Here is a 922,746-nt window from a genome sequence, read left to right on the forward strand (position 1 = left end):
CAGGACCGCCGTCGCGCCCTCGGAAGACGCTGCGGATATTCCGGTCGAACATGCGAGGGTTGCCTGAGATGCCGGCGTCCAGTTATCCCTCCCGGCCTGCCCAGGGTTTCGCCGTCGTCGCGCGCGGGGTCGAGAAATCGTTTGGCAGCCTGCGTGTGCTGAAAGGTGTCGACCTGATCGTCGAGTACGGCAAGGTCGCCTGCATCCTGGGGCCTTCGGGGTCAGGCAAGAGCACGTTCCTGCGTTGCATGAACCATCTCGAGCGCATCGACAAAGGCCTGCTGCAGGTCGGAGGCCAACTGGTCGGCTATCGGCAGCATGCCGGGAAGCTCTATGAGATGAAGCAGAGCGAAGTGGCGCGCCAGCGCGCCGACATCGGGATGGTGTTTCAAAGCTTCAATCTCTTTCCGCACATGACGGTGCTGCAAAACATCATTGAAGCCCCGGTCGGGGTGAAGAGACTGGACAAGCAGCAAGCCATCGACGAGGCGATGGAATTGCTGGCAAAGGTCGGCCTCACCGCGAAGGCGGCTTCCTATCCCAGGACACTGTCGGGCGGTCAGCAGCAGCGCGTCGCGATCGCCAGGGCTCTGGCGATGAAACCGAAGCTGATGCTGTTCGACGAACCGACGAGTGCTCTCGACCCTGAACTTGTGGGCGAGGTCCTCAACGTGATGCGCGAGCTAGCCTCCGACGGGATGACCATGATCGTGGTCACCCACGAACTGGGTTTTGCGCGCGAGGTCGGCGACATGGTCGTCTTCATGGACGGCGGCGTGGTCGTCGAGCAGGGGAGCCCGTCGGAACTCTTCACCAACACCAAGAGCAACCGCGCCAAGGCCTTCCTGAGCAAGGTTCTGTGAGCGCCAAGTCAGATCGCCAGTGGAACGACAAATGAAAATCCTCCCAGACAATGTCCGAAGCCAAGCCTTCATCGACGGCAAGTTCGTGGATGCTGAGGGCGGGGCCGAGTTCGAAGACCTGAACCCAGCGACCGGCAAGCTGCTCGTTGAAGTGGCGGCGTGCTCGGCCAGCGACGTCGACGCGGCAGTCAAGGCCGCGCGCGCTGCCTTCAATGCGGGCGCCTGGAGCCGCATCGAGCCGCGCGAACGCAAGCGGGTCCTCCTAAAATTCGCGGAGCTGGTCGAAGCCAACGGACAGGAGATAGCCCTTCTCGATTCCATCGACGCGGGCAAGCCGATCGTCGACTGCGAGAACCTCGACGTTCCCGACGTCGTCAGCAACATCCGCTGGTATGCCGAGGCCATCGACAAGGTCTTCGGCAAGATCTCACCTACAGGAGAGGGCAATCTGGGGCTGATCGTTCGCGAGCCGGTCGGCGTGGTCGGCATGGTGCTGCCGTGGAATTTTCCGGCGGGGACGCTTTCCTGGAAGATCGCGCCGGCGCTTGCGGCCGGTAACTCGATCGTCGTCAAACCGGCGGAGCTTGCGCCGCTCTCAACGTTGCGAATTGCCGAATTAGCTTTCGATGCGGGCATTCCTGCGGGTGTGTTCAACGTCGTGCCCGGACTTGGCCATGTCGCCGGCAAGGCGCTCGGGCTCCATCCCGATGTCGATGTCATCTCCTTCACCGGCTCCACGGAAATCGGCCGGCAATTCCTGCGCTACTCCGCCGACAGCAATCTAAAGAAGGTCGTGCTGGAATGCGGCGGCAAGAGCCCCCAGATCGTCATGGCGGATGCGGCTCAAAATCTCGATCGGATCGCTGAGAACCTCGCAAATGCGGCGTTCTGGAACATGGGCCAGAACTGCACATGCGGTTCGCGCATCCTCGTCCAGTCGAGCATCAAGCAGGATTTCGTGGACAGCCTTGTCAAGGCCTCGAAGAACTGGGTCGTCGGCGAACCCACCGACCATACGACCAAGCTTGGACCGCTGATCGAAGCGTCTGCCCTGACGCGCGTGCTGGGCGCCATCGAGCAGGCGCGCAAGGATGGTGCGACGATTGCGTCGGGCGGCAAGCAGTTGTTCCAGGAAACAGGCGGATGGTTCGTTGAGCCGACCGTCGTCGACAACGTCCATCCCGATACCGCGCTCGCACGCGACGAGATCTTTGGACCAGTGGTGGCCGTCCTCCCTTTCGACACTGAAGAGGACGCGATCCGGATCGCGAACGCTTCCGCCTACGGCCTCGCGGCCACGGTTTTTTCCACCGATATCAATGTCGCGATCCGCGTCGCCCGCGCTGTGCAAGCGGGAACGGTGGCGGTCAACGGATATGGGGAAGGCGATATCACCACGCCGTTCGGCGGCTACAAGACGTCTGGTTTCGGCGGTTACGACAAGGGACTGGAAGCCTTCGATCAGTACACGCAACTGAAGACTATATGGCTCACCCTGGGTTAGCGGGGGGCACCGGTGGGCATGGACATGATGACGGAAGAGGTGACGCTGACACTTGGCGAAGCCAGCGATCTCAGCCTACATATCCTGCGCGATGCCGGTCTCGCCGGAAAACACGCAGAGGCGGTAGCGGCGGTCATCGTTGCCGGACAGCGTGACGAATGCCACTCTCACGGTCTCTATCGATTGATCGGCTGCGCGCATTCGCTCGCCACCGGCCGCGTGAACAAGGCGGCAAGACCGAAGATAAACGATACCGCACCGTCGATCGTAAAAGTCGATGCCGACTACGGCTTTTCGCCCTATGCCTATAACGAAGGCATCGCCTTGGCGCTGGCCAAGGCGCGCTCCCAGGGTCTCGCTGCTCTAGCAATCAACAGATGTTACCACTTCTCGGCGCTATGGGCCGAGGTCGAGCCATTGGCCGAGCAGGGCTTCGCGGCTCTGGCGTTGACGCCAAGCCACAGCTGGGTGGCGCCGGCCGGTGGCACCAGACCGCTTTTCGGCACCAATCCGATCGCCTTTGCCTGGCCGCGCGCCGACAATCACCCGTTCGTCTTCGATTTTGCCACCAGCGCGACGGCCCGCGGTGAAATCGAACTACGCAGAAGGGCCGGCAAGAGCATTGCGCCGGGGCTGGCGCTGGATCAAAGCGGCCGCCCGACCGTCGATCCGGCGGAAGCGCTGAGGGGTGCGATGCTGACCTTCGGCGGGCACAAAGGATCGGCCCTGTCGACCATGGTGGAGCTTCTGGCAGGTCCGCTCATCGACGACATGATCAGCCTGGAATCGAAGGCTTTCGACAACGAGCTCGGCGCCATGCCGTGCCACGGAGAGTTGATCCTCGTCTTGGACCCAAGCGTCTTCCTGGGGGAAGCGCTCGGCAAGAACCTCGCTCGCGCCGAGATGCTATTCGACGCCATCATTGGCCAGGACGCGAGATTGCCCTCGCAGCGCAGATACGAGGCTCGCCTCAACAGCCTTCGGGCCGGCGTGACCATTCCAAGGCCGCTCTACGAAGAACTCGTCGCACTCGTCAAAGCGCCCTCCGAAAAAGCCGGGGCGCCCGACCGGCGAGGCTGAGGCAAAGGGCGATTTCATGCGCATCTGCGCGACCAGATCCAGATTTGCGACGGAGGATTTTTCGAACGATCACAGCCAGGCCTGCATATCATCATGTGGCGTAGTCTGTTTCGAAGCAGGTCAGCGTTGGCGAGATCAGCCGATAGGAAGATCCGCGTAGCCATCAGTGAACGGCAACTTGGGTGCCCCGCTCGCCCCCTTAGCTCCTGTGCCCGACTGCTGAATCCACGCAAGGCTCCTGACGAACGAGAAGCGCTGACTCCATTCGCCCAGCGGCACGTCCAGCGACTGCCTGCTCGTCAATGAATGTGCATCACGAATCACACGCTCCGGCCCTTTGCTTTCGAGATCCCGCAATCAACCAGATCTCGACGTAGCCATCATCGGTGCCGGCCCGGCAGGTCTTCGCACGGCCTATCACCTGCGCGAGAGCGGACTTCGGGTGAAAGTGTTCGAGGCGCTGCCGCATGTTGGCGGGCGAACACGCACCGATCATGTCGCTGGTGAGGACATCAACATTGGGGGCCATGTTCGTTTATGTTGGTACTGAGAGCGAGGCGGTCTGCCGCGAGCTTGGGATTGAAACAATCCCGGTTAGCCCCGCCTCTTTCGGCGTCAGCATAGGCGGAGAAACCGTCGTCGCCCGTGATGACGAAGAGTAGGTCGCCGGACTTGAGCTCCCACCCCGGGCCGACGCCGACCTTTGCAGGGTTCTTGCGGATGTGCGCCGAGAATACGAAACCTATGCCGCCGGCGGTGGGCTTTCGGCGAGTTCCCAAGCGCTCGCGCAGGAAACACTCAGCAAGCACCTGGGACCACTTGATCCTATGGTTCAAAGCATAGTTCGCAACGCCGTGCGGGGCGGCAGCACGGCGGATCCAGACGTTCTTTCGGCGCAGTACGCGTTGCGGTATTTCGCGAGCTATCTCGTGCGCCCCAAAGGGCAACGCCTCAACATCCCGCAAGGCATGCAGCAGATATCCAAGGCGCTCAGCGACAGACTTGCCTGTGATGTGCTAGAGCTGAATGCCCCCGTCTGGCGCGTGTCACCGCCCGAGGAGGGATGCTACGGGCTGGAGGTCGAAATGCCTAGCAATGGGATAACGACATTCAGGGCGTCTCACGTCGTCTTCGCCATACCTGTCCCCGGCATAGCGGAACTGGCTCCCTGGTTTCCGGCATGGAAGTTGGATGCGATCGAGAAGGTCCAGACGAACCCCACTGTGACGCTGGCCATCGTGCTCGACAGCGCCAGCAAGGCGAATTGGGACGACATATTCCTCATCACCGCTGCGGATGCGCACTTCAATACCGTGCTGCAGACAAGGGCGAGCGCCGACCAGGTTCCGAGTCAAAGGGAACGCACACACTTCAACTGCTATCTGAGCGCCGATCCGGAGACGGCAGCGCCGGGCGACGACGCTGCGACAACATCTGCCTGGCTGGAAGCATTCTTCCGCATCCTTCCCGACGCGCGTGGGCGCGTCCTGGGGACACGCTTGGCGCGATGGCCGCGCTGCTTTGCCTATCCAGCCCCTGGAAGAGAAAAGGTCCTAGACCAGGTGCAGGCACCAGTGGATAGCGCCCATCTTGCTGGTGACTTCACGTCCGTAACCGCCGGCTCGCATGGCGCGCTGCAAGAGGATGGACGCGCGGCAAGAGAAATGCTGCAAGCCTCAGCTCGCTCATAGCAAATTTCGGCTTTCATTCAACGGCCGGGCAGGCGCCTCTGCGCTGCTCCGGCCGTTTGCTTTTCGAATGCTCAGCGATAGGCGGGGCCGCGATCCAGTGATCCCGCCTGGCCCGCTTAGCTTATTGACAACTGGTAACCGGTGATATATTACCTATCGAGGTAAAGGCTCGAGTTAGGTCAGAGGTCTATGAGTTTGCATGCCGAATTCACCAACATGATCCGTTCCCGCGAGCTCGTGACCGGCACCTGGATGCAGATCCCGCATACGATCGTCGCTGAGCTCCTGGCGCAGACCGGTTTCGATTTCATCCTGCTCGACGGAGAGCATGCGCCCGTTCCTCCGGACCTGCTCTACACGCTTCTGCCAGCGACCGAACGTTTCAACAAACCGGTGCTGTATCGCGTCCGGTATAACAGCCCGGACCTCATCAAGGCTGCATTGGATGCAGGCGCAACCGCCCTGATCGTCCCAATGGTGAATTCCGCAAAAGAGGCGGCTGAGGCGGTCTCGGCCGCCAAGTATCCGCCGTTCGGCAAGCGAGGGATCGGTGCGTGGCGAGCTTCCAACTACTACCTGGACGAAGCCGCCTATGTCGCGACCGCCAACGAAACCGCGCTCATCGTGCAGATTGAGAGCCGCGAGGCGTTAGAGGCAGTTGACGAGATCGCTGCGACGCCCGGCATAGATGCCATTTATATTGGGCCCGCCGACCTCTGCATGTCCCTTGGATTGCCGCTTGGCCAGCTCAGCGACGGTCTCAAGGAGGCCTGCCGCAAGGTCGCCGCCGCCGCCAACCGCAACGGCATCGCCGCTGGTATCGACGTCGCGTCCCTTGACTATGTTCGGACCTATCGCGCGCTGGGCTTCAGCCTTCTGACGCACGGCCTTGACACCGGCTACCTCATCGATGGCGGGAGGCAGCTCTCGGCACGTCTGCGCGAGGCTTCGCGGGCTTGAGCGATTTCGGGCAGCCGCTGGCCATGCCCGAAACATGACCTGTTTTCGGGTCCATGCAACTGCAACGACAAAAATGATTGGAGGAGAACTGGAATGAAAGAGAAGTCTATGGCGATTTCGCGCCGCGCTCTGCTTGTCTACGGTGGGAAGGTCGCAGCAGGCGCAGCGCTTCTATCGGGCACCGATTTCGGCGGCATCGCCCACGCCGCGTCGCGCTCGCTGACCATCGCGACGTCTGGAGGCTCGTTCGAGCAAGCGCTGAAGAAGGCGATGTTCGAACCTTACCAAAAGGCCAATCCGGATCTTGCATTGCAGCTCGATACCCCCGACGACGCCGCTCGCCTGAAGGCCATGGTGGAGGCCGGCAACGTCACGGTCGATCTGTCCAGCACTGGCGACTTCTTCGGGCTTGACGAGGACGGGCAATGGCTCGAGCCGATCGACTATTCCGTTGTCGATAAGACGATGCTGCTTCCGGGTTATGCGATGAAATATCGCGTTGGCAATGACATCGAGAACACTATTATTTGCTATCGCAAGGACAAATTCTCCAGCGCCGCGCCCGAAGGCTTCAAGGACTTCTTCGACACTACCAAGTTCCCAGGTAAGCGCGCTGTATGGAAATTCGTGGCCGGCGGCATCTTGGAGGCTGCACTGATCGCCGACGGCGTGGCTGTCAAAGATCTCTATCCAATCGATGTCGAACGTGCCCTCAAGAAGCTCGACAGCGTCAAGGCGGACCTGATCTGGTGGGATAGCGGCGCCCAGGCCCAGCAGCTCATCACCAGCGGCGAGGCCGCGATGGGTATCCTCTGGGGCTCGCGCGCTTTTCCGGCAATGGACAACGCGCCGGTCGGCGTGGTCTGGAAGGAATGGTTGAGCGGCGGCGGATGGTTCGTCGTTCCCAAGGGAGCCCCCAACAAGGCGGAAGCCTTCAAGGCGCTTGCCTTCTTCCTGTCCGAGAAGCCGCAGATAGCTCTGACAAAATACCTTCCCTACGGGCCGGTCAATGTCGCGGCGGCCAAGAACGTCGACGCCAAGTACAAGGGCAACCTGCCCACAGATCATCTCGATACCCGGGTCTCGATCGACTATAGCTGGTGGATCAAGAACCAGGCAGCCGTCGACACCCGATTCCAGGAATGGCTTCTGGGCTGAGTTCCTCCCAAGAATGCGCATCCAGCCGCAAATGGCTGGATGCGCATGAAGACAGTGGTCTGGCATGACCGTATTCGTATCAAACACCCCACTGCGCGATGCCGGAATCAATCGCCTGCGACCGAGGACGCCCGACGGCTGGTTCCTTCTGCTCTTGCCGACGCTGGCCTTTCTGTTCCTGGTATTCCTCTATCCGCTCCTCTATATAGTTGGCCGCAGCTTTCCTGACTATTCGCTGGCCAACTACGAGCGAATTTTCGCCACGACGCTCTATGCCCGCGTCATCGTCTCGACCTTCAAAACCGCACTTATCGTGACGGCGGCGTGTCTGGTGATGGGTTACGCCTATGCCTACGCCCTGGTACGCAGCCGGGGCGTGGCCCTCGCCATCCTTTCGATATCGCTTCTGTTGCCGTTCTGGGTGAGCGTCCTATTGCGCACATTCGCCTGGCTGGTGCTTCTGCAGGACACCGGGCTCGTCAACCAGATGCTCATCGGGCTTGGCTTGATCGACGCTCCGATCTCGCTCATCCGAAACCAGTTTGGCGTCGTCGTCGGCATGTCGAACATCCTGTTGCCCTATATGGTGCTGCCGCTTGTGGCGGTCATGCGCGGCATCGACCCCAATCTGATGCGCGCAGCCACGATCTCGGGCGCATCGCCGCTGCGCAGTTTCTTCAGAGTCTACCTGCCACTCACCTTGCCCGGAATATTGTCCGGCACGGTGCTGACCATGACGCTGTCGCTCGGCTTCTACATCACGCCGGCGGTGCTCGGCGGCTCGGGCAATGTCATGATCGCTCAGCTGATTGCCGATCAGATCAACCAGCAGGTGAACTTCGCCTTCAGCAGCGCGCTGGCCGTCGCGCTGATCATCTTCTCGTCGGTCGCCTTCGGGGCCTTCGCGCTGCTGCTTTCGGTGTCGAAGAAGAAAATCGCGGGGGCCTGAGATGGTGGCGAGAATCTCCGCCAAGCTGCCGAAAGCCCTGTTCGTGCTGTTGATAGCAGCGATCGTCGCCTTCCTTCTGTTTCCCGTCTTCGTGGTCATTCCGATCTCATTCAACGACATCAACGACCTGCGCTTCCCGCCGGTCGGCTTTTCGCTGCGCTGGTACGAAGCCTTCATGGCAGACCCGTTCTGGAGGGCAGCCTTCCTCACCAGCCTCCAAGTTGCCCTGATGACCGTCGTCGCGTCGGTCAGCCTGGGGACGGCCGCGGCGCTGGCGCTCTTCATGAGCGATCTCCGGCTCAAGCCCGCGCTTCGCCTATTCCTGCTCAGCCCTCTGGTGACGCCCGTGATCGTGCTTGCGATCGGCATCTTCATGGTGTTCTCACGCTGGAAGCTGGCAGGAACGATCACCGGGCTTGTGGTGGCGCACAGCGTGCTGGCGATCCCCCTCGTGATCGTGGCGGTCACGGCTGCGCTTCACACCATCCCGCCGAACCTTGCCATGGCAAGTGCGGGCCTCGGAGCAGGGCCGGTGCGGACCTTCTTCCGGATCACGCTTCCCTTACTTAAGCCAGGCGTCGTGGCCGGAGCGGTCTTCGCCTTCATCACCTCGTGGGACGAGGCCGTCATCTCGATTTTCCTGTCGTCGCCGAGCCACCGCACGCTGCCCGTGCTGATCTGGTCGGGCGTGCGCACCGGCCTCAGCCCGGTGATCGCGGCGGTCGGCAGCATCCTCATCATCATCACGGCCGTCGGCCTCGCGCTGGTCTATGCGCTGCGTCCGGCCGACGCCGATAACCGGCAATCGCTCTAGAGGAGATCATGACTTCAGCGTTGCAGCTCGAAGGGTTGGGCAAGTCGTTCGGACATTTCCGCGCCCTCCATGACATCTCGCTCGACCTGCAGCAGGGCGAGTTCCTGACCATGCTCGGGCCGTCCGGATCCGGCAAGACGACGACGTTGCAGCTGATCGCCGGGTTCCTGCAGCCGGATCGGGGCCGCCTGCTGATGAAGGGGCGCGACATCGCCGGCATCCCGGCGCACCGCCGCAATATCGGCATGGTCTTCCAGGACTATGCGCTGTTCCCGCATATGACGGCCCTCGACAATGTCGCCTTTCCGCTGGAATCGCGCGGCATCGGCAAGCTCGAGCGACGCCGCCGGGCCGAAGAGATGCTCGGCGTCGTTAACCTGGGCCATCTGCTCGACCGTTATCCGCGACAGCTGTCAGGTGGCCAGAAGCAGCGCGTAGCCCTGGCGCGCGCGCTTGTCTATGACCCGGAGGTCGTGCTTCTCGACGAGCCGCTCGGTGCGCTCGACAAGAAGCTGCGCACGTCCATGCAGCTTGAGATCCTGCGCATCACACGCCGCTTCGGCGCGACTGTCATATCGGTCACACATGACCAGGAAGAGGCGCTGGTCATGAGCGACCGGATCGCGCTCTTTTCGCAAGGGGCGCTAGCGCAGGTGGGCACACCAAAGGAGCTCTATGCCAAGCCGGCCAACGCATTTGTGGCGGATTTCGTGGGCGAGTCCAACTTGTTGCCAGCGGAGCTGACAAGAGCTGGCGGCGAGGCGGTGGTCAAGGGGGACGGGTGGCTGGCGAAGCTGCCCGTCGATCGCCTAGCGGTGGGCCTGGCCGACGGCCAAGTCACGCTCATGGTCCGGCCCGAATCTTTGCGCTTGTCGGCCGGCGATGCCAGCCCTGTCGCGCAGCGGCCCAACAGTATCGAGGCAACGGTCAAGCAGGTCGTCTATCTCGGCTCGGCGCTGCGCGTGCACGCCCAGTTGCCGAACGGTTCGATCATTCAAATTGCCGTGCCGGACGTCCGTTCCCTGAGTTTCGTGCCCGAAACGACTGTCCGGGCAAGTTGGGATGCGGACGATGTTGTCATCCTGCAGGCATAGCCGCCGGCTCGGCTTTCGCACGCAAACAAATGGAGAACCCAGATGGATGAGCTCAAAAGCGAGATATCTGCACGGCGGATGAGCCATCATATCGACGGACTTTCCGTCGGGTCGAGCAGTGGCAAAAACATCAAGCGGCACGCGCCGAGCGACGGCCAACTCCTGGCGACCTGGCCGGAAGGCACGGTCGAGGACGTGGACCGCGCGGTCGCCGCCGCCAGGGGCGCATTCAAGGACAAACGCTGGTCGGGCCTTACCGGCGCCCAGCGCAGCGAGGTATTGCGAGCCGTATCGGTGCGCCTGAAGACGGGGTTCGAGGACCTTGCGCTGATCGAGGCGCTTGAATCGGGCAAGATCCTGACCCAGGCCCGCGAGGAAATCCAATGGGCCGGCGATATCTGGGACTTCGCAGCCGGACAGGCGCGTTCGCTGCACGGTGACAGCCACACCAATCTCGGCAGCGACAAGATGGCACTGGTGTTGCGCGAGCCGGCCGGCGTGGTCGGCATGATCACGCCCTGGAACTATCCGCTCGTGGTGCTCAGCCAGAAACTGCCGTTCGCTCTGGCGGCAGGCTGCAGCGTCGTGGCAAAGCCGAGCGAGCTGACATCGGGAACGACGCTCCTATTGGCGAAAATCCTTGAAGAGGCCGGGCTGCCGAAAGGCGTGTTCAATGTCGTCACCGGTTATGGCGATCCAGTGGGCAAGCGCATCGCGCAGCATCCGGACGTGGACGTCGTCTCGTTCACCGGATCGACCGCGACGGGGAGTGCCATCATTGCGGCCGCTTCCGGAACGCTCAAGAAGACGATCGTCGAGCTCGGCGGCAAGAACCCCAACATCGTGTTCGCCGACGCCAATCTGGAAGCCGCTGTCGATGGCGCGGTGAAGGGCATCATTCACAACGCCGGCGCCGAATGCTGCAGCGGCAGCAGACTGCTCGTCCAGTCCTCGATCGCAGACAGCTTCGTCGCGATGCTGAAGGAAAAGATGGCTAGAGTTAAGGTCGGCGATCCGCTCAAGGCCGGCAACGGGTATGGGGCCATCATCAGCAAGACGCACTACGACAAGATCCTGCGCTATATCGACGAGGGTAAGCGTACCGCCACACTCGTTCTTGGCGGCTCGGCGATTGAAGCCTTGCCGGGCTACTACATCGAGCCGACGATCTTCAGCGGCGTAACGCCTGACCTCGCCATCGCCAGGGAGGAGATTTTCGGCCCGGTCATTTCGGTGCTCACCTTCGACACTATCGAGGAGGCGGCCCAACTCGCCAATGATACGCTCTACGGGCTTTCTTCTGGGATCTGGACAGGCAGCATCGATACGGCACTGTTCATGGCCCGAGAAATCCGCTCAGGTATTGTGTGGGTGAACACCTTCCTCGACGTGCCGTCGGAGGTACCGATCGGCGGTATGCGCCAGAGCGGATTCGGGCGCGAGAACGGACGCTATGCGGCCGAGGAATTTTGTGTCCTCAAGACCGTCATCATCCAGGATTCGCGCAGCTATCCGCGTTATCTGCCAAGCACCTAGACCTGGGAAGCAACAATGCGCACCAAAACCAGCATCCGCGTCGTCGGCTGCCATGCCGAGGGGGAGATCGGCGACGTCATCGTGGGCGGCGTGCTGCCGCCCGCGGGCCGCACGATGATGGAAAAGATGATTACGATGGAGCGCGATCACGACCAGATCAGGCGCATGCTGATCTGCGAGCCGCGCGGCAGCGTTGCCCGTCATGTCAATCTCCTGGTGCCCTCGACGCGCGAGGATTGCGCCGCGGGCGCCATCATCATGGAGCCGACCGAATACCCGCCGATGTCCGGCTCCAACACGATCTGCATCGCCACGGTGCTGCTCGAGACCGGCATGGTGCCGATGCAGGAGCCCGAGACGCGCTTCAAGCTGGACATGCCCGGCGGCGTCATCGAGGTCAGCGCCGAATGCCGCGACGGCAAATGTCTGTCGATCACCTTCCGCAACGCGCCAGCCTTCGCCGAGCGCCTCGATGCCAATATCGAAGTCGAGGGGTTGGGAACGCTGAAGGTGGATATCGCTTATGGCGGCATGTTCTACGCCATCGTCGATGCCAAGGCGCTCGGCTTCTCAGTTGTTCCCGACGAGGCGCGCGAGCTGGCCGTTGCCGGCGAGAAGGTCCGCCGCGCAGCGCGCGAGCAGCTCGATGTCGTGCATCCGCAGTTCGACAATGTGCGCGGCGTGTCCATCGTCCAGTTCGCCATGCCGTTCCAGGGACCGGGCAAGGTCACGCGCAACACCTGCATCGTCTCGCCCGGGCGCTCGGACCGCAGCCCGACGGGAACCGGCACTTCGGCGCGCATGGCGGTGCTGCAGGCGCGGGGCCAGATGAAGGAAGGCGAGGTGCTGATCCATGAATCCATCATCGGCTCGCGCTTCACCGGCAAGATCCTCGAGCTCACCGAAGTCGCCGGGCGCAAGGCGATCGTGCCGCGGATAACGGGCAGGGCCTGGATCACGGGCGAGCACAATTATTATCTCGATCCGACGGACCCGTATCCGCAAGGCTACGTGCTGTCGGACACCTGGGGCACCTCGACGTCGGTGACGCAATAGCGAGATCGCGGAAGCTGGCCTGCTGATCAGTCGCATCGATTTGTCAAGGGGTTGCAACATGCCGCTCGTCAAGGTCGATCTCTACCCCGGCCGCTCGACAAGTCAGAAGCGCGAAGTCGCGGAAGGGATCACGCGGGTCTTCGTCGAGAAGCTCGGTTCCGCATCCAGGATGTGATCGTGATTTTCAACGGCACGCCGCACTTGATTGGTTCACTGCCGGCCAGCCGATGTTCCGCTGGCGAGCAGATAGCCGAGGGTGGCGTGAAGGCGACCGCGCCGTCGGCCGGCAATGCCAAATCAAGTGGCGGCGCTCGAGCTTCCTCCCAATCGGGCAAGTACTTCGGCCGTAGTGCTAATTGATCCGCTCCACGATGAAGGCTCGATGCGGCTCCAGCGCCCGTTTGCGGTGCCACCCATCTTGCCAGGCGCAATCGAGCCAGTCGCCCGGTGACGCTGCAACAACTTCACCGCCGCCGAAACCGAAATGCCGAACCGCTTGGCAGCCGACCGGCGGCTCTCACCACTCAAAACCGCCGCCACAACCCGTTCGCGAAGATCGTCCGAAAGAGGTCGCATCATCAGATGCTGGCCTCCATTGCAGGCGGTTCGATCCCGATGTCCTGGCGCCCTGGTCCCGTCGGACCGCTCGCATTGATCATATCGTCCATCATCTCGCGCTGGCTCTGGGCGGCCGGCCGGCGCGCAGGCTGATGCTACCCCTCAGCAACGACACCTTGCTGCGCTTGGTCAGGCGGCGCGGCACCCCCGGCTTCGTCCCGCCAGCCGTGGTGGGGATCGACGATTGGACGTGGCGGCGCAACCAGCGCTATGGCACGATCATCTGCGATCTGGAGCGGCGACGCCCACCGACCGGAGTTCATGACGGATCCGCCCGAAAGTCACTCGAGTTGTTGCCCCCACGAATCCCGCTTGACAGCAAAATATCTAACGAGTTAAACATTTATCGAGATGCGGCGGAGCTAGAGAAGCTTCGCGATGCTGCAAGAGCCGGCAGAGTGGCTCGCCATCCGCTTCAGGCTCGTTGGATAGATTGGAGGAACTGTGCCGGTACCCGCGCCGAATCTCTACCCGCACTTTAATATCGTGAGGGTCAGTCACGCCACGTTGGTCGTCGGCGATTTGCAGCGTTCGCGCGCCTTCTATGCCGACGTGCTGGGCTTGCAGGTTACCGATGAAGCAGGTGACGTGCTTTATCTGCGCGCTATGGAGGAGCGTGGCCATCACTCCTTGGTGTTGCGGCAGGGCGCTTCGCCTGCCGTAGGCGCGCTTGGTTTCAAGCTCTTCGACGACCAGGATCTCGAGAAGGCGGCGGCTTTCTTCCGCGGTCGCGGACGGCCCGTCGAGTGGATCGACCGAGCTCACCAATCTCCCACGCTTCGCACATCTTCACCCCAAGGAATACCGCTGGAATTCCATGCCCGCATGGACCGGCTGCCGCCCATCCACCAGCAGTACGGTCTCTACCGCGGTGTACGCCCGCTGAGGATCGATCACTTCAACTGCCTCTCACCCGACGTGGACGAGGCGGTCGCCTTCTTCGGCGAGATCGGCTTCCGGGTTACGGAATATACCGAGGATGATGCGACGAAACGGGTCGTAGCGGCTTGGATGCATCGCAAGGGGACCTCGCACGACATCGCATTCATGAATGGCGTCGGCCCGAAGCTCCATCACCTCGCGTTCTGGGTGCCGGGTCCCCTCAGCATTATCGACCTCCTGGACCAAATGGCGACCACAGGTTACGTGGCTAACATCGAGCGCGGCCCCGGACGCCACGGCATTTCCAACGCGTTCTTCCTTTATGTGCGTGATCCGGACGGTCACCGAATCGAGCTCTATTGCTCCGACTACCAGACCGTAGACCCGGATCTGGAGCCCATTCGCTGGTCGCTCGACGATCCTCAGCGCAAGACGCTCTGGGGTACCCCCTCGCCGCCCTCCTTTTACGAGGAGGCCACGGAATTCGAATGTGCAATGCAAAGTGCGCCGGAGCTCGAGACGCCATCCTAATCACGTCATGATCACGGTGCGCTGAACGGAAGGCCGTGGCGCGTTTTCGCCACGCCTCCGGACAAGTCCCGCCTGACCATTCTCGTTGAGATGGAGAGGGACGCAAGTATTCCTGCCGGCGAACGGCGGCGGGAACCATCGATGGCGTGCTGCAAGCGCGCCGACGACACATCTCGCACCGCATATCGAGCCAATGGATCGGAGTGAACACATGACACCAACGCAAAATCCGGCGATCGGACGGACGATTAGAGCTGGGAGCGTCACGACCAACTACCATGACATGGGTGAGGGCGTGCCTGTCCTGATGCTGCATGGATCCGGCGTGGGCGTATCTGCTTACGCCAATTGGAACGATACTTTGCCGTATTTTGCGCGCTCCTTTCGGGCTGTCGCCATGGATGTGGCTGGTTTCGGCTATAGCGATGCCGCCGAGGACGCGACATACGGCCTCGACCTTTGGGTGCGTCACGTCGTGGACTTCTTGGACGTGATGGGCTTTGACAAGGTACATCTGCTCGGGAATTCATTCGGCGGGGCGCTCGCACTTGCAGTGACGATAAGGCACCCCGATCGTGTCCGCCGCGCGGCGTTGATGGGGTCGGTTGGCCTGCGTTTCGAGATGCCGAAGAGTTTCAATGCCGGCGTCGGCTTTGGCGGTAAGCGCGACCAAATGCGAAGCCTGCTCGAGAATTTTACGGTGGAGCCTAGCTCGATCACCGAGGAGATGATCGACCTGCGGTACAATACTTCCATCCGCCCGGGATATGACGAAGTGTTCAAGAAGCTATTTCCGGGGCCGCGAGAGCAAAAGATGAACGCTCTCCTGAGCTCCGAAGACGACATAGCCCGCATTCGTAATGATGTGCTGGTTCTTCACGGTCGCGAGGACCGAGTTATCCCGGTAGAGACCAGCGTGCGCCTGTCATCGCTCATCCCGCGCTCGGAACTGCATGTCTTCAGCAACTGCGGACACTGGAGCCATCGCGACAAGGCCGAGCGTTTCAACGGCGTTGTGTCGGAATTTTTCAATGCTCCCGGAGCAAACGCATAGCAAAGCAGCGCCAGTGGACCGGCGCGCGGGACGCGACGAGGCCTTGGACCGACGCTCAGCCCGGGTGCCGGCGACCTCTGCTCGCAAGCGTCTCATCTCTGTCCGGAGACCGGCGCGGCAAAGCGCCGGAGCAGAACACAAAGCCGAGAGCGCTGCCCGGGAACGTTGGGGTTTACTTTCGAGAACCTTAGAAGTGAAGAGGTGCCACAATGGCTGATCAAGGCGGAGAACTAGCGGGTCAGATCTCCCTGGTAACAGGGGCAGGCAGTGGAATCGGTCTGGGGATTGCGGGCGTGCTCGCCCGCCACGGCTCGGTTGTGGTTTGTCTCGATATCAAAGCGGCTGCCGCTGAAGACGCGGCAAAGCAGATCGAAGCATCTGGTGCGCGGGCGTTTTCTCGTCAGCACGACGTTCGCGACTGGGAGGGGGCGAAGGTACTGGCCAACGAAGTTGAGGAAAGCATCGGGCCCATCGGCATCCTGGTGAACAACGCTGGCGTCTATCACGCCGCCAGCCTTGAGAACTTGTCACAGGAAGCTCACGAGCGATTGTATGCCGTCAATGTGGGTGGCGTCTTTGGCATGTGCCGCGCCGTCATTCCCGGCATGAAACGGCGGCGAGAGGGCAAGATCGTGAACATCTCGTCGGTCGCCGGCCGTGATCCGCTCGCTTTGAGCCCCAGCTACGGCTCCTCCAAATCCGCGGTGCTTGGGCTCACCAAGTCCCTCGCCAAAGATCTCGCTGGCTACAATATCAACGTGAATGCGGTTTTGCCGGGGTTTGTCTGGTCGGAATTGACGCAGCAGTCGTGCGTTGAGATGGCGGCTATCACCGGCAAGACGGCGGAAGAAGTTTGGCAAAGCCGCGTAGCCGCCGTGCCTTTAAAGAGGGCGCAGGATCCCGAGGATATCGGCGAAGCCGTCGCGTTTTTAGCCAGCGCTCGCGCGCGCAACATCACGGGACAGGGTCTTAGCGTGTGCGGCGGGGCACAAATGCACGGATGAAAATTTGTCGAAATGGGGAGGGCGTGGCGATCAGCCCATGCCACCCCGCCGCTAGCTGTTTTGCCTTGCGCACATTCCGTGCGCTCCAATGCGTCACGCTGCGGAACTCGGCGAAACGTCGTGCTTTGTCACTTGGCCCGCTCACAAAACCTGTCACCTCATCGTGTGGCCCCTATGTACACCGCTCTATTCTCGCACGGTAAGATTGGGTCCCTGACAACCCGGAACCGGATTATCGCGGCACCGCTCGAGAGAAATCTTTGTGACCGCCACGGTCGGCCAGGTCTGGCCTTCGTTGAATCGGTGAGGGAAAGAGCGAGCGGCGGAGCGGGACTTCTGCTGCCGGAAGCGGCCTTCATTCATCCTGCCGGGCGTGGGAGCGTGTTCCAGCTCGGGGTCCATGATGACACCTTCCTACCTGACCTTCGAGCGGTCGCAGCCGCGGCGCATGAGAGCGATGCGGCGATCGGCATGCAGATCAACTTCGCAGGGCGCCAGGCCCAATCTGCGATCAATTTCCGACAGCCGGTCAGCGTGTCAGGCCGGGCCTGCCCTGTCTTCGGGCTACTTGACGCTCCCCACACGCTGACCGAACCGGAGATCGAAGAGATAGTCGGGCACTTCGGGGCGGCCGCAGCCCGGGTCAAGGAAGCCGGATTTGACCTGGTCGAGCTCCACGGAGCGAGCGGATACTTGCTCGGTGAATTTCTTTCGCCTCTTCACAATCGTCGGACCGACGTCTTCGGTGGCCCGTTCGAAAACCGGGCAAGATTTCCGCTGCAGGTCTACGAAGCGGTTCGAAGGGCGGTAGGTCCGCACTTTCCGGTCGCCTACCGTCTGTGCGTCGATGAGTTCCACCCCGAGGGGATCACGTTCGATGATGTTCTTCGGTTCGCGCTCCTGCTTGAGGAGCGCGGCCTCGATTTGATCGATGTAGCGGTGGGGACCTACGAGTCCCGATGGAAGTCAGTTCCTATGGCCGACTCGCCGGCAGGCGTGAACGTTCCAATAGCCGCGCGCATCCGGAGTGCCGTCACCATCCCGGTCTCAGTTTCGGGCCGTCTCAATGATCCGGCGGATGCGGAAGCCGCGCTGTCGCAAGGCAGCGCCGACTTCGTGTCGATATCGAGGGCACTGCACGCAGATCCGGAATGGCCGAACAAGGCATTTTGTGGCAAAGACTCTGAAATCCGTCCTTGCATTGCATGTCAATATTGCGCGGACTCGCGCGATGTTGATCATCCCAGCGCTTGCAGTGTCAATCCCCGGGCGGCGCGCGAAACATTGATTCCGCGTGCTCGCCCTCGACCCGGCCGGCCGCCTGTCGTGGCGGTGGTGGGCGGCGGACTGGCTGGGCTGCAGGCCGCTATACGGGCATCCGAGCGGGGGTGTCGCGTCACTCTGTTCGAAACCAGCCATGTTCTCGGCGGGCAGCTTCTCCTGGCCGGACATTTGCCTCTTTTGCATGACTTCCCCGCCGTCATTCCGCCTCTCGAAAGGCGATTGCTTACACTGGGAGCCGAGATCGTGCTCAATCAGCGAGCCTCGCCGGACATAATCCGGGCCCTAGAGGCCGATGCGGTGATCGTGGCGGCTGGATCACAAAGTTTCATTCCCGATGTGCCGGGTTTGCGCGACACGCCGTTCGCGACGATCGAGGATTTCGATCCGCAGTCGGTCCCGGGCCCGGCCGTCATCCTTGGCGGCGATGAGCATGCCGTCGGTATGGCGCTTACGATTGCTCGAGCCGGAATCCCGGTGACGCTCATCGAGGTGGGCGAACAATGGGGTCATTCCGGGGGAAAACGCCTCGGGCGGCGTCTGGTCGACGAGCTCAGAGAGATGTCTCATGTCGTCATGATGTCAAGGACCACCGTCGAGTTGCTGGATGAAGAGGGCCTCGTCATTCAAACCAACGGGACGAGGTCAATGATTAAGTTGCCCGATTTCCTGGTGGTCGCTGCCGGGCGGGAAGCGCGAAGCTGGATTGCCGACGAACTTGCGCTTGCCCTGCCCGAAATTCCAATGCTTCGCGCCGGTGATGTCATAAAGCCGGGTCTGATGGCGGAAGCGTCATTATCCGGGCTGCTGGCCGCCGATCGCCTTGAGTCCTTTCTTGCGGGCTAACACTCTTGACGCTTTCCCAATGCAGTCAGGCCCGCAAGCTTGTCAAATTCCCGATCCGCCAAATGGGCCGTGGCTTGGCTCATCGGGTCGATCTGTTCTGAGTCCAAGCTAACGCAAAGGGGTTTGAAAATGCTTAGTGAGCATCACATCGAAAATGCCGCCGAACGGCTTGATCAAGCTGAGCGCACACTCAAACAGATCGGTCTGCTCTCGCTCGAACATCCCGGCATGGACATGAACGATGCATATGCGGTCCAGGCTGCGTGGGTAAAGAGGAAGGTCTCCAAGGGCCACAAGGTAATAGGCTGGAAGATAGGCCTGACGTCCAAGGCTATGCAAAATGCACTCAACATCAACATCCCCGATTCCGGCGTACTGCTCGAAGACATGGTTTTGGAAGAAGGGGCTACGGTGCCGGCAGGGCGCTTCATCCAGCCTCGCGTCGAGGCCGAGATCGCCTTTGCGATGAAGGCACCGTTGAAGGGGCCAGGCATTACGGTGTTAGATGTGTTGAACGCCACGGACTACGTCATACCAGCGCTTGAGGTCCTGGACACCCGGATCGTGCGCGTCGACCCTCAGACCAACAAAACCCGAACCGTCGTCGATACCATCTCAGACAACGCAGCCAACGCCGGCGTCGTCACGGGCGGCAAGGCCTCGCGCCCTGACGGCATTGACATGCGCTGGATGGGCGCCATCGTCTCGCGCAACGCCGAGGTGGTGGAAACGGGCCTGGGCGCCGGCGTCCTTAACCAACCAGCACGCGGCATCGCATGGCTCGCCAATCGTCTCGCCCAGTACGGCGACGGTATCGAGGCCGGGCATATCGTACTCGCAGGCTCCTTTATCCGCCCGATCGAAGCCAGACACGGCGACACGATCGTCGGCGATTTCGGTCCGTATGGCACTGTCAGCTTGTTTTTCGCCTGAGGACGTCGATGCCTGCGCCCAAGAACACCTTCAAGCAAGCGCTCAGGGACGGAAAGGTACAAGTCGGCCTGTGGCAGGCGCTCGCCAGCCCTTACACGGCCGAGCTGTGCGCCGGCGCCGGCTATGACTGGCTCCTTCTGGACGCCGAGCACGCGCCGAACGATGTGCCCCTGCTTGTCGCACAGTTACAGGCCATCAAAGGTAGTACCGCCCATGCGATTATTCGTCCCCCGATCGGCGAGACTCACATCATCAAGCAACTTCTGGATATTGGTGCGCAGACGCTGCTGGTTCCGATGGTCGAAAGTGGCGCCATGGCCCGCGATATGGTTCGGGCGATGCGCTATCCACCGCATGGTGTGCGCGGCGTTGGCGCTGCGCTTGCACGTGCATCGGCCTTCAATCGCATCCCGGACTACCTTCAGACAGCCGATGGAGAGCTCTGCCTGCTTCTCCAGGTAGAAAGCCGCGCCGGGCTCGCCGCACTCGACGAGATTGCCTCAACTGACGGCGTCGACGGCGTCTTTATCGGTCCAGCCGATCTCGCGGCTGACATGGGTTTTCTTGGTCGGCCCGGAGCGCCCGAGGTTCAGAGAGAGATCGAACAGGCCTTCGCGAAAATCCTCTCCCATTGCAAAGCGGCAGGCGCACTGATAGGCGACCTCAAGTTGGCGCGGCGATACGTGGAATTGGGTGCGACGTTCATCGGGATAGGCAATGATGTAACGCTACTGGCAAACGCAACGACACGTTTGCTTTCCGATTTTTACGATACAAAGCCTCCGGGCTCGCCGGCTGGACTAGAAGTGAAGGTCTACTGACTGACGGTGGGACGCGCTGTCCGCCCCCTAGGCACTTCGAAAAGCAAGAAGGCGTCGCTCCGAGAGGCTGCCGATGCCGAAGGCCGCTCTTAGCCGGACCTTGGACGAGGTGCGCCTGACAGACTTCCGGTAGCGGCCGTGTCGGTCCACCCTAACTTATGGTTCGCTCTCGATCGCGTCCTGTGTCGAACGGCCCATGTCGCGCAATTTGTCGGCAGCATTCGTCCGTTTGCCGGCCCGGATTGGAGCTCGTTTCGGAGCGGATCTTGCGGCTTCCGTGTTGGGTTTATGACGCTTCCACGACCCGTTCGCGATCGCGGTGGCCTGTAATTCCTCAAGCAGCCCTTGCAGGGCGGTCAGACGCTCCGATCCGAACGTCTCGCTGAGTTCGGCGTAAATTGCCTCGGAAGGCGGCGCAATCAACTCGACCTGCTTTCGGCCTTTCGGTGCGAGCCGAACCCACTTGCGACGTTTGTCGTGTTTGTCCGCCCGCGTCACGATCAGTTTCTGGTTCTCGAGGTCGCGCAGGATCCGAGCGACGCTCGGTCCCAGGAGATATGTCGATTCGACCAGCTGAGTGACGTCCATTTCATCGTTCTTGGCGAGCACGCGAAAGACCCGCCACTGCTGTTCGGTGAGCCCGTGCTCATCCAGCAACTCCCGAAATGGGGCCATGACGGCCTCTCGAGCCCGCAACAGCATCATCGGCAGCGACGCCGAAAAACTGCGCATGGCTTTGGATGGATCGGGCTTGGGTGATTTGATCATGAGATCGGCTATACCAGACATGCGCGACAGGAGCCAGACAGAGAGAGGGGGCGCACGGTTCAGGATCAGGAATCTTGAATGTTCGCTTGACAATTACCTAACATGTTAGATAAGATAATCCGACTTGCATGATACGCAACGTATACCGCGCGTTGGGCAATTTGGAGGAACGTACGTTGATGCAAGGCCGCTGGTCGCCAAGAGCCGAACCAAACGGCGCGATAGCAATGCCGCAACTACGCTAGGGAGTGATCGATACGTCCCACTGAGGGGCGGTTACAGGTAAACCACCGGACAACAAAATTGGCGTGCCCTGGAGGCACGGGACGGTGGAGGTGAGCGTTTTAAGGCCTGGGAGGAGAATTTATGGAAGGCGCCGGCAGGAACGCGCAAGAGCCGCAGAGCGGAAACACAGTCATTTCGGCTCGCAATCTGTGGAAGAGCTTTGGTAACAATGACGTCTTGCGCGATGTGAGCCTGGATATCCGGGCCGGTGAAATCCTCGTTCTGCTCGGACCAAACGGGGCGGGCAAATCGACCTTTCTCAACCTGGTCGATGGGACATTGGCCCCGAGCGCTGGCATGCTCTTGGTGAACGGCCAGCCGGTTGAATCCGGACAACGCGTGGGGAAGAACTCACGCACTCCGGGTATCCAGCGGGTTTTCCAGGAGCTTTCCACCTTTCCGAACCTGACGGTGGCCGAGAATCTGGCGCTTACGTCGGAACACAAGGGCGCCGGGTCACGGCGAGAACTTGTTCGCCGCGCACGTGAACGCATGAAAGTCTTCCCAGGAAACCGCATCGATGTTCGCGAGGAAGTCGCGTCACTATCCGTAGCCGAACGTCAGATGGTCGAGATCGCACGCGCTATGACGGAGCCTGACACAAGGGTGGTCATCCTGGACGAGCCGACTTCCGCGCTGTCGTCCCGCGAGGCTGACCAACTCGCGGACTTGGTTATGCGTCGGGCGGCGCACGGCGTGGCTGTCATCTATGTGACCCACAAGCTCGAGGAGGCTCTGCGCCTGGCCCATCGTGTCGTTGTTCTTCGCGACGGGAGGCTTCATTTCGACGGAGACGCACAAAACCTGACGCATGACGAACTCCTCTCACTACTGGGAGCGATGGTCGAACAACACAGCCCCGTTGCGCCTATGCCGGTCGGTGACATGTCCCGAGATATTCTCACCGTTGACAAACTGTCATCGGGGCGCCTTCACGAGGTCTGCATCCGAGTGAGCGCAGGCGAGGTAGTTGGAATTGCCGGACTGGAGGGTGCGGGCCAGCGCGATTTCTTGCAGGCCGTCTTCTCGGCGAGAACGCGGAATACCGGATCTATTCACTCATCGACGGATGTGGCCTATGTCAGCGGCGACCGGAAAAACGAGGGCCTCCTGCCGCTTTGGGACGTCGAGGAAAATGTCGCCATTTCCGCCGCTCCGCGGTTCTCCCGAGCTGGCCTGGTCGATTTCCGAGGGCTGAAGGCGACGGCCAATGATTGGCTTTCGGAACTGGGCCTGGTCAATCGTGCAGCTTCGCCGATTGTCAACCTCAGCGGAGGCAATCAACAACGAGCGCTGCTCGGACGCGCGCTTGCGAGCGAAGCGCCTCTGCTCCTGCTGGACGATCCCACGAGGGGGGTCGATGTCAGTGCCAAGGCATCGATCTACGCTATCCTCGACAAGCTGAAGGAGAAGGATCGGAGCGCGATCCTATACTCGACGGAACTTGCCGAGTTTCGTCGCTGTGATCGGGTCTATGTCATGGCCCGAGGCCACGTGGTGGCGGAGTTAAGCGGCGCGGACATCACCGAGGAGCGCATAACCCAAGCGTCATTCATGAATCCGGGACACGCGGCGACCGCGGCATCGCGAGAAGCCCCATGGGCGAGGGAAAGGCTGTCGGGAGATGCGTCTCTGGCGAAGCTGCTTTCCTGGCGATCTTTGCCCGCAGCTTTTCTGATGCTTGCTATGTTTGCATTGGTCTTCTGGCAGCAGCCCAATGCCTTTAGTACGTTCGGGCTGGAGCTTCTGTTCCAGGCCTCGTTACCCTTGGCTTTCGCCGTCATCGCCCAGATGCTCTTCATTCTCGGAGGGGACATCGATCTTGGACTGGGCTTCTCCATCGGTCTCGCCAACGTCCTGGCGGCTACCTATCTTGGAGATTCATTCGCCGTCGGCGTCCTGGCTTTCGCCGCGTTGATCGCGGGTTACGCCGTGCTCGCATTGATCGTTGAGCTTCTTGGCGTGTCGTCTGTCGTCGCGACGTTGGGTGCTTCGTTCATCTGGCTGGGGATCGGGCTGACGATTCGCGCTACGCCGGGGGGGAGTTCGCCTGAATGGCTTTCCACCCTCATTCACATCAAACTGTGGCCTCTGCCATTGAGCTGTTACGTGCTGGCTGCGGTAGCCTTGCTCGGTCTTTGGATCTGCCAGGGCTGGAGCTACAGCATCCGGCTCCGCGCTTTGGGGCAGAACCGAAGGACCTATATTTCCCTGGGCTTCTCGGCGCTTGCGGGACGCGTGACGCTCTACGCACTGGCGGGATTCTTCGCGGTCCTGTCGGGGCTGCTGCTGACGGCAGCGACAGGTGCCGGCAACGTGAATGTAGCGGCAAGCTTTACGCTGGCTACGATTGCCGCCGTTATCGTTGGCGGCGCGAGCTTTGCCGGCGGTTTGGTTTCCCCCATCGGCGCCGTGATGGCGGTCATCGGGATTTCCCTCGTCACGACTAACCTGACCTTTCTTGGGATCAGTTCGGAGTATTCCACCGCTATCGGAGGCTTGATCCTGGTCCTGACCTTGAGTTTCCGTTCGCTGACGAGGTCTACGGCATCATGACCCGAAAAGCTCAATTCGCGGTTGGCTCCGTCACTTTGATGAGTACGAATGTTGGGGTGAAGATCTGGCGAAACCTCCTGAGGAAGTCCTGGGCAGGCGCGTTGGCCGGGGTGGTGTTGCTGTGGGTGATCGCCGGGCTGGTTACGGGCGAGCTCTCGTGGTCCTTCCTCATCGCCAACGCAACAATCGCCGGCTTATTCGCTCTCGCGGGAACAGCCCAAATGGCCGTACTGGCCAGCGGATCCGGAAATATCGACCTCAGCCTTCCCTATGTCGTCACTTTTAGCGCCTACGTCATGTCGGCAGGAGTTCTTGGGCAGGACAACGTCGCCGGCTCAGTATTGCTTAGCGTGCTCGTGGGAGCTCTCACCGGGGCGGTTAACGTAGCGTTGATCGTCCGGCTGCGTATTCCCGCGATCGTGGCAACGCTTGCATCCGGTTATATTCTCTACAGCCTGACTGTCTCCATCCAGAATTGGCCGTCCAAACCTGTTGGCGGAATGTTCGAGGCCATGCTGCGGGCGCGCTTTGCGGGGCTCACCGGCGTGCTGATCGTCGCGGCGCTCATCCTTGCCGTCGTAGGTGTGCTGCTTTCCAGGACCGTGTTCGGACTGCAATTTCACGCTATGGGCCAAAACGCCGAGGTAGCGCGGCTGGCAGGCGTGCGTCGTGGCTGGGTTTTGCTGGGAACATTCGTCCTGGCGGGGGTGCTCGAAGCGCTGCTGGGTGTGTTGCTGGCGACTTATCAGGGCGGCGTCTCGGCCGATCTCGGCCGTGCGTATCTGCTAGGCTCGGTTGCCGCAGTTGTTATCGGTGGCACGCGGCCGACCGGCGGCGTGACATCGGTATTCGGAACGGCGGTGGGCGCCCTTGTCCTGACACTCGCCCAATCCGACCTGATCCTGCTGAACTTCGGGATCGGCACGCAATACATCATTCAAGGTCTGATTGTTCTGTCGACGGTTTGCCTGGTCGCGGCCCGTTCGCCAGATCGAAGGTAATCCGTAAACGGATGCAATCCAAAAAGGGAGGAAAATAGAATGCGCAAAAATACCCTGAGCAGGCGTGCCGTCTTGGCCGCGGGACTGTTGATTGGGGGAGTGATGGCATGTGGTCAGGCTTCCGCCAACGACAAGACATTCGTCATTGGGGTGGCCATGCCATTCCAGACTAACAGTTGGCAGAAGGGGTTCTTCGCTTCCGCGAAGTACGCGGCCGAACAACTCAATGCCAGTGGCAAGAAGGTGGAACTCAAGATAGTGGACGCCGGAGGCGACGCGCAGACACAGATCCAGCAGATCAACAATCTGACGCTGCAGGGCGTGGACTTCATCATTATCGAGCCGCTATCGGATACAGCTCTGAACGGGGCCGTGGACAACGCCGTGGCTGCAGGCATCCCGGTTCTTGCCACAGGGACGGGCGGGATCACCAACCCCAAGGCGATCGAACTTCAAAACGATTTCAAAACCCTCGGCGACAAATACGTAAAGCTCATTACGGACAGGGTCGGGACGAAGGGCACTGCGATCATGATACGCGGCTTGGCCGGAAACGCCGCGGAACAGACTATCCAGGACTCTTATACGCGCGCGCTTGCCAAGTATCCGGACATCAAGGTTGTCTCAACAGTCTACGGCGACTGGAACCAATCGGTTGCTCAGCAGCACGTCACCACCATCTTGCCAACACTGCCGCCGAAGGTGGACATCATCTTCTCCCAAGGCGAAGCCGCCTTCGGCGCGGCACAGGCCTTCCTAGCGGCCGGCCGCGAGGTTCCCATGCAAGTTTATGGCTTCTCGGGCACTGATGTGAACCTGTTGATTAAGCTGAACGAGAAGTCCGGATATGATTCCGTCGCAATGAACACCGATCCGGGAGTCGGCGGCATGGCGGTGAACGTCGCGGTAGCGAAGCTCAGTGGGGAACCGGTGCCCATGACGATGGAGGCTCCCGTTCCGGTCCTCTCTGTGGCGCAATTGAAGGCCGATCATGGTAATCTGGCCGATAGCGATATCCTGTGGCTCAAATACTCATACGACTGGACCCTCAAAAACATCATCGGCAAGAAGTAAGCCTAATTCGCCGCGCCTCTCGCTAAGGCTTGGCGAGAGGCGCGATGATCAAGCGCTGCGGTCGTCTAATCCTGACATCCGCCTGGCGGGCTGCCCTCAAGCGGCGTTAGGATCAGGCAACCGTCGGTCGGTCGGTGCGAGCGCCTCGCAACTGCGACCCCGACAGCGAGCGGTCTGCCCCAGATTTGATCGAGACCGGTGCCGGGACGCTTGACGAGTAGTTAACATGTTAGATATATTGATCGAGTAGAGGCGTTAGCGGTGGGGGAGTGCTGTCCAGGATGAGTACCCGCATAGAACGACCCGGAGCGGCCGAGTTCCCATTTGCGCCTGATCTCTCCACGTCTGCGGGAATTGCGGGAACAGCCCATCAGCAATTCGGCGCGGGCGCGAGCGACGCGTGCTTGCGGACTACCTGCGCAGGCTGGCGGGGCGTGAAAAGCCTACACCAGCCGTCGGGCTCTGCCGGGACCACACATCCACGATCAGATGAGGTGAACCGCAAGGACGCCGTGGATGATCGCGGTTTTGCCGGCCGGACTGCGGCGGACAACGTGCAGGAAAGACTTCAGTCATGAGATTCCTGGACAACGTCAACATGGATTTCGTCGCCGAGGTGATCGGGGTCGGGCCGGCCGAGGCCGTGGCGGCGTCCCACACTCAGGACGAGGGCTACTACCAAGCCGCTTCCACGGCCTTTGAGGACATGAAGTATGTGGTTGCCCTCCTGACGGCCATCCTACTGACCGATTTTGCTTCATCGGACCGGGGGGCGTTGGGTGCTGGCTTCCATTGGCGGCTCGCCGAGCCACTAGAAAGGGCGAAGCAATCGCTTATGACAAGCCGAGCTACCACGCAGGGTGCGCGCCATCACAGGCATCATCTGGTTGTAGCGCTGGAGAAACTGGACGCAATCGCCGGAATGGTTCGCGACGGCGCCGACATGCGTGATGATCCGCGTTGCGCGTCCGTCATGGCGGGGTTGCGGCAAGTCGTCCGGGAACTTCGCACCGTCAGCAAGCTTGCCGCCGGCTTCGATGTCGTCAACTTCGCGACGAGTTGCTGCGCCACGCATGCCAAGCCGCATCAATTTCCAGGCAACCGGGTCCAGAGTTCATGACAACCTATTCGATCCATGTCGTCGAGTATGCCACCGCACCGGACAATCCCATCGGTGCCTTCCTGAATGGGAAATACAACGCCGGTGTGTGTCCGATCTTGTTCGGCTTCATAGTGATCCGGGGCGAGGGCATCGTGGCGCTGGTTGATGCCGGCTTCGATTGGGAGCTTCACGACAAGAAGCATACCTCCGGGCTCACCGTCGACAAATGGGAAAGCCCAGCAAAGGTGTTGCAGTCGCTTGGCATTGCACCCGCCGATGTGACGCATGTTCTACCCACACATGCGCATTTCGATCACCTGGGTGGTTTGCGCTATTTCCCGAACGCCCATTTCTACATGCAGGAACGTGAGCTTTCCGACTGGGTTTGGCGGATGTCGCTGGACAGCCGCTTCCGCTGGCTAACCAGTTTCGTGGACTCTGCCGATATCCTTGCATGCATCGATCTCGCGCGGAAGGGCCGTTTCACCCTGCTCAAGGGGCGCAGCGACAACGTTCTGCCCGGTATCGATCTCGTGCCGGCCTTCGACACGCATACGGCGGGTTCGCAGTATGTCGTAGTGAGGAACTCCGCCGGAACCCAGGCCGACAGCTGGATACTGGCCGGAGATCTCGTCTACCAGTTCGAAAACCTCGACGGAGGCGACGCCGAAAAGCCGTTCTATCTGCCTATCGGTGCTGCCTCGGGAAGCGCGTTCAACCTGGTGATGACAACGCACGAGATGATCGAGGCCGCCGGCGGCGATCGGACGCGGGTCATTCCGGTCCATGAGAGCAGGCTGGCAGAGCGTTTTCCGTCTGCAACGTCCGAGTACGGCCTGAAGGTGATCGAACTGTGCCTGGGCGACGGACACGAGAGCGTGCTGCCGTCGGTTGAGGCTCGCGCCGCGGCGGCGTCGAACCGGTGAGGACGCATAGCCCCATACCCGTCGACCTTTGAAATCGAATGATGGGCGTATTGGCATTGGGAGGCGAACAAGATGAGCCGCATCTTCGGTAACATCCAACAGGCCGGTTACATTGTTCGCGACATCGATGAGCGAGTGGGATTTTTGTCCGAACAAGCCGGCATCGGACCCTGGTTCGTGCGTAAGGATGTCCCCATGCAAAGCTGTATCTACCGCGGCAGGCCCATCGAACTGCGGCTTCACGTAGCCATGGCTAATAGCGGTGCGCTCCAGATCGAGCTCATCCAGCAAGCGAGCTCCGAGGCGAGCATCTACACCGAGTGGCTTGAGCGTTACCCCGATGGAGGTCTTCTTCAGCACGTGGCTGCCTGGCAGGAAGATTTCGATGGCGCGTTGGGCCGAGCCCTCGATGCAGGCTGGACAGTCGTTCAGGAGGTAGGCTCCACCTATGGCCCCTTGGTCTACATGGAACACCCCAGGGACCCCCAGACCATTTTCGAAATTGCAAAAATGGGTCCTGAGCGCCAGGCGATCTTCGCGCGAGTGGCAGCGGCTTCGGAGGCTTGGGACGGGTCTGATCCGATCCGTCACGGCCTGCCATCCTGATTGGCGGTGAAAATGAGTTTTCTACAGTCGCCTATTGGCCAGTCGGTTGACGAGGCGCCCATCGCCTCGGTGAACGTTCCTGTGCTTCCATCGATCCCACAATCGTTTTGCGCTCTATCTGGCGCAAGGCGGTTCGTCCCTCACTCCCGCGGGAGCTTCGCGCAACTGGGGTCCAATTCAAGTTTGCAAGGACAGGCAGAAAATGACGAGGAAGGCACTGATCACCTGGGGCGGCCGTGAATTTCACACGCCCAAGCAGAGCGCGTTGGTTATTCGCGATATGCTCGCGGCCCATGATTTTGAGGTTGTCGTCGAGAACGGCACGACAGCCTATGGTGACCCCGAGCTTGCCAGCTTCGATCTGATCATTCCGGTAATCACCCTGGGAACCATCGAAAAACCCGAGCTGCAAAACCTGCTGCAGGCCGTTCGGGGCGGAACTGGGCTGGCTGGTTTTCATGCCACTATGTGTGACACGTTCCGAATGGAGACCGACTACCAGTTCATGACGGGTGGGCAATGGGTGAAACATCCCGGGGATCTTATTGATTATCGCATTAACATCGCCAAGCCGTCGGATCCGATCATGCGTGGGATCTCGGACTTCGACTATCGCTCGGAGCAGTACTACATGCACGTTGACCCCTCCAACGAGGTCCTTGCCACCACGACGTTCACGGGCGAGTATTTCGGCTGGATCGATGGCGTCGTGATGCCCGTCGTATGGAAGCGCCGCTTTGGGACGGGGCGCGTCTTCTATTCGGCCCTTGGCCATACTTTCGAGGAATTCAAAGTTCCACAGATGCACACGATCATGGAACGCGGACTTCTCTGGGCAGCTCGGTCTCCAAATCCGTAGCCCTAGCTGCCGCGGTGCGGGTTGCCTGGCGCCTGCGTTCATCGCTGCTCAACCTTGCCTTTTCTATCAAATATCCAGCATCCTTGCCGAGCCTTGCAGTGAGAGCGTTGGACGTTTCGCGAAGCAGAGGTAAGTGTTCCAGCAGTTCGTTCGGAGCAGCGCCATAACATGCTATTGAAATTGCCGCGAACGTGCCAGCTGTCGCGTCCCGCAAAGGAACAGCGAGGCAGCAAAGATTGTCTGCGGCCTCATGCATGTCGAGGGCGTAACCCTGGGCTAAAACCTGAGCCAGATGGCGCCGCAGCTTCCCAGGGTCGGTTATGGTCCGCGCGGTCAGGGGTACAAAACCGCCGCTGGAAAGATATTCCTCCCGGTCGGTTGCTGGCAGGGCAGCAATCAGGACCTTTCCGACCCCGGAGCAGTAGGCCTCAAGCTGCATCGCTTCGCGCGTGAAGATCGCAGTTCTGGTTGATCCTTCCTTGATCAGATAAGTGACCATGTCGGCTTCAAATATGCCGAGATGAGCCGTAGCTTTGGTTGTTCGCGCCAGACGCCTGAGGTGGGGCCGTGCGATCGCTGAGAGTGTATCCGTTGGCCTGACAAACATAGCCCATTTGGCCAAAGCAAACCCGCCGGCATAGCGACCTGCGCCAATCCCTATGACCAGCCCCCGTTTCTCCAGGGACGCGACGAGCCGATAAGCCGTCGATATTGGAATGTTGAGTTCTGAAGCAATGTCCGAGAGACGGTAGCGCGCCTCCGACAGAACGATCCGTTCGAGCAATTCCAATGCCAGATCCAGGCCCATCCTATTCTCCGAATCCGCCCCGCCGCAAAGATATCTCTGCCCGGCCCATTTCAGCACATGATCATGATTACCCTTGCGCATGGCATATTACGGGTATATACCCGTTCTCATGGAAGAGCAATGCTACTGTACGATGCTGAGGAATGCCGCGCGCAAAGTCAGTGCGCACTACGACGAGGCTCTTGCCCCGATCGGCGTTGGCGTTGCGCAGTTTGGCCTGCTTCGCAAGATCGCAAGGGTTGAACCTGTCACTTTGTCCGAGCTGGGTCGGTTGAGCGAACTCGATCGGTCCACCGTTGGACGAAACGTTCGAGTGCTCGAGCGTATGGACCTCGTCTTGCTCTCCCGCGGCGATGCTGACCAGCGTGAAACGCATGTCCTTCTCACGCTCGCTGGGCGAGACGCGTTGGCAAAAGGTGAAGAGCTTTGGTGCGGGGCTCAAAGATCGATTGAGGCGCGCCTGGGTGCAAATGGCGCCGCTGAACTGCTCGGGACACTAAACGAATTATAGTTTTTCACCACGATGTGGGTATATACCCCTAAATCCAACTGTAGGAGCTGAAATGCCTGTAGCTATTTTCAATCTGAAGAAGGGCCGTACGCCGCAGTCAAAGAGGAAGATGGCTGATGCCGTCCAAGCGGCCATTGTTGCGAATTTGGGTATTCCTGACGAAGATCGCTATCAGTTGTTCCGCGAGTATGATAGCGACGACTACATCCATACCGAGGGTTATTTGGGGCTTTCTTATTCCTCTAAGCTGCTTATCCTTGAGATCACCTTTATCCAAGGGCGCCCCGACGAAACAAAGAAGGTCTTGCTGCGAGATATCAACGAACGGCTGGTTGCAACAGGCGAGATCTCCGCGGACGATATCTTCATCACCATCCACGAAGTTGGGCGGGCCAACATTTCGTTTGGACGAGGACTCGCGCAACGCGCGCAGTAATTGAACGACGCGCCACTGCCGGAGCCGGAGACTTAAGAACAGACCACTGCGCTGGCCCGCCCAGAGTGGACCGAACAGCGAAAATGCGAGCACAATGCCGTTTTTTCGGCTTCGCCGTGCGTCCATTGATCTTGCGATCGAAACTCTCACCATGTGAGAGGATTTCGCGACGTGAGTTTTAACACCGCGCCGGAATAAACTATCGTGTCTGCGCGGTTTGGTTCCACGAACGGATTGAGCTGAATGGAAGACGTGCATCGACATTTGGCCGATCGCTTGGCGACCGCCTACCGGGGTAGCCCGGTGGCGCCGCTTCGTGACGGACTGGATCCTCTTGATGTTGACGGTGCCTACGCTGTTCAGGCCATCAATACCAGGCGGTGGTCCAAGGCCGGTCGGCGAATTGTTGGCCGCAAGATCGGTCTCACGTCAAAGGCGGTCCAGGCGCAGCTTGGGGTCGATCAGCCTGATTTCGGCGTGCTCTTTGATGACATGAGGGTGGCGAATGGCGGCGTGCTATCGGCCAGGAAGACCATCCAGCCGAAAGCAGAGGCGGAAGTTGCGCTCATCTTGGCTCATGAGCTGCATGACGCTAACGCGTCAGTGGAGACGGTGGCGGCTGCCGTGGGATACGTCGTGACGGCGATCGAAATCGTCGATAGCCGCATTGAGAACTGGAAGATCACCTTCGCGGACACGGTTGCCGATAACGGCTCTTCCGGATTTTTCGTTCTCGGCGCCGAGCGTAGGCCACTAACCGGGCTAGATCTCTATACTTGCGGAATGGCGCTGGAAGTGAATAGCGCCGTGGTCTCAATCGGTGCCGGCGCGGCCTGTCTCGGGCACCCCCTCAATGCTGCCGCGTGGCTGACCCGCACGCTCTCTGCTCGTGGCGAAGTTCTCCGCGCCGGCGACGTTGTGCTGACCGGTGCTCTGGGACCAATGGTCACTCTCCAGGCAGGCGACGAGGTAGTTGCTAAGGTCGGCGGCCTGGGTGAAGCCCGGTTCAGGTACGAGAAGGACGGCTAATGGCCAGGGTCAAGACGGCAATCATCGGCTCAGGCAATATTGGCACCGACCTGATGATCAAGATCATGCGTCACTCGGACAGACTGGAGATGTCGGCGCTTGTCGGGGTCGATCCCGCGTCCGATGGGCTTGCCCGGGCCAAACGCCTTGGTGTGGCGACGACCCACGAAGGCATTGAGGGCTTGCAAAGGCTCGATGTGTGGCCCGACATTGGGATCGTGTTCGACGCTACGTCTGCTGCTGCTCATCAAAGGCACAGCGCGGTCGTAACCGGCGCCGGTAAAGTTATGATCGACCTGACGCCGGCTGCAATCGGGCCCTACGTCATTCCGGTGGTCAATGGCGGAACCCATCTTGATGCGCCAAATGTGAACATGGTGACGTGCGGTGGTCAGGCGACGATTCCGATCGTGGCGGCGGTGTCCTCGGTCGCGAAGGTCCACTACGCGGAGATCGTCGCATCCATTTCCTCGAAGTCGGCTGGGCCCGGCACTCGGGCAAATATAGATGAGTTTACCGAGACTACGGCACGCGCTATCGAAATGGTTGGTGGCGCTTCCCAAGGAAAGGCCATCATCGTCCTCAATCCGGCCGAGCCGCCGCTCCTTATGCGCGACACCGTCTTTACGCTCTCGTCCGGGGCGAACGAGGCTGCCATCGCAGAGGCGATCAAGGCAATTGTAGCCAAGGTGAATGCGTATGTGCCTGGCTATCGGCTGAAGCAGCAGGTTCAGTTCGAACGTTTCGGCTCTAACAACCCTGCGCAGATTCCGGGTGTCGGTGACTTCGAAGGTATCAAAACCAGCGTCTTTCTCGAGGTGGAGGGCGCGGCGCATTACTTGCCTGCTTATGCCGGAAATCTCGACATCATGACGTCGGCCGGGCTGCAGACGGCCGAAAAGATTGCACTGCGTATTCAAGAAAGGGTGGCGGCATGAAACTGGCTCGGATTGGTCAAAAGGGGCACGAACAACCAGTCCTGATCGACGCCGAAGGCAAGGCGAGGAGCCTTGTGTCAAAGCTGTCAGATATCGATGCCAACGCGCTGAGCCCGGCCGCCTTGAAGTCTCTGGGTGCACTTGACGTGTCGGTGCTGCCGCTGGTGGAAGGGCCTTTTCGTTACGGCGTGCCCGTGGCGGGTGTGCGGAAATTCATCGCGATAGGTCTCAATTTTTCCGATCACGCTCAAGAGTCGAACCTGCCCATTCCAAGCGAGCCTATCGTCTTCATGAAGGCGATTTCATCTCTTGCTGGCCCCGATGATGACGTGCCGGTGCCGCGAGGCGCCAAGAAGGTTGATTGGGAAGTTGAACTCGGCGTCGTCATCGGAACGCGTGCCCGCTATGTTTCGCGTGGCGAGGCGATGGCGCATGTAGCCGGTTACGTTCTCGTCAATGACGTGTCGGAGCGCTCGCACCAGCTGGAACGCGGTGGCACCTGGGACAAAGGCAAGAGCCATGATGGCTTCGGGCCAGTGGGACCTTGGCTTGTCACAACGGACGAATTGGGCGAGGGGCGCGGCCTGTCGATGTTCATGAATGTCTCCGGGCAGCGCTGTCAGACCGGAAACACTGACACCATGATTTTCGATGTGCCGACCGTTGTCGCATATGTCAGCGAGTTTCTGACGCTCGAACCCGGAGACATCATCACGACGGGAACACCTCCCGGTGTCGGCATGGGTATGAAACCGCCGCGCTATTTGGCTGCCGGCGACGAAATGCATCTTGGCATCAAAGGACTTGGCGAGCAGCGTCAGCGCGTCGTCATCCATGACGACTAATGTGGAAAATCCATGAACCTCGATCCGACGCAAACGAAGCTCTACATTCAGGACGTGACTTTGCGCGACGGCATGCATGCCGTGCGTCACAGCTACGGCATCGATCAGGTCCGCGCCATTGCTAGCGCCCTCGATGTCGCCGGCGTCGATGCAATTGAGGTCGCGCATGGGGACGGTCTCAATGGTTCCTCCTTCAACTACGGCTTCGGCGCCCACACAGATTGGGAATGGATCGCGTCGGTTGCCGACGTAGTGCAAAATGCGCGGCTGACCACCCTTCTCATTCCTGGCATCGGGACCGTTCATGATCTGAAGCAAGCTCACGCCCTTGGTGTTCGTTCGGTTCGGATCGCGACCCACTGCACTGAGGCCGATGTAGCCAAGCAGCATATTGCGGCAGCACGAGACCTTGGCATGGACACGGTCGGATTCCTGATGATGAGCCACATGATCGAGCCAGAAACGTTGGCCCGGCAGGCGAAGCTCATGGAGAGTTATGGCGCGACCTGCGTCTATATCACCGACAGTGGTGGCGCGCTCGACATGGACGGATACCGCGCGCGTTGCGAAGCCTATGACCGGGTACTAAGGCCGGAGACGGAACGCGGCATCCATGCTCATCACAATCTTTCGCTTGGCGTCGCGAACTCGATTGTCGGTGTTCAGGCCGGCGCTATCCGCGTCGATGCCAGCCTTGCCGGGATGGGAGCGGGGGCGGGAAACACGCCTCTGGAGGTCTTCATCGCCGTAGCTGACCGCAAAGGCTGGAAACATGGCTGCGACCTTTTCAAGCTCATGGATGCGGCCGAAGAACTGGTTCGCCCCCTCCAGGATCGGCCCGTCCGGGTGGATCGCGAGACGCTGACGCTCGGCTATGCAGGCGTCTACTCAAGCTTCCTCCGTCACGCGGAAAAGGCCAGCACCGGATATGGCGTCGACACGCGAGCAATCCTTGCCGAAGCCGGCCGGCGCGGTATGGTCGGGGGGCAGGAGGATATGATTGTGGACATTGCCTTGGATCTTGCGCGAGCCAAGGCCTAAGCAACCGTCCGGCTCACTACTCCGGGCTAGCATCCGTCTTTACCGGGGGAAAAGAGCAACTACGATCCTTCACGGCGAAGACGGCATCTGTGCCCGTGGGAAGCCCGGCCGCCCGCCTCGCCATTTGATGCCGCCGTTATGGCAACGAGGCGTCGATATGCCCCGGACATCAACGGTGGCTCGAGCCGCAAAGCCACCTAGCCGCATCGCGGCTCTGAAATTTGCGTCTTTCCCCACGGGGAGCTATCGCTGTCCGGACTGACAGTTCCTGCCTGCGGCAAACGCGGCAACGGCTGGCGATGTCGACAAGGGGACGAACGATGCCTTCATACAGACCCGTCAACGCGGTACTTCGCGCCCTAAAAGTCTTGAACGTCGTTAACAGCCGACGCCAATCGACCGTGAGCGAAATCGCTCGCGCCTCGGGGTTGACGTCCTCCACGGCTGTGCGTTTCCTGGAAACCCTCGAGAGCGCCGGATACGTCCTCAAGGACACGAGCAACGCCGCCTATGTCGTTAGCGGCAAAGTGCTTGAGTTGAGTTCTGGCTTTGAGGCTTATCGCGAAATGGGTGTGATAGCTGGACCGTTTCTTTATGCGCTGCAACGCGAGATCTCCTGGCCATCCGACGTCGCGGTGTTCGACCGCGACGCGATGATAGTTGCCGAGACGAGCCGCTCCGAGAGCCGGCTCTTCTATCCCCGTCCGCCTGGCTTCCGTGCTCCCATAATGGGTACATCTCTTGGCCTTGCCTATCTTGCCTTTTGCACAGAAAGCGAGCTCCAAACCGCGGTTGAGGTCTCGGCGCAAGTCGCTGAACCATGGAACGACCTAGCCCGCGACCGCGGAAAGCTGCAAGGTGTGCTCGCCAGGGTGCGCGAATGTGGCTACGCAGTCATGAGCCAGGAATATTCAGCCCTCGTCTACAACCGTGCCATTTGGGCGATCGCCGTTCCCATACTCCTAGCTGGGCAGGCTATCGCGTCGATAAATGTCACGATGAACCGCGAAGTTTCGGAAAACGAGGCAACATCGAAGTACCTCGCTTCATTGCAGCGCACGGCTGCTCGGATCTCACAGGCGATCGACAAAGCTAGGCACCCAAGCGGATAGCCACTTGTACCCGCTCCCGCAGCAGCCGGGTCCGGCATGGCCGTCATCCGGTATCGACCTTCCGGCCTCAAACGGCGCGAAAGGTTGACGTCTAGCGCAGGTCCCCTTCGAAGATCAGGAGTTCGCGTTTGGATGCTTGCAGTGCATAGCGGCGAGCCTCGTCATAGGCCGGGTCGCGATAGCATGCCCTCGCCAGTTCTATCGATGGGAATTCGATGACGGTCATTCGACACGCATCCCGCTCCTCTTGAAGCACAGGCGGCTCTTTAGACGGGTTGACACGGGCTTGATACTTCTGGCCGATGGGTTTCCACAATCTGCGGTACTCGGCTTGCGCCGCCTCATCCGATATCTCGGTGCCGATTATGAGCCAATATCCCTTCATGCCAAGCCGCTCCTTGCGCTAGTCCAACACACCGGCATCATGGTCAGCCCGAAAGCCGAACACTCGTGCTCGCGCACCTGATCGCAGGCGCGGCCCCACTATCCAACCAAAGATGAAGCCTGCAGTCGAAGCCTGCATCGGCGCCGTGTCGATAGGGCAAGGACAATGCGTACTGGCGACCACGCAAGCCCGCCTGCACACTGGTGGTCGGGACAGCTCGAATCCTGCATGCCCGGCAAATGGCTTGTCGACATCCACGGGCAAAATCTTACAGCCTCAGCGCGATCTGCGACTGTTGCAAAATTCGCATATAAAGAGTATCTGGTCAATTCTCGAAGGATGGAGTTGTGGAACTCATGCGAAACGGTGGAAGAGTTTTGGCGGATCAGTTGATCCGACATGGTGCCGACACCGTGTTTTGCGTGCCGGGCGAGAGCTTCCTGGCGGCCCTGGACGCCTTCCACGATCTTGAAGACCGCGTAAGGGTCATCTCCACACGAATCGAAATTGGCGCCGGCCATATGGCCGAGGCGTATGGAAAACTCACGGGCCGCCCAGGAATATGCTTCGTCAGCAGAGGACCCGGTGCAAGTCACGCGATGGTTGCGGTTCATACCGCCTTCGAAGATTCCACGCCGATGATTCTGTTCGTGGGTCAGGTGACGCGTGAGACATCAGAGAGGGAGGCTTTCCAGGAGATCGATATCAAGGGGATGTTTGCCCATACGGCGAAATGGGTGGCCGAAATCCAGGATGCACGCAGGATCCCGGAATTTGTCAGTCGCGCCTTCCACACTGCGGTCTCTGGCAGGCCGGGTCCCGTCGTCCTGTCCCTGCCGGAGGACATGCTCCTCGACCAGGTGGAAGCCGACGACATGAAGCCTTACAGGGTTGTCTGTGCCTCGCCGAGCGAGCAAGACATTGAGGAATTCGCGCATCGCCTGAAAGGTGCCGAAAGGCCGCTCATTCTGGTCGGCGGCGGCGGCTGGAGCGATGCAGCCAAGCAGATGCTGCTGCACTTTTCCGAAAGACATTCCATCCCCGTCTGCGCTTCATTCAGGTGCCAGGATCGTTTTGACAACACGCACGGGAACTATATCGGCGATTGCAGCCTGGGCATCATGCCTGCCCTCGCCGATGCGATCCGGCGAACCGACCTGCTGATTACGATTGGCGCGCGGCTCGGCGAGTTGACGACCCAGTCCTACACGATCGTCCAGGCACCCACGCCGATCCAGCCGCTGGTGCACGTCCACCCCGACCCGAATGAATTGTGCCGGGTCTATCAGGCCGTGCTGCCCATCAATGCCGGTCCCGAACAGTTTCTCGCCGCCGTGCTGGCAGCTGTGCCGGTGGCGCTTCCGATGATGACGGCACGTAAGCGCTGGTGCGCCTCCGGCCGACACGCTTTCGAACAAAGCGCGGTCCCGGACACTACTCCGGGCGCGCTCGATATGGCTATTGTGATGAAGGCGATAGGCGACATGGTGCCCAGCGATACAATCGTGACCACCGATGCCGGAAACTTCGCCGGATGGGTCAATCGCTATCATCGTTTCCCCGGACCGGGGAGGCTGCTTGGTCCCGCCAACGGCGCGATGGGATATGGTGTTCCGGCTGCGGTCTCCGCTAAGCTCACACACCCTGAGCGCGTGGTGCTGTGCTTCGTTGGCGACGGCGGCTTCCTGATGACGGGACAGGAACTGGCCACGGCCATGCAATATGAGGCCGCTGTGATAATTCTTGTGGTCAACAACGGCCTATACGGCACAATTCGTATGTATCAAGAGCGGGAGTTTCCTGGACGTACGCCGGCGACTTTCCTGAAGAACCCTGATTTCGCGGCTTATGCGCGAAGCTTCGGGGCGTTTGCAGAGCAGGTGCGCGAAACATCCGAATTTGGGGCGGCATTTGAGCGCGCCCTGAGCGCAAAACGTCCCGCCGTTCTTGAGCTCCTGATCGATCCGGAAGCCATCACGACACGAACGACCCTGACTGGGATCAGGGAGGAAGCATTGTCGCGGCGGGCTAAACTCGCCAGGGTTTGAGGGACGGCTGTCATGCGCTCGATCGACCTGGAAAAAACAGGCGACGGCCGCAGACGCCAGAGATAGCGAAGAGAGTGGTAAATGGGCATGCTCGACGGAAAGACAGCGATTGTGACCGGTGCCGGGCGTGGCATCGGTCACGCGATCGCTACACGCTATGTCGCTGAAGGGGCGAACGTGGTCATTGCCGACGTTGACGAGGCTGCCGGCCAAGCAGTCGCCGACAAGCTCGGGAGCAATGCGCGTTTTGTGCGCACCGACGTCTCTAAAGCGGACGATGCGCGCAACGTGGTTGCTGCAGCCTGCGACTTCTGGGGCGGACTTGACATTCTCGTTAACAACGCAGGCATTTTCCATGCCGCGGACTTCCTCGAAATTGCAGAAGCCGATTTCGAACGCGTGATGCGCGTCAACGTCAACGGAACCTTTCTCGTGGGACAGGCCGCGGCAAGGCAGATGGTGGCGCAGGTGAAGGCGAGTAAGGCGCCCGGCGCAATCATCAATATGAGTTCCGTCACTGCGCGCATCGCGCTGCCGAATCACGTGCCATACTGTACGTCAAAAGGTGGGATAGAGACACTTACGAAGGTCATGGCGCTTTCCCTTGCACCTTACGGCATCCGAGCGAACGCGATCGGTCCGGGCTCGATCAGAACGGACCTGTCCATGCCCTTTGCCACAGACCCGATCATGAGGCATCGGCTGTTGTCGCGTACCCCTCTCGGGCGCATCGCCGAACCGGAGGAAATCGCCTCAATTGCAACCTTCCTCGCATCCAAGGAAGCGAGCTACATCACCGGTGAGACGATTTTTGCTGACGGCGGGCGTCTTGCGCTGAATTACACAGTACCGGTCGTGGAGTCCTGAACCAAGCCGCTCGCGGCGCCGCTGCGCGCCCAGGCGCGTGAGACGACGAGTAGCCTTTTGCCACAACAAACTGCGCCGGCTCACCGTGCCGGCAACCTGAGGGCAATTCTATCTGCACCCCGTTCGATCATCTGGCCATCCCTATGGGCACGAGCTGCGGCGCATACAGGCGACAACGAAGCAAACCCGGACGGTCCGCCCAGGACCAGACCAAGAACCAGGAGGAAAGCGTGACGAATCAAAACTACCAGACGACCAAAGTCGCCGTGATCGTGGGGGCGACGTCGAAATGGCAATCGGACGGCAGCAGAACCGTCTCTTTGGCTGGCGGCAAGATTTCCGATGCGGACGTGCCCCTCGGCATCCGCTGGGGCATCGGTGGCGCGATTGCGCAGAAGTTTGCAGCCGAGGGGTATACGGTAGCCCTTACCACCCGCCACCGGGACAATGCCGCGGCACTGGCGGCAGCAATCAGCGATCAGGGCGGCCGGGCGATTATCGCCGAGCTCGACCTCACGAGCCGCGAGTCAATCGCCGAGGCTTTCGAAATGATCCGCAAGCAGGCTGGCGAACCGGAAGTCGTCATCTATAACGCTGGCTATGCCAGCGGGCGGGAACTACCTCCCGAGAAAGAACTGATTGAGAATCTGCCCGACGAGGTGTTCGAGACGGCCATAGACATCGCTTGCAGGGGACCATACCTGGTCGCCAAGGAAATTCTTCCAGCAATGCGCAAGAGCGGAAACGGATCCTATTTCCTGACCAACAACCACAACAGCTTGCACGGAACAAAGCGGAAAACGGGGGAATCGCTCTACTACCCACGGGTCATGATGCGCACTCTGGCTCAGGTGTTGACCGAGGAATATTCGCCGTTGGGGGTCCATATCGCCAACATAGTCGTTGACGGTATGATCGACTCTCCCGGAACTCGGGCCCACGGTGAGGCCATGTATAAAGACACGGGTGAAATTATGCTGGACCCCACGCGAATTGCGGAAGCGTACTATTACTTGCACACCCAGCATCCAAGTTGCTGGACACACGAAGTTCAGCTGACTCCCTACAATCGCCCGGTCACCCGTTGACCGTCCGCCATGGCAACACGATAACGAGAGCTCAAGCGGGGCGGCCTGCGGCGAAGCCGTTGCCTTTGACGAAAACTCCAGTGTGTTTACATGCGCCAGCGGAGATCCGTCGAGAGTGGGCGGCGTTCGGCTTGATCCAAGGCACCTAGACTGGTTGTCGAAATCACTGCAATATTGCGAATTATGCGAAATTCACATCTTCGGAGATTCGAAGCTTGACTGACACGACGCATTTGAGCTCCGAAGCCGCTTCGGAGGCCTTGTCGGGCAACACGCTCGAGAAGGTCTTGGGTCTTCTCGGTCTTTTTACGCCGACACGCCCCGCCTTGACGGCTGAAAAGATGGCAGCGGTCGTTGGGTGCTCGATGGCGACGATCTACCGCTATGTGAAGGTACTGACCAACGCGGGATTGCTCGCCCCTGCTGCCGGAGGGACATATGTGCTCGGAGCGCGCATCATCGAACTCGATCGGCAGATTAGACTCGGTGATCCGTTGCTGGCCGCAAGCCGAGATCCGATGGTCGAATTGTCACGGCGCGTTGGAGAAAACCTGCTGTTGTGCAGTTTTTACGGCAACAACGTCGTGTGCATTCATGAAGAGTGGCCTGACCCTAGCTATAGGACAAGTTACGACCGCGGAAGGCCGATGCCACTTTTCCGGGGCGCAGCATCGAAAGTTATTCTTGCCAATTTGCCACCGCATAAGCTTCGCGATCTCATGCTGAAGCATGCTGAGCAAATCACATCGGCAGGGCTCGGGCCTAACTGGAACGCGTTTAAGTCCAAATTGCGCGAGTTGCGCAAGGCAGGTTATTGCACAGCAGCTGAGGAAGTCGATCCGGGGCTGGCGGCCATAGCAATCCCGTTATTTGACGGCAGCGATCAGATCTTGGGTTCTCTTTCCATTACCCAGACACTGGAGCGGTTCAAGAGTCAGCCGTTGGACAAGAAGCTCGCACTTTTGCGCGAGACAGCGGCCAAGATCACCGAGAGCCTGGAGGATCAGGCAAGCAGGTTTTCCGCCTAGTCTGCGAATACCTGATTTGTCTGCGATCACACATTGAGGGCGAAACCTGGTCCCTCTACGTCTGGGCGCCACCGGCGCCGTGTTTCCATCCGTTTTTTGCCGACGCTTTGCGGCGCGGCTCGCTCAGCTGAGACGAGTATCAAACCGGAATGACGGCAAGCGTTGATTGGCCCTCACCGTCGGCGGCACCCGAGTGCTTGCGCTTGCCGCAGGCCTTTTACAGTTCCGGCACCAGCACCAAAATATGAGAAAATACAATAAATTCTCTTATTAAGGGGATTGACATATAAATCTCATAGTGGGAATTTCGACTGAAACGCGAAGCAGGAGAATAGGGGAAGCCTAAGCGTTAGCCAATCGTGCAGGCAATCTCTGGGTCGATCAGTTCTGGGAGGAACGATGTCAGAACAAAAAGAGAAGAGCCCGAACGTCCACTGCGATATGTATGGCGGCGTATATTTCTTTGCCGAGCGCGAGCGCGATGACTTCATCCTGGCGCAGCTTGTCATTGCCGCCATATGTGTACTGGTGACGCTAGCTTACTTGTTAATACTTTAACCTAACGCATTCCGCTACCTGCTAAAGGTCGCGGCCATGAGAACAGGCGGCTGAACTTACCTTTGCCAGGCCTCGAGGTGGGGCTCACGGATCGAGAGCCGGCCGGGCGACACCGCAATAGTTCGCTTCAGCACCCACCTTGTTCCATTTGTTGAGAATTCGATCTCAAGGCTATGCGCGAGGGAGAAATGGCTTCGCCTGTTTATGACTGTGTTCCCTTTTCCTGCCTGGAATGGGTTCACTACGATCTGCGGCAGAATGAACGTGGAGGACCGCCACATGGGCGTCATCGTTGGCAGTGGCGATTATACATATCGGGTCGTGGAGGGGTGGGAGAAACTGCCGCCGGGATGGGAATTGGGCGACGTGGCGGCTGTCGGAGTGGACCAACGCGATCGCGTGTATGTATTCAATCGAGGCGAACATCCGATGTGCGTGTTCGACCGCAACGGCGAATTCATCACTTCCTGGGGTGAGGACATCTTCCGGCGTGCACATGGCATACATATGGGCCCGGACGACACCATCTATTGCACTGATGACGGGGATCACACCGTTCGCAAGTGCACGCTCGACGGCAAGGTTCTGCTGGAAATCGGTATTCCAGGGCGTCCATCGGCCTTCATGAGCGGGCTTCCGTTCAGCCGTTGCACTCATACAGCCCTCTCGCCCGACAACGACATTTATGTCTCCGACGGCTACTCCAATGCGCGCGTGCACAAATACTCTCCAGACGGCAAGCTTATGCGGTCCTGGGGCGAACCCGGCTGCATGCCGGGACAATTCAACTTGCCGCACAATATCTGTTGCGACGCAGACGGCTGGGTCTATGTAGCGGATCGGGAAAATCATCGGGTGCAAGTATTCGATGGCAACGGCAAGTTCGAAACGCAGTGGCACAACTTGCATCGGCCGAGCGGCCTCTTTATGCCGGCCGGCAAATGCCCGATCTGCTATATCGGTGAGATTGGTCCGCAACTCGCCTTTAATCGAGGCGCTCCCAATCTTGGTCCCCGCATCACCATCGTTGATAACAGCGGCAAGCTTCTGGCGCGGCTTGGCAATGAACCGACCACAGGGCTGAAGCCTGGTCAGTTTATCGCTCCGCATGGCCTAACGGTGGACTCAATTGGTGACATCTATGTCGCCGAGGTTTCGGTGACCGCTTGGCCGTTGCTTTTCCCAGGGGAGCCGGTCCCTAAACCGCTGCGCACGCTACAGAAATTCGTGAAAGTTTCTCCGGGAACGACCTCATAAACCATCTAGCGCCAGCAAAGCCCGCGCACATCGATGCGTGACCAACACTTCTTCCATTGGCCAACTCTCCGCGTCCTTGCGTTATTTGGGTCTAGCGCGCTTCGGTATGCGATAGCCTGGTATTTCGCCTTGGCTCGCCATCCCGCGCAACCACGTCGCTGATGTGATCTATTGCTAGAGGAGAGGCTCTGCTCCGAGGCCAAGTAAAAAAGAAACCGGCAAATCCGGCCATCAAATCTCATTGCTAACGTTTGGGGGACCCATGAACTTTGCACGTGTCGCGGCGGATCTATATGGCGCCGCAATGGTCAGCGCTGCCTTTGCGGTGTTACCCTTCAAAGATGAAGAAGGGAAAGCCGTTTGACCATTATTTTCCCGCTCAATCCCGTTCCGGCTTGGGGTACTATAAACAGTATAGTCCGCCTGCAAGCTCCGGTAGCTTGCCCTGGCATTGGATCGCTCTCTGATCGTCACTTCATCCTAGAGACGATACATCGCTACTGCTGGGGTTACGATGAACGCCGTGAGGATGTGATCGCCGCGTGCCTTACAGCCACTGCGGTCTTTAGTGGGTCGGTCGCCGGCAATTTCGTCGTGGGCCCTTATGAAGGTCGCACGCGCATCTTGCAATGGCTCAAAACCCTTTGGGAGACTCAGGCCGACCAGCGTCGCCACTGCATGATGAACATTTTGGTCGACGATCTCAGCGGATTGAGTGCTGTCGTCCTCGCCTCGCTATTTCTCACTGGCGCCGAAAATGGCCTTGCCCGAGTGATAGCAACTGGCTTCTACCGCTTCCAGATGGCTAACGAAGAAGGGGTCTGGCGGATCGCCGATATCTACGCGGGACTCGATACGGGAATCTGAACGTCGCGGTCCGCGTCGCGTGTGCCGATGCTGGGCGCCGCAAGCCTGCCAGGCATAGGTCAGGCCGTCCTCGATGCTGCCGGCGACGTACTTACCGCCTCGGTTTCTAGGTCAAACGCGGATCATCTTACGGGCAAATTTATCTGATAACAAGAATTGACTGAATAATCAGATAGTGCGAATTTGTGGAATGCGCAAAGTTCACGAACTGGCGCCGCTGCCACTACGAGTTTCAGGCCGCCTCTTGGCGCGCCGCACGGAGGTTGAATCATGCTGCAGAAAACCAGCCACTACATGCGCCAGGCTAACCTGATTGGAGGAGAGTGGGTGCAAGCCGATTCCGGCGCGACCATCAACGTGACCAATCCGGCCACCACGCTGTTGATCGGCACAGTGCCGAAGTCTGGCCAGTCAGAAACCAGACGCGCCATCGAGGCCGCCGAGGCTGCATTCCATGGCTGGAAGAAGACTTCGGCATTTGAGCGCTCCAAGCTCCTGCGCAAGCTGCATGATTCCATCATGGATAATCAGGACGCGCTTGCCGAACTGCTGACGATGGAGCAGGGCAAGTCGCTGGCCGAGGCCAAGGGCGAGGTCGGCCTTTCGGCTGCGTACGTGCTATGGTTCGCCGAAGAGGCGCGCCGCACTTACGGCGATGTCGTACCGTCGCCATGGGTCGACCGCCGCATACTGGTGACCAAGGAGCCGGTCGGCGTTGTCGCGGCCGTTACGCCGTGGAATTTCCCGTCGGCAATGCTTTCGCGCAAAATTGCGCCAGCGCTGGCTGCTGGCTGTACTGCAGTGATCAAGCCGGCTTCGCAAACGCCTTATTCGGGCCTCGCTTGGGGCGCGCTCTGCGAGGAAGCTGGTTTTCCGAAAGGGGTCGTCAACATCGTTACCGGTTCGGCCGCCGAGATCGGCGACGAACTCTGCTCCAATCCGCTTGTCAGGAAGCTCACATTCACCGGATCAACCGAAGTCGGAAAGATCCTGATGGCGAAGTGTGCCGGGACGGTTAAGAAGGTGTCGATGGAACTTGGCGGCAATGCTCCCTTCATCGTCTTTGACGATGCCGATCTCGACCGGGCGGTCGAAGGAGCCATGATTGCCAAGTATCGCAACTCCGGCCAGACCTGTGTGTGTGCAAACCGGTTCTTCGTGCAGGCCGGCATCTACGCCGCGTTCGTCGAAAAGCTGGCGGTGGCAAGTGAGAAGTTGAAGGTCGGGCCGGGACTGGAAGCGGGCACGCAGCAAGGCCCCCTCATTGACGAAAATGCGGTCAAGAAGGTCGAGCAGTTCGTTAGGGACGCCACGTCGAAAGGCGCAAAGGTGGTGTCTGGCGGCAAGCGGCATCCGTTGGGCGGCACCTTCTTTCAGCCGACCGTGATAGCGGCCGCCACCCCCGACATGATGTTCATGAAGGAGGAGATTTTTGGCCCTGTCGCTCCAGTTTTCAAATTTGACACCGAGGAAGAGGCGGTCCGTCTCGCGAATGAAACCGAGTTCGGCTTGGCAGCTTACTTCTACAGCAGCAATCTTGGCCGCGCCGTTCGCGTCATGGAGGGGCTCAAATACGGGATGGTCGCCGTCAATGAAGGGTTGATGACCACCGTCGAGGCTCCATTCGGCGGCGTCAAGGAATCCGGTCTCGGCCGCGAGGGGGGCCACCAAGGCATTGAGGACTATCTCGACACCAAATACGTCTGTCTTGGTGGCTTAGGCATCTGAGCCGGCCTCAACCTTTCGGCGGCAGCCGGTTTTCTCAGCGGTGAGGCTTCGGCGCTGGCTGCCCGGTGCTGCGAGCGTATTGGCGAAAGCAAGAAAAGAGCCGGCGGATCTGTCTATCTGTCTAAACTAGGCTCGGCTCGGCGGGGTTTCGCGTCGGCCGAGCTGCCCTGGTCTGGCCGAGGTCGTTGGCGACAGGAAGGTGTACAGATGGGCGGCGGGGTCTTCTTTCTTTCGGGCGTGCGTACCGCGATAGGCGCATTTGGTGGCAGCCTGAAAGACATGTCGCCCACTCGACTGGGCGCCGCGGTGGGGGCCGCAGCAGTTGCACGTGCTGGGCTCGAGCCCGGTGGGCTCGACCACTCGGTATTCGGCACTGTAATACCGACCGAGGCAGCCGACCTTTTCCTCGGTCGGACGATCGCTCTCGAATCCGGCTTGCCGAACGGCTCGGGCGGTCTGACGCTGAACAGGCTCTGTGGTTCGGGTGCGCAGGCAATTATCACCGCGGCTCAGATGATCCGTAGCGGGGACTCTCGCATTGTGTTGGCGGGCGGCGTAGAGGTAATGAGTCGTGCGCCATTTTCAGTCGAGGGCATGCGCTACGGCCGGAAAATCGGCAACGGTGTCGTCTACGACTGGCTGAGCAATACACTTGCCGACCCCTTCGGGCATGGCGGTATGGGCGACACGGCGGAGAACGTCGCCGAGAAATACCAGATTTCCCGGGAGAGGCAGGACCATTTCGCGCTGGAGAGCCAGGAAAAGGCCGCCCGGGCAATCGCACAAGGGTATTTTAGGGGTCAGACGGTTCCGATCGAGATCAAGACCCGCAAAGGGATGGTCGTGTTTGACACTGACGAGCATCCGCGTCCCGACTCGTCGCTGGAGATGCTTGCAGGGCTCCAGCCCGCGTTTCGCAAGGACGGCACCGTTACCGCCGGAAATGCTTCCGGCATGAATGATGGGGCGGCAGCTGTCGTCCTCGCGCATGAGAACGAGGTTGCCACCCGTAACCTCAAGCCGATTGGCCGCCTGGTGTCTTGGAGCGTTGCGGGCGTTCCGCCTGAAATCATGGGCATCGGGCCGGTAAAAGCGGTGCCTGTGGCTCTCGATCTCGCCGGCCTGACAATTTCCGACTTGGATGTGATTGAATCCAACGAAGCGTTTGCGGCACAGGCGCTGGCGGTCATGGATGCGCTCTCGCTCCCAGCCGACAAGGTCAACCCCAATGGCGGCGCGATCGCTCTCGGACACCCGTTGGGAGCGACAGGCACGATATTGACTGTTAAGGCGCTCAACGAGTTGAAACGGATCAACGGCCGCTTCGGCCTGGTGACCATGTGCATTGGCGGAGGTCAAGGGATCGCGCTTATCGTCGAGAACCTCTGGTGATCGATTCCCTCGGCGATTCAAAGGGCAATCAACGACGATGGATGAAGCAGTTTCTCACGCCTCCGGCAGGGTCATGGTCCCTTTGAGGGCCGATGTCGGCTGATCCGAGCAGTCGTCATCGGCGCCGGGGCCCATGGGATCAGGTATATAGCTGCCCAACTTGCCAATGCGTCACCGGCTTACAGCGCGTGTCCAGCGAACAAGTTTTGACGGACAGTTTCAAGATGTCCGCGCATAGCCGTGGCCGCCGCTTCACCGTCCCGGCGCATGAGAGCTTCGACGATCTCGCCATGCTGGCGGCAGTAGATGTGACGCCGCTCCATGCTGAAAGTGCGCTGCTTGATTTTGCGCCATTGCTCTTGGGTTCTGGCCACCACACACAGAACCTCGTGAAGATGGGTGAGCAGTTCGTTGCGCGTGCCCCTGACTATCTTCAGATGTAACTCGGCGTCCCAGCGCTCGAAATCCTCCATTTCAAGTGCGGCGACGGAAGAGCCATAGGCAGCGGCTATTGCGCGCAATTCGTTGGCGTTTGCGTTGATCGCCGCAAGCGCCGTTGCGCGCGGCTCCAAGATCAGGCGGACCGCCATCACGTCGATGGGACTGGCACCCGACAATCTGTGCAACATTTTGAGGATACTGCCGCGATTGTCCTGACGTAGAAACGTTCCGCGCCCAACATGGCGCACCAGGGTGCCGTCACCGGCAAGTCTGTCGATCGCGCTGCGCATTGTGTTGCGCGCGACGCGATATTGCGTCGCAAGCTCCCTTTCGTTGGGGAGCCGTCCCGATTCGCTCCACTCCCCAGCGTCAATTCGGTTGCGCAGCGATCGCGCGATCTCTCTCGCGATGTATTTAGGCATCGTGTCGAACCAATGTGTCCGCTACTGAACCAACCGCGCCTTCATTTCGCCGCCGACGAACTTGCCAATGGGCGGCCCAGAGGGGCGAAAGCGCCTTCGTTCAGCGGGCCCGAATATGAAAATTCAACAATTCCCCATGAATTGACAATAGAAAAAATTCTTAGAATATGCAAATTATGCTTGATTTTTGAACTCCAATGACGTCTGATGGTTCAAGTTGGCGACTGGGAGGAAGCCAGTGAAAGTTGCAACTTATCGCGTCGGCGACGAGCGCTGCGTCGCTGTGGTTGATGAAGCCACGCGCACAATCTCGCCTTTCGATCTCCCGCTGGTGGAGGCCGCCAACGGCTTGCTGGCCGTCATTGATCGCCCAGTAATGCCGCGCGTCCTCTCACCGGTGCCGTTCAGTGAAGTTTTAATCGAAGCGCCGATCATGCGCCCACGGCGCAACATCTTTTGTGTCGGCAAGAATTACCGGGAGCACGCTGCGGAGTTCGCATCCAGCGGGTTCGATTCCGGTGTCGCCAGCGGTATCGTCCCCAGGCATCCGATCATCTTTTCGAAGGTTCCGGAATGCGTGGTCGCCCACGATGACCTCGTGTGTATCAACCGCGAAGTGTCAGAATCGATCGCCTATGAGGCGGAACTAGCGATCATCATCGGCAAGGGTGGCCGGAGAATCAAGCCGGAGAATGCGCTGGAGCACGTATGGGGTTACACGATCGTCAATGATGTGACGGCTCGGGACCTACAGGGGCGTCATAGCCAATGGCTCATCGGCAAATCGCAAGACACGTTCTGTCCAATGGGGCCTTGGGCGGTGACGCGCGACGAAATCGATCTTTCTGACACCAAAATCAAATGTTGGGTCAGTGAAGAGTTGCGGCAGGATGCCAACACGCGTGATCTGATTTTTGATGTCCCCTCCATCATCGCCACCATTTCTGCCGGCATTACATTGGTGCCAGGAGACATCATCGCCAGGGGTACACCTGTGGGAGTAGGCATCGGCTTCAATCCCCCGAAATATTTGGCGCACGGAGACATTGTGCGCATCGAAATTGCCGGCATCGACGAGTTGCAAAACGAGTTTCGCGAGTTGCTCCAATAATTGTGAATCCAAATTCGCTAAGTGAAGTGTAATGAATTCAAAGATGTTCTGATAGGAGTAGGCCATTCTGATCTTTTAAGCGCAAGCGGGTCTTAAGGGAGGTTACACGAATGTCACGTATCAAATCTAATGTACAGGGAGGACTAAAAACGATGTCATATGCGAAGCGGTTGCAGGTGTTCATGTTTGGCGCTGCAATAATGGCCGCGGCAAGTCATGGCGCATTGGCTGGGGGTAATGGGAAGGTTGCTTTCCTTAGCGCCGGGCAAGGCTTCACCTTTCCTCCGGCCGTTGGTCGCGGTGCTGTCGAGGAGGGCAAGAGCGCGGGCGTACAAGTCGATATTTTCGACGCCAACAACTCTGTCGACAAGCAAGCCAACCAGGTGGATGACATCATTACCCAAGGATACTCGGGCGTTCTGTTTTTCCCGGTTGACGGTCGGGTAAGTGTGCCACTGGTGGCAAAGCTTGCCGCAGCCGGCATTCCGGTCATCGCCACCAGCAGCCAGATCGGGGATGCGTCCAAGGAGCCGATGGATGCGGTTCCGACCTCCCTCGTCGCCTATGTAGCCCATGACAACGTGAATTCGGGAAGGACCATCGGCACTTTTGCTACCACGCTTTTGCCGAAGGGCCGTAAGGCCAAGATTGCGATCGTCGAAGGCGCTGCCGGCTATTCCGATGTGGTCACGCGAAACAATGGCTTCAAAGAAGCACTTGATGCCGCCCATGCAAGCTACGAGATCGTAGCGTCTCAGCCGGCTGACTGGATGGCGGACAAGGCCGAGACCGTATGTGCGAACATGCTGACCTCGAAACCGGATATCGACCTGATTTTCGCGGATGCCGACAGCATGGGCGCAGGTTGCGCGCGCGCAGTGAAGGCGGCCGGCTCGAATATACCTATCGTTAGCATCGACGGCAACACCGACGGAATAACCGCGCTTAAGGCCGGAGGCATTGCAGCGACGGTCTGCAACCGGCCGGAGAGCATCGGTCACAAGTCGTTTCAGGTTCTCTACCAGCAAATATCGGGCAAGTTTGACCGAAAGGGAGCCCTCTTCGTCGTTCCGAACTTCCTTGTGACGAAAGACAATGTTGATGATTGTAAGCCGCAATTCTGATGGGACGTGACGGAACGCTGACCTTTCATTCATGTGCCGCCAGCATCCGCAGGCGGCACATGTCGCGCCGTTGCGGTTGGCAAAATGGGAGGCAACCCCAATTCCATTGAGGACTTATTCGTGTACGCGACAAATATTTGGCGTCCTTCTGTCTTAGCTGCGTCGCTCGGAGGATGTCCATGGATACGTTGAGCCTGGAGGGTATCCGCAAGATCTATCCGAACGGGACAGTAGCCCTCAAGGGTGTTGATCTGGTTGTTCGACCAGGTACCGTGCATGGACTGCTTGGCGCAAACGGGGCGGGCAAGTCGACGCTAATCAAGATATTGTCCGGCGCCATAACGGCATCCGGCGGTACAATGCGACTTGGCGAACGACAGCTGGCATGGAAGAGGCCTGCCGATGCAATGAAAGCCGGCGTCGCCACGATCTACCAACACATACCGGTGGTCTCGACGCTCTCCGTCATTGACAACGTCTTTCTTAGCAAAACTGCCGGTTGGCGCCGGAGCGACGAGGACGCGGCAAAACTTCGGCGAGTGATGGAAAAAATCGGCTACTATCTGGATCCCGACGCGACGGTCGGCGATCTGAGCATCGGACAGCGTCAGATGGTGTCGATCATCACCGCGCTTATCGAGGGTGCTCAGATCATGGTCATGGATGAACCTACCGCGTCACTCGGGGTGGAAGAGCGGGACGTAGTCTATAAGGTCGTGAGGCAACTGACGTCGATTGAGGGCAAGGCTGTCATCTTTGTCTCGCATTTCCTCGATGAGATTCTCGCATTGACGGACGACGTCACGGTAATTCGCGACGGCGTTGTCGTCCTGACTGCACGCACCAGCGAAGTCGACTCTGATGCCATCGCGAACGCAATCGTTGGCAGAGCTATCGAAGCTATTGCTCGCCAACATGCTGAAAAGAGCGCGGACACGGGCGGGATTGCCCTGTCGGTAAAGGATTTGGCCTCAGGTTCGCGTCTCGCGCCTGCGAACTTCAATGTCGCAACCGGCGAAGTCCTTGGGCTTGCAGGTTTCTTGGGCTCGGGCCGCAGTGAAATACTGCACGCTGTTTTTGGGGCCGATCCCAAGGCGGTCGGTGCCGTCACGCTCAATGATAAGCGCGGTTGGCCGCTCGCCGCGCGCGGCAATGCGCGCAGGTATGGCGCTTGTTCCGGAAGATCGTTCCAGCCAGGGACTGTTCATGCAATCTAGCGTTTGCATGAATATCTCGTTCCCGTATCTTTCCAGTCTATCGAAGTGGACGGTGTTGCCCGAGGTGGCACGCGAACGGAACGTCGCGGAAGAAATGATCCGCCGATTGAAGATCAAGACGTCCTCGAGCGAAAGCTTGGTATCGGAACTGTCCGGCGGCAATGCCCAGAAGGTCGCCATCGCGAAATGGCTGGCGTCCCGCCCTGCCATGTTGCTGTTGGACGAGCCGACGGCGGGCATAGACATAGGTGCCAAGGCCGACATTCTCGCGCTCATCCGCGAATTTGCGGCGAACGGAGGCAGCGTGCTTCTTGTTTCATCGGAATTCGAAGAACTGCTTGCGGTCTGTGATCGCATACTGGTGCTTCGAAAGGGCCACATTGTCGCTGAGCGAATTGCGTCGCAAACCTCCGAGCACGAGCTGGTGCTGCTGGCTTCTGGCGCCTGAGGTCTGCCCCGTTCTCTGGAGTGGAATCATGCATATGACGAGATTGAAAGAAGAGATCGGGCTTATCGCCCCAAGTACTACGGTTGGGAGCGGGGTGTTGATCGACGAAAAAAAGGAAAATTTGGCTGTATCCAAATCAAGAGATCCATACGTCCTAGGAATACTGCGTGAATTCGGCGTCTATGTCGCCCTGGCGCTGGTGTTATTCATCGTGACGGCGATTGCCATGTACCTGGGCAAGTCGCAACCGCTGACGGCGGCAAACCTTTCGAACATTGTCTATCAGGCTTCACTGACAGGAATAATGGCAATTGCGATGACGGTGGTGCTGATCACGGGCAATTTCGACCTGTCGGTGGGCTCGGTGGCCGCACTTGTGGGGGTTGTCTTCCTTATGACCGTCGGAACGTTGGGCTTTGGAATCGCCGCAATACTGGCACTCTCGGTGGCAGCTTTTGTCGGGCTGGTCAACGGAGCGATCAATCAGTTCCTAGGCATCAATGCGTTCATCGTGACGCTCGGCATGTTGACTGGAGCGCGCGGTATAATTCTTGTGTTGACGGATGGCCGTTCACTGAACTCGACCGATGAATCGGCGGTTGCGGCGATGCAGTTATTTGAGACAACACGACAGCCGATGAACGTCGTGCTCTATTGTGTGGGGGGGCTTTTCGCCATTTGTGGTCTGGTCGGGCTCTATCGGGGGAGCACCAGTCGCGTTCGCGGCGTATTTGCCCTGATTGGCGCTACGATCGTTGGCGGGATGGGAATCCTCAGCGGTCCTCGCGACACTGTCGCGAATCCGGCAATCTATTTTCTTGTCTTCACCGTAGTGATTTGGCTGCTGCTCACATTCACCACCTTCGGTCGACGCCTCTATGCGGTGGGCGGTAATGCCGAGGCGGCCCGCCTGGCTGGCGTCAACGTTGTCGGTTACAAAATCTTCGGCTTCCTGCTTTCGAGCCTTGCAGCGGGTTTTGCCGGCCTGCTCTATGTTTCACGTCTTGGATCGACATATCCAGGTGCCATGCAGGGGGCGGAACTTGCGGTCATTGCATCGGCTATCCTTGGCGGCACCTCGCTGTTTGGAGGCAGTGGCTCGGTGCTCAAGTCTGCGGCAGGCGCACTGCTTCTGGTAACGCTGACGAATGGTTTCAATTTACTCAACCTCGGGGCCAACTATCAGGGGATTATCGAAGGCGTCGTAATCATAGTGGCCGCTGCAATCTATACAGTCGGTGCCGGGCGCAGACGGTGAGTAGATGAAGCTGACCTCCATTGCTAACCTGGCGCTGACTAACGCTTCTTGATCTCTGCTATTTACCGCCGGCTTCGACGCTAGTTCGGCCGCGATCGGTATCAGGTCTTCGGGGGATCGCAGGGCGCGCAGACGGAGAAGTGGATCGCTCAGCGCGCGCAGTCTTTTAGCGCCCCTGTGGTCGACATGGCAAATTATGATGGGCACTGGCATGGGCTTCCATCACATAGCCACCGCTCTCCCAGCTTCAGCAGCTTGGCTTCGTAATGACACACGCGATTGAGGCGTAAGCGTCTTCTCTGGTGAACTGGCGGAACAACAGTCTGCTGCAACTAATTGTCGATCATTACCAATTGCTTCGGTCGACCTAACGCATCAGCAGCAGAACGATGCGATACAGCGGTGCACCGGAGGTTGAGCTAAACAATCACTCCGCCACTCATCGTCGCGTGCGAAGCCTTGGTTCTCGGACAGTTCTGTGCCTCTGTCTCGTTCGGAATATCCACTTTTCGCTTCACCACAAGCGTTTGACTTGACTTCAAGCGCTAGACTCAAGATAATGAAGTTATACTTCACACAGTGAAATTACCATAACATGAAGAACGCACAGCCTGCGGCACTCGATGGCCTGACGGTTCTTGATCTTTCTCGCGTTATGGCTGGCCCGTGGTGCTGCCAGATGCTCGCGGATCTCGGCGCCAACGTCATTAAAGTGGAGCATCCACAGCAGCCGGACGACACGCGGCTTTGGGGCCCACCATTCTTCCGCGGAGACGCAGGTGAGGACGCGGCTTACTATTTGGCGGCAAATCGGAACAAGAGCGCCATGGCGGTGAACTTCGCCGACCCGGCGGGCGCTGAACTGGTCCGAGATATTGCCCGCAAGAGCGATATCGTCGTCGAAAATTATAAGACCGGAAGTCTCGCCAGATATGGCTTGGACTACGAAAACCTCAAGATGGAGAATCCGCGGATTGTCTATTGCTCGATCACTGGCTTCGGCCAGACGGGTCCACTCGCAGGCAGGGGAGGATACGACTTTCTCATTCAGGCGATGAGTGGACTGATGAGCGTCACGGGTCATCCCGAAGACAATCAGGGGCCGGTCAAAGTTGGTATACCGGTTGCGGATCTGATGACGGGTCAATTTGCGGCTACCGCCATCCTTGCGGCCGTCGTTCACCGCCTAAAGACGGGTGAGGGCCAGCATATCGACTGTGCGTTGTACGACAGCCAACTTGCCGCGCTCTCTAACCAAGCAATGAACTATCTTGTTGGGGGCGAGGTGCCGAGAAGGCTAGGCAATGCCCACCCAAACGTCATTCCCTATCAGGATTTTCAGGGTGCGAACGGCAGAATCGTGGTGGCGGCTGGAAGCGACAGGCAGTTCCGGTCGGTATGCAAAGTGCTGGGTCTCGCCGAACTTTGCGATGACCAGCGCTTCGCCACCAACAAGGCTCGTCTTGAGAATCGCGAATTGCTCGTATCCATCTTGACGGCGGCGACGGTGTCCCGGGACGTTGAGTCCCTCGTCGACGCGTTGAACGCGGCGGGAGTACCGGCTGGTTGCATCAACGATATTGGTGAGGCATTCAGCCATCAGCATGTCCGCGAGAGGCAGATCGTCCGCTCGATGGTCCGCGACGACGGCAGGGAGGTTCCGACCGTCGCATTTCCCGCGCGCCTTTCACGCACGCCTGCCTCGTACCGCAAGCCGCCGCCACGGTTCGGCGAGGACACCGACCACATATTGCGTGATTTCCTTGGCAAGGACCCCCGAGCAATTGCGGAGCTTCGCGCACGTGGGGTAATCGCGTGAACCACAGCGATAAACATGACGCTATCAGAAAAAATGTTCGGGCCTTCATTGCGGCCGAAAGGACGGCCGGCCGCATTAGAGCCGGCCAGTCTTGGACCACATTCGACCGCGATTTCTCGATTAGATGCGCAGACCAGGGCTATATCGGCATGACCTGGCCGAAAATGTTTGGTGGCCACGACCGCAGCCCGGAGGAACGATATGTGATCATCGAGGAGCTGCTCGCGGCCGGTGCGCCTCTTGGATCTCATTGGATTGCTGACAGGCAAAGTGGCCCGCAAATCCTACGCAACGGCACGGAACATCTGAAACATCTCGTCTTGCCACAAATCGCAGCAGGCCGCTGCACCATTGGCATCGGCATGAGCGAACCCGATTCAGGCTCGGACCTGTCGTCGATCCGCACAAGCGCCACGAAAGTGGACGGCGGGTGGGTTCTGGAGGGACGCAAGATCTGGACAACGAATGCACATCATGCCGATTACCTGATCGTCCTCTGCCGCACCTCTCCCAAATCGGAGGATCGGAATGCCGGACTTTCCCAGTTGGTCGTGCCCCTCGAAAACAAGGGCGTCACCGTCAGGCCCATCACCAACATGGCTGGAGTGGACGAATTCAACGAAGTCCTTTTCGAAAACTGTTTTGTGGATGAAGAGCATCTGCTCGGCGAACCGGGGCAAGGCTGGCGTCTTGTGATGGAGGAGCTTTCCTTCGAGCGAAGCGGCCCCGATCGCATCCTGTCCACGTTTCCCATGTTGTCGATGCTATCGTCCTATATCGCGCGCGACCCCGACCGCCACGCGACGATCGAACTCGGCCGTCTCGTCGGAAGGCTCCATTCCGTTCGATCGCTTTCGCTTGAAATCAACCAGGCCTTGGGCCGCCACGAAGATGTCGGCCAGAAGGCAACCATGATGAAGGATATCGGCACCACCCTCGAGCAAGATATCGCCGAGGTTTCGCGCAGATTGATCGATCTCAGCCCTAGACAAGACGGCGACGACCTAACAACGACCTTAGCCTCGGCAATTCTGAATGCGCCCAGCTTTAGCTTACGCGGAGGGACTCGCGAAATCCTCAAGGGAATCGTCGCACGCCATTTGGGGTTGAGATGAACGACGTTTCAAGAATGCTGGCGCAGACCGCTAGCCGTATTCTGGCGCAATTCGGAAAACGCTGCCGGGAGCAACTGCAGAGCGCAGAACTTTTCGCCGAGGTGCACAAATCCGGTCTGAACTTGGCGCTGCTGCCCGAAGATGCGGGCGGCGCGGGTCTGACGATCGAGGAAGCGGCAGAAATTCTCCGTATATGGGGCCGCCACGCTGCGACTTTGCCGATGGTTGAAATGCTTGTTGCGGCTCCTGTAGCAGTGATGTTCGGCCACAATCCCGCGACCTCCAGCATCACTGCCCGCAGCGACATTATCCTGTCGAAGCACAAAGGCCAGGCGTGCCTTTCGGGGCGGCCGATCGAGGCCCCGCTCTCTCCAGGCTGCAGGCAGGTCTATGCACGGGCGACTGATTTGTCCGGCAATTGCTTCATCCTGTCGGTCTCGACGGCGAATGCTCAGACATTCGCTGATCTGGCGGGGGAACCTTGGGTTCGTCTTGCACCGGAGGATGCCCTTGATGTGAGGGCTCTGTCCGTTGGCCGCGCGCAGTCTGAGAAAATCGCACGCAGCGGAGCCCTTTTAACGGCAGCGGCCATGACTGGCGCGATGGGTGAGATCCTGGAGTTGGCCATCGACCACGTGAATACGCGTTCACAGTTCGGGCGGCCGCTCGGCCGGTTCCAAGCTATACAACATCTTCTGTCCGATGTCGCGAGCGAGCTGGCCGTCACGGAAGCGGTGCTTGGCCAAGCCTTGCAAAATGTGCACGATCGACTGGGCTGGCTGTCGGCGAAGGCCCAAGCGGGTCGGGGAGCAACTATTGCCGCTTCTACCGGTCATCAGCTATTCGGCGCCATAGGCTTCACGGCGGAACACCTCCTTCACTGCTATACCAAGCGGCTGTGGGTCTGGCGCGACCATTGGGGTAGGCAGGACGATTGCGAGCGCACAATCGGCGAGATGGCAATGCGATCTGGCGAGGGTCGCTTGTGGAGTTTTTTGGTTGATGGTTCCCAAGGAGACGTCCCACATGTCTGACCCCGAAGTCCAAATAGAGCGAGATGGGCCCCTGGCCGTTGTGACGTTGAATGACCCAGCAACACGGAACGCGCTGTCGTCACCTGTAATCAAGGCTTTGGTGGGGTTTCTGGAGTGTGCCAACCGTGACCCAGCGCTCGGCTGCATTGTCATAACTGGCGCGGGCGATGCGTTCAGCTCGGGCGGCAATGTCCGCGACATGCAGGACGGTGACGACCCCATGTTCCATGGTCCGCCATTCGACATGATGGAGGGCTATCGCAATGCCATCCAGAAGATTCCATTGGCGTTCGCCAAGCTGGATGTTCCGACGATCGCAGCCGTCAACGGAGCAGCCGTCGGTGCAGGGTGCGATCTCGCCTGCATGTGTGACATCCGCTTAGCCGCCCCCCAAGCACAGTTCGCCGAAAGCTATCTAAGGGTTGGCTTGGTACCTGGAGACGGCGGCGCCTGGTACCTTCCGCGCGTTATTGGCATGCCGCGCGCGCTTGAAATGTCGTTGACCTGCGACCTTATTGGTGCGGAGCAGGCAGAGCGGTGGGGCCTCGTTTCCCGCATCGTGCCAGAGGACAATTTATTGTCGGAATCTTTGAAGGTCGCGCGTAAAATCGCCTCGTTCCCTCCATTAAGTGCTCGACTGAACCGCCGCCTTATCCGCAACGCAGCCGAGATGAGTTTGCAATCATGTCTTGAGCTTTCTGCGTCCTATCAGGCAATCGTGCAACACACCTCGGATCACAGGGAAGCAATAAACGCACTGCTTCAGAAACGTCCTCCGCTCTTTTTAGGTCGGTGATGGGTACTATAGTGAATTTCTTGGCAGTGCATCGGCCTGCCTTCTAAGCGCATCAGAGGCCGAAAACGTCGGCGCTTGGCTTCACCGAAGTGCTGCCTTCTCTCAAACTTAGACCTCGGCCGGCTGGCAAAGTCTGCGCAGTCACTCCGAAAGAACTGGGTGCTCGGTTTGGCCGCGCAAGGGCTTGTGCGGTATCAAAGACAGAGCAGCCAACGCAAACGCAAGAATAAAGCCGTCTGCGACGAAGATCATGGTGAATGGCATTGGCGAGGTCTCGACGTGGACGAGCGTGCCCGCGGCAACTGGCAAGCCAGCGCCCATAGCAACCGCGCCGAGCACAGCCACGCCAAGCGCGGCTCCAAGCGAGCGCAGGAAGGTCAGCACTCCGGTGGCGACACCAAGATGTGCGCGGTCCACGGCATTCTGGACCGAGACGGTGCTCACTGGAAAGGTGGTTCCGCTACCGAGGCCGATCAGAGTGGTCAGGATTTCAACCTCAAGTATTGAGGCGCCTTCGGCCACGATGCTGAGGGCACCGAGGCAGGCGATGGCTAAGACCATGCCAGCCATGGCGATGCGCTTGTAATGCGTGAGGCGCGGGATCATGCGACCGCTGAAGGTGGCACCCGCGACCGTGCCGAGTAGCAATCCAAGCATAACAGTGCCGGATTCACTAACCGAGAGCCCAAGTATCGCCTGCAGGTAAATCGGCAGGTAGACCGATATGCCAATGCTAGCCGCCTGTAGCAGAAACATCGAAAGTGTACCAGCAAGCACAATCGGGTTGCTAAGCACCTCGAGTGAGATAAGCGGTTCGGGGGCTTTCACTAGCCTGGCCGCGAACAACGACCAAAGCAGCGCCGAGCAGGCCACGAGCGACAGGGTCTCGCGAGAGAACCAGGGGTAGGTGCTTCCACCCCAGTTGAGCGCCAACAACAGAAGCGCCGTCGCGCTGATCAACAGGAGGGCGCCGAGGCAGTCGATTCGGTGAGTCTTGGCCAGGATCGGGAGCTTCTTCAGAGGGTTGTTGATGATCGCCATCGCCGCGAAGCCGAGCGGCAGGTTGATCCAGAAGATCAGCGACCAATGGAGATGTTCCGCGAATGTCCCTCCGAGCACCGGCCCGGCAATGCTCGCGACTGCCCAGGTCACCGCTATCCAGGCCACGTATCGGGCTCGTTCACGCGGAGGCACGAGGTCCCCGATGATAATTTGTGCAAGGGCCCATAGGCCCCCGCCTCCCGCGCCTTGGATCGACCGGCCAAGGACCAATACCAGCATGTTCGGTGCGAGCGCGCTGACCACAGACCCCAGCAAAAAGATCAATACCGCAGCATAAACCACGCGTCGGCGACCATAGACATCCGAAATCTTGCCGTAGAGCGGTGCCATCGCCGTGGCCGTGAGCAAGTAGCCGGTTACGATCCAGGGCAGGTATTCCGCATTGCCGAGCGCACGCGCGATAGTCGGCAAGGCAGGCGCGACGATCGTCTGGTCAAGCGCCGCCAGAAGCATCGACAAAAGCACGCCACCAACGATGGCATTCTTCTCGCTCTCGCTCACAACCGGCGTGGCTGTTGTCCCCATCGACGTAGGCTTGTCGGCAGTCTGGTACATTTCGACATCCTTCAAAACGGGTGCCAAGCGTAAAAGCACGCCTTGATGCCGGCAGCCCGGCGCCACGCTTCGTGCCTCGTGTTCTCAAGCTCGTGTCCCTCGCAACAAAACGTCGGGCTGCCGGCCGGTTCCTTGTTCTCAGCGCGCCTGAAAGGTGGGTACGGGGCCTCCTCCCGGTGCGCGTCGATCGAACCCCTTGTGGTCTGTCGTCACGAATTGGCTAGAGATTTCTCTTTTATAGGGAATTGACCAATTAATCGCAATATGCGACTTTTTCAAAATCGCAATCGACCAATGGAGAACAGTTATGGCCCCACGCACGCCTCATCTAGCCACCGAGTCAGCCCTCGATGCGCTGTCGTCGCGTTACGTCGATGTCGAAGCACTTCCTTGGCAGCCGACCGAGTACCCCGGCGTCACAATGAAGATCTTGATGGAAGATAAGGAAAGCGGCCTGCTGACCGGGCTGTTCAAGTTCGAGCCCGGTGCCACGCTGCCGTACCACGAACATGTGGAGATTGAGCAGAGTTTTCTCCTTGAGGGCAGCGTAGCCGATCATGAAGGCAACCTCACCGCCGGCAACTACGTCTGGCGTCCGGGCGGAAATCGTCACAGGGTCGTCTCGCCCAACGGTGCGCTTGCCTTGTCTTTCTTTCTAAAGCCTAACCGATTTTTCAAAAACGATGGCGCCGTTTGAACTTATGCCAGCCTGTCGCTTGCCAGTGCCGTCGCCCTAGTTTGAGGCTTTCTGTGATGTGTAAAAAAGAAATGCCGAGTTTGCGGCCGATCGGAGTTTCGCTTCGATCGGAGGGCCGGCGATTCTTTCTGCAAAGTTCTGGCTGCCAAGTGAAGGTAAAATTCACTCAATTCGACAGAAGCGCGATATTGTAGTGAAAAACACTTAAGAAGGCGATTTTGCTGCAAATTTCTCGACGGGAAGCGTCCTGCAAAGGAGTTGCGAAGATGTCTTATCCAGAAAACGTGCTTTTGCACATTGATGGAAAGTGGAGGCCATCGGCGTCAGGCAAAACGATTCCTGTCATCAATCCCGCCAATGAAGGCATCTTAGGCCATGTAGCTCATGCCGACGTTGCCGATCTGGACGAGGCACTGGCTGCCGTTGGCAAGGGATTTGCCATTTGGAGCAAGACCGCAGCGTTCGATCGCTACAAGCTGATGCGCAATGCAGCCGATCTAGTGCGGCAGCGCGCGAATGAGATCGCCCGCATCATGACTGCAGAGCAAGGCAAGGCCTTGGTCGAAGCTCAAATGGAGACCCTATCGGCGGCGGACTTGATAGACTGGTTCGCCGAGGAAGGTCGGCGAACCTATGGCCGATCCATTCCTGCCCGCGCAGCGAATATCGGCCAGGTATCCTATAAGGAGCCGATTGGTCCCGTTGCAGCGTTCACCCCTTGGAACTTTCCAATCGGTCAGGTCGTGCGGAAGCTTTCCGCTGCTCTTGCCTCTGGTTGCTCCATCATCGTTAAGGCTGCCGAAGATACCCCTGGTTCACCGGCGGAGCTCATTCGCGCGTTTGTAGATGCTGGTATCCCGGCCGGGGTGATCAATCTTGTCTATGGAAATCCAGCGCAGATATCGGGTCATCTGGTGCCTCATCAGACTGTCAGAACAATATCGTTTACCGGCTCGACTGCCGTAGGCAAGCAATTGGCCGCCCTTTGCGGACAGCACATGAAGCGCTCAACGATGGAACTCGGCGGCCATGCGCCGGTCATTGTGTTGAAGGACGCGCCGGTTCAACAAGCCGCGGAATTGATGGCCCGCTCCAAGTATCGCAACGCCGGTCAGGTGTGCGTGTCCCCAACTCGATTTCTCATTGAAGAGGATATCTATGATGAATTTGTCGATCGTTTTTCGTCAGTAGCAAAGACTATCAAGGTGGGGGACGGCCTTGTAGAAGGCACGGTCATGGGCCCCGTAGTCAACGAGCGGAGATTGCAATCCGTTAGCACGCTGGTGCAGGAAGCCGTTCAGAGCGGTGCTAAGCTTGTTACCGGCGGCAAGCGGATTGGCAATTCCGGATATTTTTACGAGCCGACAGTCCTCTCCAATGCGCCTGTATCGGCGCGGATCATGAACGACGAGCCGTTCGGGCCCGTTGCGCTGATGATGCCTGTCAGCGGGCTCGACGCGGCCTTGGACGAAGCAAACAGGCTGGACTACGGTTTGGGTGCTTTCGGCTTCACGCGGTCGGCCGAAAGTGCGGCTAAGATGTCTCGTAACATCCGTTCGGGCATGCTTTCCATCAATCATTTCGGGCTTGCACTGCCCGAAGTCCCGTTCGGCGGCATTAACGATTCGGGTTATGGCACAGAAGGGGGCGCCGACGCCCTTGAGGCCTACCTCAACACCAAGTTCGTTACGCACATGCAGATCGAATAAGCCTCGGACACATGTGGAGGAGAGAGAAAACAGCATGCCAAGAATGGAAGGAAAGGTCGCGTTCATAACCGGCGCCGGCAGTGGAATTGGCCGAGCGGCCGCCGTCCTGTTTGCCCAGGAGGGTGCCATGGTCGCCGTTGCCGACATCAACGCGCAGGGAGGTGCCGAGACCGTTCGCATGATTGAGAGGGCCGGGGGCGATGCACTGTTCTGCGAAACCGACGTCAGTAGCGAGCCCAGTGTGCAGCACGCAATCTCCACTGCGGTCGCGCATTTTGGTGGGCTCGACGTTCTTTACAACAATGCTGGCGGCTCAAGCCGAAACGACGGCTCTGTTGTTAGCGCAACAATCGATGAATTCTGGCGCGTCATGCGAGTTGACCTGTTCGGCACGTGGCTTTGTTGTCGGTTCGGTATCCCAGAAATTATCAAGCGTGGCGGTGGTTCCGTCGTGAACACAGTATCTCATGTAGCTCTTGTGGGTATGCGCAACATGAGCGCCTATTCAGCCGCGAAGGGTGGGATTGCAGCGCTGACTCGCGCCACCGCCGTTGAGTTCGGTGAACAGGGCGTGCGAGTGAATGCCATAGCGCCTTCGATAACAAGAACGGAGCGGGTTCTTAGGGCGCTAGAGGGCCAGCCGGCGGTTCAGTCCCTCGCTAGCCGGCATTTGGTCGGTCTCGGCGAGCCCCAGCATGTCGCCCACGCGGCGTTATATCTTGCGTCCGCCGAGTCAGGTGTGGTGACGGGTCACATCCTCTCGGTTGATAGCGGGGTTACGATCACCTGATCGCGCGTGACAGGGCCCTAAGCACTAAAGCCCGCTGCAGAGATGGTCGGCTCAGTGGACGAGAAGCAGATGCCCCTGCGATCGAAGAGAACAAGACCCCACCCTGAGGGCGGGAGGACGGAAGGCGGAAGGAGGGCAAAGGAAGCGCTTACGATGGCCCTGTCGGCTTCGGACTTCAGTTCACATGATCCCATCTTCATGTCGACGGGAAGCGTGCAAGCCAGAATTGCGCGGCCGTGCCATGCTTCTAAATTGACGAAGCGGACCCGGGGTGGCGTTGCGCATTATTGATAACCCCGGCAGCAGCTCGGCGCGCCCGTCCCATCTCCATCCCAGCGTCCAGCAATCGGAGCCCGACGCCCATGACAAGCCATATCCAGACCATCATCGATCCTCCCGAAGACGGCCATTTCAGAAATGGCGTTGCCACCGACGGCTTAATCCCCAGTCCCACCACGCTCTCCCTCAATCTCGCCATCAACGGCCGCGACCACGCACTCGACGTCGAGCCGCGCGTGACGCTGCTCGACGCATTGCGCGAGCGGCTTCACCTCACCGGCACCAAGAAAGGCTGCGACCAGGGCCAGTGCGGCGCCTGCACCGTGCATGTCGACGGCGAGCGCGTGCTGGCCTGCCTGACGCTGGCCGCCCAGGTCGAGGGCCGCTCGATCACGACCATCGAGGGGCTCGCCGACGAGGACGGCACGCTCAACGCCGTGCAGGCCGCCTTCCTCGAGCAGGACGCCTTCCAGTGCGGCTATTGCACGCCGGGACAGATCATGTCGGCGGTGGCCTGCATCCGCGAAGGCCATGCCGGCTCCGACGAGGAAATCCGCGAATACATGGCCGGCAATCTCTGCCGCTGCGGCGCCTATCCGAACATCGTCGCCGCCGTCCGCCAGGCCGCACAGGAGCTGCGCCCATGAGAGATTTTTCCTACCTTCGCGCCGATAGCGTCGAGGCTGCGCGCAACGCCGCCGCCCTTCCCGGCGCCATGCTGCTCGCCGGCGGCACGACGCTCATCGATCTCGCCAAATGCGGCGTCGCGGAACCCGCCACCGTCGTCGACATCAGCCATATCGAAGGGCTCAACGCCATCGACGTCACCGCCGATCGCGCTTTGATCGGCGCGCTGGCGAAGATGAGCCACGTCGCCGACCATGCCGAAATGAAGAGCTTGTTTCCGGCGGTCTCGGAAGCGCTTTGGCAGGCGGCGTCGGCGCAATTGCGCAACATGGCAACGATCGGCGGCAACCTGATGCAGCGCACGCGCTGTCCCTACTTCCGCGATCCCGCCAATTTCCCGGCCTGCAACAAGCGTGAGTTGGGCAGCGGCTGCTCGGCGATCGGCGGCGTGACGCGCGGCCATGCGGTGCTCGGCGTGAGCGAGGCGTGCATCGCCACCTATCCGGGGGATCTCGCCGTAGCGCTGGTCGCCTTCGACGCCGAGGTCGATCTCGGCGAGCGGCGGCTCAAGGTCGAGGACTTCTTCCTGGCCCCCGGCGCGACGGCCGAGCAGGAGCACGATATCCGTCCGGGCGAGGTGATCACGGCCATCGAGATTCCCGGCTCGGCCGCGGCCAGACGCTCGACCTACATCAAGGTACGCGACCGCCAGTCCTATGAGTTCGCGGCGGCAAGTGCAGCGGTCGGGCTGGAGCTCGAAGGCGACGGCCGCACCGTCCGCGACATCCGCGTCGCGCTCGGCGGCGTCGCTACCAAGCCGTGGCGGGCGCGCGCCGTCGAGGACGCGCTGAAAGGCAAAGCGCTCGACGAAGCGACGATCCGCGAGGCGAGCGAGCTCGCCATGCAGGGCGCAGTCGACCATGGCGCCAACCACTACAAGATCGCATTGGCGCCGCGTGTGATCGCGCGCGCCATCCTCAAATTGGGAGAGACGGCATGACCGTTCATGACGTGAAACACGCCGCGTCCGACAGCGCGCGCCTCGAAGCGGTCGGCGGACGCCTGTCGCGCGTCGACGGCCCGGCCAAGATCACCGGCGCCGCCCGCTACGCCGTCGAGCAGCAGCTTGAAGGGCTGGCTCATGCGGTGCTCGTCGACTCCACCATCGCTGCGGGCAAGGTCGTGTCGATCGAGACGCAGGCGGCAAAGGCTGCGCGTGGTGTTATTGCGGTGCTGACGCCGGATACGATCATGAAGCTGTCAGTCGCGTCGGATTGGTTCGGGAACCCGCTTGCTCCCCAACGAACTTTCTGCCCGCTTGCACGCGACGTGACATATTGCGGCCAGCACATCGCTGTTGTGATCGCTGAGACCTTCGAGCAGGCGGTCTCCGCCGCGGCTTTGGTCATGGCGGACTATGACCAGGCCCCGGCTCTAGTCGAGCTGGGGGACGGAACGGCTGGTGAAATTATATCGATCGAGGGCATGACTAAGGAATGGGGCAACGCGCAGGCTGCGCTTGCTGAAGCCCCAGTGCATCTCAGTGCCGTGTACAATACGCAACGATCAGCTCACGCAGCAATCGAACCGCATGGGTTGATTGCGCGCTGGGAAGGCGACCGGCTCACCATCTGGGAGCCCAGCCAATGGTTGGACGGCATGGCGCGCACCTATGCCGAGTGGTTTGGCATACCATTCGAGAATGTGCGGCTCGTCTCGCCGTATATCGGCGGTGGCTTTGGCTCCAAGGCGCTGGCGCTCGCCCACAGCGCGGTGGCGGCTGCAGCGGCCAAGATGCTTGGACGGCCGGTCAAGCTGATGCTTACCCGCTCGCAGAATTTTACTTCTTATGGTGGCCGCGCCACTACCCGTCAAACGATTGACCTCGGCGCCGACAAGGCTGGCAGGATTCAGTCCATCATTCACCGTGGCGTCAGCGAGGTTTCTCTCGAAGGCATGTGGGTGGAAGCAGTCGGCTCCATCACCTCGATCATGTATGACACGCCCAATTTCTCCTCGAGGCAGGATGTGGTGCGGCTCAACACCGTGTTGCCGAACCCGAAGCGCGCCCCAGGTGAGAACCCCAGCGCGTTCGGCATCGAATGCGCGATCGACGAGCTCGCCCATGAGCTTGGGCTGGATCCGCTGGAGATCAGGCTGATCAATTATGCCGAGCAGGACCCGCATGCGAAGAAGGCGTGGTCGACAAGGCAATTGCGCGAGGCGTTTGCAGTCGGCGCCGAAGCCTTCGGCTGGGCAAAACGTTCGCCCGCGCCACGCTCTATGCGCGCAGGCCACCAGCTGATCGGGTGGGGCGTGGCAGCGGGTGCCTATCCCGTACAGCGGGCTCACGGCGAGGCTGTGGTGAAGATCATGTTCGACGGCTCGGTCGAGGTCGAAAGCTCCTCCATCGACATGGGCCAGGGCACGTATACGATCCTGGCGCAGACCGCCGCCGAGACGCTCGGCGTTCCGGTGAGCCAAGTCTCGGTAAAGCTCGGCGACTCGCATTTCGCCCGCGCCGGCGTCACCGGTGGCTCGCGGCTTGCCGGGATCATGACCGGCGCCGTCCATAAGGCCGCAAGCCAAGCGCTGGATGAGTTGATCGGGCTCGCGCTCTCCGATCCGCGCTTACCCTTCCATGGACTACAGGCGAACACGCTTGCGGTGAAGGACGGCCGCATCGGCTCTCCGCGCGGCGACGGGCCGGAGCTATCGATCGCCGAGTTGATGAGCATGCTCGGCCGCGACCGTATCGAAGCCAAGGGCGACACGCTGCCGGCCGGCACGACGGCGGAGGAGCGCTACAAGAACTACACCACGATCGCCATGTCGATCCCGCACACCGAAGGCGACTATTCTCGCCATTCCTGGTGCGCGCATTTCGTCGAGGTCAAGGTCGACGAGGATTTCGGTACCGTGCGCGTGTCGCGCGTGGTCTCGGCGCTGGATTCCGGGCGGCTCTACAACCCGAAGCTGGCGGAGAGCCAGTGGAAGGGCGGCATCATCATGGGCATCGGCGAGGCGCTGCTCGAGGAAGGTATCGTCGACCGCCGCCACGGCCGCACCGTCAACTCCAATTTCGCCGACTACATGCTGCCGACCAATGCCGACATTCCCGACATCCAGACGATCTCGGTCGGCATCCCCGACCCGCACTCCTCGGCCCTCGGCGGCAAGGGCGTCGGCGAGCTCGGCATCGTCGGGGTGGCGCCCGCGATCGCCAACGCAGTGTTTCATGCGACGGGGAAGCGGGTACGGGATCTGCCGATCACGCTGGAGAAGTTGATCTAGAGAGACGGCGCGGAAGCTCGAGAGCGAGGATGCGAATGACCATCGGAGGCATGACAACACGGGAAAAGCCTGGATCGGCAAGGCGGGTATCGTCCTCGACCGTGCCCTGGATTGGGCGGATCAACGCATCTATTCCGGCGCTGGCGGACCAATTAAACGAAATCCGTGCCAATCAGGATGCCCGGCGCAAAGACCTGAAGGGGAGCTACGACTATATCATCTGTGGCACAGGTTGTGCCGGTTCGGCAGTTGCGGGGCGCCTCGCCGCAGTAAAGAAATCAGCGCGCATACTCGTTCTCGAAGCCGGAGGTTGGGATACGGCAGCTTCGGTGCTGGACCCCAACTTGTGGGTTCAAAATATCGGAAACCATTTGGATTGGAACGTATTCTCCGAGCCTTCGCCCTCCATGAATGGCCGAATTATTAGAGAGTCTATGGGCCGTGTTGTCGGCGGGGGCAGCAGCACGAACGCATTGACATGGTCACGTCCGTTCAAGGCAAACCTGAATGAATGGGCTGAAATCTCCGGTGAGCCTTTGTGGGGATATGAGCACGCGCTGGAAATTTTCAGAAATCTAGAAGACTGGCATGGACCAGCCGACGCGCGCTATCGCGGCACGGGGGGGCCGGTTTGGGTCCAGCCCGCCGCTGGCCATTCAGCAGTTGGAACGGCCCTGCTCGAGGCGGCAAAGGAATGCGGTCACCCCGTATTGTCCGATCAGAACGGTGCCCGTGAGGAGATGGATGGCGGGTTCGCTTACATGAATCACATTGTGCGCGACGGCCTACGCCATAGCATGGCTCGCGCATACCTCTACAATGTCTTGGGGCAGGAAAACATCACGCTGCTGCCCAACTCCCATGTGCACCGCGTCGTCTTGGATGGAGATCGGGCCGTTGCTGTCGAGGTCGACCTTGGAGACCGCATGGTCGTATTTTGGGCCGACCGCGAGATCGTCTTGTGCGCAGGTGGAATGAATAGTGCCAAGATCTTGATGTTGAGTGGCATCGGGAACGAAAAGGACCTCAAGCCGCACGGCATCAAAACGCTGGTGAATTCACCTGATGTGGGCGCCAACTACCACAATCACACCTTACATGCGGCGTGTCTGTGGGAATCGCCGCAACCAATCCCATTGCTGAATACCGGAGCGAACGTCGCTGGCTTCTGGAAGAGCAAAGCGTCACTTTCCGCCCCCGATTTCAATTTCGTTCAGCTTGAATTTCCCTATGCCACGGAAGAAATCATCGCACGATATGCACCGCCGACTACGGCCTGGGCCTTGTGCGCTGGGCTCGTTGCGCCGAAAAGCCGTGGCTTCTTGAAACTGAGATCCGCAAATCCCGCCGACAATCCAATCCTGGATGCAAGGCTACTTACTCATCCAGATGATATGGCCGCCTTGGCCGCCGCTATTGAAGCCTGCCGCGAGCTTGGAAATTCGCAAGCCATGAGGCCCTTTGCCATCCGCGAGGTAGCCCCAGGCAAGAAGCTCGACAAGGAAGAAATGGCCGATTTCATCCGCGACGGCGCGTCGAGCTTCTTCCACTCGGTTGGCACTTGTCGCATGGGCAAGGACGAGGATGCGGTCGTCGACGGACAACTGCGGGTGAAGGGCGTAAGAGGCTTGCGGATCGCCGATGGGTCGATCATGCCGCATATTGTCAGCTCCGCTACGATGGCCGCTTGCGTTCTGATCGGCGAGCGAATGGCAGAAATACTCCACAAAGAAAGCTGAAACCGCAAATCGCCGGAAAAGCCTCCCAAGGCAACTTGGCTGCCGTCAAATCCAGTTTGCCGGCAGCCACTCTTTTGTTAAAGACCTTTCGCTTCGAGCACGATGCGCGAGTGGCCCGGCCACACGCGGTAGCCCTGGATAGGTTGGATGAACTCGCTAAAAGGTTCAAGCTAACTCGCTTCCCTACCCTCGGCCGAATAGTGGATCACAGTGGCCAACAGGATGCGCGAGCCGGTAGGGGTGGTGCACGACGTCCCCGGGATTAAACCCGTTCTGGCTGGCCGACGTATTCGCCACGTTCACGTGCCTGGGAGTGGCCCTCGGGCGACATGACCGGTCCGTCTCAATGAAGTCGACCGATCCCGCTCGACGGGACGCCAGGATCACCGAGAGGGTCCTCGATGATAAACTTTTCGAAGCTTTCCAAGTGCTTTCCACCTCCTTGTTCCAGTGCTCGTATTCCGCCCGGCGGAAGAGGTAGAGTGGGTGGGGAAAGTGGGTTGCCATTTATCGTGTTCCGCCCACATGAGGAGCGCAAAGGACCACGTCGACCTCTCAGGGCCGGCAGCCGATCTTTTCGAAAAGCTCCAGGAATTGCCCGTGTTGCATGTGCATACCGGTTATTTCGCCCCTTTGCTTGTGGGTGCCGACGCATGTATCGGCAACGATTTTCAACTCACTGGTTTCAACGTGCAGGGCGTGGAAACTGAGGATCACCTCACCTTTCTCAGTCAAGGCCCGGAAGGAGCCATTGCATCGGAAGCACGGCCGCGGGTGTTGCGTCGGGTATCATCGGGACAGCACTTGGCCTCTCGCTCTCATAGATTCTGTGATTTTCACGTGACCGATCCGTTCTGCCAGGACTAGTCAGGCCGTCTCTCCACGGGTTCATTCTTGCTTCGATGCGGCTGAGAACCATATCCCTCGCAGCACGGCAGGCGTAACTCACCGGTTGCGACGCTTGCCCTCCAGCAGGTCTAGAACCGCGCGCGCGGCATCCAGGACAGCGGTTCCAGGTCCAAACACCGCAGAGACCCCATGCTCCATCAGGAATTGGTAATCCTGGCGTGGTACTACGCCGCCGACCACCACGATGGCGTCCGAGGCGCCCTTTGCCTTGAGCGCCTTGACCAGTTGCGGCGCCAGGGTCTTGTGGCCGGCCGCCAGCGAAGACATGCCCACAAGATGGACCTTCAGCTTCGCCGCAAGGTTCGCCGCTTCCTGCGGCGTCTGGAACAGCGGCCCGGCGATGACGTCGAAGCCGATGTCGCCAAAGGCCGAGGCGATGACCTTGGCGCCGCGGTCATGGCCGTCCTGGCCGAGCTTGGCCACCAGTATCCTGGGAGCCTCTCCCAGGGCGGCCCGCAGGGCTTCGAGGCGTTTCACCAGCATCTCGTATTCCGGCTCCCCACGATACGCGGCGTCATAGACCTTGCGCACCACCTTCGGAGCCGCGGCATGGTCGCCAAAGACCTTGCGCAGCACATCCGATATCTCGCCGACCGTTGCGCGGGCGCGGGCGGCCTCGACGGCGCTCGCCAGGATATTGCCCTCGCGGGAGCGGGCGACGTCGCCCAGCGCGGACAGGGCTTCAGCGACCTTTGCGGGATCTCGCTGGCGCCTCACCATTTCGATGCGGGCGATCTGCGCCGCCCGTACCGCCTTGTTGTCGATGTCGAGGATGTCGAGCTGCGCTTCCTCTTCGAGCCTGTACCGGTTGACGCCGACGATCACCTCGTCGCCGCGGTCGATCGCCGCCTGCCTGCGGGTCGCGGCTTCCTCGATCATGCGCTTCGGCAGCCCTTCATGGACGGCCTTGGTCATGCCGCCCATGGCCTCGACCTCCTCGATCAGTGTCCAGGCGGCGTCGGCCAGCTCCTTGGTCAGGCTCTCGACATAGTAGGAGCCGGCCAGCGGATCGACCACCTTCGTCACGCCCGTCTCGTGCTGGAGGATCAACTGCGTGTTGCGCGCGATGCGGGACGAAAACTCGGTCGGCAGCGCGATCGCCTCGTCGAAGGAATTGGTGTGCAGGCTCTGCGTGCCGCCAAGCACCGCGCTCATCGCCTCGAAGGCGGTGCGCACGATGTTGTTGTAGGGGTCCTGCTCCTGCAGCGACACGCCGGACGTCTGGCAGTGGGTGCGCAGCATGAGCGAGGAAGCCTTCTTCGGCTGGAACTCCTCCATGATTCGCGTCCACAGAAGCCGCGCCGCGCGCAGCTTGGCCGCCTCCATGAAGAAGTTCATGCCAATGGCGAAGAAGAAGGACAGCCGGCCGGCGAAATCGTCGACATCGAGCCCTTTCTTCAGCGCCGCGCGGACATATTCGCGCCCGTCGGCCAGCGTGAAGGCGAGCTCCTGCACCAGCGTCGCTCCCGCCTCCTGCATATGGTAGCCGGAGATCGAGATCGAGTTGAACTTCGGCATCTCCTTCGCCGTGAACTCGATGATGTCGGCGACGATCCGCATCGAGGGCTCCGGCGGGTAGATGTAGGTGTTGCGGACCATGAACTCCTTGAGGATGTCGTTCTGGATCGTGCCTGAGAGCTGCGCCCGCGGCACGCCCTGCTCCTCGCCCGCGACGATGAAGCTGGCGAGGATCGGGACCACCGCGCCGTTCATGGTCATCGACACCGAGACCTTCTTGAGCGGGATGCCGTCGAACAGGATCTTCATGTCCTCGACGGAATCGATCGCCACGCCCGCCTTGCCGACATCGCCCTCGACGCGCGGGTGATCGCTGTCATAGCCGCGATGGGTGGCAAGGTCGAAGGCGACCGACACGCCTTGCTGGCCGGCGGCGAGCGCCTTGCGGTAGAAAGCGCTGGAGGCTTCCGCCGTCGAGAAGCCGGCATATTGCCGGATGGTCCATGGCCGGCCAGCATACATGGTTGCGCGCGGGCCGCGCAGGAACGGCTTTTGCCCCGGCAAGCCGCCAAGATAGTCGATCCCCTCGAGATCCCGTGCCGTGTAGAGGGGCTTGACCGCGATGCCTTCAGGCGTGCGACAGGTGAGCGTGTCCGGGTCGGCCTTGAGCTCCCTCTCGGCAAGGGCGCGCCACTGCTCGAGCTCGTCGGCCATCACTCGAACTCCATGATCAATTCGTCGACCGCAAGGCTGGCGCCGGCTCTTGCCGCGATCGCCTTGACCACCGCCCGGCGCTCGGCGCGCAGCACGTTTTCCATCTTCATCGCCTCGACGGTCGCAAGCGCCTGTCCGGCCTCGACCGTGTCGCCCACCTGCACCGGGAGCGAGGTGATGACGCCGGGCATCGGGCAGAGCAGCATCTTCGACGTGTCGGGCGGCGTTCTCACCGGCATCAGTCGGGCAAGCTCGGCCACGCGGGGCGAGCGCACGAATGCGGTGACGTCGATGCCGCGCCAGCGTAGGCGCAGGCCGGAGCCGTCGAGCGACACCTTCACGCCCACCGCCTCGCCGTCCACCACGAAGGTCGCATGACTATCGCCCGGCAGCCAGTCGCTCGACACGGCGAGGCTCGGTCCATCGGCAAAGGCGACGACATCGCCGGCGCTGTCCTCAACGATGGCGAGCGCGAATTCGTGGTCGGCCACCGTCGCGACCCAGTCCTTGCCGATGCTGCGCGGATGGTTGGCGAGCGCGCCCGAAATCCGCGCCGACCGGCGAACGATCCTGGCATTGATGAAGGCGGCGACGGCCGCGAGCAGACGCGCCTGGGCATCATCCGGCTCGACACCTTGGAAACCGTCCGGGAACTCTTCCGCGATATAGGCGGTAGTCAAGCGGCCCTCGCGGTAGCGCGGCTGTGCCATGACCGCCGACAGGAACGGAAGGTTGTGACCGATGCCTTCCACCTCGAAATCGTCGAGCGCCCGCGCCATTGCATCGATCGCCGAAGGGCGATCCGGCGCCCAGGCGCAGAGCTTGGCGATCATCGGATCGTAATACATCGAGATCTCGCCGCCTTCGAACACGCCGGTGTCGTTGCGCAGGATCGTGCCGTCCTCGCGCGGTCCCTCGACCGGCGGCCGGTAACGCGTCAGGCGCCCGATGGAGGGCAGGAAATTGCGGTACGGATCCTCGGCGTAGAGCCGGCTTTCGATCGCCCAACCGTTGAGCTTCACGTCGTCCTGGCCAAAGCGCAGTTTTTCGCCGGCGGCGATCCGGATCATCTCCTCGACGAGATCGAGGCCGGTGACCAGTTCCGTCACCGGATGCTCGACCTGCAGGCGAGTGTTCATTTCCAGGAAGTAAAAATTTTTCTTGCCGTCGACGATGAACTCGACGGTGCCGGCGGAGAAATAGCCGACCTCGCGCGCCAGAGCGACGGCCTGCTCGCCCATGGCCTTGCGTGTGGCCGGATCGAGGAAGGGCGACGGCGCCTCCTCGATAACCTTCTGGTTGCGCCGCTGGATCGAGCATTCGCGCTCGCTGAGATAAACGATGTTGCCATGCCGGTCGCCCAGCACCTGGATCTCGATGTGGCGGGGCTCGGTGACGAATTTCTCGATGAAGATGCGGTCGTCGCCGAAGGAGGCCTTGGCTTCGTTCCGTGACGACTGGAACCCCTCGCGCGCCTCTGCGTGGTTCCAGGCGATGCGCATGCCCTTGCCGCCGCCGCCGGCAGAGGCCTTGATCATCACCGGATAGCCGATCGAGGCTGCGATACGCACGGCTTCGTCCGCATCCTCGATCAGGTCCATATGGCCGGGCACAGTGGAGACGCCTGCGGCGGCTGCAACGCGCTTGGAGGTGATCTTGTCGCCCATCGCCTCGATCGCCGCCACGGGCGGGCCGATGAAGGCGATGCCGGCGTCCTTGAGCGCATCGGCGAAATTGGCGTTCTCCGACAGGAAGCCGTAGCCCGGATGCACGGCATCGGCGCCAACTGCCTTCGCGGCGTCGACGATCCTGGCGATGACGATGTAGGACTGACTGGACGGCGACGGGCCGATGTGGATCGCCTCGTCCGCCATCTTCACATGCAGCGCGTCGCGATCGGCATCCGAATAGACCGCCGCGGTTGCAATGTCGAGCTTCTTCGCAGTCTTGATAACCCGGCACGCGATCTCGCCGCGATTGGCGATGAGGATTTTCCTGAACATTACGGATCGACCACAAACATTTCCGATTGGCCTTTGCGCGTCCATTTTAGCGCCGAGCGCCCCACGTCCTCGGCACGTCGATCACGCACAGGCACCACTCCATCTCGCCATGCCGATCCACCCATTCGAGGAGCCTTTCGGCGCCAAGTCCTTCTCGGCTAAGCCAGGCGGCCAGCTGCCGCGAGGTCGAACAGAGGATTCCGTCAATCCGGACCTGCGTGCACATGAACCCTCACAGCGGCATGGTGTCGTGCTTCTTCCAGCGCGGCTCGATGTTCTTGCCGCGCAGTGCGGCGAAGGCGCGGGCGATGCGCTTGCGCGAGGAATGCGGCATGATCACCTCGTCGATAAAGCCGCGTTCGGCCGCCACGAACGGGTTGGCGAAGCATGCCTCGTACTCTCTGGTCCTGACCGCGATCTTGCCCGCGTCCGCGAGTTCCGAGCGGTAAAGGATCTCGGTCGCGCCCTTGGCTCCCATCACGGCGATCTCGGCCGTCGGCCAGGCATAGTTCACGTCCGCGCCGATATGCTTGGAGGCCATCACGTCATAGGCGCCGCCATAGGCCTTGCGCGTGATCAGCGTCACCATCGGCACGGTGGCCTGCGAATAGGCAAACAGAAGCTTGGCGCCGTGCTTGATCACCCCGCCATACTCCTGGGATGTGCCCGGCAGGAAACCCGGCACGTCGACCAGCGTCAGCAACGGAATGTTGAAGGCATCGCAGAAGCGCACGAAACGGGCGGCCTTGCGACTGGAATCGATATCGAGGCATCCCGCCAGCACCATCGGCTGGTTGGCGACGACGCCGACGGTCTGGCCTTCGAGCCGCAGGAGGCCGGTGATGATGTTTCTGGCATAGGCGGCCTGGATCTCGAAGAAATCGCCTTCGTCGGCGATGGCCAGGATCAGCTCCTTCATGTCATAGGGCTTGTTGGCGCTGTCGGGCACCAGCGTGTCCAACCGCATCTCGAGGCGCGCCGGATCGTCGTGGAACGGTCTGACCGGCGGCTTGTCGCGATTGTTGAGCGGCAGGAAGTCGAACAGCCTGCGGATCGCCTCCAGCGCCTCGACATCGTTCTTGAAAGCGCCGTCGGCCACGGACGATTTTTGGGTGTGCGTGCCGGCGCCGCCGAGTTCCTCCGCAGTGACGATCTCGTTGGTTACGGTCTTCACCACATCCGGGCCGGTGACAAACATGTAGGAGGTGTCTCGCACCATGAAGATGAAATCGGTCATCGCCGGTGAATAGACGGCGCCGCCGGCGCAGGGGCCCATGATCGCCGAAATCTGTGGGATGACGCCGGACGCCTCGACGTTGCGCCTGAAAACCTCGGCATAGCCGGCAAGCGAGGCGACGCCTTCCTGGATGCGAGCGCCGCCGGAATCATTGAGGCCGATCACGGGTGCGCCGTTGCGCATCGCCATGTCCATTATCTTGCAGATCTTTTCGGCATGGGTCTCGGACAAAGATCCCCCAAGCACGGTGAAGTCTTGGGAAAAGACATAGACGAGCCGTCCGTTGATGGTGCCCCATCCGGTCACCACGCCATCGCCTGCGACCTTATGCGCCGCCATGCCAAAGTCGCTGGCGCGGTGGGTGACATACATGTCGTATTCCTCGAACGAGCGCTCATCGAGGAGCACGTCCAGACGCTCCCTGGCGGTCAACTTACCTTTTGCGTGCTGGGCATCGATGCGCTTCTGACCGCCTCCCAGACGGGCCTGTTCGCGTCGAGCCTCGAGTTGTTCAAGAACGGCTCGCATCAGCGCACGGACCTTTCGTCAACAAAATCCTCGGCCGAAGTCGAGAGCCCAACCACTGCAAGCAGGCCATTGCTTGAGATGCACGCTGCTGGCGACACTGGCTCCTCCTCGAGACTTGAGCTTCGCATTAGTTTGTCGGCGTGCTGCGTCAAAGCGTTGACCGGGCGTGGCTGTGGAATGTATAAAAATGCGAATAGAGAAATGCGAATTTGCAAATGGCATATGCTAAGCTTTTCATTGGCCGTCGCGTGCGCGAGTTGCGGGACGCCAGTAAGGCCACCCAGTCCGCGTTCGCCGAGCGGTTGGGGATCTCGACCAGTTATCTCAATCAGATCGAAAACAACCAGCGGCCCGTGTCAGCGGCAGTGCTTCTTGCATTGGCCGAGAAGTTTCAGGTCGATGTTTCGACCATCGGCGGCAGTGACACCGACCGGCTGCTGTCTGCCCTGAAGGAAACGCTGGCAGATCCGGTCTATGGTGGCCTGACACCGGGCGTTCAGGAACTGAAGCTGATCGCTCAAAACGCGCCGGCGATCGCGCATGCGCTGATTGCCTGCCATCAGGCATATCGCAGGAACTGCGAGCAGCTTGCCAGCTTTGACGATCAGTTGGTTCGCAACAACGCCGTCTCTGAGCCTACGCCCTATGAGGAGGTTCGCGATTTCTTCCATTTCGTCGACAATTATATCGACGAGCTCGACCGGGCGGCCGAGCATCTAGCAAGAACCTTGAACTTGCCAGAACGGGATGCGGGCACCGTGTTATCGCAGCACCTGGAGGAGCACCATAAAGTCCGTGTCGCACGCGCCCGAAGCGGAGAACGGTTGGTCAGGCTTTTCGATGCTTCCTCGCGGGTGCTCTACCTGAATCCCTATTCACCGGCCTCCACGCGCAGCTTCCAATTGGCTTTCCAGATTGGCGCCTTGGAGCAACGGGCGCAGATCTCCGCGATCATTGATCGAGCGCGCTTTCGGACCGCAGAGGCATCAGAGATTTGTCGGATTGGCCTTCTGAACTACTTCGCTGGAGCGCTGATGTTGCCGTATCGAACCTTCCTGGTTGCGGCTAAGGAGTTGCGGCACGACCTCCACCTTGTGGCAGTCCGTTTTGGTGCAAGCCTCGAGCAGGTCGCCCATCGGCTCTCGACGCTGCAAAGGGCGCGTCTGAAGGGCGTCCCGGTCTTCTTTGCACGCATCGATCGTGCGGGAAACATCACCAAACGTCACAGCGCGGCGAAACTGCAGTTCGCGCGCTATGGCGCGGCGTGCCCGTTGTGGAACGCCCATCAGGCTTTCGAATCCCCTGGCCGCATGATTTGTCAGCTGGCGGAGACACCTGACGGCGTCCGCTATCTCAGCATCGCAACCGAAGTGGCCAAGGCCGAGGGCGGGTTTGCCTCTCCTCATCGGCGCTACGCCATCGCGCTTGGGTGCGAGATTTCCTATGCCGGCGATTTCGTCTACGCGGACCGGCTGGATTTCACCAACAGTTCGGCATTCGACCCCATCGGGGTGTCATGCCGAATTTGTGAGCGGCGGGATTGCACCCAGCGCGCCATCCCGCCTCTTAAGAGCAAAATCACAGTAGATCATAACCGGCGCAGCGAACTGCCTTATACGATTTGCTGAAGCGCCGGAGAGTCTGGTCCGTTTGACCGCTGCGGACAGTGGCTTAAATTACCTCCGCAACGCGGATCACTGTCTTTGGATTGATCGCGTGAGCGCTCTCTTCTGATGGCATCGCGGGATTCTATGAAAGCGGCGTCGAGATAACTGATCAGTTCAAGCCCCTGCGAAGCGGTCAACTGGCGCAGTTCGTCCAGCAGACCGACGATGAAACCGAGCGCTGGGCGCGGGCCGTTGGATGATCATTTTCGGTCATCTGTCCAATCTCTCCCAAATCGAACCGAATCCAGCATAGCGCGCGATCGGTGCTCGCAAGGATACCAAAGCAAGCTGCTGTAGTTCCCATCGAAGAGACACCAGGCAACAAAGATCCGCGCTCTCCTGAAAATTGGACCCCATCCCGCGATCGCGGCGCTCGCTCGCATCATTCGACGCATACCTCTTCGATCGTGTGCCAGCCCGCGAGAGCCACATCTTTAGCGATTCTCAACAACCGTACTGTTTCCCAATTCGGCATCGACCTCCGGGTGGTTCGCGTTTTCCATATTCGACCTAAGAGAATTTTCCCTGCTTGAAATTGACACAAGCGGGGTTGCGGTATATTGGAAAATATCAGCAATTTCCAAACTGGGGAATCTTTCCAAATGAATTGCAGGCATTTCGATCCGACTGGCTCCGCCGGCGAGCCTCCCTCGACAGCCCATTTTGGCGCCGCTCAAACGTTCGGTCCGGCGATGGATGCAACCCAATTGAACGAAATCTCGGTCCTTACTCGGAGTGCAGAACGGCCCATGCCGGCCGCAGGCAGGAGCTAGAACTATGGTTGCCTACAAGCTTGGAACCGGTCGCTTGGGTGGCAGCCTGTCGCCACTGGTATTGGTTGGTATGCGGGTTCACCCTCTCGCCGAGATTCTGGGGGAGGGAGCTCCAACGGATCTTGAGAGCATATTTGCCGACTGGGCCAAATATGACGAACTACTTGCGGAACGATGCGCAAGGGTGGTCGCGCCGGGTGCGGATCCAGCCGACGTTTCCTATTGCACTCCAATTGCCAATCCAAGAAAGCTGATTTGCATTGGTACAAATTACCGTGAGCACAATCAGGAAATGGCTGCGGGCGAAAGACCTGAGTTTCCATACGGCTTTATGCGGCCCCAGGTAGCGCTGGCGGCTCACGGTGAAGAGATTCGGCTGCCTGCGCGTGCAAGCATGGTTGATTGGGAGGCCGAGCTGGGGGTTGTCATTGGTCGCCGCTACGGTCCCGGCGATGGCGGTGACCCCTTGCAGGCCGTAGCCGGCTATACGGTCATAAATGACGTTTCTGCCCGCGACTGGATTGCTTCACGACCATCTGTGGGTATCGACTGGGTCATGCAGAAAGGCTGGAACCAATTCCAACCGACAGGCCCGTGGATCACCCCGGCGCGCTTTGTAGATGACCCGCAGTCGCTGGGCATCGAGCTTGCCGTTAATGGAGTGGTCAAGCAGAAATCCAATACCAGCCGAATGATTTTTGGCGTCGCCGATATCACGCTTCATTTGGCCGGCATGATGACGCTGGAGCCCGGCGACATTATCGCTACCGGAACCCCGGCGGGGGTCGGCTACGGGCGCAATCCCCGCGAGTTCCTCAAGGCGGGCGATCAAGTAAGCGTCACGGTCGAAGGACTGGGCACACTGTGCAACAGATTTGTTTGAAAGGAGCAGTGTGATGGTCAATGTCAATCGCATCGTCTATGCCGTCTTCCAGACGCCCAACCTGCAAGGTCAGATCGACCACTACACAAAGATCTTGGGCCTCACTCTCGTCGAACGTGACGGCAAAGTGGCCTACCTATCGACGAGCGGCGATCACCACTCGCTAGTCCTTCGCGAGGGCTCTGAAGCTAGGTGCGAGGCGCTCGGTTTCCAGTTGCCGCCGACAGCGGATATTGGCGAATACGAGAACCAGATCAGAGCTCATGGGCTGAAAACAGAGCGCCAGGCTGACCCTCAGCCCTCCATCAAGGATGCGATTGTGTTTTACGATCCTAAAGGCACAAGGATCGAAACATTTGTCCAGGCCGTTCCCGCTGGGGTGGATTTCCAGCGTTGCGGCATATCGCCCAACAAGCTCGGCCATGTTGCGTTCAATGTGACCGATGTTCAGGGCGTCGTCGGCTTCTATCGCGATGTCCTCGGGTTCAAAGTCAGTGACTGGATGGGCGATTTCTTTGCTTTCATGCGATGTGGGCCAGATCACCACACGGTCAACCTGGTCGCCGGTCGCAATAGCAAGATGCACCACATAGCATTCGAGTTGCGCGATTGGTCTCACATACGCGATGCCTGTGACTGGCTTGCCAGAGATCGCATTCCGCTGGTTTGGGGACCGGTGCGTCATGGGATCGGACACAATATTTCGATCTATTACCGCAATCCTGACGGGCAGATAATCGAACTGTTCTGTGAGCTTGACCAGGTGAATGAGGCACTTGGAAGCTTTGAGCCCCGTCCGAGTCACCAAGACTTTCCCCAAAAAGGGAAAGTCTGGGAGGACATTCAGTTTGCAGCAAACATGTGGGGGAGCGGACCGCCAGATGGGTTCCTCGAATAAGTCACACTAGAAAGTCGCGACGAACACAGTTTGCGCTCCTTGTGGGGCGCGGTGATGCATCTACACACGGGCCGGTCAGGAGGCTGAGCGGGGGTAGCCAGCACATCGCTTACGCCCTTCCTTCAACTCGTCCCGAATCGGCAGCACGCGAAAGGAATGATCAAATGGAAATGATGTGGCTCAAGGGAAAGGTTGCCATCGTCACAGGTGGTGCTATGGGCATCGGCGCCGCTATCAGCGAAATGCTTGCCGAACTGGGTTCAGCCGTCGCAATTGCCGATATCAATCTGGATGCGGCCAAATCGACCGCTTCGCGCCTGTCGAAAAAGGTGGGGGGCAGGGTAGAGCCGTTCAAGCTGGACGTGACCTCTTGGGACTCAGCTTTTGCTATGGAAAAGGCCGTTGCCGGATCCTTGGGCCCAATCGATATTCTGGTGAACAACGCCGGCGCGTCGAAGCGTGTGCCTTTCCTGGAGATGGACGAGGCTGAGTGGGATCGAATCCTCGATATTAATCTCAAGAGTCAGTTCATCGTGACCCGTGCCGTCCTTCCGGGCATGGTGGAACGTGGCAAGGGTCGGGTGATCAACCTCGGATCAGTGACCTCGAAGAAGGGATACGCTCCGTTTTCCCACTATTGTACGTCGAAGTTCGGCGTGATGGGTCTTACCCAGAGCCTCGCCGCGGAATTCGCAACGACGGGCATAACCTTCAACACTGTCTGCCCGGGAATTCTCGAGACGCCACTCCATGAGGGCATCGCGCAAGAGATTGCAGACGCTGCAGGCGTGTCCCTGGCCGAGGCCAAAAGAAACTTCTTTGCAAACGTCCCGATGGGCCATCCTCAGGAACCTAGGGACGTAGCAGGGATGGTCGCCTTCCTCGCATCCGACCTTGGCCGCAACATGACGGGCGGCACGTACCACGTCGACGGCGGGATGGTCATGGATTGAGGCCGCGCGTAGCGAGCCTGCATGAACTGGATCGGCTCGGAGGGACAAAAATAAGAGAAAGCTTACTGGCGGTTTTTTGAAACCTCGGCCTTTGGAGAGACGGCCGACTATGCATGGGAGGATAAAACAAGTGAACAAGATAGTAAGTGTATTCAACGGAACGCGCAGGGACTTCCTGAAAGGCACCGTAGCCATCGCGGCATCCGCGCTTGCAGCGCCGGCGATTGCTCAATCGCGACCGTTGCGGATCGGTTTCGTTTCCCCATCAACCGGGCCCTTGGCCGGGGCCGCGGCCGGCGATCCATTCGTCCTCGAGAACCTTCGTTCGGCCCTTGCTGGCGGCATAACCGTCGACGGGGGGAGCAAACGCGCGGTGGAAATCGTTGTCCGCGACTGCCAGTCGAACGCAAATCGTTCGTCCGAAGTCGCGGCCGATCTCATCCTGCGCGAGGGCGTCGACATAATGTGCGCCTCCATCCATTCGCTCACGGTTACGCCAGTTGCAGACCAGTGCGAACTCAACGGTGTGCCGTTGGTCTCTTCGATTACACCCTGGGAAACGCAGGTCTCCGGGCGTGGAGCGACTCCTGACAAGCCATTTCGCTATCAGTTGCACATGTTCTGGGGCTTTTCCGAAGTCTCGGCCACATACATGGACATTTGGCGCCAGCTTAAGACCAACAAAGTCGTGGGCGCCCTGTGGCCAAACAATACGGACGGTCAAGGCTTCGCCAAAGGTTTCCCACCGCTTCTGCAGGAGCAGGCCTACACCCTCGTCGACCCCGGCCGGTATCAGGATCTTACGGATGATTACAGTTCGATCATCCAATTGTTCAAGAAAAGCGGCGTCGAGATCATCTCCGGCAATGTGCTGGCTCCGGACTGGACGACGTTCTGGACCCAGGCGGCCCAGCAGGGGTTCAAAGCGAAGGCGGCAACGACGGCTGCGGCGCTCGCCTTTGCCAGCACTGCAGAGCAGCTCGGGCCGCTCGCACAGAACCACAGTTTCGATCTTTTCTGGCACCCGACGTTTCCCTACAAGAGCTCGATCACCGGTCAAACCGCGGCAGATTACGCGGCGGCATTCGAGAGCAGCACCGGTCGGCAATGGAACCAGATCATCGGCACTGTTCACGCGACGCTCGAAACGGCCATAGATACGCTGAAGAGATCCGGTGGAGGTGATCGGGAGGCGAACCGTGAAGCGTTGTTCAAGACCAATCTTCCAACCATACAGGGTCCAATCGTTGCCGGATCCGGCCCTGCACCGAATGTCGTCATAACGCCGTTGACGGGCGCCCAATGGCGTATGACCAAGGGCGGCAAACACCCCTTTGAGCCAATTATCGTCAGCAATGTTTCTGCGCGTGACGTGCCTGTTGCCGGGCCTGCGGAAGCCACGTCCTGATCGTGCCGGGTGGCCGGGATGCGCGAGTTCCGGCCACCGCAATCAAAATCATAGAGGAATTGAGGGGCATGGGCGCGCCGCCGATTCTCGAATTGTGCCAACTCGACAAGGCCTTCGGGAAGATCGTCATTGCAGAAGGCATCGATCTCTCCGTCAGCCAGGGGGAGGGGCTGGGCATTATCGGTCCGAACGGTGCCGGTAAATCGACGCTGTTCAACCTGATTGCCGGCGACGATCGACCGAACAGCGGAGATATCCTGTTCGACGGGCGGTCGATCAATGACATGAAGCCGTATCAGCGCAGCAGATTGGGCATCGGGCGCAGCTATCAGATACCGCAGCCGTTCGGCAAAATGACGGTGTTTGAAAACGTCCTTACTGCAGCTGTGTTCGGCTCTGGCACGACAGTCGCCGAAGCGGAAGATCGTTGCATTGAAATCCTGCACCGCACCGGGTTGATGGGCGAAGTCAACAAGCCTGCAGGTCGCTTGACCCTGTTGCAGCGCAAACGCCTCGAACTCGCCCGTTCGCTTGCCACCCGGCCTCGTCTTTTGTTGCTCGACGAAATTGCGGGCGGATTAACCGAAGTTGAAACGCAGGCCCTGATCAACACCATCCGCGATCTTCGTGAGACCGGCGTGACGCTGATTTGGATCGAGCATATCGTGCATGCGCTCATCGCGACCGTTGACAGGCTTATCGTCCTCAATGGCGGCCGTATCATCTGCGACGGCAAGCCCCGGGAAGTTATTCAATCGCCGGAGGTGCGACGGATCTATCTGGGAGTCGAGCCAGAATGAGTACGATCGAGACCAAAGGGCTGACGGCCTATTATGGGGACTTTCAGGCATTGTTTGGGGTCGATATTATCCTGCGCGACGGCGAGACGACCGCGATTATCGGCGCCAACGGGGCAGGCAAGTCCACGGTCATGAAGGCGATCACCGGGCTGATCAAAACCAGTCCGGAAATGGTGTTTATCGACGGCGCTCCTTGTGGAGGGCGAGAAGCCCATACGGCAATCGCCAGTGGCATTGCCATGGTGCCGGAGGGCCGGCGGCTCTTTCCGTCGCTCACCGTCGAGGAAAATCTCTTGCTGGGCGCGCATTGTGCGCGCAAGGGGCCGTGGACCCTTGAGCGCGTCTATGAGGTCTTTCCCGGACTGAAGGAGCGCCGCCGGCTTTCGGGTACAGCACTGTCAGGAGGTCAGCAGCAGATGGTGGCCATTGGGCGCGCATTGATGTCTAATCCTACCTCACTCCTGTGCGACGAGATCAGCCTCGGTCTCGCTCCGGTCATTATCGAGGACTTGTACCGCAACATCGCGAAGCTAAAGGAAGAAGGGCTCTCCATCGTCATCGTCGAGCAGGACCTCGTCCGTGCCGTCAGCGTCGCGGACCGCGTCTATTGCCTTATGGAAGGCCGCGTTTCGCTGGAAGGACGCGCGGACGAGATGTCTCTTGCAGCAATTCGCAACGCGTATTTCGGAGTCTAGCAGATGGAGTGGATCAGCACATTGCTTCAGGGCCTTCTGCTTGGCGGAGTCTATTCCCTTTTTGCGATCGGCCTCAGCTTGGTCTTCGGTGTCATGCGGCTCGTCAACATCGCACATGGTGATCTGATCGTACTGGCGAGCTTTACTTCTTATGTTGTCGTCCAGGCGTTGGGTGTCGGGCCCTTGATGTCGCTCGTCATCGTTCTGCCAACGTTTTTCCTCTTCGGCTACCTCGTCCAGCTGCTGGTCCTAAACCGGACGCTCGGCGATGACATGTTGCCCCCAATGATCGTGACTTTTGGCCTGTCCATCGTTATCCAGAACGCCCTCTTTGACGTCTTCACGGCCGACAATCGCAAGCTCAACCTCGGTCCGATCGAGACCGCAAGCTTCCGCCTGGGAAACGATATCGCCATCGGGATTTATCCGCTTGCCGTCTTCGCCATCGCTATCGCCACCATCGTTGCTTTGCAGGCGTTGTTCTACAATACCAAGCTTGGCCGGGAATTTCGCGCGACTTCCGACGATGCGGAAGCCGCCCGGATGATGGGCATCAATACCAAACGGGTCTTTGCGGTTGCCACGGGAATTGGCATGGTGGTCATCGCTATCGCCGGGGTGCTGATGGGCGTACGGACCACCTTCGATCCGTTTTCCGGACCGGTGCGACTACTCTTCGCCTTCGAGGCCGTGATCATCGGTGGTCTCGGCAGCATCTGGGGCACGCTGTTTGGGGGCATCGTGCTTGGTCTCGCCCAAGCAATTGGCGGCCAGATCGATCCGCAGTTCCAAATCATGACCGGCCATATCGTTTTTCTAGTCGTGCTTCTGCTCCGACCGACCGGCTTTTTCCCCAAGGTGCAGCACTGATGACCAATCAAACTTACATCGTCGCTCGGGCAACGACCGCGTCCAAGGCCGCACTTGTCATCATGGTATCGTGCGTTGTCGTGCTGCTGCTGGTGCCGTTGACGGGAGACCGGGGCTCCATGCGGCTGATCGTGGAGATCTGCTACTTTTTGGCGCTCGCCCAGATGTGGAACCTGCTCGCCGGCTACGCCGGGCTCCTGTCGGTGGGGCAGCAGGCATTTTCGGGATTTGGCGGTTACATGCTGTTTGCATTTGTCGTCTATGGCGGCCTTTCCCCACTGATTTCTCTGCCGCTGGCCGGCATCCTCGCCGGCATTGTGTCGCTGCCGGTGGCCATTTTGATGTTCCGCCTCTCCGGCCCCTATTTCGCCATAGGCACCTGGGTGACCGCCGAGGTCTTCAAGCTTGTGTTCTTTGAAATTCCGCTGGGCGGCGGGTCTGGCATGAGTCTGCCGATCCAGGCCATCCGCGACATCTCGCCGACGACAGACGGCAGGGAGTTGATTATCTACCTCACCGCGCTGGCCATTGCCGTCGGTTCGGTGGCTCTTGTCTACTCAATGCTGCGCTCGAGATTCGGGCTCGCGCTCACCGCCGTACGCGACAATGAGCGCGCATCCGCGTCGGTCGGAATCGATTCATTCCGACTCAAGCTTGGCGTCTTTGTAACCGTCGCTGCGTTTACGGGTATGGTCGGGGCGTTAATCTTCCTGCAAAAGCTGCGCATCAGCCCCGGCTCGGCCTTCGATGTGATGGAATGGTCGGCCGGGATCATCTTCATCGTCGTCATTGGCGGCATAGGGCGCATCGAAGGGCCGTTCGTCGGCGTGGCGGTCTACTTTCTTCTGCGCGAGACGACGGCCAACTATGGCGCCTGGTACATGATCTTGCTGGGCCTGCTTGCCATCGTCATCATGCTATTCGCTCGGCAGGGACTCTGGGGTTTTCTCGCGGAGCGATACCGCCTCACTGTCTTTCCTATCGAACGTCGAGTCAGGACAGTCGAGCCTGTGGAAAAAGCAAAGCCATCCAACGGAATTTCCGATACGGCAATTTCCAATTTGAGCTTGCCCCCATTTTGATGCCCGGCAAAAGCCGAGGCTCAAGCGCCTCCTTAAGGAAGCATTTTCGGATGCAGCACGACGCGAGGACGCATCACACCGCCGGCGAAACGATCACGGATTGAAGCCGGCCTGTCAGCGAGTTCACCAACGAACGGGCGCATCTGGCGCGCCCTCAGGACCACGATCTATCGCGGCCTTCATCGTTTTCGCGGTCAGCAGCCTCGCCTTTCGCCAAGTTCGCGAGAACCGCGTCTGCAGTCGCAGTATAATGATCGACGAGCGCACGACAGGCTTCATCGGGGTCCCTTGCCAGACAGGCATCGACAATGCGCTTGTGTTCCTTGTCAACGTCCCGTCGCAGTGTTGGTTCGGCCACATTCAGCATTCGGACGATTCGAAATCGCTCGGATTGATCGAACAGTAGACCGGAAAGATGCCGCAGCCACGCGGAGTGCGACGCTGAAAGAAGGTCCATATGAAAGCGCTTGTGATCGCGAAACCACTCAAGGATATCGTCGTCCCCGGGCTGCGGAATTTTCTTACGCGACAGGATGTGATAAGCCGATAAGACTTTGCCTTCCCATTCCACGGAGCCTGCAGCGATGGACTGGCGCAAGGCACGCGTCTCTATCAAGAGCCGGGTCTCAAGCACGTCCTTGACTTCGATGGCAGAAAGAGGCGCTACCCGGAAGCCGCGCTGGCTCTCGGCAATAATTAGTCTTTCCGATGTCAGTCGAGTGAGAGCCTCGCGAAGCGGGCTGATGCCGACCTGATACTGCTCTCGCATCCAGTCAGACCGGAGTACGTTGCCCGGCTGGAGCCGGCCCAGGACGATATCCCAACGTATCCGGTCGTAAACGTCCTCGGCGAGCGTTGTCTTGCCGCCAATGGCTTCCAATTTCTGCATCCTTTTATCGAACCACACTTGCGGAGTGCGGTTTCCTCCATTGAACTTCGGCTCTGTCTGCGGCCATCAATTCCGCGAACGACATGATCATCCAAACCTTGAGCTGTCTAAACGGGTGGCTGATGCGCTTCGACACTGGGATACGCTCATGTAGCCGAAGGCAATCTGATAATCCACAATTTGCATTTGCTGCTCAACAAATTCGGCGAGGATTGGCGGACAAGCTGACACGAGCCTGGCGCCGAAACTGTAGGCGATCGGTGTGTTTCCTGCGTCGAGTCCAATAACAGCGGCATCAATCTGGATGAATTGTTTCGTAAAATCTTGGTGCATCCAAGAATTTCCTGCTGCCACCCGGCATCTATTCGGATCTTCCACGGGCAAGAATCGTCAGGCCCTTGACGACTGCCTCGCGCGTCAAGCGAGCTCGGGCCATGCAGCCAATGTCGGCGTTTCCCGTCAAGACTTTCATCGGTCGTCCTTCCTTCAAACGCACGCAGATACGCCCGAACTACCGTTCATGGAGGTCACGATCCTGTGTTCGGTAAGCTGGTTGCCGGAAAGCTCATCGGCGACTTTGCCGCCGTTGAACACGAGCACGCGGTCAGCTACAGCGATGTAGTCGGCCGGGTCGCTGGAATAGATGACAACGACCCGCTTCTCCGCGGCGAGCTGGCGGATAAGCGCGTACAGTTCACTTTTGGCGCCAATGTCGACACCGCGCATCGGATCGTCGAGTAGAAGCAGAGTTGGATCCGCCTCGATCCACTTCGCGAAGACAACCTTCTGCTGGTTGCCGCCGGACAGGCTCCCGACGGCCTGTCCTACTGAAGCCATCTTGACGCCGGTTGCGGCGCAGCGCTGCCTGGCCCTTTCGGCTTGGCGGCGACCGCTGATGACAAACCCATCGCGTCCCAGGCCCAGCCCTCGAACCGAAGATACGTTGTCGGCGATCGATTGATCGAGGGCCAGGCCCAGCCGCTTGCGATCGGCCGGAACATAGGCGATACCGTTTGCGACTGCCGAGGCGCTGTTCGCCTTGTGCCTGCCGCCGGAGGGCAGGGAGATCTCGCCGCGGACCACCGGCAGGCGGCCGAACAGCACGGCGAAAAGCTCCTCGACGCCGGCTCCGGCAAGGCCAGCGACGCCGACGACCTCGCCGCGGCGCGCCTCCATCCTATCGACTGAAAGGGCAATCGGTCCCCTGAGATTGGTTAGGCGGAGAGGATTTTCCGTTGAAATAGTCTCCCTGGCCCCGCCTTTGGTCGGCGACAGGTTCGTCGGCTTGTCCCCAAGCATCGCGGTTACAACGTCCGGCAGGGGCGGTGGGCCGGGGCGCTCGGGAAGGGTTACGCGCCTTCCGTCCCGAAGCACCGCTACGGTATCGGAAACGCCGAGCAATTCCTCGATGAAGTGCGAGATGTAGACAATTGCAGTACCCGACCACTTGAGCTCGCGAAGTATATTGTGGAGACGATCGACCTCGGAAGCATGAAGAGCCGAGGTCGGCTCGTCGAGAATGAACACCCTTGGATTCTGGAGCAGAGCGCGGGCGATCTCAACGAGCTGGCGGTCGGCGAGGCTGAGTGACCCGAGCGGCGCGGCAAGATTGGCGCGAAAGCCGAGGCGTTCAAGCACCGGGCCTGCCTCATCGGCCATACGTGCCGCTGAACGCCAGCCTCTGCGCCCTGGAACAAGGCAGAGGTTCTCTGCAATGCTGAGCGCCGGGAAAAGATTCAATTCCTGCGACACGAACGCGATGCCCGCCTGCCAGGCCTCGTGCATCGAGTTCATGTGGAGCTGACGACCGGCGAGAACGAGTTCACCCTGGTCGGGCTTCAGGGCTCCCGCAAGGCAGCGCATCAGCGTCGACTTGCCGGCGCCATTGGAGCCCACGAGGCCGAGGACAGATCCCTCTTGAATATCGATATTGACATTATCAAGAGCAACCTGCCGGCCGAACCGTTTTGTGACGCCTCTCACAGAGTAGACCGTCTGGGTCACCAAGCATCCCTCCCGCAAATATGCCGAGCAGGCGAGGACCGGCTCAGCGGCTCAAGCGTTACTGAATCGGCGGGTTGTCGTAGTCGGCAATCGGCGCCAACTCTCCCTTGTCGGCCAACGCTTTGGCACGATCGAACTCGGGGCCGTAGAACTGCCTGAGTCCGGTGACCGGGTCCTTCCATCCCTCGATGTAAGCGTCGATGTTCGAAGAATCGAGAACGAGCGGCGAAATCTTCAGCCAGTGTTTGGGCAAAGGCTTGCCTTCGTGTAACGCCTTGGCTGTGAGATAGACTGCCATGTAGGACTGGGCGTAGAAGCTCGACGGGATGGCGGCAGGGATAATGCCGTCTTTCACCGCTTGGCGAATGTCCTCCGGGACGTCGAAAGCGACGCTAGTCGCTTTCAGCTTGTTCTCGGCGATGATCCTGGCGATGTTCTGTTGCCCTGCCTCGCAGGCATCGAGATAAGCCAGAGCATCCGGGTGTTTGCGGATCGCCTGGTTCCAGGCCGCGAAGCTACCCTCGCGATCTGGCTTGGTGGCCACAGTATCCTGAACTTTGACTTTCGGCATGAGCTTGGCGAGGCCATTGCGCGTGCCGACGACGCGATTCTCGAGAACGGCAAGGCCGGGAACGCACGAACCGATCTCTACTTTACCTTCGATCTCATCCGCCGGCTTGCCGATGCTTTTCTCAAGCGTCTTGGCAATCACGGCCGCCGCGGCGAGACCCATCTCCGTAGGGTCGGCGCTCACAAAGAACCCGTCATGGAAGTCGGACGAGGGCGCCGAGTCTATCCAGGCAACTTTGATGCCCTTCTTCTGCGCCTCGAGCACCGGCTCGATGAAAAGAGGGGCTGCGATGTTGGTGATGATGATGGCGTCGGGCGATCTCAGCACTTCGTTCTGGAACATCGCCGCCTGTTTGGACGGATCGAAACTAGAAGGCCCCTCGAACCGAAGTTCGACAGGGAAGCCGAGGTCCTTTGCGGCAGCTTCGGCGCCCGCCTTGATCTCGACAGTCCACTCCTGGACGGTGGTCGGCAGCAGCGAGGTGATACGCAGAGGTTTGTCCCCCGCCCACGCCGTGCCGTCAGCTGCGATAAGAGCCATACAGGAGAGACTCGTCAAAATCACTTTGCGCAACGCGGTTGTGCAATTCATTTCTTCCTCCCAGGTTTTCAGTTGGTGGTGTCGCCGGCTCTGCTGGCCGATCGGTTTGGTCTTCACGACTTAGAGGTGAGATTGGAGTTCGTCGGACAGCTGGCGCCGGCGCTTCACAAAGCGATCGAGAGCGATCGCCGCCAGGATGACGCAGCCGGTAACGAAGCGCGCGTAATTGGGGTCCACCCCGAAGAAGACGATACCGCTGTCGATGACATTGATGATAAGCACGCCAAGGAAGGCGCCGAGGATCGTTCCGGAACCTCCCGCGAGCGACGTGCCTCCGATCACGACCGCCGCGATCACGAGAAGCTCCTTCTGCTCTCCCATGGAGGGATCGACCGCCTTGAAATAGGCGAGTGTCATCGCGGCCGACAGCGCACAGAGCATCCCGGTAAGCGCTGTCGCGTAGAGGCGGACGCGGTCAACCTTGACGCCGATAAAGTCGGCCGCTGCGCGGTTCGCCCCAATCGCTCGAACCGTTGCTCCGAAGCGCGTGTGGAAGAACAGGAAGTGGAGCGCCACGCCGACGGCGAACATCACCCAGGCGGACGCTGGCAATCCCAGGAATTCACCGCCGAAAATCCTGAAGAACAGGTGGTCGCGCGGCATGCCGAAGATGGGACTGGCGTCGGAAATGATGAGATTGAGCCCGAAAAAGACCGATAGCGTGCCGAGCGAGACGATGATGAGCGGCACGTCGAGGGCAGCAGTGACAATGCTGTTGAACGCTCCGAGGGCAGCGCCGATGAAGAGCGACAGGAGCACGGCGATCCAGGGATCGATTCCGCTTTTTATCATGAGGGCACTTGCAGTCACGGCGACCGCGTAGATGCCGCCGACCGATAAATCAATCTCGGTCATCGACACGAGATAAACCATGCCGAAAGCCATGATGCCGACGAGGGCGCATTGCCGGAGCAGAGTCTTGATCGAGCCAAACTCGAAGAATTCCGGATGCGGAATGCCGATGATCAGGACGAGGACGATCAATCCGATCAACAGCCCAGCTTCATCAAAACGGGCGAGGGACATGGCCCTCGCGACCGGTGACGAGGTATCAGAGACCCTAGCGAGCAATCTGTTCGATCCGATACCGATTAATTTAGCTCTCATGCTGCATTCTCCCGCGTACATTTCGGCGGCCGTCTTCGCGACTGCCTCCTCCCGTGCCCTCAGGCGGAATGGGGAGCCGCGATCATGCAATCGACAAGCGTCAAGGATTTTCCATTTATATGAAATTTTCCACAATCCTCGCAGAATTCGAATAATCCTTGATCGATGCGAAGTCAATATGCGATCCCAAGACGACAAGCGATGGGTGCTGGAAGATCGACGGGCCATGATACTGGCGGCGCGAACCATGTTGATGGCGTCGCATGACACGCTTGCCGTCCCGACCAGCGCGCGGCCAACTACTCAGCGACGCTCTGGTTGCTGCCACGTGCCGCCGCCAGTGAGAATGCCGACCGCACACCTTTGTCGATCAAATGAAACGCCAACCGCCATCTACGAGGATGGTCTGTCCCGTAACAAAAGCGGCATCGTCCGAAGCCAGGAAAGCCATCGGGCCGACCAGATCCTCCGGAATCCCGGTGCGCTTGATGGCCTGCTGCTGAGCGTGCGAGTCAAACCGGTCGGACTCCGGACCGCTTTCGGTAGTCGCGGTGCGGATGAAACCGGGGGCAATCGTGTTGACTGTAATGCCGAATTCGCCGACCTCGCTTGCCAACGAGCGTGCGAAACCGATCAGCCCGGCCTTGCTGGCGCTGTAGTGGGTTTTACAGGCGATGCCGGAATGGAATGTCGTCGATGAAATGGCGATGATCCGGCCCCACCCGCGCGCTCTCATGTTCGGCAACACGGCCTTGGTCAGGTGAAACATCGAGTCGAGATTGAGAGCGAGCACATGACGCCATTCGGCGAAGCTCATCTGCTCGAATAAGGTCGTCGGATAGATTCCGGCGTTGTGAACAAGGATGTCGCAACCGCCGAAAGTGTCGCCGGCCACTTTGGCCATTGCCGCGATTTCCGCTTCTGAGGTCATGTCGCAGCGAACCGCGACCGCATTCCCACCCACCTCCTTGATTGCAGCGACCGTGTGCACGCCGTCGGCGATATCGGCAATCGCGACATTCGCGCCTTCCGCTGCGAGCCGAATGGAGAAAGCGCGGCCGATCCCGTTCGCGCCGCCCGTCACGATTGCCGTCTTCCCAGTCAGTCGATTCATCTCTGGCTCCTGAGGAACTTTGGCTTGTCGGCAGCGCGGTTCCTCATCCGCGCATTGCGACCCAATGGACAACGCAGGCCCATATCCACAATTCCAATATTTTCCGACAAAGTGATAATTGCGGAAAATACGAAGAGTCAATTCCGTGCGTGATAAATCACTGGTGCCTCACGGCTCGAAATGGAAACTCTCAACGATTGTGGAAAAATCTGTTGACTTTCCAAAATTATAGGTAAAACTATGTGCGTACTCTGTTGACGGGCCTAGGGGTTGCCCCCTGCACTCGGCGCACCCCTATCGTTTCAAGGCGATTGGCTAACCCAATCCAACACTGTTTGGGAGGAAGACGTGACCAACAGCACCAACGGATGGAAATTCAACCACGATGTCGCGACCTCGGCCAAGTGGACGCCCGGCATGCGGGAGATATTCGAATACCGAGATCTTGGTATCAAAGGCAGCACCAATGGCGACTACATCGCGCATCTGGTCCGTCACAACGGCAAGAAGACGAAAGATGAAGTGCAGCAATGGCATGTCCACGACTGCACCTTCCAGATGGTCTACGTCCTGAACGGCTGGGCCACTTACGAATATGCCGGCCAAGGCCAGAAGACGATCCGCGCAGGCGACTGCGTCAATCAGTTTCCGGGCATTCCGCATCGCGAGATTGCCTGCTCCGAGGATTTCGAAGTCATCGAGATCGTGGCGCCGGCAAACTTCAAGACCAGGATCGTCGAAGCGCCACAGGCGTAACGCGACGGCTCGAGCGCTCTGGTCCAGCCGGGCGTTTCACGACACACCTTGCAGCCTCCGCGGCAGTGCCGTCGCAGTGCCGCGCTTTCCGAGCGGCATGCGACCTCATTCGGTTGCGAGGTGCCGCCGATCTAGAGGTCGTGCCCCGGCCGTGAACTCCGGGCAAGGTGACGTCGAACGGCCGTCGGCGCTCACTTTTGTCGTCAGTGGCCATTCGCCGCTCCATCACACCGAGCCGGGAGCGCTGGAGCAATCCCGGCGCAGGCGCAAAGGCGGCGTTGCAGCGGCAGCGCCGATCCATTTTACTTAGAGGACCTTCGATGTCGACTGCCCCCCTCGAAGCCTACGCTGTTGTGGCCTACAACAGCGCTTGGGATTCCGAAAACAAGATCCACGACGACGAAGTCGCGCGGCGGTTCGGCTTCTCTGGTGGGCTCGTGCCCGGAGTCGACGTCTACGCCTACATGGCCCACCCGCCCGTCGCCCGCTGGGGTCGCAGCTTTCTTGCGTCCGGCAGTCTTGAAACTCGCTTTCTCAAGCCCGTCTACGAGGGTGACACCGCGACGGTTACGGCTAGGGAGGCAAATGGCGGCCTCGACATCGAGCTTGCAAGCCGTGGCGAGATTTGCGCCACCGGCCACGCCGCGATGACCAACACCAAGCCGCCCGCGATCGATAATTTTATCGCGTCGGCCGCAGTGGCGCAGCGGGAGCCTGCCGACGAGACTTCGCTGCAGGTCGGTCGTCTGCTCGGCATCCGTCCCTTACGCATAACGAAGGAATGGGCCGACAAGTACGTCGCCGACACGCGCGAGCGCGACCCCATATATGCGCGCGAGGGGCTGTCGCATCCCGGTCAGTTGCCGCGTCTGTTCAACTGGGCGCTCTCGCACAACGTCGAATTGGGGCCTTGGATACATGTCGCCAGTAAGGTCGACCACTTTGCCGCCGCTCGGGTCGGCGACGAACTCACGGTGCGCGCCAGGGTCACCGGAAACTACGAGCGCAAGGGACACCGTTTCGTCGAGCTCGATGGCCTAATCGTAGCCAATGCAGCCACAGCCATCGCTCGCGTTGTCCACACAGCCATTTATCGGCCGCGCGCAAACTGATGCCCGCGGTGTTTGAGAGCGCCTGAGGGTATGGGCCCGATCGAGGCAACGGCGGGACAGCAAAACCCCTGCGACGTTCTGGGTCGAAAAGACCGTCCACTCGACGGCAGTCGGGCTTGCCCTCACTGCGACACAAGAAGATTTGCAAAGAGGAACTAAGCCTATGAACGGTGCGGAAAGTCTGGTGCGGACATTGGTGGCAGGCGGTGTCGACGTCTGCTTTGCCAATCCCGGCACCTCGGAGATGCATTTCGTCGCCGCGCTCGATAGGGTCGAGGGCATGCGTTGCGTGCTCGGCCTGTTCGAGGGTGTCGTGACGGGCGCCGCCGACGGATACTTCCGTATGAAGGGTTCGCCCGCCTCGACACTGCTGCATCTCGGCCCCGGTCTCGCCAATGGTCTCGCCAACCTCCACAACGCAAAGAAGGCCAATTCCGGCATTGTCAACATTGTTGGTGAGCATGCGGTCTACCATATCGGGTACGATGCTCCGCTGGCTTCTGACGTCGAGGGTCTGGCGAGGCCGATGTCAGGCTGGGTGCGGACCTCGCCTGACGCCAGATCGGTCGCCGCGGACGGAGCTGCGGCAATCGCGGCCGCAAGGGGCGCACCGCCTCAGATTGCGACCTTGATCCTGCCTGCTGATGCTGGCTGGAATGATGCCGATGGCATTGCACAGGTGCCGACCCCCGGCAAGCGCGACGGCTATTCCGCAGAGGCAGTCGATAATGCCGCCCGGGTTTTGCATGGCGGCGCCGCGCAGGCGCTGTTGCTGGTCACCGGCAGCGCCCTCACCGAACGGGGACTTGCGCTGCTAGCGCAGATCGCCGGCAAGACCGGCTGTGCGGTCCTGGGCCAGATTTACAATCCTCGTACTGCGCGTGGCGGAGGAAGATTCGCGATCGAGCGCATCCCCTACGCGATCGAGCAGGCATTGGCGACCTTGAAGGACTTCAAGCATATCGTCCTAGTTGAAGCCAACGATCCCGTCGCATTTTTTGCCTATCCGGGCAAGCCGAGCTTGCTGAAGGCGCAAGGCTGCAAAACGCACCGCATGACCACAGCTGCCGACGATACCATCGCAGCGCTCGAGGCGCTGGCGGCGGCGGTCGGTTCCAGACCACAGGATCGGAGGCAGCGGCAGCTGCTTGAAATCACCAAGCCGACTGGCGCGCTGACGCACGCCTCGATTGCCCAGGCACTGGCGGTGGCGATCCCAGAAAACGCTATCGTGGTCGACGAATCCATCACCACCGGCCGAGGCTTCTTTCCTCCAACGGCGGCTGCTCCCCCACACGACTGGTTGCAGAACATGGGCGGCTCGATCGGTTTCTCCATGCCGGTCGCGACCGGGGCAGCGATAGCGTGTCCGGACAGGAAGGTGATTTGCCTGGTCGGCGACGGAAGCGCCATGTACACGCTTCAATCGCTATGGACCCAGGCACGCGAAGGCCTGGACGTCGTCACAATCGTGTTCGCAAACCGGATGTACCAGATCCTACGGGGCGAGCTCGATCGCGTCGGTGTGGGCAAACCAGCGCACAGGGCGCTCGACATGCTCAGGCTGGACCGGCCGCATCTCGACTTCGTCGAAATGGCCAAGGGCATGGGAGTACCGGGCCGCGCGGTCTCCAATGTCGATGATCTCAATAAGGCACTGGCACAAGCCCTGGCTGAGCCGGGGCCGCGGCTGATTGAGGTGCAGATGTGAGCGGATGGCATCGCTTGATCTATAGAGGAGACCACTGAATGCCCGGACCGCTTTCTGGCGTTCGCGTTCTTGAACTGGCGCGCATCCTGGCCGGCCCCTGGGCTGGGCAGATCCTGGCCGATCTTGGCGCAGATGTTGTGAAGGTCGAGCGCACCGGCGCGGGCGATGACACGCGCGGATGGGGCCCGCCCTTCGTCGAGGGTGCCGACGGCGAGCCGCTCAGTGCCGCCTACTACCACGCTTGCAATCGCGGCAAGCGCTCGGTTGCCGTTGACTTCGAGACCGAAGCAGGGCGGCGTATCGTCAAAAAGCTCGCAGCCCGCTCCGACATCGTGATTGAGAATTTCAAGACCGGTGGGCTCGCGAAATTTGGTCTCGACTACGAGAGGCTGTCGAAGGACAACCCCGACATCATCTATTGTTCGATCACCGGGTTCGGCCAAGATGGCCCTTACTCGCACCGCGCCGGCTACGATCTGTTGATCCAGGGGATGGGCGGCCTCATGGATCTGACCGGTGAGCCGAACGGCGAGCCGATGAGAGGCGGCATCGCCTTCGCGGACATCATCACCGGTATCTATTCGGCGCTCGCGATCCTTGCGGCTCTCAACGACCGGATCACAAATGGCAAGGGCGCCTACATCGACATGGCGCTCCTCGACACGCAGGTCGCAATCCTCGCCAATCACGCGGCGAGCTATTTCGCCAGTGGTAAGGCGCCAAAGCGCATGGGCAACGCGCATCCGGCCATAGTGCCCTATCAGGTGTTTCCCGTCTCCGACGGACATGTCACCGTCGCCTGCGGCAACGACACGCAATTCGCTCGGCTGATCACACTGCTTGGCGCGCCCGAACTGGCTCGGGACGAGCGCTATATCACCAATGCAGGCCGTGTGCTCAACCGCGGCACCCTGATCCCACACATGCTCAAGTTGACGGCGCGGGTCTCACGCGCCGACCTTCTGGGACACCTCGAGAAGGCAGGTGTGCCGGGAGGGCCGATTAATACGCTGGAAGATGTTTTCGATGATCCGCAGGTGATTGCTCGCCAGATACGAATTGATCTGCCTAGCAAATTCGCAAGAGGAGGTTCGATTTCCAGCGTTCGGTCGCCGATCACCATCAACGGCATGCGCATGGCCGCCGACCGCCCGCCTCCTTTGCTCGGCGAGCACACACAAGAGGTGTTAGCCGAGATTGGAGAGAGTTGAGGTGGGCGACTTGTGCGGCGACCGGCAGGCTGCGTGGCGCGCGCGTGAAGGAAACTCGCAGACGCACAAATAGATCTGAAATTCACAGGGGCTTCCACCATGTTTAAAGCGCTTCTGATTGAAAGAGACGATAATGGGCAGCGCGTCGGCCTGTCCGAGTTGCGGGAGGAGCAGCTACCAGAGGGCGATGTCACTGTCCGTGTCGCGAGTTCGACGCTGAATTACAAGGATGCGCTCGCGATCACCGGCAAGGCGCCGGTCGTTCGGAGATTCCCGATGGTGCCTGGGATCGATTTCGCAGGCGTCGTCGAACACTCGGACAATCCGTCTTTTCGGTCCGGTGACAAGGTCGTTCTGAATGGCTGGGGGGTCGGCGAGGTCCACTGGGGCGGACTGTCTGAAGTCGTCCGGGTGAAGGGTGAATGGCTGATCCGGTTGGAGCCAAGCTTCAGCTTCTCTCAGGCCATGAGCATCGGCACGGCGGGCTATACCGCGATGCTTTGCGTCATGGCGCTGGAGCGGCACGGGCTCACGCCCGCAAGTGGACAGGTCTTGGTGACCGGCGCCTCTGGTGGCGTCGGCAGCGTTGCGATCGCCGTGCTCGCCAAGCTCGGCTACGAGGTGGCCGCTGTTACCGGTCGCACCGAGGAAGCGCAGTACCTCACAAAACTCGGCGCCAAGCGTATCCTGCCGCGATCGGACTTCAGCGAACCGGCTAAACCGCTCGCAAGGGAACAGTGGGCGGGCGCTGTCGACGTGGTGGGAGGATATGTGCTCGCCAATGTCTGCGCGTCACTGAAATACAGGGGCGTTGTGACGGCCTGTGGCCTTGCTGGGGACATGACTTTCCCCGCAACGGTCGCGCCGTTTATTCTGCGTGGCGTCACGCTTGCAGGGATCGACAGCGTGATGTGTCCCACTGACGAGCGACGTGAGGCTTGGCGGCGCCTTGGCGAGGACCTCGATCCGACCCTTCTGGATTCCATGGTGAAACGCATTGCGATCGAGGACGCCGTCAAGGTTTCCGAACAACTCATCGCGGGAGCCGTGCGCGGCCGTGTTGTCGTTCCGGTCAACGACCTTTGATGTAACCAAGAATAGTGGGCAGTACTCAACCCGCCATCGGCCGCTTCCCGCATGTGTCGGACACGCCGTACGTCATCTGCGAACGCAGTCCTCGCCGCGCAGGAAAAGTCAGCTTCATCCCGAGAAGGCTTTTGGTGCTGACGCATCGCACGAATTCCGGGCGTTCTTTGCCTATCACGACGCGCTGATGGAAAGCCCGGAAACCTAAGCAAATTGACCGTGAGATTGACAATGGTAGCGAGCAACCCCGTGCCCGTTTTGCGCGCCATACTGCGTATCCGGGCAAAGAATCCGCTGGTCGCCAACCGGGTTGCCCTGAACCAGCCTTCACATCAGCCTCCCTCCTGGCCGAGATGAACGAAACTGCAATTTTCCTCGAGTCGCAAGGCGCCAGTAGTCGTTGACAATGAATTGGCAGCCGTGGCGGTCACAGACTGCCTTCGAGGCTCGAATTTCCCGCCGCAGTGAAGGGACGAATCTTAGACCGTCACCGGCGGCCCGCCGACGCTCGGGCGGACCGAGATCTCACGCATCGGCACGCGCAGGTCCAGGTGAAGCTGGCCTGGTTTGTGGACCTTCTTGGAAGCGGGGAGTTCGCCGACGGTGACGGTCGGGGTGTGGCCATTCATGAGTGAGCCTCCTTGCTCGAGTGCAACGGAGACCCAGTTCACGCGGCGGAGGAAGTGACGCTTCGCCTGGAATACGGGCATTGCCCGAATACCGAAGCCGGACCGCCAACCCGCAGAGCCTCGCACCCTCCCTACGCCAGTATGAACTGGATCAGGTTCAATGGGTCACTGCGTGCTGTTAGCAGTATCTCACCCCCTCGCCGGGACTCCCCTGATGAGGCGCTTGGGTTGGACGATGCTGGGTGTGTGTGTCAACTGCGGCATGCCAAACGCGTATCGATAGGAATGATCGCGCCGAGGTGGCGACAAACGCTGCCCGTTTGAGGCATGGCAGACCCTCGCAGTTGGAGCTACCTGCCTCAGCGAGCTTCGCTCAACCACTGACGCCAAGGATGCGTGCCTTTAGGACGATGGTCTTTGCGTGTCGGCCACCTCGTCACGACCAAGGTGAGCTGACGATCGGGATCGGAAATGGCGACTATGGACGGCTGCTTACTTTCGCCTGCATCGCGCTCACGTTCGCAGCTGGGCTTCAAGCTGAACTTCTATTCCTCGCGGAACGCGCGACCCACCTGGTCGGCGAGCGGTTTCACAAGATAGGAAAGCACTGTGCGGCTTGCGGTCTGGATCATCGCTTCGGCCGGCATGCCGGGCACGAGCGTTAAGTCCTTTAGCTTGGTCAGCTCCGCATGAGGAACCGATACGCGCACCAAGTAATAGGAAACGCCTGTTTTTTCGTCGGTTGCCAAATCGGCCGCGATCAGGCTCACATATCCGGTCAATTCCGGCGTGGTCCGCAGGTTGAAGGCCGACATCCGCAGCATAGCCTTGTGACCAAGCTGGATCTGGTCGATATCCTTCGGTTGAATTCGCGCTTCCAGCGCGAGCTCGTCGCCTTCGGGCACAATTAGCATGATTGGATCTGCAGGTGCGACCACACCGCCAATCGTATGGACTGTGAGTTGATAAACGACCCCTGACTGTGGCGCGACAATATCGCTTCGTCTGAGTTCGTCCTCGGCTGCTACCTTGCGTGCAAGGTTTTCTCCCAGCTGCGCTTGAACTTCGGTTAACTCCCGGCCAACCTCTGCCTTGAGATCATGGTCGATTTGCACGATCTGCAGGCGCGTTTCGGCTATTTGGCCCGCCGTTTGTGCCTGATAAGCGATCTTCTCACCGCGTTCGCCGCCGAACGTGGCAAGCTGAGTTTTCAGGCTGTTCAAGCGTTGGTCCGACACGATGCGTTGTTCGCGCAGCCCACTCAAAGCAGCAATTTCCTTTTCCAGAATGTCGATGCCCCTGTTATAGGCAATTTCTTGCGCCTTAAGGCCTTCGATCTCGTACGCATACTGAGCAATACGCTCCGCCAGTTGAGCTTTTTTTGCTTCACGGGACTGTCTGCGGGACTCGAACAACCGCTTCTCACTGTGGATTGCCGAGGCCGCCTCCGCAACCTCTCTGCGGGCCAGCAGCCAGTCTGGGAAGACAATCTCCGTCAACTCATCGCGCTCAGCTTCGAGTCGAGCTAGTCTGGCCGCCAGCTCATCAAGGCGGTTCGTGACAATAGCGAGGTTGGTGCGCGCGCGAGTGGGGTCTAATTGCACGAGAACCTGTCCGGCATTTACCTTTTCGCCCTCGTGCACCAGGATTTTTTCCACCACCCCACCTGTTGGATGCTGTACCTTCTTCACATAAGAACCGACGACAAAGTGGCCGGACGCGATAACCGCACCGGAGAGATTTGTGACGGCCGCCCAGGCTCCGGCCCCTCCAACAAGACCTGCGCTCGCCAGAACGCCTGCCAATAGGTGGTGCCGAATGGATCGGGAAACCTCATTGGTTTTATCGATGTTGGACATCGGACCCTCCCTCTGGACCGCCGCTTCGCTTTGCCCCATGTAAGTCCTTGTTCTGCAAATCCTTGCAAAGCCACATTCCAAAAGCCCATCCCAGCCTATATCTGTCCTAGACTGGTGCCCTCGGCCGCCGCTTCAAAACCGCGGCAAGCACTTGGTCGCGTGGACCCAAGGCTCTCTGTTGGCCCCCTTCCATCATTAAAACCTGATCCACGGCCTCAATGGCGCTCGGGCGATGAGCGACGACGACGGCAATCCCCCTACGTGCGCGCACCGAGGCGATCGCCTTAATGACGGCGGCTTCGCCCTCCGCATCAAGATTTGCGTTGGGTTCATCAAGAACAACAAGGAAAGGATCGCGGTAGAGAGCACGGGCGAGCCCGATGCGTTGGCGTTGTCCAGCGGAAAGTGAGGCGCCGGCCACACCGATTGGTGTTTCATAGCCCCGTTCCAATCCCAGGATCAGTTCGTGGGTACCCGCGGCCTTTGCTGCGGTTATCACTGCGTCGGGATCAGGATCATGCTCAAAACGAGCGATGTTTTCAGCAACGGTCCCGTTGAACAGTTCGACTCCTTGAGGAAGATAGCCGATATGACGGCCCAACTCTTCCCGGTCCCATTGATCGTAGCTTGCGCCGTCAATGCGAACCTTTCCGGCAGCGGCACTCCATGCGCCGACAATGACGCGCGAGAGCATCGACTTGCCCGAACCGGACGGGCCAATAATGCCGAGTGCGCTTCCGGCCTGAAGTGTGAATTCAATGCCGGTCACGCTCGGCTTCATTTTACCTGGCGCAACTATTGTCACACCCTCAAGGCGCAATTCGCGCACCGGTGCGGGCAGCGGCATTACCGGAGCGGCTTGCAGGCCTTCTTTCAGAAGGTCTCTCAGCCGCGCCCAGCTCTGAAGGGCCATCACGAATGGCTTCCAGCTTGAGATTGCCAGATCGACGGGCGCGAGCGCGCGTCCCATCATGATCGAACTTGCAATGATAACCCCAGCATTAACTTCGTGCATGATGACGAGGCATGCGCCGACTGCAAGAATGGCCGATTGCAGCATCATCCGTAGTGACTTCGAAACGCCTCCGAGCCCACTGGCCACGTCACCGGCTTTCCGGTTAGCGACGAGGTACTCATCGTTAGCCTTGCGCCATCGGATCGCGATCCGATTTCGCAGACCGAGAGCTTGTACGACCTCGGCATTGCGGCGCGCTGCTTCTAACAGAGCGTTCCGGACTATGTTGTGCGTGATCGCTTCGCGGATCGGCCGATGCGACAAAGCATGGGTAAGAAGCGTCAGAGATATGAGCAGGACCGCCCCGACAAACGCGGTCATGCCGAGCCAGAAATGGAAAAAAAAGCAAATGCCAAAGTACAGTGGCATCCATGGCAGATCCAAGAATGCCATGGGACCATTTCCAGCGAGGAACCCGCGAATATTGTCGAGATCACGAAGCGGCTGCAATCCGTCGCCTGGCATGGGCATCAACAGCGGAAGACGAACGATGACATCGTGAACGCGTCCGGAGAACTGGCCATCGAACTGCTCGCCGATCCGCAGCAAAACGCGGGCACGCAGGATGTCGAGCAGCGCTTGGAACGCATAAAGCCCCGCAGCGAGGACCGCGAGACCAACCAGTGTGGGAACGCTTCCGCTTGCCAAAACACGGTCATAGACCTGCAACATGAACAACGGCGATGTTAGTGAAAGTATATTTACAATTCCACTGAGAAAAAAAATCCCAACAATTGTAGAGATCGAAAGGAAAGGCCTCACATAGGTTGCCTATATTTGGGAAAACTTTCAGCAATGAAGCGAAAGGTCTCGGATGTTGGCATCGGCATGAGTAAAGCAACGCTAAGACACGGACAGAGACGCTCCAGATTAGCCCACAACATCCGCAGACCTGCCAGTCTTAACTGCAGATGACTACCGTTGCTGTCGGACAGGGCGACGACCTCCCGCTCGATGTCATCAAGCGAGAAGAGGTTGATTTGTTAAGGACGCACAGGCTCCTGCACATTCACAACACCGCGGCTGCTCGTTGCGCCACGAGCAGAAGGCCGAATAGCAGAACGATCTTTCCACAGGGATGACGAGCATGTTTTTCCGTGCGGATTTGCCGGATCAGACAAAGGCGAAGTCCTCGGCACTCAGGTGCAGCCCGCCGAGATCGGCCGGACTGTGGGGACCGATCAACTGACCGAATTCGTCCACCTTGTTTTCAGCTGTAACAAAGCCCAGATGAACCGTGCGTGTGGTGTCGTTGAAGTACGCGATGATATCGCCGGCGTGCTCGCCGGAAATTGCATTCGCAGCTCCGCCGCCATCGGTAAAACTTCTGTCGGTAATCACCACGACGTGCTCGCCATTCGCGCCCGAGGCAGCGCCGGCATAAAACATGTCCACCGGATGACCAGGTCGCGAGCTGGTGTGACTGACGAAATTTGCTCCTAGGCCGTCCGCGTAATACCCTTTCGCATCGAACGCCAGGGTATCTTGACCCGGGTCGAAATCCACTATGGCTGCGTAGGTTTCGGACGCGCCCTCCACGACCGCCCCGGGGGTCGGGTTGTGGGACTGAAACACGAAAGTGTCGCTACCCTCGCCTCCAAACAGGAGATCTCCGCCATTGCCTGCGAAAAGGACGTCGTCGCCGGGACCGCCGTAGAGCTTGTCATTATCCTGACCGGCCGGACTTGGTCGGTTGGGGCCATCGTCGCCGTAAAGGTAATCGTTGCCCTCTTCGCCGAAGACGCTGTCATTGCCCAGGCCGCCGAAGGCTCGATCGTTGCCCTCTCCGGCCGAGATGAAGTCGTTGCCACCGCCGCCGTCGAGCCAGTCATTGCCGGTGGGATCTATTACAAGATCGTCGCCGCCACCGCCCATGGCATTGTTGTCGCTCGGACCACCGTTAATGACCATGCCGACACTCCTTGTGAATGAAGCCCATCGCCCTTACGTGGATTGACGAGCCACCACAAATGGATTGTCTTTATGGCTACCATCCATAAAATGGATGTCAGAGGGTCGCTGCAAGGTCGCCGCGTCGCCGGCCGTGCCGGTCCGATCTTTGACCTGCCACGTTCCTAGTATCCGCTTGGGTCACCAGAGCGCCTCATGGTGATCGGACATGGGGTCATTGCGCGACGAGATTGTTTGCGGCCTCCAATCTGCCGATTGCGCGACTGTGCCGGTAACCCGCTGTAGCCGTCGGTGATGTGCTGATGGGCCAAGCGGCTGCACCCGTTCGCCGTCGACAATGTTGATCGGGTGCACGGAACTTGCTCAAGCTTGGTGGCGCGTTGTAAAAATGATTGTTTGGATGCGAACCATTCAGGTTGTGGATTCGAATGCGGTTTAAGGGCCTGGATCTGAATCTTCTTGTCGCGTTCGATGCGCTAATGACCGAGCGCAACCTTACCGCTGCGGCGCGAAGCATCAATCTCAGTCAGCCAGCCATGAGCGCCGCAATGGCTCGTCTTCGCGGCTATTTTCAAGATGAACTTTTTACGATGAGCGGCCGCAAGCTTCTAGCTACGCCGCGAGCCGAAATGCTTGCCCCCGCGGTCCGCGGCATTCTTTTGCAGCTCCAGATTTCTGTTTTGTGCCAGAGCGCGTTCGATCCCACCCAGTCGGACCGCCGTTTCAGGGTCATGGTTTCCGACTTCATGACGCTCGTGTTCTTTCGAAAGGTCGTGGAGCGCGTTGCACGAGATGCTCCTTCTGTTGCCTTTGATTTGGTCAGTCCTGCCGATGCTGGCGAGGAGGCACTTCGGCGCGGCGATCTGGATTTTCTCATTCTTCCTGATGCTTTTCTTTCGAACGCACATCCTAAGGCGATTCTGTTCGAGGATACGCTTGTGTGCGTTGGCTGTAGCTCGAACGAGGAACTCTACGGCCCATTCAGCTTCGAGAAATACATGGCGATGGGACACGTGGTGACGCGTTTTGGGAATCCCCACAGGCCAGCCGTTGAAGACTCATCGTTGCTCGGGTTCGGAATGGAAAGGCGTGTTGAAGTGACCGTTCCTTCCTTCAGCTCAATCCCACCAATGCTCTCCGGCACGAGACGCATAGCCACCATCCCACTACGACTTGTGAAGCATTTCGCCGCTATGATGCCCCTCAAGGTGGTAGACCTTCCATTACCCTTTCCAGCATTCGTTGAGGCCGTCCAATGGCCAGCCCAACAGAACACCGATCCGGCAAGTATTTGGATGCGGCAAAGATTGCTGGAGGAGGCGGCTCGGACAGACATATGAGCCGTGGCGCAGGCTGGCCGACGACACAAACCTCGATGGTCGGGCGCCGCGACTGTGTCCCTGCTAGTGAGCCCAACTGCGATTCGGACAGCACACGGCATCACGATCCGCTCCAGTTGGGTATGTCTTTCCAGCTCCAACCCATCGGGTCTTCTGAGCATCTCCCTCCTACCAGCGGGGGGCAACTCAGGTACGTCTCTTTGCCTTCTCGACTCCAAACGGACCGCTGCGATCGCACTCTCGATGAGATCGTGGCCATAAGCGTTCGTTACATCGATCCAGCCTTCGGGAGCCGGTCTCTGGGGCAGGCTCGATTTTAGCGCACGACGTCGATCCCTCCAATGCTGCGAGCAGCTGGCACGCGCAGATTCTTCGTAAGCGAATTTCCCAGGCCACGGCGTTGAGGCTCCGGAGCGGCGATGTAGGCGCCGTGGCATCGGATAGGGAGCGTTGACCGCGCCAGCCTGTGAGGTGAGAAGGGGCCATCGCGAAACCGGACCTCTGCATATGCTGAGCACCATTGGTGTGGCCATCACCATGTTCGCGGCCTCCAATATCGATGACATCTTTGTCCTGCTTGGCTTTTTCGGCCATCGCAAGTTCCACGCTCACCAAGTCATCATTGGACATTACCTGGGGTTCTCAACGCTGGTGGCAGCTAGCCTCGTAGCGTCCCTCGTCTCCTTGGTGTTGGCGCCTGCATATGTCGGCTTGCTTGGGTTCCTTCCGATCCTGATAGGCCTGAAAAAGCTTTACGACGCGTGGGGCGGTGATGATGGCGACGAAGCGGAAGTACCCAAGGCTGGCCTAGACAGCCTGCTTACGGTGGGAGCGGTTACGATCGCCAACGGAAGCGACAATATCGGCATCTACACGCCAGTCTTTGCCACAAGCAACAGAGCCGAAATCGGCATCATAATCGCGGTCTTTGCCATCGGCGTAGCAGTCTGGCTGGCGTTCTCGCACTGGCTGGTGAATCACCGATCCCTGGGCGCGCCGATTCGGCGCTAAGGCCACTGGCTGGTGCCGTTTGCCCTTATCGGAATTGGCGTATTCATCCTTTACGATTCAGGCTCACTCGCACTGATGAGTTTGGGAACATACAAGGTAGCCCAGTTCTTCCGGCTTTGGAACACGCTCCCGAATTCTGCCGAAATAAGTGCCGTGCTATCCACTGAGGGGCAATTCCTCGTGGGCGCCGAGGGGCAATTTTCCATGACGCGCGACACCGGCAGCTAATTGCAGGCCGCAGAAGGATTTGTCGGTTCCGACAACGCAGCGTTCTTGGCCGGCTCCAGGAAAATTCAGAGATGGCCCCGGCGAATACCGGGCGCAAATTGGACTGGACGCTCAGTCACCAAGAACGGCGGCAGCTGCGGCCTAGCAGCGGTAAGTGAGGCGCGAGACAGCCAAGAGAAGGGAGGCCATAGCGGAGAACTATCTGACGGGCCGCACTTGGCGCGCGCAGTTGGCGAGGTCTCAATGTGGAAGGGCGAAATGTGATCCATCCGAAACCTGGATGAACATTATCCAAGCAATCGATTTTCAAGAATCCCAAGTAAAGTGTTAAAAGTGCCAAGGGGGACCATCATCAGGAGTATGTCCGATAGCAGACCCTCTTCGCGGCATGGCCGGACGCGATACCCTCTTCAGCAGTGAGGGCGACGATCTGATCGAGCAGGGCGTTGGCGGCCACGAATCCATCCCGTCCGGTGCGGTCATTTGCGGCGCAAAGAGCGACCAGATCTTCGGACGAGAGGGCGTTGACGGCCCTCTATCCGACAACGGCCGCGACAAACCGCGCACCATTAGGGGCCCTGGTTTTGACGTGCTTGATTGGTGATGAAATGCGAACGCTGCTCATCGACCATCATGCCCATCTTACACGCACGATACAGGGGGCGCTCGAGGATTGCGGTTTCGCCGTTGATGTGGCTCGTACCCTGGACGAGGCATCCACTGCATTTTGTTGCGCAAGCTATGACATTCTCCTGTTGGAGTTGGTCATGCCGGACGGTGATAGCTTGCCCTGGCTGGCACAGTTAAGGAGCAACGGGCATTCGGTTCCTGCCCTCATCATGAGCAGTATCGACGATCTCGAAAAGCGTATTGCGGTTTTCAACGGTGGTGCGGACGATTTCCTGCCAAAACCAGTCTGCACCGAAGAGCTCATCGCCAGAATGCGGGCCATTCTGCGGCGTTCAACACAGATTACCGACCCCACCCTTGCATTTGGCAACCTGCAATTCGATCCGATCGGCCGACAAGTTTTCGTTGAGGGCCGGCCAATAAAGATAGCACGCCGCGAACTGTGTATTCTTGAGCATCTACTCAACCGCGCAGGTCGCACTGTTCCACGCGCGCAGCTGGAAGATAGCCTCTATGCGTTCGACGATGAGGTTTCGGCCAACGCGCTCGAAGTCGGCATCTATCGCTTGCGCAAAAATCTGGGTCAGTCAGGGGCAACCCTCCGAATCAACACAGCGCGTGGCATTGGCTACATCCTTGAATTGACTGACGCACCATCTGCCTAGGCTGGTCGCATTTTGAAAGCGAATATTGCCTTGAAAGTCGTTCCTAATGACCATCCTGCCACCAATCGGCGGTCGACCGTCATTGGAGGTTTGAGAACTATGGTTTCTCCTTGCCCGGCCTATCTTCTTTGCGCGCTCATTCTATTTTTCCCATTTTGTGCCACGGCCCAAAACAAGCGGTATGAAGGCGCACCGCGTGCCACTGCCAATAGCATCAACGGCACGCTGAATCTTTCCTCTTCGCTTGGCAAGACAATTCATTTATCCGCGCCAGCGGCGAGCATATTTATTGCCGATCCGACGATCGCAGATTTTCAGGCACCCTCGAACAAGACTGTCTTCGTCTTTGGCAAGAAATCTGGGCGGACCAGCCTATTTGCCTTGGACGCCAACGGGGAGGCTCTCGCCCAGTTGCATATTGTTGTCACTGAACCGATCGAGGATCTGCGCGCCATGTTGCGGACTCGGGTCGGTGACTATCCAATCCACGTCAGCTATACGCCGCGCGGCGCGATCCTTAGCGGGACAGCGCCCAATGCCCAAGTCGTCGACACCGCAACGAAAGTCACTGAGCAATTTCTCGGTGACGGCGCGCAGGTCGTCAATGAGATTCAAGTCGCTGGGTCGTTGCAGGTCAATCTGAGTGTGCGCGTAGCGGAGGTCTCCCGTAGCGCCATGAAGGAACTCGGTATCAACCTGTCCGCTTTCGGCAAGATCGGCAATTTGACAGTGGGTTTGGCCAGCGGCCAAGGTGCCGGTTCTGGCGCGGCGAGCGGCGGCGACATGGCCGGCGTCGCGTACAATGATGGCAATGTCAATCTTGGCGCGGTTCTCGACGCGCTCGCAAAGGAGCATGTCGCTTCTGTCTTAGCTGAGCCGAATCTCACCGCGATGTCCGGTGAATCCGCCAACTTCCTGGCCGGCGGTGAATTTCCCATTCCGGTCGTGCAGGGGAATGGGCAAGTCTCGGTTGAATTCCGTCACTTCGGCGTCGGCTTGGAGTTCGTGCCAACCGTTCTCAATAACGAGCAGATCAATATTCGCGTAAAGTCGGAAGCCAGTGAACTGTCGACACAAGGCGCCGTCCAAATCAACGGTATTTCCGTGCCTGCCGTCTCCACGCGGCGTGCCGACACCGCCGTTGAGCTCGGCAGCGGTCAAAGCTTTGCAATCGGCGGGCTGATCAGGCGGAACGTCAATGCTGATATTCGCACCTTTCCTTGGCTGGGCGACGTGCCGATCCTCGGCGCGTTGTTCCGTTCTTCATCATTTCAAAAGGAGGAGACGGAACTGGTTATCATAGTCACACCTTACATCGTGAGGCCAGGATCAAATCCCAAGCAGATGAGCGCGCCTACCGATCGCCTCGGCGCGGCTTCCGACGTGGAGGCCACTCCGATGAACTCATCGGAAAATCCGCCGCAAGACCACGCTACCGGCGGCTCAGGCGCCCTGGACGGCTTCATCATTGAATAGTGACGCCCAATAACGATGCGGATCACAAGCCTCCTGGTCGCTTTGAGTGCAAGCTTGAGTGGCTGCACGAGCTCCTCGCCGGTTGAGTCATCGACTGAAATCCTCGTCCGGCAGGAGAACAAGGTCTTATTCTTGCAGAGCCTTCGCGCCGTCGAACGGCAGCGTTTGCGCAATTTCATTGCGAGTGCCAGCCGTGGCCGGCCCGATGCCGTCCATCTTTTTATCAGCGGCCCACCCTGGCTGGGCGCGGAGATCGCCAGTCAGGTGATGGAGATGGGAGTTGACGCTTACAACATCCGCCTCTTTGAACAGCACCACCGTTCTGCAGCGCGAATAGAGGCGATTGTCTACGACAGCCTCCCTCCTGACTGTCCGCCATTTTCCGGTCCTTTAGCCAATGACAGTTCCTTCGACCGGACGCTCGGCTGTTCGACTCGCCGCAATTTGGCGGTCATGGTCAATGATCCGCTCGACTTGATCGACAACAACGCTGTCAGGCCAAGTCTCGGTGATCGTGCGGCTATTCCGGTTGCTAAATACAGGACCTTCGAGACGGGCAAGACCAGCAGCGTAGAACACGGAAAGTAATAGCAATCATGGCCTAGCACATACGCAGCCAGGCATTACGCATGACGGCGTTTGCGCAAGGGCAGGAATGGTCGTTGGGCGGCAACGGGTATCGATGGAGGCATCACGCAACGGGCGATGCTGGGGGGCGATTAGGCGATCAGACTTGAGGAACCTCTTCCCAAAGGTCCTTCAGAGAGCCATCAGAATGTTGCCTGGTTTTGCCCGGGAATGAAGTTGCATTGGTTGGAATTGCCTGATCGGCATTTCGGGCGTGAAATACCTCCTGTTCTTGCGTCGCATTTTCGATCCGCCTTGTACCGTGTGCACAAGGTGATGGGATAGCTGGCGTGCTCCCGCTGTAGACGCAAGAAGCCCGCGACTTGTGCAACCAAAGCCTCCTCGTCTACCACGCCCGCAGATGGTGATGCTCGAGCGAAGATTAGTCGGACGACAGCCGTGCTTTGATTGAGGTTCGCTATCGCAGTCGGACAAACTTCCCCTTCCTGCCAGGCTATTCTAAGACCCCGCCAGGAACTGATCGATTGAAGGCTACGCTACGCGTCCATGATCGGCATGCGGAACTTGTTGTCAGCGACATCCACGACATCCTTTTGGATGGTGCGCCGACTATGCAATGGATGATCTATCGCACCATCGAGGGATCCACCCCGCCGCAACCCAGCCCACCAATCAGGGCGGCAAAGTTTGTGCAGCCGCTGATTGGCAGGATAGGCAATCCGCGCGGAAGGAGACGCGGAGTGATTTATCAGGCTATGTTTTGAGGCATGCCTGCATAGTCGGGAACGCCTGCGGCTTGCATTGGGCCAGCCTCAAGGCGTGCCTTCAGATTGTTTAGATAATCTTCTGCATAGGATTTCGCGGCCGCAACCGGTAGATTGACGCCGGCCGCGACGGCCTCTTCTACCGCCGCCTTCACGAGACCGTTGCGAATTGCGAGTTTGACCTCGGGGCCGGCGACAAGGCTTACAGCCTGAGCCGCGAAATCGAGGCCTGCTTCGGCCAAAGCCCTCTTAATGTTGCCTCCGCTAATGGCGGTATGGATAAGCTTCGCCGCTTGCGACGCCCCCTCAATCGCCATTGAAACAGCATCGGCCACTTGGCCCAGGCCCGGAACGAAGCTGAGCAGCCCCGCCGCTGTCGCGGCCCAATCAAAAACTTGCGAGCCCACTTTGAGAACGCCGTCGATGGCGTGCATCAAAGCCCCGCCATTCTTCTTGACAGACTTGATATCGGGCTGGTCCGCCATGCCCATCTTCATGTCCGCGACCGCGTCCTTATCTGCCTGGGTTTTGGGAACATGGGTCTTTGCCTGCTGAATCGTGCGGTTCGCAACCGTCATATCGTTGTAGAATTTCGTGAAGTCCCGGTTGCTGATGTTACCGGAATCGACCGTATGTCCCCCTCCGAAGTCGAAGAACCCATGATGGGTCTTGTAGCCCGTAATTGAATTGTTCAGCAAACCGAACAATAAAGGATCTGACAGTAGCTGCGACGCCGCTTGCCGTACCTTCGGACCGAGACTCTTGTCGTCGGCCATCTTCGCCAGTTTGTCACGCGTCAGGACACCGCTCCCGAAAAAGTCACGCTGATTGCGGCTAATTGTATCGAGCGTGTTCAGCTCGGGTTGCGTGAGGCTCATCGACGATGAGGCGACTTGCAGGAAGTCATATTTGTGCACCTTGTCGATCGAGCCACCATACAACTGCTTCCAGGCATCTGGATGAGTGAGGAAATATTGGGCGGCTGCAATGACTTGGGGCGGGCATTTGCCGGTTTTTGCTGTGCCGTCAACGATCTTGTCGAAATCAGCCAGGCTCAGGTTCTTGGGTAGGTTGTCGGAGTATCGGTAAAGCTCGCGCACTGCATCGTTCAAGGTCATGACCGTCGGCTGACCATTTCCAGATCCGTCGGATGGGATGTAGTTCTGCTCGTAGCTTCGTGCTTGCTGGTCCTGGAAGGCGGCGACTTGTGGGTGATGGCCTGAGAACCCGGACAAATCATTTGCCTTGATCTTGCCGCCGCAGCGGCCATCACCCTGCGAGCCGATGGCATAAAAGAGCTCCGGGTCCTGCTGCAAGCTTTCGATAGCAGCCTTAAGATCCGGCGGCGTGGACGGATCATTGGCTAGCTCGCTCAGCGAATCCCAACTGAGCGGGCATTTGTCCTTATGGCGGTTCAGCACCGCTACAATCTGCAACTCGGGCTCAGTCAGCTTGCCGCCACACCACGTGATCCGCGTACCCGCTATCGGCGCCGGCGCGATGGGAGGTGGTGCGATGGGAGGCGAAGCGCCCGCAGAGGCTTGACCCAATGATTTGAATGCTTCCCTCAGAGCGGGTGGCATGAGCTCGAGCGGGTGCTCTCGCAAGTCTCGCAGCGACGCCTTCACATCTGGCGACAGTTCGTCCAGCGGGTGCTGCTGGAATTCGTCCATGGCCGACTTCAAATCCGCTGGCACGCCCAGTTGCGCGAAGGAATCGGGCACTTTGTCCTGCGGCGAGCAGCTGGAAAGCATCGCCTGGAAGGGCAGAAGCGCGCCTTGCCCGGTCTGGGCGACAATTTGCGGAGAAGGTTCTAGGCCCGCGCAGGCCTGTGGGGAGAGGGCGGGGGTGGAGCTATTTGCTGCCGAAAGGTTAAGTGACATCGTGCATCCTCACAGTTGAGATCAAAAGCCGTCACATTTGCGTCACCTGGTGCCACCGTCGTTCCCGACGAATACCGAACGCCGGCCGCATGACTAACGTGCGGCTATCAATGCTGCTGATTTTTAGTTCCTCGTCAGCGACAACACCGGTTACAAGCTTCAGCTGTCGAACAGCTGACGAGTGCGGAAGGAAGCGCAATTGTTAGCGAATGGCGGCCTTGTTGTTTCCTAGGGGAAGCTGCGGTGAATCCTCAATTGTCATCTCTGGCTCTGTGCAGGCTCACGGACGACGCTGTCCTGATGCGGCATTTCGGAAGAGAACGGACCTTCAGGTCGCCCATCGCGAACGACCACGGTCGAGGAGCCACGAAACAACATCAATTCCGTCTCCTTTGGGGGCGTCCCGGTGTCGTGAGGTCGCGCCTGTGCCTCCGCTACGAGGCCGTTGTACGTCTGCTCCACAAGCACAATGAAGCGGGGTGGGCCGGAAACCATGACTAGGCCCTTTCCCGGTGCCGGTCTCACGACGTAGCGCTCGTCGGAAATTCCAAGCTCATCAAGGGCCGCCTTGAACACCTCGAAGCGGACTGAAGTCAAAACCAGCATACGAGTCTGCGCTTCTTTCGCAGCAGATACGTGGAGCACAAGCCCATCATAATACCATTGGAGATCGTAGAGGTCGGTCAAGCGATCCAGAAACGCGCGCGGCGACATACTCGGCATACGCCCGCGGATGCGCCCCTTTACCTCGGAGCTGACGTTGACGTGGACATTGAGGTTGTTGCCGAATTCTCGCAAAGCGGCGGACAGGTCCTGATCCAGAACTGTATACCTATAAGGCGTCGACGGCAGCGACAGAGGGGCCGCCAGCGTCGTATAAATGCCGGTGGAGAGAAGAACCCCGAGAAAGAGAACTCTCATCGCAATGTGCAGAATGGTAGATCGGATCGTATTTTCCGGCATCTTGTCCAAAATCGAAAGTTGAAGTTCGTGCTGACCTGGACGCCGAACGTGGCCTTTAAATGACGCTTGGTGGCCAGTTCGTCAGCTTGTCGTCAGTTCGCCTCCCTAGGACAGCAGCTCGACAGCGGGTGATGAACGATCAAATCATCACACCTCAAACAGAACAACTGAGTCTTTGCATGACAATTGGTGTTACGTCCATCTCTGCCAATTTTGCCGATAACCTGTCTAGGGTGGGGGAAAGGTCAGCATGCGGCTCGCAGGCTCAGTTTGAGTGCGCACTTGTAGAGGCGGTCGCTTCGATCAAAAACGATGGCCCGTCGGCGACGGCGGGGGCGGGGCCTGTTGCTCCAGTCCTGCAGGTTCCGCGCGCGACCAGCGAGACGAGCCCATTGGGCGACCGCGTGCTCCAGACCCTTTCATCGCTGTATAGGGACAATGCCGTGACACCTGCCACGCCCGACCAAGAGGTACCCGTTGTGAAGGACGTCCTACTCGGGCCGGCGGAGCAGTCCCCTTCCCAAGCAGGGTCGGGAATGCGCATGTCAGGCGCTCCGCCAGGAAGGGAGAATTACGAAGCGATGATTGCCAGTCTGCGGGAAGTATACAGCGCCGTCACTGAGGTTTCCCTTGTCACCAAGAGTATCAGCGGCGCTACGTCATCCGTGAACACGCTAATAAAACAAGGATGAACGAGGCGCATGATCGCGTCACCGCACGGCGAAGGCATTGATCGCCGCCCGGCTGGTCGGCGATCGTGTCATTACGTTTTGCCGCTACTCTTGCTTCTGAGTGGTTGCAAGGACGATCTCTACACAAAATTGCAGGAACGCGATGCCAATGAGATGCTCGCGCTTTTGCTTGACAACGGCGTGGATGCGGTCCGCGTCGAAGCCAAGGATGGGACCAGCACGATTCAGGTCGAAAATGAGCAGGTTGCCTTCTCAATCAACCTGTTGAATGCGAAAGGGCTGCCGCGTCAGGTTTTCAAGAATCTCGGCGAAATATTCGAAGGATCGGGCCTCGTTGCCTCGCCGACCGAGGAGCGCGCCCGTTACGTCTATGCGTTGAACGAAGAATTGTCGCATACCATTAGCGAAATCGACGGCGTTTTCTCAGCACGTGTCCATGTTGTTTTGCCTGACAACGACCTGTTGCGGGAGCGCGCCACACCATCCTCGGCCTCGGTATTCGTCCGCCACGATGCCAACATAAATGTCTCGGCTCTACTGCCGCAGATAAAGATGCTCGTTGCAAACAGCATCCAAGGGTTATCCTACGACAAGGTAGAGGTCGTATTCGTGCCGGCGGAACGGCCGGCAGTTGAGCAACGGCCTGCCTTGACCCACGCAGCTAAATCAATTCCGGTGCCAATTCTGGCGGTCATTGCGGGTCTCGCTGTGGCAGTATTCGCGGTGCTGTTCTACTTGGCTACTTCTCTTGTCTATGGGCGGAGGCAGCTATCGCAACGAGCCAGGCTCGAGGGGCGCTCGGGTGTTTCAGCAATCGCGGCCGCTCGTAAAAACACCATCGGCGATGCCGCATAGGAGGTATTCCCAATGCCGATACGGATGCAAACCCTCAAACGCAATGACTCGTTCAAATTGCCTTTTACGGTCCTGGGCGAGCTTGCCGCTTCAGCCCATCCGACCCGCCTTGCTGCACGCCTTGACCCGGCTTTGTCGGCTGCGACGTTGGTGCGGTTGCAGAACAACCAAAGACTGCAGCCAAGACTGGCAAAACTACTCCTCGACGATGGAATGGACCTCAATGGAAGCGGTTGGGGGCCGGACCTTCTGCATGGGCATGATCCGCGCCAAGCGGCTGTGTTTGCCGGTAGTATCTGGCATGCCCGTTCGCTGGTGAAGCTGGTTTCCAAGTCTGAACTTACCGTTCTGATCGAACGTATCGGCGCTGAAGCGCATACGTTTGGCATCCGACACCAGGCGCAAGCGATCTCAACCAGCTTGATCGCAGATCCGGAAAAACTCGCCCAACGGATTGAACACGATGGATTAGCCTGTCTGGGGGTTTGGCTCGATGAGCATTCTTTGCTCGACCGCCACCGGGTGTTCCTACGCTTGCCCGTCGGGACCGCGGCCGAGAATCCTGCGACCGAACACCGCGATGCCGCATACCAATTGTTTTCGCTTGTGCTGGCGTACCTGGGAACGGAGGTCCCGGCGATATGACGCTCGATGATATCGTAGAGCCGGTCGCTCCGCCGATGCGCCCCGTCGGGCCGCTGGTCCCGGCCAGCGAGCTCGAAATCTGGCAGGGTGCCTTTCAGGCGCGCGCAGCGGCGGAACGGTATCTGCTGCGCGTTCGCCGCTGGGCGCGCATAGCTTATCAGCGCGAACGGGAGCGCGGACGTAGTGAGGGAATGAATCAAGGCGCTGAGGAAATGGCGCGGCTGATTGCGCAGACCGTCTCTGAAGCGGCACGCCAAAGGGCAGCGCTGGAGCAGCAATTGCCACAACTCGTCATGGAGATCGTAAGCGACCTGCTGGGCGCTTTTGACCCCGGTGAGCTGTTGGTGAGCGCCGTTCGTCACGCGATCGAACGGAAAGGCGGCGCGGAAGTCCGCCTCAAGGTGTGTCCCACGCAAGCCGATGCCGTCGCAGGTGAGTTCGCTGCGTATGATGGACGGGAAGGCCGGCCGAAAGTTCGAGTTGATCCGGATCCGGCGCTGTCGCCGCAGCAATGCGTGCTGTGGAGCGACTATGGCAATGTCGATCTTGGACTTGATGCGCAATTCCGGGCGCTGCGCCTCGGCTTTGGATTGCATGCTGAACAAGGCAAGCTGTGACCGAACTGCTACCACAACACGGCGGTCCGGCTGTAGACGGGACAATGGATGCGGCGCTCTCGTCTCTGAGATCGACCGCAAAGCATATCGACACGCGTGTCGTGCGCGGACGCCTGACTAGAGCCGTCGGTACGGTGCTCCATGCCGTGTTGCCGGATGCTCGAATTGGGGAACTTTGTCTGTTGCAGGATCCGCGCACCGGACACTCTCTCGAAGCCGAGGTGATCGGTTTCCTCCAAAATGGCGTGCTGCTCACCCCGATCGGTGACATGGTGGGCCTGTCCAGTCGCGCAGAAGTGGTCGCTAGCGGTCGAATGCATGAAGTGCCAGTCGGCCCCGATTTGCTTGGCCGCGTGATCGACAGCTTTGGCCGTCCCCTCGACGGCAAAGGCGCTCTCAAAGCCGACCAAACGCGCCCGCTTCGGGGCAAGGCGCCCAACCCCATGACAAGGCGCATGATCGAGCGACCATTCCCACTTGGCATCCGCGCCTTGGATGGTCTCCTGACATGCGGCGAAGGCCAGCGGATCGGGATCTATGGAGAGCCTGGTTGCGGCAAGTCAACGTTACTATCACAGATCATAAAGGGCGCGGCCGCCGACGTTAACATAGTTGCCCTCATTGGCGAGCGCGGGCGAGAAGTGCGCGAATTCGTTGAGCGACACCTTGGGGAAGCGGCTCTTCGTCGTACGATCATTGTGGTCGAAACATCCGACCGCTCGGCAATGGAGCGGGCGCAATGTGCTCACATGGCAAGCGCACTTGCCGAACATTTTCGCGAACAAGGGCAACGCGTCGTTCTGATGATGGATTCCTTGACACGCTTTTGCCGGGCCATGCGCGAAATCGGACTTGCTGCGGGCGAACCGCCGACCCGGCGAGGCTTTCCGCCTTCCGTGTTTGCCATGCTGCCAGGCCTGCTGGAGCGCGCGGGCATGGGCGAGCGTGGCTCAATTACAGCCTTCTATACAGTGCTTGTCGAAGGTGACGGCATGGGGGATCCCATCGCAGAAGAATCGCGCGGCATTCTCGATGGCCATGTCGTCCTCTCACGCACGATCGCTGCGCGATCCCATTTCCCCGCGATCGATGTGCTGCAAAGTCGCAGCCGCGTAATGGATGCCGTCGTGCCTATGGCACATCGCAAGGCGGCATCTACGTTCCGTGATCTCCTCTCGCGCTATGCCGAGTCCGAGTTTTTGGTCAAGGTCGGCGAATACAAGCAAGGCAACGATCCGCTTACTGACAGGGCTATCGACTCGATCGGCGACCTGCAGGAATTTTTGCGCCAGGGAGAAGACGAGGCGAGCGACTTTGAGGAAACCGTCGCATGGATGTTGCAGCTGACCACATGAACTGTCTCCACGCAACGAGCTTGCGGCGTTTGAAGGATATACGAGAGCGTAGCGCCCTTCGTGAGCTGTCCAAAAAGGAAGCCAAGGCCCACCTAGCGGCCGAGGCCGCACAGCATGCTTCCCGCGAGCTTGCAATCGCACAGCAACACTGCGCGAGGGCGGAAATGGAGCTTTACCAACGGTTTGCATCGCTCGATGCCTTGTCCTTCCAGGCGCTCGATCAAGGCCATCTCCACATAGAGCGGCTTGAGGCTGAGGTCGCCTTGAGGCGCAAGACGCTTGATAACGCTTGCATCGCTCAAGAACAGGCCGAGACAGCGGCGTCTGAGGCAAGGTCGCACTGGATCAGCTGTTCGGCGGCAAGGCACAAGTGGGAACAAATTGAGGACGACGTCCGGCGCGGCGTCGATATCCACTCTCAGACCGCAGCCGAGACGGAGGCCAACGATGAGATCCTGCTTCGGTACGCGAGCGCCTCGCTGCACGAGGTGACGGGCAAGTCAATCTGATGACCGCTAGCATTCTTGTCGTGTCGCGATGGTGCCGTCTTGTAGAGCCGAAAACACTTTGAGCACACACGATTCACTGCAGCCAAAGCTAAGTCTGTCCCACGACGTCGTCTCATGGCTCAACGAGTGCGCACACCCCCGCACGCCTTTTCAGTGCCGACTTGGCGACGAGCCGCTATCGGTGCGAATGGGACGGCTTGTCTGGCAGCCGGAATCGCTTTCCATTCCGATGCTCGAATGCGTTTGGCAGCTCGGAGATGAGACGATCGTTTTGTCGATCTCCCGTGCACTGATAGAGAGGTTCATCTCGACCGTGCAGAGCGGCATCGGCTTACCTTCCGAGCCAACCGGTTCACTCGTTCTCGAACTCGCGCTCGAGCCACTTATCGCTCGACTCGAGGCCCAGTCACAGCAGGACGTGCAACTGGCTCAACTGCGCGAAGCCACCATGCCACCTCCCTATCTCGAATTTGACGTCGCCTGCGGCCCGATCAACGGCAAAGCTCGTCTGTGCCTATTCTCGCCTCTCGATGGCCCGGTGCCGTTCGCGTTCCACGCCCTGGCGGATCTGCTTCGACAATTGCCGCGACAACCGTGCGAATTATCCGCTGACCTCCCGGTCCTGGTTGCAGGAAAGATCGGCTCGCTTTGCGTTCCGGCGGCGCTTATTCGCACGACATCTCCCGGTGATGCTTTGATACCAGACGTATTACCGTTCCACCGCGATCAGGTCATCCTCTCTGCGGGCCGGCTCTGGGCCGTGGCAGACGTTGCGGACGACCGCCTGATCCTGCGCGGGCCTTTCCGCCTGCACCCATGCCCTTTGGAGTATGCGCACATCATGACAGAACCGGAATTGCAGCAAGGGCCATCGGATGCCGAGCTCGACGATATCGAAATCACTCTGGTCTTTGAATGCGGCCGCTGGCTGATGCCGCTGGGGGAACTGAGGAATGCCGGCGAAGGGCACATCTTCGAACTTAATCGGCCGGTCGACGGTCCGATCGATATAGTTGCCAACGGCCGGCGTATCGGCCGTGGCGACATCGTGCGCATCGGCGACGAGCTTGGCATCAGGCTACGTGGCAGGTTGGCTTGCAATGAGTGAGATCCAACCAGGGATCCTGGCGCTTCTTGCGGTTACGGCTGGACTGGGTCTGCTGCTGCTCACAGTCGTCACAACCACGGCCTTTATAAAGGTATCAGTGGTTCTATTTCTCGTCCGCAATGCGCTCGGGACGCAGACGATACCCCCGAATATAGTTCTTTACGCGACGGCATTAATTCTCACCGTTTTCGTCAGCGCGCCTGTTATCGAGCAGACCTATGCGCGCGTCACGGACCCGAAGCTCCACTATCAAACCTTCGATGACTGGGTTGCCGCTGCTGAGGAGGGACGAGAGCCTTTGCGTGCCTATCTCAAGAAGTTCACAAGCGAAGAGCAGCGTCGATTTTTCCTATCGTCGACCAAAAAAGTCTGGCCAGAGGAAATGCGCGCCAGAGCGACACCTGATGATTTCGCCATTCTCGTACCGTCCTTTCTAATTTCAGAACTCAAGCGTGCCTTCGAAATTGGCTTTCTTCTTTATCTTCCGTTTATCTGCATAGACCTCATCGTAACGACAATTTTGATGGCGATGGGTATGTCAATGGTCTCGCCCACAATGATAGCTGTCCCTTTCAAACTCTTTCTATTTGTTACTATTGATGGTTGGTCCCGGCTAATGCACGGGCTTGTGTTGAGTTATGCAACACCGGGAGGTTGAGATGGATGAGCCCAGCATTGTAGCCCAAATGAGCCAAACCTTGATCGTTTTCATGATTTGGGTTCTGCCGCCACTCATTGCCGCTGTGGTTGTCGGCCTGGGCATCGGTATTATCCAGGCGGCAACACAGATTCAGGACGAAACCTTGCACCTGACAGTGAAACTATTGGTCGTTGTTGCGATCATTGCTCTGTTTGCTCCTGTACTAAGCGCTCCGCTCATCGAGCAAGCCGATTACGTGTTCTCCCAGTTTCCCGCGATTATACCGAGTTACTAGGCTTCACCATGTCTGGTTCGTTGCCCACCGAGGCCCAAATGCTCATCCAGGGGGCCATCGAACTCATCATCGCCGCCGGTCTTGCTGCGGCTCGCGCTGTCGGCATTATGCTGGTCCTGCCTGTATTTACGCGGTCTCAAATTGGCGGGCTGATCAGAACATGCCTTGCTGTCGCGTTTGGGCTACCGTGCTTGGCACCCATCAGAGACGGGTTACAGCTGCTCGATCCCGATACACGTTTCATCCAAGTGACACTGCTCGGTTTGAAGGAGATTTTTGTCGGTCTGCTACTTGGGATTCCACTCGGAATCCCGATATGGAGCCTCCAGGCCGCCGGTGAGCTTGTCGACACCCAGCGCGGCATCACCAGCCAAGTCGGTCCGGTAGACCCTGCGACCAACACTCAGGCATCCGCGATGGGACTTTTTCTCGGAATCACGGCGATCACGATCTTCGTCGCATCGGAAGGTCTGGAGAACATGATCAGCGGCCTTTATGGCAGCTACTCAATCTGGCCCGTATATGAATTTCACCCCGCGCTGACCGCACAAGGGGCAATGGAACTAATCGGGCTCCTCGACCGGATTATGGTGACGAGTTTACTAGTCTCCGGGCCTGTCGTGGCCTTTCTGTTACTGATTGACATTTCGGTAATGATTCTTGCCCGCTTTGCCCCGCAACTCAAATCGAACCGCCTTTCCCCGACGATCAAAAATATCGGCTTTCCGATCATCATGGTCACCTACACTGCGTATCTCATCGACGCCATGGCGTCAGATATCGCACAGGCCAATGGCGGGCTCGAGGCGTTCGAAAAGATGCTTAAATGAGCACGAGCGAAGAGAAGAAGCACCCGGGCACTCACAAGAAGCTAAGGGAAGCACGCAAGAAGGGGCAGATTGCGCGCAACACCGATTTCGTCCGCGCCGTCGGCACCTGCGCCGGTCTCGGCTATCTGTGCTTGAGAGCCAGCGCGATCGAAGACAAATGCATCGAAGCGGTATTATTGACCGACAAGCTGCAGAATCTGCCTTTCAATATCGCTGTCGGGCAAGCGCTAATTCTCTTGACCGAGCTCACCGTGACGACCGTCGGCCCGCTGCTTGGAACTGTAGCCGCCGCGGCGGTCTCGGCCGCATTCATCTCTAACGGTGGACTACTCTTCTCGTTCGAGCCGATGGCGCCCAGGTTTGAAAAAATCAATCCTTTTCAGGGACTGAAGCGCATCGTGTCGATGCGCTCCTTAACCGACCTTGGCAAGGCGCTGGTGAAGCTATTACTCCTCGGCGCAATCTTTCTTTTTTCTATTCTGGGCATGTGGAGAACGATGGTCTATCTGCCGTTCTGCGGCATTTCGTGCCTCGGCTTCGTCTTTACGGAGGTGAAACTGCTGGTCGGGATTGGTGCCGGTGCACTTCTGGTCGGCGGCTTGGTCGATCTCCTGCTCCAGCGCTGGTTGTTTTTGCGCGACATGCGCATGACTGAGACCGAGGTCAAGCGCGAAAGGAAGGAACAAGAAGGTACGCCAGAGTTGAAGCGTGAGCGACGTCGCCTACGTCAAGAGATGGCTGGCGAACCTCCGCTTGGCGTGCATCACGCCACATTGATTTTGAGAGGGCGGGCGATATTGGTCGGTCTGCGTTACGTGCGGGGCGAGACTGGGGTGCCCGTCTTGGTTTGCCGCGGCGAGGGCGAGGCCGTTTCACCTATCTTCGCAGCGGCGCAGGCGCTACGTCTAAGTATTGTCGACAATGATGGGCTGGCGCGTCAGCTCATCCGAACGACCAAGTTAGGAAAACCTGTTCCCAGGCAGTATTTCGAGCCTGTCGCAAGAGCGCTCCATGCCGCTGGCTTAGTCTAGACAAGTGGACAAAATCGGTTCTCCGTGATTGCGCAGGTTACTGTGCCACTATGGCCCATGGGCAAGCGAGAATCGTCGAAGTGTCCGGGCGACCTCACATGTTTTGGAGAATTATCGCAATGTTCGCGGGCACTGTCAGGAATTCTGTACGCGAGGTCATGATGATGGAAAGGAGGAAAATCACATGGCTATCGAGAGGCAACTTCTTGACCAACTGCTTTCGGGTGGCGAGGTATTTGCCAAGGACGGGTTGCCGGACCACGTGAAGAAGGCGCTACAAATTTCCAGGCCCTCTCTCAGGCTGCAGCTCGCGCCCGCTGCCGCAGGAGTTCCAGTGGTCTTCTTTTGGCAACTTCAGCATTTTAGCTGAGCGCAGGTCAGGTTTATGTCAGGTAAGGACGGCTATGTTTGATGGCCAAAGCTTTGTCATTGTCTCAGGAAAGAAACATTTGCGAAAGATTGATGTCTGTCGGGTGGTACGGGCGGGATTGGGATGAGCGCCAAAGAATGCGAAGCACCCACGCGCGCAAGGTCATCACGGCGAGAAGGCGAAGCCAGAACCTGCTTGCGCCCAGGAAGACAGCGTCGCCTTTGGCGCATGGCTCGATGTCTGCGGTTCCCGTTATTTCCATGCCGCCAACGTGCGTGCGACATCGCCTGCCGCGACTACTGCGCGTGCTCCGGATTAAACAAGCTTTTGGGGATCGCCGCCGATGCCGTGCAAGCGATCGCGTTAGGGCGATCCAGGAGACCTCGAACGAAACCGCTGGGATCTCGCGCAGCTTGAGCTGACCAATCTGCGAGTACTTGGGTCGCATGCGCTTCGAGCGCGCTGATGAGGGCATGGCCAACGTCAGACTTTTCAGCCCCCCATTTCGTGAAGACCATCTTCGCGTGGGCACCCGGTCCATCGCACTTCTCGCTCTCCAGATGAGCGAATCAGGCCTCGACACTATAGGCGGCGCATTGCCCGCATTGGAGATTGGATATGACGGGCATTGGACGATCGGGAAGGTCGCACCTTGGAGGTGCTGAGTCCGGCAGCGCGCTGGGATCGAGCGCTTCGCGCCCGCAATCAGGCCGCGCCCCTGAAGAAGGCAGTCAATCGTTCAATTCCGTCGTGCAGCGGATGCACTCTGGGCCTCAAAACCAAGGGACGTCCTCCGCTCCCATTGCGCCCCAAGCCGACGATGCTGTCGGCGCCCGCCCTGCCGGCCCCTCGCTTGGCTCACACCGACTTTTGGCTGCTGCTCTAGGTCAAATCAGTGGGCGTCGTCGTCGTTTCCCCTCGGTGTCGGAGGGCGAGGGTCCATCCCGAGAAGAAGGCTTGTTGCATCCTGATGACGAACCCTGGCGCGACGATCGATCGGCTGGACCCTCATATACAGCCGCGCGCCCACCGCGTCAGCAAAGCGTGAGCGAACCGGCTGCGAGACGGGGTGAATGGCCTGTCGACGATAAAGCCGGGCGGGACGGTCACGGCGGAATCTCGCAACGGTACGGACCAAGGCGGCAGCCCGGTGGCGAATCCTGGCGCAGCCATCAAGCGGCCGGAAGCTCGCGCATCGACGCGTTGCCGCCGCATAGACAAAGCGTACCCGATCTGGCTGCCAGATCAGGCGAACGACCTATCGACCATGTAGCTAGGCGGGATGGCCGCACTGCAAACTCGCAAGAACTGCTTAATGGCGCCCTACACGACATTGGTTTCGCTGGTGACATCCGCAAATTCTCAATGGCTGTGGTGCGCTATCGCAAACAACTGAAGATGCCGGAACTTGCAACATTCCTGCAACAGGCCGCTGCCCAGTTCACATCTCGATTTGTCACCAACTGGCAGCACGATATCCGCGCCCGGCAAACATGGGGATATGCCACAGTTTGTAATGCTGTGAGCCGCGAGGAAGGTCCGGCAGGCATGGAAGCTTGCCGGGCCATGGCAGCTCAGGTGTCTAGATTTGCCCACGAGCTCATCGATGTCGAGCCCAAAGCGCTTCCGCTCTTGGCGCTATCGTTTAGCCGATATCCACGGGTGCCGGCCTGCCAAAATGGAATGGGCAGTATTGCTGAATTTTGCTGCCGGCAAAGCGAAGTGCTTCGGGAACTCGACAGTCAAAGCCTGGCCCTGTTGGTGAACGGCTTCAGCAAATGGCCCGAACAGGAAAACTCACGCCTTGCCTCGGTCGCCGTCTCCGGTGAGGTCCGTCGCCGCGCCGAAAGGACAAACGGCCTCGCCGGTTTTGAGCCACAGCATTTGGCGAATCTGGTGAACGGCTTCAGCAAATGGCCGCAAGAGACGGGGTGTGGCGCGGCCACCGTCGCCATCGCCAGCGAAGTCGGCCGTCGCGCTGGCCAAGCCAACTCGCTCTGTGATTTTCATCCGCAGGAATTGGCCAATTTGGTGAACGGGTTCAGCAAATGGCCGGAAGCCGCAGGCTGCGGTGACGGGACAGGCGCGATCGCTGGTGAGGTGCTACGCCGCGGCGCCAGCCGGCTCTCTGCTCTTGATTCGCAGAACTTGGCGAACTTGGTGAACGGTTTCAGCAAATGGCCGGAGAGAACAGGCTGTGGCGCGGCCACGGCGGCGATTGCCAAAGAGGTTCTTCGCCGCGGCGCCGACGCGTTATCTGATTTTACTCCGCAGGGCCTGGCAAATCTGGTGAACGGCTTCAGCAAGTGGTCTGACACAACGGGGTGTGGTGCGGCCACCCTCGCGATCGCGAGTGAGATTCGTCGCCGCGCCAGTGAAGCTGATCGGCTCGACAATTTCACTCACCAGCACCTGGCAAACTTGGTGAACGCCTTTAGCAAGTGGCCTGGAAAAGAGAGTTCACGCCTCGCCACTGTCGCGATCGCCGGTGAAGTCCGTCGTCTTGCCAACCGGCTCTCGAGGTTTGATTCGCAGGACTTGGCGAACCTGGTGAACGGCTTCAGCAAGTGGCCCGCCGAGTTGGCATGTGCCGAAGCCACGGTCGCGATCGCCTGTGAGATTCGTCGCCGCGCCGATAGGCTGTCCGATTTTACTCCGCAGGCACTAGCGAATCTGGTGAACGGCTTCTGCAAACGGCCGGACCAAGTGAGCTGTAGTGGCGCCACGGTCGCGATCGCTGGTGAGCTGGTTCGCCGCGGCCCCGGCCGACTTTCCAGTTTTGCCCACCAGCATCTGGCAAGCCTGGTGAACGGGTTCAGCAAGTGGCCTGATCAGGCGAGCTGCCGCGAGGCCGCGCTCGCGATCGCTGGTGAGGTTCTTTGCCGCCGTGCCCGCCGGCTCCCTGGTTTTGATTCGCGCGAGCTGGCGAACCTTGCGCTCGGTTTCAGCAAATGGCCCGATGAAGCAGCCTGTGGTGACGTCACGGTCGCGATCGCTGGTGAGATGCTTCATCGCGGGGACCGTGCCGATGAGCTATCTGCTTTCAGCCAGCAGGATCTGGCACACTTGGCGATCGGTTTCAGCAAATGGCCAAACCAGGCGGATTGTGCTGCGGCCACCGTCGCTCTCGCCCGCGAGGTTCGCCGCCGCGCCGACGCGCTGTCCGTCTTTGATCCGCAGGATCTGGCCAACTTGGTAGGTTGCTTCAGCAGATGGCCGGAACAAGTGGAGTGTCGCCGCGCTACCGGTGCGATCGGTTGCGAGATCCGGCGCCGCGCTGACCTAGCTGGCCAGTTATCTTATTGTACCCCGCAGTCTCTGGCGAACCTGGTGAACGGCTTTAGCAAGTGGCCGGTAGAGGCGGGCTGTTGCCAAGCCACCGTTGCGATTGCCGGTGAGGTTCGCCGCCGCGGCGCCCAGCTGACCGATTTTACTGCGCAGGAGCAGGCGACCCTGGTGAATGGCTTCAGCAAGTGGCCGGTAGAGGCGGGCTGTCGCGAGGCTACCGTCGCGATCGCCGGCGATGTGGTTCGCCGTGCCGATCGCGCCGAGCAGCTATCTGCTTTCAATCCGCAGGATCTGGCAAATCTGGTTAACGGTTTCAGCAAGTGGACTGACGAGACGGCGTGCGGGGACGCCTCGGTCGCAATTGCTGCTGAAGTTCGTTGTCGCGCCGACCGCACCGGGGGGCTGCCCGATTTCTCCTCGCAGCAACTTGCTATTGTCCTGCATGGCTTCGGCAAATGGCCCGAACAACCGGAATGCCACGGGGCGATCATGGATATAGCGCGCTGGTTCGGCGTGGCGGGTCCAAGATTTAGCACCTTCACTACCGTCGCGCTCGGCACCATCGCCAATATCTTTGGGCGCGGCGTCGTACGGGGACAGGACGCCGGAGAAATCGCAGACACCGCTCTGCTGAGGGATCGGCTGCATCAGCTGGCCCATCATCTTCATTACGCCAGCGATCGCCTGGAGCAGGCCGATGCGCTAAGCATCGCGCATATCTTCAAGGCGCTGGCGAAGGCGCAGTTGCATGACGATTTGGGTCTACTGGCACGGGCAGGCTTGGATCGGCTCGAGGCATTGCGTCGGACCTCTGGCTTTGCCCCGGAGAATCTCGAGACCATGGGCAATCTCTGCGCCGCTCTGGTGCCGTTAGCGCGCAGCTCCCAAAGGGCATTGCGCTGGCACCGCAGGCAGACTTTGAGCCTGCTGAATGACATTCAGCCAGTCGTGGAGCACAAGATCAAGGCGCAACTCAAGGCAAGCGAGGCCGAGCGGATCGCTGGACCGAATTCGAGCCGCTGTCCCGCCTTGTCGATTTATCAAGTGCTCAAGGCCCGTGCTGTCCTTGAGGGGCTTTACAAGAAGCCCTACGTCGATGCCGAAAGTTCCACTTTGAAGCGACGTCGGGATGAGTTGCATCGCGGAACCAGGGAGATCCTGGCCAGCGCGCGCGGCCTCATCGAAGGCGACCTTTCCAACATGAGCTGGAACCTGATCGCGCAGATCGAGGCAGAGGGCCCGGTCGAGGCGCTGGACGAGTTCATGGCGCAGAACGCGGCGCTGATCCAGGCCCGCCATCCAGCCGCCGTCTTCGATGTCCATAAGGTATTGCGTGCTATGGACCACGAGCCGAGACCGCCGGAGGGTGATGCGGGGCTAATGCAGTTGCCGGTGGTGGACATGCAGGGGCGGCGATTGCCGACGGAGCCGGAGACGCGCTATTCCATTTTCCATCGCCTTACCTCAGGGGCGGTGAAGGTGGTCGCGGTACAACTGCCGGGAAAGCCGAGCGCCTTCATGCTGGGGCGGACATTGAGTGTCGAGGGTGTGCCGTACCGGATGGATCTATTCGGCGGCAGCAAGTCAAAACCGCCGAAAAAGACCCTTGCCCAGATCGCCGCCCGCGCTCCAGGCGAAACGGGGGCTCAGGCGCTCGGGGGGAAGCTGCTGGCAATTCCATATGCCGAAACTGCACCGGGTACGGCTTTCGAGCAGCTGTCGCGATCCTGGGCGCCATTCAAAGAAGCCTATTATTACACGCAGCGCCGGGGCTTTGCCGCGCCCCCGGCGATCAAAGGTCTAGGGCCCCACGACTACGCACTCGAAGGAGCCTTCAAACTGTCGCTGCTGCCGGACCGTCCGACGGGCGAGGCGCATCCCTTCAGGCTGACCGGGCCGGAAGGCCCGATCGCCTTGCGACCGCATGACGGTTGCGGCTTCATAAAGGCATCGTTGGCCGAGCGTATGCCGGCTGTTCGTCGGGCCGCTCAAGGCCAAGGTCTCGATCGGGTGGCTGCCTTTGCTGAGGGAAGGAGATCGTCCGTTCCTGCCTCGGCGCTGCAACATTATCCGCGCAGCGAGCTGGTGGCGGATGAGACGCGCGAGAAGGCCAAGACCTGGCTCGACAGCAGAGAAGGACAAGAGCTGAGTGCCGAAGATCTTTTTCGCACCGTGACGGCCGGACACATCGACGCTCCCGGCGCGGTTGCCGTACCGTCCAGTGATGATTGCGTCCATGTGCCCACGCTCAAGAGCGAGACCTTGACGGGAAGGGGTGGCGTGCTGATCGGGCGAGCCCCCTATGACAAGGCCAACCTGCGGCCATTTGGCGCCACGCAAGTGAGGTCGGCAGGTAGTGGGGATGCGACTGCCGCCTTCCTGGATCGCTGCGTAGCCATTCAATACAGTTTCAATGTCGCCGAGAAGAAGGGGAAAGAACTGGCGGGCGACGATCCGATGTTTTTTGCCAAAGGCATCCTGATCGTCGTACCAGATAAGATGTGGCCGGCCGACTACGCCGAGCGTGGGCTGGTACTGTCCGCCGAAGACGTCAAATCGCATTCGAGCTGGACACACGGCAAGGATCGCGCCAAGGTGGACACGCCGGTCGACAGCATAGGCATCCTCCAGGCGACGGAGGTGTTTGCTCCGGGCTCTTTGGTTGCTATCCCGACCAGTGAACAGAAGAAGCTTGATGGCGACTTCGACGGGGACGCCGTCATCATCATCGGCGACCGGCCGCAGCTTTATGAGCATGTGCGGCAGTTCGATGAGAAGGAACAAGCGCGCGGCGTTCGCTCACTCAAGCCGGCGAAGTCGCATACCCCGGCGCTTAAGGACGATAGCTACCAATTCAGTCGTGCCCGCCAGATCCTTGCCACCACGCAGGACGTCCTGGAAACCTATAGCTGCCTGCAGAGAAACTTTCTGGCGCAGTCCGACGAGGCACGACGCTGGTTTGCCGAGCGTGCTGTCTTCGGCACCTACGAAGGCATTCACCACGAGCTCAGGCGGGACATCATTAACCTTTTGAATGCGGAAGAGGTGCGGGGCCAGGATATTCAGGACACGCTCGCCAGGGCGAGGCAGGAGATCGAGGTGGCCCAGCATCCGGTCGCGCGCGAGATGGCCGCGTTGCTTGTGACCGATCTTGCGGCATGGGCGGCGAAGGCGGATCAGCAAAGCTTGTCCGCAACCGTCGAGACCGTGGACGATTTAAGCCTGTCGGTGAGCCCAGCGCTTGCAAACCTCTTCCAGGAATTGGCGGAGAGCTATCCGGCAACGTCCCAGCCTCGCGACCGCATCCAGCTTTTGCTCGACCACACTCAAGCCCGGATCGATCCTTCCCCGGATGGCTACAATCCGGACGACCTCGTCGAAAGCACAAGCAACCTGCTGAGCCTCGGCATTAAGGTCGGGACGGACGCCTATAAATCCGACACCGGCACCCGCCGGTTTCTGAAAAAAAGCCATGAGCTGCAGCGGCTCCTATGCCAGACGCCGGGCTTGCAGCCCGTGCCCTACGTAAAGAGCATGGCGGCGACACTCAGCCAGGGCAGGTTCGATGTCGATGCGACCTTGGAGGAGTTGAAGGACAATCCCACGCTGGCGGCTTCCGTCATGGAGGCCTCGATCAAATTCGCCGCACAGAACGGCCTGTTGCCTGAACGCTCCGGCCGCCGCCCTGCCGCCGTGGATCCCGATGTGACGGCAACGCTGAGCCGCCAAGAAGCATCGGAGCGGGCCAGAATCGAGGCGACGCGCGCCAGAGTTGAAGAGGAGGCAATCACCGCAGCGGCAATCTCGGTTGCCGAGAGCCTCGGGCAGGCCGGCATCCCGGTGAACATGCCGCATTTCGATCGCCGGGTGCGATCGGAAGCCTCGATGGCTGAACAGCTCACCGGATTGAACGCCCCCTCTGGCAGCGTGCCGCAGCTGATTAGCAACGCTGTCCGCCACATTTTCGAACTGCCCGACCAGGAGTTTACCCGTGGCTTTAAGAAAGCCATGTTGGCCTTCGACGAGCGCGGCTACGCCGAACGCCACACGACCAACTGGTTCAGGATGCGCAATCCCACTTTCAGTGGCATCCAGAGCGTGCTCGCCACACCGCATGGTTATCGCTTCCAGCTTGAGTTCCATACGCCGGCCAGCTACCAAGCCAAGCTCGCCAATCATCACACATACAAGCAGCTGGACCAGCTGCGGCGGGTGGGTGGGGACGTTCCTGCGGAGCAACTCATGCAGCGCGTCATGGAAAACTGCCAGGGCGTCGCAGTCCCCGATGGCGCTCTGGCCTTGCTTCATTGGGAAGCCGAAGGCGAACGCAGGGCAAGCGCCACTGGGAAATTGCGACCTGTCGGGCAATCGAACATGCTGCAGACAGTCGGGTCATCACAGGCGAAGGAACTCCTCGCGGCCCTCGGCAGTCGGCCGGTCGTGCTCGTTGGCATGCCAGGCGCCGGCAAATCCAGCATCGGCCCAGCTCTCGCGAAGCGACTGCAGCTCAACTTCCGCGACACAGACAAAATGATCGAAAAGCAGGCCCGTAAATCGATCTCGCGAATCATCGAAGAGCACGGCGAGGCCTACTTCAGGGAGATGGAGGCGAAACTGATCCCCCGTCTGCTGGAGGCCGCGCCCGCGGTGATCGCCATCGGCGGTGGCGCCTTCATGCATGAGCAGACCCGCCGTCTCATCGGCGACAAGGCGGTCTCGATCTGGCTCGATACCAAGCTGGAGGTGATCATAAAGCGCCTCAAAAGGGATAAAAACCGCCCGCTGCTGCAAGGCCCTGACCGGGAGCAAAAGATCGCCCAACTGAGCGATGAGCGCAGACCATTCTACCAACAAGCCGATCTCACCTTCGTCCCGCCTCACCAACAAGGCAAAAAGAACGCGGATCCATGCCTCAGCGCGCTACACGCCCATCTGTGCCCAACGCGGCCGCCACTCAGCAATTAGCCAATATGGTCGCGTCACCAGGATAAACCTAGACAAGCACAGGAACCGAAGGGAGCGTGTGAATGAACCTTCTGTATCGTTTCAAGTCGCTGGGCAGTGCAAACACCGATCGAGAGCGTAATAACCACCGAAACGGAGCCAGGGGGCCATCGTCGATGGCCTCATCGCGCTCCGGATTTGCTGCCGACCCAAAACGCCGCCGCAGCCGCCAAGCGCTCGCTGGCAAAAGCACTCGCTGACTTGCGTCTGAAAAGATACAGCATCGTTCCGCACCTGCGCCATATACCTATGGACCGCCGGTTTAGCGGCGATGGTGAAAAGGTCTATAAGGATGACCGTCGAGCGCCCTACCATATGAATTCATCCATCGACAGGGTTCGCTAGTCCGAACGCCTCACATCAAATGTGCTTCAATGCGGCACCGAGCATTACTGCTCCTTCCGATCCCGCCCTGCCGGGAAAATGGCGCCTTTCAAAGCCGCCGTCGCATCGATATGAGCAGGCCAGCCCGTACACGACCATCAGTTTTGTAACAGCGCCCTTTTGTTTTTTTGTGAGCCGTCAGCTTCTCGAAAGCTCGCGCTCTTACTTTGAGCAAGTCGATTTTCAACACGGCATCGCTGCCTCTTGAGGGCAATAAAGGAACCGAGGTACCTGATGGTCGGATCAATTAGAGGTGGAGGTGGCGGCGCCGGTGTTTCCTTGGCTCGTGCGGGCCATGGGGATAGGCGGGATGAGCCCGGCGGGCCTTCTGGTGGTGGCCGACCGATTGCGGCGGGCGGTCGGGACAGCGGTTCGGTCAGTTCCGGAAATGACGCGCAAGCCGTAGATCAGAGTGCGGCATTCGAAAGTGTTCTGAGTTCCATTGCGTTCCAAATGACGAGCGATTCCATGGCTGATTTCGATGACGCTATGGGTGACATGGAAGAGGATGCCTGACGCCGGATCCTTCGGCGTCAGGAGTGTGAGCCGTCAAGCACGGCACAATTCGAACGGAAAGGTAAAACGATATGTCTAAAGTTGCTCCCGCTGCTGGTGGTGCTGCTCCGGCCATTGGCAATATGGCTGCTGACGGGGCTGGCGCTGCCGCCTTCCAGGCTCAAATTGTGGCGCTCACGAAGATGAGCGCGGAGGCGACGGAAAGGAGTGTGATGCTGCGCACTGTTACGACCAACCTTCAGACGGTCAAGAAGGTGGCCGACGAACGCGTTCAGTAACATCGCAAGCGAGATGTAGCGTCGTCCGGATCGCTGTCTTGGCGGTGCAATGTGGAGTTAAAATGAGCCGTACGGCCATGGCTGTATGGCTCATCTCCTTGTGCGGGAGATTTCCGTGGTTGACGCCATTTCCATCGATTTCGAGGTGCTGTCGGGTCTTTATTCTGGGCTAACTGGCAATGCGCCTCCGGGGCCGAATGTAATCGGTGGTGGTCTTGAGTCCGATATAATTTTCATCGAGCAAGGGCTAGAGCCACGTCATCTTCGTATCAGTCTTCTCGGCAATTCGATCGAGGTCGAGGCCCTTGCGGAGGGGGTCCGCATAGAGGGCAACCAAAATATTGCCGTAGGCGAGCGCGTTGTTGTTTCTCTTCCTGTCGTCATTCATGCGGGCGCGATGTCCATTCTCTGGTCCGTTCAAGATGCCGGGGAGAAGCGCCCCATTGGCATGCGCCGCCTTTCAATGCCAGTCATAGCCGTTGTCTTGCTGAGCTGCATTGGAATCGGCGCGCTTTCAACCCTTTTTTCCCTCTACGGCAGCGCCAGTGGATTGAGCGCCAATCCTACTGACCCCGCACCTAAATCGAAGGTAACCATCAACCGCCCTGGTGATCAGAGCGTCCAGTTAGCGGCGAAAGCGCTGCAAGACGAAATTGATCGGGCGCAGCTATTCGATATCAAGATCCAATCCGCGGACAGTGTTGTTACCGCCGAGGGCACCGTCACGCCTGCCTTGGTCGCCAAGTGGCAGAAGATCCAACAGCAGTTCGATCAACGCACGAACGCAGCGCTTACACTCGTGAACGGTGTGGTGGTCAAAGAGGACAAGGCGCCATCCGCAATCCCCGTTGAAGCTGTTTGGCGCGGGAATCTGCCACATCTTCTGATCGGTGGGCAGAAGTATTTCGTCGGAGCTCTATTGGATAATGGATGGATGGTCGATCGGATTGAGGACGCTCAGGTGCTGCTGAGCCGAAATGGCCGCGTTGCTGCGCTCCCTTATTAAACTTCCAGGTTCGGTAGGAGAACTCCATGGTCAAGATGTCCAGCTTCCCTGTCGGCCCCGGCGCCTCGGCGCGCGATCTTAACATTGAGCCTGCAGGAGCAGCCGAGCCGGCCAATGAAGAAGCCAAGAATATGGAGATCGATCGCGCTCATGCAAATAGCAGCAAGAAGCACGCATCTACTTTGCGTCGTGCGCACACGCACGATATGCCGCCCGCACGCACGGCCAACGGATTGTTGGGAATTAGTGAAATCGAGGCGGTCACGTGCATCAGCCCAAGCGAGAGCACCCACATCAGTGAGGTCGACCCCCGCGCTGCAATGGCCGCTCTTTATGGCAATACTCTCGCAGGTAGCCAGCTCTCTTTCATCACGCCACGCCTGCGTCATCCGGAAATCCTGCGCGAAGGGAAGCGTAGTGTTCTTCTGGAGCGCTTGGTCAACGCATTGGCGGCGGTACCTGAGGATTCGGTGGCGCGTGAAGGTATTGCCGCCCTCCAAGAAGAGTTCCGGCGCCTGGTGCTGTTGCGACTGAACCGGAACAGCTTAATCAAGGCGAGCGAAGGTCGACCTGGATGAAGAATAACACTTCAATGTTGGGCTATCCTGTCGGGACACACCTTGCCAAAGACCGGTGAAGTCGTGCTGATTTCCGAGCAGGAGCGAGATTTGCTCTGCGCCCTTTCCTATACCCACCTTGCGTGCGGGCAGAGCGCCCAAAGCCTAGCCTTGTTGCGGCTCGCCATCAGCGACAATTCTCAAGATGTCAATCTGCTACGGATTTTCGCCTATGCCTTGATTGCTGAGGGGCTCGGCGACGAAGCACTGACGATCCTGGACAGGTTGGACGTACTTGATGACCAGCAATCTTCTCGCGTCCCTTTGACTCTCATGCGTAGCCATGCGCTGCTGCGAGCCCGTCGCATGGACGAGGCGCGAGCGGTTTTCCAAAGCTACGTTTCACTTCGCAGCAGCACAGTTCTTCTCAAACAAACATAAAAAGGTCGCGATGGCGAACCTAATGCGCAACTTCATCGCGCGAGCGCCGGCCAACCCGGACCTAATGGTCGCGTTAATGCTGCTTCTGGCGATCGGCATGATGATCATGCCAATCCCAATCGCGGTCGTTGACGTCCTGATCGGATTCAACCTCGGATTCGCCATACTTCTTCTCATGGTTGCCCTATATGTCGGCACGCCACTTGAACTTTCTTCGCTGCCCGGCGTCATTTTGATCTCTACGGTGTTCCGCCTCGCGCTTACCATTGCAACGTCGCGACTAATCCTTGCGGAGGGGGAGGCCGGTAGCATCATCCATACGTTCGGCGATTTCGTAATCTCAGGCAACATCGTCGTCGGTTTTGTCATCTTTCTAGTGGTGACCATGGTCCAATTCATGGTTCTGGCAAAGGGTGCCGAACGCGTTGCAGAAGTGGCGGCGCGATTCACGCTCGACGCTCTGCCAGGCAAGCAAATGGCGATCGATGCCGAGCTAAGAAATGGCCACATCGACGAGAATGAATCTCGTAGGCGGCGCGCCATGTTGGAGAAAGAAAGCCAGCTTTATGGCGCTATGGACGGGGCCATGAAGTTCGTTAAGGGCGATGCCATCGCGGGGCTGGTGGTTATCTGTATCAATTTGCTGGGCGGAGTTTCCATCGGGCTGTCTAAGGGGTTGCCCTTCGGCCAGGTGCTGCACCAATATACTCTGCTGACCATAGGTGATGCACTAATCTCACAGATTCCGGCACTGCTGCTGTCGATTTCATCGGCGACCATAGTCACGCGTGTGGGTGGGGCCGGGAGACTCAACCTTGGTGCCGACATAGCCGGCCAGCTCACCGCCAATACGCGGGCATTGAGGCTGGCTGCTGGTGTCTTAGTTGCGATGGGGTTTGTTCCTGGCTTCCCTCTGCCCGTCTTTCTGGTGTTGGCCGCGGTCTTCGCGACGGCAAGTTTTACCAAAGGCGATAAGCAAACCGGCGACGATGCCACTGCTACCACTGCAGCTCCAGGGACGCCAAAAAAGCAAACCCCACCTGCGGAAGGAGGTCCGGTCACCCTGCTCCTTGCACCGAGCCTTGGAGATGCGATCAACCAAATCGAATTGCAACAGCACATTAAGCGCGTTTCGGAACTGGTCTCATCTGACCTCGGCATTATTGTTCCCCGCATCCCTGTTGCAGTCGAACAGCAGTTGCCGGAGTCGCAATTCAGGATAGATGTCGAGGGCGTCCCGGTCGAACAGGATGCGATTGATCCGACGCAGCTAAGGCTTACCGACGATCTGGCCAATATTGAATTGAGCGGCATCCCCTTCCAGCATGACCCACAAGCGGGCAAGATCTGGGCCGAACAAAGCCATGCATCGGCTCTCAATGACGCCGGCATTGGCTATCACAGTCCCATCGAACTTATTGCATCGCGAGTCCAGGCAACGCTCGCGCGGCGTGCGCGGCGCTTGGTGGGCATCCAAGAGACCCGTGAATTGCTGGGCCGGATGGAGCAGGAATATGCCGAGTTGGTGAAGGAGGTGCTACGCACGACGCCAATCCCCCGGATCGCCGATGTCCTGCGCCGTCTACTGGACGAAGATATCCCGATCCGCAACACCCGCCTCGTCTTGGAGGCATTGGCCGCATGGGGGGAGCAGGAGCAAAACGTCGCATTGTTGACGGAACATGTCCGTTCCGGTCTGACGCGGCAGATCTGTCATCGTTTTGCCAACGCTCAGGGTGTCGTGCCCGCCGTTGTTATCGAACGTGAAACCGAGAATTTGGTGCGCAGCGCGATACGTGATTCGGCTGTTGGTCCCTACCTCGTGTTAGGAGATGCTCAAAGTGAGATGCTGCTGTCACAAATGCGGCAGATCCATTCGAACCCTGCGCCGGGTCAGCGCCGTCCTGTCATATTGGCTTCAATGGACGTCCGACGCTTCGTCCGCGGTTTCCTTACGCGCAACGGGATCGATCTCGTCGTTTTGTCTTATCAGGATCTGGATTCGGAGTTTACGATTCAGCCGGTCGGATCCGTCAAGCTCACCGCTGCAACGAATCATGAACCGTCAGGAGAACGTAACGATTTGCGCGTTGAGCCAAGCTGAAGTGCGTAGCATCAGTCGTAAGGATAGCTGCATTCACATGTTAACAACAGTCGTTCCGCCGTTGCGTTCAGTTCGTCTGGCGTCAGTTCCCTTCGCAATACTTGCAATTCTTCCTCTCGGCGGTTGCAATAGCTGGGGCACGCAAGCTCTTTCAGTGAAGGAGACGCCGTCACCCGAGTTGCTCGGTGCCAAGGATATCAATCCGGCCATGCGCGAACGCATCTTGACCTCCGTTGGTGAGGATGCTCACGAGCGGGCTTTGCGGGATCAGCTGCAGCAGGAACCAGGCAATGTCGACGCCGCGATCCATCTTACGAAAGCCCTAGTAGCAAAGAAACGCCCGAAGGAGGCGCTTCAGGTGCTCGACGGGGTTTTGATTGCGGCTCCAGACAACTTGCGCACATTGAACGCGAAGGCAGTTGTGCTCGACATTTGCGGTCGGCATGGCGCGGCACAAGCGCTATATCGCCAAGCTCTCAGAAAAGAACCCGGGAACCAGATGTTGGTCAACAACCTCAACCGGTCGCTCGCGCTTGATGAGAAGTCAGGACGGAGTGCGCCGGCACGATCGGGGTAGACTGGCATTCGCGCGGAAGCTCATCGCAGGCGATCAACATAGTCGCAGCAGCTTTTCATCAGTTGTTCCCCCCATTGTTCGCGCAAAACCTGACGAGCCCGAAATCAGCGCGAAAAATCGTGGTCCATAGGTACGCGAATTGATCTCTCAAATGCTTGAATCCAGAAAGTGGACGCCTTCCACGGTAATCAAACAGAGTATGTCTCCGAACGTACGTGCCTCTGCGTTCTTGAAACTTGAAGGCGCAGAAGAGGGTGCTTATCGCTACGACATGAGATGTCGTTCAGAAAGGGCGCAGCATTTTGTTGTCAATGAAGACCTGGCGCGTGGTCTCTTGGGTGATGTAGCTCAGTACCGGGGCAGCGCGGTTCAGCAAGAGCGACCAATTGGAATTTTTTCGAGTGTCTATTCTTGTGAAATCAGGCGTAGCTTTCAGCTGGCCGACTGGCGCGAGGGTCTATGAAAAAGGGGCCTCTAACCGACCTTTTAGTCGAACGGTTTGAGTCGATGCCGCCTCAGCTCCAGCGAGCTGCCCGGTTCGTGTTGGACTATCCGCAGGATGTCGCGTTGATGTCCATGCGCGAGCAAGCGCAATTAGCGGGTGTGTCCCACACGACCATGATGAGGCTAGTCCGATGGCTCGATCTCGACCGCTACGAAGACATGCGCAGCATTTATGCGAAGGCCCTGCGCACGTCTGTCGAATCGCCGCTACCTGAGCGTAGGCAGGAGGGCGATGGCGCTTACTCAACGGTCGGAGTCCTCGCGGGCACGCTGGCAGCGGAAATCGCGAGGCTTGGGGAATGCGCGAACACGATGCAGCCAACGGCTGCTGCCAGTATCCTTGCCGAAAGCCGAAATCTCTTCAGCCTTGGCCTGCGCGCAGAGCATCCGGTGGCGCAGCATTTTGCCTACACGCTGTCACGGCTCGGCCGGCAGGCGATCGTTCTTGATGCAGCCGGGGGACTCGGCATCGATGCCTTGCGGGGCGTCGGCAAAGGCGACGTATTGCTGGCGGTAGGTATCGAGCCTTACTGCCGTGCAACCATCGAAACGGCTAGGCAAGCAGCGCGCCAAGAAGTGGCTGTGGTTGCCATCACCGACAGCAGCGTATCGCCGCTCGCCCGTATGGCCAAGGCAAGCGTCATTGTAATCAGCAACCCTCAATCCTTCTTCAAAAGTATCGCGCCGGCTCTGGCAGCAAGCGAGATCTTGGCCAAGTTGATCGCCGCCAAGTCCGGAATGAATGTCGATGAGGTCGTGAAGGAAATCGAGCGTCAGCTCGCGGAGCTCGATGTCTTCTGGAAACCGCCTGATAGTGGGAAGCGCAGCAGGTGGGCGAAATGTAATCAAAACCGCTGGAATCGGGATTAGCGGAGTGATTATCCGCGCAAGGCGACATGGAAGGGTGCGCCTGTCACAAGCGCCTGGACGGCTCGGCCTGGTACCAGACCCTGCACGTGCGGAGAAACCAGCAACTGCTCGGGATCGGCAGCGCGCAGGAGAGATGATTTGAGCGTGAAAATGGCAGCGAGCTCCAGCCTGACAAGTCCGCACTCAAACGACTGATAGCTCAATGCTCTCCTTGCAAAACGGCTGGCATCCACACGGGTTCAATCGCGCCAACAAGGTGCTTTACCGGCTCAACCTACATTCGCGACATTGCTCGCCAGATCGCCGGCCAAGAAGAGCCCGAGGTGAAGATGACCACTCTACCAGGCTTCAGCGGTTCCGGAGCATCGTCAGCGCGAGGCTACAAACACCCGCGCATGAGGCAACGCTTGAATTTCGCGGATCATCGTTACGCGAGGCAATACGCACGCTCACCTAGGCTGCCACGCCGCAGGGCGGCATAGGCGAGGCGCGGCATAACCAGATCCGGCAGCTTCGCAACGAGGCCGGAGGGGGGCTCGTCGAACGGGAAGATCGGCGGGCCGTGCAGCGATGGAGTGATGATCTCGACTGCGACCTGCCGCGCTCTCGGTCCGTCAGCCTGTCGACAGCTAAGCCCCATAGAACAGTTTTCCAGCCGCCAGGGCGGCTTGAGCTGCTCGGAACAGGCAAGGGAGATATCATGGATCCCTTTAGCAATATCAATCGATCCCACGTCTCAGATTTCCCTCGCAAAGACGATGCAGGCTCGAAACAGCAGCAGACCGACCAGGCGAGTTTTCAGGAGCATCTGAACGCGCTGCAGCCGGGCCAGCTTCGGCAAGCTGTTCCAAACAGCCGTCTCGCCAGGCGGCGGACCGGCTTACATGCAGATGCGGTTGGACCGAGGAAGCTGCAAGGGGAGGGCGCCGGGGAAGGCGGTTCGCACTTGCCCTTTGCTCCACCAGCTCACTCACCTGCGCATAGTTTTGACCAGGACGAGCTCTTTGCCGCCGCCGACCGCGCCGGGCCGTTGCCGGCTGCAAGTTTCGCTTCGGCGCAGTTCTGGCAGGATGTGGAGCGGGTGGTCCACTCAACCGCGGAAAGTGTAGATCAGCCGCGGAGCCGCGCAGCGATTGGGGGTTATGAAGCTTTGAATTCCGTCCCGCCGTCGCGGGTCAACGTGCCCGCCACGGGATTTGGAAGCGCACCCGGTGGTGTGAGCCTTCCTGTCGCGAACGCATATCGGCCTGCGGCCAATCAACAGGGCGATGTGACCGGCGCGCGCCATAAAACGCTGGCCGAGGCACCGCACCAGGCTTCCGTCGTTCAGCGAACGCGCAGCCGCAAGCGCGACCGCGAGCACCCGGACGAGGCGCTTTTTGCCGCCTACCGTGCCGAGGCGGCTAAAACAGCCAAGGTGGGTAAAAGCTCGATTTCTGGCGATATAACGGCGCTGCGCAAGTTCAGCATATGGCTTGACGAGAATCATCAGAGCCAAATCTGCGGTCGGATTGAGGACGGGCAGCTGGTCGGTCTGGTGGAGGACTTTGCGAGCAACGATGCCGTACTACTGGGCGACACCAAGGTGGCGTTGGGAAGGCTCCGGCAGCATTCTGCCGGACAGCCTGTGACGGCTGGTTCGGCTATTCGACCCGGCACGAAGGACGATGAGGAACTCTTCGCCCAATACCGGGCAAAAGCCGTGGTCAAAGAACCGGCCGTGAGGCGCGATTTAGCGGCCCTGCGCCAGTTCAGCAAATGGCTCGACGAGAACCACCGGACGCAAATCGCCGGCCGGATTGAGGATCCCGGATTGGACACGCTGGCGAAGGACTTCGCGGAGCGCGTGAACGAGCGTATCAATCCGGCGTTGAAGAGGCTCCGGCAAGCTTCTGTCAGACAGCCTGGGACGGCTGCTTCGAATGTTCGACTTGGCACCAACGACTACGACCAACTCCTTGCCCAGGCCGCCGGCCTCGAAGAAGGAACCATGGGAGGCGATTTGACCGGCGCGCGCCAAACGATGCCGGCCGAGGCGCCGCACCAGGCTTCCCTCGTTCAGCAAACGCGCAGCCGCAAGCGCGTACGAGAGCACCCGGACGAGGCGCTTTTTGCCGCCTACCGTGCCGAGGCGGCGAACACAGCCAAGGTGAGTGGACCCTCGATTGATCGCGATACAACAGCGCTGCGCAAGTTCAGCAAATGGCTGGCCGAGAACCACCAGAGCCAAATCGATGGTCGGATTGATGACGAACAGCTCGACAGCATGGCGAAGAACTTCGCGCGCAACGATGGCAAACTACTGGGGCAACTTAGCGTGGCATTGGAAAGGCTCCGGCAGCATTCTGCCGGACAGCCTATAACAATTGCTTCAAATATCCGGGAATTTGGCACGAAGGACGATGAGGAACTCCTAGCCAGATATCAGACAAGAGCCGTAGCTGCCCGCCTCAAAAAAGGAACCATGTGGCACGATCTAGCGGCGCTGCGCAAGTTCAGCAAATGGCTTCACGAGAACCACCGGACGCAGATCGCCGGCCGGCTTGAGGACCCGGGGCTGGACAATCTGGCGAAGGACTTCGCGAGCAACGATGCAAAATTACTGAGTGAACTTAATGTGGCGTTGGGAAGGCTCCGACAAGCCTATGCCGGAGAGACTGTCACAACAGCTAGATCGCGCCCTGTCAGCGAAGAGAACCAGGTGATCGAAGATGCATGTCGGGCAGCTGCAAGCAGGTACAGTCAAGTCACGCTTACGATCTATCGGAGCCATTTGGGTCGTTTCAATAGCTGGCTTAGCCAGCACTTCGGCAAGGGCATTGCCCAGATTGAACCCGCGATGCTGAGCCGGGCAGTTGACGAGTACAAGATGACCGCAGCCCCCGTTTTCGGCACAGCCTGGGGCTTTCTGCAGAAATACCTGCAAATGGTCGCAGCCAACAACGCGCTGGGCTTGGCAGCCCATGGACAAGCGACCCCGCGCGAGCAGCCACGCAACCCGCCCACTGGAACTATGCAGAGCACCTCACCCGCCTTCTCGCCCATCCCCATCGCCCCGGGCGACCCGGCCTGGGACGTCTTGCGAGCCTTCCATGAAGAAGAGGTTGTAAAGCGTGGCGCGCCAATGGCTACCGATGTGCCGCAGTTCCATCCGACGACATCGCTCCCGCCACAGTTGGCCCCCGCGCTGGCCCCTTCCTCGCCTGCTCAAAGTGCCGGCTCGTCCTCGATCTTCGCCGGCTTCGCGCCGCTATCGCCCACACCTTATCGGCGTCCGGATTTTGCTCTGAACGCGCTCACGCCCGGGCAGCTGACTGAGGAGGGTAGCGCCTCGGGCCATTGGACCGCAGTTGGCGGCTCGGCAATTGCCCAGCCCGGCTCGTCACGTAAATCATCGCAGATCCATGCCGATCTTGATGACATTGTCGACTTGCAGGACGATGCCGGCTCGGCGCCTCGGTCGGATGCTGCTACGTCGAGATTGATTGCCGGGCCATCGCCGTCATCGAGCGTGCCTGGCGAAGGTTCTGCGGCGTCGAGCGCTGCACATGGCAGGCTCCCGGATCTCGGGCCACAGCTTGGCTCGCGGGAGCAGGTCGGTCGGGGGGCAGGGCCCGCCGCCTCGCAGGAAAGCTACGACCAGTCGCAGCTCTGGCGCGAGGTGGACCAGGCCGGAAGGCAAAGACCTGCCGGTTGGGAGCGTCCCTGGTCAGGGTGGTCGCCGCAGTCGGATCAGGATCGGGGGCCAACGCGGCGGTCCGCGTCAGCTCGCTCGTCAGATATCTACCGCGGCCTTGGCTCCCTGGTCGATCTGCCCTCCACACCGGCCGAGCTGCGTGACGATGCCCATTATGCCCCGCCTCCACCCACAGCCTCCGACGCTCGGGCTGGGGCGCCCGATCCGCGAGCCTCCTCGTCCGACCGCAGCGAACTGGCGCTCGGCGCCACGCAATGGCTGGGGGATCAGCACATCCAAAGAGACTACGAACTGCTGGAGCAGGAGCTGCAGAGGGACAATCCGGATCTCGCCGCCCGAACGCGGCTGGTCGATCCCCTGGTCGCGCATTACCATCTGCGCCTGGGCTCCGATAATGCCGCCCTCAGGGCTTTCCAGCGCATCGTCTATGATCGCGATGGCAGTGATACGGCCGACTTCCTGTTCCTGCCTGTCAACAATGCCAGCACTACCGATCCTGAACGCCGCGGCAGCCACTGGTCGCTGCTGCTGGTTGATCGACGCGAGCGGGAAAGGCCGGTTGCCTATCATTACGACTCCTACGGCCGGCTCAACGCCCAGCCCGCGGCACAGCTCGCACGACGGCTGGGAGCCCGCCTGGAGCCCGCCCGTATCACCCAGCAGCAGAACGGTTATGATTGTGGGGTCTTTGTGCTTGACGGCACGAGGGCGCTGGTCAGCCGACTGGGGCAAAGGCGGCAGCCAGCCGGGCTCAACCTCGACAACCTCATCATCGATCGGCAGGCACTGCAAGACCGACTGCGGGGCTGATGTCGGCCTCTGCTGGTCAAAAAGCGATATACCGACCGAGGTGTTCTGGAATCCAGCTGATCACGGAGCCGCTGTGCGCCATCGCTAAAGCTCGCACGAAGAGGTCGAGCTTCAAATGTAATGAATTTCAGTTCCAAATTTGATTTAGGGCTGCCCACCTAGGAGATCGGTCATCAGCCGATAGCTTTCCGCCCATGTTTGATTCTTCTTGCCACGATCGCAGGGCTGAGAGCCTGCGTGCAAGCTACCGGACTTGCACGGGTCCGCTTTATTTCGGAGGGCCTTGGGGAGGAAGAAGCCTGTCGCCTGCCCACTTAGTGGATGCGTTGCTCTGGAATCACCCACTCTCGATTGTTGTGCTCTTATGAACCTCAGACATAGACGCGTGGAACGTGGTCCCGGAGCTGAGCATAAAGCCCGACGATGTCGGTGCCCCACCAGGTGGCGACCTCGTACTGTGTGATGGTCTGCTCTCCCTGCTGCCCGAGCAAGAGCACCTGATCGCCGAAACAAGCATCGGGGACATCCGTGAGGTCGATACGGAGATGTTCTAAATGAACCGGCGGCAGCAGAGGCGCACGCCGGCCTCTCACCAGTGCCTCAGCGCCGGGCGGGAGCTGGCGTGGTAGCCCGTCTCCCCAACCGATACCGAGCACTCCGACGACCATTCCTTGCTGGTAGCCAGGCAGGTCCGGCGCTGTCCCGAGCGAGGAGTCGGTCCGCTTGATTGAAACCAGAGAGCTCGAAATGGCCTTAAGAGCCGGCCGCAGGGCGACAGGCCGGGCGGAAGGATCCGTCTCGGAGACACCAATGAACAAGGCGCCGGGATCGACGGCGTCGAAATCCATCTCAGGGTATCGAAGCACGCCCGCCGTGCTCGCCACCATCGCAATGGGAGGTCGTGTCCCCGAAGCATTGGCCGATTGAAGAATCTGCTGCAAACGTGAGCGCTGTTCGCTTAGGTGGAAGGGCGTCTTCGAAGGCAGTTCGCTGAGATGCGCATAAAGCCCTTCGACGTCGACATCGTCATAAGCATGGGCGGCCGCGAGCAATGCCCCGACAGCCGACGGCGCTGCCCCCGACCTGTAAAAGCCAAGATCAACCTTGACAAAGACCCGCGTGCTGTCCATCGCGGCCCGCCAGCGTTCCAGTTCCTCGAGGCTGGAGATCGTGACCGTAAGCCCGAGCCGTTCGATGATTTCGGCCGATGACGGTAGAGGTCCTGGATAGAGCAGGATTGGAAGCTCGACTCCCATATGCCTTATCGCGACCGCATCCGGCAGCGCAGCGACGCCGAAGCCGTCTACCCCCTCTGCAGCCAGAGCTGAAGCCACTGGTCCGGCGCCGCAGCCATAACCGTTGCGCTTCAGGCATGCGAAAATCCGTACTGCCGCGGGCAGGTGTGCGCGAAGCTGGCGATAATTGTGCCTGATCGCGTCTAGGTCGATCTCGTACCAGCTGCCGCGCAGCGGCGTGCGGTGGGGGTCAGAGGCGGCGGGTGGACCGCAATGTATCAGTGTCTGATAGTCAAGCTGCATAGCAAAAACATGAAAACAATCCCGAGAACGTCGATTTACCAAGTCTTTCCGAGGCTGTCCAAGTGTTGATGATAGGTTGGTTCCTAACCGCGCTCGGGAGCATTCCACCCCTCAAGGAGGCATTTAACCATAGAGGGCAAGGCCATCAGTGTTGGCAGGCCCGCATGCCCTCAGGAAGCTTGCGGGTCTCTCTCGGCGAGCGCCGCTTTGGCTTGTCAGGTAGTCTTGCGGCCAAGTCCCATTGACTTGGCAAGCGAAGAACGTGCGGCGGCGTAATTCGGGGCCACCATCGGATAGTCAGCCGGCAGGCCCCATTTGGCGCGGTATTCATCCGGCGTGAGGCCATAGTGAAGGAAAGATGCCGCTTCAGCGACTTGAACTTCTTCCCGTCCTCCAAGCTGATGATGTAGTCCGGCGTGACGGACTTCCTGATGGGCACAGCTGGCGTGAGAGCTTCCGGCTTTTCCGCCGCGCCGCTGCCGGCGCTCTTCAACGCTCCATGCACTCGATCGATCAGGGCCGGGAGATCTCCGACCGGGACTGGATTGTTCGAGACATAGGCTGAGACCACCTCGGCGGTCAGCTCGATGACGGCGCTGGTGTTGTCGTCGGTTTCTTCCATCGCGGTGCACTCCTGGCCTAAAGCAATGTCGCCGAAGCTCTCCGTTTTTTAACGGTGGCGCGGCATGGACGCAACGAAGTCCGCGGGTAACGGGGTCGGGTTGAGGGGCCACGGAGGCTTCTGCCACCAACGGCCCGGGAATCGCGGGATTATCGCCGCCCTCGCGGGCTCGACAAGGTCATGAAGTTTATCGGACCTGGGTCCGCTTTATCATGGTGTCGGGTTGCGCGATTGTCGGCGCTATGGACAAAGGTGAGCGATGCGCCAGACGAAGAAGGCGTTGCCTTTCGTGCCGAGCGAATTTCGCACTTCGACACTCGAGGATTCCAAAGGAATGATTGACATTCTCTCGATTCACACCACCGAAGGCCTGTTGGATATCGCGCTTGACGCGCACGCTGCCTGCGCGAACCTGAATGCCATCGGTTCGATCCGATCGAAACTGGGCCTGCATAAAGAAAGCCCGGTCGTAAGCCGGGCCCAGGAGTTAAACGGGAACGCAAGGGCCAACCGGAGGGATCAGCCGTCCCTTAGCTTGCATCCGCATCATGACGGCTGAATGAAGTCTCGCTAGGCAATACTTTGCGGTCGCCGCCTCGGCCAAGCGCAAACGCCTCGAACCCTGCGGCGTGGGTGAACTGGACAGCAGCCGATCAGGTGAGGCGAAATCGGGAACCGCGGTTCCCGGCGAGTGAGCGCTTAACGAATCTCCCGATTCTTGGGGCGAATGGGTCCCTCCTGTCACGGGCCGAGGTTCCCGGCACGGTGGGCTGTGCAACATGTGTGGACGCATCGCCCGCAAGGGCGCGGTCTCATAGGTCTGCGAATATGCACTGAAAACGAGATGGCGGGCCGACCTAACTTGGTGGTCTCCGGCAATCGCGCAGCCGCAACAGCTGCCGCCGGGCTGAGTAGCTTCCTTCGGAAAGTCTTCCGCCAACTTCAGTGACGTGTGCACGGAGGGCAGGGGCGGCTCGAGCCATCCATCCGGCGGGAGGAGAAGAGTTATAAGAATCGGATGGCGACGCGAGCCGCAGCCGAGCCCTATCGCGAACTGTCCGGCGATGACAAATTACGAAATGTAAAGGCCTTCATTTGAACTTGATCTGAACGAATGCTGCCCGGTGAAATTGGCCCGGCCCCCACGGCCTGGAAGCCTCCCACTTTGCCGCCTATTGCTGGACCAATCCGAGATCAGTGGCAATAGCAGCCGTCCATCCGATCTAACGTGGGAGCTGTTGGACGGTTTTGCCACCCCTATCTCTGAGCCGAAGGGAATTCGGTTGGCTTTTAAGACAGCCACGCAGCAATCGTTATTGCCCATTGCGTTATGCGATTACAAGGACGGCTACGATCGCCTCCGAGCTCGTGGACTTCTGAGGGTGACCGCTTAGTCGTGGCCATACCAGACAGAGTGACCCAACCAGATGTAGGAGGAAGCGATGGGCAGGATCCCAAGCTTGCACCGAGCGCGGCGCTCAGCCAACCTCACCTCCTCAAAAGCTGAATTCTATTCTTCGCCGAATGAGCGATTGCGAGGTTCAAGCGCTCTCCGCCGAAGACTTTGTCTTTGTCCGCGCCGCCGAAGGCTCGGTCGGCGCTCCCGCCGGCCGAGATGGGGTCCTTGCCAGCACGGCCGTCGAACCGAGCATTACTTTGGAGAAATCTAGGATTAAGTCGTCACCGCTACTGCCGGACGCGGTATTAGCTGCGGGCCTAGCTTCGATGGGCTTTGCCACCGCATTGCTCCTCATGATTGATTTCATCGCACACTTGTGTCGCTGGTCGAATTTGTAAAATCGATTGATTGGATAGAATGCATTCACTCGCTGGATGCCCTGGGGTAGCGCGCCATATCACACGCTGGAAGCTGGGTGGCTCCTCGCGGGCTTGCCCATCGTGTAGGCCGGAAACGAGCACAGCGCTTCAAGGCCCCAGTCGACCCGAATGCAATGGCGGCCACCCAGCTCGGTCTCGATTCATGCCATGCCGTGCCGGCAGGCGTTCCCCAATCTGCTCCGACGCTGGCCTCACAGGCAGCAACCGCGGCACGGCTGGCACCTCTCAGCGGGAAAGCTCTACCGTCGATTGAGCCTATGCGCTGCTCGATCGTGCGAATGAGCGCGGGAATGCCGTCAATGTCGGTGAGATCGTCTGGGAACGCGGCAGCCTCGATGCCAGTGCGAGCGAGTTCGATAGCCTTCTCGTCCAAACCGTTGGGCAATAGCCCGTGCCGGCGCTTACAGGAAGAAATTTGGCATTGAACCCACAGTGACGCCACCCACGATCAACCCGGCGTTCTACAGGACCCCGACGAGCGGCGAATTCATGACGCGAGTGGAGAGATCACCTCCGGTTGCTGTGCTGATGGTTACAGGGGCCGCTAACCGCGATTGTGGGATGCGCCGACGAAGAGCCGCGGCAAAATGGCTACGCTCGTTATCGATACCGCGCAAGAAATCGGCCGGGCATCCATGCGGACACCCGACCGAGTTGCCTGAGCTGATAAGCCCATTCGCATCCAGGAAGCGCCAAGCACTTTTACCGGATCTGCTCTCCAGGGCTATTTCTTGACCGCTGCCGCGAGTTCGTAGTTTGCTCCGAGATCAGGGCAGCGACGACGAACCACTTCACAATTGGCCGCAACAAATATCATCATGGATCCAAACAATCACGCCGCCTTGATGGCCAACACCGCATTGGTGCCCGCGAACGCAAAACTATTGGAAAGCGTCACCTTGACTTTCCGCTCCCGCGCCAGGTTGGGGGTAACGTCTAGATCGCAATCTGGATCTGGTTCCTCATAGTTGGCGGTAGGCGGTACGATGCCATGCCGAATTGCCATCACGCAGGCGATCAGCTCCAGAGCACCCGAGGCCCCGAGGCAGTGGGCATGCATCGATTTTGTCGAGGATACCGACATTCGGTAGGCGTGGTCGCCGAACGCTCGTTTAATTGCTGCGGTCTCGATCTGATCGTTTGGCTTAGTGCCGGTGCCGTGAGCATTTAGGTAATCGACCTCCTCCGGGACCAGACCCGCGTCGGCTAGACAAGCGCGGATCGCCGCCTCGGGCCCCTCAATGGTCTGTGCCGCGATGTCGAAAGCATCGGCCGAAAGGCCCACACCGGCCAATTCCGCCAATATTTCAGCGCTTCTGGCGCGGGCATGGTCGTAACTTTCTAAGACTATCATGCCTGCGCCTTCGCCGAGAACAGCGCCCTGCCTGTTCGCGGAAAAAGGCCGGCAAGTGTCAGGCGATAGCACTCGCATAGCCTCCCACGATTTCACTACTCCCCAAACCAATGGCGCATCGGCGCCACCTGCCACCATCACATCAGCGCGGCCCGACCTGATTTGGTCGACGGCGGAGGCAATGGCATGGTTAGAGGAGGAACAAGCCGAGGTGACGCCGTAGACGGGACCGCGCAGTCCAAGGTCCATGCTGACATGTCCAGCAGCGGCGCCCGGCATGACCTTGGGCGCGGTGAAGGCCCCGGTCCTCTTTCTGCCATCGAGCAGCATTGCTCGGTAATCTTGCTCAATCGCCTCCCATCCGCAGACGCCCACACCGACCGTCGCACCCAGGCGATAGCGGTTTTTGTCAGACGCGGTCAGCCCTGCTTGCTGCACTGCTTCGCGAGCGGCAAGCACTGCAAGCACGCTGACCCGATCCATCGAAAGAATTTGCTTACGCTCGATCTCATGCTGAGCAAGATTGCGGATCGCGCATCCCGTGCGCGCGGTGATGTCGTGCAGGGAGGGACTGCTCAACACGCCGATTGCTGAATGGCCTTCGCACATGGCGGCCCAGATATCGGCAGCACAGCTGCCGAGCCCACAAATCCCGCCTATGCCGGTGATAACAACGCGCTTGTTCATCGTCATTGCTCATTAAGCGCACGGACGGCTTCGACCACGCTGCCCACATTCTGCAGATTGCTCCAGGTGTCAGCAGTGTCCGTTTCGATCTCGATCCCGTATTTCGTCTCAAGATCAAACAGGATGTCCGCCATTGCCAACGAATGGATGCCCAAATCAGTCAGCTTCGCCTCAAGAGTGATGGGATTCGCATCCGGTTCAGCGTGTTTGCAGATCTCCGCTAGGATTTCGGTCGGAAGCTGGTCAGTCATTCAATCCTTTCACCTCCCGTCTGGCGGCCGACCATGAATCTCTCGATGACGTGAAAGATTCATCGTCCAGCATTGTTGATGCAAAATTTCGCGCTAGTAGGGAAATCGATAATTTGGATAAAATCCATTCAAGAAGTGGATGGCGTGCCTATAGACCAGAGGCGGACTCCGAGCTATTTGTTTGCGACCGGAGCCAGGTTGGAATAGCCGTCCAGCATCATCGGAATACGCATTTTGAAGAGCGTCGTTCACAAATCGCATTTTCTTGTACATGTGATGTGCTGGAATTTCAGGACGCCGGAAATAGTGTCGCTAGTCGAAGGTCAGCGATGCTTGCTCGAAGGGCGGTATTCGTAAAGTCTCCGGCAATGCTGGCGTCGATCCTCCGAGCCTGTGAGTATCGCGCGCGACGCAGCTTAAGGCCCTGCAGTATTGAACCGATACACCAGTCGCGCAGCGTCTGCCGATCCATCCCGGCGATCCGCGCCGCATCGGCTTAGCTCATCGCGTCCAGGACCGCCGCGATCGACAAGAGCCGACTGCCGTGCCGCGCATCTTCGAAACGCGGGCAAGTCGGCGAAGCTCGCTCGCCGGATGGTCCGTCCGCAATTCCACCGCTGATTCCTATCGCCGAATCGGCAACAAATTGCCGTCGATCGCGCTTGAGCAATTCTTGAACCTGCAGCACCAAGTGGGGAAGCCGCATTTCCGAGTGGCCGCTCGCAAAACCACACCCGTACGCCGTGTCATGACCAGGAACGGCACCGGCGCCCCAGGGCGTCCAGCACCCGGCTCAACGTGGCCTTATCGACATCGCGGTCGACCCGAATGCGCAGCGACCAACCAGCTCGATCTTGATTCCGGCCATGCCGCGCCGGCAGGCGTGCCGACGGCAGGCGTCTGCCGATCCATCCCCGGCGATCCGCGCCGCATCGGCTTAGCTCATCGCGTCCAGGACCGCCGCGATCGACAAGAGCCGACTGCCGTGCCGCGCATCTTCGAAACGCGGGCAAGTCGGCGAAGCTCGCTCGCCGGATAGTCCGTCCGCAATTCCACCGCTGATTCCTATCGCCGAATCGGCAACAAATTGCCGTCGATCGCGCTTGAGCAATTCTTGAACCTGCAGCACCAAGTGGGGAAGCCGCATTTCCGAGTGGCCGCTCGCAAAACCACACCCGTACGCCGTGTCATGACCAGGAACGGCACCGGCGCCCCAGGGCGTCCAGCACCCGGCTCAACGTGGCCTTATCGACATCGCGGTCGACCCGAATGCGCAGCGACCAACCAGCTCGATCTTGATTCCGGCCATGCCGCGCCGGCAGGCGTGCCGACGGCAGTTCCCCGATCTGCCCGTCGCTGGCCTCACAGGCACCAACGGCAGCAGGGCTGCCTCCATTCGGCGGGAAAGCTCTTGCGCCAGCGAACCGGCTGGCTCGTATTGATCTGCGGCCCGCGCCAGGCAGGGAACCGGCAAGTGTCCAGTTGCGCTCGTGGCGAACCTGACAGGCGGCCACTCGCCGCAAAGCACACCGCCGAAACGCTGAGCAGCCAAGTTGTGCAAATCATACCGCAGCCTTCGACTATGGCACTAGGCGGGATGCCTCCTCCAACAAAATCTTCCGCATCCAGATGCTTGCCGGATCGCCATTGTGAAGCGCAGGCCACTGCATCGACAGAGTGAATGCCGGCAATGGGAGCGGAAGTTCGACGACGCGTAGCGGTAGCGTTTTTGCGAAATGCTCAACCAGCCTCAAGGGCATGGTCCCAATGCGACTGGTGCCCGGTAGCATCAGAGGGATCATGCTGAACCCCTGCACGACCACCTCGGCCCGCCTCTTGAAGCCATGCTCAATCAAAAACCACTCGTCAATGGATGGCTTCAGCGAACGTCCAAATCTGGCCACTACGTGGCCCATTGACATATATTTCTCGAACGTGAGCTTTTTCGACAGTTCCTTGTTTGTCCGACAGCCCAGGCAGGCGAGTGTATCGTCGAAAAGCTTCGCCTTCGGATGCCCGTTTAACAGGAACAATTCAGGGAGTAACAGAAAATCGGCTTTACCGCACCGGAAAAGTTCTTCCAGATCGTCAACGGGAGGCATAAGTTCGAAGCTGACGAAAGGGGCTTCTCGCGCAACACGGTCAATGACCCTCCGAAAGAAAATGATCGTCATGTAATCGGAAAGCATGACCCTAAAACAGCGATCGGATTTCCGCGGATCAAAATCCTCCCAGGAAATAACCGAGAGCTGTATATGCAGCAGCGCCTCGCGAACCGGCGAGGCGAGTGCCTCGGCTCGCGGTGTCGGAACGAGTTCACGGCCTTTCATTATAAAAAGCTCATCGCCAAAATAGCCGCGCAGCCGGGCGACAGCAGCGCTCATGGCTGGTTGGCTAAGGTGGATACTGCGAGCCGCCGCTGTGAGGTTGCGCTCATTCATCAAAGCATCGAGCGCGACAAGGAGGTTCAGATCAAGACCCTTAAACCGCATTCCAATTCCAATCTAGCGCATGGATCTGGCGACCGTTCTCGCGGGCACTCGCCTGCGCCCCCCTTTCCTTATGCGCGTCCCGGCAAGCCTCCCGCGCGCACAGAAGGCGCCCTGGTTTCGACAAGGCCAGCGACCATTGGGGCGCATGGTCGACGCAATGGGCGCACCGTCAGTAGGCGGCGCGAACCCCCGACCAAGACGAAAGTCATCGCTGCGCGGACACTCGCCGCAAATCGCCTGGCGTAGATAACAGCGGTCAAAGCGCGGGGTCCGCCAGCGGTACGTTCCAATCAAAGTGAGGAAGCGAGTGGATTTGGAATCCGCGCTCAAGTAAAGCAGGGATTAGACGGGATACCGCGGTGACCGTCTGATCGCGCAGACCTGCACCAGATACGTCGATCAATTCGTCGGGAGGAAACCCGTCGTGTAAGCGTACGATTGCGCCGGGCTTCGCCGATTCCAGGACCGCATCGACGATCGTGTCCACCCCGGGGCGAGACCAGTCGCGCGGATCAACCGACCATTTGATAGCTGCCAGTTCAGCGATGGCGGAGGCGGCAAAGACCTCTTCGGTCCAGTTCCCGTATGGCGCGCGCACGTGCCGAACTGACGCTTGAGGGCAAGTCATCATAATAGCCGCATTTGCGTCAAATATTTCACGCTGCACTTCATCGAACCCGCATCTAGACAGGTCCGGATGAGTCATCGTGTGGTTGCCTACCTCGTGCCCTTCCGCGACAATTCTTTGAATTAGCTCCGGATGGCGCAAGGCATAGGTGCCAATCACGAAGAACGTGGCCGGGACCCGATGTTCGGCGAGCAGATTCAGGATCTGCGGTGTGTAATGCGGGTGAGGACCGTCGTCAAAAGTCAAATAAATACTGCGGTGGCCGATGCAGTCGTCGCACTCACTGAGCACGTCCCATAACCAGTCGGAATGTATCATTGGCTCTGGTCCGTTCCGGTCGATTGTCGCTCCGGCCGGCCAATCGGACGTTGAACATTTAACCGGTGTAACAGCGACAGCTGCATTTTGGGGCAAATCGGGTCGCGCATTTTGAAGGTTGCCCCGACGTCGAGTTGAGCGCCAGCTTGGTCCAAGCCTGCCTCCGTTACTTCGGTCGCGAGGGGGTCGACAGCGCCGAACTTAGTGAAACGGCAAAGCCATATGGTGCATGCCAGCTTTTGATCTGGATTGGATAGGAACTTTTTCAGATCCGTTTTTTCCCGGCCCCGGTTTGTATGTCGCTCCCAATTTGAGTTGATGTCGGATCACGTGAATGCAGGATTCGAAGAAATCAGTAAAATTGATTGATTGGATAAATGCCATCCGCGCTGTGGATTGATGCCGCACGCTACGATCAGTAAACCGCCTCGCACGGCGGTCGGCAGTTCCCCGAGACGTATTCCGGCGCTAACCTAAGCATCGGCGGCTCACCATTCTCGCGCGCTCCTGGGCTTGCGCGATAGCGGGTAGACGCGGTGCCTTTCACAGCAGAGTCGCGCACCGGTTGAGAAGTCTTAGTCTAGCTTCCGCGCATTAACCGCTCGGTGCTCGGCCACCCTGGCAAAACCCAGGTGACGGCGTGTCACGGGAGAGCCGGAACTCGTGTTCCGCCTTCCTCATGGGACCACAATGGGCGCTCCTGCGGCCCCGGCACTCGAAGCCGCCTGTCGCATTTTCTGCGGGCGAGGCATGGATTCGCGAGCACAAAGCACGTTGCCCCTCAGCATCGTGGCCATGCCCTCGGTGGCGGGAATGAGCGTGTCATTTTCCACCGCCGGTTCAACGCGGTCTCGATCAAATCTGCTCTTCGCGCGCAGTCCTGTTGGCTGCGGGGAACCTCACGGCGCCGGCGCACAGCACCAACTTTGGCCAGCCGATCATAAGCGCAGCCATCGTCAGGACCCGTGAACGCATAGACCATAATATCCACGGAATGAATAATTGCCATTCAAACAATCGATTTTACCAATCGACGGCGGTGCTGCATTAGGAGCCCGAAATGAAGGGTATCGCTCATGAAGGACGTCAAGTTTTGAGAGAGTCCATCAGCGCTGCAACTTCGTCGTACGAGGTTCTGCCGGTTCAATTGCTTCGTATCGCGATCGCCGACGGCAGCGTCTGAACTCGCACCAGATCACGCGACGCCGAACGCGTGATGCGTGCCCTCGGGAAGTATCGGAAAAGGAGTCTTTGTATGCGCTCTCAGGTGCGGTGGAGGCTGTGCTGGGAAAACGAGTTGCAACTTTCCGACCATATCGAACTCGCCGAATTCTTTCGAAGGACCTACGGACCGACCGGCGCCTTTAATGCTAAGCCGTTCGAAGGCAGCCGAAGTTGGGCCGGAGCTAGACCTGAGTTCCGTGCGATTGCGTATGACTCGAGCGGTATTGCAGCACACATGGGCTTGTTGCGCCGATTCATCAAAATCGATGGCGCTGATCTGCTCGTAGCGGAACTCGGATTGTACGGGATTCGTCGGGATCTCGAGGGGCTCGGTATCAGCAGTTCATTGCGTGTCGTGCGTCCCGTGTTGCAGGAACTCGGGGTTCCATTCGGCTTCGGCACGGTTCGGCCAGCGTTGCATAAACACGTTGCAAGATTGGGGCGAGGCGGTCTGCTGGTCGTCAAGTCGGGCATTCGCGTGCGCTCTACCCTTCGGGACGCGCTTCTCGACAAACCGCCAACGCGCATAGACGACGCGCTCGTCGTTGTCTTGCCAGTTGGACGTCCGATCTCCGATTGGCCCGCCGGCGAGATGATTGATCGGAACGGAGCAGAGCTTTGAGCCACCTCAACTGCTTGTCCGAAGTGTACAGCGAGTGCGCTAACGGTGCCGGCCAACCTAGCGTCTATTTGACGTTTGACGACGGCCCTCATCCGTTTTGCACACCGAAGGTGCTCGACGTGCTGGCGCAACACAGTGTGTCGGCGACTTTCTTCGTCATTGGCGCCTACGCGGCAGACCAGCCGGCACTGATCCAACGAATGATCACGGAAGGGCACCAGGTAGCTAACCATACGATGACCCACCCTGTTCTGTCCGAGTGCGAACCCGGCTTAGTGCAGCGCGAGATCTTCGAGGCGAACAGGGCCATCAAAGCGGCCTGCCCTCGAGCCGCGGTGCGGTACATGCGCGCTCCTTATGGCATCTGGACCGAACAAGTGATCGCCTCTGCGGCCAGCATTGGGCTGTCGGCTGTCCACTGGTCGGCAGATCCGCGAGACTGGTTGAGTCCCGGTGTCGATGCAATCGTCGATGCAGTGCTGGCCTCCGTCCGGCCTGGCGCAATCGTGCTCTTGCACGACGGGTGCCCTCCTAGCGAGATGAAGCCGGGCAGTGACGCCGGCTTGCGAAGCCAAACCATCATCGCCCTCTCGCGAATAATTCCAGCGTTGCACGACCGCGGCTTTGTAATGCGCTCGCTTCCTCAACAACACTAAACGAACCAAAGATCTCATGGACCTTCTTGGCACAGTCAGCACTGGCACCATCTCGTGTTATGCGCTGCTCTCGACCACATATAAGAGCATGCAAGCCGCTTATGCACGGCCGGCAAGCGTTTCATCGGTCTCGGACAACCTTACCAGTCCCCATCTTTGGCCGAGTGTGGACGTCATCATTCCTTGCTACAACGAGGACCCGCGCACACTCTTCGAGTGTCTCACGTCGATTGCAAACCAGGACTACGCCGGAAGACTGCGAGCCTATGTTGTCGATGACGGTTCTCGGAACCGGGACGACGTTATGCCCGTTCACGAGAGCTTCGCGCGCCACCCGAACTTCAACTTCATCCTGCTCCCCAAAAATGCCGGAAAGCGCAAGGCACAAATCGCCGCGATACGCCGATCATCTGGAGACTTGGTGCTCAACGTCGACTCGGACACGACGCTAGCGTCCGATGTTGTCACAAAGCTTGCGCTAAAGATGCAAGATCCGGGGATCGGCGCAGCCATGGGTCAGTTGACGGCCAGCAACCGGGGCGAGTCCTGGCTGACCCGATTGATCGATATGGAGTACTGGCTGGCTTGCAACGAGGAACGCGCAGCGCAGGCTCGCTTCGGCGCCGTAATGTGCTGCTGCGGCCCGTGTGCCATGTACCGTCGATCCGCACTCCTTTTGCTACTGGATCAGTATGAGACCCAGACATTTCGGGGAAAGCCAAGTGACTTCGGTGAAGATCGCCATCTTACGATCCTAATGCTGAAAGCAGGCCTACGCACTGAGTACGTCCCGGACGCCATCGCGGCAACAGTCGTTCCAGAAAGCCTAGGGCCTTATCTGCGCCAACAACTCCGGTGGGCGCGCAGCACTTTCCGGGACACCTGGCTTGCACTGAATCTGCTACCGGGGCTCAACCGCTTTCTAACATTGGACGTGGTCGGACAGAATCTCGGACCGCTACTACTCGCCGTATCGGTGCTAACAGGCCTCGCGAAGTTCGTACTGATGGGCACCGTGCCATGGTCGACAATCCTAATGATTGTATTCATGACCATCGTTCGCTGCAGCGCGGTGGCGCTTCGTGCTCGCCAACTTCGATTTATAGGCTTCTCTGTCCACACATTCATCAACGTCTTTCTCTTGCTCCCCCTGAAAGCCTACGCGTTGTGTACGTTGAGCAACAGCGATTGGCTTTCGCGCAGCTTCGCTGCCACGGCGGCAGTTAAGGATGGGAAACAGGCTCCCGTCCAGAACCTGACTACTGAATCAAGCACTACAAATTTGTCGGCAGATGCGGTGCAGAATCGTATGCGCCATCTTGCACGGGACTGTTCGGTGCTGGTGACTTCCGACGAGTGATGGTTGCGTTATCGAGGTAGACGAATTTTGAAGTTGGACAATAACTATCGATTGTTGGATCGGGAATTGGCCGCAGACGATCCGTGGCTGCTCGATGCCAATCCGTTCGAACGGGAGCGTCACACGCAAATGCTGCGGCTGTCGCTTTTGCATGGATCCATCACAAATGCACTTGAAGTCGGGTGTGCGGCAGGCGCGTTCACGGCAAGGCTAGCGCCCCATTGCCAACGCCTTACAGTAATCGATGTCGTGCCGCGCGCGATTAATCGAACGCGCAGACGGATGAAGGAGCTACCGCACATCACCTGGGTCGTCTCTGATGTTCAACAGTTCTCGACTGAGGAACCGTTCGATCTGATCGTCGTGGCGGAGGTTCTGTACTACCTCAATGGCATAGCCGAGATGCGCGCTGCCATCCGCAACCTTGCGCGGATGCTTGCGCCAGGGGGGCACCTGGTATTCGGATCGGCGCGTGATGCCACTTGCCGGCGCTGGGGTCACGCCGCTGGTGCCGAAACTGTCATGGCAATGCTGAACGAGACTTTGATCGCTGTCGATCTTCTGCAGTGCCAGGGCGACACCCCCAACCAAGACTGCTTGCTCGCCCGTTTTCGGAGTCCGGTTCGGCCTCCGGATTTGTCGAATTGCCTGCGTTAGACGAGGAAGCATTATGCGCATTTGTGGTATCAAGCTGACCCATGACGGGGCGGTCGCCCTTGTCGAGGACGGACAACTCGTGTTTTGCATTGAACAGGAGAAGCGGGACAATAACCGACGATATCAAGCCATCGACCATCTGGAGTCAGTTGTCTCCGCCCTGGCGGAGCACGGTCTGGATCCGCGGGACGTAGATCAGTTCGTTATCGACGGCTGGGACGGCGATTTGGAGTCGCAGTTCCAGGTCCTTAGCGAGGCGGGTCCGATCACTCTCAAAGGCGCGCCCTACGTCGAACGCCATGCCGAGGGCCTCCTCACTTCGCTCGACGGCTCCGGCCTGATGCTCGATGGCCGGCTTTTCTCTTATAGAAGCTACCCCCATGTTACCGGCCATGTGACCTCGGCGTACTGCACCAGCCCTTTCGCCAAAACCGGACAGCCCGCATTCTGTTTGGTCTGGGACGGGTGCATCTTTCCACGCCTCTATTATGTTGAACGCCGCGGCGCCCGGTTCCTCGAATGCCTATTCCCAGTGATAGGCCATATTTACGCGGCTGCGGGCCATCACTTCGGGCCCTATAAGCGGGCGGGTCGCGGCGACTGGGATCTCGGTGTTGCCGGCAAGCTGATGGCCTACATCGCACTCGGGTCGGTCGATGAAGACATCGTGGCAGCGTTTCAGGAACTCTACCAGGAGCGCTTTGCGGGCGACACAGAGCTAGCCAGCCATTACCGTGCGGATATCAACAGCGCGGAGGCTTTGCTTGCGCGCGTGCATGACTTCTTCGAAGCCAGTGCGCTCCGACTGAGGGACCAGGCACCCGAAGATGTGCTTGCATCCTTTCATCTTTTTCTCGAGCGTCTCCTTGTCAGCGAAATGGCAACCGCTGTGGAGCGGCACGCACACCTTTCGGGAGCGCGAAATTTATGCATCGCCGGCGGCTGCGGTCTCAACATTAAATGGAATAGTGCCTTACGTGAGGCGGGGCTCTTCGATGCTGTGTGGGTGCCGCCATTTCCGAATGACAGCGGCTCGGCAATAGGTGCCGCTTGCAGCGCAATGGTTGTGCAAGATGGCTTCGTTCCTCTGGATTGGTCGGTTTACAGCGGCCCGGCCTTGCTAGAGGGCCAACTGCCTTCCGGATGGGACTCCGAACCGTGCAGTATGCGAGAACTCGCTTCCATTCTCGCCGGCAATAAGCCCGTCATTTTCCTTACTGGGCGCGCCGAGCTCGGACCACGGGCACTGGGTGGCAGAAGCATTCTCGCGGCCGCGACTTCGCCCGAAATGAAGGATTATCTCAACGACGTCAAACTTCGCGAACACTTCCGCCCCGTGGCGCCGATCTGCCTTGAGGACCGCGCGCCGGAAATATTCAGCCCCGGAACGCCGGATCCTTACATGTTGTTCGACCATCAGACGCGGGCGGAATGGCGGGACAAAGTCCCCGCTGTCGTGCATCTCGACGGTTCCGCGCGACTGCAGACCATTTCCAGAACCTCTGAGCACAAGGTGGCCGAGCTACTCATCGAATATGAAAAGCTCACGGGCATTCCGCTGCTTTGCAATACGAGTGCCAACCACCATGGACGCGGGTTCTTTCCGGGTGCCGCCGCAGCCTGCGACTGGGGACGAATTGAACACATATGGTCCGATGGTGTGCTGTTGACCAAAATTCCCGAAACTGAACTATCGCCGGGCGACGGCACCCTTAAGCTGGTTTGAGTGCGGGACCCATGGTGGCAATCGACTTTGTCGGCGTGACGAAATCATATGGCAAAAGGGTCGTTGTCGACGGCATGTCATTCACCGTTGCTCCCGGAGAGTGCTTAGGGCTGCTGGGGCCGAACGGCGCGGGCAAAAGCACGATTACACGGTTGCTCCTCGGTATGGCAACGCCTGACGCAGGCAAGATCACGGTGTTCGGAGTGCCAGTGCCGGCACGTGCCCGTTTGGCACGTGCACGCATCGGCGTGGTCCCGCAGTTCGACAACCTTGATCATAGGTTCACGGTACGTGAAAACTTACTGGTGTTCGGGCGATACTTTGGCATGAGCAAACGCGAGGTCGAAGCGGTCAGCCCATCGCTGCTCGAGTTCGCCCGCCTCGAGAACAAGGCGGATGCGCGCGTCGCCGAACTGTCCGGCGGCATGAAGCGACGCCTGACGCTAGCCCGTGCGCTGATTAATGACCCGCAACTCTTGGTCATGGACGAGCCGACTACTGGCCTCGATCCACAGGCGCGCCACCTGATCTGGGAACGCCTGCGTTCCTTGTTGACGCGGGGAAAAACGATACTTTTGACCACTCACTTCATGGAGGAGGCCGAGCGGTTGTGCGATCGGCTGTGTGTGGTCGAGCAGGGGCGCAAGATCGCCGAAGGGCGACCGCACGCGTTGATTGACGAGCAGATCGGCTGCCAGGTGGTCGAAGTCTATGGCGGCAATCCACATGAACTGAGATCGCTGGTCAAGCCGTACGCGCAACGCATCGAGCGGAGCGGCGAAACTCTCTTTTGCTATGCGCCCGATCCCGAGCAGCTGCTCACGCAGCTGCGTGGGGTTGCTGGTCTGCGCCTTTTGCAGCGTCCGCCGAACCTCGAGGATGTCTTCTTGCGGCTGACCGGGCGCGAGATGAAGGACTGAACAATGACCGAAGGTTATATGGCCGTTATGCCCGCCAATGGCTGGAATTGGGTTGCAGTGTGGCGCCGCAATTATTTGGCTTGGAAGAAAATTGCCCTTGCGGCGGTTCTCGGGAACCTCGCTGAGCCGATGATCTCGTTGTTCGCGCTCGGCTTCGGCCTCGGGATAATGATAGGTCGTGTTGAAGGCACTTCGTACGTAGCTTTTCTGGCGGCTGGCATGGCCGCGGTAAGCGCGATGACCTCGGCGACCTACGAAACGATCTACTCGACATTTGCTCGCATGGGAGGCGAACGCACCTGGGAAGCGATGCTATGCACTCAGCTCACGCTCGGCGACATCGTACTTGGTGAACTAGCCTGGGCCGGCACCAAGTCTCTTCTGGCCGGTACGGCGATTACGCTAGTTGCTGCCATGCTCGGCTATGCCGCGTGGCCATCCCTTCTCTACGCGCTTCCAATCATCGCCCTAACTGGGCTTGCTTTCGCAAGTCTAGCCATGATCGTCACGGCGCTTGCGCCCAACTACGACTGTCTCGTATTTTACCAAACGCTTGTTCTCACGCCTATGCTATTCCTGTCCGGGGCCGTCTTTCCGGTCAGCCAAATGCCAAGCGCATTTCAGCAGGTATCGTCCCTCTTGCCTCTGGCTCACTCGGTCGACCTGATCCGCTCAGTCATGCTTGGCCGCCCGGCTGAAAGCCTCGGCCTGCACATTACGACACTTTGCGTCTACGCGGTTTTGCCGTTTTTCTTGTCGGCGGCGCTGTTGCGTCGGCGCCTGATGCGCTGACGCTGCGGCGTCGGTGCCGAGGCTTGGCACTCGCCCCTGTCAGCGCAGACCGTTGTGTTGTCCCTTCGATTGTACGGTTTGCTAGAGTGCGAGTTTAATCCGACCGGTAGCGAACATCCTTGGCGAGACAGTGTCGAAGATAGCAATCAGGCATCTCGTCCGAAGCGCCACCCGAACTGCCGCGACTAATGCTGGTTAGGAACACACGCAATGACTAATAGCCACATACCGCCGCCTGCGCCATTCGTAATCCTGGCCATGCCAAGAACTGGCACGCACTACCTGGAAGAATTGCTGAACGCGCATCCGAATGTGTTGAGCAACGGTGAGCTGCTCAATCCATATGCCACCACTTGGCCTGACAAGCACCGTCTGCTTCGCAGCGATCGAGAGCTGCTTGAACTTGCCTACTCGCGCCATCCCTCGCGGACCGACAAGAAGGTGACGCATGTCGGCTGCAAGATCAATGAACCTCAGTTTCATGATCGTCCGGGCTTTTTTGCCGAGCTGACCCGTTGGCCAGACCTCAAAGTCATCCTCGTGGTTCGGGAAAATACGTTGGAATCGCTACGGTCGCTTGTACAAGCGAGACAAACGCACCAATGGCTGAAGTTCAGGGCGGACAATGACGCTCCGCCGCCGCGAGTTAGATTATCGACCGCCGACTGCGAGGCATACTTCAAGGCTGCCGACGATTTCCACGCTCGGGTCGCACGATCCTTCACGAAAAGCAATATGCTTGAGATCGAGTACGAGTGCCTTCTGCGCGAACCTGGCACATGCTTGGCAGCGATTTGGGATTTCCTAGGCGTCCCGGCACTGCGATTTTCCAGTACGGGGACGCTTCAGCGCCAGGAAACGCGACCACTAGAGCAAACGATTGAGAATTTTCAGGAGTTGCGCCGCCACTTCGCGCACGGACCTTACACGAGATTCTTTGAGGTCTGCGAGGGAGAAAGGGCAGTGGGCAATCAGCTGGCAACCGAGGTTATCGAAAACGACTAACATTCTGTCAGCATGGCCCCTTTGCGCATCGTTATTACCACGGACGGCATCTTCATTGATGATCCGCCGACGAGAGCCTACGCCGCGAGGCCTTCTCCTCAGTACTGCGCCTATCTCTTAGTCGTTCCTTTTTCAGTGCAGCGAGCGACCTCAACCAATGTGTGGGGATCATTGGGCAAGCCCCAGTTGCGCCACTTACCGCCTATGCCTTCCGCAACGATCGAATCTGCTGGTGCGAGCTTCGGCAGCCGGTCGTCAACCATGGTCGAGGGGAAATGTTCCTCGGCTCGGACGCGATCGCGCTGGCGCCATGCGCCGGTTCGATATCTCAAGGATGGCGACTGGGCCATCGTGCGCCGCAATCAGGCGCAGATCTTCGATCGACGGCAACCCAGTCGAACGGCAACGACAGCAGTCGATAGACACGAGTCTTCTCGTCAAAAAGGGGGGTAACCATCGGCACTTCATGGAGAAGGAGATCCATGAACAGCCGGAGGTGATCTCCCATGCACTCGCGCACCACCTTGACTTGGGCCTCAGGGGCTTGACGCAAGTTCGACGACTGGGTCCACTGCACAGACCGCTCTGCAAGGTCATGTGCGTACAAAGCTGTGGCTCAGGCGGTCTGCATCTCGTGGAGACCAGAATGATAGGTGTTCTTGGCGGTATGGGTCCTTTGGCGACCATCGATCTAATGCAGAAAATCATCATGTTGACGCGTGCGGCAACCGATCAAGAGCATATCCCCGTCGTGGCCTATTCTGACCCCACGATACCGGATCGACGGGCGGCCCTGTTTGACCCTTCGCAACAGTCACCTCTGCCCAAAATGATCGCTGGTCTTAAAGGTCTAGAACGCTCGGGGGCGGAATGCATAGTCATTGCCTGCAACACCGCGCATCACTGGATTCCCATATTAACTGATGCAACTAAGCTGCCTATCCTGCACATCGCTGATGCGGTTTGTGCAGCCTTATCCATCAGGGCACGGCCGGGGACGAAGGTCGGAATACTTGCCACGAACGCTACGCTGTTTTCCGGATTTTACGACGCCAGGCTAAGGCAGCACGGCTTTATACCGGTTCGTCTCACCCACGAGGAAATATCCACGTTGGAGCAGTCCGCCATCGCATTGGTCAAACGGGGTGAAATCGAAGCGGCGCGCCCGTTTGTGCGTGACGCTGTGAACGCACTGCACTCCAAAGGTATCGAGGTAGTCATATTAGCGTGCACTGAATTGCCGCTGGCAATTCCGCGGGATGTCTCCCGGTCAATGACTTATATCGACGCGACCGAATGTCTGGCCCAGTCCGCAATTAACTGGTATCGCGATCGCCGGTCGCTACTGTCCTCCCAAACCAACGTTGCCGACGCATCGCGTGGGCGTCGTTGAGATGTTCAGATATTGCGTCCGATGTTCATGAACTTTTCCCGGGGGCGCTTCACGGATCATCTCAGGAGCCATCCCCTCTGATCTCGGCGACCACATCGCCGTTCCAATGTCATAGCGCGAAAGCCATGCGGAGAACGGCAACGTGGCGCACGGCCAAGCGCTCGCGCAGCGCGGGTACGACCTGCGGACAAACAACGCGAACGCGGTGCACGCGCTGTCCCACGCCATGTACGAAGGGGCGCGTCGGAGGACGCCGAGAAGCTGATCGCAGATTGGCTGCCTCGCTACGACCGCACTGGCATCCTCCACGGCCACATTGCCTGGCACGCGGCGTTGGGCGCGCTGGAGCGCGGCGATTCTGAGCGAGCACTTGCCATCTACACGGATAGTATCCAACCGTCGGTGACGGCCGGAATTCCGATCAACGTGATTAGCGATACTGCCTCATTTCTCTGGCGACTCCAAGCCTACGGCCACACAACACCGGCGGGACTGTGGGAGGCCGTCGCAACCTACTCAGAGGGATATTTCCAGAAGCCCGGCTTCACCTTCGCGGATGTCCACATGGCCCTTATAGCGGCAGCGGTCCGCGACTGGGCCGCGGTCGAGCAGCGCGTTGATGTGGTTGACGGGCTTGATCAAAGCAGGAACCCTGACGGCAGGGCCAGTCGTGCCAGCGATCTGCCGGGCTGGCTTGTCTTTCGCTGAAGAGGATTATGCCGGCTGCGTCCGGGCCAGGATGCCCATATTGTCGAGGAATTCAAAAAAACTGGCCACGCACGCTGAAGGCGCATCTTTGCGACCTGTCGCCGCGCACGAAGGTGGAAGGTGGAGCTTTGGTTCCAGGATGAAGCCCGCATCGGCCAGAAGAACGGCATCGTGCGGCAATGGGCAAGGCGCGGCACCCGACCCCGCCAGCCGGCCGATCAGCGCTACAAGAGTGCGTATCTGTTTGGCGCGATTTGCCCGGCGCGCTGCGCCGGGGCCGCTCTGGCTCTGCCTTTTGCCGACACCGAGGCCATGCAACGCCATATTGACGAGATCAGCCGCCATGTTGAAAAGGGCGCACACGCTGTGCTCGTCATGGATCGTGCCGGATGGCACACCACCGCCAATCTCAGGATGCCGAAAAACATGACCACCCGGTCGAAAACGTCTGGCAATATCTGCGGCAGAATTGGCTCTCAAACCGCGTCTTCGACGACTACGACGCCACCATCGACGCCGCTTGCGAGGCTTGGCAGAAGCTCCTCGCTGCGCCCGAAACCATCACATCAATCGGAATGCGGCAGTGGGCGCACGTCGGTCACACTCCATGACTCTTGGTATGAGCTGGTCCGAGATGCCGATATTCTACGATTCGCGGTCTTGCCTCAGCCAGACGCCGCGGAACGTAGAGGCACCGCGCGCCGTACTGGCTCGGCCATCCAGTCGCGGTCTAACCAACTGAGCTTGGGGATTCCCAGCCCAAGACTCCCTGCGATGCGGACGGCGAAATCAGGTATGAGCGGGTAGGCCGCGACACAGAGTCCGACAAGCGCGAAGGTCACTGCGCGTGCCGCAGTCCGGTCAAGCGCCTCATTTTCCTTCGCTGCAGCTGGAACGTGCAGCACTGAACATGAATAGCGGTCGATTGCGTCGACGAACGCCTCGATTGCATGTGTCAGCTGACGTACGTCCGGGTAATCCGCTTCGAAGCGCGCTCGCACTTCTGCGGTGAAGCGTCTGCACTCCGCCAGGAACGCAATATCGGTGGCTGACCACTGGCCGGGAAAAGGGAGCTCGTCAGTTGCGACCCGCTCGATGACCTGCTTAGCCTTCCCGGTCGACCTTAACAGCCGTCCGTCCCAGAAATTCCGTTTCCAGCTTTCGTAAGAACTCAGCGAGAAGTCCTCAACAGAACCGTCCGGGCGCCGGCGACACAAGTAGAAGCGAAGCGGCTCGCCGGTTTCTTTTGCAGTGATATCGTTCACCCAGATTGCGTGATTTCGTGATGTTGAGAACTTCTTCCCATCGAGAGTGAGCATCTGATTTACGAAGATCCGTCGAGGGAGCATCTCATGCAGATCAAGCGCCGAAAGTACGCCGGGAATGACCAACAAGCGTCCGAAGGCGTTGTCCGCCCCGAAAAGAATGTTCAGCTCCGGCATCTCCTCCCGCGGAATTTGGTACCACAAGGCAGGGTATCCGCTCTTTTCCCTTATCATTTCCAAGGCAAGCAAGTGCCGAGGCACGTGTTCGATGGTGATGTTGAACCGCTGACTCTCAAATCCTGGGATTGGAATGCGGATTCCCTCTCGGTTTGGGTTAGAGATGCAGACTTCCGGAAGCCCCCGGCTCAGCCAAGATTCGATGTAGTGCTTGGCGTAAATGGGTAGGAAGGACCGCGAGGCGAAGGATTCGAGCGCGTCATGCATTGGAGCGAGGTTCAGGAAAAGGCGCTTCAGGGGGCGACGTTCCAGGGAACGCCCCTCGAGATCAACCGGATCCTGAAGTTCGGCATCGAGGACCAGCGCGCCGCAATCCTCGCATTCATGGCCGGAAGCATAGCCGCCGCAATAGGGACATTTGCCGTGGACGAAGGCGTCGACCCTGAAGCGCCCGCTTTCGACGTCATATGGGACCAAATGCTCTTTTTCAGCGATCAGCCCCTTGCTACAAAGTCGCTTGAAGACTTCGAGAACGACCGCCTTGCCGCGGCGGTCTGGCTCTGTCCCAAGGAAAATATCCGGGACAGCGTTGAGCCGGTCCAGAGCCTCCTGGAAAGAAACCGTATTTTTCTCCGCGAGTTGGTAGTATTCCAGTCCTGCAGCGTCGGCCGCAATTGCAATGTGCTCAAGATGTCCGTGCGTGCCCTGCAGCACGAAGGCCTCTCGGTCGCCTGTCTCAGCAATTCGGCGCAACACATCCGCGTGGAGGAACGGCCCTGAGGCATGACCTATGTGCATGGGGCCATTCGGGGTAAGCATGGCGGGGACCAGCAACAACGGTCTGTCTTTTGCTGTCGGTTCCTTCGTGGAAATCGCCTCTTCGAACGCTGCGCGGCTGTGCCACCACACCGTCTGCATAACTGCACCGCTGTCCAAAGCCTCAATTCTGTGCCTGCGCAGCGGGTCGATCCTAATGCTCTCTCCGCCAAGCAGCAGGAAGGTCTTTTCATCCAGGTGAATTCGAACGCCGCCAGAGATCACTGTCCAGAATTCGACTTCCCCGTGGTTGTGACGGCAAGTGGTCGCGCCTGAACTGAACTTCAACAGACGTACCGAAACGTTACCCCCTTCTGGGAAGGGATCATGCCTGACGATACCGCTATCAATCGAGATAGGGACCGCACGTGCTTCATTTTTGAGATCTATTATTTGCGGATAGATCATTCGTTCCACTCTCGAATTTTGGGGGGCATTCAGCTGGCGACATATCTGGGCGGTCCGCAGGGGTTGAAAGCACGCGCGTGTCTTGCAGCGCCTTCGCCACGACCGCCGCCCGCTCGGCCAGACCGCCGAGCGTGTGCTCCGTTGGGCCCCGGAGGCCAAAAGAGTGGTTCATGAGGAAAACGCGAGGTCGCGGACCGGAGCGGCGCAATGCCGTCTGGCCGAGATCCACTTCAAACGACTCGTCGATAACGAGGGCGGCGTCTTCGATGACCGGTTGCAGCGGTTGGAGGAAGGATAGATGGCGACGGTTTGAAAAGCCCGTCGCGCAAACCAGAAGGTCAATTTCAAGCGTTGTCAGTTCTTGCCTGCTTCCGATTCCGCGAAGGTGAAGACGAAAGCTATCCTCAACACGCTCCGCCGCTGTGATTTCCGTATACGGGAACAGTCTGAGCCTATCGCGCCCACACACTTGGTCCTCGAAGCGAAGATCGTAGATGCTTTTGAGGACGTCCTTGGTGACGGTGGAGAAGTTCGTATTCCTCGTGTCGGTAAGAAACCTATTGCGATCTTCGGGTGGCAGCTTCGCGAACTTTAGCGAGTGTGGATAGGTGTAGAAGTCATTCACAAACGGGTTGTCATCCGTCTGTTCAAAGAGGTGGCGCCGACCAACGACGATAACTTCCGATACTTCCCGATGCTGAAGCAGGAACCGGACTATCTCGCCGGCGCTTTGCCCGGATCCGACGACTGCAACGCGCGCGTTCGCGTTGATCATCCCCTCGTTCGCATGAGACAGGAAGAAGTTTGAATGCACCACGCGGCCGGGATCGACGGCCAGTTCTTCGGGAAGGTATGGTTCATGCCCAAGGCTCACGACCACGTCGTCAGCTTCGGTTTCCGAAACGTCCCCGCTCGACATATCCCGTACCGTGACGACAAGGGTTGGGGTTCCTGATGGCCTCTCGCGGAACCTGACTTCCACCGCCTCCTTGCCGAAACAAATCTTATTCGCGAAAAACCCGCTTACCCAGACCAGATAGTCGGAGAATAGCTTCCTTGAAGGATATAGTTCGTTCGTATGGATAAAATGGTATAGAAGCTCCCTGTCGTGCAAGAACGAGAAGAAAGTGAATGGGCTTGCCGGATTCCTCAGGAATGCCAGGTCCTTGAACAAGGAGACTTGGAGTCTTGAATCCTCGAAAGCAATGCCTGGGTGCCATTCTGCACTGTCGCGGCGCTCAAGGACTTCCAGCGAATCCAGAACTGAGGAACCCCATTCTTTCAGGCACGTCAGCAGTGCAAGGTTTGCTGGTCCGCTGCCCACGAGCAGCGTTTTCCGTCTTTGCATGACCGGCTCCAAAAATCGTGCTTGTTTCCAACAGCCCAGTTGCGCGCTCGGCTAAGACAGCCATCCGGCTTCCCCTCATTTTCTCGAGGGCCATCGAGGCGACTTCGGCGAGAGTGGGTTCGCCGGGGTGTATGGCGCCCCGCAACTGTTTGTGCGTGACACATTCCACGGCTGCGGCCACTGGAACCGCAGTCGCGATAGCCATGCTTGAGAAGCCTCGTTCCTGAAGTGCGGAGCGAAAGACGCACGTCCAGCGGCCAGGTTTGCGATGGCGATCCTCAATGGCCACATCAAGGATGACCTGGTCGCCATGTTCCTTACCATCCGGGCGATGTCAGGATCCTCGGGGTCTGGCCTGCCGACGCAAATAATAGGAGTGTGTAGACCTGACTCGTGCATTTGGTGCGCGAGTTTGACGACCAAATTTCGGCAGTCATTCCAAGACGTCGCCATGATCAGCGATCGTGCTTGAATTGAGAGAGCGCATGGACCTAATGACACGTCAAAGCGGATGTTTTTGACGTCGCTCAGAAGCCCTTGCGCCTTAGCAAGCACAGAACGGCTCCTGTCAATCAGCACAACCAACGCGTCCTGCTGGCTCGCAAGTTGCAGGGCAACCGCCCGGCCGACTGGGCCGGCTCCGATGACGACATGGGACCTCCCGCACATCGTGCTTTAGCCTTTGTCGCCGGCCGCGGTCGAAGCCGGGTTGCGCCGAGTCGTGCGATAGCCAAGAAGAGCAATAGCCGTTTGCAGCAGAGCCAAGCCGGGAATTAACGCCGTCAGTGTATCGTACCCCAGGTGAACTGACACGATGCCCGCAGCGAAGGGGAAGAAATACAAGCCAAGGAAATAGGAAAGGCTGAAGATGATCTGCACCAAGGTTCGGGACTGCGGCGCAGTCACGCGGACAGCTTCTGCCTGCATCAAGGGATACGATAGCCCGTAGGTTATGCCGGTCGCCAGTGATCCCATCGCGTAAATAACAGGATGACCCGGAGAGTAGTGGAAACCGAGAAGCGAAATAACCATCCCGCCCAGGAGTAACGGCAAGATCCGATCGGGCGCACCGCGGCTCACGCGCGGACCAATTGAAAACCTAGAGCCGACTGCTCCTATCGCCCAAGAGCCAAAAAATATTTCATACCGAAGACCGGAATTGTTCGCAAATGGAGCCTGGAAGTTTATCAAAGTGGTGTAAATGCTTGCCGACAGCAGTACGAGTACAAAAAACATTGCAGAATTGCTGAAAAGGAGAGTGAAAAGGTCGCGTGCAAGCGAGGCGTTGTTGGGAATATCGGCGTCGCGGATGTTCGCCGCATGCTGCGCTGCCCACGATGACAATGCGGAACCTGCCGTCGCCGCAAGCATTGCCAGAATGAACATGTCCAGCGTGCCCAAGCCGGTGAACCGGGTAACGAGGCTGCTTAGCAGAGGTCCGCAGGCTAGCCCTAAGGTTGAGAATGCAGAGTAGGCCATGAAGCTCGATGACCGGTCTGCATCGCTTGAAAGGGCGGCAATGCAGATTGAGCCCACGGTGAAGTGCAGCGCCCATCCACCTGATTGCAGCATGTAGCTCAGGAAGTAGGGGAGTGTCGCGCGCACCCCCGAAAACTCGTTTATGAGGATGGTCGCGCAGCCTGCTGCATAGAGAAGCCCGCCGATAGGTGCAAGCCTTCGCACGCTAAACTGCCGGGTGAGCGAAGGACTGATCAAGACTATCAAGATGGCGGTCGCCATGCCCGCTGCTGACATCGAGCCAAAAAAGATCTCGTCTCGCCCAATCGACAACAGGTAAACTGGAAGCAGCGCAAAAATGCCCATCGCGAACGAAATCAGGCATCGTTCAGCGATGAACATACGCCTATACCACAGAACACGAGCACTGAAGAGTGAAATAGTGGGGGCGTTCATTTCTCATTCCATGAAGTTATACGCTGCTTCCGCGCGGAGCGATGTTGTATTTCACGGCTATTCGGCCGTTCTGTGAACACATGTCTACTGTGCTTTGAGCAACGCGTGCACAACCGTAGAGTATCGCTTTACTCCAGCCCTCCATTGTGGCTAGCCGTGATATGAACCGCGACAGTCAGCTGCTGCCCGCCTGGCAACGGAGATGCTCAAGATTCATGCCAGTTTGATCGATTGAGCCGAAGAAGGAATTTTGTGATTTCTTTTCAGTCGATTAGCCTGAAGAAAAGCTAGAGCTCGGCTAAAGAACGCCCCTATCGTGAACTCGACAAACCCGACAAAAGATGTCGGGCGGCGCCGTTGGGACGGGTAGGCCTGGCTTCGGTGAGTCACAACTATCCTACGAGGAGTTGAGAGGCGGGCAGGGCCTCAGGCTGGCCGCCGCGAGGTGCGCCACGATACGATGCCTATGCTGCGGCGCGGAATGCGCCTGCGACCATGCCTTATGCCGGTGGGACGCAACAGCGATTGAGCTTCAAAGGCTAAAAGCGGTCGGACAATACGCACGCCTCGACTACCGATCCAGAAGCGGGCCTCCACCAAAAAGCCAACGGCGCCGGGACTGGGCCCTGCTGCATCTGGGGAGGGGTGGTGGAGATCTGTAGCGGTTGCTCGATGCCGACCGGTGCTCCCATCGAGGAGTGGCGGTGCCTTAACCAATAGAGCGTCCTGTCTATCGGCAGGCGATCATGCCCGGAGCCGCAAGTCTGCGGTCCGAGAACTTTTATGGACGAGATGTGCTCGGTGCCGATGACACATCGCTGGCGCATTAACGAAGCCGGCCTGCGTTGCGGTTATCTCGGCGCCAATGATCCGGCCGCTTTCATCTTCATCGGATAGGCAGCAAAGCGGTCGCCTTTCGCGTTCTGCGACCGCCTCCTCTGCCGGCCAACGTTCTTTACTGCCGCATTCCAACGCCTCAGTTGATGTCTAGGATGAAGCGCCGATTAGGTGAACGGATAGGCCGTGCGTTCTGGGGATATAGCGAGGTAAATCGAGCAATATCCGCGGCGTCGACCTCAATCGGTTCTTTTGCCAACATCCATTCAACGTTCTCGGTGCATGGCGGCGTCGTCAACGATCCCTCATAGGTCCAGTAGCTGAGCGAGGCCGGGAGAAGCCCGCTGGGATCGATGTCGGCGGCCGTTGAGGCGCCTGGCCACGCAGGGAAGACTGCTGCCAGGCTTGCAAAGCTATCGTTTGTCGCGCCTGGTATCAGAAAGACTCCCAGGACGCCAAAGCTGTCGCTCTTTGTGTCCTTGTGGACGAAATGCGCTTCCATCGGGAAACTCTTGCCAGCTATGCGATGCTCGCTTGGCGCATGAAAATGGAATTGGATCAATTCGAAAGTGCGATCCCCGCGGGTCAGCGTGCTGCCTTCCGGCATATTGATTTGAATGGTATGGCCGTTATTCACCATCTTGCGGCGGCCCTTGTGCCAATCTACTGCGATGCGCGGCATGTCGGCCTCAACAGCGCCGGTAATATCAACGGGTGATTGCTGCGTACCCGCCGAACAGACGAAGTTCTTCCTGTCCAGATCGGCCCAGTGCTCAGGCCCCACCTGACCGGTGTATCCCCAATGGACCCCCTCCGCACGCGCGGACGCCGCACAGATGAGGCAAGCGCCCTGTGCAATGAACCCTTTGATCAGGCGACGACGATGCATATTGCTTTCCTTTCCGACCTTATGCTCTTCGAATTGAAAAAAGGGGGTCGTTGCGAGGACAGACGCATTCGATCCAGCGAGTTGCCTCATTTCAAAAAAATCGCAAAATCAATTGTTTTGATTAAACTCATCCACACCGTGGATCGTGGGGTGGCTGCATAACGATTGAACGGCGACTTTTCTCTCATCCATTGCAGAAGCGATTGCCTGGGCATCGGCGGCTGTTGCAATCCAATCGACTATTGTTGCATGCATTCCACCGCCCAGCTCGCCGAACCGCGGATTGGGATCGTCTTTCTGATTTCCAGACAATCATATGGTCGTCGTGCGCCGTTGTGAGCAAGCTCCTCACATCAGCCTGGCGATGGGTCTGGTAGCTCAGTTATGCGGCTCTTCAGTTTCATGTCGCAGGCCATCGTCGAGACCGGACGAGAAGAACACGGGAGCAGAGTCGAAGAACGTTTCCGTTGATGAGATACGGTGGAATTTGTTATGCTCTGTCGTGGCGAACCGATCAACGAGAGCGAATCTCGCCTCAAATGTTTTCCGGCAGATAAATCTCAAACGGCAAAAACGTCTGCCATGGCGCCTCCGCGGTGCCTGTCTCGATTGCCCTGACCATCAGCGTCACCAACTCCTGGCAAAGCTGGCGCAGGGGCGTGGCAACCGCCATCGTAATGATGTCGTCCGCGAGTGCTGCCCGCGACTCTGGCGTGATCTCGTTTACGATCGCGAGGAGATCCCGACCATCGCCCTCTTCCCGGAGCGCAGCGATGGCGCCCTCCGTACCTCCGCCGGCGACATACAAACCGACAAGTTCGGATTCGCGTTGTATGACGTCGCGAGTGGCCTCGTAGGTGGTTTGCCGCGTATCGAGGTTCACGCGCGTGTCCAGCACCTCGAACGTCGGCGCTTTCTCACGAAAGTATGAGCGAAAGCCGGTTTCTCGCAATTCGGGACCCTGAAAACGATGGCTGACGACCAAGACCGCCACCTTGCCTGGCCTTTTTGCAACCTTGGAAAACATCCAAGCGGCCGTCCGTCCAACCTTGCGGTTGTTGAGGCCCAGATAGCCCTCGCGCACGCCGGCGGCAAAATCGGAAAGCAGGGAAAAAACCGGGGTTCCGTTCGATTTGAGTGCTTCGACAGCTGCCGTGACGGTTGGATGATCCGGTGCCATCATCGCGATCGCGTGGCAGCGTGCACCCATGTCCTCAAGCAGCTCGACCAGGTCGCTAGGCCTATGCGAGGGCGCAAATTCAACGACTGGAATGCCCCGGAAGGAATGTGCCGCGCTGACAGCAGCTTTGATCTCTCGCGCGAAATCCTGATAGAAATGATCGGCCGGCATTCTGAGAATAAAGCCTAATCGGTACTCCGGCAAAATCCGCTGAGCGCGCTGATGCATCAGACCAGTTGCGTTGTAGCCGATGGCGCGGGCCGCCTCGCAGACCCGTCGAGCGGTCTGTTCCCTCACCAGTCGACGACCGTTCAAAACCCGATCGACGGTCGCTACGCTAACGCCGGCTTCGCGGGCGAGATCTGCAATTGTGGGGCGCTTGGTCATGATTCGAGTCTAACAGGAAGTCACGGGGAACATAGAGGACGGGTCACGGAATTTTCAGGTATCGGAGCCAAAAAGGACTGATCCCAAACTGCCCGATCGTCAGGGCCCGCCTCACGAGACGATCCGCACACTGCCAGAGCGCGCCCCCGACGTATCCGCACCGGTGAAGTATTGTTGGGCGCAAGCAGCTCATTTTTCCGGTGCCCACAAGCCATAGCAGCCTTTCGGCGGGACTGGCGAGTTCAAGAACAATCGCGGCTGCTTCGATACAGGCCCGGAATTATTCCATAGCGTTTCAGCTTGTCGTAAAAGGTTTTGCGAGGCACCTGCAGAAACTCGGTCGTCCTCCTCACGTCGCCATCGCATTCCCGCAAAGCGTTGCGGATAACGGTCGCCTCATAAAGACTAACCTTTTCGGAAAGAGAGAGGCTTAATTCAGCGCCTCCTTTTCCAGGGAGCGAATTCGGCGCCCCCTCAAGTCCCAATGCAACCCGATCCGCGAAATGCGCAAGTTCGCGGACATTGCCGGGCCAATCATGGCCCATGAGATGATTACGCACGGCCGCGGTTATCTCCCACACTGGCTTGCCGAAGCGTTTGCACGCGCGTTCCAGGAAATGCGCAAAGAGGATCGGGATGTCCTCGCGCCGCTCGCGAAGAGGCGGGATATTGACCGTCACGACGTTCAAACGGAAATATAGATCTTCCCTGAAGTCACCGCGGGCGGCCGGATCGCTCAGATCGACCTTTGTCGCAGCCACGACACGAACATTGATGCTGCGGGTTTCATTGGTTCCAAGTGGCGTGATCTGGCGGGTCTCGAGTACTCTTAGGAGTTTGATCTGGAGTGCAGGCGGCATGGACTCAATTTCGTCGAGGAATAGGGTGCCGCCATTCGCGTATTCGAGCCGACCGATCCTGCGCCTGTGCGCACCGGTAAACGCGCCTGCTTCGTGGCCGAAAAGTTCGCTTTCGATGACACTTTCGGGCAGCGCCCCGCAGTTCAAGGCCACGAACGGCTTGGTAATTCGACTGCTCCAGCGGTGAAGCAGGTCCGCGACCACCTCCTTGCCCGTGCCGGTTTCACCCTCCACAAGGACGTCCACACCCGTATCGGCGATCTGTCGAATCGTGTCTCGCAGCCGTGTCATACTCGGCGCGTTCCCTAGGAGAGGCATATCGCCCGCGGATCGGACGACCGCATCCCTGAGGCGCCTGTTTTCCAGGACCAGGTGCCGGTTTTCGGAAGCGCGATTCAGCGTCACCAAAAGCCGGTCGGTCTCATATGGCTTGGAGATGAAATCGTAAGCGCCGTCCTTGATGGCGGCAACGGCGAGTTCGACGTCGCCGTGCCCAGTGATAAGGACAAAAGGGATGTCCGTATCGATTGCTTTCACTCGTTCAAAGAGCTGAAGCCCGTTCATTTTGGGCATGCGGATGTCGCTGACGACGGGACCATTGAAGTTCTCGTCGATTCTGGCGAGTGCCGCCTCGGCGGAATTGACGACGATAGGGCTAAAGCCGGCAAGTTCCAGCATCTGCCCTGCAGCGGGCAGCAGGTCATCGTCGTCGTCAACGAAGATGACAGGTCCTTTTTCGCAACTCATTCGGCACGCCTCAATTCGATGGTGAAGGAAGTCCCCCTCTCGTGGCTGGCATCGAGCCGCAACGAGCCGCCGAGTTCGCGGGCGATTTCCTCTGAGATAAGCAGGCCAAGGCCGAGCCCCTTTTCCTTGCTTGTGGTAAATGGCATGAAGAGGCTCTTGCGAATTTCAGGGGCGAGGCCGGCACCGTTGTCTCGAACCGAAATGGTGACTGTTTCCTTGTTCTGGCCAAGTGCTATCTCGATCCGCGGCTGCGGCAGGCCTTTCAGGGCATCGAGTGAATTCTGCAAGAGATTGACTAGGATTTGCTCCAGCCGAACGCAACTTGCCATCACCATCGGAGACGGATCTGTCAGTTGCCGTTCGATCGTCACGCCAGATTCGCGGATTCGGCTCGAAAGGAGCGAAAGCGCCCCGTCGATCGCCTCCTCCGCCGATATTGGCCCCACGGAACCGGTTGCGCGGCGAGAGAACGACCGCAGCGTCTCGGTGATCGCCCCGATACGTCCCGTTATAGCGATGATCGATTTCAAATTCCCTGCGGTCTCTTGCGGCCTATCGCCTTGGAGAAGACGTGAAGCATTTTCGGCATAGGTGCGAATTGCTGTGACCGGCTGGTTAATCTCGTGAGCAACTCCGGCTGCGATCTGACCAAGAATTGAGAGGCGATTCGCCTGAGAGAGTTCATCACGTAACCGGCGCACTCTTGCCTCGGCATTCTCGCGCTCGGCTATCTGAGCTGCGAGCGCTTCGTTCGAACGTAGGAGCTCTGCCGTACGCAAGTTGACGCGATGTTCCAGTTCCGCGTTCATGCGCGCAAGCGCGTCCTGCCGTTGTCGGATCATCCGGCGCCGTCGAACAATAATGAAAACGGCAAATGCCACGAGCACGAGGGCAAGTAGTGCTGTGGCGCGGGCTGTCATCATCGCCGCGGAAATCTCTGCGTCGGCAGGAATGAGCAGTGACAGCCGCCAACCTGGGACCACTTTGCCGAGATCCTGCGAAACTGTGACAAAGCCGGCTGCCTTGTCGGCGGTACTTGCGGTGACCAGGTTGCCGCTGCGGTGCGAAAGCGGAACGGGTTCGAACGCCGCGCCAGGCAGTTGCAAATGATCGCGGGCGATTTTTGCCTCTTTTTTGGAAAGCGGGGAGAGAGCGCCAAAACGCCATTGAGGCACGCTGGTCGAAAGGACGACGCCGCGCTCGTCGCTCGTGAAGACCACGAAACCGCTCTCGCGCCAGCTCGCCTCCACACGATCGAGCTCGACCTTCACCACGACGACACCGAGTGGCCCCTCCGGTCCATCGATCCGGCTCGACAAGAAGAGGCCGGGGCGCTTGCTAACGGTACCAAGTGCGTATTGCGTGGCCATGCCGCTCGCCATCGCTTCAACGAAGTAGCGACGGAAACGGTAATCGCGGCCGACAAAACTGGTGGGTTCGCCAGCATTGCTCGCAGCAACCGTCGTTCCCTCACTGTTGATGACGTAGATGACTGAAGAGGCGGCGTCGCGCGCGATGGCTCGAAGCTTTTCATTCAGCGCAGCTTCCCCACCGGTGGCCGGACGGCGAAGCATCTCCTGGACCGCACCATCACGAGCCAAGACGCGCGGAATCAATCGCTGCTTCTCGACATCTCCTTTCAAAGTGTCGGCTGCAAGCGGGCGCGCGGCAAAAGCTCGATCGCGTAGGTCTGACTCAGCTTTGGTGCCGGCAATACGGCCGGCTGTAAAAACAAAAAAACCGAGCCCGGGACCAAGAAGTGCAGCCAAAACCGCAAGCCAGAGAAATCTGCCGGTGCCCAATCTGCCAGGGAAGTTGAACGGGGCCTTATGCAAGCCACCCTCGCTGATGCCGTCGTTCGCTACCGCGTTCTCCAGACTCACCTTTAGTGCCGGATTTCGCCAATTGGAACCATGGAGTGCGGAAATTCACACACGTGCGTGGCGCAACCTCCCTGAAAACATCCGAAATTGCGCGATCCGCTTGGCCTCTCCGTTTGGCATATGTCTTGCGACGAACAGCGCAGCAGCGTTCGACCGGAGCGCAGCGATCGGGAATAACCCGGGGAGAAGAGGCAGTGCCAAGATCCGGTCTGGGAGAGAGATTATGTTAACCGCAAAGGGCCCCAACGCAAATGTCCCGCCTCGCAAGCCTTTCTATGCACGGCTTTACGTGCAGGTGATTGCCGCCATCGCACTGGGCGTCGCGCTCGGCCATTTCAACCCCGAAATCGGCGAAAACATGAAGCCGCTTGGCGACGCCTTCATCAAGCTCGTCAAGATGATCATCGCACCGGTAATCTTTTTGACCGTCGCGACCGGCATCGCCGGCATGCACAGCCTTCAAAAGGTCGGACGGGTAGCCAGCAAGGCGATGGTCTATTTCCTCACCTTCTCGACTCTGGCACTGATCGTCGGCCTCATCATGTCCAATGTCGTTCAACCCGGCGCCGGCCTCAACATTGATCCGGCCTCGATCGATATCCAAGCCGTCAATCCCTATGCCGCAAAGGCCCACGAGCAGTCCGTGACGGGCTTTCTGATGAACATCATTCCGACCACGATTGTGGCCGCCTTTGCAGACGGCGATATCCTTCAGGTCCTTTTCTTCTCGGTCCTGTTTGGCATTGCGCTTGCGATGGTTGGAGAGATGGGCAAGCCGATCAGTTCCTTCCTCCAGGCGCTCACTGTGCCGGTCTTTGCGCTCGTTGGCATCCTGATGAAGGCTGCCCCGATCGGCGCGTTCGGCGCCATGGCCTTCACAATCGGCAAGTACGGCATCGGCTCCGTCGTCAATCTCGCAATGTTGGTCGGGACGTTCTACGTCACGGCCTTTCTATTCGTGTTTATCGTTCTCGGCGCGGTCTGCCGTTACAATGGCTTCTCGATCGTCTCTCTCATCCGATACATCAAGGAAGAGCTGCTATTGGTTCTTGGAACGTCCTCCTCGGAGGCCGCGCTGCCCACTCTCATGGAGAAGATGGAGAAGGCTGGCGCCAAGCGTTCAGTCGTAGCGCTGGTCATTCCGACGGGATATTCCTTCAATCTGGACGGCACCAATATCTATATGACGCTTGCGGCCCTCTTTATCGCCCAGGCGACGAATACGGATCTCTCGATCGGCGATCAGATCCTATTGCTGCTCGTTGCGATGCTTTCCTCTAAGGGGGCGGCGGGGGTCACCGGCGCCGGCTTCGTCACACTGGCCGCTACTCTTTCTGTGGTGCCGTCCGTTCCGGTGGCTGGCATGGCATTGATCCTCGGTATCGACCGTTTCATGTCCGAGTGCCGGGCCCTTACGAACATCATCGGCAATGCCGTGGCAACGCTCGTGGTCGCCCGTTGGGAAGGCGAATTGGATCAGGTGCAGTTGGAAGCGGCGTTTGCAGGGCGTCATCTTGCCGAGACATTGGCCGGCCAGCCACGCGTCCCGCAGCCGCCAAGTGAGGCCGCCTCGTTGCGAGTCGTCCCTTCGCCGGATCGGTCACCACCACAGCACGGGCGAGCCGCAGACACCAAGCGAGGACTCGCGGATTGATGAAAACAAACGCGCCGAAAGCCGGTTAAATACCAGCGAGAACTCACCTACAACACGTAAGAGTAAGCATAGGCACAAGAGCAAGTGGATATACTGCTGCCTGAGATGTCGTAGATATTATAAATACCAAAGAAGTATGTAGAATCCAGTCTGCCTGTAGAAACCATATTTATATCCCCGCAGAAAGCGGTTGCTCGCAAAAATATGCCGTTGTTTTGATCGCTTCTAGCTTCGTCTGAAGTAAGGACCTTCCGCGTCAAATCGGGAGACAACAGAGTGAAAAACGTCTTACCTTCGAAGCCGAATTTCGGAATCTTCGATCACTTGGATGAGGACGGTCGCGACATCGGCCTACAATACGCCGATCGCCTCAAGCTGGCGGAGGCCTGCGATCACCTTGGCTTTTATGCATATCATCTCGCAGAGCACCACTGCACTCTCCATAGGAGGGGTGCGTCGCCAAATCTCTTCCTATCGAGCGTCGCACAGTGCACCCGCCAACTGCGTGTGGGTCCCCTGGTGATGCTCTTAACCCTCTACCATCCACTTCGGGCGTTCGAAGAGATCTGTATACTTGACCAGTTGAGCGGTGGTAGGGTGGAGCTCGGTATAGGGCGAGGCTTTCTCCCAGCCGAATTAAATTATTTTGGGATTGGCGCGGACGCAGTGCCAGGCCGTTATTCGGAGGCTAGCGAAATCGTAATCGCCGCCATGAAAGGCGGGAAGTTATCCTATAGGGGCCGCCACTTTAAGCTGAATAGAGTTCCCTTGACGCTTAGACCCCATCAGCGCCCGCGTCTTCCGATATGGGTCGCCACCAATCGACCCGAATCGGCAAGTTGGGCAGCCGCGAATGGCGCAAATCTCGCGTGCGTAGGACATAGCTCCTGCGTCCGCAAAGTTACCGACGCCTTCCGTTCCAAGCGGGAGGAAATCACTGACAAAAGTAATCCGTCGCCGTTGCTGGGATTGCTGCGCATGATCGTGATTGGGCGTTCTGACACGCATGCCTATTCGATCGCGGCACCTGCTTATGAAACATGGATCAAGAGCTTCAAGTTTCTTTACGAGCTCAATGGCATTCCGACTCCACCAAACCTGCCGCTGACCTTCGAAGCGGCGATTGAAAGCGAACTGTGCATAGCGGGAACGGCAGCTTTTGTGCGGGACGCTATTCTCGGTCAGTTGGAAGTGGCCGGGGCCAACTATCTTCTTTGCCAGCTCGCGTTTGGGGATTTGCCATTGGAAGCGTCTCTGTACACTGCAGTGATGATTCATTCTGAAATCATGACCCGATTTGCCTGACCAGGAATCCGTGCGTAGGGCGGCTCGAAGGAGTTGCCCGCAGCGTTTACCAGCAACTAGCCCGCTGCCAGACGATAGCCTTGCAGCGCGCGGTCTACGGGGGATTGGCATCGCTATGCCTGCCTAGGTCGGATGCCGTTTCCGGACGATGATTTGAACTGGTTTTCTGGGACGCAATCCTTCACGGGACCACATTGCCCCGCGTTCCAGCCCCCTCGCTCAACGTCGCTGTTCACACAGACCGTTTGCCACCGCCCGTCTTGCAGGCGGCAATCCACTGCATCGCCGAGGTTGGATCTTCCAATATGGCGGCCCGTTTCGCAAAGCCGTAAAAGGCAGCGCGGGCTGCGCTTAAGGGCTTGTTCCCATCATAAGCGTCACAGCATGCTTTAAGGGCAGTCTCGTGGATCAGGTCCCTGCGATCTTCGGGCCACTCATCGAGAAAATCGATGGCGTCCTCGAGGTTCGTAATCTCTTGCACGACATAAGCGGCACACTTCACGAAAATAGGACTACCGAAGGCCTGCGCCTTCATTTCCTTCCTCCCGACCTGCTGAACAGCCAACTTGCGAGGCGAGCCTCCCGCCGACCATTGCAGAATGTGTTGTCAGCCCGATGACGCTTCAAGAGGAAAAGGCGGCAATTCATCCTCGGGAGGAACTGGATCGTCACCGGTCTACTGCCGCAAAATTGGCCGCTTCGACAATGTCGTTCGTTCTGGCCGCCGCCGATGAACGGTGAACCTAGTCGCCCAATCCGGTCGTTCACCGCAACGCAGCAAAAGGCAGCACGACATCGCCTGGCAGCGCGCGCCGATATGGGAAGCCGCAAGCTCAGGCTGGATTAATCCAGCCCAAGCCTTTTCTTCAGTTCCGCATTTTCCTTGCGCAGACGATCCGCAAGCAGGCTCCGCAGCCGCTTGTTTTCTTCCTCGAGCGCGACGAGATCCTTCAGCTCGTCGCTGTCCGCTGCAGGCGTCGCCGCTTTCTTCCAAAGATAATATGTCTGTTCCGAGATGCCGGCCTGCTTCACCGCGCCCTTGAGAGTGGCGCCGCCGCCTATCAACGTCTCGATCTGAGCGAGCTTCTGGCCGCGCTCCTTTGCGGAGTAGACCTTGCGGCCTGTCCGTGCCGATGGCGGTGCTTCAGTGGTCGCGGATGTCGACTTGGCGCCGTTCTTGCGGCCAGGCGCAATCGGCTCGGCCTTTGGCTTCCTCGACCTCGGTGTTCTCGCCCTCAATTTTGACGTTTCCGCTTCGGCCGCAGGTTCGGTAGGAATTACTGCTGTTTCGGTTTCCAGGCGATTTGCCATGAAATTCTCCATTTGCGGTTTGTGCAAAGGTTCAGCATCAATGGCCACGACAGTAGAGTCAATAAGCTGACGATTTGACGGTTGAATCTTCTGGAGTTCCTCTGAAGTTTCGCCCATCGCCGCGGCGATGTCGAAATCGCCCCAGATGGAACGGGCGGTTTTTTGATAACGGCGCTTCTGTTTGACTTCCACTATGAATGGTCGCGTTTGCCGCCTCATAGTTCCTTCCTGATGAGAAACGAATAAAAGAATGAAGTCGCCGCTCGGAAATCCTGGCGCTTCCGGTTCACGCGGAGCTTTATCGTAAAAGTCCCTCGACGAGCAAGTGACACCGGGTCGCGCCAGTGTTCGCAAGCGGGCCAAACTCAGGCCTGCGCGCGAGGAACGCTTGAGCGTCCGAAGCTGCAAGGCGATGCAGTATCGGATCAAATGTCGCATCTTGCCGTCGGGGAACTCGGGAACTCTTCTTGAAATTGAAAAACTGCTGCATCTCGATTGAGTTCAGTGCGCCTGAAGAACTCGCCAGCGGATGATAACGCCGGACCTCGCTATCCCTTTAGCGTCTGCCCACAACTATCTACCTGGGTTAGCAGGCAGATAGTTGTGGCGGCTTGGCTTGAGCCGCGAGGCCATGGTTGAGTGAGCTGAAGAGAGCCAGCCCCGCGGTCGATTCCGAAGTTTCCCACAATGGCGAAGAGAACATCTCCACTCGTACCCTTTCAGCACAAGACATTCCGTTCTCTGTGGTCGGCGGCCCTTGTTTCGAATCTGGGGACGCTAGTCGAAGGTGTGGCGGCTGCGTGGCTGATGACGAGTATAGCCAGCTCCCATGGAATGGTGGCGCTCGTACAGGCATCGACCACCTTGCCCTACATGATCTTCTCGCTCGCAGCCGGAGCGCTTGCGGATAACTTTGACCGTCGCCGGATCATGCTAATGGCGCAACTGCTGATGGTTTGCGTATCAGCGTCCCTGGCGCTCTTGACCTACACAGGGGAAATCACACCCGGGACCCTTCTGGGTCTCACGTTCCTGATCGGCTGTGGTTGGGCATTGCACGATCCGTCGTGGCAAGCCTCGATGGGAGACATCCTGCCTCGCGAAGACCTCCCAAGCGCAGTTGCGCTCAACGGCATGAGCTACAATCTCATGCGCAGCATCGGACCGGCGATTGGCGGCATAATCGTGGCGACCGCCGGGGCGGCCTTCGCGTTTCTCTTCAATGTATTTTGCTATGTCGCCCTGATCGCCGCGCTGTTACGTTGGAAAACTGTACCGGCGCGACGAGCGCTGCCGCGGGAGGCTTTCGGAAGCGCGATGGCGGCAGGATTTCGCTATGTGCTTATGTCGCCAAACCTTCTCAAACTGATGTGCCGGAGTTTCATTTTCGGCCTCGCCGCAGTCGTCATTTTGGCTCTCCTGCCGTTGGTTGTTCGCGAACAGGTTAAGGGCACTGCGGTCACCTACGGAGTGATGCTTGGCTTTTTCGGTCTGGGAGCGATTTGTGGCGCGCTCCTCATCGGACGCGCCCGCGAAATTCTCTCCAACGAAGGGGTCGTCCGCGGTGCGTTCTTTACACTGGCGATCAGCTGCTTGCTTGTGTCGTGGAGCGAGCACGTTTGGCTGAGCTGCCTCCTCGTCATGCCAGCCGGTGCGGCATGGGTCCAGTCATTCACGCTGTTTAACGTCACAGTTCAGCTTTCGGCGCCTCGGTGGGTGGTGGGACGAGCCCTCTCTCTCTATCAGACGGCCGCATATGGCGGCATGGCAGCGGGAAGCTGGCTCTGGGGCCAGTTAGCGGATCTGCAAGGCGTTTCGGGAACCTTGCTCATCGCAAGCTCGGTTCTTGTACTTGGCGGACTGCTCGGCGTTATTTTTCGTCTTCCGGATCTTGAAACGCTCAAACTCGATCCGACCAACACGTTTTGCGAACCAACCCTGCAGCTTGACCTGCGACCACGAAGCGGTCCGATCATGATAATGGTCGATTATCGTATTCACCAGAAAGACGTTCCAGAATTTCTCAATGTGATGACATCATGGCGAAAAGCGCGACTGCGAGATGGCGCCAGGCAATGGGCGCTGCTGCGTGACCTGGAAAAGCCCGAACTGTGGACCGAGTGTTATCATGTGCCAACTTGGGTCGAGTATGTTCGCCACAACAAGAGGCAGACCCAAGATGACGCCGAAATCATTGCGCGCCTTGAAGCCCTGCACTGTGGCGACTGCCCGCCCAAAATTCACCACAAGATCGAACGGCAAACCGTGAGCGTACATGACGATATGCCGCTCCGGCCTCATTTCGACAGGACTTGAGCGAAACCGGAAACCAATAACTTGGCTCAAGATAAGGCGGCGCCGGAAGCCCCCGTTTGCTCAAGACGATGGAGCAGATCTTGGGCCAGCTATGCGCCAAGCGCGTAGCGTTTCTCGGCTTCGTCCATGAGGCTAACGCCCGGTCAGATTTCGACGATCTATGCTACACCAATGAATAAGCGATCCTCGTCGGGCTTCAGCAAGTCTATGAGGCGTGCTTTTCTGAGACGCCGCGAGGCTTGGACAAGAAGCACGGGACCCGTCGCGAGCCTTTTTCGGGAAAATCAAATGCCCGTCATGGGTGATGGCGATCTCGACATCGCACAGGCGCTCGATCTGCTTGGGCAAAGCCGGCGACGCGTCGACTATCACCGTTCGGCAAAGCGCTTGCACCAATGCGCCGGCTCCTCAGAACTTCGCGCCTCAGATCTGTAGCCCGCTGCTTGGGAGGTGTCGAGTTGCTCATCGGGCGTGTCGTCGAACGAGGCGTGGTTGAGCCTGTAGAGTTTGGAATAGAGACCGCCCATTTCGATCAACTGGTCGTGCTTGCCGGATTCGGCGACTTTGCCATTCTGAAGAACGATAAGACGGTCGGCACCTCGGACTGTGGCAAGGCGATGGGCGATGACGAGGCCAGTGCGGCCTTCGAGGAGCCTGACCATAGCCTTCTGAATCAGCATTTCCGTATAGCTATCGATATTGGCGGTTGCTTCGTCGAGTACCAGAATCTTGGTGTTTGCGACAAGCGCACGGGCAAAGCTGATAAGCTGGCGCTGGCCCAGCGAGAGATTGCCGCCACCTTCACATAGATCGGCATCGTATCCACCAGGAAGGCGCACAATGAAGCTGTGCGCGCCGACCGCCATAGCGGCCTCGATAACCTCTTCCCGCGTGGCTTCAGCCTTGTGGTAGCGGATGTTCTCGAAAATCGTGCCGGTAAAAAGGAACGGCTCCTGAAGCACCATGGCGATCTGACGGCCAAGTGATTTCTGGGTGAGATCGCGCACATCATACCCGCCGACCAGCACCTGGCCCTCCTGGACATCATAAAAGCGGTGGACGAGGGCCATTGCACTCGATTTACCTGAACCCGTCGGCCCCACCAGGGCGACGGTTTCGCCGGGATTGACCCGAAACGACACGTTCTTCAATACCGGATGCTTGGGATCGTATCCGAAAGTAACGTTCCTGAACTCGATCGAGCCGTCCATCTCGGGCGAAAGCACCGTGGCATTCGGTTTGTCCTGGACCTCAATCTTGACGTCAAGAACGTCGGTCAGTCGCTTTCCCGACGCCATCGCCCTTTGCATGATCGAATATTGCAAGGTGAGGGAGCGGATCGGATCGAAGAAGCGCTGGATGTAGAAGAGGAACGCGACCATCACACCCACATCGATGCGATCACTCATGACCATTGAGCCGCCGACGACGATGACGACAGCCATGGCAACGCCCGTCAGGCTATCGACGATCGGCACCATGATCTGGGCGTATTTGGCGGCGGTCAGATGTGTCTTGAGATTGGCACGGGCTTTGTCGTCATAAAGCATCAAATTGACCTGCTGCCGGTCCATGGACTGCACTGCCCTAACGCCATGAATGGCTTCGGCCAGCGCGCCGTTGGAAACCGAATTGGCCTCATTGGCAGCCATGAAGGCACCGCGGCCGCGCGGCAGCCAGAAGATGCGCACGATGAAGAGAACAGGCACCAGTGAAAACGTAAGGATCCCCAAGCGAACATCGAGCCACAGCATGACGAAGACGATGCCAAAGACAAGAATGATGTCGCCCAGGCAAAACACCGAGGTTTCGAGGAATTCCTGCATGGAATTGACGTCGCCCTGCAGACGCGACATCAGCCGTCCCACCTCTGTCTTGTCCATAAAGGAAAGCGCCACTTCCTGCAGATGGCCGAACGTGGCGCGCCGAATATCGAACAGAACTGTCTCCGCCATTTTGTAGATCACGATCTCTTGCGTGTAGCTGGCGCCGAAATTGACCGAGATGGTGAAAAGGAAGGCGCAGGCGGCTGCGAGCAGGGCCGAACGATCGCCACTTCCAGGCTGCATGCCGTGGTTGATGGCAAAGCGGATGATCAGCGGGACGAGAAGCTGCGTGCCGGTGAGTATCAACATCGCGGCAACCGAGACTATCAAATTGGTGCGGTAGGGCCGCACGAACCCCCAAATGCGTCGGACAATATTCTTGTCAAACGCCTGCCCGAACATCTCCTCTTCGATGCGATGCGAACCGACGACCGCATGGGGCGGACGCCGGTCGTCGCGGGCGTCGTCGCGCTCCGCCTCGACTTCGCTACCGTGGAGCATCAGCACCCCCTCTTGGTTGGCATGTCATCAAAAGCGCGCGCTTGGAGATCGTAGAGGGCCTTGTAGCGTCCGCCCTTCGCCAGAAGGTCCTCATGAGTGCCACGCTCGATAATCTCGCCGTTCTCGATAAACAGGATTGCATCGGCATCCATGAGCGAACTCAGCCGGTGGCCGATGATGATGGTCACGCGGTGCTTGGCAAAGTGCCGCATCGCGGAGCGAATGCGCTGTTCTGTGGCGGCATCAATCGCGGCAGTCGAGTCGTCGAATATGATGACCGACGGGCGCAGCATCATCGTGCGAGCGATCGCCAGGCGCTGACGCTGGCCGCCCGACAGGGATACGCCGCGCTCACGCACCACTGTCTTGTAAGCGGCTGGCAGCCGGAGAATGTAGTCGTGAAGCTGAGCTGACTCGCTCGCGCGCTCGATCCGCTGTGCGTTGGCCCAGGGATCGCCATAGGCGATGTTGTTTTCGATCGTCGTGGTGAAAATGAATGCATCCTGCTGCACGACCGCGACGGCTCTGCGAAGCGTCGCCAGGGTGACCTCGCGGATATCCTGGCCGTCAAGCGTGATGACGCCGCTGGCGACGTCGTAAAAACGAGGGATCAGATGAGCTATCGTCGACTTGCCCGAGCCGGGCGGGCCGACAATTGCAATGGTTTCGCCCTTGCGGGCTTCAAAACTGATATTCTTCAGAATTGGGCGGTTCTCATCGTCCGGATAGGCGAATGAAACATCCTCGAACCGCAAGGTGCCCTCGCTGATTTCGAGCGGTTTGGCGTCTGCTGCGTCCTTGAGCGCGATATCCAGGTCGAGTAACCCGAACAGGCGCGAACCGCATGTCGAGGCTCGGGCAAAGCCATCGACTATCAAGCCTATCTGGCGAACCGGCATCTGGAGAATGGTCATAAAGGAAAGGAACGTGGCAAGTTTTCCGACGCTGATTTCGCCTGCGATGACTTTGTTGCCGCCGATCCACAGAACCAACCCCATGGCGAAAAAGAACGAGAAATTCATCGCGGAAATATTGCGCACGTAAATCTCGGCCCGTTCGTGCATCAGGCCAAGCGCACTCTTCGATGCGCGGTCGAACTTCAGCATCTCGTGGGCCTGCGCTGCAAACGCGCGGACAACCCGCATGCCGGTGAGATTTTCTTCCATTACACGGCTGAGGACGCAAAGCCGCTCCTGCAGGTCAAGCCAGGTGGCGCGCAGCTTGATCTGTGTGATTGATGAGCACCATCCGACGACCGGCACAAAGCTCAGCGCGAGGAGACCAAGAACCAGGTTGATTGAGATCAGCATGTGGGCGCCGACCCCGATCAAAATGACGAGCAGCACGGTGCGAACCAGAGCGGCAGAGAAGTATATACGCACGCCTTCCAGATCGAGCATGCCGATCGTGATCAGATCGGCTGAATGCGCCTGGTCGTGAAAAGAAAAGCTGAGCCGCTGGATCTTCTCATAAAAAGCGACCCGCAGTTCATATGCGACCTGATGTCCGACCGCTTCGGCAAGATAGTTCTGAGCCAGCGTGAAGAGGCCGCGCAGCACGCTAGTGGCAAGCAGCAGGAGCGCTGAGGTCCGCAGTCCCTCTTGCGCTGCCGCTCCGCTGACACCCCCGCCGATGGCTGTCTGGGTCTGGTCGATGGCCTGGCCGAGGAGCTCGGGGATGAGCAATTGGAGCGATGCCGCAACGAGTGTCGAGCCGATAGCCACGGTGACCAGCCACGGGTGCCGTAAATTCATCCGGGTAATGCGGGCGATCGTGCTCAAGCCCTGGACCGAACCGGCTGCTTCTCCATTCGCGGGCGAATTCCCGGGCTTCGTCACGCCGCGGATAGCCTTGCTGTTCGGAGGTGCATTCCAGTGATATTGGGCCGTTTGGAGGGCCTTGAGGCGCACGCCTCCCCCGTCAAATGCCCATCACATGCAAGGCTGGCTATCATCTGCTAGACGCCTGTCCCAACCAGTTGAGCCGCGGCTTCGCCTGCCGGCATGTCTATGACCGTGATTGCGTTTGCTGCAAGGAAGCGGCGTTCGTTTTTGGTCAGCGTTGCCGAATCAATCGCCGCGAAGTGCGGGCCGCTTGAGCGCTTGATGACCTGTCTGGCGTAGGTGCGCAGCATCTGGTCATCGAACCGGCAGCCGAAGAAAAAGAAGCCGCGCTTGGTGCGCCGTTCCTTTACGGCTCGAGGGATAGGAGTCTGGATATCGATTTCGGTTAGGGCTTCGACGTAATCCGAATCTGCGATAAGGAAGTTTGCGGCCGGCTTGATGCTGCCGTGCGGCGTATAGAGGACCGTCGTTGCCGCCGAGTCTGGTTGGAGTTCCGTTCCAGACAAATCGTAGGTTTTCGTCCAAACGTCGCCAATTGGGTGCGCCCGCGTGACGCCTTGAATTTCGACGACATCAGTGCGGCCGGTGTCTATGAGGGCCGCGCGCATGGCGCCATCGTACCAGCTATCGACGATCAGCGAGAGCGGAAGTGTCGCGAGCCAGGCATGGAAAACGGTCGGCGCCACCGGCCCCGCGAATATCTCAGCCATCCAGGCTTGGAGCGTCCGCCGATGCCGGCGCTGCTCGATGAATTGAGCGACCGACCACATATTGGTGCGAATCTTGGAAGGAGCGGGCGCTCGCGCGTTGAATGCTGCGGCAACCGCTTGCGGCGTGTGCGGTACCGGTGGTTCCCCGTACCTAAGTCGAAGCAGGTCGGGACCCAGATACGGGATGATCTCATCGGCGCAGAGAGCCTTCTTCAGCAGTTTAAGCTGCTTTGCGGCATGACTGTCCCGGTTGATCATGAGATGGCCCAAGGACAGGATCCTATTCATGCTCGTTTCCCTTTGACGCTCTCAGCTTGCCGACCTGCGGCATCAATCCTCATCGGAAATCTTTCTTGCCTCGACGGTGATCGGCAAAGGTGTATCTCGCGGAAGGTCGGGCAGAACGAGCCGCCAGCCGTTCCTGAGCGTTATAGACCCTCCCCACAGCTCTTCATTCTCGACGCCGATGATCGGCTCTTCGAGATCCTTCTTGGGCACATACGCCGATAGGCCGGCGTCGGTCTTGCGGATCATAACCTTCATCGGCCTATTCCCTTGTTAGTGACCACACGTGATTTCGGCACAAAAATCCCTGGGTTTGTCGAGGCTGATCATTTCGTGGGAGCGCATGCCAACGACGGTGCCGCGATCGAACCATTCGACCGCATAGATGTAGAACTGCTGGAGGAAGGTGCCGATGTCGCGCACATAGCCTTCATCGCCCTTCCGCACGAGGTTTGCGCCTATCTCGCGACCTGGATAGGTGCCGTCATTCTTTATGTGGCGTGTGGCACGGACCCGCTCGCCCGGCATAAATCGTGGAGGCTCGCGGATCTCGACCTCCTGTTCGCGTCCGAGGCCCATCCCCTTCTCCTTTCTACGGCTGCAGTTCGTTACGGAGGTCATGGCGTGCTCCAGAAGCGACCCCGACCGCGTCGCTAACCCGATTGGAGGGTTAGGCGGGAATGCAGGTTCCCGACACCGGGCATACCGAGGCGCATTGCTGGGTATCGAAGGCCTCCTTGCATTCGGTGCACTGCTCCGGATCGATCACGTAGGTCTCGCCCTTGAATTTGATCGCACTCGATGGACATTCGAACTCGCATGCACCGCATTGCGTGCATTGCGAGGCGATGATCTTGAAGGCCATTTCTCAACTCCTGATTCGGTTGGGACGAGACGCTCAAGCCGTCGCCGCCAGTGGTTCGCTCCCAAACTCGGCGGCGTAAAGCGCGCTGATAGCGGTCTCGATGTAGTCGTAGCCATAAACATCCATTGCCCGGATTCCAGCTTCCGCGAGCTGATCCTTGGGGCAATCTCCGATCTTGGCGCACAGCACGATATCGATGCCTTTGAGCATAGCTATGACGCCGTCGAGGGTGGCGTCCGCGCCTCGGCCGCCGAGGCAATACTGCTCGACCTTGCGATGCCCGATGAAGCTGATCCCCCTGTGAGAGACCTCATAAACCTGGAATTCCTCCGAATGGCCGAAATGTTCGTTGATCCGGCCGCCGCCTTTGGTCGCCACAGCGATGTGGAGCGATTTGCCGGAATCCGTTGCCTTGACGGTCGCGACCGCTTGGCTTTTGGCTGCCACGTGATCGCCGCGCTCGCGCGCGACCACCTCCCGATAGGCCTCGCGTTTGCTGGCGTCGTAGGTGATGTCGTCGGAAATCTGGTCGATCGTGAACTCCTGGCCACGATCCTCGCCAAGCAGGCCGACAGCGTCGGCCCGGCACTGCCGGCAATGGCGCATCAGCTTGACGCCACCTTCAAGCCGATCCTGAAGCGTCTTCAGCTCAAACGCCGTTGGGCCGCGCTGCCCGGTTAGGCCGAAATGCGTACCGTGCGCCGGGTCGGAAATCAGTGGCATGACATTGTGCAGGAACGCGCCGCGCTCCTTTACCCATTTATTGACCTCAATCAGATGTTCGTCGTTGACGCTGGGGATCATCACCGAATTGATCTTGGTGAGAATGCCGCGCGCGGTCAGCATCTCCAGGCCCAACATCTGCCGCTTGTGCAGGATCCTGGCAGCGTCGATGCCGGTGTGGCGGCGATGGTTGTAAAAGATCCAAGGATAGATCTTTGCGCCGATTTCGGGGTCAACCATGTTGATGGTGATTGTCACATGATCGACATTCATGTCAGCAAGTTCGGCAACATGATCCGGCAACGCGAGACCGTTGGTGGAGATGCACAGCTTGATGTCGCGGATTTCTCTGGCGACGCGTTCGAAAGTTGCCTTTGTCTTCTTCCAGTCGTAACAGGCGTCGCCCGGCCCGGCGATCCCGAGGACGGAAAGCTGGGGCACTTCGTTGGCGACCGCGATCACCTTGCGTCGCGCCTGTTCTGGGGTCAGCTTTTCCGACACGACCCCGGGCCGGCTTTCATTGGCGCAGTCATATTTGCGATTGCAGTAGTTGCACTGGATGTTGCAGGCTGGCGCGACCGCCACATGCATGCGCGCGAAATAGTGGTGCGCCTCTTCGGAAAAGCATGGATGGTCCTTGATCTTCTCCCAGACAGCGGAGTCCATCTCGTCCGGCTTTGCGGACGAGCCGCAGGATGAAGATGCGCAACCGGCGGATTTCGCGATCGTCAGCAACTGGTCGAATGATTTAGTGCTGACCAAACTCTCAAGCGAGATCGTCGGTAAAGACATGAACGGCTCCGTTCCGGGGTGGACGTTGCAGTTCAAGGCGCAAAAGTTGTGCCAGCTCAAACAAGCGGTTTCAGTTCAATATGTCGGCTTTCATGCGCGATTCCGCCTGTTCGTTACGTCACACTTTTGTCGGACTTGCGACTTGAAAGCTCGCTCGGCATTGGAGGGTTCAGCGACGCTGGCCGAGCGCCAGCTCATGGTCGCCGAGATTGGGCGCGGTCTTCCCAAGCGCATAGTGCCTTGAAGCGGCCGGTGTGCCGAAAGCTAGGCCGGATGCGGCAGAGCCAGGAACGCTGGTTGGTGCCACGCGGCGCGGCGAAGGGCGCGCCAGAAAAGCTGCTCGGCATAGAGGCCGTAGGCCGGCCGCTGCGGCGAGTTGCACCTCTGGGGCAGCGAACCGGGCAGATGGGTATTCGACTTGCGCAGGAGCGGATTTGCGAGCCCGTCGAAGGCATGCCCGATCTCGAAGAGATCATGGAGGCTGCTGCCCGCCCGACAGAAGCTGCGCCTGCACAAAAAAGTGCTCATGATCACCAGAAATGACGCGCGACCTCCCCGCGGTGTCGGCCCCGTGGTGGCACTCGCCTATGCCGCGACGATCAGCATTCCGCAGCGATTCAGAAGCTCCAAGGCGGTGGGCCTATCCCGGGACTGGTGCCGAAGCTCGACGAGTCCGGTGCGGGGGGCATGATGCGGACCTTCATCTATAGGCTGCCCAAGCGCTGATGACTCGCGTAGGCAAAAGGCCGTGACACAAGGCCTGGGCGATGAACGTCGCCAAGCGGAACGGGATGCACAAAGCAATTGTCGCGCTCGCACGCCATAGTAGAACGTCCTGCCGATCACCCCGAGGACATCTTCCAATATCGCCTTACCAACTCGAAATTTTGAGCGGGCTGCTCATTCGGATTGATGACGGAGGCGGACTCATTGGAAGGGCGTCAATTTATGCATCTTTCATGCAAAATTGCTTTGGCCGAAAAATATCACGTTATATCAAATGGTTGCCGTTACGATTTATGCAGGCGGCCTACGGTCCAACGTGTGTGGGGCCTCCCCCGGGTCTCACCCTGCGATATTTTTCGACAAGGCTCAGGCGTGACACCGTATGCAGACGCAGTTCAACTCATTGATAGACGCGATGACGTCCGCGAAGGACTGAACTGTGACATCCAGGTCTTCTCCCTCGAGATCCCTGAATGCGTCTCTCGCGAAATCGCTTGGCATCAAATCGGGACTGTCGACTGCCCCGCTGAGATACTCCGCGACGGCGTCGTCAAGGCGCCGTCGCATCCTGATCTCCACTGAGCGCGGCACTCTCTTGGTGGTCGTTGCCACAAGGTAGGACGGCGCTGTGATTGCATAGCCTTCCGCGATCGCTTCACCGAGGTAGCTTGTATCAGCCAGTTCGTACCATGTCGTCATGCCGAGCCCGTAAGCGGCTCTACCCACTCCGATGAAGGAGACAGGAGGCAGTCCTGCTTTCAGTAGCGGGATGTTGCTGAGCAATCGCCCGGTCCTCTTGTTGCCATCGATGAAGGGCTGCAGGTAAGCGATGCCTGCAAGCAAAGCGAAGGAGGCCTCGAACGGGTCTTTCGCTGTGGACGCCTTCCAGCGGCGATTATCTGGTTGACAAACCCAAATGGAACTGCGATAACGATTCCAATCGTTATCGCTATGTCCGTTCTGTCCCGCCCCGAATTCCATGACGAAGCCAAGGCTTTCGAGCATGTCGAATCCATACTGTGGCCGAACGGTCCGGTTTGCCCGAAGTGCGGTAGCGTTGATCGCACCTATGCCTTGAAGGGCGTTCGCACCAAGCCTTCCAAGAAGAACCCGAACGGCGTCGAGCGTCACGGCCTGTACAAGTGCAGCGCCTGCCGTTCGCAGTTCACCGTCCGCATGGGCACGATCTTCGAGGAAAGCCATCTGCCGCTCACCAAGTGGCTACAGGCCATCCACCTTATGTGCGCCTCGAAGAAAGGCATTAGCGCTCACCAGATGCACCGCATACTCGAATGCACCTATGAGGCAGCTTGGTTCCTGTGCCATCGCATTCGCCTTGCTATGGCCTCCGGCGAGCTTTCCCCGATCTCAAGTTGACACCGCTCGGACGTATGTCCGCCGACCCAACTCAAGAGCGCAAGGCCAAGGTAGAGGCCTTCCTGACGGTTCCTCTCTACAAGCTCGTATATGAGAATTATAAAGGCGGAGTTGTGCCGCCTGCGGCTGCTTTCGAGCGCGATATCAAAACCTGGGGCGTAGCGGCCAAACAGACGTCACGGGGCCCGTCAAGCCTTGGAACGATCCGCTGAGGAAGCGGGATTTTACGAGAGCGGCCGCAATCGCTTGGTCGTACCCGCATCTGCATCGTTCAAGGCAAACGATGACGGAGTAGGCAAGGGTGGTAGTGGTGGAGGATCAGGTGGCGGGGGCGATACGCCGACTTTGGATCCCATCATTAAGGGATTGATAGATCGCCTGCCCCCTCCGGGTTCAAATTGGACAAAAGCTAAGCGGAAACTCTGGCTTTAAATCCTCGAAAATAGCTTTGATTTGGTTTATGAGGACGACAGCGACAAAGGAGACGCTTTCCAGTGACCAAGAAGCCCGCCCCAAGGGCGGAGGAATCACAAGTCGAGAAGTTTCGCAAAGCCGCGCGGGAACTTGGAACTGACCAATCGGACGAAGCCTTTGAGTCCGCTCTAGGCAAGGTCGCTCACGCGCCGAAGCTCACCAATGCGCAGATAAAGGAACTGGCGCGGCGGAAGCGCGAAGGGAAATAATTATCCGTCAATTGCCCTGAAACATTCCAGAGTAGCCCTTATCGGGCGTTCCGGCTGTATGCTCGAATACAAGTTGGCAAATCCACATCCCGGCGTCTAGAACGACTTCGTTCTGCCCAAAATTAAACATTTCTAATTGAATGCGATTGTTGAACCCGGCGTGTACGATCGGAGCCGTAACGTGGACGCTTACTCCGAGCCTTGCCAGTGAACTTTTCCCCTCAACCCTAGCTGCGAGACGGGATGTGTAGGGAATGTTAACCCTCTGCTTTGTCCACGCTAGCACGAAACGACCAGGTTGCAGGGCGAAGGTGGGCGACTGTTGTTTTACCTGAAGACCGGCAACTGCTGCGTAGCTGTAACCTGGGGCGCCGGGTCGAATTGAAAGGCCGTTAATTTGAGGCCAAGTCGCAAAATTATCGTCTAGAGTTAGGTCAATACTAGTTGAGGAAATTGCGATTGTGAGATCGGGCTCGGGGTCAATGACGATCTGCTTTTGCTGCAAAGCTATTCGGATCTCTCTATCCGTCAGTATCATTGACCCCTCCCAAACGGGCTTAGGCAGCCTTGCTGCTAAATTGAGAATCCGCCACCCAAATTCTCCATCTTCCGGAGGCCGATTCTGTAGGCAACTCAATCAAAACCTTATCCGATGTGCTGACAATAGGGGGGCCAACCTCCAGAAAACCATTATTGACGAGACCCTTATATACAGCAACTTCCTCCTGAGTCCCTTCCGCGGTTTGAATTTTAACAATCGTCTCTAGGGGGCCGGGACCATCCATTATGGGCGTGCATTTTAAAAACATTCTTGACCTCCTGTAGCGGGCTTCATTTTTCAAGGTTTTCGCCAAACTGGGCCAACGGACCTGATTTGCCTATCCGCCCAGCTTGTTTTCAACACCTTTCCTTGCTCCAGCCTGACTGCGGAACAAAGCAGGAACATTTTGCCTAATTCTCCTCAAAGAATCGAATCACGTTTTGTTCTCATAATCGAACGCAAGGGTTAATGATCCGTTCCTTGGTTTGTCAACCAGATAATCGGCCTTCCAGCAGAGCTCCGAAAGTCCCATTGATAACTCGGTGTGGTCGGACCATGGTACGTATGAACTGGTCGTGACGCTAACCGGGTCGCGTCGAACCGCGCCGAGATTGTTCTGCCTGACCAGAGTGCGCATGAGCATCGCATGCAGTCTCATCACTTCTCCGGAGCGATCTCCACCGTCGCAATGTTGTCGATGACCCAGCCAATCGCCTGCTTGTGGTTCAAGATCATCTGGACTTCGGATGCGCGCCTAGCCTTCGGCACCACCGGGAAGGAGACGCCGGTGACGTAGATGCCGCGATTCAACATGCGCTGCGTCGAGTGGCGCCTCAAAGACTCCACTCGCATACGGTGTGAGGAGGCCTGACGTTTGACGTCGCAGGGCGTTTAGAACTTCTTCACCTCGATACCATGCCGACGCAGGGCATAGCCGATTTGCCGCGGCGTGAGGCCGAGGATACGACCAGCCTTGGCCTGAACCCAGCCGGCTTTCTGCATCGCATCGATCAGCCGGGCGCGATCGGTCACACGCAGGCCTGTTGCACCCCAGGCGGGATTGCTCGGATCGCGGCCGTTGACGGGCACCGCCTCGCCCTCGGAGGTGCCGATGCGCCTGGCTCCCAGCGGCGATTCAACCGGCATTCTGTTGCGGCCGAACTCATCGCTGGCATTGTTGTCATTTGAACGCTCGGCTCCTTTCCAGAGGAGGGAAGACAGGCACTGGCTATTCTGGCAGGCGAAATCCGAAGGTGCGACCGTGCTTGAACGCGCAAGCGTGGCCGTCCTTCGCACGCAGTTTTCCAACTCACGGACATTACCGGGGAAGTAGCATTGCGAGATCAGCTCAAGCGCCGACGGAGCGAAGGCGAGCTCGCGGTGGTTCTCGCTATTGAATCGATCGAGGAAGGCCTTCGCAAGGCGTGGAATATCACCGGGTCGCTCTCTGAGCGGTGGCAGCATGATTGGCACGACATTGATGCGATAGTAAAGGTCGGCTCTAAACTCTCCGTTCACCACAGCCGTCTCGAGGTCCTTGTTGGTGGCGCATATCAGCCGGACGTCGACCGTTAGCGTCCTGGTGCCGCCGACGCGCTCCAACTCGCCTTCCTGCAAGACGCGCAACAGCTTAGCCTGAAAGGCAGGCGAAATCTCGCCGATTTCGTCAAGCAGCAGGGTTCCGCCATTGGCTAGTTCGAAACGGCCGGCGCGCTGCGAGACAGCCCCGGTGAAGGCGCCCTTTTCATGCCCAAACAATTCCGATTCCAGAACGCTTTCAGGCAGTGCGGCGCAGTTCAGTTTGACAAACGCTTTCTTGCTGCGAGGCGAAAGCTTATGGATGGCCTGCGCAAAAAATTCCTTGCCGGTACCGCTTTCACCCCGCAAAAGCACGGTGGAGTTGGTTCTTGCTACGACCGCGACGGTTTCAAGCACCTGCTTGAGTGCGGGACTTTCCCCGATGATCCCGTCGATTTTGACATGCGAATGCCGGGCAGGGCGGGTCTCCTTCTCGTGGACCCATTTCTCCGGTCTCCGTTGCTCCTCGACAAGCCGCTGACGATCTGTGCTCAGCATGCGATGGAGGCGGATGGTCCGGCCGACAAGATTGGCGACCATCGTCAGGAAGGATACGTCTTCGTCGCAACGCACGCTGGCGGCGCGGTCCCCGACACGGTCGATCGACAGTGTACCGAGGATTTCATCCCCAGCCTCTATTGGCACTCCGATAAAGGTAACCGCGTATGGTGGCGCTGCTCGAAGTCGTTTGAAGACCAGCCTGAAATAGTTCGGACTTGCTGACATCGTGTAGGACGAGCGGCGTCCCCGTAGCGACGATCCGGTCTACCACGGACTGCGGTATGACGTGGCGCCAGTCTGATTGAGGTGCCTGGTTGTTGCCGGCGGTTGCGGCAATCTCCAGCTCTCCTTCCGCGTCCAGGACGACCATTGCTCCATGACGCATTTGCACAAACGAGGAGAGTACGTTGACGACATTGCCAAGCGTGATCTCCAGCCGCGTGGGCGCGGTCAGGATCTCGGATATCTCGTAGATTCCCCTGAGCGGGATGTTCGGCTCGTGCATGGCTTTGATAGGTGGCCCGGCGTCGAGAAGCCCTACCTCGTGCACCCGATCCCTCATTATTTGAGCCATGGAAAACACCTCAGGGGTTGCAGGGTGCTCCTCCCAAAGCGCCTTTATGTATTTCGACTCGCGAGACCTCAGTATTACCGAGCCCCTGTGCAATTGCAAATTGTCAGGTTGCAATTGCGGCAATTTCACGTGTCGGCACGCCTTTGCGACGGCGCATGCGGTGCGCAGGTCATCCGAACTTGAACAGGACACCGAAGCCGCCGCGCGGATAATTCCACTCGATCTCACCGCTGGCCTCGCACAGTATCCGACAGGTGCCGCACTCCATGCAGCCGTCGGCGGTGATCTCCACTTGGCCCTCGTCGGTCAATTCATAACATTGGGCAGGGCAGACGCGCGTCAACGCAAGCAGGTTGGCGCTTGGCTTCTGGTGCGGTCGCACTTTTATATGTGGGCGCCCCGAATCGACCAGGTAGCGGTTCTGGTAGAGCTTCTCCTCGATGCGTGATCCTGCAATTGTCATCTCGTCCTCCTAGCGCCAGGCGAATGCCAGGCGGACCACGTCGCCCAGCAGCCCCCAGCGCGAACGCGCCTTGATGAAGGCAGTAGTGGTCGCCTTTTCCTTGTCGATTTTCGGGGTGCCGTCGACCCGCATGAAGGTCTGGGCCGCCTGCGACATCAGCTGCGGGTAGGTCGTGAAGAAATTCCGGGAATTGGTGTGGAGCAGGGCCGGCATGTCTTTGTATTTCTTCAGATCTTTGATTACGAAAGACTTGTCCAACATGGTCTTGTATAGGGCAAGGTTCTGTTTGGTCATGGGACGCTTGCGGCTCTTGACCTGCACGATTGCCTCAGCCGCGATGCGGCCAGAGGTCATGGCGAGGTTCGAACCCTCGCGGTGGACGGCGTTGTTCAATTGCGCGGCATCGCCGACCACCACCCAACCGTCGCCAAACAGCTGCGGAATCGCCTTGTAGCCACCTTCGGGAATGAGATGCGCGGCATATTCTTTCACCTCCGAGCCGGCGATTAAAGGCCGGATCGAAGGATGATTTTTTAACGTATCGAGTACGACGTATGGGCTCTCCATCATCGAAGCGAAATCCGAAACAAGGCAGCCGATGCCCAGTGAGATCGATTCCTTGTTGGTGTAAAGGAAGCCGAGCCCGGCCATGCTGCGGGAGATTGTACCCACGGCCTCGATCACGCAGCCTTCACCGGCCTTGAGGGAGAACCGCTGCTCTATGACCTCTTCAGGCAGGAAATGCATTTCCTTGACGGCGAGCGCCACGGATTTCGGCCTCGGCATCTGGCGAAGCCTGGCGCGCGTGCCAAGCAGTCCGCAGACCCCTTCTGCGAGAACGACAACGTCCGCGAAAATCTCTCCGCCGGCCCGGTCGGTGCGGACGCCGACCACCTTGTCCTTGCCATCGCGCACCAGTTCCGTCACGGTCGTCTCGCACAGAACCGTCGCACCGGCCTCGCGCACCTTACGCGAAAACCATTTGTCGAATTGGGCGCGGATGATCGTATAGCGGTTGGGCTTGGCCTCGTTGAAGTCGTCCGACCGATAGTGAATCCCGGTGTGGGATGTGTCGTCCATAACCCAAAGGCGCTGTTCGACCAAATGCCGCTCGAGAGGCGCATCATCCCGGAAATCCGGGATGATCTTCTCCAGCATGTTCGCGTACATGATTGCACCCTGAACATTCTTGGAGCCCGGATATTCACCTCGCTCCAACTGCAACACGTTCAGGCCATGGCTGGCCATGGTGTAAGCAGCAGCGTTTCCCGACATGCCGGCCCCAACAACAATGGCGTCGAATTTTTCCTTGATCATGTCCAACTCCCTAGCTCGCAAGCTTATCGCGACTGTGGGGCGACAGCCGCCGCGTGAAGGCTTCCGTCAGTGCGGGAAGGAAGCGGATCGCATCGGTGATGATCCCTAGGTGGGCGAAATCGAAAATCGGCGCGTTCGGGTCGGTGTTGATAGCCACGATGAGATCCGCCCCTTCGACGCCAACCCGGTGCTGGATAGCGCCGGAAATTCCAGCCGCTATGTAAAGCTTCGGCCGGATGGTCTTGCCTGTTTGGCCGATCTGCCGATCAGCCGACAGCCAGCCCTTTTGGACCAAAGGGCGCGAGCAGCCATGCTCGGCGCCGATTGCTCGCGCAAGATCCTTCACAAGCTGCAGGTTCTCCGCCGCCCCTAGACCGAGGCCTCCTGCAACCACCACGTCGGCATAGGCAAGATTGGCCTTTCCAGACTGGCTATCCGGCAGGAAACCGAGGATTTTGGTGACGATGTCATCCTCGGCTACCGATAGCTGGTGCCGGATGACACGGCCGACCGGCTTATCCATCCGCCGCGGCATGGCCATGACCCTCGGTCGTACTGTCGCCATCTGCGGCCGGTAGTTGAGCGTGTAGATCGTGCACAGTAAGGAACCGCCGAAAGTTGGACGGGTCGCAGCGAGCGAACCGTCCGTATCGACGTCGAGTTCGGTGCAGTCGGCCGTGAGCCCTGTCTTCAAGGTTGTTGCGACCGAACCAGCAAGATCCCTGCCGAGTGTGGTCGCCCCGAGAAGCAGGATCTCGGGTTTATGGGCATTGACAAGATCCGTCATCGCCTTGGTGAAAGGCTCGTTGCGATAGTCGGCAAGCAACGGCGCCTCGACGTTGTAGACAAGATCGGCGCCATAAGCGAAGGCCTCGGCTACCGCAGACTGGGTGGTCTCTCCTGGCGGTCCGAGCACGATTCCCGCGAGCTCGACGCCAAGCTTGTCGGCGAGCTTGCGGCCTTCACCGAGCAGTTCGAACGATACCGGGTGGACCTGGCCGCGCTCGAGCTCGATAAAGACCCAGACGTGGCGATATTCTTTGAAATGGTCGGGCAGCTCCTTCTTTGTGCCGGCACGGCCGGAGGCAGGGCGAGGGGCTTCTCGATTCGCGCTCGACATCGTCTCTCCTTGCCGTCATTCGCCGCTGTTGAAGGCGAGTTCCTGTTCCAGCGCTGGACCGCGGGTTAAGATTGCGGCGATAAGTTCGTCAGCGAGATCACGCAAATTCCTCTCGGCGGCGTCGATAAGTGCCGCCTTTTCCGCCCGCGCTGTAGGGGCGAAAACGCGCTTGACGACCGTCGGCGAGCCGCGCAGGCCGCATCTGGTCAGGTCATCGATGCCGGCGTCGGCCGCACTCCATCTCAGGACTTGGCTGCGCGCGGCGTAAAGGGCGTCCTCGAGCGAGCCCCGACGCACCTCGTTTGTGCCTTCCAGCATCGTGATGAGACAAGGCAGCCTGCTCTGCAGCATCTGAGTGCCCCCTTCACAGCGGCGCTCGACCTTGATTTCGCCGGCAGCGAGGTCAATGGAGGGGATCTTCGCGACGTAGGTCAGTTGCATGAGATCGAGGCGCTTGGCGATGCCGGGTCCGACTTGGGCGGTGTCTCCATCAATCGTCTGCTTGCCGGTGAAGACGATGTCTGGAGTGCCGAACGTCTCGCCAACCTTCGCGATTGCCTGGGAAAGTGCGTACGAGGTCGCCAGCGTGTCGGAGCCGGCAAAGTAGCGGTCGGTCAACAGCACCGCGCGGTCGGCGCCGTAACCGAGGGCCTTGCGCAAGGCGTCCTCTGCCATGGGCGGACCCATAGTGAGCACGGTGACCTCGCCGCCGTAGGTGTCGCGCAGTCTGAGCGCTTCTTCGAGGGCGAACAGGTCGTAAGGATTGATGATGGTAGGCACACCCTGGCGCATGATCGTGTTCGTGACGGGATGGACCCGTATTTGCGCCGAGTCCGGCACTTGCTTGATGCAGACTACGATGTGCATTGGCGGTCTCTTTGGGCTTTCAACCGGGTGCGGTCTGATCTGGTTGGCAGCACTACTCGTGCCAAGTCGTTTTGCGTCGTCCTATTGCTGGAGGCTCGGTTGGTCCCTTTCAGGGCCGAGTTCACGACGACCGGATTTGTCGGCTTCTCGACATTATCGCGTCGCAACCATGTCACTCTCATTCCTTTGGGAAACGCTTCAGTACGGACTCGAACGGGACGAAGGTGCGTCCCGGCCTGGCAGGCTTGTTCGGATCGCGGTCTTTGAGCACCTTGAAGACCCGATGCGTGAGTGGGGAGGATGTCGCGAAGTCCTCATAGGCGCGTTGCAGTGTGGCGCGCACCCGCGCCGCGACCACCTGGTCGGGCAGATCGGATAGATCTTCTTCGGCAAGATACTGGCCCACGCGCTTCATGATATGAAGCCGTGAGACATTCAGCACCTTTGGATCATAGGAGACCCCAAGGAGGGCGAAGAACTCCTCCGCGGCCGACAGGCCCTTCAGTCGCGCGAGGATGTCGGTAACATCGATGGGGCGGCCGTCAGGGGAACAATTCATGGCCATCTCGCTGGTCGAATAACAGTGGCATCGCTGTGTTCGTCGCCCAGCCGACCTGGACCGGTGAGATCCGCGAGGCGTGCCTCGCTGCACATTCCATCGTAGAGCTCGACCAGTTGAGTTGCTGTCACGACCGATTTGGTCGCGGCCGCCTCGCGGCGGACGCGAGCCACGATGGCGGCTGCCAAATCCGGGTCGAGATCGCGACCGCTTTCGCTCAGCACGCGGGCAATCGCGGTGGCGCCGGAATGCTTACCGATGACGATACGCCGGCAGCGGCCCACGAGTGCCGGGTCGAGCCCCTGATAGGCGCGCGGGTCCTTCAGCAGCCCTGCGACGTGAGTGCCGGATTCGTGGGTGAAAACATCGGCGCCGACGACCGGTTTAATAGTCGCCGTCTGCCGGCGGGCGGCGCAAGCCACCTGGGCGGCGAGGTCGGGCAATGCGGTCAGCTCGATACCAGTATCCGCGCCGTCGATGACGGCCATCGCGGCCGCCACTTCTTCCAGCGCGGCATTACCCGCACGCTCGCCGAGCCCGAGGACGGTGACGGAAGCATGGCGCGCGCCTGCGCGGATCGCGGCCAGTGTGTTGGCGGCCGCAAGGCCGAGATCGTTGTGCGCATGAAATTCGAGGTCGATTTCAGACTTTGCCATGAGCTGGGCGACGAGTTCGAAAGTCGAGAACGGGTCGAGAATGCCGACCGTGTCGGCAAGCCTGACGCGGCTTGCGCCGGCGCGCGCAGCCGTTTCGATGACGCGGGCAAGATAATCCCCATCAGCCCGCGAGGCATCCTCGCAGCCCACAGCGACGAAGAAGCCAGTAGCGGCTGCGCGCCTCACCATATCCTCGATGAGCTGGAGCGCTCCCGCCTGATCGAGGCCGAGCTTGGCGGCAAGTTGGATGTCGGATGCAGGCAGCGACAGATTGACGGCGCTGACGCCGCTCTCGATCGCTGCATCGAGATCGCGCGCCTTCATCCGGCACCAGGCCATCAGCCGAACCGGGAGACGCCGCGCGACCGCGGCGCGAATTGTTTCGATCTCGTCGCCGCCCATGATCGGCGTGCCGATCTCGATCTCTGGGACGCCGGCGGCCACAAGAGACTCGGCGAGCTCCAGCTTTTCCGCCGTCGTAAAGGCGACACCGGGCGCCTGCTCGCCGTCGCGTAAGGTCGTGTCGTTGAGGAAGACATCACGGCTCATGAACGGCAGCCTGTTCTGCTGCCGGTCAGGTACAGACAGGATCGAACGTCTTCGGGACTTCGCCCACGCGACCCAGAACCGGGAGAGTCACGCAGCTTCTCCACGATTGCCGGCATGACCTCAAGCACCCGCTCGACGTCTTCTTCGCCGTTGTCGCGCGCGAACGAGAAGCGGACTGCCCCGTGTGGCATCTGCATCGCGCTCAGGACATGGCTCGGTTCCATTGAGCCGGAGGTGCAGGCGGAGCCGGAGGAACAGGCGATGCCTACGCGGCTCAGCAGATGTGGGATGCCGTCGCTTTCGGTATGTTCAAAGGAGATGTTTGCGGTGTTTGGCAACCGCTCCACCGGATCGCCAGTGACACAGGTGTTTGGGATGCGCTGGAGAATTCCATCCTCCAGGCGGTCGCGCAGCGACTTTACACGTGTGGTCGCATCCTCCATGAATTTCAAAGCGAGTTCGGCTGCCGTGCCGAGCCCGACTATGCCGGGCGTGTTCTCGGTGCCGGCACGCCGGCCGTGCTGTTGGCCTCCACCCTTGATGAGCGAGCGGAAGTGCACGCCACGCTTTATCCAAAGCGCGCCGATCCCTTTGGGGCCATGAAGCTTGTGGCCGGAGAGCGACAGCATGTCGATAGCGGTCGATTTCAGGTCCATCGGAAGCTTGCCAACCGCCTGCACCGCATCGGTATGGAAAAGGGCGCCAATTTCCTTGGCCAACTCGGCGAGCCTGGACACGGGAAAGATCGTACCGGTCTCGTTGTTCGCCCACATGACCGAGACGATTGCCACACGGGGCGAGAGGGCTGCCTTGTAGGCGTCGAGATCAAGCCGGCCATGGCGATCCACAGGAATCCTGTGGACCTTGACGCGGCGAGTCTGCTCAAGATGCGCGCACAGCGTCAATACAGCGGCATGCTCGACCGCGGACGTCACGATCTCGGTTCGGTCGGGCGTGACCTCGAGCGCCGAAAGGATCGCTGCATTGTCGCTTTCTGTTCCACCCGAGGTGAAGGTGATCTCATCGTCGAACTGCGCGCCGATCAGCGCCTGCAACTGCCGCCGCGCCTTTTTTATCGCCGCACCGACTGAGGCGCCAAAAGCGTGCGTCGACGAAGGGTTGCCGAATTGATCCGTGAAGTACGGCAACATCGCTTGCACAACGTCAGGATCGACCCGTGTCGTTGCGTTGTTGTCGAGGTAGACAGGCCTCATACGAACAGTCCTCAGTTAACTGTAGGACTTGCCGCAGCCGCACTTGTCCCGCGCGTTGGGGTTTTCGAAGACAAAGCCGGAAGAGTCGAGCCCGGTGACGAAGTCGACGGTCATGCCGGCAACATGGGGTTGGGAGTCTGCATCCACAAACAGCTTGATCCCATCTGTCTCCGTGATCACATCGCCCTGGCGCGAGACGCTCTCCAGGCCCAATATGTATTTGAACCCGGCGCAGCCGCCGGTCTGGACCATAATGCGAAAGCCCTCCGCTTGCTCGCTGGCGCGGGAAAGAGCGGTCTTGACGGCGGCAACGGCATTGTCGGTGAGCGTGATCATGGCAAGATTTCTCCTCAATCCGCGACGTCTTTGCGGATCACGCAGCAGGGACCGTGCCAAAGAGGAAAAACCGTTCCAACACGGCGCGATCCCTCTAGCGGCGCTATCAATCCTGTTGGCCAATTGCTGAAAAGACGTCGGGAAACCGACACGACTGTCGGGTTTGTCGAGTACGTGACACGAAGTGTCCGGCCTCGGTTCCCACTGAACTCTCACATAAATCATTGATCAGTGTGCGGAACGTTTTTTACGCTTGTTCAGGCGAATTGGCACGAGTTTTGAAACGCCTATTGGCGATGCGGCAAACACCGCCGAGACGACAATCATGCTGCGAGTGCCCTCGCGATCGATCAATGGAGCAAGCCACATGTCAAGGCTGGGGCAACATGTCAGGGCTGGGTCAGAACCTCTCTGCGCGGGTGGAATCGGCTCCTCGCCGCTCAGACGACATGCCCGGTTTCGATGGCGATCACGCACTCTCGCCAGCAGCACCCTGCTCCTGGACGAGCAGGAGGTCGGCATCGAGCACCACGCTGAGCTCAGTCGACGACCACCCGGCAACTGAGCTGATCCTCAACAAGCAGATGAAGGTCGTTAAACACATGGACCAGCGCGAGAGACCATCGCCGCACGAAATCCGACGGGCGCAGCAAGACAATCCAAAGATACGTGAGCACGATCTCGCCGCCCGACTGGGCATTTCGGAAGCGGAACTGGTCGCCGCGCATTGCGGTCTGGGCGCGATTCGTGTCGAGCCGCGGGTCAATGATCTGCTGACCGGCCTCGAAGCGGTCGGCGAGGTGGTGGCGCATACCCGCAATGAAAGTGCTGTGCATGAAAAGTTCGGCGTCTACGACAAGGTGGTCACCGGCAACAAGCATGCTCTGGTGCTTGGCGACGAGATCGACTTGCGTATCTTCCCGAAAGTTTGGGCGCATGGCTTTGCTGTCGAGAAGCGCAGTGGCAAGGACATTGTCCGTAGCCTGCAATTCTTTGATGCCGCCGGCAAGGCGATGCACAAGGTGCAACTCGGGCCCGCCTCAAATCTCAATGCTTATCAGAAGCTGGTGGCCGAGCTGGAATCCTCGAACCAGGAGCCGATCGTAGTATTCAAGGCGAGCCGAGCCAACGATGACGCAGAGGTTCCTGACCAAGCCGCCACGGTGGAGGATCTACGCGAGTGCTGGAGCCAGCTGACGGACGTGCATCAATTCTTCGACATGTTGAAGAGACTGAGGCTCAGCCGCCGCGAGGCGGTGCGTATGGTCGGCGAGGTTTACGCTTGGGCGCTCGAAAAGGACGCCATCGGCGCCATGTTTCAACAGGCGGCCGAAGACGAAATGCCGATCATGTGCTTTGTAGGCAATCGTGGCTGCATCCAGATCCATTCCGGTCCGATCAAGTGGGTCAAAACAATCGGGCCGTGGATCAATGTGCTCGACGAGACCTTCCACCTGCATCTGGGGACTCACCACATCAAAGAGGTCTGGGCCGTTCGTAAGCCGACCAAGGACGGTCACGTCACCTCGCTCGAAGCCTACGGCGCCGATGGCAAGATGATTATCCAGTTCTTTGGCAAGCGCCGCGAAGGCGAGGGCGAGCGCGAGGACTGGCGGTTTCTGGCCGAGACCCTGCCACGCATTCCCGGTCCGACCGCTGCATGAGGCAAGACCCATTGCATGTTGTTTTCCGTTTTCGCTCGGCGCTCGCGCCGGGGCTCGGCATTCTGCTGGCCAACGCTTTGCCTGCGGAGCGAGTGAGCGCGTAGCTATTGCTTCCCGTGCTGTCACGGATCGTTTCGGTCGTCGCAATCACGCATCCATCGCGTAAATGGATTGACGAGGTAACGATTCCATTTCGGCAGGCCCCGGCAATGACCGAGTCTTCGGTGGCGCAGGCAATGATCGGGTCTTTGGAGAGGAGGGCAATGATTACCCGTATGGCGACAACGGCCGAGACGAACCGCGCATCACTGCTGAGGATAATGACAAGCTCTATGGGGTCCCGGTAATGACGGCCTCTTTGTTGGTGATGGCAGGGATTTTCTGACCTGGGGACACCCGCGTTTCGGACCCGACCGGGATAATACCTCGATCTTGGATTCAATCCGGCGGATAACACTTTGGCCTTCGATGCGGTCGGCCTCGGTAGCGAAGGTTTTGGCGCGAACTTCGTCAACCACGCCACCTCACGGTCGCCGTTGAGCGTACTTGCCCGGCAGCGCTACCGAGTAGCTGGAGCACCTTCGAGACCGTCGCCTTGATGCCGTCATGGGCGTTGGAGACGACAAGCTTGACGTCTCTGAAGCCGCGGCGCGTCAGTTTGCGCAGGAGCTCCGTCCAGGTCGGCTTGGCCACGGAGGTGCCGACGCTCAGCCAAGCACCTCGCGGCAATGGGCCGTTGTCGACGCCGACGGCGATAATCACCGCTACCGAGACAGCTTAGATCCACGCCAATGGCCAATCGTCCTCGATCGGCCACTCAATCAAGGCCTCGAGCCTTCCTGTCGGTTTGGGAGGGAGAAAGCCGAATGGCTGCGGTACTCGGCGACGACCGCAATGCTTGGCGTATCGGAGACCAAACGATCTCAACATTACGCCAACTTGGCAGAAGAGCCCAGAAGGTTCTGCATACTTTGGTCTGAACCAAGGTTTAACAGGAGCCAAGCCGAACAGTCCCCCGTGTCGCGGACGCGACAAAGCTGACCGCAGGTGTCGGTTGTCGGACGTTTTGCCGGGAGGACATGTGGTCGTCCAATGAGCGCCGGTCCCGGTGGTGGCTGAGATCGGAACAGCACCATCGATACGGCCGATCCGGCACGCAACTTGCTTAGACAATTTCGGGGCGCCAGCAGCGGTGCGTCACGGAATTCAGCGATGACTGACCAGCCTCTCAACTTCAATGGGATACCCAGTGGGTTACGCTTTAGAAACGCAACACGAAACAGGAGCCTCTGCTGCTTGAATGCGCAAACGATCTCTTGCGCTGGTGCGCAGTTTGGCTGCATCGCGCAACACAATGACGACACGCTAGAGCTGGGACTTACCGGGCGAGATCGGGCTGCAATCTCAATCTAGCGCATGAACGCCCGGCGTTCAGGAGAAGAGGCCAAATGGCGACAAATCCCGTTCCAGATCATGTCCCGCCCGAAATGGTGAGGGACTTCAGCCTGTTCACTTCGCCAGGCATGTCACCGACTCCCAACGGGGATCCCCACGCAGCAGTGGCTTGCGTCCATTCCGGCCCGCCTATCTTTTATTCACCCCTCAACACGCGCGACGGCAGGGGCACCTGGGTGATCACCCGCGCCAGCGACCAGCGCCGGGTGCTGCAGGACAGCGAAACTTTTTCCAGCCATCGCAACATCTTTGCCTCCGCCCTGGGCGAAAGCTGGCCGATGATCCCACTTGAACTCGATCCTCCTGCCCATGGCGCCTTTCGCTCACTGCTCAATCCGCTGTTTTCGCCAAAGCGGGTGGCAGCATTGGAGCCGGCTGTCCGCGAGCGGGCAATCAGGCTCATCGACGGGATCGCCGCATCGGGCACAAGCTGCGACGTCATGAAGGATTTCGCATTTCCGTTCACGGTAAGCATCTTCCTTCATCTCCTAGGGCTACCGGATGACCGAATCGACACATTTGTCGGATGGGGGAGGGATCTGCTCCACGGCGACGATGTGAAACGGCCGGCCGCGGCCCGGACGATCGTATCGTTCATTGATGAACTTGCAGCCGCCCGCCGCAATGACCTGGTTGATGATTTCATGACTTTCATCGTGCAGGCACAGGTCGAGGGCCGCCGCCTGACCAAACAGGAAGTGCGCGGGGTCGGCGTGCTTGTCTTTGTTGCGGGGCTCGACACTGTTGCTGCAGCCATAGGCTTTGACCTGGCCTATCTCGCACGCAACCTCAAGGATCAGGAATTGCTGCGCGGCGAACCAGGCCGCATCGTGGCCGCGGCCGAAGAGTTGCTGCGCGCTTATCCGACCGTTCAGTTGATCCGCGTGGCAACGAAAGATATCGACTTCGAAGGCGCGCCGATCCGCAAGGGAGATTATGTTTCCTGCGCCACAACGATCGCCAATCGCGACCCGGCGGAATTCGAATGCCCCAACACGGTCGATCTGGCGCGAGAGGACAACCGCCATGCCACCTTTGGCTATGGTCCCCACCGTTGCCTTGGCTCACACCTTGCCCGGCGCGAGATCGTCATTGGCCTGGAGGAGTGGCTGGCGCGCATCCCCGCCTTCCGGATCAAGAAGTGCACGGCACCCATCACCTCTGGCGGTCATGTGTTCGGGATCGAAAATCTGATTCTAGACTGGTCCTGACCAAGCCCCGCCGCGAGCCGAGGTGCAAAGACAATGGAGGCAGCGCCATGCGCATCATCGTCCAAAATGCCAAATGCCAGGGTCACGCGCGATGCGCGGCGCACGCGCCACACATCTTCAAGCTCGATGACGCCGGTTACATCCTGCCCGGTAACATCGAAGTTGCGGAAGAGGAGAAACTGACTGCATCGCGAGGCGCGCGATCCTGTCCCGAACGTGCACTTAAACTCGACCTGAACCCTGCAGCACGAGTTGAACCGGACGTCATTCCACCGAGAGTCCGCCGGGCATGAAAGGGATCGACCCAGGTGGCCCGTACGGGAACGGAGCCACGCACCTTCGGTTCCACCGTCCTCGTACAACTACGCAGGGGCACCTGCAGCATCGAGATGACCCCAGGATGCGCGAACGCCAAGGTGCGGTTCGCAAAACACCTCTTCCGATCACAGAATTTTTGGCAGAGCCGATGGAACAGACGAAAATTACCGAACTAATCGACCGTGAGGCGATCCGCGACTGCCTCTATCGATACTGCCGCGGGATCGACCGCGCCGATGAAGCGGCGCTACGCAGCGCATACTGGCCCGATGCGCATGACCACCACGGGGCCTATTGCGGTCCTGCAGAAGGGTTCATCGAGTTTGCACTCGGTGTCTTCAAGACTGGACCCCGTAACATCCACCAGATCACCAATATCCTAATCGAATTCATCGGCTCGGCAGAGGCTGCGGTCGAGAGCTATTTCACCGCGCTGCAACGCGCGCCGGACAAAGACAAAGACGTGCGCCAGACGCTCCTGTGCGGCCGTTACTGCGATCTGTTTCACAAGAGGGAAGGGGAGTGGCGGATTGCCGAACGGACAGTGGTCTACGATTGGATAGAGGAGCAGATCCCACCAGCGATCGTTGAGGCAGAACGGTTCGGCCCGCGACGGCCGATCGGAGCACCGCATCCGGACGATCCGGTCTACAGGCTCGGAAAGCGTCGCATTCCTTCTCGCCATGACTCTTCGGAGGCTTCGAACGACACAGCCGCATCGGCCGAGGAGACGCAAGGCCATGACAACTTTGCGATGCTAGAGCGATCCCGGCGAAAGACCGCCCGGTGAAGGTGCGCCAAATTGGATTGCCTTTCTGCCCGCGACGGCGTGAGCGATCGGCTCTGTTCCACGAGCCTGCCGACGACACTGGTTGTGCCCCCAATGTACGGGTCCTTGGAAGCGCCAAATCATCGAGGCAAGCTCCTGTCCTTTTGGCCGGTTCCGCAGCAGCCTCGCCTACCAAATCGGAAGTTGGACCGCTGCCGGATCGCCGGGCCGTCTTTCAGGGTCCGCAACTGGCCATCGCCAGGACGCGCTGCTTTAGCGCGACGCATCTTTTGCCGCTCAAATTGATTGGCCGAAATCGCTGAAGGGAGCGCGGGAAGTCCTCAACATGCAGACAGGACGCATCGTCATCATTACGGGCGCCGCAGGTGGGATCGGCCGTGCCCTGGTCGAAGTTCTTGCCAGGGATGGAGAGACTGTCGTTGCGGTAGACCTTCCCGGCAGTGGCGTCGTTGAACTGGCCCGTGGTCTTGGCCACCCGCATCTCGGCCTCGAGTGCGACGTCTCGCGGGAGGAGGATGTGCTCGCGCTTTACGGTCGGGTCGATGCACAGTTCGCCCAGATCAGCGTCCTCATCAACAACGCCGCGATGGGACCTACCATGGCTGCGAGCGTCGATACTGATGTCGACGCCTTCCGCCTGGCCCTGGCAGTAAACTTGACTGGACCGTTCGTCATGGCCCGCGAAGCCGCGAGGCGCATGAGGCCGGGCGGCGCCATCGTCAACGTCGCTTCGATGGCGGGCGTCGTCAGCAATCCCAAGCGCAACGCCTACGCGGCCTCGAAAGCGGGCCTGATCTCGTTGACGAGGTCGCTTGCATGTGAGTGGGCTTCTCGCGGCATTCGCGTGACGGCGGTAGCGCCCGGCTACACGCGCACGCCGATGGTGTTAGAACTGGAACGCGCGGGCAAAGTGGACCTAGCGGCGGTACGCCGCCGCGTGCCGCTGGGGCGTTTGGCGCGCCCGGACGAGATCGCCCTCGCCGTGCGTTTTCTGACCAGCTCGCAGGCGCGCTACATCACCGGTTCAGTGCTGGCGGTCGACGGAGGCTGGATGTCATTCAACCAGCCGGGGGATGCGCACCCGCAGGTGGATGGGATACCCCAAGCCGAACTGTCCTGTCCGGCCGAACGCACCGACGCGCGAATCGTGCTCGTCACCGGCGGCGCGAACGGCATAGGCGCGGCCATCGTTCGCCGCTTTGCAGCAAACGGCGATACCGTTGTGATTGCTGATAGAGATGGCGCTACAGCGGCAGAAATCGCTGCGTGGCTCCGCGGCAAGAACCCGGCCAAATGCGTGGATGTGGCCGTCGAGAACGAGGTCATAGCGCTATTCGAGGAGTTGCGGGCGAGCTTCGGGCGCATCGATGTGCTCGTCAACGGTGCTGCTGCCGCCGACACTTTGTTGTTGGGAATCGAACAAATACCGGAACACATCCAACACGTCTTGGATGTCAATCTTACCGGGGCCTTCACCTGCGCTCGCGAAGCGATCAAGACGATGCGCGCTGGCGGCGTGATCCTCAACATCGGATCGATCAACAGCTTTCTGCCGTTCGCACCGCGCCATGCCTATGGTGCCTCCCAGGCGGGGCTGGACATTCTGACCCGATGCCTGGCGGCCGAACTCGGGCCGGTCGGCATTCGGACGGCCACCGTCGCTCCTGGCTGCATTTGCACGCCTGGCGTTGCTCAGTTAGCGAAGGTCGGCCGTATCGACATGAAAACGATCGCACGACGCATCCCGATGGGCAGGCTGGGACAGCCGGAAGACGTCGCTGACGCAGCGTTCTTCCTGGCTTCGTCTGCCGCCTCATACGTCAATGGCTCCATCCTGTACGTGGACGGCGGCTGGAACTCGTTCGGTGATGCGGGAAACGCCTGCGAACTCGATAACGAGTATTTTGCAGAGGCCGCTTGTTGAGTGTCGACTATTCGCCAGCCGACAGGCCGCGGCTCGTCGAAGCCGAGTTCGTCCTAGGGTTCATGGTCCGGTTGGGCGCCGCGCTCGCACTGCCGTGACCGACAATGTCATCCTCGGCGAGACGAAACGTCCGTCCTCATCGCTGTCGAAGCAGTTCCAATCGCTCGGTGCGCCTGCAACCGCCGAAAGGCTTGCCGCATGACCCCGCCGCCGCCAACGGCAAGATCGAGGCCTCGTGCGCACCCAGAGCATCTCCCGATGGCTAGCTCCGTTCTGTAAACAGGGAAACCCCATGGAATTCGCAACCTTCATCCTGGCCGCCCAGCGCGGATATCACCAATCGTGCGACAGCGTTGTCCGCAACTCCATCGAACAGGCCGTTCTTTCGGAGCAGGCTGGCTTCGATACTGCGTGGTTCGCGGAGCACCACTTCAACAATTATTGCCTCATTCCCTCGCCCTTGATGATGGTGGCGCACTGCGCCGGCGTGACGAATAGCATTCGCCTTGGCACTGCCGTGTGCGTGCTGCCCCTCTATCAACCGCAGCGCCTGCTTTCCGAGATCGGCTTCGCCGACATTGTTGCGAACGGGCGCCTCGAGCTTGGCGTCGGCTCGGGATACCAGCAATTCGAGTTCGAGCGCTTCGGCGTCAATATCGATGAGGCGCCGGCGGTCTTTTCGGAATACTTGGACATCCTTCTGAAGGGCCTCAACCAGAACATCTTCGAGCACGACGGCCAGTATGAGAACATTCCCCCGACGGCGATTTCGGTGCGCACCGTCCAGAAGCCGACCCCGCCGATCTGGATCGCCGCGGGGACGGCCCGCCTGGGCCGGGCCTATCGTGAGGGACACAATCTTTTTGTCACAGCATTCCACAACGGCTTGGAGGCTCTGAGCACGCTGCGCGAAGCAATCGAGAAGGCGGCGGCTGCCGAAGGCAAGAATGTCACGGACGCCAAGATATCTCTGCTGCGTTGCTGCTATGCGAGCGACGACGAGGCAGAGATCAACAGTTATCTCGACAATGCCCGCTTCCAGCGCAGGCTGTCTGAAGCACTGCATCAGCGTCGCCAGCAGAGCCTGGACGGCTATCTGCTAAAAGAAACGCCAACTCAGCAAGATATGTCATTCGCGACGATGCGCCGGAACCTGCCGATCGGCAGCGTGAATCGCGTGATCGATCGCCTGTTGGAAGAGATCGATATCTTAAAACCCAACCAGATCGCAATTCAGACCCAGTTGGGGGATTTCGACCAAAAGACGATGCTGCGCCAGATCGAGCTCTGGGGAGACAAGATCATCCCTGCGGTCAACAAGTCGCTCGCTCATCAGGGCGGTTGATGGGACAAAACCAGGAGAATGGCACCCATGCTCGCCCACCACTGTGGCCACCTCTGCGCTGGCCAATCGCCGCGGATCAAACTGGAGTTCGATCAGCATGTGCTTACCTGCGTGCTTTCGTGTGCGCTCGAGGAAGTCGAGGCCGGTGAGGCGACGGCGACAGAGGCAACCGGTCTTTCGCGCGCCGAGCTGCGCGATGTCCTGGCCCGCAGCTTCCTCACTTTCCCCGTCAAGGCGTTCGCCCTGGAACAGATAGGCGAGCCCGAGCCGGACCTGGAGGAAGAACTTTTGCGCGAGCTGCTCCTGGCCCATGCCCTGCCGGGCGACCCGGCGAGCGCCCGGTTTGCCAAGATCATCGCCCGGCGTGCCATGCGCAATGACCATCTCTGGCAGGACCTTGGCCTTTTCAATCGCACCGAGCTCAGCCGCCTGCTTGCCACGCATTTTCCGACGCTGGCGGCCGGCAACACCCAAAACATGAAATGGAAGAAGTACCTTTACCGCAAGCTCTGTGAGGCCGAAGGATTTTCGCTATGCAGCGCGCCCAGTTGCCGGGAATGCAATGATTTCGCAAGCTGCTTCGGTCCCGAGGAAGGCGAAAATCGCCTCGCACGAATCAAAAATGAAATCGCATTGGATTAAGAGCCGCTTTCGTCAGTGGTATGAGGCGGCAACCTTGATCGCCATCGAACCGTACGGTCGCCGCCGGTCTAACGTACTCGCGTCGGCCATACCGTTCGCACGTCAGTTCAGCCGGCCTTTGTCCCTTGGTCCAAAAGCAACGTTTGCTGCGGCGGCTCTGAGATTCTGCTCAGCTCTCATGGCGCGTCAGTTTGTTGTCAGGTCAGCCAAGCTACGTTCCGACTCAAGGGAGCAACGGTTGTGATGTTGAAGGTGATTGCGACCTCCCGACTGCGAGCGAAAGGCATTCGAGCGTCGCCCGGCTAAGGGCATGCTCGGTTTACCGATCGGACAGGGTGCTTCCTTCAGAGCTCCCGGCTTCGGTGCCCTAGGCGCGCTTTGGGGTTCCTGAGCGGCGACCATGTTGGCTCGCCTGTCGTTGCTCCACACACTTTAGGCGATGCGTTGTTGTCTGGATGGGAGACGAAGCATGACCAACATCGGCCGGGCGGGAAGATCGCGCATCGGAGACACTCCAGCCGGTGGCACCCCGGACGGCAGGTCACCCGCCGCATCAGAAGGTGGAAACGCGTTCAACTCGATTGTCGAGCGGATGCACCGCGAGCCGCAGGCTGGCGAAGCTTCCTCCAGCCGCGCCGCGGGCCGCGGTGATGATACCCCGCAGGACCGGTCCGCCCGCGCCCCCGTTGGTCAACCACGACTTTTCGCTTCCGCATTGCGCGGAACGGGCATGACGCGGCGCCGTTTTCCTTTGGCGCGAGACGGTGAAGCAAGCCAGGAAGAAAGCGCTTGGCGTTGTGACGGTGAGCCGGGACGCGGTGATCATGCAAGCGAAAGTTCTTACGTTCCGGTCCTGTCGCATCGCCAAACCACGTCCGATAGCAACGCAGGGCCAGGAGAGCGACGTGCCGACGATGGCGTAGAAACCAACATCCGTCTCGGAAGCGAGCAGCGGTCTCATGGCCAAGGACGGCAAGCGGGTCCTTCGCGTTCCGATGCCGGATCGCGGCGCAGAGACGGCGTCACCGATAGCTCACACACCTCCGCCCCGTCGCATGGTCGAAACCCATCCGGCGTGGAGGCCAGGCCGCCACGCAGCGACGATGGGAGCACGCGCGATAGCCGCCGCATAGATTCTCAACGGCCTGAAGGATCGCGGCAGCAATCAGGCGCTTTGCGGGCCGAGGGCGGGCCCTCGCGCCAGCGGTCCGGACGCGCGAACACAGCCGGATTGCCACCGCATAGACAAGCTGCCGATTTGCAAGTGGGACGGCATTCCGAAGCAGCCCCGCAGCCCGTCTCGCGCGCAATGTCGAGCAATCTGTTCAACAAGGCTCTCGATGACATCGGCCGAGCTCAAGACATCGTTCAATTCTCCTGTGCGGTGGTGCGCCACAGCGGCTTGCTGCGGGACCAGGAAGAGCAGGCAGCATTCCTGCAAGGAGCCGCTGTCCAGTTCACCCGTCACTTTCTGCCAAACTGGGAGCGGGATATCCGCGAGGGAGAATCGTTTGGATATGCGACGGTAGCCAACGCAGTCAGCCGCGAACCTGGAGGTCAGCCGGGCATGCAGGCCTGCAGGGCCATGGCAGCCAAGGTATCGAGGTCTACCAGCGCCCTCGACGGTGTAGATGCTCGCGCGTTGCCGCTGTTTTCCTTGTCGTTCGGCCGATATCCCCAACTGGCGGAATGCCGCGACGGCACAATCAGGATCGGCGAATTCTGCAGCGACAACCCAGCAGTGCTTCGCCAGCTCGACGCCCGAAACCTCTCGCTGCTGGTGAACGGCTTTAGCAAGTGGCCTGACCAGCCAGGGTGTGGCGAGGGCACTTCCGCAGTCGCTGGTGAGGCTCTTCGCCGCGCTGAGACGCAAGGGTTTTCCGAATTCAGTCCGCAGAGCTTGAGCAACCTGGTCAATGGCTTCAGCAAATGGCCGAACCAGGCGGAGTGTCGGGAGGCCACCGGCGCTATCGGCACCGAGGTGACGCGCCTTGCAGGCCGAGCCAAGCGGCTCTCCGATTTTAGCCCGCAGGGCCTGTCGAACCTGGTGAACGGTTTCAGCAAGTGGCCGGAACAGGAAAGCACGCGCGAAGCGACGATCGCCATCGGCTCTGAGATCAGTCGCGAGGCCAACCGACTCGGTCGCTTTCCTGAGCAGGAGCTGGCCACGTTGGTGAACGGTTTCAGCAAGTGGCCGCAAGAGCCGGGCATACGTCAGGCTGCGGTCGCCATCGCAGGGGACATTGCGTCCGGCGCCGGCAAGCTCGGGGGATTTACTCATCAGCAGCTGGCGGCACTGGTGAACGGTTTCAGCAAGTGGCCCGAAGAACTCAATATGCGCCAGGCTGCAGTCAACGTCGCCGGCGAGATCGCGCATGCCAGGGAGCCGAGCAGATTTACTGATCAACAGCTGGCCAATCTGGTGAACGGTTTCAGCAAGTGGCCCGAACAGGAGAAGGCGCGCGAAGCGGCCGCCATCATCGCTTCTGAAGTCAGTCGCGACGCGCGACTTTCGCGTTTTCCTGAGCTGGGGCTGGCCAATCTGATCAACGGTTTCAGCAAGTGGCCCGAAGACCTCGAAATGCGCCAGGCTGCAGTCACCGTCGGTGCGGAGGTCGTTGCGCGCGTTAGGAAGCTGGGTGGGTTCACGGATCAACAACTGGCCACTCTAGTGAACGGTCTCAGCAAGTGGCCCGAACAGGAGAAGACACGCGAAGCGGCCGTCGCCATCGCCTCTGAGGTCAGCCACGACGCGCGAATTTCTCGTTTTCCTGAGCAGGACCTGGCCAATCTGATCAATGGCTTCGCCAAGTGGCCGCAAGAACCAGGCATGCGCCAAGCGGCGCTCGCCATCGCCGGGGAGATCGCCTCCCGCGCCGGCCAACTCGCCGGATTTGCCGATCAACACCTGGCGAATCTGGTCAACGGTTTCAGCAAATGGCCCGAACAGGAGAAGACGCGCGAAGCCACAGCCGCAGTTGCCTGCGAGATTCTGCGCCGCACCAGTCACGTCCGTGGATTTACTGACCAACATCTGGCGAACCTGGTGAACGGATTCAGCAAGTGGCCCGAGGAGCCTGAAGTGCGCCAAGCTGCAGTGGGCCTCGCCGAGGAGATCGTGTCCCGCGCCGGCCAACTTGCCGGATTTGCCGATCAACACCTGGTGATCTTGGTGAATGGTTTCAGCAAGTGGCTGGACCAGCATAAGATGCGCGAGGCTACGGTCACCATTGGCAAGGAGGTCCTTCGCCGCGCCGATCGCCCGGATGTCGGGCTCTCAGATTTTACTGCGCAAGGCTTGGCGGTCCTGGCGAACGGCTTCAGCAAGTGGACGCAAGAGCCGGTGTGCTATCAGGCTCTGGTGGAAATCGCCCGCGGTCTCGGCCCCAAGGGGCGTCGCTTCGGCGCTTTCATCACGCCTGCGCTGGGCAGCATCGCCAGCAGTCTGGCGCGCGGTATCCTGCAGGGCGAAGAGGCCGGGGAGGTCGCCGAACCCGCTTTGCTGAAGGAGCGGCTGCAGCAGCTGGCGCATTATCTGCACTATGCCGAGGACCGGCTGCAGCAGGCCGATGTCCTGGCCATCGCCAACATCTTCAAGGCCCTGAGCAAGGCGCAGTTGTCCGACGATCTCGGTGTGCTGGCAAAGCCGGGGCTGGACCGGCTGGAGGCGCTGCGCGCCACGCCCGCCTTCGAGCGCGACAACAACCTGGAGACAATGGGCAATCTGTGCGTCGCCCTGCTGCCGCTGGCGCGCAGCCGGCGTCCGGCGTTGCGCTGGTATCGCAGGCCGGCGCTGAACCTGCTCAACGCCATCCAGCCGGTGGTGGAGCGCAAGATCGAGGCGCATCTCGAGGCCGGCCAGGCCGAGCGCGACAGCGGCGCCAATGCAAGCCGCTGCCCGGCGCTGTCGATCTATCAGGTGCTCAAGACCCGCGCGGTGCTGGAGAAGCTCTACCGGCGGCCCTATGTCGAGGGCGACAAGCTCGCCTTGCGGCGCCGCCAGGAGGAGCTGCACGCCAAGACCAGCCAGATCCTGGACAGCGCCCGCGCCCTCATCGAGGCCGACCTTTCCAACATGAGCTGGAACGTGATCGCCGAGATCGAGGCGGAGGGGCCGCTCGACGCGCTCGACACCTTCATGGCGCAGAACGCGCCGAGCATCCAGGCCCAGCATGCCGCCGCCGTCTTCGATGTCCATGGCGTGCTTGAGGCCATGGACCACGAGCCGCGGCCGCCGCAGGGCGATGCCGGATTGATGCGGCTGCCGGTGGTCGACATGCAGGGGCGGCCGCTGCCTGGCGAAGCGGAGCTGCGCTATTCCATCTTCCACCGCCTGACATCGGGAGCTGTCAAGGTGGTTGCGGTGCAGCTGCCGGGCAAGCCGAGCGCCTTCATGCTGGCGCGCACGCTCAACGTCGAGGGCGTGCCCTACCGCATGGACCTGTTCGGCGGCAGCAAGCTGAAGGCGCCGCAAAAGACCCTGGCCCAGCTCGCCGCCCGCCTGCCCGGCGCGGCCGACGAGGCCACCGGCGGCAAGCTTTTGGCGATCCCCTATGCCGACACGGCGCCGGGGACGGCCTTCGAGCAGCTGGCGCGGGCCTGGGCGCCGTTCAAGGAAGCCTATTACTACACCCAGCGCCGCGGCTTTGCCGCGCCGCCGGACATCGCCGGACTTGGCCCGCACGACTATGCGCTTGAAGGCGCCTTCAGCCTGTCGCTGCTGCCCGACCGCCCGGCAGGGGCAGCGCATCCCTTCAGGCTCGCCGGGCCGGACGGCCCGATCGCCTTGCGGCCGCATGACGGCTGCGGCTTCATCAGGGCCTCGCTGGCCGAGCGCATGCCGGCCATCGCCCGGGCCGTGCGCCCGGACGGCGCCGCGCCGGTGCGTGTCTTTGGCCAGGACAAGCGAACCTCGGTGCCGGCCTCGGCCCTGCAGCATTATCCGCGCAGCGCAGCGGTGGCCGAGGAGACGCGCGAGAAGGCCGAGGCCTGGCTCGGCAGCCGTAAGCAGCCTCGGCTGACGGCCGAGGAGCTGTTTCGGACCGTCACCTCGGGCCACATCGACGGCCCGGGCGCCGTCGCCGTGCCGTCCGGCGACGGACGCCTTTATGTGCCGACGCTCAAGAGCGAGACCTTGACCGGCGACGGCGGCGTGCTTGTCGGGCGCTCGCCCTACGACAAGCCGAACCTGCGTCCGTTCGCCGCCGGCCAGGTCAGGTCGGCGCGCGACGGCGACGCGACCGCGGCGTTCCTGGACCGGTGCGTGGCCTTCCAGTACAGCTTCAACGTCGCGCACAAGTCGGGGGAAAGGCTTGCCGCCGACGATCCGACCTTGTTTGCCAAGGGCATCCTGATCGTTGTGCCCGACCAGATGTGGCCGGCCGACTTCGCCGAGCGTTCGGTGGTGATGTCGGCCGAGGACGTCAAGTGCCATTCGCACTGGCTTGAGGGCAAGGACCGGGTCAAGGCCGACACCGGGCTCGACTGCGTCGGCATCCTGCAGGCGACGGAGGTGTTCGCGCCCGGCTCGCTGGTTGCGGTGCCGAGCGCCGAACAAAAGAAGCTCGACGGCGATTTCGACGGCGACACCGTTGTCATCGTCGGCGACCGGCCCAGGCTCTACGAGCATGTGCGCCAGTTCGACCAGAAGGAGCAGGGCGCGCGGCCAGGCCTCGCTGAAGCCGCCGAAGTCGCACACGCCGGCCATCGAGAACGGCAGCTACCAGTTCAGCCGCTCCCGGCAGATCCTGTCGGCCACCCAGCAGGTGCTGGAGACCTACAGCTGCCTGCAGCGCAACCTCCTGGCGCAGCCGCTTGAAGCGCAACGCTGGTTTGCCGAGCGTGCCGTCTTCGGCACCTACGAGGGCATTCACCATGAGCTCAAGACCGACATCCGCGCCCAGCTGCAGGCAGAGCGGCCGGACGGCCAGGCCATGCAGGGGCTCCTCCAGAGGGCCAGGCAGGACGGCGAGGCGGCCCGGCATCCGGTGGCCCGCGAACTGGCCGCCTTGCTGGTCAGCGAGCTCGAGGCCTGGGCCCTCCAGGGCAATGGGGAGCAGCCAAGCGCGCAGCCCGGCGTCACCGGGCCTGGCGTCAGCGCCGCCGCCGGCGCGCTGTTTCCCGAGCTTGCCGAATCCTATCCGGCGGCCGCCGACGCCAGGGAGCGCGTCGAGCTCCTGCTCGACCACTGCCGGGCGCGCATCACGCCGCGGCCCGACGGCTACAACCCGCACGATCTGCATGAAAGCGCCATCAACCTGTTGAGCGTCGGCATCAAGGTCGGCACCGACGCCTACAAGTCCGATACCGGGGCGCGGCTGTTCATGAAGAAGAGCGCCGAACTGCAGCGGCTCCTGAAGCAGATCCCGGGCCTGAAGCCGGCGCCCTATGTCAAGTCGCTGGCGGCAACGCTGCACCAGGGCCGCTTCGACGTCGACGCCAGCCTGGCGGATCTGAAGGACAATCCGACGCTGGCGGCCTCGGTCATGGAGGCCTCGATCAAGCTCGCCGCCGCCAACGGCATCCTGCCCAGCCCCTTGGACGTCGCCGCCGCCGACGACCCCGCCGCCACGATCACGCTGAGCCGCGAGCAGGCCCTGGAGCACGCCAGGCGCGCGGCCCAGCGCGCCGCGGCGGAAGAAGGCGCCATCACCGCGAACGCGCAGGCGGTCGCCGCGCTTTTGCGGCAGGCCGGCATCGACGTCTCCATGCCGCATCTCGAGCAGCGCCTGCGCGGGCGCGATTCGATGGCCGACGGGCTCACCGGCCAGAGCGTCAGCGCTGCGCCCGAGGCCCAGCTGGTCACCAATGCGGTGCGCCATGTCTTCGAGATCCCGGACGCGGCCTTGACGCGCGCCTTCAAGGCGGCCGTGCTCGCCTTCGAGGAGCGCGGCTGCAGCGAGGTCGAGACCACCAACTGGTTCAGGATGCGCACGCCGCGCTTCCTCGCCATCCGCACCGTGTTCAGCACCCCGCAGGGCTATCGCTTCGAGGTCGAGTTCCATACGCCGGCCAGCTACCAGGCCAAGCTCGCCAACCACGCCCTCTACAAGCAGATCGACTGGCTGCGGCGCCACCCCGGGCCGGACGCCGAGCAAAAGGCCGACGAGCTCGTGCAGCGCGTGCAGGACAGATGCCTCGAGGTCGCCATTCCCCCTGACGCCTCCAGCATCCCCCACTGGGGCTCGTCGGGCCACAGCCGGTCGCGGGCGGCTGGGGCCTCCAGGTTGGCCACCGCCGACCGGGCAAGCCAGCCCGCGGCCGCCCGCTCGCCGCAGGCCGGCGCGATCATAGCCGCCCTCGGCATGCGCCCGGTGGTGCTGGTCGGCATGCCGTGCAGCGGCAAGTCGACCATCGGCCGCGAGCTTGCCAAGCAGCTGGGGGTGAAGTTTGTCGACATCGACAAGGAGGCCGAAGAACTCGCCCAGCAACTGGAGAAGGGGCCGATCGTCATCGCAACCGGCGACAGCGGCTTCATCGAGCCCAACAATCGAGCCCTGATCGGCGAGAAGGCGGTGTCGGTCTGGCTCGACACCAACCCGCAAGTGATCCGCAGGCGCCTCGGGAACGACACCAGCCGGCCGCTGCTGCAAGGCCCCGACGGCGAGCAGAAGCTAAGCCGCATGTTCGACGAGCGCCGGCCGTTCTACCAACAGGCCGATATCACGGTGGTCCCGCCCTCGGCAAAGGACAAGGAGAACGCCGAGCCTTGCGTGGAGGCGCTCCACGCCTACCTGTGCGGCGGCGAGGACGCAGCCGCACAGACCCTTGCCAACGAGGCGCCTGCTCCTGAGACGCCCGCCGCTGCCGAGACGCCCGCCGCTGCCGAGACCCTCCCCACTGCCGGGACATCAGCCATCTCCGACGCTCCCGGCATCGCAGTCGACGTGCCACCTGTTCGGCCGACCGAGCGCCAGGCAGCCGGGCTTCCCCCGGCAGCCGCTGCAGCGCATCGGCTGGCGCTTGGCGCCACCCAGTGGCTGCTGGATGACCACATCACGGCCGATTACGCGCTGCTTGGCGAGACCTTGCACGGGGCCAGTCCCGGCATCGCCGCCCGGATCCGATTGGTCGAGCCTTCGGTGACCCATCTTTTGCGCATGACCCAAGACGAGGCCGAAGCGGCCGCCATCTTCCACGGCATCGCCGGCGGCGAGGGCAATTTGGCGGACGCCAGGACCGACTTCGTGTTCCTTCCCCTCAACAATGCAGCGCTTGGCGAGCAGGGCACTCACTGGTCGCTGCTGTTTGTCGATCTGCGCGGCTCGCAGCCGCTCGCCTATCATTACGACTCCTCCGGCGGCCAAAACAGCGCGCTGGCACAAGAGCTCGCCGCAAAGCTGGGCGCCCGCTTGAGGCCGGTGCTGATGGCCCAGCAGGACAACGACTATGATTGCGGCGTCTTCGTCCTCGACGCCACCCGGGCGCTGACCGCACGCCTGGCTGAAGCCGAACCGCCCGCCGGCCGGCCGCTCCACCTCGACACCCTCGTCGCCGACCGCCAGGCCCTGCTGGATCGCCTCAGCCCGCTTATCGGCTCCGGTCCATGAGGCTTGCTGCCACGGCTCGCCGACACTCCGGCCTGGTTCACCAGCGGATGACGGCGATTTAAGCGGTGCCACGACCGTCACAGCGGCGCCATAGCCAACCGGCCGCGGATCGTTCAGCGGGCGGCATACAGGCGCGGGGCATCATCCGGATCCGACAGCTTCACAACCGCAGCCGGACAGGCTTGTTGTCGAATGGGAAAATCGGCGGGCCCGCCGCGAGTGTCTCCTTCGCGCCGGAAGTGATGACCTCGACTGCGTCCTGCCGTGATATCCGCCAGCGCAGACCGCAGCGCATTCTCGACGGGTACCTATCGGCCAACGCACCACGACGGGCGGCTCGGTTTCATCGCGGCCGCAGTGCAACTGCGCCAGCGTCTCACCGCACCGTTCAATCCATTGTGGATAGAGCACATCGCGATATTTGCTGATATCGTCTCCGCTGGGAAAAGTACTCGATCTTTGTCAACTCGCCGTATGCGTCGCCATGCTCGCCGGATGCGTTGGCCGTGCTCGACGGAGGGGGCGGCGTGAAATCGATTACGAGGGCATGCTTGAGCTTGGGTGCCGCGAGAAATCCCCCGATTTCCGTTTCGTTAGAGGGACCGCGACCTTTCTGGTTGCGCATATTGTGTTTGAACTGTCCACGGTTTCGCAGGCGCCAATCGAAATCCTTGGCTCTTGGCCCGATAGGCGTCCATTTCCTTCTTGAGTTCCTTGATCGTTTGGCGTCGGCCGTTTCCATCGGAGACGCCGCCAGCTCTCGTCGTTCATAAGACATAGTCGAGATGCTCCTCCAGCGCGATATCCGGCTTCACGCTGGGCATGCGCCGCAACACCACCCTTGGCGAGGGTGCGCGGATTTCAGACTCCGACACCCAAGTCTTCAGCATTTGGCGGATGCGCCGAAATATTTCGAGCGCGCGATCGCGCGTGCGGCTGTTGGCATTCTTGTGCTTGTCGATCTCATCCGGGCTTTCGCCAGGAGGATTACGACCGGATCGTAGCCGAGCTCTTGCCACGGCAGCTGCTCGAGTGGCTTGCACTCGAAGAACAGGTTGGTGTCCGCAACCAGATGGATATCCATTCAGTTCCCCCACGCCAGCCGGTCCACATACCTGTTTTCGCTCAGGCGAATTCAAGCGGCTGGCGGTGCCTTCTATCTGCGGCAGGACGAGTTGCCCTTCGGCGCCACGTCCGTGGTGCGTGCCCCTAGCCGGAAAGACTGTCGGATCAGCCTGCGCGGCGCCATGGCTTGCTTTCTGAACAATGCCTTCTAGTATTTCAGTCTCGCCTGATGTATCCTGTAATAACTAGACTGCGCTCAGCGGGTATCATATTTAAAATTGGAGTTGGATCAGAATCTACGCCGACTAACGGCGTAGCGATCGGAAGATCTGCGTGGGTTTCTTTACAATTCCCTATGGGCTGCGGGGGAGGGGAACAAAGAATGACCGTCGCCGACTCACAACGACTGCGAAGCGTGGCGAGGCAAATAGCTGACGCGAGCGCTCCTGAAGTGCTGGCGAATATTAGCCAAGTACAGAATGAGTTCGAGCATCCGCAGTGGGTAGCCGATGCCACCAAAGCGATGAATGCCCGCTATGGCAATTTCTCGGCGACGACACCTCGATTGGTTGACGAAGGCGTGGCGCTAGCCGGAGGGCCGCCCGGACCTGGATCGGCGCCCCCACCCGCGGCCGCCGCTCCGGCGCAGCCCCCACCGCCCGTCACTAATGACGAAACCATCGTGTTCGCCGTGGGCACGCCGGTCTTCCTCGTCCAAAACAACGCGATCGATATCGGCAGCGCCCGAGCCGAGGCGACGGCGTGGCGGCAGATTCTAACGGCCAAGGCGCCGTTGCTGAACCGCAGCATGGCCTCGATCGGCCGCGTCGACGTGAGCAATTTCGACAACCCGTTCGTCGGGACGGCCTGGGTGATCGACGACGGGCTGGTGATCACGAACCGGCATGTCGCCAATCTCTTTGCCCAAACCAGCGGGGCAGGCTTCACCTTCAAGCTAGGCTTCGACGCGCGTACGCCTATCGGCGCCGATATCGACTTTCTCCAGGAATACGGGAGCGCGGCTACCGACCCCGTCACCGTCGAGCGCATCGTCTGGGTGGCCCCTGACGGCCTGCCGGATATCGCCTTCCTAAAGCTTGCGCAGATGTCTTCCGCTGTCGGCAGGGTGAAATTGCAATTGGCCAGCGAACCGCCTCCTGCGAAGCTGCCCGTTGCCGTGGTCGGGTATCCGGCCAGCGACATCCGGTTCTCGGATCAACAGCTCGCCAACAAAATCTTCGGAGGCATCTACGACAAAAAGCGGGTGGCGGTGGGGAACTTGCTCGGCGTCGGCGACGACAACATCACCCATTCATGCTCGACCCTTGGGGGAAACTCCGGCTCGCCTGTCATAGACATCGGCACCGGGCAGGTGGTCGCGCTACATTATCGTGGCATTGAATTCATTGAAAACGACGCAGTCCCGATCGACCAGCTCAAGCGCTGCCTCGCGCGCGCTCGCGGCCTGTTGGAAAACACTGGAGGAATCGTCATGGCCGACAATAGCGGCGGGGGAAGCAATCAAAACCCGGGGCGTGGGGGAGTCACGTTCACGGTGCCGCTCAAGATTACGGTGGAGATCGACGATGGGGCGTTGCCGACGCTTGCTGCTGCGGTTCCAATGCATGGTTCGGCGCAAACTCCTGGTCCCGGTCTTGGCCCCGCGACTTCGGCGCCGCCGCCCGGAAGTCCTCCGCCCACCCGGGAAATGACGCTAGCCGCCGTGCGCACGGCCCGCGCCCTGCTCGCGAACCGGGAAGACGTGGTCGCGGTCAAGCCAGGCTACCGCTTCGAAAACGGCGAGATCACGGACGAGCGCGCGGTGGTGATTGCGGTCAGGCGCAAGGTCGATCTCGGCGCGCTCGAGTCGCGTGGCGTCGTGCCGCTTCCCTCGTACGTCGATGGTGTCCGGACGGACGTGACGGTCGCCTCGACCGCCGATCTCATGGGACTCAGTTATGGCGACGAGGCACCTCCGGCCTGGCACACCAGTTATAAGAAGCGGCCAGACCTGCCGCTTACGAGGCGGAAGACGACGACGACGTTCACGGTGCATACGGGACCGGACGCAAGCTGGCCCGTGCTAGGGCCTTTCCTTGCGTCGACGACAAAGTCGCTGGTGGTGGCGATGTACGACTTCGGCGCCGTCAACGTGCTGAAAGGCGTACTGGACGCGGTCAAGAACAAGGCCGAGACCATGTCTCTTGTGCTGCAGATGGGTGGCAAGGTACACGCCGGCGACTTCACCGACTATGAGGCGGTGGACAAGATACGCGAGGAGAAAGGCGACAAGTTCAACTTTGCGCCCGCGAGCGTAGGCAAGGCGGGCATCTTCGATTCCGCCTACCACATCAAGGTCGCCGTTCGCGACCGGGCCGCCATGTGGCTGTCGAGCGGCAATTGGCAGAGCTCGAACCAGCCTGACGTAGCGCCGCTCGCCAACCCTGCGGACGCGAGCGCGCTCAGGCTCTACAACCGCGAATGGCATGTCGTGCTCGAAGACAAGGATTTAAGCCAGCTCTTCGAAGCTCATATCCTGCGCGATCTAGAGGAGGCGAAGGCAGCGCCGGAGACTGTCGCGGGCGAGCCGCTGGTATGGGTGCCCGCGGACCTAACCGTCGATGAAGCAGCAGCGAAACCGCGCTACTTCCAACCTTTAACCGACACCCGCGAGATAGACGTGCAGCCCGTCCTGACGCCCGACAATTACATCGACATGGTACTGCCGTTTATCCAATCAGCGAAGAGCACGATCTACTTTCAGAACCAGAGCTTCAACACCAAGACCGTGGGCGACGATTACCGGAAGCTGCTGGATGCGCTTTTGGCGCAGCAGAAGGCGGGCCGCGATGTCCGTATCATCTTCCGCTCGTTCGGCCCGGACGACCGTGACACAATCAGCAGCGCGAAGGACTACGGTTTTGACACCAACAAGATTCGCAAGCAGAACAATTGCCATACTAAAGGCATCATCATCGACGGCGAAGCGGTGCTGGTCGGGAGTCACAACTGGACAACGGCCGGCACCGGATTCAATCGCGACGCCAGCATGATCTTCTATGACCGCGACATCGCCAAGTTCTATCAGGAAGTCTTTCTCTACGACTGGGATCGAATCGGGCCGGCCAAGATCGACGAGTCGCTGCCGATGCCGATAGTCGTCACTGCAGCCAACGAGACGACGCCGCATCCAGGTTACGTCGCAGTTCCGCTGTCCGAAATCCTCGGGCGTTGATCGGCTGAGCAGGCGCCCGTCGCAAGCGGTGTCGGCGAGCCGTCGAACGGGACGGCGGAAACCGCGATGGCTCAGAGCGGATACTCCGCGATGCGGGATTCTCGCTGCCGCCCGACGATGTTCCAGAAGCCGTGAAGGTGAAAGAAGGATCAGGCCTGGACTACCGGAGTGCGGGAAAGTTCGCTGGAGCTGCGCTCGAGAAGGAAACGACGCCGCTGCTGGCCGATATGCGCGCGCTTGTGGTGACGCACACGTTTCCGTTCAAATACGGTAGAGCGTCTGCTTCAGTTCCTGGAGGGAAACACCTTTGAGTCGCAAACCTCCAATTCGCTGTCGTCCTCCCAAAGCGCCAGCGCTCGGCATTCCAGGTCACGGCTTTAGGCGTCGATCCGGCCGCTCATGCTGAATTCCAGAAGGAGGCATTGGCAGTCGCTAGGGAAGGTGCTGCGAAATTCCAAGAGCGGTACAGGCGGTGCTGAACGCGCTTCGCGTCGTCGACCCCGTGGTCATCCCCGCCTGCTTCGCGAGCTACGGACTTCAAGTCCGCCTGGGGCACGACGGGAGGGAGATAAAGGCGACATAACCAACATCACGCCGAGATCCTCCAGGCATGCTTTTGACCCTTCCGGCGACGGACTGGGCACAGGAGTGCTGCTGCCTCAGGTGCCGCATGCCTGACGGCCGTCCCAAAGCCTTCAGAGGCCTTTTTCGTTCAGCGCATGGTGGACAGCGAGGCCATCAAGGACGACCAGGATAAGATCTCGGTGCGTTCGCTCCAAGAGAGGATTCGGCTGCACACGCACGGGGTGCGGAACTGGGGCTAAAAGGGGATGTGATCAAGCTGTCCGTCAATCTCTATGGCGCGCTTGATGCGGCCATGATCGCTCGCCATGGCTTCGGCGCCACTGATGTGATCGAGATCGCCCGGGTCGTCCTCGCCGAATTCGAACGGAAGCAGGGCACCCACTGGGAGAAGGTGCGAACGATCACCCTAGGTGGCAAACAGCGGCTTGACAGGAATTATCATGGTACTGCTTGCCGACGGCCTCGGCCCAGCAGGAATTGCCAAACTGGTCGGCTGCTGCAAATGCAGTTCTATCGGATCATTAAAGCCTTCAATGAATCTTCTGCTGCGATAGCCAAAAGCGGTGGACTAACGCCGACATAAGCAGATCACGCTGGCCTTCCTCGACAAAGCCGGTAAAAGCGTTCCCCGTGTTGTCACGGAATAGGAGTAATTGAATGCACGAGGACACCGCAAATAGCCGAGGCCTGTTGATTGAACTTACGGCAGATATTGTATCTGCCTATGTCAGCAAAAACGCCGTTCCCACCGCGTCACTGCCAGAGCTTATCGCAAGCGTGAATTCGTCATTGTCGAATCTTGGGCAAGCGGTCGAGCCAGAGAAGCCAGCCCAAGCGCCTGCGGTTAATCCGAAGCGGTCGGTGTTTCCCGACCACATCATCTGCCTAGAGGACGGCAAGAAATTCAAATCGCTTAAGCGGCATCTCAACGTCCACTACGGCCTGACGCCCAACGAATATCGCGAGAAATGGGGATTGAAGCCCGACTACCCCATGGTAGCGCCGAACTATGCGGCCCAACGGTCGGCGCTGGCGAAGTCGAGCGGTCTCGGCCACAAAGCTGTCAGCAAACCCGAAAGGAAGTCGGCGGCACGCAAATCTAGGTAGTGAGCGCAATGCCTCCCCGAGGTCGATGCGCCATACGGTGGAATTGACCGGCCAAACCTGTAAGGCCTTCAATCCGACATAGCCTACGCACAGCCGAAGCAAACTCGGAGGCGACAAGGACGCCGGCAATCCTTTGGTAGCAAGTCCTGCTACGGCTAAAGTGATCGCCGGCTGGTCCTGTGCAATCGCGGACGATCGCGTCACAGCGGCTGCCTAGCTCCTTGAGCTGCGCGGCCAGATCGCTAGGCTCGACTGAGACGCGAACTCTATCGCTGGGGTTCCTTGGAAGGCCTGGGCGGTCTTGAAGACCGCTTCGATTTCGCAGGCGAAGTCCAGATAAAATTGCGGGGGAGGGCTTTGGAGCGTTGAAGACGAAGCCGAGGCGGTATTGCGGCAGCACTCCCGTCCTCTGCCGTCATCGATGTGATGACCGAAATGCCGTTTTCCAACTCGCGTTTTGTAATACCCAGAACGCCGTGCATTAAGTCGATCTGCAACTTCTTCCCGTTGATCTCGGCCACGACAACTGCGGTGTTTGGCGTGTTCATATCGTCGGCATTTGGAAGATAGACCTTCCCACCAAGCGCCTGCGCCAGGCTCTCTGCCGCCTTCCTTGTGCCGAAATAGTCGATGTTCCTTACTCGTCAGTTCGGAACCGGACGACAACTCAGGAGCCCGGTCCTGGTAGAACCATGCCCACAGGTTGGTAGCCTGACCGCCGATGACGAACGTGGCATCATCGATCGTAAGTTTTGATGCTATCTGGAGAACGTCTAGCGGGCCGAAACGCGCAGGCTCGTCACTCATCTCAACGCGACTGAGGCCCTGCGAACAAGAAGCCGGGCCTTCGACCGATCCAGGGACGAGAAAAAGCCATTCTTATCGCGAAGTTGTTTGGCGGAAATCTGCTTGGATGCAAGGCGCGCAAGGTCGACATCGCGGGAACGCTGCTTCTCCGCGCGACAATCCTTCACGTCGAAATGACCAACCTTAACGCCCACGGCTACGCTCCTCGATCAAACAATATATCTGCCCGACCTGCCTGAAAATCAATGCGGCGGGCACATGGCAATATTGCTAACCGTCAACTCTGAAACGCGGTGAAGCAGATAGCGAGTTTGGCCCACGTTCGCTTACGGCTCGTTTACTCGAAGTTCAAGAATTGATCGACTCCGGCGGGCAGATCCATTAAGGGCCCACCTCATGTTCAGGCGGATACGCATACGGCGCTGATTTTCGACGGCCTCCGAGGCCGCCGCATCGCTACGCGTGTCGACGACTGCCAACCGGAGCCTGAACATGAACACCCGCGCCTCCAATTCCCCCGCGCCCGCCTGACTCCGAGGATTCTGGAACGTCCGGAGTGGTTGGATAATATCCACCACGATCCCGAAACGAGACGCGGATGTGTGAAATACCAGGACGGGCAGCACTCCCTGATGTCTGCGCGGCGACAACTACGGTGGCCGACCGGTCTCCATAATCGTCGCGCTAGACTGGTGTCCCCGAATGCCGGGACATGCCCATCCAACACCTCCTCCAGATTGGCGAAGAGGAAGCCTAGGCGATCTTCCGCCAGTTCCGCTGGCCAAAGACGAATGGCGATCCCGTCTGCCCGCATTGTGGCGTTCTCGACTGCTAGGCGCTCCGCAGGCGGGGGTTCAGTGCTCCGGCTGCCGCCGCGAGTTCTCCGTCACCTCAGGCACCGTGTTCGCCTTCCACAAGCTCAGCTTGTGAAAAATGCTGGCCGCGATCTGGATGTCCGTGAACGCCGTGAAGGGCATGCACGCCCTGCACCTCTCCCGCGAGCTCGGCGTGCAGTACAAGACCGCCTGGGTCCTGTCGCTGAAGATCAAGGAAGCGCTGGGGCTGCGCCGCGTCGGCATGAAGCTTGAGGGCCAGGTCCAGATGGACGGCAAGTACGCTGGCGGCCACGTCAAGCCAGAGAACAAGGCCGAGGAGCGGATTGATCGCCGCCTGAAGAAAGAAATACCTGAACATGAAGCGGCTATGCGTGCTGGCGCTTGCGAGAAGAATGGCAGCGGGTTCGAGCGCACCTTCACGCGCATCGTCCGCGAGGAGCAGGGCGAGGCCGCCTGGGCGACGGTCCGCGACCATGTCAGCCAGGACGCTACCGTCGTCACCGACGAACACCCCAGCTATGCCGACTTGGCCGGCCTCAACCAGCACAGGCAGGTGAACCACGCATGGCGCGAATCTGAAAGATCGCGACGCGCTTTAGAGTTCGACGTGGCTGATGAATAGACACCCGCGCGCGCCCTGATTAGGAGCGCCGGTGGCCGGACAAACTCCCGACTTTTCCGCTGTCGATTTTGTCGAATTGGCGACAACTGGAGCTCGACCGAGACAGGCTCTTCGAGCGTAACCCCGCTGCAAAGTTTGAGAAAAATCTCGGTTGGCCTGAAATGGCATGATCTTTGTTGTTTTCCATTCGATGTGATCGCCGCGGCAAGAAGCGCGACGGGTCCGCTCGCAGAATAGCGGTCTCGTTAGAGCGGGGCCGCGCTTGCAAAATCGCTCGACGTCTTGGGCATTCATGCAATTCAGGAATGACTTCCAACTCTAGTTGCGAAGACGCGGTCAGGGCGGAGCGGTAGTTCGTTTGAAGGTTGCATCAACGCAATAGCGGGTACTTACGTCGATGGGCTTCGTGAAGACATTTAGTGTCTCCTTCTTTCGCTTGGCGGCGGGATTTGCGTTTCTATGCTCTGCACTCACAGGCTGCCTGCTTGCCTCCACAGCCATGGGGCAGGACAACCTGCTGGATGTTGCGAGATCGCTGTTCAGCCCCATTCCCAAGCGTGCTGCAGACCTGGACGGCAATCCGGCGACCTTAGAGAAGCTCGAGTTGGGCAAGATGCTCTATTTCGAACCGCGGCTCTCGCAAGCTCACAACATCAGCTGCAACACCTGCCATCAAATCGGCCGTGCTGGCGGCGATGGCCGCTCCACCTCTATTGGCCATAACTGGCAGCGCGGCGGCCGCAATGCGCCAACTGTATTCAACGCCGTCTTCAACATCGCCCAGTTTTGGGACGGACGGGCAGCGGATCTGACGGAGCAGGCCGGCGGCCCGATCTCCAACCCGACGGAGATGGGGACCACTCCCGGGCACGCCGTCGAAGAGCTCAAGGGCATTCCTGGGTACGTTGAGGCGTTCGGCAAAGCCTTCCCCGATGAAACCGATCCCCTGAGATATGACAACATCGCGAAAGCCATCGCCGCGTTCGAGGCGACGCTGATCACGCCTAACGCACCCTTCGACAGGTATCTCGAAGGTAACGAAAACGCACTTACCGCTGAACAGAAGGAGGGGCTCAGGCTTTTCGCCGACAAAGGATGCTCGTCTTGCCACAACGGCATCAACGTCGGCGGGAGCATGTACGCTCCTTTTGGGGTGGTCGAAAAGCCCGGCTGGGAGTTGCTGCCGCCTGACGACAAGGGACGCGTCGAGGTGACACAGAAGGTGGATGACGACTATGTCTTCAAGGTTCCTAGCTTGAGGAACGTCGCACTCACCGCCCCCTACTTTCACAGCGGCCGTACATGGGATCTAGAGCAAGCCGTGGCGGTGATGGGCACGACCCAGCTTGGTACGCAACTGAGCCCTGAGGAAGTCGACAAGATCACCGCTTTCCTACACGCGCTCACCGGGGACCAGCCGAAGGTAACTTATCCAACCTTGCCGCCGAGCGTCGCGACGACACCCCGGCCGGCGCCGTGACCGCATAATCCTGAAAGGGAGGCTAATACGCCGAAGGAGCCAGACGTCTGCTTCAATCTTGATCGCCAATGAGCCATAGCCGCTTTTCCCGGCGCCGTCGCACGGAGGAGGGGATGTTCATCGCCTCGCGATACTTTGTGACGGTGCGGCGCGCAACATTGATGCCGGTTTCCTTCAGCCGGGCGGCAATCTCGTCGTCGGAAAGCACGTCACCGGGCGATTCTTGAGCAATTATCGCTTTGATCTGATGGCGGACAGCTTCGGCGGAGTGCGCGTCGCCGCCTTGGCAGGAGGCAATCGCGACGGTGAAAAAATACTTCAGTTCGAACACCCCGCGCGGGGTAAGCATATACTTGTTCGAGGTCACCCGGCTCACCGTCGATTCATGCACGTTGATCGCCTCAGCGACAGTCCTGAGATTGAGAGGCCGCAGATGAGCCACGCCATGTTGGAAAAAGGCATCCTGTTGGCGCACGATTTCAGTCGCAACCTTAAGAATTGTCTTGGCACGCTGATCCAGGCTGCGGATTAACCAATTCGCGTTTTGCAGGCATTCGTTCAGAAACGCTTGATCTTTCGGATTCCGGGCGGCGTGCCGCGAGATTTCGGTGAAATAGGTTTGGTTGATCAAAACCTTGGGCAAGGCGTCCGGATCAAGTTCGATCTGCCATCCACCTCCGGGCGAGGGCGTGACCCAGACGTCGGGTATGATGGATTCCGGCGCTCCGGATTGGAATCGGTTGCCAGGCTTGGGATCGAGCGCACGGATTTCATGCAACATCTCGACAAGGTCTTCTTCATCGACGCAGCAATGCTGCTTCAACGCCTGAAAATCGCGTCTGGCAACCATCTCAAGGTTCGCGACCAAAGCGGCCATTGCCGGATCGAACCGGTCGCGCTGACGCAACTGGATCTCGAGACATTCGCTGAGAGTGCGAGCAAAAATTCCCGGTGGATCAAACTGCTGCAAGGTTGCGAGAACCCGTTTCACATCCGTCTCGCGGGCGTTCAGTTTGCCGGCCAGTCCCACAAGGTCCACGCGAAGATAGCCCCTATCTTCCAGATGGGCTGCGAGCTCGCCTGCAATCAGCCGCTCCTGTGGTGTGAATGCAGTGAGCGCGATTTGACCAGCGACGTGGTCGTGCAATGTTTCGGTGCAGGCGGCGAACTCGTCCAGGGCAGGGCGGCTATCCGCAGGGGTGTTCGTCGTGTTGCGCGGGGATTTCCATTCCCCCAGTCGTTCTGTGGCCGCCGCGCTCGTCGGCCTATCCATGTCTTTTTCGCGTGCGCCAATGGACTGGTCTGCCGAACTCGGCACGTCGCCAAGAGCCTCACCGTCGTTTGAAGCTGGCTCCAAAAGCGGATTTTTCTCGAGTTCCTGCTCCACGAATTGATGCAGTTCGGCGCGAGCTAACTGTAGCAGGCGAATCGACTCAATGAGCTGAGGCGATGCCACCATAGATTGCTTCTGGCGTTGAAGCAGCCTTGCCGAGGACAGCATGTTGAGCACGAAACTCCAATCGAGGAGGCTCTTGGCCGTGCGTTAATGGGATTGCCAGACGCTCACTTGATCAGGCGGCGGCCTGCAGTGTTTCAAGAACGTTCTGCGGGGATGAGACATCATAGGGATCGCTCTCGCAATTGTCGGAGAAACCTTCCTCCTCGAACCACTGCTCCACCGCACCATCGTTGATCAGGGCGGCGTAGCGCCAGGAGCGCATTCCGAAGCCGAGATTGTCCTTGGCAACCAGCATACCCATTTTGCGCGTGAACTCGCCTGAGCCGTCCGGGATAAGCTCGACCTTCTGCAGCCCCAAGGATTTGCCCCACGCATTCATGACAAAGGCATCGTTGACGGAGAGGCAGTAGATTGCGTCAACTCCTTCCTTCTTGAACTCGTCGTAGAGCTTTTCGAAATTGGGCAGTTGGTAGGTCGAGCAGGTCGGAGTGAAGGCGCCAGGAAGCGAGAACAGGATAACGCGCTTGCCACCGAAATAGTCGTCGGATGTCTTGTTTTCCCAGCGGTATGGATTTGGCCCCTCGATGGACTCGTCGCGAACACGCGTGCGAAAGGTAACGAAGGGAACCTTCTTCGTGATGGTCATCAAGTGCTCCTTTTATAAGAAAACTGGCATGGCTTCTCGGTTTGGGCCGACGTAACGTCGACTCGGCAGGCATGCCGGACATGAGATGAAGGCCTTCGCGGCTTCCAAATCGCTCTTCCATCCGGTGGTACGGGAAGGCCTTGGCCCACCCTCTTCGTCATCCGAATGGCTGGATCGATATCGGCGATTTGGGCGGTCCGAGCAACCCCTTTAGGGCAATTGGCGCTGCAAGGGATGTCGATGACTAGCTGCTTCTCGTCGAGGAGAAAGTGGTGGCGATCGACAGTGTCAATCTCGAAATAGCCGTGTGGTGCCGCAACGTTGAGGTCGCGCAAAGGTCTCGCTTTACGAAAATGGTTCTGCGTATTGTAGATGGTTGCCGGTGGCGCCTCGACGTCGATTGGGGTGAGCCTTCGATGCAGTGCTTCGGCATTCACATGCTGATAAGGACCGGCAAGCAGCAATTGGGAGCACGCCGCGGTGTTGGATGTCGGCCTCCGAGCACACCTGCGCAGAAAAGCTGGCGAGCGCTGACGTCTGGAGGGGACGACCTCCCGATGCTTATCCGCGGTAGTCACCGTCGCCTCAAGCGCTTGTCTGGAGTCACCAATGGTCCGCCCGTCGCTTTGTTTGTGGTTCGATGGTTCTAATGAGCTTGTCGCAAATGCCGTGCCATCTGACGTGCAGCGGGGATGGAAGCGATTTTTACCTTGAGTAGAAGGACCATGCTTTCGGGGTCGCCATGGAGGAAAGCCTTACGTCTAAGACGGCGGTCTCGTCGGGCTGAACGTGTAACATCTCAGGCAGCTAATGCTCGTGAAACATACAAGGCGTTTCCACGTGAGACTCGACGAACCTTCTTGTGTCAGAAGGTGGACGAAAATGTCGGAAGCTATACCAAGGGCAGGGGGCCGGGCCGCGAGAAGGGAGAAGTGGTGGAACGGAGACGATACCTATGTGAACCGAAGCGCAGCTTCGTCCGCGCGTGGCCGAATGGGAAAGGCCCGGACTGAATTCCTTTATGTCAATGAACTCTGTGCTGTTTCGGCAAGCCGGTAAGAACTCGCGGCGGCAGCCGGAGCACTTGAAAGCGCGCCTGCGGCGCGTAGCAGACGAGAAGGCCGCAATGCGTGCAGACGGGCTCGCCATTCGTCTTTGGCCAGCGGAAATGGCAGAAGGTCATGTTGGCTTCCTCCTCGTCAATCCGACGAGGTCCTCCAACCAGCGTCGTATGCTTATCCCCTCAACATTGGGTGGACCCTCGGTGGATATTTCCGCGGGAGTCGATCGGTTCCTCACATTGGGGCTGACAGGTGGAACGGGCCGTTGTGCTGCGGTGAATTCTATTATGAGGCGCGATGCCAAATTGCCCGTGGGTCGACTCTGTCGGGCGAAGGAACTATATACCCAGCATGGTTCGCGCGATTACGAAAACCCATATCATTGGCGCTGCTGAAGGTTTTTCAGCAGTGGACGGGCTTGTATTGGCTACGGTCAACGCGCCCTACAAGCGGGATATCAGCGTAGCGGCGCTGCGGGAGTGTATTGCCAAGGCCAAACTGGACGATTGGCCCGTCCATGTCGCCACTTTCTTCACAGACGTGGAGCCTTTTCTCGTTTTTCAATTTGCAAGCGCTCACGGTATCTCTAAATCCAAGCTCGCCAAGGCTTACATGGCAACGAAGGCCGCGACGGGCGAGTACAATCCGGATTTGGAGAGCGAACTTGTCTCACTGGCTTCTTCTCCTCGATAGAGCAGTAGCAGGCCTCGATCGACTCCGCGCGAAAGGGCAACCCGTCCCCGATTGGGTGCTCGGGGGCGGTACCGCTCTGATGGTCCACACTGGTCATCGCCTGAGCAAGGACATCGACGCTTTCATCGATGACCCCCAGTATTTGTCGATCCTTTCACCCCGATTGGGTGGCGAAGGCATCTGGGAACATCAGGCATATGATGAGGCGGCAAACTACCTCAAACTGATCTACCCAGAAGGCGAGATCGATTTTATCGTCGCTTCTTACATTACTAATGTGCCAACGGAGCGGAAGATCATTGGCGGGAGTGGACGTAGTCAGGGACTTTCCCATTCGATTGAAATTGAACACCCGGTGGAGATTGCCTTAAAGAAGCTCAACTATCGTGGCTCTTTGTTGAAGGTCCGCGACGTATTCGATATCGCAGTAGTGGACCACCTATTCTCGGATTTGCTCCAGGACAACCTACATTTCGTGTCGCATTTGAAAGCGGCTATTGGCACCAGGTTAATCAATCTCCAAGAAGATTATGTTCGCAATGAATTGGCGGAACTCAATATCGCTGAAGAATGGCGATCCATTGCCGAAATCTGCCTCGATCGCATGAGGGAGATTGCGGAGGCTATTCCCGAGCCCAAATCCACGCCATAGCCGGAGCCTTCGGGTAACGGCCCTTCGAAGAAGACGCATTGCCTGCGGTTGAATAATGCCGATAAGGGATTTGGTGGCGGTTGGGCGGTTGCTACCGAATAGCGCGAATTTCTAGGATCTGCCGCTCATCAAGGAGCTGAAAATCATCGTATTTTCCGGCGGACCTCATCTTGCCTTGAGCGATATCACCGCCGACAGGGTTTCGGGGTACAGACGCAACGCCGGAGTTCAATAGCTGCTGGATCGCCAGAAATTCAAATGGAAATTCTGCGCTCGAATTCATGGCGGGACCGTGCTTGGCCAAGAGGAAGCCTTGGAGAGAAAAGGCCCGCTGCCGGGAGGAGGTGGCAACGGGCCCGATTCGAAAACGGCACTAGAGGGGGTGTGCCGCATTCAAGATCGGCATCGCATCTAGAGAGTTGATGGCCGACACCCTCATAGTAGCTTCCGCGTCAGATATTGCAACGCACAAATGTCATACCGCAATGCAAAATCAGCATTGGCCTGCCGCAAAAAGAGCCCACAATCGGGGCGACCATGACGTTATCCCACAAGACACCGACAGGTGGAAATCGAGCCGCAGCAGCCGACCCGTGCCGACAGGTGGCGCTCTTCCAGTCACATCGCTGAGCCTACCGGTTGTAACAAAGCGCGGTTGACTGTGCCTCCTATCCGCAAAAGCTGCGAGACGCCAAGCGTCCAATCGAGCTTTTGTATTCCAAGGCCGGTAACGCGCTGCATAGCCATGGTCGGCGCCCACGAAGCGACTGACGACAAAAAGCAGCGCGCAAGACAGCTGGCGCGCGACCTCACCGTCCGCAAACGCGCGCTTGGGAAGGACCGCTTCACTATCGTTTCGGGCCCAGCCGCCGGAATCGATCGTGTCGCTCACGTAACGGTCATCACTAACGGCGGACGCACGATTGCGGATCGGTACGCCTCTCAGCACCTACGATCCGTGATCCGCCCATGGAGCAAAGCAAGTCAGAGCTTTACGTCCAAGGGCCGCCGGCCGGCCAATGACGCTCGAAACCGTCGCCTAAGGCTGCAGCCTGGAGCGGCGGAAAAACGAACTCGCCAATGGCGACGATCGCGGCCGGGAGATTCGATGGCTGCAAGAGAAGCGGTTCCCTTCCGACGAACGCCGTCCATTGCCTTGCCTTCTTGCTGTCCTCGGCAAAAGCGGCACTGAGTCCAAGCGGAGTCTCTGTTGGCAGTAGCGTGTCGCGGCGTTCAAATGTCGCTCGGATTGCCTGGACCAGCGATCCACCTTCGAACGCGAACAGCCGCGACAGCGCCAGCAGGTCGTAAAAATCCTTCATGCGACTGTTCGCCTGGCCAAGCACGACGATTGCCTGGAGTTTTTCGGCAACCACGGTTTCCCTGGGATAGGCTCTCGGTCGAGGACCCTCGGCCGACAGAAGCGACGGAAATTCCAGTTCCTGCGCCGTCGGCGTGACAGCGTCACCAAAGCCGATGTCAACTTGTACCGGGATCCGGGTCCTCCCGAGAGACGCTGTCGTCTGCACCCTGACGCCGCCATATTGCTGGCCTTCACGGATCACCTCGACGCTTAGGCCGTTCGCATCGTACACCAGTCCGTCTTTTTCGGCCTCGATCCGGCAAATCGTTTCGAAAACGGATCGGATCGCCGTTACGGCTGGATTGCGAATCAGAGAAGATCGAGGTCCTGCGTAGGGCGATACGGATCGTTGAGCCACGCTGTGAAGAGCATCGCGCCCTTCAGGATGAACTGATCGCGATGCGGGGAGATGCTCAGCCGATAAAGCAGCCTCTCGATGGCGTATCGCCTCAGGATGAGCTGATTGTCCGTCTGCTTGTTCCGCGCGATGTTGCGGAGCCTAGCAAGAATCGATGCTGGAAGATTCGCCGGCCTATCCTTCATCAGCAACTGTGCTTTCAAGATAAGGACGAACGACACTCCAAATGCGCAGCGCCTGCGCATATCGGGCAATGTCGTCGGGCTTAGCCTTTCTGGATCGCCATCCCATGCGCAGCGCTTCCATTGCAACGTCAAGGCCGACGGCGTTGCGAAAGCGGAAGCAGTCCACGATCGATTTGGCCGGATCGAAGATCCGGACAGGCACAGAATCGATGGTATAGGTCTTGACGCCAATGGTGAGCGCCTTTTCACCGAAGCGAGCAACCCGGATCGGCGGATAGTTGATCGTCGGCTTGCGGTCCTTGGAGCCGATTGCGATCCAGACGCTGCGCGGAAGCTGCAGCGTGATCTCATGAAACTGAAGCGCCGATACGAGACAGATCACGCCTTTCGGAACTCGGGTCGCGATCTCGGCCAGGGAATGCGCGACGTCGACGGCAGCACCCGCGCGTTGGTAGAGCCCGCGCGAAGGGCGTTGGAGGATGCCCTCGTCTACCAGACGCGCAAGTGTAGCCGGATTGATGCCTCGGCGTTTCAGGTCCGACAGGCGCATGATCCCGTGGCGCTCAATCAGACTGACGGCAAGGTCGCGCTGAGAGGTTTCAACGGATTCGGTCATGCATCAAAATGTCGGCAATTACAGGTAAGTTCCGACATTCTATTACACCGGAGAGGGGAAGTCGGCAAGCAGCCCTTCCACCGTTCTGTAAACGTGGCGCGAGACATCGGCGCGTCAGCATCGTAGCGCGATGGAAGAACATAGCGTGAGTTCCCGGCGCATGTCCTGCGTTAGCTTCCGAAAAAAGACCGTCATCGGCCGCCGCTCATGCCCATCGCCTTAACCAGATCATTGACCGAGCGGTGAGATACCTTGGACGTAGGCCTCTTGGATGACGGCCGTCAGCGCCTTCTCGGCCAAACGCCGCAGCTCCAGGAACGAGGGGAAGTAGGAGCCCTTCCTCAGCTTGGGGATGCGCAGCTCCACCGTTCCGGCCCGCGTCTCCCAGTCGCACTCGCGATAGCCATTGCGCTGGGCGGTCCGCAGCGCGCTCTTCTCACCATAGCCGGCGCCGGTGGCGGCGCCCACCTCCAGCTCCATCAGCCGCTCGGCGGCAAAGCCGATCCATCTCGCGCAGGATATCGCCGTCGGGGCTCTTCTCCACGAGCGTGCGCAGGTTCATCATGTCGTCGGTCATCGGTGGTTCCTTCGAATCAGGTTGGTGTCAGCAACCCGACCCTAACGGAAGAACATCGATGACCACCGCTGCGCCGCTCGCTCGCTACGGCGCTATTGAGGGCGCGCTCGCAAGCGGCTGCGCTACCGCCGAGCTACACCACTCAGCGGGTCGCAACTCGGCAGCAGCCGTGGCGTTCTCGATTGGTGCCAGAAGACAGATGCGTGATCCAGGATTAACGTTCTGGCGGCGCAATTTGGCCGGGGAGGCGTGCCGCTCACGAGGAGTGGACGACAGTGTTTGTGTCTTTCGGTCCCGGCGTGAGGTTAATGGCTGTCATATTTAACGCTGTCTGACATGTTTCGTTGGTCTTGTCAGGTTCGCGACATAGGCTCGGCTAGCCATTCCTTTATTTTGCTCAGGTCAAATATCTGAAAAGGAAGAACAAAAAAACTTTCTTCGATCGGTCAATAAAATTGGCATGAGTTTTGAGCCTTGCGTTACGAGGCGGCGAAAGCTGCCGACCGGCATTCATATCGCGGGCAGCCGCGATGAATGGAACGAAGGAAGGAAAGCTACATGTCAGGTCTGCGTCAGATCGCCTTTTACGGCAAGGGCGGCATCGGCAAGTCCACCACCTCCCAAAATACGCTCGCCGCCCTTGTCGATCTCGGGCAGAGGATACTCATCGTCGGCTGCGATCCCAAGGCCGACTCCACCCGCCTGATCCTGAACTCGAAGGCGCAGGATACCGTGCTGCACCTTGCTGCAAAGGAAGGTTCGGTGGAAGACCTCGAACTCGAGGACGTGCTCAAGATCGGCTACAAAGGCATCAAGTGCGTGGAGTCGGGCGGCCCCGAGCCGGGTGTAGGCTGCGCCGGCCGCGGCGTCATCACCTCGATCAACTTCCTCGAGGAGAACGGCGCCTACGATGATGTCGACTATGTTTCCTACGACGTGCTCGGGGACGTGGTGTGCGGCGGTTTTGCGATGCCGATCCGCGAGAACAAGGCCCAGGAAATCTACATCGTCATGTCCGGCGAGATGATGGCGCTCTATGCCGCCAACAACATCGCTAAGGGCATTTTGAAATACGCCCATTCGGGCGGCGTGCGGCTCGGCGGCCTGATCTGCAACGAGCGCCAAACCGACCGCGAGCTCGACCTCGCCGAAGCGCTGGCTTCCAAGCTCAATTCCAAGCTCATCCATTTCGTGCCACGCGACAATATCGTCCAGCACGCCGAGCTCAGGAAGATGTCGGTGATCCAGTATGCGCCGGACTCGAAGCAGGCCGGGGAATACCGTGCGCTGGCCGAGAAGATCCATGTCAATTCGGGCCAGGGCACAATCCCGACCCCAATCACCATGGAGGAGCTCGAGGACATGCTGCTCGACTTTGGCATCATGAAGACAGACGAGCAGATGCTTGCCGAACTCCAAGCCAAGGAAACGGCGAAGGCGGCCGCACTGTAACAAGCGTTGTCGACTTGAGGCGCGGCCTTGACCAAGCGTGCCTTTTGAATAACGGCGCCTCGCCGGTGAGGCGTCACATGAACCTTGAAAGGGGTCCCATGAGCCTGGAATACGAAAATGACGGTGCTCTCCATGCGAAGCTTATCGAGGAGGTGTTGTCGCAATATCCCGACAAGACTGCGAAGCGCCGCAAAAAGCACCTCAACGTCGCAAAGAGCGGGGACGAGCCCGGCGAGGAAGGGGAGATCCTTTCGGAATGTGACGTCAAATCGAACATCAAGTCCATTCCCGGCGTGATGACCATTCGCGGCTGCGCCTATGCCGGCTCAAAAGGCGTGGTGTGGGGGCCGGTCAAGGACATGGTCCATATCTCGCACGGCCCCGTCGGCTGCGGGCAATACTCCTGGTCGCAGCGCCGCAACTACTACGTCGGCACGACCGGCATCGACACGTTCGGCACAATGCAGTTCACCTCCGATTTCCAGGAGAAAGACATTGTTTTCGGCGGCGACAAGAAGCTGGAACAGATCATCGACGAGATTGAAGAACTTTTTCCATTGAACAAGGGCATCACCGTGCAGTCCGAGTGCCCGATCGGCCTCATAGGCGACGACACCGAAGCGGTTTCGCGCAAGAAGGCCAAGGAGATCGAAAAAACGATCGTGCCGGTGCGTTGCGAGGGCTTCCGCGGCGTCTCGCAATCGCTCGGCCACCACATCGCCAATGATGCAATCCGCGACTGGGTGTTCGAGAAGAGAGAGGTCGAGTTCGAGGGAGGCCCATACGACGTCAACGTGGTCGGCGACTACAATATCGGCGGCGACGCCTGGGCATCGCGAATCCTGCTCGAGGAGATCGGCCTGCGCGTGGTCGGCAACTGGTCCGGCGACGCTACGCTCGCCGAGATAGAGCGCGCGCCGAAGGCCAAGCTCAATCTCATCCATTGCTACAGATCTATGAACTACATCTGTCGGCACATGGAGGAAAAGTACGGCATCGCTTGGATGGAGTACAATTTCTTCGGTCCCACCCAGATCGAAGCCTCCCTGCGCAAGATTGCCAAGCATTTTGGGGCGGAAATCGAGGAGAAGACCGAAAAGGTGATAGCCAAGTACCGCCCCTTGGTCGACGAGGTAATCGCCAAATATCGGCCGCGCCTCGAAGGCAACACGGTGATGCTCTATGTCGGCGGCCTGCGCCCCCGCCATGTCATCACAGCCTACGAGGACCTCGGCATGGTGATCGTCGGCACAGGCTACGAGTTCGGCCACAACGACGATTATCAACGCACCGCCCACTACGTGAAGAACGGCACGCTGATCTATGACGACGTGACCGGTTATGAGTTGGAGAAGTTCATCGAGGGGGTTCGCCCTAATCTCGTAGGCTCGGGGATTAAGGAAAAATACCCCGTGCAAAAGATGGGCATACCGTTCCGTCAGATGCACTCCTGGGATTATTCGGGGCCCTATCATGGCTATGACGGCTTTGCCGTTTTCGCCCGTGATGTGGATCTTGCCATCAACAACCCGGTCTGGGGACTATTCGAGGCGCCTTGGAAAAGACGTCCGAGCCGTGGGCGGGCGATGGCTGCCGAATAGATACCAGTCCCTTAGCCTGGGTCTCCCCAGTGAGACGATAAACCCCGCGACCCCGTGATACGCGGAAGACCAGAAACGTTTGATGTTCCTGTCCCGCCGTATGGGCGCGGTCAGATACAAAAAGAGGTGACCACCATGCCGCAGTCGGCCGAAAAAGTTCTCGACCACGCGCCTCTCTTCCGCGAGCCGGAATACAGGCACATGCTCGCCGAGAAGAAGCTGAATTTCGAATGTCCGCACCAGGATCAGGTCGTTACCGATCAACGCGAGTTCACCAAGACCTGGGAATACCGGGAAAAAAACTTCGCTCGCGAAGCGCTTGTCATAAACCCCGCCAAGGCCTGCCAGCCGCTAGGCGCCGTGTTCGCGGCCACGGGCTTCGAGCGAACCATGCCCTTCGTGCACGGTAGTCAGGGTTGCGTGGCCTATTACCGCTCGCACCTGTCGCGCCATTTCAAGGAGCCAGCATCGGCAGTTTCCTCCTCAATGACCGAGGATGCGGCAGTGTTCGGCGGCCTGAAGAACATGGTCGACGGGCTCGCCAACACGTATAAACTCTATGACCCGAAGATGATCGCCGTATCGACGACTTGTATGGCCGAGGTCATCGGCGACGACCTGCACAGCTTCATCGAGAACGCCAAGGAAGAAGGCTCGGTCCCGCGCGACTTCGCCGTGCCCTTCGCGCACACGCCGGCCTTCGTCGGCAGCCACGTCGACGGCTATGATGGTACGGTCAGGGGCATTTTGGAGCACTTCTGGAAAGGCCAGGAGCGTACGGAAGCCCTGGGAACGATCAATATCATTCCGGGCTTCGACGGCTTTTGCGTTGGCAACAACCGGGAACTCAAACGCCTGCTCGATCTGATGGGCGTGTCCTATACGTTCATCCAAGATGCCTCTGACCAGTTCGACACACCATCGGACGGCGAATACCGCATGTATGACGGCGGCACGAAAATCCAAGACGTGAAGAATGCACTCAACGCCGAGGCGACACTTTCACTACAGCATTACAACACCCGAAAGACGTTGGAATATTGCGAGGAGGTCGGCCAGGCCACAGCCTCATTCCATTACCCGCTGGGCGTCCAGGCGACCGACGAATTCCTGCTGGAGGTCTCCGCCATTTCCGGCAAGGAAATCCCCGAGGCAATCCGCCTGGAGCGCGGCCGACTTGTTGACGCCATGGCGGACAGCCAATCCTGGCTGCACGGCAAGAAATACGCACTCTACGGCGACCCGGACTTTGTCCACGCCATGGCCCGCTTCATCATGGAGACAGGCGGCGAGCCGACCCACTGCCTCGCCACCAACGGCACGACGGCGTGGGAAGACGAGATGAAGGAACTGCTTGCCTCCTCGCCCTTCGGCAAGGAGGCTCAAGTCTGGGCGGGCAAGGACCTGTGGGCGATGCGATCGCTGCTCTTCACCGAGCCCGTGGACCTGTTGATCGGCAATTCCTATGGCAAGTATCTGGAGCGCGACACCGGCACGCCGCTGATCCGGCTGATGTTTCCGATCTTCGACCGGCACCATCACCATCGCTTTGCCCTCATGGGCTACCAAGGCGGGTTGCGCGTACTGACGACAATCCTCGACAAGATCTTCGACAAGCTCGATCACGAGACAAGCGAGACGGGGGTGACGGACTATTCTTATGACCTCACCCGCTAGGAGCGGTGGCCGGCTTTTACAACTGGTCCGTCTTCTCGATTGACTTTGGAGACCGGCAATGTCCTCGCTCAATGCCAAGATCCAAGATCTCTTCAACGAGCCTGCCTGCGAGAAGAACCGCGGCAAGGACGCCAAGGCGCGCAAACAGGGCTGCTCCAAGCCGCTGACCCCCGGGGCGGCAGCCGGCGGCTGTGCCTTCGACGGCGCAAAAATCGTGCTGCAGCCGATTACCGATGTCGCGCATCTGGTCCATGCACCGCTCGCCTGCGAGGGCAATTCCTGGGACAACCGCGGCACGGCTTCGTCCGGGCCAACGCTATGGCGCACAAGCTTCACGACCGATCTCACCGAACTCGACGTGATGATGGGGCAGGGCGAGCGGAAGCTTTTCAAAGCAATCCGCGAGGTCAAGGAGGCCTATGCGCCGCCCGCGATCTTCGTCTATTCGACCTGTGTGACGGCGCTGATCGGCGACGACATCGAGGCCGTGTGCAAACGCGCGGCCGAAAAGTTCGGCCTGCCGGTGGTGCCGATCAATGCGCCGGGGTTCGTCGGCTCCAAGAATCTCGGCAACAAGCTTGCCTGCGAGGCGTTGCTCGATCATGTCATCGGCACGGCGGAGCCCGACGATGCCGGCCCTTACGACATCAACATCCTAGGCGAATTCAACCTCTCGGGCGAATTTTGGCTGGTGAAGCCGCTTTTTGATCGGCTCGGCATCCGGGTGCGAGCCTCAATTCCGGGCGACGCGCGCTACCTCGACGTTGCATCAGCGCACCGCGCCCGGGCAACCATGATCGTGTGCTCGACCGCCCTTATTAATCTGGCGCGCAAGATGGAGCAGCGCTGGGACATCCCGTTTTTCGAGGGCTCCTTCTACGGCATCACCGACACTTCTGAGGCGCTCCGGCAGATATCTCGACTGCTCGTGAAGAAGGGTGCGGATCCGGAGATCCTCGGCCGCACCGAAGCATTGATTGCTGAAGAGGAGGCGATTGCCTGGAAGAAGCTCGCGACCTACCGGCCGAGGCTCGAAGGCAAGCGCGTGCTTCTCAACACTGGCGGTGTGAAGTCCTGGTCGGTCGTCCACGCACTGATGGAGATCGGCATCGAGATCGTCGGCACCTCGGTCAAGAAATCAACGCCCGAAGACAAGGAGCGCATCAAGAAGATCCTCAAGAACGAGAACCACATGTTTGAGACCATGGCACCGCGCGAGCTTTACGCAATGCTCTCAAAACACGAGGCAGACATCATGCTGTCGGGGGGGCGCACGCAGTTTATCGCACTCAAGGCCAAGGTACCCTGGCTCGATATCAACCAGGAACGTCACCAGCCCTATGCCGGTTATGACGGCATGGTGGAACTCGTGCGCCAAATCGACCTCGCCATCCACAACCCGATCTGGCGCCAGGTGCGGGAGCCACCGCCGTGGGAATGCCAGCTCGCCACACGGGACGAACCGCCGAGCACGAACAGTGAGACCGCGACCGTCCAGAGTTTCAAGAAATTCGCCGACACGACGGCCGACGATTTCGGCGAGTGTTGAGGAAAGCCGATGGTCCGCATCCTTCCCCAGACAAAAGCCGCGGCTGTCAATCCACTGAAGTCGTCGCAGCCGCTGGGTGCAGCCCTGGCCTTTCTTGGGATCGATGGTGCGATTCCGTTGTTCCACGGCAGCCAGGGGTGCACCAGCTTCGCGCTCGTGCTCTTCGTGCGGCATTTCAAAGAAGCCATCCCCCTGCAGACTACCGCGATGGATGAAGTGGCGACGATCCTTGGCGGGGCGGATCATCTGGAAGAGGCGATCCTCAATCTCAAGACTCGCACAAAGCCAAAGCTGATCGGGGTCTGCACGACGGCTCTAACAGAAACCCGAGGCGAGGATTTCGCAGGGGATATCGCCGATATCAGGCAGAAGCGCACGGAAGAACTCGCGGGTACGGAGGTCGTGCTGGCCAATACGCCGGATTTCGAGGGGGCGATCGAAGAGGGCTGGGCCAAGGCCGTCACGGCGATAATCGGAAGTATCACGCGGCCCGGCGAGCAGGCGCGGCAATCGAAGAAGATCGCGATCCTGCCCGGCTGGAATCTCACTGTGGCCGATATCGAGCATTTGCGGGACATGGTCGAAAGCTTTGGGCTCGAGCCGGTGATTGTGCCGGATGTCTCCGGCTCGCTCGACGGTACAGTGCCAGACCGCTGGGTCACGACCACCTATGGCGGCACCAGCGTCGAGGACATCCGCGAGCTTGGCACGGCCGTGCAATGCATTGTCATCGGTGAGCATATGCGCCGCCCGGCCGAGCTGCTGCACAGGTTGACCGGCGTGCCTTACGCGATGTTCCAGTCACTGGCTGGATTGAAGACCGCAGACCGGTTCGTCTCGATGCTATCAGCGATTTCGGGCGCGCCGGTGCCGGCCGGCGTGCGCCGGCGCCGGGCGCAGTTGCAGGATGCGTTGCTCGACGGACATTTCCATTTCGGAGGCAAGAAAATTGCGATCGCTGCCGAACCAGACCAACTCTACCAACTCGCGACTTTCTTCGTCGGCATGGGCTCCGAAATCGCGGCGGCGGTCACCACGACCAATATGTCGAAAATTCTGGAGAAAATACCGGCGGAGTCGGTTCAAATCGGTGATCTCGGCGATTTGGAAGTTCTTGGCGCCGGCGCTGATCTCCTCGTCACCCATTCCCACGGCCGCCAGGCGGCGCAGCACCTTGGCATCCCGCTCATGCGCGTCGGCTTCCCGATCTTTGACCGTCTCGGCAGCCAACACAAGCTCACAGTCCTCTATCAGGGGACCCGCGACCTGATCTTCGAGGTTGCCAACATCTTCCAGGCCAATCGACATGCGCCGACGCCTGAGGCGCTTGATCCATTCCGCCACCGAGAAATGCCAGATGAGCTCCGTTCGTCGCCTTTCGCTCGTCACTGACGAGGTTCATGCATCAATGCCGCTGCGGCAAGCCGGCGCTTTGCGCGTGGCGATCGCCACGCAAGACATGAAGAACCTCAACGCTCACTTCGGGTCGGCCAAGCGCTTTGCAGTGTACGACGTGACGCGCGAGGAATGGCAACTTGTGGAAGCCGTGGCCTTCGACGACGTTTCCGATGAGAGCGGGACGCATCGCAGCGAGGGCGACGATCGCATCACGCCGAAGGTGGTGGCGCTGAAGGGCTGTCATCTCCTGTTTTGCCTGGCGATTGGCGGACCTTCGGCAGCCAAGGTTATTTCGGCGAAAATCCATCCGATCAAAGTGCCCCAGCCCCAAACCATCCAAGAGGTGCTGTTGCGCACGCAAACGATGCTCAGGAAGGCTCCTCCCCCTTGGCTGCGCAAGGTGCTGGGCCAGGCCGGCGTTGCCGAAAAGAAACCGTGCTTCGAAGACGAAGACTTCAAATGAGGAGTAGGCGAAATGCTTGACGCCGTGGTCAGCCCTGATGTCGCCGAGGACGAGGCGGCCCTTGCCACCCCGTTCGTCAAATGCCTCGTGCGGCTCATCCGTGCCCAAGATTCCTACGGGTCGTGGGAAGGCAAATCGGACGCTGAGCTCCTGGGCGACTTCATCATCACGAAGGAACAGCGCCGTGCGATCCCGATTATCGGCGATCCCGATCCTGACGTGCTGTGGAGACTCGACATGTTTTACACCGCCGTCGGGCTCGCGATCGAGGAGCGGTCCGGCCTGATGGCATCGCCGATGATGGAGATGAGCCATGAGGGCTTCGGGCGCGTGCTTTTCACGGCCGGGCGTTTGGTCGTTCTGTCGAAGACCCTGCGCGACGTCCACCGCTTCGGCTTCGAGACATTCTGGAAACTCGCGGCGGCAGGTACGAAACTGGCCGGCGACGCGATCGCGGCCATTGAAGCCTATCCCGAGGTGGCGCGGGCGTGATGAACGCGATTTTCGGGCAAGGGGATCATGCCGGGCGTTGAAGATATGCCATGGCCCGCCCACCCACCCGAGGCGGTCGAGGCCGATTTGCTTCTTGGGGTAGCGCCGATGAAGCCATTGGTCCTGATCTGTTCGCAAGATGCGGAGTTGTATCTGTTCCTGAGCCACATTCTGGGGGTGGACGGCTTCACGAGTGAGCCGGCCGGCGGCGTGAAGGAAGCAATTGCAGCGGCCGATGAACGAGAGCTCCAGGCCGTGGTGCTGGATTGCGGGCCAGCAAGCGCAACGGGCTCCACAATCTGCGCAACCTTCAAGAGCGAGCCCCGGACGGGTGGCCTTCCCGTTATTGCCCTGATTGCCCCCGGCGCCGAGAACCAGCACCTCGATCTCTTGAAGGCAGGCATCGACGAGAGCTTTGTGCGGCCGATCGCGCCGGCCACGCTGCTTGACTGTCTGCGCACGAAGCTGGCGCTGCCGAAGCCGGGTTCAAACGGGGCCGAAAACGGCAGCTGGCTCTGCTGCGGCGGCCTTGAGATGAAGCTCGATGCCTACCGAGTTCGCGGTAATGGCCATGACATCCATCTCGGACCGCTCGAGTTCAACCTGCTGCGGCATTTGCTTGAGGCTCCTGGCAAGGTCTTTAGCCGAGACGAGCTGATCGACGCGGCTTGGCCCGAGAATATCCATATCGGTGCGCGCACCGTCGACGTTCATATCAGCCGGATCAGAAAGGCGCTGAAGGCGGCCTCGCCCGGCAGCGTCATTCGTACCGTCAGATCGGCAGGTTACTCGCTCGAGAAGCCGGATGGCTGAATGGCAAGCGGTTTGCCATTCCCATCCCCTCGCGAGGGCAAATCTTGCGGCTTCGAAACGCCTGCAGGCACAACATGCTCAAAAAGTACCAGATCACATGGCCTTCAAAAGCGTACTCAGTGTCACCAGAGCTGAACACTCCGATGAGGACATCAGAATAGCTGCCGGCTTGTGTGCCGAGGTCGGCGCGAATCTTTCGGTACTTATTATGGGGTCTCCGCCGCTTTGCGGCTCCATGCCTGAGTGGCCAAAACGACATGCAGCGGCCATCGCCAGACTGGAAAGGCGGTATAGGCAAATCGAGAAATTTTCACACGACATGGCCATTCTGGAAAAGACGTCCAAGGATATTCAAGAACTGCTGGGAGCTATGTGGAATTGCTATGACATCGATACCGCATACTGCGATCAGGCCAGCGTCGGCGACGCGGTGCGACAGCGGGCGCTCTGCAGTGACCTGACCATCGTCGGCCCCGCACTTCTCAACGACATCGATCTCGGACCTCTTGTTATCAACGGCAGCTTGTTCGATACCGGAAAGCCGGTGCTCGTCGTACCAAAGCGTGCTGAGGCGACGCTGTCGCCACGGCGCGTGCTGGTCGGCTGGGATTCTCGCGTGGAGGCCGTCCGTGCGGTTCGGGAAGCGCTGGATTTGCTATCCGGAGCCGAGGAAGTTCGGCTCACATTGGTCGATCCGGAGGTGACCTGCACCGGAAACGGCACCGAGCCGGGAGCCGACATCGCCGCCTATCTCACCCGGCATGGTGCTCGGGTGTCGGTCGATCGGCTGCCGAGCGCCGGCAAGCCGGCGGCAACGGTGCTTGCGCAGCACGCAATCGACACGTCTGCCAACATGATTGTCATGGGCGCTTATGGAAGCCGGCGGCTGCGCGAGCGGCTCTTCGGTGGCGTAAGGAGATGGATAGAAGCAAAGCCGCCATTGCCGCTGTTTTTGGCGCGGTGACGGTTCCGAAGGGGGCACCTATGCTGTTCGAAGCTCTGCTTCGCTGGTCGCCTATCCTGGTGCCAAGTCGGCCAAGGTCGCGGTAAACGCGCAGGTTTTCGCGGAGAGCCTCAAGATAATTTACAGGCGCCTCGGCCCGAGACGATCCCGCACGTCTCCAGTGTTGCCCTTACTATGGCTTCGGCTCGCCCGAGACGACTCGTGAGCGGAACTCAACGGCTGCGCCGATGTAGATGGGCTTCTCAATGCAGTCAAAACTCAAGGTTCGCAGGTCGGCGTCAGGCCGACAAAGAGGATCCCATCGCCGCGGCACGCCGCTCGGACCCGCACCGGCACTCGCATGGGCGAAATCTTGGATCGCCCTCACTATTGGGTTGGGGCTGAACAACGCAATCATAGTACCGCGCGGCCAACATCCTCGAGTTCAGTGGACAGTCGGGCCCTTGCCGGATTGGGCGGCAAGCGATGCATCAATCACAATGTCATAGGCTGAGATGGTAGAGCGGCGAGGACCGCCGCATCTCCAGTGTATTGGTCGGTCCCGCTCGACCCGCGCGGCGGCCGAATGGTCGTGGGCTGATCAAATCCGACAACGCTCGTTTTGCACCCCGGACGCGGGCGCTGCAGCGCCCGGGCGCCGGAAACACACAAGGTAACACAAGGCAGGAATGCCGCAGAGTTCACCGAGCGGCACCAGCACACCTGGCCAGTCTGCAACCATCGTCATAGTCAATCAAAAAAATGGCGGCATTGGCGATGGCGGTAGTGGCGGGCCGCAGCTGGACCAGCGTCGTCGTGTAGGACGCCCATGTCACCAGCCGGGAAATTCAATCGCAAGGCGGAAGGGGGCGCCGCGGCACGCGCATGGAGCGGCTCCTTGCAATCGTAAATGCCGAGTTTCTGCTACCGCCTGAGGGACCTAACGGCGCAAAGCTCAACCTAATGGGCGCGAAGCGGGCGATGGTGACAGCCCTGGCCATAGCCGACGCAGTCATGATGTCCATCTGCTCATCCCTTGGCCGCCATCCATGTCGAGTGGTCCGTGGCCAGGCTCTTCTGACGGCGCGCAAAGTGAACGCATGTCCGAAACCTGACAACGGCGGCAAATATGTCGGGTTCAATACAACCGGCCGTCTTCGTCGCATGGTTGGTTCAAGTGAAATCACCCATTGCTGCACGCTGAGCACACTGGCACAGCCTTTGCCAATGGAGATGCGGCAACACTGGATGCGGCAAGACTGAGCAAACGCTCAAGGCGCGCAGATGCGCGAGATGAATGATGCTCGCTTTCCTTGAACCCGTGTGCCCCTCGTAGGGAAAACAAACTCGCGCCCAAAGTCGCGCAACCTTTGGCAATAGCCTTGGAGAGCAACATGGCATTGCAGATGGAACCACAGGCTCCCCCGATCAAGGTCGAGACCTGGCCGGGTGGCGAGCCGCTTGCGCGTTTCCAGCCCGGCAAAGTGTATGTCGTCGAGTTTTGGCCGACTTGGTGCGGACCATGTACGGCGGCGGCGCTCCAACTGGGGCAGGTGCAGGAGAAATACAAGGACGCCGGAGTTGAGGTCGTCGGAGTCGCGGCTGATGAAAACGCTTCCTCGCCCGTTGAGGCTCGAGCCAAGCTGGGCGCGTGGTTGGCCGAAAGGTGCCCGGATCTAAACTATCGCATCGCATTCCACCCTACAGGCGAAATGAACAAGCTTTGGAGGGGGCCCAGCTTTTCGATCGGAATTCCGACCTCGTTCGTGATCGACCGAGACGGTCACATCGCCTTTATCGGCCATCCGAGGCATCTCGACGAGGTTTTGCCGAAGGTACTGAACGGCAGCTGGCGCGCCAGTGATGAAGCGAAGACCGCCGACACTGCGCGGATCGCCAGAAGCGGTGCACTAGCATGCGAACAGGCCTTGAAGGAGCCAATCGTTGACAGATTCTGGGCGGCGATAAAGGCAGAGGATTGGACGATGGCGCTCTCGGCGATCGAAGAGGGCATCGCCTTGGTGCCGGACGATATCAATTTTCGCCTGGCTCATGTGCATCTGTTAATTCACACGATGCACGACATGCAGAAAGGCATGCCCGTCATGCGCCAATTGGTTCGCGACGCAATCGACAGAAACTCCGAGAACTGGATGCTTGCAGCGCTAGGCCAGCTCTTCGGTCCGGCGCACGACCATTCGCACCTTCCATCTGCTGAGCGCTTCGCGATGGGCAAAAAGCTGTCCGAACACATCCTGGCACTCAATCCCCCGCAAGGCGACGGCCCTAAGTTCCGGTCCTATCCGGCGGTCGCTAGGTACTATTACGACAGCGGCAATAAGGATCGCGCGATCGAGTTACTCAGGTTGGCATTGCAGTCGCTGGACGGTCCGGAGCTTATTCCGGACGCCCTGAAACAGCACCTTCTTCCGGATTTGCTGCAGACCCTGGCCAGCTACAAGGCTGGGAGGGCCGTTACAGCGCTCTCTTTGCGGCTTCGAAAAACATTTTCCCCCCGGCATCAAGGCGCGATCGGCCGGAGAAAATACATAAAAAGAGGCGTCAATTTGAATGTTTACTGGCCAATTCGTCGATTTCCCTGGCGTGACCGCAGCAAGTAGGCGCCATGCAGCACCGGGTGGATCGTTTGCGGCAGGTTCAAAGCGCGAATTTTGCGATGACCTGCACCCGCGTCGCGGCGCAAGTGATGTTGGACGCGAATTTTCGCCGTGGTGGATGGCCTCGCGGTCGAAGACGCGTCCAAGACCGGTCACCCGGACATCAATTGCTTGGAGTTGCCCGCTCCCAGCCGGGCATCGGCCAACGCGTATGTGCCCGAACTAGGCGTTGCCGAAAAAGGAAATTCGAGGAAGAGGGCTGAAATGGGGAGGATATGAAATTGCCCGAAGCCGCGATCTGCCCTGCTAGCAACGAGGACGAGGCGGCCCTTGCCACCCCGTTCGTCAAATGCCTCGTGCGGCTGATCCGTGCTGAGGAGTCCTACTGCTTATGGGAAGGCAAATCGGATGCAGCGCTGCTGGCCGGCTTCATCGTCACCAGAAAAACCCGCCGCGCGATCCCTGGCATGGGCTATCCCGATGCCCACGCGCTGTGGAGGCTCGACATGTTTTACAGCGCCGTCGGGCTTGCGATCGCGGAGCGTCTCCGCCTGGTGACATCGCCAATTGTGGAGGCCAAATCCGTGAGGCCTGTGGGCGCGGGCTTGTCGGTGCCGGGCGTTGGATCGTTCTGTCCGGACATCCACCGGTTCGGCTTCGAGACATTCCGACAACTCGCGGAGGCCGGTACGAGACTGGTCGACGATGCGACCGCAGACACCGAAGTCAGTCCCGACGTCTCGCTGGTGTGACGGAAGCCGTTTTCGAGGAGGATTAATGTCAAACCTTGAAGAGCTGCAGAAGAAGGTCCGCAAGCTGCAGTCACGTGCGGGAACCGCAAAGATGGAGTTGCACGACCTTGCCGAAGACCTCCCGGTCAACTGGACCGAGATTAAGGTGATTGCCGAGAGAACGTTCGCCGTTTTTGCCGAGTTGGACGCCGCCAAGAGAGATCTGGCTGCATCGGAGAATGCGCGATGACGAGCGCCTTCGTCACCCGCGACGGCTCCAAATGGATGCCGCAATATCTCACCGCTATCGATGGCACGACCTGCATCGGTTGCGGACGCTGCTTTAAGGTTTGCTCGCGCGAGGTCATGCACCTTTACGGAGTCGATGAGGCAGGCGAAATCCTCGGCCCCTGCAACGACGAAGACGACGACTTCGATGGCGAGCTCAATCGCATGATCATGGTCGTCGATCATGCCGGCCGCTGTGTCGGCTGCGGAGCGTGCTCCCGCGTCTGCCCGAAGAACTGCCAGACACACCTTGCCGCCGACAAGGTCGCTGCATGATGTGGCGAGAAACCAGGAGAACGGCGTTGTCCTTCAAAATCTTTTATCGCACTTTTTGGGTGGTCCTGTGCGGCAACGCTTTGGCTGTCTATTTTGCTTCTCATTCCATCCGCACAGTAGTCGTCACGACGCTGGCTTGTTCGCTGCTCCTCCAAATCGTCTATTTCGCAAGCGTGCTCTTTCTGATCTGGCGGTCTGGCGGCCATAGCAGATTTGGCCAAAGGGCTGAACATGTTGGATCTGCGACGCAGTTGGAATATCAGCTGCCAGACGATGATGAGGTGGTGACGAATAAATCTTCTGATGTGCCTCCGGTCTTTCCGATAGGCGGCATATCGCTGCTCCACTAAGGCGATGACGAGATCGAAGTCAGATTCACCCCATTTCCGATCAATCCTGAACATCGGTTGGATCTTTCAAGGAATACTATGCTGGGTGCGGTGGACGGCGACGGCATTCCGTCGTTCCAATCCCGGCGATGCAGTTTTTCAGTGCGACAGGCATTGCTAGGGACGCCGGCCTGGCCGTTGCGTGTCGAGACGGCGAATGAAGCGATGAATGTACCAAGCTCTTCTAAGACGTCGGAAAGAGCAGCTGACCTCAGATCAAACATGCCGCTTAAGCTGATGTGCATAGCTAGTCTCGGCTCATTCACGCATCGCGGGAGAGAACATGCTCGAAAAGTTCGAACGCTATCCGCTTACCTTCGGACCGACGCACATCGAGAAGCTCGACCGGCTCAGCAAGCATCTGGGTGGAAAGGTCGAAATCTACGCCAAACGCGAGGACTGCAACTCCGGACTCGCGTTTGGCGGAAACAAGCTGCGCAAGCTCGAATACATCATCCCAGACGCCATCGCCTCAGATGCCGATACGCTTGTCTCCATCGGCGGCGTGCAGTCCAACCACACGCGAATGGTCGCCGCAGTCGCCGCCAGGATTGGCATGAAATGCCTCCTGGTTCAGGAGAGCTGGGTTCCACATGAGGATGCCGTCTACGATCGGGTCGGCAACATTCTCTTAAGCCGCATCATGGGCGCAGAAGTGCATCTGGTCGACGAGGGCTTTGACATCGGCATCCGCCACAGTTGGGAAAAGGCGCTCTACGAGGTCAAGGCACGGGGCGGCATACCCTATGCGATACCAGCTGGCGCGTCCCTTCACCCATATGGTGGTCTCGGCTACGTGGGATTCGCAGAGGAGTTGCGCGCTCAGGAGAAACAGCTTGGGTTTGCATTTGACTTCATTGTCGTTTGCACGGTCACGGGCTCGACTCACGCCGGCATGATCGTCGGATTTGCCCATGACGGGCGACATCGCAGCGTCATCGGTATCGATGCCTCTGCCACTCCCTCGCGAACCAAGGCGCAAGTGCTGGATATTGCCCAAAATACTGCGGAGCTCGTCGATCTCGGAATGGAACTGGTCGACGATGATGTGGTGTTGCTCGAGGAGTACGCTTACCCATGTTATGGCATACCGTCCCCGGAAACTAAGGATGCCATCCGTCTGTGCGCGCGGCTCGAAGGTATGATCATCGATCCCGTTTACGAAGGCAAATCGATGCAAGGAATGATCGACCTGGTCCAGAAAGGCTTTTTTGCCGAGGGATCGAGGGTTCTTTTCACGCATCTCGGCGGTGCGCCGGCGATCAATGGCTACGGTTACACCTTTCGAAACGGCTGACCCGCACGGGCCGCGTCAGCAGCGAGTCGGCTGGGAGTCGCCGCGACGGCTGCCGAGTGCGGAGCTAGCGCATCTGGGGCGGTCGGCGCAGCCGCCTATTGATATCGCCACGAACCGCAAACGCTTGGCGACGCTGGCGGGCAGCGCCCAAAATTCCAGGACCGCTTTGTGCCCGGCATCTGGGCGGTTACTCGATGCGGTCACTCGGCCGGAGCGGGCTGATTGCCGGGCCGCTCCGCCCGCGGCGGGTTTGGCGATCATGAAGGCTAGAAGAGCGCTGGCTAGGGCAGCCCTGAATGGGATGTGTTTCCGAGTTTTCCATCGCCCGAGTGCGGGTGGATGATCGCGCGGCTCAATGCCATGCGAGAAATCCAGCGCCAGCCTGTGCTGGAGAGTTCGCTGCGTGGGCGATCTCCGGAGAGAGCCTCCGCATGGAATTCGACATGCGGCCTTCTTCTCGATCGCGTTCGAAGAGAGTTTCCAGCCTGGCGTGACCGGCTGGGAGAAAGATCACATGCTCGATATGACCATGCTCGACCGGATCAGCGTTAGCGCGCTACCGCGAGAGATTGCGATCACCTCAAGCCTGACTGGCAGGCCGAACACTCTCACATGAGACATCGAAGTTGTGGATGGAAGAGTCCGCCACGCATGACCAGCGTCGTGACCACCTCGTGAGGAATTGTCTCGTTCACCCTCTGCCAACGGGGCGGGGATAGCTCTCGCCTGCTTTCGGTCGATAGTCCGTTTGTGCAAAACACGACAGTATCACGCCCGAAACGCGACAGTATCAGCTCCGACACACGACTGTGTCGGAAGCGAATCGTGCGGTTTCCCAATGGTTCTTCTCGTTGGCACGACAAATGCAGTGCTCTTCGCAGAGCGTCTGTACCCGCGAGTGACGAGAAGTCATCCCGCGCGCACAAACGACAGAGTCTACGGTATCGGACACCAGGAGAGAACATGATGACAAAAGTGCGGACGGTTGCGGCGCAGGGTGCGATGGCGCTCATCGTCCTGATGGGGGTGGGTCAGCAGGCTTTGGCGGCAGACCCTGCGCAACGTTACGTCGCACAGGACCAGGGAACAGTGGAGGCGTCGAGCCCGTGGCAGATTCGCGTGCGCGCGTTGGGAGTGAAAACCAACGATTCAGGTTACGTCGGCGGGATTGCCGGTTCCAATCTCTCCTATTCAGACACCGTGACGCCAGAATTCGACATCTCCTATTTCTTCACCGAAAACATCGCTGCCGAACTCATCCTCGCCACTACCTACGCCAACGTTGATGGCACTGGAGCAATCGGCGCACTGGGGAATGTCGGCAAGGTATGGGTACTGCCACCCACGCTCTCGCTGCAGTATCATATCACCCACTTTGGGGCCTTCCGACCCTATGTCGGCGCCGGCCTGAACTACACCGTCTTCTACAATCAAAGTGTCGGCAGCGCCGATGCTCTCCATGTGAAGAACACGTTTGGTGCCGCGCTGCAGGTCGGCTTCGACTACATGCTGGATCGGCACTGGGGGATCAACGTCGATGTCAAGAAGCTTTTTCTGGAACCAGATTTTACCGTCAAAGTGGCCGGCACCGATTTGAAGGGCAAGGCCAAGCTAAACCCTTGGTTGCTTGGTGCAGGTGTCACTTACCGCTTCTAACAGGTCGGCGATTCTTCGGCTCGATTTTAAAAGCGGCGAAAACGCCCAATGAAAGACTTGTGGGCAGACCTGATCCCGTCCAGGCTGTTCCTCAACCTTACGCCGTGCAATATGGGCGAGCGCCTCATTCGTAGGTGCTCGGCCCGGTCTAATGCTCGGCCTTCGACATGCATTTCATGCCATATTGCGGCGATAGCCATGTCGTGCGCAAGCTCACACACAAAGGCAAGCATCTGTCTTCGGTCGGCTTCTTCTTTTTGCTGGGCGCAGCATCGTCGTTGTGGGTTACGTGGTCATCGCAGCCACCCGGAACCAGCTTCACGTCTCCCACGACATTGGCGGCGTCATCGGCACATCGATTTCTGCGCTGTTCCTGCTGGTGACTGGATTTGACAACCTGCTTGTCCTGACAGGCATTTGGGCGGCGTTCTCGCGAGCGCGTCCGCCACACGCATATCTCGGTCACACCCAGCCAGCACAAAGAATGAGGAACCATGCCCGCGGATGATTTGATCCTGGCCAATGCCAGGATGCTTGACGGAAACGGCTTCGCCGGGGCGTCGGAATCGTGGCTGCGCATCGCGGATGGCGTGATCGCGGAAATCTCCGAGAAGCCGATCTCCTCAAAGGCGGCGCGCACCATCGACCTGAAGGGCCGCACCCTGATGCCAGGGCTTATCGACTGCCACGTCCATGTGACGGCGATCACCGTCGACCCTGGCCGCACGGCGATGCTTCCGGACGTGACGGTCGCCTTCGGCGCGGCGCGCATCATGAAGCAGATGCTGATGCGCGGCTTCACGACGGTGCGCGACGTCGGCGGGGCGACGCGGCCGCTGGCCCAGGCTGAGGAAGCCGGCCAGATCGAGGGACCGCGTCTCGTCTTCTGCGGCAAGGCGCTCTCCCAAACCGGCGGTCACAGCGACTATCGCGGCTTCGTCGACAACCGCAGCGCCGAGTCCCAGACCTACCGTCTCGGCGCGATGGGCCGGGTCTGCGACGGCGTCGACGCCGTTCGTCACGCTGCTCGCGACGAAATCCGCCAAGGAGCTCAGTTCATTAAGGCGATGGCTAATGGCGGCGTGTCGTCGCCGTCGGATCCCATCAGCTTCCAGCAGTTCTCGATATCAGAGCTGGAGGCCATCGTCGAAGAGGCGGCGAACGCTCAGACCTATGTCTCCGCGCATCTCTACACCGACGAGGCGATCTCGCGTGCCGTGCGGTGCGGTGTGCGCTCGGTTGAACATGCCAACTTGATCGAGCCGGCGACAGCGCGCCTCATGAAGGAACGCGGCGCTATCGCCTGCCCCACACTGGTGGCCTGCGAAGCGCTGCACAAGCATGCCAAGGCGCTGGGCCTGCCGGACGTGTCCGTCGCGAAGCTCGACGACGTCCGGCTGCGCAGCCGGGGCTCGCTCGAAATTCTCCAGAAGGCCGGGGTGACGATGGCGTTCGGCACTGATCTCCTGGGCGAACTGCACAAGTACCAGTCCGACGAATTCACGATACGCGCCGAGGTGCTGCCGCCGATCGAGGTGATCAGGTCCACGACGTGCCATGCGGCCGAGTTGCTGCGCATGACCGGCAAGGTCGGATCGCTCCAGGTCGGCGTGTTCGCCGACTTTATCGCCGTCGACGGTGACCCGCTGGAGAACATGTCGCTGCTCGGCGGCCAGGGCGACCACCTATCCCTCATCGTGAGGGCCGGACGCGTGGTAAAGAACACCATCGACGACAATAGCTGTCCCGAGCAGAACCGGCGGGCCCTTGACAACATTCCAAGCCCAGCTCCAGGCCACGATAGTTGCGATGATCAGAAAACCTTAAACGGTGGCGATTTTTGCCTTGGCGCGAAAAGTTGCTCGTCGAAAAGACTGCAGGAGAGAGCTCCCTGGGCTCCCGGATAAATTCACAGTCGACTATGCAACGGCTGAATCCTCGTCAGCTATTCGGAGCGGCTGCGGTTCGCCGCATCATATTCAAAACACGGAATGCGGCACACGCAGCGCCGTACCCGTTGTCGATGTTTACCACCGCAAATCCGGGTGCGCAGGAGGCCGGCGCCGCGTGGAGGGCGGTTTCTCCTTCGTTCGAAACCCCATACCCGGTCGAGGTGGGCAGGCACATGATCACGCCGGCCACAAGTACCGGCGGTGGAAAGTACGTCCCTGAGGACGATTCCAGCCCAGTACGCTTGGAAGGGCGCCATCCATGCCGGCGACCGCCACAATGACCGAAAAGGTCCGCAATTCGTCGACACTCTCCGACAACCGCCACAGGCCGGCCACGCCGATATCGATGAATTGCTTCGTCGCGGCACCGAGATAGGTGAGCGTTCGCGTAACTCCGGCCGACTGCGGCATATCCGAGCTGTCGGCTGATACCACCGCGATACGAGCCGGTTCACGTTCACCAACAGAGGCCCAGTTCAGGTAAGCTGTCCTCGAGATGTGATCGTAATCCAGCCTTTCGCGATAAGTGGGCGCCATGCGGGCGAAGACATCGGGTCCGAGGCGGGTCGTCAGGCACTGCGCGCCATGCGCCAACACTCGGTCGGCAACGGCACCGACTACATCAAGAGCCGCGCCGCGCTGACCTACCCCGTGACGGTTACAGACGTCAAGGCGGAGGCGAAGAAGCTTCTGTCGACCGATCCGACCGTCATGATCGTCAGGCCCCCGCGCTAATGCCGCCTCATTGCGTCTAGGCGTATGTGATCCGCAGGTGCCGCAAAGATAAGTCGAGCTGTGGCGTCTAGGCTGACGCCTCAACTCGTTGATCGCTTCGGATTGCTTGCAACCGAGCCAAACCCGTCCCTGCGTCGACTTGGCGCGCCAGCATTGACTGAGTTTGAGCTTCTGAGCACCCTGATTCCTCCCCGGGACAATTGCTGCTTTGCCCGGCCGTTGCATTGTCCGAAAATTGCCACAGCAAATCACTCGCGCGGCAATATGAGCCCTGGTTGCCGTGTGACATCGCTGGAGATGCCTCCCCGACCCTCCAGGCTTCAAAGCCACAGGCTCCCAGCGGTGCTCACTCGGTGGGGCTTCAACTGAGCCTCACTGATGCAGATTATTGCCGCCGAATTGTCGCACGATATCGTGATCCCGTCCTCGCATCACTGCACCAGCACAGTCTTTGACCGGTGCTTCTCAAGCGCGGCGGCAATGTGCCCAACTGATTGCCGTTGCCGCGGGTCAGGTCCTACACGATCCGAGATATGCCGGCCTTCGTTTACGGTCAAACACGTGGACGGCCCCGGCCGCGCGGCGTCTCCCAGATCAAGGTGGATATGGCTGACTGGCGGTTCGTCATACCCGACCTGCACGCGGTTGCGTCCGTCCTGCCGTGCCGATGTTCACAAAGCCTTGCGTCGATTTGCGAATGAGCCCCAGCATCAAATGTGCAGGCGGATGTGCGCCTTCATCTTGACGACTCGTACGGCGATTGTGAGGAGGCCCAAACGGCAATTGGGCGATGGCAAAGCTCGAGCACCCCGGCAAAGCGCGCAGGTGGAGCTGCTGGGCGAAACCCAAGGCTCGCCGCGATAGATGTTGCCCGGGAACAGCCCGAATGACTGCTTGTATGATCCCCTTTCCCCTCATTGCATCCTTAACAGCGTGCTGCCGTGAAATGCGCCGGCGAAGACAATGATTCCATCACTCAACACGCGCCGTATGTGGGCACGCCACAGGTTGGCGACAATCGCACGCAGGACCCAGGCGAACACCGGGGCCAGCCTTTCCGATGCTCTCGTTGCCCTACCGGATTCCAGGTTCTTACGACTATTAGAGGTCCGGAGGTTGTTCCTATTCGCCAAGATTGAGAGACGGTGTGATCGACCAATCGATTGAATCTGCGGCCCGCTGAAGTATTACCCGTGTCTGAGCATGATTGGATGAAACGGCGATGACATGTCCAATGTGGTCTCGGCAATCGCCTTTCCTGGCGATCCGCGCCTTAGGTTCGATATACCATTTAACCTCGGACACGCCTGAGACAGCAGAAGCCCGAGTGTCGCCGTCCACCCAATCGAACGTTCCATCGCGATCAGAAATCAGGAACCGCACGGCCGCCGTATCGGTCGGGCTCCTCCGCAAACTGCGTTGGGCGCCGGTCACAAGTTTGATGTGCTCGGCGATGAGATCCACGCCATAAGCCAGCTGAACCAATTCAGGAGCGGGCGAAGCTGGAAGATGCGGCCTAACTCCAATCACAACTGGACCATGCTTCGTCAACCGGAGCTCGATGTTTGTTGGCCCCCAGCCAAGGCCAAGAGCCTGGATGCAATTCAGCGAAACGTCGGAAATTTTTTCGCGCTCACCGTCATTAAGTACAGCGGGATAGACCCACTCACGGCAGATGAAACTTGGCCATTGACATAACTCAACCATGGCAATGCCAATTATTTCGTTCCCCATCATGTTAACGTTGTATTGTGGTCCTTGTATAAAATCCTCGACCAGTATCCGTTGCGCGGTGCGCTCGGTCTGCATCACCCCGAAAAGATTGGCCGTATGTGCTCCTAATTCCTCGAGATTTCTGCACAATTTAGCACGGGCGCTTCCGCTTCCTAAAGCCGGCTTAACGACTACCGGCAGTCCGATCTCACTCGCGAAGCTTTCAGCCTCAATCCCGTTCACTGCCGTCTGATATGCGGGTACTGAAACGCCGGCCTCCGAGAGAAGCTGACGTTGAGTGAATTTGTCGGTGCATTGTTGAATCGAAACAGGGCTCGGTCCCGGTAGACCGAAGTGCCGGCAGAGCTTACTGACTGTCGCGGAAGCTAAAACATCGTCGCTCGCAAATCCAGTAATACCAGCAATGTCATACCTTGTGCGCAGCCCGTAACACTCACGGATCAGAGCGTCGATATTGGCTGTATCGACGTCAATAGCCTCAATGCTTCTCGCCGCAACATATCCGTACCGAGCCGGATCTACCGCCAAGGTAATTGGGTGAAGCCCGAGACGTTCAGCCGCTTGGATGCAGAGCGGACCATTGCCCCTATCACCTTCTACGAGGATGAGCGCTTTTCTTAACACGAACTTGGACTCCGATATGCGTTTTGTGCGGCAGCCAGGAACGCAAGGAAGTACTGCCCCCGATTTCAGACTTGGCTGTTAGGCCATGGCAACAGGCTCCGCCGATGAGGGCTAGGCGCTGCTAAGTACGTGGTTCACCAACGCGCGCGAACACTGCTTGCCTTTTGCTTGATCACGCCGGTGGGGCGAGTGCTCGTCAGCCAACGCATGTTCTCATCCTCCTTAGTTGCAGCCGACCAGGCGCCAATATCCGCCAACCGCGGGTGGGACTGCCCTCAAAAAACTGGATGTTTCTCGCTATCCGACCGGGAATGAGGCCAACCCACGTCGGACTACCCCTACCTTCATGGAAGACTTAGTTTGGCAGTGCGGCCACCATCCACGACAAAGATCTGGCCGGTGACAAATGCAGCGTCGTCGGAGGCAATCCATGCGACCATAGCCGCGACCTCCTCAACCCGACCGGTTCGTCCCAACGGATGAATGGTACCCAGCCTTCCTCGGGCCTGCTTCGGCAACGCGGCGACGAAATTGGCGTTGAGCTCCGTATCGATCCATCCAGGAGCCACGCCATTGCAGCGCACGCCGTCTGGCCCCCCATCGACTGCCACGGCACGCGTCAGGCCGTGCAGGCCTGCCTTCGAGGCACAATAGGCGGCGTGCCCTGGGTTGGAGGCCAATCCCTCTATCGAGCCGATATTGACAATTGAGCCGCGGCTTCTCCGAAGGTGAGGCATGGCGCGACGGATCAGCAGAAAAGGAGCATCAAGATTGAGCGCCATTGTGCGTTGCCACTCGTCGAGCCCCATCTCGTCTACCTTTGCCTCAACCATCCGCCCAGCGTTGTTGACGAGGATATCCAGGCGGCCGGCCTTTTGAACGACTTGGTCAATCACCATGTCCGAAACCTCGGGATCGCAAAGATCCGCGACGATCGCTTCTACATCGCCGGTCTCTTCAAGCTGAGCCCCAAATACTCTGGCTCCCCCGCTAACAAGCCTACCGGCGATTGCCGCCCCAATGCCCCTGCTGGCCCCGGTCACCAAGGCGACTCTCCCGACAAAAGGCTTCATGCGAGTGCCCTCTCGCCGTTCACCCCGCCAACCGCCCCGTCCATGAGACGCTCGCAGGAGCCCGGTTTGACCCGAACACCTTCCGACGCATAGCCGAGGCGACCCCTTCGTCCGGTCGGCCAAGCGAGCATCGGCTTGTGCATCGCCATGAGCGACCGCCTGACGAACAGAGTTCCTGCCTTCGAAGGCTCGGGCAGCTTATGGCTAACCGCCTGTCGCGTCGGAAACGCAAGATTTTCAATCAGCGCTGACGGCCTGATCTGATCGCCGTGCGCTCGAAATGCCAGGCCAATCTGGCGCCCCCATTGGTTGCCGTTGATCAATCCGAATTGAAATTTTGCCATCTTAGCTAAAGCTCCTTCTTCGTTAGGTGCTGAGCCTTCGTTCCATTCCAGAGTGATTTCAAAAGCGTCCGAAAAACGATCCTTGTGTAAAATCACTGTAATCGATGCCAATTCGTTCAGCACTGCGATGGGATCCATTTGCAGTAACGCATTGGCCGGAAAGCCATGCTATCGCTCCTTTTTATGCTTTCTCTTCGGCCCGCGCCGCGGACGCGGCTTGAGGAAATTGGTTTGCGGAGCTGCACAGAGATTGCCGTAACAAACCTCCTCACCCTTGTGGTTGGCCAAGGCCTGCACCAAATTTGGTAGAAGGTGCTGTTTCAGTTCGTCCAGCATAGGTTCCGGACTGTCCAGCGACTTCAGTGCGATCTCGACCAACTCAATCGCGCGATCTTGGTTGCCGCTCTCGTGATAGTATCGAGCGACTGCCGGATATGTCCGGAACTTGCGGCCGTCGCCATGTTGTGGATTGAGTGCAAGGAGCTTCTCTGCCAGCTCGTTGCCGAGCGCAAAACGCTCAGGTGACGGAAAATGCGAGTGATCATGCGCCGGACCGAAGAGTTGGTCTAGTGTTGCCAGCATCCAATGTTCGGAGTTCCTTTCGATGGCGTCGCGAACCAATTGGCGCATGACAGGCAACCCGGTCCGCATATCCTTCATTCTGTGAAGCAATAGATGCGCATGAGCCAGGCGGTAATTGATGTCGCCGGGCATCAAGGCGGCGCCCTCCTGGACCGCCGAGAGGGCCGTACCCCAGTCCTGGTTCCTCACGGCCGCCCAAAATCTCCTATTGATCGATTTAGCTTGTTCGCTCGTTGTGAGTTCTCCCTCCGCGATCCACTTCGCGTTGGCTGGGGCATTAGCCGCGCCAGCTGCCGCTGAGCACTCTTCGAAAGGCGTCATCGAGTTCTGTCCGGTGACCGATAAAGACTATACGGCCATCTAGATCGGTCAGAAACAAGGTCGGAGCTGCGGCAGAAAAGCTGGCATCCAGCCAAGGCTTTTCCATTTCGCCTGTGTAGTCGAGCGCTATCGGGCAATTCAAGTTCGACCACTTTTGCCTCAACGGCGTCCGGCTTGGCTCGCGCCTCAACCGACGTTAGCGTGCGTTCGTGAACTTTGGCTCCGATGACCTCTAGGCAACTGTCCTTGAAGCTTTCCTGCAACTGCATCGGGTGGCGCGTCGCCGAACATCCGACGACGTACATTTCGTTGGACTGAAAATGTGCGATAGGCTCGCCGCGCAGCCAAGTCTTCAAATTGATCGGAGGAAGCGGCGACCCCATCTGCAAAAACACATTGCTCTCCAACGTCATTGCGCGGTTTTACGGCCCAAGCTGTTCCTGAGAGACGTTGCACCCGGGCCAACTGAAGGAGCGTTTCGATCGTCATGCGGGCCGCGATGCGGTCAGCCGTCAATCAGTTTTGCACATCTCGATTAGCAAGGTCTGTGCCAGCGTGCTGAACGCCCAGTGATTGCATAATAGGCCTGAATGACAACCTTGTAACGCAAGAGGGCCGAATGTAGTGAAACCGACATTTTGCCGGTTTTTGTCTTGAACCGGACATTTTGTCAGCCGATGGCGGTTTCTGGCCGTGTACAGTCGTCGCCTCACGGCGATGGCACAACAGCACTGATGAGGATCAGCCTGCGCGGATCTCCATCTTGGCCGGACCACGACCCCGAAACCGGATACATTGCAGACTGAACAGAGTTATCTTCAAAATACCCCTTGCGAACGCGGCGGGCCGTTCACGAACCCTCGCGTCTTTCAGGCAACACCACAAGCAAATAATGGACATTTCGACTCGTGTGTTGGAGAATTTCCAGCTGCTATGAACGACGAGCTTGGGGAGCAATCCTATCTCTCTTGGAAGGTATCACGGGCTCCTTGAGGTATGGTGCGTAGAATCCGGACACGAGCAAAGGATGATCACGAGGCAGCGTGGAGAAGCCTCCGGCTGAACCTTGGCAATTTTTCGATGAGCAAAGACACACCGATACCCCGATGCACTCGAATTCCGATGTTGCGTAGTTCCACGTCACTTCGGCTTCGGCAGAGATCCGCCGAATGGCAACAAAGTCGTAGGCGCCGAAGCGATTAGGCACAATCGCGAGGTTCGGGTCACAAGAATGATTCACAATGACAGCCGGCTCCTGAAAGAGAGCGTGGACATTCCAGTCCAATTGAAACGAATTCGTCGTTCGTGTCGTCTCCATCCGCTCGACTAGCCCTATGATAACAATCTCCCCTGGCAAGAAGTCGCGGGCGGTGAATACCCCGCGCCCTCTATCGCCACCCGTGCTGAGGATTCTTACGTTGTGGGCATTGAGCTGCTTTGCGCAGGCGACATCATCCGTTAAAATAGACAAGACTTCGCTTATGTTAGAACTTGGCACGGCCTATTTCCTTTCAATCAAAGAGTAATACCGGTGAGATGAGACTCTTAAGTTGTAGAGAGTGACACTCTGTCTTCTGGGGCGTTTTTGCTCGGCATTCCCAAACAGTGCTAGGCTACGAGCTGTGGATTTGGCGATCCTACTTGCCACGAAGGAACATTACACGCCATGGCTTGTAGCGTTCCTTCCTTCGGCGATTCCCCGACATGAATGCCTGTCGGCAGCGCCGCTGCCCCACTAAAGAACCCTCAAAGTCCGTGCCAATTTGACGGGTCGAGCCGGAGAAAAAATTTCGTGATGCCTTGCGGCCATCTGTCTTAGGCAAACAAGAGAATGGCTAAACGAGAGGTCTTTAGCGTTCCTGACAAACCTGACACGAGATGTCTCATGGTGTGCTGGACGAGGCTCTGGCTCCGACCGTGGAGGGCAGGAGACGTGATGCGATTTGATCGGCCGCCGCAGGGGGCGGTCTATGCTCGTCCAGCTGCCATCGAACTGGCGGGGTCGCACAATTTTGCCCGAAACGGAGTCCGAGGGCGACCATCGCAGTTTATGCGTCTCTCTGTGCGAGAATCGAGAAGTGCAGCCGACAAAGTCTGGCGGGCAGCTCGATGACAAGATGTGCACCAGCCTTCGCCGTTGGGATAGATGCCTGCGGCCTTGCTCACGCTTTGGCCAAATGAGCGTAACTTGCTGCGAAACGTCGGAGTTTATGTTCGCCGCAAGTTACCGGGTGGTAGCGCTGTGGGTTGTTGTCCGTGACACATGATTTTAATGGCTCGATGACCGCATCGAAGTCAGCGTCGATAAAGAAGGGGACTGAGTATCGCTCGCGCCCCGAGCTATTAACAACGCGATGGATGTTAGCCAGGTAGACATCGTTGGTGAGCCGCTGAATTAGGTCCCCGATGTTGATTATGAAAGTACCTTGGATCGGCGTGCCTTGTACCCAATCGCCATCTCGGTTCAGGACCTGAAGGCCGCCCACGTCATCCTGTGCCAGTATGGTCAAATTGCCATAGTCTGTGTGGGCGCCAATTCCGATCATATCCTCGCTAACATGGCCGCTCTGCGGCGGGTAGTGGAGCAGGCGCTGAATGCTGATCGGGTTGCGCATGAGATTCTCGAAATAGCCCTCCGACAGGTCCAAACTGAGGGCAATTCCTTGCAGAAGTTTTTTTGCGAGGGCCACCATCCTTTGATGGTATCCATATGTCAGTTCCCGAAACTCGGGCCAACTTGAAGGCCACTGGTTAGGACCGAAAAACGGACCTTCCAACACCGAACGCTCAGGGCCGAAGTCGAAGCACTCCTTAAGGTCTTTGGTCTTGCCAGGATCGGTGTTCTCCCCAAATGGCTCAATGTAGCCACGAAAGGCCACGTCTGACTTGCTAATGTGCAGTAGTAGTTTCTCCAAAAGTGGCAGGTCAAAGAACCTGCGGCTTACCGTGAAAACCGAGTCGATCAAATCCTGATGAATACCATGGTTCTTAACATACATGAAGCCGGCGTTGGATAGTGCCCATCGTATGTCCCGAGAAACCGTGTGTTTGTCAGTGCCATCGAGCAGTGGGCCTATATCAACGATCGGTATTTTGTCAAAGCGTTCCCGCCGCGCATGCAACTTGTCGTCTAGACTGACTAAGAGATCTTTGGACATTGGTTTACCTGTTTAACAATGGGAAGTTTACGCTCCGTGGCCGAGCGCCGAGACGTGAAAAGACGTCGAGATAAGTGACGCAGTCCGTAGGCACAGGCCCATTCCGATAGAAGTGCGACAAGCGACAAACGTCGGCGTCGAGGGTAGGGGCGTCCTTGGTGCGCTGTCGTGGCGGTTTGCCCAGTTCTGTGTTATCAACGGTATTCATGGCAGCTCTTGCCTTTTAGGGTCGTCATGAGCAGCGCGCCGTCTGCACATGCCGCTAACTGCCAATGGGGCATCAAAGCTCGTGCCAGTTGGGCCAAAGGTCGTCCAAGAAATCACGTTATGAGCATTTTCCGATATTTGGGCTGAGGCGCGCTGACAGGTTGGATCTAGCCAGGCGTGTATGGTTGACGACAGACCTGACATTGTGGGACTTGAAGTTACCTTACGTTGACGTCGCCGCGGAAGCGGGGCCTCAGCGGGCGTTCGGAGAACTGGGCGAGATGCCGCGCGCGCTGCTGTATTTCCGGGCTTCACAGGGGACAAGCCATTCTGTAAGGATCATTGTCCTCGCGGTCGCGAACCAGCCCATTTCGACGTAATCACGGTCCGCCAGATGTCAGATGCGCTCCACCGCATCTTGCGCTTTGGAAACGTGGCTTACGCGCCGGACTCGCCCCGATCACGCCCTCCGCATCTCGCTACATTAGCAGCGACGTTCCGAGGCGTGTGTCAGGCGGTGAATGCTCCAAACAGGTCTGCATGGCCGTCAGGTGAGAACTCCGACTGAACTGACTTGGGGGTGGGCGAGCGCAGCCCACGTCATTTTTGGGCGAGATCGTGCCACTCCTCTTGCACCCGCTGTCCGCATCTCAAGTTGGTCTACGGCTGTCTTGAGGCCCACGAAGTTGATCGCCTGACCGATAGCGCCTCGGTTTCATTGACGACGCACTTCGTATCATTCCCTTCTTCCTTCGAAGTTGTCTGAGAATACCTCTAGTTAAAGATTCCCATCCGGTAACGCACGTGCCCATCTTCCTGGACATAGGAGTCATAGAGCCTACGCGCGCGGGCGTTGTCCTTATCGGCGTGCCAGTAAAGCCGCTCCCAACCGTTCTTTTTGCAAATTGCGACGAGGTCGTCGACGAGCGCCCGGCCAATGCCGGAACCGCGGAAATGCTCGTCAACATAAAGATCCTCGAGATAACAGTCATGGCCCTTGACCCACGACGAAGGGTGAGGGAAATGGATGGCGAAGCCTACAGGCGTGCTATCCTGCTCGGCAACCCGCATGTTCACCGGCGATGCCGGATCGATAATGCGCCTCCAGGCGGTCGCAGTCACCTCGGGATCAAGTGTCATCCCGAAGAACCGCACATGGCAGTCCCACAGTTTGCGCCAGGCACGTTCATGCTCCGGCCGCGCATCCCTGATCTCCAGTGCCATAGCGAATCCTTAAACGAAAAAGAACGGGAAACACCTGCGACCGATGTCCTTCCCAAGTTTGGTTATGACCGGCGGGTAAGCCGATCGGCTCAATTGTTATTGTATCCGTGATTATTATTCGATTCAGTGCACCTAACAGGCAATGCTCTCCCGCCAATCTGGTTACGGAAGTAGCCCATGATTGCGTGCAAAGTCCGAGCCAATGCCGCAGAACTTCCCAGTGGTCCGCTCCGGCAAGTAGGCGTTGAATCAAAGCAGCCTCTGGCACCTCATCACAATCAATTCGTAACCGCGGACGTGATTTAGCAATACAAGAGGTGCCTCAAGCTGCGCCCATCAAAGCTGGATCGAAGGGACATTTTGTGAGGTTTTCAACGCCGTTTTCTGTGATCAGCACCTGCTCTTCAAGTTTCACGCCCTCGTGCCCGCCAACCGTTCCAATGTATGACTCCACGCAAAGCGTCATGCCCGGTTCGAGCACATAGTCGAACGCTCCTGGGATGAAATCTTCCGGATACAGGATGGCAGGATACTCGTCGCAAAGGCCTATACCATGCATCATCACGCCATAGCGCTGCGCGACGAATTCCGCAGGGAGCCTGTGACTGCGTTCAGTGAGCTCCGTGAACGATATGCCTGGCTTGAGCATGGCTATATTTGCCATCATGTGCTCATAAGCAATTGTATGCAGCCTTCGCTGTTCGTCACTCGGTCGGCCGTCGCCACAGTACCACGTTCTGGAGAAATCCGCACACATGCCGTAAGGCCCAACAACATCGGTGTCGAATGCGACAAGGTCGCCTGTATTAATCCGACGTGGCCCAGCTTCCTGCAGCCACGGATTTGTACGAGGGCCCGACGTGAGAAGGCGCGTTTCGATCCATTCGCCACCACGGGCGATGTTCTCAGCATGAAGGAGAGACCACAATTCCGTTTCGGCGATACCTGGTTGCAAACGGTCGCGCATCTTGGCAACGGCAACCTCACAAGTTGCGATTGAACAGCGCATCGCGTTGATTTCGTCAATCCCCTTGAGAGCCCGCGCATGCTCCATAAGCTGCATGCCGTTGCACACCTCGATGCCGAAGGCGTCTAGAGCGCGCAGACCCGAGATCTCTATCTTGTCAACAGCCAGACGCCTGTTTTCGCCGCCAAAGCGGCGCAGCAGTTCATCGATCTGCCCGGCAAAATCCTTCGCCATGGCCTCTCCTTCGTCCCCGGCGACAAAGTAGTAAAAACCAGCGCCGCCTTCTCGGATCTCGTGGATGAGCGGGAGGTGCCTCGACAGCTGGCTGCAGCCGCGAAGGTCCCAAAGAATCACATGCCCGTCCGCCGATACAAAGACGGCTCGGGAAGTATTGTGCATGATCCAGATTTGCATGTTCGAAGAATCGGTAGCATATCGGATGTTCAGCGGATCGAAGCACAGCACTCCGATGTAATCCCGCTGACGGAGCTGCTGGACGATACGATCCAGCCGCGTCCTACGCATGCGGTCTAAATTGGGCGGTGTAAGACCCAGCGCGGACCACTCGGCAAAGGCCAGATCCGTCGGACCGATCTCCACTCGATCGTTGTCGTCGATGCTCCCGTCCGGCTTCAGAGCAATTCCCCTTCGTGTCGGATCGATTTTGCGGTTCAGGATAGAAAAAGAGGACACTTTAGGACTCCTATTGCCAGCTTGCCTTAGGCGGCCAACATCGTACAGCACGGTTGCAGTCCGGCCCGTGAGATCACCGTCCGCGAACATGCGGATTGCCTCAGCAGAGTTCTTCGCACTCTTATTGGCTTGACTATCCCGAATTACTACTGCTCATCGCGGGCGGAGCAGTGCCATACCCATCTCGCCCTCTCAAATGGGGAAAGTGTTTGATATACTTTCCGAATTTGTATGCTCCGCAAGTGATCGGGGGATATTGCCCCGGGTTAGCCTCAGAGACGCAACTTTCCAAGGGCGCAAAAACGGCGTCATGGTCGGCGTCGATGAAGAACGGTATCGAATAGCGTTCCCGTCCGGAGGTGTTCACCACTCTATGCAGGTTCGCTAGATAGACATCGTTGGTTAGCTTCTGCAGCAAATCGCCGATGTTGACGACGAAGGTACCAGGGACAGGCATGCCCTCGACCCAGATCCCATTCCGGTTCATCACCTGAAGCCCTCCAGCGCTATCCTGGGCGATAATGCCCAGGCTGCCAAAGTCGGTATGCGCGCCGATGCCGATGATCCTCTCGTCCACGACGCCGGTCTGTGGCGGATAACGTTGCAAGCGTTGAGTCGTGATGGGGTCCTTGGTTCTCGGTTCGAAGAAATCTGGTGAAAGATCAAGGCTGAGCGCTATGCCCCTCAGAAGCGTTATCGATAGCTCCTTCATCGCCTCGTGATAGGCGAAAACGGTCTCCCTGAACCCCGGCAGGGTGGCCGGCCACTGGTTGGGTCCAAAGAACGGGCTCTCTACATTCGGCCGCTCAGGGCCGATGTCAAAGCACTCTTTTAGGTCCTTGGTTTTTGATGGGTCCGTGTTTTCGCCGAAGATCTCGATATAGCCACGCAGAGCGACCCCAGAATTACTGACGTGCAATTTCATTTTCTCTTCAAGCGGCAGGTTGAAGAAAGCCTTAGCTTGCGCAAAGGTCTCATCTAGCAACTTCTCCGAAATTCGGTGATTTTTGATGTACATGAAACCGACATTGGCGAGCGCCCAGCGAAATTCCTTCGCCACACTTCGTGCATCGCTTCCGTCCAACAACGGGCCCACGTCAACAATTGGAAGTCTATCGAATGTCTGACGCTGAGCATGAAGCCTGTCATCGAGCTGGACCAAATTTGATTTCGTCATGAGTTCACCAAGTTCTAACTGCATTATTTGTCGTGCGGCTACGCGAGGTCGGAGGTAGATACTCCGGAAGATACTCGCTGCCGGCAGCAGTGAGCCAAGATCGCTGAGTGGCCTGTGGCCGCCGGGAGGCCTAGACCAAGACAGCATCGGGTTCCGAATATCAGCCCAAGGTCGTTCATCTTACGCACTCCCAGCGTTGCGGCTCGGCTTTCAGGACCGGAACTCTTTTCCGAGGTCGCGAGCCAGGAATGCGGCCGGCACGCGCGTCTCCAAAGCGGCACACCACTAATGGCGATGTGAAGAGGTGTACAAACTTGGCCAAAACTAAGTCGTGTGCTTCAAGAGGTAAAGATAAACATGGTTTCGCCAATGTGAATTTCGGTTAACGTAAAAGAGAAAAATCCTTATTGTGGTATTGCACCTATGGAAAAGTGGCTCCCGCGTTTGCGTGTGGTTCAGTCACTCGCAATCGGCGCGGCACCCGCGCTGAATTATGGCGAGCTCCGTTTCGGATCGATTGGCGGCACCTCGCAGGGCGCTCTGCCGACCGAGCGAGCGTACCGCCTGCTCGCGACCGTCAAGGCGGGAGTGGCTGCGCGATTGGGGCCTGTGGCTCAGCCTTGACCGTTACTGCGCCCGCCGCCGACTGGCGACATGCCTCGCCTACCGACGTTTTACTCGCTCCAATTTGATTTTTCATGCGATGCGCGAAAATGGGGTCCCGATTCCGTGGTCATTGACAGTTACAGATGATCCAGAAGGTTGTGGACCACTTTAACGGCGTATGCGTTTCGAACAGGCTGACCATTGGTGAGGGCACTTGATGACAATTGGTCAGCGTGGAAGCCCGACACATGAAGCGACATAGACCACACTGGAGTGATTAGGGTCCAATCTGCGCGGACGTTTCACCAGGATCAGCGGCTCAACATACTGCACCGAAAAGACTGCTCGGATGTGTTCTCTTCTGTAAATCGTGGTTGACTCGTCGGCATAGGAGCTGAGCATCGGCAGTGCAGGCTGAGCTGAACCGCTAGGTTGCCTTGCTGGCCGCCGTGAGGTAGCGCCATCCATCAATGCAGCCCTATCCGGGTTGCTCGGGGAGGCACGCACCCCAGCCTACAATCTGTCGCCTTTCTCCCAGTTTGTACGGTTTGCTGCCCCTTGCTGGTCCAAGCAATCTCTCGTTCTTGCTGAGGCCATATCGCGCAAACACATTTCTTACTTCGCTTGGCGGCATTTTAATGTTGGAGCGCTTCAACGTTTTCAAGCAGAAGAGACTGTCATCGGCGGACTTGGTCCGACAAGGACCTCTCAAGCTTCACTAAGTTGGCACGAGTTTTGAGGCCGGTTGGCTAGCAGGTGGCCAGCGGCGCCGCCGAGGAACATCTGCTTACGTGCCAAGGAGCCGTGATGAACACTGTCGATAAGGAAACCGCCCTGGAGCACACCGCACACAAGCGCATCAAGGAGGTCCTAAGCCTCGATGGCGACGCCGATCGCTTAACCAAGTTTTATCGCCAATGGGCCAGCACTTACGATCTAGACGTTGTTCAGTACCGATATTGCGCGCCGACCATCGTGGCCGAACTCGCGGCTGTTGTACAAATGGCCTATTTGGACAAGGAACGGGCAGCCACCGCGATTTTGGATGCCGGCTGTGGAACGGGCCTCGTCGGAGTGGAACTGGAACGCCTCGGATTCCGGTTAATCGATGGGTTCGACCTCTCCAACGAGATGGCTGAAAAGGCTCGGGAAACTCGCGTCTACCGCGATGTCAGAGGCGACGTTGATCTTAGCTTGCCGCTCTCCGGATATTCCGCGAGTTATGATATCACCGTGTGCTGCGGCGTCTTAACGCTCGGGCATGTCCAACCAGATCGGCTGCGTGAGTTAGCCCGCGTTACGCGCCCGAAGGGGTTTATCATCGCAAACACCCGCAGGAGCTATGCTGATGCCGCATGCTTCGCAGACGAGGTGAAGCGCCTGGAGGATGCGGGTGTACTCGTGCTTGCACAATGTCTTTACGACGGCAGATACGTCGCAGAGGAGGACGCTCATTACTGGGTTTTCCGGATACCTGAAAAAGGCAGATCACCAGAGAAATAGAGACTCCACAATTTGCTGGGGGGCTGACGCAAGGCAACGTGTATGTCCACAGGGAGCATCGGGACATGATTGCACGATCAACCGCGGAATCCAGACGGAACTTAAAAGAGCGCTGCGGTACGGCATCGATGTTCGCCTCCACCTACGGTCGGCGAGCGGCGCCAACGTCGGCTCAATCGAAGGGCTGGCTCCAATACGAAGCTCGCGGCCTACTGCACCTCCAAAGCCGGTCCGGCATCCACTGGCTCACGCGGGCGATGGCGATCGACAATAGCGGATGCGTCCGTTGCAACGGAGTTGCGCCGGGGTGGATCGACTGCGACATAAACGTGGATCTAATAAGGAACCTGCCGATCCCCAGGTTCCGACCAAAAGGTTCGGAAGTAATCCATCCAGTAGGCGCACGGATGGAGGCCGGATGGCTGTGCTGAGCCTGCCGCAGTAAGGGCAGAATTCGCGCTTTGAAAGCAGCGTCAAAGCGCTATCGGTTAAACAGCACTGCGGCACGTGCAGTCATTTGGTGGGACGCAGTCAGTCTCTATGAACATCGCTCGTCATTGCCGAGCTTCGGCGAATGAGGCGTGGTTTTCTGGCGCGTCTCGAGGCAATCCAATTGGAGGTAATTAAATGGTGTCGAATGTTGCTTTGGACGAGCGTCGGAATGCCGCTGTTTCGGCGGGGGGGGCTTGGTCCTTTCCAATATATGTTGAGCGAGCTCAAGGTGCAGAGATCTGGGACGTGGAGGGACGGCGTTATATCGACTTCCTGAGCGGCATGGGTGCTCTCGCGGTCGGACACTCGCATCCGAAGGTTGTCGCTGCCATTCAGGCCCAGCTTAGCAAGTTCAGCCACACCTTCTTTGGCACCGCTCCCTATGAGAGCTACCTTGCGGTGGCTGAGCGGCTGAACCAGCGTTGCAAGGTGGGCGGACGGGCCAAGACCCTGCTCGTCACGACCGGTGCGGAGGCGGTCGAGAATGCCGTCAAGCTAGCCCGCGCCTACACCAAGCGGCGCGGCATCATTGTCTTTGGCGGCGCCTTTCACGGCCGCACGCTGCTGACCATGGCAATGACGGGAAAGGTAAATCCCTACAAGCAGTCCTTCGGACCGTTCCCGGGCAACGTCTATCGCGCGCCTTACCCGGATCTCTATCGGGGTGTCAGCGTCGAGCACTGCCTTGCGGCTCTGGACACGCTGTTCGAATCCGAGATCGAGGCGAGTGCGGTCGCGGCGATCGTCGTCGAGCCGCTTCTGGGCGAAGGTGGCTTCATTCCGGCGCCCGTCGAGTTCATGGCAGGCATCCGGCGCCTTTGCGATCAGCACGGCATCGTTCTCGTCGCCGACGAGGTGCAGTCCGGCTTCGGCAGAACCGGGCGGCTGTTTGCCATCGAGCATACCGGCATCGAGCCTGACTTGATCACGATGGGCAAGAGCATGGCAGCTGGCATCCCGGTTGCGGCGGTCGTCGGCAAAGCGGAGATCATGGACTCCGTTGCGGTCGGTGGCTTGGGCGGCACCTACGCGGGCAACCCGCTGGCCTGTGCGGCCGCCTTGGCCGTGCTCGATGTGCTGGAGGAGGAGAATCTGATTGGCCGCGCCAATGAGATCGGCGAGCGTCTCACGGCCGGCTTGCAGCGCATCCAGAAGAAGCGAAACCGCACCGTGATTGGCGACATCCGTGGGCTGGGCTCGATGATCGGCGCCGAACTGGTCGAAGATGGAGAAACCCGCAAGCCGGCACGCGCGCTCACCGCCAGGGTCATCAAGGAAGCAGCCAGCCGCGGCCTGCTGCTGGCATCGGCCGGCCGCCACTTCAACGTCATCCGCTTCCTTGTGCCGCTGGTCCTGACGGATGCGCAGGTCGACGAGGCGCTGGGCATCATCGACGAATCGATCGACGTCGCGCTCGAGAGCGAGCTTGCTCCGGCAAAGGCAGCAGCTCAGGCCAGGTGAGAACCCATGAACTTTGCTGATCCCTCAGAGGCCCTTGCACTGGCAAGCGAATTCCGTCGTGCACCGTTCGGGCACCACAGCCCGAACCTGCAGAAGCTGCTGCGCACCTTTCGCAGTGTCCCCATCGCCGGAAAACACGCCTTGCTGACAATCCGGCCCAATCGGAGCTGGATGCTCGTCACCCTCACGGGGATTCCCGGCCGTCCCATGACAAAACATGAGGACATCATCTTTGAGGACCTGGCGGAGGCGGAGTGGTACGTGTTCCGCCAACGCTGGCGTCAACATTTCGGAACTGAGCTTGCCGACGGAGCCGAAGCATGAGAACGCTGGCGGGTTATACAAACATCATGAGCGCCAAGCCGGGCGACACCGTTGAATTCAAGGTCAGTTCGCACGGTCCCTCGGCCACCTTCTCGGCCCGGCTGGTACGGCTCATCACCACTGAAGAGCATCCGCGCACCGCCGGTTTGATCGAACGTGACGTCGATGCCCCCTTCAACGGGGAATATCCCGCCCGACGGCAGCCAATCCACACCGGGTCCTATGGCTATGTCGAGCATGCGACCGCTTTTTCCGGATTAGAGGACTTCACCTTCCAGACCTGGCTCTGGCCAACCCTGCTCGGGGCCAGACGTCAAACTATCGCCGGCACTTGGGACGAGAGCCGCAGCTTGGGTTTTGCGCTCGAGATCGACGAGACAGGTCGACTAACGTTCTTGTTGGGCGATGGTCAAGGGAACGTGTCCACTGCCAATTTGCCTACGTCCTTGCTCGAGCGGCGGTGGGTCTTCGTTGCGGCCAGCTACAGTGCAAAAGACCGCACCGTTGTCCTACACCAGAGTCCCCGCTGTGATATCGGTGATCTCGGCTCCGCGGAGACCCGTAAGTTTGATATTGCTGCCTTTCAGGGGAACGGTGGGCAAAGACATTTCTTAATCGCTGCCCACAAAGCCACTGGTGACAATGGCCTGCTTTTGGCAGGCGGGCACTACAACGGAAAGATCGATTCCCCTAGGCTTCACGCCTGCGCCCTTTCGGTTGAGGAGATGGCCTCGCTTGGCAGCGGCGCCGCAGTCGAGCGGCTGAACGAGTGCGTTTCGGCCGATTGGGATTTTAGCATTGATCAGGGCTCGGACGTCTTCCAAGATGTTTCGGGCAAGGGGCTCGACGGTCGCCTGGTCAACATGCCTGCCCGGGCTATGAAAGGTTACAACTGGACCGGGCAATTCCATGACTGGCGAACGGCGCCACATGAATATGGCGCCATCCATTTTCACGACGATGATCTCTATGACGCCGGCTGGTCGACCGACTTTGCCTTCACGATCCCGAGCGGCCTGGAAAGCGGCGTTTATGCCGCGCGCCTCGACGCTCCGGATGCAAGTCCGGCCTATGTGATCTTCTTCGTACGGCCGCCGAAGGGCCAGGCCACTTCCGATGTCGTCTACCTGGCCTCGACGGCGACCTACATGGCTTATGCCAACCAGTCGCTCATCGCACGCGATCCGCTCGACGAGATGAGCATGGGTAGCCTTCTGATTTTCGGCGAAGATGACGTTTTCCTCGACGAGAACCCGGAATACGGAAAGTCGCTCTACGATCTCCACACCGACGGAAGCGGCGTTTGTTATTCCTCGCGTCTGCGACCGATCCTGAACATGTCCCCGAATGCAAAATACTGGTCGTTCGGTGATGGGTACCTGACAGGGTGGCTGGATGCTCTAGGCATCAACGCAGACGTCATCACCGACGAAGACCTCCATAACGAAGGCGAAAGCATTCTCGCACCCTATCGTGTCGTCTTGACGGGATGCCACCCCGAATACGTCTCTTTGGCAATGTGGGATGCGTTGAAGACCCATCTCGGCCGCGGCGGGCGTTTGATGTATCTCGGCGGCAACGGCTTCTATTGGAGAACCGCGTTTCATCCAACCCTGCCTGGATTGATCGAGGTTCGCCGCGCTGAGGACGGTTCCCGCGCATGGTCGGCCGAAGCGGGCGAATATTTCATGAGCACGACTGGCGAGTACGGCGGGATGTGGCGTCGCCAGGACCGAACCCCCAACCAACTGGTTGGAATTGGCTTTTGCGCTCAGGGATTCCACTCGGGTTCCTATTACCAGTGGCGCCCGGGCAGCACGGATCCTCGCGTCGATTTTGTTTTCAAGGGTGTCAACAAAGGTTCCAAATTCGGGGATGATGGCCTGTCTGACAATGGCGCAGCCGGGCATGAACTGGATCGCTACGACCTGTCCTTGGGCTCACCGAGACATGCTGTTGTGATCGCAAGTTCGATTGACCATACCGACAACATGCTATTGGCTAAGGAAGAGCTCGGGGCCATGCACTGGATGATTGGCGGGACCGAGAACAAGAACGTTCGCTCGGACATAGTCTTTTTCGAAACCACGGGCGGCGGAGCGGTTTTCTCCGTTGGGTCCATTTCCTGGTCCATGAGCCTGCCCATCGACAACTACCAAAACGATGTGTCTCACGTAACGCGAAATGTTCTTGAGCGCTTCCGTGATCCCAAGCCGTTTCAGTTGTTCTGACCGGGCAGCCGTTCCGATTTGATGAGTTGTCTTGATGCTTAGTCTCGGCATGAAGCGACGAAGACGGCGAGGGTGCTGCTGGAGCTGGTCGTGGCCCTTGTGGCTTGGCCTTGCAGAAGGGATATTCCAGTATCGGCGCAGGTTGCCGACGCGCTTGGCATCGAACCCGGTGGCCATAGACCATTCGACGGCCCTGCCGGTTGAGAATGCCGGCGATGATGGCGTCGGCGTTAATGCGGCGCCTGCCGCCGCAGCGCCACCGTGTCCTCGTCGGTGCGCACCGTCGCCGGCCGCGAGTGACTCAGCGCGTCGCCCTTCCAGCGCAGGGCGAGTTGCGCCGCCGCCTTGTCGCGGTCGAAATGGAGGATGGTCTCCTCGATCAGCGTGCGCAGCTACTCCTTGGTCACGCGCCTTCTTCGTGGTCGGCGCGTGCCAGACGCTCGCGAGATCAGCGCCGAGGGAAAGCAGCTTCCCGCCGCTCCGTGGCCGACAGCCCACGCAGACGCTCCGCCTCGCGCCGCACCAGTTCGGCCTTGGCCGCCTCCCGGCACGCAGGGCCTCCTTCCACTGCTGCTCTTTTGCGGGCGACCAGGCGATTGTCGGGATCGACGGCGCGATGACGCCGCTCGGCGCGGTCAACGGCGAACTGCGCCCGCTCGACATCGAGCCGCCATTGCTGAGTGCCGCCCCGCGGTCGTTTTCCAGTCGCTCGGCTGCCGAGAGCGTAGCTGCCAGGCGTGCCGGCTCCAGCGCTGCCGGGAAGGCCGCGACCACGTCTTTATCGATTGCATGCATTGAGGAATGAAGGCCGCGTCCCTCGGGAACGACCTTACCGGCGCAATGATAGCCCGGCGTCGCGGTGCGGCCACGGTAATGAGTGCGCAGGCGCCGCCCGCAATGACCGCAGCGGGAATGCTGGCGCGTGTCGATGCAATCCAAATGGAGGGCTCATCCGTTGAAAGGTCGGCTGGCGGGCCAAGACATTGCTCGTCACGACCGGTGCGGAGGCGGTCGAGAATGCCGTCAAGATTGCCCGGGCCTCTATCGGGGGGTCAGCGTCGAGCACTGCCTTGCGGCCCAGGACACGCTGTTCGAATCCGTGATCGAGGCGAGTGCGGTCGCGGCGATCGTCATCGAGCACGCTCGGCTCAGATTGCCCCTGCCGCAAAGTCCGATTCGGCACCATTTCGTCGCGGCTACGGTCAAGCTCAGGCAACACCGGATGGCACACTCGCGATCTTCCACGGACCGAGACGCATCGCGACATACAGCTCACAAGGCCCGCAATCCAGCAAAACCTGCCCCACCGGGCAAGCTGCGTGAACCGTTTCGACGCAAACCGAAGCGGACAAATGTAAGTTACCAACCGAACAACTTGATTAGCTACCGACGGCGGCGAGCTTTGGGGCCTGAGTGACATAATGACATAACATCTAAGATGGTTTATCGTGTTTGGAAGTTAGGCTACAGGCCTCCGCATTCATGTCTAGTTTGGTCCCAAACGGCCGCGAGAGAGCTGCGAACCGTTCGAGGATGACCGATGCCATTTCACCTGAAGCTAGCCTCGGCCTTCCCCGTCTATGAAAGCCTTCGCCGAGACCCAGTGAGACTGGGTGAACAGTCAAAGAGACGAGTTCATGGTCTTGAAATTCGCAGATTGGCAATACCGTCTGCCAATATCGAGGATGTGCAGGAAATCCAATACGGTCGCCATCGGTGCGCTTTTGATAAAGCGCTCCGGGCGTATGATCTTCTTCTACCCGGAACAAATCGTATGAATCTGCCGGCAGGCGCTGTACCAACTCATTTTGGCCGATAAAATTTCCGAGGCTGTAGAATATCGGTTTCGTTTTATAGAAAGCAAGGCCTCTCAAAATGTGTGGTCCATGACCGACAATTAGATCGGCTCCGGCATCTATACATGCGTACGCAAATTCTGAGACAAATTCGGCCGGCTCCTCTTCCGTCCTTCCCTGCTCATGCGCATGTATGCTAACCAATGTTATGTCAGACATACGTCGCGCTTCTTCGACCCAGCGCAAGATTTCGAAAAGGTCCTGCTTGTTCGGCTTTCGGATATGCCTGGGCTGAGAACCTGCCCGGAAATTCATCCCATTCAATGGAAAGGTGTCAGTTGGCGCCTCAAAGGCAAACCCGAGATCGATGTCAAGGCGCCGGAGCTGCTCGATCCCCAAATCAAGAGCGACGCTCTTTATTTGATCGAGCTGCTCTTGCGTGACTTCATATATGCTCTCCACACGAAGCGGATTCAGACCAGGCCTGCCTTGCATTGCCCTCGTCTGCCTACTCGCCTGCTGCCCTCTCGCGAAAGTCGAGGCACACGCCACCATTCCTATCGTTGCTGATGGCGTTGTGAGATAGGAAACCCGCCTGGCGTCCTCAAGATTCCGACCGCAACCGGCGTGACAAAGATCTCGACGATCTAGCTCATGAAGGGCATATTCGAGGCCGGAAATGCTATAGTCCATGCTGTGATTGGTTGATGTGGCGAACATGTCAAAGCCGGCGTCCATCAATTCGTCAAGGATCCATGCCGGCGCGCCAAAATGTGATCCTCCGCTGTCAAACGCAGGGTCACCATGATAATCATTGGGCAGAACTTCGAGATTGGTGAAGGCAGCATCGGCGCCACGAACCAAATCGAACAACGGAATAAGATCTGGGTCGCTCCTACTGTTCAATCGCCTTTGGATGATGCTGTCGCCTGTGATGGCTAACCTTGTCATTCGGCGGGGTCCTTTTGCTCTTGTAGATACGAAGCTCTGTTATTGTCCGGCTCCGGAACCGAACGGGTGTTGCTCGGTGAGGCCAAACAACCACCGTTGAGGGAAGTCAGGGGTGAGACGTTCAGCTGGAATACCCGCCCACCGGCCACTTGCTTGATCTGACAATGGGAAGAGCGCCGGGAACCTCGATCGCATCTGCAGGCGCTCGCATCCTATATCGTATTCTGACCCAGTTTCGCCACCCGGCAGTCAGTAGCTTCATGATAACCCCTGCGCTGACCTTCACAGTCACTCAGCAGCCACGATAGTTTACGTCCTCATCGGCCACGTGTCTGCGCCGGCATAAGGACCCGCTCATTCTGGTTGCGCGTGGCGTGGTGCAGTACCGTCTGCTGATCGGGAGTATTCATGGGTGTTCCTGTATTTGGGGATGGATAAACCGTCGGCGGCGCCTCCGGCCGCCATATGCTGCCCAGTCGCGAACGATAGTATCAAGATCCGTGCCAACTGTTCGGAAGTGGCGATGAATGCACCTTCTGTGGCGGTTTTCAGCGGTTTGGCTGAAATCAAAATCTGTAATTTGCTGATCGCAGGCCCGACGAAGCTTACACAATGTCGATTTGGCTACGCTGGAGACTGCTCTCCGTCACCTGGCGAGCCACAACCGCGGAAATCATTCGAGTAGGCTGAACAAGCGGGTTGACGCTTCACGGTACACGCCAGCGAGCGTCGATGGCGGTGTTGCGTGTATAGACCTTTTGAGACCGTTGCGCTGGATGGTTATGTGCGGGGTGAATCGGCGCAGCGCAGGTGCCAACGAATCCATGACATCGTACAAAGGGCGCGGGGCTGATGCGACGTTTGCTTTGCCGCCGGTCGAACACGCCAAGCGTCGCTCCTGTTATTCCGTACCGGTGGGGCGCGTCAACGCTATCGACCGCCGGCCCGCAGCGGTTCTCATCCCGCACATGGCCGATGGGCGGTATGTGTCCGCTATGGACGAATCCTTTGGCTCCGCTACCACGAGCGAGCTCTGCGCGAGCGCTTTTTCGCTCTGGCATCGATTACCTATGGCACTGTCTGTCAAATCTACTTTGAAGGGCCTCTACGGCGATGACTATTTCCGCTGGCCAACCAAATGGTTGCGGATACGCGGTCGTGGTGAAGGATCAAAGCCTTTTATCATAAGAGAAGCGCATTCCTTTGGGTCTTCCTTTGCGGGCGATCCGGCGATCATTCGATGAAGTGCTTGGTCATTTGCATGGCGAGGCGCTCTATTCGGGCAGGCGACGGCTGTCGATCCCCCGACATGTTACTGCAGGCAACAGTGCTACAAGCGATTTTTCGGTTCTTTCAGAGCGGCAACTGCTGGAGCAGATTGACTGCAATCTGCTTTCTAACTGGTCGGTATAAGCCGGCGTGCCAATGCAACGGTTTTCACCCACAATCGCGAGGGACATTGCGCCCTGATCGCCCGAACCGTCCTTCGGGTGGAAGCTCTTCATCGAGCCCCAGCATTGTTCGCGTATCGTCCAGAGACAAATGCTCGCTCATCTCGCTCACCCGCTTGAGCCGCCAAAAAACTCACGCGCGACATCGGCTTGAAACAGCTGATGAGCGTAACGTGCGAGACCGGCCATCCTAGCCCCTTTGCGTCATTTCGTGAAGACGTCTCCCATCGGATCGACAAGACACGTCATATAATTTTCACAGAACCTTTGCGCCTGCAGATCGCTGGCAATGGTACGTTTCACCTCAAAGCTGAGATCAGAGAACCCAGCTTGGGCACGTGCAGCAGCTACGTGGCCGCAAATAGTGACAAGAGAGCGTCGATCCCGCTGAAACCAGCCAAGTGGGAGGGTCTTCCATGTCTTCATGCGTCGGCCTTGCGCAGGGGAGCGACCTGCCAGTGGTTCGCTAAATCGCGCCGTCGGCGCGAGGTGCGCCTGGTCAATTCGTCATCGAACGAAGTGAAAGCAAGCAAAACATCCAGGAGAGTTTCAATGAAGGTAGCCGTTGTGTGGAGCCATGATAAAGCGAGCGTGATTAACCGGTTCGGTCAAGTTGCCCCCGTGGATGACGATCGCGAAACTGTCGAAAGTTTGGTGGCGGCGCTGCAAGAACGCGGCCATGAGACGCTGCTGTGCAATGGTGATAGAGAACTGATCCCCACACTTGAACGATTCATGCCCCCCAATCCGCAAGGCCGCCCCTCTGGGATGGTTTTCAACTGTGCGGGAGGAATTCAGGGCGAGTGCCGTTTCAGCCACGTTCCGGCCATGCTCGAGATGGCGGGCGTCCCGTACACCGGATCGAGCCCCCTAGGGCATGCGCTGGCGCTCGACAAGGTGATCACCAAGAGCGTTATTCGCGGTCTTGGAGTGCCGACGCCGAACTTTCGAGTGATGCGTCGCGGGACCGAGAGTACGGGCGACCTACGATTCCCAGTAGTGGTGAAGCCGCGTCACGAATCCAACAGCTTGGGATTGCGGCTCGTACATGACACTGCACGATTAAGGTCGGCTGTAGAAATGGTCGTCACGCAGTATGCGCAAGATGCGCTCGTGGAGGAATATGTTGAGGGGCGGGAAATTTATGTCGCGCTTCTGGGAAACCAAGAGCCGGAGGTGTTGCCTATGGTGGAACGTGACTTCGGTGAACTCGAAACGCGTCTTTATACGTTCGAACACAAGACCATGGCGGTCGCGGCGCCAGGGACGCTTTGTCCAGCGCAACTCGGGAGCGAGGTGGAGGCGGTGATGCGCGATGTTTCGATTGCGACCTTCCGTGCGTGCCATTGCCAGGATTACGCGCGTATTGACCTCCGTATTGACGGCTCCGGCCAGCCGTTTGTTCTTGAGATAAACTCCATGCCGGCATTGGGTAGCGGCACGACTTATCTCGACGCTGCAACGACAGCTGGATACAGCTTCTCGAGCTTAGTCAATCGAATCCTCGATGTTGCCCGCATACGCTATTTCGGAACCGGTGTCGGTCCGGAACTCGAAGAGAAGCCGAATAGTGAGGCATCCCTGGTCCGATGAGCGGGAGGAAGCCACTAAATCAATATTAATCAGGGACAGAGCTGTAGTCGGCCATGAACTCTCCGTAGATCTGGCATGCTGATCGAAGCGGACGGCGGGTTTGGAATTGCGGGATTAGTGGTATTTGGGCGCTGTTCTCCTGCAATTCGGTTGTGCGATTGAAGAAGCCGCCAGCGGCATTTGGCAGATCGGTTGGCAGGTGACGCTTCTGTTTGAAGGATTGCGGCTGTTGAAGCGCTATCTCGAGAAAGGTGCAATGAGATATATTCAAGTTGACCCCTCTTCGCCGGCGCAGATCGAGGACATGACGATCTGTACTCTGTCGCCGGCCACCCAGCGATCGTACGTGCATGGGGTGGCGGTGCATTCGAGCTACTTTGGCCGCACCCTGACCGGGGTGGCCTTGAGTACCTGCCGCCTTCCAGGTGCATCTGGGCTCCACGGGGATTTCGGCACTGAACCAGACGGCGTGCGCGCTGCGGTTCTTCTACCGCGTGACGTTGCGCCACACCGAGATCCCGGAGCGCATTGTCCACGCCCGCTTGCCACGCACGCTGCCGGTGGTGGCGCCGACGAGGTGGTCAGGTTCCTGGAAGCGGTCCCGAGCCTGAAGACGCGCAGGGCCCTGACGACAGCCTACGCTGCTGGCCTTCGCGCCTCGGAGACCGTCGGCCTAAAGGTCGGCGACATCAATGGGGGAGGCGGCGTCGTTCGGGTCGAGCAAGGGCGGCTATTGGGACCGCGCCGTGATGCGATAGGCGCAACTTCTGCGCATCCCGGGGCCTACTGGCGGTTGTCGAAGCCGCAGGACTGGCTGTTTCCCCGCGCTGCCCCGATCGCCCTATCGCTGTGCAGGTATTGTATTCGGCCTGTCGCTCGGCGGCCGCCGGCATCGACAAGCGGGGGACGGTCCACACGCTCAGGCACAGCTTCGCCACGCATCCTCTGGAGAACGTCACCGACATCCGCATCATCCAGGCTCTGCTCAAAACAACGACAAGCTGCCCGCCAACAGCCGGAAGAAGGGCGGATTTACTATCCATTTCATCCGCGCTGCGGTGAGACGGTGCTCATTCTGAGGCGCTATGCCTACCGTGGAACCGAGTTGGTGGTCATTCCGCAGCCTGACGGCTCCCTTTTCTGCATACCGGCGTGGATGACGCGCGAGGCGGCGACACACTTCAAGCTATCGGCTGAGCCGCGGTTTTCCCTTGGGGCCTTGCAATCTCTGCGCGCCGAGATCGATGCGCTTTTAGGATTTCTCCAGTCCGACTCAACGACGGAGAAAGACCCGAATGAAGCGCCAATTCGAAAGCCCCCAACCAAGCCTGTTCGAAGTGAGCGAGCCAAGCGTTGTGCTGACACCCGCCCAGGAGACCGAGTTGCCGATGCTGGTGGAGACCCTGCTGCGCGAGATCGCGATGGCACTGGCAAACGGGGAGATCGCAAATGACCAAGATCATCTTGCGCAGCGCCTTCGTCTATATCCGTCAGTCGACGGCCGATCAGCTTATGCACAATCAGGAGAGCCGGCGCCGGCAATACGGGCTCGCCGATCGCGCTCGGCAGTTCGGCTGGGCCACGATCGAAGTCATCGACGATGATCTCGGCCGCTCGGGCGGCGGCATCAATCGACCAGGTTTCGAGCCGCTCCTGGGGGCGATCTGCGAAGGGCATGCCGGCGCCGTGTTCGCGATCGAGGCCTCTCGGTTGGCGCGCAACGGCCGCGACTGGCATACGCTGATCGAGTTCTGTGGATTGGTCGGGACCGTCATCGTCGACGAGGACGGAATCTATGATCCTCGGCATCCCAATGATCGGCTATTGCTTGGCATGAAAGGCACGATGAGCGAGCTCGAGTTGTCGCTGTTCCGTCAGCGCTCGCAGGAGGCACTGAAGCAGAAAGCCCGCCGGGGCGCGTTGTTCCTCGGTGTCGCCGCCGGCTATGTGAAGACCGGGCCCGAGCGGATCGAAAAGGATCCGGACCAGCGCGTGCAGGATGCGTTGAGGCTGGTGTTCGCGAAGTTTGCCGAGCTGCAGAGCGTGCGGCAAGTCCATGTGTGGCTCAGAGACGAAGGCGTTGCATTGCCCGTTAAGTCGCATGATTTAGAGGGGCGCCTCATCGCCTGGAAGCTGCCGCTCTACAATACTGTGCACAACGTTCTGACCAACCCCGTCTATGCGGGTGCCTATGCTTTCGGGCGCACGACAAGCAAGGTCATCATTGAGGAGGGCCGCAAGCGCGTGCGGCGCGGGCTGCGGCATCCTCAGATGGAATGGGACGTCCTGCTTAAGGACCAGCACGAAGGCTACATTACGTGGAGCGAGTTCGAGAGGAACCAACAGGTGATTGCCAATAACGCGACCAGCAAAGCTAGCGCCACCGCCAGAGGAGCGGTACGGCGCGGGGGGTTGCTTCTCGCCGGGCTTCTGCGTTGCGGCCATTGCGGCCGCAAGATGTATGTCGCCTACGGCGGCAAGGCGGGGCGCTATCACTGCGAGGGAGCGCTCGTCAATCATGGCACCAAGCGGTGCATCTCGTTCGGCGGCTTGCGCGCCGATCAGGCTGTCGGCGCCGCAGTTCTTGGCGCCTTGAAGCCGCTCGGTGTCGACGCCGCAACCAAGGCGCTCCAGGCTCAAGCGAGCGAGACGTCGGCCGCCCAGCGGCAGCTCGAGCTGGCACTGCAGCGGGCTCGTTACGAGGCTGTCCATGCGCGTCAGCAATACGATGCTGTCGACCCTGCCAATCGTCTGGTCGCTGGCGAGCTGGAGCGCCGCTGGAACAAGGCGCTTGAAGCCGTGCACCAGATCGATGGCGAGATTGCCGTGCTCGAGGCGAGAACACCATCTCCGCTGGGAGAGAAGGAACGGGCCCAGCTGATGCGGCTCGGCGCCGATCTCGATCTCGCCTGGTCACACCCGGCAGCAACATCTGTGACGCGCAAGAGAATCGTTCGCGCAGCCTTGAGCGAGATCGTCGCCCGCATCGAAGGTGGCGTTATCGAGATGTTCCTGCATTGGCAGGGAGGGGACCACACGGCATTGAAGCTCAAGATGAACGCCGCCGGCAAGCATCGCTGGACAGTTCCCGCAGATACTTTGACGCTGGTCCGCGAGCTGGCGCGCCTGATGCCCGACCGTCAGATTGCGCGGCTCCTCAATCGCGCCGGTAAGCCGACCGGGCGAGGCAATGGCTGGACCCAGGCGCGGATCTGTTCGTTCCGCAGCCATTACGGCATTGCCGTCCACCGCGCGAGCGAATGGGCTGAGCGGGGCGAGATTACGCTTGAAGCTGCCGCGCAATCATGGATGTGAGCGTGATGACGGCGCTGCGCATGGCCCGCCTCGGCATCATCGAAGGGCGGCAAGTGTGCTATGGCGCGCCCTGGGCGTTCAAGGCGGCGGATATCGCCGCCTATCGCACGCAGAATGCCCCGCAGCGTCCGCTAACAGCCGATCCCCGCTCAACAGCGCTTTGATTTTCAATGACATAGAAAGTGAGCATTATGACTCGTGGCTGCTCAAGAACGACAAACTGTCCGCCAACAGCCGGAAGAAGGGCGGATCTACTACCCATTTCATCCTAGCTGCCGTGTGACGGTACTTATTCTGAGGAGCTATGCCCCGTGGAACCGAGTTGGTGGTCATTTCGCAGCATGACGGCTCCCTCATACCTGCGTGGATGATGCGCGAGGCTGCGAGATACTCCAAGCGTCCTAGACATGCATTGGCAGGAGGCAACGCTCGTCGTAGCGGGCTTAAAGAGCGACAGCTGCTGATGGCAGTGAACGACGTCGAGCGCATCGTCGACGTCTAGCGTGACGCTTTTCGGCAGCGCGGCGTAGCTCGACAGCGACAAATCGACCAGCACGCGGCCGAACCGGATGACGGCCCGCTGTCGGGTAGGTTCTCCAGCCGCGAGCAGGTCGGCTGCGAGCGCAGCCGAGCCCGCTATCGGGCAACCGTCCGCAGGCCCGCTTGAAGGCTGGATCGGTGCGCAGTCGGTTGAGATGGTGGCATCCTCATGACCGCAGGCGACGGCTAAGATGCGGGCGCGCAGGATGTCGGCCATGGCGTGCTTACACGCGCTCGATCACGTGGATCATGGATCCGCAGCCGCAAGCCGGTCGGCCAGTCGCAAACGCCGTTCGGCGGCCGCCCGAAGCATGACGCCGCCATCCGACGTGATGCGACCGCTCGCAGCTGTGATCTTCGTGCGTCCGACGGCTGAACAGAAAGCGGCAGCAACGTATCCTCGGTCATGGCGGTGTGGATCTCGCGAGATGCGATGGAAGGTTGGCATAAGCAACCGGATCCGACGCCAAATCAATCGCTTAAGCTATATCCGCCAGCCCCAGAGCCCCATCGTCGTGCACAAGACGGGCTAATTTCGACAGTGCCAGTGATCAAAAGGAATGCAACAGACCCATCATATAACTTCGCAGAATCTTCGCGATTGCAAATCGCGGACGATGCTACGTTCACATGGTCTGAGGTGAGGTACGAGTGAAACAACTGGGTGTCTGATCTAAACCCGGACGCCGTGTAGCACCAACGTGGGGTTAAAAGCTAATGGCAAGAAGAGTGCTGATCCTGATTGAAGGTCATCCAAGAGGCAACGGTCTGCTACAGGTCCAAGCGGCCCAGCGCCTGGGCCTTCATCCAATTACTCTCTCGGCCGATCCGGCGCAGTATGACTACATTGCTGCGGAAAGGATTGAGGCGATCCATGTCGATACAGAAGATCTTTCCGCTCTGATTCGCGAATGTTCCCGCCTAAGCGAGATCTATAGCATTGCCGGCATTACGTGCGCATTAGAGAGGTTCTGTGCAATAACTGCCAAGCTCTGCCATCATTTCGATCTACCGGGACCGAACCCCGCATCTATTGAACGATGCTGTGATAAATTTATTCAACGTCAGCTTCTCGCGGAGGCTGGCGTTCCAGTGCCTGCCTATCATTTGGCAGCGGATGCGGCAGACGTGAAAAGCTCTGCCATGGAGATCGGGCTGCCGGTGGTTCTTAAACCAGTGGTGGGCAGCGGCAGCCGCGGTGTTCGATTGTGCAGCAATAATGATGAGTTAGCCGAACATGCCGCATTTCTGTTGAGCGGCAAGCACGTATCGCGGTCTTCACCAAGGATACTGGTCGAAGAATTCGCACAGGGCCCGCTTTATGGGGCCATCTTAATGGGGAGTGAGGTCATTGCAATTGGCAACCTTGACTTCGGACCCCCACCGTATTTCGTCTATCGTTCGAGTATCTATCCGGCCCCGCTGAGTGGCGACGAGCATGATCGTATCGCCGATGTTTCGCTGAGCTGTTTGCGCGCTCTCGGCCTTGGCTGGGGGCCAACGGGCGTTGAATTCCGGTGGACGAAGCGTGGCCCAGTCGTTATTGAAGTCAATCCGCGCCTTGGTGGCTCGCCCGATCCTCAAATGATCAAGTTGGCTTACGGCGTCGATCTCATCACCGAACACATCAAACTTGTTATCGGCGACGATTGCGATTTGCGTAGAAGGCACTCGCACACTGCGGCCACGCAGTACCTAGTTGCTGATCGCGATGGCATCCTCGATTGGATCGCGGGCGACAGGCAGGCGGCTGCCGTATCAGGCGTCGCCGAGGTCAAATTATACGTTCAACCCATGACGCCGATTGTCAGAAAAGGCGATGTGGGCGACGGCATCGGACACGTCATCGCCACTTCACCCACCCACGATCGAACTAAGGCGATACTTCGACGCGCCGTCGACTTAATCGACTGGGCGATAACACCGGTTCCAGCCGAAAAGGAATAACGGTGTCGAATCCAGTCATTATCGAGCTAACAAGGCGGTTGTGCCTTGAACAGCTACGGTAATCCTCATAGTGTCAACATTTTGCGATTATTTGAACGCCGACTCTAATAGAATGGCATGCTGTGCAATGTCTAGCGACAAAGCTGCCACGATATAACTGCAATAATCCACTGGGCAAGATTGGACAATGATCTACGTTGCGTGTTTACCTAGGAGAAGTGGCGATTTAACGATTTAAATCGTACTGCTGTGTTGCAAGTATGATCGAGGCCGTGAAATCTGGCAAGCAGCTTGTTGTAGCGGAGCGACGCGGCGGAGCCGCTTGAAGGTGGCGGAGAATGGTTGGATGAGGTAACAGCTGTTCTCAGCCCACGGCCTATTAGCTGGAGCTTGTTGACGTAGGCCAAAGGCAGGGATTGCGAATCCGGCTTGTTGGGATAGCCTTGAGGATCCTGGTGAGGACATCGGCGAGATACCCCGCTGCTCCACACGCCGCACGCAGGCCCCGCGCCATGGACCAAGTTGGCACCATGGCGCGCAACTGCTCGCCAGGCGGTGTAATCGCTAAGCCGCGTCCCGATCGCATCTTTTCCTGGACCACGGTTTGCTGCGCTGTGTGCTCGAAATTTGGCGGCCAAGCCAAGCTCCAATCACCGCCGCTCGTAGATCCCGCATGGCGGAGGAAAGTAGCTGCTGGCGTGTGCGGCGCAGATCGTCGGCTGCGGCTTCGCGGGCTCGCAGCAGATCGCGGGCAGCCTCGTGGACCGCGTCCGTGACCCAGACTCCGGTCAGCTCGCCCGCCCGAAGCAGTTGTGCCAGCGTGACGGCGTCCCACTGGTTGGTCTTGACGTGCCCGCCCGGCCGCTTCGCGATCGGGGCCGACCCAACTACCCTGCGGTCCTATCCGAGATCGCGCTCTGATCATGTCCCGCACGGGAGCCGGCTGCATCTGAGGTGCGAGCGTCACCAGACGCTGCCAACCCCACAGCTGCTGTGCGCAAGATATTGTCGGTTCGAAGGGCTGGAGGCCGCCACGCTGATATCGAAGCTCTACCGATCAGCACGGCGCTACGCCGCATCGCGTACGGTCGCCAATACACCATCATCGGCCCCAATGCGCCCGCATCGGCCCCAATACGAGCTCTCATGTTCATTGCCGCGCCGCATGCAGAGCCTGATGCGATAGCCCGACAGAAGAGAGCTTCTCTCATCCTTTGCCGGAAGCGTATCCGGCGCTTGGTCTTGGCAAAGGCCTACTCGATTGGATTGAGGCGCTTGGGCAATTGCCAGGTAGAGCCTACAAGCTTCTACTGACGAGACCTGCTATAAATAGCATCTATACCGGGCGCTATTTTTTATCTCTTCGGTGGCCTGTCACTCCAGTGTAACTTTCGTCGCAGTATTTCGGTTTAGACCGGTGGGTACCGCGGCGTATGGGCAGCAGAGGAGGACGGACATGGCTAATTGGTTCCGGCCGGAGCGAACCGCCGCCCTGGCCGTTGATCTGCAAGACGAAAATCTGCGCGAGGGTGCTTGGCCAGCGGAGAGCTATCCAGACGTCCTGGGCAACGCCCAGAAAGTGTTGGCCGCTTGTCGACGAGCCGGTTATCCGATCATTTACACGCGCCATTGGCTCGAATCAAGAGGTTCCCTCGAATCAAGAGGTACCGCGGCAACGGTACGGATCTCTGGATGAGCGTAGCCGGCCGCTTCACAGCGTCGCAGCCTCGCCGCTCGGGCAGATCTGTCCCGAGGTTAACCGCAGGAGCGTGACATCGTCATCGACAAGCAGCGCTTCACCGCCTTTTAAGGCGCGCACCGGCATCCGCGACGCCGTGGTGCCAGGGAAGTCGCAGTAGTCGCATATTATCAAGAGGGAGGACCAAAAATGATTGAGTGCTTACCAAGCCGCCGCGCGGCACTTAAGGCGATCCTGGCAGGATCCGCAGCTACTTGGATGTTTAAATCGAGAGCATTCGCCGCATCGTCGTGCGAAGATCGCATCGTGCGCCTCGCCGCAGTGATCGCCCCGGACAGCTTGAATCCCTTTGCAACATCTAGCGCTGCCTGGCCGACGATTTTCACCTACGACATGTTGGTCGGCGTGGACGCACAACGCCACCCTGACCGGAAGGGGTTTGCCAAGGAGTGGTCTGTCGCCGACGACAACCTTACTTGGACCTTCAAAATCTGGCCCGGGATGAAATGGTCGGACGGCCGGCCCGCCACGGCGAAGGACGCGGCGTTCACCTATAACTATCTTCGTGAGTCCATGGGCAAGCCCGACGAACTGAACGTCGGTTGGAACGCCACTGACGGCCTCGAGAACGTCGCCTCGATCACGGCGCTCGACGACGAGACTTTACAGATCGTGACCAAGGCTCCAACCCGTTGGCCAGCCGACAACTACATAATGATCGTTCCTGAACACATCTGGAAAGATGTTAGTTACGCCGATGCGCGCGGCACCTTCCGCAACGATCCGCCGCTGGTTGGCACAGGGCCGATGATCGTATCGGAGTTCAAGCAGGGCCAGTTTGCCCGCTTCACGCCCAACGAGTATTTTCGCGCGGGGCGCCCTGCAACGGCTGGCCTCATCATTAACATTTTCGATACGGTTGATCCCGTCGCCCAGGGACTGAAGAGCGGCAGCTTCGATTATGCCTACGGATTGACGGCTTCCCAATCGGCTGAATTCGCGAAGGATCCCGCCATCATAGTCGGGCAATCGAAAATCGAACAGCGGGACTACCTTGCGTTCAATACTCTCTCCGGGCAGGGAGCAGGCAGCACCAAGGCACTTCAGGATCCCGCGTTTCGCGATGCCATCGGCTACGCAATCGATCAGAAAGCCATTGTTGATCGAGCAAAGCGCGGACATGCTGACCCCGGCGTGGGATTAGTAATGCCAGTCGCGGCTGATTACTACTCGGACCTTAGCGACATAAGGCGGCAATTCGATCTCGCAGAGGCGTCCCGTAGACTTGATGCCGCCGGTTATCGGGATACCAACGGCGACGGCGTCAGGGAAGACAAGGAGGGCAACAGCTTCCATCTCGAGCTGATAACCGCAAATGGCGCGCCTAACGTGGAGATCCCGGCTGCGGTTGTCCAGCTCATCGCTGGCTGGTTGGGGCAAATTGGCATTCCCGTTTCCGTCACGCAACTAGAGTCCGGCGCCCTCCGTGCCCGCACCGCAGCTCCGGCGAAAGGAGGCGGAGGTTGGGATCTGGTCGTTGCCAACACTTGGCTCAGTTCTACGCCTAACGACATACTCGGCTTAGGCAGCAGCAAGCTGATCGGAACCACAAACAGGGCGTATTGGTCAAATGAAAAATTTGACAAGCTTGCTGCGGAAGCCAATGTAACTGTCGATGTTAAGAAGCTTAAGGCTCTTGTTGATCAAGCGTCACGCCTCATTTACGCTGAAGCGCCCTATATTATACTAGACTACCCATTTCTGCTCGAGGCCCATCGCAAGGAGTGCTTCGAGGGTTGGGGGACAGAGGACATGGTGTCCCAGTGGGGCTACTTTCCATTCGATCGTTTGAGGCCGCTTTGAAGTCGCCCTCGTGAAGGGGAAGGTGGACTTTATGAAGGGCGACAACAGATGAGTCGACGCCTCGGAAACATTCTGGTCAGGGCGGCTGTGACGCTTCTGATGGTGATGATTCTGAATTTCATCTTGTTCAGGATTATACCGGGCGATCCCGCCGGAATGCTCTTGGGAGGCGCACGCACAGCTGTGACTGCAGAACGGATCGAGGCGCAGCGCGTGAGCTGGGGCCTCGATCGGCCGCTCATTCCGGATCAGATGCTGGACTATTTGTCGGCAACGGCAAAGGGCGACCTTGGCTATAGCTTCAAATTCAGGGGCAGGCGTGTCGTCGACCTTCTGCTGGAGCGGCTGCCGGTCACTATCGCACTCGTCGGTGTGGCTCAGCTCATCGCAATCTTACTCGGGGTCGCGGTTGGGGTCTATGCGGGCTGGCGCCGGGGGGGGGCGTTCGACAATGTCGTCACTGGAGGCTCCTTGGTCCTCTACTCGACACCGTCGTTCTGGCTCGGCATGCTCCTGGTCGTTGTGTTCAGCACGAGACTAGGCTGGCTTCCTGGCTATGGGGCGTCTTCCCCCGGCGCCATCACGGGATCCCTCGGCTGGTTGGCCGATTACCTGCGGCATCTCGTGCTTCCAGCCTCGACGGTAGCCTTGGGGCTGATGGGCCAATACGTGCTGGTGGCGCGTGCTGCCATGAGCGACGTAGTAGCGGAGGACTATATGATTACAGCCCGGGCTAAGGGATTGAGCAGTGGCCAGATGCTGATGCGTCATGGCTTCCGCAATGCAATGCTGCCTGTCGTGACGTTGGTGACGCTCAATTTAGGCTATGTGGTGGCCGGAGCCATCACAGTCGAAAGCGTATTCGCTTGGCCGGGGATTGGGAGCTTGACGGTGGAGGCGCTCAACGCCCGAGATTATCCTGTGCTGCAGGGCATCTTCTTGTTGCTCGGGGCTTCGATCGTATTTGCAAACCTGGTTGCCGACCTGGTCTACGGCCTTCTTGATCCGAGGGTTAGACAATGACCAAAGTTGTTGCGGAATCGCGTCGGCGGGTTCGACTCCGGACGACAAAAGACTTTTTGGGCCGGCTGTTCGAACGGGGCGGAGCCTGGGTTGGCGTGGCGGCTTTGGTTTTCTTTCTCGCATTAGCAGCGGTGCCCGGACCGCTCGTCGGCCCGCTCCAAACGGCAGCTAACGCAACCGGCGATTTCCTGATGCCCCCTGACGGCCAACACCTGCTTGGCACGGATGAGGTGGGGCGAGACGTGCTGAATCTCGTAGTCCATGGCGCCCGAATTTCCCTGACGATCGCGCTGATAGCCACCGTGATCAGCCTCATCGTCGGCACCATGATTGGCATGATTTCGGGCTACTTTGGGGGTAAGATCGACACTTGGCTAATGCGAATGGCGGATTTCTTCTTCATCGTCCCGCCCTTCGTTCTCGCCTTGGTTATTGCACCCGTTTTTATCGAGGTCGTGGGCCGCGGCCGGCAAATCTTAGGCTTTCGTACGTCTCTTTTTGTGGTGATCGCCGTCATCGGCCTGACGAGTTGGTCATTTGTCGCGCGTATCATCCGCAGTCAGACGCTGTCGCTTCGCGAGCGCCCCTTCGTCGATCGCGCCAGAGTCGCGGGCAGCAACGACCTCAGCATCATGGTCCGGCATATCCTGCCCAACCTCGTGCCGCAGATCGCCGCCAATGGTGCGCTGGTCGTAGCCGGGGCGATCTATACCGAGACGGCACTCTCATTTATCGGCCTTGGGGATCCGTTGCAGCCTTCATGGGGCACTTTGCTTTCCCTGGCGCAGCGGGCTGGCGCCGCCAGTTCGGGTGCATGGTGGTATCTCGGTGCACCGGGGGTGTGCGTCCTGACCGTCGCACTTAGCTTCGTTCTCCTTGGCAATGCGCTCGACGAGACGTTCAACCCCCTCCGACGTGTGATCCCATGAGCGATATCTCGCAAAAGGCCAACGCTTCGCTTCTGTCGGTTGATGGGCTTTCCGTCGACTATGGACTGAAGGCCGTTTCCCTGCCTGCGATACAAGATGTGAGTTTTGACCTCCGCGCCGGAGAGGCCGTCGCCCTCGTCGGGGAATCCGGCAGTGGCAAGACGACGACCGCCATGGCGATCGCGGGTCTGCTATCGCCCAACGCGCGGGTAAGCGGCGGCCAGGTGCGCTATCGTGGCGCCCGACTGCCAATCGACGATGATGCAGCGATGCGGTCACATCGCTGGAGCGAGACATCCGTCATCTTCCAAGGCGCGATGAATGCTCTTAATCCCGTTCACCGTATCATAAAGCAGATCGCCGAGCCCTGCATGCTGAAGCTTGGCCTGTCGCGCGACCAGGCGACTGCGAGAGCTCGGGAATTGCTCGAACTCGTCGGGATCCCTGCTGACCGCGGCGCCTCCTACCCACACCAGCTGTCTGGCGGTATGCGGCAAAGAGTGATGATCGCCATGGCGCTGGCCTGCAAGCCCTCAATCGTCATCGGCGATGAGCCGACCACGGCGCTCGATGTCATCAACCAAGCTCAGATCCTCAAGCTGTTGGTCGAGTTGCGATCGAAGTTCAATCTTGCACTCATGTTGATCACCCACGACCTGTCCGTGGTCTCCGAGTCCTGTGACCGCGTCATGATCATGTATGCCGGCCGGATTGTGGAGGATGGCGCCGTGGCTGATGTCTTCGCAGCCCCCAAGCACCCTTACACTCGACTGATGATCGAATCGATCCCGAACCCGGCAATGGGTGTAAGGGTGTTGCGTCCCATTCCTGGTGATCCGCCCACCCTGCCGAAACGACCACCGGGCTGCCCGTTCCATCCGCGCTGCCCGTCGGTCATGCCGGTTTGCAAAATTGACATTCCCGCCCTTGCTGGTAGCGCGCAGGGCCGTGTTGCCTGTCACCTTCACAGCTCCTCCCCGACGAATTCAGACGAGGTAGCGGCTCATGTCTGACAACACCCAATTCCTGCGGTTAGAAGACCTACAGGCCCGCTTCCCCATCCAGGGCGGGCTGTTCGACAGAGTGTTGGGACGGCCCAGGAACGTTGTCCGTGCTGTCGACGGGGTCGACCTCGCCATAGGCCGCGGTGAGATTGTCGCCCTGGTTGGCGAATCCGGCAGCGGCAAGACGACGGTCGGCCGTGTCATCACCAAGCTGGTCGAGCCTACCGGCGGCAAGCTGCTGTTCGAGGGCGAAGACATGACATCGCTGCAGGGCTCCTCGGCTTTGCATCCTTATCGGCGCCGCGTCCAAATGATTTTCCAGGATGCCTATCAGGCGCTCAATCCACGCCACACCGTGTTCGATGCGGTGGCGGAGCCATTGCGCTCGCTGAGGCTGGTCGACAACCACCACCAACTCACTCAACGGGTGAGTGAAGCTCTGTCAGTCGCCGGGCTCAAGCCTCCTCACGAGTTCTTCGCGCGCTTTCCGCATGAGTTGTCCGGCGGGCAGCGTCAGCGCGTCGTCATCGCCGGCGCGCTCGTGGTCAAGCCGGACCTCATTGTTGCCGATGAACCAGTGTCTATGCTCGATGTTTCGATCCGTGCGCAGATCCTCCAGGCGCTTATCGATCTTCGCGACAAGCAGAACCTCGCGCTACTATTCATCACGCATGACCTGCCGCTCGCCTGGTTGATCGCCGACCGAATTGCGGTCATGTACCTCGGCCGGGTAGTCGAGGTCGGCAGCGCGGATGACATCACGCTGAACCCTCAGCATCCGTACACAATCGCCCTGCGCGACGCTACGCCCCAGGTTCGCAATGAGGGGCCCCGCGGTGGCATAAAAGTCCTGCAGGGTGAAATCCCGAGTGCTGCCCGCGTGCCGAAGGGCTGTCGTTTTCACCCCCGATGCCCGCTGGCATTCCACCGCTGCCGACAAGAAGAGCCACCGGCCATCGAAGTGGGACCGCATCATATGATCGCGTGCTGGCTTACGACCCGCAACTCTGAGACGAAGACACGGAAGGCTGGCCAGCCCGCGGATGAGAGGCTGCTCAACCGTCGCCTCTGAGCCCCCCCAGCCCCGTGGAGCTTCAGCTGATCCGGGTGCGTGGCAAACCTGCCACTCAGGCGAGCCTGCCTCCTTGCCTTCAACGTTGACAGGGAACATGAGAGCTAGTGCGCAGCGTCGATATCAGTTTGATCTATATTTAGTGCAATATTTTCGGTCTACCAGTCGTCGGCTCTATGATCTATTTTGAGATGAGTATACGACGAGCGCCGTCACCGATTGGCCTCATCTAGTGAGTTGACAGTGAATTCCGTGAAGCAATCCGACGCCCGACAGCCCATTGACGTCCAGCCGCCCGTCCCAAACTGAAGGGGAAAAATGGACCGCCACATCCAGCCTGGAACTAGCGCTTGTGCCGCAGGCAGCCGACCTTACTGTTCTTGGCTCTCTGGTCCTTTACGGGGGGTTTAGGTAGCAGACCTACCGTAATAGAGTGCGCAAGGACTGCGCTATACTCATGTAGCCTGCAAAAATATCTCAATGCCGTGAAAAGTCTGCCCGTGAACTCTCAGAATGATGAAACCACGGCTTTAGAGCCGGCACACTTGGCCTCGGCGAAGCTTATCTGCCATATCACCGCGGCGGGAGCCGATTCGCCAATCTGGATCATCGACGATGAGTTGGGCATCCCTCACATTCGAGCGGAATCGAAGCGCGACGCATTCTTCGGGCAAGGCTATGTCGTTGCCCGTGACCGTTTATTTCAGATCGACATTTCGTATCGGCGTGACCTGGGTCGAATGGCCGAGGCATTCGGTCCGCGCTTCGTCTCGGCCGATCGCGCGGCGCGCCTCTTTCTATTTCACGGCGATATCGACGCTGAACTGATGGCGCTGCCGCCTGAAGTGCTGGAGTGCGCATGCGGCTATGTCGCCGGCGTGAATGCCCGGATCGCGGAACTGGAGGCAAATCCTTCCCAAATGCCGCTTGAATACAGCATATTAGACATCAAGCCGCTGCGATGGGACGTGCGTGATTTGGCGCGAATCCGCAATGCGGAGATAGGCGACGCGACCGATGAGGTTCGTCGGGCGAGGCTCCAGGCCTGCGGACTTCTTCACCTCGATAAGCTCATGGACCCGCTGCGTCCCGCGTGGTCTTTTACAGTGCCCGAAGGTTTGGATTGTGCTTCCGTCACGGAGGCGGACATTGGCGTATTGGCGGAGTTGGCGAAGCCGCTGCCGTTCGACTGTGGGGACTTGGCGTCCGACAATCCGGGGCTGGAGCGCGTTGACCCCGCAGGTCGGGGAAGCAATGCCTGGACCGTGGCGGGCTGGCGCACTTCGACCGGCCGGCCGATCCTCGCGAACGATCCCCATCTTGGGATTGGAAGTGCCAGCCCGCGCCACATCGCCCACCTGACAGCACCGGGGCTCGACGTCATCGGCGCGGGGGAGCCTGGCCTTCCTGGCATTATGCAGGGCCATACCGATCGCTTCGCCTTCGGCCGCACCAACTTCCATATCGACCAGACGGACCTTTTCATTCTTCAAACGAGGGAAAACGATCCTAACCACTATTGGCACAAGGGAGAATGGAAGCCCTTCGAGACCTTCGAAGAGGAGATTGTGGTTAAGGGAGCGATGCCCGAGCGTACGGTGCTCCGCTATTCACAAGGACGTCCCGTCATTTCACAAGATGCCTTGCGCCGCCGGGCCGTGGCTTTCGCGTCGGTCTCGATGCTGCCGGGAGCGAACGTGCGGTTTTCTATGATCGCTATCAACCTTGCGCACGACTGGACGTCGTTGTGCGAAGCGTTCAAACTCCACGTCTGGCCAACCAACTTTCACTATGCCGACGTCGAGGGTAACATCGGCTGGCATGCAATTGGCTTCACACCGAGGCGCCCGAACCACGATGGGCTGCTGCCCGCGCCCGGCGACGGCAGGTTTGACTGGATTGGACTGCTAGATGTCGGTGAGATGCCGAACAGCTACAATCCCGAGGAGGGCTGGCTGGCATCTGCCAATCAGATGAACCTGCCCCCGGATTATCCCTACAAGGAACGGCCCATCAGCTTCTCCTGGGCCGACTCCTTCCGCTGGGATCGCATAGCTGAAGTGCTGCGCAGCCAACCGAGACATTCCCTGCAAGACAGTATCGCCCTCCAGCACGACGTTCACTCTCTGCCGGCCCGCGCGCTAGTCAGTCTGCTTCCGGTCGCTCCCTCGCTGGACGCCGCCCCCGCTGCTTCGCTGCTTCGCCTGTGGGATTGTGAGATTCAAGCGGACAGCGCGGCCGCTTTTCTCTATGAGATGGTCCTTCCCGAACTGTTGTCCGGTTTCCGAGAGTTGGCGGTTCCCCCAGTTGCAAGGGACCTGATCAGTTCGATCAACCTTTCAGAGATGCTACGGCTGCTCTCGGCGCCGGACACGATGCTAGGGAGCGATCCTATTGCTGCACGCGATGCTATCATCGATAGAGCGCTGATCGCGGGATGGGCCAAGGCGATCAAACTGATGGGGGCCGACCCTGCGCAATGGCGTTGGGGCGATCTCCATCGGGTCTCCATCTCCCACCCACTTGCAGCTATACCTGCGATCTCGGAAGCTTTTCCTAAGATCGACGGTGGGCGTTCAGGCGGTGATTACACGACTGTGATGATGCGTGGGACAGAAGCCGGTCGCGGCTTCAACGTCAGCGTTGGCGCGAGCTATCTTTTCGTCACGGATGTGGGCGGGTGGGACAATAGCCGAGTCCTGCTCCTGCCCGGCCAGTCGGCAGATCCGCGCTCGCCTCACTATCGCGATTTCTACTCTGTCTGGCTTTCCGGAACGATGCAGCCGCTGCGGTTCAGCAGGGCAGCGGTCGACGAGAGCACGGTTGCGCGGACGCTCCTTTCTCCTTTGAGCGGCTGACACTTCATGGGAATGCGGCCAGTGCTGGCAAGATATTAGACTGGTAAACATGCCCACCCGGGCTATGAAAGGTTTTAATTGGACCGGGCGATTTCATGACTGGCGATCCACGCCAACTGAATATGGCGCCATCCATTTTCATGACGATAACCTCTACGACGCAGGCTGGTCGACCGACCTTACCTTCATCGTGCCGGATCGGCTTGACAGCGCAGTTTATGCCGCACGCCTTGGTGCGTGGCATGCAAGCCCAGCCCACGTGATTTTCTTCGTGCGGCCACCGAAGGGAAAAGCGTCATGGACGTCCGGAAAGAATCGAAGTTCGCGACTATGAGCTCGCCGGCAATGGCGCGGCTGGACAAGAGACTCGATCGCTACGATCCGGCGTTGGGGTCGCCGAGACACGGAGTGGTGCTTGCTGCCTCCGAACTGTTGCAGCGCGTCTTTCCCCACAACTGGGTGCATGCGCGCGTGGCGCTAGGCGTTGCCTCATTGCCGCGTAGAGCGCCAGTCGAGATCGAGCTTTCCGCTCATCTCAAGGACGGAGCCTGATACATGGCGCGCGTCGCAATCGTCGGTGCTGGTGTCGTGGGTGTGGCTTCGGCATATCTGCTCTGCAGGGAGGGTCACGAGGTTACGATCGTCGACCGCAATGCGGCTGCCGCCCAAGGCGCGAGCCGCGCGAACGGCGCCCAGCTAAGTTATGCCTACGGAGATGCACTCGGCTCACCGGCTCTCATTCGCCATTTGCCGGATATGCTGCTGGGACGGGACCCTGCCTATCGGATCAGATTGCACGCAGACCCTGAATTCCTAATCTGGGGTTTGCGCTTCCTCGTAAACAGCACCGAGGCACGCTTCCTTGCCAATACGAGCCATCTGCTTCGGATGGCGGCGGACACGAGCGAGTTATTGCGTGAGTTGCTCCGTGAGTTCGGGCTGTCTTTCGACTATAAGCAGTCCGGCAAAATGATCCTTTATTCTACAACTGAGGCCTGTGAGGCGACGGCCAGCGTCCGCCAATTGAAACGCTCGCTTGGCATTCGGCAAGAGGTGTTGAATCGAGAGCAGGCGACAGCCATAGAGCCGGCCCTTGATCTATATCCCGACGTTATCAAACGGGTGATCTACAGCGAGAACGATGCGGCTGGCCGGCCGGATGCTTTTTGCGCGGCACTGGTTGAACGGCTCGTTGAGCGGTTTGGGCTCAAAACCGTTTTTGGGCAGGAAGTAAAAGCGATCCTCAGTCACCGTCGTAAGGTCACAGGACTATCTTTCCGGTCGCGTGAGCCGTTGGACTGCGATATGGCCGTGGTGACGTCTGGTCATTCGATTAACTTCCTGCCGTTATGTGACCGACCATTTGGCGCCATCTGGCCTGTGCAGGGCTATTCGGTCACGGCAAGGGCCACGCCCGCGGCTATGCGAGTGTCGATCACTGATATAAAGCGGAAGATTGTGTTCGCGAGATTAGGCGATTCCGTTCGCGCCGCCGGCCTCGCGGATATAGGAGCGCGGAAGATTTGCTTCGACGGTGCTCGCTTCGAAGCCTTTGTTTCAACGGCTATGGAAGCGTTTGGTCCGGTCTTTTGCCATTCCGAAGAAGGCGATCTTCATGCATGGTCCAATTCACGGCCGTGCACGCCATCCTCGCGGCCCATCATTCGCCCAGGGAGCCTCGACGGACTTTTCCTCAATCTTGGTCATGGCACGCTTGGCTGGACGCTTTGCCTCGGCTCAGCAAAGCGGCTTGTCGAGATTATGGGCCACCAGAGCTAGGAAGATTAGAGTGGTTTGGGCGTTTGTACATGGGTCCTGACCAGGGGGATTTTATACCTTGATGACGATGGCTATGCTGCCTTTGCGTAGCGGCAGACGGGATTCGGGCGCGCAGTCAAGCATACAGTTGAGACGGCGCAAAAGATGGCGACCTCCGTCTGCTAAGCAGCCATCACCAGCAGAGGGGCAGCCGCAGGCCGGCAAGTCACAGCCCGGGCAGTCCCACGAATGCCCCGACTGCCAACGTCCCCCATGCGCAGGACAGGGATCACCGTCGCGCCTGTTTCATCGCCGCGGCCATCATCTTTCCGGTGCGATACAACATGATGTCCAGCAAGCCGAACACTGGCAATATCCCCGCAAAACCAAACGCCTTTCCGGCGCACGATACCGCTTGGCCCCGGCCATATCGAAAGACCGTCAGCGCACCTTCATAGCGCAAAAAATCGGCGCCAATCGCCCGGCAATCTGCTCGCAACGGTCGCCAGATCAAGCTCAAATTCGGTAGTGCGACGCCGCGCGCGACGAATGCGCTATCCGCGTCAGACAACGTGCTGTACTAATCCCATAACAGCGTCAAACAACCCGCGCCTTACTTCAATCCGGCCTATGTGAGGTCGCTCGAGCTCGCCGCGACGACAGTTGCGACCTCACATAACCCTCCAGATTCCGACGGTTTACCGGACGGCATTCCGATCAAAAGCCGGACGCGATTGTCCGGTTTCGTTTCGGAATCACCGTCCGGTTTCATTGGAATACGCATCTGGTTGACGACGCTCGCACGTCAGATGCAGTCCGCTCCCGTCTGCAGGAAATCTACGCCGGACTGGATCCTGTCCTGCTGTTGCGCGATATCCGCGCCATGCAGGAGCGGCTCGCTGCGCTTGCCGATACTTCGCCCGCCGTGCGCCCTGACGGGGCAGCCCAGCCGATCAACCTTTTCCTGGCGACTTTGCGGACTGCCTGGAAGGACGGTGCTATCCGGCCGACGGATCGCCCGATTGTGAAAGCCAAAAGAGGGCGGCGGCGTCCTGACCCTCTCGTCAAGGCGACTTACGAAATTGGTTCGAAGCCGAACCATGGCGAACCGGCAGCGAACTTCTGTCGCGACTGCAGACCAAGTATCCCGGCGATTACCCGGACAAGGTGCTTCGAACGTCCGGCTAAAGGTCTGGCGCAGCGAACAGGCGGATGCGTTGCTGTTTGGCCCCTTGAACAAGGAGCCGCCGATCCTGGAGATCGCAAGGCCACACTGAGGCGCCGCCGCGCTCGCGAAGGAGGCCGGGCGCTGCGAAACCCCGGCCACCGCGCCCGGCCTCCTTCTCCCCAAGCCGGGAGCAAAATGGATGAGGCAACGCTCGAATCTCGGGGAGCATCGTTACGTGAGGCAATACGCGCTCTCACGTTGATTGCCGCGCCGCATTCCGTCCAAAAAGGGAATGCCAAGGATATGCAATCATAGCGCTTCGAAGACTGTATGCAGAATGTCGCGTGTTGGGCTCGCTTCGAGCGGAACACGTGAAGCGCTCCTGAGAACGGGTCGAGACCGCCATCCCTCACCAGAGCCATCAACGATGCGGCTCCCTTGCGGAAGTCGACCGGCTGGCACGACACGTAAACGACAACTCCTGAGGCGATCATGCCTTGTGCACCGCGCGCATGATCTTGACCAGACGATCGGGATCAACATCGTCGCCGACGCGCACCAACACGTCGCCGACGACGATTTCCACCAGCTCACTGCCTACCGCTTCAAAGCGCGTGAACGTGACTGGCTTGACGTGTTCCCCAGTCAGCGCGAAACCGCTCCAGACGCCAGCCAGCGCCTTGCGGCGCCACGCATAGACCTGTGAGAGCGGGCAATCCCGAAACATTGCTCTCCGGCGCCAACGCCTCCGCAACAAGCCCCGCCTTGTTCTCGTCCGACCAACGACGGGGCTTGCGACGCGACCGCACCGGCTCCGCCGTCAAAACCTCAAATGTCCGATGATGATCACACTTTCGCTCATGGGATTCTCCGCATGACTCATGCAGAAAATGAGCGTTCAAAATCCCGCACGCCACGTGGGGTGGCCTACGCGCTTACGGTGGAGGCGCTCAACGCCCGAGATTATCCTGTGCTGCAGGGCACAGGGCTTCGATCGTATTTGCAAAACCGACTGAGTCTACCCAGAAATGGCTGCTGATACAAGCTAGTCACCTACCTCTGAATCTGAAGTCCCGTTCATTGTCTTCTGGCAGAAACGCTTGATGCGAGGATCTGGTCGGCGGATTGACCCACTTGTATGGGGAGGGGTTTTCGTTGTTGGTTTCGACGAAAGCGTCGATGTCGGCGTTCAGTCTGCGCTAGACCGGTGTACGCCGCGCTGCAACTGCTTCGCGTCAGCTAGGCGAACGACCGCACGACCTGATTGATCCGGGATGCCGACGTTGCGTGAAGTGAACATCCCAGTGTGAGCGGCGCGCGAGCTAGGCTTTGGTCCTCGGCGTATTGTGGTGGATACCTGTGGGTCGAGCCATTTACCTGAAGGTCGGCCTCGGTGGGCGTATCGCGTGTGTCCCTGTCATCAACGGACCCACGCTTCTACTCGGCGGAATCTGCTATAAACAGCATCTATAAGGGACGGTATTTTTTATCTCTTTGGTGGCCTGTCATTCCAGTGTAGCTGTCGTCGCAGTGTTTTGGTTTAAGCTGGGGGCTCGACGGGAAGGACTACCGCGCTTGGCGCTTCGAAAAGCCCGTCTCGGCGTACCGAACCGAAACAATCGATGCATTGTATGACTCACTGTGAGTCGCAACGGCGAAGCCGTTCGGTTCGCTCGACATCGCGGCGATTTGGACCGCGCCGAGCCGGTCCACAAGTTCATTGTCGATTTGGTAGGTGATCCGATGTGCCCATTAGCCCTCTCGCCAGATGCGAAGATCAACAGTCCATACAGCAGGAAATTCCTAGTGGAGGCTGCACGACGGAGACGGCCCAGCGCAGCAGCGAGAGATTCTGGCGCAGGAAACCTACGGACGAAGCTTCATTAAGGCATTCGACAGCGTGCTCCGGGTTGATTGTCGATAAACGCTCCCCAAAATCACTCAATCGAGGATGGCATGGATTACCGAGAGTCAGATGTGATCTGTAATGTGGGATATATTCCAATGAGAGACGGTATGCGTATGGCATACGTCTCGTACCATCCCAAGGTCGGGCAACATCCAACCGTCTTGCTCTATAATTGCTATACAGCGAGCGCAATGCCGTTTGAACAGGCCAAGCAATTGTTGGATGCTGGTTATGCCGCGGTCGGCGCAAACTGGCCGGCGACAGGGTGTTCAGAGGGTGTCGTGGACGATTGGTTGCCGGACCGCCTGGTAGGAGTTTGTGGTGCCGAAATCGTCGAATGGATCGCTGGGCAGCCTTGGAGCGATGGGAACGTTGGGATGGTCGGCAATTCGTATTCGGGCGCGAGCCAGGTCTGGGTTGCTGCAGAGCGGCCGCCTCACCTAAGAGCCATTATACCCACTGGCCTCGCAGATAATTATGAAACCTGCTTTTATCTCGGCGGCATGCAGCAGGCAGGTCCAGCAGCCTTTGATCGACACCTTAAGAACACCCACTCGATCGGCATGGACTGGCGAATCAGCCAGGGCGACACCGAATGCGCGAAGATTCGTGGAAGTGCTCGGCAAATTTGCAAAAACGGATATTCCAGGGCGCACCGACAACACCAATTAAAAGATGCCTGGTGGCACAGCAAAGATTTAGCCCGCATTGAAGTTGCGGGCCGGATCAACGTTCCGACCATGATCATAGGAGCATACAATGACGAGAACGGCGGCGTCGCCCTGGAGTGTGCGCGCATTTTCAGTCGGTTGACGCCTGACTTGAAGAACAAACGACTAGTTTTGACAAATGGCGACCATGCGTCGACCTGCTTTTTCAGAGGTTATCCTTTCATTCGAGCTGAGCATCTCAGGTTCCTGGACCGCTGGGTCAAAGGCATCGAAAATGGAATCGACAAGGAACCCCCGGTAAAGGTTTTCTGGGAAGCAGTTTCCCCTGATGGTGATGTGAAGAAAGCAATCCCGGGATGGTCAACATCCCACGCTAGCTGGCCAGACCCAATGATCCAACGTCAGTCTTTTTTTCTGGGAGCCGATGGCACTCTATCGACCGAACAGCCGTCTTCAAGCCCGAATAAAGGCGTTCGTTCTTATCTTTATCCGACGGGATTCGAAGTGCCGCTCAACGCGGGCGGAGGATCTGGAATGGCCCCCGATCCGGAAGCCGTTGATAGACAATTTTCGATTCTGCCTTTCGAGCAGGGAGTATTGAACTATCGGACAGCCCCGGCAGCCGAGGATACAACATTATTGGGCAATCCAGAAGTAGTTCTATTTGTCAGCATAGACGCCGGAGACGATACCGATATAGTAGTAACTCTCAAAGATGTTGGCGCGGACGGTACTGTGCTCTTTCTTCAATCGGGGCAACATCGAGCGTCGTTCCAGGAAATTGATAAAGAGCAGACCAATTCGGAAGAGGTGCTGCACACGTTTACTAAGCGTGAAAGTCTTAGACCAAACGAGATATACGAAGTAAGGATGTCTATGCTCAATCCGTTCGCTCACGTCTTGCGAAAGGGACATAGTCTTGAGTTAACAATAAGTGCGCCTAACCCCATCCCGCACGACCTGATTGGCAGCATTCCAGCTGGCTGTATTTCTGTGAATCGTGTTCACCATACCGAAGCGCACTCGTCAAAAATCATCCTGCCGATCTTACCGGGCGCGGCCGCACACACTTCCACGAAGGCGAACGGTAAACTCCTCAACCAACCAGTTCGTAAACAACACAAATTCGTTCCTGGAGGCATCGAAAACCCTAGCTAGTGGATCGAACCTAACACTTGGTACCCTCCTTTTGACGGCGGCGATGACTTTGGTGGGGTCCTTGGTCCAGGTAAAGGGTTGGGGTCTGCATTGGTGTCGTCAAGGAAGCGGTGGATGGCATGTTTAAGCTCCTGGAGGGATCGGAACACGCCGTGCTTGAGGCGCTTCTTGGTTAGCTTGCCAAAGAACCCCTCGACGGCGTTGAGCCAGGATGCGGAGGTCGGAGTGAAGTGGAAGACGAAGCGTGGGTGCTGGTCGAGCCACGCCAGGACGTTTGGATGTATGTAGGTGGCATAGTTGTCGACAATGACTTGAACGGCTCTGTTCTTGGGCACCCTGGCGTCCATGACATTGAGGAACCGGATGAACTCCAGATGGCGGTGGCGCTTCATGCATTGGCCGAGGACCTTGCTCTCAAGGACATCGGGGCGGCGAGCAGCGTGGTGGTGCCGTGACGCTTGTAGCCGTGGGTCATGGTGCCGGCGCGTCCAGTCTTCATCGGCGGGCCCGGCTGGGTGCGGTCAAGGGGCTGGATCTGGCTCTTCTCATCGACCGACAAGACAATGGTTGGTCGGGCGGATTGACATAGAGGCCTGCGATGTCGCGCAGCTTGGCCGCGAACTGCGGATCGATGGACAGCTTGAACTGCCGCACCCGATGCGGCTGAAGGCCATGGGCACGCCAGATCCGCTGCACCGAGCAGACGCTGTTCCCGGCCGCCTTCGCCATCGCCAAGCTGGTCCGAAAGTTCATTGTCGTATTGGTAGGTGATCCGATGTGCCCATTAGCCCTCTCGCCAGATGCGAAGATCAACAGTCCATACAGCAGGAAATTCCTAGTGGAGGCTGCACGACGGAGACGGCCCAGCGCAGCAGCGAGAGATTCTGGCGCAGGAAACCTACGGACGAAGCTTCATTAAGGCATTCGACAGCGTGCTCCGGGTTGATTGTCGATAAACGCTCCCCAAAATCACTCAATCGAGGATGGCATGGATTACCGAGAGTCAGATGTGATCTGTAATGTGGGATATATTCCAATGAGAGACGGTATGCGTATGGCATACGTCTCGTACCATCCCAAGGTCGGGCAACATCCAACCGTCTTGCTCTATAATTGCTATACAGCGAGCGCAATGCCGTTTGAACAGGCCAAGCAATTGTTGGATGCTGGTTATGCCGCGGTCGGCGCAAACTGGCCGGCGACAGGGTGTTCAGAGGGTGTCGTGGACGATTGGTTGCCGGACCGCCTGGTAGGAGTTTGTGGTGCCGAAATCGTCGAATGGATCGCTGGGCAGCCTTGGAGCGATGGGAACGTTGGGATGGTCGGCAATTCGTATTCGGGCGCGAGCCAGGTCTGGGTTGCTGCAGAGCGGCCGCCTCACCTAAGAGCCATTATACCCACTGGCCTCGCAGATAATTATGAAACCTGCTTTTATCTCGGCGGCATGCAGAAGGTAGGTGAAGTAGCCTTTGATCGACACCTCAAGAACACCCACTCGATCGGCATGGACTGGCGAATCAGCCAGGGCGACACCGAATGTGTGAAGATTCGTGGAAGCGCTCGGCAAATTTGCAAAAACGGATATTCCGGGGCGCACCGACAACACCAATTAAAAGATGCCTGGTGGCACAGCAAAGATTTAGCCCGCATTGAAGTTGCGGGCCGGATCAACGTTCCGACCATGATCATAGGAGCATACAATGACGAGGAGGGCGGCGTCGCCCTGGAGTGTGCGCGCATTTTCAGTCGGTTGACGCCTGACTTGAAGAACAAACGACTAGTTTTGACAAATGGCGACCATGCGTCGACCTGCTTTTTCAGAGGTTATCCTTTCATTCGAGCTGAGCATCTCAGGTTCCTGGACCGCTGGGTCAAAGGCATCGAAAATGGAATCGACAAGGAACCCCCGGTAAAGGTTTTCTGGGAAGCAGTTTCCCCTGATGGTGATGTGAAGAAAGCAATCCCGGGATGGTCAACATCCCACGCTAGCTGGCCAGACCCAATGATCCAACGTCAGTCTTTTTTTCTGGGAGCCGATGGCACTCTATCGACCGAACAGCCGTCTTCAAGCCCGAATAAAGGCGTTCGTTCTTATCTTTATCCGACGGGATTCGAAGTGCCGCTCAACGCGGGCGGAGGATCTGGAATGGCCCCCGATCCGGAAGCCGTTGATAGACAATTTTCGATTCTGCCTTTCGAGCAGGGAGTATTGAACTATCGGACAGCCCCGGCAGCCGAGGATACAACATTATTGGGCAATCCAGAAGTAGTTCTATTTGTCAGCATAGACGCCGGAGACGATACCGATATAGTAGTAACTCTCAAAGATGTTGGCGCGGACGGTACTGTGCTCTTTCTTCAATCGGGGCAACATCGAGCGTCGTTCCAGGAAATTGATAAAGAGCAGACCAATTCGGAAGAGGTGCTGCACACGTTTACTAAGCGTGAAAGTCTTAGACCAAACGAGATATACGAAGTAAGGATGTCTATGCTCAATCCGTTCGCTCACGTCTTGCGAAAGGGACATAGTCTTGAGTTAACAATAAGTGCGCCTAACCCCATCCCGCACGGCCTGATTGGCAGCATTCCAGCTGGCTGTATTTCTGTGAATAGTGTTCACCATACCGAAGCGCACTCGTCAAAAATCATCCTGCCGATCTTACCGGGCGCGGCCGCACACACTTCCACGAAGGCGAACGGTAAACTCCTCAACCAACCAGTTCGTAAACAACACAAATTCGTTCCTGGAGGCATCGAAACTCTTATGACCGTGGTCAAGGGTGATGGATGAGGCTTGTCCGCCCTGTGGCCTTTGCCACAGGTTTTGTTGCCGTTGATGGGGCAGCACGGGGACGGGATGGGCCTTTAAGACGACGGTTGATCATACTCTTATCCGCGGGTTGGCTACCGCACTTCCGTAATTCGTCTTGGGCTATCCCTGTCTAGCGGTCGGGCGTTAGGGGCTGATATCCCCAGCCACGCAGCGGTTCGCGGGAATTCCCCACCGTGGCCACATCCCGTCGCCGTGCTGCCCGTGATTTTCGCCGGAGACCGGCGCGGGCGGAGCCCCTCAATCCGGCGGCGCCCGCGCCGGGCGCGCGCTTGCCGGGATCCTGATCTTCAATGCAGGAGCGCACCGCATCTCAACGCACCGGTTCGACCTGGTGGCCAATGGCCCACAGGAAGGCTGCCATCTCGCGCGCGATCGCCGCAACGATGATCGGGGCCTTCTTGCCGGCCGCCGTCAGGCTCCGGTAGCGGGCGCAAAGCCGGGTCTGCGCCTTCCAGGCGATCTCGCGCACCGCCTTCGGCAGGCCCTCGAGCCGGACGCGAATGGTCTCGCTCACCCTGGCGGGATGACGGTAGGCCCAGGCGCCCTCCACGAGGACGCGGCGGGCACGTTGGTTGCCGGCCAGCGTCAGGCCGCCGCGCTTGACCGTCTCGCCGGTCGAGCGCTCCGATGGCACCAGGCCGAGAAAGGCCATCAGCTGGCGCGGACTGTCGAAGCGGCGGACATCGCCAACTTCGCTGACAAAGGTGACGGCAACAATGAAGGATACACCGCGCAGCGCCTGATAGGCCGCCACCACCGGCGCCATCGACCAGCTCGGCGCCAGTTCTGCCAGCTGCGCATCCAGCCGCTCCAGCCGAGCCTGCGCATCGGTGATGACGTCGACCTGGTCTTGGAAGACGATCTGCTGGGCCGGATGGTCGAACTTCTGCGCCGCCAGCCAGCGGGCATGGGCCCGGCTCCAATTTTTTTGGCCAGTAAACACGCGGCCGTGGCGCAGCAGGAACGAGAGCACCTGCTGGCGCTTCTTGCGCAGGTCTTCGCTCGCTGCAGCCCGCACCCGCACCAAATCGCGCACCGCTTCATGCACGGTGTCGGGAACCCAGATGCCCTTCAGTTCGCCCGCCCGCAACAGCCGCGCCAGGCTGACCGCATCGCGCCGGTTGGTCTTGACGCGCTCGCCCGGCCGCTTGGGGATCAGCGAGGGTGCGACGACGTCGCAGCGGTGACCGAGTTCGACGAGTTGGCGATAGAGCCCGTAACCGGTCGGGCCGGCTTCATAGCAAAAGTGCAAACAAGCATGCTTCTTCTCCAGCTTGCGCACGAACCGCTCCACTGCCGCCGGCGTCGCCTCGATGTCGCCGAAATAGCGGACCTCTCCCTCCCGGCTGCCCTCGGCAATCGCAATCGCGTGCTTGGCCTTCGACACATCGACACCGACGTAAAAACGTTATCCTGCTTCATGGCCCGTCCTTCCTTTGCTTGAGGCTCGGCTCGGCACTGCCCGCGCAACCCTCGTTTGCTTACAGCTGCAAAGACTAAGGGCGGGCCGCCGCTCACACCACGGTCATACCGTCTAGTTCGTATCAGCGTGCCATTTTTGGTTAGGGTCCGTCCTTAGAAGGAAACGGACCATGAAGCGATTCCGGTCAGCGAGGAACAGACCATCGGATCGTCCGGGAGGAGATGTGAATGGAAGGCGAAAGATGGCGGGCTGGAGGTCTCGGAGGCTCGGCGCTTGAAGGCGCTGTGACGAGAACGCCAAGCTGAAGAAGCTGCTGACCGAGCGCAGCCTGGACAAGGCCGTGCTTCAGGATGTTCAGGCAAAAAGGTTTCCCCGGCCCGCGCTCATGAAGGACGTCGTGAGATACCCAAAACTTGTTTGGAAAGAGTATTATCATGCATCTGTTCGTTGCGGCGTTGGGCGCCGAGACAAATACCTTCTCACCGGTGCCCACTGGTTTGCGCGAGTTTGAGGACGTTTTCCTGAAAAGGCGACTCCAACGCAGGAACCCTCGAGAATCCGTTCGAAAACGAGCCACCGCTAGATATCGAAGACCTTCAGCGACGTGGCGGCAATCACAGGCGCCAGCGTGTTCGAGAAGAGATAGGGGCGCGAACGCTGCCGTAGCCACTCGACCACCTCAGCCTTCGCTGACGTATAACCGCCCGATGACGGCCAAGCGTGCCCGTGATGATATCGACGCCGCCTTCGACACCGCAAAAGCTCGGCCGAGCCGCGACCATGCTTGCCGACGAAACCGACCGCGTGGCTGTCGTAGATCATGACCATGGCGCCATACTTGTCAGCGAGATCGCACACGCCCCCGGAATTGGCGATGATGCCGTCCATCGAGAACACGCCGTCGGTGGCGATCAGCTTGAAGCGGCTGCCCTCCGCCTTCTTCAGCTCCTCTTCCAAGGCCGCCATATCATTATTGGCATATCGGAGCCGCTTCGCCTTGGAGAGGCGCACACCGTCGATGATTGAGGCGTGGTTCAGCGCGTCGGAGATGATCGCATCTTCCTCTCCGAGCAGTGTCTCGAACAGCCCGCCATTGGCGTCGAAGCAGGAGGAATAAAAGATCGTGTCCTCCATGCCGAGGAACGACGCGATGCGTGGCTCGAGTTGTTTGTGCTCCTCCTGGGTGCCGCAAATGAAGCGCACGGACGCCATACCATAACCGTACCGGTCGAGCGCCTGCTTCGCCGCATCGGCAAGCTCCTCATTGTCGGCGAGGCCGAGATAGTTGTTCGCGCAGAAATTCAGCACGCGCTCTCCGGACGCAACCCCGATCTCGCCCGCCTGCTTGGAGGTTATGACACGCTCTGATTTGTAAAGGCCAACTTCCTTGAGAGCAGCAAGTTCCTTTCTAAGAAGCGGCAGAAATACTTGAGACATCATATTCCTTTCGTAAGGGACCATCCCGAGTGCGCGAGATGCAGAACCGACCAGCGATCTTGTAACTTTAAAGGAAACCCAGCAAGGGCCAGTACTGGCGACATTATCTTCTTGAGAAAGCGGGGCGAATTACGATTACTGTTTGTCAGCATTAGCGTACCTAATATCATAGGAAGCTGACGCATTTGTTGCCGCCAATACCCCTGTGGCTGGTGCTTCGCTGGAGGATACGAATTGTTGAGGAAATTGGATCCCAGTCTCGCTGCTGATCTCTAGGTTTTTAGGGTGGCCGCTGAAACAGCAAATTTCAGTCGTGCCGGCGAGGCGTTGGCGATCATACAGAGCGCCGTCACCCAGCGCATTCAGCGACTAGAAGCGCGCCTAAACGTGAAGCTGTTTGAACGAGAACGAGGCGGCATACGGTGTCGATGACGGTCGACAACCGCTGATAAACAACGACAAGAGCTGAGGCGTTGGAGAGAGCAAAGGCGGTCGCCCGCGCGCTCTTGACTAGCGCTGTAGCGGGCGACCGCCGTTGCGACGCGGTGTTGATCATCTGAGGTGTAACCGCCCGGTTGTTACCGCGGAGATTTCGCTTTGATGCGAGCGGTGAGTTCCTGGTCATCGACGAAGGCTTCGAGGAAGTCATTCCATTCGTCAGCGGTGCGGCGCGCATGGGCAAGCATTTGCTCCAGCTCTTCCATTCCGTCGCGGGTAAGCGAAGTTGTTGCCTCGTCCGGCCCGGTGTAGACGCTGATGATGTTGCCGTAGCTCAGGTTGTCATCGTTGTTGACGATCGCCTGAAGGAGTTCGGCATCTTCGTCGAGCAATTTGGCGACGTAGTCGATGCTGAACACGTGGGTCACCGTTGCCATCAGGCGGCCTCGGCGGAGATGGCGGTGACAGGTGACCAATTCCAGGGAAGCAGCTCGTCGAGGCGATTGATCTTGTGATCGTGGATGCGGTCGAGCACGTCTGCGAGATATGCCTGCGGATCGATGCCGTTCATCTTGGCCGTCTCGATGATTGTCATGACGCGAGCCAGGGTCTCGGCGCCGGTGTCGGCGCCGGCAAATAGCCAGTTCTTTCTTCCGATCCCAATCGGGCGCAGGGCTCGCTCGGCGGCATTGTTGTCCATGGCGACGCGGCCGTCCTCGAGGAACAGGCACAATGATGGCCAGCGGCTCAGGCCATAACGGAAGGCTTTTGCCAAATCGCTCTTGCCCGGAATGCGGGTCAGTTGCGTTTCGATCCAGACACGGAATGCCCCGATCTTTGGTTTGCTATGCTTCTGACGTGCGGCAAGGCGGGCATCGGCAGGCTGACCCGCAATGCCGTGCTCGATGTCATAAAGCGCACCGATACGGTCGAGAGCCTCGCGTGCGATCTCGGATTTGTTCGAGGTCCAGATATCATGGAAGTCGCGTCGCCAATGCGCCCAGCATGCCGCTTCTCGGAAACGGGATGTTCCATCGGCTCCAGGCTCATAAAGCTTGCCGTAGCCTTTGTAGCCGTCAGCTTGGAGGACGCCGCTTGTCTGCCTGAGGTGGCGCAGGACGTGGTCTTCCTTCCAGTCCGGAGCAAAGTAGTAGACCGCGCCAGGCGGAGCGGCGCCCGCCCATGGGCGTTGATCGCGGACATATGTCCAGATCCTGCCTTTCTTTACGCCTTTCCCCAGCCCTTTGTCCTGCATGGAGCGATCCAGCACCCGGATCGGGGTATCGTCGGCATGGAGAAGGTCACTGGCCATGATCACGGTTCCGATCCGCTCGATCAGGGGCTGAAGCACCTGCATGGCGCGACCGCACCAATCGACCAGCGTACTGTCGGGGATGTCGGCACCCATGCGGGCGAAGATTTCGTGCAGGCGATACAATGGCAGGTGATCGTCGAACTTCGAGACCAGGATGTAAGCCAGAAGGCCGGCGCCAGCCATGCTGCCTGGTATCGGACGGCTGGGCGCGGGCAACTGCACCATCTTTTCGCAGCAGCGGCAGGATTTCTTCAACCGAGCGATCTCGATGACCTTCATCTGCGCGGCGATCATGTCGAGGATTTCGCTCGTGTCTTCGCCCACAAGACGTAGTTCACCGCCACAGGCGGGGCAGCAGGCGCCGGGATCGAGCTCCCTGCGCTCGCGAACTGCCTTGTGCGATACGCGCGGACGACGGCGCGTGATGCTTTCGGGCGCGTTCGTCATAGGCGCGACAGACGCTGCCTCGTCGGCCTCATTGATTGGCCCGGCATTGCTCTCCGCCGCGGCGATCAAAAGATCCTCCAGCGCCAGTTCCAGCTGCTGGATTTCCCGCTCGATCTTTTCCGAAGACTTGCCGAAGACCTGTTTCTTCAGCTTGGCAATGCGCAGCCGCAAGGCCTGGATCAACTGGTCATGCGCCTGCAACGTCGCCGACATCTTCGCATTTTCCGCCTGTAAGGCGGCGATCATCGCCTTCAGAAAGGCGGGATCGTCTGGAAGATTTTCGGCGACATTCGACATGCACCTGACTACCATAAGTCAGGGAGAGTAGCCATAAAAACCATTAGATTCAGAGAGATAAATCACCCGACACGCGCCGGCGGCGCACCCCAATTGGGGCGTCGCCAGTCAATTCCTTCCCATAACATCGCCATTTGCGCTGACGTCAGCCGGGCCGTCCCGTCGGCCGCCGACGGCCACGGAAAGCGACCCTTCTGCAAGACCTTGTAATAAAGACAGAACCCCTGGCCATCAAAATAAAGAAGCTTCAAACGGTCGCCACGTCTTCCCCGAAAGGCGAAGACCGCGCCTCCCGTCGGCTTCTGGCGCAACACATCCTGCGTCAGTGCAGCCAAACCCTCGATCCCTTTGCGCATGTCCGTGAACCCGCAGGCAAGGTACACCCGAACCCCAGTTCCCGGTCCGATCATGCTGCCTCAACCGCATGGATAAGCCGAGTCAGAGTGGCGGTATCGATCTCTCTGTCAAAGCGCAGGTTCCGCCCACAGCATAGCTGCAATTCGACCAGTGCTGACAATCTGTCGGTGCCTTTGCCCATACGGGGTTCGCTCTGCGCCACCGGCATGTCCACGGGAAGGAACATGGGACTCGCCGACGGCAACAAGAGCCCCTTCCTCCTCAACTCTCGCCGCCAGGTGTAAATCTGCTGCCGCGTCACATCGTGCCGCTCGGCAACCTCAGTCACAGTCGCCTCGTCAATTCCAACCGACATGACGATGTCGAGCTTCTTCTTATCACCCCAGCGACGGCGCCGTTCAGCACCAAGAATCTCGACACGCATCGCAACCTCACAAGACACGTCGCAAACGACGTCGTTAAGTACGTGTCATAGGCCATCACGACGATGTCAGGCAGGCGGTACCAATCGGACGGTTACTCTGAGGTTGAGAAAGCGGTAGACGCGGGGCACGTCTCCAGTCGCCCTGAGCGGCTTTCGTCCGCCATGCGCTGCCTTGTGGTAGATCTGCGGGTAATCAGCGCCGCAGAACAATCCGGCGTAACACCGATCTCAACTGGCTAGTCTGGGCTCGGTGTCACGCTCCACTGACGGTGGGCGACCTGCATTATCGCATTGTCAGCGCATTCCGTCGACCTTTTCCCCGAACCCCAGCGGCGTCGCGGATGTTTACGGGCCGCTTATTTCTGTGCGGCCGCTGCCGTTCGCAGGTAACGATCTGCCGTAGCTGCGACCGGGGACAGCGCTACTGCGGGGAGGTCTGCGCCCGTGCAACAGCCGCGCGAGCGTCCATATCAATGTCCTTGGGCGTATAGCGATGGAAGGTGCGTGCAAGAATTATCGTCAGGAGCTTACCCGGAGATGTACAACTCATACTTAGTGACGGTGGTATAGAAGGACTTCATGTGATGGCCCCCTCACGTGTGTACGGGAAGGAAGAGACTGGCTTCGGCCGCCCGAAATTAAATGTCCCAAGATGATTATGAAGCATCATCATATTGCCGCTAGCAGGGTAGCCGATCAACCAAGAGACTTTCCAAACGAGATCGGTTGCGGCACATCGCTACGGCATATCCGGCCGTCGAGGTCAGAAGCAATAAGGAGGAACAAGGTCCCGAGCCGAGCTGCGCAAGCCTGTGTCGCAGCTCTCGAAACCTCATTTGCCGATCTGATAGCGTTCTCGACAGTGCATTTGATCGCGACGGCTTTGCTCGCTCTCTTGCCAGGAGACCTGGCGCCAACATTATCGCGAGCGCAAACCTAGAGGTATCACGACATTAATTCTATTTATACACGCTGATTTCTTTTTCCGCTTCCAGCGACCCTCAATCACGGCATATCGTTTCACCCTACACTCGGGCCGCACGCTGAACAAAGCCGGTGGGCTGTGCATTCGTGAGCTAACCAGCCTCTATCTCGGAGCGCCAAATGAGGTACTGCGGCAGGCACGGCGCGCCCATGGCAAGCATACCCAGGCAAGTGATATGACGCGACCCATGAGTTTTATCCGCTTTGAGATCCGGCCCAGGAGGTACCAACAATAGACGGTCAAATAAACCGTCCGAGCCGGGTCAGATACCGGCAGGTGTCACGCACTAAATGTCCTTGAATAGCAACAGTGTAAAGGGGAAAGCACATGGGAGTTTTCAAAAGCAACGGCGAGCGAGTTCCAGCTGCCATCAGGGCCATGGCGGAAGAAACGCGTGCTGGTCGCATGGATCGGCGTGAATTTCTGGCTCTCGCGACTGCCTTCGGTGCATCTACCGCAGTTGCCTATGGCATGATCGGCCTTGCGGCGCCCGCGGCAGCTGCTGCTGAAGAGCCGAAGAAAGGCGGAACGCTTCGCGTCTCAATGAACGTTAAAGGCCAAAAAGATCCTCGGACCTACGACTGGACGGAAATGGCAAACGTCACACGCTGTTGGCTCGAGCCGCTCGTCCGCTACACGCATCAGTTCACTTTTGAGCCGGTTCTGCTCGAAAGCTGGGACGTCAACGACGATGCCACCGAATACACGTTGCATGTGCGAAAAGGCGTCACCTGGAACAACGGCGATATTTTCAGCGCTGACGATGTGGTCGCCAACCTGAGCCGCTGGTGCGAGAAAAATGTATCGGGCAATTCCATGGCGGCACGTGTCAGTGGATTGGTCGACACCAAGACGGGCAAAGCTAGGAAGGGCGCGATTACGAAGGTCGATGACCACACAGTGAAATTGAAGCTCTCGGCACCCGACATCACGCTCATTGCGGGATTCACAGACTATCCCGCGTTGGTCGTACATCGCGATTTCGACAAGGATGGCGCTGACCCGATCAAGAAGCCAATCGGTACCGGCGCATTCGAGCTGGTTTCCTATGAAGTCGGCGGCAAAGCGGTCGTGAAGCGTCGCGAAAAAGGCAAGTGGTGGGGAGGCGAAGCGACCCTCGACGGTGTCCAGTTCATCGATTATGGCGCCGATTTCAATGCCACGCTCAATGCGTTCGATTCTGGTGAAATCGACCTCAACTTTGAGACGCCGTCGGACTTCATCGACATCCTGGACAAGATGGCCCTTGTCAGGTCGGAAATCGATACAGCGACTACCTTGATTTGCCGGACCAACACCACCCATAAACCCTACGACGACAAACGGGTGCGGAACGCGCTGCAGATGGCAGTCGACAACAACGCCGTACTGCAGCTGGGTTATAGTGGGCATGGCACGGTCGGCGAGAACCATCATGTGAGCCCCATACATCCAGAGTACTATCCGCTCCCGAAAAAGGCGCGAGATATGGTGGGTGCCAAGAAGCTGATGCTGGACGCAGGCCAAGCCGATTTCGAACACGAGATAATCTCGGTTGACGACGAATGGCAGAAGAACACCGCTGACGCAATTGCTGCTCAATTGCGCGAAGCTGGTATCAAAGTTAAACGTACGGTGATACCAGCCTCGACCTATTGGAACGACTGGAACAAATATCCCTATTCCACAACGCAATGGTACATGCGCCCGCTCGGGGTTCAGGTCCTCGCATTGGCGTACCGCACTGGCGAGGCTTGGAATGAGACGGCTTATTCCGATCCCAATTTCGACGCCAAGCTCAAAGATGCGCTATCGCTGATAGACGTTGCCAAACGCAAAGAGGTCATGAAGGACGTCGAGCAGATCCTGCAGGATTCCGGCATCATGGTCCAGCCATTCTGGCAGAAGCTCTACTGCCACATGAACAAAAAGGTCAAGAACTACGCCATGCACCCAACCTACACAATGGATTTCGAGAAGGTTTGGCTGGACGCCTAAATCCATCCCAGAGCACCAGATAGCCGGTACTTTTTGCCCTCGGGCAAGTGCCGGCTATTTGAGCATCGATCCACCCAGCGGCTAAGAAAAGTCTCCTGGAGGCGGAGCATTCCAACCACGAATTGGTGCAGTAGATGCACGGCGACCGCCTTGTAAAGGGAACGAGGAACCCGGACGCAGATGGCAGCCGCCGACTCAATGTCGGCACAACCGAGTTGCAGGGCGTCTGACACAAGGGGAGCGCGGGAATCCAAAGAAGTTCAGCCGGGAATTCAGCTGAGCCGGTGAGATTGATGCCTGGAAGTGGAGCATTGGACTGCCCCAAGCTTCTCGGGACATCGACGTGCAACCGAGCTATCTGCCGATCCGGGGCAGGCCCCAACTCCGAGCGGCTTTCGAGCTGCCGCGGAATGTCATGCGCGCCGATTTAAGGGGGGCAGAGGCTTCTCACTCACTGAGATGGGCGGTGCTTTTCAGTTTTTCTTGCAATCGAACCTGTCGCAAATTATTGTGAGTGCGCCAAGACAAAGCAGCGCAAGTATTTATATAACGCGGTTGCCGGATAGCTTAAAGGAGCAAATCGATCGTTCGCAAGTACTATAACCTCCCGCCATTGACGACTTTGGCTGTTTTTGAGGCGACCGCTCGGCATGCGAACTTTAAGAACGCTGCAGATGAAATGAACGTAACTGTCAGTGCGGTAAGCCGACAGATAAAGGCTCTAGAGGATGAACTTGGTCTCAAACTTTTCATTAGACTCAAAAATGGAGTCCAGCTGACCGCGGCGGCGCAAGATTTGTTCTCTGAGGTAGCCGCCAGTCTATCGCGTTGCTCCGAAGCGGTCCAGGCATTAAGGATTGAAAAAGACGAGGAAATCGTAACTTTGGCGTGTACTGATGCTTTCGCCACGCACTGGCTTATGCCAAGGATGACAGATTTTTGGGGTAAGTTTCCGCACATTACGGTGAATCATTTCATATCGGATGAGGTTCGTGACTTTCGTAATGCTGAAGTAGATCTTTTCGTAAGACCCGCAGCAGGAATATGGGCGAACGAAAGCACCGAGCCCCTGTTAAAAGATCTCATTTATCCTGTTTGTAGTGCGGCTTTTGCGGAAGAGCACCGCTTTGCCAAACCAACAGACTTGCCGAGCCTTCCGCTGCTTCATGTAGATTGGAATAATCCGCATTGGCCTCGATGGCATGATTTTCTGCAAAACGCATCTGTTCCCTACCAAGGATTGCGCGGGAGCAGATTTAACAGATACTCGGCTCTCCTTACGGCGGCTGAGGCAAATCAAGGCTTGGCATTGGGATGGGATTCATTGGTCAGACCGATGGTGCTCCAGGGAAGACTCGTCCGGTTCTCCGATGTCGCTATGCGTGACCCTGTCGGCTTTTGTGTTGCTTGGAACAACAGGAAGCCGCTCTCAAAACCTGCGTCAACAATGCGTGCTTGGCTATTGGACCAAGCATCTGCCGCAGCCGATTAGTGTCCATTGGGACGTACGATCTGCCATTGGTCGCCCAGAATCGCGGACGTGGTATGGCTGGCGGCTAGTCGGCGTGCTTTCCGATGATTCCCGAGATCATCGCCGCCCCATCGATTCTTCCTTAAGATCTTTGTTTGCGTCCCTGTGGGAGGTCGTCGCGGGCGCAGTGTGCCTTGGCTGGCCATCCTAGCGTGGCAAGTCGCAGCGTGCCTGCGCAGGCCAGACCGAGGGCAGCCAGGAGGGCAGGCCGTCTCCGACCAGATGCGGCCGAAGGTGCCGAAACTCGCCGCCATCATGTTTGAGATCCTAACGTCTCGCCTAGATCAGCTTCCCCAAAGGAGCCTCGGGTCAGTTGCCCAGCACAAGCCTGAACAAACGGTCCTCCCGTTTGATATCAAGCGGCGCGACGGATGTCGTCGGCAGCTTCCCCAACCAGGACGTCATTGTCCGCTTCGCGATGCATTGCTGCCTGACCAGCATGATCAATGGGTCGCCCACCTCGGCGCTTGAGACAGTCAGCCAGATGAGTGACCATCCGCTCGTCAGTCTTTCGGCAATGGAATGCTGATCAATCCGGCCAGTTGCGGAGAGCACGGCGACCCATCAGCTAAACCATACCATCGGGCAATCCCGTGGGACTGTGAATGCAAGCGTGTTCTCCGCGTCAGGCCCCCGTCGCGAGCTGTTGATTGCTCCCGGTCCACTCCTCACAGCTGAATGCAAACCCTACGCGATTCAATACGTTACGCTCAACGGTCGTTGATTTTATTTTCCTTGGGGCAATGGCCATGCGCATATTATGTTCTCTCGCAGGCAGGTTGCAGGAGCAAAGGAGTCGCGGATCGAAGCGCCGAGCGTGCTTCAATCGGCGGCATGCGATGGATCCTTTCGCAACGTGACGAGACGGATCCCAATGGAACCCCAGAGCTGGAAGCTTCGTGCTCGGGTACGCAAGACCGCCGCGTAGGGCTTGCGAAGCAGGTGAGTGATTTTCATGACACATGACACTACGACGCCGGATGTCACGCTTCCGGGAAAATCGACCTGGAACTACCACCCCGACCTTCCGCTTGAGGATAAGTCGCTATTTAACTTTGAGCGGGGACCGATGCTTGGGCTGAAGGTGCTGTGGAATTCTTGGCTCCCGATATCGGATCGGTTGCTCATTGTTGGCTTGTCATTCCTAACGTGGTTCTACCTGTCGCCGTCGCTGGAAACAGCGCGAACTTTTGCTTTCGATTGGATCGCGGCCGTTTACCTGCGCAATCTCGCGCTGATGGTTTTCGTGGCTGGAGGAATGCATCTCTACCTCTACACCTTCAAACGACAAGGCAGTCGTCTTCGATATGATGCCCGGCCATTTCATAAAAAAAGCGGGCTATATACATTCAATAGCCAGTTCTTGGACAACGTTTATTGGTCGGTCGCAAGTGGGGCGACGGTTTGGACGGCATATGAAGTTCTTGGCCTCTGGGCGTACGCCAACGGCTATGCGCCGATGCTGAGCTTTTCTGAACATCCTGTGTGGTTTGTACTTTGGTTTGCGCTTTTACCCATATACGGCGTATTCCACTTTTACCTGGATCCACCGGTTACTGCATTGGGGGCCGATATATGACAAGGTCCATTCCATCCATCACCGAAACGTGAATGTGGGCCCGTGGTCTGGCATGTCAATGCACCCAGGGGAGCATATCATATATCTGAGTGCGGTCCTCATCCATTTGGTGATCCCATCTCATCCGATACACTTCATCTTCCATCTACAAAACAAGGTGCTTTTGGCCATTACCTCGCATGGTGGCTATGAAGCCGTAACCGCTGGAGAAGACAGCGACGCTGGGCTGAAGGTAGGGGACTTCTTCCATCAACTGCACCATCGCTATTTCGAGTGCAACTACGGTGAACCCGAAGTGCCGTGCGATAAATGGTTTGGTACTTTCCACGATGGCACGGAAGAAGCCACGGCCCGCACTCGGGCCCGCTTGAAAGAAATGCGCAAGAAGTAAATACGCCAGACGCGATGCGCCCGGTCGTCAGTTGCTGCAGTACAAGTCTAGGAAGATCGTAATGATCAAGATCACCTATGTTGAACATAATGGCCGGGAGCATGTTGTGGACGTCCCTCGCGGCGCCACGGTCATGGAAGGAGCCCGAGACAACGGCATCCCAGGTATTGAGGCGGATTGCGGTGGAGCTTGTTCCTGCGCGACCTGTCACGTCTATGTCGATCCTGATTGGGTAGGTAAGCTCCCGCCGAAGGAGGCGATGGAACAGGACATGCTGAATTTCGCCTACGAGCCGGATCCCGCGCGCTCGCGCCTGACCTGCCAGATCAAGGTGAACGAGGCCTTGGAAGGGCTGGTTATTCACATGCCTGAAAAGCAGGTTTGAACCACATCAAGTGATCTGTTGAATAGATATGCGGATGGGCTCAATGTGCGGAAGGAATTCCTCATGGCCGGCATTGTAGTTATCGGTGCTGGACAGGCCGGAGCATCGCTTGCAGCCAAGGTGCGAAGCTTGGGTTACCGAGGGGCGGTGACTCTGATTGGGGAGGAGCCCACGCCACCTTATCAACGGCCGCCCCTATCCAAAGGCTACCTTCTGGGTGAAATGCCTCTTGAGCGCCTATACCTGAGGGCGCCATCTTTCTGGAAAGAGCATGAAGTTGATCTCATACTGGACACATCTGTCACCCTGGTCGATCGCTCAACTAAGACAGTACGCGTGGGCACCAAGTCAATTGCTTATGACAAGCTGGCGCTTACCCTGGGCTGCCGCCCCAGACGGATACCGTCCACGGCCGGCGGTGACTTGAAAGGCGTGTATACGATCCGCACGCTGGCCGACATCGATGCGATGGCTGCCGAATTTCAGTCCGGGCGGAAGCTGCTCATCGTCGGGGGCGGCTACCTGGGGCTTGAGGCCGCCGCTGTGGGGGTGAAACTGGGGCTCGAACTTACTCTCGTTGAGATGGCTCCTCGGATTCTCCAACGCGTCGCGGCCGCGCCAACGTCTGATTATTTCCGGGATCTGCACTCCAATCATGGCGTCAGGATTCTGGAGGATATCGGACTTGACCGTCTGACCGGACCGGGCCGGGTTTCCAGAGCAGTGCTCGCCGATGGTATGGAGATCCCAGTTGATTTCGTCATTGTTGCCATTGGCGTCGCTCCAAGAATCGGCCTCGCCGAAGAGGCAGGCCTTGAGATCGAAAACGGCATCCGAACCGACCGCCAGGGACGAACTTCGGACCCCAGCATTTGGTCAGCCGGGGAGTGCGCATCCTTTCCATATGAGGGCGGGCGGATCCGGTTAGAAAGCGTTGGCAACGCAATCGATCATGCCGAACTGGTGGCCGGAAACATGCTGGGTGCTTCGCAAAACTATGCGGCGAAGCCATGGTTTTGGTCGGATCAGTATGACGTCAAGCTGCAAATAGCCGGGTTGAACACCGGCTACGACCAGATCATCCAGCGACCGGGTGATCATGAGCGGTCACGTTCGGTTTGGTACTATAAGGGAAGCAGGCTCCTGGCTGTCGATGCGATAAACGAACCTCGCGCCTACATGGTAGGCAAAAGGATTATAGAAGCTGGGCAGACCGTTGCGCCCGAGCACGTCGCGGATCCTTCTAAAGAGGTTAAGACCCTTCTGTCCCATGCAACCAAGATCTCGCAAGCGTCCAGTGCCCTGACTGCTCATGCACAGCGTTAGTCGCCGTGACGTTTAAAATATTGAGCCAGACTGTTGGCAACCTTGTTGCATAAACAGCTCTTCGTCGCTCCTGAAGGCGATTTGCCTTCTTCGTGCGGACTGCAGGTTTTCATCTCAGTCGAAAGCATAACACTCCAACCAACAAGGCAAAGGCCAGATCTATGATAGCAGTCAAGTCGCTTGTCGGCACAGTTTCCGTTTCGGCATTCCGCACGGGGATCAGGATCGGCTATTCCCGCGGCAGCTCGTGGCCTGTCAGCGCAATTGTCGCGACAGGAATTCTGCTGCAGCTGTTCGGCTGGATTCGTGCTCGCCTGGAGAGAGCCGTGGGGGTGGCGAAGAATCCGGAACATCGTGGTGAAAGAAAATCTACGCCGAGTGTTGAAGTCTTTCCCTCTTCCCGCGCGTGCATCCTCTTCGCTGCGTGGTAACGGAATAGCGCACGGGCCGCTAACACTCTCGGTCTCACAGTCTGCTTTCCTTGATGCAGATCTACAAAGGCCAAGCCACAAGCCTCAATCGTCAGCAAGTCAAAGGCGATTTCCCCCTCTATGGTGGGTACGGTCCGGGACTTCTCCGCCGCTTCAGGACGACCACGCCAATATTGCTGATCTCCGCTTCGGAGCATGTCAGCGCGTTCGGAAATAGCCTCCGACTAGCGTCTCTGCTGCCTCCAAAGCGTTAGCAAGAGCGCACGAGCGGTGTGTCAGATAAATTCATCCTATACCGACCCAGTGTCTTTTCCCACTTACCCCGTTCGAATTGTTGGACTAAATCCGGCGTGTTCTTCAGCGCGCGGAAATGCTCGGCAAGTCCGCGGCCCTTACTCCTAAACCGCTGGTTCCGATGATAAGGGCCACCACACTTTGAAACTAAACGATAGCATCGCGGGCAATAACCAACTGAAGGGCGGACCGTCGGACAATGTAACTGCGGAGCGGTTCGCGGTAGGACCCACGCCGGCCAAGCTGGGCAGTGAGAGAAAGGCGAGTTCCTCTTTATGTGAAGTGTCGCTTCGAGGCCCGTTCAGCCGCAACGAGCACATCGAGCGGGAGCGGGATCTCGCGGTGGCGGCTATGATCCAAAGCAATGTTTTCATCCCGGTTGGCCACGACCGCGGACCTTACCGGCTCCATCTCGCGCTTGATCATGACGAACTAGTTGTCCAGGTCGCCACGGAAAAGCGTGTAATCGTGACTACGCATCGAATGTCGCTCATTCCCATGCGCAGCTTTCTCAAGCATTACGTCCGGACCTGCCAAAATTATTACGACAGTATGCCGCGTGCGAGTCTTGCGTCCCTAGCAAAGATTGATGCAGGACGTTGCGCCCTTCACGACGAGGGTGCCAGGTTTCTGAAGAGTCGCCTGGCCGACAAATTGATTATCGACAGCGACACTGCCAGATACCTTTTCATACTGGTCTATGTCCTCTTCATGCGAAATCCTGCTCCACGCTGGTATGGGAGTGGAGCCGCAGTGGGCGGGAGCGGTGCACGCTAATCATCTGCAAGCACGCGATCTCTCAATTAATGGAGCAGCTATGGATGCCGTGGCCCCGAATCCCGCGTCGAGCTTTTTGGCGAGTATCGATCTGAACTTTCGATCTGCCATGGCCTTTTTGGACCTCCCCGAGGGACTTGCCGAGCGAATCATACAGTGCAACTCAACTTATACAGTGCGCTTCGGGGTGAGGTTGCGTGGCCGAATGTACAGCTTTGTCGGGTGGCGCTCGGTGCATAGCGAGCACTGTGAGCCTGTCAAAGGGGGCATTCGCTACGCTCCGGATACAGATGCTGAAGAGGTGGAGGCGCTCGCGGCTTTGATGACGTTGAAATGCGCGCTGGTTGATGTGCCCTTCGGAGGTTCAAAAGGCGCACTCAAGATCGATCCTCGCGAGTGGACGCCACAAGAACTGGAGCGAATCACTCGCCGGTTCACCCAGGAGTTAAACAAACGTGGCCTGATCGGACCCGGTCTCAATGTGCCCGCGCCCGACGTAGGTACCAGCGAGCGCGAGATGGCCTGGATGGTAGATGAATTCCGCCGCGCAAATCCCACTGATGTCGTGAATGCGCGCGCTTGCGTGACCGGCAAGCCACTCTCCAAGGGCGGTATCGCCGGACGGACGGAGGCAACAGGCCGCGGCGTGCAGTTCGCAATCCAAAGCTATCTCCGGGATCTACGTACCCGAGGGATTTGCGGTCGACGTGATCTGAAGGGTGCTAGTGTCGTTGTCCAAGGCTTTGGTAATGTAGGCTACCACTCCGCCAAGTTTCTTTCAGAAGATGATGGAGCGCACATCGTAGTTGTTGCCGAACGAGACGGCTTTGTTTGGAACCGGGACGGTCTTAGCATCGAAGCGCTGAAGCAGCATCAATTGCGCACCGGCAGCATTCTTGGTTTTGAGGGCGCCAAGTCCTTCGCGGGCGACACGAGCGGCATTGAGGAGGAATGCGATATCTTAATCCCCGCGGCTATGGAGAATGCCATCGACGTCGAAAACGCCGAGCGCATCAAGGCCCATGTCATTGTTGAAGCTGCCAATGGCCCTGTTACTTTCCAGGCCGACCGAATTCTGCGCTCCCGAGGCGCGACAATCCTTCCCGATCTCTACGTCAATGCGGGCGGTGTCGTGGTGAGTTATTTCGAATGGGTCAAGAATCTGACTCACATACCATTCGGCTTGATGGAGCGGCGCCGGCGCGAGCGGCGAAATCATACCATTGCCACAGCGCTCGAGCGAATGACCGGCAAGACATTCCCCGCCGACATGCGCGACGAATTTCTGGAGGGCGGCGCTGAAATTGACCTAGTTCGCTCCGGCCTTGAGGACGTAATGCGCAGCGCCTGGTCCAATATTGCGGATCTTCTTGAGGCGCAGCCGGAACTTGGCGACTACAGGACAGCTGCTTACATTGCCGCTATTCGAAGAATCGCTGCCGCCTATGAGGCTATAGGCATTTGAGAGTGGTGGTACGACGTTTTGACCATGCCTTTGAGCTCGGGAATCCAATTATAGCCGCGGCCGTCCGGTCTCGACGGGGGTGATTCTTGGAGCGGCTTGACCCTGCCGGCGCGACCTCCCGCCGACAAGGTCTTTCTTCAAACTTTGGCCGGCCGAACAACTGAAAGGCTTGGCACGGACGGCGCTGCGCTTGGATCCATGTTCTGAATAGCCTGTGGTTGATCGCCCCGCCGTTGGCGCCGAGTCCTGGCGCGCCGATCGCATCGGCAAAGGCAACTGACGTGGACAGAATCCATAGATGTGAGCACCTGCAGCCAGATGCACGAAATCCTCGAGACCCGCTTGATCACGGCACGTGTATAAGGTCTCGACCAGTGCTGGCGATGAGTTTGGACATTGACGCGAACAGCGACTGGATGGGTCGTGCCAGCCGTTCGGCACTGCTCCACGCGCAGGGGGCTGAAGCGCGGCACTCAAGCAGCCAGTGTTGCTGTCGATCATCACGATCGGGCGGCGCGAATGGGAGGGAACGTGGCGAAGTGTGAACCCCCGACAGGAGAGCCAGACCCAAACGCCACGCGAGGTTTCGATTCATCAGCTTCCCGAAACTGCACCGGGCGACCGAAACGGGCGCGGGGAACATCGCATTTTAGATAACGGGGAAGGCACCCGCTCATTTGCAGTCGCGCGTCGGAATGCATGGGAAGCGCGCCGATGATGCATGAATTCTATCTATAGCAGCGGCAAAATAATGAAGGCACTAGCCCTGCGTTTTGACCTCTCCAAACGCTGAAAAAGATTATACGGTCACCTTCTCTACCTAGACGCCCGCCACTGGGCGACAAAGGGCGTCACCCATGTTTGATATAGAACGTTTTGCCATGGCTCCTGGTGAGACCAACCCTCAAGTTGCTTCGTCTCTGTCCACCAGGACGGTCAAAATCAGCAACTTGCCCTCAGAGCTAACCGTTAGCGGGTGGTTCGCGAATTTGCGTGATGTAAATGTCGCTGCGCCGCTGTCTGGTCGGGTCGAGGCTGATTGGGTTGTAGTGGGCGGGGGGTGGTTCGGCACTAACGCGGCCAGGCGCATTGCAGAGCTTCGCCGCCAGGATTCGGTTCTGCTGGTCGATGCAGTCGAAATTGGCAACAACGCGGGGGGGCGCTGCGCTGGCTACGCGATCGACCTTGCTCACAACCCCCGCAACGCGAATTTCGTCGAAGACGAAAAAGGCAATATCGAAGAGCGCGACATTAATCTGGAGGGCATAGCCTATCTGCGGGATGCCGTAGAAAGGTATGGCATCAAATGCGATTGGAGTCCTGAAGGAAAGACGCACTCAGCTGTGACGGCGAGAGGCGAGGCTTGTCTTAGAACCTTCGCTCTCGCACTCGATCGCATCGGAGCAGAATATCAGTGGTATAACGCCGACCGGATGCGAGAGATGGTTGGCAGCTCGTACTACACGAAAGGCCTGCACACCCCTGGCACCGTTCTGCTGCAGCCAGCAGCCTTGCTCCGCGGCATCGCAGCCAATCTCGGAGACAACGCCAAAGTATATGAAAAGACGCCGATCCTGGAGGTTGTTTACGGCTCCCCCCGCCACGTCCTGCGCACGGCGAACGGCGAGATCCATGCCAAAAACATCATCCTTGCCAACAACGGGTTCATCTCTGAGTTTGGGTTCTACGAGAAAAGCGCTATCCCCGTTTATACCTATGCGAGCATGACCCGGCCTTTGACGGGTGCGGAATTGGCCAGAATTGGCGGTCGCAATACCTTCGGCTTGATCCCTGCGGAAAGCTTTGGGACCACGGTTCGCCGGACAGTCGATAACCGGCTATTTATACGCAACATCTACGACTACGCCGACGGTTTCCATACGACGGCAACTCAGATCGTCCGCGCCAGACGCAGCCATCAAAAATCGTTCGATCGCCGGTTTCCTGAAATATCTTCTATCGGCTTCGAATACACCTGGGGCGGCGCCCTTAGCCTGGCCCAGAACGGGGGGTTCGTTTTCGGTCAGCTGAGCGACCGGGTGTTCGGAGCGGGCTTCTGCAACGGGACCGGCGTTTCGCGCGGCGCAATCTACGGCAAGGCTGTAGCCGAGCTCGCGTGCGGTCAGGACAGCAAGTCCATCCGCATTCTGCGGAACAAGGCGAGGCCAAGCCCGGCATACCCAAAGTTCATCACTTCGCTCGGTGTCCGCTATTCGACCAGGTTCCGGCTGTGGAGAGCCGGGCGGGAAGTATAGGCGTCGCTAAAATTAAGGTCAGGAGTAAAGAACATGGCAAATTTGAGAGGTATCAACCTGGCGATGCAGACCCCCTTCCATAAGGACGGGTCGATCGATTTCGCGCGCTGGGACAGGCTGCTCGACCAATATCTGGAAACCGGGATGCACGGCTTCGTGCTGAGTTCCGGGACCGGCCAGCATGCCTACCTCACCGAGGAAGAATGCAACAAGCTGTTCGCAACGGGCGTGAAGCGTATCGACGGTCGTGCAGCGATCACTGCGCAGACCTCGGCGCTGAATCTGCAAGAAGTGATCCGCCGCTCCAAGGCCGCTCAAGATGCGGGCGTTGATGCGCTGATGATCCTGCCGCCTTTTTTCGAGGGCCCCAAGCACGATGATGGCATTTTCGCTTTCTACGAGGCGGTCTGCAAGGAAGTGTCTATCGATGTCATCGGCTACAATATCCCCGGGGCGACGGGGATCGAGCTCACTCCCAAGCTCTACTCGCGTTTGCTGCAATTGGACAATTTCAACTTCATCAAAGACAGCTCAGGCGACCTGTGCAAGCAACAGGCCCTGTTGGCATGTGGCGGCAACATCCTGAACGGCGCCGATCCGAACGCACCGTTCTCTTTCATGCTGGGTACGGCAGGTACGATTTGGGGCTGCGCCAATATTTTCCCGCGCGAGGCAGTTCAGCTCTTCAACCTTATCGACAGCGGCAACCACGCCGAGGGCCTGAAGCTGTGGCAGTCCATGTTCCCGATCGTCGCCTACTGCTGGCAAAACGATTATATCCCGGCCGTCAAGGCGGCATCGCGACAGATGGGCTTTGACGGCGGGACCGTTCGCGCGCCCGTTTGCGAGGTCGGCCCAGACGAAGAGGTGAAAATCGAAGCCGCTCTCAAACCGTTGCAGCTGGCGAGGGCAGCCTAGCCGAACGAGCAAGCACGACACGCTCAGTCTGGAAGCCACATGATGAACAGCCAAGAAGCTCGGTTGCGCAACGACCTTGCCGCAGCGTTTCGCTGGACCGCTCGCCTCGGTTTACATGAGGCGACTGCGAACCATTTCTCGGTGGCGGTCGATGAGGAGGGCGGCTGGTTTCTCATGAACCCGAACATGGCGCATTTCTCGCAGATAAAGGCGCGAGATTTGCTCCTGCTCAGTTCCTCGGCGGACGAGACACCGACAGGTGGGGACGCTCCCGACCGCACGGCGTGGGAATTGCATTCATACCTCCATCGCAACGTACCGCGGGCGCGGTGCATAATGCACACCCACATGCCCTACGCGACAGCCTGGAGCTGCCAGGAAGATCCGGAGATCCTGCCGATCTGCCAGAACTCGGCGCGGTTCTATGGCAACGTGGCCTACGACAAAAACTATGGCGGAATGTTCGTCGATCCCGAGGAACCGGCGCGCGTCGCCGGTCTCCTCGGTGACAAGGACGTCATGCTTCTTGGTGGGCACGGGGTGATGGTGGTGGGCCGCAGTGTGGCAGATGCCTTTGATACGCTCTATCACCTCGAGCGGGCCTGCATGAACCTTGTGCTCGCGCATTCAACCGGCAAACAAGTCAAGCGCCTGCCGCATGAAGTAGCCGCTAAGACGGCGCGGCAGTGGCGGGATTACCAAGGGTTCTCCGAAGGGCACTTTCGCGCTCTCGTCTCGATCCTTGACAAGGAAGAACCGGGCTACCGGCTGCAGCCGGCCGTCGCTGCCTGAGAATTGGAACTTCCATGACAATTTTTACTCGTGCTGATGCCCACTCGATCGCTGCTGCGTTAAGGCTGCCTTCACGCCCCTTTATCGATGGCGAGTACCGCAACGCCTCGGCGGCAAGATCATTCAAGAGCATCAACCCGGCAAACGGCGAAGTTCTTGCGGAAATCGAGAGCTGCAGCCCCTCGGATGTGGATGCCGCGGTCGCGGTCGCCAAGGCCACGTTTGAGTCCGGGGTGTGGTCGCAGAAACACCCGTCCGAACGCAAAGCCGTCCTGCTGCGTTTTGCCGAGCTGATCAACAAGAACCTCCAGGAACTCGCGGTTCTGGAAAGCCTCGATTCGGGCAAGCCGATCACCGATTGCATGACGGTCGACGTGCCGTTCACGGCAAGCACCATTGCTTGGCACGCCGAAGCCCAGGACAAGCTGTTCTCCAGGATCGCGTCGACGGACAGCAATGCACTCGGCATGATCGTACGCGAGCCGCTGGGTGTGGTCGGCCTCGTGCTTCCGTGGAACTTTCCGATGCTGATGGCCGGCTGGAAGATCGGTCCGGCATTGGCGACCGGCAACTCGGTGGTGCTGAAGCCGTCGCAGATGACCACGATCACCGCACTGCGCATGGCCGAGTTGGCGGTCGAGGCGGGGCTCCCGGCGGGTGTCCTGAACGTCGTCACCGGGTCGCGTGAGGTTGGCGAGGCGCTCGGTCTTCATCGGGACGTCCGGATCATTTCCTTCACCGGTTCCACCGAGGTCGGGCGGATGTTCCTCGACTACTCCCGGCGCTCGAACCTGAAGCGGATCGTGCTGGAGCTGGGCGGAAAGAACCCCGCAGTCGTGCTGGCCGACGCGCCAAACCTCGACTTTGTGGCCGAGCAGCAGGCCTTCTCAATTTTGACCAATATGGGCCAGAACTGCGCCTCCAACAGCCGCCTGATCGTGCATAGGGCGATCAAGGAAGAATTGACCGAAAAAATCGTCGCTGCTTGCAGGAACTGGAAACTGGGCGATCCTCTGGAGCCGTCCACCCAACTCGGCCCAGTAGTGGGTGGAAGCCACTGCAACACCATCAAGAATTACCTTGAGAAGGGGCGTGCCGAGGGCGCGACGCTCGCCTGCGGCGGCAACCAACTCGATCGGCCAGGCTATTTCATCGAGGCGACGGTGTTCGATCGGGTCACGCCCGAGATGACCATCTATCGCGAGGAAATCTTTGGACCGGTGCTGACCATCACCGAAGCGCGTGACGACGACCACGCGATCGAGCTGGCCAACGACACCGAATACGGCCTGACGGCATCGCTCTACACGACAGACGTCGGCAAAGCTCACAAGCTGTCACGGCGGCTCAATGCGGGCACCGTCTCGGTAAACTGCTACTCCGAAGGCGAAATCTCGACCCCGTTCGGCGGCTTCAAGCAATCCGGTTTCGGCGGGCGCGACAACGGCTTGGAGGCGCATGAGCAGTACACCGAGCTGAAGACGGTGTGGATGAATTTGGCGACGCCGGCCCGGCCTGGAGCGTAAAAATGAAGGCCGTTCGAGTCGTCGAAGGAAACAGGCAGTTCGTCTCGGAGGAGATAGAGCGTCCAGCATTGCCTGCGGGCGCCGTGCGTGTCCGGATCCAGGCTGCATTCTTGCCGCCCTATTTCGAGCATCTGCCCTCAGGCAGCTGGCAGACACCACCGCGGCCTTTCACTCCCGGGCAGTGCGCGGTTGGCGTCGTTGAGGAAACAGCCGATCCGGACTGCCCATTGCGTCGCGGTCAGGCAGTCTATTGCGACATGTATATCGAAGGCCCTGGGCCCCAGGCCGATCATGGGTTCATCGGCTGCTTCGGGCTGGCGCCCGCAGCAAGCCGGCATCTCGCCAAGTGGCCGAATGGCACCTTCGCGGAGGAGTTCGTTGGGCCGGAACATTGCTTTACACCCATTCCTGCCAACGTACGCACGCCGCCCGAAATTCTATGTCGGCTTGGATGGTTCGCAACCGCGTTGGCCGGCTTCAGGCGAGGGGACTTTAAGCCGGGCGGAATCGTTGCAATCAACGGCGCCGCGGGGTTGCTGGGCACGTCTGCTGCTGTCATGGCCTTGGCCATCGGGGCGGCCCAAGTGCGCCTTGTCGGACGCCGGACTTCGGTTCTTCAGCAGGTTGCTGCTCTGGACAGTCGCATAGTGGTCGAAGAGGCGGACGATCGATCGCCGGTTGACTTCGTCCTCGACTGCGCTGGCGGCGAAAACGCTGCGACATCGGTGACTCTCTCAGAGCGACTGCGTCGCTTCGGAACGATCGTGTTTGTTGGCGCGCTGACCGAGCGAGCCGCCTTCAACACCAGCTTGTTGATGCGCAACAGCAATAGGGTGGTGGGCTCGTTCTGGTTCCCGCACGGGCTGGCCGCAGACGTGCTGGCGCTTATCGCTGCGGGCACGATCGATCTGTCGGCTTTCCGCGCTGACATTTTCGATACTGATCAAATCCTGGCTGCGATGGAACACAGCGTCGACCACTCCGGCGGGCTGAATCACGTCGCGCTGAAACCTTGAACGAGAGCAATATGTCCACTCTTCCCGAAGAAGTACAGGTCGTCATCATCGGCGGCGGCATCGGCGGCGCCTCGATCGCCTACCACTTGGCCAAGCGCGGCGTCTCCGATGTTCTCTTGTTAGAGCGCGACCGGCTGACATGCGGCACGACGTGGCATGCCGCAGGCCTGGTCGGCACGCTTTGGCCCACCAAGAACATGACCCAGCTCGGCGCATATTCGCACCGGCTCTACCAGGAACTCGAAGCGGAGACCGGTCAGGCAACGGGGTACAAGCGGAACGGGTCGATCTCACTTGCACAGACCTCGGCACGGCTTGAGGAATTGACGCGCACCGCCGAAATGGCACGCGTTTTTGGCGTCGAGGTAGAGGTGGTCGGGCCAAAAACTCTGGGAGAACTTTATCCCGGCATCGACACCAGCGATCTGGTTGGCGGACTGCATTTGCCGAAAGACGGCCAGACCAACCCGATCGATGTCACCATGGCGCTGGTTAAAGGCGCCCGCATGAACGGCGCGACCGTGCGCGAAGGCGTGACCGTCACCAGGATCCTGAGCGACGGCGGCAAGGTTACGGGCGTAGAGACCAACCAAGGCACGATACGCGCAAGGAAGGTGGTGCTCACGGGCGGTATGTGGTCGCGTGATCTGGCTAAGCAGGTTGGAGTGGTGCTGCCGCTGTTCGCCTGCGAGCACTACTATGTGGTGACGGAACCTGTCCCAGGTTTGCCTAGCAAGCTGCCCATCATGCGGGATTTGGACCACGGCGTCTATTTCAAGGAGGACGCAGGCAAGCTCCTGATCGGCTTCTTCGAGGACAACGCCAATCCGCTGCCGATGTCCAAGGTGCCTGCTGATTTCAGCTTCGGCCACCTGCCATACGAGCTCGAACATTTCGAGAAGTATCTCGAGAGAGCCATGACCAGGTATCCGGTGCTGGAGAAGATCGGCATCTCGACCTTCTTCAACGGCCCAGAGAGCTTCACCACCGACAATCAGCACCTGATGGGCGAAGCGCCGCTGCTGAAGAACTTCTTTGTCGCTTGCGGCTTCAACAGCCGTGGCATCGGCGGCGCTGGCGGGATCGGCAAGGTGATGGCCGAATGGATCGACCTTGGCTATCCGCCGATGGACGTCTGGGAAAGCGATTGCCGCCGCGCCATGCCGTTCCAGGCCGACGAGACCTATCTAGAAAACCGCGTTGCGGAGGCGCTTGAGCGTTCCTACGCCATGCACTGGCCTTACTATCAGTATCGCTCCAGCCGAGGCATTCGCAAATCGCCCTTCTACGACCGCCTCGTCGAGCTGGGCGCGGTACACGGCGAGGTCGCGGGCTGGGAACGTCCGAATTGGTATGCGCCGAAGGGCGTCAAGGCGGAATACGAGTATAGCTATGCCCGCCAGAACTGGTTCCCCTATGCCGCACAAGAACACAACAACATTCGGGAGAACGTCGGCTTCTACGATCTGACTTCCCTGGCAAAATTCAAAGTCACGGGTCGCGACGCGGAGGCTTTGCTCCAGCGCCTCTGCTGCGCTGACGTCGCGGTGCCGGTTGGCAAGCTGGTCTATACCCAGTGGCTGAACGAACGCGGCGGCATCGAAGCCGATCTCACCGTGGTCAAGATGGGCGAAGCCGAGTTCATGATTGCCACTCCCTGCGGGAGCCATGTCAAGGATTGGTCCTGGCTGCTGTCGCATGTCGGGAAGGAAGAAGATGTCGAAATCACCGATGTCACCGATGATTTCGGGGTGATCGCGCTGCAAGGCCCGAACGCACGCTCGGTCTTCCAATCAATGACCGAAGAAGATCTTTCCAATCAGCATTTCACCTTCGGCACCGGGCGCTGGATGATCGCCGGTGGCGTGCGCCTTTGGGCGCAGCGCATTTCCTATGTCGGCGAGCTCGGCTGGGAGATCTACATTCCGGCACAGGATGCTTTGGCCTTTCTCGACTCACTGCTGGAGGCCGGGAAAAGCTTCGGCCTTCGCCCTGCCGGCATGCACGCGGTCGATGCTTTGCGCATGGAGAAGGGCTTCCGCCACTGGGGCCATGACATCGTCTACGAGGACAATCTGGTCGATGCCGGGTTGGCCTTCACGGCCAAGCCGAACAAGAACACGCCGTTCATTGGCCGCGACGCATTCCTGGACCAGAAGGCGGCCGGGATCGGCAAGAAGCGGATGCTTTGCTTCCTCTTGGAGAAACCGGAGCCGCTGCTTTTCCACAACGAGCCGATCCTCATGGACGGCAAGGCGGTCGGTTATCTGACGTCCGGGAACTACGCGCATCACCTGGGGGCGGCAATCGGCATGGGCTATGTGAACGCCGACGAGGCCGTCACAGCCGAATTTGTCGCCAGCGGCAAATTCGCAATCCAGGTCAACGGCCGCGCTGAACCGGCGAAGGCCAGCCTGAAGGCATTCTACGACCCGACATCAGAGCGCATGCGCGCCTGAGATCCTAAGAGATTCAGAAAATTGGAGCAGTATTGTATGAACAATCCATTCTCACTCGACGGAAAAGTCGTACTTATCACGGGATCCACGCGAGGGCTCGGTTGGGCGTCCGCCCAAGCCGCCGCAGAGGCCGGCGCAACAGTCATCCTGCACGGGCGCAGCGAAGCTGCCGGCAAAGCGCGAAAGCAAGAACTCGAGGCGAGAGGCCTCAAGGCCGATTACCTGGCTTTCGAAATGGCCGACCGCGACGCTGTCACTGCCGCTATCCCGACGATCATCCAGCGTCACGGCAGCATCTGGGGGCTCGTAAACAACGCCGGCATGCTGCTGCACAACACCATATGGGACGAAACCGCTGATACTTACGAGCGGATCATGGCCGTCCATATGGTTGCGCCATTCCTGCTGACGAAGGCGGCCGCCGCTGAAATGCGGAAGGTCGATGCGGCGGATCGAGGCCGCATCGTAAACATCTCATCGATCGCCTTCTCCAGCCCGCGCGCCGGGATTTGCAATTACACCTCGGCCAAGGGCGCGATCGTAGGATTCACCCGGGCCGCGTCGGCTGAACTGGGGTCCTTCGGAATCAGGGTCAACGCGATAGCCCCCGGCTATTTCGTAACCGAGATAAACAAGGAACGACTGGCCGACGAGAGCTTTGCCAACAAGATCAAGGTGCGCACGCCAGCAGCGCGTTGGGGCGACCCGTCGGAACTCGGTGGCCCAACCGTGTTCCTTTTGTCCAGCGCGTCGTCCTACGTCAACGGCCAGCTGCTGTTTGTCGACGGCGGGATGAGCCATTTCCTTCACAGCGTTTAAGGAGAACAATTATGGCTGGTCGTCTTGATGGTAAGGCGGTGCTCGTCACCGGCGCGGGGTCGATGGGCCCCGGATGGGGCAACGGCAAGGCCGCTGCGGTGCTCTTCGCTCGCGAAGGCGCGAAGGTTCTGGCTGCGGACCTGAACAGGGATGCTGTTGAGCAGACTGCGGAGATTATCCGAGGCGAGGGCGGCCGCGTGGAGATCTTCGTGGGGAACGTTACCGACGAACAGTCGGTTAGAGCCATGATAGCAGCGTGCGTTGACGCATTTGGCAGCTTGGACGTGCTGCACAACAACGTCGGCATTCTCAAAGCTGGAAGCCCCGAAAGCACCACTGTTGAGGACTGGGATCGGATACTCGACATTAATACGAAGGCGTTTTTCTTGCCATGCAAGCATGCGCTGCCACAAATGCTCAAGCAGGGATCCGGCTCGATCATCAATATCTCGTCAATCTCCGGCTTCCGCAATCTCGGCGCGCCCTACATTGCCTACAACACCTCAAAGGGAGCCGTGGTATCGTTCACCCGGAACCTTGCGGCGACCTATGCAGATAAGGGCATACGCGCCAACTCGATCCTCCCGGGCATCATCGACACGCCGATGGCCAGGGATGCGACCATTCAGACAAGCGGCAAGACCGAGGCTGAGATTGACTTTGACGCTTTGGCTAAGGCACGTGCCGCGCGCGTTCCCATGAGACGAACCGGTACGGCATGGGACATCGCGCGAACCGCTCTCTTCCTGGCCAGCGACGATTCGGCTTACATTACCGGATCGGAAATCTACGTTGACGGAGGGCTGAACTGCGTCGCATAGCGCGACCCCTAAACGATCCTCGATCAGGGAGGCGCTGCGTCGGATATTGACGTCTGAGCCTAAGCGTCTGCCGCCTCGCGCCGAGGCTTCAGGATCGGTTTCGGATTCTACTGTCACAAAGACGTCGCCTTAAGAAGTGGTTTTGGTGGGATTGGCCTGCTGCCCCATGTCCAACTCACCTAGCCTCCTCTCCTATCATGTGGCGCTGTCGGTGTTCGAAGCGATAGCGCGCTGTGGAAGCTTCCAGGCAGCGGCCGGCGAACTAAACATAGCTCAGGCGTCCGTCTCATAGCACGTAAGAAGGCTTGAGAAGCGCCTGAATACTCGACTATTCGACCGGCGCGGCTGTGATATGGTGCTCACCGAGGATGGTGAGAAGCTAATCGAGGCAGTTGAGCGCTGACTCGCTCGCATCAAGCTCGGGTTGGCCGAGTTTGCGCGTGAGGCAGACGAAAACTCTTGAGAGGACTTGGCATGCACTTTCTGATGCAGCCCCAGTCCTCAAGCCGCGGTCACGGTCGACCCCTCCGCTCTCGTAAGGTCGACCGCCCGCTCTTCCCCGCGCCTTGGAGCGCGCGGCGGGTCATCGTTGCACCATCTTCGGGCCGGCTACGCCCCGTGCGCCGACTAACGGCTGACCCATGTGCACAACAGGCGATTTCTGGAAAGGTGCTTGGTGCACAGCTTACCGCGGGGGGGGGGGGCGTTCAATACAACAAATCGGCAGGCCCGAAATTCCGCAGCCGCACGCGGGACCCGCCGCCCCCATCAACAATCGGCATCGGCGAGGGCCTACACGCCTGACCGATCATCTGGCCGTGCTTGAGCTTAGCAGCCAATTGAAGCGTCACCGACCGATTGCGGCTAATCTTCGACGCTGTTGTTTGGTCGGAGAAACCCACTCCCGAAGCCGCACTGCTGCAGGAACTGATCAGTGCGGTGATTCATACGGTGATTGGCGCGGAAGACGGAAGACGGAGAGCGCCCCGGATTTTTAATAGCCTCCAGGGCGCGCACTACGCTGGGTATGTGGCCGTCGCTCATCAGCCCGGAGAGCCTGAACTTCAGTACAAACGCTTCTGATGTGAGCTGGAGGCACCGCCTCGGAGAGCGCTGCCGGTCTGATTTGTTCCTACGTCCGAGCTCAGGATCCTTACTTTAGGCGCACCCACCGCCTCAAAGGGGGCGAGGCGTTTCACAGCGAGCCGACGTTCGCTGTGAAACCCACCTAGCCCCCATCTCTCGCGTTAGGCTGCCTGGTCGAGCCAAACCTTTCCCAGATCAATTTCGAACATCGGGTGCATCGCATAGCCTTTTACTTGCTTAGTCGAGTGATTCACCAACGTAAGCCAATAAGGCTGAGTGATGATGCCGGAATCCTTGAGGAGGGTTTCAAGGTCATTCATCAGGACCTTTCGCTTCTCTGGATCGGGCACCGTCAACGCCTTGTCCAATTTCTTGTCGAATTCCGGATTCGACCACCCGGTCTCATTCCATACTGCTCCGGTTCGGTAGGCAAGTGCCAGCACCTGGACCCCGAGCGGTCGCGCGTTCCAGTCCGTTGCAGAAAGTGGATATTTCATCCAGTTTTCCCAGAACGTGCTGTCGGGAACGATCGTGCGTTTGACCTTGAACCCGGCGTCATGCAACTGCGCGGCCATAGCGTCCGCACTAGCCTTGAGCCAATCCGCGTCGCTACTGAATAGCTCGTGTTCAAATTCCATCTGACCGGCTTCGGCCATAAGCTTCCGGGCGGCTTCGACGTCACGCTTCTTTTCTGGTAGCGGGTAGTACTCAGGGTGCAGCGGTCCGACGTGGCAATCCACCGCGACAGTGCCGTATCCATTTTGAGCGGTTTGTAGAACAGTTTTGTTATCGATGGCCAACTGCAAGGCCTTGCGTACCCGCTGATCATCATAGGGCTTGTTCGTAACCTGTGTGCGGCAGATGATCGTTTCCGTTGTTTCGGCCTCAGATCTCACCAAACCGATCTTGTCAAAAACGGGTACGAAATTCGCGAATGTCTGCTCGTTGGCATCGATCTCATTTGCTTCGAAAGCACTCTGAACCGTGGAAGGGTCGCTGCCGTAATCAATGAATTGCACCTCGTCGAGATGAGCTTCGCCGCCCCACCAGCTTCCGTTCGTTCTACGCTTTAGGACTGCCTTTTGGCCGACGTCCCACGACACCAGCTCGAACGGCCCCGTGCCCACAGGGAATTTTACGATGTCCGAGCCATGCTTCTCGAAGTCACGATGCACGATCAATGCTGGATAGTCAGCGAACCCTGGGATGATCGTGATGTCGGACCTTGGTAGCTTGAGCTTAACCGTATGATCGTCGATTTTCGTGATGGCACCCTCGATGGCTTTTCCCGTCTTGTCATCAACGAGAGCGGCCATGTGTGCGGACATGGAATTTCCTGCCACGTCCTTTTGGCACCAACGCAGAAGGTTAAACATCACGTCGTCGGCGTTGAAGTCATCCCCGTTGTTCCATTTTACGCCTTGCCGAACATGCAGGGTGTATTCAGTGGCGTCCTCATTGATGTCCCAACTCTCCAGTAGCCGCGGTTCAAAAGTGTGACCGACTGTGTACTTAACCAGCGGTTCTAGGAATTGCCGACAAATGTTGGAAATTTCGGAATAGTCGCTTGTCCGCGGATCTTTTGGGCCGTAGATGGGCATTGCGATCCGCAATGTCCCGCCCTTTTTGGGTTTTTCTTCGGCATATGCTGGCGCGGTTGCACCAAGCATCGAATACGCCATAGCTGTAGAGGCACCAAATATGGAAGCCAGGGCCAGAAACTCCCGTCTGTCCATCCTGCCTTTTTTGGCTTCATCGGCTAGAGTGTCGAGGACCTTCGGCATTGCGCTGCGGTGTTTAGTTGCACGTTCCATTTGAACCTCCCTTTTGACCTACACAGAAGTTAAGTAGCTAAGGCAAAACCGAATGTTCGTAATCGTGGGCGGCGCCGACTGGAGAGATGCTGGATCGTGCCGGACAGCCAAGCGCTCATTTATCCTTTGAAATAGCCCAAGAGCCGGGTGCGTCGCATACAGAAAAGAAAACGCTCGATATAAAGATATTTTACCTCTGACGCGCTTACCTTTACTCCTAGCTGCCCTTCGGACGTCGGCGTAACCGAGCCTAGAGATGGCAATATGCTCCCGGGGCTGAGCATCTGATATGTGGTCCAACGACGAACGACATGAAACTCGAAGATCACGGCAACTCGTCGCCTTGGGAGAGGTATGGAGGCCGAACTGGACTGCTTGCTCCCGTCACCACCACGGGTCTGAGCTGCCCTTGGACGGCCTCGCGGTCCGACCGCCGCAGCTCCAACCAGGAGCGGAAGCGGAGGATAAGAGTTCTGGCCACTCGGCGCTTGGCGGAAGGCCGGCAAGGAGTCTTGGTGTAGGTCCTCGGGCGGCGGCAGCCTTTCGACGGGCTTGGCCCCCTGCTAGGCGGAAGAGCAAAATCTGGCCAACGTATACGGTGCCAAGCGCGGGTGGGCACAACGGTGGATGACCGTCCCGCGGAAGCACTGCTGCGCCGGATTCCCGTCGCCTGCTGAGGTTATCGGACTGATTACGCAGGCTTCTCTGCGTCCGGACTGTGCGAAGCGAAGCTCACCACTGGTTCCTGTCTGGCGAGTTGTTCGTCGCTAAGCCAGCAAAGGCTACGATGATTGTTTCCCAGATCCCTGAGAGGCGGCAACTCCCTGTCGCAGCGGTTCTCGGGAACGAGCTTTTTCCATCGACAGCGCGTCTGGAACGGACAGCCCGGCGGCGGACTCATGGCCGATGGGATATCGCCCTCGAGGACGATGCGCTTTTTGACGGCGCTGGTGTCGGCGATCGGGATCGCAGATAAGAGCGCTTCTGTATAGGGGTGGTAAGGAGGTGAAAAGATCTGGTCCGTCGTGCCCTGTTCCACGATATGACCGAGATACATGACCACCACACGGTCAGCTATATAGCGGACCACGGACAGGTCGTGGCTAATGAATAGCATCGTGGTCTGGTTCTTGCGCTGGATGTCCATCAGCAGTTCAGTCACTGCTGCCTGCACCGAGACATCTAGGGCGGAGACTGGCTCGTCGGCCACCACTAATTTAGCGCCCCCCGCGAAGGCACGTGCGATCCCGATCCGTTGTTTCTGTCCGCCGGAAAGCTGGCGTGGTTTGCGTTTTTCGAAAGCGCGGGGAAGTTTGACCAGGTCCAGCAGTTCTAGCATCTTCTGGCGCCGCTCCGCGCGATTTTTGCCAACTTTGAATTTCTCCAGAGTGCGGACGATCTGCGAGCCGACCGTATGGCTTGGATTGAGCGTGTCAAACGGGTTCTGAAACACCATTTGTATGGAAGAAACCGTTTCCACGTCGCGCGCCTCGATGCCTGTGGATTGGATTTCCTTTTCGCACAGCTTCACGGTGCCAGAACTTGCCGTTTCGAGCCCTAGCAGCACTTTCGCCAGCGTGGACTTACCGCAGCCGGACTCGCCGACAATGGCGACAGTCTCGGATTGCCTCGCGACGAAGGTGACGTTCTCGTTGGCCTTGACGGTGCGCATTCGCCCGCCCCCCAAGATCGAGTTCGCTGCGACCTCGTAATGTTTCTTTAGGCTATTCACCTTGAGCACTGGCGAGCCAGGCTTTACCGGCTCTCGGGCCTTGTCGGCGCCTTCAGGGAGCGCAGCCCAGTCGATTTCATTGAATCTCACGCAGCGGCTGTAATGGCCCTGGTGCCCCTCGACCGGAATCATGGGGATTTCTCCGGCGTCGCAGCGGCCTCGCACGAAGTGTTGGCAGCGTGGACCAAAATTGCAGCCGCGCGGCCGCTCATGCGGCAGAGGAAGCTGGCCTGGAATAGCTACTATTGGCCGGGAATTTTTGTCCGCCCCTGGCAGAGGTATCGACCGAAAAAGGCCCTGGGTATAAGGATGGCGCATCCGGTCGAACACATCGGACACAGTCCCTGTCTCAACCGCCTCGCCGGAATACATCACCGTGATGCGGTCACAGGTTTCCAGAATCAGACCAAGATTGTGTGAGACAAAGATCATCGAGGTGCCGAAGCGCTTACCGAGATCCTTCACCAGTTCAATGATACCCGCTTCGACTGTCACATCGAGGGCAGTTGTGGGCTCGTCCAGCAGGAGGAGTGCCGGTTTGGACAGCAACGCCATGGCTATCACTATGCGCTGCTGCTGGCCGCCGGAAAGCTGGTGAGGGTAGGAGCGCATTATGCGTTCCGGATCAGGTAGGCGGACTGCATTCAGCATTTCAAGCGAGCGGCGGTTTGCCTCCTGCTTTGAGACCTTCTCGTGGAGGATCGGCACTTCCATCAGCTGCTCGCCAATCTTCAAAGCAGGGTTCAGGCTCGCCATCGGCTCCTGATAGACCATTGCTATCTTGTGTCCGCGCATGGCACGGAGCTCCGCCTCGGACATGTCGCCCATGTCCCTGCCTTGGAATTTGATGCGGCCCCCAACAATCCTCCCGAGCCCGGGAAGGTCCCGCATAATGCCTAGGGAAACCGTAGACTTGCCGCAGCCCGATTCCCCTACGATTCCCATGGACTCCCCAGGCATGACCGTGCAGGAAAAGTCCATCACGGCCGGGATCGCCCCACTCTTGGTAAAGAAAGAGATCGACAAGTTTTCGATCTCGATGATCGGCTGGGCGCTTGCTACGGTCGTCAGTTTGACAGCTTCGTTCATAGCCGGCCTCTCAATCTTTGAGCGATTCTTCGCGAAGTGCGTCAGCTAAAAGGTTCAGTCCGAGCACAAAGGACATTAGCGCGATGGCCGGTGGCAGTGCCGGATGGATATAAGCGCGCAAAAGTCGGCTCGCGTCCTTGATTGCTGTCCCCCAATCCGGACTATCGGGCGGAACCCCTAGGCCGAAATAGCCCAGCGTTCCGAGCAGGATCGTCGTGTACCCAACGCGCAAGCAGGCATCGACGATCAATGGGCCTCGAGCGTTTGGTAGGATTTCCCAAATCATGATGTACCAGGCGCTCTCGCCGCGTGTCTGGGCAGCTGCGATGTAATCGCGCGTTTTAATGTCCATCACGAGGCCGCGCACGATGCGAAACACGCTGGGTGACGACCCGAGGACAACGCCCACAAAGATGTTGAGATAGTTCGCACTGACGTGCATCACGCCAACCGGATCGGCGTCAAATATCACGCCCGCATAGATCCAGGCCCCAATAAGAATGGTAGCTCCAATAAGAAGGTAATAACGCTCCGGGCAGCTTTTGTATCGGGTATGGAATAAAGTCAAAAAGAATACGATGGGGATCAAAAAGATGACGGCGGCGAACGACCTCGAAATGGAGACTCCAATGCCCGTCGCCTCGCTGAACCAATTGTCAAAGGACAACTCCCGAACGTCCGGCGTCACCAGGAGGTAAAACAGCAAAATGACAGGGAATGCCAACAAGAGGTTGACAAAGAAGGATAACACAGAATCGACGCGACCGCCGTAGTATCCGGCGGGCAAGCCGAGTCCGATCCCAGCAATTAGTGCAAATGCTGTAGCTGAGGGCGCGATCGACATCACAATTCGGCTGCCGTACACCATGCGACTGAACACATCCCGCGCAAGTGTGTCGCCGCCGAAATAGTAAACCCCGCTGCCATCAGGGACTATGGTCCCCGGCAGCGCTCCCTTCAGTGCTGCGATTTGGCTGATGGGATCGAATGGCGCGACGATGGGAGCGAATATGGCTGTAGAGAGCCAAAAGAGGCATATGACGACTCCAGAAAGTCCGACGCCTGTTCTGAACAGGTCCCCATAGAGCCCAAGGTGTTTGCGGAAGCGAATGCTAAACGCAAGCCACACAGCCATAGTGATCCAGACCGACCAGAACCTTCCCAGGACAGCAACGGCTATATTGAACCAACCAATTATCTCAAGCTGCACTGATGCCTCCTACTGCACTCGAATGCGCGGGTTGAGATAAACGTAGCCGATATCTGAGATCAGCTGAGTCAGCAACACCACCACTACAGAAACTAACGAACAGCCAAGCAGAAGGTCGATGTCATTGTTAGCCGCTGCTTCGTTCAATATAAAGCCAAACCCTTGGTAGCGGAACATGGTCTCGACTACTACGACGCCGGTGAGCAGCCATGGAAACTGAAGCATGATCACTGTAAAGGGAGTGATCAATGCATTTCGCAGGGCGTGTTTGAGCACCACTCTGGGAAAAGAGAGACCCTTCAATCGCGCGGTGCGGATGTACTGTTGGGTCATCACTTCGACCATCGACGCTCGCGTCATGCGAGCTATGTAGCCGATGTCCGCGATGGCCATTGTCATCACAGGTAATGCGAAATTGTAGAAGGTAAGGCCTTGTCCGGTTGCCGAAGCGGCGGAGCCGTTCAACCATCCCAGCCAGGAAGCGAAGATCACCGTGAAGATGACGCCGGAAACATATTCGGGCGTGGCTGTTGTGACGATTGATAGGACAGAAAGAGTCCTGTCCGTTGGAGTTCCCTCCCGCATTCCGGCCAGAATGCCCATCAGCAATGAAATTGGGATGACCGTCGCGAGCGCCCAGAACATCAGCTTACTTGTAGCTGCCAGGGCCGGCAGAATTTTTGCGGAAACGGCGGTTCGGAACTTCGTCGAACATCCGAAATCGCCTTGAAGCACGCCGGAAACCTGGCGAGTCGTCGGCCCGCTGCAAAATCCAAATTTCGGCGCCGGCTTGCCCGTGGTAGGATCGACGCTGGGGTCCTTGGGCCAGACGCCGACCCATTCGGCGTATCGCTTGAAGAAGGGCTCGCGATAGCCATTTGCCTGAAGCCAGTGTTCTACGTCGACGGCGCTAGCTCGATTATTGGTCTGGTTCAGTGCTAGCTTCTTCAGGTTCGGTTCCAGGTTGACCATATAGAAGACGATCAGCGTCAAACTGACCATAGTCAGCGCCATCACACCTAGACGGCGCAGGATAAAACTATGCATTACGTCCTCATCAACACCGGCGCGTGTACCCGGGCCAAACTCGACCTTTTCCGTCACCTCGATTTAAAGCTGATTGGAACAGCCGGCTAAAGGTTTGTCCCTGGCATATTGCCACAACACCGCATCAGCTTCATCTTTGAATAGGCGATGCAGCGGCGACGCCGTAGACGGAAAAGATCGCATTTGATATAGACCTGCTTCATGTCCAAGCTTCGCGATCTCGTCCCGTCCACCCATTCGCTGTTCGTTTTCGAAGCAGCTGCCCGCACCCTGAGTTTCAAGAGGGCGGCAAGCGAGCTCAATGTCACGCAGCCGAGTGTCTCGCACTCGATCAAGATGTTCGAGAAGCATTGCGGGACCGGGCTGTTCGTGCGCGACAACCGCGGCGTGCAGCTGACAGAGGCAGGCAGGCAGCTTTACGACGAGGTGCGCGTCGGCTTTCGCCGGCTGGAGCAAAGGCTTGAGGCGATCTCCGGGCGCGGAACGCAATACATCACCTTTGCCGCCTCAACCTCTCTGGCGGCACATTGGCTGGCGCCTCAGCTCTACGACTTCCAGGCCGAACATCCCGACATCAGGATCAAGGTCGTCGCCACCGATCGCGACATTGATCCCGATCACGAGGTCGACGTCACGGTGTGGGTGCGGCCGCGGGACTTCGAGAGGGGCAATAGCTGGTTCGTCTGCGACGAGATCATCTTTCCCGTCTGCTCGCCCGCCTATCTTCTGTCGCATCCAGCCCCACAGGGCGTCGACGATCTGGTCCACCATCAGCTGATCCATTCATCGGATGCTTATCGCAAACGCATGGACTGGTCCGAGTGGGTCGAACTCGCGGGTGGCGATGCGAGCGAGATCAAGCCCAACATCGTCTTCAACGATTCCCAGCTGACGCTTCAAGCGGCTCTGGCCGGCGAAGGAATAGCGTTGGGCTGGTCCTTGACGGCTCAGCAACTCGTCAAGAACCGCCTTCTGGTGAGGCCGCTCCCAACCGAGATCAAGACCGAACGAGCATTCTTCCTGCTGACCAGCGACGACGTCAGCAAGAACAAGCGGTGCAAGGTCTTGGTAGACTGGTTTCTCGCCCAGTCCGAAGAGCTCCGTCTGTGACTTTCGAGCCGGCACATCCAAGTGGTACCCCGGCTCAGTTTGCGCCTCCGACCGGCTAGATATAAACTGTTTTTCTCGCCAGCCCGCTCCGACGGGAGTTCCAGTAGTGCATTGCGCCTGAGTCGCCGTTAGATTCTTGTGACTCTGGGTTCATCCCATTTGGGAGCGCGTGACGGAAACGGTTGTCCTCTAACTTACATCCTGCTGCGCAACTTACGCTTTGGGCGCGCCCGCTATGCGGTCCGGCATAAACTGGATTTGGGGCCGACAAAAACTTTTAGCTGTTCTCGGCGGGTCCGCTACTCTCTATGCTCAGATCGAGACCTGCTCTTGCAGAACTTTTCATCCGAACAGTGATGATGCTTCATTGCCGCGAGCCTTGGCGAATGGCGTGGTTTTTCTGGCGCGTCTCGATGCGATCTAACAGGAGGTAATTAAATGGTGTCGAATGTTGCTTTGGACGAGCGCCGGAACGCTGCGGTTGCGGCTTCGGTCTCTCCGCCCTTTCCCATGTATGTCGAGCGGGCTCAAGGTGCAGAGATCTGGGACGTGGAGGGACGGCGCTATATCGACTTCCTGAGCGGCATGGGCGCTCTCGCGGTCGGACACTCGCATCCGAAGGTTGTCGCTGCCATTCAGGCCCAGCTTGCCAAGTTCAGCCACACCTTCTTTGGCACCGCTCCTTATGAGAGCTACCTTCGCCGTGGCTGAGCGGCTGAACCAGCGTTGCAAGGTGGGCGGACGGGCCAAGACCCTGCTCGTCACGACCGGTGCCGAGGCGGTCGAGAATGCCGTCAAGATTGCCCGCGCCTACACCAAGCGGCGCGGCATCATTGTCTTTGGCGGCGCCTTTCACGGCCGCACGCTGCTGACCATGGCAATGACGGGAAAGGTAAATCCCTATAAGCAGTCCTTCGGGCCGTTCCCGGGCAACATCTATCGCGCGCCTTACCCGGATCTCTATCGGGGTGTCAGCGTCGAACACTGCCTTGCGGCCCTGGACACGCTGTTTGAATCCGAGATCGAGGCGAGTGCGGTCGCGGCGATCGTCATCGAGCCGCTTCTGGGCGAAGGTGGCTTCATTCCGGCCCCCGTCGAGTTCATGGCAGGCATCCGGCGCCTTTGCGACCAGCACGGCATCGTTCTCGTTGCCGACGAGGTGCAGTCCGGGCTGGGCAGAACCGGGCGTCTGTTTGCCATCGAGCATACCGGCATCGAGCCTGACCTGCTCTTGATGGCCAAGAGCCTGGCAGCCGGCATCCCGATTGCCGCGGTCGTCGGCAAGGCGCAGATCATGGATTCGGTTACCTCAGGCGGCCTGGGCGGCACCTATGCGGGCAACCCGCTGGCCTGTGCGGCCGCCTTGGCCGTGCTCGATGTGCTGGAGGAGGAGAACCTGCTTGGCCGCGCCAATGAGATCGGCGAGCGTCTCACGGCTGGCTTGCAGCGCATCCAGAAGAAGCGAAACCGCACAGTGATTGGCGACATCCGTGGGCTGGGCTCGATGATCGGCGCCGAACTGGTCGAAGATGGAGAAACCCGCAAGCCGGCGCGCGCGCTCACCGCCAGGGTCATCAAGGAAGCAGCCAGCCGCGGCCTGCTGCTGGCATCGGCCGGCCGCCACTTCAACGTCATCCGCTTCCTCGTGCCGCTGGTCCTGACGGATGCGCAGGTCGACGAAGCGCTGGGCATCATCGACGAATCGATCGACGTCGCGCTCGAGAGCGAGCTTGCTCCGGCAAAGGCCGCAGCTCAGGCCAGGTGAGAACCCATGAACTTTGCTGATCCCTCAGAGGCGCTTGCACTGGCAAGCGAGTTCCGCCGGGCACCATTCGGGCATCACAGCCCGAACCTGCAGAAGCTCCTGCGCACCTTTCGCAGTGTTCCAATCGCCGGAAAACACGCCTCGTGCTCACAGGGGTGAGTGACGCGCATTCACTGGGCAGGGTCTAATCGCCTGCCCAGTGAAGCGCATTCTGCCTGTCCATACATTGTCGGGTCAGTAAGCTAAACCAGCCAACCTCGACAGATGAGCTCGGTCTGCGTCTGTATCGTAGGTCGCGCCAGCATCCTGCTTTCGAACCCGGAAAGCTTGCGTTGGTTTCGGAATTTTTGCTGAAGCGTCGATAGGGCGCTGATGCGATCGCGACCCAGAGCCGTGGAAGGTGGGCGATTGGCACCAATGTTGCGTATCGGGCGTTCCGCCATCGTTGGCTCAGAAAAGTCCCGTTGACCCCATCCGTGGAGAGATTCTCGTCCCCTCTAAGAGGATACGGAAAGCGAAGGCCCAGAACCGAGCCAATTGCAAAGGCAGTCAGTGCTACGCATCACCGGCACGAAGAGAACGAACCCGCCGCGGTCGCCGGCGTTCGTCGCATATTCGCCAACCCGCCCGGTGACTTTGTATCGACTGTCGCCATAACTGCTTGAGGAAAACCGGCCGATCAGAAATTTGCCACTCTCTCGACCGGCTACTCGGCAAGGAACTCACAAGCCTAACGCCCGCTGGCGACTGTCACGAGGGCTTCACAGATAGGCCCGTGCGACACGCCATCCACAAAAACCTCGGCAACCAATAGCCTGCGCGTTCGATCCGCGTCCGATGGTGCAGTCGCGCGAAGGATTATGTCGCCTTGCTCTGCCGGCGCGAGCGTCATCGGTTGTACTCCGGCGCGCGGTCGCCAACCAAAATCCGGTAATAGGCGAGCTTCATACACTGCGGAGCGATTCAGGTTGTTTCGGATCCTCACAGTATAGGTGACTTCGCTGTCCGGGCGGGCCTCTGAAACGTATGGCAACATCCGCGCCCAAAAAAGATCGATGAAATGGTCCGCAGGTTCCCGCACCACATCGCGAAAAGCCGCCTCCTTCCGCTGGACGTAGCCCGTATACTCAGCGACTTGTGACGGACCCATCTCGATCAGCGGGCCATGGCCGGGACACAGGAGATCAGGCTTCGTGGCCTGCAATACGTCTGCGCAACGTCGATGCATTTCCAATTGGAAGCTGTTGCGCATCACAGTTAACTGGACAGGGATCTCGCGATGGATTCCCCCAGCGCGAGGATTGCAGAGGGCGACATTATCACCGCTAAAGAGCACCCTCCTTCCGTCAATCTGACCCAAGATCATTGAATGGAATTCGGTTTGGCCCGGTGCATAGTGAATCTGAAATTCAAACCCTCTCCAGCGGAACGTCTCCCCATCGCGTAGAACTCTCTGCACTTTAATGGGTTTATGAAAACAGCATGGCGTACTCGCCCAGGCAGATGGATTGGCAATGACTTCGGCGACACAGTCGAGAGCCCAGCACTGAGTATTGAACTTTCGCTGAAGAAAGGGAATCCCGCAAACATGGTCGTCATGAATGTGAGTGGGAACAACCAGTTCGATCTGCTGCACTCCATAATCATCCCGGAGCTGGTCCATATGATGCTCGATAAAACGGAGAGCTTGCATGGCGCCATGGTCATTGCCGAAATGCAGGTGTCCCTGTGAGGACAATCCGTAGTCAATCAGCATCGCGTGCCCGCACCCGCTAAGCACGATGTAAAAGTTCGAGCAGGTGTATGGGCCCGCCCAAAGCAGGTGATCCGAAATGCGCTCCAGCTTGCTTTCACGCAACGTCTTCCAATCCTCAAATCCTGTATTCCATCCCGATGTGAAAAGCCGGCCTATATTCGCAAGCTGTTCTAGCTTTGGCTCCAGCCTTTCGATATCCGCCCTGACATCGCTGATTATCCCTCCATGGGAAGGGTAAGCGACGGACACGTTTTCCTTCTTTAAGGCAAGAATGGATTGCATTGTGAACTCAACGCCGACCAGATCGCCGTAGGCATACTCCATCGCATGCAGCTGATAGAGATTGCCGCCGGGCGTCATCAAGTCTCCGGTAAAGGCGATCTTCTGGCCGTCCACGTGCGTGACCAGGGCCACCATGCCGTAAGTGTGGCCTTTGGCTGGAAGGACGAATATTTCGTACTCGTTCCAGACGAAAGTACCATAGTCTTCCAGGAATGCGTCTACCGAAACGTTTTTGCCCAGCGAGAAGAATGTATTCGTGTTGTTGTAGTTGCCGTATATCGCTCTGGCCTGCCAGTAAGCTTCGACATTGTCGAACAGGTGTCTCTCGAATTCCGGCACGGCAACCTTCGCGCCCGTCTTCTGAACGCTTCTTGTTCCCCAGCATTGGTCTCTGTGGTGATGAGTATGTAAAACCCAATCAACTCGGTCGATCCCGATCTCAGCGAGGTGCTGCATGACAGCGCCGGAACCTGTATCGATTAACAGGGCATTCCGACCACTCTTCAGGATGTACACGTTACATGCGTCACGAAATTCCCAGAGGTTTCTGGAGTGTTGGATCAAAGTCATGTGATTTCGTTCCATCAGCAGCCCAAGAGAATTGGTGGAATCTCGACCCGCTTGCCCGGAAGGAATCACAAATAGGGGAGGGGCGGGAGCCCATCTTCGCCGGTCATGCCCACACCCGGGCCAGAGCCTCGGTCTCTGGGTCCAAACTGCCCCGCCTGCCGCGAAAGATGTTGGACCCGACTGGCGACTTAGGGTCGGCAACGCCAGTCTTGGAGGCCGTCAGGACGACCATATCTTCCGGAGTGTCCGCTGAAAGTCAGAAGGAGTTTGAGCGGCTTGCCCTCCGGCAAGCCGCTCGATTGTCAAGCTTACCATCAGCCAGTTTGATCGATCCAAACCTTTGCGAGGTCGACATCAAATGTCGGGTGCATGTCGTATCCCTTCACCTGCTTGGTCGAATGGTGAAACACGGACAGCCAGTAGGGCTGGATGAGAACGCCGGAGTCCTGCAGAAGCGTTTCAATGTCCTTCATGAGCGGTTTGCGCTTCTCGGGATCCGGCACGGTTAGCGCTTGGTCCAGGAGCTTATCGAATTCCGGGTTTGACCAAGAGGACTCGTTCCATTCAGCGCCGCTTCGATAGGCGAGCGCCAAGACCTGAACAGCAAGCGGCCGCATATTCCAGTTCGTGGCCGAAAGGGGGTATTTCATCCAATCGTTGTAAAAAGTGCTACTTGGCAGAACGGTGCGCTTCACCTTGAAGCCAGCCTCGCGGAGCTGCTGCGCAATTGCGTCCGCTGAGTCTTTGAGCCAATCGACATCCGGGCCGAAAATTTCATGCTCGAATTCCATCTGACCGGCTTCGGTCATGAGTTGCTTTGCAGCCTGGACATCTCGCTTCTTCTCTGGGAGAGGATAGTATTCCGGGTGTATGGGGGCTACATGATAGTTGGCGGCAACCGTACCACGGCCATTGTAGCCAATTTGCAGGATAGTGCCATTATCGACGGCAAGTTGCAGGGCATTGCGAACTCGCTGGTCATCATATGGCTTGGCGGTAACCTTCGTCCGGCACACGATCGTCGTCGCCGTCTTTGCCTCGGATTTGGCGAGGCCTAGCGCGTCGCACGCGTCGACGTTGTTCGCAAACGTCTGGTAGTTTGCGTCGATCTCTTTTGACTCGAACGCGCTTTGAAGCAGAGATGTGTCGGTGCCATAGTCAATAAACTGAACCTCGTCCAGATACGGTTCACCGCCCCACCATGTCCCGTTCGTCCGGCGCTTCAGCACGGCCTTTTGGCCCACCTCCCATGTGGCCAGTTCAAACGGTCCCGTACCAACTGGATGGGTGACCAGATTTGACCCGTTCTTTTCAAAATCGCGGTGCACCACCAAAGCCGGGTAGTCCGCAAAACCGGCGATGACTGTGACGTCAGGTTTCGACAGCGTGAGTTTGATCGTATGGTCGTCGACCTTTGTGATGGCGCCTTCTTTCGCCTTGCCCGTCTTTTCATCGATGAGTGCGGCCAGACGCGCTGCCATGGAGTTCCCGGGCACATCCTTTTCACACCACCGCCTCAGGTTGAACATGACGTCATCGGCGGTGAAATCGTCGCCGTTGTTCCATTTCACACCCTTGCGGACATGTAGTACGTACTCCGTCGCATCGTCTTTGGCTTCCCAATGGTCCAACAACCAAGGTTCGAAAGTGAACTTGTTGGTATACTTGACCAGTGGATCCAGAAATTGCCGATAAATGTTACCGATTTCGGGATAATCACTTACGCGAGGATCTTTGGCACCGTAGACGGGCATGGCAATTCGTAATGTTCCACCTTTCTTTCCTATCTCTTCCGCATGTGCAGCCGGAATGGCCCCAATCATAGAGTACGCCACAGCAGTCGAAGCGCCAAATATTGAGGCGAGCGCCAGGAATTCGCGCCGATCCATTCCACCTGCTCTTGTCTCTTCGGCAAGCCTGTCGATTATTTTGGGCATAGATTTGCCCAGCCTGTTAAAAAATCCCATTTGAAACCTCCAGGTTTATGGTTGATATTATGGAGCTAGCCTACCGACCTGAATTTCGTCGTCTCGCCGCGGCCTCCGACTGGTAGCCGATGGACCCGCCGGCCAGATATCTTGTCCCCGGTCTGGCCAATATTCCTATCGATGGAAGACGAGGGCGCGCTGCTGAGATTGTCCATCCGCTTGCCAACTAGACCACCCTATGTGCTTAAGCGCCAGAGAGGCTTGATGCAAATTTACGCGACGATTAGAGGTCGCTGAACTACGAAAAAAAGCTCTGCGATATAAATACACCCTATGTCGCGGTCGGAAGTGTTGGCCACTGTAGCATTCACAATCGAAGCGTACATGGAAGCCGTGAATGGCCGACGCTGGCGCGGACAGCCGTCCTGAGTTACAGCGCCGAGCTCTCATCCGGCCTGAATGCCGGTCAAATTCGCGCGGTTTATTGCTAGACCTCAGCGCCGGCCTGTCTGAAACGGACCGCGGTTACGATGCGCACGCCCATTGCAGTCACAGCCTTGGGATAGGGCTTATTGGGGCTCGCCCGCTTTTTTAGGATATCGATGACGGGTGACGATCGTCCAGTTGCCAGCTCGGCGACGGCCTTTCCAAAGGCGGCTCCCCTCGCCACACCTGTTCCGTTGCAGAACGCTGCGCCGTAGACATTGCGGCCCAACTCGCCGAAGACCATGCCGCCGTTTTGTGCAAGTGTAAGAAGACCGCCCCAACTGGCCTCGAACCCGATCGCTGAAAGCCCTGGCCAACGTCGGTCGAAGGCGATCTGTTGTTGCACCTTGGCCCTTGCTACATCGCGCTTCGTTGTCTTGAAGTCCGTGGCGTAGGAATAGACGTTGCGAAGGAACAGCCGGTTGTCCATCGTTCTCCGGACAGTCGTGCCGAAGCTGTTGGCCGGAATGAGCCCGTAAGCTGGCTTGGCGCCCACCTGGGCAAGCTCCTTCTCAGTGAGCTGCCTCGTCATGCTCGCAAACGTGTAAAGTGGGATCGCCCGGTTCTTGAAGAAGCCGAATTTGGTAAGGTAGCCCGATGCACAGATGATGACCTTTGAAGCCCTGATCGTTCCGGTGGGCGTTTCGAAAACATGCTCAGGGAGGCCGAATTGCACCGCTACCACAGGGGTGTTCTCGTGAACGGTGACGTTCGCCGGCAGCCTCGTGGTGGCGTTCTTGAGATATTTCGCCGGCTGGAGGAGGATGGTGCCCGGGTGGTGCAGGGCCTTGAGATAATGCTGGCTGCCGGTAATAGCGCGAATTTCGTCAGTCTCGACCCAGCTGTATCTCTGCCCGAGCGTGTCCAACGCCTTGGAGAACCGTCTGAGATCTTCGACGCCATGTGCGGTCGCGGGCGCTGTGGTACTTCCCCTGCGGGTCCCAGTCGCATTCCACGCCGTGTTCGTCGACTGCGCTCCGGATAAAGGAGATTCCGTCTAGATTGACGAAGAGCTCTTCTTTGTTGCCTTTGATGTCCTCCACGAAATCCTGTTTCCGCGGGTTGTGGGCCAGGTCAATGACAAAACCCATGCAGCGTCCCGAGGCATTGTTTCCGATGCGGCCCGCGTCCACTAAGATGACGGATGAATCCGGATTGAGTTCGGCGTATCGACGGGCCGCGTGCAATCCCATCCAGCCGCCGCCAATGACCAGACATTCGCAGTTGACGTCGCCTTTTTGAGGTAACAGGGGCAGCTCCGGACCGGACGCGGTGTACCAGCCGCACATGGTCGGTTCGGGATGAGGTGGCTCAACCACGATCCGCTTTTGAAGGGCACCTGTGTTGAATGGATTCACTGAAAGCTCGCTCAAGGTGGGTATTAGAGCAAAATTCGATAGAGCATCGGTCACAGGGCTCGTAGACGGAAAAGATCGCATTTGATATAGACCTGCTTCATGTCCAAGCTGCGCGATCTTATGCCGTCCACCCATTCGCTGTTTGTTTTCGAAGCAGCTGCGCGTTCATTAAGCTTCCAAGAGGGCGGCAAGCGAGCTCAATGTGACGCAGCCGAGTGTCTCGCACTCGATCAAGATGTTCGAGAAGCATTGCGGGACCGGTCTGTTCGTGCGCGACAACCGCGGCGTGCAGCTGACGGAGGCAGGAAGGCAGCTCTACGACGAGGTGCGCGTGAGTTTTCGCCGGCTGGAGCAAAGGCTTGAGGCGATCTCCGGGCGCGGAACGCAATACATCACCTTTGCCGCCTCAACCTCGCTGGCGGCACATTGGCTGGCGCCTCAGCTCTACGACTTCCAGGCCGAACATCCCGACATCAGGATCAAGGTCGTCGCCACCGATCGCGACATTGATCCCGATCACGAGGTCGACGTCACGGTTTGGGTGCGGCCTCGGGACTTTGACAGAGGCAATAGCTGGTTCGTCTGTGACGAGATGATCTTTCCCGTCTGCTCACCCGCCTATCTTCTGTCGCATCCCGCTCCACAGGCCGTCGACGATCTCATCCACCATCAGTTGATCGGATGCTTATCGCAAGCGCATGGACTGGTCCGAGTGGGTCGAGCTTGCCGGTGGCGATGCGAGCGGGATCAGGCCAACATCGTCTTCAACGACTCCCAGCTGACGCTTCAGGCGGCCCTGGCCGGCGAAGGAATAGCGTTGGGCTGGTCCTTGACGGCCCAGCAACTCGTCAAGAACCGTCTTCTGGTGAGGCCGCTCCCAACCGAGATCAAGACCGAACGAGCATTCTTCCTGCTGGCCAGCGACGACGTCAGCAAGAACAAGCGGTGCAAGATCTTGGTAGACTGGTTTCTCGCCCAGTCCGAAGAGCTCCGCCTGTGATTTCTGAGCCGGCCCAGGCTCCTCACTCACCGCCCCGGCTGGCCTCAGCTGGCTAGATATAAACTGGGTTTAGCGCCACCTCAAACTTTTAGGCATTCTCATGGTGCGCCTTGGTCCTTACCATCAAGTCATGGTGAGCAAGGCCGCGCATTTTCGGGCGGCATTTTTTCGATTTCATATCGTGGACCGCTGATTACCGGAACCGCAGACGAGGCTATGATGGACGCTGATACTCCCACAATCCGACGCCGCGGAGGCAGATCTTCTGTGGTTGCAGCGAGGGAAGCCGAGAAACGACCGCGCGTTTCTACCATTAAGTACGGGATTCGACCGGTGGAGGTCGTCTCTCCGGAACAGTTAGAACGCATCCATCAAGCTTCTCTAGCAATTCTGCGTGAGATCGGCATTGAATTTAGGGATGAGACGGCGATCAGGCAGTGGAAGGAGGCTGGAGCTGATGTGAAGGAGCATCGCGTCCGTCTCGAAGGCGAGATGGTCATGGACCTCCTGGCCAAGGCGCCTTCCAGCTTTGAGATGACATCGCGCGATCCGTCCCAAACGCTTCGAGATCGGGCTCGACACGATGACATTCGGGGCCATGCAGGGCGCGCCAAATGTTCGCGACCTGCAGGGCGTCCGGCGTGCTTCGACAATCGCGGATTTGCGCGACATGAACCGGCTCACCCAGATGCTGCCGGGCTTCCACATCGCTGGAGGTTTCACCTGCGAGCCGACTGACATCGCGGTGCCTTGGCGCCACTTGCACATCAACCATTCAAGCCTGGTTGAAACGAACATGCCCTTCTTCGGTCTTACCACCGGGAGGGAGCGAGCCGAGGACTCTATTGCCATGGGGCGCATCGTCCACGGCAAAGAGTTCATGGACCAGAACGCCGTGATGATGGGGCATGTATCGGGAAATTCGCCTTTGGTCTGGGATGCAACGATGCTCGAGGGCCTTCGAGCTTTTGTCGAGGCGAACCAGGTCGTCCTGCTCTCGCCGTTTGTTCTCGGAGCAGCTAACACTCCTGCGGACATCCCGGCCACCATCGCGCAGTTGAACGCAGAGGCGCTCGCAGCACTGGCATATACCCAGCTGGTCAGACCCGGCGCGAAAATGATCTACGGCCAATACTCGGTCTCGGTGTCGATGCGTAGCGGCGCGCCGATGTCCGGGATGCCTGAGGTTACCTTGCTCAACGCTGTTATCGGTCAATTGGCCAGGCGGTATGGCGTTCCGTGGCGAACCACGGCGTCCCAGTCCTCCGCCAAGACCTTCGATGCTCAGTCCGGGTATGAGTCGGCGGTCGCATACATGTCAGGGGCCAGTGCTTGCGCGAACCTGATGATGCACGCGGGCGGCTGGGATGAGGCCGGCCTAGTATGCTGCATGGCAAAGTTTGTCGCAGACGCAGAGCAGAACTTGCTGATCGAGAAATATGCCAAAGGAATATCCTTCGAGAATTTCGACGACGCTCTCGAGGCGGTCCGGCGGATCGGCCCCGGCGGGCATTATCTCGGGGATTCCTTCACGCTCAAGCACTTCAAGGACGCTTTCATCGCGCCCGAAATACTCGACTATCTCAGCTACGAGCAGTGGAAGGTCAAGGGATCAAAAGATATGGCGCAGCGCTGTCGCGAGAAGGCTAAGGACATCATCGCCAGCTATGAGCAGCCGCCTCTAAATGTGGCCCTGCGAGAAGAACTCGATGCATTCGTCGCCAAGCGCCAGGAGGAGATCTCGCCAAGCATTGCCTAGGCTCCCGTGCCGGTCAATTGCGTGGAAACAGCGCAGCAGAGGTGCGCACTTCATTCAGGTTTCGAGATGCTTCTGTTGAAGGTCTCGTGGCCAAAGAACTCCCAAGGCTTCGTCCGAAGCCGGGTCGGCGCCCCATTGAGCATGGGGTGCCGACCTCCTTGAAATCAGAATTGAGACAAAACATGGCTGATGAAGAGATCATTCTTTCCGAGCTTTCCGACGAGGAGCTCGTGCAGCAGATGCATGACGACCTTTACGACGGGCTGAAGGAAGAGATCGAGCAGGGAACGCATATTCTCCTCGAGCGCGGCTGGCAGCCTTACACCGTGCTGACCGAGGCGCTTGTCGAAGGCATGCGCATTGTCGGCGAGGATTTCCGCGACGGCATCCTATTCGTGCCGGAAGTGCTGCTGTCGGCCAACGCCATGAAGGCCGGCATGGCCATTCTGCGCCCGCTGCTCGCCGCCACCGGCGCGCCCAAGCAGGGCAAGATGGTGATCGGCACCGTCAAGGGCGACATCCACGACATCGGCAAGAACCTCGTCGGCATGATGATGGAAGGCGCCGGCTTCGAGATCATCGACCTTGGCATCAACAACCCGGTCGAAAAATACATGGCGGCCTTGGAGGAGCATCAGCCCGACATCATCGGCATGTCGGCACTGCTCACCACCACCATGCCTTACATGAAGGTCGTCATCGACACGATGAAGGAAAAGGGCATCCGCGACGATTACGTCGTGCTGGTCGGCGGCGCGCCGCTTAACGACGAGTTCGGCAAGGCCGTCGGCGCCGACGCCTATTGCCGTGACGCGGCCGTCGCTGTCGAGACCGCCAAGGACTTCATGAAGCGCAAGCACAACGTTCGCGCTTGACCTCTGAGGGCTCGATCTCGCGCCGACAGCAGTTAAATCCGGCGCGATATTTTGGACGGATTAGACACCATGAACGCGCCATTTTCACCGCCCGGCAGTTCAGGCCCAGTGCTTTGGGACGCCGCAAAGAATCAGGTGGATGCACAAACCGATCAGTGCCGTCTGATGATCTTGACGCTTCCTGGATTCTCCCTGCTCAGTCTTTCATCATTCGTGGACCCGCTTCGCCTTGCCAATTCGATCTTGGGACGGCCGTTTTTTGAATGGTCCCTGCTGAGCAAAGACGGTCAGCCGGTAAAATGCGCCAGCGGCTTTGGGCTGTCGGTGGACGGTGACTTCAAATGCGCCAGCCAAATGCTGCAGTCTGGAAATCGGCCAACTATGGTCGTCGTCTTGGCTGGCGAAATGGTCGAAAAGCAGGTTTCAGCTCCTCTTATAAATCTTCTTCGCCTTTACAAACGACACGGCGTTCCCATAGCGGCTCTGGGTACAGCAACGTGGCTGCTCGCCGAGATTGGAATGCTCGATGGGGTCCCTTGCACAATTCATTGGGACAAGCGCGCCGCATTCGCCGAGACATTCGGACGGCCCCAAGTTACCGACCGACTCTTCGTTCGGGATAGCCAGCTAGTCACATGTGCAGGTGAGTTCGCGTCGTTCGACCTGGTGATGGAGTTGATCAGCGAGCACCTCGGCAAGGAGGTGGCATTGGCCGTCTGTCGGCACACCACGGCCGGGCATTGGCGTTCCACCTCGGAAAGACAGTCGCCCATCAGCCCTAACGAAATCGGCATTTCCAAGCCGATCGCTGAAATAATCCGCATCATGGAAGAACATGTCGAGGACCCTATACCCCTGCGCGACATTGCCAGGTGCGTTGGTCGCTCGCAACGTCAGATCGAAAGGCTCTTTGCGCGCGCATTGTCAACCTCGCCGATGCGCTATTACCTCCATGTGAGACTTTCCCGTGCCAAGCGTCTCGTTGAACAGACGGACTTGCCGATCGTTGAGGTCGCGGTAGCCTGTGGGTTCGCATCGGCCTCGCATTTCTCCAAGTGCTTCCGCCTCGCGTTCGGCGCCAATCCAAATGCATATCGAGCTTAACCTCTGGCGCTGAGAGGCTGGAGGACATCGCGCGGGTAAATCCATTCTATAACACGCGGTATTTTTTCCGCGTATCGAAGTCTGCGAATCTCAGCCTTAATTGCCCAAAACCAACCTAGGGAACGCTAATCCATGTCATCTTTCTCGGTTACGACGCACAAAATTGACCCCAGCCGGCGTCCAACAGCGCTGAAGCCCGACGGGAGCATCGATGACAACAATCGCGTGGAAATCGGGCCGACCGATGTCGCCTTTGCCGAATGGTCGGCACTGGGGCTGACGCCGCCAAACCTGGTGAGAATGCGTGAGACGCGGCTCGCCCGCATCGTCCAGCAGCTTCGTCAGCGCGACTACGCGGGCGTGCTGTGCTTCGATCCGCTGAATATCAGATACGCCACCGACTCATCGAATATGCAGCTCTGGATTACGCACAACGCGAATCGGGCGGCGTTCATATCTGCGGATGGGTATGTCGTAATCTGGGATTTGCACAATTGCGAGCACCTTTCGGCTCACCTTCCACTCGTTAATGAAGTCAGGGACGGGGGCGCCGCCTTCTTCTATTTCGCCGCTGGCGACGCAGAAGACGTGATCGCCAAGAAGTTTGCCGGGCAGGTCGACGAGCTTCTGCGCCGAAGCGGAGGCAAGAACCGCCGTTTGGCCGTCGACAAGATCGAGATTCCTGGCCTGCGCGCTCTGGATGAAATCGGCATCGAAGTCTGCAACGGCATGCAACTCATGGAGCATGCGAGGGCCATCAAGGGGATCGACGAGATCAACGCCATGCGCTGCTCGATCGCGACTTGCGAGATTGCCGTCGCCAAGATGCGCGAGCGCTTGCAGCCGGGTATAGCCGAAACGGAACTGTGGTCGGTGCTTCATGCCGAAAACATCGCCAGGGGCGGTGAGTGGATTGAAACGCGCATTCTCACCTCCGGGCCACGCACCAATCCGTGGTTGGCGGAGGCAGGGCCGCGCCGCGTCGAAGCGGGCGACTTGGTCGCGTTCGATACCGATATGGTGGGTCCTTACGGCATGTGCGCCGATTTTTCGAGAACCTGGTATTGTGGCGATGGGAAGCCCACCGACGAGCAGCGTCGGTTGCATGCCATTGCATATGAGCATGTGCAGACCAATATGGCCCTGCTGAAGCCCGGCGTGTCATTCACGGAGCTTACGGAACGGGGCCATAAGCTTCCGAAGGAATTCGTCCACCAGCGCTACGGTTGCATGATGCATGGCATCGGCCTCTGCGACGAATATCCTGCCATTATGTATCCAGAGGATTTCATTCCGGGAGCGTTTGACTACATCCTTGAGCCAGGCATGACGCTTTGCGTTGAAGCTTACATTGGAGCTGTCGGCGGGCGCGAAGGGGTGAAATTGGAGGAGCAGGTGCTGGTCACCGAGAACGGCTTCGAAAATCTCACCAAATGTCCTTTCGACGCTGCTTTGATGGGCTAGATCTTCGACATCGGTCGTAACCGACCGGAGAATCGGTCGGACTTGAGCAGATGTGAAGACATCACGTCTGCTCAAGGCGTTTGTGGGGCCAGCAAGGCTGCCGAGGCCTCCCGCGGCCTGGCTCTGGCTTAGTTGGCGGGGCGTTTCCAGCTAGCCCGGGAGGGAACTAGCACGAACAGACAGCGGGAGCGCCCTTGGGGAGAAGCATCAATATTCTAAGTTTTTGAGGGCTAGACATGACCGAAGGTCCGAGCGCTGAGTTCAGTAAATCTTGGGTAGGACGCAGTGTTGAGGATGCAGGCACAGCGGCAGCCCGCGCCGCCTTGGCGGCTTTCGCTGAACGCTTCGATTTGGTGCGCGAGTTCCTGGATGCACCCTTCGGTCGCCACAGTGCCGATCTGCGCTTCGTTCTGGACGTGATGCGTTCCCAACCGACCGCCGGCAAGTGGTTCACGATCATGACCAAGCCCTACAGCGAGTGGCGCGCCGCGCGCTGGTCGCCTGACGGCTTGGACATCGCCGAAATAGCGCCGGCCTGTTTTCAAACGCGCGAGGACGTTGAGCGCTGGGTTTTCAAGCAGCGCTGGCGACATCTGATCGGCGCACTGCAGGGAAGTGATAATGAAGCGTGATCAACCAGTGATTCTGGCCTATGCGGATCGCGACAGCGTCAAGCCGGGCGAAACCATCGGCTTTGCCGTGAGCTGCATCAAACTCGACAGCTTCGAGTGCGATTTCGTTCGCTTGCTTGGCTGTGATGCCGGACCGGAAATGCCGCCCTTTAAGCCGTCCGTAATGATGGAGGGCAAGCGTTATCCAGGTCGCGAGCAACCCATCCGGGCTGGTTCCTACATTGAGGTTGAGGGCTCGCAGCGTCTGGCGGATCTTGGCTCGATAACGATTTGCGGCACCATTTTCCCGACCCATGTCAACGGCCAACCGCGTTGTCTGTTGAGTACGCTGACCGCGGACGGGCGGGGGGGAGTGGCCCTACGGCTCGATGCCGAGGGCTGCCTGACCGCAATCCTTGCGGACGCCAACGGGCCGCGGCTCTATCGCCTTGATCGGCCCTTGTCTTTGCGTCGCTGGAGCTTCGTGGCACTAAGCTATGATGCCGAGCGCCACCGTTTGCTCCTTGCGGTGCATCGCCTCGCATCCGGAACGCATGACCACGCCGGCGCGAGTTGGCTCACCGTGGATGATGTTAGTCCGCCAGCAGGCGGTGATGGCCACCTTCTAATCGCAGCCGAGCGAGGCGGCGACGGCCTTCCTTGCCACCATTTCAACGGCAAAATAGAACGCCCGCGCATCTTGGCCGCCGCGCTGTCTCTTGACCAAACCAAGGATCTGGCTGCATGCAAGCCGAACGAGCCGGTCGGCTGGCCCTGCGTGGCCGATTGGGACCTGGCGAACGAACCTGCCTCAGACGTGGTCCAGGATCTCTCCGGCTCCGGTCACGACGGCCTGTGCAACAATCAGCCCGCCCGTGCTGTCCAGGGCTCGAACTGGGATGGCTCGACCTTGGATTGGCGCAGCGCGCCTGAACAATATGCCGCCATTTACTTCCACCACGACGACATCGAGAGTCCCGGCTGGCAAGAAGACCTGCGGCTCACGGTACCGGTCAAGTGGCCGAGCGGTTGCTATGCGGCCCGCCTGAAAGGCGACGATGCCGAATTCTATGTCCCCTTCTACGTTCGCCAGCCAGCAAACGCTTCCAGCGATCTAGCCTTCCTCGCGCCCACGGCAACCTATGCAGCCTACGTCAACATGGTGTCCCAACAGCAGCGAATAGAGTACGGTCTCGGCTGCCTTGGCGTCACCTACACGCCGCTCGATCTTCTTGCTGTTGGTCTTCCAGGCCCCGGCAGGTCACTCTACGATCCGCATGAAGATGGCAGCGGGCGCTGGATCGGATCGCTACGCCGGCCAGTGCTGAACCGGCAGCCAGGAGGCTGGCTCTGGAACTTCCAGATTGATCTATGCATCCTCGGCTGGTTGGCCAAAGCAGCGCCCGATCACAACGTCTTGACGGACGAGGAGCTCGATCGCGAGGGCCTGGCTGCCTTGGAGGGTTGCCGCGTTCTGGTGACGGGCAGCCACCCGGAGTATTGGTCGCAACCGATGTTGCAGGCCCTAGATGGCTTCCTTGCTCAAGGCGGTCGGCTCATGTATCTCGGGGGCAACGGGTTTTACCACACGATTGATTTCCATCCCCGAAGACGCGGCTTGGTCGAGCTCAGGCGCCGCACTTCAAAGATGGGCCGTGTCGAAGCGGGTGACGCCTACAGCAGCTTTACAGGCCGGCTCTGCGGCCCATGGCGGGATCTGGGCAGACCCGAACAGTCACTCGTTGGGGTCGGTTATCGGACAGAGGCTTTTGACCGCTCCAGTTACTATCGTCGCCTCCCGGCCTCTGACGATCCGCGGGCGCGCTTCATTTTCGAAGGGATTGCCGAAAGCATCATCGGGGACTTCGGTACATTAGGCGGAGCGGCGGGCCTCGAAGTGGACGTGGTGGATCGCGGGCTTGGAACCCCACGTCATGCACTCGTGGTTGCCGCCTCAGAGGGCCATAGCAGCTCATACATGCGCGGGATGAGTGGAAGCGAGTTCTTCACGGCTCTGTGGAACGATGCACCAAGAGAGCCTATCCGTGCTGATATGACGTTCTTCGAGACACCAGCGGGCGGCGCTGTCTTTTCCGTGGGCTCCATCGCCTGGGGCAGCTGCCTGCCGTACGCCGACTACGCCAACAATGTCGCCCGCATTTCCGATAACGTGCTACGCCGTTTCCGCGACCCGAGTGCGTTTCAAGTACCGGACTGATGGGTTTGCGCGCGGTTATACTTTTGGAGTGGGCTTCTCCGAAGATGCACCTCATTACGAAATCCGCAGGCCAGGTATGTCGTGCGCAACGCGCTGAACGCTGCTGCCGTCTCGTCAGGGGGGCTGTCGAGACCAACCTACATAAAAACAAGCTATCCCGGCGAACACAAGAACTTGCGCTACTCAGTATTCGCCGACGAGCAGATATAAGCTGACTTTAGTACCAGAAAAAACTTTTACCCATTCTCACGATGCTCGGCGATACCTATCGTGAGCGACACCTTCTAGGCTCGCCTTAGTAGAGGGCGAGTTCGTTCGGTTGTGTACGCTACGAAAACGTTGGACACTGCCGACCTTAGAACTAGATCAGTTACCAACGATACCTATCGTTACAGTGCAGTTCACCCGCAGATCTAACATGGATGCCATTACCTGTGATTACCCAAATGACGCTCACTTCAATCGCAAATCCGGAACTCGACGCTCCGTTCGACAGCGGGGCGCACTGGAACCTTCCTGACCATCGCCGCCGCGGGTTCCATAACTTACAAACCACGGCGCGCTACGTCATGACGCTGCGTGCTCCCCGTGTCCTGCCACTCATAAAGGAAGTCGACTGGACCATTGGAGAGAGGCCCAAGATCGCGCGCTTCCTGGCGATGCCGCATTTTTCGGCTTTTGTAGTGCTGCGAGGTCAGCGCATCCTCTACGAAGCCTATGCGCCAGACTTCGGTCCAGAGAGAACGCATCCTCTCATGTCTGTTACTAAGACAACGCTCAATCTGATGCTTGGCCGGTGCGTCGCGCAAGGCATTGTCGATCTCGACCGCCCGGTCAAGCACTACTTGCCCGAGATCGGCACCGGCTACGCTGTGGCAACCGTCAAGGCGACCGCCGACATGGACGTCTCCAACGACTATGACGAGGATAGCAGTGATCCCCGCTCGCTAGTTTACGATATGGAGGCTGCCAAGGGCTGGCAACTGCCGCGGGAGGGAGAAGTCGACAGGTCGATGCGCTCCTTAATCCGCGGTGTCACAGGCGGCGACTTGGTGAATCGCACCGGCCAAGCGATCTACAACTCGATGAACAGCCACGTGATCGGCTGGATTGTGGAGCGCGCCAGTGGCCGGGCGTTGCGAAACTGGTTGATCGATATCGTTGAGGCGGCGGGCATCGAGGGGTGCTTTCATATCACTTGCGACCGCGAGGGTGTGCCGCAAGTCAGCGGTGGCGCGTGCCTTTCCGCCCGCGATCTGGCGCGCTACGGCCTGCTATTCGCGCGCCGGGGCGAGGGGGTCGACGGCCTCCGAGTCGGAGACGCTGCCTTCATCGAAGAGGCGCGGCGCAATCCTGGTCCTCCCATGCCAAAGCCGCGCGACTGGACGCGCTATAGCCGCCAATTGCAAACCAACGGGACTTGGTTGGGCCACGGTGGTCTGGGGGGACAATATATGATTGCGAACCCGGACACCGGTATCGTCGTCGTGTACTTCAGCGTGCTTGAAAATAAAAGCGCGGATGATCCCGAGTTCTTCGGTCAACTTGTAGAGATGATGTCGGAAGTCGCCGCCGGGTGACGGATCGAATGTCGGCTTGCTGTTCGCTCGCTATCAGGTTAGAGGCACCTCGGTGCCACCGGCCAACCCGTTGCCGCGCGTCGCCTGACCCGCGCTCGGGCATTTCAAGTCTGACTCGGATGGTTGTCAGTGCATCTGCCCTTCTGACTTGGCGGATCTGCGCAGATGCCCGCCAATTTGTGCTTTGCTCCGCCGCACCCATTTCATTTATTTCATGCCATCAGTCTTATGCCATCCATCCATACCGAGCTGGCATAGCTGTTAGCGGCTCAATAGACCTCCATTGGCTCGTTCAAAGGAATACCTTGCGACCAGCGCGCAGCGACGGCTTACCCGCAGTCGCGAAAGCCGCTTGTGACGGCGCTCCAATACCTGGTCCGTCGAGTCTTGTCCGATAAGAACCCCGCGCTTGGCGAGCCCTCCTCGTATGGTCCAATCTAAGGTGATTTATGACAGAAACTATCTCGGCCGTTCCCGAAGCGGGTATCCCATTTCCTAAATCAGAATACGAGCATCGTCAGAAGAGGGTGCTCGCGGAAATGGAAAAGGCTCATCTTGACGCGCTCGTTGTGACCGCTCACGGCCATCTCCGGTACCTCACTGGATACCACGGGTATGGCGCGTACTTCGCTCCATTCCCGTTGATAATGGTGCCAGGGCAACCCCCGATCTATGTAGTCCGCGATTTCGAGATCTCTACCGTTCAAGCGGAAGGATGTATCGACCATATAATTTCGTATTCGCAGCAAAACGACTTTGCCACAGCGTGTGCTGATGTTCTTAGGCGGTATGGATTGCAGGGGCGCAACGTCGGTTTTGAGCTCGGCTGCTGGAATCTTGCTCCGGCCGATATGAATGCCATTCAGGCACAACTCCCCGACATGAAGGTCGCCGATGCTACCCGACTGGTCGTGTCCGTGAGCGCCGTCAAGAGCCCGCTAGAGATCGAAGCCATGCGCGAGTCCATGGCTCTGACCGACGTTGCTGTACGGACGTTCCAGAACTCACTTCGGGAAGGCGTCACTGAATCGGAAGTAATCATGAAAATTCAGGACGAGCTTTACAAGGCGGGGGGCGCACTTTTTGACGGCCCCACTTTAGTCTTTGGTGACCGGACGAAATTGGCGCACGGTTCGCCAACTCGTAACAAGCTTAGAAGCAACGACCCCGCTATGATGGAACTCGGGGCAGTATTAAAGCACGGATATGTTGCGGGCTTGGCCCGCACTGCAGTGCTTGGCCCGAATTCCGAGACAGAATCTCTGCATTCTCTGGCGGAGGAGGCTCTGGAGGCCGCGATCGAGGCGATCAAGCCGGGAGTCACGGCGGGGGCGGTGGACTCGGCCGCCCGCAAGGTGATTGAGCGATCTGGCCGTCTGCAAGTTTTTCGTCACCGAACTGGATACCAAACCGGGATCCATTGGGGGGAGCGGGGCAACCTGAGTCTGGAGCCAGATGCTACGGATGTCCTCGAGGTCGGCATGAACTTCCACATGCCAATCCTGCTGTTTGGCGAATGTGGACGCATATGCGGCTGCAGCGAACAGATTGTGGTTAGGGAAGGGGGGGCTGAAATACTTAGTGGCACACCGCACGCACTCTATCGCGCATGATTTGGTCGCCCATCAAATTACTCGTTCTAGGCATTCGAGGGATATGACCAGTGGCATGAACACGGCGAATATCTACTGGACGAAACGTGCGGCATAGTGGGCATTGTCCTAGTCGGTGCATCTCTCGGTCGAGCAAACATCTTCTTCGTCGCCAAAAAAGGGAGGTTAGAATGAACCGTTCAACTAAGCATGGCAGCTCGATGCCAATGGTCCTCGACAGTCTTGCCGAGGAAGCCAAGAAAGGCGAAATGGACAGGCGCGAGTTTCTGGCTATTGCTTCCATATTTGGTGCGTCGACAGCCATGGCATACTCAATGCTCGGCGAGACCTTATCCGCGTATGCTGAAGAGGTGCCCAAGAAAGGCGGAAGCCTTCGAATTGCGATGCAGATTTTTGGTCCGAAGGATCCCCGAATAAATGATTACCCACAGGTCGCAAATATCTACAGGCAATTTCTGGAACCGCTCGTGAAGTACACACGGCAGTATACCTTCGAACCGTGTCTTCTCGAGAGTTGGAACATCAACGACGATGCTACCGAGTACACGCTGCACGTTCGCAAGGGCGTGAGATGGAACAACGGCGATGACTTCAATGCCGATGACGTGATCTTTAATCTACAGCGCTGGAGTGAACGAGACGTACCTGGGAACTCAATGGCTGCTCATATTGCTACTCTAATTGACAAGGATACAGGAAAAGCATTAGCCGGATCCATTACAAAGGTGGACAATTATACAGTTAAGCTCAAGTTGCCTAGATCCGACATTACCCTTATTGCCAGCCTTTCTGATTATCCCGCGCTAGTGGTTCACCGGGATTTTGACAAGAATGGATCGAACATCGTTTCACATCCTATAGGAACTGGCCCATTTGAGTTGGTGTCGTGGGATGTCGGCCAAAAGGCAGTCGTGAGGCGTCGGACAAACGGAAGCTGGTGGGGTGGTGAAGCTTATCTCGATGAGGTGCAATTCATCGACTACGGCAGTGATCCATCGGCTGTTCAGAACGCCTTCGAATCGGGGGAAATAGAGGTGAACTACCAGACATCCTCTGATTATGTCAGCATCTTTGACAATCTTGGATTGGTAAAGTCGGAGGCCACGACAGCGACGACAGCGGTGTGCCGCACACAGGTCGGAACTAAGCCGTACGATGATAAGAGAGTACGCAACGCGCTACAGATGGCGGTTGACAACAATACTGTTTTGAAGGTTGCCATCAATGATCTAGGTGCTGTGGCAGCAAATCACCATGTGGCACCCGTACACCCGGAATACTATCCGCTTCCAGAAAAGAGGCGGGATTTGGAAGCTGCGAAGCGGCTTATGGCCGAAGCTGGTCAACTGAATTATGAGCACGAACTTATCACTAGCGACACAGATTGGCTCAAAGCCAGTGCAGACGCCATCGCTGCGCAGTTGCACGACGCCGGATTTAAGGTCAAACGTACGATCGTTCCCGATAGCACATTCTGGGAGAACTGGATGAAATACCCTCTGTCCGCAACGAACTGGAACATGCGGCCCTTGGGCGTCCAGGTCTTGGCACTTGCCTACCGCAGTGGCGCTGCATGGAATGAGACCGGATGGTCCAATACGGAATTCGATAAAAAACTGGATGAAGCGCTGACGCTTCCGAATCCACAGAAGCGCCGGGAACTTATGATGCAAATCGAAACTCTGCTGCAGGATTCCGGCATCATCATCCAGCCTTACTGGCTATCCTTGTTCAATCATTCGACCAAGCATGTCAGGGGGTATGGGATGCACCCAACGTTCGATATTGACCTCGACAAGGTATGGCTGGATCAAGCCGCCTGACATCCGAGCAGAGTACTCGTTTGGTATCCGGGCTGGAGGAGATCTGAGCCCGCTCCCAGCTGGCGCGCGCTATGCGCGCACCAGCCTCGAATTTCACAACAGTCTCATTGGCAGGTTATGCGGTCAGGGTCGGAGACGGGGAGTTCTGAACGAACGTGTCCTACATACTGCTACCGAAAGAGGACGCGATCGTTCAAGATATGCCCGGCGAGTGAATCCGCGCGCGGTCTTTTGAGACATTGTTTGAGGCACGTTCTCATAGATTCCGCCGCGTCGAACTTAGCTCGCGTTCAGGGATTGGCGGAACCGACGCACGTAGCTTATATGTTAAGCCCAGTTTCCAGCTTCTACCCAATTTGCGTTTTTTCCGGCGCGGGTTGTTTCCTGCTGAGCGATAATGCGAGCAGTGCTGGCGCGGAGCGTTTGGCATAGCGGATTGGAAGGTGGTGGCGAACTCGGCCGGTGTCTACCAACCGATTGGGAGTGGGCGGTGTTGTAGTCGGCGCGCCAAGGGCAACGACGAGGCGCCGCTGAGCTGCTAACAAAGTAGACAGCATCTCTTTGAGTGATTCATCGTGCAGTCGGCCGTCGAACCTCTCTGCCTGGTCCTGCTGGACGCGACTTATGCCATTGGGTGCGGTTCTGATCCACCCAGGAGAGGATGGCGTTCGAAGTGCACTCGCTGCCGATCATCCTTGGCCGGCCGCTCTGTGGCTCAGTGATGAGCCAATTCGTGGACAACCCGCTATAGCCGACAGAAACGTATCAACGAGCATGCCTGCTAGCGCGGGTCCCGGGACCGCGGTTGGAGCATGCCCCGGGCGATGACGTGGGCTTGGATTTCGGCAGCGCCTTCGAAGATGTTCAGGATGCGAGCGTCGCAGAGGACACGCGAGATTTCGTATTCCAGAGCGTAGCCATTACCGCCGTGGATTTGGAGCGCGGTATCGGCGTTTGACCAAGCAACGCGGGCAGCGAGTAGCTTGGCCATGCCAGCCTCGATGTCGCAGCGTGCACTGAGGTCCTTCTGGCGAGCGGCAAAATACGTCATCTCTCGGGCCATCACCGTCTCGGTGATCATCATAGCGAGTTTGTCGTGGACCCGCGGGAAGGCGACGATCGATCGGCTGAATTGCTTGCGCTCGAGCGCATAGCGCAATCCTAACTCGAACGCGCGATGCGCAACGCCAACGGCGCGGGCCGCGGTCTGGATGCGCGCGCCCTCGAAGGTTCGCATCAATTGACGGAAGCCTAGGCCTTCCACCTCACCGAGTAGGCCGCCGGGCGGGACGACGAAGCCGTCAAAAGCAATGTCATATTCGCGCATCCCCCGATAGCCGAGGACCTCGATCTCGCCTCCACTGATGCCGGAAGACGGAAAAGGTTCGTCCCGACTCCCGCGTGCCTTTTCAACAACCAGCATTGAAAGTCCATCATGGCCTGTCGAGGCGGGATTGGTGCGGGCCAGTACCGTCATCAGGTCGCTGCGCGAAGCGTGCGTTATCCAGGTCTTGTTGCCTTGGATGACCCAGCCGCCATCGGGCGTTTTGACCGCCCGGGTCTTCAGACTGGCCAGATCAGATCCGGTGTCCGGCTCGGTGAACACTGCGGTCGGCAAGATTTCTCCGGAGGCAATTCGGGAAAGCCAGCGCTGCTTCTGCTCAGGCGTTCCGGCAGCTGCAATCAGTTCACCGGCGATCTCCGAACGCGTGCCGAGCGAGCCGGCGGCAATCCAGGCCCGGCTCAGCTCTTCGGTCACAACACACATGGCGAGTTTGCCAAGGCCCAATCCGCCGAATGCGGGATCTATACAGACGCCGAACACGCCGAGCTGCGCCATCTGAGCGACGATCTCGTCCGGGACTAACTCGTCCCTGAGGTGCCAGCCATGGGCATTGGGCAAGATGCGCTCGTTAGCGAAGCGTCGCATCTCGAGCCGGATCATGTCGAGATCACTGTTACCAAGCGTTTCGGTCACGGCTTCTCCCTGAGCCGCCAAAGAGACAAGTTCCTTACGGTGCGCGGCAGAATTGCCATGAACCATGAAGGACCGGACCGTGGGATGGCGCTGGAGGGCCAACGCCTCGTCGGCCGCTCCAAGGTCGGCGGGGCGCAGGATCTCGTTTTGACTCATTGGCAGCCCCCCCACCAGCTGGCCCAGATACTCGCCGAACCCGATGGCGATCACGAGTTCGTCGCCACGCTGCAAGCTGCCTTCTTGCAGATGCCGGGCACCCCAGGCAGCAACAGCATTGAGGGTAGCCACTGATGTTGCGAGCCACGCAAGACCGTGCGCCGCGCGCTGAAACTGATCAAGTGAGCCCGAATCCAGCTTGCCCTGGGGAGCAACCAGAACTTCGATCCTTTCGCGGATACCAGCGACGTAGCGCTCGGCTGCGGTTACGGCATCGTTCGCCAACACTATAAGGGCAGCACCTGAAGCGAACTTGGGAGGATAGGCCGTCACGCATGTGCTCCGGGACTCTGGACGACGCCGCTGTCATGCAAGGCGGCAATCTCGTGGCCGGGCAAGGCGAGCACGCAAGCCAGCACCTCTTCCGTATGCTCCCCGAGCTTTGGGGCCCGTACCGGCGTTTTGCGCTGAAGTGCCCCAAAGGTCGCGGGATAGCCGGGCGTTGGATAAGTGTGTCCGCTGACGTGATCCACCTGCGTGAATAACCTGCCTTCCGGCAGGAAGGATTTCTCCTTGACGACCGCTTCCGACAATGTGCGATACGGCCCCCAGCATGCGCCGGCTTCGTCGAGACGAGCCGTCAGGTAAGCGGCCGAGCTCGTTGAAACGGCGTATTCGACCAACGCGTCCAGGCGATCGCGGTACTCATAGCGCAGCCCCTCGTCCTGTGCGAACGAGACACCCAGCTCAGCCTCGAGCGTAGCGACTCCATCATCGATGCCAAGGGCCTTCACCAGCCCACTCCATTGCCGACTGGTAATCGCAACGATCATGAGCCGCTGTCCATCTTCCGTGACAAAATCGCGGCCGAAGGCTCCGAAGAGGTCATTGCCAATCTTCGGACGATCCTGTCCGCTTACAACCACCTCGGCCACCTGACCCAAGGTGCCGAGTGTGGCGGCGGCGATGTCGCTAAGCGGCACTCGGATCTCCTGGCCCAAGCCGCACGCACGACGGTGGATCAGCGCCGCAAGGACGCTGGTCGCCGCAGTCGACCCTGCCAACAGGTCCCAGGCCGGCAAAACGTGATTGACAGGATCATTGGGCTTCTCGGCTGGGCCGGTGATCAGCGGGACGCCCATGGCGCAATTGACAGTATAATCGACAGCGTTGCCGCCGTCCGCATGGCCCATTATGCGCGCCGTAATCAGGTCAGGTCGGCGCTTTGCTAACCGATCATGCGACAGGAACCCGGCCACCGGATAGTTGGTGACGAATATGCCGCCGCCTTCACCCGGAGCCGTTACCAGAGCTGCGGCAATCTCGCGCCCCCGGGGGTCCGCGAGATTGAGGGCAATGGATTTCTTGGACTTGTTAAGACCTTCCCAATAGAAGCTGCCGCCGCCGCGAGAGCGTGGCCAACGATGAAAATCCGGCCCCCCGCCAACCGCGTCGAAGCGAATGACCTCGGCGCCCAGCTGGGCAAGCGAGAGGGCGCAAAGGGGAGCGGCGATGAAGGACGCCCCTTCGATCACCCGCACCCCGTTAAGAAGTTCGTACATCGCGGCTTTTCCTCGTCAAGTTCCCCCCACCTCTTGCTGGAAACGACAGCTCCATCAAGGAATATAGCTTATTTTATTCATTCTATGAATTTGCTATCCAAAAATTCGAGACTTTTTCTCGACACTATCTATTCGTTCGGCGATAACTGAACGAGCCTTTAGAGAGCATTTATGACCTTGCCCCTCGGTGGCGACAGCGCCTTCTTCCTGGATTTGTACGCACGCTTCTTGAAGGACCCAGCGTCGGTGCCGGCCGATTGGCGGGTGAAGCTCGCCGTGCTAGAAGCGCCAGCCCAGGCCAGCGGCGACAGTGGCGACCGCATAGCCGAATTGTTCAGGACCTATGGACACCGACAAGCCCGCCTCGATCCACTAGAAATGAGTGCTCCCAGCCTCGCCCCGGAACTGAACGCTGTTGAAGGCGGCGAGGAGTGCGTTGCCTTAACGCTAGCCGGCGAGGAAGTGAGCCTGCCGAAAGCACAGGCGATCGACACCCTCGGCTCAATCTATTGTGGCACGGCAAGCCTTGAGGCCAGCCATATGATGGATGCTGGTGAACGCACATGGATTTACGAGCGCTTCGAGCGAGAGATCCTCAGCAAGGCTGACCAGGACGCGTATGCGCGCACACTCGAAGCCGTCATGCTGGCCGACGAATTCGAACATTTCATAAGGACCAAGTGGCCGACGAAAAAACGTTTCGGCATAGAGGGGGCGGAGTCATCGGCCGTCATCGCTAGCGAGATCTTTCGCTGTGCGGCCAAGTCAGGCGTCAAGGAGGTGGTCATCGGTGGCATGCACCGGGGCCGACTGGCGATACTTGCTACCGTGCTCGGCAAGTCGCTTCCGGCGCTGATTGCCGAGATCAAAGGGCGAGACATGACCGACGGTGATGGAACGTTTACAGGCGACGTGCCTTACCACAACGGATTGGCGACAGAGATCGACACCGACGCAGGCCAAGTGGTCGTCCGTCTTCTGCCGCACCCATCCCATCTGATCGTCGTGGCACCCGTGGCCGTAGGGGTGGCGCGTGCAAGGCAGGAGCAGAGAGCAAAGCAGAATGCTGGCATGAACGGTGCGTCCCAGGTGCTGCCATTCCTGATGCACACCGATGCGGCCTTTGCTGGTCAGGGTCTTGTCTGGGAGTTGCTGCAGCTTTCGGCTCTCGCCGGTTACAGTGTCGGGGGCACTGTCCATCTTATCGTGAACAATCAGATCGGGTTCACGACCCTCCCATCCGAGGGGCGTTCGTCGCCGCATCCGAGCGATATCGGCAAATCCTTTGGCGTGCCGATATTCCACGTAAACGGCGAAGATCCAATCGCTGCTGCCGCGGTCACCCGCGTTGCCGTCGCTTGGCGCAATGCGACCGGAAAGGACGCCATCATTAATCTGGTCTGCTACCGCCGTAACGGCCATAACGAGCTTGACGAACCGCGCTTCACGCAGCCACTGACCTGGGCCAAGGTCGACGACCGGCCGACCCTCAAGCAATTGCATTCGGATCGTGTCAGGGCCGCCTCGGCCACAGCCTTCGATATGGCGGAGGCGAAGCGCAGCGCGTTCCATTCGGCGCTCGACCGGGCCTATGCGACCTATGACCAGGTGGGTAACAGCGAACCGGAGCGCCAGACCGATATTTTTGCCCCGCCGCAGCCTGCCGGCCCGCTCCCATTCGGCATCGTGACCGGCGTCGCGCGCGATCGCCTGCTGGACCTGGCTCGGCGCATGAGTACCGTCCGCGACGGCTTCGAAGCCGACCCGAAGATACGCAACTTCCTGACGGCGCGGCTGGAGACGATCGAGCGGAACAGCGGCTTCAACTTCGCCACCGCCGAGGCTCTGGCATTTGGATCCCTTCTGGATGAAGGCACATCGGTGCGGCTGAGCGGACAGGACAGCGTCAGAGGCACGTTCACGCAACGTCATTTGGCCTTGCACGACCGACGCACCGGTCAGAAAGTGATGCCCCTTGCTGGCTTGGCGCGAGACGACGCGAGGTTTGACGCAGTGAATTCGCCGTTGATCGAATATGGCGTGCTGAGCTTTGAGTATGGCATGAGTTTGGCTGACCCCGCGCGTCTGGTGATTTGGGAAGCACAGTTCGGCGACTTCCTGAATGGCGCCCAGGTGGTCGTCGACCAGTTCATTGTGACGGCCGAGGCGAAGTGGCGTATGAGTTCGGGCCTCATCATTGCTCTGCCTCACGGGCTCGAAGGCCAGGGTCCGGATCATTCTTCGGCCCGCATCGAACGCATCCTTCAATCCTGCGCCGGTGGCAATCTTGTAGTGGCAAACCCATCGACACCGGCAAATCTGTTCCACCTCTATCGCCGGCAGGTCCGCGGCCCGATCCGCAAACCGCTGTTTCTGATAGCGCCGAAGTCGCTGTTGCGCTTACGCGATTGCGTTTCGGGGCTCGATGAAATTGGCGATGGAACGTCTTTCCAGCCAGTGATCGTCGAGCCACATTCCGCCTCGACGTGTAGCAAGGTGGTGCTGTGTTCGGGGAAGATCGCCTACGCCCTCAAGGCTGCAATGGCGCAGGAGCGCGTCAACGACGTCGTGCTGGTCCGGGTCGAACAGCTCTATCCCTTCCCCACCGAAGCCCTCGACGGAGCCTTGCAGCGATTTCGAGGTGTTTCAATCGTCTGGTGCCAGGAGGAGCCTTCCAACCAAGGGGCATGGTCTTTCATGCGCGATCGCTTGGCCGAAATGGCGCCTGACCGGCCCCTCGCTTATGCTGGCCGGCCGGCCATGGCGGCGGCAGCCGGGGGGGCCATCGACCGGCACGAGCTGGAGCAAGGTGACATTATAGCCACTGCGCTCTCGCCGGCGGTTCGCGCGCAGGCTGCGGAATAAGTGGCTGGACCTAGTCGGGGCCATCGGTTAGGCGATCGGGAGGATGCAATTAGGATCAAGAGCCCAATGTCAGTTTTTGAGCCGGTGAGAGCTGTGCAAAGGGGACTGGCGGTGCTGCGAGCCATCAGCGAGCATGGACCAATCGCGGCTACGGACATTGCAAACCTTTGCAACTTGCCGCAGCCAACCGTGGTCCGCCTCGTTGAAACGCTGCTTGAGGGGGGCTACGTATATCGCCAAGCTGCGAAGGCAACCTACAAGGTGACGGGAAAGACCCTTGCGCTTAGCCGGGGATATGACACTCACCATCGCCTGGTCGAACTTGCGATCCCTGTGGTGGAGCAGTTACACGTAGAGATCGGCTGGCCTTCCAATCTGGCGGTTTTCGATGGCGACGCGATGATAATCGCCTATTCCAACCGCGCCGCGCTAGGATTATCGATTCCTGGTCGGATCGGCGCACGCATACCGCTGGTTGCGACTGGCGTCGGCCTTGTGACGCTTTCGCGCATGCCTGCGGAGGAACGCCGTCAGGCGCTGGCGCGAGCGAAGAGTTCGTCCCGTTGGGACACCAATCCCATGCTTCTCGCGAAACTCCCGGAAAAGCTCGAAGACGTCCGTCGCGATGGCTACGCGTTTGCCGAGCAAGCTTACTTGGACGAGGTCTACCAGTCGCGAATCTGGGCCGTTGCGGTCCCTGTGCCATCAGTCGCCAGTGAATACATCGCGCTCAGCAGCCTGATGCTGCGCATGGCTGGGGACAAGCGGCGGCAGCTCGCCAAGATCCTGCCGAGGCTTACTGCCGCAGCCAACCGCATCGGCAGCCTGCTCTCATCCGATTATTCCTGAGCCCAACGGGGAGTGCGCGGGGCTCGCGCTCGGCGCATGCCTTTCCCAAGTGCCTAAGAATTTCGCAAGCCGCACGACAGACCCACCAATCGCGTATTAACCGTGAGCTCTTTCTGAGATATAGCAAAGAGGCATGGTCGCCTAGGACAAAGCTCGCGACCCGATCGGAGTCCGATTCTTTGGAACTGCGGCAGTTAAGGTATTTCGTGACAGTCACGGAAGCAGGCGCTCTCTCGAAGGCCTCGAGCATCATTGGCGTCGCGCAGCCAGCCCTCAGTCGCCAGATCAGGCAGCTTGAGGACGAGCTAGGAGTGCAGCTCTTTTATCGCCACGGTCGCGGAATTCGCGTCACCGAGGAAGGAACTCAGTTCTATTCTGCCATCGTGCCGGTGCTGCGGGAGCTTGATCAGGTCAGATCGGACCTGGTCGCCGCCGCCAAGGTTCCCGCCGGCGACATCGTCTTCGGCATGCCGCCGTCCATGAGTGCTGCGATCGGCGCGGAGATAGTGGGCGACTTCTTAGCGCATTATCCGCAGGTGAAGCTCCATTTGGTGGACGGCTTCTCTGGCTTCATCAATGAGTGGCTGGCCGCCGGCCGCGTCGACATGGCCATCATCAACAATGCGCGCAAGGCGCCCTATATGCGGATGGACCCGTTGCTCGAGGTCGATCTGCTGCTGTTCGGTCGAAGAAAGGACATCGACGCGATTGCCCGCGACGCTGAAAGCTTCCCGACTCGTGAGTTGGTCGGTTTGCCACTCCTGCTCGTTGGTCGGAACCACGGCTTACGCCGTGAATTGGATAGCGCCATGCAACGGCTTGGCCTTGAGCTTGACATCAAAGCGGAGATCGATGCTCTGGCGCCGCTCAAGAAACTAGTTCGGGACGGACATGGACTGACTGTGCTCCCGCGCGGCGTAATCACTTCCGAGATCACTACTCCTGAATTCAGTTATAGGAAGTTGGTCGAGCCCAATCTCACTCAACGCTTCATGCTTGCCTTTTCGCTCCATAGGCCAACCACGCTTGCCATGCGCGAGCTTGCCCGTCGTGTACGCATTCAACTCCGCAAGGCCGTCGAAGACGGCCGCATGGTGGGAAGTCTTAGTAAAGTCTCAATCCTCGACGATGGCCGCAGCGTCTTATAGCAAAGGGGCATAGCTACTTTTCCATAGCAAGCCCTGTTGCCGAGTTCCGAGAACGCCCATCCTAAATTGGTCAGCGGCAACAAAGGACGTTGGAGTGACGTGGCTGTCTTCCGATGGATTTAGCAGATCGCACACAGGAGAGCGCCCATTTATGCGGGAACCGCCGCCCTTGGATATCGAGCGGCTTCGCACGTGGATCGGCCGTGAGGAAAGCACATCTGACACCATTTCGCCCGAGCTGGTGCGAAGGTTCAATGCAGCTTTCGATATTGAGGGCGTGATCCCGTCTCTGGGCGATGTCGCGCCGCTCCTTATCAATTATTGCCTTTCTCCACCGGCCGTCGCAACAAGCCTGCTTGCTGAGGACGGCCATCCGGAAAAGGGCGGTTTCCTGCCCCCCATCCCGCTGCCGCGACGCATGTGGGCCGCCAGCGGTCTCACCTTCTCCAGAGCCTTGCGCGTGGGCGCACAGGTCCAGCGGGTGTCGCGCGTTACCGACGTGGCGATCAAGCAAGGCCGGACCGGAATGCTCTGCTTTGTGACGCTGGAGCATAAATCTAGCGTAGCGGGCACAGTCGCGATCGAGGAGACCCAGACGATCGTCTATCGAGAGGCTAACACTGCCCAGGAGGCTTCGAACCGGTCGGGGGCCGAATCAGCCGCCACGGGAGTACATCGCCGGCGGGTTGCTGTCTCCGCGCCGCTGCTCTTTCGCTATTCGGCGCTCACTTTCAACGCGCATCGCATCCACTATGACCGCCACTACGCCCTGGAGGTCGAGCATTATCCCGGTCTTGTCATTCAGGCGCCACTGCAGGCGACGCTGCTATTGAACTACGCGGCCGAATTGAAGGGAAAGCGCCCGTCGAAATTTCTTTTCCGCGCTGCTTCACCGCTCTTTGATGACGCACCCATAGACCTGCATGCATCGAAGGAAGACGGGAAAATGAAACTCTGGACCGCGCGCCCGGATGGCCGGGTGGCCATGAACGCGGAGGCGCTCTGGTCGTGATGCTCAGGTACCGCTGTTTGTGCCCGGGGATCGTCCGGAACGCTTCGCAAAAGCGGCTGTTCCGGCGCTGATGCCATCATCATAGATCTTGAGGACGCTGTGCCCGCCCTCTCTAAGCCGGAAGCGCGGCTCCCTGAGGATAGATTTTTCCAGTCTTCCTGCCTTTGTGCCCATCAATGGAGAAAACACGCCCTGGCATGACGAAGACATTTTGACGGTGGCCCGTCTTCGGCCTGCCGGAGTTATCCTCCCGACGGCGGCCGTCTTGCCAAATACGCCGCGCGGAGCGGCTGCGGCTAGCGCTGGGCGAGGCAGTCGGGTAGCGCCAGGCCTGACACTTGGGGGAGTGCCGGTTGCGGACGGAGTTGTAGACGGGGCGCTGAACACCGCAGTCATCACAGGTTTCGAGATGGCCGCCGAGCGCTGAGGTGCGGCAGGCGTCGATCGCAGCCATGACCCGACGCTCGACGCGACCAAGATGGCCGGCCCGTGCTTGCCGATAGGCCACGCCGCGCCGTGGCGACGGAATACGTCCGCCAAGGCGGAGCGCATCGATGCCGATCAACCGGGCGGCATCGCTTTGACTTGCAACTGGTCGAAAGGACTGACGGATCCTGTCTGTCGAGACCCGAGCGTAGAGTGTTGTCGACGCCAAGCTGCGATGGCCAAGGAGCACCTGAAGGATGCGAATGTCCAAGCAGGTGAGGCGCGAACGAATGCCGTAGCGTATGTACGGTCACCCCCTTCTCGATGGCCGGGGCCTCGCAGGCCACACGACACGCGACGTGAAGTCAAACTCCCACCTGCAATGCAGGACAGGAAGCTTTAAAGGCGACGCGCTTTAAGTGCCCTCGTAAGCGGGGTCAGGATATCGATCACATTTGAGGCGAGGCGAATACGCCGGACACAGGCCAGTAGAACATCGCGACAGTACGTACAACCAATTTTACAGAATCTTTGCAACTGGCATCCGCTCACAATGATACATTCACCCGCACGGCAAATTCGATGGCGTGACGGCTCAGACTACCGCCTCGCACGCTAAGGAAGGCGAAAAGCAATGGCAAAGATATCGCCAATCCTGCCTGAGAGAGGTCAATCGTCAGTGAAGGCCATCAGTGAAAGCCCACCGGATCTGCCGCCGCCGCCGCTTTATCCATCTGTGCTCGCACAAAGCATGCAGTCGGTCGAGCAAACCATTTCCCATGGTTGGGCAACAGGAACAATCTCCCGCCCCCCATCTCGGTGCCAGGTGAAAGTCAGCGTCGCCGAATGTCACTGCGGGTCAGGCTGCGAGAATCGTGAATTGCTCGACGACGGTTTGACACGGGTCGAAGGCGGACCTTGTGGCGCCAAGCTTGGAGCCCAGCATGGGTCGCAATCAGCGCCTGATTCGCCGATAGTCCCGCTCGATGTGACCGATCAACAACTGGCCCCGATGATCCGGATCATCGTCGGCCGGTCTGTGCGGCGATCCTGCACGCGACCGGTTTCGCAGGAAGAAATCATCTCCTGGTTAGTCCTAATGCCAACAAAGAGACACGATCGGATCGGCCACGGCAATTCGGGCTTGCCTGACGAAGCGCCTTGCTAACTGAGAGACGGCGTGGAACAGAAAGCACCGATCCTCGACTGCAGGCCATTCCGGGTCACCAACCGACAGATCCTCGCGATCGCCATTCCCATGACGCTCGCATCTCTTACAACGCCCCTAGTCGGCCTTGTCGACGCGATGGTGATCGGCCGCTTCGGGGATGCCGCATTGTTTGGCGGTCTTGCCGCCGGGGCGGTGGTTTTCGATGTTATCTTTTCGACCTTTAGTTTCCTGCGCTCGAGCGTCACCGGTCTTGTCGCGCAAGCCCTCGGGGAGGGGGACGCCGTGGAGGAGCGTGCGGTCTTTTTGCGCGCACTTGTCATTGCCGCCATCAGCGGCTTCGCTCTGGTGCTTGCTGGGCCTTTGATTTCCGCCATGAGCAAATGGTTTATGAACGCGGAACCGGCCCTGACCGCCGCGATGGATCTTTACATTCGCATACGCCTTATCTCGGCTCCTGCGGCGCTTATCAACTATGCAACCCTCGGCTACCTCTTGGGTCGTGGTGAGGCCAGCATCGCATTTTTGCTGCAACTCCTCCTCAACGGGTTGAACATTGCGTTTTCGACCTGTTTAGGCGTTCATCTCGGATGGGGTATTGCTGGCATTGGCTGGGGAACGACGTGTGCTGAATTCGCCACGATGACTGCCGGAATAGCTATCCTCCTTGGGCGCTTCCGGGCGATGCCGAGAATCTCGGCCCAGCACACGTTCAACAGCGCGGCGGTAGCCCGAACGCTTCACCTCAGCGGCGACATCATGATCCGGTCCTTCGCCCTTATGGGAGCATACTTCGTTTTCATGCGGCAGAGCGCGCAGCTAAGCACGTTAACCTTTGCTGCCAATGCCGTGCTGATCCATTTTTTACTTTTCGCAGAATATTTTCTCGGTGGGTTCGCGACCGCTGCACAGCAACTTGGTGGTCGTGCAATCGGGGTAGGTGACCAGCGGGATTTCTTGCGTGCTGTCAGACTGACTACCGGCTGGGGATTCGCTCTTGCGGTCTTTACGAGCGCTCTGTGCTTCGTGTTTGGCGAACAGTTCGTCGATGCCATAACAACGGCCGCGGACGTGCGTGCAGAGGCGATTTTCTATCTTCCTTGGGCGGTCTTCGCTGCACCGAGCGGCGTGCTGGCCTTCCAGATGAGCGGCGTCTTCATAGGGGCTACATGGTCGCGCGACATGCGCAATATGATGCTCTTATCTTTCGTAGCCTTTATCATGGCTGTGTTCGCATTCGGGCAGGTATTCGGCAACCACGGGCTTTGGGCCGCTTATCATTTTTTTCTGCTTGTACGAGGGGTAAGCCTGCTGTCCGTTATGCGTCGGCGCGTCCGCACCACTTTCGACTAATTACTAGTCGATGGGTCGTCGGTCGTCTGCGGAACCACGTCATTTATGACACGATGCGCGTCTGGACGTAGGCTGTCCGCCACGTTTCAGATATCAGTCATGCCGAGATCATGAGATCATGAATTGTTCGTCATCTCGACTGCCTCGGCAACGTCGGTATGGGGCTGTTGAGAAAGTCCTTCCCTACTGATTCAATTGATCAATCTTGATTCGGTGGAGGATTCGCGATGCTGGGTCGGAAAGAACGAGATCAATTCGAACTGTTCATGACTGGCTCGCTGCGACAGCTCATCCCTGATGATCATATTCTGGCCAAGGTCGATCGTGCTTGACCTGTCGTGGCTGCGCGGCGAGGTCGCGGATCTCTATCGCGACGACAACGGCCGCCCGGGAATAGACCCTGAGGTTGCGATCCGTCTAATGCTTGCGGGTTTCCCGCTTGGGATCGTCCTCGACCGCCCGGCTGATGCGCGAGGCCCAGGTCAACATCGAGATCCGGTGGTTCGTCGGCTATGGACTGCATCAAGCACTTCCAGATCATTCTTCCCTGACACGCATCCGCTAGCGCTGGGGCGAAGAACGGTTTCGCCGGATCTTTCAGCGTACGGTGCAGGCCTGTATCGCCGCCAAGATCGCCAAGGGCGAGATCGTCCATCTCGAGGCTTGGCTGATCCGGACCGACGTGAGCTGGGACAGCCTGGCGGTTCGTCATATGGAGGCGGTGAGTGCGGCGAACGAGAATGCGGAGGCGAGGAAGAGCCGCAAAACCGGCAAGTTCAAGAAGGTCTGCGTCACCGACCCGGATGCCACCATGGCGACAAACGCCCGCAATCGCCGGCTCGAGCCGCCCTACAAGCAGCATGCTGTTGTCGATGATGTGCGCGGCGTGGTTCTCGATATTGTGGTGACTACCGGCGAGATCAACGAGGGGCAGCTGATCGTGGAGCGGATCGATGCCGCTGAGAGGACGATGGGCTTGGCCGTGCGAACCGTCACTGCCGATGCCGGCTATGCCTATGCGAAGATGTTCGCCGCTTTCGAGAACCGCGGCATTGATGCGTTGATCCCCGCCAAGGCGGAGCCGATCCGCAGCCCGGTTCCGCTGCGTCGTTTCCGATGCCAAGCACGACATCCTGAAGTGCACTCAAGGCAAGGTCCTGCACCCAAGCCCCACAATAAGCGCCGAAAACAGTCCGGTCTCGGCTCGGAACACAGGGCAGGCTTGACCTTTAATTCGCAGCCGGATCCTGCGCAACGGGACGTCGCAGGGTCGATCTGAGAAGGGGCCAAACTGCCGGTATCCTCAAGACGCTCAGGCCGTTCGAGCTGGAATGTATCCGGCGTTCGCCGCAGCTGAGCCAAAGCTCTCGCCGGCGCGAATGCGCCGTCCCACTTGCTCGTCAATAGCCACGATAGTTTCTGCTTTCGTTAAGCTCTCTTCCACGAGGGCACGCGGCACTGTGACGATCCCCGTGTCATCACCGATCACAAGGTCTCCTTGGCACACAGAAACACCTCCAATCGTGATGTCGCACCCGAGAGGAAGAAGCTTCAGCCGCGTTTTCCCGGTGGTGGGTGTAACCCACCGGCTGGAGAGCCAAAGCCCCGTTGCACGTATTTCATCAAGGTCCCGGCAGGCACCGTCAATCACGACGGCTGTCGCATGTCGCTTCTTCGCTGCGAGCGCGGCCAGCCCGCCCATTGTCGAAATTGGGGCCCCCCCCATGTCGACCATCAACACCCTGCCAGGCGCAGTCGATTCAATCAGCTGGCCAACTGCGAAGTCCGCTTTCTCGAAATCGCCCAGCGTTCCAGTCAACTCGCGTGCTGTAATCGCGAAGCCAATTATACGGCCGCTGCCGCTCCGTCGCGTAATTCCTTGGATGATCCCATTAATACCAAGCTCGTCTAATGCATCCGACCATGTGCTGACCCCAATCGCCGCACCGCGGTCGAGGATTTCCTGCTCACTCATTGGCAATTGGGCCACCCTTGCTAGTTGGAACCTTCGTAAGCTGCTTTCGCGAGAGGGCAGATAGTAAGTCGCTGCGTCGTCGCGACTTCGCAAGTACTCAGCTCATGCCGGCTCGTAGATGCAAACTGCGAAGTCTCCGTCATTCTATTCTGTTGCATCGCCGTCCTGGATAATCTCGGAGATGACCTGAACGCCTCTGCGCACGGTAGCTTCGTCCATTGAGCAGAACGGTAACCTGAAAAAAGTCGCTGAGGGCTTCTCGACGAAAAAGCCGTCTCCATTGGCAAGATCGACACCCGCCTCGCTGGCTTGCTTTCGCACTCGTGCATCATCGACCGAATGCAGCAATGTGACGCCGACAAAGAAGCCACCTTCGGGCCGCACATAGCGATGATCAGGCATGAACTCATCAAGTGCTGAAATCATCGCTTCCAGACGCGGCGCGTAGAGCCGCCTTAGCGCGGCTACCTGACCGTTCAAAAATCCACGGCGGAGCCACTCGCCAACAACCGACAGAGCGAAGTTACCGGGTGTGACATAGGTGCTCTCGGCCACCTTGGCTGCCGCGGTGATGGTTTCAGGCGGCGCAATAAGATAGGCGGCCCGAAGACCCGGCGCGATGACCTTCGAGAAGGAATTGAGCTGGACCGTCACGTCGCGGCCGAGATCGGCGATCGATGGCTCCTGCGCGCCCTTGTAGCGGAGAAGGCGGTACGGGCTGTCTTCTACAACGCGGAAACCATGAGTCCTCGCCAAGTCGACGAGATGCTGGCGCTTCGCAGTCGACCACACTGTGCCTGTGGGATTCTGAAAATCCGGAACCGTATACATAAAGACCGGCCCGCCCTGCGCGGCGTCGGTTAACAACTCGAGGTCCGGTCCATCGGCCTCCATCGGAATGGCGATAATGTTTGCACCGTAGCAGCGCAGCAGGTGGACCACGCGATCGTAGCAGGGCTCCTCGATAAGCACAGTTTGGCCCGGCTTCACCCATATACGGCACAAAAGGTCGAACAGTGCGACAGAACCGTCAGCTGCCATCACGTTTGCAACGTCGGCATCATGATAGTCAGCGAGCCATTCCCTTAGCGGAAGCGGCCCCTGCGCGGGGCCATATTGAAAGGCCACAACGTCCCGACCGGACGCCAGCGCTTGTACACAGAGCTGCAACTGCGCGCGGGGAAAGGCCTCCTCGGGGGGTACTCCTCGAGCGAAATTGATACGTTGGGACACAGATCTCACTCGTATGGTTCGATACCTGAAATCGTAACCAACCGGATCGTTGTGCGTGCAGTGGGGCGTAAATATTACCAGCTATGCCCGAATGGCATGGGTTCGGCAACCCAGCGATGCCGATGTCGGCGTGAAGTGGACGACGAGGCAGTCGCGCCAGACACGACCTAACAGCGCGCGTTTTTATAGGTCGCGTAGCCATCCATGACGTGTGGACGTCAAGGTCCGGCGGCATACCGGCCCCTGCTTCAGGAAGTCCAGGAACTCGATGGCCCGGTTACGTTTGTAGCACTTGCCATAACGTAGCCAGAGGCGACGTCGAGCGCTGTAAACAGCGAGGTGCGCCGTGCAGGCCATAGCTACGTGTCCGGCACTCGGGGATGCCCGGCATCACCGGCAGCACGGGCTGCTCACGGTCGAATACTGAATCTGGCGCTTCTGACGCTGAGCACGAGCGCCCTATTGGGTGGCGAGAGGTAGAGCGCGCTTTGCCGACGAACAGCGGATCGGGGGCTGCCAGACCGCCAGGAATGGTCGAGCATGCCGTGCTGACGGGCACCTCGAAGATGCAGCTTCGATCCGCGTGACCAGGCCGGATCGTTCGATCCGAAGCTGATCGCCCAGGTAGCAGCGCCGCTTCCCGCCAAGATCGCCTCGATGGACGCGAGCAGCATGAGCGTAGGCGAGTATCTGGTGGAACTCTTGACGCTCGGCGGACCTGCTCTCTGCCGTCCCGGGGGGATGTGGACGGGAATGGCAGAGCCGGCCGGTTCACCAGCTCTCCGCGTGATCCGCGGGGTGCCGATCCACCACTGCTCCCCACCCCACTCCCCTCCGATAAAACAATGTGCCCATGTTCGACCGACGGCCGCCTCTTGATTCACGCTGAAGCAGAAAGAATCAGAAGTTGTTTCTCTTCTCTCAAGCCGGAAGTGATTTAACCGACCAAGTGATTAAATCGACGGCACAATTGAGTATAGCCATGGTCTGAGCTCGGCTGGGCGAAGCGGCGATGACATGTCCGATCTTGTCCCGATAGTCGCCTTGTAAAATGATTGTCGACTTGGGTTTGGCGTAAAGTTTCACCTCGATGACACCTAACATAGCGGCGGCCTGGGCTTCGCCATTGATCCAATCGAGGGTGCCATCGCGGTCAGGAACTACGTACCTAGCGGCCGCAACCTGCGAATGCCTTCTGCTCGAATCCCAGTCCTCGCCGATGACGAGCTTGATATGCTGCATGACAATATCGACACCGTAAGCCTGCTGCAGAAGCTGGGGAGCGGGCGTGCCACCAAGACGCGGATTGACTTCGATGACGACTGGGCCACGCTTCGTCCATCGTAGATCAATGTTAGCTGCCCCCCATCCAAGGCCGAGAACACGCAAACAGCTCCGCGAAATGCCGGCTATACGCTTTTGCTGGCCAACAGTCAGCGCGGCCGGATAGATGTACTCACGACTGACGAAATGAGGCGGAGGGCCGAAGTCAACACTTCCAATTCCAATCACCTCGTTCCCCATAGTTTCAATGCTATAATGGGGGCCTTGAGCGAATTCCTCGACCAGTATCTTTGGCGGAGACCGCCATTGGTGCTTCCCGCCCAACAGATACGACGTATGTCTGGCCACCTCATCAGCGTCGCGGCACAGTCGAACACCGCTGCTGCCGGCGCCCACGGCTGGCTTAAGAACCACCGGCATGCCTATCTCCGCGGCACAGCTAGCCACGTCTGCCGCATTAGCTGACAAGCGATAGACAGGTACTGGAATGCCGGCGTTAGCGAGGACCTGACGTTGAACGAATTTGTCGCGACACCGTTCAATCGATGTGGGGTTCGGTCCCGGAAGATCGAAATTGCGGCACAGCTTGCCAACTGTCGCGTAGGATGCCTCCAAAGAGCATGTGATGCCGGCAATGTCATAGGTCTCGCTAAGGCGGGAACATTCTCGGATTAGCGCATCGATATTGTCTGTATCGACACAGATTGCCTCGTATCCTTCCGTCTTAAGATAATCATACTGAGACGGGTCTGACGAAAGGGTAATCGGATGAAGCCCGAGACTCTCGGCCGCTTGAATGAAGAGGACACCGGAAGGCGTTGGATCGCCTTCGACCAGGATAAGTGCTCTCGTCGCCATCTAACTGTATTCCTCCATTGTGTGCTGTGGGGCCTTCGAATGTTTCCGGCATTATCCTTCGCGTGACCTCTACTTGTGCGGTGAACTTACCATTGTCGGAAATTAGGAACCGCAAAGTTCGTGAGAATATATTTAACAGTTTCGTTGCAAGTAGTTGGCTGGATGCGACGGATCGGGGGATTGGGACTGATCGGCGTTGGAAGCCCGTGTAATTGGATACGGCTTAACCCCATTCCGTCACTGGCCCCATCGTCCGGCACTTCGCCCGCGCGATCTCCGACGCGAATCTCGCCAACTCTGGCGAAGACGGGCATTCGGGTCCTGTATTCAGTCGCATTCGAGGAGTATCGGATTTGTCCCACGGTTCTGGCAGAAACTTCTAAGAGAGACCGGCCAGTACACCCCCGCTCTGGCGTTGAGGGCGGCCATGGCACATTGGTGACGTTTGCGATTCACTTATCCAGTGGAAGGGGGTGTGCCTCGCAGAGTCCTTTAGGAACCCCGAGTTTAGCTTCGAATCGCCGGCCTCGCTCAGCCGGACATATCGCTCGTCAATTTCCCAGAAAGGAGCCTCCCCCCGCATCGCTGCCTCCGAGCAAATCAACGCGCCGAGCGAGCCAAAATCTGATTCCAAGGCATGGTATCTGCAGCTGTCGGGCTGATCGAATTTCGCCACCCTTCCTTCGCGAAAGGTTATTGAAAATTTATAACTATGTTGCAGCATCTTCGCACATTTAATGCTGGTGGGCGCTTATGATGTTGTCGAGAGGATATTTCTTGGACGTCAATGCCATTTGAGTTCTGTGTGAGAGTTCGAGACTCAGTAAAATCTCATTGATGCGGAGGCCAAGGTAATAAATTTCTGTCTGCAGCGAATGGCGTCGGGATCGCGCTCAAGTCAATGGCGGTCGGATACTGCTATCATAAGAAAATAAGTCGCCTGTAGGAGTGGATACTCACTGTCCAAATAGAGTTGGTAAAATACGTAGTAGCTCTGCAATAATAGTACATTCTATCCCGAAACAGTTACTACAAAACCAGAGTCCGCAAGCTCTAGGTTCATGTTGTCTTCCGGCAGGGGGCAGCTTCTATCGATTTGCTTGCCAGCATCTGGTTACCAGGAGAACGCCGTGTTGCCCAGTAATTTAGATTCGCATCTCTCCCAGTTGAAAAAAATAAACCCGGTCGCCTTCAAGGCTATCAAGCCCCGAATCGCCAGCGAATCATTCGACCGGCTTGCCAAACTGTCGCGCAACGAGTTCACCCCGGAAGGGCGTGGTTCGGATTACCTCGATAGCATCCAGCTGTCCCTCCTGGCGCGATCGGAGGGTGTGATGGATCTGCTGGGAAAAATGCACCCCCAGGGTCGCGACGGACTGTGTTCATCACTGATCTTCTGCGATCTCCTCGCCGGTGACGGCTACGTAAACAAGGTAGCGCACCAGCTCTTGGGTGCGGCGCGGTGCCCAAGTTTCATCAACTCGGACGTCTCACAGTTCATGGTGGACCGCTGCATCCGAGACGGCCTGTTTTCGATTTGGCAGGGCGCGACCGATCCGTTCTGGATAAAAGATGGTTCGGTGGATGGTGTGCTGATGGCTTACGGCACACACCACATCCCGCGCGCTGAGCGCGCCACTGCCGTCCGGGCGGCTGCGCGAATTCTCCGGCCCGGTGGTATCTTCGTTCTCCATGACTTTGAAGAAGGCTCCCCTACCGCCCGCTGGTTCGCTGATGTGGTGTCGTCTCATTCCGTGACCCCACATGCCTATCCTCATTTTACCGCGGGCGAGGTTCTCGACCTGTTCGCTGCTGCGCAATTCGATGAGGTAACTGTGCAGCGAATCTCAGACCCGTTTGTCTTCCAGGGGGGAGATGAAGAGAGCGCTCTCCAATTCTTGGCGGAATATGTCGTAAAGATGTATGGGCTAGCGAAGCTCCGGAACCACACGCAGCGCGTGCTCACGCTCCTTGATCAGTATTTCGGGCTCGTGGTGACACAAACCTGTCACGGTGAGTTCGAAGCACGCATAACGCGCAATGCCTTGGTGGGGAGCGGTCAACGGTGTGAATAGCGGGCGTTAGGCCATTTCCTTTGCTCTGCCGCGTTTAGCCGACGGCTCTGAGTTCTCGAGTTGGACCCAAAGAACTTGTTTCGGAGTCCAAAGGGCCGCCTCGCTTTGGGTGCTCAAGTCCTATTCGCCGGTCGTAGACACTTGACGCTTCGAGCACAGCGCCAGTCTGGAGCGGAACGAGGCGCCACCTGAAGGCCGGAACACATCGACCAATGATTTCGGGTTTTTCATGTGAGCTGTTCCGGCGTCTACCGCGCTGGCCGAGGGGCCGCCAATGCCGAACAATGAGCTCGTGAGTACGCTCGGCATTCTCGTTCTCTACTCGCGTGCGAATGCCGCACGACGTCGGTTATGTCGCGCCACGAGGCGGCGTCACCGCTCAGTCCGCTCTTCGGGAACCCCGACCTCCGGCAGAAGCCGCTGGGATGGAGCAGTTCAAGAACTCGCATCGATCTTGTTGGTCTTGAATCCTGGCATCGGCGACCGCCTTCAGATGCATCTGGTTGACGACAATCATGCGGTCGACTTGGGCGACAGATCCCGCACCACCGCCATGGCGTTGCGTGTAGCCTCAACGACATTCTCATCCGTCGGGGTAAACTGCTGCCGGACGCAACACGCTGACTCGTCCGTAGCCGCCCGCCGATCTACGCGAGCACAAGAAGCTCGCCTGCTGCAAGCCGAAAGACCAGCTTCATGGCCGCCCCTTCTTGCAGAACTCGTCACACACAACCGCTACCCGCCGGCGTAGCCGAGTAACGAAACGGCTTGGAATCCCGGAAGCGCTCGAGCACGTTCCGCGTGACGCGCGAGACGTCGTTGTCATAATCATCGATGGGCAGGCTCATGGCCCAGGAAATGGACCCAACCGAGAACACGGCTCCGCCGCCTGAGGTTTCAAAAAAGACGATGTCTGACCGAACGTTCTTATTCTCGGTCCCGCCAATCATCCAATGCATCGCGCCGAACTCTTCCTTGGCAAGAACCATGTTATCGGTATGACCGATCGACGTGGCTATAACGACAGCGTGCTTCGGGGATCCAAGGGCTGGATCGTAGCGGTCCAGTTCCTGTCCGGCCGCGCCATTGCCAGACAGGCCGTAATCGCCGAACTTGGAACCTTTGTTGACGCCGTTGAAGACGAAATCGACACGTGGATCCGAGCTGGCTGGGCTCCACTGGTAATATGAACCTGACATGAAACCTTGAGCGCAAAAGCCAATTCCGACCAGTTGGTTGGGGGTTCGGTCCTGGCGACGCCACATCCCGCCGTATTCGCCAGTCGTGCTCATGAAATATTCGCCCGCTTCGGCCGACCATGCGCGGGAACCGTCTTCAGCGCGGCGGACCTCGATCAATCCAGGCAGGGTTGGATGAAAGGCGGTTCGCCAATAGAAGCCGTTGCCGCCGAGATACATCAAACGTCCGCCGCGGCCGAGATGGGTCTTCAACGCATCCCACATTGCCAAAGAGACGTATTCGGGGTGGCATCCCGTCAAGACGACACGATAGGGTGCGAGAATGCTTTCGCCTTCGTTATGGAGGTCTTCGTCGGTGATGACGTCTGCGTTGATGCCTAGAGCATCCAGCCACCCTGTCAGGTACCCATCACCGAACGACCAGTATTTTGCATTCGGGGACATGTTCAGGATCGGTCGCAGACGCGAGGAATAACAAACGCCGCTTCCGTCGGTGTGGAGATCGTAGAGCGACTTTCCGTATTCCGGGTTCTCGTCGAGGAAAACGTCATCTTCGCCGAAAATCAGAAGGCTACCCATGCTCATCTCGTCGAGCGGATCGCGTGCGATGAGCGACTGGTTGGCATAAGCCATGTAGGTCGCCGTCGAGGCCAGGTAGACGACATCGGAAGTGGCCTGGCCCTTCGGCGGCCGTACGAAGAAGACCACATAGGCCGGACTTGCATCCGGAGCGTCCAGGCGCGCGGCATAAACGCCGCTTTCCAGGCCGCTCGGGATCGTGAAGGCAAAGTCGGTCGCCCAGCCGGCGTCATAGAGATCGTCGTCGTGAAAATGGATGGCACCATATTCATGTGGCGCGGTTCGCCAGTCATGGAATTGCCCGGTCCAGTTGTAACCTTTCATAGCCCGGGCAGGCATGTTGACCAGGCGGCCGTCCAGCCCATTGCCCGAAACATCCTTGAAGCCGTCCGAGCCCTGATCGATGCTGAAATCCCAAGCGGCCGAAACGCACTCGTTGAGCCGCTCGACTGCGGCGCCGCTGCCAAGCGAGGCCATCTCCTCAACCGAAAGGGCGCAGGCGTGAAGCCTAGGGGAATCGATCTTTCCGTTGTAGTGCCCGCCTGCCAAAAGCAGGCCATTGTCACCAGTGGCTTTGTGGGCAGCGATTAAGAAATGTCTTTGCCCACCGTTCCCCTGAAAGGCAGCAATATCAAACTTACGGGTCTCCGCGGAGCCGAGATCACCGATATCACAGCGGGGACTCTGGTGTAGGACAACGGTGCGGTCTTTTGCACTGTAGCTGGCCGCAACGAAGACCCACCGCCGCTCGAGCAAGGACGTAGGCAAATTGGCAGTGGACACGTTCCCTTGACCATCGCCCAACAAGAACGTTAGTCGACCTGTCTCGTCGATCTCGAGCGCAAAACCCAAGCTGCGGCTCTCGTCCCAAGTGCCGGCGATAGTTTGACGTCTGGCCCCGAGCAGGGTTGGCCAGAGCCAGGTCTGGAAGGTGAAGTCCTCTAATCCGGAAAAAGCGGTCGCATGCTCGACATAGCCATAGGACCCGGTGTGGATTGGCTGCCGTCGGGCGGGATATTCCCCGTTGAAGGCCGCATCGACGTCACGTTCGATCAAACCGGCGGTGCGCGGATGCTCTTCAGTGGTGATGAGCCGTACCAGCCGGGCCGAGAAGGTGGCCGAGGGACCGTGCGAACTGACCTTGAATTCAACGGTGTCGCCCGGCTTGGCGCTCATGATGTTTGTATAACCCGCCAGCGTTCTCATGCTTCGGCTCCGTCGGCAAGCTCAGTTCCGAAATGTTGACGCCAGCGTTGCCGGAACACGTACCACTCCGCCTCCGCCAGGTCCTCAAAGATGATGTCCTCATGTTTTGTCATGGGACGGCCGGGGATTCCCGTGAGGGTGACAAGCATCCAACTCCGATTGGGCCGGATTGTCAGCAAGGCGTGTTTTCCGGCGATGGGGACACTGCGAAAGGTGCGCAGCAGCTTCTGCAGGTTCGGGCTGTGGTGCCCGAACGGTGCACGACGGAATTCGCTTGCCAGTGCAAGGGCCTCTGAGGGATCAGCAAAGTTCATGGGTTCTCACCTGGCCTGAGCTGCTGCCTTTGCCGGAGCAAGCTCGCTCTCGAGCGCGACGTCGATCGATTCGTCGATGATGCCCAGCGCCTCGTCGACCTGCGCATCCGTCAGGACCAGCGGCACAAGGAAGCGGATGACGTTGAAGTGGCGGCCGGCCGATGCCAGCAGCAGGCCGCGGCTGGCTGCTTCCTTGATGACCCTGGCGGTGAGCGCGCGTGCCGGCTTGCGGGTTTCTCCATCTTCGACCAGTTCGGCGCCGATCATCGAGCCCAGCCCACGGATGTCGCCAATCACGGTGCGGTTTCGCTTCTTCTGGATGCGCTGCAAGCCGGCCGTGAGACGCTCGCCGATCTCATTGGCGCGGCCAATCAGATTCTCCTCCTCCAGCACATCGAGCACGGCCAAGGCGGCCGCACAGGCCAGCGGGTTGCCCGCGTAGGTGCCGCCCAGTCCGCCTGAGGCAACCGAATCCATGATCTGCGCCTTGCCGACGACCGCGGCAATCGGGATGCCGGCTGCCAGGCTCTTGGCCATCAAGAGCAGGTCAGGCTCGATGCCGGTATGCTCGATGGCAAACAGGCGCCCGGTTCTGCCCAGCCCGGACTGCACCTCGTCGGCGACGAGGACGATGCCGTGCTGATCGCAAAGGCGCCGGATACCTGCCATGAACTCGACGGGCGCCGGAATGAAGCCGCCTTCGCCCAGAAGCGGCTCGATGACGATCGCCGCGACCGCACTCGCCTCGATCTCGGATTCAAACAGCGTGTCCAGGGCCACAAGGCAGTGCTCGACGCTGACACCCCGATAGAGATCCGGGTAAGGCGCGCGATAGATGTTGCCCGGGAACGGTCCGAACGACTGCTTATAGGGATTTACCTTTCCCGTCATTGCCATCGTCAGCAGCGTGCGGCCGTGAAAGGCGCCGCCAAAGACAATGATGCCGCGCCGCTTGGTGTAGGCGCGGGCAATCTTGACGGCATTCTCGACCGCCTCGGCACCGGTCGTGACGAGCAGGGTCTTGGCCCGTCCGCCCACCTTGCAACGCTGGTTCAGCCGCTCAGCCACGGCAAGGTAGCTCTCATAAGGAGCGGTGCCAAAGAAGGTGTGGCTGAACTTGGCAAGCTGGGCCTGAATGGCAGCGACAACCTTCGGATGCGAGTGTCCGACCGCGAGAGCGCCCATGCCGCTCAGGAAGTCGATATAGCGCCGTCCCTCCACGTCCCAGATCTCTGCACCTTGAGCCCGCTCGACATACATGGGAAAGGGCGGAGAGACCGATGCCGCAACCGCAGCGTTCCGGCGCTCGTCCAAAGCAACATTCGACACCATTTAATTACCTCCTGTTAGATCGCATCGAGACGCGCCAGAAAAACCACGCCGTATTCGCCAAAGCTCGCGGCAATTAAGCATCTTATCTTAATGAATGCTGGATTTCGTGCGCCCGTTCAAAACGCTGGTATTGCATATTCCTGTTTGCGCTTCGCGGCGTCTGTTCCAGGACAGCGCGTGCTTCGAAAGCGCACTCCTGCCGTTACTGCGGCAGGCTCAGCATTGCCATCCGGCCGCCATCGATCGTCCACACCTGTCCGGTGACAAAAGAAGCTTCGGGCGAGGCCAGCCAGGCAATCAGGCTTGCGACCTCCTCGGGTTTCCCGGTGCGGCCTACCATATGGATCTTCCCGACCTTTTGGCGAAATCCCTTTGGATCGGGCAGGTTCTGAATGAAATCCACATTGATGTCGGTATCGATCCAACCCGGTGCCACCGCGTTGCAACGGACGCCTTCACGGCTATGGTCGATCGCCACTGCCCTGGTGAGGGCGTGGATGCCCGCTTTGGATGTGCCGTAGGCCGCATGCTTCGGATTGGAGCCCAGGCCCTCGATTGAGCCTACATTCACGATCGAACCACCCACTGACCGCAGGTGGGGCAGGGCGGCTTTGATCAGCATTAACGGTGAGGTCAGATTGACGGCCATCGTGCGCTCCCAATCCGCGAGGGTCATATCCTCGATCCGTACTTCCTCCATCATTCCCGCGTTGTTCACCAGGACGTCAAGTCGCCCGGTTTGCCCTACCACTGCCTCGACAGCACGACCTGCCTCAGCCGGAGCCGATAAGTCGATCGAGATCGCTTCGAACTCCAGATCCTCGCCGCGCTGCGCCGTGAAGACGCGGGCACCCTCATCCCGAAGTCGTCGGGCGGTGGCTTGACCAATTCCGCTGCGCCCGCCCGTCACAAGGGCGACCTTTCCTTCAAACCTCTTCATCCTGGCTCCTTTTTCCTTAACCTAGACTAGCGACTTTCATGTGCGGGGCGGGGGCCGGACGAGCTCAGTTCGTTCGGATAGCCTGCCCGCAGGGTCGCGGATGCTAGACGCTGCCACACCGGCGGATAACGTTGCGGAGCATTGGCGCGCCACATGCTCGGTCTTCTCAAGCCCTCATTGCCGATGCCGAGGCTATCACACGCTATAGCGCCGAAGCTCTTACTTTAGGCAACCCCGAGTCACTGTAACCAAAGGTACTTTTGAGGGGAAAACCAGTCTGGAGATGAATACCTGTCATCTCGCCTTGCGGATACGAGCGAGGCTCATCGACATCGGCCCCCGCTGGCCTTTGTCGCCTGGTGGTTTCGCGTTGAAATCGATACTGGCGTCGTGGTGAAGCGCTGGAAACGCAAAGCCCTTGGCGTCTTGCGAGGTGCAACCACCGAGAACCGGTTCTCGCGGCCCAGAATGCTGGAGGGTCAGTATTCATCAAAGCCTCGCTGCGGCGCCGGAATAAATAGTGTTCGCTCTGGCAAAAGGAACTATACCGCCCGGTAGGGCGGTTTTGCTCACCGTGACACTAATGATAGGGGATCAGGCTTCCCCAAGAGAATAGCTAAAACTTTTAGCGCGCGCTAAACTCAATTTATGCCTGGCGCGGCCCGGCAAACTTGAGAGTTGGCAGTTTGCGCAAATTCGCGGGGAATTGTGCGCTTCTCGAACTCTGCCTCCATAGTGGTCAGCTGCATCCCAGTCTCGGTCCGGAAACCGGCGATGCGGTGCTTCTGGAGCTTCTTAATCGGGCGGAGGGCGCTTGGCGGGTTGATGTTGAGGTCCCTGGCGAATTGACAGTAAGGCCGCCTGGATCGAGATGATAAAGCTTCGGCATTATGCAGGTCTATATCAATTTGTTTTCCATCTAGCTTTGGGCAGACCTGTCTTGCACTTGTGGGCCAAACGCCCCCAGCCCCGAGCCGCGCCAAAATTAACCGTTCAGGCAAATCACCAGAAGAATTTCGAACGCCTTTTCTGGTCTCGCGCCTCGCCGCTGCAGCAGGAGGGACAAAAAAATTCTCAGATGGAGTTGTATCAACTGCACAAGTGGACCAGACATGCTGCTCGCGCGCTCATCCGAGCAGCCCGGGCGTTCGGAACTCGCCATGCGCTTGGCAGCCGGAGCTTCTGGGCTTTGGAGGCGGATGCTCCCCATGACATGACCCGCTATGCAGAAGGCCGGCTCAGGCAGACGGTCTGGTCAGAAGAACAGCGTGTCGGTCCTCAGATACCGCCCATGCAAAGATACTTCATCTCGAGGTAGTCCTCGAGGCCGTGCCGGGACCCCTCCCGCCCAATGCCTGACTGCTTGACCCCGCCAAAAGGCGCGGCCTCGGAGGACATGCGTCCGGTGTTGATGCCCACCATGCCATATTCCAGGGCCTCGGCCACGCGCCAGACCCGCTTCAGGTTGGAAGCATAAAAATAGGCGGCGAGGCCGTAGATCGTGTCGTTGGCCTCACGCACGACCTGATCCGCATCCTCGAAGCGGATGACCGGGGCCAATGGCCCAAATGTCTCCTCCCGCGCCACCGTCATGGCGCCGGAGATGCCGGTAAGGACGGTCGGCTGGAAAAAAGTGCCGTCTGCGCCAATCCTACCGCCGCCGCAGCGGATCACCCCGCCTTTTTCCAGCGCATCGGCGATGTGGGATTCGATCTTGGCCAAGGCGTTGCCGTCGATCAGCGGACCGATGGCGACGCCGGGATCGAAACCGTCACCGACCTGAAGCTGGCGAACGCGTACGACGAATTTATCGACGAACTCGTCATGGACGCCCGACTGGACGTAGAGGCGGTTCGCCGAAACGCAAGTCTGGCCGGCATTGCGGAACTTCGCCTGGATCGCCCCGTCGACGGCAGCATCGACGTCGGCGTCGTCGAAGACAATGAAGGGCGCATTGCCACCGAGCTCGAGGCTGACCTTCTTGATCTGGTCCGAGCACTGGCGCATTAGCAGCCGCCCGACTTCGGTCGATCCGGTGAAGCTGATCTTGCGCACTTTGGAATTGTGGCAGAGCTCGCGCCCCACCGCAGCGCCCTCGGAGGCGTAGACGAGGTTCACGACACCGTCGGGAAAACCGGCCTCGGCGGCGAGCGCGAACATGGCGCCTGCGATAAGCGGCGTCTGTTCGGCGGGCTTCAGCACGATCGCGCAGCCCGCCGCCAGCGCCGGCGAGATCTTGCGCGCCACCATCGATGCAGGGAAGTTCCATGGCGTGATCGTGCCGACGACGCCGATGGGCTGCTTGATCACCAGCATGCGGCGGTCCGTCGAGGGCGCGGAGATCGTCTCGCCGTAGATACGGTTGGCCTCCTCGGCGTACCATTGCAGATAAGCGGCCGCATGCGAGACTTCCGATCTGGCTTCGGCAAGCGGCTTGCCCATTTCCGCGGTGAGAATTGCGGCAAGGTCGTCGGTGTGGGTGACGATCAGCTGGTGCCACTGCCACAGCATTTCGCTGCGCTCCCGGGCGGTCAGCGCTGCCCATTCGGCCTGGGCGACATAGGCCTTGTCGATCGCCGCGCGCGTTTCCTCGACGCCCATGTCGGGAAGTTCCGCCAACAGCTCGCCGGTCGATGGATTGAAGACCTCGAACGTAGGCCCGCCAACCGGCGCGCCAAGCGCCGGCACACGGTCGATCGCAGCAAAGAGGTCGGGTAATTTCAGGTGGCGGATCAGCTCCGGATGTAGAGACAAGTGGTTATCTCCTCAATATCAAGCATTGTCTTTGGCGGCATGCGGAACCTGTCGGTAGCCGCCAAGGTTGCTTAGCACTGGGTGGCGGTGCCAATAAATACCGCCGATTTCGCGGGAAAATTCGGTAAGCACCTCAAGATGCCTGCCTGCTCGCAGGCAAACATTGTGCCAATGCGGCCCCAACCGGTCATGACTTCGTCGGCGATGAAAAGTGTCTCCGAGCGCTCGGCAATGCGCTTGAGTTCGGCGAGTACCCAGGCGGGGTACACGAGCATGCCGCCGGCGCCGAGCACCAGCGGCTCGACGATCAGCGCGGCAACCTCGCGGTCACGCGCCAGCCGCTCGAAGGCATCGAGCGTCCTTTGCTCCTGGCCTGCGGCAGGAAAGGGGATGGTGTCGACCTCGAACAGCAGCGGCTCGTAGGCGGCGTTGAAGACGCCGCGCCGAGCTCATCGTGCCGATGGTGTCGCCGTGATAGCTGTGTTCCATCACGACGATGCGCGAGCGCGGGAAGCCATTGTTGCGGTAAAAGCCGAGCGCCATCTTCAGCGCCATCTCGACGCTGGTTGAGCCGCTGTCGGAGAAGAAGACCCAGTCGAGCCCCGGCGGCGCCATGTCGACCAGCGCTGCGCCAACTGCTTGGCCGGCTGGGCTGAGGCCGGCAAGATCACCGAGTCGAGTGTTTCGGTCGAGTGCCGGATCGCTTCCACGATCTTTGGGTGGCGGTGGCCATAGTGATGACCCACCAGGAGGAGATCGCGTCGAGGATGCGCTTGCCTTCGCGCGTCTCGACATAGGCGCCTTCGGTGCGCACGATCGTCGGCGGAACCAGTTCTGTGGCATGCTGGGTAAAGGGGTGCCAGACAGCGGAGCGGTTCACTGTGGGGCCTCTGTGAAGTCGGCGACGTTGAAGGTCGTTCGCATGTTTTCGGAAAGCGCAGGTGTCAGCGGATCCAGACGCGGAAGGCGACCGAGCACGCGCACCATGCCCATCTCGGCGATCGTCCTTTGCGTGTCGGCCATCTCGTCGCCGATGAAGGCGATGCCGAGCAATGGAATGGAGCGGGCGCGCAAGGCCTCGAGCGAAAGTAGGGTGTGGTTGATGGTGCCGAGGGCCGTACGCGCGCAAAGAATGACAGGCAGTTGCCAGTCCCGGAAGATATAGATGAACTTCATCTGCCGATTGAGCGGCACCATCAGTCCGCCGGCCACCGATGAGCGGGCCGGGCAACTCCGGAAGCGAGAGCTTTGCCGCCTCGATCGCGATGCCATCGATTTCGGCCGACCGATGCGGCGACAGAGGCATCTTCAGACGGTAGACTTCCGGCAGGACGCGCCCTGAAGGCAGGCCAGAAAGCCGGGCAACGACCTCGCTGTCGGTTTCCCCGTCGAGGCCCGATTGCGCCGGCTTCCCATAGAAGCCGTCGAGCAGGCCCGCGAGACCGGCGGAAAACACCGTCTTGCCGATGCCGATGCCGGTGTCGGTGCCGGTCACGATGAAGCGTGCCGTCATGGCGTGCGCTCCCATTTTTCGGTGAGCGCATCGAACAGCGCCGAGAGGTCGTCCTCGCCGAGATTTAGCGTCAGCGAGGTACCAAGCCGCGCCGTGCCTTCGGGCACGGTTGGTGGGCAGATGCCGCGCACGTCAAAGCCATGCGGCAGCGGCCCTCGATATCGTCGCTGACGAACCGGATCGCCGGGAACGGCTGGCGCGGCTGGTCGCGCTCGCGGGCAAGAGGGCCGAGGCGCTCATCCTACCTGCCAGCGGCTCGCAGATCCTGCCGATCATCGTCGGCGACAATACCCGCGCCATGGCGCGGGCTGAGGCTCTGCAGTCGCATCCAACGCGAGCGTTGCCTTGCAATCGGCGGGGATGATGGCATCGCTGGTGATGTCGCCGGCCCTCCCCAGATCCAGCAAGGCAGCGCGGACGATCGGCTCCATGACAATCTGGGGAAGCGGCGCAAGTGGACTCATATCAACGGCTCCGTTCGGACGCTTGCCAGTTAAGCGCGACGGCATTCTCAAAAGCCGTGCAGAGCGTCAGCCGGGAGGGGAGGGCGGCAGCATCGCGTTCCGGGAAATCGGATCGGTAGTGAGAGCCGCGGCTTTCCTCGCGCCGAAGTGCCGCGATCGCGATCAACAGGGATACTAGCGCCGGATCGGCCGCCGCTGTCTCGCCAACAGCGATCGGCAGCAGCGTGCCGATCGTCTCACGCAGAACCTTGCCGTTGCGGACGATGCCCAGCGCGTTGGAAACGATTTGGCCCATTGGTGAAGGGTCAGGTCGAACAGGCACCGTTGCGGGAAGCCTCGGCCATTGCCGGCCAGCACAAGTACCCGCGACGCTTGCCGCGACCCAAGCGGAGGTCGCGACCGCTTCGGCCAGCGAGTTGCTGGCGAGCCGGTTTGCTCCATGCAGCCCAGTGCACGCGACTTCGCCACACGCCCACAGCCCGCCTACAGAGCTGCGCCCGTCGGCATCAACCGCGACGCCACCCATGTGATAGTGAGCCGCAGGACGAACAGGAATTGGCTCAACGGCTGGATCGATGCCGGCCTGTCGGCAAGCGGCCTCAATTGCCGGAAAGCGTTTCGCAAATTTTTTCCCGAGACATTGCCGGGCGTCGAGATAAACACGATGCCCAGCGGCGAGATAATGCGCAATTGAGCGTGCGACCACGTCACCCGATGCGAGCTCGGCGCCCGGCGTGTCAGTCAGGAATCGATCGCCATGTTCGTCGACCAACACCGCACCCTCGCCGCGCACGATTTCGCTTATGAGTGGCATCGGTCGGCGTGGGCTATCGAGCGCGGTCGGATGGAACTGCACGAATTCCAGGTCGGAAAGCTCCGCGCCGGCGCAGGCGGCGAGCGCAAGACCGTGCCCGAAAGAGGAAAGCGGGTTCGTGGTATCGCGAAAGAGTCCGCCGATTCCGCCGGTCGCCAGCACTACACGGCGGGTGGGCATTGCGAAAACGCTGTTGTGCAGGACAGCCAGCAGGCCCACAATGCTGCCTTCTGCGACGACCAGTCGAAGGGCTGTTATGCCTTCCATGATTGTGATCGAACGGGTCCGCCGCGCCACGGCAAGCAGCGCGTGGAACAACTGATGACCTGTGGCGTCCGCGGCGTGAACGATCCGGCGCCGTGAATGGGCTGCCTCCAGCCCGAGCCGCAGTTTTCCGTCTAAAGCGCGGTCGAAGGGAGCACCAAGACGAACGAGGCTCTGAATAGCTTGAGGCGCGACCTCGACCACTCGCCTCGCCATTTGTTCGTTACAAAGCCCATCGCCGGCGGCAAGCGTATCGGCAAGGTGCAGGTCAGTGCTGTCGTCCTCGCCAAGGCTTGCCGCAAGCCCACCCTGCGCGAGTGTGCTCGAGGCATCCGTCCCAAGTGGTGTCCTGGAGAGGAGGATGACCGGCTCTGGCGCCAGATGCAGCGCCGTCATCAGTCCGGCGAGGCCAGCGCCGATGATGACCGGCGCCCCACCGATGTCATGGATGTAGGTCGTCATACGAAGAGCATGCGCTCGACGGCCCAGCGGGCGCGCTCGGCGACACGGGGATCGATCGTGACGATGTGTCGGTTCTCCTTGAGCGCGCTGCGGATATTGCCTAGCGTAATACGCTTCATGTGCGGGCAAAGGTTGCAGGGACGCACGAAGTCCACGTCAGGATGCTCGACCGCGACATTGTCGCTCATCGAGCATTCCGTCATCAGCACAACACGCGCCGGCTTATGCCGTCCGACATAGTCGGACATCGCCGCCGTCGAGCCTGCGAAATCGGCTTCCGCGACGACCTCTGGCGGGCACTCGGGGTGGGCGAGCACCGTGACGCCGGGATGCGCTTCGCGTAGCTCGCGAATGTCGGCCGGGCCGAAGCGTTCGTGGACCTCGCAGCGTCCCTTCCAGGCGATGATCTCGACCTTCGTCTGCGCCGCGATGTACCTAGCCAGATATTCGTCGGGCAGCATGATGACGCGGGTCGCGCTGAGCGACTTCACGACCGCAAGCGCGTTGCCAGAAGTGCAGCAAATGTCGGACTCGGCCTTCACGGCTGCAGAGGTGTTGACGTAGGTGATGACTGGAGCGGAAGGATAGCGCTGCCGCATCAGCCGTACGTCCTCGGCGGTGATCGAGTCCGCCAGCGAACAGCCGGCGGCAGGATCTGGGATGAGCACGGTCTTATCAGGATTGAGGAGCTTGGCCGTCTCATCCATGAAATGCACGCCGGCGACCACGATCACCTCCGCATCGACCGTCATTGCCTTGCGAGCAAGCGCCAGGCTGTCGCCCACAATGTCGGCGACGCAATGAAAGATTTCCGGGGTCTGGTAGTTATGCGCCAGGATGACGGCGTTGCGTTCGCGTTTCAGCGCCAGAATGGCGTCGATGTCATCGGCAAAGGCCGGCCATTCGACTGGCGGGATCACGCGCCGGACGCGCTCGTAGAGCGACGCGGCCGTAGGTAAAGCGCCGATCATTTGCGCCTCCGCTTATCGTCAGGGACTGGAACTAAATGGGATCAGCTAAGCTTGGCTTGGCCGTTCCCAAAGGTTCAGGGCTTGGCCGATTCCTTTGCTCTTGGCGTTTTGAAGAACTTCGAAACCCCAGCTGATGTCGAAGACAGCCATGCCGCAGGCGATGAATATCACGCGCTCTTCCGAGCTTTCTCTGCCGGGCTTCTCGCCGTTAACAACGTCGCCGAGGCCCGTTGAATCTTTGAGGGCCGGAAGCTTGCCAGCATCGATTAGACGAAAGAAGGGCCCACCGATAACACTGCTGTAGTAAGCCTCCTTATTGCCAGAGGCGATCGCATCCTCGACATAAGCCTCCTGCAGGGCCGTGTGATCGTAGACGATCTTCGCGTTGGTCAGGAATGACTCCTCGGTGTTGAAAGGGCCAGAGACCAGAATGGTCGCGCCAGCCTTGATCCACTCGTCCTTGAAGTGGAGCGGCTTCAGGCGTGAGGCGGCGACGGTGATTACGTCGGCATCGCGGAACCCGGCCTCTGTTTCGTCTACGCCGATGGCTTGGACGCCATATTCCTTGTGTACCCAGGCTGCGAACTCATTGGCCTTCTCCAGAAAGAGGTCGAAGCAGACAACTTTTCGGACGGCTTCCAACTGGGTCATGATCGCCGTAAAACACGCCTTGTTAATCGGGCCACAGCCGACGACTGAAACGGTCCTTGCATCTTTGTTGGCTAGGTGCTTGGCCGCGACGCCCGGCACACCGCCCGTGCGTGCTGCGCTTAAGAGGTTGGCCGACATCAGCGCCAGCGGCGCGCCAGTGTCCTTGTCGTTGAGCATCATGGTCAAGATCGAACGCGGCAGGCCCTTGTCAGCATTGGCATGGTTCGACCCGTACCATTTGTTACCACAAACGTCGAAGCGTCCGCCGAGATACCCCGGCATGGCCGCGAAACGACGGTCCGGTCCGGCTACCGGCATGTTCGGGAACTTCGTTTCCTTCGGAAAGACAATGTTCAGGCCGTGACTGTTGTGGTTGGCGCCGCCCATCAGATAGTCGCCCTTGCCGAGGAGGCCGAAAGTTTCCTCGCACACGGCAACGCAGCGCTGCGCGTCGAGAACGCCGGCGGCAATCATGTCGGGCTCGGAGAGGTAGAGAAAATCGATCTTGGGATACATGGAGCAACCTCTTTTAGTCATTGACGTGTGTGTTTCCTGCCTCCGCGGCTGGGCCGCGTCAGAAGCGCAGAAGGGGCTTGATGTCGTAAAGACGGCAGCCGGGGCTTGCCGCGTTGGCACGCATCAAGAAATTCAGCTTTTCGATGCGCTCTCCCGATCGCGGAGCGCCATTCTTCTGGAAAGGCACTTCGAGGCCGACGGAAAAATCCATCACTACGTCGTCGACAACGCCGCCGGAACGCCCTGACGGGACCGAGATCATGCCATGTTCGCTAGCAAAGCGATGGGCATCCATCGCCTCGGTGATCGTCCCGACCTGGTTGGGCTTCAAGATGAAGCCGTGAACGGCACGGGCTGCATAGGCGCGTCTGAGCAGAGCAGTGTTGGTCACGATCAGATCGTCACCGAGAACGATCGTCCGGGTGAGTTCCCTGGCTGCCTTGGTGTAGCCGTCCCAATCGTTCTCATCGAGTAGGTCCTCGATGAAGACCAGATCGAATTTTTCGGTGAGCCCTTTTGCGTACGCGATCAGTTCATCCGTTGAAACACGCTTGCCTTTCAGCAGATAAGTGGCGGTATCCCGATCGTACATTTCGCTCGAGGCGCAATCGAGTGCAAAGGCGATGCGACCCCCATAGCCGCAGACCTCGATCGCCTCTTGCATTATTGACAGGATTACCTGCGGGTCGTCCGAAGGGGCCGCGTAGCCATAGGAGCTCGCGATTTGCGGCTTGTGGCCGAAGTGCTTGGTGAGGACCTCACCAAGCTGCTGGAATACCGCGACCGCCATCTCGACAGCCAAGTCTACGTTATCGGTGCCATAGGGCACGATCAGGAATTCGTTGAAAGGTTGGGTCAACGTCTCGTAGTGGCCGCCGTTGATCACGTTGAAGCAGGGCACCGGTACAGTTCGGATGTCCCGGCCCGCGATGTAATTGTAAAGCGGGATGCGGCGCGCATCGGCCGCAGCGCGAAAAGCCGCGATCGAGGCTGAATAGATCGTATTGCCGCCGAGCCTGCTCTTGTCCGGCGTGCCGTCGAGCGCAATCATCTTCTGGTCGATGGCGCGCTGGTCGGACACATTCATGCCGATCAACGCCGGCCCAATGATTTTCACCGCGTAGTCCACCGCCTTGTGGACGCTGAGACCCTTGTAGCTCGCCGGGTTCCCATCGCGCAGGACGAACGCTTCGTGCATGCCGACCGAGGTTCCGGTTGGGGCTGCGCCTCGGCCAACTGCCCCGTTTTCGGTGCGAATCTCAACTTCCACGGCTGGTCGGCACTTGCAGTCGATGATCTGCTGGGCTCGAACGGATTTGATCCTGTCCACCATGCCTAACAATCCTTCTCGATCGCGGGGACAAAGAGGATGTTGAGGTCACACAGGTTGGTGCCGGTGTTGCCGGTGAAGACGGTGGAGCTGATGGCCGAGAGCGCCTCGAAGCAGCTATGTTCGCGCAATGACTGATAGAGGTTGATCCCCTTTTCGGCGGCGGCCTTAAAGCTGCTGGAATCCGTAATGCCGCCCGCGACCTTCGCGGTGCCGTCGGTGCCCTCGCTGTCAATGGAGAGAAGGCACGCCCTCTTCGCCTTGCCAGCGGAGATGGCGAAGCTCACAGTCATTTCCTGGCCGGGGCCGCCGTGTCCCTTGATGGAACTGTTGTCGAGGATCTGCGTGGTTACTTCACCGGAACTGAGCAGCACGCAGGGCGGCTTGACCGGATTGCCGTAGGTCTGGATTTCGCGCGCTATGGAAGCGAAGAAGGTGCCCGCGTCGCGGCTCTCTCCTTCCAGGAACGAGGTGAGAATGATGGCGGGAATGCCCATCTCCTCGCACGCTTGCTTCGCGTAAATGCAGGAGTCCGGCAGCGTGTTGATCAGGAAATAGGTGTTATCGGGGAACGCTTTGGGTGTTTCCCTCTCGGGACCGGCGTTTATTAGGTAGTCCACCACGCTCTTCGGCAGGCGGCCGGCCACGTCAAAGTTGACAATCGTGGCGCGTGCGTCATCCAGTGTCGTAGCGTCGGGTCCGATTGGCGTGCTCTTGTAGGCCGCATAAGGCACCGCGATGTCGCCGGTAGCCGGCGAACCCACGGCATCGCTGATACCAAAGCCGATCAGCTCGGCCCCGATATCCTGAATGCGCTTGGCCAGCATCCCGCCGTTCAATGCCGATATGTGACGACGGACTGCATTTATTTCATAAATTCCAGCACCGGATTTTAGGAGCACGTCGGTCGTGTCGATCTCATCCTGCAGTGAGATGCCGTCGATCGGGCAGGACATCAGGGCCGAACTCCCACCGCTGATCACAACGATAAAAAGATCGTCGGGGCCGGCCTTGTCGACCACCTCAATGATCTGCTTCGAAGCGCGGAATCCCTCCTCGTTGGGCAGCGGGTGGCCGCCGATATAGACTTCGGTTTTGTTGAAGCGGTCGGTCTCTTCATGGATCTTGACGATCGCGATGCCGCGCGTCAGGCGCTCGCCGAGCACGTGATCCACCGCCATCGCCATATGGTTGCAAGCCTTGCCGGCGCCAAACAGATACACATTGCGTTTCTTTGAAAGGTCCCAGGAGCGCACGCCGATGTGGAGCACCTCGCCTTCCATCCGCATGATGCTGCGGATCCGCCTGTAACTGTCCAGCTTATCGAGCGTTCGGTCGGCGATCTCGAGCACCAGCTTTCTTGAAGCCGCATCACCGTGTGCGACGATTTGCTCGGAATTTCTTATTTTCTTCATCTAAGGACTCGGACGACTGAAGGGATGAATGCGGGGCAGTCGCGCGCGCACAAATCCGCGCGGACTGGGAAGGCCATGAGGTATCACTTTCAGTCTATGCCGGGTACGCCGATACAATCCTGTCAGCTATAAAGCCAGTTTATCAGAACGCCATTTTTTTCGGCCTTGATGTGTCAGGTGGCCGGATTACCAAAGGACGTCACTGCGGCGGACCATCAGCAGTGTGTCACGGACAAGGGGAGAGCGTTCAATTGAGAAAGTACTTGCTTTCGTTGGCAGCGATCGGGGCTCTGATGAGCGCCAGCCCTGCTCATGCGGCGTGTGGCGACATTACGTTGGCTCTGTTCAGCTGGCAGTCTGCTGAGGCGAATGCCTATGTCGACCAGTTCATCCTCAATAACGGTTACGGCTGTAATGCGACGACAGTGGCGGGTGACACGGTTCCGACCGTGACTTCCATGATCGAGAAGGGGCAGCCTGATATTGCTCCATCAGTGGCCGTGAGTTTGTTGAGTGACTTCTATGACAAAGGCGTCGCCGAAGGGCGGGTCAGCCGAATTGGAACTGGAATCAGCGACGGCTCCGTCTCCGGCTGGTATATTCCAAAGTACGTTGCCGATGCCCACCCGGATATCAAGACAGTCGAGGATGCTATCAAGCATCCGGAACTGTTTCCGTCCCCAGAGGATCCGTCGAAGGGTGGGGTGATCCAGGGCCCTCAAGGCTGGGGCGACACGGTAGTGACGGCGCAATTGTTCAAGGCCCTTGGTGCTGACAAAAAGGGGTTCGTTCTCGTGCCGAGCGGATCTGCAGCAGCGCTTGATGGCGCGATCGCCAAGGCTTATGAGGGCAAGAAGGGCTTCATCGCGGCGTACTGGGCTCCTACTTCGCTTCTCGTAAAGTATCCGATGGTGCGCCTTGAAGCCGCCCATGACGAGGCCGAGTGGGTGCGTTGCACCACAAAGCAAGATTGTCCTGATCCGAAGCCGAATTATTGGAAGACGGCCGAAGAAATCACGCTCGCCTCCGGAAAATTCTTGAAGCGCGACGATGTGGCTCCGGCAAAGGATTATTTCGCAAAGCGGAGTTGGAGCCAGGCCGAAGTTGGCAAGGTCATGCTATGGATGACTGAGAACCAGGCCAACGGCGAGGACGGCGCAAAGTGGTTCATCCAGAACATGCCTGAAGTCTGGACGAAGTGGGTCCCGGCTGACGTCGCCGAGAAAGTCAAGGCTGCGGCCAAGTAAAGTCGCGAATTGCATCGAAGCAGCTAACTTTAGTGGCTGGAGGATGAGGAGAGTGCAGTAGCCCTGCGCATGTGGACCGAGAATGGCAAATTTCCTCCCCTCCGCCTCCTGTTTTTCATGACCTCGTGAGTGCTCACGATTTCAGTGGTAACATGCCTAGGGACGCGATATGGAATGGCTGTTTAAATTTCCGCAGTTAGACGCTGACTTTCTACTGACCATCAAACGGGCGACCGACGGGTCACTTCGAAGCATCACAAGACTTTATGGCGACACGATCGAGAATTTCTTCTACCCGCTGCAGCAGGTTTTGATTTTCTTCGAAGACATAATCACCGGGTCGCCATGGCCGCTCGTGATTGTTGTGCTAGCCGGTGTGGCGTGGTTTGCGGCGCGGCGTTGGTCCGTGGTAGCGGCTGTCGTCGGAACTCTGATCGCGATCGGCCTTCTTGGCCTGTGGCAGGATGCGATGAAGACGATTTCGCTCGTCTTGACAGCTACGGTCTTTTCCATCGCCCTCGGTATGCCTCTCGGCATCTTTATGAACCGCTTTCAGCGCGTTGGTGCTGTGATTCAGACAGTACTCGACGTAATGCAAACGATGCCGCCTTTCGTCTATCTGATCCCGGTCGTCATGCTGCTCGGCATCGGCCGCGTGCCTGGGTTCATTGCTGTAGTGATCTACGCCGTGCCACCGATTATCCGTCTTACTGACCTGGGGATTCGCCTGGTGGACAAAGAAGTCCTGGAAGCCGCCGATGCTTACGGCTGTTCGCGGGGGCAAAAGCTCTGGAAGGTACAAATGCCGCTTGCGATGCCCACGATCATGGCGGGCGTTAATCAGACGATCATGATGGCCCTCGGCATGGTTGTCATCGCTTCAATGATCGGCGTGCAGGGGCTGGGTCTGAACGTCCTGCAAGCAATTGCCAATCAGTATTTTACGCAGGGCATCTTCAACGGCTTTGCCATTGTTGGGATTGCAATTATTTTCGACCGCACCAGCCAGGCCTATGGCCGCCGGCTCCAGATGCGTCAGGCAACCCGCGCATGATTAACGGCCAGGCGTCGATCGAGATACGCGATCTATACAAGATCTTTGGCAGGTCGCCGGAGCAACACGTCGGCCGAGTCCGCAGTGGATTGTCTAAGGCCGAGCTTGGAAAAGTTCATGGACACATACTGGGCCTGAACAATATCAACATATCCATGCCGGCCGGCAAAATCCAGGTCATCATGGGGCTGTCCGGCTCCGGCAAGTCGACGCTAATTAGGCACATCAATCGCCTGATCGAGCCAACGTTTGGCTCGATCATGATTGACGGACGCAACATTTTGGAGATGTCCGAACTGGAGTTGCGGGAATTTCGTCGCAACAAGACGGCGATGGTTTTTCAGAGGTTTGCGCTCCTGCCGCACCGGACCGTTCTCGACAACGTGATTTTTGGATTGGAGGTGCGCGGCATTGACAAGGCCAGGAGCCGCGCCATTGGCATGCGCTGGATCGAGCGCGTTGGGCTTGTCGGGTTTGAGAAGCGCTATCCGGAAGAATTGTCTGGCGGCATGCAACAGCGGGTGGGACTGGCGCGCGCCCTCAGCAACGATGCCTCCATCCTGTTAATGGACGAGGCCTACTCGGCTCTCGATCCGTTGATAAGGACCGACATGCAGACCATGCTCCTTGAATTGCAGGCTGAGTTGAAGAAGACCGTTGTCTTCATCACGCACGACCTTGATGAGGCGCTGCGGCTTGGGGACCAGATCGTCATCTTGCGGGACGGTTCGATCATCCAGCAAGGTGACAGCCAAGACATTCTGTTAAACCCCGCCGACGATTACATCGCCAGGTTCGTAAAGGACGTCAATCGCGCGCGATTCTTAAAAGTGGATGCTGTCATGGAACCCATTCCGCCATCCGTCAACAGATCGCTGCCGACGCTTAGGTCTGGATCGACCCTGGAGACCGCGGCCGTGGAGCTTACAAATTCTCCGTCTTACGAAGCCACTGTTGTCGATAGCGCTGGCAAGCCCCTCGGAGCAGTTTCCCTGCGCAAGATCACCGCTGCTATGTCGTCCGCAATCGCTAAGCACGAGGCAATGAAACGCGATGTTGCGATCGATGCTGTGGATGCATGCGGCCGATAGGCGGCCGCATAACAGGAATGTCGGTAGAGCAGGGCGCCGTCAGCGTCACCATCGCCTCGGGCCGGCTCGCAATCGCAGTGCCCAAACTTGCTGGTCCGTTTCGCGGGCCGGGCGGCGAGCAGTCAGCGAGTCCATGACCCGCGTTCTAGATGGCGTGCGTGGAATATGCTTCAGGTGATTAGTGGTCGCCGTGCCGATGTAGAGGATTGACACTCTCTCACGCAGGTGCACCGAGGAGAAGTCCTTCATGCAGTCTGTACACGCAGAAAGAGGCTCGTCCGGATGAGCAGGGTGACGCGTGGAGATGCGGCAGTTTCGTCGGCAACGTTTGCCCCGCTGGAAAACTCAACCTTTCGCTCCATCTGGATTGCCGCGCAATTGTCCAGCTTTGGGTGGCTATTGCAGACTGTTGCCGTCGGTTGGCTGATGGCGACCATCTCAAGCTCCGATGTGATGGTCGCACTGGTGCAGACTTCCACGACGCTGCCGGTGTTCATACTGTCGATCTTTGCTGGCGCTATCGCCGATAATTTCAGCCGGCGCAATGTGATGACGATGGGCTGGTGCGTTATAGCGCTATCATCAACGATGTTGACAGCTCTTGTGGGTCTGGGGTTTTACAATCCATGGATGATCCTGGCATTCAGCTGCCTGGCTGGGTGCGGAGCCGCCTTTACCGATCCGGCTTGGCACGCCTCGGTCGGCGATATCCTGCGAAAACGCGAAGTTCCGGCTGCGGTCACACTGATCTCGGTGGGCTACAATGCAGTGCGAAGTATCGGTCCGGCGCTCGGCGGCGTTGTCGTTGCGTCCTTTGGAGCCCTAACCGCTTTCGCGGCCGCCACGCTGACCTACCTCGTCATGCTGTGGGCCATCGGACGCTATAAATGGGCTGGTCGCCCGTCGCCCCTGCCACGTGAGTCACTAACCACCGCCGTATATGACGGGACGCGCTTCACGGCACTGTCGGCGGAGATCATGGCAGCAATCGCGCGGGGAGCGCTTTTCGGCCTGGCGAGCATTTCCATATTGGCCCTGCTTCCCCTGATTGCTCGCGATCAGCTGGGAGGGGGACCAATCGCCTACGGCATCCTCATGGCCGGTTTCGGCACTGGCGCCTTGTGCGCCGGCCTGTCCAACAACCTGCTGAGAAGGTCGCTGTCTCAGGAGCGGTTAACGACGCTTGCGTGCATAGCCGCTGCTGGGTGCTGCGTGGCTCTTGCGTTCACGCCTTCCCTGGCGGTGGCCAGTGTTGCCTTGACGCTCGGCGGCGCCGCCTGGGTCGTCACCTGGACGGGGCTTGACGTCAGCGTACAATTGTCGAGCCCTCGGTGGGTCGTTGGTCGGACGCTCTCGATCCACTATGCCCTTTGCTCCGGCGGCCTTGCCGCCGGGAGCTGGCTTTGGGGCGCAGTGGCTGAGCACTATTCGCTCGCATTGGCGCTGGAAAGCTCCGCAGGCGCTCTGCTGTTGGTTGCCGGCACTGGCTTGCTTCTTCCAATCCGTGAATGGCAAGAGGCCGACCAGGACCCTCTTGGCTTCGAAACACCAGCAATTGCGCTGGAGCTGAAGCCTAGAAGCGGCCCGATCGTGGTGAAGATCGAGTATTCGATTCCGGAGCCGAATGTGGATACCTTCTTGGAGCTGATGCGGGAAAGACGTCGTGTGCAAAGGCGGGTGGGAGCTCGACACTGGAACATCCAGCGCGATCTGCGGGAGCCGTTGCTTTGGACCGAGACGTTTCGCACACCGACCTGGATGGATTACCTTCGCCTGAACCATCGCCTGACAGCGACCGACAAGGAACTGGATCAGCGACTCCTCGAATTGCATGCGGGAGAGCTTCCACCTTGCACCAGCCTTTTGATCGAGCGTCCGACGGGTGCGACTCGCAGGCGACATGAATCGACGGGCTTCCTTTTCCGGCGCTGACCTATGCACTCTCAAACCCACGGCGGCGATCAGCGCCCGGCGGAAGAATGAGATGCCATGCGCATATGCGAAAGCAGATGTCCCGGTGAGCACATGGAAGGATTTCTAATCCCAAACGAACCAGTCCGTGGCTCCGTCGAACTTTCGAGCGCAATAACTGTGCATGCCGCAGGGTACTAGTATTTCATACCCCTTCCGAGATGATTTCACCAAAGCTGGTGTGGTCTTCTCATAGATCGAGCGAGACGCTTGGCTTCGTCAGAAACCGTTCCCTTTGCACGCCGTAAAGTCCGGGCCGGCATCTCGAAGACCAAGACCGGAATGCAGAGACACCAGGCGACGAAGGTTTGAAAGTGCGACCGAACCTCTTGGACGGGATGTCATAGTCGATTACGTCGAGATGGGACCTCCCGTTGCGGAGAAGCTCAATAGTTTGATCAGGCGGGTGAAGCATTGCATACTTGAATTTGGACACAGTGATGATGGTCTCTCGGCCTTCATCTGCCGATCGAATGCTGGATGGTGTCGCTTTGGCGCGGCGCGAACACGCGTGCTTGCAGTGGGAGGCAAGAGGCAAGTCCGATTAGGCAATGCATCCTGGGAATCCCAAGGCGCAGGGCGTGTTTTCAGCTGGGCAACGCTCGCCGAAAACTTGGGGTAAAGACCACCAAACAGGCAATTGCGCGCTCGGCTGGCTCGGGCCTTTCGGTTCACTGACAAGTTAGCCAGCGCAATAGAACAGCCTGGCGTGGCGTGCATCTTCGCCTTTTGCGTGGCTGGCCCGAGTTCCTGCGGCGCACCCGGCACTCCAGCACGATCTGCTCGCCACCTCCGGCAGGGAGTCATTCGCGCAGTGCGCGTCCTCTAGAGACGGTGGCCAAATGTGCTGCAAGTCATTGCGGAACAGCCGGCCTCATCTCGACCAGGTCGCCGTTGAACTGGCCGCATTGCCGTGTGATGCTTGCTGTCATACCGCCGTCCTGCACAGGCCCGACAAGAACCAGCACGTCCTTCTTGGCAATGCCGAACGCAGTGCTGAAAAAAGGCGGGGCACCAGCCGGTCGCCGGATCGTCACATTGCGAGATTGCTCAAGTGCTGATTGGCGAAAAAGGGAGTCCTCGCCCACTGGACGGATAGCGATCATCGCTGCGATCCATCCACCGCGCCATCTCTAGCAGCTGTGCACTCGTTGACGGTGTATACAGAAACTTCCTTGTCCAAAAACTTGACTGTTCGCCGTCCGTCATTCTTCCTTGTAGCCGGCCGTAACTGTCCAGTTCGCCCGGTCGCTATGGCTGGTAGAGCCTTGCGGGCGCGCACCGGCCCGAGGGTCGGGTCAATGCCGAGAAATAGATCGGCCATCTCCTCTTCACTGGTGTGTCGGCGCAGGAGTCCAGAATTCGCAGGTAAATTTAAATCCTGAAATGCTGCCTGTCATAGCCCGTGAGTTCTCCGATCAGGGAACTTCGTCGCTCACATGCACCGTTAGGTGCATTTAGTTTTCGCCTCCAAAGCAGTCGGGAGCCGGCGGGACGCGACACCTACCGATCCTCGCTCTCGACGCAAGGGTCCTCCCCAAGCCGAAAGCTGCCTGCGCTTGGCCAGGGCCTGGCCGTCGAGACCAACGAAACTGGATGGAGGCCAACCACTACATCAACATGGACGACCTGCGCGAGTACAAGGATCTCGCTCTGCGCCAAGCCGCTTGACCAACACCATGGCCGCCCCTTTTGCAGAGCTTGACGCACACAGCCTCTTCTATGGCATTTGCTCTGGCTCAGCGCGGCGGCAGCGGGATCGAAGAACTCTGGAGGAAGACCGTCTCCGGCTTAGTTGAGTCAGAAAGGTCTGTGCCCTGTGACGCAAATGCAAAAAGCAAGCCGACCAGCGGAGTCGTGATCAGTAGGGCGGTAATCGTATAGCATTTCTCTTCCAACGAGCCCTCAGGCGCGGAATGCTTATCTGACTCATAACAGGGCATATTCATCCTGTAGAACGGCGTTACCTCACGACTGGAGAAGCCTTTCATCATCGCGCTGCCTCAGGCTTCTTGTCAAGCAGGTTCACCCCTTGACGTAGGCAGATGAGTTGACCAATTCGCACCAAAGAGTGTCGATCCAAAGCGAGTCCCATGCGGAGATCGGGATAAAACGGGCAGCATGATTGTACAAGTCGCTTAAATCTGAGAATTCCGCCAGCGCCTGAATGGCCCTCACCCTGATTTATAGCTTCGCGCGCTTTGCCCAAGGGGCCGGCATAAACGGTATTTAAGACGAGCGAAATCTTTTGCGCGTTATCAAGGCTATTGGAGGTGCGTATCATGAGGCGTGTAAGTTAGGAAGGCATTCTCGGACGGCGGATTTTAGTGCGGGCCGCTCGACGCGTTTGTCGCCAAACGCCAGTCAAGCCTTGCCAAGGTCCCTGGCTTTGCAGAGGAAAAGCGGAAACGCTGGCGCGCGCCGCTTTAGATGTCAGCAGCGTTCCACATTGGATGTATCGCAACGAAACCAGCACCGCTTGAAAGAAAACTCATCAGGGCGTGGATATGAAGACGAATATTACTCGGATCGTTAGCCGTCGAACCCTCTTCAAAGCTGGTGCCGCGCTTGGCGGGGGTATCATCGCCTCGGGTATGCCGCTCACCCGGGCCATTTGGGCTGCCGACGGCAAGGTGCTAAACGCGCGTGCCAATGCCGATCTTACCAAATTAGATCCCGCTTTCGTTGTAACAGACGCGGAAGTGGACGTCATGCACTGTATCTATTCGAAGCTCACGCGTTATAAGTCAGGATCTGATTGGGGCTGGGAGCTAGAGGCGGCGGAAAAGATCGAGCAAGTGGACCCAACACATGTCCGCTTCCGCCTCAAGAAGGGCATCAAGTTCACCGGCGGCCACGGCGAAATGACGGCCAGGGACGTCAAGTTCTCTTTCGAGCGCGTGATAAAACTCAATTCACCCATGAAGCCACATTGGGGGCTGCTCGATCGCGTCGAGTTGGAGGACGAATATACGGGCGTCATTGTATTCAAGGCCCCTGATGCAGCTGTGTGGCTCGTTCCACTACCCCACGCGGCAGGTCAAATCGTTTCTGAGGATGCCGTGCTGCGGACCAATAAGGAGGGCGGTGATTTCGGGATGGAGCCACCAGCGTTCTCCGGTCCCTACGTGCTGGCCGATTGGAAGCCGAATCAATATACCATTCTCACTCGGAACCCGGATTGGTCTGGCCCAAGGCCCGGCTTTGACGAAATCCGCATCCTACCTATTCCCGACGTTAAGGCGGCTGAACGCGCTTATCAGGCGGGCGATGTCGATTTCACCAGCATCAGTGTCGAATCGCTTGCTACTTTCAGGAGCAATCCGCCCCCCCCTGATAGCGAGATAGTACAAAAGCCCTCGACCGGTTACGTCTGGGTCGGCATAAATATGGATCATCCAAAACTCAGGGATATCAACGTCCGGAAAGCGATCCAATGGGCTATCAACGTCCCGCAGATTCTAAGTATTGCGTACGCTGGCCAAGCGGTCCTGGCGACCGGTACCGTTCCCCCCGGAGTTGTCGGACATAGGGAGAAGGCGCTCATCCCGCCGGAAGGCGATCTCGAGAAGGCCAAGGAGTTCATGGAAAAGGCCGGCGTCAGCGATCTGACCTTGAGCATCGACTGTTTGAACGATAGCACTTCGTCGACCATAGCCCAGACAGTTCAGGCCCAATTGTCGCAGATCGGTATCTCCTTGGAGGTGCAACCTCGGGATTCCACTTCGTTCTGGACGCTCGGAATGGAATCAGAAGGCGACCAGTGGAAGGATATGCAGCTATTCGTCATGAGTTTCACCGGACTCCCAGACCCGTCTGAGTACGTAACCTGGTTCACCCAGGCTCAGGTTGGCGTCTGGAACTGGCAACGCTTCCGCAACCAACGTTATGACGAACTCAACGTCAAGGGGCTTTCCATCGCCGACCCGATTGAGCGTGGAAAAATCTACGAGGAGATGCAGGACCTCATGGAGGAATCCGGGGATTTCCGATTCCTGACCCACGGGGCCACTCCCGTCGAGTATCGCACGACGAAAATACAGGCGGCAATGCGCCCGGACGGAACCCCATTATATCTCGAATGCAAGCCAGTTTCGGGTTGAGCGACATCAGCGGTTGGTTTCGGCCTCAAACCTCTCCTCGACAATCTGCAGCTTTTGCTCGGTTGTCCATCGCCGGCGAGGGACGTCGCCTGCGATCACTTTCGAGGCGTCGATACTCGTTGGACATAAGCCTATCCTCAAGCCTGTGCTTGAGCCTTTCTGCTTATGCCGATTGTCCGATCGAATGGGGGGCAGTTCACCTCCCAATTTCATGGACGTTTATAGTGTTTCGGCGTGCAAGATTGCCCCAGGGCGGGGTCGACGTCCAATTCTAACGGCTTGTTAGCCAGTTCTGCGATCATCCGCTAGGTATTTGAGCGGATGGAGAGGGGGGAAGTTGTCACCGCATGAGATCCGATGAGACGGCGTTTCCCTAGTAACCGTCCGATTGGTACCGCCTGCCTGACATCGTCGTGATGGCCTATGACACGTACTTAACGACGTCGTTTGCGACGTGTCTTGTGAGGTTGCGATGCGTGTCGAGATTCTTGGTGCTGAACGGCGCCGTCGCTGGGGTGATAAGAAGAAGCTCGACATCGTCATGTCGGTTGGAATTGACGAGGCGACTGTGACTGAGGTTGCCGAGCGGCACGATGTGACGCGGCAGCAGATTTACACCTGGCGGCGAGAGTTGAGGAGGAAGGGGCTCTTGTTGCCGTCGGCGAGTCCCATGTTCCTTCCCGTGGACATGCCGGTGGCGCAGAGCGAACCCCGTATGGGCAAAGGCACCGACAGATTGTCAGCACTGGTCGAATTGCAGCTATGCTGTGGGCGGAACCTGCGCTTTGACAGAGAGATCGATACCGCCACTCTGACTCGGCTTATCCATGCGGTTGAGGCAGCATGATCGGACCGGGAACTGGGGTTCGGGTGTACCTTGCCTGCGGGTTCACGGACATGCGCAAAGGGATCGAGGGTTTGGCTGCACTGACGCAGGATGTGTTGCGCCAGAAGCCGACGGGAGGCGCGGTCTTCGCCTTTCGGGGAAGACGTGGCGACCGTTTGAAGCTTCTTTATTTTGATGGCCAGGGGTTCTGTCTTTATTACAAGGTCTTGCAGAAGGGTCGCTTTCCGTGGCCGTCGGCGGCCGACGGGACGGCCCGGCTGACGTCAGCGCAAATGGCGATGTTATGGGAAGGAATTGACTGGCGACGCCCCAATTGGGGTGCGCCGCCGGCGCGTGTCGGGTGATTTATCTCTCTGAATCTAATGGTTTTTATGGCTACTCTCCCTGACTTATGGTAGTCAGGTGCATGTCGAATGTCGCCGAAAATCTTCCAGACGATCCCGCCTTTCTGAAGGCGATGATCGCCGCCTTACAGGCGGAAAATGCGAAGATGTCGGCGACGTTGCAGGCGCATGACCAGTTGATCCAGGCCTTGCGGCTGCGCATTGCCAAGCTGAAGAAACAGGTCTTCGGCAAGTCTTCGGAAAAGATCGAGCGGGAAATCCAGCAGCTGGAACTGGCGCTGGAGGATCTTTTGATCGCCGCGGCGGAGAGCAATGCCGGGCCAATCAATGAGGCCGACGAGGCAGCGTCTGTCGCGCCTATGACGAACGCGCCCGAAAGCATCACGCGCCGTCGTCCGCGCGTATCGCACAAGGCAGTTCGCGAGCGCAGGGAGCTCGATCCCGGCGCCTGCTGCCCCGCCTGTGGCGGTGAACTACGTCTTGTGGGCGAAGACACGAGCGAAATCCTCGACATGATCGCCGCGCAGATGAAGGTCATCGAGATCGCTCGGTTGAAGAAATCCTGCCGCTGCTGCGAAAAGATGGTGCAGTTGCCCGCGCCCAGCCGTCCGATACCAGGCAGCATGGCTGGCGCCGGCCTTCTGGCTTACATCCTGGTCTCGAAGTTCGACGATCACCTGCCATTGTATCGCCTGCACGAAATCTTCGCCCGCATGGGTGCCGACATCCCCGACAGTACGCTGGTCGATTGGTGCGGTCGCGCCATGCAGGTGCTTCAGCCCCTGATCGAGCGGATCGGAACCGTGATCATGGCCAGTGACCTTCTCCATGCCGACGATACCCCGATCCGGGTGCTGGATCGCTCCATGCAGGACAAAGGGCTGGGGAAAGGCGTAAAGAAAGGCAGGATCTGGACATATGTCCGCGATCAACGCCCATGGGCGGGCGCCGCTCCGCCTGGCGCGGTCTACTACTTTGCTCCGGACTGGAAGGAAGACCACGTCCTGCGCCACCTCAGGCAGACAAGCGGCGTCCTCCAAGCTGACGGCTACAAAGGCTACGGCAAGCTTTATGAGCCTGGAGCCGATGGAACATCCCGTTTCCGAGAAGCGGCATGCTGGGCGCATTGGCGACGCGACTTCCATGATATCTGGACCTCGAACAAATCCGAGATCGCACGCGAGGCTCTCGACCGTATCGGTGCGCTTTATGACATCGAGCACGGCATTGCGGGTCAGCCTGCCGATGCCCGCCTTGCCGCACGTCAGAAGCATAGCAAACCAAAGATCGGGGCATTCCGTGTCTGGATCGAAACGCAACTGACCCGCATTCCGGGCAAGAGCGATTTGGCAAAAGCCTTCCGTTATGGCCTGAGCCGCTGGCCATCATTGTGCCTGTTCCTCGAGGACGGCCGCGTCGCCATGGACAACAATGCCGCCGAGCGAGCCCTGCGCCCGATTGGGATCGGAAGAAAGAACTGGCTATTTGCCGGCGCCGACACCGGCGCCGAGACCCTGGCTCGCGTCATGACAATCATCGAGACGGCCAAGATGAACGGCATCGATCCGCAGGCATATCTCGCAGACGTGCTCGACCGCATCCACGATCACAAGATCAATCGCCTCGACGAGCTGCTTCCCTGGAATTGGTCACCTGTCACCGCCATCTCCGCCGAGGCCGCCTGATGGCGGCAACGGTGACCCACGTGTTCAGCATCGACTACGTCGCCAAATTGCTCGACGAAGATGCCGAACTCCTTCAGGCGATCGTCAACAACGATGACAACCTGAGCTACGGCAACATCATCAGCGTCTACACCGGGCCGGACGAGGCAACAACTTCGCTTACCCGCGACGGAATGGAAGAGCTGGAGCAAATGCTTGCCCATGCGCGCCGCACCGCTGACGAATGGAATGACTTCCTCGAAGCCTTCGTCGATGACCAGGAACTCACCGCTCGCATCAAAGCGAAATCTCCGCGGTAACAACCGGGCGGTTACTTTCCCTACGAAGTCGTCCGTGAAGAATGCGACTTCTCAGCATCAGTCGCGGAAGGGCGCACCGTTGGAGCGGCTATACTAACTGAGCTGCGGCGTCAGGCTATTCGCGGCCGGAGGGGCGGCGTTGCTGTGGTTGCGAGCATCGCCAGGATGAAGGCGCACAAAAGCCCCAGCCAGTTGAGCAGGAGGCCGAAGTTGTAGCCGACGGCGGCGAGCACGGCGTTGTTGGCGTCGCCTTGGGCGAAGGCCAGGAAGTTGCGGCCCATGCGATGGTCGGTTTTGAGATGGCCGATGACTGGCTCGACGGCGGCCCGCCGTCGCAGCGCCCGCTTGACGGTCTTGGTGAGGCCGCGCCTGTAGTCTTCGGGGCGTTGTGGCCACGATAGCCGGCATCGGTGACGACCTTGGAGAGGTTGACGCCGATCGTCTCCTCGATCGCTGGGAGGATGGTGGCCAGCGTGTGGCCGTCGTAGGGATTGCCGGGCAGCGCCTTGACGTGGGCGACGAACTGGCCGCCGCGGCTGCGCTTGAGGGTTGTGGCGACCGAGACCTTGACACCGAACTCATAGGGCTTGTGAGCTTTGCCCTTGCCGATGCACTCCACCTCCGGAGCGTGCAGGGAGTAGACCTTGCGGCCCCGCTCGCGCTGGCGCTGGTCCCTGACACGGCGGGCAAGCGACAACGACAGGCCGAAGACCTGCATCAGGCCCGGCTGCCCGGCGATCTTGCGGGCGATGTCGCGGATCACCGCGCCCAGCATGGTGCGCAGCCGCTTGAGCTGCCGGTTGGCGCGCTTGAATTGCTTGGCGTGGGCATAGCGCTGGTGCTTGATCAGCGCGAACTTGCCCACCCGCGCATAGGACTGGCGCAGCACGACGCCATGCTTCTTGGCCAGCTTGACCAGCCGCTCGCGGGCCCGCTGCATCAGCTTGGCGTCGGTCGGGAAGGTGATGGCCTTTTCCTGCACGGTGGTGTCGACGATCACCGCGCAGAAGTCGGCCGGCTTGGCCGCGCCCAGCCGGGTCGCCGCCGCCAGGCTCTCCTGCAGCAGCGCCATCAGCCGCTCCTCGCCCATGCGCAGACGCCAGCGCGTCAGCGACGTGCGGTCGAAGACCAGGCGGTGCTGGAAGAACTCCTCGCCGCAGAACATCTGGTAATAGGGGTTCTCCAGCCAGCGCTCGCACAAGCCTTCATCGGACAGGTTGTGCATCGACTTCAGGATGGCCAAGCCCGCCATCAACCGGGTCGGCAGCGGCGGCCGGCCAGGGCCGTCGTCATAGACCTCGCCAAGCCGCTCTTCGAGAAAGCGAGAAAGCGCCAGTCGATCGCCGCCGCCAGCTTCACCAGCGCATGATCCATGTTGAGAATCTGATCGAGCGAGCCCGCAACAGGTCGGTCTGGCCGCCGTCTCGTCGTTCCTTTGGCCGCATCGCGTGCTCCCTCGCGTCAAACCAGCCGAATCACGCGTACAGGCACCATTACAATTTGCCAGAAATCGCCCCCTAAGGCCACGATTTCCGGCAAACTAAAACCCAAAATCAGGGGAAAATCATAAATTGAATCAGAGCCTTCCGTGTTCTTCACGGACGACTACGAACGCGAGGCAGCCGAAGCCGGAGATCGTGCCCGGGGCAGGAACAGAACGCGATCATATGCGCTTGCGCTCACCCCGTTAGATTCGGGCTTATCGGGAAATGGCATCTGAAGCGGTGCCCCGGGTCCTGCAGGCTGACTGAGGAGGGGGGAGCGACGTGACCACAGATGTTGTCTCGAGCGTACCGACAGCGGGTGTGGAACTCGCAGCCGGATGGTCGGTTCATCACGCTTGGCACTTCGCCCTTGAGCTCAATCCTGTTGAGCACTGCGTCCGGATCGGGCTCGGGATTGGCCGCAAGCAGCGCTTCGGTATAAGGATGGCTTGGCTGGTGGAAAATACTCTGGGTCGCGCCGACTTCAATGAGGCGGCCGAGATACATGATCGCCATGCGATCGGTTATGTGGCGCACTACATTAAGGTTGTGCGTGATTATCAGGATCGCGATGCCCAGTTCATCCTGCAGGCGCGTGAGAAGGTTTAGTACCTCGCCTTGCACCGAAACATCCAAGCCGGCGGTCGGCTCATCGGCGATGATCAAGTCCGGATTAAGCGCAAGGGCGCGCGCCACGCTGACACGCCTGGCTTGGCCGCCGGAGAGTTGATGAGGATAGCGACCAACAAAATCGGCCGGCAAGCCCACCATCCGCAGCAGGCGCATCGCTTCGGCTCCTAAATCGCGATCCTTCATTCCATGGATGCGGAAAGACTCGGTCAAGAGCGACCGCACCGTCAGCCTGGGCGAAAGTGAACCGATCGGATCCTGGAACGTCATCGCCATGCGCCGCATGTAGGGCTTGCGTTCTACCGCGCTGAGTTGCGTGAGTTCCTGACCATCGAAGCTGATGCTGCCGCTCACCGCGCGCTGCAGGCCAATCAACGTGCGAGCGACAGTGGATTTTCCGGAGCCGCTTTCGCCGACAAGGCCCAGCGTCTCGCCCCTGTGGATTTCAAACGAAACACCGCACACCGCGTCTATGAAAGGCGCTTTCGTCCTAGTTGCAAGCGCTTTGAGCGGTCCCATCGTGCGGAAGCGGACGCAGAGGTCCCGAACACTGAGAAGGGCGCTCATCCCGAAACCAGCCGATTTTCTTCGAGCAGATGGCATCGTGCGGTCTGCCCTACGCTGATGGGCTGATCGACCGGCGTTTCCTGAAGACAGCGATCATACGCCTGTGGGCATCGCACACTGAAGATGCACCCCTTTTTCAAGCCGAGGAGGCTTGGCACCTCGCCGGAAATGGTCGGCAATGTACGTGTGGTTCGTTTAAGCCTCCCCGGGTCGCACTCAAGCAGGGCGCGTGTGTAGGGATGACCGGGATTGCGAAATATGCTGCGGACATCGCCTTGTTCGACGACTTCGCCGGCATACATGACGACGACCCGGTCGCACAACTCAGCCACAGCTCCAAGATGATGGGATACGAAAAGGACGGAGCAGCCGATCTCCCTTTGGAGATCTTTGAGCAGATGAATGATCTGGACTTCAAGTGTAGCATCGAGCGCAGTCGTCGGCTCGTCGGCGATGAGGAGCGCGGGTCTTACAAGCAGCGCCATGGCAATACATATCCGCTGACGCATGCCGCCGGAAAAGTGGTGCGGATAGGCGCCGATCCGGGTTTGGGGATCGGGAATTCCGACCCGGTGTAGCATGTCTATCGCACGGGCACGCTTTTCACTCCGGCTTTTTTGCGCGTGGTGCTGGATGTCGACCATCTGGTTCCCGATCGTCCGCACAGGATTAAGCGCAGTCATCGGATCTTGAAAAACCATGGAAAGTCGATCGCCAAGAAGGCTACGCCGCGGCTGAGCTGGCATGTTCAGCAGGTCTCGCCCTTCAAACAGGATCTCGCCACCTGTGACATCAGCATTTTCAGAAAGCAGGCCCATCACTGTATACGCGAGTGTCGACTTTCCGGATCCGCTTTCGCCGACGATGCCGACCACCTCTGCGGCCGCGACATTAAGCGACACGTTTCGCAGTGCATGGATGCGCCCTTCTGGTGTCCCGAAGTCGAGATTGAGGTGCCGTATATCCAGGAGGGGTGAGGTCGCCTGCGATGACTGATCGTGTCGTATCATAGATCTTTCCGCAACTTTGGATCAAACATGTCGCGTAGCGCCTCGCCCAGGAATGTGAAGCCCAGCGTTGCGAGGACGATCGGAATACCACCGCCAACCACAAGCCACGGCGTCTGCTGGATGTAATTGTAGCCGTCGTTGAGGATTGCTCCCCAATCGGGCGTGGGTGGACGTACGCCCAAACCGAGGAAGCTCAGACCGGCCTCCACGGCTATGACCGCAGGCACGTCCATGCTCACGAGGATGAGAAGCGGGCCAATGACGTTAGGCAGTACGTGCACTGCAAGGATGCGGGTCGTGCCAGCGCCCAGGGTGCGTTCTGCGGCGATGTATTCACTGTTGCGAAGTGCCTCTGTCTGGGTCCTCACCACGCGCGCATAGATAGGCATAGAGGTGATTGCAATGACAAAAATCACGCTCGCTAGGCTGGGTCCAAGCAACCCGATGACCGCCAATGCGAAGATAATGCCGGGAAAGGAGCGGATCGTATCGAATAAAAGAAGAAGCAAATTGTCCAGCCACCTCGGTCCGAAGCCCGCAATCAAACCAAGCACGAGGCCCGCTGCCAACGAACTGCCAAGCGAGGCGAAGCCGACAAGCAGTGGGACGCGGCCGCCCATCATGACGCGCGAGAATGTGTCGCGACCCAGTTGATCAGTGCCCAGAAGAAAAAGCCATGAGGGGTCCGCCAAACGAGGCCCCACCATGATGCGGATCGGATCATGTGTAATGATGAGCGGGGCGAAGATCGCGCTGGCGAATACGATCGCGACGAGGACGGCGCCCAGAACGCCAAGACGGTTTTTGCGCAATCGCCGTGCCACCTTGCGAAAGCTCCCGGGGGCTAGCTCCGGGCTGGTTTCCCCGCGGATTGCTTCGAGGCTCGCCATCCTAAAGTTTCTCACGGGTTCGAGGATCAAGAGCGGCCGCAATCAGATCGGACACCGTTGTCGCGAAGACAGTGAGAATCGTCGTGACAAGCACCGCCCCTATTACGACTGCATAGTTACGGGTGTTGACCGCCTGCACAATCAAGGCACCGATGCCCGGCCTAGCGAAAACCACTTCGATAAAGACAGCTGTCGACAGCAACCACGCTATGCCCACGCCGAGGATCGTCACTGTCGGCAAAATTGCAAGCGGTAGCGCGTAGCGCGAAACAATGCGCCACTCTGAAATGCCGAAGGAACGGGCCATTCGCACATGGTTTTCACTCAAGGTCTCCATCATGGAAGCCCGTACCAGTCGGGAGATATACCCAACCCAGCCGATCCCGACGGCGAAAGCTGGCAGAATGAGATGGACAAGACCGTCAAAAAAACCCTCTCCGGCTCCTACTGCTGGTAACCAATGGAGAGTGACTGCGAAGATCAGGAGCGCATAGACAGCCATGACGAAAGACGGAATTGCGATCGCGGCGACCGCCATGATCCCGAGGATCTGGTCCACGATGGAGTTAGGCCTCATGGCCGAGTAACAACCGAGCGGCACGGCAATCGCCACCGCCCACGAGATGGAGACGAAGATTAGTTCGATGGTGTAAGGAAGTTGCTCGAAAATTATATCGGCAACAGGACGTCGACTCGACATATCAAAACCAAGATTGCCTTGGAGCAGCCCCTCGAAGAAGATGACAATCTGCACGGCAAGCGGCTTATCCAGCCCCATTTCCCGATGAAGCTGTTCTATCATTTCAGGCGTGGCGCGGGGCCCCAGCAGAGCAACGGCTGGGTCGCCAGGCACCGCATGGATCATCATGAACACAAGCGTCACCGCGATTATCGTAATTGCCAGCGCGAGGAGAACGCGTTTCAGTAGATAGATCCACACGGTCCCGGGTCCGATCGATCGAGTTTAAGTCGGCTGGAAATCGACATATAGCGGGGTTCCATCCGGCGCATCGCCGCCTTCATTTGCGTCGCCCGATACACGAATGGATTGGTCTCAATAGTTAGGAACGGGAATGCGGCAGAATCCTCCATAATCTCCCACCTTTTGGCAGACCTTTGCCCACTCGTTGGACTTGTCATGGAGAGTTAGCGGTTAGCTCCTCGAAGCGTTCGGAAGCGTGTCCAGTTCCATATTCCCACCTGAGCTTGGACGTTGCGTGATCGTGACGATATTTCCAATGCAACGCCCATCGCTCACATACACGTATAGCCGCCATCAACGGCCAGGATGGCTCCCGTGCAATAGCTCGATGCTGGACTAGCAAGAAACAGGACCGCAGCTGCAACTTCATGCGACTCGCCCAATCTTCCAAGCGGAGTCTGCTCTAACCATCGCTCATACTGAAAGGGGTTTTCGGTTTTCGGGGAAATTGTCATCTCGGTGGTCACATAGCCTGGAGCCACCGCATTGACCCGAACATTATGCTTTGCCCAGGCACAGGCCAGCGACTTTGTCATCATGTGAATGGCGCCCTTGCTGGTTATATAGGCGGTGTTGTTCTGTGGCTGTGTCACGATCGTGCCGCACATTGATCCGATGTTCACGATGTTACCGCAGCGACGGCTGATCATGTGCCGACCAAAGGCCCTCGCACACCAAAATGCCGCATCCGAATTGACGCGCATCGTTGCCAACCAGTCCGCGTCGGAAGTATCGAGAGCCTCGGCTATCCGGGCTATACCGGCATTGTTGACTAGGACATCGATCGGCTGTTCGGCATTCAGTTCGTCGGCGAGAGCCGTAACGGCCTCCGGCTTTGCCACATCGATGGCTCGATGACTTGCCACGACACCGCATGATCCGAGTTTGGCCCCAGCGGCAGCAGCGCTATCTGCGTCTAAGTCCGCAACGACGATTGCGGCGCCCGCTTGGCCGAGAGCGTGAGCGATTTCAAGCCCGATACCGCGCCCCGCCCCCGTTACGATTGCACGCTTGCCGGACAGGTCGAATTTCTTCAGATAATCCATGCTGCCTTTGATCCAAGTTTGGCGTGCGCCACTCATATTGGCCGCGACCATGATCCGTATACGCGTGACGCCCGTTGTTGCTTTTGCCGGTCTGCTCCACGTCTGCCGATTACCATCACCTGAAAAGGCGTTCGCGACACGCATACGACATTGTCCAAGCCGCGCGCGATAGGTGACCAACATTCTGCCGCAGAACCCCCCCTGCCTGGGATAGGCGATAGGCGGCCTACCCAGTTGTCGTGCGATGGTAGGCGCCTGCAATTTGTATGAGAATGCGCAAAAGGTTTCGCTGGCCTTAAACCCAGCTTATATCCATCCGCTCACACCCAAGTTTGCGAATACGATCAACCATTCCGAACGGAGTCCTATGGCTGGCGAAATGTCAAACAATAGAAGGCGTGTGTAGCAGTGTTAGCCCGTAAGCGAATGTCCCGGTGCAATACCTTCGGCGGCCATAACCGCGCGCATTAATCACTAAATCGGAAGACCCACTTTGCTCAGGCGACCATGCTCCTGGGATTTTCTATATAACTCTTAAATACCTGCAGCAGCTTTGCTCCGAGCGCGCCGTCCACACAGCGATGATCGATGGAAAGTGTAACCCTCATCACCGTTGCGATGGCCATTACACCGTCCTTGACCACTACCTGCTGTTCGCCTGCACCGACTGCAAGAATCGTAGCGTGCGGGGGATTGATCACGGCAGCGAACTCTTTGACCCCCATCATGCCCATGTTCGAGATTGATGTGGTGCCGCCTTCATACTCTTCAGGCTTTAGCTTGCGATCCTTGGCGCGTTTGCCGAGGTCCTTCATCTCGGCAGAGATGACTTGAAGCGTCTTCTGCTCAGCCTTGCGGATGATCGGCGTGATCAGACCGCCAACGATCGAGACCGCAACTCCTATGTCTACATGTTTGTGTCTAAGGATAGCGTTCTCGGTCCAGGAGACATTTGCGTCCGGAACATCACGCAGCGCAAGCGCGAGGGCTTTTATCACCATGTCATTGACCGACAATTTGCAGATCGCCTGTCCGTCCGCGGCCGTGAGCGCGGAATCGTTGAGTCGGGAGCGCAGTTCCAGAAGCTCATCGATCTCGCAATCCACGCCGACATAGAAATGCGGAATGGTTTGCTTCGAGGTAACCAGACGACGTGCAATCGTCCTTCGCATCCCGCCGTGAGGTACGCGTTCATACGTTCCGCCCTCAAACAGCTTAATAACAGCTTCGTCCCAGGCATCTTTGCTTCCAGACCACGCTGCAGGAACAGGCTCTCCAGGCGCGTAGGACCGTTGCCCCGGCAATTCGGCAACCGAACCCGCTTTAGTCGTGGTGGCAAGAACGGCAACCAGGTCCCGGACCTTTAGACCATTAGTACCTTCGGGAACGACAATCCTTTTCAGAATACCGCCCGCAGCGGCCTTGATCTGGCCAGTAGTGCCACAGCTTGAGATTTGAGCCAAAACATCTCCGGCCTTTATGTCGTCCCCCTCATTGAACATCCATTTTTCAATCGTGGCTGCTCCCATATCGGAAACGAAAGCCGGCATTCTGACGTTGATAGGCATCGCTCTACTGTGCTTTTGAGATATCTTTGCGGTTTCGGGCTGCCTGCTTGGAGTACGAAGATGAAAATCTTTCGTGCTGAACTCATGTTGAGCTAGGCCAAATGGCTCACAGCAATAGTCCTCCGTCGATCGCGATCTCCGCCCCGGTAATGTAGCGGCTCTCGTTAGAGAGCAGGAAGAGAACGAGGTCGGCTACCTCATCGACCGTGCCGGCCCGCTTGAGTGGAATGAGCGCGTACTGGCTCTCTCTGTCGGACGAATCCTCGGCGAGCAGCATCTCCGTTTCCACCCATCCCGGGTGAATAGAATTGACGCGGATTCCTGCTGGCGCAAGCTCCAGGGCCGCGCATTTCGTCATGCCCCGGAGGGCCCATTTCGTCGCGGAATAGGCCATACAAGTTCGGCTTCCGCGCATCCCGGCGATGGACGAGATGTTGACTATGGCGCCACCGCCGGATGTCTCGATGAGAGGTGAGACCTCCCGCATACCGAGGAAGCAACCCAACTGGTTCACTCGGAAGTGCTTTTCGAACAACGCGACGCTCGAATCCGTCATTGGCAAGGGTTCATAAATTGCCGCGTTGTTGACCAGACCGTGAAGTCCCGTCCTCTTTCCCTCCAGGCAGCGGATCAGGCTTCGCCAGTCTTGCTCACTACTGACGTCGAGATGCACGTACGACGCATTTTCGCCGATAGTCGCGGCGAGTTGTTTGCCCTGCTCGTCAAGGATGTCGCCAATGACAACCTGGCCTCCCTCTGATGCGATCTGGATGGCTTCCGCCGCACCTTGACCTCGAGCTCCACCAGTAATCAAAACCGTCTTGCCTTCGAAGCGCTTGGCTCGTGTCATCGTAATTAATCCTTAGAGCAGCCTGCAGTTGACGCCGAATACTCTATCAAGTGGGTGTGCAGCCGTAGGCCACCAAAATGCGCCCCCAGTATGCAACCCTGGGAAAGCTCTGACGTTCCCGCAATAAGAAACCCACGGTCCGCCCCTATTTTACTGCTCGGTGTTGATGCGACAGATAACGGTTCCGACTTCCGTCACTGACCCTTCATCAACCAGGATCTCAGCGACCACGCCAGCAGTCTCCGCCTCTATTTCAATGTTGGTCTTTTCCGACTCCACTTCAGCTAGAATCTGACCCGGCACGACCGAGCTGCCGACCGAAACATACCATTTCGTAAGATCAACCTCGACAGTCGATGCACCCATCTTCGGGATACGGACCTCAAACATGATCATAGCTCCTTACGGATAAGATCGCGTCTTCCAGCTGCTGCGGCTTCGGCAGAACCGCGGCTTCGAGCGCAAGATTGAACGGCATGGGAACGTCAGCTCGGGTAACACGCTTAATCGGGGCCTTGAGAGATGAAAACGCCTGCTCCCCTATTATTGCGCTCAACTCGGCGGCGAACCCACAAGTACGGTTCGTGTCGTCGTAGATTACGACGCGGCCAGTTTTCTTGACGGATTTCAACAATCCCTCCCTGTCAAGCGGCAAGAGAGACCGAGGATCCCACACTTCGACGCTAATGTTTTTCTCCTGAGAGAGGCGCTCAGCGACTGCTAGAGCCTCGGGCACTAAATGCCCGATAGCGACGACTGTGACATCGGAGCCTTCACGCTTAACGTCACTGCAGCCGAAAGGGACGGCATAGATTTCCTCCGGCACCGGGCCTCGTTGCGGAAGCGACATGGCCGATGCTATAAAAACGACCGGGTCGTCCTCTCGGATCGCCTGGATCATGAGGCCTTTGGCATCGTAGGCATTCGAAGGGCAAACAACCTTGAACCCAGCGTGGAGAAGGTATGGATAGGGATTGTCTGAATGCTGGCCCGCGTTTCCACCCCGCGATCCAGATACCATTAGCGTGTAAGTGATTGGAAGATTTGCTTGACCTCCTAACATCAGTCGCATCTTCGCCGCTTGATTGACCAGCTGGTCGAACGCGACGTAAATCAGAGAGGGAACTTGGAACTGAACGATTGGACGCAATCCGGCCAAAGCCGCCCCCGTGGCGAAGCCGGTGAACGCTGCCTCGGAAATTGGCGTGTCGAGTACGCGGAGATCGCCGAAGGCGCCATGCAGGCCTTTCGTCTCACCACGAATTCCACCTCGAATGTCCTCTCCGATGATCATGACACTCTCATCTGCCCCCATAGCCTGATGGTAGGCCTCGTTCATGGCCTGAAGAAATCTCAGCTGTCTCACGGCTCTGCTCCCCACGCCGGAGTGTTCGGATACGGCACCGCATACATGCAATCGAGTGCCTCGGTCTGGTTCGGTGGAGGGCTGCTCCTAGCGAACTCGACGCCTCGGTCGATCTCAATCTTGACCTCGGCATCGATAGCTTCGATGTCTTCTTGAACGCACAAGCCACTTTCCATCATACGCGCTGCCCAAATCTTAATAGGGTCCCGCAACTTCCAGCGATCTAGTTCCTCTTGAGATCGATAGTTCATCTTCATGTGACGCTCGCCTGTATAATGCCCAAAGTAGCGATAAGTCTGACACTCAATGAACGTTGGGCCTTTGCCGGTCCGGGCGCGCTCCGTAGCAATGAGAGCAGCGTGATAAACCGCCTCGACGTCCATGCCATCGACGCACACACCCGGCATTCCATAGGATTGGGCGCGAACGTAAGGATCTAAGACTGTAACTGCTTTGAGAGGCGTCGAAATTGCGTACTGATTGTTTTCGCAAACGAAAATGACAGGAAGATCCCAAATCGCCGCGAGATTCATCGCTTCGTGAAGCACCCCTTGATTGATTGCTCCGTCGCCGAAGAATGAAACAGCAACACGGTTTTCGCGAGCGGCTTTGAATTTGTGAGCCGCGCCACAGGCTATAGGGGCTCCAGCGCCAACGATGCCATTCGCCCCGAAGATTCCAATCCCGACGTCAGCAATGTGCATGGATCCGCCACGACCCTTATTGTATCCGCCCGTTCGTGCGAGCAGCTCAGCAAACATTCTGCCAACGTCGCCACCCTTCGCCAGCGTGTGGCCATGCCCTCGATGGGTACTTGTGACGATGTCGGAGTTCGTGAGTGCGCCGCAAATACCAACAGCAACCGCCTCTTGCCCGCTGTACTCGTGACATACGCCAGCGATCTCGTTGTCATCGACCAGGGCAACGACCCGGTCCTCAAACTGCCTGATGCGAGCCATATTGTAGTACAAGCTTCGCGCGAATGGAGCAGGCATGATATTAGACATCGACGCCTCTATGTTGTGTTCCAAATTGGTCTACTCCGGTCAACCGTTGTCGATGTGGCTACTCGACTCCTGTCTCCGACCCAGCTTGGCGCGGCACGCGAGCCCGAAGACAATCTTAATTCTAGTTCATCCGCGCTCTGCGAACCTATTCCTTTGAACGCTGATCACCTAACTCGCTTCGAATAAACTATATTTCGAATTTGTCGTAGACCAAAAGGACGACGCCGGGTATATACCTGATTGATATCAAGATTCACAACCTGTACCCAAGTTAATTGCTTCTCGCCCTGGAGGTGGTGGCCGCATATGAACCTTAACAACGCGGTCGGCGAACACAACGTGACGCGCCAAGGTTCCCACATGACGGAGCCCGAAAAAACTGTATCCCCTGGCTAGAACCGGTTCCTCCCTCTGCAGCAGCAGTGTGAACGGCCAGTTCCGTCCCACCCAGATCGGCTGATGACACTGGCGGTTAGCTTCGAAGGCTTCTAATTAAGAGGCCGTCTTTCTACTGCTCAAAGAGAGTTGTAGAGAGATTTAACGTTCTCAAGCGTGTAAGCAAATGCGGCCGGCCGATCGAAGCGCCAAGCGTTGTATGGCATACCCTCCAGAGCCCTCTTGAGGTTGTCCGCGGTGATCACCGAGCCTGCATAAAGCCAGTTGGCCAAATCAAGGATGGCAGTCATATGCATCAGTTCAGTCGCGGTGCCGCAGGCATCCTTGACAATCGTGATGCGGTAGTCGCGCGAAATCGCGTCCCACACTGTCGTCTCCAAACAAACCTCGCTCCAGGCCCCGAACATTATAAGATGGTCCGCATTCAAACGGCGCAGCAAAATCTCCAAATTCGTATTATAGAACGCGCTGGGACGCTGCTTTCGAACAAGGAGGTCGCTCGCTTCCGGTTTCAGGTCCACGTGAATCTCAGCAGCCTGACCGACGCTATGTGATGGCCGCCCGCCTCCGTCCAAAGCTTCGTGACGGAGCGTATCTACTCCTCTGGGATCATACCAGTTCTGTGTATAGATAACAGGTAGTCCCGCTGCACGGCATGAATCGAGAGCTGTCTTGGCACACCGCAGAAGCTCTTCACGGTTGTAGATCGGCCATGCCCCATCGGGTTCGATGCAGTCATTTTGTAAATCCACTGCAATGACTACAGTGCGCTTAAATTGGTCGGGCAAAGTCATGTCGAGGACCTTTCATTCAATTGTCCGTCCAAACGGCTATTTGCAAATTGAGGGTAAGCCAGATGCGCCAGAAAGCACGCCGCAATCGCGATTTGAACGCTCCTTCCTGATCGGATGATTCAGTTCTCAGGCCTAGCCGCAGACCTGTATTGCAATCTCCCGCTCTTTATTCCGAACCCCTGTGTCTTGATACGCGGAAAAGATTGCTGCCGACATAGACCAGCTTCATGTCGAGCTTAAAGCTACTCATGGGAGCAATTTTTCGCTGACTGTTGCCTGCGGCGACGGATCGCGAAATCCCTATCGCATAGGCGTCTGGATAGGTGGAGCCCAACGACAATACGCCGCCGGTCTCTATCAGCACTACGCAGTGGTTAAGGGTTTGGGATTCCGAAGGAGGTGAAATGCAAGACCATGTTCTTGCAGCGGACGAGTTCATCCGCCGCTTTCTCCTGCACAGCCTGCCCGATGGCTTCACACCGCATCGCCACTATGACTTCCTTGCAAACGGCCAACGAGCCACCAAGCTCGCCCTGTGCCGACAACTGCTCGACGTGGCTTCCGCCTGAGCCGGCCCATAGCGCCGCCGACTATCGCCCGCGCTATCATCAACTCGCTGGTAAGTTGTTAGACGTCTGCCTTGCTGCGGCGGATATATGTTCGCTCGCGGTTCGCTAGCCCGCAAGCCATTTGCCGCATGGAACACCTCATGATCCATTCGTGCGCCCAGATTATACTCGCGGCTGCGTCTCCGGGCGGCAGCGAAGGTTTGGGTCCAATCCGGCCCAGAGGCTGATCGGGTCGCACTTCACCGTGTCCGCCGATCCACGCGAGCAAGGCCGGCTGCATATCAAACCTTCGCTACAGCCAAGCGCACGCCCGTTAGTCGATGGAGTACGACGCGCTTCGTGATGACCAGGTGGTAACGGAATGGTTTTGTCCCGGGCTCGATCGGTAAGCGCAGGCCGCGCATGGATGACCGCAAGTTCCTGGACGCGCTACTGTCGATGGCGCGTCCGGGCGATGGCGGGACCTACCGGAGCGGCTTGGCGATTACGGTTCGGTGACGCGGCGCTACTATTCTATTGCTGGATAGAGATGGGTGTTTTGGACGACGTGCTTGAAACGTTGGATCCGGAATGGCTGATGATCGACTCGACCATTGTGCGAGCCCACCAGCCGGTGCCCTGGTCCGAACGGCACGAGAGGATTAGCGGAACGATCCCCACGGGCTCTGCAGTTCAAGGGACCACATGGTGGCTTCGACCGCAAAGCTTTCGCCCCAAGGACTTGGACATAAACTGTATTTAAGCGCGGCGAAACCTTTTGCGCATTCTCAGTGCGGTTGGCGACGCATATCATCAGAAAGATACAAATCCGGGGCGCCTTCTTGGACGGCGGAGCCACGGGTGTTTAGCGCAGGATGCCGGTCGTTCCGCTGTCGCGGGTGAGGCTCGAATGGACACACTGACACTCCCGCAATTCGACGCCGCGGAGGCCGGTCTTCGGTCGTTGCAGCGCGCGATGCTAAAAGAACGCCGCGCGTCTCGACTATCCAGTGCATCCGGCCGGTGGGAGCGGTCACTGCTGAGCAACTTGAGCGCATCTATCAGGCATCCCTGGCTATGCTGCGCGAGATAACGATCAAATGCAAGGAAGAGAAGGCAATCAGGCAGTGGAAAGAAGCCGGCGCAGATGTCTGTGAACACCGTGTTCGCCTTGACGGCGACAGGGTGATGGACCTGATGTCCAAAGCCCCTTCCCATTTTGATACTACATCTCGCGATCCGTCACAGCGTTTCGAGATCACGCCAGACAGAATGACGTTCGACGCCGTGCCAAGGTATATCATTCGCATATTTCGAGGACGCGCTCGAAGCCGTCGGACCCAGCGTCCAGTGTCTCGGAGAATCCTTCGTGCTTAAGCACTTCAAAGGCGCGTTGATTCCGCCGGAGATCTTCGACTAACCAAGCTAGGAGCAGTGGAGGGTCAAAGGCTCCAATGACATGGCACGGCGCTACAGGGAAAGGGCAAAGCAATCATCGAGAGCTACGAGGAGCTGCCGGTGGACCCAACTCGATGCGTTTGTCGCCAACGCCGAGAGGAAATTTCGCCAAGCCTTGCCTAAGGTCCAGCCAAGTGCCCATGAATCAAGGCCGGGATCGAATAGGGAGAAGAAGTATGTAGTTTTTCAGAAGCAATGCGGATCGCGTTCTGGCTTCCAGTAACCTCAAGACGGACTGTCGTGAGCGGCGCTTGCCCAGCGCGAAGCTGTCTCTTCGGTCACGTGAACAGAAACTCCAGAATTGCACAATGAGAAGTGCGCATCTGTCGGTAAGGGTGCGGTACTACTTAGGAATAGATGAGTACCCTACTGTAGGGCCAGCGCAAACCGGAGCAAATATTGGCTATGACTAACTTTAGCGCGACCCTGCGATATGCCCTAAGACCTTTGTTGGCGCAGCAGTTTTCGAGCGAGAAAGCTTCTGGAGAACAGCAACATGAGTAAATGCGGAATACTAGACCCCTTTGAGTGCGGGGTAATCCCTCTTGCCGATTGGATGACTATCGGGCTGCGCTGGGTCGTTGACCACTACAGGCCTTTGTTCCAATCGATCAAAACGCCCTTCGACCTGCTGCTGCAGTGGTTCGGCTTGGCGCTCCATTCCGTCCCGCCGGTGGTGATGATTATCGTCGCGGGCTTGGCAGCCTGGCAGTTCGGCGGACGGAAGGTCGCCGGGGTTGTCGTCGGCGCTCTCGCCTTTATCGGGCTCATCGGGGTCTGGCAGGACGCAATGACGACGCTTTCGATTGTGCTGACATCGCTAGTCGTCGCAGTGATGCTTGGGATTCCCCTCGGCATCTGGGCAGCGCGGAGCGAGCGGATATTTGTGGTCATGCGGCCGATCCTTGACGGAATGCAGACCATTCCGGCATTCGTCTATCTGGTTCCAATTGTCATGCTCTTCGGTATCGGTAACGTACCGGGCGTGATCGTCACGGTCATTTTTGCGGTCGCGCCGCTGATCCGCCTCACGAACCTCGGCATACGGCAGGTACCGGAAGAGGTGATTGAAGCCATGCGCGCCTTCGGCGCGACCGAGCTTCAGCTACTGTGGAAGGCTCAGCTGCCGCTTGCGCTACCCACCATAATGGCCGGCATTAACCAGACGCTGATGATGTCGCTATCGATGGTGGTCATTGGTTCGATGATCGCTGTTGGAGGACTGGGCCAGACGGTGCTGCGCGGTATAGGTCGTCTTGATGTGGGCTTGGCGACAGTCGGAGGCCTGGGCATCGTCGCACTGGCCATCGTGCTCGATCGCTTCACGCATTCGCTGTCTACACAGAAGCGGATGCCCGGCGCGCTCTGGCATCGAGGTCCGGTGGGGCTCCTCAGAGCCGTCACCATAACAACTAATCATAGAAGCTGAGCAATTTGCTCATACAGGGAGGAGACGATGAAGATAAAATGCGTGGTGCTGGCCATAGCCGTGATGGCCGGCTGTGCCCGGCCGGCAATGGCAGATCAGGTCAAGCCGGCCTGGAGCGGAGCGACAGAAGAGCTATTCCAGACATTTGTCGTGGATGAGGGCCTCAAGGAGCTCGGCTATGATGTAGCGGACCTCACCCAGGTTCAAGTTCAGCTGGCGCATACCGCTGTGGCCAACGGCGATTTGACATTCTATCCGGTGCACTGGGTCCCGCTCCACGACACTTTCTGGAAAGCATCAGGGGGAGACGAAAAGCTGACGCGCGTCGGCACCCTAATCAAGAACAGCCTGCAGGGCTATCTGATCGATAAAAAAACGGCCGACGCCACTGGCATCAAGTATCTTGAGGACCTCAAGGATCCCGAGAAGGCCAAGCTCTTCGACATCGACGGGAATGGAAAGGCAGACCTCTATGGTTGCGAACCGGGGTGGGGCTGCGAACGCGTGATCGAGCATCAACTCGACGCCTATGGCCTGCGTGATACCGTCGAGGAAAAGCAAGGTGGCTATTTCGCCATCATTCCTGACGCGATCGAACGCATCAAGGCTGGCAAGCCGACACTATACTACACTTGGACGCCGCTGTGGGTCTCTGCCATTCTTCGTCCCGGCAAGGAGGTTGTCTGGCTCAACGTCAAGAACACCTCGCTTCCTGATGGGGAGACCGGCAACACAGTTGTTGGAGGCATAGGGAATCTTGGTTTCCCCGTGAACGACCAGAAAATCATCGCCAATACGACTTGGCTGAAAGCCAACCCGAAAGCCAAGAAATTCTTTGAGCTCGTGCAGATCCCGATTGAGGACGTCAACGCGGAAAATCAAAAGGTTGCCAATGGTGAAAAGAGCGCCGAGCAGATCATGAAACACGCAACCGATTGGATCGCCGCTCACCACACAGACTGGGAAAAGTGGGTCGCTGAAGCCAAGGCCGCCAAGTGACGGCCTGAGGTTAGAATCGGCCGACGACATCCGTCGGCCGATTACGATCTGAAGATAAGGCAAACATACTGTCGAGATTTCCGCACATGACCGTACCCGCCATCGTCTGCTCCGGCTTGTGGAAGATTTTCGGCACGCGCAAAGGGGAAGCCCTGGCGGCAGCGCGCGATCGTGGGTTCAGCAAGAGGCAAGTCCTTGAGGAATTCGATTGTGTTCTGGGTGTGGCCGATGTGTCCTTCTCGGTCCAGCCCGGCGAGATCTTTTGCATCATGGGACTGTCCGGCTCAGGGAAATCCACGCTTGTCCGCCATCTCAATCGGCTGATCGAACCAACCGCAGGCGAGGTTCGGATCGGCGGAAATGCCATCAACGAGCTTTCGCCGTCTGAACTCCGGGCCCTTCGCTCAGCGACGGTCGGCATGGTGTTCCAGCACATGGCGCTGCTGCCGCACCGCACCGTCTACGACAATGTCTCCCTCAGTCTCGAACTACGCGGCAAATCACGCAAGGAGTGCCGCCGCGTGGCAGAAGAAAACCTCAAGCTCGTTGACTTGAGCGGTTGGGGCGAGCGTTACCCGGACGAGCTCTCGGGCGGGATGAAGCAGCGGGTGGGGTTGGCCCGTGCCATGGCGGCAGACCCGCAGATCCTGTTACTGGACGAGCCTTTTTCAGCCCTCGATCCCTTGATCCGCCGCCAGCTCCAACAGCAGTTCTTAGATCTCGCGAAGGTCGTCCAGAAAACAACGGTGTTTATCACGCACGATCTTGATGAAGCCATTCGCCTGGGCGATCGTATTGCGATCATGAAGGACGGGAAGTTCGTTCAGGTCGGAACGCCGGAAGACATCGTCACCGCACCCAAGGACCGCTATGTCGCTGATTTCGTGTCAGGCATTTCGCTGCTCAATCTTGTCACTGCCAGAAAGATCATGCAGCCGCGAGACAGCATAGCGATGCTTTCTGAAAAGAAATTCCAGGCGCTCCCACGCGTGCAAACCACGGACAAGCTCTCGGCTGTGGTTAGCACCGCTGCGAATGGCGGAGATCTGATCGCGGTCTATGACGGCGGGGAGCCGGCGGGCGCCATCACCCGGCGCGCCCTGTTTTCAGGAATTCAAGGGATGATATCCAACCCCGATACGGTGAGTGGCGTCAATTTGGGAAAAGCTTATCAATACGGGGACAGCTCTGCCCCCTCCATCCGTCCACCAAGGTCTGGAAGGCCAATCGACATTGACACAGCTGCACTCTCTGCTCATAGCGACGGAGACAAGAAATGAGCGAACCGAACTTGTTCCGGGCGTAGAAGAAGTGCTCGCGCGGTGCCCCCCGGCGCCCTGTATGCTGGACGACCTGAGACTACTTTGGTGAATTATCCTTACCGTCGCCCGTTCGGGCAGGTGACTTGCGCTTAAGAGGGCCGCCCTCTCGATCCACACGCCGAGGGCCCGGACAGGCTTCAAATTCGCATGCCCATTTTGCCGGCCAACTCGACACATATAAATCCACTTGCGAAAAACTTGTATTTCCGCCGCCGGGGGCGGTGGCGAGCTTGCGCTCCCGTTCCTTGTTCGATGCGCGGATCTGCTGCCGCACTAGATGTTTGATCCCAGGCTTTGATGGGGCATCCTTGTCCTCCGAATCGAAGGAGGCACTATGGGCCAGGTTCTCCATGGCAGCGCCACGACGACAGAGGCGGTCCGTCGAGCGATACAACATAGTCATGTCTGGACGGCGCCCGCCGATCAAGGGTTTGTTTCGGCAATGGGACGGTCGTGGGTGCGGTCATGTCTCCGGCCTATTGTTGCGGTACTGTGACCGCTGGCCCTGATGGTGTCCGCTGATCCTTTGGCCTGATCAAGAGAACGAGCTCGAAGCTCCGACTATGCTGCAGGCTTTGGGGATCTGTCCTCGTTTGTTCCCATCATGTCACTGTCACCCTCGATTCCAGTCCGCGGTCGTAGCCGCTGATGCTGTTACGCTGCAGCGATGCGCTGAGAAGCTGGGCCGATCGCCTGATGGAGACCAAGCCGTTCAAGCTTGTCGCCGTGGCGACTGCCAACAAGCTCGCCCGCATCGCCTTCGCGCTCATGCGCGACGAGGCACACTATGCGGGGGCACCGGCGCTGTTGCCTATCGTGCGTCGGCTGAATGAACTCGATCATGAGATCGGACAAAGCGATCAGGCCATTCTGGCTCTCGCCAGAGCCGATAACACCGCGCGCCGTCTAATGACCATTCCCGGCATCGGTCCCGTCACCGCCTCTGCGCTTGCCGCAAGTATCCATGATATCTCCGCGTTCTCGGGCCCGCGGGAGTTCGCGGCATTCCTCGGGCTAACGCCCCGGCAAAGTTCATCAGGCGGCAAGGAGCGGCTGGGACGCGTCTCCAAGATGGGGAACCGATATTTGCGCAAACTGCTCGTGGTTGGCGCTCACGCAGTCCTCTTCCATCGCAGACGTGCCGACGGGGCCAAAGAGCCGCGGTCGACGGTTCTTTCCGTCGAGGAGGAGGCGGTCATCGTCGCCTTCCGCCATAAGGTGCGCGAACTTTTGGTGGCGCAACGCACGCAACTGCTCAATGCCCTGCGCAGCCATCTGGCTGAGATCGGGATCATCGCCGCGCAGGGACCGAACAATGCCCGTGCTCTGGCGATTCTCATCATGGAAGGCAACGACATGATCCCGGCGATCGTACGCCCGGCGCATGAGCGCAGCCTGGTTCTCGACCGATCGTACCGGTACAAAGCGCATGGAGGGCCGCGTCACCGCCTCTAGATGGCCGCTGCATCAGCGGCGTCGTTCTTCTGGCGACGGACACAGGCCTTCACGTACGCTGGCGGCATCAGCCGCACATCATGGCCAAACTTTGCCAGTTCGCGAGCCCAATGATGGGCCGAGCCGCATGCTTCCATGCCGATCAGGCACGACGGCAGACGCTCGAAGAATGCCAGCACATCTTGCGCCGTAGCGCACGAGACATGACGACACGGCCGGCAGCGTCGACAGCGTGGACCTGGAAGACATGCTTGGCCAGATCGAGGCCGATGGTGGCTACAGCATTGAGTTCGATGGTAGTCTTTTCCATGGACGGTGCTCCTTCAGATGAGTGCTCGACAGCAGCCATCTTGGCACGCCTCTCACGAGGAATGATGCCGTTGCGGGCGCCGTCCACCCCATCAAGAGAGCCTGAGAACCCTGGCCAAGCGGCGCTACACGCTACTGCCGCTCGACGATTGCCGGGATCAACCAGAAGACGGTCGCGAAGTGGCGGGAGCGAACCTCAACAGCCCTCTATGCGCTGCAGCCGATGATTCCGCATCTGACGCGATCTTCATTGCACCGCTGCCTGCAGCGCCATGGCATTGGCCGTCTGCCCGATGTCGAGGGCGACAGGCCGGCGAAGAGGAAGTTCAGGAGCTACCCGATCGGCTACTTCCACATCGACGTTGCCGAGGTGCGAACCGAACAGGGCAAGCTGCATATGTTCGTCGCTATCGACCGCACCCCGAAGTTCGCCTTCGTCGAGTTGCACGAGAAGGCCACCACCGCCGTCTCCCGAGACTTCCTGCTGCGCCTGATCGCGGCCGTCCCCTACAAGATCCATACCGTGCTCACCGACAATGGCATCCAGTTCACCACGCCTGGTGCAGGAGGGTCGGCCGTTCCCCTCATCAAGGAGGCCATCGCAAATGGCGAGCGCTTCCGGGCGCATGCTTTCGAATATGCCTGCGCCACAAACGACATCGAACACCGGACCACCAAGGCCAGGCACCCGTGGACCAACGGTCAGGTCGAAAGGATGAACCGCACCATCAAGGACGCCACCGTCAAGCGCTTTTACTACGAGAGCCACGACCAGCTTCGCAGCCATCTCTCCGATTTCGTCGCGGCGTATAACTTCGCCCGCAGGCTCAAGACCCTCAAGGGCCTCACATCCTACGAGTACATCTGCAAGGCGTGGGCCACCCAACCCGAACGCTTCAGGCTAAATCCGCTCCAGCAAATGCCGGGACTAAACATCTAGGTTGAGCCTCGAGGAAACGGCGGAGCTCGGCGCGCCTGTATGCGGCAGCGCCGTCCCTTGATGCGGCGACCGAGCCGTGTCTGCTCGCCGACAAGGTGCTCGCGCTCGCGGCTCGGTCGCCGCGCGTCCTACTTTTCCATGGTCGGGATCGCTGCCATGGTGCAATGGCCCTTGTCGCCGCGCAGCCAGACGACAAAGGCGCGCATCAAAGGCTCGGCGTCGAGCCGATCAGTCTTGGTGCGCCGGTGCTCACGGGACACCGCAACGCTGGCGGGGTGGATGGTGCAAGCCCCGATCGCTTGTCCAGCAGCCAGGGCATCAACCAGAAGCCCTCGCAGCCGCCTCATAGGCGACGGCGATGCGCTTGATCGGGTGCCCGGCCGGCCGGTTGTAAGCGATGCGCCAAGGCGCCTTTCGTTCAGGCGCTTGTTGATGCCGAGATCGAGGAGGCCGAGAAGGCATGGCCGCACAGGTCCTCGGTGATCGCGCTTGACGTTTTGAGTCGATTCCCCTTGCAGCACACTCGCCACCAAGGAGCGGAAGTTAAGCGGTGTGCTGCCCCCTTTTCACGTGCGGATGTAAGGGGAAGATCTTCTACGGCTTTGAGGCTTCGACATATCACGGTGTCGGAGTTTACGCTTGGTGATCCTACTCATCCGACACCGAAAATGGGGTAATCGACCATCGTATCAAGTCAGTGGCGGACTGTACTATCGCTTCGGTTCGCTCAACGCTCGGTGAAGAGGCGAAGATATGTCCAATACAATCTCGGAAATCGCCGTTCCTTAAAATAGGACTCTTGGGTTCAACATACAATTTTACCTCGGAAACGCCTGGCATAGCAGCGGCACGACTGTGGCCACAGATCCAATCGAGTGTCCCATCACTTTCTGCAACCAAAAACCGTGCGGCCGCAGTATGCGAACGCATTCTGCGCAGATTCCATTCCTCTCCAATGACAAACCTGAGGTGCTCGGTAATGAGGTCAATGCCGTAGGCGAGCTGAATCAGTTGAGGAGTGGGCGTACCAGCAAGACGTGGATTGACCTCAATGACAACCGGGCCCCGTTTCGTCCAAACAAACTCAATGTTGGTTGGCCCCCAGCCAAGGTTGAGGGCTCGCAAACAGTTGAGCGAAGCGTCTATGATTGCCCTGTGCTCGTTATCAGTCAGCAGGGCAGGGTAGGAGCACCCGCGCAAAACAAAATGGGGTGGTTCGCCCCAGTCAATGGCGGCGATCCCAATGACCTCACTCCCCATCACCTCAGTGCTATAATGGGGACCTTCTACCCATTCTTCGACCAGCATCCTCGGCGAAGACTCGCCCATCAGATAGGGTGGCTGTATATGCTTCCGGCCCAACAGATAGGTCGTATGTTCGGCCAACTCGTCGGCGTTGCGGCACAATCTAACGCCCCTGCTCCCGGTCCCCACGGCCGGCTTAAGAATCGCTGGCAGACCGATTTCCGCTACAGAGCTTTCTACGTCCGTCGCATTCGCTGCGAAACGATAAGCAGGTATTGGCACGCCGGCCTCGGCGAGGAGCTGACGTTGAGCGAGTTTGTCGCAGCATCCTCCAATCGATTCCGGCTTTGGTCCTGGTAAATTGAAATGCTGGCAAAGCTTGCCAACAGTTGCATAGACAGAGTCCAAAGCGCCCGTAATGCCGGCTATGTCATAGATCGTACGCAGTCGCGAACATTCGAGGATCAGCGAATCGGGGTTAGCCGTATCGACTCTGATTGCTTCGATGCCTTCGGCCGCAAGATAGCCGTACTGAGCTGGATTGGCTGAGAGCAAGATCGGATGAAGGCCAAGACGCTGGGCGGCTTGGACAAATAGCAGCCCCATGCTTCTGTGGCCTTCGATCAGAACGAGAGCTCTTTTTGCCATATCTGATAACTCCACCTTTTCCGTGTGCGGGGCGGTCTCCGACATGGATGCTAGCATTGCAGTCACCGGAAATTTGCAAATGTTTTGTAAAGATAGTTGTAGGACCGGTGCAATATTTAGGTCAGCTGTGCGGCCCAGAGTCTCTTAAGGAATTGCCCAGGGCTCCGGCGTAAAGGAGGCCGTTTTACAGGTCTGTAATACTGCTTCCCGTGAGCTAACTTGGCATTCAATGAAGAGAGAACGGCCGCTGCTCTGAGGTTGGGGCGGCCATGGCACGCTGGCGAAATTGCGGTTCACCGATCCCGTGGAAGGGAAGTGCCATGACCAAGCGAGAAGTTAAGCTGAGCGGGCCAGAGTTGAAAGCGCCACTGCTGTCGGATGCGGACGGCTTTCGGCGGGTTTTGCAGAGTGTGGTGCAGGAGTCCTGGAAGCCGAGATGACGGAGGCGCTGGGCGGTCGATGACGATTGCCTGGTGGAACTCAGATGGTTTTACGACCGTCGCGATGTTGCCAAGGTCGAGCGCGATCTGGCGCAATGGATCGCCAAATGGCAGGCCAAGTACCCAAGGCTGGTAACCTGGGTGGAAGACAACATCGAGGAGACGCTGAGCTTATATCGGCTGCCGCTTGCCCATCACAAGCATGAATTCGACGAACATGCTGGAGCCGGCTGAATCAGGAGATCAAGCGGCGCACGCTGGTCGTGCGCATCTTCCCCAATCCGCAGAGCTGTCTGCGGCTGGTGCGGGCGCTGGCGATGGAGATCCATGAGACCTGGCTCGAGGCCACCCGCTACCTCAACATGGAGCATCTGCGCGAGCACAAGAAGGAGAACCTGAGGGCATTGGCCGCCTGAATCTGCCGGTGCGCCCGCCGCTCCGCTACACGGGGCTGCGCGGCGGACGCAACGTCACTGCCAAGCCATTTTGCAGAACTTGACGCACACAACTATTCAATGTTCGCCTGCGTAGTCTCGAAGATGGTGCTGAGCGGTTGGAAACCCGTGCCATCCTGACTGGGGTGAGTGACATCCCGACGCGAGTTGAACCCTGGCAGCCAATCGCTGACCGAGAGCTACGTCTTGTTTCGGAGCCCATCGCCAGATTGGGATGGGCACCGTCCGCAGGTCCGGCAGTTGCAGAGGATCACCAGTGTCACTAGCGTCATCGTCGCCGTCGGCGCCACCCAGCCCTGCGCTACTGAGCAACCCGATCATTCGGTTGATTTCGGTCGTTGCGATTTGCAGGCGGTTGACAACTGCGCCGCTACCCTCGGCTCTTCTCTTCGAGCGACGCGATAGAGAACGAGCCCCTCACGGGGTTAGTCAGCGCTTTTGTCCGCACCGCCCCGGCCTCTATCCATTTGGTTGGGTGTCGGACATTCTTGTCTAACTTGGGACAAAAGCCTTCCGTGAGACGGCAGGGTGCTTGCTTGAGACTGGATTCGCGTGGTGTTTTATCTTCGCAAGCAAGGACGAGGCCAGGAATGGCGGCTAAGAGAAGACCGTCTCGGCCTGTTGAGCAACGTCTCGCTGGTGAATGTCAGAGCCCTAGCCGCAGCGACCAAGTTTTTCGAATGCGCGTCCGGGGAAGTTTTTTCTCCCGACATTGTTGGCGAACTTCGAACAAAAGGAGGCCCGTAAAGTTCTTTCATGACGCCTTTCTTCGATGCAGAACCGTGTAACGTGGGCCTTCGGGTCAAATGGCATGACACGTGCACAGGATTGTGGACCCGAAGGAACAAGGTCATTGCTGACAGCGAACCAGATGAAAGTGCCTGCCGAGATCATGCCCGTTAGCAGCCCATACGGGGGCCGTACGCATTGCAAATTTGATGTGGTGATTGCTTTGCGCAACCCTGGTCAGGGGTCCGAGTTCCCACATGCCGCACTCGCCGAACCGCCGGTGACTGCTTCTCGATACCGGGAGAATGCCGAGGAGACCCACCAAGGCCCTACAAGGCGAACACGGCGTTTCGTCCATCCGCTTAAACGCATCGGCGGGCCCGCGCTACCCGAATGCAGGATAGAGACTTGCCGCGTATTTTTGGACCTCGAGCATGAGGAGTTAGCCAATGCACTCTCTTGTACTGCAGGCGGGCGCCCATTCAGTTTGCCGACGGGCACGGTTGGGTCATGCAGTTGAAGGGCGATCGGAGGCTAGAGGCTTTTAGACGGATGCTTCGCATCCGCCGATTCGAAGAAGAGGGTAAGTGCCTGTTCAACCGTGGTCAGATCCCTGGTTGGTTTCACACGGCGGTGGGTCAGGAAGGCGCTATCGTCGGAGCAAGCCTCGCCCTTCGGGACGATGACGCCATGACCGGAACACACCGTTCGCATGGCCATCCGATTGGGAAGGGCGCGCATCTGGAGGCGCTTATGGCAGAACTGATGGGTAAGGAGGGCGGCATTTGCAAGGGGCGTGGCGGTTCGATGCACGTTGCGGATAATTCGGTCGGGATTATCAGTGAATCGGGAATCGTCGGAGGGGGCATTCCGCTTGCCACAGGGTGCGCATTCAGCGCCAAGGTGCGCGGCGTCGATCAGGTTACTCTTTGCTTTTTCGGCGACGGAGCCGTGAACCAGGGCACTTTTCATGAGAGCCTCAACATGGCATCGTTGTGGAGGCTCCCCGTCATTTATCTGTGCGAGAACAATGGCTATGCAATTACCACCTCGGTAGCGACAAGCCACGGACAGCCTGACATTGCGCTACGAGCGGCAGGTTACGGAATTCCAGGAGTAGTAGTTGACGGACAGGACGTCAGCGCCGTCTATCAATCTGCGGCATATGCGGTCACACGAGCACGCGCGGGACAGGGGCCTACTCTCATAGTGGCCAACACATATCGGTTCGATGAACACAATATAGGCTTGGCCGTTCCTGAGGAGCCTTATCGTCCGGTCGAAGAAGTCGAGGCACACAAACGCTACCGGGACCCAATTTTGCTATATCGCACTGTGCTTATCGAAGAGGGTATAGACGAAGAGACTCTAAAAACCATCGAGTATGAAGTGGCCCAAGCCGTCAAGCAGGCCGTGCAATTTGCTTTGGTCAGCCCCATGCCCCGGCCCGAAACGTTGCCCGATTATATGTTCGTGTCGCCCATCGCACGCTAAGGCCAGGCTGGAGGGAATTAATGGATGTGAACGACAGTGCCCGCGGAGATCTAGCGACGCCGGGTCCCCATATACAGTTGACCTATTTTGAAGCGATCGTGCAGGCCCAGCTGGAGGAAATGTATCGGGATGAGCGTGTTGTATTGATGGGAGAGGACATCTCAGTTCACGGCGGCGGCAAGCTTATCGAATGCTTCGGCAAGAACCGGGTTTGGAACATGCCAATTTCGGAAGGCAGCTTTACGGGACTGGGCATCGGGGCTGCCATCAATGGTTTGCGACCCATCGTTGACCTTTCAACTGCCAGTTTCATCTATCTCGCCTGCGACCAGATTGTAAACCAGGCTTCAAAATTGCGGTATATGACTGGGGGCCAGATCGAGATCCCAATCGTCTTTCGCTGCTGTATGTTCTCGACGGGCTCCGAGGCGGCACAGCATGCCGATCGTCCATATCCGCTTTTTATGAATATCCCGGGCCTCAAGATTATTAGCCCGACCAGCGCTGCCGATATCAAAGGCCTCATGAAATCTGCCATTCGTGACGGCGATCCTGTACTCGTCTTCGAGGACGCCCGTCTATGGCCTCTCAAAGGCGACGTCCCCACGGATCCGAACCATGTAATCCCAATCGGCAAAGCGGACGTGAAGCACGAGGGGAGGCACGTTTCCATCGTTGCCATCGCCGGAGCTATTAGGCCGACAATGGAAGCTGCCAACTACCTCGTCGAGGAAGGCATTTCGGTCGAAGTGATCGATCCGCGGACATTGAAGCCGCTCGATTATGAGGCAATCAAGATGTCAATCGAGAAGACCGGGCGCCTGATTATTGTCGAGAACGGACACCGTATCTGCAACGTCGGAAGCGAAATTGCGGCAGTGATGGCGGAAGAGTCCTTCGATCTATTGAAGCGACCAATTTTGCGCCTGAGTGCTCCGGACATTCATGTCCCATTCAGCCCTTCTCTTGAGAAGGACTTTTTTCCAACGAGGGACAGCATTATTGGCGCCATAAGACGGTTACTCTGAGTATTAAATCGGGTGCTAACATACCAACCGCCGTTGCCCTAACAGTAGGAGGTGACAAGACCAGTCATGGATAGCAGATTCAGCTTGCGTGGGAAGACCGCTTTGGTGACCGGCGGAGCACGCGGCATTGGATTACAAGTCGCGCTTACATTACAAGAAGCTGGTGCCCACGTAATTCTCACTGGAAGAGATGGGGTTCGCGTGGCCGCGGCCGCAAATCAATTCCCAGTTAAGCCGGACGTTTACCAGCTTGATGTTAGGGACTCGCACGCTATACGCGATCTCGCCAATGGCATCGCAATTTGTCCTGACATCCTTATTAACAATGCCGGTGTGTCCCGCGCGGCCCCCACGAAATATACAACTGACGAGGATTGGCGAGCTGTCCTTTCGGTCAACTTGGATGGCCTATTCTACTGCAGTCGCACCTTCGGTTCCCTCATGGCGGAGCGCGGTTCTGGGGTTATTGTAAATATTAGTTCGATATGCGGAGATATTGTCACCCGACAGGCATCCGTGGTCACGGCTTACAATGCGAGCAAGGCAGGGGTTACTATGGTAACCAAGACCCTTGCTTGCGAATGGGCAAGATCCGGAGTTCGCGTGAACGCAGTTGCGCCTGGATTCGTAGAGTCAGAGATGACCAACCAGTATCCTATAGAAGTGGTCAGGGCATGGTCTGACCGGACACCTATGGGCCGCTTCGGCCAACCACATGAGATTGCATCTGCCGTCCAATTTCTCGCGAGTGACGCATCAAGCTATATTACGGGAACGGTATTGTTGGCGGATGGTGGCTACACCTGCTGGTGATAATTTTATATTCTTAATTCAGGAAGGCCATTCAGTGCCTCGATGACAACGCCTGCGGTCACGTATTTCCACAGCGCCACGAGCAGCTTCCTTGCATGTGCATCATCCGACTGATCCCCAATGGCTCAAAGCCGGTGTCCAGGAAGACGGGAAGGGGATCAAGGATAGGCTTGTGTCTTGACTTGACCTTACGCTTTACCCGGATACGCGACTGCGTATCGGGAGACTTAGCATGACTTGGGGCGTGCGGCGGCCCCTCATAAGATCCCAACCACGAAGCTGAGGCGCGTAAGCGGAAGACAGGGTACCTGAGACGGCCGATAGGTGAGCGCATCCCACCATGTCGGCGCAGAAGTGCCGCGCGCTCCCGCGACAACGCCTCTACCTCTCTCGCCGATTTCAGGAAAACAAAATGGCCTAAGCGTCGGAAAGTCGGAAAAAACGGTAATAACGAACCATCACTGAGAGGGAAGGCCACGCGACTTCCGCGTCCTTTGATCAAATCTAAAAGGGCAGACGACGATTCCGTCGTCTGCTCGTCGCGATGGCATCATGTTGGCGGGACGTGCTGCGAACCGAGGGCGTTTTCGCGAAATTCGTGGCAGCAGTAACCGTCGATTGGCCACACGAGAACTCGGCAAAGCCTCAGACCTGCACTCTCTCCCGGAGCGCGCGTGCTGCAGCGACCATGTTCACAAGGGCAGGGCGGACCTCCTCCCAGTTGCGGGTTTTGAGGCCACAGTCGGGGTTTACCCAAAGTTGGCCATCAGACAAGCGCTTGCGGGCAAGCATGAGGAGGGCCCGAAATCTCAGCGACTTCCGGAACGCGCGGTGAGTGGATGTCATAAACTCCTGGGCCGATTTCGTTGGGATATTTAGAACTCGTAAAGGCGTCCAGCAGTTCCATTGCCGAGCGCGATGTCTCAATCGAAATTACATCCGCATCCAGCTCAGCGATCGCGCCGATGATCTCGTTGAACTCCGAATAGCACATGTGGGTATGGATCTGTGTCGAGTCCTTTACACCTGTTGAAGCGATCCGGAAGCATTCGACCGACCAGTTAAGATAGACCTTCCAGTCGCACTTGCGCAGCGGCAAGCCTTCGCGAAAAGCGGCCTCGTCGATCTGGATCATCCTTGCGCCGGATCTTTCGAGGTCCGTCACTTCATCGCGAATAGCGAGCGCTATCTGGCGGCAGACCTCGGAGCGGGGTATGTCGTCGCGAACAAAAGACCAATTGAGAATGGTCACTGGGCCTGTAAGCATTCCCTTCACAGGCTTTTTCGTAAGCGACTGGGCGAATTGCCACCAGCGCACTGTCATCGGATTGGGGCGCGATACGTCGCCGAAGATGATGGGGGGACGCACGTAGCGTGACCCATAGCTCTGCACCCAGGCATGTTCGGTGAAGGCGAAGCCGGAAAGTTGCTCGCCGAAATGCTGTACCATGTCGTTTCGTTCGAACTCGCCATGCACCAGCACGTCCAGCCCGATCTCCTCTTGCCAGCGAATAGCGGCCTCGATCTCCTTCTTCAAAAAGGTTTCGTAATCGACATAGCTGAGCTCGCCCTTCGCGTGAGCGGAACGCGCCTTGCGCACCTGAGGCGTCTGCGGAAAGGATCCAATCGTCGTCGTGGGGAATGGCGGCAGGCCGAGCGTGCGGGCCTGGACCCTGGAACGCTCGGCAAATGCGCTCTTTCGTTGCTTCATAGCGCCGTTGATGTCGGCAATCCGCCCTTCAACGAGCGGGTCATGGACCTTCGTGGATGTTGCGCGAGTCGAGGCAGCCTCGTCAGAAGCTTTCAACTCGCCGGCCACAGCATCTCTACCTTGGGACAAGGCCCGGGCCAGGATGACCAGCTCTTCGATCTTCTGGGCCGCGAATGCGAGCCATGACCTGATGTTCGCATCCAGTGCCGTCTCCATACGCAAGTCGATCGGCACATGCAGCATCGAGCACGAAGGCGCGATCTCGACTCGGTCCAAGGGCCAGCCCGCGACGATCGGCTTGATGCCGTCGAGAATGGCAGTGAGGTTCGCGCGCCAGACGTTGCGGCCGTTGACCAAGCCAAGCGAAAGCACCAGGTCCTTAGGCGCGAGCCGACCAGCCGTCTCCAACTGTTCGGGAGCACGCGAGAGATCAAGATGCAGGCCCGCCACAGGCAGCGATATCGCCGTCTCGAGATTGTCTCCCAACGGCCCGAAATAGGTACCCAGCATGATCTTCAGCTCGGGCGCGGCCTTCGACAGCTGCCCATAGGCAAATTCAAGTGCAGCTCGTTCGTTCGGGTTTAGGTCGAGCACAAGCGCTGGTTCATCGATCTGCACCCAATCGGCTCCCGAGAATTTCAGCCTCCGCAGGAGTTGCTCGTAGACGGGAAGAAGCCGCGGCAGGAGCGCCAGGGGATTGAAACCTTCGGAGGGCGACTTCGCCAGCTTGAGAAAAGTGACCGGTCCAAGGATGACCGGGCGTGTATGAATGCCCAGGGCTTTAGCCTCGATGAAGTAATCAACCGGTTTGGTCGACGAGAGTGTGAATGCCTGATCGTCGTCAAGTTCTGGCACAATGTAATGATAGTTGGTGTCGAACCATTTGGTCATTTCCATCGCAGTTAGGGTAGGGCAAGCCGCACGCTCCCGGCCAGAGTCGCAATTCCCCGTCTGACCTTGGTTGCCGCGTGCCATGGCGAAATAGGTATCGAGCGGGACCTCGCCGCCATTCCATTCGTAGCGGGACGGCACGGCGCCGACCATGGCGGCGGTGTCGAGTACATGGTCGTAGAGCGAAAAATCGTTCGATGGGATTTTCGACACACCGCGATCGCGCTGCTCCTCCCAGCTCGCGGCACGGAGCGCCTTTGCCGTCGCGAGAAGGTCGGCAGCGCAAGATTTTCCTGACCAATAGCTTTCTAGCGAGAATTTCAATTCTCGCCTGCGACCGATACGCGGCAAACCAAGCGTTGCTACAGGAATTTGCTGAGAGAGAGTCATGCGATACCCCGATGGTTGGGGCGTGGGGGACAACGAAGGCGCCAGTAGGCCGGTACGAACGCCGGGCTGCAGCGGCCACCGAGACACCCCGCCCGTGGACAAAAGTTGCCGTGGCAGGTCTCCTGGCTCGGGGGTCATAGCCTCTACCCGTCTTCCCGAGGCTGTTCGCCTCAGTGACATGAGTGGGGGTCGGCTCGCCTCTAACAGTTGCGGGGGCAGCGCCGGCATCGCACCGGCTTCCCTCTTAGCTCCGCTGCAGCAGCGCCGTACGGAGAACCATGGCTTGGACACAATCACAGCAGTCAGCTCTTTTGTCAACCTCGAATAAAGAAATCTTTATGTCATTATGTGAACGCGCTTGTACTGTCGGCGTGATTTCCAAGTCCGCAGAGGACGAACTTTTCGATCGTGAATACGTTTAATTCGGCACGCGGTAAGTGAGATTGGCTACGTGAAGCCAGACCTTGGCTGCTGCGGGTGACCGGCCAAATCGACAAATGGCGCGCTGTGCAGAACTGGGCCAAACGGCGGTTCAACGCGGCTGCGCAAGGGCTGTGAGCCCGGGCCTTGTCGGACCGATTGGGGCGCGAGGGCGGGGTGGCGCGCCAGCAGAACCGCGAGGCCCCTAAAGCAGCCCGGCCTGCTCGGCCTCACGGCGCAGGTTCTGGCGCGGACGAGGGCCGATCTGCTGGATCACCAGCCCGGCGGCCAGCGAACCGAGATCGCCGCAATCCTTGAGGCTGCGCCCGCTCGTGTAGCCGTAGAGGAAGCCGGCGGCATAAAGGTCACCGGCGCCGGTCGTGTCGACCAGTTCCTTGATCCTCGTCGCCTCGATGGTGACGGTTTCGTCGCCGCGCACGATCACCGAGCCTTTTTCGGAACGTGTGACGGCGGCTATTTTGCAATCCTTGCGGATGGCGGCGAGCGCCTCCTCGAAAGAAGCGGTCTGGTAGAGCGATTTGATCTCGTGACTGTTGGCAAAGACGATGTCGACGGTGCCCGACCGCATCAGCTCGAGGAACTCGTCGCGGTAGCGGTCGACGCAGAAGGAATCCGACAGCGTCATCGAAACCTCGCGGCCTGCCGCATGCGCCAGCCTGGCGGTCTGCCGGATCGCTTCCTTGGCGCGCGGCGGATCCCACAGATAGCCCTCGAAATAGGTCACCTTGGCGCCGGCGGCCTTGTCGGCCTCGACATCCTCGGGGCCAAGTTCGACGCAGGCGCCGAGATAGGTGTTCATCGAACGCTCGCCGTCGGGAGTGACAAAGATCATCGAGCGCGCGGTTGGCGGTTCGCCCGCGAGCGGCTTGGTGTCGAACGCAACGCCCTGGGCGTGAATGTCATGGGTGTAGATGTCGCCCAGTGCGTCGTTCGACACCTTGCCGAAGAAGGCTGCCCGCCCGCCGAGACTGGCGACGCCGGCCGCCGTGTTGCCGGCGCTGCCGCCGGAAGCCTCGATCGCCGGCCCCATGCGGCTGTAAAGCAATTCGGCGCGCCTGGCGTCGATGAGGTTCATCGCCCCCTTGATGATGCCGTTGGTCTCGAGAAAGGCTTCGTCGCACTGCGCGATGATGTCGACAATGGCATTGCCGATGCAAAGCACGTCATATTCGGGCATCGATATCTCCAACGACTGCGGGCCCACGCCGGCCGGGCGCGATCAGTTGGGATGACTTTCCGCATGCCGATCTATTCGGCACGAGTCTCGCGGCGCCGCGAGCCTTGCATCGCGCCGTAAGTGCCAGCCTCTCCCAGGTAGAGTCAGGTTCTTCGCACAGGTCGCAGCTTTGTGACCGGAAACAAATGCATCCGGATTGACCTCGCTGACGTCAAACCGCCTTAGGGATCTACCATTTTTAGTAATTTGGTGTTGCAAAGCCTCTGTGAATTTTCTGGAAGGATTTGTTACAAATGCTCAAATGTTTCGCCGGAGACGATCCGAGGTGGTAGCGAGCTGATGGTGCCGCGCGACGGGACGTGCAAGACGGCTATTTGACCGGTTACTCCGCCGTCTGGCCGGTCTCAGCTGATTAACCGTGTCGTGAAGCAGATAACAGGTGCCCACCTTGCCCCGTTAGACAGAGCGCGCGGACGCCCGAGAGGGATTGCTGGCCTGACCGTGCAGCGCCGGCGAAGTCACGCGACTGGCGCGACCATTTCCGGCCAATCTCGCCAACGCGGCAGCGCGATAGGAAAATCTGCTGCCGCTCAGGCGCAACAGTCCTTGTTAGGTGGAGGCTTGTCGGGTGCCTGTGGATGTTCTGGATATGCATTCATAATTGAGGCGTAAGCCTCCACTCGTCTAATCCCTGGCCTCCACAGCATTTCCAACTTTGGGTTTACGCCAGCGACGTCGATCGAATGGGAACATAATATAATCCCGCACGGTCAGCGGCTCGGGCTGGTTTCGCATGCCAACCTCCGGCCACTCATTCTTTTTTGGCCAGTATGCCGTTAAAAAAATCGTATCCCAGAGGGTTGTGAAAAACCCATAGTTTCGGTGCCGGTGATGCGGTTCCATCGAGTGGTGGATGCGGTGGAATTTGTTGTCGCCAATGATGTATCGAAGCGGCCCAAGATTGATGCGGGTACTGGAGTGCGAAAGATGGGCCTGGAACGTAATCAGCGTCATGGCAACGATGGGCACCGCGCCAGATTCAAAATGGATCAGAGCCAGTGGCAGTGCTACCAGAGCTGCGTAAACGAGTGGTTCGGAGATATGATGATTGCAATTCCATGCCGTCAATTCGCGGATCGAGTGGTGCGTTGCGTGAAGCCGCCAGAGGAATGGAACAGCATGCTGAGCGCGGTGCATCCAATAGTAAAAGAAATCGCCAGCAATCGCGACTAAAACCCCGGAAAGGACCGCCAAACCACTGCTGACAATTGCGTTGTCAGAGTGGAGCAACGTTGCGAAATTGATCGTTACCAGCGGCTTTACACCAAGCCAGGCCAAACCAACAGCGAAGAAGTGCCAGATAAAGGCACCCAATCCGAGCCGAATAAGCCAATTCCGCACGCCGCGAGCGTATGAGGCAAGACTATATCGATAGGCCGGGAAGGTGAACTCCAGCGCGGCGCAGATGGTGGCGAAGACCACCACTAGCTCGAGCGAGTCCACGAAGATCTGCGATATATGATTAAAATCGAGAACTTGCATTTGTTTGCTCCGGCGAATCGTTCAAGCTGCGCCAGGTTCAGGTCGGAACATCGAGGCAGTCATTTTCGTCATCGGGGCCAATCCAATGGTTGGTAGATCTCCGGCGGGGCCCGAAAAATTCGAGGTCGGTACCCGAATTTGTATCCGCGCAGAAAGTACCAATTGCACCTAGCGGTCATGCAATTTGCTTTTCGCGCGCATTCAGCGGTCATTATTCCGTCGGTACGCGGAGCATCGCGGGAGCGGACTATGCGCGGTTCTCTTGGATTGGCAAAATCGATTGTTTGGATGAGACGTATCTGTTTCCTAAATGGTCGGAAAAGCCCTTGGGCGAGTTGGCTTGCCCGGAGCGACGGACTCTACGCCAGTGTTGCGGCGGCAACTTGCCACGGCGAAAGAGCTTGCAAAAACAGCGTAAGCGTCACGAGCACCGCACCGCTGGGTAGTTGGTTGACAGAGGCAGGTCAGATGCGGGCTGCATTGTGACGCTCACAAATCAGCAGCTCGGCGCGCAGAGTGTCGACCAAGGGTCATCGCGACTTGCCAATGCATTGCTTTTCGGGAAAATCCGCGTCGTGCGCAATGATTTCTACAATAGCATCGCCGATTTAAAGCAGGTCACATTTCACCATCAATGGCTTTCTTGGTTCCGCCAACGGACCCCGGCTTTCTTCCATCCCGGCCGGCCGAAGTCTGGCCATAGAAGAGGTGTTGCGCGTCCTTTGGCGCCGGGTTTCAAGGTGCGGCGAGCCCTGCCTCGCGCCGCAAATCGTCGGCTCTATCAGTCCTCTCCCAGGTGAACTCGGGCTCTTCGCGACCGAAATGACCATAGGTCGCAGTCTTGCGGTAAATCGGGCGTAAGAGATCGAGCATCTTGATAATCCCCTTCGGTTTGAGATCGAACAACTCAGGAATGAGCTGCTCGATCCTTCTTTCCTCGACCCTCGCTGTCCCGAAAGTATTGACCATGACAGAAACCGGACTGGCCACGCCGATCGCGTAAGCAAGTTGTACCTCGCAGACGTCCGCAAGTCCGCTGGCCACCACATTCTTCGCAACATATCGCGCGGCATAGGCAGCCGAGCGGTCAACCTTGGACGGGTCCTTGCCCGAAAAGGCGCCGCCGCCGTGACGTCCCATTCCGCCATAGGAATCGACGATGATCTTGCGTCCGGTAAGGCCGCAGTCGCCGCGGGGGCCCCCGACCACGAACCGTCCCGTTGGATTGACCAGAATTCGGATGCCTTCCGTATCCAGGTCGGTCGGCAGGACCGGCTTTATTATTTCCTCAATGACGCCATCGCGAACCGTCTCTTGCGAAACCTGCTCATTGTGTTGCGTCGACACGACGATGGTATCCAGAGCGACGGGGCGCAAGCCCTCATAGCGCACGGAGACTTGGGATTTCACGTCAGGGCGCAACCAGCCAAGATGACCTGCCTTGCGAACATCCGCCTGTCTTTTCGTTAAACGGTGGGCGAGCTGGATCGGCAACGGCATCAAAGTATCGGTCTCGCGGCATGCATAGCCGAACATGAGGCCCTGATCTCCCGCTCCCTGTTCGAGATCCTGCCCCCGACCCTCGTCAACGCCTTGGCTGATGTCGGGTGATTGCTCGGTGAGGGCATGAATGATGGAGCAACGCCGGCCGTCAAAGCCAACCGCTTCGTCATCGTATCCAATATCAACAATCGTATCGCGGGCCACTTGGCCGTAGTCGACCTTCACATCGCTGGTAATCTCTCCAGCCAGAACGACGGTTCCTGTCTTCACCAAGGCTTCACATGTCTTCACCAGGGCTTCACAAGCGACGCGCGCCTTCCGATCGAAGCGCAAGACTGCGTCGAGGATTGCGTCCGAGATGTTGTCGGCGAGCTTATCGGGGTGCCCCGCGCCAACCGATTCGGAAGAGAAAACGAACTGCCTAGCCATGAAATGCCTCGCTTCGGGTGTTGGAGTTTGCATGGGGCATTTTTCTTAACCCGCTTTACCTGTCGGTGATGCCCGGGACCTCGAATGCAGCGCATAAGTCGGCAACGTCTTTTCGCACGCTGGCATGAACATCCGGATTTTCGGGCTGGCGACAGACCCGGTCGATAAAGGCAGCGATTTGCACCATTTCCCCCTCGCGCATGCCCATTGACGTGACTGCTGGCGACCCCAAGCGAATTCCGCTTGTAACCGCCGGATCGCGCGGATCTCCCGGCACCATATTAAAATTCGTAATGATGCCCGCCTTTGATAATCGCTCGGCATAGGCCTTGCCTGACAGTGGTCGATCGCGCAGGTCAAGGATGAGCATGTGATTGTCGGTCCCCCCGGTAACCAGGTCATAACCTCGCTCAAGCAGCGCCTGGGCCAGAGCCTTGGCATTCTTGACGGTCTGTTGCCCGTAGATGCGGAATGCTGGGGTCGCCGCTTCCTGTAAGGCGACTGCTAGTGCAGCGATAACATTCATATGTGGCCCGCCTTGCAGGTGCGGGAAGACCGCGCGATCAATCCGCCTGGCGAGATTGTATTTGCTTTCCGGATGATAGAGCGCCTGATAACGATCTTCGTTCCTCGACAAAATGAAGCCACCGCGGGGGCCGCGAATCGACTTATGGGAGGTGCTGCTGACGACGTCGCTATGGCATACGGGATTCGGATGCGCTTCTGCCACAATCAGGCCGCTGATGTGCGCAATGTCGGCCACGAGATAGGCGTTCGCCTCCCGAGCAATTTCTGCCATTGCCGCGTAGTCAAAGACACGCGGATAAGCAGTTCCGCCGATCCAAATGAGCCGCGGCCGTTCCCGCTTAGCTGTCTCGCGCAAGAGGTCATAGTCAATTTGCTGGGTCTTTTCATGTAGCCCATAGGGGACCCGTTGATAGTCGGTTCCGGAAAAGTTGATAGCCCAACCATGGGTCAGATGACCCCCTTCGGGAATGGGCAAGCCCATGACTTTGTCGCGGCGCTTCAAAAGCGCCCGATAGACAGCCTGATTGGCCGGCGAGCCGGAATAGGGCTGGACGTTGGCGTGTTCGCTTCCAAACAGTTTCTTCAAGCGCTCGATGGCGAGATTCTCAAGCTCATCGACGACCTCGTTGCCCGCATAGTAGCGCGCACCGGGGTACCCCTCGGCGTACTTGTTTGTGAAAATGGACCCGGTCGCTTCGAGCACTGCCGAGGAGGCAAAGTTTTCAGAAGCGATGAGTTTGAGCGTCGTGCGCTCCTGTTGCTCTGCTCTCAGGAGCAGTTCGTGAACGCAGCTATCAACCGAGGCTAAGGAAGAGCGTCCGTAAGTGTCGGGCTGCGCGATAGGGCGCTTAGCAGAATTGTCCATCATAGGCTCGCGCTCCAATTGGATCGATCTATTTCGCGATCAAGCAGGCTGTCCCCTTCGCTTGCTCGTCTCGCATCGCTTCGAGTCGTTGTAGGTCTCGTTCATGATGGCCATCGCAGCGGGGCAGGAGATCGACTAGCAATTGGACCAGACCGCCGTCCTTGCGTCCGGGTTTGAGATGATAGGAGCGCCACGGGCGTCGTTCGTCGCAGCAAAGAAAGTCGGCTCTGGCGAGTAGCCGGACGTGTCGCACAACGCGATCGCGACGCAGATCCAAAATGTCTGCCAGCTCGCAGACTGTTAAATCCGCATGCGCGCAAAGCCCCAGGATTCGAAGGCGATCAAAATGCGCTGCCGCTCGTAGGCGGCTGACCAGTGTCATCATTGTTCAGCATCAAACCACAAGAAAAGAAGGGACACCCTTTGCACAGAATTTGTCATTTGGTGTTCTCCACAGATGTTGCAGCTTTCGACCCAATTATCTCGCTGCTTATATCACCAACCGGACACTCTCGGCGGTCGCGTAGATACGCACCTATTTCCACGCATGTGATTGTGTCGAACCGACAGTGATTGAGTTGGAGCAACCATGACGGGAGCTCTTCTTGCTATTGCCTTTAGTTATAGATTTCACGCGGTTCGGCGGTCGCGGAATAGGAAGGACGGGGTTTTGAGTCCTCTGGCTAGCCTGATACGTTGAGATAAGCCTACCATTCTTAGCGATTTCGGGTTGCTAAGAGTCTATGAATTTCTTTGAAGAAACTGTTGCAATGTCTGCTCCCCGAGATGCCGCTCAAGATGGGCCGAGTCGCATGGTTTCAAACCAATGGGGCAACACGGTCGGGATGGAAGAATGCCGAAAAAAAGCATCCTTGCGTCGAAGCACACCGATCGTGGTACGGGGCCTGCGGCCTTTGGGCTATTGAAGACGTGCTCGACAAATTCGAGGCCAGCAGTCGCAACAGCGCTGAGATGAACTCACAGGGCGTGAAAGCGCTTGACGGTGGTGCCTTGGTTACGCTCCAGTCAGCGTGACCGTCGACGCGACTTCGAAGACGTCAAGCAGAATTGCCGACCCTACGCCGCAGGCGGTCAGGAGGATGCCGGCCATGAAAATGCGGTTGGCGCGTTGGTATACCTGGCGTCGCAGCGAACTCACGTCGAGCAACAGCGACAGCGCCCGCATCTGCGAGGCTATGCCGACCAGGATTGGGGCCACTGCGAACAGGTCGTAAAGTCGCCACGGAACGGGGTTCGCCGCCCAATGTGTGACGAAACCCAGAGAAAACGCCAGCAACATGCCGACGACGGTGATCGTGCCGTTCCGGAAGACGGTCTCGATCGGTTCTTCCTTGGGGTTGTGCTCGTCCAATTGCCTCTCTCTGCAGGTCTGCGCGGTAGTCGCACAGATGTGAACTGATCCCTAGGTTCCGTCGAAGGCTGGAGCTGCCGACTTCGGGCTGGTGGCGTCATCGGGATCATCAATGAGTCCAACTCTTTGATACGGGAAATGAGCAAAATTAAGTCGGCATGGGCGCGCAATGCTGACGAAGGGTCCCAATTCCAAGCGGGCCGCTTTTGGCGCGCGGTGCGGAGGGGAACGACATGAAGTTCCGTCTGACCCGTTCCTGGCTAGCGGCATTGGAGCCGACGAGAATGCCGCAGGCGGCATCATACAGGATATGGCGCGATTGAAAGTCCTGGAGCGTGGCCATCTTTGATCAGGAGGGCCTGCACACTTGGTGCCAGCAGAGCAGCTCAAATGCGACCGCCACCTTGCTCATATTCTGCGAGCCTCGAGCATCGCCGGGGAAACTGCGAACATCGGCATTATGCACACGACCCTGGCCCGCTCCCCGGGCCATGACGTCTATGCACTATGCACCTTGCAGTGTCGCCGAACTGCAGGCCACGGCTTTGACATTGGCCTCTTGGCCATATTCACGTTCGCCAGGTGTATTCCGGTGCGAGCACGCTTGTGATGCCAGGAACTCCTCAGGGGAGGGACATCAATGAGGCCGGCGAGAAGTCGGTCACCCTGGTGACCATTCGCGTCGATCGCTCTGTAGAAATAGAGGAGAGGCTCACCAGCGTGGCGCAGTTCGAGCGAGTGAGCATCGATCTGATGATCTGACTGGGGCGTTGAGCGAGGCCGTCGTTCGCATCCGAGCGGGGCTGGAGCAATCCCGGGAGGTTAACAGATCGCTCGTAGCCCGCCTTGGCCTGATCGGCACTTCAGCGCTGTCCTGGTCGCTGATCCGCGACCGGGACTTGGGTGCGGCAGAAGCTGAACAGGCAGCGGAACAGGTGGGCAATAGCTGGGTGGAGAAGGTGGAACTTGCAGTTCGGCTCCTGGTGTCGGCGATTTGGCAAGCGTTGTCGATCCCACCCTGGAGCTAGCACAGTCCATGCTCCCAAAGTGACAATGTTGATGAATGTGGCCGCTCCTCCCGAATTCGGTCGGCGCGGAGTCACCAATTGTGTTGGAGAGCTAACGATCAAAGAGAAAATGACCAAAAGCTTCCGATCAGACTTCTTGGTTTACCTGCACGGTTTCGTTGATCCCGCATGCCAGCAAGATGAAACATCCTCGATCGCGGCTGTGGTCGCCAGTTCAAATAGCAGCTCTGCGCCCGAACCATCCCCTAGCCGTTCCACGGCTTGATCGATAGCCGATGCGCGCAGGCCTCCAAGTCGCGCGTTAGCGTATCTATGAAATTTTGCGCGGATCTGTGCCGTCGACGCCGGCACCTCCGGATCTCCGGAAGCTTCGGTTGGGCCCGAGTAGAGCACGCGTCCGTCTTTCAATTGCAGTTCCACGGAAGAGAAGCGCCGGGCCGGGAATGCGCTGTTAAACTCGGCGCTCTCGGTGATCGTCATGCCTTCGACCAGCCGTCGGATTTCCGGATTTGCGAAAGAGGCTTCTGCAACATGTTCGGGCTCGACGGTGCCGTGGACAAGGCCAACAGCAACTGGAAAAGCGGTCGAATACTGTGCTTGCTCGGTCGTTTCCGGAGATCGAATAGCGAGGCGTTTCGATTCATGAAAGGTAGTCAGATTAACGGACGCGATCATGTCGGACTTTAGATCATGTCTCGCCCGCAGCGTGAGCACCGCATGGACCGCGGGCTGAGCCCAGCGGCAAATAGGAAAGGGCTTGAAATACTGCTCTGAGATGCGCCACTTGCTTCCTAAGTCCGACCACAAGTCGGACACATCCGGCGCTTCGACGGTCAACGCTGGTGCGCCGGTGAAGCCGTCAGCCGCCAAGTATGCCGCGGAGACCCCGGCCATCGAACCCCAACCCGAGCCGTCCTTTACCATCGTTGGGGCGTCTATGCAGCGCATCATCTGGCTTCTTGGTCCGTGGTACTCGGCAATACCCAGCGCCTCTCGCGTACGAACCCTGCCCAGGTGCAACAGCCTGGCGCCAAGCGCCGCCGCCGCCACAGCAACCCAAGCGCCGGACGTGTGGTAATCGCTAGCAGTCCGATGCAGCGCAATGCCTGCGCGTGTTCCAATCTCATAGCCAATCACGAGGCCAGCGAGAAACGCACGATCATCGAGCTCCCCTTCGGCCTCAGACATCGCCATAAGCGCAGGCAAGACCCCGCATCCAACGTGACCCTTGGTAAGCTTGTGTCCGTCGTGCGCATCAAGTGCATCGATCGTCATACCGCCTGCCAGTGCGGCGCCGGCCGGACTGGCGTTACGGCCGTCAAACAAAAGTCGCGCAGGTTTTTGACCCGGCCCAAAATGTCTAACCACGTGATTGCGCGCGATCTGGGACATACTAGTGCTTGTTCCGCCGATCGCTACTCCTAAGAGGTCGAGAAGCCAACGCCGCCCCAGACCCAGCACCTCGGCGGGAATCGAGTCCGCACTGCTGTCATGGAGAAAATCGTGCAGGGGAGTTGCCATCGTAGTTAGCCTCAAGCAACTTGTTTGGGCGAAGTTCTATCGTAGCGCGCGATCAGCTCACGTTTTAAAACTTTGCCGCTCGGATTAGTCGGCAAGGCATCCAGGAACTCGTAGCGCTTGGGACGCTTGTAAGATGCAAGATCTCGGCTACCCCGGACGTACGCGTCAAGTGTCGCCGCCTCGAGGTTCGGATCGGAACGAACAACAAAGGCGACGACAATCTGGCCCCATTTGTCGTCCGACAGGCCTACAACCGAGGCCTCCTGTACTCCCGGACAGCGATACAGAATTTCTTCGACCTCGCGCGGGTAGATGTTCTCGCCGCCTGATATGATCAGGTCGTCAGCGCGTCCGTGGAAATAGTAGAATCCGTCCTGGTCTTGGCTGAACAGATCGCCGGTATAAATCCAGCCGGCTTTCAGCTTTTTTTGCGTCTCAATCGGTTTATTCCAGTAACCGGCCATCGCTTGAGGTCCGCGTACTATCAGCTGACCGATGGCACCCTGACTTACCTGTTCATCTGGCGGCACTTCACGGCTCGCATCGTCGGTGATTATGCGGCATTCCGAAATCAACGTGGATTTGCCGCACGAGCCAAGCTTGCGTAACGCATCTTCCGGATGCAGCATCAGCGTCAGTGAAGCTTCTGTCATTCCATAACCATTGAATATGCCAGGGCAGAATTCAGCCATGACGCGCTCCATGGTACTTGACGAAATCGCTGCCCGCCGGTCGTAACAAGTCTCAACGAGGAAAGGTCGAACTTGGCGAAATCCGGATGAAATAGCATTTCCTGGATCTGTGTCGGCACTGCAAAGAGCGTGGTAATGCGCTCTGCAGCGATGGTACGGAGGGTACGTTCAGATTCGTAGCGCCCGATCACGACATTGGTGCCGCCTACCAGAAGATGCGGGATGAAGTAGGCTTGCATTCCACCCACATGATACAGCGGCGCAATGTGTAGCGCGCGGTCATCATGTCGTAGCGAGTATTCCATCACGCAGTTCATCGCGATGGCAATGTCGTTTGCGTGAGTATGGATCACACCTTTCGGTCGTCCGGTGGTGCCTGACGTGTAGACCAGTGATGAAATAGTATCTCCGTTCGGAACCGGGCGTGGTTGACCCCGATCTTGTGTATGCTCAATCAACCTGTCGAAATGATGATGTCCCTGGGGGATGTTGCTTGGATCATATGCGCAACCGATGAAATCGTGGACGGAATGAACCTGTTCTGCGATTCTAAGCGCGTTGTCAGTCAGCGCTCTCCCGTAGACCAATACACGCGCGCCAGAGTCCTTAAGAATATAGGAAGCTTCCCCTGGCGACAGTCGAAAGTTCATCGGGACAGCCACTGCGCCCAGAAACTGACAGGCGAAAAAGGTGGTCACCGAGTTTTCCGAGGTAGAGACGTAGAAAGCGACCCGATCACCTGGCCGTACTCCAAGATCCGATAGCGCCTGCGCGAATCGTCGAACTCGATCGAGCCACTCTCGATAGGTCCAGCGACGATCCTCATAGACCAAAGCTGTATGATCGGGGTACCGGTCCGCAGAAGCTTCAAGGATGCGAGCAATGTGCATAGCGTCTCGACCTGGATTAAAGATTGAGCCGGATAGATGGCATCTCTCGCGCTGCGATGAGATACTTGCACATCTCGGAGGTACCACCGACGATCGGCAGCGTACGAGCATCACGGTATAGCTGTTCGGCTTTGCCATATTGCCGGGTGACGCCATCACCGCCGAGAATTTGAACCGTGCGATCCGCGCAGAAAACAGCTGTTTCAGTGGCCACCAGTTTGGCTTGACTAGCCTCACGCATAAGATCTTTCCCGCCTATCCCCGAATCGTACATTTTGGCAGCTCGGTGTGTTAGCAGCTCGGCCGCGTCGATTTTCCAGCTCATCTGCGCGATCATGTCCCAGATCAATTGCTTCTGACCAAGCTTCTGGCCGAAACTGACTCGTGACTGAGCGTGCTGACACGCGATTTCGAAGGCGGCGCGCGCCACACCTAGACCGGAGCCGCCGAGGATCACCCTTTCGAAATTGAACGCACTGAGCATGACGTTGAAGCCGCCATCCAACTCGCCCAGCAAGTTCTCTTCCGGCACACGCACATCGTCCATGGCTACTTCGCCGACCATCGAGCCTCGCCGTCCTATGAAGTCGTACAGCCTTGGAAAGCTAAGACCTTCAGCGTGGGCTGGGATCAGAACAGCAGTTAAGCCTTTCTGGGGCGGCACGTCGGGGTTGGTAACGCCCCAGACGATATAGACATCCGCCTTTGAAGCGTTGGAAATGTATCGCTTAAGGCCGGAGACCACCCATTCGCCAGTCACTTCATCGAAGCGAATTATGGTTTTCATGCCCGCACTGTCCGAGCCAACATTCGGCTCAGTCATGCAAATCGATCCCAAAGATCGACCCTCGAGAATTGGCAACAAATAGCGCTCGCGCAAGGACGGCCGCGCGAACCTGTGAATGGGGTATGCACAGGACAATGCGGTGGCAATCGTGGTCTCGAAGGCATAGTTCAGGTAGGCCGCTTCCTCAGAAACAATTGCCGCATGGGTAAGGCCCGGTTGCGGCAACGCTCCACGATAGAGATCAGGGAACATTAGCTTCAAGTAACCAGCCTGCCCCAAGGCGCGAACGACCGCCAATTGCGCGCTGAAATCCTGCTCGTGCTCAATCAAATCGACTTTAGGGGCAAGCTCGCGTGATATGAAGGTGCGAACTTCTGCACGAAACGCACGATCCTCATGCGTTAAAAAGAAATCGCGCATTCGATGACAATCTCAAAAGCACAGAACATTAATGGATCCGGCAGCATCGAAGAAAGCGTCAGCGCGGCGGGATTACCAATGAAGTGCGGTCTGGTCCGAATTGCGCCATGGAAGCATCCGTGTTTCCTGAACCTTGCGCGAAAAATGCCAGAATCAAGCAAACCAACGGAAATGTAGTGAGTAGAACCACAAGGTCGTTGCAAAGATTCTCCGACAGGTGCGTTTCAAGTAAGCTTTCCAATTTGCGGATCATCGTTAGCCCCGATCGAAATGAAAGTACCTGGCGCCGCCGCAAGGATTTCGCCTCGCCACTGACGGCGGTCGAAACGGGCAACTAGGCTATCAGGAGCGGCCGACGGCACGTCACTATACCGCCGCTTCAGCGGGCCAGTTGCCGCACTAACCTGCCTTAGCGCAGTCGACCCACAATGCATGGGCCGTGAGTTGATGAATGTCCAACAATCGTTTGGTATGAGCTGATGCCATAGTGAGATCGATCAGCTTGGAAGCGTACGTTTGGCTTTTGCCGTGATCGCAGGAAACGAGCCCGACGGAAGATCGCCGATCGTCCAAAGGACCTGAATCCGTTGGTCGATCGGGTTACTTAAGACAGAAAGAGCATCACTTGGTAGAGCATGCCGGCCCGCGGGTTTAAGGCCGAGTTCGACAGCGAGTTGTATCTGATCAAAGCCTCTTAAAGAGCTGCAGGTGCCAAGTTTCAAGGTATCGTAGCCTGTTTGAAGCAGTGGTCATCAGGCCGCTCGTGCCCGTTTTGTGACTGGTTGGGCCGTTCTCCGACCCGGCTCAGAATCCGGTTCGCACAGGCTACGCGATACCGTTTGGTCATCGCTCTATATCAATTCGTTGTTGGACAGGCATCATCGGGTTCTCCAGAATGGATCAAATAGCCACGAAGGCATGCGCGAAGGGGAACTGCAATGACCGATAGAACGCATTTTTTGAGTGGGATTGTCGCGAAAAGCGAAATGTCCCGGCGTGATTTTCTAGGGCGCGCGGCCATGTTTGGCGCCGGCGTCGCCTTGGCAAACGGCTTGCTGGCGCCTTACGCGCGCGCGGAAAGCCCTGTCAAAGGCGGGGTACTGAAGGCTGGCATGCAGGGTGGCGCGACCACTGACAGCCTTGATCCCGCGATCTTCGAAAGCCAGGTATCCTATTTCTTTGGCCGTCAATGGGGCGAACAGCTCGTGCAGATCGACGCCAAGCGCGAACTTCAGCCCGCGCTCGCCGAAGAGTGGGGTGCGTCCAAGGATGCGAAGATCTGGACCTTTAAGATCCGCAAAGGCGTTCAGTTTCACAACGGTAAGGAAATGACGCCGGCAGATGTCCTCGCCACAATGGAGCGCCATTCGGACGAGAAGTCCAAGTCCGGCGCACTTGGCATTATGCAGGGCATCGAGAAGATTGCCGTCGATGGCCAGAACGTGGTCTTCACGCTGAAGGAACCCAATGCTGACCTTCCGTACCTGATGGATGATTACCATCTTCTGGTTCAGCCTAACGGAGGCAAGGACAATCCGACCGAAGGGATCGGTACCGGGCCTTACAAGGTCACTGTCAATCAAAGTGGGGTCCGGCTCGGAGGCGAAAAATTCGCCAACTACTGGCGCGATGACCGCGGTTTCGCGGACCAGATCGAGATCATCGTCATCAACGATACAACTGCCCGCATGTCGGCTTTACAGGGCGGCCAGGTTCACATGATCAACCGTGTCGAGCCTAAGGTGGTCGAACTTGTCAAGCGCCTCCCGGGGATTACGATCCGCAACGTGAGTGGCCATGGCCATTACTTGTTCCTCGCCCACTGCAACACAGCCCCTTTCGACAACAACGACTTGCGGCTCGCGCTGAAACTCGCGGTCGACCGGGAAGAGCTCGTACAGAAGATTCTGAAGGGCTATGGCTCCGTTGGCAACGATACGCCGATCAACAAGTCCTATCCCCTCTTCACGGAGATGGAGCAACGCAAATACGATCCGGACAAGGCCAAGTTCCACTACAAGAAGTCGGGCCATGACGGCACCGTGCTGCTCAGGACCTCCGACGTCGCTTTCCCCGGTGCCGTCGACGCCGCCCAACTGTACCAGCAGAGCGCCGCAAAGGCCGGAATCAAGATCGAGATCAGGCGCGAACCAGGCGATGGCTACTGGTCTGAAGTATGGAACAAGCAACCCTTCTGTGCGTCTTATTGGGGGGGCCGTCCAACGCAGGACCAAATGTATTCCACTGCGTACTATTCCAAGGCTCAGTGGAATGATACCCGCTTCTTCAATGAGAAGTTCGACAAGATGCTTCTTGAGGCACGCGCGGAGCTAAACGCCGACAAGCGCAAGAAGCTCTATGCCGATATGGGCCAAATCGTCCGCGACGAAGGCGGTGCAATCGTCCCGATGTTCAACGACTTCATCGACGCCACCGGACCACAGGTCGGCGGGTGGTACGAAGATGGCAACCAAGAGATGATGGGGGGCTACGCGCTTTCCAAGTGCTGGCTGAAGACCTGAGCACGCCGGCTACTTATGTCTCCTGCAATCGTGGTACTGATAGCCCAGCGCGTTGCGCTGGGCATCTTGTTGGTGCTTGCCATCTCAGTCCTGATCTTCGCCGGTACGCAGATCCTGCCCGGCGACGTCGCGCAAGCCATACTTGGACAGTCGGCGACGCCGGAGTCGCTCGCCAACCTGCGCGAGCAGCTCGGGCTCAACCAGCCCGCCTATATGCGCTACTTCCACTGGCTGGGTGGCGTGCTGACCGGCGACCTCGGCACCGCCATGTCGAGCGGGCAGGACATCGCGACATCGATCAAGGAACGGCTGTGGAACACGCTGTTCCTGGCCTTTTGGGCGGCGATCGTTGCCATTCCGCTGGCGATCACGCTTGGCCTGATCGCGGTGCGCTACCGTAACGGCTGGGTCGACAAGCTTATCTCCGGCGTGGCGCTTGCCTCGACGTCCTTCCCGGAGTTCTTCATCGGCTACCTTCTGGTCTTCTACTTCGCGGTCGAGCATCAGTGGTTCCCCGCGATCTCCACCGTCTATGACGGGATGTCTGTCGGCGAACGGCTGCAGGCGATCGCGCTGCCGGCGGCGGCGCTGACGCTGGTGGTGCTCGCCCACATGATGCGCATGACGCGCGCGGCAATCCTCAACGTCATGCAATCGGCCTATGTCGAGACGGCGGAGCTCAAGGGGCTCTCGGCCTTCGCTGTTATCCGCAAGCATGCGTTCCCGAATGCGATCGCGCCGATCATAAACGTCGTGATGCTGAACCTCGCCTATCTGGTGGTCGGCGTCGTCGTGGTCGAGGTGATCTTCGTATATCCCGGCATGGGGCAGTATCTCGTCGACCATGTCACCAAACGCGACGTTCCAGTCGTGCAGGCGGTCGGCCTGATCTTCGCAGCCGTCTATATCAGCCTCAACATCATCGCGGACATCGCGGCGATCGTCGCCAATCCGCGGCTCAGGCATCCGAAGTAAGGGGGGCGGCATGCTCGCTATCAGACGCATCCCCATCGCATCGCTGATCGGCCTTGTGCTGACGACTTTGTTTGTGCTGATGGCCGTATTCGCGCCCTTGATCGCGCCGCATGGCAATGCCGAGATCGTCGGCGATGTCTGGGAGCCGATGTCGTCGGCGCATTGGCTGGGCACCGACAATCTCGGCCGGGATCTGTTGTCGCGCATGATCTACGGCGCGCGCATAACGCTGTTCATCGCGGTGCTGGCGACCGCGCTTTCCTTCTCGCTCGGCGCCATCCTCGGCTTCTCGGCCGCGGTGTTCGGCGGCTGGTTCGACACCATCCTGTCGCGTCTCGTCGACCTCTTGATGTCGATCCCGACCTTGATCATGGGCCTCGTCGTGCTGTCGGTGCTGCCGTCCAACCTGGTGACGCTGATCCTGGTGATGGGCATCCTCGATTCGACCCGCGTCTATCGCCTGTCACGCGCGGTGGCGGTCGACATCAACGTCATGGACTATGTCGAAGCCGCGAAACTACGCGGCGAGGGCAGCGGCTGGATCATCTTCCGCGAGATCCTGCCCAATGCGGTGTCGCCGCTGGTTTCGGAACTCGGCCTGCGCTTCATCTATGCCGTGCTTTTCCTGTCCACGCTCTCCTTCCTCGGCCTCGGCGTGCAGCCGCCGGACGCCGACTGGGGCGGCATGGTCAAGGAAAACAAGGACGGCATCGTCTTCGGCATTCCGGCGGCGCTCATCCCGGCCGCGGCGATCGCGGCGCTGGCGATCTCGGTCAATCTCGTCGCCGACTGGGTGCTCAACCGCACGGCCAGCCTGAAGGGAGGGCGCGGGTGATGGCAGACAACAAAGCAAATTCCGGCCGCCTGCTCGACATCCGCAATCTGCGCATCGAGGCGACCGTCTATCCGCCCGGCGAGGCGCCGAGGACCATCACCCTTGTCCACGATGTCTCGCTGACGCTGGAGAAGGGCAAGGTGCTCGGTCTGATCGGCGAATCCGGCGCCGGCAAGTCGACCATCGGCCTGTCTTCCATGGGCTACGGGCGTGGCGGCGTGCGCATCACCGGCGGCGAGGTCATCCTCAACGGCCGCGACATCCTGAAAGGCGGCAAGGACGGCTTGCGCAAACTTCGCGGCCGCGAAGTGTGCTATGTCGCCCAGTCGGCGGCGGCCTTCAATCCGGCGCACCGGCTGATGGACCAGGTGGTGGAGGCCTCGCTTCTGCACGGTACGGCTACCCGGGCGGAAGCCGAGAAGCGCGCCGTCGCGCTGTTCAAGAAGCTCAGCCTGCCCAACCCCGAAACCATCGGCGAGCGCTTCCCGCATCAGGTCTCCGGCGGCCAATTGCAGCGCGTGATGACGGCGATGGCCCTCTGCTCGGAACCCGATCTGATCGTCTTCGACGAGCCGACCACGGCGCTCGACGTGACGACGCAGATCGATGTACTGGCGGCGATCAAGGACGCCATCCGCGACACCCATGTCGCGGCCTTGTACATCACCCACGACCTCGCCGTGGTCGCGCAGGTTTCGGATGAGATCATGGTGCTGCGCCACGGCCGGCTGGTCGAGTGGGGCGGCACGCGCCAGATCATCAAGGAGCCGCGCCAGGAATACACCAACGCGCTGGTCTCGGTGCATGAGATCGCGCATCAGGAGCAGCAGCCGGGCACGACTCCGATGCTTTCGGTGAAGAACGTGACGGCCGCCTATGGCGGCGGCCACGTCAAGGTGCTCAAGAACGTCTCGGTTGACATCCATCCGGGCCAGACGCTGGCCGTCGTCGGCGAGAGCGGCTCCGGCAAATCGACGCTGGCGCGCGCCATCACCGGCCTGTTGCCGCCGGAGCAGGGCAGCGTCGTCTTCGACGGCCGCACGCTCGGCAACCGACTGGCCGACCGGCCGAAGGAAGACTTGCGCCAGCTGCAGATGATCTACCAGATGGCCGACGTGGCGATGAATCCGCGCCAGACGGTGGGCACCATCATCGGGCGGCCGCTGGAGTTCTATTTCGGCATGAAGGGCCGCGAGCGCGACAAGCGCGTCGCCGAGCTGCTCGACGAGATCGAGATGGGCAAGGGCTTCATCGATCGTTATCCGGCCGAGCTTTCCGGCGGCCAGAAGCAGCGCGTCTGCATCGCCCGCTCGCTCGCCGCCAAGCCGAAGCTGATCATCTGCGACGAGGTGACGTCGGCGCTCGACCCGCTGGTCGCGAACGGCATCCTGAAGCTGCTCCTCAACCTGCAGCAGATCGAGAAGGTGGCCTATCTCTTCATCACCCACGACCTCGCGACCGTGAAGTCGATCGCCGACTCCATCGCGGTGATGTATCGCGGCGAGGTGGTGCGCTACGGCTCCAAGAGCAATGTGCTGACGCCGCCCTTCGACGCCTATACCGACCTTCTGTTGTCCTCCGTCCCGGAAATGGAGATCGGCTGGCTGGAGAAGGCCATCAAGGGACGGCGCATGGAAAGCGGTGGAAACTGAGAACGACTGTTCCAGCCTGTTGAACCGCAGAGACAAATCGCTCACGCTCCGGGCGATGGCTGTCGATCTGACAGGGTATCTACACCGGAAATGGTGGAGCCTGCCGAGGCCGAAGGGGTCATGTCAGTGAATCTGGGCGTTCCAGTCGGCACCCGGACTAGCAATAACTGACCAAAGCGCCCCTGCTTCGCCTTGCACGCGCCAGCTAGTGGGCGGTAAGCGTGGTCCATGAGCTGAGATGAGATCTGCGCGGCTGCAGTGCGGAACTGACTGTCGTGAGGTTTTACGCAGCCTTTATAATTTCGTAGTCACCGTCAGTGAACCTGGAGGACTTGAACTTGCTCAAATCGAGAGACGGCGCGCCATCGACGATCCACTGGCTCATCTGTTTACCTACGACAGGACCCAGGGCGAAGCCGTGACCGCTAAACCCGCACAAAGCGTATACATTGTCGTAGCTGTGAACACAGTCAATGATGGGAATGAGGTCCGGTGTCGTGTCGATCCGTCCGGCCCAGCTGTCCGCCAAAGTCAGGTCGCTGATGTGGGGGAAGAGGGCACGAAACTCGGCCAGGTTCTGTTTCACCTTCGCGATATTCGTGGCAGGCTCCGAGAGCGGCCTATGCTTGCCGTTTCCCGGCAGCAGATCCGTCAAGCTTCTGATAGTGTCACGTCCGAACCCGATACGTAGCAAGCCTTGGTTTTGCTTTAGAGCGGGCAGGAAATACCGAAGGTTTGTGAAGGCCTGGAGCGTCAGGTCGTAGTCAGTTCCGGCATTCCGATAACCGTTTCCGATGATGAAGGACCCATCTGGCCTGGGTCGGTAAGCCGTAGTCGGCGCCCACATGGCAATTTGAGTGAACGGAGTGGTGGCTGTCGTCAGGCCCACCGATGATCGGATGTTCTGTACGGGTAGGTTGTAGCTAAGTTTCGCGAGGAGCCTCCTTGACCCGATACCACTGGCGACGACTATCTTGGCGCATTGATAAGTGTTCCGCAGCGTGCGGATGCCTGTCACGCGGCCGCTTGTCCTCGTAAAGTCAATGACGACCTCGTCGTTGAAGAACTTGGCACCAGCCGCCTTTGCCGCGCGGGCTAGCGTGTGTGTCGACAACTTGGGATCGCCGTGTCCGTCATCTCGCGTGAACAGCGCGCACCGCCAGCTTCCAGAGAGTTCGGGAAGCTTTTCCTTGAGCGCTTTCGCATCCAGTATTTCCGAAGTCAGCCCGTGCGTCTGCGCATCGCGATAACTCGTTTCCACGACCTGTTCGTCTTCGGGCGTTTCAGCAGGCATAAGGATACCTGACTTCACGCGCTGGGTGGATTCGAAGCCGAACTCATCGGTGATCTCGTCCCAAAGGACAGAAGCCTCAGCTGCCAACGGGATTTCAGCCGGGTGGCGGCCCTGCTTTCGGATGAAACCCCACGCGCGGCTTGACTGTTCTCCTGCGATCGGACCGCGATCGAAAACCGCAACGCGCACGCCCTGGCGGGCCAGGTAATAGGCGGTCGAACACCCCGCGATGCCTGCCCCGATTATGCCGACGTCGTAAGCCATGGGAGTGGCGGTCTTCGCCATAAAGCGTGGTCCTCAATAGCGTCGTCTTCCTGCGCTAGGCTTGTCAGAATCGGGCAGCGCCTCTTTCGACTGCCGCCGGCTGCCAATGCCTACTCCCAGTTCGCCGCTGCTGCTCGCATGAAGTTGCCGCCAAGAATTCCGCTGATGTCCTTATTGCTATAGCCCCTTGCCGAAAGGGCGGCCGTGATCTGGGCGAACATCTCGATATCTACGAAGCCGAGGTCGGCTCCGGCCGGGTAATGCTCCGGCGGCCAGTAATCGGTTGCACTGGCGAAGCGCGTCGAAAGCGCAGCCGTTATCTCCGCAAAATCGGTTCCGATGCCCACGTGCTGTGGGCCGACCAATTCACAGTAATGATCGATGTTCCTCACGAGGAGATCGATATTGGAGGTGTTGTCACCTGCATTTGTCAGGAAGATACGAATTCCGGTAACGCCGATCACGCCCCCGGTGTGCGCGCAGGCAACAGCCTGCTCATTCCAGATGTTGCGAGGGTGGTCGTGGAGAGCGCGGCTGTTGGAATGGCTGATGATGATCGGCTTCGACGAGGTTTCTGCCATGTCGATCGACATCCTGGGACTGCAGTGCGTTCCGTCAACGAGCAAGCCGATGCGGTTCATCTCCCTGATGACCTCCCGGCCGAACGGAGTGATCCCTGTGTTGGCGCCATGGCAGCCGCCGCCTGCAGCGTTGTCCTTGTTATAGACGAATGAGATCTGGCGAACGCCCAGGCGATGGTAGGTCTCGACGAGCTCAATCTTGTTGTCGAGTGCCGATACGCCCTCGATGTCCATGGATACCGCTAGCTTTCCTTCCCGCTTGGCCGCAAGCACGTCTGCGACGCTGGAAACGAGAATGTACTTGTCCGTGTTGTCGCTCAGGAACTTGCGGTAGCCGGCTATGACCGGAAATGTATCATGCCAAGGCAACACGTCATAACCGACGTTGGTGCTGACGAACGTGAACCCGGCCTTCCGGATTCGCTCAAGCGAATTGACGTCGATCGGGATCTGAGGGTCCATTCCGCAATGAGCATCCCAGACGATGCTCTTCTGGAATAATTCGTCAACATTGAACTGAGTCAGGTCCATAGCAATCACACCTGTGAAATTTGGATGACAGCACCATTCGCGGAGGCGGCGAGCCTGTCCAACAGCAAATTGATATAGCGCGATGAGAAAGTGAGATCGGTGAACCCTGAGCAGGAATCATCGGAGTTTCTTCCGCAGTCCTTCTGCAGAATGAGGGCACTGGGTCACGTTTTTGGATCTGCGCGGTCTAGCGGTTGGTGCTTCTTCTGGCGATGCCGGAATCGTCGTGCCAACGAGCCGTGCCGCAGGGGGCCAATCCGAGCTTCGTCGTGACCTCACTCAAAGCCGGGTCGCTGGGCGGCACGGGCGCTTTACGAGGAGCTCTACTGCGCCCGCGGCGACATGGAGAACCGGATCAAAGAATGCCAGCTCGAGACCTCTACGCCGATCGTACCAGTTCTCCATGCGCGCCAATCAGCTGCGGCTCTGGTTCGTCTCGTTTGCGTATGTCCTGATCTGCGCCCTGCGTCGCCTCGGTCTCGCCCATACCCGGCTCGCCAACGCCAGCCGCGGCACGATCAGATTGAAACTGCTGAAGATCGGCGTACAAGCCCGTGTCTCGGTGCGTCGGATCAAGGTCGCAATGGCTTCAGCCTGTCCATACGCGGACGAATTTGCCCTGGCCCACCTCGAATAAGCGCCGCGGCCCGCTGACGCCGCCGGACCTGAACCCTTCCCGCAAACAACAGAGGAAAATTGCAGCACAGCACCGCCGCTCCCGTGGCACTGGCTGCGCTCGTCCTCAAAACGGGGATGAGCAGCACCGACCCGCGCCAATCAAGATGCCTCTCGAGCCTGGGCGCGGTGAGAGAAGCGGGATAGGTTCCAGGCTGGAGAGAGCGACGTTTCGCCCGAGGTCACGGTATGAACTAGGGCTACCCGGCGAGGGTGCGTTTCACTATGTTGAGCCTAGTCTTTTCCAGATGTTTGCAAATGCGACCTCACTTACGCTTTGTAAATCGGCGAAAAGAGGCTGGTCCAGACTTATGCCCGACATGCAGTTGGGGAGACGTACGCCAAATTGCAACTCGAGATTCGTGGTGCGGAATGCGCTTTCGTGAGTGAAGATGAGATCTTTATTTTGAAAGCTTCGTGGTGAGTGGCTAGGCGTTCGCTTCGCCCTTCATTACTGGACTCCCCTCCGGTTATTGGACACGCTCTGGGCATCCAACATCATCACCGTGGTCAAGAATGAGGGATGACGTTTTTTCGCCCTATGTCTTTTGCCACAGGTTTGTTCGTCATTGATGAGGGGGCAGCACGGAGACGGGATGGGCTTGAGACGACGGTTGATCCAGCTCTTATCCGCGGGTTGGTTACCGCACTTCCGTAATCCGTCCTGGGCTATCCCTGTCTAGCATCGGGCGTTGGGCTGATGCCCAGCCACATAGTTAGGGACGGGAGTTCCCCACCGTGGCCACATCCCGTCGCCGTACTGCCCGGTTTTTCCGCCGAGAGATCCGGCGCGGGCAGAGCCCTCAATCCGGCGGCGCCCGCGCCGGGCGCGCGCTTACCGGGATCCTGACCTTCGATGAACAGCAAGCGCACCGCATTTCAGTTGACCGGTTCGACCTGGTGGCCAATGGCCCACAGGAACGCCGCCATCTCGCGCGCGATCGCCGCAACGACGATGGGTTTCTTCTTGCCCGCGGCCATCAGGCGCCGGTAGCGGGCGCAAAGCCGGGTCTGCGCCTTCCAGGCGATCTCGCGTACCGCCTTCGGCAGGCCCTCGAGGCGGACGCGAATGGGCTCCGTCACCCTGGCGGGATAGCGGTAGGCCCAAGCGCCTTCGATCAGGACGCGGCGGGCGCGGCGATTGCCGGCCAATGTCAGGCCACCGCGCTTGACCGTCTCGCCGGTCGAGCGCTCCGAGGGCACCAGGCCGAGAAAGGCCATCAGCTGGCGCGGATTGTCGAAGCGGCGGACATCGCCGACTTCGCTGACAAAGGTGACGGAGACGATGAAGGACACACCACGCAGCGCCTGATAGGCCGCCACCACCGGCGCCATCGACCAGCTCGGTACCAGCTCGGCCAACTGCGCATCCAGCCGCTCCAGCCGAGCCTGCGCATCGGTGATCACGTCGACCTGGTCCTGGAACACGATCTGCTGTGCCGGATGGTCGAACTTTTGCGCCGCCAGCCAGCGGGCATGAGCCCGGGTCCAGTTCTTGAAACCGGTAAAGACCCGGCCATGGCGCAGCAGGAACGAAAGCAGCATCTGGCGCTTCTTGCGCAGATCCTCGCTCGCCGCGGCACGCACCCGCACCATGTCGCGCACCGCTTCATGCACCGCGTCTGGAACCCAGATTCCCTTCAGTTCTCCGGCCCGCAACAGCCGTGCTAGGCTGACCGCATCGCGCCGGTTCGTCTTGACGCGCTCGCCCGGGCGCTTGGGGATCAGCGAAGGCGCAACGACATCGCAGCGCTGACCGAGCTCGACGATCTGCCGGCAGAGCCCGTAGCCGGTCGGGCCGGCTTCGTAACAAAAATGCAGGCGAGGATGCTTTTTCTCCAGCCTGCGCACGAAGCGCTCGACCGCCGCCGGCCTCGCCTCGATCTCGCCGAAAAACCGGACCTCCCCATTGCGACCACTCTCGGCAACCGCAATGGCGTGCTTCGCCTTCGACACATCGACACCTACGTAAAAGACGCTATCTTGCTTCATGGCCCGTCCTTTCTTCGCTGGGGCTCGGCTCGGGCACTCCCCGAAGCAACCCCCGTTTGCTTAACAGCTGCAAAGACTAAGGGCGGGCCGCCGCTCAGACCACGGTCATAACGTCTAGGCCACAATCATGTCGGGCTAAGATCGGGCCCAGTGACCGAGGCATTGTCACCTCGCGGGTGTTCGGGAATCACCAGATGTGGACCTGAGGTCGTTTTCCCAGATTCTTACGCCGGTGAGCATAGATCCCGCGCGTAACAATAGTCCCCGGTTCCAAAAATCAGGGACAATGGTCAAGTACTAGGCGATTGAGCGATGGCCACGCAGCGGGTCCAGTGTCGAGGAGCCTCCAGCATCGCTTCGTGAGACGATATCGATGAAGTTTCGTAAGACGGGTGCGGTATTGTCCTTCCGCCAAGCCGCGTAAAGGTGGAACGGCTCTGGGTCTTCCAGAATAGCTACCGTGGCGACGCGGTTTGAGTAGGTGGCAGCCACCGAGCTTGCGATCAAGACGACCCCGACGTTCTCTTCTACGAGAGCGAACGCACTTTCGTTGTCCTGCATCATGATGGAGGGCCGCGGGAGGAAACCAGCCTGGCGGCAGATATTGTTGATACGACGGGTGTAAATCTGCCAAGGTTCAGTCGACCACAGCAAAATGTGTTCGTCTTTCAGTTCGGAGGCCGAGATCGATTCCCGCTGCGCCAATCTATGGGTCTTAGCGACTGCGAGAGCTACGTGGTCTTCGAAAAGATGTATGGCGTCCAACTCATCGTCTACAACAGGCCCGACCACGAACCCGATATCGACCTCGCCGCGGCTGATCGTCCCCGCGGTGTTTTCGGGGATCATTTCCGATGTCGCCTGGCTGATTAGGCGCAGATCCACATTTGGATACTGCCGGTAGAACTTGGCCAGCATCTTCGGCAAAAACGTTCGGATCGAGATTTCATTGTAGCCGATCTTCAACTGCCCGACTTCGCCACGAATCGCGGAAAGCGCCTTGATCGAGATTTCGTCCAGGCCACCTACGATCGCCCGGGAGTACTGAAGGAGATTTCTTCCGACCGAACTCGGTTTCACCCCTCGAGCGGTGCGCTCGAACACCGGAACGCCCAACTCGGCTTCGAGCGTCTGGATTGTCCGGCTGACCGCTGACTGCGAAGTGTTCAAACGTTCGGCGGCGCGCCGGAAGCCTCCTTCGTCGTGCACCGCCAGCAATGCGCGGAGCTGCTGCAGACTGATCCGTGGCGATCTCACCAAGGCCTCACCCAATAACCAACAAATAGCTGTTAGACAGGTATCGTTTATCACCGCAAGGAGGGTCCGTCTAATGCGCGCGGCGCACCGCACGAAATTGCGGGGAGGCGGTCCGAACCACCAATGGCATCCCGTCAGGATAGAAACCGATTTTCAGCAGGCGGCCCATCAGCGCTAAAAGAGTGCATATCTGCTTGGCGCAATTTGCCCGGCGCGGCGCCGGTGCCGCTCTGGGTCTGCCCTTTGGCGACACTGAGGCCACGCAACGCCCTATGGACGAGATCAGCCGCCATGTTGAAAAGGGCCGCACACGCCGTGCTCGTCATGGATCGTGCTGGATGGCCCACCACCGCCAATTTCAGGATGCCGAAAAACATGACCGCGGTCTTCCAGGCGGCATCATACCGGTATGACTCGATTGAAAGTCCTGGAGCGTGGCGATCTATGATCAGGAGGGCCTGCACAGCTGCCAGCAAAGCAAACAAATTCGCCCACCCCTTTGCTCATATTCTGCGAGCTTCAAAGCCAGACATGTAGTCCCTCAGTAGGATGGTGCATCGTCAACCCCGAATCGTCAGCATGAGGATGCCCTATCGCAAGTGTGCTGCACGGCAGCGCCCGTACGACGCTCGTCTTGGAGCCGATCGCAATCGCTGTCCTAAACGATAAAAAAGTGGCGGCGATCCTCCCGCCGCTTATTGTCGGCTGAACCGAAATCACCAATCGACGAACAAGAGCCACAAGAAGCGGCCAGCATCCAGATGCGTTAGTCATGACGCATTCGGCCGGCGAACATGATCCTTCGAGGCGAAGCAGGGGCGACTATCGCGAGCCCGATCCCCACATGGGGTTCTTCGAAATCTTTTCGAAGACAAGAAGCTTGGCCTGGAGCACGGCTTTCTCGATCAAATCCCCGGTCGCTAGATGCGCCGCGATCGCGCTGGTCAGCATGCAGCCGGTTCCACGCATAGATCCGGCAAGCCTGGGCATGTCGAAGCGGATGGGTTCCCGGCCGGGACTCAACAGGATGTCTGTGGACGTAGGTCCTTCCGCATGGCCGCCTTTGATCAGCAGCGCCTGCGGCCCGTCCGCAAGCAATCGCCGCCCCTGCCGCAGCGCATCATCGTCGTCCACGGCCAAATCCGAACCGGTCAGGATCGCCAGCTCGACAAGGTTCGGCGTGACGAGACGGCAAAGCGGCATGAGATCGCGCTTCAGGACCCCGATCGCACCCGGTTCCAGCAGTTGCCTGCCCGACGAGGAAGCCAGCACCGGGTCGAGGACTGCCGGTATTCGCGGATTTTCGCTGAGCACAGCGGCAACCGCCTCGACGACGCGTCCCGTCGAAAGCATGCCGATCTTTATCGCCGACACTCTGTTGGCCCGCAGCGCCGCGCGCATCTGATCGGCGACCAGACCGGGCTGCATATGGTGGATTGCCGTGACGGATTGGTGTGTCTGCACCGTTACCGCGGTGACGGCAACGCAAGCTCGCAAGCCAATGCCAGAGATCGTCTCGATGTCGCGCGCAATTCCCGCGCCTCCACTGGAATCCGATCCGCCGACGACGAGCACATATGGGTCTCGGTTCAGCGCCATGGGGCAGTCTTTTCGATCCATTCCCCGGTGCGGGCCTCGGGATCCGGGTTCAGCGTTATGTCCGTCACCACCGCAGCGCTGTCGGCACCGGCTCCGAAAACGCCGTCGAGCCGCTCGGGATTGAGGCCGCCGATAGCGACCAGCGGAATGGGTGCGACAGCGTCCTTCCAGGCGCGAACCCTTCCGAGCCCCTGCGGCGCCCATTTCATCTTCTTCAGGATGGTCGGATAAACGGGACCGAGCGCGACGTAGTCGGGCGTGGCTGCCATGGCCGTCTCCAGCTCAGCATAGTCGTGGGTGCTCAGTCCGAGCCTGATGCCGGCCGCCCGTATCTCCGGCAGGTTGGCGGCCTGCAGATCCTCCTGGCCGAGATGGACGAAGTCGCAGCGCTCCTCGATCGCCAGGCGCCAATGATCGTTGACGATGAGCTGGCAGTCGTGTCGTGCGCACAAGGCTTTTGCCTTGCGGACCTCCATACGCAGCCTGTCCTCGTCCATGTCCTTGATGCGTAGCTGCACCAGCCTGACGCCGAGCGGCACCAGCCGCTCGATCCAGGCGGCGCTGTCGACGATAAGGTAGAAGGGATCGAGCTTCATGAAAAAACCGCCCTGCCGATCGTAGGCGTCGATGGCACGGCGACGTCGCGCGGCTCGAGCAGGCCCGAACCATAGGCTTCGCGGCCGGCATCGACCGCCTTGCTGAAAGCCCGCGCCATGCCCACAGGATCGGCAGCCTTGGCGACCGCCGTGTTGAGGAGCACGGCGTCGAAGCCAAGCTCCATGACGGTTGCCGCGTGCGACGGGCGTCCGAGCCCCGCATCGATGATCAACGGAACGTCGGGGAAATGCCCGCGCATCGAACGGAGCGCCATTATGTTGACCGGCCCGAGCGCCGAACCGATCGGCGCGCACCACGGCATCAGGACCTTGCAGCCTGCCCCCAGCAGCCGCTCGGCGACGACAAGGTCGTCGGTGGTATAGGGGAATACGTCGAAGCCGTCCTCGCAAAGGATGCGGGCCGCCTCGACCAAGCCGAACACGTCGGGCTGCAGCGTGTCGTGATTGCCGATCACTTCGAGCTTGATCCAGGACGTGCCGAAGACCTCGCGCGCCATCTTCGCAGTCGTGACGGCTTCCCTCACGGAGTGACAGCCGGCGGTGTTGGGCAGGATTCTCGCACCGAGGGAGTTGACCAGCGACCAGAATTTCTCGCCGCCCCTGCCGCCAGCCATTTCACGGCGCAGCGAGGCCGTCACCACCGAGGTGCCCGAGGCCTTGACCGCTTCGGCGAGCACCGCCGGGGAAGGATATTGCGCGGTGCCCAGCAGCAGACGCGAGGCCAATTTTGTCCCGAAAAGCTCGAACATCGGCTAGCCTCCCTGCATGGGCGACAGGATTTCGATCCGATCGCCCTCGCTCAACTGGAATTCCGGCCGTTTGGCCGCGGGTACGACATCGCCGTTCAGCGCGGTGGCGAGCCAGCCGCCCTCGTAGTCCAGCTCCTTCAAAAGGGCGTCGAGCGTCGCCGCCTTGGCTTCAAGCGCTTCGCCGTTGACGATCAGCTTCATTTTCAGACTCCAGGTCGGCAGATGAATTGAAGAGAAGGTCGGCAGCCTGCTCGGCCATGGCCGGTGAAAGCAGGAAACCGTGCCGGTAAAGGCCGTTGATCGTGATCGCGCCGTCCCTCCGACGCTTTACCCGTGGCAGATTGTCGGGATAGGCAGGGCGAACGCCCACGCCCGTTTCGACGATCTCGGCCTCGCCGAACGCCGGATGAAGTGCGTAGGCCGCATTAAGGAGCTCCATAAGCGAACGGGCGGTAATCGGCCCGTCATGGTCGCTTTCGATCATGGTCGCGCCGACCATGAAGTGATGATCGGCCCGCGGCACCACATAGATCGGATGACGCGGATGGAGCAGACGCACCGGCCGGGCGAGTGAGACCTCACGCGTGTGGAGGATCAGCATTTCGCCGCGCACGCCGCGCAAGTCGTCGTCGGCCCGCGCCATGCCCGTGCAATCGATCACCTGATCGAAGCCGGAAGGAGCGATCTCGCCCGCCTCGAAGAGGAAGATGACGCCCATTGTGCGCAGTTTGCCGGCCAGCGCTTCGAGAACCCGGCGCGGATCGAGATGAGCTTCGCCGGCAAAGAACACCCCCTCGCGGAAGCGATCGGCAAGATCGGGCTCGAGGGCGGCAAGCGCCTCTTCGTCGACGGATTCGCAATTGCCCGTGCGAGCCGCATAACGGGCAAGCTCGGATGCATCGCGCGCATGGGCGACAACGAGAGTACCGGCTTTCGTCACGAGCCCGGGCAGTGTCCTTTCCCACCACTCGGCCGAAGTTTTGCCGAGCGTGACAACCGCCTCTTCGGCGCTTTCGCGCTCGCACCAGGGAGCGAGCATACCGCCGGCAAGCCAGGAGGCCTTGCCGCCTATCCGGCCCCTGATTTCAGCAACCGTAACCGACGCACCCCGCGCAGCCAATTCATGGGCGACGGTGAGGCCTGCCACACCGGCGCCTTTGACAAGCACACGGCGCATGACTCAGCGCGACGCCTGATCATCAAGCGCCGAAGGCTGTTCTTCCGACGTTTTGACCGGCATATAGAGATCGCCGCCTGCGCGGTATTTCTCCGCCATCGCCGCCATCCCCTCCTTTTGCGCTTCCGCGCGAATGTCGTGGGAGATGCGCATGGAGCAGAATTTCGGTCCGCACATCGAGCAGAAGTGCGCGACTTTATGCGCCTCCTTGGGCAACGTCTCGTCGTGGAGCGAACGCGCCGTCTCGGGATCGAGCGACAAGTTGAACTGGTCTTCCCAGCGGAACTCGAACCGCGCCCGCGACAGCGCGTCGTCGCGGATCTTCGCCGCCGGGTGCCCCTTGGCGAGATCGGCTGCATGCGCGGCGATCTTGTATGTGATGACCCCGGTCTTGACGTCGTTGCGGTCGGGCAGTCCGAGATGTTCCTTCGGCGTCACATAGCAGAGCATGGCTGTGCCGAACCAGCCGATCATGGCGGCGCCGATGCCGGAGGTGATGTGGTCGTAGCCGGGCGCGATGTCCGTGGTCAGCGGCCCAAGCGTGTAGAAAGGCGCCTCACCGCAAACGGCAAGCTGCTTGTCCATGTTCTGCTTGATCTTGTGCATGGGAACATGGCCCGGGCCTTCGATCATCACCTGGCAGTCCTTTGCCCAGGCGATCTTAGTCAGTTCGCCAAGCGTCTCCAGCTCGGCGAACTGCGCTTTATCATTGGCATCGGCGATCGAGCCGGGGCGAAGGCCGTCGCCGAGCGAGAAGGAGACGTCATAAGCCCGGGCGATATCGCATATCTCATCGAAATGCTCGTAGAGGAAGCTTTCGCGATGATGGTGCAGACACCATTTCGCCATGATCGAGCCGCCGCGGGAGACGATGCCCGTGACCCTGTCGACGGTCAGCGGGATATAATGCAGCCGCACGCCTGCATGAATGGTGAAATAGTCGACGCCTTGCTCGGCCTGCTCGATCAGCGTGTCGCGATAGACCTCCCAGCTCAGATCTTCGGCGACGCCGCCCACCTTCTCCAGCGCCTGGTAGAGCGGCACCGTGCCGATCGGCACCGGCGCGTTGCGCACGATCCATTCGCGGATGTTGTGGATGTTGCGGCCGGTCGACAGGTCCATGACAGTGTCGGCGCCCCAGCGGATCGCCCAGACCATCTTTTCGACCTCTTCGGCCATCGAGGAGGTGACGGCGGAATTGCCGATATTGGCGTTGATCTTCACCAGGAAATTGCGGCCGATGATCATCGGCTCGCTCTCGGGGTGATTGATGTTGGCGGGAATGATCGCGCGGCCCCGCGCCACCTCGTCGCGTACGAATTCCGGTGTGACGAAATCCGGGATCGATGCGCCAAATGCCTCGCCGTCCTGTTCAAGCCTGCCGCGCAGCATCTCGCGACCGAGATTCTCGCGGATGGCCGCGAATTCCATTTCGGGCGTGATGATGCCAGCGCGCGCATAGGCAAGCTGCGTCACGGCCTTGCCGGCCTTGGCCCGCAGCGGACGGTTGCGGATCGGAAATCCCCGCGTCAGGCGCTCGCCTGTCGCAAATCCGTTGTCCTCGGGCCTGAGGTGGCGACCATCATAGGCTTCGACATCGCCGCGCGCGGCAATCCAGTCTTGCCGAAACCGGGTAAGGCCCTTCTCGATATCGGTTTCGATCGCGGGGTCGGTGTAGGGGCCTGACGGGTCGTAGACCGTCACCGGCGGCTCGCCGGCAGTCGGGTGCACCGCGATCTCGCGCATCGGCACCCTGATTCGCGGATGCAGGACGCCGGGTTTGTGGATCTTCCGCGAAGCCGGCAGCGGCCCGGTCGATACGGTCGGGGTCAGGGCATTCATTTGAGGCTCCTTTGCTCGTTGCATTGGAGACCCAGTTCTGTGCCGGAAGGATGAAAAGACGCTTCGGTTTACCTGCCGAGACAGGTCTTCGGGCATGAACTCCCGCAAAGCGCTTGCACCGTCCCTCCGCCAGTATGAACTGGATCAGGTTCAACGGGTCACTGCGCCGCAAAGCCAGCAGTATCTCAGCCCCTTGCCGGGACTCCCCTGGTGAATGCTTGCGAATTGACCGGGCCGGCGCCGCTTTGTCAAGCGCGTTCGGGCAGCGGGCAGGCCGCGGCGCTGATCGGCTGCTGATCAAACTGCGGGAAACAGTTCGCGCACATGGCGGCGACAAATCGCGCGCCCGAGACAGGGCGGGGAAGGGACAAGAAGATTGTCAAATCACCGGACTGAAAGTTCGATTCTTGCGATGAGCTCGCCTTCAATCGGCACCAAAGGTTTGCGCGTAGATCGCTTCGATGCGCCTTGCCTCGTCGTTGGTCAGCTCGGCGAATTCCTTTTGGCGGGCGCGGTTCGACAGGTGGCCACCATTCTGATGGAGGAAACGGAAGAGTAGATCGGTTAGCCGGTCGGGCAGGTCGATAAAGGTACCGATCTGTCGCCGGAAATGATCGTAGCGCTGCAGAAAAGCGGTTTCGTCGGGAAGGTCCCGTTCGATCGTCCTTTGAACGCAGGAATAGAGGAATTCGGCTTGCGGGGTTGCGTCGAAAAATCGGTAGAAATCCCCGGTGTCATTCAGCACCCGGACGTTGAATTGCGGCGTCGCTTCCCAGTGGACCAATGGCAAAAGGCGCCGGGAATAGCTCTCGAGCACGCGCCGGTACTCATCTATCTGGTCCAGGATCGCGGCCGAGACGGGAAACACCACTCCCGACGGATTGAAGCCGTGCGTGGCAAGGACGTGATGGATTAGATAGCGGTGAATACGGCCGTTTCCGTCCTCGAACGGGTGGATATAGACAAAGCCGAAGGCGAGGATAGCGGCGGCGATGACTGCATCAAGGTTTTTCGCGGGGCCTTGATCGAAGGCCATCATCCCGTCAATCAGCCGCGGCAGGTCCTCAGGCCGAGCGCTGATGTGATCGGGCAGGGGCATGCGATTCTCCCTGTCATGCTCACCGACGAAGCCTCCCTCCTTTCGAAAGCCAAGTCTCACGAAACGGGCATCGCCGAGGACAATTCTTTGCAGGCGAAGCAACTCATCGCGATCGATTGGTTGCCGGCCAGCTTCGGCGATAGCGCGGCCCCAGCGTTGGATGCGATCTTCCGGCGGGCGCTCGCCCTCGATCGCGTAGCTTGATCGGGAGTCTTTGAGCAAAAGAAAGGCGGCGGTCCGAGCAAGGAGGTCGCGCGGCACGTCCGCTACGATTGCCTCCGCGCGTCGCGCCAGCTCAAGGCCGATGAATTTTTCGAGCGTCTTGGTGCGGAACACCAGAGGGCAGAACTCAGGCGTACCGGGGAGATTGTCCTTTATGCGGTAGCGCGAGACGGTTTTCTCGGGTCCGGACCACTGCAGCTCGGGATCGATGATCGGAACATAGCGTCCGGCATCAGCATCGGGCAGATCGAGACGCGCGCCTGTCAGCCATTCATATAAAAACCAGATTCGGCGGGCATAACCGCCGCTCGGGCTTTCACGGACCAGCGCCTCGATCGGCCCCGGACCGGTCACTTGGAAGAGCCGCTTGAGGACGGCTAGGTCGAGCCCTTCGTACTTGAGCGCGAAGGTTAGGTGGCCTTCGAGGGTTGGATGCGGAGCATGGCGGGGCGTCATGATCCGCCAGCCATTCCGTTCGGTAACGCGATGATGCTGGCCGGTGGCAGACAACGTTCGCGGCAATGGCACAGCGAGACCATAGGCTCCGATCAGGGCGCTATAGCCGGCCGGGGTCGCCGTCTCGGGAAGCCGGACTTCCTGAAAAACGATAACAGGGCCTGAAAATTGGTTCTGCTGCGCCGATACCATGAAATTGGGCTCTTCTCTCGAATTCCTGTCCAAGTCGGCCAGTGTCCATGAAAAATGAACCTATCCCATGAAAATAGATGCTGCAAACTGGATTTTGCCGAAAACGGATTCTACAATGTTGCTGAGAGGTTTCGCGCTAGATTTTCTGCCCCTTGGCGACGACTGGGCCGTCTTAACGCAGGGTGGCAGCGTGCCGAACGTCTCTTTCGGGGCGAAACGACCGCCGCGATGAGTAGCCCCTTCTGGCGTCGCATTTGCGCGATCGCGAAATCGTTCACCGTGACCAACGGTCACCTGGCGACCATTGCCTGGACCGGCAGGAAGAACCGCCATCGCGTCAAGAAACTGGGCATCTAAGAGGGCGGTGCCTGTCTGGGTAGTCGCTCAGGGCTCGGTTTCAGTAATGCTCGATGGGTCGGGATTCCCCACGGTCGAACGCCGCCGTGCGGCGGATCGGTGATGAAGCCGCTGCTCGCCCGCGTGCAACGACGTTGTACCTGAGCCGACGGCGAACCCTGGACTTCCTTGCAGGACGACTTCTGAACTCACCGGGAACGATCTCGACCTTCGATCCATCTGGTCGTTCCATGAACCTGAATTCTGCGGGCATCTCGTCATAGAACATGCGATGCACCGAAGCGATGAACTCAACCGACGTCGGGCTCGGCAAATCTCCTTTGGAGTACATCTCATCGATTTTGCGCTGGACGATAACGTGCGCCTTGGCCTCGAGCGCTAATGCTCGCCGTTCAGGTTCCACCTCTGCACCCGCCAGTGCCTTTTCGATGTCCTTGGGACGCGTGTTGTGCCCCTCGATCAGGTTCGAGTAGTAGCAATTCATCATCCGAACCAGGTCGGCGAGTTCCGCAGCCGATTCTGGATGGAGGCCGCGCCCCAAATTGTCTGCCTCCCTCTGCAGTTCTACCGTGAGGTCCGCTAAGACGGACGGGATGGTGTCCTGGAAAAAACAGGGCTCGATACGAGCAGGCGTTTCAAGCATTTTTTGCCGATCCTAAAAGATCCCAATTGCCTTTTATGTAAGGCACTTACGTCAGCAATAGGCAAGGGGTTGCCGATTATTGTTGCCGATCTTCGTTGCCACATCGCAGTGTGTACGCCGCAGGAGTGGGGCGAGGGCCTAAGCGAATGCCCTGCAATCTCGATACGGCAAATCGCCCTCCGGTTGTCTAACGTCGCCGATCTTGCCTGGCGCGAGGACAATCGCCGGAAGAGTAACGGCCAGCTGACGGCGCTGGTCCTGTTCGCCGCGATGCGGAACCCGACCTCGAGGAACTTCTGCGGCTACTGGCAGGGGAACAGCCCGCCCGATCCGGACTTCGAGGACTTCGACAGGCCGTTCGCGCCCGCCTGAGCCTCAGGCAGCGATCTCCCACAGGCGGCGGTGGCCGTCCAGCATCGGCGGACGCGCCCAGCCTTCTGGAGAGCATCAAGGATCGAGACAGGCGGTTTGCCGATGAGGGCGACCCGGGGGTCGTCTCCGCAAAGGCCATGCCTTGTCGCGAATTCCTGGGCGCATTCGGCGGTCGACAGCGGCCGCCTGGCGGTGCGCAGGATCTCGAGCGTCATCTGTCGCTTGTTCGTCCCGCCGATAAACTTGTCGAGTTCCTTCCCTCATTGCCGTCGGCGGACGGCCGCGGCGCTTCCGCGGCTGCTCGTCCGGCTTCCATTCCGGCTCGTAGATCGAGATCACCTTGTCGACGGCCGCGATCTGCGCCTGCAACTGGCAAGCGCCGCCACCAGCTCGCGGGCACGCCCTGCCAGCTCGCTTCGTTTGCTCTTCAACTCGTCTGAAACGCCCATCTTGCCCCCTGAATCCTGCTTTCAGAGCTACCGGATCAAAGATTAAACTTCTGGTGGCGGTTGCTACCTGTCATCGCAATTACCTGGATGCAGCTCTTCATCCGTTAGAACGAGCGTTGGAAACGCAGGATGCCGCCGACGCTGTTGTTTTTGTCGGCGTTAGTCCAGTTCACGTTGGAAGGGTCCACCATGCCGACGCCAAAGTCGCCGCAGTGGTCATAGTCGACTTCGGCTGTTACCGTGAAATCTGGAATGAACGTATAGGCGACGTTCGCAGCGACACCATAGTTCTTGAACCGATCGCCCGAGACCTGAAGGTTGAAGACAGTTGCCTCGTTGAACTTGTAAGTGGCGCCAGTCCAGAAGGCCCAGTTGCCGCCCCAAGTTTTGTAGAAGCCGCGGCCGTGAGCGTCGATTGCATTAATGGAATCATCGTTCAGCTTGCCATTGGAACCGTAGCCTAACATTCCGAATAGTGACAGCTCGCTGGTGACATTGACGTCGACGCGGACTTTGCCGGCCACCGATCCGTAGTTGCTGTCATAAGCGGCAACACCGGTAATCGCGCCCCATTGTTGTGTGTATTTCAGGCCGCCGACCACGTGCGGTACGTAGCTATCGATGGTGCCGACCACGCCTTCGCCTTCTTCAAGGGAAACCACGGCCGAAAAGCCGTCGCCGGCGTCAAAGTAGTACTGGATGACGTTGGTTTCCAAATCACCGTAGGGCACGAGCATCTGATTGAGCACGTTGCCGGGATAGCCGATAAACATGTCGAAGGCCGACCAGTCCTTACCAATTCGAAGGTCGCCAAGCTGGATCCAGGCGAAGGTCAGCCTGAAATCTCTATTGGAGGCATAGTTTTGAGTACTGCCCGGATCCGAATAATCGTTGAGATTGCCAAAGTTCATTTGGGCTTCGGTATAGGTCTTCAACGTGCCGAACTCGGTTTCCCGGTTCGTCCAGGTCTTCACCGTGAAGCGGGCATTCTTCTTCCAGGTTGCATTGGTGCTGCCGTCCTCGTGGTCGGTTGCCTTTGCGCCATCCAACGAGCCGACGTCACCCAAGCCGATGTCATAGCGGACATAGCCGCCGATGCGCAGGCAGGTTTCGGTGCCTGGGATATAGAAGAAGCCTGCGCCATAGACGTCGCAGATGTTGACGTATTCGTCCGCAACTGGCTCGGCGTCGACGGCGCGTGCGTCCGAAACTGCAATGAGGGTCGCAGCTGAGCCGAGAAGAAGGCTCGTGATCTTCATTCTGAATCTCCGTTCAAAGATATAAAAGAGGAAGGGCGTCAAAGAGCGGATCCTTCCCTTATCCCCACGATCTAAAAGTGAGGCGCAATGCACTGCGCCTTTCACAGGGTAACGAGCCCCTCATGACAATTGTTCAAGAACAGAGGCGAAGAAGCTGAATCGTATTGTTAAACAGCGGGGCATCTATGGATCTGTTAACTGCTGCCATACAACACTGTGAACCAATCGCCATAGTCATCTCCGCTAGTTGTGAGGAGACCCTCACAACGGCTTCCAAAGTTGCATTCGCAAGTGACGTGCCATCCGGCGACGCAGCTGCGAGTTGACACTAAAGCTTGCCGGCGGACCTTGGTTCGCGCTTCCTTCTCTTTTTGCCTTGAGATCTAGCCGAGCACGAAACGCCAAGGTCTTGGATATGGTTCGTGTGTTCGATATGCGACAGTTTCGTTCAAAGGCGACAGCTTTGTTTGCTGTGAGCCTCGATTATTGAGACGTCATGCGGCGGCACCGCTCGGTACGTCAGGCGGGTGCCGCACGACGCTGACGTAATGGTCGTGAGCGAGACTGGGCATGTGATCCTTGCGGCGTGGCCCGCGCCGTAAGCGTTATTGCCGTTTTCGAGATTCACCTGAATCGCTTGGCAAATGGACCAAGGACGGGATAGTGGACATCGAAAACGGTCCTGTTCGCGTGCGGGCGGCAGCATCGCTTCGCGATTCGCGCGGTTGCTGTCGCATTCGACGCTTTTCTCGACCGGGCTTCCCTTAACGAGGGGTAGGTGCGACGGCAACCAACACGCGGTGAACAGGGCGTGTCGTTGCGCACACGAGCCTCACGGCTGCCGTACCCTTTCGCGAGACTCGGCCATGTCGCGAAATCGGCCGCGTCTGACCATGCAGCAGGATTGCGATTGTCCAACGGCAACCTGGCGCTGGCAGTGCTTGCTCAGAACTTGATGCTCGCCTGCCCGAACACGCCGTAGCGTTCAACCTCCCAATGCTGGATCTGCGGCCAACCACCGCCCGGCGTCCTCTCGAAATGAGCGGCGCCAGCAGCTGCCGTGCGCCAGTAGCGGCCGCCGACGCCGATGTTGAACAAATCCGTGACTTTGTAGTTCAACATTGCCTCGAGTTGGACGCCATGTCCGTTGCCGTCTTCGGGCATCGGATTGATCTCTGGGCGCAGATGGTGCTGATCCTTGCCGTCAAGCCGCGTGAACAGCACTGCGACGTCACCGGAAAGGGTGAGTCGTTCGGTGAGTTGCGTCTGCCCGGCCAGGCCTAGTCGCAGCGAATGCCAATCGTTATCCTGGCTGATGACGCCCATATTGTTCGTAATGGCTGGTACGCAAATCCCCGGATTGGCCGCCTGCTGCGCGCAATGGATGGTGTGGTAGCTCTCGTTCCAGAAATTGTATCCGACATAAGCACCCATGCGGTAACGCGGCGTGTTCCAGAAATTATATCCGAGGTCGGCGGTGAAATACGTGATGCGACCGTTGTGCTGATCGGACAACGTGCTCGAATAGGATTTCAGGGACAAAGAGGGGTGCACGAAATCCTCGTCGGTAAGAGAACCCTTGGGGATCCCGCCCGCACCGAGGAAGCCCTTGACGAAGATGCCAGTCGGATTGTGGGTCGCGTTGAGGAAGACTTCGCCCGATAGGGCACCGAGATCGTTGTATGTGAGCCGCGACACCATCACCGCGCCACTGCTGTCGTAGAGGTCCTTCGATGCTTCGCCTCCACTGTACCAGTAGCGTAGCCCGCCCTCGAATGAAAAGACCGGGGCCACTGCGTCGGCTCGCACCGCCGGTTCCGCGAACACCGGGCCGTCGGCTGCGGCCGCACCCGCCGACAGACCGCAAAGCGCGACATATATCAAAAGCATTCGCCGCATCGGCAGATTCTCCTTAGTGTTGATCTTCGGGTTCTGGCGCCGACATCCACAAAATTGGCCTGCTTGGACCGACTGCGGAGTTGGTCTCCAGGCAAAAAGACAGCGTGGCAAAGTGCCTCGCAGCCATGGCCTGACTGTTGCTTGCCGTGCGGCCGCTTGCTTCTTCTGGTCCGCGATTGTCTTACGGTACGGCCTGATCCCAGCAGACAGCATGGGGCGAACATTGCAACACTCTCCGCGAGACGCGTTTAGCGACACTCGCAGCAACATGCGTGCCAAAAAAAGAACTCATGAGACGCATGCCAACCGATCGCCGCGTCCGACATTCGTCGCGCCTCGCACAATGGCAAAGGATCCTGTCGCAAATTGTCGGCGAGAGGGTTGCGGCATGAAAGCTCTTCAAATTCTGCGGAGCTCGTGACCTTCAAAGTCCCCACTTCGACCGATTCGCCGATGCCGCGCCGGCAGATTTCCAAGGTCGGCCACGGCGCGGAAGCCCCTCGCGCGAATCCGGGCGTCGCCACAGTGAAAACCTCGCTTGGCGGGACCAGCGGCCCCGGCTCGTTGTCGGAATCCGACTGGTGGAGCCAGGTCGGGCTTCTGGTTCCGATCATTCGAGCGCGGCGGGATCGCCCGTTAGCTTTGTCTTGATCCACATCAGTCCACGTCGGATGCCATGCTTGAGCATGGCTGTTGCCACTCGCGTCCCCAACCGTGTCTTCCCGCTCGCGGACGTACAACGAGGCATCTCGCCCAGGCGTGCCGACAGCAAATTTATGAAAGAACTATCGACGGTTCCCTTCAAATTCCTGCAAGGAATTCGACAAAATCGCGACGCCGCTTTACCCACAAGGCGCGAAGAATTGCTAACTAATTGAAATTTAAGCCACCGCTGCATCTGGCATGACGTTTGCTCTCTGCCCGTACATGTGAAGACGTTATACAAAAATGTGAAGACGTTACAAAAATATAATGCGTGATCGATTTGATTTACTGAAAGGCAAGATAATAAACTCCATCAGAAAGGAGCAAGACAAATGACAAGTGCCATGGCGACAGCAGCTTTGCTTATGGTTTCGGCGTTCGCGGTTCGCATTGGACAAACGGAACCAAGGATGCGCCGAGTACTCGCAGGTATACCGAGACATATCCGTGAAGCCGCCAGAACGCGCTCCCTCTGTTAAATGTGAATGTGGACGCTTCTTCGTTTCCTATCCTTGCCGCAAGCTGAACCAACTGCCTGATGGACGTGCATCTGACGACTATGCATGCCAGACGCAATACGCGCCAAATACCCTTTTGCGCAGCGCTTAGCATGGTGCCGCCCCGAACCTTGGTCCCGCGCTTGCGCGACAAGGCTCAAGCGTCTCGTTGGAAAATCACAGGGGCCATGATGTTCGGAAATTCACCTGGGTCAGTCCACCTCTTGAAACGTGAAAGGAGCAAAACCAGTTCGGCATGCGCGCGCGATGCCGCAAAAGTCGCGCGAACCCCATTCTGGCCCTGCGGGGTCGGGTCCGGGGAGTCTCTCGCAATCTGTTTGTCCTAAAGGAGAACGACATGAAGTTCCGTCCATTGCATGACCGCGTACTCGTTCGTCGCATCGAGGCCGACGAAAAGACGGCCGGCGGCATCATCATCCCCGACACGGCCAAGGAAAAGCCGCAGGAAGGTGAAGTTATCGCCGTCGGCCCAGGCGCTCGCGATGAGAGCGGCAAGCTCACCCCCCTCGACGTGAAGGTCGACGACCGCATCCTGTTCGGCAAGTGGTCCGGCACCGACATTAAGCTCGACGGCGAAGACCTGCTCATCATGAAGGAAAGCGACATCTTGGGTGTGATCGAGGTTCCGGCCTCAGCCAGGCAAGCCGCGTGACCGAAACTGACCGACACAAACAGTAAACAAGAACTGCCTCTTCTCAGGAGTGAACCATGGCTGCCAAGGAAGTGAAATTTCATTCTGATGCCCGCGAGCGCATGCTGCGCGGCGTCGACATTCTCGCCAATGCGGTGAAGGTGACGCTTGGTCCCAAGGGCCGCAACGTCGTCATCGACAAATCGTTCGGCGCCCCCCGCATCACCAAGGACGGCGTCACCGTCGCCAAGGAGATCGAGCTCGAGGACAAATTCGAGAACATGGGCGCGCAGATGGTGCGCGAGGTCGCGTCCAAGACCAGCGACATCGCCGGCGACGGCACCACCACCGCCACGGTGCTGGCGCAGTCGATCGTGACCGAGGGCACCAAGGCAGTCGCGGCCGGCATGAACCCGATGGATTTGAAGCGCGGCATTGACAAGGCGGTAGAAACGATCGTCGCCGATTTGAAGGCCAAAGCCCGCAAGGTGACGAAGAACGACGAGATCGCCCAGGTCGGCACGATCTCGGCCAATGGTGACGCCGAGATCGGCCGCTTCCTCGCGGAGGCCATGGAAAAGGTCGGCAACGAGGGCGTCATCACCGTCGAAGAAGCGAAGACCGCCGAGACCGAGCTCGAAATCGTCGAGGGCATGCAGTTCGACCGCGGATATCTGTCGCCCTACTTCATCACCAACCAGGAGAAGATGCGCGTCGAGCTCGAAGAGCCCTATGTGCTGATCCACGAGAAGAAGCTTTCCAACCTGCAAGCGCTGCTGCCGGTGCTGGAGGCGGTGGTGCAGTCCTCAAAGCCGCTGCTGATCATCGCCGAGGATGTCGAGGGCGAAGCGCTGGCGACGCTGGTGGTCAACAAGCTGCGCGGCGGGCTGAAAGTGGCCGCCGTCAAGGCTCCGGGCTTCGGCGACCGCCGCAAGGCTATGCTGGAGGATATCGCCATCCTGACCGGCGGCACGGCGATCAGCGAGGATCTCGGCGTCAAGCTCGAGAATGTCACGCTGGAAATGCTTGGCCGTGCTCGCAAGGTGGAGATAGAGAAGGAAAACACCACCCTTGTCGACGGTGCCGGCCATAAGGACGAAATCAACGGCCGCGTAGCTCAAATTAGGGCCCAGATCGAGGAGACCACCTCCGACTACGACCGCGAGAAGCTGCAGGAGCGCCTGGCCAAACTCGCCGGCGGCGTCGCGGTGATCCGTGTCGGAGGCTCGACCGAAGTCGAGGTCAAGGAGCGTAAGGACCGCGTCGATGACGCGCTGCACGCCACTCGCGCGGCGGTCGAGGAAGGTGTCTTGCCGGGCGGCGGCGTTGCACTGCTCAGGGCAGCAACGGCGCTCGACAATGTCTTTATCGACAACCCAGACCAGAGGACCGGTGTCGAGATCGTGCGGCGCGCCATCGAGGCTCCCGCTCGCCAGATCGCCGAAAACAGCGGGGCGGAAGGCTCCATTATCGTGGGCAGGGTTCGCGAGAAGCCTGAGTTCGGCTATGGCTGGAACGCGCAGACCGGCGAGTATGGCGACCTCTTCAGCCAAGGCGTGATCGACCCCGCCAAGGTCGTGCGCACGGCGCTGCAGGACGCCGCCTCGGTCGCCGGCCTGCTCGTCACCACCGAGGCGATGGTGGCCGAGAAGCCGAAGAAGGAAATTCCCGCCCCGCCGATGCCGGGCGGCGGCGGCATGGATTTCTGACGAGCGCCACTTTCTTTCTTATCGTGGGAGAGGGCGGAGCTACCTTACCAATGGTCCGTTCGCCCTCTTCCAGGCGTCGATTCCGCCCTCGATGTGGCAGGCTGATGTGAGGCCCTGATCCTGGGCGGCCTGCACCGCCATGGCCGAACGCTCGCCGAAGGCGCAGTAAAGCACAAGCCGCTTGCCGGTCGAACGGACGAGCTCGTGCAACACGCCGCCGGGAGCGATGTTTTCTTGCAGCCTCGGGTAGGGCACATGCAGCGCCCCCGGAATAATGCCCTGGCGTTCGCGCTCGGAGCTTTCGCGCAGGTCGATCAGCGCGACATCCGGCTTGCCGACCAGCGCCAACGCTTCGTTGGCATTGGCCGCCCAGCCGCGCCGCGCGACCTCGTCCTGCTGCAGCCCGACCTTCATATTGGCGGGCACGGCGACATCCATCATTTTCGGGTTGGCGAGCTTCAGATTGTTCATGATCTCGACATACTCCTCGACCGACCTCACCTGCAGGCGCGGATTGAAGGCCTTCTCCTCGCCGATTGTGGAGACAGTGTCGCCCTTGTAGTCATGCGCCGGGTAGACCAGCGTCGCATCCGGCAGCCTGAGCAGGCGGCCGAAGATCGACTCGTACTGGTGTCGCGCATCGCCGTTCGGGAAGTCGGTGCGGCCGGTGCCACGGATCAGTAGTGTGTCGCCAGTGAACACCCGGTCGGGCAGGACGAAACTGTAGGAATCGTCGGTATGACCCGGTGTGTGGACGACGTCGAGCGCCAGCCCCTCAATGGTCAGCCTGTCACCGTCGGTAAGCCGCATTGATACCACGTCGGCCTTGGTCTGCTCGCCCATCACCGTAATGCATTGCGTTTTGTCGCGCAGCGCGCCAAGGCCGGTGATGTGGTCGGCATGAAGATGCGTGTCCACCGCCTTGACCAGCCTCAGATCGAGCTCACGCACGAGCTGGAGATAGCGGTCGACCTTGTCCACAACCGGATCGATGATCAATGCCTCGCCGCCTCGGCGACTGGCAAGCAGATAGGAATACGTGCTCGAAATGGAATCGAATAGCTGACGGAAGATCATGATTTGCTCCATATCGTCTGGTCGCGATCTTTTTTGCGGCTTGTCCTGGGGCTCTACCGCTACCCTACGGCGCCACTCAGCGCTCGCCGATCAGGATGGCCTCGAAGTTCGTCATAGCCTCCTCACGGCGGGTCAAGACACCACGTGGACGGGGACGGGAAACACCGCATCGGCTCATGCATGTGCCAGGGACAAGTCACGCCCGGAAAACAAGCGCAGGAGTAGCCAATGCCTCATTGGCTTCATCATGGATCGAGAAACTGTAACGGCCACATGCGTCGAGGTCGACCGAGTAGGTCAGACGCTCGCGTATGTGATTGTCCTGGTCGAACGCGACGATCCGCGGCTTCAGCGCTGCGATATGCGCTTCGTTCAGGTAGATAGAGTTGCACACGATGATCGGGTCGCCAGGCTGGCAGGTGCGGGCGGCAGCACCATTGAGGATGCAGCATCGTGACCCGCGCTCGCCGAGGATGACATAGGTCGAAATCCGCGCCCCGGAATTCTTGTTCCATATTTCCACGAATTCCATGGGCAGGATCCCGGCTGCCTCGCAGTGGTCAGGGTCGAGCGTTATCGAACCATGGTAGTTGAGGTTTGCTTCAGTGACGTGGATGCCGTGGAGTTTGCCAGCGACTACTTTTCGCATTGGTCTGTTGTCCTTTTTTGCGTCCCGCATGAATAGTCTTCATGTCGTGTCGGGGCCGGCGCGCGGCTACATTCCGACCACGAGCGCGCCGCCGTTGAGACCGGCGCCCGCTGCCGCCAGAAGGATTTTCTCACCCCGCCGGAGTGGCTGCGCATGATTGGCGAGCGACAACGAAAGCGGGATCGTTGCGGCCGAAGAGTTACCGTATTCGGCAATCGTCTTGACGATTGCCTGGTCATTAATGCCGAGGTTTCGGCCGACGGCATCGAAAATGCGGGCGTTGGCTTGATGCGGGACGAACCGGTCGATGTCTTGCGGTCGCATTTGAGCTTTGGCGAGCGCGTCCCTTGAACATGCCGTCATCATCTCCACGGCTTTGGCGAACACTTCGCGGCCGTCGACGATCGTCATGCGCGTCTGCGCGAGATCAAGGTCGTTGTCAAAAGGCGTGTTGCTTCCTCCGGCGGGGATCTGGATCAATCCGTAGCGCGAACCGTCCGAATCCACCGAAGCGCCGAGAATGCCGCGTTCTGCATCCTCGCTGGGACCGATCACGACTGCCCCGGCGGCATCAGCAAACAGCACGGCGCTGGCGCGCTCGGCCGGGTTGATGCGGCGGCTCAAAATGTTGGCGGAAATGACAAGGGCGGGTCGACCGTGCACGCAGGTGAACCCGTCGGCGAACATCAGCGCATAGATGAAACCGGCGCAGGCGCCGGTCAGGTCGATGGCACCGGCGCGGCCGAGCCCGAGCCGGTGCGCGACCAGCGGCGCGCTCGGCGGCAGGAGATGGTCGGGGGTTGACGTGGCGAGCAAGAGAAGACCGATGTCGCTCCGATCGATACCGGCATTTGCCAGCGCCATGTCGCCGGCGAGCGCGGCAAGGCCCGAAAGCGTGTCTTCATCAGTCGCCCAGAAGCGCGAGCGAATTCCGGTGCGCCGTTCGATCCAGCCTGGCTCGAGGCCGAGATTGTTCTCGATCTCGGCGTTTTCAACCTTGCGCCCAGGCACTTGATGGCCAAGCCCGAGGATGCGCGAGGACCTGCTCATGGCTTGGATCCGAAGCGTTCGCCGGCCTCCTCGATGGCGTCATAAAGCCGATCGAGCTCGGCGCTGGTTACGCAATAGGGTGGGAGCAGATAAAGCACATTGCCGAGCGGGCGCACCAGCAATCCCTGCTCGAGGAAGAATGCCCGCAACTTTGGACCGATCTCGGCCAGATAGCCGGGGGATGCGGTACCCAGATCGAGCGCAGCGATCGTGCCGGTGATCCGGCGGTCGGTGAAGCAAGCATTGTCGTGAAAGCGCTGAAGGCCAGCGGCCTGCAGCGCGGCGAGCGCCGCGATCCGTTCGATAACAGGCTCGTCCTGCCAGATCTCGACGTTTGCGAGTGCCGCCGCGCACGCAATCGGATTGGCCGTATAGGAGCTCGAATGGAAGAAGGTCTTCTTCCGGTCGACCGAATAGTGGGCCTGGAAGATGGCGTCGGTCGCCAGCGTCGCGGCGAGCGGAATGGTGCCGCCGGTCAGGCCCTTCGAGGTGCAAAGGATGTCGGGCGAGATATTCGCCTGCTCGCAGGCGAACATGGTTCCGGTGCGTCCCCAGCCGGTCATCACTTCGTCGGCGATCAGGAGCGTGCCCGAAGCCTCGGCGATCCTCTTGAGTTCAGCCAAAATCCAGCCCGGATACATCAGCATGCCGCCGGCGCCGAGCACCAGCGGCTCGACAATAAGCGCGGCTGCGCGCCGGTCGCGAGAGACGACCTCGAACCGATCCAGCGTTTCCTGCTCGCGTCCCGCAGCCGGGAAGGGGATGGTGTCGACTTCGAACAGCATGGGTTCGTAGGCGGCGTTGAAGACACCGCGCGCGCCGACGCTCATCGTGCCGATCGTGTCGCCATGGTAGCTGTGCTCCATGACGACGATGCGCGAGCGCGGCGCGCCAATATTGCGGAAATAGCCGAGCGCCATCTTCAGCGCGACCTCGACAGAGGTCGAGCCGCTGTCGGAATAAAACACCCAGTCGAGTCCGGACGGTGCAAGGTCCGCCAGCGCCTTGGCGAGGCGCTCGGCCGGCTCGTGCGTGAAGCCGGCGAAGATGATCTGGTCGAGCGCCGACGCGGTCGTCTCGATGGCCTTGACGATGCGCGGATGGCGATGGCCATGGGTGACGACCCACCAGGACGAAATGGCGTCGAGGATGCGGGTGCCATCGGCCTTGTGGAGATAAGCGCCTTCAGTCCGGACAATTTCGGGCATCGCCGGCTCGAGCGCGTGCTGGGTGAAAGGGTGCCAAACGCGGGATTGCGACATCATTGACCGCGTGCAATCGGCGAGAGATCGAAGCCCGAAACCATCGCTTCCCTCAAGGTTTTAGATGTCAGCGGATCAAGGTGCGGCAGCCTGCCGAGCTGCCGCACATTGCCAAATTCCACGATCGTCCTTTGGCTGTCCGCCATTTCCTCGCCGATGAAGGCGACGCCGATGAGCGGGATGGCACGGGCCCTGAGCGCCTCGATCGACAACAATGTGTGATTGATGGTGCCGAGGGCGGTGCGCGCGCAAAGAATGACCGGCAGTTGCCATTCCCCGAATATGTCGATGAATCTTGTCTGCCGATTGAGCGGTACCATCACTCCGCCAGCGCCTTCGATGATGAGCGGGCCTGGCAAGTCCGGGAGTGAAAGTTTCGCCGCCTCGATTGCGACGCCATCGATTTCGGCCGAACGATGCGGCGACAGTGGCGTCTTCAGACGATAGACTTCCGGCAGGATGCGCCCCGCCGGCAGGCCGGAAAGCCGGGCAACAGCCTCGCTGTCTGTCTCTTCGTCGAGGCCCGATTGCACCGGTTTCCAGTAGAAGCCGTCGAGCAGGCCGGCGAGGCCCGCCGAAAACACCGTCTTGCCGATGCCGGTATCCGTTCCGGTGATGACTATGCCTCTGCTGATGTCGCTTCGGGTCATGTCACCTTTGGTCATTCTGGGCCAACGCCTCGACAAGCGCATCGATCATGGCGGATATGGCGGCTTTATCGACGTTGAGCGTCAGCGATATGCGCAGGCGCGACGTCCCTTCCGGCACAGTCGGTGGACGAATGCCGCGTATGTCGAAGCCGCGGGCCTGCAGTGCCGCCGCCACCGCCATGGTGCGCCGGTTGTCGCCGATGATAATTGGCTGGATCTGCGAGCCGCTGGCCGCTGCGCCGAGGCGCTCGGCCAGCTGCCGGCCCGCAAATGCAATAATTTCATGCAACCGGAGACGACGCTCTGGTTCATCGGACAATATCGCGAGCGCCTCGCGCGCGGCCACGGCCATCAGCGGCGATGGCGCGGTGGAATAGATGAACGGACGGCAGCGGTTGACGAGATAGTCGCACAGTGTCCTTGGGCCGGTGACGAGAGCGCCAGATGCGCCGAGCGCCTTGCCGCATGTATGCAGTGCGAGGACGTTGTCGCGCCCCTCGAAAGCGACGGCAAGGCCGCGGCCGTCCGGTCCCCAGGCGCCGGTAGCGTGCGCCTCGTCGACAACGATGAACGCCTCGTGCCGGTCGGCGAGCGCCACAAGGCTCTCCATAGGCGCGCAGTCCCCACCCATGCTGTAGAGGCTTTCGACCGCGATCCAGACACGTCCCATGCCGCCTTCGGCGCGCCAGCGCGCGATGGCGTTCTCGACGGCGTCGAGGTCGTTGTGCGCGGCCAGAACGAACTCCGCGCGTCCGGCGCGCGCACCCTCGTGCATGCTGGCATGGGCGAGCTCGTCGAGGACGAGTAGGTCGCCCTTCTGCGGCAGCGTCGTCAGAATAGCGAAATTGGCGATGTAACCGCCGCCGAAGAAAAGCGCGCGCTCGGCCCCGAAAAACGCCGCAGCGTGAGCTTCCAATTGCTCATGCTCCGGCGCGTTGCCGCGCAGCAGCCGCGATCCTGTTGCGCCGACCGGCGTGCCCCGCGCGATCGCAGCCACAACCGCGTCGCCAAGCCTCTTGCAGGCGGCAAGCCCGAGATAGTCGTTCGATGAGAAGTCGAGCCCGGCGCGCGGCGCAAGCCGCCGCAGCCGGTCCTTGCGCGCCAGTCCCTGCAAGGTCGCTTCGTAGCGGGCAAACGGTGCCTCGTTCACTCAGCCTCCAGTTCCATCCGCTCGATGCCCAGACGCCGAAAGAGCAGCGCATCCTCGTCCTGGCCGGGATTGCCCGCCGTCAGCAGCGTGTCGCCGACGAAGACCGAATTGGCGCCGGCAAAAAAGCACAGCGCCTGCATCTCGTCGCTCATGGCGGTGCGGCCGGCTGAAAGGCGGATATACGATTTCGGCATCATGATGCGGGCGAGCGCGATGGTGCGCACGAACTCGATCGGCTCGATAGGGCTGGCGTCGGCAAGTGGGGTGCCAGCGATCGGGATGAGCATGTTGATTGGAACGCTGTCGGGCGGCTCCGGCAGGTTGGCCAAAGTCACCAGCATGTCGATGCGGTCCACCGGCTCTTCGCCCATTCCAACAATCCCGCCGCAGCAGACCTTGATGCCGGATTGGCGGACGTTCTCGAGCGTATCCAGCCGATCCGCAAAACTGCGCGTGCTGATGACCTCGCCGTAGTAGCGCTCCGAGGTGTCGATGTTGTGGTTGTAGTAGTCGAGCCCCGCCTGCTTCAATCGAGCGGCCTGTTCGAGATCGAGCATGCCGAGCGTCATGCAGGTCTCCATGCCGAGCGCCTTCACGCCCTCGACCATGGCGACCACCGCCTCCATGTCACGCTCCTTGGGGCTGCGCCAGGCAGCACCCATGCAATAGCGCGTGGCGCCCGCATCGCGCGCTTTCCGGGCCTCGGCAATGACGCGCTGAACTTCCATCAGCTTAGAGGCCTTGAGGCCGGACTGGTGATGCGCGGACTGGCTGCAATAGCCGCAATCCTCGGGGCAGCCGCCGGTCTTGATCGACAGCAGCCGCGACAGCTGCACCCGGTTGGGATCGAAATTCTCGCGATGAACCGTCTGAGCCCGGAAGAGCAGGTCGTTGAAGGGCAGATCGTAGACCACTTGGGCTTCCTCTCGCGTCCAGGGCGGCAGCGCCCAACCGAGAGGGTCCGATGTCAGGTTCGGGCCAAGTTCCGCGTTCATTCCACCTCCATAAGCAAAAAACGTTCGGCTATCAGCCAAGAAAGCGGACTTCGGAGCCCGTCACGATCTGCTCACCAGCGCCGGCACGCGCAGTACCTCGTTGGATTCATTGAGTATGGAAAAACCGTAGCCTCCGCCTGCATCGCGCTCTACCGAATAAGTCAGGCGGTCGACGATCCGATTATCCTTGTCGAAGGTCAGCACACGCGGTCTGAGCGCGGTCAACTCGCTCTCGTGCACATAGACCGAGTTGCAGATGATGACCAGGTCGCCTGGCTGGCAGGTGCGGGCCGCGGCACCGTTAAGGATGCAACAGCGCGACCCGCGCTCGCCGAGGATGACATAGGTCGAGATCCGCGCGCCCGAATTCTTGTTCCAGATCTCGACGAATTCCATCGGCAGGATGCCTGCCTCCTCGCAATGATCGGGATCGAGCGTGATCGAGCCGTGATAGTCGAGATTGGCCTCGGTGACGTGGATGCCGTGCAGCTTGCCGGCAACGATTTTGCGCATCCCTTCCTCCAAAGCGACTTTCGATCCTTTGCCCCGGTGCCTCGTTTTCTCGGCGCCTATCGCGTGCTTTCTCCGGCTTGAGTGCAAGAACGCTCCCTTCTGATCGCGTCGCAGGATTCGGTGAAGGCGACATCCAACAGGCAACCGAGTGCTACCAGTCCGTGAGAGGCAGCCATCTGGCGCAGTTCGTCGAGCCGACAGATGATAAAGCCAAGTGCTTCCACGCGGTCCTTTGTTTGCCCCTGGCCCGTCGGTTTCTCCTCGCCGCTAGAACTATGCGGTGCGCCAAGGAGCTGGCTTGGGTCGGCGGTCGGTGGAACTAAGGACGTGGCGGCGCGAGTTAGCCTGCGGCCAAAGTGGTTCTTGCGGTCCCGGTTCATGTCCTCTCCCTCAGTTCAGATGCCTGCGGCAATTCCGGTCCGCCGGCATATCCAGGCCAATGTCGAGGATGGGAGCGCTGTGGGTAAGCCAGCCGACCGAGATGAGATCGACGCCTGTCGCCGCGATTGCGGGGGCCGTTTTCGGTGTCACCCGGCCCGACGCTTCGGTGACAGCTCTGCCTCCGACCATTGCCACGGCCTGCCCAAGATCCTCGAGTGACATATTGTCGAGGAGAACGGCGTCGACGCCGACTTGGAGCGCCATCTCAAGCTGCTGCAGCGTCTCGACCTCGACCTCGATTTTGACCATGTGGCCTACCGCACTACGCGCCCGCTCGATTGCGGTACGGATGTCGCCGGCAATGGCGATGTGGTTGTCCTTGATGAGCACGGCGTCGTCGAGCGCGAAGCGGTGATTGGCGCCGCCGCCGGCGCGCACGGCATATTTTTCAAGGGTACGCAGGCCTGGCGTTGTTTTTCGCGTGCATACGATCTTGGTGCTATGGCCGCGTACCGCGTTTACAAGCGAGGCCGTCGCCGTTGCGATGCCACTCAGCTTGCATAGGAAATTGAGCGCGGTCCGCTCGGCCGTCAGCAGGCTTCGCGCCGGCCCGCTTACGACCGCGATGGTCTCCCCGGCGGAAACCTTGCCGCCCTCCGGGCAGCGCAACTGCATGCTGATCCCGGGATCGACCAGCAGAAAGGCAAACATCACCAGATCGAGCCCGGCGACAACGCCGGCCTGCCGGGAATTCAAGGCAAGCGTTGCCTTGCAATCGGCGGGGATGATGGCATCGCTGGTGATGTCGCCGGCTCGGCCCAGATCCTCCAGCAAGGCTGCGCGGACGATCGGCTCCATGACAATCTGGGGAAGCGGCGCAAGTGAATTCATATCAGAGGCTCCGTTCGGCTGCTTGCCAGTTGAGCGCGACGGCCTTCTCGAAGGCTGTGCAGAGCGTCAGCCGGGAGGGGAGGGGGTCAACATCGCGCCTGGGAAAATCGGACCGGTAGTGAGAGCCGCGGCTTTCCTCGCGCCGAAGTGCCGCGATCGCGATCAACATGGATACCAGCGCCGGATCGGCCGCCGCTGTCTCACCAACAGCGGTCGGCAGTAGAGCTGCGATCGCGTCGCGCAACCCTTTGCCTGTCCGGATGATGCCAAGGGCATTGGAGACGAGTTGGCGAATGGGTGAAGGGTCGGGTCGCATGGGAACCATTGCTGGGAGTCTAGACCACTGCCAGCCTCGGCAAGTGCCGGCGACACTTGCCGCTACCCAGGCCGCTGTCGCGACTGCTTCGGCCAGCGAGTTGCTGGCGAGCCGATTTGCTCCATGCAGTCCGGTGCAGGCGACCTCGCCGCATGCCCACAGACCGCTAACGGAACTGCGCCCGTCAGCGTCCACGGCCACACCGCCCATGTGATAGTGGGCGGCCGGGCGCACGGGGATCGGATCCACGGCCGGATCGATGCCGGCCTGCTTGCAAATTCCCTCGATCGCCGGGAAACGTTTTGCGAATTTTTGCCCGAGGCATCGGCGGGCATCGAGATAAACACGATGCCCAGCGGCGAGATGATGCGCAATTGCGCGTGCGACCACATCTCGCGATGCGAGCTCGGCGCCAGGCGTGTCGGCAAGGAAGCGCAGACCATGTTCATCAGTCAGGACCGCGCCTTCGCCCCGTACCGCTTCACTTATAAGCGGCATTGGCCTGCGCTCCGTGTCGAGCGCCGTCGGATGGAACTGCACAAATTCGAGGTCGGCGAGCTCGGCGCCGGCACAGGCGGCCAGCGCCAGCCCGTGGCCAAACGAAGAAAGCGGGTTGGTTGTGTCGCAAAACAGGCCACCTATGCCGCCGGTCGCCAACACCACACGGCGGGTGGGCAAGGCAAAGACGCCGCTGTTCAGCACAGCCAGCACGCCAACGGTGCAGCCCTCGGCGACCACCAGCCGAAGGGCTGTTATGCCTTCCATGATTGTGATCGAACGGGTGCGCCGCGCCACGGCAAGCAGCGCATGAAACAACTGATGACCTGTGGCGTCAGCAGCATGGACGATCCGGCGCCGTGAATGGGCTGCCTCCAGGCCAAGCCGCAGTTTCCCATCCAAAGCGCGGTCGAAGGGAGCACCAAGACGAATGAGGTTCTCGACCGCGTGAGGGACGGCCTCGATCACTCGCCTGGCTATTTCTTCGTTGCAAAGCCCATCGCCGACGGCAAGCGTATCGGCAAGGTGCAGGTCAGTGCTGTCGTCCTCGCCAAGGCTTGCCGCAAGCCCACCCTGCGCGAGTGTGCTCGAGGCATCCGTCCCAAGTGGTGTCCTGGAGAGGAGGATGACCGGCTCTGGCGCCAGATGCAGCGCCGTCATCAGTCCGGCGAGGCCAGCGCCGATGATGACCGGCGCCCCACCGATGTCATGGATGTAGGTCGTCATACGAAGAGCATGCGCTCGACGGCCCAGCGGGCGCGCTCGGCGACACGGGGATCGATCGTGACGATGTGTCGGTTCTCCTTGAGCGCGCTGCGGATATTGCCTAGCGTAATACGCTTCATGTGCGGGCAAAGGTTGCAGGGACGCACGAAGTCCACGTCAGGATGCTCGACCGCGACATTGTCGCTCATCGAGCATTCCGTCATCAGCACAACACGCGCCGGCTTATGCCGTCCGACATAGTCGGACATCGCCGCCGTCGAGCCTGCGAAATCGGCTTCCGCGACGACCTCTGGCGGGCACTCGGGGTGGGCGAGCACCGTGACGCCGGGATGCGCTTCGCGTAGCTCGCGAATGTCGGCCGGGCCGAAGCGTTCGTGGACCTCGCAGCGTCCCTTCCAGGCGATGATCTCGACCTTCGTCTGCGCCGCGATGTTTCTCGCCAGATATTCATCGGGCAGCATGATCACCCGCGGCACTTTGAGGGACTTCACGACCGCAAGTGCATTGCCCGAGGTGCAGCAGATGTCCGATTCTGCCTTCACCGCCGCGGAGGTGTTGACGTAGGTCACGACCGGCACGCCGGGATAGCGTTGCCGCATCAGGCGCACGTCCTCGGCCGTGATCGAGTCCGCCAGCGAACAGCCGGCGCGGAGATCCGGAATGAGCACAATCTTGTCCGGGTTGAGAAGCTTGGCGGTCTCAGCCATGAAGTGCACCCCAGCGACCACGATCAGATCCGCATCGACCGTCATCGCCTCGCGAGCCAGTGCCAGGCTGTCGCCGACAATGTCGGCCACGCAATGAAAGATTTCGGGCGTCTGATAGTTGTGCGCCAGGATGGCGGCGTTGCGTTCGCGTTTCAGCGCCAGGATGGCGTCGATGTCATCGGCAAAGGCCGGCCATTCGACTCGCGGGATAACGCGCCGGACGCGCTCGTAGAGCGACGCGGCCGTAGGTAACGCGCCGATCATCCGCACCTCCGCTTATGTTCTGGGTGACAATAAGCAGCATATATCTACGCCGACTATAAAGGTGTCAAGCCCGCGCAAGCGGCAATCTTGTCCCCAAAACGACAGCGCTGTCGTCAAGAACGGCACGGCGGAAGCGGAAGAGCTTCGCCGGCCGCCCGCCCGTCTCGAGCGACGTCTGGCCTGTCTCCTCGACCAACTCCTGCTGCTCGACAAGCCTGCGGAAGTTCGGTTTGTTGATCAGCCTGCCGGCCAAAGCTTCCACGGTTCGTTGCAGCTGTAGCAGCGTAAAAGACTGCGGCATCAGCTCAAAGACGACCGGCCGGTATTTGATCTTGGAGCGCAGTCTCGCAATGCCCGTCGCCATGATGCGCCGATGATCGGCAACCATGGACTTGCTGGGCACCAGCGAAGGCCGCGTCGGGTCGCGCCCGCTCCCGGCCTCTTGGACCAGTCCTGCTTCGTAGACTAACTCGTAACGTTGAAGCGTGAGTTCCTCATTCCAAGGGCGTCCGTCGAGGCCGAAGGCTGTTGCTGCCCGCTGTCGACGTTCGCGTCTCGTCGCCGCGTCGCCGGCGCCGTCTGCCCATTCAATCAGCCTCGGTCGCAGGACGTCCAACTCCACCGACGGCGTCCCGGAGCGGTGATCCTCCCATGGAAAATATTCATACCAGCTCCGCCAACCGCACTTACGCGAGCCCGCTGCCTGTTCTTTGCGCGTGAGTGCGAGATAGCTGATGGAGATAGCGCGCTGCTGGCGCCCGGAGCCGATGCGGTCTCGATCGGCGAAGGTGTAGAGTTGCTCAATGTAGCCCAGCGGATGGCCAGTCTGCTGCTCGACCCACCCCCTCAACCCCGACTGCAGCGATCGGTGCTCAAGCGCAAATGGTCCCGAAGGTAGCGTATCCGCCTGCCCGATGGTGAGGACACAGGGTTCATTGTCGTTTACAGCGACGACAAGGGCGATCAGATCGACTTTGACTTCGTCGGCCTTGACGGCGGCTCGGTCTTTCCTGGTTCCTTTTGCCTGTTTGTCCATGGTCGCGAAAATGGGTTGGTCGGCCTGGGTGCCTTAATCGATTTAATTTAAACGCAGCGACCTGCACGTCAACACTGCGAAAATGCATGGCCAATATTTAACTCTTCGCATTTGCACATAAACGTGCCAAACGCGACACTTGCGGTGGGTGACGTAGGGGAAGGAGGCATGCATTGAGCACAGCACGCGATTCGAAGGCGATTACACCGCCCGATATTCGGGCGCGTAAGGGCGGCGTCCCCCTGGTATGCCTGACGGCCTATACGACGCCGATTGCAAAACTGGTCGATCGACATTGCGACATCGTTCTTGTCGGCGACAGCGTGGGCATGGTGCTGCACGGCCTGCCGTCGACGCTCGGCGTTACCCTCGACATGATGATCATGCACGCCAAGGCCGTGCGCGGTGGCCTGGAGAAGGCTCTGATGGTCGTTGACCTGCCGTTCGGCTCTTATGAGGAAAGTCCCGAGCAGGCGTTCCGCAACGCGGCTCGTTTAATGGCTGAGACCGGCTGCGCGGCTGTCAAGTTGGAGGGCGGCGAGGCGATGGCCGCTACTATCCAATTCCTCGGTGCTCGTGGCATCCCTGTCATGGCTCATATCGGCCTGACGCCGCAGGCCGTCAACGGTTTCGGCGGCTACCGTGTACAGGGCAGGGGAGAGGACGCCGAGCGGATCAGGCGCGACGCGATATCGGTCGCGCAAGCCGGGGCCTTTTCGGTCGTACTTGAAAAGGTACCAGAGCAGCTCGCGCGCCGCATCACCAGCGAGATTGGCATCCCCACCATCGGCATCGGCGCCTCACCGGCCTGCGATGGCCAGATCCTGGTGAGTGACGACATGCTCGGCCTGTTTTCCCCGTTCAAGCCGAAATTCGTCAAGCGCTACGCAGAACTCGGTGATCAGGCCGGCGCCGCGATCGCTGCCTATGCGGATGAGGTGCGCAAGCGGCGCTTCCCTGCCGCCGAGCACGTCTTTGCCGATGCGCCCAAGGGCGCTGACGCCGACGACACAGGAAACGGAGGAACTGGATGAGCGTGCCGATTGTCAGGACCGTTGCGGGGCTTGGCCAGATGGTCGCCGGATGGCGACGGGATGCGCCAGCATTGCCGTCGTGCCTACGATGGGCGCCTAGCGTGAAGCATTTGAGCCTCATACGTGACACGCTCCAGACAGCAGATCGTGCGATCGTGACTCGTCAACCCTAAACAGTTCAACAGTGCCACTGACCAACGCGGCACTTGAAGTTCCATGTCGCTGCCTTCAGTTCCTCGATGACCTCACTCGCCGGCTTTCCTGAGCTGGGTCAAGGCGGCCGACAGCTTACGCGACACCTAGTCGACGATCTCCGCTTCATTGCCCAGTCCACCTGCCTGCGAGAACTTCGCAGCGCATTCGGACGAGTCGAAACGCCGCGTCGCGGAGGATTCCGAATACGGCCTGGCGGCACGGTCGCAAGACCACAAACAGGCAGTTCCTCTGAGAGATCGCCCCCGCGGCGTTGCGTGGCCAAGTTTGCTTGAAGGCTCTACCAACGGCATCGCAACGCACATCCGGCACGCCGGATGGTCTATCTCAGACCAGTGTGTCGGCTGGACACTTTATAATCTAGATTATAATAATCGTGATTATAAAAGGAGCGGCGTTCGGCATCGCTCGTCATCGCCTATGGCCGCCGCGGGATCGGCAAGTTAAGGCTCCTACGCCAAGCTGCCGTCGGCCGCAAGGAAATCTATTTCCAGGCGACGCGGGTCTCCTCAGTCCTGAACATGGAACAGTTCAAGCTCGAGGTGGCCCGGGTTCTTGGCCCGTCACCCGTCCTGGCATCGCTCGACAGCTGGGATGGTATTTTCCACTTCGTAGCCGAAGCAGCCAAGGCCAAACCGGGCACTGTGGTCACGATCGACGAATTCCCGTACCTCGTCGATCAGGACAGCGCTTTGCCATCGGTAATCCAACGGTTCTGGGACTCCGGGGCGGCACGCGCGGGAAACCTCAAGATCATCCTGTGCGGCTCTGCGGTCGCTCAGATGGGACCTGCTGGCGGAAAAGACCCGCTTTACGGGCGCATGACGCTGCGCCTGGAGGTGCGGCAGTTGCCCCTGCGCGACCTTTCGGGGTTCTTTCCGGAGTACAGCGCCGAGCAGCTCATAGAGACCTACGCCATTTTCGGTGGCGTGCCGTACTACCTGACCCTCTTCGACCCGTATGCAAGCCTGCGCGAAAACGTCATCAATCTGCTCCTGAAAGAGACCGGGACCCTGATCGACGAACCTAACACCCTTCTGCAGAGCGAGCTTCGGGAACCGGGAATCTACGCGAGCATCGTGGCCGCGATCTCGGAAGGTCTGCATTCCGCCGGGGACATCGCGACGCGGCTGCAGATGCCGACTACCGCGGTCGGCCAGTACATCGACAGGCTCGAGCGGCTCCATCTCGTGAGCAGTGTGCGGTCGCTCGACGCGGCAGAGAAGTCGCGGAACAAACGCGTCGTCTTGACCGACCGACTTATGGGTTTCTGGCACAGGTTCGTTAGACCGAACCTAACGGCGATCAACGGCGGTTACGGCGCCGAAACCTACGACCAGTACATCCAGAGACGTTTCCCCGAATACATGAGAGGCGCTTTCGAGGGCATCTGCCTGGACCACGCTCGCCTTCATCTCGCCGAGGTCCTGGGCAGTCCAGCCCGCGAAGTCGGCAGCATCTGGGGCCATGCCGACGATATCGATGTCGCGGGCCGCCTCCTCGACGAGACGTTCTTCTACGGCGAATGCAAGTGGCGCTCGGTTAAGATCGACACGGGAATGCTCGATCTGTTGAAGAAGAGATCGGAGACGACTTCCTACGGGAGGAACAAACCAGGCAAGCAGTATCTGTTATTCAGCCGCAACAGCTGCAAGACTGGACTCGCCGAACTCGCCAGGACCGACGCTTCTGTCCACATCATTGGACCCGAGGAACTGACGTTTGCGCCAACGCCAGATCCGGTGGACCGTCCAACGGGGTCGATTGGGCCTTGATCTGACGTTGTTGAGTTACGTCTCCCAGATCAGGTCTGGCGGTTTGTTGACCTCCCAGTAGCCGCAGAGGAACCGGGAGGTCGGCCGCGACAGCGCGGTTCGCAGGACGCTGAACGTCTAGCGCCGTGGTACCGGGTGTCCTCGCGCCAGGCGAGCTCGGCGACGTACCAGTCGAAGTATTTGAGCGAGAAGCGGTGGGGTGCCGACATAGGCCCGCTGCATCCGCGAGAAGACGGTTTCGATCTGGTTGGCGTTGGTCCCGTCTTCGTCCTGGTAGGGAGTGGTGAAGACCGCCTTGCAACTTTGTCAGAGCACTTGAAGCGGCCGCGGCTCGTCGCGTGGCAGCGCAGCGCGCCGCATTTCGGGCAGTAGCTCGCCGTCGGTTTCCGGCCAGCGCACCTTCCTGAACCAGCCATTGCCGGCTCCTAGCGGACCGTGGCGAGATCCATGACGGTGAGCGTCCGGAATTCCGGCGACAGCAGGAAATGCCGCCCTCTCGGTTGTTGTCTCTGACTTCGCTACGGCTCAGTCCCCCTCCGCTCGGAAGGCGGCTGGACCGCGTATTTCCAAGGCCGGACCGAGACGGGACGCACGTGACCACGGCAGCGGGCTGCGCGGACGAGAAGGCGATAGCTGATTTGATTGCTCAGTTCAGGCTCCAAACCGGCAGGCATGCAACGGTCGCGGCGGGCGATTGGCCACCAGATGGATGGCTCCTACCTGGAACGCGCTCAGGAGCCGATCGAAAGGAGGTTGAATGGTTAATCAGAAGTAGGAAGCCAATCTGCGCAAGCGAGTCTTGCACGAATTGGGCATCGTGAACTTGGCCAGAAATCCAATTACTTAACGTGCAATTGGTGGTCTTTGCTGCCTAATGCCGGACAGTTCCTGATAGATTAAGGTGACAGCTTCGCAAGGCGTGTTCGAAAGCGCGCAGTGACCTAACTGCATTTTGCGCGGCGCGGCAATTGTGCGTTGCACAAAAACTGAGGCGCGGTTAGCGTTCTTGCGCTGCGGGAATCGGGCTTGGGTAATACGGACGAAGCGGGGAGAAACAATGCTTCGTCGAAAGTGCATTCATACCTGAGGATCCTGATGACCGTTACGAATACCGAGAAAGCCGGCGCTACAAGTCTCGAGGCGATCGCACGAAACGGCAGTATGCTACGTCGCATGGCCGTACGCATTCCGACATATCTGTCGGATCTTCGCGAGAATCCAGCGTGGCTGCCGATGTTCGTGCTCGCCCGCACTATGCCGGCACGCAGAATGCACTGGCTTGGTGCAAAGCCTGTTCGAGCGTCGCAGAAAGCGCGGGAAACGATGTTTGTCGGCGTCAATCGCCGGGACGTTGTCGATGCGCTGCGGTCGGATGGGCTTTTTTCCGGACTCGTCTTACCCAAATTTATCCATGAGGAGGTTGCAGCTTTCGTCCGGTGCACACCTTGCTTTGGCAACTTCGATCGCCGTTTCGAATTCATGCCGACGGAGCACGCACAGGCTGAAGCTCGGTTTGGCCGCCCGTTGCTCAGCGGCCACTATTTCGAGCGCATTCTCGGCTGCAAGGCGGCAGTTGCCATCCAAAACGATCCGTTGCTCATGGATATCGCTGCACACTATCTCGGCGGCCAGGCGAAACTCATCACCACCCGCGTCTGGTGGAGCTTCCCCACCAGCCAGGCCTCGGACGCAGACAAGAACCTGGCATCACTCGGCAAATACCACTTCGATCTTGACGACTGGCGGATGTTGAAGTTCTTCTTTTACCTACTGCCGGTAGACGAGAGCACCGGCCCGCATGTCTATGTCCGCGGCAGTCACAAGCGACGCGCGCTCAAGCATCAACTGACGCTTCTCGTCGGCCATCCCGCAGAAGAGGTTCTGGGCGTCTATGGCGAGCAAAGTGCCGTGACACTTACCGGAGAGGCAGGGCTTGGTTTCGTCGAGGATCCGTTCGGCTTCCACATGGGCACCGTACCGGCGCACAGCCCGCGGCTGATGATGGAAGTCGGCTTCGGCGTTTCGCCGCCCTCGCGGCGACGCTTTCACGGCGAGCCGGTTATTCGCTAATTTCGGCCAAGTCCCGAAACAGCTTTCCCAGACCGAGACCAGTGCCTCGCAGGCAGCACAATAAGCAATGGCGCCATCCCGGAACAACCAGCGTCCACGGTCGGGCGTTTTCCGCCACATGGTGCCATTGCAATCCTGCCATCACCGACGGCCCAGAAAGGAGACGAGTGCTAATATGTCCCGGCGCCAACGGCGCTATACCCTTCGAAGACCTGACATGGATAGTTCGGACCTTGCCAGGATTTCAATCTCGCATTCTAGGATCTCGGCTAGTATGAGCCGAGAAATGAGGCTGTGGCCGTTTTGGCAGTGTTTAGAACCCCAAGCGGCCTGCATGCGTTTGGCGTCAATAGTCCAGACCTCCGCAACGCCCCTGCCGATTCGCCTATGCATCGGAGCTTGACGCCTTTCAAAAATTCCATGGCTCTGCCGCAGGCATCCGGCGACCAAGCGCGCCGGATGATCGGAGACTTCTTCCCGACCTGCCCCTGCCAGACCCGCGATTCTCAACCGAGGACTCACGTCAGCCGGTGCCAAGCTGGTCACAGCATTTTGTGAGAGCCTGATTGACGACAATCTGTGTTCAGATCCAGACGTCCTCGGGTTAGCATCAAGCCGGCCAGGCGGCGAATCGTCTGATTTGTGGTCGCTGCTCACACCCCTTTTGGTGGCATGCCAATTGCATAGTCATAGCCGTGATACGTGTTCCGACATGGCCGTCGGCGCAGTCTTTAGCCCAGGAGTCCACATGACATTCGTCCGAACGCAATACAGGCTGCGCATCCCGTGGGACGCCCGGCTCCGTTGTATTTCGCGGCACTCAGCAAACAGGATCGCTATCGCTTTCAGGCTGTCAGCTAGGGCTGCCGTGAGGATTCTCATAAAACAAACATTCAGGAGAACTTATGACTCGACCACATGAATATCTGCTTCGCCGGTTCCCCAGTGGCACATAACACCAGATCCTCTTCAAATCCGTGATGATCCAAAAGGAAAACGGAAAATGCCTACCTCAGAAAAAGACGCTGTGGGGCCCTCGAGGCTCCTGAAATCACGGTCTCACTGGCTGCGAAGGATACTTGCCGCCACGGCGTTGGCCACTATAATGACCGCTCCAGCTCCAGCCGTCACCCAAGACGCTGACAAGCACTACTCCGAACAAAGCTTGGTTGATGAAAGCGTAGTGAGCTGTATACTTGGGGCATTGTGCATTCGCGATCCAAAGGTCCTCGAAGACCTGCCGGCCAACTAGCCCGCTTCATGCACCGCGGCGAGCTTTCGACGGCCTGAGGCGGCGCTCAGGTCGCCATTGCGGCACGTTTTGACAAGCCTCGTCGGGCGCCGGGGTTGATCCGTCGATGATGGCAGACGGGGTTTTGCGGGTTGCGGTCACCAGGTTCGTTTCAAGGCCCCCGTCGGGGTGCCGCTCGCCCTTGTCGCCGGCAAGCCCGAAAAATCCCAGACCAGGCTCCAGAAGGCCTCGCGGTTATCGATCGACCAACGATGGAGCTCGGCATAGCCGGAGAAAGTAAGCGCAGCCTTTGCTTCCGCGGCCTTCATGAACGCGGTTAGAGGCGCTGCGTCGCTGCGCTCCTGTCTCGGGGTCCACAAAGGTGTGTCGGCGGCCATGATCGCTCCTCCCAAAGCGCGTCGTGTTCGCGGCAGTCGGCCATCCCGACTGCGCGCCGCGTAGGCTTCAGGCAGACATGACGGGGCGGCAGCTCCGCCCGCAGGGCTTCTTGTTGTCCGCTGCCGAATAGAATCGCACCACGACGATCGCAATCGATTGCAGACGTAGAGGACCTTCTGAGATGATTAGCCGCTTTGGCTTACTCAAACGCACCCCCAATCTGCCCCCTGAAGACTTCGATGGGCATTGGCGTGCCACTCACGGCTCGCTAGCTTCCAGGCTTCCTGGCTTGCGTGCCTACTATCAGCATCTCGTTGTGAACAAAGAGCAATTCGGCATCACACACGCCCGCGGCCCCTGGGACCTGGACGGATTTTCCGAGCTGCATTTTGACGACCTCGCCTGCATGATGTCGGCCATTTCTTCCCCGCAGTTCGCGGGAGCACTCGAGGACGAAACCAAATTTCTGCAGGATGTTCATCTCGTCGCCTGCGAAAAGTATGTCGTCGTTCCCGTGGAATTGGGGGATGGGCCCGCTGTGAAGCGCATGACAATACTGAAGCGACTACCGGGAATATCAGCAGAGCGATTCAGACACGAGTGGCTCGACGTGCATGCATCTTGGGTGCGCCAATGGCCGAACGTGCTGGGGTATGTCCAGAACTTGGTGGTTGACCGCTATCACGGGGATAGAATCGAAAGCGCGCGCTACGAGGCAGTGCCGGTCGACGGCATCGTCGAATTCTGGTTCCGCGACAAGCAGCGGGCCGCGGAGTTGTACGCCAGCGACATCGTGGCGCGGACTCAAGAACATGCCCTGATGTTCCTGGACGAGATCACGCCCTTTTTCGTTGAAACACGTCAAATGGTTTGAGGCGCCGGCCCTCCCAGTCCACCCCGATCGCCACCAGCACCGCCTGGCTGGCGATCACGCCGGCCTCGCGAGCCCGCTCGTAGCGCGCATCCAAAATGCGATACGGATAGCTTTCCTCGAGCGGCTGCTCAAAGACCGCCTTCAGCGCTTCATCCAGCCGCACCGTTGCCGCACTCACCGTCGCGGCCGAGAGGCGTGACCGCACAGTTCCTCGGTGATCGCCTTCACCTTGCGCGTCCACACCCCTTGCACATACATCTCCACCAGCGCCGATACCAACCTTCTCCGAGCGCTGATAGCGCTCAAACAGCTCCGTCGAGAACCGACCCGTCCGATCCTGCGGAACCCGCAGCTCCAGCACGCCAACCCGCGTCACAAGCCGGCGTTCGTAGTGGCCGGATCGGTAATCGATCCGCTCTGCGGTCCGCTCGCCCTTCTCAGCTCCCAGCGCCTCCGTCATCTCGGTTTCCAGGACCTCCTGCACCACACTCTTTAAAACCCGCCGAAAGCCGTCCGCATCCGACAGCAGTGGCGCTTTCAACTCTGGCCCGCTCAGCTTAACTTCTCGCTTGGTCATGGCACTTCCATTCCGCGGGATCGGTGAATCGCAATGTCACCAGCGTGCCATGGCCGCCCCCAACCTCAGAGCAGCGGCCGTTCTCTCTTCAGAACTTTTTGCAGAATCTTCATGACATTATCGCGCGGGTGTGGTCTCCGGAAATGATTAGGATTGGCGTAAGCGACCAAATCCCGCGGCGTTTCCATGGCTTGCGCCACATCCGCCAACCCTCATGAAAAGGCTAGCTGACCGGCATATGTCCGGCCTCCCGCAAGGCGCCTAGGAAGAGAGCGGCATGGTCGTCGACATTAATCTTGGCCTGCATCGACAGAGGCATGCCGGTCCAATTCTCCAGTGGCGCGGTCAAAGCAGAGAAAATTCCACCGACAATGCAATGGCGGATAACAACGCCTTGTATGTCCAAAGCCAGCACGCCGGTCCGGTCACTTGGATATCGGATGGCCGCGATCCGCTGGACCGCCGCGTCACCGTCCACCCGCACGTCGAAAAGCAGGACACCGCGGCTCCTGGCAGCTATCGCCGCGGCTTTTTCACTGAAGCCTATTGAGAGAGCGCGGACACTTTCGACCGCCATCTGGAATACCAGCGAATCCAGTTCATCCGCAGCCATGGGAGTAATTGCGCGCAACACAGGGGTGATTGCAACGACACACTCGGCTTGTTCACAGATGTCGGCCCAAGACCGATCGTTTGGTTTGGGTTGCCGGTCGGCGACTGACGGCGTGCTCCGATTCGAGCCAATCCTGAAGCTGAAGGCGCGGGCTGCTAATGACGTTGGGCTTCCGCTCGAGGCTCATCAACAAACTCGGTTCCTTCAGTCCCCGAAGCTCGGCCACTTGGCCTTGATCGAGGCGTCGACAACCTTGTTTCTGAAGGTCCGGGCTTCTTTCAGAGTCTATTTTGCTATGCCTGGATCTTGGACATGCAGTGAAGTGGGCCGTCTATTAGGTTCGTGTTTCTTGCAGGCTCAGCCCGCTTGAGCACAGCGGCACGTCAGCGCATCAACCTCGTCCTCAGTTCACAAACGAGGCTCCCTAGGGTACTGGCAGAGCAGAGAAATCTCCGGTCGCAGCCTACCCGGTCAAAACAGGAAACCCCAAGATGAAGACTCTCGTCGTCTGCTCCGGCGGATTGGATTCCGTTTCCCTTGCTCACAAAGTGGCAGCGGAGCAGGAACTCGCCGGCCTCCTATCCTTCGATTACGGCCAAAGGCACAGCAAGGAATTGGACTTCGCCGGCCTTTGCGCGCAGCGTCTGAACGTCCCGCACCGCATCGTCGATATCCGCGAAATCGGCCGCGGCCTTTTCGGCTCGGCGCTGACCGACAATGTGGAGGTACCCGATGGGCACTACGCCGAAGACATGATGAAGGTCACGGTGGTGCCCAACCGGAACGCCATCATGTTGGCAATCGCCTTCGGCTTCGCTGCCGCGCGCAAGACCGAAGCGGTGGCGACGGCCGTGCACGATGGCGATCACTTCATCTATCCGGACTGCCGGCCGGCCTTCATCGACGCCTTCCAGATGATGCAAGACCGCGCGCTCGAAGGCTACGCGAATATTCGCCTCTATACGCCTTATGTGAATCTCACGAAGGCGGACATAGTTGAGGATGGAGCCCGATACGGCACGCCATTTGCGGAGACCTGGTCCTGCTACAAGGGCGGCAAGCGTCACTGTGGACGGTGCGGGACCTGCGTCGAGCGGCGCGAGGCGTTCTATCTCTGTGGGCACCCAGATCCCACCGACTACGAGGACGCCGACTTCTGGCTCGACGCGGTGCGCAGGAGGAGCGTGTAATGTTCCGTATTACCAAGGAATTCCACTTTTCGGCCTCGCATCAACTCACGTCCTTGCCCCCTGACCACCAGTGCGCGCGCCTGCACGGGCATAACTACATCGTCGAAGTGGAGCTATCGGGCGAGCAACTGAACGAGCACGGCTTTGTCCGCGACTATCACGATTTGGCACCGCTCAAACGCTATATCGACGAGAACTTTGACCACCGACATCTCAACGACGTGCTGGGACACGAGCAGGTCACGGCCGAATGTCTGGCCAGACATTTTTATGAGTGGTGCAAGGCACGGCTGCCTGAAACCTCGGCCGTACGGGTGAGCGAAACGCCGAAAACATGGGCCGAATGCCGGCCATGACCGATACGCAACCCGCAATCCGCGTAAGTGAGATTTTCGGGCCAACGATCCAGGGCGAGGGCGTGCTCACCGGTCTGCCGACGGTCTTCGTCAGAACCGGCGGGTGTGATTATCGCTGTTCCTGGTGCGACAGCCTGCATGCGGTGGACAGGCAATTCCGGCATGAATGGGAGATGATGTCCTCCGACGCGGTGTGGCAAAACGTGGTCGCTCTTTCCGGCGGCCGCCCGTTAATGGTTTCGCTGTCAGGCGGCAATCCGGCTATCCAGCCCTTCGGTGCTCTCATCAAGCGAGGCCATGATGAGGGCTACCGATTTGCGCTGGAAACCCAAGGTTCCGTCGTCAGGGAATGGTTCGCCGAACTTGACGTGCTGGTCCTCAGCCCAAAGCCGCCGTCAAGTGAAATGAGGACCGATTGGGCCACTGTCGAGGCATGCTTCCAAGCGGCGCAGGACAAGCCGCAAGTCGTGCTGAAGCTCGTTGTCTTCGACAAAAATGACTATGCCTTTGCGAAAGAGGCCGCCGCGAGATTTCCGCGACTTCCAGTCTATCTGCAACCCGGCAATCATACGCCGCCACACCCCGGAAACGAGGACGCACCTGTCGACGTTGATGGAATAATGAAACGCATGGAGTGGCTGGTTGATAGCGTAACCCGCGACAGGTGGTTCGAAGCCCGCGTGTTACCACAGCTGCACGTTATGCTCTGGGGTAACAAACGAGGCGTCTAGCCAGCACTCGCCGGGGCGACAGCCTTCGGCATCCCATAGCAAGAATCGACAATCAGGATGCCGATCGCAGGCTCGTAAAGAGCTTGCGTCGACGGTTTCCTGTCGCTGCCAGGTAGCATGCGGCGCCCGGAGCGACACTCCACCCTGACCGTCGGCCCTTCTGTCGGATAGGCGCGCCAGGGCCAATGCAGAAATCCGCATAAGCACGATATGAAGGATTGCTGACGAATGTCATCGCTAACGCGGGGGCGTCGCTCGCCGTCGCCGGCTCGCGGGGCGAGCCGGATGAAGTTCGGCTTGGCAAGGTCCTCGAGCGCTTTGCGGATCAAATCGTCCCGCTTGAACGGCGCTTGCGGCCGGCCAGCTCGCGTGAACGCCGCGCATGAATTGGGGGCAGGGCGCAAGCATCAAAGAGACCAGCTGCTATCTGCAGCCGATAGCCATGAACCCTCGCAATTTCCAGTGCTGCGGAAATGGCTAGCAATCGATCAAACGCGATTGACGCGAGTTTATGATCGAAATGCTCAAACTGCCGCTGAGTGCCTGGCCGTTTCACTCTCGAAATATTTGTCGAACTTCACCGCAATGCTCCTTACGAAGGGGCGGTTTTCCGGCGGCACGACGAATTTGTCGCCTTGGAGTTCAAGCAGTCGAGCGGGATCCTTGAGGGCGATGGAGCTTGCCTGACGAAGGAGCTTTTGGCCGGCTTTCCCGAAGCGCTCCACCAGGTCGATCGCCGAGAAGGCGAAATCGCACATCAGTCGCTCAATGATCCAGCCCCGGACGCGATCGTCGTCGGAAAATGCTACACCGCGGACGCAGGCCAGCTTCCCCTCTTCCACCATGCTCCGGTATTCGCCGGTCGAAGGCATGTTCTGCACGTAGCCCTGGCGAAACCGGCCGATGGACGAAGGCCCAAGTCCAATCAACGTCTCGCAGCGATCCTCGGTATAGCCCTGAAAATTGCGATGCAATGCTCCCGCGCGGGCCGCTATCGCCAACGTATCGCCCGGCCTTGCGAAATGGTCGAGCCCGATTGATTCGTATCCCTTGTCCTCGATCGCTCGCGCAGCAAGTTGCGATTGCGCGAACCGCTCCGTGGCACCGGGGAGCCATGCCTCGTCGATCATCGTCTGATGCTTCTTGAACCAGGGCACGTGGGCATAGCCGAACAGCGCGATCCTGTCCGGTTCCAGGGTGAGCGCCTGCGCTATGGTGGAACGCACGCTCTCGCTGGTTTGATGCGGCAGGCCATAGAGCAGATCAAGGTTCACGGACTCTACTCCCCGGGAACGAACGCCATCGACGACTGCCTTGGTCTGCAAAAAACTTTGCTCGCGGTTGATCGCCCTTTGCACTTTCCGATCGAAGTCCTGCACGCCGACGCTCGCCCTGGTCATGCCGATTTCGGCAAGCGCGTCGAGGCGGGCTCCGTCCATATCGTTCGGATCGATCTCGACACTGATCTTGGCATCGTGGAGAAAATCAAAATTGTCTCGCAGCGCCGTCCCCAATGTCACCAGGTGCTGAGGCTTCAGCATGGTCGGCGAACCGCCCCCGAAATGAACCGCGCGAACTCGGCCCTTGCCGCTGACGAGGCTGCCAACTGTCACGATCTCTGCATGCAACGAACGCAAATAGGAGGCAACCGGCGCATAGCGACGCGTATGTTTGGTATGGCACGCGCAAAACCAGCAGAGCCTGTCGCAATAGGGAATATGCAGGTAAAGCGATATCTCCCCGCCGCCTTCGAGCGCCTCCAGCCAGCCGCGATAAACGACTGCATCGATACCTCGATGGAAATGCGGTGTGCTGGGGTAACTGGTATAGCGCGGGACATTCTCACCAAGTCTGGCAGCCAGTTCCGATCGCATGTCGTCGTCAACCTGTTTGAGTCGCCGGGACTGTGGACGCACGGATGAGCCAAAGCACTGATCTCGGTCAGCCTCCAGCATGACAAACTGCCGCAAGGATTTTTCTACCGACGATTGTTATCGTGCCGGCGCTTGGGACCGGGAGGGCGATCAGATCGGGAGAGCGATCAATGACACAACGGCACGGCCCTCACAGTTCCGGCATCCCCGCCTATTGCCTGTCTTGCCAGGCACGGCACCATGGCCTCTGCAGCGCGCTCGATCCAGATCGTTTGGCCAAGCTCGCCAGGACTTCGTCACGGCACAGGGTCGAACCGGGCGTCGAATTGATTGGCGATGCCGAGACCCTCAACAGCTATTCGAACGTGCTTTCGGGCGTGGTGAAGCTGACGAAGAGCCTCTCGGACGGCCGCCAGCAAATCGTCGGTCTGCGGTTCGCGCCGGATTTTCTGGGACAGCCCTTCAAGGCGAAAAGCGCGATCTATGCCGAAGCGGCAACGACTGTCTCGATATGCTCGTTTCCGAAAGAGGCAATCGAAAAGATGATGAAGCAATCACCGGAGCTCGAGCATCGCCTGCTCACGCAGACGCTGAACGAGCTCGACGAAGCACGCGAATGGATGGTGACTCTGGGCTGCAAGACCGCGCCTGAGAAGGTAGCGAGCTTTCTTCTCATGATCGCCCGCAACATCGGTTCCAGTGCTGGCCCGGCAGCCAGATCGGCGCGCTTCGATCTGCCGCTAACGCGCGCCGACATCTCTGATTTTCTTGGAATTACAAATGAGACGGTGAGCCGTCAGCTGACCAGACTGAGAATGGACGGCGTGATCCGGATCGAGAACAGCCGCCGTGTCACGGTAGACGACATGAGCCGGCTGGAACAACGTTGCGGTGGGCGGTGGCCGAGGCGAAACCGCTGTTGAACGAGACCTGCGGCCGGCTCGCTCGTGGCCGGCCTGGCCGCCTCTCCCGTTCCCGCCCGCTCCATTCGCTATGCTCCCATGCTGGGGACAATGCGGCTACGCGGAGCCGGCAGGGGGGCCTTTCTACAACCCTGCTGCTTTCGTCAGGTGACGCCGAATAAATCGCGCGGGTTTGATACTTGCGAGTCATTCCGCAGAGCGGCCGAGCTGCTCGTGGACATATGACTCATCGATTTCGGCCATGGAGGCAAGGCCCGGCTAGCACCGAATGCCACCCCTTTGCCGTTCGCCTTCGGGCAGATCGCCGCACACGCTGGCCGCAAACCCGCGCGTTTGATGAGACGGGTAACTTCTTGGCCGCTGAGTGGCCTGGCGGCGACCTTTTTGCTGTCAAGTGACTTAGAGAACTGACCCGATTTTTCGCAGCCGGTCACACCTTACGTGTCCTGCGGTGCCACGTCCGGCGCCTGGTTCAGATGACTCTTGCATTGAATGAATCGCGATAACGCACCTCAAAACTGGAGAGAGCTGATTGAATCGAGTGATACCACTTTGGGATTTGCGAGATCTGCGTGCTCGAGCGCAGACAGTGTTCGCGTGCGGTTCTGGCCATCTCCTCAAAATCACTATAACCGACCGCAAGGCGATGCATCATTTCTGCAGCTTTGTCCTCGATGTCCGGCTCGTGGAGGACAACGCCATTAAGCCCATTTACGACCTGCCTCTTCAGACCAAAGGCGGACGACACTACGACGGGTTTGCCTCGGAACAGAGCCTCCGTTGCCGTAAGGCCGAAACCCTCTTCGCGAGATAGAGCAAATACTCCATGCGCGTTCTGTTGCAGCCGGCCGACGATTTCCGCATTTGCGTCGTGGTCCTTCATCGAAATACAGACCAGATAGACGCGCCGCCGCACTTCCTCCGATAATTGAGTGCATAATAGGACGCATTTCTCGAAATACTCCCGTCCTTCAGGATCGTCGGCAACATCCAAAGGATCCGGTCCCGCGATCACCAGGCGTGTATCGTAGGCTTCCGCGAGCGCCGTTTTCACAAAGCGATCGTAAGCGGCGATAATCCGGTCAATACCTTTCAGTCCATCCCACCTGGATACATGAAGGAAGTACCGTGAGTCGAGAATGTCCTGAAGAGAGGGGGTGGGCTCGAATTCTTGGCCGTTGAACGAAACCAAATGGTCTAGCGTCTGGCTTGCTGGCCCTTCATAATTACGGTTCTTGCTTGAAAATGGGCTGATGGATGGCGGGATGATATCTATAGGCAGATCAGTATCAAAGGCATATTCCTTGGCGCTTAGGACAATGCGTTGGAATTGATGGAGGTATTCGCCCAAGAATCCCCAGATTTCGTCGACCGTCGGGGTGCGCTTTGGATAGCCGATGTGGCATCGCCAGATAGCCGGGTGCGGGTGAGATTCAAGGAACTTCGCAGCCGCAACAAGAGGCTGCGGATCATGAATTACCAGGAAGCCGTCAGGCCTGATGATCCTTTCCAGCTCCGTAGCGCCTTTCTTCGATGCCTCAAGATAATGCGGGAGCAGATCATTCAAGCCTGCCACGTTGACGTCGTGAAGAGAATTATGAAGCGCTTTGGTGAATTGAAAGAATTGCTCTTCCTTCGGCTTAAAGATGAGCCAACGCACATCAAAACCAAGGTCCCGAAGCAGGCAAATGTGATGTGGAAGCATTTCGGCCACCCCACCGCCGAATGCGGTGGAATTTATGTGCCAAATGCAACGGCTGCCGATCATGTTACGAGCTTCTCCGGACGAACGAAATAGCTCATCGAGGAGTTCCTCATAATGGTTTCGCTCCGCCACGTAATGGGCAAGTACCGAGCCTTCTACCAGCACCTCATCAAAAAGTGAGGTGCGGGGTTTCGTTGATACTTTCATCGTGGCCCCTCCCTTAGGTCTGTGGAGCAGGTTCAACTCAGCTGGTTTGAAAGGAAGCCTCGCCAAAGTTCTCTATCCAGCCCCTTGTGTCAGGATGACCTCTGGCGTTGGGGCCGACGCCGACGCAGTCGCAGCCTGCCGCGATCGCCGCTTCAATTCCGGTGGGGGAATCCTCAAAAACCAAGCATCTTTTGCCGGCGATGCCCAGCATTCGCAACAGCGTTTGATAGGGTTGCGGATACGGCTTTCCCTGACTGACGTCCTCGGCTGCAATCATGATCCGCGGCCAGGAGATTCCAGCCGCCTCAAGGCGGGCAAGGGCCGAAACCCGTGCCGAAGAGGTGACAATAGATCGCCTTTCTGCTGGGATAGAGCTATAGAACTCTACGGCGCCCTCGACCGGTTGCAACAGTCCCATCGCTTGAACTTCGTAATCCGCAATGCGATCTGCCTCGCGTTCTGGCGAGAGATTGGGCGCGATCGCCGCCACCAAATCGACGTCGCGGCGGGCGGCCGACATTCGCACCGCGTTATCCGGAGAGATCCGTTCCTCCCTTGCCCATCGACGGAGTGCGCTTTCGACCACAGCCTCCGAATCTACAAGGGTTCCGTCCAGATCGAAGGCTACGTGATCATAGTCGTCGAGATGAACATTAACGGTTGCGGTTTTCGTGCGATTTTTCAAGGCTTTCCGCCCCATATCAGCCCCAATGATGCTTATTGGAAAGGCACGCTCTCTCTGCGGTGTGAAATGCCTCCGCGCACTATTCGACCATGGGCTGGGTCAGTAACCTGTGCAGTCATGTCTTCGTCCCAACAGTGTGCCGGCTGCAAAGCGGCAAAAAATGCACCGTCCATGGAGCCAGGACCGAGCATCTAAGTTGCGCCTTTACCGTGTGACATAGCCATTCGCCTGGCGTTGGCCATGATTGTGTGGGTCGGATTGCTGTTCCCGGCGAAGTTCATAACGGAGCCATCCATCACATGGATGTTGGTCAACCCATGGACCCTGCCGCAGCTGTCCACGACCGAGTTCCTCGGATCACTACCGGCGCGCATCGTGCCGTGCAGGTGGGAGCTGCCTTTTCCCGGGAAATATGGCTCTCGCTCGATGCGGCATGCGCCAAGGTGGCGCAGGATGTCATCCGCGCGATCGGCGAGAAAATTCCTTCGTGCACGGTCATTTTCCGAGCTTCGGTATTCGAAACGGATATAAGGGGTACCGTACTGGTCAGCGGCCTCGTCAAGCGCGACGCGGTTATGCGACCATGGCTCTTCTCCGGCTATGTAGTGCAGGCGCACGACGCCGACGTTCTCATTCGGCGACGCGAAATTCGCTTCATAAATGAGCCCACCAAATTTGCAGGGCGCGCCGTTATGTTCGTAGAACTCATCGGTATAAACGGTCGAATGCGGTCCCCAGTGGGGAGCAAATGCATCGGAGCCCCGATCGGCCCGCTCCATGTAGCCGACGGAGTAGCCGCCAATCTTGAACGAGAGGCCGCGTCCAACGAGGCCGGATTCATTTCCTATTCCCTTCGGAGCATGGTCACCCTTCGACCGGAGCATCAATGCCGCTGTTTGTACCGCGTTTGCGCAGACGATGACCCTTTCAATTGGGATCCGGATCAGTTCCGACGAGAGCGGCACATAGCACTCAAGGGCTCCAGCCCGACTGTCGTTCTGCATTTGGATCCGGTTGACGAAACAGCCGTATAGAACCGAGATTGACCCTGGCAGGGCGGAGTCATCCAAAATGTTTCTTGCAAGCACTGATGCTCTCGCATCCGTAGGGCACGCGAGTTCATCGCAAGCCGAACAATTGATGCATCCCTTGTTGCTCCCTGGCGACCTGATTGCTAGTGGGATGGTTTTTGATCTTATGCCGAGTTCCTGCATTGCATTGGATAACATCAGTCCACGCGGACTGGGTGGATACGATGGAAGCCCATTCGCGCCACTGATCTCCAAGAGATGCTCGATCTCCAAATAGTAGGGTTCGAGCTCCTCGAGGGTAATCGGCCAGTCAATCGCCATGTCAGTCGTAAGATATTGGGAAGCTGACAGATCTGCTTGTCGGTATCTGAACGTTATCGCGTTGTAGAACGGCATCCCGCCGCCGACGCAGGACGCTGTCCAGGGGTTGCCATCGGCCTGACCATTGGAAGTGAATGCCTTGCTGTAGGGCTCTTGATGAGGCCCGAGCATGGCGCCAGGATAAGCCGGGCCTCCATATTCCAGGACGGCCACATGGCACCCCTTTTCAGCAAGTGTCCGGGCGACGATCGATCCAGATGGCCCGGAGCCGACAACAACCGCATCGAAGTTTGTGTAATTACTCGCGTGCGCCGCAATGTGTCTGATGTCCGTCACGGGTAATAGTCTCCTGTGGGGTGTGCGGTAGCGGGCCAGCGGGCGGTGCTCGCGATGGAGGTCAGGAGTTGCTTTATACGGGACGCGTAGTGGGGGGCGGCGATGCCTGTCGGACCGGTGGCTGGGTGGCGACAGTTGACGAAGAGGCCGTCGTGGGTGGATGCATTCGGAAGACCAGCGGCGGCGGCATTGGTGGGGTGACCATCAAACGTCTTCTCCTTTTCAGTGACGTGTTGCGGACGGCAGCGCATTTACTGTGCCAACGAGAAACCGTTTTAATTCAACCGATGCTCGTACTCTGGTAGTCGCATTTCCAACATTGTCGGACATGGACAGTGCCAAACACCAAGCGCTCGCGGGCTCGGCAGCGATAAGATTGCTATTGCTCACTTTTTTCGCTATCATGAGTTATAGAAAGGCGCTCTATAGCTCATGGCATGGAATTGGGAGCAGGCCGACTGGCCGCATTTTACCTACGACAAGATGGCATTGGATCCGCTGGAAAGGGAGTTCCTGTTGCGATCGGGCGAGTTCCTGGGCGTGTTTCGCCATGTCAGCCCCGATGACCGCGACCAGATCCGCATCGATCTAATCAGCGAAGAGGCCTTGAAGACATCCGAGATCGAGGGGGAGTATCTCAACCGGGAAGGCCTGCAATCATCCTTGCGGCAGCAGCTTGGGCTCGGAGGGGAGAATAGGCCCATCCCGCCCGCCGAGCGGGGCATCGCCGAAATGATGGCTGACGTGTATCTGCATTTTGCCAACCCGCTCTCGCATCGCACGCTCTATGCCTGGCACAAGATGGTGATGTCCGGCGAGCGGCGTATCAAGACGATCGGCAACTATCGCCAACATGCCGATGTCATGCGGATCGTCTCTAACCGGTTGGACAAACCCAAAGTGCATTTCGAGGCGCCGCCCTCATCGCGCGTGAAAGCCGAGATGGACGCCTTTACCATCTGGTTCAACGATACCATGCCCAAGGGCAAGACTCCGCTTCCCGCGCTGACGCGCGCCGGTATCGCGCACCTTTATTTCGAGAGCATCCATCCGTTCGAAGACGGCAACGGCCGCATAGGACGTGCCCTTTGCGAAAAAGCGCTGGCGCAAAATCTGGGCGAGCCGAGCCTCATCGCGCTGGCCTACACGATCGAGCGTCGCCGCAAGGCCTATTATGGTCATTTAGAGGCCAGCAACAAAAACAACGCGATCACTGATTGGCTGATCTACTTCGCCAGCACGATTCTAGAAGCGCAGCGCGTAACGCTCGCCCGCGTCGAATTCTCCGTTGCCAAGGCCAAGTTCTACGAGCACCACCGTGGGCAGTTCAACAAACGCCAGGAAAAAGCCGTCGCCCGGATATTCCGTGAAGGTATCGACGGCTTTAAAGGCGGCCTCAGCGCGGAGAACTATATCGCCATCACCCAGGCATCCCGCGCCACGGCGACAAGGGACCTGCAGGATCTGGTTGCCAAGGGTGCGCTGACAAGAACTGGTGAACTCCGACATACACGTTACATGCTGAACATTCGTGACAATCGTGCGTATATGCCATCAGCGAATGACTAAGTCTGTACCACCGCACGGCGGTCAAGCGACTGCGACAGCACGGCCACGGCGACGGCCAGAAGCGCGAGCGTAGCGCCCACCAGCGGCAGGTTCGCGTACGATACGCCCCAGGAGATGGCGAGGCCGCCGATCCAGGCGCCGCCGACATTGCCGACATTGAAGGCGCCCTGGTTGAGCGTGGCGGCGAACAGCAGGGCCACGGCGAGCAGCGTGGGGACCACCGTCGGCATCAGCTTCCAGTCCGCAAACCTGCCGCCGATGATGTTGCCGATGGTCATGCCGGCGCCGAACAAGAGCAGCACCCAGGTGACGGTTGCCGTCGACAGGCCGCAGACGCCGGTGAGATAGGGCTTGATGTACGTGAAGACGGCCGGCGACGAATGCGTGCCACGGATGAACCGCATCGTGCCACTTCGCCACCAGGCCATAGAGACGAACCCGATCAGCGCGCGGGGCGTGTGAAAGCTGCGTTACGTGAGCGACACGACCCTCACAGCGACGCCTCGAGGCAACCGGCCGCGGATCGCACCGGGCGGCATGCACGAGGTAGGCATCAACCGGATACGACAGCTTCGCAACCGCAGCCGGACGGGCTTGTCGAACAGGGTGATCGGCGGGCCGCCACAAGTGCCTCCCCCGCCTGGAGTGATGATCTCGACTACGTCGTGCAGCACTCTCATCTGTCAGCTTGTTGAAAGGCAAGCCCCCTAGAATAGTGTCCAGCCGCCAAACCGTCTTGAGCTGCTCTGAACAGGCAAAGGAGATAGGATGGATCCCTTCAACAATATCAATCCATCCCGCGTCTCGGATAGAACCCGCACAGACGACGCAGGCTCGCAACCACAGCAGGCCGACCAGGCGAGTTTTCAGGAGCATTTGAATGCCTTGCAACCGGGCTGGCATTGGCCGGCCGTTCCAAACAGCCGCCTTGCCAGGCGGCGTGGCGGCTTGCACGCAGATGCGACTGGATCGAGGCTGCCGCAAGAGGAGGGCGCCGGGGAAGGCGGCTCGCGCTTGCCCTTTGCTCCACCAGCCCACTCACCCGTGCAGAGTTTCGACCAGGACGAGGTCTTTGCCGCCGCCGACCGGGCCGGGCCGTTGCCGGCTGCAAGTTTCGCCTCGGCGCAGTTCTGGCAGGAGGCGGAGCGCGTGGCCCACTCACCCGCGCCGAGCGTCAATCAGGAGGAGCATCCGCGTCGCCGTGCAGCGATTGGGGACGCTTCCGAAGCTTTGAGTTCCATGCCGCCGCCGCGGGTCAATCTGCCGGGCAGGGGATTTGGAAGGGCAGCCGAAAGCGTGAATCCCCCTGATGTCGTCGCGGAGGCGTATCGGCCTGCGGCCAATCAACAGCGCGATCTGACCGGCGCGCGCCACACAATGCCGACCGAGGCGACGCGCCAAGGTGCCGTCGTTCAGCAAACCCGCAGTCGCAAGCGAAGCCGCGAGCACCCGGACGAGATGCTTTTTGCCGCCTACGGCGCGCGGGCTAAAGCGTCCACGATGAGCGAAGGGTCGATCGAGCGCGACATAACCGCGCTGCGCAAGTTCAGCACATGGCTTGAGAAGAAACACCAGAGCCAAATCCAAGGCCGGACTGAAGATGAGCAACTGGATAGCCTGACGAAGGACTTCGCGGCCAACAATGCTAAGTTATTGAACCAACTTAATGTGGCGCTGGGAAGGCTCCGGCAAGTCTCCGCCGGACAGCCGGTGAAGGCTGCTTCGAATGTTCGACCTGGCACCAAGGACGATGAGGAAATCTTCGCCGAATACCAGGCAAAGGCCGTGGCGGCCGGCCTCAAAGAGGGAACCATGAGGGGCGACCTAGCGGCGCTACGCAAGTTCAGCAAATGGCTTGAAAAGAACCACGGGACGCAGATCGTCGGACGGATGGAGGATCGGCAGCTGGACATCCTGGCGAAGGACTTCGCGGGCGACAATACTAAAATATTGTATCAACTTAACGGGGGGTTGGGAAGGCTCCGGCAGGCGTCCGCCGGACATTGGGTGGTAACTGGTTCGTCTGTCCCATCTGGCACCAAGGACGATGAGGAACTCCTGGCCGAATACCAGACAAAAGCCGTGGCTGCCGGCATCAAAGAGTCTACCTGGAGAGGCGACGTCTCGACATTGCGCAAATTCAGTGCATGGCTGGAAGGAAATCATCAGAGCCAAATCTACGGCCGGATTGAAGATCGGCAGTTGGACAGACTGGCGGCGGAATTCGCGGGCAACGACACGGCGCTGCTCAGTCATGTTAACATAGCCCTGAAGAGGCTCCGGCAAGCCTCTGCCGGACAGCCTGTGAAAGTCGCAAGGACTGTTCAATCCGGCACGAAAGACGATGAGGAACTCCTGGCCAAGTACCAGACAAAAGCCGCGGCTGCCGGCCTCAACGAATCTACCGGGAGAGGGGACATCGCGGCGCTGCGCAAGTTGAGTGCATGGCTTACAGAAAACCACCGGACGCAGATCGTCGACCGACTTGATGACCCGGGGCTGGATAGGCTGGTGGCAGCCTTTGCGGACCGCGAGGGCGGGCGTATCCACGCGGCGTTGGCAAGGCTCCGGCAAGCCTCTGCCGGACAGCCTGTGGTAGCCGCTCCGACTATCCGTGGCACGAAAGACGACGAGGAACTCTTCGCCAAATACCAGGCAAAAGCCGCAGCCGCCGGCCTCAACGACAGTACGATGAAGGGTGACTTGCTGGCGCTGCGCAAGTTCAGCGCGTGGCTTGAGGAGAACCGCCGGACCCAGATCTCCGACCGTCTTGACGATCCTGGATTGGACGCCCTGGCTGCAGCCTTTGTAGAGCGCGGGGGCGGGCGCATCCATCCGGCGTTGGGAAGGCTCCGGCAAGCCTCCACCGAACAGCGGGTGACAGCTGCTAAAGGGCGTCCTATCAGCCAAGAGAACCAGGTGATTGAGGATGCATGTAAGGCAGCTGCAAGCCGGTACCCCAAATCTACGCTAAGCACCTATCGGGGTATTTTGACCCGTTTCGACCGGTGGCTTCATCAGAATTTCGCGAAGGGCATTACCCAGATTGAGCCCGCGGTGCTGAGCCGGGCGGTGGAAGAGTACAAGAAGAACGCAGGCCAAACTTTCGGCACGGCCTGGGGCTTTCTGCAGCGATACCGGCAAATGGTCGAAGCCAACAATGCGCTGGGCCTGTCAGCCCATGGGCAAGCGGCGCCGCCCCAGCAGGCAAGCGATCCGCCGACTGGAACTGCCCAGAGCGTTCCCTTCTCGCCCATCCCAATGTCGCCGGGCGATCCGGCCTGGGACGTGCTTCGAGCCTTCAATCAGGAAGAGACCGCACAGCCTAGGGCGCCAACGGCTGATCAAGTGATCGAGGATGCATGTAAGGCGGCCGCAAGCTGGTACCGCAAAAGCACGCTAAGTAGCTATCGCAGTATTTTGGGTCGTTTCAACGAGTGGCTTGGTCAGAACTTCGGCAAGGGCATTTCCCAGATTGAGCCGGCGGTGCTGAGCCGGGCGGTTGAAGAGTACAAGAAGAACGTAGGCCCGACATTCGGCACGGCCTGGGGCTTTCTGCAGCGATACCGTCAAATGGTTGCAGCCAACGATGCCCTGGGCTTGTCAGCCCATGGGCAAGCGGCGCCGCGCCAAGAGCCAAGCGGTCCGCCGACTGGAGCTGTCCAGAGCGTTCCCTTCTCGCCCATTCCGATGTCGCCGGGCGATCCGGCTTGGGACGTGCTGCGAGCCTTCCATGAAGAAGACGCCGCACAGCGTGGTGCGCCAACGGGTACCAGTGTGCCGCAGTTCCATCAGACGACATCGCTCCCGCCACAGTTGGCCCCCGTATCGGTCCCATCCTCGCCTGCTCAAAGTGCCGACTCGTCCTCGACCTTCGCCGGCCTTGCGCCGCTGTCGCCTGCCCCTTATCGGCGTCCGGATTTCGATCTCAATGCGCTCACGCCCGAGCAACTGGCCGAGGATGCTGATAGCGGCTCGCGCCATTGGGCCGCCGATGCCGGCTCGGCAATTGCCCAGCCCGGCTCGTCACGTAGATCATCGCAGATCTATGCCGGTCTTGATGACATCGTCGACTTGCAGGACGATGCCGGCTCCGCGCCGCGGTCGGACGCTGCCAGGTCGAGATCGATTGCCGGGCCATCGCCGTCATCGAGCGTGCCTGGCGAAGGTTCCGCGGCGTCGAGCGCTGCACATGGCAGGCTCCCGGATCTCGGGCCACAGCTTGGCTCGTGGGCGCAGGCCGGTCGGGGGGCAGGGCCTGCCGCCTCGCAGGAAAGCTACGACCAGTCGCAGCTCTGGCGCGAGGTGGACCAGGCCGGAAGGCAAAGACCTGCCGGTTGGGAGCGTCCCTGGTCAGGGTGGTCGCCGCAATCGGATCAAGATCGGGGGCCAACGCGGCGGTCCGCGTCAGCTCGCTCGTCAGATATCTACCGCGGCCTTGGCTCCCTGGTCGATCTGCCCTCCACACCGGCCGAGCTGCGTGACGATGCCCATTATGCCCCGCCTCCAGCCACAGCCTCCGAGGCTCGGGCTGGGGCGCCCGATCCGCGAGCCTCCTCGTCCGACCGCAGCGAACTGGCGCTCGGCGCCACGCAATGGCTGGGGGATCAGCACATCCATGCAGACTACGAGCTGCTGGAGCAGGAGCTGCAGAGGGACAATCCGGATCTCGCCGCCCGAACGCGGCTGGTCGATCCCCTGGTCGCGCATTACCATCTGCGCCTGGGCTCCGACAATGCCGCCCTCAGGGCTTTCCAGCGCATCGTCTATGATCGCGATGGCAGTGATACGGCCGACTTCCTGTTCCTGCCGGTGAGCAATGCCAGCGCTACCGATCCTGAACGCCGCGGTACTCACTGGTCGCTGCTGCTGGTTGATCGACGCGAGCGGGAAAGGCCGGTTGCCTATCATTACGACTCCTACGGCGACCAAAACGGCGCCCTCGCGCAAGGGCTCGCCGAAAGGCTGGGCGCCCGCTCGCAGCCCGTGCGCATGGCCCAGCAGGCCAACCAATTTGATTGCGGGGTCTTCGTGCTTGACGGCACGCGGGCCCTGGTCAGGCAACTGGGGCAGGGTCGGCACCCAGCCGTGCCGCACCTTGACAATCTTGTCGTCGGTCGCCAGGCGCTGCAAACCCGACTGCTCCGCTAACGTGTGATATAGCTGGGGCTGAAGCGGCGCTTATAGATGTCGAGCGGTCGGCCGCCACGACAGCTTCTTCAAGCTCGGTGGTTGCTGTTGGCCGTCGAGATAGTGTCCCGGAACTGATGACTGATTGCCGAGACGCTCGATTGAAGCAGCCTGGGAACGACGGTGTCAGCTTGGGATCAGATGATAACCCCTCCAACCGTGGGGCCAAGAGCCTATGAGAGAATCCTGCCCCATAGTTTCCCCTTTGCCTTGGCAAGGGCGACGGACCCGGAGCCGGACACGGAGTACTGCTGCTCGATCTGCGCTTGGCGCATGCCCGGCCGGGGGGCCCGTCAGCACTTCATTCGCCAACATCATTGCGCATCTCGCCATGCACACAGGCCGTCTCTGGCAAGACCTTGGCGACAAGCCAGCGGATGCGCCCGAAAAGACTGGCCAAAACGGGGGGCCAGCTATGGTGCCACGACTCGCGATCTGGACATCTCGTAGTCGAACGCAACGCGATTTCGGCCACGTTGTTTCGCTTCAAAGAGGCATCGTCCTGCCGTGCGAAGAACATCTTGGGTGTCTGCATTGCGAGCAATTTCTGCACCGCCGATGCTGACGGTCACCTTGACATCGTCCTGTTGCGCTTTGGTCCAAGGAATTCCTTCGATTAGACGGCGGATGTTCTCCGCGATGGTCATTGCCTGCTCCTTGCGCACCCCTCGTAGCAGGACCCCAAACTCTTCGCCACCAAGGCGCCCAACTGAATCGCCAGAGCGCGTCAAGTAGACAAGTGCTTTTGCAATTCGAACCAAAGCCTCGTCACCTTTGGAATGCCCATGCTTGTCATTGAACAAGGAGAAGTGATCCGGGTCGATAAGGAGAAGTGTGTCGTATTCATCCTCGTCGCGCTCCCTGTCCATCTTTGCCATGAATCCGCCGCGGCTGAGAAGCCCCGTCATCGGGTCGTGGCTGGTGACGAATGCCAGCCTGTCGTGCGTCTCGCTCAGGGCCGCATACGACTTCTCCAACTTGTCACATGTATCCTGGATGGTTTCCGCCTGGGCGAAGATGTAGGCACTGACCGGCATTCCGATCAGGATGGGAATGAGGGTGCATTCCACCCAACTCAGCCAATCGATCGGCATGTGCAAAGCGGTTCTTGCCGTGAATGACAGACCAAAGGTCGCGACGATTGCTATGATCGTCACGACCGTTGACTTGCCTAGAATACGCTTGCTTCGAGGCGCCATGTTGGATCTTTTAAGATTAGCAGGGCTTCTTTAAGGAGCGGCTCTGAAAGAGCCGTTACCAAGTCATTTAAGATTATTCCCAACGAGACGGGGTGGGAATATTGCGCGGTCATCTGAGGTCGAGAGAGCAGCGCTGCGCGAGACGTCGGGCAGCATGATCACCCGCGGCACTTTGAGGGACTTCACGACGGCGAGCGCATTGCCAGAAGTGCAGCAAATGTCGGACTCGGCCTTCACGGCTGCAGAGGTGTTGACGTAGGTGATGACCGGAAACGCCAGGGTAGCGCTGCCGCGTCGGCCGCACGTCCTCGGCCGTGATCGAGTCGGCCAGCGAACAGCCGGCGGCAGAATCCGGGATAAGCACGGTCTTGTGAGGATTGAGAAGCTTGGCCGTTTCCGCCATGAAAGGCACGCCGGCCAGAACGGTGACATCCGCATCGACCGTCAATGCCTGCGGGCCAGCCCCAGGCTGTCGACGACAATGTCGGCAACACAGTGGAAGATCTCTGGCGTCTGATAATTGTGCGCCAGGATTACCGCATTGCGCTCGCGCTTCAACGCCAGGATGGCGTCGATGTCATCGGCAAAGGCCGGCCATTCGATTGGCGCCGCCGGACGCGCTCGTAGAGCGACTGGTGCTCGCACTTGCATAAAACTGGTCCAAACGCGACAGCCGCGGTAGGTAAGGCAAGGAAAGGGCAGGGCTTTTGCCCGCCGTCAAGACGCGGCGAGCACAATCACAGGCTGAGATAGTCTAGCACACGTATTACCGGCACCTCTCGTTCGCATCACAGAGAAGTTTCGCCGTCCATGGATGGCGCGTGGCACGCGACGCTTTTTGGGCTGACCGACCGGCAGACCGGCCCCTGCCAAGCGAGGCCGCTGCGGGACAAAGCAGTTGTTAACGTCACAGCCGGTATCGTTCAGTTGATTTTCCTTCTGGCAATTGAAGCCCTTGCGATTTCTTGTTTTTGCTGCGCCTATCCCCAGGTCAGAATGTTAACCGGCTTGGGCAAACCAACGCTGCAACCGATATAAAGGGAGAATGCATGGCAACTGGAACTGTCAAATGGTTCAACAGCACGAAGGGCTACGGCTTTATTCAACCCGATGGGGGTGGCCCGGACGTTTTTGTCCACATTTCCGCTGTGGAGCGTTCGGGTCTTTCGACCCTCGCTGACGGCCAAAAGGTCAATTACGAGATCGAGCAGGACCGTCGCACCGGAAAATCCTCAGCCGGCAATCTCAGCAAAGTAAAGTAGGCTGACGGATTTTGCCCACGGACAACCGCCGCCCGGCAGCGAACACCGACCCGCAGACCAAATTGCGAGTGAGATGAATCGACGAGGCTTTGCGCAAATCGTTTTAAGCCGGGAAACGCAGTGCAAGATGCGGGGGCTCTCCCCGCCTTTCAAGTCAGCGCACCGGAACAACGCTCAGTCCGTGCCGTTTTTGCGGGTCCTTTTTGCAGGTGCAGCCTGCTCGGTCTGACCAGGCTTTCGACCGAGCCCCATCGTCTTGGCCAAAGCAGACCGAGCGGCGGCATAATTCGGCGCAACCATCGGGTAGTCTGCCGGCAGGCCCCACTTTGCGCGGTATTCCTCAGGCGTGAGACCATAATGGGTCGAAAGATGCCGCTTCAGCGACTTGAACTTTTTTCCGTCCTCCAGGCTAATGATGTAGTCGGGCGTGACCGACCTCTTGATGGCAACGGCTGGCGGGCGGGCCTCAGGTTTCGCGACGGGGCCGCCGATCGTGCCCTTCAACGCGGCATGCACTTGGTCGATCAGGCCTGGAAGCTCGCCCACGGGGACCGGATTGTTCGAAACGTAGGCAGAGACGACGTCGGCGGTAAGCTCGATGAGAGCGTCAGTATTGTTCTCGGCTTCTTCTGTCACGGAAATGCTCCTGTTTTTATGGCTTCTGCGAAGCTCGACTTCATTAGAGAAGGCAGCCGCAGAACGCAATCAAAGTTGTGCTAGGTCTTTCCAAAATACCTTCTTCCAGCTTGGCACCAGGCCGCAATCACAGGCATTGCGACTTGCCGCCCTTGCATATTCTAACGGGACGATTGATTTGTGCTTCGCCTATGCACGGCTAGGTAGTCCTAGCAGAACGGTTTTGGTTTGAAGCAGCCACACAAAATTACCGAAGCTCGCCACCTATTATGCCCTGATCCTGCCACTCTCCACAGGCAAGTGCGCCAAAGGAGAAATCTCCAACTTAACTTCTAAAACAGAGGCTCAGCCCAATGAGCAGACTGGCTCGCGCGGACGCGGCTTCGGTTTCGTCGGCGACATTCGCGCCGCTGGAAAACCCCACGTTTCGCGCGATCTGGCTTGCCGCTCAGCTGTCCGGTTTGGGCTGGCTGTTTCAGACGGTTGCGGTCAGCTGGCTGATGGCGACCATCTCGACCTCGGACGTGATGGTCGCCCTGGTGCAGACCTCCACGACGCTTCCAGTGTTCATTTTATCGATCTTCGCGGGGGCCATTGCGGACAATTTCAGCCGCCGCCATGTCATGGCCATCGGCTGGTGCGTGATAGCCCTGTCGTCGATCATGTTGACCGCTCTTGTGGCGCTGGGATTTTACAATCCCTGGCTAATCCTTGCGTTCAGTTGCCTTGCCGGATGTGGCGCCGCCTTTACTGATCCGGCGTGGCATGCTTCCGTCGGAGACATCCTGCGAAAGCGCGAAGTTCCGGCTGCGGTCACGCTGATCTCGGTCGGCTACAACGCCATGCGAAGCATCGGTCCGGCGCTCGGCGGCGTCGTTGTCGCCTCCTTCGGACCCCTGGCCGCCTTCGCCGCAGCGACACTGACCTATCTGGCTATGCTGTGGGCCATAGGACTCTACAAATGGAGCGGTCGCTCTTCGCCTCTTCCCCGTGAGCCATTGACCACGGCCATCCATGACGGAGCGCGCTTTACGGCGCTTTCGAGAGAGATCAAGGCGGCAATCGCGCGAGGAGCCCTGTTCGGATTGACGAGCATCGCCATCCTCGCGCTTCTGCCTCTCGTTGCACGGGATCAACTCGGGGGAGGGGCAATCGCCTATGGTGTCCTGATGGCCGGATTTGGAGCGGGGGCCTTGTGCGCCGGCATCTCCAACAACGCGCTGAGACGGTCGCTGTCACAGGAGCGGCTGACAACGCTCGCATGCATCGCCTGCGCCGCCTGCTGCCTTGCCCTTGCCTTCACGCCTTCGCTGGTGGTGGCGACGATTGCCTTAACACTCGGCGGTGCAGGCTGGGTCGTCACCTGGACCGGACTGGACGTGAGTGTGCAACTGTCGAGCCCGCGATGGGTCGTTGGTCGCACGCTTTCCATCTACTCGGCCCTCGCGTCGGGCGGCGTCGCGGCCGGAAGCTGGTTGTGGGGCGTGGTGGCTGAAAGCTATTCGCTCACCCTGGCGCTGGAGATCTCTGCTGGCGCCCTCTTGTTGGTTGCTGCCACCGGATTGCTGCTTCCGATCCGCCAGTGGAAAGAGGCCGATCAGGATTCCCTTGGCTTCGAAACGCCAGCGCTCGCCCTCGACTTGAAGTCGAGAAGCGGCCCGATCGTCGCCAAGATCGAGTACTCCATACCGGAGGCCAACGTCGAAGCTTTCCTGGACCTGATGCGGGAACGCCGCCGGGTGCAGAGCCGAGCCGGGGCCCGGCACTGGAACCTCCAGCGCGACCTTCAGGAGCCCTCGCATTGGACGGAGACATTCCGCACGCCGACCTGGATGGACTACCTTCGCCTCAACCACCGCCTGACCGCGGAGGACAAGGAGGTGGACCAGCGCCTCATCGAACTGCATGCGGGAGAGCTGCCGCCCCGCACGAGGCTTGCAATCGAACGGCCGACCGGGGCGCCTCGCAGGCGGGATCAGTCCGCAAGCATCTTCTTCCGACGGTGATCGTAGCGACGCGTCGGTGATGAGTGGGCATCGAGCACTGGATTCGGGCCTGGAGCATGGCGCAGTCGGTCAACTGCCCCACTTGTGAGCATCTAAGCTAAGTTGAAATAAATGACTTGCTCGCATGAGCACTGTTCAAGATACGTCCGCCAAATCTGCTGGCGCTGAGCAGAGGAAAGCTTTTCAGCAACCCGCCGGCTTCACTATCAACATCGCGTCGGTTTGCTCCGGCGGCTCTGAGATTCTGCTCAGCTCTCATGGCGCGTCAGTTTGTTGTCAGGTCAGCCAAGCTACGTTCCGACTCAAGGGAGCAACGGTTGTGATGTTGAAGGTGATTGCGACCTCCCGACTGCGAGCGAAAGGCATTCGAGCGTCGCCCGGCTAAGGGCATGCTCGGTTTACCGATCGGACAGGGTGCTTCCTTCAGAGCTCCCGGGTTCGGTGCCCTAGGCGCGCTTTGGGGTTCCTGAGCGGCGACCATGTTGGCTCGCCTGTCGTTGCTCCACACACTTTAGGCGATGCGTTGTTGTCTGGATGGGAGACGAAGCATGACCAACATCGGCCGGGCGGGAAGATCGCGCATCGGAGACACTCCAGCCGGTGGCGCCCCGGACGGCAGGTCCCCCGCCGCATCAGAAGGTGGAAACGCGTTCAACTCGATTGTCGAGCGGATGCACCGCGAGCCGCAGGCTGGCGAAGCTTTCTCCAGCCGCGCCGCGGGCCGCGGTGATGGTACCCCGCAGGACCGGTCCGCCCGCGCCCCCATTGGTCAACCACGACTTTTCGCTTCCGCATTGCGCGGAACGGGCATGACGCGGCGCCGTTTTCCTTTGGCGCGAGACGGTGAAGCAAGCCAGGAAGAAAGCGCTTGGCGTTGTGACGGTGAGCCGGAACGCGGTGATCATGCAAGCGAAAGTTCCTACGCTCCGGTCCTGTCGCATCGACAAACCACGTCCGATAGGAACGCAGGGCCAGGAGAGCGACGTGCCGACGATGGCGTGGAAACCAACATCCGTCTCGGAAGCGAGCAGCGGTCTCATGGGCAAGGACGGCAAGCGGGTCCTTCGCGTTCCGATGCCGGATCGCGGCGCAGAGACGGCGTCACCGATAGCTCACACACCTCCGCCCCGTCGCATGGTCGAAACCCATCCGGCGTGGAGGCCAGGCCGCCACGCCGTGACGATGGGAGCGCGCGCGATAGCCGTTCCGGTTCACGGCCGCAACCGGGCCCTTCGCGTTCCGATGCCGGATCGTGGCGCAGGGATCGCGTCCCCGAAGGCTCTCGCGCCTCCGCCTCCTCGCTTGGAAAAACTCCGTCCGGCATGGCGGCCAGGCCGCCACGCAGCGACGATGGGAGCACGCGCGATAGCCGCCGCATAGATTCTCAACGGCCTGAAGGGTCGCGGCAGCAATCAGGCGCTTTGCGGGCCGAAGGCGGACCCTCGCGCCAGGCGCAGCGGTCCGGACGCGCGAACACAGCCGGATTGCCACCGCATAGACAAGCTGCCGATTTGCAAGTGGGACGGCATTCCGAAGCAGCCACGCAGCGAGTCTCTCGCGCAATGTCGAGCAATCTGTTCAACAAGGCTCTCGATGACATCGGCCGAGCTCAAGACATCGTTCAATTCTCCTGTGCGGTGGTGCGCCACAGCGGCTTGCTGCGGGACCAGGAAGAGCAGGCAGCATTCCTGCAAGGAGCCGCTGTCCAGTTCACCCGTCACTTTCTGCCAAACTGGGAGCGGGATATCCGCGAGGGAGAATCGTTTGGATATGCGACCGTAGCCAACGCAGTCAGCCGCGAACCTGGAGGTCAGCCGGGCATGCAGGCCTGCAGGGCCATGGCAGCCAAGGTATCGAGGTCTACCAGCGCCCTCGACGGTGTAGATGCTCGCGCGTTGCCGCTGTTTTCCTTGTCGTTCGGCCGATATCCCCAACTGGCGGAATGCCGCGACGGCACGGTCAGGATCGGCGAATTCTGCAGCGACAACCCAGCAGTGCTTCGCCAGCTCGACGCCCGAAACCTCGCGCTGCTGGTGAACGGCTTCAGCAAGTGGCCTGACCAGCCAGGGTGTGGCGAAGGCACTTTCGCAGTCGCTGGTGAGGTTCTTCGCCGCGCTGAGACGCAAGGGTTTTCCGAATTCAGTCCGCAGAACCTGACCAATCTGGTCAATGGCTTCAGCAAATGGCCGAAACAAGCGCAGTGTCGGGAGGCCACCGGCGCTATCGGCACCGAGGTGACGCGCCTCGCAGGCCGAGCCAAGCGGCTCTCCGATTTTGAACCGCAGGGCCTGGCGAACCTGGTCAACGGTTTCAGCAAATGGCCGAGCCAGGCGAAGTGTCGGAAAGCCACTAGCGCCATCGGCACCGAGGTGACGCGCCTTGCAGGCCGAGCCAAGCGGCTCTCCGATTTTAGCCCGCAGGGCCTGTCGAACCTGGTCAATGGCTTCGGCAAATACCCGGAAGAACAGGATTTGCGCCAAGCTGTGGCGGATATCGCCGCCGAGATCGTTGGCCGCGCCGGCAAGCTCAATAGATTTCCACATCAAGAGTTGGCCAACCTGGTGAACGGGTTCGGCAAATGGCCCGAAGAAATCGACATGCGCCATGCTACCGTTGCCATCGCCGGCGAGATCGTTGCGCGTGCCAAAGAGCTCGGCGGATTCACGGATCAACATCTGGCGAACCTGGCGAACGGTTTCAGCAAGTGGCCCGAACAGACGCGCGACGCGACGGTTTCCATTGCGGGCGAGGTCGTTACCCGAGCCGGCGAGCTCAACAGATTTGGGTATCAAGAGTTGGCCAACCTGGTGAACGGTTTCAGCAAGTGGCCTGACCAGCAGAAGACGAGCGAAGCGACCATTGCCATCGCCGGCGAGGTCGTTGCCCGAGCCGGAAAGCTCAAGGGATTTGCGAATCAAGGGTTGGCCGATCTGGTGAACGGTTTCAGCAAATGGCCGGAACAGGCAAGCACGCGCGAGGCGATGATCGCCATCGCCTCTGAGGTCAGTCGCGCCGCCAACCGATTGCGCGGTTTTCCTGGTCAGGAGCTGGCCTATCTGATCAATGGCTTCAGCAAGTGGCCGCAAGAGTCAGGCATGCGCCAGGCGGCGGTCGCCATCGCCGGGGAGGTCGCCTCCCGTGCCGACAAAATCAAGGGATTTACCCATCAGCAGCTGGCCATACTGGTGAACGGTTTCAGCAAGTGGCCGCTGGAGGAGCGAAATCGGCAGGCCACGGCCGCCCTCGGCGGGGAGGTCCTTCGCCGCGCCGATCACCCAAATGTCGGGCTCTCCGACTTTGCTCCGCTGAGCCTGGCCAATTTGGTGAATGGCTTCAGCAAATGGCGGCAAGATCCAGGCATGCGCCAGGCTGCAGCTGCCATGGCTGGGGAGATCGCTTCCGGCGTCGGCAAAATCAAGGGATTTGGTCATCAGCATCTGGCGGTCCTGGTGAACGGTTTCAGCAAGTGGCCGCAAGAGGAGCGCAATCGGCAGGCCACGGTCGCCATTGGCGAGGAGGTCCTTCGCCGCGCCGATCGCCCGGATGTCGGGCTCTCAGATTTTACTGCGCAGGATTTGGCGCTCTTGGTGAACGGCTTCAGCAAGTGGACGCAAGAGCCGGTGTGCTATCAGGCTCTGGTGGAGATCGCCGGCGGTCTCGGCCCCAAGGGCCGTCGCTTCGGCACGTTCGCGACGCCACCGCTTGCGATGATAGCGAATGGTCTGGCGCGGGGTATCCTGCAGGGCGAAGAGGCCGGGGAGGTCGCCGAACCCGCTTTGCTGAAGGAGCGGCTGCAGCAGCTGGCGCATTATCTCCACTATGCCGAGGACCGGCTGCAGCAGGCCGATGTCCTGGCCATCGCCAACATCTTCAAGGCCCTGAGCAAGGCGCAGTTGTCCGACGATCTCGGTGTGCTGGCAAAGCCGGGGCTGGACCGGCTGGAGGCGCTGCGCGCCACGCCCGCCTTCGAGCGCGACAACAACCTGGAGACAATGGGCAATCTGTGCGCCGCCCTGCTGCCGCTGGCGCGCAGCCGGCGTCCGGCGTTGCGCTGGTATCGCAGGCCGGCGCTGAACCTGCTCAACGCCATCCAGCCGGTGGTGGAGCGCAAGATCGAGGCGCATCTCGAGGCAGGCCAGGCCGAGCGCGACAGCGGCGCCAATGCAAGCCGCTGCCCGGCGCTGTCGATCTATCAGGTGCTCAAGACCCGCGCGGTGCTGGAGAAGCTCTACCGGCGCCCCTATGTCGAGGGCGACAAGCTCGCCTTGCGGCGCCGCCAGGAAGAGCTGCACGCCAAGACCAGCCAGATCCTGGACAGCGCCCGCGCTCTCATCGAGGCCGACCTTTCCAACATGAGCTGGAACGTGATCGCCGAGATCGAGGCGGAGGGGCCGCTCGACGCGCTCGACACCTTCATGGCGCAGAACGCGCCGAGCATCCAGGCCCAGCATGCCGCCGCCGTCTTCGATGTCCATGGCGTGCTTGAGGCCATGGACCACGAGCCGCGGCCGCCGCAAGGCGATGCCGGACTGATGCGGCTGCCGGTGGTCGACATGCAGGGGCGGCCGCTGCCTGGCGAAGCGGAGCTGCGCTATTCCATCTTCCACCGCCTGACATCGGGAGCTGTCAAGGTGGTTGCGGTGCAGCTGCCGGGCAAGCCGAGCGCCTTCATGCTGGCGCGCACGCTCAGCGTCGAGGGCGTGCCCTACCGCATGGACCTGTTCGGCGGCAGCAAGCTGAAGGCGCCGCAAAAGACCCTGGCCCAGCTCGCCGCCCGCCTGCCCGGCGCGGCCGACGAGGCCACCGGCGGCAAGCTTTTGGCGATCCCCTATGCCGACACGGCGCCGGGGACGGCCTTCGAGCAGCTGGCGCGGGCCTGGGCGCCGTTCAAGGAAGCCTATTACTACACCCAGCGCCGCGGCTTTGCCGCGCCGCCGGACATCGCCGGACTTGGCCCGCACGACTATGCGCTTGAAGGCGCCTTCAGGCTGTCGCTGCTGCCCGACCGCCCGGCAGGGGCAGCGCATCCCTTCAGGCTCGCCGGGCCGGACGGCCCGATCGCCTTGCGGCCGCATGACGGCTGCGGCTTCATCAGGGCCTCGCTGGCCGAGCGCATGCCGGCCATCGCCCGGGCCGTGCGCCCGGACGGCGCCGCGCCGGTGCGTGTCTTTGGCCAGGACAAGCGAACCTCGGTGCCGGCCTCGGCCCTGCAGCATTATCCGCGCAGCGCAGCGGTGGCCGAGGAGACGCGCGAGAAGGCCGAGGCCTGGCTCGGCAGCCGTAAGCAGCCTCGGCTGACGGCCGAGGAGCTGTTTCGGACCGTCACCTCGGGCCACATCGACGGCCCGGGCGCCGTCGCCGTGCCGTCCGGCGACGGACGCCTTTATGTGCCGACGCTCAAGAGCGAGACCTTGACCGGCGACGGCGGCGTGCTTGTCGGGCGCTCGCCCTACGACAAGCCGAACCTGCGTCCGTTCGCCGCCGGCCAGGTCAGGTCGGCGCGCGACGGCGACGCGACCGCGGCGTTCCTGGACCGGTGCGTGGCCTTCCAGTACAGCTTCAACGTCGCGCACAAGTCGGGGGAAAGGCTTGCCGCCGACGATCCGACCTTGTTTGCCAAGGGCATCCTGATCGTTGTGCCCGACCAGATGTGGCCGGCCGACTTCGCCGAGCGTTCGGTGGTGATGTCGGCCGAGGACGTCAAGTGCCATTCGCACTGGCTTGAGGGCAAGGACCGGGTCAAGGCCGACACCGGGCTCGACTGCGTCGGCATCCTGCAGGCGACGGAGGTGTTCGCGCCCGGCTCGCTGGTTGCGGTGCCGAGCGCCGAACAAAAGAAGCTCGACGGCGATTTCGACGGCGACACCGTTGTCATCGTCGGCGACCGGCCCAGGCTCTACGAGCATGTGCGCCAGTTCGACCAGAAGGAGCAGGCGCGCGGCCAGGCCTCGCTGAAGCCGCCGAAGTCGCACACGCCGGCCATCGAGAACGGCAGCTACCAGTTCAGCCGCTCCCGGCAGATCCTGTCGGCCACCCAGCAGGTGCTGGAGACCTACAGCTGCCTGCAGCGCAACCTCCTGGCGCAGCCGCTTGAAGCGCAACGCTGGTTTGCCGAGCGTGCCGTCTTCGGCACCTACGAGGGCATTCACCATGAGCTCAGGGCCGACATCCGCGCCCAGCTGCAGGCAGAGCGGCCGGACGGCCAGGCCATGCAGGGGCTCCTCGAGAGGGCCAGGCAGGACCGCGAGGCGGCCCGGCATCCGGTGGCCCGCGAACTGGCCGCCTTGCTGGTCAGCGAGCTCGAGGCCTGGGCCCTCCAGGGCAATGGGGAGCAGCCAAGCGCGCAGCCCGGCGTCACCGGGCCTGGCGTCAGCGCCGCCGCCGGCGCGCTGTTTCCCGAGCTTGCCGAATCCTATCCGGCGGCCGCCGACGCCAGGGAGCGCGTCGAGCTCCTGCTCGACCACTGCCGGGCGCGCATCACGCCGCGGCCCGACGGCTACAACCCGCACGATCTGCATGAAAGCGCCATCAACCTGTTGAGCGTCGGCATCAAGGTCGGCACCGACGCCTACAAGTCCGATACCGGGGCGCGGCTGTTCATGAAGAAGAGCGCCGAACTGCAGCGGCTCCTGAAGCAGATCCCGGGCCTGAAGCCGGCGCCCTATGTCAAGTCGCTGGCGGCAACGCTGCACCAGGGCCGCTTCGACGTCGACGCCAGCCTGGCGGATCTGAAGGACAATCCGACGCTGGCGGCCTCGGTCATGGAGGCCTCGATCAAGCTCGCCGCCGCCAACGGCATCCTGCCCAGCCCCTTGGACGTCGCCGCCGCCGACGACCCCGCCGCCACGATCACGCTGAGCCGCGAGCAGGCCCTGGAGCACGCCAGGCGCGCGGCCCAGCGCGCCGCGGCGGAAGAAGGCGCCATCACCGCGAACGCGCAGGCGGTCGCCGCGCTTTTGCGGCAGGCCGGCATCGACGTCTCCATGCCGCATCTCGAGCAGCGCCTGCGCGGGCGCGATTCGATGGCCGACGGGCTCACCGGCCAGAGCGTCAGCGCTGCGCCCGAGGCCCAGCTGGTCACCAATGCGGTGCGCCATGTCTTCGAGATCCCGGACGCGGCCTTGACGCGCGCCTTCAAGGCGGCCGTGCTCGCCTTCGAGGAGCGCGGCTGCAGCGAGGTCGAGACCACCAACTGGTTCAGGATGCGCACGCCGCGCTTCCTCGCCATCCGCACCGTGTTCAGCACCCCGCAGGGCTATCGCTTCGAGGTCGAGTTCCATACGCCGGCCAGCTACCAGGCCAAGCTCGCCAACCACGACCTCTACAAGCAGATCGACTGGCTGCGGCGCCACCCCGGGCCGGACGCCGAGCAAAAGGCCGACGAGCTCGTGCAGCGCGTGCAGGACAGATGCCTCGAGGTCGCCATTCCCCCTGACGCCTCCAGCATCCCCCACTGGGGCTCGGCGGGCCACAGCCGGTCGCGAGCGGCTGGGGCCTCCAGGCTGGCCACCGCCGACCGGGCAAGCCAGCCCGCGGCCGCCCGCTCGCCGCAGGCCGGCGCGATCATAGCCGCTCTCGGCATGCGCCCGGTGGTGCTGGTCGGCATGCCGTGCAGCGGCAAGTCGACCATCGGCCGCGAGCTTGCCGGCAAGCTGGGAGTGAATTTTGTCGACACCGACAAGGAAATCGTGCGCAAGCACGGCAATCTGAGCGATCTGTTCGCGCGCCAGGGCGAGGCCCACTTCAGACAGCTGGAGGCCGAAGAGCTCGCCAAGCAGCTGGAGAAGGGGCCGATCGTCATCGCAACCGGCGGCGGCGGCTTCATCGAGCCCAACAATCGAGCCCTGATCGGCGAGAAGGCGGTGTCGGTCTGGCTCGACACCAACCCGCAAGTGATCCGCAGGCGCCTCGGGAACGACACCAGCCGGCCGCTGCTGCAAGGCCCCGACGGCGAGCAGAAGCTAAGCCGCATGTTCGACGAGCGCCGGCCGTTCTACCAACAGGCCGATATCACGGTGGTCCCGCCCTCCGCAAAGGACAAGGAGAACGCCGAGCCTTGCGTGGAGGCGCTCCACGCCTACCTGTGCGGCGGCGAGGACGCAGCCGCACAGACCCCTGCCAACGAGGCGCCTGCTCCTGAGACGCCCGCCGCTGCCGAGACCCTCCCCACTGCCGGGACATCAGCCATCTCCGACGCTCCCGGCATCGCAGTCGACCTGCCACCTGGCGTTCGGCCGACCGAGCGCCAGGCAGCCGGGCTTCCCCCGGCAGCCGCTGCGGCGCATCGGCTGGCGCTTGGCGCCGCCCAATGGCTCCTGGACGACCACATCACGGCCGATTACGCGCTGCTTGGCGAGACCTTGCACGGGGCCAGTCCCGACATCGCCGCCCGGATCCGATTGGTCGAGCCTTCGGTGACCCATCTTTTGCGCATGACCCAAGACGAGGCCGAAGCGGCCGCCATCTTCCACGGCATCGCCGGCGGCGGGGGCAATTTGGCCGACGCCAGGACCGACTTCGTGTTCCTTCCCCTCAACAATGCAGCGCTTGGCGAGCAGGGCACTCACTGGTCGCTGCTGTTTGTCGATCTGCGCGGCTCGCAGCCGCTCGCCTATCATTACGACTCCTCCGGCGGCCAAAACAGCGCGCTGGCACAAGAGCTCGCCGCAAAGCTGGGCGCCCGCTTGAGGCCGGTGCTGATGGCCCAGCAGGACAACGACTATGATTGCGGCGTCTTCGTCCTCGACGCCACCCGGGCGCTGACCGCACGCCTGGCTGAAGCCGAACCGCCGACCGGCCGGCCGCTCCACCTCGACACCCTCGTCGCCGACCGCCAGGCCTTGCTGGATCGCCTCAGCCCGCTTATCGGTTCCGGTCCATGAAGCTTGCCGCCACGGCTCGGCGACACTCCGGCCTGGTTCACCAGCGGATGATGGCGATTTAAGCGGTGCCACGACCGTCACAGCGGCGCCATAGCCAACCGGCCGCGGATCGTTCAGCGGGCGGCATACAGGCGCGGGGCATCATCCGGATCCGACAGCTTCACAACCGCAGCCGGAAAGGCTTGTCGAATGGGAAGATCGGCGGGCCCGCCGCGAGTGTCTCCTTCGCGCCAGAAGTGATGACCTCGACTGCGTCGACGTCGAATGACGAGGTTGTCGCCGGGGGAGGGCGAATGTTCCCTTTCGCCATCGGGGCAGTACGGTGCCACAGATGACGGCCCGGATTGCCGGCATGGCGGCGCGATTTCATCACGCGCTTGGCTGCAACCTCCTCGGATCATGAATACGATCGCCCTACTGAGAACGAGGGGCCAAAAGCATAGCGATGGATGACCAGCCAGGGGCAATTCCAAGAAAACTGAGCAAGATTTTCCGTCCGGCGTTCCGCTGAAGGGGAGACGTGGTCATGAAATAACCTGCTGGCCAGCTCGACATCAGCGCGCCGCGGTTGAAACAGATAGCGGCCGATCGCCGGCATCGCCAGAGGCGCCCAGCGGTCCCGTCCGGTCACTGCTCGCAGCGTCGGCGACGAAGGCCTTGGCACAGATTGCCAATATTCTTATTTGGCCAGCAATGTTGCCGCGTGTCTTGATGTTGGCGATTGGCCGGGCCTCGGGGCGGTTGCGCTGCGCCAATCCTGTCAACGTCGGCAAGCCATCGGCCATACGTCGCAGACCCACGCGCGTCATCGGATTGCTCGCGATTGCCACCACGCCGCAGCGGCCCGGGGCGGGGCTTGTTTCAGTAAGCGGGCTTCGCCGTGCCGCGTTTCCTTCTTCAATCGCCACCTTCTCATCGCACCGAACTCGATGCTGCCTGAGGCAAAATCGTGCGGCTCTGACATGGATCAGGGCAAACAGGCCGCGACTGCGTAATCAATGCGCTGCGGATTGGCGTCCGCCGGAATTTCCTGATCGGGTCTTGCGATGAAATTTGGCACAGAGATCGTCCTTCTAAGCCTGTTTGCCTTTGCAGCTCTAGTCGCCGCCGGCTTCGGCGTGGACGAAGCCTTTCGCCAGCATATGTGGGTTTTGTTCTTCGCCCTGGTTGGCTTCAACGCGATCCTGATGCGCAACACCGATTTCAAGCCGGCAGCTCCGATCGACCCCGCAGCTTACATGGATGGACCGATCCGCTATGGGGCCATCGCCACGGTTTTCTGGGGCGTCGTCGGCATGCTGGTCGGCGTCGTCATCGCGCTTCAGCTTGCATACCCTCATCTCAACATCGAGCCCTCGTTCAATTTCGGCCGGCTGAGGCCGCTTCATACCTCCGGCGTCATCTTCGCCTTCGGCGGCAATGCGCTTCTGTGCACATCCTTGTATGTCGTGCAGCGAACGTCCCGAGCCAGGCTGTTCGGCGGCAATCTCGCCTGGTTCGTCTTCTGGGGCTACCAGCTCTTCATCGTCATGGCCGCGACCAGCTATCTGCTGGGCATCACCGAAGGCCGCGAATACGCCGAGCCCGAGTGGTATGTCGACCTCTGGCTGACAATCGTGTGGGTCGCGTATCTGGTCCTTTTCCTCGGCACCATCCTGAAGCGCAAGGAACCGCATATCTACGTCGCCAACTGGTTCTACCTCTCCTTCATCGTGACCATCGCGATGCTGCATGTGGTCAACAACCTGTCGATGCCGGTCTCGTTGCTTGGCTCGAAGAGCTACTCTGCCTTCTCCGGCGTTCAGGACGCCCTGACCCAGTGGTGGTACGGGCACAATGCCGTGGGCTTCTTCCTGACGGCCGGCTTCCTCGGCATGATGTATTATTTCGTGCCGAAGCAGGCGAACCGGCCGGTCTACTCCTACCGCCTGTCGATCATCCATTTCTGGGCGCTGATCTTCCTCTACATCTGGGCCGGGCCGCACCATCTCCACTACACCGCCCTGCCAGACTGGGCGCAGACGCTGGGCATGGTGTTCTCGATCATGCTTTGGATGCCCTCCTGGGGCGGCATGATCAACGGCCTGATGACGCTGTCCGGCGCCTGGGACAAGCTGCGCACCGATCCCATCATCCGCATGATGGTCGCGGCCGTCGCCTTCTACGGCATGTCGACCTTCGAAGGTCCGATGATGTCGATCAAGACCGTCAACTCGCTCTCGCATTACACCGACTGGACCATCGGCCATGTCCACTCCGGCGCGCTTGGCTGGGTGGGCATGATCTCGTTCGGCGCGATCTACTACATGGTGCCGAAACTCTGGAACCGCGAGCGTCTCTACTCGCTGCGCCTCGTCGCCTGGCACTTCTGGCTGGCGAGCCTTGGCATCGTCGTCTACGCGGCCGTGATGTGGGTCTCGGGCATCATGCAGGGCCTGATGTGGCGCGAGTACGACGAGCAGGGGTTCCTTGTCTACACCTTCGCCGAAACGGTCGCCGTCATGCATCCCTACTATGTCATGCGCGCCGCAGGCGGCGCCATGTATCTCTCCGGTGCACTGATCATGGCTTGGAACATCGCAATGACCATCTTTGGCTACCAACGTGAAGAGGATCCGATGCCGGGCTCAATCGACGCCCTCCAGCCCGCCGAATGAGGAGCCAGACATGGGCCTGATCGATAAACACGCGCTGATCGAGAAGAACGCCACGCTGCTTCTCGTCGGATCCCTGCTGGTCGTGACCGTCGGCGGCATCGTCGAGATCGCGCCGCTGTTCTATCTCGACAACACGATCGAGAAGGTCGAGGGGATGCGCCCGTACTCGCCGCTCGAACTCGCAGGACGCAACATCTACGTGCGCGAGGGATGCTATCTCTGCCACAGCCAGATGATCAGACCGTTCCGCGACGAGGTCGAGCGCTACGGCCACTACAGCCTGGCGGCCGAGTCGATGTACGACCATCCGTTCCAGTGGGGGTCCAAGCGCACCGGGCCGGATCTCGCGCGCGTCGGCGACCGCTACTCCAACAGCTGGCACGTCCAGCATCTTACCGACCCGCGCTCCGTCGTGCCGGAATCCATCATGCCAAGCTATGCCTTCCTGAAGGATAGGCCGCTCGACGTGAAAGACTTCTCCATGCACCTCGTCGCCAACCGGCGCGTCGGTGTCCCCTACACCCACGACCTAGTCGTGCAAGCCAACGCCGACCTGATGGCGCAGGCCAATCCTGACGCCGACACGTCCGGACTGGAAAGCCGCTATCCGAAAGCCAGGGTCGGCGACTTCGACGGCAACCCGCAGCAGGTCACCGAGATGGACGCCCTGGTCGCCTATCTGCAGATGCTCGGCACTCTTGTCGACTTCAAGAACTACGACGAAGCCGTTGGCTACCGCTGAGGAGAACAAACAGATGGACTACAACCTGATGCGCGAGTTTGCCGACAGCTGTGGCCTGCTTGGCATGGTGCTCTTCTTTGCTGGATGCGTTGCCTTCGCGCTCCGACCGGGCGGTCACAGTCAGGCTCATGAAGCCGCACACATCCCCTTCAAAGACGACTGATCATGAGCACGCAGTATATCGATGATATGTCGGGCGTCTCAACCACCGGTCATGAGTGGGACGGCATCAGGGAACTCAACAACCCCCTTCCACGCTGGTGGGTGATCACCTTCTACGTCACCATCGCCTGGGCGATCGGCTACACCATCGCCTACCCCGCCTGGCCGATGCTGAGTTCCGCCACCAGGGGCGTTCTGGGCTTCTCCAGCCGTGGCGAGGTCAAGAACGAGATGGCGGCGGCGGAAGCCGCCAAGACCAAATATGTCGCGGCGATCAAGTCCAAGAGCGTCTCCGAAATCGCCGGCGACGATGCCCTGCGCGAGTTTGCCGTCTCGGCCGGCGGCGCGGCGTTCAGGGTCAACTGCGTGCAATGCCACGGATCCGGCGCGCAAGGATCGAAGGGATTTCCGAACCTCAACGATGACGATTGGCTCTGGGGAGGCAAGATGGAGCAGATCCAGCAGACGATCACGCATGGCATTCGTTTCACCGCGGATGGTGACACCCGCCAGTCGGAGATGCCTGCCTTTGCCGATGTGCTCCAGCCCGAGCAGATCGCTCAGGTCAGCGCTTTCGTTGCCAGCCTTTCGGGGGCCGTCAAGGACAAGAGCATGAGTGAGCCCGGCGCCAAGGTCTTCGCGGAAAACTGCACTGTCTGCCATGGCGAGAACGCAAAGGGCAACAGAGAATTCGGCGCACCCGATCTGACCGATGCGATCTGGCTCTATGGGCCTGGCGAAGCTGCCATTGCTTCGCAGGTACGAGCCCCGAAGAGCGGGGTGATGCCCGCCTGGATCGAGCGCCTCGGCGAGATCAAGGTCAAGGAACTTGCAGTCTATGTCCATTCGCTTGGCGGCGGAGAATAGGCGGCGGCCTGTTCTCGGCCCTCCCCCCGCCAAGCGACGAGGCCCGGCGCGAGCCGGGCCTCGACCGCGTTACGGCAGTCCGCGATTGAACTTCCTCAACCCGACGCTGCTCGCCATGCGGCAAGGGTCTCCCGACCATCGCCCAGAACCCGTGGTCGAGTGTCGGCCGCGAACATCGTCGCTGGTCCCCGGAGCGTCTCGTGCTTGATAACAAGCAGATAAAACGACTGGAGGCCGAAGCGGTCAACTCCGCCAAGACGCGACAGCCGCTCTACGCGGCGCGCAGAAAGATCTTCCCCAAGCGCACCTCCGGCCGTTTCCGCCAATTCAAATGGCTGGTGATGGCGATCACGCTCGGCATCTATTACCTGACGCCCTGGCTGCGCTGGAACCGTGGTGCCTTCGCTCCCGATCAGGCCGTTCTCATCGACCTGGCCAGCCGGCGCTTCTACTTCTTCTTCATCGAGATCTGGCCGCAGGAATTCTACTACGTCGCCGGGCTGCTCATGATGGCAGGCATCGGTCTTTTCCTGATCACATCGACGGTGGGACGGGCCTGGTGCGGCTATACCTGCCCGCAAACCGTCTGGGTCGATCTGTTCCTTGTCGTGGAACGCGCGATCGAAGGCGACCGCAATGCGCGCGTGAAGCTCGATGCCGCGCCCTGGAGGGCGCGCAAGCTTTTCCTGCGCGGATCCAAGCATGCCATCTGGCTCGCCATCGCGGTCGCCACGGGTGGCGCTTGGATCTTTTACTTCGCCGACGCGCCGAAGCTGCTTGGCGAAGTCTTGAGCGGCACGGCCGCCCCCGTCGCCTATGGTACGATCGCCGTGCTTACCGGCACCACCTATGTGTTGGGCGGGCTGATGCGCGAGCAGGTCTGCACCTATATGTGCCCGTGGCCGCGCATCCAGGCCGCCATGCTCGACGAAAATTCGTTGACGGTGACCTACAATGACTGGCGCGGCGAACCACGTTCGCGTCATGCCAAGAAGGCATTGGCGGCTGGACAGGCGGTCGGCGACTGCGTCGACTGCAACGCCTGTGTCGCCGTCTGCCCGATGGGGATCGAAATCCGCGACGGCCAGCAGCTGGAATGCATCACCTGCGCCCTGTGCATAGACGCCTGCGACAGCATCATGGACAAGCTCGGCCGCGAACGCGGGCTGATCTCCTACGCGACGCTGGCGGACTACAACGCCAACATGGCGCTGGCGACCGCCGGCGGCACCAGTCCGGTCAATCCGGCGCTCGTGAGAACGGCGAGCGGCAGCTTCGTCGACGGTTTGGCACATTTCCACCTGGGCAAGATCTTCCGGCTGCGCACCTTCATCTATCTCGGCGCATGGTCGGCGATCGGGCTGGTGCTCGTCTATTCGCTGCTGACGCGCGAGCGGCTAGAGCTGAACGTCCTGCACGACAGGAATCCGCAATTCGTGAGGCTTTCGGACGGCGCGATCCGCAACGGCTACACAGTCAAGCTGCTCAACATGATACCCGAGCCGCGGACAATCGAGGTATCGCTGGAAGGCCTCGACGGCGGCGAGATGAGCATCGTCGGCATCGACCAGGCCCCGAGCCGCGCATTCTCCGTTCCGGTCGAACCCGACCGGCTGAAGACGCTCAAGGTCTTCGTTCGGCAACCGGCAGGCCAGATCAAGAAGCCGGTGCAAAGCTTCGAATTCCGCATCGAGGACAAGGCGGGTTCCGAAGCCGCCGAATACACCGCCAGTTTCAACGCGCAGGAGAACGGCAGATGAGCACCGATACGCAAAAGCCGCGCGAGTTCACCGGGAGCCACATGCTGATCGTCATCGTCAGCTTTTTCGCGGTGGTGATTGGAGTCAACGTCACGATGGCCACGCTCGCCCGGAAGAGCTGGACTGGCCTTGTCGTGGAGAACACCTACGTTGCCAGCCAGCAGTTCAACGAGGAAGCAAGGAAGGGAAGAGCGCAGGCCGCGCTCGGCTGGAAAGGCAAGCTGACCATTGCCTCCGGCGAGGTCCGCTACGGCCTTGTCGACCCCCAGGGAAAGCCGGTGCCGCTGCACGGCGTCAAGATACTGTTTCGGCATCCGGCCTACGAGGCCGAGGACGAAGTCGTAACCCTTGCCGCCCCCTCCGGCGGCGCCGCTGCGAAGACCGAGGAATTTGCCGCCCGGCACACGCCGAAGGATGGCGTCTGGATCGTCGAGATCGATGCCGACGCCGGGCTGGCCACTCCATTCCGCGATGTCCGCCGCGTGATGATCTCGAATGGGGCCCTGCAATGAGCTGCTGCGCGCCGGGATCTGAAATAGCATTGGAGGTCGCAGCGTCGGCTTTGCCCTCCAGTGACGAGATCAAGCTGGCCAGCCGTTCGTTGGGCGGTGACAGCCACCAGACGGATTTGTCGGTGCCGGCGGTCCATTGCGGTGGCTGCATCCAGGCGATCGAGGCCGCGCTCGCCAAGCTCGAAAATGTTGAATCCGCCCGCGTCAATCTCTCGACGAAACGCGTGTCGGTTCGCTGGCATGGCGACCAAGTCCCTCCGTTGTTCGCCACGCTTGGCCGGCTGGGCTATCAGGCGCACCTGTTCGACCCGGAAATTCACGAAAAGGACAAGACGCTTTCGGAGTTGATCCGCGCCGTCGCCGTGGCCGGCTTCGCGGCCGGCAACATCATGCTGCTTTCGGTGTCGGTCTGGTCCGGCGCCGAAGGCGCGACACGGGATCTGTTTCACTGGATATCGGCGCTGATCGCCATCCCGGCGCTCGCCTTCGCTGGCGGGATCTATTTCCGCTCCGCGGCGAATGCCCTTCGCCACGGCCGTATGAACATGGATGTGCCGATCGCTGTCGGTGTGTCGCTCGCCTACGCGATGAGCCTCTATGAGACCATCAATCAAGGCGAGCACGCCTATTTCGACGCCTCAGTATCGCTGCTTTTCTTCCTGCTGATCGGCCGCACGCTGGACCATGTGATGCGCGAGCAGGCGCGAACGGCCGTCAATGGCCTGTCGCGGCTTGCCGCGCGAGGGGCCGTCGTCCTGCGGGACGACGGAATACGCGAATACGTGCCAGTCGCCGAACTTGCGCCGGGAATGCGCCTGCTCATTTCGGCCGGAGAACGGATACCGGTTGACGGTGATATCGCCAGCGGGAATTCCGACCTCGATTGCTCGATCGTCTCCGGCGAGAGCGCGCCAAAGGCCGTCGGGGCCGGCGCCCATGTGCAGGCTGGCACGCTCAACCTGACGGGTCCGCTGACGATGCGGGCGACCGCCGCCGCGAAGGACTCCTTCCTGGCGGAAATGGTTCGGCTGATGGAAGCCGCCGAAGGCGGCCGCTCGCGCTACCGCCGGATCGCCGACCGGGTGTCGTCGCTCTATGCGCCCGTGGTCCATCTGGCGGCCTTTGTGACATTCCTCGGCTGGATGGTTGCGTCCGGCGATTGGCATCGCGCCATGACCATCGCCATCGCCGTGCTCATCATCACATGCCCCTGCGCGCTCGGCCTTGCGGTGCCGATCGTCCAGGTCGTGGCGGCGCGACGCCTGTTCGAGGCCGGCGTGATGGTCAAGGACGGCTCGGCCATGGAGCGCCTCGCCGCAATCGATACGGCCGTGTTCGACAAGACCGGGACACTGACTTTGGGGCGTCCGAAGCTTGTAAACGCGTCTGCGATCGATCCCGCCATGCTTGCAATAGCGGCCGACATCGCTGCTCATTCGCGCCACCCGTTCTCAAAAGCCATTGCCGCCCATGGCGGATCTGCCGATCAGCCTAAGCTTCTCTCCGTGCGGGAAGAACCGGGCTTCGGCATCGAAGCGCTCGCAGGGGACGACGTCTGGCGCCTTGGCCGACGCGGATGGGCCGGGTGGAAGGCACGCACCGGCAGCGAAGGCAAGCCCGGCGGCTATGGCGGCACGGTGCTTTCGAGGAATGGCAGCATTGTCGCATGTTTCGCCTTCGAGGACGCGGCCCGATCGGACGCCAAGGCGGCAATCCAGCAGTTGAAGGGCGCAGGCGTGTCGGTCGATATGTTGTCCGGTGATACCGAGAGGGCCTGCAGCGAGGTTGCCGACGCATTGGAGATCGACAATTTCGTGCCGGCGCTGCTGCCCTCGGGCAAGGTCGAGTGGATCGAAGCGCTGACCCGTGCCGATCATAAGGTGCTGATGGTGGGCGACGGCCTCAACGACACGCCGGCACTGCGCGCGGCGCATGTCTCGATCGCCCCGGCGACCGCGGCCGACATCGGCCGCAAGGCCGCGGACTTCGTCTTCCTGCGCGAAAGCCTCCTCGCGGTCCCACTCGCCATGGAGGTCTCGCGCAGGGCCGGCGGGCTCATTCGCCAGAACATCGCCATCGCGATCGTCTACAATGCCTTTGCCGTGCCGATCGCTATTCTTGGACACGTCACGCCGCTGATCGCCGCCATCGCCATGTCCGCTTCCTCGCTGCTTGTCATTGGAAACGCCCTGCGCCTGCAAGGCTTTGCAACCACCACGACGGCTCCTTCGGCAACGGGCGCGGGCTCATGACGACGCTCGTCTACCTGGTACCAGCAGCGCTGTTCCTTGGCGCGCTCGGGCTATCCGGCTTTCTATGGGCGTTGAGCAGTGGTCAATACGAGGATCTCCACGGGGCCGCTGAACGCATCCTCATCGACTGGGACGACAAGCTGGAACGCTGACCTGATCACTGTGCTGGCAATTGTGCGGATGGCGATGGTCAGCCGGGTCGACTTGGTCGCGGCCAGACTGCCAAGGCTCCCACAGCGAGCTCGCCAAGCCACGTTCAATTAGTCCTACCGCTCGAAGGACTTGTCGCCCGTTCCTCCGTGCGGGCGGCTCACGTGCCAAAGTACCTCGCATGGCAGATAGGAGCGTCCGATGTTTGCTTGAAAAATGCTGCCGAGCCGATGCGACTGGCGCGAAAAACGGATCAGCCAAGATTAAGTTTGCCGAACGTACGCCGCAGGGGCGCCCGTCATTCCAGGATGACGTGACCACATCGCATTTTCTTGGGCCGTTGACCAGTCGAGCATAAAAGCCGCCGCTGTCGACTTTGCCGCGCCTGGCTGATCCAGATCAAGGTTATCTTCTGGCCGGCGTGGTTACGTCGACCAATCCTTCAAGGGAGAGGGAGAATGTATGTCTAACGGACAGTGTGGTCGTTACGTTCAGCGAATAGCGGTGGTGAGAATCCCCCTTTCTGGCTGGCAATCTGCCTGGCTCGGCCCGTGGCTTAAGGCGATGCGGCGCACAACGGCAGCCAGGCCAACCGGTCCACGGGTTGCGGCTCAACAGAACCAGCAGCTCACCCAGATATCCGACGCGATGGCAGCGCGCTGATGGCCAGTTGCGACGACAGTTTCGACATCATCGTCGCCGGAGCCGGACCGGTTGGACTTTCCTTCGCCGCATCGCTTGCAAGGAGCGATCTCAAAGTGGCGGTGGTTGAGCAGCAGCCCTTCGAAAGCCTGGCAAAGCCGCCTTCCGATGGTCGCGAGATCGCGCTGACCTTCGCCTCGATCAACATCCTTCGCGAGCTCGGCGCCTGGGATGCCATCTCCGTTAATCACAAGTCACCAGTGCAAGGCGCGCGCGTGCTCAACGGATCGAGCCCTTTCGCTCTGTGTTTCGATCCTCCGAGAAGATCTGCAGAACCACTCGGATTTCTGGTCCCAAATTGTCGGATCCGCGATGCCCTGTTCAAGATCATCCGCTCGCACCACCGTGTCCAGCTGCTATGCGGCCACTCGGTCGTTGCTGTAACCAACAGCCGCAAAGGAGCGGTCGTAAAGCTTTCCGACGGCAGGCGGTTGACCGCTCGGCTTTTCGTCGCAGCAGATTCGCGTCTGTCGCGAACGCGCGACCTGCTCGGCATCGCCGCCGATATCAATCGGCTTGGCAGCTCGATGGTGATTTGCCGGGTCAGGCACGAACGCGCCCACCATCAGCTCGCAATCGAATGGTTCGATCACCATCAGACCATAGCGATCTTGCCGCTGATGGAAGGCGAGTCGTCATTGCTTGTCACATTGCGCGCAAACGACGCCAATAGACTTCTTGCCTTAGATGACGATCTGTTCCTGATCGAATTGACGGACCGGTGTCGAGGGCGCCTCGGAAAAATGGCCCTTGCAAGCAAGCGCCATATCTATCCGTTGGTCACGACTTGGGCGCACAGCTTCTGGGCTCCAAGCGCCGCACTCGTCGGCGACGCTGCCGTCGGCATGCACCCGGTGACCGCCCATGGCTTCAACATCGGCCTCGACGGCCAAAAGCAACTCGCCCACGGAATACTGACGGCTATTCGCAATGGTCACGACATCGCCCACCCAGACATGTTGCGCAGATACGAGAGCCGCCTGCGCTTGAGGGCCGCACCTCTTTATCACGCTACCAATCTACTGGTCGGGATCTACTCGAACGAGCACCCGGCGGCCCGATTCGCAAGACATGTGGGGCTTCGCTTGGGGCAATATCTTCCGTTCGTCCGACACGGCATTGCGAACATGCTTGGGCGATGAAAAAGCTGCCAGCAGATTTCGGGCTATTGCGGCGGATGGATTGCCAGGTGCGCTGCGACATTCCCCCGAGCAAGTTGCTGTCCCTGGCGCGCGGTTCGGCGGGGATTTCCGGCTGCACGTCCTTCGTTCCCGAGTTTCTGGGTGACATTTCGTCGGCCGCCGCGTCGCGTTGGCTGAAGGAAACGGAGCCTCCGCCGGACCTTGCCTCAGCCTGCATCGCCGTATGTTGGCACAAATGATCCCGCCCGCAGGATGAGGCGAAGCGCCCCGGTCCATATCTCGCCACTGGCACCGCCCCCCGGTGTCGGCCTGCCGTCTTTTTTCTTGTCGGAACGCCAGTCAGCCGGCGAACAATTCCCGGTAGCCGGTCGCCACCATCCAGTTCGCCCGATCGAGATGGCTGCGGGCCGCATTGCGGGCCCGTTCCGGTTCGCGTTCGGGATCGATGCCGAGGATCAACTGTGCCATTTCCTCGTAACTGGCACTGTCGGCGGCGGCGTCCAGAAACCGCATATAGGTCGTAAAATGCTCTTTGTCGTAAGCCGTGAGGCTATCCGACCAGGGAACTTCGTCTTGCATTTCGATGTCCAAGTGGCTTTGTGCGAGTTCGGATTCCGGGCGCGTCTTCCACGATCCCAGATGTGTTTTGAGGGCCTCACTATAACGAATAGGCACGATCGTTCCTAGAACGATAGTTCCGGTTCTGGTCCGTATACCGCCATGGACCTCAAAGAGGTGATGGCGATCAACATGCGTCGCGTGCGCCATCATCAGGACTTGACGCAGGAGGAATTGGCGGCTCTCGCGCAGCTCAGCATGCGTTATGTGGGCTCAATCGAGCGCGGCCGCGTCTCCGCGAGCGTAAGTGTCCTGGGCCGGCTCGCAAAGGCTCTTAATGTTGATCCTTGCGAATTGATCAAGCCGCCCCGGTGATCAAGCAATCCATATTCCCGGTCGGCATGACTCGTTAGATGGCGGCGTTCAACCCCTTGAACTGAGCGGCGCCTGCGCGCAGACGGCGCTCACCGGACGCTCAGGAAATCGCGCCTGCTCGGCGATCGGTCCAATGGCCGCGTCAGTCTTTTCCACTGTAGCAAAACAGTAATGTCGTTGAGGGGCTGGGTAGCCGTGAGTGATTGTGGTCGATTGTTTAACAATGCCTCGGAGTTCCACAATAATTAAACAATGGTGTAACGCAAGTTTCACAAAAATCTGGCTTTTATTGTTAGGCATATCGTGTAATGTGCTAAGATGCTTTGGTGAGCCGGAGGAAGATTGTAAACATATTGGGTCGCCTACGTTATTGGTCTAAGGTCGGCAACCGGATTCCTAGGTATGATAAGAGATGTGACCGTAACCGCGAACGCTAACAATGGAACTCGCCAAGCATCCACCGCATCGGCGTTGCGGTCTCTGGTATGTTCGAGTGAAATCGCTTTCCTTATGGAAGCCCACGACGCCCTGTCGGCGTCGGTCGCGGAGGCCGCAGGCTTTCGAGGTCTGTGGGCCTCAGGACTGTCGATCTCGTCCTGCCTGGGCTATCGCGATGCGAACGAAGCGTCCTGGACCGAAATCGTCGATGCTGTGCACAGAATCGTCGAGGCCACGCAAATACCTGTTCTTGTCGACGGCGACAGCGGATTCGGGAATTTCAACAACGCGCGCCTGTTCGCGCGCAAGCTGCACCAACGCGGGGCGGCCGGGGTCTGCGTCGAGGATAAGAGCTTCCCAAAAAAGAACTCGTTTGTCGCAGACCGGCACCCACTCGCTGAGATCGGCGAGTTCTGCGGACGTCTGCAAGCTATTCGGGACCACGTGCCGGATCCGGAATTTGTTGTGGTCGCGCGGACAGAGGCACTCATCGCCGGACATGGTCAGGATGAGGCGCTGACGCGGGCACATGCTTATGCTGAGGCCGGTGCCGACGCGATCTTGATCCACTCGCGCAAACCAGACCCAGCCGAAATTCTCGCCTTTAGCCGCGCCTGGGGGAACCGTCTTCCGGTAGTGATCGTCCCGACGAAATATTACCGCGCGCCGGTCGCGCAATACAGAGCGGCACAAATCTCAACCGTGATTTGGGCGAACCATAATATGCGTGCTGCGATCTCGGCCATGCGCCAGGTTTGCGACCGCATCATCCGCGAAGAGAGCACCGCCGGGATCGAGCGCGACGTTGCGACGCTCGAAGAGCTCTTTGATCTGCTGAAATATCAAGAGCTCTCCGCGGCCGAACAAAAATATCTGCCGCAAATAGCGAGCGGTGCCCCATAAGCGGGCCTGACTTCCCAAATCAAGGCAAGGAGGCGCCGATGCTTGCTCGACGCACAAGCTCGTTCGGTTCCTCTGGAACCGCCGCGGCGCGGGCCGCCGCAAGACAGGCAGCCCATAGCCGCCAAGAGGTGATCGACCTCACCGCTGGCGAGATCTGGAGCGAGCTCGCTCCGACCATTCGCGAAGGCGCGATCAATGCTATCAACAACGGCGTCAATCGATACACCGATACGCTCGGCATGATGGAATTGCGCGAGGCGCTGGCGCGGAAGGTCTCCTTCGATACGGGCCAAACCTGGAAAGCCGACGAGATCGCGGCAACGACAGGCGCCAAGCAAGCGCTCTTCAATGCAACCATGGTGCTGCTCAATCCAGGTGATGAGGTGATTATCCCTTCTCCCTACTGGACGACGTTCTCGGCCCAGGTCGTGATTGCAGGTGGCAAGCCGGTTTTCGTCGATACGCGTTCCAACGCCTACGTCCCGCGGATCCAGGACATCGCTGCGGCATTGACCGAAAAGACCCGAGCGATCGTCGTCAATACGCCCGCCAACCCGTCGGGTGCGGTCTACGATTTTGATACGCTGACGGCGATCGCCCAACTGGCGATCAACCGCGACCTCTGGGTCATTTTCGATGAATGCTATGCCAATTTCGTCTACGGTCATCATGCCCATCACCCGATCGTTTCGGTTGTGCCCGAAGTCAGGTCTCGAACAATTATCGTCAACGGATTCAGCAAGTCGCTCGCCCTGACGGGCTGGCGGATCGGCTATCTGGCGGCTCCAAAGGAAGTTGTTGATGCCGTCAGGGCCTTGCAGTCCCATACCACCTCAAATCCCAATGTGATCGCCCAACATGCGGTACTGGCTCACGTTGAGCGGGCAGACGGCCGCCATGAGAGCAAGCTGGCCTTGCAACTGGCAAGTTCCAGACAGATCGGTCTCAGCATCCTGTCCTCATTGAGGCGGATTCCCGCGCCTCGGGCGCAGGGCGGCATTTATTTCTATCTTGATCTTTCCAACTTGCGACCCGCATTCAAGAATGGTGCGGCGACAGCAGATGACGTTGTGACCTCGCTCCTTGCCGACGCCGGCGTCGCAGCCGTATCGGGCACCGCCTTCGGCGACCCCCTCGGTCTGCGCCTGTCCTATGGAATTCCTCCCGAAGAACTCGAAACCGGACTAACCCGGCTGGTTGATGTCCTCAACGGCTGGAAATGACACTCCCAAGAAAGGCACATCGACATGCCTGTCGCCGCGCCCAAGAAAGCCGTCATCCTCGCCGCCGGAATGGGCTCCCGTCTGCGCCCGCTGACCGATCTGCGGCCGAAGCCCCTGATCGAAGTCAACGGCACATCGATTCTGCACAATGCGCTGCGAAACCTCGCGGCAATCGGCGTGGAAGAGGTCATAGTCGTCGTCGGCTACCGCAAAGACGCTATCCAATACGCATGCGGCAACCGCTTCCAGGGCGTCCAGATCACGTATGTGGAGTCAACGGTTTTCGACCGCACCGGCAGCGCCTATTCGCTTTGGCTAGCCCGCGATATGCTGCTTTCGGGGGATTTCTATCTACTCGAAGGCGACGTCTTCTTTGAACAGAATGCACTCCACTATCTTAACATGGCCGATGCCGCCGATGTTGCCGCCGTTGTAACGTTCGACGCCACCATGCAAGGGTCGGCGGCGGTGCTTTCGGCGCGCGGCTTGATCTCGACTTTCCGCACAAAGCAGACCGCGGCAGATCTTGCCGCAAGCGGACCCAAGCTGTTCAAGACGATGAATCTACTGCGCTTGGCCGCGTCTACCCTCAAAGGCCTCATCGTTCCCGCGCTCGACGAGGTCATCGGCTCAGGTGCTACTCAGGCTCACATTGAGGAACTTCTTGCCTATCTCGTGGAAAGGCGCGGGCTCCAACTAGCCGCGGCCTGTTGCGATGGCGTGAAATGGTGCGAGATCGACAGTGCCGAGGATCTTAACAGCGCGCACAGGATCTTTGCTGATGCCGCGCAGCCGCTCCACCCCGCCCGGGCATAGCGCCTGCGATAATCACAGAGGAAGGTCTGGATGATCCGCCTGCTTGTCGATCCGGCAAATGCAATGACCGCCATCGGCCTCGCACTCTCCTCGATCGGCATCGATTTCTCGATCGCCGGGTTTCCGGAGATCGGCGTGGCAATCGTTTTGTGGGCGCTCTTGGCTGATCATTTTGACGGTGTCGTCGCGCGGCGAATGCGAGGCAGCCGGTCGGCGCAAACGGCAGAGGTCGGCAAGAATTTGGACTCGCTCGCCGATCTCGTCAGCGCTGGAATTTTCCCAGCCGTGACCCTGATCGTCGTCGGGCACGGATCGCCACTTTGTGTTGTTTCTGCAGCCGTTCTCGTCGTCGCCAGCGCCTTGCGGCTGAGTTTCTTCAACGTGGTCGGCTCTCCGACAGGGCGATTCGTCGGAGTGCCGACCAGCTGGGTCATGCCGGTGACGGCGATTGTGTTCTTGTTTCGCCCCACTCTCCCCGAAACTATTTTCGCAAAGCTGTTCGCATCCCTCCTCATCCTGCTCGCCATTCTCCACGTCTCGCCGGTCCGTGTGCCTAAAACGGCGGGCTTCATGTATTTGGTCGTGACGGCGTTTTGCGTCGTTGCATCCGCCGCGCTCGCATTTCGGGGCGCATCTTGAGGCCGCGGGAAGTGCCGCGAGCACGACAGGCCGAGGGTGCCCTTTGTGTCCGGGCGAGCGTGCTCAGCCATTGCGGCAGGCTGAACAATCGATAGGCATGTCCACATCGCGCTTTGTATCCTCATTCGTCCATCGCCAATGTTGCAATGATGCAGCTTCGCGTTTGGCTCTGTCGTTCCCGAGGTCGCGCGCCGTTCGCAAACGAAGACAGCCACGACTTCAATTTTCTTGCCCCTTGTCGGCACCCACGAAAACCAGGGAGCGCCTCATGAGCCGTCAGCAGACCAGCGCAATCGATCTTTCCACCGCGCTGCCGCCGTGCCCATCTTTTCTGGGAGAGGCTTTGTCTCGATCCCTCATCGAACTGGCCTCGCAATCGCAGCTCCACTGGCGGATCCGGAAAAATCGGCCCGGTGGAGAGGAACGCGATCGCCAGATCGGCTCCATATGGATAAGCCCGCGCGTCTGTGAGATCCTCCCCGCCGATCGCATCCTGGTGACCAACGGCACCCAAAACGCGCTCGTCGTCATACTGCGGCACTTGTGCAAACCGGGTGACGTCATTGTGGCCGAAAAGCTGGCTTATCTCCTGATACGCCCGATAGCCTTGTCGCTCGGCTTAATCGTAATCGGTGTCGAAATGGACGCGGAAGGGGTCGAGCCGGCCGCGCTCGAGGCTGTATGTCGGCGAGCCAGTCCCAAACTTCTCTACTGCACCCCGACAGTCCAGAATCCCACCACGGCAGTCATGTCAGCACGTCGGCGAGCCGAGATTGTCCGCGTGGCACGAGCGCACAACATTGCGATCATCGAAGACGATGTGCTCGGCCGTCTCCATCCGGAAGCACCACCATCTCTGTACGCCCACGCCCCGGAAATCACCTGGTACATTATGAGCGTTTCCAAGTGCTTCGCCATGGGCCTTAGACTGGCCTATCTGGCGATACCCGAGGGCCTCGCGGCGGCAGATGTATTGAGGCCGCATCTAAGGTCGTCGTCGATGTTTGCCAACTCTTTGTCCTGCGAGCTCGTTGCCCACTGGATCGAAGGGGACAACGCTCGGCAAATCGTCAACACCGCGCGTGTCGAAGTCACGGCAAGGCAACAATTGGCCCTTCAGCATCTGGGCCGATCCGGGGCCAAAACCGTGCCGGGGGCTTTGCACTTGTGGATAGAACTGCCTGCCAAGGCGAGCTGTGACGCAGTCGTCGAAGCCGCTCTGGCGGCTGGCGTCCAGATTAGATCCGCCAGGGTTTTTTCGGTGGACGATCAGCCACCTCCCAATGCGATACGCGTGGCGATCACAGGTCCCCAGGATCACGCGCAGCTTCATGCCGGATTGTCGGGCGTCGCGGAAATCCTTTCCGCCCATCTCTCACACGACCCACCATGAAGACGTTAAACAGTCGATCCATCAAGACAAGGAATACGGGAAATGAGCACAACAGGCCGTCAAATAATGACCACCGCGCCTGCGGATCTGTTTGCGGGAGCCGCTTACTATTTTGCGCGCTACCAAGCAGACTATCCGGCCGCGATGTTCGATTTCTTGACACAAAATTACCTTTCTGGCCGAGAGCCCGCCATCTTGCTCGATTTAGGCTGTGGAACGGGCCAGATCAGTGTTCCGCTTGCTCGAGTTGCCAATGAAGTCATCGCTGTGGACCCCGATCAAGATATGATCGGTGAGGCACGCCAATACGCCGCCAGGTCCGGCGCTCGCAACGTCTCCTTCGTGACCGGAAAATCCGAGGAGCTTGGCTTGGACATCGGCCCGTTTTCACTGGTCACGATAGCGGGCGCGTTCCATTGGATGGATCGGGAGCGGGTCCTGAACTACCTTGAGAAGGTGGCGGCGCACGACTGTGTTATCGCTGTCATTTCGAGGCACCGGTCGAACTGTTCACCCAATGATTGGTGGTTGGAACAACTCGCCTATACCGAGACTTTCTGGGGCGGTTTCTTTCCGGCGGGGAGGCAAGGTATCCGACCTGCCTTGAAGGAATCGAATCGTGTCATCCTTGCCCGTTCCGCCTTCAGCGACATTCAGGACAAAAGCTTTCCTTACGAGCATCATTGGGATCTGGATTCGCTCGTCGGCTATATCTTGTCCACATCCAAGGCTTGCCCCGGGGTACTCGGAGACCGACGGCGCTTATTCGAGGATGGCTTGCGGTCCCGACTCTCGGCGATGTCGCCCGCCGGGACGTTCATCGAGCGCGGCGTCGCTTCTTTGCTCCTGGCAGCGCGGCCGTAACGAGCAGTGTCCGCCCGTATATGGCGAGCCTCATCTCAGCGTCGTTCAGCATGTCACGCCGAGGCTTGGCAGGCCATGCTGAACGGCTGACATCATGCAGAAACCGCTTCCAGTTTATATGGCGACTGCTTCAAACGACCAAGGAACTCACGAGCGCCATAGCTCAACATATGGTTCGCATGATCATAAACGAGCCGAACGCCCTTATCGACGAAGGACCCCACGTCGCTGTGGTTGACGAGCGTGCCGCAGATCTTGCCTGCGTCCACTATCGTTTTGATCGCACGATCGACGACTTCTGCAACGGCTTGCGGCTTGTTGCCTTGCTGCCATTCGTAGGTGATGGGCTGAGCGCCGATCGTGAGGGCCAGGTCCCCAGGGGCAACCAGATAGGCGTCGACGCCTTCGACGGCCATGATTTGCGGCAAGTTGTTGACTGCCTCGATGGTCTCAATCATCAGGATAAGCAACCGGTCCTGGTGATCGAATGGCGCGGAGAACCTGAACCGGTCCACGATGCTCTGCGCTACTTTCGCGTCCGACACCAGCGGGATCATCAGACCATCGACACCGCATTCGAGATACTTGGTCACCATCCATGGCGAGGGATCTTCCGGCCGCAGGATAGAAACGGCTCCGGACAGACTCGCAGCGCGCCCCATCTCTTCCACCCGTTCCGGACCGGCCGAACCGTGTTCACAGTCGATGAGGACGGCATCGAACCCGCATTCAGCCAATTTTTCCACCAGGCTCGGCGAGGGATGACTGGAGTGTACCAGGGTGCCGATGCCCCCGCAGCGGAGTTTTTCTTTTAGCGCGCGAGAAGCCGACAAGTCACGCTTCAGGAATGATGCCATTTGATAACACCTTTGATTGAGGAGTGGTTGGGGTCAGGACGGTCAATGCAATGGCAAGAGATCGGAGACGTCACGTCCCATCTGCTCCAGTGCCTGCTTGGGTGCGACTTTCAGCAAAACCACCGACGCCAAGTGGTTCTTTATCACGGTGGTGATCTTGACTGAGTTCTCGCCCGGGAACGCTTCCCATGGTCCCATCGCCGACAAGGCCGGGATCAGAGCCTGGAGGTTGGGACGCGATGCATAATATTGCCGGAGTGCTTCAGTGGTGAGCGCGAGATCGTTGGCCGGCAGATAAGCCGTGCGCGTTGCCACGATCGTCTGCCCCGCGACACCTGAAGCGAACTTCATGAACTCCCATGCCTTTTGTCGCTGCTCCGGATCCTTGGAGAACATGATGCTGATGGGTCCGGCGGCGGGCAGGTGACCGGCTCCATTCGCAACCGGGAACGGCCGCATCGCAATTTGAAACTGCCCTTCGGCGCGCTTGGCGATGGCCGCGTAACTGCTGCTTGACGTACACAGGATGCCGATCTGGCCCGCGGAAAATGCCTGTCGTGCCTGATCGCGTGACATGTCCACTCGCGCTTGTCCGCATGCGCCGAAATCCCGCAAAATTCCGAGAGCGGCGAGCCCTTCGGGCCCGACAAATCCGACGTTGCGTTCGTCATCGGCCAAGATGCGGCCGCCAAACCCATTCAAGAGGCAATGGAACGTCCAGTTGCCGCCGTTGTCGTACTCCATAAACGCGCCCACGACCTCGCCTTTGCCCATGGCATCGAGTTTGCGGCCCAGCGCCGTGATTGCTTCCCAGGAGTCCGGCGGCTCGCTGAGGCCAATTCGCTTCAAGAGATCGAGGTTATAGAGGATCACCGGCATCGAGACCGCAAAGCCAAGGCCATGCATGCTTGCTCCAAAGCGGCCGATTCGTGTCACGGCCGGTGAGAAACTTTGTCCCCAACCGGCCTCGTTGCGCTGGTAATCATCCAGGCTTTGCGCAAGCTTTCTGTCGGCGAATACACGAAGACAGTTCGGGCTGATGAACAGGACATCCGGCAGTTCCCCAACCATTGCCGAGCGCAGCACGGTGGTGACGGCGGTCTCATCCTCTCGAATCGAGGTGTCTATGTTCAACGCAACGTCATGTCCCGCCTGATAGGCAGCTCCCAGCGCAAAATACATGTCGGCGAATATGGAGGGGAGCGCGACTACGCGCAGCGCATCCGAGGGCGCCGCGCGCGCGAGAGACCCAGTGGTAAGGAAGATGGATGAACCGGCGAGAAAATGGCGCCGCGTGATTTCGGACATTGGTCGATCCTCATTGTATTTGTGAGCTGCGTTCATTTCACCGAGCCACCAGTCATTCCCTCCACGAACCACTTCTGCGCGGCCAGGAATGCGATGAGCAAAGGAGCGACGATCAGTGTCGATGCCGCCATCAATGGGCCGTAGTCATTCCCGGCCTCTTCGTTCTTGAAGGCCATGATCCCGAGCGGCGCAGGCATCAAGTTGCCGTCGCGCACCGCAATCAGCGGCCAGAAAAGATCGTTCCAGTGAGCGACAACCGAGAAGATGGAAAACGCGATGACGGCAGGCAGCGCCATCGGCACCATGATTTTCCAGACGATGGCAAGTTCGGTCAGGCCATCAAGCCGCGCCGCGTGGACAATGTCGTCCGGAATCTTCCTGAAGAATTGGCGGAAGAGAAAAATGCCGAACGGTGAGACGACGTAGGGAATAACCAGCGCCAAATAGGTGTTCAGGATACCGAGCTTGTAGCACAGGATGAACAAGGGAAGGGACAGCACCTGGTGCGGCAGAAGCAACCCGACGAGAACCATGGCGAAAATGAAATCGCGACCCCAGAACTTGAGCTTGGCCAGAGCGTAAGCGGCCGGCGCGCACACGAGAATTTGTGCTGCCAGGATCAGAGCGCAGACAAGAAGGCCGTTGCCCATATAGCCCGGCAGAGGCACCGAAGTGATCGCCTTGGCGTAATTGTCGACACCGTAAAATTGTGCCGGAAGGACCGAGAAGGTCGCCCGAAAAATCTCACCAGGCGATTTGAGCGACAGGCTGACCATCCAAACGAAGGGCACGAGAATGAATGCGGACGTGAGGACCAGCACGCCGTGGCGCAGGATAGCGGCCGCAGGAGAAAGGCGGATCGCGCTCATTGATAGTGTACCCGTTTGTCCATGCTACGCGCTTGGAGCAGGGTCAGCGCCACGACGATTGCGAGAAAGACGATGGCGACCGCGGCGCCATAGCCCGCGCGCAAATATTCAAAACTTTCCCGGTAGATCGTGTAGAGCAGCATTTCCGAGGAGTGGCCCGGGCCGCCTTGGGTCAGGATCTGGACCGTGTCGAAGGTTTCGAAAGCTCTAAGCGCCACAACAATGACGACGAACATGGACACCGGTCCAAGCATTGGAATGGTGACGGTTCGCAGGCGATCGAGCCAGTGATCGGCCCCGTCAACATCAGCGGCGTCGTATAGATCGAGCGGGATCGACTTCAGCCCCGCCATGAAGAGCACCATGGCGTAACCGAGATTCTGCCAGATGCCGATAACGGCGAGAACAGGCAGGACCGTCGTTTCGTCGCGCAGCCAGTTGGCGACAGGTAAACCAAGGGCAGCCAGGCTGTGGTTGACCAGGCCGATGGTGGGATGGAGCAAGGCCTCCCACGAGATCGCCATTGCAGTTGCCGTGGCCATGAAGGGCAAAAAATGAACTGCGCGATAAAGAGCGCGGCACGAATGGCTGCTCTCTATGAGCAGCGCGATCAAAAGTCCTGCAAGTACGGTTCCTGGAACAACCATCACTACATAGACGACAGTATTGATCAGCGACGCTCCAAAACCCTCGTCAAAGATGACTTCGCGGAAGTTTGCCAGGCCGACGAAGGAAAGCGAGCTGGCGCCGAACTGCCAGTCGCTAAACGCTATGACAAAGACGCCGATAACCGGCAGGAAGAACAGAACGACCAGAAAGACGAGAGCGGGCGCAATAAGTGCCCAACCCCACATCGCCTCATAGAACGAGTGTCTTCGTGGCAGCGACACGCGCGACGATAGCTTCGCCGCGGCCCCTTCCGCAGACTGCGCAAGCCGACTGACAGCAGGCAGGCTTGCGCTCATCAGGCCCACTCCCTCACTGGCGTGGACGGGTTCGTGCGCGAGACGTCTCGCGCACGAACCCGACGACCGTCGCGGTTGAAGACGAGCAGCTGGTCCGGCCTGACTGAGACATGCAGCGTCTGTCCGGCGACAATATGGGGTGCGCGCTCGGCGGAAAGCCTGGCTATCAACGGATGCTCGAGGCCGCACGGGTCGAAATAAACGTACAGATCGGAGCCCATATGCTCGACCATGCGCACCGAGCCGGTGATTACCCCCGGGCCGGAATGTTCAGCAAACTGGAAAGCCTCTGGGCGAATGCCGACAGTGAATTTGGATCCCGGCGCTATCTCGCAAGCAACCGAAAGGGCGGAGCCTGCAAGATCGACCAAGCCGGGTTCGCGCATTGTTGCGTCCACCATGTTGATCTTTGGCGATCCGAGGAACTCAGCCACGCGTATGTCGTTCGGATCGGCATAGATCTCCTGGGGTGGGGCAACTTGCAAAATCTCGCCGTCGCGCATGACTACGACTCGATCAGACAGCGTCATCGCTTCCGCCTGGTCGTGCGTCACATAGACAAATGTCACCCCAAGGCGCCTGTGCAGGTCCTTGATCTCGGCACGCATTTGGACCCTCAACTTGGCGTCGAGATTGCTGAGCGGCTCGTCCATCAAAAACACGGCAGGATGGCGCACCATGGCGCGACCGACCGCCACCCGCTGACGTTGTCCGCCGGACAGTTGTCCCGGTCTGCGATTGAGCAGATGCGCAATTCCCAGCGCTTCGGCGGTGCGAGAAACCTCCATCTCGATCCCGCTTATCACCGGCCCGGAGCCTGGTAGCCATCGGCCGATGAGCGGCAGGCGCTGCGCGCGGCTCAGCCGTCGCATTCGCAACGGCAGGGCGATGTTCGCGGCGACACTCATATGCGGGTAAAGCGCATAGGATTGGAACACCATCGCCACGTCGCGACGCTTCGGGCGTATTCCATCCACCACACGACCGCCAATCTCGATGCTGCCCGTATCCTGGACCTCGAGCCCGGCCAGTATGCGCAACAATGTCGATTTTCCGCATCCTGACGGGCCGAGCAGGGTCAGGAACTCGCCATCCGCAATCGAGAGCGAAACGTCATGCAGCACCCTTGTGGCCCCGAACGACTTGCGAATATTTCTGATAGCAATCCCACTCACGCGGCAGCCTCCTCATTCCTCACGCGCGACGACACGGCCAACCGACCTCGTCGCCGCGCACCTCGGATGCAAAGGACGCAGCGCTCAAGCGGTCCGATAGACCAGCTGTCAAACGTGCCCAACGCAAGACCATTGGGTGCCTGCGCCAGATTTGACGGCGACATGCAATGCGAGCTGTCGGCTCACGTTGCACAAAGCAATAAGTAAGGAACCCAACGCTATTGAGTGGAAATGTCATGCACCCATCCTGGGGCCGGAACTCATGGCCACGCGGTACCGCTGGGACACGACAGTCCGGTGACAAATATCGAATAATGTGATGGATGGTCCCAGTTTGGAGATGAATTGCCGTAACGGGATCAGCCCTCAAACTCTTTTTCCGGAGCTACAGATGACGAGCGAAGACGAAGCAGTGCCTTTGAACGCAATCCGCGCTTTCGTGACGATCGTGCGCGAAGGAAGCCTGACCCGGGCAGCCAACGCATTAGGCACGACGCAGAGCTCAGTCAGCCGCTATCTAGCCGTTCTGGAAGGATATCTCGGGACAGACTTGATGGAACGGCGGGGCAGGCGAAGCGAACTGACCGAGTTTGGAAGATTATTCGCCAACACTGTCTCGGAGCCGCTCGATACAGTGTGCTTCACCGCTCAAAGAATGCGGCGGCGCACTCGGCCGAACGCCAACCGGATTGTCGTGCGCACATCGCTTTCGACTTTTGCCTATTCGTTCTTGATCCCAAAACTTCAGGCATTCTCCACCGAAATGGGCGGCGTGATGGTCGACGTGATCAGTTCGCTTTCGCTGCCGACATCCACCGACGATTTCGACATCTTGATTACACGCGACCTTTCGGTCGTCGAACCTGCCGATCATTGGGAAATCTACAACGAGCAACTCGTGTGTGTGGGCTCTCCAAATCACATAGCGGGCAAAAGTCTTTCGGTCGTTCGCTCCATGCCGATAATCAACGTCACATCTCGTCCCGACATACTCCCCACCTGGCTCAGAGGAATGAATCTGACATCAAGGGATATCAAGTCGGGCGCGCGATACGATCACAACTACCTTGCGCTGCCTGCCGTCATGACAGGAAAAAGCCTTCTTGTAGCGCCCGAGATCATCGTCAGCGACCTGGTGCGCACTGGCGCTTTGAATGTGGTGCCGGGATCGCTCACGCCAAGCGGTATGCAATACCGGGCCTATGCGGTCGACCGCTCTGACAATCCCGAACTCGCTCGCGCCTTTTGCCGGTGGTTGGCTCGACTGTGTAAGAAGGCGGCGATTTCGGAGGCTCGCTAACATCGCATTCGGCTATGGAAAGGTCTCAAAAATCGATCAATGCGTTTGATTGCCAACGACGTCGCCGAATACAGGGGGCAGTCATTCGATCATTCGTCGATTCCAGAGGCGCGCAAGATGCTGCAAACTGGTCAAAGCCCCAAGCACATCTCCCGAGCCTCCACGCTAACGAGCAGGGCATCTCTGCGAGCCCAAATCTGCGCCGGCCGTCTGGCCCACGTCATGGCGGCGCACAGTCCCTTGTCGGCAATCCTGGCCGAGGAGGCAGGCTTCGATGGCATCTGGGCCTCCGGTTTCGAACTTTCCGCTCTTTATGGACTGCCCGATGCAAGCCTCGTCTCCATGACCCGGCACCTCGACATGGTTCGTGCGATGGCCGAACGATCATCGCTGCCGATCATAGCTGATATCGACACCGGCTTCGGCAACGCCATCAACGTCATCTACGCCATCGAGCAATACGAGCGTGCGGGTGCCGCCGCGGTCGTCATTGAAGACAAGGCTTTTCCAAAGATGACGAGCCTCCTGGCAGATGGTCGCCAGGAACTCATCCGGACCGAGGAATTCGCGGGAAAGATTCGGGCGGCCGTTGCCACGCGCGCAGACGCGGACTTCCTCGTCATTGCGCGCACCGAAGCGCTGATCGCCGGACTGGGTGAAGCCGAGGCCTTGAAGCGGGCCAGGGCGTATGAAGAAGCTGGCGCCGACATGATCTTGATCCACTCCAAACGGAAGGTGCCCGACGAGGTCGAAAGTTTTGTGCGAGCCTGGCGCGGCGAAGTTCCGATAGTCATCGTGCCGACGGCCTATCCGGAAATGAACGAGGCGCGCATCCGCGCGCTCGGCAAGATTGCGATGGTGATCTATGGCAATCATGCCATTCGGGCAGCGGTCACCGCCATGAAGGACGTCTTTGCCCGCATCCGCGCTGACGGCGGTATTCACCGCATCGACCCCGAAATCGTGCCGGTGGAGGAAATCTTCCGACTGCAGAAAATGGACACCGTCAAAGCCAACGAGGATCGGTTTCTGTGGTGATGTCACAAGAGCTGCCTTCAAACCCGGACCATCGAAAATAGGTCTGAGGATGACCTCCTGATGCAGCCAAGTTCGTCCGTTTCTGGATTTTCAGTGTCGGGTTCGAGGTGCCGAGCCCATTTCCGTTTTGAGTTGCGGGCACTGGGCTTCAGGCGCCCGCGTGTCTCTCGCGGAAACGGATTTTTCGATGCCATGGCGTGCGACCGAGTTTTGTTGTCTTTCCATCCATGGAACTCAGGCTGCTGCATGGTTCGGCGCCACCATCGTGCGCGCAGGCGCCGCTTGGCCAGCTACTTTTCGCGCGACGTATGCGTCGCAAGGTGCCCTATGGCAAATGAGGAAATGGAGGTGTCGCCGAATTGGAAATTTTCGAAAGGCTTGAAGCGTTGGTCGATGCGCCGGGCGCCGAAACCATCAATGAGGCACGCTCAATGCTGCGCCAGTTCGAGTCGGTCGTGACTGCCGACGCGATCCACCAATTCTTGCTGGATCTGATGACCTTGGTGTTTGTGGTGGACGCTGCTCCTCAAAATTATCACGCGCCGGTGCGCAAGCTCGTCAAGGTCCGGCTGGCAGTGCTCAAGATGCTTGGCGAAGCCTCGGCTTGAGCATCGCCTGTCGCTTGGCGCAAGCGCTATCAGCCGGATGGCGAAACGGCTGAAAATCCGTCGCTGGAGCACCTTGAATGGCGCGGGCCACGGATCCGGTGTCATTGCCTGTCGGTTCGAATTGGATGCTGAAGAGACTCGAATCGCTGTTCTCCCATCATTGGAATGCCAACCGGAAGGTGACGGACTGGCGATCGCGTAACGCGCCGTGCCGCCGAACTTGGCCACGTCACCTTGGCAATCTGCCCGCCGGCTTCCGCGACTCCGAATGCCGCGCGGCCCAAGAGGCTGGGGATGACTAGGCATGCAATTTGTCTTCGAGACCTTTCTGGAGCAGCTTTCCGAAAGCGTCGATGAGACGGATTTCCGTGACGCGATGGCGCGTGCTGCCGCGGCATTCGATCTCGTCAAATTCGCTTATCTGTGCCTGCCGCCACGGGCGCCGGGAAAGCCAAGGCTGATCTCGAACTATCCGCCACGCTGGACCGCTCATTACCTGAGCAACCACTATCACGCCATCGATCCGGTGATCGCGCGGGCGCAGGGCTGCCAATGCCCGTTTCTGTGGGGGCTTCACTACAGCCGAACCGGCCTGTCGGATTTCGAGCAGAAGCTCTTCGACGAGGCGGCCGCGTTCGGCATCCGCTGCGGTTTGACCATCCCGATCCTCGACAAGCGGGGCAACGTCGCCGCCATGAGCTTTGCCGCCGACGGGCTCAGTCCGGCCCTCCTGCGGGTGAGCGAGCGCTACCAAGAGGCATTTCGCTTCATGGCGACCTGCTTTCATATCTGCGTCCGCCGCAAGCTCTCCGCCGATCGGTTGGTCAACGGCGTGCAGCTGACGCCGCGCGAGTATGAATGCCTGGAATGGGCCGCGCAGGGCAAATCCGCACGCGATATCGCCTCGATTGTTGGCATCAGGCGCCGCACCGCCTCCTTTCACCTGGAGAACGCCAGGAAGAAGCTTGGTCTGCGCACCCGCATGCAGGCCGTGGCGCAATTCTCAGCCGCCAGAACGGGTCTCGGCTGACCAGGCACCTGTACCGCTGTACAGGCTGCTTCGGCCTGGCGCTTGGCCTCCAATGGCAGGGTCAATCCTGCCAGGAGGCCTATAATCATGCTGCAGCTCATTGCCCCCGAATGGTACGGCGACTTCGCCGACGAGCTCCACGAAATGCACCGGCTGCGCCACCGTGTCTTCAAGCAGCGGCTGGACTGGGACGTCGACACCAGCGGCGGCTACGAGATCGATCGCTTCGACGCGCTGAAGCCCCATTATCTGCTGCTGCGCGGCTCAATTGGCAGCGTCGACGGCTGCGTCCGCCTGCTTGCCTCGACCGGGCCGACCATGCTTGGCGATATCTTTCCAGCCCTGCTGGACGGACAGCCGACGCCGCAGGATCCAAGAATCTGGGAAAGCAGTCGTTTCGCGCTCGACCTGCCGCCGTCGGCCGCCAAGGGAGCAGGCGGCATCGCTGTCGGCACCTACGCGCTCTTCGCAGGCATGATCGAGTTCGGCCTGTGGCGAGGTCTCGACCGCATCGTCACCGTCACCGACCTGCGCATGGAGCGCATCCTGCGCCGGGCCGATTGGCCGCTCGAGCGGCTCGGCGAGCCGCGCGCGATCGGCCCCACCCGAGCCTTGGCCGGCTACCTCGAGGTCTCAAGCGAGCGCCTCGATGCCGTTCGCCGCAATGGCGGTCTTGCCGGTCCGGTGCTGTGGGCGCCGGTCAATCCACGAGGCCGCATGATGGCTTCGCTTCATGCTTCGGGCGCAGATACCTGATGAGCCTGCCAGAACCTGAAGCCGCCCGGCCAGACTGGCGCGATGATCGGTCCTATGACTACACCCTTGCGCTGACGCGGCGCGGCTGGGCCTGGGAATTCCTGCGGCGCAATCCGGCCTTCCGGCATGATCTGTCCCACGCATTGGAACGGGCGAGCTCCGTCGATCAGCGGCCGTCGCTCGACGTTATCGCCTCCTCCGCCGACCTGTCGCGCTGGGGGCTTTTGTTTCGCGTCCTCAATGCATCGTGACGCAGCCACGTTCTGGTGTCCGAGCCGATGCGCTCAAGTGTTGCCGGTCGTCACCGAACAGGTGTCCTCCTCGCCGGCGATGCCGGCGTTCGAAGCGGCGCGTCTGCCCTGCCGTGCGAGTGTGCTCAGGCTGGTTGACGGCTCTGAGCATCTTCTGCTGCACAGCGCCGGCCGGCAGCTGCAGCTCGCCGTTTTGGGGCAGAGTATCCTCGGCCCCGTTCTGCTGCGCACCGATGCGGTCTGGCCGGCCGGTGAGTGGCGGCAACGCCTCTGGGCGCTCAAATGCCTCAATAGTCTCGTTGCAGGGGGACGCTTGCCGAAAAGACTGTTTGCGCCGGAAGCGCGCGGTCGTCGCCTGCGCTTTGTTCTGCGGGCGCTTGACGGCTCAATTGCGGGCGCCTCGTACCGAGACATCGCCGAAGCGCTGATTGGTCAGACGCGCGTGCGGGCCGACTGGACGGATCCGCGCGACCATCTGCGCGATCGCATCCGACGTGCCGTGGCACGGGCCCGCATGCTCATGAATGGCGGCTATCTCGATTTTCTTGCCTGACGTGCCGTATAAATGCGTCAGCTGGCGAACAGCTCCCTGTAGCCCGTCGTTACCATCCAGTTCGCCCGGTCGAGATGGCTGCGCGCCGCATTGCGGGCGCGTTCTGGTTCGCGCTCCGGATCGATGCCGAGAATCAGATCGGCCATCTCCTCGTAGCTGGCGTCATCGGCGGCGGCATCCAGCAAGCGCATATAGATGGTGAAGTGCTCTTTGTCGTAAGCCGTGAGGCTGTCGGACCACGGCGCTTCATCCGCTACCGGCATGCTCGAGTGAGGCTGCAACATCGCTGATTCTATCTCCAAGAGCGGGCGCGCAAAACCCGTCCGCGAGTGGATTGGGACGCTTGGTGTGGAATACATATTATAGTTGATAAACTCAAGCAGCCTGATCCGATGACTACTCACGCATGGACATGCGTCAGTTGGTCGGTCGGAATGTGATTAGCATCAGGCTGAAGAAGGGTCTGACGCAGGAACAGCTCGCTGAGGTGTCAGGCTTCAGCCAGCAGTATATCAGCGGTCTGGAGAAGGGCCGCCGCAATCCGACGATCGTCACCATCTATGAACTGGCATTGGCGCTTGGCGTCAGCCACATGGATCTGGTTCGTCCCGACAAATAATCGATCTTTGCGCGCAAATTGCCGGGCACCTGCGCGCCTGAAGGCGCGCACCGGGTGCTCGTGAACCGAGCCCGCTTGTCTTCGCGTCGCTCAGGCGGTCTCGGCCATTCGGCTTCGCCCCCTGGCGCGGGCAGCCCTTGCGGGCTGTGCCGGTCGCCGCCCCGGGGCGGCGTTGTTTTTTGATTTGGCCTTCCCGGCGGCGCGGTGTGGGCGGCTCTCCCTTCTAGGCCCGCCGCGGCGGCCCGCAACCCTCCGCTCGCGCTCCGGGTCCTCCACTTGCGTTCCGGTCCTTCGGATGCCGGCCACCTCTGACGGCGGGCCTTTCCGGTCGTTTTTCGCCGCCCACCCCGCTTTGCGGGGAAGGGCGCGGCGAGATTGGCGAGCGGAGGTCAAGTCATGCGCAAAACCGGCAAACACAGCGCTAGCGGAGAAGTTGGCGGCAACAGCAGCGAGCCGCTGAAGCGCAGCCTTTATTGCGAAATCACAGACCGCATCATCGCCGATCTGGAGCGGGGTTGCGTGCCATGGGTGAAGCCCTGGGGCAGCGCCAAGGCCAGCCTTGGCCTGCCGAAGAATGCCGCCACGGGGCGCGGCTATTCCGGCATCAACATCCTGATCCTGTGGGGCGCGGTCATCGAACACGGCTATGCCGGCCAGAACTGGCTTACCTTCCGGCAGGCGCTTTCCCTTGGCGGCAATGTCCGCAAAGGCGAGCACGGCACGACCATCGTGCATGCCGATCGCTTCATCCCGAAAAACGAGAAGGAACGCGCCAAGACGGAAGATACCGAGCCGCAGGCGGTGCCGTTTCTCAAGCGCTTCACCGTCTTCAATGTCGCGCAGTGCGAGGGCCTGCCCGACGAGCTTTACAGCCAGCCCGAGCCGCTGCCCGAACGCCACATCATCCCGCATGCCGAGGCGCTTGTTTGCAAAACCGGTGCCGATATCCGCATCGGCGGCGACCGCGCCTTTTACATGCCGTCCGCCGATTTTGTTCAACTGCCGCCGCAACCGGCGTTCTTCGAGCAGATCAACTATTACCGAACCTGCTTCCACGAGCTTGGCCACTGGACCGGGCACCCAACGCGGCTTGCGCGTGACCTCTCCGGCTCGTTCGGCACCAACGCCTATGCGCGCGAGGAACTGGTGGCAGAGATCACGGCTGCCTTTACCTGCTCGAGCCTCGGCATCGAGCCGACCGTGCGTCACGCCGACTATATCGCCTCATGGCTCGAGGTGCTGCGCGAGGACAACCGCGCCATTTTCCGCGCTGCCAGCCTTGCCTCGAAAGCCGCCGATTTCCTGCTGGCCTTCCAGACGGATGCCGAAACCAAGATGCGCAAAGGGATCGCGGCATGAGCGCTCCCGATCCCATTGCGCTGCAGAGCGAGCCGACGCCGAAAGGCGAGCAGATGCTCGATTTCGGCCTCTTCGATGAAGCCAAACGAAACCAGCTCGACCTGTTCTGAGCCAGTTCGACCTGTTCTGAAAAGGAAGCTTTGCCATGATCCTGATCACCGACGAATTGCGCGCCCGCCTGCTCGCCAATGGCGCCGCCGAAGCCGAAACCGACCATGTTCCGGTCGTCAAACTGTTCAATCCGGTCGGCGCCGCGACTTGGCTTCTGAGCGAACTCGACGCTGACGGCGACACGCTGTTCGGGCTTTGCGATCTCGGCTTCGGCTTCCCCGAACTCGGCAGCGTCAGCCTCGCCGAACTGCAAGCCGTCAAGGCACCGCTTGGCCTTGGCATCGAGCGCGATCTCTATTTTCGTGCGCTTTCCGCTCTCGGTCTATGCCGAAGCCGCCCGGATTGCCGGCCACATTACCGAGGCCGAGCGGCTTTTGCGGCAGGCCGCCGTCGCTCTCGAAATCCCCACTCCCGAGCTTCCGCCAGACCGGGCGGAATGACCGCGCCGCCAGGCGCAAACACCCCGCCGCTCGGCCTGCGGCCTCGCGGTGGGCTTTTCAAGCCCAGACAAAGGAGAAAGACCCATGCAGCTTGCCCATGTTTCCATCGACCAGTTGAGCGTTTCGGCCATCAACATGCGTCATTCAAAGCGCGCGCCAGACATATCCGACATCCTGCCCTCGGTCAGGGCGCGCGGCGTGCTCGTGCCGCTTCTGATCCGGCCCAATGGCACGCCGGACAGCTTCGAAATCGTCGCCGGGCGGCGGCGCTATTTCGCAGCCAAAACGGTCGCCGACGAGCGCGGCGAGGCCGAACCGCTGCCCTGCGCCATCATGGAAGAAGGGGACGACGCCGATGCGCTGGAGGCTTCGCTCATCGAGAACATCGCCCGCCTCGACCCTGATGAAGTGGCACAGTGGGAGACCTTTGCGCGCCTGATCAAGGAGGGGAGGGGCATCGCCGACATTGCCGCCACCTTCGGCCTCACCGAGCCTCAGGTGAAGCGCATTCTGGCGCTCGGCGACCTGCTGCCAAAGATACGCGAAGCCTATCGCCGCGAGGAGATCGACACCGAAACAGTGCGCCATCTCACCATGGCTTCCAAGGCGCAGCAGAAGGAGTGGCTGGCGCTCTTTTGCGATCCCGAGCAACGTGCCCCGCGCGGCTGGCAATTGAAGCAATGGCTGTTCGGCGGTCAGTCGATTTCGACCAAGGTGGCGCTGTTTCCAATCGAGGACTATGGCGGCCTGATCGTGACTGACCTGTTCGGCGAGGACAGCTATTTCGCCGACGCCGACCTGTTCTGGCAAAAGCAGAACGAGGCCATCGCAGCCAAGCGTGACACCTATATCGAAGCCGGCTGGCCCGAGGTGGTCGCGCTCGAACCGGGCCAGTATTTCCATTCGTGGGACTACGAAAAGACGCCGAAGAAGAAGGGCGGCAAGGTGATCATCACCGTCTCGCAGCGCGGCGAGGTGGAATGTCATGAGGGCTATCTGTCGCGCAAGGAAGCGCGCCGCGTCCGCGCAGAAGGCGAGTTTGGTGAGGAAGCCGAACCGCGTGCCAAACCGTCGCGTCCCGAGTTGAGCGGGCCGATGCAGAACTATGTCGATCTGCACCGTCACGCCGCCGTGCGCACCGCCTTGCTCGATCATCCGGGCGTCGCGCTGCGCCTGATGGTGGCGCACGCCGTTGTCGGCTCGAGCCTGTGGACGGTACGTCCCGAGCCGCAGCGCGCGGCCAACGAAACGGTGGCCGCCAGCATCGCCGCTTGCAAGGCCGAAGCGGCGTTTGCCGAGAAGCAGCGCGAGGTTCTGACCCTGCTCGGTTCTGTCGATGAGGACGGCCCCGTGACCGGTGGCAATGGCGACGAGTTTGCGCTGGCCAGCGTCTTTGCCCGACTGCTGGCACTCCCTAACGACGATGTCCTACGCGTTCTGGCGCTGGTCATGGCCGAGACGCTTTGCACCGGCAGCGCGATTGTCGAAGCGCTCGGCAATCATCTTGGCCTCGACATGCGCGGCCATTGGCAGGCCGACGATGCCTTCTTCGAGCTGTTGCGCGACAGGCAAGTCGCCACCGAAATCCTCGCCGATGTCGGCGGCAGGCTCGTCGCCGATGGCAATTCTTCGGAGAAGGTGAAGACGCAAAAGAATATCATTCGCGACTTCCTTTGCGGCGAAAACGGCAGGCAAAAAGTCGACGGCTGGCTGCCGCGCTGGATGGCATTCCCGGTGTCGAGCTACACGAACCGTGGCGGGTTCCGCACCGCCGATCAGTGGGCGAAGGTCCAGACGCTGTTCGTGTCAGAATGATCCTCGCATGGCGGACGGCGACGTTTTCTGGCGTCGCCGCTCGCGCGCCAACCGGGCAGCATTTGCCGCTCGGCAAAGTCTCCTGTAGAGCGCAGCGCCGGTCCGGTTTCAGCCGCGCGCACCGGGCGACGGAATTTCGAAAACACCCGGCCCGGTGGTGGCAATCTGGCGCTTTTTGCTTGGCACGATAGCGCTGGCGCGGCGCCGGAGCGTGCGCAACCTCTCCTCGGCCAACGTCGGCCTGGCTGCCGCGACCCGCGTCTTCGCGACATCTCCTTTTGCTTGTGCGAGCACCATTCCCCTGCCGCTGGCTTGATGACCTATGGGCGGATCCGGTCCGCCCGAAACCCTCGGCCAGCAGCTTTTTTCCCCGCCGCCTGCGGCGGCTCCTCGCGCCCGCTTCGCTTCAAAAAAGCTGCCCGCTCGGGTCCTCCGCTGCCGCTGCGGCCCTGCGGGTTCAGCCGGCCCAGACGCGCCCATCACGGTCCGCCATCGCAGGGGAATGGTCCCCGGCGACAAGCAAAAAGGAGACTTTCAAATGACCGCGATCGGATACGTTACCAAGCAGGACAATGGCAGCTACAAGGGCCAGCTCAAGACGCTCAGCGTCCGCGCCGACATCGCCATCGTGCCCAACCAGTCAAAGAGCGCCGACACCCATCCCGACTTTAGGGTGCTCACGCAAGGCGTCGAGGTCGGTGCCGGCTGGATCAGGATCGGCGAGGCATCCGGCAAGGACTATGTGAGCCTGTCGATCGCAGCACCGGAGTTCGGCCCGAGAAAACTCTACGCCAATCTCGGCCGCGCCGCCGGCCAGGATGACGACGACACCTTCGCCATCATCTGGAACCCGGCCGACTGAGGCAACAGGCCCCCGCGCCACCGGCGCGGGGGCTCTTTCAGCCGAACTCAGCCAGCCCGCAGCGGCGGCGAAAACTCGCCATTGACTCTTCGCCCGTCCCGCAAGCGCTCTCGCTCGCCGATCCTCGCCGCAGTCTCCAATCGGCAAACGAGGATCATCATGGACGACGAAAACGAACGCGCCGCCCGCGCCAAGAAGGGCAGTCCGTTCCTCAACACCGCGCAGGCCGCTTTCTATGTCGGGCTCTCTCAGCGCACGCTCGAAAAGATGCGGCTCAAGGGCGGCGGCCCGCAATTTCGCAAGCACGGCCGCTTCGTGCGCTACCACATCGACGAGCTCGACGCCTGGTCGAAAGGCCAGCCGAGGGGCTCCGACGCCGATGACAATCGCGGAGGCCGGTCATGATCGCGCGGCCTTCTCTTCATCTGATCGGCAGCCGTTTGCGGCGCGTTCGCGCGCGCAAGACGCTTGCCGCGGCAAGCATCGGTCTTGGCCTGATCGGCTTAACCGCTTTCGTCAAGCCGACGCCCGTCCTGGTCTGGAATGCCTCGGCCAGCGCGCCAATCGGGCTCTATGGCCTTGGCCTTGGTACCGCTCGCGCCGGTGATTTCGTGCTTGTCCGCTTGCCCAAAATGGCCGCTCACCTCGCCGACCAACGCGGCTATCTGCCTCGCAACGTGCCGCTGGTGAAGCGCATCGCAGCACTGCCGCATGAGCATGTCTGCGCCTTCAATGACGCCATCATCATCGGCGGCGAGATCGTGACACGCCGCCTTCCGGTCGACACGCAAGGCCGAACCTTGCCTTGGTGGAACGAATGCCGGGCACTCACCGGCGACGAAGTTTTCCTTATCAATGGCGAGGCTCCCGGCTCCTTCGACAGCCGGTATTTCGGGCCGGTGCCGGCCGCCAATATCGTTGGGAGGCTCGTGCCGCTATGGACCGAGTGACCCTCCTGATTTTGGGCATGGTGTCGATTGCGCCATGCGCCTGTTCCGCCGCGACCGGCGCTGAGCCGGCCGTCATCTCCCAAAGTCCGCAGCTGGCAAGATGGCAAGAGTTCGTAGCCGAGGCAAGCCGGCGCTTCAGTGTTCCTCAAGGCTGGATTTATGCCGTCATGGACGCCGAAAGCCGGGGGCAGACCATGCTCAACGATCGGCCGATCACTTCACGAGCCGGCGCGATTGGGCTGATGCAGGTGATGCCCGACACCTATGAGGAACTGCACGTCGAGCATGATCTCGGAGCCGATCCGCACGATCCGCGCGACAATATTCTGGCCGGTACAGCCTATCTGCGCGCCATGTATGATCGCTTCGGCTTTCCTGGGCTGTTCGCAGCCTACAACGCCGGGCCGGATCGATATGAGGCGCATCTGGAACGCGGGAAGCCGCTGCCGAGAGAGACAGTTTTGTATCTGAAACAGCTTAAGGCGGCTGGTGTTTCGGCGGCCGACATGGATCAGTTCAAGCGCAAATCTCGACCGCCAAAAGCGCCTAAAATCTCCTTAGGGCGCGAATTGTTTTTCCTAAGGGATGGCGTTTCGGCGGCCGGTTCGAGTGGCGCAGTTCTGGTGCCGCTCGGGTCTCAGCCAGGGTCAGCGCGGCCGGCCGGCAGATGAGGGGAGGCGTGACGATCAGCCCGAGCGCGGGGCGAGGGGCTGGGGGCTGGGGCTGGCGGCTGAGTTGAGGGCTGAGGGCTGAGTTGAGGGAAGGCAAGATAAAGACACCGCCTCCACGAGGCGGCGAAGTCTTTGTCTGCACATCGTTTTTCCTGGAGGTTGCCTTCAGAAGCAGGAGAGCGAATCTATGCAAGTAGTTGATTTTGCTGGAGTTCTGTAGGAGGCTTCCGTGCAGGATGAAGACTTCAGGCCCAAGCTCGGCAAGATTGGGTCGCGCGGCTCGAAGGCGGGCAAACGCTTCGTGGGCCAGGTCCGGGCAGCAATCAACAGAGCCGGGGGCAGGCCGAAGCGCGGCGCAAGCTTCACGGGAAGCCGGGTTGGGCGCGGTGGGGCTGCCGCAGCGCTGCTCAAGTCACGCGACCGATATGCTGCCTTCCGGCGACGTCGTGTGATCGTCAAGGCACGGGTTGTGAAGCTCGCCGGCAAGGCCGCGGACGGAGCGCGTGCGCATCTGCGCTATCTCCAGCGCGACGGCGTCACCCGCGAAGGCGAGCCTGGCGAGCTTTACGGTGCCGAGAGCGACGGCGTCGACGGCAAGGCCTTCGTCGATCGTGCAGACGGCGACCGGCATCAGTTCCGCTTCATCGTCGCACCTGAGGACGGTATCGAGTATGACGATCTCAAGCCGCTGACCCGGCGCCTGATGGCGCAGATGGAAGAAGACCTCGGCACGAAGCTCGATTGGGTGGCCGTCGATCATTTCAACACTGGCCATCCGCATACGCACGTCATCATCCGCGGCAAGGACGACCGCGGCGAGAATCTCGTCATCGCGCGCGAGTACATTTCCTCTGGTTTGCGAGAGCGCGCGGCGGAGCTGGTGAGCCTCGATCTTGGTCCCCGTACAGACCGCGAAATCGAGCAGCGCCTGCGTCAGGAAATGGAGCAAGAATGCTTCACCAGCATCGACCGGCAACTGCTACGAATGCGCGACGACGATAAGCTTGTCTCGCCGGACAGTCGCAATGCGTTTCGCCAGACGGTGCAGCAGGGGCGCCTGCGCAAGCTCGAGCGGATGGGTTTGGCTGAGGAGGCCGGCTCCGACCGCTGGCGGCTGAACGATCAGCTTGAAGCGACGCTGCGCCGGTTAGGCGAGCGCGGCGACATCATCAAGACCATGCATCGCGAACTGACCAGTAAGGGAATTGCGCGCAGTGCCGCCGACTATATTGTGTACGATGCGGGACAGAATGCCGAGCCTGTGGTCGGCCGCGTGGTCGCGCGCGGGTTGGCAGACGAAATCCAAGACCGGCATTACCTCATCGTCGATGGTTTGGACGGCAAAAGCCATTACATCGATATCGGGAAAGGCGAGGCAACCGAACCGACGCCCGATGGCAGTATCGTGCGGGTCACGCCGCGGAACACCGAGCCCAGACGGGTCGACCGTACGATCGCGGACATCGCTGCAGCGAATGGCGGGCGCTACAATGTCGATATCCATCTGAGGCAGGACCCTTCCGCCACCGAACGCTTTGCGGAGACGCATGTCCGGCGGCTGGAAGCGATCCGGCGAGCCGCCGGCGGCTTGGAGCGCCAGCCGGATGGCACCTGGACGATCGACCCGGACCATCTCGATCGTGTTGCGGAATACGAGCGCGATCGCGCGAAGGCGGAGCCAGTCCTGGTCGATAAGCTCTCATCACTGCCGCTGGAGAAGCAAGTCAGTTTTGACGGTGCCACCTGGATTGATCAGGAGCTAGGTTCCGATGCGCCTGAGACACTGCGCAAATCCGGCTTTGGCCGTGACGTGCATGAGGCGCAGGCTCGCCGGAGGCAATGGCTGATTGCGCAGGGTTTAGCGCACGAAGAGCAGGACCGAATTGTCTATCGCGCCAATCTGATATCGATCCTGCGCCAGCGCGAGCTGAACCGCGTTGCCGGTCGGCTTTCGAGCGAGCTCGGGCTCTCCTATTTTGAAGCAAAGCCTGGAGATCGACTGGAGGGCACGCTTCGACGCTCAGTCGAGCTCTCGGGCGGAAAATATGCTGTAATCGAAAAATCGCGCGAGTTCACGCTGGTGCCGTGGCGGCCGGTGCTCGATCGTCACGTCGGCAAGGAGGTTTCCGGGGTTGTGCAGCGCGAGGGCATCTCCTGGAGGGTCGGTCGGCAAAGAAGCGGACTTAGCGTTTCGTAATGGCGCCCCGCATTGTCATTTTTCGGTGGCAGCTTGGAGCACCCCGGCTGGGAAGACGTCAGATTGCTCAGGCGGCAGACACCTTGCTCGGCTGTTCCACGGTGTTGCCGTATTTCCGCCTATACGCGCCAATGAAATCCTCATCACTACAGATGCAGCGACCGCTGGAATCTTTGGCCTTCGGATCATGCAAGTGGGATCCAAGCGGACGCAGAAGATTCAGGCGCGTGCTCGTCGTTGGGCTAGCGGGAAGACCTGAACTGTGTTTGACCAGCTCCGCGGCGAGCATGATGCCGGCGAGCGCTGACTGAAATGCCATCGGAACCACGGTTCGAACGAGACGACTTCCGCCGCTTAGCTGGAACACCACACCGCCACAGATTGCCTGCTGGTAGAAGGAACGGAGCGGTTGGCCAACGAACCGAGCGAGAGGCTCGAACGGCACGCCCATGGCTGTTGCCACCCGAGCTACAAAGTCGTGTGGGACTGCAGCGTTGGTCTGGAGAAGCGTTTTTACCTGGTCATGTGCTTCCAGCATCCCGAGTTCTTCGGCGAACAGTTGGTGCTCGTCCTTGGATCTTCCTGTTGGCAGGTACATGCAGCAAAGGCAAGCCCGGCCATCATCAAAACCATGGCGCGACACCCCTAGATCATGCTCCTGTGTCCAGGCATTTGCGATCCAACGGGGGAGAGTCCCTTGTACAGCGAGGCGGTCAGCGGCGGTGTCGAGTGCGACACCAACGCGCTCGAAGCGCCAATCACCTCGATGCGCAACATAGTCAGCCCATCGCAGCGGGTGCGCCTCAACCTTGAGAGCGGTCGATCCAAGCGCATTCATCGCGAATTCGGTCTTGAGCATCCCCACATCCGACTGACCGGCCAACACGTAGCGCTGGAGGTTTGAGAGTTCGATGGACTCGTGGTCGATCACATGCAGGCGGCCGGAAAGACCGGATTGCCTTGCTAACGTCCAAAGCGAGCCATGGCCGATCGCGCCGAGCCCCACGAGATGGGTTTCGCCCAGGTCGACAGGAAATTCAATCGGGCTTGGATCGCCTGATTTTCTTCTGCTGTAGGTGAATAACGAGAGATCGATGTACTCGTCCAACTCGGCGCCGGTCAGCTGCAAGCCGAAGACGGTTCGAAAGACGTTCGCGGCGGCAAAGCAGCTTGCGGCGCCCGCTCCATAGGGCAGCGAACTCGAGCCGGAGCCCACGGGGCCCGTACGTGAGAGCTTTGCCGCCCAACCCTCCGATCCCATAAAGAAGGTCGGGCACCCAAGTGATGGACGCATTGCGCCTGCAACCACACAGATCGTGGCAGACTTGCCGGAACGCCGGATGCCAATTTTTGGATTGATCGACTTTGCCAGGCGCTCGAGGGCTTGGGCTTGAGTGCTCGCCGCGTCATCAAGGGGGAGTATTGCCAGAATCGGATACAGTCGAGCAAGCAACCTCACCGTGAGATCAAGCGTCGCCCGGCCTTCGGCACACGAGACGGCATTGTCGTCGAAGGCCACAGCCACGACTTGCTTTTCGAGCGCTGTCTTGAAGTCGCCTAGATGAAAGTCGGTCAGGACCTGAGATGCTGCCGTGGCCGCGCGGTCAATGAAGTTTGCGAGGGCCATTATTCAGCTCGTAATCGTGATCATGCTCGTCAGGGCCGCGGATGGCACCTCGATCCACGTGGCCTTTCCATCAAGTCGATAGGCGGCGATCCGAGCAAGATCGAAGGGCTCGCGGGCGAAATTCGGCACCACCAGTGACAGACACCCAACCGTGGTGGCGACCGCGTATGCGTCGTCGGTTGTGGAATGGTAGGCTCGGCCCGGATGGCTATGTATCTGCGCGACGAGTTTCAACCCGCTCTTGTAGAGCCAGACATTGAGCCGATGGAGTTCTTCGGGCGGAATCATGACGCAGACACCGTCGTCCGTCCGAATGTGACGTTGCGCCGGGATCACGGCTTCTGTTATCTCAAAGTGCTGCCCTTGCTGAACGCCTACCCATAGGCCCATTCCCTCATGACCTTGGCGGCCTACCGAGCGCATATGCGCCTGCACCTTCGACACGCAGTCTTGCGGCAGAGTGACTGTTACTACCTCTTTCAATGCAGTCATTCCGGAATCGCCTGAAGTGAGACGACCATCGGTCCGACTACGGGTTGAAGCTGAATCTGAAGCTGATCCACCGGGCCGGTCCCATACTTGATGATTTTGTCCAGGATGAAGGCCAAAGAGCCTTCGCCAGAACCGCGATGGAGAAGCCATGAATCACCTGAATGAGCCGGGTTGTCGTGGTATTCCCGAATTCCGGCCATGCACAGAAATGGCGGGTCGTCGGGACTATTGGACTGGATGAAGTCCGTAAGCGGCACAGCGTTCTGCTGGATCAGTGTGGCGATCATCTCCGGAGGAGTTCCAGGAAGCGGAGGACGTCTCAGCATCCTGAGCTGTAGATCCTTGCGGGCAATTGGCTGAAGCGTGAAGGGATCGACGAAAACCAGGGACGGAGGTCTCAAGTCGTAATTGGAGAAGTCGATCTCGACGGCTGCACCGATCACCCGGGGCTTCAGCTTCGGCGTTGCAAAGATGAAGAATGCGGACGGGAATGTCGCCTCAGTCAGGAAGCACCCTTGCGCCCGGTAGAACCTTGCCTGTGCCCGGAACCTGTCGATCTCTCGGTCGAATTTTGCCCGGGAGACCTCAGGGTCCACGTACTGGGTTTCAGCCACCGGCTACCCCCGCCTTCAGACTGAGGAACAGGGTCACGGAAGTCCCGAAACCGAACTCGCCAACTTTCTTCCCGACGTCCAGCAAGGTGCCGGACTCGTCCTTAAGCTCCCAATTTTCCGGTGGTTGGGCAACGTTTTGTGTATTTTCAAGGGCTTTTGCGAGAACGACGTGAAGTGGCTGATTAGGATTGGCCTCTATCAGCGTGGGCTGACCGTTCACCACGACCGTGATCTCAATCTTCCCCGGGCCGCCGCCGTGATTTTCGTCCTTGCCGGAACTGTTCGACATTGTAGCACTCCTGTGGCTTGCCAACGAAGGCCCCAGGGCGCTAGTTGCCGACCCGGTAGGGAACGGACTGGCGGTCTTCAATCGCCCACTCGGTGCCACAGCCCGAGAGTACGCAAAGACAGAGGCAGGCTACCGATTCGGTACGCCTCCTTCTTATGCAGGAGTCGACTGGCAAGTAAACGATCAAAACTGCTCTTCACAACAAAAACAGCTTCAAGCATTGTGTAAATATTGGCGTCATGCCAATTGCGGGGACATGACGAGGCCGCGAAAAAAAGCCTAGCTGGGGCCACGCAGCCATTCTACGTCGCGATCGGTGCAGCCCTTGCTAGCGCCTGCCATTGACCTCGGCACCCGAAGATAGCTTTCTTGAGGAGCGCGCGCCGTCTTTGATGAGGTCCGAGCAAGCCGGGTATCTCGGATCGGAGACGCTGCCGGATTTCCATATCGCGATTGGCCTCCCGGAGGCGATTGCGGTGACGGCGAGCGACGGCTTACCGATCGCAAAACTGGACCGATGCCGCGGTCGCGGGTGCCTCGCAGAGCAAATTGCGGAAGTTTAAGCGACTGATATGGCAATATTATCATTCGTTTTATCGCGCCGACAAGCTGTGCGTTTTGGTGTGAAAATCATCGTCAAAAGCGCACTGCCACCTTACCATCAAAATCATGATTCGCCTGGACCCCGCGACCGCCAGTCCCGCTGCGCCGTCCACCGTTCCGGGCTGGGCGCCCGCGGCCGGTGGTGCGCTCGGCGACGCCGACGCCGCCTTCCGGGCCGGCGCCGCCTTGGGCGCGCTCGACACGCTCACTCGGGCGCAGCCTGCCTGCCTCGGCGCCTGGCGCGAGCGCCTGGCGCTCAAATGCGCCGCCGCCAGCATGCGGCTCGCCGGCCGCGCCGAGGACGAGGCCGCCTTGCGCGACGCCTGGCAGCTTTGCCCGGCCGGCGCCGATCCCGGTCCCGCAGGCGCCATTTTTGGCGCCTGGCGCCAGCTGGCGCTGCAGCCGCCGGCGGTCAGCGCCGATCGGCTGGCAAAAGTGGCCGAGATGCTCGGGCTCGCCTGGGATGATGATGCTCTCGCCGAACTCTGCAGGCACATCGAAAATCTGGTGGAGGGGCAGACGCCGGCGCCGTTTGCTGCGGCGGCGATCGCCGCCCACGTCGTCGCCACGCGCCCCGACGCCGAACTGTTCGCCTGGTGGCTCGCCGACCTGGTGCTGGCGCAAGGCCTGCGCTGGCCGCGACCGCTGCCGCTCCTGATGGCCCAGGCTTTTAGCCCGGCTTTTCGCACGGCGGCCGGCGCCAGCCGGCGAACAAAGCCGGGAGAAGAAAACTTTGAGCGCGCGGTCTGCCTGGCGCTGGTTCAGGCGGCGGCGGAGACCTGCCGGCTGGCCGCCGATCTGTCGCGCCGGGCTGAAAAGCTTCTGGCGGGGGCGCCGAAGCTGCGCGCGAAAGGCGCGGGCGACGCGATTTTTTTGCTGCTCAATGAAGATGCCGTCGCCGGTCGCATTCGCCACCCCCGTGCTTGCGCACAAGCGATGCGAACCGCTTCATGCAGTAGGTGTGAAGACGGTCGAGCCCCGCTTGCGGTTTTTTCGCGTCGAGGTCACGGCGGATCGCCGCAATCAGTTCGTCGAGTGTCTGACTGGGTTCGAACGCCTCGAAAGCTGATGAATCGATGTGGTCGCTCGCACCTTCAAATATTCCGACAACGGCAAAGTAATTGTCTCTTACGCCGACGCTCGGCCACGACAAGGACTCGCGATACTCCCACAAATCGCGCAGCGCCTTCGCAACTACGGCCACCGGCGCCCTTTCGATGAACGAGCGCAGTCGCTTCGCCTTCGAAGTACCCCTGCCATCAAAGAGGTTCGAGATCGAGGTGTCGATACCCAGCGCTTCGAAGAAGAAATCGGAGAAGGTTCGGTCGCTGAAATCAAGGAGATACCCGGCATCCGTACCGAGCGCCTTTTCAAAAGGGTCGCGTAGGGGTCTAGGGATTAACTGCTCATAGGTGCGTGACATTATAGACGATGCTCTAGACGGGGTTTGGAACCGACGGCAAGACCTGGTGCGACAGTGTGAAAGTCCGCTAGGCGTGACAGCTAAAGGCCGGTCGATTTCGCGCGCGAAGCGGCCTGCTTTCCATAGCAACGCGCATCGTAAGCACTATCGCAGCATTGCCTCGAAACCAGCCATCCAGTCGGGATTGATCGCCATCCTGAAGACTTGCGACCTCGTCGAGCGTAAGAACTCCACGAAAGCAGAGTCGCTGCCGTTTCGCAGAACGCTGGCGCGGGTAAAATGATGTTTCGGACGTGTTTCGGTTGCCGCCAGTTCGGCCATATCCTGGAGCGCGTGCGCAAAGCCCAGCAACACTGGGTCCGGCTCGCCTTCAGCGCCGCCCCAGTCGAAATGTTCTTCCGCGCGGAAATAGGCTTCGCCGAAGCCTCTGTGCGCTTCGGCAACGATGAGCCCGCCTGCCACCAGCGGCCCCAGCTTTTCGACACGCTCCGCTGCCGGGACGTGCTTGCCAAGAGATCCGGCTAGACCCACTTCGATGCCGCCACGCGCAGCGACGGCTGATCGCAATGAGTATTGTTCCAGCTTCCCTTCGCTCCCGAGGATTTCGTAATTTCTAAGTACCGCGGGATCGAGGCTTCTCCAGAAGGCACGAATCGACTTCGGAACCGAAACCTCGCCCTCGCGAACGCCGCGCACTAATCGCACCAGCATCATGTGACGGGCAAAGAGAAAGGGCCCTTCATGGGCGATCGCTGCACGTTTCATGCCGCGCGGAAGACGTGGGAGGAGTCGGCGCAACATCATCAGCATCTCGGTATATTCAAGTGCCATAAAAAGGACCCGGAACACCGTATCCGCCGAAATATGGGTTTCGATCGCAGCGTGGCTTGCTGCGAGCAGGCCAAATCCATCAGCCTGAAGCTCACCGGTCAGCCGCTCTATCATTGCGTGCATCCGCAGCCCCATCTTGGTTCCAAGCGTGGCGACGCCGTTAGGCTGGCCGAAGTCGTCGAACTTCTGGAGTGTCTCAGGAAGAAGGAAGCGCTCGCGCGGCGGACCATCGCGACTACGATCGAAGCGGAGTTCTTGATATCGGTTGCCAATCCAGGCGAACAGCGTGAGGGATGATGCGTCCTCGGCCTGTTGCAAAATATGTGCGACCTCGTGGCCGGCGATGAAGCTGAGCAGCAACTGAGCTTGCAAGATTGCGACTAGTTGCTCATCGTAATATTTGGGCCTTGGGATGAACGTGCCCGCTCCTTGGTCCGCGCTGTAAGCGGCGAGGCGTGCATTAGCGCGCTCTGTCACGGCGGCGGCCAATACGAGATCGCCGTCGTCATAGAACGCTTCGGCTGCCCTGATAAGATATTCTACGTGTGAGATGATCGGCCGTTCGCCCCAGAAGCCTCGCAAAAGCAAAAGCTCGAGCGCATTGGCCTGCTCGATGTCGATAAAGGCGACATGGGAATCGCCGTAGCCCATCACGACGCTCGACCACTGCATAGTGCTGATGGGCACCAGAGCGAAATGATCGAGCATCCAGGGATAGTGGTTGGCAATGAATCCGCGCAGACGATGGAGCGCAGCACGATGAGCGGCGGCCACACTCCCCGCCGGCGTGCGGCCAAGCCGCTGTTTGATAATCCGCCAAGCCGGGCGGGGGATCATCGTTAGCCCTTGTCGCGCGTGTCGAGCAGCGCAAAGACCTCCTTTACCTGCGATGGCTTGAGATTCTTGAAGCGGATCTTTTCGCCATCTTTCTCATATTCGAATTCACCACGAGACGTAATCAGATAAGCAAGCGATGCAGTCACAAGAGGCACTAGAACTGGCTCCAGATCCACGACCCATTGGACAAGGTTGGCACCATCGAAGTTGCCGACTTCGATGGGTTCACCAAGATCATGTTCTAGATCGAGCGCGTCGGCGAGCCTGAGCTCCTTCCAGAGCTGCTGATATTCTCGGGCATGGTCGGCGGGCATGCTGATCGAAATGGTCGCCATGGCATCCTCCTTGGTTGTGTTGGCCGTGGTTGGATTAGATGCGCGCGACAGTCAATCTTCACGTGCGTCGATCAACAGGGAAACCAGCTGCATTTTGTTTCGGGCTGTGGCAATAGTCGATAACCAGTCGGTGGTGTTGGGCATTGGTGGGCCGGCCGGCCATTCGGCTCGGACATGTGGCGCGGTTAGTTCTAGATGTACCGCTCCATGACCGCGGTTGCGTCGTTTCCGTGCTTCGCGGTGTGCCGAGGTCGGCTCTCTTGGAAAGCAAGCAAAACTGCCGTCCTGATGACACTTCGTTGAAGTACTCGTCGCGGTGCAATTGCACGGGTACTGTCAAGACTATTCGATCATTGCTAAATTAACGCTACGGGGATGACCGCAGCGGGGGGGGGGGACGCGATGCCATCGGTGGCGGTAAACCAAGCTGATGCGGCGACCAGGGCCCTTGTCGAGCCGGTGTTGGGTTCCCTCTTTGCTCATGCGACGGGACTAGGCGAACTAAATCTGAGCCCGCTTTGCGCTCACGTTCTGCTCGAGTGTCTCAAATACCTGCCGCAGAAAGAGGCCGACCGCGACACGCTATCGACGTCGACCGTCTTTCTCATCACCTTACTGATGGCCCGGCGCCTGGCCACCTCGGGTCCGGCTGATGGGAACGACCCGCAGCGAGATGAGATGGACGCTCTCCGCCGTTGGGGCGCACTGGCGCTCAACAATTTTTCCAGTCAGTTGGATATCGCCGCAGCGGATTTCTTTGTGGCGATCCCCGAACCTGGGGTTGCGGAGTTTGGAGAAATTGCGGAGACAACCGCTGCCAAGGGTGTGCGGTTTGGTCCTGGGCTATTGCGAGCTATCGAGGCGGTCGCCGGCCTTCAAGAAATTGCGGTGACCGACCTCGTTCTGCGCAGCCTCGACGATCCGCAATCGGGCCTGTCCAGCAGAATCGCTGCGTGGCGCATGCTGGACCTGATCGAAGCGATGAAGCACATCGTGAAAACCAGGGCCGGCCGCGCACCGAAGATGGTCAGGGAGGCCACTGCAGACGAGTTGTCTCTCTTCGTCAAGGACTATGCAAAGGTGCTTGCGACGATCCTGCGCAGCGCCGAGGACGAATTTACCTTCGCACTATTCGGGCCTTGGGGTAGCGGAAAAACCACACTCACCAAATTGCTTGCGCCTCTGCTCGAGTTCCCGGGCGACTTTGGCCGGGCGACAGGGGCGGCAGGTCAGTCTTTCGCGAAACTGCGATATGAGGTGGCCTGCCACAATGCTTGGAAGTACAGGCAGCCGCCGGAAGCCTGGGTGTATCTCTACAAAACCCTGGTCGTGTGCGCTGGGGCCAATCTGGACGCCATTGGTCGACTGGCTCTGGCGGCGAGGGCATCACATTTTCGCCACGGACCTTGGCCGCTGGTTGGGGCGCTGCTGGCGCTGGCACTGGTAGCAATTCCCCTTGGTCAAACGTTCCAACTAGCCGCCATTCTGGGTTCGTTGGTGGGGACGAGCGCGCTCGTGCACCTGGCAGCGATTACGCCGCGGGTCCAATCGAAGGTCAGGGCGATCTTCGAGAAGAACGCGAAGCTAAGTGCTGGACCGGAGCGCCTGGGCATGCTGGCACTTGTCGGAGAGGACGTGAAAGCCCTTCTGTCGGCATGGACGAAGGAGCCACCAGCCATTCCTCCACGGGCTGACGCGCAGGGCGAATTTCCGCTGAAGACTCCGGCGAGACAGTCTACCCCAGCTGGTCGGCTCTGCCTGCCAGTTCTCGTCTTGGCGGCGGTGGCTGCTGGCTGGGCTTACGGATTGACTGCCCAGCTCCAGGAGCAGAAGGGCAGCTTTCTCGTGCGGGGCGTAGAGGCTATCGCCCGCATGCTGCCGGCCGAGGTTGGCGCAAAAGTGGACAAGGATGTCGAGCCGCGCGCATTGAAAACAAACGCAAACGACTGGTGTGGTGATCAGTGCGGGAACTGGATACTCTGGTCGTCATGGGTGGGGCTTGCACTTGCCATCGTCATAGGGCCATGGCTTCTCGCAGGGAGAGGTCCTGACCGGGTGCTGCTGGTCGTCGACGACCTGGATCGCTGCACTCCCGATGATATGCTCACCGTCATCGAGAATATGAAGCTGCTAGTGGACGACCCGGTTATCGGAAACAGGTTGCAGGTGCTGATGTTAGTCGACGAGCGTGTCTTGGCCCATGCGATTGGAAAGCGCTACCAGGACATGATTCTCGAGCGAGCAGGTGGCATTGTCGGTGTTACCAAAGAGAACGCCAAGCTACTTGCCCGGCAGGAAATCATCACCGAGCAGAACGAGAAGCTCTTCGCTTGCCACTTGCGTTTTCCCGCCCTGAGCGACCGCGACGTTGCCGACTTGGTCGTGAGTCTTTCTTCGCGCGAGCTCAACGAAATTAGAGAGCGTGAAAAGCGGGCGGCTCGAGCCCGGCTTGAACGGGCTCTGCGCGAAGCGGAGCAGGACGTTGAAAAAGCGAAAGCGGCTGAGAGCAGCGCGAAGGCGAGTGTAGATGCTGTCAGTGCGGGGGAAAGGCGAACGATGGTAGATGTCGACGCTCCGTCGGATAGGCCAGTGCCGCAGCACCTGCGGAAGCTGGGAATGGCGGATGCGGTCTTGCCCCCAACGGCGGAAGAGAAATCTGAGAGAATGCGTCAGAACGCAGCGGCAGAGGAGTTCAATAGAACGCAGGCCGCAGTCAAACCAGAGACGCGGCTCGCCCAGAATCCAGACGTCGTTAAGCGGCACGACCAGACCGTCGCAATCAGGAAGCAGATGGAGGAGCGCCTGGAGAGACTGAAGGGCGGCGTAGTGGCCACAGCCGAAACGGGCCAACAGCCCACTCGGCAACGTGTTGCCCCGTTTACCGATGCCGACATCCGGTTTACGCCCGAAGAAGTTGATGAGCTGGAGCGGCTGGTGCCCAGCTACTTCCGATCGATCGGGAGGCGGCCATCGCCGCGTGCCGTGCGCACGCTGATCTTCAAGATCCAGCTGTTCCGTCTGCTATTGCAGGTCCGTACGCCCTGGCGGCCGCTCGAGAGCTTCTCAATCGTGAGCATCCTGGACGCCTTCAAGCAGGCTGCGCAGGTGCCCCCGACGGCGACGCAAGACGAACAAACTCTCAGCTTTGCCAGTCAGGTGATCTAGTTCGCATTTGGGCAGTTTGGGGTCGGCAGAGCTATCCCGGCGAGGTCCGCAGGCGTCGCAAAACCGCGCGGCAAGCACAAAAATGCTGACTTTCACCCGTCCGACGACACATTACTCCTTGCTCCAGCCTTGCCATAAGTTGATCATGAGCTTCTAGCCGCCGGTCTCAAGTATGAGATGTTACTTATACATGGCGATACGTAATCATCTTGACAGACGCTCGTTCATACTAATACAGTTACATCAGATAAATCCTTTTAAGATGGCATCCGTGAAATCTCCATTCGTCCTCCGGCATGACTTTTTATGCCGTTCTCACGAAGTCATGGTCGAGCTGTTGCGGGCTGATGCATTGCGTTTGGTGAACCGATTCTGAAGTCGGCACCCGAACGCAGCCATGAACGTCGCGAATGACCGCATTGCCTGGATGCTTGAACAAAAGTCGATGGTCGGGACGTAGTGCGATCGGATCGGCCAGAGAACGAACAGGGCTGACGGGTTGATGGCAGCCTTATGCGGTCATGGTGACCTCACAGGGCAAGGTGGAGTCACAGCATTGACGCGTTTCCGTGGGCTGCCGTAGCTCGCTAGAACAAGAAATTTCTTATACCGGGTTTCGCTCTCCTGCGAAGCGTCGCAAACCCGGTCATCAAGATCGAATTCGGACCTGGATGCGGGGTGAGCATGAAACGAGGCCATAGGCCGGTGTATGACCTGATCGCGGCGATGCCGGTTGTCCTGACGGCGTGCTTTTTCGGGTTCAGCTTTCTTGCGCACCACGCGACCCAGGACTGCGAAATAGTTTTGCCGATCTTCTTGTGCGCCTACAAGGATCAGTTTGAGTTCGGGTGGTTCGATACCTACCAGACATTCATCGCTGCAATGCTCGCGCTGGCAGGCGCCGGCTGGAGCGTGGCGGCGATCAATCGCCAGATCCGCCAAGACTGGGAGTTCGAACACGAAAGCCGCGAGAGCAAGCGGGCGGCGGCGCGCTCTGTCCTCCCTTTAGCGTTAAGCGCAGTCAGCGAATATGCGGAGGAATGCGCCCACCTCCTAACGGACTTAATCGACAAATGTGTTGGCGGTGCACTCCCTACTGCAGCACGGCCCCCTGATTTGCCGGCGTTGCCCCTGGACGCCCTAGATGCCATCAAGGAGATGACCGAGTACGCACTCCCCTCGGAGCGCCAAGTGCTCGCAACCCTGGTAGCCAAGGTGCAGGTTCAGCGGGCTCGCCTGCTAGGCGTAACATCAGCACGGGCTGGGCGCGGCCCGACAATGATTCTTGACCTAAATCTCAATCGCTACCTTGCGGATTCGGCCGAAATCCACGTCCGCGCCGGAGCGTTGTTCTCATTTGCCCGGAATGCAGTTGCTGTCATTGGGCAGCATGACATCGGCGCCGACGAGATCGTCACCGCCCTCAAATTGACCACGAATTTCGACGACGACGACATGTCGTCGACCCTTAGAGGTGTCATTGAGACGGCGTATGGGCCGATTGGTGACCAAGGGTAGGCTCATCGTGCCCCCTGTCGGGCGGGCGCGGTTTTCAGTCAGCCGTTCTCGGGGTGATGTCATCGAGCAGCAGATGGATCCCTCATCAATGACCCACCGTCGGTCACGCTGTTCCGGCACGCCTCTATTAGCTGCGCCGTCTACCCCTAGACTGTCTGGGTCTTTTGCGCCGTGGGCTCAATTCATCAGCTCAGAATCCTGAGATGTGCCGGGGAATAATGCAACGAATCGGTTTGGCTTTGACCGCAACGGAGCGCTCGGCCCCGGTTTGGAGCGGTGCGAGTCAATCTGGCAGGATCGGCACGATTTCTCCCGTGGTCATGTATACGATCGTACCGCGCGGCGCCGAGGTTGCCCGCAGGTATCGCTGCAACTGCTGAACATACGCGGCCCGGTGCAGGTCGGTGTCGCGATCACTTTTCCAGTCCAGAACCTCCAGGACCTTACCGTCCTCGATAGCGATCGCATCGACACGGCCAGCGAGAAGATTGCTGGGGGCCAACTCACTCCAGACGGAGAGCTCCGGTACAAGGATCGGCAGGAGACGCTGCACATAAGGGAGCTGAAACGTCTGCAGCGCCGTCGCCGCGAGTTCGCGCGGGACCAGGAACTCGTCCGTGGGCTTGAGGGCGAGAAGCTCGTCGCGAAGGCGTTCCGCCCGGGCGCTAACATCATCCTGCGGCGAGAGCTCTCCGGTCAAAAGCTCTTCCATGAGCTTGTGCAGGATCAGTCCCCGAATTCTGCCGGCGCCGATCGGCTCGACATATTCGAATGTGCTGCCCGGCTCGATAGCCATGGCGGGGGTGAGGATCTCCGCTCGATCTGGGTCATGAACACTGGGGTTCACCCAGCGCAACGCCGGCGTCGCGGCCTGCACGATCGCGGCCTGCCGGGCGAATGTGTCTGCGTCCTGGGGGACAGCCACGGCCTCCGATCCGGTGGCCGGTCGTGGCTCGAGCGCATTGAATTTCAGTTCATCGAGCAGGTCGAATCTGAGATTGACTAACTTCGACCAGGCAGCCTGCCCCGCCGAGGAAAGATAGGGCACGATCAAGAGATCGCGGGCACGTGTGCACGCGACATACCACATGCGCTGATTTTCCAGCGCCTGGCGCCGCGCCTGCTCCTCGCGTGCAAGCGTAAGCGCAGAGGACGAAACGCCCCCTATGACCCAGTGCAGCGTGTTGTCGGAACGCCGATGCACAAATCGCTCTGAGGGCCTTGCTTGTGTACCCATGTTGATCGGAATCACCACCGGCCATTCGAGACCCTTCGCACTGTGAATGGTCACGATCTCGACCGCGTGCCGCGACGCGTCGATCCGTCCTTCCTGGCGCGAGGCGCGGCTATCCCAGTCAAACTGGAGATGGCGAACGAATGCCCTGAACCCCCGAACATCAAAAGGCCGCGCGAGCTCGACAATCCGATCAAGATTTGCAAGCGAGCGCGCGGCGCGATTGTTGCCGCTGCGGGCAGACAGCGCGACGCGCAACTGGAGCTGCTCGATTGTCTCGGCCAAGAGTACGCGTGGCGTTGTGACGTTCACGCGCGCACGAAGTTTTTGCAGGGTCTCAAGGACAGAGCGGGCTACGCAATGGGATATTAGGGCGGGCGGTGTTGTGATGTCGAACAGGCCAGTGGGGGAGGCCTCTGGTCCGGCCTGATGGACCTCTTCGGCAATGTCGAGCAACTCTTCGTCTGTGAGGCCGACCATGGGTCCGCGCATGAAGGCACCGAACGCAAGCCGGTCGCGCGAGTCCGCCAGCGCGCGCAAGAGCGCCAGGACATCCTGCGTCTCCTGCTGCAGGCAGAGCGTCTTGCCGGCCTGCGACGCAACGGCGAGCCCGAGCGCTTCCAGTGCGCGTTCGTAGCGCCAGAGTTCGGTGCCGGTTGGAGCCAGGAGTGCGATGTCGCCCGCTTCGAGGAGGCGTCGGTCTCCGGTGTGTTCGTCCTCGATTTCGATGGCTGCTATGAGCTTTGAGCAAATCTGTGCAATGACGGCCGCCTCGTCGTCGCGCTGCTGCGCCATCTTCGCCTTCTGACCATCGCCTATGGCCACATGCGAGGCACAGGCGAATCCGTGCAATGCCCCCTCTCGCGTGGCAGTGAGTGCGCCATAGCTCGGCTGTCCGTCTGCATCGAGGACCGGCTGGAACACGCTGTTCACGTAGTCGATGATACCGGGCTGGCAGCGGAAATTGGCACCGATATGGATGATGCGTTCATCGCCGAGACGGGCAATGGCCTGCTTCGCCTGTTTGTAGCTATCGATGTCGGCGCCCCGGAACGCGTAGATGGATTGCTTGGGATCCCCGACGACAAACAGCGCCCCATCGCGAAGGTTGGCGTCTTGCCATCGATCGGGCATGCTGCAGGCCGAGATCGAAAACAGGATACTGGCCTGGATCGGATCGGTGTCCTGGAATTCGTCAACGAGGATATGCGCAAAGCGCTCACCTATCGCGGCGCGGACGACATCATTGGTGGTGACGAGGGCATGGGCGCGCTGCAGCAGATCGTCGAAATCGAGGACGGCGGCGTTTTCCTTGCGTTGCCTATAGAGGTCCGTGACCGGATCGAGGGCACGCGACATCGATTCGACCATGGCATCGCCGATCTGACCGAGTAGATCAAAAAACCGAGTCACACAGGTGTGGAAGTGCTCGTCGGCCTGCTGGCAGAGTGCCGTCCCGTCGCCTTTTCCATACGCCGATTTCCAGCGACTAAGATTGCGCGGCTCAGTGAAGGTAAACTCGTTCCATTTCATCGAGGCCGTGTGCGGCGGGTTCGCGAGCTCCCATAGCCGGGAGAAGCTCGGCTCTGTCTCGAAACAGTTCTCGTAGAATTCGGCGAGCGTCTCGAACTCCTGGATCAATGATCCGGTGCTGCGCTCCTTGGGATAGTTCGCTTGCCAACGCCGAAAGGCGCGGACGCTTTCGACAAAGTCGATGTCTTTGCGCAGCGAGAGGTCGACAGGGAAGGTACCCGCGCCGGGGTGCGCCAGCTTGAGCTTGGCAAGATCAAAGCTGTCCTTGACGACCTTTAGCGGTTCAAACTTGGACAGGACAGCGACTGGATCCTCACCTTTCTGGGTTCCGTGAGAGAGGCGGTCGAACAGCCAGCCCGAGATGACGCTCTCGAACATGGCATCAGCGGTGGGCGCATCCATCATCTGTGATCCGGGGTCGAGCCCCGTTTCGACGGCGTAGGCCATGATGATCTGCTGGCAGAACGCGTGAATCGTGCATGAGGTCATTTCGTCGAAGGCATCGATCGCCGAGCTGAGGACAGCCCTTTTGTCAGTGAGAAGCTCAAGGTTGACAGCGCCGCGCAGAACCTTCGGAATGTGGCCCGCCAGCAGTTGCGTTGCATATTCGCGAATGCGCAGCGACAACTCGCTGGCGGCCAATTCGGTGAACGTAATCGCGGCGATGCCGCGAGGTGATACACCGTTCAGCATCAGCATGACGACACGACCGGCAATCAGCGATGTCTTGCCTGTACCCGCTGCCGCTTCGACCAGCAACGTCTTGTCGAGTTCGGTGAGAACGCGATTGCGTTCGAAGGCATCGCTCAGCATCATCATGGCTCATCCCAAAGTGGCACTAGCCTTTGCTGAGCGGCGTTGAAGCCTTCCTCCTTCCGCCCTCGATAGCGGTCGAGCGCTGCCGGCAGTGCGATCCTGAGGTCGTTGTAGCCTGCAAACGCATCTGGCCCCGGATAGGCGACGCCGCTTCTGAGCCCTTCGACTGCAATGTCGATGAAGCGCAGCAGCGTGTCCTCCGCCCGCTCGAGGACGTCGCCGTCAAGGTTTGCAGCAGGCCCCATCGTGTCGAGGTATATGAGCCGAGCGATGACGGCGCTCGCTTGGGGGATGAGCTGCTTGATCGCGATGGCGTAGAGCGCGCGCTGAACTTCGGCGCCGCCGCCCAGAATCACGTCACGCAAATTGCGCGGCGTCGTGCCGGTCTTGTAGTCCGAAATGCGTACGCTGCGGCGGTCGGGCTTCACATCAACGCGGTCGATACGGCCCTTCAAGCGAAGCCCGGACTGACCGATCACGACTTCCTGGCGCTCGTCCCAGGGATCGGAACGCTCTGCCGGTGATTTCGGATTGCCGAAGGGGATCTCGCTGAAGCTGCGGGTCCCCGGGCCGAAGCGTTCGTCGATTGTCAGGCCGCGGCGGGCGCGCCGTCGTGCCTCGTCGATGGTATCGAGCCACAACAATCTCGGGGGCACCGCTTGGGTCAGCGGCCAACGCTCGGCGATGTCGCGTGCCGCCGCGCCAAGGGCATTATCGATTTCTTCTGGCGTTGCCCCGACAAGGCTGGGGATGGGTTCGATGCGCTCGATTGCTAGCCGAAGCAACTCATGCACGAGTTCGCCGAACGTGATGGGATCGAACTGCAACGGTTCAACGGCAAGTTCGGGAGCGGTCATTCCCAATGCCCGTAGCCAGACAAAGCCCAGCGGATCGCGCAGCATGCGCCGCAGGGAAGTCGCCGATTGCGGCGTGTTCAGCGCGCGGGCAACGGCTGGGTGGTCTTTCCGATATCCGCCATCATGTGGCGTGGGATCCAACCTGCGCGTCCAATCCGTCCAACAGGACATGACGCTCTGGATACGCGGCAAGGAGAGCGCATCATCAATACGAGCGAGCAGACGATCCCCCTCGCTGAATGCGTGTTCCGGCGTTCTGGTCCGCGAAAGCGACCGCTCCGTGACTTTTCGTTGCAGCAACGCGCTCCTAGCAAGGAATGCACCGTCGGCTGAGCGCCTGCTGCGGGACAGCGCAACGCTCGAGTCTGGGTGACTGACGAGGACCTCGAAGGCCAGCCGATCGCGTTCCAGCCGGGGCAGGTCCGCCAAGTCACGCTCGCTTAGGACATGATCGGGCAGCAGCGGGTCCACACCATCGGAGCGCGGCCAGCTTCTGCTCGAAAGCCCAATCAGGCGCATGTGCTTGCGCGGCACACCAACGAGGTCAGCCGCTCGTGCCCAGACGACATTGTTGGCAGGATCGCTTTCATCGGCGATGCGCAATGACGTAAGGGTCATCTCTATGGCCGCAGCCGGTCCCAGGCGAAGCGCTTCTTGCCAAAGGCCGAGGCTCTTGCCCCGCAGCAGGGTCTCTCCGAGTCTGACCGCCGCCTGAGGTCCGACATCGAGGTCACGCAGCACTGGCATGAGGGTCGCTGCGATGGAGGAACCATCGGAACGCGAAAGCGGTTCGAAGCTGCTGGCCCAATGATCCGGTTTAAATAGACCCGCCTCGGTCGGGATGCCTTTCATCCAGTCAGCCGGAAGGGCCTCCGACAGATAGGGAGAGAGCAGCGATAGGCGGCGGACGCGATCCTGCGACAGGCCATTGATCATCACGTCTGCCAACGCCGCGCAGCTCTGGCCAGCGCGAGTGCTCAGGGCGGAAACGCCGCTCGCGAAATGAATGGGGAGCTCAGCGTCCGCGGCGAGCACCAGCATGTGGTCATCCCAGGCACCGAGGTCGGCACTCGTGATCGCAATGTCGGAGGCCTGTGTTGTGCCGTCGCTCAACAGCTCGCGAGCCCAGCGAAGCGCTTCGACGACCTCTGCGCGAGGATCTGCACATACGTCGCAGATCAGATCTTGGGAGGGCGGGCTGGTCGTGGGCACAATCGTGCCGGGAAACCAACTCCGGTCGCGTGTGCCGGGCGCGTCCCAGGTGATTTCGACAACTGCCGCTAGGGCCTTGATCAGCGGCCGCCACACCGGGTCGATCGAAATCAGCCTATGGAAATACAGATTGCCAACCGTGGCACGGGCATGTGCCACGCCCGCGATAGCTCGGTCGCAAAGGTCCCGGGGTAGAAGCGCACCAATTGGCAGATGCCTGTGTAGGTAGGCCTCGATGCGCCCCAGATCGCTCAGACGGGCGCTCGCATAACGCAGATCGTCGAACTGAATGTCCGCTGCCCATATCCGCGCCAGACTCGCGAGCACGGCCCGCGCCATGCCAGGGCGCGTCTTGACCGGTTCCAATTCTTCGAAGGCAAGCTCGCTGAGCGCTCGAGCAACGATTGGGACGAGGGTGGCGTAGTCTGCGGGCCGGGCGAAGCCGCCCACAAGGCGGGCACCGAGCAGGGGAAGCGTCGAGACATCCCGACCGTGGTCCCCCTCACGCGCGGCGGCGGCGCGCTGCATGCCAAAGGCGAGGGTGCCCTGGACTATGACGGTGTGACGCTTCATTTTGGCAGACAGCATCTCAAATGCGGGCTACGATTGAAAAAAAGGCAAATCAAAGGAGGTCGTTCACATCGCAATTCCGCATACATCTCATGGCAACAGGCGATGACCACTCGCGGTCGTTCAATGTTGGCGCTGAACGCCCCGTCGGTAAATCACGTGCTCGATTCGCTATGACTGACAAACAGGACGAACTCTACGGCCATCACACGATCAAAGAGACATAGTTCGATTCGAATATACGCTGTTCGGGTTCAATGGCCAATCTCAGGTGACAGTAGAGGGCCCAATACCTACGCCACACCGGGTCGTTTGAGGACATGTACTCGACCGTAAGATCCATTTCCTTAGCCGTCTCCCATCCGACCATCTGGCCGTGCGAAGGGTATTTGTTGATGTCCATCAATTCACTGGTGATCTTCGAAAAATTCTTACCCTGGCGCCTGAGCAGTTTCTCGGCCAGCGACTTGGCTCGGTCCCTTACGGATTGGAATTTCCGGACGATTGTCGGATCGAATTTTTCGAACGTGATCCTGGCGGCAAGGTCGTCTGGAGCTTCGCGCAACGACTTTCCAGCAAATTCGTATGCATTCAGGTAGGTCAGGACCGAATAGACGACGTCCGATCCATTGCCATCCTTCGACGAAACTTGCGGATCGATCGGGCCAAGCTCCGACGATTCACTCATCACGATAGTATTCGCTCCCAGCGCCATCAGCGTGCCAGCGCTCTTGGCGTAGTCAGGAACGATGACCCTGAGCTGACCTTCCGCACCTGCAGCACTGCGAACCAGCCCGATCAGCTTTTCGGCGGCGTCAACATCACCGCCCGGCGTGTGCAGCATAAGGTCTATCGGCTCGCCTGGCGTGACATTGTGGAGCATGTCGACAAATCCCAAGGTGTCGATGCGGTCCACAAGCGCCTTGTTGCCTGCAATGTAGCAGAGAAGCTTGGGCTGAGTGCTTTCGATCTCCCTGATGAGCGTCTGGCGCTGATAGCGCGCCGCGTTCATCGCCGTGAACATTGGCGTCTTCTCGATAGCACGCGGCGGGATCATGGCCGGCTGCACTTCCTCTTCCTTTTGGTTGCTTTCACTCATCGGTCACTATCCTCTGCCCATTCTACGCGACCACCGCGGATAAAGTAGTGGCACCTCCGCTGATTGCCGCGAAAGTCCACGCTTGGAGAGATCGTCAGGCGCGTGATCTGGTTTACCTCCCAGTGCGGCCGGCGCGCCGGGTCGGCATTGAGCATAATGCGATGGCCGGTCCTGCAAGGGCAATCGAATACGATCCATTTGGTGCGGGCTGAATCGCCGACGAGCGCGACCGCATTCCGCGGAAGACGATCAGGCACCTCGTCCGCAGAGAATGTCTGACCGACGACACGCCAACGCCAAAACGGAATCCATTGCCACCAGGAAATCTTCATTCTCGGCCCCATAGCTGGCCGAGGAATGGCTCCTCGTCGCCCGTGCCCCACTTACCCTGCACGGAGTCGCAGTAATGCCCGCCCCGAGGGAAAGCGCGATTGGTGGAAATCTCGCGCTCGTGCAACCTTAGGAGGGTTTCTGTCGGACGATCGGGCGGGCCGTAACCAATCAAGCGGTCTAACAACTCGTTGACCGCGGCTGCCGCGACGGCCGTGGTGAAAGCCACCACCGCCGGCTCGACTTGGCCCAAGGCTGGCGCATACCCTTCGTCCGCCAAACGCTGGCGTTCTTCTGGCGTCTGCATCTCTGCTGCTGCGCGGGCCATGTCGACCCGATTGCGGCATACGAGACAGCCGGCTCCCGGTGTCAGCGTCGTGATGCGGCCGTCAATGCCTGTCAACGTCCCGCCGCTGTCACTGCTTAGGAGAACCCCGACGTCAATGACGGGCGTCAAAAGATAGGTCGCCAGACGCGACAGCACCAGCCGTCCGGCGTTGTCGTCTGTACACCCAAAAACGAGGTCTGCCCCTCGCAGCGTCTTGGCGACTGATTTGACGGTCACCATTCCCGGAACGGTTGAACAATTGAGGTCCGGTGCGATACGCATCAGGTGCGCACGCAGCACCTCGATCTTCGAACGTCCGACGTCGGACGGCGTCGAGCCGTAAACGCGCGTCACATTGCTGGACGACAGCACATCGTTGTCCAGCAAAAGAAGATCGCGCACGCCCAGCCGTACCAACTGTTCCGCGATGGCGGATCCGGTGCCGCCGGCGCCGACGATCGCCACACGCAGGTTGCCGAGCACGCTTTGAATGTCTGGCCCGAAAGCGCGCACATTGCGGTCGAAGATTGCATCGGGGGCCGACAGGTTGTGGCCGAAGTTTTGGATTAGCCGCCAGCGGTCGCTCACGATCCAAACCCGATCGATCGCCAATGCGCTGCCGCCCTCCGGCGTCAGTTCGCCGCTAAAGACGACGCTTTCGCCGCGGGGCGACGCGATGAGCGTAGCATACAGACCGGAGCCGCTGCGCAGCTGGAAGAGATCACGAATGTCGTGGTCGACCTGCCGATCGTGCTCGCTTGGCAGCGGCACACCGATTTCGCCTGGATGGGTGTGAAACCAGATTGGAACAGAGCCGTCGGCTTCCGCCGCCCCGAGGGCGCCGACATAGCCTTCCGAACGGATCAACATGTGATGCGGGCTCTGCTCGTTATACGCGGTTTGCGGCACCCAATGCATGGTCCTTGCCAGCAGACGCACGTCCGAGCCGATATCGACGCGCCGAGCGAGCAGAACACCTGCGCATTCAAGCGGATTGCGCGTGACGGCGATGATTTCGTCAGCAAGCGGACCAGGAAGGACGAGCGTGATTGTCATGCGGCGCGCGCCCTTCCGGCTGCTTCAAGCTCCATGCGAACGAGCGCCAAGTAGCTTTCCAGCGAATCGATGCCCGACCGCCACTGGCCCGGGTTAAGGTGACGGGACCACCGCTGCCACCTGCGCCCAAGATAGTCTTCCTGTGAATTTGTAGCGACGATCGCCTGACCATCTGTCCGTATGACGGCAGGCGCGAACCACCACATGTCTGGGTGAACATCTGGGTAGCCAGGGGCGAGCCGAAGTAGGAGATCAGCGGCCGTTGCCGTGAAGCCATTCGGCAATTGGAAAGCCGGAATGACGATCGCGATCATGCCGCCATCGAGCGAGACAGAATGTCCAGGCGCCCGCGCCTGCAAATACTCTTTATCGATCGGCGGCAACATATTCCCTTCTCCTCAATCGCGGCCCGGGTTGATCTGGGCCGGCGCGGTGAAGAAGCGCAGGCCATTGCGTATCTCGACCTTGGTGGCGTCATCGATTTTCTGATCGGAGCCTCCAGGGATGACTTCAAACAAGTCGCGGTCTGGCCCGATATCAGGTTCGGGCAATTTCCTCAGCTGCGCACCGGTGAGGGTCGACTCCTGGACCTTGTACGTGGTGCGGTCGATCTTGATCTCGAAAGCCTTCGGCCTATGATCGTCGTTCATTGATACCTCCGTTGATTGATACCGTGATACCATGACACCATGACAGTTGACAAGAGGGTAAGATTGGTGCAAAACAGGCATCATGAAACAAGCAAAAGCGATGACTGTTCGCCTGTCCGAAGAGCAGGCTCAGGCTCTTGAAATGGTCGCAACCGTCGAGAATTTGCCGGTGTCTGACATCATTCGGGCCGCAATCACGACGCATATCGAGACCCGTAGGCGAGATCCTGGGTTTCAGGCCGGGTTGAGGGATCGCATTTCTCAGGCGCGAAAGCTGCTCGACCGCTAATCCGGCTCACTGCGACTAAGAGGACCGATGAAAAAGACAAGCAAGAGCCTCAAGCCGAGCGAGTCGGGCCACGTTCTTGGACATCGTACCTTCGCCGCTATAACGGCCGTCGAGGGGATTAGCCTTGACGCGGTCAGCCGAAAGCGTCTCGCCGACATGAAAAAGCGCAATCTTTCACCTGACGATCAACGCTCCGAGGTCATACGCGCCTACCTGAGCGCCAAGTCGCGTGGGTGATGGCTGTCGGCTACGACGCTTTCGACGACCCTTATTCTTACAAGGGCACCGCCACACTCAAGAACAAGCTCGGTCTGCGGGATGCTTCGCTACTCGAAGCGTTCGAGCTTGAGATGACCGCGCTGCGTGCTCGCGAACCGCTGCCGAGAGGTAAGTTCGATGCTGCTCACTACCGGCGCACGCACCACCACCTGTTTCAGGACGTGTATAGTTGGGCAGGCAAGTACCGCACCGTGCGCACAGCAAAAGGCGGCAATCCATTCTGCTATCCCGAGTATATCGACAGCGAAATGACAAAGCTTTTCGCCACGCTTCCGGCGGCGATCAGTGCGATCGATTCCGAACAGTTCATCTCAGAGGCCGCCCAGTTCTTGGGTGAGCTCAACGCGATCCACCCGTTCCGCGAGGGCAACGGTCGATCGCAACTGACGTTTATGGCGATGCTCGGCGAAGAGTCGGGATTCCGTTTCGATTTTTCGCGTGTCAAGCGCAGCACGTTCATGCCGGCGATGATTGCGAGCTACGCGCGAGAACTCAAGCTGCTCCGCGCCGAACTCAGGAGCCTGTTGCGCTGAAGAAGCTTTGATGCGGAGCGCTTGAACAGCCCAATTATTAAGGCGTGTGTACACAGGATTGGCGATGCTCCAACCCGGATCAGCGCCTCCCTTTGTCGGGACGGAACGTGTTCTGCATTTGTGCCTCGAAAGTCGCATAAAGGGCATTGTCGAATTCGCGACCTACGTCGTCTAACGAGGGGCCTCGATTTGATTGGGGCGAGCCCTAAGGGGTCCCGCCTGCAAGTTGGTCGTGGATGCGTGCGCCGACCACACAGAAGCTTTTCACCGCGTCCTTGTAGGACTGCAAGGTCTGGCGCATATGCGCCAGATGTGTCTGCCGCATTGTCTCCAAGTCTTGCATCGCTTTGGCATATCGCGCAGCGGCTTCCTGCGGTGTTTCCGGTTTCGGCGGGCCATCGGGCATCGGGAGGATGAGAGGCGGAAGGCCGCGCGGGGTCTGTATTGCCAGGAGCCTATAGTCGTTTGCTAGGCGACCATAATCGCTCAACGTTGATTGGATGCCGACCAGTTGCCGAACGAGATCGCGAAAATCATCCGCCGGAATGACTTTGAGGCTCTCTGCATCCTGCTGGATGTTCAAGAGGGCAATCCCGAGGGAGGGGACGAAAACGGGCTGCTGGTCGATCTGCACCCCGGCCAGCGTTTTGTTGATCGCTTCGCATTCCTGACCAGCGATCTGCAGAAAACCGACGACACGGTCCTTCTGTTCGCGCGAAGCGCGCCAGTTATCGAGATACAGGGCTGCCGGGACACCGAACAGCGTGGTGAAGATCGGCAGCAGGAGGAGAGCGATCCACGGATTCTCGATCATACTACGTTTCTGGCTGGCCGCGACTTTGACATCCGACGATTTTGACGGACTATTTGCTTCAGCCGACGCAGGCACTGGCCTCGTGCCGGTTTTCTCCACTTTAGGTCGAGACGACCCTTGTCGTTTCTCGTTGGCGCCAGCCAAGCGTTTCCCTCGCGTCATCGCGGACCCCTCTAGATCAGCAGCGCCAGCTATCGCATCAGGCAAGCATTGATAGGCTGCCGAGGCTTGCCCTGGACGACCTGATATCACGGGCTTTTGCGTATGCGAGTCTTCTAAAATAAGCTATAGATTGTTCGTGCGGGAGACGGGGCTCTGGCATGATCGATTCTGATGTATTCGACTTTGTCGAGCGGTGCCGGAAGCACACGGCTACAGGGCCGCTTTTGTGCGATCTGCTCGGGACAGTAACAAAGCTTGGATTCGAGCATCTTATATTGAGTGGCGTGCCCCTGGGCGGGCAGAAACTCGCGCCGATGGTAGAATTGAACGGCTGGCCGGAAGGCTGGTTCGAGCGCTATGTGGAAGCCGAGCATGCCGCCGTGGACGGCGTCTGCATCTATTCGGCCAAGACGTTGAAGCCGTTCCTTTGGTCCGATGTACCCGCCAGATGGTCTGGGACGGAAGCTTCGCGGCGCGTCGCCGGCGAAGCGACGGAGTTCGGCATCTGGAGCGGCTTCGCCGTGCCGATGCTGAGTGTCCACCACTGGCAATCGGTGCTGTCATTTGCCTCCTCGCAAAAGACCTGCAATCTGTCTGCGCGCCAGCAGGTGCAGCTTGTAACCATGGCGGTCTACGCCGGCATGACGATCCAGTCCTTTTCCAATGACGCCGGAGACGGCGAGGGGCCGCTGACTGACCGGGAAAAGGAAGTGCTGCTGTGGGCGGCGGCCGGCAAGACTTCGTCCGAAACTTCGCAGATCCTCGGCCTAACGGAGCGCACCGTCAAATGGCACGCCACAAGGGCCCGCGAGGCCTTCGGCGTCGCCACTACCACGCAGGCCGTCGTCGAGGCGGTGCGCCGGCGCCTGATTCATCCTTGAGCCAGTCAACTGTCCGATCGGACAGGTGACGCAAATTAGAACGGCTGCAACTATCCCCCCAAGAACGATCGGGGGATCGCGCGATGATTACGGCTCATGTCGTCAATGCGCAGAACAGGCATCTCTACGAAAACGAATTCGACGAGTTTCTGCGCCGCCGGCACGACTTCTTCGTCCATCAAAAACGTTGGCGCCCTCCGAGCCCAGACGGTCGCGAACTAGACCAGTTCGATACTGACGCGGCGACCTACCTACTCGGCATGGAAGAGGGTCGCGTCGTGACCTCGGCCCGATTGATCCCAACGAGCGAGCCGCACATGGTCTCAGAGGTCTTTCCTCACATGTGCGAGAAATCGGGCGTTCCAAGGCGTCCTGACTGGGCCGAATGGACCCGCACCTTCGTCGTACCCGAAAAGCGTTCGACCGGGCTGAGGGGCACGCTGACGCAGCTCTGCTGCGCGGTCATGGAATACGCCCTCGACGAAGGCCTGAGCGCTGTCGGCGGCGTCCAGGAGACTTACTTTATGCCCCACCACGGCGCGCTGAAGTGGCACGCCAAGCCGCTAGGCATGGCCAGGGAAGAAAACGGCGAGTGGTACATCGTGGCATATATCGAAGTGAATGAAGCGGCATTAGCCAGTGTCCGCAAAATACTCGGATTAGATCGTTCGCTGTTGGTTCGGCGGGGCATCCAACTCCCATTCGTCAAGGTCAATAGGCACTTGGCTGAGGTTGCTCGCTGAAAATAGAACAAGCGACCCGCTTGAAACATGTGGTCTGAGCCAAGCAAAACCAGGGAGGAACATCGAGATGCCGGCCCAATATGTTGAAATTCCTGGCAGCAACCGAGAGCCACCTGTCGGATCGGCACCAATAGCCTCCGTGCACGCCACCAATCCGCGCGAGCAAATCGAAGTGAGTGTGTACGTCAAAGACGAAGGTGGCGACCCGCTACTGAAGATGAAACCTGGGGCCGTACCGCCTTCCACCACCGAGTCCACCGCGGCGCGGGATAGCGCAGCGTTCGACAAGGTTCGCAAATTTGCCAGCGAAGCTGGCTTGTCGGTAGTGCTGCAGGATCCCGCTCGGCGGCTGATAAAGCTTGCCGGCCCAGCTGATAAGCTCGAAGCTGCTTTCAGAACAAAACTGCACTATTACAACGATGGCAAGAACGCATTCAGAGCGCGATCTGGCAGCCTTTCGGCACCTGCCGACGTTGTCGGCAGCATTGAAGCTGTCCTTGGTCTAGACACCCGACCTATCGCCAAACAAAAGCTCACCCGCGGGGCCAATCCTCACGTGGTGACCGGTCATCTGCCAAACGAAGTAGGGCGTTTTTACAACTTTCCCCAAACCAAAGGGCTTGGCGCCGGACAATGCATCGCGCTCATTGAACTTGGCGGAGGTTATCGCGACAGCGACAATCGGCTCGCCTTCGAGACTATGCGGCTGCCGGTCCCTACGGTGACTGCTATCTCGGTATCGGGGGGAGGCAATAATCCTGGACCGGATCCAAACGCGGATGGAGAAGTCGCGCTCGACATTCAAGTTGCTGGCGGGGCCGCACCGGGCGCCAAGATCGCCGTTTATTTCGCACCAAATACCATCCAGGGCTTCGTCGACGCGATAACCCGTGCCGTCAACGACGCCCAGAACAGACCGTCGGTTATTTCCATCAGCTGGGGCTCGCCCGAATCGCAATGGACCGGGCAGGGGTTGGCGGCGATGAACTCTGCATTGAAAGATGCCGCAACGCGCGGAGTAACCGTGTTTGCTGCTGCCGGCGACAACCTGGCTACAGATGGCGTTGGCGATGGCCACGGGCACGTCGATTTCCCAGCGTCATCGCCCTATGCCGTTGGTTGTGGAGGCACCTTTATCGATACCGCCAAGGGGAAAATTACGGGTGAGGCCGTTTGGAACCACGGCGGGTCTGGCACTGGCGGCGGAATTAGCGACCGGTTCGACGCCCCGGGATACCAGGCGAACGTCCAGTTCCCGCCCTCGGTCAACCCTCGCCAGGGAAAAGGGAGGGGAGTGCCGGACGTCGCGGGTGACGCCGATCCGCGGAGCGGCTATCGAATTGTCGTCGCGGGGAGCGGTGCCACGATCGGAGGGACGAGCGCGGTCGCGCCACTATGGGCCGGATTGATCGCCCTGATCAACGAAGCGTGCGGTCGCCCGCTTGGCTTCATTCAACCGTACCTTTACGGCGCCCCGCAGGCATTCAGCCAGATCACCAAAGGCGACAATAAGGACAACGGCGTAGGCTACTCCGCTGGCGGCGGTTGGAATGCATGCACCGGGCTCGGAGCACCCAAAGGCGAAGACCTTCTCACAGTATTCAAATCGGCGATCGGAGCTGTCAATGCTCCCCTGGCCTAGCCAGTGTAGAAAAATCGTCAAATAGGAGCGGATGAGTGCAAAAAATTGATCGTGCGCTTGGCTTCTGCAGCGCCGGCGCAGCCATTGTTACTGCAATTGCTGCGCTCGCTATTCCAATAGTTCTCTACGCCGACGCGAAGAGAAATAGGACATTGGATGTTATGAACGATCTTGACACGAAAATATCGGCAATCGTTGCGGAAAAGATACGCCTAGATGCTCTTAACGGGGTGAAGGGCCAACAACGATTCGATCCAAAGTACATAGACGGCGACGGTAATTCTGCAGTACAGACACAGGTATACCGGCTCCTGAATCTATATGACTACGTGTGTTTAGGCGGAAAGATGAATCTCTTCTCGCTTGACATTATTGGCGAGATGCGAGGAGACGCTTTAAGGCAGACTTGGGCTGACTATGGACCATATATAAAGGCCCATCGTGCGAATGGCGAGCAAGACAAAAAGGCCTGGGAAAATTGCGATAGCGTAGCTTTCCCCGCAGGGTCTGCGTCATAACAAGCGGATCCCGGAATTTAAAGACTAAGTGACGTTGCTCTCATGCGCCTATCAGGAGGATCTCATGGCGTTTGTAGTTGCGTGGGTCTCCGGAAAGCGACTGGTAACTTACCGCGATCGATCCGGTAATGAACTTACTAAGAAGGACGGCAGTCGCTCCTGGCGCAACAACAACCCCGGCAATATCGCCCGGGGATCGTTTTCCGAAGCCCATGGGTCTATTGGCGACGATGGCAAATTTGGAATCTTTCCCGACGAGGAAACCGGCTCGGCCGCAATCGTGGCTCTATTCACCAGCAATTCCTACAAGAACCTTTCGATTCGCGACGCCTTCTATCGCTACGCGCCGCCAGCCGACAACAATGATACCGAAGCCTATATCGCCGCCGTTACGGCCGCTGTTGGCGTTCCTTCCTCGAAGATCGTGGGCACGCTGTCGAGTGCTGAGCTCAATAAGCTCGCGGGAGCCATCAAAGTTCATGAGGGATGGACTGTCGGGACGCAAAGTGGCAGTGCCTTATCGCCCCGCGCGATAAAAAGCGCGACGATCGGCGACCTTGTCGAGAAACTGATCAATCTCGGATCGGATGCCGGCTCGTGTCAGGTGATCCGCCAAAAGGCCAGCCAGGCCATGGTGCGGATTTACGGAAAGCCGACTTTGCATAACGCCTGCGCCTGTACTTTGATTTCAGCCACATCACCGCTTGCCGGTTTCGTTTCCAAGGACTCAACGGAAATCGATCTCGATGAGGTCGTGACTTTGGACGAAGACACAGATGATTTGGTGCCGAAGTTCGACGAGCAAGGCGCGCCGCTAGCTAACGGGTGACGGATATCCGTCCTGGGTTGGCTTTGTGGCGGCAGATAGCTTCCGTCTGCAGATCCAGATTGACGATTGGGGAGAATTTGATGGCCGTCGAAATGGACCCTCACGCTCAGATGCAAGCGCAGATAGAGCGCGACCTCGCGGCATGGAACGATGCTCAGCAGAAGCAGTCGATGCGATATCGGGCCGCAAAAGAAGCGGCGACGGCGCTTCAGGCGGACTTTCATCTAGCGCCGAAACACCTTCTTGCGATCGGCGACTCGTGGTTGGACTACCCCATCGAGGGCAACAATCCGCTGTCCGGCCCTTCAGATATCAAGATTCAGTTGCAGGCGATCTGCAGCCCATCACCCATCATCTATTCGACGGCGCATCGCGGCGACGCGTCAACCGATGAGATGAGCTTGCCGAAGCAGGAACGTATCCTGCAACTGCTGATGGACAAATCGAAGTGGCCGAACGGAAAGCCGGACGCCATCATCGCGTCTGCGGGCGGCAACGACGTTGCCGGCAACAACTTCTGTATTTTCCTGAATTACAACGATGGGGCAGCAAGCGGCCTGAACGCGCAGCGATACGCCGGCGTCATGGCTATCGTCAAATCGAGTTATCTTGCGCTGTTTTCATTGCGCGATCGGCATGCACCAGGCGTGCCGATCTACGGTCATTGCTATGATTTCCCGACCCCAAACGGAGTGCCAGCGCCGTGCGGATACGGGCCCTGGCTGAAGCCTTCATTGGATTTCTGCAATTGGCCGGCCGGCCCGGGCAAGGTGATTGTTCATGACGCCCTGGCCCAGTTCAAAGCCATGCTTGATGGATTGGCGGCCGATCCCTCGAACAAATTCCATGTCGTGCCGACGCAAGGGACGCTCAACGACACCCATTGGGCGAACGAACTGCATCCAGACCCGACGGGGTTCAGGATGATTGCGCAAAAATTCGCAACCGCGCTTGGAATGAACCAACTGTCACCAGCGCCCGCGTTAGAGGCCAAGGCTTCTTCCGCGAAGAGGTCCACAAAAACGGCAACGACGAAGAAAGCCCAGGCACGAAAGCGGAAACCTCAGCCTGTGGGCGGCCGATGAGATCGGGCTCGCCAAGAGCCCGACTTTGCCGGGGAGTGAATGTTTTGGGGAGGGCGTTATGAGGCGGCTGGTCGGCCTGACACTTGCAGTCCTCTTGGCTGGTTGCGCAACAAAGCCACCGACCAGCGCGGAGAGTCTTGTCCAAGTTCCGCTTATTTTGGGCGCTTTAAAGTGCGCCTTCGCAACCGCTCTGATGAAAGAACGAAATCCGGATAAAGTGAAGGTGCTCGAAGGGCAGGTTGCGGCTGGTACCCTGACCCTCAAAATTGTCTATAACCTGTCAAAAGACTTCAGTTTGAAAGGGAAGGCAGCGGCTGGTGGACCCTTCGTGTTTGCTTACTCAGGTGCAACGGCGAGTATTTTGCCCAACTTTTTCGCCTCGGCAGCAGAGACTGGGACGCTCACGACCACCTTGCCGTTCAGGTACTATCTTTATGCCACCAACGCCGACGTTTGCAATCAGGTTGACGCCGCAACGCAGTTGAAGTTCGGATTCTCTGACTGGCTTGCCGGAATTATCTCCGGCCTAGAAGTCAACTCTCCATACTACCCTTTGGGGCAGGTAGACAATGTCCAGTATGGTGCGGACTTCGGTGTTACGAAAACTACAAAGGGAGGCGTAGACTTCGATATTGTCTTCCTCTCAGGCTCCGCGAACGCAAACTCCACCAGAAATGACGTTCAATCCATCTCCTTTGCGATTGGCCCCCCATCCAAAACAAATCCGGCGCCCGACATCTGGAAACAAACGAGACACTGAGTGCAGGTATCAAACGAGAGGAAATTCCATGGCTAGCTCGCCCAAACCGTCGTCGCCGAAGTCGCCGCCCCCGCCCCCACCAAAGCCGGGAGGTATTCCGACCGAACCTGGAGCTTTCCCGGCCCAAGTAGGCGCCAATTCTCCAGTGGCATCGCGGACACCCACCAACAAGGCAGTAGCGGCGACGGGTGGCTCTGCTGTCGGCGCGGCGATCTCGACACTACTTGTCTACGGCATAGAGCTAAACCATGCCCTACCCGACACGGTATCCGGGGCCATCACTACCTTGGTGACCGCGGCTGTTACTCTAGCTGCCGCCTACTTCACGCCGCCCGGAACCAATGAGACCGTTATCCTCACGTCTGACGGACCACGCACGGCCAGAAGATAGCCGGGTGACGCCGTCCCCAAGCGTCCGTGCATAGGGGAGTAGCTTACCATGGGGTATGGAGAGTGGCTGGAAGCCCTTACGACAAGGGAATACGAAATCTACAAGCTGATACTCGACAAGGGAGCTCTCGCTCTCTTGCTTGCGGCGATCGGGGCTGTGATCGCTGTTCTACTTGAACGTTATCGGGAACAGCGAGAAAAGATTGAGGTAGCAGCTCGCGAAGACCGTGAGCGTTCGATGGTCCCGCGTACACAGCTCGACATTGAGTGTAGGTTTTTCGGTCCGCTACACGGAAAGATAATCGTAAATGTCCATCTGGTTGCTGAAAACAGGGGGAAGACGATCCGAGGCTTCAATAGCATCCGATTCCGCGTCTTCACTATGACGGGTGACGAGGTTCCGGGGTTCTATGGGTCCAAGGATGGAATGAGCCGGCTTGCGCTTAACGGTCCTCGCGTTGATGAGAGGACACACGAGGGTTACATCTTCAGCGTCGAGCCTGGGATTCGCCAGATCTTTCCTTTTACCACCCTTGTAGCTGCCGACACGAAGTACGTCAGCGTCAAAATAGATGTTCAGAACGCGGAATGGGGTGGTGGCGGCGCATCGTGGCTTGGCGAAGAACGCTTTTTTCCTGTTCAGGTGGAGCGAGATCGGGCAGCCGACGCAGGAGGAGTGCGTCCCGATCGACGCCGAACACAGCTTTGAGGAGCCCATCTACGAAGCGATTGTTAGCTACGGTGAGACCTCCCTTCGCGCGCTTTGCCACCTTCTCGCGAACTGCGCTGCCGGCATCCGCACGAAACAATGCCGCAGACGACCTCCGCAGCCGACTTAATTCTGGACAGCGACATATATTTCCAGACTGCGCACTGGAACTGCCGGACGGACAGGCTTTGACGGCAATGCAGAGCGAGGATCGCACCCAATCGTACGTGAGCTGCATTCGCGATTGGGCCTGGCCGCGCGATGCTGAGTTACATTGTCCGGCGAGCCAAACCAATGACACCCACGAAGCTGCTGATCGGGCAGATCGCCGCCGTGTTCGCAATCGTCGTTCTGGGCGTGTGGGCGGCAACGCAATGGTGCGCGCACATGCTCGGCTACCAGCCGCAACTCGGCGCGCCGTTGTTCGTCGCGGCGGGATGGCGGATCTACAAACCCTGGAAACTGTTGGAGTGGTGGTTCCATTTCGACGCCTATGCGCCTGAGGTATTTGACCAAGCAGGCGCGCTTGCCGGCGCCAGTGGATTGTTGGGCTGTGCAGCCGCGGTCGCCGGTTCGCTGTGGCGCGCGCGGCAGCGCGGACTGGTCACCACCTATGGCTCTTCACGATGGGCCCTAACGCAGGAGATATCGAAGGCAGGCTTGTTTCGACCGGCCGGTGTCTTCCTCGGCAAATTGAGCGACCGCTATCTGCGCCACGACGGCCCGGAGCACGTCATGGCCTTTGCTCCGACACGTTCAGGCAAGGGGGTCGGGCTGGTCGTTCCAACGCTCCTTTCTTGGACCGGCTCAGCTGTCATTCACGACATCAAAGGCGAGAACTGGCAGCTAACCTCTGGCTGGCGATCCAAGTTTTCTTATTGCCCTTTGTTCAATCCGACCGACCCCAGGTCGGCTCGCTACAACCCGCTGCTCGAGGTGCGGCAAGGCTCGAACGAAGTTCGCGACGTCCAGAACATCGCCGATATCTTGGTCGATCCGGAAGGTGCGCTGGAGCGACGGAACCATTGGGAGAAGACCAGTCATTCACTACTGGTCGGCGCCATTTTGCATGTGCTCTACGCCGAGGAAGAAAAGACACTCGCCCGGGTCGCCACCTTCTTATCGGATCCGCAACGCTCATTTGCCGCGACGCTGCAGCGGATGATGACGACAAACCACCTTGGCGTAGCGGAGAGGCCCCAGGTCCATCCCGTCGTGGCCTCGGCGGCGCGCGAGGTGCTGAACAAGTCAGAGAACGAGCGTTCAGGCGTTCTGTCGACTGCCATGTCGTTTCTCGGTCTCTATCGCGATCCAACCGTAGCGGCGGCAACATCTGCCTGCGATTGGCGCATTGCCGACCTCATGGACGCGGAGCGACCAATGTCACTCTATCTCGTCGTACCGCCATCGGACATTTCGCGCACCAAGCCGCTGGTCCGACTGGTGCTCAATCAGATTGGCCGGCGCCTGACAGAGCGGCTGGAGGGCGATCCAAAGAAGGGCAGAAAGCACCAGCTGCTCATGATGCTGGACGAATTCCCGGCGCTCGGCCGCCTCGACTTCTTCGAGACCGCGCTCGCCTTCATGGCGGGTTACGGCATTCGCGCCTATCTGATCGCGCAATCCTTGAACCAGATTTCCAAGGCTTATGGCGAGAACAACGCAATTCTCGACAATTGCCACGTGCGCATCGCCTTTTCCTCCAATGACGAGCGCACGGCCAAGCGCATCTCGGACGCGCTTGGCACAGCCACGGAACTGAGGTCCATGCGCAACTATGCCGGCCATCGGCTGGCGCCATGGCTTTCCCACGTCATGGTCAGCCGCCAGGAGACCGCACGCCCGCTGTTGACGCCGGGCGAAGTCATGCAACTGCCCCCATCTGATGAATTGGTACTGGTTTCAGGGTTGCCTCCGATCCGGGCGAAGAAGCTGCGCTATTACGAGGATCAGAATTTCACCGAGCGGGTGCTGCCTGCACCGTTGTTGCGCGAGCGTCCCTACGCCGACTGTCCTGCATCACGCCCGGATGATTGGAGTGGACAGGTGCGTAGTGTCGACCGTCGTCTGGCCGCTGACGAAGAAAGCGCCAGTGGGGCCGCTGAAGACGAGGGCGGTGTTCAGCAGCAGCGCCATCCGGGATTGCCCGATGAACACATTGCCATCTCTCAGGAGCCTGAGCAGGACGATCTGTTCAAGCCCGCCGACGATGATAGCGAGGCGCTCGCCGACAAACGTGTGATGGACCGGATTTCCACCGCGGCGCGTGCCTACGGTATCAACGAAGGCAGGGGTGACGACAAGGACATCGTGCCCGGCTTCTGAAGGCTCCCCAAAAGCCAGAGCGTATCTCGGCGTAGATAACGACCGTAAGCAATTTCTGGCAGCTGTCTCATGCTTGTTCTCATCGCCGGCGCAATGCCGGCCTGCCGAGAACAAGCCGCATGAAGTCCCACCGCATCCGTCATCAGTTTCTGCTCGAGCCTGAGCTGAGCGAGAAACTAGACAACCTCAGCCGCGATCCCTCGACCACCAAATCCGCGGTGGTGGCGAAGGCAATCGAAGCCTTCATCGAGGGGCGTGGCGAGAACGAGCTCGATCGCCGCTACGGCGTAAGGCTCGATCGTCTTTCCCGCGACATCGCTCACGTCAGGCGCGATGCCGAGATGATCCTGGAGAGCCTGGCACTCTTCATTCGTTTTTCGATCACGCTTCATGCCCATACGCCGGCCCCGGATCGGGCAACGCAGGCCATCGCCCAAGACCGTTTCGACAAATTCGTCGAGCAGGTCGGCCGGCAGATGGCTTCCGGGAAACACTCGCTGGGCAAAGACAATGGCAAAGGAGGCGAAGGATGAGCTCTCATCCCGAGGCCGACCATCGCCGGCGCGCCATGCTGCGCACTGCCATGGGGCCAGCGATCACCGAGGCCCTGGCCGATCCATTGGTCATCGAAGTGATGGTCAATCCCGACGGTGCGCTGCGGCTCGACAGACTGGGAGAAGGTCGGGTCGACACCGGCGTGTCCATGCATCCCTCCGAGGCGGAACGCATCATCCGTCTGGTTGCCTCCCACGTGCGCGCAGAGGCGCATGCCGACAATCCGATTGTCAGCGCCGAACTGCCATCGGGCGAACGCTTCGAGGGTTTGCTCCCGCCTGTCGTGCTGGCGCCGTGCTTTGCGATCCGCAAGCCGGCGGCAAAGCTCTACACGCTGGCCAACTATGTCGCCGACCGGATCATGCAGCCGCTGCAAGCCGATGCCCTCAGGAAAGCGGTGCGCGAGCGGCGCAACATTCTAGTCGCCGGCGGCACCTCGTCGGGCAAGACAACGCTTGCCAATGCGCTCTTGGCCGAAGTCGCCGAATGCGACGAGCGGGTGATCCTGATCGAGGACACGCGCGAACTGCAATGCGCGGCACAGGATTGCGTAGCATTGAGGACGAGGCGGGGTTCGGTCACGCTCGCCGATCTCGTACGCTCGACACTCCGGCTCCGACCCGACCGCATTATCGTCGGTGAAGTCAGGGGCGCCGAAGCGCTCGATATGCTGAAGGCCTGGAACACCGGGCATCCCGGCGGCATCGCCACGGTTCACGCCAACTCGGCGCGCTCTGCTCTCTATCGCATCGAGCAGCTCGCCCAGGAAGCTGTCGTGACCGTTCCGCGCCGGCTCATCGCCGAGGCGATAGACTTGATCGTGTTCATCGCCGGGCGCGGAACTTCGCGCCGCATCGACTCGATCGCCGAGGTCACCGGTCTCGACGGCAGCGGCGATTACGCCGTCACCCCGCTCACGCTTCCGCAACTCCAGCAGCTTTGAAAGGTCATCTCATGCGCAAGAAGCTTCGCTTTCTTTCGTCCACCGCGCTCGCGTTTTGTTTCACGGCCCCGGCTTACGCGGCGGGCTCCGGCATGCCTTGGGAACAGCCGCTGCAGCAGATTCTGGAGTCGGTGCAGGGACCGGTCGCAAAGATCGTCGCGGTGATCATCATCATTACCACCGGCTTGACCCTTGCTTTCGGCGACACGGCAGGCGGTTTTCGGCGGCTGATCCAGATTGTCTTCGGACTGTCGATCGCCTTTGCCGCATCGAGCTTTTTTCTCTCCTTCTTCTCCTTCGGCGGCGGGGCGCTCGTCTGATGGCCACCGGAGAACAGCATATCGAAGGCTTCGAGGTACCGGTTCACCGCGCCTTGACTGAACCAATCCTGCTGGGCGGCGCGCCCCGAGCGGTGGCGATCCTCAACGGCACGGTCGCTGCGGCGATAGGTCTTGGCTTGCAGCAGTGGATTGCTGGACTGGCGCTTTGGATCGCAGGCCACACGCTTGCGGTCTTTGCTGCCCGCCGCGATCCGGACTTTGCCAGCGTCCTTGTTCGCCACCTTCGGCTGAGGGGGTGGCTGGCATGCTGAACCTTTCAGAATATCGCGGGAAGGCCGACCGGCTTGCCGACCATCTGCCTTGGGCCGCACTCGTCGCGCCGGGCATCGTGCTCAACAAGGACGGCAGCTTTCAGCGGACGCTGCAGTTCCGTGGTCCCGATCTCGAAAGCGCGACGGAAGCCGAACTCATCGGCATCTGCGCGCGGGCGAACAATGCGCTCAGACGCCTCGGCTCCGGCCGGGCATTGTTCCTCGAGGCTGAACGCGTCGAAGCGCTGGGCTATCCAGCCTCGCGTTTCCCCGACGCAGCCTCCTGGCTTGTCGACGAAGAGCGGCGCGCGGCTTTCGAGGGCAGGGTGGCGCATTTCGAGAGCCGCTATCACCTGACCTTGCTGTTCATGCCGTCACCGGACGCCCAGTTGCGGGCGGAGAGCGCGTTTGTCGACTCTGATCATCCAGAAGGCGAAAGAGACTGGCGCCAGGAGCTGGCGCGGTTCCGTGATGAGACCGACCGCGTTCTGGATCTCCTGTCCGGCTTCATGCCGGAAGTGCGTGGGCTCGACGATGCCGAGATGCTGACCTACCTGCACGGCACGATCTCGACCCGGCGACATCCGGTCGCCGTGCCGGAAACGCCGATCTATCTCGACGGCATTCTGGTCGATGCGCCGCTCATCGGCGGGTTGGAGCCGATGCTGGGCGACCTGCATCTGCGAATCCTCACCATCCTCGGATTCCCGAACCTCACTCGGCCCGGGATCCTCGACGCGCTCAACCATCAGGATTTCGCCTATCGCTGGGTGACGCGCTTCATTCCGCTCGACAAGTCGGAAGCGACCAAGACGCTGACACGGCTCCGGCGGCAGTGGTTTGCCAAGCGCAAATCGATCGTCGCTATCCTGCGCGAGGTTGTGACCAACGAGCCGGTACCGCTGGTTGACAGCGATGCCGACAACAAGGCGCTCGATGCCGACGAAGCGCTTCAGGCGTTGGGTGGCGATCATGTTGGCTTCGGCTATCTCACCACTACCGTGACGGTATGGGACGAGGACCGCCAAGCCGCTGCCGAAAAACTTCGCGCGGTCGAGCGGATCGTGAACGGACTCGGCTTCACCTCGATCCGTGAAGGCGTCAATGCGGTCGAGGCGTGGCTCGGCTCGTTGCCTGGACATGTTTATGCCAATGTTCGGCAGCCGCTCGTTCACACGCTGAACCTTGCCCACCTCATGCCGCTGTCCTCGGTATGGGCCGGCCCGTCGGCGAACGAGCATCTCGCCAAGGTTACCCAGACAGAGGCGCCGCCGCTTCTCTTCGCCGAGACCGGCGGGTCGACACCCTTCCGACTTTCCACTCATGTCGACGATGTCGGCCACATGCTGATCGTTGGTCCGACCGGCGCCGGCAAGTCGGTGCTGCTTGCACTGATTGCTCTGCAGTTCAGACGTTATGCCGGCGCGCAGGTCTATGTTTTCGACAAAGGCAACTCGGCCCGCGCGGCAACGCTTGCGATGGGTGGAGAGCACCACGCATTGGGGGGCAACGGGTCACTTGCCTTCCAGCCGCTGCGCAACATCAGGGACCCTAGGACGCGCAGCTGGGCGGCGGAATGGATAGCCGGCCTCATCGCCCGTGAGAATGTCACCGTCACGCCGGAGGTGAAGGAGGCAATCTGGTCTGCGCTAGGCAGCCTTGCCGCCGCGCCGGCGCAGGAACGCACGCTGACCGGCCTGTCTGTCCTGCTTCAATCCAATGCACTGAAGTCTGCATTGCTGCCCTACACGCTCGACGGTCCTTTCGGCCGGCTGCTCGACGCAGATGACGACCGGCTGGCCTTATCGGATGTGCAGTGTTTCGAGACCGAGGAGCTGATGCACAGCCAAGGCGCTGTGCTGCCGGTGCTCACCTATCTCTTCCATCGTCTCGAAGAGCGGTTCGACGGACGGCCAACGCTGCTCATGCTTGATGAGGCCTGGGTCTATCTCGACAATCCGCTCTTCGCCGCCCGCATCCGCGAATGGCTGAAGGTGCTGCGCAAGAAGAATGTGTCGGTGATCTTCGCCACGCAGTCGCTTGCCGACATCGCGAGCTCGGCGATCGCGCCGGCAATCATCGAGAGTTGCCCGCAGCGCATTTTTCTTCCCAATGATCGTGCCGTGGAACCGCAGGCGCGAGCCGCTTACGAGCAGTTCGGTCTCAACGAACGCCAGGTCGAGCTGATCGCCCGCGCTACGCCAAAGCGGCAGTACTATCTGCAATCGCGGCGCGGGAACCGTCTCTTCGAGCTCGGCCTTGGCCCCATCACGCTTGCGCTTTGCGGCGCCTCCGATCCAGCCACGCAGACTCTCATCGACAGCGTCCTGTCCGACGACGGGCAGGAGAGCTTTGCCTCCCGATTTCTCAGTGCTCGCGGCCTCGATTGGGCCGCCGAGCTTCTCCAGCAATTCCCCCAACCAGACAAGGAGCATTCGTCATGATACGGCGTCGCTTTCTCTGCGGCCTGATAACTCTTTCGCTGATCGCCAAACCGCTGGCCGACTATGTGCAGCCAGCTTATGCCCTGATTGTCTTCGATCCCTCGAACTATACGCAGAACGTACTCTCGGCGGCGCGAGCGTTGGAGCAGATCAACAACCAGATCCAGTCGCTGCAGAACCAGGCGACCATGCTGCAGAACATGGCGCGCAACCTTCAGAGCCTGGATTTTTCCTCCGTCGGCCAGCTTACCGGTTCGCTGCAACGGATCGACGGTTTGATGGACCAGGCGAGCGGCCTGAGCTTTGACCTGGGTAAGCTCCAGGACCAGTGGCGACAGCAATATCCGGAAAGCTACGATGCCACGATCAAAGCGAGCGATGTGGCCACCGCCGCACGCGAGCGTTGGCAGAGCGCCATGCAGGCGTTCCGCCAGACCATGGGTGTGCAGTCGCAGATCGTCGAGAATGTCCGCGGTGACGGAGATCTGCTTGCCGATCTCGTCAACCGCAGCCAAGGGGCTGCCGGTGCGCTTGAGGCAAGCCAAGCCACAAATCAGCTGATCGCGCTTTCGACCAAGCAGCAGATGCAGATCCAGACGCTGCTTGCGACGCAGTTCCGCGCCGAGGCCGAGGATGCCGCCCGCAAGGCGCAGTCCGAGGAAGCTGCCCGACAGGGGACAAAACGCTTCCTGGGCACCGGCACCGCCTATCCCGGCAACTGATCACTAGCACATCAACCTGAGGAAGGCGGCGGCATGAACGACCTTGGCGTCATCGATCGCTTCATGGAGACTTTTATCCGCTATATCGATAGCGGGTTCGGTCTGCTTTCGGGCGACGTCGCCTTCCTCACCACGATCCTAATTGGCATCGACATCACGCTGGCAGGCCTCGCCTGGGCATTCGGCGGCGAAGCCAACATTCTCGGCCGCCTCATCCGCAAGGTGCTCTATGTCGGCGTCTTTGCCTTCATCCTGAACAATTTCAAGAACCTCGCCGACATCATCTATCGGTCGTTTGCCGGCCTTGGCATCAACGCGTCTTCCGGCAATCTCTCCGCCGACAATCTCCTACATCCAGGCCGCATTGCCTCCACGGGTTTCGAGGGCGCCTGGCCGCTGCTCGATCAGGCGAGCCAGCTGCTCGGCTTCCCCGAAATCTTCGGAAACGCGCTCACCATCTTCGTGCTGCTGGTGGCCTGGTTCCTGGTCATCATTGCCTTCTTCATTCTTTCCATCCAGCTCTTCATCACCATCCTGGAGTTCAAGCTCACCACGCTGGCCGGATTCGTTCTGGTGCCCTTCGCACTCTGGAGCCGATCGGCGTTTCTCGCTGAACGCGTGCTCGGCAACGTGATCTCATCAGGCATCAAGGTGATGGTGCTCGCCGTCATTGTAGGCATCGGCTCCACGCTCTTCGGCGAGTTTGCTTCCGCGCTCCAGGGGAAGGAGCCCGACCTGGCGGCGGCCATGTCGCAGGTGCTAGGCGCGCTGGCGCTGCTTGGGCTCGGCATTTTTGGTCCTGGGATCGCCTCGGGTCTTGTCTCCGGCGCGCCGCAGCTTGGTGCGGGCGCAGCACTGGGCACCACGGCGGCCGCTGCCGGATCCACGCTCGTTGCCGGGGGAGCCGCCTTTGCCGGCGCGCGCATGGCAACCGGCGGCGGGCTTGCCGCCGTCCGAGCCGGCACCACCATGGGTTCGGCCGCTTCCTCGGCCTGGCAGCTGGGACGTGCAACCTCGCCCGACTCTGGCCTGTCCGGTGTGGCTGCTGGAATGCACGGCGTGGCAAGCGCCGCCGGCGCCGCCGTCATGCGAGCAGCACGATCTGCCGCGGGAGGCTTCGGGCCTAGCGTCAATGCTGGGCGCGAAGCCGCATGGACCGCTACAGGCGGTGCGCCGACCGCGTCAATGACCGGAGGTCCGGCCGGTTCTGCCTCTAACATCGCGCCCAATTGGGCGAGACGCATGCGCTCTGAACAGACCGCTCGTGCTCATCGCCACGCCGCCATGCAGGCTGTCCGCGAAGGGGACAGGCCGGGCGGCAGCGCCAATCCCTCTCTCAACGACAAGGACGACTAGATGCTCTTCAAGCGACCCGTTCAACGTTACGGCAACACGCCCGAGCCGGTCACGCCGTATCAGAAGGCCGGCCAGCTCTGGGATGAGCGCATCGGCTCATCGCGGGTACAGGCCCGCAATTGGCGGCTGATGGCCCTTGGCTGCCTCGCTTTAACGACTGGGCTCTCTGGCGGACTTGTTTGGCAATCGATGCAAAGCCGCGTCGTGCCTTACGTCGTCGAGGTCGACCGCTTCGGCGAGGCGCGTGCCGTCGCGCCGGCGATCCAGGATTATCAACCTTCCGATGCCCAGATCGCCTGGCATGTCGGCCGTTTCATCCAAAATGTCCGATCCGTCTCAACCGACCCGGTGCTGGTGCGGCAGAACTGGTTGGCTGCCTACGACTTGACCACCGACCGTGCAGCGCTCTTCCTCAACGAGTACGCCAAGGCGAACGACCCCTTCGGGCAGATCGGCACGCGCAGCGTGTCGGTGCAGGTGACCAGCGTGGTCAGGGCTTCCGACAGCTCGTTCCAGGTCAAATGGACCGAGCAGGTTTTTGAGCGGGGCAGCCTGGCCAGCACGACGCGCTGGACCGCGATCCTCACCGTCGTGATCCGGTCGCCAAGCAATACCGACCAGCTGCGCACCAACCCGCTCGGCGTCTTCATCAACGCCATTGATTGGTCGCGCGAACTCGACAGCGCAGCACCTGCATCCGTTTCCCCGAAGGAGCCCGCCAATGACAAATAGAGCCCCATCGCTCCGCGCCGTGCTGATCCTGTCTGCGTCGGCAGCCGTCCTCTCGGCCTGCGCATCGAAGCCGGTGCCGCCGCCTGAGATTTCTTATGACGCGGTCGACTTCAAAGCAGCGGCGATCGAGAGGTCGCCGGAGAAGCCGGTGAGGATCGTCGAGGTGCCAAAGCCGCTGCCTTTGCCCGGCCAGTTGCAGCCTGATCCAGGCAAGGTCGTCGAGGATAAACGTTCCCCTGAGGAACGTGTCGCGGACGCCAACAAGGCGGCGACACAGCAGCCCACCAAATACGGCTATGTCAATGCGGTCCAGGTCTATCCCTTTGCTGATGGGGCGCTTTATCAGCTTTACGCAGCACCCGAGCGCGTCACCGATATCGCTCTGCAACCGGGTGAGAAGCTGACGTCAGTGTCCGCGGGCGACACGGTGCGTTGGGTCATTGGCGATACAGTGAGCGGCACCGGAGACAATCAGCGCATCCATGTGCTGGTAAAGCCTTTCGCGCCGGGGCTTAGCACCAATCTGGTGATCACCACGGAACGGCGGACGTATCACCTCCAGCTACAAAGCACCGACAAAACCGCCATGGCGGCTATCTCATGGACCTATAGCGAAGACCAGATCGTCGCGCTGCGCCAGCGTAACGCTCAGGCCGAGGCCGCCACGCCCGTGGCGTCGAATGTGGCGCTCGAGAACATCCGCTTCCGCTATGCGATTAGTGGCGACACGCCGCCCTGGAGACCGACGCGTGCCTTCGACGACGGCAGCAAGGTCTATATCGAATTCCCGCGTCGCATCGATCAGGGCGAGGCGCCGCCGCTCTTCATCGTCGGAGCCGACGGCAGCAACCAGCTCGTCAACTACCGCATGCGCGGCAACTATTATGTTGTCGACCGGCTCTTCGCCGCGGCAGAGCTCCGCCTCGGCTCCAAGCAGCAGCAGGTGGTGCGCATCACCAGGACCGACGGCCGGCAACCGCCGCGGCGGATTTCGCTGTTTTCTCGTCTCGGCAGGTGAGGGGATCGCTCATGACTGACACGTCCCATTCCGCCGCTCCGCCGAAGCTTGATCCCGAGCAGCTGCAGTTACGAGCATCGCCGCGACGCGCCGTCCGATTTAGGCGCGGCGTGATCATTGCGATCGCCGCAGTCGGATCTGGCGCAATATTCGGCGTCACCATGATCGCGCTGAGGGGCCCATCTCTGCGCATCCAGGACTTGACGGAAGACCGCTATAACACCGAGCGCAAGCCAACCGCCGAGGGGCTCGATAGCCTGCCTAAGGACTATTCCGCGATCAAGCCAAAGCCGCCCGTGCTTGGGCCACCACTGCCGGGCGATCTCGGCCGGCCCATCCTTGAGCGACAGCGCCAGCTCGGCATCGCGCCGGGGCAGGAGATTTCCGCGGAGGAGCAGCGGCTCGCCCAACAGGCAATTTCGGCGCGCGAGTCGCAAGTCATGTTCCGGATCGACAATCGACCGAAGCAGACCGATGCCCCGGACAACGGGCAAGCCCGCCAGCAGCCATTTGAGGTGCTTCCTCAAGCCGGTGCCGCGGCCACGTCAGCTTCCGTTGCACCAGCCGAAGGCGATCAGAACAACCAACAGCGCAAGCTCGATTTCATCAGCCAACGGAGTACCGGCGGGATTTACAATCCGCATGAGCTGCAGACGCCGGCTTCGCCCTATCAGATCATGGCCGGCAGCGTCATCGCTGCAAGCCTTATCACCGGCATTAATTCCGATTTGCCCGGCATGGTCGTTGCGCAGATCACTGAGGACGTGCACGACACCGTCACGGGCAGTACCTTGCTCATCCCCCAAGGCTCACGCCTGATCGGCACCTATGACAGCGTCGTCGCCTTTGGACAGAAGCGCGCGCTGCTGGTCTGGCAGCGAATAATCCTGCCTGACGGCTCCTCGATCGAAATCGACAATCTGCCGGCGACGGACACTGCCGGGTATGCGGGGCTCGAGGACAAGGTGGATTTTCACACCTGGCAGTTGATCAAGGGCGTTGCGATGGCCACATTGCTAGGGGTCGGTACCGAGCTGAGCTTCGGGGAGAACGAAAGCGACCTCGTCAAGGCGATCCGCGAATCCACGCAGCAGAACGTCAGTCAAGCTGGCCAGCGCATCACGGAAAAGAACCTCAACATTCAGCCGACAATCACCGTCCGCCCTGGTTGGCCGCTGCGTGTCATCGTACACAAGGATCTCGTGCTCCGGCCGTACGCGCATTGAACAGGAAGAGCTCATGCCAAACCTGAAACTAGGAAAGCTTCCGGACCGGACGCCTTCCAAGATCACCATCACCGTTAGCGCCGGCTTGAGCCAAGCGCTCAACGATTATGCCGCGCTTTACCGTCAGACCTATGGCGAGTCGGAAACGGTGGCAGAACTCATCCCATTCATGCTGTCGGAGTTCCTCGAAAGTGACCGAGGATTTGCCAAGGCCAGAAAGGAAGGCCTGCCGGGCGTCGGCGCATCGGAAAAGCCGCGACGGCAATCAGCTGCAAGATTGGACGACACATAGAGCGGGGTACTCGGGCTCGTCCGTCTAAAGAAACCGCTGACGATTGCAGCGCTCGGAACTCTGCTGAAGATAACCACGCCAATATCGAGGCGCTCTAATGGCCTCTCGGGGAGTGATTCACCGGAGACCCGCGTTTGAGTTCCGAGAAAACCGCAAACCAAAAGCGATAGTCGCGGTCGCGCCCATCAAAATGGGCCGTCAATGCGCAGTGAGCTGCGGCAGTCGTCGCGTCCGGCCCATAGACATCGAGAGCTGCTTTGGCCGCCTCATCCGGGTCCGCAAAATCCCAAAGCGATAGACTGCCACGATTTGCTCGATCGGCGCTGTCACGATCACGCTGATTCCCTGGCACGCCAAGACCTCCGGTTGTCCACCATTCAGGCTTTCGCCTTGCGTTTCGCAGCAGGTTTTTTGGCAGGAGCAGACTTTCTTCCCAAACCTAACGATTTCGCCAGCGCTGATCGGGTGGCCGAGTAGTTCGGAGCGACCATGGGATAGTCCTTCGCCAATCCCCACTTCGCGCGGTATTCCTCGGGCGTCATCCCGTGTCGGGTTGCCAGATGGCGCTTAAGCGACTTGTATTTCTGACCGTCTTCAAGACTGATGATATAGTCCGGGAACACCGATCTTTTAGGATTGACTGCTGGCTTCTGCGCGGGTGCTTCTTCTGGAGCTGCTTGCCCAATATTAGACAATGCCGAATTAACGCTGGCGATCAAATCCGGCAGTCCAGATACGGGGACTGGATTCTTTTGGACGTAAGCGGAAACGATATCTGCGGTAAGTTCGATCAGATTATTGCCGGCTTCTTCGGACATGTCAGGCTCCAGGGTCACAAATCTATACGCTCATAGCCCTCAATCCAGCAACGTGCAACGTACCGGCGAGCTAGATCTGTGCCTGATCACTTAGAGCTAGGCAGCAGCGGATAAAAGCGCGTCGCAATAGAGTCGGCTCTCGTTGCTAGGAAACGATAGAGTCAAAGGCGTGCATGCCGCGACGGCGGCTACATTGTTGCAGGCTTTTCAACAGTGTAGCAATCTGACGGTATTGCTGACGGTATTCTTGTGCTAGCTGGTTAAAGTTTATCAAAAAAATCAATGAGATGATGTTCAAATTGATGATCGAGTGGGAATGATTTAGGTCTATCCGGATGTATCCGAAACTACGCCAAAGTACGATCTAAGGCGCTGATAAAAATAAATATTTGCTTCCTGTCTATCGACTCACGACTCCCGGCGATAGAGAACGATAGATGCCGTACCGGAAGGCTTTGCGGATCAGCGTGCGGCGATTTTGGGCTGTAGCGTACACATCGGCGGGTACGACGTGGGGGGCATCGAAGCGACCGGAGGCCGGAAAGAAAGCTGCTGGGGCGTAGCGCAGTAGCGCGACCAGATATCTAGGCCACCATCTGCCGTTCGATCACTTGACGCATCTCCCGGACGTGCCGCGCCGGCGGTGCGCCGAACTGCCGGAGATACTCGCGGCTGAACTGCGAGGCGCTCTCGTATCCGACGGCGAACGCAGCATCCGACGCGCTATGGCTGCCCGACAGCAACAGTTGGCGGGCCTCCTGCAATCTGAGCTGCTTCTGATACTGGAGAGGGCTAAAGCCGGTCATCGCCTGAAAATGGCGATGAAGGCTTGCGCGGCTCATGCCGCTGGCGTCGCAAAGGGCGTCGATGCGAAGGTGCGCGAAGGGGTGATCCCGAATCCACGCGATGGCGCGCCGGATACGGTCCAGGGCGCCGTCAGGCCGTGCGATCTGACGCAGCAATCGCCCCTGTGGGCCTTGCAGCAACCGGTAAAGCAGCTCGCGCTCGATCATCGGGGCGAGAACGGGAATATCTCCTGGACTGTCGAGCAACGACAGCAAGCGGAGCAATGTATCGCGAAGCGGAGCTGTCATCGGATTGATCGCGACGCCCATGCCTTTTTGGTCGCTCTCGCGTACCGAGGGCATTGTCGCGGCCAGCTCCGCTAACAGCGCCGGCTCCAGGACGAGCGACACCGCGACATAGGGGCGATCCTTGCCCGCATCCAGGATTTGCCCGATGAGCGGTAGGTCGAGCGCGCTGATGAAATACTGCGCGCTGTCGTAACTCAGAAGGGTATCTCCGATCGCAACGCGCTTCGATCCTTGCAGAATGAAGCAGATCATTGAGCGATAAAGGCAAGGCGTCTTGACGGTCGAGTCCTGGCCTACGAACATGTCGAGGCGAGGGATCAGTGTTTCCGTCAAGCCTGTCGCGGCATGGCGCAAAGCAATGTCGAGATGCGGCGCGAGATCGTCTGTCATATCTTCACTTATGACACCCCGCCGGCGAAAAGCCAAATCGTTGAGACAATCAGGCAAGAACTTGAGCCGATCGGGCGGGTTCCAAATCCGGCTTTAGCCTATCTTAGTTCGAGCGAGGCGCCCGATGGCGCGACGACCCGAGAAAGGCATCTATGACCCACCCGATCGCACTTATCACCGGCGCAAGCCGGGGCCTTGGCCGCAACATGGCGCTTCATTTGGCCAAAAGGGGTGTCCACATCATCGGTACCTACCGTAGCGGCGCGGCCGAGGCCGGTGCCTTGCGTCAGGAAATCGAAACGCTGGGCGGCAAGGTGTCGATGCTGGCGCTCGATGTGACCGATATGGCGAGCTTCCCGGCATTCGCCGCTGCCGTGTCCGAGACACTGAGGTCGGAGTTCGACCTGGATCGTTTCGACTATCTGGTCAACAACGCCGGCAACGGCCTGTTCTCGAACTTTGTCGACGCGACCGAAGAGCAATTCGCGTCGCTGGTTGCGACCCATCTTCAGGGTCCCGTTTTCCTGACGCAGAAAGCTCTTGCCGCTGATTGCCGACGGCGGGCGCATCCTGAACGTCTCGTCCGGTTTCGTGCGCTTCACCATGCCGGGCTACAGCCTCTATGCGGCCATGAAGGCGGCGATCGAGGTGCTTTCCCGCTACATGGCCGTCGAACTGGGCGAACGCCGGATTCGCGTCAACGCCATCGCGCCAGGCGCGATCGAAACCGACTTCGGCGGCGGCGCCGTCCGCGACAACGAGGGAGTCAACGCCTACGTCGCGCAAGGCATCGCCCTGGGCCGTGTCGGCCTGCCGGACGATGTCGGCCGGGCCGTCGCTGCGATCCTGTCCGACGACATGGCCTGGGCGAACGGCACGACCTTCGACATTTCGGGCGGGCAGTTGCTGTAGCCCGGAGACCGTCACCTATCCCGACCTCTTCAGCGACGATCTGCGTCAGCATGACGCGATGATCGCCGCCTGATCCCACCCAAAAAGGACCAACATCATGACCGAAGCATCCAAGAGCGCGCTGATCCTGATCGAATATGTAAACGACTGGCTCTCGCCGACCGGCGGCATCTATCCGTCGTTCCAGGACCGCGAGCAGGTCGACATCGCGATCGCCAATTCGAAGATCGCGCTCGCCGAAGCTCGCCGTCGCGGTATGCACGTGATCCACGCCTCGCTCAAGTTCGAGCCTGAGTTCAAGGTGCTGGGCGACGGCAAGTATGGGCTGCGCAAGATGATGCGCGACTATGGGTCGTTCCTGGGCGAGCAGGCAGACTTCTTTCCCGGCTTCGAGCCTGCGGAGGGCGAATTCGTCGTCCGCGAGCGCGGCGGCGGGAGCAGTGTTTTCGTCGGCACCACGCTCGACAGCTATCTGCGCAACAACCGCATCTTCGACATCTATCTCGCCGGCTTCTCGCTGCGCCAATGCGTCGAATCCTCGATGCGCAACGCCCACGACCTCGGCTACCACACCAACGTCATCTACGACGCATCGGCCGGCTACACCCGCAAGCAGCAGGACGACTTCGTGATGGAGATCGCGCCCTTCTACGCCAACGCCATCACCACGCAGGACTTCGTGGCGCAGGCATGAACCCTCGCTGGGGCCCGGCTCCATCAAGGGGCGAAGCATTCCTGCAGCCGGACGTTGGAGACGATACGATGATCGGAATGATAGTTGGGCTAACCATTGCACCGGGCAGCGGCGATGCCTTCGAACGCGCGTTCGCGGTGCAGGCCGCGGCGGTCCGCGCCAACGAGCCCGGCAACCGACTGTACGAACTGTTCCGCTCGCAGACGGTGCCCGACAGCTACACGCTCGTCGAGATCTACGAGGATGAGGCAGTGCTCGCCGCGCACCGGGCATCGCCGCACATGGCGAAGAGCCGCCCGCTGACCGCGCCGTTCCTCATCGGGCCGCCCATCATGCATGCGTTCGACGTCGTATCCCACCTCGGCTGATGCAGGCGTATCTGCTGCCGCTTCTCAGCGTTTCCTGCAACCAGCAAGGGGGTCCAGATGAAATATGCGCTTTTGGCAACGCCGCCATCATGGTCTCCACGGGGGCATGGGCCAAGACGTGCGACACCTCCGCAAAGACAGGAGATAGTAAAATGCCGACACCCATTGAGAATGCAGATTGCATCGACACCTTGGTCGATCGTGCAGTCAATGACACGTCGCATGCCTTCCTCGTCGATGCGGCCGTCCGCATGAAACGGCGTAGGCGCGACGGGCAGGATTCCGGTGAAGGGTGTGTTTGGCGTCAATAATTGCTCCATGGGGCTGCTATGTGCAGCGCGCTACTGGTGCGACTGAGTGGTGGTTAAGCTGCAGGAAACCCGCAGGACCTCGTCTGGCGCGAGCGGCGTCGATGCGTCGAGGCCTGGCTAGCGGCATGCGAACGGTCGAACCGGCGTGTAGCGCTGCCCGCAGGGCTGGTCTGCATCGTGTTCACGGGCATTCGTAATAGATCATATGAAGGGAAGATTTACATAGCACCTAACCTTTCATACAACAGCTTGCAACGGCGCGCTCGATCAGGAGAGAATTCCCATGGAAACAACAGCCCCTTTGGATGCCTTCGGCTGGATGCCTATGATCGACCAGGGTGGGGCGAGCGTGCACAACGCCGTCGTCAGCATGCTGGGAAGCCGCATCTTGGGTGGCGAATACGCTCCAGGCGAGGCGCTGCCGCGCGAGGACGAGCTCTGTGCCATGCTGGGCGTCAGCCGAACCTCTGTCCGGGAAGCGGTCAAGGTGCTGTCCGCGAAAGGCCTCGTTGAGGCCAGGCGACGGGCAGGCGTCAGGGTGCTGCCACGCGACAACTGGCGGCTGCTCGACCCAGTTGTGCTCGGCTGGCACCCGGCGATCCAGGACGATGAGGAGTTGGTTTCCGGCCTTTTGGAGGCGCGCAGGATCTTCGAGCCCGCGGCAGCCGAGCTTGCCGCCAGGCGCGCCACCGGCGCCGATCTTGCCGAAATCGAACGCGCGGTGGTCGGCATGCGCGACAACATCCCGGGCGATCTCAATGCCGTCTGCCAGGCGGATCTTGCCTTTCACAAGGGCGTCATCGCCGCCAGCCACAACGTTGTGCTCAAAGGACTGGTGGGCATGCTGGAAGCCGCGTTGCGCGCCACATTCCTCGTGACCAATCCACTGATGGAAGCGCAGTCGCGCGCGCTGTCCGCGCATGTCGCGGTGCTGGAAGCGATCCGTATCCGCGATACCGCCGGCGCCCGCGCCGCCATGAACAGGCTCCTCGACATCGCCGCTGACGATCTTCACGCCAAGGGGTGACGTTCTGCTTGACCTTTTTTTAGATCATATGATAATCCGGCATCATATGATCTAAGTGCGTCGGGAGAAGTTGCGCTTGAGAATCATGGCGATCACCACGCGCGTCGTAAACGCGGATATGCGCAACTGGGTCTTCGTGCGCATAGAGACCGACCAGCCTGGTCTCTACGGCTGGGGCGAAGCGACGCTGGAATGGAAGACCCAAGCCGTGGTCGGCGCCGTCAACGACCTCGCGCCGCTGCTAATCGGCCGCGATCCGCGCGACATCGAGCAGGCCGTGCGGATCCTCAAGAAGCACTCGTTCTGGCGGCTCGGCGTGATCGGCATGTCGGCCATCTCCGGCATCGAGCTGGCGCTCTGGGACATTTTTGGCAAATCGCTCGGCCAGCCGGTCTGGCGCCTGCTCGGCGGCAAGGTGCGCGACCGTGTGAAGGTCTACACGCATCTCGGCCTCGGCGACATGCAGGCTGTCTACGAGACGCTCGACGAGGAACCGCTGGTTGAGCGTGCCGCCGCGGTCGTCTCGAAAGGCTATAGGGCGCTGAAAGCCGTGTTCATTCCCTACAGCCACTATCACGCGCCGCTGGCCGACGTCGAAAAGGTCGGCCGCCTCATGGAGGCGCTGCGCAGGACAGTCGGGCCGGAAGTGGAAATCATGGTCGATTTCCATGGCCGTCCCGCCTCGGCCTCGACAGCTCTCGCCTATATCGACGCGCTGGCGCCGCACCGGCCGATGTTCGTCGAGGAGCCGCTGCCGCCGGGCGAGACCGGCGCGCTGGCTCAGCTCGCCGCCAAGTCACGCGTGCCGATCGCCACCGGCGAGCGGCTGATCGATCGCCCTGAGTTCGACGATCTCTTCCGGGTAAGGGCGGTGGATATCGTGCAGCCAGACATCTGCCACTGCGGTGGCCTGCTAGAGGCCAAGAAAATCGCCGCCATGGCCGAGGCGGTTTCGGTGGGAGTCGCGCCACACAATCCGCTCGGTCCGATCGCAGGCGCGGCGGCGCTGCATTTCGCTGTCTCAACGCCCAACCACCTGATCCAGGAAGAGATGGTCGGCGCCGTGCCCTGGTATTTCGAGGTGGTGAAGGGGCCGATCCGCATGCTCGACGGCTGCTGGCAGGTGCCGGACGCGCCGGGACTCGGCGTCGAGGTCGACGAGGCGGCCGCCGACCGGCATCCCTACAGGCCCGAAATCATGCACACCACTCATGCCGTCCTTGCCGACGGCACCATCGTGGACTGGTGACGATGGCCGGGCGTCTGAAGGACAAGGTGGCGATCATAACCGGCGCCGGCCGCGGCATCGGCGAGGCGACGGCGCGCGCGATGGCGGCCGAGGGCGCAGCGATCGTCGTGGCCGAGAAGGACGCGGCGACCGGAAGGAGCGTTGCCGCATCGCTCGTCGAAAGCGGCGCGCGGGCGCTGTTCGTGGAGACAGACGTCGCCGACAGCAAATCCTGCGGGGCCGTGGCCGAGCAGGCGCTCGCCGCCTTCGGCCGCATCGACGTGCTGGTCGCCAATGCCGGCATCAACGTCTTCCACGAGCCGCTCGAAACGACCGAGGAGGAATGGCGGCGCTGCTTCGCCGTCGACCTCGACGGCGTGTGGTATTCGGCGCGCGCTGTGCTGCCGGCGATGCGGGCGCAAAAGCAAGGTTCGGTCGTCGCCATCGCGTCCTGCCATTCCTTCGCGATCATCCCTTCGACTTTTCCCTATCCGGTCGCCAAGCACGGGCTGCTCGGCCTGGTGCGGTCGCTCGGCATCCAATACGCCGCCGAAGGCATCCGCGTGAACGCGATTGCGCCGGGCTATATCGAGACGCAGATCGCGGTCGACTACTGGAACACCTTTGCCGATCCGCAGGCGGAGCGCCAGCGCACCTACGACCTGCATCCGCCGCGCCGCATCGGCCGGCCGGAGGAGGTGGCGATGACCGCCGTCTTCCTCGGCTCCGACGAGGCGCCGTTCATCAACGCCGCCTGCATCGTCATCGATGGCGGCCGCTCGGTTCTCTACCACGAATGAGGTTTCGCGCCGGCGGCCGGTCGCCGGAACATCTGAAGCAGATCACGTCCCGCCGGCCGGGACCGATTGGGAGGAAACCATGAAACGCATAATCAAGGCCTGCCTTGCGGTTGCGGCTACCGCTGCCGTGGCAATGGCGGTCCACGGCGCCGGCGCGCAGGACAAGATGAAGTTCGGCTATATCAACAAGATGGGCGACCATCCCTGGTTCGTGCGCGAGGTGAAGGGCGCCAAGGACAAGGCGGCCGAGCTCGGCGTCGACCTGCTGGTCCAGGATGTGCAGTTCGACGCCAACCTCGCGGTCACCACTTTCGACACCTATGTCGGGGACGGCGTCAAGGGCATCGCCGTGGTGGTGCCGGACCGCTCGCTCGGCCCGGTTGTCGCCGACAAGGCCAAGGCCGCCAAGATCGGCCTGATCGCGGTCGACGACGACATCGCCTTCGCCGACGGCACGCCGGTCGCCTATGTCGGCATGAACGCGCTCAACATCGGCAAGCAGGTCGGCACCGAGATCGCCCGCATCGCCAAGGCGGAAGGCTGGGACAAGGACCTCTCCAAGGTCCGCGTCGGCTCGATCGAGGACCAGAAGGCCGACACCTGCATGCGCCGCAACAAGGGCGCGCAGGAGGCGCTGGTCGCGGCGATCCCGGAGATCAAGTCGCGCATCGTCTCGATCCCCTACGACAACACCCATGGTCAACTCGATCGACGTGGTGTCGACGACGCTGACGGCTAATCCCGACGCCGAGAAGTGGATCTTCTTCTCCTGCAACGACGACGGCGTGCTCGGCGGGGTTCGCGCCACCGAGAATGCCGGTATGAAGCCGGAGAACGTCATCGGCATCGGCATCGACGGCTCGCGTTCCTGCGAGGCCTTCGGCGCCGGCAAGCCCTCGGGCTTCCGCGGCACGATGTGGCTGGACAGCGCCAAGCACGGCGCAGCCGCGGTTCAGGCGCTCTACGATCAGGCCACCGGCAAGGGGATGCAGAAGGACTACTTCCAGGATGCCACCCTGATCAACGGCGAGAACTTCGCCAAGTTCAAGGATACGCTCGGTTGCAAGTCCTAGGCATTCTTTCCGCCGTATGGCGGACGGCCTTCGGGCGGGCGGCTTCCTGTGGAGCCGCCCGCAGATGACCGCGCCCCTCGTTTCCGTCGAGAGCGTCAGCAAGCGCTTCGGGGCCGTGCAGGCGCTGCGCGACGTGTCGGTCGCCTTCAACGCGGGCGAGATCACCGCGCTGATCGGCGAGAACGGCGCCGGCAAGTCGACGCTGATGCGCGTGCTGGAGGGCGAGCATCGCCCCGACAGCGGCAGGCTTCTGGTCGACGGCCGGCTGGTGCAGCTCAGCTCGCCGCGCGCGGCGCATGGCTTGGGCATCCGGGTCATTCACCAGGAGCCGGAGATCATCCCGGAGCTGACGGTGGCGGAGAACATCTTTATCGGCGACATCAAGGCGCGCGGCGGACTGTTCCTCGACCGCGCCGATCTGGAGCGGCGCAGCCTCGAGCTGCTCGGCGCGTTCGGGGTGGTGGATGTGCTTTCGCCCCGGCAGCGCTGCCAGGGCTTGAGCCCGGCGCTCAGGCAGCTCATCGAGATCATGCGGGCGCTGCGGCCCGGCGCGCGGCTGCTGGCCTTCGATGAGCCGACCTCGTCCCTGACGGAGGACGAGGCGCAGCGGCTGTTCCGCGTCATCCGGCGCCTCAAGGCCGACGGCGTTGCGGTGATCTATATCTCGCACCGGCTGCGCGAGATCATCGAGCTTGCCGACCGCTGCGTGGTGATGCGCGACGGCAGCCGCGTCGCCGACGAGCCGATCGCAGCGCTCGACGAGCAGCGCATGGTGCGGCTGATGGTCGGGCGGCCGGTGAGTGACCTGTTCAACCGCAGGAAGCGCACGCTCGGGCCAGTGCGGCTGGCGCTGGAAGATGTCACGACACGCCGTGTCGAAGGGATCAGCTTCGAGGTCAGGGCGGGCGAGATCGTCGGGCTGGGCGGCCTGGTCGGCGCCGGACGGACGGAAGTCGCGCGCGCCATCGTCGGCCTCGATCCACTGCTCTCCGGGCGGATGGCGGTCGGCGGCCGGCCCTACACGCCGCGCGAGCCGGCGGACGCGGTGGCGGCCGGAATTGGGCTGGTGCCTGAGGACCGCAAGCAGGAAGCGCTGCTCCTGATGCAGGCGGTGCGCGACAATGTCAGCCTCGTGGTGCCCGACAAGGTATCGCGCTACGGCTTTTTCAGCCGCCGGCGCGAGCGCGCATTGGTCGCCCGCCACGTCGCCGAGCTCAGGGTCAAGACGCCGTCGATCGAACAGGCCGTCGGAAAACTCTCCGGCGGCAACCAGCAGAAGGTCGTCTTCGCGCGCTGGCAGGCGCGCGGCCCGGCGGTGCTTATCCTCGACGAGCCGACGCGCGGCATCGATGTGGGCGCCAAGGCGGAGATCTACAGGCTGATCGAAAGCCTGGCCGACCAGGGGCTCGCTATCCTGCTCATCTCCTCGGAGATGCCCGAGCTGCTCGGCCTCGCCGACCGCGTGCTCGTCATGCAGGGCGGGCGCATCAGCGGCGAGCTTCCCTGGCAGGAGGCGAGCGAAGAGGCCGTGCTGGCGCTGGCCATGCGCTCGGGCAAAGAGACAATCGAAAGGAGGGTATCGTGACCGATACCGCGACCGCCGGCCGCGAGCGCGCGCCGGCAACCCTGTTCGGCCGCATCGGCGCGCAGAACATCAGCCTGCTGATCGCGCTCGCCGTGCTCGTGGCGATCTTCGGCGCGCTCAGGCCCGACGTGTTCTTTACCCCGCGCAACCTGATCAATATCGGGCTCGCGGTCACCATTCTCGGCATCCTCGCCATGGCGCAGACCGTCGTCATCGTGTCCGGCGGGCTCGACATCTCGGTCGGCTCGATCGTGGGTTTGAGCACCATGGTGCTTGCCGTCGCCGCCCAAGAAACCGGCTCGATCCCGGCCGGCATCCTGGCCGGACTGCTCGCCGGACTGGTGGCGGGCGCGATCAACGGTCTGATCATCGTCTACGGCCCCGTAAACGCGGTGATCGCGACGCTCGGCACCATGTCGGCCTTCCGCGGCCTCGCCTATCTGATGAACAACGGCAACTCGATCCCGATCACCGGCGACAGTCTGCGGGCGCTCGGCATCGGCACGCTTTTCGGCCTGCCTTTCGCCATCTGGCTGCTGATCGCCGCGATGGCGGCCTTCATCGTCTTCACCCGCGAGACGGTCGTCGGCCGCAACATCTACGCGCTCGGCGGCAATCCGACGGTGGCGCGGCTCGCCGGCATTCCGATCCGCCGCTACCAGATCTCGATCTATGCGATGAGCGGCTTCGCAGCCGCGGTCGCGGGCCTGGTGCTCGCCAGCCGCACCATGTCCGGGCAGCCTGCCTCGGGCAGCCAGGGACTCGAGCTCGAGGCCATCACCGCCGCGATCCTCGGCGGCTGCGCGCTGCAGGGCGGCAAGGGCACGATCGTCGGCGCCATGCTCGGCGTGCTGATCATCGGCGTCCTCAACAACGGCATGATCCTGACCAGCGTGCCGACCTTCTACCAGCTGCTCGCCAAGGGCGCGCTGCTGATCCTGGCGGTCATCGTGCAGGAGCGCCAGCGGGCGCGATCGGGAGAGTAGCCCCGTGCCGTTCCAGCGCGCCCTCCAGGTCCTGACCAGCTTCGGCGCCGTATGGGTGACGGTGGTCGGCCTCTATGTCGTGTCCGGCATCCTGCAGCCGGCGATGTTCAGCGCCGCGCAGGTGCTCAACATCCTGCAGGTCGCGTCCTTCCTCGGCGTCATTGCCGCCGGGCAAACGATCGTGGTGCTGACCGGCGGCATAGACCTCTCGCAGGCCGGCATCGTCACGCTGACCAACATCGTCGCCGCCAGCCTGATGGCGGGTCTCGGCGAGAACATTCCGCTGGCCGTCGGGGCGACCGTCGCGCTGACGCTCGCCGCCGGCGCGGTCAACGGCCTGCTGGTCGCAGCGCTCGGCATCACGCCGCTGATCGCGACGTTGGGATGAACTCGATCCTGTTCGGTGCCGCGCTTGTCTGCACCGGGGGAGCTCGGTCTGGCAGTACGCCGGCCTCGTTCCAGTGGCTCGGCAATGGCGCGTTGCTCGGCATGCCCGTGCTCACCCTGTTCTGGATCGCGCTGACGCTGGTGCTGTTGGTGATGACCCGCAAGACGGTCTGGGGCAGGCGGCTCTATGCCACCGGCGCCAATCCGCGCGCCGCGGCGATGATGGGCGTGTCGACGCTGAAGATAAGGCTCTCGGCCTACGTGCTGTCGGCGCTGACTGCGGCGCTTGGCGGGCTGCTGCTCACCGCCTATACGGGCTCGCCCTCGCTCGGTATCGGCAACCAGTTCATGCTTACCTCGGTGGCCGCCGTCGTGGTCGCCTGCCGGTCTACAGCGAGAGCACCTTCGTCATGTACCGCAAGGACCTGTTCGAGCAGTATGGGCTGGCCGCGCCCAAGACCTTCGAGGACATCGAGAACGCTGCCAAGACCATCTCGGAAAAGACCCACAAGCAGATCGCCGGCATCACCATGCGCGGCCAGCAGGGCATCCAGGGCGTCTATGTCTGGGCCGCCTATCTGTGGGGTTTCGGCGGCTCGACGCGAGCGGCAAGTCGGCGCTGGCGACGCCTGAGGGTATCGCCGCGCTCGACGCCTTCACCAAGGTGCTGAAGGACTATGGCCCGGTCGGCGTCGCCAATTTCGGCTGGGAAGAGAACCGGCTGCTGCCTGGCGAGATCCATGCTTTGCTCGGCGAAAATGGAGCTGGCAAATCCACGCTCACCAAGGTCATGGCGGGCGTCTATCCGCTGAGCAGTGGCAAACTGTTCATCGATGGCCGGGAGGAACGCCTCAGCACCCCGCCGAGGGTCTCGCGAAGGGCATCGCCATGGTCTACCAGGAGAATAGCCTGGTCCCATCGATGACGGTCGCTCAGAACATCTATCTCGGCAAGGAGAAGCCGCTCAATCGCCTGCACGGAGTCTATATCTCGGCGCAGCAATTTCTGCAGTCGCTCAATTTCCATGTCGATCCTTCCGCCGTCGTCGGCTCGCTCGGCGCGGCCCAGAAACAGATGGTGGAGATCGAGCGGGCGGTTCACCACAAGGCCAAGGTGATCATCTTCGACGAGCCGACGGCGACGCTGACGCCCGAGGAGAAGAGCTATTTCTTCAAGCTGATCAAGAAGCTGAAGGAGGAAGGGGTCTCGATCATCTTCATCTCGCATGCGCTGGAGGAAGCGCTGCTGGTGGCGGATCGCCTGCGCGACGGCAGGCTGGTCGCGTCCGACAAGGCGATGGTCGGGCGTACGCTCACCGATGAGATCTACAGCGGCGCTTCGCGGACCCTCGCGCCGCGTCCGCGCGGGCCAAAAGTGCTGTCGGTCGAGAATCTGTCGATAGGCAATATGGTCCGCAACACGTCCTTCTCGCTTTTATGCCGGCCAGGTGACGGGCATCTTCGGCCTGGTCGGATCCGGTCACACCGAGACACTGAAAGTCGTCAGCGGCGTGCTCAAGCGCGACTTCTTCCACGGCGGTGAGGTCAAGATCGGCGGCCAACCCAAGCGCTATCTGGTGCCGGCGTCCGCCGTCCGCGACGGCATCGTCTACGTCACCGAGGAGCGCAAGGCCGAGGGCTTTTTCGAGACGATGAGCATCGCCGAGAACATTTATATGGGCCATCTCGGCGGCCAGCCCTATGGCGGCCTGAACATCATATCGATGAAGCAGGCGCGCTCGCTCGCTGAAGACTGGCGCAAGCGTCTGAACATCCGCGCCATCGACCCCAATGCGAAGGTCATCGAGCTGTCAGGCGGGAACCAGCAGAAGGTCGTCATCGCCAAGGCGCTGGTGCAGAAGCCGAAGCTGGTGATCTTCGACGAGCCGACGCGCGGCGTCGATGTCGGCGCCATCGCCGAGATCCACGCCTTCATCAACCAGCTCGCCGACCAGGGAATCGCGATCGCGGTGATCTCCTCCTATCTGCCGGAATCCTCACGCTGTCGGACCGGATCCTCATTGCGCGTCAGGGCAAGATCGTCGAGGAAATGGACCGCCGCAACGCGACGGAAGAGGCAATCATGTATGCCGCGGTCCATTAGGAGCCCGTGCCCAAAGCGGTGAGTCAGTCGCGCGAATCCGCACCGGCCTTCAGGCGCATCGCCAGGGCGCGGGCGTGCGCCAGCTTCCCGGTGTCGATTCCGGTGTCGTAGCCGAGCCGCGTCAAATGCGCGACGACGGCCTCCGTGGCGACATTGCCGGCCGCACCCGGCGCATAGGGGCAGCCGCCCAGCCCGCCGATAGCGCTGTCGAAGATCCGGATGCCGAAAGCCAAGGCGACATTAATGTTCGCCAGCGCTTGGCCCGACGTGTCGTGGAAGTGACAGGCAAGGTGCGAGGCAGCAATGCCACGGGTGACTTCGGCCAGCATCCGATCGACCCGTTCGGGACTCGCGCGTCCGATCGTATCGGCGACGGCCACCTCGCGGCAGCCGATGCCGATCAGTTGCTCGGAGACATTTCTCACCGCTTCCGGCTCGATGGCCCCCTCATACGGGCAGTCGACGGCGCAGGAGACGTAACCCCTCACAGCGAGCCCATGACCGGCGGCAAGCGCCGTCACCGGCCTGAACCGCTCGATGCTCTGCGCGATCGTCCAATTGGTGTTCTTGCGGGCAAAGGTCTCCGATGCGCTGGCAAATACGGCGAGTTCTTGGGCGCCGGCCTCGATCGGAGCCGCGGCGCCTTCTTGCCGCCGACCGTTACTGTGTCATCGTCGACCCGCAGGACTTCGCCGGTTAGCTCGATCTTCTGGCCGCTGCTGATGTTTGGCGACGTGTCCACGATCGAATGCGGCTGGTTATAGGACGGGATCAGCACGCCTACCCTGTCCTCTATTACGCGCTTGCGGATCGTTGCGGTGATCGCAACCGTATCGCCGACTTTGATACTGCCCTTCGCCATGCCATGACTCTGGCGCGGCCTGCGGGTTCGTCAAGCGACCGCTAATATTCGCCGATAGCCCGCCGCTGGTGTGCCCCCACACCTGGCGACGGGCTAAGGGTGGCCGGCGCCTCTCGTTGGGGAGATTGCCTGAAGCGTGCGCCGGCCTGGCGAACCGTGGTCCGCCGCATATGCAAAGTAGCTAAAACATCATGGTCCGGACATGGTGTGATCGCGGAAGCCGTTGGCCGGGCTGGCCGGTGCGCCCTCGGGTTGCGCAAATTAGTCCGCCTCGCAGGCAGCTTAGTCAAGCAATCGCTAATGGAACATCGGGCCCGGGGTAAAGTTGACCAACAGGCGGTGCGCGGACAGGCTGCTTGTATCGCGCGCTGCGTCGGGCGGGGTTCATCGCAACCAGGCCCACACTGGAATGCGAATCCGCAGGGAGGCCCGATAAAGAGCCCGCTTGGCACCCATGGCAGGCGGGCTCTTTCACAATCCTGAATAGAGACCGTCGCAGGTTGCGTTGACCTCAGTCCTCGCAGCGCGAGAGGGACTAATGCCCGCCGACAACCGCATCCAGTTCAGCGAGGCTAGGCCGGGCACGGGCGACGCGGTTTTTCACCTGGTCGACATGGCCGGCGTGGAGGGAACGGTTTCGAAGCGGAAGGGCAGCCGCTACTGCAGCGGCCCAACCACCGACTGGCACAAGGTGAAGTGTTTCCAGACGAAGACGCTGGAGATCATCGGCGTCCAGCGCGACCCTGGCCAAGCCGTCCGCCTGTTGATGGCGGATAGGGGCCGATACGTTGGCGCGGCCGTCGTCAACTTCAAGCAGGAACAGCGACAGCGGCTTTGGGGCCTGGTGCAGGGATTGACCGGCGCGCAGCCGCCCAAGGAGCTGAGGAAGGAAAAAGCCGAGTGGCTGAAACCCGGCCTGATGGGCGAGGTCGAGACGCTCAAGGGCGAGGAGAAGCTGCGTCACGCCTCGCTGAAACGTGCTTGGAAGGTCTGAGAGAACGTCACAGAATCCCGCGCATGTCAAAAGTGGTAGTTGATGCCGACGCGAACCGTATCGAAGTTGATGGCGTCGGTCGTGACGGTCGCGGCGTTAAAGTCCGGCTTTCCCAAATCCACATGCAGGTATTCTGCCTTGAACGACAGGTGCTGATTCATCGCCCACTCGATGCCAGCGCCGGCCGACCAACCCCAGCGCGTATCGCTAAAGCTGCAGTTGCCGACAAAGCCACATGCCCCGAGATCCGCCGATCCCTTGACGCGTCCGACGGCAAAACCGCCTGTCACATAGGGAAGGAAGTTTTCGAAGGCATAGCCTAGGCGGGCGCGACCGGTCCCGAACCAGCTCACCTTTGCGGCACAACCTTCAATTAAGCAGGGCGGATCGGCCACCAACACATCGCCCTTGATATTCGCGAAAGACACGTCGGCCTCCGCACCGATCACGAAGCGGTCGTGCTGCCAGTTATAACCAGCAGTCAGGCCTCCGACGAATCCGTTGGCATCGAAATCAACCGAGGAGGATGGCCCGAAAAAGGAGTAGTCGTAGGTTTCCGAGCCCCAGCCATAGCCGGCAACTCCACCGATATATGCGCCCGACCAATTGACGGCCGAAATTGGCTCGGCGCCCACGGCGTCGGCGGCCAGGGCAGAACCGGCGAAGAGCGAAAGCAACCCGGCGAAAAGAATGGAAACCAAGCGCATTGAAGAGTCCCCAAGCAAAAATCCCGGGAATAGTGCTAACATCGCGATATCGAACGCGATATCGCATTTCTGCAACACGCCAACTGTATTCGCGCCGGTCGTGGCGGCCGGAATCCTTCGTCTAGTGCTCCTTGCCAGCCCGCAACCTAGCTCGTGTAATCGCCAGATTGGCGTCGAGCTTTTTCCTTTGCGCCATGTTGTCGGCAGCAATCAGGCGCCGCGGTGACCCCATCACCTCGCCGCGGGTCCACCCCGCTTCGAGCATGCACTCGACCATCGCCTGGAAGCCAGGGTCCATCGTCTCCTGGCAGTCGACTTCGCGGTCCGGGTAGGCGGCGCCTCTAGGCGGGCTGGTCACAGGAACTTCTCTCCCTCGCCGCGGTGCTCAAAACAGAACCAATGCGACGGCTGCCTTGGTCGTGCGAAACCCCAACCGGCATCCTTGCCGCATCCGGCATGCTCGCAACTGTGCCCGAGAGGTCCGCGATCACGCGGCGCAACAAGCTCTCCGGTTGGTTCGTCGCTCAATGGTTTTGGCGGCGTTTGAGCGCGTCGATCTGGTCCTGCAGGCGGCCATTGAGCACGATCATTTCCTTCAGCGCCTTCATCGTGTCGCCTTGTGCAGAGAGACGAACCCATCGGCTACCTTTTGCAACACCGCTTCTTGGCGGCTGTCCAGGGTGATTATCTGGTCCATGGCAATTCTCCGTTTGAACAAGGGCCCTGCGGCGGCGGCTCAGTTCGATCACCAGCGCGTCGTCCGGCGCCGACCGCTGCAGCTTCTTCGCCTCCGACCATGGCTGGTAAGCCACAATTCGGTTTCCTCCGGCGTGGTCAGGATCACCGGCATTGCCTTCTCGTGGATCGGTGCGATCAGAGCATTGGGCCTGGTCGTCAGGAAGCCAAAGATCTTGTGGTCGCCTGGGCCGCCCGGTGAGGAGGGGGCATTCTTGATCGACCTGCTTGATCACGTGATCTGTCTCGTATCGGCGCTCCAGTTTCATGAGATCACGCTGCAGCTGCCGCGCAGCGTCTGAATCGCAATCGGCTCCAAGGACCGCAAGCCGACGATTGACTATCCGCCGATCCGGATTGCTCGCTTCGGCGAAAAGGCGCGCACCATTGGCGTCAAGACCTATACCATCGATTCGGTGCCTGTACGCATCTTTGATCCGGCCAAGTCGATCGTGGACTGCTCCCGCTTCCGCAACGCCGTCGGCCTCGACGTTGCAATGGAAGCGCTTCGCATGGGCTGGCGGTCCAGAAAGGCTAAGCCCGACGACATTGCTCGATATGCGCAGGTGCTGCGCATCTGGAGTGTCGTTCGTCCTTATCTTGAAAGCACGGTTGCCGATGAAGGATAGGCCAGCGAATCTTCCAGCATCGATACTCGCTCGGCTCCGCAACATCGCGCGGGACAAGCAGACGGACAATCAGCTCATCCTGAGACGACATCGAGAGGTTGCTATATCGGCTGAGCATCTCCCCGCATCGCGATCAGTTCTCCTCGCCAACGAAGCGAGGGCGCCCCATCTGCCGGGAAGCCGCCGCTATTCCTTCACGCCTTCGACGATGCCCAGCATCTTCGAGGGCGGATACCAGGTCTGGCGATATTTCCAGCCGGATCTTTCCAGAAGCGCAGCGTATTCCTCTCCCGTGCGTTCCCGGCCGCTGCCCCAGACCAGCATGTGGATGTCAAACAGTTTTGAGAAATGCGAGATGTCCGGGCCGGGGACGACCTGCTCGACGATCAACACCCTGGCCTGCTTCGGCGCCGTCCGCTGAATGGTGGAGAGAAGCTGCAGGCATTCCGCGTCGTTCCAGTCATGTAGAATGCGCTTCAACATGTAGGCATCGGCGGAAGGGACAGCTTGGAACATGTCGCCGGCCACGTAGGTGCAGCGATCTGCGACCCCCAACTTCGCTGCCCACAACAGCTCTCGATTGGCGATCACGCCAGGCAGTTCCAACACCGTGCCCTTGAGGTGCCGGTATTTGGCCAGCAGGTTGGACAGGGCATAGCCATGGCCGCCGGCGACGTCGCAGAGATGCGAGACGCGGGAGAAGTCGTAAGTTTCGAACGCTTGCAGCACCAGCATATTGTCCATGCCGGAGAAGCTGCTCATCGCCGCGTTGAATACGGCGCCGTAATTCGGATTTCGCGCCGCATACTCGAAGGCGGGAGCGCCAAACTCGCGAGCAAAGCCGTCCTGGCTCCCTTCCGTGATCAGGGCGCTCAGGTGCTTCCACGCGGCGTAGTGCTCGGGGCCTTCTTCCAGCAGGGTCATCGCGCGCAGGCTGTGGGGGTGGTCCTCTCGCAGCAATTGGCCGCTCGCGGTCAATGAGAAGGTTTTGGCCCTATCCTCGCTCAACAGTCCCAGGGAACCGAGCGCCCGCATGAGCCGGTACAACAAGCCGGCATCCAACCCGCGCTCGCTGGCGACGTGGGCGGCGGTCTTGGGACCGCTCGCGAGGGCGTCGAAGACGCCCAGCTTGGTTCCCGCATAGAGGATTTGGCTCCGCCATCGCCCGAAGATGAGTTCGATCACCTGTCCGCTGACATCTTCGGCCGGAGCGTGCCGAGGCGGCGAAACCTCGACCAGCTCTCGCAATTGCCGTTGCTGCATGGCATTCTCCTTCGCTGAAATCTTTGGCCGCGCCGGAGCGGGTGACCGCGCAGGCACTCAATGCCATGCTGGCGATGGTAGGGATCGCAGCTCGGCGTGTAACGAAAGACCGACGATGGTTCGCCGAAATTTCGACGAAAGTGCCGCAAGCCGCATGGACGCGGCGGCATTGCGGATGAAAGCCGACCTGCCCGGAAACCTTCACTTCGCCGGCTGGACCCTCAATCTGGCACGCCTTTCGCTGGAGCGCGACGGCAGGGAGATTTTCCTCAGGCCCAAGTCATTTGAAGTGTTGCGTTACCTGGCGGCGAACTCTGGCCGCGTCGTCACCAAAGACGAATTGATGGAGAGAGTCTGGTCCGGGACCGTCGTCACGGACGATTCGCTCGTGCAGTGCATAAAGGACATTCGCGAGGCGATCTGCGATCAAGAGCGGCGTATCGTCAAGACTCTTCCGCGACGCGGCTACCTGTTCGCGGCGGTCGTCACGGACGGCGCGACCCCACCAATTTCAGCCGACTCCGTATCCCCGATCCGCTTCGCCAAAAGCGGCGAGGTCCACATCGCCTATCGGGTCTGGGGAGAAGGTCCTCGCCATCTCGTGTTCTGCCCCGGCTTTGTCACCCATATCGAGAACGCGTGGACCGAGCCGAGCATGGCCCGGTTTCTGCGCCGCATGGGACAGTTCGCGCGCGTCGTCATGTTCGATAAGCGCGGGACCGGCATGTCGGACCGTGTCGAAAGGGTTCCTGGCCTTGATGCGCGCGTAGATGATTTGCGTGCCGTCCTGGACGCTGTGGGCGTCGAACGGGCGGCCATCATCGGGCCCTCCGAAGGCGGCTCGCTGGCCGCCTATTTCGCCGCCACGCAGCCGCACCGCTGCGAAGCGCTCGTGCTCTATGGTGCGTTCGCGCACTTTGCCTCTTGGATCAGAAGCGAAGAGGCCTTGCAGAGACTGTTGCAATATATCGATACGCGTTGGGGCAGCGGCGCGAGCCTGCCCATGTTCGCTCCCTCGATGGTCGGAAATGCGGCATTCCAAGAATGGTGGGGACGATACGAGCGGCTCGGCGCGACTCCCGCCGCCGCCATGGCGCTTATGCGTCTGAACAGCGAGATCGATATCACCGGTATCCTTCCCAGCATCCGTGTTCCGACCTTGGTCATTCACCGAACGGGAGACGCCTGCGTTGATATTGAAGGGGGGCGGCAGCTTGCCGCCAGCATACCGAACGCACGTTTGGTCGAACTTCCTGGCGCTGATCATCTCCCCTGGGCGGGCAACAACACTGATGAGATTCTTTGGCTCATTGAAGAATTTCTAGCCGGTCGAGAGCCCGCAGGCGCGGTCCGCCAGCACGGCCGTTAAACGATCCGGCGCGGCGCTGCGCAATTGCGTCGGCCGAGCAGGACCGGCCCCGGCAGACTGCTGGTCAGGCAGGTACCGCATCAAATCATGCGCCAATGCGATTGCGGGGTGAAAGCGCATCTCTCGCGCAGGCCCCAGCAAAGGCGACCGCCGTGCTCATCGCTCCAGGCAGATAGCCACGCCCTGGCCGCCGCCGATGCAGAGCGAGGCGAGGCCTTTCCGCGCGTGGCGGCGGACCATCTCGTGGAGCAGCGTCACCACGATGCGGCAGCCGGAGCCGGCGAGCGGATGGCCAAGCGCGATGGCGCCGCCGCTCAGGTTGATAATGTCCTCGTCCCAGCCCATCTCGCGGTTGACCGCGATGGCCTGAGCGGCGAAAGCCTCGTTGATCTCCATCACGTCGAGGTCGGATGCGCGCCAGCCGGCCTTGTCGAGCGCGCGGCGCGAAGCCGCCACCGGTCCGAGGCCCATGTCCATCGGCTCGACACCGGCGGAAGCGTAAGACGCGATCCGGGCGAGGGGCGTCAGGCCGAGTTCCGTCATCCGCGCCTCCGACATCACCAGCACCGCGGCGGCGCCGTCATTGAGACCGGATGAGTTGCCGGCCGTGATCGTTCCCGCCACGTCGAAGACCGGTCTCAGCCGGCCGAGGCCTTCCATGGTGGTGGAGGGATTGGGATGCTCGTCGCGGTCGATGACGAGATCGCCCTGCTTGGCCTTTGTCGAGATCGGGACGATCTCTTCGTCGAACCGACCGGCCCGGATGGCGGCCTCGGCCTTCTCTTGCGAGCGCAGCGCGAAACGGTCCTGCTCCTCGCGGGTGATCTGATAGCGCTGCGCCAGCGCTTCGGCGGTGACACCCATATGCACCTGATGGAAGGCGTCCCACAGGCCGTCGGTGATCATCGAATCCTTCACGGTACGGTCGCCCATGCGGATGTCGCCGCGCACACCGGAAATGAAGTGCGGCGCCGAGGTCATCGAATCCTGCCCGCCGGCGATCACGCAATCGGCGTCGCCGCAGCGAATGGCTTGGGCTGCGAGATGGATCGACTTCTGGCCCGCGCCACACACTTTGTTGACGGTCATGGCGGGAACGCTGACCGGCAGGCCGGCCTTCAGTGAAGCCTGCCTGGCCGGGTTCTGCCCGGCGCCGCCCGTCAGCACCTGGCCCATGATCACTTCGCCGACGGCGTCAGGCGCAAGTTGCGTTTCCGCCAGCATCCTCTGGATAAGCTGCGCCCCCAGTTCCGCAGCCGAGAGGTCGGAAAACGCGCCGTTCAGCTTGCCGATGGGCGTCCGCTTCGCTGCAACGATATAAACCGCATCCATTTCTGATCCTCCGACCCGCGCGATCCACAGAGGCGGATCGCCGCTTGACATTCTGGTTATAACCAATAATCATGAAATGCATCGGCAGGCAAGGTCCCGGCATCGAGCCCGGCCTGCATTGCGGGAGGAAATCCATGTCATCCGTGCTTTGGACGCCGGCGCCGGCCGCGTTCCAATCGTCCAATCTTGCGCGCTTTTCGACAGCCAACGGCTTCGACCCGCGTGACTACGAGACGCTGCATCGCTGGTCGGTCGGGGATCCCGGCGCTTTCTGGCGGGCAGTGTGGGATTTCGCCGAGGTCATCGGCGATCCCGGCGCGATCTCCTTCTTGCGCGACGACGATGCGCCGATGACCGGGAGCCGCTTCCTGCCGCAAGCTTCGCTCAATCTCGCGGAAAACCTGCTGCGCGGCGACGAGGCAAGGGTCGCTCTCATCGAGGTCGACGAGAGCGGTCATTTTCGCACCGTCACGCTCGGCGCGTTGCGTCGGCTCGTCGCCCGGACGGCGCATGGCCTGCGCGCGGCCGGTATCGGCAAGGGCGATTGCGTCGGCGGCATCCTGCCCAATCGCGTCGAGGGCCTGGTAGCGCTTCTGGCGACGCTTTCCATAGGAGCCATCTGGTCGTCCTGTTCGCCGGATTTCGGCGCCGCCGCGATCGTCGACCGCCTCGGCCAGATCGGCGTCAGGGTGCTGTTCGCCGCGCCGCGCTACCGCTATGCCGGCAAGGAGCACGACATCTCCGGCAGGCTGGCCGAGATCGTCGCCGCGATGCCGACGGTGACAACGCTGGTGCTGACCGGCGAGCCGGGCCCCCAGCCAAACTGCGCGGCGGATTGCATTTCGTTCGACGATTTCGGCGGCGACGCTCCGCTGAGTTTCGAGCGCGTGCCTTTCGACCATCCGGCCTATGTGCTTTACACCTCCGGCACGACAGGCGCGCCGAAAGCGATCGTCCACCGCGCCGGCGGCGTGCTGCTCCAGCATTTGAAAGAACACCTGCTCCACGGCGACATTCGCCCCGGCGACGTCATGAGCTGGTACACCAACACCGCCTGGATGATGTATCACTGGCTGATATCCGGCCTCGCCTGCGGTGCCGCGGTGGTGCTCTATGACGGCGCGCCGATCCTGAAATCGGCCGATGGCCTCGACCCCAGCCCGCTTTGGAAAATGGCCGAGCGCGCTAGGGTCACGCATTTCGGCACCAGCCCCAAATATCTGGCCACGCTTGCCGCCGAGGGCTACGCGCCGGGACGCCTGCACGACCTCTCGCGGCTGCGCTTTTTGCTGTCGGCCGGCGCGCCGGTGTCGCCTGGGCAATTTGACTGGGTCTATCAGCACGTGAAGCGCGATATGATCTTTGCTTCCATCTCCGGCGGCACCGAGATCATCGGCTGCTTCCTGCTGGGCTCGCCGATCCACCCCGTTCGTCGCGGCGAGCTGACGGTGAAAGGGCTCGGCCTTGCGGTCGCTGTCATGGACGAGCGCAACGCGCCGATCATCGGCCGCCAGGGCGATCTCGTCTGCACCGAACCGTTCCCGTCCATGCCGCTGACCTTCTGGGGCAAGGACGGCGATGCGCGCTATCACGCCACCTATTTCGCCGCGCGCCGCGAGATCTGGACGCATGGCGACGTCGCCGAAATGACGGCCCGTGGCTCAGGCATCATCCATGGCCGTTCCGACACGACGCTGAAGCCCGGCGGCGTGCGCATCGGCACGGCGGAAATTTATGCCGCCTGCGAAAATTTCGCCGAGATCGAGGATTGCCTGGTCTTTGGAGCACCCGCCGAGGGCGACGAGGAAATCGTCCTTTGCGTCAAGCTCAATGACGGCTATGCGCTGACCGCCGAGCTTGCCGCGCGAATTCGCAAGGCGATCCGAGAAGGCGCTTCGCCACGTCACGTGCCGCATCGCATCCACGCGGTGCAGGCGGTGCCCTATACGCTGAATGGTAAGCGTGTCGAGGGCGCTGCCCGCACGACACTCGAGGGCAAGCCGGTCAAGAACATGGCCTCGCTCGCCAATCCGGCATGCCTCGAGGAATATCGCGCGCTCGACCGGAGCAAGGCGGCATGAGCCGATTGAGGGGATCGATCGTCGGCATCGGCGAGTTGAAGCCGCAACGCCTGACGCAAGACGTGACGACGTTGGAGATGATCGCCGAGGTCTCGCGTCTGGCCGTGCTCGACGCTGGGCTGGAGCCGGCGGCGATCGACGGGTTGCTGGTCGGGCCGCAGGTCGGCGAGACGCCGCAGCATGTTCCGGCGACCATCGCCGAATATCTGGGCCTCTCCCCGACCATGGCCAACGTCGTCGATCTCGGCGGCGCGTCCGGCGCCGGCATGGTCTGGCGTGCGGCGGCGGCGATCGAGGCCGGCATGTGCGAGGCGGTGCTCTGCGTGCTCGCAAACAACCGCGAGGAGACGGCGCCCCGTTCTCCCAACCGCAATCCGATCCGGGAGTTCGACGTGCCGTTCGGCGCCTCGGGTGCCAATATCTCCTACGCGCTGCTGATGCAGGCGCATATGGCGGAGTACGGCTCGACCGCGCGGGACTTCGCCATAATTGCGGCGGCCGCGCGCGCCAACGCCCAGCTCAATCCCGACGCGATCTTCTTCGGCAAGCCGGCCGATGTGGAGGCGGTGCTGGCCTCGCCGATGATCGCCTCGCCGCTGCATCTTCTCGAGATCGTCATGCCGGTCGCCGGCGGCGAGGCGGTCGTCGTCACCTCCGCCGAACGCGCTCGCTCGCTGCGCAGGCCTCCCGTGCATCTGCTTGGCGCTGGCGAGAAGGTCACGCATCGCGCGGTCAGCCAGGCGCCGAGCCTGACCTCCGGTCCGCTGAAAAGCGCCATGGCGAGAGCCCTCGCTCAGTCCGGCACACACGCCGATGCGATGGACCTCCTGTCGCTCTACGACTGCTACACGATCATGGTCGCGACCACGATCGAGGATGCCGGCCTCTGCGCGCCGGGCGGGTTCGGCGCGTGGCTCGGCGACCACGACCTTTCCTACAAGGGCGACAAGCCGCTCAACACACATGGCGGCCAGCTCGGCTTCGGCCAGCCGGACCTCGCCGGCGGCATGACCCATGTCGTCGAGGCGGTGCGCCAGTTGCGCGGCGAGGCGGGCGAACGCCAGATCGGTAAGGCCGGGCTTGCGCTGGTCACCGGCAATGGCGCGACGATGAGCGAAGCGACCGCGCTCGTGCTGGGAGCCGCATGATGTCCATAGATCTCAACACGCTGAAGACCGCCGGCCCGACAATCACCGCGCTGACCAAGCCATTCTGGGATGCCGCCGCCGAGGGGCGCCTGATCATCCAACGCTGCGAGGATTGCGGTAAGGGCGTTTTCTATCCGCGCCCGATCTGCCCTCATTGCTGGAGCGAGCGTCTGGTCTGGAAAGACGCATCGGGCAGGGGGCGGCTCAAATCCTTTTCGGCGGTGCACAAGCCCGGCCATCCCGGCTGGCTGCCGGCCGCGCCTTATGTGGTCGGCCTGGTCGAGCTGGTCGAAGGCCCGACGATGCTGAGTTTCATCCTGCCCGGCACACAGCAGCTACAAGTCGGGGCCATGCTGCGGCTAGCGCCGACCGCCATCGGCGGCCGTGTCCTGCCGGCCTTCAAACCAGTCGAACCCAGAGCAGAGGATAAGCCGCAATGAGCACCGAGACGAAAGACGGTTGGGTGGGTGTCGTGAAAGGTCGTCCGCAGGTCGGCGCCTTCGCCGAACGCACGCGGCGCACGAGGATGAGCGATATCGAGGCCTTCACCGACATCACCGGCGACCGCAATCCGCTCCACTACGACCGCGCACTGGCCGAGAAATCGGTGTTCGGCAAGCTGATCGTTCAGGGCGGCGTTACGTCTGGCATCTTGAATGCTCTGGTCGCGGAGGACTTGCCCGGACCAGGAACGGTTTTCCTCGAAGTCGCCTGGAAGTTCGTCAAGGCGGTCGGCGTTGATGAGGAAATTACCGGACGCGTGGAGGTCAAGGAAGTGCGCCCCGACAAGCCGATCTGCAAGATCGAGACCAGCGTTCGCAACGGCCAGGGCGAACTTTGCCTCACCGGAACGGCCACGGTCTTCACCGTTCCGCTGCAAAGCGCATGAACACGGTCGGCGACGGCCGGCTTGGCGTGGCGGCCGGCAGCGAGCGCTGGCGCGTGCTGTTGCTGCTTTGCCTAGCGGTCGTCCTGTCGCTGACCACCTGGTTTTCGGCGACTGCGATCCTGCCGGAACTGAAGCGGGAACTGGCGCTGGGCGCGAGCGCAGAAGCCTGGCTGACCAACGGCGTTCAGGTCGGTTTCGTCATCGGCGCGCTGGCGGCGAGCCTGGTCAATCTTCCCGACCTTGTGCGGCTCAGCCGCCTGATGGCGGCGGCGGCCCTTGTCGCCGCTTTAGCCAACGCCAGCTTGCTGCTGCACCCCGGGCCGGGTGGCGTGATCACCGCGCGCATCGTCACCGGCGCCGCACTTGCCGGCGTCTATCCGCCGGCGCTGAAGCTGGTCGCCACCTGGTTCACGCGCGACCGGGGGCTGGCGCTTGGCGCGGTCATCGGCGCTTTGACCGTCGGCTCGGCGCTGCCGCATCTTTTCCGCGCCGTCTCGACCGCGCTCGACTGGCGGCCGGTGGTCGCCGCCGCCAGTGTGGCGACGGCCATCGGCGCGCTGCTGTTTCTGTTGTTCGCCAAGGAGGGCCCTTATCCCTTCGGCAAGGCGGTGTTCGAGCCTTCGCGCATCGGTCAGGTGTTCCGTGAAAAGCCGCTGCTGCTCGCCAATCTCGGCTATCTCGGTCACATGTGGGAGCTCTACGCCATGTGGGCCTGGCTGCTTGCCTATACGCGCGCCGCTTTCGAGGCTCAGGCGATCAGGACTGCCGCTGCTGCCTCGCTTTCGACCTTCCTTGTCGTCGCTTCCGGCATCCTTGGTTGCTTGCTTGGCGGCTATCTGTCGGACCGCATCGGCCGGACCGCTACCACTGCCGGCATGATGCTGGTGTCGGGAAGCTGCGCGTTGCTGATGGGGTTTCTGTTCACCGGCCCGCTGTGGCTTTTCATGCTGGTGGCGATCATCTGGGGCGTTTCGGTGATCGGCGATTCGGCGCAGTTCTCCGCCGCCGTCACCGAGCTTGCCGACCGTCGCTTCGTCGGCACAGCACTTTCGGTGCAACTGGGCGCCGGCTTCGCGCTGACGGTACTTGCCATCTGGCTGACGCCGCGCTTCGCCGATTTCATCGGCGGCTGGCGCTGGGCCTTCCTGCTCTTGGTTCCCGGGCCGCTTCTGGGGGCTGCCGCCATGCTATGGTTGCGAAACTTGCCGGAGAGCGTGAAAATGGCCGGTGGTCTCCGCTAGGGAGGCGCTGCCGCTTTTTGAGTCGCGGCAAATGAAATGCGGCAGGACCGAATGGAACAAGCAACCAGAATGCGCGGGCGTCCTCGTTACGATCAGGAGGACGCCGAGGCGGCCGAGGCTTTCCGCTCGATCGGCTCGAAAGTTCAGCTCAACCGCGACGAGGCGGCGCCGCTCTGGGTGCAGTTGCGCAACCAGGTCGAGGAAGCGATCAACACCGGCTTGCTCGCCGCCAATTCGCGCATTCCCTCCGAGCAGGCGCTCTGCGATTTCTTCGGCGTCTCGCGCCCCGTGGTGCGCGCGGCGATCGGCTCGCTCTCCAACGAAGGCCGCATCATCAAGATGCCGCGCAAGGGAATGTTCGTTGCGGCACCCCGCGAGCATGTCGACTTCATGACTGCCAATCTCGGCGTGTTCGACGACCTGACTGCCAAGGGCCACAAGGTATCGACCCGCACGCTGGAAATCTACCGCTGTCCTCCGAGCGAGAAGGAATCGAAGGTCTTCGGCATTCCCGCCAATGGCAGCGTGGTCCGGATCAGCCGCGTCTACATGACCGACGGCTCGCCGATCACCATGACGCGCATCAGCCTGCCGGGACATCGCGTGCCGGGGCTGGAGAACATCCTGTCGGAAAACCAGTCGGTCTTCGGCACCATCCGCGCCGTCTTCGGCCTCACTGTGAAGCGCGCCGATCGCTGGTTGCGCGCGGCATTGCCCACCAAGGAAGAGGCCGATCAGATGGGCGTCGCCGCCAACACGCCGCTGATCGCGATCGAGTCGATCGCCTATGACGCCGACGGTGCCGCGCTCGAATATTACGAGGCCTTCTACAACTCCTCCGTTGCCCGCATCCACATGGCGGTCGAGCAGCCGTCGGCGACCGTGAACGGCGTCGATCGAACCTGAGTTGCGCCCATACAAAAAGATTCCGTTTTCTGGTTATAACCAGATTGACGGGCCCCGGAAGCTTCTGTAACGTCCCTGCCGTGGGGTCGGGAGGAGCCTGACCCCGAAGGCATTATCAGGACCGGTCAGCTTGCGGCGCTGCTTCGGCGGCGAGGGTGGCATTTTGCCCGCGCTCGCGCCTGTCCTGATGGAGGACGTGCATGGATTACCGGTCGCAATTCGACCTGACGGGCGACGTCGCCGTCGTCACCGGCGGCGCCAGCGGGATCGGCCTCGAGGCCGCCAAGGCGCTCGGAACTTGCGGCGCGCGCATCGTGCTTCTCGACATGAATGCCGATGGCCTGAAAGCCGCTGCCGAAGCGCTCAAGGCCGCCGGGGTTGCAAGTGTCGAGGGCCGCGTGCTGAACGTCACCGATGCGCAGGCCGTCGAAGCGATGGCCGCTCGGATTGTCAGCGATTTCGGCAAGGTCGATGTCCTGGTCAACAGCGCCGGCATCGCGCGCCTCAACACCGCGCTCGACACGCCGGACGAGGAATGGCGCCTGGTGATGGATGTCAACGTCAACGGCGTCTACTGGGCCTCGCGCGCCTTCGGCCGCTCGATGGTCGCCCGCAACAAGGGCTCGATCGTCAATCTCGGCTCGATGTCGGGCCTGATCATCAACCGCCCGCAGACCGCGCCGTCCTACATGGTGAGCAAGGGCGCCGTGCACATGATGACCAAGGCGCTTGCCGTCGAGTGGGCGAAATCTGGCGTCCGCGTCAACGCGCTGGCGCCGGGCTATGTCGGCACCGAGATGACGCTGAAGATGCGCGAGCGCCCCGAACTCTTCAACACCTGGATCGACATGACGCCGATGGGCCGGCTGGGCGAGCCGCAGGAAATCGCCTCGGCGATCCTGTTCCTGGCGTCGCCGGCCTCGAGCTACGTCACCGGCGCGATCCTGTCGATCGATGGCGGCTACACGGCCTGGTAATTGGCCTCGCAAGGATTGGAATATCGCATGACCCTTTCGGACCTTGAGGCGCGCCAGGCCATCATCGATGCCTGCATCGAGATGAACGCGCTGGGCATCAACCAGGGGACATCCGGCAACATCAGCCGGCGCCATGGCGAGGGCATGCTGATCTCGCCGACCAGCACGCCCTATGACACGCTGCAGCCGGAAGACATCGTCTTCATGGGCTGGGACGGCGACGTCGATGGCCGCCTGCCGCCGTCCAGCGAATGGCGCTTCCATCTCGACATCATGAAGGCGCGGCCCGAGGTCAACGCCGTCGTCCACGCGCATCCGACCTACTGCACGACGATCGCCATCATGGGCAGGAAGATACCGGCGATCCATTACATGGTCGCGGTCGCCGGCGGCAGCGACATACGCTGCGCCCCCTACGCCACTTTCGGCACGGCGGAGCTTTCGGCGCATGCGGTGGAGGCGCTGCGCGACCGCAAGGCATGCCTGCTTGCCCAGCATGGCATGATCGCCATCGGATCGAGCCTCGCCCAGGCGATGTGGCTGGCGGTCGAGGTCGAGACGCTGGCGCGCCAGTATCACGGCGCTCTGCAGATCGGCGAGCCGCCGATCCTGTCCGACGAGGAGATCGAAAACGTCATCAAGCGCATGGCGAGCTACGGCCTGCGCGACAAGGAGGCCGCCGCCTAAGCGGAGGACCATGGTTTCGCATATCCTCCGGGAAGGCCCGGAGCGATCAACAAGGGAGGAAATGAAAAATGACCGGATCCATGAAAAGCCTCGTCAAGGCGCTCGCTTGGGGGTTGGCGGCGGCTTGCAGCCTTGCCGCCGTCTACGGCGCGAGCGCCGAGGAGCTTTCGCTCAAGGGCAAGCGCATCGGCGTCTCGGCCATCGGCACCGACCATTATTGGGATCTGATGGCCTTCAAAGGCATCCAGGACCGCGTCAAGGAACTCGGCGGCGAGGTCATCGCGCTCGACGCCGGCCGCAAGGATCAGCAGCAGATCGCGCAGCTGCAGACGCTGATCGCGCAGAAGCCGGACGCCATCATCGAGCAGCTCGGCAACCTCGAAGTGCTGAACCCATGGCTGCAGAAGATCCGCGATGCCGGCATCCCGCTGTTCACGGTCGATACGGCGACGGCGCACGCCATCAACAACACGACTTCCAACAACTACAATATCGGCGCCGAGATCGCCTTGCAGATGGTCGCCGACATGGGCGGCAAGGGCAATGTGCTGGTCTTCAACGGCTTCTACAGCGTGCCGGTCTGCAAGGTCCGCTACGACCAGCTGAAATATGTGCTGACCTCGTTCCCGGATGTGAAGATCGTCGAGCCTGAGCTGCGCGACGTCATCCCGAACACGGTGCAGAGCGCCTATTCCAACGTCACCGACATGCTGACCAAATCGCCCGAGAAGGGCTCGATCGGCGCGGTCTGGGCCTGCTGGGACGTGCCGCAGATCGGCGCCACGCAGGCGGTCGAAGCCGCCGGCCGCAACGAGGTCAAGACCTACGGCATCGACGGCAGCCCGGAAGTCATCAAGATGGTGATGGATCCGAAGTCGTCGGCCGGCGCGGTCGCGGCGCAGCAGCCTTATGAGATCGGCAAGACCTCGGTCGATAACGCCGCGAAATATCTGGCCGGCCAGAAGGTGCCGCCGTTCACTTTCGTGCCTTCGGTGCTGATCAACAAGGAAAACGCCGCCGAAAAAGGAAAGCCGTTCCTCGACGCTGCCGAGAAGGCTGGCGTTAAATAGGACGGAACGAAACGGCGGGCAGCCAGGCTCTGTGGCTGCCCGTCACATCCAACCAGGATTGACGGCTATGCAGACAGCAAAGCGTGACATTGCTGTATCGATGACGGGTATATCGAAGCGGTTCGGTCCGGTGCGCGCGCTGGAGAACGCGAATCTCGAGATCGCGCGCGGTTCGATCCTCGGTCTTGTCGGCCAGAACGGCGCCGGCAAGTCGACCATCATCAAGGTGCTGGCCGGCATCATCAAGCCGGACAGCGGCTCGATCGTTATGAACGGCGAGACCGTCAGCGCGCTGACGCCGGCTTCGGTCGAGAAGCTCGGCGTGCACTTCATCCATCAGGACAGGCTCTTGGTGCCGACCGCGACCGTCGGCGAAGCCGTCTTCCTCGGCCACGAGATCGGCCTCGGCCCGTTCGTCAGCCGCCGCGCCATGGAGCGCAAGGCCGCGGACCTGCTGAAGCGTTTCTTCGGCATGGAGCTGCCGGCCGGAACTCTTGTGAAAGACCTGACCACGGCGCAGCAGAAGGTGGTGCAGATCACACGCGCGCTGGCGCAGAAAGCATCGGTGCTGGTGCTCGACGAGCCGACCGCGGCACTGGTCAAGCGCGAGGTCGACAGCCTGTTTGACGTGCTGCGCCGGCTGCGCGACGACGGCATCGCCGTGGTCTTCATTTCCCACTACATGCAGGAGATCGAGAAGCTCTGCGACCGCGTCACCGTGATGCGCAACGGCACCGATGTCGGCACGGTCGATCCGCGTCAGACGTCGATCGACGAAATCATTGCGATGATGATCGCCCGCGATGTCGGGGAGATGTTTCCGAAGCGCTCGGTCACGCTGGGCGCGCCGGTGCTGGAGGTTTCCAACCTGCGGCTTGCCGGCAGCTTCGAGAATATCGGCTTCAACGTGCGCGCCGGCGAGATCGTCGGCCTCACCGGACTGTTGGGCTCCGGCGCCAAGGAGATCGTCCAGTGCCTGTTCGGCCTCAAGACCGCCGACGGCGGCCAGATCAAGGTCGAGGGCAGGGAGCTGTCGCTGTCGACGCCGGTTAGGGCCGTGCGCGACGGCATCGCCATGCTGCCGGAAGATCGCCGCGCGCACGGCGTGGCGCTCGGGCTGTCGGTGCGCGAGAACATTTCCCTGGCCAGCCTGCGCCGCTATTCGCGGACTGGCATGGTCAGCCGTGGCGCTGAGAAACAGGCGGTGGACAGCCTGATCAAGGAACTGTCGATCAAGACACAGCATCGCGACGCGCTGGTGCGTGAGCTCTCCGGCGGCAATCAGCAGAAGGTGGCTATCGCCAAATGGCTGAGCTGCCAGTCGCGTGTCTATGTGCTGGATGAACCGACGGTTGCCGTCGATGTCGGCGCCAAGGTCGAGATATACAATCTCCTGAATCGGCTTGCGGGCGAGGGCGCGGCGATCCTGCTTCTGTCCTCCGATCTGCTCGAACTGGTCGGCGTCTGCGACCGCGTTCTGGTCGTCTATCGCGGCAGGCTCGCCGGCAGCTTCTCCGGTCCTGCGATGAACAGCGACGCGCTGCTGGCGGCTTCATCCGGCGCGCGCTCGAACGTTGATGGAGTAGCCGCATGAGCACGACCGTTCTCCACGCCGAAGTCGGCGTTTCCGACGAGAAGCAGGCCGCCGCGAAAAGCTCCGGCCGCCGCTTTAGCGCGCTCGTCGTGCGGCTGGGCGCGATCGCCGCTTTCGCCGCGATCATGGCCTATTTCGTCATCTTCGCGCCGGGCTTCACCTCGACCTTCAACCTGATCAATGTCGTCGAGCAGTCGGCGATCCTTGGCGTGCTCGCCTATGGCATGACTTCCGTCATCATTGGCGGCGGCTCCGATGTCACCGAAGGCGGCATCGACCTTTCGATCGCCGCCAATATGGGGCTCTGCGCCGCCGTCTACGCGACGCTTCTGTCGATGGGCTATGGCGACTTCCTCTCGGTGCTGGCGGCCATCGCCGTCGGCATGGCGGTCGGCGCGCTGAACGCCCTTGCCGTGGTCGGCCTTGGCATCCTGCCACTGCTCGCAACGCTTGCCGTGCTCAACGTCGCGGCCGGCATGGAACTCACGCTCACCCAGAACACGGTGGTCGGCGCATCCTCCCCGCTGCTCGGCGTGCTGGTTTCGGGCAGCTTCCTCGGCATCTCCGCGCTTGCCTGGGCGCTGATCGTCTTCTCCGCGATCATGATCGTGGTCGTTCACGGGACATCGTTCGGTCTCAGGCTCTACGCCGTCGGCGGGCATCCCGAGGCGGCGCGCGCCGCCGGCATCGGCGTGCCCTTCTACGTGTCCTTCACCTATGTGCTGAGCGGCTTCTGCGCGGCGGTGGCGAGCATCCTCACCGTCTCGCGCCTGTCGGCCAGCACGCCCGGCTCGGGCGAATTGCTTCTGTCGGTGCTTGCGGCGGCGCTGCTCGGCACCGTCTTCTCCCGCCGCTTCGTGCCGACCATGGGCGGCACGCTGCTCAGCGTGCTGTTCATCGGCCTTTTGGCCAACGGTTTTCAGTTGCTCAACGTCTCTAGCTACTGGGTCAACGGCGTGCAGGGCGCGCTGATCCTGCTGGTGGTGGCCATCACATCCTTTGCCCGCGGTTCGGAGGGTTCGCGATGAGCGTCTTGGCCAACGACAACTCAGCCAAGGTGAGTGTGCGCGGCTTCCTCGCCAAATACAGCGTGCTTATCGCCTTCGCCGCCATCGTCATCTTCTTTGCCGTGGCGAGCCCGACCTTCCTGACGCCCGCCAACCTCTTCAACGTGCTGGTCAACAACGTCGTCATGCTGGCGATCGTGGCGCTCGGGCTGACCATCGTCATCTCGTCCGGCGGCATCGATCTCTCCGTCGGCGTGTCCGTCGACATGGCAAGCATGATCTTCGTCATGTTTCTGGCCGCCGGTTACAGCGGCGTGGCCGGCGTCGCGGGCGGGCTCGGCGCCGCTCTCATCGTCGGCATTCTCAACGCGATCCTGATCACTAGGCTCAACATCAGCCCGTTCCTGGCGACGCTCGGCGTGCTCTTCATCGGCCAGAGCACACAGCAGCTCGCCACCAGCGGTGGCCAGCCGATCTATCTCACCAGCGGTTATGCAGCAGATCAGTTCAACGCCATCGCCCGCACCGCTCTGTTCGGCGTACCGACGCCGGTGATCGTGCTGATCGTGCTCGTCGTCGCGGTTCATGTCCTGCTGCACCGTTCCGTCTTCGGCCGCTATGTGCAGGCAATGGGCGCGCAGCCGGGCGTGGCCTGGTATTCCGGCATCCGCGTGCCGCGCGAATTGTCGATGGTGCATGTGTTGTGCGCGCTGCTCGCCGGCGTCACCGGCATCCTGCTGTCGGCGACGGTGAAGTCCTACGTGCCGCTCTCCGGCAACGCCTTCCTGCTCGACGCGATTGGCGCCACCTTCATCGGCACGACGCTGAGCCGTGAGCGCAAGCCATCGGTCATCGGCACGCTGCTCGGCGTGTTGCTGCTCGCCATTGTCAAGAACGGGCTGCTGCTGGTCGGCTGGAACTTTTATTGGCAGCAGGTCGGCATCGGCGTGCTCGTCTTCCTGGTGCTGGCCGCAAGCTTCGGCCTGCGCCGTGCCGCCCATTGAGTTCGAAAGGTTAAGTCAGCCATGCCCCAATTCGACGTCAGCTCGATCGGCTTCTACGTCCTCGACATCCTGGGACGGCCGGTCTCGCGTATCCCCGAAGGCGGCCGCGCCGACTATATCGAGGAGATTCGCATGACGGTCGCCGGAACAGCCGGCGCGACCGGCATGGACTGCGCCATCCTTGGCTTGAAGACCCGCGCCGTCACCACGCTCGGCACCGACGACATGGGCGACTGGTTCCTCGCCAAGTTGAAGAAATACGGGCTGGAGACCAGCCTTGTCCGCCGCGACGGCAGCGTCCAGACCTCGTCCACCATTCTGCCGGTGCGGCCGGATGGCGAACGTCCCGCCTGCATGTGCCGGGCACCGCCACCTTGTTCGATGTCGCCGATGCCGATCTCGACGCGGCGCTCGATGCGACGGTCGTCCATGTCGGCGGCACCGGCCTGTTAAAGCGCTTCGACGGCGAGCCGACCGTCAAGCTCTTGAAGCGCGCCAAGGAGCTTGGCCGTGTTACTACTTTCGATCTCATCCAGGCGACACCGGAGACCTGGAAACTGGTCGAGCCGTGCCTGCCCTACATCGACTATTTCGTGCCGAGCATCGACGAGGCCGGCGAGATGGCGCATGTCCGCGATCCGGCCCGCGTCGCCGCTTTCTTCAAGGCGAGGGGCGTGAAGAATTGCATCCTGACGCTCGGTGCCGGCGGCGTCTATGTCTCGCCCGAACATGGCGAGGATTTCCATCTGCCTGCCTTCGAAGTCGAGGTGTTCGACACCACGGGCTGCGGCGACTCCTTCACCGCCGGCATCATCGTCGGCATCGTCAAGGGCTGGGACCTGAAGCAGTCCGCGCGCTTTGCCAGCGCGGTCGCCGCCAAGGTGGCGATGGGGCTCGGCTCCGACGGCAAACTCGTTTCATTCGAAGACACGGTTGCGGCGATGAACTCGCTTCCGGTCAAGACATCAAAGGTGGAAGCAGCATGACCATTCTTCCTGAGGCCAAGGGCAAGACGGCCCTCGTCACCGGCGCGAGCCGCGGCATCGGCAGGGCGCTCGCGAAGGGGCTCGCCGAAGCGGGCTTCGATGTCGCCATCACCGATCTGCCCTCGCAGGCGGCCGAGCTCGACGTGACCAAGGGCGAGATCGAGGCGGCCGGCCGCAAGGCCTATGTCTACACGATGGACGTCAGCAAGAAGAAGGACATCGAGGCGACCGCGCAGGCGCTGCTTGAAGCGGCAGGCGGCATCGACGTGCTGGTCAACAATGCCGGCATCCTGAAGCCCAGCCTGCTCCAGGACCTCGACGAGGCCAATTGGGACGCGCATTTCGACGTCAACGCCAAGGGCGTGCTGATGATGTGCCAGGCGGTGCTGCCTCATATGCGCGCGAAGAAGTCGGGCAGGGTGATCAACATCGCCTCGATCGCCGGCCGGCAAGGCGTGCCGACGCAGGGCCACTACGCCGCGACCAAGGCGGTGGTGATCACGCTCACCCGCGTGCTGGCGCAGGAGGTCGGCATGGATGGCGTCACCGTCAACGCGATCTGCCCCGGCATCATCCTGACGGAGATGGGCAAGAACAATCTGGGCAGCGAAGCCGCTATCCGCCATTGGGAGGACGTCGCCGCGCTGAAGCGCCTCGGCGCGCCGGAAGACATCGTCGGCCCGGTGCTGTTCTTCGCCTCCGACCTCTCCGCCTTCGTCACCGGCCAAGCGCTCAACGTCGACGGCGGTATCTACTACCACTGACGCCCGGGTATCCCGAACGGGGCCGCGCCGAGCAGTGCTGCGATTGTTGAGGGGGGCTCTTGGCCCCCTACAGGCGCGGCCCCGCCACCATGCGCGCGACGCGAGCCATGTCGGCGCTCATCTCGCGGTCGTCGTCCAGCGGGGCGACCAGCGCCCGCACGGCATCGTAGCTGCGCCGCGGTCCTTCGCCCATCGAGTCCAGCACGCCGCGCAGTTCCACGCCGGTCGCGGCGAAGATCAGTTCCATCGCCACCAGATAACGCAGCCGCTCGATGATCCCAGCCGTCTTGGCCACCACGCGCGGCGCCATCGACGACTGGTCCTCGACGCCGTCCGAGATGGGTAGAGGGCTGAGCGACATCGGATTGGCAAGGTGCCGGATTTCCGCTTCGAGCGCGGCGACCGGCTTCTGCAGTTCCGCATAGCCCTGGCGGCTGCCGCCTCTGGCCGACAGGAAGCGCGGCAGCTCCGCCACGGTCGGCGACATCAGCTTCATCGAGCGGTTGGCGGTGCCGACCGCGCAGTGGGCCAGCGCCTGGCCGAGATTCTCCCAGGTCAGCGTGAAGGCGGTGAGGTCGAAATTGCCGTTGGAGACGACCCGTTCGGCCTCGGGCAGGATGACCGGATTGTCGCCGGAATGGCCAAGCTCGATCTCGGTCGCGAGCTTCGCCTCCTCATAGGCATGCAGCAGTCCGCCCCACACTTGCGGCACGCAGCGGAAGCTGAGCGGATCCTGGAGCCGCCGCGCGGCGTTGTCCTGCCACAGCCCGCTGCCCGAAAGCTCCGCCCGCAGCCGCGCGCCGATCTCTTGCTGGCCGAAGGCCGGCCGCGCCGCCAGCGCGTCCTCGTCGATTGCCTTGAGCGACGCGCGAAAGGCTTCATAGTTCAGCGCCACCGCCGCCAGCGACCAGTCGATCAGGCATGCGACCTCCTCGAGGGCCAGGCACGCCGTTCCGGTCGAAAGGCTGTTGGCAACGATGATGGCGTGGCCGTCCTTCTCGCGCAGGTCGAGCGGTTCGAGCCCGGCGAGCTTGAGCGCCTCGGCCGACGGCATGATCCTGCCCTGATATTCGCTCTCGCCGTCGCCGCCCAGAGCCCGCGCCAGATGGCCGAGCGGCGCGAGATCCGCAGCCCCCACCGATCCCCAGCTCGGAATGACCGGATGGACGCCGGCGTTGAGCGCGGCGAGGAGGCCGAGTACCACGCCTTCGGAGGTGCCGGTCCCGCCCGCCGCCATACCGCAGATGCGTGCTACCATCAGCGCCCGTACCGCCTCGGTCGGCAGCGACGGACCGGCGCCCATGGAGTGGCTGAGCGGCACGCTGTGCTGGAAAGCGATAAGATCGGCCTCGGCGAGCGGCGTGTCGACACAGGCGCCAAGCCCGGTTGTGACGCCGTAGAGCGGCCTGCCGAGCTGGGTGAGATGCTCGATCAGGGCGCGGCTGGCTCGGATGCGGCGCAAGGCTTCCTCGCCGAGCACGAGCCGGTCGTTGCGGCGCGCGATCTCGGCGACATCTTCCGTGCCCAGCGGCTTGGCGTCGAGAACGATCACTCTGGCTGTCATCGGACTATTCCTTGGGCCTCCGCGAATGGTGGCCGAACGAATACAGGATATCCGGGATCGGAGCCGGCCATTATCGAAAATCCGCCGTCGCGATTGCCGATACTGTTCGGGATCCGGATAGCGGCACGGCCCGCGACAACGAGGACGGCAGGATCACGGCGATCTATGTCATGCGCAATCCCGACAAGCTGCGGCATATGCATTTAGCTGGGATGAAAGCAGCTGCGGAACTTTTGCCCCGCTGGCGATTTTGGATATGCTGCAGGTCCAATTGCCAGAAAGGTTGCCGTTCATGACGAAAGATTTTGCGATCGCCGCGCTCATGCTTGCCGCGGCAGCCGCGATGGCAGGGCCCGCTGCCGCCGGCGAACACCGCTACCGCGTTGTCGAACGGGAGCGTTATGTTCCGGCCAGCGACGACATTATCGAGACGCTGTTCGGCGGTCCGCGCTACTACGACCAGCAGATGTCCACAACGGCGGCGGGCGCCTGCGCGTATCACCGCGTCGGACCGGACGCAAATGCGGTGAACGACATCAACGATCGCTATTGCGGGAAGTAGGATCCCTCGCCTGCATTCCTAGGCGGCTGGATTTCGATAAGCCTCGACTATTTTTGCATTGATGATCCTGCGAACCTATCGGAGTCGCTGGAGGGGCTGTGGTCGGCCGGACTGCTTTGAATGCCGATCCATTATGGTCGGTGGGCCGTCGCACACATTCCGCCCAACTATTGTATACAATAATAAAGAAAGATGTTGACAATCTGTCGCAGTCGGTTTCCCTTACGCTATACGCGCAGCCTACGAGCAAAACACAAAGCGCGATAACCAAGGGGAACTGAAGCTATGATCAACCGTCGCTCGACTCTGAAATCAATGGCGCTCGGCGCCGTCTCGACCCTGGCGCTTGCCGCTCTCGGCATTTCGTCCGCGCAGGCTGACAACAAGGAACTGAAGATTGGCTTCGTCGGCGTTACCAGCGGCCCCGCCGCCGCCTGGGGTACGTCGAATGTGCGCTCGATGCAGACCCGTGCCGCCTGGATCAACGAGACCGGTGGCGTCAAGATCGGCAACGACACCTACAAAATCAACATCGTCACCTTCGACGACCAGAAGGATCCCAAGCGCGCCATCGCCGGCATGGAGAAGATGGCGCAGGAAGGGATCCACTATGTCGTCGGGCCGAATGTCGATGACGGCGCCGCTGCGGTGCGCCCCGTCGCCGAGGCCAACGGCATCATCTATTTCCCCTACGCCTTCCCCAAAGCGCTCTACCAGAAGCCGGCCTCCAATGCCGTGCTCGGCATGATCGCCAACTACCAGTCCGGTCCGGCGATCTACAAATACCTCAAGGAAAACAAAGGTGTGAAGAAGATCGCCTTCGTCGCGGCCAATGAATCCGACCCGCTCAGCCAGCGCGACAGCGGCGTCGAGGCGGCAAAGGCGCTCGGTCTGGAGATCGTCGCCCAGAACGACACCTACCAGAACGACACCCGCGACTTCACGCCGGTGCTGACGCCGATCGTCGCGTTGAAACCTGATCTTCTCGTGTTGTCCGGCGTGGCGCCGGCCAACGCGCCGCTGCTCATCCGCGCCGCCCGCGAGCTCGGCTACGAAGGCCTGATCTCGACCGAAACCGCGCAGGACGCCAAGGTCCTGGAAGAGGGCGCCGGCGAATACGCTAACGGCTTCATCTCCGTCGGTGGCGCCTCCACGCCGGAGATTGCCTCGGACGCGATGAAGGAATTCGTCACCCGCTACACCAAGATGTTCGGCGAATATAACGACGAGTCCAACACCAAGGTCTATGCGCTCGAATACATCATCGAGACCTTGAAGGCCAATCCTGCGGCCATCAATGACGTCGCCGAATTCAAGAAGACCATGGACACTTTCTCGGCGCCCAATCCGTTCCTGAAGGGCGACGCCAAGCTCAGCTATGTCGGCATGACGTCCTTCGGCCAGAAGCGTCAGCTTTCGGTCCCGATGGTGGTCAACGAATACAAGGATGGCGCCTTCCAGACCCTGTTCGTCGGCTCCGTCGACTAGCGTTACCTTCGGGCGTCATTCCCTCCAGCTTGCCGCGGGGGCCGATAGGCCGGACCCCGCGGCAGATCGAAGGTATCCATGGAACAGGTCATCGCCAACGGATTGTATCTCGGTGCTCAATACGCGCTGATCGCGCTGGGCCTTACCCTGATCTTCGCCCTGATGAACGTGCTCAATTTCGCCCACGGCCAGATGTATGTGCTGGGCGGCTTCATCACCTACACGGTCTACGGCCAGCTCGGCCTGCCTTTCGTGGTCGCGCTGCTCGCCTCCGGCGTCACGCTCGCCGTCATCGGCGCGCTGATGGAGAAGTTCCTCTTCCGCACCGTCATCAGGCGCAGCCACCGCGAGGAGAGCACGATGCTGCTCGCCGCCGCGACGGCCTTCTTCTTCGACGCCGTCATCCTGCTTCTGTTCGGCGAGAAACAGCGCGGCGTTCCCAAGATCGTCAAGGGCGTCTTCAACGATGCCGGCATCATCATGCCTTACGACCGCATGGTCGTCGGCGCGCTGGCGATCGTCTTCATCGCGGCCTTCGTCCTCTATATGCAATACAGCCGCGTCGGCCGCGCCATGCGCGCTCTCGCCCAGGACCGCATCGCGGCCCAGCTGATGGGCGTGCGCGTCGACCGCTATTCGATGATCGGCTTTGCGCTCGGCGCCATGCTGGCCGGCGTCGTCGGCGGCCTGCTCGTCACCATCACCGGCGTCAATTCCGGCATTGGCGGGCCGATCTCCATCAAGGCCTTCCTGATGGTGATGATCGGCGGCGCCGGCGTCGTCGGCGGCGCGATCGCCGGCGGCTTCATCCTCGGCATGATGGAGTCGGTCGGCCTCACCGTGCTGCGCGAATATGGCGACATCACGTATCTCGTCATCTTCGCCGCCCTGATGGTGTTCCTGTCAATCCGCCCCAATGGGCTGATGGGCAAGCCGTGGGGTTGATGGCGCCATGACCCGCAATCGCAACATCAAAATCGCGTCGGTTGTGGCCTTCCTGGCCATCGTCTTCGTCGCCGTGCCGGTCGCGATCTTGGCAAGCGGCCGCTTCGATCTCTATTACACGCTGACCTCCGTGGCGCTGCTCAGCATCGCCAGCGCCGGCGTATGGCTCACCTTCTATATCGGCCGCATCAACATCGGCCAGGGCGCCTATGCGCTGATGGGCGGCTATGTCTCGGCCATATTGGTGATGAATCTATGGCTGGTCGTTTTGGTGGACCTTGCCGGTGGCTGGACTTTTCTGCGCAGCGGCGAGCGTGCTGATCGGGCTGCCGATCCTGCGGCTGCGCGGCGTTTATTTCGCCATGGTCACGCTGGTGCTGACGGAGGTGGCGCGGCTGCTCGCGCTGGCGCTGCCGATCACCAACGGCGCCAAGGGCATCGTCAGCATTCCGCTGCCCGGCGCGCTGTCGGTCTTCGGCCTGACCATCATTCCGGATTTCGCCACGCTGCAGAATTCGCGGCTTGCCTTCTATCTTTTGGCGGTCACGCTGATGGTGGTCTGCTTCGGCGTGATGTACCGGCTGGTCCATTCGCGCATCGGCAAGCTCTGCCAGTCGCTGCAGCAGAACGAGGAGCTGGCCTCCTCGATCGGCGTCAACATCGCCTATCTGCGCATCATCGCCTATGCCGTGTCGTCCTTCTTCGGCGGCATGGCCGGCGCCATCTTCGCCGCCATCTCGCAATCGATCTATCCGTCGAGCTTCACGGTCACCGATTCCGTCAACTTCATGCTGAACTGCTTCCTTGGCGGCCTTGGCTATGTGTTCGGGCCGATGCTCGGCACGCTGGTGCTCTATTTCGGCTGGGACCTTCTGTTCCAGACCGGCGAGTTCCAGCTCCTCATCTATTCCGGCCTGATGATCGTCCTGATGCTGGTGCTGCCCAACGGCCTGCTCAGCCTTGCCGAAACGACCCGGAAGAAGGCTTGAGCCATGGCCGAAATGCTCGAAGTCTCGCGTCTCACCAAGCGCTTCGGCGGTCTGGTCGCGGTCAACAACGTGTCCTTCTCGGTGCGCGAGAAGGAGATCCTGTCGGTGATCGGCCCGAACGGAGCCGGCAAGTCGACTTTGTTCAAGCTGATCTCGTCCTTCCTGCGACCGACCATGGGCGAAGTGCGTTTGAAAGGGGAACGGATCTCCGGCCTCGCCCCCCACATCGCCGCCCGCAAGGGCGTGGTGCGCACCTTCCAGGAGACCACCATTTTCAAGAATATGAGCGTGCGCGACAACGTCGTCATCGCGCATCACCTGCGCTCGACGGCGAGCCTCCTCGGCTTCTTCATCGGCACGGGTACGGCGAAGACGGACGAAGCGGCCTTCGGGCAATCGGCCGATGAGATCCTGGCGCTGCTCGGCCTCTCCTCGCTCGCCGGCGAGACGGCCCGCAACCTGCCGCACGGCCATTTGCGGGCGCTGGGCATCGCCATCGGGCTGGCCACCAACCCTTCGATCCTGCTGCTCGACGAGCCCTTCGCCGGCATGAACCACGAGGAAACGATGCGCATGGTGGCGATGGTGCGGCGCCTGCGCGATCTCGGCCTCACCATCCTGCTCGTCGAGCACGACATGCCGGCCGTGATGAAGATCTCGGACCGCATCGTGGTGCTCAATTTCGGACAGAAGATCGCCGAGGGAACGCCGCCCGAAATCCAGGCGAACGAGAAGGTGATCGAAGCATATCTCGGCAGCGAAGACGAGGCGATCGGCCTATGAACCAGATCCTGAACTTCGCCAATGTCGAGCTCTACTACGACCACGTCTATGCGCTGAAAGGCGTCTCGCTCGAGGTCAACGAAGGCGAGACCGTCGCGCTGATCGGCGCAAACGGCGCCGGCAAATCGTCGATCCTTCGCGCCATCACCGGTCTGAACAGGATCAGGTCCGGCGAGATCCACTATAATGGCAATCGGATCGACGCCGCCGCCCCCGACGAGATCGTCAAGATGGGCATCGCCATGGTGCCGGAAGGGCGCCGCGTCTTTCCCTTCATGACGGTCAGGGACAACCTGTTGATGGGCGCCTTCACGCGCTCCAGCAAAGCCGAGATCGCCGCGTCGATGGAGATGGTGCTGGGGCGCTTCCCCCGGCTGAAAGAGCGCTTCTCGCAGGCCGCCGGCACGATGAGCGGCGGCGAGCAGCAGATGCTGGTCATCGGTCGCGCGCTGATGGCGAAGCCGAAGCTTTTGCTGCTCGACGAGCCCTCGCTAGGTGTCGCGCCGAAGCTCGTCCAGGACATCGCCCGCTCCATCGTCGCCATCAACCGCGACGAGAACGTCAGCGTGCTGCTGGTCGAGCAGAATTCCCGCATGGCGCTGCGCATCTCGCAGCGCGCCTATGCGCTGACCACCGGCAGTGTCGCGCTGAGCGGCAACTCCGCCGAATTGCTGACCGACGACCGGGTCAAGCGTCTTTATCTCGGCGGCGAGATCTGAGGCATTTCAATGCGCATACTCGTCATCAACCCCAACACGACCGCCTCGATGACCGCCAAGATCGGCGAGGCGGCGCAAAGCGTTGCGTCGCCGGGCACCGAAGTCATCGCCGTCAATCCGGTCGATGGCCCGCCCAGCATCGAGGGCTATTTCGACGAGGTCTTCGCCGTGCCGGGCATCATCGCCGAGATGGGCAAGGTGCCGGCGGCCGATGCCTATGTGATTGCCTGTTTCGACGACACCGGGCTCGACGCCGCGCGCTGCGCGAGCGAAGCCCCGATCATCGGCATCGGCGAGGCCGCGTTCCATATGGCCAGCCTTGTCGCCGGCAAGTTCAGCGTCGTCACCACGCTTGCCCGCTCGGTGCCCGCGATCGAGCACAACCTCGCGAAATACGGTCTCGCCTCGCGTTGCGCCAAGGTGCGTTCGTCGGAGGTCGCCGTGCTCGAGCTCGAACGTCCGGCCTCGAATGCCAGGCACAGGATATCGCAAGAGATCGCGCGCGCCGTAAGCGAGGACCATGCCGAGGCGATCGTGCTCGGCTGCGCGGGCATGGCCGACCTTGCGCACAGCTTATCCGAGGAGCACGGCATTCCGGTACTCGATGGGGTCGTCTGCGCCGTCACGCTGGCCGAGAGCCTGTGCAAGGTCGGCTTGAGGACGTCGAAGATCGGCGGCTATGCCGCGCCGCGCGGCAAGCGGTTCGCCGGCATGTTCGCCCCGCTGTCGCCGGTGGACGCTGAGGTCGTTTCGTCCGTTTGACGCCGCTTTGCGACCGGCCGGCGCGCGGATCGGTGGGATTGACCGCCGCGCGAGCGATACTAGATTGGGCGGGCTGCCGGCGATTTGGGGGCAGATCGGGCCATTTCGGGCCTGCGCATTGAAAGCATGTTGACGGTACTTAAGGAAGAAGATCGAGACGACAAGCCGGCGGCGCGCTGGTCGCCGATCTATTACGGATTGAGGGACGCCATCGTCAGCCATCGTCTCGCTCCAGGCACCAAATTGCCGGAGGACGAGCTGGCATCGATCTATTCGGTGAGCCGCACGGTCATCCGGTCCGCGCTGCAGGCCCTTGCGCATGATCGGCTGGCGCGACTGGAGCCCAATCGCGGCGCCTTCGTCGCCCAGCCTTCGAAAATCGAGGCACGCGAGGTGTTCGAGGCGAGGGCGCTGATCGAACCCAAGGTGGCCGCGCTCGCCGCCAGGGCCGCGGTGCCGTCGGACATTGTGCAATTGCGGTCACACCTGGAGAAGGAGCATGAGGCGCTGCATGACGGCCGCGACAGCGACGCCATCATGCTGTCGGCGCGCTTCCATGTCGGCATCGCCGAGATCGCCGCGCATTCGGTGTTCACCAATTTCGTGCGCGACCTCGTCTCGCACTCCTCGCTGATCATCGCACTCTACTGGAAGCGCCGTGACGCGACCTGCGAGAAGCACGCCCATCATGCGCTGGTCGATGCGATCGAGGCCGGCGACAGCGGCAACGCGGCCGCCCTGATGAACAGCCATCTGGTCGACCTGCTGTCGGGGCTGGATCTCACCGACAAAGTCGAGAAGTCCGACAGCCTGGCGGATCTGCTGCGCGCTTAGAGCAGACGGCGGTCCAGCCGGTCGCCGAACCGCCGCAGGACCTGGCTAGGCCGCGGCGGCTTGCGAATAATCCATCCGCTCCAGATCAGCGATGAGGCCGGGTCCGGTCGGCTGCCAGCCGAGATGCGCACGCGTCCATTCGCTCGACGCCGGCATGTCGAGGCCGGCGAACATGGCGAGCCATCCGAAATGGTCCGAGGCCTCCTCCTGCGACAGGGAGACCACCGGCACGTTGAGGCCGGCGCCGATCACTTCCGCGATGGCGCGCATGGCGATGCCTTCCTCGGCAACGGCGTTGTAGCGCACGCCGGCTTCCTGTTTGTCGAGCGCCAGACGGTAGAGCTTGGCGACATCCAGCACATGCGCCGCCGACCAACGGTTGCGGCCCTCGCCGATATAGGCCGAGACGCCCTTGGCACGCGTCTGCGCGATCAGCGGGGTGATCAGGCCCTGCTTCACCGTGTCATGCACCTGCGGCAGCCGCACCACCGATACTTTGACGCCCTTCTCAGCCATTGCCGCGCCGGTGAGCTCGGACAGGATGCGCGGATTGGGATGGTCGGTGTTGAAGATGTCTTCTCTCGCCGGCTGGCCGTGTTCGGCGGAGCCCATGCCCACACCCGACGTGATGATGAGCAGCCGGTCCGAGCCGGCCAGCGCCCCGCCCAGCGCTTCGATGACGCGTTTGTCCTTCTCGCAATTCGCGACGAAATTCGCGAAATTGTGGTCGAAGGCGGTGTGGATCACCGCATCCGATTTCGCCGCGCAGTCGCGCAAGCTGTCGAGATCTTCGATATCGCCGCGATGGGGCTCGGCGCCGGCGGCGGCAAGCGAACGCGCGCCAGCTTCGGACCGGGTCAGGCCGAGCACCTGATGGCCGGCGGCGAGAAGCTCAGGCAAGATCCTGGAACCGATGAAGCCGGTCGCGCCGGTAAGGAATACACGCATAGGAGGTCTCCTGTGGTTGTTCGGAGGCCTTATTTGCGCTACAACTCATTCTGTTAAAGTAGTGACTTTATCATGGTATAATATTCAACAGGATCGCGATGCCGATCGAGACGACAAACAAGCTTGGCACCTTCCTTCGCGATCGCCGTATGCACCTCGATCCCGCCGCCTTCGGCTTCGCCACGGGACGGCGGCGCACGCAAGGGCTGCGCCGTGAAGAGGTGGCGCAGCGCGCCAATATCAGCCCGACCTGGTATACCTGGCTGGAGCAGGGGCGGGGCGGCGCGCCGTCCGCCGATGTGCTGAACCGCATCGCGACCGGGCTGATGCTGACCGAGCCCGAACGCGAGCATCTGTTCATGCTGGGGCTCGGGCGGCCGCCGGAAGTCCGGTACAAAAGCGTGGACAGCGTGACGCCGCGACTGCAGCGCGTCCTCGACGCCTTGGACCCCAGCCCGGCGATCATCAAGACCGCGACATGGGATGTGGTGGCCTGGAATCGCGCTGCGGCCGCGATGCTGACCGACTATTCCAAGCTGCCGCGCGAGCAGCGCAACATCCTCCGGCTCATGTTCAGCAATCCCCGCGTGCGCGACGCACAGGACGATTGGCAGAGCGTCGCGCGTTTCGTGGTCGGGTCCTTCAGGGCGGATGCCACCCGGGCAGGCGCAGGCGCGGAAATCACCCAGCTCGTCGAAGAGCTTTGCCGGATCAGTCCAGAATTCGAGGCGCTGTGGCGCGACAACGACATCGTCCCGGCGCATGGCGAAGGCGTGAAGCGTCTGCGGCATCCCGAGATCGGGCTGATCGAGCTGGAGTTCTCGGTCTTCGCTGTCGATGGCCGTCCGGAGCTCGGCATGATCGTCTACAATCCCGTCACGCGCGCGGACGCCGAACGCATCCAATCCTTGATCGAGTCCCGGTACGCGAAGATGTAGGGCGCTGGCGCCAGGAGTCCCGACGATGATGCGTCAGGTCTGAGATCGCCATCCATCCGATCGGCTCGGCGAAGCTTCAACGCCGCGCCGACGCCCTGATGTGGTCGATGAAGGCTCGCAGCTTCGGCAGCACCTGGTGCCTTTCCGGATAGTAGAGAAATACCCCCGGCGTGGTCACCGCGAAACGGCCGAGCAGCGCCTGCAGGCGGCCGTCAGCGATCGGCGCTTCGGCGATCGGGCTTGGCACCTGGGCCAGCCCGACACCCTGGATCGCCCCCCCGAGCAGCGACGGGTAGTCATGCGCGATCAGCGGTCCCGACACGACTGCCTCGACGGTCTTGTTGCCGTCGACAAAGGACCAGGGCGCGACCGAACCGTTCGAGCGGCGCAGGCGCAGGCAGGCATGGTCGCGCAGGTCCTCGATGCGCTCGGGCGCCGCGCGCCGGCGCAGATAATCCGGACTGCCGACGACCACCATCGGAAAGGAGGGCGTCAGGCGAACCGCGACCATGTCGGGCGCGATCAAGTCGCCCATGCGGATGCCGGCGTCGAACCCTTCCGCGGCGAGATCGGCCAGCTCGCCGCTGGCGACGATCTCCAGTTCGATCTCGGGATTGGCCTGGCAGAAGGAGGCGATCATCGGCTCCAGCAGCATCGCCACCACGGCCGGCGGCACCGAAAGCCGCAACAGCCCCGCCGGCCGCTGGCCCATCCCGCGCGCGATCTCGCTTGCGGCGATCAACTCCTCGAAGGCCGGCCGGGCGCGCGCGAAAAAGCGCTCGCCGGCTTCGGTGAGGCCGACGCTGCGCGTCGTGCGGATGAAGAGCGCAGCACCGATGCGCGCTTCCAGTGTGCGTATCGCTTGGCTGATCGCTGACGGGGTGACGGCAAGCTCTGCCGCAGCCTTGCGGAAATTGCGGTGCCTCGCGACGCTCAGGAAGGCTTCTACGCCGTCCAGCGCGCCATGCCTGACTGTGAAGTTCTGCTTCATGACCCGTCGACATTATCGCGGATAGTTGTCGGCAGAAAGCGGCCGTATTTCTTCCGTGACTGTGGAAGCCTGAAGGGAAGTTGAAATGACCGATGAACTCGACCGCGTGCGCGATCACTATCGCGCGACCGGCCTAGCCGATCGATTGAAGACCGCATTGGCGGTGTTTGGACCTGAGCAACAGCGGCTGAAGCCTGAACAGCTCGCGACCCTCGACCAGTTCCACACCCGCGGACTGGCGGCGACGGCTGAGCTCGCCAATCTGGCCGCCATCGCTGCCCACATGTCGGTGCTCGACGTCGGATCTGGCGTCGGCGGGCCTGCCCGGTTTCTTGCCGAGACCCATGGTTGCGAGGTGGTGGGCGTCGATCTCAGCGAACCCTTCGTCGAGGCGGCGCGCTATCTGACCGCGCGAACCGGGCAGGACGGGCAAGTGTCGTTCGAAACCGGCAGCGCGCTGGCGCTGCCTTTCGAAGACGGCCGGTTCGATGCCGCGCTGTTGCAGCATGTGGCGATGAACATCGCCGACCGGCCGCTGCTCTACCGCGAGATCAGGCGCGTTTTGAAGCCGGGCGGAAAATTCGCCACTTTCGACGTCGTGCTGAATAGTGGCGATCCGCTCTATCCCGTGCCGTGGGCGAAGACGCCGGGCGAAAGCTTCCTGGTGACGGCGGAAGCGACCTGCGAGGCAATCGAAGCCGCCGGCTTCGGCATGCTCGTTCGCCGCGACGACACGGCCATAGCCAAGGCCTGGTTCGCCGAGCTCCGCGCCTCCGGCCCGCCGCCTACGCTCAATCTCGGCGTCGTCATGGGGCAGGGCTTTGCCGATCTCGCCACCAACCTTGGGCGCAATCTGATGGAGGGACGGCTGGGCATTCTGACGGCGGTGTTCGAAGCCGTTCCCGTCAACTGAGCAATTCCAGGAAAAGTGTTCAGCGGCTTTCCGTCCGGAATTGCGAAAACTAACATTGATAGGAGGCGAAGATGTCACCAGCGGTAATCTTCAACATCCACCTTGCGCTCGGCTATGTGCCCTGGCTGCTTTTCTTCGCGTCCTATATCTGGCCAAGGCTGAAGTCGATGGAGCCGATCGAGGCGCAGCGCGCCATCGCCACGCTGCACAGCTTCCGCTTCTTCGGGCTTGTTTTTCTTATCCCGGGCGTCGTCGGCTCCGGCCTTGCTCCTGGCTTCGCAAGCTTCGCCGCCTATGGCGATTTCGCCACCGGCCTGCTCGCCATGCTGGCGCTGCTCGCGGTGACAAGGCCCGCGATCTTCTGGCCGCTCATCGTCGCCTTCAATGTCGTGGGCGTGGTCGACCTTGTCGGCGACTACTACCATGGCGTCATGCTCGACCTTCCGGGACAGGCCGGACAGTTGGGCGCGACTTACGTGATCCCGATCCTCTACGTGCCGCTCTTGATGATCACACATGTCGCGGCCTTCTATCTGCTGGCGCGTTCAAGGCGCCATCAGCTGGCGGCCACCTAATACATGGGGGTCGCCATGTGCTTGGGCGCCGGCCATTCGCTCGTGATTTCCGGCTGCACCGGCCGCTCGAGGTAGGTCGACAGCACGACATAGCTGCGCGTCGAGGTCACGCCGGGTGTATCGTATAGCCGAGCCAGCAGGCCCTCCAATGCCCGCGTGTCCTCGGTGCGCACCTTGAGCAGCATACAGGTGTCTCCGGCGACCGTGTGGATCTCCTCGACCTCCGGATATTTGGAGACCGCCATCAGCTCCGGCGTCTTGCCCCAGCCCCTGGTGTCGATATGCACGAAGGCAAGCAGCGGCTTCTTCACCGCCCGCGGATCGATGATCGCCGATGTGGCGCGGATGGCGCCGCTGCGCTTCAGCCGCTTGACCCGCTCATACGCCGCCGGCGGCGACAGGCCGACGCGTTCGCCGAGCTCGGCATAGCTGATGGTCGCGTCCTCGACGAGAACGCCTAATATTTTTCGGTCGATCGGGTCGATCTCGCGGGCCGGTTGCTTGTTCCGCTGAATGTCATCTGTTTCTGCGTCCATATGGAAATTCTCCATTGCTGCGGAATTCAATTCGGCCATTATGATGATATGTCGAACAGCAATCAATCAGCAATTCTGACCGCGGCGCCCCGCGCGCCAATCCCGGCCGCCGCCTATCTGCTGACGGGCTGCATCGCCGTCATCGGCTCCAACTCGCTGGTTCTGGGCCCGATAGCGCCCGCCGTCGCGGCATCCTTCGGCGCCAGCGTGCCGGCGGTGATGACGGCTGCCGCCGCCTTCGGCCTCGGCACGTCGGCCAGCGCGCTCTTTCTTGCCCGCTACATCGACCGGATCGGCGCGCGCCGCATGCTGCAGGGCGCATTGCTGCTGCTGGCTTTGGCGCTGGTCGCCAGCTCCTTGGCACCGGCGGTGACGATCTTGGTGGCCGCCCAACTCGTCGCCGGCGTTGCGGCGGGCATCGCCATGCCGGCGATCTATGCCAGCTCGGCCGCGATTGCGCCCCCCGGCCGCGAAAGCGGCACCATCGGCGTCGTCTTGACCGGCTGGACGCTTTCCATGGTCGCCGGCGTCTCGTTGTCAGCGGTGCTCGCCGATCTCATCCACTGGCGCGCTGTCTTCGCGGCTGTGGCGTTGCTCGCAGGGGCGGCTGTTGCCTGTCTGGCGATGAGCTCGCTGCACGACACCAGGAAAGGCGGCCCGGCGCCGTCGCCGCTCGGCGCGCTCGCCGTTCCCGGCATCGTCCCGCTGCTCATTGCCTGCGGTGCCTTCATGACCGCCTTCTACGGCGTCTACGGCTATCTCGGCGATCATCTCCACGAAGCCCTCGGCGAGCCGGTCAGCGCCAATGGCCTGGCGGCGGTCGCCTATGGCCTCGGTTTCGGCGCGGCCGCTTTGCTCGATGGCGTCATCGACCGCCTCGGCGCACGTCGTGTCATGCCCTTCGCCTATCTGTTGGTCGCCGCCGTCTATGTCGCGATCGCGCTGGCGAGCGGCGGCTTCGGCCTGCTCATCGCGACGATCGCCATCTGGGGCCTCGCGAACCATTTCGGGCTGAACGTGCTGGTCATGCGGCTTACCGCGCTCGACCCGTCGCGGCGCGGCACCATCATGGGCCTGAACAGCGCGGTCACCTATCTCGCCGTCACCGTCGGCACGGCAGGCTTCGGCCCGCTCTATACGAGTCTCGGCTTCGCCAATTGTGCGCTGATCGCGGCCGGTCTGATGTTGGTGGCGGCCGGCGCCGCGGCATGGCGGCCGGTCGGTCACCGGTAACAGGCCTACCCCACTCTTCGCTTGCGGCCGCAATACCGTTTCGCACTTTCCCTGGAATTGCTCTAAGGCTGGCTTGCGAACCGGAGTCGCAGCCGATGAAGACGAGCCTTGAAGTCACCGAGCCTTTGCCGCAGGATCTCGCTCTCCTGGGCGGGAGCCTCTCCGCCTTCAACGATGCCGATGTCGGTGCGTCGGGCCGAAAGCCGCTGGCGGTTTTCGTGCGTGACGAGACCGGCGCCATCATTGCCGGTATTTCCGGCTACACTGCCTGGGGCTGGCTTTATGTGCAGTGGCTGTGGGTCGACGAAAGGCTGCGCGGACGAGGCGTTGCCGCCGGCATGCTCGACGCCGCCGAACGGGAAGCTATCGCGCGCGGCTGCCATGGCGCCTGGATCGATACCTTCAATCCAACCGCCGAGAAGGTCTATGAGCGCCAGGGCTACAAGCCGTTCGGCGAGCTGCCGGATTTCCCGGTCGGCCGCCGCCGCGTCTTCCTGCAGAAGAGGTTGGCTTAGCCGGCGAGCTTTCCGCCGCGCATCGGCTCTGGCGCGCCGGTGGTGCTTGGAAAGCTGATCGGCAGGCCGCGCAGCACGCGCACCGCGAGGAAAGCAAAGCACTCCGCTTCCACCGCGTCGCCCTTCCAGCCAAGCGTCTCGGCCTGCACCACTTCGACGCCGGCGCGGCTTTCCAGCATCGCCATCATCGTCGGGTTGTGGCGGCCGCCGCCGCTGACCGCGAGCCGCTTCGGCCGGCGCGGCAACAGGTCGAGCGCCTTGCCGACGGCTGAGACCGTGAAGGCCGTCAGCGTCGCCGCGCCATCCTCGGCATTCAGGCCTTCGGCCATCGCCGCCGTGAAGTCGAAGCGGTCGAGCGATTTCGGATAGGGTTTCGTCAGATACGGATGCTGCAAGAGCCTGGCGAGCCGTTCCTCGTCGACCTTGCCGGCCGCCGCCAGCCTGCCGTCGCGGTCCATCTCGCCGAGGCCCTTGGCCTTGATGAAATCATTGACCGGCGCATTGGCCGGACCGGTGTCGAAGGCGACGATATTGTCCTCGCCGTCCCACCAGGTAATGTTGCCGACGCCGCCGAGATTGAGCACGGCGGTGTCGCCACTGGCGTCGGCTTCCTTGAGCAGCGCCGCATGATAGGCGGCGGCCAGAGGCGCGCCTTGCCCGCCGACCGCGACATCGGCCGTGCGGAAATCATAGGCGACTTTGGTTCCGAGCAGCGAAGCCATCAGCTCGCCATCGCCGAGCTGGCGAGTCCTTCCGATCTTGCCAGGCTGCGGGGCGCGATGCAGCACGGTCTGGCCGTGGAAACCGACGATGCCGATATCGGCCATGCTCATGCTCTGGCTTTCGACGAGATCCTTGACCGCCGCCGATTGCGCACGCGTCAGCGCCTCTTCAGCTTCGCGGAAGATCGCCGGCTCCGGTCCCTCGAAATTCCAGGCGCGCGCCTGGCGCAGCGTCTCTTCGAGCAACGCGCGGATCGACTGGGGGTAAGGAGCCAGCGTGTATGTGCCGGTGTCGGCGATGCGCTCGCCATCCGTCTTGATCAGCGCCACGTCGATATTGCCGTCGAGCACCGTGCCGGTCATCAGGCCGACGGCCCAGATTGGTTCCATGGTCTTGTTCCCGAATCGTCGTCCAACCACGTGTCGGACGGATCGGCGCGGCAGGCAAGTCTTTCACCGGGCCTGTCCAGGCGGTCCTTTTGCGCCAAATGGCGAAAATCGAGCAACCACGTTCTTGCCTCTTGCCGCCGAAGGCGCGAGCCTGCGGACCGGATATCGAGCTCTCAAGGAGGAAAAGCCATGGCAGCCAAGGTCGCAGTGATCGCGGGCGCCGGCTCCGGCTTAAGCGCCTCGCTGGCGCGGCTTCTCGCCAGGGAGGGTTTCGGCGTCGTCCTTGCCGCGCGCAACGTCGACAAACTGGCCACGCTGGTCAAGGAAACCGGCGCGCTGGCCGTTGAAACCGACGTGTCGGACGCGGCCTCCGTCGAGCGGCTCTTCGAGACGGCCGACAAGGCCGGCCCACTCGAAATCGCCGTCTTCAACGCCAGCGGCCGCACGCGCGGCCCGATCGCCGAACTCGACGCGCAAGCGGTCAAGCAAGCCCTGCTTGTCGGCGCCTATGGCGGCTTCCTGGTCGGCCAGCAGGCGGCGCGCCGGCTTCTTGCGCGCGGCTCCGGCTCGATCTTGTTCACCGGTGCCACGGCAAGCCTCAAGGGCTTCTCCGGCTCGGCCGGTTTCGCCATGCCGAAATTCGGTCTGCGCGGGCTGGCGCAATCGATGGCGCGCGAGCTCGCGCCGAAGAACATTCACGTCGCGCATTTCATCATCGACGGCCAGATCGAGCCCGCCGGACAAGCGACCGAGCCTGACCGGCCGGATCGTCGCCTCTCGCCCGACGCGATCGCCGAGACCTATCTCGCCGTCCATCGCCAGCACCGCAGCGCCTGGAGCTTCGAAGTCGAGCTGAGACCCTGGGTTGAGACGTTCTGACGACTCATGGCGCGCAGAACAACGCGCCCGGCCGCGAGTTGGTTATTTTAGAAAGTATGCATATTTCGTGAAGCCACTTTAGCGATCTGCAATGTAAAAAGGCGCAAAGTAAAAGACACCTTTACTTAACTTCGGCGTGCATACTGCGAGTTGGTCAGAATTGTTGTCCGGCTCTCCTGCACGAATTGAGAATGGGCATGCCGCTTACACGTCGCACGCTGTTTGCAGCCGGAGGCGGAGGGCTGCTGATCGCGCAGGCGCCGGCCGTGGTCACGCCGGCTCAGGCGCAAGACGCTCCAAAACCCGTCGTCAATGACAATAAGCTGCGCATCGCCATGCCGGCCTTCGCGTCGGATCCGTTCTTTCCGGCGGACGGCTCTGGAGACGGTGGCATCGATATGGATCTTGCGCGCGGCATAGCCGCGGAGCTTGGCGTCGAACCGGTGCTCGACCGGTCCGCCGTGACTTTCGACGCCATGGTGCAAAAGCTGACCACCGGTGAGGCGGACCTGGCGATCGGCAAGCTCAGCCGCACCCTTCAGCGCGGTCGCTCTATCCTCTATTCGCGGCCTTACGCCATGCTCCACCAAGGGCTGCTCGCAAACCGCGTGAACCTGGCGCGCATCGCGCAAGGCAAGCCGCCTGAACAGATCATCCGTGATTTCTCCGGCGATCTCGGCGTGATCGAAGGCTCGTCCTTCGCCACTTATGCCGCGGCGACCTTCCCGCATGCCACGATCCGGCGCTTCGCCGGCTGGAACACGGTCATCGATGCGATCCGCAGCGGCACGATCGACCTCGCCTATCGCGATGATTTCGAGATCAAGAAGCTGATGGTCGACGATCCGTCGATGACAGTCGTCGCGCGCTCGATCACGCTGACGGACAAGGTCGATACGATCGCGGTCGGCGTGCGGCCGGACAATCCGCATCTGGCGGCCTTCGTCGATCTCTATCTTGATTTGGCGCGAGGCCAGCAGGTCCTCAACACCGATGAGATCATCGCGCGCTATCGCCAGGGGAGCAAAGCCTGACAATGGCCGTCTCGGATGCAGCCGCACCCATGCCTCTCGATTGGCGCCTCGCGGCAAAGCGCATCCTGCGCTCGCCGTTGACAACGATCATCATGATCCTGGCTGGGATTCTGTGCGGACTGTACTATCCGGCCTTTGCCCATGCGATCAGCCCTGCGGCGCAGGTCTATCTGAATTTCCTCAAGATGGTCGTCCTGCCCTATCTGGTCTCGTCCGTGATCTTCTCGATCACCGCGATGGTCCAGGACCCGAAATCGGTCCGCTATCTCGGCAAGGTCGGCATAGCGGTGCTGGTCGTGTCGTTCCTCGCCGTGCTGGTCAGCGGCAGCTATTCGCTGATCCTCAAGCCCGGCCAGATCGAGAATCCGCAGTCGCGCATCGAGCTCGGCGAGTTCATCAATTCCCAGGGCAGCGTCTCCACCGATCTCGCTTTCCCGTTCCACCCGCCGCCGTCGGCCGGGGATCCGAAAGACGGACATTCGATCTTCATGGAACTGGTCCCGAACAACGTCTTCAACGCGCTGGCCTCGGGTCAGACGATCCAGGTTCTGTTGTTCTGCCTCCTTTTCGGGCTCGCGATGGGCAAGATTCCGCAGCCCTCGTCGCTCAGCCTCTCACAGGCGCTCAACGCGGTGTACCGGGCCTGTACGGTGCTGACCAACTGGTTCGTCTGGGGATTGCCCTTCGCGACCTTCGTCCTGATCGCCGACCAGACCGCGTCGACCGGCACCAAGCCGCTGATGCTGATGGGCGGCTATCTGCTGGTGATGGGTCTTTCCTGCTTGACATTCCTCGCCGGCGCGTTTGCCGTCATTGCCATACGCTCGCGGCGAAGCTACTGGGCCACGATCAAGACCCTTCAGCCGCTTCTGATGGCGGCCATCACGACGCGGTCCACCGTCGCCTCGCTGCCCTGGGTCATCAACCTTTTGACCGAGCGCTTGAGGTTCAACCTCGTGGTGGTCGAGCTGCTCGTGCCGTTGCAGGCGGCGCTGCTGCGAACCGGCCCGGCGCTGGTCTACACCTCGGGCACCCTGTTCATCGCCCAGCTGTACGGCCATCAGCTGGCGATCCCGGACCTCTTGCTTATCGGCGTCGTCTCCGCGCTTCTGGCGCTCACGACAGGCGGCATGGGCAGCCTGCTCATCTTGTCGCAGATGTCCATCGTCTGCGGCTATCTGAAGCTTCCTTTCGAGGCGGCGTTCGCCCTGTTCGTCGCGGTGGACGCGGCCGTGGACACGCTGATGACGCTGTCCAGCGTCTCCACCGTGGCCGCAAGCACGGCAATGATCGCGCCCAGCCATCGGGAAGCGGCGCTGAGCGCTGAAACCGTCGCCCAAGAGCTCGAAGCCGAGCCCGTACGATGATCGACGACGGCATCCGTCCCCAGCTCGGCATCATCGGCGGTCTCGGGCCGCTGGCATCGGCCGACTTCTACTTCAAGCTCACCCGGATGACCGAAGCGCTCCGCGACAACGAGCATGTGCCTTGCGTCATCCTCAGCGTGCCGCAACTGCCCGACAGGACCGAAGCGATCCTCAGCAACCATGACGGGCCGCTGGCCCCGCTGAGGGCTGCGGTCTCGATGCTCAACGCGCTCGGCGTTGCCTGCATCGCCATGCCCTGCAACACCGCCCATCATTGGTATGACAGGCTGGCGGCGAACTCGTCAGCCGAGATCATCCACATCGGCGATGCGGTGGTGGCGGAGATCCGCCGCAGCCTGGACCGGGGCAGGGTTGCGAACCTCGCAACGCGGGGCACCCTGGTTTCCGGTTTCTATCAGCACAGGATCTCGGCGGCGGGATTCGACCTCTGCCTTCCACAGGACGCCGAGTTTCAGGAGCGCGTCGACAGCGCGATCATGCTCGTCAAGGCCGGGTCGATCGCGGAAGCCGCGGCCGAGACCGAGCGCGCGCTTCATCTCGCGCAAATGGCCGGCGCCGATGCAGCGCTTCTCGGCTGTACCGAATTGTCGGTGGCGGCGGCCAGCCTCGGCGACACGAACGGACTGATCGTCATCGACAGCAATGCGGCCCTGGCGCGAGCCAGCCTGACACGATTGGGCTTCGGCGTTCAGGAAGCGCGGGGCCTGCCGACAGAGCCTCGCTTGCGGGGAAATGGTCGACCGACCTGGCGTGCCGCGCAGCAGGCCTCGTAAGCGTCGCCGCTGCGCGATCAAAACCGGCTTGCGAGCAGCCGGTGTTCTCCAAGGCACAATATCTTTGAGAGAATATTTTCCACCTCCCGTTTGAGAGGAAAAGCGCTTCTTTGCCCAGTCGGGCAGCATTGGTGATGCTGATATCGAGGCTTCGCATCCCGCCAGGCCAAAATGATTTCAGGATCGCAAGGAACGCACCATGTCCGGACGCGGCAACGCTTCAAAGTCTCTCGTTACGTCAATCACCAGGCGCGCCGGATTGGCGTTACTTCTCGCCACGACATTGGCCGTGATCGGCCTTTGCGCGCCATCGCCGTCCTTCGCCGAGGACAAGAAGTCAATCAAGGTCGGCATCATCAGCGGCGAGGATGAGGATGTCTGGCGCGTCGTCACCGCCGAGGCGGCCAAGAAAGGGCTGATCATCGAGACCGTCGTCTTCAATGACTATACCCAGCCCAACGAGGCGCTGGAGCGCGGCGAGATCGACGCCAACGCATTCCAGCACAAGCCCTATCTCGACAACCAGATCAAGACGCAAGGCTACCACATCGTGCCGGTCGGCTATACCGGCGTCTGGCCGATCGGCCTTTATTCGAAAAAGCATGCCAAGGTCGCCGACCTGCCGGAAGGCGCGGTGATCGGCCTGCCGAACGACCCGTCCAACGAAGGTCGCGCGCTGCATGTGCTGGAACATGAAGGCTTGATCAAGCTCAAGGACGGCACCGGCATCCTGGCGACGACCGCCGACATTACGGAGAACCCGAAGAAGCTCGAGATCAAGGAGCTCGACGCCGGCATCGTCGGCCGCTCGCTGGACGATCTCGATGCCGCCGTCGTCAACACCGACTGGGCGCTGAAGAGCGGGCTCGGCCCTGAAAACCGCATCGCGCAAGAGCCGGTGGCAGATAATCCCTACCGCAACTTCATTGCGGTCAAGGCCGGAAACGAGAACGAGCCCTGGGTGAAGACGCTCGTCGCCTCCTATCAGAACGATACGGTCAAGGCCGAGTTCGACAAGGTCTACAAGGGCACCGGGATCAGCGCCTATTGATCGGCGCCGGGCAGAAACGGACGGCCCGCGGCTGAGCGGGGGCCGCCGTCGCGTTTGCGCGGCACTGAAACGGACATAGAGATGAACCAGCATGTCACGGCCGAACGCGCCGATCAGGTCCGCATCCAGCCGACCGGGCGGGAAGACGTCGTCCGCCTCGTTGGCCTGAAGCGCCGCTTCGGCGCGACAGCGGCGCTCGACGGCGTCTCGCTCACTGTGCGGAGGGGCGAGATCCTCGGCATCATCGGCCGCAGCGGCGCCGGCAAATCGACGCTGATCCGCTGCCTGAACGGGCTGGAGCGGCCCGCTTCCGGCGAGGTCTTCATTGAGGGCCGCGAGATCGGCCGTCTGAGCGAGCGCGAGCTGCAGCCGCTGCGCCGCCGCATCGGCATGGTATTCCAGCACTTCAATCTCCTGTCGGCCAAGACCGTCGAGGAGAATGTCGCGCTGCCGCTCAAGATCGAAGGGCGGCCGCGCGCCGAGCGCCTGGCGCGCGCGGCGGAATTGCTGCAACTCGTCGGCCTGTCTGAGAAGGCCAACGCCTATCCGGCCTCGCTGTCGGGCGGGCAGAAGCAACGCGTCGGCATCGCCAGGGCGCTTGCCGCCCGACCAGCACTGCTCTTGTCGGACGAGGCGACCTCGGCCCTTGATCCGGAGACGACGCGCTCGATCCTGGCGCTGCTCAAGGACATCAATACCAGGCTCGGCCTCACCATCCTGCTGATCACGCATGAGATGGAGGTGATCCGTTCGATCGCCGATCGAGTGGCGGTGATCGATGCCGGCCGGATCGTCGAGGAGGGCGCCGTCTGGCACGTCTTCGCCAACCCAAAATCGGAGATCACCCGCAGCCTGCTCGGCGGCATCCGGCCGCAATTGCCGCCCGAGATCGCCCGCCGGCTGGTTCCGGGCGAGGGCGCGGAAACAATCCTGCGGATCGATGTCGCCGGCGAGGCCGCGCGCGGCGCCTTGCTCTCCGACCTCGCCGTGGCGGCGCCGGGCCGGTTCCGCCTTGTGCATGGCGGCGTCGATCATGTCCAAGGCCAACCCGTCGGCACGCTGTTCCTGACCGTTGCCGGCGCTGAAGCCGCGCATCTTGCGCGGGTAACGACATTCCTGAAGGACCGCGGCGCGCGGGTGGAGGTGCTTGGCCATGTCGCCGGTCCTGTTTGAACTCCTGCTCCGTTCGATCTGGGAGACGGTGCTGATGACCGGCGCGTCCGGCCTCATCTCGCTGGTCTTCGGCCTGCCGCTCGGCCTTGCCCTAGTCGCCACCGATCGCGGCGGCATCGCCGAGAGCCTTTGGGTCAACCGTAGTCTCGGCGCCGTCATCAACGGCTTCCGTTCGGTTCCTTTCATCATTTTGCTGGTCGCGCTGATCCCGGTGACGCGGCTGATCGTCGGCACCTCGATCGGCACCTGGGCCGCGATCGTGCCGCTGTCGATCGCCGCGACGCCCTATTATGCGCGCATCGCAGAAGTATCGCTGCGCGAGGTCGATCACGGGCTGATCGAGGCGGCGCGCGCCATGGGAGGCAACCGCTGGACGATCATCCGCGAGGTGCTGGTGCCGGAGGCGCTGCCGGGCATCGTGGCCGGCTTCACGGTGACGCTGGTGACGCTCGTCGGCGCCTCCGCCATGGCCGGCGCCATCGGCGCGGGCGGTCTCGGCGACCTTGCCATCCGCTACGGCTATCAGCGTTTCGAAACCAGCGTGATGGTCGCGGTGGTCGTCGTGCTCATCGTGCTCGTCTGCGGCATCCAGTGGATCGGCGACCGCCTCGTCGCTCGGCTGGACCATCGCGGGTAGCACCGGATGCGGACGCAATTTGCCGCAAAAGCCGGGAATTGAGCGCCGGCTTGCGCCGTTTGCAGTGAGATTGGTTGGTGCGTTTCTTCACCAGCAATGGCGCTGATGTCATCGTGCGGCTGAGTTGCAAGTCTCGCCGAGAGGAGCCTGTCCATGGCAAGAATAATTCCGGTGCTCGATCTCGACCGCCTGGAGCAGGGCGCATCGGAATTGCGGACATTCTTGTTCGATCTGCGCACCGCCGCCCGCGATGTTGGTTTCTTCTATCTGAGCGGCCACGGCATCACGCAGCCGGAGATCGACGCGGTGCTGGGCGCCGCGCGCCGCTTCTTCGCCTTGCCGGAAGCCGACAAGCTCGCCATCGAAATGGTGAAGTCGCCGCAGTTTCGCGGCTATACGCGCGCCGGCGGCGAGCTGACCAGGGGCAAGGCCGACTGGCGCGAGCAGCTCGACATCGGCGTTGAACGCGCGACCATTGCGCAAGGGCCGGGCGTGCCGGCCTGGACCCGGCTGCAGGGCCCAAACCAGTGGCCCGCCGCGCTCCCCGATCTGAAACCGGCGCTGCTTGCCTGGCAGGCCAAGGCGACCGATGTGGCGATCCGGCTGCTCAAGGCCTTCGCGCTGTCGCTCGACCAGCCGGAGGACGCCTTCGATCCGATCTATCGCGGCGAACCGAACCATCGCATGAAGATCGTGCGCTACCCCGGCCGCAATGCCACCGGCGACGACCAGGGGGTGGGCGCGCACAAGGATGGTGGCTTCCTCACGCTTCTGCTGCAGGACGAGAACAAGGGCCTGCAGGTCGAATATGACGGCAGCTGGGTCGATGTCGACCCGATCCCGCGAACGCTGGTGGTCAACATCGGCGAGCTGCTTGAACTCGCCTCGAACGGCTATCTCAGGGCTACCGTGCATCGCGTCGTCACGCCGCCTGCCGGCGTCGAACGGATTTCGGTGCCGTTCTTCTTCAGCGCCCGGCTCGATGCCACCATCCCGCTGCTCGATCTGACCGAAGAACTGGCGACCGAGGCGCGCGGCCCGGCCAGCGACCCCGACAATCCGCTCTTCCGCAATGTCGGGACCAATGTGTTGAAAAGCCGGCTGCGGTCGCATCCCGACGTGGCGCGGCGTCACTATGCCGACCTCCTGGAAAAAGCGCCGGCCGCAGGCTGACAATTCCCCGACGATTGAGCGAGTTTTTTTCGCGATTTCGATCTTTTTTGGAATTCCGTTCGTCGAAAATACGCGGTTCAGGCCCCAAATAAGGGGCATCGCTCGGTGTTTTCCTCCCATTGCGCCGGGCGATGTTCCCCTCTGAAGGTTATGACCTTCATTCTTGGCCGGGCCGCTTTCGCGCCCGGCCTTTTTCTTTGTCTGCTGCGAGGAATGCATCGAACCTCGCCTGCCGCCAAGCCCTACCCGCGTCAGGCGATTGCGGAGTGGGATTCGTTGCCCGCAGCAAGGGGGAGGATGGCGGCCGTCCCGCATTTCTCGCCATCAGCCGATCCGGCGTGGCGCTGACCGAACGGCTAGGACATCAGTCCCGGCAATCCCGCTGCCAGCGCGTCGATCGCCAGCCGCACCCTCAGCGGCAGATGTGGCGTCTGCAGCCAGAGCGCGTGACAGTCATAGAGATAATCCGATTGCTCGGGCAGCAGCCGCACTAGAGTGCCGGCCTCGACGCGTTGGCGCACCAGCCAATATGGCAGCCAGGCCAGTCCCATACCCTCTGTCGCCGCATCGGCGATGGCGTCGAGGTCGTCGAGCCGCAACCGGCCGGCGGGCGCGATCTCGGTCACCGAGCCATTGTCACGCGGGAACAGCCAGGGCTGCAGTACCTGGCCGAGACGCCGGTAGATAATTGCCTGGTGGCTGGCGATGTCCTCAAACTGAAGCGGTCGGCCGAAGGTCTCGATGTAGGATGGCGAAGCGCAGACGACCATGCGCTGGCGCGCGACTCGGCGCCCGATGATGCCAGCCCGGTCATCCAGCGCTCCGGTACGGATCGCAAGGTCAAAACCATCCTCGACGAGATCGGCGAAGCGGTCGCTGAGCGACAGGTCTAACTCCAGTGTCGGATAACGCCGGACAAATGCGAGCAGGATCGGCGTGACGCAGTGGCGGCCGAAATGCGTTGGCATCGTCACGCGCAGTCTTCCGCGCGGCTCGGACAACTGGTCGGCTGCCGATGCATCGGCCGCCTGGGCTTCCGCCAGCACGATCCTGCAGCGCTCATAATAGGCGCGCCCGAAATCGGTCGGGCTCTGCCGGCGCGTCGTACGATTGATGAGCCGTGCACCGAGCCGTTCCTCAAGGAAGCGAACATGCTTGCCGACCATCGGTCCTGAAAGGTCAAGCGCCGCTGCGGCGGCCGTGAACGAGCCGAGGTCGACGGCTTTCACGAACACTTCCATGCTTTCGAGGCGGTCCATATTAGAAACCCACCGTTTCGACTGTTCTGCCTGGGCAGCGATTTATCGGCACTCGGCGCCTCTGCATAGTTCCATTCCATCAATTAGATTTGGAGTTGCATGGATGGCAAGGGTTGTTCGCTTTCATAGTCACGGCGGTCCCGAGGTGCTTCGCATCGAGGAAATGGAGGTTCCCTCGCCAGGTCCTGGCGAGGTCCGGATCCGCGTCAAGGCACTGGGCTTGAACCGCGCCGAAGCCTCGATGCGCAACGGAACTTACATCGAAGCGCCGTCGCTGCCGTCAGGCCTCGGTCTTGAGGCGGCCGGCATTGTCGAGGCGATCGGCGAGGGCGTCGGTGGTTTCGTGCCGGGCGATGCGATCAGCATCATCCCGCCGCGCTCGATGGCGCGCTGGCCGGCCTATGGTGAACTCGTCACCTTTCCGGCCGAGCTCGTCGTCAAACATCCGCCATCGCTTTCGTTCAAGGCCGCCGCCGCGACATGGATGCAATATCTCACCGCTTATGGCGCGCTGATCGATATCGCCCGTCTGTGCCGTGACGAACCCGTCGCCATCACCGCCGCGTCGAGCAGCGTCGGGCTCGCCGCCATCCAGATCGCCAACAGAATTGGCGCCGTGCCGATCGCCGTCACTCGGACATCGGCCAAGAAGACAGCATTGCTCGATGCCGGCGCCGCGCATGTGGTGGCCTTGGCTGAGGACGATCTCGAAGCGCGGCTGAGGGCGATCGCACCCCCTGGCGTGCGCGTCGTGCTCGACCCGGTCGGCGGCCCGATCTTCACGCCTCTTGCAGCCGCAATGGCACGCGGCGGAATTCTCATCGAATATGGCGGCCTCAGCCCCGAGCCGACGCCGTTCCCGCTGTTCGAGGTCTTGGCGAAGACGTTAACGCTGCGCGGCTACCTCGTTCACGAGATCACTGGCCATCCCGCTCGGCTGGAAGCCGCCAAGACCTTCATTCTCGACGGCCTCCAATCAGGCGCCCTGAAGCCGATCGTCGACAGGACGTTTCCGTTCGAGGAGATCGTCGAGGCGCACCGCTTTCTCGAATCTGGCGAACAGTTCGGCAAAGTCGTGGTCGTCGTTTGAGGTCTCCGTTGGCTTGAGAGGTTCTCGCGGCCCGTGTTACAGCGCGCGCATGATCGATCATGCAGGCGAAATCCTCATCCTGACCGGCGCGCCCGGTTCGGGGAAAACCACTACGGCCGAGGTTCTCGCGCGACAGCCCGGGTCGCCCAAGGTGCATCTTCACGCCGACGATTTCTGGCACTTCATCAAGAACGGCGCGATCGCGCCCTATCTGCCGGAAGCCCACCGGCAGAACGAGGTGGTGATGGACGTGCTGGCGAATGCCGCGGACGGCTATGCCGGAGGTGGGTACTTTGTCATCGTCGACGGCATCATCGGGCCTTGGTTTCTGCCGCCGTTCAGGGCGCTCACCACGATCTTGCACTACGTCGTCCTGCGCCCACCCGTCGACATCGCCGTCGAGCGCTGCCGGCGGCGTGGCGGCGACACGCTGGCCGATCCCGGGCCGATCAGGGCGCTGCACGAGCAATTCGCGGCATTGGGCGAGTTCGATCGGCATACGCTCGTGACAGACGGGCTCGATCCGCGTGAAACGCAGGAAGCGGTCGTCGCGGCGCTGGAGAGCGGAGCGTTTCGATTGGCAGGTTGATTGTTTTCTCGCGGGGGGGGGCACGCTGCCGGACCTATCGACGGCCGGAGGCTCCTTATGCGGCAAAGCCGCAATGATTGGGGCATTTGTCGGCCTGCGGGGTGCGATCAGCCTCGACTATCCGCTTGGCAAGCGGTGCCGCGTCGGGCCAAACTGGTCAATCTGCATGCCTGCCTCAAGGAGACTTCGAAATGACCGCCAACGTTTTTTCCGGCTGCATGCCGGCGCTGATGACGCCTTGCACCGATGACCGCCTTCCCGACTTCGACGCACTGGTGCGCAAGGGGCGCGAGCTGGTCGCTGCCGGCATGTCGGCCGTCGTCTATTGCGGCTCTATGGGCGACTGGCCGCTCTTGACCGACGCACAGCGTATGGAAGGCGTCGAGCGCCTGGTGAAGGCCGGCGTCCCGGTGATCGTCGGCACCGGCGCGGTGAATACCGCCAGTGCGGTGGCACACGCCGCCCATGCGCAGAAGATCGGCGCGCGAGGCCTGATGGTGATTCCGCGCGTTCTGTCGCGCGGGCCCTCCGTGACGGCGCAGCGCCACCATTTCAAGGCGATCCTCGCCGCCGCGCCCGATCTGCCGGCCGTTATCTACAACAGTCCCTATTACGGCTTTGCCACGCGCGCCGACCTCTTCTTCGCGCTGCGCGCCGAGCATCCGAACCTCGTCGGCTTCAAGGAGTTCGGCGGCCCGGCGGATTTGCGCTACGCGGCGGAAAACATCACCAGCCGCGACGACGAGGTTGCACTGATGATCGGCGTCGACACGGCCGTCTTGCACGGCTTCGTCAATTGCGGAGCATCCGGCGCCATCACCGGCATCGGCAATGTGCTGCCCAAGGAAGTGCTGCATCTCGTCAGCCTCAGCCAGGCGGCGGCCAGGGGCGATGCCGAAGCGCGCCGGCTGGCGCAGGAACTGGACGCGGCGCTGGCCGTGCTGTCCTCTTTCGACGAGGGTCCGGACCTCGTGCTCTATTTCAAGCACATGATGGTGCTGAAGGGTAATCCCGAGTACAGGCTGCACTTCAACGAGACGGATGCGCTGAGCGATAGTCAGCGCGGCTATGCCGAGCAGCAGCTCGAGCTGTTCGACACCTGGTACGCCCAATGGTCGAGGCAGCCGGTAATGGCAAGATACGCGGCCTGAATTGAGATCTCGGCCGGGACGAACAGGCCGGTGTTTCGCACCGGCCTGCTCGCACGCTCGGCTCATGCGGCCTTGACCTTTATCTCGTCCTCGCCGCGCACCATCCTGGTCACGCCGGCGAAGTCGAGCTTGCCGGAGCCAAGCACCGGCACTTTGGGCACGACACGCACTTCGGCCGGCACCATCAGGTCCATGGCGCCGTTGGCCTTGGCGAAGGCCAGGAATTCGGCGCGGGTGGCGCCGGACGCTTCGGTGATGAGGATCAGTTTCTCGCCCTTGCGCGCGTCCGGCACCGTGGCGACGGCCGACAGCGAGCCTTTCCACAGTTCGCCGGCCAACGCCTCGACCGCGGCAAGAGAGACCATCTCGCCGCCGATCTTGGCGAAACGCTTGGCCCGGCCACGGATCGAGATGAAGCCCGCATCGTCCACCGTGACGACGTCGCCGGTGTCGTGCCAGCCGTCCTTCAGCGGCTCGATCACCCCCGGATTCTCGGCGCGCAGGTAGCCGGCCATGACGTTCGGCCCGCGCACGAACAGCCGCCCGCCTTCGTCGACGCCGGGCACCGGCTCGAGGCGATATTCCATGCCGGGCATGATTTTGCCGACGCTGCCCGATTTGTTGTACATCGGCGTATTGATGGCGATCACCGGCGCGGTTTCGGTCACGCCGTAGCCTTCCAGGATGCGCAAGCCGAACTTCTCCATATAGGTTGTGCGTGTGGCGGCCTTGACCGGTTCAGCGCCGGCGAAGCAGTAGCGCACCGAGCGGAAGTCGTATGGATGCGCCGTGCGGGCATAGCCGGAGAGGAATGTGTCGGTGCCGAAGATGATCGTCGCGTTCGACCCGTAGATCAGTTCCGGCACGATCCGGTAGTGCAGCGGGGAGGGATAGAAATAGACCGGCACGCCGGAGATCAGCGGCAGCACGGTGCCCGCCGTCATGCCGAAGGAATGGAAGATCGGCAGCACGTTGAACACCTTGTCGCCCGAATGGAAGTCGATGCGTGAGGCGGCTTGGGCGGCATTGGCTAGGATGTTGCGGTGGGTCAGTACCACGCCCTTGGGCGTTCCTTCCGAGCCGGAGGTGAACAGGATCGCCGCCGGGTCGTCCGCCTTGCGCGCCACCCGCGGCGTCGTCTTGCGCAGCAGGCCGAGCAGCTTGTCCTTCAACCCGATCGTGGCGCGCAGATCGTCGAGCCAGACGATGTCGATGGAGCGGCCGATCTCCTCCACCACCGGCCCGAGCTTTGCCTGCTCGACGAAAGCGCGGGAAGTCAGCACGGTCCGCACTTCGGCTGCCTTGCAGGCCGACAGGATGTTGGCGGCGCCCGCGGTAAAGTTGATCATCGCCGGCACCTTGCCGGCCGACATGACGCCGAGCAGCGTCGCGCAGGAGCCGTTGGCGTTGGGCAGCATGATGCCCAGCGTCTGCTGTCCGGGATAGAGATGCTCGAACTTCTCGCCGAGCACCGCGGCGGCGGTGAGCAGCTTGCCGTAGCTCAGTGAGCCAGTGACCGGATCCTGCACCGCAAGCTGTTTCATGCCGCGCTCGTGCGCCGTTTCGATGATCTTCTGAAGCACAGTCTTGCCGATATCCTGGGTGCGGAAGACGAGGTCCGACATCATCTGGTAGAGCGCCGAGCCCGCCGCGGCGCGCCGCTGGCGGCCCTTCAGTTCCTGCGCGACTTCGAGCTTCACCGGCTCCAGGATGGTCACCTTGACCTTCGGGAACAGGCGGCGGCGCACATGCTGCGAGGAGAGCCGCGAGAAATAGCTCTTCTCCAGCCCCTCGATGCGCACCGGCACCACCATCGAGCCGGTCTTGTCGGCAACCATGGCGGCGCCGTCATAGACCTTCATCAGGCCGCCGGTGACGGTGATGCGGCCTTCCGGGAAGATGACCAACGGATCGCCGCCCTGCACGATCTTGATCAGCGTACGGGTCGACATTGGCTTTGCCGGATTGAGCGGCAGCGCGCGGGCGAGCTTCATGAAAGGCTTCATCCACCAGGCCTGGGCGATCGTGTAGTCGATGGCGAAGACCGGCTCCTCGTCGGTCAGCGTCAGCGCCAGCGGGCCGTCGAGGAAGCTGACATGGTTGAGCGCAAGGATCGGCGCCTTGCCGGCCGCCTTGAGATTGTCCAGCCCCTCGACCTCCAGCCGCAGGAAGGCGCGGAACAGGATCGAGACGAAATCGCGGAATGGGTTGGTCGGCAGGAATTTCAGCATCAGCCAGGCGGCGATCGCGTTGGCGACGACAAGGCCGAACAGGATCCCCGCGATGGAGACGCCGGCGGCCTGGATCGCGGCGACGAGGGCGCCGCCCACCGTCATGAAGCCGGCATTGACGATGCTGACCGCGGCAACGACGCGGGCGCGGCGCGCTTCCGGCGACCAGGCCTGCACGGCGGCGAAGGTCGGCACCACCAGGAAGGCGGCCGCGATCGCCATGCCGGCGAGGTCGACGGCGACGCGGATGGTGTTCGGGCCGGCGAAGAAGGCGGCAAGCGTCTCGGCTTGGGGCGAAGGCTGCATACTGCCGATGGTCCAGGCAAGATGCAGGCCGAACAGCGCCATCAGCGCGGTGCCGACCGGCGCCGGCAGCAGCACCATGCGGCCCTGCGACATCCAGGCGGCGATAGCCGAGCCGATGGCGATCGAGACGGCGAACACCGCGAGATAGGCTGTGACGGCGATCTCGTTGCCGCCTAGCGAATCCTTGATCATCGCCGGCAGGATCGAAAGCACGATGGCGCCGACCAGCCAGAACCAGGAGGTCATCAGCCCGGCGCGCCAGATGCGCGTCTCGGTCCGCAATTCGGCGACCTGGCGCCATGTCGAGCGGAAGATGTTCTTGTCGATGGCAAGGTTGGGGGCGGCTGAACCGGTGGAGGGGATGTAGCGGCTGACCAGCCAGCAGCCGACGGCCAAGGCCATCATAATAGGCCCGAACACCGCGACCCCGATGCCGTCGGCGGAGACGACGCCGCCGGCTATGGTGCCGCCGAGGATCGCGGCGAAGGTCGCCGACTCGATCCAGGCATTGGCCTTGGGCAGTTCCTTGCGCTCGAGGTGATCGGGCAGGATGCCGTATTTGATCGGCCCGAACAGCGCCGAGACGATGCCGAACATCAAGAGCGCCGTCATCAGCACCGGGATCGACGACAGCGCGATGCCGGCGACGGCGACGGCGGCCGCAGCTATCTCGGTGAATTTCAGCCGGCGGGCGATCAGCGCCTTGTCGAAGCGGTCCGCGATCTCGCCGCCCAGCGCCGAAAGCAGCAGGAAGGGCGCCATGAAGATGGCGCCGGCCAGCGTTACCAGCGAGGCGGCTTGATCCTTCGCCAGCGTGAACAGGATGAGGAACACCAGCGTGTTCTTCAGGAAATTGTCGTTGAAGGCCGAGAGGAATTGCGTCCAGAAAAGAGGCGCGAAGCGCCGCGACATCATCAGATGGGTGTTCATGGCAATTTCCATTGGGCAAGTCCGGCTGGCAATCCGATTGGACTGAGCGGACACTTGCGCGGTTTGACCCTTGTTTATCGGGAAGCGGTTAAGCTTCGTTACTGCGATTCAGTCCAATCCATTTGTTTCTTGTTCTTGGTGCATGGAATCTGTCCTCCATGATCGGTCTCCAGGCCTTCCGGGCACTCGACTGTCTGCGGGCTTGGCTGTCGGCGAGCATCGATATGGTCCTTTCGTTTCAGGGTGAGTGTGGCTCGGCGCAGGCTTGTTTCAGGTCGGATACATTGCTTGAACATCGTTCATTGAGTGCACCATACCACATCGTGAACGCCGTTCAAGAAGAAAATGAACGACGTTCACGTCACCCGATCAGGAAAGCAAAGAGACAGGTATGAAAGGGCAGGGGCTTGTCCTCCGGCGCTGGGGACAACCGCCTGGGCGTTCCCTTTCCGTCCGGATTCGCCGGGCGGAAACTGCCGGGGACATCGCATCCCGCTGTTTGTCCCTTGCGTCGAGGCGACCTTCGTCACCGGTGTGGTGCCGGTCTCGGATAACGGCGGCCTGCGCCGGGGTGGAAGCAGGGGGTGTGAACCTGGCTCAGGTCGGCTTCTCGCTGATCACCTCGAACCGCTCGATGTCGCAATGCTCGCCGACCAGCCCCAGCACGTCGGTTGAGGGCGCCTTCGCGTCCGGCTGCTTCCATTGAACCATGAAGGAAAACACGAAGCGGTCGCGGCCGGCGTCGTATTCCATGCCGACGAAGCGCGCAACATAGCCGAGCGGGCGCACCATGTCCTGGAGATCGGGCGGCGATGCTTTCGCACATGTGACCGACAGGATTGCCTTATGGTCCCGCGAGATCTTGAGGTCGACCCATTTCAGCGCTTGCAGCGTCACCAAAGTCAGCACCGTCGCGATCGCGCCGAGGCCATACTGGCCGCCGCCGAAGGCAAGGCCGATCATGGTCATGATCCACATGGTAGCGGCGGTGGTCACCCCGGTGACGAGATCGCCGCGCCTCAGGATGGCGCCGCCGCCGATAAATCCGACGCCGGTGAGCACGCCGAGCGCGAAGCGCATCACATCCATGCGCACGAAGGAATCCGGCGCCTTGCCGGATAGGTCGAGCAGCATGTTGGCCTGGACCATGGCCAGGCAGGCCGCCAAACCGACCAGGATGGTCGTGCGCAGCCCGGCGGAATGGCCGCGCGCCTCGCGATTCAAGCCGATGAGAAAGCCTGCCAGCAGTGTGACCAGCAGCCGCCCGACAAGATCCGGCCAGGTCGGGTGAAGCGGCATGTCGCAGCAAAGCGTCTCGAACATGGTCCCGATGGGGCGCTGAAAGGTCGCCGCGCCTCAGTTTCGTCTGCGACGTTCAACTGGCGGAGCCGGTGATGGTTCCTTGGTCCAAGTCCGGGTTTCCGCGGACGACAACCTTCAATGGGCAGCGAGGCTGACCACCAACGCCAGCACCACGTGCCTACCAACCTGCGATGAAGATGATGCGCTGCGCGCGCGTGCGCAGGATGATCTCGCCCTGCCGGGCATGCCGGCCGGAGAAGACCGGCCTTCGTCGTCGCGATCCTTGCTCATGAATGCTCCCCCTGGATGGATGCGGAAGGTCTCTGAGCAGGAATCAATTTGTGGGCTTGAAGTTCCGCCCGTTTCGGTGGGCGGATGCCCGCGACCGGGATCGAGCCGGTCGCGGGATTGATAGGCTCAGCCGAATTTCGGATCCAGGCTGCCCGACTTGTAGCGCTTGGCCATCTCCGCCAACGGGATTGGCTTGATCTTCGGCGCGTTGCCGGCGGTGCCGAACTGCTCGAAGCGTTCCTTGCAGAGCTTTTTCATCGCGGCCATTGCCGGCGTCAGGTATTTGCGCGGATCGAATTCCGACGGGTTCTCGGTCAGCACCTTGCGGATCGCGCCGGTCAGCGCCATGCGGTTGTCCGTGTCGATGTTGATCTTGCGCACGCCATGCTTGATGCCGCGCTGGATCTCTTCCACCGGCACGCCCCAGGTCGGCTTCATCTGGCCGCCATATTTGTTGATGATCTCCTGCAACTCCTCCGGCACCGAGGACGAGCCGTGCATGACCAGATGCATGTTGGGCAGGCGGCGGTGGATCTCCTCGATCACGTTCATCGCCAGCACCGCGCCGTCGGGCTTGCGCGAGAATTTGTAGGCGCCGTGGCTGGTGCCCATGGCAACCGCCAGCGCGTCGACATGGGTGTCGCGCACGAACTGCTCGGCCTGCACCGGATCGGTCAGCAACTGGTCATGGCTGATCGCACCTTCGACGCCGTGGCCGTCCTCCTGCTCGCCGCCGCCGCTTTCCAGCGAGCCCAGCACGCCGATCTCGCCTTCCACCGACACGCCGCCCCAATGCGCCATGTCGACGACGCGCCGCGTGATCCCGGAATTATAGGCATAGTCGGCCGGCGACTTGCCGTCTTCCTTCAGCGAGCCGTCCATCATCACCGAGGTGAAGCCATACTGGATCGCGGTGACACAGGTCGCTTCGTTGTTGCCGTGGTCGAGATGCATGCAGACCGGGATGTCGGGATGGATCTCGACCAGCGCGTCGATCAACTTGGCCAGCACCACGTCATTGGCGTAGGCGCGCGCGCCGCGGCTGGCCTGCAGGATGACCGGCGACTTGGTCTCCTCGGCCGCCTCCATGATGGCGAGCCCCTGTTCCATATTGTTCATGTTGAAGGCAGGCACGCCATAGCCATGTTCGGCGGCATGGTCGAGCAATTGTCTCAATGTGATGCGAGCCAACGAATAGTCTCCCGTATCTGGTTCGAGCCCGTGTTTGAAAAGGCCGCCCCGGCGGGCGGCCTTGTTGCTTCTGGCCGGATTTCGAACCCATCGCAACCTTTTGAAGCCTCTTCGGCCGCAATTCTTGTTGCAGGGCTGAAATCAGGCGCGTTCGGCTTAGGCGGCGATGCGTGCGCGCGCGGCGAGGATGTCGACGCAAGCCTTGGCGGCTTCCTTGCCCTTCACGGCGAAATGCTCGTGGAAGAAGCGGTGATGCTCGGCGCTGTCATGGTAGTTGTGCGGCGTCAGCACCGCCGACAGCACCGGCACGCCGGTCACGAGCTGCACGTTCATCATGCCGTCGATGACGGAGCTTGCCACGAAGTCGTGCCGATAGATGCCGCCATTGACGACGAAGGCGGTGCCGAGGATCGCCGCATAACGGCCGGTTTCGGCAAGCGTCTTGGCATGCAGCGGGATCTCATAGGCTCCCGGCACGTCGAAGACCTCGACGGCAAAGCCGCCGAGCACGGCAAGCTCCCCCTCGAAGGCGGCCACGCACTGATCGACGATATCGGCATGCCAGCGCGCCCGGATGACGGCGACACGACGGACAGTATGGTCTTTGGGGAAATGCTGATTCATGGGTCCTTCCTTCCGTTTCGAACCAGAATCAGGACGCACGACGCAAAAAAACGCGGTCCGCGCGCGGACCGTCTTCTGCGATCGTTCTCTTCCATCCGGACTGTAACCGTCGGCTCCGGAATCGCACCGGATCTGCTGACCCTTCCGATAGGCTGGAAGGCGCTCGCGGGCTTGGGCCGAAACCCTTACCGCCGGTGGGGACTTTCACCCCGCCCTGAGAACATTAACGGCGGTTTTATGGGAGAGGAGGGTGGCGCTGTCAATCGACGAGTGTCCAATCGAAGGATCGCGGCGCTGCAGGACCAAGGTTCCTCGCCCCCACGAAATGGGGAGAGGAGGCTCGACGAAGCCGAGACGGAGAGGGGAGCGCCCTACGAAGGCCCCCTCTCCGTCCGCTTCGCGGACACCGCTCCCCCGCCTTTGGCGAGGGGCGAGGAACCCAAGCTTTGAGATGCTGGCGGAGCATCTGGTGTCCTACCAAACGTCTCCCGACAAGGGAGACTACCCACGTTCCGGGAACATCGCCTTCAGCCCCTCGCGCGAGGCTTTCGCTACGCCGCGCTCCGTGATGAGACCTGTCACCAGCCGGGCCGGCGTCACGTCGAAGGCCGGGTTGGCCGCCGGGGTGGCATCCGGCGAGACGCGCACCTGCGCGACCTTTCCGTCAGCCGCCTTCCCCCACACCAGCGAGACCTCGTCGCCCGAGCGTTCCTCGATCGGGATCTCTTTCAGCCCGTCGGCCACGGTCCAGTCGATGGTGGGCGAGGGGAGCGCGACATAGAAGGGCACGTCATTGTCGGCGGCGGCCAGCGCCTTCAGATAGGTGCCGATCTTGTTGCAGACATCGCCATTGGCGGTGGTGCGGTCGGTGCCGACGATCACCATGTCGATGTCGCCATGCTGCATCAGGTGGCCGCCGGCATTGTCGACGATCAGCGTGTGCGGCACGCCGTGGCCGGCCATCTCCCAGGCGGTCAGCTGTGCGCCCTGGTTGCGCGGCCTCGTCTCGTCGACATAGACATGGACGGGAATGCCGGCCTCGGCCGCCAGATAGATCGGCGCGGTGGCGGTGCCATAGTCGACCGTCGCCAGCCAGCCGGCATTGCAATGGGTCAGGATGTTGACGGTCTCGCCCGGCTTCTTCTTCGCCGCGATTTTCTTGATGATCTCAAGCCCGTTCTCGCCGATGGCGCGATTTAAGCCCACATCCTCGTCGGCGATCTCGGCGGCCCGCTTGTAGGCCGCTTCTGCGCGCTCTTCCGGCGCCAGCGGCTTGAGGAACCGCTGCATCTCGTCCAGCGCCCAGCGCAGATTGATCGCCGTCGGCCGTGTCTTGTGAAGGGTCTCCCACACCGCGTCGAGCGCCTCGTCCGACGGATCCTCCGTCATCTGGATGGCAACGCCATAGGCCGCGGTGACGCCGATCAGCGGCGCGCCGCGCACCCACATGTCGCGGATCGCGGTGGCGATGCCGGCGACGCTTCCGATCTTTTCGATGCGGAACTCATGCGGCAGCCAGCGCTGGTCGATGATCTCGACCGACCGCTTGTCGTCGCTGAGCCAGATGGTGCGATAGTGACGTTCGCCGACGTTCAAAGGCTCTTCTCCTGTTCGATCAGCGCGGCCAGATTGTTGACCTCGTCGATGCTGTGGATCTGGCGCCGGTTGACTGCGATATGGCGTCCGAAGCGCAAAGCCTTGGCCTCACATCTGGCGCGCAGATCGGCATTGGCAATGGTTTCGAAATCGGCATTGTGGGCCAGCCCGAGGATGCGCCGGTGCACCTCGATGCCGGCAAAGCCGAGCAGGTCGGTCCAGATGGAGTGCAGCATGTGGTCGAGCGCCTGCTCTGAGCCGAGCAGGTCGCCCTGATCCTCGAACAGGCTCCTCTGGTAGAGGATGCCGGTACGCTCGGTCCGCCACAGATGCGAGAACTCGGCGCGGAAGGTCGCCCAGGTCTCGGCCGTGACGCCGAGCAGATAGGCGCGCATGGAGTCGCGGCTGCCTTTCTCCTCGTGCCCGCGCTGCGAGAAGAAGGCCATCCAGAAATTGGCGAGCAGCATGCCGACATCGAAGGCGATCGGGCCGTAGAAGGCGAACTCCGGATCGATCATCCTGGTCTCGCTGTCCGTCACCATGATCGAGCCCGAATGCAGGTCGCCATGCAGCAGCGTCTCGGCATTGGCGGCGAAGAGGTGCTTCAGCCGCTGCGCCTCGACCTTGAGGTCGCGGTCGGCGCGCAGCTCGGCGACCAGGCCATCGAGTTGCGGCGAGGTATGCCGGTTCATCTTGGCGTCGAAATAGGGATCGGAGAACACCAGATTCTCGGTGATGTCGCAGAGCTCCACATTATCGGCAAACAGCGCCAGGTCGGCCTTGCGCTCTTTCGTCACCATCGAGAGATCCGAGCCGCGGAACAACGTGCGGGCCATGAACAAGCCGATGTCGCGCGCGATGTTCGGCAATTCGCGGCCGTCGATCAGCGCGCGCCTCAGAATGACGTGCGGCGGCGCCAGATATTCCATGACGATCAGCGCCTGGGTCTCGTCGAAATGGTAGATCGCCGGCACCGAGCCGGGCGCCCGGCGCTCCTGTCTTGTCAGCGCATGGTATTCGAAGAAGGAGCGTTTGAGCGGCAGCGGCCAGCTGTCGCCGACCAGCCGCACATAGGGCAGCGCCTGTTTGACCACCGCCGCGCCCTTGTCGCCTTCGACGATGAAGACGAGGTTGAGGTTGCCGTCGCCGACCTCACGCACCTTCCAGCGGCTGGCATCCTTGCCGATCCGCTCGGTCAGCGCCGCGGTCCCGCCAAGGCGCTTCGGCAGCGTCTCCCACCGACAATGCTTCGAACTTCCCGGTCATGCTCTCCCTCCTGCGCGCGGTTCCGACGATAGCGGAGCCACGGCGGCGGGGCCAAGCTAGGAAGCGCTCTGGCAAATGTCAATCGTGTTGACAATTGCCGAGCGAGCCCATAGCGTCACGATCCGGGAGGAACGGATGGGCGCAGATGCCGTGTTCCATGTGGAGGGCCTGAGGAAATCCTTCGGCCAGAACGAGGTGCTTGGCGGCATCTCGCTCGATCTCTTTGCGGGCGAGGTGACTGTGCTGATGGGCGCCAACGGCGCCGGCAAGTCCACCCTGGTCAAGATCGTCAGCGGCGTCTACGAACGCGGAGCGGGCACGATGCGGCTCGCAGACCAGGCCTTCGACCCGCAGTCCCCCGCCGAAGCCATCCGCGCCGGCGTCGTCACCGTGCACCAGAACATCAATGACGGGGTGGTCGCCGACCTCGACGTCGCCACCAACCTGACGCTCGACCGGCTGAGCGGCAGAGGCGCGTCGTTGCTTTTCAAGCCTGCCAATGTCCGGGCCGAAGCGAGAGCGGTCGCCGACCGCATGGGACTTGCCATCGACCTCAAGGCGCGCGTCAGCGGCTTGTCGTTGGCCGACCGGCAGATGGTGGCGATTGCGCGGGCCATGGCGCATCGGCCCAAGGTCCTGATCCTCGACGAGCCGACCTCTTCGCTGTCGAGCGCCGAAGCCGACCGGCTGTTTTCACTGATCGACCGGCTGCGCGGGCAAGGTGTCGCCGTACTCTACATCTCGCACCGCATGTCCGACATCCGGCGGCTGGCAGACCGTATCGTGTCGATGCGCGACGGCGTCGTCTCCGGCACCTTCGACCGGAAGCCGCTCGACTATGAGGGCGCGGTCAACGCCATGCTCGGCCGCAAGATCCACCTCGACAGGGTGGTGGCGAGAAGCTCGGCCCGAGCCGTCTTCACCGCCGAAGGCCTGCAACTCGCGCAAGGGTCGAAGCCGATCTCGATGACGCTGGGCACCGGCGAAGTGGTGGCGATCACCGGTCTGGTCGGCGTCGGCAAGACGGCGCTGGCAGAAACGCTGTTCGGCGTGCGCAGGCCGCTCGCCGGCACCATGCAGATGGATGGCAAGCCCTATGCGCCGGGCTCGGCGCGCGAGGCGATCGCCGCCGGCGTCTTCCTCGTCGCCAAGGACCGCGCCGCGAGCGGCATCGTCGGCGGCTTCAACATCGAGCGCAACATCAGCCTGCCGTTTCTCAAGCGCATGTCGAGCTTCGGCGTCATGAAGAAGCGCGCCGAGCGCGCCGCCGCGCGCCGCCAGATCGACGAGCTCGGCATTGTTTGCCGCTCGGAGAAGGACGAACTCTCCGCGCTTTCCGGGGGCAACCAGCAGAAGGTCATGGTGGCGCGCTGGATGTCGCAGGCCTCGCGCCTCTTCATCCTCGACGAGCCCTTCCAAGGCGTCGACATCTCGGCAAGGCGCGACATCGCAGCCAAGCTGAGGGCCAGCGCCGACGGCCGCGCAACGCTGATCTTCGTCACCGAGATCGACGAGGCGCTGGAAACCGCCGACCGCATCCTGGTGATGTCGGAACAAACGATCGTCGGCGAGCACCGGAACGATAACATCGATCTCGACCGGCTGTTGGCGCAGGTGGCCGGCGGGCCGCTCACCAGCGCGGCGTGAGATCGCAGGATGACGAGACTCGGAGTGCAGGCATGAGTTCCAGTTTGGCGGACAAGGCAGCGGCGCGAGAGCATTCGATGACGTTGCGCGATTACGCCATCCGCTACGGCTTCATCGTCCTGCTGATCGGACTGATCGCCTATTTCGCGGTCGCCGCCGAAGGCTTCGCGTCGCCGCAGAGCGCCGTCTTCATCTTCCAGTCGGTGGCCATCACCGGCGTGCTGGCTCTCGGCGTCACCGCGACCCTGGTTGTCGGCGGTTTCGACCTGTCGATCGGCTCGGTCGCCACCAGCGCCATGATGGCGGCTTCCTACGCGATGGTGGTGCTGGAGCAGAACGCCATCGTCGCGGTCATCGCCTGCCTGGTCATCGGCGTCATCGTCGGCCTGATCAATGGCTGGTTGATCGTCTATATGCGGGTGCCCGACCTGCTGGCGACGCTCGGCATGATGTTCCTGCTGCTTGGCCTGCAGCGTATCCCGACGGAAGGCCGCTCGATCGCCACCGGCATGACCATGCCCGACGGCTCGGTCGCCAACGGCAAGTTCTCGGAAGCCTTCCTGGCGCTCGGCCGCCACCGCATCGACTTCTTCATCCCGAACCTGATCCCGGTTTCGGTGGTGGTGCTGGTCGTGCTCGCCCTGCTCATCTGGTTCTTTCTCGAATACACCCGCTTCGGCCGCATGATGTATGCCGTCGGCAGCAATGAGAGGGCGGCCGAGCTCGCCGGCGCGCCTGTCAAGGCATACAAAATCTGGGCCTATGTCATTTCGGGAGTTTTTGCCTCGATCGGCGGGATTTTGCTCGCTGCCCGGCTTGGACGCGGCGACATCGCCTCGGGTAATAATCTCCTGCTCGACGCAGTAGCGGCGGCGCTCATCGGTTACGCGGTGCTCGGCGCCGCCAAGCCCAACGCCTTCGGCACGGCCGTCGGCGCGGTGTTCGTCGGCGTTCTGCTGCAAGGCCTGACGATGATGAACGCCCCTTATTACACGCAGGATTTCGTCAAGGGCGCGGTGCTCGTCGTCGCCCTTGTCTTCACCTTCGCCCTTTCCGGCAGGGGCAAGAGATAGTTTCGACCGGGGCATTGAGACAAAACGGAGGAAAACCAAGTGAGCATCACAAGAAGACTTTTGGGGAAGGCAGCACTCGGCCTCGCTGGCGCGGCGCTGCTGATGCAGGGGACCGCTTTGGCGGCGGAGCGCCCGGCGCCGTTCGACAAGCCGGGCGTCAAGATCGCGCTGGTGCGCTATCTTTCGACCGGTGACTTCTTCCAGGCCTATCTCTCCGGCGTCGAGGCGCAGGCCAAGGCGCTCGGCGTCGACCTGCGCGTGCTCGACAGCCGCCAGGACGCCGCGCTCCAGGCCGACATGGTCGACCAGGCGATCGCGCTCGGCGTGCAGGGCATCATCATCCAGCACGGCCTGACGGAATCGATGAAGGACGCCGCCCAGCGAGCGGTCGACGCCGGCATCAAGGTCGTCGCCTTCGACGTCAATGTCGAGAACCCGAAGATCCCGCAGATCGAGCAGTCCGATCGCGACCTGGCCAAGCTCGCGCTCGAGCAGGCGATCAAGGACAATGGCGAGAGCTGGAAGGCCGGCTATGTCTATGTCGCCGGCATCGCCCCGCTCGACCGCCGCAACGAGACCTGGGTGGACGTGAAAAAGAAATATTCGGGCATCAACGAGGTCGCCCAGTTCGGCACGCTCGACAATCCGATCGCCAACTCCGTCGCCAACCAGGCGCGCTCGGTTTTGCAAGCGCATCCCGACATCAACGTGATGTTCGCGCCCTATGACGAGTTCGCCAAGGGCGTGAAGATCGCCGTCGACGAAGCCGGCCTGAACAAGAAGATCAAGATCTATTCTGCCGACATTTCGACCTCGGACATCGCCGCGATGCGCGAGCCGGACAGCGCCTGGGCGGCGACCGCCGCCACCAACCCGGCCGTCGTCGGCCAGGTTTCGGTGCGTGCGCTGGCGCAGCTTCTCGCCGGCGAGGATCCCGGTCACAACGTCATCGTGCCGCCGACGCTGATCACCCAGAAGGAGCTGATCGACAAGGACATCAAGAACATGGAAGACCTGTCGGCCAAGCTGCCGCAGTTCGCCCATGCCGATGTCGCGATGCCGGCCTGGATGCCGAACCCGAACGCCAAGTAAGGGGTCAAGCGGTCGCAAAATGAGGAGAGCGGCCCAATGGGCCGCTCTCCGTCTTTTCAGCCGGCTGGAAGCGGTCTTATCGCTGCCAGAAGGGCAGCTTGGCGATCTCCGCCTCGACCTCTTCTTTAGTCAGCCCGATATCGTCGATCAGATGCGGATTATCCGTCGCCATGCGCTTGAGGTCGAAGCGAAAGCGGGCCTGCTTGCGGCGCTCCGCGATGAGGCTGCGCAAAGCTGAGAGGCTGTAGCGCGAGCGGCCGGTGTGCATTGTGGGCGTCGCCAGACATGTAGAAGGTACAAAGCTGTCGTTCATGGCAGCCTCCATCGAAATGAGGGTTCCGAGAGCCCTCGACCTGATTGAGATTGCAGTGTGCCGCAGGCGGCCGGCGGCGTAATTAAGCCCTCCCAAATAGTTCTCAAAACTTCCAAATCGGCTATAGATCGCCGCATGCAGGGATCGCGCTTTGCCTTTGGACCGTTCGTGCTTGATCCGGGCGCCGGAACGCTGCTTCGGGGCGATGTTCCCGTCGCCGCCGGGCATCGCGGGCTGAAGCTGCTGGAAGCGCTTGTCGCGCGCCCGGGCGAGATCCTGGGCAAGGCCGAGCTGATGGACGCGGCCTGGCCGGGCACGGCCGTCGAGGAAGGCAATCTCACCGTCCAGATCGCGCAGCTCAGGAAGCTGCTCGGTCCGGCGACCGGTGGCGGCGAGTGGATCGCCACGGTGCCGCGCGTCGGCTATCGTTTTACCGGTACCGTCGAACAGTCCGACGCCACGCGCAAAACCTTGCCGCTGCCCGACAAACCGTCGATCGCCGTCTTGCCCTTCGTCAATCTGAGCAGCGATCCCGAGCAGGACTCTTTTGCCGACGGCTTGACCGAAGATTTGATCACCGATCTTTCGCGGATCCCCGGCCTCTTCGTCATCGCGCGCAACTCGGTCTTTGCCTACAAGGGCAAGGCGATGGACGTGCGCGCGATCGCCGGCGAACTCGGCGTGCGTTACCTGCTGGAGGGCAGCGCCAGGCGCGCCGCGGGGCGCGTGCGCATCAACGCGCAATTGATCGACGCGCTGAGCGGCGAGCATCTTTGGGCCGAGCGTTTCGATCGCGGTCTGGAAGACATCTTCGCCGTTCAGGACGAGGCGACAGCCAAGATCGTCGAGGCGCTGCTCGGCCGGCTGCGCGCGCCGCCGGAGCGCAACCGGCCGAAGAACCTCGAAGCTTATGATCTCGTCGTGCGGGCGCGCAAAATGTTCGACGAGTCGCCGCAGATGGCGCGCGAAGCGCATCTGATGCTGACGCGCGCGATCTCGCTCGATCCCGATTACGCGGAGGCCTATCGCTGGCTGGCCATGAACCACTGGATGAGCTGGGTGCATTGGGGCGAGCCGTTTGAGCCTGCTCGCAGCACAGCCCTGGAACTCGCGCGCAAGGCCGTGGCGATCGACCCCAACGATGCCGGCTGTCGCTGGGTTCTAGCGAACCTTTTTGCCTATGAACGCGATTTCGAGCAGTCCGAGGCGGAATTCGCCAAGGCGATCGAGCTTGACCCGAACGAGGCCGACATCTGGGCGACATTGTCCGATATCAACGTGCTGGGCGGGCGGATAGATGAGGGCCTTGAGCACATTCGCAAAGCGTTCCGGCTCAACCCGTTTCCGCCGAGCTGGTATTATCTGACGCTCGGTCAGGCGCAATATGCGGCCCGTGACTATGAAGCCGCCATCGAGACGCTGCGCCGCGATGAGACCTACCGCACCAGCTCGCGCCGCTTCCTGGCGGCAAGCCTGGCGCAGCTCGGCCGCATCGACGAGGCGCGCACCGAGGTCGCCCTGTTCCTCGTCGGCAATCCGCATTTCACCACGCAGCGCTGGGTCGAGACAGAGCCGTTCCGCGATGATGCGATGCTTGAGCATTTCGTCGACGGGTTCAGGAAGGCCGGCCTGCCGGAGTGAGGCCGGCGTAACCTCACCGGCCGGCGCGCGCGAGCCCATGTGCCACCAGGCGGTCGATGACTTCCGAGTAGCTGACGTCGCTCGCCGCCATGGCCTTGGCGTACATGCTGATGTCGGTGAAGCCGGGAATGGTGTTGAGTTCATTGATCAGGAATGTCATGTCCGGCATCAGGAAGAAGTCGACGCGGGCCATCCCGTCGCAGCCGAGCGCCCTGAACGCCTTTGCGGCCGTCGCGCGCATGGCATCCTCGACCTCCGGCGGCAGCTCGGCCGGCACGATCAAGGCCGCGCCGTTCTCGTCGATATATTTGGCCTGGTAGTTGTAGAAACCATGGCTTTCCGCGGGCACGATCTCGCCCGGCCGCGAGACGAAGAGTTCGCCCGCGGGGCTCTCAAGCACGCTGAATTCGATCTCGCGGCCACGAACGAATTCCTCCGCCAGCAGCTTGCGGTCGTGCTGGAAGGCTTCCGCCAGCGCGCGGTCGAATTCCTGGCTGGCATTGACCTTTGCGATGCCGACCGACGAGCCCTGCCGCGCCGGCTTGATGAACAGCGGCAGCCCGAGTTGCTCTTCCAGCACGGCAAGTGCCGGCGCCGCACCCTCCTCGATCGTCACCGAGCGGGCGACGGGCAGTCCGGCCGCCCTCAGCAGCCGCTTGGCGATGTCCTTGTCGAGCGCCGTTGCGGACCCCAATATGCCGCAGCCGGCGAGCGGCACGCGCGCCACCTCGGCAAGACCCTGCACCGCGCCGTCCTCGCCATGCAGGCCGTGCAGGACCGGAAACAGGATATCGATGGCGGGCAGTTCGTGGGGCGTGCCGTTTGCAGGGATCGCCAGCATCCGTCCGTGGCCGCCCGGCACCAGGCAGAGCTGCGTGCCGGCGCATGGCGTCGCCAGCGCGCCGTCCTCGAAGCGGCTCAGCAGCCATTGCCCTTCGCGGGTGACGAAGATCGGAATCGCATCGTATTTCGCAGGGTCGAGCGCCCGCATGACATTGGCTGCTGAAAGCAGCGATACGTCATGCTCGGCGGAGCGTCCGCCGAAGAGTACGCCGATACGAAGTCTTTTCGCCGCCATCTGGAGCTCCACCAATGAGCAAGGTTGGGCTCGCATGTGAAACACAGGCGCCCTTAAACTCATTGAGCAATACGCGAAGGATTGGAGCGGATTTTGGCCGGTTCGAGCAGTTCTTCAGCAGAACGTGAAAAGCCTGCGTCTGAACCGCGCCAACAGGGAGACTGAGCGGTCCGTCGTTTCCGAAGAACGATGAACCGCTCCGGGAGTGGTGGATACGTCTGCCTGGTCAGCGCAGCGCCGCCGCGATATTGCCGCCGTCGACCGTCGTCACATCGGCCGTGGTGCGTTCAGCAAGCGCCTGGTGCAGGAAGGCCTGCGCCACGTCGTCGGCCGTTACTTCCTGTCCAAGCAGATTGCCGGACATGTATTCCTTCTCCGACACGCCGCGCGCGCCCGACCGGCTGGCGATCATCGCGTCGGTCAGGAGACCGGAGCGAATGCGGTCGGCGTTGACCGCATTGGAGCGGATGCCATAGGCGCCGTAGTCAAGCGCATACTGGCGCGACAGGAACAAGGTCGCCGCCTTGGGCAGACCGTAGGCGCCGAATTTCGGCCCGGGATTGATCGCCTGCTTCGAGGTGTTGAAGAGCAGCACGCCGCCCGTGCCCTGTTCAAGCATGATGCGAACCGCATTCTGCGCCGCCGACTGATGGGCGAAGAAGTTGAGCTCGAAGCTCTTGCGCAAGGTGGCGTCGTCGAGCTCGCCGATCCGGCCTTCCCAGGCAGCGCCGGCATTCGAGACCAGGATGTCGACGCCGCCATAGACGGCGACCGCCTTGTCGAAGGCGGCGCGCATCTCGGCAGGATTGGTGATGTCGGCGCCGACGCTGACCGAGTTGTTGCCGGCCGCCTTCGCCGCTTCCGCGGCCTTGCCCGCGTCGAGATCGACGACGACGGCATGCGCGCCATTGGCCGCGAACAGTTTTGCCGTCGCGGCGCCGATGGCTCCGGCGCCACCGGTGATCAACACCACCTGGCCGGTCAGCGGCTTCGGCTTGTTGGAAGCGAGCTTGGCCTGCTCCAGCGACCAGTATTCGAGCGGGAAGAGATCGGCCTTGGAGAGCGGATGGAAATTGCCAACCGCTTCCGCGCCGCGCACCGCCTCGATCCACATTTCGCCGACATCCGACGCGATCTTCGCATCCTTCAGCGTGCGGCCATGGCCGAACATGCCGAGCCCCGGCACCAGCGTCAGGCGCGGCATCGGGTCGAGCATGGTCCGCTTGACGTCGTCCAGCGCATCATTGGTTTCGAAATAGGCGCGGTAGTCGTTGGCAAAAGCCTCGACATGACTCTTGATGACGGCCTTATAGTCGCCGAGCTTGTCCGCGTCGGGCGCCGGCACCGCCATCGGTCCGGTCTTGATGCGGATCGACAGGTCCGGCGTCGACACGCCGCGCCCGGCCAACTCGGCGATCTTCGCGGAATTGATGAAATCGAGGATCGCATCCGACGTGCGGAAGTCGCTGATCATCCGGTCGAAGCGGCCTTCGCCGCGCGCCACGGCAACCGCGCCGCGCAGCGCAGGCGCGATGTCGCTCGGCTTGGCAAGCTTTGCCGGCAGCGCCGCCTTGGCCGCCTGCGGCTTGCCGTTCTTGGCGACATAATCCTCGGCCACAGTCACATAATGGATCATGCGATCATAGGCCTGCTTCGCATCGTCGCCGAAGGTGAAGATGCCGTGCTTGTCGAGGATGAGGCCCTCGACGCTCGGGTCGGCGTCGAACACTTCCGCCGCGACCTTGGCGAGGTCGAAACCCGGCTTGATGTAAGGCACGTAGCCCATTTTGTCACCGAACACGGCCTTGATCAGTGGCTTGCTGTCTTCCTGGTCGACGATGGCGAGGATTGCCGTCGAATGCGTGTGGTCGACAAACTTGTGCGGCAGGAAAGCGTGCAGCAGCGTTTCGACCGAGGGGTTGGGGGAGGCGGGATCGATGAGGTTGGAACGCTGCAGCGCCACCATGTCCTCGTCCGAGAGCTTGTCCAGTCCGCGCGCCTTGAGCAACGCGCGCATCTTCACCGCCGGCAGGCCTTGCGGTTCGATGACCGCCATGTCCCAGCCGCTGCCCTTGACGCAGAGCACATCCCATTCGTCGCCGACGAGATCGGTGGCCTTGGTCTTGCAGGAGGTATTGCCGCCGCCATGCAGCACCAGGCGCGGCTCGCCGCCGAGCAGGCGGGTCGTGTAGACGCGCAGCGCAAGGTCGCGGCCGACGCCTTTCTTGGCATAGTCGGCAACCATCTTTTCCGCGTCGGCGTCGTTCCAAAGGTTCTTCATGTCGTTCCGTCCGATACTCGTCTTTTTGCTCATGAACAGAAAGCCGCGACGTCCGTATGACAGAAGCGGCGAGAGGTTTCTAAGAGGCCTTCCTGGTTGCCGTGGCGGTGTGCTGCAGCAGGCGCTCGGCCATATGCGCGCCAATCACCAGATGCGTGCAGAGCCCGCCGGCGATGGCCGAAAGCAGCGGCTCGAACTTCGTATCCTCCTGCACCACCATCAGCCGCTTCTCGATCGCGCGCAGCGAGGCAAGCTCGGCGGAGATGACGCGCCGGTTGTAGCTGCAGTCGAGCACTTCGCCCCTGGCGTCGATGATCTGCCCGGCGATGACGCCGGCGGCACCCTGGCTGCGCAGCGCTTCCATTTCGGCCGGCGACAGCGCGCCACATTTCACCAGATGGCTGTCGGCGTCGACGGCGCCGACGGAATAGAGCGCCAGGTCGCAGTCGGCGATGCCGGCCAGCTGGTCGCGGATCACCGGCTCGGCGCGCAGGCTCTTCGCCAGCTCTTCCGTCGACAGTACCAGCGGCGCGTAGAAGTTCAGGCCCTTGGCGTTGAGCCGCCGTGCGATCTCCATCGTGCACTGGTCGGGCCGATAGGAATAGGGCGCGCCGAGATTGCCGCAGAGCTGCACCACGGTCACGTCCTGCAGGTCGGCGAAGGACATGATATCGGCGATGGTGTAGACGGTGCGGCCCCAGGCGACGCCGATGCGGTCGCCCTTCTTCACCAGCTCGAGAAAGACGCTCGCCGCCAGCACGGCGATATCGGTCGAGGGGTCGGCGAGATATGCATTTTCCGGCGCGATCCAGACGGCGTCCAGGCCGAAGGCGTCTTCAACCTTGCGCGCCATGACGTCGTCGGTAAAGAGCTGCGTCGAGGTCGAGATGTTGACGATGCCGGTCTCGCGCGCCTTGCGCAGATACATGGCGACCGAGGCGCGTGAAATGTTGAGCTGGCTCGCCACTTCGTCCTGACGAAGGCCGTGTGCATAGTAAAGCCAGGCGGCCTTGTGGATGAGCTGTTCTGCCGGTCTGATCGCCATGCCGCCTCCTCGGCTGACATTAGTCACGGCTCTCGACAAAAGTCAAATTTGCATGCGAGAGCCCGATCGCGGCTCAATCCGGATCGCCATTCTACCAAGCCGGCGCAGCGTAGCATTTTCAGCCACGGAAGGGGGATAGCGTGACGGCGGGCCTGAGGCTAGAAAGCTCGAAAAGAACATCGGGGAGAACGGGATGGCCAATCCCTACGAACAGGATCTCGACCGGAACGCCGCCAACCACCAGCCGCTGACGCCGCTCACTTATCTCGAGCGCGCGGCCAAGACCTATCCCGATCATGTCGCCATTATCCATGGCAGCCAGCACATCACCTATCGCGAGTTCTGGCGCCGCTCGCTGAAGCTAGCTTCGGCGCTTGCCAAGCGCGGCATCGGCAAGGGCGACACGGTGACGGTGATGCTCTCCAACACGCCGCCGATGCTGGAAGCGCATTTCGGCGTGCCGATGGTGAAGGCGGTGCTGCATTCGCTGAACACCCGCCTCGATGCCGCCGTCATTGCCTTCCAACTCGACCATGCCGACAGCAAGGTGCTGATCGTCGACCGCGAATTCTCGGGCGTCGTCAGGCAAGCGCTGGCCTTGGCCAAGGTGAAGCCACTGGTCATCGACTATGACGATCCGGACTACGCCGCCGATGCTCCTTATCCGAAGGGCGATCGTATCGGCACGCTCGATTATGAAGAGTTCGCCGCCGGCGGTGACGAGGATTTCGCATGGTCGATGCCCGATGACGAATGGGACGCTATCTCGCTGAACTACACGTCGGGCACGACGGGCAATCCGAAAGGTGTCGTCTATCACCACCGCGGCGCCGCGCTGATGGCCTATACCAACACCATTCATGCCGGTATGGCCAAGCATGCGGTCTATCTCTGGACACTGCCGATGTTCCACTGCAACGGCTGGTGTTTTCCCTGGACGCTCGCCGTGCAGGCCGGCACCCATGTCTGCCTGCGCTGGGTGCGGGCAAAGCCGATCTATGACGCGATCGCCGACCATGGCGTCACCCATCTCTGCGGCGCGCCGATCGTTATGTCGATTTTGATCAACGCCAAGGACGAGGACAAGAGACAATTCGCGCAGACCGTCACCTTTAACACCGCCGCAGCACCTCCGCCCGAGGCCGTGCTTTCAGGCATGGCCGACGCCGGCTTCGCCGTCACCCATCTCTATGGCCTGACCGAGACCTACGGTCCGGCGGTCGTCAACGAATGGCACAATGAGTGGGACGAGCTCGAGAAGGGCCCGAGGACGGCGAAGAAGGCGCGCCAGGGCGTGCGCTATGCTTCGCTCGAAGGGCTGACGGTGATGAACCCGGAGAGCATGGTCGAAACGCCGGCCGACGGCGAGACCATCGGTGAGGTCATGTTCCGCGGCAACATCGTCATGAAGGGGTACCTCAAGAACCGGAAGGCCACCGACGAGGCCTTCGCCGGCGGCTGGTTCCATTCCGGCGATCTCGGCGTCATGCACCCGGACGGCTACATCCAGCTCAAGGACCGCTCCAAGGACATCATCATCTCGGGCGGCGAGAACATCTCCTCCATCGAGGTCGAGGATGCGCTCTACAAGCATCCTTCCGTCGCCTCCTGCGGCGTCGTCGCGCGCGCGGATGAGAAATGGGGCGAGGTGCCGGTCGCCTATGTCGAACTGAAGCCCGGCAAGACCGCGACCGAAGCCGAGATCATCGAGCACTGTCGTTCGCTGCTGGCCCGCTTCAAGGTGCCGAAGGCGGTGGTGTTTGCGGAAATCCCGAAGACATCGACGGGGAAGATCCAGAAGTTCCGGCTGAGGGAAATGACGAAGGGTCTCTGAGCCTTGAACGGGCGAGACCGAGTTCCCGCCCACCCCCTCTGGCCTGCCGGCCATCTCCCTCGCAAGGGGGGAGATTAATCTCGTCACCGCCTTCACCAATCACAAACGTCATAAGAGGTGAAGCGCCGTCGCTGAAGCTGCCAATTTCCCCCCCTTGCGGGAGAGATGTCCGGCAGGACAGAGGGGGTGCGAAGGCGGCGCTTGAGAATGTTCTCGTTCTCGTCATCTCCGCCACCCCTCGCAACTGTCACCATCCGTCACCAAATTATACGTGTACGTCGATTTCGCGTTGACTCCTCACTGCTTTCGTTTTACGACTGACGAAAATTGAAATTCGTCACTCATCAAACGAAAGCGCCATGTCCGAAGCCGCCAACATCGTGGCAGATCCCGCCAGACAGGAGAATGTCACCCGCATTCTGGACTGCGCCGAGCGGCTGTTTCGCCATTACGGCTACGGCAAGACCAATGTTGCCGACATCGCCCGCGAGCTCGGCATGTCGCCGGCCAACATCTACCGTTTCTTTGCCTCCAAAGTGGAAATCCACCAGGCCGTGTGCGGCCGCATGCTCGGCGCCAGCTACAAGATGGCCTATGAGATCATGCATCTCCCGGTCAGCGCCGAGGAGCGGCTGCGCCGCTACATCCATGCCCAGTACAAGATGACGCTGGAGACCATGCTCGACGAGCAGAAGGTCCATGAGATGGTCATCGTCGCGCTGGAGCGCGACTGGTCCGTCATCGACAAGCATGTCAACAGCATCCACGACCTCTATGCCGAGGTGATCCGCGAGGGCATCGAGGCCGGCGAGTTCAGGGAACAGGATCCGGAGACGGCCTCGCGCTGCTTCGGCGCGGCGACCGTCATTCTGTGCCATCCGCAGATGGTGGCGCAGTGCCTTGCCAAGACCAACCGGGCGATGCCCGACGAGCTAATCGACTACGCCATTAGAGCCTTGAAATAGAAGCTGTCCGCCGAGTGCGGTCGACAAATCATCTCCAGTTCGGGAGTGCTAAGGTGTCTTTGTCCAGTTCCATCCTCCGCAGGCTGCCGGCCGCCGGGCTCCCAACCGCCGCCGTCATCGCAGCGGTGCTCGGCCTTGCCGGTTGCAGCCAGGAGAAGGCCGAGATCGTTCAGGAAGTCATCCGCCCGGTCAAGGTGGTTGAGATCGGCGAGGCGCAGACCACCCGTCAGCTCGAATATTCCGGTTCGGTGCGCGCCCGCACCGAGATGAATCTCGGCTTCCGCATCGCCGGCAAGGTCACCGAGCGTCTGGTCGATATCGGCCAGCACGTGAATGAGGGCGACGTGCTCGCCCGCGTCGATCCGGCCGACTACGAACTGTCGGTGAAGAGCGCCGCGGCCAACCTCGACGCCTCCGAGCGCCAGGTCGAGACCGTCGACCTCGCCAGGAAGCGCGCCGAGCAGCTCTATGCCAAGAATTTCGCGCCGAAGTCGCAGCTCGACCAGGCGCGGCTGACCTACGACCAGGCGGTGGCGACCCGCGACGCTGCCCGCTCGACGCTCGCCCAGGCGCAGAACCAGGTTCAGTATGCCGATCTGAAGGCCAGCAAGAACGGCATCGTCACCGCCATCTCCGCCGATGTCGGCCAGGTGGTCGCCGCCGGCACGCCGGTCATGACCGTCGCGGTCGACGGCGAAAAGGAAGTGTCGATTGCGGTGCCGGAGATGGACATCGCCGGTTTCCGTCCGGGCAAGGAGGTCAAGGCGAGCTTCTGGTCGGATGAAGGGCTCACCCTCGACGGCAAGGTCCGCGAGGTCGCCGGCAGCGCCGATCCGCAGTCGCGCACCTTCGCCGTCCGGGTCTCGCTGCCCAACGATCCGCGCGTGCTGCTCGGCATGACTGCCAATGTCCAGGCGACCGTCGGCAGCAAGGCTGAGCTCGTGTCGATCCCGCTGACGGCGATGACCGAGAAGGACGGCAAGCAGATCGTCTGGACGGTCGATCGCGCCTCCGACACCGTGCATCCGCGTCCGATCAAGGTCGCCAACTTCACCGCCGACGGCGTCGCCGTGGCCGACGGGTTGAAACAGGGCGATGTCGTGGTCGCGGCCGGCACCCAGTTCATGACCGACAATTTGAAGGTCAAGCTTTCCGGCGACGCCCAGCAATCCGCCTCGGCGGAGGCTGACTTGGCGACCACCAGCAGCCTGCACTAACCAGGCGCAACAGACGCCTTTCCCGCTCTCGCTGCGTCTAGCCGCGAGCCCGGGGAGGCACGGGTTCCGGGCGGCGGATGCCCGATCGTGAGATGCCGGCATGTTGGCTTCCCCCGCAGCAGTGCCGCGTCGTGCGCGATTTGCGAGTCTCTCTCCGCTTGAGGGTCTCGCCGCCCGGAAACCCGACCGAGAATTCACGGGCAATGCCAAGTGTGCATTGCCGCCCAATTGGACTGGACTTGTGCCATGACCACCACGACCGACAGCAGCACGGAAAAGCGGCCCTTCAACCTCTCGCGCTGGGCGATCGGACATCCGAGCATCGCGCGCTTCCTGTTCGGGCTGATCATCCTGGCCGGCGCGCTCGGGCTGATGCGCATGGGCCAGAAAGAAGACCCGGATTTCACCTTCCGCGTCATGGTGGTGCAGGCAATCTGGCCGGGCGCCTCGATCCAGGACATGGAGGACCAGGTCGTCAACAAGATCGAGCGCAAGCTGCAGGAGACGCCGCATCTCGACTTCGTGCGCTCCTACACCCGCGCCGGCAGCGCCATCATCACGCTTCAGGTCAAGGGCGACACCAATGCCGAGGAGGTGAAGGACGCCTTCTACCAGGTGCGCAAGAAGGTCGGCGACATCGCCAACGAATTGCCGCAAGGCCTGCTCGGGCCGTACTTCAACGATGAATTCGGCGACACTTTCATCACGCTGCACTCGATCAGCGGCGACGGCTTCACCTATCCGGAGCTGAAGAAATTCGCCATCCAGGCGCGCGACATGCTGTTGACGACGCCGGGCGTCGAAAAGGCCGTCATCATCGGCGATCAGCCGGAGAAGATCTATATCGACGTCTCGTCCAAGGCGCTGGCCGAACGCGGGCTGACCATCGTCGACCTGCAGAACGCCGTGAAAGGGCAGAACGCCGTCGATCCGGCGGGCTCGGTCGACACCGGCCTCCGCTCGGTGCGCATCTCGGTCGAGGGCGACGTCACCAAGGCCGCCGACATCCGCGAGCTGAGGCTGCGCTCCGGCAACCAGGTGACGCGTCTCGGCGATATCGCCACCGTCTCTTCCGGCCTCGAGGATCCTTACGAGCGCAAATATCGCTTCAATGGCCATGAGAGCGTACAGGTCGGTGTCGTCATGGCCAAGGGCTTCAATGTCAGGGACGTCGGCAAGGATGTCGAGGCGACCTACCAGCGCTTCGAGGAGGGGTTGCCCTACGGCGTTTCTGTCGACCAGATCTCCGACCAGCCCGAAGTCGTGAAAGATGCCATCAACGAATTCATGGAGGCGCTCGGCGAAGCGCTGCTCATCGTGCTCGTCGTCTCCTTCCTGTCGATCGGCTGGCGCTCCGGCCTGGTGATCGCCATCGCCATCCCGCTGGTGCTCGCCGCCACCTTCGCCATCATGTACGAGATCGGCATCGACCTACAGCGCATCTCGCTCGGCGCCCTGATCATCGCGCTCGGCCTGCTCGTCGACGACGCCATGATCGTCGTCGAGATGATGGAGCGAAAGCTCGAGGAGGGGCTGGTCAAGATCGAGGCGGCGAGCTTTGCCTATACCTCGACCGCCTTCCCGATGCTGACCGGCACGCTGATCACCACGGCGGGTTTCATCCCTGTCGGCTTCGCGGCCTCCACCGCCGGCGAATATGTGCGCACGCTGTTCTATGTCGTCGGTATCGCGCTGGTCGTGTCGTGGTTCGTCGCGGTCTATTTCACGCCGTGGCTGGGCTACATGATCCTGAAGCAGCGCAAGCACGCCGGCACGCACCATGATGTCTTCGACACCGGCTTCTACCGCCGCCTGCGCGCCACCGTCACCTGGGCCGTGCGCCACCGCATCATCGTTTTGGTGATGACGCTGGTCACCTTCGCCACCAGTCTGTGGGCCTTCCAGTTCATCCCGCAGAACTTCTTCCCGCAATCCTCGCGCCCGGAAATCCTGGTCGATCTGTGGTTGCCGGAAGGCACCTCGATCAAGGAGGTCGAGAGCCAGGCCAAGGCGCTGGAAGCCAAGATGATGGACGATCCCGACAAGCGCTTCATCGCCACCTATATCGGCGAGGGCGCGCCGCGCTTCTTCTTGCCGCTCGACCAGCAGCTCAGGAATCCCAACTTCGCCCAGCTCCTGGTGATGGCCAAGGACGAGCCGGCGCGCGAGCGGCTGATCGTAAAGATGCGAAGCATCCTCGCCAAGGACTTCCCCTCGATCCGCGCCAAGGTCGACCGCCTGTTCCTCGGACCGCCGACCGGCTGGCCGGTGCAGATGCGCGTCATGGGTCCGGACCGCAAGGAGGTGCGCCGCATCGCCGACGAGGTGAAGGCGAGGTTCCAGGCCAATCCGCTGCTCGGCGCCATCCATGACGACTGGCTGGAACCCGTGCCGGCGATGAAGCTGGTGATCGACCAGGATCGCGCCCGGGCGCTTGGCGTGACCTCGCAGCGCATCCGCCAGATGCTGCAGGCCGCCATGACCGGCGCGCCGCTCGACGATTTCCGCGACGGCGAGGAGACGGTCTCGATCGTCGCCCGCGAGCCGGAAGCGACCCGCCACCTGCTCTCTTCAGTCGACTCGGTCTACATCCCGACCGACTTCGGCGGCTCGGTGCCGCTGTCGCAGGTGGCCAAGGTCGTGCCCGTGATGGAGCAGGGCATCGAATGGCGGCGCGACCGTCTGCCGACCATCAGTGTGCGCGCCACACTGCCGGACGGCGTGCAGTCGAACGACGTCGTCACCAAGATGTACAACGACATGAAGGACCTGCGTGCCGGTCTGGCGCCTGGATACAAGATCGAGATCCAGGGCGGCGCCGAGGATTCGGCCGAAAGCCAGGCCTCGATCGCGGCCAAGGCGCCGATAATGCTCGCCATCATCGTCATATTGCTCATGGTGCAGCTGCAGCATTTCGGCAAGGCGATGTTGGTGCTGGCCACCGGTCCGCTGGGCATCATCGGCGCCGCCGCGGCGCTTCTGATCAGCGGCGCACCGTTCGGCTTCGTTGCTATCCTCGGCGTCATCGCGCTGCTCGGCATCATCATGCGCAACTCGATCATCCTGGTCGACCAGATCGACCAGGATATCGCGGCCGGCATGGAGCGATCGGAGGCGATCGTTGGTGCTGCCGTGCGCCGTTTCCGGCCAATCATGCTGACGGCGCTCACCGCCGTGCTGGCGCTGATCCCGATCTCGCGCGCCGTCTTCTGGGGGCCGCTGGCCTACGCCATGATGGGCGGCATCCTGGTCGCCACCGTACTCACCATCCTGGTGCTGCCGGCCGGCTACGCGCTGTTCTTCGGCCGCGCGCCGAAGAAGGCCAAGGCCGACGAGCAGGCGCCCGAGCCGGAGAAGATCGAAGGCATCGAGCGGCCGCAACTGGCGCTGGCCGCGGAATAAACAAAACCGGCCGGTCCGAGGCGGACCGGCCGGTTCCTTTGCCGCGGGGGCTGCGGCAGTCAGTTCGTCAGATCACGAAAATCCAGTTGGCGACGAGCACGACGATAATGCCGGCAACAAGCGTCAGATAGGGCAGCATGCCTGCCTTCTTGACTGAGAGGTCGGCTCCCGCCATGCCAAGGTCGGCCAGCATGTGCTCGGGGAATTTGCCGCCGTCCTGGATGTAGTGACGGAAGCAGAACACCGGGATGATCAAGGCGGCCGTGATCAGGCCGGCCCACAGCGCCATCGGGTTCCACACCTTGGCGCCGGCGCCCATGAAGACCGCGTTGACATAGGCGAAGATCGCGCCGATGCCGAGCAGCCACGTCGGCGCCTTCCACGGCCGCTTGATGTGGCCGTTGTCGATGCGATGGATCCAGCCCGCGTTGAGGTTGAGGAAGTTGAAGATGATGTAGCCGCAGTTCGACACGGCGAGGATGAAGAAGAAGCTCGTCGCGTCGGCCGAAGCGATCGCCAGCACGATCAGGTTGAAGCAGAGGTCGGTCCACATGGCCCGCGTCGGCGCACCATGCTCGTTGACATGGCTGAGATAGCGCGGCAGCCAGCCGTCGACGGAACCCTGGTAGAGCGTGCGCGAGGAGCCGGCCATTGCCGTCATGATGCAGAGCACCAGCGCCAGGATCATCAGCATGACCAGCAGACTGTGGATCAGTCTGCCGCCGCCGACCATGCCGGCCAGCGCGTCGGCAACGCCCGAGCCGTCGACGATCGGCGTCGCCAGCATGCCGTTCAAGCCCAGCACGCCCTGGAAGGTGAAGGGCACCAGGATGAACAGCAGCATGCAGAGCAGGCCGGAGTAGAAGATCGCCTTGAAGGTGTCCGTGCCGGGGTTCTTGAATTCCGACGTGTAGCAGACCGCAGTCTCGAAGCCGTAGGTCGACCATGCGGCGATGAACATGCCGCCGAGCGCCAGCGTCCAGCCGGCAATGTTCCACGAGCCGGGGTCGGGCGCATAGGCTGTGGCCAGCGGCACCAGCGGTGAGAAATTCGCCCAGTCGATCTGGCCGGTGAAGATCGGCACGACACCGACGATCAGCATCGGGATGATGACCAGCAGGCCGATATATTTTTGCACATTGGCCGTGCCCAGGATGCCGCGATGCTGGATCGAAAAGATGATCAGCATCAGCACGGCGCCGATGAAGAAGGTGGCGTTGAAGGTGAAGGATACCGGACCAAGCGTGTGGCCCCACAGCGACCATGTGCGGATCGCCGGCGTCGCGGCGGCAGTGACCGCGGCGATGGCGTCGGCGGGCGCCGTCCCGGCATGCGCGGCGATATAGGCGGCCACTTCCGGCGAAGCCTCGGTAAAGATTGGCACCGGCGCCAGCGCGTTGAGGATATAGGCAGCCGCGATGGAGCAGCCGAGCGATAGGACCGGCGTCCAGGCAAACCAGTTGCACCACACCGACAGCGGCGCGATGAATTTCGAGTAGCGCAACCAGGCCGTCGCGCCATAGATCGAGGCGCCGCCCGACTTGTTCGGGAACAGTCCGGCGATTTCTGCGTAGGTGAAGGACTGCAGGAAGCCCATGATCATGGACACCGTCCAGATCAGGAAGGCGAGCTTTCCGGTCGTGCCGGCAATGCCGCCGATCGAGAACAGGACCAGTGCCGGAACGCCGCTTGCCACCCAGAAGGCGCCACGCCAGTCGATGTGCCTGAGCAGCTTGCTTTCGGCAGGCTGCTCGAGGGCCGTGCTTATCGTGCTCATACGGTTGTCTTCCCCTTTTTCTGTTCCCCGCCGGCGACGCTTCGGCTTTTGCGAAGCTTGCTCCCCGGCAAATCATCGAGCGACTGTCGTGTTTCCACTCAGTCGTATTTTTTTCTTAAGAGTGAAGATTGATCCGACACGCTTTCGCGTCAAGCGTTTTGTGAATGTCATGCACATCACGCTTGTGAAACATCGGCTCTTCCCTTCTCCCCTTGTGGGAGAAGGTGTCGCCGAAGACGACGGATGAGGGGTGTTCCAGCGGATTGAGGCGTTGGCGTTCCCTGGACACCCCTCATCCGTCTCGGCGCTGCGCGCCGATCCACCTTCTCCCACAAGGGGAGAAGGGGAAGATCGCCGCTATCACGAACGAGGCTTGGTCTTCTGTGGATCGTAATGAGCGAAGGCCACGACGCGTGCCGGCAGCCGCTTGGCGTGGCCGTCGAGCTTGCCGATCTCGACCTCCGTGCCGATCTCGGCATGGGTGACGTCGAGCCGTGCCAGCGCGATGGTCTTGCCGAGTACCGGCGAGCGCATGCCGGAGGTGACGACGCCGATCTGGGCGCGGCCGACATGGACGCAGTCACCATGGCCGACCGGGATGTTGGCGTCGATGTCGAGGCCGACGAGCTTGTGCTGGGGATGCTCCTTGCGCCGGATCAGCGCGTCGCGGCCGATGAAGTCGTCGGCCTTGGTCTTGAGCGGCACGGTGAAGCCGATGCCGGCCTCGAATGGATCGGTCTGGTCGGAGAATTCATATCCGGCGAAGATCAGCCCGGCCTCGATGCGCACCATGTCGAGCGCCTGCAGGCCCATCGGCTTCAGCCCATGCGGCTGGCCGGCTTCCCAGACGGCGTCGAACACTTTTTCGGCGTCGCGCGGATGGCACCAGATCTCGTAGCCGAGCTCGCCGGTGTACCCGGTGCGCGAGACCACGACCGGAACGCCGTTGCCGCCGCCGATGCGCGCGACGGCGAAGCGGAACCATTCGAGGTCGCCGATCGAAGGCTGCACCGGCGAGGTCCAGACGACCTCCTTCAATATGTCGCGGCTCTTCGGCCCCTGCACGGCGATGTTGTGCATCTGATCGGTGGAGGAGCGAACCAAGACGTTGAGGCCAAGCTTTTTGGCGGTCTCGCGCAGCCATTCGCCGGAAAAATCGTCGCCGCCGACCCAGCGGAAATTGTCCTTGCCGAGCCTGAGCAACGTGCCGTCATCGATCATGCCGCCATGCTCGTAGCACATCGCCGTATAGACGACCTGACCGACGCCGAGCTTCTTGACGTCGCGGGTCAGCGTGTATTGCAGCAGCGCTTCCGCATCCGGTCCGGTGACCTCGAACTTGCGCAGCGGCGACAGGTCCATGATCACTGCATCCTGCCGGCAGGCCCAGTATTCGGCGATGGGGCCTTCCTTGGCGAAGGAGTTGGCCAGCCAATAGCCCCTGTATTCGACGAAGTCGCGCGTGTGCTTGGCAAAGCTCGAATGAAAGGCTGTCTCGCGGGTCATTTTCGGTTCCGAGTCGGGCTTCATGCGTCTGGCGATCGCTCGCGAGAATTTGTGCTGGCCGGAATACGCGCGCACATGGATATCGGTCAGGTCCCAGCCATTGGCGGGCGTGGTGTCGTCCGGACAGGCCGAGGACACGCAGACGATGTCGGTCAGCGCGCGCAAGAGCACATAATCGCCCGGCCGCGACCAGGGCTCGTCCGACACCATCACGCCATGCGCGTCGATCGCCGTGTTGAAGAAGAAGTTGATCGCCATCCAGCCCGCGCGCGGCATCACGCCCTTGTCGGAGAGCGCCTTGTTGAAATTCTCCGAGCAGTTGGTGTGACCGGGATATCCGATGTCGTCGTAGTATTTGGCCGCACAGGCGAGCGCGAAGGCGTCGTGCCGGCCGCACGTGTCCTGCACCACCTCGACCAGCGGCTCCATGTCCTGGTCGTAATATTTCGAATGCAGTCCCGGCATCGGATAGGCCGAGCCCATCAGCGTGCGGGTCGTCGTCACGTCGAGCGGCAGGTCGCGGCCCTTGTCCAGCTTGCGCGCCGAAAAACACTGGAAGTCGGTGCATTGCCGGCCGTCGACATCGATGATCTGCAGATAGTCGCCGGCCTTGACGAAATAGGATTCAGCGGTCGCCGACTTCACACGAAGGTCGAGCACCGGATCGGCGAGCGGATCGGGAAGTTGCGACCTGTTCTTCAGCCGGATCGTGGCGCGGCGCACCAGGACGGTGAGCGGCGTCGCCGTGTTGTGGCCGTCGACCAGCATCGGTCCGCCGGGAGCCGCAATCAGCAGCGCGCCGTCGCGCTGGACCGAAAAGCTCTGCTCCGTTCCGGCCGGCGTGGCGCCGCCGAACACGCGCACGGCCCTCGGCTGCTCGAACTGCACGTTGCGGCGCTCGAGGCTGAGGCGCAGCGCTGAAAGGCTGTCGTTTCTCTGGGCGAGCAGTGCCTTGATGCCGGCTGCATTGCTGTTCGACCGTTCGCCGAAAATGCCGGGATCGGTGACGCCGGACTTGTCCCAGGCCAGCAGCTCGCAAGGCTGACCGCCCTCGACATTGGTCACGCTGACGCTGTCGCCGGCCTCGATATCGATCAGCACCGCGCCGTTGCCTTGCACGGTGTAGCGTTCCATGCCGGGCGGCAGCGCGATCTGTCCGGGTCGGAGAATCAGGCTCGGCCGAGGCGGTCCGGATGCGACGGCGGGGTAGGGCGACTGGCTCATCTCAAACCCTCCTCCGAGCGAGAAACAAGTTTGCCTGTATGTAAAATTATTTTAGCACTAAGAATAGCAGGGGAGATGGATTTGGCAAGCACTGGCTCCGCCTTCTCCCCTGTGCGAGTAGGTGGCCGCGAAGCGGCCGGATGAGGGGTGCTCTAGGGAAAGCCAGCGTCTCACTCCGCTGGAACATCCCTCATTCCGTCTCTGCGCTTGCGCGCCGATCCGCCTTCTTCCGTAAGGAGAGAAGGAGAGGGCGCACCGCTACGCCAAGTCCTCGGAATGGCCGATCGTAACACCATATTCCGCGGCCGCGTCCAAAATGGTGTGCCACAGGCTCTCGGCGAAAGTCGCGAACACCAGGAGATCGAACACCGCCTGCCCGTCAGCCCGATCCTGGCCGCGCCAGAGCGTGACGCTGGTGTGATCCATCGATGTGGCGGCAGCCGTGCCGACCGGGAACACATCAGGATGCAGGTCGATCGACGACAGCTTGGCGAGCATCGCGCGTGCCTTATCGCCGGAGACGCTGATCAGCGCCCGCGCATGCGATTGGTCGGAAAGCGAGGCCGATCCCGCAAAGACAGGCGCAAGGCGATCCATCGTGTGTCTGCCGCCTTTCGACAGCACAAGGAACTGGTCCGGCCCGGACCAGATCAGCGTCGCGTCGGTCGTGCCGATCGCCTTGGGTGTTTCCGGCGCGGCGATGCCGAAGTGCGTTCGCGCGGCCTTTATCATCTCGCCGGCCTTGCCGCGCCGCGCCATCACCTGGACGAGATCGAAATCGCGGATCTCGGTCAGCGAAACGCCGGCTTCGCCCTGCGCGCCGTAAGGGCCGGCGACCAGCGCGCGGTCGAGCGGGCTGCGGATGTCCCAGGAAAAATCAGCCACGCTGGCGCCCTCCATCCGGATCGTAGAAGACGGAATTGCAGAGCTCGACATCATAGTCCTCGCCGCGCAGCGGATCGTGCGCGCGCACGATCTCACCGATGCGCTCGCGGCCGCGCTCGACAAGGCCGAGCCCGATCCACCGGTCGAGCACCGGCGAGAAGCAGACCGAGGTGACATAGCCCTGGTCGTTCTCCGACCCCGGTGTCTCGCCCTTTGGAATGATGTGCGCGCCGGAGCGCAGGCGGCGCGCCTTGTCGGTCGGCTTGATGCCGACGACCACCTGCCGGTTCGGCGCGACCAGCGCCTCGCGCGCGGCCATGACGCGGCCGATGAAATCCTTCTTGGTCGACATCATCTTGCCGAGGCCTAGGTCGGCAGCCGTCGTGGTGCCGTTAAGCTCCGGCCCGGCGACATGGCCCTTTTCGATACGCATCACCCCGAGCGCCTCCGTGCCGTAGGGCGTCACGCCGAACGGCTTACCGGCAATCATCAGATTGCGCGCCATCGCTTCGCCATAGCGCGCCGGCACCGAAATCTCGAACGCCATCTCGCCGGAGAAGGAGATGCGGAACAGCCTCGCCTTCAGGCCGCCGCGCAACGCAACTTCCCGCGCGCCCATGAACGGAAAGCCTTCGTTCGACAGGTCCTCGGCCGGATCGACGATCTCTTTCAAGAGATCGCGGGTTTTCGGCCCGGCGATCGAGAACTGCGCCCACTGGTCGGAGACCGAGGTCAACTGCACGTCGAGCTCGGGGAACAGCACTTGGCGGCAGAATTCCAGATGCTGCATCACCAATCCGGCCTTCGCCGTCGTGGTGGTCAGGAAGTAATGATCCTCGGCGAGGCGGGAGGTCGTGCCGTCGTCATAGACGATGCCATCCTCGCGCAGCATCAGCCCGTAGCGCGCCTTGCCGACGGCGAGGCTGGAGAAGGCGTTGATATAGACGCGGTCGAGGAAGGCACCGGCATCCGGGCCATGAACGTCGATCTTGCCGAGTGTCGAGACGTCGCAGAAGCCGACGCCGCTGCGCACCGCCTTGACCTCGCGGGTCACCGACTCCAGCCAGTCCTTCTCGCCGGCGCGGGGGTACCACTGCGCGCGTTTCCATAAGCCGGTATCGACGAAGACGGCACCCTGTTCGGCCGCCCAGTGATGCGAGGGCGTCAGCCGCGTCGCATGGAAATTCTCGTCGCGGTGATGCCCGGCGAAGGCGCCGATGGCGACCGGTACGTAAGGCGGCCGGTAGATCGTCGTGCCGGTCTCGGGAATGGATTTGCCGCTGACCGCCGCCATTATTGCGAGGCCGGCGATATTCGAGGTCTTGCCTTGGTCGGTCGCCATGCCGAGCGTGGTGTAGCGCTTCAGGTGCTCGACCGACTCGAAACCCTCGCGCTGTGCCAGCTCGACGTCGGACGCGGTGACGTCATGCTGCTGGTCGACGAAGGCCTTGCCTTTGCCGGCGACATGCCAGAGCGGCGTCAGCGAAAAAGCCTCGTCATCCGCGACCGACATCGATCCGATATTGCCGCTGCGTCCGGCATCGCGCGCCGCAGCAGCGCCTGCCTCGAATCCTTCGTGTAGGCAGGCGCCAAGTCCGAAGGCGCCGTTGGCGGCGCCCGCTGCCGCCATGCCGGGCGGTGCGCCGTCAGGCACGAAGGCGGCGATGTCGTCGCGCCATTTCGGCCGGCCGCGATGGTAGGAGGTGAGGCCGACCGCCGGGTTCCAGCCGCCGGAGACGGCGAGCCCCTCGGCCTCGACCTCGGCGCGCGCCCCGCCGGTCAGCGAGACGGAAATCTTGCGCACGCCGCCCTTGCCGCCTTCGACGCCGCTGACGGAGCCGTGCAGCACCGGAAAGCCGCCCTTGCCGGCCAGCGCGCGATGCGCCTGCGAGACATCCGGTCGCGCATCGATCACGGCGGCCACTTGAAGACCCGCCGCGATCGCCGTTTCGGCCGTACGCCAGCCATCCTCGTTGTTGGTGAAGAGAGCGATGCGCCTCGCCGGCGTGGCCGCGTAGCGGTTGATGTAGCTGCGCATGGCCGACGCCATCATCACGCCTGGCGTGTCGTTGCCGGCAAAGACGATCGGTCGTTCGATCGCGCCGGCCGCCACGACGCAGCGCTTGGCCACGATCCGCCACAGCCGCTGGCGCACCTGATGCTTCGGTGGCACCGGCAGGTGGTCGTTGACGCGCTCGATCGCGCCATAGGTGCCGCCATCATAGACGCCGAACAAAGTGGTGCGCGTCATGATGCGCACGTCGGGCATGGCCTCAAGTTCGGCAACCGCGCGCGCGATCCATTCGGCGGCCGGCAATCCGTCGATCGTGCCGCCATCGGCGAGCAGGCGCCCGCCAAGGACAAAATCCTCCTCGCAAAGGATGACGCGCGCGCCGCTGCGTCCCGCAGCAAGGGCAGCCGCCAGGCCGGCCGGCCCGGAACCCGCGATCACCACGTCGCAATGCGCCCAGGCCTTGTCGTAATGGTCCGGATCGGAAACGCCCGCGGCGCGACCGAGGCCGGCGGCGCGGCGGATCGCCGGCTCGTAGATCGCTTCCCAGAACGTCGCCGGCCACATGAAGGTCTTGTAATAGAAGCCGGCGACGAAGATCGGCGCGAACAGCTGGTTGACCGACATGACGTCGAAATTGAGCGACGGCCAGCGGTTCTGGCTGGCGGCTTCGAGGCCTTCATAGAGCTCGGCCGTCGTCGCCTTGGTGTTCGGCTCGCGCCTGGCGCCGCTGCGCAGCTCGACCAGCGCGTTGGGCTCTTCCGAGCCGGCGGTCAGGATGCCGCGCGGGCGGTGATATTTGAACGAGCGGCCGACGAGCTTGACACCGTTCGCGACGAGCGCGGAAGCCAGCGTGTCGCCCTTGAAGCCCGAGAAGGTCTTGCCGTCGAAGCGGAAGTTGAGCGGTGTCGAGCGGTCGATGAGGCCGCCGTCGTTCAGCCGGTTTGCCTGGTCGCCGCGCATCACGCACCGACCTTGGCGGCGCCGACACCGGCCGCCGGCTCCACGGCCGAAATCTCATGCGTCAGCGTGTTGCGCGTGACCCTCAGCCAGGCCCGGCAGCCGCCGCCATGGTACCAATGCTCGTTCATCACGCCGGCGATATTGTCGCGCAGATAGACGTAATCGTAGACCGCATCTTCGCCGGCATCGGCCGCCGGGCGTTGCGGCTTGGCGTCGCCGAGATAGGTGAACTCGCCGAGTTCGCGTTCTCCGCAGAAAGGACAGGTAATTCGCATCTTGCTATGGCGGCCTCAGTGCAGGTTCGGTTGGGCGCCCTGGCCCTTCTCGTCAATCATGGCACCGCGTCGGAACCGGTCGAGGCGGAAGAGCGCGGCTTCCTTGTGCGATTGATCGCGGGCGATGAGATGGGCAAAGACGAAGCCCGAGCCCGGCGTCGCCTTGAAGCCGCCATAGCACCAGCCGGCATTGATATAGAGGCCGTCGACCGGGCTCTTGTCGATAATCGGCGAGCCGTCCATCGACATGTCCATGATGCCGCCCCACTGGCGCAGCAGCCTCACGCGGCCGATCATCGGGATCAGCGCCATGCCGCCTTCGCAGACATCCTCGACCACCGGTAAATTGCCGCGTTGGGCGTAGGAATTATAGCCGTCGATATCGCCGCCGAAGACCAGCCCGCCCTTGTCGGACTGGCTGACATAGAAGTGCCCGGCGCCGAAGGTCATGACATTGGGCAGGAGCGGCTTGATCGCCTCCGAGACGAAGGCCTGCAGCACATGGCTTTCGATCGGCAGGCGCAGGCCTGCCATCGCCGCGACGCGCGAGGAAGAACCCGCCACCGCCATGCCGACCTTGCCGGCGCCGATCTTTCCGCGCGAGGTCTCGACGCCGGTCACCTTGCCGTTGGCGTCGCGCGTGAAACCGGTGACCTCGCAATTCTGGATGATGTCGACGCCGAGCGCGCTCGCCGCATGCGCGTAGCCCCAGACGACGGCGTCGTGCCGCGCCGTGCCGCCGCGCCGCTGCAGCAGCCCGCCTTGCACTGGGAAACGCGCATTGTCGAAATTAAGGAACGGCAGCATTTTCCTGAGAGCCGCCTGGTCGAGCAGCTCGGCGTCGATGCCGTTGATGCGCATGGTGTTGCCGCGCCGGGCGAAGGCATCGCGCTGCGCGTCGGAGTGATAGAGGTTGAGCACGCCGCGCTGGCTGACCATCGCGTTGTAGTTGAGGTCCTGCTCCATTCGCTCCCAAAGCTTCATCGACAATTCGTAGAAGCCGGTGTTGCCGGGCAGGCCGTAATTGGAGCGGATGATGGTGGTGTTGCGGCCGGCATTGCCGGAGCCGATCCAGCCTTTTTCGAGCACTGCGACGTTGCGGATGCCGAATTCGCTGGCGAGAAACCAGGCGGTGGCGAGACCGTGGCCGCCGCCGCCGATGATCACCACGTCGTAGCGGTCCTTCGGCGCTGCGTCGCGCCAGGTGGGCTGCCAGTTCTTGTGGCCGGAGAGGGCGGCGCGGGCGAGCGAGAAGATCGAGTATTTCATCAGTTCATTCCGCTCGCACCGCCGAGATATCAGATATCCAGCGTGTGGTCGCGCTCCCACTGCGTGAAGTGCGACGCATAGGAATTCCATTCCTGCTGCTTCAGCTTTAGATATGCCGACGAAAATTCCTCACCCAGCGCCGCCTTGAGCGATTTGTCATTGTCGAACTCGCGCAACGCATCGAGCAGGTTGAGCGGCAGTTTCGGCGCGTCGGTCACGGTATGGCCGAACTGGTACATGTCGATGTCGTGGCGCTTGCCGGGGTCCGCCTTGGAGCGGATGCCGTCGAGGCCCGCAGCGATGATCACCGCCTGCAGGAGATAGGGGTTGGCGGCGCCGTCCGGCAGGCGCAATTCGAAACGGCCGGGGCCGGGCACGCGCACCATGTGGGTGCGGTTGTTGCCGGTCCAGGTCACCGTGTTCGGCGCCCAGGTCGCGCCCGAAATGGTGCGCGGCGCGTTGATGCGCTTGTAGGAATTCACCGTCGGATTGGTGATCGCGGCAAGCGCCGAGGCATGCTTCATGATGCCTCCGAGGAAGTTCTTGCCCTTGGCCGAGAGGCCGAGCTCCATCGCGTTGTCGGCAAACACATTGGTCTTGCCGGTCTCATCCCACACCGAGATGTGCGCATGGCAGCCATTGCCGGTCAGGCCCTGGAACGGCTTCGGCATGAAGGTCGCGCGCAGGCCGTGCTTTTCCGCGATCGACTTGACCATGAACTTGAAGAAGGAGTGCTTGTCGGCCGTCGCCAACGCGTGGTCGAAGGACCAGTTCATCTCGAACTGGCCGTTGGCGTCCTCATGGTCGTTCTGGTACGGGCCCCAGCCCAGCGCCAGCATGTGGTCGCAGATCTCGGCGATCACGTCGTAACGCCGCATCACCGCCTGCTGGTCGTAGCAGGGCTTCGACGCCGTGTCGTATTGGTCGGAAATGGCCGTTCCGTCCGGTGAGATCAGGAAGAACTCGGCCTCGATGCCGGTCTTGACGTGCATGCCGTCGCGGGCCGCTTCAGCGACCAGCCGCTTCAGCGTGTTGCGCGGCGCCTGGTCGACCTCCTTGTCGTCCATGATGCAATTGGCCGCCACCCAGGCGACGTCTTTCTTCCACGGCAATTGGATGACCGACTCTGGGTCCGGCACCGCCAGCATGTCCGGATGCGCCGGCGTCAGGTCGAGCCAGGTTGCGAAACCGGCAAAGCCCGCACCGTCTTTCTGCATGTCGGCGATCGCCTGCGCCGGCACCAGCTTGGCGCGCTGGCCGCTGAACAGGTCGGTGTAGGAGATCATGAAATATTTGACGCCGTTCTCCTTGGCGAATGCGGCGAGATCGTTCCCCATTATAGTTCCTCGCTTATGTGATCTTGGAAGTTGTCTTAGAAGCCGTTCTTCCCCGGTATCCAGTTGGTGCCGGCCAAAGGCACGCCGGCCATGGCGGCGGCTTCGATGGAGAGCGCGACGAGATCCTCGGGCTCGAGATTGTGCAGGCTGTTCTTGCCGCAGGCGCGGGCAATTGTTTGAGCTTCGAGCGTCATCACCTTGAGGTAGTTCGCCAGCCGTCGTCCGGCCGCGATCGGATCGACCCGCTTCATCAATTCGGGGTCCTGCGTGGTGATGCCGGCCGGGTCGCGGCCCTCGTGCCAGTCGTCATAGGCGCCGGCTGTGGTGCCGAGCGCATTGTACTCCGCCTCCCAGCGCGGATCGTTGTCGCCGAGCGCGACCAGTGCCGCCGTGCCGATCGACACCGCGTCGACGCCGAGCGCCAGCGCCTTGGCGACATCGGCGCCATTGCGGATGCCGCCGGAGACGATCAACTGCACCTTGCGGTGCATGCCGAGGTCCTGCAGCGCCTGCACCGCCGGCCTGATGCAGGCGAGCGTCGGCTGGCCGACATTCTCGATGAACACTTCCTGGGTCGCGGCCGTGCCGCCCTGCATGCCGTCGACCACGACGACGTCGGCGCCGGCCTTCACCGCGAGCGCGGTATCGTAATAGGGCCGCGCCCCGCCAACCTTGACATAGATCGGCTTTTCCCAGTCGGTGATCTCGCGCAGCTCGAGGATCTTGATCTCGAGATCGTCCGGTCCGGTCCAGTCGGGATGACGCGAAGCCGAGCGCTGGTCGATGCCCTTGGGCAGCGTGCGCATCTCGGCGACGCGGTCGGAGATCTTCTGGCCGAGCAGCATGCCGCCGCCACCCGGCTTGGCGCCCTGACCGACGACCACTTCGATAGCGTCGGCACGGCGCAAGTCGCGCGGGTTCATGCCGTAGCGCGAGGGCAGGTACTGATAGACCAGCGTCTTCGAATGCCCGCGCTCTTCCTCGGTCATGCCGCCGTCGCCGGTCGTTGTCGAGGTGCCGGAGAGCGTGGCGCCGCGACCGAGCGCCTCCTTGGCCGGGCCGGAGAGCGAACCGAAGCTCATGCCGGCGATGGTGATCGGGATCTTCAGCTCGATGGGCTTCCTGGCGTGACGCGAGCCGAGCACCACCGAGGTGTCGCAGCGCTCGCGATAGCCTTCGAGCGGATAGCGCGAGATCGAGGCGCCGAGGAACAGGAGATCGTCGAAATGCGGCAGCTTGCGCTTGGCGCCGGCGCCGCGGATGTCATAGATGCCGGTCGCGGCCGCGCGGCGGATTTCGGAAAGCGTGTAATCGTCGAAGGTCGCGGATTTGCGCGGCGTCGTCGGCGGGTTGCGGTAGGTCATCTTGCCTCAATACGCGTCGGCGTTATCGATGTTGAAATTGTAGAGCTTGCGGGCCGAGCCGTAGCGCTTGAACTCCGAGGCCATGACGCCGGTGACGCCGGCCTTGTCGAGCAGGCCCTGCAGCAATTCGATATGCTCGGGCCGCATCTCCTTGGCGATGCAGTCGGCGCCGAGGCTTTCGACCTTGCCGCGCACGAAGAGCCGCGCCTCGTAGATGGAATCGCCCAGCGCGTCGCCCGCGTCGCCCAACACCACGAGATTGCCGGACTGCGCCATGAAGGCCGACATGTGGCCGATATTGCCGTGCACGACGATGTCTATGCCCTTCATCGAGATGCCGCAGCGCGACGAGGCATTGCCTTCGATAACCAGCAGGCCGCCGCGGCCTGTGGCGCCTGCATACTGGCTGGCGTCGCCCTTGATGACGATCGAGCCCGACATCATGTTCTCGCCGACGCCCGGGCCGGCCGAGCCATGGACGGTGATCGCGGCGCCGTCATTCATGCCGGCGCAGTAATAGCCGACGCTGCCGCGCACATCGATGGTGATCGGCTGGTCGACGCCGACGGCGACCGAATGGCTGCCCTTCGGATTGAGCACTTCCCAGGCGGTCTCGTTCGAGCCGGGCGTGAGCTTGTGCAGCGCCTGGTTCAATTCGCGCAGCGAATGTTGGGATAGGTCGAAGACGCGTGACGCCTGACTGTGGGCATGGCCTTGCTCGCGCTCGGCCTTCGACATCGGAGTTGCCGGCATCAGCTCAATGCTCCCAGAAATAAACGGTTGCGGGCTCAGGCTCCCAGACCCGCGCATTGTCGATGCCGGGAAGCTTGGTCAGCGCGCGATATTCGGAGCCGAAGGCGACATACTGGTCGGTCTCGGCCATGACCGCGGGTTTGCAGGCGATCGGGTCGCGCACCACGCCGAAGCCGTTCTTGGTGCCGACGACGAAGGTGAAGAAGCCGTCGAGGTCGGAGAGCGTGCCTTCCAGTGCCTCCCCGAGATTCTTGCCATGCGCCATCCGGTTGGACAGATAAGCGGCCGCCACTTCCGTGTCGTTCTCGGTCTCGAAGGTCATGCCGTCGCGGATCAGCTCGCGGCGCACATTGTTGTGGTTGGAGAGCGAGCCATTGTGCACCAGGCACTGGTCGGCGCCGGTCGAAAACGGATGCGCGCCCATCGTCGTCACCGCCGATTCCGTCGCCATGCGGGTGTGGCCGATGCCATGCGTGCCGGTCATCGCGCGCACGCCGAAGCGTTCGACGACGGCTTCGGGCAGGCCGACTTCCTTGTATATCTCAACTGCCTCGCCCGCGCCCATGATGCGGATGTCGGGCCGGAGCGTCTGCAGCACCTCGCGCGCGGCGTCGACCTTGTCCGGCGTGGTCCGGATCACCGCATGCGTGGACTTGATCGCGACGCTGACCGGTGCGCCAATCGCCTTGGCGAGTTCGGCGTCGAGACCGCGGAAATCGCGATCCGGCTTCGGCGACTGCACGGTGATCTTGGCTTCATTGCCGGTGGCCGCGCCATAGATGGCGATGCCGGCGCTGTCCGGTCCGCGGTCGCTGAGCGACACCAGCATCTCCGACAGCATGGCACCGAGCTTCGGCTCCAGCGCCTTGTCCTTCAAGAAAAGTCCGACGATTCCGCACATCCCAGCCTCCGACGTTTTTTGGCTCTCAGATGGTGTATCCAATGAGCGAGCCGAATTCAATTGGTATGAAAGAAATTTTCCTGTGGTTACATATTAGACGTCGCATCGCCGTCGGCACTATCGCTGTCCGGGCGCGCCTTGTGAACCCAGATCGCATGGCGGATGCGCGCAATCCGGTAGGCGTCGAGGATCGAGAAGGCATAGATCAGGAAGCCGCCGGCATGGCGGCCGATGAAGCTGGCGTCGGCGGCCGCCAGCTTGGTCGTTATCCAGCCAAGGATCACCATGAAGAAAAGGAACTGCAGGCCGCGCGCCGGCACGCCGAGCATGACATGGCCGCTTGCCGGCAAGACGATCGCGGCGCCGAGCACAAGATAAGGATTCACGGGAGCCGGGGTGGCGGTTTCGTCGCTCATGCCGCCTGCCTTTCGCGCCGGTTGATGGCTTGGCGAAGGGTCGAGGCCACCTCGAGCAACCGTTCGATCAAGGCCGGATCGATCCCGGCATCGCCGAACGCGGCCTGCCGGAACACGCCATAGCGTGCGCGCTCGGCCTCGGCCAGCAGCCATACGATGCGCACGCCCTTCGGCGTGATCAGCAATTCCTTGGCGCGTCCTTCGGCAAAGATATCGGTATGCGAGGCGATCAGGTCCTGCGGGAAGGCGACGCCTCTGCGGTCGGTCTTGAGCACGGCGTCGGCGGGAAAGCCGAGCACCTTCGGCAGCGTGTGCGGCAGATGGTCGAAATTGGAGAATGTCGTCGCCGAATTCGGCCGCATCATCATGTCGAAGACACCCGGCACCGCGACCGGCTCGGTGATCGAAACGCTGAGCCAGCGCGTCGGCAGCTTTCGTGTCGCCAGCGTGTCGACGATGGTGCGCAACTGGACGCGCTGGCCGTTCCAGGAACCGCCCCAGGTGACGACACCGGCCGTGCCGTCGGAAATGTCGGCGGCATCGGGAACGACACTGCGGACGCTCGCCGTATCAGCGGCCAAGGCCGCCTTCGCCCTGTCGCGGCCGGCGCGCGCCAGCCAGGCAATATGGGCGGCGACAGCCAATGCGATCGCCCCGGCAAGCAATACTGACGTCAGTTCCGACATTTCGACACGCCACGGCCCGCCGTCGACGGGCGGGCCCTTACTCCACTCAATAACCCTGCGGCTTCGGCCACGGCATGGAGAACTGGTCGCCGCGCCGCACGAATTTGTAGCGGTAGAAATGGAACCACAGCGAAATCAGGAAATAGAACACCGTCATCGCGATCAGCTGCGAGCCGAAGCCGAGAAAGATGGCGAAGAACGTCACCATGCACAGGCAGAAGAGCACTATTGCCGGCAGCGGATGGAAGGGATGCGTGTAGCCGCGGCGGATCGTGCCCAGCGGCCACTTCCTGCGAAACATCATAATGTTGATGCTCATGAAGGTGTATTGCAGCACGCCCGACAGGATCGAGAAGGTGATCGCCTGGTTAAGGTCGGCGATGAAGGCGAAGGCCAGCGCGATCGGCAGCAGGAACAGGATTGAGCGATAAGGCGTGCGGTATTTCGGATGCACCGCCGAGAACCAGCTCGGCAGGTAGCGGTCGCGGCCGAGCGAGAACCAGGCGCGCGCCGCGTCGTTGATGCAGCCATTGGCCGAGGCAAGCGCCGCCAGCAGCGTCGCGATGAACAGCAGGTTCTCGAGCAGCGGGCTGCCCGTCAATTTGCCCGCGTCCCACAGCGGATAATAGGTGATGCCGAGATATTCCCACGGCATCAGCGAGGCGCAGACATACCAGGTCATCGCGGCGGCGATCAAAAGCGTGATCATGCCGGCCATGGTGCCATAGGGCAGGGAGCGCGCCGGCGAGCGCACTTCCTCGGCCGCCTGCGTCGTGCCCTCGATGCCGAGATAATACCAGATGCCGAACTGGAAGGCGGCGATGACGCCGATCCAGCCATAAGGCAGCGCGTTGCCGGGCGTGACCAGCTCGTTCAGCTTCAGCACCGCGCCTTGGGTCCACGGGCTGACGGAAAAGAACAGGACGACGATCGAGACATAGGCGATGGCGGTGATGACGAAATTGACGTTGAGCGTCATCAGCACGCCGCGATAGTTGAGCCAGGCGAGCACCACGATGGTGGCGGCGATGAAAGAATTATGCGTCAGTCCTTCGACGCCTGCCTTGGCGACGATGGTGTCGCCAAGCAGGATCGCGTCCGACACTTCGAGCATCGTGTAGGCAAACACCAGGAACAGCGCGACGTTGAAGGCCATCAGTGGTCCGACGATGTGCTTTGCCTGCGCGTACTGGCCGCCGGCCGCGGCGACGGTAGACGTCACCTCCGAGTCGATCATGGCGACCGAGGTGTAGAGCAGCCCGACGATCCAGCAGACGATCAGCGCCGCGAGCGCGCCGCCCTTGTCGGCGGAGAAATTCCAGCCGGTGAACTCGCCGACCAGCACGATGCCGACGCCCAGCGCCCACACATGCGCCGGGCCGAGCACCCGAAGCAGTGAGACTCTGTCGCCATGGATTACCGTTTGTCCCGTCTCAACCGCGGCCGTCATGTCAGTCCCCACTCAGATCCGGTGTTTTTCGGAAACGGCCTCAAGCTCGCCTTCGCGCGAGGATGTCAGCACGGCTTCGGAATAGGTCGTGTCGACCTTGAACCAGTCGTAGAGCATCCACGCCGCAAGCACGACCGAGATCCCCCAGCAAACGTAAGACAGTCCCATCCACATGATGTTTTCCCCGGACTATTAGCCGTCGTCGAAGTCTATTTGTCGTCGAACTTCTCGTTGATGACCTCGCGATATTCCTTATCGGAGGCGCGGAACAGGAAGACGAAATAGGCGATCAGCACGATCGCCATGATGATCAGCGTCGGCCAGTCGATGATGTAATGGAAGCGGTTCTGGATGATGTCGTGCGCCGTCTCCGGCGTGTAGCCGAGCTTCTCCCAGATCGAGGCCATGGTGGCGTTCTGGCCGAGCGCGTCCCAGGTCTTGGCATCGAGCGGATCGATCGACTTCGCCGCTCCGGCGAGGCCGAGCTTCAACGGCAACCACAGTGCCACGAAGATTGCGACCACCACCACCGCGATGTCGAGAATCTGTCCGGCCTTGTTCTGCTCCGGCGGGATATAGCGGGCCATGGCTTCTCCCCTCAGGATTGGCGGTTGCGGGCAGCGTCGGCGTTCTTGATGTCGAGCCCGTAGATGAAGTCCTTGTCTTCCTTGTAGTGGTTGAGCATGGCGAGGATGGCGGCGGTGTTGAAGATCAGCACCGCCGCGGCCGCGATCGCAACCACGAGCTTGATCCCGCTGTGAGGGATGTAAGCCCAGGTCATCAGGAGGACGAAGAGGATCGTCGCCCACAGGCAAACGATCAGGAGCACGGATCCGCGCACGTCGGAGCGGTACAGCGCCTCGATGCGCTGCTGCAGGTCGGACATCGTTTTTCCCCTTCTGGCGACGTCCGGCCCCGAACAGACCGGGCGTCCACTCTTTCAACAGAGTGAAATTTTTTTCATAAATTCCGCTCGATTCCGCAAATTGTCAAGCCGGATTTACGCACCGTAAAGCGTTTGTCCACGGGCAAGAAATTTGCCTGACAATGAAATTATTTGCTTCAAGGGGATTGCAGGGCTTCGCGGTTTGCGGTCAATATTCGCACAAGCTCCGCCAGCAAGCAGGAGCAGGGAACGGCAACGACTTACATCGACGGAGGACGATCGGATGACGGCATCCTGGAGATTCTCGACCTTGGCGGATCGCCATCGCGCGCTCGGCTCGAAGCTCGAGGACTGGAGCGGCATGGGCACCGCCTGGACCTACGACAAGGATGCCAACGAGGAATATATCGCGATCCGCACCAAGGCCGGGCTGATGGATGTCTCCGGCCTGAAGAAGGTCCACATCACTGGTCCGCATGCCTCGCATCTGATCGACCTCGCCACGACGCGCGACGTGGAAAAGATCTATCCCGGCAAATCGGCCTATGCCTGCATGCTGAACGAGGCCGGAAAATTCACCGACGACTGCATCCTCTACCGCATCAGCCCGAACTCGTGGATGGTCGTGCACGGCTCCGGCACCGGTCACGAGGAGCTGCAGCGGGCGGCGATGGGTCGCGATGTCTCGCTGCGCTTCGACGACAATCTGCATGACCTCTCGCTGCAGGGCCCGACCGCCGTCGACTATCTCGCCAAGCATGTGCCGGGCATCCGCGACCTCAACTATTTCCATCACATGCAGACGCAGCTCTTCGGCTTGCCCGTCATGATCTCGCGCACCGGCTACACCGGCGAGCGCGGCTACGAGATCTTCTGCCGCGGCCAGGATGCCGGCACGATCTGGGACAGGATTCTCGAGGAGGGCAAGAGCGCCGGCATCATTCCCTGCCGTTTCACCACGCTCGATATGCTGCGCGTCGAGAGTTACCTGCTCTTCTACCCTTACGACAATTCACAGAAATATCCGTTCGAGAACGAAGGCCCCGGCGATACGCTGTGGGAGCTCGGCCTCGATTTCACCGTCAGCCCCGGCAAGACCGGCTTCCGCGGCGCCGAGGAGCATTATCGGCTGAAGGGCAAGGAACGCTTCAAGATCTTTGGTGTGCTGCTCGACGGCAAGGAGCCGGCGGACGAGGGTGCGCCTGTCTACCGCGACGGCAAAAAGGTCGGCGTGGTGACCTGCGCCATGTATTCGCCACTGGTCGAGAAATCGATGGGCATCGCCCGTCTCGATGTCGATTGCGCCGTCAAGGACACCAAGCTCGAGATCCGCAACAGGAGCGGTTCGATCAAGGCGACGGCGCAGCCATTGCCGTTCGACGATCCGAAGAAGACCAAGCGCACCGCCAAGGGTTGAGGCTTTAATCAACGGGGAGGGGTTTCAAAGGCACTAGAGCATGATCCCGAAAAGGGGGAACCGGTTTTCGGGAAAGATCATGCTCCAACTGATCTAAGAGAGAATGGCAGCCAAGACGATCATCAGCCGGCCCATTTACGGAACCTTGTCTCCACAGCCCGGCAAGCATCATCTTTTCATCGCCGATGCCGAAGGCGCGCTGGCGATAACCGACATGGCCGGCAAGGCGCCGTCCGGCTTTTTCGACGGCGCCGAGATCGTCTTCATTCCGGGGCCAGAGGGCAAGCACATCGCCGCCCTCGAAGCGTTGAAGCCGGCACAGCTCCACATCGCGCCGTCCTTCGCGAGTCTCTTGCCGCGGCTGAGACAAACGCTGACCAACGCCCGTATGGGGTTGCGCCTCTATCTTGCCGGCACCGAAGGCCTGATCGGCCAGGCGATGCAGGCCGCGCTCGAAGCCGGCATCGACCACACCTCCATGCAGACCGAGCATCGCGGCTCGCTGGCGCGGCGCATGCAATGCGTGCACTGCAAGGGCATCACCGAGAACGTGACGACGCAGCCGGCGCTCTGCTCGCATTGCGGCCTGCTGCTTCTGGTGCGCGATCACTATTCGCGCCGGCTGGCCGCCTTCCAGGGTGTCTGTATAAACGCTGAGGATCGCTCCGAGATTCCTCCGATGGAGGAGATCTTCCGATGAGCACCGGCACCACCAAGCTCGACGTCGTCGTCAGCGACGTCGTCCCCGTCAACGAGCTCGTCACACGTTTCCACTTCCGGCGCCGCGACGGCGGACTGCTGCCGACCTTTTCCGGCGGCGCCCATGTCGTGGTCGAAATGCGTGACGGCGACCGCACCAGGCTCAATCCCTATTCGCTGATGGGCTCGCCGCTCGACACGCGCGAATACACGATTTCCATCCGGCGCGACGATGCCGGCCGCGGCGGCTCGCTGTTCATGCACCGGCAGGTCAAGCCCGGCCTGGAGATGGTGATCAGCTATCCGGTCAATCTGTTCTCCCTCGACCTCAGGGCGAAGAAGCACCTGATGCTGGCGGGCGGCATCGGCATCACGCCCTTCATGGCGCAGACGTCGCAGCTGGCGGGCACCGGCGGCAATTTCGAATTGCATTACACCTGCCGCACGGCTTCGCTCGGCACCTATGCCGATGTCTTGCAGCAGCGCTACGGCAACCGGGTCAGGCTCTATCACGACGACCGCGAGGAGCGCATCGATCTCGATCGGCTTCTGTCTTCGCAGCCGCTCGGCACGCATCTCTATGTCTGCGGCCCGGCCGGCATGATCAACTGGGTGCGCGATCGCGCGGCAAGCCTCGGCTGGCCGCCCGAAACCGTGCATTTCGAACATTTCGCGGCGCCGCAGCCCGGCGCGCCGTTCAACGTCGAGTTGGCCGTCAGCGGCAAGACGATCCAAGTCGGCGAGCAGCAGAGCCTGCTCGAGGCCATGGAAGCCGCCGGCGTCGACCCGCCTTACCTCTGCCGCGGCGGCGTCTGCGGGCAGTGCGAGACCAATGTGATCTCCTACGAAGGCGAGTTCATCCACAACGACCACTGGCTGAGCGACGAAGATCACAAATCCGGTTGCAAGATCATGCCTTGCGTCTCGCGCTTCGAGGGCAAGTCGCTGATCCTGGAAAGATAGGAGGCGTCAATGGGCATCACCTTTCGCAAGGAAACCTTCCGCGACGACTACACCTTCAGGAACAGCCCGGAGCACATCCGGCGCTTTCCCTTCCCGTTCAACGAAGACAGCTACATGTATGCGGTCAACATCGAGCCGCATGTCGTCGGCCCGAAGGGCAGCGTGCTTGAGAATCTGATCGACGTGGACGAGCACTATGTTTCGGAGATGGAAGACCGCGCCCTGGTGCTGGCCGAGGATCCGCTGCGCTGCCAGTCGCTGCCGCATATGACGCTCGCGGGCTGGGACCTGCTAGAACTGCTGATGGAGCAGCAGGCGCTCGGCTATCCCGAGCATTTCACGTTGGAGCGGAACGGCGATCGCTGGCGCTGGATCAACCGGCCGCTCGGCATCGACGACACCTTCACCTTCGGCGACACCTCGACGCTGCCGTATGGTCCGATGGAATACATAACCCGCCAGAGCCAGGGCGATTTCTGCATCCTCGACCAGCGCGACGGCAATCTGTGGATGGATGCCGGCATGGTCACGACCCAGGCCGACTGGTCGCTCGACTTCGACATCGGCATGAATTTCTTCGAATGGCACGCGCCGGTGCCGCTGGCACATGAGAAGGGCATCTTCACGCGGGCGCTGAAATTCCTCACCAACATCCAGCAGGGCAAGCCGGCCAGGCGCCTCAACTGGACGATGACCATCAATCCGCGCCTCGACACCAGCCCCGAGAATTATCACAAATGGGGTCCGGACCGCGCTACCGTCACGCCCGACAATGTTGGCCAGAAGGTGCATCTGCGCGTCGAGCTGCAAAGCTTCTGGCGGCTGCCGCGCTCCAACGCCATCGTCTTCCCGATCCGCTGCTACCTGATCAAGATGGACGAGCTGGTCACGCAGCCCAAATGGGCGCGCCGCCTGCACCGCGTCATCCGTGACCTGCCGGAAGAGCTCGCCACCTATAAGGGCCTGACGCGGTACAGGTCGACGCTGGTCGAGTGGCTGTCCAAGCTGGATGACGGCAGCCCGACGAGCCCGGGGTTTGGGCCGGATTGAACTTGTACTTCCGCGAGCGCCTTCTTCGTGAGATTCCTCGTTTCGCCAAGGGCAATCCCTATGCGGGGAGGACGAAAGGAGCCTGGCGGGACAGTTTCGCGCCCTTGCTCTCCCCCGTCGATCGGGGGAGAGGTGTCGAGCGAAGCTCGACGGAGTGGGGGTCACCTAGCTTGGCGGTCGTTGGTTCACATCTAGGCGATGCCTCCGATTATTACCTGCCTGCCAAGATTTCAGGCCCGCTCGGTCGTGCCCACTTGTCAGCACCTTCGCGTTTGAGGACCGCCTTCCCCCACTCCGTCGCTGCTTCGCAGCGCCACCTCTCCCCCCTCCGGAGGGAGAGGAAGAGAGCTTGACGGATCACCCGGCGCTGTTTTGCGGATAGCAAATGATCGACAGATACCGCATCGGCAGTTGCGTCAGCTCTTCCGGTCCGTGCGGCGCGTCAGCGTCGAAGAACAGGCTGTCGCCCGGCTTCATCGGATAGAGATTGTTGCCGTGGCGGTAAACGACCTCGCCTTCGAGCATGTAGAGGAACTCCATGCCCGCATGCTGGAAGGTCGGGAACACGTCCGAATTCTCGGTCAGCGTGATGAGGTACGGTTCGACGACGACGCCGCTGGTGTTGGCGCCGATATGGCCGAGCAGATTGTACTGATGGCCGGCGCGCGTGCCGCGCCGCTCGACATCGACGCCTTCGCCGGCCTTGACGAAGACGGCGCTGTGCTCTTCCTCGAAACGCCGGAAGAAGGCGGTCACCGGAACGCCCAGCGCCCGCGATAGCGCCTGCAGCGTCGTCAGCGACGGCGAGGTGATGCCGTTCTCGATCTTCGACAGCATGCCGAGCGAAATGTCGGTGGCCGCGGCGAGATCGGCGACGGTGATGCCGAGCTTCTTGCGGAAGGCCCGCACCTCGTGGCCGATCGCCACTTCGAGCACCTTTTCGCGCGTGTCGCGGATGGCGTGCGGGTTTTGGGTCAGCGGCGTGCGGATCGTGCGGCCGTCGGCCGAAACGCGCTTCGGCCGCGCCTTGCCCTTGGCGGCCGCGCCGGCTGGCCTTGCTGCAGATGTCTTGTTCGCCATGTCGCCCCCGAATCCACAGATTTATTTCACTCAAGGTGAACATATTGGGTGGAGATACGAAAGCGCAACCACGACGGCAAGCCGCCGGATGTCGCAGCGGCGTTTCGCCAGCATGTAACCGGCGCCAGCTCTTTTCGCGGGAAATTCGTTTGGGGCAACGCCGTTGCCGCAGATGTTTGTTGACAGCACCGAAGACGCAATTACTGTCACTGTGAGTGAAATTTGTTTCGTCAGAGCAATTCCAGGAAAACTGTCGAACGGTTTTCCGCCCGGAACTGCGTCAAGAAAAAAATCGAAATCAAAAAGAGGAGGCCCGCAATGAAATCTCGTGTCGCCGTCATCGGAGCCGGACCGTCGGGCCTGGCCCAGCTGAGGGCCTTCAAGTCCGCCGCCGACAAGGGTGCCGAGATCCCGGAAATCGTCTGCTTCGAGAAGCAGAGCGACTGGGGCGGTCTGTGGAATTACACCTGGCGCACGGGCCTCGACGAGCATGGCGACCCGGTGCATGGCTCGATGTACCGCTATCTGTGGTCGAACGGCCCGAAGGAATGCCTCGAATTCGCCGACTACACCTTCGAGGAGCATTTCGGCCGGCCGATCGCTTCCTATCCGCCGCGCGCCGTGCTGTGGGACTACATCAAGGGCCGCGTCGAGAAATCGGGCGTGCGCGAATGGGTGCGCTTCAACAGCCCGGTGCGCATGGTGACCTATTCCGACGAGAGGAAGAAATTCACCGTCACCGCGCATGACCGCACCAACGACGTGACCTATTCGGAGGAGTTCGACAACGTCGTCGTCGCCTCCGGCCATTTCTCGGTGCCGAACGTGCCCTTCTTCGAAGGCTTCCCCACCTTCAACGGGCGCATCCTGCATAGCCACGATTTCCGCGACGCGATGGAATTCAAGGGCAAGGACATATTGATCATCGGCCGCTCCTATTCGGCCGAGGACATCGGTTCGCAATGCTACAAATACGGCGCGAAATCGATCACCTCCAGCTACCGCTCCAAGCCGATGGGCTTCAAATGGCCGGAGAACTGGAAAGAGGTGCCGCTGCTGCAAAAAGTCGTCGGCAAGACGGCGCATTTCAAGGACGGCACCACCAAGGATGTCGACGCCATCATCCTGTGCACCGGCTACCTGCACTCCTTCCCCTTCCTCACCGACGACCTCAAGCTCAAGACCGCCAACCGGATGTGGCCGCTCGATCTTTATGAAGGCGTCGTCTGGGAGAAGAACCCGAAGCTTTTCTACATCGGCATGCAGGACCAGTTCTACACCTTCAACATGTTCGACGCGCAGGCCTGGTACGCGCGCGACGTGATGCTCGGCCGCATCAAGCTGCCCTCCGCCGAGGCGATGGCCGAGCACAGCGCCAGGTGGCGCGCACGCGAAGAGACGCTGGAAGACGCCGAACAGATGATCTGGTTCCAGGGCGACTACACGAAGGAACTGATGGACCAGACCGACTATCCGGGCTTCGACGTCGAGGCGGTCAACCGCACCTTCATGGAGTGGGAGCACCACAAGATGGAAAACATCATGACCTTCCGCGACAATGCCTACCGCTCGCTGATGACCGGCACCATGGCGCCGTTGCATCACACCCCGTGGCTGCAGGCGTTGGACGATTCGATGGAGAGCTATCTCGAGGTGAAGGGCGTGGCGGCCGAGTAGCACGGCAGGCTCTCGCCAAGGTTCCCGTCGTTAAATCGACACCTGGGGGGCGTCCCGTGGGACGCCCCCATCGGTCTACCAGCACACGTAGCCGCCATCAACGATCAGGTCGAGGCCGGTAACGAAGCTTGACGCGCGGCTGGCCAGGAACACGGCCGGTCCGACCATCTCCTCCGGCGCAGCCATGCGGCCCATCGGCGTGTCGCGTTTGAATACCTTCACTTCTTCGGCCACCTCTGGCCGTTTGTTCATCGGCGTCAGCGTGTAGCCCGGGCTGACGACATTGACGCGCAACCCGCGATCGGCCCACTCCATGGCGAGGCTCTTTGACATGTGGATGACGGCGGCTTTCGAGGAGTTGTAGTGCGCCTGCGTCAGCCCCCGATTGACGATGGTGCCCGACATCGAGGCGATGTTGATGATGGAGCCCGTGCGTCGAGGAAGCATGACGCGCGCTTCCGCCTGACAGGACAGAAACACGCCGGCGACGTTGACCTCGTGCACCTTGCGCCATTTTTCCAGCGCCATGGTCTCGGCCGCTTCCGATCCGGCAATGCCGGCATTGTTGACGGCGACGGTCAGCGCGCCGAGCTCGGCTTCGACCCGAGCGATCGCCGTGGCCAGGTCGGTCTCGGACGTCACGCTCCCCGTCAGCACCAGCGCCTTGCGGCCAAGCGCCTTGATCCTCTCGGCAGTCTGCTCAAGCCCGCCGTTCGATGCATGGCCGAAGCAGGCGACGTCGGCGCCCGCCTCGGCAAGCCCGATCGCGATCGCCTGTCCAATGCCGCTGCCGGCGCCCGTCACCAGCGCCACGCCGCCGTCCAGCTTGAAAAGATCCATCGCACCCTCCCTGATTGCGGGAAGGTATGCGCTGAATGGCGCTTCGATCAAGCGGCCTGATCTGGCTGCGCCTGGCGCATCTCGAGCTCAGAAATACCCGTCCGCCGCCGCCGTCGCTTCCTTCCGGATCTCCACCCGTCGACCAGGAATCTTGTCGACCAACTCATGATGGAAGCGCACGAGGCCCTTGATGCGCTCGGCCTCATGCACCGGCTCAGGATAGTATCAGACGAGGTTCTCATGCCGTTTTTTCGGCGTCGTCACGTGGGTAGTAGTTGGAGATACCCTTTATGGGCAGCGCGAGATGTAGCGGCTGGGCGAGAGCATATCGAGCCTGGTGTCCGCGATCGCCGGCGCGAACTCCTGCGCCATGGCAGCGTGCTCGGCCTGTCGCTGCCTTTCCTCTTCCGATGCCCTCGACATTGCGTTGCGGGACTGCGTACGCTCGCTCGAAACCTGTCGACCGACCCGGCTTTCACGGAGAGCGACCGCGCTTTCAGCATGGCGGGTGCTGCGGCGTTCTGACCGCGATCACGCCGGCTCCAAGGTCTTCGGCCTCTGCAGCCTTGTCAACTCGTCATAGGGGATATGGCAGCGGATCGTATGTCCCGGCTGAGCCTCCTCGAGTTCCGGCTCCTGCGTCTCGCAGATGGCGCCGATCTTGCGCGGGCAGCGCGTGTGGAAGACGCAGCCCGTCGGTGGATTGGCCGCGCTCGGGATCTCGCCGTCGAGGCGGATGCGCGAGCTCTCCGTCCGGTCGAGCTTCGGCACGGCCGACAGCAGCGCTTCGGTGTAGGGATGGTGCGGGCCGGAGAACACCGCTTCCGAGGGTCCGAACTCCATGATGCGGCCGAGATAGAGCACGGCGATCTTGTCGGAGAGATAGCGCACCACGCCAAGGTCGTGCGAGATGAAGATGTAAGAGACATCCTGCCTCGACTGCAGGTCGGCCAGAAGGTTGAGGATCGCCGCCTGCACCGAGACGTCGAGCGCCGAGGTCGGCTCGTCGCACACCACGATGCGCGGATCGCCGGCGAAGGCGCGCGCGATCGCCACGCGCTGCTTCAGCCCGCCCGACAGCTGCCGCGGCTTGACCGCCAGATGCTTGTCGGTGAGCCGCACCGAGCGGACCAGCTCCTCGAGACGGTTGTCCAGCGTCTTGCCGGTGAGACCGCCAAGCCGCTTCAGGGCGCGACTCAGGATATGCCGGATCGAATGCGAGCGGTTGAGCGCGGAGTCCGGGTTCTGGAAGACGATCTGCACCGCCTTGACCTGGTCTTCCGTGCGGCTGGCCAGCCGCGGCGCGAGCTTCTTGCCCTCGAGCTCGATCGAGCCGCCATCGTCGGGCGGGACGAGGCCAAGCAGGAGCCTTGCAAAGGTCGTCTTGCCGCTGCCGGATTCGCCGACAAGGCCGAGCGTCTCGCCGGGCCTGAGACTCACCGAGACATCCTTCACCGCTCGCAGCGGGCGACCGTGGCTGGCATAGGTCTTGTTGAGACCTTCGACCTGCAGCACCGGCGGCGCCTGCTTCGGCTGGCCGGCCGCGATCTCGGCGGGCGTGGCGCGCGGCAGTGACTGCGCGTGATCGTGATAGTGGCAGCGCGACAGGCGGCCGTCGCCGAGATCGTAGAGCGGCGGCGGTTCCGCGCGGCAGCGTTCGGTGGCCAGCGCGCAGCGGTCGGCGAAGGCGCAGCCGACGATATTGGCGCCGATGCCGGGCAGGAAGCCCGGAATTGTGTCGAGCCGCCCCTGGTCCTTGCGCTGGCCGCCGCGCGGCAGGCAGCGCAGCAGCGCCACCGTGTAGGGATGGCGCGGGTCGTTGAAGACGTCCCTGGTCGAGCCTTCCTCGACCAGCATGCCGGCATAGAGCACGCCGACGCGGTCGCACATGTTGGCGACGACCGCGAGGTTGTGGCTGATGAACAGAATCGAGGCCGACAGCTCGCGCCGCAACTGCGCGATCAGGTCGAGCACCTCGGCTTCCACGGTGGCATCGAGCCCGGTCGTCGGCTCGTCGAGGATCAGCATCGAGGGGTCGTTGGCCAAAGCCATGGCGATAGCCACGCGCTGCTGCATGCCGCCGGAAAGCTGGTGCGGATAGCGCTGCATGACGCTCGCCGGGTCGGAGATGCGCACCCGGTTCAGCATCGCGAGCGCCTTGTCTTCCGCCGCCTGTCCGGTGATGCCGGCAAGCTCGAAAATCTCGGTCAGCTGGCGGCCGATGCGCAGCGACGGATTCAGCGCCTTGCCGGGGTCCTGATAGACCATCGACACGCTGTCGGCGCGGGCGCGCCTGAGCGCTTCCGCGTCGAGCTTCATCACATCCTTGCCGTCGAGCGCGATCGAGCCGCCGGTGATCGAGCCGTTGCGCGGCAAATAGCGCACCACCGAGAGCGCGACCGTCGACTTGCCGCAGCCTGATTCACCGACCAGGCCATAGGCTTCGCCCGCTTTGATGGTCAGGTTGACATTGCGCAGCACCGCGCGGTTGCGCCGGCCGACGCGATAAGCGACCGAAAGGTCCTTCAGTTCGAGTGCGTTGGTTGCTTGCCTGGGGTCAGTCATTGAACGCTCCATGCACGCCGTCAGCCACCAGGTTGACGCCGATCACCAGCGAGGCGATGGCTAAAGCATCGAACAGCACCGTCCACCAGAAGCCGCCGCCGATCATGCCGTAATTGGAGGAGATCGACAGGCCCCAGTCGGGTGAGGGCGGCTGGATGCCGAAGCCCATGAAGGAGAGCGTGGCCACAGCGAAGATGGCATAGCCCAGCCGCACCGTCGTCTCGACCAGGATCGGCGGGATGACGTTGGGCAGGATCTCGACGAACATCGTGTGCAGCGCGCCTTCGTGGCGCAGCTTTGCCGCCGCCACATAGTCGAGCTCGCGTTCAGCCAGCACCGCCGAGCGCACCGTGCGGGCGATGATCGGCGCGAAGCTCAGGCCGATGACGACGATGACGGTGATCTTGGACGTGCCGAGCGCGACGATGGCGAGCAGCGCGATGATCACCACCGGGATCGCCATGAAGGCTTCGAGCACGCGGCTGACGATGTCGTCGACGATGCCGCGGAAATAGCCGATGACGAGACCAAGCGCCGTGCCGGCGATGGTGGCAAGGATGGTGGCCAGCGGCGCCACGGTCAGGATATCGCGCGAGCCGACGATGACGCGCGAGAAGACGTCGCGGCCGAGCTGGTCGGTGCCGAACCAATGATCTGCCGCCGGCGGCGTCAGCGCGTTGATGATGTCGCTTGCCAGCGGATCGTAGGGGACGAAGTGCTGGCCGAACAGCGCGCACACGATCCAGAAGACGACGATGGCAAGCCCGGTCAGGAACGTGCCGGACCTGGAGAGAGAATGCAGCACCTCGCCCCAGGGGCTGCGCTGTGCGGTGTCGGGCGTCGGCAGGCTGACGGGAGTGTCGGTGGTGCTCATTGCTCTGCTCCCAGCCGGATGCGTGGATTGAGCACGGAATAGAGGAAGTCGGCGATCAATGTCGCCACCGCATAGACGATGCCGATGGTGAGGATGCCGGCTTCGAGCATCGGGAAGTCCTTGCCGCGCGCGGCGGTGAAGATCAGCGAGCCGATGCCCTGGTAGCGGAACAGCGTCTCGATGACGACCAGGCCGCCGATCAGATAGCCGGTCTGGGTCGCGATGACGGTGATGGTCGGCAACAGCGCGTTGCGCAGCACATGGCGCCAGATCACCGTGCGCCACGGCAGGCCTTTGAGCACCGCAGTGCGCGTATAGTCGGAATCGAGCGCCTCGATCATGCCGGAGCGCGCCATGCGCGCGATATAGCCGAACAGCACCAGGAATAGCGGCAGCGAGGGCAGGATCAAATAGTAGAGCTGGGTGAAGAAGCCGGCGCCCTTCGGCCAAGCGGCTGCGATCGGCAGCAAGCGCAGCCACACCCCGAAGATCAGGATCAGGATGATGCCGGTGACGAACTCCGGCAGCACCGTCACCGACAGGCCGCCAAGGCTGATGATGCGGTCGAGCGGCCGGTTGAAATTGAGCGCGGCGATCACCCCGCCGAGAATGCCGATCGGCACCACCAGCACGAAGGCGACCAGAGCGAGCTTCATCGAGTTGCCCAAGGCATCGATGACGAAGGGCGCCACCGGCGCGCGAAAGACATAGGACGTGCCCATGTCGCCATGGAGGAAATTCCAGATCCAGCTTCCGTATTGGACAAGCAGCGGCCGATCGACGCCCAGCGAATGGTTGAGCGCATCAACCGCGCGCTGGTCGGCGAACGGCCCCAATATGGCCCGCCCGACATTGCCCGGCAGCACCTGGCCGCCGAGGAATACCATGACGCTCAGCAAGAACAGCGTGACGAGCGACAGTGCCAGGCGCCGGACGAGGAAAGCTAGAATGGCATCGTCTCCTTATGAAAGATCCTTGCGTCCCGGCAGACGGGACGCGTCGGACAAATCAATAGTGGCAGGCGGATCGAATGCTGTCACGGGCGCAAGAGGGCCGATCGGCGACGTGTTGGGATCGCCGGTCCACGGCGCGACGCCGACGAGCCGGCCGTTCTCGGCGCGGATCTCGTACGTTCCCCCAATGCATGGTGGTGAGCAGGGTTGCGGTTCCCATGCGACGCATCATCCCGTTGCAACGATCGCGGGCAGGGCGCATGGCGTCCTCTCAGGTCCCGCCGGCAAAGCGCCAGCCCCGTTCGAGGCTGGCGATGCGGGTCTATGCTTGCCTCATCCTCAGCCTTTCGACGCCTTCTCGAGGAACAGCTGTGACATGGCCGTGGGCTGCACGCCCGTCACACCCTTCGCCGTTGCCGTCAGATAGTCATAGAAATAGCCGAAGATCACCGGCGTTTCCTCGAGCAGCAGCTTCTGGATCTTGCCGGCGGTCGCCTTCTGCGCCTCGAGGTCGAGGGCCGCGATATAGCTCGCCGCCATCTGGTCATAGTCCTTGTTCTTGAAGTGGGCGGCATTCCAGGTGCCGTCGCTCTTCAAGGGTGCGGCGAGATAGACGTTGGGCACGCCGCGGTGGCCGTAGTCGGTGATGCCCATCGCCGAATCCAGCCAGTTCGACTTGCCGAACACCGCATCGCCGTAATAGGCGCTCTGGTCGAGGATGTTGAGCTCGAGCTCGATGCCGATTTCCTTGACCCAGTTCTGGATGAGCTGCGCGTATTCCGGGATTTCCAGATAACGCTCGGTGGTCAGCGTCATCTTGAAGCCCTTGCCGGCGCCGGCCGCTTCCATCAGCTGCTTGGCCTGCGCGATATCCTGCTTGCGCTGCGGCACGCTGGTGTCGGTCGAGGGGTAGACGGCGGCGAACGGGCTGTCATTGCCAAGCACCGCGCGTCCCTTCATCAGGCCGGCGGCGAGTTTCTCGCGGTCGAGGCAGAGCGCGATGGCGCGGCGCACGCGGGCGTCCTTCGTCGGGCCCTCGTCGCAATGCATATGCAACTGCTGATGCGCCGACGACTTCAGGCTGATGACCTCGACATTTGGATCGTTGAGGACGGCGACGCCCGCCAGCACCGGCATCTGGTTGATGATGTCGATCTGGCCGCCCTGCAGCGCCAGGATTTGCGGCTGGATGTCGGTGAAGAAGGTGAATTCCGTGCGATCCGGCAGGGCCTTCTCGCCCCAGTAATCGTCATTGCGCACGAAGGAGGCGCCGACCTTGGGCGTGTACTTCTCGATCTTGAACGGTCCGGTGCCGTCGAAGCTCTGTTCGTAGCCGCCCTTGTAGCTCGCCGGGATGATCACGGCGTTGTAATTGTCGGACGAGACCATGTAGGGGAAGTTGCCGTTCGGCGCGTCGAGGTGGAACTCGACGGTGTAGTCGTCCACCTTCTTGGTCGCGCCCTTCTGCAGGATGCCGCTGAACACCGACAGCGCGTTGGACGAGTTGGCCGGATCGGCGAGCCGGTCGATGCTCGCCACCACGTCGTCGGCCTTCATCTCGCCGCCCGAGTGGAATTTCACGCCCTTGCGGAGCTTGAAGGTCCACACCGTGCCGTCGGCGTTGGGCGACCAGCTTTCCGCAAGCGCCGGCTTCAGCACCAGGTCCGGACCGTCGATGCAGAGGAACTCGGCCACCTGCTGCATGACGAGCAGGCCGCCGGCGTCGGCGATGGTCACAGGGTCGATCGCCGCTGCCGGCACGCTGCTTCCGACGCGGATGGTGGCGCCGGGCGCGCCGGCGCGCGCGAGCGAGGGTGCCGCGCCGAAGCCGGCCGCCATGCCGATGCGGCCGAGCAGCGGCAGCGACAGGCCGAGCAGGCTGCCATGGCGCACGAATTCGCGACGGCTGATGCGGCCATCGATCAGACCGTCGATCAGGTGGTTTTCGAGTGGCGTGCGGCCGCGCCGCAGCAGATCGAGAATGCGGTAGTTCTTGCTCATGGCTCTAAGCCTTTCCCCAGTTGTTGTGGTTGGCGAGTGCATTCAATTTGCGAGTTCCGTGGCGTTCTCCTGTTCCCGGAACCCATCAATATCGGTCGATGTACAGTAGCATGCGCTTCCGACCGGTCCATCCGTTCGTTGGGACGGAAAAGTCAGATTTTCTTGATGAATTGTCTGTCGGTCATGCGACCAGCGGCCGCCTTTTTCTCCATAAGTCCTGCTAGCTTTTCGACATCCTCCTAATTCAGCGGCAGCCTGCGGTAGGTCCCGGGCCGGGTCGTGATATTTGTTGCAGGGGGGCATGATGGCGGCCGCGCCCGGCGTCGGCGCTTCGCCGATGCCGACAAGCCCGTCCTCGGTCTCGACCTCGACGACGGTCGGCGAGAAGCCGTCGAGCCCGCCGAATACCCACCAATAGGGCGCTTCCAGCCTGTAGTTGATCGGGGTTGCCTTGACGCGCCTGATCTTCATGTCAGCCGATTTCGAAGAAAGGTTCGCCGAGTAGGCCGGGGTCGACGTCGATGCCGAGGCCGGGGCCGTCGGGGATGCCCATATGGCTGCCCGTCACAGGCGGTGCGTTCCTGGCCGTGCGCACCGTCACCCATTCATGGAAGGCGATGGCGTGCAGCCGGCGCTCCGCCGGCGTCGACAGCGACAGATGCGCCATGGCGGCGGTGTCGATCTCGGCGCCGCCGGTGTCCTCGACCGTGATCATGAAGCCGAGATCGACGGCAACATCGCGGATCAGCCGCGTCTGCGTCACGCCGCCCAGCCGCGAGATCTTCAGTGTCAGCCCGTCGGCGGCACCTCGGCGGTGGATCTCCAGCATCTCGCCAAGCGAGGTGACGGATTCGTCCAGCACCATCGGCTTGTCGAGCATGCGGCGCACCGACATGTTCTCCTCGATCGTCGTGCAGGGCTGCTCGAACGTGTAGTCGATCGCGCGTGTGGCGTCGGCGAACTGGCGCGCCTGATAGGGTGTCCAGCCGGCATTGGCGTCGCAGAAGATCACCGTGCCCTTCGGCACGGCGGCGGCCACCGTCGTCACCCGCTCGATGTCGTCATGCACATTGCCGCCGACCTTGATTTGCAGGCGACGGCAGCCTTCGGCAATGATCCGCTTGGCCAGCTCCGCCATCTGATCGAGCGTGCCATGCGTCACGACCCGGTAGGTCTCCGCCATGTCGCTCTCGCGGCCGCCAAGCATGGTCACCAGCGGCACGTCGGCCGCTCGTGCCGCCAGGTCCCAGCACGCCATATCGAGCGCGGACTTGATATAAGGGTGGCCCTTGAACACCGTGTCCATCAGCCGGCCGATGCCGGAAAACCCGCGCGGATCCCGGCCGATGAGATGCGGCGCGATTTCCGGCACGCCGGCGCGCGTTCCCGCCGGGAACGCGGCCGAGTAGAAATTGCCGAGCGGCGCCATCTCGCCCCAGCCGGTCACGCCGCTGTCGGAGGTGATGGCGACAATAACCGCGTCGAAACAGTCCGCGACGCGCCCCTTGGACATGCGGTAGGGCCCGTCCACGAAGGGCTGCACGACATGATAGGCCTTGATGCTCTTGATCTTCACGTTTGGGTCCGCTGTCCGGGGCTGTCAGTTCTTCGATGCGCGCTTTTCGAGGCCGCGCGCATAGGCAAGAAGCTCTTCGAAATCGACGTCGATATGCTCGCGAGCATGGCGCTGGGCGGCGCGCATGTCGGCACCTTTGAGCAGCCCCACATAGGTCTCGTGCACATCCTCGGCCGGCACCGGCTCGTTGCGCGCCCGCTGATGCAGGGCGAAATACATTTGCAGCCGGCTGGTCAGCCGCTGCCAGGTCTCCAGCAGCACCGAATTGTCGGCCCATTCGTAGATGAGCCCATGCAACTGCAGCGCCGTCTCGATCTGGCGCGTGGTGTCCTTCGCCCGCGTCGCCTGTTTCACCGCTTCGTGGCGGCGGTCCAGCTCGTCGAAGAAGCGCTGGTCGCGCTGCGGCCAGGTGAGCTCGATGGCGAATTCATCGAGCACTTTGTTCAGCGAATAGGCGTCGATGATGTCCTTGGCTGCGACGTCGATGACAAAGGTCCCGGCATAGGGAATGCTGGTCAGGATGCCTTCCTGCACCAGCTCGCGCATCGCCTCGCGCAATGGCGCGCGGCTGACCCGCATCTGCTCCGAAATCCTGAGTTCATTGAGCTTCTGCCCCGGCTCCAGCTGTCCGGTCAGGATGGCGCGCCTGAGCAGGGCGACGATCTCCGCCCTGCGCGTCGTATCCGCGATCGGACCGAAATCCAGCTTTGCCATGCCTCGACTCCCGATGGAATTTCCGCAGACAAGCAGATTGTCGACAATCTAACAAGAGGTTAGTTACCGATTTTTCCGGGTTGGAGGCGGCCAAAGAAAACGGCGCCCTCGGTGTGGGTGTCGAGGGCGCCGTCGGACCGGAAACTGACGGGGGTTATCAGCTGGCCGGTTTCGGTTGCGGCAAGGGAGAAACCGGCATTCCGGGTCCGATCTTCTGCAGATTGCCCGTGATCACCTGGTCGTTCTCCGAGATGCCGGAGGTCACGGAAACCAAGTCGCCGTCGGTGGGCCCGAGCGATACCAGCTTCTGGTCGACGGTGTTGCCCTTGCCGATGACATAAAGGTACTTGCCGAGCTGGCTGGAACCCAGCGCCACCTGCGGCACCATCAGCGTGTTGGGCTGTTCCTTCACATGCAGCCGCACCCGCACATATTGTCCGGGCAACAGCGTGAACTTGGCGTTGCCGATCGTCGCGCGCGCCGTGATGGTGCCGGTCGAGTGGTCGATCGTGTTGTCGATGAAGGTCAGCTCGCCCTTCTGGCTGGGCTGGGTCTCGCCGGGCAACAGCACGTCGACGGCGATCGGACCGTTGGCTTTCGCCTGCTCGATCTGCACGAGGTCGGTCTCGCTCGGATTGAAGGTCACATAGATCGGGTCGAGCTGCACCAGCGTATTGAGCACCGTGCCGGCGACGCTGACCAGCGTGCCGACCGAGGCCTGGTTGCGGCCGATCCGGCCTGAGAACGGCGCCTTGATCTCGGCATAGCTGAGGTTGAGCTCGGCCGTCCGCACCGCCGCCTGGTCGACGGCAAGGGCTGCCTGGGCCGTGCGCAGATTGCTGGTGCGCTGGTCGAAGCTGTCCTTGTCGAGATAGCCGGCCTTGGCAAGATCGGTGCCGCGGCCGAGATTGGACTTCGCATATTCGAGCGTCGCGGTATCGCGCTGCACCTGCGCCTTCGCCTGGTCGAGCGCGGCCTGATAGTCGTCGGGCGCGATGCGGTAGAGCAGGTCGCCCTGCTTGACGTCGCTGCCGTCGGCAGCGGTCTGCTCCTGCAGATAGCCCGGCACGCGCGCCTGCAGCGTGATGCTGCGGATCGACTCCACCCGCGCGGCGTAGTCGAGATAGATCGGCAGCGTCTTCTTCACGACATTCACCACCGGCACCGGCATGACGAAGGCCGCCGGCGCGGGTGCTGCGCCCGCCGTGCTGCTGTGGAGGCCGAAATTGCCCATGTCGAGCAGATGCACACTGGCCACCGAGATTGCGCCGAGCGCGACGGCCGTTCCCAAAGCGATTTTCCATCTACGCATTTTGATCTCCAATCCTATTCGGCCGCTTGAGCAAGCGGCTGAAGCGCCGGCTCGGCGGTCGGTTCGATTTCTTCCGGCTGAGGGGCACCGTGGTGTCCCTTGGCTTGTTCCTGTTCGCCGCGTTCGCGCAGCTGCTCGATCACCGCGTAGAAGACAGGCACGAAGACCAGCGACAGGATGGTCGCCGCCACCATGCCGCCGAAGACCGTGGTGCCGATCGACTGCCGGCTGGCAGCACCCGCGCCCGTCGCGAACATCAACGGCAGCACGCCGAGGATGAAGGCGAAGGCGGTCATCAGGATCGGCCGCAGCCTCAGCCTTGCCGCTTCCATCGCCGCCTCGACGATGGTCAAGCCTTCCTCGCGCCGGCGTCTGGCGAACTCGACGATCAGGATCGCGTTCTTCGCCGCCAGGCCGATCAGCATGACGAAGCCGATCTGCGAGTAGACGTCGATCTGCATGCCGCGCAACAGGAGCACGATGAAGGCGCCGAACAGCGCGAGCGGCACGGCGAGCAGCACCATGAAGGGCATCGCCCAGCTTTCATACTGCGCCGCCAGGATCAGGAAGACGAAGACGATCGCCAGTCCGAACACGATCGAGGCGATCGAGCCGGCCTTGAGCTCCTGATAGGTGATGCCGGTCCATTCGTAGCCGAAGTCGCGCGGCAGCACGTTGGCCGCCGCCCGCTCCATGGCGGCCACCGCCTGTCCGGACGAGAAGCCGGGGGCAGCGCCGCCATTGATCAGAGCCGAGGCATTGTTGTTGTAGTGCGGCACGGTCTCCGGTCCAACGATCGGCACCAGTTTGCCCAGCGTGCTCAGCGGCACCATGCCGCCCGACGCGTTGCGCACATAGAGCCGCGAGATGTCGGTCGCATCGGCGCGCGCTTCCTTGTCAGCCTGGATGGTGACGCGGAAGGTGCGGCCGAACAGGTTGAAGTCGTTGACGTAGAGCGAGCCGAGATAGATCTGCAGCGTATTGAAGACATCAGGCAGGTTGAGGCCGAGAAGCTTCGCCTTGCTGCGGTCGAGGTCGTAGTTGAACTGCGGCGTCGAGGTCGAGAAGGACGTGAACAGCTGTTGCGGATTGAGCTCCGGCTGCTTGCGTGCCTCGGCGATCAGCGCCTGCGTGACCTCGTTCAGCGCAGCGCTGCCGCGGCCGGAAAGATCCTCCACCTGGAACTCGAAACCCCCTGTGGTGCCGAGGCCCGGGATCGACGGCGGATCGAAGGAAAGCGCAAAGGCTTCCGGGATCTGCAACAGCTTGTTGCGCACCTCGGCGACCAGCTTCGAGGCGCTCTGGTCTGGCCCGCGCTCATCCCATGGCTTCAGGATGGCGAACTCCACCGCCGAATTCGACTGCGCGGCGCTGGTGAGGAAGTTCAGGCCGCTGATCGAGCCGACGATATCGACGCCGGGCGTGTTCTGCAGAATATCGCGTGCCTTCTGCGCCACCGCGTCGGTGCGTTCAAGCGACGCGCCGTCGGGCAGCTGGATGACGACGAAGAAATAGCCCTGGTCCTCCACGGGAAGGAAGGTGGAGGGCAATTTCTGCCAGACGAAATAGGTGGCCACGAGACCGGCCGCGAACAGGCCGAGCATCGCCCAACGCAGCTTGATCAGGATGCGCACGCCGTGGGCATAGGCATGCGACAGCCAGTCGAAGCCGGCATTGAACCAGCGGAACAGCACGAACTGGGTTTCGCCGCGATGACGCAGGAAGGCAGCGCTCAGCGCGGGCGACAGCGTCAGCGAGTTGAAGGCCGAGATGCCGACCGAGATCGCCACTGTCAGCGCGAACTGGTTGTAGAGCCGCCCCGAGACGCCCGGGATGAAGGCGACCGGAATGAACACCGCCATCAGCACCGCCGTGGTGGCGATGATCGGTCCCGTCACCTCGGCCATCGCTGCGCGCGTCGCCGCCAGCGGCTTCAGCCCGGCCTCCAGCTGTCGCTCGACATTCTCGACCACGACGATCGCGTCGTCGACGACGAGGCCGATCGCCAGCACCATGCCGAGCAGCGAGAGCATGTTGAGCGAGAAGCCCAGCATGTACATCACCGCCAATGTCGCGATCAGCGAGACGGGAATGGCGATGGTCGGGATGATGGTGGTGCGCCAGCTCTGCAGGAAGATGAACACCACCGCCACGACCAGCACCAGCGCTTCGCCGAGCGTGACCAGCACGTCATGCATCGAAGCCGACACGAAGCGCGTCGTGTCGTAATGCATGGCGTAGTTGACGCCCTTCGGGAAACGCTGCGACAGCTCCTGCATCTTGTCCTTGACCCGCTGCTGCAGGTCGAGCGCGTTGGAGCCGGGCATCTGGTAGACGGCCAGAACCACGGTCGGGTCCTTGCCGAAGAAGGCGGATGAGGAATATTGCAGCGCGCCGAGCTCGATCCTGGCAACGTCGCGCAGGCGCACAAGCGAGCCGCTCTGCGAATTGGCGCGCACGACGATGTCGCCGAATTCCTTGGGGTCGCTCAAACGGCCGACCGCATTGACCTGCATCTCGAAGGCGGTGCCGGCCGGCGCTGGCGATTGGCCGATCTTGCCGGCAGCCACCTGCACATTCTGTTCGGCAATCGCGTTCTGCACGTCGACGGCGGTGATGCCGAGATTGGCCAATTTGTCCGGATCGAGCCAGACGCGCATCGAATAGCGGCGCTCGCCGAAGATCTGCACGTCGCCGACGCCAGGCAGGCGCTTCAGCGGATCGACCACCTGCAGATAAGCGAGGTTGCTCAGCGCCACCGGATCGACGGAACCGTCGGGCGAGGTGAGGTCGACGATCAGCACGAAATTGGGGTTCTGCTTCTTGATCGTCACGCCACCCTGGTTGACGATGGCCGGCAGGGAGGATGCCGCTTGGCTGACGCGATTCTGCACGTCGACCGCCGCGGTGCTGAGCGGATAGCCGACATCGAAGGTGATGGTGATGGTCGAGGAGCCGTCATTCGAACTCGTCGACGACATGTAGGTCATGCCCTGCACGCCATTGATCTGCTGCTCGAGCGGCGTGGTGACCGTATCGGCCACCACCTGCGCGCTGGCGCCCGGATAATGCGCGCTGACCACGACCTGCGGGGGCGTGATGTCGGGGAACTGCGAGACCGGCAACAGGAAATAGGCGATCGCGCCGGCGAGCACCATGATGATGGCGATCGCCGACGCAAAGATCGGGCGGTGGATGAAGAAGTTCACCATGATGCGGACGCCTCGCCGAACGGTTTTGCGAAATGGCGCAGGCGCCGGGCCCGGCCGGAGCCGGAATCTTGCAGGAAGGACGGCGGGATGTTGCCCGGCGCCTGGTCCGGCGCGCGCGAGCGCAGCATCCGTTCGAAGGCCTTGGGATCGATCCCGTCCGCCTTCATCACCAGCCGGATCATTGGATCCCGGATGGCTTCGTCGATCGTCAGGTCTTTGCGCGTTTGCATAGGAGTGGCTCCTTGCTCGGCCCGCATCGCTCGATCACGGACCGCTTTTCTCTCGAATTCACCGGCCGAAGCCGCATGACAGGCAGGTTTTGTGTCCTATCTCACTCTGGCAGGGCTATCGGAGGGCCTTGTCGTTTGACGGCGAGTGATATAGGTGTTACCAGTAAGTAACATTCAGGAAGTTACAGACCGGTAACACCCTAGTCAAGAGGTGGCGACGGTTTTTTTGGAAACGACGAAAGGAGATCATGATGGCTGACGGCGTCGCGGAGCGTTCCCGCCCCCGGGATCGAATCCTGGAGACGGCGCAGGACATGTTCCACAAGCACGGCATCAAGGGTGTGGGCGTCGACGCCATCACCGAAGCTGCCGGCACCAACAAGATGACGCTTTACCGTCATTTCGAGTCCAAGGACGAATTGATCATCGAATGCCTGCGCGCCACGGCGGCGAAGGCCTCGAGGATCTGGGACGAGTTTGAGGCCAAGCATCCCGGCGACAAGCTCGCGCAATTGCATGCCTGGGTCCACAAGGCTTCGGAGCTGCTCAGCGCCGACAGCCGCGGCTGCGACATGGCCAATGCCGCCGTCGAGCTCACCGAGACCGATCACCCGGCAAGGCGCGTCATCAAGGAACTCAAGGAAGCCCAGCGCGAAAAGCTGGTTGCGCTTTGCCGTGATGCCGGCATCGGTCAGGCCGAGCTGCTCGCCGACACGCTGTCGCTTCTGCTCGAAGGCGCGCGCGTCTCGATGCAGAGCGTCGGCGCCGAAGGACCGAGCGCGCAATTCGTGCGCATGGCCGAAAGCCTGATCGCCTCGTTCCGGGCGCGCTGATCTCTTCGCCTCGTCCTGATTCTGCTATGCTGTCCCGGCAACGGGCGCTAGACGATGGGTCAGGCAAGTTTTCCGGAGATGTATGAGCGCTGGCTCGTGGGCCCTCTCTTCCGCCCTTGGGCCGAAGTGACCTTTGAAGAGCTGAAGCTGTCTCCAGGCCACCGTGTGTTGGACATCGCCTGTGGCACGGGAATAGTTGCCCGCGTTGCCAGGGAACGGCTTGGCACCGCCGGATACGTCGTCGGCATCGACATCAACGCAGAAATGCTTGCCGTCGCGCGCACCGTGGCGCCAGACATCGATTGGCGCCTGGGTAATGCCGGTGCACTGCCCCTCCATGACGGAGAGCAGTTCGACGTGATCGTCTGTCAGCAGGGGCTGCAATTCTTTCCCGACAAGCCCGCTGCGACGGCGGAGATGCGGCGGGCACTGGCGCAGAGCGGCCGGCTGGCAGTCGCCACGTGGCGCCCCGATGAGGAAATCCCCTTCTTTCGGGATCTCCGCCGCGTCGCCGAGCGACTCCTCGGCCCAATCGTGGACCTGCGCCACAGCTTTGGGAATGCGGCGCCGATAGAGGCGCTGCTCCGGGACGCGGGCTTCCACGACGTTCGATCAAGGACAATATCGCGCAGGATACGCTTTGAGGACGGGGCGCCGCTCCTGCGATTGAACACGATGGCGCTGGTCGGCATGAGCACTGCCGGCAAGGCAATGACCGATAACGAACGCAAGCGCGCCGTGGAGGACATCGTGAGCGGGAGTGCGCCCGTGCTGCAGTCCTACGCCGATGGATCGGGAGTCGCTTTCGAACTCAGCTCCAATCTGGTGACAGCAAAAGGCTAGGCGCGTACCTGAAGCATGTCTCCCGAAAGTGGGAACCGATTTCGGGGCCAAGACATGCGCAAAATCAAAGCCTAAAGCGCAGGGAGCGAATCTGAAAGATCGCGACGCGCTTTAGTCAGCATCAGATGGGCTGGCTCCGCCGCCGCCTCATTGCGGGCAAAGAAAAAGCCCGCTGCCGGGAGGAGGAGGCAGCGGGCTTCGATTTCGAATACGGCACGGGAGGAGGTGTACCGCATTCCTCGTCGGTGTCTGGGAGGAGGAAGACATCCGACACGTGCATAAATACGGGCTGCCCAACGATTCGGCAATTGCGAAGCGTGCATAGCTGCTGTGCAGAATTGCCGGATCAATCGTCAGACAAATCCGCGAACCTTCGCTGGCCAGCTACTGCACCGGCACGTTTTCCTTGAAGATCAGCCGCGGCTCGATGAATTTCTTTGTCAGATAGGGTGCCGATGAGGCGATAGAGCCGAGCAGGCGGATCACCGCTTGCTCGGCGATCAGCCTTGCATTCTGGTCGATGACGACGTCGGCGAGATCGTCGACCAGATAGCGGCGCGTTTCCTTGGTCAGGTCGTGGCAGATGAAGACCGGCTTCCTTTGCGGCTTGGCTTCCAGCAACGCCTTGGCGACGCCTGAGCGTCCGGCACCCACGCAATAGACGCCGAGCAGATCCGGTTCGTCGTGCAGCGCCTTGATGGTGGCGCGGTAGCTGGCGTCCGGCTCGTCGTTGATCTCGACGGCGCTGGAGACGGTGAGGTTCGGGAACTCTTCGGCGAGCACCGACCGAAAACCCATCTCGCGCTCCTCATGGCCGCGATAGGAGCGCGAGCCTACCACCATCGCCAGCTGTCCGGTACGGCCGCCAAGGAAGCGGCCCATCAGCAGCGCTGCCGTGCGGCCCGCCACCCGGTTGTCGATGCCGACATAGGCCGAGCGGGGCGCTGCCGGCACGTCGGAGATCAGCGTGACCAGCCTGATCCCGGCATCGACCAGCTCGCGCAGGATGTTGCGCGTGCGCGGATGGTCTATGGCGATCACGCCGACGCCATTGGCCTTGAGCGACAGATTCTCCACGGCGCTCTGCAGCGCGCCCGGCGAAATGCCGGCAAGGTTGTGGATGCGGCAGGACGCCACCAGCGGCAGGCGCGCCGCATAGTCGTCGATGTGGTGGGCAAGATCGGCCATGAAGGCGTTGGACCCGATCGGCAGGAAGAATTCGAGATGCGCCGGCTTAGAGGGGAGCACGACTTGGTCGAGCGTCGGCAGATAGCCGAGCTGCTTCGCCGCTTCCAGGACCCGCTGGCGGTTGGCCGCGCTCGCGCCCGGGCGGTTGTTGAGCACCCGATCGACGGTCGCGGTCGACAGGCCGCAGCTCCTCGCGATATCGGCTACGGTGGCTTTCATGGGTCCAGTCATAGGATGGGATGCGAGCCCCTATCACGCCAATCAATATCAGGACAAATCAAAGCCAGCCATCAGCCATGCTGCTGCGGGCCGTCGGAAATCGCGTCGCGGATCTCCTTGTCCGACATGCCGGTGATGACGCGCTCGACCTCGGCGACGGTGGTCTTTTTCGGGTCGATGTCATCGGCAACCACCTTGCCGCGGCGCATCACCACGATGCGGTCGACCACCTGGAAGACGTGATGGATATTATGCGCGATGAAGATGCAGGAGTGCCCGGAATCGCGGGCACTGCGCACGAAGCTCAGGACGCCTTGCGTCTCGGCGACGCCGAGATTGTTGGTCGGCTCGTCGAGGATGATGAGATCGCTGTCGAAATGCATGGCCCGGGCGATCGCCACGGCCTGCCGCTCGCCGCCCGACAGCGAGCCGATCGGCGTCGTCGGCGGGATGTTCTTGGTGATGCCGACTTGCCGCAGAAGGTCGCGCGCCACCGCGTTCATCGCCTCCTGGTCCATGCGGTTCAGGAAGCGCGGCGGCTTGATCGGCTCGCGCCCGAGGAACAGGTTGCGGGCGATCGACAGCTGCGTGACCAGCGCCGAGTCCTGGTAGATCGTCTCGATGCCATGCGCGATGGCGTCGCTGGTCGAGCGCAGCGTCACCTTCTTGCCGCGGATGAAGATGTCGCCGCTGGTCAGCGGCACGGCGCCCGACAGCACCTTGATCAGCGTCGACTTGCCGGCGCCGTTGTCGCCGAGCAGGCCGACGATCTCCCTTTCGTTGACGTGGAAATTGGCGTCCACCAGCGCCTGCACGCGCCCGTAGGACTTGCGGATGTTTTCCATGCGGATCAGAGGCTCGGCCATCGTCTTAAGTCCCTGCCTGGTGCCGGCGCTCGAGCCATGAATGCAGCGCCATCATGCCGAGGATGATCGCGCCGATAAAGATATTGTAGGCAAGCCCGGGCACGCCGATCAGCACGATGCCGTTGCGCATCACGCGCAGAATCAGGATGCCGAGCACCGTGCCGATGATGGTGCCGCGCCCGCCGGTCAGCGCCGTGCCGCCGATCACCACCATGGCGATGACCTCGAGCTCGTAGCCCGTGCCGCTGTTGGGGTTGGCCGCGGATGTGCGCAATGACGAGATGACGCCGGCGAGCGAGGCCATCACCGCCGAGAGGATGAACAGGCCGACCTTGACGCGGTTGACGTTGACGCCGCGCGCGCGGGCAGCGTTCGGATTGCCTCCCGCCGCCTGGATCCAGTTGCCGGTCCGGCTCTGCGTCAGCACATAGCCCAGGATGATCGCGGCGCCGATGAACCAGAACAGCGAGGCATAGATGCGGAACGGACCGAGATAGAAGTCGCCGACCAGGATGTTCGCGAGCCAGCTGCCTTCCGCGCTCCAGGTGCGCTGCGGGAAGCCGTCGGTGATGAACAATGCCGAGCCGCGCACGACCAAAAGCATACCGAGCGTCACCAGGAAGGAGGGGATCTTGAGCTGGGTGACGAACCAGCCGTTCACCAGCCCGATCAGCGCAGCAACGATCAGCGCGATCAGCAGGCCTACCTCCAACGAGGTGACGCCGCCATTGTAGAGCGTCCACATCAGCACCGGCGAGAAGCCGAACAGCGAGCCGACGGAAAGGTCGAATTCGCCCGATGTCATCAGCAGCGTCATCGCCAGCGCGATCAGGCCGAGCTCGACGGTGAAGGCGAGGATGTTGGAGATGTTCTGCGGCGACAGGAAGTCGGGATTGATGCCCCAGAAGACGACGAGCTCGACGACGAGCAGCACCAGCGGACCGAATTCCGGCCGCGCGATCAGGCGTTGAATGACAGAACGGTTTTCCATTGAACCCGCGACGTTACGGCCGGCCTGCCTGGTCGAGGCGGGCGCGGCGGGACAGGAAAAGGCGGCCGCGACCGGGTGAAGTCGCGACCGTTCAATTTCACGGATTACTTGCCGGACAGGATCTTGTCGTAGACGCCGGCGGTGTCCTTTTCATAGAGCGCGCCGGTGATCACGTTGAAGCCCGGAGGAATGCCGGCCGAGGCCATCGCCGCCATCGACAGCGCGATGTAGCTGGTTGCCTGCGGGTCCTGCCACTGCGCGGCGTTGACATAGCCGTTCAGCACTTCCTGCGTGGTGTCGAGCGAGTTGCCCCAGCCGACGACCGGAATTTCGCCCGGCTTGACGCCGACCTGGTCGAACACGCGCTTGATCGAGCCGGTGACGAGGTCGCCGAGGCCGATGATGGCCTTCACCTTGCCCTTGTGCGCAGTGAGATAATCGACCATGCGGTTGATCACTTCGGCCTGGTCGAGCGTCGCTTCGGTCACCTCATAGGTGATGCCGGCCGGCTCGAACACGCTCTTGATGCCTTCCTCTTCCTGCACGCCATAGGTGGCTCCGGGGACCTCGACGGGCATCCAGACGAAATCGCCCTTCTTCACCAGGCCCTTGTCGACCAGGTATTGCGCCCAGTGCTTGCCGAAGGTGACGTTGTCGCCGCCGACATAGGCGTTGAAATTGGCCTTCGGGTCGGGCGTGTTGAAGTTGATGATCGGGATGTTGGCCGCGCGCGCTTCCTTGACGATCTCGACAAGGCTGCCCGGATCGGGGCTGGTGGTGACGATGCCGTCGGCCTTGGCCGAGATGGCGGCGCGGACGGCCTCCTGCTGCGAGGCCACGTCGCCATTGTGGAAGGACGTATTGACCTTGTTGCCGGTGTCATCAGCCCATTGCTTGGCGCCGGCCAGGAAGTAGGTCCAGACCGGATCGGCCGGGCCGCCATGTGAAATCCAGTAGAACGTCTTGGCCTCGGCCATCGCCGGAATGGCGAGCATGGCGATCAAGCCAAGCACGAGCAGTCTCAGCCTCGATAGCATTCGATTTCCTCCCATGTTGAAACTCTCCTCCTGGATCGGCGCGACGCGGCCTTGGACCGCGTCTCCTGCCGGCGCCGACCGGAACGTCTAGAGCATTCTCTTTTTCCGGCGCTGGCAAGCCTCCATCGCTAATGGATGTTGGGTGAGGCGCGCGCGCCATCAGCAATCCCATCAGATTGCATCAGCTGCGATGATTTTCGGGGCAAGCGGCGGCATCGGCCTATCGCCGCGCGGATTGGCCTCCAGGCAAGGCTTGCTGGTGCGGCGTTAGATAAGGCCCGCCCTCGCCAGGTCGCGCATCAGGTGGCTGGCGCCGTAGGTCCAGTGCGGGCAGTCGGGCGACAGCCGCACGCGGTTGACAAGCGCGCCAAGTTTTTCCGACGAGATGGTGACGATGTCGCCGATCTTGTGCGTAAAACCCTTGCCCTTCTCGCCGCGATCCTTCGAAGGCACGAACATGGTGCCAAGGTAGAGCGCCAGCCCGTCGGGATACTGGTGGTGCGGACCCATCGCCGCCTTTACCAGCTCTTCCGGCGAACGGCTGATTTCCGCCATCGAGCTCGCGCCCTCCAGCGAGAAGCCGTCCTCGCCCTCGACGCTGAGCCGCACCGTGGCGCGTTTGATGTCGGCGATGGAGAAGGTCTCGTCGAACAGCCGGATGAAGGGTCCGAGGGAGGCGGAAGCGTTGTTGTCCTTGGCCTTGCCGAGGAGCAGCGCCGAGCGCCCTTCGACATCGCGCAGATTGACGTCGTTGCCGAGCGTGGCGCCGACGATGCGGCCCGAACTGTCGGCGACCATGGCGATCTCCGGCTCCGGATTGTTCCAGGTGGAGACGGGATGCAGCCCGACATCGGCGCCGAAGCCGACCGAAGCCATCGGCTGGCATTTGGTGAAGATCTCGGCGTCCGGGCCGATGCCCACTTCCAGATATTGCGACCAAGCGCCGCGCGAAATCAGCTTGGCCTTGATCTCCATCGCTTCCGGCGAGCCGGGCTTGAGCTTCGAGAGATCGTGGCCGATCAGCCCGGCGATGTCGGCGCGGATGGCGTCCGCCTTTTCCGCCGAACCGCGCGCCTGCTCCTCGATGACGCGCTCGAGCAGGCTGACGACGAAGGTGACGCCCGAAGCTTTCACCGCCTGCAGGTCGACGGGCGAAAGCAGGATCGGCTTTCCCGCGTCGCGCCCGGCTTCGAAGCTGTTCGCAGCGATATTGGCAAGCGCGCCGATCGCCTTGCCTTTGGCCGAGCGCACATAACCAGCCGGATCCTTCAATTCGCAAACGTCGCGCACCGTGGGCGCCGTGCTCGACGTGATGTCGATCACCTCGCCATCCCGCACCGTCACCACCAGCGGATGGGAAGCGGCGCTGGTCTTGGCGCGGCCGACGAAATGTCCGTCGGCGGGCAGGCGGGTTGGATCGGTCATGGCGATGTTCCTCTCGATTTTTCGCGCGCGGCAATTTTCCCCGATTTCGTGGAAACGTCTATCCGCCAGCCGCAACATTTAAGGCCATCACTGTGCTGTCGCACAGCCACGGCCGAACTGGCCTATCGAAGCGCTCTTTCAAGTTTGTGAAATCGGCAATAGGATTTTCACGAAGTTCCAGCGCGTAGGTGACCTCTTTGGCCGCGGCCTTTTCCGATCCGATCTGGCAGAAGCCGCAGGCAGCCACGGCATTTCAGTCGGAACTGTCGGCCGGCGGTAGGCTGGATGCGGTTATCGTCGGCGGCGGCATTATGGGCCTTTCGACCGCGCTGCATGCGGCTCGCGCCGGGCTCTCGGTCCAGGTGCTGGACGCCGGCGCGATCGGGCAGGGCGCTTCGGGCCTCAATGGCGGCCAGGTCATTCCTGGCCTCAAATATGATCCTGAATGGCTGATCGAGCATTTCGGCAAGGAGCGCGGCGAGGCTCTGGTCGACTTCGCCGCCTCAACGGCTGATGCGGTATTCGACCTGATCCGCGATGAGAAGCTCGCCGTGCCGTTCACCCGCAATGGCTGGATCCAGGCCGCCCACACCGAGACCGCGCTGAAGGCGGCGACCAGTCGCGATCGCCAGTGGCGGGCGCGTGGCGCCGACGTCGAGCTGCTCGACCGGGCCGAGATCGCGGCGATGACCGGCGCCAAAGGCTATCTTGGCGGCTGGCTCGACCGCCGCGCCGGCGTCATCGATCCGCTGTCCTACACGATGGAACTGGCGCGCATCGCCACTACTGCCGGAGCGAAGATCGCCGAACACCAGAAGGTGGTGAAACTCGTGAAGGAGGCCGGCCTATGGCTGATTTCGACACAGAGCGGCACCGAATTGCGCGCGAAGGCCGTCGTGCTCGCCACCAACGCTTATACGGACGGTCTTCTGCCGGGCCTTGCGCAAACAATCGTGCCGCTGCATTCCTTCCAGATCGCCACCGCGCCGCTCCCGGCCGAGCTTGCCGCAAGCATCCTGCCGGGTGGGCAGGCCGTTTCCGATTCCCGTCGCATCCTGATCTATTACCGCAAAAGCCCCGATGGCCGCATGGTGCTGGGCGGCCGCGGCCGCATGGCGCTGCCGTCGAGCGCGGCCGACTGGGCGCATTGCGAACGCGCGCTCATCCGCCTGTATCCGGCGCTTGCCGGCATCGCCATCGAAAAGCGTTGGTTCGGCCGCGTGGCGCTGACTCCGGATCACCTGCCGCATCTGCATGAGCCGGAAAAGGGCCTGCTCGCGGTCGTTGGCTGCCAGGGCAGGGGCGTCGGGCTGATGAGCGCGCTGGGCAAGCGCATGGCGAATTATCTTGCCAGCGGTGATGCAAGGCAATTGCCGTTCCCGCTGTCGCCGATCCGGCCGATCCCGTTCCATGCTTTTCGCCAGGTCGGCGTCGCCGCGGCAATCACCTGGTATCGCATGCTGGACGCCTTCGAGCGCTGACCCCAACAAATGCGGTGCACAAGCGATTCTGCTTGACAGCTTCATGAATATGAAAAAGCATTGGTCGATTTCAAAAAAATCGATGGGCAGCCCCGAAAAAGGCGGTCAGATGTCCACCATCGTTGCAGCGCGGCCATTGCCGGAAAACCGCATCTCGCCGGTCTTCCGCTTAGCCATGCTGCTGCCGGGCGGGCTGGTCACATTCTTCCTGATCCTGTTCGCACTCGGCCTTGTGGTCTTCCTCGCCTTCAGGGGAAATGACGGTTCGCTTCTCGGGGTCGGCCTGACGGCGGAGAACTTCGTCACCGTCGCCACCGATCCGCTCTATTGGACGGTGACGCTGCGCTCGCTGGTCATTGCCGGCCTGGTGACGCTGGCGACGGTCGTCACTGCATACCCGGTTGCCTATTACCTCGCCTTCCATGCCGGTCGTCGCCGCAATCTGCTGCTCTTCCTGGTGACGCTGCCGTTCTGGACCAGCTATCTCTTGCGCGTCTTCGCCTGGAAGATCGTGCTTGCCTATAACGGCGTGCTGAACTCGGCCTTCATCGAGACCGGCCTCTGGTCGGAGCCGACGCTCGCCTTTCTCAACACGCCGGCCGCGGTGGTCGTCACGCTCGCCCACGCTTACGCGCCCTTCGCCATCCTCCCCATCTACGTGGCGCTGGACACGATCCCGAAATCGCTGCTCGAAGCCGCCTCCGATCTCGGCGCGCGGCCCTTCACCAGCTTCCGCCGCGTCGTGCTGCCCAATTCGATGCCGGGCGTGCTGGCCGCGGCGCTCGTCGTCTTCGTGCCGACCGTCGGCGACTATGTCACGCCGGCCATGGTCGGCGGCCCGGCCAGCACCATGATCGGCACGCTGATCCAGTCGCAGTTCGGCAAGGCCAATGACTGGCCGTTTGGCGCAGCACTCTCGGTCTGCGTCATGCTGGTGATCCTGTGCGTGGTGCTCGTAGCGCGCGGCGCCGACCGCCGGTTTGGCAGCCGCACATGAGCGCCCGGGCTGACACCAACAACGACGGCCGCTGGCTCGGCCTCTATGTGCTTGGCTATCTCGTCTTCCTCTATCTGCCGGTGCTGCTGATCCCGCTGTTTTCCTTCAACAATTCGATCCAGGCGGCATTCCCGCTGCAAGGCTTCACGCTTGACTGGTATCGCACGCTCTATGGCAATCCGGCGCTCTCCGGCGCCTTGGCCAACAGCCTTGTCATCGGCGTCATCGCCGCCTTCGGCGCGACGCTTTGCGGCATCACCGTCTCCTATATGGACCTCTACGGCCGTTCGACGCTCGCCGCCACCATAAGCGCCATCGCCCGGCTGCCGATCCTGATCCCCGGCGTCATCGTCGGCATTTCGCTCCTGATCCTGGTCAATCTCATCGGTCTTGGCCCATCGCGTGTCTCGATCGTGCTTGGCCATATCCTCGTCGCGCTGCCGACGACGGTGGTGGTGATGCGCAGCCGCTTCGCCGCTATCCCGAAGACGATCCGCGAGGCGGCGCTCGACCTCGGGGCGTCCGACTGGACGACGTTCCGGCGCGTCATGCTGCCGCTGAGTGCGCCGGCCGTGCTGTCGGCCTTCATGCTCTCTTTCCTGATTTCTTTCGACGAGTTCATCGTGGTCTTTTTCCTCGCCGGCACCGAGCCGACGCTGCCGCTCTACATCTGGAGCCAGCTGCGCTTCCCGCGTTCGTTGCCGACCGTGATGGCGCTGGGTACGGTGATCCTCACCGTGTCCTTCATCATCGCCGGCTCAGCCGAAATCCTTCGCCATCGCGGCCTCGGTGCTGCGCGCCGCAATCCAGCCTGAACGACAACAAAGAAGAGGAGAACGAAAATGACATTCCACCTGAAATCGATCGCCGGACACAAGGCCAGGGCGGGCCTTGCCGCGCTGGCGCTTGCGCTGTCGTCGACGGTCGCTCTGGCCGCCGACAAGCTGCAATATTTCACTTGGTCGGGGTATGAACTGCCCGACTTCAACAAGAGCTTCCTTGCCGCGCATCCGGACGGCGTCGAGGCGACGATCTTCGGCGACGATGACGATGCCTTCACCAAGGTCAAGGCCGGCTTCCGGCCCGACATCGCGCATCCCTGCTACGACAAGGTGGCGCGCTGGAACAAGGAAGGCCTGCTGCAGCCGATCGACACCAAGCGCATCAAGAACTGGGATTCGATCTTCCCGGTGTTCAAGAACTTGCCCGACCTGCAGGCCGGCGACGGCAAGGTCTGGATGGTGCCGTGGGACTGGGGCAACACCTCGATCCTCTATCGCACCGATCTCGTGAAGAACCCCGAAGCGAGCTGGAACCTTCTGTGGGACAAGCAATATGCCGGCCGCATGGCGACCATCGACGCCGTGCATGACACGCCGATCGTCGCAGCCCTTCTGGCGGGCGTGAATCCGTTCGACATGACGCCGGAGCAGATGGACAAGGTGGCCGAAAAGCTGCGCGAGCAGCGGCCGCTGCTGTCGAGCTATACCACCGACATGACCTCGGTCGAGCAGGCGCTGGCAAGCGGCCAACTGGTCGCGGCGATGACCTGGAACGCGTCGGCCACGTCGCTGAAGAAGCAGGGCGTGCCGGTTGAGTTCATGAAGCCGAAGGAAGGCATGCTGACCTGGGCCTGCGGCTTCGTCATGCTGAAGGATGCCAAGAACATCGATCTCGCCTACGACTTCATCAACAGTCGGCTCGACGCCGACTCGGGGAAATTCCTGATCCAGTCCTACGGCTATGGCAGCTCGCTCTCGACCGCTTTCGCCGGCGTGTCGAAGGAGGAGCTCGACAAGCTGCAGCTGCCGGCGGATCCGGACGTGATGCTGAAGAGCACCATCTTCACCGGCCCGATGAAGCAGAATGACGATGTGGCCAAGATGTTCGAGAAAGTGAAGGCTGGGGGATGAGCGGCGCCTTACCTTCTCCCCTTGTGGGAGAAGGTGGATCGGCGCGCGCGCCGAGACGGATGAGGGGTGTTGGACGGATCGCCGTCGTCGCCAAGCTGGAACACCCCTCATCCGTCGCCTTCGGCGACACCTTCTCCCACAAGGGGAGAAGGGGAGCCTGGCGGCGCTGCGCCGCACCGGTGAAGAGACCAAATGAGGACCATTGCATGGATGTTTTGGACGAAGCAGCGGCAAAGCAGAAAGACGATGCCGACATCCGCGTCGGCCGGCGCGTGCGGGCGTTGCGCCTGGAGCGCAACCTCTCGCTGGCCGAGCTTGCGGCGAAGGCCGGCATCTCCATCGGCGCGCTCAGTCAGATCGAGCGCGGCATGTCATCGCTGCGCGTCAAGGTGATCTGGCCGCTGGCGGCGGCGCTGGACATCGAACCTTCAGCGCTGATCGCCGACGGCAATGAAGCGGTCAACGACCTCTATTGCGTGCGCGCCGACAAGCGCCGCGCGATCCCGGTGAAATCCGAAGGCATCGCCAAGGCGCTGTTGTCGCCGCCCGCCGCGACGCTCACCGGCATGCTGGTCACGGTCGAGGCCGGCGGCGGCACGGCGGAAGCCTATGCCCATGCCGGCCACGAATTCGGCTTCGTCATGACCGGCGAGGCCGAGCTGGTGGTCGATGCCACGACCTATGTGCTGAAGGCGGGCGACAGTTTTGCCTTCAAGAGCACGCTGCTGCATGCCTTCCGCAACCCTGGCGCCGAGCAGTGCCAGATCCTCTGGGTCAATACCACGAAGCCTTCCGAGGTGCGCGATGGCGCCTGACGCCCCAGAGCAATTCCAGGAAAAGTGTGAAGCGGTTTTCCGTCCGGAATTGCGAGAACCGTTGGTTCGGCTGCAGAGAGTCTCGAAGGTCTTTCCGGGCGGCATCGTTGGCCTTGATGGCGTCGATCTCGACATCGCTCCCGGCGAGTTCCTCACCCTGCTTGGCCCGTCCGGCTGCGGCAAGACCACGAGCCTGCGCGTCATTGCCGGCTTCGAAAGCCCGAGTAGCGGCAGCGTGCTGCTCGAAGGCCGCGACATTACCGGGCTGCGACCCTTCGATCGCCCGGTCAACACCGTCTTCCAGGACTATGCGCTCTTCCCGCATATGGATGTCGCGGCCAATGTCGGCTTCGGCCTGTCGCTGCGCAAGCTCACCGGCACCGAGCAGGCCAAGCGCATCGGCGAGGCGCTCGAGATGGTGGGCCTGGCCGACAAGATCCGCGCCCGTATCTCCGAGCTTTCCGGCGGGCAGCGCCAACGTGTCGCGCTCGCCCGTGCCATCGTCTGTGAGCCGCGCGTGCTTCTGCTCGACGAGCCCCTGTCGGCGCTCGACGCACATTTGCGCGAGCAGATGCAGGTGGAACTGAAGCGGCTGCAGTCGCGGCTCGGCACCACCTTCGTCATGGTCACGCACGACCAGACCGAGGCGCTGTCGATCTCCGATCGCATCGTCGTCATGAACAAGGGTCGGATCGAGCAGATAGCTCCGCCGGCCACGCTCTACGATCGGCCCGCGACACGCTTCGTCGCTTCCTTCATCGGCACGATGAACCTGTTGCAGTCGCGCTTTCTCGGTCGCGACGGCGAGCGGCTGCGCTTTGCCGCCGGCGAACTGCCGCTGGAGGCGACCTCAGACACCGGCGAGACGCCCGTCGCCGGCGACACCCGCACCATCGGTGTGCGCCCGGAGGATCTTCTGGTAGTCAGCGAGGCTGGCGAAGACACCGCGCCGGCGCGGGTCAGCGGCGTCGTCTTCCACGGCCGGACGCTGCGTCTTCATGTCGAGTTAGGGCAGGGGACTCCGATCGTCATCGATGCGCCACGCCGCACCGACGGTTTTCAATTCGGCGTCGGCGACGTGGCGCATGTCAGCTTGAGGCGCGGCGCCAACTGCCCTGTGCTTTCCAACTGATAGGATAGCGCTGGCTCACGACGCCTTGGCGAAGAATCCCTGATAGTCCGACTTGGCCTGCAGCAGGCGCAGGATGTTCTCACGCGAGCCGCGCACATGGGCGCGGGCGCGCTCGCCGGCCAAAGCGACATCTCCGGCGCAGATCGCGTCGACGATGCCGGCATGTTCCTCGCGGGTGAGCTTCCATTCGTCCAGCCACAGAAGCTCCGTCCAGACATATTGCTGGCATTTGTCGAGAATGCCGCAGAGCATGCCATGGAGCATCTCGTTACCGCTGATTTCGGCGATCACCCGGTGCAGGTCGATGCCGACCTGCAACTCCTCGAATTTCTCCCTGGTGCTGCGGTCCGGGATCGCCGCCAGCCGTTCGCATTCGGCGAGCATCTCGCGCAGCCTCGCCTTGTCCGCGGCAGTCGCGTTGGCCGCCGCCAGTTCCGTCGCGCGCCCGTCGAGCAGCTCGCGTATGTCGAAGGCCTCGCGGAACATGGTCAGGTTGAACTCGGCCACCACATAGCCTTGGCGCGGACGCCCGATCACCAGCCCATCGCGCTCCAGCCGGTTGAAGGCCTCGCGCACCGGCGTGCGGCTGACGTTGAGGCGCTCGGCGATCTCGTTCTCCGTCACCCGGCCGCCCGGCGGGATCTGGCCGGTGATGATCAACGCCTTGAGCTTCTCGAACACCGAGTCGCGCAGCGTGTTCTTTCTTTCCTTCAAGCGTTCCGCCTCCACCATTGCGTCACGGATTCGCGAGCTTAGTTCGTTTTAGGCCATGCTTGAACAGGAGCGTTTCGTCGGAGGCAATTGCCCAGCGGAATGGCCGTTCTCTACCGTAGCCAAAAAAACGCGAAACCGAGTTGACATCGGCCTTCGAAAAATTACACTCAAAATTGTATACAAATTCGCATACCAAATCAACGATAACGGGAACACCGGTTGGAGAAGCGAAAATGACGAAGAGACTCTGTATTCACGGCCTGGCGATCGCCGGGCTGCTCGCCACGGTCGCCGTTCCGGCGTCCGCCGCCGACACAATCACCGTCGCCTCGTGGGGCGGTACCTATCAGGAGGCGCAGACCAAGGCCTTCTTCGATCCGGCGGCCAAGGAACTCGGCATCACCATCAAGCAGGACACCACCAACGGCCTCGACGACGTGCGCCTGCAGGTCACCGGCAACGCCGTCAAATGGGACATCACCGAGCTCGGCGCCGACGAATGCGCGCGCGGCTCCAAGGAAGGCCTGTTCGAGAAGCTCGACTACAACGTCATCGACAAGAGCGGCATCAACCCGAAGCTTGTCCATGACGACTGGGTCGGCATCTCCTACACCTCCGTGGTGCTGATCTATCGCACCGATGTTTTCGGCGATAAAGGGCCGAAGACCTGGGCCGATTTCTGGAACGTCGAAAAATTCCCCGGCCGTCGCGCGCTTTCCGGCAGCCAGTCGACCGAAACGCTGAGCGTTGCGGCTTTGGCCAAGGGCATTCCGATCGACAAGGTCTATCCGGTCGACATCGACGGCGCGTTGCAGTCGGTTGACAAGATCCGCGGCCATATCGATGCCTGGTGGACCTCCGGCGCGCAGGCCATGCAACTCGTCAAGGATGGCGAAGTCGACATGGCGAGCATCTGGAACGGCCGTGCCGGCACCTTGAAAAAGGAAGGCGCGCCGGTGAGCTTCTCCTTCGACCAGGGCGTGCTCACGGCCGACTGCATGGTCATCCCGAAGGGCTCGAAGAACAAGGACATCGCGATGAAGGCGCTAGCCAAATTCGTGAGCCCCGACCTCCAGGCCAATCTGCCTCTCTATGTCGACAATGGCCCGGCCAACGAGAAGGCCTTCGAGACCGGCAAGATCCCGCAGGACCGCATCAAGGACATCAATTCTTCGCCGGAGAACGTCAAGAAGCAGGTGCTGCAGGATCCGGAATTCTGGCGCGACACACTCGTCGAGGCGACCGAGAAGTTCAACAACCTGATCCAGCAATAGCGACCCTATCGGAGCGGTGTCCACTCGGCGCCGCTCCGCGTCGTTTCGCCAACATGATCCGGAGTTGAAGGAGATGCTCTTGTCTCTCGCGCAGTCCGCGCTTCCCATCGGCATCAGCGGTATCGAGAAGCGCTTCGGCGGCCTGTCGGTCCTGCACGATCTTGGCCTCGATGTGGCGGCGGGCGAATTCCTGACGCTGCTCGGGCCGTCCGGCTCGGGAAAGACGACGCTCTTGATGATCCTGGCCGGCTTTGTGCGGGCCAATGCCGGCTCCATCAAGGTCGGAGGCGAGGAGATCATCACCATGCCACCGCATAAGCGCAATATCGGCATGGTGTTCCAGAACTATGCGCTGTTCCCGCATATGAACGTCTTCCACAACATTGCCTTTCCGCTGAAGCAGCGGCGCGTATCTGCGGCTGAAACGACAGAGCGCGTCGAGCGGGCGCTGGATCTTGTGCAACTGAAGGGCCTCGGCGAGCGTCGTGTCGACCAGCTTTCCGGCGGCCAGCGCCAGCGCGTGGCCTTGGCCCGCGCCATCGTCTTCGAGCCGCGCATCGTTTTGATGGACGAGCCGCTGTCGGCGCTGGACAAGAGCCTGCGCGAGCACATGCAGATCGAGCTGCGCAACCTGCATCGAAGGCTCGGCATGACGACTGTCTACGTCACGCACGACCAGCGCGAGGCGATCACCATGTCGGACCGCATCGCCGTCATGAATGCCGGGCGCATCGAGCAGATCGATCAGCCTGAAGCCCTCTACGCCAGGCCGAAGACAAAGTTCGTTGCCGGCTTCATCGGCGAATCCAGCTTCATTCCGGTCGAATGCCGCGATGGCGGCGTCTGGCATGAAGGCGGCAAGCTGCGCATGAAGGAACCGATGCCTTCCCCCGGCCGCTATTCGATGGTGGTGCGGCCGGAAAAGCTGCGCGTGGTGGCTGGCGAACCCACAGGCGACGTCAATGCGCTGCCGGCAATTGTCGGCGATGTCATCTATCAGGGCGACAGCTTCGTCTGTTACGCGACGCTCAAGGACGGGCGGCAGGTGATCTTGCGCGACTATTGCCGCCCCGACGTGCTGGCGAAACTGCCGGCGCCGGGCGAGCCGATAACGCTCGGCATCGATGCGCAGGACGTCGTTCTGGTGGCCGACCGATGAGCGTCGCGTCCGCCAGTCTCGATCATGCCGGCCGGGCCGATAGGGCGATCAACGCCGGTGCCTTGCGCGCGGATGCCCGGCGGGAATCGCGCGGCCTGCTCGCGCTTCTGTCGCCGGGGCTGCTTCTGGTCTTCGCCGTCATCATCGTGCCGATCGGCTGGCTGTTCTGGCTTTCGCTGTTCGACGAGACAGGCCAGCTCAGCGCTTCGAACTATGCGCGCTTCTTCGAGCAGGCGTCCTACATCAAGACCTTCGTCACCACCTTCAAGGTGGCCTTCACCGTCACCGGCGCCTGCGTGCTCTTCGGCTATCCGCTGGCCTATATGCTGTCGCAGTTGCCGCGCCGCGCCGCCGGAGCCTGCCTGATCTTCGTCATCCTGCCGTTCTGGACTTCGGTGCTGGTGCGCACCTATGCCTGGCTGGTCATCCTGCAGCGCAAGGGGCTGGTGAACACATGGCTGATCGACCTCGGCGTCATCGGCCAGCCGCTGCCGCTCGCCAATAATTTCGCCGGCGTCGTCATCGGCATGACCCACATCATGCTGCCCTTCCTGGTGCTGCCGCTCTACGCCTCGATGAAGAGCATCGACACCGACTGCCTGCGCGCCGGCATGAATCTCGGCGCCAGCCCCACCGCGACCTTCCGGCAGATCTTCCTGCCGCTGTCGCTGCCCGGCCTTGCTTCCGGCGTGGTCATCGTCTTCGTGCTGTGCCTCGGCTTTTTCGTCACGCCGGCGCTGATGGGCGGCGGCAAGGTCATCATGTGGGCGATGCGCATGGAGCAGGCCACCAGCCTCTATTCCAACTGGGGCGCGGGCGCAGCGCTTGGCGTCGTGCTGCTCGCCGTCACGCTGGCTCTGCTAGGCCTCTTCCACTGGCTGCTCGGCACCCGCGCCACCGGAGTTTGGAGTGAGCGATGAGCATGGAGAACAGCCTGCCCATCTCGCATCGGCAACGCCTTTGGCTTTACGCGCTCGGCGGCCTCGTCATGCTGTTCCTGATCGCCCCGTCGGTGATCATCGTTATCATGTCTTTTTCCGGCTCGTCGCTCTTGCAGTTCCCGCCGCAGGAATGGTCGCTGCGCTGGTATGAAAGCTATTTCGGCTCGGTCGAATGGCGCGACGCCACCATCGTGTCGGTCAAGGTTGCAGTGATGACGGCGATCGCCGCAACCTTGCTCGGTACAGCCGCGGCCTACGCCATCAACGCCCGCACGCTGCGGCTGACCGGCGCGATCAACGCGCTGCTCACCGCATCACTGATCATCCCGGTCATCCTGATCGGCATCGGCACCTTTTTCCTCTATGCCCGTATCGGCCTCAACAACACGCTGACTGGCCTCGTCATCGCGCACACGGTACAGGCGCTGCCGCTGGTCGTGCTGACCGTGCTTTCGGGGCTGAGATCCTACGACATGAACCAGGAGATGGTGGCGCGTAGCCTTGGCGCCGGCCGCTTCTCCGCCTTCTTCCAGGTGACGATGCCGCAAATAAGATTCTCGATCGTCTCCGGCGCGCTGTTTGCCTTCATCACCTCCTTCGACGAGGTGGTGGTGTCGCTGTTCATCTCGGGCGGCGACACCACGACGCTGACGCGGCGCATGTTCAATGCCCTGCGCGACCAGATCGATCCGACGATAGCCGCCATTTCGACTTGCCTGATCGTGCTATCGATCGTCTTGTTGTCCGCCGCCCAGCTTTTCGGCCGTGGACGTTGAATGCAGGGATACCTAGAACAGCATGCGTGACTTCCAGTTTCCAGGCCGCTCGCCGGTCCGCGCCACCGAGGCCATGGCCGCGACATCGCATCCGCTCGCCACGCTTGCGGCCATCGACATGCTGCGCTCCGGCGGCAACGCCATGGACGCCGCCGTCTGCGCGGCGGCGGTGCAGGCGGTGGTCGAACCGCAATCGACCGGCATCGGCGGCGACTGTTTTGTCCTCTATTGCCCGAAGGGCGAGGGCACTGTGCTTGCCTTCAACGGCTCCGGTCGCGCGCCCAAGGCCGCGACGGTCGACTGGTATCTGGAGAATGGCTTCAACGAGCTCCCGAAACAGGGCCCGCACGCGGTCACCATTCCAGGCGCCGTAGACGCCTGGTGCCGGCTGCTGGAAGACCATGGCCGCAAGGGCATTGAAGACGCGCTCGCCCCGGCCATCCGTTACGCGGAAGACGGCTATGTGGTGCATGACCGCGTCGCCTTCGACTGGGAGGACCCCGAGACCGACCTAGCGGCCGATGAGGTGGCAACGCGCATCTTCCTGCCTGGCGGCAAGCCGCCGAAGGCGGGTGATATCCATCGCCAACCAGAGCTGGCGGAGACTTTGCGCATCATCGCCAGAAAAGGCCGCGCCGGTTTTTATGAAGGGGAGGTCGCGGACGACCTCGTCGGACGGCTTCGCGCGCTTGGCGGCCTGCATACGCTCGACGATTTCGCCGCCACCAAGGGCGATTACCGGACCCCGGTCAGCACGTCCTATCGCGGCTACGGCATCCACCAGATGCCGCCCAACAACCAGGGCCTGACCGCACTTTTGATGCTGAACCTGCTCTCGGGCTTCGATCTGGGCAAGCTTGATCCGGACGGCACCGCGCGCCTGCATCTCGAGATCGAGGCGGGCCGGCTCGCCTACCAGGATCGCGATGCGTTTTTCGCCGACCAGGACCATGTCGACGTACCGGTCAACGCGCTGCTTTCGGGCACCTATGCCGACAGCTTGCGCGCTGCGATCGACCCTGAGCGCGCCATGACCCATCTGCCGCGCCTCGATCTTCCGGGCAGCGACACGGTCTATATCAGCGTCGTCGACCGTGACCGCAACGCGGTGAGTTTCATCAACTCGACCTATTACTCCTTCGGCAGCGGCGTTGTCGGTCCGAAGACCGGCGTCGTGCTGCAGAACCGTGGTTCCAGCTTCCGCCTCGATCCGAAGCACCCGAACGCGATCGCGCCGGGCAAGCGGCCGCTGCACACGATTATGCCGGGCATGATGACGAAGGAGGGCCGCGCCATGATGCCCTTCGGCGTCATGGGCGGCGGCTACCAGCCCTTCGGCCATGTGCATCTTTTGACCAACATGATCGACTTCGGCATGGACCCGCAGCAGGCGATCGATGCGGCGCGCGTGTTCTACAATCACGACGTCGTCGAGGCCGAGCGCAGCGTGCGCACCGAGACGATCGAAGGTCTGCGCCGGCTTGGCCACAAGGTGGTCGAGCCCGGTCACCCTCTGGGCGGCGGTCAAGCGGTGCTGATCGATTGGGAAAAGGGCACTCTTACCGGCGCGTCCGATCCGCGCAAGGACGGGTTGGCGCTTGGATACTGAGCAGCCCTTTGCTGGACATAGGCCGATCGTTCGAAACATAGTCTGGAATCATGACAAACAGCCAAAACGCCACCGATCTCGTCCATCGCCTCGCGCCCGGCGCCGACGATGCGCCGGCCATCGCCGCGCCCGAACGGACAGCGCTCTCGCATGGTGGGCTGCGCCGCCTGGTCCGCGATACCGCGGCGCGGCTCAATGGGCTCGGCATAGGCCGCGGTGACCGCGTGGCCATCGTGCTGCCGAACGGCCCGGAGATGGCCACGGCCTTCATCGCCGTGGCGGCGGCAGCCTCCACCGCGCCGCTCAATCCGGCCTACCGGGCCGACGAGCTTGATTTTTATCTCAGCGATATCGGCGTCAAGGCGGTCGTCGTCGGCAAGGAAGAGCAGGGGCCATCGGTCGAAGTTGCCGGGCGCCTCGGCATCCCTGTGCTGCGGCTGGTGGTCCCCCAAGGCGCGCCGGCTGGCGTCTTCATCATCGAAGGCGATCCGGTTGGCCCGCCTGTTTCGTCCGGACTGGCCGAGGACGGCGACACGGCTCTCCTTCTGCACACCTCCGGCACCACGTCGCGTCCGAAACTGGTGCCGCTCAGCCACGCCAACCTCGCGGCGTCGGCAGCGCATATCGGCGCGACGCTCGGCCTGGCGCCGGCCGACCGTTGCCTCAACATCATGCCGCTGTTCCACATCCATGGGCTGATCGCGGCGGTGCTGTCCTCACTCGTCGCCGGCGGCAGCGTCTTCTGCACGCCGGGTTTCAACGCGCTGCGCTTCTTCCAGTGGCTCTCCGAGGCCAAGTCCAGCTGGTACACGGCGGTGCCCACCATGCATCAGGCGATCCTGCCGCGCGCCGCCCGCAATCCCGAGCAGCTTGCCGGGGCAAAGCTGCGCTTCATCCGCTCGTCGTCGGCTTCGCTGCCGGCGCAAGTCATGGCCGAGCTGGAGGCCACCTTCGGCTGCCCGGTCATCGAGGCCTACGGCATGACGGAGGCCGCGCATCAGATGGCGTCCAATCGCCTGCCCCCCGGACTGCGCAAGCCCGGCAGTGTCGGAGCGTCGGCAGGCCCGGAAGTCGCCGTCATGGCGCCGGACGGGCGGCTGCTCAAAGCCGGCGAGATCGGCGAGATCGTCATTCGCGGCCCCAATGTCACCGCCGGCTACGAGAAGAACCCGGACGCCAATGCCAGCGCCTTCGCCCATGGCTGGTTTCACACCGGCGACCAGGGCGTGCTCGACGAGGACAACTATCTGCGCGTCACCGGCCGGCTGAAGGAGATCATTAATCGCGGCGGCGAGAAGATCTCGCCGCTCGAGGTCGACGGCGTGCTGATGGACCATCCGGCGGTGGCTCAGGTCGTCACCTTCGCCATGCCGCACGACAAGCTCGGCGAGGAAGTAGCCGCTGCCGTGGTGCTGCGCGAAGGCCAGAGCGCCAGCGAGGCCGATATCCGTGGCTTTGCGTCGAGCCGGCTCGCAGACTTCAAGGTGCCGCGCACGGTGGTGATCCTCGAGGAGATCCCAAAGGGCGCGACCGGCAAATTGCAGCGCATCGGTCTCGCAGCCAAGCTCGGTCTCGGCTGATGCGCATCACAGTCTTCGGCGCCGGCGCCATCGGCGGCTACCTCGCTGCGAAGCTCGCTATCGCCCGCCAGGTCGATCTGTCGATCGTTGCGCGCGGCGCGCATCTGCAGGCGATCAAGGCCAATGGGCTTCGTCTGATCGAGGACGGCAAGGAAACGGTGGCGCAGGTGAAAGCGGCGGCGCATGCCGGGGAACTCGGCGTGCAGGACTATGTCGTGCTGGCGCTGAAGGCGCATTCGCTGGCGCCTGCGCTGGACGAGATCGCGCCGCTGCTGGGCGAGGGGACAGCCGTCGTCACCATGCAGAACGGCGTGCCCTGGTGGTATTTCCACAAGGCGGGCGGCGCGCTCGAAGGCACGCGACTCGACGCGGTCGATCCAGGCGGTGCGATCTGGCAGCGGATCGGGCCCGAGCGCGTCATCGGCTCCGTCGTGTATCCGGCCGTCGAGGTGGATGCGCCCGGCCTAATCCGCCACGTCGAAGGCACGCGCTTTTCGCTGGGCGAGCCGTCGGGGGAGAAGAGTGAGCGAGCCACCGCGCTTGCGCGCGAAATGGTCAAGGCCGGGCTGCAGGCCCCCGTGCGCGAGGACATCCGCTCGGAGATATGGGTGAAGCTTTGGGGCAATCTCTCCTTCAACCCGATCTCGGCGCTGACGGGCGCGACGCTTGCGGCGATCGTCGCCGACGAAGGCACACGCGCCGTCGCCCGCGCCATGATGCTGGAGGCGCAGGCGATCGGCGAACACCTCGGCGTGCGCTTCCTCATTCCCGTTGACCGGCGCATCAAGGCCGCCGGCGATGTCGGCGAGCATAAGACCTCAATGCTGCAGGACCTCGAACGCGGCCGCCCGATGGAGATCGATGCGCTGGTCACGGCCGTGCAGGAGCTCGGCCGCCTGACCGGCCAGCCGACACCGACCATCGACAGCGTGCTGGCGCTGGTGCGGCGGCTGGCGATCGAGCGCGGGTGTTATTCTTCCTTGTAGTTTGTTCCTGTTTTGTTCTAGAATGGTCCTTTGGACGATGTCCGAAAGGGATCAGCCATGAAGCGGAGAACCGTGGTACGGCATCGGCAGGAACGGCCAAGCTTTTTTCCGGTGGGATCTGGCCAGTCATGATCCGACCGACCGGTTGTTCTTCGCCATTCTTGCCGAACAGATGATCGTCCCTATTTTGGAATCGCGTGCCGTGGCTTGGCAACGAGAGCTGGGGCTCGGGGGTAAGCGGATTCGTCCCAGTCATCGTCATATCTCGCTTGCCATGCTCGGCGATTACGACGGTTTGCCGAGGCTTCTGGTTGAGGATGCCTGTTATGCGGGCTCACTTGTACGAGCCCAGGTCTTTGATGTCTCTTTCAACCGTCTGTCGTCCTTTGGCGGTGGTGCATTGGTCTTGCGCGCAAGTGATGGCATTCCACAATTTGAAGCCTTTTGGCGGGCGTTCACGGCAGCACTTTTGGATAGCCCGTTAAAGCAGGCTGTCCCGAATTCAATAGAGCCGCATGTTACTTTGCTGCGTGACAAAGCACGCGTTTCGAAAGTTGAGGAGCGGGCAGTTGAGCCGATCGGTTGGACCGTGCGCGAGTTCGTATTGATACACAGTTTCCTGCGTCAAGATCGGTATCAGGTCATCAGGCGTTGGCAATTAAGCGGTCAGGACGACGCGCATGCCGTCATGTGAGCGTCTCAAATCATCCTTATCGTCGACGCATGCCACCATCCTGACACGAATTGTCACCTGTGCAGCGAGCCACCGGTGGCAGGCGAACAATCGGTCACTACCTGATGTCTGTTCTGAACCTGGAGGATCCCATGACCACTGCGGAAATTGCCAAGGATTTCACCGAACTCCTCAAGCGGGGCGACAACCACGGCGCCGCCGCGAAATACAATGCCGACGACATCGTCAGCTACGAAGCGATGGAAGGCCCGATGGCCGTGTGCAACGGCAAGGAGGCCGTCAAGCAGAAGGGCGAGTGGTGGGAAGCGAACCATGAGGTTCACGGCGGCTCGGTCGAGGGGCCATACGTCAATGGCGACCAGTTCGCCTTGCGCTTCAGCTTCGACGTGACGCCCAAATCGACCGGCGAACGCGTCAAGATGGATGAGGTTGGGCTCTACACCGTCAAGAACGGCAAGATCACCGAAGAGCGGTTCTACTACTGAGGCTTGCTGGCCTTGGGCTGCGAACGCCCTTCGCAGCATAATTTAGAAATCAGGCATGGCGGCCTCGGATGATACCAAGCCGCCATGTCTGCTTCTCAAATCGTCTTCACATGCTCCGCCAACTGGTCGGCCACTGTGCCCCAGCCGTCGAAGAAACCCATCTCCTCATGTCTGTTGCGCGTCGCCTCGTCACGATGAATGGCGGTGGCGGTGTAGCGTGTGCCCTTACCCTCTGGCGTCAGCGCGATAACCGCGGTGATGAAGGGCTCGCCGGACGGCCGGTAGCCAGGCAGCAGGGCGTCGGTCCACACCAGCCGCTCGTTCGGCGCGATCTCCAGATAGCAGCAATGGCGGTCGCTGACCTCCTTGCCGTCGGGCGACTGCATGCGGGTGCGGAACAGGCCGCCGGGCCGAAGGTCGATCTCGCAATCGGTGATAACCCATGGCTTTGGCGTGAACCATTGCTTGACATGCTCCGGCCTCGTCCAGGCGCGCCACAAGAGTTCGTGCGGCGCGTCGAGGAAGCGCTCCAGCGTCAGGTCCAGTTTCGGATTCGGCTTGAACGGATAGCTCACTTTTCATTCTCCTTGAGGCTCATCACATACGTGTCGAACTGGTCGAGGCGGCGCTCCCACAGCGCGCGCTGTTCGGCGAGCCAGTTTTCGGCAAGCTTCAGCGGCTCGGGCGACAGACTGTAAGTCCTGACCCGGCCGGCCTTTTGCGACTGCACCAGCCCGCAACCTTCCAGCACCTTGAGGTGCTCGACGAAGGAGGGTAGCGCCATGCCGAAAGGCTCCGCCAGCTCGCTGACCGAGGCAGGGCTCCTGTTCAGCCGCTCCACCACGCGCCGTCGCGTCGGGTCGGCAAGCGCGCGAAAAATGCCGTCGATGGGCGGCGGGTTCTGGCTTGCTGTCTGCAGGCTCATAGCTGTTCCTTCCGGGACCGCCTGGTGGTCGGAGATCGTTGCGGAAAATACTTAGGAAAAATCCTTAGTATTGGCAAGCGCTAAAGTCGCACCGGGGCAAGCGCTGGCAAAGTGGGCAGGGCCGGCCTAGGCTTCCGCCGGATTCGAAACCATCCGACAGAGGCCCGCCTTGACCATCACCATGTACGGCATCACCACCTGCGACACGATCAAGAAGGCGCGCGTCTGGCTGGAGAGCCATGACGTGCCCTATCGCTTCCATGACTACCGGGCCGAGGGAATCGAGGCCGGCAAACTGAACGGCTGGGTCGGCAAGGTCGGCTGGGAAAAGCTGCTCAACAAGGGCAGCACGACTTTTCGCGAGCTGCCTGAAGCGGACAAGGCGGGGTTGGATGAGAAGAAGGCGAAGAAGCTGATGCTCGCCAAGCCGACGATGATCAAACGGCCGGTGCTGGAGGTCGGCGATCGGGTCCTGGTGGGGTTCAAGCCCGAAGTTTACGAGGAGGCGGTTGGTAGCAAGTAGGTTCGATCTTCGTCAGCCGCGTTCCTCGCGCCCCCCTCTATCCCGCCAGCATCTCAACGCTACGTCTGCAGGTATTCCGCCAGCGCCATCGCATTGTTGTGCGCCTCGTCATGCGCGCCGTAGAGCAGCGTCACCTTGCCCTCGCGCAGCATGCCACGCAACTGCGCCACCGCTTCCTTGTTGGCGTCGAGCTCGGCCCGGTATCGCTTCTGGAACTCGGCCCAGCGCTCTGGCTCGTGCCCGAACCATTTGCGCAGTTCGTCGCTCGGCGCGATCTCCTTCAGCCATAGCGTCAATTCGGCGTCCTTCTTGCTGAGGCCGCGCGGCCAGAGGCGGTCGACCAGCACTCGCTGGCCGTCGGCTTTCGCCGGCGGCTCATAGACGCGCTTCACTGCTAGGTCGAAGGCCATCACAACCTCCTTGCAAGGGAGGAGCTACGCCCACTCGCCCTGGCGCATCACCGGCACGCGGCCGCCGTCCTTGGCGACGCCGTCGATGTCGATCTTGTCCGAGCCGATCATCCAGTCGATGTGGATAAAGCTCTTATTGCCGCCGCGCTCGGCGATCTCGTCGTGGCTGAGCGAGGCGCCGTTGACGAAGCATTTCGAATAGCACTGCCCGAGCGCGATGTGGCAGGCGGCGTTCTCGTCGAACAGCGTGTTGAAGAACAGCAGCCCGCTCTTCGAAATCGGCGAGGAATGCGGCACCAGCGCCACTTCGCCGAGACGCCGTGCGCCCTCGTCGGTGTCGAGCACCTTCTTCAGCACGTCCTCGCCTTTCGACGCCTTGGCCTCGACGATCCGCCCGCCCTCGAATCGCACGGAGATCTCGTCGATCAGCGTGCCCTGGTAGGAGAGCGGCTTGGTCGAAGAAACATGGCCTTCGACGCGCCTTGCATGCGGCGTGGTGAAGACCTCCTCGGTCGGGATATTGGGATTGCAGGTGATGCCGTTCTTCGCCGTCGAGGCGCCGCCCATCCATTCATGGCCGTCCGCCAGCCCGACCGTCAGGTCGGTGCCCGGTCCGGTGAAATGCAGCGCGTGGAAACTGTGCCCGTTGAGCCACTTCGTGCGCTCGGCCAAGGCAGCGTTGTGCGCCTTCCAATTGCCGATCGGATCCTCGACATCGACCCGCGAGGCCGAGAAGATCGCGTCGGCGAGCTTGACCACCGCGACGTCGTCGGGCTCGCCCGGAAAAACTTGGCGAGCCCAGGCAAGGTCGGGATACGCGACGATGTTCCAGTTGATGTCGAAGCCGGTGATCTTCTCCAGCGCCGGCTGGTAGGCCATCGAGTTCGCCTTGTTGGCGCGCGCCACCTTGGCCGGATCCTGCGATGAGAGCAGCGACGGGTCCTCGCCGCGCACCGCAAGCCGCGCCGCATTGTTCGAGAAGGCCTTCGCCATGCCTTCATAGAGCCAGCCGGCGGCGCGGTCGAAACCGGCATCCGCGCTATAGCGGAAACGTGCCAGCGTGATCTCATCGTCGTTGAAGATTGGCGTCACCAGCCCGGCGCCGGCCTTATAGGCGTGCTCGACGATGCGGCGGGTCAGCGGCAGCGCCGCGATCGACGAGGTCAGCACCAAATCCTGCCCGGGCTGCAGCTGCAGCCCGACCTTGACGGCGACTTCCGCCAGCCTGTCGAGCTTCACCGGGTCAATGCTTGCCGAAACGCCGCGCGAATGTGTCGTCATGATCCTGCCTGCCGTTATGTTGGGGTTCTCATCCTTACATAGACCGCTGCGATTGACCTTTCCACCGCGATCGACTGGGCCTGCTCTCAAGCATGATGGACCGCATTATCGAAAAGTGCGCAGCGGTTATGCGGCGCTGTCCAGCGCCCGGAACTGCGCCACGGTCGCCTCGATCTCCTCGCGGATCCAGGCCTTGAAGTCGCGCACCTTGCGACTTTCGCTCTTGGTAGCAGAGGTCACGAGCCAATAGCCGAGCCCGCTCTCGGCTCTGATGCCGAAGGGCGCAACCAGCCGGCCGTCGGCCAGCGCGTCGGCGGTCAGCAACTGCCAGCCGAGCATCACGCCATGGCCGGCGATCGCCGATTCCAGGCAAAGCATCGGATCGGTGAAGCGCGCTCCCTTCTGGAAGGTGACCGGCTCGACGCCGGCCGCTTCGAACCAGCCGTCCCAGCTGAACATCGCTCGCTCGTCGGTGATGGCGCAGGTCTGCGCCAGGTCGCCGATCGATTTCAGCCTGGCCGCGATCGAGGGCGCGCAGACCGGAAACACTTCCTGGGCAAGCAGAAGCTCGGCGCGGTCGCCCGGCCATTTGCCGTCGCCGAGCCGGATGGCGATATCGATGTCGGAGCGGTCGAGATCGGCGACCTTGGCCGAGGCGTCGATGCGCAAAAGCACGTTCGGATGCCGCGCGAAATGCCGTGATAGCCTGGGCAGCAGCCATTTTGAGGCGAAGGCCGGCGCCACCGAAACAACCAGCGTGCATTGATTTGCCTCGTCCGCCAGCGCCACCGCTTGCGCGAGTTCGCGGAAACCGGCGCTCAGCCGGATCGTGAAGGCGGCGCCGAATTCGGTCGGCACGAGCCCGCCCGGCGTGCGTTCGAACAGCGCCTGTCCCAGCTGCTTTTCCGTACGCTTGACCTGCTGGCTGACGGCGCTGACCGAGACGTTCAGCTCCGCCGCCGCTCCCGCCAGCGGTCCCAGCCGGGCGACGGTTTCCACGGCGCGCAGGCCGTTGAGATGGACGCGGTTCAGCATTGCCATTCAGTTTTTCTAAAGCGGATGGATCGAAATCTCAATTGAAAGCCGACAGGAAAGGGCTGAATTTAACAGGGCTAGCCTTGAGCCGTGAGGTGGTCCCATGAAGATTTTATCTTTGCTGAAAGGGCTTTCCGAGGCGAGGCCGCGCGACGACGGCGAGATCGCCCGCTGGATCACCGATCCGCTGTCGCATCCGGTGCTCGACACCATGTCGGAGCGCGAGCTCGGCGATATGCCATTCCGGCTGACCGCCAGCCGCACCGCATACGAGACTGCGGGCACGACCTGTCACTGAGGCCGTCCGGCCCGATTGCCGGCAGCGCTGGCCCAACGCAAGCGCATTGTTTCGCGGACGCACATTCTTATTGTGCACCGCAATGAACGCCTCGCCATCTCCCTTGCGTCTTGCTCTCGCCGGCATGGTCTCGCTCGCCGTCGCCCAGGGCATCGGCCGCTTCGTCTATACGCCCATCCTGCCGGGCATGATGGAGGGGCTGCACCTGACGCCGGCTGATGCCGGCTGGATCGCTTCCGCCAACTATCTCGGCTACCTCATCGGCGCTTTGGCCGCGGCCGGCGGCTGGGCGCATGGCCGCGAGCGCATGCTGATGTTCGCCGGCCTTGCCGCCAGCGCCGTGCTCGCCGTGCTCGTGGGGTTGAACGAGACGATGGCCGCTTTTCTCGTCATCCGTTTTCTCGCGGGGCTGGCCAGTGCCTTCGTCATGGTGTTCATGGCCTCCATCGTCTTCAGCCATCTTGCCGTGGCTTGTCGCAACGACTTGCAGGCGCTGCATTTCGGCGGCGTCGGTCTGGGCATAGCGGCATCCTCGGCGCTGCTCGCCATTCTTGTCACCGAACATGCCGGCTGGGCCGCCGGCTGGCTTTGGTCCGGAGCGCTTTCCGCGGCCGGCCTGCTCATCGTCGTGCTGCTCGCGGGCTCCGCCACTCCGGCCAATGGCGTCGATGGCCCGGAGCCGGCGCTGCCCAAGGACAGGTCGCTCGCAAAGATGATCGTCGCCTATGGGCTGTTCGGCTTCGGCTATGTGGTGACGGCCACTTTCCTGGTCGCCATCGTGCGCCAAGGGGGCGGCGGACGCGTCTTCGAGGCCATCGTCTGGATGGTCGCCGGCCTTGCCGGCTTTCCTTCGACTTGGGCGTGGCAGAAGCTTGCCGGCCGCATCGGGCTCTACGCCGCTTACGCGGCGACCTGCCTGATCGAGGTGGTCGGCGTCACCGCCAGCGTCGCCGTCAAGGGCGCCGCCGGGCCGCTGCTCGCCGGCCTGCTGCTCGGCGGCACCTTCATCGCCATCACCGCGCTCGGCCTGCAGACGGCAAGGCAGCTTGCGCCGCGGGCGCCGCGCCGCATCTTCGCGGTGATGACCGCCGCCTTCGGTTTCGGCCAGATCGTCGGCCCGATCGCCGCCGGCCTGCTCGCCCAGGCGTCGGGCAATTATACCCTTGCCTCGATCATGGCGGCGGCCGCGCTGCTCGCCTCCGGCGTCATTGCCTGGTCGGCCGCGCCAAAATCGCCATGATTTGCAGTCTTGTTCGGTGCCGGGCATCGGGCAGGGCATTTTCTTTCCCCCTAATGTATGACCTTATGCCTGCCGAACAGCAACGCCGCTGATTTGCGGTCAGACCGAGGAAACCCGCCACAGTGTTCGTATCCTTCTTCCCGCAGCCGAAGCTCTTCTTCACCTCGGCAGCCATCTGGAGCGCGGTTATGGTGGCCGTATGGTTTTTGGGTGGCGAGCAAATTGGCGGTTTAATCGGGCTGTCACCCGCCGCAGCTGACGCGCCGCCCATCATTGGCGTTTCGGTGTTCTGGTCGCCTCCATTCCTTTGGTTTTACATCTACTTTGCCACTGGTGCTTTGCTATTCTATGCCTTCTGGCATTGGTATTCTCCGCATCCGTGGGATGGCTGGTCGATCCTCGGCAGCTCGCTGATTCTGTTCACGACCTATTTTCAGGTCCAAGTCAGTGTCGCTATCAATGCATGGTATGGGCCGTTCTGGGACCTCATTCAAGGTATTGTGAGTAAAAGCGTAAAAGCCACAGAGTGGGACGTTTACGCGCAAATATTAACCTTCCTAGGTATCGCTCTTGTAGCGGTTACCGTTTACGTTCTGACCAATTTCTTTGTCAGTCACTGGGTGTTCCGTTGGCGCACGGCCATGAACGATCATTACATGGCTTATTGGCCAAGGCTCCGCCATATCGAGGGAGCTTCTCAACGTGTGCAGGAAGATACGATGCGTTTTTCCAAGATCATGGAAGATCTTGGGACATCATTTATTGACTCAATTATGACGTTGATCGCGTTCATGCCGATACTGCTGGCATACTCAAAGCATATAACAGTTCTGCCGGTCGTTGGGCAAGTGCCGCAGCCGCTTGTCATTTCGGCAATATTCTGGGCTATATTCGGGACTGTATGCATTGCCGGAGCAGGTATAAAGCTTCCTGGTTTGCAGTTCCGCAATCAGCGGGTCGAGGCCGCTTACCGAAAGGAACTTGTTTATGGTGAGGATGATTCGTCGAGAGCGCAGCCGCTGACTGTTTCTGAGTTGTTTTCAAAAGTCCGCAAAAATTACTTCCGACTTTATTTTCATTACGTATATTTCAATGTAGTTCGTTATCTGTACCTGCAGCTAAATACTATATTCGCTTTGTTTCTGATGGTTCCTTCGATGATCGCAGGAGCGCTGACATTGGGCCTTATAAACCAGATCAACTCGGCATTTAGCCAGGTGACAAGCTCATTCCAGTATCTCGTTACTTCCTGGTCGACGATCGTTGAGCTCTTGTCAGTTCACAAGCGCCTGCGTGCGTTCGAAGCCACTATCAACGGCGAACCCCTGCCTGACATCGATCAGCGGTATCTCGAGCGCGAGGCGGAGGAGCCCGACCCGGCCTGACGGTATGGGCGGCTCAGCCGCCCGCCGTCGCTTGTGCCTGCCCGGCCCGCTGCCGCTCTACATAGTCGCGGAAACTGATGCACTCGACGTCCGCTTTGATGCAGACCTCGCCGGCGAAGCGCTCCAGCGCGTTCCAGTAGGCGCCGTTATTCATCAGCGTGAAGTGGAAGCCGAGCTCCAGCGGCAGGCGCTTGCCGCTATACTCGGCATCGAAGGCGGCGCGGAACGCCTGGTAGGCGCGCTCGGTGAACGCGTCCGCCATGGCCGGCTTCTCGGTGCCGCCTGAGTGGCGGACATAGAGGTTGTAGTCCATGGCGACCACCGGCTTCGCCTTCTCTCCCTCCGGGATGAGCGGCAGGGCGAAGCGGGTTGTGCCGTTCACGGTCGGCGGCACGGCCGGGCCTTTCGAGACGCCGCTGGCGTCATACTGGAAGCCCGCCTCGGGCAACGCTTCGTAAAAGCGCCTTGTTCGTTGAAAGATAAGGCGCGCGAAAACCGGCCAGCGCGTGATGTGCGAAATCGTGCCAGCCGGCAGGTTCCGGGATGCCGTTGATCGCATAGGCGTTTTCGAAAATGCGCCGCGCGGACGCGAATTCGGCCAGCCAGTCCGCCTTGCTCCAGTCCTTGCCGTCGAAATGGCCGCAGGCATGGCTGCCGATGTCGTGGCCTTCGGCCGCCGCCAGCCGGATCTGCTTGAGCCGGTCCGCGACATCCTGTTTCGAGGCGCCGAAGCCGACATTGGATTTGCCGGCGGCCTTGCCGGGGCCGGCATAGTCCTGCCGCGTCTCCGGCGAGAGCAGGAAGACGCAGGACAGGAAATAGGTGAAATGCGCGCCCGTGCGCTTTGCCAGCGCCCGGCTGCGTTGCCATTGCGAGATCTCGCGGGCGGCGTCGAAAGAGATCAGCACCACCTGCTTGGCTTTGGCCGGCAAAGCGGCTGGCGATTTCGGCGGATCGGCGAAGGCGGCATTGGCCGAGGCGAGCGAGGCGAGACTGAATGCAAGGACGCGGTACGAACGAAGCATTGGCAACCTTTTGGCGGAAGCGTCTCCCGCTGATCGGAAGCCGGCTATCGCGCAAATGTGGCGCGGTTACGTTCGGGCAAACTCAACGGGCGCCGGCATTCCCAGCCGATTTTCCGGCTCGCCCTCTTCCATGCCGACAAAATTTCGCTAAAACGCGGGGCTCAGAAGCGCCCCCTTCCGGGGCAGCAGTGGTTTTGATTGATGTCGGACGACAGTTTTATCCGCGAAGTCAACGAAGAGATTCGTCGCGAGCAGGCACAGGCGCTGTGGGATCGTTTTGGTCCGGCCATTCTCGGCATCGCCATCCTGATCGTGCTGGGAACGGCCGCCGTCGTCGGCTATCGCTACTGGGACGAGACCCGCGCCAACCGTTCGGGCGACGCCTTCTCCCAGGCCCTGAAGCTTGCCAATGACGGCAAGAACGACGAGGCGATCGCCGCGCTCGATCAGCTGGAGAAGGACGGCTACGGCGCCTATCCGCTGCTCGCCCGCATGCGCGCCGCGACCGTCAAGGCCGACAAGGGCGATGTCGACGGCGCGGTCAAGGATTTCGACGAGGTCGCCGCCGACAATGCCATTCCCGCCGGCATCCGCGACATCGCGCGGCTGAGGGCGGCGCTGCTGCTCGTCGATCATGGCTCTTACGCCGATGTCTCCAGCCGCGTCGAGGCACTCACCGCCGACACCAATCCGCTGCGCCATTCGGCGCGCGAGGCGCTCGGCCTTGCCGCCTGGAAGGACGACAAGTCGGCGGATGCGCTCAAACTGTTCGACCAGATCTCTTCGGACGAAGCCGCCCCGCGCAATGTGCGCCAGCGGGCGCAGCTGATGTCCGAGCTGATCCGCGGGTCGGGCAACGTGTCGTGATCCTGGATGGGCTTCAAAGTCGCCATCATCGGCCGGCCTAACGTCGGCAAATCGACTCTTTTCAATCGGCTGGTCGGAAAGAAGCTGGCGCTTGTCGACGACACGCCTGGTGTGACGCGTGACCGTCGCGTCCATGCGGCGAAGCTCTACGATCTCCATTTCGACGTCATCGACACAGCCGGCTTCGAGGATGCGGCCGCCTCGACGCTGCCCGGCCGCATGCGCCAGCAGACCGAGATCGCCATCCGCGAGGCCGACCTCATCTTCTTCACGGTCGACGCCAAATCCGGCCTGATGCCGGACGACCGCACCTTCGCCGAAGTGGTGCGCAAATCCGGCAAGCCGGTGGTGCTCGTCGCCAACAAGGCCGAGGCACGCGGCGCTCAAGGGGGACTGCTGGAGGCCTGGGAGCTCGGCCTCGGCGAGCCGATCCCGGTCTCGGCCGAGCACGGCCAGGGCATGCCGGACCTGCGCGACGCGGTGGTCGAAGCCTTGGGCGAAGAGCGCGCGCTCGGTGAGGATGAAGCCGAGAGCGATGAGATCGCCGCCAGCGAGGTGCTGATCGGCGAGGATATCGCCGACCCGGACGCTGAAACAGCCTATGACGACACCAAGCCGCTTCGCATCGCCGTCGTCGGCCGCCCCAACGCCGGCAAGTCGACGCTGATCAATGCGCTGATTGGCGAGGAGCGGCTGCTCACCGGTCCGGAAGCCGGCATCACGCGCGATTCGATCTCGGTCGACTGGGATTGGCGCGGCCGCCGCATAAAACTGTTCGACACGGCCGGCATGCGGCGCAAGTCGAAGGTGCAGGAGAAGCTCGAGAAGCTCTCGGTGCAGGATGGCCTGCGCGCCATCCGCTTCGCCGAGATCGTTATCATCGTGTTCGATGCCACCATTCCCTTCGAGAAGCAGGACCTGCAGATCGCCGATCTCATCATCCGCGAGGGCAGGGCGCCGGTAATCGCCTTCAACAAATGGGACCTGATCGACAATCCACAGGAATTGCTGGCCGAGCTGCGCGAAAAGACCGAGCGGCTCCTGCCGCAGGTGCGCGGCATCCAGGCGGTGACGGTCTCGGCCGAGACCGGGCGCGGCCTCGACAAGCTGATGGAAAGCGTCATCAAGACGCACAGGGTCTGGAACAGCCGTGTCTCCACCGGCAAGCTCAACCGCTGGCTGGAAGGCATCCTCGCGCATCACCCGCCGCCCGCCGTTGCCGGTCGCCGGCTGAAGATCAAATATGTGACCCAGGCCAAGACCCGTCCGCCGGGCTTCGTCGTCTCCTGCTCGCGCCCGGATGCGATGCCGCAATCCTATGTCCGCTACCTGACCAACAGCCTGCGCGAGGCCTTCGACATGCCCGGTGTGCCGATCCGCATGGCGCTGCGCACCTCGGACAATCCGTTTGCGGGCCGGGCGAAGAAGCGGTGACTTCTGAGGCTAAGCGCCGACGCTGATGCCTGGTCGTCCACGGGCGAAGCAAGGAGCGAAGCGACGCGCGCAGACCATAGAATGACGAAGGCGTGAGGCGTCGGCCGAGAAACTAAGCCACTTCCCGCAGCCTCTCCTTCACCTCCGCCCCCTCCGGCAGCGTCTCCAGCGCCGCCTGCAAAAGAATCTCCGCCAGCCGCGCCGCCACCGGGTCGAGCTCGGCGTCCTTCTGGTGCAGGTGCAGCGCCATCATCGGCAGCGCCGGCAGCCCGAGCACGCCCGGCGCGATCGCCCTGACATTGGCGGGCAGACCGATATCGGTGCGGATCGTCAGACCGAGTCCCGCAGCCACCGCCGCCCAGATGCCACCGAGGCTGGGGCTTGAGAAGGCCATGCGCCAGGGCATGCCCGCGCGGTCGAGCGTTTCCGTCGCGACGGTACGCAAGAGGCACGGCGCCTCGAACACAACCAACGGCAGCGGTTCGCCATTGGGCTGACCCGCCCCGATCGGCTTGGCCGGGCCGATCCAGCGCGCCTGCACGTCGGCAATATGCCGGCTATAGGGGAGGGGCGTGCCGTCATGCCAGGCGAGCGCGATGTCGAGATTGCCTGACAGGACGCGCTCGGCAAGATCGTGGCTGCGTCCGATCCGCGCTTCGATCCGCACCTTGGGATGAGCGCGGGCGAAGCGGCCGAGCACATCCGGCAGCACCGACTCGCCGAAATCCTCCTGCAGGCCGAGCCGCACCCATCCTTCCAGCTCGACATCGCGGATGGCGGAGGCTGCCTCGTCGTTGAGCTCGATCAGCCGCCGCGCATAGCCAAGCATCGTCTCGCCGGCTTCGGTCAGCGCCAGTCCGCGCCCCGCCTTGCGGAAAACCGGCGTCGCGGCCTGCTCTTCGAGCTTCCTCAGCTGCGCGCTGACGGCCGACGTCGAGCGTCCCAGCCGTTCGGCCGCTTTGGCGAAGCTGCCCAGCTCCATGCCGGTGACGAAGGCTCTGAGGACATCGAGGTCGAACGTGACGCGGCGCATGAGATTGTCCTGATTTTCAGGATTGTTGATCAAAAACTTCCTGATTTTATGGATGAAGCTATGGCGCTACATCCGGTCCGTCAAGCCGTCAGCCGGCCGTCACCGGAGGAATCATGTCCGCCATCGTCACACGCAATGACTGTCAACCGCCTGATGCACGCGCCTCCGCACGCCGCGCCTTCGGCCCCAATCATCGCTGGAAGGTGCTGGGCATCGGCGTCGCGGCCAATGCCGGTTTCTCCGCCACCTTCTCCGGCATCCCGGCAACGGCAGTGGTGATGCGCCAGGGTTACCATCTCGACAATGCTTCGCTGGGCCTCGCGCTCGGGCTGCTCGGGCTCGGCGTGGCGCTGAGCGAACTGCCGTGGGGCGTGCTCACCGACCGCTGGGGCGACCGCCGGGTGCTCTTGATCGGGCTTGGCGCGACGGCCGCATGGCTCTTCATCATGGCGCTGCTCGTCGTGCCGACGAAAATGGCGGTTCCCGGTGTCGCGCTGCTGTCGGCCAGTCTGCTCGTCGCCGGCCTGCTCGGAGGCAGCGTCAACGGCTCCAGCGGCCGCGCCATCATGGGCTGGTTCGGCGAGGGCGAGCGTGGCTTTGCCATGAGCATCAGGCAGACGGCGGTACCGCTCGGCGGCGGGCTGGGCGCGCTTGTGTTGCCTTTCCTTGCGCTGGCCCTGGGCTTCACCGCGGTCTTCGGCCTGCTCGCGGCCGTCTCCGCGCTCTCGGCCTATTTTGCCTGGCGCTGGCTGCACGAGCCGCCGGTCGAAAGCGCGCCTCGCGCCGCCGCCGCGACAACCGGCCCGGCGCCGCTGCGCAACATCGAGGTGTGGCGCATCTCGACCGCCATCGGCCTGCTCTGCTTCCCGCAGGTCGCGGTGCTGACCTTCGCCTCGGTCTTCCTCCATGACTTTGCCGGCATGGGCACGTGGGTGACCAGCGCCAGCCTCGCCGCGGTGCAGACCGGCGCCATGGTGATGCGTGTCTGGAGCGGGCGCTTCACCGACCGGCACGGCAACCGCCGGCCGTTCCTGAAATTCTGCAGCGCGTTGAGCGCATTAGCCTTCCTGGTGCTGTGGCTGCTGGTGATCGGCGCCGCCGGCGCGCCGTTGCTGCTACCGCTGCTGCCGCCGATGGTCGTCTTCGCCGGCATATCCGTCTCCGCCTGGCACGGCGTTGCTTATACCGAGCTTGCCACGCTGGCCGGCGCCGGCCATGTCGGAACCGCGCTCAGCCTGGCCAACAGCTTTGTCTTCATCGGCTTTTGCCTGGTGCCGATCGCCATTCCGTGGATTCTCGTCGGCTTCGCATGGCCGGGCGTATGGCTCGCGGCAGCGATCTGCGCGGCGCTTGCCTGGCCGATCTTCCTGCGCCAGGCCTGATTCAACAAAGCCCGTGCCACCCACAGAGGCCTGTTCTTCGTCGGCCTGCTGTGGAAATTGCAAGCCGCCTTCCCTCAAACATGAAAAGAACATGATCGATGTCGTTAACCCCGCATCAAGGTTAATGCTTCATTTTGGCTCTCCGGGGTCAGTAGCGTTCTGGAGAGAGTTCCGTGCATCGACGCGTTTCATTGCGGCTTGCCGCTGCCGCCGTTGCGAAAAAAACGTTCCTTCCTATCTCCTTTGGTGCTCGGGCTCGGCATTTGGATCGGCTTTCCGTCGGCTGTTGCCTATCAGGATATGGCGAGCCTGATCTCCGGCCTGGAATCGTCCAACATCCGCTGGAACGCCTATATAGAGAAATCCGCCGCCGGCTCGGTACATGCCGCCGAAATGCCGTTCGTCGATTCCACCGCCACCGGTTCGCTCTCCGGCTCCGGCGTGAGTTTGCCGGGCGTGGGCACCGTCGCCTTCCGCGGCAAGGGCAGCGCCGCCGGCGCGACGCCCGATGAGGATCGCGTGGTGCGCGCCGACAAGAAGGGCCGCATCGTCCAGGTCTCGCCGGTTGCGCCGCCGAAGAATTTCAGCGCCGGCTCGATTTTCGAGCGCACCTCCTCGTTGCTGCGTCCCGCGATGGACAGCGGGCTGAAGCTCACCTTCGCCAAGCCCGGCATCAAGGGCAAGGAAGTCCAGATCGCCCAGGCCTTCCATTTGCGCGAGGACAAGAAGCCGGATCCGGATCTGCCGGCGGCGCTTGTCGCCCTCGTCAACAACGACAAGCCGGACATCCTGGCCACCGCCTATGCCCAGTCCGCGCCCGACTACGCCAAGGCGTCGCCCTTCGAGGCGCTGCTGCAGGACGATCCGAACAACGGCCGCTTCATTCCGCCGATGGGCAAGGGCGACCACGCATGGATGCAGACTCCTTTGCCGGCGGCCGTCTTCTCCAAGCCGGAACAGGAATGCCTCGCCAAGGGCATCTATTTCGAGGCGCGCAGCGAGCCGGTGCGCGGCCAGGCCGCGGTCGCCCAGGTCATCCTCAACCGCGTCCGCAACCCGGCCTATCCGAAGACGATCTGCGGCGTCGTCTACCAGAACGACGACTGGTTCAATCGCTGCCAGTTCTCCTTTGCCTGCGACGGCAGGAAGAAGACCATCACCGACCGGGCTTCCTACAGGACCGCCCAGGAGGTCGCCATGGCGGTGACCGCCGGCAAGATCTTCATCCCCGAGGTCGGCTCGTCGACGCATTACTACGCCAATTACGTCCATCCGGGCTGGGCGCGCGCCATGCAGCGCATGACCAGGATCGGCCTGCATATCTTCTACCGCACCTATGGCGGCGGCTGGAGCTGAGCCGGTTGGTGGCCCGAGCCGAGCCGCCTAAACGACGCCCGCGGCTGTCCTTCTCCCGAGACTTGGCGTGCCCCGGCGGACGCGGCTTGTTGCGCGGATTCGCGCCATCACCTCACGCGGGCGTGAAGGGCACGATGTCGCACCTCGATAAGCCGCTGATTTAATTGCAAAAAATACATGGCTTGGAAGTTCGGCCCGTGGCTTGACGGGCGCGGACCCTCTAACTATGTTGCCGGCGACTTTAGAAGCGGACGGACGGCAATCGTCTGCCCGGGCAGGGGGGTTACGATGGCCGACAAAACCGGGCCAGACGGAACCGGAGAAACCGGCCGCGGCAGGCAGCCAGAAGCCACCATCCGCGACGACGAACTTGAGCGCCGCCGGCGCGATCTCGAAGCATCGCTTGCGACGAGACGCACGGACCGGCTCGAGGGGAAAGACGAAGCGAAAGCTGCGACCGGTTACGGTCAGGCGCTGAAACTGTCCAGCGAGTTCATCGCCGGGGTGGTGGTCGGTGTCGGCTTGGGCTGGATCATCGACCGTCTGGCGGGAACGGCGCCCTGGGGTCTGATCGTCGGCCTGCTGCTGGGCTTTGGCGCCGGTATACTCAATGTCCTGCGCTCGGCGGGACTGGCATCCGAATTCGGCCAGGGCGGCAAGCCGCGCGAGCCGAAAGAATGAAGTGGGGCGCCGCAAGGCGCTGAAGTGAACTTAAGAAGCCGGTTGTGGCTTTGACGGGGATTTAAAGTGGCTGCTGCTGACAAGGTCGATCCGATCCACCAGTTCCAGATCCATCCGATCATCCCGCTGCATATCGGCGGCTACGACGTCTCGTTCACCAACTCTTCCCTGTTCATGGTCGTGACGATCGTGCTGGCTTCGGCCTTTCTCTATATGAGCACCGCCAGCCGCGCGCTCATTCCGGGCCGCCTGCAGTCGGTCTCGGAGATGGCCTATGAGTTCGTCGGCAACATGCTGCGCGATGCCGCCGGCAAGCAGGGCATGCAGTTCTTCCCGCTGGTGTTCTCGCTGTTCATGTTCGTGCTGGTCGCCAACCTGATCGGCCTCTTCCCCTATTTCTTCACCGTCACCAGCCACATCATCGTTACCTTCACGCTGGCGATCCTGGTCATCGGCACTGTGATCGTCTACGGCTTTGCCAAGCACGGCCTCGGCTTCCTCAAGCTGTTCGTGCCGCATGGTGTGCCGGGTTATCTTCTGCCGCTGGTGGTGGCGATCGAAGTTATCTCCTTCGTCTCTCGCCCGGTCAGCCTCTCGGTTCGTCTTTTCGCCAACATGCTGGCCGGCCACATCACGCTGAAAGTGTTCTCGGGCTTCGTCGTCAGCCTCAGCGCGCTGGGCGCTGTCGGCATCGCCGGCTCGGTCCTGCCGCTCGCCATGGCGGTCGCGCTCTCCGCGCTCGAACTGCTGGTCGCCTTCCTGCAGGCCTATGTCTTCGCGGTGCTGACCTGCATGTATCTGAACGACGCCCTGCACCCGAGCCACTGATCGATTTTCACCGGCGCCCCGGCGCCAGCATCCCAACGTACCAACTGCAACGAACAAGCAAACCACAGGAGTTTTGAAATGGACGCAACTGCAGCAGCTGCTATCGGCGCTGGTATCGCCTGCATCGGCATGGGCGGCGCGGGCATCGGCCTCGGCAACATCTTCGGCAGCTACCTCTCGGGCGCGCTCCGCAACCCGTCGGCCGCTGACGGCCAGTTCGGCCGCCTGATCTTCGGCTTCGCCGTGACCGAAGCTCTGGGCATCTTCTCGCTCCTGATCGCTCTGCTCCTGGTCTTCAAGTAAGATTGAGAGCTGACGAAAGGGGCCGCATGGTGCGGCCCCGTTCCATGGACAGGGGAATGAGATGTTCGTGACATCTGCCTATGCGCAAGAAACAGCGCCGGCCAAGGCCGAGGGCGATACGCATGCAGGCACTGCCGTGCCTGCGGCGGAGCATGAAGCGTTCCCGCCATTCGATGCCAAAACCTTCCCGTCGCAGATCCTGTGGCTGGTCATCACCTTCGGGCTGTTCTACGTGTTCCTGAAGCGCGTTGTGATGCCGCGTCTTGGCGGCATCATCGATGTCCGCAACGACCGCATCACGCAGGACCTCGACCATGCCGCAAGGCTGAAGGGCGAGGCGGATGCCGCCGTTGCCGCCTACGAGCAGGAGCTGGCGGAAGCCAAGGCCAACGCCAACAAGATCGGCCAGCAGGCGAACGACGCCGCCAAGGCGCAAGCCGAGGACACGCGCAAGAAGCTCGAGGCTGAGCTCGAGAAGAAGCTTGGCGAGGCCGAGGCGAGCATCGCCTCGATCAAGGCCAGGGCGATGAAGGAAGTCGGCACGATCGCCGAGGACACCACGTCGGCCATCATCGAGGCGCTTGTCGGCGGCAAGGCCGACAAGACCGAGATCGCGGCCGCGGTCAAATCCGCGAGCCGGTGAGGAGCGGAATTATGGACGCCACATCACTCGCCACGCTCTGGGCCACCATCGCCCTGATCATCTTTCTCGGCGCCGTCATCTATCTGAGGGTGCCGGGTATGCTCGCCAAGTCGCTCGACGCCCGCGCGGCCAAGATCAGCAGCGAGCTCGAGGAAGCACGGCGCCTGCGCGAAGAGGCCCAGCAACTGCTCGGCCAGTATCAGCAGAAGCGCAAGGAAGCCGAGAAGGAGGCCGCCGACATCGTCGCCGCCGCCAAGCGCGAGGCTGAGCTGCTCGCGTCCGAAGCGGCCAAGAAGACCGAGGACTATGTCGCCCGGCGCACCGCGCTTGCCGAGCAGAAGATCAGCCAGGCCGAGCGCGAGGCCGTCAGCGAAGTGCGCGCCTCAGCCGTCGACATCGCAGTCGAAGCCGCCCGTGCGCTGCTTGCCGCCAAGGTCGATGCCAAGGCCGGTGCCGACCTGTTCAAGTCGGCGCTCAATGACGTGAAGGCCAAGCTGAACTGAGCTTGCGTCGAAGCTTCGAAATCAAAAGCCGCCTGGGCAACCCGGCGGCTTTTTTGTTGTCGGAGAGGCGGGGCGCCTGAACTGCTGATCTTCCCTTGTGGGGGAGATGCCCGGCAGGGCAGAGGGGGCGCCAAGGATCACGGCGCCGGAGGATCAAGGTTCCTCGCCCCACGAATGTGGGGAGAGGTGGCTCGGCGAAGCCGAGACGGAGAGGGGGCGCCCTATGAAGCCCCTCTCCGTCCGCTTCGCGGCCACCTCTCCCCGCCTTTGGCGGGGCGAGGAACCCAAGCCCTGTTAAGCCGGCGGGACAGCGCCTCCTCTGTCCTGTCGGACATCTCCCCCACAAGGGGGAAATTTCCCGTCCCGTCGCCGGCTCCTTACTCCAGTCCGACGAGGGTCTCTTCCTCAATCACCTCAACGCCACCCAGCCTGAAAGGCGCGAAGGAGGCCCGGTGCAGCCTTGCCACCGGCCCATGCGTCTCGATCGCGGTACGGTGCCGGACCGTCGCATAGCCCATGTGCACCTCGAAGCCGTAATGCTCGTGATGTCCGCCGCAGCCGCACATCATGCGGTCGCGCATCACCTTGGCAACGATCGAGGCGGCGGCGATCGATTGCGAGCGCTGGTCCCCCTTGATGAGCGCCCGGCCTTCGCAGGCGAGACCGGGCGGAACGTCGCGGCCGTCGGCCAAGGCGAGCTTCGGTTGCAGCGAGAGGCCCGCAGCGGCGCGGCGCATCGCTTCGAGGCTTGCCTTCAGGATGTTGCTGTTGTCGATGCCTTCGGCGCTGATCGAGGCCACCGAGACACTCAGCGCCGAGCCGAGGATCTTGAGGAACAGCGCCTCGCGCTGCAAATGAGTGAGGCGTTTGGAATCGTCGAGGCCTTCCGGAATATTGGCGGGATTGAGCACCACCGCGGCGGCCACCACCGGACCCGCCAGCGGACCGCGGCCTGCTTCGTCCATGCCGGCGACCGGCCACAGCCCGTCGGCTATCGCCTTGGTCTCGATCGAGAAGTCGGGCTTCTCGGCCATTTCAAAGAGAAGCGGAGAATCGGAACGCGGGCGAGCCATGGTGCGGCGAGGTTCGCATCGGCTCCGATTCTCCGCAAGTCCTTCCGGGTCGGATGGGGCGTCGGACCGGGAAGGCACCGTCTCACGGCCGGGGGGACAAGGGCCGGACGGAATTCTTGAAAGGGCTGCCATTCCAGACGGAAATTCGCTTTGCCTGGAATTGCTTAGCGCCGGTCGTCATGGCCGGCGCAGGCGTCAAAGCAACATCAGCTGCTCGCCGGCGCCGGAGCCTGCGACGAATTGGTCGGTGCGAAGCTGCCGTCGCTCGACATTGAGGCCGAGCCGCTTGGCGGCGATCTCGAAGCGCCGGCCGATCTGCCAGGCGTAGGGACCGGCGCCCTTCATGCGCTTGCCCCACTCGGAATCGTAATCCTTGCCGTCGCGCATCGACCGGATCAGCGACATCACATGCCGGTACCGGTCCGGATAATGCCGCAACAGCCAATCCTTGAAGATCGGCGCCACCTCGAGCGGCAGGCGCAAGATGACGTAGCCGGCCTCACGCGCGCCGGCGGCCCTGGCCGAATCGAGGATGCGCTCCATCTCCGGATCGTTGAGACCGGGGATGATCGGCGCCACCATCACCGATGCCGGAACGCCGGCATCCGAAAGCTGTCTGATCGCCTCCAGCCGCTTCGTCGGCGTCGACGCGCGCGGCTCCATGGTTCTCGCCAGCATCCGGTCCATCGTCGTCACCGACAGCGCCACCTTGGCGAGGCCGCGCTCGGCCATGCGCGACAATATGTCGATGTCGCGCGTGACAAGCGCCGACTTCGTGACGATACCGACCGGATGGCCGCGCGCCTCCAGCACCTCCAGAATCTCTCGCATGATCCGATATTGCTTCTCGATCGGCTGGTAGGGATCGGTGTTGGTGCCGATGGCGATCGTGCGCGGCTGATAGCCCGGCTTCGACAATTCCCGGTCCAGCATGCGCGCCGCATCCGGCTTGGCGAACAGCTTCGATTCGAAATCGAGTCCCGGCGACAGGCCCATGAAGGCATGCGTCGGCCTGGCAAAGCAGTAGACGCAGCCATGCTCGCAGCCGCGATAGGGATTGATCGAACGGTCGAAGGAGATGTCGGGCGACTCGTTGCGCGTGATGATGGTGCGCGGCTTTTCGACTTGCACTTCCGTCTTGAACGGCGGCAGTTCCTCCAGTGAGTTCCAGCCGTCGTCGAACACATGCCGGCTGACCGGCTCGAATCGGCCGGACGGGTTGATGCCGGCCGAGCGGCCGCGATTGCGGTCGGGCCGCACCCGCATGCCGCTCTGCTCGATCATCGCGTTCGCCATCTCGGCTCTTCCTGCTCCGAAAGCGGCAATGTCGGCGCGCACGATCTGTTCCATTTTCGCCCTCTCCCAGGGACTGTCGGCAGGCTTTCGAATCGCTCTGTTCATGAAACTATTCCTATTTTGCCGATGAGAACAAAGCAAGAACTTTTTCGCTTGGAGCCGCAACTGGCGCATCGCCGCACTTTCCGCTATTCGGCTAAAAATGCTCAGCGTTGTCATCGAAACCAAGAACGACGAGGAGGGGCTCGCCCGTACGCTCGCCTCGCTGGTCGGTGGCGCGGTCGAAGGCGTGGTCCGCGACGTGATCGTCTGCGATCAAGGCTCGACCGACCAGACGCATCCGGTGGCCGAGCATGCCGGCTGTCATTATGTGACCGGCGGGATCGCCATGGGCATCGGCCAAGCCAAGGGCGATTGGCTGCTGTTGCTGGAACCCGGTGCCCGGCTAGCCGAAGGCTGGATCGACGAGGTCGTCGCCCACACGGCGAGACAGACCATGCCGGCGCGATTTTCGCGCGCCCGCGCCGATCGCGCGCCTTTCCTGGCTCGGATCTTTTCGGGCAACCGTGCGCTGGCCGAAGGCCTCGTCATCAGCAAGCGGCAGGCTTCGGCTCTGGCAAAGAGCGCGCGCAGCGCCGAAGCCCTGGCGCGCGGCCTGGCGACCAGGCGGTTAAACGCCGAAATCTGGGTGGCGCCGCCGAAGTGATGCCAGCTTCCTTCTCCCACAACGGAGAAGAAAGAAAGCGCTGTCCCTGCCCGTCAAATCCCCCCGTCAAATCCGTTGAATTTCAACCGGCATCCAGGCGCTGCGGCGCCTGGCCAGGCGTTGCTCGCGTGTTTCGGCATCGAAACGGACAGCGATCGGCTCGCGACAGAACCGTTCGCGCTCGTCAAGCGCGTTGACGATGACGATCGCCCTGGCGGCGTCACCTTCGCCAGCGATTGCCGCGACATAGACGCCGCAGTCGCGGCAGACGAGATAGTCGGCGGTGCGCAGGCCAAAGCGGTAGACCTGCAGTCGATCCCCGTCCGAGACCGAAACCACCAACCTGCCGTTCGGATCGGCCGCCGCGCGCGAGCCATGCCGAGTGCAGAAGGAGCATTGGCAGGCGCGGATTTCCAGCGCGGCCGGATCGAGCGCGGTGGAGAAACTCAGGCGGATATTGCCGCAATGGCAGCCGCCGCTGTGAACGGTCAGGCGGATCCTCCCTTGTTCGCAGCACAAGGTACTTTGCCGGCGCCGTCCTCGAAATGGCTGCTCGCAGGCGCCAGTGGTATTCCCGCCTGCGAACCGGAAGCCGGTTGGGGGCTTTGCCTGCGGTTACGAGGCCGGCTTGCCGCCGCGCCGAAGATGCTCGTCAAGCCGCGGGATGATCTCGACGAAGTTGCAGGGCATGTGCCGGTAGTCGAGCTGCGCCTTGATGATGCCGTCCCAGGCGTCCCTGCAGGCGCCGGGCGAGCCCGGCAGCACGAAGACGAAGGTGGCGTTGACGACGCCGCCGGTCGCCCGACTCTGGATCGTCGAGGTGCCGATCTTGTCGTAGGAGATGCGGTGGAAGACTTCGGAAAAGCCGTCCATCCGTTTTTCGAAGATCGGCTCCAGCGCCTCCGGCGTCACGTCGCGGCCGGTGAAGCCGGTGCCGCCGGTGGTGATGACGACGTCGATACCTTCGTCCTTCGACCAGCCGAGCACCTTGTCGCGTATCTCGTCGCGGTCGTCGGTCACGATATCGCGTGCGGCAAGCACATGGCCGGCGTCCGTGATGCGGTCAGCCAACGTCTGGCCGGACTTGTCGTCGGCAAGGCTGCGCGTGTCGGAGACGGTCAGCACCGCGATGCGCACCGGGATGAAGGGCCGGCTCTCGTCAAGCTTCGCCATCGCCCACCTCCATGCTGCGTGTCGCAGCGACGAACCAGTCGGGATGGCGGGCACGGATCGCGACCGCCGCGCGCTTGGCGACATTGCCGGTCTCGAACAGGCCGAAGCAGGTGGCGCCGGAGCCCGACATGCGCGTGAACGCGGCGTCGGCGCGTTTGAGCGCCTTGAGCGCCTCACCGATCGCAGGTTCGATCAAACGGGCGGCAGCTTCGAGGTCGTTGCGCGTCGTCTCCAGCCAGTTGCGGACGGCGTGGAAGTCGAGGCGCTTCGGCAGCGGCGGCAGTATCTCGTTGTCGCGGCTGGAGAGCGCCTTGAACACGTCCGGTGTCGAGACGGCGACGCCCGGATTGACCAGGACGAGGCCGAGCGCCGGAAATGCGGAGAGCGGCGACACGTCATCGCCGATACCGCGTGCGATCAGCGGCTTTGACTTCAGGCACATTGGCAGATCGGCGCCGAGCGAAAGCCCGATCCGCGCCAGCGAAATGTCGTCGATGTCGAGCTTCCAGAGCTGCGCCAGGCCGTTGAGCGCGGCCGCCGCGTCGCTGGAGCCGCCGCCGACGCCGGACGCGATCGGCAGGTTCTTCTCTAGCCTGATGGCGACCGGCGGCGCATGTCGCGCGCCGGCCTCCCGGCGCAAGGCATCGCGTGCCTTCACAACCAGATTGCCGTCGTCGAGCGGCAGGCCGGCGGCATAACGTCCGGATACGGAGAATTCGTCATGCCCGGCCGGTCCGATCTCGAGCCGGTCGCCGAAGCGGGCGAAAACGGCAAGGCTGTCAATGAGATGGTAGCCGTCGGCGCGCCGTCCGGTGACATGCAGCGCCAGATTGATCTTGGCCGGCGCAAGCCATGTCCGGACTTCTGTGCCGGGCTCCAGAATGTCGGCTGCTGGCGAGATGGCTTCAGTCCTTAGCGAGACGGTATTCGCCGGTCTTCGGATCCTTGACCAGCGTTCCCATCGTGCCGTTCGCCGCCTGTTTCTCGGTGCGCCGGATCTTGGCTGTTACGCGTTCGGCCTCGCGCACGAAAGCGCGGTAGCCGAAGTAAGCGGCGGCGCCGATAACAATGAAGAAAATGATCTGCGGCATCTCAAACTCCTCCCGCGGTCTCGCGGCAAGGCCGGCCGGATGGGTCGGTCAAGCGGCCATGCTAGACGCAATCATGGCTTTTTCAAAGCCCGAAGCGTGCCCACAATGCGCGCTCTTCCGCCGCATCGAGCACGCCGTTTGCGGCGGCAGCGGCGATATCGGGCGCCGAGAAGCGCGACCCGAACAGGCCGAAACGGCCAAACAGCCCGCGCGGCGCGGTGATCAGCTTGAGCTGCGTCTTGTCGCCGAAACGGGTCTTGAGCACGCTGCGCATATCGCCCAGCGCATCGACAAGGCCGAGCTCGAGGCCCCGCTTGGCGGTCCAGAACAGGCCGGTGAACAGGTCCGGGTCGTCCTTGAGCTTGCTGCCGCGCCGTTCCTTGACGAGCTCGATGAAGGTCTCGTGCACTTCGAGCTGCAGCGCCTTCAGCCGCTCCACATCCTCCTTCTTCTCGGGCTTGAACGGATCGAGCACGGCCTTGTTCTGGCCGGCGGTGTGGACGCGCCGCTCGACGCCGATCTTCTTCATCAGCTCGGGAAAACCGAAGGAGGCGGAGACCACGCCGATCGAGCCGACGATCGATGAGGGGTCGGCGAAGATCTCGTCGCCGGCGACCGCTATCATGTAGCCGCCCGAGGCCGCCACATCCTCGACGAAGACCAGCACCTTCTTGTTCTTTTCCGTGGCAAGGTCGCGGATGCGTTTGAAGATCAGGCGCGACTGCACCGGCGAGCCGCCCGGCGAGTTGATCGAGATGGCAACTGCCGGCGCGTCGAAGCCGAACGCCTTTTCGATGACGCCGGCCGTCGAGGCGAGCGACAGGCTCGGCCGGAACTGGCCGCCGCCGGCCATGATGGCGCCTTGCAGCCGGATGACCGGAATGGTGACGACTGTTGAGCGCCAGGATTTCGGCAGCAGGCGGTTGAAGAGGCGTTTCACGAACGGGTGTCTCCGGTGGAATACAAAGGAGCAAGATGAGATCAGTTAAGTCGGTAGGCGCGACGTCATCTTGCTTTGGCATGTAGGAATTCGCCGTCCAACGGCAATGCCGCATCGCGCGCCCCGGATCAATCGCCGAACAGCGACGCCAGGCCGTTGTTGATCATTTCCGTCCGCGCCGTCGGCCCGTTGCCGGACGGTCCGTGCAAGGTGAGCGGCGGGCGGATGGACAATTTCCCGCGCGCCCCGAGCGCGGCCCTGACGACGATGCGGATCGCCGCCGCGTCCGGACGCGGATGCACGCACAGCATCTCGGCATCGCCGAAGCGCCCTTCGATCGCATCGAGGATGGCGACCAGTTGCTCGGGCCGCGCGATGACGGCCAGCCCGCCGCGCGGCCTGACGACGGCGGCGCCGCTCCTGATCCAGCGCTCGAACAGCCCGTCCTCGGTCACATGCGCCTGCCGGCGCAGCGCGTCAGGCGTCGAGCGGTCCTCGGCCGCGTTGAAAGGCGGGTTCATGATGACGAAGTCGAAGGAATTGTCGGCAAGCCCGGCTTCCGCTCGTGCCCGGCCGGTCTGCGTCACGTCGGCCGTCAGCACGGAGGCGCGGTCGCCGAGATGCGCGTTCCCGGGATGCGAAAGCGTGGCGGCGGCGAACCCCGCCATTTCGGCCGAGCGCTCGACCAGCACGGCCCGTGCTGCCGGGCAGCGCGACAGCACGGCAAGGGCCGCTGCGCCGGCGCCGGCGCCGAAATCGGCGAGCCGGCCGGAAAAGCCGGACGGCACGGCGGCCGCCAGCATCATGGCATCCATGCCGGCGCGGTGACCGCCGCGGCTCGGCTGCACCAGCCAGAAGCGTCCGCGATGGAAGGCGTCGACCGTGTGCGCCGGCGTATCCGGGACGGGAACGGTGCTGGTTGCCATTACTTTTTGCGGATCTCGTTCTCGATACCGGCATCCTTGAGGATACGGCGCGCGGCGTCGATCTTCTCGGCATCGACCATCACGCGCCGGGGCAGGATGCCGAGCGACCCGTCGAGCACGCTCATATTCTGGTCGGCGACGAAACAGGCGATGCCGGCGTCGCGCATCAGCGATTCGACAAAGGAGATGACGACGGCGTCATTGGTGCGGACAAGCTCGATCATGGAACGAAAATCGCAGGTTGCGGCGTTCCTGTAAACGTCGGGGCCAAACACGCGAAGGTAGAGCCGCGCCAATTCGCCTCTTGCCGTGCCCGGTTGTGCCGACCTAGAGTCGGCGCGGGACTAATGCATGTCGCCCAGAACTGCGTAGCGGTTCTGGGCACAACGACATGCATCAAAACAATAACTTGAAGCGTGCCGCCTGAATTCGTTTCAGTGCGAGGCGTTGCAAGGGGGCCGTCGTACGCGTCAATTGACGGGAGTTGTCGTGGTGGGTGTCGTTCTCAACATCGAAGGCAAGCGGGAACCCGCTTCCATCAAGGATCTGATCGATCTGACCGCCGCCGACATGGGGCGCGTCAACGAGCTGATCCTGTCCAAGGCCGGGTCCGACGTCGAGATGATCCCGGAGATCGCCAATCACCTGATCTCCTCCGGCGGCAAGCGGCTCAGGCCCATGCTGACCCTCGCCGCCGCGCAGATGTTCGGCTATTCCGGCGAAGGCCATGTCAAGCTCGCGACCGCCGTCGAGTTCATGCACACCGCGACGCTTCTCCACGACGACGTGGTCGACGAGAGCGCGCTGCGCCGCGGCAAGAAGACGGCGCGCATGATCTGGGGCAACCAGGCGAGCGTACTGGTGGGCGATTTTCTGCTCGGCCAGGCTTTCCGCATGATGGTCGAGGTCGGCTCGCTGGAAGCCCTCGACATCCTGTCGAGCGCAGCCTCCATCATCGCCGAAGGCGAGGTTATGCAGCTTGCGGCGGCCAAGAACCTCGACACCACCGAGGACGAGCATTTCGCCGTCATCAAGGCCAAGACCGCGGCGCTGTTCTCGGCCGCGGCCGAAGTCGGGCCGGTGATCGCCCAGGCCTCGCGCACCGACCGCGCCGCACTTCGCTCCTACGGCATGAATCTCGGCCTCGCCTTCCAACTCATCGACGATGCGTTGGATTACGGCGGCTCCAGCAAGGATCTCGGCAAGAATGTCGGCGACGATTTCCGCGAGGGCAAGGTGACGCTGCCGGTGATCCTCGCCTACCGCCGCGGCACCAAGGCCGAGCGCAGCTTCTGGAAGCGCGCCATCGAGGAAAACGTCACCGACGACGCCGGGCTCGAAAAGGGGATCGGCCTGATGGCCCGCCATGGCGCCATCGCCGACACGATCAGCCGCGCCCGCCATTTCGGCGAGATCGCCCGCGATGCGCTGGCGCCGCTGGAGGCGACGCCGCAGAAGTCGGCGCTGATCGACGTCATCGATTTCTGCATCAGCCGCGTCAACTGAGCTGACTGCCTTGAAGGCGCCTGCCTGGCATCCGCCGGGCAGGGCGTCTGTGAATCCCGCGCTGGCCGTCTCGACAAGAGGCAGCCCGGCAAATTATCTATAAAATATGGCCAGCACAGAAGACACGATCGCTGTCCGCATCAGCAAGGAACTGGCGGACCGCATCATTTCGGGCGCGATCGAGCCCGGCTCGCGGCTGCGCCAGGATCATGTCGCCGAGGAATTCAACACCAGCCATGTCCCGGTGCGCGAAGCCTTCCGGCGCCTGGAGGCGCAAGGCCTGGCGATCAGCGAACCGCGCCGTGGCGTGCGCGTCGCCTCTTTCGATCTCGGCGAGGTCAGGGAGGTGGCCGAGATGCGGGCGGCGCTCGAAGTGCTGGCGCTGCGTCATGCCGCGCCGCATCTGACGGCGTCGATCCTCGACCAGGCCGAGGAGGCGACCAAGGCCGGCGACAAATCCCGCGACGTTCGTTCTTGGGAAGAGGCCAATCGCGCCTTCCACCGGCTGATCCTGGCGCCTTGCAACATGCCGCGCCTGCTTTCCACCATCGACGACCTGCATGCCGCGAGCGCGCGCTTCCTGTTCGCGGCCTGGCGCTCGGAGTGGGAAACCCGCACCGACCAGGATCACCGCGCGATTCTGAGCGCGCTGAGACAAGGCAACACCGAATCGGCCGCCGCGACGCTGGGGCGGCACGTGCAATGGATCGGCCAGAAGCCGGTCAAGACCGCTTCTGGCAAGACGCGCGAGGCGTTCGCCATCGTGGGGTGATGATCGGCGACTGGCAACTGGCCGAGGCATCTCAACCTCGTCATTCCAGGGCGGAGCAAGGAGCGAAGCGACGCGCGCAGACCCTGGAATCCATGCCGTTACGTCGAAGCCTTGCAGCGGTGCAGAACGACCTCTGTTCTGCCCCGCTTGCCATTCGGCCAAGGTCACAGCATGGATCCTAGGGTCTATGCGAGGCCGCTTCGCGGCTGCTTCGCTCTAGGATGACGAACCTGCGGGCTTGCCAACCGTTTCAAAATGTGGATTCGATAATAGATCGAATAAAGAAATTATCTATAATTTCAGTCCAACCAGGGAAGACACCGTGACCAACGCAGCCATTTCGACCCGCAAATCCTCCTTCAGCCCGTTGCGGCTGCAAAGCCGTCCGCTCGCTTGGCAGATCGGCGCCGTGATCCTCGGTTCGCTATTCCTCGCGCTGTCGTCCTATATCGAGGTGCCGATGGTGCCGGTTCCGGTGACGATGCAGACCTTCGCCGTTACGTTGGTCGGCGCGCTCTATGGCTGGCGCTTCGGCGCGCTCACCACCGCCGCCTGGCTGGTCGAAGGCGCGGCAGGGTTTCCGGTGCTGGCGGGCGGAGCGGCCGGGATACAACATTTCGTCGGTCCGACCGGCGGCTATCTCTTCGCTTTCCCGGTCGTCGGCGCCGTCGTCGGCTGGCTGGCCGAGCGCGGCTGGAACGGCAACCACGTCATGCTTGCCTTTGCCGCCATGCTCATCGGCAACCTGCTTTGCCTGGTTCTCGGCACCGCCTGGCTTGCCGTCATGATCGGCACGGAGAAGGCGATCACCTTCGGCTTCCTGCCCTTTATCGTCGGCGGATTGCTCAAGTCGGCGCTGGGCGCGGCGACGCTGAAGCTCTTTTCCACCGATCGGGCGGAACCGCGCGAGCGCTCGTCCGGGACGCGATGACCGTCAGGCTGCGCGCCCATCATCTGCTTTGCCTGCTGACCTATGTCGGCAAGGGCTATTCGCCGGCCTTCACCGCCAATTACGACCAGGTGGTGAAGCGGCTGGGCGAGGGCGAGGGGGTTTTGATCGTTTCCGGTCCGGACGACATCTGCGCCCCGCTGCTCGACGAACCCGAGCCGCATTGCCTGCGCGAAAGCGCCGCCGAGCGGGACCGGCTCGCCGCGCGCGACGTGGGCGCTTTCCTCAACCGACCGATCCGGGCTGGAGACCGGTTCGTGCTGGACGCCTCCAGCGTGGCTGGGATGCGGGAGGCTTTTTCGGCCGGCCTGACGCGCCAGGCATGCTCCGGCTGCGAGTGGTCCGGCCTCTGCGGCGCGGTTGCCGCCGGCGGGTTCAGCGATACGCGTCTTTAGAGCATGATCCCGAATAGCGGGACCCGGTTTTCGGAAAAGAGTATGCTCCAACAAGGAGCGAGATCAGGGGGACGTTCAACGGAACGTATCCTGATCCAGGCAACTCGGTACCACATGTCGGCGTCCCGGACCTCCGCGCGGGATGTTTTCGGCGGCGCCGCATCGTTTTGTAAGCCAGATGATTGCATTGTGATTCGCTCGGCGATTGAAGCTCGACCCCAAAAAGGCCATGCTTTGACCGGAAAAGATCGAGTCTGTGGGCGGTCCGCCAAGGGGGATCGCGTCTGGCTGAAAGGGATACGATGCGGCAAGGACGTGCGCGCTGGCTGACGAGGCTGGCATTTTTGACCGGTGTGGCGCTTTGGGTGCTGCCGGTCCAGGCCAAGGAAGATGCCCAACCGCTGCAGATCACGTCGTTCTCGGGCGCCTATCTTGCAGCCCATATCGCCGAAAGCGACAACGATCTCGACGACGCGATCGCCTATTACAAGCAGGCGCTGGCCTTTGCGCCGAACGACAAAGACCTGCAGCAGAGCCTGATGCTGGCTCTCGTCGCGCAAGGCCGCTTCGAGGAATCGCTGGTCTATGCCGACAAGCTGAAGGAAGTACCGGATGTCGAGCGCTTCTCGCGTCTGGCGCTGGCCATCGATTCCTTCCACAAGAAGGACTACGCCAAGGCGCAGTACTGGCTGAAGCTCTCGCTCGAATCCGATCTCGACCGGCTGCTTTCCGGCGTCATGGACGGCTGGGCCAAGGAGGGCGCCGGCAACGCCTCCGAGGCCATGGAGTCCATCGATAAGCTCAAGGGGCCGGACTGGTTCGGCCTGTTCAAATCGTTCCACCGCGCGCTGATCGCCGACGCCGCCGGCCTGAACGACAAGGCCGATGCGATCTATGCCGCCACGCTCGCCGACACCACGGCCGGCGGCTCCGCGCCCGAAACCTGGATGCGCAATGCCCAGGCCTATGCCTCATTCCTCGCCCGCAAGGGCGACAAGTCGAAGGCTCTGGCGGTGTTGAACCAGGCCGAGGCCTTCGCCCCGGGCAAGCTCGAGATCACCACGCTGCGCGACCGCATCGCCAAGGGCGACAAGATCGAGCCGTTGGTGGCCGGCCCGGCCGACGGCGCGTCCGAAATCCTGCTTGACCTTGCCACCGCGCTCAACCGCGGCGGCGGCGAGCCTTTCGTGCGGCTTTACCTGCAATACGCGCTGGCGCTGAAGCCAGACAGCGATGCGGCCCTGGTGCAGCTTGCCGCGGTCGCCGAGCAGCTCAAGGACGGCGAGGGCGCCATCGCGCTTTACCGCCGCATTCCGGCATCCTCGCCGCTGAAGGAGCTTTCCGACCTGCAGCTCGGCCTGAACCTCGCCGATCTCGACAAGCATGACGAGGCGATCGCTCATCTCAAGGCCTATCTCGACAAGCATCCGGACGACATGCGCGCCTATCTGGCACTTGGCGGCGTCTACGGCTCGAAGGAAGATTTCCGCTCGGCCGCCAATCTCTACGACAAGGCCGTCGAGCAGCTGAAGACGCCGACCGCCGCCAACTGGAACATCTTCTACCAGCGCGGCATCGCCTATGAGCGGCTGAAGGAATGGCCGAAGGCCGAACCCAATTTCCGCAAGGCGCTGGAGCTGCAGCCGGACCAGCCGCAGGTCATGAACTATCTCGGCTATTCTTGGGTCGACATGAACATGAACCTCAAGGAAGGCCTGGCAATGATCCAGAAGGCCGTGGATCTCAGGCCGAACGATGGCTACATCGTCGATTCGCTGGGCTGGGCCTATTACCGCATGGGACGCTTCGACGACGCCGTGCGCGAGATGGAGCGCGCCGTCTCGCTGAAGCCGGAGGATCCGGTCCTCAACGACCATCTCGGCGATGCCTACTGGCGCGTTGGTCGCAAGCTCGAAGCCACTTATCAGTGGACCCAGGCGCGCGACCTGAAGCCGGACCCGGATGTGCTGGCCGCCCTGCAGCAGAAGCTGCTCAAGGGTCTGCCGCCGATCGAATCCAACACCGCGCAGGAAACCCCGAAGGTGAAGCCGGTGCCGGCGCCCGCGCCGAAGGGCTGAGCGACTTTCGTCGACGTTCAACAAAACGGGGCTCGTCGAGCCCCGTTTTCGTTCGGCTTGGAGTCTGTCGAGCTTGGGCAGGTCCGGCCCTACTTTCGAGATTGGCCTAGACTCCCATCGTCATCCACGGGCGGAGCAGGGAGCGAAGCGACGCGCGCAGACCCTAGGATCCTGTGTGTTGGTTTCGGTGTATGGTTGAAGTGGGAAGGAGACCGAGTGGATCCTGGTCGTCCTTTCGGACAGGCCGTGGCATGGCCCGGTCCTTTCCCACCGGTGAACCATCAACCTGAACAGTTGCACGGGGCTGTTCCAAGCAGACCCCGCACCACAGGAAGAGGCGTGGACATGATAATGCAGAACTATGTCGGCTGCGACATCTCAAAGCAGTGGCTGGACTTTTTTGATGAGACAAGCGGCCGTCTTCGGCGCATCGACAACCAGGCCGATGCGATCGCGGCCTATGTGGCGGGGCTTGATCCCAGTCGGGACTTCGTCGTCATGGAGGCGACGGGTGTCCATGACCGGCTGCTGCGCCATGCGCTGGCCAAGGCCGGCGTGCCGTTCTCGCGGCACAATCCGGCGCACACACACCATTATGCCAAGTCGACCAGACGGCGCGCCAAGACCGATCCGCTCGACGCCAGGATGCTGAGCGACTATGGCCGCCGCTACAACCCTGAGGCCGAGCCGGCGCCGCGCGAAGAAGTCGAGCAGCTTCAATCGCTTGCCGCTCATCGCGATCAACTGGTCGGGATGCGGGCAACGCTGAAGAAGCAACTCGGCGAGGCCTTCCAGGAGATCGTCATCACCAGCCTCAAAGGCCTGATCGCCGGCCTCGATGCACGCATCAAGGCGTTCGAGGGCCAGATCGCCGAAGTCATTCGTCAAGCCGAGGACGCCGCCCGCGATTACACGCTCATGGTCTCCGTGCCCGGCGTCTCCAAGGTCGGCGCATTCTCGCTGCTGGCGCTCCTGCCCGAGCTCGGCAAGCGCTCACCCAAGGCGATCGCCGCGCTCGTCGGCCTTGCCCCCTTCGACAACAAGAGCGGCAAGCTCACACGCAGGAGCCAGATCCAGGGCGGGCGATCACGCGTGCGCCGCGCCCTCTACATGGCAGCCCTAACGGCCATCAGAACCTGCGACCGGTTCAAAACCTTCTACACAGCGCTTGCTGCCCGGTCGGGCTCCAAGAAACTCGCCATCATCGCCGTCGCAAGGAAGCTCTTGGTCGTGCTCAACGCTATCATCAGAGACAAAACCGCATTCGCATGAACACAGTTGCCATGCCGTGACCTGGAAGCGCCGCCACGGTGGAGAATTCTGCTCCGCCGGGTTCTTCGATCAAGGTCACGGCATGGATTCCAGGGTCTCCGCGACGCCGCTTCGCGGCTGCTCCGCCCTGGAATGACGAGGTTGGTGGGCTTTAGCCAATCTCCAGCGTTGGCGCTCATCTCGCAAAAATGGACGATGAAAGTCTTGCTGCCCGGCGGGCGGGGGCACTCAAATCCCTATACCGAGGGACTAGAACATCTTGCGATAAACCACGAACCCGGACTTCTCGCCGATCTTATTGTAGAGCTGCATCGCGGTGTGGTTCGTCTCATGCGTCAGCCAGTAGACGCGGTTCGCGCCCGCTTGGCCAGCGCGTTCATAGACGCCTTCGATCAGCGCCCGGCCGATCCCCTGACCGCGCACGGCCTGCGAGGTAAAGAGATCCTGGAGGTAGCAGCTCGGCGCGATCGATGTCGTCGAGCGATGGTAGAGGTAGTGGACCAGGCCGAGCAGGTTGCCCTCGCGCTCGGCCACCAGCGCGTGCACCGGCTCGTACGCGTCGAAGAAACGCGACCAGGTCATCTGCGTGATCTCGCCGGCAAGCGCCGTCGGGCCGGAGCGCCCGTAAAACGCGTTGTAGCCGTCCCAGAGCGGCAGCCATTGTTCGTAATCCTGCCTTGTGACGGGTCGGACGGTGAGTTGACCGGACATGGCGAAACCTCTGTCATTGACGTCGAACGGAGCAAACGGCGGCCGTCGCCCGACGGCAATGGGCCAGCCAGCCGCAAAGCTTTCCGCCTTGCCGGATGTCAGCCACCGCCTTGACGCTTGCCGGCCCGGCAACTAGGGAAACGCCATCCTGCGCTTTCCGAGGCCGCCGTGACCATCGAGATCCCCGCCCATATGCATCCCAGCCGCTCCTTCCAGGGGCTGATCCTGACCTTGCACAATTACTGGGCGGACTATGGTTGCCTCATCCTGCAGCCCTACGACATGGAGGTCGGCGCTGGCACCTTCCATCCGGCGACCACCTTGCGCGCGCTGGGCCCGTTGCGCTGGAATGCCGCCTACGTCCAGCCCTCGCGCCGGCCGAAGGACGGCCGCTACGGCGAGAACCCGAACCGGCTGCAGCATTATTACCAGTACCAGGTGATCCTGAAGCCCAATCCGCCGAACCTGCAGGAGCTCTATCTCGGCTCGCTGGAAGCGATCGGCGTCGACCCGCTGCTGCACGACATCCGCTTCGTCGAGGACGACTGGGAAAGCCCGACGCTCGGCGCCTGGGGGCTCGGCTGGGAATGCTGGTGCGACGGCATGGAAGTCTCGCAGTTCACCTATTTCCAGCAGGTCTGCGGCATCGAATGCGCGCCGGTTGCGGGCGAGTTGACCTACGGTCTCGAACGACTCGCCATGTATGTGCAGGGCGTCGACAATGTCTACGACCTGAACTTCAACGGCCGCGAAGGCGCTGAGAAGGTCACCTATGGCGACGTCTTCCTGCAGGCCGAGCAGGAATATTCGCGCCACAACTTCGAATTCGCCAACACCGCGATGCTGCTGAGACACTTCGAGGACGCCGAGGCCGAGTGCAAGGCGCTGCTCGATGCCGGCACGCCGAAGCCCAGCGACAATTTGGCGATGCACCGCATGGTCTTTCCGGCCTATGACCAGTGCATCAAGGCAAGCCATGTGTTCAATTTGCTCGACGCGCGCGGTGTGATTTCCGTCACCGAGCGGCAGAGTTACATTCTGCGCGTACGCAACCTCGCCAAGGCTTGCGGGGAGGCGTTCCTGAAGACGCGGGCGGGCGGCCTTGCGGCTTAGCCCAAAGTCACGCTGGCGATCTCGGCGGCTGCAATCGGCAACGTTATCTGGGCAGTCGCGGCATCGATCGTGCGCAGTGCCTGTCTCACGCCCGGCATCGAGAACGTGCCGTGCATCTGGGCGGTGAAGCAGGCGCTCAGTGTCAGGATCTGCAGCATTCTCGAAACCGTCTTCATGGTCGTTCAGCCAATAGTTCTCCGCCTGAGCGTTGGTCGCTTCAGTGCCGCGTTTGGTTCATGGGATGCCTGCTTTTAAGACGGCTGGGCTCGCTTCGTCCCGACAAAGACCTGAAAATTTCCCGATATGGGTCTGATTTGCGATCGGCGGGCAGGGTGACAGGCGCGAGCCGAGTTGCTATGCGCTTCTACCTCCCCCTTGATGGGGGAGGTCGCCGCGAAGCGGCGGGTGGGGGTGATTGGCGCTTCCCTATGCCAAAACTTGACCGTTTCAAGTTGCATTCCGCACGAAGGCTCCGCGCCTCGATGACGGACGAAGAACGACTGCTGTGGCAGCACCTGTGGCGCATCCCGGTCGAAGGGACACATTTCCGCCGGCAGGCGTCAGTCGGCGCCTACTATCCAGATTTCGTCTCGCATCGGCTGAAGCTGATTGTCGAAGTGGATGGCTCCCACCACAGCGCTGATGATCAGCTGCGCCACGATGAAGATCGAACACGGTGGTTTGAAAGCCAAGGCTATCGCGTCTCTCCGCTTCTGGAATCATGAGATAAAAAACGAACTGGATTCCGTGCTCGATACAATTTATGCGGCGGTGGAAGAACGGAAATCACACCTGCATCTGCGCGATGGTGCCGAAGGTATTGGCGGCTGAGAGGCCGCCACCCCGCCCCGGCGCTACGCGCCGACCCTCCCCATCAAGGGGAGGGTGGGGAGCTTAACTATGCCTGACCTGCTTTTAGAACTCCGCTCGGAAGAAATCCCCGCACGCATGCAGCGCAAGGCTGCCGGCGATCTCAGGAAGATGCTGACCGACGGTCTGGTCGAGGCGGGCCTCACCTATGAGGCGGCGCGCGAATATTGGACGCCGCGCCGCCTGGCTCTCGATATCCGTGGCTTGACGGCGCGCTCGAAGGACATCCGCGAGGAGATCAAGGGGCCGTCGACCACCGCGCCCGAGCAGGCCGTGCAGGGTTTCCTGCGCAAGGCCGGGCTTTCATCGATCGCAGACGCCCATGTCCATTCCGACCCGAAGAAGGGAGACTTCTACGTCGCCCACATTTCCAAGCCGGGCCGGGCGGCGGAGGAAATCATCGCCGAGCTGGTGCCGGGCATCATCAGAAATTTCCCCTGGCCGAAATCGATGCGCTGGGGGCCGGCCTCGGCGAAACCCGGCTCGCTGCGCTGGGTGCGGCCGCTGCAGTCGATCGTCTGCACCTTCGGCCCGGAGACCGAGGAGCCGGTCGTGGTCGATTTCGAGATCGACGGCATCCGCGCAGGCAACGTCACCTATGGCCATCGCTTCCATGCGCCAGGCCCGATCACCGTGCGCCGCTTCGACGACTATGTCGCGAAGCTCGAAGCGGCCAAGGTCGTTCTCGATGCCGACCGGCGCAAGGAGATCATCCTTGCCGATGCCCGCAACATCGCCTTCGCCAACGGTCTCGATCTCGTCGAGGACGAGGGCCTGCTGGAGGAAGTCTCCGGCCTGGTCGAATGGCCGGTCGTGCTGATGGGTGAGTTCGAGCAGGACTTCCTCACCATTCCGGGCGAGGTCATCCGCCTCACCATCCGCGCCAACCAGAAGTGCTTCGTCACCCGGCCGCAGGGCGCGGGCGAGGACCTGTCGAACCGCTTCATCCTTGTTGCCAACATCGAGGCGACCGACGGCGGCAAGGAAATCGCCTACGGCAACGGCAAGGTGGTGCGCGCCCGCCTGTCTGACGCGCTCTATTTCTGGAAGACCGATCAGGGCGATTTGCCCGACCTCGACCAACTCACGGAATCGGCGGCGAAGTTCGGCCTGGACCTGGAGAAGCCGCTCGACCAGCGCATGGCGCGGCTCGATCATCTGAACGTGACCTTCCATGCCAAGCTCGGCACGCAAGGGCAGCGCGTGGAGCGCATCAAGCGGCTGGCGGAAGCGCTGGCCCCGGTCGTCGGCGCCGACAGCGCGCTCGTCACCCGCGCGGCCGTGCTCGCCAAGGCCGACCTGCAGACGGAGGTGGTCGGCGAGTTCCCTGAATTGCAGGGCGCCATGGGTCGCAAATATGCGCTGCTGCAGGGCGAGCATGCATCCGTGGCCGCAAGCGCCGAGGAGCACTACAAGCCGCAAGGCCCATCCGATCGCGTGCCGACCGATCCGGTCTCGGTTGCGGTGGCGCTTGCCGACAAGCTCGACACGCTGACAGGCTTCTGGGCGATCGATGAAAAGCCCACGGGCAGCAAGGACCCGTTCGCCCTGCGCCGCGCTGCGCTTGGCGTGGTCAGGATCCTCATCGAGAACCGTATCCGTCTGGCGCTGACGTCAGTTTTCGCCAAGGCTTTTGCGAATTTGAAGAGCGGCGCGGATCAGTCGTCCGACCTCCTCGCCTTCTTCCACGACCGCCTGAAAGTCTACCTCCGCGACCAGGGCGCCAGGCACGATCTGATCGACGCCGTCATCACGCCGCGGTCCGACGACCTCCTGCAGATCGTGCGCCGCGTCGAGGCGCTGGGCTCTTTGCTCGACACCGACGAGGGCAAGAACCTGCTTGCCGGAACCAAGCGCGCCGCCAACATCCTGGCCGCCGAGGAGAAGAAGAAAACGCTGGTCGCCGAGGCCGTTGAGCCGGCGCGGTTCCGCGAGGAAGGGGAAAAGAAGCTCTTTGCTGCGGTGAATCAGGCTGAGAAGGAAGCCGGCCAAGCAATTCAAAAGGAAGATTTTTCCGCCGCCATGCTGGCGCTTAGCGTATTGCGTGAACCGGTTGATTCATTCTTTGAGGGTGTTCTCGTGAATGATGAGGACCAGGCAGTGCGCGCCAACCGCCTGGCGCTGCTTGCCCGCATCCGCGCCGCCACCGATCAGGTTGCGGATTTTTCAAAGATCGTCGGCTGACGGCGAAGGAAACGCGTCTGCGAGATCTACCCGCATCCGTTAGGATGCGGGTAGATCAGAGCAATTGGCCGCCCGAAATTTAATGCGTCGGAGCCGGCTTACAGTCATACGGCGATGACCTCCACGTGGGAGAACCAATGCATGTCGCCCGGAAGTGTGCAGCGGTTTCGGGACAACGACATGCATCAGACAAAAGACGTTCCCAAACCACGGAGGCATGCCATGAATTCCGTTGACGATATCGATCTGATTGAAGAGACCCCGGCCGCCGCCGAGGCCATCGAATCCGTTTCCGAAAACATCCTCGACCACGCCGCCGCCGCGGCGGTCGAATCCGCCGATCCTGCTGAGGACGATGAGGACGAAGAAGAAGACAGCGACGACGAAGAAGACGCCACTGCCTCGGCCGACGATGAGTCGGAAGACGAGGATGAACATGACGACGAAGACGGCGAGGACGACGACGCCGACGAAGAGGCCAAAGCCTCGGGCGACGATGAATCCGACGACGAGGATGAAGATGGCGACGAGGATGAAGACGACGCGGACGAAGACGACGACAAGGAAGAAGCGGCCTGAGCCGTTTCCCGTCGTCTGAAGTATGGGCGGCGCGTTCTGCGTCGCCCCTTTTCTCAGGCTCGTCAGTCTTCCAGGAAGATTGACCGTCAATCAGGAAGATTGATGCGTCAATCTTCGACGATGCTGACCCGCACGCTGTCCGGATAGACGTCGACCTCGATCAGCGGCTCGCCATTGACGATAGCGCGCCGGGTCGAGCTGCTCATGGCGCCGCCGCGTTCCAGCATGCGCTGCAGGTCGGCGCGCGAACCGTCGCTGCGGAACCAGGGGTCGCTCTGGTCGTCGCTGTCGCGCCGGTGGAACTTGTGCCAGTTGGCGCGGTCCTGCCGCACCATTTGCGCCGCGCTGCTGAGCGGATAGCCGTCGCTGGCGCGATGATCACGATCGGAAATCCGTGCGACGTAAGAGCCGAGCATGTCGTCGGCCCGCACCGCGCCCGCGCCCAGTATCGTCGCCGCCACCAGTGCGGCAACGGTCATTGCTTTCAAAACAGTCATGAAATCCCCATTGAAACGCCAGCGTGATAGTGCCCGATCCGGATGACGGGAATCGGACAGCGAGAGCAATCCCAGGAAAAGTGTGAACGGTTTTCCGTCCGGAATTGCGTCCCGACAAACAGCGCCTAACACATCGAACGCGTATCCAGTGTGATCTACATCGCCTTGCCGACGCGCGGCAGCGGCTGGGCATTTGGCGGCTGCGCCGGTTGTTGCGCGCCGGCCTGGGCACTCTCCGTCGCGGCCGGCTGGCTGCCGGTTTTGCCGTTCGAAGCGGAGGCGGTGCCGTTGGCAGGCGTTGCCGGCGACGTGCCGTTTGCCGGCGCGGCCGCGGGAGTGGTTGCCGGCGTTGCGGGCTTGGCCGCCGCGGTTGCCGCGGGCGTTGCGAAAGCGCCGCCGACAACGCCGCCGCGAATGATCATCGGGGCCTGATGGTGGCCGGACCTCTCGGGAATCGCAGCGACCTTTTCGTCGGTGACGGCGGGCACAGGATCGCCCAGCGCTATCATCGACGGCGTCGAGGCCGAGGACAACTTGGCCGGTTCGATCGCATTCAGCCTGATGACCGAAGGCGTCGAGGTCGAGGGGCCGACCACGACGATCGACGAGGCATGTGCCGCGCCGTTGATCGCCAGAAGGCTGATACCGAACGCTCCAAGCAAACGCATCACGACAACTCCCAAGCCCGCAACCGCATCCAACCCGCACCCTAAGCAGGTCCGCAAAAGTGTCCCACGGTTTTGCGATCAGAACCTGCGAAAACCCAGGAAACCTAAACAGATATTCGTGGGGTACCCCACGAATATCTGTTTAGGGCCGGCAGATTGAAGCCGGCTTGCGCGGAAACTTAACATTTTAGGGATTGATAAATCGCCAATGCCCGCCCTTGCCCGGCGGAAGCGACCGTATTACGGGACCGGCATGTTCAGGACTGGTGACGAATTTGGCTGAGATACTGGCGGCCGGCGAGGCTATGGAGCAGGCATTGGCGCTGCTCGAAGGCGGCGACGTCGTCGCCATTCCGACCGAGACGGTTTACGGCCTAGCGGGCGATGCCACCAACGGCGTCGCCGTGGCGCGCATCTTCGAGGCCAAGGGCCGGCCGCGCTTCAACCCGCTGATCGCCCATGTCGCAAATCGCGCGATGGCGGATCGTATTGCCGGCTTCGATCGGCTCTCGGCAAAACTGGCCGAAGCCTTCTGGCCCGGCCCGCTGACGCTGGTACTGCCGCAGCGCGCCGACAGTGGCATCCATCCGCTGGTCACCGCGGGGCTGGACACGATCGCGCTGCGCATGCCGCGCGGGTTCGGCGGCGAACTGATCGCGCGGCTCGGCCGGCCGCTCGCAGCCCCCAGCGCCAATTCTTCAGGCAGGATCAGCGGCACCACGGCGCAGGCCGTCGCCGCCGATCTCGGCGACAGGATCAAGCTGGTCGTCGATGGCGGCGCGACGCCGGTCGGCCTTGAATCGACTATTCTCAAGGTCGAGAACGGCAAGCTGCGGCTGCTGCGGCCCGGCGGCATCGGCGCCGAGGAAATCGAGGCGGTGGCCGGCGCGAAACTGTCGCGCGGCGCGGGCGGCATCGAGGCGCCGGGCATGCTCGCCTCGCATTATGCGCCGGGCGCCGCGATGCGGCTGAATGTCGGAAAGATTGCTGAAGGCGAGGCGTTGCTGGCCTTCGGCCGCAACCGCGCCGAGGGCTGGGAACGGGCCGTTGCGCTGCGCAACCTTTCCGAAGCGGGCGACCTGCGCGAGGCGGCAAGCAATCTGTTCGCTTTCATGCAGGCGCTCGACCGCAGCGGTGCCGCGACCATCGCCGTCGAGCCGATCCCGTTCGAAGGCTTGGGAGAGGCGATCAATGACCGGCTCGCGCGCGCCGCCGCGCCGCGTGACAAGACCGCTTGAGCCTATCTCTTTGTTTTGATGCAATTTCGGACGGAACCGCTTCGCACTTTTCCTGGAATTGCTCTAGGTTCTGACCCATGAACGACCAGCCTTTCGACCTCGACCCCGCCGTAATCGACCGCTTTGTTGCGATCGTCGGCGACAAATATGCGTTGCGCGACCAGGCCGACATCGCGCCTTACATCACCGAGCGGCGCGGCCTTTGGCATGGCCGCACATCGCTGGTGCTGAGGCCGGGCAGCGTCGAGGAAGTGAGCCGCATCATGCGGCTTGCGACCGAGACCGGAACCCCGATCGTGCCGCAGAGCGGCAACACCGGGCTGGTCGGCGCCCAGGTGCCGGACAAGTCCGGCCGCGACATCGTGCTCTCGCTGTCGCGGCTGAACCAAATCCGCGAGATCGATGTGCTATCGAATACGGTGACGGCCGAGGCCGGCGTTATCCTGCAGACGCTGCAGGAAGCGGCCGACGCCGCCGACCGGCTGTTTCCGCTTTCGCTCGCCGCCCAAGGCTCCTGCCAGATCGGCGGCAATCTCTCCTCAAATGCCGGCGGCACCGGCGTGCTCGCCTATGGCAATGCGCGCGAGCTCTGCCTTGGCGTCGAGGTCGTGCTGCCGACCGGCGAAGTGTTTGACGATCTGCGCAAGCTGAAGAAGGACAACACCGGCTACGATCTGAAGAACCTCTTTGTCGGCGCCGAAGGCACGCTGGGCGTCATCACCGCCGCGGTGCTGAAGCTGTTTCCGAAGCCGAAGGGCAGGGAGGTCGCCTTTGCCGGCCTGCCGTCGTCCCCGAAAGACGCGCTGTCACTGTTCACCTTGGCGATGGACCGCGCGGGCGCATCGCTGACCGCTTTCGAGCTGATCGCCAGAAGGCCCTACGATTTCACGCTCAAGCACGGGCAAGGCATCACCCGGCCGCTGGCCGACGACTGGCCGTGGTACGTGCTGATGCAGGTTTCTTCCGGCCGTTCCGAGGAAGACGGCAGGGCGCTGATCGAGGAGATCCTGGCCGAGGCTCTCGATCAAAGCATCGTCGGCGACGCGGTGGTGTCGGCAAGCCTTGCCCAGGGCGACGCCTTCTGGAATTTCCGCGAGACGCTGCCCGAATGCCAGAAGCCGGAGGGCGCTTCGATCAAGCATGACATTTCGGTGCCGATCGCCTCGATCCCCGACTTCATCGAAAAGGCGGCCGGCGTGGTGGAAGGGGTCTGTCCCGGCGCGCGCGTCGTCTGCTTCGGCCACATGGGCGACGGCAATCTGCACTACAACATCTCGCGCCCCCTCGATTGGCAGGACGAGGCGTTCCTCGAACTCTACCATCCCATGAACAAGGCCGTGCACGATGTCGTGCGCTCCTTCCATGGTTCGATCTCGGCCGAGCACGGCATCGGCCAGCTGAAGCGCGATGAGCTGATCGCCACGGCCCCGCCGATGGCGATCGACCTGATGCGCCGCGTGAAGGCGGCGTTCGATCCGGCCGGCATCATGAATCCCGGTAAGGTTATCTGATTCTTCCTGAATGCGGTCGCCGGTCGCATTCCGATAACCATCGCCAAGATCAGCAAAATTTAACCGACTTTCTTAAGCGCGCCGGTAAGAAGCGAGCGCTAATTTTTCTTCCCATAACGAGGCCGGAAAAACCGGCCCTGAGAGAACCGGAAAAACGGCCCTCAGGACTAACAGGGAAGACATCGATGAACACTGGACTGAAGCCAGTCTGGGCCGGGCGCAACATGCGTCTCGACCCGTTTCGCCTGCCGCAGATGGTGAGCTATGCCACCCGCGACGACTACGGCGACGTGACCTTCACCATCGACCAGCGCGGTGCCGTCATCCGCCGTGTGCTGGAGATGAGCGGCGTGCCGGCGATCATCGCGCTGCCCGCCAAGGCGTTCCGCGGTGTCGCCGCCCGCGCCATGGAGGATCCGGACGGCAACGTCACGGTGACACTCGAGCTCCTGCACAATGATCCGATGCTGTCGGTGCCGCTGCTGGTCGCCGACGACCTCGAGGACGTCGCCGCCGACTGGCGCGCCTGGGCCGACGCCTATGGCCTGCCGATGCTGCTGATCGAAGCCGACGGCATCGCCCGCACGCTGGAAGAATCGCTCGGCGCCGCCATCAAGGCGCTGCCGCCGCAGGAACGCCGCAAGGGCCGCGTCTCGACCATGCGCCGCCCGCGCTTCCTCGCCCGCCGCAAGGCCGGCAATCTGGGCTTGAGGCTCGTCATCGACGGCCAGGAGATTATTGCGAGAGAGTAGGTTTCTTCTCCCCGTCACTATACGGGGAGAAGTGCCCGGCAGGGCGATGAGGGGCAGCGCCGACCTAGGCGTTCGGCCACCTCGAACTCCATCCCTCGTACGAGTTGTATCGGCGCCGTGGATTCGGCTTTGCTTTCAAGGTTGGCGCTGCCCCTCATCCGGCTGCCGCCACCTTCTCCCCGTGCAACGGGGAGAAGGGAGACTACACCAGCGGCTTCAGCCAAATCCACACCGAGCCGCCGATCAGGCCGAGGAAGATCAGCCAGCCGACCTGGTTGTTCGACTTGAACAGTTTCAGGCACTGGTCCGGATTGTTGATGTCGAGCCGGATGATCTGGCGCGCCATATGCGCGCCGGCGGCGATCAGCCCGGCCAGCGCCACGATCGGCACCTGCGCCGAGGCAAAGGCGATGGCGAAGCAGATCAGCGCGCCGCCATAGAGCCCGGTGAGCCAGGTCTTGGTGTTGTCGCCGAACAGCCGCGCCGTCGAGCGCACTCCGACGATGGCGTCGTCTTCCTTGTCCTGATGCGCGTAGATCGTATCGTAACCGATCACCCACAGGATCGAGCCGATATAGAGCATGATCGCCGGGTCATCGATGTCGCCGAACTCGACTGCCCAGCCCATCAGCGCGCCCCAGGAGAAGGCGAGCCCAAGCACGAATTGCGGCCAGTTGGTGATGCGCTTCATGAAAGGATAGACCGCGACGATCGCAAGCGAAGCGATGCCGAGCGGAATGGCAAAGCTGTTGAACTGCACCAGCACGGCCAGGCCCACCAGCGCCTGGATGATGACGAATGCCCAGGCCTGGCGGCGCGTCACCTTGCCCGCCGGCAACGGCCGCGAGCGGGTGCGCTCGACCTGGTTGTCGATGTCCTCGTCGGCGAGGTCGTTATAGGTGCAGCCGGCCCCGCGCATGGCAACGGCGCCGATGAAGAACAGCAGCAGGTACCAGGGCGCCGGAAGCAGCGTCAGCAGCGGGTCGGTCGGGCGCGGATAGGCGCCCGCGGCAAGTGCGGCCGACCACCAGCAGGGCCACAACAGCAGCTGCCAGCCGATCGGCCGGTCCCAGCGCGCAAGCTGCGCATAGGGCCAGAGCCAACGCGGCAGCACCCGGTAAACCCAATGGCCGCTCGGCGCATCGGCGACACGGCCCTGGATCGCTTTCGACTGGACGGTTTCCATCACGCTGGAGTGGCAGCAGCAAGAGGCGCCGTCAAGCTGCCGCGGTGTCGCTTAGGCAGTGAAAACATCGTGACCGGCAAACCATGCCCTGGCGACGTCGATGAAGGCCATGGCCGCCTTCGACAGGCGCTGGCGCGTGTCATGCGTCAGGATGATGCGCTGCATCGGCAGCGGGTCGGAGAGCGGCTTTACGATCAGCGGCAGGCCGTCATAGCTGCGGTCGCCATAGGGCCTCGTATAGCTGACCGCGACGCCGAATCCGTTCGCCACCATGGAGCGCTGTAGCTCGAACGAGCTTGTCGTTGCCCGGGCGATCGGGGACAGGCCGCGGCTGAGGAAGAGATCCAGCATATGCTGCCAGCTATGCGGCTGGTCGGTGGTGATCAGCGGATGCTCAGCGAGTTCCGCCAGGCTGACGGCGTGCTTGTCCGCCAGCGCATGGCCGGCCGGCAGAAGCGCGTGCGGCCGCAACTCATGCAGCAGAATGCGCTTGAAGTGCCCGGGCAGGCCGAGGTCGTAGGTGAGGCCGAGATCGACGGCGCTGTCGGCCAGGCGCCGCCCCAGCGTGTCGAAGGTCTCGTCGCCGATGACAACGGTGACGGCCGGGCAGCGCTCGGCGAAGGCGTGCATCAGCGCCGGCGCGAAATAGGGCGCCAGGTCCTCGAAGCAGCCGAGCACCAGCTCGCCGCCGACATCGGCGTCGCGCGATCCGAGCGCCGCCAACTCGTCCGCCTCGCCCAGCACCTGTCTTGCCTTCGCGACGGCCCTGCGGCCGAAGGATGTCAGCGAAACGCCGCTTCCCCGCTGGCGCACGAACAGTTTCTGGCTAAGCGCGTCCTCGACATTGTCGATCGCCACCGAGATCGACGGCTGCGAGACGTTCAGCGCCTGGGCTGCCGCGGTCACGCTGCCATAGCGGGCAACGGCAACGACATAGCGCAATGGCTGAGGGTCGGTCTCATAGGCAAAAGCTATAAATTAGATGACAAGTTATTATTTTACGCGATATTCCGGCGCTTGCGATAGTCGCTTGCCAACCCAAGGAGAGCGCGCCATGGCCAGCCCGAAGATCGATGCCTCGACGATTGCCGATTACCAGCGCGACGGCGCCGTCTGCATCCGCGGCGCCTTCAAGGATTGGGTCGATGTCATCGCCGCAGGCATCGAACGCAATATGCAGAACCGCAGCGCCACGGCCTCCGACATCGCCGGCGGCAAGGGCAGCTTCTTCGACGATTACTGCAACTGGGAGCGCATCCCGGAATTCGTCAGGATCGTGCGCGAATCGCCGGCCGCCGAGCTCGCGGCCGCGGTCATGCAGTCGCGCAGCGCCCAGTTCTTCCACGACCACGTCCTGGTCAAGGAGCCCGGCACGCAGAAGCCGACGCCCTGGCATCAGGACATTCCCTATTATTTCGTCGAAGGCAGCCAGACGGTAAGCTTCTGGATTCCGATCGATCCGGTGAAGGAAGCGACGCTGCGGCTGATCGCCGGCTCGCACAAATGGGAAAAGATGGTGCTGCCGGTGCGCTGGCTGAACGACGCCAATTTCTATGCCGACGAGGGCGACTACTTGCCGGTGCCCGATCCCGACAATGACCCTTCAATGAAAGTGCTCGAATGGGAGATGGATCCGGGCGACGCCATACTGTTCGATTTCCGCACCGCCCACGGCGCGCGTGGCAACATGACCTCGGCGCGGCGTCGGGCGCTGTCGCTGCGCTGGGTCGGCGACGACGCGCATTATGTAGAGCGTCCCGGCCGCACCTCGCCACCCTATCCCGGCCACGACATGAAGGCTGGCCAGAAACTGCGCGAGGACTGGTTCCCCGTCATCTACCAGAGCTGAGCCATCCTCCGGAGCTTGCGCCGTTTCGCCCGACCGCTGGAGGTCCGGGGCACGTCGCATCGGCCTTGATGAGGCCCATCTTCCCGTGCGCAATTGCCGCCAAAATGCCAAGACGCCTTGACCCGTCGCCCGCGGACCAATAGCGGGTTCGGGGAGACGATCAGCAAGAGGTGGCCATGAACGTTCTTCTTCTCGGTTCGGGCGGCCGCGAACATGCGCTCGCCTGGAAGATGTCCGCCTCGCCGCTGCTGACGAAGCTCTACGCCTCGCCCGGCAATCCCGGCATCGGCCGTGTCGCCGAGCCGGTCAAGCTCGACGTTGCCGATCATTCCGCGGTCGCCGCCTTCTGCCAGGAGAAGAAGATCGATCTCGTCGTGGTCGGCCCGGAAGGGCCGCTGGTCGCCGGCATCGCCGATGATTTGCGCGTCTGGGGCATCCGCGTCTTCGGTCCGTCCAAGGCGGCGGCCAGGCTCGAGGGCTCTAAAGGCTTCACCAAGGACCTTTGCGCCAAATTCAACATCCCGACCGCCGCTTATGGCCGTTTCAGCGACCTTGCCTCGGCAAAAGCCTATGTCGAGAAGACCGGCGCGCCGATCGTCATCAAGGCCGACGGGCTCGCCGCCGGCAAGGGCGTCACCATCGCCATGACGCTCGATGAAGCGAACGCCGCGCTGGAGGCCTGTTTCGACGGCGCCTTCGGCGCCGCCGGCGCAGAGGTCGTGGTCGAGGAATATCTGACCGGCGAGGAGGCGAGCTTCTTCTGCCTCTGCGACGGCGCCACGGCGTTGCCCTTCGGCACGGCGCAGGACCACAAGCGCGTCGGCGACGGCGATACCGGGCCGAACACCGGCGGCATGGGCGCCTATTCGCCGGCGCCGGTGATGACGCCGGAAATGAGCGAACGCACCATGCGCGAGATAATCGAGCCGACCATGCGCGGCATGGCCAATCTTGGCACCCCTTTCGCCGGCATCCTCTTCGCAGGGCTGATGATCACCGACGAGGGCCCCAAGCTGATCGAATACAACACCCGCTTCGGCGATCCCGAATGCCAGGTGCTGATGATGCGACTGAAGGACGATCTGCTCGTCCTGCTCAACGCCGCCGTCGACGGCCAACTCGCGCATATGTCGGTGCGCTGGAGCGACGAGACGGCGCTGACCGTGGTGATGGCAGCGCGGGGCTATCCCGGCACGCCGGAAAAGGGCTCGGTCATCCGCGGCCTCGACGAGGCGGAAGGCGAAGGCGTCCAGGTCTTCCATGCCGGCACCGCCATCAATGGCGGCGCGCTGGTCGCCAATGGCGGCCGCGTGCTCAACGTCACCGCGCTCGGCAAGACCGTCGGCGAGGCACAGGCCAAGGCCTATGCCGCGATCGATCATATCGATTGGCCGCAAGGCTTTTACCGCCACGATATCGGCTGGCGCGCCGTCGAGCGCGAAAAGACCGGAAACTGATCAGGCAGCCTTGCTTCTGCCTGTCCGTGCCCAGGCCGGCAGCCAGTCGCCATGCGCGGTAAGCAGGTCGTCGACCAACGACCAGATCTGGTCGAGATCGAGCTCGGCCGCGGTGTGCGGATCCATCATCGCCGCATGGTAGATGTGCTCGCGGTTCTCGCTCATCAGCGCCCGCACCGTCAGCTCCTGCACATTGATGTTGGTGCGTATCAGCGCCGTCAGCTGCGGCGGCAGGTCGCCGATGTAAGTCGGTTGGATGCCCGACGCATCGACTAGGCACGGCACCTCTGCCGCGCAGTCGGCGGGCAGCGAGGTGATGCAGCCATTGTTGCGGACATTGCCGTAGATCACCGACGGCTCGCCGGTCCACACCGAGTTCATGATCTCCGAGGCGTATTCTCGCGACTGCGCCACCTCGATCCGGTCGGCGGAACGGTAGGCCTCTGCCTGTTTCTTCCAGCCTTCGATCTGCTCGATGCAGCGCTTCGGATATTCGTCGAGAGGAATGCCGTATTTCTCGATCAGGTCGCTGCGCCCGTCCTTGATGAAATAGGGCGTGTATTCGGCGAAATGCTCCGAGCTTTCGGTGACGAAATAGCCGAGCCGGGTCAGCATCTCGTAGCGCACCTTGTTCGGGCAGCGCGGGTTCCAGCCCGGCTTCGGCGCGCGGCCTTCGCGATAGGCGCGCACGAGGTCGGGATAGAGGTCGCGGTAGGAACCGTCCGGCCGGCGATGCTCGAATTTGAGATAAAAGGCCATGTGGTTGATGCCGGCCGAGCGGTAGCGGATTTCCTCGTAGGGAAGATCAAGGTCGTGCGCCAGCTCCATCGCCGTGCCCTGCACCGAATGGCAGAGCCCCACCTGCTTGATTTGCGGGTATTTCTCGGCGATCGCCCAGGTGTTGATCGCCATCGGGTTCACATATTGCAGCATGATCGCCTCCGGGCAGACGGCGAGCATGTCCTGGCAGATCTTCCACAGATGCGGCACGGTCCTTAAGCCGCGCATGATGCCGCCGACGCCGAGCGTGTCGGCGATGGTCTGGCGCAGCCCGTATTTCTTCGGCACCTCGAAATCGGTGACGGTGCAGGGCTCGTAGCCGCCGATCTGGAAGGCGACGACGACGAAGTCGGCGCCCGCCAGCGCCTTGCGCTGGTCGGAATAGGTCTCGGCTTTGGCCTTGACGCCAAGCGTCGCGATCAGCTTGTTGACCACGAGAGCGCTCTCTTCCAGGCGCTGCGGGTTGATGTCCATCAGCGCGATCGTCGCGCCGGACAGCGCCGGCCGCTGCAGCACGTCGCCGATGATGTTCTTCATGAACACCGTCGAGCCGGCGCCGATGAAGGTGATCCTGGGATTTCTAGCCACTGTAAGCCTCCGGAATATGGTCACGCCACGTCGAATGCGGCCCTGACGAGCCGTTCGGTGTAGGGGGTCTTGGGATTGGAAAGGACCTCGTCGACAGGTCCCTGTTCGACGATCTTGCCGTGCTGCATGACGATGACCCGGTGGCAGAGCGCCCGCACCACCTTGAGGTCGTGCGAGATGAACAGATAGCTCAAGCCCCGCTCGTCCTGCAGCTTGCGCAACAAGTCGATGATCTGCGCCTGTACGGAAAGGTCGAGCGCCGAAGTCGGCTCGTCGAGCAGGATGAATTCAGGCTCCAGCGCAATCGCCCGCGCGATCGCGATGCGCTGCCGCTGGCCGCCGGAGAACTCATGCGGGAAGCGCGACAGGATGTTGCCCGGCATGCCGGCGCTGACCAACGCCTCGCGCACCCGCCCGACCCGCTCGCGCCGCGTCGCGCCCAGTCTGTTGACCACCAGCCCTTCCTCGATGATCTGGCCGATCGTCATGCGCGGATTGAGCGAGGAGAACGGATCCTGGAAGACGATCTGCATGCGCGAGCGCAGCGGCCGCATCTCGGCGCGCGACAGCTTCTCGATCGGCTGGCCGTCGAAGCGGATTTCGCCACGCTTAGCGTCCTGCAATCTGAGCAGCGCCTGGCCGAAGGTGGTCTTGCCGGAGCCGGATTCACCGACCAGCCCGAGCGTCTCGTGGCGGCAAAGCTTCAGGTCGAGATCGTCGACCGCGACCAGTTCGCGCCAGTCCGGCTTCAGGAAAGAGCCGTGGCGCAGCATGAAGCAGACGCGCACGCCGTTCGCCTCGAGGATGGTGCCGCTGCCGTCCGGCAGCGGCTTCGGCCGGCCGTGCGGTTCGGAAGCGAGCAGCCGCCGCGTGTAGGAATGCTGCGGGTTGGCGAATAGCCGCTCGGTGACGTTGTGCTCGCGCATCTCACCATGCTGCATGACATAGACATAGTCGGAGAACTTGCGCACCACGGTGAGGTCGTGGGTGATCAGGATCACCGCCATCTTCAGCTCTTTCTGAAGATTGCGGATGAGGTTGAGGATCTGCGCCTGCACGGTGACGTCGAGCGCGGTGGTCGGCTCGTCGGCGATCAGCACGTCGGGTTCGTTGGCCAAGGCCATCGCGATCATGACGCGCTGGCGCTGGCCGCCGGAGAGCTGATGCGGATATTGCTTGAGCCGCGCCTCCGGCTCGGGGATCTGGACATGCTTGAGAAGCTCGAGCGCCCGCGCCCAGGCCTCCACTGCGGCTCACCTTGCGATGCACCCGGATCGCCTCGACGATCTGGCTGCCGACCGTATAGATCGGGTTGAGCGAACTCATCGGCTCCTGGAAGATCATCGAGATGCGGTTGCCGCGCAGCTTGCGCCGGGCGCTCTCGGGGAATTTCAGGATGTTCTGGCCGAGATATTCGACGCTTGAGTTGGGCGACACCGTCGCCCGCCGCGACAAGAGCCCCATGACGGTGCGGGCCGTCACCGACTTGCCGGAGCCGGATTCGCCAACGATCGCAATGGTCTCGCCGCGATAGAGCTGGAACGAGACGTCCTTGACCGCCTCGACGGTGCCGTGCTCGACCTTGAAGGCGACCTCGATGTTACGGGCGTCGATAATCGGCTGGTCATGGCGCGCGCCATGATCATGCCGGGCGGCCGGTGCGAAATTGTCTGAAAGCGCGATCGTCGTCATCCGGCCACCTCAATAGGGATCGACGGCATCGCGCAGGCCGTCGCCCAGCGCGTTTGAAGGCAAAGACGGTGACCAGCACGAAGCCGACCGGCGAGAGGATCCACGGATAGGTGCCGATAACCGAATAGGTCGCCGTGTCCTGCAGCATCAGGCCCCATGAGATCAGCGGCGGCTTCACCGCAAAGCCGAGGAAGCCGAGAAAGGCTTCGAGCAGCACCACGGTCGGGATCGCGATTGTCACCGCGACGATCACATGGCTCATCACATTGGGCAAAACGTGCTGCATGATGATGCGCCGGTCGGTAGCGCCGACCGCCATGGCGGCGCGCACATAGTCGATGCGCGCCAGCGCCAGCGTCTTGCCGCGCACCTCGCGCGACATTTGCGCCCAGCCCAGCGCCGACATGACGATGATGACGAAACCGAGGAAGACATTGGTCGGCGCGGTGACCGGGATCAGCGTCGTCAGCGCGAGATAGAGCGGCAGTTGCGGGAAGGCGAGCACCAGCTCGACGAAGCGCTGCACCCAGACATCGAACTTGCCGCCGAAATAGCCGGAGACCATGCCGACGGTCGTGCCGATAACGGTGATGATGAGGACGACCGTCAGCGCGATCATTAGCGAGACGCGCGAGCCGTGGATGGCGCGCGAGAGCACGTCGCGTCCGAATTTGTCGGTGCCGAGGAAATGCACCGGCTGGCCGTCCATCGAGCCGAAGAAGTGCCGGTCCGCCGGGACCAGCCCGAAGAGCCGGTAGGGCGCGCCCTCGACGAAGAAGCCGAGCAGCCGCGGATGGTCGTAGTCGGGGCCGACGATCGGCTGGAAGGTGACCGGATCGAGATCGGCCGAGTCGGCCAGCGCATAGATTCTCGGCCGGAAGGTGAAATTGCCGTCCTTGTCGTGAAAGCTCGGCACCTCCGGCGGCGCGAAGGCGACATCGGTCGCCTTCGGATCCGAGGGCGCGATGAAATCCGCGAACACCGCCATGACGAGCAGAAGCACCACCAGGAAGAGCCCGGCCATGCCGGTCCAGGAACGCTTCAGACGGCGCCAGACCAGCGCGATATAGCTTTCATTGCCATGCGCCGGCTCGGCTATGATCACGCCTTCTGCGGGCAAGGGAGTAAGGGGCGTCGGGGAGGGGTCGCGCGCCAACATCTAGCGCTCCCCGAACTGGCGAATGCGGGGATCGAGCAGCACGAGCAGCATGTCGGCGATGATGTTGCCGACGATCAGTGTCGCCGACAGCACCATCATGAAGGTTGCGGTGACATAGACGTCGCCCACCGCCATCGAGCCGACGATCGCCGGCCCGACGGTCGGCAGCGCGAAGATGATTGCCGTTTCGATCTCGCCGGTGAGCATATAGGGCAGCACCACGCCTTGATACATGACCAGCGGGTGCAGCGCGTTGGGCACGGCGTGCCGCATCACCACCGCACCGCCGGTCAGCCCTTTGGCCTTGGCCGTCTCGACATATTGCATGTTCAGCGTGTCGAGCAGATTGCCGCGCATGACGCGCATGTTATAGGCGAGGCCGCCGAAGGTCGCGATCGCCACAACCGGCCAGACATGCTTGACCAGGTCGACGAATTTCCCCCACGACCACGGCGCGCCGCCATATTGCGGCGAGAAGAACGAGCCGATCTCCGACACGTTGAACTGGAAAACCAGCAGATAGACGATGATCAGCGCCATCAGGAAGCGCGGCACCGTCATGCCGAGGAACGAGATCGCCGAAAGTGTCGAGTCGATCCAGCTATACTGCCTCGTCGCCGCCCATATCCCGAAGGTGATGCCGAGCACCGAGGCGAGCAGGTGGCAGACCAGCGCAAGCAGCAGCGTGCGCGGCAGCCGCTCGCCGACCACGTCGGCCACCGGCTTGTTGTAGTAGAGGCTGTAGCCGAAATCGCCGCGGGTAACGATGCCGCCGATCCAATTGAGATACTGGATGGGCAGCGGCTTATCGAGGCCGTGTTCCTTCCGATAGGCCTGGGCCTGCGCTTCGGCCTCGGCGTAGGAGGCGCCGCCCTGGTTGATCAGCTGCGATCTTATGTAGTCGGCATAGTCGCCGGGCGGCGCCTGGATGATGGCGAAGGTGACGAGGCTCAGAATGGCAAGCACGGGGATCGCCGACGCTATGCGCATGATCAGGAATCGCAGCATGGGCGGTCCGCTTCCTTCTTGCCGGTCGCTCCGTTGCGGAGCGTTCGCAGGTTTGGTCTGACCCGGCCGCGCCGCGGCGCGGCCGGGTTCCTCGGTCAGGGGAGGTAAACCTTACATCGGGCCCTTGTCTCCGGGCTTGCCGGGAAGCTCCTCGGGGAAGAGTTCGTACTTGGCCTGTTTGTCCGCCTTGACGAAGACGCGCTCGCGGATGATCGAGTCCTCGGCCCAGTTGAACATGAAGATCGGCGTGCCCTGCGGGATGTTGGAAAAGCGCTTGTTGACGATCAGCGCGCCGGGATATTCCGTCAGGCCGACATTATAGACATGCTCGGTCGAGATCTTCTGGAACTTCTTCATCAACTCGGCGCGCTGGTCGTTGTCCTGCGTCGACACGAACTTGTTGACGATGTCGACGAGGTCCTTCTCGAAGGGCATCATGTCGACCTCGCCGCTTTCCGGCGCCCGGTGGTTCCAGCTGGTCTTCGGGCCGACCGGCGCGAGTTGCTCGGTGTTCTGCACGACCGAGGTCAGCTCCTGATCGTTGCGCCGGATCAGCCAGTCGAAGCGGCCGGAATATTGAGTGGCGTCACGCTGGGTGCCGTTGAGCCCGTTGAGCACGACCCTGATCCCCAGCTTTTCCATCTGCGCGACAACGCCTTCGGCAAGGCTCTTGTCGGTCGTGTAGTCGTTGTTGACCAGCATCACGATCTCGACATCCTTGCCGCCGGCGGTGCCGGCCGGGAAATTCACGATGCCGTCGCCGTCAGTGTCCTTGAGGCCGGCCTTGGCGAGCAAGGCCTTGGCCCCCTCGAGGTCGAAGGGATAGTAGACGGTCGATTTGCGGTCGTAGAAGCTGGTGCCCGAGGAGAAGCCGCCGGGATAGATGGCGGTGAACGGTCCCTTGACCAGCGAGTCGCCCAGCGCCTTGCGGTCGAGCGCCATGGTTACGGCCTTGCGGAAGTCCTCGTTGCGATTCAACTCGCGGATCGCCTGGCCGCGCTCGTCCGGGTTGCCCCAGCCATTGGCAGAAAAATTCATGCGCAGATTGTAGCCGATGAGGCGCGGGCCGAAGGCAAGGCGCGCCGGCGCGTTCGGGTCGGCAGCGCGCTTCAGCGAGGCAACGAAATTCTCGGGCTGCTCGAGGTTGGAGAAGTCGCCCGAGCCGGCAACAGCCTGGACGTCGCGGTCGGCCCAGGTCGAGAGCTTGTATTGCAGCTCGTTGAGGTAGGGCAGCTGGTTGCCCTTCTCGTCGACCTTCCAATAATAGGGATTGCGGCGCATCACGATGATGTCGTCCGGCCTATATTCGACCGGCACCCAGGCGCCCATCACCGGCATGTTCATATATTCCGGCGGGAAGGCGTTCTTGAACTGGTCGTAGGTGTTCTTCGAATATTTCGGATGCTGAGGCTTCAGGATATGCGACGGACCGGGGCAGAACGTGCCATAGGCCATTGCGTAGAGATATTGCCGCGGGAACGCCTCCTTGAAGGTCCACTCGACGGTGTAATCGTCGATCTTCTTCAGCGTCGTGCCGACACCGAAGGTTTCCGGGGTCGCGCCGTTCAGCGGCGAGACGTTCGGATCGACGACCTCGTCGTCCCAGTAGAACATGACGTCGTCGGCATTGAACGGGACGCCGTCGGACCATTTGGCGCCTTCGATCAGATGCATGGTCAGCTTGTGGCCGTCCTTCGACCACTCCCAGCTCTTGGCGAGGTTCGGCAGCGGCTCGGTATCCTTCGCCTCGACCTGGAACAGCGGTGCGGTGCGCGTCAGACATTCGGAGAGCCCGATGTCGATGCCGCCCCAACCTTGCGTCTGGCCGGCGCCGTAGTTCCAGCCCTCCGGCCGGCCGCCGATGACATGGCGCATCGTATCGCCATAGACGCCGATGCCGTCGGGCATGTTGGCGGTCTTGAAGACCAGCGGCTCCTTGGGCAGCCGGTCCTTGACCGCCGGCAGCTTGCCGGTCTTGACGTATTTCTCTCTCACCCAGTCCGGCTCGTGATATTCGGGCAGCGCCTTGAACTCCAGAATGGAGTCGCGCGCCACATAGTGGATCTTGCCTTCGGCCGGAAACGTCGCCGGCTCGGGCGGGATCGTCGGCTCGGATGCGAAGGCGTATGCCGGAATGGCAACGCTCATCGCCAGTCCGGCGGCAAAGCCAAGTCTGCGTAAGGTCCTCATCGTCTCCTCCCAGTTGTTTTGGACGCCTGCTGCTGCCCGCCTCTTGTTTCTGGACGGCTGATCCGGCGGACGCGCCCCTGCATGTCCGCCTGCCTGCCGGCGACATCAGCCGGCCTGTTTGAGTGCCGCCTTTTCGGCGCGCAATTCCTCGATCGAGCGCACGCTGCGCCGCGCGGCACCCGCCCATTCGCGGGTCTTGACCTTGGATTTGGAAAGCCGCTCCTTCGCGGCCGGAACGGCATGCGCATATTGCGGCAGCCACTGCGCCTGGGCGACGACCATCTCGTCCACCATCTGCCAGACCTCCTCCGGCGTCGACACGGCACCCACCAGAGGGTCGTGCAGCACGGCGAGTTTCAACAGGTCTATATCGCCGGCGATCGCGGCGTGCACCGACATGCGCTGGACATTGATCGAGGCCATGCAGGTGGCCGCGCACGCCTCCGGCAGCGTGATGCCGGCCGCCATGTTGATGCCGAAACGGTCGACGAAGCCGGGCGATTCGATGATGGCGTCCTGCGGCAGGTTGGTGATCACGCCGTTGTTCTTGACGTTGAAGTGGCCGCGATAGACGCGGTTGGTCTCCAGCGCTTCGAGGATGTGGCTGGCATGCTCGTTGGAGCGCTTTGCCGAGTCGATCGGCTTCGAGGCCGCTTCGAGGAATTGCGGATATTCCGTCTCGAACCAGTTGCGGGTCTCGGTCGAATAGCGCAGATAGCCGCCGGTCTCGCCATGGATCCAGTCGGACATGTCGATCCAGCGTGTGATCTCCTCGGGGCGCTTGCGGTACCAGGGCAGATATTCGGAAAGATGTCCGTTGCTTTCGGTCGAATAGACGCCGAAGCGCTTCAGCACGTCGATGCGCAGCTTCTCCTGCTTCGAATAGACCGGGTGCGCCTCGAAGGCGGCGACCAGCTCGTCCTTGCCGATCGTCCGGCCGTTCAGCCTGAGCTCGATGAACCAGGTCTGGTGGTTGATGCCGGAACAGATATAGTCGAGCTCGCTTGGCGACTTCGCGCCGAGCACCTCGGCGATCTGCTCGGCGCCGTGCTGCACGCCGTGACAGAGCCCGACCGTGTCGACCTTACCGTATTCGAGCGCCGCCCAGGTGTTCATCGCCATCGGGTTGGCGTAGTTGAGGAACTTGGCGCCGGTCGCGGCGACCTCGCGAATATCCTTGCAGAAGTCGAGGATCACCGGGATGTTGCGCTGGCCGTAGAGAATGCCGCCGGCGCAGATCGTGTCGCCGACGCATTGGTCGATGCCATATTTCAGCGGAATGCGGATGTCGTCGGCATAGGCTTCGAGCCCGCCGACGCGCACGCAGCTGATGATGTAGCGCGCGCCCTCCAGCGCCTCGCGGCGGTTCGTGGTCGCCGTCACTTTCGTCGGCAATTTGTTCGCCTCGACGATCCGGTCGAGGATCGCCTTGATCATCCCGAGATTGTGCTCGCTGACATCGGTCAGCGCGAATTCGATGTCCTTGAATTCAGGCACGCAGAGGATGTCGGTGAACAGCTTCTTGGTGAAGCCGACGCTGCCGGCGCCGATAATAGCGATTTTGAAACTCATCACCTTCACCTCGATCCGTTCGAATGCTAGGCAAGGAGCAACGGAGGAGGATACGGCCGCACGCGACAGCGCGCATGCCATTCAAAGCCGGAAATCCGGCTTTTTCTCCTCCTGCCCGCTCCTCGACCGCGGGTCTTTCGCGTTCTTGAGGGCCTGATTATGCGCTTATTCGCCGGCGCGACCAGAGAAGGATTATGCTTTCGAGGGTAATTTTGTGCTGCGGGACCTAATCGCCAATGGAAAGCTGATGCGGACGATCTCGCTGCCGCGCGGCCGCCAGCGCCTGCATGCCATGCCGACCAGCACGGGCTACGAGCTGCGCGAGGACGAAACCTACGACTGGGACGGGCGAAAGCGCGGCCAGACACCGTTCACCGTCCTCCAGCACACGATCAGCGGCACCGGTCAGCTGCGCTACGAGAGCCGCAACTATCGCCTGCAGGCGAACGACACGCTGCTGGTTCTGGTGCCGCACAACCACCGCTACTGGTTGGCCAAGGGCGATCGCTGGGAATATTTCTGGATCTCGATGAATGGCGAGGAGGCGCTGCGCATCCACAAGTCGATCCTGAGCGTCTCGGGCCCGGTGTTCCGGCTGCAGCCGGCGACCATCGATCACCTTGCCGATTGCAGCCTGCGGCTGATCAAGGGCGCTGCTTCGCCGGGCGCTGCCTCGGCGATCGCCTATGAGGCGGCGATGGCGCTCTATGACGATGTCTTCGGCTCGCATGCCTTCGCCGAGAAGCAGAGCGCCATGCAGCCGGTCATCGACCACATCAACGCCAATCTCGACAGGCCGCTGCCTGTGGCGGAGCTTGTCGAGATCAGCGGCCTCAGCCGCGCCCATTTCTCGCGCTGCTTTGCCGAGAGCGAAGGACTGCCGCCGGCCGAATTCGTCCTGCAGCAGCGCCTGCAGCGCGCGGCGAAGCTGCTCACCAAGGCGGATTTCCTGCCGGTGAAGGAGGTCGCGGTGCTGTGCGGCTTCGAGGATGCGAACTACTTCTCCAAGGTTTTCCGCCGCTGCTACGGCATCAACCCGACGCAGTTCCGCACCACCGGCATGTATGCCAGCCTCGGCAATCATCGCTGATGGCTTCAAAGCTTTTGGAAGAAGTCAGCGCTTGGCGCTATCCAGCGCGGTCGAAGCGGTGCTGACCGGATCGGCCGCGGCAAAGGCCGCGTCGATCTGCTCGGGCGTGCGCTGTCCGGAGCGTTTCCAGGCGACATATTGCACGATGCCGAAGATGGCACGCCGCGGCACCGTCTTCACCACCGGCATGCGGAACCCGTCACGGAATCTTTCCCAACGCGCACCGAGCACGGCCACCATCTCCTCGAAGGTCGGGGGCGTCGCCACATCGGCATAGGTGATGGTGACCTTCCCGGCGAGCGCTGCCTCGCGCGGTATCGGCACCGGGATCGAGGCGAGATAGTCGGACGGCACGTCGAGCAGCCCGCCAAAGGCCCATTGCCGGCGCAGCTCGTCGGCGCTCATCGGCGCGACGCTGACGTCGATGTCGTTGGGCGTGCCGGGCACGCGGTAGGGGCAGGAGAAACGGCCGCAATTGGCCTGCGCCGAGAATTGCCAGAGCGTATAGCCCTGCCAGTTGCCCATCGGGAAATGCACGTCGATGTCGGGCTTATAGCGCGCATACCAGAGCGGCAGCCGCGACAGCAGCCGATACTGGTAACGGTTGTCGGCGATATATTGGGCGGTCTTGCCGTTGACATAGAGCACCGGGAAGCGGCCGAGGCGGCGATGCACCTGGCGCACGAATTCCTCGGCGTCCTCCAGCGACATCCATTGCGTTGGATCGATGCCTTCGATGTCGAGAGCCATCAGCTCATCCGGCGCCGGTTCCGCGAAATCGATGAAATTATTGGCCTGCTCGACCGGGCTGCCGGGCCTGGCGAGGTGATAGGCGCCCCATCTCAGGCCAAGCGCTTTGGCCACGACCTTGCGCGTCTGGAACAATTCGCGCGTCACCGCATGGCGCTTCCACAGCGTTTTGCACAGTTTGACGTCGGTCTCGCTGCCGAAGCAGAAATAGGGCGGCGGCAGCCCATCGGACGCCTTGTTGATGAAGCCGACGACGCGCTTGTCGGTGACGAGCTGCTGCCAGTCGATGGAATTGTATTCGTACGCGTCGATCACCAGAGGGCGGTCAGCATTCTTCCACGGCTCGGAGAAATCCGAGGCCTTTGCCGCCGTGCTCAGCGCAACCGCCGCAGCGAGAAGCGCCAGGCGGCGAAGAGGGCGCGCCGGCTTTTTCAATCAGGGTGTCCCCACTGACCAGAGGGCGATCCTGAACCGCTATGGTTAAGGAAGTGCTTCACAACATCGGCTTGCTCCGGTCTGCTCCAAAACGTCAAAAAAGTATCGGTCGGGTGGACAAGCCGTGGTGGCAGGCGCTTCAATTGCCGCCTAAGCTTTCAATCGCGGCGGCCAGTGGGAATACACGGGTCCGCCGAACGAAGCGCAGCAACCGGTCACAAGACCGGACCCGCGCGGGAGGAAAACGAACATGAATCCGGACCTGGAAGTCGTCCAGATCAGACAGGGAGAGTCGTTCAAGGCCTGGGCCCACGGCTATCCTTTCCGCACTGTCCGCTGGCACTTCCATCCCGAATACGAACTGCATCTGGTCGTCGCCACCACCGGCCGTTATTTCGTCGGGGACTTCATCGGCGAGTTCGAGCCGGGCAATCTGGTGCTCACCGGGCCTAATCTGCCGCACAACTGGGTCAGCGACGTGCCGCCGGGCGAGACCGTGCCGCTGCGTGGCCGCGTCGTCCAGTTCTCGGAAGAATTCATCGCCGGCGCCTCCGCCGCCTTGCCCGAGCTTGCCGCCTGCGCCGGCATCCTTGAGACCAGCCGCCGCGGCGCGCTGTTCTCGCCGGCGACGGCTGAGCTCGCGGCGCCTTTGCTGGCGGAACTGACCGAGGCGCAAGGCGTTCGCCGCCTGTCGCTGTTCATGGCCGTGCTCGACATCTTGAACCGCGCCAGCGACGTCCGCACCCTGGCCAGCGCCGGCTATCTGCCCGACCCTTCGGGTTTCATGTCGGCCGGCATCAACCAGGCGCTCGCCTATATCAATTGCCACCTGACCGAGCCCTTCAGCGAAGGCACGCTCGCCGAGATCGCCGGGCGCAGCCCGAGCGCCTTCTCGCGCAGCTTCCGCCGCCACACCGGCATGGCGCTGGTGCAGTATGTCAACCGGCTGCGCATCAACCTCGCCTGCCAGCTCTTGATGAGCGAGGCACAGATGTCCATCACCGAGATCTGCTACGCCGCCGGCTACAACAACATCTCGAATTTCAATCGCCAGTTCCTGGCGCAGAAAGGCATGTCGCCTTCGCGCTTCAGGGCCTTGCTGGCTGAGAACATCAACGCGGAGATTGCCGCCTAACAGGGAGGAAGCGGGAGGAGCCTAAAGCATTCCGGTCTGAAGAATTTTCGTCCGGAAATGCATCAAACAAAGAAACACTCAGGGAAGGAAAGACGCGGGGTGCAGGGCACCCTGTGCTGGGGTTCGTTTGCCGAAATCCAGCACGTTCGGGAGGATGTCTGCGTGGTTATCGGGATCTAGCGATCCTCAGCCGCCATCATACTCCTTTCAACAGGTTCGACATGCAGTCAAGGCCTGACGCGTGATCCACCGCGCAGGCGCTCGTGAAACCATTTCTCGAAACGGAGACATTCGAATGACCAGACATGCTTGGAAATCGCCGTTTGCCTTGAAATCGACTATCGCGGCCGTTTTCGCGGTCTCGCTGCTCGGCAGCACCGCGGCGCTCGCCGACACGGTCACCGACGCCACGGTTGCCTTCCTGATGCCCGACCAGGCATCCACCCGCTACGAGCAGCACGATTATCCCGGCTTCGTCGCCGAGATGAAGAAGCTCTGCCCGGGCTGCAAGGTGATCTATCAGAACGCCGATGCCGATGCGGCGCGCCAGCAGCAGCAGTTCAATTCGGCAATCTCGCAAGGCGCCAAGGCAATCGTGCTCGACCCGGTCGATTCGACCGCCGCCGCCTCGCTGGTGAAACTCGCGCAAAGCCAGGGCGTCAAGGTCATCGCTTATGACCGGCCAATCCCGACGGCGCCCGCCGATTTCTACGTGTCCTTCAACAATGAAGGCATCGGCAAGGCGATCGCGGATTCCCTGGTCGAGCATCTGAAGGCACTCAAGGTCGATCCGGCCAACGGCGGCCTGCTGCAGATCAACGGCTCGCCGACCGATGCCGCCGCCGGCCTGATCAAGAAGGGCATCCATGAGGGCCTCGACAACAGCGGCTATCCGATCCTGGCCGAGTTCGACACACCGGAATGGGCGCCGCCGAAGGCCCAGCAATGGGCGAGCGGCCAGATCACCCGCTTCGGCACCAAGATCCTCGGTGTCGTCGCCGCCAATGACGGCACCGGCGGCGGCGCGATCGCTGCCTTCAAGGCGGCCGGCGTCGATCCGGTTCCGCCGGTGACCGGCAACGACGCGACCATCGCTGCCCTGCAGCTGATCATTGCCGGCGACCAGTACAACACCATCTCCAAGCCGAGCGAGATCGTTGCGGCCGCCGCGGCCAACGTTGCCGTCAAGCTGTTGTCGGGCGAGAAGCCGAAAGCCGAGATGACGCTCTACGACACGCCCTCGCAGCTCTTCACGCCTGCGGTGGTGACGCAGGAGAACCTCAAGGCCGAGATCATCGACAAGAAGATCAACACGGCGGCGGAACTCTGCGTCGATCGTTATGTCGAGGGCTGCAAGAAGCTCGGCATCACCAACTGATCATAGAGCATCCGGCCGCCCGTCGGGCGGCCGGATGTCCATGGAACGACTGTCAAGAAAGGCGGTGCATGAGCGAGAGTCCTGAAAGGTCGGCTTCCGTCGGCGAGCTGGTGCTCAGCCTGCGCGGCATATCGAAGAATTTCGGCGCGGTCTCGGCGCTGACCGATATCGATTTCGACGTCCATGCCGGCGAGGTCGTAGCCCTGGTCGGCGACAATGGTGCGGGCAAGTCGACGCTGGTCAAGATCCTGGCCGGCGTGCATCAGCCGAGCTCGGGAACGATCAATTTCCGCGGCAGGCCGGTCACGCTGCCCGATCCGCGCGCGGCCCTGACGCTCGGCATCGCCACGGTCTTCCAGGATCTCGCGCTCTGCGAGAACCTCGACGTGGTCGCCAACATCTTCCTCGGCAACGAACTCAGCCCCCTGCGGCTGGACGAGGTGGCGATGGAGATGCGCGCCTGGACGCTGCTCAACGAATTGTCGGCGCGTATCCCGAGCGTGCGCGAGGCGGTCGCCTCGTTGTCCGGCGGTCAGCGCCAGACGGTCGCCATCGCGCGCTCGCTGCTGCTCGAGCCGAAACTCATCCTGCTCGATGAGCCGACCGCGGCCCTCGGCGTCGCCCAGACGGCCGAGGTGCTCAATCTTATCGACCGCGTCCGCGCCCGCGGCCTGGGCGTCGTGATGATCAGCCACAACATGGAAGATGTCCGCGCCGTCGCCGACCGCATCGTGGTGCTCAGGCTGGGGCGCAACAACGGCGTCTTCGAGCCCGACGCCTCGAACCAGGATCTGGTGAGCGCCATCACCGGCGCGTCCAACAACGCGGTGTCGCGTCGAGCCGAGCGCCTGCGGGCGGAGCGCGATCATAGCGGCAGCGTACAGGCCGGGGAGCAACGCCCATGACGAACCTCAAGCAAAGCGCCTCCGCCCCGCTGGCGCTCGACCGTGCCGATGCGCGCGTGAGGCATGAAGCCGGCATCGGCGGAGCGGTCCGCGCCTTTCTCGATCGCGTGCGCAGCGGCGATCTGGGCTCGCTGCCAGTCATCGTCGGCCTCGTGGTGATCTGGACCGTCTTCACCAGCCTCAACCCGGTGTTCGTGTCCAGCAGCAATCTGGTCAATCTCCTGTTCGACTGCTCGACCGTCGGCGTCATCGCGCTCGGCATCGTCTGCGTGCTGATGGTCGGCGAGATCGACCTTTCCGTCGGCTCGATCAGCGGCTTCGCTTCGGCGATGGTCGGCACGCTCTGGGTCAACCAGGGCTGGCCGGTCGCGCTCGCAATCCTCGCAGCGTTGGCCTTCGGCGCCCTGATCGGCTCGCTCTATGCGCTGCTCTTCAACCGGCTCGGCATGCCGAGCTTCGTTTCGACGCTTGCCGGCCTGCTCGCGGTGCTGGGCATGCAGCTCTACATCCTCGGCTCGACCGGCTCGATCAACCTGCCATACGGCTCGGCGCTGGTGGATTTCGGCCAGTTGATGGTGATGCCGAAATGGGTCTCGCACACGCTGGCGGCGATCCCGGGCCTGGCGATGCTGGTCAGCGGGCTCCGCACCTTCGCGCGCCGCCGCGCAGCAAACCTGTCGACGCCGTCCGTGGCCGGGCTCATCCTGCGCGTCGCCGCCATCACCATCGGCCTCGAGCTGATCGTCGCCTACCTCAATCAGTCGCGTGGCATTCCGTGGATGTTCGGCCTGTTCGTCGGCCTCGTCGTGGCGATGAACTATGCGCTGACCCGGACCAAATGGGGGCGTTCGATGACCGCCGTCGGCGGCAACCGCGAGGCGGCGCGGCGCGCCGGCATCAAGGTGCGCGCCATCTATCTCAGCGCCTTCGCGCTGTGCTCGTTCTTTGCCGCGCTGGGCGGCGTGCTTGCGGCCGCGCGGCTCGCTTCCGCAAGCCAGCAGGCCGGCACCGGCGACGTGAACCTGAATGCGATCGCGGCCGCGGTCATCGGCGGCACCAGCCTGTTTGGCGGCCGCGGCAGCGCCTATTCCGCGCTGCTCGGCATCATCGTCATCCAGTCGATCGCCAGCGGGCTCACGCTGCTCGATCTGTCTTCGTCGCTTCGTTACATGATCACCGGTGCCGTTCTCGCCATCGCCGTGATCGTCGACTCCCTTGCGCGCCGCTCCCGTGCCTCGCACGGCCGCGCCTGAACAGTTCAAACGAGAAGGGTACACATGGCTCACAATCTTTCGGGAAAAATCGCCGCGGTCACCGGCGCGGCATCGGGCATCGGCCTCGAATGCGCCAGGGCGATGCTTGCCGCCGGCGCCCGCGTCGTGCTGGTCGACCGCGCGGAGGACAGGCTGAAGGAGGTCGTCGCCGAGCTCGGCGACGGCGCGATCCCGCTGGTGGTCGATCTCACCAGCCCCCCCAGCGTGGCGACCATGATGCCTGCGATCCTCGACAAGACCGGCCAGCTCGACATCTTCCACGCCAATGCCGGCTCCTATGTCGGCGGCGAGATCCTCGATGGCGATCCCGACGCCTGGGATCGCATGCTGAACCTCAACATCAATTCAGTGTTCCGCTCCGTGCACGCCGTGCTGCCGCATATGGTCGGACGCAAGACCGGCGACATCATCGTCACCAGTTCGATCGCCGGCCTCGTCCCTGTCGTCTGGGAGCCGGTCTACACGGCCTCGAAACATGCCATACAGGCCTTCGTCCATACGCTGCGCCGGCAGGTCGCCAAGCACGGGCTGCGCGTCGGCGCCGTGGCGCCGGGGCCGGTGGTGACGGCGCTGATCAGCGACTGGCCGAAGCAGAAGCTCGAGGACGAGCTGGCGGCCGGCGGGCTGATGCAGCCGACCGAGGTCGCCGACGCCGTCCTGTTCATGCTGACGCGGCCGAGAAACATCACCATTCGGGATCTGGTGATCCTGCCGCAGAGCAATGATTTGTGAGGAAGTAGGGCAGTAGGGCAGTAGGGCAGTACGGCAGTAGGTGAAGGGCCTTCGCCCTTGCGACCGACCGCTCACGACTGACAATCTCCTACTGCCCTACTGCCCTACTGCCCTACTGCCCTACTGCCCTACTGCCCTACTGCCCTATTTCTGAGGTCCCCCATGCCTTCCCACTTCCTCGGCATCGATGTCGGCACCGGCAGCGCGCGCGCCGGCGTCTTTGACGAGCGCGGCGAGCTGCTCGCTTCCGCCAAGCGCGACATTGCGCTCTTCATCGAGCCCGGCGAGATCGCCGAGCAGTCGAGCCGCGATATCTGGCAGGCGGTCTGCGCCAGTGTGCGCGAGGCGGTCGCGAAATCGGGTGCGGACCCGCGGGAGATCGGCGGCATCGGCTTCGACGCGACCTGTTCGCTTGTGGTGGTAGGCGACGACGGCGAGCCCTTGCCGGTCGGCCGTTCGGGAGACAGCGACAGGAACATCATCGTCTGGATGGATCACCGCGCCCTCGACCAGACCAGGCGCATCAACGCCCTTAGGCATCCCGTCCTCGATTATGTCGGCGGCGTCATCTCGCCGGAAATGGAGACGCCGAAGCTATTGTGGCTGAAGGAAAATCTCCCCCGAACCTTCGCCGGAGCGAGGCATTTCTTCGATCTCGCCGATTACCTCACCTGGCGCGCCACTGGCAGCCTTGCCCGCTCGGTCTGCACGCTCGCCTGCAAATGGACCTATCTCGGCCACGACCGGCGCTGGGACGAAAGCTATTTCCATGCCGTGGGCCTTGGAGAGCTCGCCGATGAAGGCTTTGCCCGCATCGGGACCGACGTGGTCGATCCCGGCACGGCGCTGGGCGGCGGCCTGACGGAAGCGGCGGCCGCTGAATTGGGACTGGTCGCGGGCACGGTCGTCGCTGCCGGATTGATCGACGCCCATGCCGGCGGCGTCGGCACCGTGGGCGCCGCGGGCGACGCCGGCACCGTCTCCTCGCGCATGGCCTATGTGCTCGGCACCTCGGCCTGCACCATGGCAAGCAGCGAAGGCCCGGCCTTCGTGCCGGGGGTGTGGGGGCCCTATTATTCCGCCATGGTGCCGGGGCTCTGGCTGAGCGAGGGCGGCCAGTCGGCGGCCGGCGCGGCCATCGATCTGCTGGTGCATTTTCATCCGGCCGCGGCCGAGGCTTCCGCGCGCGCCGCGGCCGAAGGCACATCGCTGGTCGATTGGCTCGCCGCTGCCGCCACGGCGGGCTCGCCTGACCTGTCGGCCGCCGCCACGCTCGCGGGAAGCATCCATGTCGTGCCCGAATTCCTCGGCAATCGTTCGCCTTTGGCCGACCCCGATGCGCGCGGCCTGATCGCCGGGCTCGGCACCGACCGTTCCGTCGAAAGTCTCGTCGGCCTTTACGTGGCCGGGCTTTGCGGCCTCGGCTATGGCGTGCGTCAGATCGTGGCGGCGATGGCGTCGTCCGGTCTTGCCGTCGATACCATCGTCATCAGCGGCGGCGCCGGGCAATCGCCGCTGGTGCGCCAACTGCTTGCCGACGCCGCCGGCTTGGCGGTCGCCGCGTCGCAATCGCCCGAACCGGTGCTGCTGGGTGCTGCGATGCTCGGGGCTGTCGCGGCCGGGCGTTACCCCGACCTTTCGAGCGCCATGCCTGCCATGTCCCGGCTGGGTAACGTTTTCACACCTGCGAACGGCGCCATGCGGGCGTGGCACGACAAGCGTTACGAAGCCTTCCTGGCGCTCCAGGCGGTGGGTCGCACCATACGTTGAGTAGAGTGTCAGCGCCGGAAGAGCGAGGGAACCTCGAACGGATCGGGCGCCGGCTCCTGCGGCAACGTGCCTTCGGCCCTGCGTAGTGGGTCAGTTTGAACTTGGCGAGAGGAGAAGCCGCGCAAGGTGACCGTCGATAGGAAGGTGGATTTGCGGTGTGGATAGCATGTGGATCACCTCTTGCGTCCGCGCATCCGCGAAATCGATGTCATCCCGCAATTCAACGAGATCCGCCCATTCCTCCACGTCCTTGGCGCCAAGCTTCCCAGCCAGAAAGCGCAAGAGAACGCTTCGAATGCGGTCGTAGGTTAGCCTGACCAGCGGTTTTGGATGGTCCCAATCCAACGGCGCTAGGAGCGTTTCAAGTTCGGCAACCGACCGATCGAATTCAACCAGTGAGCGGATGATACAACGCCGTTCTTCCTCTCGCATCCCTTCGCCTTACGCTCCCCGCTTTTTTGTGGCGATTATCTGATTGACGGAATGTCGGCGGCTTCCTCTTGAGTGGCAATGCGCATGACGCGGACGGCGTTGCCGATCACGTCGGTGCGTCGCTTCTGGCGTTTAGGTCGGGTTGGCTTTGGTCAAATCCGCTAATTCGGCCTTCGCTTCATCCAACTCGGCTTCCCACTTCGCTATTTTCTCGGGAGTTGGTTCCCAGATTTCCGGGTCGCCCGTCGACAGCGCCTCAACCATAGCCGAGGCAGCTTCAATTCGTGCCTCTGCCGCTTGGCGGAGGAGCGCAGTGATAATGTCACCAGAATCGTTGGTTTGTTCACTCATATGGCGAGCATATGGGAGTTCGGCGGCATAGGCGATACCGCTCATGCGGACGTGCAAATTTCAAACTGAGACACTTACCCCTCGGGTCTACGCGTCCGCTGCGCTCTCGCCCGTCCATGACGAAGTCTATGCAAAATCCGCGTGACAAAGTTTGACGTTTACGTAAAAAGAAGGCGCGAAATCGACGCATGGTTTCGCTTCGGTCAGACGCTAGGTTTGGCCGGAAGGGAGGAGGAGCAGACATGTATCGCGCGCCGGTCGAGGACATCGCCTTTACGCTCAAGCACGTAGCGGGGCTGAAGCCTGCACTGGACGCTGGCATTTTCGGCGATCTCGGCGAGGATATTGTCAATGCGATCTTGGCCGAGGCCGGGCGCTTCGCCAGCGAGGAGATCGCTCCTCTCTATAAGATCGGCGACGAGCGTGGCGCAGTGCTGAAGGATGCGGCCGTCATCACGCCGCCCGGCTGGAAGGAGCTTTACCGGCGCTGGATTGAGGGCGGCTGGAACGCGCTGTCCGGTCCTGAGGAATTCGGCGGCCAGGGCCTGCCGAGCATGCTCGGCGTCGCCGCGCTCGAAATGTGGAATTCCGCCGCCATGGCCTTCGGCATTGGCCCGACGCTGACCATGGGCGCGGTCGAGGCGCTCGACAAACACGCCTCCGAGGAACTCAAGGCCAAATACCTCGCAAAACTCGTCTCGGGCGAGTGGATGGGCACGATGAATCTGACCGAGCCGCAGGCAGGCTCGGACCTCGCGGCCTTGCGTACACGCGCCGAGCCGGTCGGCGACCGCACCTATCGCATCTTCGGCCAGAAGATCTTCATCACCTATGGCGAGCACGATTTCACCGACAACATCGTGCATCTGGTGCTGGCGAGGTTGCCCGACGCGCCCGCCGGCACGCGCGGCATCTCGCTGTTTCTGGTGCCGAAGTTCTTCGTCAATGACGACGGCTCGCTCGGCGCCCGTAACGACGTCTTCTGTTCGGGCCTCGAGCACAAGCTCGGCATCCATGCCTCGCCGACCTGCACCATGATCTATGGCGACGGTTTTCAGGGCGCGACGCCCGGCGCCATCGGCTGGCTGATTGGCGAGGAAAACAAGGGGCTGGCCTGCATGTTCACCATGATGAACAACGCCCGCCTCGCTGTCGGCATGCAGGGCGTGGCCGTCGCCGAGACCGCCACGCAAAAGGCGATCGCCTATGCCAATGAGCGCCGCCAGGGCAAGGCCTCGGATTATTCGGGCTCCGGCATGGCGCCGATCGTCTATCACCCGGACGTGCAGCGCAATCTGCTCACCATGAAGGCGCTGACCCAGATCGCGCGCTCGATCAGCTATTCCTGCGCGCATGCGATCGACCGCGCGCGCGTCGGCGAGGGCGAGGCAGGGGCCAAATGGCATGACCGCGCCAGCCTGCTGACGCCGCTCGCCAAAGCCTTCTCCACCGAGGTCGGCGTCGAGGTCGCCTCGCTGGGTGTCCAGGTTCATGGCGGCATGGGCTTCATCGAGGAGACAGGTGCCGCGGCCCTTTACCGCGACGCGCGCATCGCGCCGATCTATGAAGGCACGAACGGCATCCAGGCGATCGACCTCGTGGCGCGAAAGCTGGCGCTCGGCGGCGGCGAACATGTGCATTCCTATATCGGCGAGTTGAAAGCGGCGGCCGATGCGGTTCGCACCTCCAACATCGACGGCTTCGGCCGCACCGCCGACAATCTCGACTGCGCGCTGGCCGATCTCGACGAGGCGACACGCTTCCTGCAGAAGCTGATGGCCGAGGGCAAGGCCGACACTGCGATGGCCGGCGCCACGCCCTATTTGCGCCTGATCTCGTTTGCCGCCGGCGGCGCCTATCTGGCGCAAGCGGGGCTCGCCGACCGCGGCCGCATCCCGCTCTGCCGCTTCTTCGCCGAAAACCTGCTCGGCGAGACGCGCGCCTTGAAGGAGCGCGTCATCGACGGCGCCGAAAGCCTCGCCGCCGCCGGTAAGGCGCTGATTTCCGCTTAAGCATCCTGACGTTCAAAGGGCCAACCGTGACAGACCACATCCTCGTCGATCGCCAGGGCGCCGTACAGATCATCCGCATCAACCGCCCCGACAAGAAGAACGCGCTGACCCGCGCTATGTATGCGAAAATGTCGGCCGCCCTTGCCGAAGGCGATGCCGATCCGGCGGTTCGCGTGCACGTCTTCCTCGGCGTTCCGGGCGCCTTTTCTTCCGGCAATGACCTAGCCGATTTCCTGGTCATCGCCACCGGCGGCGAAGGCGGAAACGAGGTCTGGGATTTCCTGATGGCGCTGGCCAAGGCTGAAAAACCGATGGTGTCGGGCGTCGACGGCATCGCCGTCGGCATCGGCACCACGCTCAATTTGCACTGCGACCTGACCTTCGCCACGCCGCGCACGCTGTTTCGCACGCCCTTTGTCGACCTCGGTCTGGTGCCGGAAGCCGGCTCCAGCCTGATCGCGCCGCAGCTCCTCGGACGGCAGGGCGCCTTCGCGCTGCTCGGCCTCGGTGAGGGTTTCTCGGCCGAGCGCGCCAAGGCCGCCGGTATGATCTATGAGGTCGTCCCGGAAGACTCTCTCGAAAGCGCCGTGCTAGCTGCCGCCAACGGCATCGCCGCCAAGCCGCCGCAGGCGCTGAGGATCGCGCGCGACCTGATGCGCGAGCCGCGCGACGAATTGGTCGCCCGCATCAAGGTGGAAAGCGAGCATTTCCGCGAGCGGCTGAAGTCTGATGAGGCTCGCGCCGCGCTGACGGCCTTCATGACGCGTAAGAAGGGATAGACTAGAAGCCTGCGGGCGAGGGTACCCCGCCGCAGCAGGCGCCGGCCGAATCACGTCAGCTTCTTAACGGCCTGTTCGTCCAGCGCCTTGCCGAAAGCCTCCGGTGTCCAGCCGGCTTCGAGCGCGCGATGAAACAGCGCCTGCTGCGTTTCCGGCGCCAGCCCGCCGATCGGTGGATCGCGATCGAGATTGGTCGGGAAGGAATAGCCTTCGGCGGTCGACGCGATCGCGTTCGCGGCCTCAGCTTTCGAGATCGCGCCCGCGGCCAGCATCCTCTGGATCGCCGGGTAGAGTGTGCGGCACATCCTCGTGCGGTCGACACTTTCCATCGCGCGGCCATAGGCTGACGAGACCTGCAGCAGATTGGCCATGCGGCGGATGTCGGCGGATCGGTTGTTGCCGGCGGCATGGAACAGGGCCGGGTTGAAGAAGGCCGCGTCGCCCTTCTCCAGCGCAAGCTGCACATGATGTTTGGCGAAATATGCCCTGAACTCCGGCAGGCCTGTGGCGAGGTAGCCCGGCAGATAGGCTTGCGAATAGGGGAGATAGAGCGTCGGGCCGCTCTCCAGCGGCATGTCGCAATGGGCGACGGCTCCCTGCAGCGTCAGCACCGGCGAAATGCTGTGTACATGCACGGGATAGCGCTCGATGATTTCGGGCGTTTGAAAGCCCAGATGATAATCGCGATGCGCCGATTGCGCCGCGCCGCCGGGGTTCACGGAGTTGATCTGCGACGTCATCTGATAGGCCGGACCGAGCCAGGCTTCCGAGATGAGCGCGATGATGTCGTTGCCGTAATAGGCGGCGAAGGCTTCGGGGTCGCGCAGGCAGAATTTTTCGAGCGCATTCCAGATGCGGTCATTGGCGCCCGGCTTGGCGAAATGGTCGCCGCCACCGGTGCCGGTCGCATGCTGCTCGGCGATCATCTCGTTGAACAGCCTTGTTGCGATGTCGACCGGCGCCGTATCGGCAAACGCCTTCTTGAAAGCCACGACGCCCGGCCCGCCGGTCAGCGCCTCGACCCATTCCGCCAGCAGTGCCTTTCGCGTCTCGGGATCGGTCGCCGCCTTGCGGACTGCGTCGCCGTCATAGATCAGAACGTTCTTTTCGACGCTCGCGGCGAAGGGGTAATCGGCAGGATTGGTCGTTTGCCCGACGATCGCCCGGAAACCCTCGATGTCGCACTGAGCTTTCGTCAGCCAGACCCGCTCGGACCTGATCTTGACTAGGTTGTCGGCCTTCATGACGCATCCTCCTGTTGCCGTCGTGGTTCTCGCTGCCGTATACCGCAATCTGGGGTGCTCGTTGCCTCTGAAACACCTTAAAAACACCTCAGAAGATGTCCCGCTCTTTTCTCCTCAAGGATATCGCCCTCCAGGCTGGGCTCAGCCTCGCGACCGTCGATCGCGTCCTCAACGAAAGGCCGGGTGTTCGCGAGCACACCATCCGCCGCGTCAGGCAGGCCATCGGCGAACTCGAAAAGCAGCGCGAGCAGATCGGCCTTTCCGGCCGCAAATTCGTCCTTGATGTCGTCATGGAGGCTCCGTCGCGCTTCAGCGAGGCGGTTCGTCGGGGCTTGGAACAGGCGATGCCGTCGCTGCAGCCGGTGATATTTCGTGCCCGGTATCATTTCGCGGAGACGCGCGGAGTAGGCGATACGGTGGCGATCATCGAAGCGCTGCAGCGCCGCGGGAGCAACGGCGTGTTCCTCAAGGCTCCCGATGTCGCGGAGGTGAGGGGCGCGACCGCACGGCTCGTCGGCGCCGGGGTTCCCGTCGTCGCGCTGGTGACGGATCTTCCCGATACCGGCCGCTCGGCCTATGTCGGCATGGACAACCGGGCGGCCGGCGAGACTGCGGCCTATCTTCTCGGCGAATGGCTCGGCGACGGTCCGGCACGCATTCTCGTGACCATCAGAAGCAACCGTTTCCGCGGCGAGGAAGAGCGCGAGATGGGCTTCAGGCAAGCGCTTCGCGAACGCTATCCTGCGCTTGGCATCGTCGAGGTCAGCGAAGGCCACGGCCTCGACCGCAACACCGGTATGCTCGCGCGGGCGGCCTTGCGGGAGCATGCCGACATTGCCGGCGTCTATTCGATAGGAGGCGGCAACCGGGCAGTCGTCGATGCTTTCGCCTCGCTCGGCCGCCCCTGCCGCGCTTTCGTTGGTCACGACCTCGACGCCGACAATCTCGAACTCCTGCGCGCCGGCCGCATCAGCGCCGTGCTGCATCACGATCTTGGCCAGGACATGCGAAACGCATGCCTGCACATCATGCGCGCCCACGGATTGCTGCCGAAATCGCCTGTCTCCGGCATGGCCAACATCCAGGTCATCACTCCTTTTAACCTGCCGCAGACGGCGGCAAGGCTCTAGGGCAGCGCTGCGTTACCTCAGGGATAGAGCCGCGTCTTATCCCATCCGCCCTCGGCGTTGCGTGAAAAGACAACGCGGTCATGCAGCCGGAAAGGCCTGTCGTGCCAGAACTCGATCGTCTGCGGCAGGATGCGGAAGCCCGACCAGTATTTCGGCCGCGGGATGTCGCCGATGGCGTAGCGCGCCGTGTACTCCGCCACCGCCTTCTCCAGCGCGAAGCGGCTCTCCAGCGGCCGCGATTGCTTCGAGGCCCAGGCGCCGATGCGGCTGCCGCGCGGCCTCGTCGCATAATAGGCGTCGGCCTCCGCGTCGCTGACGATCTCCACCGGCCCGCGCACCCGCACCTGGCGGCGCAGCGATTTCCAGTGGAAGCACATCGCCGCCTTCATGCTGCCAAGAATCTCTCGGCCCTTGGCGCTCTCGAAATTCGTGTAGAAGACAAACCCCTTTTCGTCGAACCCTTTGAGCAGCACCATCCGTACATCCGGCATGCCGTCGGCGTCGACGGTCGCCAGCGCCACGCCGTTGGGATCGTTGGGCTCGCTTTTGCCGGCATCCTCCAGCCATGCGGCAAAGAGCCGGAACGGCTCCCCGGCATCGGTGAAGTCACCGCTTGTTAACTCAGTTTCGTTCATAGTTTTCCGAATTTTTACCGTTGCGGGAGGAGTTCGCCGATTGTTGCGTATCGCGCAAGCTTTTGACAGCAGGCAACGGAGCGTTATCGCTTCGGCCAGCGTCAAGGCTATGGTCGTGACGGCGGCCCTTTCCCTTGCCGGCTGCGGCGCCGGCGGCTTCAGCCTGGAAAAGATCGATGTCGACCGCTCGATCGTCACCTCCAGCACGCCCTCCTCGCCTGCCGCTCCGGCGACCGCCGACAAGGACTCCGACCAGACCACCATCGGCAACGCCGTTTCCTCGGCCGACATCAAGGAACTCGGCGGCCAGCCGGTGCCATGGGCCAATGCCGGCACCGGCTCGCGCGGCGCGATCACCGAACTGGTGGAACTGAAGGATGGCGGCCTGACCTGCCGCCGTTTCAGCGCCACGCGCGAGAGCTTCGACGGCGTTGCCCTCTACAAGGGCGAGCTCTGCCTCGCCGGCGCCGGCGGCTGGCGCATGCAGGAATTCAAGGCGCTCTGAATTCAAGACGCTTTGAATTTCGGGCGCTAATTGCCCTTGCGCTACTGGAATTTCTTCCTATGGGAGCGCATATAGGGGGCGACCACAATCCATTCTCTCTTGCAGGCAGGAAGCATGCGCGACCCCTATGAGGTGCTGGGCGTTGCCAAGAACGCATCGGCCAAGGACATAAAATCGGCTTACCGCAAGCTCGCCAAGAAATATCATCCGGACCAGAATCCGAATGATCCCAAGGCGAAGGACCGTTTTGCCGCCGCCAACCAGGCTTACGAGATCGTCGGCGACGAGAAGACGCGCGCCGCCTATGATCGCGGCGAGATCGACGCCGACGGCAAGCCGAAATTCCAGGGTTTCGAGGGCGCGGCCGGTGGCGACCCGTTCGCGGGTTTCCGCCGTCAGCAGGGCCCGGGCGGCGCGCATTTCGAATTCCGCACCGGGCGTCCGGGCGGCGATCCGTTCGACGGCAACAGCGACATCTTCAGCCAGATCTTCGGCGAAGCCTTTTCCGGCGCCCGCGGCGGCCGGGGCGACCGCCGCCAGCCGATCCAGGCGGCCGATCTCAACGTCACCATGGACATTAGCGTCGAGGAGGCGGCCACCGCTGATAAGGTGACGGCGATGTTCCCCGACGGCCGCAAGGTGGCGGTCAAGCTGCCGGCCTATGTCGAAGACGGCCAGACGATCCGCCTGAAGGGCCAGGGCGAGCAGGGTCCGGGCCAGCCGGGCGACGCGCTGGTCAAGATCCATATCCGCCGCCATCCGCGCTATCGCATCGAAGGGCGCGACCTGCATGTCGATCTGCCCGTCGATCTGGCCGATGCCGTGCTCGGCGCCAAGGTGGCGGTCGAGACGCCGACCGGCAAGCTCGCGGTCAACGTTCCGGCATGGTCGAGCTCTGACAAGGTACTGCGGATCAAGGGCAGGGGCCTGCCGGAAAAGGCCGGCGGCCATGGCGATCTCTATGCCCATGTGCGGTTGATGCTGCCGGAAGGCGGCGATGCCGAGCTTGAGGCCCTGATGCGCCGCCGAAAAGGCTGATTGCGGGAATTTTGTTCCTGTTACAGTGTCTTTTGGGCGCTTGAAGGGGCTTTGTGCCTGTGCGATAGGGCTCTCCACAAAGCAGATACTCTTGCGGAGAGCTTGCACATGGCAGGTGGACAGGGCCTGATGGCCGGTAAGCGGGGCCTGATCCTGGGTGTCGCCAACAATCGGTCGATCGCTTTCGGCATCGCCAAGGCTTGCGTCGATCACGGCGCCGAAATCGCCCTGACCTATCAGGGCGAGGCCTTCAAGAAGCGCGTCGAGCCTCTCGCGGCGGAGCTCAACGCGCATGTCGCGGGCCATTGCGACGTGACCGATCCGGAAAGCCTCGACGCCGTTTTCGCCGATATTGCCAGGCACTGGGGCAAGCTCGACTTCCTCGTCCATGCGATCGCCTTCTCCGACAAGGACGAACTCACCGGCCGTTATGTCGAGACGACGCGCGACAATTTCCTGCGCACCATGGACATCTCGGTGTTTTCCTTCACCACCATCGCCAAGCGCGCCGAGCCGCTGATGAGCGAAGGCGGCTCGCTGTTGACGCTGACCTATTACGGTGCCGAGAAGGTGATGCCGCATTACAACGTCATGGGGGTCGCCAAGGCGGCGCTCGAGGCCAGCGTGCGCTATCTGGCCGTCGACCTCGGCGCCAGGAAGATCCGCGTCAACGCGATCTCCGCCGGCCCGATCAAGACGCTCGCCGCCTCCGGCATCGGCGACTTCCGCTACATCCTGAAATGGAACGAGTACAACGCGCCGCTGAAGCAGACGGTCACCCAGGAAGAGGTCGGCGATTCCGGTGTCTACTTCCTGTCGGACCTGTCGCGCGGCGTGACCGGCGAGGTCCATCACGTCGATTCCGGCTATCATGTCGTCGGCATGAAAGCCGTCGACGCGCCGGATATCTCGACCGTCAAGGAATAGTCCTCTCCTCCGCCTATCCTCCGTCCAGGCCCTCGCCCGACCTCCGGAAGATCTGATGTACCCGCTCGTCTACATCGCGCGCCACGGCCAGACCGAGTGGAATGCCGAGCATCGCCTGCAGGGCCAGGCCGACACGGACATGAATGCGTTTGGCCGCGAGCAGGCGAGGCGCAACGGCCGACGGCTGGCCGAACTCATCGGCAAGGCCGACGGTTTCGATTTTGTCGCCAGCCCGATGCGGCGCACGCGCGAGACGATGGAGCTGATGCGCGAGGCGATAGGGCTTGACCCTTTCGCCTACCGAACCGATGCGCGCCTGGTGGAGATAAGTTTCGGCGATTGGCAGGGCTTCACCTTCGCCGAGCTCGAGGAACGTGCCCCCGGTTCAACCGACGGCCGCCGCCATGCCAAGTGGGATTTCCAGCCGCCCGGCGAGGGCGCCGAAAGCTACGAAATGCTGCTCGAGCGGATAAAGCCGTGGTTCGACGCGCTGCGCCAGCCGGCCGTCTGCGTCACCCATGGCGGCGTCATCCGCTGCTTCTTCCGCCTCGTCACCGGCATTTCCAAGCAGGAGGCCGCCAGCCTCGACGTCCCGCAGGACCGGCTGCTGCGGCTGGAGGGCCGGAGTTTGGAGTGGTTGTAACAAATTGCGGCGTGGCAAATTCAGGTCAGGCCGAGTCGAGAAAGGTGGATTCCGAGAACCGGAGCGGAGCGTACTTCAGTACGTGAGCACCGGAAGCGCAGGAAGCCGCCTTTCGCAGGCCGGCCTCACCTGAATTAATTTTGGTCGCTGTCGGGCAACTGCATGTCCGTCACGACATTCTCGCCATTGGTCACGTCATAGGCGATGACGATGTCCATGCCGGGCTTCAGCGAGTCGATATCGGTCTCGGCGTTGAGCTTGTAGGCCTTGCCGTCGTCCAGCGTCAGCGTCAGCGTGTCCTTGTCGACCTTCTTGATCAGGCCTTCGGTCTGGCCGGCGAACGCGGCAGCGGTGGAAATCAGCAGCATGGCGCAGGCGGCGCCAATCAGGGTACGCATCGTCGTCCTCTTTGGTCATTGCGCCGGTTCGTCAGCGGCGGGTCCTCAACGGCGGTTGGGAGGAGAGCAGAAACCAACCGAATGTGTCAAAACTAAATCCGCCAGATCACAGTTTGATGCATCCGATCACCGTTTGACCACTGTGGAAAACGCCAATAGAAGGCAGCCTTAAACCGGGTTCCCTCACCGGGGCAGGGCGTATTCGCATGTCGCACAACACCTTCGGCCATCTCTTCCGCGTCACCACCTGGGGTGAAAGTCACGGCGCCGCGCTCGGCTGCGTCGTCGACGGCTGCCCGCCCGGCATCCGCTTCAGGCGCGAGGACATCCAGGCCGAGCTCGACCGCCGCCGCCCCGGACAGTCGCGCTTCGTCACCCAGCGCCGCGAGCCCGACGAGGTCAAGATCCTGTCCGGCTTCATCCTCGACGAGGACGGCGAGACGATGATCACCACCGGTACGCCGGTGTCGATGCTGATCGAGAATGTCGACCAGCGTTCCAAGGATTACGGCGAGATCGCCCGCCAGTACCGGCCGGGCCATGCCGACTACACCTATGACGTCAAATACGGCGTGCGCGACCATCGCGGCGGCGGCCGCTCCTCGGCGCGCGAGACGGCGGCACGTGTGGCGGCCGGCGCGTTGGCGCGTAAGGTTGTGCCCGGCCTGACGGTGCGTGGCGCGCTGGTCTCGATGGGCGAGAAATCGATCGACCGCACCAACTGGAACTGGAATTTCGTCGGCGACGCCGAAAACCCGTTCTTCACCCCCGATCCGGCTTCCGTTCCGGTCTTCACCGCCTATCTCGACGGCATCCGCAAGGCCGGCTCCTCGGTCGGCGCGGTGATCGAGATCGTCGCCGACGGCGTGCCGGCAGGCCTCGGCGCGCCGATCTACGCCAAGCTCGACCAGGATATCGCCTCGGGCCTGATGTCGATCAACGCCGTCAAGGGCGTCGAGATCGGCAACGGCTTCGAGGCGGCCCGCATCACCGGCGAACAGAACGCCGATGAGATGCGCATGGGCAATGACGGCAAGCCGGTATTCCTGTCCAACAATGCCGGCGGCATCCTCGGCGGCATCTCGACCGGACAGCCGATCGTCGCCCGCTTTGCCGTCAAGCCGACCTCCTCGATCCTGACCCCGCGCCAGTCGATCGACAAGGACGGCAAGGATGTCGAAGTGATGACCAAGGGCCGCCACGACCCGTGCGTCGGCATCCGCGCCGTCCCGATCGGCGAGGCCATGGTTGCCTGTGCGATCGCCGATCATTATCTGCGGCACAGAGGACAGACGGGGAAGGCAGTAGGCAGTAGGGATTAGGCAGTAGGCCGCCCGACACAGCCGTTTTCTTCTCTCCTACTGCCTACTGCCTAATTCCTGCGAGCAAAGCGAGCGCGCCCATGCCTTACGACCAGAAGAAGATCGTCGAAGCGATCCGCGCCTTCGAGCGCGGCGAGATCGTCGTCGTCATGGACGATGACGGGCGCGAGAACGAGGGCGACCTGATCGTCGCCGCCGTGCATTGCACGCCGGAGAAGATGGCCTTCATCGTGCGCAACACCTCCGGCATCGTCTGCACGCCGATGCTGCGCGAGGATGCCAGGCGCCTGAACCTCGCGCCGATGGTGGCGGACAATGATTCCGCCCACACCACTGCCTTCACCGTCAGCGTCGACTTCAAGCATGGCACCACGACCGGCATTTCCGCCGACGACCGCACGCTCACCGTTCGCAACCTCGCCAACGGCAATGTCGGCCCGTCGGATTTCGTGCGGCCCGGCCACATCTTCCCGCTGATCGCGCGCGAAGGCGGCGTCTTGATGCGCTCCGGCCACACCGAGGCCGCGGTCGATCTCTGCAAGCTTGCCGGCCTGCCGCCGGTCGGCGTCATCTCCGAACTGGTCAACGACGACGGCACGGTCAAGCGCGGGCCGGAAGTGCAGGCTTTCGCCGAGGAACATGGGCTGAAGCAGGTCTCGGTCGCCGACCTCATCGCGTACCGCCAGCGCAAGGAAACGCTGGTCGAGCGCGTCGCCTGCTCCGACATCGACACGCCCGGCGGCAAGGCGCAGGCCTTCACCTACACGCTGCCCTGGGATTCCATGCACCACCTCGCGGTCGTCTTCGGCGACATCCGCGACGGCGAGGAGGTGCCGGTGCGCCTGCATTCGGAAGACGTCGTCACCGACGTCTTCGGCACCAGCCATCGGCTCGACGGCATCATGAAGGCGATGGGCGAGCGCAAGCGCGGCGTCATCGTCTATCTGCGCGAGGGTTCGGTCGGCGTCGCCCATCAGGAACGCAAGCGGCCGCAGAGCGGTGACCACGAGGATCATGAGGAAGCGCGCCGCCGCGAGAACGAGTGGCGCGAGATCGGCCTTGGGGCCCAGATCCTCAGGGATCTCGGCATTTCCTCGATCAACCTGATCGCCTCGCGCGAGCGCCACTATGTCGGCCTCGAAGGGTTCGGCATCCATATCGCCAAAACAGAAATTCTCTGACGGGCTGATCGAAACTCGCCGGAGAACAGAGGATGAGTGGGCCGCTACCTCCCAGCCAGCGGACCGAACGATTGCTGTTGCGAAAGCCGCGGCAGACTGATCTCGACTTTCTGGCCGATCTGTTTTCCCGGCCCGAGCTGGTCGCGCATCGCCCCGATCCGACACCCGACTCGCCGCAGCAGAGCGCCGCTCGGCTTTCCCGCGATATCGATCACTGGGACGGGCACGGTTTCGGCCGCTGGGCGGTCGAGGCGGATGGCGGACTGATCGGCTTCGGCGGCGTCACCGTCTCGAACGAATTCCAAGGCCTGAACCTTTCGTATCACCTCCATCCCAACAGTTGGGGGCGCGGCTATGCCAGCGAAGTGGTCATGGAAGCGTTGCGCGCGGCATTCGTAACCTTGGAGACGAAACGCGTGATCGCTTTGGCGCGGCCCGCAAATCCGGCCTCGCGCCGTGTGCTGGAGAAATGCGGCTTCACCTTCGAAAATGACGTGGTGCTGCATGGCGCGCCGACGGGGCTCTTCGTCGTCACGGCGGCGAGCTATCCGGGGCGACAACAGGCCTGACGCCCGGCGCTTCGCCGGGCATGTTCGATCATTCCGCCGGGGCGACCGCTTCGTCGCGATCCACGGCGCAATCGTTTGTTGCCAGCCGGCATTGGCCCGCAAGCACGGTCGCCAATGCGATCGCGCCGGACGCCACCGATACCCAGAACCCGTTCTGCGGACCGAAAGTGTCGACCATCCAGCCGGCGGCGAAGGAGCCCAGCGCCATGCCGATCCCGATGCCGGTCGTCACCCAGGTGACGCCTTCGGTGAGCATTGCGGCCGGCACGTGGCGTTCGATCAGGCCGAAAGCGGTGATGAAGGTCGGCGAGATCGCGACGCCGCTGACGAAGACCGCGAGCGCCAGCGTCGGCACCGTGTCGGCAAAAAGCAGCGGCAAGGTGGTGAGCGCGATCACGGTGACCGCAGCCGCCAGTTGCCGCTGCAGCGGCGCCTTGAGGCTGAGCGCGCCGACGATGATGCCGAGCACGAAGGATCCAAGGGCATAGACGCCGATGACCAGGCTTGCCGCCTCCGGCTGGCCGAGCGCCTTGGTGATGGCGACCGTGGTGACTTCCGTGGTGGCGAAGGTCGCGCCGACGAAGATCAGCGCGAAGGTGATGATCTGCACCGGTCGCAGGCGGATCGCCGAACCGGCCACGCCCTGCTCGGTGGGGCGGACTGGCGGTTCGGACGAGCGCTGCAAAAGGAATGCCGCGGAGCCGAGCGCAAGCAGCAATGTGCTGACCACCATGCCGGCTTCCGGGAACAGCGCCGCACTCAGGCCCACCGACAGCGAGGCGCCGGCGACATAGACCAGTTCGTCCGCGGCCGATTCGAAGGCGAAGGCCGTGTTGAGCTCCGGCCGGTCGCGGAAGATCTCCGTCCAGCGCGCTCTGACCAGCGCCGGAATGCTGGGCATGGCGGCGGCAAGCAGGGCGGACAGGAACAAGGTCCATGCCGACCAGTGCTGGTTGGCCGCGACGATCAATGCCGCGAAGGCAAGCACGGAAACCAGCGTCGTCGGCGCGGCAATCGCCGTCTGGCCGCGCCGGTCGACCAGCCGCGATACCTGCGGCGACAGGAAAGCATTGACCAGCGCATAGGTCGCGGAGACCGCGCCGGCGAGCCAATATTCGCCATGCGTCTGCGACAGCATCGCCACGATGCCGATCGGCGCCATGGCGATCGGCAAGCGCGCGATGAAGGCGGCCACGGCGAAGCCTTTTGTGCCGGGAGCCCGGAAGATTTCTGCATAGGGGTTTCGCATGATCCTGCTCCTCGACAAGGGTGTATACCACAATTACATACGAAGCGTATGAATGTCAGATAATTCATACGTCGCGTATGTCAATCGGCATACGAGACGTATGTGAATAGGTCCAGAGCCATGCACAAACCGCGTAAGGAGATGATTGCCGAGACGCGTGCCAAGCTGATCGCGGCTGCCCGCCACGCCTTCGGCACGATCGGCTATGCCGAGGCCTCGATGGACGATTTCACCGCCTCGGCCGGCCTGACGCGCGGCGCGCTCTACCATCATTTCGGCGACAAGAAGGGGCTGCTGCAGGCGGTGATCGCCGAGATCGACCGCGAGATGGCGCTGCGGGTGAACGAGGTTGCGTCGAAAGCGCCGACCCGCTGGCAGCGTTTCGTCGACGAATGCACCACCTATATCGAGATGGCGCTCGAGCCGGAAATCCAGCGCATCATGTTCCGTGACGGCCCGGCGGTGCTCGGAGACCCGGCGCAGTGGCCGAACGCCAATGCATGCACCGCCTCGATGACCGAGCATCTGACCAGGCTGCAGGAAGAGGGCGTGGTCGTCGCCGACGTCGATCCCGAGACGGCCTCGCGGCTGATCAATGGCGCCAGCAGCCAGGCCGCGCAGCGCATCGCCAATTCCAAGGATCCCGAAGCCACGTCGAAGAAGGCGATCGCGGCCTTCAAGCAGCTGCTCGAGGGCTTGCGAAAAAAGTTTTGAGGCCACCCTCGGGTAACCAAGTCACCACGTTGTGCACCGGTTTCGGGCCAACGCAACCCTGCCGTGATTGACAATCGCCGGGACAGGCGCATCCTCCCCGGCCATCCTCTAAGGGTGGGAGAGTCGGGGCCATGTGGGATTTCAGCATCGGCCGGTCGGTGTCCATCATGATGCGGACATGGCCGTTCATCGTCTTACGCATGATCGTCTATTTCGGCATCACGATTGCCTACATCATGGCGACCGGCACGGGCGCCAGCGTCGGCTACGGCGTCGGCCACATCTCGACCGATCCCGACGGACCAATGTCCTTCGCACTTTGGGGCGGCGTGGTCGGCTTCGGCATCGTCTCGATCGCCGTCTACTGGATCCGCGAATACATCCTCTATGTGCTGAAAGCGGGCCATATCGCCGTCATGGTGCATCTGATCGACGGCCATGACGTTCCCGACGGCCAGGGCCAGATAGCCTATGCGAAGGAAGTGGTCACCCAGCGCTTCGCCGAGGCCAATATTCTTTTCGTCGTCGACCAGATCGTCAAGGGAGCCGTCCGCGCCATCACCGGCCTGATCGGCGGCATCGCCGCCTTCCTGCCCATTCCGGGTTTGAGCGGGCTGGTCAGCTTCATCAACACCGTCATCCGCATCTCGCTGACCTATGTCGACGAGATCATTCTCGGCTACAACATCCGCATCAATTCGAACTCGCCTTTCGAGACGGCGCGGCAAGGCGTCGTGCTCTATGCGCAGAACGGCAAGCACATGGTCAAGAATGCCGTCTGGCTGGCGGTGATCATGTGGGGCGTGTCCTTCGTCATCTTCCTGTTGATGTTGGCGCCCGCCGCCGCGATCCTCTGGGTCATGCCCGGACAATTGGCCGGCTGGGCCTTCGTGCTTGCCATCGTCTTTGCCTGGGCCTTCAAGGCCGCCTTCATCGAGCCTTTTGCAATCGCGTCCTTGATGCAGGTCTATTTTGAGGCGATCGAGGGGCAGGCGCCGAATCCAGAATGGGACCGCCGGCTCGCCGAGGCCTCGTCCAAATTCAGGGAACTGCGCGACAAGGCGCTGGGCTCCTTCGGCGGCTCGCGCTGGGATACGCCCCGGGCCGCTTGATCGGCGGCCTGATCAGAGCTTCGGCGCGCCGCCAAGCCTTGCGATCGCCGATTTCAGCGGCGCCTCGCCTGCGCCGCTGAAAGTCTCGCTCATGACCAGTTCGGGCAGCGGCAGGCGCTTGCCCCAACCATGCGCCTCGAGGTCCGGCTTCGGCGCGAATTGCGAGACGCGGCCGACGCACAGATAGGCGATCGGCGTGACATGCTCGGGGATCGACAACAGCCGCTTCAGCGCCTCCGTCTCGATGATGCTCACCCAGCCGACGCCGACATCCTCGGCGCGTGCCGCCAGCCAGAAATTCTGCACCGCGCATACGGTGCTATAGAGATCCATCTCCGGATTGTGCCAGCGCCCGAGCGGCGAGTCCTTCGAGCGCTGCCGGTCGCAGGTGATGCAGAGGTTAAGCGCGCTTTCGCAGATGCCTTCAAGCTTCAGCTTGCGGTACAGCGCCTGCCGCTCCGCCTCGATCGCCGGCAGTTCCTGCTCGCGCGCGGCGAGGAACAGGTCGCACACCTGCCGCCGCCTTGCCATGTCGCGGATGACGATGAAATTCCACGGCTGCATATAGCCGACCGATGGCGCATGGTGCGCGGCGGTGAGCAGGCGCGCCAGCACATGGTCGTCGAGATCGTCGGGGACAAAATGGCTGCGCACGTCACGCCTGGTGAATATCGCCCGGTAGACCGCGTCGCGCGCCAATTGGTCAAAGTCGTCGCCGCTCGCGGCGATCGCTGCTGCCGTCATCGCTTTTCCCCTTGCGACAAGCAGTCACCCGCCTGACCAAGCGGGCGACCATGTCTGCCGGGCCGGTCTTCTGGCTCGGGATCGTCCCGCTCCGGCGCCTTCCCGTCTGAGACAGTGGCGTTTGCCGGCGCGGTCCCCCTCACAGCGTTGGGCACGCCACGGAGTTCAACCGTGTTCCCGATTCTCCCGCGTCGCGGGCACCAGGCAGCGGGATGACCTTACCGCGAAGCCTGGGCTGCGCCAATGGCGCCAGCGACACACGGGCTGACGCAATTTTCCCCAGCCATTCGGCTTTTCAAACATGGTCATCCACGCCGCGGGTGCCTAGATTAGGCGCCATGGCCACCCGTCTCTACACGCACCCGATCTTCCTCGAACACCTCACGCCGCCCGGCCACCCCGAGCGGCCCGACCGCCTGCGCGCCATCGAGCGCGTGCTCGACGACGAGGCGTTTTCGGCGCTCGAGCGCGTCAAGGCGCCCGAGGGCGACGAGGCGACGATCCTTTACGCGCACCCCGAGAACTTCGTCGAGCGTGTGCGCGCGGCGATTCCTGAGAGCGGCATCGTCTCGATCGATGCCGATACCAGCGCCAGCCCCAAAAGCTGGCAGGCCGTGGTGACGGCGATCGGCGCGGCCAACGCTGCCGTCGACGATGTCTTCGAGGGCCGTGCCGCCAATGTCTTCGTCGCCGCCCGCCCGCCGGGCCATCATGCTGAAAAGACCACGCCGATGGGTTTCTGTCTGTTCAACACGGCGGCCATCGCCGCCCGTTACGCGCAGAAGAAGCACCACGCCGAGCGCGTCGCCATCGTCGACTGGGACGTCCATCACGGCAACGGCACGCAGGACATCTTCTGGGACGATCCGTCGGTGCTCTATTGCTCGACGCACCAGATGCCGCTTTACCCGGGCACTGGCGCGAAGAGCGAGACCGGCGCCGGCAACATCGTCAACGCGCCGCTCGCGCCCCAGACCGGCAGCGACCTGTTCCGCGACGCCTTCCTGTCGCGCGTGCTGCCGTCGATCGACGCGTTCGCGCCCGACCTGATCATCATTTCCGCCGGCTTCGACGCGCACCACCGCGATCCGCTGGCCGAGATCAACCTGACCGAGGACGATTTCGACTGGGCGACCGGCCAACTGATGGAGCGCGCCGCCCGCCTCAGCGCCAATAGGCTCGTCAGCCTGCTGGAAGGCGGCTACGATCTGCAGGGACTGGCATTTTCAGTCGCCGCCCATGTCGGGCGGCTGATGAAGGGATAGAGTATGGCAGTGGAAGGCAATGAGGACGTCAAGGCGATGAGCTTCGAGCAGGCGCTCGACGCGCTGGAGAAGATCGTCGATGATCTGGAACGCGGCGATGTCCCGCTCGACCAGTCGATCCGGATCTACGAGCGCGGCGAGGCGCTGAAGGCGCATTGCGACCGGCTGCTGAAAGCGGCCGAGGACAAGGTCGAGAAGATCAGGCTGTCGCGCGACGGCAGGCCGGTCGGCACGGAGCCGTTGGACGCGGAATAATTTGGGTGGGCAGAGCAAGCAGGTAAGGAGTTCAAGCCATGTGCCGCAACATCAAGACCCTGGCCAATTTCGAACCGCCGGCGACCAATGACGAAGTGCATGACGCAGCGCTGCAGTTCGTGCGCAAGCTGAGCGGCTCGACGAAGCCGTCCAAGCGCAACGAGCACGCTTTTTATCATGCAGTGGAAGCGATCGCGGCCGCTGCGCGCGAATTGATCGACTCGCTCGAAACCAACCAGGAACCGCGCAATCGCGAGGTAGAGGCGGCCAAGGCGAAGGCCAGATCGGCGCTGCGTTTCGGCTGAGGAACCTATATGAGCTTTTTTCCCGGAAACGACCCCGAGCCCGGCGACGCTTTCGCCTGCGATCAGATCGAGCTGATGGTCGTCCCGAACGCCAAGGATATCGGCGGTTTTGCGGTGCGCCGCGCTTTGCCGACGGCAAAACGCCGGTTGGTGGGGCCGTTCATCTTCTTCGACCGCATGGGCCCGGCGATCCTGCGCGCCGGGCAGGCGATCGACGTGCGCCCGCATCCGCATATCGGACTTTCCACCGTCACTTACCTGTTCGACGGCAAGATCAGGCACCGGGATTCGCTCGGCACCGAAATGGTGATCGCGCCCGGCGACGTGAACCTGATGACCGCCGGGCGCGGCATCGTTCATTCCGAGCGCACGCCGGAGGAGTTGCGCGGCGCGCCGATGTCGGTCTCCGGCCTGCAGACCTGGCTGGCGCTGCCGGACGGCAAGGAGGAAATCGCCCCGGTGTTCGCGAACACGTCGGTGGCCCGCCTGCCTGAGATCGATACCGAAGGCGTCAGCGGCCGCGTCGTCATCGGCGAATTCTCAGGCCTGCGCTCGCCCGTGGCGACCGCTTCGGACACGCTTTACGCCGATCTCAGGCTGGCCGCCGGCGCCAGCGTGCGAATCCCGGCCGATGCCGAGGAACGCGCCATCTACACGCTGGAAGGCGAAGTCTCGATCGCCGGCGATGTCTTCCGGGCCGAGCGGCTTCTGGTGTTCAAGCCGGGCGAGGAGATCGTCGTTTCCTCCGAACGCGGCGCGCATTTCATGCTGTTCGGCGGCGCTTCGCTGGGCTCTCAGCGCTATATCTGGTGGAATTTCGTCTCGTCGTCCAAGGAACGCATCGAGCAGGCCAAGCAGGAATGGAAGACAGGCCGCTTCGATATCGTTCCCGGCGATGAGGAGGAGTTCATTCCGCTGCCTGAGAGCTAGGATACTCAAGCCGCGCGTCACCGGCGCGCATTTACATTCGCCCGCCGGCGGCCTATTCCGCGCATGATTATGGCGCAATCTGCTGGTAGCGCCGTGTTCGATCAATTGAGGCAGGACGCGCCCGAGTGAAGCCAGACACGCCGCTGCTCGACAAGGTCCGCATTCCGGCGGACCTGCGGAGGCTCGATGAGAGCGCGCTGCCGCAGCTTGCCGCGGAACTCCGCGCCGAGCTCATCGACGCCGTGTCGCAGACGGGCGGCCATCTCGGCGCCGGCCTCGGCGTCGTCGAACTGACCGTTGCCCTGCATTATGTCTTCAACACCCCGGACGACCGGCTGATCTGGGACGTCGGCCACCAGGCCTATCCGCACAAGATCCTGACCGGCCGCCGCGACCGCATCCGCACGCTTCGCCAGGAAGGCGGCCTTTCCGGTTTCACCCGGCGCGCCGAGAGCGAATACGACCCGTTTGGCGCGGCACACTCCTCGACCTCGATTTCGGCCGGCCTCGGCATGGCCATGGGCCGCGACCTGTCGGGGGGCCGCAACAATGTCATTTCCGTCATAGGTGACGGGTCGATGTCGGCCGGCATGGCCTTCGAGGCGCTGAACAATGCCGGCGCGCTCGATGCTCGCCTGATCGTCATCCTCAACGACAACGACATGTCGATCGCGCCGCCGACCGGCGCCATGAGCGCCTATCTGGCCAGGCTCGCTTCCGGCAAGGCCTATCTCGGCCTGCGCGATTTCGGCAAGAAGCTGACATCCTATCTCGGCAAGCGCGCCGACCGCGCCATCACCCGCGCCGTCGAGCATGCGCGCGGCTATGTCACCGGCGGCACCCTGTTCGAGGAGCTCGGCTTCTATCACATCGGCCCCATCGACGGGCACAATCTCGAGCATCTGATCCCGGTGTTGAAGAATGTGCGCGACAACGGCAAAGGCCCGGTGCTGATCCATGTCGTGACCCAGAAGGGCAAGGGCTACGCGCCGGCGGAGGCAGCCGCCGACAAATATCACGGCGTCAACAAATTCGACGTCATCACCGGCGCGCAGGCCAAGGCACCAGCCAATGCGCCCGCCTACACCAAGGTCTTCGCCGAGAGCCTGATCCAGGAGGCGCGCGAGGACGAGCGCATCGTCGCCATCACCGCCGCCATGCCGAGCGGCACCGGGCTCGATCTGTTCGGCGCGGTGTTTCCGAAGCGGACCTTCGATGTCGGCATTGCCGAGCAGCATGCGGTGACCTTCGCCGCGGGCCTTGCCGCTGAAGGCTACAAGCCCTTCGCCGCCATCTACTCCACCTTCCTGCAGCGCGCCTACGACCAGGTCGTCCACGACGTGGCGATCCAGAAACTGCCGGTGCGTTTTCCGATCGACCGCGCCGGCTTCGTCGGCGCCGACGGCGCCACCCATTGCGGCGCCTTCGACACCACTTTCCTCGCCTCGCTGCCGGGCTTCGTCGTCATGGCCGCGGCCGACGAGGCGGAACTTCGCCATATGGTGCGCACCGCCGCGTCCTATGATGACGGCCCGATCGCTTTCCGCTACCCGCGCGGCAACGGCGTCGGCGTCGACATGCCGGAGCGCGGCTCGCTGCTGGAAATCGGCAAGGGCCGCATCCTCAAAGAGGGGACCAAGGTCGCGCTGCTTTCCTTCGGCACGCGTTTGCAGGATTGCCTTCTGGCCGCCGAGGAACTCGGCGCGGCGGGCCTCTCCACCACCGTCGCCGACGCGCGCTTCGCCAAGCCGCTGGACGAGGATCTCATCCGGCGGCTCGCCCGTTCGCACGAAGTGCTGGTGACCGTGGAGGAGGGCGCCATCGGCGGCTTCGCCAGCCAGGTGCTGCATTTCCTCGCCCATGAAGGCCTGCTGGAAAGCGGCATCAAGGTGCGCCCGCTGGTGCTGCCGGACGTGTTCACCGACCACGCCAAGCCCGAAAAGATGTATGCCGATGCCGGGCTGGATTCGGCAGGCATCGTGCGCACCGTCTTCGCCGCGCTCGGCCGCGGCGTGCAGGCGCAGCGCGCCTGAATCAGAACTTCAAGACGCTGAATCGTTTTGCCGGCTGTCGGTTGTAGGCATCTGTTAATGCTTCCATTTGGTGCTTCGCTTACCCTGTCTCTTGGCCGATTTTCAACGGCGTCCTGCTAGAGCTTCGCGCCAGGCAGGGAGAGTGTAAAAATGAAGATGCTTCTGTGCGGCGTGGCGCTTTTGGCGGCGATGGCGATGCCGGCGGCAGCCGAAACGCGTTACGACCGCAATCTCGAAAAGGCCGTGCGGGATATTATCGCCGCAAAGATGGGCAGCATTCGCGGCGGCTTTTCCTACAAGCAGGTTCCTCAACTCGTCATCGTGCCGCAAACAACGCCCGCCGCGCCGGCCCCGGTGGAGTCGCCGCGCAAGGAAGCTTCCGGCAATGATGGCCTGACCCCCGCCGTCGAGCGCCGGGTATCGCGAATCGTTTTTTAGAACCACATGTCGCGCACGCAGCGGCCGTCGCGCGGCAGGTCGTCGAAACTATCGAGGCCGTCGAAATGGTCGATCGGCAGGTCGGCGACCTCCTCCGGCGGCGCCAGCCTGACATTGACGGCGATGCGCGTACGGCCGCTCTTGCTTGAACGCAGGCCGCGCCAGGCGACCACGCAGGCGCAGGTCGGACAGAACAGGATTTCCAGCGCGGGCTCCGCCACCTCGGCGCGTGTGTAAGACTTCAGCGGCCCGGCCACGCGAATGCGTTCGTCGACATAGTCGTAAGCCCAGAGCGTGCCGTAGCGGCGGCAAAGCGTGCAATTACAGGCGGTGATTCCGCCGGGATCGCCTTCCAGCGTCCAGTGCGCCGCGCCGCAATGACAGGTACCCTTCAGCATTGTCACCTCCGCCGACCGACGAACGGCCTGTTCCTGCCGGCATTCTGCGGCCTATCGCCCGATATTCAAACCCCATTGCGTTCGCGCCCGGCTTTCGCCAATGAAAGCCGATGAGTTCCCCTGTGCCAGTCAGCCGGCGCCAGCGGCTCGACGAATTGCTCGTCGGGAGTGGCCTGTTTGCGAGCCGCTCGCGCGCCCGCGACGCGGTCGAGCGCGGCACGGTGACGGTCGACGGCATCCTTGCCCGCAAGCCCGGCCAGCCCGTCGCGCCGGACTGCCTGGTCGCCATCGCCGATCCGGCCCAGGCCTATGTCTCGCGCGCGGCGCTGAAGCTGATTGCCGGCCTCGACCATTTCGGCCTCGATCCCTCCGGAAGCGAGGCGCTCGATGTCGGTGCCTCGACCGGCGGCTTCTCCCAAGTGCTGCTCGAGCGTGGCGCCGCACACGTCACGGCCATCGATGTCGGCCACGGCCAGATACATCCCGATATTGCCGGCGACCTGCGTGTGACGGTGATCGAAGGGCTGAACGCGCGCGACGTGACGGCAGCTGATCTCGGCGGCCGCATTCCCGGGTTCCTGGTTTGCGACGTCTCCTTCATCTCGCTGAAGCTGGCGCTGCCGCCGGCGCTTGACTTGGCCGGCGAGGGCGCCAAGGCAATCCTTCTCATCAAGCCGCAATTCGAGGCCGGGCGCGAGGCGATCGGCAAGGGCGGCCTGCTCAAGGACCCGGGCGATGCCGAGCGCATTGCCGGGAATTTGTGCGATTGGCTTGCCGGCATTTCCGGCTGGCGCGTGCTGGGCGTCCACCCATCGCCGATCGAAGGCGGCGACGGCAACCGCGAGTTCCTGCTCGCCGCCATGAAGGACGGGCGATGAGCACACGCTTCACGATCGCCAGGCTCGGTTCGCAGGGCGACGGCATCGCCAATGCCGAGGGCGGGGAGGTTTTTGTCCCGTTCACGCTGCCCGGCGAAACGGTCACCGCTGCACGCCAGAAGGACCGCGCCACGCTGATGTCGGTATTGGAAGCCTCGCCGCTCAGGATTGATCCGGCCTGCCGCCATTTCACCGAATGCGGCGGCTGCGCATTGCAGCATTTCGAAGCGGAAGCCTACCAGCAATGGAAGCGCGAGAGGGTCTTGCAGGCGCTGAAGGCCAAGGGCATCGCTTGCGAGATCGGCGCGCTGGTGCCTTGCGCGCCGCACACCCGCCGCCGCGTCACTTTCAGCGCAAGGCGGGCCGAGGCAGGCATGCTGCTCGGCTTCGTGCGCGCGCTGTCCTCGGAGATCATCCCGATCGAGGAATGCCCGATCTCGCTTCCGGCGATCGTCTCGTCGCTCGATAAGTTGCGCGCGCTCGCCGGATTGGTCTGCGCCACGCCGAAGGCTTTCCACATGACGGTGACCGTCACCGCTTCCGGCCTCGATGTTGCCGTCCAGGAATCCGGCAAGCTCGGCGACCACCAGCGCCGCATCGCATCGAATTTCGTCATGGCCGAGGGCCTGGCCAGGCTGTCCGTCGATGGCGAGATTGTCGTCGAGCCGAAGAAGCCGGTGGTGCAATTCGGACCGGTCGCCGTCGCCGTGCCGCCCGGCGCCTTCCTGCAGGCGACGGTAGCCGCCGAGCAGACGATGGCAGGGCTTGTCGGCCAGCATCTGTCGCGCGCCAGGAAGGTCGCGGACCTGTTTGCCGGCTGCGGCAGCTTCGCGCTTCGCCTGGCAGTGAAGTCGGAGGTTCATGCCGTCGAAGGCGATGCAGCGGCACTTGCCGCGCTCGACCGCGCCTTTCGCTTCGCCAGCGGCCTGAAGCGGGTGACCGGCGAACGCCGCGACCTGTTCCGACGACCGCTGACCGTCAAGGAGTTGAACGCCTTCGACGGGCTGGTCTTCGATCCACCGCGCGCCGGCGCCGAGGACCAATCGAAGCAGATCGCCCGCTCCGAAGTGCCGCTGGTCGCGGCGGTGTCCTGCAATCCGGCGACGCTCGCGCGGGACCTGCGGATCCTGATCGATGGCGGCTATGTGCTGAAGAGCGTCACGCCGATCGACCAGTTCCTGTGGTCGCCGCATGTCGAAGCCGTGGCGCTGCTGGAAAAGCCGAGAAGGCGGCGGTAGCCAGCCCAACCACGATCACATTTTGTTGAAGCCGCCGCTTCCGGCGCGCTTGCTCGCAAGCCGCCGGAATCGCGCCGCAAAGCCGCCTCTTTGCACGGTCTAGGCTGGATTCGCTGGAGGAGGGGAAGGGCCTCGACAGCGTCGGTTGCTCTTGCAGCGGTGGCCTGAAATGCGGATGTTCCAGAAATTCCTCGGTTTTTTCGTTCTCTTCCTTGTCGTCGCCGTCTCGGCGACCGGCGCCCTCGCGCAAGAGCAAAGGCGCCTTGCCTTCGTCATCGGCAATGCCGCCTATCCATCGGGCGCGCTGGCAACGCCGGCCAACGATGCCGGTTTGATCGCGCAGACCTTGCAGGCGGCGGGATTCGACGTGGTCGGCGCGCGCGATGTCGATCAGGAATCGCTGCGCGGCGCCTATCGCGATTTTCTCGCCAAGGTTTCGGCCGCCGGTCCCAACGCAGTCGTCTTCGTCTACCTGGCCGGCCACGGTGCGCAGTTCGAGGGCGAGAATTATTTCCTGCCGGTCGACGCCAAGATCGCCAATCCGGCCGACGTACCGATCCAGGCGGTGCGGGTCTCCGACCTTACCAGGCCGCTCGCCGCCCTGCCGAACAAGGTCAACATCGTGGTGCTGGATGCGGCGCGGCCAAATGACTTTCCCCAGTGGAACCAGCCGCTGGCGGGCGGCCTGGCGCTGGTCGAGCCCGATCCGAACATGCTGGTCGCCTTCAACGCCGCGCCGGGCACGGTGGCGCCGGAAGGCAAGGGACCCTATGGCGCCTATGCCCAGGCGCTGGCCGAGATGATGCGCGACGGCGGCCTGTCGCTCGAGGATGTGTTCGACCGCACGCGCCTGCGTGTCAACGAGGTGACGCAAGGGGCAGAGGTGCCGTGGGACGCCTCGAAGATCGATGCACCCTTCGTCTTCTTCGACCGCGCCCCGGACGCGCCGGCGCCGAAGGTTTCCGAGGCCGAATCCCGGGCCGATCGTACGAGAGAGATACGGGACTTCGACGCCCACGACGCCTATGTCGCGGCCCTCGATCGCGACACCATGCGCGGCTATGAGGATTTCCTCGTCGCCTATCCGCACGATCCGATGGCCAAGCGCGTGCGCGCCATCATCGCGGCGCGGCGCGAGGCGATCACCTGGCGCCAGACCTGGATGCGCGACACGCCGGAGGCCTACTGGTCCTATCTCGAACGCTATCCGCACGGCCCGCATGCCTGGGACGCGCGCCGCCGGCTGGAACATTTCGACGCCGCGCTCGAGCCGCCGCCGAGCTTCTCGGTCATCGTCTATGACGTACCGCCGCCACCGCCGGAGGAAATCGTCTACGTCGATCGTCCGGTGCTCTATTTCGACGACCCCGATTTCGATTTCGAGCCGCCTCCGCCGGTTGCGGTGGTCTTCCTGCCGCCGCCTCCGCCGGATTTCGTCGTGCTGCCGCCGCCCCCGCCGCCGGTCGATGTTTACGTCCTGCCGACGCCGGTCTTCGTCCCCGTGCCGGTCTGGGTCAGGCCGCCGCGTGACATCGTGCCGCCGCCGAACGACGTCATCTTCAACAACATTCACAACACGACCGTCATCAACAACATCAACAACACGACGATCAACAGCGAGGCGGCCAATCAGACGGAACAGCCAAATGCCAATGCACCGAGCCGCCTCACCACCGGGCAGAAGATGGCGGTTGGTGCGGGCGCGGCTGCGCTGGCGGCCAAGGTGGCGCTGCCGCCGTTGCTGCAGAAAAGGGTGGTGCTGTTCAAGCAAAGTGGGGGCGGCCAGCCGCTGAAGCCGGGCCAGGCTGCCGCGCAGGGCCAGCAGCCTGGTGCGACGCCGCAATCGCTGAAGCCGGGCCAGGCTGTCACGCAGGGCCAGCAGCCGGCTGCGACCCCGCAGGCGAGGACGATGGGCAAGCTCTCGACCGATCACGCCTTGCCGGGAGCTGACGGCAAGGCGCTGCCGCTTGTCAACGGCAGGCCGGTGCTCAACGGTCAGAACGCGCCCAACAGGAAGGTGCCGGGCAAGCAAAGCACGGTAGGTGGCGACCAGCAGGCTACCGGGAATGCTGGCGGCCCCGTTATGGACAACGGCCAGCAGAACGGAGCTGTCAACGGTCAGAGCAGGAACGGCAAGTTGCGCAAGCTGCCAACCATCAACGGCGCGCCGGGCGAGAACGGGCAGAACGCCCAGCAGAGGTTCGGGAAGAACAATCCGAATGCGTTGTCTGGCCAGAACGAAGGCAGACCGAGGAAGCTGACACGCAAGGATCTGTCGGCAGGCCAGACAACTGTCGGCCCGAGCGATCAAGGTTCGGTCAACGCAGGCGATAGAGGTAAGAAGTTTCGCAAGCTGCCAACCATCAATGGCGCGCCGGGCGAGAATGAGCAAAATGACCAGCAGAGGTTCGGGAAGAACAATCCGAATGCGTTGTCCGGCCAGAACGAAGGCAAGCCGAGGAAACTAACACGCAAGGATCTCTCGGCGGGCCAGACAGCTGTCGGCCCGAGCGATCAAGGTTCGGTCAACGGAGGCGACAGAGGCAGGAAGTTCCGCAAGCTGCCGACCGTCAACGGCGCGCCTGCCGAGAACCGGCCGAGCCTGCAGGAGCGGCTCAGGAAGAACAATCCGAGTGTGTTCTCCGACCAGAATCAGGGTTCGGCCAACGGAAACAGGAAGTTCCGCAGGCCGCAGAACGGCGAAGAGGGAGCCACCGGCGCGGGCACCAACGCCCAGCGCAACTTCCAGCGGGAAAGGCCGAACATGCAGGTGCTCAGGCCGCAAAGGCCGGAGTTCCAGGCGCAGCCAATGCCTCAGGTGCAAGAGAGACACCTGCAGCAGCCGAGGCCTCAGCCTCAGATGCAAGAGAGACGCCTGGAGCGGCAGCCGAGGCCTCAGCCGCAGGAGCGGCGTCTGCCGCAGCAGCCCAAGGAGCAGCCTCCGCAGGGAAACAGGAAGCCGGCCTGCGGGCATCCTGGCGAACCGCCCTGTAAGCAGTAGGCCGCAAGGCTACATGGCCGCGAGGCGACAACGCCCCGTACATGGGCCGGACTTTCCGGCCCGTGTATTTTGCGAGGCAGAGGATATCGGGTTTGTGACGGGTCAGGCTGTCAAAGCAGACCAAGCCGCTCGGGCCAGGCCGACAGCGACTCCAGCGAAAGCTGGAGGGGTGGGGCCCGGCCACTTCGCCGTAGCCTCCGGTCCGGATTTGCGTCCCAGGAGATAGAGCAGTTTGCCGTTTCCGTGAACGGTGAATGCTCTGGTCTCTACGAGTTCGGAGACAGCCGTTTCGCCGTGCCGCCGCGCTGGTCGATCGACACCCAAACATTCGGGTTCTGCTGCGACTGGCGCTTCAGGAAATAATAGCCGGTGGCGTTCCAGGGCCGGATTTCGTCGACCAGATTGTCCAGCACGAGGTCGCCCTTGTCGGTCTTCACCGTCAGGATCGTGTGGCCCTCATTGTGCAGGTCGCGCACCACCGTCATCAGCAGAGCCTGCCGAGGAAATCCCGCTTCCTGGAGAAGCTTGCGCTTGTAGAGCGCGTAAATCTTGCAATCGCCCTTGCCGTCCGTCGGATAGTCCCAATGGTCCATCATCGTGCCCCAGTGGTCGTAGTTGCTGACCGGCTTGATGGAGCGGTTCGCCTTCAGGTTTATCCGCTTGAGGATGCTCATGTTCTGCGCGGTCAGCTTGACGCTTGTAGCGGGCAGGGCGGGCACCTTGCACTCCTTCGGCCGGCGATGACAGAAATCGAGCCAGCCATACGGCACGCTGGTGCTGCCGCCGACCGTGGCGGAAGCCGCAGATTGCGTCGACATTCGCTTGAACCATGTGGACTGGGCCGCCGCGGCAGGGCCAGCCTGCAGCGAAGTTGCACCGATCAACGAAACAAAACCAAGGAGGAGAGAAGAGGTCAGGACGCCAGGGGAACGCTGCATTGCCAACACCACCGCAACGAGAAGACTGGCGGCAGGCTAAGGCGCAAACGCCCGCCCCGCCAAGTGAACAATTAATAATGTCCTAACACGATTGTGTTCACTTCAAGGTCGAGGATGCCTTCAGGTCGGAATGCGAGCATCGGCCTGGCTGAACGCGCCAGCGTGCCCAAAGTCCCGATGGCCCAGGCCTTATGCCTCCCAATCGCGCGCATGGCGCCGCCGTGCTTCGGCGAGCACGCCCGTATCCATTTCTTCCAACGTCTTCGACGCGCCGCGGGACGGCAGGGAGCTTAAAACGTCGTTTGGCTGCGCCGCCGCAAAGACAGGCGCCAGCTTCAAAAGCACCCCTTCCGGCGTCTCCTCAATCTCAAGCCTCGTTCCCGCGCCCCAGCCTCTCCGTTTCCGGATGGCGCTTGGCAGAATTACCTGTCCCTTGGCCGAGAGGGTGGTCATGAGCTTTTCAAAAACAGACATCGCGACCTTACCTTTGTAGGATAAGGGTAACGTCGACGACGGCCGAGCCGATTTCAAGCGCCTGCATTCAGGCGCCTCAAACCCTGGTGCCGCCCACCGTCATCTGGTTCATCCTGAGATGCGGCTGGCCGACGCCGACGGGCACGCCCTGTCCGGCCTTGCCGCACATGCCGATGCCGTTGTCGAGCTGCATGTCGTTGCCGATCATGCTGACGCGGTGCATGGCGTCCGGTCCGTTGCCGATCAGCATTGCCCCCTTGATCGGCTGCGTCACCTTGCCGTTCTCGATCATGTACGCCTCGGTGCAGCCGAACACGAATTTGCCCGAGGTGATGTCGACCTGGCCGCCGCCGAAGGAGACGGCGTAGATGCCGTTCTTGACCGATGCGATGATCTCTTCCGGCTGCATGTCGCCCGAGGTCATGTAGGTGTTGGTCATGCGCGGCATCGGCTGGTGCGCGTAGCCTTCGCGGCGGCCATTGCCGGTCGCCTTCATGCCCATCAGCCGGGCGTTCTGGCGGTCCTGCATATAGCCGACCAGTTTGCCGTCCTCGATCAGCACGTTGCGCGCCGACGGCGTCCCTTCGTCGTCGACGGTGAGTGAGCCGCGCCGCTCGGGAATGGTGCCGTCGTCGACCACGGTGACGCCCTTCGCTGCCACCTGTTGGCCCATCAGGCCGGCGAACGCCGATGTCTTCTTGCGGTTGAAATCGCCCTCCAGCCCGTGGCCGACCGCCTCGTGCAGCATCACGCCAGGCCAGCCGCTGGACAGCACGATGTCGAAGGTGCCGGCGGGCGCTGGGACGGCCTCGAGATTGACCAGCGCCTGCCGCAGCGCCTCGCCGGCCGCATGCTTCCAGCTTTCCTCGCTGACGAACTCGCCAAAACTCTTGCGGCCGCCCATCCCGTAGGAGCCGCTCTCCTGCCGGTCGCCGCTGCCGACCACGACCGAGACGTTGATGCGGACCAGCGGGCGGATGTCGCGCACGATCTGGCCGTCGCCGCGCACGATCTCGACATGTTGCCAGGAAGCTGCGAGCGAGGCCGTCACCTGGCGCACGCGCGGATCCTTGGCCCGCAGCCAGCCGTCGATTTCCTGCAGCAGCTTGGCCTTGGCCTCGAAGGACGGCGAGGGGATGGGATTCTCGTCGCCATAGAGGTGGCGGTTGGTGCGGGCGGGCGCTCCGGCCAGCGTGCCGGAGTAGCCGCCCTTGACCGCCGAGACGGCGTCGGCTGCGCGCAGCAGCGAGGCTTCGGAGAGATCGCTGGAATGCGCATAGCCGCTGGCCTCGCCGGCCACGGCGCGCAGGCCGAATCCCTGGTCGGTGTTGAAATTGGCTGTCTTCAGCCGGCCGTTGTCGAACATCAGCGCTTCGCTCTCGCTGTATTCGAGGAACAGCTCGCCGTCGTCGGCGCCCTTGATGGTCTCGGCGACGATCTCTTTGACGCGATCGTCGGAAATGTCGAATTGGCCGATCAGGCTGTTCATGGCAAATCCATTCGTGGAAACAAAACCGTTGCACCGGATGTAGGCGCGAAGCTGCCGTCGCACAATCGCCAACAGGGATGAGGCCGGCTATTGCGGCGCCGTCACCCGCCGCTGAGGAAGCCCTTGATGTTGCCGGCCATCGCGTCCCAGTTGGAGAACTGCTCCTCCAGATTGGCCTTGGTGATGCCGCCCGTAAAGGAGACATCCATCTTGAAATTCGAGCCGTCGCCCGAATAGGCCTTCACCCAGCGGTATTTTGCATTCCAGGCGTTGGCTTGTTCTGCGGTCAGCGGGTCGGTGTAACCGGTCGAGAACTGCAGCGATTTGCAGTTCTCGTGGTTTTCGCAGCCATAGAAATAGATCACGTATTTGACGCCCTCGATCCGCCCGGAAATCATCGGATCGCCATTGTCGTCCCTGTCCATCTTGGCCGAGCCGAAACCCTTGGCGATATCGAGGATCGCTGCCGGCTCGGGCTTCTGGAGGATTTCGGCATCCTCGGCCCGTGCGGCCGGAACCGCGGCGACCAGTGCCAGACCGGCGATGAAAGCGGATAAATTCGCGCGCATTGACCCTCCTGGCCGCCAATCGCGCATTCGCCCCCGGACCTCAGCGTCAGGAGCGGCGCATGGGCAAGAGATCAAGGTAGGGCGGCGAAGCCTTCCGCAAAGCCCTTGAGGTCGACGGGAATGCCGATGCCTTCCTCCGGCGTCTGGAAGACGATGAAGGTGGCCGAGGTGCCGCTCTTCAAAGTGTCGAGCAGCGGCTTTTCGAGGATGACCTCGGCGTAGCAGCCGTCCTGGAAACAGCGCACGAAATAGGCCCGGCCGATATCCTTGCCGTCGACATTGAGGCCAAGGCCGTTGGGCAGCAGCACGCCGAGCGGCGCCAGCACGCGCAGGATCTCGGCCTTGTTGTCGGCGGTGCGCAACACCACGACCGAAAGCCCCATTTCGGGACGGTCCTCGGCGACGACGTTCTGCATCATCACGCATTGTTCGGAGGTCGCGCCCGCCGGCGTGTCGCAGATGATCGACCACGCGCCATGCGTCGACTTTACCGTGCCGCTCGGGGGCGCGGCGTTGTTCGGCGCGGCGGCGGCGCCAACGGCTATGCCGACGCCGAGCAAGGCAAGGGCAAGAACGACCTTCGCCAAGGTTCTCGAAAGCCAGGAAGTCATGACGGCTCCATTGCGAATCACGGCACTTTAAGCCGCGCCGGGGCCAAGTAAAGGACGAGACCGTCGCCGGCCCGCCCCGATACCGGCAATTCCATGCTTTTCCAAAGCAAATTCGCCCGAATTGCGACCGTTGCGCATATAGTGCGGCGAGGCCTGAAGACGGCCTTCGGCCTGCGCGCAAAAATGCCGCACGGTTTCCTCCGCTCCTTTCTTGCGGAGGCAAATAGAGTATGGTTTGAACCACCCTAGGGACAGACCGGGATTCCCGATCCCGGCACCGTCCGTTATTGGTGCGACCAGATCGCGGGAAGTGGGAGACGAGAGGGCGATGAGGAAATTCCTGGCGAGCGCTGAATTCTTGGCAGGTGCGGCAGCTTCAGCCGTGCTCTTCTCCAGTGGGGCGGCCCATGCCGATCAGCCGCGGCCGTGGGAAATGACCTTCCAGGCGCCGGCGACCGATATGATGCGGCAGATCGAGCGGTTCGGGAACTATACCATGTGGTTCATCGTCCCGATCACCATCCTCGTGCTGGTGCTGCTGCTCGTCTGCATCCTGCGCTTCCGCGCCAGCGCCAACCCGGTGCCGTCCAGGACCAGCCACAACACTCTGATCGAGGTGATCTGGACCGTCGGGCCGGTGATCGTGCTTCTGCTCATCGCCATTCCCTCCTTCCAGCTGCTCACCGCGCAATACACCCCGCCGGAAGAAGCCAAGCTCACCGTCAAGGCGACCGGCAACCAGTGGAACTGGGATTACGAATACCAGGTCGACAAGAGCTTCTCCTTCAACTCGGCGGTTCTCCAGGATGCCGACCGCGCCAAGGCCGGCAAGGAAGATCGCGCCCTCTATCCTCGCCTGCTCGCGGTCGACAACGAGCTGGTCGTGCCGGTCAACACCATGACCCGCGTGCTGATCACCGCGACCGACGTCATCCACTCCTTCGCCGTGCCGTCCTTCGGCATCAAGATGGACGCCGTGCCCGGCCGCACCAACGAGACCTGGTTCAAGGCGGAGAAGGAAGGCCTCTATTACGGCCAGTGCTCGCAGCTCTGCGGCAAGGACCATGCCTTCATGCCGATCGCGGTCCGCGTCGTGTCCGATGCGCAGTTCAAGACCTGGCTGGAGACGGCCAAGACCGATGTGCCTGCCGCCAACAAGGCGCTGATGGCCGAGATCGATGGTACCAACAAGGTAGCGGCCGCCGGCAACTGATGCCGCGGGTTAGCAAGATTTAGGGAACGGAGCGGAACATGGCAGAGGCTGCAGCTCACGATCATGGCGACCACAGGCCGCATGGCTGGGTCCGCTGGGTCTACTCGACCAACCATAAGGACATCGGCACGCTCTACCTGATCTTCGCGATCATTGCCGGCGTCATCGGCGCCGCGCTCTCGGTCGCCATCCGCATGGAGCTGCAGGAGCCGGGCATCCAGATCTTCAGCGGCCTGGCGCAGATGGTCTACGGCATGCAGGGCGACGCCGCCATCGACGGTGGCAAGAGCATGTATAACGCCTTCGGCGCCGCGCACGGCCTGATCATGATCTTCTTCATGGTCATGCCCGCGCTCATCGGCGGCTTCGCCAACTGGATGGTGCCGATTATGATCGGCGCGCCGGACATGGCCTTCCCGCGCATGAATAACATCTCCTTCTGGCTGCTGCCTCCGGCCTTCATCCTGCTGCTCTCCTCGATGTTCGTGCCGAGCGCGCCGGGCGCTTTCGGCGTCGGCGGCGGCTGGACGATCTACCCGCCGCTCTCGACCTCCGGCCAGCCTGGTCCGGCGATGGACCTCGCGATCCTGTCGATCCATATCGCCGGCGCGTCGTCGATCCTCGGTGCCATCAATTTCATCACCACCATCTTCAACATGCGCGCGCCCGGCATGACGCTGCACAAGATGCCGCTGTTTGCCTGGGCCGTGCTGATCACCGCCTTCCTGCTGCTCTTGTCGCTGCCGGTTCTGGCGGGCGCCATCACCATGCTGCTCACCGACCGCAATTTCGGCACTGCTTTCTTCGTGCCGGACCAGGGCGGTGATCCGATCCTCTTCCAGCACCTGTTCTGGTTCTTCGGCCACCCCGAAGTGTACATCCTGATCCTGCCGGGCTTCGGCATCATCAGCCACATCGTCTCGACCTTCTCGAAGAAGCCGGTGTTCGGCTATCTCGGCATGGCCTACGCCATGGTCGCGATCGGCGCTGTCGGGTTCATCGTCTGGGCGCACCACATGTACACGACCGGCCTGTCGCTCGACACGCAGCGTTACTTCGTGTTCGCCACCATGGTCATCGCGGTGCCGACCGGCGTGAAGATCTTCTCCTGGATCGCCACCATGTGGGGCGGCTCGATCTCCTTCAAGCCGCCGATGCTGTGGGCGTTGGGCTTCATCTTCCTGTTCACCATCGGCGGCGTCACCGGCGTCCAGCTGGCCAATGCCGGCCTCGACCGCTCACTGCACGACACCTATTTCGTGATCGCGCACTTCCACTACGTGCTGTCGCTGGGGGCCGTGTTCGCGATCTTCGCCGGCTGGTACTACTGGTTCCCGAAGATGACCGGCTATATGTACTCGCCGGTTATCGCCAACACCCATTTCTGGGTCACCTTTGTCGGCGTCAACCTGATCTTCTTCCCACAGCACTTCCTCGGCCTCGCCGGCATGCCGCGCCGCACCGTCGACTATCCGGACGCCTTCGCCGGCTGGAACATGATCTCGTCCTACGGCTCTTACATCGCTGCCGTCGGCGTTGCGATCTTCCTCTACGGCGTGTTCGAGGCCTTCCAGAAGAAGCGCGTCGCCGGCGCCAATCCGTGGGGCGAGGGCGCCACCACGCTCGAATGGCAGCTGCCTTCGCCGCCGCCGTTCCACCAGTGGGAACAGCTGCCGAAGATCAAGTAGGCGGCCTCGAGAACACGAGGCCGCCGGTTCGCCGGCGGTCTTGGCCAACGGAATCATGGACTTTAAGTACGCATGGCCCTTGCCGACGACAGATTGATGGAGGAAGTTGGCTTTCGCATGTCGGAAGCGACCGCCGGCGATTTCTTCGCCCTCCTGAAGCCACGCGTCATGTCGCTGGTCGTGTTCACGGCCTTTGTCGGCATGGTTGCCGCGCCTGTCGCCATCAATCCGTTGCTGGCGGTGATCGCCATCCTGGCGATCGCGATCGGTGCTGGTGCTTCCGGCGCGCTCAACATGTGGTACGACGCCGACATCGACGCGGTGATGACCAGGACCGCCGGCCGCCCGGTGCCGGCCGGCCGCGTCACGCCAGGCGAGGCGCTGAGCTTCGGCCTCGTGCTCTCGGTGCTGTCGGTGATGACGCTCGGCGTGCTGGTCAACTGGCTCTCGGCAGGGCTTCTCGCCTTCACCATCTTCTTCTACGCCGTCATCTACACCATGTGGCTGAAGCGCTGGACGCCGCAGAACATCGTCATCGGCGGCGCCGCCGGCGCGATCCCGCCGGTGATCGGCTGGGCCGCGGTGACCGGCTCCGTCAGCCTCGAAAGCGTGATCCTGTTCCTGATCATCTTCCTGTGGACGCCGCCGCATTTCTGGGCGCTGGCGCTGTTCAAGTCCGACGACTACGCCCGCGCCGGCATCCCGATGATGCCGAATGTCGCCGGCCAGGCCTCGACCCGCCGGCAGATCTTTGCCTATGTGCTGATCCTGGCGCCGGTCGGCGTGCTGCCCTGGGCGCTCGGATACACCACGGCCGGCTATGGCGTCGTCTCGGCGATCCTCGGCCTGGGCTTCGTCTGGTACGCCTGGAAAGTGCTTGCCATGGCTGATGACGACCGCGCGATGAAGCCGGCCAAGGCCCTGTTCGGCTATTCGCTGCTCTATCTCTTCGCCATCTTCGCCGCCTATCTCGTCGATTGCGTCGTCGGGCGCGCGCTCATGATGGGGGGAGCATGACCGTGGCCGACAAGGACCTCGAACTGGTCACGCTGACCGAGCGCCAGCGCAAGGCGCGCCGCAACCGCTCCGTCGCCATCGGAGTCGCGCTGGCCGCATTGGTCATCGTCTTCTATGCCGCCACCATCGTGCGCTTCGGCCACCATGGCGCGAGCTTGACCGGCTCAGGTCTGTTCGGAGGCGGCTGATGAGCGGCGACTTGAGCAACCCGCGCAAGGTCAACAACGGTATCGTCGCCGCCGTCTGCCTTGCCTTCTTCACCGGCATGATCGGCATGGCCTATGCGGCGGTGCCGCTCTACAAGATGTTCTGCCAGGTCACCGGCTATGGCGGCACCACGCAGCGCGCCGAGAAGCAATATGCCGGTCGCATCCTCGACCGCGACATAACCATCCGCTTCGATGCCAACACCAACGGCATTCCGTGGCAGTTCGAGCCGGTCGCCCGTTCGGTGACGATCAAGATCGGCCAGACGACCCAGGCGCATTACAGCGCCACCAACAAGTTCGACCGCCCCATCACCGGCCGCGCCTCGTTCAACGTGCAGCCTGAAATGGCCGGCGCCTATTTCAACAAGGTGGAGTGCTTCTGCTTCACCGACACGACGCTGAAGCCCGGCGAGACGCTGGATATGCCGGTCGTGTTCTATGTCGATCCGGACATCGTCAATGTGCCGGAACTCAAGGACTTGAAGACGATCACCCTGTCCTACACGATGTTCCCGGTCGAAAAGAAACAGCCTGTCGCCTCGTCGGCGCCGGCCGCTGGCAGCAGCAACAAAGTTCCAGATTCCGAAGCAAGCCTCGGGGGTTGATATGGCAGACGCGCACGCAAAACCACACCACGACTACCATCTCGTCAACCCGAGCCCCTGGCCTTTCCTGGGTTCGGTCGGCGCGCTGGTCACCGCTGTCGGTGGCGTCTGTCTGATGCAGTATCTGAAGGGCGGCAACTTCCCGGTCTTCGGCCACAACATCGCCAATCCGTGGCTGTTCTTCATCGGCATGATCATCGTGCTCTACACGATGTTCGCCTGGTGGTCGGACACCATCAAGGAAGCGCATGAAGGCCACCACACGCGTGTCGTGTCGCTGCACCTGCGCTACGGCATGATCATGTTCATCGCCTCCGAGGTGATGTTCTTCGTCGCTTGGTTCTGGGCCTTCTTCGACGCAAGTCTTTTCCCCGGCGAGGCAAACCAGTATGCCCGCACCGCCTTCACCGGTGGCGTCTGGCCGCCGAAGGGCCTGGAGGTCCTCGATCCTTTTCACCTGCCGCTCTACAACACCATCATCCTGCTTCTGTCGGGCACGACGGTGACATGGGCGCACCACGCGCTGCTGCATGGCGATCGCAAGGGCTTGGTCAACGGCCTCGTGCTGACCGTAGGCCTCGGCATGCTGTTCACCATGGTGCAGGCCTACGAGTACATGCACGCTCCGTTCGGTTTCCGGGATTCGATCTACGGCGCCACCTTCTTCATGGCGACCGGCTTCCATGGCTTCCATGTCATCATCGGCACCATCTTCCTGCTGGTCTGCCTGGTGCGCGCGATGCGCGGCGACTTCACGCCGAAGCAGCATTTCGGCTTCGAGGCGGCCGCCTGGTACTGGCACTTCGTCGACGTGGTCTGGCTGTTCCTGTTCAGCTGCATCTATGTCTGGGCCTCGAACGGCGCGCTGATCGAAGGCCATTAAACCGACGGCCCTCCAAATCCCAAGGGCGGCTGCGGCGACGTGGCCGCCTTATTTTTTGGGGCGGAAAGGTCTAGGGTGCCGACATGGATGAAGAAGACAAGGCGATCTGGCCACCCATCGATCCGATCTCGGCCGGCCTGCATGGTCGTTGCCCGCGCTGCGGCGAAGGCAAGCTATTCTCCGGTTTCCTCACCGTCGGCAAGCGCTGCTACAATTGCGGGCTCGACTATTCCTTCGCCGATGCCGGCGACGGACCGGCGGTGTTCGTCATCCTGATCATCGGCTTCATCGTCGTCGGCCTCGCATTATGGATGGAGGTGACGCTCAGCCCGCCGCTCTGGCTGCACTTCATCTTGTGGATACCGCTGGCACTGGTGCTCTGCCTGACGGCGCTGCGCCTGATCAAGGGCGTGCTGATCACCTTGCAATATTCGAAAAAGGCCTCAGAGGGCAGGCTGGAATCCCAGGGATGAACGGGATGACAGGCTCAGTGGCCGGCCGTACACGGCCGCGCTCCGCGTTGCTGGTTGGTCTCGGCCTTGTGCTGTTCGCCGTCCTGATCGGGCTGGGCACCTGGCAGGTCCAACGCCTGCACTGGAAGGAGGGCCTGCTCGCCACCATCGACAAGCGCACGCATTCAGCGCCATTGCCGCTGGCCGACGTCGAGAAGCAATTCGCCGCTTCCCATGACGTCGATTACACGCCGGTGACGGTGACCGGCACTTTCCTGCACCAAGGCGAGCGGCATTTCTTTTCCACCTGGGAAGGCGACAGCGGCTTCAACGTCTATACCCCCCTGCAGCTCGAGGACGGCCGCTTCGTCCTCGTCAACCGCGGCTTCGTTCCCTACGACCTCAAGGATCCGGGCAAGCGCCAACAGGGCGAGATTGCCGGCAAGGTTACCGTGACCGGGCTTGCCCGCAATCCGCTGCCTGCAAAGCCCTCGATGATGCTTCCCGACAATGACGTCGCCAAGAACATCTTCTATTGGAAGGACCGCGACGTCATGGCGGCGACGGCCGGCTTGCCGGCCGGCTTCGTGCTGGTGCCGTTCTTCATCGATGCCGACAAGACGCCGAACCCAGGCGGCCTGCCGGTGGGAGGCGTCACCATCATCGACCTGCCGAACAATCACCTGCAATACGCCGTCACCTGGTACGGGCTGGCCGCCGCCCTTGCCGCCGTGCTGATCCTGAGGTTGCGTCGCCCGGCGAAAGAGCATTGAGCGCCGCGGCTCTTGACAGGGCAGGGGTGTGCATCTCATTTCGCGTCCAGCGCTACGACCGAACCGGCCAGTATTCATGATTGAGAAAAAGCCACCGCTGACGATCAGGCTCTGCCAGCCGCGCGGCTTCTGCGCCGGCGTCGATCGCGCCATCCAGATCGTGGTGCTGGCGCTGAAAAAATACGGCGCGCCGGTTTATGTCCGACACGAGATCGTGCACAACCGCTACGTCGTCGAAGGACTGCAGAGCCTCGGCGCCGTGTTCATCGAGGAACTCTCCGAGATACCGCCCGAGCATCGTCAGTCGCCCGTGGTCTTTTCCGCGCATGGCGTGCCGAAATCGGTGCCGGCGGATGCCGAGGCGCGCAATCTTTTCTACCTCGATGCCACCTGCCCGCTCGTCTCCAAGGTGCACAAGCAGGCGATGCGCCACCAGCGGCTCGGCCGGCATGTGCTCCTGATCGGTCACGCCGGCCACCCGGAAGTGATCGGCACGATGGGCCAGTTGCCGGAGGGCGCCGTGACGCTGATCGAGACCGAGGCCGACGCCGCGCGCTTCGTGCCCGCCGACGCTTCGGCGCTGGGCTTCGTCACCCAGACGACCTTGTCGGTCGAGGATACCGCGGGCATCATCCGGGCGCTCGAGCAGCGGTTTCCCGAACTGCATGCACCGGCCGCCGAATCGATCTGCTACGCCACCACCAACCGCCAGGAAGCGGTGAAGGAGACGGCGGTCGGGGCCGATCTCTTCCTCGTCGTCGGCGCTCCCAATTCCTCCAACTCGCGTCGCCTTGTCGAAGTGGCGGAGCGTGCGGGTGCGACGATGTCGCTTCTCGTGCAGCGCGCCGCCGAAATTCCGTGGGATGAGATCGCCGGGATCAGGACGCTTGGCCTGTCGGCCGGCGCCTCGGCGCCGGAGATCATCGTCGACGAGATCATCGACGCGTTCCGGCAGCGCTTCGACGTCACCATCGATCTGGCCGTCACGGCCACGGAAACGGAGGATTTTCCGGTGATGCGGGTGTTGCGCGATGTCGAACTGACGGCGGCCGACATGGCCTTCGTCAACGGAGCGGCGTGAAACCGTATGGCCGTCTATACCGACGTCAACGAAGGCGAACTGACCGCGTTCCTCAAAGCCTATCCGGTGGGTGAGCTGCTCTCCTACAAGGGCATCGCCGAGGGCACCGAGAATTCCAACTTCCTGGTCCACGCCTCGACCGGCTCCTATATTCTGACGCTCTACGAGAAGCGCGTCGACAAGGCCGACCTGCCGTTCTTTCTCGGCCTGATGGGCCATCTCGCCAGGAAGGGCATTTCCTGCCCGCTGCCGGTCACCGCGCACGACGGCACCGTCATCGGCACGCTGGCCGGCCGGCCTGCCGTCATCATCACCTTCCTCGAAGGCCTGTCGCTCAGGCGGCCGACCGCTACGCATTGCGGCGAAGTGGGCAAGGCGCTCGCCGGCCTCCATCTTGCCGGCCGGGATTTTCAGATGAGAAGGCCGAACGCGCTGGCGATCGAGGGCTGGCGCAAGCTCTGGGCGGCCTCGCGCGACCGCGCCGACGAGGTCGAGCCGGGTTTGGCAGCCGAGGTCGACGCCGATTTCAAAGATTTCGAGCGCAACTGGCCGAAGGGCCTGCCGCAAGGCATCATCCATGCCGATCTGTTCCCCGACAATGTCTTCTTCCTCGGCGAGAAACTGTCCGGGTTGATCGACTTCTATTTCGCCTGCGACGACCTTTATGCCTATGATGTCGCCACCTGCCTCAACGCCTGGTGCTTCGAGAAGGATTTTTCCTTCAACCTGACCAAGGGGGCGGCGCTGCTTTCCGGCTATCAGTCGGTGCGGCCGCTCTCGGGCGAGGAGAAGACGGCGCTGCCGATGCTGGCGCGCGGCTCGGCGCTGCGCTTCATGCTGACAAGGCTCTATGACTGGCTGACCATTCCAGGCGGCGGGCTGGTGATGAAGCGCGACCCAACCGAATATATCCGCCGCATGCGCTTCCACCGCGCCATCAAGTCGCCATCCGAATACGGGCTGACATGAACAAGAAGATCGAGATATTCACCGACGGCGCCTGCTCGGGCAATCCCGGGCCGGGCGGCTGGGGCGCGGTGCTGCGCTATAACGGCGTGACCAAGGAACTCTCAGGCGGCGAGGCCGAGACCACCAACAACCGCATGGAACTGCTCGCCGCCATCACCGCGCTCAATGCGCTGAAGGAGCCTTGCACGGTCGACCTCTATACCGACAGCAAATACGTCATGGACGGCATCTCCAAATGGATCCATGGCTGGAAGAAGAACGGCTGGAAGACAGGCGACAGGAAGCCGGTCAAGAATGGCGAGCTCTGGCAAGCGCTCGACGAGGCCAACCGGCGTCACAAGGTCACCTGGCATTGGGTGAAAGGCCATGCCGGCCACCCGGAGAACGAACGCGCCGACGAACTGGCTAGGCAAGGCATGGCACCGTTCAAGAAAGTCTCGGCGGTGTCTGCCGCGCCGAAGCCTGCAGCAGCGCCGAAGCCGGCGCCGGCAAGGCAGCCGGCGGCGCCAAGGGCGCGGCGCTCGACCCAGAGCTACTGATTTCGGCTAGCCCGCCCGCCTCTGATCGGAGAAAGTCTGCCTTGCCGATCGCCTATTACATCACCCATCCCCAGGTCCGCATCGACGCCAACATCCCGGTGCCGGAATGGGGGCTGTCCGATATTGGTCGGGCGCGGGCCGTTGCTATGCTCGGCCAGCCTTGGATCGGCTCGATCAGGCGCGTGGTCTCGTCCGCCGAACGCAAGGCGATCGAAACAGCGGAAATCTTGGCGCGCCATCTCGGTCTTGTTGTCGAGGTGCGCGAGCGGATGCACGAGAACAACCGGTCGGCGACGGGCTTCCTGCCGCCGCCGGAATTCGAGGCGGTTGCCGACCAGTTCTTCGCCAACCCCCACGTCAGCATCCGTGGATGGGAACGGGCAATAGACGCCCAGCATCGCATCATGAGCGAGGTCGATACCGTGCTCGCCGCCGATGACGCCGGGAACATCGCCTTCGTTGGCCATGGCGGCGTCGGAACGCTCCTGCTGCTTCTGCTCGATGGCCGCGAGATCAGCCGTGTCGCGGATCAGCCGGCGGGCGGCGGCAATTACTTTGCCTACGACACAGACGCGCGCCGCGTCCTGCACGGTTGGCGGCCGATCGACGAACCGGTGCCGCGCTCGGGCGTGTAACAAAGCCCGCTAAATTCAGCAGGTCGGCAGCGCCGTTGATTGCAATCCTGCAAGGACGTAATAGAGCAAGGACGGCTGCCCAATGGCAAACGTGGAAAAAATCAGCGTGGCGGTTACGACCCAGCAGGCGACTGTCATGCGTGGGGCAGTGGAAACCGGCGAGTACGCCACCACGAGTGAAATCGTGCGCGAAGCGGTGCGGGATTGGTTGACCAAGCGCGAATTGCGGCGTCAAGAAGAGTTGCGCCGGCTGCAGCGGCTCTGGGATGAGGGCAAGGCGAGCGGGAAATCGGAGCCTTTGGACTTTGATGCCCTGCGAAGGGAAGCTCGGCAGAGGCTGAAGGGCGCTGCGCCGAATGGCCGTTAAGGTAGGCTGGTCGCCAGCGGCCAAAGCCGACCTAATGGACATCTATGTGATCATCGGCAGCGAAAGCGTGAGAGCGGCCGATCGCTACTACGACTGGATAGAGGATCGAGCGCTGCAGTTGGCGGCTAACCACGCATGGGCGCAAGACGGCCTGACATTCGGGCCTCGACGCGCAGTTGGTGGCGCCGCCGTTCGTACTGCTCTACGAAACGGTGCCGGATGCGGACGATGGCCCGGTGGAGTTGGTCGAAATTGTTCGCGTCGTGGACGGGCGCAGGGATTTGAACCGCTTATTCTGATCTCAGATAGTCGCCGCTAGCGACGGGCAACGTCAGCGGATTAGCAGCGCTGTCGAGAACATGCCGAGCGCGAACACTGTGTGCGCCGCGAGGTTGAGCGCGCGCACCTTCGTCGGATTGGGCAGCCTGGATGCCGCCCAGCCCGCGCCCATGCCGGGCGCCAGCAGGAACCAGCCGGCCCCGACGGTGACGATGCCCAGGATGAAGGCCGGCAGGAAGGTCGGCGCCGCCAGCCAGTCCGCGCCGACGAGCACGACAAGGATCACGCCGTAGAGCATGCCGACGAAGTAGTGGAAGGCCCAGCCCAGCGCCTTTTCATGCGCATAGGGCGCCGCCTTGCCGATATCGTCGTGAAAGATCCTCTCCGGCAGATGCCGCACCCAGCGTCCGACCATGCCCCAGTTGGGCAATGGCTGGCCGATCGTCTTGTTGAGGATGATCGCCCAGATATCCATGAACACCGTGGCGCCGATACCGATCGCCACCGCGCGCCAGACGATATCCAGCATCAGAGCTGCTCGAGGATCTTGGCGGCGCCGCTCTCGTTGACGCCAGGCTTGGTCTCGACATTGAGCGCCACGACCTTGCCGTCGTCGACGATCATCGAAAAGCGTTTCGAGCGCAGGCCCATGCCGGCCGCGGAAAGATCGTTGTCGAGCCCCACGGCCTTGGCGAAATCACCGCTGCCATCGGCGAGATAGAGGATCTTGCCCTCTCCGCCCGAGAAGCGCGCCCAGGCGCCCATGACATGCACGTCGTTGACCGAAACGACGGCGATCGTGTCGACGCCGCGCGCGAGAATGGCGTCATGGTTTTCCAGATAGCCCGGCAAATGGTTGTTGCTGCAGGTCGGCGTGAAGGCGCCGGGAACACCGAACAGCACCACCTTCTTGCCGGCGAAGATCTCTTTGCCCGTTATATCCTTTGCGCCATCGGCGGTCATCGTCTTGAAGGTCACGTCAGGTAGTTTTTCGCCAACCGAAATGGTCATGGGAGCCTCGTTTGGGGGAGATGGGAAAGCCCGACGCCTTCGATATCGGACTGCGCGGCCGCCAGCAACCTCTCACAACAAGTCCAGGAAAGTGCGCAGCGGCTTTTCGTCCGCAATCGCGGCTTGGAAGAAAAGATGCCGGATCAAGGGAAAGGCAGCAACCCATCGACCGAACCCTCGGCGCTGGTCAGCGTGTAATAGAGCCCGCCATCGGTCGGCGCCGCCGACGGCCGGTCGAGGATCGGCACGGTGAAGACGAGCTTGCCGTCCTTCTGGTTGCGCACCGGCGCGCCGAACATGTAGTCGCGCTCGCCGGCGATGAAGAAATCGACGGATTCCGGATCGCCGGGCGACTGCGCCTGGACGACAAGGGTTTCGTGATCGCCGGGCAGCACGCTGATGCCGAAATCGGACCGGGCCGGGGAGGGCAGCGTCGCAAGCGCGGTTTTCACCAGTGCGGCGTCGGTCGCATTGTCCGGATCGGAGCCGGGGTCAACGCTGAGCCGGGTCTGCACTGGAATGCAGATCGTCTCGCAAATGCCGAGGAAGACATGGGCGTCGATGGTCGCCGGTTGGCCGGGCGAAGACACGGTGAAGGTCACCGGCAGCGACACCGGACGATCGTAGCCGGCCCATTTGCCGTAGCCGTCGTCATGCCGCTGCGGCGGCGGGAACGACAATTGGGCGTCGACGATGTTGGTGCTGCCGGATATGTCGAGCTGCGGCGGCACGCCGGCATCGCCCGGATCGCGCCAATAGGTCTTCCAGCCGGGATTCAACGCGATATCGAGCACGCCGTGGATCTTTCCGGCCTCGTCGGGCTTGCCGGTGGTCACCAGCCGCACCTTGCCGCCTTCCGTATTGTACCAGACAGAGGAAGAGGCCTCGGCCGGGAGGCTGGCAGCCCACCCGAAAACGACGCCGACAACCAGTACTTTCATATATCGCATGCGGTGATTTGACCGTCCGTTCTTGGCCGCGCAATGACTTCGTCAGCCTCCCGGTATCATATTTGCGTGACATCGGGGACCCGCACCATCTTTTCGGCGCTGCCGAAACGCGTTACGCTCAGGCCATGGACTTGCTGCGCCACAAGAAGGCGGCCGCCGGACGCGGCTTTCTCGACGACCAGTTTCTGATTGCCATGCCGGGCATGAAGGACGACCGCTTCGCGCGCTCCGTCATCTACATCTGCGCCCATAGCGACGAGGGCGCGATGGGGCTCATCATCAACCAGACGCAGCAGATGCTGTTTCCGGACCTGCTGGTGCAGCTCGGCATCATGAACGAGCAGGAAGCCATCCGCCTGCCGGCGCATACGCGCGATTTCGTCGTGCGCAATGGCGGGCCGGTCGACCGCAGCCGCGGCTTTGTGCTGCATTCCGGCGACTATCGCGTGGAATCCTCGCTCAACGTCTCCGACGACATCTGCCTGACGGCAACCGTCGATATCCTGCGCGCCATCTCCACGGGGCGTGGGCCGCGCCATGCGCTGATGGCGCTCGGCTATTCCGGCTGGGGCGCCGGCCAGCTCGAAAGCGAGATCGCCGAGAACGGCTGGCTCACCTGTCCGGCCACGCCCGAGCTTCTGTTCGACACGGATATCGAGCGCAAATACGACCGCATCCTGGCCTCGATCGGCATCGACCTGGCGCATTTGAGCGCGGCCGCGGGACATGCATAGCACATTCGTCATGCTTTTGGGTTAGCGGGAGCATCCCCAACTTCGTCATTCTAGTCTAGGGTCTCCGCGACGGAGCTTCGCTCCTGCTTCGCCCTAGAATGACGAAGTTGATGGGCGTCGCGCCCACACCATTTACGCCTGGGTCAGCGGATACTGCTCCCTCAACGTCTTCAGCACCTGGTCGCCGGGCATCGGCGCGCCGAACATGAAGCTCTGGACATATTCACAGCCCATCTGGCGCAGCTCAAGCGCGTCGCTTTCGTCCGAAATGCCTTCCGCCACGACCGACAGGCCGAGCTCATGCGCCATGTTGACCATGGATTTGAGCAGCACCGCCCGCTTCGGCGTCGCGTCGTCGACGAAGCTCTTGTCGATCTTGATCGTGTCGAAGGGGAAGCGGGTGAGGTAGGAGAGCGACGAATAGCCGGTGCCGAAATCGTCAAGCGAGAGCCCGATGCCGAGCTGCTTCAGCTTGGTCAGCACATGCGCGGTCTGCTCGGGATTGTCCATCACCAGCGACTCGGTGAGCTCCAGGCGGAAGCAGCGCGGCTTCAGATTGGCGCGCGCGATAACCGAACGGACATCGCTGACCAGGTCGCGGCGGATGAGCTGACGGCTCGACAGATTGACCGAGACCGACAGCGGCGCGTCGCCGATCTGCTTTTGCCAGGCGGCCAGGTCCTCGGCCGCCTGCTGCATGGCGAACAGGCCGAGCTGCACGATCAGCCCGCAATTCTCGGCCACCGGAATGAAGTCCCCCGGCGGGATCATGCCGCGACGCGGATGGTCCCACCGAAGCAGCGCCTCGAAGCCCGCGACGCTGCCGTCCTCCAGCCGCACGATCGGCTGGTAGGCAAGCGTGAACTCGCGCCGCTCGATGGCGCGGCGAAGGTCGGATTCGAATTGCAGCCGGTCGGTGCCGACAGTGCGGAAAGCCGGCCGGAACGGTTCGATCCTGTCGCCGCCGAAGCGCTTGGCCTGGTGCATGGCAAGCTCGGCGTCCTTGACCATGTCCTCGGCCGAGGTCTGCGCCGTCGTCCAGGTGATCAGGCCGATCGAGGCGGTCAGCACGATCTCGCGCTTGGCGAAGGTGATCGGATTGTTGATTGCGTGCTTGATGGCGTCGGCCATGGCGGCGATGCGGGCCGGGTCCTGTTCCGAAAGCAGCATCAGCGCGAACTGGTCGCCGGCAAAGCGCGACAGCGAATCCTTCGGCTTCAGAAGCCGGTGCAGCCGGCGCGCGACGGTGAGAAGGATGGTGTCGCCGGCGGAGATGCCCAGACCGTCATTGACCTGCTTGAAGCGGTCGATGTCGATGATGAAGACCGTGGGGCGCACCTTGTCCTCGGTGCGGGCGATCGAGATGATCGCCTCCAGCCGGTTCATGAACAATTCGCGGTTCGGCAGACCGGTCAGATTGTCGTGCACGGCGTCGTGCAGCAGCCTTTCCTCGGATTTCTTCTGCTCGGTCACGTCGACCATGGTGCCGACGCAGCGGATCACCTCGCCGTCGGAGCCGATCACCGGGCGGGCGCGCAGCGAGAACCAGTGATAGTGGCCGTCCGCGCCGCGCAGGCGGAAGTTCTGCGCCACCTTGCCGCGGCGGTGCTCCAGCACCACGTCGAGCGTGGTGCGGAACGTGTCGCGGTCGTCGGCATGCAGCACCGGCAGCCAGTTGCGGGCGGCGCCGCCAAGGCTGTTCGGCGCGAGGCCGAGCTGCAGGCTGATGTCCGGCTTGGTCACCACGCGGTCGCGCAGCACGTCCCAGTCCCAGACGATGTCGCCCGAGCCCGCGACGGCGAGCGCCTGCCGCTCGAGATCGGAGAACAGGCCCTGATGCAGCGCGCCGCCGGCAAAGGCGTGCTGCATGACGGTGAAGCCGATCAAGAGGATGATCAGGATCAGCCCGCCGCCCAGCGCCGGTTGGGCGATGTCGTTGTCCAGCATGCCGGTGATCGCCATCCACGAGCCGCATAGCCATAACAGCACCATGACCCAGCTCGGCACCAGCATGATCGCACGGTCATAACCGCGTATCCCGAGGAAGATGATGAGGCCGAGGCCGGTCAGCGCGGTGGCGGCGAACGAGATGCGGGCAATGCCGGCGGCGACCGCCGGATCGACAATGGCCACGCCCGCGATCAGAAGCAGGCCGAGGATCCAGACCAGGGCGCCATAGCTGAAATGGCCGTGCCACCGGTTGAGATTGAGATAGGCGAACAGGAACACCACGAAGGTTGCGGCTAAGGCCACCTCCGTGCCGGCTCGCCATATCTGCTCGTTGCCGGGCGATATCGCGATGATCTTGTTGAGGAAGCCGAAGTCGACGCAGATATAGGCGAGCACCGCCCAGGCGAGCGCCGCGGTCGCCGGGAACATCGAGGTTCCCTTGACCACGAACAGGATCGTCAGGAACAGCGCCAGCAGGCCTGAGATGCCGATGACGATGCCGCGAAACAGCGTGTAGGAATTGACCGAGTCCTTGTAGGAATCCGGCTCCCAGAGATAAACCTGCGGCAGCTTCGGCGAGGCGAGCTCGGCGATGAAGGTCACCACCGTTCCGGGGTTCAGCGTCACCCGGAACACGTCGGCATCCGGGCTTGTCTGGCGGTCGAGCGCGAAACCTTCGCTGGGCGTGATCGCGGCGATGCGCGTCGAACCGAGATCCGGCCAGAAGATACCCGAATTCACCAGGCGGAAATGCGGCGCCACGATCAGCCGGTCGAGCTGCTGGTCGGTTGTGTTGGCAAGCGCAAAGACGGCCCAGTCGCCGCTCGAGCGCGCGTCATTGGCTTCCACCTCGATGCGCCGCACGATGCCGTCGGGCCCGGGCGCGGTCGAGACCTGGAAATTCTCGCCCTGGTTCCGGTAGATTTCCACGGCGCCGGAGAGGTCCAGCGCCTTGTCGTCGCGCGCGATCTTGATCGGCTCGACGGCGAAAGCCGGAATGGCCGAAGAAAGTGTGACGACGACCGTCATGATGAGGGCGAACAGCGACGCTAATCGCGGAGAATTCGTCACATTCAGCCCTTCGTTCCATCGCCCGGCGGATCGTCCGCGATCCGGGCGTAGAGATAGTGATCCTGCCAGATGCCGTTGATCCTGAGATAGGATCGCAGAAGTCCTTCGCGCCGGAATCCGGCTTTTTCAAGCACGCGGATCGACCGGGCGTTTTCGGGAATACAGGCGGCTTCGATCCGGTGCAACCTGAGCGTATCGAAGGCGAAGCGCGACACCAGCTTGACCGCCTCGGTCATCAGGCCGCGGCCGCCGAAGCGTTCGCCGATCCAGTAGCCGATATGGCCGCTCTGCGCGACGCCGTGGCGGATGTTGCCGAGCGTGATGCCGCCGGCAAGCTTGCCGCTCGATTTTTCGAAGATGAAGAAGGCGATGGCCGTGCCCTGCGCGTAATCCTCACGATAGCGGCTGATGCGCAGCCGCCAGGCGGTGCGGTCGAGCTCGTCAGGCTGCCAGCGCGGCTCCCAGGGCTCCAGGAAAGCACGGCTTTCGCCGCGTAGCGTCGACCATTCGCGATAGTCGTTGGTCAATGGCACGCGCAGCGTGACCTTGTCGCCCTTCAATGCCGGCAGGTCGCGGCGAAAGAAAGGGAGCGCAAACACGGTTTTGGTCGAAGGTCAGACGGCGAGCCGGCGGGCCGCCGTCTGCGGGCCCGCAAGCGATTCGAGGATCGCCTCGTAGGGCGCAAGCGTGCCCACGGGCCCGACCGCGGTGAGCGTCGGCTTGGTCGAGAACAGCCGCGAGGAGAGGTCGGTCAGCCGGTCGACGGTCAGCGCCGAAAGCCGCTCCATCAATTCCTCCTTGGCGATCGGCCGCCCGAACAAAAGCAACTGCCTGGCGATCTGCGAGGCGCGGCTGGCCGGGCTTTCGGCCGACATGATGAGGCCGGCGCGATATTGCGCGCGCGCCCGGTCGAGCTCTTCCTGCTGGATACTCTCGCCGGCCTTCTGCAACTCATCGATGATGACCGGCACCAGCTTGGCGATGTCGCTCTGCCCGGTCGCGGCATGCACGCCGAAGATGCCGGTGTCGGAAAAGCCCCAATGGAAGGCATAGACCGAATAACAGAGACCGCGCTTCTCGCGAACCTCCTGGAATAGTCGCGACGACATGCCGCCGCCCAGGATCATCGAAAGCACCTGCGAGGCGTAGAAATCGCGCACATGGTAAGCGCGGCCCTCGAAGCCCAGCACGATCTGCGCATCCATCAGGTCGCGGTCCTCGCGGAAATCGCCGCCGACATATTGCGCATATTGAGGGATGTTGCCCGCCGCCTTGGCGCGGAAGCCGCCGAGCTGTTTCTCCACCTCGCGCACGAAATTGTCGTGCTTGATGTCGCCGGCCGCCACGATCACCATCCGTTCGGCGTCATATTGCCGCTCGATGAAGTCGTGCAGCTGGCTCGAGGTGAAGGATTTGACCGTCTCCGGCGTGCCCAGGATCGAGCGGCCGATGGTCTGATGGCGAAAGGCGGTTTCGGTGAAGCGGTCGAAGACGATGTCGTCGGGCGTGTCATGCGCGGCGCCGATTTCCTGCAGGATCACGTGCTGCTCGCGTTCCAATTCGTCGGGATCGAATTCGGATTCCTGCAGGATGTCGGCCAGAATATCGACGGCCAGCGGCACGTCGTCGGAAAGCACCCTGGCGTAGTAGGAGGTCGTCTCGACGCTGGTGGCGGCGTTGATCTCGCCGCCGACATTCTCGATTTCCGAGGCGATTTCGAAGGCACTTCGGCGCTTGGTGCCCTTGAACGCCATATGCTCGAGCAGATGGGCCATGCCATGCTCTTCGTCACGCTCATTGCGGGCGCCTGACTTGACCCAGGCTCCTAAGGCTACCGATTCGATGCTTGGAAGGGTTTCGGTGGCGACTGTCAGGCCGTTCGACAGACGGCTTACCTCAACACCCATATGGCAAGTACTCCCTAACGCGCCGCCCGCGAGTGGCGGCTCACGTAATCTTCCACCATTTTCAAGTCGGATGGAAGTATCGTGTATTTTTCGTCGGCTGTCATCAAGCCGCCCAGCCATGCGGGCAGGGCAGGGGTGATGCCGCTCGCAGCCTCTACCGCCGCCGGGAATTTCGCCGGATGCGCGGTGCCGAGCACCACCATGGGCACCGGACCGGACGCATGGGAAGCGGCGACATGAACGGCCGCCGCCGTATGCGGATCGAGCAGATAGTTGCTTTTCTCCAGCGTGGCACGGATGGTGGCGGCGACCTCGTCGACAGTCGCGCGACCGGCGTCGAACTCGGCGCGGATGCGCTTGAGCTCGCCTTCCTCGATGGTGAAGGCGCCGGACTGCTTCAGCCCGTTCATGTAGCGCCTGACCGTCTCAGCGTTGCGTCCGGCCGCCTCGAACAGCAGGCGCTCGAAATTCGACGATACCTGTATGTCCATCGATGGCGAGGTCGTGGCGAACACGCCCTTGGTGCGATATTCGCCGCTCGCCAGCGTGCGCGCCAGGATGTCGTTGTCGTTGGTGGCGATGATCAGCCGCTCGATCGGCAGGCCCATGCGCTTGGCGGCGTAGCCTGCGAAAATATCGCCGAAATTGCCGGTCGGCACGGTAAAGGAGACCGGCCGGTCGGGTGCGCCGAGCGATAGCGCCGACGAGAAATAATAGACGATCTGGGCCATGATGCGTGCCCAGTTGATCGAATTGACCCCCGACAGCGACACCCGGTCGCGAAAGCCGTGATCGTTGAACATATCCTTCACCAGGCCCTGGCAATCGTCGAAATTGCCTTCGACCGACAGCGCATGGACATTGGCGGCTGAAGACGTCGTCATCTGCCGTTGCTGTACCGGCGAGACCTTGCCGTGCGGGAAAAGGATGAAGATGTCGGTGCGGTCGCGGCTGGCGAAGGCGTCGATCGCGGCACCCCCGGTGTCGCCCGAGGTCGCGCCGACGATGGTGGCGCGTTGGCCGCGTTCGGCAAGCACATGGTCCATCAGGCGGGCGAGCAACTGCATCGCCACGTCCTTGAACGCCAGTGTCGGGCCGTGAAACAGCTCCAGGATGAAGGTGTTTGTCCCGGTCTGCACCAGCGGGCAGATGGCCTCGTGCCGGAAAGTGGCATATGCCTCGCGCACCAGCCGCTCGAAAGCGGGCGCCGCGATCTGGCCGCCGAGAAAGGGTGTCAAGACCCGGATGGCAAGGTCCGGATAGGCAAGCCCGCGCATGGCACGGATGTCGGCGGTGGAAAACTGCGGCCATTCGCGCGGCACGTAAAGCCCGCCGTCGCGCGCCAGGCCGGCCAGCACAGCGTCGGAAAATCCAAGCGCGGGCGCATCCCCGCGGGTACTCACATATTGCATCGTCAAAGGCCCATTGCTGCCGGTCGCGTCATCCACGGCAATTGGTTAATTTTCCGAGCCGGCTCAGTCGCATTTTTGCCGCGCCGTTGCTATACGTCACCGGCTTTGTGAGAGGGAAGTGCAGTTTCATGGCGTTTTATTTGGTCAACCGTCGTTTTGTCGCGGGTCTGGCGCTCACCGGCTTTATGCTTGCCGCCGCCGGCTGCCAATCGAGCGACAATGGCATTCTTGACTTCGGTTTCAGCAAGAAGGATCCGACCGCGCCGCCGCCGCCCCAGGATCCCAAGATCCTCGCCAGCCAGCTGCGCGCCTATTGCCCCAAAGTGTCGCTGCGCGACGGGACCGCCTATTTCAACACCTATGCCAAGGGCGCAACCGCGAAGCCCAAGAAAAAGAAGCTTGATCCGGCGGCGGAAGCCGAGGCCCAGGCAGCCGCCGCGGCCGCCCAGACCGGCCCCAACGGCCAGCCGATCGATCCCGATCACGATCCGTCGAAGATCATCTACCAGGCCGCCATCACCGATGTGACGCGCGATTGCACCCATGCCAACGGCCAGATGTCGATGAAGATCGCGGTCGCCGGCAAGGTGGTGCCGGGGCCGATGTTCGCGCCCGGCACCGTCACCATGCCGATCCGCATCGCCGTCCAGCACGGCGACGAAGTGCTTTATTCGCAATTGCATCCGTACCAGGTGCAGGTGACCGACCCCTCGGCCGCCACCCAGTTCGTCTTTGTCGACAACAATGTCGTGGTGCCGGAGCCGACCGCGCGCGACTACCAGGCCTATGCCGGCTATGACGAGAACGCGCCGGTCGCTACCGGGGATAAGTCGAAGGGCAAGCGGAAGAAGCGCGCTCCGGCGACGAACTAAGGCGGCAAGATTAGAACGAGCCTTAGGCGTCTTCCGACCACTCCGACAGCGCGGCGATCGTGCTGTTGAACTCAGCCCAGCGCCGGATGACCGTCTCGGCGCCGGCCTCGGTCAGCGCATCGGCATGACCCGGATAGCTGTGCCCGGCGCCGGTGAAGCCGATGACGCGCATGCCGGCGGCCCTGGCGCCGGCGACGCCATGCACGGAGTCCTCGATGACGAAGGTGTTCTTCGGGTTGGCGCCGAGCTTCTCTGCCGCGTAGAGGAAGACGTCCGGCGCCGGCTTGGTCTTCTTGCTGGGAATGTCCAGCCCCGAAAAGATGCGGCCGGCGAAGAAGGGCAGCAACCGCACCTTCTCCAGCATGAACTCGACCCGCTCGGTGCGCGAATTGGAGCAGACGGCGCGCGGCGCGGTGACGGCCGCGACCGCCTCAGGGGCACCGTCGATGATGCGCACGTCGCTGCGCAGCTTGCGGTCGACCAACTCCTCGGCGCGGTCGATCAGCGAGGCCTGGAACGGGATTTCGGACTTCTCCTCGAGCCGCAGCATGATGTCCTTGAAGGTCAGCCCGGCATAGGTCTCGGAAATTTCCTCCGCCGAGATCTCGAAGCCGGCCGATATCAGAAGCTCGGCTTCGACGCGCGCGGCGACGATTTCAGAATCGACGAGCACGCCGTCGCAATCGAAAATGACAAGATCTGGCTGGGGCATAGCAATCCGGAAAAAGCTGGGGAGGGGGGCCTGACTGGCTTAAGCGGCGCGGCATACACTAATGGGCCGTTCTTCGCAAACCTCGGCAGCCGAAAGCGCCGCCTTCACCGAATGTTTACGCTGATCGGTAACCATAACGGAGAGTAAAACCGTAACGCGTTCTTTTGGGTGTTTCGATGTCTGCCGTGCGTCTTCTCGACGAGCTTTCCCACGCTCCCCAGCAGTCCGAATGGCTGGACACGATCCTGAAGGGCGATTGCGTCGCCGCGCTGGACAGGCTGCCGGAAAAGTCGGTCGACGTCATCTTCGCCGACCCGCCCTACAATCTGCAGCTCGACGGGGACCTGCACCGGCCCGACCAGTCCAAGGTCGACGCCGTCGACGACGACTGGGACCAGTTCGAGAGTTTCGAGGCGTATGACGCCTTCACCCGCGCCTGGCTGCTCGCGGCGCGCCGCGTGCTGAAACCCAGCGGCACCATCTGGGTCATCGGCTCCTATCACAACATCTTCCGCGTCGGCGCCCGTATGCAGGATCTGGGCTTCTGGATCCTCAACGACATCGTCTGGCGCAAGACCAACCCGATGCCGAATTTCCGCGGCCGCCGCTTCCAGAACGCGCATGAGACGATGATCTGGGCATCGCGCGACCAGAAAGCCAAGGGCTACACCTTCAACTACGAGGCGCTGAAAGCCTCGAACGACGATCTGCAGATGCGCTCCGACTGGCTGTTCCCGATCTGCACCGGCGGCGAGCGGCTCAAGGACGAGAACGGCAACAAGCTGCATCCGACGCAGAAGCCGGAGGCCCTGCTGGCCCGCGTCATGATGGCGTCGACCAAGCCGGGCGACGTCGTGCTCGATCCCTTCTTCGGCTCCGGCACCACAGGCGCCGTCGCCAAGCGCCTCGGCCGCCACTTTGTCGGCATCGAGCGCGAGCAGGCTTATATTGACGCCGCCTATGAGCGCATCGCCGCGGTTCGCCCGCTGGAAAGCGCCGACCTCACCGTGCTTTCCGGCAAGCGCGCCGAGCCGCGCGTCGCTTTCATCAGCCTGATCGACAATGGCCTTGTGGCGCCGGGCGCCACGCTCTACGACGCCAAGAAGCGCTGGGCGGCGAAGGTGCGCGCCGACGGCACGCTGGCGATCGGCGACAGCGCCGGCTCGATCCACAAGATCGGCGCCGAGGTACAGGGGCTGGACGCCTGCAACGGCTGGACCTTCTGGCACTATGAGCGCAGCGGCGGCCTGACCCCGATCGACGAGCTGCGCCGCATCGCCCGGCTCGGCATGGAGCGGGCAGGGGGTTGAATCAGCACTTCAACGGATCGCTGCAAGCGATTCAGTTCAAGCCGAAATCCCGAGCCGTTCGAGATCCGCTTTAAGCGTCCCGGCGTCGGTGAACAGCACCGCCTGCCAGCCGGCGGCCTTGGCGCCGTCGACATTCTTCTGGCTGTCGTCGATGAACAAAGACGCCGCCGGATCGAGCCCGAACGACGCGACGTGATGGTCGTAGATGGCGCGGTCCGGCTTGATCAGGCCGATATCGCCGGAGACGGTGATGCCGCGCGGCTTTTCCAGGAACGGAAAACGGGCCCGGGCCTCGCGGAAAGTATCCGAGGCCCAGTTGGTGAGCAGCGTCACGTCATGGCCGTCATCGATCAGGCTTTCGAGCAGCGCGACGCTGTCGTCATAGGCGTGCGGCACCATGTCGTGCCAGTAGCGGCGGAAATTGCGGATGTTCTCGGCATGGCCGGGATGCTCGGCGATCAGCAATGACTCGGCTTCCTCCCAGGTCCGGCCGCGGTCCTGCTCGAGGTTCCAGGCGCTGGTGCAGACATTGTCGAAGAACCATTTCCGTTCCCCGGCGTCTGGGATCAGGCGGCTGAACGGGATGTCCGGGTCGTAATGGACCAGCACCTTGCCGATGTCGAACACGATATGGCGGATTTCGGTCATTGCATGCCTTTCGGTTTCTTGGTCGCGCCCGGTATCGCCGCCTCGATTACCTTTTTCATGACGGTGGGCAGCGCTTCCCCGGAAATTTCATGGGCAAGCGACCAGAAATGTCTGTCCGGCCCGTCGCCCTTGATGTGGGCATGGAAGACATCGAGCTCTAGTGCGAAATGGGTGAAGACATGCCCGATCTGCCCGGCAGGCCGCCAATCGGCGGCAAAAGGTGCGGCCTCGGCCGTGGTGGCGCCGTCAATCCGCGCTGTCCAGCCGGTGGTCGGCACTTCGGTCATGCCGCCGAGCAAGCCCTTCTCCGGCCGCTTGCGCAGCAGGATGGCGCCGTCATCACGCTCAGCGACGAAGGCCGCACCCTTGCGCAGCGGCTTGTCATCTTTCGGCAGGCGGACCGGGAAACGTTCCGGGTCGCCGCTGAGGATGGCGCTGCAATCCTCGCGGACCGGACACAGCATGCAGCGCGGCCGCTTCGGCGTGCAGATCGTCGCGCCGAGGTCCATCATCGCCTGGGCGAAATCGCCGGGCCTTGCCTGCGGCACCAGCCTTTCGACTAGCGCGCGGATTTCCGGCTTGGCATTGCTGAGCGGCGTTTCAATGGAATAGAGCCGGGAGACGACCCGCTCGACATTGCCGTCGACGACCGCCGACGGCCGATCGAAGGAGATCGCCGCAATCGCCGCCGCCGTATAGGCGCCGATCCCCGGCAGTTCGCGCAGGCCCGCCTCGGTGTCGGGAAAGCGGCCGCCTCGCAGCGCCACGAGGTCGGCGCAGGCTTTCAGGTTGCGCGCCCTGGAATAATAGCCGAGCCCGGCCCAGGCCTTCATCACATCCTCGGCGGGCGCCGCCGCCAGCGCCTCGACGGTCGGCCATTTCTCGACGAAGTTGCGGAAATAGGCTTTCACCGCCTCGACCGTGGTCTGCTGCAGCATGACCTCGGACATCCAGACACGATAGGGGTCGGGCCTGATTCCACGGGCGAACGCCCCGGGCGTGACGCGCCAGGGCAGGTCGCGATGGTGAGTGTCATACCAGGCGAGCAGGCGGGACGCGATGCCCGTATGGCCGGATGCGGTCTCATATGATGCCTTGCGGGTCTGGTTTCGCGGTGCCATTGATCGGATGAATTGGGGACTGGAGAACGCACATGACAGGGAAAAGGCCCTTCGGCAATCCCGTTCCGGTGAGCGATCTCGCGACCGAGATCCTGGATCCGGTGCTGAAGAAGCGCGCCGGCATCTCGATCGGGCTGGTGCAGTCCTGGGAAGAAATCGCCGGGCCGCGGCTCGCCAGCCATTCGCGGCCGGAGAAGATCCAGTGGCCGCGCCGCCTGCACGAGGACGATCCGTTCGAGCCGGCGACGCTGATCATCGCCTGCGAGGGCATGGCGGCGCTGCATTTGCAGCATGAGGCCGGCGAGGTCATCAACCGCGTCAACGCCTTCCTGGGCTTCAACGCGATCGGCCGCATCAAGATCCTGCAGAAACCCGTGCTTTCGCAAAAGGCGCGGCCAAAGCCGGCGCCGCGACCCTTGAGCGAGGCGGAGAAATCGAAGCTTTCGCATTTGGTCGGCAAGATCGAGGACGACGGCCTGCGTGCTTCGCTGGAGCGGCTCGGCGCCACAATTATGGGTGAAAGGAAGGCGAAAGGGTCGTAAGAAGCGTCATGAATGCGTCACCAATCTCGCGCATTCGTGATGCTTATAATCAAGTTTCGCGATTGGATTGGGGATCGCGATGCCTTAATTCGCGCCAACTCTCGCCTTTCCTAGCCCTTGCATTGCAAAATCCAACCGATATCAGGTGATTCGCATGAACCGTGCCCCGTTTGGCAAAAGTCTGTCCCGCAGAAACCTTCTGACCACGCTGGCCGCTGTTCCTGCGGTGGCGCTGCTTGCCGCATGCAGCGACTCCGGCGAGGAGGCGAAGGCGGCCGACGTGAAGCCTGCCGACCCGTCGACGCCTGCCAAGCCGGCCGCCACCCCGGCCGCGGTTCAGGTGCCCGAGGCGCAGGGCACCGTCGACATGGCGGAACTGCTCAAGCCCGGCGCATTGCCCGACAAGCAGCTCGGCAAGGACGACGCCAAGGTCACCATCGTCGAGTACGCGTCGATGACCTGCCCGCATTGCGCGCATTTCAACGACACAACATTCCCTGAGTTGAAGAAGAAGTATATCGATACCGGTAAGGTCCGCTATATCCTGCGCGAATTCCCCTTCGACCCGAGCGCCGAGGCCGGCTTCATGCTGGCGCGCTGCTCCAAGGACAACTACTTCGCCATGGTCGATGTGCTGTTCAAGCAGCAGCCGAGCTGGGTTGGCGTCAACAACACCAAGGAAGCGCTGCTGCAGATCTCCAAGCTGGCCGGTTTTACACAGGAGTCCTTCGAGGCCTGCTTGACGGACCAGAAGCTTCTGGACGATGTGAGAGCAGTCCAGAAACGTGGAGCGGACGAGTTCAAGGTCGACTCGACGCCGACCTTCTTCATCAACGGAAAGACCTACAAGGGGGCGATGTCGATTGAGGAAATGTCGGCCATCATCGACCCTCTGCTCTGACATCCAGGCCGCGCCGAAGCGGTCCGGCTTCGGCGCCATGGCCTGTAGTGTGGGTCGGCGCGAATGAAATTTTCGCGCCTTCGCCTCCTCGGTTTCAAATCCTTCGTCGAGCCCGGCGAGTTCGTCATCGAACGCGGGTTGACCGGCATTGTCGGGCCGAACGGCTGCGGCAAGTCGAATCTCGTCGAAGCTTTGCGCTGGGTGATGGGCGAAAGCTCCTATAAGAACATGCGCGCGTCCGGCATGGACGACGTGATCTTCTCCGGCTCCGGCACAAGGCCCGCCCGCAACACCGCCGAAGTCACGCTTTTCCTCGACAACACCGACCGCACGGCGCCCGCCGCCTTCAACGATGCCGATGAACTGCAGGTGTCGCGTCGCATCGAGCGCGAGGCCGGCTCGCTCTACCGCATCAACGGCAAGGAAGCCCGCGCCAAGGACGTGCAGCTTCTGTTCGCCGACCAGTCGACCGGCGCGCGCTCGCCCTCCATGGTCGGCCAGGGCCGCATCGGCGAGCTGATCCAGGCAAAGCCGCAAGCCCGCCGCGCGTTGCTGGAAGAGGCAGCCGGTATCTCCGGTCTGCACACGCGCCGGCACGAGGCGGAGCTTCGGCTCAAGGCGGCCGAGCAGAATCTCGAGCGCCTGGACGACGTCGTCGGCGAATTGGAAGGCCAGATCGACAGCCTGAAGCGCCAGGCGCGCCAGGCCTCGCGCTTCAAAAACCTGTCGGCCGATATCCGCAAGGCGGAAGCGACGCTTCTGCATCTGCGCTGGACGCTGGCCAAGACCCAGGAGGGCGAGGCGCGTTCCGCGCTCGCCGTCGCCACCACGCTGGTCGGCGACCGCGCCGCGGCCCAGATGACCGCGGCAAGAGAGCAGGGCATCGCCGCGCACCGGCTGCCGGATTTGCGCGACGCGGAAGCCGCCGCGGCCGCGGCCTTCCAGCGCCTGTCGATCGCCAAGACCCAGATCGAGGAAGAGGCCGGCCGCATCCGCTCGCGCCAGGCCGAGCTCGAACGCCGCTTGCAGCAGCTCGATGCCGACATCGCCCGCGAGGAGCGGATGGTGCGGGACAATGCCGATATCCTGGAACGCCTGCGCGCCGAGGAGGCCGAGCTCAACTCGGACAATGCCGGCGCCGCCGAACGCGAGGCGACCACGCGCGCCGCCTTCGAACAGGCCGGCGCGACGCTGTCGCAGAGCGAGGCAAAACTTGCCGCGCTGACCGCCGAACGCGCCGAGGCGGCTGCCTCGCGCCATCAGATCGAGCGCAGCCTGCGCGAGACCGCCGAGCGCCGCGACCGCTTCGCCCGTCAGCTCGCCGAGGTCGACCGCGAGCTTTCCGACATCGTCGCGCGCATTTCCGGCCTGCCGGACCCGGCTGAGAAGCGGCTTCTGGTCGAGGATGCGCTTGCCCGGCTGGAAGAGAGCGAGGCCGGCGCCATTGCCGCCGAGCAGGCGGTCGCGGAGGCGCGCGCCGCCGAAAGCGCCGCAAGGCCTCCGCTGCAGGATGCAAGAGCGGAACTGGCGCGTATCGAGACCGAGGCACGCACGCTGGCGAAGATCCTCAATGCCGCGAGCGGCGATCTCTTCCCGTCGGTGCTGGAGCAGATCAGCGTCGAGCGTGGCTATGAGACGGCGCTGGGTGCGGCGTTGGGCGAGGACCTCGACGTTCCGCTCGACCGCAGCGCACCGGTGCATTGGGGCGAAAGCGCGATTCAGCCCGGCGATGCGGCGCTCCCCGAGGGTGTGAAGAGCCTTGCCAGCGTCGTGCGCGCGCCGGCGCAGCTTGCCCGCCGCCTTGCCCAGATCGGCATCGTCGACGCCGCCGACGGTCGCCGGCTTCAAGCATTGTTGGCCCCCGGCCAGCGGCTGGTGAGCCGCGACGGCGCGTTGTGGCGCTGGGACGGCCTGACCGCGAGCGCCGACGCCCCGACCGCCGCCGCCCAGCGGCTGGCGCAGAAGAACCGTCTGGCCGAGCTCGATGCCGAGGTCGTGCAGGCGACGCGCGTGGTGCGCGAGGCGGAGGAAGCGCTGGCGCGCGCCGAGCAGGCGATGCGCCAGGCAAGCGAGGCCGAGCGCAATGCGCGTCAGGCCGGCCGCGACGCTCAGCATGCGCTGGATGCCGCCCGCAACGTCTTGGCCGAGGCCGAGAAGGCCGGCGGCGAGCTGGTGAGCCGCCGCGCTGCACTGGACGAAGCCCGCGCGCGCATCGTCGACAGCCATGAGGAGACGCAGGCCGCCTTCCTCGAAGCCGAGGAGATGCTGAAGGACGCACCCGATCTTGGCGATCTCCAGCTGCAGCTCGAACAGGCTTCCGCCAATGTCTCGCGCGACCGCGCCACCCTTGCCGATGCGCGCGCCGTGCATGAGGGCCTGCGGCGCGAGGCCGAGGCGCGCATGCGCCGGCTCGACGCCATCGGCGCCGAGCGCAAGAACTGGCTGGAGCGCGCCGAAAATGCCTCGACGCAGATCGCCGCCCTCGGCGAGCGCAAGGCGGAGGCCGAAGCCGAGCGCGAGCGGCTGGCCGACGCGCCCGACGAGATCGACGCCAAGCGCCGCGCGCTGTTGACCCAGCTTTCCGAGGCCGAGGCGCTGCGCCAGGCGGCGAGCGACCGTCTGCAGGAGGCGGAGAACAAGCAGGCCGAGCTCGACAAGGCGGCCACCGCCGCCATCCAGTCGCTCGCCGAAGCGCGCGAAACCCGCGTGCGGGCCGAGGAACGGCTCACCGCCGCCGACGAGCGGCGCGCCGAGGTCGAAGCGCGCATCCAGGAAGCGCTGAACACGCCGCCCCATCTCGTCATCAAGCATACCGGCCTCGAAGCCGACGATCCGATGCCCGACATGGCCGAGATCGAGCGACAGCTCGACAGGCTGAAGATCGAGCGCGAGCGGCTCGGCGCCGTCAATCTGCGCGCCGAGGAAGAGCAGAAGGAATTGTCGGATCGGCTCGAAACCATTGTTTCCGAGCGCGAGGACATCATCGAGGCGATCCGCAAGCTGCGTCAGGCAATCCAGAACCTCAACCGCGAGGGCCGCGAGCGGCTGCTGTCGGCCTTCGAGGTGGTCAACGGCCATTTCCAGCGGCTGTTTTCGCATCTGTTCGGCGGCGGCACGGCCGAATTGCAATTGATCGAGTCGGAAGACCCGCTCGAAGCGGGGCTGGAAATCCTCGCCCGGCCGCCCGGCAAGAAGCCGCAGACCATGACGTTGCTTTCCGGCGGCGAACAGGCGCTGACGGCGATGTCGCTGATCTTCGCCGTCTTCCTCACCAATCCGGCGCCGATCTGCGTGCTCGACGAGGTCGACGCGCCGCTCGACGATCACAATGTCGAGCGCTTCTGCAACCTGATGGAAGAGATGGCGAAGACGACGGAGACGCGCTTCGTCATCATCACCCACAACCCCATCACCATGGCGCGCATGGACCGGCTGTTCGGCGTCACCATGGCCGAGCAGGGCGTCAGCCAACTGGTCTCGGTCGATCTGCAGGCGGCCGAAGCGATGCGCGAGGCGAGCTGAGCGCGCGCACCGCTTCCGTGGGGCGTAGCGACCAGCTCTATTCCTCCGGAGCGGTCGCCGGCGCCGTATAACGGCGGCGCACGGCGTCGATCACCAGCTTGCGGCTCTCGTCAGCCGACAATGCCTTGTTCTTCTCCGCCTCTGCCGTTTCTCGGGCGAGGTCCTTGTCCCTGATCTGCTGGCGGAACCACTTGGAATAATCGCCGGCGCGCAAATGGTATTCCCATGTCTTGTCATCGATGCCTTCCGCCATCTGCGCGAAGATGATGAGGTTGTGGGCTCTGAGGTTCATCGCCTTCTTCGGACCGGTGAAATAGAAGCTGCCGGCCTCGTCGAGCTCGCCCTCGGCATATTTGCGGCTGTGGCGCTTCAGCGACTGGTCGGGCTCGATCGCCTTGACTGTGAACGGCTTCTTGCCATCGTGCGGGCGCCAGAACAGCACCCGGTCGCCCTTGGGCGATGGAATGTCCTTTGGCGCCTGGAGCCCAGTTTCCTTGCAGAAGGTCTTGATCACGCCCTTCGCCTCGGGACCAAGCGCGATCACCGCTGTTACCAGGCCGAGCGCATCGGTCGAAATCGCTTCGGGGTGGACGGTGATCAGCACCGTGCCGGGTAGCTCGATCGAAAGCACCGATCGCGTGTCTCCGCGCCGCTTGGGCATCAAATGATGCGCCTCGTCGATGATCAGCCAGTGCGGCCTCGCCGTGCGATAGCGGACATTGCCGAGGCCGGGCAGCAATTCGGCGAAAAAATCGGGCCGCTCATCGACTTTCAGCGCCAGGCCATTGACCACGACATTGGTCTGGGGCTTCTCGATCAGTTCCAGCAATTGCTCCTTGTTCGGGGCGGTTGAGCCGTTGCCGAGCGGCACTGCGCCCTTCAGTCCGTCATAGTCGCCCTCGGGGTCGAAAATGCAGAACTGCAGCCCCTTTTCGACCAGCCGTTCGGTGAGGGCCGTGGCCAGCGTCGATTTGCCGATGCCCGAGCTACCGGCGATCAGCACTGTTTCCATCGGCGACAAATAGATGTCCTTGCCGCGCGAGGTTCCGAGCAGCACGCCGCCCAAGCGCTTTTTGGCAGTGAGGTGATCGCGCTTGATCAGTTTGCGGATCAGCTCCTCGACGCCCTTGCCGCGCGCCTCCTTGGTGACGAGGTCTGCCGTCTCCTTTACGGCGGGCAATGCGTTGGCCACCGCGACGCTGCAGCCGGAGGCCCTGAGGAAGGCGTGGTCGTTTTCGGCGTCGCCGATGGCCACGACATTGTGCGGTGACAGCTTCAGGTCGTCGAGCGCCGCCGCCAGGCCGGTCGCCTTGTTGACGCCGGAAGGCAGGATCATCACCGCGCCCTTGTTGAAGATGATCTCCAGCTCCAGCCCTAGCTTCTTGATGACGTCCAGCACGGTCGCCTGGTGCGGCTCCCAGGTGGCGACGATCGAACGGCCGACCGAGAGCGGCTTCACGCCGCGCTTCTTGAGCTTGTCGATGAGATCGGAGGAAGGCGAGGGCGAAATCGTGCGTTCTTCCTCGCTGGCCGGCGTGTAGATCAGCGCGCCGTTCTCCGCCACGACCTTGTCGAACAAGGGGAGCTCGCGAAACACCTCCTTCAGGTCGGGCAGTTCGCGGCCGGTGACGAGGATGAGCTTGCGCCCGGATTTCTTCAGCTTCTCCAGTGCCGAGACCGTGCTGGCCGCGACCAGGCCATCATGCGCCAGCGTGCCGTCATAATCGGTAGCCAATGCCATGAAATACATTTGGTCGAACCTCTCCGTGCCGATCCGTCTGGAATGAACAACGCCTGTCACCGGAAAAGGTTTAGGCTGAGGCTCCGCTTCGCAACGATCGCGGCGTTCGCCCAGCTCGCGATGCACCCAGCGCGCCACCCGGCGGAATTGAACCGTACGCTGATGGGAACCCGGTCAGCAGGATCACGTTCGGTCTTAACGACGTCGCTTCTGCAACAAGCACCAGGCCGGAGTGAGAGGCCGATCCGATGTATGTCTTTCTGGAGGTCCTGACCGTCATCCTCGTGGCGGGTGCGATGGCCATGGCGCTCTCCCACGCGCTGGAGCTGCCGGGCAAATTGCGGCTCGCTAGGCAAGAGTATTTCGTTGTCCAACGGATCTACTACCCGGGTTTCACGATTGGAGGGGGCATCGCGGAGGTCGGGGGAATCCTTGCGACGTTTGCGCTGATGCTGGCGTCGAGCGGTCCGCTCCAAGCCTGGCTGATCGCCGGCGCCTTGGTCGCGCTCCTCGCCATGCAGCTTGTCTTCTGGTTCATGACCCAGCCGATCAACAAACACTGGCTGCAGGACGTGAAATTGAACGCGCCGGCGCAGCGATTCTTCGCCACCGAAGGTGGCGACGGAGCTTCGGTTCCGCCGACCCAAGAATGGACAGCACTTCGCAACCGTTGGGAACTCTCGCACGTCGTCCGCGCTGCTTTGGCGATGCTCAGCCTGATCTTGCTGACCACGGCAATCGCTATCCAAGGCGCCTGATGTCTGGTCGAGGTTCCCGATAAAGCCGCCAAACTTCAAATGAGGGCGCGGCCGGGCGTTGGTTCAGGTGGCTTCGTTTGAAGGTTGGCTGGGGCGCCAGGATTCGAACCTGGGAATGTCGGTACCAAAAACCGATGCCTTACCACTTGGCGACGCCCCAGCAGGCGGGGCATGCCCGCTGCGCGCGGCCTTATAGGACGAGGCGGAGCAAAGCTCAATGCCGGGGACCAACTAAAATCGGCGACGATGCGGGCCGCCATCCGCGCTGGTTCGCTTGCCCGATCGCCGGCGGTGGAGCGCCGGCCGCAGGCGCCGCGCGGCAGCTTCGCGGCTGTGCTGGCACGGCAGCGGTTCAGTTCGGGCTTTCGGGAAGCAGGCGAGGCGTTCCTACTCACGCCTGGGCCACGCGCGCGCGGCAATCCTCCAGGACGGCAGCAAGCGTGTCTTCGAAGGGATGCTCGGGTGCCCAGCCAAGCAAAGTCCGGGCGCGGCTCGCATCGCCAACGATGCATGGCAGGTCGCTCGGTCGCAGCCGCAGCGGATCCTGCTGCGTGACGATCTTGACGGTGCTTTGCGCCAAGAGCAGATCGAGGATGTCTCCCACCCGCCAGGGCACGCCGGATGCAACGTTGAAAATGATGTTCGGGGCAAGGTTGCGGCTGTTCAGGACCGCGCGCGCATAGGCGTTGGCGACGTCGCGGACATCCAGGAAATCGCGCCTGGCATCAAGATTGCCGACACGGATGACCGGCGCAGCCAGGCCCGCTTCGATCCGCGCGATCTGCATGGCGAAGGCAGGCACGGCAAATGCTTCGGTCTGACCCGGTCCCGTGTGGTTGAAGGGACGCATCCGGATACACCTCAACCCCTGGCGTGAAAGTGCGCCAAGCGCGAGGTCGGCCGCGGCCTTGGTCACCGCATAGTCGTCTATCGGAGCAAGCAGCGTGCTTTCGTCGAGCGGCTGCCCGGCTTTCGCGCTTTCGCCATAGACAAGGCCCGACCCGACATGGATCAGCCAGCAGTCCGGAGCCTTGTCGAGGACCGCATTTGCCACGTTGAGCGCGCCGCCGACATGAATGCGCCACGTGTTCCGAGGATCGGCCTGGGCGGTCTCCAGGGCCGCGAGCGCCGCAAGATGAATGACATGAGTGGGCCGGTGACGGGCAACGGCGTCTTGGACGGCGGCCGGGTCGGTCACGTCCAACACTTCGACCTGGCCGAAAGCGGGATGTGGACCGCCATCCTTGGAGGTCGCAGCAACGGCAATGCCGTGCCCGCAAACCCTGCGCAGCGCGTCGAGCACATAGGGGCCGACGAAACCGTTGGCTCCGGTCAGCAAAACCCGCATGCCTGCCTCACGAACCACGAGGCATGATCCGCATGCCGATGCGTGGCGGAAGACGGTGTCTCAAGTCATCGACGTGTAAAAGCAAGAGCTTCCTTTCAACGCTTCGCGGCCGCGTGGCGCGCCAAATCGGCGTCCACCATCTCGCGGATCATCTCTTCCAGGGAGATCGTCGCTTCCCATCCGAGCTTGGCCTTTGCCTTGGCCGGATTGCCGAGCAGGACTTCGACTTCCGCCGGCCTGAACAGGTCGGGATCGATGACAAGATAGTCGTCCATCTTCAGACCTATATGCTCAAACGCGATCCTGCACATGTCACGCACCGTCGTCGTCCTTCCGGTGGCGATCACATAGTCGTCGGGCCGATCATGCTGCAGCATCCGCCACATGGCGCGCACATAGTCCTTGGCGTGGCCCCAGTCGCGCCTGGCGTCGATATTGCCCAGGCGCAGTTCCCTTGCCAGCCCTAGCTTGATGCGCGCGACGGCGTCGGTGACCTTGCGCGTCACGAATTCGATGCCGCGCAGCGGCGATTCGTGATTGAACAGGATGCCGCTCGAAGCGTGCAGGCCGAAGCTTTCCCGGTAGTTGACGGTGATCCAGTGACCGTAGACCTTCGCCACCGCGTAAGGAGAGCGGGGATGGAAAGGCGTGGTCTCCGACTGTACCGGCTCCTGGATAAGGCCGTACATCTCGGACGACGAAGCTTGATAGAAACGCGCCTCCGGCATTTCCAGACGCAGCGCCTCGAGAACATTCGTGACGCCGATGCCGGTGACGTTGCCCGTCAGTATCGGCTGCTGCCAGGAAGATTTGACGAAAGACTGTGCGGCGAGGTTGTAAACCTCGTCCGGCCTAATGTCGCGCATGGTCCGGACCAGGCCCGACAGGTCCGTGAGGTCGCCATCCACGATCCGCACGTCGTTCTCGATCCCAAGCCATTTCAGGCGCGCCGTGTTGACCTCGGCTGTGCTCGACCGTCGCGCCAGCCCGTGGACGCTATAACCCTTCGAAAGCAGGAACTGGGCCAGATAGGCGCCGTCCTGCCCCGTAATGCCGGTTATCAAAGCTGTCCTTGTCATCGGTATTCTCGGGGATCGAACGAGGTACAGAAAACAGGCCGCGCTCCAGGCCTATGGCACCCGCTGGCGCCACTTTCGTTATACGGTCTCTCAATCATCTGCCAATGTGGTGTCCCGCGCCCGTTGCAGCGCCATTGCCACAATTTCGGTCGCCCTGTCATGACTTGCGGCCTCGGCATAACAACGAAATTCGGGAGCGTTGCCAGAAGGCCGCAGATGGATGATCTCACCGCTGGTCATCCGTGCCCTGAGACCGTCGGTTTCATCGACATCCGCAGCGGTGCCGAAGGGCGCAAGGAATTGCCGCAACGCGTCGCGGTCGGCGAGCTTGCGCATCAAGCCGCGCGATGCCTCGACGGCGAAGTTCTCGAGCCTCGCGCTGGCGCAGATCGGAAGGTTCCAGGTTTCGCGCAGGCCGGACAGCGATTTGCCCGTCAATGCGGACGTGCCCAGCACCGCCAGGATGGGCAAAAACGAATCCCGCGTCGGCAACGCGGACAAGGTTCTGCCGTTCACCGGGCAATCCGACCCCAGAAGAACCCCGCCATTGGCCTCGAAGCCGACGACGATGCCGCCGGCCGGTTGCACTGCCTCGATGCCCGCTATGACGAAGGGTGATCCAACCTTTGTTCTCACCACCTTGAAGCCAAAAGCTCCGGAGATGCCCGAATTGGAGGTCACAGGCGTCACGACGGTATTGGCCCGCAGGAACAGCGCCGTGGCCAGGCCGATCAGGTCGCCGCGGAACAGCTCGCCATTTTCGTCGATGACGAGAGGGCGGTCGGCATCGGCATCGGCCGAGAGCATGGCGTCGAATTTGAATTCGCGCACCCAGTCTTTCAGCTTCGCCATCGTCTCCTGGCCGACCGCCTCCGTGTCGATCGGCACGAAAACCTCCGTTTTTCCGACAGCAACGACATCCGCGCCGTACCTTCGCAGGACCTCAACCAGCAGTTCCGCCGCCACTGTGCTGTGCTGGTAGACGCCGAGCTTCATTCCGGAAAAGGCGCCGAGAGGCAGGATGCTGTCGATACGGTCCCGAAAGGCCGCGAGCGCCTGTTCATGGCCGGCTTGCCACCTCGCGCGGGCCGGCGGCCAGGGATATTGATCCGAAAGCTCCGCGACATGAGCGGTGATCGCGGCCTCATCCGCCTTGTCGATCTCGCCCCTCGGCCCGTAGAACTTGATGCCGTTGCGGTCGGCGGGAATATGCGAGCCCGTCACCATGAGCGCCGCGGCACCGCGCAGACGGGCATAGAAGGCAAGCGCAGGCGTGGGGAGGGGGCCGCAATCGACCGGCTGGAAGCCGCCAGCGGCCAGGGCCGCCATGCAGTCTTCAGCTATCGTCTGACTGCTGTCGCGCAGGTCGCGCCCGACGAAGACCTCGCCTTGCTGAAATCCGGTCGACCGCAAGTGCCGTGCAAAGCCCTCGGTATAGAGTCCGCTTGGCCGTCCGACCAATTCGGAAGCCAGACCCCGAACACCGCTTGAGCCGAATTTCATCAGTCTGCTTTTTGCTGTTGGAGGTTGCCGCCGTTCATTGGAATGAGCCCGGCCGCCCCCCGGCTGTCAACAGCAAAACGACTTGGAACCGCGACTTCCCTAATGTCCCCAGACGGCTAGTTCGTTGCCGGCCGGATCGGTGAAGTGGAACCGCCTGCCGCCGGGGAAGGAAAAGATCGGCTTGACTATGGTGCCGCCGGCACTCTCAACCGCGTCCAGCGTTTCCTCGAGATTTTTGGAGTAGATGACGGGGAGCGGTTTGGCGGGTGCTTCGCCGGCATCCGCCTGGAAGCCGCCGTCGAGGCCTTCGGCAAAGGCGGAATAGGTCGGACCGTAATCGGTGAACGACCATGAAAAGGCGGCGCTGTAAAAGGATTTGACGCTGTCCAGCGTGCCGCCCGTCGCCGGCAGTTCCAGATAGTCGAGTTTTCCGTTGAGTTTCATCACGCTACTCCACTCGTGTTCCTGTTATGTTCTATATCGCGCCATACCCTCCCGCAAGTATTTTTGCCGCAGCTTTTGCTTAATCGATTGTAGTTGCTGCAGGCGCCCGGCCGGTGCTTGCCTTTCGCACTGCAGCATCCTATCGCTCGGATCGCAAAGGCGGGGAACCGGGCCGTGGTCCGGCTGTTTCTATCTTCCACGAACTGGAGGGCATGCATGACCAAGTGGGTTTACACCTTCGGCGATGGCGCCGCCGAAGGCCGTGCCGGCGACCGCAACCTTCTCGGCGGAAAAGGTGCCAATCTGGCCGAGATGTGCAGCCTCGGGCTGCCGGTGCCGCCCGGTTTCACCATCACCACGGAGGTCTGCAACGCCTATTACGCCAACGGCCGCACCTATCCCGAAGCGCTCGAGGCGGATGTCGCCGCTGCTCTCGACCATATCAGCCGGATCACCGGCCGCCGCTTCGGCGATCCGTCGAAGCTGCTTCTGGTCTCGGTGCGCTCCGGCGCCCGGGCTTCCATGCCCGGCATGATGGATACGGTGCTCAATCTCGGCCTCAATGACGAGACGGTCGAGGCTTTGGCCGCTGATTCCGGTGATGCACGTTTTGCCTATGACAGCTATCGGCGTTTCATCCAGATGTATTCCGACGTCGTCATGGGCCTCGACCACGAAGTGTTTGAGGAGATCCTCGAGGACCAGAAGGCGAGCCTCGGCCACGAGCTCGACACCGAGCTGACAGCCGAGGAATGGCAGGGTGTCATTGCGCTCTACAAAGCCAAGGTCGAGGAAGAGCTCGGCAAGCCGTTCCCGCAGGATCCGCAGGAACAGCTCTGGGGCGCGATCGGCGCCGTGTTCTCGAGCTGGATGAACAACCGCGCCATCACCTATCGGCGCCTGCACGACATCCCGGAAAGCTGGGGCACCGCGGTCAATGTCCAGGCCATGGTGTTCGGCAATATGGGCGACACGTCCGCGACCGGCGTCGCCTTCACGCGCAATCCCTCGACCGGCGACAGGCAGCTCTATGGCGAGTTCCTGGTCAACGCCCAGGGCGAGGACGTGGTGGCCGGCATCCGCACGCCGCAGAACATCACTGAGGCGGCGCGTATCGCCGCCGGCTCCGACAAGCCGTCGCTGCAGAAGCTCATGCCCGACGCCTTCCAGGCTTTCGTCGACATCTCCGACCGGCTGGAAAAGCATTACCGCGACATGCAGGACCTCGAATTCACCATCGAGCGCGGCAAATTGTGGATGCTGCAGACCCGCTCCGGCAAGCGCACCGCCAAGGCGGCGCTGAAGATCGCGGTCGAGATGGCGAAGGACGGGCTGATCACCAAGGAGGAGGCGGTCGCCCGCATCGATCCGGCCTCGCTCGACCAACTGCTCCATCCGACCATCGACCCGAAGGCGGCGCGCGACGTGATCGGCATGGGCCTGCCTGCCTCGCTGGGTGCAGCCACCGGCGAAATCGTTTTTTCCTCCGCCGATGCCGAGGATGCCAAGGCGCAGGGACGCAAGGCGATCCTGGTGCGCATTGAAACCAGTCCGGAAGACATCCACGGCATGCATGCCGCAGAAGGCATCCTCACCACGCGCGGCGGCATGACCAGCCACGCCGCGGTGGTGGCGCGCGGCATGGGCAAGCCCTGCGTGTCCGGCGCCGGCTCGCTGCGCGTCGACTACAAGGCCGGCACGCTCATCTCGATGGGCCAGACCTTCCGCAAGGGCGACATCATCACCATCGATGGCGGCAACGGCCAGGTGCTCAAAGGCGCGGTCGCCATGCTGCAGCCGGAGCTGTCGGGTGATTTCGCCGCCATCATGGAATGGGCGGACGCCGCTCGTCGCATGAAGGTGCGCACCAATGCCGAAACGCCGCTCGATGCGCGCATGGCGCGCTCTTTCGGCGCCGAGGGCATCGGGCTTTGCCGCACGGAGCACATGTTCTTCGACGGCGACCGCATCGTCGCCATGCGCGAGATGATCCTGGCCGACACCGAGAAGGACCGGCGCGCGGCGCTGGACAAGCTGCTGCCCATGCAGCGCTCGGACTTCCTAGAGCTGTTCGAGATCATGGCTGGCCTGCCGGTGACGATCCGTCTGCTCGACCCGCCGCTGCACGAGTTCCTGCCGAAGACCGAAGCCGAGCTCGCCGAGGTCGCTTCCGCCATGAACGTCTCGGCCGACAAGCTCAGGCAGCGCACGGAGGCGCTGCACGAATTCAATCCGATGCTCGGCCATCGCGGCTGCCGGCTCGCCGTCTCCTATCCGGAGATCGCCGAGATGCAGGCGCGCGCCATCTTCGAGGCGGCGGTCGAGGCCGGCCGCAAGGCCGGGGCGCTGGTGGTGCCGGAAATCATGGTGCCGCTGGTCGGTCTGGTGAAGGAGCTGGAATACGTCAAAGCGCGCATCGATGCGGTGGCGCAAAGCGTGATGCAGGAGACCGGCACCAAGATCGATTACCTCACCGGCACGATGATCGAGTTGCCGCGCGCCGCGATCCGCGCCCATGTCATTGCCGAAGCGGCCGAATTCTTCTCCTTCGGCACCAACGATCTCACGCAGACGACTTTTGGCATCTCTCGCGATGATGCCGCCTCCTTCCTCGAAACATACCGGCAGAAGGGCATCATCGAGCAGGATCCGTTCGTGTCGCTCGATGTCGACGGCGTCGGCGAGCTGGTGCGGATTGCGGCGGAAAAGGGCAAGAGGACGCGGCCCGCTATCAAGCTCGGCATTTGCGGCGAGCATGGCGGGGATCCGGCCTCGATCCGTTTCTGCGAGGAGGTCGGCCTCGACTATGTGTCGTGCTCGCCCTACCGTGTGCCGATCGCCAGGCTGGCCGCCGCGCAGGCTGCGGTGGCGGCGGAGAAGAGCGCGGCAAAGATCGCCTGACGGGCTTAGAGCATTCCAGGAAAAGTGTGAGCGGTTTTCCGTCCGGAATTGCGTAAAAATAAGAAGATGGAGCATTTCACCGTTTCCGTGCAACGGTGAAATGCCCCTGGGCGAGCAGCGTCCCGGTACCTTACGGTTTTGTATGCAATGTCACGCGAACGTGCGCGTGACGGCCCTGAATCTCGACACCATTCCAAGCTAGCTTCCCACACCGCATTCATTGGTGTCGGAAACCCATGTTGCAGATCGCTCCAACCGTCTTCCGGTCGATCCTGATCGTGCAGACCAAGTTCATCGGCGACATCGTCCTTGCCTCGGCGCTGGCGAAGAACCTGCAGCTTCAATATCCGGGTGTCAGGATCGTGTTTCTCTGCGAGGAGCATTTCGCCGGTTTCCTGACGGCGCACGGTATTGCCACCGAGGTCGTGCCCTTCAGCCGTGCCAAGATGCGCGGTTCGCCGCTGGAGCGGGGGCGCGAGCTCTTCCGCATGGTGCGGACTTTGCGGCAGCACCGCTTCGACATGACCATCGACATCACCGACTCCAAGACCTCGCGGATCATTTCCAAACTGGTCAACGCTCCGGTCCGGGTCGGCTATTTTCCGACGCAGCGGCCTTTGCGCTGGCATGAGCGCCAGCCCGCCAACGTTCGGATGAAACCCTACGGATGCGGCAAAAAGCATTATCTCTATCGCTATTTGTCTCCGTTGGAGGCACTTGGCATCGCCCTGCGCGTCAGGGTTCCGGCCATTCGACCGTTGCCCTTCGAGACGACGCGCGCCTTGGCTTTGCTGGCCAGGCACAAAATTCAGCCAAACGCCTTTATTGCCGTTCATGCCGGGGCAAGCTTCGTCGGCCGGCGCTGGCAGCCGGAGCGCTTCGCCGAAGCAATCGACGGGATCGTGCGGGAAACCGGCCTGCGGGTGGTTCTGGTCGGCGGTCCGGACGAGAGCGAGGCGACCGGCAGGATCATCGCGGCGGCGAAGACGCCTGTCGTCAACCTGGCGGGCATGCTGCGGCTGGAAACCCTGCTGGCGCTGCTCAAGGAAGCGCGGCTGTTTCTCGGAAATGAAAGCGGGCCCATGCATATAGCGGCCGCGGCAGGTACGCCGGTGGTCGGCCTGTTCGGCCTGACCAACCCGGTCCGTTGGGCGCCGGTCGGCGTGCCGAGCATCTCGCTCAGGCCCTCCATGCCTTGCGACTGCGTCGGCGGTGACCTGTGCCGTCGGACCGATCCGAGCAAGGCATGCTGTGTCTGGCGCCTGGAGGTCGATCCGGTCGTCGAGGCCACGCTGGAACTCCTGGCACGGACGGAGATGCCTCAGGAGGCCGCGGTCTGACATCCGCGGGAGACTTCGTGCCGTCCGTCGGCTGCATGGCAAAGCGACCAAATACAGGGTTTCACCACTTCCATGAAACGGTGAAGCGCTGAGCCGGCACGTGCGAGTCGCTCTGGTCCACGACCTTGTGGTCTTGTATATGAGAGCCACGTGAAACATGCGCATGGCGGCTCCAAATGTCGACGTCTCAGCCCAGGTCTGTTGCCGAGATACCGATATTGCAAGGTCCCTTCGCAGACGTGCGCTCCATCCTAATCCTGCAAACGAAATATATCGGCGATCTGGTTCTTGCCTCGGCGCTCGCGAAGAATCTGCAGATCGCCTATCCCGGCGCCAGGATTGTCTTCCTTTGCGAGGCTCGCTGCGCAAGCTTCCTGACCGCCCACGGGATCGCGGCTGAGACTGTGGCGTTCAAGCGCTCGAGCGCGCGCGGCACGGTATTGCAGCGCGGCGTGGAACTCTACCAGGTGTTGCGAAAGCTGCGTCGTTTGGCCTTCGATATGACCATCGACTTGACCGATTCAAAGACGACGCATTTCGTCGCCATGGTCGTCAACGCCAGGATCCGGGTCGGCTATTTCCCGACCGAGAGGCCATTGCGTCGATTCGAGCGCCAATCCGCCAACGTCCGGGCCAAGCCCTTCGGCTATGGCGAAAGACATTTCCTTTATCGCTATCTGTCTCCGCTGGAGGCGCTCGGGGTGGATTTGCGCGTGCGGTTTCCCTCGATCGAGCCGCTGCCGTCGGAAACCGCGCGGGTCCTGACATTGCTGGAACGCTGCGGTCTTCGACGCAAAGCCTTCCTGGTCGTGCATGCCGGAGCAAGCTTTCCGGGGCGCCGGTGGCAGCCTGAGCGTTTCGCGGCGGTCATCGATACGATATCGAGTGAGACCGATCTCGCCGTCGCTCTGGTCGGCTCTCCCGACGAAGCCGAGGCAAACGACCAGATCGTGGCCACGAGCAAGGCGCCGGTCGTCAATCTGGTAGGTAAGCTATCACTAGAAACGTTGATGGCGCTGCTCAAGGAGGCGCGGCTCTTCCTCGGCAATGAAAGCGGCCCGATGCATATGGCCGCTGCAGCTGGCACCCCGGTCGTCGGCCTGTACGGCCTGACCAACCCGATTGCATGGGGTCCGGTTGGCGCACCCAGCATCTCGCTACGGCCCCCAATGCCTTGCGAGTGTGTGGCCGCCGGCAGGTGTCACCGGACCAATCCAAGCAAGGCATTTTGTGTCTGGCGCCTGGAAGTACACGCGGTCACCGAAGCGGTGCGCGAACTGCTGGCGCGGACGGAGAGGCCCATATAAGCCGCGGTGTAGAGCGAAGCAAATTTTCGCGACTGCCGGTTTTTGCGCTGTTTGCCGTCTCGATTTTCGCCTAGATGCCGTTTTGTAGAGACGAGTTACTGGCGTGTGCGGAGAATGCCCGGACGTGGCGATTTGGAACAGATGATGGGCCTGCTTCGAAATTCCCTTTGCGCGCTGTCGCTGGTCGCGGCGTCGGCGAGTAATGCCGCAACACTGCTCGAGCCGACGCTGCATCTGAAGCCGCAGGGGACTGAAGGCGGCGGCGGTCGCGTCGCCCTGACGCTCGATGCCTGCGGCGGCAAGACCGACACAAGGATCCTTTCGGCGCTTGTCGACAACAGGATACCGGCGACGATCTTCGTGACCGGCATCTGGCTGAAGCGCAATGCCGAAGCCGTCGAGATCATGCGGGCGCATCCCGACCTGTTCGAACTGGAAAACCACGGGGGCCGCCACATTCCGGCGGTCGATACGCCGCAAAAGATCTACGGCATCCGCAGCGCCGGCAGTCCGGACGCAGTGCAGGCCGAGGTTCAATCCGGCGCCGCCGCCCTTGCCGGGGCAGGAGGGCCGGCGCCCAAATGGTTCCGCGGCGCCACCGCCGAATACAGCCCCTCGGCGATCGCCATGATCCGCAAGCTTGGCTTCAAGATCGCCGGCTTCTCGGTCAATGGCGACGGCGGCTCGCTGCTCGGCGCCAAGGAAACGGCGCGCCGCATCGGCGCCGCCAAGGACGGCGACGTCATTATCGCCCACATCAACCAGCCGACCCATGCCGCCGGCGAAGGCGTGGTTCAGGGCCTGCTCGCCTTGAAGCGGAAGGGCATGACCTTCGTGCGCCTCGACGATGCCGAGGGTATAGGCAACGACGGCACGACGGACTGAGGCGGCACGATATTCAGGTGAGGCCGCCTGCGAATGGCGGCTTGCTGCGCTTCCGGCCTTCGCCAGCCGAAGCACTCATGCATGGCATGGCAGCTAATGAAGGCTACGGCCGACGTAGGCCAGCACTCACGGGCTCAAATGTCCGCTCCGTTCCGGTCCTCGGAACTCACTTTTTCTCGGTTCGGCCTGACATCAATCTCAAGGCACCTCTGGCAGGCCAGACTCAGCCCGGTTCGGCTTCGACCGTCACCTTGCTCGTATAGAACGCGCCGTGATTGCGGATTTCGGCCATTTCGTCGAACGGCGTTTCGTAAGCCCACATCGCATTGTTGCCGGCTTCGCCGGCCGACTGGACGCTCCAGTAGCTTGCATCGCCCTTGTACGGACAATGCGTCGAGTGCTCGGTACCGGAGAGCTTGCTGAAGTCGATGTCGTCGAACGGGATGTAGAAGGCGGCCGGATAGGGCGGTTCCGTCAGCACCTTGGCCCGGGTCGACCGGGCGATGATGGTGTCGCCCGCGCGCACGGTGATGCTGCCACGGTAAGGTTCGACGGTGATCACCTTGCCCGGATTGCGCTGAAAGCCGGGGGCGGGGTTGGCGGGCTTGTCCATGAATGGTCTCCTGAGGCAATTCCAGGAAAAATGCGAAGCGGGTTTTCCGTCCGGAATTGCGTCAAAACGAAGAAAGAGAGCGTTTCGTCATTTCCGTGAAACGGTGAAGCGTTCTCGCGGCGAAGACTTACATGTGTAGACCAAGCGCGTCGCGCAAGCGCGCATCCCGCTTGGCGTCATCACCATTCATTGAACGTCCGTTTTCCAGTCGTCAGGCGGCCGCTTTGAATGCATCCATGAGGCCGGCATAGGCTGCGGCAATGCCCGCAACCGGGTTGGTGCTTCGCGCCGCGGTTTCGACCTTGAGCGCGCCGCCGCTGGTCGGCAGCGTGAGCAGCAGGAACTGACGGTTGCCGGCGTCGCCGATACAGGCGGCGGCGACATGCTCTCCATCGGCGCCGTTTTCGACCCGCATCTTGAATAGCAACGTTCCGCCGACGGCCTCCAGCGCGCCGCCGACCACTTCGGCGAATTCATCTTCGGAAACGGTTTTGGTGTCCGGCGTCAGATCGTCCAGACTTTCGGCAAGCGTGCTTTCGAGGGCCTTTTCGTCGAGCTGCGCGTCCATGCGAATCTCTCCATTCGCCAATCTCACCCAGCCCGTTAATGAAGCTTAACGGCGAGGATGGCCGGATTATGGCGGTTTTCCCGGTTCTTCGATCCATCCACGGAGTTCGACTTATGGCGGCTGGACAAACCGCCGGTTCGTTCCACAATGCGTGAAACAAATGGCGCGAATGCGCAAAGGGGAGGAACCGATGCTTGGATTGATGCAGGAATGGCCGCTGCTTTGCCACAAGCTGCTCGATCATGCCGAGCGCCAGCACGGCAGCCGGGAAATCGTGTCGCGCTCGATCGAAGGTCCGATCGTGCGCACCACCTTTGCCGAAATCCATCACCGGGCGCTCAAGGTGGCGCAGCGGCTGGAGCGTGACGGCTTCGTACTCGGCGACCGCATCGCGACCCTTGCCTGGAACACGGCCCGCCATATCGAGGCCTGGTACGGCATCATGGGCATCGGCGCGATCTACCACACGCTTAACCCGAGGCTTTTTCCCGAGCAGATCGCCTGGATCATGAACAATGCCGAGGACAAGGCGATCTTCGTCGACCTGACTTTCGTGCCGCTCCTGGAAAAGATCGCCGGCGCAGTCCGATCGCTGCGACGGGTGATCGTGCTGACCGACCGGGCGCATATGCCGCAAACGTCGCTGGCGAATGCCGTCGCCTACGAGGAATGGCTGGCCGAGGCCGACGGCGCCTTCGCCTGGAAGACCTTCGACGAAAACACCGCGGCCGGCATGTGCTACACCTCCGGCACGACGGGCGACCCGAAGGGTGTTCTCTACAGCCATCGTTCTAACGTCCTTCACGCCATGATGGCTGCTATGCCCGACGCCATGGGCCTGTCGACGCGCGATGTCGCCCTGCCGGTCGTGCCGATGTTTCACGCCAATGCCTGGGGGCTCGGCCAGAGCGGACCGATGATCGGTGCCAAGCTGGTGATGCCGGGCTGCAAGATGGACGGCACCTCGATCTATGAACTGCTCGACACCGAAAAGGTGACGTTCAGCGCCGCCGTGCCGACCGTCTGGATGATGCTGCTGCAATATCTGGAGGAGACCGGCAAGAAGCTGCCCTATCTGAAGAAGGTCGTGATCGGCGGGGCGTCTTGTCCGCGGGCCATTACCGCCAAGTTCCAGGACGATTACGACGTGCAGGTGGTGCATGCCTGGGGCATGACCGAGATGTCGCCGCTCGGCACGCTCTGCACCCTGAAGCCGCAATATGAGACGCTAACCGGCGAGGCGCGGCTCGATATCCAGGCCAAGCAGGGTTTTTCGCCCTTCGGCGTCGAGATGAAGGTGACGGACGACGGCGGCAACGCGTTGCCCTGGGACGGCAAGACCTTCGGGCATCTCAAGGTGCGCGGCCCCGCGGTGGCCCGCGCCTATTATGGCGGCGCCGGCGCCGAGCAGTTCGATGCCGATGGCTGGTTCGACACCGGCGATGTCGCCCATATCGACGCCAGCGGCTACATGCAGATCACCGACCGCGCCAAGGACGTCATCAAATCCGGCGGCGAATGGATATCGACCATCGACCTCGAGAATCTCGCCGTCGGCCATCCGGACGTGGCGGAGGCGGCGGCCATCGGCGTCCCGCATTCGAAATGGGGTGAGCGGCCCTTGCTCGTCGTCGTCAGCAAGCCCGGCAGGGAGCCGAGCAAGGGCGACATCCTCGCCTTCATGAGCGGCAAGGTGGCGAAGTGGTGGATGCCCGACGATGTCGCCTTCGTCGGTGAAATTCCGCACACCGCCACCGGCAAGATCCAGAAGACCAGTTTGCGCGCCCAGTTCAAGGATTACCGCCTGCCGACGGATTGACGAAAAATGTTCGATCTTTCGGCTTCAAGCCCGCGCCAAAAACCTCTAAGTCTCGGTTCGGACTGGGGTAATGCGGCAGACGATGGCTACAATTCCTGAACGGCAGACGTCGAGGGCGGCCGAATGGTCGCGGCGGATCGGGGCATTTTCTCTCGTCCTCTTGCTCACCGTCGTTGCCGCCTACAGGCTGGGCTTCGTCGACACGCCGCCTTTCCTGTGGGTGCTGGCGGTCGTGGCGCTGCTGGCCGCGCTTGCCCTGCTGCTGGCGGGCCTGGCCTTGTCGCGGGTCTGGGGTTTCGGCGCTCGCGGCGGCCGCGATCTCAGCATCGGCGCGCTGCTGGCGCTGCTGGTGCTGGCCCCCTACGGCGTCGCGGTCTACTGGGCGACTATCTATCCGCCGCTGCGCGACATCTCGACCGATCTCGACGACCCGCCGGCCCTGGACACCAGCGACCGCACTGCCGACATGAACGAGCTGTCGCCGCCGACGCCGGGCGAACAGAGCCTGCAGGCCGATGCCTATCCGCTGGTCAACGGGCACAGCTACAATCTGCCTTTCGAAACCGTGGTCGACGCTGTCGAAACCGTGCTCGACCGCCGCGACTGGCAATTGACGGCGCCTTATCCCGACATCAACGGGCAGAGCGAGGCGACGATCAATGCGCTGGCACGGGGCTTCGTGCTCGGATTGCCGGCCGATGTCGCCATCCGCGTCACCGACGACGGAGAGCAGGTTATTGTCGACATGCGCTCGGCGTCGCGCTACGGCCGCTACGACCTCGGCGACAACGCCGCCCGCATCACGGAGTTCCTTGGCGAGCTCGATCAGGAGGTCGCCGGGCAGGTCGGCGCGGCACCGGCGGAGTGATCATCCGGCGGGGCTGAAAACGCCATCGATCGCCGGATCGCCTTCGGTTGCGACCAGGCGACGCGCGACCAGATCCTCAAGATGGGCAAGCACCGAAAGCCCCGCGGCGCCGTGCAGCCGCGGGTCGGTGTCGCGATAGATCGCCGCGACCATTTCCTTGATAGTGCGGTCTCCGGCGCGGATGCGCTCGAGGATCGCCCTTTCGCGCGTCTTACGATGCGTCTTCAGGCCGCGCATGAACCTTTGGGGCGCGGTCACAGCTCCGCCATGCCCCGGCAACAGCAAGCGATCCCCGCGTGCAAGGAGCTTGTCGAGGGAGGTCATATAGTCGGACATGGCGCCGTCTGGCGGGGCCACGATCGAGGTCGACCAGGCCATGACATGGTCGGCTGAAAACAGGATGCCGGTTCCCTCGAGGGCAAACACGGCGTGGTTTGCGGTGTGGCCAGGCGTCAGTACGGTGCGGATGGCCAAGCCGCCGCCCTCAGTCAGCGCATTGTCGACCAGCACGATATCGGGAATGAAGGTGAGGTCGGCGCTGGCGTCGAGCGGATTGACCTCGCCGATGCGCAAAGGCCGCGCCGGCCGATGCGGACCTTCGGCAAGCGTCGGCGCGCCGGTCAACTCTTTCAATCGTGCCGCGAGCGGCGAATGGTCGCGATGCGTGTGGCTGACGAAGATGTGGCTGACCGGCCGGCCAGCGATCGCCTGGAGCAGCGTTTCGAGATGCGCATCGTCTTCCGGGCCCGGATCGATCACCGTCAGCGTGTCGCGGCCGACGAGATAGCTGTTGGTGCCGTGGAAAGTGAACGGGCTCGGATTTCTGGCGGTGATGCGCAGCACATCCGGCGCAACCGCAACCGCCCGGCCATAGGCCGGATCGAAACTGGTGTCGAATTCAAGGGCCATGCCGGTGTGCTCCGTTGCAATGCGGCAAAATGATTGCCGCCCGATACGGAAGCCAATATAGGAAAATCAATGCATGTCGCCCAAAAGTGCGCAGCGGTTTTGGGACCGACATGCATCAAGACACATTTTAAAGCGCGTCGCCTGAATCCGTTTCTGCGCGATGCGCTTTAAAAGCCAGCAAATCAGCCAGAACGGGGAAGACCATGGCAACTGCAACCACGATGCGTCCGCTTGTTTCTCTCACCCTGCCGGATCGGGGCGCTGCCCGGCTCGCGATCCAGCTCTTCCTGGCGCTTGCCGGAACCCTGCTGCTGACGCTTTCGGCCAAGACCAAAGTGGTGCTCGGCCCAGTCGACATTTCGCTGCAGACGCTCGCCGTCCTGTTGATCGCCTCGGCATTCGGCCTGCGGCTCGCCGTCGCGACGCTCCTTCTCTACCTCGCCGAGGGCGTTTTTGGCCTGCCGGTCTTCCAGGGCACGCCGGAAAAGGGCATCGGCATCGCCTATATGCTGGGCTCGACCGGCGGCTACCTCGCCGGTTTCCTGGTCATGGCGGCAATCGCCGGCTGGGCCGCCGATCGCGGCTGGGACCGCAATCCCCTCAAGCTGTTCGGCGCCATGCTGACGGCGGAAGTCGTCATGATGGCCATGGGCTTTGCCTGGCTGGCGATCCTTATCGGGCCGGAAAAGTCCTGGCAGTTCGGCGTCCTGCCCTTCATCGTCGGTGACCTGATCAAGGTGGCTTTGGCCGCCAGCCTGGTGCCGGCCGTGTGGACATTGCTCAAGCGCGGCTGAGCCAGACCGACGGAAAAAGGGCCGGCGGGCGACGAGCGTCCGCCGGCCTTTTTCATGCCGCAATCGGATTTCGCTCGAAACCATCGCATGCCGGATGATAGAAACGCTGAAGTAGCGTCGGGAAGCAGTCGAAGCCGACATTGACAAGCCAGCGCCCGAAACCTAAGCACGGGCAACTTGGCGTCGAGGCGGGGGCCGCGGTAGTTCAAGGAGAGGCTTGTTGAAAGGAATTATCCTTGCGGGTGGCAGCGGAACACGCCTTTATCCGCTTACATTAGCGGTTTCTAAGCAGATACTGCCGATCTACGACAAGCCGATGATCTATTACCCGCTGAGCGTGCTGATGCTCGCGGGAATTCGCCAGATCCTGGTCATTTCAACGCCGCGCGACTTGCCGGTCTTCCAGGCATTGCTTGGCGACGGTTCCGAATTCGGTCTGGAATTGTCCTATGCCGAGCAGCCGCAGCCGAATGGCCTTGCCGAAGCCTTCATCATCGGCCGCGACTTCATTGGCAATGACAGCGTGTCGATGATTCTCGGCGACAATATCTATTTTGGCGGCGGCCTGTCGCAGCTCTGCCGCGCCGCGGCTCGCCGTGACAGCGGCGCCTCGGTGTTCGCCTATCACGTCGACGATCCGGAGCGTTATGGCGTGGTTTCGTTCGACAAGGCGACCGGCAGGGCTTTGACGATCGAGGAAAAGCCTCAGAAGCCGAAATCCAACTGGGCCGTCACCGGTCTCTATTTTTATGACAACAATGTCGTCGACATCGCCTCGACCATCCGCCCTTCCGCGCGCGGCGAGCTTGAGATCACGGCCGTCAACAACGTCTATCT

Annotated in this window: 778 protein-coding genes, 1 tRNA gene, 59 pseudogenes and 5 riboswitches (2 of these 843 running past the window's edge); of the genes and pseudogenes, 506 read left to right on the forward strand and 332 right to left on the reverse strand. The window is 61.0% G+C overall.

What is annotated here, in order from left to right:
* From ACVMIM_RS10470 to ACVMIM_RS10540, 15 genes are all read left to right on the forward strand, one after another.
* Positions 1–67: the 3' end of an amino acid ABC transporter permease gene (locus ACVMIM_RS10470; RefSeq protein WP_476111873.1), read on the forward strand. It extends 812 nt beyond the left edge of the window; the window shows 67 of its 879 coding nt (coding positions 813–879); its start codon lies off the left edge, out of view; it ends in the stop codon at positions 65–67.
* Between the two features lies 1 nt (position 68).
* A complete protein-coding gene (locus ACVMIM_RS10475) occupies positions 69–863 on the forward strand; it encodes an amino acid ABC transporter ATP-binding protein (protein ID WP_052457909.1) in 795 nt (264 codons plus the stop codon).
* A gap of 31 nt (positions 864–894) precedes the next feature.
* A complete protein-coding gene (locus ACVMIM_RS10480; RefSeq protein WP_040985560.1) occupies positions 895–2,367 on the forward strand; it encodes an aldehyde dehydrogenase in 1,473 nt (490 codons plus the stop codon).
* Positions 2,368–2,394: 27 nt separating this feature from the next.
* Positions 2,395–3,447, forward strand: a complete 1,053-nt coding sequence (locus tag ACVMIM_RS10485; RefSeq protein ID WP_476117169.1) for an Ldh family oxidoreductase — start codon at positions 2,395–2,397, stop codon at positions 3,445–3,447.
* A 337-nt stretch (positions 3,448–3,784) separates the two neighbouring features.
* Complete coding sequence (locus tag ACVMIM_RS10490) at positions 3,785–3,997, forward strand: FAD-dependent oxidoreductase (protein ID WP_082037202.1); 213 nt, start codon at positions 3,785–3,787, stop codon at positions 3,995–3,997.
* A complete protein-coding gene (locus ACVMIM_RS10495; RefSeq protein ID WP_040985558.1) occupies positions 3,915–4,109 on the forward strand; it encodes a hypothetical protein in 195 nt (64 codons plus the stop codon). Before ACVMIM_RS10490 ends, ACVMIM_RS10495 begins: the two co-directional genes overlap by 83 nt.
* 60 nt (positions 4,110–4,169) lie before the next feature.
* Positions 4,170–5,138, forward strand: coding sequence for an FAD-dependent oxidoreductase (locus tag ACVMIM_RS10500; RefSeq protein ID WP_476111876.1), 969 nt, complete (start codon positions 4,170–4,172; stop codon positions 5,136–5,138).
* 189 nt (positions 5,139–5,327) lie between these two features.
* On the forward strand, positions 5,328–6,098 hold the full coding sequence (locus ACVMIM_RS10505) for an HpcH/HpaI aldolase family protein (protein ID WP_052458701.1): 771 nt from the start codon (positions 5,328–5,330) through the stop codon (positions 6,096–6,098).
* 93 nt (positions 6,099–6,191) lie between these two features.
* The gene (locus ACVMIM_RS10510; RefSeq protein WP_082037201.1) at positions 6,192–7,256 is read left to right on the forward strand and encodes an extracellular solute-binding protein; all 1,065 of its coding nucleotides are present in this window, start codon (positions 6,192–6,194) and stop codon (positions 7,254–7,256) included.
* Positions 7,257–7,320: 64 nt separating this feature from the next.
* The gene (locus tag ACVMIM_RS10515; RefSeq protein ID WP_476111879.1) at positions 7,321–8,205 is read left to right on the forward strand and encodes an ABC transporter permease; all 885 of its coding nucleotides are present in this window, start codon (positions 7,321–7,323) and stop codon (positions 8,203–8,205) included.
* 1 nt (position 8,206) lies between these two features.
* Positions 8,207–9,019, forward strand: coding sequence for an ABC transporter permease (locus tag ACVMIM_RS10520; RefSeq protein WP_040985552.1), 813 nt, complete (start codon positions 8,207–8,209; stop codon positions 9,017–9,019).
* A gap of 20 nt (positions 9,020–9,039) precedes the next feature.
* On the forward strand, positions 9,040–10,113 hold the full coding sequence (locus ACVMIM_RS10525) for an ABC transporter ATP-binding protein (protein ID WP_476111881.1): 1,074 nt from the start codon (positions 9,040–9,042) through the stop codon (positions 10,111–10,113).
* 42 nt (positions 10,114–10,155) lie between these two features.
* Complete coding sequence (locus ACVMIM_RS10530; RefSeq protein ID WP_082037199.1) at positions 10,156–11,649, forward strand: aldehyde dehydrogenase family protein; 1,494 nt, start codon at positions 10,156–10,158, stop codon at positions 11,647–11,649.
* Between the two features lie 15 nt (positions 11,650–11,664).
* Positions 11,665–12,705 carry a proline racemase family protein gene (locus ACVMIM_RS10535; RefSeq protein WP_040985547.1) on the forward strand — a complete coding sequence of 347 codons (1,041 nt, stop codon included), beginning with the start codon at positions 11,665–11,667 and terminating at the stop codon, positions 12,703–12,705.
* Positions 12,706–12,763: 58 nt separating this feature from the next.
* Entirely contained in the window at positions 12,764–12,880 is a 117-nt protein-coding gene (locus ACVMIM_RS10540; protein WP_082037198.1) for a tautomerase family protein, read from the forward strand.
* A 183-nt stretch (positions 12,881–13,063) separates the two neighbouring features.
* Here ACVMIM_RS10540 and ACVMIM_RS10545 read toward each other — a convergent pair.
* Positions 13,064–13,284 (reverse strand): annotated as a pseudogene (locus ACVMIM_RS10545) (helix-turn-helix domain-containing protein); the annotation flags it as partial.
* 23 nt (positions 13,285–13,307) lie between these two features.
* On the opposite strand from ACVMIM_RS10545, the pseudogene ACVMIM_RS10550 reads away from it, so the two are divergent.
* The 7 genes and pseudogenes from ACVMIM_RS10550 to hpaI form a co-directional block, all read left to right on the forward strand.
* A pseudogene (locus ACVMIM_RS10550) lies at positions 13,308–13,568 on the forward strand (ISL3 family transposase); the annotation flags it as partial.
* A 199-nt stretch (positions 13,569–13,767) separates the two neighbouring features.
* Positions 13,768–14,736: a 3,4-dihydroxyphenylacetate 2,3-dioxygenase gene (gene hpaD, locus ACVMIM_RS10555; protein ID WP_040985545.1), complete on the forward strand. Its 969-nt coding sequence runs from the start codon at positions 13,768–13,770 to the stop codon at positions 14,734–14,736.
* Between the two features lie 211 nt (positions 14,737–14,947).
* Entirely contained in the window at positions 14,948–15,790 is an 843-nt protein-coding gene (locus ACVMIM_RS10560; protein WP_040985543.1) for an alpha/beta fold hydrolase, read from the forward strand.
* A 209-nt stretch (positions 15,791–15,999) separates the two neighbouring features.
* The gene (locus ACVMIM_RS10565; protein ID WP_040985541.1) at positions 16,000–16,794 is read left to right on the forward strand and encodes an SDR family NAD(P)-dependent oxidoreductase; all 795 of its coding nucleotides are present in this window, start codon (positions 16,000–16,002) and stop codon (positions 16,792–16,794) included.
* Between the two features lie 174 nt (positions 16,795–16,968).
* Positions 16,969–18,921, forward strand: coding sequence for an oxidoreductase (locus tag ACVMIM_RS10570; RefSeq protein WP_476111885.1), 1,953 nt, complete (start codon positions 16,969–16,971; stop codon positions 18,919–18,921).
* A 129-nt stretch (positions 18,922–19,050) separates the two neighbouring features.
* On the forward strand, positions 19,051–19,854 hold the full coding sequence (gene hpaH / locus ACVMIM_RS10575; RefSeq protein ID WP_040986144.1) for a 2-oxo-hept-4-ene-1,7-dioate hydratase: 804 nt from the start codon (positions 19,051–19,053) through the stop codon (positions 19,852–19,854).
* Between the two features lie 8 nt (positions 19,855–19,862).
* On the forward strand, positions 19,863–20,675 hold the full coding sequence (hpaI, locus tag ACVMIM_RS10580) for a 4-hydroxy-2-oxoheptanedioate aldolase (protein WP_040985539.1): 813 nt from the start codon (positions 19,863–19,865) through the stop codon (positions 20,673–20,675).
* A gap of 156 nt (positions 20,676–20,831) precedes the next feature.
* On the opposite strand, the gene hpaR is transcribed toward hpaI, so the two are convergent.
* Complete coding sequence (gene hpaR / locus ACVMIM_RS10585) at positions 20,832–21,464, reverse strand: homoprotocatechuate degradation operon regulator HpaR (RefSeq protein WP_082037195.1); 633 nt, start codon at positions 21,462–21,464, stop codon at positions 20,832–20,834.
* 345 nt (positions 21,465–21,809) lie between these two features.
* Here hpaR and ACVMIM_RS10590 point away from each other — a divergent pair, with 345 nt between their 5' ends.
* From ACVMIM_RS10590 to ACVMIM_RS10620, 7 genes are all read left to right on the forward strand, one after another.
* Positions 21,810–24,284 carry an ATP-binding cassette domain-containing protein gene (locus ACVMIM_RS10590; RefSeq protein ID WP_040985537.1) on the forward strand — a complete coding sequence of 825 codons (2,475 nt, stop codon included), beginning with the start codon at positions 21,810–21,812 and terminating at the stop codon, positions 24,282–24,284.
* Positions 24,281–25,285, forward strand: a complete 1,005-nt coding sequence (locus ACVMIM_RS10595) for an ABC transporter permease (protein ID WP_040985535.1) — start codon at positions 24,281–24,283, stop codon at positions 25,283–25,285. The genes ACVMIM_RS10590 and ACVMIM_RS10595 overlap by 4 nt, the downstream gene beginning before the upstream one ends.
* Positions 25,286–25,324: 39 nt before the next feature.
* Complete coding sequence (locus ACVMIM_RS10600; RefSeq protein ID WP_040985534.1) at positions 25,325–26,359, forward strand: substrate-binding domain-containing protein; 1,035 nt, start codon at positions 25,325–25,327, stop codon at positions 26,357–26,359.
* A 574-nt stretch (positions 26,360–26,933) separates the two neighbouring features.
* Positions 26,934–27,479, forward strand: coding sequence for a hypothetical protein (locus ACVMIM_RS10605; RefSeq protein ID WP_040997819.1), 546 nt, complete (start codon positions 26,934–26,936; stop codon positions 27,477–27,479).
* Positions 27,476–28,387: an N-acyl homoserine lactonase family protein gene (locus tag ACVMIM_RS10610; protein WP_476111889.1), complete on the forward strand. Its 912-nt coding sequence runs from the start codon at positions 27,476–27,478 to the stop codon at positions 28,385–28,387. Before ACVMIM_RS10605 ends, ACVMIM_RS10610 begins: the two co-directional genes overlap by 4 nt.
* A 72-nt stretch (positions 28,388–28,459) precedes the next feature.
* Positions 28,460–28,993: a VOC family protein gene (locus ACVMIM_RS10615; RefSeq protein ID WP_040985530.1), complete on the forward strand. Its 534-nt coding sequence runs from the start codon at positions 28,460–28,462 to the stop codon at positions 28,991–28,993.
* A 202-nt stretch (positions 28,994–29,195) separates the two neighbouring features.
* Positions 29,196–29,852 (forward strand): ThuA domain-containing protein, encoded by a 657-nt coding sequence (locus tag ACVMIM_RS10620; RefSeq protein ID WP_040985528.1) that lies wholly within the window; start codon positions 29,196–29,198, stop codon positions 29,850–29,852.
* Here the strand turns inward: ACVMIM_RS10620 and ACVMIM_RS10625 are convergent.
* The gene (locus ACVMIM_RS10625; RefSeq protein ID WP_476111891.1) at positions 29,806–30,660 is read right to left on the reverse strand and encodes an IclR family transcriptional regulator; all 855 of its coding nucleotides are present in this window, start codon (positions 30,658–30,660) and stop codon (positions 29,806–29,808) included. The genes ACVMIM_RS10620 and ACVMIM_RS10625 overlap by 47 nt on opposite strands.
* A gap of 109 nt (positions 30,661–30,769) precedes the next feature.
* Between ACVMIM_RS10625 and ACVMIM_RS10630 the strand changes: the two genes are divergently transcribed.
* The 7 genes from ACVMIM_RS10630 (at position 30,770) to ACVMIM_RS10660 (ending at position 36,572) form a co-directional block, all read left to right on the forward strand.
* Entirely contained in the window at positions 30,770–31,171 is a 402-nt protein-coding gene (locus ACVMIM_RS10630; protein WP_040986140.1) for a MarR family winged helix-turn-helix transcriptional regulator, read from the forward strand.
* A gap of 52 nt (positions 31,172–31,223) precedes the next feature.
* Entirely contained in the window at positions 31,224–31,607 is a 384-nt protein-coding gene (locus ACVMIM_RS10635) for a tautomerase family protein (RefSeq protein WP_476111893.1), read from the forward strand.
* 243 nt (positions 31,608–31,850) lie between these two features.
* Positions 31,851–32,636, forward strand: coding sequence for a 2-keto-4-pentenoate hydratase (locus ACVMIM_RS10640; RefSeq protein ID WP_040985524.1), 786 nt, complete (start codon positions 31,851–31,853; stop codon positions 32,634–32,636).
* Positions 32,636–33,574 carry an acetaldehyde dehydrogenase (acetylating) gene (locus tag ACVMIM_RS10645; protein WP_040985522.1) on the forward strand — a complete coding sequence of 313 codons (939 nt, stop codon included), beginning with the start codon at positions 32,636–32,638 and terminating at the stop codon, positions 33,572–33,574. The genes ACVMIM_RS10640 and ACVMIM_RS10645 overlap by 1 nt, the downstream gene beginning before the upstream one ends.
* A complete protein-coding gene (locus ACVMIM_RS10650) occupies positions 33,571–34,419 on the forward strand; it encodes a fumarylacetoacetate hydrolase family protein (RefSeq protein WP_040985520.1) in 849 nt (282 codons plus the stop codon). The genes ACVMIM_RS10645 and ACVMIM_RS10650 overlap by 4 nt, the downstream gene beginning before the upstream one ends.
* Before the next feature lie 12 nt (positions 34,420–34,431).
* The gene (gene dmpG, locus ACVMIM_RS10655) at positions 34,432–35,460 is read left to right on the forward strand and encodes a 4-hydroxy-2-oxovalerate aldolase (RefSeq protein WP_040985518.1); all 1,029 of its coding nucleotides are present in this window, start codon (positions 34,432–34,434) and stop codon (positions 35,458–35,460) included.
* Positions 35,461–35,780: 320 nt separating this feature from the next.
* Positions 35,781–36,572, forward strand: a complete 792-nt coding sequence (locus ACVMIM_RS10660; protein ID WP_040985515.1) for an IclR family transcriptional regulator domain-containing protein — start codon at positions 35,781–35,783, stop codon at positions 36,570–36,572.
* Positions 36,573–36,663: 91 nt separating this feature from the next.
* Here the strand turns inward: ACVMIM_RS10660 and ACVMIM_RS10665 are convergent, their stop codons facing one another.
* Positions 36,664–36,957 carry a DUF1330 domain-containing protein gene (locus ACVMIM_RS10665; protein WP_040985513.1) on the reverse strand — a complete coding sequence of 98 codons (294 nt, stop codon included), beginning with the start codon at positions 36,955–36,957 and terminating at the stop codon, positions 36,664–36,666.
* A gap of 356 nt (positions 36,958–37,313) precedes the next feature.
* Here ACVMIM_RS10665 and ACVMIM_RS10670 point away from each other — a divergent pair, with 356 nt between their 5' ends.
* From ACVMIM_RS10670 to bktB, 9 genes are all read left to right on the forward strand, one after another.
* Complete coding sequence (locus ACVMIM_RS10670) at positions 37,314–39,005, forward strand: thiamine pyrophosphate-binding protein (protein ID WP_040985511.1); 1,692 nt, start codon at positions 37,314–37,316, stop codon at positions 39,003–39,005.
* Between the two features lie 81 nt (positions 39,006–39,086).
* On the forward strand, positions 39,087–39,872 hold the full coding sequence (locus ACVMIM_RS10675; protein WP_040985509.1) for an SDR family NAD(P)-dependent oxidoreductase: 786 nt from the start codon (positions 39,087–39,089) through the stop codon (positions 39,870–39,872).
* Positions 39,873–40,102: 230 nt separating this feature from the next.
* The gene (locus tag ACVMIM_RS10680; protein ID WP_040986139.1) at positions 40,103–40,960 is read left to right on the forward strand and encodes an SDR family oxidoreductase; all 858 of its coding nucleotides are present in this window, start codon (positions 40,103–40,105) and stop codon (positions 40,958–40,960) included.
* A gap of 215 nt (positions 40,961–41,175) precedes the next feature.
* Positions 41,176–41,988 (forward strand): IclR family transcriptional regulator, encoded by an 813-nt coding sequence (locus ACVMIM_RS10685; RefSeq protein ID WP_052457899.1) that lies wholly within the window; start codon positions 41,176–41,178, stop codon positions 41,986–41,988.
* 399 nt (positions 41,989–42,387) lie between these two features.
* On the forward strand, positions 42,388–42,546 hold the full coding sequence (locus ACVMIM_RS10690) for a hypothetical protein (protein WP_157895925.1): 159 nt from the start codon (positions 42,388–42,390) through the stop codon (positions 42,544–42,546).
* 279 nt (positions 42,547–42,825) lie between these two features.
* A complete protein-coding gene (locus ACVMIM_RS10695; RefSeq protein WP_040986137.1) occupies positions 42,826–43,803 on the forward strand; it encodes a peptidyl-alpha-hydroxyglycine alpha-amidating lyase family protein in 978 nt (325 codons plus the stop codon).
* Between the two features lie 360 nt (positions 43,804–44,163).
* Positions 44,164–44,670, forward strand: a complete 507-nt coding sequence (locus ACVMIM_RS10700; RefSeq protein WP_082037192.1) for a nuclear transport factor 2 family protein — start codon at positions 44,164–44,166, stop codon at positions 44,668–44,670.
* Positions 44,671–44,940: 270 nt separating this feature from the next.
* Complete coding sequence (locus ACVMIM_RS10705) at positions 44,941–46,398, forward strand: NAD-dependent succinate-semialdehyde dehydrogenase (RefSeq protein ID WP_040985507.1); 1,458 nt, start codon at positions 44,941–44,943, stop codon at positions 46,396–46,398.
* Between the two features lie 207 nt (positions 46,399–46,605).
* Positions 46,606–47,790, forward strand: a complete 1,185-nt coding sequence (gene bktB / locus ACVMIM_RS10710; protein WP_040985505.1) for a beta-ketothiolase BktB — start codon at positions 46,606–46,608, stop codon at positions 47,788–47,790.
* 179 nt (positions 47,791–47,969) lie between these two features.
* On the opposite strand, the gene ACVMIM_RS10715 is transcribed toward bktB, so the two are convergent.
* Entirely contained in the window at positions 47,970–48,653 is a 684-nt protein-coding gene (locus ACVMIM_RS10715) for a FadR/GntR family transcriptional regulator (protein WP_040985502.1), read from the reverse strand.
* A gap of 238 nt (positions 48,654–48,891) precedes the next feature.
* Between ACVMIM_RS10715 and ACVMIM_RS10720 the strand changes: the two genes are divergently transcribed.
* From ACVMIM_RS10720 to ACVMIM_RS10760, 9 genes are all read left to right on the forward strand, one after another.
* The gene (locus ACVMIM_RS10720; protein ID WP_476111900.1) at positions 48,892–49,764 is read left to right on the forward strand and encodes a fumarylacetoacetate hydrolase family protein; all 873 of its coding nucleotides are present in this window, start codon (positions 48,892–48,894) and stop codon (positions 49,762–49,764) included.
* Between the two features lie 110 nt (positions 49,765–49,874).
* Positions 49,875–50,888 carry a sugar ABC transporter substrate-binding protein gene (locus ACVMIM_RS10725; protein ID WP_082037191.1) on the forward strand — a complete coding sequence of 338 codons (1,014 nt, stop codon included), beginning with the start codon at positions 49,875–49,877 and terminating at the stop codon, positions 50,886–50,888.
* A 179-nt stretch (positions 50,889–51,067) separates the two neighbouring features.
* Positions 51,068–52,105 (forward strand): ATP-binding cassette domain-containing protein, encoded by a 1,038-nt coding sequence (locus tag ACVMIM_RS10730; protein WP_476111902.1) that lies wholly within the window; start codon positions 51,068–51,070, stop codon positions 52,103–52,105.
* Positions 52,053–52,553, forward strand: a complete 501-nt coding sequence (locus ACVMIM_RS10735; RefSeq protein ID WP_476111904.1) for an ATP-binding cassette domain-containing protein — start codon at positions 52,053–52,055, stop codon at positions 52,551–52,553. The genes ACVMIM_RS10730 and ACVMIM_RS10735 overlap by 53 nt, the downstream gene beginning before the upstream one ends.
* Positions 52,554–52,581: 28 nt before the next feature.
* Positions 52,582–53,811, forward strand: coding sequence for an ABC transporter permease (locus ACVMIM_RS10740; protein WP_476111906.1), 1,230 nt, complete (start codon positions 52,582–52,584; stop codon positions 53,809–53,811).
* 595 nt (positions 53,812–54,406) lie between these two features.
* Entirely contained in the window at positions 54,407–55,630 is a 1,224-nt protein-coding gene (locus ACVMIM_RS10745; RefSeq protein ID WP_040985498.1) for a CaiB/BaiF CoA transferase family protein, read from the forward strand.
* Positions 55,627–56,745: an acyl-CoA dehydrogenase family protein gene (locus ACVMIM_RS10750; protein WP_040985496.1), complete on the forward strand. Its 1,119-nt coding sequence runs from the start codon at positions 55,627–55,629 to the stop codon at positions 56,743–56,745. The genes ACVMIM_RS10745 and ACVMIM_RS10750 overlap by 4 nt, the downstream gene beginning before the upstream one ends.
* The gene (locus tag ACVMIM_RS10755; protein WP_040985494.1) at positions 56,742–57,779 is read left to right on the forward strand and encodes an acyl-CoA dehydrogenase family protein; all 1,038 of its coding nucleotides are present in this window, start codon (positions 56,742–56,744) and stop codon (positions 57,777–57,779) included. Before ACVMIM_RS10750 ends, ACVMIM_RS10755 begins: the two co-directional genes overlap by 4 nt.
* Positions 57,772–58,575, forward strand: coding sequence for an enoyl-CoA hydratase-related protein (locus tag ACVMIM_RS10760; protein ID WP_040997791.1), 804 nt, complete (start codon positions 57,772–57,774; stop codon positions 58,573–58,575). The genes ACVMIM_RS10755 and ACVMIM_RS10760 overlap by 8 nt, the downstream gene beginning before the upstream one ends.
* Before the next feature lie 141 nt (positions 58,576–58,716).
* Here the strand turns inward: ACVMIM_RS10760 and ACVMIM_RS10765 are convergent, their stop codons facing one another.
* Positions 58,717–60,192 (reverse strand): MDR family MFS transporter, encoded by a 1,476-nt coding sequence (locus ACVMIM_RS10765; protein WP_082037239.1) that lies wholly within the window; start codon positions 60,190–60,192, stop codon positions 58,717–58,719.
* A gap of 307 nt (positions 60,193–60,499) precedes the next feature.
* On the opposite strand from ACVMIM_RS10765, the gene ACVMIM_RS10770 reads away from it, so the two are divergent.
* The 7 genes from ACVMIM_RS10770 to ACVMIM_RS10800 all read left to right on the forward strand — a co-directional run bounded on the left by ACVMIM_RS10770 (position 60,500) and on the right by ACVMIM_RS10800 (position 69,327).
* A complete protein-coding gene (locus ACVMIM_RS10770; protein ID WP_040985490.1) occupies positions 60,500–60,889 on the forward strand; it encodes a cupin domain-containing protein in 390 nt (129 codons plus the stop codon).
* A gap of 266 nt (positions 60,890–61,155) precedes the next feature.
* Positions 61,156–62,598 (forward strand): NAD-dependent succinate-semialdehyde dehydrogenase, encoded by a 1,443-nt coding sequence (locus tag ACVMIM_RS10775; RefSeq protein WP_040985488.1) that lies wholly within the window; start codon positions 61,156–61,158, stop codon positions 62,596–62,598.
* Positions 62,599–62,641: 43 nt separating this feature from the next.
* Positions 62,642–63,388: an SDR family NAD(P)-dependent oxidoreductase gene (locus ACVMIM_RS10780; protein WP_476111909.1), complete on the forward strand. Its 747-nt coding sequence runs from the start codon at positions 62,642–62,644 to the stop codon at positions 63,386–63,388.
* A 362-nt stretch (positions 63,389–63,750) separates the two neighbouring features.
* Positions 63,751–64,314 (forward strand): (2Fe-2S)-binding protein, encoded by a 564-nt coding sequence (locus tag ACVMIM_RS10785; protein WP_476111910.1) that lies wholly within the window; start codon positions 63,751–63,753, stop codon positions 64,312–64,314.
* The gene (locus ACVMIM_RS10790) at positions 64,311–65,294 is read left to right on the forward strand and encodes an FAD binding domain-containing protein (protein ID WP_476111912.1); all 984 of its coding nucleotides are present in this window, start codon (positions 64,311–64,313) and stop codon (positions 65,292–65,294) included. The genes ACVMIM_RS10785 and ACVMIM_RS10790 overlap by 4 nt, the downstream gene beginning before the upstream one ends.
* Positions 65,291–67,588: a xanthine dehydrogenase family protein molybdopterin-binding subunit gene (locus ACVMIM_RS10795; RefSeq protein ID WP_040985482.1), complete on the forward strand. Its 2,298-nt coding sequence runs from the start codon at positions 65,291–65,293 to the stop codon at positions 67,586–67,588. Before ACVMIM_RS10790 ends, ACVMIM_RS10795 begins: the two co-directional genes overlap by 4 nt.
* Positions 67,589–67,623: 35 nt before the next feature.
* Positions 67,624–69,327: a GMC family oxidoreductase gene (locus ACVMIM_RS10800; protein ID WP_476111915.1), complete on the forward strand. Its 1,704-nt coding sequence runs from the start codon at positions 67,624–67,626 to the stop codon at positions 69,325–69,327.
* A 555-nt stretch (positions 69,328–69,882) separates the two neighbouring features.
* Here ACVMIM_RS10800 and ACVMIM_RS10805 read toward each other — a convergent pair.
* From ACVMIM_RS10805 to ACVMIM_RS10820, 4 genes are all read right to left on the reverse strand, one after another.
* Positions 69,883–70,044 (reverse strand): hypothetical protein, encoded by a 162-nt coding sequence (locus ACVMIM_RS10805; RefSeq protein WP_476111916.1) that lies wholly within the window; start codon positions 70,042–70,044, stop codon positions 69,883–69,885.
* Between the two features lie 228 nt (positions 70,045–70,272).
* Entirely contained in the window at positions 70,273–72,408 is a 2,136-nt protein-coding gene (gene scpA / locus ACVMIM_RS10810) for a methylmalonyl-CoA mutase (RefSeq protein ID WP_040985476.1), read from the reverse strand.
* Positions 72,408–74,411, reverse strand: coding sequence for an acetyl-CoA carboxylase biotin carboxylase subunit (locus tag ACVMIM_RS10815; RefSeq protein ID WP_040985474.1), 2,004 nt, complete (start codon positions 74,409–74,411; stop codon positions 72,408–72,410). The genes scpA and ACVMIM_RS10815 overlap by 1 nt, the downstream gene beginning before the upstream one ends.
* A 232-nt stretch (positions 74,412–74,643) precedes the next feature.
* The gene (locus tag ACVMIM_RS10820; RefSeq protein ID WP_476111918.1) at positions 74,644–76,176 is read right to left on the reverse strand and encodes an acyl-CoA carboxylase subunit beta; all 1,533 of its coding nucleotides are present in this window, start codon (positions 76,174–76,176) and stop codon (positions 74,644–74,646) included.
* A 215-nt stretch (positions 76,177–76,391) separates the two neighbouring features.
* Between ACVMIM_RS10820 and ACVMIM_RS10825 the strand changes: the two genes are divergently transcribed.
* The 9 genes from ACVMIM_RS10825 to ACVMIM_RS10865 all read left to right on the forward strand — a co-directional run bounded on the left by ACVMIM_RS10825 (position 76,392) and on the right by ACVMIM_RS10865 (position 86,205).
* Positions 76,392–77,804 carry a helix-turn-helix domain-containing protein gene (locus tag ACVMIM_RS10825; RefSeq protein ID WP_040985468.1) on the forward strand — a complete coding sequence of 471 codons (1,413 nt, stop codon included), beginning with the start codon at positions 76,392–76,394 and terminating at the stop codon, positions 77,802–77,804.
* An 816-nt stretch (positions 77,805–78,620) separates the two neighbouring features.
* Positions 78,621–79,499 (forward strand): fumarylacetoacetate hydrolase family protein, encoded by an 879-nt coding sequence (locus ACVMIM_RS10830; RefSeq protein ID WP_040985466.1) that lies wholly within the window; start codon positions 78,621–78,623, stop codon positions 79,497–79,499.
* Between the two features lie 13 nt (positions 79,500–79,512).
* Positions 79,513–80,397 (forward strand): VOC family protein, encoded by an 885-nt coding sequence (locus tag ACVMIM_RS10835; protein ID WP_040985464.1) that lies wholly within the window; start codon positions 79,513–79,515, stop codon positions 80,395–80,397.
* A gap of 164 nt (positions 80,398–80,561) precedes the next feature.
* Positions 80,562–81,350, forward strand: coding sequence for an SDR family NAD(P)-dependent oxidoreductase (locus tag ACVMIM_RS10840; RefSeq protein WP_052457896.1), 789 nt, complete (start codon positions 80,562–80,564; stop codon positions 81,348–81,350).
* A gap of 130 nt (positions 81,351–81,480) precedes the next feature.
* Positions 81,481–82,758, forward strand: a complete 1,278-nt coding sequence (locus ACVMIM_RS10845; RefSeq protein ID WP_476111920.1) for an ABC transporter substrate-binding protein — start codon at positions 81,481–81,483, stop codon at positions 82,756–82,758.
* A gap of 68 nt (positions 82,759–82,826) precedes the next feature.
* Positions 82,827–83,558, forward strand: a complete 732-nt coding sequence (locus tag ACVMIM_RS10850) for an ABC transporter ATP-binding protein (RefSeq protein ID WP_040985462.1) — start codon at positions 82,827–82,829, stop codon at positions 83,556–83,558.
* Positions 83,555–84,253 carry an ABC transporter ATP-binding protein gene (locus ACVMIM_RS10855; protein ID WP_040985460.1) on the forward strand — a complete coding sequence of 233 codons (699 nt, stop codon included), beginning with the start codon at positions 83,555–83,557 and terminating at the stop codon, positions 84,251–84,253. Before ACVMIM_RS10850 ends, ACVMIM_RS10855 begins: the two co-directional genes overlap by 4 nt.
* A 3-nt stretch (positions 84,254–84,256) precedes the next feature.
* Positions 84,257–85,123, forward strand: a complete 867-nt coding sequence (locus tag ACVMIM_RS10860) for a branched-chain amino acid ABC transporter permease (protein WP_040985458.1) — start codon at positions 84,257–84,259, stop codon at positions 85,121–85,123.
* A complete protein-coding gene (locus tag ACVMIM_RS10865; protein WP_476111923.1) occupies positions 85,123–86,205 on the forward strand; it encodes a branched-chain amino acid ABC transporter permease in 1,083 nt (360 codons plus the stop codon). Before ACVMIM_RS10860 ends, ACVMIM_RS10865 begins: the two co-directional genes overlap by 1 nt.
* Positions 86,206–86,359: 154 nt before the next feature.
* On the opposite strand, the gene ACVMIM_RS10870 is transcribed toward ACVMIM_RS10865, so the two are convergent.
* The 6 genes from ACVMIM_RS10870 to ACVMIM_RS10895 all read right to left on the reverse strand — a co-directional run bounded on the left by ACVMIM_RS10870 (position 86,360) and on the right by ACVMIM_RS10895 (position 92,490).
* The gene (locus ACVMIM_RS10870) at positions 86,360–87,085 is read right to left on the reverse strand and encodes a GntR family transcriptional regulator (protein ID WP_476111925.1); all 726 of its coding nucleotides are present in this window, start codon (positions 87,083–87,085) and stop codon (positions 86,360–86,362) included.
* A gap of 96 nt (positions 87,086–87,181) precedes the next feature.
* Positions 87,182–87,427 carry a hypothetical protein gene (locus tag ACVMIM_RS10875; RefSeq protein ID WP_040985456.1) on the reverse strand — a complete coding sequence of 82 codons (246 nt, stop codon included), beginning with the start codon at positions 87,425–87,427 and terminating at the stop codon, positions 87,182–87,184.
* 153 nt (positions 87,428–87,580) lie between these two features.
* Positions 87,581–89,098, reverse strand: coding sequence for an ATP-binding cassette domain-containing protein (locus ACVMIM_RS10880; protein ID WP_040986126.1), 1,518 nt, complete (start codon positions 89,096–89,098; stop codon positions 87,581–87,583).
* Between the two features lie 58 nt (positions 89,099–89,156).
* Positions 89,157–90,260, reverse strand: coding sequence for a sugar ABC transporter substrate-binding protein (locus ACVMIM_RS10885; RefSeq protein WP_476111927.1), 1,104 nt, complete (start codon positions 90,258–90,260; stop codon positions 89,157–89,159).
* 69 nt (positions 90,261–90,329) lie between these two features.
* Positions 90,330–91,295, reverse strand: coding sequence for an ABC transporter permease (locus tag ACVMIM_RS10890; RefSeq protein ID WP_040985454.1), 966 nt, complete (start codon positions 91,293–91,295; stop codon positions 90,330–90,332).
* 451 nt (positions 91,296–91,746) lie between these two features.
* Positions 91,747–92,490 (reverse strand): SDR family NAD(P)-dependent oxidoreductase, encoded by a 744-nt coding sequence (locus ACVMIM_RS10895; protein WP_040985452.1) that lies wholly within the window; start codon positions 92,488–92,490, stop codon positions 91,747–91,749.
* Between the two features lie 348 nt (positions 92,491–92,838).
* Between ACVMIM_RS10895 and ACVMIM_RS10900 the strand changes: the two genes are divergently transcribed.
* The 5 genes from ACVMIM_RS10900 (at position 92,839) to acuI (ending at position 98,366) form a co-directional block, all read left to right on the forward strand.
* Positions 92,839–93,246 (forward strand): cupin domain-containing protein, encoded by a 408-nt coding sequence (locus tag ACVMIM_RS10900; RefSeq protein WP_040985449.1) that lies wholly within the window; start codon positions 92,839–92,841, stop codon positions 93,244–93,246.
* A 320-nt stretch (positions 93,247–93,566) separates the two neighbouring features.
* Complete coding sequence (locus tag ACVMIM_RS10905) at positions 93,567–94,358, forward strand: hotdog fold domain-containing protein (protein ID WP_040985447.1); 792 nt, start codon at positions 93,567–93,569, stop codon at positions 94,356–94,358.
* Between the two features lie 163 nt (positions 94,359–94,521).
* On the forward strand, positions 94,522–96,069 hold the full coding sequence (locus ACVMIM_RS10910; RefSeq protein WP_040985446.1) for an acetolactate synthase large subunit: 1,548 nt from the start codon (positions 94,522–94,524) through the stop codon (positions 96,067–96,069).
* 38 nt (positions 96,070–96,107) lie between these two features.
* Positions 96,108–97,280 (forward strand): CaiB/BaiF CoA transferase family protein, encoded by a 1,173-nt coding sequence (locus ACVMIM_RS10915; protein ID WP_040985445.1) that lies wholly within the window; start codon positions 96,108–96,110, stop codon positions 97,278–97,280.
* 99 nt (positions 97,281–97,379) lie between these two features.
* A complete protein-coding gene (gene acuI / locus ACVMIM_RS10920; protein ID WP_040985444.1) occupies positions 97,380–98,366 on the forward strand; it encodes an acrylyl-CoA reductase (NADPH) in 987 nt (328 codons plus the stop codon).
* 341 nt (positions 98,367–98,707) lie between these two features.
* On the opposite strand, the pseudogene ACVMIM_RS10925 reads toward acuI, so the two are convergent.
* From ACVMIM_RS10925 to ACVMIM_RS10945, 5 genes and pseudogenes are all read right to left on the reverse strand, one after another.
* Positions 98,708–98,831 (reverse strand): annotated as a pseudogene (locus ACVMIM_RS10925) (thiamine phosphate synthase); the annotation flags it as partial.
* A gap of 14 nt (positions 98,832–98,845) precedes the next feature.
* Positions 98,846–98,995: a hypothetical protein gene (locus tag ACVMIM_RS10930; RefSeq protein WP_476111930.1), complete on the reverse strand. Its 150-nt coding sequence runs from the start codon at positions 98,993–98,995 to the stop codon at positions 98,846–98,848.
* Positions 98,996–99,105: 110 nt separating this feature from the next.
* A riboswitch (TPP riboswitch) is annotated at positions 99,106–99,218 on the reverse strand.
* Positions 99,219–99,540: 322 nt separating this feature from the next.
* Complete coding sequence (locus tag ACVMIM_RS10935; protein ID WP_040986124.1) at positions 99,541–100,854, reverse strand: HlyD family type I secretion periplasmic adaptor subunit; 1,314 nt, start codon at positions 100,852–100,854, stop codon at positions 99,541–99,543.
* Between the two features lie 106 nt (positions 100,855–100,960).
* Positions 100,961–102,631, reverse strand: coding sequence for a type I secretion system permease/ATPase (locus tag ACVMIM_RS10940; RefSeq protein ID WP_052457892.1), 1,671 nt, complete (start codon positions 102,629–102,631; stop codon positions 100,961–100,963).
* A gap of 351 nt (positions 102,632–102,982) precedes the next feature.
* A complete protein-coding gene (locus ACVMIM_RS10945) occupies positions 102,983–103,780 on the reverse strand; it encodes a calcium-binding protein (RefSeq protein ID WP_040985443.1) in 798 nt (265 codons plus the stop codon).
* Between the two features lie 428 nt (positions 103,781–104,208).
* Here ACVMIM_RS10945 and ACVMIM_RS10950 point away from each other — a divergent pair, with 428 nt between their 5' ends.
* The 7 genes from ACVMIM_RS10950 (at position 104,209) to ACVMIM_RS10980 (ending at position 110,482) form a co-directional block, all read left to right on the forward strand.
* On the forward strand, positions 104,209–105,120 hold the full coding sequence (locus ACVMIM_RS10950) for a LysR family transcriptional regulator (RefSeq protein ID WP_040985442.1): 912 nt from the start codon (positions 104,209–104,211) through the stop codon (positions 105,118–105,120).
* Positions 105,121–105,627: 507 nt separating this feature from the next.
* The gene (locus ACVMIM_RS10955) at positions 105,628–106,131 is read left to right on the forward strand and encodes a cadmium resistance transporter (protein WP_476111932.1); all 504 of its coding nucleotides are present in this window, start codon (positions 105,628–105,630) and stop codon (positions 106,129–106,131) included.
* A 616-nt stretch (positions 106,132–106,747) separates the two neighbouring features.
* Positions 106,748–106,963, forward strand: coding sequence for a hypothetical protein (locus ACVMIM_RS10960; protein WP_040985441.1), 216 nt, complete (start codon positions 106,748–106,750; stop codon positions 106,961–106,963).
* 4 nt (positions 106,964–106,967) lie between these two features.
* Positions 106,968–107,654 (forward strand): winged helix-turn-helix domain-containing protein, encoded by a 687-nt coding sequence (locus ACVMIM_RS10965; protein ID WP_040985439.1) that lies wholly within the window; start codon positions 106,968–106,970, stop codon positions 107,652–107,654.
* A gap of 30 nt (positions 107,655–107,684) precedes the next feature.
* Positions 107,685–109,130, forward strand: coding sequence for a type II and III secretion system protein family protein (locus tag ACVMIM_RS10970; RefSeq protein WP_040986122.1), 1,446 nt, complete (start codon positions 107,685–107,687; stop codon positions 109,128–109,130).
* Between the two features lie 15 nt (positions 109,131–109,145).
* The gene (locus tag ACVMIM_RS10975) at positions 109,146–109,718 is read left to right on the forward strand and encodes a CpaD family pilus assembly lipoprotein (RefSeq protein WP_476111935.1); all 573 of its coding nucleotides are present in this window, start codon (positions 109,146–109,148) and stop codon (positions 109,716–109,718) included.
* A gap of 524 nt (positions 109,719–110,242) precedes the next feature.
* Complete coding sequence (locus ACVMIM_RS10980) at positions 110,243–110,482, forward strand: hypothetical protein (RefSeq protein ID WP_476111937.1); 240 nt, start codon at positions 110,243–110,245, stop codon at positions 110,480–110,482.
* Here the strand turns inward: ACVMIM_RS10980 and ACVMIM_RS10985 are convergent.
* The gene (locus ACVMIM_RS10985; protein ID WP_040985435.1) at positions 110,467–112,365 is read right to left on the reverse strand and encodes an HrpF/NolX family T3SS translocon protein; all 1,899 of its coding nucleotides are present in this window, start codon (positions 112,363–112,365) and stop codon (positions 110,467–110,469) included. The genes ACVMIM_RS10980 and ACVMIM_RS10985 overlap by 16 nt on opposite strands.
* Before the next feature lie 258 nt (positions 112,366–112,623).
* Positions 112,624–113,328 (reverse strand): nodulation protein NolW, encoded by a 705-nt coding sequence (locus ACVMIM_RS10990; protein ID WP_476117172.1) that lies wholly within the window; start codon positions 113,326–113,328, stop codon positions 112,624–112,626.
* Positions 113,329–113,507: 179 nt separating this feature from the next.
* Here ACVMIM_RS10990 and ACVMIM_RS10995 point away from each other — a divergent pair, with 179 nt between their 5' ends.
* The 21 genes from ACVMIM_RS10995 to ACVMIM_RS11095 all read left to right on the forward strand — a co-directional run bounded on the left by ACVMIM_RS10995 (position 113,508) and on the right by ACVMIM_RS11095 (position 142,311).
* Positions 113,508–114,020: a nodulation protein NolB gene (locus ACVMIM_RS10995; RefSeq protein ID WP_040985433.1), complete on the forward strand. Its 513-nt coding sequence runs from the start codon at positions 113,508–113,510 to the stop codon at positions 114,018–114,020.
* Positions 114,021–114,029: 9 nt separating this feature from the next.
* Complete coding sequence (gene sctJ / locus ACVMIM_RS11000; RefSeq protein ID WP_040985431.1) at positions 114,030–114,875, forward strand: type III secretion system inner membrane ring lipoprotein SctJ; 846 nt, start codon at positions 114,030–114,032, stop codon at positions 114,873–114,875.
* A 12-nt stretch (positions 114,876–114,887) separates the two neighbouring features.
* Complete coding sequence (locus ACVMIM_RS11005; RefSeq protein ID WP_040985430.1) at positions 114,888–115,520, forward strand: nodulation protein NolU; 633 nt, start codon at positions 114,888–114,890, stop codon at positions 115,518–115,520.
* Complete coding sequence (gene sctL / locus ACVMIM_RS11010) at positions 115,517–116,137, forward strand: type III secretion system stator protein SctL (RefSeq protein WP_040985428.1); 621 nt, start codon at positions 115,517–115,519, stop codon at positions 116,135–116,137. Before ACVMIM_RS11005 ends, sctL begins: the two co-directional genes overlap by 4 nt.
* Positions 116,138–116,181: 44 nt before the next feature.
* Complete coding sequence (sctN, locus tag ACVMIM_RS11015) at positions 116,182–117,492, forward strand: type III secretion system ATPase SctN (RefSeq protein WP_052457963.1); 1,311 nt, start codon at positions 116,182–116,184, stop codon at positions 117,490–117,492.
* The gene (locus ACVMIM_RS11020) at positions 117,468–118,001 is read left to right on the forward strand and encodes a hypothetical protein (protein ID WP_040985424.1); all 534 of its coding nucleotides are present in this window, start codon (positions 117,468–117,470) and stop codon (positions 117,999–118,001) included. Before sctN ends, ACVMIM_RS11020 begins: the two co-directional genes overlap by 25 nt.
* A 187-nt stretch (positions 118,002–118,188) precedes the next feature.
* Entirely contained in the window at positions 118,189–119,109 is a 921-nt protein-coding gene (sctQ, locus tag ACVMIM_RS11025; RefSeq protein WP_476111941.1) for a type III secretion system cytoplasmic ring protein SctQ, read from the forward strand.
* Complete coding sequence (gene sctR / locus ACVMIM_RS11030; RefSeq protein ID WP_040985422.1) at positions 119,102–119,767, forward strand: type III secretion system export apparatus subunit SctR; 666 nt, start codon at positions 119,102–119,104, stop codon at positions 119,765–119,767. The genes sctQ and sctR overlap by 8 nt, the downstream gene beginning before the upstream one ends.
* A gap of 1 nt (position 119,768) precedes the next feature.
* Positions 119,769–120,044 (forward strand): EscS/YscS/HrcS family type III secretion system export apparatus protein, encoded by a 276-nt coding sequence (locus ACVMIM_RS11035; RefSeq protein WP_040985420.1) that lies wholly within the window; start codon positions 119,769–119,771, stop codon positions 120,042–120,044.
* Positions 120,045–120,052: 8 nt separating this feature from the next.
* The gene (sctT, locus tag ACVMIM_RS11040) at positions 120,053–120,874 is read left to right on the forward strand and encodes a type III secretion system export apparatus subunit SctT (protein ID WP_040985418.1); all 822 of its coding nucleotides are present in this window, start codon (positions 120,053–120,055) and stop codon (positions 120,872–120,874) included.
* Complete coding sequence (locus tag ACVMIM_RS11045) at positions 120,871–121,905, forward strand: EscU/YscU/HrcU family type III secretion system export apparatus switch protein (protein ID WP_040985416.1); 1,035 nt, start codon at positions 120,871–120,873, stop codon at positions 121,903–121,905. Before sctT ends, ACVMIM_RS11045 begins: the two co-directional genes overlap by 4 nt.
* Before the next feature lie 184 nt (positions 121,906–122,089).
* Positions 122,090–122,275: a hypothetical protein gene (locus ACVMIM_RS11050; RefSeq protein ID WP_108722981.1), complete on the forward strand. Its 186-nt coding sequence runs from the start codon at positions 122,090–122,092 to the stop codon at positions 122,273–122,275.
* 1,365 nt (positions 122,276–123,640) lie between these two features.
* On the forward strand, positions 123,641–130,528 hold the full coding sequence (locus tag ACVMIM_RS11055; protein ID WP_082037185.1) for a shikimate kinase: 6,888 nt from the start codon (positions 123,641–123,643) through the stop codon (positions 130,526–130,528).
* A gap of 1,010 nt (positions 130,529–131,538) precedes the next feature.
* On the forward strand, positions 131,539–131,745 hold the full coding sequence (locus ACVMIM_RS11060; RefSeq protein ID WP_040985410.1) for a hypothetical protein: 207 nt from the start codon (positions 131,539–131,541) through the stop codon (positions 131,743–131,745).
* 115 nt (positions 131,746–131,860) lie between these two features.
* On the forward strand, positions 131,861–132,751 hold the full coding sequence (locus ACVMIM_RS11065) for a SctD/MshK family protein (RefSeq protein WP_040986118.1): 891 nt from the start codon (positions 131,861–131,863) through the stop codon (positions 132,749–132,751).
* Between the two features lie 26 nt (positions 132,752–132,777).
* Entirely contained in the window at positions 132,778–133,329 is a 552-nt protein-coding gene (locus ACVMIM_RS11070) for a hypothetical protein (RefSeq protein WP_040985408.1), read from the forward strand.
* Between the two features lie 42 nt (positions 133,330–133,371).
* Positions 133,372–133,749, forward strand: a complete 378-nt coding sequence (locus ACVMIM_RS11075; protein WP_052457890.1) for a tetratricopeptide repeat protein — start codon at positions 133,372–133,374, stop codon at positions 133,747–133,749.
* A gap of 10 nt (positions 133,750–133,759) precedes the next feature.
* Positions 133,760–135,853 (forward strand): type III secretion system export apparatus subunit SctV, encoded by a 2,094-nt coding sequence (gene sctV / locus ACVMIM_RS11080; protein ID WP_040985404.1) that lies wholly within the window; start codon positions 133,760–133,762, stop codon positions 135,851–135,853.
* Positions 135,807–136,430, forward strand: coding sequence for a tetratricopeptide repeat protein (locus tag ACVMIM_RS11085; RefSeq protein WP_476111947.1), 624 nt, complete (start codon positions 135,807–135,809; stop codon positions 136,428–136,430). Before sctV ends, ACVMIM_RS11085 begins: the two co-directional genes overlap by 47 nt.
* Positions 136,431–136,889: 459 nt before the next feature.
* On the forward strand, positions 136,890–137,804 hold the full coding sequence (locus tag ACVMIM_RS11090; RefSeq protein ID WP_476111949.1) for a MurR/RpiR family transcriptional regulator: 915 nt from the start codon (positions 136,890–136,892) through the stop codon (positions 137,802–137,804).
* 700 nt (positions 137,805–138,504) lie between these two features.
* The gene (locus ACVMIM_RS11095) at positions 138,505–142,311 is read left to right on the forward strand and encodes a Ulp1 family isopeptidase (RefSeq protein WP_476111951.1); all 3,807 of its coding nucleotides are present in this window, start codon (positions 138,505–138,507) and stop codon (positions 142,309–142,311) included.
* Positions 142,312–142,682: 371 nt separating this feature from the next.
* Here the strand turns inward: ACVMIM_RS11095 and alr are convergent, their stop codons facing one another.
* Both alr and ACVMIM_RS11105 read right to left on the reverse strand, forming a co-directional pair.
* A complete protein-coding gene (alr, locus tag ACVMIM_RS11100; RefSeq protein WP_082037182.1) occupies positions 142,683–143,849 on the reverse strand; it encodes an alanine racemase in 1,167 nt (388 codons plus the stop codon).
* 215 nt (positions 143,850–144,064) lie between these two features.
* Positions 144,065–144,471 (reverse strand): annotated as a pseudogene (locus tag ACVMIM_RS11105) (Ros/MucR family transcriptional regulator).
* Between the two features lie 259 nt (positions 144,472–144,730).
* Between ACVMIM_RS11105 and ACVMIM_RS11110 the strand changes: the two are divergent.
* Positions 144,731–145,030 (forward strand): hypothetical protein, encoded by a 300-nt coding sequence (locus tag ACVMIM_RS11110; RefSeq protein ID WP_071102026.1) that lies wholly within the window; start codon positions 144,731–144,733, stop codon positions 145,028–145,030.
* Positions 145,031–147,142: 2,112 nt separating this feature from the next.
* Here ACVMIM_RS11110 and ACVMIM_RS11115 read toward each other — a convergent pair.
* From ACVMIM_RS11115 to ACVMIM_RS11135, 5 genes and pseudogenes are all read right to left on the reverse strand, one after another.
* On the reverse strand, positions 147,143–148,351 hold the full coding sequence (locus ACVMIM_RS11115; protein ID WP_476111954.1) for a beta-ketoacyl-[acyl-carrier-protein] synthase family protein: 1,209 nt from the start codon (positions 148,349–148,351) through the stop codon (positions 147,143–147,145).
* Between the two features lie 2 nt (positions 148,352–148,353).
* Positions 148,354–148,602, reverse strand: a complete 249-nt coding sequence (locus tag ACVMIM_RS11120; RefSeq protein ID WP_040985393.1) for an acyl carrier protein — start codon at positions 148,600–148,602, stop codon at positions 148,354–148,356.
* A gap of 1,580 nt (positions 148,603–150,182) precedes the next feature.
* Complete coding sequence (locus ACVMIM_RS11125) at positions 150,183–151,094, reverse strand: LysR family transcriptional regulator (protein ID WP_040985391.1); 912 nt, start codon at positions 151,092–151,094, stop codon at positions 150,183–150,185.
* Between the two features lie 256 nt (positions 151,095–151,350).
* Positions 151,351–152,040 carry a chitooligosaccharide deacetylase NodB gene (gene nodB, locus ACVMIM_RS11130; protein WP_052457888.1) on the reverse strand — a complete coding sequence of 230 codons (690 nt, stop codon included), beginning with the start codon at positions 152,038–152,040 and terminating at the stop codon, positions 151,351–151,353.
* A gap of 15 nt (positions 152,041–152,055) precedes the next feature.
* A pseudogene (locus tag ACVMIM_RS11135) lies at positions 152,056–152,139 on the reverse strand (hypothetical protein); the annotation flags it as partial.
* Positions 152,140–153,100: 961 nt separating this feature from the next.
* Here ACVMIM_RS11135 and ACVMIM_RS11140 point away from each other — a divergent pair.
* The 13 genes and pseudogenes from ACVMIM_RS11140 to ACVMIM_RS11200 form a co-directional block, all read left to right on the forward strand.
* Positions 153,101–153,223 (forward strand): hypothetical protein, encoded by a 123-nt coding sequence (locus ACVMIM_RS11140; RefSeq protein WP_476111957.1) that lies wholly within the window; start codon positions 153,101–153,103, stop codon positions 153,221–153,223.
* A gap of 72 nt (positions 153,224–153,295) precedes the next feature.
* Positions 153,296–153,886, forward strand: coding sequence for a NodA family N-acyltransferase (locus tag ACVMIM_RS11145; RefSeq protein WP_040985389.1), 591 nt, complete (start codon positions 153,296–153,298; stop codon positions 153,884–153,886).
* Positions 153,883–154,542, forward strand: a complete 660-nt coding sequence (nodB, locus tag ACVMIM_RS11150; protein WP_476111959.1) for a chitooligosaccharide deacetylase NodB — start codon at positions 153,883–153,885, stop codon at positions 154,540–154,542. The genes ACVMIM_RS11145 and nodB (ACVMIM_RS11150) overlap by 4 nt, the downstream gene beginning before the upstream one ends.
* A gap of 16 nt (positions 154,543–154,558) precedes the next feature.
* Positions 154,559–155,902: a chitooligosaccharide synthase NodC gene (gene nodC, locus ACVMIM_RS11155; protein ID WP_040985383.1), complete on the forward strand. Its 1,344-nt coding sequence runs from the start codon at positions 154,559–154,561 to the stop codon at positions 155,900–155,902.
* 10 nt (positions 155,903–155,912) lie between these two features.
* Positions 155,913–156,559, forward strand: a pseudogene (gene nodS, locus ACVMIM_RS11160) (nodulation methyltransferase NodS).
* Between the two features lie 13 nt (positions 156,560–156,572).
* Positions 156,573–158,285: a nodulation protein NodU gene (gene nodU, locus ACVMIM_RS11165; RefSeq protein WP_040985379.1), complete on the forward strand. Its 1,713-nt coding sequence runs from the start codon at positions 156,573–156,575 to the stop codon at positions 158,283–158,285.
* 11 nt (positions 158,286–158,296) lie between these two features.
* On the forward strand, positions 158,297–159,205 hold the full coding sequence (gene nodI / locus ACVMIM_RS11170) for a nodulation factor ABC transporter ATP-binding protein NodI (RefSeq protein ID WP_040985377.1): 909 nt from the start codon (positions 158,297–158,299) through the stop codon (positions 159,203–159,205).
* A gap of 3 nt (positions 159,206–159,208) precedes the next feature.
* Positions 159,209–159,997, forward strand: coding sequence for an ABC transporter permease (locus ACVMIM_RS11175; RefSeq protein WP_040985375.1), 789 nt, complete (start codon positions 159,209–159,211; stop codon positions 159,995–159,997).
* Between the two features lie 210 nt (positions 159,998–160,207).
* The gene (locus ACVMIM_RS11180) at positions 160,208–161,002 is read left to right on the forward strand and encodes a sulfotransferase (RefSeq protein WP_052457887.1); all 795 of its coding nucleotides are present in this window, start codon (positions 160,208–160,210) and stop codon (positions 161,000–161,002) included.
* Positions 161,003–161,256: 254 nt separating this feature from the next.
* Positions 161,257–161,543, forward strand: a pseudogene (locus ACVMIM_RS11185) (glutamine--fructose-6-phosphate transaminase (isomerizing)); the annotation flags it as partial.
* Positions 161,544–161,648: 105 nt separating this feature from the next.
* Positions 161,649–162,395, forward strand: a complete 747-nt coding sequence (gene cuyB / locus ACVMIM_RS11190; protein WP_040986112.1) for a cysteate racemase — start codon at positions 161,649–161,651, stop codon at positions 162,393–162,395.
* Positions 162,396–162,728: 333 nt separating this feature from the next.
* Positions 162,729–163,103, forward strand: a complete 375-nt coding sequence (locus ACVMIM_RS11195) for a hypothetical protein (protein ID WP_476111963.1) — start codon at positions 162,729–162,731, stop codon at positions 163,101–163,103.
* A 21-nt stretch (positions 163,104–163,124) separates the two neighbouring features.
* A pseudogene (locus tag ACVMIM_RS11200) lies at positions 163,125–163,714 on the forward strand (transposase); the annotation flags it as partial.
* Between the two features lie 54 nt (positions 163,715–163,768).
* Here ACVMIM_RS11200 and ACVMIM_RS11205 read toward each other — a convergent pair.
* The 8 genes from ACVMIM_RS11205 to ACVMIM_RS11240 all read right to left on the reverse strand — a co-directional run bounded on the left by ACVMIM_RS11205 (position 163,769) and on the right by ACVMIM_RS11240 (position 175,814).
* Positions 163,769–165,769, reverse strand: coding sequence for a class I tRNA ligase family protein (locus tag ACVMIM_RS11205; protein WP_082037180.1), 2,001 nt, complete (start codon positions 165,767–165,769; stop codon positions 163,769–163,771).
* Positions 165,735–167,117, reverse strand: coding sequence for a SidA/IucD/PvdA family monooxygenase (locus tag ACVMIM_RS11210; RefSeq protein ID WP_082037179.1), 1,383 nt, complete (start codon positions 167,115–167,117; stop codon positions 165,735–165,737). The genes ACVMIM_RS11205 and ACVMIM_RS11210 overlap by 35 nt, the downstream gene beginning before the upstream one ends.
* Before the next feature lie 675 nt (positions 167,118–167,792).
* Positions 167,793–169,031 carry an MFS transporter gene (locus tag ACVMIM_RS11215; protein WP_476111966.1) on the reverse strand — a complete coding sequence of 413 codons (1,239 nt, stop codon included), beginning with the start codon at positions 169,029–169,031 and terminating at the stop codon, positions 167,793–167,795.
* A 976-nt stretch (positions 169,032–170,007) separates the two neighbouring features.
* Positions 170,008–170,757 (reverse strand): carbonic anhydrase, encoded by a 750-nt coding sequence (locus ACVMIM_RS11220; RefSeq protein WP_040986111.1) that lies wholly within the window; start codon positions 170,755–170,757, stop codon positions 170,008–170,010.
* Between the two features lie 108 nt (positions 170,758–170,865).
* A complete protein-coding gene (locus tag ACVMIM_RS11225; RefSeq protein WP_476111968.1) occupies positions 170,866–171,069 on the reverse strand; it encodes a hypothetical protein in 204 nt (67 codons plus the stop codon).
* A 223-nt stretch (positions 171,070–171,292) separates the two neighbouring features.
* Positions 171,293–172,324, reverse strand: a complete 1,032-nt coding sequence (locus ACVMIM_RS11230) for a LacI family DNA-binding transcriptional regulator (protein WP_040985364.1) — start codon at positions 172,322–172,324, stop codon at positions 171,293–171,295.
* 242 nt (positions 172,325–172,566) lie between these two features.
* Positions 172,567–173,931, reverse strand: a complete 1,365-nt coding sequence (locus ACVMIM_RS11235; RefSeq protein WP_071095197.1) for a sigma-54-dependent transcriptional regulator — start codon at positions 173,929–173,931, stop codon at positions 172,567–172,569.
* Complete coding sequence (locus tag ACVMIM_RS11240) at positions 173,928–175,814, reverse strand: sensor histidine kinase (RefSeq protein ID WP_476111971.1); 1,887 nt, start codon at positions 175,812–175,814, stop codon at positions 173,928–173,930. Before ACVMIM_RS11240 ends, ACVMIM_RS11235 begins: the two co-directional genes overlap by 4 nt.
* A 223-nt stretch (positions 175,815–176,037) precedes the next feature.
* Between ACVMIM_RS11240 and ACVMIM_RS11245 the strand changes: the two genes are divergently transcribed.
* Both ACVMIM_RS11245 and ACVMIM_RS11250 read left to right on the forward strand, forming a co-directional pair.
* The gene (locus ACVMIM_RS11245; RefSeq protein WP_040985359.1) at positions 176,038–177,468 is read left to right on the forward strand and encodes a dicarboxylate/amino acid:cation symporter; all 1,431 of its coding nucleotides are present in this window, start codon (positions 176,038–176,040) and stop codon (positions 177,466–177,468) included.
* Positions 177,469–177,744: 276 nt separating this feature from the next.
* Entirely contained in the window at positions 177,745–178,773 is a 1,029-nt protein-coding gene (locus ACVMIM_RS11250) for an LLM class flavin-dependent oxidoreductase (protein WP_040985358.1), read from the forward strand.
* 232 nt (positions 178,774–179,005) lie between these two features.
* On the opposite strand, the gene ACVMIM_RS11255 is transcribed toward ACVMIM_RS11250, so the two are convergent.
* Positions 179,006–179,308 carry a DUF982 domain-containing protein gene (locus ACVMIM_RS11255; RefSeq protein WP_040986109.1) on the reverse strand — a complete coding sequence of 101 codons (303 nt, stop codon included), beginning with the start codon at positions 179,306–179,308 and terminating at the stop codon, positions 179,006–179,008.
* A 308-nt stretch (positions 179,309–179,616) separates the two neighbouring features.
* Positions 179,617–180,276, reverse strand: a complete 660-nt coding sequence (locus tag ACVMIM_RS11260; RefSeq protein WP_476111974.1) for a transposase — start codon at positions 180,274–180,276, stop codon at positions 179,617–179,619.
* A gap of 495 nt (positions 180,277–180,771) precedes the next feature.
* Between ACVMIM_RS11260 and ACVMIM_RS11265 the strand changes: the two genes are divergently transcribed.
* Positions 180,772–182,400, forward strand: a complete 1,629-nt coding sequence (locus tag ACVMIM_RS11265; RefSeq protein ID WP_040985356.1) for an MFS transporter — start codon at positions 180,772–180,774, stop codon at positions 182,398–182,400.
* Between the two features lie 368 nt (positions 182,401–182,768).
* On the opposite strand, the gene ACVMIM_RS11270 is transcribed toward ACVMIM_RS11265, so the two are convergent.
* The 9 genes and pseudogenes from ACVMIM_RS11270 to ACVMIM_RS11310 form a co-directional block, all read right to left on the reverse strand.
* Positions 182,769–184,727, reverse strand: coding sequence for an ABC transporter ATP-binding protein (locus tag ACVMIM_RS11270; RefSeq protein WP_476111977.1), 1,959 nt, complete (start codon positions 184,725–184,727; stop codon positions 182,769–182,771).
* Positions 184,727–186,481 carry an ABC transporter ATP-binding protein gene (locus tag ACVMIM_RS11275; protein ID WP_476117175.1) on the reverse strand — a complete coding sequence of 585 codons (1,755 nt, stop codon included), beginning with the start codon at positions 186,479–186,481 and terminating at the stop codon, positions 184,727–184,729. The genes ACVMIM_RS11270 and ACVMIM_RS11275 overlap by 1 nt, the downstream gene beginning before the upstream one ends.
* 203 nt (positions 186,482–186,684) lie before the next feature.
* On the reverse strand, positions 186,685–187,569 hold the full coding sequence (locus ACVMIM_RS11280) for an SIR2 family protein (protein WP_040985354.1): 885 nt from the start codon (positions 187,567–187,569) through the stop codon (positions 186,685–186,687).
* Between the two features lie 42 nt (positions 187,570–187,611).
* Entirely contained in the window at positions 187,612–187,824 is a 213-nt protein-coding gene (gene nifT / locus ACVMIM_RS11285; protein WP_040971429.1) for a putative nitrogen fixation protein NifT, read from the reverse strand.
* 15 nt (positions 187,825–187,839) lie between these two features.
* Positions 187,840–188,145 (reverse strand): nitrogen fixation protein NifZ, encoded by a 306-nt coding sequence (locus ACVMIM_RS11290; RefSeq protein ID WP_040985352.1) that lies wholly within the window; start codon positions 188,143–188,145, stop codon positions 187,840–187,842.
* A 91-nt stretch (positions 188,146–188,236) separates the two neighbouring features.
* A complete protein-coding gene (locus ACVMIM_RS11295) occupies positions 188,237–188,431 on the reverse strand; it encodes a 4Fe-4S binding protein (RefSeq protein WP_040985349.1) in 195 nt (64 codons plus the stop codon).
* A gap of 33 nt (positions 188,432–188,464) precedes the next feature.
* A complete protein-coding gene (nifB, locus tag ACVMIM_RS11300; protein WP_040985347.1) occupies positions 188,465–189,946 on the reverse strand; it encodes a nitrogenase cofactor biosynthesis protein NifB in 1,482 nt (493 codons plus the stop codon).
* A gap of 172 nt (positions 189,947–190,118) precedes the next feature.
* Positions 190,119–190,408: pseudogene (locus ACVMIM_RS11305) on the reverse strand (homogentisate 1,2-dioxygenase); the annotation flags it as partial.
* A gap of 630 nt (positions 190,409–191,038) precedes the next feature.
* On the reverse strand, positions 191,039–191,677 hold the full coding sequence (locus ACVMIM_RS11310; RefSeq protein ID WP_476111981.1) for a Fic family protein: 639 nt from the start codon (positions 191,675–191,677) through the stop codon (positions 191,039–191,041).
* Between ACVMIM_RS11310 and ACVMIM_RS11315 the strand changes: the two are divergent.
* Positions 191,624–192,040 (forward strand): annotated as a pseudogene (locus tag ACVMIM_RS11315) (transposase); the annotation flags it as partial. The gene ACVMIM_RS11310 and the pseudogene ACVMIM_RS11315 sit on opposite strands and share 54 nt — an antisense overlap.
* A 503-nt stretch (positions 192,041–192,543) precedes the next feature.
* Complete coding sequence (locus tag ACVMIM_RS11320; RefSeq protein ID WP_040985340.1) at positions 192,544–192,732, forward strand: hypothetical protein; 189 nt, start codon at positions 192,544–192,546, stop codon at positions 192,730–192,732.
* Positions 192,733–192,739: 7 nt separating this feature from the next.
* Here ACVMIM_RS11320 and dcd read toward each other — a convergent pair whose 3' ends face one another.
* From dcd to ACVMIM_RS11375, 11 genes and pseudogenes are all read right to left on the reverse strand, one after another.
* Positions 192,740–193,270 (reverse strand): dCTP deaminase, encoded by a 531-nt coding sequence (dcd, locus tag ACVMIM_RS11325; protein ID WP_082037176.1) that lies wholly within the window; start codon positions 193,268–193,270, stop codon positions 192,740–192,742.
* Positions 193,271–193,930: 660 nt separating this feature from the next.
* Positions 193,931–194,086, reverse strand: a complete 156-nt coding sequence (locus tag ACVMIM_RS11330; protein ID WP_157895941.1) for a hypothetical protein — start codon at positions 194,084–194,086, stop codon at positions 193,931–193,933.
* Positions 194,087–194,164: 78 nt separating this feature from the next.
* Positions 194,165–195,857: pseudogene (gene nifA / locus ACVMIM_RS11335) on the reverse strand (nif-specific transcriptional activator NifA).
* 238 nt (positions 195,858–196,095) lie between these two features.
* Complete coding sequence (locus tag ACVMIM_RS11340; RefSeq protein WP_040985338.1) at positions 196,096–196,389, reverse strand: ferredoxin family protein; 294 nt, start codon at positions 196,387–196,389, stop codon at positions 196,096–196,098.
* A 9-nt stretch (positions 196,390–196,398) separates the two neighbouring features.
* Positions 196,399–197,706: an FAD-binding protein gene (locus ACVMIM_RS11345; RefSeq protein WP_040985335.1), complete on the reverse strand. Its 1,308-nt coding sequence runs from the start codon at positions 197,704–197,706 to the stop codon at positions 196,399–196,401.
* 10 nt (positions 197,707–197,716) lie between these two features.
* Positions 197,717–198,826 (reverse strand): electron transfer flavoprotein subunit alpha/FixB family protein, encoded by a 1,110-nt coding sequence (locus tag ACVMIM_RS11350; RefSeq protein ID WP_040985333.1) that lies wholly within the window; start codon positions 198,824–198,826, stop codon positions 197,717–197,719.
* Positions 198,827–198,841: 15 nt separating this feature from the next.
* On the reverse strand, positions 198,842–199,693 hold the full coding sequence (locus tag ACVMIM_RS11355) for an electron transfer flavoprotein subunit beta/FixA family protein (RefSeq protein WP_040985331.1): 852 nt from the start codon (positions 199,691–199,693) through the stop codon (positions 198,842–198,844).
* 178 nt (positions 199,694–199,871) lie between these two features.
* Positions 199,872–200,252 carry a nitrogenase stabilizing/protective protein NifW gene (nifW, locus tag ACVMIM_RS11360; RefSeq protein WP_040986103.1) on the reverse strand — a complete coding sequence of 127 codons (381 nt, stop codon included), beginning with the start codon at positions 200,250–200,252 and terminating at the stop codon, positions 199,872–199,874.
* Positions 200,249–201,457 carry a homocitrate synthase gene (gene nifV, locus ACVMIM_RS11365; RefSeq protein ID WP_040985329.1) on the reverse strand — a complete coding sequence of 403 codons (1,209 nt, stop codon included), beginning with the start codon at positions 201,455–201,457 and terminating at the stop codon, positions 200,249–200,251. The genes nifW and nifV overlap by 4 nt, the downstream gene beginning before the upstream one ends.
* A complete protein-coding gene (gene nifS, locus ACVMIM_RS11370; RefSeq protein WP_040985327.1) occupies positions 201,454–202,671 on the reverse strand; it encodes a cysteine desulfurase NifS in 1,218 nt (405 codons plus the stop codon). Before nifS ends, nifV begins: the two co-directional genes overlap by 4 nt.
* Before the next feature lie 15 nt (positions 202,672–202,686).
* A complete protein-coding gene (locus ACVMIM_RS11375) occupies positions 202,687–203,007 on the reverse strand; it encodes a HesB/IscA family protein (protein ID WP_040985325.1) in 321 nt (106 codons plus the stop codon).
* A gap of 602 nt (positions 203,008–203,609) precedes the next feature.
* Between ACVMIM_RS11375 and ACVMIM_RS11380 the strand changes: the two genes are divergently transcribed.
* Both ACVMIM_RS11380 and ACVMIM_RS11385 read left to right on the forward strand, forming a co-directional pair.
* The gene (locus ACVMIM_RS11380; protein ID WP_040985323.1) at positions 203,610–204,671 is read left to right on the forward strand and encodes a hemin-degrading factor; all 1,062 of its coding nucleotides are present in this window, start codon (positions 203,610–203,612) and stop codon (positions 204,669–204,671) included.
* A 190-nt stretch (positions 204,672–204,861) separates the two neighbouring features.
* A complete protein-coding gene (locus ACVMIM_RS11385; RefSeq protein WP_476117177.1) occupies positions 204,862–205,056 on the forward strand; it encodes a hypothetical protein in 195 nt (64 codons plus the stop codon).
* Positions 205,057–205,244: 188 nt separating this feature from the next.
* On the opposite strand, the pseudogene ACVMIM_RS11390 reads toward ACVMIM_RS11385, so the two are convergent.
* A pseudogene (locus ACVMIM_RS11390) lies at positions 205,245–205,508 on the reverse strand (transposase); the annotation flags it as partial.
* A 611-nt stretch (positions 205,509–206,119) separates the two neighbouring features.
* On the opposite strand from ACVMIM_RS11390, the gene ACVMIM_RS11395 reads away from it, so the two are divergent.
* The 7 genes from ACVMIM_RS11395 (at position 206,120) to ACVMIM_RS11425 (ending at position 218,174) form a co-directional block, all read left to right on the forward strand.
* Positions 206,120–207,337 carry a cytochrome P450 gene (locus ACVMIM_RS11395; RefSeq protein ID WP_040985321.1) on the forward strand — a complete coding sequence of 406 codons (1,218 nt, stop codon included), beginning with the start codon at positions 206,120–206,122 and terminating at the stop codon, positions 207,335–207,337.
* 47 nt (positions 207,338–207,384) lie between these two features.
* On the forward strand, positions 207,385–207,630 hold the full coding sequence (locus ACVMIM_RS11400) for a ferredoxin (protein ID WP_082037175.1): 246 nt from the start codon (positions 207,385–207,387) through the stop codon (positions 207,628–207,630).
* Positions 207,631–207,803: 173 nt separating this feature from the next.
* A complete protein-coding gene (locus tag ACVMIM_RS11405) occupies positions 207,804–208,445 on the forward strand; it encodes a nuclear transport factor 2 family protein (RefSeq protein ID WP_040985319.1) in 642 nt (213 codons plus the stop codon).
* A gap of 325 nt (positions 208,446–208,770) precedes the next feature.
* Positions 208,771–210,369 carry an SDR family oxidoreductase gene (locus ACVMIM_RS11410; RefSeq protein WP_040985317.1) on the forward strand — a complete coding sequence of 533 codons (1,599 nt, stop codon included), beginning with the start codon at positions 208,771–208,773 and terminating at the stop codon, positions 210,367–210,369.
* A 292-nt stretch (positions 210,370–210,661) separates the two neighbouring features.
* On the forward strand, positions 210,662–211,714 hold the full coding sequence (locus ACVMIM_RS11415) for an LLM class flavin-dependent oxidoreductase (protein WP_040985315.1): 1,053 nt from the start codon (positions 210,662–210,664) through the stop codon (positions 211,712–211,714).
* 27 nt (positions 211,715–211,741) lie between these two features.
* Positions 211,742–212,356 carry a nitrogen fixation protein NifQ gene (locus ACVMIM_RS11420; RefSeq protein ID WP_040985313.1) on the forward strand — a complete coding sequence of 205 codons (615 nt, stop codon included), beginning with the start codon at positions 211,742–211,744 and terminating at the stop codon, positions 212,354–212,356.
* 469 nt (positions 212,357–212,825) lie between these two features.
* Positions 212,826–218,174, forward strand: a complete 5,349-nt coding sequence (locus tag ACVMIM_RS11425; RefSeq protein ID WP_476111988.1) for a hypothetical protein — start codon at positions 212,826–212,828, stop codon at positions 218,172–218,174.
* Between the two features lie 3,498 nt (positions 218,175–221,672).
* Here ACVMIM_RS11425 and ACVMIM_RS11430 read toward each other — a convergent pair.
* Complete coding sequence (locus ACVMIM_RS11430; RefSeq protein WP_476111990.1) at positions 221,673–221,795, reverse strand: hypothetical protein; 123 nt, start codon at positions 221,793–221,795, stop codon at positions 221,673–221,675.
* A complete protein-coding gene (locus ACVMIM_RS11435; RefSeq protein WP_040986767.1) occupies positions 221,789–221,989 on the reverse strand; it encodes a hypothetical protein in 201 nt (66 codons plus the stop codon). Before ACVMIM_RS11435 ends, ACVMIM_RS11430 begins: the two co-directional genes overlap by 7 nt.
* Before the next feature lie 363 nt (positions 221,990–222,352).
* On the opposite strand from ACVMIM_RS11435, the gene ACVMIM_RS11440 reads away from it, so the two are divergent.
* The 6 genes from ACVMIM_RS11440 to ACVMIM_RS11465 all read left to right on the forward strand — a co-directional run bounded on the left by ACVMIM_RS11440 (position 222,353) and on the right by ACVMIM_RS11465 (position 230,642).
* The gene (locus ACVMIM_RS11440) at positions 222,353–225,205 is read left to right on the forward strand and encodes a phospholipase D-like domain-containing protein (protein ID WP_040986766.1); all 2,853 of its coding nucleotides are present in this window, start codon (positions 222,353–222,355) and stop codon (positions 225,203–225,205) included.
* Positions 225,206–226,037: 832 nt separating this feature from the next.
* Entirely contained in the window at positions 226,038–226,373 is a 336-nt protein-coding gene (locus ACVMIM_RS11445; RefSeq protein WP_131802842.1) for a hypothetical protein, read from the forward strand.
* 74 nt (positions 226,374–226,447) lie between these two features.
* The gene (locus tag ACVMIM_RS11450) at positions 226,448–226,897 is read left to right on the forward strand and encodes a Ros/MucR family transcriptional regulator (RefSeq protein ID WP_040986765.1); all 450 of its coding nucleotides are present in this window, start codon (positions 226,448–226,450) and stop codon (positions 226,895–226,897) included.
* A gap of 1,567 nt (positions 226,898–228,464) precedes the next feature.
* Positions 228,465–228,539, forward strand: a complete 75-nt coding sequence (locus tag ACVMIM_RS11455; RefSeq protein ID WP_476117179.1) for a transposase — start codon at positions 228,465–228,467, stop codon at positions 228,537–228,539.
* A gap of 98 nt (positions 228,540–228,637) precedes the next feature.
* Positions 228,638–229,162, forward strand: coding sequence for an IS1595 family transposase (locus ACVMIM_RS11460; protein ID WP_476111994.1), 525 nt, complete (start codon positions 228,638–228,640; stop codon positions 229,160–229,162).
* A 397-nt stretch (positions 229,163–229,559) separates the two neighbouring features.
* Positions 229,560–230,642, forward strand: coding sequence for a cytochrome-c peroxidase (locus ACVMIM_RS11465; protein ID WP_476111996.1), 1,083 nt, complete (start codon positions 229,560–229,562; stop codon positions 230,640–230,642).
* A 52-nt stretch (positions 230,643–230,694) separates the two neighbouring features.
* Here ACVMIM_RS11465 and rpoN read toward each other — a convergent pair whose 3' ends face one another.
* Entirely contained in the window at positions 230,695–232,143 is a 1,449-nt protein-coding gene (rpoN, locus tag ACVMIM_RS11470) for an RNA polymerase factor sigma-54 (RefSeq protein ID WP_476117180.1), read from the reverse strand.
* A gap of 70 nt (positions 232,144–232,213) precedes the next feature.
* Positions 232,214–232,747, reverse strand: a complete 534-nt coding sequence (locus ACVMIM_RS11475) for a peroxiredoxin (protein WP_040998951.1) — start codon at positions 232,745–232,747, stop codon at positions 232,214–232,216.
* Positions 232,748–234,159: 1,412 nt separating this feature from the next.
* Here ACVMIM_RS11475 and ACVMIM_RS11480 point away from each other — a divergent pair.
* The 3 genes from ACVMIM_RS11480 (at position 234,160) to ACVMIM_RS11490 (ending at position 236,345) form a co-directional block, all read left to right on the forward strand.
* A complete protein-coding gene (locus tag ACVMIM_RS11480; protein ID WP_476111998.1) occupies positions 234,160–234,501 on the forward strand; it encodes a hypothetical protein in 342 nt (113 codons plus the stop codon).
* Positions 234,473–235,153, forward strand: a complete 681-nt coding sequence (locus ACVMIM_RS11485; RefSeq protein WP_476112000.1) for a nucleotidyl transferase AbiEii/AbiGii toxin family protein — start codon at positions 234,473–234,475, stop codon at positions 235,151–235,153. The genes ACVMIM_RS11480 and ACVMIM_RS11485 overlap by 29 nt, the downstream gene beginning before the upstream one ends.
* A gap of 745 nt (positions 235,154–235,898) precedes the next feature.
* Complete coding sequence (locus ACVMIM_RS11490; RefSeq protein ID WP_476112002.1) at positions 235,899–236,345, forward strand: DNA-processing protein DprA; 447 nt, start codon at positions 235,899–235,901, stop codon at positions 236,343–236,345.
* On the opposite strand, the pseudogene ACVMIM_RS11495 reads toward ACVMIM_RS11490, so the two are convergent.
* The 4 genes and pseudogenes from ACVMIM_RS11495 to ACVMIM_RS11510 form a co-directional block, all read right to left on the reverse strand.
* Positions 236,344–236,874 (reverse strand): annotated as a pseudogene (locus ACVMIM_RS11495) (nucleotidyl transferase AbiEii/AbiGii toxin family protein); the annotation flags it as partial. The gene ACVMIM_RS11490 and the pseudogene ACVMIM_RS11495 overlap by 2 nt on opposite strands.
* Entirely contained in the window at positions 236,826–237,059 is a 234-nt protein-coding gene (locus tag ACVMIM_RS11500; RefSeq protein WP_476117182.1) for a nucleotidyl transferase AbiEii/AbiGii toxin family protein, read from the reverse strand. The pseudogene ACVMIM_RS11495 and the gene ACVMIM_RS11500, both read right to left, overlap by 49 nt.
* Positions 237,049–237,675, reverse strand: coding sequence for a type IV toxin-antitoxin system AbiEi family antitoxin domain-containing protein (locus ACVMIM_RS11505; RefSeq protein WP_476112004.1), 627 nt, complete (start codon positions 237,673–237,675; stop codon positions 237,049–237,051). Before ACVMIM_RS11505 ends, ACVMIM_RS11500 begins: the two co-directional genes overlap by 11 nt.
* A gap of 200 nt (positions 237,676–237,875) precedes the next feature.
* A pseudogene (locus ACVMIM_RS11510) lies at positions 237,876–238,252 on the reverse strand (transposase); the annotation flags it as partial.
* A gap of 558 nt (positions 238,253–238,810) precedes the next feature.
* On the opposite strand from ACVMIM_RS11510, the gene nifH reads away from it, so the two are divergent.
* From nifH to ACVMIM_RS11605, 19 genes are all read left to right on the forward strand, one after another.
* The gene (gene nifH / locus ACVMIM_RS11515) at positions 238,811–239,704 is read left to right on the forward strand and encodes a nitrogenase iron protein (RefSeq protein ID WP_040999003.1); all 894 of its coding nucleotides are present in this window, start codon (positions 238,811–238,813) and stop codon (positions 239,702–239,704) included.
* Positions 239,705–239,802: 98 nt separating this feature from the next.
* Positions 239,803–241,305 carry a nitrogenase molybdenum-iron protein alpha chain gene (nifD, locus tag ACVMIM_RS11520; protein WP_476112006.1) on the forward strand — a complete coding sequence of 501 codons (1,503 nt, stop codon included), beginning with the start codon at positions 239,803–239,805 and terminating at the stop codon, positions 241,303–241,305.
* Positions 241,306–241,440: 135 nt separating this feature from the next.
* Positions 241,441–242,982, forward strand: a complete 1,542-nt coding sequence (gene nifK / locus ACVMIM_RS11525) for a nitrogenase molybdenum-iron protein subunit beta (protein ID WP_476112008.1) — start codon at positions 241,441–241,443, stop codon at positions 242,980–242,982.
* A gap of 58 nt (positions 242,983–243,040) precedes the next feature.
* Positions 243,041–244,531, forward strand: a complete 1,491-nt coding sequence (gene nifE / locus ACVMIM_RS11530; protein ID WP_476112010.1) for a nitrogenase iron-molybdenum cofactor biosynthesis protein NifE — start codon at positions 243,041–243,043, stop codon at positions 244,529–244,531.
* A gap of 9 nt (positions 244,532–244,540) precedes the next feature.
* Entirely contained in the window at positions 244,541–245,923 is a 1,383-nt protein-coding gene (gene nifN, locus ACVMIM_RS11535) for a nitrogenase iron-molybdenum cofactor biosynthesis protein NifN (protein WP_476112012.1), read from the forward strand.
* Positions 245,889–246,392 carry a nitrogen fixation protein NifX gene (gene nifX / locus ACVMIM_RS11540; protein WP_040986747.1) on the forward strand — a complete coding sequence of 168 codons (504 nt, stop codon included), beginning with the start codon at positions 245,889–245,891 and terminating at the stop codon, positions 246,390–246,392. Before nifN ends, nifX begins: the two co-directional genes overlap by 35 nt.
* 12 nt (positions 246,393–246,404) lie before the next feature.
* Entirely contained in the window at positions 246,405–246,884 is a 480-nt protein-coding gene (locus tag ACVMIM_RS11545) for a NifX-associated nitrogen fixation protein (protein ID WP_040986745.1), read from the forward strand.
* A gap of 27 nt (positions 246,885–246,911) precedes the next feature.
* Entirely contained in the window at positions 246,912–247,697 is a 786-nt protein-coding gene (locus ACVMIM_RS11550) for a winged helix-turn-helix transcriptional regulator (protein ID WP_052457995.1), read from the forward strand.
* Entirely contained in the window at positions 247,690–248,661 is a 972-nt protein-coding gene (locus ACVMIM_RS11555; protein ID WP_476112015.1) for a universal stress protein, read from the forward strand. Before ACVMIM_RS11550 ends, ACVMIM_RS11555 begins: the two co-directional genes overlap by 8 nt.
* Before the next feature lie 960 nt (positions 248,662–249,621).
* Positions 249,622–249,903 carry a hypothetical protein gene (locus tag ACVMIM_RS11560; RefSeq protein WP_476112017.1) on the forward strand — a complete coding sequence of 94 codons (282 nt, stop codon included), beginning with the start codon at positions 249,622–249,624 and terminating at the stop codon, positions 249,901–249,903.
* Positions 249,904–250,034: 131 nt separating this feature from the next.
* Complete coding sequence (locus ACVMIM_RS11565; protein WP_476112019.1) at positions 250,035–251,261, forward strand: peroxiredoxin family protein; 1,227 nt, start codon at positions 250,035–250,037, stop codon at positions 251,259–251,261.
* A gap of 272 nt (positions 251,262–251,533) precedes the next feature.
* Positions 251,534–252,010, forward strand: a complete 477-nt coding sequence (locus ACVMIM_RS11570; protein WP_476112021.1) for a DUF269 domain-containing protein — start codon at positions 251,534–251,536, stop codon at positions 252,008–252,010.
* Positions 252,011–252,035: 25 nt separating this feature from the next.
* On the forward strand, positions 252,036–252,239 hold the full coding sequence (locus tag ACVMIM_RS11575; protein ID WP_040971462.1) for a CCE_0567 family metalloprotein: 204 nt from the start codon (positions 252,036–252,038) through the stop codon (positions 252,237–252,239).
* Positions 252,236–252,553 carry a ferredoxin III, nif-specific gene (fdxB, locus tag ACVMIM_RS11580; protein ID WP_040998976.1) on the forward strand — a complete coding sequence of 106 codons (318 nt, stop codon included), beginning with the start codon at positions 252,236–252,238 and terminating at the stop codon, positions 252,551–252,553. The genes ACVMIM_RS11575 and fdxB overlap by 4 nt, the downstream gene beginning before the upstream one ends.
* Positions 252,554–252,579: 26 nt before the next feature.
* Complete coding sequence (locus tag ACVMIM_RS11585) at positions 252,580–252,903, forward strand: exopolysaccharide production repressor protein (RefSeq protein WP_040999009.1); 324 nt, start codon at positions 252,580–252,582, stop codon at positions 252,901–252,903.
* Positions 252,904–253,225: 322 nt separating this feature from the next.
* Complete coding sequence (locus ACVMIM_RS11590; protein ID WP_476112023.1) at positions 253,226–254,239, forward strand: 1-aminocyclopropane-1-carboxylate deaminase; 1,014 nt, start codon at positions 253,226–253,228, stop codon at positions 254,237–254,239.
* Between the two features lie 963 nt (positions 254,240–255,202).
* Positions 255,203–255,895 carry an OmpW/AlkL family protein gene (locus tag ACVMIM_RS11595; protein WP_476112025.1) on the forward strand — a complete coding sequence of 231 codons (693 nt, stop codon included), beginning with the start codon at positions 255,203–255,205 and terminating at the stop codon, positions 255,893–255,895.
* Positions 255,896–256,175: 280 nt separating this feature from the next.
* Positions 256,176–256,403, forward strand: coding sequence for a HoxN/HupN/NixA family nickel/cobalt transporter (locus ACVMIM_RS11600; RefSeq protein ID WP_476112027.1), 228 nt, complete (start codon positions 256,176–256,178; stop codon positions 256,401–256,403).
* On the forward strand, positions 256,390–257,802 hold the full coding sequence (locus ACVMIM_RS11605) for a metal-dependent hydrolase family protein (protein WP_476112029.1): 1,413 nt from the start codon (positions 256,390–256,392) through the stop codon (positions 257,800–257,802). Before ACVMIM_RS11600 ends, ACVMIM_RS11605 begins: the two co-directional genes overlap by 14 nt.
* A 222-nt stretch (positions 257,803–258,024) precedes the next feature.
* On the opposite strand, the gene ACVMIM_RS11610 is transcribed toward ACVMIM_RS11605, so the two are convergent.
* Positions 258,025–258,384: a hypothetical protein gene (locus tag ACVMIM_RS11610; RefSeq protein WP_476112031.1), complete on the reverse strand. Its 360-nt coding sequence runs from the start codon at positions 258,382–258,384 to the stop codon at positions 258,025–258,027.
* A gap of 48 nt (positions 258,385–258,432) precedes the next feature.
* Here ACVMIM_RS11610 and ACVMIM_RS11615 point away from each other — a divergent pair, with 48 nt between their 5' ends.
* Positions 258,433–258,582 carry a hypothetical protein gene (locus tag ACVMIM_RS11615; protein WP_172833740.1) on the forward strand — a complete coding sequence of 50 codons (150 nt, stop codon included), beginning with the start codon at positions 258,433–258,435 and terminating at the stop codon, positions 258,580–258,582.
* 1,122 nt (positions 258,583–259,704) lie between these two features.
* Here the strand turns inward: ACVMIM_RS11615 and ACVMIM_RS11620 are convergent.
* From ACVMIM_RS11620 to ACVMIM_RS11660, 9 genes are all read right to left on the reverse strand, one after another.
* The gene (locus ACVMIM_RS11620; protein WP_476112033.1) at positions 259,705–260,940 is read right to left on the reverse strand and encodes an ATP-grasp domain-containing protein; all 1,236 of its coding nucleotides are present in this window, start codon (positions 260,938–260,940) and stop codon (positions 259,705–259,707) included.
* A gap of 344 nt (positions 260,941–261,284) precedes the next feature.
* Positions 261,285–262,013 (reverse strand): SDR family NAD(P)-dependent oxidoreductase, encoded by a 729-nt coding sequence (locus ACVMIM_RS11625; RefSeq protein WP_476112035.1) that lies wholly within the window; start codon positions 262,011–262,013, stop codon positions 261,285–261,287.
* Complete coding sequence (locus ACVMIM_RS11630; protein WP_476112037.1) at positions 262,010–262,495, reverse strand: hypothetical protein; 486 nt, start codon at positions 262,493–262,495, stop codon at positions 262,010–262,012. The genes ACVMIM_RS11625 and ACVMIM_RS11630 overlap by 4 nt, the downstream gene beginning before the upstream one ends.
* Before the next feature lie 30 nt (positions 262,496–262,525).
* The gene (locus ACVMIM_RS11635) at positions 262,526–263,260 is read right to left on the reverse strand and encodes a hypothetical protein (protein WP_244507860.1); all 735 of its coding nucleotides are present in this window, start codon (positions 263,258–263,260) and stop codon (positions 262,526–262,528) included.
* 931 nt (positions 263,261–264,191) lie between these two features.
* Positions 264,192–264,758: an SET domain-containing protein-lysine N-methyltransferase gene (locus ACVMIM_RS11640; protein ID WP_476112039.1), complete on the reverse strand. Its 567-nt coding sequence runs from the start codon at positions 264,756–264,758 to the stop codon at positions 264,192–264,194.
* 664 nt (positions 264,759–265,422) lie between these two features.
* Positions 265,423–266,418 carry an isopenicillin N synthase family dioxygenase gene (locus tag ACVMIM_RS11645; RefSeq protein WP_476112041.1) on the reverse strand — a complete coding sequence of 332 codons (996 nt, stop codon included), beginning with the start codon at positions 266,416–266,418 and terminating at the stop codon, positions 265,423–265,425.
* 981 nt (positions 266,419–267,399) lie between these two features.
* Positions 267,400–267,849, reverse strand: a complete 450-nt coding sequence (locus ACVMIM_RS11650; RefSeq protein WP_476112043.1) for an N-acetyltransferase family protein — start codon at positions 267,847–267,849, stop codon at positions 267,400–267,402.
* 322 nt (positions 267,850–268,171) lie between these two features.
* Complete coding sequence (gene dddP, locus ACVMIM_RS11655; RefSeq protein WP_476112045.1) at positions 268,172–269,509, reverse strand: dimethylsulfonioproprionate lyase DddP; 1,338 nt, start codon at positions 269,507–269,509, stop codon at positions 268,172–268,174.
* Between the two features lie 133 nt (positions 269,510–269,642).
* Complete coding sequence (locus tag ACVMIM_RS11660; RefSeq protein WP_476112046.1) at positions 269,643–270,710, reverse strand: isopenicillin N synthase family dioxygenase; 1,068 nt, start codon at positions 270,708–270,710, stop codon at positions 269,643–269,645.
* A gap of 1,389 nt (positions 270,711–272,099) precedes the next feature.
* Here ACVMIM_RS11660 and ACVMIM_RS11665 point away from each other — a divergent pair.
* The 4 genes from ACVMIM_RS11665 to ACVMIM_RS11680 all read left to right on the forward strand — a co-directional run bounded on the left by ACVMIM_RS11665 (position 272,100) and on the right by ACVMIM_RS11680 (position 277,303).
* Positions 272,100–272,795, forward strand: a complete 696-nt coding sequence (locus ACVMIM_RS11665) for a class I SAM-dependent DNA methyltransferase (RefSeq protein WP_041010583.1) — start codon at positions 272,100–272,102, stop codon at positions 272,793–272,795.
* Between the two features lie 627 nt (positions 272,796–273,422).
* The gene (gene gabT, locus ACVMIM_RS11670; RefSeq protein WP_476112048.1) at positions 273,423–274,748 is read left to right on the forward strand and encodes a 4-aminobutyrate--2-oxoglutarate transaminase; all 1,326 of its coding nucleotides are present in this window, start codon (positions 273,423–273,425) and stop codon (positions 274,746–274,748) included.
* Between the two features lie 6 nt (positions 274,749–274,754).
* Positions 274,755–275,072: a N,N-dimethylformamidase alpha subunit family protein gene (locus tag ACVMIM_RS11675; RefSeq protein ID WP_476112050.1), complete on the forward strand. Its 318-nt coding sequence runs from the start codon at positions 274,755–274,757 to the stop codon at positions 275,070–275,072.
* Positions 275,069–277,303, forward strand: a complete 2,235-nt coding sequence (locus tag ACVMIM_RS11680) for a N,N-dimethylformamidase beta subunit family domain-containing protein (RefSeq protein WP_476112052.1) — start codon at positions 275,069–275,071, stop codon at positions 277,301–277,303. The genes ACVMIM_RS11675 and ACVMIM_RS11680 overlap by 4 nt, the downstream gene beginning before the upstream one ends.
* Before the next feature lie 1,433 nt (positions 277,304–278,736).
* On the opposite strand, the gene ACVMIM_RS11685 is transcribed toward ACVMIM_RS11680, so the two are convergent.
* Complete coding sequence (locus ACVMIM_RS11685; RefSeq protein ID WP_476112054.1) at positions 278,737–280,050, reverse strand: CapA family protein; 1,314 nt, start codon at positions 280,048–280,050, stop codon at positions 278,737–278,739.
* Between the two features lie 824 nt (positions 280,051–280,874).
* Between ACVMIM_RS11685 and ACVMIM_RS11690 the strand changes: the two genes are divergently transcribed.
* The 5 genes and pseudogenes from ACVMIM_RS11690 (at position 280,875) to ACVMIM_RS11710 (ending at position 286,573) form a co-directional block, all read left to right on the forward strand.
* Entirely contained in the window at positions 280,875–281,294 is a 420-nt protein-coding gene (locus tag ACVMIM_RS11690) for a hypothetical protein (RefSeq protein WP_476112056.1), read from the forward strand.
* 759 nt (positions 281,295–282,053) lie between these two features.
* Positions 282,054–283,094 (forward strand): D-alanine--D-alanine ligase family protein, encoded by a 1,041-nt coding sequence (locus ACVMIM_RS11695; protein ID WP_476112057.1) that lies wholly within the window; start codon positions 282,054–282,056, stop codon positions 283,092–283,094.
* A 263-nt stretch (positions 283,095–283,357) separates the two neighbouring features.
* Positions 283,358–284,081, forward strand: a pseudogene (locus ACVMIM_RS11700) (tyrosine-type recombinase/integrase); the annotation flags it as partial.
* Between the two features lie 462 nt (positions 284,082–284,543).
* On the forward strand, positions 284,544–286,409 hold the full coding sequence (locus tag ACVMIM_RS11705) for a recombinase family protein (protein WP_476112059.1): 1,866 nt from the start codon (positions 284,544–284,546) through the stop codon (positions 286,407–286,409).
* Between the two features lie 5 nt (positions 286,410–286,414).
* Positions 286,415–286,573 carry a hypothetical protein gene (locus ACVMIM_RS11710; RefSeq protein ID WP_476112060.1) on the forward strand — a complete coding sequence of 53 codons (159 nt, stop codon included), beginning with the start codon at positions 286,415–286,417 and terminating at the stop codon, positions 286,571–286,573.
* Positions 286,574–286,698: 125 nt separating this feature from the next.
* Here ACVMIM_RS11710 and ACVMIM_RS11715 read toward each other — a convergent pair whose 3' ends face one another.
* Positions 286,699–287,166 (reverse strand): hypothetical protein, encoded by a 468-nt coding sequence (locus ACVMIM_RS11715; protein WP_476112062.1) that lies wholly within the window; start codon positions 287,164–287,166, stop codon positions 286,699–286,701.
* A gap of 500 nt (positions 287,167–287,666) precedes the next feature.
* Here ACVMIM_RS11715 and ACVMIM_RS11720 point away from each other — a divergent pair, with 500 nt between their 5' ends.
* From ACVMIM_RS11720 to ACVMIM_RS11775, 12 genes and pseudogenes are all read left to right on the forward strand, one after another.
* Complete coding sequence (locus ACVMIM_RS11720) at positions 287,667–288,896, forward strand: ATP-grasp domain-containing protein (protein WP_476112064.1); 1,230 nt, start codon at positions 287,667–287,669, stop codon at positions 288,894–288,896.
* 1,456 nt (positions 288,897–290,352) lie between these two features.
* The gene (locus ACVMIM_RS11725) at positions 290,353–290,592 is read left to right on the forward strand and encodes an isochorismatase family protein (RefSeq protein WP_476112066.1); all 240 of its coding nucleotides are present in this window, start codon (positions 290,353–290,355) and stop codon (positions 290,590–290,592) included.
* 192 nt (positions 290,593–290,784) lie between these two features.
* On the forward strand, positions 290,785–292,458 hold the full coding sequence (locus tag ACVMIM_RS11730; RefSeq protein ID WP_476112068.1) for an ABC transporter substrate-binding protein: 1,674 nt from the start codon (positions 290,785–290,787) through the stop codon (positions 292,456–292,458).
* Positions 292,459–292,506: 48 nt separating this feature from the next.
* Complete coding sequence (locus ACVMIM_RS11735) at positions 292,507–293,481, forward strand: ABC transporter permease (RefSeq protein WP_476112070.1); 975 nt, start codon at positions 292,507–292,509, stop codon at positions 293,479–293,481.
* Complete coding sequence (locus ACVMIM_RS11740; RefSeq protein WP_476112072.1) at positions 293,478–294,410, forward strand: ABC transporter permease; 933 nt, start codon at positions 293,478–293,480, stop codon at positions 294,408–294,410. Before ACVMIM_RS11735 ends, ACVMIM_RS11740 begins: the two co-directional genes overlap by 4 nt.
* Positions 294,407–295,423: an ABC transporter ATP-binding protein gene (locus ACVMIM_RS11745; RefSeq protein ID WP_476112074.1), complete on the forward strand. Its 1,017-nt coding sequence runs from the start codon at positions 294,407–294,409 to the stop codon at positions 295,421–295,423. The genes ACVMIM_RS11740 and ACVMIM_RS11745 overlap by 4 nt, the downstream gene beginning before the upstream one ends.
* Complete coding sequence (locus ACVMIM_RS11750; RefSeq protein WP_476112076.1) at positions 295,416–296,486, forward strand: ABC transporter ATP-binding protein; 1,071 nt, start codon at positions 295,416–295,418, stop codon at positions 296,484–296,486. The genes ACVMIM_RS11745 and ACVMIM_RS11750 overlap by 8 nt, the downstream gene beginning before the upstream one ends.
* Positions 296,487–296,986: 500 nt before the next feature.
* Positions 296,987–299,344 (forward strand): penicillin acylase family protein, encoded by a 2,358-nt coding sequence (locus tag ACVMIM_RS11755; protein WP_476112078.1) that lies wholly within the window; start codon positions 296,987–296,989, stop codon positions 299,342–299,344.
* Between the two features lie 64 nt (positions 299,345–299,408).
* Positions 299,409–299,678, forward strand: a complete 270-nt coding sequence (locus ACVMIM_RS11760; RefSeq protein ID WP_476117185.1) for a N,N-dimethylformamidase beta subunit family domain-containing protein — start codon at positions 299,409–299,411, stop codon at positions 299,676–299,678.
* Positions 299,642–299,896, forward strand: coding sequence for a hypothetical protein (locus tag ACVMIM_RS11765; RefSeq protein WP_476117465.1), 255 nt, complete (start codon positions 299,642–299,644; stop codon positions 299,894–299,896). The genes ACVMIM_RS11760 and ACVMIM_RS11765 overlap by 37 nt, the downstream gene beginning before the upstream one ends.
* Before the next feature lie 3 nt (positions 299,897–299,899).
* A complete protein-coding gene (locus ACVMIM_RS11770; protein ID WP_476112080.1) occupies positions 299,900–301,123 on the forward strand; it encodes an FAD-dependent oxidoreductase in 1,224 nt (407 codons plus the stop codon).
* Between the two features lie 166 nt (positions 301,124–301,289).
* A pseudogene (locus ACVMIM_RS11775) lies at positions 301,290–301,450 on the forward strand (IS91 family transposase); the annotation flags it as partial.
* Here ACVMIM_RS11775 and ACVMIM_RS11780 read toward each other — a convergent pair.
* Entirely contained in the window at positions 301,392–301,673 is a 282-nt protein-coding gene (locus tag ACVMIM_RS11780; RefSeq protein ID WP_476117467.1) for a hypothetical protein, read from the reverse strand. The pseudogene ACVMIM_RS11775 and the gene ACVMIM_RS11780 overlap by 59 nt on opposite strands.
* Before the next feature lie 147 nt (positions 301,674–301,820).
* Here ACVMIM_RS11780 and ACVMIM_RS11785 point away from each other — a divergent pair.
* Positions 301,821–302,379 (forward strand): annotated as a pseudogene (locus ACVMIM_RS11785) (ISNCY family transposase); the annotation flags it as partial.
* Between the two features lie 295 nt (positions 302,380–302,674).
* Here the strand turns inward: ACVMIM_RS11785 and ACVMIM_RS11790 are convergent.
* Positions 302,675–302,764 (reverse strand): annotated as a pseudogene (locus ACVMIM_RS11790) (hypothetical protein); the annotation flags it as partial.
* Positions 302,761–302,997, reverse strand: a complete 237-nt coding sequence (locus tag ACVMIM_RS11795; protein WP_476112081.1) for an IS66 family insertion sequence element accessory protein TnpB — start codon at positions 302,995–302,997, stop codon at positions 302,761–302,763. The pseudogene ACVMIM_RS11790 and the gene ACVMIM_RS11795, both read right to left, overlap by 4 nt.
* Before the next feature lie 1,229 nt (positions 302,998–304,226).
* Between ACVMIM_RS11795 and ACVMIM_RS11800 the strand changes: the two genes are divergently transcribed.
* The gene (locus ACVMIM_RS11800) at positions 304,227–306,008 is read left to right on the forward strand and encodes a CocE/NonD family hydrolase (protein WP_476112083.1); all 1,782 of its coding nucleotides are present in this window, start codon (positions 304,227–304,229) and stop codon (positions 306,006–306,008) included.
* Here the strand turns inward: ACVMIM_RS11800 and ACVMIM_RS11805 are convergent.
* A pseudogene (locus ACVMIM_RS11805) lies at positions 306,005–306,749 on the reverse strand (IS630 family transposase); the annotation flags it as partial. The gene ACVMIM_RS11800 and the pseudogene ACVMIM_RS11805 overlap by 4 nt on opposite strands.
* A gap of 295 nt (positions 306,750–307,044) precedes the next feature.
* On the opposite strand from ACVMIM_RS11805, the gene ACVMIM_RS11810 reads away from it, so the two are divergent.
* Positions 307,045–308,799, forward strand: a complete 1,755-nt coding sequence (locus ACVMIM_RS11810) for a CocE/NonD family hydrolase (protein WP_476112085.1) — start codon at positions 307,045–307,047, stop codon at positions 308,797–308,799.
* A 352-nt stretch (positions 308,800–309,151) separates the two neighbouring features.
* Here ACVMIM_RS11810 and ACVMIM_RS11815 read toward each other — a convergent pair whose 3' ends face one another.
* Complete coding sequence (locus ACVMIM_RS11815) at positions 309,152–310,228, reverse strand: IS110 family RNA-guided transposase (RefSeq protein ID WP_476112087.1); 1,077 nt, start codon at positions 310,226–310,228, stop codon at positions 309,152–309,154.
* 261 nt (positions 310,229–310,489) lie between these two features.
* Here ACVMIM_RS11815 and ACVMIM_RS11820 point away from each other — a divergent pair.
* Positions 310,490–310,614: pseudogene (locus ACVMIM_RS11820) on the forward strand (transposase); the annotation flags it as partial.
* 229 nt (positions 310,615–310,843) lie between these two features.
* On the opposite strand, the gene ACVMIM_RS11825 reads toward ACVMIM_RS11820, so the two are convergent.
* A complete protein-coding gene (locus tag ACVMIM_RS11825) occupies positions 310,844–311,725 on the reverse strand; it encodes an aminotransferase class I/II-fold pyridoxal phosphate-dependent enzyme (protein ID WP_476112088.1) in 882 nt (293 codons plus the stop codon).
* A gap of 261 nt (positions 311,726–311,986) precedes the next feature.
* Between ACVMIM_RS11825 and ACVMIM_RS11830 the strand changes: the two genes are divergently transcribed.
* Positions 311,987–312,133: a helix-turn-helix domain-containing protein gene (locus tag ACVMIM_RS11830; protein ID WP_476112090.1), complete on the forward strand. Its 147-nt coding sequence runs from the start codon at positions 311,987–311,989 to the stop codon at positions 312,131–312,133.
* 146 nt (positions 312,134–312,279) lie between these two features.
* Here the strand turns inward: ACVMIM_RS11830 and ACVMIM_RS11835 are convergent, their stop codons facing one another.
* From ACVMIM_RS11835 to tnpA (ACVMIM_RS11850), 4 genes are all read right to left on the reverse strand, one after another.
* On the reverse strand, positions 312,280–312,576 hold the full coding sequence (locus tag ACVMIM_RS11835; RefSeq protein ID WP_476112091.1) for a hypothetical protein: 297 nt from the start codon (positions 312,574–312,576) through the stop codon (positions 312,280–312,282).
* Positions 312,576–314,198, reverse strand: a complete 1,623-nt coding sequence (gene tnpC, locus ACVMIM_RS11840) for an IS66 family transposase (protein WP_476112092.1) — start codon at positions 314,196–314,198, stop codon at positions 312,576–312,578. The genes ACVMIM_RS11835 and tnpC (ACVMIM_RS11840) overlap by 1 nt, the downstream gene beginning before the upstream one ends.
* 62 nt (positions 314,199–314,260) lie before the next feature.
* Complete coding sequence (gene tnpB / locus ACVMIM_RS11845; protein ID WP_023778341.1) at positions 314,261–314,608, reverse strand: IS66 family insertion sequence element accessory protein TnpB; 348 nt, start codon at positions 314,606–314,608, stop codon at positions 314,261–314,263.
* Positions 314,605–314,979, reverse strand: coding sequence for an IS66-like element accessory protein TnpA (gene tnpA, locus ACVMIM_RS11850; protein ID WP_476112094.1), 375 nt, complete (start codon positions 314,977–314,979; stop codon positions 314,605–314,607). Before tnpA (ACVMIM_RS11850) ends, tnpB (ACVMIM_RS11845) begins: the two co-directional genes overlap by 4 nt.
* Before the next feature lie 1,312 nt (positions 314,980–316,291).
* Between tnpA (ACVMIM_RS11850) and ACVMIM_RS11855 the strand changes: the two genes are divergently transcribed.
* From ACVMIM_RS11855 to ACVMIM_RS11935, 17 genes and pseudogenes are all read left to right on the forward strand, one after another.
* Positions 316,292–317,941: an ABC transporter substrate-binding protein gene (locus ACVMIM_RS11855; protein ID WP_476112096.1), complete on the forward strand. Its 1,650-nt coding sequence runs from the start codon at positions 316,292–316,294 to the stop codon at positions 317,939–317,941.
* Positions 317,942–318,563: 622 nt separating this feature from the next.
* Positions 318,564–319,433: a LysR substrate-binding domain-containing protein gene (locus tag ACVMIM_RS11860; protein WP_476117186.1), complete on the forward strand. Its 870-nt coding sequence runs from the start codon at positions 318,564–318,566 to the stop codon at positions 319,431–319,433.
* Positions 319,434–320,427: 994 nt separating this feature from the next.
* Positions 320,428–321,051 (forward strand): hypothetical protein, encoded by a 624-nt coding sequence (locus ACVMIM_RS11865; RefSeq protein ID WP_476112097.1) that lies wholly within the window; start codon positions 320,428–320,430, stop codon positions 321,049–321,051.
* The gene (locus ACVMIM_RS11870; RefSeq protein WP_476112099.1) at positions 320,975–321,442 is read left to right on the forward strand and encodes a sterol desaturase family protein; all 468 of its coding nucleotides are present in this window, start codon (positions 320,975–320,977) and stop codon (positions 321,440–321,442) included. Before ACVMIM_RS11865 ends, ACVMIM_RS11870 begins: the two co-directional genes overlap by 77 nt.
* A 61-nt stretch (positions 321,443–321,503) precedes the next feature.
* Positions 321,504–321,827, forward strand: a complete 324-nt coding sequence (locus ACVMIM_RS11875) for a 2Fe-2S iron-sulfur cluster-binding protein (RefSeq protein ID WP_476112101.1) — start codon at positions 321,504–321,506, stop codon at positions 321,825–321,827.
* A 63-nt stretch (positions 321,828–321,890) separates the two neighbouring features.
* Entirely contained in the window at positions 321,891–323,153 is a 1,263-nt protein-coding gene (locus ACVMIM_RS11880) for an NAD(P)/FAD-dependent oxidoreductase (protein ID WP_476112103.1), read from the forward strand.
* Between the two features lie 866 nt (positions 323,154–324,019).
* Complete coding sequence (locus ACVMIM_RS11885) at positions 324,020–324,655, forward strand: UPF0262 family protein (protein ID WP_476112105.1); 636 nt, start codon at positions 324,020–324,022, stop codon at positions 324,653–324,655.
* A 109-nt stretch (positions 324,656–324,764) separates the two neighbouring features.
* Positions 324,765–326,120 carry a Glu/Leu/Phe/Val family dehydrogenase gene (locus ACVMIM_RS11890; RefSeq protein WP_476117188.1) on the forward strand — a complete coding sequence of 452 codons (1,356 nt, stop codon included), beginning with the start codon at positions 324,765–324,767 and terminating at the stop codon, positions 326,118–326,120.
* 857 nt (positions 326,121–326,977) lie between these two features.
* Positions 326,978–328,375, forward strand: a complete 1,398-nt coding sequence (locus ACVMIM_RS11895; RefSeq protein WP_476112107.1) for an NAD(P)/FAD-dependent oxidoreductase — start codon at positions 326,978–326,980, stop codon at positions 328,373–328,375.
* A gap of 33 nt (positions 328,376–328,408) precedes the next feature.
* Positions 328,409–329,293, forward strand: coding sequence for a dihydrodipicolinate synthase family protein (locus ACVMIM_RS11900; protein ID WP_476112109.1), 885 nt, complete (start codon positions 328,409–328,411; stop codon positions 329,291–329,293).
* A 39-nt stretch (positions 329,294–329,332) separates the two neighbouring features.
* Positions 329,333–330,085 (forward strand): class II aldolase/adducin family protein, encoded by a 753-nt coding sequence (locus ACVMIM_RS11905; RefSeq protein ID WP_476112110.1) that lies wholly within the window; start codon positions 329,333–329,335, stop codon positions 330,083–330,085.
* 14 nt (positions 330,086–330,099) lie between these two features.
* Positions 330,100–331,611, forward strand: a complete 1,512-nt coding sequence (locus ACVMIM_RS11910; RefSeq protein ID WP_476112112.1) for an aldehyde dehydrogenase — start codon at positions 330,100–330,102, stop codon at positions 331,609–331,611.
* A gap of 2 nt (positions 331,612–331,613) precedes the next feature.
* Entirely contained in the window at positions 331,614–332,627 is a 1,014-nt protein-coding gene (locus ACVMIM_RS11915; RefSeq protein ID WP_476112114.1) for an alcohol dehydrogenase catalytic domain-containing protein, read from the forward strand.
* Positions 332,628–332,638: 11 nt separating this feature from the next.
* The gene (locus tag ACVMIM_RS11920) at positions 332,639–335,086 is read left to right on the forward strand and encodes a GcvT family protein (RefSeq protein WP_476112115.1); all 2,448 of its coding nucleotides are present in this window, start codon (positions 332,639–332,641) and stop codon (positions 335,084–335,086) included.
* Between the two features lie 36 nt (positions 335,087–335,122).
* Positions 335,123–335,905, forward strand: coding sequence for an SDR family NAD(P)-dependent oxidoreductase (locus tag ACVMIM_RS11925; RefSeq protein ID WP_476112117.1), 783 nt, complete (start codon positions 335,123–335,125; stop codon positions 335,903–335,905).
* Between the two features lie 11 nt (positions 335,906–335,916).
* Positions 335,917–336,726 (forward strand): SDR family NAD(P)-dependent oxidoreductase, encoded by an 810-nt coding sequence (locus ACVMIM_RS11930; protein ID WP_041011558.1) that lies wholly within the window; start codon positions 335,917–335,919, stop codon positions 336,724–336,726.
* 166 nt (positions 336,727–336,892) lie between these two features.
* Positions 336,893–337,129: pseudogene (locus ACVMIM_RS11935) on the forward strand (helix-turn-helix domain-containing protein).
* Between the two features lie 844 nt (positions 337,130–337,973).
* On the opposite strand, the gene ACVMIM_RS11940 reads toward ACVMIM_RS11935, so the two are convergent.
* The 4 genes from ACVMIM_RS11940 to ACVMIM_RS11955 all read right to left on the reverse strand — a co-directional run bounded on the left by ACVMIM_RS11940 (position 337,974) and on the right by ACVMIM_RS11955 (position 344,704).
* Positions 337,974–339,626: an ABC transporter substrate-binding protein gene (locus tag ACVMIM_RS11940; RefSeq protein ID WP_476112119.1), complete on the reverse strand. Its 1,653-nt coding sequence runs from the start codon at positions 339,624–339,626 to the stop codon at positions 337,974–337,976.
* Positions 339,627–340,317: 691 nt separating this feature from the next.
* The gene (locus ACVMIM_RS11945; protein ID WP_476112121.1) at positions 340,318–342,447 is read right to left on the reverse strand and encodes an ABC transporter ATP-binding protein; all 2,130 of its coding nucleotides are present in this window, start codon (positions 342,445–342,447) and stop codon (positions 340,318–340,320) included.
* Between the two features lie 10 nt (positions 342,448–342,457).
* Positions 342,458–343,657, reverse strand: coding sequence for an ABC transporter permease (locus tag ACVMIM_RS11950; protein WP_476112122.1), 1,200 nt, complete (start codon positions 343,655–343,657; stop codon positions 342,458–342,460).
* A 9-nt stretch (positions 343,658–343,666) separates the two neighbouring features.
* The gene (locus tag ACVMIM_RS11955; protein ID WP_096874898.1) at positions 343,667–344,704 is read right to left on the reverse strand and encodes an ABC transporter permease; all 1,038 of its coding nucleotides are present in this window, start codon (positions 344,702–344,704) and stop codon (positions 343,667–343,669) included.
* A gap of 201 nt (positions 344,705–344,905) precedes the next feature.
* Between ACVMIM_RS11955 and ACVMIM_RS11960 the strand changes: the two genes are divergently transcribed.
* From ACVMIM_RS11960 to ACVMIM_RS11975, 4 genes are all read left to right on the forward strand, one after another.
* Entirely contained in the window at positions 344,906–345,814 is a 909-nt protein-coding gene (locus ACVMIM_RS11960; protein WP_052459110.1) for a LysR substrate-binding domain-containing protein, read from the forward strand.
* 438 nt (positions 345,815–346,252) lie between these two features.
* Complete coding sequence (locus ACVMIM_RS11965) at positions 346,253–346,525, forward strand: aminotransferase class III-fold pyridoxal phosphate-dependent enzyme (RefSeq protein ID WP_476112124.1); 273 nt, start codon at positions 346,253–346,255, stop codon at positions 346,523–346,525.
* Entirely contained in the window at positions 346,500–347,579 is a 1,080-nt protein-coding gene (locus ACVMIM_RS11970) for an aspartate aminotransferase family protein (protein ID WP_476112126.1), read from the forward strand. The genes ACVMIM_RS11965 and ACVMIM_RS11970 overlap by 26 nt, the downstream gene beginning before the upstream one ends.
* 6 nt (positions 347,580–347,585) lie before the next feature.
* Entirely contained in the window at positions 347,586–347,738 is a 153-nt protein-coding gene (locus ACVMIM_RS11975; RefSeq protein WP_476112127.1) for a N,N-dimethylformamidase alpha subunit family protein, read from the forward strand.
* Positions 347,739–348,309: 571 nt separating this feature from the next.
* Here the strand turns inward: ACVMIM_RS11975 and ACVMIM_RS11980 are convergent.
* From ACVMIM_RS11980 to ACVMIM_RS11995, 4 genes are all read right to left on the reverse strand, one after another.
* On the reverse strand, positions 348,310–350,187 hold the full coding sequence (locus ACVMIM_RS11980; RefSeq protein ID WP_040970556.1) for an MBL fold metallo-hydrolase: 1,878 nt from the start codon (positions 350,185–350,187) through the stop codon (positions 348,310–348,312).
* A gap of 314 nt (positions 350,188–350,501) precedes the next feature.
* The gene (locus ACVMIM_RS11985; protein ID WP_476112129.1) at positions 350,502–352,154 is read right to left on the reverse strand and encodes an ABC transporter substrate-binding protein; all 1,653 of its coding nucleotides are present in this window, start codon (positions 352,152–352,154) and stop codon (positions 350,502–350,504) included.
* Between the two features lie 448 nt (positions 352,155–352,602).
* Entirely contained in the window at positions 352,603–353,469 is an 867-nt protein-coding gene (locus tag ACVMIM_RS11990) for an NAD(P)/FAD-dependent oxidoreductase (protein WP_476112131.1), read from the reverse strand.
* Positions 353,429–353,974 carry an FAD-dependent oxidoreductase gene (locus ACVMIM_RS11995; RefSeq protein ID WP_476112133.1) on the reverse strand — a complete coding sequence of 182 codons (546 nt, stop codon included), beginning with the start codon at positions 353,972–353,974 and terminating at the stop codon, positions 353,429–353,431. The genes ACVMIM_RS11990 and ACVMIM_RS11995 overlap by 41 nt, the downstream gene beginning before the upstream one ends.
* A gap of 178 nt (positions 353,975–354,152) precedes the next feature.
* Between ACVMIM_RS11995 and ACVMIM_RS12000 the strand changes: the two are divergent.
* From ACVMIM_RS12000 to ACVMIM_RS12055, 12 genes and pseudogenes are all read left to right on the forward strand, one after another.
* A pseudogene (locus ACVMIM_RS12000) lies at positions 354,153–354,257 on the forward strand (helix-turn-helix domain-containing protein); the annotation flags it as partial.
* A 33-nt stretch (positions 354,258–354,290) separates the two neighbouring features.
* Complete coding sequence (locus tag ACVMIM_RS12005; protein ID WP_476117189.1) at positions 354,291–354,959, forward strand: LysR substrate-binding domain-containing protein; 669 nt, start codon at positions 354,291–354,293, stop codon at positions 354,957–354,959.
* A gap of 219 nt (positions 354,960–355,178) precedes the next feature.
* Positions 355,179–355,502: pseudogene (locus ACVMIM_RS12010) on the forward strand (trimethylamine methyltransferase family protein); the annotation flags it as partial.
* Between the two features lie 25 nt (positions 355,503–355,527).
* On the forward strand, positions 355,528–356,718 hold the full coding sequence (locus tag ACVMIM_RS12015) for a trimethylamine methyltransferase family protein (RefSeq protein WP_476117191.1): 1,191 nt from the start codon (positions 355,528–355,530) through the stop codon (positions 356,716–356,718).
* Positions 356,719–356,900: 182 nt separating this feature from the next.
* Complete coding sequence (locus ACVMIM_RS12020; RefSeq protein WP_476112134.1) at positions 356,901–357,593, forward strand: corrinoid protein; 693 nt, start codon at positions 356,901–356,903, stop codon at positions 357,591–357,593.
* Positions 357,594–357,662: 69 nt separating this feature from the next.
* On the forward strand, positions 357,663–358,697 hold the full coding sequence (locus ACVMIM_RS12025; RefSeq protein ID WP_082044275.1) for a GlxA family transcriptional regulator: 1,035 nt from the start codon (positions 357,663–357,665) through the stop codon (positions 358,695–358,697).
* 132 nt (positions 358,698–358,829) lie between these two features.
* On the forward strand, positions 358,830–360,161 hold the full coding sequence (gene dddP, locus ACVMIM_RS12030) for a dimethylsulfonioproprionate lyase DddP (RefSeq protein WP_476112137.1): 1,332 nt from the start codon (positions 358,830–358,832) through the stop codon (positions 360,159–360,161).
* Positions 360,162–360,397: 236 nt separating this feature from the next.
* Entirely contained in the window at positions 360,398–360,793 is a 396-nt protein-coding gene (locus ACVMIM_RS12035; protein ID WP_476112138.1) for a N,N-dimethylformamidase alpha subunit family protein, read from the forward strand.
* Complete coding sequence (locus tag ACVMIM_RS12040) at positions 360,783–362,990, forward strand: N,N-dimethylformamidase beta subunit family domain-containing protein (RefSeq protein ID WP_476112140.1); 2,208 nt, start codon at positions 360,783–360,785, stop codon at positions 362,988–362,990. Before ACVMIM_RS12035 ends, ACVMIM_RS12040 begins: the two co-directional genes overlap by 11 nt.
* A 446-nt stretch (positions 362,991–363,436) precedes the next feature.
* Positions 363,437–364,570, forward strand: a complete 1,134-nt coding sequence (locus ACVMIM_RS12045; RefSeq protein ID WP_476112142.1) for a serine hydrolase domain-containing protein — start codon at positions 363,437–363,439, stop codon at positions 364,568–364,570.
* Positions 364,571–365,019: 449 nt separating this feature from the next.
* Positions 365,020–366,183, forward strand: coding sequence for a M24 family metallopeptidase (locus ACVMIM_RS12050; protein WP_476112144.1), 1,164 nt, complete (start codon positions 365,020–365,022; stop codon positions 366,181–366,183).
* A 170-nt stretch (positions 366,184–366,353) separates the two neighbouring features.
* Positions 366,354–368,006 (forward strand): ABC transporter substrate-binding protein, encoded by a 1,653-nt coding sequence (locus ACVMIM_RS12055; RefSeq protein ID WP_476112146.1) that lies wholly within the window; start codon positions 366,354–366,356, stop codon positions 368,004–368,006.
* Between the two features lie 781 nt (positions 368,007–368,787).
* On the opposite strand, the gene ACVMIM_RS12060 is transcribed toward ACVMIM_RS12055, so the two are convergent.
* Both ACVMIM_RS12060 and ACVMIM_RS12065 read right to left on the reverse strand, forming a co-directional pair.
* Positions 368,788–370,473 (reverse strand): acyl-CoA dehydrogenase family protein, encoded by a 1,686-nt coding sequence (locus ACVMIM_RS12060; RefSeq protein WP_476112148.1) that lies wholly within the window; start codon positions 370,471–370,473, stop codon positions 368,788–368,790.
* Positions 370,470–371,702: a CoA transferase gene (locus ACVMIM_RS12065; protein WP_476112149.1), complete on the reverse strand. Its 1,233-nt coding sequence runs from the start codon at positions 371,700–371,702 to the stop codon at positions 370,470–370,472. Before ACVMIM_RS12065 ends, ACVMIM_RS12060 begins: the two co-directional genes overlap by 4 nt.
* Positions 371,703–371,873: 171 nt before the next feature.
* On the opposite strand from ACVMIM_RS12065, the gene ACVMIM_RS12070 reads away from it, so the two are divergent.
* The 4 genes from ACVMIM_RS12070 (at position 371,874) to ACVMIM_RS12085 (ending at position 377,576) form a co-directional block, all read left to right on the forward strand.
* Positions 371,874–374,567, forward strand: coding sequence for a 2-oxoglutarate dehydrogenase E1 component (locus tag ACVMIM_RS12070; protein WP_476112151.1), 2,694 nt, complete (start codon positions 371,874–371,876; stop codon positions 374,565–374,567).
* A 66-nt stretch (positions 374,568–374,633) separates the two neighbouring features.
* Complete coding sequence (locus ACVMIM_RS12075; RefSeq protein WP_476112153.1) at positions 374,634–375,416, forward strand: IclR family transcriptional regulator; 783 nt, start codon at positions 374,634–374,636, stop codon at positions 375,414–375,416.
* Positions 375,417–375,595: 179 nt separating this feature from the next.
* Positions 375,596–376,564, forward strand: a complete 969-nt coding sequence (locus ACVMIM_RS12080; RefSeq protein WP_476112154.1) for a LysR family transcriptional regulator — start codon at positions 375,596–375,598, stop codon at positions 376,562–376,564.
* Between the two features lie 151 nt (positions 376,565–376,715).
* Positions 376,716–377,576 (forward strand): HTD2 family dehydratase, encoded by an 861-nt coding sequence (locus ACVMIM_RS12085; protein ID WP_476112156.1) that lies wholly within the window; start codon positions 376,716–376,718, stop codon positions 377,574–377,576.
* A 331-nt stretch (positions 377,577–377,907) separates the two neighbouring features.
* On the opposite strand, the pseudogene ACVMIM_RS12090 reads toward ACVMIM_RS12085, so the two are convergent.
* Positions 377,908–378,128 (reverse strand): annotated as a pseudogene (locus tag ACVMIM_RS12090) (transposase zinc-binding domain-containing protein); the annotation flags it as partial.
* Between the two features lie 508 nt (positions 378,129–378,636).
* On the opposite strand from ACVMIM_RS12090, the gene ACVMIM_RS12095 reads away from it, so the two are divergent.
* The 3 genes and pseudogenes from ACVMIM_RS12095 to ACVMIM_RS12105 all read left to right on the forward strand — a co-directional run.
* The gene (locus ACVMIM_RS12095; protein ID WP_476112158.1) at positions 378,637–379,170 is read left to right on the forward strand and encodes a hypothetical protein; all 534 of its coding nucleotides are present in this window, start codon (positions 378,637–378,639) and stop codon (positions 379,168–379,170) included.
* Between the two features lie 12 nt (positions 379,171–379,182).
* On the forward strand, positions 379,183–380,523 hold the full coding sequence (locus ACVMIM_RS12100; RefSeq protein WP_476112160.1) for an MATE family efflux transporter: 1,341 nt from the start codon (positions 379,183–379,185) through the stop codon (positions 380,521–380,523).
* Positions 380,524–380,750: 227 nt separating this feature from the next.
* A pseudogene (locus ACVMIM_RS12105) lies at positions 380,751–381,689 on the forward strand (transposase); the annotation flags it as partial.
* A gap of 146 nt (positions 381,690–381,835) precedes the next feature.
* Here the strand turns inward: ACVMIM_RS12105 and ACVMIM_RS12110 are convergent.
* From ACVMIM_RS12110 to ACVMIM_RS12125, 4 genes and pseudogenes are all read right to left on the reverse strand, one after another.
* Positions 381,836–382,498 carry an RraA family protein gene (locus ACVMIM_RS12110; RefSeq protein WP_476112162.1) on the reverse strand — a complete coding sequence of 221 codons (663 nt, stop codon included), beginning with the start codon at positions 382,496–382,498 and terminating at the stop codon, positions 381,836–381,838.
* 144 nt (positions 382,499–382,642) lie between these two features.
* Entirely contained in the window at positions 382,643–383,731 is a 1,089-nt protein-coding gene (locus tag ACVMIM_RS12115) for an aminotransferase-like domain-containing protein (protein WP_476112164.1), read from the reverse strand.
* Between the two features lie 114 nt (positions 383,732–383,845).
* Positions 383,846–384,231, reverse strand: a pseudogene (locus tag ACVMIM_RS12120) (transposase); the annotation flags it as partial.
* A 421-nt stretch (positions 384,232–384,652) separates the two neighbouring features.
* Positions 384,653–385,873, reverse strand: a complete 1,221-nt coding sequence (locus ACVMIM_RS12125) for an ATP-grasp domain-containing protein (protein ID WP_476112166.1) — start codon at positions 385,871–385,873, stop codon at positions 384,653–384,655.
* Between the two features lie 1,130 nt (positions 385,874–387,003).
* On the opposite strand from ACVMIM_RS12125, the gene ACVMIM_RS12130 reads away from it, so the two are divergent.
* Complete coding sequence (locus tag ACVMIM_RS12130; protein ID WP_476112168.1) at positions 387,004–387,948, forward strand: methyltransferase domain-containing protein; 945 nt, start codon at positions 387,004–387,006, stop codon at positions 387,946–387,948.
* Positions 387,949–388,670: 722 nt separating this feature from the next.
* Here ACVMIM_RS12130 and ACVMIM_RS12135 read toward each other — a convergent pair.
* The 8 genes and pseudogenes from ACVMIM_RS12135 to ACVMIM_RS12170 all read right to left on the reverse strand — a co-directional run bounded on the left by ACVMIM_RS12135 (position 388,671) and on the right by ACVMIM_RS12170 (position 397,916).
* Complete coding sequence (locus ACVMIM_RS12135; protein ID WP_476112170.1) at positions 388,671–390,932, reverse strand: N,N-dimethylformamidase beta subunit family domain-containing protein; 2,262 nt, start codon at positions 390,930–390,932, stop codon at positions 388,671–388,673.
* Positions 390,929–391,246 (reverse strand): N,N-dimethylformamidase alpha subunit family protein, encoded by a 318-nt coding sequence (locus ACVMIM_RS12140; RefSeq protein ID WP_476112050.1) that lies wholly within the window; start codon positions 391,244–391,246, stop codon positions 390,929–390,931. Before ACVMIM_RS12140 ends, ACVMIM_RS12135 begins: the two co-directional genes overlap by 4 nt.
* A 6-nt stretch (positions 391,247–391,252) precedes the next feature.
* Entirely contained in the window at positions 391,253–392,578 is a 1,326-nt protein-coding gene (gabT, locus tag ACVMIM_RS12145) for a 4-aminobutyrate--2-oxoglutarate transaminase (RefSeq protein ID WP_476112172.1), read from the reverse strand.
* Between the two features lie 202 nt (positions 392,579–392,780).
* Positions 392,781–393,518, reverse strand: coding sequence for an SDR family NAD(P)-dependent oxidoreductase (locus tag ACVMIM_RS12150; protein ID WP_476112174.1), 738 nt, complete (start codon positions 393,516–393,518; stop codon positions 392,781–392,783).
* A 1,278-nt stretch (positions 393,519–394,796) separates the two neighbouring features.
* Entirely contained in the window at positions 394,797–396,272 is a 1,476-nt protein-coding gene (locus ACVMIM_RS12155; RefSeq protein WP_476112176.1) for an NAD-dependent succinate-semialdehyde dehydrogenase, read from the reverse strand.
* Positions 396,273–396,409: 137 nt separating this feature from the next.
* Positions 396,410–397,152, reverse strand: a pseudogene (locus tag ACVMIM_RS12160) (aminotransferase class III-fold pyridoxal phosphate-dependent enzyme); the annotation flags it as partial.
* Positions 397,149–397,785 (reverse strand): annotated as a pseudogene (gene bioD, locus ACVMIM_RS12165) (ATP-dependent dethiobiotin synthetase BioD). The pseudogenes bioD (ACVMIM_RS12165) and ACVMIM_RS12160, both read right to left, overlap by 4 nt.
* Positions 397,782–397,916: a hypothetical protein gene (locus ACVMIM_RS12170; protein ID WP_476112178.1), complete on the reverse strand. Its 135-nt coding sequence runs from the start codon at positions 397,914–397,916 to the stop codon at positions 397,782–397,784. The pseudogene bioD (ACVMIM_RS12165) and the gene ACVMIM_RS12170 overlap by 4 nt, the downstream one beginning before the upstream one ends.
* On the opposite strand from ACVMIM_RS12170, the gene ACVMIM_RS12175 reads away from it, so the two are divergent.
* Positions 397,898–398,149: a hypothetical protein gene (locus ACVMIM_RS12175; RefSeq protein WP_476117469.1), complete on the forward strand. Its 252-nt coding sequence runs from the start codon at positions 397,898–397,900 to the stop codon at positions 398,147–398,149. The two genes, ACVMIM_RS12170 and ACVMIM_RS12175, sit on opposite strands and share 19 nt — an antisense overlap.
* Here the strand turns inward: ACVMIM_RS12175 and ACVMIM_RS12180 are convergent.
* The 6 genes and pseudogenes from ACVMIM_RS12180 to ACVMIM_RS12205 form a co-directional block, all read right to left on the reverse strand.
* Positions 398,109–398,249: pseudogene (locus ACVMIM_RS12180) on the reverse strand (carboxylating nicotinate-nucleotide diphosphorylase); the annotation flags it as partial. The gene ACVMIM_RS12175 and the pseudogene ACVMIM_RS12180 sit on opposite strands and share 41 nt — an antisense overlap.
* Position 398,250: 1 nt before the next feature.
* Complete coding sequence (locus tag ACVMIM_RS12185; protein ID WP_476112179.1) at positions 398,251–399,789, reverse strand: L-aspartate oxidase; 1,539 nt, start codon at positions 399,787–399,789, stop codon at positions 398,251–398,253.
* Positions 399,786–400,760 (reverse strand): quinolinate synthase NadA, encoded by a 975-nt coding sequence (gene nadA / locus ACVMIM_RS12190; protein ID WP_476112181.1) that lies wholly within the window; start codon positions 400,758–400,760, stop codon positions 399,786–399,788. The genes ACVMIM_RS12185 and nadA (ACVMIM_RS12190) overlap by 4 nt, the downstream gene beginning before the upstream one ends.
* A gap of 45 nt (positions 400,761–400,805) precedes the next feature.
* Complete coding sequence (locus ACVMIM_RS12195; RefSeq protein WP_476112183.1) at positions 400,806–401,927, reverse strand: tyramine oxidase subunit B; 1,122 nt, start codon at positions 401,925–401,927, stop codon at positions 400,806–400,808.
* Between the two features lie 58 nt (positions 401,928–401,985).
* Positions 401,986–403,260 (reverse strand): phosphopyruvate hydratase, encoded by a 1,275-nt coding sequence (gene eno, locus ACVMIM_RS12200; protein WP_476112185.1) that lies wholly within the window; start codon positions 403,258–403,260, stop codon positions 401,986–401,988.
* Between the two features lie 2 nt (positions 403,261–403,262).
* A complete protein-coding gene (locus ACVMIM_RS12205) occupies positions 403,263–404,672 on the reverse strand; it encodes a glycerate kinase type-2 family protein (RefSeq protein ID WP_476112187.1) in 1,410 nt (469 codons plus the stop codon).
* Positions 404,673–404,923: 251 nt separating this feature from the next.
* Here ACVMIM_RS12205 and ACVMIM_RS12210 point away from each other — a divergent pair, with 251 nt between their 5' ends.
* From ACVMIM_RS12210 to ACVMIM_RS12225, 4 genes are all read left to right on the forward strand, one after another.
* Positions 404,924–405,919 carry a glycine betaine ABC transporter substrate-binding protein gene (locus tag ACVMIM_RS12210; RefSeq protein WP_040970528.1) on the forward strand — a complete coding sequence of 332 codons (996 nt, stop codon included), beginning with the start codon at positions 404,924–404,926 and terminating at the stop codon, positions 405,917–405,919.
* Between the two features lie 169 nt (positions 405,920–406,088).
* Entirely contained in the window at positions 406,089–406,973 is an 885-nt protein-coding gene (locus ACVMIM_RS12215; RefSeq protein WP_476112188.1) for an ABC transporter permease, read from the forward strand.
* Positions 406,970–408,064: a quaternary amine ABC transporter ATP-binding protein gene (locus ACVMIM_RS12220; protein WP_476112189.1), complete on the forward strand. Its 1,095-nt coding sequence runs from the start codon at positions 406,970–406,972 to the stop codon at positions 408,062–408,064. The genes ACVMIM_RS12215 and ACVMIM_RS12220 overlap by 4 nt, the downstream gene beginning before the upstream one ends.
* Positions 408,065–408,346: 282 nt before the next feature.
* Positions 408,347–409,996 (forward strand): MFS transporter, encoded by a 1,650-nt coding sequence (locus ACVMIM_RS12225; RefSeq protein WP_476112191.1) that lies wholly within the window; start codon positions 408,347–408,349, stop codon positions 409,994–409,996.
* 893 nt (positions 409,997–410,889) lie between these two features.
* On the opposite strand, the gene ACVMIM_RS12230 is transcribed toward ACVMIM_RS12225, so the two are convergent.
* Positions 410,890–411,141 carry a hypothetical protein gene (locus ACVMIM_RS12230; protein WP_476112192.1) on the reverse strand — a complete coding sequence of 84 codons (252 nt, stop codon included), beginning with the start codon at positions 411,139–411,141 and terminating at the stop codon, positions 410,890–410,892.
* Between the two features lie 429 nt (positions 411,142–411,570).
* On the opposite strand from ACVMIM_RS12230, the pseudogene ACVMIM_RS12235 reads away from it, so the two are divergent.
* Positions 411,571–411,706: pseudogene (locus ACVMIM_RS12235) on the forward strand (IS256 family transposase); the annotation flags it as partial.
* 68 nt (positions 411,707–411,774) lie between these two features.
* On the opposite strand, the gene ACVMIM_RS12240 reads toward ACVMIM_RS12235, so the two are convergent.
* Positions 411,775–412,029: a hypothetical protein gene (locus ACVMIM_RS12240; RefSeq protein WP_476112194.1), complete on the reverse strand. Its 255-nt coding sequence runs from the start codon at positions 412,027–412,029 to the stop codon at positions 411,775–411,777.
* Between the two features lie 513 nt (positions 412,030–412,542).
* Here ACVMIM_RS12240 and ACVMIM_RS12245 point away from each other — a divergent pair.
* Positions 412,543–414,138, forward strand: a complete 1,596-nt coding sequence (locus tag ACVMIM_RS12245; RefSeq protein ID WP_476112196.1) for an ABC transporter substrate-binding protein — start codon at positions 412,543–412,545, stop codon at positions 414,136–414,138.
* Between the two features lie 24 nt (positions 414,139–414,162).
* Here ACVMIM_RS12245 and ACVMIM_RS12250 read toward each other — a convergent pair.
* Positions 414,163–414,265 (reverse strand): annotated as a pseudogene (locus ACVMIM_RS12250) (IS66-like element accessory protein TnpA); the annotation flags it as partial.
* A 345-nt stretch (positions 414,266–414,610) separates the two neighbouring features.
* Here ACVMIM_RS12250 and tnpA (ACVMIM_RS12255) point away from each other — a divergent pair.
* From tnpA (ACVMIM_RS12255) to ACVMIM_RS12270, 4 genes are all read left to right on the forward strand, one after another.
* The gene (tnpA, locus tag ACVMIM_RS12255) at positions 414,611–414,985 is read left to right on the forward strand and encodes an IS66-like element accessory protein TnpA (RefSeq protein WP_476112094.1); all 375 of its coding nucleotides are present in this window, start codon (positions 414,611–414,613) and stop codon (positions 414,983–414,985) included.
* On the forward strand, positions 414,982–415,329 hold the full coding sequence (gene tnpB / locus ACVMIM_RS12260; RefSeq protein WP_023778341.1) for an IS66 family insertion sequence element accessory protein TnpB: 348 nt from the start codon (positions 414,982–414,984) through the stop codon (positions 415,327–415,329). The genes tnpA (ACVMIM_RS12255) and tnpB (ACVMIM_RS12260) overlap by 4 nt, the downstream gene beginning before the upstream one ends.
* 62 nt (positions 415,330–415,391) lie before the next feature.
* Positions 415,392–417,014 (forward strand): IS66 family transposase, encoded by a 1,623-nt coding sequence (tnpC, locus tag ACVMIM_RS12265; RefSeq protein ID WP_476112092.1) that lies wholly within the window; start codon positions 415,392–415,394, stop codon positions 417,012–417,014.
* Positions 417,014–417,313, forward strand: a complete 300-nt coding sequence (locus ACVMIM_RS12270) for a hypothetical protein (RefSeq protein ID WP_476112197.1) — start codon at positions 417,014–417,016, stop codon at positions 417,311–417,313. Before tnpC (ACVMIM_RS12265) ends, ACVMIM_RS12270 begins: the two co-directional genes overlap by 1 nt.
* Before the next feature lie 110 nt (positions 417,314–417,423).
* On the opposite strand, the pseudogene ACVMIM_RS12275 reads toward ACVMIM_RS12270, so the two are convergent.
* From ACVMIM_RS12275 to ACVMIM_RS12330, 12 genes and pseudogenes are all read right to left on the reverse strand, one after another.
* Positions 417,424–418,758, reverse strand: a pseudogene (locus ACVMIM_RS12275) (IS5 family transposase).
* 234 nt (positions 418,759–418,992) lie between these two features.
* Positions 418,993–419,994 carry an ABC transporter ATP-binding protein gene (locus ACVMIM_RS12280; protein WP_071101227.1) on the reverse strand — a complete coding sequence of 334 codons (1,002 nt, stop codon included), beginning with the start codon at positions 419,992–419,994 and terminating at the stop codon, positions 418,993–418,995.
* Entirely contained in the window at positions 419,991–421,004 is a 1,014-nt protein-coding gene (locus ACVMIM_RS12285; RefSeq protein ID WP_476112199.1) for an ABC transporter ATP-binding protein, read from the reverse strand. Before ACVMIM_RS12285 ends, ACVMIM_RS12280 begins: the two co-directional genes overlap by 4 nt.
* Positions 421,001–421,894, reverse strand: a complete 894-nt coding sequence (locus ACVMIM_RS12290) for an ABC transporter permease (protein ID WP_476112200.1) — start codon at positions 421,892–421,894, stop codon at positions 421,001–421,003. Before ACVMIM_RS12290 ends, ACVMIM_RS12285 begins: the two co-directional genes overlap by 4 nt.
* A 1-nt stretch (position 421,895) precedes the next feature.
* The gene (locus ACVMIM_RS12295; RefSeq protein WP_476112202.1) at positions 421,896–422,834 is read right to left on the reverse strand and encodes an ABC transporter permease; all 939 of its coding nucleotides are present in this window, start codon (positions 422,832–422,834) and stop codon (positions 421,896–421,898) included.
* A gap of 314 nt (positions 422,835–423,148) precedes the next feature.
* Positions 423,149–424,066 carry an SDR family NAD(P)-dependent oxidoreductase gene (locus ACVMIM_RS12300; RefSeq protein WP_476112203.1) on the reverse strand — a complete coding sequence of 306 codons (918 nt, stop codon included), beginning with the start codon at positions 424,064–424,066 and terminating at the stop codon, positions 423,149–423,151.
* Between the two features lie 353 nt (positions 424,067–424,419).
* On the reverse strand, positions 424,420–425,490 hold the full coding sequence (locus ACVMIM_RS12305) for a 2-oxo acid dehydrogenase subunit E2 (protein ID WP_476112205.1): 1,071 nt from the start codon (positions 425,488–425,490) through the stop codon (positions 424,420–424,422).
* A 106-nt stretch (positions 425,491–425,596) separates the two neighbouring features.
* Positions 425,597–426,340, reverse strand: coding sequence for an SDR family NAD(P)-dependent oxidoreductase (locus ACVMIM_RS12310; protein ID WP_476112207.1), 744 nt, complete (start codon positions 426,338–426,340; stop codon positions 425,597–425,599).
* 150 nt (positions 426,341–426,490) lie between these two features.
* Positions 426,491–426,730 (reverse strand): biotin/lipoyl-containing protein, encoded by a 240-nt coding sequence (locus ACVMIM_RS12315; protein WP_157895994.1) that lies wholly within the window; start codon positions 426,728–426,730, stop codon positions 426,491–426,493.
* Entirely contained in the window at positions 426,723–427,706 is a 984-nt protein-coding gene (locus tag ACVMIM_RS12320; protein WP_476112208.1) for an alpha-ketoacid dehydrogenase subunit beta, read from the reverse strand. Before ACVMIM_RS12320 ends, ACVMIM_RS12315 begins: the two co-directional genes overlap by 8 nt.
* Positions 427,703–428,713, reverse strand: coding sequence for a thiamine pyrophosphate-dependent dehydrogenase E1 component subunit alpha (locus ACVMIM_RS12325; RefSeq protein ID WP_476112210.1), 1,011 nt, complete (start codon positions 428,711–428,713; stop codon positions 427,703–427,705). Before ACVMIM_RS12325 ends, ACVMIM_RS12320 begins: the two co-directional genes overlap by 4 nt.
* Positions 428,714–429,228: 515 nt before the next feature.
* Positions 429,229–429,903, reverse strand: a complete 675-nt coding sequence (locus ACVMIM_RS12330; RefSeq protein ID WP_476112212.1) for a cysteine hydrolase family protein — start codon at positions 429,901–429,903, stop codon at positions 429,229–429,231.
* Positions 429,904–430,226: 323 nt separating this feature from the next.
* On the opposite strand from ACVMIM_RS12330, the pseudogene ACVMIM_RS12335 reads away from it, so the two are divergent.
* The 7 genes and pseudogenes from ACVMIM_RS12335 to ACVMIM_RS12365 form a co-directional block, all read left to right on the forward strand.
* A pseudogene (locus ACVMIM_RS12335) lies at positions 430,227–430,454 on the forward strand (transposase); the annotation flags it as partial.
* Between the two features lie 338 nt (positions 430,455–430,792).
* Positions 430,793–431,103, forward strand: a pseudogene (locus tag ACVMIM_RS12340) (transposase); the annotation flags it as partial.
* A gap of 281 nt (positions 431,104–431,384) precedes the next feature.
* Positions 431,385–431,828: a trimethylamine methyltransferase family protein gene (locus ACVMIM_RS12345; RefSeq protein ID WP_476117193.1), complete on the forward strand. Its 444-nt coding sequence runs from the start codon at positions 431,385–431,387 to the stop codon at positions 431,826–431,828.
* Positions 431,829–432,405: 577 nt separating this feature from the next.
* Complete coding sequence (locus ACVMIM_RS12350) at positions 432,406–433,338, forward strand: ABC transporter permease (RefSeq protein WP_476112213.1); 933 nt, start codon at positions 432,406–432,408, stop codon at positions 433,336–433,338.
* 27 nt (positions 433,339–433,365) lie between these two features.
* Positions 433,366–434,337 carry a glycine betaine/L-proline ABC transporter substrate-binding protein ProX gene (gene proX, locus ACVMIM_RS12355; protein WP_476112215.1) on the forward strand — a complete coding sequence of 324 codons (972 nt, stop codon included), beginning with the start codon at positions 433,366–433,368 and terminating at the stop codon, positions 434,335–434,337.
* Positions 434,338–434,423: 86 nt separating this feature from the next.
* A complete protein-coding gene (locus ACVMIM_RS12360; protein WP_476112217.1) occupies positions 434,424–435,617 on the forward strand; it encodes a quaternary amine ABC transporter ATP-binding protein in 1,194 nt (397 codons plus the stop codon).
* 939 nt (positions 435,618–436,556) lie between these two features.
* Positions 436,557–436,788 (forward strand): annotated as a pseudogene (locus tag ACVMIM_RS12365) (transposase); the annotation flags it as partial.
* Positions 436,789–436,892: 104 nt separating this feature from the next.
* Here ACVMIM_RS12365 and ACVMIM_RS12370 read toward each other — a convergent pair.
* Positions 436,893–437,424 (reverse strand): annotated as a pseudogene (locus ACVMIM_RS12370) (IS110 family transposase); the annotation flags it as partial.
* A 101-nt stretch (positions 437,425–437,525) separates the two neighbouring features.
* Between ACVMIM_RS12370 and ACVMIM_RS12375 the strand changes: the two are divergent.
* A pseudogene (locus ACVMIM_RS12375) lies at positions 437,526–438,363 on the forward strand (integrase core domain-containing protein).
* 413 nt (positions 438,364–438,776) lie between these two features.
* On the opposite strand, the pseudogene ACVMIM_RS12380 reads toward ACVMIM_RS12375, so the two are convergent.
* Together ACVMIM_RS12380 and ACVMIM_RS12385 are read right to left on the reverse strand one after the other, a co-directional pair.
* A pseudogene (locus tag ACVMIM_RS12380) lies at positions 438,777–438,902 on the reverse strand (transposase); the annotation flags it as partial.
* Positions 438,903–439,011: 109 nt separating this feature from the next.
* The gene (locus tag ACVMIM_RS12385; protein ID WP_476117195.1) at positions 439,012–440,256 is read right to left on the reverse strand and encodes an ATP-grasp domain-containing protein; all 1,245 of its coding nucleotides are present in this window, start codon (positions 440,254–440,256) and stop codon (positions 439,012–439,014) included.
* 461 nt (positions 440,257–440,717) lie between these two features.
* Between ACVMIM_RS12385 and ACVMIM_RS12390 the strand changes: the two are divergent.
* From ACVMIM_RS12390 to ACVMIM_RS12405, 4 genes and pseudogenes are all read left to right on the forward strand, one after another.
* Positions 440,718–441,112: pseudogene (locus ACVMIM_RS12390) on the forward strand (transposase); the annotation flags it as partial.
* Between the two features lie 1,320 nt (positions 441,113–442,432).
* Positions 442,433–443,374, forward strand: coding sequence for a thiamine pyrophosphate-dependent dehydrogenase E1 component subunit alpha (locus tag ACVMIM_RS12395; RefSeq protein ID WP_476112219.1), 942 nt, complete (start codon positions 442,433–442,435; stop codon positions 443,372–443,374).
* Positions 443,375–443,394: 20 nt separating this feature from the next.
* Positions 443,395–444,402 carry an alpha-ketoacid dehydrogenase subunit beta gene (locus ACVMIM_RS12400; RefSeq protein WP_476112221.1) on the forward strand — a complete coding sequence of 336 codons (1,008 nt, stop codon included), beginning with the start codon at positions 443,395–443,397 and terminating at the stop codon, positions 444,400–444,402.
* Positions 444,403–444,468: 66 nt separating this feature from the next.
* The gene (locus ACVMIM_RS12405; protein WP_476112223.1) at positions 444,469–445,215 is read left to right on the forward strand and encodes an SDR family NAD(P)-dependent oxidoreductase; all 747 of its coding nucleotides are present in this window, start codon (positions 444,469–444,471) and stop codon (positions 445,213–445,215) included.
* A gap of 645 nt (positions 445,216–445,860) precedes the next feature.
* Here the strand turns inward: ACVMIM_RS12405 and metE are convergent.
* From metE to ACVMIM_RS12435, 6 genes and pseudogenes are all read right to left on the reverse strand, one after another.
* Positions 445,861–448,207: pseudogene (gene metE, locus ACVMIM_RS12410) on the reverse strand (5-methyltetrahydropteroyltriglutamate--homocysteine S-methyltransferase).
* Between the two features lie 95 nt (positions 448,208–448,302).
* A riboswitch (cobalamin riboswitch) is annotated at positions 448,303–448,503 on the reverse strand.
* A gap of 329 nt (positions 448,504–448,832) precedes the next feature.
* Positions 448,833–449,825, reverse strand: coding sequence for an adenosine kinase (locus ACVMIM_RS12415; protein ID WP_476112224.1), 993 nt, complete (start codon positions 449,823–449,825; stop codon positions 448,833–448,835).
* Between the two features lie 684 nt (positions 449,826–450,509).
* Positions 450,510–451,367, reverse strand: a complete 858-nt coding sequence (locus ACVMIM_RS12420; protein ID WP_476112225.1) for a sterol desaturase family protein — start codon at positions 451,365–451,367, stop codon at positions 450,510–450,512.
* A gap of 735 nt (positions 451,368–452,102) precedes the next feature.
* Positions 452,103–453,299: a methionine adenosyltransferase gene (gene metK, locus ACVMIM_RS12425; protein WP_476112226.1), complete on the reverse strand. Its 1,197-nt coding sequence runs from the start codon at positions 453,297–453,299 to the stop codon at positions 452,103–452,105.
* Positions 453,300–453,354: 55 nt separating this feature from the next.
* Positions 453,355–454,692, reverse strand: a complete 1,338-nt coding sequence (locus tag ACVMIM_RS12430; RefSeq protein ID WP_476117197.1) for a serine hydroxymethyltransferase — start codon at positions 454,690–454,692, stop codon at positions 453,355–453,357.
* 1,015 nt (positions 454,693–455,707) lie between these two features.
* A complete protein-coding gene (locus tag ACVMIM_RS12435) occupies positions 455,708–456,064 on the reverse strand; it encodes a hypothetical protein (RefSeq protein WP_476112228.1) in 357 nt (118 codons plus the stop codon).
* Between the two features lie 609 nt (positions 456,065–456,673).
* Here ACVMIM_RS12435 and ACVMIM_RS12440 point away from each other — a divergent pair.
* Together ACVMIM_RS12440 and ACVMIM_RS12445 are read left to right on the forward strand one after the other, a co-directional pair.
* Positions 456,674–456,826 (forward strand): hypothetical protein, encoded by a 153-nt coding sequence (locus ACVMIM_RS12440; RefSeq protein WP_476112230.1) that lies wholly within the window; start codon positions 456,674–456,676, stop codon positions 456,824–456,826.
* Positions 456,827–456,834: 8 nt separating this feature from the next.
* Positions 456,835–457,092, forward strand: coding sequence for a hypothetical protein (locus ACVMIM_RS12445; protein WP_476112232.1), 258 nt, complete (start codon positions 456,835–456,837; stop codon positions 457,090–457,092).
* A 141-nt stretch (positions 457,093–457,233) separates the two neighbouring features.
* Here the strand turns inward: ACVMIM_RS12445 and ACVMIM_RS12450 are convergent, their stop codons facing one another.
* From ACVMIM_RS12450 to ACVMIM_RS12465, 4 genes and pseudogenes are all read right to left on the reverse strand, one after another.
* Complete coding sequence (locus ACVMIM_RS12450) at positions 457,234–458,613, reverse strand: MmgE/PrpD family protein (protein ID WP_476112234.1); 1,380 nt, start codon at positions 458,611–458,613, stop codon at positions 457,234–457,236.
* Between the two features lie 11 nt (positions 458,614–458,624).
* Complete coding sequence (locus ACVMIM_RS12455; RefSeq protein ID WP_476117199.1) at positions 458,625–459,077, reverse strand: class I adenylate-forming enzyme family protein; 453 nt, start codon at positions 459,075–459,077, stop codon at positions 458,625–458,627.
* Positions 459,078–459,122: 45 nt separating this feature from the next.
* Positions 459,123–460,306, reverse strand: a pseudogene (locus ACVMIM_RS12460) (AMP-binding protein); the annotation flags it as partial.
* Positions 460,212–461,402: an acyl-CoA dehydrogenase family protein gene (locus tag ACVMIM_RS12465; RefSeq protein WP_476112236.1), complete on the reverse strand. Its 1,191-nt coding sequence runs from the start codon at positions 461,400–461,402 to the stop codon at positions 460,212–460,214. The pseudogene ACVMIM_RS12460 and the gene ACVMIM_RS12465, both read right to left, overlap by 95 nt.
* Before the next feature lie 938 nt (positions 461,403–462,340).
* On the opposite strand from ACVMIM_RS12465, the gene ACVMIM_RS12470 reads away from it, so the two are divergent.
* The 4 genes from ACVMIM_RS12470 to ACVMIM_RS12485 are packed head-to-tail and all read left to right on the forward strand — an operon-like array spanning position 462,341 to position 467,386.
* The gene (locus ACVMIM_RS12470; RefSeq protein ID WP_476112238.1) at positions 462,341–463,924 is read left to right on the forward strand and encodes an ABC transporter substrate-binding protein; all 1,584 of its coding nucleotides are present in this window, start codon (positions 462,341–462,343) and stop codon (positions 463,922–463,924) included.
* A 15-nt stretch (positions 463,925–463,939) separates the two neighbouring features.
* Positions 463,940–464,899, forward strand: a complete 960-nt coding sequence (locus ACVMIM_RS12475; protein WP_476112240.1) for an ABC transporter permease — start codon at positions 463,940–463,942, stop codon at positions 464,897–464,899.
* Between the two features lie 10 nt (positions 464,900–464,909).
* A complete protein-coding gene (locus tag ACVMIM_RS12480; RefSeq protein ID WP_476112242.1) occupies positions 464,910–465,734 on the forward strand; it encodes an ABC transporter permease in 825 nt (274 codons plus the stop codon).
* Positions 465,734–467,386 (forward strand): ABC transporter ATP-binding protein, encoded by a 1,653-nt coding sequence (locus ACVMIM_RS12485; protein WP_476112244.1) that lies wholly within the window; start codon positions 465,734–465,736, stop codon positions 467,384–467,386. Before ACVMIM_RS12480 ends, ACVMIM_RS12485 begins: the two co-directional genes overlap by 1 nt.
* A gap of 283 nt (positions 467,387–467,669) precedes the next feature.
* Here ACVMIM_RS12485 and ACVMIM_RS12490 read toward each other — a convergent pair whose 3' ends face one another.
* Positions 467,670–468,965 (reverse strand): NAD(P)/FAD-dependent oxidoreductase, encoded by a 1,296-nt coding sequence (locus ACVMIM_RS12490; protein ID WP_476112246.1) that lies wholly within the window; start codon positions 468,963–468,965, stop codon positions 467,670–467,672.
* A gap of 89 nt (positions 468,966–469,054) precedes the next feature.
* Complete coding sequence (locus ACVMIM_RS12495; RefSeq protein ID WP_476112248.1) at positions 469,055–470,056, reverse strand: dipeptidase; 1,002 nt, start codon at positions 470,054–470,056, stop codon at positions 469,055–469,057.
* Positions 470,057–470,304: 248 nt separating this feature from the next.
* Here ACVMIM_RS12495 and ACVMIM_RS12500 point away from each other — a divergent pair.
* Positions 470,305–470,710: pseudogene (locus ACVMIM_RS12500) on the forward strand (transposase); the annotation flags it as partial.
* Between the two features lie 900 nt (positions 470,711–471,610).
* Here the strand turns inward: ACVMIM_RS12500 and ACVMIM_RS12505 are convergent.
* The 10 genes from ACVMIM_RS12505 to ACVMIM_RS12550 all read right to left on the reverse strand — a co-directional run bounded on the left by ACVMIM_RS12505 (position 471,611) and on the right by ACVMIM_RS12550 (position 481,933).
* Entirely contained in the window at positions 471,611–472,723 is a 1,113-nt protein-coding gene (locus ACVMIM_RS12505; protein WP_040973258.1) for an IS110 family RNA-guided transposase, read from the reverse strand.
* 297 nt (positions 472,724–473,020) lie between these two features.
* Positions 473,021–474,073, reverse strand: a complete 1,053-nt coding sequence (locus ACVMIM_RS12510; protein WP_476112250.1) for a LysR family transcriptional regulator — start codon at positions 474,071–474,073, stop codon at positions 473,021–473,023.
* A 41-nt stretch (positions 474,074–474,114) separates the two neighbouring features.
* Positions 474,115–474,357 (reverse strand): hypothetical protein, encoded by a 243-nt coding sequence (locus tag ACVMIM_RS12515; RefSeq protein WP_476112252.1) that lies wholly within the window; start codon positions 474,355–474,357, stop codon positions 474,115–474,117.
* A gap of 445 nt (positions 474,358–474,802) precedes the next feature.
* The gene (locus ACVMIM_RS12520) at positions 474,803–475,579 is read right to left on the reverse strand and encodes a hydroxymethylpyrimidine/phosphomethylpyrimidine kinase (RefSeq protein ID WP_476112254.1); all 777 of its coding nucleotides are present in this window, start codon (positions 475,577–475,579) and stop codon (positions 474,803–474,805) included.
* Entirely contained in the window at positions 475,570–476,175 is a 606-nt protein-coding gene (locus ACVMIM_RS12525) for a thiamine phosphate synthase (RefSeq protein WP_476112256.1), read from the reverse strand. Before ACVMIM_RS12525 ends, ACVMIM_RS12520 begins: the two co-directional genes overlap by 10 nt.
* The gene (locus tag ACVMIM_RS12530; protein WP_476112258.1) at positions 476,172–476,945 is read right to left on the reverse strand and encodes a thiazole synthase; all 774 of its coding nucleotides are present in this window, start codon (positions 476,943–476,945) and stop codon (positions 476,172–476,174) included. The genes ACVMIM_RS12525 and ACVMIM_RS12530 overlap by 4 nt, the downstream gene beginning before the upstream one ends.
* A 3-nt stretch (positions 476,946–476,948) precedes the next feature.
* Positions 476,949–477,146: a sulfur carrier protein ThiS gene (gene thiS / locus ACVMIM_RS12535; RefSeq protein ID WP_041003920.1), complete on the reverse strand. Its 198-nt coding sequence runs from the start codon at positions 477,144–477,146 to the stop codon at positions 476,949–476,951.
* Positions 477,115–478,122, reverse strand: coding sequence for a glycine oxidase ThiO (thiO, locus tag ACVMIM_RS12540; protein ID WP_476112260.1), 1,008 nt, complete (start codon positions 478,120–478,122; stop codon positions 477,115–477,117). The genes thiS and thiO overlap by 32 nt, the downstream gene beginning before the upstream one ends.
* Positions 478,123–478,125: 3 nt before the next feature.
* A complete protein-coding gene (gene thiC / locus ACVMIM_RS12545) occupies positions 478,126–479,964 on the reverse strand; it encodes a phosphomethylpyrimidine synthase ThiC (protein ID WP_476112262.1) in 1,839 nt (612 codons plus the stop codon).
* 103 nt (positions 479,965–480,067) lie between these two features.
* Positions 480,068–480,183, reverse strand: a riboswitch (TPP riboswitch).
* A 205-nt stretch (positions 480,184–480,388) separates the two neighbouring features.
* A complete protein-coding gene (locus ACVMIM_RS12550; RefSeq protein ID WP_476112263.1) occupies positions 480,389–481,933 on the reverse strand; it encodes a Fic family protein in 1,545 nt (514 codons plus the stop codon).
* A 228-nt stretch (positions 481,934–482,161) separates the two neighbouring features.
* On the opposite strand from ACVMIM_RS12550, the gene ACVMIM_RS12555 reads away from it, so the two are divergent.
* Positions 482,162–482,290: a hypothetical protein gene (locus tag ACVMIM_RS12555; protein ID WP_476112264.1), complete on the forward strand. Its 129-nt coding sequence runs from the start codon at positions 482,162–482,164 to the stop codon at positions 482,288–482,290.
* A gap of 40 nt (positions 482,291–482,330) precedes the next feature.
* On the opposite strand, the gene ACVMIM_RS12560 is transcribed toward ACVMIM_RS12555, so the two are convergent.
* Complete coding sequence (locus tag ACVMIM_RS12560) at positions 482,331–482,933, reverse strand: Fic family protein (protein ID WP_476112266.1); 603 nt, start codon at positions 482,931–482,933, stop codon at positions 482,331–482,333.
* A 69-nt stretch (positions 482,934–483,002) separates the two neighbouring features.
* Between ACVMIM_RS12560 and ACVMIM_RS12565 the strand changes: the two genes are divergently transcribed.
* Positions 483,003–483,305 carry a hypothetical protein gene (locus ACVMIM_RS12565; protein WP_476112268.1) on the forward strand — a complete coding sequence of 101 codons (303 nt, stop codon included), beginning with the start codon at positions 483,003–483,005 and terminating at the stop codon, positions 483,303–483,305.
* 553 nt (positions 483,306–483,858) lie between these two features.
* On the opposite strand, the gene ACVMIM_RS12570 is transcribed toward ACVMIM_RS12565, so the two are convergent.
* On the reverse strand, positions 483,859–485,013 hold the full coding sequence (locus ACVMIM_RS12570; protein WP_476112270.1) for a porin: 1,155 nt from the start codon (positions 485,011–485,013) through the stop codon (positions 483,859–483,861).
* Between the two features lie 945 nt (positions 485,014–485,958).
* Positions 485,959–486,912 carry a hypothetical protein gene (locus tag ACVMIM_RS12575; protein ID WP_476112272.1) on the reverse strand — a complete coding sequence of 318 codons (954 nt, stop codon included), beginning with the start codon at positions 486,910–486,912 and terminating at the stop codon, positions 485,959–485,961.
* A gap of 1,560 nt (positions 486,913–488,472) precedes the next feature.
* Between ACVMIM_RS12575 and ACVMIM_RS12580 the strand changes: the two genes are divergently transcribed.
* A complete protein-coding gene (locus ACVMIM_RS12580; RefSeq protein ID WP_040999456.1) occupies positions 488,473–488,787 on the forward strand; it encodes a co-chaperone GroES in 315 nt (104 codons plus the stop codon).
* A gap of 56 nt (positions 488,788–488,843) precedes the next feature.
* The gene (groL, locus tag ACVMIM_RS12585) at positions 488,844–490,475 is read left to right on the forward strand and encodes a chaperonin GroEL (RefSeq protein ID WP_040999454.1); all 1,632 of its coding nucleotides are present in this window, start codon (positions 488,844–488,846) and stop codon (positions 490,473–490,475) included.
* A gap of 39 nt (positions 490,476–490,514) precedes the next feature.
* Here groL and ACVMIM_RS12590 read toward each other — a convergent pair whose 3' ends face one another.
* From ACVMIM_RS12590 to ACVMIM_RS12645, 12 genes are all read right to left on the reverse strand, one after another.
* A complete protein-coding gene (locus ACVMIM_RS12590; protein WP_476112274.1) occupies positions 490,515–491,552 on the reverse strand; it encodes an MBL fold metallo-hydrolase in 1,038 nt (345 codons plus the stop codon).
* Between the two features lie 196 nt (positions 491,553–491,748).
* Positions 491,749–492,201 (reverse strand): aspartate 1-decarboxylase, encoded by a 453-nt coding sequence (gene panD / locus ACVMIM_RS12595; protein WP_040999452.1) that lies wholly within the window; start codon positions 492,199–492,201, stop codon positions 491,749–491,751.
* A 66-nt stretch (positions 492,202–492,267) separates the two neighbouring features.
* Positions 492,268–493,251 (reverse strand): beta-ketoacyl-ACP synthase III, encoded by a 984-nt coding sequence (locus tag ACVMIM_RS12600; RefSeq protein ID WP_476112276.1) that lies wholly within the window; start codon positions 493,249–493,251, stop codon positions 492,268–492,270.
* Entirely contained in the window at positions 493,248–494,513 is a 1,266-nt protein-coding gene (locus tag ACVMIM_RS12605; RefSeq protein ID WP_040999510.1) for an adenosylmethionine--8-amino-7-oxononanoate transaminase, read from the reverse strand. The genes ACVMIM_RS12600 and ACVMIM_RS12605 overlap by 4 nt, the downstream gene beginning before the upstream one ends.
* Positions 494,513–495,148 carry a dethiobiotin synthase gene (gene bioD / locus ACVMIM_RS12610; protein WP_071101205.1) on the reverse strand — a complete coding sequence of 212 codons (636 nt, stop codon included), beginning with the start codon at positions 495,146–495,148 and terminating at the stop codon, positions 494,513–494,515. The genes ACVMIM_RS12605 and bioD (ACVMIM_RS12610) overlap by 1 nt, the downstream gene beginning before the upstream one ends.
* A 16-nt stretch (positions 495,149–495,164) precedes the next feature.
* Positions 495,165–496,313 carry an 8-amino-7-oxononanoate synthase gene (locus ACVMIM_RS12615; RefSeq protein WP_040999448.1) on the reverse strand — a complete coding sequence of 383 codons (1,149 nt, stop codon included), beginning with the start codon at positions 496,311–496,313 and terminating at the stop codon, positions 495,165–495,167.
* A complete protein-coding gene (bioB, locus tag ACVMIM_RS12620; RefSeq protein WP_476112278.1) occupies positions 496,310–497,308 on the reverse strand; it encodes a biotin synthase BioB in 999 nt (332 codons plus the stop codon). The genes ACVMIM_RS12615 and bioB overlap by 4 nt, the downstream gene beginning before the upstream one ends.
* Positions 497,309–497,368: 60 nt before the next feature.
* On the reverse strand, positions 497,369–497,821 hold the full coding sequence (gene panD / locus ACVMIM_RS12625) for an aspartate 1-decarboxylase (RefSeq protein WP_476112280.1): 453 nt from the start codon (positions 497,819–497,821) through the stop codon (positions 497,369–497,371).
* Positions 497,822–498,211: 390 nt separating this feature from the next.
* Positions 498,212–499,093: a carboxylating nicotinate-nucleotide diphosphorylase gene (gene nadC, locus ACVMIM_RS12630; protein WP_476112282.1), complete on the reverse strand. Its 882-nt coding sequence runs from the start codon at positions 499,091–499,093 to the stop codon at positions 498,212–498,214.
* A 1-nt stretch (position 499,094) separates the two neighbouring features.
* Complete coding sequence (locus tag ACVMIM_RS12635) at positions 499,095–500,633, reverse strand: L-aspartate oxidase (protein ID WP_040999441.1); 1,539 nt, start codon at positions 500,631–500,633, stop codon at positions 499,095–499,097.
* Complete coding sequence (nadA, locus tag ACVMIM_RS12640) at positions 500,630–501,604, reverse strand: quinolinate synthase NadA (protein ID WP_476112284.1); 975 nt, start codon at positions 501,602–501,604, stop codon at positions 500,630–500,632. Before nadA (ACVMIM_RS12640) ends, ACVMIM_RS12635 begins: the two co-directional genes overlap by 4 nt.
* 64 nt (positions 501,605–501,668) lie before the next feature.
* A complete protein-coding gene (locus tag ACVMIM_RS12645; protein WP_040999437.1) occupies positions 501,669–502,640 on the reverse strand; it encodes an NUDIX hydrolase in 972 nt (323 codons plus the stop codon).
* A gap of 173 nt (positions 502,641–502,813) precedes the next feature.
* On the opposite strand from ACVMIM_RS12645, the gene panB reads away from it, so the two are divergent.
* The 4 genes and pseudogenes from panB to ACVMIM_RS12665 all read left to right on the forward strand — a co-directional run bounded on the left by panB (position 502,814) and on the right by ACVMIM_RS12665 (position 507,732).
* On the forward strand, positions 502,814–503,674 hold the full coding sequence (panB, locus tag ACVMIM_RS12650) for a 3-methyl-2-oxobutanoate hydroxymethyltransferase (protein WP_040999435.1): 861 nt from the start codon (positions 502,814–502,816) through the stop codon (positions 503,672–503,674).
* Between the two features lie 617 nt (positions 503,675–504,291).
* Positions 504,292–504,822 (forward strand): annotated as a pseudogene (locus ACVMIM_RS12655) (AAA family ATPase); the annotation flags it as partial.
* Positions 504,823–505,149: 327 nt separating this feature from the next.
* Positions 505,150–505,662, forward strand: a complete 513-nt coding sequence (locus ACVMIM_RS12660; RefSeq protein ID WP_476117201.1) for a DUF234 domain-containing protein — start codon at positions 505,150–505,152, stop codon at positions 505,660–505,662.
* Positions 505,663–506,757: 1,095 nt separating this feature from the next.
* Complete coding sequence (locus tag ACVMIM_RS12665; RefSeq protein ID WP_476112285.1) at positions 506,758–507,732, forward strand: hypothetical protein; 975 nt, start codon at positions 506,758–506,760, stop codon at positions 507,730–507,732.
* Between the two features lie 1,389 nt (positions 507,733–509,121).
* On the opposite strand, the gene ACVMIM_RS12670 is transcribed toward ACVMIM_RS12665, so the two are convergent.
* Positions 509,122–509,361 (reverse strand): hypothetical protein, encoded by a 240-nt coding sequence (locus tag ACVMIM_RS12670; protein WP_071101581.1) that lies wholly within the window; start codon positions 509,359–509,361, stop codon positions 509,122–509,124.
* A 182-nt stretch (positions 509,362–509,543) separates the two neighbouring features.
* Here ACVMIM_RS12670 and ACVMIM_RS12675 point away from each other — a divergent pair, with 182 nt between their 5' ends.
* Complete coding sequence (locus ACVMIM_RS12675) at positions 509,544–510,236, forward strand: EthD family reductase (RefSeq protein WP_476112286.1); 693 nt, start codon at positions 509,544–509,546, stop codon at positions 510,234–510,236.
* On the opposite strand, the gene ACVMIM_RS12680 is transcribed toward ACVMIM_RS12675, so the two are convergent.
* Both ACVMIM_RS12680 and ACVMIM_RS12685 read right to left on the reverse strand, forming a co-directional pair.
* Positions 510,199–510,813, reverse strand: a complete 615-nt coding sequence (locus tag ACVMIM_RS12680) for a transposase (RefSeq protein ID WP_476112288.1) — start codon at positions 510,811–510,813, stop codon at positions 510,199–510,201. The two genes, ACVMIM_RS12675 and ACVMIM_RS12680, sit on opposite strands and share 38 nt — an antisense overlap.
* Positions 510,814–511,036: 223 nt before the next feature.
* A complete protein-coding gene (locus tag ACVMIM_RS12685; protein ID WP_040999427.1) occupies positions 511,037–511,426 on the reverse strand; it encodes a hypothetical protein in 390 nt (129 codons plus the stop codon).
* 491 nt (positions 511,427–511,917) lie between these two features.
* Here ACVMIM_RS12685 and queC point away from each other — a divergent pair, with 491 nt between their 5' ends.
* The 3 genes from queC to queE are packed head-to-tail and all read left to right on the forward strand — an operon-like array spanning position 511,918 to position 513,703.
* The gene (queC, locus tag ACVMIM_RS12690; protein ID WP_476112290.1) at positions 511,918–512,616 is read left to right on the forward strand and encodes a 7-cyano-7-deazaguanine synthase QueC; all 699 of its coding nucleotides are present in this window, start codon (positions 511,918–511,920) and stop codon (positions 512,614–512,616) included.
* Positions 512,616–512,972, forward strand: coding sequence for a 6-carboxytetrahydropterin synthase QueD (gene queD, locus ACVMIM_RS12695; protein WP_040982657.1), 357 nt, complete (start codon positions 512,616–512,618; stop codon positions 512,970–512,972). Before queC ends, queD begins: the two co-directional genes overlap by 1 nt.
* Complete coding sequence (gene queE / locus ACVMIM_RS12700; RefSeq protein ID WP_476112292.1) at positions 512,969–513,703, forward strand: 7-carboxy-7-deazaguanine synthase QueE; 735 nt, start codon at positions 512,969–512,971, stop codon at positions 513,701–513,703. The genes queD and queE overlap by 4 nt, the downstream gene beginning before the upstream one ends.
* A gap of 524 nt (positions 513,704–514,227) precedes the next feature.
* Here the strand turns inward: queE and hemN are convergent.
* Positions 514,228–515,577, reverse strand: a complete 1,350-nt coding sequence (hemN, locus tag ACVMIM_RS12705; RefSeq protein WP_476117203.1) for an oxygen-independent coproporphyrinogen III oxidase — start codon at positions 515,575–515,577, stop codon at positions 514,228–514,230.
* A gap of 170 nt (positions 515,578–515,747) precedes the next feature.
* Here hemN and ACVMIM_RS12710 point away from each other — a divergent pair, with 170 nt between their 5' ends.
* Positions 515,748–516,500: a Crp/Fnr family transcriptional regulator gene (locus ACVMIM_RS12710; RefSeq protein WP_040982661.1), complete on the forward strand. Its 753-nt coding sequence runs from the start codon at positions 515,748–515,750 to the stop codon at positions 516,498–516,500.
* Positions 516,501–516,972: 472 nt separating this feature from the next.
* Here ACVMIM_RS12710 and ACVMIM_RS12715 read toward each other — a convergent pair whose 3' ends face one another.
* From ACVMIM_RS12715 to ACVMIM_RS12725, 3 genes are all read right to left on the reverse strand, one after another.
* On the reverse strand, positions 516,973–518,412 hold the full coding sequence (locus ACVMIM_RS12715; RefSeq protein ID WP_476112294.1) for a glycosyltransferase: 1,440 nt from the start codon (positions 518,410–518,412) through the stop codon (positions 516,973–516,975).
* A 37-nt stretch (positions 518,413–518,449) separates the two neighbouring features.
* Positions 518,450–519,097 carry an HAD-IA family hydrolase gene (locus tag ACVMIM_RS12720; RefSeq protein WP_476112296.1) on the reverse strand — a complete coding sequence of 216 codons (648 nt, stop codon included), beginning with the start codon at positions 519,095–519,097 and terminating at the stop codon, positions 518,450–518,452.
* A 191-nt stretch (positions 519,098–519,288) separates the two neighbouring features.
* Positions 519,289–520,785, reverse strand: a complete 1,497-nt coding sequence (locus ACVMIM_RS12725) for a GMC oxidoreductase (RefSeq protein WP_476112298.1) — start codon at positions 520,783–520,785, stop codon at positions 519,289–519,291.
* 432 nt (positions 520,786–521,217) lie between these two features.
* Between ACVMIM_RS12725 and ACVMIM_RS12730 the strand changes: the two genes are divergently transcribed.
* A complete protein-coding gene (locus tag ACVMIM_RS12730; protein ID WP_476112300.1) occupies positions 521,218–522,354 on the forward strand; it encodes a Fic family protein in 1,137 nt (378 codons plus the stop codon).
* Here the strand turns inward: ACVMIM_RS12730 and ACVMIM_RS12735 are convergent.
* Positions 522,351–522,725, reverse strand: a pseudogene (locus ACVMIM_RS12735) (MFS transporter); the annotation flags it as partial. The gene ACVMIM_RS12730 and the pseudogene ACVMIM_RS12735 sit on opposite strands and share 4 nt — an antisense overlap.
* A gap of 397 nt (positions 522,726–523,122) precedes the next feature.
* On the opposite strand from ACVMIM_RS12735, the gene ACVMIM_RS12740 reads away from it, so the two are divergent.
* Positions 523,123–527,505: a Ulp1 family isopeptidase gene (locus ACVMIM_RS12740; RefSeq protein ID WP_476112302.1), complete on the forward strand. Its 4,383-nt coding sequence runs from the start codon at positions 523,123–523,125 to the stop codon at positions 527,503–527,505.
* Positions 527,506–527,957: 452 nt separating this feature from the next.
* Here ACVMIM_RS12740 and ACVMIM_RS12745 read toward each other — a convergent pair whose 3' ends face one another.
* On the reverse strand, positions 527,958–528,701 hold the full coding sequence (locus tag ACVMIM_RS12745; RefSeq protein WP_476112303.1) for a GGDEF domain-containing protein: 744 nt from the start codon (positions 528,699–528,701) through the stop codon (positions 527,958–527,960).
* A 186-nt stretch (positions 528,702–528,887) separates the two neighbouring features.
* A pseudogene (gene nadA / locus ACVMIM_RS12750) lies at positions 528,888–529,394 on the reverse strand (quinolinate synthase NadA); the annotation flags it as partial.
* 398 nt (positions 529,395–529,792) lie between these two features.
* Here nadA (ACVMIM_RS12750) and ACVMIM_RS12755 point away from each other — a divergent pair.
* Complete coding sequence (locus ACVMIM_RS12755; RefSeq protein ID WP_040982680.1) at positions 529,793–530,005, forward strand: cold-shock protein; 213 nt, start codon at positions 529,793–529,795, stop codon at positions 530,003–530,005.
* Between the two features lie 174 nt (positions 530,006–530,179).
* Here the strand turns inward: ACVMIM_RS12755 and ACVMIM_RS12760 are convergent, their stop codons facing one another.
* On the reverse strand, positions 530,180–530,641 hold the full coding sequence (locus ACVMIM_RS12760; protein WP_040982682.1) for a Ros/MucR family transcriptional regulator: 462 nt from the start codon (positions 530,639–530,641) through the stop codon (positions 530,180–530,182).
* 353 nt (positions 530,642–530,994) lie between these two features.
* Here ACVMIM_RS12760 and ACVMIM_RS12765 point away from each other — a divergent pair, with 353 nt between their 5' ends.
* Positions 530,995–532,647, forward strand: a complete 1,653-nt coding sequence (locus ACVMIM_RS12765) for an MFS transporter (RefSeq protein WP_476112306.1) — start codon at positions 530,995–530,997, stop codon at positions 532,645–532,647.
* A gap of 632 nt (positions 532,648–533,279) precedes the next feature.
* Here ACVMIM_RS12765 and ACVMIM_RS12770 read toward each other — a convergent pair.
* A complete protein-coding gene (locus ACVMIM_RS12770; protein ID WP_476112308.1) occupies positions 533,280–533,552 on the reverse strand; it encodes a hypothetical protein in 273 nt (90 codons plus the stop codon).
* Positions 533,553–534,209: 657 nt separating this feature from the next.
* Here ACVMIM_RS12770 and xopAD point away from each other — a divergent pair.
* Entirely contained in the window at positions 534,210–541,529 is a 7,320-nt protein-coding gene (gene xopAD, locus ACVMIM_RS12775; RefSeq protein ID WP_476112310.1) for a XopAD/skwp family type III secretion system effector, read from the forward strand.
* A 554-nt stretch (positions 541,530–542,083) separates the two neighbouring features.
* Here the strand turns inward: xopAD and ACVMIM_RS12780 are convergent.
* On the reverse strand, positions 542,084–542,437 hold the full coding sequence (locus tag ACVMIM_RS12780; RefSeq protein WP_131802913.1) for a hypothetical protein: 354 nt from the start codon (positions 542,435–542,437) through the stop codon (positions 542,084–542,086).
* Between the two features lie 138 nt (positions 542,438–542,575).
* On the opposite strand from ACVMIM_RS12780, the gene ccoN reads away from it, so the two are divergent.
* The 10 genes from ccoN (at position 542,576) to ACVMIM_RS12830 (ending at position 552,714) form a co-directional block, all read left to right on the forward strand.
* A complete protein-coding gene (gene ccoN, locus ACVMIM_RS12785; RefSeq protein ID WP_476112312.1) occupies positions 542,576–544,186 on the forward strand; it encodes a cytochrome-c oxidase, cbb3-type subunit I in 1,611 nt (536 codons plus the stop codon).
* 10 nt (positions 544,187–544,196) lie between these two features.
* Positions 544,197–544,928: a cytochrome-c oxidase, cbb3-type subunit II gene (gene ccoO, locus ACVMIM_RS12790; RefSeq protein ID WP_476112314.1), complete on the forward strand. Its 732-nt coding sequence runs from the start codon at positions 544,197–544,199 to the stop codon at positions 544,926–544,928.
* Between the two features lie 13 nt (positions 544,929–544,941).
* Positions 544,942–545,091, forward strand: coding sequence for a CcoQ/FixQ family Cbb3-type cytochrome c oxidase assembly chaperone (locus ACVMIM_RS12795; protein WP_040972694.1), 150 nt, complete (start codon positions 544,942–544,944; stop codon positions 545,089–545,091).
* Positions 545,092–545,093: 2 nt separating this feature from the next.
* On the forward strand, positions 545,094–545,957 hold the full coding sequence (gene ccoP, locus ACVMIM_RS12800) for a cytochrome-c oxidase, cbb3-type subunit III (RefSeq protein WP_476112316.1): 864 nt from the start codon (positions 545,094–545,096) through the stop codon (positions 545,955–545,957).
* 200 nt (positions 545,958–546,157) lie between these two features.
* The gene (ccoG, locus tag ACVMIM_RS12805) at positions 546,158–547,717 is read left to right on the forward strand and encodes a cytochrome c oxidase accessory protein CcoG (RefSeq protein WP_476112317.1); all 1,560 of its coding nucleotides are present in this window, start codon (positions 546,158–546,160) and stop codon (positions 547,715–547,717) included.
* On the forward strand, positions 547,714–548,229 hold the full coding sequence (locus ACVMIM_RS12810) for a FixH family protein (protein ID WP_476112319.1): 516 nt from the start codon (positions 547,714–547,716) through the stop codon (positions 548,227–548,229). The genes ccoG and ACVMIM_RS12810 overlap by 4 nt, the downstream gene beginning before the upstream one ends.
* Entirely contained in the window at positions 548,226–550,481 is a 2,256-nt protein-coding gene (locus tag ACVMIM_RS12815; RefSeq protein WP_476112320.1) for a cation-translocating P-type ATPase, read from the forward strand. Before ACVMIM_RS12810 ends, ACVMIM_RS12815 begins: the two co-directional genes overlap by 4 nt.
* On the forward strand, positions 550,478–550,633 hold the full coding sequence (ccoS, locus tag ACVMIM_RS12820; protein WP_040972982.1) for a cbb3-type cytochrome oxidase assembly protein CcoS: 156 nt from the start codon (positions 550,478–550,480) through the stop codon (positions 550,631–550,633). Before ACVMIM_RS12815 ends, ccoS begins: the two co-directional genes overlap by 4 nt.
* Positions 550,634–551,293: 660 nt before the next feature.
* On the forward strand, positions 551,294–552,475 hold the full coding sequence (ubiM, locus tag ACVMIM_RS12825; protein WP_041000661.1) for a 5-demethoxyubiquinol-8 5-hydroxylase UbiM: 1,182 nt from the start codon (positions 551,294–551,296) through the stop codon (positions 552,473–552,475).
* The gene (locus ACVMIM_RS12830; protein ID WP_476112323.1) at positions 552,472–552,714 is read left to right on the forward strand and encodes a hypothetical protein; all 243 of its coding nucleotides are present in this window, start codon (positions 552,472–552,474) and stop codon (positions 552,712–552,714) included. The genes ubiM and ACVMIM_RS12830 overlap by 4 nt, the downstream gene beginning before the upstream one ends.
* Positions 552,715–552,814: 100 nt before the next feature.
* Here the strand turns inward: ACVMIM_RS12830 and ACVMIM_RS12835 are convergent, their stop codons facing one another.
* Positions 552,815–553,054 (reverse strand): DNA -binding domain-containing protein, encoded by a 240-nt coding sequence (locus tag ACVMIM_RS12835; protein ID WP_040980206.1) that lies wholly within the window; start codon positions 553,052–553,054, stop codon positions 552,815–552,817.
* Positions 553,055–553,195: 141 nt separating this feature from the next.
* Between ACVMIM_RS12835 and ACVMIM_RS12840 the strand changes: the two genes are divergently transcribed.
* From ACVMIM_RS12840 to ACVMIM_RS12870, 7 genes are all read left to right on the forward strand, one after another.
* A complete protein-coding gene (locus tag ACVMIM_RS12840) occupies positions 553,196–553,408 on the forward strand; it encodes a helix-turn-helix domain-containing protein (protein ID WP_040972957.1) in 213 nt (70 codons plus the stop codon).
* A gap of 402 nt (positions 553,409–553,810) precedes the next feature.
* Positions 553,811–554,749: a phosphoenolpyruvate mutase gene (aepX, locus tag ACVMIM_RS12845; protein WP_052457608.1), complete on the forward strand. Its 939-nt coding sequence runs from the start codon at positions 553,811–553,813 to the stop codon at positions 554,747–554,749.
* 38 nt (positions 554,750–554,787) lie between these two features.
* On the forward strand, positions 554,788–555,972 hold the full coding sequence (locus ACVMIM_RS12850) for an aminotransferase class I/II-fold pyridoxal phosphate-dependent enzyme (RefSeq protein ID WP_476112325.1): 1,185 nt from the start codon (positions 554,788–554,790) through the stop codon (positions 555,970–555,972).
* Between the two features lie 24 nt (positions 555,973–555,996).
* Positions 555,997–556,788, forward strand: a complete 792-nt coding sequence (locus ACVMIM_RS12855; protein ID WP_041000665.1) for a phosphocholine cytidylyltransferase family protein — start codon at positions 555,997–555,999, stop codon at positions 556,786–556,788.
* Between the two features lie 30 nt (positions 556,789–556,818).
* Positions 556,819–557,427, forward strand: coding sequence for a CDP-alcohol phosphatidyltransferase family protein (locus ACVMIM_RS12860; protein WP_041000667.1), 609 nt, complete (start codon positions 556,819–556,821; stop codon positions 557,425–557,427).
* Positions 557,428–557,695: 268 nt separating this feature from the next.
* Positions 557,696–558,820, forward strand: coding sequence for an aminotransferase-like domain-containing protein (locus tag ACVMIM_RS12865; RefSeq protein ID WP_476112328.1), 1,125 nt, complete (start codon positions 557,696–557,698; stop codon positions 558,818–558,820).
* 42 nt (positions 558,821–558,862) lie between these two features.
* A complete protein-coding gene (locus tag ACVMIM_RS12870; RefSeq protein ID WP_476112329.1) occupies positions 558,863–559,684 on the forward strand; it encodes a class I SAM-dependent methyltransferase in 822 nt (273 codons plus the stop codon).
* A 92-nt stretch (positions 559,685–559,776) separates the two neighbouring features.
* Here ACVMIM_RS12870 and ACVMIM_RS12875 read toward each other — a convergent pair whose 3' ends face one another.
* Genes ACVMIM_RS12875 through ACVMIM_RS12895 form a run of 5 tightly spaced genes read right to left on the reverse strand, consistent with a single transcriptional unit; the run spans position 559,777 to position 564,858 of the window.
* On the reverse strand, positions 559,777–560,541 hold the full coding sequence (locus ACVMIM_RS12875; RefSeq protein WP_476112330.1) for an HpcH/HpaI aldolase family protein: 765 nt from the start codon (positions 560,539–560,541) through the stop codon (positions 559,777–559,779).
* A gap of 42 nt (positions 560,542–560,583) precedes the next feature.
* On the reverse strand, positions 560,584–561,849 hold the full coding sequence (locus ACVMIM_RS12880) for an extracellular solute-binding protein (protein ID WP_476112331.1): 1,266 nt from the start codon (positions 561,847–561,849) through the stop codon (positions 560,584–560,586).
* Between the two features lie 32 nt (positions 561,850–561,881).
* Positions 561,882–562,718, reverse strand: coding sequence for a carbohydrate ABC transporter permease (locus ACVMIM_RS12885; RefSeq protein ID WP_476112333.1), 837 nt, complete (start codon positions 562,716–562,718; stop codon positions 561,882–561,884).
* Positions 562,715–563,683, reverse strand: a complete 969-nt coding sequence (locus ACVMIM_RS12890) for a carbohydrate ABC transporter permease (protein WP_476112335.1) — start codon at positions 563,681–563,683, stop codon at positions 562,715–562,717. Before ACVMIM_RS12890 ends, ACVMIM_RS12885 begins: the two co-directional genes overlap by 4 nt.
* Positions 563,683–564,858, reverse strand: coding sequence for an ABC transporter ATP-binding protein (locus ACVMIM_RS12895; protein WP_476112336.1), 1,176 nt, complete (start codon positions 564,856–564,858; stop codon positions 563,683–563,685). Before ACVMIM_RS12895 ends, ACVMIM_RS12890 begins: the two co-directional genes overlap by 1 nt.
* A gap of 391 nt (positions 564,859–565,249) precedes the next feature.
* On the opposite strand from ACVMIM_RS12895, the gene ACVMIM_RS12900 reads away from it, so the two are divergent.
* From ACVMIM_RS12900 to ACVMIM_RS12930, 7 genes are all read left to right on the forward strand, one after another.
* On the forward strand, positions 565,250–566,158 hold the full coding sequence (locus tag ACVMIM_RS12900; RefSeq protein WP_071099596.1) for a LysR family transcriptional regulator: 909 nt from the start codon (positions 565,250–565,252) through the stop codon (positions 566,156–566,158).
* Between the two features lie 39 nt (positions 566,159–566,197).
* Positions 566,198–567,196 (forward strand): phosphonopyruvate hydrolase, encoded by a 999-nt coding sequence (locus ACVMIM_RS12905; protein WP_476112338.1) that lies wholly within the window; start codon positions 566,198–566,200, stop codon positions 567,194–567,196.
* 359 nt (positions 567,197–567,555) lie between these two features.
* Positions 567,556–567,804, forward strand: a complete 249-nt coding sequence (locus tag ACVMIM_RS12910; RefSeq protein WP_040980000.1) for a hypothetical protein — start codon at positions 567,556–567,558, stop codon at positions 567,802–567,804.
* A gap of 304 nt (positions 567,805–568,108) precedes the next feature.
* A complete protein-coding gene (locus ACVMIM_RS12915) occupies positions 568,109–568,834 on the forward strand; it encodes a LuxR family transcriptional regulator (RefSeq protein ID WP_476112340.1) in 726 nt (241 codons plus the stop codon).
* 87 nt (positions 568,835–568,921) lie between these two features.
* On the forward strand, positions 568,922–569,590 hold the full coding sequence (locus tag ACVMIM_RS12920; protein ID WP_052457610.1) for an acyl-homoserine-lactone synthase: 669 nt from the start codon (positions 568,922–568,924) through the stop codon (positions 569,588–569,590).
* Positions 569,590–569,841: a transcriptional regulator domain-containing protein gene (locus ACVMIM_RS12925; protein ID WP_040980004.1), complete on the forward strand. Its 252-nt coding sequence runs from the start codon at positions 569,590–569,592 to the stop codon at positions 569,839–569,841. Before ACVMIM_RS12920 ends, ACVMIM_RS12925 begins: the two co-directional genes overlap by 1 nt.
* Before the next feature lie 37 nt (positions 569,842–569,878).
* Complete coding sequence (locus tag ACVMIM_RS12930) at positions 569,879–570,394, forward strand: DNA -binding domain-containing protein (RefSeq protein ID WP_476112342.1); 516 nt, start codon at positions 569,879–569,881, stop codon at positions 570,392–570,394.
* A gap of 17 nt (positions 570,395–570,411) precedes the next feature.
* Here the strand turns inward: ACVMIM_RS12930 and ACVMIM_RS12935 are convergent, their stop codons facing one another.
* Positions 570,412–570,678, reverse strand: coding sequence for a DNA -binding domain-containing protein (locus ACVMIM_RS12935; RefSeq protein ID WP_040980006.1), 267 nt, complete (start codon positions 570,676–570,678; stop codon positions 570,412–570,414).
* 122 nt (positions 570,679–570,800) lie between these two features.
* Between ACVMIM_RS12935 and ACVMIM_RS12940 the strand changes: the two genes are divergently transcribed.
* The 9 genes and pseudogenes from ACVMIM_RS12940 (at position 570,801) to rlxS (ending at position 579,418) form a co-directional block, all read left to right on the forward strand.
* Positions 570,801–571,013, forward strand: a complete 213-nt coding sequence (locus tag ACVMIM_RS12940) for a helix-turn-helix transcriptional regulator (protein ID WP_040972971.1) — start codon at positions 570,801–570,803, stop codon at positions 571,011–571,013.
* Positions 571,014–571,409: 396 nt separating this feature from the next.
* Positions 571,410–572,372 carry an ArdC family protein gene (locus ACVMIM_RS12945; protein WP_040980008.1) on the forward strand — a complete coding sequence of 321 codons (963 nt, stop codon included), beginning with the start codon at positions 571,410–571,412 and terminating at the stop codon, positions 572,370–572,372.
* Between the two features lie 145 nt (positions 572,373–572,517).
* Positions 572,518–572,923: pseudogene (locus ACVMIM_RS12950) on the forward strand (DUF2958 domain-containing protein).
* An 84-nt stretch (positions 572,924–573,007) separates the two neighbouring features.
* Positions 573,008–574,738 carry a ParB/RepB/Spo0J family partition protein gene (locus ACVMIM_RS12955; RefSeq protein ID WP_476112345.1) on the forward strand — a complete coding sequence of 577 codons (1,731 nt, stop codon included), beginning with the start codon at positions 573,008–573,010 and terminating at the stop codon, positions 574,736–574,738.
* Positions 574,739–575,276: 538 nt separating this feature from the next.
* Positions 575,277–575,600, forward strand: coding sequence for a DUF736 domain-containing protein (locus tag ACVMIM_RS12960; protein ID WP_040980015.1), 324 nt, complete (start codon positions 575,277–575,279; stop codon positions 575,598–575,600).
* Between the two features lie 159 nt (positions 575,601–575,759).
* Positions 575,760–576,005, forward strand: a complete 246-nt coding sequence (locus tag ACVMIM_RS12965; RefSeq protein WP_040980017.1) for a helix-turn-helix transcriptional regulator — start codon at positions 575,760–575,762, stop codon at positions 576,003–576,005.
* On the forward strand, positions 576,002–576,550 hold the full coding sequence (locus tag ACVMIM_RS12970; RefSeq protein ID WP_040980019.1) for a S26 family signal peptidase: 549 nt from the start codon (positions 576,002–576,004) through the stop codon (positions 576,548–576,550). Before ACVMIM_RS12965 ends, ACVMIM_RS12970 begins: the two co-directional genes overlap by 4 nt.
* Positions 576,538–577,221: a lytic transglycosylase domain-containing protein gene (locus ACVMIM_RS12975; RefSeq protein WP_040980021.1), complete on the forward strand. Its 684-nt coding sequence runs from the start codon at positions 576,538–576,540 to the stop codon at positions 577,219–577,221. The genes ACVMIM_RS12970 and ACVMIM_RS12975 overlap by 13 nt, the downstream gene beginning before the upstream one ends.
* Before the next feature lie 229 nt (positions 577,222–577,450).
* On the forward strand, positions 577,451–579,418 hold the full coding sequence (gene rlxS, locus ACVMIM_RS12980) for a relaxase/mobilization nuclease RlxS (RefSeq protein ID WP_040980023.1): 1,968 nt from the start codon (positions 577,451–577,453) through the stop codon (positions 579,416–579,418).
* A gap of 67 nt (positions 579,419–579,485) precedes the next feature.
* Here the strand turns inward: rlxS and ACVMIM_RS12985 are convergent, their stop codons facing one another.
* The 4 genes from ACVMIM_RS12985 to ACVMIM_RS13000 are packed head-to-tail and all read right to left on the reverse strand — an operon-like array spanning position 579,486 to position 582,440.
* Positions 579,486–581,045, reverse strand: a complete 1,560-nt coding sequence (locus ACVMIM_RS12985) for an E2 ligase fold family C protein (protein ID WP_040980025.1) — start codon at positions 581,043–581,045, stop codon at positions 579,486–579,488.
* 3 nt (positions 581,046–581,048) lie between these two features.
* Positions 581,049–581,537: a Mov34/MPN/PAD-1 family protein gene (locus ACVMIM_RS12990; protein WP_040980027.1), complete on the reverse strand. Its 489-nt coding sequence runs from the start codon at positions 581,535–581,537 to the stop codon at positions 581,049–581,051.
* The gene (locus ACVMIM_RS12995) at positions 581,534–582,151 is read right to left on the reverse strand and encodes a putative metal-binding protein (protein WP_040980029.1); all 618 of its coding nucleotides are present in this window, start codon (positions 582,149–582,151) and stop codon (positions 581,534–581,536) included. Before ACVMIM_RS12995 ends, ACVMIM_RS12990 begins: the two co-directional genes overlap by 4 nt.
* Positions 582,144–582,440, reverse strand: coding sequence for a DUF2604 domain-containing protein (locus ACVMIM_RS13000; RefSeq protein WP_040980031.1), 297 nt, complete (start codon positions 582,438–582,440; stop codon positions 582,144–582,146). The genes ACVMIM_RS12995 and ACVMIM_RS13000 overlap by 8 nt, the downstream gene beginning before the upstream one ends.
* 669 nt (positions 582,441–583,109) lie before the next feature.
* Here ACVMIM_RS13000 and ACVMIM_RS13005 point away from each other — a divergent pair.
* Positions 583,110–583,889, forward strand: a pseudogene (locus ACVMIM_RS13005) (DUF1403 family protein); the annotation flags it as partial.
* Between the two features lie 34 nt (positions 583,890–583,923).
* Here ACVMIM_RS13005 and ACVMIM_RS13010 read toward each other — a convergent pair.
* The 3 genes from ACVMIM_RS13010 to ACVMIM_RS13020 form a co-directional block, all read right to left on the reverse strand.
* Positions 583,924–584,466, reverse strand: a complete 543-nt coding sequence (locus ACVMIM_RS13010) for a hypothetical protein (protein ID WP_052457612.1) — start codon at positions 584,464–584,466, stop codon at positions 583,924–583,926.
* A 144-nt stretch (positions 584,467–584,610) separates the two neighbouring features.
* Positions 584,611–586,134, reverse strand: a complete 1,524-nt coding sequence (locus ACVMIM_RS13015) for a hypothetical protein (RefSeq protein ID WP_476112349.1) — start codon at positions 586,132–586,134, stop codon at positions 584,611–584,613.
* 2 nt (positions 586,135–586,136) lie between these two features.
* Positions 586,137–586,469, reverse strand: coding sequence for a hypothetical protein (locus ACVMIM_RS13020; protein ID WP_040980037.1), 333 nt, complete (start codon positions 586,467–586,469; stop codon positions 586,137–586,139).
* A gap of 402 nt (positions 586,470–586,871) precedes the next feature.
* On the opposite strand from ACVMIM_RS13020, the gene ACVMIM_RS13025 reads away from it, so the two are divergent.
* Both ACVMIM_RS13025 and ACVMIM_RS13030 read left to right on the forward strand, forming a co-directional pair.
* On the forward strand, positions 586,872–589,634 hold the full coding sequence (locus tag ACVMIM_RS13025) for a P-loop NTPase fold protein (protein ID WP_476112351.1): 2,763 nt from the start codon (positions 586,872–586,874) through the stop codon (positions 589,632–589,634).
* A 705-nt stretch (positions 589,635–590,339) separates the two neighbouring features.
* Positions 590,340–591,152: a hypothetical protein gene (locus ACVMIM_RS13030; RefSeq protein ID WP_476112353.1), complete on the forward strand. Its 813-nt coding sequence runs from the start codon at positions 590,340–590,342 to the stop codon at positions 591,150–591,152.
* 283 nt (positions 591,153–591,435) lie between these two features.
* Here ACVMIM_RS13030 and ACVMIM_RS13035 read toward each other — a convergent pair whose 3' ends face one another.
* The 7 genes from ACVMIM_RS13035 to ACVMIM_RS13065 all read right to left on the reverse strand — a co-directional run bounded on the left by ACVMIM_RS13035 (position 591,436) and on the right by ACVMIM_RS13065 (position 600,837).
* A complete protein-coding gene (locus ACVMIM_RS13035) occupies positions 591,436–594,738 on the reverse strand; it encodes a UvrD-helicase domain-containing protein (RefSeq protein ID WP_040980044.1) in 3,303 nt (1,100 codons plus the stop codon).
* A complete protein-coding gene (locus tag ACVMIM_RS13040) occupies positions 594,735–597,377 on the reverse strand; it encodes a PD-(D/E)XK nuclease family protein (protein ID WP_476112355.1) in 2,643 nt (880 codons plus the stop codon). Before ACVMIM_RS13040 ends, ACVMIM_RS13035 begins: the two co-directional genes overlap by 4 nt.
* Before the next feature lie 202 nt (positions 597,378–597,579).
* On the reverse strand, positions 597,580–598,473 hold the full coding sequence (locus ACVMIM_RS13045) for an SDH family Clp fold serine proteinase (protein ID WP_052457614.1): 894 nt from the start codon (positions 598,471–598,473) through the stop codon (positions 597,580–597,582).
* Entirely contained in the window at positions 598,470–598,817 is a 348-nt protein-coding gene (locus tag ACVMIM_RS13050) for a ubiquitination-like system serine protease family protein (RefSeq protein WP_476112357.1), read from the reverse strand. Before ACVMIM_RS13050 ends, ACVMIM_RS13045 begins: the two co-directional genes overlap by 4 nt.
* Entirely contained in the window at positions 598,802–600,187 is a 1,386-nt protein-coding gene (locus tag ACVMIM_RS13055; protein WP_052457615.1) for a ThiF family adenylyltransferase, read from the reverse strand. Before ACVMIM_RS13055 ends, ACVMIM_RS13050 begins: the two co-directional genes overlap by 16 nt.
* On the reverse strand, positions 600,184–600,573 hold the full coding sequence (locus ACVMIM_RS13060; protein WP_052457616.1) for an E2/UBC family protein: 390 nt from the start codon (positions 600,571–600,573) through the stop codon (positions 600,184–600,186). Before ACVMIM_RS13060 ends, ACVMIM_RS13055 begins: the two co-directional genes overlap by 4 nt.
* Before the next feature lie 12 nt (positions 600,574–600,585).
* A complete protein-coding gene (locus ACVMIM_RS13065) occupies positions 600,586–600,837 on the reverse strand; it encodes a multiubiquitin domain-containing protein (RefSeq protein ID WP_476112359.1) in 252 nt (83 codons plus the stop codon).
* Positions 600,838–600,919: 82 nt separating this feature from the next.
* Between ACVMIM_RS13065 and ACVMIM_RS13070 the strand changes: the two genes are divergently transcribed.
* Genes ACVMIM_RS13070 through ACVMIM_RS13080 form a run of 3 tightly spaced genes read left to right on the forward strand, consistent with a single transcriptional unit; the run spans position 600,920 to position 601,938 of the window.
* The gene (locus ACVMIM_RS13070; protein ID WP_082037026.1) at positions 600,920–601,126 is read left to right on the forward strand and encodes a DUF6290 family protein; all 207 of its coding nucleotides are present in this window, start codon (positions 600,920–600,922) and stop codon (positions 601,124–601,126) included.
* A 27-nt stretch (positions 601,127–601,153) separates the two neighbouring features.
* Positions 601,154–601,363 carry a hypothetical protein gene (locus tag ACVMIM_RS13075; protein WP_040980050.1) on the forward strand — a complete coding sequence of 70 codons (210 nt, stop codon included), beginning with the start codon at positions 601,154–601,156 and terminating at the stop codon, positions 601,361–601,363.
* Positions 601,363–601,938 carry a Fic/DOC family protein gene (locus ACVMIM_RS13080; RefSeq protein ID WP_040980052.1) on the forward strand — a complete coding sequence of 192 codons (576 nt, stop codon included), beginning with the start codon at positions 601,363–601,365 and terminating at the stop codon, positions 601,936–601,938. Before ACVMIM_RS13075 ends, ACVMIM_RS13080 begins: the two co-directional genes overlap by 1 nt.
* Positions 601,939–602,143: 205 nt before the next feature.
* On the opposite strand, the gene ACVMIM_RS13085 is transcribed toward ACVMIM_RS13080, so the two are convergent.
* Entirely contained in the window at positions 602,144–602,752 is a 609-nt protein-coding gene (locus ACVMIM_RS13085) for a hypothetical protein (RefSeq protein ID WP_040980054.1), read from the reverse strand.
* A gap of 320 nt (positions 602,753–603,072) precedes the next feature.
* Here ACVMIM_RS13085 and ACVMIM_RS13090 point away from each other — a divergent pair, with 320 nt between their 5' ends.
* The 20 genes from ACVMIM_RS13090 (at position 603,073) to ACVMIM_RS13185 (ending at position 622,676) form a co-directional block, all read left to right on the forward strand.
* Entirely contained in the window at positions 603,073–603,795 is a 723-nt protein-coding gene (locus tag ACVMIM_RS13090) for a helix-turn-helix transcriptional regulator (protein ID WP_040980055.1), read from the forward strand.
* Positions 603,796–603,878: 83 nt separating this feature from the next.
* On the forward strand, positions 603,879–604,538 hold the full coding sequence (locus ACVMIM_RS13095; RefSeq protein WP_040980057.1) for an acyl-homoserine-lactone synthase: 660 nt from the start codon (positions 603,879–603,881) through the stop codon (positions 604,536–604,538).
* Between the two features lie 67 nt (positions 604,539–604,605).
* On the forward strand, positions 604,606–606,180 hold the full coding sequence (locus ACVMIM_RS13100; RefSeq protein ID WP_082045209.1) for a S53 family peptidase: 1,575 nt from the start codon (positions 604,606–604,608) through the stop codon (positions 606,178–606,180).
* A 35-nt stretch (positions 606,181–606,215) separates the two neighbouring features.
* Entirely contained in the window at positions 606,216–606,698 is a 483-nt protein-coding gene (locus ACVMIM_RS13105) for a DUF4760 domain-containing protein (RefSeq protein ID WP_040980059.1), read from the forward strand.
* Between the two features lie 64 nt (positions 606,699–606,762).
* Positions 606,763–607,527 (forward strand): hypothetical protein, encoded by a 765-nt coding sequence (locus tag ACVMIM_RS13110; protein WP_476112363.1) that lies wholly within the window; start codon positions 606,763–606,765, stop codon positions 607,525–607,527.
* An 80-nt stretch (positions 607,528–607,607) separates the two neighbouring features.
* On the forward strand, positions 607,608–608,612 hold the full coding sequence (locus ACVMIM_RS13115; protein WP_476112365.1) for an SGNH/GDSL hydrolase family protein: 1,005 nt from the start codon (positions 607,608–607,610) through the stop codon (positions 608,610–608,612).
* A gap of 58 nt (positions 608,613–608,670) precedes the next feature.
* Entirely contained in the window at positions 608,671–609,372 is a 702-nt protein-coding gene (locus ACVMIM_RS13120; RefSeq protein ID WP_040980061.1) for a hypothetical protein, read from the forward strand.
* 439 nt (positions 609,373–609,811) lie between these two features.
* A complete protein-coding gene (locus ACVMIM_RS13125; RefSeq protein WP_040980063.1) occupies positions 609,812–610,471 on the forward strand; it encodes a hypothetical protein in 660 nt (219 codons plus the stop codon).
* A gap of 294 nt (positions 610,472–610,765) precedes the next feature.
* Complete coding sequence (locus ACVMIM_RS13130) at positions 610,766–612,796, forward strand: conjugal transfer protein TraG (protein ID WP_040980065.1); 2,031 nt, start codon at positions 610,766–610,768, stop codon at positions 612,794–612,796.
* A 119-nt stretch (positions 612,797–612,915) separates the two neighbouring features.
* A complete protein-coding gene (locus ACVMIM_RS13135; protein WP_040980067.1) occupies positions 612,916–613,329 on the forward strand; it encodes a CopG family transcriptional regulator in 414 nt (137 codons plus the stop codon).
* The gene (gene trbB / locus ACVMIM_RS13140) at positions 613,326–614,294 is read left to right on the forward strand and encodes a P-type conjugative transfer ATPase TrbB (RefSeq protein WP_040980069.1); all 969 of its coding nucleotides are present in this window, start codon (positions 613,326–613,328) and stop codon (positions 614,292–614,294) included. The genes ACVMIM_RS13135 and trbB overlap by 4 nt, the downstream gene beginning before the upstream one ends.
* A gap of 11 nt (positions 614,295–614,305) precedes the next feature.
* The gene (locus tag ACVMIM_RS13145; RefSeq protein WP_040980072.1) at positions 614,306–614,614 is read left to right on the forward strand and encodes a TrbC/VirB2 family type IV secretion system protein; all 309 of its coding nucleotides are present in this window, start codon (positions 614,306–614,308) and stop codon (positions 614,612–614,614) included.
* Complete coding sequence (locus ACVMIM_RS13150; RefSeq protein ID WP_040980073.1) at positions 614,614–614,886, forward strand: VirB3 family type IV secretion system protein; 273 nt, start codon at positions 614,614–614,616, stop codon at positions 614,884–614,886. Before ACVMIM_RS13145 ends, ACVMIM_RS13150 begins: the two co-directional genes overlap by 1 nt.
* A complete protein-coding gene (trbE, locus tag ACVMIM_RS13155) occupies positions 614,880–617,330 on the forward strand; it encodes a conjugal transfer protein TrbE (RefSeq protein ID WP_040980075.1) in 2,451 nt (816 codons plus the stop codon). The genes ACVMIM_RS13150 and trbE overlap by 7 nt, the downstream gene beginning before the upstream one ends.
* Positions 617,327–618,052 (forward strand): P-type conjugative transfer protein TrbJ, encoded by a 726-nt coding sequence (trbJ, locus tag ACVMIM_RS13160; RefSeq protein WP_040980077.1) that lies wholly within the window; start codon positions 617,327–617,329, stop codon positions 618,050–618,052. The genes trbE and trbJ overlap by 4 nt, the downstream gene beginning before the upstream one ends.
* 33 nt (positions 618,053–618,085) lie before the next feature.
* A complete protein-coding gene (trbL, locus tag ACVMIM_RS13165; protein WP_040980079.1) occupies positions 618,086–619,408 on the forward strand; it encodes a P-type conjugative transfer protein TrbL in 1,323 nt (440 codons plus the stop codon).
* Positions 619,409–620,140, forward strand: a complete 732-nt coding sequence (gene trbF, locus ACVMIM_RS13170; protein ID WP_040980081.1) for a conjugal transfer protein TrbF — start codon at positions 619,409–619,411, stop codon at positions 620,138–620,140.
* Complete coding sequence (trbG, locus tag ACVMIM_RS13175) at positions 620,130–621,158, forward strand: P-type conjugative transfer protein TrbG (protein WP_040980083.1); 1,029 nt, start codon at positions 620,130–620,132, stop codon at positions 621,156–621,158. Before trbF ends, trbG begins: the two co-directional genes overlap by 11 nt.
* Positions 621,159–621,169: 11 nt before the next feature.
* On the forward strand, positions 621,170–622,384 hold the full coding sequence (locus tag ACVMIM_RS13180) for a TraB/TrbI/VirB10 family type IV secretion system protein (RefSeq protein WP_040980085.1): 1,215 nt from the start codon (positions 621,170–621,172) through the stop codon (positions 622,382–622,384).
* A 13-nt stretch (positions 622,385–622,397) separates the two neighbouring features.
* Entirely contained in the window at positions 622,398–622,676 is a 279-nt protein-coding gene (locus tag ACVMIM_RS13185; RefSeq protein WP_040980087.1) for a DUF2274 domain-containing protein, read from the forward strand.
* Between the two features lie 377 nt (positions 622,677–623,053).
* Here ACVMIM_RS13185 and ACVMIM_RS13190 read toward each other — a convergent pair whose 3' ends face one another.
* Positions 623,054–623,494: a Ros/MucR family transcriptional regulator gene (locus ACVMIM_RS13190; protein WP_082037029.1), complete on the reverse strand. Its 441-nt coding sequence runs from the start codon at positions 623,492–623,494 to the stop codon at positions 623,054–623,056.
* 584 nt (positions 623,495–624,078) lie between these two features.
* Complete coding sequence (locus tag ACVMIM_RS13195; RefSeq protein ID WP_476112368.1) at positions 624,079–624,978, reverse strand: AraC family transcriptional regulator; 900 nt, start codon at positions 624,976–624,978, stop codon at positions 624,079–624,081.
* Positions 624,979–625,130: 152 nt separating this feature from the next.
* Here ACVMIM_RS13195 and ACVMIM_RS13200 point away from each other — a divergent pair.
* The 3 genes and pseudogenes from ACVMIM_RS13200 (at position 625,131) to ACVMIM_RS13210 (ending at position 626,952) form a co-directional block, all read left to right on the forward strand.
* Positions 625,131–625,890: pseudogene (locus ACVMIM_RS13200) on the forward strand (SDR family NAD(P)-dependent oxidoreductase).
* Positions 625,891–625,987: 97 nt separating this feature from the next.
* Positions 625,988–626,584, forward strand: coding sequence for a cysteine hydrolase family protein (locus ACVMIM_RS13205; protein ID WP_476112370.1), 597 nt, complete (start codon positions 625,988–625,990; stop codon positions 626,582–626,584).
* Between the two features lie 68 nt (positions 626,585–626,652).
* Complete coding sequence (locus ACVMIM_RS13210) at positions 626,653–626,952, forward strand: putative quinol monooxygenase (protein WP_476112372.1); 300 nt, start codon at positions 626,653–626,655, stop codon at positions 626,950–626,952.
* Between the two features lie 179 nt (positions 626,953–627,131).
* Here ACVMIM_RS13210 and ACVMIM_RS13215 read toward each other — a convergent pair.
* Positions 627,132–627,272: pseudogene (locus tag ACVMIM_RS13215) on the reverse strand (dihydrodipicolinate synthase family protein); the annotation flags it as partial.
* 274 nt (positions 627,273–627,546) lie between these two features.
* Between ACVMIM_RS13215 and ACVMIM_RS13220 the strand changes: the two are divergent.
* From ACVMIM_RS13220 to ACVMIM_RS13270, 11 genes and pseudogenes are all read left to right on the forward strand, one after another.
* Positions 627,547–628,290 carry a FadR/GntR family transcriptional regulator gene (locus ACVMIM_RS13220; RefSeq protein WP_041000722.1) on the forward strand — a complete coding sequence of 248 codons (744 nt, stop codon included), beginning with the start codon at positions 627,547–627,549 and terminating at the stop codon, positions 628,288–628,290.
* Positions 628,291–628,375: 85 nt separating this feature from the next.
* A complete protein-coding gene (gene dgoD / locus ACVMIM_RS13225; protein ID WP_476117205.1) occupies positions 628,376–629,539 on the forward strand; it encodes a galactonate dehydratase in 1,164 nt (387 codons plus the stop codon).
* A 2-nt stretch (positions 629,540–629,541) separates the two neighbouring features.
* Positions 629,542–630,318 (forward strand): SDR family oxidoreductase, encoded by a 777-nt coding sequence (locus tag ACVMIM_RS13230; RefSeq protein ID WP_278050292.1) that lies wholly within the window; start codon positions 629,542–629,544, stop codon positions 630,316–630,318.
* 79 nt (positions 630,319–630,397) lie between these two features.
* Positions 630,398–631,057, forward strand: coding sequence for a substrate-binding domain-containing protein (locus ACVMIM_RS13235; protein WP_476112374.1), 660 nt, complete (start codon positions 630,398–630,400; stop codon positions 631,055–631,057).
* Entirely contained in the window at positions 631,014–631,391 is a 378-nt protein-coding gene (locus tag ACVMIM_RS13240) for a type 1 periplasmic-binding domain-containing protein (RefSeq protein ID WP_476112376.1), read from the forward strand. The genes ACVMIM_RS13235 and ACVMIM_RS13240 overlap by 44 nt, the downstream gene beginning before the upstream one ends.
* A 64-nt stretch (positions 631,392–631,455) precedes the next feature.
* Positions 631,456–632,976, forward strand: coding sequence for a sugar ABC transporter ATP-binding protein (locus tag ACVMIM_RS13245; protein WP_476112378.1), 1,521 nt, complete (start codon positions 631,456–631,458; stop codon positions 632,974–632,976).
* Positions 632,973–633,962, forward strand: a complete 990-nt coding sequence (locus ACVMIM_RS13250; RefSeq protein WP_278050295.1) for an ABC transporter permease — start codon at positions 632,973–632,975, stop codon at positions 633,960–633,962. The genes ACVMIM_RS13245 and ACVMIM_RS13250 overlap by 4 nt, the downstream gene beginning before the upstream one ends.
* A gap of 4 nt (positions 633,963–633,966) precedes the next feature.
* The gene (locus ACVMIM_RS13255) at positions 633,967–634,350 is read left to right on the forward strand and encodes an ABC transporter permease (protein WP_476112380.1); all 384 of its coding nucleotides are present in this window, start codon (positions 633,967–633,969) and stop codon (positions 634,348–634,350) included.
* A 101-nt stretch (positions 634,351–634,451) separates the two neighbouring features.
* Positions 634,452–634,676, forward strand: a pseudogene (locus ACVMIM_RS13260) (ABC transporter permease subunit); the annotation flags it as partial.
* Positions 634,677–634,759: 83 nt separating this feature from the next.
* Positions 634,760–635,020: an extracellular solute-binding protein gene (locus ACVMIM_RS13265; protein ID WP_476112382.1), complete on the forward strand. Its 261-nt coding sequence runs from the start codon at positions 634,760–634,762 to the stop codon at positions 635,018–635,020.
* Positions 635,014–636,452: pseudogene (locus ACVMIM_RS13270) on the forward strand (sugar ABC transporter ATP-binding protein). The gene ACVMIM_RS13265 and the pseudogene ACVMIM_RS13270 overlap by 7 nt, the downstream one beginning before the upstream one ends.
* Before the next feature lie 23 nt (positions 636,453–636,475).
* Here ACVMIM_RS13270 and ACVMIM_RS13275 read toward each other — a convergent pair.
* Positions 636,476–637,081, reverse strand: a complete 606-nt coding sequence (locus ACVMIM_RS13275; RefSeq protein ID WP_476117207.1) for a hydroxymethylglutaryl-CoA lyase — start codon at positions 637,079–637,081, stop codon at positions 636,476–636,478.
* Entirely contained in the window at positions 636,970–637,314 is a 345-nt protein-coding gene (locus tag ACVMIM_RS13280) for a hypothetical protein (protein WP_476112384.1), read from the reverse strand. Before ACVMIM_RS13280 ends, ACVMIM_RS13275 begins: the two co-directional genes overlap by 112 nt.
* A 538-nt stretch (positions 637,315–637,852) precedes the next feature.
* Here ACVMIM_RS13280 and ACVMIM_RS13285 point away from each other — a divergent pair.
* Positions 637,853–638,308 (forward strand): hypothetical protein, encoded by a 456-nt coding sequence (locus ACVMIM_RS13285; protein ID WP_476112386.1) that lies wholly within the window; start codon positions 637,853–637,855, stop codon positions 638,306–638,308.
* A 26-nt stretch (positions 638,309–638,334) separates the two neighbouring features.
* Here ACVMIM_RS13285 and ACVMIM_RS13290 read toward each other — a convergent pair whose 3' ends face one another.
* The 3 genes and pseudogenes from ACVMIM_RS13290 to ACVMIM_RS13300 all read right to left on the reverse strand — a co-directional run.
* Positions 638,335–639,015: an outer membrane protein gene (locus ACVMIM_RS13290; RefSeq protein WP_476112388.1), complete on the reverse strand. Its 681-nt coding sequence runs from the start codon at positions 639,013–639,015 to the stop codon at positions 638,335–638,337.
* 121 nt (positions 639,016–639,136) lie between these two features.
* Positions 639,137–639,373 carry a hypothetical protein gene (locus ACVMIM_RS13295; RefSeq protein WP_476112390.1) on the reverse strand — a complete coding sequence of 79 codons (237 nt, stop codon included), beginning with the start codon at positions 639,371–639,373 and terminating at the stop codon, positions 639,137–639,139.
* 385 nt (positions 639,374–639,758) lie between these two features.
* Positions 639,759–639,943: pseudogene (locus tag ACVMIM_RS13300) on the reverse strand (SOS response-associated peptidase); the annotation flags it as partial.
* Positions 639,944–640,166: 223 nt separating this feature from the next.
* Here ACVMIM_RS13300 and ACVMIM_RS13305 point away from each other — a divergent pair.
* On the forward strand, positions 640,167–640,379 hold the full coding sequence (locus ACVMIM_RS13305) for a type IV toxin-antitoxin system AbiEi family antitoxin domain-containing protein (protein ID WP_476112391.1): 213 nt from the start codon (positions 640,167–640,169) through the stop codon (positions 640,377–640,379).
* A 186-nt stretch (positions 640,380–640,565) separates the two neighbouring features.
* On the opposite strand, the gene ACVMIM_RS13310 is transcribed toward ACVMIM_RS13305, so the two are convergent.
* Positions 640,566–641,642: a methyltransferase gene (locus ACVMIM_RS13310; RefSeq protein ID WP_476112393.1), complete on the reverse strand. Its 1,077-nt coding sequence runs from the start codon at positions 641,640–641,642 to the stop codon at positions 640,566–640,568.
* Positions 641,643–641,757: 115 nt separating this feature from the next.
* Here ACVMIM_RS13310 and ACVMIM_RS13315 point away from each other — a divergent pair, with 115 nt between their 5' ends.
* Entirely contained in the window at positions 641,758–643,011 is a 1,254-nt protein-coding gene (locus ACVMIM_RS13315; protein WP_476112395.1) for an alpha/beta hydrolase, read from the forward strand.
* A gap of 156 nt (positions 643,012–643,167) precedes the next feature.
* On the opposite strand, the gene ACVMIM_RS13320 is transcribed toward ACVMIM_RS13315, so the two are convergent.
* Positions 643,168–644,343 carry an acetyl-CoA C-acetyltransferase gene (locus ACVMIM_RS13320; RefSeq protein ID WP_476112397.1) on the reverse strand — a complete coding sequence of 392 codons (1,176 nt, stop codon included), beginning with the start codon at positions 644,341–644,343 and terminating at the stop codon, positions 643,168–643,170.
* Positions 644,344–644,477: 134 nt separating this feature from the next.
* Here ACVMIM_RS13320 and ACVMIM_RS13325 point away from each other — a divergent pair, with 134 nt between their 5' ends.
* The 15 genes from ACVMIM_RS13325 to ACVMIM_RS13395 all read left to right on the forward strand — a co-directional run bounded on the left by ACVMIM_RS13325 (position 644,478) and on the right by ACVMIM_RS13395 (position 658,697).
* A complete protein-coding gene (locus tag ACVMIM_RS13325) occupies positions 644,478–646,424 on the forward strand; it encodes an acetoacetate--CoA ligase (RefSeq protein ID WP_476112399.1) in 1,947 nt (648 codons plus the stop codon).
* Positions 646,421–647,572, forward strand: coding sequence for a thiolase family protein (locus tag ACVMIM_RS13330; protein WP_476112401.1), 1,152 nt, complete (start codon positions 646,421–646,423; stop codon positions 647,570–647,572). Before ACVMIM_RS13325 ends, ACVMIM_RS13330 begins: the two co-directional genes overlap by 4 nt.
* Entirely contained in the window at positions 647,572–648,012 is a 441-nt protein-coding gene (locus ACVMIM_RS13335; protein WP_476112403.1) for a Zn-ribbon domain-containing OB-fold protein, read from the forward strand. The genes ACVMIM_RS13330 and ACVMIM_RS13335 overlap by 1 nt, the downstream gene beginning before the upstream one ends.
* Positions 648,009–648,461, forward strand: a complete 453-nt coding sequence (locus tag ACVMIM_RS13340) for a MaoC family dehydratase (protein ID WP_052458707.1) — start codon at positions 648,009–648,011, stop codon at positions 648,459–648,461. Before ACVMIM_RS13335 ends, ACVMIM_RS13340 begins: the two co-directional genes overlap by 4 nt.
* A complete protein-coding gene (locus ACVMIM_RS13345) occupies positions 648,458–649,702 on the forward strand; it encodes an MFS transporter (protein ID WP_476112405.1) in 1,245 nt (414 codons plus the stop codon). The genes ACVMIM_RS13340 and ACVMIM_RS13345 overlap by 4 nt, the downstream gene beginning before the upstream one ends.
* A 69-nt stretch (positions 649,703–649,771) precedes the next feature.
* A complete protein-coding gene (locus ACVMIM_RS13350) occupies positions 649,772–650,608 on the forward strand; it encodes a GntR family transcriptional regulator (protein ID WP_040998155.1) in 837 nt (278 codons plus the stop codon).
* A gap of 200 nt (positions 650,609–650,808) precedes the next feature.
* Positions 650,809–651,585 (forward strand): SDR family NAD(P)-dependent oxidoreductase, encoded by a 777-nt coding sequence (locus tag ACVMIM_RS13355; protein ID WP_476112407.1) that lies wholly within the window; start codon positions 650,809–650,811, stop codon positions 651,583–651,585.
* Positions 651,586–651,612: 27 nt separating this feature from the next.
* Positions 651,613–652,272, forward strand: a complete 660-nt coding sequence (locus ACVMIM_RS13360; RefSeq protein ID WP_476112409.1) for an L-fuculose-phosphate aldolase — start codon at positions 651,613–651,615, stop codon at positions 652,270–652,272.
* A gap of 68 nt (positions 652,273–652,340) precedes the next feature.
* Complete coding sequence (locus ACVMIM_RS13365; RefSeq protein ID WP_476112410.1) at positions 652,341–653,342, forward strand: sugar ABC transporter substrate-binding protein; 1,002 nt, start codon at positions 652,341–652,343, stop codon at positions 653,340–653,342.
* A 67-nt stretch (positions 653,343–653,409) separates the two neighbouring features.
* Positions 653,410–654,936 carry a sugar ABC transporter ATP-binding protein gene (locus ACVMIM_RS13370; RefSeq protein ID WP_476112412.1) on the forward strand — a complete coding sequence of 509 codons (1,527 nt, stop codon included), beginning with the start codon at positions 653,410–653,412 and terminating at the stop codon, positions 654,934–654,936.
* On the forward strand, positions 654,933–655,964 hold the full coding sequence (locus ACVMIM_RS13375; protein WP_476112414.1) for an ABC transporter permease: 1,032 nt from the start codon (positions 654,933–654,935) through the stop codon (positions 655,962–655,964). The genes ACVMIM_RS13370 and ACVMIM_RS13375 overlap by 4 nt, the downstream gene beginning before the upstream one ends.
* On the forward strand, positions 655,961–656,947 hold the full coding sequence (locus ACVMIM_RS13380; RefSeq protein ID WP_476112416.1) for an ABC transporter permease: 987 nt from the start codon (positions 655,961–655,963) through the stop codon (positions 656,945–656,947). The genes ACVMIM_RS13375 and ACVMIM_RS13380 overlap by 4 nt, the downstream gene beginning before the upstream one ends.
* Before the next feature lie 21 nt (positions 656,948–656,968).
* Positions 656,969–657,400: a carbohydrate kinase family protein gene (locus ACVMIM_RS13385; protein WP_476112417.1), complete on the forward strand. Its 432-nt coding sequence runs from the start codon at positions 656,969–656,971 to the stop codon at positions 657,398–657,400.
* Positions 657,322–657,933, forward strand: coding sequence for a carbohydrate kinase family protein (locus ACVMIM_RS13390; RefSeq protein ID WP_476112419.1), 612 nt, complete (start codon positions 657,322–657,324; stop codon positions 657,931–657,933). Before ACVMIM_RS13385 ends, ACVMIM_RS13390 begins: the two co-directional genes overlap by 79 nt.
* Positions 657,930–658,697, forward strand: coding sequence for an SDR family NAD(P)-dependent oxidoreductase (locus ACVMIM_RS13395; protein ID WP_476112420.1), 768 nt, complete (start codon positions 657,930–657,932; stop codon positions 658,695–658,697). Before ACVMIM_RS13390 ends, ACVMIM_RS13395 begins: the two co-directional genes overlap by 4 nt.
* A gap of 67 nt (positions 658,698–658,764) precedes the next feature.
* Here ACVMIM_RS13395 and ACVMIM_RS13400 read toward each other — a convergent pair whose 3' ends face one another.
* Positions 658,765–660,261: an HAL/PAL/TAL family ammonia-lyase gene (locus ACVMIM_RS13400; protein WP_476112421.1), complete on the reverse strand. Its 1,497-nt coding sequence runs from the start codon at positions 660,259–660,261 to the stop codon at positions 658,765–658,767.
* A gap of 256 nt (positions 660,262–660,517) precedes the next feature.
* Here ACVMIM_RS13400 and ACVMIM_RS13405 point away from each other — a divergent pair, with 256 nt between their 5' ends.
* From ACVMIM_RS13405 to ACVMIM_RS13440, 8 genes and pseudogenes are all read left to right on the forward strand, one after another.
* Positions 660,518–660,823, forward strand: a complete 306-nt coding sequence (locus ACVMIM_RS13405; RefSeq protein WP_476112423.1) for a hypothetical protein — start codon at positions 660,518–660,520, stop codon at positions 660,821–660,823.
* 285 nt (positions 660,824–661,108) lie between these two features.
* Entirely contained in the window at positions 661,109–662,311 is a 1,203-nt protein-coding gene (locus tag ACVMIM_RS13410; protein WP_476112425.1) for an ABC transporter substrate-binding protein, read from the forward strand.
* Positions 662,312–662,389: 78 nt separating this feature from the next.
* Positions 662,390–663,256: a branched-chain amino acid ABC transporter permease gene (locus tag ACVMIM_RS13415; protein WP_476112427.1), complete on the forward strand. Its 867-nt coding sequence runs from the start codon at positions 662,390–662,392 to the stop codon at positions 663,254–663,256.
* A gap of 7 nt (positions 663,257–663,263) precedes the next feature.
* Positions 663,264–664,245 (forward strand): annotated as a pseudogene (locus tag ACVMIM_RS13420) (branched-chain amino acid ABC transporter permease).
* Between the two features lie 3 nt (positions 664,246–664,248).
* Positions 664,249–665,028, forward strand: coding sequence for an ABC transporter ATP-binding protein (locus ACVMIM_RS13425; RefSeq protein WP_476112429.1), 780 nt, complete (start codon positions 664,249–664,251; stop codon positions 665,026–665,028).
* Positions 665,025–665,747, forward strand: coding sequence for an ABC transporter ATP-binding protein (locus ACVMIM_RS13430; RefSeq protein WP_476112430.1), 723 nt, complete (start codon positions 665,025–665,027; stop codon positions 665,745–665,747). The genes ACVMIM_RS13425 and ACVMIM_RS13430 overlap by 4 nt, the downstream gene beginning before the upstream one ends.
* 9 nt (positions 665,748–665,756) lie before the next feature.
* The gene (locus ACVMIM_RS13435) at positions 665,757–666,509 is read left to right on the forward strand and encodes an aspartate/glutamate racemase family protein (RefSeq protein WP_476112431.1); all 753 of its coding nucleotides are present in this window, start codon (positions 665,757–665,759) and stop codon (positions 666,507–666,509) included.
* A 126-nt stretch (positions 666,510–666,635) separates the two neighbouring features.
* Entirely contained in the window at positions 666,636–667,343 is a 708-nt protein-coding gene (locus ACVMIM_RS13440; protein WP_476112432.1) for a GntR family transcriptional regulator, read from the forward strand.
* 45 nt (positions 667,344–667,388) lie between these two features.
* Here the strand turns inward: ACVMIM_RS13440 and ACVMIM_RS13445 are convergent, their stop codons facing one another.
* Positions 667,389–668,291 (reverse strand): SDR family oxidoreductase, encoded by a 903-nt coding sequence (locus ACVMIM_RS13445; protein WP_476112434.1) that lies wholly within the window; start codon positions 668,289–668,291, stop codon positions 667,389–667,391.
* 98 nt (positions 668,292–668,389) lie between these two features.
* Between ACVMIM_RS13445 and ACVMIM_RS13450 the strand changes: the two genes are divergently transcribed.
* On the forward strand, positions 668,390–669,229 hold the full coding sequence (locus ACVMIM_RS13450; protein ID WP_476112436.1) for a helix-turn-helix transcriptional regulator: 840 nt from the start codon (positions 668,390–668,392) through the stop codon (positions 669,227–669,229).
* Between the two features lie 76 nt (positions 669,230–669,305).
* Here ACVMIM_RS13450 and ACVMIM_RS13455 read toward each other — a convergent pair whose 3' ends face one another.
* Positions 669,306–670,220: a LysR family transcriptional regulator gene (locus ACVMIM_RS13455; protein ID WP_476112437.1), complete on the reverse strand. Its 915-nt coding sequence runs from the start codon at positions 670,218–670,220 to the stop codon at positions 669,306–669,308.
* Between the two features lie 85 nt (positions 670,221–670,305).
* Between ACVMIM_RS13455 and ACVMIM_RS13460 the strand changes: the two genes are divergently transcribed.
* Together ACVMIM_RS13460 and ACVMIM_RS13465 are read left to right on the forward strand one after the other, a co-directional pair.
* Positions 670,306–671,133 carry a class I SAM-dependent methyltransferase gene (locus ACVMIM_RS13460; protein ID WP_476112439.1) on the forward strand — a complete coding sequence of 276 codons (828 nt, stop codon included), beginning with the start codon at positions 670,306–670,308 and terminating at the stop codon, positions 671,131–671,133.
* 71 nt (positions 671,134–671,204) lie between these two features.
* Positions 671,205–671,708, forward strand: coding sequence for a hypothetical protein (locus ACVMIM_RS13465; protein WP_476112440.1), 504 nt, complete (start codon positions 671,205–671,207; stop codon positions 671,706–671,708).
* Here the strand turns inward: ACVMIM_RS13465 and ACVMIM_RS13470 are convergent.
* Positions 671,705–672,244, reverse strand: coding sequence for an Lrp/AsnC family transcriptional regulator (locus tag ACVMIM_RS13470; protein WP_476112442.1), 540 nt, complete (start codon positions 672,242–672,244; stop codon positions 671,705–671,707). The two genes, ACVMIM_RS13465 and ACVMIM_RS13470, sit on opposite strands and share 4 nt — an antisense overlap.
* A gap of 48 nt (positions 672,245–672,292) precedes the next feature.
* Between ACVMIM_RS13470 and ACVMIM_RS13475 the strand changes: the two genes are divergently transcribed.
* Complete coding sequence (locus tag ACVMIM_RS13475) at positions 672,293–673,477, forward strand: MFS transporter (protein ID WP_476112444.1); 1,185 nt, start codon at positions 672,293–672,295, stop codon at positions 673,475–673,477.
* Between the two features lie 95 nt (positions 673,478–673,572).
* Positions 673,573–673,992 carry a GNAT family N-acetyltransferase gene (locus tag ACVMIM_RS13480; protein ID WP_476112445.1) on the forward strand — a complete coding sequence of 140 codons (420 nt, stop codon included), beginning with the start codon at positions 673,573–673,575 and terminating at the stop codon, positions 673,990–673,992.
* Here the strand turns inward: ACVMIM_RS13480 and ACVMIM_RS13485 are convergent.
* On the reverse strand, positions 673,989–675,104 hold the full coding sequence (locus tag ACVMIM_RS13485) for an anhydro-N-acetylmuramic acid kinase (protein WP_476112447.1): 1,116 nt from the start codon (positions 675,102–675,104) through the stop codon (positions 673,989–673,991). The genes ACVMIM_RS13480 and ACVMIM_RS13485 overlap by 4 nt on opposite strands.
* Positions 675,105–675,293: 189 nt before the next feature.
* Between ACVMIM_RS13485 and ACVMIM_RS13490 the strand changes: the two genes are divergently transcribed.
* The 8 genes from ACVMIM_RS13490 (at position 675,294) to ACVMIM_RS13525 (ending at position 683,212) form a co-directional block, all read left to right on the forward strand.
* Positions 675,294–675,983, forward strand: a complete 690-nt coding sequence (locus ACVMIM_RS13490; protein ID WP_476112449.1) for an SDR family NAD(P)-dependent oxidoreductase — start codon at positions 675,294–675,296, stop codon at positions 675,981–675,983.
* Between the two features lie 197 nt (positions 675,984–676,180).
* Positions 676,181–677,017 (forward strand): substrate-binding periplasmic protein, encoded by an 837-nt coding sequence (locus tag ACVMIM_RS13495; protein ID WP_476112451.1) that lies wholly within the window; start codon positions 676,181–676,183, stop codon positions 677,015–677,017.
* A gap of 29 nt (positions 677,018–677,046) precedes the next feature.
* Entirely contained in the window at positions 677,047–678,384 is a 1,338-nt protein-coding gene (locus ACVMIM_RS13500; RefSeq protein WP_476112453.1) for a dicarboxylate/amino acid:cation symporter, read from the forward strand.
* Complete coding sequence (gene cuyB / locus ACVMIM_RS13505; protein ID WP_476112455.1) at positions 678,381–679,178, forward strand: cysteate racemase; 798 nt, start codon at positions 678,381–678,383, stop codon at positions 679,176–679,178. Before ACVMIM_RS13500 ends, cuyB (ACVMIM_RS13505) begins: the two co-directional genes overlap by 4 nt.
* 199 nt (positions 679,179–679,377) lie before the next feature.
* Positions 679,378–680,229, forward strand: a complete 852-nt coding sequence (locus ACVMIM_RS13510; protein WP_476112457.1) for a MetQ/NlpA family lipoprotein — start codon at positions 679,378–679,380, stop codon at positions 680,227–680,229.
* 81 nt (positions 680,230–680,310) lie between these two features.
* Positions 680,311–681,402 (forward strand): methionine ABC transporter ATP-binding protein, encoded by a 1,092-nt coding sequence (locus ACVMIM_RS13515; protein WP_476112459.1) that lies wholly within the window; start codon positions 680,311–680,313, stop codon positions 681,400–681,402.
* Complete coding sequence (locus tag ACVMIM_RS13520; RefSeq protein WP_040998199.1) at positions 681,383–682,039, forward strand: methionine ABC transporter permease; 657 nt, start codon at positions 681,383–681,385, stop codon at positions 682,037–682,039. The genes ACVMIM_RS13515 and ACVMIM_RS13520 overlap by 20 nt, the downstream gene beginning before the upstream one ends.
* Before the next feature lie 153 nt (positions 682,040–682,192).
* Complete coding sequence (locus ACVMIM_RS13525) at positions 682,193–683,212, forward strand: isopenicillin N synthase family dioxygenase (RefSeq protein WP_476112461.1); 1,020 nt, start codon at positions 682,193–682,195, stop codon at positions 683,210–683,212.
* A gap of 356 nt (positions 683,213–683,568) precedes the next feature.
* Here ACVMIM_RS13525 and ACVMIM_RS13530 read toward each other — a convergent pair whose 3' ends face one another.
* On the reverse strand, positions 683,569–684,471 hold the full coding sequence (locus ACVMIM_RS13530; protein WP_476112463.1) for a LysR family transcriptional regulator: 903 nt from the start codon (positions 684,469–684,471) through the stop codon (positions 683,569–683,571).
* A gap of 103 nt (positions 684,472–684,574) precedes the next feature.
* Here ACVMIM_RS13530 and ACVMIM_RS13535 point away from each other — a divergent pair, with 103 nt between their 5' ends.
* From ACVMIM_RS13535 to ACVMIM_RS13545, 3 genes are all read left to right on the forward strand, one after another.
* Complete coding sequence (locus tag ACVMIM_RS13535; RefSeq protein ID WP_476112465.1) at positions 684,575–685,561, forward strand: zinc-dependent alcohol dehydrogenase family protein; 987 nt, start codon at positions 684,575–684,577, stop codon at positions 685,559–685,561.
* 52 nt (positions 685,562–685,613) lie between these two features.
* On the forward strand, positions 685,614–686,150 hold the full coding sequence (locus tag ACVMIM_RS13540) for an ATP-binding protein (protein WP_476117209.1): 537 nt from the start codon (positions 685,614–685,616) through the stop codon (positions 686,148–686,150).
* Positions 686,151–686,341: 191 nt separating this feature from the next.
* Positions 686,342–687,301, forward strand: a complete 960-nt coding sequence (locus tag ACVMIM_RS13545) for a dihydrodipicolinate synthase family protein (protein WP_476112467.1) — start codon at positions 686,342–686,344, stop codon at positions 687,299–687,301.
* Positions 687,302–687,363: 62 nt separating this feature from the next.
* Here ACVMIM_RS13545 and ACVMIM_RS13550 read toward each other — a convergent pair whose 3' ends face one another.
* The 6 genes and pseudogenes from ACVMIM_RS13550 to mtnK all read right to left on the reverse strand — a co-directional run bounded on the left by ACVMIM_RS13550 (position 687,364) and on the right by mtnK (position 697,038).
* The gene (locus ACVMIM_RS13550) at positions 687,364–690,768 is read right to left on the reverse strand and encodes an acyl-[ACP]--phospholipid O-acyltransferase (protein WP_476112469.1); all 3,405 of its coding nucleotides are present in this window, start codon (positions 690,766–690,768) and stop codon (positions 687,364–687,366) included.
* Positions 690,769–691,365: 597 nt separating this feature from the next.
* On the reverse strand, positions 691,366–692,091 hold the full coding sequence (locus ACVMIM_RS13555; RefSeq protein ID WP_476112471.1) for an MgtC/SapB family protein: 726 nt from the start codon (positions 692,089–692,091) through the stop codon (positions 691,366–691,368).
* A gap of 396 nt (positions 692,092–692,487) precedes the next feature.
* Complete coding sequence (gene fba, locus ACVMIM_RS13560) at positions 692,488–693,552, reverse strand: class II fructose-bisphosphate aldolase (protein ID WP_040998092.1); 1,065 nt, start codon at positions 693,550–693,552, stop codon at positions 692,488–692,490.
* 156 nt (positions 693,553–693,708) lie between these two features.
* Positions 693,709–694,176 carry a 6,7-dimethyl-8-ribityllumazine synthase gene (locus tag ACVMIM_RS13565; protein ID WP_476112474.1) on the reverse strand — a complete coding sequence of 156 codons (468 nt, stop codon included), beginning with the start codon at positions 694,174–694,176 and terminating at the stop codon, positions 693,709–693,711.
* A gap of 79 nt (positions 694,177–694,255) precedes the next feature.
* A riboswitch (FMN riboswitch) is annotated at positions 694,256–694,402 on the reverse strand.
* Positions 694,403–694,677: 275 nt separating this feature from the next.
* Entirely contained in the window at positions 694,678–695,772 is a 1,095-nt protein-coding gene (gene mtnA, locus ACVMIM_RS13570) for an S-methyl-5-thioribose-1-phosphate isomerase (protein WP_476112476.1), read from the reverse strand.
* Positions 695,769–697,038 (reverse strand): annotated as a pseudogene (mtnK, locus tag ACVMIM_RS13575) (S-methyl-5-thioribose kinase). The gene mtnA and the pseudogene mtnK overlap by 4 nt, the downstream one beginning before the upstream one ends.
* 135 nt (positions 697,039–697,173) lie before the next feature.
* Between mtnK and ACVMIM_RS13580 the strand changes: the two are divergent.
* The 3 genes from ACVMIM_RS13580 to ACVMIM_RS13590 all read left to right on the forward strand — a co-directional run bounded on the left by ACVMIM_RS13580 (position 697,174) and on the right by ACVMIM_RS13590 (position 700,850).
* Positions 697,174–698,685 carry a sugar ABC transporter ATP-binding protein gene (locus ACVMIM_RS13580; protein ID WP_476112477.1) on the forward strand — a complete coding sequence of 504 codons (1,512 nt, stop codon included), beginning with the start codon at positions 697,174–697,176 and terminating at the stop codon, positions 698,683–698,685.
* 77 nt (positions 698,686–698,762) lie between these two features.
* The gene (locus ACVMIM_RS13585; protein ID WP_040998082.1) at positions 698,763–699,758 is read left to right on the forward strand and encodes an ABC transporter permease; all 996 of its coding nucleotides are present in this window, start codon (positions 698,763–698,765) and stop codon (positions 699,756–699,758) included.
* 39 nt (positions 699,759–699,797) lie between these two features.
* Positions 699,798–700,850 carry a substrate-binding domain-containing protein gene (locus tag ACVMIM_RS13590; RefSeq protein WP_476112479.1) on the forward strand — a complete coding sequence of 351 codons (1,053 nt, stop codon included), beginning with the start codon at positions 699,798–699,800 and terminating at the stop codon, positions 700,848–700,850.
* Positions 700,851–700,926: 76 nt separating this feature from the next.
* Here ACVMIM_RS13590 and ACVMIM_RS13595 read toward each other — a convergent pair whose 3' ends face one another.
* Positions 700,927–701,163, reverse strand: a complete 237-nt coding sequence (locus tag ACVMIM_RS13595) for a DUF1127 domain-containing protein (RefSeq protein ID WP_476112480.1) — start codon at positions 701,161–701,163, stop codon at positions 700,927–700,929.
* A 135-nt stretch (positions 701,164–701,298) separates the two neighbouring features.
* Here ACVMIM_RS13595 and ACVMIM_RS13600 point away from each other — a divergent pair, with 135 nt between their 5' ends.
* Entirely contained in the window at positions 701,299–702,804 is a 1,506-nt protein-coding gene (locus ACVMIM_RS13600) for a winged helix-turn-helix domain-containing tetratricopeptide repeat protein (RefSeq protein ID WP_476112481.1), read from the forward strand.
* 13 nt (positions 702,805–702,817) lie between these two features.
* Here ACVMIM_RS13600 and ACVMIM_RS13605 read toward each other — a convergent pair whose 3' ends face one another.
* The 3 genes from ACVMIM_RS13605 to ACVMIM_RS13615 form a co-directional block, all read right to left on the reverse strand.
* Complete coding sequence (locus ACVMIM_RS13605) at positions 702,818–703,882, reverse strand: D-alanine--D-alanine ligase family protein (protein ID WP_476112483.1); 1,065 nt, start codon at positions 703,880–703,882, stop codon at positions 702,818–702,820.
* A gap of 226 nt (positions 703,883–704,108) precedes the next feature.
* Complete coding sequence (locus tag ACVMIM_RS13610; protein ID WP_476112484.1) at positions 704,109–706,163, reverse strand: bifunctional aldolase/short-chain dehydrogenase; 2,055 nt, start codon at positions 706,161–706,163, stop codon at positions 704,109–704,111.
* 79 nt (positions 706,164–706,242) lie between these two features.
* Complete coding sequence (locus ACVMIM_RS13615) at positions 706,243–707,208, reverse strand: sugar-binding transcriptional regulator (protein WP_476112485.1); 966 nt, start codon at positions 707,206–707,208, stop codon at positions 706,243–706,245.
* A 193-nt stretch (positions 707,209–707,401) separates the two neighbouring features.
* Here ACVMIM_RS13615 and ACVMIM_RS13620 point away from each other — a divergent pair, with 193 nt between their 5' ends.
* From ACVMIM_RS13620 to ACVMIM_RS13635, 4 genes are all read left to right on the forward strand, one after another.
* Positions 707,402–709,042, forward strand: a complete 1,641-nt coding sequence (locus ACVMIM_RS13620) for an acyl-CoA synthetase (protein WP_476112487.1) — start codon at positions 707,402–707,404, stop codon at positions 709,040–709,042.
* A 359-nt stretch (positions 709,043–709,401) separates the two neighbouring features.
* A complete protein-coding gene (locus tag ACVMIM_RS13625; RefSeq protein ID WP_337095585.1) occupies positions 709,402–710,007 on the forward strand; it encodes a TetR/AcrR family transcriptional regulator in 606 nt (201 codons plus the stop codon).
* Between the two features lie 83 nt (positions 710,008–710,090).
* Positions 710,091–711,224 (forward strand): efflux RND transporter periplasmic adaptor subunit, encoded by a 1,134-nt coding sequence (locus tag ACVMIM_RS13630; protein ID WP_476117211.1) that lies wholly within the window; start codon positions 710,091–710,093, stop codon positions 711,222–711,224.
* A gap of 246 nt (positions 711,225–711,470) precedes the next feature.
* Positions 711,471–714,626: an efflux RND transporter permease subunit gene (locus ACVMIM_RS13635; protein ID WP_476112489.1), complete on the forward strand. Its 3,156-nt coding sequence runs from the start codon at positions 711,471–711,473 to the stop codon at positions 714,624–714,626.
* Positions 714,627–714,693: 67 nt separating this feature from the next.
* Here ACVMIM_RS13635 and ACVMIM_RS13640 read toward each other — a convergent pair whose 3' ends face one another.
* The 16 genes from ACVMIM_RS13640 to ACVMIM_RS13715 form a co-directional block, all read right to left on the reverse strand.
* The gene (locus ACVMIM_RS13640; protein WP_476112490.1) at positions 714,694–716,403 is read right to left on the reverse strand and encodes an APC family permease; all 1,710 of its coding nucleotides are present in this window, start codon (positions 716,401–716,403) and stop codon (positions 714,694–714,696) included.
* A 360-nt stretch (positions 716,404–716,763) separates the two neighbouring features.
* Positions 716,764–719,133, reverse strand: coding sequence for a DUF1989 domain-containing protein (locus ACVMIM_RS13645; protein ID WP_476112492.1), 2,370 nt, complete (start codon positions 719,131–719,133; stop codon positions 716,764–716,766).
* A gap of 258 nt (positions 719,134–719,391) precedes the next feature.
* On the reverse strand, positions 719,392–720,018 hold the full coding sequence (locus ACVMIM_RS13650; RefSeq protein WP_476112494.1) for a sarcosine oxidase subunit gamma: 627 nt from the start codon (positions 720,016–720,018) through the stop codon (positions 719,392–719,394).
* Positions 720,011–722,992 (reverse strand): sarcosine oxidase subunit alpha, encoded by a 2,982-nt coding sequence (locus ACVMIM_RS13655; RefSeq protein WP_476112496.1) that lies wholly within the window; start codon positions 722,990–722,992, stop codon positions 720,011–720,013. The genes ACVMIM_RS13650 and ACVMIM_RS13655 overlap by 8 nt, the downstream gene beginning before the upstream one ends.
* Positions 722,992–723,267, reverse strand: coding sequence for a sarcosine oxidase subunit delta (locus tag ACVMIM_RS13660; protein ID WP_476112497.1), 276 nt, complete (start codon positions 723,265–723,267; stop codon positions 722,992–722,994). The genes ACVMIM_RS13655 and ACVMIM_RS13660 overlap by 1 nt, the downstream gene beginning before the upstream one ends.
* 15 nt (positions 723,268–723,282) lie before the next feature.
* The gene (locus ACVMIM_RS13665) at positions 723,283–724,536 is read right to left on the reverse strand and encodes a sarcosine oxidase subunit beta family protein (protein ID WP_040998060.1); all 1,254 of its coding nucleotides are present in this window, start codon (positions 724,534–724,536) and stop codon (positions 723,283–723,285) included.
* 29 nt (positions 724,537–724,565) lie between these two features.
* Positions 724,566–725,873 (reverse strand): type III glutamate--ammonia ligase, encoded by a 1,308-nt coding sequence (glnT, locus tag ACVMIM_RS13670; RefSeq protein ID WP_476112498.1) that lies wholly within the window; start codon positions 725,871–725,873, stop codon positions 724,566–724,568.
* A 35-nt stretch (positions 725,874–725,908) separates the two neighbouring features.
* Entirely contained in the window at positions 725,909–727,237 is a 1,329-nt protein-coding gene (locus ACVMIM_RS13675; protein WP_112126011.1) for an FMN-binding glutamate synthase family protein, read from the reverse strand.
* 6 nt (positions 727,238–727,243) lie between these two features.
* On the reverse strand, positions 727,244–727,975 hold the full coding sequence (locus tag ACVMIM_RS13680; protein ID WP_476117213.1) for a GltB/FmdC/FwdC-like GXGXG domain-containing protein: 732 nt from the start codon (positions 727,973–727,975) through the stop codon (positions 727,244–727,246).
* Between the two features lie 19 nt (positions 727,976–727,994).
* Positions 727,995–728,891 (reverse strand): class II glutamine amidotransferase, encoded by an 897-nt coding sequence (locus ACVMIM_RS13685; protein WP_476112500.1) that lies wholly within the window; start codon positions 728,889–728,891, stop codon positions 727,995–727,997.
* 86 nt (positions 728,892–728,977) lie between these two features.
* Entirely contained in the window at positions 728,978–729,307 is a 330-nt protein-coding gene (locus ACVMIM_RS13690) for a hypothetical protein (RefSeq protein WP_476112501.1), read from the reverse strand.
* Entirely contained in the window at positions 729,304–729,993 is a 690-nt protein-coding gene (locus ACVMIM_RS13695) for a hypothetical protein (RefSeq protein ID WP_476112502.1), read from the reverse strand. Before ACVMIM_RS13695 ends, ACVMIM_RS13690 begins: the two co-directional genes overlap by 4 nt.
* Before the next feature lie 46 nt (positions 729,994–730,039).
* Positions 730,040–731,443, reverse strand: a complete 1,404-nt coding sequence (locus ACVMIM_RS13700; RefSeq protein ID WP_476112504.1) for an APC family permease — start codon at positions 731,441–731,443, stop codon at positions 730,040–730,042.
* Positions 731,444–731,455: 12 nt separating this feature from the next.
* Positions 731,456–731,617, reverse strand: coding sequence for a hypothetical protein (locus ACVMIM_RS13705; RefSeq protein WP_040990881.1), 162 nt, complete (start codon positions 731,615–731,617; stop codon positions 731,456–731,458).
* Between the two features lie 35 nt (positions 731,618–731,652).
* Complete coding sequence (locus tag ACVMIM_RS13710; RefSeq protein WP_040998044.1) at positions 731,653–732,030, reverse strand: hypothetical protein; 378 nt, start codon at positions 732,028–732,030, stop codon at positions 731,653–731,655.
* 11 nt (positions 732,031–732,041) lie between these two features.
* Positions 732,042–732,329 (reverse strand): hypothetical protein, encoded by a 288-nt coding sequence (locus tag ACVMIM_RS13715; protein ID WP_040998042.1) that lies wholly within the window; start codon positions 732,327–732,329, stop codon positions 732,042–732,044.
* A 283-nt stretch (positions 732,330–732,612) separates the two neighbouring features.
* Here ACVMIM_RS13715 and ACVMIM_RS13720 point away from each other — a divergent pair, with 283 nt between their 5' ends.
* The 4 genes from ACVMIM_RS13720 (at position 732,613) to ACVMIM_RS13735 (ending at position 736,458) form a co-directional block, all read left to right on the forward strand.
* The gene (locus ACVMIM_RS13720) at positions 732,613–733,746 is read left to right on the forward strand and encodes an aminomethyl transferase family protein (RefSeq protein ID WP_476112507.1); all 1,134 of its coding nucleotides are present in this window, start codon (positions 732,613–732,615) and stop codon (positions 733,744–733,746) included.
* Between the two features lie 103 nt (positions 733,747–733,849).
* Positions 733,850–734,446, forward strand: a complete 597-nt coding sequence (locus ACVMIM_RS13725) for a dimethylamine monooxygenase subunit DmmA family protein (protein WP_476112509.1) — start codon at positions 733,850–733,852, stop codon at positions 734,444–734,446.
* The gene (locus tag ACVMIM_RS13730) at positions 734,443–735,408 is read left to right on the forward strand and encodes a PDR/VanB family oxidoreductase (protein ID WP_476112511.1); all 966 of its coding nucleotides are present in this window, start codon (positions 734,443–734,445) and stop codon (positions 735,406–735,408) included. The genes ACVMIM_RS13725 and ACVMIM_RS13730 overlap by 4 nt, the downstream gene beginning before the upstream one ends.
* Before the next feature lie 9 nt (positions 735,409–735,417).
* Entirely contained in the window at positions 735,418–736,458 is a 1,041-nt protein-coding gene (locus tag ACVMIM_RS13735; protein WP_476112513.1) for a heme-dependent oxidative N-demethylase family protein, read from the forward strand.
* Between the two features lie 357 nt (positions 736,459–736,815).
* Here the strand turns inward: ACVMIM_RS13735 and ACVMIM_RS13740 are convergent, their stop codons facing one another.
* Positions 736,816–737,538, reverse strand: coding sequence for a helix-turn-helix domain-containing protein (locus ACVMIM_RS13740; RefSeq protein WP_040998033.1), 723 nt, complete (start codon positions 737,536–737,538; stop codon positions 736,816–736,818).
* Positions 737,539–737,856: 318 nt separating this feature from the next.
* On the opposite strand from ACVMIM_RS13740, the gene ACVMIM_RS13745 reads away from it, so the two are divergent.
* Positions 737,857–739,215, forward strand: coding sequence for an NAD(P)-binding domain-containing protein (locus ACVMIM_RS13745; protein WP_476112515.1), 1,359 nt, complete (start codon positions 737,857–737,859; stop codon positions 739,213–739,215).
* A gap of 75 nt (positions 739,216–739,290) precedes the next feature.
* On the opposite strand, the gene ACVMIM_RS13750 is transcribed toward ACVMIM_RS13745, so the two are convergent.
* From ACVMIM_RS13750 to ACVMIM_RS13805, 12 genes and pseudogenes are all read right to left on the reverse strand, one after another.
* Positions 739,291–740,055, reverse strand: coding sequence for an SDR family oxidoreductase (locus ACVMIM_RS13750; RefSeq protein WP_476112517.1), 765 nt, complete (start codon positions 740,053–740,055; stop codon positions 739,291–739,293).
* An 87-nt stretch (positions 740,056–740,142) separates the two neighbouring features.
* Positions 740,143–740,403: pseudogene (locus tag ACVMIM_RS13755) on the reverse strand (DUF427 domain-containing protein); the annotation flags it as partial.
* A 183-nt stretch (positions 740,404–740,586) separates the two neighbouring features.
* The gene (locus ACVMIM_RS13760) at positions 740,587–742,620 is read right to left on the reverse strand and encodes an ABC transporter ATP-binding protein (protein WP_476112518.1); all 2,034 of its coding nucleotides are present in this window, start codon (positions 742,618–742,620) and stop codon (positions 740,587–740,589) included.
* Positions 742,613–743,494: an ABC transporter permease gene (locus ACVMIM_RS13765; RefSeq protein WP_476112520.1), complete on the reverse strand. Its 882-nt coding sequence runs from the start codon at positions 743,492–743,494 to the stop codon at positions 742,613–742,615. The genes ACVMIM_RS13760 and ACVMIM_RS13765 overlap by 8 nt, the downstream gene beginning before the upstream one ends.
* Positions 743,491–744,444 carry an ABC transporter permease gene (locus ACVMIM_RS13770; protein WP_476117215.1) on the reverse strand — a complete coding sequence of 318 codons (954 nt, stop codon included), beginning with the start codon at positions 744,442–744,444 and terminating at the stop codon, positions 743,491–743,493. The genes ACVMIM_RS13765 and ACVMIM_RS13770 overlap by 4 nt, the downstream gene beginning before the upstream one ends.
* 342 nt (positions 744,445–744,786) lie before the next feature.
* Entirely contained in the window at positions 744,787–746,448 is a 1,662-nt protein-coding gene (locus ACVMIM_RS13775) for an ABC transporter substrate-binding protein (protein ID WP_476112522.1), read from the reverse strand.
* 42 nt (positions 746,449–746,490) lie between these two features.
* Positions 746,491–746,919, reverse strand: a complete 429-nt coding sequence (locus ACVMIM_RS13780; RefSeq protein ID WP_476112523.1) for a hypothetical protein — start codon at positions 746,917–746,919, stop codon at positions 746,491–746,493.
* Position 746,920: 1 nt separating this feature from the next.
* Complete coding sequence (locus ACVMIM_RS13785) at positions 746,921–748,024, reverse strand: mandelate racemase/muconate lactonizing enzyme family protein (protein ID WP_476112525.1); 1,104 nt, start codon at positions 748,022–748,024, stop codon at positions 746,921–746,923.
* 24 nt (positions 748,025–748,048) lie between these two features.
* Positions 748,049–748,738: a GntR family transcriptional regulator gene (locus tag ACVMIM_RS13790; protein WP_476112527.1), complete on the reverse strand. Its 690-nt coding sequence runs from the start codon at positions 748,736–748,738 to the stop codon at positions 748,049–748,051.
* Positions 748,739–748,895: 157 nt separating this feature from the next.
* The gene (locus ACVMIM_RS13795) at positions 748,896–750,050 is read right to left on the reverse strand and encodes an efflux RND transporter periplasmic adaptor subunit (RefSeq protein WP_040998181.1); all 1,155 of its coding nucleotides are present in this window, start codon (positions 750,048–750,050) and stop codon (positions 748,896–748,898) included.
* Between the two features lie 14 nt (positions 750,051–750,064).
* Positions 750,065–753,262 carry an efflux RND transporter permease subunit gene (locus ACVMIM_RS13800; RefSeq protein ID WP_476112528.1) on the reverse strand — a complete coding sequence of 1,066 codons (3,198 nt, stop codon included), beginning with the start codon at positions 753,260–753,262 and terminating at the stop codon, positions 750,065–750,067.
* Positions 753,256–753,492 carry a hypothetical protein gene (locus ACVMIM_RS13805; protein WP_476112530.1) on the reverse strand — a complete coding sequence of 79 codons (237 nt, stop codon included), beginning with the start codon at positions 753,490–753,492 and terminating at the stop codon, positions 753,256–753,258. Before ACVMIM_RS13805 ends, ACVMIM_RS13800 begins: the two co-directional genes overlap by 7 nt.
* 251 nt (positions 753,493–753,743) lie before the next feature.
* Here ACVMIM_RS13805 and ACVMIM_RS13810 point away from each other — a divergent pair, with 251 nt between their 5' ends.
* Positions 753,744–754,325, forward strand: a complete 582-nt coding sequence (locus ACVMIM_RS13810; protein WP_040998179.1) for a TetR/AcrR family transcriptional regulator — start codon at positions 753,744–753,746, stop codon at positions 754,323–754,325.
* A 54-nt stretch (positions 754,326–754,379) separates the two neighbouring features.
* Complete coding sequence (locus ACVMIM_RS13815) at positions 754,380–755,168, forward strand: class I SAM-dependent methyltransferase (protein ID WP_476112532.1); 789 nt, start codon at positions 754,380–754,382, stop codon at positions 755,166–755,168.
* A 384-nt stretch (positions 755,169–755,552) separates the two neighbouring features.
* Here the strand turns inward: ACVMIM_RS13815 and ACVMIM_RS13820 are convergent, their stop codons facing one another.
* The 5 genes from ACVMIM_RS13820 to ACVMIM_RS13840 form a co-directional block, all read right to left on the reverse strand.
* Positions 755,553–756,575 (reverse strand): LacI family DNA-binding transcriptional regulator, encoded by a 1,023-nt coding sequence (locus tag ACVMIM_RS13820; RefSeq protein ID WP_476112533.1) that lies wholly within the window; start codon positions 756,573–756,575, stop codon positions 755,553–755,555.
* A 71-nt stretch (positions 756,576–756,646) separates the two neighbouring features.
* A complete protein-coding gene (locus ACVMIM_RS13825; RefSeq protein ID WP_476112534.1) occupies positions 756,647–757,441 on the reverse strand; it encodes an ATP-binding cassette domain-containing protein in 795 nt (264 codons plus the stop codon).
* Positions 757,442–757,445: 4 nt separating this feature from the next.
* Entirely contained in the window at positions 757,446–758,432 is a 987-nt protein-coding gene (locus ACVMIM_RS13830; protein ID WP_476112535.1) for an ABC transporter permease, read from the reverse strand.
* 104 nt (positions 758,433–758,536) lie between these two features.
* Positions 758,537–759,469, reverse strand: a complete 933-nt coding sequence (locus ACVMIM_RS13835; protein ID WP_476112537.1) for a substrate-binding domain-containing protein — start codon at positions 759,467–759,469, stop codon at positions 758,537–758,539.
* Between the two features lie 267 nt (positions 759,470–759,736).
* On the reverse strand, positions 759,737–760,894 hold the full coding sequence (locus ACVMIM_RS13840) for a fumarylacetoacetate hydrolase family protein (RefSeq protein WP_476112538.1): 1,158 nt from the start codon (positions 760,892–760,894) through the stop codon (positions 759,737–759,739).
* Positions 760,895–761,091: 197 nt separating this feature from the next.
* Here ACVMIM_RS13840 and ACVMIM_RS13845 point away from each other — a divergent pair, with 197 nt between their 5' ends.
* The 6 genes from ACVMIM_RS13845 (at position 761,092) to ACVMIM_RS13870 (ending at position 767,232) form a co-directional block, all read left to right on the forward strand.
* On the forward strand, positions 761,092–762,375 hold the full coding sequence (locus ACVMIM_RS13845; protein ID WP_476112540.1) for an NAD(P)/FAD-dependent oxidoreductase: 1,284 nt from the start codon (positions 761,092–761,094) through the stop codon (positions 762,373–762,375).
* 109 nt (positions 762,376–762,484) lie between these two features.
* Entirely contained in the window at positions 762,485–763,372 is an 888-nt protein-coding gene (locus ACVMIM_RS13850) for an ABC transporter permease (RefSeq protein WP_476112542.1), read from the forward strand.
* Positions 763,369–764,187 carry an ABC transporter permease gene (locus tag ACVMIM_RS13855; RefSeq protein ID WP_476112544.1) on the forward strand — a complete coding sequence of 273 codons (819 nt, stop codon included), beginning with the start codon at positions 763,369–763,371 and terminating at the stop codon, positions 764,185–764,187. Before ACVMIM_RS13850 ends, ACVMIM_RS13855 begins: the two co-directional genes overlap by 4 nt.
* A 27-nt stretch (positions 764,188–764,214) precedes the next feature.
* A complete protein-coding gene (locus tag ACVMIM_RS13860) occupies positions 764,215–765,285 on the forward strand; it encodes an ABC transporter substrate-binding protein (RefSeq protein WP_476112546.1) in 1,071 nt (356 codons plus the stop codon).
* Positions 765,286–765,491: 206 nt separating this feature from the next.
* Positions 765,492–766,100, forward strand: a complete 609-nt coding sequence (locus ACVMIM_RS13865; RefSeq protein ID WP_476112548.1) for a cupin domain-containing protein — start codon at positions 765,492–765,494, stop codon at positions 766,098–766,100.
* 61 nt (positions 766,101–766,161) lie between these two features.
* Positions 766,162–767,232, forward strand: a complete 1,071-nt coding sequence (locus tag ACVMIM_RS13870) for an ABC transporter ATP-binding protein (RefSeq protein WP_476112550.1) — start codon at positions 766,162–766,164, stop codon at positions 767,230–767,232.
* Positions 767,233–767,247: 15 nt separating this feature from the next.
* Here the strand turns inward: ACVMIM_RS13870 and ACVMIM_RS13875 are convergent, their stop codons facing one another.
* Positions 767,248–767,946, reverse strand: a complete 699-nt coding sequence (locus ACVMIM_RS13875) for a GntR family transcriptional regulator (RefSeq protein ID WP_278050429.1) — start codon at positions 767,944–767,946, stop codon at positions 767,248–767,250.
* A gap of 233 nt (positions 767,947–768,179) precedes the next feature.
* On the opposite strand from ACVMIM_RS13875, the gene ACVMIM_RS13880 reads away from it, so the two are divergent.
* The 9 genes from ACVMIM_RS13880 to ACVMIM_RS13920 all read left to right on the forward strand — a co-directional run bounded on the left by ACVMIM_RS13880 (position 768,180) and on the right by ACVMIM_RS13920 (position 777,450).
* Positions 768,180–769,220 carry an ABC transporter substrate-binding protein gene (locus ACVMIM_RS13880; protein WP_278050430.1) on the forward strand — a complete coding sequence of 347 codons (1,041 nt, stop codon included), beginning with the start codon at positions 768,180–768,182 and terminating at the stop codon, positions 769,218–769,220.
* A 79-nt stretch (positions 769,221–769,299) separates the two neighbouring features.
* Positions 769,300–770,379: an ABC transporter ATP-binding protein gene (locus ACVMIM_RS13885; protein WP_476112553.1), complete on the forward strand. Its 1,080-nt coding sequence runs from the start codon at positions 769,300–769,302 to the stop codon at positions 770,377–770,379.
* On the forward strand, positions 770,376–771,299 hold the full coding sequence (locus ACVMIM_RS13890; protein ID WP_476112555.1) for an ABC transporter permease: 924 nt from the start codon (positions 770,376–770,378) through the stop codon (positions 771,297–771,299). The genes ACVMIM_RS13885 and ACVMIM_RS13890 overlap by 4 nt, the downstream gene beginning before the upstream one ends.
* A complete protein-coding gene (locus ACVMIM_RS13895; RefSeq protein WP_476112557.1) occupies positions 771,296–772,096 on the forward strand; it encodes an ABC transporter permease in 801 nt (266 codons plus the stop codon). The genes ACVMIM_RS13890 and ACVMIM_RS13895 overlap by 4 nt, the downstream gene beginning before the upstream one ends.
* 22 nt (positions 772,097–772,118) lie before the next feature.
* Positions 772,119–773,705, forward strand: a complete 1,587-nt coding sequence (gene ggt, locus ACVMIM_RS13900; protein ID WP_476112559.1) for a gamma-glutamyltransferase — start codon at positions 772,119–772,121, stop codon at positions 773,703–773,705.
* A gap of 50 nt (positions 773,706–773,755) precedes the next feature.
* Complete coding sequence (locus ACVMIM_RS13905) at positions 773,756–775,285, forward strand: acyl--CoA ligase (RefSeq protein WP_476112561.1); 1,530 nt, start codon at positions 773,756–773,758, stop codon at positions 775,283–775,285.
* Positions 775,285–776,271, forward strand: coding sequence for a 2-dehydropantoate 2-reductase (locus ACVMIM_RS13910; protein ID WP_476112563.1), 987 nt, complete (start codon positions 775,285–775,287; stop codon positions 776,269–776,271). The genes ACVMIM_RS13905 and ACVMIM_RS13910 overlap by 1 nt, the downstream gene beginning before the upstream one ends.
* A 145-nt stretch (positions 776,272–776,416) precedes the next feature.
* Positions 776,417–776,965, forward strand: coding sequence for a 2'-5' RNA ligase family protein (locus tag ACVMIM_RS13915; RefSeq protein ID WP_476112565.1), 549 nt, complete (start codon positions 776,417–776,419; stop codon positions 776,963–776,965).
* Between the two features lie 131 nt (positions 776,966–777,096).
* Positions 777,097–777,450, forward strand: coding sequence for a nuclear transport factor 2 family protein (locus ACVMIM_RS13920; protein ID WP_040998173.1), 354 nt, complete (start codon positions 777,097–777,099; stop codon positions 777,448–777,450).
* 95 nt (positions 777,451–777,545) lie between these two features.
* On the opposite strand, the gene ACVMIM_RS13925 is transcribed toward ACVMIM_RS13920, so the two are convergent.
* Entirely contained in the window at positions 777,546–778,025 is a 480-nt protein-coding gene (locus ACVMIM_RS13925; protein ID WP_476112567.1) for an SRPBCC family protein, read from the reverse strand.
* Positions 778,022–778,375 carry an ArsR/SmtB family transcription factor gene (locus ACVMIM_RS13930; protein ID WP_476112569.1) on the reverse strand — a complete coding sequence of 118 codons (354 nt, stop codon included), beginning with the start codon at positions 778,373–778,375 and terminating at the stop codon, positions 778,022–778,024. Before ACVMIM_RS13930 ends, ACVMIM_RS13925 begins: the two co-directional genes overlap by 4 nt.
* Positions 778,376–778,544: 169 nt before the next feature.
* Here ACVMIM_RS13930 and ACVMIM_RS13935 point away from each other — a divergent pair, with 169 nt between their 5' ends.
* The gene (locus ACVMIM_RS13935) at positions 778,545–778,898 is read left to right on the forward strand and encodes an ArsC family reductase (RefSeq protein ID WP_476112571.1); all 354 of its coding nucleotides are present in this window, start codon (positions 778,545–778,547) and stop codon (positions 778,896–778,898) included.
* Between the two features lie 59 nt (positions 778,899–778,957).
* Here the strand turns inward: ACVMIM_RS13935 and ACVMIM_RS13940 are convergent, their stop codons facing one another.
* From ACVMIM_RS13940 to ACVMIM_RS13950, 3 genes are all read right to left on the reverse strand, one after another.
* Positions 778,958–779,308, reverse strand: a complete 351-nt coding sequence (locus ACVMIM_RS13940) for a DUF488 domain-containing protein (protein ID WP_476112573.1) — start codon at positions 779,306–779,308, stop codon at positions 778,958–778,960.
* A 24-nt stretch (positions 779,309–779,332) separates the two neighbouring features.
* Positions 779,333–780,589: an aminopeptidase gene (locus ACVMIM_RS13945; RefSeq protein WP_476112574.1), complete on the reverse strand. Its 1,257-nt coding sequence runs from the start codon at positions 780,587–780,589 to the stop codon at positions 779,333–779,335.
* Positions 780,590–780,715: 126 nt separating this feature from the next.
* Positions 780,716–781,630, reverse strand: a complete 915-nt coding sequence (locus ACVMIM_RS13950; protein WP_476112576.1) for a LysR substrate-binding domain-containing protein — start codon at positions 781,628–781,630, stop codon at positions 780,716–780,718.
* A 97-nt stretch (positions 781,631–781,727) separates the two neighbouring features.
* Here ACVMIM_RS13950 and ACVMIM_RS13955 point away from each other — a divergent pair, with 97 nt between their 5' ends.
* From ACVMIM_RS13955 to sbmA, 3 genes are all read left to right on the forward strand, one after another.
* Positions 781,728–781,922 carry a hypothetical protein gene (locus ACVMIM_RS13955; protein ID WP_476112578.1) on the forward strand — a complete coding sequence of 65 codons (195 nt, stop codon included), beginning with the start codon at positions 781,728–781,730 and terminating at the stop codon, positions 781,920–781,922.
* A gap of 82 nt (positions 781,923–782,004) precedes the next feature.
* Positions 782,005–783,162, forward strand: a complete 1,158-nt coding sequence (locus tag ACVMIM_RS13960; protein ID WP_476112580.1) for a YbfB/YjiJ family MFS transporter — start codon at positions 782,005–782,007, stop codon at positions 783,160–783,162.
* Between the two features lie 122 nt (positions 783,163–783,284).
* The gene (gene sbmA, locus ACVMIM_RS13965; RefSeq protein WP_476112582.1) at positions 783,285–784,547 is read left to right on the forward strand and encodes a peptide antibiotic transporter SbmA; all 1,263 of its coding nucleotides are present in this window, start codon (positions 783,285–783,287) and stop codon (positions 784,545–784,547) included.
* 13 nt (positions 784,548–784,560) lie between these two features.
* On the opposite strand, the pseudogene ACVMIM_RS13970 reads toward sbmA, so the two are convergent.
* Positions 784,561–785,572 (reverse strand): annotated as a pseudogene (locus ACVMIM_RS13970) (polysaccharide deacetylase family protein).
* A gap of 201 nt (positions 785,573–785,773) precedes the next feature.
* Here ACVMIM_RS13970 and ACVMIM_RS13975 point away from each other — a divergent pair.
* Both ACVMIM_RS13975 and der read left to right on the forward strand, forming a co-directional pair.
* Positions 785,774–786,439, forward strand: a complete 666-nt coding sequence (locus ACVMIM_RS13975) for a tetratricopeptide repeat protein (protein ID WP_476112584.1) — start codon at positions 785,774–785,776, stop codon at positions 786,437–786,439.
* Positions 786,440–786,445: 6 nt separating this feature from the next.
* Positions 786,446–787,873, forward strand: a complete 1,428-nt coding sequence (der, locus tag ACVMIM_RS13980) for a ribosome biogenesis GTPase Der (protein ID WP_476112585.1) — start codon at positions 786,446–786,448, stop codon at positions 787,871–787,873.
* 112 nt (positions 787,874–787,985) lie between these two features.
* On the opposite strand, the gene ACVMIM_RS13985 is transcribed toward der, so the two are convergent.
* Positions 787,986–788,906 carry a LysR substrate-binding domain-containing protein gene (locus ACVMIM_RS13985; protein ID WP_476112587.1) on the reverse strand — a complete coding sequence of 307 codons (921 nt, stop codon included), beginning with the start codon at positions 788,904–788,906 and terminating at the stop codon, positions 787,986–787,988.
* 113 nt (positions 788,907–789,019) lie between these two features.
* Between ACVMIM_RS13985 and ACVMIM_RS13990 the strand changes: the two genes are divergently transcribed.
* The 7 genes from ACVMIM_RS13990 (at position 789,020) to ACVMIM_RS14020 (ending at position 794,602) form a co-directional block, all read left to right on the forward strand.
* On the forward strand, positions 789,020–790,288 hold the full coding sequence (locus ACVMIM_RS13990; RefSeq protein ID WP_476112588.1) for an MFS transporter: 1,269 nt from the start codon (positions 789,020–789,022) through the stop codon (positions 790,286–790,288).
* A gap of 213 nt (positions 790,289–790,501) precedes the next feature.
* Positions 790,502–791,644 carry a cell wall hydrolase gene (locus ACVMIM_RS13995; RefSeq protein WP_476112589.1) on the forward strand — a complete coding sequence of 381 codons (1,143 nt, stop codon included), beginning with the start codon at positions 790,502–790,504 and terminating at the stop codon, positions 791,642–791,644.
* Positions 791,645–791,932: 288 nt separating this feature from the next.
* Positions 791,933–792,325: an AtpZ/AtpI family protein gene (locus ACVMIM_RS14000; RefSeq protein ID WP_040990987.1), complete on the forward strand. Its 393-nt coding sequence runs from the start codon at positions 791,933–791,935 to the stop codon at positions 792,323–792,325.
* Positions 792,326–792,391: 66 nt separating this feature from the next.
* On the forward strand, positions 792,392–793,153 hold the full coding sequence (locus ACVMIM_RS14005) for a F0F1 ATP synthase subunit A (protein ID WP_041002536.1): 762 nt from the start codon (positions 792,392–792,394) through the stop codon (positions 793,151–793,153).
* 78 nt (positions 793,154–793,231) lie between these two features.
* Positions 793,232–793,456 carry a F0F1 ATP synthase subunit C gene (locus ACVMIM_RS14010; protein ID WP_027164582.1) on the forward strand — a complete coding sequence of 75 codons (225 nt, stop codon included), beginning with the start codon at positions 793,232–793,234 and terminating at the stop codon, positions 793,454–793,456.
* Positions 793,457–793,517: 61 nt separating this feature from the next.
* Positions 793,518–794,099 carry a F0F1 ATP synthase subunit B gene (locus tag ACVMIM_RS14015; RefSeq protein ID WP_476112593.1) on the forward strand — a complete coding sequence of 194 codons (582 nt, stop codon included), beginning with the start codon at positions 793,518–793,520 and terminating at the stop codon, positions 794,097–794,099.
* 11 nt (positions 794,100–794,110) lie between these two features.
* The gene (locus ACVMIM_RS14020) at positions 794,111–794,602 is read left to right on the forward strand and encodes a F0F1 ATP synthase subunit B (protein WP_476112595.1); all 492 of its coding nucleotides are present in this window, start codon (positions 794,111–794,113) and stop codon (positions 794,600–794,602) included.
* 377 nt (positions 794,603–794,979) lie between these two features.
* Here the strand turns inward: ACVMIM_RS14020 and ACVMIM_RS14025 are convergent, their stop codons facing one another.
* Together ACVMIM_RS14025 and ACVMIM_RS14030 are read right to left on the reverse strand one after the other, a co-directional pair.
* Positions 794,980–795,675, reverse strand: coding sequence for a ribonuclease HII (locus ACVMIM_RS14025; protein WP_476112597.1), 696 nt, complete (start codon positions 795,673–795,675; stop codon positions 794,980–794,982).
* 195 nt (positions 795,676–795,870) lie between these two features.
* Positions 795,871–797,025 (reverse strand): PA0069 family radical SAM protein, encoded by a 1,155-nt coding sequence (locus ACVMIM_RS14030; protein WP_320246361.1) that lies wholly within the window; start codon positions 797,023–797,025, stop codon positions 795,871–795,873.
* A gap of 148 nt (positions 797,026–797,173) precedes the next feature.
* On the opposite strand from ACVMIM_RS14030, the gene ACVMIM_RS14035 reads away from it, so the two are divergent.
* Complete coding sequence (locus tag ACVMIM_RS14035) at positions 797,174–797,677, forward strand: glycosyltransferase (RefSeq protein WP_476112598.1); 504 nt, start codon at positions 797,174–797,176, stop codon at positions 797,675–797,677.
* Between the two features lie 66 nt (positions 797,678–797,743).
* Here the strand turns inward: ACVMIM_RS14035 and ACVMIM_RS14040 are convergent, their stop codons facing one another.
* The 7 genes from ACVMIM_RS14040 to ACVMIM_RS14070 all read right to left on the reverse strand — a co-directional run bounded on the left by ACVMIM_RS14040 (position 797,744) and on the right by ACVMIM_RS14070 (position 802,031).
* Positions 797,744–798,196 (reverse strand): GFA family protein, encoded by a 453-nt coding sequence (locus ACVMIM_RS14040; protein WP_476112600.1) that lies wholly within the window; start codon positions 798,194–798,196, stop codon positions 797,744–797,746.
* A gap of 96 nt (positions 798,197–798,292) precedes the next feature.
* Positions 798,293–798,850: a molybdenum cofactor biosynthesis protein B gene (gene moaB, locus ACVMIM_RS14045; RefSeq protein WP_476112602.1), complete on the reverse strand. Its 558-nt coding sequence runs from the start codon at positions 798,848–798,850 to the stop codon at positions 798,293–798,295.
* On the reverse strand, positions 798,837–799,730 hold the full coding sequence (locus tag ACVMIM_RS14050) for a 4-(cytidine 5'-diphospho)-2-C-methyl-D-erythritol kinase (RefSeq protein ID WP_476117216.1): 894 nt from the start codon (positions 799,728–799,730) through the stop codon (positions 798,837–798,839). The genes moaB and ACVMIM_RS14050 overlap by 14 nt, the downstream gene beginning before the upstream one ends.
* Positions 799,731–799,755: 25 nt before the next feature.
* Complete coding sequence (locus ACVMIM_RS14055) at positions 799,756–799,941, reverse strand: membrane protein (RefSeq protein WP_041002518.1); 186 nt, start codon at positions 799,939–799,941, stop codon at positions 799,756–799,758.
* A gap of 82 nt (positions 799,942–800,023) precedes the next feature.
* Positions 800,024–800,881 (reverse strand): S49 family peptidase, encoded by an 858-nt coding sequence (locus ACVMIM_RS14060; RefSeq protein ID WP_476112604.1) that lies wholly within the window; start codon positions 800,879–800,881, stop codon positions 800,024–800,026.
* 128 nt (positions 800,882–801,009) lie between these two features.
* Entirely contained in the window at positions 801,010–801,807 is a 798-nt protein-coding gene (locus tag ACVMIM_RS14065; RefSeq protein ID WP_476112606.1) for a tRNA1(Val) (adenine(37)-N6)-methyltransferase, read from the reverse strand.
* Positions 801,807–802,031 carry a putative signal transducing protein gene (locus tag ACVMIM_RS14070; protein ID WP_041002512.1) on the reverse strand — a complete coding sequence of 75 codons (225 nt, stop codon included), beginning with the start codon at positions 802,029–802,031 and terminating at the stop codon, positions 801,807–801,809. The genes ACVMIM_RS14065 and ACVMIM_RS14070 overlap by 1 nt, the downstream gene beginning before the upstream one ends.
* Positions 802,032–802,299: 268 nt before the next feature.
* Between ACVMIM_RS14070 and ACVMIM_RS14075 the strand changes: the two genes are divergently transcribed.
* From ACVMIM_RS14075 to ACVMIM_RS14100, 6 genes are all read left to right on the forward strand, one after another.
* Positions 802,300–803,313, forward strand: coding sequence for a polyprenyl synthetase family protein (locus ACVMIM_RS14075; protein WP_476117218.1), 1,014 nt, complete (start codon positions 802,300–802,302; stop codon positions 803,311–803,313).
* A 106-nt stretch (positions 803,314–803,419) separates the two neighbouring features.
* Positions 803,420–804,085, forward strand: coding sequence for a GntR family transcriptional regulator (locus ACVMIM_RS14080; protein ID WP_476112608.1), 666 nt, complete (start codon positions 803,420–803,422; stop codon positions 804,083–804,085).
* Between the two features lie 322 nt (positions 804,086–804,407).
* Positions 804,408–805,016 carry a biotin transporter BioY gene (locus ACVMIM_RS14085; RefSeq protein WP_476112610.1) on the forward strand — a complete coding sequence of 203 codons (609 nt, stop codon included), beginning with the start codon at positions 804,408–804,410 and terminating at the stop codon, positions 805,014–805,016.
* Complete coding sequence (locus ACVMIM_RS14090) at positions 805,013–805,429, forward strand: DUF1284 domain-containing protein (RefSeq protein WP_476112612.1); 417 nt, start codon at positions 805,013–805,015, stop codon at positions 805,427–805,429. The genes ACVMIM_RS14085 and ACVMIM_RS14090 overlap by 4 nt, the downstream gene beginning before the upstream one ends.
* A gap of 302 nt (positions 805,430–805,731) precedes the next feature.
* Entirely contained in the window at positions 805,732–807,507 is a 1,776-nt protein-coding gene (locus ACVMIM_RS14095) for a tetratricopeptide repeat protein (RefSeq protein WP_476112613.1), read from the forward strand.
* 345 nt (positions 807,508–807,852) lie between these two features.
* On the forward strand, positions 807,853–808,779 hold the full coding sequence (locus ACVMIM_RS14100; RefSeq protein ID WP_476111376.1) for an IS110 family RNA-guided transposase: 927 nt from the start codon (positions 807,853–807,855) through the stop codon (positions 808,777–808,779).
* Positions 808,780–809,028: 249 nt separating this feature from the next.
* On the opposite strand, the gene ACVMIM_RS14105 is transcribed toward ACVMIM_RS14100, so the two are convergent.
* Positions 809,029–809,490: an N-acetyltransferase family protein gene (locus tag ACVMIM_RS14105; protein WP_476112614.1), complete on the reverse strand. Its 462-nt coding sequence runs from the start codon at positions 809,488–809,490 to the stop codon at positions 809,029–809,031.
* Between the two features lie 192 nt (positions 809,491–809,682).
* On the opposite strand from ACVMIM_RS14105, the gene ACVMIM_RS14110 reads away from it, so the two are divergent.
* A complete protein-coding gene (locus ACVMIM_RS14110; RefSeq protein WP_278049782.1) occupies positions 809,683–810,603 on the forward strand; it encodes a glycine--tRNA ligase subunit alpha in 921 nt (306 codons plus the stop codon).
* Here the strand turns inward: ACVMIM_RS14110 and ACVMIM_RS14115 are convergent.
* On the reverse strand, positions 810,600–810,779 hold the full coding sequence (locus ACVMIM_RS14115; RefSeq protein WP_041002497.1) for a hypothetical protein: 180 nt from the start codon (positions 810,777–810,779) through the stop codon (positions 810,600–810,602). The genes ACVMIM_RS14110 and ACVMIM_RS14115 overlap by 4 nt on opposite strands.
* Positions 810,780–811,085: 306 nt before the next feature.
* Here ACVMIM_RS14115 and ACVMIM_RS14120 point away from each other — a divergent pair.
* The 4 genes and pseudogenes from ACVMIM_RS14120 to ACVMIM_RS14135 all read left to right on the forward strand — a co-directional run.
* Positions 811,086–811,223, forward strand: a pseudogene (locus ACVMIM_RS14120) (endonuclease domain-containing protein); the annotation flags it as partial.
* A gap of 1 nt (position 811,224) precedes the next feature.
* On the forward strand, positions 811,225–811,434 hold the full coding sequence (locus ACVMIM_RS14125) for a DUF559 domain-containing protein (RefSeq protein ID WP_476112615.1): 210 nt from the start codon (positions 811,225–811,227) through the stop codon (positions 811,432–811,434).
* A gap of 69 nt (positions 811,435–811,503) precedes the next feature.
* A complete protein-coding gene (glyS, locus tag ACVMIM_RS14130) occupies positions 811,504–813,657 on the forward strand; it encodes a glycine--tRNA ligase subunit beta (protein ID WP_476112616.1) in 2,154 nt (717 codons plus the stop codon).
* A 222-nt stretch (positions 813,658–813,879) separates the two neighbouring features.
* Positions 813,880–814,236, forward strand: coding sequence for an ATPase (locus ACVMIM_RS14135; protein ID WP_476112618.1), 357 nt, complete (start codon positions 813,880–813,882; stop codon positions 814,234–814,236).
* 107 nt (positions 814,237–814,343) lie between these two features.
* Here ACVMIM_RS14135 and ACVMIM_RS14140 read toward each other — a convergent pair whose 3' ends face one another.
* Together ACVMIM_RS14140 and ACVMIM_RS14145 are read right to left on the reverse strand one after the other, a co-directional pair.
* The gene (locus tag ACVMIM_RS14140) at positions 814,344–814,733 is read right to left on the reverse strand and encodes a hypothetical protein (RefSeq protein ID WP_476112620.1); all 390 of its coding nucleotides are present in this window, start codon (positions 814,731–814,733) and stop codon (positions 814,344–814,346) included.
* A gap of 155 nt (positions 814,734–814,888) precedes the next feature.
* The gene (locus ACVMIM_RS14145; protein WP_476112622.1) at positions 814,889–815,401 is read right to left on the reverse strand and encodes a hypothetical protein; all 513 of its coding nucleotides are present in this window, start codon (positions 815,399–815,401) and stop codon (positions 814,889–814,891) included.
* A gap of 275 nt (positions 815,402–815,676) precedes the next feature.
* Here ACVMIM_RS14145 and ACVMIM_RS14150 point away from each other — a divergent pair, with 275 nt between their 5' ends.
* The 3 genes from ACVMIM_RS14150 (at position 815,677) to ACVMIM_RS14160 (ending at position 818,902) form a co-directional block, all read left to right on the forward strand.
* A complete protein-coding gene (locus ACVMIM_RS14150; RefSeq protein ID WP_476112624.1) occupies positions 815,677–816,639 on the forward strand; it encodes an L-threonylcarbamoyladenylate synthase in 963 nt (320 codons plus the stop codon).
* A gap of 77 nt (positions 816,640–816,716) precedes the next feature.
* Positions 816,717–818,150, forward strand: a complete 1,434-nt coding sequence (locus tag ACVMIM_RS14155; RefSeq protein ID WP_476112626.1) for an FAD-binding oxidoreductase — start codon at positions 816,717–816,719, stop codon at positions 818,148–818,150.
* A gap of 185 nt (positions 818,151–818,335) precedes the next feature.
* The gene (locus ACVMIM_RS14160; protein WP_041002489.1) at positions 818,336–818,902 is read left to right on the forward strand and encodes a DUF6101 family protein; all 567 of its coding nucleotides are present in this window, start codon (positions 818,336–818,338) and stop codon (positions 818,900–818,902) included.
* 202 nt (positions 818,903–819,104) lie between these two features.
* On the opposite strand, the gene ubiA is transcribed toward ACVMIM_RS14160, so the two are convergent.
* Positions 819,105–820,088 (reverse strand): 4-hydroxybenzoate octaprenyltransferase, encoded by a 984-nt coding sequence (gene ubiA, locus ACVMIM_RS14165; protein ID WP_476117220.1) that lies wholly within the window; start codon positions 820,086–820,088, stop codon positions 819,105–819,107.
* Positions 820,089–820,139: 51 nt separating this feature from the next.
* Positions 820,140–821,030 (reverse strand): LysR family transcriptional regulator, encoded by an 891-nt coding sequence (locus ACVMIM_RS14170; protein WP_476112628.1) that lies wholly within the window; start codon positions 821,028–821,030, stop codon positions 820,140–820,142.
* A 112-nt stretch (positions 821,031–821,142) separates the two neighbouring features.
* Between ACVMIM_RS14170 and ACVMIM_RS14175 the strand changes: the two genes are divergently transcribed.
* Both ACVMIM_RS14175 and purD read left to right on the forward strand, forming a co-directional pair.
* On the forward strand, positions 821,143–821,937 hold the full coding sequence (locus ACVMIM_RS14175) for a phytanoyl-CoA dioxygenase family protein (protein WP_476112630.1): 795 nt from the start codon (positions 821,143–821,145) through the stop codon (positions 821,935–821,937).
* 176 nt (positions 821,938–822,113) lie between these two features.
* Entirely contained in the window at positions 822,114–823,394 is a 1,281-nt protein-coding gene (gene purD / locus ACVMIM_RS14180) for a phosphoribosylamine--glycine ligase (RefSeq protein WP_476112632.1), read from the forward strand.
* Here the strand turns inward: purD and melA (ACVMIM_RS14185) are convergent, their stop codons facing one another.
* From melA (ACVMIM_RS14185) to melA (ACVMIM_RS14210), 6 genes and pseudogenes are all read right to left on the reverse strand, one after another.
* Positions 823,395–824,762: an alpha-galactosidase gene (gene melA / locus ACVMIM_RS14185; RefSeq protein ID WP_476112634.1), complete on the reverse strand. Its 1,368-nt coding sequence runs from the start codon at positions 824,760–824,762 to the stop codon at positions 823,395–823,397. It lies immediately after the preceding gene.
* A gap of 20 nt (positions 824,763–824,782) precedes the next feature.
* A pseudogene (locus tag ACVMIM_RS14190) lies at positions 824,783–826,454 on the reverse strand (ABC transporter ATP-binding protein).
* A gap of 9 nt (positions 826,455–826,463) precedes the next feature.
* A pseudogene (locus tag ACVMIM_RS14195) lies at positions 826,464–827,613 on the reverse strand (ABC transporter permease).
* Positions 827,614–828,621, reverse strand: coding sequence for an ABC transporter permease (locus ACVMIM_RS14200; protein WP_476112636.1), 1,008 nt, complete (start codon positions 828,619–828,621; stop codon positions 827,614–827,616).
* A 111-nt stretch (positions 828,622–828,732) separates the two neighbouring features.
* Positions 828,733–830,811 carry an ABC transporter substrate-binding protein gene (locus ACVMIM_RS14205; protein WP_476112638.1) on the reverse strand — a complete coding sequence of 693 codons (2,079 nt, stop codon included), beginning with the start codon at positions 830,809–830,811 and terminating at the stop codon, positions 828,733–828,735.
* A gap of 105 nt (positions 830,812–830,916) precedes the next feature.
* Positions 830,917–832,383: an alpha-galactosidase gene (gene melA / locus ACVMIM_RS14210; protein ID WP_476112640.1), complete on the reverse strand. Its 1,467-nt coding sequence runs from the start codon at positions 832,381–832,383 to the stop codon at positions 830,917–830,919.
* Positions 832,384–832,630: 247 nt separating this feature from the next.
* On the opposite strand from melA (ACVMIM_RS14210), the gene ACVMIM_RS14215 reads away from it, so the two are divergent.
* Complete coding sequence (locus ACVMIM_RS14215; RefSeq protein ID WP_476112642.1) at positions 832,631–833,473, forward strand: AraC family ligand binding domain-containing protein; 843 nt, start codon at positions 832,631–832,633, stop codon at positions 833,471–833,473.
* A gap of 24 nt (positions 833,474–833,497) precedes the next feature.
* Here ACVMIM_RS14215 and ACVMIM_RS14220 read toward each other — a convergent pair whose 3' ends face one another.
* Positions 833,498–834,658: a glycoside hydrolase family 25 protein gene (locus ACVMIM_RS14220; protein ID WP_476112644.1), complete on the reverse strand. Its 1,161-nt coding sequence runs from the start codon at positions 834,656–834,658 to the stop codon at positions 833,498–833,500.
* Between the two features lie 250 nt (positions 834,659–834,908).
* Here ACVMIM_RS14220 and ACVMIM_RS14225 point away from each other — a divergent pair, with 250 nt between their 5' ends.
* The 6 genes from ACVMIM_RS14225 to ACVMIM_RS14250 all read left to right on the forward strand — a co-directional run bounded on the left by ACVMIM_RS14225 (position 834,909) and on the right by ACVMIM_RS14250 (position 841,852).
* Entirely contained in the window at positions 834,909–835,793 is an 885-nt protein-coding gene (locus ACVMIM_RS14225) for an AraC family transcriptional regulator (protein ID WP_041002465.1), read from the forward strand.
* A gap of 295 nt (positions 835,794–836,088) precedes the next feature.
* The gene (locus ACVMIM_RS14230; RefSeq protein ID WP_476112646.1) at positions 836,089–837,171 is read left to right on the forward strand and encodes an ABC transporter substrate-binding protein; all 1,083 of its coding nucleotides are present in this window, start codon (positions 836,089–836,091) and stop codon (positions 837,169–837,171) included.
* A 68-nt stretch (positions 837,172–837,239) separates the two neighbouring features.
* On the forward strand, positions 837,240–838,076 hold the full coding sequence (locus tag ACVMIM_RS14235) for an ATP-binding cassette domain-containing protein (RefSeq protein ID WP_476112648.1): 837 nt from the start codon (positions 837,240–837,242) through the stop codon (positions 838,074–838,076).
* Positions 838,073–839,329 carry a sugar ABC transporter permease gene (locus tag ACVMIM_RS14240; RefSeq protein ID WP_041002457.1) on the forward strand — a complete coding sequence of 419 codons (1,257 nt, stop codon included), beginning with the start codon at positions 838,073–838,075 and terminating at the stop codon, positions 839,327–839,329. Before ACVMIM_RS14235 ends, ACVMIM_RS14240 begins: the two co-directional genes overlap by 4 nt.
* Positions 839,330–839,353: 24 nt before the next feature.
* Positions 839,354–840,082, forward strand: coding sequence for an SDR family oxidoreductase (locus ACVMIM_RS14245; RefSeq protein WP_476112650.1), 729 nt, complete (start codon positions 839,354–839,356; stop codon positions 840,080–840,082).
* A gap of 150 nt (positions 840,083–840,232) precedes the next feature.
* A complete protein-coding gene (locus ACVMIM_RS14250; RefSeq protein WP_476117222.1) occupies positions 840,233–841,852 on the forward strand; it encodes an FGGY-family carbohydrate kinase in 1,620 nt (539 codons plus the stop codon).
* Between the two features lie 90 nt (positions 841,853–841,942).
* On the opposite strand, the gene ACVMIM_RS14255 is transcribed toward ACVMIM_RS14250, so the two are convergent.
* Both ACVMIM_RS14255 and ACVMIM_RS14260 read right to left on the reverse strand, forming a co-directional pair.
* Complete coding sequence (locus ACVMIM_RS14255) at positions 841,943–842,284, reverse strand: hypothetical protein (protein ID WP_476112652.1); 342 nt, start codon at positions 842,282–842,284, stop codon at positions 841,943–841,945.
* A gap of 132 nt (positions 842,285–842,416) precedes the next feature.
* Positions 842,417–842,680, reverse strand: coding sequence for a hypothetical protein (locus ACVMIM_RS14260; protein WP_476112654.1), 264 nt, complete (start codon positions 842,678–842,680; stop codon positions 842,417–842,419).
* 197 nt (positions 842,681–842,877) lie between these two features.
* Here ACVMIM_RS14260 and ACVMIM_RS14265 point away from each other — a divergent pair, with 197 nt between their 5' ends.
* Complete coding sequence (locus ACVMIM_RS14265) at positions 842,878–844,647, forward strand: acyl-CoA dehydrogenase family protein (RefSeq protein WP_476112656.1); 1,770 nt, start codon at positions 842,878–842,880, stop codon at positions 844,645–844,647.
* 26 nt (positions 844,648–844,673) lie between these two features.
* The gene (locus ACVMIM_RS14270; RefSeq protein ID WP_476112658.1) at positions 844,674–845,426 is read left to right on the forward strand and encodes a crotonase/enoyl-CoA hydratase family protein; all 753 of its coding nucleotides are present in this window, start codon (positions 844,674–844,676) and stop codon (positions 845,424–845,426) included.
* 50 nt (positions 845,427–845,476) lie between these two features.
* Here the strand turns inward: ACVMIM_RS14270 and ACVMIM_RS14275 are convergent, their stop codons facing one another.
* The gene (locus tag ACVMIM_RS14275; RefSeq protein ID WP_476112660.1) at positions 845,477–846,670 is read right to left on the reverse strand and encodes a phytanoyl-CoA dioxygenase family protein; all 1,194 of its coding nucleotides are present in this window, start codon (positions 846,668–846,670) and stop codon (positions 845,477–845,479) included.
* 95 nt (positions 846,671–846,765) lie between these two features.
* Between ACVMIM_RS14275 and ACVMIM_RS14280 the strand changes: the two genes are divergently transcribed.
* Positions 846,766–847,800 carry a LacI family DNA-binding transcriptional regulator gene (locus ACVMIM_RS14280; RefSeq protein WP_476112662.1) on the forward strand — a complete coding sequence of 345 codons (1,035 nt, stop codon included), beginning with the start codon at positions 846,766–846,768 and terminating at the stop codon, positions 847,798–847,800.
* Positions 847,801–847,817: 17 nt separating this feature from the next.
* Here the strand turns inward: ACVMIM_RS14280 and pdxH are convergent, their stop codons facing one another.
* Positions 847,818–848,546, reverse strand: a complete 729-nt coding sequence (gene pdxH, locus ACVMIM_RS14285; RefSeq protein WP_476117223.1) for a pyridoxamine 5'-phosphate oxidase — start codon at positions 848,544–848,546, stop codon at positions 847,818–847,820.
* On the opposite strand from pdxH, the gene ACVMIM_RS14290 reads away from it, so the two are divergent.
* The 4 genes from ACVMIM_RS14290 to ACVMIM_RS14305 all read left to right on the forward strand — a co-directional run bounded on the left by ACVMIM_RS14290 (position 848,476) and on the right by ACVMIM_RS14305 (position 851,548).
* A complete protein-coding gene (locus ACVMIM_RS14290) occupies positions 848,476–848,940 on the forward strand; it encodes an RT0821/Lpp0805 family surface protein (protein WP_476112664.1) in 465 nt (154 codons plus the stop codon). The genes pdxH and ACVMIM_RS14290 overlap by 71 nt on opposite strands.
* Before the next feature lie 114 nt (positions 848,941–849,054).
* Complete coding sequence (locus tag ACVMIM_RS14295; RefSeq protein ID WP_041002444.1) at positions 849,055–849,978, forward strand: DnaJ C-terminal domain-containing protein; 924 nt, start codon at positions 849,055–849,057, stop codon at positions 849,976–849,978.
* A gap of 108 nt (positions 849,979–850,086) precedes the next feature.
* Entirely contained in the window at positions 850,087–850,905 is an 819-nt protein-coding gene (gene fabI / locus ACVMIM_RS14300) for an enoyl-ACP reductase FabI (protein WP_476112666.1), read from the forward strand.
* 55 nt (positions 850,906–850,960) lie between these two features.
* Positions 850,961–851,548 (forward strand): histidine phosphatase family protein, encoded by a 588-nt coding sequence (locus ACVMIM_RS14305; RefSeq protein ID WP_476112667.1) that lies wholly within the window; start codon positions 850,961–850,963, stop codon positions 851,546–851,548.
* A 134-nt stretch (positions 851,549–851,682) separates the two neighbouring features.
* Here the strand turns inward: ACVMIM_RS14305 and ACVMIM_RS14310 are convergent, their stop codons facing one another.
* Positions 851,683–851,946 carry a DUF1344 domain-containing protein gene (locus ACVMIM_RS14310; protein ID WP_041002438.1) on the reverse strand — a complete coding sequence of 88 codons (264 nt, stop codon included), beginning with the start codon at positions 851,944–851,946 and terminating at the stop codon, positions 851,683–851,685.
* 206 nt (positions 851,947–852,152) lie between these two features.
* Between ACVMIM_RS14310 and aroC the strand changes: the two genes are divergently transcribed.
* From aroC to ACVMIM_RS14325, 3 genes are all read left to right on the forward strand, one after another.
* Positions 852,153–853,268, forward strand: coding sequence for a chorismate synthase (aroC, locus tag ACVMIM_RS14315; protein WP_476112669.1), 1,116 nt, complete (start codon positions 852,153–852,155; stop codon positions 853,266–853,268).
* An 80-nt stretch (positions 853,269–853,348) separates the two neighbouring features.
* Positions 853,349–854,449: a 3,4-dihydroxy-2-butanone-4-phosphate synthase gene (ribB, locus tag ACVMIM_RS14320; protein ID WP_041002434.1), complete on the forward strand. Its 1,101-nt coding sequence runs from the start codon at positions 853,349–853,351 to the stop codon at positions 854,447–854,449.
* Between the two features lie 32 nt (positions 854,450–854,481).
* Positions 854,482–855,018, forward strand: a complete 537-nt coding sequence (locus ACVMIM_RS14325) for a GNAT family N-acetyltransferase (protein WP_476112671.1) — start codon at positions 854,482–854,484, stop codon at positions 855,016–855,018.
* A 28-nt stretch (positions 855,019–855,046) separates the two neighbouring features.
* Here ACVMIM_RS14325 and ACVMIM_RS14330 read toward each other — a convergent pair whose 3' ends face one another.
* On the reverse strand, positions 855,047–856,267 hold the full coding sequence (locus ACVMIM_RS14330) for an MFS transporter (protein ID WP_476112673.1): 1,221 nt from the start codon (positions 856,265–856,267) through the stop codon (positions 855,047–855,049).
* 120 nt (positions 856,268–856,387) lie between these two features.
* Between ACVMIM_RS14330 and ACVMIM_RS14335 the strand changes: the two genes are divergently transcribed.
* Together ACVMIM_RS14335 and ACVMIM_RS14340 are read left to right on the forward strand one after the other, a co-directional pair.
* Positions 856,388–856,981, forward strand: a complete 594-nt coding sequence (locus ACVMIM_RS14335) for a TetR/AcrR family transcriptional regulator (RefSeq protein WP_476112675.1) — start codon at positions 856,388–856,390, stop codon at positions 856,979–856,981.
* Between the two features lie 131 nt (positions 856,982–857,112).
* A complete protein-coding gene (locus ACVMIM_RS14340) occupies positions 857,113–858,093 on the forward strand; it encodes a hypothetical protein (protein WP_476112677.1) in 981 nt (326 codons plus the stop codon).
* A gap of 12 nt (positions 858,094–858,105) precedes the next feature.
* Here the strand turns inward: ACVMIM_RS14340 and bluB are convergent, their stop codons facing one another.
* Positions 858,106–858,837, reverse strand: a complete 732-nt coding sequence (gene bluB, locus ACVMIM_RS14345; protein ID WP_476112679.1) for a 5,6-dimethylbenzimidazole synthase — start codon at positions 858,835–858,837, stop codon at positions 858,106–858,108.
* 42 nt (positions 858,838–858,879) lie between these two features.
* Positions 858,880–859,058: riboswitch (cobalamin riboswitch) on the reverse strand.
* Positions 859,059–859,175: 117 nt separating this feature from the next.
* Between bluB and ACVMIM_RS14350 the strand changes: the two genes are divergently transcribed.
* The 6 genes from ACVMIM_RS14350 (at position 859,176) to ACVMIM_RS14375 (ending at position 864,063) form a co-directional block, all read left to right on the forward strand.
* Positions 859,176–860,102 (forward strand): histone deacetylase family protein, encoded by a 927-nt coding sequence (locus tag ACVMIM_RS14350; RefSeq protein WP_476112681.1) that lies wholly within the window; start codon positions 859,176–859,178, stop codon positions 860,100–860,102.
* A 3-nt stretch (positions 860,103–860,105) separates the two neighbouring features.
* Positions 860,106–860,357 (forward strand): exodeoxyribonuclease VII small subunit, encoded by a 252-nt coding sequence (locus ACVMIM_RS14355; protein ID WP_041002420.1) that lies wholly within the window; start codon positions 860,106–860,108, stop codon positions 860,355–860,357.
* Between the two features lie 38 nt (positions 860,358–860,395).
* A complete protein-coding gene (locus ACVMIM_RS14360) occupies positions 860,396–860,662 on the forward strand; it encodes a DUF2277 domain-containing protein (protein WP_476112682.1) in 267 nt (88 codons plus the stop codon).
* Positions 860,663–860,671: 9 nt separating this feature from the next.
* Positions 860,672–861,592 carry a pirin family protein gene (locus ACVMIM_RS14365; RefSeq protein WP_476112683.1) on the forward strand — a complete coding sequence of 307 codons (921 nt, stop codon included), beginning with the start codon at positions 860,672–860,674 and terminating at the stop codon, positions 861,590–861,592.
* Between the two features lie 125 nt (positions 861,593–861,717).
* Complete coding sequence (gene dxs, locus ACVMIM_RS14370; RefSeq protein ID WP_476112684.1) at positions 861,718–863,625, forward strand: 1-deoxy-D-xylulose-5-phosphate synthase; 1,908 nt, start codon at positions 861,718–861,720, stop codon at positions 863,623–863,625.
* Positions 863,626–863,775: 150 nt separating this feature from the next.
* Complete coding sequence (locus ACVMIM_RS14375; RefSeq protein ID WP_476112685.1) at positions 863,776–864,063, forward strand: hypothetical protein; 288 nt, start codon at positions 863,776–863,778, stop codon at positions 864,061–864,063.
* On the opposite strand, the gene ACVMIM_RS14380 is transcribed toward ACVMIM_RS14375, so the two are convergent.
* Entirely contained in the window at positions 864,060–864,461 is a 402-nt protein-coding gene (locus ACVMIM_RS14380; RefSeq protein ID WP_041002410.1) for a GFA family protein, read from the reverse strand. The genes ACVMIM_RS14375 and ACVMIM_RS14380 overlap by 4 nt on opposite strands.
* Before the next feature lie 110 nt (positions 864,462–864,571).
* Between ACVMIM_RS14380 and ACVMIM_RS14385 the strand changes: the two genes are divergently transcribed.
* The 3 genes from ACVMIM_RS14385 to ACVMIM_RS14395 all read left to right on the forward strand — a co-directional run bounded on the left by ACVMIM_RS14385 (position 864,572) and on the right by ACVMIM_RS14395 (position 869,578).
* Positions 864,572–865,339, forward strand: coding sequence for a TlyA family RNA methyltransferase (locus ACVMIM_RS14385; RefSeq protein WP_476112686.1), 768 nt, complete (start codon positions 864,572–864,574; stop codon positions 865,337–865,339).
* Positions 865,336–866,577, forward strand: a complete 1,242-nt coding sequence (locus ACVMIM_RS14390; protein ID WP_476112688.1) for a class I SAM-dependent RNA methyltransferase — start codon at positions 865,336–865,338, stop codon at positions 866,575–866,577. Before ACVMIM_RS14385 ends, ACVMIM_RS14390 begins: the two co-directional genes overlap by 4 nt.
* A gap of 169 nt (positions 866,578–866,746) precedes the next feature.
* Complete coding sequence (locus tag ACVMIM_RS14395; RefSeq protein ID WP_476112690.1) at positions 866,747–869,578, forward strand: caspase family protein; 2,832 nt, start codon at positions 866,747–866,749, stop codon at positions 869,576–869,578.
* 266 nt (positions 869,579–869,844) lie between these two features.
* Here the strand turns inward: ACVMIM_RS14395 and ACVMIM_RS14400 are convergent, their stop codons facing one another.
* The 5 genes from ACVMIM_RS14400 to ACVMIM_RS14420 all read right to left on the reverse strand — a co-directional run bounded on the left by ACVMIM_RS14400 (position 869,845) and on the right by ACVMIM_RS14420 (position 873,659).
* On the reverse strand, positions 869,845–870,516 hold the full coding sequence (locus ACVMIM_RS14400) for a transglutaminase-like cysteine peptidase (protein ID WP_476112692.1): 672 nt from the start codon (positions 870,514–870,516) through the stop codon (positions 869,845–869,847).
* Positions 870,517–870,705: 189 nt separating this feature from the next.
* On the reverse strand, positions 870,706–870,990 hold the full coding sequence (locus ACVMIM_RS14405; RefSeq protein WP_476112694.1) for an AbrB/MazE/SpoVT family DNA-binding domain-containing protein: 285 nt from the start codon (positions 870,988–870,990) through the stop codon (positions 870,706–870,708).
* 76 nt (positions 870,991–871,066) lie between these two features.
* On the reverse strand, positions 871,067–872,479 hold the full coding sequence (gene tldD / locus ACVMIM_RS14410) for a metalloprotease TldD (protein ID WP_476112696.1): 1,413 nt from the start codon (positions 872,477–872,479) through the stop codon (positions 871,067–871,069).
* 101 nt (positions 872,480–872,580) lie between these two features.
* Complete coding sequence (locus tag ACVMIM_RS14415) at positions 872,581–873,048, reverse strand: YbjN domain-containing protein (RefSeq protein WP_476112698.1); 468 nt, start codon at positions 873,046–873,048, stop codon at positions 872,581–872,583.
* Between the two features lie 71 nt (positions 873,049–873,119).
* Complete coding sequence (locus tag ACVMIM_RS14420) at positions 873,120–873,659, reverse strand: invasion associated locus B family protein (protein ID WP_476112700.1); 540 nt, start codon at positions 873,657–873,659, stop codon at positions 873,120–873,122.
* Between the two features lie 328 nt (positions 873,660–873,987).
* Here ACVMIM_RS14420 and coxB point away from each other — a divergent pair, with 328 nt between their 5' ends.
* From coxB to ACVMIM_RS14485, 13 genes are all read left to right on the forward strand, one after another.
* Positions 873,988–874,872, forward strand: a complete 885-nt coding sequence (gene coxB, locus ACVMIM_RS14425; RefSeq protein ID WP_278049706.1) for a cytochrome c oxidase subunit II — start codon at positions 873,988–873,990, stop codon at positions 874,870–874,872.
* Between the two features lie 38 nt (positions 874,873–874,910).
* On the forward strand, positions 874,911–876,560 hold the full coding sequence (ctaD, locus tag ACVMIM_RS14430; protein ID WP_041002392.1) for a cytochrome c oxidase subunit I: 1,650 nt from the start codon (positions 874,911–874,913) through the stop codon (positions 876,558–876,560).
* A gap of 72 nt (positions 876,561–876,632) precedes the next feature.
* The gene (locus tag ACVMIM_RS14435) at positions 876,633–877,577 is read left to right on the forward strand and encodes a heme o synthase (protein WP_476112702.1); all 945 of its coding nucleotides are present in this window, start codon (positions 876,633–876,635) and stop codon (positions 877,575–877,577) included.
* The gene (locus ACVMIM_RS14440) at positions 877,574–877,765 is read left to right on the forward strand and encodes a hypothetical protein (RefSeq protein WP_041002388.1); all 192 of its coding nucleotides are present in this window, start codon (positions 877,574–877,576) and stop codon (positions 877,763–877,765) included. Before ACVMIM_RS14435 ends, ACVMIM_RS14440 begins: the two co-directional genes overlap by 4 nt.
* Positions 877,765–878,391 (forward strand): cytochrome c oxidase assembly protein, encoded by a 627-nt coding sequence (locus ACVMIM_RS14445; protein ID WP_278049704.1) that lies wholly within the window; start codon positions 877,765–877,767, stop codon positions 878,389–878,391. Before ACVMIM_RS14440 ends, ACVMIM_RS14445 begins: the two co-directional genes overlap by 1 nt.
* A gap of 1 nt (position 878,392) precedes the next feature.
* A complete protein-coding gene (locus ACVMIM_RS14450; protein ID WP_041002384.1) occupies positions 878,393–879,274 on the forward strand; it encodes a cytochrome c oxidase subunit 3 in 882 nt (293 codons plus the stop codon).
* An 83-nt stretch (positions 879,275–879,357) separates the two neighbouring features.
* Complete coding sequence (locus ACVMIM_RS14455; protein ID WP_476112704.1) at positions 879,358–879,747, forward strand: DUF983 domain-containing protein; 390 nt, start codon at positions 879,358–879,360, stop codon at positions 879,745–879,747.
* A 5-nt stretch (positions 879,748–879,752) separates the two neighbouring features.
* Positions 879,753–880,499 (forward strand): SURF1 family protein, encoded by a 747-nt coding sequence (locus tag ACVMIM_RS14460; protein ID WP_476112706.1) that lies wholly within the window; start codon positions 879,753–879,755, stop codon positions 880,497–880,499.
* Positions 880,500–880,575: 76 nt separating this feature from the next.
* Positions 880,576–881,580 (forward strand): 4-hydroxy-3-methylbut-2-enyl diphosphate reductase, encoded by a 1,005-nt coding sequence (gene ispH, locus ACVMIM_RS14465; protein ID WP_041002378.1) that lies wholly within the window; start codon positions 880,576–880,578, stop codon positions 881,578–881,580.
* 6 nt (positions 881,581–881,586) lie between these two features.
* Positions 881,587–882,549, forward strand: a complete 963-nt coding sequence (locus tag ACVMIM_RS14470) for a homoserine kinase (RefSeq protein ID WP_476112708.1) — start codon at positions 881,587–881,589, stop codon at positions 882,547–882,549.
* Entirely contained in the window at positions 882,546–883,088 is a 543-nt protein-coding gene (rnhA, locus tag ACVMIM_RS14475) for a ribonuclease HI (RefSeq protein WP_476112710.1), read from the forward strand. Before ACVMIM_RS14470 ends, rnhA begins: the two co-directional genes overlap by 4 nt.
* Before the next feature lie 41 nt (positions 883,089–883,129).
* Positions 883,130–883,723, forward strand: a complete 594-nt coding sequence (locus ACVMIM_RS14480; RefSeq protein WP_476112712.1) for a histidine phosphatase family protein — start codon at positions 883,130–883,132, stop codon at positions 883,721–883,723.
* A gap of 82 nt (positions 883,724–883,805) precedes the next feature.
* Positions 883,806–884,090 (forward strand): ribbon-helix-helix domain-containing protein, encoded by a 285-nt coding sequence (locus ACVMIM_RS14485; protein WP_476112714.1) that lies wholly within the window; start codon positions 883,806–883,808, stop codon positions 884,088–884,090.
* A gap of 331 nt (positions 884,091–884,421) precedes the next feature.
* Here ACVMIM_RS14485 and ACVMIM_RS14490 read toward each other — a convergent pair whose 3' ends face one another.
* The 3 genes from ACVMIM_RS14490 to ACVMIM_RS14500 all read right to left on the reverse strand — a co-directional run bounded on the left by ACVMIM_RS14490 (position 884,422) and on the right by ACVMIM_RS14500 (position 886,330).
* A complete protein-coding gene (locus ACVMIM_RS14490) occupies positions 884,422–884,898 on the reverse strand; it encodes a DUF2938 domain-containing protein (RefSeq protein ID WP_476112716.1) in 477 nt (158 codons plus the stop codon).
* Complete coding sequence (locus ACVMIM_RS14495; protein WP_476112718.1) at positions 884,898–885,380, reverse strand: redoxin family protein; 483 nt, start codon at positions 885,378–885,380, stop codon at positions 884,898–884,900. The genes ACVMIM_RS14490 and ACVMIM_RS14495 overlap by 1 nt, the downstream gene beginning before the upstream one ends.
* A 143-nt stretch (positions 885,381–885,523) precedes the next feature.
* On the reverse strand, positions 885,524–886,330 hold the full coding sequence (locus tag ACVMIM_RS14500) for a protein-disulfide reductase DsbD domain-containing protein (protein ID WP_476112720.1): 807 nt from the start codon (positions 886,328–886,330) through the stop codon (positions 885,524–885,526).
* Positions 886,331–886,455: 125 nt separating this feature from the next.
* Here ACVMIM_RS14500 and ACVMIM_RS14505 point away from each other — a divergent pair, with 125 nt between their 5' ends.
* The gene (locus ACVMIM_RS14505; RefSeq protein WP_041002873.1) at positions 886,456–887,064 is read left to right on the forward strand and encodes a YqgE/AlgH family protein; all 609 of its coding nucleotides are present in this window, start codon (positions 886,456–886,458) and stop codon (positions 887,062–887,064) included.
* A 132-nt stretch (positions 887,065–887,196) separates the two neighbouring features.
* On the opposite strand, the gene ACVMIM_RS14510 is transcribed toward ACVMIM_RS14505, so the two are convergent.
* Genes ACVMIM_RS14510 through thrC form a run of 4 tightly spaced genes read right to left on the reverse strand, consistent with a single transcriptional unit; the run spans position 887,197 to position 893,404 of the window.
* Positions 887,197–890,043: an EAL domain-containing protein gene (locus ACVMIM_RS14510; protein WP_476117225.1), complete on the reverse strand. Its 2,847-nt coding sequence runs from the start codon at positions 890,041–890,043 to the stop codon at positions 887,197–887,199.
* Positions 890,044–890,087: 44 nt separating this feature from the next.
* A complete protein-coding gene (locus ACVMIM_RS14515; RefSeq protein WP_278049695.1) occupies positions 890,088–890,684 on the reverse strand; it encodes a GNAT family N-acetyltransferase in 597 nt (198 codons plus the stop codon).
* A gap of 15 nt (positions 890,685–890,699) precedes the next feature.
* The gene (locus tag ACVMIM_RS14520) at positions 890,700–891,992 is read right to left on the reverse strand and encodes a M16 family metallopeptidase (RefSeq protein WP_476112722.1); all 1,293 of its coding nucleotides are present in this window, start codon (positions 891,990–891,992) and stop codon (positions 890,700–890,702) included.
* A gap of 14 nt (positions 891,993–892,006) precedes the next feature.
* Entirely contained in the window at positions 892,007–893,404 is a 1,398-nt protein-coding gene (gene thrC / locus ACVMIM_RS14525; protein WP_476117227.1) for a threonine synthase, read from the reverse strand.
* Positions 893,405–893,532: 128 nt separating this feature from the next.
* On the opposite strand from thrC, the gene ACVMIM_RS14530 reads away from it, so the two are divergent.
* Positions 893,533–894,276 (forward strand): hypothetical protein, encoded by a 744-nt coding sequence (locus ACVMIM_RS14530; RefSeq protein WP_476112724.1) that lies wholly within the window; start codon positions 893,533–893,535, stop codon positions 894,274–894,276.
* A 22-nt stretch (positions 894,277–894,298) separates the two neighbouring features.
* Here ACVMIM_RS14530 and ACVMIM_RS14535 read toward each other — a convergent pair whose 3' ends face one another.
* Entirely contained in the window at positions 894,299–894,988 is a 690-nt protein-coding gene (locus ACVMIM_RS14535) for an HAD family hydrolase (RefSeq protein ID WP_476112726.1), read from the reverse strand.
* A gap of 176 nt (positions 894,989–895,164) precedes the next feature.
* Here ACVMIM_RS14535 and ACVMIM_RS14540 point away from each other — a divergent pair, with 176 nt between their 5' ends.
* Positions 895,165–896,298, forward strand: a complete 1,134-nt coding sequence (locus ACVMIM_RS14540; RefSeq protein WP_476112728.1) for a DNA methyltransferase — start codon at positions 895,165–895,167, stop codon at positions 896,296–896,298.
* A 36-nt stretch (positions 896,299–896,334) separates the two neighbouring features.
* Here ACVMIM_RS14540 and ACVMIM_RS14545 read toward each other — a convergent pair whose 3' ends face one another.
* Together ACVMIM_RS14545 and mutY are read right to left on the reverse strand one after the other, a co-directional pair.
* Positions 896,335–896,946, reverse strand: a complete 612-nt coding sequence (locus tag ACVMIM_RS14545) for an HAD family hydrolase (protein ID WP_041002351.1) — start codon at positions 896,944–896,946, stop codon at positions 896,335–896,337.
* Positions 896,943–898,067, reverse strand: a complete 1,125-nt coding sequence (mutY, locus tag ACVMIM_RS14550; protein ID WP_476112730.1) for an A/G-specific adenine glycosylase — start codon at positions 898,065–898,067, stop codon at positions 896,943–896,945. The genes ACVMIM_RS14545 and mutY overlap by 4 nt, the downstream gene beginning before the upstream one ends.
* A gap of 32 nt (positions 898,068–898,099) precedes the next feature.
* Here mutY and ACVMIM_RS14555 point away from each other — a divergent pair, with 32 nt between their 5' ends.
* The 3 genes from ACVMIM_RS14555 to smc all read left to right on the forward strand — a co-directional run bounded on the left by ACVMIM_RS14555 (position 898,100) and on the right by smc (position 903,032).
* Positions 898,100–898,609, forward strand: a complete 510-nt coding sequence (locus ACVMIM_RS14555; protein ID WP_476112732.1) for a DUF721 domain-containing protein — start codon at positions 898,100–898,102, stop codon at positions 898,607–898,609.
* Between the two features lie 154 nt (positions 898,610–898,763).
* Positions 898,764–899,510 carry a DsbA family protein gene (locus ACVMIM_RS14560; protein ID WP_041002345.1) on the forward strand — a complete coding sequence of 249 codons (747 nt, stop codon included), beginning with the start codon at positions 898,764–898,766 and terminating at the stop codon, positions 899,508–899,510.
* 63 nt (positions 899,511–899,573) lie between these two features.
* Positions 899,574–903,032, forward strand: coding sequence for a chromosome segregation protein SMC (smc, locus tag ACVMIM_RS14565; protein ID WP_476112734.1), 3,459 nt, complete (start codon positions 899,574–899,576; stop codon positions 903,030–903,032).
* A gap of 37 nt (positions 903,033–903,069) precedes the next feature.
* Here the strand turns inward: smc and ACVMIM_RS14570 are convergent, their stop codons facing one another.
* Complete coding sequence (locus ACVMIM_RS14570; protein WP_476112736.1) at positions 903,070–904,782, reverse strand: HAD family hydrolase; 1,713 nt, start codon at positions 904,780–904,782, stop codon at positions 903,070–903,072.
* A gap of 239 nt (positions 904,783–905,021) precedes the next feature.
* Between ACVMIM_RS14570 and ACVMIM_RS14575 the strand changes: the two genes are divergently transcribed.
* Positions 905,022–905,531, forward strand: coding sequence for an anthrone oxygenase family protein (locus ACVMIM_RS14575; RefSeq protein ID WP_476112738.1), 510 nt, complete (start codon positions 905,022–905,024; stop codon positions 905,529–905,531).
* Between the two features lie 85 nt (positions 905,532–905,616).
* Here the strand turns inward: ACVMIM_RS14575 and ACVMIM_RS14580 are convergent.
* From ACVMIM_RS14580 to ACVMIM_RS14600, 5 genes are all read right to left on the reverse strand, one after another.
* A tRNA-Gln gene (locus tag ACVMIM_RS14580) sits at positions 905,617–905,691 on the reverse strand.
* Between the two features lie 231 nt (positions 905,692–905,922).
* Positions 905,923–906,879 carry an NAD-dependent epimerase/dehydratase family protein gene (locus tag ACVMIM_RS14585; RefSeq protein ID WP_476112740.1) on the reverse strand — a complete coding sequence of 319 codons (957 nt, stop codon included), beginning with the start codon at positions 906,877–906,879 and terminating at the stop codon, positions 905,923–905,925.
* 95 nt (positions 906,880–906,974) lie between these two features.
* The gene (gmd, locus tag ACVMIM_RS14590) at positions 906,975–907,958 is read right to left on the reverse strand and encodes a GDP-mannose 4,6-dehydratase (RefSeq protein WP_476112742.1); all 984 of its coding nucleotides are present in this window, start codon (positions 907,956–907,958) and stop codon (positions 906,975–906,977) included.
* A gap of 90 nt (positions 907,959–908,048) precedes the next feature.
* Positions 908,049–909,461, reverse strand: a complete 1,413-nt coding sequence (locus ACVMIM_RS14595) for a phosphomannomutase (RefSeq protein WP_476112744.1) — start codon at positions 909,459–909,461, stop codon at positions 908,049–908,051.
* 99 nt (positions 909,462–909,560) lie between these two features.
* Positions 909,561–909,905 (reverse strand): VOC family protein, encoded by a 345-nt coding sequence (locus tag ACVMIM_RS14600; protein ID WP_201414229.1) that lies wholly within the window; start codon positions 909,903–909,905, stop codon positions 909,561–909,563.
* A 216-nt stretch (positions 909,906–910,121) separates the two neighbouring features.
* Here ACVMIM_RS14600 and ppdK point away from each other — a divergent pair, with 216 nt between their 5' ends.
* From ppdK to ACVMIM_RS14620, 4 genes are all read left to right on the forward strand, one after another.
* Complete coding sequence (gene ppdK / locus ACVMIM_RS14605) at positions 910,122–912,806, forward strand: pyruvate, phosphate dikinase (protein ID WP_476112745.1); 2,685 nt, start codon at positions 910,122–910,124, stop codon at positions 912,804–912,806.
* Between the two features lie 236 nt (positions 912,807–913,042).
* The gene (locus ACVMIM_RS14610; RefSeq protein ID WP_476112747.1) at positions 913,043–914,146 is read left to right on the forward strand and encodes a glycosyltransferase family 9 protein; all 1,104 of its coding nucleotides are present in this window, start codon (positions 913,043–913,045) and stop codon (positions 914,144–914,146) included.
* Between the two features lie 176 nt (positions 914,147–914,322).
* Positions 914,323–915,453, forward strand: a complete 1,131-nt coding sequence (locus tag ACVMIM_RS14615; RefSeq protein WP_476112749.1) for a glycosyltransferase family 9 protein — start codon at positions 914,323–914,325, stop codon at positions 915,451–915,453.
* Positions 915,454–915,597: 144 nt separating this feature from the next.
* The gene (locus ACVMIM_RS14620; protein ID WP_476112750.1) at positions 915,598–916,338 is read left to right on the forward strand and encodes a polysaccharide deacetylase family protein; all 741 of its coding nucleotides are present in this window, start codon (positions 915,598–915,600) and stop codon (positions 916,336–916,338) included.
* 223 nt (positions 916,339–916,561) lie between these two features.
* Here ACVMIM_RS14620 and ACVMIM_RS14625 read toward each other — a convergent pair whose 3' ends face one another.
* A complete protein-coding gene (locus tag ACVMIM_RS14625; protein WP_476112752.1) occupies positions 916,562–916,951 on the reverse strand; it encodes a DUF427 domain-containing protein in 390 nt (129 codons plus the stop codon).
* A gap of 211 nt (positions 916,952–917,162) precedes the next feature.
* Complete coding sequence (locus tag ACVMIM_RS14630) at positions 917,163–917,519, reverse strand: hypothetical protein (RefSeq protein WP_278049676.1); 357 nt, start codon at positions 917,517–917,519, stop codon at positions 917,163–917,165.
* A gap of 190 nt (positions 917,520–917,709) precedes the next feature.
* On the opposite strand from ACVMIM_RS14630, the gene ACVMIM_RS14635 reads away from it, so the two are divergent.
* The gene (locus ACVMIM_RS14635) at positions 917,710–919,338 is read left to right on the forward strand and encodes a fatty-acid--CoA ligase (RefSeq protein WP_476112754.1); all 1,629 of its coding nucleotides are present in this window, start codon (positions 917,710–917,712) and stop codon (positions 919,336–919,338) included.
* Positions 919,339–919,420: 82 nt separating this feature from the next.
* Positions 919,421–920,206, forward strand: a complete 786-nt coding sequence (locus ACVMIM_RS14640; protein WP_476112756.1) for a DUF1499 domain-containing protein — start codon at positions 919,421–919,423, stop codon at positions 920,204–920,206.
* Here ACVMIM_RS14640 and ACVMIM_RS14645 read toward each other — a convergent pair whose 3' ends face one another.
* Positions 920,207–921,115 (reverse strand): MBL fold metallo-hydrolase, encoded by a 909-nt coding sequence (locus tag ACVMIM_RS14645; protein WP_476112757.1) that lies wholly within the window; start codon positions 921,113–921,115, stop codon positions 920,207–920,209.
* A 203-nt stretch (positions 921,116–921,318) separates the two neighbouring features.
* Between ACVMIM_RS14645 and ACVMIM_RS14650 the strand changes: the two genes are divergently transcribed.
* Together ACVMIM_RS14650 and rfbA are read left to right on the forward strand one after the other, a co-directional pair.
* Positions 921,319–921,909: a biotin transporter BioY gene (locus ACVMIM_RS14650; RefSeq protein WP_476112759.1), complete on the forward strand. Its 591-nt coding sequence runs from the start codon at positions 921,319–921,321 to the stop codon at positions 921,907–921,909.
* 220 nt (positions 921,910–922,129) lie between these two features.
* A protein-coding gene (rfbA, locus tag ACVMIM_RS14655; RefSeq protein ID WP_476112761.1) for a glucose-1-phosphate thymidylyltransferase RfbA crosses the window boundary here: on the forward strand, positions 922,130–922,746 show its 5' portion. It continues 274 nt past the right edge of the window; the window shows 617 of its 891 coding nt (coding positions 1–617); the start codon lies at positions 922,130–922,132; its stop codon lies off the right edge, out of view.

It is taken from the genome of Mesorhizobium sp. USDA 4413, assembly GCF_056280365.1.

What these genes read in the sequence shown, in the direction of transcription:
- nifB (WP_040985347.1), bottom strand. Translation starts at nt 189,946, where the DNA reads ATGTCTTTACCGACGATCTCGCTTGAGAGTTTGGTCAGCACTAAATCA.
- ACVMIM_RS12185 (WP_476112179.1), bottom strand. Translation starts at nt 399,789, where the DNA reads ATGACGACCTACATCCATGACATCGGTGGGGCGCCGGTCATCATCGGC.
- ACVMIM_RS14505 (WP_041002873.1), top strand. Translation starts at nt 886,456, where the DNA reads ATGGACTTGCTGCGCCACAAGAAGGCGGCCGCCGGACGCGGCTTTCTC.
- ACVMIM_RS11265 (WP_040985356.1), top strand. Translation starts at nt 180,772, where the DNA reads ATGGCGAAGAGAACATCTCCACTCGTACCCTTTCAGCACAAGACATTC.
- ACVMIM_RS11220 (WP_040986111.1), bottom strand. Translation starts at nt 170,757, where the DNA reads ATGCATCGTCGTCGCCTGATCAAAGGGTTCATTGCACAGGGCGCTTGC.
- ACVMIM_RS13700 (WP_476112504.1), bottom strand. Translation starts at nt 731,443, where the DNA reads ATGACGGCCGCGGTTGAGACGGGACAAACGGTAATCCATGGCGACAGA.
- ccoS (WP_040972982.1), top strand. Translation starts at nt 550,478, where the DNA reads ATGACGACGCTCGTCTACCTGGTACCAGCAGCGCTGTTCCTTGGCGCG.
- sctV (WP_040985404.1), top strand. Translation starts at nt 133,760, where the DNA reads ATGGCGAACCTAATGCGCAACTTCATCGCGCGAGCGCCGGCCAACCCG.
- ggt (WP_476112559.1), top strand. Translation starts at nt 772,119, where the DNA reads ATGCGTGACTTCCAGTTTCCAGGCCGCTCGCCGGTCCGCGCCACCGAG.
- ACVMIM_RS13835 (WP_476112537.1), bottom strand. Translation starts at nt 759,469, where the DNA reads ATGCTATCGAGGCTGAGACTGCTCGTGCTTGGCTTGATCGCCATGCTC.
- ACVMIM_RS13910 (WP_476112563.1), top strand. Translation starts at nt 775,285, where the DNA reads ATGCGCATCACAGTCTTCGGCGCCGGCGCCATCGGCGGCTACCTCGCT.
- ACVMIM_RS10480 (WP_040985560.1), top strand. Translation starts at nt 895, where the DNA reads ATGAAAATCCTCCCAGACAATGTCCGAAGCCAAGCCTTCATCGACGGC.
- ACVMIM_RS14135 (WP_476112618.1), top strand. Translation starts at nt 813,880, where the DNA reads ATGAATTCCGTTGACGATATCGATCTGATTGAAGAGACCCCGGCCGCC.
- ACVMIM_RS11720 (WP_476112064.1), top strand. Translation starts at nt 287,667, where the DNA reads ATGGCAAGAAGAGTGCTGATCCTGATTGAAGGTCATCCAAGAGGCAAC.
- ACVMIM_RS10765 (WP_082037239.1), bottom strand. Translation starts at nt 60,192, where the DNA reads ATGTACCAGACTGCCGACAAGCCTACGTCGATGGGGACAACAGCCACG.
- ACVMIM_RS14155 (WP_476112626.1), top strand. Translation starts at nt 816,717, where the DNA reads ATGAACGACCAGCCTTTCGACCTCGACCCCGCCGTAATCGACCGCTTT.
- queE (WP_476112292.1), top strand. Translation starts at nt 512,969, where the DNA reads ATGACCGATACGCAACCCGCAATCCGCGTAAGTGAGATTTTCGGGCCA.
- ACVMIM_RS12740 (WP_476112302.1), top strand. Translation starts at nt 523,123, where the DNA reads ATGGATCCCTTCAACAATATCAATCCATCCCGCGTCTCGGATAGAACC.
- gabT (WP_476112048.1), top strand. Translation starts at nt 273,423, where the DNA reads ATGGTGTCGAATGTTGCTTTGGACGAGCGTCGGAATGCCGCTGTTTCG.
- ACVMIM_RS13220 (WP_041000722.1), top strand. Translation starts at nt 627,547, where the DNA reads ATGGAAACAACAGCCCCTTTGGATGCCTTCGGCTGGATGCCTATGATC.
- dcd (WP_082037176.1), bottom strand. Translation starts at nt 193,270, where the DNA reads ATGATACTGACGGATAGAGAGATCCGAATAGCTTTGCAGCAAAAGCAG.
- ACVMIM_RS10535 (WP_040985547.1), top strand. Translation starts at nt 11,665, where the DNA reads ATGCGCACCAAAACCAGCATCCGCGTCGTCGGCTGCCATGCCGAGGGG.
- ACVMIM_RS10800 (WP_476111915.1), top strand. Translation starts at nt 67,624, where the DNA reads ATGACCATCGGAGGCATGACAACACGGGAAAAGCCTGGATCGGCAAGG.
- bktB (WP_040985505.1), top strand. Translation starts at nt 46,606, where the DNA reads ATGGGCGGCGGGGTCTTCTTTCTTTCGGGCGTGCGTACCGCGATAGGC.
- ACVMIM_RS12940 (WP_040972971.1), top strand. Translation starts at nt 570,801, where the DNA reads ATGGACATGCGTCAGTTGGTCGGTCGGAATGTGATTAGCATCAGGCTG.
- ubiA (WP_476117220.1), bottom strand. Translation starts at nt 820,088, where the DNA reads ATGGAAACCGTCCAGTCGAAAGCGATCCAGGGCCGTGTCGCCGATGCG.
- ACVMIM_RS10495 (WP_040985558.1), top strand. Translation starts at nt 3,915, where the DNA reads ATGTTGGCGGGCGAACACGCACCGATCATGTCGCTGGTGAGGACATCA.
- ACVMIM_RS11945 (WP_476112121.1), bottom strand. Translation starts at nt 342,447, where the DNA reads ATGAACGAAGCTGTCAAACTGACGACCGTAGCAAGCGCCCAGCCGATC.
- ACVMIM_RS12065 (WP_476112149.1), bottom strand. Translation starts at nt 371,702, where the DNA reads ATGTACGAACTTCTTAACGGGGTGCGGGTGATCGAAGGGGCGTCCTTC.
- acuI (WP_040985444.1), top strand. Translation starts at nt 97,380, where the DNA reads ATGTTTAAAGCGCTTCTGATTGAAAGAGACGATAATGGGCAGCGCGTC.
- ACVMIM_RS10730 (WP_476111902.1), top strand. Translation starts at nt 51,068, where the DNA reads ATGGATACGTTGAGCCTGGAGGGTATCCGCAAGATCTATCCGAACGGG.
- ACVMIM_RS11020 (WP_040985424.1), top strand. Translation starts at nt 117,468, where the DNA reads ATGGATGTTGCAGCTGACCACATGAACTGTCTCCACGCAACGAGCTTG.
- ACVMIM_RS11110 (WP_071102026.1), top strand. Translation starts at nt 144,731, where the DNA reads ATGCGCCAGACGAAGAAGGCGTTGCCTTTCGTGCCGAGCGAATTTCGC.
- ACVMIM_RS14445 (WP_278049704.1), top strand. Translation starts at nt 877,765, where the DNA reads ATGAGCGGCGACTTGAGCAACCCGCGCAAGGTCAACAACGGTATCGTC.
- ACVMIM_RS14620 (WP_476112750.1), top strand. Translation starts at nt 915,598, where the DNA reads ATGGGCCTGCTTCGAAATTCCCTTTGCGCGCTGTCGCTGGTCGCGGCG.
- ACVMIM_RS12075 (WP_476112153.1), top strand. Translation starts at nt 374,634, where the DNA reads ATGTCAGTTTTTGAGCCGGTGAGAGCTGTGCAAAGGGGACTGGCGGTG.
- ACVMIM_RS12325 (WP_476112210.1), bottom strand. Translation starts at nt 428,713, where the DNA reads ATGTCTAATATCATGCCTGCTCCATTCGCGCGAAGCTTGTACTACAAT.
- ACVMIM_RS12300 (WP_476112203.1), bottom strand. Translation starts at nt 424,066, where the DNA reads ATGCGTGTCGCGAACGCCTTTTCAGGTGATGGTAATCGGCAGACGTGG.
- ACVMIM_RS13455 (WP_476112437.1), bottom strand. Translation starts at nt 670,220, where the DNA reads ATGAAGCAGAACTTCACAGTCAGGCATGGCGCGCTGGACGGCGTAGAA.
- ACVMIM_RS12360 (WP_476112217.1), top strand. Translation starts at nt 434,424, where the DNA reads ATGACCGTACCCGCCATCGTCTGCTCCGGCTTGTGGAAGATTTTCGGC.
- aroC (WP_476112669.1), top strand. Translation starts at nt 852,153, where the DNA reads ATGTCGCACAACACCTTCGGCCATCTCTTCCGCGTCACCACCTGGGGT.
- ACVMIM_RS14455 (WP_476112704.1), top strand. Translation starts at nt 879,358, where the DNA reads ATGGATGAAGAAGACAAGGCGATCTGGCCACCCATCGATCCGATCTCG.
- ACVMIM_RS11635 (WP_244507860.1), bottom strand. Translation starts at nt 263,260, where the DNA reads ATGACGCCTTTCGAAGAGTGCTCAGCGGCAGCTGGCGCGGCTAATGCC.
- ACVMIM_RS11925 (WP_476112117.1), top strand. Translation starts at nt 335,123, where the DNA reads ATGAACAATCCATTCTCACTCGACGGAAAAGTCGTACTTATCACGGGA.
- ACVMIM_RS13665 (WP_040998060.1), bottom strand. Translation starts at nt 724,536, where the DNA reads ATGAAATACTCGATCTTCTCGCTCGCCCGCGCCGCCCTCTCCGGCCAC.
- ACVMIM_RS14095 (WP_476112613.1), top strand. Translation starts at nt 805,732, where the DNA reads ATGCGGCAAGGACGTGCGCGCTGGCTGACGAGGCTGGCATTTTTGACC.
- ACVMIM_RS13815 (WP_476112532.1), top strand. Translation starts at nt 754,380, where the DNA reads ATGGGTCAGGCAAGTTTTCCGGAGATGTATGAGCGCTGGCTCGTGGGC.
- ACVMIM_RS14385 (WP_476112686.1), top strand. Translation starts at nt 864,572, where the DNA reads ATGAGTTCCCCTGTGCCAGTCAGCCGGCGCCAGCGGCTCGACGAATTG.
- ACVMIM_RS14330 (WP_476112673.1), bottom strand. Translation starts at nt 856,267, where the DNA reads ATGCGAAACCCCTATGCAGAAATCTTCCGGGCTCCCGGCACAAAAGGC.
- nifW (WP_040986103.1), bottom strand. Translation starts at nt 200,252, where the DNA reads ATGAATTGTTCCCCTGACGGCCGCCCCATCGATGTTACCGACATCCTC.
- ACVMIM_RS14070 (WP_041002512.1), bottom strand. Translation starts at nt 802,031, where the DNA reads ATGATCGAGCTTGTCCGCACCAATGACGCCGTCGTCATCTCCTTTGTC.
- ACVMIM_RS12315 (WP_157895994.1), bottom strand. Translation starts at nt 426,730, where the DNA reads ATGTTTGAGGTCCGTATCCCGAAGATGGGTGCATCGACTGTCGAGGTT.
- ACVMIM_RS11770 (WP_476112080.1), top strand. Translation starts at nt 299,900, where the DNA reads ATGGCGCGCGTCGCAATCGTCGGTGCTGGTGTCGTGGGTGTGGCTTCG.
- ACVMIM_RS12475 (WP_476112240.1), top strand. Translation starts at nt 463,940, where the DNA reads ATGTCTCCTGCAATCGTGGTACTGATAGCCCAGCGCGTTGCGCTGGGC.
- ACVMIM_RS12985 (WP_040980025.1), bottom strand. Translation starts at nt 581,045, where the DNA reads ATGGCCCTCGCAAACTTCATTGACCGCGCGGCCACGGCAGCATCTCAG.
- ACVMIM_RS12955 (WP_476112345.1), top strand. Translation starts at nt 573,008, where the DNA reads ATGCAGCTTGCCCATGTTTCCATCGACCAGTTGAGCGTTTCGGCCATC.
- ACVMIM_RS10755 (WP_040985494.1), top strand. Translation starts at nt 56,742, where the DNA reads ATGAACGACGTTTCAAGAATGCTGGCGCAGACCGCTAGCCGTATTCTG.
- ACVMIM_RS13485 (WP_476112447.1), bottom strand. Translation starts at nt 675,104, where the DNA reads ATGGAACCAATCTGGGCCGTCGGCCTGATGACCGGCACGGTGCTCGAC.
- ACVMIM_RS13685 (WP_476112500.1), bottom strand. Translation starts at nt 728,891, where the DNA reads ATGTGCGGAATCGTCGGACTTTTCTTGAAGGACAAGGCGCTGGAGCCG.
- ACVMIM_RS12840 (WP_040972957.1), top strand. Translation starts at nt 553,196, where the DNA reads ATGGACCTCAAAGAGGTGATGGCGATCAACATGCGTCGCGTGCGCCAT.
- tnpC (WP_476112092.1), bottom strand. Translation starts at nt 314,198, where the DNA reads ATGTCGAATGTCGCCGAAAATCTTCCAGACGATCCCGCCTTTCTGAAG.
- ACVMIM_RS11435 (WP_040986767.1), bottom strand. Translation starts at nt 221,989, where the DNA reads ATGGATATCCATCTGGTTGCGGACACCAACCTGTTCTTCGAGTGCAAG.
- proX (WP_476112215.1), top strand. Translation starts at nt 433,366, where the DNA reads ATGAAGATAAAATGCGTGGTGCTGGCCATAGCCGTGATGGCCGGCTGT.
- sctQ (WP_476111941.1), top strand. Translation starts at nt 118,189, where the DNA reads ATGGGACGGCTTGTCTGGCAGCCGGAATCGCTTTCCATTCCGATGCTC.
- ACVMIM_RS13895 (WP_476112557.1), top strand. Translation starts at nt 771,296, where the DNA reads ATGAGCATGGAGAACAGCCTGCCCATCTCGCATCGGCAACGCCTTTGG.
- ACVMIM_RS11035 (WP_040985420.1), top strand. Translation starts at nt 119,769, where the DNA reads ATGGATGAGCCCAGCATTGTAGCCCAAATGAGCCAAACCTTGATCGTT.
- ACVMIM_RS11730 (WP_476112068.1), top strand. Translation starts at nt 290,785, where the DNA reads ATGATTGAGTGCTTACCAAGCCGCCGCGCGGCACTTAAGGCGATCCTG.
- ACVMIM_RS10785 (WP_476111910.1), top strand. Translation starts at nt 63,751, where the DNA reads ATGACAAGCCATATCCAGACCATCATCGATCCTCCCGAAGACGGCCAT.
- ACVMIM_RS14230 (WP_476112646.1), top strand. Translation starts at nt 836,089, where the DNA reads ATGACCAGACATGCTTGGAAATCGCCGTTTGCCTTGAAATCGACTATC.
- ACVMIM_RS10610 (WP_476111889.1), top strand. Translation starts at nt 27,476, where the DNA reads ATGACAACCTATTCGATCCATGTCGTCGAGTATGCCACCGCACCGGAC.
- ACVMIM_RS10735 (WP_476111904.1), top strand. Translation starts at nt 52,053, where the DNA reads ATGGCGCTTGTTCCGGAAGATCGTTCCAGCCAGGGACTGTTCATGCAA.
- coxB (WP_278049706.1), top strand. Translation starts at nt 873,988, where the DNA reads ATGAGGAAATTCCTGGCGAGCGCTGAATTCTTGGCAGGTGCGGCAGCT.
- ACVMIM_RS12095 (WP_476112158.1), top strand. Translation starts at nt 378,637, where the DNA reads ATGGCAAAGATATCGCCAATCCTGCCTGAGAGAGGTCAATCGTCAGTG.
- ACVMIM_RS13375 (WP_476112414.1), top strand. Translation starts at nt 654,933, where the DNA reads ATGAGCACGACCGTTCTCCACGCCGAAGTCGGCGTTTCCGACGAGAAG.
- ACVMIM_RS10850 (WP_040985462.1), top strand. Translation starts at nt 82,827, where the DNA reads ATGGGCGCGCCGCCGATTCTCGAATTGTGCCAACTCGACAAGGCCTTC.
- ACVMIM_RS10890 (WP_040985454.1), bottom strand. Translation starts at nt 91,295, where the DNA reads ATGTCCCTCGCCCGTTTTGATGAAGCTGGGCTGTTGATCGGATTGATC.
- ACVMIM_RS14065 (WP_476112606.1), bottom strand. Translation starts at nt 801,807, where the DNA reads ATGGCAACCAGCACCGTTCCCGTCCCGGATACGCCGGCGCACACGGTC.
- ACVMIM_RS10770 (WP_040985490.1), top strand. Translation starts at nt 60,500, where the DNA reads ATGGCCCCACGCACGCCTCATCTAGCCACCGAGTCAGCCCTCGATGCG.
- ACVMIM_RS13825 (WP_476112534.1), bottom strand. Translation starts at nt 757,441, where the DNA reads ATGGCCGAGCCTCTGATCCGCATGGAAAACATCCGCAAGTCCTACGGG.
- ACVMIM_RS12415 (WP_476112224.1), bottom strand. Translation starts at nt 449,825, where the DNA reads ATGCCCGAATATGACGTGCTTTGCATCGGCAATGCCATTGTCGACATC.
- cuyB (WP_476112455.1), top strand. Translation starts at nt 678,381, where the DNA reads ATGATCGACGACGGCATCCGTCCCCAGCTCGGCATCATCGGCGGTCTC.
- ACVMIM_RS13465 (WP_476112440.1), top strand. Translation starts at nt 671,205, where the DNA reads ATGTCACCAGCGGTAATCTTCAACATCCACCTTGCGCTCGGCTATGTG.
- ACVMIM_RS13725 (WP_476112509.1), top strand. Translation starts at nt 733,850, where the DNA reads ATGGCAGCCAAGACGATCATCAGCCGGCCCATTTACGGAACCTTGTCT.
- ACVMIM_RS14390 (WP_476112688.1), top strand. Translation starts at nt 865,336, where the DNA reads ATGAGCACACGCTTCACGATCGCCAGGCTCGGTTCGCAGGGCGACGGC.
- ACVMIM_RS10590 (WP_040985537.1), top strand. Translation starts at nt 21,810, where the DNA reads ATGGAAGGCGCCGGCAGGAACGCGCAAGAGCCGCAGAGCGGAAACACA.
- ACVMIM_RS11395 (WP_040985321.1), top strand. Translation starts at nt 206,120, where the DNA reads ATGGCGACAAATCCCGTTCCAGATCATGTCCCGCCCGAAATGGTGAGG.
- ACVMIM_RS10570 (WP_476111885.1), top strand. Translation starts at nt 16,969, where the DNA reads ATGTACACCGCTCTATTCTCGCACGGTAAGATTGGGTCCCTGACAACC.
- ACVMIM_RS11940 (WP_476112119.1), bottom strand. Translation starts at nt 339,626, where the DNA reads ATGGAACGTGCAACTAAACACCGCAGCGCAATGCCGAAGGTCCTCGAC.
- ACVMIM_RS14495 (WP_476112718.1), bottom strand. Translation starts at nt 885,380, where the DNA reads ATGACCATTTCGGTTGGCGAAAAACTACCTGACGTGACCTTCAAGACG.
- ACVMIM_RS13555 (WP_476112471.1), bottom strand. Translation starts at nt 692,091, where the DNA reads ATGTTCGAGACGCTTTGCTGCGACATGCCGCTTCACCCGACCTGGCCG.
- ACVMIM_RS11745 (WP_476112074.1), top strand. Translation starts at nt 294,407, where the DNA reads ATGAGCGATATCTCGCAAAAGGCCAACGCTTCGCTTCTGTCGGTTGAT.
- ACVMIM_RS14420 (WP_476112700.1), bottom strand. Translation starts at nt 873,659, where the DNA reads ATGACTTCCTGGCTTTCGAGAACCTTGGCGAAGGTCGTTCTTGCCCTT.
- ACVMIM_RS10660 (WP_040985515.1), top strand. Translation starts at nt 35,781, where the DNA reads ATGCCTTCATACAGACCCGTCAACGCGGTACTTCGCGCCCTAAAAGTC.
- ACVMIM_RS13025 (WP_476112351.1), top strand. Translation starts at nt 586,872, where the DNA reads ATGCCATCGGTGGCGGTAAACCAAGCTGATGCGGCGACCAGGGCCCTT.
- ACVMIM_RS10835 (WP_040985464.1), top strand. Translation starts at nt 79,513, where the DNA reads ATGGTCAATGTCAATCGCATCGTCTATGCCGTCTTCCAGACGCCCAAC.
- queC (WP_476112290.1), top strand. Translation starts at nt 511,918, where the DNA reads ATGAAGACTCTCGTCGTCTGCTCCGGCGGATTGGATTCCGTTTCCCTT.
- ACVMIM_RS10650 (WP_040985520.1), top strand. Translation starts at nt 33,571, where the DNA reads ATGAAACTGGCTCGGATTGGTCAAAAGGGGCACGAACAACCAGTCCTG.
- ACVMIM_RS12430 (WP_476117197.1), bottom strand. Translation starts at nt 454,692, where the DNA reads ATGGACAATTCTGCTAAGCGCCCTATCGCGCAGCCCGACACTTACGGA.
- ACVMIM_RS12505 (WP_040973258.1), bottom strand. Translation starts at nt 472,723, where the DNA reads ATGAAGCAAGATAGCGTCTTTTACGTAGGTGTCGATGTGTCGAAGGCG.
- ACVMIM_RS11055 (WP_082037185.1), top strand. Translation starts at nt 123,641, where the DNA reads ATGGCTGTGGTGCGCTATCGCAAACAACTGAAGATGCCGGAACTTGCA.
- ACVMIM_RS13680 (WP_476117213.1), bottom strand. Translation starts at nt 727,975, where the DNA reads ATGTCGAAGGCCGAGCGCGAGCAAGGCCATGCCCACAGTCAGGCGTCA.
- ACVMIM_RS11725 (WP_476112066.1), top strand. Translation starts at nt 290,353, where the DNA reads ATGGCTAATTGGTTCCGGCCGGAGCGAACCGCCGCCCTGGCCGTTGAT.
- ACVMIM_RS12455 (WP_476117199.1), bottom strand. Translation starts at nt 459,077, where the DNA reads ATGGCCGGTTACTGGAATAAACCGATTGAGACGCAAAAAAAGCTGAAA.
- ACVMIM_RS14355 (WP_041002420.1), top strand. Translation starts at nt 860,106, where the DNA reads ATGGCAGTGGAAGGCAATGAGGACGTCAAGGCGATGAGCTTCGAGCAG.
- ACVMIM_RS12025 (WP_082044275.1), top strand. Translation starts at nt 357,663, where the DNA reads ATGAACGCGCCATTTTCACCGCCCGGCAGTTCAGGCCCAGTGCTTTGG.
- groL (WP_040999454.1), top strand. Translation starts at nt 488,844, where the DNA reads ATGGCTGCCAAGGAAGTGAAATTTCATTCTGATGCCCGCGAGCGCATG.
- ACVMIM_RS13635 (WP_476112489.1), top strand. Translation starts at nt 711,471, where the DNA reads ATGACCACCACGACCGACAGCAGCACGGAAAAGCGGCCCTTCAACCTC.
- nifS (WP_040985327.1), bottom strand. Translation starts at nt 202,671, where the DNA reads ATGAGGCCTGTCTACCTCGACAACAACGCAACGACACGGGTCGATCCT.
- ACVMIM_RS11880 (WP_476112103.1), top strand. Translation starts at nt 321,891, where the DNA reads ATGGCCGGCATTGTAGTTATCGGTGCTGGACAGGCCGGAGCATCGCTT.
- ACVMIM_RS12215 (WP_476112188.1), top strand. Translation starts at nt 406,089, where the DNA reads ATGGAATGGCTGTTTAAATTTCCGCAGTTAGACGCTGACTTTCTACTG.
- ACVMIM_RS14535 (WP_476112726.1), bottom strand. Translation starts at nt 894,988, where the DNA reads ATGCCCCAGCCAGATCTTGTCATTTTCGATTGCGACGGCGTGCTCGTC.
- ACVMIM_RS14490 (WP_476112716.1), bottom strand. Translation starts at nt 884,898, where the DNA reads ATGCTGGATATCGTCTGGCGCGCGGTGGCGATCGGTATCGGCGCCACG.
- ACVMIM_RS10935 (WP_040986124.1), bottom strand. Translation starts at nt 100,854, where the DNA reads ATGTCCAACATCGATAAAACCAATGAGGTTTCCCGATCCATTCGGCAC.
- ACVMIM_RS14080 (WP_476112608.1), top strand. Translation starts at nt 803,420, where the DNA reads ATGGCCAGCACAGAAGACACGATCGCTGTCCGCATCAGCAAGGAACTG.
- ACVMIM_RS11930 (WP_041011558.1), top strand. Translation starts at nt 335,917, where the DNA reads ATGGCTGGTCGTCTTGATGGTAAGGCGGTGCTCGTCACCGGCGCGGGG.
- ACVMIM_RS10840 (WP_052457896.1), top strand. Translation starts at nt 80,562, where the DNA reads ATGGAAATGATGTGGCTCAAGGGAAAGGTTGCCATCGTCACAGGTGGT.
- ACVMIM_RS13615 (WP_476112485.1), bottom strand. Translation starts at nt 707,208, where the DNA reads ATGGCGATCAGACCGGCAGAACAGCTCATCCACAAGGCCGCCTGGCTT.
- tldD (WP_476112696.1), bottom strand. Translation starts at nt 872,479, where the DNA reads ATGAACAGCCTGATCGGCCAATTCGACATTTCCGACGATCGCGTCAAA.
- ACVMIM_RS14440 (WP_041002388.1), top strand. Translation starts at nt 877,574, where the DNA reads ATGACCGTGGCCGACAAGGACCTCGAACTGGTCACGCTGACCGAGCGC.
- ACVMIM_RS12685 (WP_040999427.1), bottom strand. Translation starts at nt 511,426, where the DNA reads ATGGCTGCGGATGAACTGGATTCGCTGGTATTCCAGATGGCGGTCGAA.
- tnpB (WP_023778341.1), bottom strand. Translation starts at nt 314,608, where the DNA reads ATGATCGGACCGGGAACTGGGGTTCGGGTGTACCTTGCCTGCGGGTTC.
- ACVMIM_RS10520 (WP_040985552.1), top strand. Translation starts at nt 8,207, where the DNA reads ATGGTGGCGAGAATCTCCGCCAAGCTGCCGAAAGCCCTGTTCGTGCTG.
- purD (WP_476112632.1), top strand. Translation starts at nt 822,114, where the DNA reads ATGAACGTTCTTCTTCTCGGTTCGGGCGGCCGCGAACATGCGCTCGCC.
- ACVMIM_RS13920 (WP_040998173.1), top strand. Translation starts at nt 777,097, where the DNA reads ATGACCACTGCGGAAATTGCCAAGGATTTCACCGAACTCCTCAAGCGG.
- ACVMIM_RS14305 (WP_476112667.1), top strand. Translation starts at nt 850,961, where the DNA reads ATGTACCCGCTCGTCTACATCGCGCGCCACGGCCAGACCGAGTGGAAT.
- ACVMIM_RS14500 (WP_476112720.1), bottom strand. Translation starts at nt 886,330, where the DNA reads ATGCGATATATGAAAGTACTGGTTGTCGGCGTCGTTTTCGGGTGGGCT.
- ACVMIM_RS12975 (WP_040980021.1), top strand. Translation starts at nt 576,538, where the DNA reads ATGGACCGAGTGACCCTCCTGATTTTGGGCATGGTGTCGATTGCGCCA.
- ACVMIM_RS11460 (WP_476111994.1), top strand. Translation starts at nt 228,638, where the DNA reads ATGCTGGCCGCGATCTGGATGTCCGTGAACGCCGTGAAGGGCATGCAC.
- ACVMIM_RS14470 (WP_476112708.1), top strand. Translation starts at nt 881,587, where the DNA reads ATGGCCGTCTATACCGACGTCAACGAAGGCGAACTGACCGCGTTCCTC.
- gabT (WP_476112172.1), bottom strand. Translation starts at nt 392,578, where the DNA reads ATGGTGTCGAATGTTGCTTTGGACGAGCGCCGGAACGCTGCGGTTGCG.
- ACVMIM_RS12280 (WP_071101227.1), bottom strand. Translation starts at nt 419,994, where the DNA reads ATGAGCGCCCTTCTCAGTGTTCGGGACCTCTGCGTCCGCTTCCGCACG.
- ACVMIM_RS13325 (WP_476112399.1), top strand. Translation starts at nt 644,478, where the DNA reads ATGTCATCCGTGCTTTGGACGCCGGCGCCGGCCGCGTTCCAATCGTCC.
- ACVMIM_RS12990 (WP_040980027.1), bottom strand. Translation starts at nt 581,537, where the DNA reads ATGACTGCATTGAAAGAGGTAGTAACAGTCACTCTGCCGCAAGACTGC.
- ACVMIM_RS13800 (WP_476112528.1), bottom strand. Translation starts at nt 753,262, where the DNA reads ATGGTGAACTTCTTCATCCACCGCCCGATCTTTGCGTCGGCGATCGCC.
- ACVMIM_RS10955 (WP_476111932.1), top strand. Translation starts at nt 105,628, where the DNA reads ATGCTGAGCACCATTGGTGTGGCCATCACCATGTTCGCGGCCTCCAAT.
- eno (WP_476112185.1), bottom strand. Translation starts at nt 403,260, where the DNA reads ATGGTGGACAGGATCAAATCCGTTCGAGCCCAGCAGATCATCGACTGC.
- ACVMIM_RS14520 (WP_476112722.1), bottom strand. Translation starts at nt 891,992, where the DNA reads ATGGGTGTTGAGGTAAGCCGTCTGTCGAACGGCCTGACAGTCGCCACC.
- ACVMIM_RS11660 (WP_476112046.1), bottom strand. Translation starts at nt 270,710, where the DNA reads ATGCAGTTAGAACTTGGTGAACTCATGACGAAATCAAATTTGGTCCAG.
- ACVMIM_RS11415 (WP_040985315.1), top strand. Translation starts at nt 210,662, where the DNA reads ATGGAATTCGCAACCTTCATCCTGGCCGCCCAGCGCGGATATCACCAA.
- ACVMIM_RS11765 (WP_476117465.1), top strand. Translation starts at nt 299,642, where the DNA reads ATGGACGTCCGGAAAGAATCGAAGTTCGCGACTATGAGCTCGCCGGCA.
- ACVMIM_RS10975 (WP_476111935.1), top strand. Translation starts at nt 109,146, where the DNA reads ATGCGGATCACAAGCCTCCTGGTCGCTTTGAGTGCAAGCTTGAGTGGC.
- ACVMIM_RS13955 (WP_476112578.1), top strand. Translation starts at nt 781,728, where the DNA reads ATGAAGATTTTATCTTTGCTGAAAGGGCTTTCCGAGGCGAGGCCGCGC.
- ACVMIM_RS14560 (WP_041002345.1), top strand. Translation starts at nt 898,764, where the DNA reads ATGAACCGTGCCCCGTTTGGCAAAAGTCTGTCCCGCAGAAACCTTCTG.
- ACVMIM_RS11310 (WP_476111981.1), bottom strand. Translation starts at nt 191,677, where the DNA reads ATGCTCGAAAGCCTTGGCTTCGTCATGGAATTCGGGGCGGGACAGAAC.
- ACVMIM_RS14025 (WP_476112597.1), bottom strand. Translation starts at nt 795,675, where the DNA reads ATGGCTCGCCCGCGTTCCGATTCTCCGCTTCTCTTTGAAATGGCCGAG.
- ACVMIM_RS12830 (WP_476112323.1), top strand. Translation starts at nt 552,472, where the DNA reads ATGAAAAAGCTGCCAGCAGATTTCGGGCTATTGCGGCGGATGGATTGC.
- melA (WP_476112640.1), bottom strand. Translation starts at nt 832,383, where the DNA reads ATGAGTTTCAAAATCGCTATTATCGGCGCCGGCAGCGTCGGCTTCACC.
- ACVMIM_RS14395 (WP_476112690.1), top strand. Translation starts at nt 866,747, where the DNA reads ATGCGGATGTTCCAGAAATTCCTCGGTTTTTTCGTTCTCTTCCTTGTC.
- ACVMIM_RS11400 (WP_082037175.1), top strand. Translation starts at nt 207,385, where the DNA reads ATGCGCATCATCGTCCAAAATGCCAAATGCCAGGGTCACGCGCGATGC.
- ACVMIM_RS12125 (WP_476112166.1), bottom strand. Translation starts at nt 385,873, where the DNA reads ATGGCGACGAGAGCACTTATCCTGGTCGAAGGCGATCCAACGCCTTCC.
- thiO (WP_476112260.1), bottom strand. Translation starts at nt 478,122, where the DNA reads ATGCGCCGTGTGCTTGTCAAAGGCGCCGGTGTGGCAGGCCTCACCGTC.
- ACVMIM_RS13130 (WP_040980065.1), top strand. Translation starts at nt 610,766, where the DNA reads ATGACACCCACGAAGCTGCTGATCGGGCAGATCGCCGCCGTGTTCGCA.
- ACVMIM_RS11345 (WP_040985335.1), bottom strand. Translation starts at nt 197,706, where the DNA reads ATGATCAAGGAAAAATTCGACGCCATTGTTGTTGGGGCCGGCATGTCG.
- ACVMIM_RS12770 (WP_476112308.1), bottom strand. Translation starts at nt 533,552, where the DNA reads ATGATCACCGCGTTCCGGCTCACCGTCACAACGCCAAGCGCTTTCTTC.
- ACVMIM_RS14200 (WP_476112636.1), bottom strand. Translation starts at nt 828,621, where the DNA reads ATGCTGCGATTCCTGATCATGCGCATAGCGTCGGCGATCCCCGTGCTT.
- ACVMIM_RS14485 (WP_476112714.1), top strand. Translation starts at nt 883,806, where the DNA reads ATGGCAAACGTGGAAAAAATCAGCGTGGCGGTTACGACCCAGCAGGCG.
- ACVMIM_RS11960 (WP_052459110.1), top strand. Translation starts at nt 344,906, where the DNA reads ATGTCCAAGCTTCGCGATCTCGTCCCGTCCACCCATTCGCTGTTCGTT.
- ACVMIM_RS13195 (WP_476112368.1), bottom strand. Translation starts at nt 624,978, where the DNA reads ATGACAGACGATCTCGCGCCGCATCTCGACATTGCTTTGCGCCATGCC.
- ACVMIM_RS13445 (WP_476112434.1), bottom strand. Translation starts at nt 668,291, where the DNA reads ATGCGTGTATTCCTTACCGGCGCGACCGGCTTCATCGGTTCCAGGATC.
- ACVMIM_RS13470 (WP_476112442.1), bottom strand. Translation starts at nt 672,244, where the DNA reads ATGGACGCAGAAACAGATGACATTCAGCGGAACAAGCAACCGGCCCGC.
- ACVMIM_RS14115 (WP_041002497.1), bottom strand. Translation starts at nt 810,779, where the DNA reads ATGAAGACGGTTTCGAGAATGCTGCAGATCCTGACACTGAGCGCCTGC.
- ACVMIM_RS13735 (WP_476112513.1), top strand. Translation starts at nt 735,418, where the DNA reads ATGGGCATCACCTTTCGCAAGGAAACCTTCCGCGACGACTACACCTTC.
- ACVMIM_RS11420 (WP_040985313.1), top strand. Translation starts at nt 211,742, where the DNA reads ATGCTCGCCCACCACTGTGGCCACCTCTGCGCTGGCCAATCGCCGCGG.
- ACVMIM_RS11750 (WP_476112076.1), top strand. Translation starts at nt 295,416, where the DNA reads ATGTCTGACAACACCCAATTCCTGCGGTTAGAAGACCTACAGGCCCGC.
- ACVMIM_RS13070 (WP_082037026.1), top strand. Translation starts at nt 600,920, where the DNA reads ATGAAACAAGCAAAAGCGATGACTGTTCGCCTGTCCGAAGAGCAGGCT.
- sctT (WP_040985418.1), top strand. Translation starts at nt 120,053, where the DNA reads ATGTCTGGTTCGTTGCCCACCGAGGCCCAAATGCTCATCCAGGGGGCC.
- ACVMIM_RS11230 (WP_040985364.1), bottom strand. Translation starts at nt 172,324, where the DNA reads ATGACCAAGCGCCCCACAATTGCAGATCTCGCCCGCGAAGCCGGCGTT.
- ACVMIM_RS12575 (WP_476112272.1), bottom strand. Translation starts at nt 486,912, where the DNA reads ATGCGGCGAATGCTTTTGATATATGTCGCGCTTTGCGGTCTGTCGGCG.
- ACVMIM_RS11710 (WP_476112060.1), top strand. Translation starts at nt 286,415, where the DNA reads ATGACGGCGCTGCGCATGGCCCGCCTCGGCATCATCGAAGGGCGGCAA.
- ACVMIM_RS13760 (WP_476112518.1), bottom strand. Translation starts at nt 742,620, where the DNA reads ATGACTGACCCCAGGCAAGCAACCAACGCACTCGAACTGAAGGACCTT.
- ACVMIM_RS11855 (WP_476112096.1), top strand. Translation starts at nt 316,292, where the DNA reads ATGGGAGTTTTCAAAAGCAACGGCGAGCGAGTTCCAGCTGCCATCAGG.
- ACVMIM_RS12815 (WP_476112320.1), top strand. Translation starts at nt 548,226, where the DNA reads ATGAGCTGCTGCGCGCCGGGATCTGAAATAGCATTGGAGGTCGCAGCG.
- ACVMIM_RS11090 (WP_476111949.1), top strand. Translation starts at nt 136,890, where the DNA reads ATGAAAAAGGGGCCTCTAACCGACCTTTTAGTCGAACGGTTTGAGTCG.
- ACVMIM_RS10820 (WP_476111918.1), bottom strand. Translation starts at nt 76,176, where the DNA reads ATGCGAGCCGTTCTTGAACAACTCGAGGCTCGACGCGAACAGGCCCGT.
- ACVMIM_RS12920 (WP_052457610.1), top strand. Translation starts at nt 568,922, where the DNA reads ATGCTGCAGCTCATTGCCCCCGAATGGTACGGCGACTTCGCCGACGAG.
- trbE (WP_040980075.1), top strand. Translation starts at nt 614,880, where the DNA reads ATGCTGAACCTTTCAGAATATCGCGGGAAGGCCGACCGGCTTGCCGAC.
- ACVMIM_RS13820 (WP_476112533.1), bottom strand. Translation starts at nt 756,575, where the DNA reads ATGAAAGCCACCGTAGCCGATATCGCGAGGAGCTGCGGCCTGTCGACC.
- ACVMIM_RS13360 (WP_476112409.1), top strand. Translation starts at nt 651,613, where the DNA reads ATGACCCTTTCGGACCTTGAGGCGCGCCAGGCCATCATCGATGCCTGC.
- ACVMIM_RS13065 (WP_476112359.1), bottom strand. Translation starts at nt 600,837, where the DNA reads ATGAACGACGATCATAGGCCGAAGGCTTTCGAGATCAAGATCGACCGC.
- ACVMIM_RS11490 (WP_476112002.1), top strand. Translation starts at nt 235,899, where the DNA reads ATGGTCGGCGCCCACGAAGCGACTGACGACAAAAAGCAGCGCGCAAGA.
- ACVMIM_RS11735 (WP_476112070.1), top strand. Translation starts at nt 292,507, where the DNA reads ATGAGTCGACGCCTCGGAAACATTCTGGTCAGGGCGGCTGTGACGCTT.
- ACVMIM_RS10485 (WP_476117169.1), top strand. Translation starts at nt 2,395, where the DNA reads ATGACGGAAGAGGTGACGCTGACACTTGGCGAAGCCAGCGATCTCAGC.
- ACVMIM_RS12905 (WP_476112338.1), top strand. Translation starts at nt 566,198, where the DNA reads ATGCGTTTGATTGCCAACGACGTCGCCGAATACAGGGGGCAGTCATTC.
- ACVMIM_RS14545 (WP_041002351.1), bottom strand. Translation starts at nt 896,946, where the DNA reads ATGACCGAAATCCGCCATATCGTGTTCGACATCGGCAAGGTGCTGGTC.
- hpaR (WP_082037195.1), bottom strand. Translation starts at nt 21,464, where the DNA reads ATGTCTGGTATAGCCGATCTCATGATCAAATCACCCAAGCCCGATCCA.
- ACVMIM_RS13850 (WP_476112542.1), top strand. Translation starts at nt 762,485, where the DNA reads ATGTCCACCATCGTTGCAGCGCGGCCATTGCCGGAAAACCGCATCTCG.
- ACVMIM_RS13945 (WP_476112574.1), bottom strand. Translation starts at nt 780,589, where the DNA reads ATGACGACACATTCGCGCGGCGTTTCGGCAAGCATTGACCCGGTGAAG.
- ACVMIM_RS12965 (WP_040980017.1), top strand. Translation starts at nt 575,760, where the DNA reads ATGGACGACGAAAACGAACGCGCCGCCCGCGCCAAGAAGGGCAGTCCG.
- ACVMIM_RS11895 (WP_476112107.1), top strand. Translation starts at nt 326,978, where the DNA reads ATGTTTGATATAGAACGTTTTGCCATGGCTCCTGGTGAGACCAACCCT.
- ACVMIM_RS14140 (WP_476112620.1), bottom strand. Translation starts at nt 814,733, where the DNA reads ATGACTGTTTTGAAAGCAATGACCGTTGCCGCACTGGTGGCGGCGACG.
- ACVMIM_RS12055 (WP_476112146.1), top strand. Translation starts at nt 366,354, where the DNA reads ATGAACCGTTCAACTAAGCATGGCAGCTCGATGCCAATGGTCCTCGAC.
- ACVMIM_RS13150 (WP_040980073.1), top strand. Translation starts at nt 614,614, where the DNA reads ATGGCCACCGGAGAACAGCATATCGAAGGCTTCGAGGTACCGGTTCAC.
- ACVMIM_RS11560 (WP_476112017.1), top strand. Translation starts at nt 249,622, where the DNA reads ATGGTGACAGCCCTGGCCATAGCCGACGCAGTCATGATGTCCATCTGC.
- ACVMIM_RS11275 (WP_476117175.1), bottom strand. Translation starts at nt 186,481, where the DNA reads ATGAATTTACGGCACCCGTGGCTGGTCACCGTGGCTATCGGCTCGACA.
- ACVMIM_RS10985 (WP_040985435.1), bottom strand. Translation starts at nt 112,365, where the DNA reads ATGTCACTTAACCTTTCGGCAGCAAATAGCTCCACCCCCGCCCTCTCC.
- ACVMIM_RS13765 (WP_476112520.1), bottom strand. Translation starts at nt 743,494, where the DNA reads ATGAGCACCACCGACACTCCCGTCAGCCTGCCGACGCCCGACACCGCA.
- ACVMIM_RS12580 (WP_040999456.1), top strand. Translation starts at nt 488,473, where the DNA reads ATGAAGTTCCGTCCATTGCATGACCGCGTACTCGTTCGTCGCATCGAG.
- ACVMIM_RS13655 (WP_476112496.1), bottom strand. Translation starts at nt 722,992, where the DNA reads ATGCGCGGCGACCAGGCAAACCGGCTGAACGACGGCGGCCTCATCGAC.
- ACVMIM_RS13805 (WP_476112530.1), bottom strand. Translation starts at nt 753,492, where the DNA reads ATGCAAACGCGCAAAGACCTGACGATCGACGAAGCCATCCGGGATCCA.
- ACVMIM_RS14575 (WP_476112738.1), top strand. Translation starts at nt 905,022, where the DNA reads ATGTATGTCTTTCTGGAGGTCCTGACCGTCATCCTCGTGGCGGGTGCG.
- ACVMIM_RS14600 (WP_201414229.1), bottom strand. Translation starts at nt 909,905, where the DNA reads ATGAAACTCAACGGAAAACTCGACTATCTGGAACTGCCGGCGACGGGC.
- ACVMIM_RS12890 (WP_476112335.1), bottom strand. Translation starts at nt 563,683, where the DNA reads ATGAGCGCAAGCCTGCCTGCTGTCAGTCGGCTTGCGCAGTCTGCGGAA.
- ACVMIM_RS14585 (WP_476112740.1), bottom strand. Translation starts at nt 906,879, where the DNA reads ATGCGGGTTTTGCTGACCGGAGCCAACGGTTTCGTCGGCCCCTATGTG.
- nadA (WP_476112284.1), bottom strand. Translation starts at nt 501,604, where the DNA reads ATGATCGGCGCGTTACCTACGGCCGCGTCGCTCTACGAGCGCGTCCGG.
- sctJ (WP_040985431.1), top strand. Translation starts at nt 114,030, where the DNA reads ATGATCGCGTCACCGCACGGCGAAGGCATTGATCGCCGCCCGGCTGGT.
- tnpA (WP_476112094.1), top strand. Translation starts at nt 414,611, where the DNA reads ATGCGTGTCGAGATTCTTGGTGCTGAACGGCGCCGTCGCTGGGGTGAT.
- ACVMIM_RS13530 (WP_476112463.1), bottom strand. Translation starts at nt 684,471, where the DNA reads ATGGACCGCCTCGAAAGCATGGAAGTGTTCGTGAAAGCCGTCGACCTC.
- ACVMIM_RS11060 (WP_040985410.1), top strand. Translation starts at nt 131,539, where the DNA reads ATGTCTAAAGTTGCTCCCGCTGCTGGTGGTGCTGCTCCGGCCATTGGC.
- ACVMIM_RS13245 (WP_476112378.1), top strand. Translation starts at nt 631,456, where the DNA reads ATGACCGCGCCCCTCGTTTCCGTCGAGAGCGTCAGCAAGCGCTTCGGG.
- ACVMIM_RS10910 (WP_040985446.1), top strand. Translation starts at nt 94,522, where the DNA reads ATGAACGGTGCGGAAAGTCTGGTGCGGACATTGGTGGCAGGCGGTGTC.
- ACVMIM_RS14240 (WP_041002457.1), top strand. Translation starts at nt 838,073, where the DNA reads ATGACGAACCTCAAGCAAAGCGCCTCCGCCCCGCTGGCGCTCGACCGT.
- ACVMIM_RS10905 (WP_040985447.1), top strand. Translation starts at nt 93,567, where the DNA reads ATGTCGACTGCCCCCCTCGAAGCCTACGCTGTTGTGGCCTACAACAGC.
- ACVMIM_RS11760 (WP_476117185.1), top strand. Translation starts at nt 299,409, where the DNA reads ATGAAAGGTTTTAATTGGACCGGGCGATTTCATGACTGGCGATCCACG.
- ACVMIM_RS14640 (WP_476112756.1), top strand. Translation starts at nt 919,421, where the DNA reads ATGGCTACAATTCCTGAACGGCAGACGTCGAGGGCGGCCGAATGGTCG.
- ACVMIM_RS13385 (WP_476112417.1), top strand. Translation starts at nt 656,969, where the DNA reads ATGCCCCAATTCGACGTCAGCTCGATCGGCTTCTACGTCCTCGACATC.
- ACVMIM_RS11615 (WP_172833740.1), top strand. Translation starts at nt 258,433, where the DNA reads ATGCGCCAACACTCGGTCGGCAACGGCACCGACTACATCAAGAGCCGC.
- ACVMIM_RS13490 (WP_476112449.1), top strand. Translation starts at nt 675,294, where the DNA reads ATGGCAGCCAAGGTCGCAGTGATCGCGGGCGCCGGCTCCGGCTTAAGC.
- ACVMIM_RS11565 (WP_476112019.1), top strand. Translation starts at nt 250,035, where the DNA reads ATGGCATTGCAGATGGAACCACAGGCTCCCCCGATCAAGGTCGAGACC.
- ACVMIM_RS10860 (WP_040985458.1), top strand. Translation starts at nt 84,257, where the DNA reads ATGGAGTGGATCAGCACATTGCTTCAGGGCCTTCTGCTTGGCGGAGTC.
- ACVMIM_RS12555 (WP_476112264.1), top strand. Translation starts at nt 482,162, where the DNA reads ATGAGTAGCCCCTTCTGGCGTCGCATTTGCGCGATCGCGAAATCGTTC.
- ctaD (WP_041002392.1), top strand. Translation starts at nt 874,911, where the DNA reads ATGGCAGAGGCTGCAGCTCACGATCATGGCGACCACAGGCCGCATGGC.
- ACVMIM_RS11920 (WP_476112115.1), top strand. Translation starts at nt 332,639, where the DNA reads ATGTCCACTCTTCCCGAAGAAGTACAGGTCGTCATCATCGGCGGCGGC.
- ACVMIM_RS13180 (WP_040980085.1), top strand. Translation starts at nt 621,170, where the DNA reads ATGACTGACACGTCCCATTCCGCCGCTCCGCCGAAGCTTGATCCCGAG.
- ACVMIM_RS11005 (WP_040985430.1), top strand. Translation starts at nt 114,888, where the DNA reads ATGCCGATACGGATGCAAACCCTCAAACGCAATGACTCGTTCAAATTG.
- ACVMIM_RS11800 (WP_476112083.1), top strand. Translation starts at nt 304,227, where the DNA reads ATGGATTACCGAGAGTCAGATGTGATCTGTAATGTGGGATATATTCCA.
- ACVMIM_RS13040 (WP_476112355.1), bottom strand. Translation starts at nt 597,377, where the DNA reads ATGAAGCGTCACACCGTCATAGTCCAGGGCACCCTCGCCTTTGGCATG.
- ACVMIM_RS13310 (WP_476112393.1), bottom strand. Translation starts at nt 641,642, where the DNA reads ATGCAGCAACGGCAATTGCGAGAGCTGGTCGAGGTTTCGCCGCCTCGG.
- ACVMIM_RS11980 (WP_040970556.1), bottom strand. Translation starts at nt 350,187, where the DNA reads ATGACTTTGATCCAACACTCCAGAAACCTCTGGGAATTTCGTGACGCA.
- ACVMIM_RS12140 (WP_476112050.1), bottom strand. Translation starts at nt 391,246, where the DNA reads ATGAACTTTGCTGATCCCTCAGAGGCCCTTGCACTGGCAAGCGAATTC.
- ACVMIM_RS10795 (WP_040985482.1), top strand. Translation starts at nt 65,291, where the DNA reads ATGACCGTTCATGACGTGAAACACGCCGCGTCCGACAGCGCGCGCCTC.
- ACVMIM_RS13015 (WP_476112349.1), bottom strand. Translation starts at nt 586,134, where the DNA reads ATGATCCCCCGCCCGGCTTGGCGGATTATCAAACAGCGGCTTGGCCGC.
- fdxB (WP_040998976.1), top strand. Translation starts at nt 252,236, where the DNA reads ATGACGAGCGCCTTCGTCACCCGCGACGGCTCCAAATGGATGCCGCAA.
- ACVMIM_RS14090 (WP_476112612.1), top strand. Translation starts at nt 805,013, where the DNA reads ATGACCGTCAGGCTGCGCGCCCATCATCTGCTTTGCCTGCTGACCTAT.
- ACVMIM_RS11810 (WP_476112085.1), top strand. Translation starts at nt 307,045, where the DNA reads ATGAGAGACGGTATGCGTATGGCATACGTCTCGTACCATCCCAAGGTC.
- ACVMIM_RS14380 (WP_041002410.1), bottom strand. Translation starts at nt 864,461, where the DNA reads ATGCTGAAGGGTACCTGTCATTGCGGCGCGGCGCACTGGACGCTGGAA.
- ACVMIM_RS10665 (WP_040985513.1), bottom strand. Translation starts at nt 36,957, where the DNA reads ATGAAGGGATATTGGCTCATAATCGGCACCGAGATATCGGATGAGGCG.
- ACVMIM_RS14205 (WP_476112638.1), bottom strand. Translation starts at nt 830,811, where the DNA reads ATGAGGACCTTACGCAGACTTGGCTTTGCCGCCGGACTGGCGATGAGC.
- ACVMIM_RS13405 (WP_476112423.1), top strand. Translation starts at nt 660,518, where the DNA reads ATGCTGCAGGTCCAATTGCCAGAAAGGTTGCCGTTCATGACGAAAGAT.
- trbL (WP_040980079.1), top strand. Translation starts at nt 618,086, where the DNA reads ATGAACGACCTTGGCGTCATCGATCGCTTCATGGAGACTTTTATCCGC.
- ACVMIM_RS12670 (WP_071101581.1), bottom strand. Translation starts at nt 509,361, where the DNA reads ATGGCCGCCGACACACCTTTGTGGACCCCGAGACAGGAGCGCAGCGAC.
- ACVMIM_RS13285 (WP_476112386.1), top strand. Translation starts at nt 637,853, where the DNA reads ATGCCCGCCGACAACCGCATCCAGTTCAGCGAGGCTAGGCCGGGCACG.
- ACVMIM_RS13240 (WP_476112376.1), top strand. Translation starts at nt 631,014, where the DNA reads ATGGTCAACTCGATCGACGTGGTGTCGACGACGCTGACGGCTAATCCC.
- ccoN (WP_476112312.1), top strand. Translation starts at nt 542,576, where the DNA reads ATGAAATTTGGCACAGAGATCGTCCTTCTAAGCCTGTTTGCCTTTGCA.
- ACVMIM_RS12525 (WP_476112256.1), bottom strand. Translation starts at nt 476,175, where the DNA reads ATGAAGCTCGATCCCTTCTACCTTATCGTCGACAGCGCCGCCTGGATC.
- ACVMIM_RS13905 (WP_476112561.1), top strand. Translation starts at nt 773,756, where the DNA reads ATGACAAACAGCCAAAACGCCACCGATCTCGTCCATCGCCTCGCGCCC.
- ACVMIM_RS13730 (WP_476112511.1), top strand. Translation starts at nt 734,443, where the DNA reads ATGAGCACCGGCACCACCAAGCTCGACGTCGTCGTCAGCGACGTCGTC.
- ACVMIM_RS13350 (WP_040998155.1), top strand. Translation starts at nt 649,772, where the DNA reads ATGCGCGGGCGTCCTCGTTACGATCAGGAGGACGCCGAGGCGGCCGAG.
- ACVMIM_RS11550 (WP_052457995.1), top strand. Translation starts at nt 246,912, where the DNA reads ATGCCGGGCGTTGAAGATATGCCATGGCCCGCCCACCCACCCGAGGCG.
- ACVMIM_RS10865 (WP_476111923.1), top strand. Translation starts at nt 85,123, where the DNA reads ATGACCAATCAAACTTACATCGTCGCTCGGGCAACGACCGCGTCCAAG.
- panD (WP_476112280.1), bottom strand. Translation starts at nt 497,821, where the DNA reads ATGCGCAAAATCGTTGCCGGCAAGCTGCACGGCATCCACGTCACCGAG.
- ACVMIM_RS12350 (WP_476112213.1), top strand. Translation starts at nt 432,406, where the DNA reads ATGAGTAAATGCGGAATACTAGACCCCTTTGAGTGCGGGGTAATCCCT.
- ACVMIM_RS11740 (WP_476112072.1), top strand. Translation starts at nt 293,478, where the DNA reads ATGACCAAAGTTGTTGCGGAATCGCGTCGGCGGGTTCGACTCCGGACG.
- glnT (WP_476112498.1), bottom strand. Translation starts at nt 725,873, where the DNA reads ATGGGGAACGATCTCGCCGCATTCGCCAAGGAGAACGGCGTCAAATAT.
- ACVMIM_RS13100 (WP_082045209.1), top strand. Translation starts at nt 604,606, where the DNA reads ATGCCGGCCCAATATGTTGAAATTCCTGGCAGCAACCGAGAGCCACCT.
- ACVMIM_RS11245 (WP_040985359.1), top strand. Translation starts at nt 176,038, where the DNA reads ATGTTAACCGCAAAGGGCCCCAACGCAAATGTCCCGCCTCGCAAGCCT.
- ACVMIM_RS12860 (WP_041000667.1), top strand. Translation starts at nt 556,819, where the DNA reads ATGATCCGCCTGCTTGTCGATCCGGCAAATGCAATGACCGCCATCGGC.
- ACVMIM_RS14635 (WP_476112754.1), top strand. Translation starts at nt 917,710, where the DNA reads ATGCTTGGATTGATGCAGGAATGGCCGCTGCTTTGCCACAAGCTGCTC.
- dddP (WP_476112137.1), top strand. Translation starts at nt 358,830, where the DNA reads ATGTCATCTTTCTCGGTTACGACGCACAAAATTGACCCCAGCCGGCGT.
- ACVMIM_RS10595 (WP_040985535.1), top strand. Translation starts at nt 24,281, where the DNA reads ATGACCCGAAAAGCTCAATTCGCGGTTGGCTCCGTCACTTTGATGAGT.
- ACVMIM_RS11645 (WP_476112041.1), bottom strand. Translation starts at nt 266,418, where the DNA reads ATGTCCAAAGATCTCTTAGTCAGTCTAGACGACAAGTTGCATGCGCGG.
- nodB (WP_052457888.1), bottom strand. Translation starts at nt 152,040, where the DNA reads ATGATACATTCCGACTGGTTATGGGACGTGCTCAGTGAGTGCGACGAC.
- ACVMIM_RS11120 (WP_040985393.1), bottom strand. Translation starts at nt 148,602, where the DNA reads ATGACTGACCAGCTTCCGACCGAAATCCTAGCGGAGATCTGCAAACAC.
- ACVMIM_RS10625 (WP_476111891.1), bottom strand. Translation starts at nt 30,660, where the DNA reads ATGGGCCTGGATCTGGCATTGGAATTGCTCGAACGGATCGTTCTGTCG.
- ACVMIM_RS11425 (WP_476111988.1), top strand. Translation starts at nt 212,826, where the DNA reads ATGACCAACATCGGCCGGGCGGGAAGATCGCGCATCGGAGACACTCCA.
- ACVMIM_RS14225 (WP_041002465.1), top strand. Translation starts at nt 834,909, where the DNA reads ATGAATCCGGACCTGGAAGTCGTCCAGATCAGACAGGGAGAGTCGTTC.
- ACVMIM_RS13840 (WP_476112538.1), bottom strand. Translation starts at nt 760,894, where the DNA reads ATGACCGATCCAACCCGCCTGCCCGCCGACGGACATTTCGTCGGCCGC.
- ACVMIM_RS14000 (WP_040990987.1), top strand. Translation starts at nt 791,933, where the DNA reads ATGGCCGACAAAACCGGGCCAGACGGAACCGGAGAAACCGGCCGCGGC.
- ACVMIM_RS13855 (WP_476112544.1), top strand. Translation starts at nt 763,369, where the DNA reads ATGAGCGCCCGGGCTGACACCAACAACGACGGCCGCTGGCTCGGCCTC.
- ACVMIM_RS12405 (WP_476112223.1), top strand. Translation starts at nt 444,469, where the DNA reads ATGGATAGCAGATTCAGCTTGCGTGGGAAGACCGCTTTGGTGACCGGC.
- ACVMIM_RS10995 (WP_040985433.1), top strand. Translation starts at nt 113,508, where the DNA reads ATGACAATTGGTGTTACGTCCATCTCTGCCAATTTTGCCGATAACCTG.
- ACVMIM_RS11685 (WP_476112054.1), bottom strand. Translation starts at nt 280,050, where the DNA reads ATGACAAGGTTAGCCATCACAGGCGACAGCATCATCCAAAGGCGATTG.
- ACVMIM_RS14555 (WP_476112732.1), top strand. Translation starts at nt 898,100, where the DNA reads ATGACAGGGAAAAGGCCCTTCGGCAATCCCGTTCCGGTGAGCGATCTC.
- ACVMIM_RS12515 (WP_476112252.1), bottom strand. Translation starts at nt 474,357, where the DNA reads ATGTTTTTCGGCATCCTGAAATTGGCGGTGGTGGGCCATCCAGCACGA.
- mutY (WP_476112730.1), bottom strand. Translation starts at nt 898,067, where the DNA reads ATGGCACCGCGAAACCAGACCCGCAAGGCATCATATGAGACCGCATCC.
- ACVMIM_RS12330 (WP_476112212.1), bottom strand. Translation starts at nt 429,903, where the DNA reads ATGACTTTGCCCGACCAATTTAAGCGCACTGTAGTCATTGCAGTGGAT.
- ACVMIM_RS12285 (WP_476112199.1), bottom strand. Translation starts at nt 421,004, where the DNA reads ATGATACGACACGATCAGTCATCGCAGGCGACCTCACCCCTCCTGGAT.
- ACVMIM_RS10645 (WP_040985522.1), top strand. Translation starts at nt 32,636, where the DNA reads ATGGCCAGGGTCAAGACGGCAATCATCGGCTCAGGCAATATTGGCACC.
- ACVMIM_RS14350 (WP_476112681.1), top strand. Translation starts at nt 859,176, where the DNA reads ATGGCCACCCGTCTCTACACGCACCCGATCTTCCTCGAACACCTCACG.
- ACVMIM_RS11380 (WP_040985323.1), top strand. Translation starts at nt 203,610, where the DNA reads ATGGACCAGCGCGAGAGACCATCGCCGCACGAAATCCGACGGGCGCAG.
- ACVMIM_RS10895 (WP_040985452.1), bottom strand. Translation starts at nt 92,490, where the DNA reads ATGAATCGACTGACTGGGAAGACGGCAATCGTGACGGGCGGCGCGAAC.
- ACVMIM_RS12795 (WP_040972694.1), top strand. Translation starts at nt 544,942, where the DNA reads ATGGACTACAACCTGATGCGCGAGTTTGCCGACAGCTGTGGCCTGCTT.
- ACVMIM_RS12490 (WP_476112246.1), bottom strand. Translation starts at nt 468,965, where the DNA reads ATGGCGAAGACCGCCACTCCCATGGCTTACGACGTCGGCATAATCGGG.
- ACVMIM_RS13340 (WP_052458707.1), top strand. Translation starts at nt 648,009, where the DNA reads ATGAGCACCGAGACGAAAGACGGTTGGGTGGGTGTCGTGAAAGGTCGT.
- ACVMIM_RS13265 (WP_476112382.1), top strand. Translation starts at nt 634,760, where the DNA reads ATGTACCGCAAGGACCTGTTCGAGCAGTATGGGCTGGCCGCGCCCAAG.
- ACVMIM_RS12680 (WP_476112288.1), bottom strand. Translation starts at nt 510,813, where the DNA reads ATGACCAAGCGAGAAGTTAAGCTGAGCGGGCCAGAGTTGAAAGCGCCA.
- ACVMIM_RS10855 (WP_040985460.1), top strand. Translation starts at nt 83,555, where the DNA reads ATGAGTACGATCGAGACCAAAGGGCTGACGGCCTATTATGGGGACTTT.
- ACVMIM_RS13235 (WP_476112374.1), top strand. Translation starts at nt 630,398, where the DNA reads ATGAAACGCATAATCAAGGCCTGCCTTGCGGTTGCGGCTACCGCTGCC.
- ACVMIM_RS13500 (WP_476112453.1), top strand. Translation starts at nt 677,047, where the DNA reads ATGCCTCTCGATTGGCGCCTCGCGGCAAAGCGCATCCTGCGCTCGCCG.
- ACVMIM_RS14325 (WP_476112671.1), top strand. Translation starts at nt 854,482, where the DNA reads ATGAGTGGGCCGCTACCTCCCAGCCAGCGGACCGAACGATTGCTGTTG.
- ACVMIM_RS13035 (WP_040980044.1), bottom strand. Translation starts at nt 594,738, where the DNA reads ATGATGATGCTGAGCGATGCCTTCGAACGCAATCGCGTTCTCACCGAA.
- ACVMIM_RS10930 (WP_476111930.1), bottom strand. Translation starts at nt 98,995, where the DNA reads ATGAATGGCCACACCCCGACCGTCACCGTCGGCGAACTCCCCGCTTCC.
- ACVMIM_RS13715 (WP_040998042.1), bottom strand. Translation starts at nt 732,329, where the DNA reads ATGTCCGACCTGCAGCAGCGCATCGAGGCGCTGTACCGCTCCGACGTG.
- ACVMIM_RS13610 (WP_476112484.1), bottom strand. Translation starts at nt 706,163, where the DNA reads ATGAAGAACCTTTGGAACGACGCCGACGCGGAAAAGATGGTTGCCGAC.
- ACVMIM_RS13525 (WP_476112461.1), top strand. Translation starts at nt 682,193, where the DNA reads ATGGCAAGAATAATTCCGGTGCTCGATCTCGACCGCCTGGAGCAGGGC.
- thrC (WP_476117227.1), bottom strand. Translation starts at nt 893,404, where the DNA reads ATGCAATATGTGAGTACCCGCGGGGATGCGCCCGCGCTTGGATTTTCC.
- ACVMIM_RS11205 (WP_082037180.1), bottom strand. Translation starts at nt 165,769, where the DNA reads ATGATCTATCCGCAAATAATAGATCTCAAAAATGAAGCACGTGCGGTC.
- ACVMIM_RS10990 (WP_476117172.1), bottom strand. Translation starts at nt 113,328, where the DNA reads ATGCCGGAAAATACGATCCGATCTACCATTCTGCACATTGCGATGAGA.
- ACVMIM_RS13720 (WP_476112507.1), top strand. Translation starts at nt 732,613, where the DNA reads ATGACGGCATCCTGGAGATTCTCGACCTTGGCGGATCGCCATCGCGCG.
- ACVMIM_RS14335 (WP_476112675.1), top strand. Translation starts at nt 856,388, where the DNA reads ATGCACAAACCGCGTAAGGAGATGATTGCCGAGACGCGTGCCAAGCTG.
- moaB (WP_476112602.1), bottom strand. Translation starts at nt 798,850, where the DNA reads ATGGCGAAGCTTGACGAGAGCCGGCCCTTCATCCCGGTGCGCATCGCG.
- ACVMIM_RS11280 (WP_040985354.1), bottom strand. Translation starts at nt 187,569, where the DNA reads ATGAATAGGATCCTGTCCTTGGGCCATCTCATGATCAACCGGGACAGT.
- ACVMIM_RS10640 (WP_040985524.1), top strand. Translation starts at nt 31,851, where the DNA reads ATGGAAGACGTGCATCGACATTTGGCCGATCGCTTGGCGACCGCCTAC.
- ACVMIM_RS12945 (WP_040980008.1), top strand. Translation starts at nt 571,410, where the DNA reads ATGCGCAAAACCGGCAAACACAGCGCTAGCGGAGAAGTTGGCGGCAAC.
- ACVMIM_RS11410 (WP_040985317.1), top strand. Translation starts at nt 208,771, where the DNA reads ATGCAGACAGGACGCATCGTCATCATTACGGGCGCCGCAGGTGGGATC.
- ACVMIM_RS13085 (WP_040980054.1), bottom strand. Translation starts at nt 602,752, where the DNA reads ATGATCGAGAATCCGTGGATCGCTCTCCTCCTGCTGCCGATCTTCACC.
- ACVMIM_RS13080 (WP_040980052.1), top strand. Translation starts at nt 601,363, where the DNA reads ATGGCTGTCGGCTACGACGCTTTCGACGACCCTTATTCTTACAAGGGC.
- ACVMIM_RS11215 (WP_476111966.1), bottom strand. Translation starts at nt 169,031, where the DNA reads ATGAACGCCCCCACTATTTCACTCTTCAGTGCTCGTGTTCTGTGGTAT.
- ACVMIM_RS12900 (WP_071099596.1), top strand. Translation starts at nt 565,250, where the DNA reads ATGACGAGCGAAGACGAAGCAGTGCCTTTGAACGCAATCCGCGCTTTC.
- ribB (WP_041002434.1), top strand. Translation starts at nt 853,349, where the DNA reads ATGCCTTACGACCAGAAGAAGATCGTCGAAGCGATCCGCGCCTTCGAG.
- ACVMIM_RS13145 (WP_040980072.1), top strand. Translation starts at nt 614,306, where the DNA reads ATGCGCAAGAAGCTTCGCTTTCTTTCGTCCACCGCGCTCGCGTTTTGT.
- ACVMIM_RS11695 (WP_476112057.1), top strand. Translation starts at nt 282,054, where the DNA reads ATGAAGGTAGCCGTTGTGTGGAGCCATGATAAAGCGAGCGTGATTAAC.
- nodU (WP_040985379.1), top strand. Translation starts at nt 156,573, where the DNA reads ATGCGCATTTGTGGTATCAAGCTGACCCATGACGGGGCGGTCGCCCTT.
- ACVMIM_RS12635 (WP_040999441.1), bottom strand. Translation starts at nt 500,633, where the DNA reads ATGACGACCTACATCCATGACATCGGTGGGGCGCCGGTCATCATCGGC.
- ACVMIM_RS12645 (WP_040999437.1), bottom strand. Translation starts at nt 502,640, where the DNA reads ATGGACAAACAGGCAAAAGGAACCAGGAAAGACCGAGCCGCCGTCAAG.
- ACVMIM_RS14400 (WP_476112692.1), bottom strand. Translation starts at nt 870,516, where the DNA reads ATGCAGCGTTCCCCTGGCGTCCTGACCTCTTCTCTCCTCCTTGGTTTT.
- ACVMIM_RS14310 (WP_041002438.1), bottom strand. Translation starts at nt 851,946, where the DNA reads ATGCGTACCCTGATTGGCGCCGCCTGCGCCATGCTGCTGATTTCCACC.
- ACVMIM_RS11680 (WP_476112052.1), top strand. Translation starts at nt 275,069, where the DNA reads ATGAGAACGCTGGCGGGTTATACAAACATCATGAGCGCCAAGCCGGGC.
- ACVMIM_RS11295 (WP_040985349.1), bottom strand. Translation starts at nt 188,431, where the DNA reads ATGGCCTTCAAGATCATCGCCTCGCAATGCACGCAATGCGGTGCATGC.
- ACVMIM_RS11115 (WP_476111954.1), bottom strand. Translation starts at nt 148,351, where the DNA reads ATGAACAAGCGCGTTGTTATCACCGGCATAGGCGGGATTTGTGGGCTC.
- ACVMIM_RS13550 (WP_476112469.1), bottom strand. Translation starts at nt 690,768, where the DNA reads ATGAACACCCATCTGATGATGTCGCGGCGCTTCGCGCCTCTTTTCTGG.
- ACVMIM_RS13780 (WP_476112523.1), bottom strand. Translation starts at nt 746,919, where the DNA reads ATGAAGATCAGGCGCGTCAAGGCAACCCCGATCAACTACAGGCTGGAA.
- ACVMIM_RS11050 (WP_108722981.1), top strand. Translation starts at nt 122,090, where the DNA reads ATGGCTATCGAGAGGCAACTTCTTGACCAACTGCTTTCGGGTGGCGAG.
- ACVMIM_RS11505 (WP_476112004.1), bottom strand. Translation starts at nt 237,675, where the DNA reads ATGACCGAATCCGTTGAAACCTCTCAGCGCGACCTTGCCGTCAGTCTG.
- ACVMIM_RS13620 (WP_476112487.1), top strand. Translation starts at nt 707,402, where the DNA reads ATGGCCAATCCCTACGAACAGGATCTCGACCGGAACGCCGCCAACCAC.
- ACVMIM_RS13940 (WP_476112573.1), bottom strand. Translation starts at nt 779,308, where the DNA reads ATGGCCTTCGACCTAGCAGTGAAGCGCGTCTATGAGCCGCCGGCGAAA.
- queD (WP_040982657.1), top strand. Translation starts at nt 512,616, where the DNA reads ATGTTCCGTATTACCAAGGAATTCCACTTTTCGGCCTCGCATCAACTC.
- ACVMIM_RS13930 (WP_476112569.1), bottom strand. Translation starts at nt 778,375, where the DNA reads ATGAGCCTGCAGACAGCAAGCCAGAACCCGCCGCCCATCGACGGCATT.
- ACVMIM_RS10960 (WP_040985441.1), top strand. Translation starts at nt 106,748, where the DNA reads ATGGCCGGACGCGATACCCTCTTCAGCAGTGAGGGCGACGATCTGATC.
- dgoD (WP_476117205.1), top strand. Translation starts at nt 628,376, where the DNA reads ATGGCGATCACCACGCGCGTCGTAAACGCGGATATGCGCAACTGGGTC.
- ACVMIM_RS13480 (WP_476112445.1), top strand. Translation starts at nt 673,573, where the DNA reads ATGAAGACGAGCCTTGAAGTCACCGAGCCTTTGCCGCAGGATCTCGCT.
- ACVMIM_RS11330 (WP_157895941.1), bottom strand. Translation starts at nt 194,086, where the DNA reads ATGTTGAATCGCGGCATCTACGTCACCGGCGTCTCCTTCCCGGTGGTG.
- ACVMIM_RS10875 (WP_040985456.1), bottom strand. Translation starts at nt 87,427, where the DNA reads ATGCACCAAGATTTTACGAAACAATTCATCCAGATTGATGCCGCTGTT.
- ACVMIM_RS14235 (WP_476112648.1), top strand. Translation starts at nt 837,240, where the DNA reads ATGAGCGAGAGTCCTGAAAGGTCGGCTTCCGTCGGCGAGCTGGTGCTC.
- ACVMIM_RS12385 (WP_476117195.1), bottom strand. Translation starts at nt 440,256, where the DNA reads ATGGCAAAAAGAGCTCTCGTTCTGATCGAAGGCCACAGAAGCATGGGG.
- ACVMIM_RS12875 (WP_476112330.1), bottom strand. Translation starts at nt 560,541, where the DNA reads ATGGCATCATTCCTGAAGCGTGACTTGTCGGCTTCTCGCGCGCTAAAA.
- ACVMIM_RS14215 (WP_476112642.1), top strand. Translation starts at nt 832,631, where the DNA reads ATGCGGACGATCTCGCTGCCGCGCGGCCGCCAGCGCCTGCATGCCATG.
- ACVMIM_RS13950 (WP_476112576.1), bottom strand. Translation starts at nt 781,630, where the DNA reads ATGGCAATGCTGAACCGCGTCCATCTCAACGGCCTGCGCGCCGTGGAA.
- ACVMIM_RS14245 (WP_476112650.1), top strand. Translation starts at nt 839,354, where the DNA reads ATGGCTCACAATCTTTCGGGAAAAATCGCCGCGGTCACCGGCGCGGCA.
- ACVMIM_RS12230 (WP_476112192.1), bottom strand. Translation starts at nt 411,141, where the DNA reads ATGATCGCTATCCGTCCAGTGGGCGAGGACTCCCTTTTTCGCCAATCA.
- ACVMIM_RS14035 (WP_476112598.1), top strand. Translation starts at nt 797,174, where the DNA reads ATGCTCAGCGTTGTCATCGAAACCAAGAACGACGAGGAGGGGCTCGCC.
- ACVMIM_RS13745 (WP_476112515.1), top strand. Translation starts at nt 737,857, where the DNA reads ATGAAATCTCGTGTCGCCGTCATCGGAGCCGGACCGTCGGGCCTGGCC.
- ispH (WP_041002378.1), top strand. Translation starts at nt 880,576, where the DNA reads ATGATTGAGAAAAAGCCACCGCTGACGATCAGGCTCTGCCAGCCGCGC.
- ACVMIM_RS13585 (WP_040998082.1), top strand. Translation starts at nt 698,763, where the DNA reads ATGACGTTGCGCGATTACGCCATCCGCTACGGCTTCATCGTCCTGCTG.
- ACVMIM_RS10790 (WP_476111912.1), top strand. Translation starts at nt 64,311, where the DNA reads ATGAGAGATTTTTCCTACCTTCGCGCCGATAGCGTCGAGGCTGCGCGC.
- ACVMIM_RS14510 (WP_476117225.1), bottom strand. Translation starts at nt 890,043, where the DNA reads ATGACGGTCGTCGTCACACTTTCTTCGGCCATTCCGGCTTTCGCCGTC.
- ACVMIM_RS11910 (WP_476112112.1), top strand. Translation starts at nt 330,100, where the DNA reads ATGACAATTTTTACTCGTGCTGATGCCCACTCGATCGCTGCTGCGTTA.
- xopAD (WP_476112310.1), top strand. Translation starts at nt 534,210, where the DNA reads ATGTCGAGCAATCTGTTCAACAAGGCTCTCGATGACATCGGCCGAGCT.
- ACVMIM_RS10530 (WP_082037199.1), top strand. Translation starts at nt 10,156, where the DNA reads ATGGATGAGCTCAAAAGCGAGATATCTGCACGGCGGATGAGCCATCAT.
- ACVMIM_RS13050 (WP_476112357.1), bottom strand. Translation starts at nt 598,817, where the DNA reads ATGGGGCCGAGAATGAAGATTTCCTGGTGGCAATGGATTCCGTTTTGG.
- ACVMIM_RS12465 (WP_476112236.1), bottom strand. Translation starts at nt 461,402, where the DNA reads ATGCGCGATTTCTTTTTAACGCATGAGGATCGTGCGTTTCGTGCAGAA.
- sctN (WP_052457963.1), top strand. Translation starts at nt 116,182, where the DNA reads ATGGATGCGGCGCTCTCGTCTCTGAGATCGACCGCAAAGCATATCGAC.
- ACVMIM_RS13335 (WP_476112403.1), top strand. Translation starts at nt 647,572, where the DNA reads ATGTCCATAGATCTCAACACGCTGAAGACCGCCGGCCCGACAATCACC.
- ACVMIM_RS13880 (WP_278050430.1), top strand. Translation starts at nt 768,180, where the DNA reads ATGACGAAGAGACTCTGTATTCACGGCCTGGCGATCGCCGGGCTGCTC.
- ACVMIM_RS14450 (WP_041002384.1), top strand. Translation starts at nt 878,393, where the DNA reads ATGGCAGACGCGCACGCAAAACCACACCACGACTACCATCTCGTCAAC.
- ACVMIM_RS12765 (WP_476112306.1), top strand. Translation starts at nt 530,995, where the DNA reads ATGAGCAGACTGGCTCGCGCGGACGCGGCTTCGGTTTCGTCGGCGACA.
- ACVMIM_RS11290 (WP_040985352.1), bottom strand. Translation starts at nt 188,145, where the DNA reads ATGGGCCTCGGACGCGAACAGGAGGTCGAGATCCGCGAGCCTCCACGA.
- ACVMIM_RS10635 (WP_476111893.1), top strand. Translation starts at nt 31,224, where the DNA reads ATGCCTGTAGCTATTTTCAATCTGAAGAAGGGCCGTACGCCGCAGTCA.
- sctR (WP_040985422.1), top strand. Translation starts at nt 119,102, where the DNA reads ATGAGTGAGATCCAACCAGGGATCCTGGCGCTTCTTGCGGTTACGGCT.
- trbF (WP_040980081.1), top strand. Translation starts at nt 619,409, where the DNA reads ATGCTCTTCAAGCGACCCGTTCAACGTTACGGCAACACGCCCGAGCCG.
- ACVMIM_RS13890 (WP_476112555.1), top strand. Translation starts at nt 770,376, where the DNA reads ATGAGCGTCGCGTCCGCCAGTCTCGATCATGCCGGCCGGGCCGATAGG.
- ACVMIM_RS12855 (WP_041000665.1), top strand. Translation starts at nt 555,997, where the DNA reads ATGCCTGTCGCCGCGCCCAAGAAAGCCGTCATCCTCGCCGCCGGAATG.
- ACVMIM_RS11610 (WP_476112031.1), bottom strand. Translation starts at nt 258,384, where the DNA reads ATGGCGCCCACTTATCGCGAAAGGCTGGATTACGATCACATCTCGAGG.
- ACVMIM_RS13795 (WP_040998181.1), bottom strand. Translation starts at nt 750,050, where the DNA reads ATGCGTAGATGGAAAATCGCTTTGGGAACGGCCGTCGCGCTCGGCGCA.
- ACVMIM_RS11970 (WP_476112126.1), top strand. Translation starts at nt 346,500, where the DNA reads ATGAGAGCTACCTTCGCCGTGGCTGAGCGGCTGAACCAGCGTTGCAAG.
- ACVMIM_RS12885 (WP_476112333.1), bottom strand. Translation starts at nt 562,718, where the DNA reads ATGAGCGCGATCCGCCTTTCTCCTGCGGCCGCTATCCTGCGCCACGGC.
- ACVMIM_RS13450 (WP_476112436.1), top strand. Translation starts at nt 668,390, where the DNA reads ATGCCGATCGAGACGACAAACAAGCTTGGCACCTTCCTTCGCGATCGC.
- ACVMIM_RS13055 (WP_052457615.1), bottom strand. Translation starts at nt 600,187, where the DNA reads ATGACAATCACGCTCGTCCTTCCTGGTCCGCTTGCTGACGAAATCATC.
- ACVMIM_RS13320 (WP_476112397.1), bottom strand. Translation starts at nt 644,343, where the DNA reads ATGGATGCGGTTTATATCGTTGCAGCGAAGCGGACGCCCATCGGCAAG.
- ACVMIM_RS13365 (WP_476112410.1), top strand. Translation starts at nt 652,341, where the DNA reads ATGACCGGATCCATGAAAAGCCTCGTCAAGGCGCTCGCTTGGGGGTTG.
- ACVMIM_RS12600 (WP_476112276.1), bottom strand. Translation starts at nt 493,251, where the DNA reads ATGAGCAGGTCCTCGCGCATCCTCGGGCTTGGCCATCAAGTGCCTGGG.
- ACVMIM_RS12665 (WP_476112285.1), top strand. Translation starts at nt 506,758, where the DNA reads ATGACCGTTACGAATACCGAGAAAGCCGGCGCTACAAGTCTCGAGGCG.
- ACVMIM_RS10885 (WP_476111927.1), bottom strand. Translation starts at nt 90,260, where the DNA reads ATGAATTGCACAACCGCGTTGCGCAAAGTGATTTTGACGAGTCTCTCC.
- ACVMIM_RS10950 (WP_040985442.1), top strand. Translation starts at nt 104,209, where the DNA reads ATGCGGTTTAAGGGCCTGGATCTGAATCTTCTTGTCGCGTTCGATGCG.
- ACVMIM_RS11175 (WP_040985375.1), top strand. Translation starts at nt 159,209, where the DNA reads ATGACCGAAGGTTATATGGCCGTTATGCCCGCCAATGGCTGGAATTGG.
- ACVMIM_RS13740 (WP_040998033.1), bottom strand. Translation starts at nt 737,538, where the DNA reads ATGGCGAACAAGACATCTGCAGCAAGGCCAGCCGGCGCGGCCGCCAAG.
- ACVMIM_RS11375 (WP_040985325.1), bottom strand. Translation starts at nt 203,007, where the DNA reads ATGATCACGCTCACCGACAATGCCGTTGCCGCCGTCAAGACCGCTCTT.
- ACVMIM_RS13110 (WP_476112363.1), top strand. Translation starts at nt 606,763, where the DNA reads ATGGCGTTTGTAGTTGCGTGGGTCTCCGGAAAGCGACTGGTAACTTAC.
- ACVMIM_RS14340 (WP_476112677.1), top strand. Translation starts at nt 857,113, where the DNA reads ATGTGGGATTTCAGCATCGGCCGGTCGGTGTCCATCATGATGCGGACA.
- ACVMIM_RS13495 (WP_476112451.1), top strand. Translation starts at nt 676,181, where the DNA reads ATGCCGCTTACACGTCGCACGCTGTTTGCAGCCGGAGGCGGAGGGCTG.
- ACVMIM_RS13810 (WP_040998179.1), top strand. Translation starts at nt 753,744, where the DNA reads ATGGCTGACGGCGTCGCGGAGCGTTCCCGCCCCCGGGATCGAATCCTG.
- ACVMIM_RS12530 (WP_476112258.1), bottom strand. Translation starts at nt 476,945, where the DNA reads ATGTTCGAGCTTTTCGGGACAAAATTGGCCTCGCGTCTGCTGCTGGGC.
- nifV (WP_040985329.1), bottom strand. Translation starts at nt 201,457, where the DNA reads ATGAGCCGTGATGTCTTCCTCAACGACACGACCTTACGCGACGGCGAG.
- ACVMIM_RS14630 (WP_278049676.1), bottom strand. Translation starts at nt 917,519, where the DNA reads ATGGACGCGCAGCTCGACGAAAAGGCCCTCGAAAGCACGCTTGCCGAA.
- ACVMIM_RS13425 (WP_476112429.1), top strand. Translation starts at nt 664,249, where the DNA reads ATGGCCGAAATGCTCGAAGTCTCGCGTCTCACCAAGCGCTTCGGCGGT.
- ACVMIM_RS13330 (WP_476112401.1), top strand. Translation starts at nt 646,421, where the DNA reads ATGAGCCGATTGAGGGGATCGATCGTCGGCATCGGCGAGTTGAAGCCG.
- ACVMIM_RS11085 (WP_476111947.1), top strand. Translation starts at nt 135,807, where the DNA reads ATGAACCGTCAGGAGAACGTAACGATTTGCGCGTTGAGCCAAGCTGAA.
- trbG (WP_040980083.1), top strand. Translation starts at nt 620,130, where the DNA reads ATGACAAATAGAGCCCCATCGCTCCGCGCCGTGCTGATCCTGTCTGCG.
- ACVMIM_RS10740 (WP_476111906.1), top strand. Translation starts at nt 52,582, where the DNA reads ATGCATATGACGAGATTGAAAGAAGAGATCGGGCTTATCGCCCCAAGT.
- ACVMIM_RS10945 (WP_040985443.1), bottom strand. Translation starts at nt 103,780, where the DNA reads ATGGTCATTAACGGTGGTCCGAGCGACAACAATGCCATGGGCGGTGGC.
- ACVMIM_RS11045 (WP_040985416.1), top strand. Translation starts at nt 120,871, where the DNA reads ATGAGCACGAGCGAAGAGAAGAAGCACCCGGGCACTCACAAGAAGCTA.
- ACVMIM_RS14010 (WP_027164582.1), top strand. Translation starts at nt 793,232, where the DNA reads ATGGACGCAACTGCAGCAGCTGCTATCGGCGCTGGTATCGCCTGCATC.
- ACVMIM_RS11430 (WP_476111990.1), bottom strand. Translation starts at nt 221,795, where the DNA reads ATGCTGAAGACTTGGGTGTCGGAGTCTGAAATCCGCGCACCCTCGCCA.
- ACVMIM_RS14105 (WP_476112614.1), bottom strand. Translation starts at nt 809,490, where the DNA reads ATGTCCGGTCAACTCACCGTCCGACCCGTCACAAGGCAGGATTACGAA.
- ACVMIM_RS11975 (WP_476112127.1), top strand. Translation starts at nt 347,586, where the DNA reads ATGAACTTTGCTGATCCCTCAGAGGCGCTTGCACTGGCAAGCGAGTTC.
- hemN (WP_476117203.1), bottom strand. Translation starts at nt 515,577, where the DNA reads ATGCGATCGGAACTGGCTGCCAGACTTGGTGAGAATGTCCCGCGCTAT.
- ACVMIM_RS14145 (WP_476112622.1), bottom strand. Translation starts at nt 815,401, where the DNA reads ATGCGTTTGCTTGGAGCGTTCGGTATCAGCCTTCTGGCGATCAACGGC.
- ACVMIM_RS11340 (WP_040985338.1), bottom strand. Translation starts at nt 196,389, where the DNA reads ATGACAATTGCAGGATCACGCATCGAGGAGAAGCTCTACCAGAACCGC.
- ACVMIM_RS10540 (WP_082037198.1), top strand. Translation starts at nt 12,764, where the DNA reads ATGCCGCTCGTCAAGGTCGATCTCTACCCCGGCCGCTCGACAAGTCAG.
- ACVMIM_RS10670 (WP_040985511.1), top strand. Translation starts at nt 37,314, where the DNA reads ATGCGAAACGGTGGAAGAGTTTTGGCGGATCAGTTGATCCGACATGGT.
- thiC (WP_476112262.1), bottom strand. Translation starts at nt 479,964, where the DNA reads ATGAATGCCCTGACCCCGACCGTATCGACCGGGCCGCTGCCGGCTTCG.
- ACVMIM_RS14365 (WP_476112683.1), top strand. Translation starts at nt 860,672, where the DNA reads ATGAGCTTTTTTCCCGGAAACGACCCCGAGCCCGGCGACGCTTTCGCC.
- ACVMIM_RS10505 (WP_052458701.1), top strand. Translation starts at nt 5,328, where the DNA reads ATGAGTTTGCATGCCGAATTCACCAACATGATCCGTTCCCGCGAGCTC.
- hpaI (WP_040985539.1), top strand. Translation starts at nt 19,863, where the DNA reads ATGCCTGCGCCCAAGAACACCTTCAAGCAAGCGCTCAGGGACGGAAAG.
- ACVMIM_RS12755 (WP_040982680.1), top strand. Translation starts at nt 529,793, where the DNA reads ATGGCAACTGGAACTGTCAAATGGTTCAACAGCACGAAGGGCTACGGC.
- ACVMIM_RS12520 (WP_476112254.1), bottom strand. Translation starts at nt 475,579, where the DNA reads ATGGCGCTGAACCGAGACCCATATGTGCTCGTCGTCGGCGGATCGGAT.
- ACVMIM_RS13660 (WP_476112497.1), bottom strand. Translation starts at nt 723,267, where the DNA reads ATGCGAATTACCTGTCCTTTCTGCGGAGAACGCGAACTCGGCGAGTTC.
- ACVMIM_RS12150 (WP_476112174.1), bottom strand. Translation starts at nt 393,518, where the DNA reads ATGAAGAGGTTTGAAGGAAAGGTCGCCCTTGTGACGGGCGGGCGCAGC.
- ACVMIM_RS11715 (WP_476112062.1), bottom strand. Translation starts at nt 287,166, where the DNA reads ATGGCCGACATCCTGCGCGCCCGCATCTTAGCCGTCGCCTGCGGTCAT.
- ACVMIM_RS10705 (WP_040985507.1), top strand. Translation starts at nt 44,941, where the DNA reads ATGCTGCAGAAAACCAGCCACTACATGCGCCAGGCTAACCTGATTGGA.
- ACVMIM_RS11795 (WP_476112081.1), bottom strand. Translation starts at nt 302,997, where the DNA reads ATGTTTCGGGATTGCCCGCTCTCACAGGTCTATGCGTGGCGCCGCAAG.
- ACVMIM_RS13345 (WP_476112405.1), top strand. Translation starts at nt 648,458, where the DNA reads ATGAACACGGTCGGCGACGGCCGGCTTGGCGTGGCGGCCGGCAGCGAG.
- ACVMIM_RS10695 (WP_040986137.1), top strand. Translation starts at nt 42,826, where the DNA reads ATGGGCGTCATCGTTGGCAGTGGCGATTATACATATCGGGTCGTGGAG.
- ACVMIM_RS13370 (WP_476112412.1), top strand. Translation starts at nt 653,410, where the DNA reads ATGCAGACAGCAAAGCGTGACATTGCTGTATCGATGACGGGTATATCG.
- ACVMIM_RS14610 (WP_476112747.1), top strand. Translation starts at nt 913,043, where the DNA reads ATGTTGCAGATCGCTCCAACCGTCTTCCGGTCGATCCTGATCGTGCAG.
- ACVMIM_RS10690 (WP_157895925.1), top strand. Translation starts at nt 42,388, where the DNA reads ATGTCAGAACAAAAAGAGAAGAGCCCGAACGTCCACTGCGATATGTAT.
- bluB (WP_476112679.1), bottom strand. Translation starts at nt 858,837, where the DNA reads ATGACGGCAGCAGCGATCGCCGCGAGCGGCGACGACTTTGACCAATTG.
- ACVMIM_RS13400 (WP_476112421.1), bottom strand. Translation starts at nt 660,261, where the DNA reads ATGACAGCCAGAGTGATCGTTCTCGACGCCAAGCCGCTGGGCACGGAA.
- panD (WP_040999452.1), bottom strand. Translation starts at nt 492,201, where the DNA reads ATGCGAAAAGTAGTCGCTGGCAAACTCCACGGCATCCACGTCACTGAA.
- ACVMIM_RS10510 (WP_082037201.1), top strand. Translation starts at nt 6,192, where the DNA reads ATGAAAGAGAAGTCTATGGCGATTTCGCGCCGCGCTCTGCTTGTCTAC.
- ACVMIM_RS13750 (WP_476112517.1), bottom strand. Translation starts at nt 740,055, where the DNA reads ATGGATCTTTTCAAGCTGGACGGCGGCGTGGCGCTGGTGACGGGCGCC.
- ACVMIM_RS11125 (WP_040985391.1), bottom strand. Translation starts at nt 151,094, where the DNA reads ATGCGGTTTAAGGGTCTTGATCTGAACCTCCTTGTCGCGCTCGATGCT.
- ACVMIM_RS13705 (WP_040990881.1), bottom strand. Translation starts at nt 731,617, where the DNA reads ATGTGGATGGGACTGTCTTACGTTTGCTGGGGGATCTCGGTCGTGCTT.
- ACVMIM_RS14460 (WP_476112706.1), top strand. Translation starts at nt 879,753, where the DNA reads ATGACAGGCTCAGTGGCCGGCCGTACACGGCCGCGCTCCGCGTTGCTG.
- ACVMIM_RS13185 (WP_040980087.1), top strand. Translation starts at nt 622,398, where the DNA reads ATGCCAAACCTGAAACTAGGAAAGCTTCCGGACCGGACGCCTTCCAAG.
- ACVMIM_RS13830 (WP_476112535.1), bottom strand. Translation starts at nt 758,432, where the DNA reads ATGGAAAACCGTTCTGTCATTCAACGCCTGATCGCGCGGCCGGAATTC.
- ACVMIM_RS13545 (WP_476112467.1), top strand. Translation starts at nt 686,342, where the DNA reads ATGACCGCCAACGTTTTTTCCGGCTGCATGCCGGCGCTGATGACGCCT.
- ACVMIM_RS10760 (WP_040997791.1), top strand. Translation starts at nt 57,772, where the DNA reads ATGTCTGACCCCGAAGTCCAAATAGAGCGAGATGGGCCCCTGGCCGTT.
- ACVMIM_RS13120 (WP_040980061.1), top strand. Translation starts at nt 608,671, where the DNA reads ATGAGGCGGCTGGTCGGCCTGACACTTGCAGTCCTCTTGGCTGGTTGC.
- ACVMIM_RS13395 (WP_476112420.1), top strand. Translation starts at nt 657,930, where the DNA reads ATGACCATTCTTCCTGAGGCCAAGGGCAAGACGGCCCTCGTCACCGGC.
- ACVMIM_RS13290 (WP_476112388.1), bottom strand. Translation starts at nt 639,015, where the DNA reads ATGCGCTTGGTTTCCATTCTTTTCGCCGGGTTGCTTTCGCTCTTCGCC.
- ACVMIM_RS14275 (WP_476112660.1), bottom strand. Translation starts at nt 846,670, where the DNA reads ATGAAGGCCGACAACCTAGTCAAGATCAGGTCCGAGCGGGTCTGGCTG.
- ACVMIM_RS11465 (WP_476111996.1), top strand. Translation starts at nt 229,560, where the DNA reads ATGGGCTTCGTGAAGACATTTAGTGTCTCCTTCTTTCGCTTGGCGGCG.
- ACVMIM_RS13315 (WP_476112395.1), top strand. Translation starts at nt 641,758, where the DNA reads ATGGTTCGCCGAAATTTCGACGAAAGTGCCGCAAGCCGCATGGACGCG.
- ACVMIM_RS13515 (WP_476112459.1), top strand. Translation starts at nt 680,311, where the DNA reads ATGAACCAGCATGTCACGGCCGAACGCGCCGATCAGGTCCGCATCCAG.
- ACVMIM_RS11705 (WP_476112059.1), top strand. Translation starts at nt 284,544, where the DNA reads ATGACCAAGATCATCTTGCGCAGCGCCTTCGTCTATATCCGTCAGTCG.
- ACVMIM_RS12560 (WP_476112266.1), bottom strand. Translation starts at nt 482,933, where the DNA reads ATGCTTGAAACGCCTGCTCGTATCGAGCCCTGTTTTTTCCAGGACACC.
- nifN (WP_476112012.1), top strand. Translation starts at nt 244,541, where the DNA reads ATGGTCCGCATCCTTCCCCAGACAAAAGCCGCGGCTGTCAATCCACTG.
- ACVMIM_RS11255 (WP_040986109.1), bottom strand. Translation starts at nt 179,308, where the DNA reads ATGAAGGCGCAGGCCTTCGGTAGTCCTATTTTCGTGAAGTGTGCCGCT.
- ACVMIM_RS10615 (WP_040985530.1), top strand. Translation starts at nt 28,460, where the DNA reads ATGAGCCGCATCTTCGGTAACATCCAACAGGCCGGTTACATTGTTCGC.
- ACVMIM_RS13045 (WP_052457614.1), bottom strand. Translation starts at nt 598,473, where the DNA reads ATGAGTGAAAGCAACCAAAAGGAAGAGGAAGTGCAGCCGGCCATGATC.
- ACVMIM_RS12135 (WP_476112170.1), bottom strand. Translation starts at nt 390,932, where the DNA reads ATGAGAACGCTGGCGGGTTATACAAACATCATGAGCGCCAAGCCGGGC.
- ACVMIM_RS12870 (WP_476112329.1), top strand. Translation starts at nt 558,863, where the DNA reads ATGAGCACAACAGGCCGTCAAATAATGACCACCGCGCCTGCGGATCTG.
- scpA (WP_040985476.1), bottom strand. Translation starts at nt 72,408, where the DNA reads ATGGCCGACGAGCTCGAGCAGTGGCGCGCCCTTGCCGAGAGGGAGCTC.
- ACVMIM_RS10475 (WP_052457909.1), top strand. Translation starts at nt 69, where the DNA reads ATGCCGGCGTCCAGTTATCCCTCCCGGCCTGCCCAGGGTTTCGCCGTC.
- ACVMIM_RS13865 (WP_476112548.1), top strand. Translation starts at nt 765,492, where the DNA reads ATGGATGTTTTGGACGAAGCAGCGGCAAAGCAGAAAGACGATGCCGAC.
- ACVMIM_RS14265 (WP_476112656.1), top strand. Translation starts at nt 842,878, where the DNA reads ATGTATCGCGCGCCGGTCGAGGACATCGCCTTTACGCTCAAGCACGTA.
- ACVMIM_RS12485 (WP_476112244.1), top strand. Translation starts at nt 465,734, where the DNA reads ATGGCAGACAACAAAGCAAATTCCGGCCGCCTGCTCGACATCCGCAAT.
- ACVMIM_RS11210 (WP_082037179.1), bottom strand. Translation starts at nt 167,117, where the DNA reads ATGCAAAGACGGAAAACGCTGCTCGTGGGCAGCGGACCAGCAAACCTT.
- ACVMIM_RS13580 (WP_476112477.1), top strand. Translation starts at nt 697,174, where the DNA reads ATGGGCGCAGATGCCGTGTTCCATGTGGAGGGCCTGAGGAAATCCTTC.
- ACVMIM_RS13600 (WP_476112481.1), top strand. Translation starts at nt 701,299, where the DNA reads ATGCAGGGATCGCGCTTTGCCTTTGGACCGTTCGTGCTTGATCCGGGC.
- ACVMIM_RS14160 (WP_041002489.1), top strand. Translation starts at nt 818,336, where the DNA reads ATGAACACTGGACTGAAGCCAGTCTGGGCCGGGCGCAACATGCGTCTC.
- nifE (WP_476112010.1), top strand. Translation starts at nt 243,041, where the DNA reads ATGTCCTCGCTCAATGCCAAGATCCAAGATCTCTTCAACGAGCCTGCC.
- ACVMIM_RS13125 (WP_040980063.1), top strand. Translation starts at nt 609,812, where the DNA reads ATGGGGTATGGAGAGTGGCTGGAAGCCCTTACGACAAGGGAATACGAA.
- ACVMIM_RS13675 (WP_112126011.1), bottom strand. Translation starts at nt 727,237, where the DNA reads ATGACCTACCGCAACCCGCCGACGACGCCGCGCAAATCCGCGACCTTC.
- ACVMIM_RS11900 (WP_476112109.1), top strand. Translation starts at nt 328,409, where the DNA reads ATGGCAAATTTGAGAGGTATCAACCTGGCGATGCAGACCCCCTTCCAT.
- ACVMIM_RS13020 (WP_040980037.1), bottom strand. Translation starts at nt 586,469, where the DNA reads ATGGCGACCATTTCGATCAGCATGCCCGCCGACCATGCCCGAGAATAT.
- ACVMIM_RS10605 (WP_040997819.1), top strand. Translation starts at nt 26,934, where the DNA reads ATGAGATTCCTGGACAACGTCAACATGGATTTCGTCGCCGAGGTGATC.
- ACVMIM_RS14435 (WP_476112702.1), top strand. Translation starts at nt 876,633, where the DNA reads ATGGCCCTTGCCGACGACAGATTGATGGAGGAAGTTGGCTTTCGCATG.
- ACVMIM_RS10560 (WP_040985543.1), top strand. Translation starts at nt 14,948, where the DNA reads ATGACACCAACGCAAAATCCGGCGATCGGACGGACGATTAGAGCTGGG.
- ACVMIM_RS13595 (WP_476112480.1), bottom strand. Translation starts at nt 701,163, where the DNA reads ATGAACGACAGCTTTGTACCTTCTACATGTCTGGCGACGCCCACAATG.
- ACVMIM_RS11965 (WP_476112124.1), top strand. Translation starts at nt 346,253, where the DNA reads ATGGTGTCGAATGTTGCTTTGGACGAGCGCCGGAACGCTGCGGTTGCG.
- ACVMIM_RS13510 (WP_476112457.1), top strand. Translation starts at nt 679,378, where the DNA reads ATGTCCGGACGCGGCAACGCTTCAAAGTCTCTCGTTACGTCAATCACC.
- ACVMIM_RS12960 (WP_040980015.1), top strand. Translation starts at nt 575,277, where the DNA reads ATGACCGCGATCGGATACGTTACCAAGCAGGACAATGGCAGCTACAAG.
- ACVMIM_RS11915 (WP_476112114.1), top strand. Translation starts at nt 331,614, where the DNA reads ATGAAGGCCGTTCGAGTCGTCGAAGGAAACAGGCAGTTCGTCTCGGAG.
- ACVMIM_RS14110 (WP_278049782.1), top strand. Translation starts at nt 809,683, where the DNA reads ATGCATCCCAGCCGCTCCTTCCAGGGGCTGATCCTGACCTTGCACAAT.
- ACVMIM_RS12085 (WP_476112156.1), top strand. Translation starts at nt 376,716, where the DNA reads ATGCGGGAACCGCCGCCCTTGGATATCGAGCGGCTTCGCACGTGGATC.
- gmd (WP_476112742.1), bottom strand. Translation starts at nt 907,958, where the DNA reads ATGACAAGGACAGCTTTGATAACCGGCATTACGGGGCAGGACGGCGCC.
- ACVMIM_RS10830 (WP_040985466.1), top strand. Translation starts at nt 78,621, where the DNA reads ATGGTTGCCTACAAGCTTGGAACCGGTCGCTTGGGTGGCAGCCTGTCG.
- cuyB (WP_040986112.1), top strand. Translation starts at nt 161,649, where the DNA reads ATGATAGGTGTTCTTGGCGGTATGGGTCCTTTGGCGACCATCGATCTA.
- ACVMIM_RS12880 (WP_476112331.1), bottom strand. Translation starts at nt 561,849, where the DNA reads ATGTCCGAAATCACGCGGCGCCATTTTCTCGCCGGTTCATCCATCTTC.
- ACVMIM_RS12245 (WP_476112196.1), top strand. Translation starts at nt 412,543, where the DNA reads ATGAAGACGAATATTACTCGGATCGTTAGCCGTCGAACCCTCTTCAAA.
- nifK (WP_476112008.1), top strand. Translation starts at nt 241,441, where the DNA reads ATGCCGCAGTCGGCCGAAAAAGTTCTCGACCACGCGCCTCTCTTCCGC.
- nadA (WP_476112181.1), bottom strand. Translation starts at nt 400,760, where the DNA reads ATGATCGGCGCTTTACCTACGGCCGCGTCGCTCTACGAGCGCGTCCGG.
- ACVMIM_RS13605 (WP_476112483.1), bottom strand. Translation starts at nt 703,882, where the DNA reads ATGGCGGCGAAAAGACTTCGTATCGGCGTACTCTTCGGCGGACGCTCC.
- ACVMIM_RS13640 (WP_476112490.1), bottom strand. Translation starts at nt 716,403, where the DNA reads ATGAGCACGATAAGCACGGCCCTCGAGCAGCCTGCCGAAAGCAAGCTG.
- ACVMIM_RS13645 (WP_476112492.1), bottom strand. Translation starts at nt 719,133, where the DNA reads ATGAGCCAGTCGCCCTACCCCGCCGTCGCATCCGGACCGCCTCGGCCG.
- sctL (WP_040985428.1), top strand. Translation starts at nt 115,517, where the DNA reads ATGACGCTCGATGATATCGTAGAGCCGGTCGCTCCGCCGATGCGCCCC.
- ACVMIM_RS12715 (WP_476112294.1), bottom strand. Translation starts at nt 518,412, where the DNA reads ATGAAAGTATCAACGAAACCCCGCACCTCACTTTTTGATGAGGTGCTG.
- ACVMIM_RS10565 (WP_040985541.1), top strand. Translation starts at nt 16,000, where the DNA reads ATGGCTGATCAAGGCGGAGAACTAGCGGGTCAGATCTCCCTGGTAACA.
- ACVMIM_RS11350 (WP_040985333.1), bottom strand. Translation starts at nt 198,826, where the DNA reads ATGTCGAGCGCGAATCGAGAAGCCCCTCGCCCTGCCTCCGGCCGTGCC.
- ACVMIM_RS10915 (WP_040985445.1), top strand. Translation starts at nt 96,108, where the DNA reads ATGCCCGGACCGCTTTCTGGCGTTCGCGTTCTTGAACTGGCGCGCATC.
- ACVMIM_RS11630 (WP_476112037.1), bottom strand. Translation starts at nt 262,495, where the DNA reads ATGGATCCCATCGCAGTGCTGAACGAATTGGCATCGATTACAGTGATT.
- ACVMIM_RS12110 (WP_476112162.1), bottom strand. Translation starts at nt 382,498, where the DNA reads ATGAGTGAGCAGGAAATCCTCGACCGCGGTGCGGCGATTGGGGTCAGC.
- ACVMIM_RS12020 (WP_476112134.1), top strand. Translation starts at nt 356,901, where the DNA reads ATGGCTGATGAAGAGATCATTCTTTCCGAGCTTTCCGACGAGGAGCTC.
- ACVMIM_RS13115 (WP_476112365.1), top strand. Translation starts at nt 607,608, where the DNA reads ATGGCCGTCGAAATGGACCCTCACGCTCAGATGCAAGCGCAGATAGAG.
- ACVMIM_RS11180 (WP_052457887.1), top strand. Translation starts at nt 160,208, where the DNA reads ATGACTAATAGCCACATACCGCCGCCTGCGCCATTCGTAATCCTGGCC.
- ACVMIM_RS12310 (WP_476112207.1), bottom strand. Translation starts at nt 426,340, where the DNA reads ATGACACGAGCCAAGCGCTTCGAAGGCAAGACGGTTTTGATTACTGGT.
- ACVMIM_RS14360 (WP_476112682.1), top strand. Translation starts at nt 860,396, where the DNA reads ATGTGCCGCAACATCAAGACCCTGGCCAATTTCGAACCGCCGGCGACC.
- ACVMIM_RS12730 (WP_476112300.1), top strand. Translation starts at nt 521,218, where the DNA reads ATGGCATGGAATTGGGAGCAGGCCGACTGGCCGCATTTTACCTACGAC.
- ACVMIM_RS12850 (WP_476112325.1), top strand. Translation starts at nt 554,788, where the DNA reads ATGCTTGCTCGACGCACAAGCTCGTTCGGTTCCTCTGGAACCGCCGCG.
- ACVMIM_RS10600 (WP_040985534.1), top strand. Translation starts at nt 25,325, where the DNA reads ATGCGCAAAAATACCCTGAGCAGGCGTGCCGTCTTGGCCGCGGGACTG.
- ACVMIM_RS13695 (WP_476112502.1), bottom strand. Translation starts at nt 729,993, where the DNA reads ATGTCGGAACTGACGTCAGTATTGCTTGCCGGGGCGATCGCATTGGCT.
- ACVMIM_RS11650 (WP_476112043.1), bottom strand. Translation starts at nt 267,849, where the DNA reads ATGGCACTGGAGATCAGGGATGCGCGGCCGGAGCATGAACGTGCCTGG.
- ACVMIM_RS13205 (WP_476112370.1), top strand. Translation starts at nt 625,988, where the DNA reads ATGACCGAAGCATCCAAGAGCGCGCTGATCCTGATCGAATATGTAAAC.
- thiS (WP_041003920.1), bottom strand. Translation starts at nt 477,146, where the DNA reads ATGAAGCTGATCGTCAACGGCGAAGCGCTTGAAGCCAAGGCGGCGACG.
- ACVMIM_RS10775 (WP_040985488.1), top strand. Translation starts at nt 61,156, where the DNA reads ATGTCTTATCCAGAAAACGTGCTTTTGCACATTGATGGAAAGTGGAGG.
- ACVMIM_RS14405 (WP_476112694.1), bottom strand. Translation starts at nt 870,990, where the DNA reads ATGTCTGTTTTTGAAAAGCTCATGACCACCCTCTCGGCCAAGGGACAG.
- ACVMIM_RS11355 (WP_040985331.1), bottom strand. Translation starts at nt 199,693, where the DNA reads ATGCACATCGTAGTCTGCATCAAGCAAGTGCCGGACTCGGCGCAAATA.
- ACVMIM_RS12270 (WP_476112197.1), top strand. Translation starts at nt 417,014, where the DNA reads ATGGCGGCAACGGTGACCCACGTGTTCAGCATCGACTACGTCGCCAAA.
- ubiM (WP_041000661.1), top strand. Translation starts at nt 551,294, where the DNA reads ATGGCCAGTTGCGACGACAGTTTCGACATCATCGTCGCCGGAGCCGGA.
- ACVMIM_RS12290 (WP_476112200.1), bottom strand. Translation starts at nt 421,894, where the DNA reads ATGGCGAGCCTCGAAGCAATCCGCGGGGAAACCAGCCCGGAGCTAGCC.
- ACVMIM_RS10780 (WP_476111909.1), top strand. Translation starts at nt 62,642, where the DNA reads ATGGAAGGAAAGGTCGCGTTCATAACCGGCGCCGGCAGTGGAATTGGC.
- ACVMIM_RS12035 (WP_476112138.1), top strand. Translation starts at nt 360,398, where the DNA reads ATGACCGAAGGTCCGAGCGCTGAGTTCAGTAAATCTTGGGTAGGACGC.
- ACVMIM_RS12925 (WP_040980004.1), top strand. Translation starts at nt 569,590, where the DNA reads ATGAGCCTGCCAGAACCTGAAGCCGCCCGGCCAGACTGGCGCGATGAT.
- ACVMIM_RS13475 (WP_476112444.1), top strand. Translation starts at nt 672,293, where the DNA reads ATGTCGAACAGCAATCAATCAGCAATTCTGACCGCGGCGCCCCGCGCG.
- ACVMIM_RS13075 (WP_040980050.1), top strand. Translation starts at nt 601,154, where the DNA reads ATGAAAAAGACAAGCAAGAGCCTCAAGCCGAGCGAGTCGGGCCACGTT.
- aepX (WP_052457608.1), top strand. Translation starts at nt 553,811, where the DNA reads ATGATAAGAGATGTGACCGTAACCGCGAACGCTAACAATGGAACTCGC.
- ACVMIM_RS11985 (WP_476112129.1), bottom strand. Translation starts at nt 352,154, where the DNA reads ATGGGATTTTTTAACAGGCTGGGCAAATCTATGCCCAAAATAATCGAC.
- tnpA (WP_476112094.1), bottom strand. Translation starts at nt 314,979, where the DNA reads ATGCGTGTCGAGATTCTTGGTGCTGAACGGCGCCGTCGCTGGGGTGAT.
- ACVMIM_RS13060 (WP_052457616.1), bottom strand. Translation starts at nt 600,573, where the DNA reads ATGTTGCCGCCGATCGATAAAGAGTATTTGCAGGCGCGGGCGCCTGGA.
- nifH (WP_040999003.1), top strand. Translation starts at nt 238,811, where the DNA reads ATGTCAGGTCTGCGTCAGATCGCCTTTTACGGCAAGGGCGGCATCGGC.
- ACVMIM_RS10620 (WP_040985528.1), top strand. Translation starts at nt 29,196, where the DNA reads ATGACGAGGAAGGCACTGATCACCTGGGGCGGCCGTGAATTTCACACG.
- ACVMIM_RS14030 (WP_320246361.1), bottom strand. Translation starts at nt 797,025, where the DNA reads ATGGAACAGATCGTGCGCGCCGACATTGCCGCTTTCGGAGCAGGAAGA.
- ACVMIM_RS11905 (WP_476112110.1), top strand. Translation starts at nt 329,333, where the DNA reads ATGATGAACAGCCAAGAAGCTCGGTTGCGCAACGACCTTGCCGCAGCG.
- ACVMIM_RS10715 (WP_040985502.1), bottom strand. Translation starts at nt 48,653, where the DNA reads ATGCCTAAATACATCGCGAGAGAGATCGCGCGATCGCTGCGCAACCGA.
- ACVMIM_RS12605 (WP_040999510.1), bottom strand. Translation starts at nt 494,513, where the DNA reads ATGTCGCAATCCCGCGTTTGGCACCCTTTCACCCAGCACGCGCTCGAG.
- ACVMIM_RS13975 (WP_476112584.1), top strand. Translation starts at nt 785,774, where the DNA reads ATGTCGGACGACAGTTTTATCCGCGAAGTCAACGAAGAGATTCGTCGC.
- ACVMIM_RS13990 (WP_476112588.1), top strand. Translation starts at nt 789,020, where the DNA reads ATGTCCGCCATCGTCACACGCAATGACTGTCAACCGCCTGATGCACGC.
- ACVMIM_RS12420 (WP_476112225.1), bottom strand. Translation starts at nt 451,367, where the DNA reads ATGCAAGTTCTCGATTTTAATCATATATCGCAGATCTTCGTGGACTCG.
- ACVMIM_RS12710 (WP_040982661.1), top strand. Translation starts at nt 515,748, where the DNA reads ATGACACAACGGCACGGCCCTCACAGTTCCGGCATCCCCGCCTATTGC.
- ACVMIM_RS12400 (WP_476112221.1), top strand. Translation starts at nt 443,395, where the DNA reads ATGGATGTGAACGACAGTGCCCGCGGAGATCTAGCGACGCCGGGTCCC.
- ACVMIM_RS12240 (WP_476112194.1), bottom strand. Translation starts at nt 412,029, where the DNA reads ATGATGAAAGGCTTCTCCAGTCGTGAGGTAACGCCGTTCTACAGGATG.
- ACVMIM_RS14100 (WP_476111376.1), top strand. Translation starts at nt 807,853, where the DNA reads ATGATAATGCAGAACTATGTCGGCTGCGACATCTCAAAGCAGTGGCTG.
- ACVMIM_RS11440 (WP_040986766.1), top strand. Translation starts at nt 222,353, where the DNA reads ATGACCGTCGCCGACTCACAACGACTGCGAAGCGTGGCGAGGCAAATA.
- ccoO (WP_476112314.1), top strand. Translation starts at nt 544,197, where the DNA reads ATGGGCCTGATCGATAAACACGCGCTGATCGAGAAGAACGCCACGCTG.
- ACVMIM_RS14645 (WP_476112757.1), bottom strand. Translation starts at nt 921,115, where the DNA reads ATGGCCCTTGAATTCGACACCAGTTTCGATCCGGCCTATGGCCGGGCG.
- ACVMIM_RS12045 (WP_476112142.1), top strand. Translation starts at nt 363,437, where the DNA reads ATGACGCTCACTTCAATCGCAAATCCGGAACTCGACGCTCCGTTCGAC.
- ACVMIM_RS13460 (WP_476112439.1), top strand. Translation starts at nt 670,306, where the DNA reads ATGACCGATGAACTCGACCGCGTGCGCGATCACTATCGCGCGACCGGC.
- ACVMIM_RS11070 (WP_040985408.1), top strand. Translation starts at nt 132,778, where the DNA reads ATGGTCAAGATGTCCAGCTTCCCTGTCGGCCCCGGCGCCTCGGCGCGC.
- ACVMIM_RS12550 (WP_476112263.1), bottom strand. Translation starts at nt 481,933, where the DNA reads ATGGTATCGGCGCAGCAGAACCAATTTTCAGGCCCTGTTATCGTTTTT.
- nifX (WP_040986747.1), top strand. Translation starts at nt 245,889, where the DNA reads ATGAGCTCCGTTCGTCGCCTTTCGCTCGTCACTGACGAGGTTCATGCA.
- ACVMIM_RS13280 (WP_476112384.1), bottom strand. Translation starts at nt 637,314, where the DNA reads ATGGCGAAGGGCAGTATCAAAGTCGGCGATACGGTTGCGATCACCGCA.
- ACVMIM_RS11865 (WP_476112097.1), top strand. Translation starts at nt 320,428, where the DNA reads ATGACACATGACACTACGACGCCGGATGTCACGCTTCCGGGAAAATCG.
- ACVMIM_RS11145 (WP_040985389.1), top strand. Translation starts at nt 153,296, where the DNA reads ATGCGCTCTCAGGTGCGGTGGAGGCTGTGCTGGGAAAACGAGTTGCAA.
- fabI (WP_476112666.1), top strand. Translation starts at nt 850,087, where the DNA reads ATGGCAGGTGGACAGGGCCTGATGGCCGGTAAGCGGGGCCTGATCCTG.
- ACVMIM_RS11480 (WP_476111998.1), top strand. Translation starts at nt 234,160, where the DNA reads ATGGTTCGCGCGATTACGAAAACCCATATCATTGGCGCTGCTGAAGGT.
- glyS (WP_476112616.1), top strand. Translation starts at nt 811,504, where the DNA reads ATGCCTGACCTGCTTTTAGAACTCCGCTCGGAAGAAATCCCCGCACGC.
- ACVMIM_RS12915 (WP_476112340.1), top strand. Translation starts at nt 568,109, where the DNA reads ATGCAATTTGTCTTCGAGACCTTTCTGGAGCAGCTTTCCGAAAGCGTC.
- der (WP_476112585.1), top strand. Translation starts at nt 786,446, where the DNA reads ATGGGCTTCAAAGTCGCCATCATCGGCCGGCCTAACGTCGGCAAATCG.
- ACVMIM_RS12865 (WP_476112328.1), top strand. Translation starts at nt 557,696, where the DNA reads ATGAGCCGTCAGCAGACCAGCGCAATCGATCTTTCCACCGCGCTGCCG.
- ACVMIM_RS11595 (WP_476112025.1), top strand. Translation starts at nt 255,203, where the DNA reads ATGATGACAAAAGTGCGGACGGTTGCGGCGCAGGGTGCGATGGCGCTC.
- bioB (WP_476112278.1), bottom strand. Translation starts at nt 497,308, where the DNA reads ATGAACGCGGAACTTGGCCCGAACCTGACATCGGACCCTCTCGGTTGG.
- ACVMIM_RS14280 (WP_476112662.1), top strand. Translation starts at nt 846,766, where the DNA reads ATGTCCCGCTCTTTTCTCCTCAAGGATATCGCCCTCCAGGCTGGGCTC.
- ACVMIM_RS11575 (WP_040971462.1), top strand. Translation starts at nt 252,036, where the DNA reads ATGTCAAACCTTGAAGAGCTGCAGAAGAAGGTCCGCAAGCTGCAGTCA.
- ACVMIM_RS12205 (WP_476112187.1), bottom strand. Translation starts at nt 404,672, where the DNA reads ATGAAGAAAATAAGAAATTCCGAGCAAATCGTCGCACACGGTGATGCG.
- tnpB (WP_023778341.1), top strand. Translation starts at nt 414,982, where the DNA reads ATGATCGGACCGGGAACTGGGGTTCGGGTGTACCTTGCCTGCGGGTTC.
- ACVMIM_RS13000 (WP_040980031.1), bottom strand. Translation starts at nt 582,440, where the DNA reads ATGTCGAACAGTTCCGGCAAGGACGAAAATCACGGCGGCGGCCCGGGG.
- ACVMIM_RS12835 (WP_040980206.1), bottom strand. Translation starts at nt 553,054, where the DNA reads ATGCAAGACGAAGTTCCCTGGTCGGATAGCCTCACGGCTTACGACAAA.
- hpaH (WP_040986144.1), top strand. Translation starts at nt 19,051, where the DNA reads ATGCTTAGTGAGCATCACATCGAAAATGCCGCCGAACGGCTTGATCAA.
- ACVMIM_RS14125 (WP_476112615.1), top strand. Translation starts at nt 811,225, where the DNA reads ATGGCTCCCACCACAGCGCTGATGATCAGCTGCGCCACGATGAAGATC.
- ACVMIM_RS11825 (WP_476112088.1), bottom strand. Translation starts at nt 311,725, where the DNA reads ATGGTCCCTTACGAAAGGAATATGATGTCTCAAGTATTTCTGCCGCTT.
- dmpG (WP_040985518.1), top strand. Translation starts at nt 34,432, where the DNA reads ATGAACCTCGATCCGACGCAAACGAAGCTCTACATTCAGGACGTGACT.
- nadC (WP_476112282.1), bottom strand. Translation starts at nt 499,093, where the DNA reads ATGAATTCACTTGCGCCGCTTCCCCAGATTGTCATGGAGCCGATCGTC.
- ACVMIM_RS11875 (WP_476112101.1), top strand. Translation starts at nt 321,504, where the DNA reads ATGATCAAGATCACCTATGTTGAACATAATGGCCGGGAGCATGTTGTG.
- ACVMIM_RS12440 (WP_476112230.1), top strand. Translation starts at nt 456,674, where the DNA reads ATGCCAGGAACTCCTCAGGGGAGGGACATCAATGAGGCCGGCGAGAAG.
- ACVMIM_RS12935 (WP_040980006.1), bottom strand. Translation starts at nt 570,678, where the DNA reads ATGTTGCAGCCTCACTCGAGCATGCCGGTAGCGGATGAAGCGCCGTGG.
- ACVMIM_RS12070 (WP_476112151.1), top strand. Translation starts at nt 371,874, where the DNA reads ATGACCTTGCCCCTCGGTGGCGACAGCGCCTTCTTCCTGGATTTGTAC.
- ACVMIM_RS14055 (WP_041002518.1), bottom strand. Translation starts at nt 799,941, where the DNA reads ATGCCGCAGATCATTTTCTTCATTGTTATCGGCGCCGCCGCTTACTTC.
- ACVMIM_RS14375 (WP_476112685.1), top strand. Translation starts at nt 863,776, where the DNA reads ATGAAGATGCTTCTGTGCGGCGTGGCGCTTTTGGCGGCGATGGCGATG.
- ACVMIM_RS11555 (WP_476112015.1), top strand. Translation starts at nt 247,690, where the DNA reads ATGGCTGAATGGCAAGCGGTTTGCCATTCCCATCCCCTCGCGAGGGCA.
- ACVMIM_RS11625 (WP_476112035.1), bottom strand. Translation starts at nt 262,013, where the DNA reads ATGAAGCCTTTTGTCGGGAGAGTCGCCTTGGTGACCGGGGCCAGCAGG.
- ACVMIM_RS12470 (WP_476112238.1), top strand. Translation starts at nt 462,341, where the DNA reads ATGACCGATAGAACGCATTTTTTGAGTGGGATTGTCGCGAAAAGCGAA.
- ACVMIM_RS14175 (WP_476112630.1), top strand. Translation starts at nt 821,143, where the DNA reads ATGGCCAGCCCGAAGATCGATGCCTCGACGATTGCCGATTACCAGCGC.
- ACVMIM_RS13565 (WP_476112474.1), bottom strand. Translation starts at nt 694,176, where the DNA reads ATGAATCAGCATTTCCCCAAAGACCATACTGTCCGTCGTGTCGCCGTC.
- ACVMIM_RS12660 (WP_476117201.1), top strand. Translation starts at nt 505,150, where the DNA reads ATGGGTTTCTGGCACAGGTTCGTTAGACCGAACCTAACGGCGATCAAC.
- ACVMIM_RS13790 (WP_476112527.1), bottom strand. Translation starts at nt 748,738, where the DNA reads ATGGCAAAGCTGGATTTCGGTCCGATCGCGGATACGACGCGCAGGGCG.
- nodC (WP_040985383.1), top strand. Translation starts at nt 154,559, where the DNA reads ATGGACCTTCTTGGCACAGTCAGCACTGGCACCATCTCGTGTTATGCG.
- ACVMIM_RS13230 (WP_278050292.1), top strand. Translation starts at nt 629,542, where the DNA reads ATGGCCGGGCGTCTGAAGGACAAGGTGGCGATCATAACCGGCGCCGGC.
- ACVMIM_RS11140 (WP_476111957.1), top strand. Translation starts at nt 153,101, where the DNA reads ATGAAGGGTATCGCTCATGAAGGACGTCAAGTTTTGAGAGAGTCCATC.
- ACVMIM_RS12810 (WP_476112319.1), top strand. Translation starts at nt 547,714, where the DNA reads ATGAGCACCGATACGCAAAAGCCGCGCGAGTTCACCGGGAGCCACATG.
- nifT (WP_040971429.1), bottom strand. Translation starts at nt 187,824, where the DNA reads ATGAAGGTTATGATCCGCAAGACCGACGCCGGCCTATCGGCGTATGTG.
- ACVMIM_RS12050 (WP_476112144.1), top strand. Translation starts at nt 365,020, where the DNA reads ATGACAGAAACTATCTCGGCCGTTCCCGAAGCGGGTATCCCATTTCCT.
- ACVMIM_RS13410 (WP_476112425.1), top strand. Translation starts at nt 661,109, where the DNA reads ATGATCAACCGTCGCTCGACTCTGAAATCAATGGCGCTCGGCGCCGTC.
- ACVMIM_RS14295 (WP_041002444.1), top strand. Translation starts at nt 849,055, where the DNA reads ATGCGCGACCCCTATGAGGTGCTGGGCGTTGCCAAGAACGCATCGGCC.
- ACVMIM_RS14625 (WP_476112752.1), bottom strand. Translation starts at nt 916,951, where the DNA reads ATGGACAAGCCCGCCAACCCCGCCCCCGGCTTTCAGCGCAATCCGGGC.
- rnhA (WP_476112710.1), top strand. Translation starts at nt 882,546, where the DNA reads ATGAACAAGAAGATCGAGATATTCACCGACGGCGCCTGCTCGGGCAAT.
- ACVMIM_RS11545 (WP_040986745.1), top strand. Translation starts at nt 246,405, where the DNA reads ATGCTTGACGCCGTGGTCAGCCCTGATGTCGCCGAGGACGAGGCGGCC.
- ACVMIM_RS13135 (WP_040980067.1), top strand. Translation starts at nt 612,916, where the DNA reads ATGAAGTCCCACCGCATCCGTCATCAGTTTCTGCTCGAGCCTGAGCTG.
- ACVMIM_RS11890 (WP_476117188.1), top strand. Translation starts at nt 324,765, where the DNA reads ATGGCCTTTTTGGACCTCCCCGAGGGACTTGCCGAGCGAATCATACAG.
- ACVMIM_RS12040 (WP_476112140.1), top strand. Translation starts at nt 360,783, where the DNA reads ATGAAGCGTGATCAACCAGTGATTCTGGCCTATGCGGATCGCGACAGC.
- ACVMIM_RS13960 (WP_476112580.1), top strand. Translation starts at nt 782,005, where the DNA reads ATGAACGCCTCGCCATCTCCCTTGCGTCTTGCTCTCGCCGGCATGGTC.
- ACVMIM_RS14615 (WP_476112749.1), top strand. Translation starts at nt 914,323, where the DNA reads ATGTCGACGTCTCAGCCCAGGTCTGTTGCCGAGATACCGATATTGCAA.
- metK (WP_476112226.1), bottom strand. Translation starts at nt 453,299, where the DNA reads ATGGCTAGGCAGTTCGTTTTCTCTTCCGAATCGGTTGGCGCGGGGCAC.
- ACVMIM_RS10630 (WP_040986140.1), top strand. Translation starts at nt 30,770, where the DNA reads ATGGAAGAGCAATGCTACTGTACGATGCTGAGGAATGCCGCGCGCAAA.
- ACVMIM_RS10515 (WP_476111879.1), top strand. Translation starts at nt 7,321, where the DNA reads ATGACCGTATTCGTATCAAACACCCCACTGCGCGATGCCGGAATCAAT.
- ACVMIM_RS13710 (WP_040998044.1), bottom strand. Translation starts at nt 732,030, where the DNA reads ATGGCCCGCTATATCCCGCCGGAGCAGAACAAGGCCGGACAGATTCTC.
- trbB (WP_040980069.1), top strand. Translation starts at nt 613,326, where the DNA reads ATGAGCTCTCATCCCGAGGCCGACCATCGCCGGCGCGCCATGCTGCGC.
- ACVMIM_RS11405 (WP_040985319.1), top strand. Translation starts at nt 207,804, where the DNA reads ATGGAACAGACGAAAATTACCGAACTAATCGACCGTGAGGCGATCCGC.
- ACVMIM_RS14255 (WP_476112652.1), bottom strand. Translation starts at nt 842,284, where the DNA reads ATGCGAGAGGAAGAACGGCGTTGTATCATCCGCTCACTGGTTGAATTC.
- ACVMIM_RS13095 (WP_040980057.1), top strand. Translation starts at nt 603,879, where the DNA reads ATGATTACGGCTCATGTCGTCAATGCGCAGAACAGGCATCTCTACGAA.
- ACVMIM_RS13690 (WP_476112501.1), bottom strand. Translation starts at nt 729,307, where the DNA reads ATGAGCGACGAAACCGCCACCCCGGCTCCCGTGAATCCTTATCTTGTG.
- ACVMIM_RS13430 (WP_476112430.1), top strand. Translation starts at nt 665,025, where the DNA reads ATGAACCAGATCCTGAACTTCGCCAATGTCGAGCTCTACTACGACCAC.
- ACVMIM_RS14415 (WP_476112698.1), bottom strand. Translation starts at nt 873,048, where the DNA reads ATGCGCGCGAATTTATCCGCTTTCATCGCCGGTCTGGCACTGGTCGCC.
- ACVMIM_RS11235 (WP_071095197.1), bottom strand. Translation starts at nt 173,931, where the DNA reads ATGAGTTGCGAAAAAGGACCTGTCATCTTCGTTGACGACGACGATGAC.
- ACVMIM_RS12450 (WP_476112234.1), bottom strand. Translation starts at nt 458,613, where the DNA reads ATGGCAACTCCCCTGCACGATTTTCTCCATGACAGCAGTGCGGACTCG.
- ACVMIM_RS11270 (WP_476111977.1), bottom strand. Translation starts at nt 184,727, where the DNA reads ATGCTCCACGGTAGCGAAGTCGAGGCGGAGCGCGACGACGCCCGCGAC.
- ACVMIM_RS13535 (WP_476112465.1), top strand. Translation starts at nt 684,575, where the DNA reads ATGGCAAGGGTTGTTCGCTTTCATAGTCACGGCGGTCCCGAGGTGCTT.
- ACVMIM_RS10825 (WP_040985468.1), top strand. Translation starts at nt 76,392, where the DNA reads ATGGCATATGCTAAGCTTTTCATTGGCCGTCGCGTGCGCGAGTTGCGG.
- ACVMIM_RS11475 (WP_040998951.1), bottom strand. Translation starts at nt 232,747, where the DNA reads ATGACCATCACGAAGAAGGTTCCCTTCGTTACCTTTCGCACGCGTGTT.
- rpoN (WP_476117180.1), bottom strand. Translation starts at nt 232,143, where the DNA reads ATGCTGTCCTCGGCAAGGCTGCTTCAACGCCAGAAGCAATCTATGGTG.
- ACVMIM_RS11665 (WP_041010583.1), top strand. Translation starts at nt 272,100, where the DNA reads ATGAACACTGTCGATAAGGAAACCGCCCTGGAGCACACCGCACACAAG.
- ACVMIM_RS13775 (WP_476112522.1), bottom strand. Translation starts at nt 746,448, where the DNA reads ATGAGCAAGAACTACCGCATTCTCGATCTGCTGCGGCGCGGCCGCACG.
- ACVMIM_RS13440 (WP_476112432.1), top strand. Translation starts at nt 666,636, where the DNA reads ATGTTGACGGTACTTAAGGAAGAAGATCGAGACGACAAGCCGGCGGCG.
- tnpC (WP_476112092.1), top strand. Translation starts at nt 415,392, where the DNA reads ATGTCGAATGTCGCCGAAAATCTTCCAGACGATCCCGCCTTTCTGAAG.
- ACVMIM_RS13010 (WP_052457612.1), bottom strand. Translation starts at nt 584,466, where the DNA reads ATGTCACGCACCTATGAGCAGTTAATCCCTAGACCCCTACGCGACCCT.
- smc (WP_476112734.1), top strand. Translation starts at nt 899,574, where the DNA reads ATGAAATTTTCGCGCCTTCGCCTCCTCGGTTTCAAATCCTTCGTCGAG.
- nodI (WP_040985377.1), top strand. Translation starts at nt 158,297, where the DNA reads ATGGTGGCAATCGACTTTGTCGGCGTGACGAAATCATATGGCAAAAGG.
- ACVMIM_RS14540 (WP_476112728.1), top strand. Translation starts at nt 895,165, where the DNA reads ATGTCTGCCGTGCGTCTTCTCGACGAGCTTTCCCACGCTCCCCAGCAG.
- ACVMIM_RS12395 (WP_476112219.1), top strand. Translation starts at nt 442,433, where the DNA reads ATGCTTCGCATCCGCCGATTCGAAGAAGAGGGTAAGTGCCTGTTCAAC.
- ACVMIM_RS11570 (WP_476112021.1), top strand. Translation starts at nt 251,534, where the DNA reads ATGAAATTGCCCGAAGCCGCGATCTGCCCTGCTAGCAACGAGGACGAG.
- ACVMIM_RS14530 (WP_476112724.1), top strand. Translation starts at nt 893,533, where the DNA reads ATGGCGTTTTATTTGGTCAACCGTCGTTTTGTCGCGGGTCTGGCGCTC.
- ACVMIM_RS13520 (WP_040998199.1), top strand. Translation starts at nt 681,383, where the DNA reads ATGTCGCCGGTCCTGTTTGAACTCCTGCTCCGTTCGATCTGGGAGACG.
- ACVMIM_RS12570 (WP_476112270.1), bottom strand. Translation starts at nt 485,013, where the DNA reads ATGAAGATCACGAGCCTTCTTCTCGGCTCAGCTGCGACCCTCATTGCA.
- ACVMIM_RS10675 (WP_040985509.1), top strand. Translation starts at nt 39,087, where the DNA reads ATGGGCATGCTCGACGGAAAGACAGCGATTGTGACCGGTGCCGGGCGT.
- ACVMIM_RS14570 (WP_476112736.1), bottom strand. Translation starts at nt 904,782, where the DNA reads ATGTATTTCATGGCATTGGCTACCGATTATGACGGCACGCTGGCGCAT.
- ACVMIM_RS13415 (WP_476112427.1), top strand. Translation starts at nt 662,390, where the DNA reads ATGGAACAGGTCATCGCCAACGGATTGTATCTCGGTGCTCAATACGCG.
- ACVMIM_RS13435 (WP_476112431.1), top strand. Translation starts at nt 665,757, where the DNA reads ATGCGCATACTCGTCATCAACCCCAACACGACCGCCTCGATGACCGCC.
- ACVMIM_RS11955 (WP_096874898.1), bottom strand. Translation starts at nt 344,704, where the DNA reads ATGCATAGTTTTATCCTGCGCCGTCTAGGTGTGATGGCGCTGACTATG.
- trbJ (WP_040980077.1), top strand. Translation starts at nt 617,327, where the DNA reads ATGATACGGCGTCGCTTTCTCTGCGGCCTGATAACTCTTTCGCTGATC.
- ACVMIM_RS12480 (WP_476112242.1), top strand. Translation starts at nt 464,910, where the DNA reads ATGCTCGCTATCAGACGCATCCCCATCGCATCGCTGATCGGCCTTGTG.
- ACVMIM_RS13380 (WP_476112416.1), top strand. Translation starts at nt 655,961, where the DNA reads ATGAGCGTCTTGGCCAACGACAACTCAGCCAAGGTGAGTGTGCGCGGC.
- ACVMIM_RS11500 (WP_476117182.1), bottom strand. Translation starts at nt 237,059, where the DNA reads ATGAAGGATAGGCCGGCGAATCTTCCAGCATCGATTCTTGCTAGGCTC.
- ACVMIM_RS12590 (WP_476112274.1), bottom strand. Translation starts at nt 491,552, where the DNA reads ATGATCTTCCGTCAGCTATTCGATTCCATTTCGAGCACGTATTCCTAT.
- ACVMIM_RS11675 (WP_476112050.1), top strand. Translation starts at nt 274,755, where the DNA reads ATGAACTTTGCTGATCCCTCAGAGGCCCTTGCACTGGCAAGCGAATTC.
- alr (WP_082037182.1), bottom strand. Translation starts at nt 143,849, where the DNA reads ATGCAGCTTGACTATCAGACACTGATACATTGCGGTCCACCCGCCGCC.
- ACVMIM_RS10965 (WP_040985439.1), top strand. Translation starts at nt 106,968, where the DNA reads ATGCGAACGCTGCTCATCGACCATCATGCCCATCTTACACGCACGATA.
- ACVMIM_RS12225 (WP_476112191.1), top strand. Translation starts at nt 408,347, where the DNA reads ATGAGCAGGGTGACGCGTGGAGATGCGGCAGTTTCGTCGGCAACGTTT.
- nifD (WP_476112006.1), top strand. Translation starts at nt 239,803, where the DNA reads ATGAGCCTGGAATACGAAAATGACGGTGCTCTCCATGCGAAGCTTATC.
- ACVMIM_RS13355 (WP_476112407.1), top strand. Translation starts at nt 650,809, where the DNA reads ATGGATTACCGGTCGCAATTCGACCTGACGGGCGACGTCGCCGTCGTC.
- ACVMIM_RS14015 (WP_476112593.1), top strand. Translation starts at nt 793,518, where the DNA reads ATGTTCGTGACATCTGCCTATGCGCAAGAAACAGCGCCGGCCAAGGCC.
- ACVMIM_RS11605 (WP_476112029.1), top strand. Translation starts at nt 256,390, where the DNA reads ATGCCCGCGGATGATTTGATCCTGGCCAATGCCAGGATGCTTGACGGA.
- ACVMIM_RS11690 (WP_476112056.1), top strand. Translation starts at nt 280,875, where the DNA reads ATGACATCGTACAAAGGGCGCGGGGCTGATGCGACGTTTGCTTTGCCG.
- ACVMIM_RS14595 (WP_476112744.1), bottom strand. Translation starts at nt 909,461, where the DNA reads ATGAAATTCGGCTCAAGCGGTGTTCGGGGTCTGGCTTCCGAATTGGTC.
- ACVMIM_RS11835 (WP_476112091.1), bottom strand. Translation starts at nt 312,576, where the DNA reads ATGGCAACGGTGACCCACGTGTTCAGCATCGACTACGTCGCCAAATTG.
- ACVMIM_RS12495 (WP_476112248.1), bottom strand. Translation starts at nt 470,056, where the DNA reads ATGGACCTGACTCAGTTCAATGTTGACGAATTATTCCAGAAGAGCATC.
- ppdK (WP_476112745.1), top strand. Translation starts at nt 910,122, where the DNA reads ATGACCAAGTGGGTTTACACCTTCGGCGATGGCGCCGCCGAAGGCCGT.
- ACVMIM_RS12195 (WP_476112183.1), bottom strand. Translation starts at nt 401,927, where the DNA reads ATGTATCCCAAGATCGATTTTCTCTACCTCTCCGAGCCCGACATGATT.
- ACVMIM_RS13625 (WP_337095585.1), top strand. Translation starts at nt 709,402, where the DNA reads ATGTCCGAAGCCGCCAACATCGTGGCAGATCCCGCCAGACAGGAGAAT.
- ACVMIM_RS11590 (WP_476112023.1), top strand. Translation starts at nt 253,226, where the DNA reads ATGCTCGAAAAGTTCGAACGCTATCCGCTTACCTTCGGACCGACGCAC.
- ACVMIM_RS13860 (WP_476112546.1), top strand. Translation starts at nt 764,215, where the DNA reads ATGACATTCCACCTGAAATCGATCGCCGGACACAAGGCCAGGGCGGGC.
- ACVMIM_RS13190 (WP_082037029.1), bottom strand. Translation starts at nt 623,494, where the DNA reads ATGTCCGAAGAAGCCGGCAATAATCTGATCGAACTTACCGCAGATATC.
- ACVMIM_RS12970 (WP_040980019.1), top strand. Translation starts at nt 576,002, where the DNA reads ATGATCGCGCGGCCTTCTCTTCATCTGATCGGCAGCCGTTTGCGGCGC.
- ACVMIM_RS13210 (WP_476112372.1), top strand. Translation starts at nt 626,653, where the DNA reads ATGATCGGAATGATAGTTGGGCTAACCATTGCACCGGGCAGCGGCGAT.
- ACVMIM_RS12305 (WP_476112205.1), bottom strand. Translation starts at nt 425,490, where the DNA reads ATGCCTATCAACGTCAGAATGCCGGCTTTCGTTTCCGATATGGGAGCA.
- ACVMIM_RS14260 (WP_476112654.1), bottom strand. Translation starts at nt 842,680, where the DNA reads ATGAGCGGTATCGCCTATGCCGCCGAACTCCCATATGCTCGCCATATG.
- ACVMIM_RS11095 (WP_476111951.1), top strand. Translation starts at nt 138,505, where the DNA reads ATGGATCCCTTTAGCAATATCAATCGATCCCACGTCTCAGATTTCCCT.
- ACVMIM_RS11450 (WP_040986765.1), top strand. Translation starts at nt 226,448, where the DNA reads ATGCACGAGGACACCGCAAATAGCCGAGGCCTGTTGATTGAACTTACG.
- ACVMIM_RS13985 (WP_476112587.1), bottom strand. Translation starts at nt 788,906, where the DNA reads ATGCGCCGCGTCACGTTCGACCTCGATGTCCTCAGAGCCTTCGTCACC.
- ACVMIM_RS14650 (WP_476112759.1), top strand. Translation starts at nt 921,319, where the DNA reads ATGGCAACTGCAACCACGATGCGTCCGCTTGTTTCTCTCACCCTGCCG.
- ACVMIM_RS10745 (WP_040985498.1), top strand. Translation starts at nt 54,407, where the DNA reads ATGAAGAACGCACAGCCTGCGGCACTCGATGGCCTGACGGTTCTTGAT.
- ACVMIM_RS12675 (WP_476112286.1), top strand. Translation starts at nt 509,544, where the DNA reads ATGATTAGCCGCTTTGGCTTACTCAAACGCACCCCCAATCTGCCCCCT.
- ACVMIM_RS13090 (WP_040980055.1), top strand. Translation starts at nt 603,073, where the DNA reads ATGATCGATTCTGATGTATTCGACTTTGTCGAGCGGTGCCGGAAGCAC.
- ACVMIM_RS10725 (WP_082037191.1), top strand. Translation starts at nt 49,875, where the DNA reads ATGTCACGTATCAAATCTAATGTACAGGGAGGACTAAAAACGATGTCA.
- ACVMIM_RS12220 (WP_476112189.1), top strand. Translation starts at nt 406,970, where the DNA reads ATGATTAACGGCCAGGCGTCGATCGAGATACGCGATCTATACAAGATC.
- ACVMIM_RS14020 (WP_476112595.1), top strand. Translation starts at nt 794,111, where the DNA reads ATGGACGCCACATCACTCGCCACGCTCTGGGCCACCATCGCCCTGATC.
- ACVMIM_RS10815 (WP_040985474.1), bottom strand. Translation starts at nt 74,411, where the DNA reads ATGTTCAGGAAAATCCTCATCGCCAATCGCGGCGAGATCGCGTGCCGG.
- ccoP (WP_476112316.1), top strand. Translation starts at nt 545,094, where the DNA reads ATGAGCACGCAGTATATCGATGATATGTCGGGCGTCTCAACCACCGGT.